819 protein-coding genes, 1 tRNA gene, 6 pseudogenes and 3 riboswitches (2 of these 829 only partly in view) are annotated in these 912658 nt (G+C 64.9%); of the genes and pseudogenes, 324 read left to right on the top strand and 502 right to left on the bottom strand.

What is annotated here, in order from left to right; all coding sequences use genetic code 11:
• Both JQ566_RS06200 and JQ566_RS06195 read right to left on the bottom strand, forming a co-directional pair.
• Positions 1-307, bottom strand: the 5' portion of a protein-coding gene (locus JQ566_RS06200) for a hypothetical protein (RefSeq protein ID WP_212371015.1). The gene continues 272 nt to the left of window position 1, outside the view; only the first 307 of its 579 coding nucleotides appear in the window; the start codon lies at positions 305-307; its stop codon lies off the left edge, out of view.
• A gap of 213 nt (positions 308-520) precedes the next feature.
• Entirely contained in the window at positions 521-2143 is a 1623-nt protein-coding gene (locus tag JQ566_RS06195) for a peptide chain release factor 3 (RefSeq protein ID WP_212371013.1), read from the bottom strand.
• 187 nt (positions 2144-2330) lie between these two features.
• Between JQ566_RS06195 and sugE the strand changes: the two genes are divergently transcribed.
• Positions 2331-2645 carry a quaternary ammonium compound efflux SMR transporter SugE gene (gene sugE / locus JQ566_RS06190; protein ID WP_212371011.1) on the top strand — a complete coding sequence of 105 codons (315 nt, stop codon included), beginning with the start codon at positions 2331-2333 and terminating at the stop codon, positions 2643-2645.
• Here sugE and JQ566_RS06185 read toward each other — a convergent pair.
• The 7 genes from JQ566_RS06185 to JQ566_RS06155 all read right to left on the bottom strand — a co-directional run bounded on the left by JQ566_RS06185 (position 2638) and on the right by JQ566_RS06155 (position 9150).
• A complete protein-coding gene (locus JQ566_RS06185; protein ID WP_212371009.1) occupies positions 2638-3642 on the bottom strand; it encodes an inorganic phosphate transporter in 1005 nt (334 codons plus the stop codon). The two genes, sugE and JQ566_RS06185, sit on opposite strands and share 8 nt — an antisense overlap.
• Before the next feature lie 14 nt (positions 3643-3656).
• Positions 3657-4301, bottom strand: a complete 645-nt coding sequence (locus tag JQ566_RS06180; protein ID WP_212371007.1) for a DUF47 domain-containing protein — start codon at positions 4299-4301, stop codon at positions 3657-3659.
• Between the two features lie 157 nt (positions 4302-4458).
• Positions 4459-5427 carry a branched-chain amino acid ABC transporter permease gene (locus tag JQ566_RS06175; protein ID WP_212371005.1) on the bottom strand — a complete coding sequence of 323 codons (969 nt, stop codon included), beginning with the start codon at positions 5425-5427 and terminating at the stop codon, positions 4459-4461.
• Position 5428: 1 nt separating this feature from the next.
• Complete coding sequence (locus tag JQ566_RS06170) at positions 5429-6292, bottom strand: branched-chain amino acid ABC transporter permease (protein WP_212371003.1); 864 nt, start codon at positions 6290-6292, stop codon at positions 5429-5431.
• A gap of 82 nt (positions 6293-6374) precedes the next feature.
• A complete protein-coding gene (locus tag JQ566_RS06165; protein WP_212371001.1) occupies positions 6375-7595 on the bottom strand; it encodes an ABC transporter substrate-binding protein in 1221 nt (406 codons plus the stop codon).
• 60 nt (positions 7596-7655) lie between these two features.
• Positions 7656-8402, bottom strand: coding sequence for an ABC transporter ATP-binding protein (locus JQ566_RS06160; RefSeq protein WP_212370999.1), 747 nt, complete (start codon positions 8400-8402; stop codon positions 7656-7658).
• Positions 8395-9150, bottom strand: a complete 756-nt coding sequence (locus JQ566_RS06155; protein ID WP_008551999.1) for an ABC transporter ATP-binding protein — start codon at positions 9148-9150, stop codon at positions 8395-8397. Before JQ566_RS06155 ends, JQ566_RS06160 begins: the two co-directional genes overlap by 8 nt.
• A 303-nt stretch (positions 9151-9453) precedes the next feature.
• On the opposite strand from JQ566_RS06155, the gene JQ566_RS06150 reads away from it, so the two are divergent.
• A complete protein-coding gene (locus JQ566_RS06150; RefSeq protein ID WP_212370997.1) occupies positions 9454-10134 on the top strand; it encodes a PAS domain-containing protein in 681 nt (226 codons plus the stop codon).
• A 4-nt stretch (positions 10135-10138) separates the two neighbouring features.
• Here JQ566_RS06150 and JQ566_RS06145 read toward each other — a convergent pair whose 3' ends face one another.
• Positions 10139-10498: an ArsC family reductase gene (locus JQ566_RS06145; RefSeq protein WP_212370995.1), complete on the bottom strand. Its 360-nt coding sequence runs from the start codon at positions 10496-10498 to the stop codon at positions 10139-10141.
• Between the two features lie 104 nt (positions 10499-10602).
• Between JQ566_RS06145 and JQ566_RS06140 the strand changes: the two genes are divergently transcribed.
• Positions 10603-10974: a tRNA-binding protein gene (locus tag JQ566_RS06140; protein ID WP_212370993.1), complete on the top strand. Its 372-nt coding sequence runs from the start codon at positions 10603-10605 to the stop codon at positions 10972-10974.
• A 2-nt stretch (positions 10975-10976) separates the two neighbouring features.
• Here JQ566_RS06140 and JQ566_RS06135 read toward each other — a convergent pair whose 3' ends face one another.
• Both JQ566_RS06135 and JQ566_RS06130 read right to left on the bottom strand, forming a co-directional pair.
• Positions 10977-11681, bottom strand: coding sequence for a glutathione S-transferase family protein (locus tag JQ566_RS06135; RefSeq protein WP_212370991.1), 705 nt, complete (start codon positions 11679-11681; stop codon positions 10977-10979).
• 262 nt (positions 11682-11943) lie between these two features.
• Positions 11944-12609: a DUF429 domain-containing protein gene (locus tag JQ566_RS06130; RefSeq protein ID WP_212370989.1), complete on the bottom strand. Its 666-nt coding sequence runs from the start codon at positions 12607-12609 to the stop codon at positions 11944-11946.
• 541 nt (positions 12610-13150) lie between these two features.
• On the opposite strand from JQ566_RS06130, the gene JQ566_RS06125 reads away from it, so the two are divergent.
• The gene (locus JQ566_RS06125; RefSeq protein ID WP_212370987.1) at positions 13151-14491 is read left to right on the top strand and encodes an RtcB family protein; all 1341 of its coding nucleotides are present in this window, start codon (positions 13151-13153) and stop codon (positions 14489-14491) included.
• A 42-nt stretch (positions 14492-14533) separates the two neighbouring features.
• On the opposite strand, the gene JQ566_RS06120 is transcribed toward JQ566_RS06125, so the two are convergent.
• From JQ566_RS06120 to JQ566_RS06095, 6 genes are all read right to left on the bottom strand, one after another.
• Positions 14534-15055: an RNA polymerase sigma factor gene (locus JQ566_RS06120; RefSeq protein WP_212370985.1), complete on the bottom strand. Its 522-nt coding sequence runs from the start codon at positions 15053-15055 to the stop codon at positions 14534-14536.
• Complete coding sequence (locus JQ566_RS06115; protein WP_212370983.1) at positions 15052-15261, bottom strand: YgaP family membrane protein; 210 nt, start codon at positions 15259-15261, stop codon at positions 15052-15054. Before JQ566_RS06115 ends, JQ566_RS06120 begins: the two co-directional genes overlap by 4 nt.
• Before the next feature lie 95 nt (positions 15262-15356).
• Entirely contained in the window at positions 15357-16541 is a 1185-nt protein-coding gene (locus JQ566_RS06110) for a serine hydrolase domain-containing protein (RefSeq protein WP_212370981.1), read from the bottom strand.
• A 69-nt stretch (positions 16542-16610) separates the two neighbouring features.
• Positions 16611-17303, bottom strand: coding sequence for a GNAT family N-acetyltransferase (locus tag JQ566_RS06105; RefSeq protein WP_212370980.1), 693 nt, complete (start codon positions 17301-17303; stop codon positions 16611-16613).
• Between the two features lie 4 nt (positions 17304-17307).
• Positions 17308-17655, bottom strand: coding sequence for a Lin0512 family protein (locus tag JQ566_RS06100; protein WP_018646107.1), 348 nt, complete (start codon positions 17653-17655; stop codon positions 17308-17310).
• Between the two features lie 256 nt (positions 17656-17911).
• Positions 17912-19576 carry an acetolactate synthase large subunit gene (locus JQ566_RS06095; RefSeq protein ID WP_212370979.1) on the bottom strand — a complete coding sequence of 555 codons (1665 nt, stop codon included), beginning with the start codon at positions 19574-19576 and terminating at the stop codon, positions 17912-17914.
• A gap of 152 nt (positions 19577-19728) precedes the next feature.
• Here JQ566_RS06095 and JQ566_RS06090 point away from each other — a divergent pair, with 152 nt between their 5' ends.
• Positions 19729-20601 carry a bifunctional helix-turn-helix transcriptional regulator/GNAT family N-acetyltransferase gene (locus tag JQ566_RS06090; RefSeq protein WP_212370978.1) on the top strand — a complete coding sequence of 291 codons (873 nt, stop codon included), beginning with the start codon at positions 19729-19731 and terminating at the stop codon, positions 20599-20601.
• Between the two features lie 95 nt (positions 20602-20696).
• Here JQ566_RS06090 and JQ566_RS06085 read toward each other — a convergent pair whose 3' ends face one another.
• Both JQ566_RS06085 and JQ566_RS06080 read right to left on the bottom strand, forming a co-directional pair.
• On the bottom strand, positions 20697-21917 hold the full coding sequence (locus tag JQ566_RS06085; RefSeq protein WP_212370977.1) for an MFS transporter: 1221 nt from the start codon (positions 21915-21917) through the stop codon (positions 20697-20699).
• 298 nt (positions 21918-22215) lie between these two features.
• Positions 22216-25551 (bottom strand): DEAD/DEAH box helicase, encoded by a 3336-nt coding sequence (locus JQ566_RS06080; RefSeq protein ID WP_249139205.1) that lies wholly within the window; start codon positions 25549-25551, stop codon positions 22216-22218.
• A 125-nt stretch (positions 25552-25676) separates the two neighbouring features.
• On the opposite strand from JQ566_RS06080, the gene JQ566_RS06075 reads away from it, so the two are divergent.
• Positions 25677-26132, top strand: coding sequence for a cupin domain-containing protein (locus JQ566_RS06075; protein ID WP_212370976.1), 456 nt, complete (start codon positions 25677-25679; stop codon positions 26130-26132).
• A 13-nt stretch (positions 26133-26145) separates the two neighbouring features.
• Here the strand turns inward: JQ566_RS06075 and JQ566_RS06070 are convergent.
• Together JQ566_RS06070 and JQ566_RS06065 are read right to left on the bottom strand one after the other, a co-directional pair.
• Positions 26146-26552: pseudogene (locus tag JQ566_RS06070) on the bottom strand (DUF308 domain-containing protein).
• A gap of 77 nt (positions 26553-26629) precedes the next feature.
• A complete protein-coding gene (locus JQ566_RS06065; protein ID WP_212370975.1) occupies positions 26630-27214 on the bottom strand; it encodes a TetR/AcrR family transcriptional regulator in 585 nt (194 codons plus the stop codon).
• Between the two features lie 79 nt (positions 27215-27293).
• On the opposite strand from JQ566_RS06065, the gene JQ566_RS06060 reads away from it, so the two are divergent.
• Entirely contained in the window at positions 27294-27794 is a 501-nt protein-coding gene (locus JQ566_RS06060) for a peptide deformylase (protein ID WP_212370974.1), read from the top strand.
• Between the two features lie 233 nt (positions 27795-28027).
• On the opposite strand, the gene JQ566_RS06055 is transcribed toward JQ566_RS06060, so the two are convergent.
• The 3 genes from JQ566_RS06055 to JQ566_RS06045 form a co-directional block, all read right to left on the bottom strand.
• Entirely contained in the window at positions 28028-28390 is a 363-nt protein-coding gene (locus JQ566_RS06055; RefSeq protein WP_212370973.1) for an ArsR/SmtB family transcription factor, read from the bottom strand.
• Positions 28390-29052, bottom strand: coding sequence for an SRPBCC family protein (locus JQ566_RS06050; RefSeq protein ID WP_212370971.1), 663 nt, complete (start codon positions 29050-29052; stop codon positions 28390-28392). Before JQ566_RS06050 ends, JQ566_RS06055 begins: the two co-directional genes overlap by 1 nt.
• Positions 29053-29270: 218 nt before the next feature.
• Entirely contained in the window at positions 29271-30515 is a 1245-nt protein-coding gene (locus tag JQ566_RS06045; protein ID WP_212370969.1) for a serine hydrolase domain-containing protein, read from the bottom strand.
• A gap of 169 nt (positions 30516-30684) precedes the next feature.
• On the opposite strand from JQ566_RS06045, the gene JQ566_RS34485 reads away from it, so the two are divergent.
• Both JQ566_RS34485 and JQ566_RS06035 read left to right on the top strand, forming a co-directional pair.
• The gene (locus JQ566_RS34485) at positions 30685-30984 is read left to right on the top strand and encodes a hypothetical protein (RefSeq protein ID WP_249139204.1); all 300 of its coding nucleotides are present in this window, start codon (positions 30685-30687) and stop codon (positions 30982-30984) included.
• Positions 30981-31406, top strand: a complete 426-nt coding sequence (locus JQ566_RS06035) for a type II toxin-antitoxin system VapC family toxin (RefSeq protein WP_212370965.1) — start codon at positions 30981-30983, stop codon at positions 31404-31406. Before JQ566_RS34485 ends, JQ566_RS06035 begins: the two co-directional genes overlap by 4 nt.
• Positions 31407-31512: 106 nt before the next feature.
• Here JQ566_RS06035 and JQ566_RS06030 read toward each other — a convergent pair whose 3' ends face one another.
• Positions 31513-33384, bottom strand: coding sequence for a right-handed parallel beta-helix repeat-containing protein (locus tag JQ566_RS06030; protein ID WP_212370963.1), 1872 nt, complete (start codon positions 33382-33384; stop codon positions 31513-31515).
• A 166-nt stretch (positions 33385-33550) separates the two neighbouring features.
• Entirely contained in the window at positions 33551-35149 is a 1599-nt protein-coding gene (gene guaA / locus JQ566_RS06025; RefSeq protein ID WP_212371510.1) for a glutamine-hydrolyzing GMP synthase, read from the bottom strand.
• Between the two features lie 148 nt (positions 35150-35297).
• Between guaA and JQ566_RS06020 the strand changes: the two genes are divergently transcribed.
• Entirely contained in the window at positions 35298-35669 is a 372-nt protein-coding gene (locus JQ566_RS06020; protein WP_212370961.1) for a nuclear transport factor 2 family protein, read from the top strand.
• An 18-nt stretch (positions 35670-35687) separates the two neighbouring features.
• Here JQ566_RS06020 and JQ566_RS06015 read toward each other — a convergent pair whose 3' ends face one another.
• Entirely contained in the window at positions 35688-36140 is a 453-nt protein-coding gene (locus JQ566_RS06015) for a winged helix-turn-helix transcriptional regulator (protein ID WP_212370959.1), read from the bottom strand.
• A gap of 98 nt (positions 36141-36238) precedes the next feature.
• On the opposite strand from JQ566_RS06015, the gene JQ566_RS06010 reads away from it, so the two are divergent.
• The 3 genes from JQ566_RS06010 (at position 36239) to JQ566_RS06000 (ending at position 38372) form a co-directional block, all read left to right on the top strand.
• Complete coding sequence (locus tag JQ566_RS06010) at positions 36239-37501, top strand: MFS transporter (protein WP_212370956.1); 1263 nt, start codon at positions 36239-36241, stop codon at positions 37499-37501.
• 67 nt (positions 37502-37568) lie between these two features.
• Positions 37569-37901, top strand: a complete 333-nt coding sequence (locus tag JQ566_RS06005; protein WP_027573925.1) for a DHCW motif cupin fold protein — start codon at positions 37569-37571, stop codon at positions 37899-37901.
• Between the two features lie 261 nt (positions 37902-38162).
• Positions 38163-38372, top strand: a complete 210-nt coding sequence (locus JQ566_RS06000) for a cold-shock protein (RefSeq protein ID WP_015686739.1) — start codon at positions 38163-38165, stop codon at positions 38370-38372.
• Between the two features lie 220 nt (positions 38373-38592).
• Here JQ566_RS06000 and JQ566_RS05995 read toward each other — a convergent pair whose 3' ends face one another.
• Complete coding sequence (locus JQ566_RS05995; RefSeq protein WP_212370954.1) at positions 38593-39894, bottom strand: RsmB/NOP family class I SAM-dependent RNA methyltransferase; 1302 nt, start codon at positions 39892-39894, stop codon at positions 38593-38595.
• A gap of 29 nt (positions 39895-39923) precedes the next feature.
• On the bottom strand, positions 39924-40346 hold the full coding sequence (locus tag JQ566_RS05990; protein ID WP_212370952.1) for an MAPEG family protein: 423 nt from the start codon (positions 40344-40346) through the stop codon (positions 39924-39926).
• Positions 40347-40503: 157 nt separating this feature from the next.
• Between JQ566_RS05990 and JQ566_RS05985 the strand changes: the two genes are divergently transcribed.
• Both JQ566_RS05985 and JQ566_RS05980 read left to right on the top strand, forming a co-directional pair.
• On the top strand, positions 40504-41130 hold the full coding sequence (locus JQ566_RS05985) for an acriflavin resistance protein (RefSeq protein WP_212370950.1): 627 nt from the start codon (positions 40504-40506) through the stop codon (positions 41128-41130).
• A 69-nt stretch (positions 41131-41199) separates the two neighbouring features.
• Positions 41200-42042 (top strand): metallophosphoesterase family protein, encoded by an 843-nt coding sequence (locus tag JQ566_RS05980; protein WP_212370948.1) that lies wholly within the window; start codon positions 41200-41202, stop codon positions 42040-42042.
• A 13-nt stretch (positions 42043-42055) separates the two neighbouring features.
• Here the strand turns inward: JQ566_RS05980 and JQ566_RS05975 are convergent, their stop codons facing one another.
• The 3 genes from JQ566_RS05975 to guaB all read right to left on the bottom strand — a co-directional run bounded on the left by JQ566_RS05975 (position 42056) and on the right by guaB (position 45269).
• On the bottom strand, positions 42056-42352 hold the full coding sequence (locus JQ566_RS05975) for a hypothetical protein (RefSeq protein ID WP_212371509.1): 297 nt from the start codon (positions 42350-42352) through the stop codon (positions 42056-42058).
• Positions 42353-42503: 151 nt separating this feature from the next.
• Positions 42504-43526, bottom strand: coding sequence for an NADP-dependent oxidoreductase (locus tag JQ566_RS05970; protein ID WP_212370946.1), 1023 nt, complete (start codon positions 43524-43526; stop codon positions 42504-42506).
• 249 nt (positions 43527-43775) lie between these two features.
• Complete coding sequence (gene guaB / locus JQ566_RS05965) at positions 43776-45269, bottom strand: IMP dehydrogenase (protein WP_212370943.1); 1494 nt, start codon at positions 45267-45269, stop codon at positions 43776-43778.
• Positions 45270-45726: 457 nt separating this feature from the next.
• On the opposite strand from guaB, the gene JQ566_RS05960 reads away from it, so the two are divergent.
• The 5 genes from JQ566_RS05960 to JQ566_RS05940 all read left to right on the top strand — a co-directional run bounded on the left by JQ566_RS05960 (position 45727) and on the right by JQ566_RS05940 (position 51805).
• Positions 45727-47217, top strand: coding sequence for a DHA2 family efflux MFS transporter permease subunit (locus JQ566_RS05960; protein ID WP_212370941.1), 1491 nt, complete (start codon positions 45727-45729; stop codon positions 47215-47217).
• A gap of 224 nt (positions 47218-47441) precedes the next feature.
• The gene (locus JQ566_RS05955; RefSeq protein WP_212370939.1) at positions 47442-47933 is read left to right on the top strand and encodes a MarR family winged helix-turn-helix transcriptional regulator; all 492 of its coding nucleotides are present in this window, start codon (positions 47442-47444) and stop codon (positions 47931-47933) included.
• Positions 47934-47935: 2 nt separating this feature from the next.
• The gene (locus tag JQ566_RS05950; protein WP_249139203.1) at positions 47936-49423 is read left to right on the top strand and encodes an amidase; all 1488 of its coding nucleotides are present in this window, start codon (positions 47936-47938) and stop codon (positions 49421-49423) included.
• A 1-nt stretch (position 49424) separates the two neighbouring features.
• The gene (locus tag JQ566_RS05945; protein WP_212370935.1) at positions 49425-50459 is read left to right on the top strand and encodes a phosphotransferase enzyme family protein; all 1035 of its coding nucleotides are present in this window, start codon (positions 49425-49427) and stop codon (positions 50457-50459) included.
• Positions 50456-51805, top strand: coding sequence for an aspartate aminotransferase family protein (locus JQ566_RS05940; RefSeq protein ID WP_212370933.1), 1350 nt, complete (start codon positions 50456-50458; stop codon positions 51803-51805). The genes JQ566_RS05945 and JQ566_RS05940 overlap by 4 nt, the downstream gene beginning before the upstream one ends.
• Before the next feature lie 112 nt (positions 51806-51917).
• Here the strand turns inward: JQ566_RS05940 and JQ566_RS05935 are convergent, their stop codons facing one another.
• Together JQ566_RS05935 and JQ566_RS05930 are read right to left on the bottom strand one after the other, a co-directional pair.
• A complete protein-coding gene (locus tag JQ566_RS05935; RefSeq protein WP_212370931.1) occupies positions 51918-52604 on the bottom strand; it encodes an RlmE family RNA methyltransferase in 687 nt (228 codons plus the stop codon).
• 1 nt (position 52605) lies between these two features.
• A complete protein-coding gene (locus JQ566_RS05930) occupies positions 52606-53691 on the bottom strand; it encodes a Ppx/GppA phosphatase family protein (protein ID WP_212370930.1) in 1086 nt (361 codons plus the stop codon).
• 209 nt (positions 53692-53900) lie between these two features.
• Here JQ566_RS05930 and JQ566_RS05925 point away from each other — a divergent pair, with 209 nt between their 5' ends.
• Positions 53901-56273 (top strand): xanthine dehydrogenase family protein molybdopterin-binding subunit, encoded by a 2373-nt coding sequence (locus JQ566_RS05925; RefSeq protein WP_212370929.1) that lies wholly within the window; start codon positions 53901-53903, stop codon positions 56271-56273.
• 172 nt (positions 56274-56445) lie between these two features.
• Here the strand turns inward: JQ566_RS05925 and JQ566_RS05920 are convergent, their stop codons facing one another.
• Complete coding sequence (locus JQ566_RS05920) at positions 56446-57246, bottom strand: hypothetical protein (RefSeq protein ID WP_212370928.1); 801 nt, start codon at positions 57244-57246, stop codon at positions 56446-56448.
• A gap of 108 nt (positions 57247-57354) precedes the next feature.
• Here JQ566_RS05920 and JQ566_RS05915 point away from each other — a divergent pair, with 108 nt between their 5' ends.
• From JQ566_RS05915 to JQ566_RS05905, 3 genes are all read left to right on the top strand, one after another.
• Positions 57355-57846, top strand: a complete 492-nt coding sequence (locus tag JQ566_RS05915) for a YaiI/YqxD family protein (protein ID WP_212370927.1) — start codon at positions 57355-57357, stop codon at positions 57844-57846.
• A 1-nt stretch (position 57847) separates the two neighbouring features.
• Positions 57848-59659, top strand: a complete 1812-nt coding sequence (locus JQ566_RS05910) for an ABC-F family ATP-binding cassette domain-containing protein (protein ID WP_212370926.1) — start codon at positions 57848-57850, stop codon at positions 59657-59659.
• A 64-nt stretch (positions 59660-59723) separates the two neighbouring features.
• Positions 59724-60803, top strand: coding sequence for a D-TA family PLP-dependent enzyme (locus JQ566_RS05905; protein ID WP_212370925.1), 1080 nt, complete (start codon positions 59724-59726; stop codon positions 60801-60803).
• Between the two features lie 180 nt (positions 60804-60983).
• Here the strand turns inward: JQ566_RS05905 and JQ566_RS05900 are convergent, their stop codons facing one another.
• From JQ566_RS05900 to JQ566_RS05865, 8 genes are all read right to left on the bottom strand, one after another.
• Positions 60984-62204, bottom strand: a complete 1221-nt coding sequence (locus JQ566_RS05900; RefSeq protein WP_212371508.1) for a BaiN/RdsA family NAD(P)/FAD-dependent oxidoreductase — start codon at positions 62202-62204, stop codon at positions 60984-60986.
• A complete protein-coding gene (locus tag JQ566_RS05895; protein WP_212370923.1) occupies positions 62201-63118 on the bottom strand; it encodes an SDR family NAD(P)-dependent oxidoreductase in 918 nt (305 codons plus the stop codon). The genes JQ566_RS05900 and JQ566_RS05895 overlap by 4 nt, the downstream gene beginning before the upstream one ends.
• 119 nt (positions 63119-63237) lie before the next feature.
• The gene (locus JQ566_RS05890; protein ID WP_212370921.1) at positions 63238-63714 is read right to left on the bottom strand and encodes a MaoC family dehydratase; all 477 of its coding nucleotides are present in this window, start codon (positions 63712-63714) and stop codon (positions 63238-63240) included.
• The gene (locus JQ566_RS05885) at positions 63715-65433 is read right to left on the bottom strand and encodes an AMP-binding protein (protein ID WP_212370919.1); all 1719 of its coding nucleotides are present in this window, start codon (positions 65431-65433) and stop codon (positions 63715-63717) included. It abuts the gene before it with no gap.
• A 125-nt stretch (positions 65434-65558) separates the two neighbouring features.
• Complete coding sequence (gene mmsB, locus JQ566_RS05880; RefSeq protein WP_349643307.1) at positions 65559-66467, bottom strand: 3-hydroxyisobutyrate dehydrogenase; 909 nt, start codon at positions 66465-66467, stop codon at positions 65559-65561.
• Between the two features lie 7 nt (positions 66468-66474).
• Positions 66475-67542, bottom strand: a complete 1068-nt coding sequence (locus tag JQ566_RS05875; RefSeq protein WP_212370917.1) for an enoyl-CoA hydratase/isomerase family protein — start codon at positions 67540-67542, stop codon at positions 66475-66477.
• Positions 67539-68684, bottom strand: a complete 1146-nt coding sequence (locus JQ566_RS05870; RefSeq protein ID WP_212370916.1) for an isobutyryl-CoA dehydrogenase — start codon at positions 68682-68684, stop codon at positions 67539-67541. Before JQ566_RS05870 ends, JQ566_RS05875 begins: the two co-directional genes overlap by 4 nt.
• Positions 68685-68806: 122 nt before the next feature.
• Entirely contained in the window at positions 68807-70303 is a 1497-nt protein-coding gene (locus JQ566_RS05865; protein WP_212370915.1) for a CoA-acylating methylmalonate-semialdehyde dehydrogenase, read from the bottom strand.
• Between the two features lie 102 nt (positions 70304-70405).
• Between JQ566_RS05865 and JQ566_RS05860 the strand changes: the two genes are divergently transcribed.
• On the top strand, positions 70406-71314 hold the full coding sequence (locus tag JQ566_RS05860) for a LysR family transcriptional regulator (protein WP_212370914.1): 909 nt from the start codon (positions 70406-70408) through the stop codon (positions 71312-71314).
• 138 nt (positions 71315-71452) lie between these two features.
• On the opposite strand, the gene JQ566_RS05855 is transcribed toward JQ566_RS05860, so the two are convergent.
• The gene (locus JQ566_RS05855; RefSeq protein ID WP_212370913.1) at positions 71453-72073 is read right to left on the bottom strand and encodes a TetR/AcrR family transcriptional regulator; all 621 of its coding nucleotides are present in this window, start codon (positions 72071-72073) and stop codon (positions 71453-71455) included.
• Between the two features lie 70 nt (positions 72074-72143).
• Positions 72144-72671: a PaaI family thioesterase gene (locus JQ566_RS05850; RefSeq protein WP_212370912.1), complete on the bottom strand. Its 528-nt coding sequence runs from the start codon at positions 72669-72671 to the stop codon at positions 72144-72146.
• Positions 72672-72828: 157 nt separating this feature from the next.
• Between JQ566_RS05850 and JQ566_RS05845 the strand changes: the two genes are divergently transcribed.
• The 3 genes from JQ566_RS05845 to JQ566_RS05835 all read left to right on the top strand — a co-directional run bounded on the left by JQ566_RS05845 (position 72829) and on the right by JQ566_RS05835 (position 76471).
• The gene (locus JQ566_RS05845; RefSeq protein ID WP_212370910.1) at positions 72829-73599 is read left to right on the top strand and encodes an enoyl-CoA hydratase; all 771 of its coding nucleotides are present in this window, start codon (positions 72829-72831) and stop codon (positions 73597-73599) included.
• 270 nt (positions 73600-73869) lie between these two features.
• Positions 73870-75066 carry an acetyl-CoA C-acyltransferase gene (locus tag JQ566_RS05840; protein ID WP_212370908.1) on the top strand — a complete coding sequence of 399 codons (1197 nt, stop codon included), beginning with the start codon at positions 73870-73872 and terminating at the stop codon, positions 75064-75066.
• A 109-nt stretch (positions 75067-75175) separates the two neighbouring features.
• The gene (locus tag JQ566_RS05835; RefSeq protein WP_212370906.1) at positions 75176-76471 is read left to right on the top strand and encodes an MFS transporter; all 1296 of its coding nucleotides are present in this window, start codon (positions 75176-75178) and stop codon (positions 76469-76471) included.
• Here the strand turns inward: JQ566_RS05835 and JQ566_RS05830 are convergent.
• From JQ566_RS05830 to JQ566_RS05820, 3 genes are all read right to left on the bottom strand, one after another.
• Complete coding sequence (locus JQ566_RS05830) at positions 76468-77844, bottom strand: carbohydrate porin (protein WP_249139201.1); 1377 nt, start codon at positions 77842-77844, stop codon at positions 76468-76470. The two genes, JQ566_RS05835 and JQ566_RS05830, sit on opposite strands and share 4 nt — an antisense overlap.
• Positions 77845-77881: 37 nt before the next feature.
• Entirely contained in the window at positions 77882-78898 is a 1017-nt protein-coding gene (locus JQ566_RS05825) for a transporter (RefSeq protein WP_212370902.1), read from the bottom strand.
• Positions 78899-79007: 109 nt separating this feature from the next.
• A complete protein-coding gene (locus JQ566_RS05820) occupies positions 79008-79787 on the bottom strand; it encodes an acetoacetate decarboxylase (protein ID WP_212370900.1) in 780 nt (259 codons plus the stop codon).
• 230 nt (positions 79788-80017) lie between these two features.
• Here JQ566_RS05820 and JQ566_RS05815 point away from each other — a divergent pair, with 230 nt between their 5' ends.
• Positions 80018-81193 carry a patatin-like phospholipase family protein gene (locus JQ566_RS05815; protein WP_212370898.1) on the top strand — a complete coding sequence of 392 codons (1176 nt, stop codon included), beginning with the start codon at positions 80018-80020 and terminating at the stop codon, positions 81191-81193.
• A gap of 437 nt (positions 81194-81630) precedes the next feature.
• Here JQ566_RS05815 and JQ566_RS05810 read toward each other — a convergent pair whose 3' ends face one another.
• From JQ566_RS05810 to JQ566_RS05795, 4 genes are all read right to left on the bottom strand, one after another.
• Positions 81631-82125, bottom strand: coding sequence for a hypothetical protein (locus JQ566_RS05810; RefSeq protein ID WP_212370896.1), 495 nt, complete (start codon positions 82123-82125; stop codon positions 81631-81633).
• Between the two features lie 365 nt (positions 82126-82490).
• Positions 82491-83144, bottom strand: a complete 654-nt coding sequence (locus tag JQ566_RS05805; RefSeq protein WP_212370894.1) for a TadE/TadG family type IV pilus assembly protein — start codon at positions 83142-83144, stop codon at positions 82491-82493.
• Entirely contained in the window at positions 83144-83704 is a 561-nt protein-coding gene (locus JQ566_RS05800) for a TadE/TadG family type IV pilus assembly protein (RefSeq protein WP_212370892.1), read from the bottom strand. Before JQ566_RS05800 ends, JQ566_RS05805 begins: the two co-directional genes overlap by 1 nt.
• Before the next feature lie 12 nt (positions 83705-83716).
• A complete protein-coding gene (locus tag JQ566_RS05795; protein ID WP_212370890.1) occupies positions 83717-85144 on the bottom strand; it encodes a TadE/TadG family type IV pilus assembly protein in 1428 nt (475 codons plus the stop codon).
• Between the two features lie 501 nt (positions 85145-85645).
• Here JQ566_RS05795 and JQ566_RS05790 point away from each other — a divergent pair.
• Entirely contained in the window at positions 85646-87121 is a 1476-nt protein-coding gene (locus tag JQ566_RS05790) for an FAD-binding oxidoreductase (RefSeq protein ID WP_212370888.1), read from the top strand.
• Position 87122: 1 nt separating this feature from the next.
• Here the strand turns inward: JQ566_RS05790 and JQ566_RS05785 are convergent, their stop codons facing one another.
• From JQ566_RS05785 to JQ566_RS05765, 5 genes are all read right to left on the bottom strand, one after another.
• Positions 87123-87443 carry an EF-hand domain-containing protein gene (locus tag JQ566_RS05785; protein ID WP_212370886.1) on the bottom strand — a complete coding sequence of 107 codons (321 nt, stop codon included), beginning with the start codon at positions 87441-87443 and terminating at the stop codon, positions 87123-87125.
• Positions 87444-87824: 381 nt separating this feature from the next.
• Positions 87825-89351, bottom strand: a complete 1527-nt coding sequence (locus JQ566_RS05780; RefSeq protein ID WP_434057808.1) for a type II and III secretion system protein family protein — start codon at positions 89349-89351, stop codon at positions 87825-87827.
• A gap of 166 nt (positions 89352-89517) precedes the next feature.
• On the bottom strand, positions 89518-90081 hold the full coding sequence (locus JQ566_RS05775) for a hypothetical protein (RefSeq protein ID WP_212370882.1): 564 nt from the start codon (positions 90079-90081) through the stop codon (positions 89518-89520).
• A gap of 673 nt (positions 90082-90754) precedes the next feature.
• Positions 90755-92314: an acyl-CoA carboxylase subunit beta gene (locus JQ566_RS05770; RefSeq protein WP_212370880.1), complete on the bottom strand. Its 1560-nt coding sequence runs from the start codon at positions 92312-92314 to the stop codon at positions 90755-90757.
• Positions 92244-93218: an IclR family transcriptional regulator gene (locus JQ566_RS05765; protein WP_212370878.1), complete on the bottom strand. Its 975-nt coding sequence runs from the start codon at positions 93216-93218 to the stop codon at positions 92244-92246. The genes JQ566_RS05770 and JQ566_RS05765 overlap by 71 nt, the downstream gene beginning before the upstream one ends.
• A 94-nt stretch (positions 93219-93312) precedes the next feature.
• Between JQ566_RS05765 and JQ566_RS05760 the strand changes: the two genes are divergently transcribed.
• The 4 genes from JQ566_RS05760 to glsA all read left to right on the top strand — a co-directional run bounded on the left by JQ566_RS05760 (position 93313) and on the right by glsA (position 98953).
• On the top strand, positions 93313-93534 hold the full coding sequence (locus JQ566_RS05760) for an acyl-CoA carboxylase biotin carboxyl carrier protein subunit (RefSeq protein ID WP_212370876.1): 222 nt from the start codon (positions 93313-93315) through the stop codon (positions 93532-93534).
• A gap of 167 nt (positions 93535-93701) precedes the next feature.
• On the top strand, positions 93702-94868 hold the full coding sequence (locus JQ566_RS05755) for a TAXI family TRAP transporter solute-binding subunit (protein ID WP_212370874.1): 1167 nt from the start codon (positions 93702-93704) through the stop codon (positions 94866-94868).
• Positions 94869-95011: 143 nt separating this feature from the next.
• Complete coding sequence (locus tag JQ566_RS05750) at positions 95012-97087, top strand: TRAP transporter permease (RefSeq protein ID WP_212370872.1); 2076 nt, start codon at positions 95012-95014, stop codon at positions 97085-97087.
• 21 nt (positions 97088-97108) lie between these two features.
• Entirely contained in the window at positions 97109-98953 is a 1845-nt protein-coding gene (glsA, locus tag JQ566_RS05745) for a glutaminase A (RefSeq protein ID WP_212370870.1), read from the top strand.
• Between the two features lie 7 nt (positions 98954-98960).
• On the opposite strand, the gene JQ566_RS05740 is transcribed toward glsA, so the two are convergent.
• From JQ566_RS05740 to JQ566_RS05675, 14 genes are all read right to left on the bottom strand, one after another.
• On the bottom strand, positions 98961-99263 hold the full coding sequence (locus JQ566_RS05740; RefSeq protein ID WP_212370868.1) for a nucleoside triphosphate pyrophosphohydrolase family protein: 303 nt from the start codon (positions 99261-99263) through the stop codon (positions 98961-98963).
• 26 nt (positions 99264-99289) lie between these two features.
• Positions 99290-99817, bottom strand: a complete 528-nt coding sequence (locus JQ566_RS05735; RefSeq protein WP_212370866.1) for a carboxymuconolactone decarboxylase family protein — start codon at positions 99815-99817, stop codon at positions 99290-99292.
• Positions 99818-100298: 481 nt separating this feature from the next.
• A complete protein-coding gene (locus tag JQ566_RS05730; protein ID WP_212370864.1) occupies positions 100299-100658 on the bottom strand; it encodes a Zn-ribbon domain-containing OB-fold protein in 360 nt (119 codons plus the stop codon).
• Positions 100655-101791, bottom strand: a complete 1137-nt coding sequence (locus tag JQ566_RS05725) for a thiolase family protein (protein ID WP_212370862.1) — start codon at positions 101789-101791, stop codon at positions 100655-100657. Before JQ566_RS05725 ends, JQ566_RS05730 begins: the two co-directional genes overlap by 4 nt.
• Positions 101792-101942: 151 nt before the next feature.
• Positions 101943-103142, bottom strand: a complete 1200-nt coding sequence (locus JQ566_RS05720) for a CaiB/BaiF CoA transferase family protein (protein WP_212370860.1) — start codon at positions 103140-103142, stop codon at positions 101943-101945.
• Positions 103143-103268: 126 nt separating this feature from the next.
• The gene (locus tag JQ566_RS05715; protein WP_212370859.1) at positions 103269-103475 is read right to left on the bottom strand and encodes a hypothetical protein; all 207 of its coding nucleotides are present in this window, start codon (positions 103473-103475) and stop codon (positions 103269-103271) included.
• 198 nt (positions 103476-103673) lie between these two features.
• Positions 103674-104843: an acetyl-CoA acetyltransferase gene (locus tag JQ566_RS05710; RefSeq protein ID WP_212370858.1), complete on the bottom strand. Its 1170-nt coding sequence runs from the start codon at positions 104841-104843 to the stop codon at positions 103674-103676.
• Between the two features lie 61 nt (positions 104844-104904).
• Positions 104905-105555, bottom strand: coding sequence for a bifunctional 4-hydroxy-2-oxoglutarate aldolase/2-dehydro-3-deoxy-phosphogluconate aldolase (gene eda / locus JQ566_RS05705; protein ID WP_212370857.1), 651 nt, complete (start codon positions 105553-105555; stop codon positions 104905-104907).
• A 26-nt stretch (positions 105556-105581) separates the two neighbouring features.
• On the bottom strand, positions 105582-106550 hold the full coding sequence (locus JQ566_RS05700) for a sugar kinase (protein ID WP_212370856.1): 969 nt from the start codon (positions 106548-106550) through the stop codon (positions 105582-105584).
• A gap of 24 nt (positions 106551-106574) precedes the next feature.
• A complete protein-coding gene (gene denD, locus JQ566_RS05695) occupies positions 106575-107561 on the bottom strand; it encodes a D-erythronate dehydrogenase (protein WP_212370855.1) in 987 nt (328 codons plus the stop codon).
• Between the two features lie 65 nt (positions 107562-107626).
• Complete coding sequence (locus JQ566_RS05690; RefSeq protein WP_212370854.1) at positions 107627-108553, bottom strand: carbohydrate ABC transporter permease; 927 nt, start codon at positions 108551-108553, stop codon at positions 107627-107629.
• Entirely contained in the window at positions 108546-109463 is a 918-nt protein-coding gene (locus JQ566_RS05685; RefSeq protein WP_212371507.1) for a carbohydrate ABC transporter permease, read from the bottom strand. The genes JQ566_RS05690 and JQ566_RS05685 overlap by 8 nt, the downstream gene beginning before the upstream one ends.
• Before the next feature lie 100 nt (positions 109464-109563).
• The gene (locus tag JQ566_RS05680; RefSeq protein WP_212370852.1) at positions 109564-110883 is read right to left on the bottom strand and encodes an ABC transporter substrate-binding protein; all 1320 of its coding nucleotides are present in this window, start codon (positions 110881-110883) and stop codon (positions 109564-109566) included.
• A gap of 67 nt (positions 110884-110950) precedes the next feature.
• Positions 110951-112018 (bottom strand): ABC transporter ATP-binding protein, encoded by a 1068-nt coding sequence (locus JQ566_RS05675; RefSeq protein WP_212370850.1) that lies wholly within the window; start codon positions 112016-112018, stop codon positions 110951-110953.
• 201 nt (positions 112019-112219) lie between these two features.
• Here JQ566_RS05675 and gntR point away from each other — a divergent pair, with 201 nt between their 5' ends.
• The 5 genes from gntR (at position 112220) to JQ566_RS05650 (ending at position 117307) form a co-directional block, all read left to right on the top strand.
• Positions 112220-113320: an HTH-type transcriptional regulator GntR gene (gene gntR / locus JQ566_RS05670; RefSeq protein ID WP_212370848.1), complete on the top strand. Its 1101-nt coding sequence runs from the start codon at positions 112220-112222 to the stop codon at positions 113318-113320.
• Positions 113321-113443: 123 nt separating this feature from the next.
• Positions 113444-115273, top strand: a complete 1830-nt coding sequence (locus JQ566_RS05665) for an IlvD/Edd family dehydratase (protein ID WP_212370846.1) — start codon at positions 113444-113446, stop codon at positions 115271-115273.
• A gap of 138 nt (positions 115274-115411) precedes the next feature.
• On the top strand, positions 115412-116143 hold the full coding sequence (locus JQ566_RS05660; RefSeq protein ID WP_027557394.1) for an SDR family oxidoreductase: 732 nt from the start codon (positions 115412-115414) through the stop codon (positions 116141-116143).
• 17 nt (positions 116144-116160) lie between these two features.
• Complete coding sequence (locus JQ566_RS05655; RefSeq protein WP_212370844.1) at positions 116161-116907, top strand: SDR family NAD(P)-dependent oxidoreductase; 747 nt, start codon at positions 116161-116163, stop codon at positions 116905-116907.
• A 7-nt stretch (positions 116908-116914) separates the two neighbouring features.
• Complete coding sequence (locus JQ566_RS05650) at positions 116915-117307, top strand: GFA family protein (RefSeq protein ID WP_212370843.1); 393 nt, start codon at positions 116915-116917, stop codon at positions 117305-117307.
• 8 nt (positions 117308-117315) lie between these two features.
• Here the strand turns inward: JQ566_RS05650 and JQ566_RS05645 are convergent, their stop codons facing one another.
• Complete coding sequence (locus tag JQ566_RS05645; RefSeq protein ID WP_212370842.1) at positions 117316-118215, bottom strand: DMT family transporter; 900 nt, start codon at positions 118213-118215, stop codon at positions 117316-117318.
• A gap of 87 nt (positions 118216-118302) precedes the next feature.
• Between JQ566_RS05645 and JQ566_RS05640 the strand changes: the two genes are divergently transcribed.
• The 3 genes from JQ566_RS05640 (at position 118303) to JQ566_RS05630 (ending at position 120412) form a co-directional block, all read left to right on the top strand.
• On the top strand, positions 118303-119169 hold the full coding sequence (locus JQ566_RS05640; protein WP_212370841.1) for a LysR family transcriptional regulator: 867 nt from the start codon (positions 118303-118305) through the stop codon (positions 119167-119169).
• 77 nt (positions 119170-119246) lie between these two features.
• A complete protein-coding gene (locus JQ566_RS05635; protein WP_212370840.1) occupies positions 119247-119927 on the top strand; it encodes a site-2 protease family protein in 681 nt (226 codons plus the stop codon).
• Positions 119928-119989: 62 nt separating this feature from the next.
• Positions 119990-120412: a hypothetical protein gene (locus tag JQ566_RS05630; protein ID WP_212371506.1), complete on the top strand. Its 423-nt coding sequence runs from the start codon at positions 119990-119992 to the stop codon at positions 120410-120412.
• Here JQ566_RS05630 and JQ566_RS05625 read toward each other — a convergent pair.
• The 6 genes from JQ566_RS05625 to JQ566_RS05600 all read right to left on the bottom strand — a co-directional run bounded on the left by JQ566_RS05625 (position 120400) and on the right by JQ566_RS05600 (position 126164).
• Positions 120400-121212, bottom strand: a complete 813-nt coding sequence (locus JQ566_RS05625; protein WP_212370839.1) for an energy transducer TonB family protein — start codon at positions 121210-121212, stop codon at positions 120400-120402. The two genes, JQ566_RS05630 and JQ566_RS05625, sit on opposite strands and share 13 nt — an antisense overlap.
• 9 nt (positions 121213-121221) lie before the next feature.
• A complete protein-coding gene (gene exbD, locus JQ566_RS05620) occupies positions 121222-121665 on the bottom strand; it encodes a TonB system transport protein ExbD (protein ID WP_212370838.1) in 444 nt (147 codons plus the stop codon).
• A gap of 3 nt (positions 121666-121668) precedes the next feature.
• A complete protein-coding gene (gene exbB / locus JQ566_RS05615; protein WP_212370836.1) occupies positions 121669-122631 on the bottom strand; it encodes a tonB-system energizer ExbB in 963 nt (320 codons plus the stop codon).
• Positions 122628-123317: a Fe2+-dependent dioxygenase gene (locus JQ566_RS05610; RefSeq protein ID WP_212370834.1), complete on the bottom strand. Its 690-nt coding sequence runs from the start codon at positions 123315-123317 to the stop codon at positions 122628-122630. Before JQ566_RS05610 ends, exbB (JQ566_RS05615) begins: the two co-directional genes overlap by 4 nt.
• Positions 123318-123319: 2 nt before the next feature.
• Complete coding sequence (locus JQ566_RS05605) at positions 123320-125716, bottom strand: TonB-dependent receptor (RefSeq protein WP_212371505.1); 2397 nt, start codon at positions 125714-125716, stop codon at positions 123320-123322.
• A gap of 208 nt (positions 125717-125924) precedes the next feature.
• The gene (locus JQ566_RS05600; protein WP_027571757.1) at positions 125925-126164 is read right to left on the bottom strand and encodes a hypothetical protein; all 240 of its coding nucleotides are present in this window, start codon (positions 126162-126164) and stop codon (positions 125925-125927) included.
• Positions 126165-126562: 398 nt separating this feature from the next.
• Here JQ566_RS05600 and JQ566_RS05595 point away from each other — a divergent pair, with 398 nt between their 5' ends.
• The 3 genes from JQ566_RS05595 to JQ566_RS05585 all read left to right on the top strand — a co-directional run bounded on the left by JQ566_RS05595 (position 126563) and on the right by JQ566_RS05585 (position 131503).
• Positions 126563-127735: an efflux RND transporter periplasmic adaptor subunit gene (locus tag JQ566_RS05595; RefSeq protein ID WP_212370833.1), complete on the top strand. Its 1173-nt coding sequence runs from the start codon at positions 126563-126565 to the stop codon at positions 127733-127735.
• Positions 127732-130875, top strand: coding sequence for a multidrug efflux RND transporter permease subunit (locus JQ566_RS05590; protein ID WP_212370832.1), 3144 nt, complete (start codon positions 127732-127734; stop codon positions 130873-130875). The genes JQ566_RS05595 and JQ566_RS05590 overlap by 4 nt, the downstream gene beginning before the upstream one ends.
• A 61-nt stretch (positions 130876-130936) precedes the next feature.
• A complete protein-coding gene (locus tag JQ566_RS05585) occupies positions 130937-131503 on the top strand; it encodes an invasion associated locus B family protein (protein WP_212370831.1) in 567 nt (188 codons plus the stop codon).
• 396 nt (positions 131504-131899) lie between these two features.
• On the opposite strand, the gene JQ566_RS34955 is transcribed toward JQ566_RS05585, so the two are convergent.
• The 4 genes from JQ566_RS34955 to JQ566_RS05565 form a co-directional block, all read right to left on the bottom strand.
• On the bottom strand, positions 131900-132382 hold the full coding sequence (locus JQ566_RS34955) for an SEL1-like repeat protein (RefSeq protein ID WP_212370830.1): 483 nt from the start codon (positions 132380-132382) through the stop codon (positions 131900-131902).
• A gap of 167 nt (positions 132383-132549) precedes the next feature.
• A complete protein-coding gene (locus JQ566_RS05575; RefSeq protein ID WP_212370829.1) occupies positions 132550-132912 on the bottom strand; it encodes a DUF1428 domain-containing protein in 363 nt (120 codons plus the stop codon).
• 178 nt (positions 132913-133090) lie between these two features.
• Positions 133091-133164, bottom strand: a tRNA-Gln gene (locus JQ566_RS05570).
• Between the two features lie 186 nt (positions 133165-133350).
• Complete coding sequence (locus JQ566_RS05565; RefSeq protein ID WP_212370828.1) at positions 133351-133671, bottom strand: hypothetical protein; 321 nt, start codon at positions 133669-133671, stop codon at positions 133351-133353.
• 576 nt (positions 133672-134247) lie between these two features.
• Here JQ566_RS05565 and JQ566_RS05560 point away from each other — a divergent pair.
• Genes JQ566_RS05560 through JQ566_RS05550 form a run of 3 tightly spaced genes read left to right on the top strand, consistent with a single transcriptional unit; the run spans position 134248 to position 138148 of the window.
• Positions 134248-136215 carry a BTAD domain-containing putative transcriptional regulator gene (locus JQ566_RS05560; RefSeq protein WP_212370827.1) on the top strand — a complete coding sequence of 656 codons (1968 nt, stop codon included), beginning with the start codon at positions 134248-134250 and terminating at the stop codon, positions 136213-136215.
• A 15-nt stretch (positions 136216-136230) separates the two neighbouring features.
• Positions 136231-137181: a phosphatase PAP2 family protein gene (locus JQ566_RS05555; RefSeq protein ID WP_212370824.1), complete on the top strand. Its 951-nt coding sequence runs from the start codon at positions 136231-136233 to the stop codon at positions 137179-137181.
• Entirely contained in the window at positions 137168-138148 is a 981-nt protein-coding gene (locus JQ566_RS05550; protein ID WP_212370822.1) for a G1 family glutamic endopeptidase, read from the top strand. The genes JQ566_RS05555 and JQ566_RS05550 overlap by 14 nt, the downstream gene beginning before the upstream one ends.
• 65 nt (positions 138149-138213) lie before the next feature.
• Here the strand turns inward: JQ566_RS05550 and rnz are convergent, their stop codons facing one another.
• From rnz to JQ566_RS05525, 5 genes are all read right to left on the bottom strand, one after another.
• Positions 138214-139116 (bottom strand): ribonuclease Z, encoded by a 903-nt coding sequence (gene rnz / locus JQ566_RS05545; protein ID WP_212370820.1) that lies wholly within the window; start codon positions 139114-139116, stop codon positions 138214-138216.
• A gap of 52 nt (positions 139117-139168) precedes the next feature.
• Positions 139169-140152: an antibiotic biosynthesis monooxygenase gene (locus JQ566_RS05540; protein ID WP_212370818.1), complete on the bottom strand. Its 984-nt coding sequence runs from the start codon at positions 140150-140152 to the stop codon at positions 139169-139171.
• Between the two features lie 15 nt (positions 140153-140167).
• A complete protein-coding gene (guaD, locus tag JQ566_RS05535; protein ID WP_212370816.1) occupies positions 140168-141565 on the bottom strand; it encodes a guanine deaminase in 1398 nt (465 codons plus the stop codon).
• 15 nt (positions 141566-141580) lie between these two features.
• The gene (locus tag JQ566_RS05530; RefSeq protein WP_212370814.1) at positions 141581-142798 is read right to left on the bottom strand and encodes a multidrug effflux MFS transporter; all 1218 of its coding nucleotides are present in this window, start codon (positions 142796-142798) and stop codon (positions 141581-141583) included.
• Between the two features lie 376 nt (positions 142799-143174).
• A complete protein-coding gene (locus JQ566_RS05525; RefSeq protein WP_212370812.1) occupies positions 143175-143948 on the bottom strand; it encodes an alpha/beta fold hydrolase in 774 nt (257 codons plus the stop codon).
• A 151-nt stretch (positions 143949-144099) separates the two neighbouring features.
• Between JQ566_RS05525 and JQ566_RS05520 the strand changes: the two genes are divergently transcribed.
• The 3 genes from JQ566_RS05520 (at position 144100) to JQ566_RS05510 (ending at position 147718) form a co-directional block, all read left to right on the top strand.
• Positions 144100-144750, top strand: a complete 651-nt coding sequence (locus JQ566_RS05520) for a GntR family transcriptional regulator (RefSeq protein ID WP_212370810.1) — start codon at positions 144100-144102, stop codon at positions 144748-144750.
• A complete protein-coding gene (locus tag JQ566_RS05515; protein WP_212370808.1) occupies positions 144747-146276 on the top strand; it encodes an aldehyde dehydrogenase in 1530 nt (509 codons plus the stop codon). Before JQ566_RS05520 ends, JQ566_RS05515 begins: the two co-directional genes overlap by 4 nt.
• Before the next feature lie 74 nt (positions 146277-146350).
• Positions 146351-147718 carry an MFS transporter gene (locus JQ566_RS05510; RefSeq protein ID WP_212370806.1) on the top strand — a complete coding sequence of 456 codons (1368 nt, stop codon included), beginning with the start codon at positions 146351-146353 and terminating at the stop codon, positions 147716-147718.
• Between the two features lie 139 nt (positions 147719-147857).
• On the opposite strand, the gene JQ566_RS05505 is transcribed toward JQ566_RS05510, so the two are convergent.
• Positions 147858-148454: a TetR/AcrR family transcriptional regulator gene (locus tag JQ566_RS05505; RefSeq protein WP_212370804.1), complete on the bottom strand. Its 597-nt coding sequence runs from the start codon at positions 148452-148454 to the stop codon at positions 147858-147860.
• A gap of 200 nt (positions 148455-148654) precedes the next feature.
• On the opposite strand from JQ566_RS05505, the gene JQ566_RS05500 reads away from it, so the two are divergent.
• A complete protein-coding gene (locus tag JQ566_RS05500) occupies positions 148655-149899 on the top strand; it encodes an efflux RND transporter periplasmic adaptor subunit (protein ID WP_212370802.1) in 1245 nt (414 codons plus the stop codon).
• Positions 149900-150085: 186 nt separating this feature from the next.
• Positions 150086-153274, top strand: a complete 3189-nt coding sequence (locus JQ566_RS05495; RefSeq protein ID WP_212370800.1) for an efflux RND transporter permease subunit — start codon at positions 150086-150088, stop codon at positions 153272-153274.
• Positions 153275-153325: 51 nt separating this feature from the next.
• Here the strand turns inward: JQ566_RS05495 and JQ566_RS05490 are convergent, their stop codons facing one another.
• From JQ566_RS05490 to JQ566_RS05475, 4 genes are all read right to left on the bottom strand, one after another.
• The gene (locus JQ566_RS05490; RefSeq protein ID WP_212370799.1) at positions 153326-153838 is read right to left on the bottom strand and encodes a hypothetical protein; all 513 of its coding nucleotides are present in this window, start codon (positions 153836-153838) and stop codon (positions 153326-153328) included.
• Between the two features lie 86 nt (positions 153839-153924).
• A complete protein-coding gene (locus JQ566_RS05485; RefSeq protein ID WP_212370796.1) occupies positions 153925-154371 on the bottom strand; it encodes a MaoC family dehydratase in 447 nt (148 codons plus the stop codon).
• Positions 154372-154760: 389 nt separating this feature from the next.
• Complete coding sequence (locus tag JQ566_RS05480; RefSeq protein WP_212370794.1) at positions 154761-155183, bottom strand: hypothetical protein; 423 nt, start codon at positions 155181-155183, stop codon at positions 154761-154763.
• 12 nt (positions 155184-155195) lie between these two features.
• Positions 155196-155417, bottom strand: a complete 222-nt coding sequence (locus tag JQ566_RS05475; RefSeq protein ID WP_007592399.1) for a hypothetical protein — start codon at positions 155415-155417, stop codon at positions 155196-155198.
• A 47-nt stretch (positions 155418-155464) separates the two neighbouring features.
• Here JQ566_RS05475 and JQ566_RS05470 point away from each other — a divergent pair, with 47 nt between their 5' ends.
• Positions 155465-155644 carry a hypothetical protein gene (locus tag JQ566_RS05470; protein ID WP_212370793.1) on the top strand — a complete coding sequence of 60 codons (180 nt, stop codon included), beginning with the start codon at positions 155465-155467 and terminating at the stop codon, positions 155642-155644.
• Here JQ566_RS05470 and JQ566_RS05465 read toward each other — a convergent pair.
• Positions 155641-156459 (bottom strand): lytic murein transglycosylase, encoded by an 819-nt coding sequence (locus tag JQ566_RS05465; RefSeq protein ID WP_212370792.1) that lies wholly within the window; start codon positions 156457-156459, stop codon positions 155641-155643. The genes JQ566_RS05470 and JQ566_RS05465 overlap by 4 nt on opposite strands.
• Before the next feature lie 40 nt (positions 156460-156499).
• On the bottom strand, positions 156500-158353 hold the full coding sequence (locus JQ566_RS05460) for a flavin-containing monooxygenase (protein ID WP_212370791.1): 1854 nt from the start codon (positions 158351-158353) through the stop codon (positions 156500-156502).
• 177 nt (positions 158354-158530) lie between these two features.
• Between JQ566_RS05460 and JQ566_RS05455 the strand changes: the two genes are divergently transcribed.
• The 3 genes from JQ566_RS05455 to JQ566_RS05445 all read left to right on the top strand — a co-directional run bounded on the left by JQ566_RS05455 (position 158531) and on the right by JQ566_RS05445 (position 162618).
• Positions 158531-160156, top strand: a complete 1626-nt coding sequence (locus JQ566_RS05455) for a long-chain fatty acid--CoA ligase (RefSeq protein WP_212370790.1) — start codon at positions 158531-158533, stop codon at positions 160154-160156.
• Between the two features lie 102 nt (positions 160157-160258).
• Positions 160259-161377: a glycoside hydrolase family 172 protein gene (locus JQ566_RS05450; protein ID WP_212370789.1), complete on the top strand. Its 1119-nt coding sequence runs from the start codon at positions 160259-160261 to the stop codon at positions 161375-161377.
• Positions 161378-161406: 29 nt separating this feature from the next.
• On the top strand, positions 161407-162618 hold the full coding sequence (locus JQ566_RS05445) for an acyl-CoA dehydrogenase family protein (protein ID WP_212370787.1): 1212 nt from the start codon (positions 161407-161409) through the stop codon (positions 162616-162618).
• 662 nt (positions 162619-163280) lie between these two features.
• Here JQ566_RS05445 and JQ566_RS05440 read toward each other — a convergent pair.
• The 6 genes and pseudogenes from JQ566_RS05440 to JQ566_RS05415 form a co-directional block, all read right to left on the bottom strand.
• Positions 163281-163628, bottom strand: a pseudogene (locus JQ566_RS05440) (HlyD family secretion protein); the annotation flags it as partial.
• Between the two features lie 11 nt (positions 163629-163639).
• Positions 163640-164548: an amino acid ABC transporter substrate-binding protein gene (locus tag JQ566_RS05435; protein ID WP_212370785.1), complete on the bottom strand. Its 909-nt coding sequence runs from the start codon at positions 164546-164548 to the stop codon at positions 163640-163642.
• 142 nt (positions 164549-164690) lie between these two features.
• Positions 164691-166124 (bottom strand): amidohydrolase family protein, encoded by a 1434-nt coding sequence (locus JQ566_RS05430; protein WP_212370783.1) that lies wholly within the window; start codon positions 166122-166124, stop codon positions 164691-164693.
• Between the two features lie 14 nt (positions 166125-166138).
• Complete coding sequence (locus JQ566_RS05425; RefSeq protein ID WP_212370781.1) at positions 166139-167164, bottom strand: ABC transporter substrate-binding protein; 1026 nt, start codon at positions 167162-167164, stop codon at positions 166139-166141.
• Positions 167165-167203: 39 nt separating this feature from the next.
• Positions 167204-167980 (bottom strand): ABC transporter permease, encoded by a 777-nt coding sequence (locus JQ566_RS05420; RefSeq protein WP_126261191.1) that lies wholly within the window; start codon positions 167978-167980, stop codon positions 167204-167206.
• Complete coding sequence (locus JQ566_RS05415) at positions 167980-168837, bottom strand: ABC transporter ATP-binding protein (protein WP_249139197.1); 858 nt, start codon at positions 168835-168837, stop codon at positions 167980-167982. The genes JQ566_RS05420 and JQ566_RS05415 overlap by 1 nt, the downstream gene beginning before the upstream one ends.
• Before the next feature lie 194 nt (positions 168838-169031).
• Between JQ566_RS05415 and JQ566_RS05410 the strand changes: the two genes are divergently transcribed.
• On the top strand, positions 169032-169790 hold the full coding sequence (locus tag JQ566_RS05410) for a GntR family transcriptional regulator (RefSeq protein ID WP_212370779.1): 759 nt from the start codon (positions 169032-169034) through the stop codon (positions 169788-169790).
• On the opposite strand, the gene JQ566_RS05405 is transcribed toward JQ566_RS05410, so the two are convergent.
• Positions 169787-170203, bottom strand: a complete 417-nt coding sequence (locus JQ566_RS05405; RefSeq protein ID WP_212370778.1) for a nuclear transport factor 2-like protein — start codon at positions 170201-170203, stop codon at positions 169787-169789. The genes JQ566_RS05410 and JQ566_RS05405 overlap by 4 nt on opposite strands.
• Before the next feature lie 148 nt (positions 170204-170351).
• On the opposite strand from JQ566_RS05405, the gene JQ566_RS05400 reads away from it, so the two are divergent.
• Together JQ566_RS05400 and JQ566_RS05395 are read left to right on the top strand one after the other, a co-directional pair.
• Positions 170352-171593, top strand: coding sequence for an amidohydrolase family protein (locus JQ566_RS05400; protein WP_212370777.1), 1242 nt, complete (start codon positions 170352-170354; stop codon positions 171591-171593).
• 313 nt (positions 171594-171906) lie between these two features.
• Entirely contained in the window at positions 171907-172227 is a 321-nt protein-coding gene (locus JQ566_RS05395) for a hypothetical protein (protein ID WP_212370773.1), read from the top strand.
• Here the strand turns inward: JQ566_RS05395 and JQ566_RS05390 are convergent, their stop codons facing one another.
• The 6 genes from JQ566_RS05390 to JQ566_RS05365 all read right to left on the bottom strand — a co-directional run bounded on the left by JQ566_RS05390 (position 172228) and on the right by JQ566_RS05365 (position 177162).
• On the bottom strand, positions 172228-173151 hold the full coding sequence (locus tag JQ566_RS05390; RefSeq protein WP_212370771.1) for a DUF1932 domain-containing protein: 924 nt from the start codon (positions 173149-173151) through the stop codon (positions 172228-172230).
• Positions 173151-174020 carry a substrate-binding domain-containing protein gene (locus JQ566_RS05385; RefSeq protein ID WP_212370768.1) on the bottom strand — a complete coding sequence of 290 codons (870 nt, stop codon included), beginning with the start codon at positions 174018-174020 and terminating at the stop codon, positions 173151-173153. Before JQ566_RS05385 ends, JQ566_RS05390 begins: the two co-directional genes overlap by 1 nt.
• A gap of 27 nt (positions 174021-174047) precedes the next feature.
• Positions 174048-174731, bottom strand: coding sequence for a 4-carboxy-4-hydroxy-2-oxoadipate aldolase/oxaloacetate decarboxylase (locus JQ566_RS05380; protein WP_212370764.1), 684 nt, complete (start codon positions 174729-174731; stop codon positions 174048-174050).
• Positions 174728-175441 (bottom strand): PIG-L deacetylase family protein, encoded by a 714-nt coding sequence (locus JQ566_RS05375; protein ID WP_212370761.1) that lies wholly within the window; start codon positions 175439-175441, stop codon positions 174728-174730. The genes JQ566_RS05380 and JQ566_RS05375 overlap by 4 nt, the downstream gene beginning before the upstream one ends.
• A 94-nt stretch (positions 175442-175535) precedes the next feature.
• Positions 175536-176420, bottom strand: a complete 885-nt coding sequence (locus JQ566_RS05370; protein WP_212370759.1) for an amidohydrolase family protein — start codon at positions 176418-176420, stop codon at positions 175536-175538.
• Between the two features lie 31 nt (positions 176421-176451).
• Entirely contained in the window at positions 176452-177162 is a 711-nt protein-coding gene (locus JQ566_RS05365; RefSeq protein ID WP_212370757.1) for a TetR/AcrR family transcriptional regulator, read from the bottom strand.
• A gap of 117 nt (positions 177163-177279) precedes the next feature.
• On the opposite strand from JQ566_RS05365, the gene JQ566_RS05360 reads away from it, so the two are divergent.
• Together JQ566_RS05360 and JQ566_RS05355 are read left to right on the top strand one after the other, a co-directional pair.
• Positions 177280-178257 (top strand): tripartite tricarboxylate transporter substrate binding protein, encoded by a 978-nt coding sequence (locus tag JQ566_RS05360; protein WP_212370755.1) that lies wholly within the window; start codon positions 177280-177282, stop codon positions 178255-178257.
• 244 nt (positions 178258-178501) lie between these two features.
• The gene (locus tag JQ566_RS05355; protein ID WP_212370752.1) at positions 178502-179752 is read left to right on the top strand and encodes a DUF763 domain-containing protein; all 1251 of its coding nucleotides are present in this window, start codon (positions 178502-178504) and stop codon (positions 179750-179752) included.
• 39 nt (positions 179753-179791) lie between these two features.
• On the opposite strand, the gene JQ566_RS05350 is transcribed toward JQ566_RS05355, so the two are convergent.
• From JQ566_RS05350 to JQ566_RS05330, 5 genes are all read right to left on the bottom strand, one after another.
• Positions 179792-180031 carry a hypothetical protein gene (locus tag JQ566_RS05350; RefSeq protein WP_212370750.1) on the bottom strand — a complete coding sequence of 80 codons (240 nt, stop codon included), beginning with the start codon at positions 180029-180031 and terminating at the stop codon, positions 179792-179794.
• Between the two features lie 34 nt (positions 180032-180065).
• The gene (locus tag JQ566_RS05345) at positions 180066-180326 is read right to left on the bottom strand and encodes a hypothetical protein (protein ID WP_212370747.1); all 261 of its coding nucleotides are present in this window, start codon (positions 180324-180326) and stop codon (positions 180066-180068) included.
• 394 nt (positions 180327-180720) lie between these two features.
• Positions 180721-181992 (bottom strand): cytochrome P450, encoded by a 1272-nt coding sequence (locus tag JQ566_RS05340; protein WP_212370745.1) that lies wholly within the window; start codon positions 181990-181992, stop codon positions 180721-180723.
• 87 nt (positions 181993-182079) lie between these two features.
• Positions 182080-182406: a hypothetical protein gene (locus JQ566_RS05335; RefSeq protein WP_212370743.1), complete on the bottom strand. Its 327-nt coding sequence runs from the start codon at positions 182404-182406 to the stop codon at positions 182080-182082.
• A gap of 182 nt (positions 182407-182588) precedes the next feature.
• Entirely contained in the window at positions 182589-183362 is a 774-nt protein-coding gene (locus tag JQ566_RS05330; RefSeq protein ID WP_211409261.1) for a ferredoxin--NADP reductase, read from the bottom strand.
• A 156-nt stretch (positions 183363-183518) separates the two neighbouring features.
• On the opposite strand from JQ566_RS05330, the gene JQ566_RS05325 reads away from it, so the two are divergent.
• Complete coding sequence (locus JQ566_RS05325; protein ID WP_212370742.1) at positions 183519-184715, top strand: amidohydrolase family protein; 1197 nt, start codon at positions 183519-183521, stop codon at positions 184713-184715.
• Between the two features lie 114 nt (positions 184716-184829).
• Here the strand turns inward: JQ566_RS05325 and JQ566_RS05320 are convergent, their stop codons facing one another.
• The 8 genes from JQ566_RS05320 to JQ566_RS05285 all read right to left on the bottom strand — a co-directional run bounded on the left by JQ566_RS05320 (position 184830) and on the right by JQ566_RS05285 (position 193063).
• Positions 184830-185297: a MarR family winged helix-turn-helix transcriptional regulator gene (locus JQ566_RS05320; RefSeq protein WP_212370740.1), complete on the bottom strand. Its 468-nt coding sequence runs from the start codon at positions 185295-185297 to the stop codon at positions 184830-184832.
• A 25-nt stretch (positions 185298-185322) separates the two neighbouring features.
• Positions 185323-186027: an ABC transporter ATP-binding protein gene (locus JQ566_RS05315; protein ID WP_212370739.1), complete on the bottom strand. Its 705-nt coding sequence runs from the start codon at positions 186025-186027 to the stop codon at positions 185323-185325.
• Positions 186024-186815 (bottom strand): ABC transporter ATP-binding protein, encoded by a 792-nt coding sequence (locus JQ566_RS05310; protein ID WP_124158685.1) that lies wholly within the window; start codon positions 186813-186815, stop codon positions 186024-186026. Before JQ566_RS05310 ends, JQ566_RS05315 begins: the two co-directional genes overlap by 4 nt.
• The gene (locus tag JQ566_RS05305) at positions 186812-188701 is read right to left on the bottom strand and encodes an ABC transporter permease (protein WP_212370738.1); all 1890 of its coding nucleotides are present in this window, start codon (positions 188699-188701) and stop codon (positions 186812-186814) included. Before JQ566_RS05305 ends, JQ566_RS05310 begins: the two co-directional genes overlap by 4 nt.
• A 175-nt stretch (positions 188702-188876) precedes the next feature.
• Positions 188877-190079: an ABC transporter substrate-binding protein gene (locus JQ566_RS05300; protein WP_212370737.1), complete on the bottom strand. Its 1203-nt coding sequence runs from the start codon at positions 190077-190079 to the stop codon at positions 188877-188879.
• A gap of 33 nt (positions 190080-190112) precedes the next feature.
• Positions 190113-190697 carry an amino acid synthesis family protein gene (locus JQ566_RS05295; protein WP_212370736.1) on the bottom strand — a complete coding sequence of 195 codons (585 nt, stop codon included), beginning with the start codon at positions 190695-190697 and terminating at the stop codon, positions 190113-190115.
• Between the two features lie 15 nt (positions 190698-190712).
• The gene (locus JQ566_RS05290; protein ID WP_212370735.1) at positions 190713-191609 is read right to left on the bottom strand and encodes a UPF0280 family protein; all 897 of its coding nucleotides are present in this window, start codon (positions 191607-191609) and stop codon (positions 190713-190715) included.
• Positions 191606-193063: a 6-hydroxynicotinate reductase gene (locus JQ566_RS05285; RefSeq protein WP_212371504.1), complete on the bottom strand. Its 1458-nt coding sequence runs from the start codon at positions 193061-193063 to the stop codon at positions 191606-191608. The genes JQ566_RS05290 and JQ566_RS05285 overlap by 4 nt, the downstream gene beginning before the upstream one ends.
• Before the next feature lie 240 nt (positions 193064-193303).
• Between JQ566_RS05285 and JQ566_RS05280 the strand changes: the two genes are divergently transcribed.
• Together JQ566_RS05280 and JQ566_RS05275 are read left to right on the top strand one after the other, a co-directional pair.
• Positions 193304-193786: a (2Fe-2S)-binding protein gene (locus JQ566_RS05280; RefSeq protein ID WP_212370734.1), complete on the top strand. Its 483-nt coding sequence runs from the start codon at positions 193304-193306 to the stop codon at positions 193784-193786.
• A complete protein-coding gene (locus tag JQ566_RS05275) occupies positions 193786-197316 on the top strand; it encodes a molybdopterin cofactor-binding domain-containing protein (protein WP_212370732.1) in 3531 nt (1176 codons plus the stop codon). The genes JQ566_RS05280 and JQ566_RS05275 overlap by 1 nt, the downstream gene beginning before the upstream one ends.
• Positions 197317-197457: 141 nt before the next feature.
• On the opposite strand, the gene JQ566_RS05270 is transcribed toward JQ566_RS05275, so the two are convergent.
• Positions 197458-198426 carry a catechol 2,3-dioxygenase gene (locus tag JQ566_RS05270; protein ID WP_212370730.1) on the bottom strand — a complete coding sequence of 323 codons (969 nt, stop codon included), beginning with the start codon at positions 198424-198426 and terminating at the stop codon, positions 197458-197460.
• Between the two features lie 439 nt (positions 198427-198865).
• On the opposite strand from JQ566_RS05270, the gene JQ566_RS05265 reads away from it, so the two are divergent.
• The 3 genes from JQ566_RS05265 (at position 198866) to JQ566_RS05255 (ending at position 201938) form a co-directional block, all read left to right on the top strand.
• Complete coding sequence (locus tag JQ566_RS05265) at positions 198866-200605, top strand: ATP-binding protein (protein WP_197433643.1); 1740 nt, start codon at positions 198866-198868, stop codon at positions 200603-200605.
• 243 nt (positions 200606-200848) lie between these two features.
• Positions 200849-201424, top strand: coding sequence for a peroxidase-related enzyme (locus JQ566_RS05260; RefSeq protein WP_212370728.1), 576 nt, complete (start codon positions 200849-200851; stop codon positions 201422-201424).
• A 10-nt stretch (positions 201425-201434) separates the two neighbouring features.
• Entirely contained in the window at positions 201435-201938 is a 504-nt protein-coding gene (locus tag JQ566_RS05255) for an MgtC/SapB family protein (RefSeq protein ID WP_212370727.1), read from the top strand.
• On the opposite strand, the gene JQ566_RS05250 is transcribed toward JQ566_RS05255, so the two are convergent.
• From JQ566_RS05250 to JQ566_RS05240, 3 genes are all read right to left on the bottom strand, one after another.
• Positions 201935-204487 (bottom strand): HAD-IC family P-type ATPase, encoded by a 2553-nt coding sequence (locus JQ566_RS05250; protein WP_212370726.1) that lies wholly within the window; start codon positions 204485-204487, stop codon positions 201935-201937. The two genes, JQ566_RS05255 and JQ566_RS05250, sit on opposite strands and share 4 nt — an antisense overlap.
• On the bottom strand, positions 204484-204651 hold the full coding sequence (locus tag JQ566_RS05245) for a hypothetical protein (protein ID WP_167406745.1): 168 nt from the start codon (positions 204649-204651) through the stop codon (positions 204484-204486). Before JQ566_RS05245 ends, JQ566_RS05250 begins: the two co-directional genes overlap by 4 nt.
• 219 nt (positions 204652-204870) lie before the next feature.
• On the bottom strand, positions 204871-205014 hold the full coding sequence (locus tag JQ566_RS05240; protein WP_212370725.1) for a hypothetical protein: 144 nt from the start codon (positions 205012-205014) through the stop codon (positions 204871-204873).
• 269 nt (positions 205015-205283) lie between these two features.
• Here JQ566_RS05240 and JQ566_RS05235 point away from each other — a divergent pair, with 269 nt between their 5' ends.
• A complete protein-coding gene (locus tag JQ566_RS05235; protein WP_164937665.1) occupies positions 205284-205439 on the top strand; it encodes a hypothetical protein in 156 nt (51 codons plus the stop codon).
• A 220-nt stretch (positions 205440-205659) separates the two neighbouring features.
• Here JQ566_RS05235 and JQ566_RS05230 read toward each other — a convergent pair whose 3' ends face one another.
• Positions 205660-206283: a ParB-like protein gene (locus JQ566_RS05230; RefSeq protein ID WP_212370724.1), complete on the bottom strand. Its 624-nt coding sequence runs from the start codon at positions 206281-206283 to the stop codon at positions 205660-205662.
• A gap of 325 nt (positions 206284-206608) precedes the next feature.
• On the opposite strand from JQ566_RS05230, the gene JQ566_RS05225 reads away from it, so the two are divergent.
• The 6 genes from JQ566_RS05225 to JQ566_RS05200 all read left to right on the top strand — a co-directional run bounded on the left by JQ566_RS05225 (position 206609) and on the right by JQ566_RS05200 (position 211392).
• A complete protein-coding gene (locus JQ566_RS05225; protein ID WP_212370723.1) occupies positions 206609-206950 on the top strand; it encodes a hypothetical protein in 342 nt (113 codons plus the stop codon).
• Positions 206951-207181: 231 nt separating this feature from the next.
• Positions 207182-207469 carry an acyl carrier protein gene (locus tag JQ566_RS05220; protein WP_007592476.1) on the top strand — a complete coding sequence of 96 codons (288 nt, stop codon included), beginning with the start codon at positions 207182-207184 and terminating at the stop codon, positions 207467-207469.
• A gap of 10 nt (positions 207470-207479) precedes the next feature.
• Complete coding sequence (locus JQ566_RS05215; RefSeq protein WP_212370722.1) at positions 207480-207950, top strand: 3-hydroxyacyl-ACP dehydratase FabZ family protein; 471 nt, start codon at positions 207480-207482, stop codon at positions 207948-207950.
• Positions 207947-209152 (top strand): beta-ketoacyl-ACP synthase, encoded by a 1206-nt coding sequence (locus JQ566_RS05210; RefSeq protein WP_212370720.1) that lies wholly within the window; start codon positions 207947-207949, stop codon positions 209150-209152. The genes JQ566_RS05215 and JQ566_RS05210 overlap by 4 nt, the downstream gene beginning before the upstream one ends.
• A 21-nt stretch (positions 209153-209173) precedes the next feature.
• A complete protein-coding gene (locus tag JQ566_RS05205; protein WP_212370718.1) occupies positions 209174-210451 on the top strand; it encodes a beta-ketoacyl-ACP synthase in 1278 nt (425 codons plus the stop codon).
• Between the two features lie 8 nt (positions 210452-210459).
• Positions 210460-211392 (top strand): lipid A biosynthesis lauroyl acyltransferase, encoded by a 933-nt coding sequence (locus JQ566_RS05200; RefSeq protein WP_212370716.1) that lies wholly within the window; start codon positions 210460-210462, stop codon positions 211390-211392.
• 183 nt (positions 211393-211575) lie between these two features.
• Here JQ566_RS05200 and JQ566_RS05195 read toward each other — a convergent pair whose 3' ends face one another.
• The 8 genes from JQ566_RS05195 to JQ566_RS05160 form a co-directional block, all read right to left on the bottom strand.
• Positions 211576-211797 carry a DUF433 domain-containing protein gene (locus JQ566_RS05195; RefSeq protein WP_212370714.1) on the bottom strand — a complete coding sequence of 74 codons (222 nt, stop codon included), beginning with the start codon at positions 211795-211797 and terminating at the stop codon, positions 211576-211578.
• A gap of 75 nt (positions 211798-211872) precedes the next feature.
• Positions 211873-212997 carry a polyamine ABC transporter substrate-binding protein gene (locus tag JQ566_RS05190; RefSeq protein ID WP_212370712.1) on the bottom strand — a complete coding sequence of 375 codons (1125 nt, stop codon included), beginning with the start codon at positions 212995-212997 and terminating at the stop codon, positions 211873-211875.
• A gap of 6 nt (positions 212998-213003) precedes the next feature.
• Positions 213004-214182 carry an aminotransferase gene (locus JQ566_RS05185; protein WP_212370710.1) on the bottom strand — a complete coding sequence of 393 codons (1179 nt, stop codon included), beginning with the start codon at positions 214180-214182 and terminating at the stop codon, positions 213004-213006.
• 8 nt (positions 214183-214190) lie between these two features.
• Complete coding sequence (locus JQ566_RS05180; protein ID WP_212370708.1) at positions 214191-214517, bottom strand: rhodanese-like domain-containing protein; 327 nt, start codon at positions 214515-214517, stop codon at positions 214191-214193.
• 315 nt (positions 214518-214832) lie between these two features.
• Entirely contained in the window at positions 214833-216767 is a 1935-nt protein-coding gene (locus JQ566_RS05175) for a potassium transporter Kup (protein WP_212370706.1), read from the bottom strand.
• Between the two features lie 141 nt (positions 216768-216908).
• Positions 216909-218810: a potassium transporter Kup gene (locus JQ566_RS05170; RefSeq protein WP_212370705.1), complete on the bottom strand. Its 1902-nt coding sequence runs from the start codon at positions 218808-218810 to the stop codon at positions 216909-216911.
• 172 nt (positions 218811-218982) lie between these two features.
• Positions 218983-219813 (bottom strand): OmpA/MotB family protein, encoded by an 831-nt coding sequence (locus JQ566_RS05165; RefSeq protein WP_018320942.1) that lies wholly within the window; start codon positions 219811-219813, stop codon positions 218983-218985.
• A gap of 23 nt (positions 219814-219836) precedes the next feature.
• Entirely contained in the window at positions 219837-220610 is a 774-nt protein-coding gene (locus JQ566_RS05160) for a motility protein A (RefSeq protein ID WP_212370704.1), read from the bottom strand.
• A gap of 300 nt (positions 220611-220910) precedes the next feature.
• Here JQ566_RS05160 and JQ566_RS05155 point away from each other — a divergent pair, with 300 nt between their 5' ends.
• Positions 220911-221204 carry a hypothetical protein gene (locus JQ566_RS05155; protein WP_212370703.1) on the top strand — a complete coding sequence of 98 codons (294 nt, stop codon included), beginning with the start codon at positions 220911-220913 and terminating at the stop codon, positions 221202-221204.
• 17 nt (positions 221205-221221) lie between these two features.
• Here JQ566_RS05155 and JQ566_RS05150 read toward each other — a convergent pair whose 3' ends face one another.
• The 4 genes from JQ566_RS05150 to JQ566_RS05135 all read right to left on the bottom strand — a co-directional run bounded on the left by JQ566_RS05150 (position 221222) and on the right by JQ566_RS05135 (position 225761).
• Positions 221222-221941 carry an RraA family protein gene (locus JQ566_RS05150; protein WP_212370702.1) on the bottom strand — a complete coding sequence of 240 codons (720 nt, stop codon included), beginning with the start codon at positions 221939-221941 and terminating at the stop codon, positions 221222-221224.
• A 122-nt stretch (positions 221942-222063) separates the two neighbouring features.
• Positions 222064-222945 (bottom strand): CDP-alcohol phosphatidyltransferase family protein, encoded by an 882-nt coding sequence (locus JQ566_RS05145; protein WP_212370701.1) that lies wholly within the window; start codon positions 222943-222945, stop codon positions 222064-222066.
• Positions 222946-223025: 80 nt separating this feature from the next.
• The gene (locus JQ566_RS05140; RefSeq protein ID WP_349643305.1) at positions 223026-223730 is read right to left on the bottom strand and encodes a phosphatidylserine decarboxylase; all 705 of its coding nucleotides are present in this window, start codon (positions 223728-223730) and stop codon (positions 223026-223028) included.
• Positions 223731-223802: 72 nt separating this feature from the next.
• On the bottom strand, positions 223803-225761 hold the full coding sequence (locus tag JQ566_RS05135; RefSeq protein ID WP_212370699.1) for an ABCB family ABC transporter ATP-binding protein/permease: 1959 nt from the start codon (positions 225759-225761) through the stop codon (positions 223803-223805).
• A 201-nt stretch (positions 225762-225962) separates the two neighbouring features.
• Here JQ566_RS05135 and JQ566_RS05130 point away from each other — a divergent pair, with 201 nt between their 5' ends.
• Positions 225963-226568: an LOG family protein gene (locus JQ566_RS05130; RefSeq protein ID WP_212370697.1), complete on the top strand. Its 606-nt coding sequence runs from the start codon at positions 225963-225965 to the stop codon at positions 226566-226568.
• A gap of 181 nt (positions 226569-226749) precedes the next feature.
• Here the strand turns inward: JQ566_RS05130 and JQ566_RS05125 are convergent, their stop codons facing one another.
• From JQ566_RS05125 to cysS, 4 genes are all read right to left on the bottom strand, one after another.
• A complete protein-coding gene (locus JQ566_RS05125; RefSeq protein ID WP_212370695.1) occupies positions 226750-227127 on the bottom strand; it encodes a VOC family protein in 378 nt (125 codons plus the stop codon).
• Between the two features lie 129 nt (positions 227128-227256).
• Positions 227257-228855 (bottom strand): citramalate synthase, encoded by a 1599-nt coding sequence (gene cimA, locus JQ566_RS05120; RefSeq protein WP_212370693.1) that lies wholly within the window; start codon positions 228853-228855, stop codon positions 227257-227259.
• Entirely contained in the window at positions 228852-229343 is a 492-nt protein-coding gene (locus tag JQ566_RS05115; RefSeq protein WP_212370691.1) for a GNAT family N-acetyltransferase, read from the bottom strand. Before JQ566_RS05115 ends, cimA begins: the two co-directional genes overlap by 4 nt.
• A 115-nt stretch (positions 229344-229458) precedes the next feature.
• Complete coding sequence (gene cysS, locus JQ566_RS05110) at positions 229459-230838, bottom strand: cysteine--tRNA ligase (protein WP_212370689.1); 1380 nt, start codon at positions 230836-230838, stop codon at positions 229459-229461.
• A 279-nt stretch (positions 230839-231117) separates the two neighbouring features.
• Here cysS and JQ566_RS05105 point away from each other — a divergent pair, with 279 nt between their 5' ends.
• Entirely contained in the window at positions 231118-231420 is a 303-nt protein-coding gene (locus tag JQ566_RS05105) for a hypothetical protein (RefSeq protein WP_212370687.1), read from the top strand.
• 155 nt (positions 231421-231575) lie between these two features.
• The gene (locus JQ566_RS05100) at positions 231576-232766 is read left to right on the top strand and encodes a DUF2865 domain-containing protein (RefSeq protein ID WP_212370685.1); all 1191 of its coding nucleotides are present in this window, start codon (positions 231576-231578) and stop codon (positions 232764-232766) included.
• 54 nt (positions 232767-232820) lie between these two features.
• Here JQ566_RS05100 and JQ566_RS05095 read toward each other — a convergent pair whose 3' ends face one another.
• Complete coding sequence (locus JQ566_RS05095) at positions 232821-233726, bottom strand: DUF2189 domain-containing protein (RefSeq protein WP_212370683.1); 906 nt, start codon at positions 233724-233726, stop codon at positions 232821-232823.
• A 528-nt stretch (positions 233727-234254) separates the two neighbouring features.
• Between JQ566_RS05095 and JQ566_RS05090 the strand changes: the two genes are divergently transcribed.
• From JQ566_RS05090 to JQ566_RS05070, 5 genes are all read left to right on the top strand, one after another.
• On the top strand, positions 234255-235088 hold the full coding sequence (locus JQ566_RS05090; RefSeq protein WP_212370681.1) for a cytochrome c oxidase subunit II: 834 nt from the start codon (positions 234255-234257) through the stop codon (positions 235086-235088).
• A gap of 76 nt (positions 235089-235164) precedes the next feature.
• Complete coding sequence (locus tag JQ566_RS05085; protein WP_212370679.1) at positions 235165-236943, top strand: cbb3-type cytochrome c oxidase subunit I; 1779 nt, start codon at positions 235165-235167, stop codon at positions 236941-236943.
• Positions 236940-237644, top strand: a complete 705-nt coding sequence (locus tag JQ566_RS05080) for a cytochrome c oxidase subunit 3 (protein WP_212370677.1) — start codon at positions 236940-236942, stop codon at positions 237642-237644. Before JQ566_RS05085 ends, JQ566_RS05080 begins: the two co-directional genes overlap by 4 nt.
• Before the next feature lie 14 nt (positions 237645-237658).
• Entirely contained in the window at positions 237659-238381 is a 723-nt protein-coding gene (locus tag JQ566_RS05075) for a heme-copper oxidase subunit III family protein (protein ID WP_212370675.1), read from the top strand.
• 9 nt (positions 238382-238390) lie between these two features.
• On the top strand, positions 238391-238783 hold the full coding sequence (locus JQ566_RS05070) for a cytochrome C oxidase subunit IV family protein (protein WP_212370673.1): 393 nt from the start codon (positions 238391-238393) through the stop codon (positions 238781-238783).
• Positions 238784-238808: 25 nt separating this feature from the next.
• Here JQ566_RS05070 and JQ566_RS05065 read toward each other — a convergent pair whose 3' ends face one another.
• Genes JQ566_RS05065 through JQ566_RS05055 form a run of 3 tightly spaced genes read right to left on the bottom strand, consistent with a single transcriptional unit; the run spans position 238809 to position 242335 of the window.
• Positions 238809-240566, bottom strand: coding sequence for an NAD+ synthase (locus JQ566_RS05065; protein WP_212370671.1), 1758 nt, complete (start codon positions 240564-240566; stop codon positions 238809-238811).
• A 22-nt stretch (positions 240567-240588) separates the two neighbouring features.
• Positions 240589-240942: a diacylglycerol kinase gene (locus JQ566_RS05060; protein WP_212370668.1), complete on the bottom strand. Its 354-nt coding sequence runs from the start codon at positions 240940-240942 to the stop codon at positions 240589-240591.
• 4 nt (positions 240943-240946) lie between these two features.
• On the bottom strand, positions 240947-242335 hold the full coding sequence (locus tag JQ566_RS05055; protein WP_212370666.1) for a class II 3-deoxy-7-phosphoheptulonate synthase: 1389 nt from the start codon (positions 242333-242335) through the stop codon (positions 240947-240949).
• A gap of 181 nt (positions 242336-242516) precedes the next feature.
• Between JQ566_RS05055 and JQ566_RS05050 the strand changes: the two genes are divergently transcribed.
• Entirely contained in the window at positions 242517-243413 is an 897-nt protein-coding gene (locus JQ566_RS05050) for an alpha/beta hydrolase family protein (protein WP_212370664.1), read from the top strand.
• A 4-nt stretch (positions 243414-243417) separates the two neighbouring features.
• Here the strand turns inward: JQ566_RS05050 and JQ566_RS05045 are convergent, their stop codons facing one another.
• From JQ566_RS05045 to JQ566_RS05025, 5 genes are all read right to left on the bottom strand, one after another.
• Positions 243418-243681, bottom strand: coding sequence for a hypothetical protein (locus JQ566_RS05045; RefSeq protein WP_212370663.1), 264 nt, complete (start codon positions 243679-243681; stop codon positions 243418-243420).
• 205 nt (positions 243682-243886) lie between these two features.
• Positions 243887-244471, bottom strand: coding sequence for a TIGR00645 family protein (locus JQ566_RS05040; protein WP_212370662.1), 585 nt, complete (start codon positions 244469-244471; stop codon positions 243887-243889).
• A 32-nt stretch (positions 244472-244503) separates the two neighbouring features.
• The gene (locus JQ566_RS05035) at positions 244504-245151 is read right to left on the bottom strand and encodes a TerC family protein (RefSeq protein ID WP_212370661.1); all 648 of its coding nucleotides are present in this window, start codon (positions 245149-245151) and stop codon (positions 244504-244506) included.
• Positions 245148-245510 (bottom strand): hypothetical protein, encoded by a 363-nt coding sequence (locus tag JQ566_RS05030; RefSeq protein WP_212370660.1) that lies wholly within the window; start codon positions 245508-245510, stop codon positions 245148-245150. The genes JQ566_RS05035 and JQ566_RS05030 overlap by 4 nt, the downstream gene beginning before the upstream one ends.
• Before the next feature lie 22 nt (positions 245511-245532).
• Positions 245533-246006, bottom strand: a complete 474-nt coding sequence (locus tag JQ566_RS05025) for a TerB family tellurite resistance protein (protein WP_212370659.1) — start codon at positions 246004-246006, stop codon at positions 245533-245535.
• A gap of 444 nt (positions 246007-246450) precedes the next feature.
• Here JQ566_RS05025 and JQ566_RS05020 point away from each other — a divergent pair, with 444 nt between their 5' ends.
• Positions 246451-246636: a hypothetical protein gene (locus JQ566_RS05020; RefSeq protein WP_212370658.1), complete on the top strand. Its 186-nt coding sequence runs from the start codon at positions 246451-246453 to the stop codon at positions 246634-246636.
• A 350-nt stretch (positions 246637-246986) separates the two neighbouring features.
• Positions 246987-248126 (top strand): hypothetical protein, encoded by a 1140-nt coding sequence (locus JQ566_RS05015; RefSeq protein ID WP_212370656.1) that lies wholly within the window; start codon positions 246987-246989, stop codon positions 248124-248126.
• 3 nt (positions 248127-248129) lie between these two features.
• Here JQ566_RS05015 and gor read toward each other — a convergent pair whose 3' ends face one another.
• The 3 genes from gor to rpiA are packed head-to-tail and all read right to left on the bottom strand — an operon-like array spanning position 248130 to position 250820.
• Positions 248130-249518, bottom strand: a complete 1389-nt coding sequence (gene gor / locus JQ566_RS05010; protein WP_212370653.1) for a glutathione-disulfide reductase — start codon at positions 249516-249518, stop codon at positions 248130-248132.
• Positions 249519-249564: 46 nt separating this feature from the next.
• Positions 249565-250104, bottom strand: a complete 540-nt coding sequence (locus JQ566_RS05005; RefSeq protein ID WP_212370646.1) for a DUF2059 domain-containing protein — start codon at positions 250102-250104, stop codon at positions 249565-249567.
• 11 nt (positions 250105-250115) lie between these two features.
• Positions 250116-250820, bottom strand: coding sequence for a ribose-5-phosphate isomerase RpiA (gene rpiA, locus JQ566_RS05000; protein ID WP_212370644.1), 705 nt, complete (start codon positions 250818-250820; stop codon positions 250116-250118).
• 157 nt (positions 250821-250977) lie between these two features.
• Between rpiA and JQ566_RS04995 the strand changes: the two genes are divergently transcribed.
• The 5 genes and pseudogenes from JQ566_RS04995 to JQ566_RS04975 all read left to right on the top strand — a co-directional run.
• A complete protein-coding gene (locus JQ566_RS04995; protein ID WP_212370642.1) occupies positions 250978-251685 on the top strand; it encodes an HAD family hydrolase in 708 nt (235 codons plus the stop codon).
• Between the two features lie 355 nt (positions 251686-252040).
• Positions 252041-253075, top strand: a complete 1035-nt coding sequence (gene moaA / locus JQ566_RS04990; RefSeq protein ID WP_212370640.1) for a GTP 3',8-cyclase MoaA — start codon at positions 252041-252043, stop codon at positions 253073-253075.
• A gap of 171 nt (positions 253076-253246) precedes the next feature.
• Complete coding sequence (locus tag JQ566_RS04985; RefSeq protein ID WP_212370638.1) at positions 253247-253828, top strand: TRAP transporter small permease subunit; 582 nt, start codon at positions 253247-253249, stop codon at positions 253826-253828.
• 26 nt (positions 253829-253854) lie between these two features.
• Positions 253855-255510 (top strand): TRAP transporter large permease, encoded by a 1656-nt coding sequence (locus tag JQ566_RS04980; RefSeq protein WP_212370636.1) that lies wholly within the window; start codon positions 253855-253857, stop codon positions 255508-255510.
• 80 nt (positions 255511-255590) lie between these two features.
• Positions 255591-255743: pseudogene (locus tag JQ566_RS04975) on the top strand (M20 family peptidase); the annotation flags it as partial.
• 70 nt (positions 255744-255813) lie between these two features.
• On the opposite strand, the gene JQ566_RS04970 reads toward JQ566_RS04975, so the two are convergent.
• The 5 genes from JQ566_RS04970 to JQ566_RS04950 all read right to left on the bottom strand — a co-directional run bounded on the left by JQ566_RS04970 (position 255814) and on the right by JQ566_RS04950 (position 259434).
• Complete coding sequence (locus JQ566_RS04970) at positions 255814-256053, bottom strand: type II toxin-antitoxin system RelE/ParE family toxin (RefSeq protein WP_212370634.1); 240 nt, start codon at positions 256051-256053, stop codon at positions 255814-255816.
• A complete protein-coding gene (locus JQ566_RS04965; protein WP_212370632.1) occupies positions 256043-256318 on the bottom strand; it encodes a ribbon-helix-helix domain-containing protein in 276 nt (91 codons plus the stop codon). The genes JQ566_RS04970 and JQ566_RS04965 overlap by 11 nt, the downstream gene beginning before the upstream one ends.
• A gap of 105 nt (positions 256319-256423) precedes the next feature.
• Complete coding sequence (locus tag JQ566_RS04960; RefSeq protein WP_212370622.1) at positions 256424-257812, bottom strand: sensor histidine kinase; 1389 nt, start codon at positions 257810-257812, stop codon at positions 256424-256426.
• A gap of 1 nt (position 257813) precedes the next feature.
• Complete coding sequence (locus tag JQ566_RS04955; RefSeq protein WP_212370620.1) at positions 257814-258488, bottom strand: response regulator transcription factor; 675 nt, start codon at positions 258486-258488, stop codon at positions 257814-257816.
• Between the two features lie 187 nt (positions 258489-258675).
• A complete protein-coding gene (locus tag JQ566_RS04950) occupies positions 258676-259434 on the bottom strand; it encodes a MarR family winged helix-turn-helix transcriptional regulator (RefSeq protein ID WP_349643299.1) in 759 nt (252 codons plus the stop codon).
• A gap of 467 nt (positions 259435-259901) precedes the next feature.
• On the opposite strand from JQ566_RS04950, the gene JQ566_RS04945 reads away from it, so the two are divergent.
• Positions 259902-260111, top strand: a complete 210-nt coding sequence (locus JQ566_RS04945; protein WP_212370619.1) for a hypothetical protein — start codon at positions 259902-259904, stop codon at positions 260109-260111.
• 74 nt (positions 260112-260185) lie between these two features.
• On the opposite strand, the gene JQ566_RS04940 is transcribed toward JQ566_RS04945, so the two are convergent.
• The 5 genes from JQ566_RS04940 to JQ566_RS04920 all read right to left on the bottom strand — a co-directional run bounded on the left by JQ566_RS04940 (position 260186) and on the right by JQ566_RS04920 (position 264974).
• The gene (locus tag JQ566_RS04940) at positions 260186-260536 is read right to left on the bottom strand and encodes a YunG family protein (protein WP_212370618.1); all 351 of its coding nucleotides are present in this window, start codon (positions 260534-260536) and stop codon (positions 260186-260188) included.
• A 262-nt stretch (positions 260537-260798) separates the two neighbouring features.
• A complete protein-coding gene (locus tag JQ566_RS04935) occupies positions 260799-261887 on the bottom strand; it encodes a TRAP transporter substrate-binding protein (RefSeq protein ID WP_212370617.1) in 1089 nt (362 codons plus the stop codon).
• A gap of 166 nt (positions 261888-262053) precedes the next feature.
• Positions 262054-263142 carry a TRAP transporter substrate-binding protein gene (locus JQ566_RS04930; RefSeq protein ID WP_212370616.1) on the bottom strand — a complete coding sequence of 363 codons (1089 nt, stop codon included), beginning with the start codon at positions 263140-263142 and terminating at the stop codon, positions 262054-262056.
• Between the two features lie 204 nt (positions 263143-263346).
• A complete protein-coding gene (locus JQ566_RS04925) occupies positions 263347-264483 on the bottom strand; it encodes an Mrp/NBP35 family ATP-binding protein (RefSeq protein ID WP_212370615.1) in 1137 nt (378 codons plus the stop codon).
• Positions 264484-264536: 53 nt separating this feature from the next.
• On the bottom strand, positions 264537-264974 hold the full coding sequence (locus JQ566_RS04920) for a VOC family protein (RefSeq protein WP_194387951.1): 438 nt from the start codon (positions 264972-264974) through the stop codon (positions 264537-264539).
• 184 nt (positions 264975-265158) lie between these two features.
• Here JQ566_RS04920 and JQ566_RS04915 point away from each other — a divergent pair, with 184 nt between their 5' ends.
• The 5 genes from JQ566_RS04915 to JQ566_RS04895 all read left to right on the top strand — a co-directional run bounded on the left by JQ566_RS04915 (position 265159) and on the right by JQ566_RS04895 (position 270243).
• Positions 265159-266031 carry an NAD(P)-dependent oxidoreductase gene (locus tag JQ566_RS04915; RefSeq protein WP_212370614.1) on the top strand — a complete coding sequence of 291 codons (873 nt, stop codon included), beginning with the start codon at positions 265159-265161 and terminating at the stop codon, positions 266029-266031.
• Between the two features lie 224 nt (positions 266032-266255).
• Positions 266256-267656 (top strand): sodium:proton antiporter, encoded by a 1401-nt coding sequence (locus tag JQ566_RS04910; RefSeq protein ID WP_212371500.1) that lies wholly within the window; start codon positions 266256-266258, stop codon positions 267654-267656.
• A gap of 160 nt (positions 267657-267816) precedes the next feature.
• On the top strand, positions 267817-269412 hold the full coding sequence (locus tag JQ566_RS04905; RefSeq protein ID WP_212370613.1) for a sensor histidine kinase: 1596 nt from the start codon (positions 267817-267819) through the stop codon (positions 269410-269412).
• Between the two features lie 44 nt (positions 269413-269456).
• Positions 269457-269660 (top strand): DUF1289 domain-containing protein, encoded by a 204-nt coding sequence (locus tag JQ566_RS04900; RefSeq protein ID WP_212370611.1) that lies wholly within the window; start codon positions 269457-269459, stop codon positions 269658-269660.
• A gap of 28 nt (positions 269661-269688) precedes the next feature.
• On the top strand, positions 269689-270243 hold the full coding sequence (locus JQ566_RS04895) for a TIGR02281 family clan AA aspartic protease (RefSeq protein WP_212370609.1): 555 nt from the start codon (positions 269689-269691) through the stop codon (positions 270241-270243).
• Positions 270244-270248: 5 nt separating this feature from the next.
• Here the strand turns inward: JQ566_RS04895 and dusA are convergent, their stop codons facing one another.
• The 28 genes from dusA to JQ566_RS04755 all read right to left on the bottom strand — a co-directional run bounded on the left by dusA (position 270249) and on the right by JQ566_RS04755 (position 300754).
• Positions 270249-271241 (bottom strand): tRNA dihydrouridine(20/20a) synthase DusA, encoded by a 993-nt coding sequence (gene dusA / locus JQ566_RS04890; RefSeq protein ID WP_212370608.1) that lies wholly within the window; start codon positions 271239-271241, stop codon positions 270249-270251.
• 516 nt (positions 271242-271757) lie between these two features.
• Positions 271758-272525, bottom strand: a complete 768-nt coding sequence (locus JQ566_RS04885; RefSeq protein WP_212370606.1) for an ABC transporter ATP-binding protein — start codon at positions 272523-272525, stop codon at positions 271758-271760.
• Between the two features lie 2 nt (positions 272526-272527).
• Entirely contained in the window at positions 272528-273532 is a 1005-nt protein-coding gene (locus JQ566_RS04880; RefSeq protein ID WP_249139285.1) for a FecCD family ABC transporter permease, read from the bottom strand.
• 86 nt (positions 273533-273618) lie between these two features.
• A complete protein-coding gene (locus tag JQ566_RS04875) occupies positions 273619-274668 on the bottom strand; it encodes an ABC transporter substrate-binding protein (protein ID WP_249139193.1) in 1050 nt (349 codons plus the stop codon).
• Positions 274669-274744: 76 nt separating this feature from the next.
• Positions 274745-275590: an alpha/beta hydrolase gene (locus JQ566_RS04870; RefSeq protein ID WP_212370600.1), complete on the bottom strand. Its 846-nt coding sequence runs from the start codon at positions 275588-275590 to the stop codon at positions 274745-274747.
• A gap of 17 nt (positions 275591-275607) precedes the next feature.
• Complete coding sequence (locus JQ566_RS04865; RefSeq protein WP_249139192.1) at positions 275608-277776, bottom strand: TonB-dependent siderophore receptor; 2169 nt, start codon at positions 277774-277776, stop codon at positions 275608-275610.
• A gap of 366 nt (positions 277777-278142) precedes the next feature.
• Entirely contained in the window at positions 278143-279006 is an 864-nt protein-coding gene (locus JQ566_RS04860; protein WP_212370597.1) for a helix-turn-helix transcriptional regulator, read from the bottom strand.
• A 409-nt stretch (positions 279007-279415) separates the two neighbouring features.
• A complete protein-coding gene (locus JQ566_RS04855) occupies positions 279416-280339 on the bottom strand; it encodes an alpha/beta hydrolase (protein ID WP_212370596.1) in 924 nt (307 codons plus the stop codon).
• Positions 280332-281093 carry a 2,3-dihydro-2,3-dihydroxybenzoate dehydrogenase gene (locus JQ566_RS04850; RefSeq protein WP_212370595.1) on the bottom strand — a complete coding sequence of 254 codons (762 nt, stop codon included), beginning with the start codon at positions 281091-281093 and terminating at the stop codon, positions 280332-280334. Before JQ566_RS04850 ends, JQ566_RS04855 begins: the two co-directional genes overlap by 8 nt.
• Positions 281090-285040 carry a non-ribosomal peptide synthetase gene (locus JQ566_RS04845; protein ID WP_212370594.1) on the bottom strand — a complete coding sequence of 1317 codons (3951 nt, stop codon included), beginning with the start codon at positions 285038-285040 and terminating at the stop codon, positions 281090-281092. Before JQ566_RS04845 ends, JQ566_RS04850 begins: the two co-directional genes overlap by 4 nt.
• A complete protein-coding gene (locus JQ566_RS04840) occupies positions 285037-285294 on the bottom strand; it encodes a phosphopantetheine-binding protein (protein WP_212370593.1) in 258 nt (85 codons plus the stop codon). Before JQ566_RS04840 ends, JQ566_RS04845 begins: the two co-directional genes overlap by 4 nt.
• On the bottom strand, positions 285291-285941 hold the full coding sequence (locus JQ566_RS04835; RefSeq protein WP_212370592.1) for an isochorismatase family protein: 651 nt from the start codon (positions 285939-285941) through the stop codon (positions 285291-285293). The genes JQ566_RS04840 and JQ566_RS04835 overlap by 4 nt, the downstream gene beginning before the upstream one ends.
• Before the next feature lies 1 nt (position 285942).
• On the bottom strand, positions 285943-287571 hold the full coding sequence (locus tag JQ566_RS04830) for a (2,3-dihydroxybenzoyl)adenylate synthase (RefSeq protein WP_212370591.1): 1629 nt from the start codon (positions 287569-287571) through the stop codon (positions 285943-285945).
• A gap of 8 nt (positions 287572-287579) precedes the next feature.
• Positions 287580-288788, bottom strand: coding sequence for an isochorismate synthase (locus JQ566_RS04825; RefSeq protein WP_212370590.1), 1209 nt, complete (start codon positions 288786-288788; stop codon positions 287580-287582).
• Between the two features lie 147 nt (positions 288789-288935).
• On the bottom strand, positions 288936-289592 hold the full coding sequence (locus tag JQ566_RS04820) for an O-methyltransferase (RefSeq protein WP_212370588.1): 657 nt from the start codon (positions 289590-289592) through the stop codon (positions 288936-288938).
• A 292-nt stretch (positions 289593-289884) separates the two neighbouring features.
• Positions 289885-290100: a helix-turn-helix domain-containing protein gene (locus JQ566_RS04815; RefSeq protein WP_212370586.1), complete on the bottom strand. Its 216-nt coding sequence runs from the start codon at positions 290098-290100 to the stop codon at positions 289885-289887.
• A 633-nt stretch (positions 290101-290733) separates the two neighbouring features.
• The gene (dhaK, locus tag JQ566_RS04810) at positions 290734-291723 is read right to left on the bottom strand and encodes a dihydroxyacetone kinase subunit DhaK (RefSeq protein ID WP_212370584.1); all 990 of its coding nucleotides are present in this window, start codon (positions 291721-291723) and stop codon (positions 290734-290736) included.
• A gap of 40 nt (positions 291724-291763) precedes the next feature.
• On the bottom strand, positions 291764-292195 hold the full coding sequence (locus JQ566_RS04805; protein ID WP_212370582.1) for a hypothetical protein: 432 nt from the start codon (positions 292193-292195) through the stop codon (positions 291764-291766).
• Positions 292192-293790, bottom strand: coding sequence for a phosphoenolpyruvate--protein phosphotransferase (ptsP, locus tag JQ566_RS04800; protein WP_434057807.1), 1599 nt, complete (start codon positions 293788-293790; stop codon positions 292192-292194). Before ptsP ends, JQ566_RS04805 begins: the two co-directional genes overlap by 4 nt.
• A gap of 4 nt (positions 293791-293794) precedes the next feature.
• Entirely contained in the window at positions 293795-294109 is a 315-nt protein-coding gene (locus tag JQ566_RS04795; protein WP_212370578.1) for an HPr family phosphocarrier protein, read from the bottom strand.
• A complete protein-coding gene (gene dhaM / locus JQ566_RS04790) occupies positions 294102-294488 on the bottom strand; it encodes a dihydroxyacetone kinase phosphoryl donor subunit DhaM (RefSeq protein ID WP_212370573.1) in 387 nt (128 codons plus the stop codon). Before dhaM ends, JQ566_RS04795 begins: the two co-directional genes overlap by 8 nt.
• Positions 294485-295099: a dihydroxyacetone kinase subunit DhaL gene (gene dhaL / locus JQ566_RS04785; protein ID WP_212370572.1), complete on the bottom strand. Its 615-nt coding sequence runs from the start codon at positions 295097-295099 to the stop codon at positions 294485-294487. Before dhaL ends, dhaM begins: the two co-directional genes overlap by 4 nt.
• A complete protein-coding gene (locus JQ566_RS04780; RefSeq protein WP_212370570.1) occupies positions 295096-296103 on the bottom strand; it encodes an ABC transporter ATP-binding protein in 1008 nt (335 codons plus the stop codon). Before JQ566_RS04780 ends, dhaL begins: the two co-directional genes overlap by 4 nt.
• A complete protein-coding gene (locus JQ566_RS04775) occupies positions 296096-297193 on the bottom strand; it encodes an ABC transporter ATP-binding protein (RefSeq protein WP_212370568.1) in 1098 nt (365 codons plus the stop codon). Before JQ566_RS04775 ends, JQ566_RS04780 begins: the two co-directional genes overlap by 8 nt.
• A 6-nt stretch (positions 297194-297199) precedes the next feature.
• Positions 297200-297412, bottom strand: coding sequence for a hypothetical protein (locus JQ566_RS04770; RefSeq protein ID WP_211409131.1), 213 nt, complete (start codon positions 297410-297412; stop codon positions 297200-297202).
• Positions 297409-298362, bottom strand: a complete 954-nt coding sequence (locus JQ566_RS04765) for a carbohydrate ABC transporter permease (protein WP_212370566.1) — start codon at positions 298360-298362, stop codon at positions 297409-297411. Before JQ566_RS04765 ends, JQ566_RS04770 begins: the two co-directional genes overlap by 4 nt.
• The gene (locus tag JQ566_RS04760; RefSeq protein ID WP_027536014.1) at positions 298359-299318 is read right to left on the bottom strand and encodes a carbohydrate ABC transporter permease; all 960 of its coding nucleotides are present in this window, start codon (positions 299316-299318) and stop codon (positions 298359-298361) included. The genes JQ566_RS04765 and JQ566_RS04760 overlap by 4 nt, the downstream gene beginning before the upstream one ends.
• 101 nt (positions 299319-299419) lie before the next feature.
• Complete coding sequence (locus JQ566_RS04755) at positions 299420-300754, bottom strand: ABC transporter substrate-binding protein (protein WP_434057806.1); 1335 nt, start codon at positions 300752-300754, stop codon at positions 299420-299422.
• Positions 300755-301869: 1115 nt separating this feature from the next.
• Between JQ566_RS04755 and JQ566_RS04750 the strand changes: the two genes are divergently transcribed.
• Positions 301870-302550, top strand: a complete 681-nt coding sequence (locus JQ566_RS04750) for a transglutaminase-like cysteine peptidase (RefSeq protein WP_212370562.1) — start codon at positions 301870-301872, stop codon at positions 302548-302550.
• 18 nt (positions 302551-302568) lie between these two features.
• Here the strand turns inward: JQ566_RS04750 and JQ566_RS04745 are convergent, their stop codons facing one another.
• A complete protein-coding gene (locus tag JQ566_RS04745; protein WP_212370560.1) occupies positions 302569-311754 on the bottom strand; it encodes an MBG domain-containing protein in 9186 nt (3061 codons plus the stop codon).
• A gap of 192 nt (positions 311755-311946) precedes the next feature.
• Here JQ566_RS04745 and JQ566_RS04740 point away from each other — a divergent pair, with 192 nt between their 5' ends.
• Complete coding sequence (locus JQ566_RS04740) at positions 311947-312873, top strand: LysR family transcriptional regulator (RefSeq protein WP_212370557.1); 927 nt, start codon at positions 311947-311949, stop codon at positions 312871-312873.
• On the opposite strand, the gene JQ566_RS04735 is transcribed toward JQ566_RS04740, so the two are convergent.
• Positions 312867-314606: a ShlB/FhaC/HecB family hemolysin secretion/activation protein gene (locus JQ566_RS04735; protein WP_212370555.1), complete on the bottom strand. Its 1740-nt coding sequence runs from the start codon at positions 314604-314606 to the stop codon at positions 312867-312869. The two genes, JQ566_RS04740 and JQ566_RS04735, sit on opposite strands and share 7 nt — an antisense overlap.
• A 208-nt stretch (positions 314607-314814) precedes the next feature.
• Here JQ566_RS04735 and JQ566_RS04730 point away from each other — a divergent pair, with 208 nt between their 5' ends.
• Entirely contained in the window at positions 314815-315348 is a 534-nt protein-coding gene (locus tag JQ566_RS04730) for an invasion associated locus B family protein (RefSeq protein ID WP_212370553.1), read from the top strand.
• 297 nt (positions 315349-315645) lie between these two features.
• Here JQ566_RS04730 and JQ566_RS04725 read toward each other — a convergent pair whose 3' ends face one another.
• The 12 genes and pseudogenes from JQ566_RS04725 to JQ566_RS04670 form a co-directional block, all read right to left on the bottom strand.
• Positions 315646-316698, bottom strand: coding sequence for a YeeE/YedE family protein (locus JQ566_RS04725; protein WP_212370551.1), 1053 nt, complete (start codon positions 316696-316698; stop codon positions 315646-315648).
• Between the two features lie 107 nt (positions 316699-316805).
• Entirely contained in the window at positions 316806-317249 is a 444-nt protein-coding gene (locus JQ566_RS04720) for a DsrE family protein (RefSeq protein WP_212370549.1), read from the bottom strand.
• An 8-nt stretch (positions 317250-317257) separates the two neighbouring features.
• The gene (locus JQ566_RS04715; RefSeq protein WP_212370541.1) at positions 317258-318166 is read right to left on the bottom strand and encodes a serine aminopeptidase domain-containing protein; all 909 of its coding nucleotides are present in this window, start codon (positions 318164-318166) and stop codon (positions 317258-317260) included.
• Between the two features lie 14 nt (positions 318167-318180).
• Positions 318181-318614, bottom strand: a pseudogene (locus JQ566_RS04710) (DsrE family protein).
• A gap of 26 nt (positions 318615-318640) precedes the next feature.
• Positions 318641-319333 (bottom strand): c-type cytochrome, encoded by a 693-nt coding sequence (locus JQ566_RS04705; protein ID WP_249139191.1) that lies wholly within the window; start codon positions 319331-319333, stop codon positions 318641-318643.
• Positions 319317-320585 (bottom strand): sulfite dehydrogenase, encoded by a 1269-nt coding sequence (gene soxC / locus JQ566_RS04700; protein ID WP_212370537.1) that lies wholly within the window; start codon positions 320583-320585, stop codon positions 319317-319319. Before soxC ends, JQ566_RS04705 begins: the two co-directional genes overlap by 17 nt.
• 6 nt (positions 320586-320591) lie before the next feature.
• Positions 320592-322283, bottom strand: a complete 1692-nt coding sequence (gene soxB / locus JQ566_RS04695; RefSeq protein ID WP_212370535.1) for a thiosulfohydrolase SoxB — start codon at positions 322281-322283, stop codon at positions 320592-320594.
• Positions 322284-322310: 27 nt separating this feature from the next.
• Positions 322311-323111: a sulfur oxidation c-type cytochrome SoxA gene (soxA, locus tag JQ566_RS04690; protein WP_434057805.1), complete on the bottom strand. Its 801-nt coding sequence runs from the start codon at positions 323109-323111 to the stop codon at positions 322311-322313.
• A gap of 49 nt (positions 323112-323160) precedes the next feature.
• Positions 323161-323487 carry a thiosulfate oxidation carrier complex protein SoxZ gene (gene soxZ, locus JQ566_RS04685; RefSeq protein WP_035705542.1) on the bottom strand — a complete coding sequence of 109 codons (327 nt, stop codon included), beginning with the start codon at positions 323485-323487 and terminating at the stop codon, positions 323161-323163.
• Between the two features lie 19 nt (positions 323488-323506).
• On the bottom strand, positions 323507-323959 hold the full coding sequence (soxY, locus tag JQ566_RS04680) for a thiosulfate oxidation carrier protein SoxY (protein WP_212370531.1): 453 nt from the start codon (positions 323957-323959) through the stop codon (positions 323507-323509).
• A gap of 18 nt (positions 323960-323977) precedes the next feature.
• Entirely contained in the window at positions 323978-324433 is a 456-nt protein-coding gene (gene soxX, locus JQ566_RS04675; protein ID WP_212370530.1) for a sulfur oxidation c-type cytochrome SoxX, read from the bottom strand.
• 127 nt (positions 324434-324560) lie between these two features.
• Positions 324561-325142, bottom strand: a complete 582-nt coding sequence (locus JQ566_RS04670; protein ID WP_249139190.1) for a SoxW family protein — start codon at positions 325140-325142, stop codon at positions 324561-324563.
• Positions 325143-325228: 86 nt separating this feature from the next.
• Here JQ566_RS04670 and JQ566_RS04665 point away from each other — a divergent pair, with 86 nt between their 5' ends.
• Positions 325229-325951: a hypothetical protein gene (locus JQ566_RS04665; protein ID WP_212370527.1), complete on the top strand. Its 723-nt coding sequence runs from the start codon at positions 325229-325231 to the stop codon at positions 325949-325951.
• 1 nt (position 325952) lies between these two features.
• Here the strand turns inward: JQ566_RS04665 and JQ566_RS04660 are convergent, their stop codons facing one another.
• Positions 325953-326684, bottom strand: coding sequence for a cytochrome c biogenesis CcdA family protein (locus tag JQ566_RS04660; protein WP_212370525.1), 732 nt, complete (start codon positions 326682-326684; stop codon positions 325953-325955).
• Positions 326685-326759: 75 nt separating this feature from the next.
• On the opposite strand from JQ566_RS04660, the gene JQ566_RS04655 reads away from it, so the two are divergent.
• The 3 genes from JQ566_RS04655 (at position 326760) to JQ566_RS04645 (ending at position 328663) form a co-directional block, all read left to right on the top strand.
• Entirely contained in the window at positions 326760-327131 is a 372-nt protein-coding gene (locus tag JQ566_RS04655) for a thioredoxin domain-containing protein (RefSeq protein ID WP_212370524.1), read from the top strand.
• Positions 327132-327160: 29 nt separating this feature from the next.
• On the top strand, positions 327161-327511 hold the full coding sequence (locus JQ566_RS04650) for an ArsR/SmtB family transcription factor (RefSeq protein ID WP_074116877.1): 351 nt from the start codon (positions 327161-327163) through the stop codon (positions 327509-327511).
• Between the two features lie 72 nt (positions 327512-327583).
• Positions 327584-328663 (top strand): YeeE/YedE family protein, encoded by a 1080-nt coding sequence (locus JQ566_RS04645; protein ID WP_212370522.1) that lies wholly within the window; start codon positions 327584-327586, stop codon positions 328661-328663.
• Positions 328664-329494: 831 nt separating this feature from the next.
• Here the strand turns inward: JQ566_RS04645 and JQ566_RS04640 are convergent.
• The 6 genes from JQ566_RS04640 to JQ566_RS04615 all read right to left on the bottom strand — a co-directional run bounded on the left by JQ566_RS04640 (position 329495) and on the right by JQ566_RS04615 (position 334900).
• Entirely contained in the window at positions 329495-330025 is a 531-nt protein-coding gene (locus tag JQ566_RS04640; protein ID WP_212370520.1) for a flavin reductase, read from the bottom strand.
• An 8-nt stretch (positions 330026-330033) separates the two neighbouring features.
• Positions 330034-331287: a Zn-dependent hydrolase gene (locus tag JQ566_RS04635; RefSeq protein ID WP_212370519.1), complete on the bottom strand. Its 1254-nt coding sequence runs from the start codon at positions 331285-331287 to the stop codon at positions 330034-330036.
• Positions 331288-331290: 3 nt separating this feature from the next.
• Positions 331291-332172 carry an alpha/beta fold hydrolase gene (locus JQ566_RS04630; protein ID WP_212370517.1) on the bottom strand — a complete coding sequence of 294 codons (882 nt, stop codon included), beginning with the start codon at positions 332170-332172 and terminating at the stop codon, positions 331291-331293.
• Between the two features lie 11 nt (positions 332173-332183).
• On the bottom strand, positions 332184-333329 hold the full coding sequence (locus JQ566_RS04625; RefSeq protein ID WP_212370514.1) for a pyridoxal phosphate-dependent aminotransferase: 1146 nt from the start codon (positions 333327-333329) through the stop codon (positions 332184-332186).
• A 7-nt stretch (positions 333330-333336) separates the two neighbouring features.
• Positions 333337-334116, bottom strand: coding sequence for an SDR family oxidoreductase (locus JQ566_RS04620; protein WP_063708464.1), 780 nt, complete (start codon positions 334114-334116; stop codon positions 333337-333339).
• 67 nt (positions 334117-334183) lie between these two features.
• Positions 334184-334900 carry a GntR family transcriptional regulator gene (locus tag JQ566_RS04615; RefSeq protein WP_212370513.1) on the bottom strand — a complete coding sequence of 239 codons (717 nt, stop codon included), beginning with the start codon at positions 334898-334900 and terminating at the stop codon, positions 334184-334186.
• Between the two features lie 223 nt (positions 334901-335123).
• Here JQ566_RS04615 and JQ566_RS04610 point away from each other — a divergent pair, with 223 nt between their 5' ends.
• From JQ566_RS04610 to JQ566_RS04585, 6 genes are read left to right on the top strand one after another with little or no spacing between them, the layout of a single operon-like run.
• Entirely contained in the window at positions 335124-335987 is an 864-nt protein-coding gene (locus JQ566_RS04610; RefSeq protein ID WP_212370510.1) for an ABC transporter ATP-binding protein, read from the top strand.
• Positions 335984-336763 carry a class II aldolase/adducin family protein gene (locus tag JQ566_RS04605; protein WP_212370508.1) on the top strand — a complete coding sequence of 260 codons (780 nt, stop codon included), beginning with the start codon at positions 335984-335986 and terminating at the stop codon, positions 336761-336763. Before JQ566_RS04610 ends, JQ566_RS04605 begins: the two co-directional genes overlap by 4 nt.
• Positions 336764-336786: 23 nt before the next feature.
• Positions 336787-337803: an ABC transporter substrate-binding protein gene (locus JQ566_RS04600; protein WP_212370506.1), complete on the top strand. Its 1017-nt coding sequence runs from the start codon at positions 336787-336789 to the stop codon at positions 337801-337803.
• Positions 337800-338615 carry an ABC transporter permease gene (locus JQ566_RS34470; RefSeq protein WP_212370504.1) on the top strand — a complete coding sequence of 272 codons (816 nt, stop codon included), beginning with the start codon at positions 337800-337802 and terminating at the stop codon, positions 338613-338615. The genes JQ566_RS04600 and JQ566_RS34470 overlap by 4 nt, the downstream gene beginning before the upstream one ends.
• Positions 338612-339370, top strand: a complete 759-nt coding sequence (locus JQ566_RS04590; RefSeq protein ID WP_212370502.1) for an ABC transporter permease — start codon at positions 338612-338614, stop codon at positions 339368-339370. The genes JQ566_RS34470 and JQ566_RS04590 overlap by 4 nt, the downstream gene beginning before the upstream one ends.
• 4 nt (positions 339371-339374) lie before the next feature.
• The gene (locus tag JQ566_RS04585) at positions 339375-340679 is read left to right on the top strand and encodes an LLM class flavin-dependent oxidoreductase (protein ID WP_212370500.1); all 1305 of its coding nucleotides are present in this window, start codon (positions 339375-339377) and stop codon (positions 340677-340679) included.
• Here JQ566_RS04585 and JQ566_RS04580 read toward each other — a convergent pair.
• The 10 genes from JQ566_RS04580 to JQ566_RS04535 form a co-directional block, all read right to left on the bottom strand.
• A complete protein-coding gene (locus JQ566_RS04580; protein ID WP_249139188.1) occupies positions 340676-341602 on the bottom strand; it encodes a dihydrodipicolinate synthase family protein in 927 nt (308 codons plus the stop codon). The genes JQ566_RS04585 and JQ566_RS04580 overlap by 4 nt on opposite strands.
• An 18-nt stretch (positions 341603-341620) precedes the next feature.
• Entirely contained in the window at positions 341621-342412 is a 792-nt protein-coding gene (locus tag JQ566_RS04575; RefSeq protein ID WP_283814316.1) for an amino acid ABC transporter ATP-binding protein, read from the bottom strand.
• A complete protein-coding gene (locus JQ566_RS04570) occupies positions 342409-343140 on the bottom strand; it encodes an amino acid ABC transporter permease (protein ID WP_061882212.1) in 732 nt (243 codons plus the stop codon). Before JQ566_RS04570 ends, JQ566_RS04575 begins: the two co-directional genes overlap by 4 nt.
• 19 nt (positions 343141-343159) lie before the next feature.
• Entirely contained in the window at positions 343160-343996 is an 837-nt protein-coding gene (locus JQ566_RS04565; protein ID WP_212370496.1) for an ABC transporter substrate-binding protein, read from the bottom strand.
• Positions 343997-344117: 121 nt separating this feature from the next.
• A complete protein-coding gene (locus tag JQ566_RS04560) occupies positions 344118-344420 on the bottom strand; it encodes a DUF4286 family protein (RefSeq protein ID WP_249139187.1) in 303 nt (100 codons plus the stop codon).
• Between the two features lie 16 nt (positions 344421-344436).
• Positions 344437-345375 carry a dihydrodipicolinate synthase family protein gene (locus tag JQ566_RS04555; protein WP_249139186.1) on the bottom strand — a complete coding sequence of 313 codons (939 nt, stop codon included), beginning with the start codon at positions 345373-345375 and terminating at the stop codon, positions 344437-344439.
• Positions 345376-345383: 8 nt separating this feature from the next.
• Positions 345384-345815 (bottom strand): MaoC family dehydratase, encoded by a 432-nt coding sequence (locus JQ566_RS04550; RefSeq protein WP_011086090.1) that lies wholly within the window; start codon positions 345813-345815, stop codon positions 345384-345386.
• A gap of 3 nt (positions 345816-345818) precedes the next feature.
• Positions 345819-346226, bottom strand: a complete 408-nt coding sequence (locus JQ566_RS04545; protein WP_212370485.1) for a MaoC/PaaZ C-terminal domain-containing protein — start codon at positions 346224-346226, stop codon at positions 345819-345821.
• Between the two features lie 11 nt (positions 346227-346237).
• Positions 346238-347401: an acyl-CoA dehydrogenase family protein gene (locus JQ566_RS04540; protein WP_212370483.1), complete on the bottom strand. Its 1164-nt coding sequence runs from the start codon at positions 347399-347401 to the stop codon at positions 346238-346240.
• Positions 347398-348588: a CaiB/BaiF CoA transferase family protein gene (locus tag JQ566_RS04535; RefSeq protein ID WP_212370481.1), complete on the bottom strand. Its 1191-nt coding sequence runs from the start codon at positions 348586-348588 to the stop codon at positions 347398-347400. Before JQ566_RS04535 ends, JQ566_RS04540 begins: the two co-directional genes overlap by 4 nt.
• A gap of 193 nt (positions 348589-348781) precedes the next feature.
• On the opposite strand from JQ566_RS04535, the gene JQ566_RS04530 reads away from it, so the two are divergent.
• On the top strand, positions 348782-349684 hold the full coding sequence (locus JQ566_RS04530) for a LysR family transcriptional regulator (RefSeq protein ID WP_212370480.1): 903 nt from the start codon (positions 348782-348784) through the stop codon (positions 349682-349684).
• A 5-nt stretch (positions 349685-349689) separates the two neighbouring features.
• Here JQ566_RS04530 and dapA read toward each other — a convergent pair whose 3' ends face one another.
• Entirely contained in the window at positions 349690-350598 is a 909-nt protein-coding gene (gene dapA / locus JQ566_RS04525; RefSeq protein ID WP_212370479.1) for a 4-hydroxy-tetrahydrodipicolinate synthase, read from the bottom strand.
• A gap of 187 nt (positions 350599-350785) precedes the next feature.
• On the opposite strand from dapA, the gene JQ566_RS04520 reads away from it, so the two are divergent.
• From JQ566_RS04520 to JQ566_RS34800, 7 genes and pseudogenes are all read left to right on the top strand, one after another.
• On the top strand, positions 350786-351871 hold the full coding sequence (locus JQ566_RS04520; protein WP_212370475.1) for a LacI family DNA-binding transcriptional regulator: 1086 nt from the start codon (positions 350786-350788) through the stop codon (positions 351869-351871).
• Positions 351872-351874: 3 nt separating this feature from the next.
• Positions 351875-352243: a tautomerase family protein gene (locus JQ566_RS04515; protein WP_100231089.1), complete on the top strand. Its 369-nt coding sequence runs from the start codon at positions 351875-351877 to the stop codon at positions 352241-352243.
• 12 nt (positions 352244-352255) lie between these two features.
• The gene (locus JQ566_RS34950; RefSeq protein ID WP_212370472.1) at positions 352256-353398 is read left to right on the top strand and encodes an acyl-CoA dehydrogenase family protein; all 1143 of its coding nucleotides are present in this window, start codon (positions 352256-352258) and stop codon (positions 353396-353398) included.
• 4 nt (positions 353399-353402) lie between these two features.
• Positions 353403-354986: an acyl CoA:acetate/3-ketoacid CoA transferase gene (locus tag JQ566_RS04505; protein ID WP_212370471.1), complete on the top strand. Its 1584-nt coding sequence runs from the start codon at positions 353403-353405 to the stop codon at positions 354984-354986.
• A gap of 9 nt (positions 354987-354995) precedes the next feature.
• Positions 354996-355478: a MaoC family dehydratase gene (locus JQ566_RS04500; RefSeq protein ID WP_212370469.1), complete on the top strand. Its 483-nt coding sequence runs from the start codon at positions 354996-354998 to the stop codon at positions 355476-355478.
• 71 nt (positions 355479-355549) lie between these two features.
• Positions 355550-356386: an ABC transporter substrate-binding protein gene (locus tag JQ566_RS04495; protein ID WP_212370467.1), complete on the top strand. Its 837-nt coding sequence runs from the start codon at positions 355550-355552 to the stop codon at positions 356384-356386.
• Between the two features lie 55 nt (positions 356387-356441).
• A pseudogene (locus JQ566_RS34800) lies at positions 356442-356534 on the top strand (carbamoyltransferase C-terminal domain-containing protein); the annotation flags it as partial.
• A gap of 25 nt (positions 356535-356559) precedes the next feature.
• Here the strand turns inward: JQ566_RS34800 and JQ566_RS04485 are convergent.
• Positions 356560-357555: an AraC family transcriptional regulator gene (locus tag JQ566_RS04485; RefSeq protein WP_212370465.1), complete on the bottom strand. Its 996-nt coding sequence runs from the start codon at positions 357553-357555 to the stop codon at positions 356560-356562.
• A 381-nt stretch (positions 357556-357936) separates the two neighbouring features.
• Here JQ566_RS04485 and JQ566_RS04480 point away from each other — a divergent pair, with 381 nt between their 5' ends.
• The 5 genes from JQ566_RS04480 to JQ566_RS04460 all read left to right on the top strand — a co-directional run bounded on the left by JQ566_RS04480 (position 357937) and on the right by JQ566_RS04460 (position 365045).
• Complete coding sequence (locus tag JQ566_RS04480) at positions 357937-359721, top strand: sulfatase family protein (protein ID WP_212370463.1); 1785 nt, start codon at positions 357937-357939, stop codon at positions 359719-359721.
• Positions 359722-359797: 76 nt separating this feature from the next.
• Positions 359798-361015, top strand: coding sequence for an OpgC domain-containing protein (locus tag JQ566_RS04475; RefSeq protein ID WP_212370461.1), 1218 nt, complete (start codon positions 359798-359800; stop codon positions 361013-361015).
• A 41-nt stretch (positions 361016-361056) separates the two neighbouring features.
• Positions 361057-361545, top strand: coding sequence for a DUF2059 domain-containing protein (locus JQ566_RS04470; protein ID WP_212371498.1), 489 nt, complete (start codon positions 361057-361059; stop codon positions 361543-361545).
• A gap of 504 nt (positions 361546-362049) precedes the next feature.
• Entirely contained in the window at positions 362050-363324 is a 1275-nt protein-coding gene (locus tag JQ566_RS04465) for an OpgC domain-containing protein (protein WP_212370460.1), read from the top strand.
• A 137-nt stretch (positions 363325-363461) separates the two neighbouring features.
• Complete coding sequence (locus JQ566_RS04460) at positions 363462-365045, top strand: hypothetical protein (RefSeq protein ID WP_212370457.1); 1584 nt, start codon at positions 363462-363464, stop codon at positions 365043-365045.
• 175 nt (positions 365046-365220) lie between these two features.
• On the opposite strand, the gene JQ566_RS34945 is transcribed toward JQ566_RS04460, so the two are convergent.
• The 7 genes from JQ566_RS34945 to JQ566_RS04425 form a co-directional block, all read right to left on the bottom strand.
• Positions 365221-366039 (bottom strand): energy transducer TonB family protein, encoded by an 819-nt coding sequence (locus JQ566_RS34945; protein ID WP_212370456.1) that lies wholly within the window; start codon positions 366037-366039, stop codon positions 365221-365223.
• Entirely contained in the window at positions 366036-366521 is a 486-nt protein-coding gene (gene exbD, locus JQ566_RS04450) for a TonB system transport protein ExbD (RefSeq protein ID WP_212370455.1), read from the bottom strand. The genes JQ566_RS34945 and exbD (JQ566_RS04450) overlap by 4 nt, the downstream gene beginning before the upstream one ends.
• 5 nt (positions 366522-366526) lie before the next feature.
• The gene (gene exbB, locus JQ566_RS04445) at positions 366527-367459 is read right to left on the bottom strand and encodes a tonB-system energizer ExbB (RefSeq protein WP_434057810.1); all 933 of its coding nucleotides are present in this window, start codon (positions 367457-367459) and stop codon (positions 366527-366529) included.
• Between the two features lie 367 nt (positions 367460-367826).
• Positions 367827-368456 (bottom strand): biliverdin-producing heme oxygenase, encoded by a 630-nt coding sequence (locus tag JQ566_RS04440; protein ID WP_212370453.1) that lies wholly within the window; start codon positions 368454-368456, stop codon positions 367827-367829.
• 104 nt (positions 368457-368560) lie between these two features.
• A complete protein-coding gene (locus JQ566_RS04435; protein WP_212370452.1) occupies positions 368561-371935 on the bottom strand; it encodes a TonB-dependent receptor domain-containing protein in 3375 nt (1124 codons plus the stop codon).
• Between the two features lie 178 nt (positions 371936-372113).
• A complete protein-coding gene (locus JQ566_RS04430) occupies positions 372114-373091 on the bottom strand; it encodes a FecR family protein (protein WP_212370451.1) in 978 nt (325 codons plus the stop codon).
• A 114-nt stretch (positions 373092-373205) separates the two neighbouring features.
• On the bottom strand, positions 373206-373715 hold the full coding sequence (locus JQ566_RS04425) for a sigma-70 family RNA polymerase sigma factor (protein ID WP_212370449.1): 510 nt from the start codon (positions 373713-373715) through the stop codon (positions 373206-373208).
• A 179-nt stretch (positions 373716-373894) separates the two neighbouring features.
• Between JQ566_RS04425 and JQ566_RS04420 the strand changes: the two genes are divergently transcribed.
• The gene (locus tag JQ566_RS04420) at positions 373895-374083 is read left to right on the top strand and encodes a hypothetical protein (RefSeq protein ID WP_212370447.1); all 189 of its coding nucleotides are present in this window, start codon (positions 373895-373897) and stop codon (positions 374081-374083) included.
• A gap of 898 nt (positions 374084-374981) precedes the next feature.
• Here the strand turns inward: JQ566_RS04420 and JQ566_RS04415 are convergent.
• Positions 374982-376106 (bottom strand): mandelate racemase/muconate lactonizing enzyme family protein, encoded by a 1125-nt coding sequence (locus JQ566_RS04415; protein WP_212370446.1) that lies wholly within the window; start codon positions 376104-376106, stop codon positions 374982-374984.
• A 322-nt stretch (positions 376107-376428) separates the two neighbouring features.
• Between JQ566_RS04415 and JQ566_RS04410 the strand changes: the two genes are divergently transcribed.
• The 20 genes from JQ566_RS04410 (at position 376429) to JQ566_RS04315 (ending at position 398576) form a co-directional block, all read left to right on the top strand.
• Positions 376429-377679 (top strand): ABC transporter substrate-binding protein, encoded by a 1251-nt coding sequence (locus tag JQ566_RS04410; protein WP_212370444.1) that lies wholly within the window; start codon positions 376429-376431, stop codon positions 377677-377679.
• A 124-nt stretch (positions 377680-377803) separates the two neighbouring features.
• A complete protein-coding gene (locus JQ566_RS04405; protein ID WP_212370443.1) occupies positions 377804-378631 on the top strand; it encodes an AraC family transcriptional regulator in 828 nt (275 codons plus the stop codon).
• A 299-nt stretch (positions 378632-378930) separates the two neighbouring features.
• Entirely contained in the window at positions 378931-379941 is a 1011-nt protein-coding gene (locus JQ566_RS04400; protein ID WP_212370441.1) for a branched-chain amino acid ABC transporter permease, read from the top strand.
• 1 nt (position 379942) lies between these two features.
• Entirely contained in the window at positions 379943-381025 is a 1083-nt protein-coding gene (locus JQ566_RS04395; protein ID WP_212370439.1) for a branched-chain amino acid ABC transporter permease, read from the top strand.
• Positions 381018-381800 carry an ABC transporter ATP-binding protein gene (locus JQ566_RS04390; protein WP_212370437.1) on the top strand — a complete coding sequence of 261 codons (783 nt, stop codon included), beginning with the start codon at positions 381018-381020 and terminating at the stop codon, positions 381798-381800. The genes JQ566_RS04395 and JQ566_RS04390 overlap by 8 nt, the downstream gene beginning before the upstream one ends.
• Entirely contained in the window at positions 381793-384003 is a 2211-nt protein-coding gene (locus JQ566_RS04385) for an ABC transporter permease (RefSeq protein WP_212370435.1), read from the top strand. Before JQ566_RS04390 ends, JQ566_RS04385 begins: the two co-directional genes overlap by 8 nt.
• 3 nt (positions 384004-384006) lie before the next feature.
• On the top strand, positions 384007-384840 hold the full coding sequence (locus JQ566_RS04380) for a phosphoenolpyruvate hydrolase family protein (protein ID WP_212370433.1): 834 nt from the start codon (positions 384007-384009) through the stop codon (positions 384838-384840).
• Between the two features lie 26 nt (positions 384841-384866).
• Complete coding sequence (locus JQ566_RS04375; RefSeq protein ID WP_212370431.1) at positions 384867-387764, top strand: flotillin family protein; 2898 nt, start codon at positions 384867-384869, stop codon at positions 387762-387764.
• Between the two features lie 9 nt (positions 387765-387773).
• Positions 387774-388211 carry an SRPBCC family protein gene (locus JQ566_RS04370; protein ID WP_097659057.1) on the top strand — a complete coding sequence of 146 codons (438 nt, stop codon included), beginning with the start codon at positions 387774-387776 and terminating at the stop codon, positions 388209-388211.
• A 2-nt stretch (positions 388212-388213) separates the two neighbouring features.
• Positions 388214-388657 (top strand): SRPBCC family protein, encoded by a 444-nt coding sequence (locus JQ566_RS04365; protein ID WP_212370429.1) that lies wholly within the window; start codon positions 388214-388216, stop codon positions 388655-388657.
• A 1-nt stretch (position 388658) separates the two neighbouring features.
• Positions 388659-389477, top strand: a complete 819-nt coding sequence (locus JQ566_RS04360; RefSeq protein WP_212370427.1) for an FAD binding domain-containing protein — start codon at positions 388659-388661, stop codon at positions 389475-389477.
• A gap of 6 nt (positions 389478-389483) precedes the next feature.
• Positions 389484-389960 carry a (2Fe-2S)-binding protein gene (locus JQ566_RS04355; RefSeq protein ID WP_212370425.1) on the top strand — a complete coding sequence of 159 codons (477 nt, stop codon included), beginning with the start codon at positions 389484-389486 and terminating at the stop codon, positions 389958-389960.
• 9 nt (positions 389961-389969) lie between these two features.
• Positions 389970-391562 carry a xanthine dehydrogenase family protein molybdopterin-binding subunit gene (locus JQ566_RS04350; protein WP_212370423.1) on the top strand — a complete coding sequence of 531 codons (1593 nt, stop codon included), beginning with the start codon at positions 389970-389972 and terminating at the stop codon, positions 391560-391562.
• Complete coding sequence (locus JQ566_RS04345; protein WP_212370421.1) at positions 391563-392585, top strand: xanthine dehydrogenase family protein molybdopterin-binding subunit; 1023 nt, start codon at positions 391563-391565, stop codon at positions 392583-392585. It begins immediately after the preceding gene.
• Between the two features lie 10 nt (positions 392586-392595).
• Positions 392596-393477 carry an AAA family ATPase gene (locus JQ566_RS04340; protein WP_212370420.1) on the top strand — a complete coding sequence of 294 codons (882 nt, stop codon included), beginning with the start codon at positions 392596-392598 and terminating at the stop codon, positions 393475-393477.
• On the top strand, positions 393474-394592 hold the full coding sequence (locus JQ566_RS04335) for a vWA domain-containing protein (protein ID WP_212370419.1): 1119 nt from the start codon (positions 393474-393476) through the stop codon (positions 394590-394592). Before JQ566_RS04340 ends, JQ566_RS04335 begins: the two co-directional genes overlap by 4 nt.
• A complete protein-coding gene (locus JQ566_RS04330; protein WP_212370418.1) occupies positions 394589-395473 on the top strand; it encodes an amidohydrolase family protein in 885 nt (294 codons plus the stop codon). Before JQ566_RS04335 ends, JQ566_RS04330 begins: the two co-directional genes overlap by 4 nt.
• 31 nt (positions 395474-395504) lie before the next feature.
• Positions 395505-396353, top strand: a complete 849-nt coding sequence (locus JQ566_RS04325) for an MBL fold metallo-hydrolase (protein ID WP_100231006.1) — start codon at positions 395505-395507, stop codon at positions 396351-396353.
• Positions 396354-396371: 18 nt separating this feature from the next.
• Positions 396372-397946, top strand: a complete 1575-nt coding sequence (locus JQ566_RS04320) for an isochorismatase family protein (protein ID WP_212370417.1) — start codon at positions 396372-396374, stop codon at positions 397944-397946.
• Between the two features lie 3 nt (positions 397947-397949).
• Positions 397950-398576 carry an FMN-dependent NADH-azoreductase gene (locus JQ566_RS04315; RefSeq protein WP_212370416.1) on the top strand — a complete coding sequence of 209 codons (627 nt, stop codon included), beginning with the start codon at positions 397950-397952 and terminating at the stop codon, positions 398574-398576.
• A 30-nt stretch (positions 398577-398606) separates the two neighbouring features.
• Here the strand turns inward: JQ566_RS04315 and hydA (JQ566_RS04310) are convergent, their stop codons facing one another.
• From hydA (JQ566_RS04310) to JQ566_RS04290, 5 genes are read right to left on the bottom strand one after another with little or no spacing between them, the layout of a single operon-like run.
• Positions 398607-400016, bottom strand: coding sequence for a dihydropyrimidinase (hydA, locus tag JQ566_RS04310; protein ID WP_212370415.1), 1410 nt, complete (start codon positions 400014-400016; stop codon positions 398607-398609).
• Positions 400017-400027: 11 nt separating this feature from the next.
• The gene (locus JQ566_RS04305; RefSeq protein WP_212370414.1) at positions 400028-400759 is read right to left on the bottom strand and encodes a maleate cis-trans isomerase family protein; all 732 of its coding nucleotides are present in this window, start codon (positions 400757-400759) and stop codon (positions 400028-400030) included.
• A gap of 9 nt (positions 400760-400768) precedes the next feature.
• Positions 400769-401545: an ABC transporter ATP-binding protein gene (locus JQ566_RS04300; RefSeq protein WP_212370412.1), complete on the bottom strand. Its 777-nt coding sequence runs from the start codon at positions 401543-401545 to the stop codon at positions 400769-400771.
• Positions 401545-402396 carry an ABC transporter permease gene (locus JQ566_RS04295; protein ID WP_212370410.1) on the bottom strand — a complete coding sequence of 284 codons (852 nt, stop codon included), beginning with the start codon at positions 402394-402396 and terminating at the stop codon, positions 401545-401547. The genes JQ566_RS04300 and JQ566_RS04295 overlap by 1 nt, the downstream gene beginning before the upstream one ends.
• Positions 402380-403384 (bottom strand): ABC transporter substrate-binding protein, encoded by a 1005-nt coding sequence (locus JQ566_RS04290; RefSeq protein ID WP_212370408.1) that lies wholly within the window; start codon positions 403382-403384, stop codon positions 402380-402382. Before JQ566_RS04290 ends, JQ566_RS04295 begins: the two co-directional genes overlap by 17 nt.
• A 128-nt stretch (positions 403385-403512) precedes the next feature.
• Here JQ566_RS04290 and JQ566_RS04285 point away from each other — a divergent pair, with 128 nt between their 5' ends.
• Positions 403513-404292 carry a GntR family transcriptional regulator gene (locus tag JQ566_RS04285; RefSeq protein ID WP_212371496.1) on the top strand — a complete coding sequence of 260 codons (780 nt, stop codon included), beginning with the start codon at positions 403513-403515 and terminating at the stop codon, positions 404290-404292.
• Positions 404293-404294: 2 nt separating this feature from the next.
• The gene (locus JQ566_RS04280; protein WP_212371495.1) at positions 404295-405044 is read left to right on the top strand and encodes an aspartate/glutamate racemase family protein; all 750 of its coding nucleotides are present in this window, start codon (positions 404295-404297) and stop codon (positions 405042-405044) included.
• On the opposite strand, the gene JQ566_RS04275 is transcribed toward JQ566_RS04280, so the two are convergent.
• Positions 405045-406433: an amidase gene (locus JQ566_RS04275; RefSeq protein WP_212370406.1), complete on the bottom strand. Its 1389-nt coding sequence runs from the start codon at positions 406431-406433 to the stop codon at positions 405045-405047.
• Positions 406434-406521: 88 nt separating this feature from the next.
• On the opposite strand from JQ566_RS04275, the gene JQ566_RS04270 reads away from it, so the two are divergent.
• From JQ566_RS04270 to JQ566_RS04255, 4 genes are read left to right on the top strand one after another with little or no spacing between them, the layout of a single operon-like run.
• Positions 406522-407616 carry an ABC transporter ATP-binding protein gene (locus JQ566_RS04270; RefSeq protein WP_212370404.1) on the top strand — a complete coding sequence of 365 codons (1095 nt, stop codon included), beginning with the start codon at positions 406522-406524 and terminating at the stop codon, positions 407614-407616.
• A gap of 30 nt (positions 407617-407646) precedes the next feature.
• Positions 407647-408693, top strand: coding sequence for an ABC transporter substrate-binding protein (locus JQ566_RS04265; protein WP_212370402.1), 1047 nt, complete (start codon positions 407647-407649; stop codon positions 408691-408693).
• A 19-nt stretch (positions 408694-408712) separates the two neighbouring features.
• Positions 408713-409576, top strand: coding sequence for an ABC transporter permease (locus JQ566_RS04260; RefSeq protein WP_212370400.1), 864 nt, complete (start codon positions 408713-408715; stop codon positions 409574-409576).
• A complete protein-coding gene (locus tag JQ566_RS04255) occupies positions 409576-410391 on the top strand; it encodes an ABC transporter permease (protein WP_183241641.1) in 816 nt (271 codons plus the stop codon). Before JQ566_RS04260 ends, JQ566_RS04255 begins: the two co-directional genes overlap by 1 nt.
• Positions 410392-410488: 97 nt before the next feature.
• Here JQ566_RS04255 and JQ566_RS04250 read toward each other — a convergent pair whose 3' ends face one another.
• Positions 410489-410824, bottom strand: a complete 336-nt coding sequence (locus tag JQ566_RS04250) for a hydroxyisourate hydrolase (RefSeq protein ID WP_212371494.1) — start codon at positions 410822-410824, stop codon at positions 410489-410491.
• A 26-nt stretch (positions 410825-410850) separates the two neighbouring features.
• On the opposite strand from JQ566_RS04250, the gene JQ566_RS04245 reads away from it, so the two are divergent.
• Both JQ566_RS04245 and JQ566_RS04240 read left to right on the top strand, forming a co-directional pair.
• Positions 410851-412059, top strand: a complete 1209-nt coding sequence (locus JQ566_RS04245) for an MFS transporter (RefSeq protein ID WP_212370398.1) — start codon at positions 410851-410853, stop codon at positions 412057-412059.
• Positions 412040-413407: an amidase gene (locus JQ566_RS04240; protein ID WP_212370396.1), complete on the top strand. Its 1368-nt coding sequence runs from the start codon at positions 412040-412042 to the stop codon at positions 413405-413407. Before JQ566_RS04245 ends, JQ566_RS04240 begins: the two co-directional genes overlap by 20 nt.
• Positions 413408-413447: 40 nt before the next feature.
• Here the strand turns inward: JQ566_RS04240 and JQ566_RS04235 are convergent, their stop codons facing one another.
• Positions 413448-413684: a hypothetical protein gene (locus JQ566_RS04235; protein WP_249139184.1), complete on the bottom strand. Its 237-nt coding sequence runs from the start codon at positions 413682-413684 to the stop codon at positions 413448-413450.
• Between the two features lie 11 nt (positions 413685-413695).
• A complete protein-coding gene (locus JQ566_RS04230; protein WP_212370392.1) occupies positions 413696-414550 on the bottom strand; it encodes a helix-turn-helix domain-containing protein in 855 nt (284 codons plus the stop codon).
• A 458-nt stretch (positions 414551-415008) separates the two neighbouring features.
• On the opposite strand from JQ566_RS04230, the gene JQ566_RS04225 reads away from it, so the two are divergent.
• The 6 genes from JQ566_RS04225 (at position 415009) to JQ566_RS04200 (ending at position 421559) form a co-directional block, all read left to right on the top strand.
• Positions 415009-416886, top strand: a complete 1878-nt coding sequence (locus tag JQ566_RS04225) for a PAS domain-containing sensor histidine kinase (protein WP_249139183.1) — start codon at positions 415009-415011, stop codon at positions 416884-416886.
• Entirely contained in the window at positions 416883-417554 is a 672-nt protein-coding gene (locus JQ566_RS04220; RefSeq protein WP_212370389.1) for a response regulator transcription factor, read from the top strand. The genes JQ566_RS04225 and JQ566_RS04220 overlap by 4 nt, the downstream gene beginning before the upstream one ends.
• Before the next feature lie 105 nt (positions 417555-417659).
• Complete coding sequence (locus JQ566_RS04215) at positions 417660-418037, top strand: response regulator transcription factor (protein WP_212370386.1); 378 nt, start codon at positions 417660-417662, stop codon at positions 418035-418037.
• 170 nt (positions 418038-418207) lie between these two features.
• Complete coding sequence (locus JQ566_RS04210; RefSeq protein ID WP_212370384.1) at positions 418208-420064, top strand: FUSC family protein; 1857 nt, start codon at positions 418208-418210, stop codon at positions 420062-420064.
• Positions 420061-420264, top strand: a complete 204-nt coding sequence (locus JQ566_RS04205; RefSeq protein ID WP_212370382.1) for a DUF1656 domain-containing protein — start codon at positions 420061-420063, stop codon at positions 420262-420264. Before JQ566_RS04210 ends, JQ566_RS04205 begins: the two co-directional genes overlap by 4 nt.
• Before the next feature lie 11 nt (positions 420265-420275).
• Complete coding sequence (locus JQ566_RS04200; RefSeq protein ID WP_212370380.1) at positions 420276-421559, top strand: HlyD family secretion protein; 1284 nt, start codon at positions 420276-420278, stop codon at positions 421557-421559.
• A 326-nt stretch (positions 421560-421885) separates the two neighbouring features.
• On the opposite strand, the gene JQ566_RS04195 is transcribed toward JQ566_RS04200, so the two are convergent.
• The 9 genes from JQ566_RS04195 to JQ566_RS04155 all read right to left on the bottom strand — a co-directional run bounded on the left by JQ566_RS04195 (position 421886) and on the right by JQ566_RS04155 (position 429871).
• Positions 421886-422824: an acyltransferase domain-containing protein gene (locus JQ566_RS04195; protein WP_212370378.1), complete on the bottom strand. Its 939-nt coding sequence runs from the start codon at positions 422822-422824 to the stop codon at positions 421886-421888.
• Between the two features lie 9 nt (positions 422825-422833).
• Positions 422834-423784 (bottom strand): AEC family transporter, encoded by a 951-nt coding sequence (locus tag JQ566_RS04190; protein WP_212370376.1) that lies wholly within the window; start codon positions 423782-423784, stop codon positions 422834-422836.
• The gene (gene mdcB, locus JQ566_RS04185; RefSeq protein WP_212370375.1) at positions 423781-424662 is read right to left on the bottom strand and encodes a triphosphoribosyl-dephospho-CoA synthase MdcB; all 882 of its coding nucleotides are present in this window, start codon (positions 424660-424662) and stop codon (positions 423781-423783) included. Before mdcB ends, JQ566_RS04190 begins: the two co-directional genes overlap by 4 nt.
• Positions 424659-425339: a malonate decarboxylase holo-[acyl-carrier-protein] synthase gene (gene mdcG, locus JQ566_RS04180; protein ID WP_212370373.1), complete on the bottom strand. Its 681-nt coding sequence runs from the start codon at positions 425337-425339 to the stop codon at positions 424659-424661. The genes mdcB and mdcG overlap by 4 nt, the downstream gene beginning before the upstream one ends.
• On the bottom strand, positions 425314-426036 hold the full coding sequence (gene mdcE / locus JQ566_RS04175; protein WP_212370371.1) for a biotin-independent malonate decarboxylase subunit gamma: 723 nt from the start codon (positions 426034-426036) through the stop codon (positions 425314-425316). The genes mdcG and mdcE overlap by 26 nt, the downstream gene beginning before the upstream one ends.
• Positions 426023-426961, bottom strand: coding sequence for a biotin-independent malonate decarboxylase subunit beta (locus JQ566_RS04170; RefSeq protein ID WP_212370369.1), 939 nt, complete (start codon positions 426959-426961; stop codon positions 426023-426025). The genes mdcE and JQ566_RS04170 overlap by 14 nt, the downstream gene beginning before the upstream one ends.
• A complete protein-coding gene (gene mdcC, locus JQ566_RS04165) occupies positions 426958-427275 on the bottom strand; it encodes a malonate decarboxylase acyl carrier protein (protein WP_212370367.1) in 318 nt (105 codons plus the stop codon). Before mdcC ends, JQ566_RS04170 begins: the two co-directional genes overlap by 4 nt.
• Before the next feature lie 9 nt (positions 427276-427284).
• Positions 427285-428931: a malonate decarboxylase subunit alpha gene (mdcA, locus tag JQ566_RS04160; protein ID WP_212370359.1), complete on the bottom strand. Its 1647-nt coding sequence runs from the start codon at positions 428929-428931 to the stop codon at positions 427285-427287.
• 154 nt (positions 428932-429085) lie between these two features.
• Positions 429086-429871 carry an alpha/beta hydrolase gene (locus JQ566_RS04155; protein WP_212370357.1) on the bottom strand — a complete coding sequence of 262 codons (786 nt, stop codon included), beginning with the start codon at positions 429869-429871 and terminating at the stop codon, positions 429086-429088.
• A 253-nt stretch (positions 429872-430124) separates the two neighbouring features.
• Here JQ566_RS04155 and JQ566_RS04150 point away from each other — a divergent pair, with 253 nt between their 5' ends.
• The 6 genes from JQ566_RS04150 (at position 430125) to JQ566_RS04125 (ending at position 437459) form a co-directional block, all read left to right on the top strand.
• Positions 430125-430484, top strand: a complete 360-nt coding sequence (locus JQ566_RS04150; RefSeq protein ID WP_212370355.1) for a hypothetical protein — start codon at positions 430125-430127, stop codon at positions 430482-430484.
• 168 nt (positions 430485-430652) lie between these two features.
• Positions 430653-431129: a hypothetical protein gene (locus JQ566_RS04145; protein ID WP_212370353.1), complete on the top strand. Its 477-nt coding sequence runs from the start codon at positions 430653-430655 to the stop codon at positions 431127-431129.
• 20 nt (positions 431130-431149) lie between these two features.
• A complete protein-coding gene (locus JQ566_RS04140) occupies positions 431150-432322 on the top strand; it encodes an efflux RND transporter periplasmic adaptor subunit (protein ID WP_212370351.1) in 1173 nt (390 codons plus the stop codon).
• Positions 432319-435462 (top strand): efflux RND transporter permease subunit, encoded by a 3144-nt coding sequence (locus tag JQ566_RS04135; protein WP_212370344.1) that lies wholly within the window; start codon positions 432319-432321, stop codon positions 435460-435462. Before JQ566_RS04140 ends, JQ566_RS04135 begins: the two co-directional genes overlap by 4 nt.
• Entirely contained in the window at positions 435449-435865 is a 417-nt protein-coding gene (locus tag JQ566_RS04130; protein WP_212370342.1) for a thioesterase family protein, read from the top strand. Before JQ566_RS04135 ends, JQ566_RS04130 begins: the two co-directional genes overlap by 14 nt.
• A 100-nt stretch (positions 435866-435965) precedes the next feature.
• Positions 435966-437459 (top strand): sensor histidine kinase, encoded by a 1494-nt coding sequence (locus tag JQ566_RS04125; protein ID WP_212370334.1) that lies wholly within the window; start codon positions 435966-435968, stop codon positions 437457-437459.
• An 18-nt stretch (positions 437460-437477) separates the two neighbouring features.
• Here JQ566_RS04125 and JQ566_RS04120 read toward each other — a convergent pair whose 3' ends face one another.
• On the bottom strand, positions 437478-439769 hold the full coding sequence (locus tag JQ566_RS04120; RefSeq protein ID WP_212370332.1) for an FdhF/YdeP family oxidoreductase: 2292 nt from the start codon (positions 439767-439769) through the stop codon (positions 437478-437480).
• A 260-nt stretch (positions 439770-440029) separates the two neighbouring features.
• Here JQ566_RS04120 and JQ566_RS04115 point away from each other — a divergent pair, with 260 nt between their 5' ends.
• Positions 440030-441277, top strand: coding sequence for an oxalate decarboxylase family bicupin (locus JQ566_RS04115; protein ID WP_212370330.1), 1248 nt, complete (start codon positions 440030-440032; stop codon positions 441275-441277).
• Between the two features lie 72 nt (positions 441278-441349).
• Here JQ566_RS04115 and cydB read toward each other — a convergent pair whose 3' ends face one another.
• The 10 genes from cydB to JQ566_RS04065 all read right to left on the bottom strand — a co-directional run bounded on the left by cydB (position 441350) and on the right by JQ566_RS04065 (position 451140).
• Entirely contained in the window at positions 441350-442336 is a 987-nt protein-coding gene (gene cydB / locus JQ566_RS04110) for a cytochrome d ubiquinol oxidase subunit II (protein WP_212370328.1), read from the bottom strand.
• 2 nt (positions 442337-442338) lie between these two features.
• Positions 442339-443748 (bottom strand): cytochrome ubiquinol oxidase subunit I, encoded by a 1410-nt coding sequence (locus JQ566_RS04105; protein ID WP_212370326.1) that lies wholly within the window; start codon positions 443746-443748, stop codon positions 442339-442341.
• Positions 443749-443766: 18 nt separating this feature from the next.
• Positions 443767-445320, bottom strand: coding sequence for a malate dehydrogenase (quinone) (gene mqo / locus JQ566_RS04100; RefSeq protein ID WP_349643304.1), 1554 nt, complete (start codon positions 445318-445320; stop codon positions 443767-443769).
• Positions 445321-445352: 32 nt separating this feature from the next.
• Complete coding sequence (locus JQ566_RS04095; RefSeq protein ID WP_212370322.1) at positions 445353-445757, bottom strand: cupin domain-containing protein; 405 nt, start codon at positions 445755-445757, stop codon at positions 445353-445355.
• A 27-nt stretch (positions 445758-445784) separates the two neighbouring features.
• Positions 445785-447221, bottom strand: a complete 1437-nt coding sequence (fumC, locus tag JQ566_RS04090; RefSeq protein ID WP_212370320.1) for a class II fumarate hydratase — start codon at positions 447219-447221, stop codon at positions 445785-445787.
• Positions 447222-447365: 144 nt separating this feature from the next.
• A complete protein-coding gene (locus tag JQ566_RS04085; protein ID WP_212370317.1) occupies positions 447366-448046 on the bottom strand; it encodes a YoaK family protein in 681 nt (226 codons plus the stop codon).
• A 15-nt stretch (positions 448047-448061) separates the two neighbouring features.
• On the bottom strand, positions 448062-448898 hold the full coding sequence (fdhD, locus tag JQ566_RS04080; RefSeq protein ID WP_212371492.1) for a formate dehydrogenase accessory sulfurtransferase FdhD: 837 nt from the start codon (positions 448896-448898) through the stop codon (positions 448062-448064).
• Positions 448899-448918: 20 nt separating this feature from the next.
• Positions 448919-449419: a Dps family protein gene (locus JQ566_RS04075; RefSeq protein WP_212370315.1), complete on the bottom strand. Its 501-nt coding sequence runs from the start codon at positions 449417-449419 to the stop codon at positions 448919-448921.
• A 108-nt stretch (positions 449420-449527) separates the two neighbouring features.
• Positions 449528-450091 carry a cytochrome b gene (locus tag JQ566_RS04070; protein WP_212370313.1) on the bottom strand — a complete coding sequence of 188 codons (564 nt, stop codon included), beginning with the start codon at positions 450089-450091 and terminating at the stop codon, positions 449528-449530.
• Entirely contained in the window at positions 450088-451140 is a 1053-nt protein-coding gene (locus JQ566_RS04065) for a catalase family peroxidase (RefSeq protein ID WP_212371489.1), read from the bottom strand. The genes JQ566_RS04070 and JQ566_RS04065 overlap by 4 nt, the downstream gene beginning before the upstream one ends.
• 335 nt (positions 451141-451475) lie before the next feature.
• On the opposite strand from JQ566_RS04065, the gene JQ566_RS04060 reads away from it, so the two are divergent.
• Positions 451476-452336 carry an alpha/beta hydrolase gene (locus tag JQ566_RS04060; protein ID WP_212370312.1) on the top strand — a complete coding sequence of 287 codons (861 nt, stop codon included), beginning with the start codon at positions 451476-451478 and terminating at the stop codon, positions 452334-452336.
• A 119-nt stretch (positions 452337-452455) separates the two neighbouring features.
• Here JQ566_RS04060 and JQ566_RS04055 read toward each other — a convergent pair whose 3' ends face one another.
• The 10 genes from JQ566_RS04055 to JQ566_RS04010 form a co-directional block, all read right to left on the bottom strand.
• Complete coding sequence (locus JQ566_RS04055; RefSeq protein WP_434057804.1) at positions 452456-452788, bottom strand: Rieske (2Fe-2S) protein; 333 nt, start codon at positions 452786-452788, stop codon at positions 452456-452458.
• A complete protein-coding gene (locus JQ566_RS04050) occupies positions 452781-453485 on the bottom strand; it encodes an ABC transporter ATP-binding protein (RefSeq protein WP_212370301.1) in 705 nt (234 codons plus the stop codon). Before JQ566_RS04050 ends, JQ566_RS04055 begins: the two co-directional genes overlap by 8 nt.
• Positions 453478-454260, bottom strand: coding sequence for an ABC transporter ATP-binding protein (locus tag JQ566_RS04045; protein ID WP_212370300.1), 783 nt, complete (start codon positions 454258-454260; stop codon positions 453478-453480). The genes JQ566_RS04050 and JQ566_RS04045 overlap by 8 nt, the downstream gene beginning before the upstream one ends.
• Complete coding sequence (locus JQ566_RS04040; RefSeq protein ID WP_212370298.1) at positions 454260-455306, bottom strand: branched-chain amino acid ABC transporter permease; 1047 nt, start codon at positions 455304-455306, stop codon at positions 454260-454262. Before JQ566_RS04040 ends, JQ566_RS04045 begins: the two co-directional genes overlap by 1 nt.
• Complete coding sequence (locus JQ566_RS04035) at positions 455303-456175, bottom strand: branched-chain amino acid ABC transporter permease (protein ID WP_212370296.1); 873 nt, start codon at positions 456173-456175, stop codon at positions 455303-455305. Before JQ566_RS04035 ends, JQ566_RS04040 begins: the two co-directional genes overlap by 4 nt.
• A 70-nt stretch (positions 456176-456245) precedes the next feature.
• Positions 456246-457400, bottom strand: a complete 1155-nt coding sequence (locus JQ566_RS04030; protein WP_212370294.1) for an ABC transporter substrate-binding protein — start codon at positions 457398-457400, stop codon at positions 456246-456248.
• An 81-nt stretch (positions 457401-457481) separates the two neighbouring features.
• Positions 457482-458669: a xanthine dehydrogenase family Fe-S subunit gene (locus JQ566_RS04025; protein WP_212370292.1), complete on the bottom strand. Its 1188-nt coding sequence runs from the start codon at positions 458667-458669 to the stop codon at positions 457482-457484.
• Positions 458666-459502 carry an FAD binding domain-containing protein gene (locus JQ566_RS04020; protein WP_212370284.1) on the bottom strand — a complete coding sequence of 279 codons (837 nt, stop codon included), beginning with the start codon at positions 459500-459502 and terminating at the stop codon, positions 458666-458668. The genes JQ566_RS04025 and JQ566_RS04020 overlap by 4 nt, the downstream gene beginning before the upstream one ends.
• A complete protein-coding gene (locus JQ566_RS04015) occupies positions 459499-461892 on the bottom strand; it encodes a xanthine dehydrogenase family protein molybdopterin-binding subunit (RefSeq protein ID WP_212370282.1) in 2394 nt (797 codons plus the stop codon). Before JQ566_RS04015 ends, JQ566_RS04020 begins: the two co-directional genes overlap by 4 nt.
• A 9-nt stretch (positions 461893-461901) precedes the next feature.
• Positions 461902-463179 (bottom strand): amidohydrolase/deacetylase family metallohydrolase, encoded by a 1278-nt coding sequence (locus tag JQ566_RS04010; protein WP_212370279.1) that lies wholly within the window; start codon positions 463177-463179, stop codon positions 461902-461904.
• A 210-nt stretch (positions 463180-463389) separates the two neighbouring features.
• On the opposite strand from JQ566_RS04010, the gene JQ566_RS04005 reads away from it, so the two are divergent.
• The 4 genes from JQ566_RS04005 to JQ566_RS03990 all read left to right on the top strand — a co-directional run bounded on the left by JQ566_RS04005 (position 463390) and on the right by JQ566_RS03990 (position 467199).
• Positions 463390-463884, top strand: coding sequence for a MarR family winged helix-turn-helix transcriptional regulator (locus JQ566_RS04005; RefSeq protein WP_249139179.1), 495 nt, complete (start codon positions 463390-463392; stop codon positions 463882-463884).
• A 266-nt stretch (positions 463885-464150) separates the two neighbouring features.
• The gene (locus JQ566_RS04000) at positions 464151-465569 is read left to right on the top strand and encodes a cytosine permease (RefSeq protein ID WP_212370276.1); all 1419 of its coding nucleotides are present in this window, start codon (positions 464151-464153) and stop codon (positions 465567-465569) included.
• A 346-nt stretch (positions 465570-465915) separates the two neighbouring features.
• Complete coding sequence (locus JQ566_RS03995; RefSeq protein WP_212370274.1) at positions 465916-466152, top strand: DUF3551 domain-containing protein; 237 nt, start codon at positions 465916-465918, stop codon at positions 466150-466152.
• Between the two features lie 36 nt (positions 466153-466188).
• On the top strand, positions 466189-467199 hold the full coding sequence (locus tag JQ566_RS03990; RefSeq protein WP_212370272.1) for a patatin-like phospholipase family protein: 1011 nt from the start codon (positions 466189-466191) through the stop codon (positions 467197-467199).
• A 79-nt stretch (positions 467200-467278) separates the two neighbouring features.
• On the opposite strand, the gene JQ566_RS03985 is transcribed toward JQ566_RS03990, so the two are convergent.
• A complete protein-coding gene (locus JQ566_RS03985) occupies positions 467279-469591 on the bottom strand; it encodes a TonB-dependent receptor (protein WP_212370270.1) in 2313 nt (770 codons plus the stop codon).
• Between the two features lie 145 nt (positions 469592-469736).
• On the opposite strand from JQ566_RS03985, the gene JQ566_RS03980 reads away from it, so the two are divergent.
• Both JQ566_RS03980 and JQ566_RS03975 read left to right on the top strand, forming a co-directional pair.
• Entirely contained in the window at positions 469737-469943 is a 207-nt protein-coding gene (locus tag JQ566_RS03980; protein WP_212370268.1) for a hypothetical protein, read from the top strand.
• Positions 469944-470015: 72 nt separating this feature from the next.
• Positions 470016-470219 carry a hypothetical protein gene (locus JQ566_RS03975; RefSeq protein ID WP_249139178.1) on the top strand — a complete coding sequence of 68 codons (204 nt, stop codon included), beginning with the start codon at positions 470016-470018 and terminating at the stop codon, positions 470217-470219.
• A 28-nt stretch (positions 470220-470247) separates the two neighbouring features.
• Here JQ566_RS03975 and JQ566_RS03970 read toward each other — a convergent pair whose 3' ends face one another.
• From JQ566_RS03970 to JQ566_RS03925, 10 genes are all read right to left on the bottom strand, one after another.
• Positions 470248-471246: a formate dehydrogenase subunit gamma gene (locus JQ566_RS03970; protein WP_212371485.1), complete on the bottom strand. Its 999-nt coding sequence runs from the start codon at positions 471244-471246 to the stop codon at positions 470248-470250.
• Between the two features lie 40 nt (positions 471247-471286).
• On the bottom strand, positions 471287-471883 hold the full coding sequence (fdh3B, locus tag JQ566_RS03965) for a formate dehydrogenase FDH3 subunit beta (protein ID WP_027571966.1): 597 nt from the start codon (positions 471881-471883) through the stop codon (positions 471287-471289).
• A 12-nt stretch (positions 471884-471895) separates the two neighbouring features.
• A complete protein-coding gene (locus tag JQ566_RS03960; protein WP_212370263.1) occupies positions 471896-474838 on the bottom strand; it encodes a formate dehydrogenase subunit alpha in 2943 nt (980 codons plus the stop codon).
• Between the two features lie 14 nt (positions 474839-474852).
• Positions 474853-475062: a twin-arginine translocation signal domain-containing protein gene (locus tag JQ566_RS03955; RefSeq protein WP_212370261.1), complete on the bottom strand. Its 210-nt coding sequence runs from the start codon at positions 475060-475062 to the stop codon at positions 474853-474855.
• A 28-nt stretch (positions 475063-475090) separates the two neighbouring features.
• Complete coding sequence (locus JQ566_RS03950) at positions 475091-475870, bottom strand: molecular chaperone TorD family protein (protein ID WP_212371483.1); 780 nt, start codon at positions 475868-475870, stop codon at positions 475091-475093.
• A gap of 131 nt (positions 475871-476001) precedes the next feature.
• Positions 476002-476634 (bottom strand): DUF3306 domain-containing protein, encoded by a 633-nt coding sequence (locus JQ566_RS03945; RefSeq protein ID WP_212370259.1) that lies wholly within the window; start codon positions 476632-476634, stop codon positions 476002-476004.
• Positions 476631-477146: a DUF3305 domain-containing protein gene (locus tag JQ566_RS03940; protein WP_212370256.1), complete on the bottom strand. Its 516-nt coding sequence runs from the start codon at positions 477144-477146 to the stop codon at positions 476631-476633. Before JQ566_RS03940 ends, JQ566_RS03945 begins: the two co-directional genes overlap by 4 nt.
• Positions 477143-478150, bottom strand: coding sequence for a DUF6352 family protein (locus JQ566_RS03935; protein ID WP_212370254.1), 1008 nt, complete (start codon positions 478148-478150; stop codon positions 477143-477145). The genes JQ566_RS03940 and JQ566_RS03935 overlap by 4 nt, the downstream gene beginning before the upstream one ends.
• Positions 478147-478686, bottom strand: coding sequence for a DUF6505 family protein (locus JQ566_RS03930; protein WP_212370252.1), 540 nt, complete (start codon positions 478684-478686; stop codon positions 478147-478149). The genes JQ566_RS03935 and JQ566_RS03930 overlap by 4 nt, the downstream gene beginning before the upstream one ends.
• Entirely contained in the window at positions 478683-479369 is a 687-nt protein-coding gene (locus JQ566_RS03925; RefSeq protein ID WP_349643303.1) for a biotin/lipoate--protein ligase family protein, read from the bottom strand. Before JQ566_RS03925 ends, JQ566_RS03930 begins: the two co-directional genes overlap by 4 nt.
• A gap of 218 nt (positions 479370-479587) precedes the next feature.
• Between JQ566_RS03925 and JQ566_RS03920 the strand changes: the two genes are divergently transcribed.
• The gene (locus JQ566_RS03920) at positions 479588-481558 is read left to right on the top strand and encodes a 4Fe-4S binding protein (RefSeq protein WP_212370250.1); all 1971 of its coding nucleotides are present in this window, start codon (positions 479588-479590) and stop codon (positions 481556-481558) included.
• A gap of 32 nt (positions 481559-481590) precedes the next feature.
• Here JQ566_RS03920 and JQ566_RS03915 read toward each other — a convergent pair whose 3' ends face one another.
• Positions 481591-482880, bottom strand: a complete 1290-nt coding sequence (locus JQ566_RS03915; protein WP_249139175.1) for a c-type cytochrome — start codon at positions 482878-482880, stop codon at positions 481591-481593.
• Between the two features lie 269 nt (positions 482881-483149).
• On the opposite strand from JQ566_RS03915, the gene JQ566_RS03910 reads away from it, so the two are divergent.
• Both JQ566_RS03910 and JQ566_RS34795 read left to right on the top strand, forming a co-directional pair.
• Positions 483150-483386 carry a hypothetical protein gene (locus JQ566_RS03910; protein WP_249139174.1) on the top strand — a complete coding sequence of 79 codons (237 nt, stop codon included), beginning with the start codon at positions 483150-483152 and terminating at the stop codon, positions 483384-483386.
• A gap of 91 nt (positions 483387-483477) precedes the next feature.
• Positions 483478-483600, top strand: coding sequence for a hypothetical protein (locus JQ566_RS34795; RefSeq protein ID WP_283809889.1), 123 nt, complete (start codon positions 483478-483480; stop codon positions 483598-483600).
• Positions 483601-483607: 7 nt separating this feature from the next.
• Here JQ566_RS34795 and JQ566_RS03905 read toward each other — a convergent pair whose 3' ends face one another.
• The 11 genes from JQ566_RS03905 to JQ566_RS03855 form a co-directional block, all read right to left on the bottom strand.
• On the bottom strand, positions 483608-484600 hold the full coding sequence (locus JQ566_RS03905) for a Bug family tripartite tricarboxylate transporter substrate binding protein (RefSeq protein ID WP_212370248.1): 993 nt from the start codon (positions 484598-484600) through the stop codon (positions 483608-483610).
• Positions 484601-484773: 173 nt separating this feature from the next.
• Positions 484774-485535, bottom strand: coding sequence for an SDR family NAD(P)-dependent oxidoreductase (locus JQ566_RS03900; RefSeq protein WP_212370245.1), 762 nt, complete (start codon positions 485533-485535; stop codon positions 484774-484776).
• Between the two features lie 22 nt (positions 485536-485557).
• Positions 485558-487297 (bottom strand): nitrilase-related carbon-nitrogen hydrolase, encoded by a 1740-nt coding sequence (locus tag JQ566_RS03895; protein WP_212370243.1) that lies wholly within the window; start codon positions 487295-487297, stop codon positions 485558-485560.
• An 11-nt stretch (positions 487298-487308) separates the two neighbouring features.
• Positions 487309-488298, bottom strand: a complete 990-nt coding sequence (locus tag JQ566_RS03890; protein ID WP_212370241.1) for an acetamidase/formamidase family protein — start codon at positions 488296-488298, stop codon at positions 487309-487311.
• Positions 488299-488331: 33 nt separating this feature from the next.
• A complete protein-coding gene (locus JQ566_RS03885) occupies positions 488332-489060 on the bottom strand; it encodes an ABC transporter ATP-binding protein (protein ID WP_212370226.1) in 729 nt (242 codons plus the stop codon).
• Positions 489053-489769 carry an ABC transporter ATP-binding protein gene (locus tag JQ566_RS03880; protein ID WP_212370224.1) on the bottom strand — a complete coding sequence of 239 codons (717 nt, stop codon included), beginning with the start codon at positions 489767-489769 and terminating at the stop codon, positions 489053-489055. Before JQ566_RS03880 ends, JQ566_RS03885 begins: the two co-directional genes overlap by 8 nt.
• Positions 489769-490815 (bottom strand): branched-chain amino acid ABC transporter permease, encoded by a 1047-nt coding sequence (locus JQ566_RS03875; protein ID WP_249139268.1) that lies wholly within the window; start codon positions 490813-490815, stop codon positions 489769-489771. Before JQ566_RS03875 ends, JQ566_RS03880 begins: the two co-directional genes overlap by 1 nt.
• A gap of 33 nt (positions 490816-490848) precedes the next feature.
• Positions 490849-491721 carry an ABC transporter permease subunit gene (locus JQ566_RS03870; RefSeq protein WP_212370220.1) on the bottom strand — a complete coding sequence of 291 codons (873 nt, stop codon included), beginning with the start codon at positions 491719-491721 and terminating at the stop codon, positions 490849-490851.
• Positions 491722-491835: 114 nt separating this feature from the next.
• On the bottom strand, positions 491836-493089 hold the full coding sequence (locus tag JQ566_RS03865) for an urea ABC transporter substrate-binding protein (RefSeq protein WP_212370218.1): 1254 nt from the start codon (positions 493087-493089) through the stop codon (positions 491836-491838).
• Positions 493090-493099: 10 nt separating this feature from the next.
• Positions 493100-493765: an ANTAR domain-containing response regulator gene (locus JQ566_RS03860; RefSeq protein ID WP_212370216.1), complete on the bottom strand. Its 666-nt coding sequence runs from the start codon at positions 493763-493765 to the stop codon at positions 493100-493102.
• Entirely contained in the window at positions 493762-494922 is a 1161-nt protein-coding gene (locus tag JQ566_RS03855; RefSeq protein ID WP_212370214.1) for a transporter substrate-binding domain-containing protein, read from the bottom strand. Before JQ566_RS03855 ends, JQ566_RS03860 begins: the two co-directional genes overlap by 4 nt.
• A gap of 473 nt (positions 494923-495395) precedes the next feature.
• On the opposite strand from JQ566_RS03855, the gene JQ566_RS03850 reads away from it, so the two are divergent.
• Entirely contained in the window at positions 495396-496532 is a 1137-nt protein-coding gene (locus JQ566_RS03850; protein ID WP_212371475.1) for a GNAT family N-acetyltransferase, read from the top strand.
• A 155-nt stretch (positions 496533-496687) separates the two neighbouring features.
• Here JQ566_RS03850 and JQ566_RS03845 read toward each other — a convergent pair whose 3' ends face one another.
• Positions 496688-497911 (bottom strand): FAD-dependent oxidoreductase, encoded by a 1224-nt coding sequence (locus JQ566_RS03845; protein ID WP_212370212.1) that lies wholly within the window; start codon positions 497909-497911, stop codon positions 496688-496690.
• Positions 497912-498368: 457 nt separating this feature from the next.
• Here JQ566_RS03845 and JQ566_RS03840 point away from each other — a divergent pair, with 457 nt between their 5' ends.
• From JQ566_RS03840 to JQ566_RS03830, 3 genes are all read left to right on the top strand, one after another.
• Positions 498369-499715 (top strand): oligosaccharide flippase family protein, encoded by a 1347-nt coding sequence (locus JQ566_RS03840; RefSeq protein WP_212370209.1) that lies wholly within the window; start codon positions 498369-498371, stop codon positions 499713-499715.
• Between the two features lie 235 nt (positions 499716-499950).
• Complete coding sequence (locus JQ566_RS03835; RefSeq protein ID WP_212370207.1) at positions 499951-501126, top strand: glycosyltransferase family 4 protein; 1176 nt, start codon at positions 499951-499953, stop codon at positions 501124-501126.
• 29 nt (positions 501127-501155) lie between these two features.
• Positions 501156-502691, top strand: coding sequence for a glucosamine inositolphosphorylceramide transferase family protein (locus tag JQ566_RS03830; protein ID WP_212370205.1), 1536 nt, complete (start codon positions 501156-501158; stop codon positions 502689-502691).
• Positions 502692-502788: 97 nt separating this feature from the next.
• Here the strand turns inward: JQ566_RS03830 and JQ566_RS03825 are convergent, their stop codons facing one another.
• The 7 genes from JQ566_RS03825 to JQ566_RS03795 form a co-directional block, all read right to left on the bottom strand.
• On the bottom strand, positions 502789-504504 hold the full coding sequence (locus JQ566_RS03825; protein ID WP_212371473.1) for an FAD-dependent oxidoreductase: 1716 nt from the start codon (positions 504502-504504) through the stop codon (positions 502789-502791).
• A gap of 46 nt (positions 504505-504550) precedes the next feature.
• Positions 504551-505030 (bottom strand): MarR family winged helix-turn-helix transcriptional regulator, encoded by a 480-nt coding sequence (locus tag JQ566_RS03820; RefSeq protein ID WP_212370202.1) that lies wholly within the window; start codon positions 505028-505030, stop codon positions 504551-504553.
• Positions 505031-505194: 164 nt separating this feature from the next.
• Complete coding sequence (locus JQ566_RS03815; protein WP_212370200.1) at positions 505195-506142, bottom strand: ABC transporter substrate-binding protein; 948 nt, start codon at positions 506140-506142, stop codon at positions 505195-505197.
• 117 nt (positions 506143-506259) lie between these two features.
• Positions 506260-507300: an ABC transporter permease subunit gene (locus JQ566_RS03810; RefSeq protein WP_212370197.1), complete on the bottom strand. Its 1041-nt coding sequence runs from the start codon at positions 507298-507300 to the stop codon at positions 506260-506262.
• Positions 507293-508816 (bottom strand): sugar ABC transporter ATP-binding protein, encoded by a 1524-nt coding sequence (locus JQ566_RS03805; protein ID WP_212370195.1) that lies wholly within the window; start codon positions 508814-508816, stop codon positions 507293-507295. Before JQ566_RS03805 ends, JQ566_RS03810 begins: the two co-directional genes overlap by 8 nt.
• 138 nt (positions 508817-508954) lie before the next feature.
• The gene (gene xylB / locus JQ566_RS03800) at positions 508955-510400 is read right to left on the bottom strand and encodes a xylulokinase (protein ID WP_212370187.1); all 1446 of its coding nucleotides are present in this window, start codon (positions 510398-510400) and stop codon (positions 508955-508957) included.
• A gap of 12 nt (positions 510401-510412) precedes the next feature.
• Positions 510413-511336: a LysR family transcriptional regulator gene (locus JQ566_RS03795; protein ID WP_212370184.1), complete on the bottom strand. Its 924-nt coding sequence runs from the start codon at positions 511334-511336 to the stop codon at positions 510413-510415.
• A gap of 107 nt (positions 511337-511443) precedes the next feature.
• On the opposite strand from JQ566_RS03795, the gene JQ566_RS03790 reads away from it, so the two are divergent.
• From JQ566_RS03790 to JQ566_RS03740, 11 genes are all read left to right on the top strand, one after another.
• On the top strand, positions 511444-511767 hold the full coding sequence (locus JQ566_RS03790) for a Dabb family protein (RefSeq protein WP_212370175.1): 324 nt from the start codon (positions 511444-511446) through the stop codon (positions 511765-511767).
• Entirely contained in the window at positions 511764-512843 is a 1080-nt protein-coding gene (locus JQ566_RS03785; RefSeq protein WP_212370173.1) for a maleylacetate reductase, read from the top strand. The genes JQ566_RS03790 and JQ566_RS03785 overlap by 4 nt, the downstream gene beginning before the upstream one ends.
• Before the next feature lie 4 nt (positions 512844-512847).
• Positions 512848-514221 carry an amidohydrolase family protein gene (locus JQ566_RS03780; protein ID WP_212370170.1) on the top strand — a complete coding sequence of 458 codons (1374 nt, stop codon included), beginning with the start codon at positions 512848-512850 and terminating at the stop codon, positions 514219-514221.
• A 21-nt stretch (positions 514222-514242) separates the two neighbouring features.
• On the top strand, positions 514243-515145 hold the full coding sequence (locus tag JQ566_RS03775; RefSeq protein WP_212370168.1) for an NAD(P)-dependent oxidoreductase: 903 nt from the start codon (positions 514243-514245) through the stop codon (positions 515143-515145).
• 15 nt (positions 515146-515160) lie between these two features.
• Positions 515161-516045, top strand: a complete 885-nt coding sequence (locus JQ566_RS03770; RefSeq protein WP_212370166.1) for an intradiol ring-cleavage dioxygenase — start codon at positions 515161-515163, stop codon at positions 516043-516045.
• A 54-nt stretch (positions 516046-516099) separates the two neighbouring features.
• Positions 516100-517494 (top strand): FAD-linked oxidase C-terminal domain-containing protein, encoded by a 1395-nt coding sequence (locus tag JQ566_RS03765; RefSeq protein WP_212370164.1) that lies wholly within the window; start codon positions 516100-516102, stop codon positions 517492-517494.
• Positions 517491-519014 carry a sugar ABC transporter ATP-binding protein gene (locus JQ566_RS03760; protein WP_212370161.1) on the top strand — a complete coding sequence of 508 codons (1524 nt, stop codon included), beginning with the start codon at positions 517491-517493 and terminating at the stop codon, positions 519012-519014. The genes JQ566_RS03765 and JQ566_RS03760 overlap by 4 nt, the downstream gene beginning before the upstream one ends.
• Positions 519007-519957, top strand: a complete 951-nt coding sequence (locus tag JQ566_RS03755; protein ID WP_212370159.1) for an ABC transporter permease — start codon at positions 519007-519009, stop codon at positions 519955-519957. Before JQ566_RS03760 ends, JQ566_RS03755 begins: the two co-directional genes overlap by 8 nt.
• Positions 519954-520931: an ABC transporter permease gene (locus tag JQ566_RS03750; RefSeq protein WP_212370157.1), complete on the top strand. Its 978-nt coding sequence runs from the start codon at positions 519954-519956 to the stop codon at positions 520929-520931. Before JQ566_RS03755 ends, JQ566_RS03750 begins: the two co-directional genes overlap by 4 nt.
• Before the next feature lie 41 nt (positions 520932-520972).
• On the top strand, positions 520973-521944 hold the full coding sequence (locus JQ566_RS03745) for a sugar ABC transporter substrate-binding protein (protein WP_212370155.1): 972 nt from the start codon (positions 520973-520975) through the stop codon (positions 521942-521944).
• Between the two features lie 75 nt (positions 521945-522019).
• A complete protein-coding gene (locus tag JQ566_RS03740) occupies positions 522020-522307 on the top strand; it encodes a YciI family protein (protein WP_212370153.1) in 288 nt (95 codons plus the stop codon).
• 4 nt (positions 522308-522311) lie between these two features.
• Here JQ566_RS03740 and JQ566_RS03735 read toward each other — a convergent pair whose 3' ends face one another.
• From JQ566_RS03735 to hydA (JQ566_RS03675), 13 genes are all read right to left on the bottom strand, one after another.
• Positions 522312-523289, bottom strand: a complete 978-nt coding sequence (locus JQ566_RS03735) for an ABC transporter ATP-binding protein (protein ID WP_212370151.1) — start codon at positions 523287-523289, stop codon at positions 522312-522314.
• Entirely contained in the window at positions 523286-524275 is a 990-nt protein-coding gene (locus JQ566_RS03730; RefSeq protein WP_212370148.1) for an ABC transporter ATP-binding protein, read from the bottom strand. The genes JQ566_RS03735 and JQ566_RS03730 overlap by 4 nt, the downstream gene beginning before the upstream one ends.
• 19 nt (positions 524276-524294) lie before the next feature.
• Entirely contained in the window at positions 524295-525218 is a 924-nt protein-coding gene (locus tag JQ566_RS03725; RefSeq protein WP_212370146.1) for an ABC transporter permease, read from the bottom strand.
• Positions 525215-526156, bottom strand: coding sequence for an ABC transporter permease (locus JQ566_RS03720; RefSeq protein ID WP_212370137.1), 942 nt, complete (start codon positions 526154-526156; stop codon positions 525215-525217). The genes JQ566_RS03725 and JQ566_RS03720 overlap by 4 nt, the downstream gene beginning before the upstream one ends.
• Positions 526157-526173: 17 nt before the next feature.
• A complete protein-coding gene (locus tag JQ566_RS03715) occupies positions 526174-527775 on the bottom strand; it encodes an ABC transporter substrate-binding protein (protein ID WP_212370135.1) in 1602 nt (533 codons plus the stop codon).
• A gap of 140 nt (positions 527776-527915) precedes the next feature.
• Positions 527916-529586, bottom strand: coding sequence for a nickel ABC transporter ATP-binding protein NikE (gene nikE / locus JQ566_RS03710; protein WP_212370133.1), 1671 nt, complete (start codon positions 529584-529586; stop codon positions 527916-527918).
• Positions 529583-530431, bottom strand: coding sequence for an ABC transporter permease (locus tag JQ566_RS03705; protein WP_212370130.1), 849 nt, complete (start codon positions 530429-530431; stop codon positions 529583-529585). Before JQ566_RS03705 ends, nikE begins: the two co-directional genes overlap by 4 nt.
• Entirely contained in the window at positions 530428-531462 is a 1035-nt protein-coding gene (locus tag JQ566_RS03700; RefSeq protein WP_212371472.1) for an ABC transporter permease, read from the bottom strand. The genes JQ566_RS03705 and JQ566_RS03700 overlap by 4 nt, the downstream gene beginning before the upstream one ends.
• 28 nt (positions 531463-531490) lie before the next feature.
• Positions 531491-533110, bottom strand: coding sequence for an ABC transporter substrate-binding protein (locus tag JQ566_RS03695; protein WP_212370129.1), 1620 nt, complete (start codon positions 533108-533110; stop codon positions 531491-531493).
• 119 nt (positions 533111-533229) lie between these two features.
• Positions 533230-534666, bottom strand: a complete 1437-nt coding sequence (locus JQ566_RS03690) for an NAD(P)-binding domain-containing protein (RefSeq protein WP_212370127.1) — start codon at positions 534664-534666, stop codon at positions 533230-533232.
• Positions 534663-535412 carry an SDR family oxidoreductase gene (locus JQ566_RS03685; RefSeq protein ID WP_212370125.1) on the bottom strand — a complete coding sequence of 250 codons (750 nt, stop codon included), beginning with the start codon at positions 535410-535412 and terminating at the stop codon, positions 534663-534665. Before JQ566_RS03685 ends, JQ566_RS03690 begins: the two co-directional genes overlap by 4 nt.
• 1 nt (position 535413) lies before the next feature.
• A complete protein-coding gene (locus tag JQ566_RS03680) occupies positions 535414-536388 on the bottom strand; it encodes an NAD-dependent epimerase/dehydratase family protein (protein ID WP_212370123.1) in 975 nt (324 codons plus the stop codon).
• Between the two features lie 16 nt (positions 536389-536404).
• A complete protein-coding gene (gene hydA / locus JQ566_RS03675; protein WP_212370121.1) occupies positions 536405-537874 on the bottom strand; it encodes a dihydropyrimidinase in 1470 nt (489 codons plus the stop codon).
• A gap of 56 nt (positions 537875-537930) precedes the next feature.
• Here hydA (JQ566_RS03675) and JQ566_RS03670 point away from each other — a divergent pair, with 56 nt between their 5' ends.
• Positions 537931-538593 carry an aspartate/glutamate racemase family protein gene (locus JQ566_RS03670; RefSeq protein WP_212370119.1) on the top strand — a complete coding sequence of 221 codons (663 nt, stop codon included), beginning with the start codon at positions 537931-537933 and terminating at the stop codon, positions 538591-538593.
• Here JQ566_RS03670 and JQ566_RS03665 read toward each other — a convergent pair.
• The 7 genes from JQ566_RS03665 to pdxR all read right to left on the bottom strand — a co-directional run bounded on the left by JQ566_RS03665 (position 538590) and on the right by pdxR (position 548832).
• Positions 538590-539249, bottom strand: a complete 660-nt coding sequence (locus JQ566_RS03665; RefSeq protein ID WP_212370110.1) for a flavin reductase family protein — start codon at positions 539247-539249, stop codon at positions 538590-538592. The genes JQ566_RS03670 and JQ566_RS03665 overlap by 4 nt on opposite strands.
• A 5-nt stretch (positions 539250-539254) precedes the next feature.
• Positions 539255-540187 (bottom strand): N-carbamoyl-D-amino-acid hydrolase, encoded by a 933-nt coding sequence (locus tag JQ566_RS03660; protein WP_212370108.1) that lies wholly within the window; start codon positions 540185-540187, stop codon positions 539255-539257.
• Positions 540188-540287: 100 nt separating this feature from the next.
• Positions 540288-541970, bottom strand: coding sequence for a long-chain-fatty-acid--CoA ligase (locus JQ566_RS03655; RefSeq protein ID WP_212370106.1), 1683 nt, complete (start codon positions 541968-541970; stop codon positions 540288-540290).
• On the bottom strand, positions 541967-543262 hold the full coding sequence (locus JQ566_RS03650; protein WP_212370104.1) for an aminotransferase class III-fold pyridoxal phosphate-dependent enzyme: 1296 nt from the start codon (positions 543260-543262) through the stop codon (positions 541967-541969). The genes JQ566_RS03655 and JQ566_RS03650 overlap by 4 nt, the downstream gene beginning before the upstream one ends.
• Positions 543263-543273: 11 nt before the next feature.
• A complete protein-coding gene (locus JQ566_RS03645) occupies positions 543274-544854 on the bottom strand; it encodes a hydantoinase B/oxoprolinase family protein (protein WP_212370102.1) in 1581 nt (526 codons plus the stop codon).
• Positions 544851-546860: a hydantoinase/oxoprolinase family protein gene (locus JQ566_RS03640; protein WP_212370100.1), complete on the bottom strand. Its 2010-nt coding sequence runs from the start codon at positions 546858-546860 to the stop codon at positions 544851-544853. The genes JQ566_RS03645 and JQ566_RS03640 overlap by 4 nt, the downstream gene beginning before the upstream one ends.
• A gap of 427 nt (positions 546861-547287) precedes the next feature.
• Complete coding sequence (pdxR, locus tag JQ566_RS03635; protein WP_212370098.1) at positions 547288-548832, bottom strand: MocR-like pyridoxine biosynthesis transcription factor PdxR; 1545 nt, start codon at positions 548830-548832, stop codon at positions 547288-547290.
• A gap of 391 nt (positions 548833-549223) precedes the next feature.
• Here pdxR and JQ566_RS03630 point away from each other — a divergent pair, with 391 nt between their 5' ends.
• The 3 genes from JQ566_RS03630 to JQ566_RS03620 all read left to right on the top strand — a co-directional run bounded on the left by JQ566_RS03630 (position 549224) and on the right by JQ566_RS03620 (position 551621).
• Positions 549224-550042: an AraC family transcriptional regulator gene (locus JQ566_RS03630; protein ID WP_212370096.1), complete on the top strand. Its 819-nt coding sequence runs from the start codon at positions 549224-549226 to the stop codon at positions 550040-550042.
• Positions 550043-550148: 106 nt separating this feature from the next.
• Positions 550149-550841, top strand: coding sequence for an O-methyltransferase (locus tag JQ566_RS03625; protein WP_212370094.1), 693 nt, complete (start codon positions 550149-550151; stop codon positions 550839-550841).
• A 63-nt stretch (positions 550842-550904) separates the two neighbouring features.
• The gene (locus JQ566_RS03620) at positions 550905-551621 is read left to right on the top strand and encodes a siderophore-interacting protein (RefSeq protein WP_249139172.1); all 717 of its coding nucleotides are present in this window, start codon (positions 550905-550907) and stop codon (positions 551619-551621) included.
• Here JQ566_RS03620 and JQ566_RS03615 read toward each other — a convergent pair.
• Together JQ566_RS03615 and JQ566_RS03610 are read right to left on the bottom strand one after the other, a co-directional pair.
• Positions 551618-553033, bottom strand: a complete 1416-nt coding sequence (locus JQ566_RS03615) for a PepSY domain-containing protein (protein ID WP_212370092.1) — start codon at positions 553031-553033, stop codon at positions 551618-551620. The genes JQ566_RS03620 and JQ566_RS03615 overlap by 4 nt on opposite strands.
• A 12-nt stretch (positions 553034-553045) precedes the next feature.
• The gene (locus JQ566_RS03610; RefSeq protein WP_212370090.1) at positions 553046-555403 is read right to left on the bottom strand and encodes a TonB-dependent receptor; all 2358 of its coding nucleotides are present in this window, start codon (positions 555401-555403) and stop codon (positions 553046-553048) included.
• A 115-nt stretch (positions 555404-555518) separates the two neighbouring features.
• Positions 555519-555719: riboswitch (cobalamin riboswitch) on the bottom strand.
• Positions 555720-555791: 72 nt separating this feature from the next.
• Between JQ566_RS03610 and JQ566_RS03605 the strand changes: the two genes are divergently transcribed.
• On the top strand, positions 555792-556364 hold the full coding sequence (locus JQ566_RS03605; RefSeq protein ID WP_212370088.1) for a histidine phosphatase family protein: 573 nt from the start codon (positions 555792-555794) through the stop codon (positions 556362-556364).
• Here the strand turns inward: JQ566_RS03605 and cobT are convergent.
• From cobT to cbiE, 8 genes are all read right to left on the bottom strand, one after another.
• Positions 556357-557409 carry a nicotinate-nucleotide--dimethylbenzimidazole phosphoribosyltransferase gene (gene cobT / locus JQ566_RS03600; RefSeq protein ID WP_212370086.1) on the bottom strand — a complete coding sequence of 351 codons (1053 nt, stop codon included), beginning with the start codon at positions 557407-557409 and terminating at the stop codon, positions 556357-556359. The genes JQ566_RS03605 and cobT overlap by 8 nt on opposite strands.
• A 5-nt stretch (positions 557410-557414) precedes the next feature.
• A complete protein-coding gene (gene cobF, locus JQ566_RS03595; RefSeq protein ID WP_212370084.1) occupies positions 557415-558164 on the bottom strand; it encodes a precorrin-6A synthase (deacetylating) in 750 nt (249 codons plus the stop codon).
• Positions 558165-558203: 39 nt separating this feature from the next.
• Positions 558204-558881, bottom strand: a complete 678-nt coding sequence (locus JQ566_RS03590) for an energy-coupling factor ABC transporter permease (protein ID WP_212370082.1) — start codon at positions 558879-558881, stop codon at positions 558204-558206.
• 37 nt (positions 558882-558918) lie between these two features.
• A riboswitch (cobalamin riboswitch) is annotated at positions 558919-559138 on the bottom strand.
• A gap of 45 nt (positions 559139-559183) precedes the next feature.
• A complete protein-coding gene (gene cobA, locus JQ566_RS03585) occupies positions 559184-559915 on the bottom strand; it encodes a uroporphyrinogen-III C-methyltransferase (RefSeq protein WP_212370080.1) in 732 nt (243 codons plus the stop codon).
• A complete protein-coding gene (locus JQ566_RS03580; RefSeq protein WP_212370078.1) occupies positions 559912-561222 on the bottom strand; it encodes a cobyrinic acid a,c-diamide synthase CobB in 1311 nt (436 codons plus the stop codon). Before JQ566_RS03580 ends, cobA begins: the two co-directional genes overlap by 4 nt.
• The gene (cobM, locus tag JQ566_RS03575; protein ID WP_212370076.1) at positions 561222-562004 is read right to left on the bottom strand and encodes a precorrin-4 C(11)-methyltransferase; all 783 of its coding nucleotides are present in this window, start codon (positions 562002-562004) and stop codon (positions 561222-561224) included. The genes JQ566_RS03580 and cobM overlap by 1 nt, the downstream gene beginning before the upstream one ends.
• Complete coding sequence (locus tag JQ566_RS03570; RefSeq protein WP_212370073.1) at positions 562001-562369, bottom strand: cobalamin biosynthesis protein; 369 nt, start codon at positions 562367-562369, stop codon at positions 562001-562003. Before JQ566_RS03570 ends, cobM begins: the two co-directional genes overlap by 4 nt.
• Complete coding sequence (gene cbiE, locus JQ566_RS03565; protein ID WP_212371470.1) at positions 562366-563547, bottom strand: precorrin-6y C5,15-methyltransferase (decarboxylating) subunit CbiE; 1182 nt, start codon at positions 563545-563547, stop codon at positions 562366-562368. Before cbiE ends, JQ566_RS03570 begins: the two co-directional genes overlap by 4 nt.
• Positions 563548-563557: 10 nt before the next feature.
• Between cbiE and JQ566_RS03560 the strand changes: the two genes are divergently transcribed.
• Positions 563558-564304, top strand: a complete 747-nt coding sequence (locus tag JQ566_RS03560; protein WP_212370070.1) for a cobalt-precorrin-6A reductase — start codon at positions 563558-563560, stop codon at positions 564302-564304.
• On the opposite strand, the gene cobJ is transcribed toward JQ566_RS03560, so the two are convergent.
• The 7 genes from cobJ to JQ566_RS03525 are packed head-to-tail and all read right to left on the bottom strand — an operon-like array spanning position 564280 to position 572187.
• Positions 564280-565014, bottom strand: a complete 735-nt coding sequence (cobJ, locus tag JQ566_RS03555; RefSeq protein ID WP_212370067.1) for a precorrin-3B C(17)-methyltransferase — start codon at positions 565012-565014, stop codon at positions 564280-564282. The two genes, JQ566_RS03560 and cobJ, sit on opposite strands and share 25 nt — an antisense overlap.
• A complete protein-coding gene (locus JQ566_RS03550) occupies positions 565011-565742 on the bottom strand; it encodes a precorrin-2 C(20)-methyltransferase (RefSeq protein ID WP_212370064.1) in 732 nt (243 codons plus the stop codon). Before JQ566_RS03550 ends, cobJ begins: the two co-directional genes overlap by 4 nt.
• A 2-nt stretch (positions 565743-565744) precedes the next feature.
• Complete coding sequence (locus JQ566_RS03545) at positions 565745-566374, bottom strand: precorrin-8X methylmutase (protein WP_212370061.1); 630 nt, start codon at positions 566372-566374, stop codon at positions 565745-565747.
• On the bottom strand, positions 566374-567537 hold the full coding sequence (gene cobG, locus JQ566_RS03540) for a precorrin-3B synthase (protein WP_212370044.1): 1164 nt from the start codon (positions 567535-567537) through the stop codon (positions 566374-566376). Before cobG ends, JQ566_RS03545 begins: the two co-directional genes overlap by 1 nt.
• Positions 567534-570782, bottom strand: coding sequence for a cobaltochelatase subunit CobN (gene cobN, locus JQ566_RS03535; RefSeq protein WP_212370042.1), 3249 nt, complete (start codon positions 570780-570782; stop codon positions 567534-567536). Before cobN ends, cobG begins: the two co-directional genes overlap by 4 nt.
• Complete coding sequence (cobW, locus tag JQ566_RS03530; RefSeq protein ID WP_212370039.1) at positions 570782-571816, bottom strand: cobalamin biosynthesis protein CobW; 1035 nt, start codon at positions 571814-571816, stop codon at positions 570782-570784. Before cobW ends, cobN begins: the two co-directional genes overlap by 1 nt.
• Positions 571813-572187, bottom strand: coding sequence for a DUF1636 family protein (locus JQ566_RS03525; protein ID WP_212370036.1), 375 nt, complete (start codon positions 572185-572187; stop codon positions 571813-571815). The genes cobW and JQ566_RS03525 overlap by 4 nt, the downstream gene beginning before the upstream one ends.
• A 94-nt stretch (positions 572188-572281) precedes the next feature.
• Positions 572282-572501: riboswitch (cobalamin riboswitch) on the bottom strand.
• Positions 572502-572541: 40 nt separating this feature from the next.
• On the opposite strand from JQ566_RS03525, the gene cobO reads away from it, so the two are divergent.
• Both cobO and JQ566_RS03515 read left to right on the top strand, forming a co-directional pair.
• Positions 572542-573177 (top strand): cob(I)yrinic acid a,c-diamide adenosyltransferase, encoded by a 636-nt coding sequence (gene cobO, locus JQ566_RS03520; RefSeq protein ID WP_212370034.1) that lies wholly within the window; start codon positions 572542-572544, stop codon positions 573175-573177.
• Between the two features lie 5 nt (positions 573178-573182).
• The gene (locus tag JQ566_RS03515) at positions 573183-574631 is read left to right on the top strand and encodes a cobyric acid synthase (protein WP_212370031.1); all 1449 of its coding nucleotides are present in this window, start codon (positions 573183-573185) and stop codon (positions 574629-574631) included.
• Here JQ566_RS03515 and cobD read toward each other — a convergent pair.
• Both cobD and cbiB read right to left on the bottom strand, forming a co-directional pair.
• On the bottom strand, positions 574620-575585 hold the full coding sequence (gene cobD / locus JQ566_RS03510) for a threonine-phosphate decarboxylase CobD (RefSeq protein ID WP_212370028.1): 966 nt from the start codon (positions 575583-575585) through the stop codon (positions 574620-574622). The two genes, JQ566_RS03515 and cobD, sit on opposite strands and share 12 nt — an antisense overlap.
• 11 nt (positions 575586-575596) lie before the next feature.
• The gene (gene cbiB, locus JQ566_RS03505; protein WP_349643298.1) at positions 575597-576538 is read right to left on the bottom strand and encodes an adenosylcobinamide-phosphate synthase CbiB; all 942 of its coding nucleotides are present in this window, start codon (positions 576536-576538) and stop codon (positions 575597-575599) included.
• A gap of 126 nt (positions 576539-576664) precedes the next feature.
• Here cbiB and cobU point away from each other — a divergent pair, with 126 nt between their 5' ends.
• The 5 genes from cobU to JQ566_RS03480 all read left to right on the top strand — a co-directional run bounded on the left by cobU (position 576665) and on the right by JQ566_RS03480 (position 582453).
• Entirely contained in the window at positions 576665-577168 is a 504-nt protein-coding gene (gene cobU / locus JQ566_RS03500; protein ID WP_212370027.1) for a bifunctional adenosylcobinamide kinase/adenosylcobinamide-phosphate guanylyltransferase, read from the top strand.
• Positions 577165-577947, top strand: coding sequence for an adenosylcobinamide-GDP ribazoletransferase (cobS, locus tag JQ566_RS03495; RefSeq protein ID WP_212370024.1), 783 nt, complete (start codon positions 577165-577167; stop codon positions 577945-577947). Before cobU ends, cobS begins: the two co-directional genes overlap by 4 nt.
• A 4-nt stretch (positions 577948-577951) precedes the next feature.
• Complete coding sequence (gene bluB / locus JQ566_RS03490; RefSeq protein ID WP_212370021.1) at positions 577952-578584, top strand: 5,6-dimethylbenzimidazole synthase; 633 nt, start codon at positions 577952-577954, stop codon at positions 578582-578584.
• A gap of 144 nt (positions 578585-578728) precedes the next feature.
• Positions 578729-579763 carry an ABC transporter substrate-binding protein gene (locus tag JQ566_RS03485; protein WP_212370018.1) on the top strand — a complete coding sequence of 345 codons (1035 nt, stop codon included), beginning with the start codon at positions 578729-578731 and terminating at the stop codon, positions 579761-579763.
• Positions 579760-582453, top strand: coding sequence for a hybrid sensor histidine kinase/response regulator (locus tag JQ566_RS03480; protein ID WP_212370015.1), 2694 nt, complete (start codon positions 579760-579762; stop codon positions 582451-582453). Before JQ566_RS03485 ends, JQ566_RS03480 begins: the two co-directional genes overlap by 4 nt.
• 605 nt (positions 582454-583058) lie before the next feature.
• On the opposite strand, the gene JQ566_RS03475 is transcribed toward JQ566_RS03480, so the two are convergent.
• Both JQ566_RS03475 and JQ566_RS03470 read right to left on the bottom strand, forming a co-directional pair.
• Positions 583059-583535 (bottom strand): hypothetical protein, encoded by a 477-nt coding sequence (locus JQ566_RS03475; RefSeq protein WP_197946627.1) that lies wholly within the window; start codon positions 583533-583535, stop codon positions 583059-583061.
• Positions 583536-583889: 354 nt separating this feature from the next.
• Positions 583890-584813, bottom strand: coding sequence for a LysR family transcriptional regulator (locus JQ566_RS03470; protein ID WP_212370012.1), 924 nt, complete (start codon positions 584811-584813; stop codon positions 583890-583892).
• Positions 584814-584942: 129 nt separating this feature from the next.
• Between JQ566_RS03470 and JQ566_RS03465 the strand changes: the two genes are divergently transcribed.
• Entirely contained in the window at positions 584943-585881 is a 939-nt protein-coding gene (locus JQ566_RS03465; protein ID WP_212370009.1) for a ring-cleaving dioxygenase, read from the top strand.
• Entirely contained in the window at positions 585878-586504 is a 627-nt protein-coding gene (locus JQ566_RS03460) for an alpha/beta hydrolase (protein WP_212370006.1), read from the top strand. The genes JQ566_RS03465 and JQ566_RS03460 overlap by 4 nt, the downstream gene beginning before the upstream one ends.
• A gap of 173 nt (positions 586505-586677) precedes the next feature.
• Here the strand turns inward: JQ566_RS03460 and JQ566_RS03455 are convergent, their stop codons facing one another.
• Both JQ566_RS03455 and JQ566_RS03450 read right to left on the bottom strand, forming a co-directional pair.
• Positions 586678-587652: a magnesium transporter CorA family protein gene (locus JQ566_RS03455; protein WP_212370003.1), complete on the bottom strand. Its 975-nt coding sequence runs from the start codon at positions 587650-587652 to the stop codon at positions 586678-586680.
• Between the two features lie 292 nt (positions 587653-587944).
• A complete protein-coding gene (locus tag JQ566_RS03450) occupies positions 587945-591841 on the bottom strand; it encodes a LuxR C-terminal-related transcriptional regulator (protein ID WP_212370000.1) in 3897 nt (1298 codons plus the stop codon).
• Positions 591842-591993: 152 nt separating this feature from the next.
• Here JQ566_RS03450 and JQ566_RS03445 point away from each other — a divergent pair, with 152 nt between their 5' ends.
• The 3 genes from JQ566_RS03445 (at position 591994) to JQ566_RS03435 (ending at position 598030) form a co-directional block, all read left to right on the top strand.
• Complete coding sequence (locus JQ566_RS03445; RefSeq protein WP_212369998.1) at positions 591994-592320, top strand: nuclear transport factor 2 family protein; 327 nt, start codon at positions 591994-591996, stop codon at positions 592318-592320.
• 891 nt (positions 592321-593211) lie between these two features.
• A complete protein-coding gene (locus JQ566_RS03440; protein WP_212369995.1) occupies positions 593212-594654 on the top strand; it encodes an FAD-binding oxidoreductase in 1443 nt (480 codons plus the stop codon).
• 46 nt (positions 594655-594700) lie between these two features.
• The gene (locus JQ566_RS03435; protein WP_212369992.1) at positions 594701-598030 is read left to right on the top strand and encodes an adenylate/guanylate cyclase domain-containing protein; all 3330 of its coding nucleotides are present in this window, start codon (positions 594701-594703) and stop codon (positions 598028-598030) included.
• 231 nt (positions 598031-598261) lie between these two features.
• Here the strand turns inward: JQ566_RS03435 and JQ566_RS03430 are convergent, their stop codons facing one another.
• From JQ566_RS03430 to JQ566_RS03395, 8 genes are all read right to left on the bottom strand, one after another.
• Entirely contained in the window at positions 598262-599056 is a 795-nt protein-coding gene (locus JQ566_RS03430) for a hypothetical protein (RefSeq protein WP_212369977.1), read from the bottom strand.
• Positions 599057-599263: 207 nt separating this feature from the next.
• Positions 599264-600886, bottom strand: a complete 1623-nt coding sequence (locus JQ566_RS03425; RefSeq protein WP_212369974.1) for an amidase family protein — start codon at positions 600884-600886, stop codon at positions 599264-599266.
• 244 nt (positions 600887-601130) lie between these two features.
• Positions 601131-602624 (bottom strand): ABC transporter substrate-binding protein, encoded by a 1494-nt coding sequence (locus tag JQ566_RS03420; RefSeq protein WP_212369972.1) that lies wholly within the window; start codon positions 602622-602624, stop codon positions 601131-601133.
• Positions 602625-602681: 57 nt separating this feature from the next.
• Entirely contained in the window at positions 602682-603686 is a 1005-nt protein-coding gene (locus JQ566_RS03415) for an ABC transporter ATP-binding protein (RefSeq protein ID WP_212369970.1), read from the bottom strand.
• The gene (locus tag JQ566_RS03410) at positions 603683-604696 is read right to left on the bottom strand and encodes an ABC transporter ATP-binding protein (RefSeq protein WP_212369968.1); all 1014 of its coding nucleotides are present in this window, start codon (positions 604694-604696) and stop codon (positions 603683-603685) included. Before JQ566_RS03410 ends, JQ566_RS03415 begins: the two co-directional genes overlap by 4 nt.
• Positions 604697-604698: 2 nt before the next feature.
• Positions 604699-605595 carry an ABC transporter permease gene (locus JQ566_RS03405; protein ID WP_212369966.1) on the bottom strand — a complete coding sequence of 299 codons (897 nt, stop codon included), beginning with the start codon at positions 605593-605595 and terminating at the stop codon, positions 604699-604701.
• Positions 605592-606542, bottom strand: a complete 951-nt coding sequence (locus JQ566_RS03400) for an ABC transporter permease (protein ID WP_212369964.1) — start codon at positions 606540-606542, stop codon at positions 605592-605594. Before JQ566_RS03400 ends, JQ566_RS03405 begins: the two co-directional genes overlap by 4 nt.
• Positions 606543-606641: 99 nt before the next feature.
• Positions 606642-608063 carry an amidase gene (locus JQ566_RS03395; protein ID WP_212371468.1) on the bottom strand — a complete coding sequence of 474 codons (1422 nt, stop codon included), beginning with the start codon at positions 608061-608063 and terminating at the stop codon, positions 606642-606644.
• 124 nt (positions 608064-608187) lie between these two features.
• Here JQ566_RS03395 and JQ566_RS03390 point away from each other — a divergent pair, with 124 nt between their 5' ends.
• Positions 608188-609075, top strand: a complete 888-nt coding sequence (locus JQ566_RS03390; protein ID WP_212369962.1) for a LysR family transcriptional regulator — start codon at positions 608188-608190, stop codon at positions 609073-609075.
• A gap of 6 nt (positions 609076-609081) precedes the next feature.
• Here JQ566_RS03390 and JQ566_RS03385 read toward each other — a convergent pair whose 3' ends face one another.
• The 15 genes from JQ566_RS03385 to JQ566_RS03315 all read right to left on the bottom strand — a co-directional run bounded on the left by JQ566_RS03385 (position 609082) and on the right by JQ566_RS03315 (position 624222).
• Complete coding sequence (locus tag JQ566_RS03385) at positions 609082-610017, bottom strand: carbohydrate kinase family protein (protein ID WP_212369960.1); 936 nt, start codon at positions 610015-610017, stop codon at positions 609082-609084.
• Between the two features lie 5 nt (positions 610018-610022).
• The gene (locus JQ566_RS03380; RefSeq protein ID WP_212369959.1) at positions 610023-611669 is read right to left on the bottom strand and encodes an FGGY-family carbohydrate kinase; all 1647 of its coding nucleotides are present in this window, start codon (positions 611667-611669) and stop codon (positions 610023-610025) included.
• Between the two features lie 39 nt (positions 611670-611708).
• Positions 611709-612482 (bottom strand): SDR family NAD(P)-dependent oxidoreductase, encoded by a 774-nt coding sequence (locus JQ566_RS03375; RefSeq protein WP_212369957.1) that lies wholly within the window; start codon positions 612480-612482, stop codon positions 611709-611711.
• 30 nt (positions 612483-612512) lie between these two features.
• Positions 612513-613520, bottom strand: a complete 1008-nt coding sequence (locus tag JQ566_RS03370; RefSeq protein ID WP_212369955.1) for an ABC transporter ATP-binding protein — start codon at positions 613518-613520, stop codon at positions 612513-612515.
• A gap of 14 nt (positions 613521-613534) precedes the next feature.
• The gene (locus tag JQ566_RS03365; protein WP_212369954.1) at positions 613535-614365 is read right to left on the bottom strand and encodes a carbohydrate ABC transporter permease; all 831 of its coding nucleotides are present in this window, start codon (positions 614363-614365) and stop codon (positions 613535-613537) included.
• A 1-nt stretch (position 614366) separates the two neighbouring features.
• Positions 614367-615239, bottom strand: coding sequence for a carbohydrate ABC transporter permease (locus JQ566_RS03360; protein WP_212369952.1), 873 nt, complete (start codon positions 615237-615239; stop codon positions 614367-614369).
• 85 nt (positions 615240-615324) lie between these two features.
• Positions 615325-616638, bottom strand: a complete 1314-nt coding sequence (locus tag JQ566_RS03355; RefSeq protein WP_212369950.1) for an ABC transporter substrate-binding protein — start codon at positions 616636-616638, stop codon at positions 615325-615327.
• Between the two features lie 323 nt (positions 616639-616961).
• The gene (locus JQ566_RS03350; RefSeq protein ID WP_212369948.1) at positions 616962-617912 is read right to left on the bottom strand and encodes a sugar-binding transcriptional regulator; all 951 of its coding nucleotides are present in this window, start codon (positions 617910-617912) and stop codon (positions 616962-616964) included.
• 6 nt (positions 617913-617918) lie between these two features.
• Positions 617919-618581 (bottom strand): HAD family hydrolase, encoded by a 663-nt coding sequence (locus tag JQ566_RS03345; protein WP_212369946.1) that lies wholly within the window; start codon positions 618579-618581, stop codon positions 617919-617921.
• Between the two features lie 73 nt (positions 618582-618654).
• Positions 618655-620571 carry a nitric oxide reductase activation protein NorD gene (locus JQ566_RS03340; protein WP_212369944.1) on the bottom strand — a complete coding sequence of 639 codons (1917 nt, stop codon included), beginning with the start codon at positions 620569-620571 and terminating at the stop codon, positions 618655-618657.
• Positions 620572-620581: 10 nt separating this feature from the next.
• A complete protein-coding gene (locus JQ566_RS03335; RefSeq protein ID WP_212369941.1) occupies positions 620582-621388 on the bottom strand; it encodes a CbbQ/NirQ/NorQ/GpvN family protein in 807 nt (268 codons plus the stop codon).
• A gap of 61 nt (positions 621389-621449) precedes the next feature.
• Positions 621450-622796, bottom strand: coding sequence for a cbb3-type cytochrome c oxidase subunit I (locus JQ566_RS03330; protein ID WP_212369938.1), 1347 nt, complete (start codon positions 622794-622796; stop codon positions 621450-621452).
• A gap of 39 nt (positions 622797-622835) precedes the next feature.
• A complete protein-coding gene (locus JQ566_RS03325) occupies positions 622836-623288 on the bottom strand; it encodes a c-type cytochrome (protein WP_212369935.1) in 453 nt (150 codons plus the stop codon).
• A gap of 95 nt (positions 623289-623383) precedes the next feature.
• Positions 623384-623644: a cytochrome C oxidase subunit IV family protein gene (locus tag JQ566_RS03320; protein ID WP_212369932.1), complete on the bottom strand. Its 261-nt coding sequence runs from the start codon at positions 623642-623644 to the stop codon at positions 623384-623386.
• 2 nt (positions 623645-623646) lie between these two features.
• Positions 623647-624222: a cytochrome c oxidase subunit 3 family protein gene (locus tag JQ566_RS03315; RefSeq protein ID WP_212369929.1), complete on the bottom strand. Its 576-nt coding sequence runs from the start codon at positions 624220-624222 to the stop codon at positions 623647-623649.
• A gap of 171 nt (positions 624223-624393) precedes the next feature.
• Between JQ566_RS03315 and JQ566_RS03310 the strand changes: the two genes are divergently transcribed.
• Entirely contained in the window at positions 624394-624549 is a 156-nt protein-coding gene (locus tag JQ566_RS03310; protein WP_212369926.1) for a hypothetical protein, read from the top strand.
• A gap of 149 nt (positions 624550-624698) precedes the next feature.
• On the opposite strand, the gene mmsB (JQ566_RS03305) is transcribed toward JQ566_RS03310, so the two are convergent.
• The 16 genes from mmsB (JQ566_RS03305) to JQ566_RS03230 form a co-directional block, all read right to left on the bottom strand.
• Positions 624699-625889, bottom strand: a complete 1191-nt coding sequence (gene mmsB, locus JQ566_RS03305) for a multiple monosaccharide ABC transporter permease (protein WP_212369923.1) — start codon at positions 625887-625889, stop codon at positions 624699-624701.
• Positions 625886-627463, bottom strand: a complete 1578-nt coding sequence (mmsA, locus tag JQ566_RS03300; protein ID WP_212369920.1) for a multiple monosaccharide ABC transporter ATP-binding protein — start codon at positions 627461-627463, stop codon at positions 625886-625888. Before mmsA ends, mmsB (JQ566_RS03305) begins: the two co-directional genes overlap by 4 nt.
• Positions 627464-627707: 244 nt before the next feature.
• Positions 627708-628778, bottom strand: coding sequence for a multiple monosaccharide ABC transporter substrate-binding protein (gene chvE / locus JQ566_RS03295; RefSeq protein WP_212369917.1), 1071 nt, complete (start codon positions 628776-628778; stop codon positions 627708-627710).
• Positions 628779-628851: 73 nt separating this feature from the next.
• Complete coding sequence (locus tag JQ566_RS03290) at positions 628852-629730, bottom strand: SMP-30/gluconolactonase/LRE family protein (protein WP_212371467.1); 879 nt, start codon at positions 629728-629730, stop codon at positions 628852-628854.
• Entirely contained in the window at positions 629730-630806 is a 1077-nt protein-coding gene (locus JQ566_RS03285) for an aldose epimerase family protein (protein ID WP_212369914.1), read from the bottom strand. The genes JQ566_RS03290 and JQ566_RS03285 overlap by 1 nt, the downstream gene beginning before the upstream one ends.
• Before the next feature lie 2 nt (positions 630807-630808).
• The gene (locus JQ566_RS03280) at positions 630809-631735 is read right to left on the bottom strand and encodes a Gfo/Idh/MocA family protein (RefSeq protein WP_212369911.1); all 927 of its coding nucleotides are present in this window, start codon (positions 631733-631735) and stop codon (positions 630809-630811) included.
• Entirely contained in the window at positions 631732-632508 is a 777-nt protein-coding gene (locus JQ566_RS03275) for a FadR/GntR family transcriptional regulator (RefSeq protein ID WP_212369908.1), read from the bottom strand. Before JQ566_RS03275 ends, JQ566_RS03280 begins: the two co-directional genes overlap by 4 nt.
• Positions 632505-633485, bottom strand: coding sequence for a galactofuranose ABC transporter, permease protein YjfF (gene yjfF, locus JQ566_RS03270; RefSeq protein WP_212369905.1), 981 nt, complete (start codon positions 633483-633485; stop codon positions 632505-632507). The genes JQ566_RS03275 and yjfF overlap by 4 nt, the downstream gene beginning before the upstream one ends.
• Positions 633482-634474, bottom strand: a complete 993-nt coding sequence (locus tag JQ566_RS03265) for an ABC transporter permease (RefSeq protein WP_212369903.1) — start codon at positions 634472-634474, stop codon at positions 633482-633484. The genes yjfF and JQ566_RS03265 overlap by 4 nt, the downstream gene beginning before the upstream one ends.
• Positions 634471-636015, bottom strand: a complete 1545-nt coding sequence (locus JQ566_RS03260; RefSeq protein WP_212369900.1) for a sugar ABC transporter ATP-binding protein — start codon at positions 636013-636015, stop codon at positions 634471-634473. Before JQ566_RS03260 ends, JQ566_RS03265 begins: the two co-directional genes overlap by 4 nt.
• Positions 636016-636129: 114 nt before the next feature.
• Positions 636130-637095: a galactofuranose ABC transporter, galactofuranose-binding protein YtfQ gene (gene ytfQ, locus JQ566_RS03255; protein WP_212369897.1), complete on the bottom strand. Its 966-nt coding sequence runs from the start codon at positions 637093-637095 to the stop codon at positions 636130-636132.
• Positions 637096-637650: 555 nt separating this feature from the next.
• The gene (locus JQ566_RS03250; protein ID WP_212369894.1) at positions 637651-638823 is read right to left on the bottom strand and encodes a fumarylacetoacetate hydrolase family protein; all 1173 of its coding nucleotides are present in this window, start codon (positions 638821-638823) and stop codon (positions 637651-637653) included.
• A 114-nt stretch (positions 638824-638937) separates the two neighbouring features.
• Positions 638938-639915, bottom strand: a complete 978-nt coding sequence (locus JQ566_RS03245) for a HEAT repeat domain-containing protein (protein ID WP_212369891.1) — start codon at positions 639913-639915, stop codon at positions 638938-638940.
• 2 nt (positions 639916-639917) lie between these two features.
• On the bottom strand, positions 639918-640151 hold the full coding sequence (locus JQ566_RS03240; RefSeq protein ID WP_007593252.1) for a 4Fe-4S dicluster domain-containing protein: 234 nt from the start codon (positions 640149-640151) through the stop codon (positions 639918-639920).
• Between the two features lie 31 nt (positions 640152-640182).
• Positions 640183-641925 carry a fumarate reductase/succinate dehydrogenase flavoprotein subunit gene (locus tag JQ566_RS03235; protein ID WP_212369888.1) on the bottom strand — a complete coding sequence of 581 codons (1743 nt, stop codon included), beginning with the start codon at positions 641923-641925 and terminating at the stop codon, positions 640183-640185.
• Positions 641926-642026: 101 nt separating this feature from the next.
• Complete coding sequence (locus JQ566_RS03230; RefSeq protein ID WP_212369873.1) at positions 642027-642800, bottom strand: ferredoxin--NADP reductase; 774 nt, start codon at positions 642798-642800, stop codon at positions 642027-642029.
• Positions 642801-643005: 205 nt separating this feature from the next.
• Between JQ566_RS03230 and JQ566_RS03225 the strand changes: the two genes are divergently transcribed.
• From JQ566_RS03225 to JQ566_RS03205, 5 genes are all read left to right on the top strand, one after another.
• Complete coding sequence (locus tag JQ566_RS03225; RefSeq protein ID WP_212371465.1) at positions 643006-643302, top strand: gamma-butyrobetaine hydroxylase-like domain-containing protein; 297 nt, start codon at positions 643006-643008, stop codon at positions 643300-643302.
• A 248-nt stretch (positions 643303-643550) separates the two neighbouring features.
• Complete coding sequence (locus JQ566_RS03220; protein ID WP_212369870.1) at positions 643551-644324, top strand: Crp/Fnr family transcriptional regulator; 774 nt, start codon at positions 643551-643553, stop codon at positions 644322-644324.
• A 180-nt stretch (positions 644325-644504) separates the two neighbouring features.
• Positions 644505-645926 carry an ABC transporter substrate-binding protein gene (locus JQ566_RS03215; protein ID WP_212369868.1) on the top strand — a complete coding sequence of 474 codons (1422 nt, stop codon included), beginning with the start codon at positions 644505-644507 and terminating at the stop codon, positions 645924-645926.
• Positions 645923-646831 carry an ABC transporter permease gene (locus tag JQ566_RS03210; RefSeq protein ID WP_212369865.1) on the top strand — a complete coding sequence of 303 codons (909 nt, stop codon included), beginning with the start codon at positions 645923-645925 and terminating at the stop codon, positions 646829-646831. Before JQ566_RS03215 ends, JQ566_RS03210 begins: the two co-directional genes overlap by 4 nt.
• Positions 646828-647700: an ABC transporter ATP-binding protein gene (locus tag JQ566_RS03205; protein ID WP_212369862.1), complete on the top strand. Its 873-nt coding sequence runs from the start codon at positions 646828-646830 to the stop codon at positions 647698-647700. The genes JQ566_RS03210 and JQ566_RS03205 overlap by 4 nt, the downstream gene beginning before the upstream one ends.
• 140 nt (positions 647701-647840) lie before the next feature.
• Here the strand turns inward: JQ566_RS03205 and JQ566_RS03200 are convergent, their stop codons facing one another.
• From JQ566_RS03200 to ald, 3 genes are all read right to left on the bottom strand, one after another.
• A complete protein-coding gene (locus JQ566_RS03200) occupies positions 647841-648899 on the bottom strand; it encodes a YeiH family protein (RefSeq protein ID WP_212369859.1) in 1059 nt (352 codons plus the stop codon).
• Between the two features lie 130 nt (positions 648900-649029).
• Positions 649030-649248 (bottom strand): hypothetical protein, encoded by a 219-nt coding sequence (locus JQ566_RS03195; RefSeq protein WP_212369844.1) that lies wholly within the window; start codon positions 649246-649248, stop codon positions 649030-649032.
• A gap of 265 nt (positions 649249-649513) precedes the next feature.
• Positions 649514-650629, bottom strand: coding sequence for an alanine dehydrogenase (gene ald / locus JQ566_RS03190; RefSeq protein ID WP_212369841.1), 1116 nt, complete (start codon positions 650627-650629; stop codon positions 649514-649516).
• A gap of 143 nt (positions 650630-650772) precedes the next feature.
• Between ald and JQ566_RS03185 the strand changes: the two genes are divergently transcribed.
• The 3 genes from JQ566_RS03185 (at position 650773) to JQ566_RS03175 (ending at position 654297) form a co-directional block, all read left to right on the top strand.
• On the top strand, positions 650773-651252 hold the full coding sequence (locus JQ566_RS03185; protein WP_212369838.1) for an Lrp/AsnC family transcriptional regulator: 480 nt from the start codon (positions 650773-650775) through the stop codon (positions 651250-651252).
• A gap of 105 nt (positions 651253-651357) precedes the next feature.
• Positions 651358-653715 (top strand): Orn/Lys/Arg family decarboxylase, encoded by a 2358-nt coding sequence (locus JQ566_RS03180; RefSeq protein ID WP_212369835.1) that lies wholly within the window; start codon positions 651358-651360, stop codon positions 653713-653715.
• 6 nt (positions 653716-653721) lie between these two features.
• The gene (locus tag JQ566_RS03175) at positions 653722-654297 is read left to right on the top strand and encodes a GNAT family N-acetyltransferase (RefSeq protein ID WP_212369832.1); all 576 of its coding nucleotides are present in this window, start codon (positions 653722-653724) and stop codon (positions 654295-654297) included.
• Positions 654298-654300: 3 nt separating this feature from the next.
• On the opposite strand, the gene JQ566_RS03170 is transcribed toward JQ566_RS03175, so the two are convergent.
• Positions 654301-654513, bottom strand: a complete 213-nt coding sequence (locus tag JQ566_RS03170; protein WP_212369829.1) for a hypothetical protein — start codon at positions 654511-654513, stop codon at positions 654301-654303.
• Positions 654514-654677: 164 nt separating this feature from the next.
• Here JQ566_RS03170 and JQ566_RS03165 point away from each other — a divergent pair, with 164 nt between their 5' ends.
• Positions 654678-655619 carry an ornithine cyclodeaminase family protein gene (locus JQ566_RS03165; protein ID WP_212369826.1) on the top strand — a complete coding sequence of 314 codons (942 nt, stop codon included), beginning with the start codon at positions 654678-654680 and terminating at the stop codon, positions 655617-655619.
• A 36-nt stretch (positions 655620-655655) separates the two neighbouring features.
• Here JQ566_RS03165 and JQ566_RS03160 read toward each other — a convergent pair whose 3' ends face one another.
• Positions 655656-656096, bottom strand: a complete 441-nt coding sequence (locus JQ566_RS03160) for a flagellar basal body rod protein FlgC (RefSeq protein WP_212371464.1) — start codon at positions 656094-656096, stop codon at positions 655656-655658.
• A 117-nt stretch (positions 656097-656213) separates the two neighbouring features.
• Positions 656214-657263, bottom strand: coding sequence for a hydroxyacid dehydrogenase (locus tag JQ566_RS03155; protein WP_212369823.1), 1050 nt, complete (start codon positions 657261-657263; stop codon positions 656214-656216).
• A 244-nt stretch (positions 657264-657507) separates the two neighbouring features.
• On the opposite strand from JQ566_RS03155, the gene JQ566_RS03150 reads away from it, so the two are divergent.
• The 3 genes from JQ566_RS03150 to JQ566_RS03140 all read left to right on the top strand — a co-directional run bounded on the left by JQ566_RS03150 (position 657508) and on the right by JQ566_RS03140 (position 659147).
• The gene (locus tag JQ566_RS03150; RefSeq protein ID WP_212369820.1) at positions 657508-658074 is read left to right on the top strand and encodes a thiamine pyrophosphate-binding protein; all 567 of its coding nucleotides are present in this window, start codon (positions 657508-657510) and stop codon (positions 658072-658074) included.
• A gap of 10 nt (positions 658075-658084) precedes the next feature.
• Positions 658085-658693, top strand: coding sequence for a thiamine pyrophosphate-dependent enzyme (locus tag JQ566_RS03145; RefSeq protein WP_212369817.1), 609 nt, complete (start codon positions 658085-658087; stop codon positions 658691-658693).
• Between the two features lie 76 nt (positions 658694-658769).
• The gene (locus tag JQ566_RS03140; protein WP_212369812.1) at positions 658770-659147 is read left to right on the top strand and encodes a VanZ family protein; all 378 of its coding nucleotides are present in this window, start codon (positions 658770-658772) and stop codon (positions 659145-659147) included.
• Positions 659148-659187: 40 nt separating this feature from the next.
• On the opposite strand, the gene JQ566_RS03135 is transcribed toward JQ566_RS03140, so the two are convergent.
• From JQ566_RS03135 to JQ566_RS03085, 11 genes are all read right to left on the bottom strand, one after another.
• A complete protein-coding gene (locus tag JQ566_RS03135) occupies positions 659188-659571 on the bottom strand; it encodes a DUF1236 domain-containing protein (RefSeq protein WP_212369809.1) in 384 nt (127 codons plus the stop codon).
• 117 nt (positions 659572-659688) lie between these two features.
• Entirely contained in the window at positions 659689-660612 is a 924-nt protein-coding gene (locus JQ566_RS03130; RefSeq protein WP_212369806.1) for a 2-hydroxy-3-oxopropionate reductase, read from the bottom strand.
• Between the two features lie 172 nt (positions 660613-660784).
• Positions 660785-661570 (bottom strand): hydroxypyruvate isomerase, encoded by a 786-nt coding sequence (gene hyi / locus JQ566_RS03125; protein WP_212369803.1) that lies wholly within the window; start codon positions 661568-661570, stop codon positions 660785-660787.
• A gap of 11 nt (positions 661571-661581) precedes the next feature.
• A complete protein-coding gene (gene gcl / locus JQ566_RS03120) occupies positions 661582-663366 on the bottom strand; it encodes a glyoxylate carboligase (RefSeq protein WP_212369800.1) in 1785 nt (594 codons plus the stop codon).
• 153 nt (positions 663367-663519) lie between these two features.
• The gene (locus JQ566_RS03115) at positions 663520-665322 is read right to left on the bottom strand and encodes an adenine deaminase C-terminal domain-containing protein (RefSeq protein WP_212369797.1); all 1803 of its coding nucleotides are present in this window, start codon (positions 665320-665322) and stop codon (positions 663520-663522) included.
• A gap of 167 nt (positions 665323-665489) precedes the next feature.
• Positions 665490-666269 (bottom strand): NYN domain-containing protein, encoded by a 780-nt coding sequence (locus JQ566_RS03110; protein ID WP_212369791.1) that lies wholly within the window; start codon positions 666267-666269, stop codon positions 665490-665492.
• Positions 666270-666321: 52 nt separating this feature from the next.
• On the bottom strand, positions 666322-667821 hold the full coding sequence (locus JQ566_RS03105) for a tripartite tricarboxylate transporter permease (RefSeq protein WP_212369788.1): 1500 nt from the start codon (positions 667819-667821) through the stop codon (positions 666322-666324).
• Positions 667821-668306, bottom strand: coding sequence for a tripartite tricarboxylate transporter TctB family protein (locus JQ566_RS03100; protein ID WP_212369785.1), 486 nt, complete (start codon positions 668304-668306; stop codon positions 667821-667823). Before JQ566_RS03100 ends, JQ566_RS03105 begins: the two co-directional genes overlap by 1 nt.
• Positions 668303-669271 carry a Bug family tripartite tricarboxylate transporter substrate binding protein gene (locus tag JQ566_RS03095; protein WP_212369782.1) on the bottom strand — a complete coding sequence of 323 codons (969 nt, stop codon included), beginning with the start codon at positions 669269-669271 and terminating at the stop codon, positions 668303-668305. The genes JQ566_RS03100 and JQ566_RS03095 overlap by 4 nt, the downstream gene beginning before the upstream one ends.
• 107 nt (positions 669272-669378) lie before the next feature.
• Complete coding sequence (locus JQ566_RS03090) at positions 669379-670221, bottom strand: IclR family transcriptional regulator (protein ID WP_212371463.1); 843 nt, start codon at positions 670219-670221, stop codon at positions 669379-669381.
• Positions 670222-670429: 208 nt separating this feature from the next.
• Positions 670430-672559, bottom strand: a complete 2130-nt coding sequence (locus JQ566_RS03085) for an acetate--CoA ligase family protein (protein ID WP_212369779.1) — start codon at positions 672557-672559, stop codon at positions 670430-670432.
• Positions 672560-672911: 352 nt separating this feature from the next.
• Here JQ566_RS03085 and JQ566_RS03080 point away from each other — a divergent pair, with 352 nt between their 5' ends.
• From JQ566_RS03080 to JQ566_RS03065, 4 genes are all read left to right on the top strand, one after another.
• Positions 672912-673607: a GntR family transcriptional regulator gene (locus JQ566_RS03080; protein WP_212371462.1), complete on the top strand. Its 696-nt coding sequence runs from the start codon at positions 672912-672914 to the stop codon at positions 673605-673607.
• Between the two features lie 77 nt (positions 673608-673684).
• Complete coding sequence (gene oxc, locus JQ566_RS03075; RefSeq protein ID WP_212369776.1) at positions 673685-675418, top strand: oxalyl-CoA decarboxylase; 1734 nt, start codon at positions 673685-673687, stop codon at positions 675416-675418.
• Positions 675419-675572: 154 nt separating this feature from the next.
• Positions 675573-676850, top strand: a complete 1278-nt coding sequence (frc, locus tag JQ566_RS03070) for a formyl-CoA transferase (RefSeq protein WP_212369773.1) — start codon at positions 675573-675575, stop codon at positions 676848-676850.
• 671 nt (positions 676851-677521) lie between these two features.
• Complete coding sequence (locus JQ566_RS03065) at positions 677522-678754, top strand: alpha/beta hydrolase family protein (RefSeq protein WP_249139167.1); 1233 nt, start codon at positions 677522-677524, stop codon at positions 678752-678754.
• A gap of 182 nt (positions 678755-678936) precedes the next feature.
• On the opposite strand, the gene JQ566_RS03060 is transcribed toward JQ566_RS03065, so the two are convergent.
• Both JQ566_RS03060 and JQ566_RS03055 read right to left on the bottom strand, forming a co-directional pair.
• Positions 678937-680067 (bottom strand): alpha/beta hydrolase family protein, encoded by a 1131-nt coding sequence (locus JQ566_RS03060; protein WP_283814315.1) that lies wholly within the window; start codon positions 680065-680067, stop codon positions 678937-678939.
• Positions 680068-680114: 47 nt separating this feature from the next.
• A complete protein-coding gene (locus tag JQ566_RS03055) occupies positions 680115-681089 on the bottom strand; it encodes an alpha/beta hydrolase family protein (protein ID WP_212369767.1) in 975 nt (324 codons plus the stop codon).
• A 350-nt stretch (positions 681090-681439) separates the two neighbouring features.
• Here JQ566_RS03055 and JQ566_RS03050 point away from each other — a divergent pair, with 350 nt between their 5' ends.
• Positions 681440-682129, top strand: a complete 690-nt coding sequence (locus JQ566_RS03050) for a hypothetical protein (protein ID WP_212369764.1) — start codon at positions 681440-681442, stop codon at positions 682127-682129.
• Positions 682130-682165: 36 nt separating this feature from the next.
• Here the strand turns inward: JQ566_RS03050 and JQ566_RS03045 are convergent, their stop codons facing one another.
• From JQ566_RS03045 to JQ566_RS03010, 8 genes are all read right to left on the bottom strand, one after another.
• Positions 682166-684571, bottom strand: coding sequence for a cytochrome c3 family protein (locus tag JQ566_RS03045; RefSeq protein ID WP_212369761.1), 2406 nt, complete (start codon positions 684569-684571; stop codon positions 682166-682168).
• Positions 684572-684597: 26 nt separating this feature from the next.
• On the bottom strand, positions 684598-685050 hold the full coding sequence (locus tag JQ566_RS03040) for a DUF2721 domain-containing protein (RefSeq protein ID WP_212369757.1): 453 nt from the start codon (positions 685048-685050) through the stop codon (positions 684598-684600).
• Positions 685051-685080: 30 nt separating this feature from the next.
• Positions 685081-685350, bottom strand: coding sequence for a hypothetical protein (locus JQ566_RS03035; RefSeq protein ID WP_212369754.1), 270 nt, complete (start codon positions 685348-685350; stop codon positions 685081-685083).
• 67 nt (positions 685351-685417) lie between these two features.
• Positions 685418-685834 carry a hypothetical protein gene (locus tag JQ566_RS03030; protein WP_249139166.1) on the bottom strand — a complete coding sequence of 139 codons (417 nt, stop codon included), beginning with the start codon at positions 685832-685834 and terminating at the stop codon, positions 685418-685420.
• Positions 685835-685916: 82 nt separating this feature from the next.
• Positions 685917-687431, bottom strand: a complete 1515-nt coding sequence (locus JQ566_RS03025; protein WP_212369751.1) for a DUF1254 domain-containing protein — start codon at positions 687429-687431, stop codon at positions 685917-685919.
• A 26-nt stretch (positions 687432-687457) separates the two neighbouring features.
• Positions 687458-688018 (bottom strand): hypothetical protein, encoded by a 561-nt coding sequence (locus tag JQ566_RS03020; RefSeq protein WP_212369748.1) that lies wholly within the window; start codon positions 688016-688018, stop codon positions 687458-687460.
• 132 nt (positions 688019-688150) lie between these two features.
• Positions 688151-690595: an arylsulfatase gene (locus tag JQ566_RS03015; protein ID WP_212369745.1), complete on the bottom strand. Its 2445-nt coding sequence runs from the start codon at positions 690593-690595 to the stop codon at positions 688151-688153.
• A 67-nt stretch (positions 690596-690662) separates the two neighbouring features.
• Positions 690663-693344 carry an arylsulfatase gene (locus tag JQ566_RS03010; protein WP_212369742.1) on the bottom strand — a complete coding sequence of 894 codons (2682 nt, stop codon included), beginning with the start codon at positions 693342-693344 and terminating at the stop codon, positions 690663-690665.
• 317 nt (positions 693345-693661) lie between these two features.
• Here JQ566_RS03010 and JQ566_RS03005 point away from each other — a divergent pair, with 317 nt between their 5' ends.
• The 4 genes from JQ566_RS03005 (at position 693662) to JQ566_RS02990 (ending at position 697283) form a co-directional block, all read left to right on the top strand.
• Positions 693662-694714, top strand: coding sequence for a SphA family protein (locus JQ566_RS03005; RefSeq protein WP_249139165.1), 1053 nt, complete (start codon positions 693662-693664; stop codon positions 694712-694714).
• Positions 694715-694901: 187 nt separating this feature from the next.
• Entirely contained in the window at positions 694902-695345 is a 444-nt protein-coding gene (locus tag JQ566_RS03000) for an SRPBCC family protein (RefSeq protein WP_212369739.1), read from the top strand.
• 62 nt (positions 695346-695407) lie between these two features.
• A complete protein-coding gene (locus tag JQ566_RS02995; protein ID WP_212369736.1) occupies positions 695408-696691 on the top strand; it encodes a serine hydrolase domain-containing protein in 1284 nt (427 codons plus the stop codon).
• Between the two features lie 142 nt (positions 696692-696833).
• A complete protein-coding gene (locus JQ566_RS02990; protein ID WP_212369732.1) occupies positions 696834-697283 on the top strand; it encodes a c-type cytochrome in 450 nt (149 codons plus the stop codon).
• Positions 697284-697324: 41 nt separating this feature from the next.
• On the opposite strand, the gene JQ566_RS02985 is transcribed toward JQ566_RS02990, so the two are convergent.
• Both JQ566_RS02985 and zigA read right to left on the bottom strand, forming a co-directional pair.
• Positions 697325-698644, bottom strand: a complete 1320-nt coding sequence (locus tag JQ566_RS02985) for an Hsp70 family protein (protein ID WP_212369729.1) — start codon at positions 698642-698644, stop codon at positions 697325-697327.
• A gap of 123 nt (positions 698645-698767) precedes the next feature.
• Positions 698768-699973 carry a zinc metallochaperone GTPase ZigA gene (zigA, locus tag JQ566_RS02980; RefSeq protein WP_212369712.1) on the bottom strand — a complete coding sequence of 402 codons (1206 nt, stop codon included), beginning with the start codon at positions 699971-699973 and terminating at the stop codon, positions 698768-698770.
• 262 nt (positions 699974-700235) lie between these two features.
• Here zigA and JQ566_RS02975 point away from each other — a divergent pair, with 262 nt between their 5' ends.
• The 14 genes from JQ566_RS02975 to JQ566_RS02910 all read left to right on the top strand — a co-directional run bounded on the left by JQ566_RS02975 (position 700236) and on the right by JQ566_RS02910 (position 715923).
• On the top strand, positions 700236-700373 hold the full coding sequence (locus JQ566_RS02975; protein ID WP_167406555.1) for a hypothetical protein: 138 nt from the start codon (positions 700236-700238) through the stop codon (positions 700371-700373).
• A gap of 461 nt (positions 700374-700834) precedes the next feature.
• Positions 700835-701842 carry a Bug family tripartite tricarboxylate transporter substrate binding protein gene (locus JQ566_RS02970; RefSeq protein WP_212369710.1) on the top strand — a complete coding sequence of 336 codons (1008 nt, stop codon included), beginning with the start codon at positions 700835-700837 and terminating at the stop codon, positions 701840-701842.
• Between the two features lie 87 nt (positions 701843-701929).
• Positions 701930-702421, top strand: coding sequence for a tripartite tricarboxylate transporter TctB family protein (locus JQ566_RS02965; protein WP_212369709.1), 492 nt, complete (start codon positions 701930-701932; stop codon positions 702419-702421).
• Between the two features lie 43 nt (positions 702422-702464).
• Positions 702465-703964, top strand: a complete 1500-nt coding sequence (locus JQ566_RS02960) for a tripartite tricarboxylate transporter permease (protein WP_212369706.1) — start codon at positions 702465-702467, stop codon at positions 703962-703964.
• A 410-nt stretch (positions 703965-704374) separates the two neighbouring features.
• On the top strand, positions 704375-705664 hold the full coding sequence (oxlT, locus tag JQ566_RS02955) for an oxalate/formate MFS antiporter (RefSeq protein ID WP_212369703.1): 1290 nt from the start codon (positions 704375-704377) through the stop codon (positions 705662-705664).
• A gap of 327 nt (positions 705665-705991) precedes the next feature.
• Complete coding sequence (locus tag JQ566_RS02950; protein ID WP_212369701.1) at positions 705992-706420, top strand: CBS domain-containing protein; 429 nt, start codon at positions 705992-705994, stop codon at positions 706418-706420.
• Positions 706421-706568: 148 nt separating this feature from the next.
• Entirely contained in the window at positions 706569-707588 is a 1020-nt protein-coding gene (locus JQ566_RS02945) for a 2-dehydropantoate 2-reductase (RefSeq protein WP_212369698.1), read from the top strand.
• Positions 707588-708376, top strand: a complete 789-nt coding sequence (locus JQ566_RS02940; RefSeq protein WP_212369696.1) for a fumarylacetoacetate hydrolase family protein — start codon at positions 707588-707590, stop codon at positions 708374-708376. The genes JQ566_RS02945 and JQ566_RS02940 overlap by 1 nt, the downstream gene beginning before the upstream one ends.
• 216 nt (positions 708377-708592) lie before the next feature.
• Complete coding sequence (locus JQ566_RS02935) at positions 708593-708796, top strand: hypothetical protein (RefSeq protein ID WP_212369693.1); 204 nt, start codon at positions 708593-708595, stop codon at positions 708794-708796.
• 43 nt (positions 708797-708839) lie between these two features.
• Positions 708840-709490 carry a hypothetical protein gene (locus tag JQ566_RS02930; RefSeq protein ID WP_212369691.1) on the top strand — a complete coding sequence of 217 codons (651 nt, stop codon included), beginning with the start codon at positions 708840-708842 and terminating at the stop codon, positions 709488-709490.
• Positions 709491-709794: 304 nt separating this feature from the next.
• Entirely contained in the window at positions 709795-710790 is a 996-nt protein-coding gene (locus tag JQ566_RS02925) for an NAD(P)H-dependent flavin oxidoreductase (protein ID WP_212369689.1), read from the top strand.
• 25 nt (positions 710791-710815) lie between these two features.
• Positions 710816-711784: a quinone oxidoreductase family protein gene (locus JQ566_RS02920; RefSeq protein WP_212369686.1), complete on the top strand. Its 969-nt coding sequence runs from the start codon at positions 710816-710818 to the stop codon at positions 711782-711784.
• Between the two features lie 209 nt (positions 711785-711993).
• Positions 711994-713370 carry a cation-efflux pump gene (locus JQ566_RS02915; RefSeq protein WP_212369684.1) on the top strand — a complete coding sequence of 459 codons (1377 nt, stop codon included), beginning with the start codon at positions 711994-711996 and terminating at the stop codon, positions 713368-713370.
• Positions 713371-713592: 222 nt separating this feature from the next.
• A complete protein-coding gene (locus JQ566_RS02910) occupies positions 713593-715923 on the top strand; it encodes a PAS domain-containing sensor histidine kinase (protein WP_212369669.1) in 2331 nt (776 codons plus the stop codon).
• Positions 715924-716085: 162 nt separating this feature from the next.
• Here JQ566_RS02910 and JQ566_RS02905 read toward each other — a convergent pair whose 3' ends face one another.
• Positions 716086-716979 (bottom strand): LysR family transcriptional regulator, encoded by an 894-nt coding sequence (locus JQ566_RS02905; protein WP_027572019.1) that lies wholly within the window; start codon positions 716977-716979, stop codon positions 716086-716088.
• A 225-nt stretch (positions 716980-717204) separates the two neighbouring features.
• Here JQ566_RS02905 and JQ566_RS02900 point away from each other — a divergent pair, with 225 nt between their 5' ends.
• From JQ566_RS02900 to JQ566_RS02880, 5 genes are read left to right on the top strand one after another with little or no spacing between them, the layout of a single operon-like run.
• Positions 717205-717681, top strand: coding sequence for a formate dehydrogenase subunit gamma (locus JQ566_RS02900; RefSeq protein WP_212369667.1), 477 nt, complete (start codon positions 717205-717207; stop codon positions 717679-717681).
• Entirely contained in the window at positions 717678-719234 is a 1557-nt protein-coding gene (locus JQ566_RS02895) for a formate dehydrogenase beta subunit (RefSeq protein ID WP_212369664.1), read from the top strand. Before JQ566_RS02900 ends, JQ566_RS02895 begins: the two co-directional genes overlap by 4 nt.
• Before the next feature lie 10 nt (positions 719235-719244).
• Positions 719245-722118, top strand: a complete 2874-nt coding sequence (gene fdhF, locus JQ566_RS02890) for a formate dehydrogenase subunit alpha (RefSeq protein WP_212369661.1) — start codon at positions 719245-719247, stop codon at positions 722116-722118.
• 4 nt (positions 722119-722122) lie between these two features.
• Positions 722123-722950, top strand: coding sequence for a formate dehydrogenase accessory sulfurtransferase FdhD (gene fdhD / locus JQ566_RS02885; protein WP_212369658.1), 828 nt, complete (start codon positions 722123-722125; stop codon positions 722948-722950).
• Positions 722940-723173, top strand: a complete 234-nt coding sequence (locus JQ566_RS02880) for a formate dehydrogenase subunit delta (protein ID WP_212369655.1) — start codon at positions 722940-722942, stop codon at positions 723171-723173. Before fdhD (JQ566_RS02885) ends, JQ566_RS02880 begins: the two co-directional genes overlap by 11 nt.
• On the opposite strand, the gene JQ566_RS02875 is transcribed toward JQ566_RS02880, so the two are convergent.
• The 14 genes from JQ566_RS02875 to JQ566_RS02810 all read right to left on the bottom strand — a co-directional run bounded on the left by JQ566_RS02875 (position 723130) and on the right by JQ566_RS02810 (position 740486).
• Positions 723130-726117: a bifunctional [glutamine synthetase] adenylyltransferase/[glutamine synthetase]-adenylyl-L-tyrosine phosphorylase gene (locus tag JQ566_RS02875; RefSeq protein WP_212369652.1), complete on the bottom strand. Its 2988-nt coding sequence runs from the start codon at positions 726115-726117 to the stop codon at positions 723130-723132. The two genes, JQ566_RS02880 and JQ566_RS02875, sit on opposite strands and share 44 nt — an antisense overlap.
• On the bottom strand, positions 726114-727574 hold the full coding sequence (locus tag JQ566_RS02870; RefSeq protein ID WP_212369649.1) for a sensor histidine kinase: 1461 nt from the start codon (positions 727572-727574) through the stop codon (positions 726114-726116). The genes JQ566_RS02875 and JQ566_RS02870 overlap by 4 nt, the downstream gene beginning before the upstream one ends.
• Entirely contained in the window at positions 727558-728238 is a 681-nt protein-coding gene (locus JQ566_RS02865; RefSeq protein WP_061020281.1) for a response regulator transcription factor, read from the bottom strand. Before JQ566_RS02865 ends, JQ566_RS02870 begins: the two co-directional genes overlap by 17 nt.
• Positions 728239-728511: 273 nt before the next feature.
• Positions 728512-730092 (bottom strand): Do family serine endopeptidase, encoded by a 1581-nt coding sequence (locus JQ566_RS02860; protein WP_212369646.1) that lies wholly within the window; start codon positions 730090-730092, stop codon positions 728512-728514.
• 218 nt (positions 730093-730310) lie between these two features.
• Entirely contained in the window at positions 730311-731654 is a 1344-nt protein-coding gene (locus JQ566_RS02855) for a methyl-accepting chemotaxis protein (protein ID WP_212369643.1), read from the bottom strand.
• 120 nt (positions 731655-731774) lie between these two features.
• Complete coding sequence (locus JQ566_RS02850; protein WP_212369640.1) at positions 731775-732257, bottom strand: cytochrome c-type biogenesis protein; 483 nt, start codon at positions 732255-732257, stop codon at positions 731775-731777.
• 4 nt (positions 732258-732261) lie between these two features.
• Positions 732262-734244 carry a heme lyase CcmF/NrfE family subunit gene (locus JQ566_RS02845; RefSeq protein ID WP_212369637.1) on the bottom strand — a complete coding sequence of 661 codons (1983 nt, stop codon included), beginning with the start codon at positions 734242-734244 and terminating at the stop codon, positions 732262-732264.
• The gene (gene ccmE / locus JQ566_RS02840) at positions 734241-734750 is read right to left on the bottom strand and encodes a cytochrome c maturation protein CcmE (RefSeq protein ID WP_212369634.1); all 510 of its coding nucleotides are present in this window, start codon (positions 734748-734750) and stop codon (positions 734241-734243) included. Before ccmE ends, JQ566_RS02845 begins: the two co-directional genes overlap by 4 nt.
• Positions 734751-734787: 37 nt before the next feature.
• The gene (gene ccmI, locus JQ566_RS02835) at positions 734788-735894 is read right to left on the bottom strand and encodes a c-type cytochrome biogenesis protein CcmI (protein ID WP_212369631.1); all 1107 of its coding nucleotides are present in this window, start codon (positions 735892-735894) and stop codon (positions 734788-734790) included.
• Positions 735895-736025: 131 nt separating this feature from the next.
• Entirely contained in the window at positions 736026-736295 is a 270-nt protein-coding gene (locus JQ566_RS02830) for a hypothetical protein (protein WP_212369613.1), read from the bottom strand.
• Between the two features lie 99 nt (positions 736296-736394).
• The gene (locus JQ566_RS02825; protein ID WP_212369611.1) at positions 736395-737795 is read right to left on the bottom strand and encodes a hypothetical protein; all 1401 of its coding nucleotides are present in this window, start codon (positions 737793-737795) and stop codon (positions 736395-736397) included.
• A 161-nt stretch (positions 737796-737956) separates the two neighbouring features.
• Positions 737957-739333: a sensor histidine kinase gene (locus JQ566_RS02820; RefSeq protein WP_212369608.1), complete on the bottom strand. Its 1377-nt coding sequence runs from the start codon at positions 739331-739333 to the stop codon at positions 737957-737959.
• 108 nt (positions 739334-739441) lie between these two features.
• On the bottom strand, positions 739442-740116 hold the full coding sequence (locus JQ566_RS02815; protein WP_011085905.1) for a response regulator transcription factor: 675 nt from the start codon (positions 740114-740116) through the stop codon (positions 739442-739444).
• A gap of 214 nt (positions 740117-740330) precedes the next feature.
• Positions 740331-740486 (bottom strand): hypothetical protein, encoded by a 156-nt coding sequence (locus JQ566_RS02810; RefSeq protein WP_212369605.1) that lies wholly within the window; start codon positions 740484-740486, stop codon positions 740331-740333.
• A 232-nt stretch (positions 740487-740718) separates the two neighbouring features.
• On the opposite strand from JQ566_RS02810, the gene ku reads away from it, so the two are divergent.
• The 8 genes from ku (at position 740719) to JQ566_RS35020 (ending at position 751196) form a co-directional block, all read left to right on the top strand.
• Positions 740719-741714, top strand: coding sequence for a non-homologous end joining protein Ku (gene ku, locus JQ566_RS02805; protein ID WP_212369602.1), 996 nt, complete (start codon positions 740719-740721; stop codon positions 741712-741714).
• Between the two features lie 59 nt (positions 741715-741773).
• Positions 741774-742010: a hypothetical protein gene (locus JQ566_RS02800; protein WP_212369585.1), complete on the top strand. Its 237-nt coding sequence runs from the start codon at positions 741774-741776 to the stop codon at positions 742008-742010.
• Between the two features lie 290 nt (positions 742011-742300).
• Positions 742301-742465, top strand: a complete 165-nt coding sequence (locus tag JQ566_RS02795; protein ID WP_212369582.1) for a Flp family type IVb pilin — start codon at positions 742301-742303, stop codon at positions 742463-742465.
• Positions 742466-742604: 139 nt separating this feature from the next.
• Complete coding sequence (locus JQ566_RS02790) at positions 742605-744146, top strand: thymidine phosphorylase family protein (RefSeq protein WP_212371456.1); 1542 nt, start codon at positions 742605-742607, stop codon at positions 744144-744146.
• On the top strand, positions 744143-745063 hold the full coding sequence (locus JQ566_RS02785) for a ribose-phosphate pyrophosphokinase (RefSeq protein ID WP_212369579.1): 921 nt from the start codon (positions 744143-744145) through the stop codon (positions 745061-745063). Before JQ566_RS02790 ends, JQ566_RS02785 begins: the two co-directional genes overlap by 4 nt.
• Positions 745060-746655, top strand: a complete 1596-nt coding sequence (locus tag JQ566_RS02780) for an MBL fold metallo-hydrolase (protein WP_212369578.1) — start codon at positions 745060-745062, stop codon at positions 746653-746655. The genes JQ566_RS02785 and JQ566_RS02780 overlap by 4 nt, the downstream gene beginning before the upstream one ends.
• Before the next feature lie 1207 nt (positions 746656-747862).
• Entirely contained in the window at positions 747863-750616 is a 2754-nt protein-coding gene (locus tag JQ566_RS02775) for a beta strand repeat-containing protein (protein WP_212369575.1), read from the top strand.
• A 196-nt stretch (positions 750617-750812) separates the two neighbouring features.
• A complete protein-coding gene (locus tag JQ566_RS35020; protein WP_249139164.1) occupies positions 750813-751196 on the top strand; it encodes a hypothetical protein in 384 nt (127 codons plus the stop codon).
• A gap of 24 nt (positions 751197-751220) precedes the next feature.
• Here JQ566_RS35020 and JQ566_RS02770 read toward each other — a convergent pair whose 3' ends face one another.
• From JQ566_RS02770 to JQ566_RS02760, 3 genes are read right to left on the bottom strand one after another with little or no spacing between them, the layout of a single operon-like run.
• Positions 751221-751865, bottom strand: coding sequence for a hypothetical protein (locus JQ566_RS02770; protein WP_212369572.1), 645 nt, complete (start codon positions 751863-751865; stop codon positions 751221-751223).
• A gap of 8 nt (positions 751866-751873) precedes the next feature.
• Positions 751874-754129 carry a xanthine dehydrogenase family protein molybdopterin-binding subunit gene (locus JQ566_RS02765; RefSeq protein WP_212369569.1) on the bottom strand — a complete coding sequence of 752 codons (2256 nt, stop codon included), beginning with the start codon at positions 754127-754129 and terminating at the stop codon, positions 751874-751876.
• Between the two features lies 1 nt (position 754130).
• On the bottom strand, positions 754131-754595 hold the full coding sequence (locus tag JQ566_RS02760) for a (2Fe-2S)-binding protein (RefSeq protein WP_212369555.1): 465 nt from the start codon (positions 754593-754595) through the stop codon (positions 754131-754133).
• A gap of 358 nt (positions 754596-754953) precedes the next feature.
• Here JQ566_RS02760 and JQ566_RS02755 point away from each other — a divergent pair, with 358 nt between their 5' ends.
• The gene (locus JQ566_RS02755) at positions 754954-756609 is read left to right on the top strand and encodes a thiamine pyrophosphate-requiring protein (RefSeq protein ID WP_283814323.1); all 1656 of its coding nucleotides are present in this window, start codon (positions 754954-754956) and stop codon (positions 756607-756609) included.
• Between the two features lie 107 nt (positions 756610-756716).
• A complete protein-coding gene (locus JQ566_RS02750; protein WP_212369550.1) occupies positions 756717-759194 on the top strand; it encodes a GAF domain-containing sensor histidine kinase in 2478 nt (825 codons plus the stop codon).
• Positions 759195-759197: 3 nt separating this feature from the next.
• Here JQ566_RS02750 and JQ566_RS02745 read toward each other — a convergent pair whose 3' ends face one another.
• Together JQ566_RS02745 and JQ566_RS02740 are read right to left on the bottom strand one after the other, a co-directional pair.
• Complete coding sequence (locus tag JQ566_RS02745) at positions 759198-760778, bottom strand: MDR family MFS transporter (protein ID WP_212369537.1); 1581 nt, start codon at positions 760776-760778, stop codon at positions 759198-759200.
• Between the two features lie 157 nt (positions 760779-760935).
• Positions 760936-761451 carry a YcgN family cysteine cluster protein gene (locus tag JQ566_RS02740; RefSeq protein ID WP_212369535.1) on the bottom strand — a complete coding sequence of 172 codons (516 nt, stop codon included), beginning with the start codon at positions 761449-761451 and terminating at the stop codon, positions 760936-760938.
• Between the two features lie 294 nt (positions 761452-761745).
• Between JQ566_RS02740 and JQ566_RS02735 the strand changes: the two genes are divergently transcribed.
• The 7 genes from JQ566_RS02735 to JQ566_RS02705 all read left to right on the top strand — a co-directional run bounded on the left by JQ566_RS02735 (position 761746) and on the right by JQ566_RS02705 (position 770935).
• Positions 761746-764022, top strand: coding sequence for a transglycosylase domain-containing protein (locus JQ566_RS02735; RefSeq protein ID WP_212369532.1), 2277 nt, complete (start codon positions 761746-761748; stop codon positions 764020-764022).
• A gap of 9 nt (positions 764023-764031) precedes the next feature.
• Positions 764032-764610, top strand: a complete 579-nt coding sequence (locus JQ566_RS02730; protein ID WP_212369530.1) for a DUF1214 domain-containing protein — start codon at positions 764032-764034, stop codon at positions 764608-764610.
• Positions 764607-765191, top strand: coding sequence for a DUF1254 domain-containing protein (locus JQ566_RS02725; protein ID WP_212369527.1), 585 nt, complete (start codon positions 764607-764609; stop codon positions 765189-765191). The genes JQ566_RS02730 and JQ566_RS02725 overlap by 4 nt, the downstream gene beginning before the upstream one ends.
• Positions 765192-765614: 423 nt before the next feature.
• Complete coding sequence (locus JQ566_RS02720) at positions 765615-765893, top strand: metal-sensing transcriptional repressor (protein WP_212369524.1); 279 nt, start codon at positions 765615-765617, stop codon at positions 765891-765893.
• 13 nt (positions 765894-765906) lie between these two features.
• Positions 765907-767073: an efflux RND transporter periplasmic adaptor subunit gene (locus tag JQ566_RS02715; protein WP_212369512.1), complete on the top strand. Its 1167-nt coding sequence runs from the start codon at positions 765907-765909 to the stop codon at positions 767071-767073.
• Between the two features lie 3 nt (positions 767074-767076).
• A complete protein-coding gene (locus JQ566_RS02710) occupies positions 767077-770325 on the top strand; it encodes an efflux RND transporter permease subunit (RefSeq protein ID WP_212369509.1) in 3249 nt (1082 codons plus the stop codon).
• Between the two features lie 202 nt (positions 770326-770527).
• Positions 770528-770935 carry a GFA family protein gene (locus JQ566_RS02705; protein WP_212369506.1) on the top strand — a complete coding sequence of 136 codons (408 nt, stop codon included), beginning with the start codon at positions 770528-770530 and terminating at the stop codon, positions 770933-770935.
• A gap of 65 nt (positions 770936-771000) precedes the next feature.
• Here JQ566_RS02705 and JQ566_RS02700 read toward each other — a convergent pair whose 3' ends face one another.
• From JQ566_RS02700 to JQ566_RS02650, 11 genes are all read right to left on the bottom strand, one after another.
• Positions 771001-771531, bottom strand: coding sequence for a Spy/CpxP family protein refolding chaperone (locus JQ566_RS02700; protein ID WP_212369503.1), 531 nt, complete (start codon positions 771529-771531; stop codon positions 771001-771003).
• Positions 771532-771634: 103 nt separating this feature from the next.
• The gene (locus JQ566_RS02695) at positions 771635-772138 is read right to left on the bottom strand and encodes a DUF411 domain-containing protein (RefSeq protein ID WP_249139162.1); all 504 of its coding nucleotides are present in this window, start codon (positions 772136-772138) and stop codon (positions 771635-771637) included.
• Between the two features lie 35 nt (positions 772139-772173).
• Entirely contained in the window at positions 772174-772785 is a 612-nt protein-coding gene (locus JQ566_RS02690) for a class I SAM-dependent methyltransferase (RefSeq protein ID WP_212371452.1), read from the bottom strand.
• A gap of 111 nt (positions 772786-772896) precedes the next feature.
• Entirely contained in the window at positions 772897-776088 is a 3192-nt protein-coding gene (locus JQ566_RS02685; protein ID WP_212369500.1) for an efflux RND transporter permease subunit, read from the bottom strand.
• On the bottom strand, positions 776085-777506 hold the full coding sequence (locus tag JQ566_RS02680) for an efflux RND transporter periplasmic adaptor subunit (protein WP_212369498.1): 1422 nt from the start codon (positions 777504-777506) through the stop codon (positions 776085-776087). Before JQ566_RS02680 ends, JQ566_RS02685 begins: the two co-directional genes overlap by 4 nt.
• A gap of 83 nt (positions 777507-777589) precedes the next feature.
• Positions 777590-777982, bottom strand: a complete 393-nt coding sequence (locus tag JQ566_RS02675; protein ID WP_212369496.1) for a FixH family protein — start codon at positions 777980-777982, stop codon at positions 777590-777592.
• A 103-nt stretch (positions 777983-778085) separates the two neighbouring features.
• Positions 778086-778448, bottom strand: coding sequence for a hypothetical protein (locus JQ566_RS02670; RefSeq protein WP_212371450.1), 363 nt, complete (start codon positions 778446-778448; stop codon positions 778086-778088).
• A gap of 154 nt (positions 778449-778602) precedes the next feature.
• The gene (locus JQ566_RS02665; RefSeq protein ID WP_212371449.1) at positions 778603-779790 is read right to left on the bottom strand and encodes an MFS transporter; all 1188 of its coding nucleotides are present in this window, start codon (positions 779788-779790) and stop codon (positions 778603-778605) included.
• 60 nt (positions 779791-779850) lie between these two features.
• Positions 779851-781026: an MFS transporter gene (locus tag JQ566_RS02660; protein ID WP_434057803.1), complete on the bottom strand. Its 1176-nt coding sequence runs from the start codon at positions 781024-781026 to the stop codon at positions 779851-779853.
• Positions 781023-782387, bottom strand: coding sequence for an NAD(P)-binding domain-containing protein (locus tag JQ566_RS02655; RefSeq protein WP_212369490.1), 1365 nt, complete (start codon positions 782385-782387; stop codon positions 781023-781025). The genes JQ566_RS02660 and JQ566_RS02655 overlap by 4 nt, the downstream gene beginning before the upstream one ends.
• A 48-nt stretch (positions 782388-782435) precedes the next feature.
• A complete protein-coding gene (locus tag JQ566_RS02650) occupies positions 782436-782753 on the bottom strand; it encodes an ArsR/SmtB family transcription factor (RefSeq protein WP_212369487.1) in 318 nt (105 codons plus the stop codon).
• Positions 782754-782877: 124 nt separating this feature from the next.
• Here JQ566_RS02650 and JQ566_RS02645 point away from each other — a divergent pair, with 124 nt between their 5' ends.
• Genes JQ566_RS02645 through arsC form a run of 4 tightly spaced genes read left to right on the top strand, consistent with a single transcriptional unit; the run spans position 782878 to position 784859 of the window.
• Positions 782878-783240 (top strand): ArsR/SmtB family transcription factor, encoded by a 363-nt coding sequence (locus JQ566_RS02645; RefSeq protein WP_212369483.1) that lies wholly within the window; start codon positions 782878-782880, stop codon positions 783238-783240.
• Positions 783233-783760, top strand: coding sequence for an arsenate reductase ArsC (locus JQ566_RS02640; RefSeq protein WP_212369480.1), 528 nt, complete (start codon positions 783233-783235; stop codon positions 783758-783760). Before JQ566_RS02645 ends, JQ566_RS02640 begins: the two co-directional genes overlap by 8 nt.
• Positions 783760-784461 carry an aquaporin gene (locus JQ566_RS02635; RefSeq protein ID WP_212369477.1) on the top strand — a complete coding sequence of 234 codons (702 nt, stop codon included), beginning with the start codon at positions 783760-783762 and terminating at the stop codon, positions 784459-784461. Before JQ566_RS02640 ends, JQ566_RS02635 begins: the two co-directional genes overlap by 1 nt.
• A complete protein-coding gene (arsC, locus tag JQ566_RS02630; protein WP_212369474.1) occupies positions 784458-784859 on the top strand; it encodes an arsenate reductase (glutaredoxin) in 402 nt (133 codons plus the stop codon). Before JQ566_RS02635 ends, arsC begins: the two co-directional genes overlap by 4 nt.
• A gap of 37 nt (positions 784860-784896) precedes the next feature.
• Here arsC and JQ566_RS02625 read toward each other — a convergent pair whose 3' ends face one another.
• The 4 genes from JQ566_RS02625 to JQ566_RS02610 all read right to left on the bottom strand — a co-directional run bounded on the left by JQ566_RS02625 (position 784897) and on the right by JQ566_RS02610 (position 787460).
• Complete coding sequence (locus JQ566_RS02625; protein ID WP_212369470.1) at positions 784897-785784, bottom strand: DUF1259 domain-containing protein; 888 nt, start codon at positions 785782-785784, stop codon at positions 784897-784899.
• A gap of 37 nt (positions 785785-785821) precedes the next feature.
• Positions 785822-786055: a PepSY domain-containing protein gene (locus JQ566_RS02620; protein ID WP_212369467.1), complete on the bottom strand. Its 234-nt coding sequence runs from the start codon at positions 786053-786055 to the stop codon at positions 785822-785824.
• Between the two features lie 438 nt (positions 786056-786493).
• Positions 786494-787255: a hypothetical protein gene (locus JQ566_RS02615; protein ID WP_212369451.1), complete on the bottom strand. Its 762-nt coding sequence runs from the start codon at positions 787253-787255 to the stop codon at positions 786494-786496.
• Positions 787256-787271: 16 nt separating this feature from the next.
• The gene (locus JQ566_RS02610; RefSeq protein ID WP_036005903.1) at positions 787272-787460 is read right to left on the bottom strand and encodes a hypothetical protein; all 189 of its coding nucleotides are present in this window, start codon (positions 787458-787460) and stop codon (positions 787272-787274) included.
• Between the two features lie 253 nt (positions 787461-787713).
• On the opposite strand from JQ566_RS02610, the gene JQ566_RS02605 reads away from it, so the two are divergent.
• Complete coding sequence (locus JQ566_RS02605; protein ID WP_212369446.1) at positions 787714-788691, top strand: DUF2336 domain-containing protein; 978 nt, start codon at positions 787714-787716, stop codon at positions 788689-788691.
• Between the two features lie 212 nt (positions 788692-788903).
• On the opposite strand, the gene JQ566_RS02600 is transcribed toward JQ566_RS02605, so the two are convergent.
• The 4 genes from JQ566_RS02600 to JQ566_RS02585 form a co-directional block, all read right to left on the bottom strand.
• A complete protein-coding gene (locus JQ566_RS02600) occupies positions 788904-789248 on the bottom strand; it encodes a DUF1491 family protein (RefSeq protein WP_212369444.1) in 345 nt (114 codons plus the stop codon).
• Positions 789249-789301: 53 nt separating this feature from the next.
• Positions 789302-789514: a hypothetical protein gene (locus JQ566_RS02595; RefSeq protein ID WP_167406548.1), complete on the bottom strand. Its 213-nt coding sequence runs from the start codon at positions 789512-789514 to the stop codon at positions 789302-789304.
• Positions 789515-789670: 156 nt separating this feature from the next.
• Complete coding sequence (locus JQ566_RS02590; RefSeq protein WP_212369442.1) at positions 789671-790384, bottom strand: peptidoglycan-binding domain-containing protein; 714 nt, start codon at positions 790382-790384, stop codon at positions 789671-789673.
• Entirely contained in the window at positions 790377-792275 is a 1899-nt protein-coding gene (locus JQ566_RS02585) for a PAS domain-containing sensor histidine kinase (RefSeq protein ID WP_212369439.1), read from the bottom strand. Before JQ566_RS02585 ends, JQ566_RS02590 begins: the two co-directional genes overlap by 8 nt.
• A gap of 409 nt (positions 792276-792684) precedes the next feature.
• Between JQ566_RS02585 and JQ566_RS02580 the strand changes: the two genes are divergently transcribed.
• Positions 792685-793128: a DUF5330 domain-containing protein gene (locus JQ566_RS02580; protein WP_212369437.1), complete on the top strand. Its 444-nt coding sequence runs from the start codon at positions 792685-792687 to the stop codon at positions 793126-793128.
• 69 nt (positions 793129-793197) lie between these two features.
• Positions 793198-793626, top strand: coding sequence for a SufE family protein (locus JQ566_RS02575; RefSeq protein WP_212369434.1), 429 nt, complete (start codon positions 793198-793200; stop codon positions 793624-793626).
• Between the two features lie 150 nt (positions 793627-793776).
• Here the strand turns inward: JQ566_RS02575 and JQ566_RS02570 are convergent, their stop codons facing one another.
• Both JQ566_RS02570 and JQ566_RS02565 read right to left on the bottom strand, forming a co-directional pair.
• Positions 793777-794193 (bottom strand): Ros/MucR family transcriptional regulator, encoded by a 417-nt coding sequence (locus tag JQ566_RS02570; RefSeq protein ID WP_212369431.1) that lies wholly within the window; start codon positions 794191-794193, stop codon positions 793777-793779.
• A 148-nt stretch (positions 794194-794341) separates the two neighbouring features.
• On the bottom strand, positions 794342-795205 hold the full coding sequence (locus JQ566_RS02565) for a DUF308 domain-containing protein (protein ID WP_212369417.1): 864 nt from the start codon (positions 795203-795205) through the stop codon (positions 794342-794344).
• A gap of 311 nt (positions 795206-795516) precedes the next feature.
• On the opposite strand from JQ566_RS02565, the gene JQ566_RS02560 reads away from it, so the two are divergent.
• Complete coding sequence (locus tag JQ566_RS02560; RefSeq protein WP_212369414.1) at positions 795517-797166, top strand: glycosyltransferase family 39 protein; 1650 nt, start codon at positions 795517-795519, stop codon at positions 797164-797166.
• A 207-nt stretch (positions 797167-797373) separates the two neighbouring features.
• On the top strand, positions 797374-798153 hold the full coding sequence (locus JQ566_RS02555) for a class II aldolase/adducin family protein (protein WP_212369411.1): 780 nt from the start codon (positions 797374-797376) through the stop codon (positions 798151-798153).
• 212 nt (positions 798154-798365) lie between these two features.
• Here the strand turns inward: JQ566_RS02555 and JQ566_RS02550 are convergent, their stop codons facing one another.
• The 3 genes from JQ566_RS02550 to JQ566_RS02540 all read right to left on the bottom strand — a co-directional run bounded on the left by JQ566_RS02550 (position 798366) and on the right by JQ566_RS02540 (position 802909).
• Positions 798366-799760, bottom strand: coding sequence for a M20/M25/M40 family metallo-hydrolase (locus JQ566_RS02550; protein ID WP_212369408.1), 1395 nt, complete (start codon positions 799758-799760; stop codon positions 798366-798368).
• Positions 799761-799784: 24 nt separating this feature from the next.
• Positions 799785-801113 (bottom strand): glycosyltransferase family 87 protein, encoded by a 1329-nt coding sequence (locus tag JQ566_RS02545; RefSeq protein ID WP_349643297.1) that lies wholly within the window; start codon positions 801111-801113, stop codon positions 799785-799787.
• A 173-nt stretch (positions 801114-801286) separates the two neighbouring features.
• Complete coding sequence (locus tag JQ566_RS02540; RefSeq protein WP_212369404.1) at positions 801287-802909, bottom strand: helicase HerA-like domain-containing protein; 1623 nt, start codon at positions 802907-802909, stop codon at positions 801287-801289.
• A 346-nt stretch (positions 802910-803255) separates the two neighbouring features.
• Between JQ566_RS02540 and JQ566_RS02535 the strand changes: the two genes are divergently transcribed.
• From JQ566_RS02535 to JQ566_RS02455, 17 genes are all read left to right on the top strand, one after another.
• Entirely contained in the window at positions 803256-803621 is a 366-nt protein-coding gene (locus JQ566_RS02535; protein WP_027572091.1) for a hypothetical protein, read from the top strand.
• Positions 803622-803646: 25 nt separating this feature from the next.
• A complete protein-coding gene (locus JQ566_RS02530; RefSeq protein ID WP_212369401.1) occupies positions 803647-804054 on the top strand; it encodes a DUF4332 domain-containing protein in 408 nt (135 codons plus the stop codon).
• A gap of 190 nt (positions 804055-804244) precedes the next feature.
• Positions 804245-805105: a dihydropteroate synthase gene (gene folP / locus JQ566_RS02525; protein WP_212369398.1), complete on the top strand. Its 861-nt coding sequence runs from the start codon at positions 804245-804247 to the stop codon at positions 805103-805105.
• Positions 805102-805470, top strand: coding sequence for a dihydroneopterin aldolase (folB, locus tag JQ566_RS02520; protein WP_212369395.1), 369 nt, complete (start codon positions 805102-805104; stop codon positions 805468-805470). The genes folP and folB overlap by 4 nt, the downstream gene beginning before the upstream one ends.
• Positions 805470-805961 carry a 2-amino-4-hydroxy-6-hydroxymethyldihydropteridine diphosphokinase gene (folK, locus tag JQ566_RS02515; protein ID WP_212369392.1) on the top strand — a complete coding sequence of 164 codons (492 nt, stop codon included), beginning with the start codon at positions 805470-805472 and terminating at the stop codon, positions 805959-805961. The genes folB and folK overlap by 1 nt, the downstream gene beginning before the upstream one ends.
• An 81-nt stretch (positions 805962-806042) precedes the next feature.
• Positions 806043-807914 (top strand): methylmalonyl-CoA mutase family protein, encoded by a 1872-nt coding sequence (locus JQ566_RS02510; protein WP_212369389.1) that lies wholly within the window; start codon positions 806043-806045, stop codon positions 807912-807914.
• Positions 807911-808375 (top strand): GFA family protein, encoded by a 465-nt coding sequence (locus JQ566_RS02505; RefSeq protein ID WP_212369387.1) that lies wholly within the window; start codon positions 807911-807913, stop codon positions 808373-808375. Before JQ566_RS02510 ends, JQ566_RS02505 begins: the two co-directional genes overlap by 4 nt.
• Positions 808376-808408: 33 nt before the next feature.
• Complete coding sequence (locus JQ566_RS02500) at positions 808409-808678, top strand: hypothetical protein (RefSeq protein ID WP_212369384.1); 270 nt, start codon at positions 808409-808411, stop codon at positions 808676-808678.
• A gap of 34 nt (positions 808679-808712) precedes the next feature.
• Entirely contained in the window at positions 808713-810869 is a 2157-nt protein-coding gene (gene scpA, locus JQ566_RS02495) for a methylmalonyl-CoA mutase (RefSeq protein ID WP_212369381.1), read from the top strand.
• 36 nt (positions 810870-810905) lie between these two features.
• Positions 810906-811202 carry a nucleotidyltransferase family protein gene (locus tag JQ566_RS02490; protein WP_212369378.1) on the top strand — a complete coding sequence of 99 codons (297 nt, stop codon included), beginning with the start codon at positions 810906-810908 and terminating at the stop codon, positions 811200-811202.
• A 52-nt stretch (positions 811203-811254) separates the two neighbouring features.
• The gene (locus JQ566_RS02485) at positions 811255-812007 is read left to right on the top strand and encodes an RsiV family protein (protein WP_212371448.1); all 753 of its coding nucleotides are present in this window, start codon (positions 811255-811257) and stop codon (positions 812005-812007) included.
• Between the two features lie 131 nt (positions 812008-812138).
• Positions 812139-813131, top strand: coding sequence for a tripartite tricarboxylate transporter substrate binding protein (locus JQ566_RS02480; RefSeq protein WP_212369375.1), 993 nt, complete (start codon positions 812139-812141; stop codon positions 813129-813131).
• Positions 813132-813353: 222 nt separating this feature from the next.
• On the top strand, positions 813354-813845 hold the full coding sequence (locus JQ566_RS02475) for a tripartite tricarboxylate transporter TctB family protein (protein ID WP_212369373.1): 492 nt from the start codon (positions 813354-813356) through the stop codon (positions 813843-813845).
• A gap of 4 nt (positions 813846-813849) precedes the next feature.
• Positions 813850-815361, top strand: a complete 1512-nt coding sequence (locus JQ566_RS02470) for a tripartite tricarboxylate transporter permease (protein WP_212369369.1) — start codon at positions 813850-813852, stop codon at positions 815359-815361.
• A 51-nt stretch (positions 815362-815412) separates the two neighbouring features.
• On the top strand, positions 815413-816402 hold the full coding sequence (meaB, locus tag JQ566_RS02465; RefSeq protein WP_212369366.1) for a methylmalonyl Co-A mutase-associated GTPase MeaB: 990 nt from the start codon (positions 815413-815415) through the stop codon (positions 816400-816402).
• Positions 816399-817046 carry a pyroglutamyl-peptidase I gene (locus JQ566_RS02460; RefSeq protein WP_212369363.1) on the top strand — a complete coding sequence of 216 codons (648 nt, stop codon included), beginning with the start codon at positions 816399-816401 and terminating at the stop codon, positions 817044-817046. The genes meaB and JQ566_RS02460 overlap by 4 nt, the downstream gene beginning before the upstream one ends.
• A gap of 201 nt (positions 817047-817247) precedes the next feature.
• Positions 817248-818618 (top strand): TIGR03808 family TAT-translocated repetitive protein, encoded by a 1371-nt coding sequence (locus JQ566_RS02455; RefSeq protein WP_212369361.1) that lies wholly within the window; start codon positions 817248-817250, stop codon positions 818616-818618.
• Here JQ566_RS02455 and JQ566_RS02450 read toward each other — a convergent pair.
• From JQ566_RS02450 to JQ566_RS02430, 5 genes are all read right to left on the bottom strand, one after another.
• Positions 818615-819361: a TIGR03809 family protein gene (locus JQ566_RS02450; RefSeq protein WP_212369358.1), complete on the bottom strand. Its 747-nt coding sequence runs from the start codon at positions 819359-819361 to the stop codon at positions 818615-818617. The two genes, JQ566_RS02455 and JQ566_RS02450, sit on opposite strands and share 4 nt — an antisense overlap.
• 581 nt (positions 819362-819942) lie before the next feature.
• Entirely contained in the window at positions 819943-821658 is a 1716-nt protein-coding gene (locus JQ566_RS02445; protein ID WP_212369356.1) for a S8 family serine peptidase, read from the bottom strand.
• A 16-nt stretch (positions 821659-821674) separates the two neighbouring features.
• Positions 821675-822370 (bottom strand): hypothetical protein, encoded by a 696-nt coding sequence (locus JQ566_RS02440; RefSeq protein WP_212369352.1) that lies wholly within the window; start codon positions 822368-822370, stop codon positions 821675-821677.
• Entirely contained in the window at positions 822367-822936 is a 570-nt protein-coding gene (locus JQ566_RS02435; RefSeq protein WP_212369350.1) for a sigma-70 family RNA polymerase sigma factor, read from the bottom strand. The genes JQ566_RS02440 and JQ566_RS02435 overlap by 4 nt, the downstream gene beginning before the upstream one ends.
• Positions 822937-823086: 150 nt before the next feature.
• Positions 823087-823383, bottom strand: coding sequence for a hypothetical protein (locus JQ566_RS02430; RefSeq protein ID WP_212369347.1), 297 nt, complete (start codon positions 823381-823383; stop codon positions 823087-823089).
• Between JQ566_RS02430 and JQ566_RS02425 the strand changes: the two genes are divergently transcribed.
• Positions 823376-824533, top strand: a complete 1158-nt coding sequence (locus JQ566_RS02425) for a GGDEF domain-containing protein (RefSeq protein ID WP_212369344.1) — start codon at positions 823376-823378, stop codon at positions 824531-824533. The genes JQ566_RS02430 and JQ566_RS02425 overlap by 8 nt on opposite strands.
• Positions 824534-824594: 61 nt before the next feature.
• The gene (locus JQ566_RS02420) at positions 824595-825695 is read left to right on the top strand and encodes a DUF2336 domain-containing protein (protein ID WP_212369327.1); all 1101 of its coding nucleotides are present in this window, start codon (positions 824595-824597) and stop codon (positions 825693-825695) included.
• Positions 825696-825792: 97 nt separating this feature from the next.
• On the opposite strand, the gene JQ566_RS02415 is transcribed toward JQ566_RS02420, so the two are convergent.
• Together JQ566_RS02415 and JQ566_RS02410 are read right to left on the bottom strand one after the other, a co-directional pair.
• Positions 825793-826431, bottom strand: coding sequence for an NrsF family protein (locus tag JQ566_RS02415; RefSeq protein ID WP_212369324.1), 639 nt, complete (start codon positions 826429-826431; stop codon positions 825793-825795).
• 2 nt (positions 826432-826433) lie between these two features.
• The gene (locus JQ566_RS02410; RefSeq protein WP_212369322.1) at positions 826434-826979 is read right to left on the bottom strand and encodes a sigma-70 family RNA polymerase sigma factor; all 546 of its coding nucleotides are present in this window, start codon (positions 826977-826979) and stop codon (positions 826434-826436) included.
• Between the two features lie 291 nt (positions 826980-827270).
• Between JQ566_RS02410 and JQ566_RS02405 the strand changes: the two genes are divergently transcribed.
• The 3 genes from JQ566_RS02405 (at position 827271) to JQ566_RS02395 (ending at position 830486) form a co-directional block, all read left to right on the top strand.
• Entirely contained in the window at positions 827271-827942 is a 672-nt protein-coding gene (locus JQ566_RS02405; protein WP_212369319.1) for a hypothetical protein, read from the top strand.
• Positions 827943-828088: 146 nt separating this feature from the next.
• Positions 828089-828868, top strand: a complete 780-nt coding sequence (locus JQ566_RS02400; protein WP_212369316.1) for an enoyl-CoA hydratase — start codon at positions 828089-828091, stop codon at positions 828866-828868.
• 187 nt (positions 828869-829055) lie between these two features.
• Entirely contained in the window at positions 829056-830486 is a 1431-nt protein-coding gene (locus JQ566_RS02395) for a TolC family outer membrane protein (protein WP_212369313.1), read from the top strand.
• A gap of 95 nt (positions 830487-830581) precedes the next feature.
• On the opposite strand, the gene JQ566_RS02390 is transcribed toward JQ566_RS02395, so the two are convergent.
• Positions 830582-832276: a COG3904 family protein gene (locus JQ566_RS02390; protein WP_212369296.1), complete on the bottom strand. Its 1695-nt coding sequence runs from the start codon at positions 832274-832276 to the stop codon at positions 830582-830584.
• Positions 832277-832497: 221 nt separating this feature from the next.
• On the opposite strand from JQ566_RS02390, the gene JQ566_RS02385 reads away from it, so the two are divergent.
• Positions 832498-833460 carry an amidohydrolase family protein gene (locus tag JQ566_RS02385; protein WP_212369292.1) on the top strand — a complete coding sequence of 321 codons (963 nt, stop codon included), beginning with the start codon at positions 832498-832500 and terminating at the stop codon, positions 833458-833460.
• A 3-nt stretch (positions 833461-833463) separates the two neighbouring features.
• Here the strand turns inward: JQ566_RS02385 and JQ566_RS02380 are convergent, their stop codons facing one another.
• The 3 genes from JQ566_RS02380 to JQ566_RS02370 all read right to left on the bottom strand — a co-directional run bounded on the left by JQ566_RS02380 (position 833464) and on the right by JQ566_RS02370 (position 839396).
• Entirely contained in the window at positions 833464-836580 is a 3117-nt protein-coding gene (locus tag JQ566_RS02380) for an efflux RND transporter permease subunit (protein WP_212369289.1), read from the bottom strand.
• Between the two features lie 28 nt (positions 836581-836608).
• A complete protein-coding gene (locus JQ566_RS02375; RefSeq protein WP_212369286.1) occupies positions 836609-837850 on the bottom strand; it encodes an efflux RND transporter periplasmic adaptor subunit in 1242 nt (413 codons plus the stop codon).
• A 145-nt stretch (positions 837851-837995) separates the two neighbouring features.
• The gene (locus JQ566_RS02370; RefSeq protein ID WP_212369283.1) at positions 837996-839396 is read right to left on the bottom strand and encodes a CoA transferase; all 1401 of its coding nucleotides are present in this window, start codon (positions 839394-839396) and stop codon (positions 837996-837998) included.
• Between the two features lie 110 nt (positions 839397-839506).
• On the opposite strand from JQ566_RS02370, the gene JQ566_RS02365 reads away from it, so the two are divergent.
• Together JQ566_RS02365 and JQ566_RS02360 are read left to right on the top strand one after the other, a co-directional pair.
• Positions 839507-839794: a hypothetical protein gene (locus tag JQ566_RS02365; RefSeq protein ID WP_212369280.1), complete on the top strand. Its 288-nt coding sequence runs from the start codon at positions 839507-839509 to the stop codon at positions 839792-839794.
• A 173-nt stretch (positions 839795-839967) separates the two neighbouring features.
• Positions 839968-840738, top strand: coding sequence for an SDR family NAD(P)-dependent oxidoreductase (locus tag JQ566_RS02360; RefSeq protein ID WP_212369277.1), 771 nt, complete (start codon positions 839968-839970; stop codon positions 840736-840738).
• A 142-nt stretch (positions 840739-840880) separates the two neighbouring features.
• On the opposite strand, the gene JQ566_RS02355 is transcribed toward JQ566_RS02360, so the two are convergent.
• From JQ566_RS02355 to JQ566_RS02345, 3 genes are read right to left on the bottom strand one after another with little or no spacing between them, the layout of a single operon-like run.
• Positions 840881-844336 carry an error-prone DNA polymerase gene (locus JQ566_RS02355; RefSeq protein ID WP_212369274.1) on the bottom strand — a complete coding sequence of 1152 codons (3456 nt, stop codon included), beginning with the start codon at positions 844334-844336 and terminating at the stop codon, positions 840881-840883.
• Entirely contained in the window at positions 844333-845928 is a 1596-nt protein-coding gene (locus JQ566_RS02350; RefSeq protein WP_212369271.1) for a Y-family DNA polymerase, read from the bottom strand. The genes JQ566_RS02355 and JQ566_RS02350 overlap by 4 nt, the downstream gene beginning before the upstream one ends.
• Positions 845825-846613 (bottom strand): ImuA family protein, encoded by a 789-nt coding sequence (locus JQ566_RS02345; RefSeq protein WP_212369268.1) that lies wholly within the window; start codon positions 846611-846613, stop codon positions 845825-845827. Before JQ566_RS02345 ends, JQ566_RS02350 begins: the two co-directional genes overlap by 104 nt.
• Before the next feature lie 166 nt (positions 846614-846779).
• Here JQ566_RS02345 and JQ566_RS02340 point away from each other — a divergent pair, with 166 nt between their 5' ends.
• Positions 846780-848174 (top strand): UdgX family uracil-DNA binding protein, encoded by a 1395-nt coding sequence (locus tag JQ566_RS02340; protein ID WP_212369265.1) that lies wholly within the window; start codon positions 846780-846782, stop codon positions 848172-848174.
• A gap of 117 nt (positions 848175-848291) precedes the next feature.
• Positions 848292-849920: an inorganic phosphate transporter gene (locus tag JQ566_RS02335; protein WP_212369250.1), complete on the top strand. Its 1629-nt coding sequence runs from the start codon at positions 848292-848294 to the stop codon at positions 849918-849920.
• 144 nt (positions 849921-850064) lie between these two features.
• On the opposite strand, the gene JQ566_RS02330 is transcribed toward JQ566_RS02335, so the two are convergent.
• Positions 850065-851237, bottom strand: coding sequence for a M20 aminoacylase family protein (locus JQ566_RS02330; RefSeq protein ID WP_212369247.1), 1173 nt, complete (start codon positions 851235-851237; stop codon positions 850065-850067).
• A gap of 173 nt (positions 851238-851410) precedes the next feature.
• Here JQ566_RS02330 and JQ566_RS02325 point away from each other — a divergent pair, with 173 nt between their 5' ends.
• Positions 851411-853030 (top strand): GMC family oxidoreductase, encoded by a 1620-nt coding sequence (locus JQ566_RS02325; RefSeq protein ID WP_212369244.1) that lies wholly within the window; start codon positions 851411-851413, stop codon positions 853028-853030.
• A gap of 12 nt (positions 853031-853042) precedes the next feature.
• Positions 853043-853911 (top strand): annotated as a pseudogene (locus JQ566_RS02320) (alpha/beta fold hydrolase).
• A 292-nt stretch (positions 853912-854203) separates the two neighbouring features.
• On the opposite strand, the gene hpnO reads toward JQ566_RS02320, so the two are convergent.
• A complete protein-coding gene (gene hpnO, locus JQ566_RS02315; RefSeq protein ID WP_212369242.1) occupies positions 854204-855595 on the bottom strand; it encodes an aminobacteriohopanetriol synthase HpnO in 1392 nt (463 codons plus the stop codon).
• Positions 855596-855738: 143 nt separating this feature from the next.
• Here hpnO and JQ566_RS02310 point away from each other — a divergent pair, with 143 nt between their 5' ends.
• Positions 855739-856392, top strand: coding sequence for a DUF2147 domain-containing protein (locus JQ566_RS02310; protein ID WP_212369239.1), 654 nt, complete (start codon positions 855739-855741; stop codon positions 856390-856392).
• On the opposite strand, the gene hpnN is transcribed toward JQ566_RS02310, so the two are convergent.
• Positions 856360-858948, bottom strand: a complete 2589-nt coding sequence (gene hpnN, locus JQ566_RS02305; protein WP_212369236.1) for a hopanoid transporter HpnN — start codon at positions 858946-858948, stop codon at positions 856360-856362. The two genes, JQ566_RS02310 and hpnN, sit on opposite strands and share 33 nt — an antisense overlap.
• A gap of 447 nt (positions 858949-859395) precedes the next feature.
• Between hpnN and ispH the strand changes: the two genes are divergently transcribed.
• The 4 genes from ispH to JQ566_RS02285 all read left to right on the top strand — a co-directional run bounded on the left by ispH (position 859396) and on the right by JQ566_RS02285 (position 862636).
• Positions 859396-860322, top strand: coding sequence for a 4-hydroxy-3-methylbut-2-enyl diphosphate reductase (gene ispH / locus JQ566_RS02300; RefSeq protein ID WP_212369233.1), 927 nt, complete (start codon positions 859396-859398; stop codon positions 860320-860322).
• A gap of 35 nt (positions 860323-860357) precedes the next feature.
• The gene (gene hpnH, locus JQ566_RS02295; RefSeq protein WP_212369230.1) at positions 860358-861518 is read left to right on the top strand and encodes an adenosyl-hopene transferase HpnH; all 1161 of its coding nucleotides are present in this window, start codon (positions 860358-860360) and stop codon (positions 861516-861518) included.
• 453 nt (positions 861519-861971) lie between these two features.
• Positions 861972-862232, top strand: coding sequence for an antitoxin (locus JQ566_RS02290; protein ID WP_212369227.1), 261 nt, complete (start codon positions 861972-861974; stop codon positions 862230-862232).
• Positions 862229-862636 (top strand): type II toxin-antitoxin system VapC family toxin, encoded by a 408-nt coding sequence (locus tag JQ566_RS02285; protein WP_212369224.1) that lies wholly within the window; start codon positions 862229-862231, stop codon positions 862634-862636. The genes JQ566_RS02290 and JQ566_RS02285 overlap by 4 nt, the downstream gene beginning before the upstream one ends.
• A 106-nt stretch (positions 862637-862742) precedes the next feature.
• On the opposite strand, the gene JQ566_RS02280 is transcribed toward JQ566_RS02285, so the two are convergent.
• From JQ566_RS02280 to JQ566_RS02255, 6 genes are all read right to left on the bottom strand, one after another.
• Positions 862743-863549: a phosphorylase gene (locus tag JQ566_RS02280; RefSeq protein WP_349643302.1), complete on the bottom strand. Its 807-nt coding sequence runs from the start codon at positions 863547-863549 to the stop codon at positions 862743-862745.
• On the bottom strand, positions 863489-865441 hold the full coding sequence (shc, locus tag JQ566_RS02275) for a squalene--hopene cyclase (RefSeq protein WP_212369218.1): 1953 nt from the start codon (positions 865439-865441) through the stop codon (positions 863489-863491). Before shc ends, JQ566_RS02280 begins: the two co-directional genes overlap by 61 nt.
• A 65-nt stretch (positions 865442-865506) precedes the next feature.
• Positions 865507-866763: a hydroxysqualene dehydroxylase HpnE gene (hpnE, locus tag JQ566_RS02270; protein ID WP_212369215.1), complete on the bottom strand. Its 1257-nt coding sequence runs from the start codon at positions 866761-866763 to the stop codon at positions 865507-865509.
• Positions 866763-867602, bottom strand: coding sequence for a presqualene diphosphate synthase HpnD (gene hpnD, locus JQ566_RS02265; protein WP_212369212.1), 840 nt, complete (start codon positions 867600-867602; stop codon positions 866763-866765). Before hpnD ends, hpnE begins: the two co-directional genes overlap by 1 nt.
• Complete coding sequence (gene hpnC / locus JQ566_RS02260) at positions 867592-868476, bottom strand: squalene synthase HpnC (RefSeq protein WP_212369210.1); 885 nt, start codon at positions 868474-868476, stop codon at positions 867592-867594. The genes hpnD and hpnC overlap by 11 nt, the downstream gene beginning before the upstream one ends.
• A 193-nt stretch (positions 868477-868669) precedes the next feature.
• Entirely contained in the window at positions 868670-868903 is a 234-nt protein-coding gene (locus tag JQ566_RS02255) for a hypothetical protein (RefSeq protein WP_074123490.1), read from the bottom strand.
• A 447-nt stretch (positions 868904-869350) separates the two neighbouring features.
• On the opposite strand from JQ566_RS02255, the gene JQ566_RS02250 reads away from it, so the two are divergent.
• Entirely contained in the window at positions 869351-869848 is a 498-nt protein-coding gene (locus JQ566_RS02250) for a hypothetical protein (protein ID WP_212369207.1), read from the top strand.
• A gap of 124 nt (positions 869849-869972) precedes the next feature.
• Here JQ566_RS02250 and JQ566_RS02245 read toward each other — a convergent pair whose 3' ends face one another.
• From JQ566_RS02245 to JQ566_RS02230, 4 genes are all read right to left on the bottom strand, one after another.
• A complete protein-coding gene (locus JQ566_RS02245) occupies positions 869973-872339 on the bottom strand; it encodes an efflux RND transporter permease subunit (protein WP_212369204.1) in 2367 nt (788 codons plus the stop codon).
• 209 nt (positions 872340-872548) lie between these two features.
• Positions 872549-873334 carry an ethanolamine ammonia-lyase subunit EutC gene (gene eutC / locus JQ566_RS02240; protein WP_212369201.1) on the bottom strand — a complete coding sequence of 262 codons (786 nt, stop codon included), beginning with the start codon at positions 873332-873334 and terminating at the stop codon, positions 872549-872551.
• Between the two features lie 6 nt (positions 873335-873340).
• The gene (locus JQ566_RS02235) at positions 873341-874927 is read right to left on the bottom strand and encodes a B12-binding domain-containing radical SAM protein (protein WP_212369198.1); all 1587 of its coding nucleotides are present in this window, start codon (positions 874925-874927) and stop codon (positions 873341-873343) included.
• Between the two features lie 158 nt (positions 874928-875085).
• Complete coding sequence (locus tag JQ566_RS02230; protein ID WP_212369195.1) at positions 875086-876468, bottom strand: ethanolamine ammonia-lyase subunit EutB; 1383 nt, start codon at positions 876466-876468, stop codon at positions 875086-875088.
• Between the two features lie 224 nt (positions 876469-876692).
• Here JQ566_RS02230 and JQ566_RS02225 point away from each other — a divergent pair, with 224 nt between their 5' ends.
• Together JQ566_RS02225 and JQ566_RS02220 are read left to right on the top strand one after the other, a co-directional pair.
• Positions 876693-878432, top strand: a complete 1740-nt coding sequence (locus tag JQ566_RS02225) for a methyl-accepting chemotaxis protein (RefSeq protein WP_212369192.1) — start codon at positions 876693-876695, stop codon at positions 878430-878432.
• 203 nt (positions 878433-878635) lie between these two features.
• Complete coding sequence (locus tag JQ566_RS02220; RefSeq protein ID WP_249139161.1) at positions 878636-878962, top strand: BA14K family protein; 327 nt, start codon at positions 878636-878638, stop codon at positions 878960-878962.
• Between the two features lie 239 nt (positions 878963-879201).
• Here JQ566_RS02220 and JQ566_RS02215 read toward each other — a convergent pair whose 3' ends face one another.
• The 8 genes from JQ566_RS02215 to JQ566_RS02180 form a co-directional block, all read right to left on the bottom strand.
• Positions 879202-880173, bottom strand: coding sequence for an ABC transporter substrate-binding protein (locus tag JQ566_RS02215; RefSeq protein ID WP_212369189.1), 972 nt, complete (start codon positions 880171-880173; stop codon positions 879202-879204).
• Positions 880174-880388: 215 nt separating this feature from the next.
• Positions 880389-881621 carry an acyl-CoA dehydrogenase family protein gene (locus JQ566_RS02210; protein ID WP_212369186.1) on the bottom strand — a complete coding sequence of 411 codons (1233 nt, stop codon included), beginning with the start codon at positions 881619-881621 and terminating at the stop codon, positions 880389-880391.
• Positions 881622-881780: 159 nt separating this feature from the next.
• Positions 881781-882992 carry an ABC transporter substrate-binding protein gene (locus tag JQ566_RS02205; RefSeq protein ID WP_212369183.1) on the bottom strand — a complete coding sequence of 404 codons (1212 nt, stop codon included), beginning with the start codon at positions 882990-882992 and terminating at the stop codon, positions 881781-881783.
• Between the two features lie 230 nt (positions 882993-883222).
• A complete protein-coding gene (locus JQ566_RS02200; RefSeq protein WP_212369180.1) occupies positions 883223-883798 on the bottom strand; it encodes an HdeD family acid-resistance protein in 576 nt (191 codons plus the stop codon).
• Between the two features lie 128 nt (positions 883799-883926).
• Positions 883927-885450 (bottom strand): FAD-dependent oxidoreductase, encoded by a 1524-nt coding sequence (locus tag JQ566_RS02195; RefSeq protein ID WP_212369177.1) that lies wholly within the window; start codon positions 885448-885450, stop codon positions 883927-883929.
• A 78-nt stretch (positions 885451-885528) separates the two neighbouring features.
• A complete protein-coding gene (locus JQ566_RS02190) occupies positions 885529-886419 on the bottom strand; it encodes an alpha/beta fold hydrolase (RefSeq protein ID WP_212369174.1) in 891 nt (296 codons plus the stop codon).
• Between the two features lie 164 nt (positions 886420-886583).
• Entirely contained in the window at positions 886584-887411 is an 828-nt protein-coding gene (locus JQ566_RS02185) for a metal-dependent phosphohydrolase (protein ID WP_212369171.1), read from the bottom strand.
• Positions 887412-887629: 218 nt separating this feature from the next.
• Entirely contained in the window at positions 887630-888529 is a 900-nt protein-coding gene (locus JQ566_RS02180; protein ID WP_212369168.1) for a LysR family transcriptional regulator, read from the bottom strand.
• A gap of 151 nt (positions 888530-888680) precedes the next feature.
• Here JQ566_RS02180 and JQ566_RS02175 point away from each other — a divergent pair, with 151 nt between their 5' ends.
• The 5 genes from JQ566_RS02175 to JQ566_RS02155 all read left to right on the top strand — a co-directional run bounded on the left by JQ566_RS02175 (position 888681) and on the right by JQ566_RS02155 (position 893810).
• On the top strand, positions 888681-889832 hold the full coding sequence (locus JQ566_RS02175; protein ID WP_212369165.1) for an ABC transporter ATP-binding protein: 1152 nt from the start codon (positions 888681-888683) through the stop codon (positions 889830-889832).
• Positions 889825-890775, top strand: a complete 951-nt coding sequence (locus JQ566_RS02170; RefSeq protein ID WP_212369163.1) for a carbohydrate ABC transporter permease — start codon at positions 889825-889827, stop codon at positions 890773-890775. The genes JQ566_RS02175 and JQ566_RS02170 overlap by 8 nt, the downstream gene beginning before the upstream one ends.
• Positions 890772-891608 (top strand): carbohydrate ABC transporter permease, encoded by an 837-nt coding sequence (locus JQ566_RS02165; RefSeq protein ID WP_212369161.1) that lies wholly within the window; start codon positions 890772-890774, stop codon positions 891606-891608. Before JQ566_RS02170 ends, JQ566_RS02165 begins: the two co-directional genes overlap by 4 nt.
• 28 nt (positions 891609-891636) lie before the next feature.
• On the top strand, positions 891637-892917 hold the full coding sequence (locus JQ566_RS02160; RefSeq protein ID WP_212369158.1) for an ABC transporter substrate-binding protein: 1281 nt from the start codon (positions 891637-891639) through the stop codon (positions 892915-892917).
• 68 nt (positions 892918-892985) lie between these two features.
• Positions 892986-893810 (top strand): phosphodiesterase, encoded by an 825-nt coding sequence (locus tag JQ566_RS02155; RefSeq protein WP_212369155.1) that lies wholly within the window; start codon positions 892986-892988, stop codon positions 893808-893810.
• A 174-nt stretch (positions 893811-893984) separates the two neighbouring features.
• Here JQ566_RS02155 and JQ566_RS02150 read toward each other — a convergent pair whose 3' ends face one another.
• Positions 893985-895241, bottom strand: a complete 1257-nt coding sequence (locus tag JQ566_RS02150) for a DUF418 domain-containing protein (RefSeq protein ID WP_212369153.1) — start codon at positions 895239-895241, stop codon at positions 893985-893987.
• Between the two features lie 785 nt (positions 895242-896026).
• On the opposite strand from JQ566_RS02150, the gene JQ566_RS02145 reads away from it, so the two are divergent.
• Positions 896027-896299: a hypothetical protein gene (locus JQ566_RS02145; RefSeq protein ID WP_212369150.1), complete on the top strand. Its 273-nt coding sequence runs from the start codon at positions 896027-896029 to the stop codon at positions 896297-896299.
• Between the two features lie 621 nt (positions 896300-896920).
• On the opposite strand, the gene JQ566_RS02140 is transcribed toward JQ566_RS02145, so the two are convergent.
• The 8 genes from JQ566_RS02140 to hpaR form a co-directional block, all read right to left on the bottom strand.
• Positions 896921-897799 carry a transglutaminase family protein gene (locus JQ566_RS02140; RefSeq protein WP_212369147.1) on the bottom strand — a complete coding sequence of 293 codons (879 nt, stop codon included), beginning with the start codon at positions 897797-897799 and terminating at the stop codon, positions 896921-896923.
• Positions 897796-900309: a circularly permuted type 2 ATP-grasp protein gene (locus tag JQ566_RS02135; protein ID WP_212369144.1), complete on the bottom strand. Its 2514-nt coding sequence runs from the start codon at positions 900307-900309 to the stop codon at positions 897796-897798. The genes JQ566_RS02140 and JQ566_RS02135 overlap by 4 nt, the downstream gene beginning before the upstream one ends.
• A gap of 27 nt (positions 900310-900336) precedes the next feature.
• On the bottom strand, positions 900337-903606 hold the full coding sequence (locus tag JQ566_RS02130; protein ID WP_212369141.1) for a transglutaminase family protein: 3270 nt from the start codon (positions 903604-903606) through the stop codon (positions 900337-900339).
• 324 nt (positions 903607-903930) lie between these two features.
• Positions 903931-905235, bottom strand: coding sequence for a methyl-accepting chemotaxis protein (locus JQ566_RS02125; RefSeq protein ID WP_212369138.1), 1305 nt, complete (start codon positions 905233-905235; stop codon positions 903931-903933).
• Complete coding sequence (locus JQ566_RS02120) at positions 905213-905731, bottom strand: PAS domain-containing protein (protein WP_212369135.1); 519 nt, start codon at positions 905729-905731, stop codon at positions 905213-905215. Before JQ566_RS02120 ends, JQ566_RS02125 begins: the two co-directional genes overlap by 23 nt.
• 197 nt (positions 905732-905928) lie before the next feature.
• On the bottom strand, positions 905929-907452 hold the full coding sequence (locus tag JQ566_RS02115; protein ID WP_212369132.1) for a UxaA family hydrolase: 1524 nt from the start codon (positions 907450-907452) through the stop codon (positions 905929-905931).
• A gap of 96 nt (positions 907453-907548) precedes the next feature.
• Positions 907549-908325, bottom strand: coding sequence for an HpcH/HpaI aldolase family protein (locus tag JQ566_RS02110; protein WP_212369129.1), 777 nt, complete (start codon positions 908323-908325; stop codon positions 907549-907551).
• A 115-nt stretch (positions 908326-908440) separates the two neighbouring features.
• Positions 908441-908959, bottom strand: coding sequence for a homoprotocatechuate degradation operon regulator HpaR (hpaR, locus tag JQ566_RS02105; protein ID WP_212369126.1), 519 nt, complete (start codon positions 908957-908959; stop codon positions 908441-908443).
• Positions 908960-909070: 111 nt separating this feature from the next.
• Here hpaR and hpaH point away from each other — a divergent pair, with 111 nt between their 5' ends.
• The 4 genes from hpaH to hpaD form a co-directional block, all read left to right on the top strand.
• Positions 909071-909877 (top strand): 2-oxo-hept-4-ene-1,7-dioate hydratase, encoded by an 807-nt coding sequence (hpaH, locus tag JQ566_RS02100; RefSeq protein ID WP_212369124.1) that lies wholly within the window; start codon positions 909071-909073, stop codon positions 909875-909877.
• 30 nt (positions 909878-909907) lie between these two features.
• Positions 909908-910306: a 5-carboxymethyl-2-hydroxymuconate Delta-isomerase gene (locus JQ566_RS02095; protein ID WP_212369121.1), complete on the top strand. Its 399-nt coding sequence runs from the start codon at positions 909908-909910 to the stop codon at positions 910304-910306.
• The gene (gene hpaE, locus JQ566_RS02090; RefSeq protein ID WP_212369118.1) at positions 910299-911837 is read left to right on the top strand and encodes a 5-carboxymethyl-2-hydroxymuconate semialdehyde dehydrogenase; all 1539 of its coding nucleotides are present in this window, start codon (positions 910299-910301) and stop codon (positions 911835-911837) included. The genes JQ566_RS02095 and hpaE overlap by 8 nt, the downstream gene beginning before the upstream one ends.
• A gap of 128 nt (positions 911838-911965) precedes the next feature.
• On the top strand, positions 911966-912658 hold the 5' portion of the coding sequence (gene hpaD, locus JQ566_RS02085) for a 3,4-dihydroxyphenylacetate 2,3-dioxygenase (RefSeq protein WP_212369090.1). 291 nt of this gene lie beyond the right edge of the window; the window shows 693 of its 984 coding nt (coding positions 1-693); it begins with the start codon at positions 911966-911968; its stop codon lies off the right edge, out of view.

Raw genomic sequence — 912658 nt, 5'->3', positions numbered from 1 at the left:
TGCGCAGCTCGGCAAAGAGATCGCCGATCGTGTCAAGATCGTGATCTGGCTTCCGGTATTTGGCGCGGTCGGCGTCGGGCGGCACGCTTTCGATCGTGAGCTGGAGGTTCTGGCCGTAGGGGTAATCGATCTCGGGAATACAGGGACCGGGCTCGAGCGGGCTGCAATAAGACGGCGTGCAGGGCCGGCCGTCGAGCACGCTGCACGGCTCGTGCGAGAACGGGATCGGATTGATCTGCCGGAGCCGCGCGTCGGCGGCGACGGTTGATATTGCCAGCAGGACGAGAACGAGAATGCCGCGCCACATGATGCGAGCTCGCAGGGTCACACGAGTTGAAGGTGGCATTGCCTCCAACAACGTCAAGCCTGCGGCGTTCACGTGCTCGCGTTCAGGCACACTGTCGTCGCCCGGCTTGACCGGGCGCCCTGGATGCCCCGGTCAAGCCGGGGCATGACAGCGGAGGGTGTGCTTGCGCAGCGGAGTGCATGGCCCGCGCAGCGATGGGCGGAGCAAGCGCCCCTACCCCTTCTTCTTGACGTCCTTGACGTTGGTGAACTCGATGCCCTCGGCGCGCTCCCTGGTGTAGCCGAGGTAGAACTCGTTCCTGGCGAGATACACGGGATCGCCGTCCACATCGTCCGCGATGCTGGAGGTATTGGCGGCGATGAAGGTGTCGAGCTTCTTGCGGTCCTCCGAGGAGACCCAGCGCGCCAGCTGGAATTCGCTGACCTCGAACTCGACCGGGAGCGAATATTCCGCCTCCAGCCGCGCCTTGAGCACGTCGAGCTGGAGCGCGCCGACCACACCGACCAGCGCCGGCGCGCCATCGCGCGGGCGGAATACCTGTACCACGCCCTCTTCCGACATCTGCTGAAGAGCTTCCTTCAGCTTCTTCGCCTTCATCGCGTCGGTCAGACGGACGCGGCGGACGATTTCCGGCGCAAAGCTCGGCACGCCGACGAAATTGAAATCCTCGCCCTCGGTCAGCGTATCGCCGATGCGCAGCGTGCCGTGGTTGGGAATGCCGACGACGTCGCCGGCAAAGGCTTCGTCCGCGACCGACCGGTCCTGCGCGAAGAAGAACTGCGGGCTCGACAGCGGCATGCTCTTGCCGGTGCGTACCAGCTTGGCCTTCATGCCGCGGCTGAGCTTGCCGGAGCACAGCCGCGCGAAGGCGATGCGGTCGCGGTGGTTCGGATCCATGTTGGCCTGGATCTTGAACACGAAGGCGCTCATGCGGGGATCGGTGGCCTCGACCTTGCGCTGGTCGCTGTCCTGCGCGCGCGGCTCGGGTGCGAACTTGCCGAGGCCTTCCAGGAGGTCGCCGACGCCGAAATTGCGCAGCGCGCTGCCGAAATAAACCGGCGTCAGATGGCCTTCGCGGAACGCTTCGAGCTCGAACGGCTTTGACGCTTCGGTGACGAGCTCCAGCTCGTCCTTCACGGCAGAGACGTCGAGATTGGCGTTGAGCTTGGCGAGCTCTTCGATCTCGATCTGCTGCGCCGCGCCGGTCTTGGCGCCGCCGCCTTCGAGCAGGCGCACGCCGCCATTGACGACGTCGTAGGTGCCGAGGAAGTCGCGGCCGCGGCCGACCGGCCAGGTCATCGGCGTGGTGTCGAGCGCCAGCGTCTTCTCGATCTCGTCGAGCAGCTCGAACACGTCGCGGCTCTCGCGGTCCATCTTGTTGATGAAGGTGATGATCGGGATGTCGCGCAGGCGGCACACCTCGAACAGTTTTCGGGTGCGCGCCTCGATGCCCTTGGCGGCGTCGATCACCATCACGGCGGAATCGACCGCCGTCAGCGTGCGATAGGTGTCTTCCGAAAAGTCCTCGTGGCCCGGCGTGTCCAGCAGGTTGAACACGAGGCCCTCGAACTCGAAGGTCATCACCGAGGTCACGACCGAGATGCCGCGCTCACGCTCGATCTTCATCCAGTCGGAGCGGGTGTTGCGCCGCTCACCCTTGGCCTTGACCTGGCCGGCAAGGTTGATGGCGCCGCCGAACAGCAGCAGCTTTTCGGTCAGCGTGGTCTTGCCGGCGTCAGGATGGGAGATGATCGCAAAGGTCCGCCGCCGCGCCACTTCAGCGGCAAGCGGGGAACGGGCCGGCGATTCGGCTGTGGTGGTGGCGATGTCGGACATGGCGGGAGCGTGTGGCAGGGAAAACGGGCCTGATCAAGCCTCATTTGGCGATTGCGGAGCCCTTCGGCCAGCCCCATATCGGCCCATGGATATATCAGTATGGATATATCAGTCTTGGGGAGGACGGCCTCCCCGTCCATCAGCACATTAGCCGCGGGGACGACCCTGCCTGGAATGGAGGGTCGTCGTGGCCTGGAGCATCCTGTTTGTCGCCGGTCTTCTCGAGATCACCTGGGCGATCGGCTTGAAATACACCGAGGGCTTCACCAGGCTTGTTCCGTCCGCGATCACGCTGGCGGCCATGGCCGGCAGCGTCATCCTGCTCGGGCTTGCGCTCAAATCACTTCCCGTCGGAACCGCCTATGCGGTCTGGACCGGCATCGGCGCGGTCGGCACCGCGACGCTCGGCATCTTCCTGTTCGGCGAGCCGGCAACGGCCTTCCGCCTTGCCAGCATCGCCCTGATCGTCGCCGGGATTGCCGGGCTGAAGCTGGTTACCTGACGACCTGGACCACCCACCAGGTCAGCGCCGCGACGATGGCCGAGGCCGGGATCGTGATCACCCAGGCATAGACGATCGAGCTGGCGACGTTCCAGCGGACTGCCGAGACGCGGCGGGCGGCGCCGACGCCGACGATGGCACCGGTGATGGTGTGGGTGGTCGAGACGGGAACCCCGAGATAGGTCGCCATGAACAGGGTCGCGGCGCCCCCCGTCTCGGCGCAAAAGCCCTGCATCGGCGTCAATTTCGTGATGCGCAGGCCCATGGTGCGGACGATGCGCCAGCCGCCCATCAGCGTGCCCAGCGCCATCGCCGCCTGGCAGGACAGCACGACCCAGAACGGTACCGAGAAGTCGCTGCCGAGATGGCCTTGCGAATAGAGCAGCACCGCGATGATGCCCATGGTCTTCTGCGCGTCGTTGCCGCCATGGCCGAGCGAATAAAGCGAGGCGGAGGCGAATTGCAGGATGCGGAAGGCGCGATCGACCGCGAATGGCGTCGAGCGCACCGAGGCCCAGGACACGATCGCCACCAGCATCATTGCGAGCAGGAAGCCGACCAGCGGCGACAGCACGATCGCCAGCACCGTCTTGGACAGTCCGCTCCACACCGCGGCCGAGATCCCCGCCTTGGCCATGCCGCCGCCGACCAGCCCGCCGATCAGCGCGTGCGAGGACGAGGACGGGATGCCGAGCGCCCAGGTCACGAGGTTCCAGACGATGGCGCCGACGAGCGCTGCGAAGATCACCTGGGCGTCGACGACCGCGGGATCGATGATGCCGGTGCCGATGGTCTGGGCGACATGCAGCCCGAACACCAGGAAGGCGATGAAATTGAAAAAGGCGGCCCAGAACACCGCGAATTGCGGCCGCAGCACGCGGGTCGAGACGATGGTCGCGATCGAATTGGCGGCGTCGTGCAGGCCGTTCAGGAAATCGAACAGCAGGGCGACGGCGATCAAGCCGACCAGGACGGGAAGACCCAACGCAGCATCCACGGCGCGGCCCTGCCCTAAACTTGCTCAATGACGATGCTGTTGATCTCGTTCGCGACGTCGTCGAAGCGATCGGCCACCTTCTCGAGGTGGTCGTAGATCTCGACGCCGACGATGAAGTCCATCGCATTGCCCTCGCGATGCTTGAGGAACAGCTCCTTCAGGCCGATGTCGTGGAGATCGTCGACCCGGCCCTCCAGCTTGCCGAGCTCTTCGGTGATGGCGGACAGCATGGCGACGTTCGGGCCGATCGATTGCATCAACGGCAGTGCGCGGCCGACCAGATTGGCGCATTCGATCAGGAGCCCGCCGATCTCGCGCATGGGAGGTTCGAAGCTGCGAACCTCGAACAGCATCACGGCCTTGGCCGTCTGCTGCATCTGGTCGATGGCATCGTCCAGCGAGGTAATCAGGTTCTTGATGTCGCCGCGGTCGAACGGGGTGATGAAGGTGCGGCGCACCGCCGTCAGCACCTCACGGGTGATGTTGTCGGCATCGTTCTCGAACTGGTTGACGCGCTGGCAATAGACCGGCGTCTCCTCGCCCCCATTGAGCATGCCCTGGAGCGCGATCGCGCCCTGGATCACCGTCTGGGCATGCCGGTCGAACAGGTCGAAGAACCGTTCTTCCTTGGGCAGGAACGCACGAAACCATCGCATCATGGGGATAGGCTACCGGTTGGAAATGGCCAGGCCCCGTCAGGGCCGTCACAAAACTGTCATAGACCATTTTCGATCCGCGCGCGTGTCATCTCACGCCCGCGGAGCCGGATCATCCACCACTTTCAAGCGACCGGTAAACCGATTTCAAATCAGCTACTTAGAGCGATCGCCGGAAGTAATGCGCGATTTCGCCGATGACGCCGCGGCGGAAGGTGAGCACGCAGATCACGAAGATCGCGCCCTGGATCACCGTCACCCACTGGCCGAAGCTCGCCAGATATTGCTGCATGGCGATGATCACGAAGGCGCCGACCACGGGGCCGAAAATGGTGCCGAGACCGCCGACCAGCGTCATCAGCACGACCTCGCCCGACATCGACCAGTGCACGTCGGTGAGCGAGGCGTTCTGCGCCACGAACACTTTCAGCGCGCCGGCAAAGCCGGCCAGCGTCCCCGACAGAACGAACGCCAGGAATTTGTACTGGTCGGTGCGGTAACCGAGCGAGATTGCCCGCGGCTCGTTCTCGCGGATCGCCTTCAGCACCTCACCGAACGGCGAGTTGATGATGCGGAAGATCAGCAGGAAGCCGGCGAGGAAGCCGACCAGCACGACGTAATACAGGACCGTCGGCTTGGAGAGGTCGAGGACGCCGAACATGTGTCCCTGCGGGATGCCCTGGATGCCGTCCTCACCATGGGTGAACGGGGCCTGGAGATAGATGAAGTACAAGAGCTGCGACAGCGCCAGCGTGATCATCGAGAAATAGATGCCCTGGCGACGGATCGAGATGTAGCCGGTGACGATCGAGAGCACGAAAGCCGCGGCGATGCCGACGAGAATGCCGAGCTCCGGCGGCAGCCCCCACACCTTCAGCGCATGCGCGCTGCAATAGCCGGCTGTCCCCAAGAACATCGCATGGCCGAACGACAACAGGCCGCCATAGCCGATCAGAAGATTGAAGGCGCAGGCGAGCAGCGCAAAGCACAGCGCCTGCATCACGAAGAACGGATAGACTCCCGTGAACGGGACCGACGCCAACAGCAGCGCCATCACTGCGAATACGATCATCTCGTCGCGCATCGCGCGCGGGGTTGCAGGCAGCGTATCGTCCGTCAGGGTTGTCATCTCAGGCCGCCCTTCCCGTCAATCCCGTCGGCTTCACCAGCAGCACCAGCACCATCAGCACGAACACGACGGTGTTGGAGGCCTCGGGGTAGAAATATTTGGTCAGGCCCTCGATCACGCCGAGCGCGAAGCCGGTGATGATGGAGCCCATGATCGATCCCATGCCGCCGATCACCACCACCGCGAACACGACGATGATGAGGTCCGCGCCCATCAGCGGCCGCACCTGGTTGATCGGCGCCGAGAGCACGCCGGCGAGCGCCGCAAGGCCGACACCGAGGCCGTAGGTCAGCGTGATCATGCGCGGCACATTGATGCCGAAGGCACGGACCAGCGTCGGATTTTCGGTGGCGGCGCGCAGGTAAGCGCCGAGCTGCGTCTTCTCGATCAGGAACCAGGTGGCAAGACACACCACCAGCGAGAACACGACGACCCAGCCGCGATAGACGGGCAGGAACATGAAGCCGAGATTCATGCCGCCCCTGAGCTGATCCGGAATGGCGTAAGGCAGGCCCGAGGAGCCGAAGTAGTTCTGGAACAGGCCCTGCACGATCAGCGCGATGCCGAAGGTCAGCAGCAAACCATAGAGATGGTCGAGCCCCGTCAGCCACTGCAGCATGGTCCGTTCCAGGATCATGCCGAAGATACCGACGATGATGGGAGCCAGCAGCAAGGCCCACCAGTAATTGATGCCGCCGAGGTTGAGCAGGAAATAGGCGACGAAGGCGCCCATCATGTAGAGCGCGCCATGGGCGAAATTGATGATGTTGAGCATGCCGAAGATCACGGCAAGCCCGAGACTGAGCAGCGCGTAGAACGAGCCGTTAATCAGTCCCACCAGTAGCTGAGCGTAGAGAGCCTGCATCGATCCCGCACCCGGTCCCTTTTCGTCGTTCCTCAAGAGCAAGCCGGCGCCGTTTGCGCGCCGGCCCGCATCGTCACCGTTACTACTTCTTCACAAGCGGACAGACGCTCTCGGACAGCGGCCGGAACGCCTGATCCGCAGCCGTCGTGCCGACCAGCTTGTAATAGTCCCAGGGCCCCTTGGATTCCTCGGGCTTCTTGACCTCGAACAGATAGGCGGGATGAAGCTTGCGACCGTCCACGCGGATCGTTCCCTTGCCGAACAGCGGATCGTCCGTCGGCATCTCCTTCATCTTGGCGACCACCTTGGCCCCGTCATGCGGGTTGCCGCCCATCGCCTCGAGCGCCTTGAAATAGTGGAGCAGGCCCGAATAGACGCCGGCCTGCACCATCGAAGGCATCGCCTTGTTCTTCATGCGCTCGGAAAAGCGCTTGGAGAAGGCGCGAGTGCCGTCATTCAGGTCCCAGTAGAAGGTCTCGGTGAAGTTCAGTCCCTGGGCCACCTTCAATCCGAGCGCATGGACGTCGGTGATGAACAGCAGGAGCCCCGCGAGCTTCTGGCCGCCCGAGACGATGCCGAACTCCGCCGCTTGCTTGATCGTGTTGGTGGTGTCGCCGCCGGCATTCGCCATGCCCACGATCTTGGCCTTCGAGGCCTGCGCCTGGAGCAGGAAGGAGGAGAAGTCGGCGGTGTTGAGCGGGTGCCTGACGGTGCCGATCACCTTGCCGCCCGACTTGACCACGACCGCGGCGGTGTCGCGCTCAAGCGCATGGCCGAAGGCGTAGTCGGCGGTCAGGAAGTACCAGGTGTCGCCGCCGGCCTTCACCAGCGCCTGCCCGGTGCTGTTGGCCAGCATGTAGGTGTCGTAGACCCAGTGAATCGTGTTCGGCGAGCACTGCGCGTTGGTGAGGTCCGAGGTCGCCGCGCCCGTATCGATCAGGATCGAGTTCTTCTCCTTGACGATATTGTTGACCGCCAGCGCGACGCCTGAGTTCAGCACGTCCATGAAGATGTCGACCTTCTCGACGTCGATCCACTGCCGCGCAATCGTGCTGCCGATGTCGGGCTTGTTCTGGTGGTCCGCGGAGATCAGGTCCAGCTTCCAGCCCTTGGCCGCGAGCCCGGAATCTTCGATCGCCATCTGCGCCGCCACGGTCGAGCCGGGACCGCCGAGGTCGGCATACAGTCCCGAATTGTCCGTTAGCACGCCGATCTTGACGTTCTTGTCCTGCGCGGCCGCGCCGCCCGCCGCGCCCAAGGCCAACGCCGTGCCAAGCAACATGGCCGAAATGCTATGCTTCATGATCCGCTCCAATATTCCTTCAGCAGTTATTGTACGTAACGACCGGGCGGCCTGCGCCGCTCAGACACCGAGATAGGTGTGGAGCTTGTCCATGTTGGCGGCGAGCTCCGAATTGGAAAATCCGTCAATGATCTTGCCGTGCTCGACCACATAATAGCGGTCGGCGACGGTGGAGGCGAAGCGGAAGTTCTGCTCGACCAGGAGGATCGTAAAGCCCTCCTTCTTGAGCCGCGCAATGGTATGACCGATCTGCTGGATGATGACCGGCGCAAGGCCCTCGGTCGGCTCGTCCAGCATCAGGAAGCTCGCGCCGGTGCGCAGGATGCGCGCGATCGCGAGCATCTGCTGCTCGCCGCCCGACAGCTTGGTGCCCTGGCTGTTCAGCCGCTCCTTCAGGTTCGGGAACAGATCGAAGATCTGATCGAGCGGCAAACCGCCCTCGCGGACCACCGGCGGCAGCATCAGATTCTCGCGGACATCGAGGCTGGAGAATATACCCCGCTCTTCCGGGCAGAACGCGATGCCCATGCGCGCGATCTTGTCGGAGGTCGCGCGGATGATCTCCTGGTCGTTGAACTTCACCGAGCCGGCACGCTTGCCGATGATGCCCATGATCGACTTCAGCGTGGTGGTCTTGCCGGCGCCGTTACGCCCGAGCAGGGTGACGACCTCGCCCGCATTCACGTCGAAGTTGATCCCGTGCAGGATGTGGGACTCGCCGTACCAGGCCTCGAGGTTGCGGACTTGAAGGATGTTGCCGCCGGTCGCAGCCCTGGCCGGAGCCTCGGCAATCGCAGTGTCAGGCATGACCGGCTCCCAGATAGGCTTCCTTGACGCGCTCGTCCTTGGTGAGCTCGGAGTAATGGCCCTGCGCGAGCACCTGCCCGCGCGTCAGCACGGTGATGATGTCGGAGAGGTTGGCCACGACGCTCAAATTATGCTCGACCATCAGGATGGTATATTTCGCGGAGATGCGCTTGATCAGCGCTGCGATCTTGTCGATGTCCTCGTGACCCATGCCGGCCATCGGCTCGTCGAGCAGCATCATCTCGGGGTCGAGCGCGAGCGTGGTTGCGATCTCGAGTGCACGCTTGCGACCGTAGGGCATCTCGACCGCGGGCGTATTGGCAAACTCGCTGAGGCCGACATCGTTCAGCAGCTCGCGCGCACGATCGTTGAAGCGGTTGAGCACGGATTTGGAGCGCCAGAAGTCGAACGAAGAGCCATGCTGGCGCTGAAGCGCGACACGGACGTTCTCCAGCGCGGTGAGATGCGGAAACACCGCCGAGATCTGGAACGAACGCACGAGACCCATGCGGGCCACATCCGCCGGCGCCATCGCCGTGATGTCCTGCCCCTTGTACAGGATCTTTCCGGCAGACGGTTTGAGGAACTTGGTCAGAAGATTGAAGCAGGTCGTCTTGCCGGCCCCGTTCGGGCCGATCAACGCATGAATGCTCCCACGGCGAACCTTGAGCGCAACATCGCGGACGGCGAAGAAGCCCGCGAACTCCTTGGTCAAGCCTTCCGTTTCGAGAATGAACTCATCGGCCAAACAGATTTCCCCCTGCCCGCGCTCGCTGCGTGGCTTCCTTGTTGCTTCGGCATTCCGGAGGCCTTGGAGCCCATCCGGAACGCCGCCTCCGGGCGCGGAATATGCCGGAGGTGACGGGGGTTAGGCAAGGCGGAAAGCTGAGCAGATCAGGCCTCCGGCTGGGATACGAATGCTCCCTTAGTCGGATTCGATGTCGTGCCTGCCCGGCCTCCCGGTTCGCAAGGCACCGGCCATCAAGTCGTCGTTAACGGTCTTTCGTCCCGCGCGCCAGCCTTCATAGAAAATTTTCCCGCAAGCGGGATCATGCGCGCGTCTTCACGTGCGGAGAATATTGCTTTGGATTTTGCGAGCGCCGCTCCCTCCGTCGTCAAGTCGATCCGGCAACGCGATCTCCTGAACACGTGGCTGCGACTTTATGCGCACCGGCAGATCGCGCCGGCGATCTGGGAGTATCAGCCTGCGCGGCTCGAGGAAGAGCTGTCGGATCTCATCTACTATACGGTGGAGTTTTCGACGCCGACGCCGCGCCTCGTCATCCAGAGCGAGGGCACGCGAATCTCGCATGCCTATGGACATACCGGCAAGGGCGTTCCGCTCGATGACTATGTCGGACCGCGGCTCGCTCCATTCGTGATGCCGATCTATCATGAATGCGTGGCGCGCGGGCTGCCCGTCTACAGCGTGGCCGACGTCGAGGACATCTACGGACGCATCGTCGCCTATGAACGGCTGCTGCTGCCCTTCCAGACCGACGGCAAGGTCTGTCACGTCATCGCCTCGGTCAAGACGTTCTGCGAGGACGGCGGCTTCGAGATCAAGAATCTGATGCGCGGAAATGACGCGCTGCCGCGTCCAAAGATGCGCGCGGTGATCGATCGCGAGCTGTTTCATCGCGCCCCCGGCCGCATCGCGCCCGCCGAGGAGGTCGAGCTCTCCGACCAGCCGGGTCCCGGCATCGCCACCGAGATCATCGAGCTGAACTAGCGGGTCAGCGCGCTTTGCCGCCAACCTCTTTGGCATAAATATCCGGCTTGAAGCCGACCAGCAGCTTGCTGCCGATTTCCAGCACCGGCCGCTTGATCATCGATGGTTGCGCTAGCATCAATGCCAACGCCTTCTTCTCGGTGAGGCCCTCCTTGTCGGAGTCGGGCAGCTTCTTGAAGGTCGTGCCGGCGCGATTGAGCAGCGTCTCCCAGCCGACCTTGTCGCTCCACTGCTGGAGCCGGTCCTTCTCCGCACCCGCCGCCTTGTAGTCGTGAAACTCGTAAGCCACGCCATGGGCATCGAGCCAGGCGCGGGCCTTCTTCATGGTGTCGCAGTTCTTGATGCCGTAGATGATGTTGGGCAAGACGTTCCTCGCGCATGGCGTATCGTGATGTGCGTGGCGTTGTACGAAACTCCGGTTCGCGCGACAATATTGCGGACGACGCCGACTCCCCGAACGGACATCCCATGCACGTCAGCCACGATCCCGCAGCATCCGCCTCACCGACCATCGACTTCAACAGCTTCCTGGCGGTCGATGTCCGTGTCGGCACCATCGTCGACGCCAAGCCGTTTCCGGAGGCGCGCAAGCCGGCCTGGCGGCTGTGGATCGATTTCGGTCCGGCCATCGGCGTGCGCAAGAGCTCGGCCCAGATCACTGAAAACCACCCGCTCGAAACCCTCGTGGGGCAACAGGTCGCGGCCGTCGTCAATTTCCCGCCGCGCCAGATCGGCCCAGTCGTCTCCGAGGTGCTGACGCTCGGCTTCCCCGATGCGAACGGCAAGGTCGTGTTGGTGCAGCCGAGCAAGCCCGTGCCGAACGGCGGACGGCTGTTCTAGGATCACGGCCGCATCGGAATGTTCAGCCCGCGTTGCACCGCCGGACGCGCCAGCCCGCGTTCGAGCCAGCCGCCGACCGCCTTGAACCGGCTGAACTCAACGAGATCGCCCGCGCCATAGAAGCCGATGAGATTGCGCACCCAGCCCAGCATCGAGATGTCGGCGATGCTGTAGTCGTCATCCATCAACCATTGCCGGCTGGATAGATGCGCCTCCATCACGCCGAGCAGGCGCTTGGACTCATTGACGTAACGCTCCAGCGGCCGCTTGTCCTCAAAATCCTTGCCGGCGAACTTGTGGAAGAAGCCGACCTGGCCGAACATCGGCCCGATGCCCCCCATCTGGAAATGCAGCCACTGCATGGCCTGGTAGCGCCGCGCGGCATCCTGCGGCAGCAGCTTGCCGGTCTTCTCCGCGAGATATTGCAGGATCGCCCCGGACTCGAACAGCGGCAGCGGCCTGCCGCCGGGGCCGTTGGGATCGAGGATCGCCGGGATCTTGCCGTTCGGATTGAGCGAGAGAAATTCCCGCGTCTTCTGGTCGTCTTTGCCGAAGTCGACGAGGTGGACTTCGTAAGGCAATCCGATCTCTTCCAGCATGATCGAGACCTTGACGCCGTTTGGCGTGGGCAACGAATAAAGCTGAAGCAGTTCGGGATGTTTTGCCGGCCAACGCCTGGTGATGGGAAAGGCGGACAGATCAGACATCGGCACTCCAGCTGCATTCGCGAGATGCCGCCCAATCTAGGCGAACCGGCGAACGGCGCAAGGTCAACACTCATCCCGGAATGTCGCGCAAAACGGCTGGCTATGGCTGCAACATCGCGGCGGCCACGATCGGCGTCCTGGTCTCATGTTGCAGACGATACTCGATGAACCATCGACCTGTGATCAGCAGGAGACTGCAAAACCGAGCCGTAACGGTCGCGCGCATTTCGGAGGTGAAGGCGATCGAGAGGGTTGATCGGTTTCAGTAATTGATCTCCATCCGCAAGCCGCGCGGATCGACCTCCTCGCCACCGACGCGCTGCGTGCTGTCACGTGCCGCGACCGCGCAGGCGCAGGCATCGATGAGATCGTCGCGGCCGATGCCCGTGCCGTGGCGTTGCGTCAGCCATTTCTGCAGGCGCGTGAAGCCGCGCTGCGCCAGCAGCGCGATACGCTGCTCGCGGCCCTGCGCCGATGTCTTCCTCGCGAGACGCGCTCTCCCTGCCAGATTCCAGAAGATCAACTCCGGATGCGCTTCGCCGACAATCGTTTGCCGCGCCGGCGTCATGATCGCATCGACGTCCCGGATCTTATCCCTGATGTTCCAGAGCTGGGCGGATACGCCCCTGCCCTTGCCCTCGTGCTTCCAGTAATGGCGATTGGCGGCGGCCATGTCGGAAAACGTCCAGAGGTCGCGGCGCGCGCCGAGAAACACGGCCGGGCCGACGAGTTCGCGCGCACGCAGATCGCACGCGCGATAGCCGCTCGCCTTCAATCCGATCGGCATGTCGATCATCGCGCGTGCGTGGGGGATCGCGAGCAGGCGCATCAAGCCCGGTGAATAATCGAAGCCGTGATCGCCGCGGTCGTCGATCCAGGCTGCGACCCAGCCGAAGCGAAATCCGTCGAGGCCGAGATAGTTTGGCACGTCATTCGCCCCTTTGCGATTTTCACACGCGCCTCGCTTGACATCCGCAAGTTGCAGGCGTACGTCCCGCCGCCTCGCGAGCACCTCCGTTCGCGAAAACCATGAACCCAGCGATGAAGCACCGCTACGAAATATTTGCGCGACTGTCGAACGGCCTACGGCCAATCGATGTCGCATGCCCGGCTCATGGGAGCGATCTTGCCTGACCGCAAGATCGACAGTCCGCTTCTCACGGACCCTCCCGAGCCAGCCGCTCCGGAGGGTTTTTTGTTGCCCGCCGCGCGGCCCAATCGAACAACCCGGCGATGGCCGGAACGGGAGACCCGGATCCCGGGGCTCGCGATCGAGAGGCGCGTGCCCAAATGCGCGGGGCCTGCCGGCTGAGGCCGTGGTCGCGTGGATCGCGGTGTCGGATACGGCGTGGAACTGATGTGCAACGACAACGGCCCCCGGACACCCCTCCCGGGACCAGCGAAATCTCTGAAATAATCCGCGCGCACGTTCTATGATGCGCGCGGGACGTGACGCAGGAAGCAAGACCATGCGACGACCCGATCCCTACATGGAACGCGCCCGCGAGCTCTGCCTCGCCGCCGGTGTCGATCCCGACTCGCGCGTCGGCGAAGGACGCGGCCAACCGGCCTGGTGCCTGTACAAGGACGCCGCGCGCAAGGAGCATCTTGCCCGCGAAGCCAATGCGACCGCGAGCTCGATCGCCGAGTTCCGGACGCAGGACGCCCGCTTCCAGAATGCGCCGCTGAAGATCTTCGGCCCGCACGAGGACGCGACGATCGCGCAGATGCGCAACTGCATGGCGGTCGGCAACGTCGTATCAGGCGTGATCTGCGCCGACGGCCATCTCGGTTACGCCCAGCCGGTCGGCGGGGTCATCGCCTATGAGAAGCAGATCAGCATCTCCGGCGTCGGCTTCGACATCGGCTGCGGCAACATGGCGGCAAAGCTCGACACCCGCTTCGACGACATTGCCGAGATCGCTCCCACGATCATCCGCGACGTCGCCAAGGTGATCTCGTTCGGCGTCGGCCGCGCCAACGCGGAACGGGCCGAGCACGAACTGTTCGACGACGGCGACGCCTGGCGCGAAAGCGACATGGAGGACTACCGTCAGAAGGCGATGAAGCAGCTCGGCACGGTCGGATCGGGCAACCACTATGTCGACCTCATGCGCGACGAGGAAGGCTTTGTCTGGATCGGCGTCCATTTCGGAAGCCGGGGTCTCGGGCACACCTCCGCGACGCGCTACCTCAAGGCCGCCGGCGGCAAGGACGGCATGAACGTCCCGCCCGCCGTGGTCGACGAGGATTCCGAGCTCGGCCGCCGCTACATCGCGGCGATGCAGCTCGCCGGGCGTTATGCCTATGCGGGCCGCGAGTGGGTCGTCGAGCGCGTCCGCCAGATCATCGGCGGCAGCGTGACCGAGACCGTGCACAACCACCACAACTATGCCTGGCGTGAGACCCACGACGGCAAGGACTTGTGGGTGGTGCGCAAGGGCGCAACACCGGCGTTTCCCGGCCAGAAGGGATTCGTCGGCGGCTCGATGGGCGACGACGCCGTCATTCTCGAGGGCGTCGACAGTCCGGAAGCCAAGGCCTCGCTCTACTCGACCGTGCACGGCGCCGGCCGCCTGTTCGGACGACGGGAGGCGAAGCGGCGCTTCTCGCGCGCGGAGATGGACCGCTGGCTGAACGAGCGCGGCGTCACCTTGATCGGTGCCGACCTCGACGAGAGCCCGATGGCCTATCGCCGCCTGCCGGACGTGCTTGCCCAGCACGCCGGCACCGTGCGGGTGCTGCACACGCTGCGGCCGTTCGCCGTCGCCATGGCCGGCGAAGGCGAGTTCGATCCGTGGAAGGACTGACGCGAATTGCAGGCGGGAGGCCAAGCCTCTCGCCTGCTTCCCTCATCTCGTCAGATATTCGCGCATCAAGGCGCGGGCGCGATGCAGCCGCGCCTTCACTGTCTGCCTGGTCGCGCCGAGCGCGGCAGCAATCTCATCGATCGTCATCTCCTTGACGTCGCGCATCAGCGCAACATCCCGATAGTGCGGCGGCAGCGCCTCGAACGCCGCGGCCACGTCGAGCCGCAGATCGGCTTCGGGCCGCGACAGCAGTGCGGCTTCCGCCTCGCCCTCATCGACAGCCGGCACAAGGCCGGCCCGGCGCGCGAGCCGCAGGCATTCGCGGCGGACCACGCTGAACAGCCAGGCCGAAAATGCCAGCAGCGAACGGATCGTGCCGACATGGCGGAACAGGATCCACAGCGCTTCCTGCGTCGCATCCTCGGCATCCGCCGAGCTGCGGCAGGTCGCGCGCGCGTAACGGCGAATATCCGGCTGCGCCGTCTCGAGCAGGCGCGCGATCGCTTGGGGATCGCCAAGCCGCGCGGCCTCGAACAGGCTCGGCGAAATCGCAGCCGCGCTCACGACACGTCCCCTCGCCCGATCCCGGCCATCGCGCACATCGGGCAATAGCCCACGAGCCCCGTCAGTGCGAAGCCGGCGCCGCCGAGCGCGACCAGCCATGCCGTCGCGCCGGCCAGATAAACCAATGCCGCGCCCGCCACTGCCACGCCCAGGGCGATTCGCACCGCCTGGTGCAGGCCGCCGATGTTCTTCCTGTAAAATGCCATCGCATCCTCCGAGATGAGCCGAGGCTGAATGCCTCGACCATCAAGAGGGCGCGCCGGCCGAAAAGGATTCGCGGGCGCGTGCAATTTCTTGGCGGTCAGCCTCCGACGGCCTGGTAGGCCAGGCGCTTGAACTCGAAGAAGAACGGATTCCAGAAGCCCATGTAGCGCTGGGCCATCAGGACGCCTGCGGTATTGGCCTCAGGGCAGATCCACCAGTGAGTGCCGGCAAGCCCGCCCCACTGGAATTCGCCGGTGGAGTTCGGCGGATCGAACGGCGTCGGCGCGAAGGTCACGGCGCCGCCGAGACCAAAACCCTTGCCGGGGATCGGCCCGAGATTGGCGAAGCGGATGGTCTGGCCTGCGGGGAGCTGGTTCGTCATCATCTGCCGGAGCGTCTCCGGCTTCAGCAGCGTGTCCGAGCCCGGCAGCAGCGCGCGGACCAGCGCCAGCATATCGGGTAAGGTCGAGACCAGACCGCCACCGCCCGACAGGCGCGGCAATTGCCGCCAATAGGCTTGCGGATAAGGCAGATGGTCGGCCCGGGTGAGGCCAGGCTTCATGGGATCGAGCACATCAGGGCCATTGTAGAGCGCAACCAGCCTGCCTTGCTGCGCCTCCGGAACGTGGAAGCCGGTATCGGTCATGCCGAGCGGATCGAAGATGCGCAATTTCAGGAAGGCATCGAGCGCCTGCCCGGAGACAACCTCGACGATCCGCCCGAGCACGTCGGTCGCCACCGAATATTCCCAGCCCCTACCAGGGTGATAGGACAGCGGCAGCTCGGCTAGCCGGTCGATCATGTCGGCGAGCGGCGTCATCGGATTGAGGATACGCGCCTCGTTGTATCCCTTGAACAACACCGTGCCGGGATCGAAGATGCCGTAGCTGAGACCGGATGTGTGGGTCAGAAGCTGCCGGATCGCGATCTGCCCTCTTGCCGGCTCAACATCCGCCAAGCTCGTCGCCCCCTGCTTCAGCACCTTGCGATGGCCGAGCTGCGGCAGGAATTTCTCGATCGCATCATCGAGCCCGATCCGGCCTTCCTCGACCAGCAGCATGATCGCGCAGGTGACGAAGATCTTGGTGTTGGAAAACGCGCGGAAGATGTGATCGGGCCGCAGCGTCGTGTTCGCCTCGCGGTCGGCAAAGCCGACGCATTGCTGGTCGACCACCTCGCGCCCCCGCAGCACCGCCCAGGACGCACCGGGAATGATCTCCTGATCGACGTAGCGCTGCATCGCCGTCCGCGCGGCGGAAAAATCTGTCGTTCTGGCGTCCATGTGTCTCCCCCAATTCTGGTTGGGATCGATATAGCGCGATTTCCTGGGATATGAAGCCTACCGCGCGGCTCATCCCTGTTTCATGAGCGCGGTGACGTACAGGCGGCGACGGATTTTCATTCCCTGCCGCTGGTACAGCGCAATCGCGGACGTATTGTTCGAAAACACGTGCAGGAACGGAATTTCGCCGCGCGCTTCGATCCGACGCGCGACCGCCGCGAGTAGCGCCTGTGCATAGCCGCGCCCGCGATAGTCCGGATGCACGCAGACGGCCGTCATCTCGACGAACCTTCCCGGCTTCATCCGCTCCCCCGTCATCGCGACCAATGCGCCGCCGGCTCGGATGCCGAGGAAAGTGCCGAGCTCATGGGTACGCAGCGCGAATGGACCGGGCTTGGTCAGCTCCGTCAGCGCCATCATGGCGGGAACGTCGGCAGCCCCCAATGTGACGATCTCGGCCTCGCGAAGCGGGCTGTCGGCGGGCGAGCCGATCATCTGCTCACCGGTCTCGGCGAGCACCACCTTGAAGCCGCTGGGGACTTCGACCGGCTCTGGCGTGAACAGCGCGGCGACCTGAGTGCCGGACAGCAAATCGCCGAGCGCGGCAAAGCTTGCGGCGGACATGTCGACCATGTCGCCGAAGGGCGTCATATCCACGGGATAGCGCAGCGCTTGCGTGCCACCCTCCGCCAGGTGCCTCTGGCTCGTCGTCAACGCGCTCCAGATCGGGCGATCCAGCAGCGCCTCATCGCTGTCGGACACCGGCCTAGTCCTTGTCGAAGCTGACGATGACGGCAGCATTGGCAATGAGGATGGGATCGTTGGCGACTTCCGTGGCCGAGGGGATCTCGAGCCCGCCCTTGACCGCGGTGACGGTCACGGTGCCGTAAGGCAGCTCCTTGGCGACGGCTTCCTTGTCCACCGCCTCGGGGTTGGGCACTCCGATCGTGACATCGACGAACATGTCGTTCGCGGTCTTGCCGATCATCCGGAAGAAGCCGAGGCTCGAATGCCTGATCGCATCCGACACCGCGCGCTTCGCCGCCTTGGTGGCATCCCTGCCGTGGACGTCGACGCCCATGCCCATCTCGGTGACACAACGAACGCGAGTCATTTCATAGTCCTGTGGTTGGTTGAGTGATTGGGAGTGTCGGGCATTGTGACGTTCGAAACAAGCGTGGTTGTTCCTCCCGTGTCCCGGACGCGCAGCAACGCCATAGCGTGTCGAAGACGCGCGTAAACGCGCTTGTGGCGTTGCTGCGCAGAGCCGGGACCCAGGAAGCCACGGCGTTCGCTGATACATGGGCCCCGGCTCTGCAGCGCACCGCCAAGAGGCGCTGCACTGCGTCCGGGGCACGAGATCATAGCTTTCACGCCTTCGATTTCTCGTGCGCGCGCAGCTCGTCGACCAGCACCCGCACATTCTCGGAATAGTCGATCGGGATCGAGACCAGGTGCACGCCGCCCTCCTTGAAAGCCGCCTCGAGCGTCGGGCCAAAGCTGTCGATGCTCGCGATACGGTGCCCCTTGGCCCCGTACGATTTGGCGTACAGCGCGAAATCCGGATTGCCAAACGTCATGCCGTAGTCAGCGAAGTGATCGACGGCCTGCTTCCAGCGGATCATGCCGTAGGCGTTGTCCTCCAGCACCAGCACGACCAGATTGAGCTTGAGGCGGACCGCCGTCTCCATCTCCTGGCTGTTCATCATGAAGCCGCCGTCGCCGGCAACCGCAAGCACGCGGCGGTCGGGATAGAGCATGGCCGCCATCATCGCCGACGGCAGGCCGGCGCCCATGGTCGCCAGCGCGTTGTCGAGCAGGAGCGTGTTGGCGACGCGGGTGCGGTAGTTGCGCGCGAACCAGATCTTGTACATGCCGTTGTCGAGCGCGACGATGCCGTTCTCCGGGATCACCTGGCGGATGTCGTGCACGATGCGCTGCGGCGTCGGCGGCCAGCGCGCTTCGGTGGCTCGATCGGCGATGTGCTTCAGGATCTCCTCGCGGAGCGGGAGCAGCGCCGCGGCCTGCGGCAGCTTGCCTTCGAGCCGATCCGCCAGCAGCTCCAGGCTCGGGCCGACGTCCCCGACGACCTCGGCATCGGGGAAATAGACCTGCTCGACGCTCGCCGGCGTGTAGCTGACGTGAATGACCTTCGGGCCCGAGGGGCCCATGATGAAGGGGGGCTTCTCGACGGGATCGTGGCCGATGGCGACGATCAGGTCGGCAGCGTCGATCGCGTCGTGGACGTAGTCGCGCTCCGACAGCGCCGCAGTGCCCATGTAGAGATTGGTGCCGCCGGGCACGGTCCCCTTGCCCATCTGCGTGGTGAAGAACGGAATGCCGGTCCGCCGCACGAAGCTTGCGATGCCATGCGTCGACCGCGGCCGGCTGGTCGCGGCCCCCATCATCACCAGCGGGCGCCTTGCGGCCACGATCATCTCGGCGGCGCGGTCGAGCGCGGCGCGATGGGCAACCGGGATTTCGATCGGATGGACGGGGATCACCGGGACATCGGGCACCTCGTCACCCGCGATGTCCTCGGGCAGTTCGAGATGCACCGGCCCGGGACGCTCCTCCATCGCCGCGCGGAACGCATCGCGCACCACGGTCGGGATGCTGGAGGCGCTGACGATCTGCCGCGACAGCTTCGTCAGCGGCTTCATGGTTGCGACCACGTCCACGATCTGAAAGCGGGCCTGCCGGCTGCTCATGATCGGCTTCTGGCCGGTGATCAGAATCATCGGCATCGCACCGAGATGCGCATAGGCGGCGCCGGTCGACAGGTTGAGAGCACCGGGGCCGAGCGTCGACAGGCAAACCCCGGGCTTGCCCGTCAGCCGTCCATGTGTGGCGGCCATGAAGGCGGCGGCCTGCTCGTGCCGGGTCAGGACCAGCTCGATCCTGGAGGCGCGCAGCGATTCGACCAGATCGAGATTCTCTTCGCCGGGAATGCCGAAGATGCGGTCGACACCTTCATTCTCCAGTGCCGCGACGAACAGATCCGATCCCTTCGCTTTGCGTTGCTGGCCGCTCATGTCGCCTCCGCTTGCTGTAGACCCGAACTCCCCGAGTGAGCGCATGGTAGCGGCTCGCGGCATGGGAACAACTCACAATGAAGCGCGCAACTGCAACTCGATCAGCTCTCGCTCGATTGACAAGCCGCGATACCTGACTAAAGTCAGACATCATGCTCGACCCCGTTGCCCGCGTCCGCCGCTTCAACCGCGCCGTCACTTCCGCTGTCGGAGCACTCGACGGCTCGTTCCTCGGGCGCGGCCGGCCGCTCGGGGCGGCGCGCGTGCTCAATGCGATCGGACACGGGCGCTCGGACGTGGCGGAGATCCGCGACTATCTCGGTCTCGATTCCGGGTTGATGAGCCGGCTGCTTCGCAGCCTCGAGGACGAAGGGCTGATCGAGACCGCCGCGCGCGAGGACGATGCGCGCCGGCGCATGGCAAAGCTCACGCGGGCGGGCCGTCGCGAATTCGCGGCCTACGAGGCGCTGTCGAACGCACAGGCCGAAGGCCTCCTCGCTCAACCTTCGCAACGCGAGGCGCTGCTGGCGGCGATGGACCTGATCGCCTCCGCACTGACGCGCGAGCGCATCTCGCTGGACGAGATGGATCCGCGCGGCGAGGAAGCCCGCTACTGCCTCGGCGAGTACTATGCCGAGCTCGGCCGCCGCTTCAGCCAAGGCTTTGACGTCTCGCTGTCACGCGACCCCGACGCCAAGGACATGCGCCGCCCGCGCGGCGCATTCCTCGTTGCGATGTCGGACACGCTGCCGATCGGCTGCGTCGGCTTGAAGGGTACCGATCACGGCTACGCCGAGATCAAGCGGCTGTGGGTCGCGCCCGCTGCACGCGGGTTGCGGCTCGGCCGGCGGCTGATGGATGCGGCCGAGAGCGCTGCGCGCGAGCTCGGCATCACGCTGTTGCGGCTCGACACCAACAGCGCGCTGCCCGAAGCCGGTCAGCTCTATCGCAGCACGGGCTGGCGCGAGATCCCGCGCTTCAACGATGATCCCTATCCGGACCTCTTCTTCGAGAAGCGCCTCTGATGCGGGGCCGATGACGTAGCCCGGGTGTGCGAAGCGACACCCGGGCGTCGCGCGATCCCGCATGTCGCTACGCTCATGCGGGCTACGAGGTGATTTCACGCCGCCGCCGGCGCCACCTCGCCTTGCGGCTTTGCGAAGGGGCGGAACGTCATCGCCATCAGGAAGGCACCCAGGCCCATCGCCCAGGAGGCGATGTAGAGCCAGGCGTAGCTGGAGAAGGCGTCGTAGATCAGGCCGCCGGCGAGCGGGCCGGTCGCCATGCCGAGGCTGCCGGCCATCGCCGTGCCGCCGATCACCGTGCCCATCATCTTGAGCGGAAAGTTCTCGCGGATGAGCACGGCGTAGAGCGGCATGGTGCCGGCATAGATGAAGCCGAAGATCGCGCCGACCGCATAGAACGTCGTGAGCTGGTGCGCGAAGACATAGGCGAGCGCGCCGAACGCCTGCAGCAGGAGGCCCGAGACCAGCACGCGCTTGGCGCCGAAGCGGTCGCCCATCAGGCCGAAGGCGATGCGCCCGCCGAGGCCGGCAAACCCCTCGATGCTGTAGATCGTCACCGCCGCGACCAGCGGGATGCCGCAGCTCACCGCATAGCTGACGGTGTGGATGATCGGGCCGGAATGCGTCGCGCAGCAGAAGAAGTTGGTGGCAAGCAAAATGAGGAATTGCGGCGAGCGCAGCGCCTCACCCATCGACATCTCGCTCTGCCCAGCGCCCTCGCCCGCCGGTGCGGCCGCTGCCTGCACGAGTGCCGGCGGACGGCGCACCAGGAAGGAGACCGGGATCATGATGGCGCCGACCACGAGCGCGATGATCTGCATCGAGGTGCGCCAGTCGTGGCCGGAGACGAGCCAGGCCGCCAGCGGCGACATCGTCATCGGCGCCATGCCCATGCCGGCCGAGACCAGCGACACCGCAAGGCCGCGATTCGTGTCGAACCAGCCGGTGACGGTCGCCATCATCGGCGCGAAGATCGCCGCACAGGCCGCGCCGACCAGGAGGCCGAACACGACCTGGAACACGATCAGCGAGGTGGCGTGGCTCGCCGCGAGCAGGCTGAGCGCAAGCACGGTCGATCCCGTCAGCACCACCGGCAGCGGCCCGAACCTGTCCGTCGCCGTGCCCCAGGCCATGCTGGTGAAGGCCATCGCCAGAAAGCCGATCGTCATCGCGCTGGAGATGCCGGTCACCGACCACCCGGTGTCCTTTGCGATCGGCTGCAGGAACACCGGCAGCGAAAACATGCCACCGATCGCGACGCAGCCAAGCAAGCCGCCGGCGGCGACGATCACCCAGCGATAATTGGAGGAAGTCATCTCGGTCTCCCGTCAGGTCTGTCTGAATGGAGGACGAATGGGAACTGCGCCGGCCGACAAGAGGGACGTCATTTTTGCCGCACGCTTTTGTGAGCTGAAGCAAGAAATGAAAAAACAACCCCATGCACAGTAGCCGGCACCAGCGGGATCAATGACTTACGAGGACGGTCATTTGCAGTGTCAGGGCGCGATTTGACCTGTCGGGCAAAACACCGGCACTATGGCATGATCCCCTATTCGAGAGCATCAGGCCCCAGAGGCCAACGCCGGCCCGCGCTCACCGCGGCGCCGCGCTCGGTCAAGCCTCGAACAAGGCCTTGACGTCGTCCTCGGTGAGCGCCGAGGCGATCCGTCCATCGCGTTCGAACAGGCTGTCGGCCAGAGCCCGCTTGCGGGCCTTGAGCTCGTCCATCTTCTCCTCGATCGTGCCGGTGGCGACAAGTCTGTAGACGAACACCGCCTTGTCTTGCCCGATCCGGTAGGCACGATCGATGGCCTGTTCCTCGACGGCAGGATTCCACCAGGGATCGAAGATGATCACGGTGTCGGCGGCGGTGAGATTGAGGCCCACCCCACCCGCCTTCAGACTGACCAGGAACACCTCCGCCGCTCCGTTCTGAAAGGCTTCGATCGCCGTCTTGCGGTCCTTGGTATCGCCTGTGAGGAGGCTGTAGTGCAGGCCGTCGTCTTCGAAGCGCTTCCTGATCAGATCCAGCATGGAGGTGAACTGCGAAAAGACAATGATCTTACGCCCTTCGCTCACGAGTTCCTCGACCATTTCGAGGAGACGTTCCAACTTGGCCGACGGCCGCTCGACGCCGTCCCGCAACTTCAGCAGCGCCGGATCGCAACAGGCCTGCCGCATTCTCAGCAGGGCTTCCAGAACCACGATGTGGCTCTTGGCGAGACCGCGGGCAGCAATGGCTTCGCGGACCTTGCGCGACATCGACAGCCTGATCGAATCGTAGAGGTCGCGCTGCGGGCCTTCGAGCACGATCGTCTCCAAAATCTCGCTCTTGGCGGGCAGCTCCGTGGCGACTTCAGCCTTGGTCCGACGCAACAGGAAGGGTCTGACCCGCTGCGCCAGCGTTGCGGCACGAACCTTGTCACCGCGCTTCTCGATCGGCGTGCGCCATTGGCGCGCGAACGCCGCCTTGTCCCCGAGATAGCCTGGACTAGCGAAGCTCATGATCGACCACAGCTCGCCGAGATGATTTTCCATCGGCGTGCCGGTGAGGCAGAAGCGGTGCGCCGCCTTGACGTCGCGCAACCGGCGAGTGGTGGCGGCGTCCGGATTCTTGACGGTCTGCGCTTCGTCCAGCACGGCGATGTGCCATTCCCGCGTCAGAAGCACCTCCCGATCCCGCGAGATCAAAGGATATGTCGTCAGCACGAGATCATGCTCGGCAATGGCCGCGAACCTCTCCTTGCGGTCGGGCCCCTGGAGCACGAGTACCTTCAAATCCGGCGCAAATTTCTGGGCCTCGGCCGACCAGTTGGTCATCAGGCTGGTCGGCGCGACGACCAGCGCGGGACTGGCGAGCCGCCCTCGCTGCTTTTCCAGCGCGATCAACGCCAGGATCTGAATTGTCTTGCCAAGACCCATGTCGTCGGCCAGGACTCCGCCCAATCCGCTCTCGCGGAGCAGGTCGAGCCAGGCCACGCCCTGGGCTTGATAGGGTCGAAGCGTCGCACGGAACGTCGGCGGAAGGTCGGGCGCGGTCAGTCCCCGCAGCTGAAGCAGGTTGGCGAGGCGACGAAGATTGTCGGCCCCACGAAAAACGAAGCTCTCGTTCTCCACTCCCAGCAGGGGAACGATCTCCATTTGCGACAGCCTGATCTTCTTCGAACCTCCTGCGAGACTGCCGCTCAGGTGCAGGCTATGCAGCGCCAGCACCAAGGGAAGGAAGCGATCGGCAGCCAGTGACAGCTTGCGGCCGTCAGTCAGCGGCAGATAAAACCGCTCGCCCTTGTCTGCGAGTTGTCTCAACCGGTCTGGCGTGAAGTCGGGCGCCGAGACCAGAGCGGCGATGTGCGGGGCGAGGTCTTGGCGCTCGCCATCGATGTCGATGCCGAGCGCCAGCTCGAACCAGTCGATACCGCTCGATTCCAGCACGGCATCGAAGTCGCCGGAGGAGTCCGCGAGCCGGTACGGAAAATCGTCGTCGACCAGGATCTCGTAACCTTCCGACCGCAACTGGCCGGCATGCTGCGCGAGAAAGTCGAACCAGTCGGCCTGGTCGCTCAGCGTGAGGTCCGCGGCATGACGGAAATCGAGCGTCGGCAGAACTGCCCTCGCATCGCGAAGACCGACATCTGCCAGCCGCTTGCGTGCCTGCTTTTCCTTGCCTTGTCGCCGCGTGATCGCAAACAACTTGCCCGCCTGAAACAGCTCCACCCGGCTCGCGCGCTGGGTCGGATCGATATCGAATCCGCCATAGTGGAATCCGAGGCTGGCGACGGCCGCCTGCCCGCGCTCCTGGGCCCCGCCGCTCGCGTGATAGTAGTAGCTGGCGAGGTGACCTCGCCGCAGCCGCAGCACCGGCCGGGGGTCCTCTTCGATCGTCACCGCAACGGTCGGCTGCGCCGGCAAGAGGCCATGATGAAGCTCGGGAAGCTTCTGGCTGAGGCGGCGCGAGACTTCCTCCACCTGCGCACGCGGAATGGCCGGAGCCGACAGAAATTGGAAGGCCAGTCGGGGCGGCAGGCCCAAATGCGCCACCCCGATCAGGCCGGCGGCCTCATCGATATAGACCGGCGGCTCCGCATTGAGCGCGACCGCTCCATCCAGAACGAGATGAGGGGTGAGACCGAGCTTTCCCGCCGACTGCCATTCGATCCGGCCCTCCCGCGCGTCTGCCCATTTCAACGGGGTTCGCTTGTGGTCCAGCCAGAATGCCCGGCCGGTGGCGACCATACGCTTCAGCAGTTCCTCCGCATAAGGTCCCTGCTCGAAATAATTGCGGGTGCCGGCCGCCGCTTGAGTCACGATGTCGATGTCGACGTCGCGAAAGTACTTCGGCGCCCGCACAGCCTTGAACTCGTGGAGGATGGGGCTGGTATAACTGTCGGCGAAGCCGCCGCCCTTGAGCACGCGGACGGACCGCAGGGACAGGTTCAGCCGCGGCATCGCGTGGTCGGATGGCTTGAAGCAATAGAGCAGGCACTGGCTCTGATCCGCTCCAGCCCCGTCACCGCGCGCCGCGCGGCCGACGCTGTCGATCCAGCTGGTGAGTTCGGAAGAGAGGACCGGAGGGGCTGTCGGGCCGCTAGGGGCGGCGTGCGTGTGCGTCGCCGGGGACTCCTTCCCGCTCAGCGCCTCGAGCAGGGTTGCGGCGACATGCTTGCAATTGTAGGTCATCGGACAAGTGCAATCGCCATCGAGATCCGTGAGCGCGTCACCGCTGAACACCAAGGCGATATCGACGCGATACCCGTTCGAGCCGCTGCCGCGTACCGCGGCGCTGACGTGTTTCAGGTCGTCGCTGACCTTCAGGTTCGAGACGCGGCCCTGAGCCTGATAGGTGACTGCCTTCTCCATCGCCGTTCGGCTGAAGTAACTGTAGATCGACTTGCGCTTGAGAACGTCAGAGAGCACGTGCAGATATTCCGGGGTCTTTTGAGCATCCAGCATAGCCGCTCGGCCCGGATCGTTGTAGCCGCAACGGCCGGTTCCCCACAGTCGCCGCCCTGCGTTCTCGGACTTGCCGCTCACCGCGATGTGCTCCACGATGTGCCATCGACCTGAGGGAAGTCATCATGCCGAAGATCGACCTCGCTGCCGTGCCGCTTCGCAAGGGGTCCGGCTACCCTGCGCCCTTCAACGCGCCTTGCGCCGAGCGCATCCGGCAGCGGCTCGGTGATGCCGGCGGCCTCTCGGATTTCGGGATCAACCTGATGCGCCTGCCGCCGGGCGGGTGGTCGAGCCAGCGGCACTGGCATTCGCACGAGGACGAGTTCGTCTACATCCTCGAAGGCGAGGTGACGCTGATCGAGGATGGCGGCGAAACCGTGCTGCGCGCCGGCGATTGCGCAGCCTTCCCCAAGGCAAGCGGCAACGGCCATCACATGATCAACAGGTCGAGCGTGACGGCGGTTTATCTTGAAGTCGGCTCGCGCTCGCAAGCCGACCTCATCACCTGCTCCGACATCGACATGATGAGCCCGGCATCCGACGGCCGCTTCCTGCACAAGGACGGCACGCCTTATCCGTAAGTGACATAGCGGCTCACAGGGCCGCGCTGCGGCGCCATGTGCCGACCGTGAGCCAGACCGCCGAGACCAGGAAGTAGAGCGCGCCGACCGCAGCATAGCCCGCGACATTCGCAATCGACGGCACCGCAGGCATCGCGGCCTGGAAGATGAAGAAGCCGCCCGCCAGGGCCGACTGGCCACCGCTGAGCACCATGGCCCACTGCGCGCCGAAACGCTTCCAGCGCCGCACGGCCGTGCCGAGCTGGAGCAATCCGGACAGGATCGCCCAGGCCCCGAAGATTCCGAGCACGACGCAGACGACGGCGCGATCGTGAAGGCCGCAACGACCCAGGCGACGGAAAACGCGGCACGCATGAAATAGTAATGTTTCAGCCATTGCGCCTGGTCGCCCGCGCCCAAAGCCATCTCGCGTTTTCTCATTGTCTGCTCCTTACCTACTAGTTGGTAGTTTACGTACGACGCCGAAGCGCCGCCCTGCCCGGCGTGTGTCGACCTCGTCAGTGCCTGGTGGAAAGCCGGTCCAGCAACGGCCGGGTGACGGTCCCGAACATTTTGGGATCGCCATAAGCGCGCGCCGACAGCATCGCGCCGTGAACGGTCGCCATGAATCCCTCCGCCTCGACCCGCGCCGTGCCGACGAGGTGGAGCCGCCCTTGCCGCTTGCCGCGCTCCATCACCGAAGCCAGCCAGGACGCCAGGTGACGGAAGTGCGCGCGGACTTCGAGCGCCACCTCCTCGGGCAGGATCGGAAGCTCGCTGGCAAGGAGCGCGCAGACGCAGAAGGGAGCCGTCGCGTCCTTGATGCACGCCTCCCAATACGCGATGTAGCTTTTGAGCTGCTCGGCGGGGTCAGCGACATTGCGTTCGAGCGCCGACAGTCCCGCCTGGGCCTCCTCGCGATAGCGCGCCACGAGGGTGCGGACCAGGTCGACCTTGCTGGCGAAATGGTGGTGGATGCTCGGCTTGCGGATGCCGACGACATCGGCGATGTCGGCGTAACTGAAGCCGTTGTAGCCGCCGGCGACGATCAGCGTGAGGGCGCAGGCAAGAATGTCGTCGGCGGTCGAGGAAACGGTGCTCATGGCGATGAGCTACCTTCCAATAGGTAGGTCGTCAAGCGGGATGGCTTCAATGATCCGTGAGTGAGTGGTAGGAGCCTGCATGACTATTCGCCCGATCGTGCGCTATCCCGACCGCCGGCTCGCGCTGCCGGCCCGCCCCGTCACCGCGTTCGACGAGTCCTTGCGCGACCTCGCGAACGACCTGCTGGAGACCATGCGCGCCGCGCCCGGTATCGGCATCACCGCGCCGCATATCGGCGTGCCCTTGCGCGTCGTGGTGCTGGAGCTCGATGCCAAAGACGGCGCGCGGACCTACGTCAATCCGGAGATCACGTGGGCCTCGCCCGAGATGATCATGCACCGCGAGGGCAGCGTCTCGATGCCCGGGGTCAACGACGAGGTGCAGCGCCATGCGCGGGTGCGGATCAGCTACCGGGACGTCGAGGGCAATGTGCAAAGCGAGGAATCGGACGGCTTGCGCGCCGTCTGCCACCAACACGAGATCGATCAGCTCGACGGGATGTTCTGGATCCAGCGGTTGTCGCGGCTGAAGCGGGAGCGGCTGGTGAAGAAGTATCAGAAGATGTCGCGGGATTCGTAATGCATGCGCCCCCGCTTGCAGGGCTATCGCATACGGCTCTTTGCGCGACCTGAGCGCACGCCTCGTCCTTCGAGACGACCGCTTCGCGGCCTCCTCAGGATGAGGCTAAGCAGCATCGGCGCTTTTGAAACGAGTGCCGCACACCAGGTCCTCATCCTGAGGGCCCGCCAACGGCGGGCATCTCGAAGGATGGCCACAGGCGAAGTCGCTCCCACTCCGCGCGCCCCGCGCCTTCACGCGCGCTTCCCGCCCCTTTTGATGATCGGCGCGCTGCGACGCTCCCGTTTGCCGCGCGCGATCTCGGTTGCCAGCGCGTCCAGCTTCGGCTCCCAGAAATTCCTGAACTGGCCGATCCAAGCATCGACCGCGCGAAGCCCGGCAACGTCGACCGAATAGAGCCGCCTTTGCGCCTCGGCGCGGACGCTTGCAAAGCCGTTCTCGCGCAGCACCTTGAGGTGCTGCGAGACCGCCGCCTGGGTGATGCCGAACTCGGCTCCGATCGCTTCGACGACCTCGCCGGATGCCATCTCCTTGAGGCCAAGCAGCTCGAGGATGCGACGGCGCACGGGATCGGCGAGGACTTCGAAGGCGTGCATCAGCTGCCGGTGCCCGGATGTGCAATGTCGGGCGGCATCTCGCCGCGATAGAACGCGATGGTCCGGTCCGAGCGCTCTTTCGCCGCAGCAGGATCGACCCCACTCGCGACATGCGCCGCACGCCAATGCTCGCCGCTCGTCGTCATGAATTCCTTACCCTCGGGCGAGACCATCCAGGCCTCGGCCGTCTCGTGGTCGACCGATGCACCGGTCGCAAGATATCGCTCGAGTCCTGCAAGCGCGAGGTCCCAACCGATACCCACCGCACCCGGGCCGAACTGATTCCAATGGTCCTCGATGATCGCGGTGTGCTCAAGCGTCAAACGCGCCTGGCTTCGCTCGGCTGTCAGCCTGACGTCGATCCAGCTCGTGGCGCCGCCGAATTCCCAGGTGGCCGCAAAATGGGTCGGCGGCGTACAGGCCGTGATGATGCCGCCCGCATTGCCCTTGACCTGGTACCTTCCCCCGAGCTGGAGGTCTCCCTCAACGGGCGCAAACCAGCGCGGGATACGCTCCCTGCTGGTCACGGCGTCCCAGAGATCGTCGACGCTGGTGTCGTAGAGCCGCGTCAGCGTCACCGCACTCGCCGGTTTTCCGTCTTTCTCGAAGCTCCTCACCGAGCGCGTCACAAGCCCCAGGACCCTGGCGACATCGATCTGCATTGCGTTGCTCCCTGTCGTTTCGTGCAAGGGAGGAATATCGATGACCACTAATATAAGTCAATACTTATATTTTTGGATACTCGTGGACAGCGGCCCGTCCGTTTCTTCGGACAGGCCGCCACCAGCCCCGTAGGATGGGTAGAGCGCAGCGAAACCCATCGATTTCCTTGGAGGAACGATGATGGGTTTCTCTGCGCTCTACCCATCCTACGATTGCCTCATCTCCCGGCCATCAGCGCCTTCGCCAGCGCCATGTAGGCCGGCAGCGTCACGGGATCGTTGGCGGCATTGCCCGCCATCGGGTGCGAGGCGTAGCGCGCGATCACCATCTCGGCTTTGGGATCGACATAGATGCCCTGCCCGTAGACGCCGCGCGCCATGTAGGCGCCGTGGGCGTTGTGCGTGATCCACCATTGATTGCGGTAGGAGGCGCCCGGCAGCGTAGTGTAGCCGGCCGGCTTGAATTTTTCGGGGTCGCCGCCGCGCGCGATGTCCTCGACCACTATTGAAGGCACGATCTGGCGGCCGTTGAAGCGGCCGTGATTGCGCATGGTCTCGCCGAAGCGAGCGAGATCGCGCAGCGTGGTCGACAGGCCGCCGCCGCCGCTCTCGGTGCCGATGCGGTCGACGTGATAATGCGCGTCCTCCTCCGCCCCCATCGGCTGCCAGATCCGCTCGGACAGAAGATCGGACAGCGTCATGCCGCTGGCGCGTCTGATGATCCAGGCGAGCACGTCGGTGTTGACCGTCTTGTAGGCGAAGGCCCTGCCGTGCTCGCCTTGCTTCTTCTGCGCGATCAGGAAATCGAAGATGGTGGTCGGGCCGTCATAGTCCGGCGGGATGGGCGCCATGCCGTTGGCGCGCCTGAGGCCCCAGACATCCGAATTCTTGTCGGTGTAGACCTCGGTGTAAGCGAGCCCCGTGGTCATATCCATGACCTCGTGCACGCGCGCGTCGCCAAACGCGCTTGTCCTCAGCTCCGGCACGTAGTCCGTCACGAGGGCTTGCGGATCGATCCTGCCCTCGGCGACCAGAATGCCCGCGAGCACGCCGGTGAACGACTTCGTCACGGACATTCCGATATGCGGCTTGTGCGGCTTTAGCGCGCCGAAATAGCGCTCATAGATCAGCTTGCCCCGATGCAGCACGGCGATGCCGTCGGTGTAGGTCTCCTCCAGCATCTTTGCGAAGGTCATGGGTCGGCCGTCCATCGTGGTGGAAGCCACCGCGCCGATGTCGTGATCCTCGCGCGGCAACGCCGACGCCGGCCCCGCCCCGCGCCAGACATTCACCGTCGGCACCAGCTGGCGGATATTGCTCCAGGCCCAGCGCAACTCGGGAAAGCTGCGGAACGAGCCGTCCTGGAAAGTGATCGTGCGATCGGGGGATGGCGGGAAGCCGCGCATCCAGCCGAGGGTCTCGGGGTCGGTGGCGGTGGGCTGAGTGGCGGTCGAGACGGACATGAACAGTGGCTCCGGAACAAGTATCCGGATCTCGTATCATGCGACAGCGTAAGGAACATCTCGCGTTTGTGCTGGGGTGCTGCGCGCCGATCGGGACGGCAGCGCCGGCGCGCGGCGGTTGTAGAATTCCTCGTTTCCGGCTATATTACTGGAAATACCCGAGGACGGCATGGGAAATTCACAGAAGCGCGCCATCCAGAATTATCGATCGCGCCTCGGCAAGCGCGGCTTGGCTCGTTTTGAAGTGCTCGGCCGGGATGCCGATCGCGATCTCATTCGTTCGTTCGCCAAACGCCTGTCGGAGGATACGCCCGAGGCTTCGGAGCTTCGCGCCGCCGTGCGCAAGTCGATCGCGGGCGAGCCGCCCCAGCCGGGCGGGATTCTCGCCGCATTGCGCCGTTCTCCGCTCGTAGGGGCCGATCTCGATCTTTCTCGGCCTCGCGAAAAGGGACGCAAGGTCGACCTGTGACACGCTATCTCCTCGACACGAACATCATCAGCAATGTCGTCAAACCGCGACCATCGGACTCTCTGTTGTCATGGATGTCGATGCAGCGCGACGAGGACCTGTTCATCGCCTCCTTGACCGTTGCAGAAATCCGCCGCGGCATTTTGGAGAAACCGCGTGGCAGGAAGCGCGACATCCTCGACAATTGGTTCTCAGGGCCTGAAGGACCGCAGGCGCTTTTTGCGGGCCGCATCCTATCCTTCGACGACAAGGCGGGACTCGTCTGGGCGCGACTGATGGCCGAAGGCAAGGCGACGGGCAAACCACGCAACGCGCTCGACATGATCATCGCCGCCGTCGCCAGCACGAACGACTGTGTCGTGGTGACGGATAACGAAAAGGACTTTGCTGGCATCAAGGTCTTCAACCCGGTGCGCGGATGAGCCTGATGTAGTTGCAGGAAGGGCGGAGCGCACCAATACCCATCACGTCCCGTCTACAAGCGCGATGGGTTTCGCTGCGCTCTACCCATCCTACGGGCTATAATAACTACTCCTGGTTTCCTTCAATTTCCACAGCCGCCTTGCACTCTTCGGCAATATCGAGAGCGCCTCTCTCGTTGGATCTCAGATCATTATCAGTGATTTGGCCTCGACCATCATTATAGATCCAAACCGCTTCATACATATTGTTTGCAATCACATTTCGGCGCACTGTTGGATTGCCGCCCGATGTAACCTCAACACCCGCACGCGCGTTCTCAAAGATTTCATTCTTCTCAAAAAGGCCGCGGCCATTATCGTAAATGTACATTCCACTCCTCTCGCTGCGGCTAATGCGGTTGCGGCGGAGAGTAGGATTGCCACCGGATTTTACCCTAACTCCGTTACTACGATTGTTGGCAATTTCGTTGTCCTCCAAGGTACCAAGTCCATCCGTGTGGACATAGGCTCCGCTCTGCTGCCCCTCGTAGATGCGATTCTGGCGAAGCGTCGGATTTCCGCCAGACTTGATCTCGACGCCAGCAAACGCATTGCTAAAGATATCGTTGTCCTCCAGCATGCCCAATCCATTCGCATAAACGTACACACCAGCTTGCTTGCCGTCGTGAATACGATTGCGACGAAGCGTGGGATTTCCCCCAGACTTGATACTGACACCGGCCAACCCATTCGCGAATATCTCGTTATCTTCTAGGATGCCAACCGCGCCCTCGTGGGTGAAAACCCCATTTTGGCGACTGCCATAAATTCGATTGCGGCGAAGGGTCGGATTCGAAGCCTTTATCTCGACACCGGATAGTTGGTTGTTGAATATCTCGTTATCTTCCAACGCACCGAAGCCGCCTTCGTAGATCAGAATGCCATTTTGCCTACAATCGTGAATGCGGTTTCGACGCAAGCGAGGATCTGCACCGTTATGGATCCCGACACCCGATAAGCTGGCACTCGTAATATCGCAGTCGTCCAGATCGAGTCGTCCCTGGCCAATATCAACGCCGAACCATTTACCCTCGCCAGCTTGACGAATAGTAAGATTTACCGCGCGACCCATATTCGCTTGAAACTTGATTACATGCGCGCCAACGGCCTCAATCACGACTTCACCCGGTTCCCCGTCGCCTATGATCTCGACAGCCTTGTCGATGATAACGGCTTCGCGATACAGGCCCGGGCGCACGAGAATCCGATACCCTGACTCCGCTGCGGCTAAAGCACCAGCTAGACTGGAATGATCGCCACGATGCAGCGCATCAACCACCAAAGTTGGAGGATCTTTCTTGCTCGCACCAGAGCGGGGTGCTTCCTCAATCGACACCGAGGCGCGATTACGCCCCGTCTCATCTCCCGTCTGCTGTTCATCGGCGCTCGCTCTGAGAACGACCTGATCAGCGTGAGATCGTTCAACTGGAGCATGCTCTAGTGCGCGGACAATCTGGCCTGCTAACGTCGCTACTGTTTTGCCTACCGACGGTGACGTGAACGGCTCAAAACGAAGCTCACGCCAGTCGGCATATTGACGCGCGCTGATTGCTCGCGCGATGGCATCGGTCTCACGCGATCCTTCATTGTTTAATATAGGACAACTCACGTAATATATTGGTAGGATAAGGTCTGCCCTACCTAAGTGCTCCTCCCGCTCGAAGAAGCGCTCGACTTCCGCACGACAGGCCGTACTTTTGAAGAAGGCGGGGGTGATAATTGGAATCAGGAACGTTGTCGCGTCCAGAGCGTCTTCAATCCGCTCCTTCCATTGTTGCCCCCAGGAGATATCGTTCCGATCTTGAAAGATTGGAAACTTCTCTCCGAGTTGCATCCTCACCTCGCCAGAGAGACGGGCGCAGAGCTCGCTAAGCCTCCCGTTCTCATGTTGGTCGTCCAGGCGGACGTAACTCATAAAGCCAGCGAACGTCTGAACCATAAGATCTCCGAGAAGAATCCGGCGGAAAGCCGAAACTCTATCTCCTGAGGTTGCACTATTTCAACTTCCGATGGCGCACTAATGATTAGAAGCGTTGACGGGCTGTGCCCATCCGGAACTGGCGAAGTCCAAGTCGATAGGTCCACCAATGCTGAAGGCCACCCCCTCACTCCCATTCAATCGTCCCAGGCGGCTTGCTCGTCACGTCATACACCACCCGGTTCACGCCCTTCACCTCATTGATGATGCGCGTGGCGGTCTCGCCCAGGAACTTCATGTCGAACTGGTAGAAGTCGGCGGTCATGCCGTCGGTGGAGGTGACGGCGCGAAGGCCGACCACATAGTCATAGGTGCGACCGTCGCCCATGACGCCGACGGTCTTCACCGGGAGCAGCACGGCGAAGGCCTGCCAGATCTCGTCGTAGAGGCCGTGCTTGCGGATCTGGTCGATGTAGACGGCATCCGCTTTGCGCAGGATGTCGAGCTTGTCGCGGGTGATGTCGCCGGGGCAGCGGATGGCGAGGCCGGGGCCCGGGAACGGGTGGCGGCCGACGAAGATTTCGGGCAGGCCGAGCTCGCGGCCGAGCTTGCGGACCTCGTCCTTGAACAGCTCGCGCAAGGGCTCGACGAGCTTCATGTTCATGCGCTCGGGCAGGCCGCCGACATTGTGGTGCGACTTGATGGTGACGGAAGGTCCGCCGGTGAAGGAGACGCTCTCGATCACGTCGGGGTAGAGCGTGCCCTGCGCCAGGAAGTCGGCGCCGCCGATCTTCTTGGCCTCAGCCTCGAACACCTCGATGAAGAGGCGGCCGATGGTCTTGCGCTTCGCTTCGGGATCGGTGACGCCTTCGAGCTCGCCCAAAAACTGTTTTGAAGCATCCACGTGCACGAGCGGGATGTTGTAGTGGTGGCGGAACAGGTCGACGACCTGCTCGGCCTCGTTGAGGCGCATCAGGCCGTGATCGACGAAGACGCAGGTGAGCTGGTCGCCGATGGCCTCGTGGATCAACACGGCCGCCACGGCTGAATCGACGCCGCCGGAGAGGCCGCAGATCACCTTGCCCTTGCCGACCTGCGCGCGGATCTTTGCGATCTCCTCCTCGCGGAAGGCGCGCATGGTCCAGTCGCCGGTGAGGCCGGCGATCTTGCGGACGAAGTTGCGGATGAGTTTCGCGCCGTCGGGCGTGTGCACCACTTCGGGGTGGAACATCAGGCCGTAATATTTGCGCGTCTCGTCCTGGATGATCGCGAAGGGCGCGTTCGGCGAGGTGCCGGCGACGGAGAAGCCCGGCGGCATCCTGGTGATGCGATCGCCATGGCTCATCCAGACCTGGTTCTTGCCGCCTGATGACCAGACGTCCGCGAACAGCTTGCTCGGCGCCTTGACCTCGACGTCGGCACGGCCGAATTCGCGGTGATGGCCGCCCTCGACCTCGCCCCCGAGCTGGGCCGCCATGGTCATCTGGCCGTAGCAGATGCCCATCACCGGCACGCCGGAATCGAAGATCAATTGCGGGGCGCGGGGCGAGCCGGCCTCGTGCACCGATTCCGGGCCGCCGGACAGGATCACCGCTTTCGGCTTCATCTCCTCGAAGGCGGCTTCAGCCTTGTTGAACGGGACGATCTCGCAATAGACGCCGTCCTCGCGCACGCGACGCGCGATCAGCTGCGTCACCTGGCTGCCGAAGTCGACGATGAGAATCTTGTCATGCGCCGAGGCCACCGAGGGCGTCGACGCGGAGCGGTCGTTCTGTGCTGCTGTCATGGCCAGCAGATACGCTGGCGCGGCCCGGGCCGCAACCGCGGTGGTGGCGCGCCCACATGCTTCTTTGGACATGGACAAACGAATATAGGTAAGTAATATTGACCTATTGTGCCCCATCCTCAGAACGGGGCCGATCAGGGAGAATGCCATGTCACAGCACCATCAGCCATCAACGCTTGCCGCGCTCGGCCGGACCTGGGTCGAGGCCTGGAACACTGGCGATCTCGAGCGCGTGCTCGCGCTCTACGACGAGGCGGCCGTGATGACCTCGGACCGCATTCCGGCGCTGGGGTTCGACCCCAGCGGAACGGTGCGCGGCAAGGCCGCGTTGCGCGCCTATTGGGGCAAGGCGCTGGGGCTGCTGCCGGAGCTGCATTTCTCGCTGATCGATCTGTTCGTCAGCCCCGATAGTGTCGTGGTGTTCTACGAGAACGAGCGGGGCAAGAAGATCTGCGAATATCTGCGGGTGAACGAGGCGGGGCTGATCGTGCAGGGCTCGGCGAACCATTTGCCCCATTGATCCGTCTGCGCGGAGACATCAGCGCTTGCGTGCGCCCGCCTTTCGCACCTTCGTATCGGACCACGTCAGCGGCCGGCCGGTTCGCGACGGCAGTACCAGCTGCCCGACCGGCTGGCCTGCCTGGTCCACCAGGTCGGAATGCGCCTCGCCGCGCGCGTAGAGATGCGCCTCGCCCCATTGGCGCAAACCGACGATGACGGGAAACAAGTCGCGTCCCCGCCTCGTCAGCGCGTATTCCTGATACGCGCTGCCGTCGGAAGCCGGAACCAGCTCGAGAACGTCGAGCTCTACCAGCTTGCGCAGACGCGTGCTGAGCATGCCCTTGGCAATGCCGAGGTTCTTCTGGAAGTCGCCGAACCGGCGCAGCCCGTCGAAGGCATCGCGCACGATCAGGAGCGACCACCAGTCGCCGATTGCATCGAGTGCACGCGCCACCGGGCATTCGGCCTCGGAAAAACCTGTCCGCTTCATGCTCCCACTCCAACCTTGGTTCTAAAATAGGACTAGACAGCGCCGCGCGCAACTGGTCCTATTATGAGACCACAACAGGACCGTGCCGGAGATGACGGATGACGAGCAATGACTTCGCCAGAGGCAACCCGAAGGATAGTGCCGGGACGGCCGGGCACGGGCTCTCTTCCGCGATGGCGCTGCTGCTCGCGCTGGCTTGCGGTCTCAGCGTTGCCAACATCTACTTCGCCCAGCCACTGCTCGACGCGATGGCCGAGGACCTCGGCATCGCTCCCGCTGCAATCGGCACGGTCGTGACCTTCACGCAGATCGGCTACGCGTGCGGACTGATCCTGATCGTGCCGCTTGGCGACCTCCGGGATCGCCGACGCCTGATCGCCGGCCAGACTGCACTGTCAGCGATCGGACTTGTGGCCGTCGGCACCGCATCGCACGCAGCGGTCCTGCTCGCGGGACTGACGCTGGTCGGCGTGCTTGCCGTGGTCGTGCAAATCCTCGTCGCCTTTGCAGCGACGCTCGCAACACCGGACGGCCGAGGCCGCGCCATCGGGACGGTTACCAGCGGCGTCGTCGGGGGAATCCTGCTCGCGCGCTTCGCCTCGGGCGCGCTGGCCGATATCGGCGGCTGGCGCACGGTCTACCTGGTTTCGGCCGGCCTCATGCTCGCCATGGCCGTCTTGCTGTTGCGCGTCCTGCCGCGCGGCGCGCACGCGGCAAGGGCCGGCTCCTCGTATCTGTCGCTGTTGCGCTCGACGGCGGCGCCGTTCGTCGAGGAGCCGATCCTGCGCGAGCGCGCCTTGTTTGCGTTCCTGATCTTCGCCGATCTCAACGTGTTCTGGACGTCGATCGTGCTGCCGCTCTCGGCGCCGCCTTTCACGCTGTCGCACACAACGATCGGACTGCTCGGGGTCGCAGGGTTCGCCGGAGCCCTCGGCGCGCGCAAAGCCGGCCGTCTCGCCGACCTCGGATGGGCCCAACGCACCACCGGACTGTCGCTGATGCTGATGCTCGCCGCCTGGGCCGCGTTCGCCTGCCTGCATGTCTCGCTCTGGTTCGTCGTCGCGGGCGCGATCATGCTGGATCTCGGGCTGCAGGCCGTGCATGTGACCAGCCAGAGCCTGATTGTCGCCGCGCGTCCCGACGCCGCAAGCCGGCTGGTCGGGGGCTACATGGTGTTCTACTCGATCGGCAGCGCAGCTGGCGGAATCGCGGCGACCATGGTGTACGCGCTTGCGGGCTGGAGCGGCGTTTGCATGCTGGGTTCCGGCGTCAGCGCCGCCGCTCTGCTGGTCTGGGTCATCAATGCGAGCAGGATGCAAGAGGCGGCCGGCTGCGCGCTGACGCCCTCCCCGCCCAGGTAAAGTGCACGACCCGGAGATCGGCATAGGTTAACAAGCGGTGCACCGCATCAAGGCAGGATCCCTCCCCATGAAGCTCCCAACCTCCCCCTTTACCGTCACCGACTGGAGCCAGATCGAGGCAACCACGCATCCCGGCGAGAGCGGTGAGGCCAAGTGGCGCACCCTCAACATCGGCGAGCTCCGGGTGCGGATGGTGGAGTACTCGCCGGGCTATCTCGCCGATCATTGGTGCGATCGGGGCCACGTGCTCTACGTGCTGAAGGGCGAGCTCGACTCTGAGCTGCGCGACGGGCGCAAGTTCAAGCTCACGGCGGGAATGAGTTACCAGGTGTCGGATTTCGGCGACGCCGCGCACCGGTCCTCGACGACGACCGGGGCGACGCTCTTCATCGTCGACTGATATGCGCCCGGCGGTTTCTTTGCACCGCAAAATAGCAAAGACGCGCGACATCCCGAACCACGGGTGGTGCCTTGAAGTAGCCCCAAATTCTCGCTATATTGTGATCATCGATACTTGGGCCGAACGACTGGGCCGCTTCGCTTCGTTACAGACGGGCGCGCACGCTTCAGATGACTTCTCCAAACATCGACTGAACAGGATCATGGGCGCAGCGACGCGTACCGGTCCGCGTGCGTACCCTCTCTAACAAAGGAAATTCCCATGGCTATGGGCACCGTGAAGTGGTTCAACACCCAAAAGGGTTATGGTTTCATCCAGCCGGACGACGGCCAGAAGGACGTGTTCGTGCACATCAGCGCCGTCGAGCGCGCCGGCCTCTCCACCCTCAACGAGGGCCAGAAGGTCTCGTTCGACATCGTCGCCGACCGCCGCAGCGGCAAGTCCTCGGCTGACAATCTTCGCGTCGGCTAATCGCCCGCGCCTGGGCGTTCTGACCACGGACGTACCGGCAGAACGCTAGAACTCGAAAGCCCCGCGACCGGGATCCGGTCTGCGGGGCTTTTGTTTTGGGATAGTTGTCATTCCGGGGCTCGCGGAAGCGAGAACCCGGAATCCATTGAGCTGTAGAGACCGCCGCGCGATGGATTCCGGGCTCGCGCGACGCGCGCCCCGGAATGACGGCGCGGCGCGATCAGCTCGCCTTCTTCAACACCGACACGAAAAACCCGTCCGTCCCGGTCCGCCGCGGCGTCATCAGCCAGCCTTCCGCCGACTGCAGGGCCGCCTCGCCAAAAGCTTCCGCCTTGTCCCAGAGCACGCTCGCGGTCTGCTCGGGCGGGATGATCGCGAATTCGGGATGGCGCGCGACGAGCGCCCTCACCTGCTCGCCGTTCTCCTCCGCCAGCACCGAGCAGGTGATGTAGGCGATGCGGCCACCTGGCTTCACTAGCGGCACCGCTCGCGCGAGCACCTCGGCCTGGTCGCGCAGGCGGATCTCCAGCGCGCCCGGCCGCATCCGCCATTTGGCATCGGGGTTGCGGCGCCAGGTGCCGGTTCCCGTGCAGGGAGCGTCAATCACGACGAGGTCGGCCGAGGCGCGGATGTCTTGAAGCGGATCGGCCTCGCCCTTGGGCGTCCGGATATCGGCATTGTGGACGCCGGCGCGCGACAGCCGCTCATGGATCGGGGCGAGCTGACGCTTGTCGCGATCGGTCGCGATCAGACGGCCCTTGCCCTGCATCAAGGCGGCGAGCGCCAGCGTCTTGCCGCCGGCGCCGGCGCAGAGATCGATCACCTGCTCGCCGGGTTTTGCCGCGGTGAATTGGGCCGCAAGCTGGGATCCCTCATCCTGCACTTCAATTGCGCCCTTGATGAAATCCTCTTCGGCCTGGATGCCGGGGTTGCGCGCATCGGCCGAAAGCTCGATGCGCAGGCCGGTTGCGGACCAGGGCGTCGGTTTCGCATGAAGATGAGCAAGTGCACGCAGCACCTTGTCGCGATTGGATTTTAGCGTGTTGACGCGCAGATCGAGCGGGGCCCGGCTGGCCATCGCGGCCGCTTCCGCAGCGCGGGTCTGGCCGAACACTTTTGCGAGGTGCGGATCGAGCCATTCGGGGTAGTCGCCGGCGACCGCAGCGGGTGCACCCTCGAGGGAACGCGCCGCAAGCGCGGCCTGCTCGGCCTCGGTCAGCGGCGCCGGCGCAAACCGGCTGCCGTCGAACAGCGCGGCCATGGTGGCCGTGTCCATGTTGCGCTCGAGGCGGAGCATGCCGATCAGGCGTGCCCGTGCGGTCTCGGAATCCATCAGCCAGGCGCTCGAGGCGTAGCGGCGCAGCACGTCCCAGACGAGGCCGGCGATCGCGGCACGGTCGCCGGAGCCGGCGAAGCGGTGCGCGGTGCCCCACTCCTTCAGCGCCTTGGCCGCGGGCACGCGGTCCTTCTCGATGGTGTCGATCAGTTCGATGGCTGCGGACAGCCGGGCAGCGGGGGTCATTTGAATTCTTTCAAGTGGTGCGCAAGCGCCTAGATCAGCAGCAAAAGCTTCAGCGCGAAGTAGATCCACATCGCGAGCAGCACCAGCACGCCGGCGAGCCAGATCGTGGAGCGGCGGCCGAGATCGTTGGAGGAGACGAACACGCCGGCATGGGCAAAGCGTGTCACGACGAACACCCAGGACATCAGCACGATGAAGAGATCGGCGCGGCGCAAGGGCAATGCCAGCGCGATCAGGAAATAGAACAGCACCGGCAGCTCGAACTGGTTGCGGTAGCAATTGGCGATTTGTGTGGCGCCTTTCGGCCAGTTCGGCTCGCCCAGCGCAATGTCGCGGATCTTGGTCTCGCCCGAGACCAGGGTCTTGCGCCGCACCAGGACCATGCCGATCAGCAGCGCGAAGGTGAGAGCGACCTGCACGAAGACCGGCAGCAAGACCATTTGAACGGACATCGGAACTTTCCCGGGAGGCGAAATGCCGCCGCCCGTCATTAGCCGCGACTTTTGGCGCTGACAATGAACGACTTGAACCGGCGTTCCCGCTGTTGCGACCAACCACCGATTGTTAAAGCGATTTTCGGCCCCCTTGGGCCCGAGGCGAGCTAGCGCCATGAATACCTTGTCCAGCCTCTTCAGCGAATCCGCCGACGGCCAGCTCGGCATCCTGATGTCGGCGCTGTCAGGGATTGCGGCAGCGCTCGCGGTCGCTCTGGCCATGACGGTCTACTTCCGCCTGAGCTATCGGATGATCTACGTGAATTGGCGCGACGTCGCCCGGCATGGCCTCGCTGCCTTGGCCGCGCTCGCCCTGTTCGCCTTTGCCGCCTACGACATGCGCCACGCTGCGCTTGCCTATCTCGGCCTCAATCCCTCCAAGCCCGCCGTCGAGTTCGAGATCCGCATGCCCCGGGAGATGCTGACGGCGGTGACCGACAGCCAGATCGAGCTGCATACCGACCGCAACCAGACACTGGCGCTGGTCGACGGCGTGCGCGACCTCTCGGACGGACGGGCGGTGCTGCGCGGCGCAGTGGTGCTCAACCACCGCACGGCCGATCGCGTTCTGGTCGTGAACCTGTCCGGCAAGGGGATCTTCGAGTTCCGCCTCCGCCTGCCGGCCGAGCCGCATCGCTCCGCCCAGTTCGGCCCCTGGCACCTCGCCGATCGCATCGCCACCCCGCTCGCCGGCGCGGTCGCCCCGCAGGACGGCTACACGATCCGCTACCGCGTGCTTTAAACTTTGTTCGCTGCGATCCATGCCCGCGCCGTCATCGTTCCGACGCGCGGCAACGGGTAGCATGAGCGCATGCCCGAATTTCGCCTGACCCAGATTTCCGACACCCATCTCGGCCGGCGCTTTCCCGGCCTGATCGCCAACTTTCATCGCATCAGCGAGCACATCGACGCCGACAGGCCCGATCTCGTCGTCAACACTGGCGACGTCTCGTTCGACGGACCGACCAGCCGCGACGATGTTGAATTCGCGAAAGGCCTGCACGACGCTCTGCCCGTCACCTGTCGCTACCTCCCCGGCAATCACGACATCGGCGACAATCCGACCGCGATCGGGCCGGCGCCGAAGCCGCCGGTCAGCGAGACGCACCGGCAGCAGTTCTGCGACATCATCGGCGAAGACCATTGGTCGTTCGATGCCGCCGGCTGGTGCTTCATCGGCCTCAACTCGCTGGTGATGAATTCGGGGCTCGCCTTCGAGGCCGAGCAGTTCGACTGGCTATCCCAAGAGATCGCGCGCACGAACGGCAGGCCGGTCGCGCTGTTCCTGCATAAGCCGCTGTTTCTCAACCTGCCCGACGATCCCGAGACGGTGGAGACTTCCATCCGCTACGTGCCGCAGCCGGCGCGGGCGCGGCTGATCGAGATGTTCGGGAAAGTCGACCTGCGTCTCATCGCCAGCGGTCACGTGCACCAGCGGCGTGACTTCACTTGGCGCCACACCCGCCACATCTGGGCGCCGTCAGCCGGCTTCGTCATCAACGATTCGCACCAGGACCGGATCGCGATCAAGGAAGTCGGGCTCGTCGAATACCGTTTCCAGCCGGGCAGTATCGAGGTCCGTCACGTCCGCGCGGCGGGCCAGGTCGACGTCGACATCGAGGAACTCTTCGCCCAGATGGGCGGCGAGCATTAGCGCGCTTGGCTGCTCAGGCGACGCTCTTGAGATCCTGCTGGATCGCGAGCAAGGATTGCAGCGCCTCGCTGTTCACCGGCTTGGCCGCGGGATCACTGGCAGGCGGCTGCCCGGCAGTTTGCGCGGCCCTGACCGGACGCTGCGGAAACGGCGGCGGTGGTGCCGGCATTGGGGGGCGAGCAAAATCGCCCTCGTCTTCAGTGTGAACGAACTTGCCATGGATGACGTCGTCGCGACGGCCCATGACGAACATGGTTGCCCAATAGCCGGCGGCCAGGAGGATTACGCAGAAAATACCAATCTCTAACATCGCAACACCCAAAATATGCGCGATGATTCAATGCCTTCGTCGGGCCGTCAATGAACAGCCGGTCACACCTGCGGCTTTTGCGGGCAGGTGTGACCGATTAGTGACTCTTTCTTAACCATCCACCGCCCCGAGGCGGCCGGATGCGATCAAATCAGGCCTTGTCGGGGCCAACCCGGACCAGCTGCTTGCCGAAATTGGCCCCCTTCAGCAGGCCCATGAACGCGCCGGGGGCGCTTTCAAGGCCTTCGGTGACGAACTCCTTGTATTTGACCTTACCGTCGCGGACCCAGGCGGACATGTCGCGCAGGAAATCGCCATGGCGGGCGGCGAAGTCGGACACGATGAAACCGCGGAAGGTCAGCCGCTTGGTCAGCGTCGCGCGCATCAGGCTGGCAGCCCATTTCGGCGGCTTGGCCTCGGTGTCGTTGTAGTGGGCGATCAGGCCGCAGACCGGTACGCGCGCGAACGGATTGAGCAGCGGGAACACCGCCTCGAACACGGCACCGCCGACATTCTCGAAATAGACGTCGATGCCATCAGGGCAGGCCTCCTTGAGCTTGGCGGCGAGATCGGGATCGCGGTGATCGATACAGGCATCGAAGCCGAGCTCCTTCACCACGTAGTCGCACTTGTCCTTGCCGCCGGCAATGCCGACCGCGCGTGCGCCCTTGATCTTGGCGATCTGGCCCACGGCCGAGCCGACCGCGCCGGAGGCGCCGGCGACGACGACGGTCTCGCCCGGTTGCGGCTTGCCGATGTCGAGCAGGCCCGTATAGGCGGTCATGCCGGGCATGCCGAGCACGCCGATCGAGGTCGAAATCGGACCGAGCTTGGGATCGACCTTGATCAGGCCCTTGCCGTTCGAGATCGCATGCGTCTGCCAACCCGAGCGGATGCGCACGATGTCGCCGACCGCGAAGTCGGGATTGTTGGAGGCCGCGACCTCGCTGACCGCCTCGCCCTCCATCACCCCGCCGACCGGCACCGGAGCTGCGTAGGACGGCCCCTCGCTCATCCGCCCTCGCATATAGGGATCGAGCGACAGCCAGATCGTGCGCAGCAGGACTTCGCCTGCGCCGGGAGCCGGCACCGCGAATTCCTCCAGGCGAAAATCAGACGGCTTGGGTTCGCCGACGGGACGCGCGGCAAGAACGATGCGTTTGGCTTGGGACATGGCTTCCTCCACTTTTCTGTCATTGCGAGCGAAGCGAAGCAATCCAGCCGCGTCAACACAAAAGGACTGGATTGCTTCGCTTCGCTCGCAATGACGAGTTGGAGGCACGCGCGCGCCACAAACTCACTGTCATGCCCCGCGGAGGCGGGGCATCCAGTACTCCGAGACGATCGTTATTGAACCGAGAGGCCGCGGCGTACTGGATCGCCCGCCTTCGCGGGCGATGACTCCGAGAATGGGGCGAACGAACTAACCCCCGCCCGGATAATTCGGGCTCTCGCGCGTGATCGTCACGTCGTGGACGTGGCTTTCGCGCAGGCCCGCGCCGGTGATGCGGACGAACTGCGCCTTGTCGTGCAGCTCCTTCATGTCCTTTGCGCCGACATAGCCCATCGCGGCGCGCAGGCCGCCGGCGAGCTGGTGCATGACGTGGCCGACCGCACCCTTGTAGGGCACCTGCCCCTCGATGCCTTCGGGCACGAGCTTGAGCGTGTCCTTGATGTCCTGCTGGAAGTAGCGATCGGCAGATCCCCGCGCCATCGCGCCCACCGAGCCCATGCCGCGATAGGCCTTGTAGGAGCGGCCCTGCCACAAAAACACTTCGCCGGGCGTCTCGTCGGTGCCGGCGAGCAGCGAACCGACCATGGCGATGTCGGCACCGGCCGCGAGCGCCTTGGCGAGGTCGCCGGAGTATTTGATGCCGCCGTCGGCGATGACGGGGATGTCGGCCTTCTTCGCCGCTTCCACCGCATCCATGATCGCAGTGAGCTGGGGAACGCCGACGCCGGCGACGATGCGGGTGGTGCAGATCGAGCCCGGACCGATGCCGACCTTGATGCAATCCGCGCCTGCGTCGATCAGCGCCTGCGCGCCTTCCGTGGTGGCGACGTTGCCGGCGACGACCTGCACCGAGTTGGACAGACGCTTGATGCGGTTCACCGCGTGCAGCACGTGGCGGGAATGGCCGTGCGCGGTGTCGACGACGACGAGATCGACGCCGGCATCGATCAGCCGCTCGGTGCGCTCGAAGCCGTTATCGCCGACGGTGGTGGCGGCGGCGACGCGCAGGCGCCCCTGCGCATCCTTGCAGGCGAGCGGATGGGCGACCGCCTTCTCCATGTCCTTCACGGTGATGAGACCGACGCAGCGATACTGCTCGTCGACCACGAGCAGCTTCTCGATGCGATGCTGGTGCAGCATCCGCCGCGCCTCATCCTGGCTGACATTCTCGCGGACCGTGACGAGATTTTCGTGCGTCATCAGCTCGGAGATCTTCTGCTGGCGATTGGTCGCAAAGCGCACGTCACGGTTGGTGAGGATGCCGACCAGCTTGCCGGGCGTATTCTTGCCGGCACCGGTGACGACGGGGATGCCGGAAATGCCGTGATCGCTCATCAGCTTGAGCGCGTCGTCGAGCGTGGCCTCGGGGCTGATGGTGAGCGGGTTCACCACCATGCCGGACTCGTAGCGCTTGACCTGCCGCACCTGGGCAGCCTGCCCTTCGGGATCGAAATTGCGGTGGATGACGCCAAGGCCGCCGGCCTGCGCCATGGCAATCGCCATGCGCGCCTCGGTGACCGTATCCATGGCGGAGGCCATGATCGGAATGTTGAGCGGAATGGCGCGGGTGACGCGGGAACGGATGTCGACCTCGCCCGGCATGACGTCCGACAGGCCCGGCTTCAACAGCACGTCGTCGAACGTAAAGGCTTCGCGGATGCCTTGAAGTTGCACCGTGGCCATATGCCAACTCCTTCCTGCGGCCCTGCCGCAAATGCTTATGGATGAGCGCCGCCCTCGGCGTACCTTGCGGCATCGCCTTGAGAATCGGAGCCCATCGGTGGGGTTGACGCGGGTCGATAGCACGGCCGCGTGACGAATCAAAGCAATTCGGGCGGCTGGCCAGCCATGCACAGACTTTTTTTGGGCAGTTTCAGCGGGGATGGGCTCGGTACGCCCTCCCCTCCGCCGTCATTCCGGGGCGCGACGAAGTCACGAACCCGGAATCCATTTCGCGGCGGTCCCCGCAGCCCAATGGATTCCGGGTTCGCGCCAAGTGGCGCGCCCCGGAATGACGGGGAGGGTCACACCGTTGTTACGCGGGATTTAGGTGCCATGCGTCGATCCGCAATGGTCCGCGGCGGACGGCGGTGATAAGCCGCAACTCCACCCCTCCTTCCGATTTCATTGCCAATCCGTCATGGTCGACAAGCAACGCGTCATTCCGCTGATCGTGGCCACTGCGCTCTTTATGGAGAACATGGACTCGACGGTGATCGCCACCTCCCTGCCGGCGATCGCGGCTGACATCGGAACCAGCCCGCTGACGCTGAAGCTGGCGATCACATCTTACCTGCTGTCGCTTGCGGTGTTCATCCCGGCGAGCGGCTGGACCGCCGACCGCTTCGGCGCGCGCATGGTGTTCGCGATCGCCGTCGGCGTGTTCATGGTCGGCTCGGTCGGCTGCGCGCTCTCGACCTCGGTCACCGATTTCGTATTCGCGCGCATCCTGCAAGGCATGGGCGGGGCGATGATGACGCCGGTCGGACGCCTCGTGCTGCTGCGCTCGGTCGACAAGAGCGCGTTGGTCAACGCCATGGCCTGGGTGACGGTCCCTGCCCTGATCGGTCCGGTGATCGGCCCGCCGCTCGGCGGCTTCATCACCACCTACGCGTCCTGGCACTGGATCTTCCTGATCAACATCCCGATCGGCCTGCTCGGCATCTTCATGGCGCTGCGCTTCATCGATCCGATCAAGAGCGAGGAACGCGAGCCGTTCGATCTCTACGGCATGGTGCTCGCTGGGCTGGGGCTCGCCGGCATCGCCTTCGGCCTCTCGGTTGCCGGCCTCAACCTGCTGCCGTGGAGCACGGTTGCCGCGTTGATCGCGGGCGGCGCGATCTCGATGACGCTCTACGTCATCCACGCACGGCGCACCGGGTCGCCGGTGCTGGATTTCTCGCTTCTGAAGCTGTCGACGCTGCGCGCGGCCGTGTTCGGCGGCTTCCTATTCCGCCTCGGCATCGGCGCGCTGCCGTTCCTGCTGCCGCTCTTGATGCAGATCGGCTTCGGCCTGTCACCGTTCCATTCCGGTCTCGTCACCTTTGCCTCCTCGCTCGGGGCCATGGGCATGAAGACGCTGGCGGCGCGGATCATCCGCACCTTCGGCTTCCGCAATTTGATGACGGTGAACGCGATCGTCAGCGCGTTCTTCCTCGGCGTCTGCGCGCTGTTCACGGTGACGACGCCGCTGCTCATCATCATGGTCATCCTGGTGGTCGGCGGCTTCTTCCGCTCGCTGGAGTTCACCGCGATCAACACCGTCGCCTATGCCGACGTCGAGACCGCGCAGATGAGCCGCGCCACCACCCTCGTCAGCGTCAACCAGCAGCTCGCGGTCTCCGCCGGCGTCGCCGTCGGCGCGGCCTGCGTGGAAACGACGATGTGGTTCCACCATGTCAGCGAGCTCAATGCCACGGTGTTCGCACCGGCCTTCATCGTGGTCGCGCTGACCTCGGCCGCCTCGAGTTGGTTCTTCTGGCAAATGCCTGCAGATGCCGGCCACGAGATCTCCGGCCGCAAGGCGGTGGAGATCGCCAGCCGCAAGGGCGCCGGCAAGGGCGCGGAGAAAGCGGCGGTGAAGGCGGCGACCGAGGATACGCAGGACGTGCGGGATCAGAGGCTGGGGTAAATAAAGTCTCAGTCACCTCGTCGGGGCACTCCGAACAACCGTGACCGGGCCGGCACGGCGCTTTTGCAAGCCCCCGCCCACCTGCCGGCCAGCATCCCGGTGCGGCGATACGCGGCAAAGCCGCGACAATCATTCGAATCCATTCAGTCGGGCGAAATCGGCACTTCCGGTACGCGGTGCTCCGTGCTAATAGTTGAAATATTCAACTATTGAAATATGCATCAATGTCCGCCCGGCCCTCCGTTCCCGCGATCGTTCCGATCGACTACGTCACGTTTCGCCTCGACGTCATTTCCAGCGCGGCCAAGGCGGATGCCTCGCCGGTCTATGAGACGGCCTGCGGCGTCAGCCTGCGCGAGCTCCGCTGCCTGCGCATCGCCGCTTTCGAGCCCGGACTCTCCCAGAACCGGCTCGCTTCGCTGGCGTTCATCGAAAAGACCCTGATCTCAAAGACCATCACCAGCCTGGTCCGGCGCGGCCTCCTGAAGCGCGACACTGATGCTGCCGATGCCCGCCGCATCCGGCTGGCCGCGACGCCGGCAGGGCTCAAGATGGTCAGGACATGCGAGCAGATCGGTCGCACGCTCGAAGCCGAATTGATGGCCGGGATTACGCAGAAGCAGCGTGAGATATTCGATGCGTGTCTCGACAAGATGATGTCGAACGTTGCCGACATGCTGAAGAAGCGCCCGGCGCGCGTCGCTTCCGCGAGATGACCATGTCCAGCTTCTCCGAGGATCTCCTCAACCACGATGCCCGCGCCCTATCGCTGCTGATCCATCAACGCAAGATCTCCTGCCGCGAGGTGATGGCAGCAACACTCGCGCGCATCGGGCGCATCAATCCCGAGGTCACCGCGATCGTGTCGCTGCGCGATGCGGAGTCCCTGCTCGGCGAGGCGGATGCACGCGACAGAATGCTGGCCGAGGGCCGGTCCATGGGATGGATGCACGGCCTGCCGCAGGCCCCGAAAGACCTCGCAGACGCCTTCGGCTTCGTCACCACATCGGGCTCGCCACTATTCGCCTCGCATCGGCCGAGCGAGGACTCCCTGTTCGTGCGACGGCTGCGCGAGGCCGGCGCGATCTTGATCGGAAAGACCAATACGTCGGAGTTCGGCCTGGGCTCGCAGACCTACAACCGGGTGTTCGGCGCGACCGGCAATGCCTACTACCCTGCCCTCACCGCCGGCGGCAGCAGCGGCGGCGCGGCAGCAGCGCTGGCACTCCGCCTGCTGCCCGTCGCCGACGGCAGCGACATGATGGGGTCGCTGCGCAATCCCGCCGCCTACAACAATGTCTTCGGCTTCAGGCCGTCGATGGGGCGCGTCCCCCACGGCCCTTCCGGCGACCTGTTCTTCCAGCAGCTCGGCTATGACGGGCCCATGGCGCGCAACGTCGCCGATCTGGCATTGCTGCTGTCGACGATGGCCGGGCCCGACCCGCGCGCGCCGCTGTCGCTACGCGAGCCGGCTGCTGCCTGTACCGACCCGCTTGTCCCCGCGATCTCTGGCAAACGCATTGCCTGGCTTGGCGATCTCGGCGGCCATCTGGCCATGGAACCCGGCATCCTGGATCTCTGCGAACGGGCTCTGCGCGAACTTGAAGGACTCGGCGCGATCGTCGAGCCGATCGCACTTGGCTTCTCGCCGGACGCCTTGTGGTCGACCTGGCAGACGCTGCGTTCCTTCCTCGTCGCCGGCAAGCTCGGCCCGCTCTACGCGGATCCGCAGATGCGCGCTCAGTTGAAGCCTGAGGCCATCTTCGAGATCGAGTGCGGGCTGGCCCTGTCCGGCGCGGATGTGTTCGTCGCGTCGCAGCTCCGCAGCGATTGGTACCGCCACGTGCTGACGTTGCACGAGCGTTTCGACGTCCTGGCGCTGCCGAGCGCCCAGGTCTTTCCTTTCGCCCGAACGATGCCCTGGCCGCGCGAGATCGCCGGCCGCGCCATGGACACCTATCACCGCTGGATGGAAGTCGTGGTCCCCGCGACCCTTGCCGGCGTTCCCGCGATCGGCGTCCCCGTCGGCTTCGCCGCCGACGGGCGGCCGATGGGCATGCAGATGCTCGGGCGGCCGGCCGGCGATCTCGAGCTGCTTGGTATTGCGCATGCCTACGATCTTGCGACCCGCTGGCCCGACCGTCATCTGCCGCGCCTGCTCTCCGATGTTCAGGCCGCCGACCGCCAGCCGCTGATGGAGCTCTGACATGTCCCCTGTGTATGACGATGCATTCCTGGCGAGACTCGCGCAAGGACTGCGGACGGCGCTGCCGCGCTGGGGCCTGTCGGATGACACCGAACTCAGGCTGCTCACGATTTCCGAGAATGCGACGTTCCGGGCGCACGAGCCCACGACGGGTCGCGACCTCGTGTTCCGCGTGCATCGGCCCGGCTACCACACCCGCGCCGAAATCGAATCCGAGCTTGCCTGGCTCGCCGCACTCAGGCGTGACCATGTTGTGCCGACGCCTGCCGCCATAGCCCAGCGCGACGGCGATCTTATCGCCGACATCGACGATGACGGCATCCTTCGCCATGCTGTCGCCTTCGAGCTCGTGAGCGGCAAGGAACCGGCCGAGGGCGAGGACCTGACACGCTGGTTCCGCGAACTCGGCACCATCAATGCGCGCCTGCATCGTCATGCAAAACGCTGGCAGAGGCCGGACGGTTTTGTGCGCAAGGTGTGGGATTATGATGCCATGCTAGGCGAGGCGAAACTGTGGGGCGATTGGCGCGCTGCTCCCGGCCTCGACGAGGCCGGGCGCGCGGTGCTGGAACGCGCCGCGTTGCGCCTGCACGACCTGCTCGCCGCCTACGGCACCGACAAGGACCGCTTCGGCCTGATCCATGCAGACATGCGCGTCGCCAACCTGCTGGTCGACGACGGGATACTTTCGGTCATCGATTTCGACGATTGCGGCTTCGGCTGGTACCTCTACGATTTCGCTGCCGCCATCAGCTTCATCGAGCACGAGTCCTATGTTCCGACGTTGCAGGCCGCCTGGGTCGAGGGCTACCGGACCGTCGCGCCGCTCCCGGACGATGAATGCGCCATCCTGCCTGTCTTCGTCATGCTGCGCCGCATGTTGCTCACGGCCTGGATCGCCTCGCATGCGGAGACGCCAACGGCACAGCAGATGGGCGAGGCCTATACTCATGGGACAGTCGCGCTCGCACGCGCGTTTCTCGAGACATGCGATGCGGAGCCCGGCTCTACCTTCCGAGCGGAGGCCCGTTCATGAGAGACAAGGAACAGCCGATACTCTCGCTCAACGCCTTCTCCAACGACGACGCAGGGCTGACAGCCGACATTGCCGCGCTCGTGGCGCGACGCCGACGCGATTTTGGCGCTGGATCGGTCCTGTTCTACGACCACCCGCTCAAGATCGTGCGCGCGGAGGGCTCCTATCTCTACGCCTCCGACGGGCGCACCTATCTCGATTTCTACAACAACGTTCCGACCGTCGGGCATTGTCATCCGAAAGTCGTCGAGGCGGTGCGGCGCCAAATCGGCGAATTCAACACGCACTCGCGCTACCTGTTCGACATCGCGCAGGACTATGCCGAAAAACTGCTCGCTACATTCCCGGCGGGGCTGAGCAATCTCGTGCTCACCTGTACCGGTAGCGAGAGCAACGATTTGGCACTGCGGCTCGCCAGGAAAGCAAGCGGCGGCCATGGCTTTGTCGTGACCCGCGCCGCTTACCACGGCAACACCGCTGCGGTGACCGAAGTATCGCCCTCCTCCTACAAGCAAGGCGCGCCGCCGCCGCATGTGCGCATGGTGCCGGCACCGGATCCCGCCCTCTTCGGCGACGACGTCGCGCAAGGTTTTGCCGACGCCGTCGGCGCAGCGATCGCGGCGATGGAAGCGGATGGCATCCGGTTCGCGGGCCTGCTGGTCGATACCATCTTCTCGTCCGACGGCGTCTTCTCCGATCCGCCGGGTTTCCTCAAGCCCGCGGTTGATGTCGTTCGCGCTGCGGGCGGTCTGTTCATTGCCGATGAGGTGCAGCCCGGCTTCGGCCGCACCGGCGAAGGCCTCTGGGGTTTTGGGCGCCACGGCGTGGTGCCCGACATCGTCACCATGGGCAAGCCGATGGGTAACGGCTATCCGATCGCCGGCGTCGTGACACGACCTGACATCCTGACTGCGTTCTGCGCCGATTTCGGCTATTTCAACACCTTCGCCGCCAGCCCGCTCGCAACCGCTGCGGCGATGGCGGTACTGGAGGCGATCGAACAGGACGAGCTGATCGCCAACGCGGCCCGCGTGGGCAAACATCTGATGTCGCGTCTAAAGCATCTCCAGGCACACGCGCCGATCATCGCAGTGCGTGGCGCCGGTCTCTATCTTGGCGTCGAGTTCGGCGACGGAGAGCTCGCAAAAACGCTGATCAATGGTCTACGCGACCGCGGTATTCTCGTCGGCGCCGCCGGGCAATTTGGCAATGTGCTGAAGATCCGTCCGCCGCTCTGCGTCACTACCGAACATGCGGACAGGCTTGTCGACGCAATCGACGAATTGCTTGGCGTCAAGGGCGCTCGCGAGAGTATCCGGGATACACGCGATCAGCGACCGCGGTAGTTTCCACCTCTGTCATTCCGGGGCGACGCAAAGCATCGCGCCGCCGGAACGCGTGGAGAAATGGATTCCGGGCTCGCCTCGTCGAGACCTCCCGCAATGACGGAATTTGCAGCTACGCCTTCGCCTCGCCGCGAAACCCCGTCGCCAGCACGTAGCGCTCGGAGGAATCCTGCCGGCTCGCCGCCGGCTTCACGTGGCGCACCGTTGCAAAGTCGCGCTTGAGCTGGGCGAGCAGATCGGCGTCGGCACCGCTCTGGAACGTTTTTGCCAGGAACGTGCCGCCGGGCTTGAGCACGTCGCAGGCAAACGCCGCGGCGGTCTCGACCAGGCCGACGATGCGGAGCTGGTCGGTCTTGCGATGGCCTGTCGTGTTGGCGGCCATATCGGACATCACGACGTCGGCGCCGCCGCCGAGCATCGCGGTGAGCTTCCCGGGCGCGTCGTTGTCCATGAAATCGAGCTGCGCGAAATCGACGCCGGGAATCTCGGGCATTTCCAGAAGGTCGATCGCGACGACCTTGCCCTTGCCTTCGGTCGAGCCGACGCGCTTGGCGGCGATCTGGCTCCAGCCGCCGGGCGCCGCGCCGAGATCGACCACGGCCATGCCCGGCTTCAGGAAGCGAAACTTGTCGTCCATCTCCAGCAGCTTGAACGCGGCGCGCGAACGATAGCCCGCGGCCTTGGCCTTGGCGACATAGGGATCGTTGAGCTGCCGCTCCAGCCACAACTTCGACGACAATTTGCGCTTGCCGCCGGTCTTGACCTGGACGTGCAAGCGGCCGGTGGTGTCCTTGGCCATCTCACCAGCTCCTGAGCGCGCCGTCCTCGCGCATCATCTCGACCAGCATGCCTTCGCGCAGGCCCCGGTCGGCGACGCGCAGGCGCGGCAGCGGAAAGGCGCGGCGGATCGCATCGAGGATGGCGCAGCCCGCCAGCACGAGGTCGGCACGTTCGACGCTGATGCAGCTGTTGTTCGCCCGCTCCTCGTAACTCATGCCGAGCAGCTTGTTGACGGTCGCGGTGATGTCGGCATCGTGCATCCAGATGCTGTCGATGCGGCGGCGGTCGTAGCGCGCGAGGTTGAGATGGATGCCGGCGAGCGTCGTCACCGTGCCCGATGTGCCGAGCAGATGCATGTCCGTGAGATCGCGGCCGTGCTCCTCCGCGAACGGCGCGACGTGGCTCGCGACCTCCTGCTCCATCGCGGCATAGATCTCAGCCGTCACGTCGCGGCCGCCGAACTGCTCGGCGAGCGTGACCACACCATAGGGGATCGACATCCAGGCCTTGATGCGCGGCTCCGGGTTTTCCGGGTCGCGCTCGATCCGCACCAGCTCGGTCGAGCCGCCGCCGATGTCGAACAGGATGGCGCCGCGCCCCCTGGGGTCGACCAGCGGCGAGCAGCCGAGCACGGCGAGCGAGGCCTCGGTCTCGCGGTCGATCACCTCGAGCTCGATGCCGGTCTCGGCCGCGACGCGGCTGCGGAACCCTTCCGCGTTCGAGGCCGCGCGGCAGGCTTCGGTCGCGATCAGCCGCAGCCGCCGCGCTTTCCGTAAGTTGATCTTGTCGCGGCAAATGCTGAGCGCCGCGATGGCGCGCTCGATCGCGGCCTCGCTGATCGAGCCGGTAGCCGAAACCCCCTCGCCGAGGCGGATGATGCGCGAGAAGGAATCGACCACGCGAAAGCCGTCGTGGGTCGGACAGGCGATCAGCAGCCTGCAATTGTTGGTGCCGAGGTCCAGCGCTGCATAGACGCCGGTTCCCGGCGCTTGCGCGCCGACGGCCGGATCGGTGGCCAACGCCACCGCCGCCATCGACCCCTCCAGCTCACCGTGCGGCCCATGCTGGCTTACATGGCCTTCGCGGAGCCGCGTGTGGTCATTCATACAAACTGTCTTTCCGCGGCCGGTCGGGCCGGTCTGGAATTGCTTTTTCGCCTGAAACATTAGCAGCGCGGCAGGCCTGCGCAACAACGCATCACATGGGACCATGTCCAATCGTGCGTTGTCGTGAACGGGGGTGGTGGGTTATCTGAGGGAGTCCGGTGCTCCGCTGCCGCGAAAATGCGCAAATGCCGGCTTTTCAGGTCAATTCCATGCAAGAACACACCAAATCGTCCACGCTCGAGAACGCTATTGCACTGCAAAAATATGGCGTCGGGCAACCGGTCCGCCGCAAGGAGGACGACACCCTGGTGCGCGGCAAGGGCCGCTACACCGATGATTTCAACCTGCCCGGCCAGGCCTATGCCGTGGTCGTCCGCTCGACCCATGCCCATGGAATCATCCGCGGCATCGGCCTTGATGCCGCCAAGGCGATGCCGGGCGTGCTGGGGGGGTGGACCGGGAAGGATCTCGATGCCGCCGGTTACGGCCCCTTCACCTGCGGCCTGCCGCTGAAGAGCCGTGACGGCTCGCCCCTGCTCCAGACCAACCGCCAGCCGCTCGCGACCGACAAGGTCCGCTTCGTCGGCGATCCCGTCGCCTTCGTGGTGGCGGAGACGCTGGCGCAGGCGCGCGACGCGGCCGAAGCGGTCGAGCTCGACATCGAGCCGCTGCCGGCGGTGACCGATCCTGAGGAAGCCGCCAAGCCCGGCGCGCCGCAGCTTTACGACCACATCCCTGATAACGTCGCGCTCGACTACCACTATGGCGACATGGACAAGGTCAACGCGGCCTTTGCCAGCGCCACCCACGTCACCAGGATCGACATCGAGAACACCCGCGTCGCCGTGGTCTCGATGGAGCCGCGCGTGGGGCTTGCCTCCTACGACAAGAAGACCGAGCGCTACACGCTTCAGGTGCCGACACAGGGCGTTGCGGGCAACCGCGCCAACCTCGCCAAGAACCTGAATGTGCCGAACGAGAAGGTGCGCATCCTCACCGCCAATGTCGGTGGCTCCTTCGGCATGAAGAACATCAACTACCCCGAGTACATGTGCATCTTGTATGCGGCCAAGGCGCTAGGACGGCCGGTGAAGTGGCTGGACGAGCGCTCCACCAGCTTTCTCTCCGACAGCCATGGCCGCGCGCAGAAGATCCATGCCGAGCTGGCGCTCGATGCCGAGGGGCATTTCCTCGCAGCGAAGCTTTCGGGTTACGGCAATCTCGGCGCCTACATCACCGGCGTCGCGCCGGGTCCGCTCTCGCTCAACACCGGCAAGAATTTTTCCAGCGTCTACCGCACGCCGCTGATGGGCGTCGACATCAAGACGGTGCTGACCAACACCACGCTGATGGGCGCCTATCGCGGCGCCGGCCGGCCGGAAGCGAACTACTACATGGAGCGGCTGATCGACCGCGCCGCCGACGAGATGGGCATCGACCGCCTGACGCTGCGCAAGCGCAACTTCATCAAGCCGAACCAGATCCCGTTCGCGGCCTCCTCCGGCGTCACCTATGACAGCGGCGACTTCCAGGCCGTGTTCAACAAGGCGCTCGAAATCTCCGACCACGAGAATTTCGCCAAGCGCAAGAAGGAGAGCAGGAAGGCCGGCAAGCTGCGCGGCATTGCGGTCGGCTCCTACCTCGAGGTCACCGCGCCGCCGAGCCCCGAGCTCGGCAAGATCGTGTTCGACCCCGACGGCACCGTGCAGCTGATCACCGGCACGCTCGATTACGGCCAGGGCCACGCCACCCCGTTCGCGCAGGTGCTGTGCGAGCAGCTCGGCGTCCCCTTCGAGAGCGTAAAGCTCGTGCAGGGCGACAGCGACATCGTCCACACCGGCAACGGCACCGGCGGCTCGCGCTCGATCACCGCGAGCGGCCAGGCCATTGTGGGGGCCGCAAAGCTCGTCATCGAGAAAGGCAAGCGCGCCGCCGCGCACATGCTGGAAGCGTCCGAGGCCGACATCGAATTCGCCGACGGCAGCTTCACCATCGCCGGCACCGACCGCAGCATCGACATCATGGAGCTCGCCAGGAAGCTGCATGACGGCAAGGTGCCGGACGGCGTGCCTGACTCGCTCGATGTCGACCACACCAGCGATCCGGTCGCCTCCGCGTTCCCGAACGGCTGCCACGTCGCCGAGGTCGAGATCGATCCGGAGACCGGCGTGGTGCAGATCGTGCGCTACAGCGCGGTCAACGATTTCGGCACGGTGATCAACCCGATGCTGGTCGCAGGCCAGCTCCATGGCGGTGTGGTCCAGGGCATTGGCCAGGCGCTGATGGAGCACATCCGCTACGACGAGAGCGGCCAGCCGATCACGGGCTCGCTGATGGACTACGCGCTGCCGCGCGCGGAGGACGTCCCGAACATGACGATCGGCGATCATCCGGTGCCCGCCACCACCAACCCGCTCGGCAGCAAGGGCTGCGGCGAAGCCGGCTGCGCCGGCAGCCTGTCGACGGTGGTGAACGCGGTGCTCGACGCGCTCTCCGACTACGGCATCAAGCACATCGACATGCCGCTGACCCCGGAGCGCGTGTGGCGCGCGATCCAGGATGCGAAGGGGGAAGCGGCGTAAGGGGCACTGTCGTCGCCACAAACTCTACTGTCATCGCCCGGCTTGACCGGGCGATCCAGTACTCCGAGGCGGCAGCGATTGACCGAGAAGCCGCGGCGTACTGGATTCCCCGCCTTCGCGGGGAATGACACTGTCTTTGGAGTGACGGGCGTGGCCTTCTCCCAGGTGTCCGCTACGCCGCCGCCTGCTCGCGCGGCTGGTAGATCGCCGTGTGCTGGCAATGCGCAATCGGCGTCGTGCCGTCGGCAACGACCAGCGCGTCGAGCTCGACGAAGCGGTGGCCCTTCTTCTCGTAGTTCGCGGCGACTTTTGCGCGCGCGGTGATCTCGTCGCCGGCGCGCGCGGCGGATAGCAGCTGCATACGGCTGCCGACGTGGATCCACGGCCCCAAAATCGTGTTGTCGACGAGGACGCGGTTCATCACCCGCTGGATCAGGCCGGGATGGCCGAGGCCCTCGCGCGCGAAGATCGGGTCGGTCTCCCTGATGTCGGCGAGATAGTCGGTCGCATCCTGCCCGGCCCAGCGGCGCGGCGCCGTGCCGAGCCATTTGCCGGTCTCGAAGGTGGCGGGGCTGACCGGCCTGCGCTCCGGGACCGCGGAGACTTCGACATAATCACTGAGCGATACCACCGGTGCCTCCGCCGGCAGCAACGCCGTTCCCGTGGCGCAAAGCTCGGTGCGGCTGAACACCTCGATCGTGAGCAGGCCGTTGTGCTCGGTGGCATCGACATCGGCGGTCTCGCCGTCATAAACCGGCTTGATGAAGCGGGCCTCGACCAGCCCGCGCGACAGAAAATCGCGGCCCCAACGCGCGATCGGCACGTGCATCATGTAAGCGAAGACATCGACGCCGGGGACCAGCCCGCCGGAAAAGCCGAAGCGGCGGGCCACATTGTCGTCATGCATCTTGTTTTCGGACTGTTTTGCGGTGTTGTAGGCCTCGACGCGCCAGGTTTCGAGCCGGTTCGGCATGGCTTGGCTTTCCCCATATTCTTGTTGTTTCGAGGGCGATCGTAGGGCCCCGGGAACAGCGGTCAATCCCCTCGCCTTTGCGGCCCGAATGGGGTACCACGCGGCGGAATGACCGACACCCCCACCCGCATCTATGTCGACGCCGACGCCTGTCCGGTGAAGGACGAGATCTATCGCGTCGCCATCCGGCACGGTGTGCCCGTGAGCGTGGTTGCCGGCAATTTCATCCGCGTGCCGCAGGACCCGCTGATCGAGCGCATCGCCGCGGGCGCCGGCATGGACGCCGCCGACGACTGGATCGCCGAGCGCGCCAGGCCCGGCGACGTCGTCGTGACCTCGGACATTCCGCTGGCCAGCCGCTGCGTCAAGGTCGGCGCGGACGTGATCGCGCCGAACGGCAAGCCGTTCACCGAGGAGTCGATCGGGATGACGCTGGCGGTGCGCAACCTCATGACGGATCTGCGCTCGGCCGGCGAAGTCACCGGCGGCCCGCGCTCGTTCGCACCGCGCGACCGCTCCGCCTTCCTCTCGGCGCTCGACCAGACGCTGCGCCGGATCCAGCGCCGCCGCACTGATGCGGCCGTAACCAGTCAGAGCTGACATGGCGCCGCCGCTGATCCAACTGAAAGACATCAGGCTGACCTTTGGCGGCACGCCGCTCCTAAGCGGCGTCGAGCTCAACGTCGCGCCAGGCGAGCGCGTCTGCCTGATCGGCCGCAATGGCTCCGGCAAGTCGACGCTGCTCAAGATCGCGGCCGGCCTCGTCGAGCCCGACGGCGGCACGCGCTTCGTGCAGCCCGGCGCGACCGTCCGCTATTTGCCGCAGGAGCCTGACTTCGGCGAGCACAAGACCACGCTCGCCTATGTCGAGGCGGGGCTCGCGCCGGGTGACGACCATCACCAGGCGCGCTATCTGCTGGAGCAGCTTGGCCTCAGCGGCGACGAGAACCCGCACGATCTCTCCGGCGGCGAAGCGCGCCGCGCCGCACTCGCCTGTGTGCTGGCGCCCTCGCCCGACATATTGCTGCTGGACGAGCCGACCAACCATCTCGACCTCTCCACCATCGAGTGGCTGGAACAGGAGCTCGACAGCCGCCGTAGCGCGCTGGTCTTGATCAGCCACGACCGCCGCTTCCTCACCAATCTGTCGCGCTCCACGGCATGGCTCGACCGCGGCAAGATCAAGCAGATCGACCGCGGCTTCGCCTCGTTCGAGACATGGCGCGGCGAGGTGCTCGCGGAAGAAGAGCGCGACCAGCACAAGCTCGACCGCAAGATCGTCGACGAGGAGCACTGGCTGCGCCACGGCGTATCCGGCCGCCGCAAGCGCAACGTCAAGCGGCTCGCCAATCTGCATGCCTTGCGCGCCCAGAGGCGCAACTATCGCGGCACCGCGGGCAGCGCCAATCTCGCAGCTAGCGAGGCGGAACAGTCCGGCAGGCTGGTGATCGAGGCGAAGAACATCACGAAAGCCTATGGCGAGCGCAAGATCGTCGAGAACTTTTCGACCCGCATCCAGCGCGGCGACCGGCTCGGCATCATCGGGCCGAACGGCGCCGGCAAGACCACACTGGTCAATCTGCTCACCGGCGGCATGCAGCCTGATTCCGGCACAATACGGCTCGGGGCCAATCTGGAGACGGCCACGCTCGACCAGCACCGCGAAAGCCTCGATCCCAAATCGACGCTGGCGGAAGCGCTGACCGGCGGCCGCGGCGATCAGATCATGGTCGGCGGCAAGCCGAAGCACGTCGTCGGCTACATGAAAGACTTCCTGTTCGCGCAGGAACAGCGCGGCACGCCGGTGGAGGTGCTGTCCGGCGGCGAGCGCGGCCGGCTGATGCTGGCGCGCGCGCTGGCAAAGCCGTCGAACCTGCTGGTGCTGGACGAGCCGACCAACGATCTCGATCTCGAGACGCTCGACGTGCTCGAGGAGATGCTCGGCGACTACGAGGGCACCGTCATCCTGATCAGCCACGACCGCGACTTCCTCGACCGCGTCGTCACCTCCGTGATCGCGCCCGAAGGCAACGGCAAATGGATCGAATATGCCGGCGGCTACAGCGACATGCTGGCGCAGCGCGGTGCGGATCTCAAGCGCGAGACGGTAAAGGCGCAAGCCCCGGCGGAGAAGAAAGAGGAGCGCGCCGCCGCTCCGTCGTCGGCACCGAAACGGAAGCTGAGCTTCAACGAGAAGCACGCGCTGGAAACGTTGCCGAAGAAGATGGACACGCTTCACGCCGATATCGCAAAATTGCAGCGCGTGCTCGACGATCCCAATCTCTATGCGAAAGATCGCAAGAAATTCGACGACACGTCGGCCGCCATTGCCAAGGCACATGAAGAACTCTCCGCCGCCGAAGAGCGCTGGCTCGAACTCGAAATGCTCCGCGAAGAAATAGAACAGGCCTAGCGCGTATTCCGCAAAAGTGGGCACCGGTTTTGCGATCAGAATACGCGCCAACTCAAGGACTCCCATGACCAGTCCCCTCGCCGCAAAAATCGCCCGCGAATACGGCACGCCCTGCGCCGTCATCGACATGGACAGGGTCGAGCGCAACATCGCGCGGATCCAGAAGGCCTGCGACGATGCCGGCATCGCCAACCGGCCGCACATCAAGACGCACAAGAACCCGACCATCGCCAAGATGCAGGTCGCGGCCGGCGCCAAGGGCATCACCTGCCAGAAGCTGGGCGAGGCCGAGATCATGGCCAATGCCGGCATCGACGACATCCTGATCAGCTATAATCTGCTTGGCGAGGAGAAGATGGCGCGCCTCGGCGCGCTGCAGGCGAAGGCGAACATGACGGTGGCTGCCGACAATTCGACCGTCGTCGCGGGCCTGCCCAAGGCCGCTGCGGCGTCAGGCCGCCCGCTCTCGGTCGTGGTCGAATGCGACACGGGGCGAAAGCGCGCGGGTGTCGAGACGCCGGCCGAGGCGATCGCGCTGGCGCGCGAGATCGCCGCGTCCAAGGGACTCGAGTTCGCCGGCTTCATGCTGTATCCGACCGAGACCGGCTGGGGCGATGCGCAGAAATTCTACGACGAGGCGCTGGCCGGCGTGCGCGCGCATGGGCTCGATGCAAAGATCGTCTCGACCGGCGGCACGCCGAACCTCGTCAATATCGGCAAGCTCAAGGGCGGTACCGAGCATCGCTTCGGCACCTACATCTACAACGACCGCATGCAGGTCGCCGCAGGCTCGGCCACCTGGGACGATTGCGCGCTGCACATCTATTCGACGGTGGTGAGCCGCGCCGCGCCCGAGCGCGGCATCCTCGATGCCGGCTCGAAGACGCTGACCACGGACACCGGCGGGCTCGACGGCCACGGCCTGATCCTGGAGCACCCCGAGGCCAAAATCGCGAAGTTCGCAGAAGAGCACGGCTTCCTCGACCTGTCCCGCAGCAACACGCGCCCGAATGTCGGCGATGTCGTCCGCATCGTGCCGAACCACGTCTGCGTCGTCGTCAACATGATGGACGAGGTGGTGATGGTGCGCGGCGAGGAGATCATCGGCACGCTGCCGGTCGCGGCACGGGGGAAGCTGCGGTAGGCACGCTGCCGTAGGGTGGGCAAAGCGAAGCGTGCCCACCATCAGTTCGGCATGCGCGGAGGGACGGTGGGCACGGCGCTTCGCGCCTTTGCCCACCCTACGATGTCTGCGGTAGGCGGCGGAGCGCCCGCGCATCCTTCGAGGCCGCTTCTTCAGCGGCCCTCGAAGGGCGGCGGCGTTCTATGAACGCTTCAGCCACTCCAGCACGCCCCTGCCCGCGGCTGCTCCCGTCGCAAACGACGCCTGCAAGAGATAGCCGCCGGTCGGCGCCTCCCAGTCCAGCATCTCGCCGGCGGCGAACACACCTCGCAATTTGCGCAGCATGAAGTGCTCGTCGAGCTCGTCGAACGTGATTCCTCCCGCCGTCGAGATCGCCCGATCGATCGGGGCTGTGCCGGTGAGGTGAACCGGAATGGCGTTGATCAGCTGGGCAAGCTCTGCCGGCGAGAACGCGGCCAGCGGCCGGCCGGAGGCGATGGCGGCCTCCTGCATCAGGCCGATGCCGACCGGCGACAATTGCGCGGCCTTGCGCAGGAAGTTCGCCAGCGACTGCTTGCCGCGCGTGCCTGACAGCCGCCTGGTCAGCGCGGCGGCGTCGAGGTCGGGCCGCAATGCGATTCCCAGCCGCGCCTGCCCGAGATCCAGCACCGCCTCGCGCAGCTCCGCCGACAGTGCATAGATCGCGCCGCCTTCAATGCCGCTGCGGGTGATCATGGCTTCGCCGCGCACCGTGTGCGCGCCGATCGTCAGCGCCACGCCCTTGAGCGGCTGGCCCTCGAAACGGTCGCGGAAGACATCGGACCATGCGACCGTAAAGCCGGAATTGGCCGGCCGGAGTTTTGAGACGGCAATGCCTTTTGCAGCGAGAAGAGCGACCCAACTCCCATCCGAGCCCAGGCGTGGCCAGCTTGCGCCGCCGAGCGCGAGCACCGTTGCCTTGGCCGCGATGGCACGCGCACCATCGGGTGTCTGAAATTGTAGCCGCCCCTCACCGTCCCAGCCGGTCCAGCGATGCCGAAATGCGAATTGTGCGCCGGCGGCATCCAGCCGCCGCAACCAGGCGCGGAGCAATGGCGAGGCCTTGAACGTTTTTGGAAACACCCGCCCGCTGCTGCCGACGAACGTCAATTGGCCAAGTGCCGCACTCCAGTCGCGTAGCGCATCGGGCGAAAACGCCTCGACCGCGGCGCGCAAATGCGGCATCGCCTCACGATACCGCGTCAGGAAATCCGGCAGCGGCTCGCTGTGAGTGAGGTTGAGCCCGCCGCGACCGGCCATCAGGAATTTGCGCCCCGCAGACGGCATGGCGTCGTACACGGTGACACGGGCGCCGCCTTGCGCCAGCACCTCCGCCGCCATCAGCCCGGCGGGACCGGCACCGATGACGGCGACGTCGGTCAGAGCTTGATTCCCGCCCGCGCCGCGGCCTGCGCCACGTACTTCTGCGTCTGCTCGAACGCACCCGTCAGCGCCCTGGCCTTCGACATGTCGCTGATCTCGGCGAAATGCGCGGCGACCGCATCGGGCGTCCACTCGCTCTCCGGCAGGTTGATGCCCTCGCTCTCCAAAATCTTGATCACGGCGAAGGAGCCGGCACCGGCGCCCATGATGGTGCGGGTCGGCGCGTCCTCGCTCAGCATGTACTCGACCGCGGGGGTGATCGCGTTCGGCTTCATCAGCTGCAACGCCTGCGGCGGCAACAGCTCCTCGGTCATGCGGGTTGCCGCCGTCGGCGAGATGATGTTGACGCGAATGTCGTTCTTGCGACCTTCTTCGGCCAGCACGTTCATCAGGCCGACCATGCCGGATTTCGCCGCGCCGTAATTGGCCTGGCCGAAATTGCCGTAGAGACCCGAGGACGACGTCGTCAGCACGATGCGGCCGTAGTTGCGGTCGCGCATGCCGGCCCAGGCCGCCTTGCAGCAATAGAAGGTGCCGACGAGATGCACGTCGAGCACCTTCTGGAAATCGGCCGCTTCCATCTTGCCGAACGACTTGTCGCGCAGGATGCCGGCATTGGCGCACAAGAGATCGACGCTGCCCCACTCCTTGGTGGCGCGCTCGACCATCGCAGTGACCTGCTCGAAGTTGGAGACGTCGGCGCCGTCGGCCATCGCAGTGCCGCCGGCTTTGCGGATCTCCTCGACCACCGCTTCCGCCGGCGACAGCGAACCGCCGGTGCCGTCCCGCGCGCCGCCGAAATCATTGACGACGACTTTCGCGCCGCGGCTCGCCAGCCCCAGCGCATGCGCGCGTCCGAGACCATTGCCCGCGCCGGTGACGATGGCGACGCGTCCGTCGAACCTGATTGCCATGAGTACGTTTCCCAGATGCTAGTTTGTCATGGCCGGGCTTGACCCGGCCATCCATCAAATCGACAGGCTTTTGAGCAGCGATGGGTTGCCGGGTCAAGCCCGGCAACGACGCCTAGGGCCTACGCGAAATAGATCAACCCGAGCCAGTCGGCGACCAGCGCCGGCTTGTCCTCGCCCTCGATCTCCACCGTGACGTTGGTGCGAGACTGCAGCTCATTCGGCTTGCGGAGCTTGGCTTCCGCCAGCACGAAACGGCCGCGGACGCGCTTGCCCGATCGCACGGGCGAGATGAAGCGCAGCTTGTCGAAGCCGTAATTGACGCCCATCGTGGTGCCCGCAATCGCCGGCATCACCTCATAGGACATCACCGACAACATCGACATCGTGAGGAAGCCGTGCGCGATGGTGGTGCCGAACGCGGTTTCCTTGGCGCGTTCGGGATCGACATGGATGAACTGGTGATCCTCGGTCACGTCGGCATAGGTGTCGATGCGGGGCTGGTCGATCAGGTGCCAGGACGACACGCCGATCTCCTTACCGACCATGGCCTGATAGGCCTCCAACGTGATCGGCGGCGACTTCCAGATTTGGTTCACTTAGGTCTCACTCCGTGTTTTCGGCAGCTCCGGAAAATCCTCCTCACGGAATTCCCGGCCGCGCAGCGGATCGTTGCGATCGTCGTCGCGTTCGAGCCGTCGTAGCTGCACGCGGCGGATTTTGCCAGAGATCGTCTTCGGCAGCTCGGTGACGATTTCGAGGCGGCGGATGCGCTTGAACGGCGCCAGGCGCGTGTGCAGGTGCTTGAAGATCGACAGCGCGGTCTCCGGCGTGCGCTCGGCACCCGCGGTCAGCAGCACGAAGGCCTTGGGGATCGCGAGCCGGATGGGATCAGGGCTCGGCACCACCGCGGCCTCGGCGACGAGCTCATGCTCGAGCAACACGCTCTCCAGCTCGAACGGGCTGATGCGGTAATCGGATGATTTGAACACGTCGTCGGAGCGGCCGACGAAGGTGAGATAGCCGTCCCCGTCCTCGAATACGACGTCGCCGCTGCGATAGAGCACGCCTTCGGCGCCGGACAGCTTGCCGTCGTCGCCCTGATAGCCCTGCATCAGGCCGGCGGGGCGGTCGGCGCCCAGCACCAGCGTCACCTCGCCTTCCTTGGCCGGATGGCCGTCAGCATCGCTGATCTGGACGCGATAGCCCGGCAATGGCCGGCCCATCGAGCCGATCTTGATCTTCTGCCCCGGCGAGTTGCCGGCCAGCGCGGTGGTTTCGGTCTGGCCGTAGCCGTCGCGGATGGTGAGGCCCCAGGCGGCCTGCACCTGGTCGATCACCTCAGGATTGAGCGGCTCGCCGGCGCCGCAGACCTCGCGCAAGGCCACCTTGAACGAGGCGAGGTTCTCCTGGATGAACAGCCGCCACACCGTCGGCGGCGCGCAGAGCGTGGTAACGCCGCAACGGCCGATGGTGGCGAGCAGCGCCTTGGCGTCGAAGCGCGGCTGATTGACCACGAACACGGTCGCGCCCGCATTCCACGGCGCGAAGAAACAGCTCCAGGCATGCTTGGCCCAGCCGGGCGACGAGATGTTGAGATGGATGTCGCCGGGCTTCAGCCCGATCCAGTACATGGTGGAGAGATGGCCGACGGGATAGCTGCGCTGGCTGTGCCGGACGAGCTTTGGTTTTGCCGTGGTGCCCGAAGTGAAATAGAGCAGCATCGGATCGTCGGCGTTGGTCGGACCGTCGGGCGTGAAGCTTTCGGAAGCCTTTGCCGCCTCGTCATACGTGAGCCAACCATCGGAGGGCGCGCCGACCACGATGCGGACGACATTCTCGGCCCCGAGGCTCGCGAACTTTGCGACCTGATCCTGCGCCGCGATCACCGCCCTCGCCTTGCCGCGATCGAGCCGGTCACGCAGTTCGTCGGCGGTGAGCAGCGTGGTGGCGGGAATGACGACGACGCCGAGCTTCATCGCCGCCAGCATCGTCTCCCACAGCGGTACTACATTGCCGAGCAGCAGCAGGAGATGATCGCCGCGCCTCAAACCCTGCGCGCGGAGGAAGTTGGCGACCTGGTTGGAGCGCTTCGACAGCGCCGCGAAGGAGAGCTTTGTCTGCCTGTCCTGCGCGGCATCGACGATCCAGAGCGCGGGCCGGTCCTTGCTGTCCGCATTCGCCGCCAGCTCGGCGTCGAACCAGTCGAGCGCCCAGTTGAACGGAGCCGGATCGGGCCAGCGGAAGCCTTTGACCGCGGCCTCGTAATCCGTACGGTGTTGCAGAAGGAACGCGCGCGCGTCCTGGAATGTCGTCATGATCCGGGCCCGTCGAAATGAGCTTCGAGCGTAGCCCGGATGGAGCGAAGCGCAATCCGGGGGGCACCACAATGGAAGCAGCTGTCCCGGATTTCGCTTCGCTCCATCCGGGCTACGAAGCCCCGCTATTTTCCAGCGAGGCTGCGAACGTGCTTGATAATTCCGGAAAAATCCACCCCGCCCTGGCCGGCTGCGTCGAAAGACTGATAGATCTCCTGCGCATGCTTGCCGAGCGGCGTCGCCGCGCCCGCGGCCTTGGCGGCGTCCTGCGCCAGGGTCAGGTCCTTCACCATCAGCGCGGAGGCGAAGCCCGGCTTGTAGTCGTTGTTGGCGGGCGAGGTCGGCACCGGGCCGGGAACCGGGCAATAGGTGGTCAACGACCAGCACTGGCCCGAGGAGGTCGAGGCGACGTCGAACAGCGCCTGGTGCGAGAGCCCGAGCTTTTCGCCAAGCGCAAAGGCCTCGCTCACTGCGATCATGGAAATGCCGAGGATCATGTTGTTGCAGATCTTGGCGGCCTGCCCTGCGCCGGCGCCGCCGCAATGCACGATCTTCTTGCCCATGTTCTCCAGCACGGGCTTTGCCGCCGCGAACGCCTTCTCTTCGCCGCCGCACATGAAGGTGAGCGTCGCCCCCTTGGCGCCGCCGGTACCGCCGGAGACCGGCGCATCGACCGAGAGCACGCCGTGCTTGGCCGCCAGCGCATGCGCCTGCCGCGCGCTTTCGACATCGATGGTGGAGCTGTCGATGATCAGCGCACCCTTGGTCATGACAGGGACGACCTCGTTCCAGACGCCGAGCACGTGCTTGCCGGCCGGCAGCATGGTCACGACGACATCGGCGCCCTTCACCGCGCCCGCGGCGCTATCGGCGATGCTGGCACCGTCAACCTTGGCCTGATTGCGCGAGGCCTCGACGAGATCGAACGCAACCACCTTGTGGCCGGCCTTGACGAGGTTGGCGGCCATCGGGCCGCCCATGTTGCCGAGACCGATGAATGCGATCGTGGCCATTGTCGTTTCCTCCGCTTGAATGACGTTGTTAATTGAACTTCAGCTCATCAGTGCCGATCTCGGCGAGATACGGCGCAAGCATGTCAGGCGTCACATCCTCGATTCCAGGCGGCGACCAGGTCGGATTACGGTCCTTGTCGATCACGGCGGCGCGTACACCCTCGCGGAAATCGTCGCTGCGGAAGACCTCCAGCGCCGCGCGGTATTCTCGCACCAGACACTCTTCCAGGCTCGACGCGGTGCGCGCGAGGCGCAGCAGCTTTAGCGTGACGACCATGCCGCGCGGCGATTTCTCGTTGAGCGTCTTCAGCGTTGCCTGCGCGAACTCCGAGCCGGCGCGCTTGAGCGCCGCAAAAATGTCCTCCATGCGGTCGAAGCCGAACAGCGCGTCGATGATCGGCTCCTTCGCCGCCACCGGCCCCGCGGTCTCGCCGGTTGCAAAGCCGTCGATGAGCTTTCCGATTTCGGCGGCGGTCGCGCCCGGGCGCACCTTCGTCAGCGCCTCGCGCAGCTCCGGCAGCCTCGAAGCCGGCACCACCCAATCCGCAAACTTCGCGTGGATCGCGTCCGGCCCGTTCATGGTCTGGCCGGTCAGCCCGAAATAAGTGCCGATTTCGCCCGGCGAATGCGACAACAGATAGGTACCGCCGACATCGGGGAAGAAGCCGAGACCGACTTCCGGCATCGCCAGCTTCGTGCGATCCGTGACGACGCGGTGGCTGGCATGAGCCGACAAGCCGACGCCGCCGCCCATCACGATGCCGTCCATGAAGGCGACATAGGGCTTCGGAAACTTCTTGATACGGGCGTTGAGGATGTATTCCTCGCGCCACAGGATCTTGCCGAGGTCGCCCTTGACCTTCGAGCTTTCCCAGAGCGTGCGGATGTCGCCGCCGGCGCACAGGCCGCGCTCGCCGGCGCCTTCGAGCAGGATCACGCCGACGTTGGCATCGGCCTCGAAACGATCGAGCGCCTTCTCGATGTCGCGAAACATCTCCAGCGTGACGGCGTTGATCGCCTTGGGGCGGTTGAGCCTGATGATGCCGGCGGCGCCCTCGACGCGGGCGACCAGATCGCCCTCCTCCACTGCCGTCATCGCGCGCCCTCGATCAGTTTGCGCGCCACGATGAGCCGCATGATTTCATTGGTGCCTTCGAGGATCTGGTGCACGCGCAGGTCGCGCACGATCTTCTCGATGCCATATTCGCTCAGGTAGCCGTAGCCGCCGTGCAGCTGGAGCGCATGGTTGGCGACCTCGAAGCCGACATCGGTACCGAAGCGCTTGGCCATTGCGCACAGCATGGTGGCGTCGGGGTCCTTGCGATCCAGCGCCGCCGCGGCACGCCACAGGAAGGTGCGCGCGGCTTCCAGCTCGATCGCCATGTCGGCGAGACGGAACTGCAGCGCCTGGAATTCGTCGAGCCGCTTTCCAAACGCTTTGCGCTCCTTCATGTAGGCGCGCGCCTTGTCGAGCGCAGTTTGGGCACCACCAAGAGAACACGCCGTGATGTTGAGGCGGCCGCCGTCGAGGCCCGCCATCGCGATCTTGAAGCCGACGCCCTCCTCGCTCAGGCGGTTGGCGACCGGTACGCGGGCGTTCTCGAACATCACCGCGCGGGTCGGCTGCGCGTTCCAGCCCATCTTGCGCTCGTTGGCGCCGAACGAGACGCCCGGCGTCTTGCCGTCGATGACGAGGGTCGAGATGCCGCCGGGGCCATCGCCGCCGGTTCGCACCATCGCCACCAGCAGGTCGGTGCCGCCGGCGCCGGAGATGAACTGCTTCTGGCCGTTGAGGACGTAATGGTCGCCGTCACGCACCGCGCGGGTGCGCAAGGCTGCCGCGTCCGAGCCGGCGCCGGGCTCGGTCAGGCAGTAGCTTGCGATCAGCTCCATGGTGCAGAGCTTTGGCAGCCACTGATGGCGCTGGGTGTCGCTGCCGAAGGCATCGATCATCCAGCTCGCCATGTTGTGGATGGAGATGAAGGCCGAGGTGGTCGGGCAGCCCGTCGCCAGCGCTTCAAAAATCAGCGCCGCGTCGAACCGCGTCATGGCGGAACCGCCGACATCGTCGCGGATGTAGATGCCGCCCATGCCGAGCGTGGCGGCCTCGCGCATGACGTCGACGGGGAAATGCTTCTCCTCGTCCCAGCGCAGCGCATGCGGCGCGATCTTCTCCGCCGCAAACGCCATCGCCATGTCACGAACCGCGATCTGATCCTCGTTCAGAGCGAACTGCATGCTGCCGCCTACCCTTTCACTCCATCGTCATTGCGAGTGCAGCGAAGCAATCCAGCATCCCTCCGCAGAGACAGTCTGGATTGCTTCGTCGCAAGGGCTCCTCGCAATGACGGCTGAGGAGATTACTTCATCAGCGGGATCGAGAACTCCGCACCTTCCTTGACTCCGGACGGCCAGCGCGAGGTCACCGTCTTGGTCTTGGTGTAGAAGCGGACCGAATCCGGGCCGTGCTGGTTGAGATCGCCGAAACCCGACTTCTTCCAGCCGCCGAAGGTGTAATAGGCGATCGGCACCGGGATCGGCACGTTGATGCCGACCATGCCGACATTGACCTTGGCCGCGAAGTCGCGCGCGGCATCGCCGTCGCGGGTGAAGATGGCAACGCCGTTGCCGTAGTCATGCTCCGACGGCAGCGCCAGCGCTTCCTTGTAGTCGTGCGCGCGCACGACCGAGAGCACGGGTCCGAAGATCTCTTCCTTGTAGATCCGCATGTCCTTGGTGACGTTGTCGAACAGCGAACCGCCGAGATAGAAGCCCTTCTCGTAGCCCTGCATCTTGAAGCCGCGGCCGTCGACAGCGAGCGTCGCGCCTTCCTTGATGCCGATTTCGATGTAGCCCTTGACCTTCTCGACCGCCTCGCGCGTGACGAGCGGACCATAATCGGCGGACGGATCGATCGAGGTGCCGATCTTCAAGGACTCGACGCGCGGGATCAGCTTTTCCATGAGGCGGTCGGCGGTGGACTTGCCGACGGGCACCGCGACCGACACGGCCATGCAGCGCTCGCCGGCCGAGCCGTAGCCGGCGCCGATCAGCGCGTCGACGGCCTGGTCCATGTCGGCATCCGGCATGATGATGGCGTGGTTCTTGGCGCCGCCGAAACACTGGCAGCGCTTGCCGGTCTGCGCAGCGCGCTCATAGATGTACTGCGCGATCGGGGTCGAGCCGACGAAGCCGATGGCCTTGATGTCGGGATCGTCGAGAATGGCGTCGACCGCTTCCTTGTCGCCGTTGACGACGTTGAGGATGCCGGCCGGCAGGCCCGCCTCGATCATGAGTTCAGCGAGCAGCATCGGCACGCCGGGATCGCGCTCGGACGGCTTGAGGATGAAGGCGTTGCCGCAGGCGATCGCCGGGGCAAACTTCCACATCGGGATCATCGCCGGAAAGTTGAACGGCGTGATGCCGGCAACGACGCCGAGCGGCTGGCGCATGGAATAGATGTCGATGCCGGGACCGGCGCCTTCGGTGTACTCGCCCTTCATCAAATGCGGGATGCCGCAGGCGAATTCCGCGACCTCGAGGCCGCGCTGGATGTCGCCCTTGGCGTCCGGCACGGTCTTGCCATGCTCGCGCGCGAGCAGCTCGGCGAGCTTGTCGTAGTCGCGCTGCACCAGCTCGACGAATCTCATCATCACGCGGGCGCGGCGCTGCGGATTGGTCGCGGCCCATTCCGGCTGTGCTGCGCGCGCGTTCTCGACGGCGGCGCGGACCTCGGCCTTGGACGCCAGCGCCACCTTGGCCTGGACGTCACCGGTCATCGGCTCGAAGACGTCGGCGGTGCGGCCCGAGGTGCCCTTGACCTCCTTGCCACCGATGAAATGTCCGATTGAACGCATGGAATGATCTCCTTCAGGCCGAGCTTGAACGCTTTGACAAATCCTATTGACCTGCATTTTATAGGATTCAAGTCTGAGATAATGCACCATAGATGTGCGAAAATGCTGGATCAAGGCGCTATCGACTGGGACGACTTTCGCTTCGTGCTGGCCATCGTGCGGGGCGGCTCGGTGTCGGCTGCGGCAAAACAGCTCGGGGTCGACCATGCCACGGTGATCCGCCGCGTCGACCGGCTGGAAAAACACCTCTCTGCCAAGCTGTTTGACCGGCGCAAGACCGGCTATCTGCTCACCGAGGCCGGCCAGCGCGTCGCCGACAGCGCCGAAGCAATGGAATCCACCATCGTCGCCAACCAGGAGCAGGTCGGCGGCTCCGTGGCGCGGCTGACCGGGACGGTGCGGATCGGCGCGCCTGACGGATTCGGCACCGCCTTCCTGGCGCCACGGCTGGCGCCGTTCGCCGACCGCTATCCCGATCTCGATCTGCAACTTGTGGCTACCGCGCGGCTGTTCAGCCTCTCCAAGCGCGAGGCCGATATCGCCATCAGCCTGACCATGCCGAAGGAAGGCCGCATCGTCGGCCGCAAGCTGCTCGACTACCGCCTTGGGCTCTATGCCGCACCTGGCTATCTCGATCGCTTCCCTGAGATCACCTCGCGGCAGGACCTGACGCAGCACCGCTTCGTCGGCTACATCGAGGAGCTCTTGTTCACGCCGGAGCTCGACTATCTGCCGCAGGTCTCGCCGCGGATCTCCGCGCGCTTTCGCAGCGCCAATCTGATCGCCCAGCTCAACGCCACCCTCTCCGGCTTCGGCATCGCCGTGCTGCCGCATTTCATGGCGAGCGACTATCCGCAGCTCGTGCCCGTGCTGCCGGACGACATCTCGATCACGCGGACGTTCTGGATGCTGATGCACGCCGACAGCAAGGACCTTGCGCGGATCAGGGCCGTGGCGGATTACATCGGCGAGATCGTGGAGCGCGAGCGGGCGTTGTTTGCGGGACGGTAGCGTGGGTCTCGTAGGGTGGGCAAAGCGACGGGACGCGCGAATGCGCGGCTCGTCGCGTGCCCACCATACCAACCGCGACCGTTGAGAAATGGTGGGCATGGCGCTGACGCGCCTTTGCCCACCCTACAGCAGCCCGACCTAATTCTGCTTCGCCTTCCTCGCGGCCGCCACCTTCGGCTCACGCTTCGCGCCATCGAGCACGCTGTCCCGGCCCGCCTTCAGCACCTCGTCGGACAGCTCGCTCGAGCCGGCGATGCGCGCCAGCAGCATGGTGCCGGCCATCGTGGCGAGGGTCGCGATCGCCTGCCTACGGGCGGTCTTGCGCGGCAGGTTGGGGATGGTGTCGGTCAGGGTCTCGATCATCTCGTCGAGCTTGCCGGCGAAGGCCTTGCGCGCCTTCGGGCTTTCGCGGGCGATCTCGGCGCCCAGGGCGGGAATCGAGCAGCCATGGCCCGGATTGTCGCGGTGCAGCGTCGAGAGATAGGCCTCCGCGATCAGCGCCAGCCGCTTCTCGGGCGAAGCCTCACCGGTGATCCTGCGCCAGTGCTCCATCGAGCGGTCCATGGCATAGCCAAAGGCCTCGATCACCAGCGCCTCGCGGGAATCGAAATGCGCGTAGAAGCCGCCATGGGTCAGGCCCGCCTCCTTCATGAGGTCGGCGACGCCGATGCCATGAGCGCCCTTTTCCCGCAGTCGCACGGAGGCCTTCTTGACGATCCGGTCGTGGGTTTCCTGCTTGTGTTCCCGGGAATAGCGCATGCGGATCTCATTGAATGTCGAAGATCATCTCATAGCACGAGAGTAGCCCGAACGGTGCATTAATTCGTGTTTAGCTGTTGCCGACCATGGAAAAGGTTGCAGTTGCATGGACCGCGAGCGCGCCTTTGCCGTCGCGGACGAAGCCTTCAGTGTAGCTGGTCTGGCGCCCCAGCTTGATGATCTTGCCTTCGGCCGAGATCAGTCCCGAGCGAACCGACAGCGGGCGCAAGTAGGTCAGCTTCAGATCGAGGGTCACCGAGCTCTGCCCGGCCTCGAGCCGGGTCGAGATCGCACATCCCATGGCCGTATCGAGCAGCGCCGCTGCGGTCGCGCCGTGGAGAAGGCCGATGGTGTTCTCGAGATCCTCGCGCGGCTCCAGTTCCATGACGATCCGGCCCGGCTCGACCACGCCCACGGTGAAGCCGATCAGCTTTGCGAAGGGCGGCGGCGGCAGACGACCGTCGCGAATGCCAAGCATGGCGTCCATGCCTGACAGCCCCATGGCCGCTCTCGCCACCGGCGCAGGCACTTGCCAGTCCACCACGCGCTCACGCCGCTGCGCCGGCGAAAACAGGTCGAGTTGATCGTTACAGGCCATGGCCGCCTCTTTGCATGATATTCATCATACTATGCCACGGATTTCGCGTTGACAACTCCGCCCTCCCTGCCCCGCTTGACAAACCGGTCGTTTCGGCCCGGAAGTTATCCCGACCAGCGTACCTTGCCCGTCCACGAAAGCCTTTCGAGATCCCACGATGGAAATGCTCAACCACCATTGCGGCGTGACGCGCGATGCGCGCGGCGTCGTTCATGTCGCCATCTGCAACGCCGGCCCGCTCAACATTCTCGGCTCGCCCGTGACCGACGCCGTGCGCGAAGGCCTCCAGCAGCTCGCATCCGACCGCAGCATCCGCGTCGCGGTGCTGCGCGGCCAGAGCGAGAAGAGCCTGATCGGCGGGGCGGACATCAAGGAGATGGCCGGGCTCGACCAGACATCCGCCGAGGCCTTCATCAGCCGCCTGCGCGATCTCTGCGAGGCCGTCCGCGCCTTCCCTGCCCCGGTCATCGCACGCATGCCGGGGTGGTGCCTCGGCGGCGGGCTCGAAGTGGCGGCAGCCTGCGACTTCCGCATCGCCGCGCATGATGCCCATTTCGGCATGCCCGAGGTGCGCGTCGGCATCCCCTCGGTGATTCACGCCGCGCTGTTGCCGCGCCTGATCGGCTGGGCCCGCGCGCGCTGGCTGGTGATGACGGCGGAGAACATCGATGCCCCGACGGCGCTGGCGTGGGGCCTGGTCGACAAGGTCGCCGCGCCCGGCGAGTTGGATGCCGAGGTCGAGCACGTCGTGACGGCACTGCTCGCATGCGGCCCCGAAGCGCTGCGCTCGCAGAAGGCGCTGCTCCGGCAATGGGAGGAATTGCCGCTGACGGAGTCGGTGAACCTTAGCGTCAAGGTGTTCGGCGAGTCGTTCCTGACGGACGAGCCGACGCGGCTGATGGGTGCGTTTGTGAATCGGAAGCGGTAGGATGCAGGTTTCCGTGCCCCGGACGCAGCGCAGCGCCCCCTTGGCGGTGCGCTGCTGAGCCGGGGCCCATGCAGCGATGAGGCCGGCGCGATCCGGGTCCCGGCTCTGCGTCGCAACGTTGCACGTCGCGCCGCGTCCGGGACACGGACGAGGGAGTGAGCAAATCTCATCCGAACCACGACATTTTCTCATCCCTCGCGCGGTTGCATTTTTTGCGCTGCATCATATGATGATCATAATCTTACCCCCGTCATCGCAGGGAGTTATACCATGGCCGAAGCCGCCGATCCCGTCGTCATCGTCTCCGCCGCACGCACCCCGCTCGGCCGCTTCATGGGAGAGCTGTCGCCACTCCCCGCGCACAAGCTTGGATCGCACGTGATCGGCGCGGCGCTCGAGCGCGCCAAGCTCGCCCCCGAGAAGGTCGACGAGGTCTTCATGGGCTGCGTGCTGCCGGCCGGACAAGGCCAGGCGCCGGCGCGGCAAGCGGCACGTAGCGCCGGGTTACCCGATGCCACCGGCGCGACCACGGTGAACAAGGTCTGCGGTTCCGGCCTGAAGGCGACCATGCTGGCGCACGACATCATCCGCGCCGGCTCGGCCGAGATCGTCGTGTCCGGCGGCATGGAGAGCATGAGCAACGCGCCGTATCTGCTCGCCAAGGCGCGCGGCGGCTATCGCGCCGGACACGACCGCATCATCGACCACATGATGATGGACGGCCTGGAAGACGCCTATGAGACCGGCCGCTCGATGGGCGATTTCGGTGAGGCGACCGCGGAGGCCTATCAGTTCACCCGCAAGGACCAGGACGCTTACGCAATGGAGACGCTGAGCCGCGCCCGCAAGGCGGTCGAGGGCGGCGCGTTCAAGGCCGAGATCGCGCCGATCACGCTGACCGAGAAGGCAGGTCCCCGCACCATCGCCAACGACGAGCATCCGCTGAAGGTCGATCCCGCGAAGATCCCCGGGCTGAAGCCGGCATTCCGCGCCAACGGCACGATCACGCCGGCGGCCTCCTCCGCCAATGCCGACGGCGCCGCTGCGCTGGTGCTGACGAAGCGGTCGCTGGCCGACCGCAACGGTCTGCCTGTTCTTGCCGAGATCAAGGGCCACGCCACCCACAGCCAGGAGCCGCAATGGTTCACGACGGCGCCGATCCCGGCGATCCGCAAGCTGCTGGACAAGGTCGGCTGGAGCGCGGGCGATGTCGACCTGTTCGAGATCAACGAGGCCTTCGCCGTGGTGGCGATGGCGGCGCAGCGCGACCTCGGCATTCCCCGCGACAAGCTCAACATCAACGGCGGCGCCTGCGCGCTCGGCCATCCCATCGGCGCGACCGGTGCGCGGCTGATCGTGACGCTGCTTCATGCATTGGAGGCCAACAACCTCAAGCGCGGCATCGCGGCGCTCTGCATCGGCGGCGGCGAAGCGACCGCAATCGCGGTGGAGCGCCTCGCGCATTAGCGCCAATGTCCGAAATTGAGGGAAGTCTGGCATTTCAGACTTCCCTCAATTGTGCCAGATAGCAAGGATGACGCGGGTCCCGTGGGCTCGCCAACAACACTGAGGCCCAATGATCTCGAACTGGCTCGCGGCAGCACTGTCCCGCCGCAACATCCACTACGGCTGGGTGATGGTCGGCGTGACCTTCCTCGCCGCGCTGATCAGCGCCGGCACGGTCGGCGCGCCCGGCGTGTTCATCGTTCCCCTGCAGAAGGAGTTCGGCTGGAGCACGGCGGAGATTTCCTCCGCGCTGTCGATCCGCTTCATCCTGTTCGGGCTGATGGCGCCGTTCGCGGCCGCCCTGCTCAACCGTTATGGCCTGCGCAACGTCACGCTGGCCGCCCAGCTGATCGTGGTCTCGGCGCTCGTGCTCTCGCTCGGCATGACCGAGGTCTGGCAGCTCATCGCCCTGTGGGGCGTGGTGATCGGCATCGGCACCGGCATGACCGCGCTGGTGCTGGGCGCGACCATTGCCACGCGCTGGTTCGCGGCACGGCGCGGCCTCGTGATCGGCATCATGACGGCGAGCGTCGCCACCGGCCAGCTCGTGTTCCTGCCACTGCTGGCAAGCCTCACCGAACGCTACGGCTGGCGGCTCGCGCTCGGCTTCGTCTGCGTCATGCTCGGCGTTTCCGCACTGGCCGTGCTGCTCGCGATGCGCGACCGCCCCAGCGACGTCGGCCTGCGGCCGTTCGGCGATGAGGGCTCCACACCCCTGCCAGCACCGCCGGTGAGTCACGGCTCGATCACGGCGGTGGCGCTCGGCACGCTGCGCGACGCCTCGAAATCGACCGCGTTCTGGATCCTGTTCGCGACCTTCTTCGTCTGCGGCGCCTCCACCAACGGTCTCGTGCAAGTGCACCTGATCCCGATGTGCCTCGATTTCGGCATCCCGCAGGTGCAGGCCGCAAGCCTGCTCGCCGCGATGGGCATCTTCGACTTCTTCGGCACGATCATGTCGGGCTGGCTGTCGGACCGCTACGACAATCGCTGGCTCCTGTTCTGGTACTACGGCCTGCGCGGGCTCTCGCTGATCTTCCTGCCGTTCAGCGATTTCTCGTTCTACGGCCTCTCGGTCTTCGCAATGTTCTATGGTCTCGACTGGATCGCCACGGTGCCGCCGACAGTGCGGCTCACCGCGCAAAAGTTCGGACCCGAGCGCGCCAATCTGGTGTTCGGCTGGATCTTCGCCGGCCATCAGCTCGGCGCCGGCACGGCGGCGTTCGGCGCCGGGTTCTCGCGGACGGTCTACCAAAGCTACCTGCCCGCCTTCTTCATCGCCGGCGCGCTCTGCGTGTTCGCGGCCCTGATCGTGCTGGCGCTGTCACGGCAGCCAAAACTACAGCCGGCGGCGGCCTCGGCCTAGTACCTGATCGTGGTGGTGACGCCGAACACTGCGGCGTCACCGATCCGCGAAACTCCGGTCGGATCGTTCGGATTCGGGATGCCGCCCGAGGGGCGGAACACGTATTGGACGTACGGCGCGACCAGCCAGCCCGGCTTGATGTGCGCCTCGTAGATCATCTCGAGCAGGGTTTCGTTGCTGCGGACCGGCCCCTGCACACCGGTGTAGACATTCGTGTCGAGATCGAGATTGCGCGCGGTGTTCGATATCCGCATATAGGCCATCGCCACCCCGAAGCGGTCGAGCGGACGGCCCGGCGTGAAGCCGACGAAGCCGATGCCGCCGTCGAGATAAAGGTCGATCAGGTTGCGGTCCGGCGGACTGTAGGCGATGCGGCCGAAGGCGGTGACGCCCGGGAGCGAGGCCGACGTGCTGTTCCCCCTGACCTCCGGCGGGCGATAGAGGACCTGCTCGATCACGGCAAAGATGCCGTAATTGCCGCGAAGCTTGGCCGCAATCCCGCTCCCGGAGGGATCGGCAATCGATTGCCCCTCCGCCGTGAAGCGCTGGCTGTCGAACGAGCCATAGTGCTTCCACGCGCCCGGCGTGAAATTGCCGGCGAGCGGACGGCCGCCGACATCGATGTCGTAGTTGAAGCGCACCTGTCCGATCACCCAGCGCGGATCGTTGACGCGAAAGGCCAGGCCATGGTGATCGCGCAATTGCGGATCGATATCGCCCGGCCCCGACGGATCGCCGTTGAACACCGCGCCATAGGCGGTGATGTTGTCTGATAGCGCAGCCCTGATGCGAATGCCGGGCACCGCGATCGGCGGCGCCGGGCCGCCGGCCGGGAGGTTGCTCGCCTTGATCGCCGGCCAGCCGAACGTGCCGTTGACGAAGAGGTCGTCGGTCTGGCCGTCGAAGAACTCGACGTCGGCGGCCTGCTGGCCGGCCCTGATGTTCAGCCGATCATTGAAGAAGCTCTGCTCGAAATAGGCATTGTAGAGCCGCTGGTCGGGCAGCGCCTCGATCTCGCTGATAGTGGCGAGGTTCATCACATAGTTGCGGGAGAGCCCGCGGCCGTAGATCACGAGGGCATTGGCGTAGAAGCGGCCGCCGGTCCAGCCGACCAGCTTGTCGAGATCGGCATCGACCGAGAGGTCGAGCCGGCCGAAATGGATGGTGCCGCGCTTCACGCCGCCGGAGGCGTTGGCGATATTGTCCGCGATATAGATCGCACCGAAATTCAGGCCCTTGTCGGCGAGGCCGTCATGCCACTCGTTGAACCATTTTGGAAACAGCCATGCGGCCGCGCTCTCATCCTTGGCGCCGGCAAACCCGCTGGTGCTCCCGGCCGTGCACGCCAGCGCGATCGCGGCCGCGCGTCGCAACGGAGATCTCTGGGCACGCCAACTCACGATCGCTACGCTACTTGAAGATGCCTGCCCGCCGCATGAAGAGATAGGCCGCAGCAACCGAGGAGGCCATCAGCACCGCCGCCCAGAGGAATCCGGTCTCGACTTCGGTGAGCGGCAGGCCCTTGGTGTTCATGCCGAAGATGCCGGTGACCAGCGTCGGCGGCAGCAGCAGCGAGGTCACGATCGAGAGCGTATGGAGGTGGCGGTTGCTCTCCTCCTCGTTCTTGAAACGCAGCTCCTCCTCGAGCAGCCGGCTGCGTTCACGCAGCTCGACGATGTCGTGATCGAGGCCATCGAGCCGCTGCGCCAGCTTGCCGGCGTGGATGCGCAAGGCCGGCGAGAGGTGATCGGTGTTCTTCTGGTCGAGGCGGTGGAACAGCACGCGCAGGCCGGTGAGCTGACGATGCAACCTGACGCAGGTGCGGCGCAGCCGGCCGAGATTGCGGCGCATCTCCGGCCTGGTATCGTCGGCGAGGATGCGCTCCTCGATGCCGTCGATCTCCTGCCCGAGCGTGTCGGCCATCCTGTCCAGCGTGTCGGCGACCTCATCGACGATCTTTTCCAGGAGATGGGCGACATTGTCGACGCGGTAGCCGCCTTCGAGCACGCGGCGCGTCGCCTCCGCCGAGCATAGGGCGTGATGGCGGCCGCTGACCAGGAGATGCTCGGTCATGGCGAAGCGCAGGAACGCGGCTTCTTCCGTCGGGCTATCGATCTCGCGCACGAGGTCGGAGAACACGCCGTAGACGCAGTGATCGATGACGTGGAGCTGCTGGAACGTGTCGTTCGACAGCAAAAGCTCACGCGCGAGCGGCGGCAGCGTTGATGCCGCAATCCACGGCCGCACCCGCGCATCCGTCAGGTTGAAATGCAGCCAGAGCCGGCCGTCATGGCTGAACTCGATCGGCTGGTCGATCGGCAGCGCCTCGGCGCTGCCGTCGCCGTGCAGGCGGAACGCCCAGACGAGACCGGGAATGGCAGGTTCGGCATTCGTTATCGCGCTGACTAGCTTTGCCGGCTCAGCCATGGCCAACCCCAACCGTCACCCGATGCCCGTATCCGGAAGATGGCTGACGGCATCTTCCGGACCTACGCAGGTACTCAATTACGCCAGTGTTACAGTTTGATGATGGACCCTACTCCGCCGCCAGCCCGGTCGCGGCGGCCTCGGCCTCCCTGATGTAGTCATGGACGACGCGACCGAACGGCAGCGTCAGGTCGGCGATGTAATGATGCGCGCCGAGGCAGCGCCGGACCGGGAAGTCGGCGACCGGCGCATTGACATGCGGCACCAGATGCAAGCGGCCGGGCCCCATCCACGAGCCCTTCGGCACGATGTCGACGAGGTTGATCGCGACGAGCTGGCAGACTTCGAGGCGGCCATCGACGCCGGGGATCATCTTCAGATTGACCTGCGTCTTCGACAGCGTGGCGCGGGTGAGATCGCCGTTGCCGGCCATGCTCTCGTGCTTGTACCCCATCGTGCCCATGGCGACGAGCTGGCCGGCATATTCCAGCGTGCCCGTCAGCGTGTCCTTGACGATCTCGAGCTTGGGATGGGCGTACTTCTTCGGAAAGCCCCAGATCTCGCGGCCAGCCGCGATCGGCGGGTCGTCGTCCAGATACATCTGCGAGACGAAGTTGACCTCCTCACCGCTCAGGCGCGCCGGGATGACGAGGCCGGACTCGGTGTAGCTGCCGAAGCCGGAGGAATCCGGCATCTTGATCCATTCGTAATGCACGATCGGCTGGTCGATCGGCACCAGCGGCTCGGGCAGGCCGGCGCGGATCAGCTCCGGATCGGTCTCGTAGGTGATGACGAGGAATTCGCGGTTGACGAAGCGATAGGGCCCGGCGGGATAGCTCGGTCCGGCGGCCGGCATCGACGGAAGTCTCAGCACGTCTTCCCTGCGCATCGGTTGTCTCCTGCTGTGTGATGTCTCTGATGGCCCCGGCAGCGTCATGCGGTGATGCAAATTGCTAGCCGGCCTCATTGACTGCGATGTGAAGGATTTCCGTCAGGCGCGCGACCGCGGCCATTCCCGCCGCAGCCACCGTGCATGCAGCCGATGCATCGGCACCAACTCTGTCATCACGCCGTCACCGCGGGACGCAATCGTTTGGGAATACGCGAGGGAGACGCAGCATGGACGCCCGCACGTCGCAACCGATGCATTCGACACATCAGCCGCCCGCGCGTGGCTGGCGGCCCGAGCGCTGCGACCGGGTCGCGCTGGTGCTGCAGGGCGGTGGCGCGCTCGGTGCCTACCAGGCCGGCGTCTACCAGGCGCTGCACGAGGCCGGCATCGAGCCGGACTGGGTCTGCGGCGTCTCGATCGGCGCGATCAACTCCGCCATCATCGCCGGCAACAAGCCGGAGAAGCGGCTGGAGGCGCTGCGCATCTTCTGGGAGCGCATCACCAACCGCAAGATCTGGCACTACACGCCCGATGGCGACATCTTCCGCCAGTGGCGCAATCTCACCAGCGCGTGGATGACGTCGGCGCTGGGGCAGCCCGGCTTCTTCACCCCGCACCAGGTCAATCCCTGGCTCAGCCCGGTCGGCGCGCGGACCGCGACCAGCTATTACGACACGATGCCGCTCAAGGAGAGCCTGATCGAGCTCGTCGACTTCGATCTCATCAACGAGAAGAAGGTCCGCTTCGCGGTCGGCGCGGTCAACGTGCTCTCGGGCAACTTCATCTATTTCGACAATTCCCATGACGAGATCGAACCGGAGCACGTCATGGCTTCCGGCGCCCTGCCCCCGGCGCTGCCGATGGTGCGGATCGGCACCGATCATTTCTGGGACGGCGGCATCGTCTCCAACACGCCGCTCCAGCATCTGCTCGATCAGGAGGATGCGCTCAATTCGCTGGTGTTCCAGGTCGACCTGTTCAGCGCACGCGGCGTGCTGCCGCGCTCGATCCAGGACGTCATGGCCCGCCACAAGGACATCATGTATTCCTCGCGCACGCGCCACAACACCGACGTCTATCGCCGCAGCCACAATCTCAAGGTCCTGCTCTACAAGGCGCTGGCGAAGCTGCCGGACGAGCAGCTCTCCGAGGAGGAGCGCAAGCTGAAAGCGAGCCTGCGCAACATGCCGGAGATCGCGATCCTGCATCTGATCTACCAGCAGAAGGCCTATGAGGGCGACGCCAAGGACCACGAGTTCTCGGGCACCTCGATGCGCGAGCACTGGACCAGCGGTTATGAGGACACCAAGCGCACCCTGAAGCGCCGCGACTGGATCAAGATGCCGGACGAAGGCATGGGCCTCGTGGTGCACGACGTGCACCGGGAGACGGAGTGGGCGTAAGGGAGGCCGTGCGGCTGGGTGCTCAAACAAAAAACGCCAAAACAACCCCATGCACAGTAGCCGGGGCTTGGCGGATCAATGACTTAGTCCAGTGCGTTCGCACCGCCGTTTGACTCGTCGGGCAAAACAGGGCCATAATGCGACTATTCCGAATTTCGCGAGCGAGGGTCAGGAGGCATGGTTGTTCAGCCGGCCCCATCATTGTGCGACGTGGTTGCTGCTCGTCTGGTGCACTGTCATCGCACTTCGCAACTCTTAGAGAGGACCGCCGCCAGGTGCTCGGGGAGTGTCAACGTCCAGGTGCAAGGCGGCGGTCCTCAGGCGCGAGAACTTGGGGAGTTCTAGGGCCTGAAGCGAAGGATGGCGGTTGCGATGCCCTGCCACCAAGCGGAGAATAATTACTGCGTATGGAAAATTGTTGCGCATGACGCTCGAGCTCACTTCGCATCCTTGTTCAATTCGATCGCGACCTCCGACATCCAGGAACCCGGCGCCTCCATCAGAAAGGATTGGTGATTGCTCCTGGTCTGGATCGTCACCAGCGCAGCCACGGTGTTTCCCTCAATTCGCGCCTCGATCAACCCGTCCTTGTTCGTGCCGTAGACCTTGCCGCCCTGCCGGTATTCGCTCTCGAACCAGTTGCCGGAAAGCTCCGTTCCGCTCTGTTCGATGTTCGCAGACAGGACCATCTTGTACGCATCGCTCGCGCAGCGCAGATCAAGCGTCAACGACCGCCCGGGCCTCGTGACGTTGTACGCCACCTTGCAGCGCACCTTCTCACGCGGACTGTCGGACGGCTTCATCGTCCCGGTGCCCATCCATGTACCGGCCAGACTGTCGAACACCGGCTCCGCGCGCAACGGGCTGACGCCGACGAGCGCAAGGCAGGCCATGCCAATACCCATGCGCGCCGCCGAGAACTTCAATAGCATCTTGTCAATCCTGATCCGTAAAGTCTGAGCGCGTCCTACGCCCGAACAGCCGCGGGATGTTGACGATGATGTTTATGGATGTTGCTGAGATTGCCTGAACATTGCCGGGACCGACGCACGGATGACGCATCAATCGGTGATGAAGCCGATATCCCCCGCCGCATGGCGGTCAACGCGCCTTGAACGTCCCAGGCCAGGCGTTCGGGCGCCCGCAAAACAACTGAAACAAAATTGAGGGCGGCGATACACGCCGGAAAAGAACGCCTAGATCCGGCCCCAATGATCGATGGGCCCCGATGCCATCGTCCCCGATCAGGAATACCGCTGGGCCCCTCCCCGACGAAGGGCGTCGCCGCGTCGCGATGCTAGCAGCTCTTCTGCTGCAAATGCTGCACGCAGGTGCAGGTCGCCGTCGCCGGATACTTCACGTCGTAGTAGGGAAAGCTCGACGTGGCCGGGCTGTTGGTCGAGCAGCGCGGGAACAGGTAGTAGCTGTCTGTCAGCTTGACGGTGCCGGCGATGGTGAAGCCGAGGTTGGGCGTGTAGTCATAGGACACCTCGCTCAGGATGAGGGAGATGTTCGCGTTGCTGGTACCGCCCGACGCGGTAAAGGACGACAAGGTCATCTGCTGACCGACAGTTCGTGCGCCCGACGAGCTCGTCGACTTGCTCCATTGAACCGTCGCCTTGCCATTGCTGTCGGTCGAGACTTCCGAGACCGTGATCGTCATCAGGGAGCTGCTGCCATTCTTGATGGGATATGGGGCCATGATGGCCGTCGCAGCCGCGAGAATGCCGTCCATCTGGGTCGAGGTGACGGCCGTGTTCTGCGTGATCATGTCGGCGACACTGTGCGCGGTCGCACTGACCTTGACGTTCATGGAGAGCGCGGTGCCGAGCTCGACGCCGCCGATATAGAGCACCAGCATGAACGGGGCCACGATGGCGAACTCCGTCGCTGCAACGGCGCGGACGTCGGTCAACAGCTGCCGCGCGCGAGACGTCAGGGCGGAGATCATCAGGTGGCTCCTGGCTCGTTCTGGAACGCGGCGGACGACATGATCAGCCGGTTGCCGTTGGAAAGGTTCGAGAGATTGAAACCGAGCGGCCCGAGGACCACCGGCCAGACATACATGACGCGGAGAACGACGATGTCGCCGGCATTGCCCGGATTGTATTGCCAGACATTGCTGACGTTGCCCGAGCCGTCGTAGGTCAGGGTGGGCATCCCCGTGTTCGCGGATGTCCACGCGGTCGCCACCTGCACGTCCACCATCAGGCCGCTGCAATTGAACAGGATCACGATCTGATCACAGACCTTCTGCTTGAAGGCCGCCTGCGTCATCTGCGCGGACTGAACCTGTCCGGTCATGACGAGGCGCGCCGACTGGCGCACGATGGTTTCGAGCGTCTGCTGGGCGAAGAAAACGAGAAAGGTCTGGATCAGTGCGATGACGAGGGCGAGGAACGGCGCGGCGACCAGCGCGAACTCGACGGCCGTGGCGCCCCTGCTATCCCGCGCGAAAGCAGCGCAGCGATCGCGGCGCCTCTTTTTCGTTGCAACACCCGGTCCAGTCATGGCGGCTCTTCTCTACTGCACGAGGCTGGCCGTGCTGGACGCAACCTTGATGAAGAGGTCCGTCAGCGCCGCGGAGATATCGCCGCCTGTTTGAACATGGGCATAGAAACCGGGCGAGGCGCACGCCTGGAGGTTTTGCGCGATCTTGCCGGTCGAGGACGTCGGCTGGTCGTATTTGTCGATCCAGGTCATGTACCAGTTGTCCGTTTTCTGAATACCGGTATTGGGATCTGCGATGAGCTGCAAATATTCCGTATACAACACCGCAATCTTAATGCCCCGGTTCTTGATGGTCGTGCACATCGCCGTGTCGAGCGGCTGCTGGCATCGCTTGTAGGAGGCAAAGCTCCCGTTGGGGCAAGTCGCGGAGATCTTGTCTTCGACGCCGTCGGTGACGAGGAAGACCACTTCCTGCGGCGTATCTCCCGCCGCGTTGCTGCCAAGCCCGGGATTGGGCATGATGTCGTTGAGACTACTAAGCGCGCCGGCGATATCCGTGCCGTAGTCGGTCGGGGGATTGGTCGCGCTCTTGGAGGAGCAGCCTGAAAAAACGCAGTTCTGGTAGTAGACCGGCATCAGCGCGATGTTGGAAACCTTGGTCCCGGCAGTGGTCGGCGTCGTCAAGGTCGCCAACGTGTTCAAGGCTACGTCGAACGTATAGAGCGCCGCCTTGTAGGTGGTGTTGTTCAACGCCGACATGCACTGCATGACGCCGCCCGAAATCCCCGACTGCGGGCACTTCGACCATGAATTGAGCAGCTGGTTGACGGCACTCGTCACGAGATCGATCCGCAAGGTGATGTTTCTTTCTCGCGCGATCGCGAGGTTATCCTTGGTCCCGCCGTCGTGAGCGATATTGGTTTCATGACAGGCGAAACCGCAGTTCTGTGACGATGTCGCCGACTGGTACGCCGAAGCGGTGTACTTGATGAGATTGCTGATGTCGGTCGCGGTCGCGCCGATCCCCATGGATGGCGAGTCGTCCATCAGCAGATAGAAATTCATGTTGGGCGCGCTGGACGCCTTCGCCGTCGCCGAACCGGACACCTGCCAGGTCTGCTTACCCAGGACGCCGGGGAAATTGTTGATGGACTGCGCGGTGTAGGAAACCGTGATGGTCCGGGCGAGACCGGAATCGGTGACGGTGACCGTCGGTGTCGGCACCGTCGCGAGGCCGGGAAGATTGGCCTTCGCCGCAAAGACGGCCGCCGCCGTGGCCTTGACGACGGTGCTGTCGGTCTGCGTCAGCATCGCCGGCCGCACGGCCGCAATCGCGGCCGCGTCGGCGGCGGCGTTCAACTGCTCCCGCTTGCGCAAGGCCAGCGTGTAGTCGAGCGTCATGCCCAGGAGAAAGATGATGGGAACCATCGTCAGCGCGAAAATGATGGCGACGTTGGCCTTCCGATCTCTCGCGAAACAGAGCGCTACTCGGCGGAGCATGACATTCATCCTGAATGCCGCCGTTGCGGCAAGAACACTTTCCTGAAATCTCGTGATGGGGAGGCCGCAGCATTCCCTGCTGCCGATCGCCCGCGCGTCGCAGGCCGGAATATGGATATGGCCTTCTTAATCAACACTTACGGGCAATCCACAAACATGGACTGCAGCAAAGTGAGATGTGTCGCATCGAGAAAGAATCATTAACGCCGCTCAAACGCGATCGCAGAGATTGACGGTTAACGAAATCATGCACAAGGTCCCGGCGGGTACACGACGTGCGCCGGCAGACGAAGAGCGCGTCAGGCGCGCCCGGTGCGGGGGCGGCACAAACAAGACCGCCGAAAACGCCCCCTGAACGGCTGTCGACGCAAAAAACGCCCTGCTCGCCAGGCTTTCCGGTCCAAGAACCATATTGCCGTTAGACTCCACGGCGCAAACGTGGACAATACCCTGACGCACGTCACGTGCGCAGTGCACATCAAGATGCGCCAGGGGAAACAAATGCCGGCTGCCTTCCTGTCCTCCGATCCCATCATCCCGACCGCTCCCTTGACCGCCGAGATGCGCGATGCGTTGCGCGCGATCGTCGGCGAGAAGGGTCTGATCGAGGACGAGCACGGCAAGCAGCCGTTCGTGACGGATTGGCGGGGATTGCTGGTTGGCGGTGCCGGCGCCGTCGTTCGGCCCGGGAGCACCGAGGAAGTCTCGAAGGTCGTGCGGCTCTGCCATGAGCACGGCATCGCGATCGTGCCGCAGGGTGGCAACACCGGCCTGATGGGCGGGGCGACGCCCTGGCCTGCGCACACCGGCATCGTGCTGTCGCTCGGCCGCATGAACCGCGTGCTGGACGTCGATCCCGTCGGCTATTCGATGACGGTCGAGGCCGGATGCGTCTTGCAGACGCTTCAGGAGACCGCAAGCCGGCACGACAGGTTCCTGCCGCTCAGTCTCGGCGCCCAGGGCTCGTGCATGATCGGCGGCAACCTCTCGACCAACGCCGGCGGCGTGCAGGTGTTGCGCTATGGCAATGCCCGCAACCTCGTGCTGGGGCTCGAGGTCGTGTTGCCCAATGGCGAGGTCTGGGACGGATTGCGCGCGCTCAAGAAGGACAACACCGGCTACGACCTCAAGCATCTGTTCATGGGCGCCGAAGGCACGCTGGGCATCATCACCAAGGCCGTGCTGAAGCTATGGCCGGCGCCGAAGGACGTCAGCACCGCATGGCTGGCGATTCGGGATCCACGCGCGGCCCTGCAAATCCTGTCCGAAGCCCATAGCGCTTCCGAAGACAATGTCGGCTCCTGCGAGCTGATGAGCCGCAGCGCGATCGACATGGTGCTGCGCCATATTCCCGGCACCCAGGATCCGCTCAAGGCGGAGACGCCATGGTATCTCCTGCTGGAATGGTCGTCGGCGCGGCCACGCCGGGACGGGACCGAGGGAATATCCGAGAAGCTGGAGCAGTTCCTCGCCGATCAGCTCGAGGCCGGTCGGGTGCTCGATGCCGCGATCGCTCAGACGGTCGGCCAGTCGCGCAACATGTGGCGGATCCGGGAGGGGGTCGCCGAGGCCTCGCGGGCCGAAGGACCCGGGCTGAGCTACGACGTCTCGGTGGCGATCTCCCGGATACCGGAGTTCATCGACAAGGGCACCAAGGCCGTGCTCGACATTCTCCCGAGCATCAGGCCCTACCCGCTCGGACACATCGGCGACGGCAATCTGCATTTCTCGTTCATGGGGCCGGTAGGCATGGATCGGCAGACGCTGGCCCAATACAAGGGCGCCATCACGCGGGCCGTCAACGATCTCATCACCTCCATGGGCGGCTCGATCTCGGCGGAGCACGGCATCGGCGTCGACAAGCTCGACGAGCTCAGCCACTACCGGTCGAAGACCGAGCTCGACATCATGCGCTCCATCAAGCGCGCACTCGATCCGCAGAACATCATGAATCCCGGCAAGGTGCTGCGGCTGTGACCTAGAACTTCGCGCCGAAGCCGCCGGGGCCACCCGGCCCGCCCGGACCACCCGGCCGGCCACCGCCGCCTGACGGCGGCGATGTGCCCGCCTTCAGCTCGGCCGCCGTCGCTTTACAGTCCGCGTTCCTGTCATATCGGCCGATGAAGCGGCTCGGCTTGTCCACGAGCTCCGGCCGGCTCACCTTGCCGTCGCGATTGTCGTCGAAATATCCCAGCTCCGCCTGGGCGAATGTCCGCTCGGCGCGGCGGATGGCAGGGAATTCCGACGCGCTCAGAAAGCCGTCCCGGTTCTGGTCGGCAAACCGGAACAGCTGCTCCATGTAGCGCTTCCATTCATCGCAAGTGTAGGTGCCGTCGCGGTCGTAGTCCCATATCAGCGGCCCGTCGGGAAGCGGATCGACGCGCGGCGATGCGCCTGCGGGAGGCGTCTGTGCGCGTGGCTGTGAGATGCAAAGGAGAGAGACTACACCGACCAGCAAATAACTGGTGGCTCGTGATGGGAGCGTCATCTGAGTGAACCGGAGATCGGAGGCTGCATGATGGACCGAGCAACCAGTCGCCGGCGGCGACAGTGTGACCCCGACCCACTCAGCAATCGACTGATACAAATCGGGCGCGCCCGAGGCCCGGACAGCCGCAGGAAGTTGACGAAGGTGTTTACAGATATTGCGGAGATTGCCTGAACGTTGCCGGCCGGCGCGTCAGTCGGTGATGAATCCAATGCCACCGCGACGATCTGCCGTCGGCCCCGTCCGGCCGTAGATGCGGTTGATGCTGCCGATCAAATTGGCCTGCGGGTCGCTCGCGCCGACAAAGCCGTCATTCGGCCGGGACAGCTCTCTCGGGCTCACGGCGCGGACCAGGTACGGCGTCACGAGAACGACGAGCTCGGTCTGATTGTTGACGAAATCCTGGCTGCGGAAGAGCGCGCCCAGCAGCGGTACCTGCATGAGCCCGGGCAGGCCATTCACGGCACGCTTGGTCTGGTCCTGAATGAGGCCCGCGATCGCCATGGAGCCGCCGGAGGGAATCTCCAGCGTGCTCTCGGCCCGGCGCGTCTTGATCGACGGCACGGTCAGGGAGTTGGTGGTCGTGTCGCTCACGGCCTGGGATAGGGTGATCGCATTCTCGTTCGAGAGGTCCGAGACCTCGGTCATCAGATGCAGGCTGATGCGGCCCTCCGCGAGCACGACCGGCGTGAAGCTGAGCGACATTCCGAACTTCTTGAAGCTGATCTGCGTGGTGCACACATGGGTGGTCGGATCGCAGGAATAACCCGCGGGAACCGGAAATTCGCCGCCGGAAATGAAGGTCGCCGCCTCCCCCGAGATCGCCGTCAGCGTCGGCTCCGCCAGGGTGCGCACCACCCCCGCATTCTCCATCGCCCTCAGCGTCGCGGTCGTTCCACCCGCCGAAAGGGAGACATTGTTGCCGTCGACGAGATTCTTGCCATAGGCCGTGAACGGGTTCGCATTGGTCAGGCTGACCACCGAGGTGCCAGAGCTGAGACTCGTGCTGAGATCGACGCCCAGCTGCTTGATGATCTGGCGGGAGACCTCGGCGACCGTCACCTTCAGCATCACCTGGTCACGGCCCCGAACCGTGATCGAGTTGACGACCTTGTCGGCGCCGCCCGTGAGGCGCGCGGCGATGTCGTTGGCCTGCTGGGCCTCCACGGGCGTCGCGGCGGTACCGGTCAGGATGACGCCGTCGCCGACGCCGTCGATCTGGATGTTGGCGGCGGGAAGCGCCTGTTTCAACGCGGCGCGAACGCCGTTCAGGTCACGCTTGACGGCGATGTCATAGGCCCTGATCGACTGGCCGGCATCGTCGAAGAACACCACGCTGGTCTGCCCGACCGCCCCGCCGATGACGTAGGCGCGCTGCGCCGATCGCAGCACGACGTTGGCGATCTTGGGGTCCGCGACCAGCACGTCCTTCACATCGCGCGGAAGGTCGATCACGAAGGATTTGCCGACCCCGAGCGACACGAACTGCCCATCGGACTGGCCGGTCGCATCCTGCTGTCTCGAGATACGGCGGTCGGCAGCCTCCACGCCCGAAGGCGATAGACAGAACACCGCAGCCAGAACGATCAGCAATGGGAGCACGCGCCTGAATGCTCGCGACAATGATCCGGCTCTGCCATGCATGACGATCGTCCTCAACGTCCAGTCCCACGGAAGACGCCACGGGCCCCCGCGCAGACTGCGGGATCCAGGTGGCATCAACGCGGGTTTAACGTCGCAAGTCGGCCGTTCGGTCGCCATTACAACAAGTGAAACAAAACAGAGGAGAGCGATACACGCGGGAAATGAACGCCCGGCGCGCACTAGATCCGTAAATCGCGCCAAGGTGCTCCGGCTGCGACGGAGCCGGGCATCTCACCGTTTCTCAGCCGCGCGGGTTGACCACGGCATAGCCGCGCAGCGAGCGCGCATGAATGCGCGTCGCGCGGCCGCCCGAATTGGCATCATACGCCATCCACATATCGCCGCCGAGGTGCTGCTCCAGAACGAAGACATGGCCGCGTCGCGCAGCAACCATTCCTGGTGCGGGTGATGTCCGCGGAAAGCGCAGCCAGTTGGACGCGAGATTCAATTCCGGCACGATACGGCCGAACACGCGCAGGGCCGCGCCGCAGCCGCAGAAGGATGAAGGGCAACCGGCCGGTCGGCCACCGACAATGCGAGTGACGGAGACACCGGAGACGGCCGCCGGCGCGGCGGCGCCCCCGGCATCAGTCACCGTCAGCTGCGTCGAGCGGTAGGCTTGCAGTGAGGGCCTGGAAATCAGTGAAGATCTGGAAGTCCGCTCGCGTCGCGTCTGCGAATATGAGAAGTCGCAGGGCATGGTGACATTGCATTCAGGAGCTTGATGAATGCGATAAGGCCGCGCTTCCGAAGCGGCAGAACCCAGGACAACGAAGAGGCACGCAGAAAATACTCGCTTGAACATTGCAGGACTCCAAATGAGACCCTGCCCCGGACAACGAGAAACCAATAACAGTTTGGCTGAAATGGGCCTAAAGAGCGGCTGAAAATCGCTGCACTGCGCGACGCGGGCTGCAATCGTCTCATAGCCTACACGTAGCGCCCACGGTGATTAACTCGCAGCGCACGAATGCCCGTTCAGCGCGTCAAGCTTGCGGCATGCAATCAAGTTCGGTTCGCATTTGGAGCATTGCGGAGACGCTTGCTTGGCCAATATCCGGTTCGCACCAGATGACAATGCGGCTATCGCATTTGAGAGCTTTTCTCCGGCCATCCTTCGAGACGCCCGCTTTGGGCGGGCTCCTCAGGATGAGGGCGGAGCGCGCGGCAGCAGTGTCACGGGCACCGACGCCGATTAGCCTCACCTGTATTATCCGGATAGTCAGAACTCGCTGCCGCTCACTGCATCATCGCGGCCGCGATCTTCTCCGCCGACATCAGGACCGGAAAGTCTCGTGTCCCGGACGCGCTGCAACGCTAAGCGTTGCGGCGCTGAGCCGGGACCCAGGAAGCTGCGAGCACGCTGTTGCATGGGCCCCGGCTCTGCAGCGCACCGCTGAACTGGACGATGCTTCGCATCGCCAGGGAAGCGCTGCGGTGCGTCCGGGGCACGAGCGTCATGGCTTGGCGCAAGGATGCTACGGCCTGATCGAAAAGTTCTCCGGCGGCCCCGCTTTGCGCAGCGGCTCGGCGAGGCGCGCGAACTCGCACAGGAGCGATCGCGTCTTTCTGGGATCGATGATCTCCTCGACCCAGAATTTTTCGGCCGAGCGGAACGGCGAACGGAGCTTGTTGAGGCGCTGCTCGATCTCCTTCAGCTTCGCCGCCTTGTCTTCCGCCGCGTCGATGTCGGCGCGGTAGGCGGCCTCGATGCCGCCTTCGAGCGGGAGCGAGCCCCAATAGGCCGACGGCCAGGCGTAGCGAATCGAGAAGCGGTCGGCGGGCTGATGCACGACACCCGCGACACCAAACGCGTTGCGCAGGATCACGGTGCACCAGGGCACGGTGGTCTGGTTCACCGCAGCCATGACGCGCACGCCGTGGCGGATGGTCGCCGCCTTCTCGGCATCGAGGCCGATCATGAAGCCGGGGCAGTCCATGAGATAGACGACCGGCAGATGGAAGGTCTCGGCGAAGTCGACCCAGCGCACCACCTTCTGACAGGCATCGGCCGTCCAGGAGCCGCCATAGTGGAAGCTGTCGCTGGCGAGCAGCAGCACGGCCCTGCCCTCGAGCCGCGCGAGGCCGACAATGATCGGCTTGCCGAAATTCTTGGCGACCTCGAAGAACGAGCCCTTGTCGACGACGGACTCGATGATGGGCCGCATCTTGTAGACCTGCTTGCGGTTGCGCGGCACCGCATTCATCAGCGCCTCGTCGCTGCGTTCAGGGTTGTCGGTGCAGGGCAAGGTCGGCGGCAGCTCGTAGACCGACGACGGCAGGTAGGAGAGGAAACGCCGCGCGCAGGCGAACGCCTCCTCCTCGGTATCGACGGCGTGATCGACTGCGCCGGCGCGGGTCTGGATGTCGGCGCCGCCGAGCTCCTCCTTGGTAAGATCCTGCCCCAGCGCCTTCACCACCGGCGGCCCTGCGACGAACATCGCGGACTTCCGGGTCATGATCGAATAGTGGCTGGCGGCAAGCCGCGCCGCGCCTAAGCCCGCAACCGAGCCGAGGCCGAGCGCGACCACGGGCACGCGCGACAGATTTTCTATCGTGAAGCGGTACCAGCGCGTGCCGCCGATGCCCCCGGGCAGGTTCGCCGCGCCCTTGGTCTCGATGGTCCTGACCGAGCCGCCGCCGCCGGAGCCTTCGACGATGCGGACGATGGGCAGGCGGAAATCGTGCGCCATCTCCTCCGCCATCAGCGGCTTGGCTGAGATCGACGCATCGGCCGAGCCGCCGCGCACGGTGAAATCGTCGCCGACCACGACCACGGTGCGGCCGTCGACGCGCGCGCGGCCGAACACGCAGTTCGCCGGCGTCAATTTCTGCAGCTCGCCGCTGGAATCGTACTCCCCGATGCCGGAGACGGCACCGATCTCGTGAAAGCTGCCTTTGTCGATCAGCTTGTCGATACGCTCCCGAACAGTCAGCCGGCCCTGGTCATGCTGTCGCTTGACCTTGTCAACGCCGCCCATCTCCCGCGCGAAGGATTCGCGCCGGGCGAGCTCGTCGAGTTCCGGCTTCCAGTTCATTCACTCCCTCCGAATTGATCGGCTTGTTATTGTTGCGCACGGCCATTGCGACCGGCTTACGCGAGATACGGTTGTTGAAAGCGTCGCCTTCCGCGCCCTCCATCAGGCTGCCGAGCGAGCGACCGAGCGCGAGCATCAGCGGAGCGACTTCGTCATGCAGACGCTGCTCGTCATACATCGCCGACAGAAGGCCGATCGTGATGACCACGAAGGTCTGGTATTGCGGCGACCAGATCGGCACCGCGAGGCCGTTGATGTGCGGGCTCCAGAGGCCGCAGGCCACGACATAGCCGCGCCCGCGCAGCGATTGCCGGTTGGCCTCGATGCGGGGCTTCAGGATTTTCGCAGCCTCCGGGGCTTCCCGCTCCATATCTGCGACGAAGGCATCGCCGACTTCCGGCGCCAGGGCCGCGGTGTAGGCCGCGCCTGCGGCGGTCGAGGCCATCGAGATGCGGCTGCCGGTGCCCTCGTGCAGGCCGAGCGCGCTCGCCGAGCGCGCGAACAGGAGATAGACGAGATGGAAGCGATCGGGCACGACGAAGCCGACGGTGCCCGGCAGTTGCTCGGCCACTTCCTGGAGCCGTTGCCGGATCATGCTCCGCAGCTGCGCACCCTTCATCATCGAGGCGCTCATCGCCACCGCGCTCGGGCCGATGCGATATTTCTGATCGCGCGGGAGATACACGAGCTGGCCCATGCGGGTCAGCGTGTGCGTGAGCCGCGATACCGTCGAGCGCGGCAGACCGCAGCGGTTCGAAATCTCGAGATTGCCGAGCCTCGCCTCGTGGCCCTCGAAGCATCGCAACACGTCGAACGCGCGCGAGACCACCTGGATGACATCACCCTCACCGGCATCGCCAGCGAGCGCACCTTGCCTACTCAACCGCTCCGATCGTCGTCCCATGTTCCCTACCGTATGTTCCGCTCTGCGGAATTAAATTCCGCTTGCAGACGACGCTACCTCAGGCATTTTGCGACGACAACAAAAAGGCGATGGCATGCCAGAAATTAAGATCGTCACGGAGGTCGCGGGACGCATCTGCGCAACTCCCGTGCAAGTTGGAGGAACCGTCGCAGATGGCGATGACGTTGTGGTGGTCGAAGCGATGAAGATGGAGATCCCGGTGCCCTCGCCGGCGAACGGCACGATCACATCGCTTCTGGTGAAGCTCGACGACGTCGTTGCCGAGGGACAGCCGATCGCGATCGTCACGAGTTGAGCGATTTATCCGACGTTTTCCGCGGCAATCTGTCAGCCGCATTCCGGCATACGCGGTACGGCGTTGCCATCGCTTGATCGCGGTGACATGATCGGTTTCAAACAAAACGTTGTTTCAAACAAAGAATGAAAGTCTTCGCGGCAAAGCGGGGATCATTGGAGGGAAACATGCTTCGTGGGCTGCTCGTGCTCGCGCCTGCCTTGGTGGCGGGCATTTCTTTTGCGTCTACACGCTATTCGTTCGCCGAAGACATCAAGCTTCCGGCGACGTTGACCTTCACCGCCTATGACACCGGCACGGCCGGCTTCAACATCGCGGTCGGCGTCGGCAAGATGATGAAGGACAAGTACGGCACCGACGTGCGCGTGCTCCCCGCAGGCAACGACGTTGCCCGCCTCGCGCCGCTGCGCGCCAAGCGCGCGGCCTCGGCGGCGATGGGATCGGGCACCTACTTCGCGCAGGAAGGCGTGTTCGAGTTCGGCTCGAAGGAATGGGGGCCACAGCCGCTCCAGATCCTGCTCTCGACCGTCGACTGCAATTGCGCCTCGCTTGCGGTGGCCGCCGACACCGGCGTGAAGGAGCTGAAGGACCTCAAGGGCAAGCGCGTTGGCTTCGTGGTCGGCTCGCCTGCGCTGAACCAGAACTCGCTCGCGGTGCTCGCCTTCGCAGGGCTGACGCAGAAGGACGTCAAGGCCGTCGAGTTCGCCAGCTATGGGGCGATGTGGAAAGGGCTGATCAACAATGACGTCGATGCCGCCTTCGGCACCACCATCACCGGTCCCGCCAAGGAGGCCGAGGCTTCGCCGCGCGGGTTGATCTGGCCGCCGCTCCCGGCCAAAGACAAGGAAGGCTGGGCGCGGATGCAGAAGGTCGGCTCGTTCTTCTTCCCGCAAGCTGCGACCTGCGGCGCCGGCATCTCGCCGGAGAAACCGGTCGAGCTCGGCAACTATCCCTATCCGATCTTCGTCGCCTACGCCTCGCAACCGGCCGACCAGGTCTATGCGATCACCAAGGCAATGATCGTGAATTACGACGCCTACAAGGATTCCGCGCCCGGCGCCGGCGGGCTCGCGGCCGATCGCCAGACCAAGAACTGGGTGGTGCCGGTGCATCCCGGCGCCGTGAAGGCGCTGAAGGAAGCCGGCCAATGGAGCGATGCGCAGGAGGCGCACAACACCAAGCTGTTCAAGCGCCAGGAGGTGCTCGGCGCAGCCTGGACCGATTACGGCAAGTCCAATCCGCCTGCGGATGACAAGGCTTTCCTCGACGGCTGGATGAAGGCGCGCGCCGCAGCGCTGGCCAAGGCCGGCATGCCGAATGGGTTCGAGGAATAGTCTTGGTGATGGCGTTGATCGTTGCCACGAGGGAGCTGCGCCCCCTCTCCCGCAAGCGGGAGAGGTTGAGGAGCCCGCGGCCCGATCGTCTCAACCAACGCCCATTCGCCTAGTTCGTCACCAGCCCACGCGCGGGATCAATCATGTCTTCTGCTTCCAACTCCACCGCCCCGCAAGACGAGGCCAAGCGGGTCGTGTTCGACGATCCGCATGGCGCCGCCGGCAACATGCAGGAGGCGGAGGTGACGCGCGTGCGCACACTTCGCGGCGTCTGGCGCTGGGCGCTGGTGGCAGCGACCGCGGCGACCATCCTGCTCTGCATCAATCAGCAATTCTCCCTCCGCTTTTTCATCGGCTACACCCAGCTCAACACCGAGTATTTCTATCTCCTGATCGCGTTGATGCTGCCGTTCACCTTCCTGATCTTTCCGGGCACCGAACGCGCGCCGCTCGACCGGATTCCCTGGTATGACCTCGCCCTCTTCCTCGCGACTTTCGCGGCATCCCTCATGCTGATGTCGAACGTGCGCAAGGCGGCGGAGGCCGGTTGGGAATTCGGCGGCGCACCGACCGGCGTGATCGCCGCGGGCCTCGTGATGTGGGTGATGCTGATGGAGGCGCTGCGCCGCACCGGCGGCTGGAGCCTGCTGCTGAGCGTGCTCCCCTTCACCGTCTATCCGCTGTTTGCCGAGGCCGGCTGGCTCGGGCCGTTCCGCGGCACGCAATCGACGCTCGAGCAGGCGACCGCCTATCATGTGCTCTCGGGCGAGAGCCTGCTCGGCATTCCCATCCAGGCCTTCGCCGATACCGTGATCGGCTTCCTGGTGTTCGGCACCGCGCTGATGATGACCGGGGCCGGAAAATTCTTCATCAACCTCGCCTTCGCGCTGTGCGGCACCTTCCGCGGTGGCGCGGCCAAGGTCTGCATCTTTGCCAGCGGCCTGCTCGGCATGATGTCGGGCTCGATCATCTCCAACGTGCTGACCGCCGGCACCATGACCATCCCTGTCATGAAGAGGAGCGGCTTCCGCGCCTCCTATGCCGCTGCGATCGAGGCCTGCGCCTCGACCGGCGCGGTGCTGGCGCCGCCGGTGATGGGCGCGACCGCCTTCGTGATCGCGCAATTCCTCAACGTCAGTTACGCCGACGTCGCCGTCGCCGCGATCATTCCGGCCGTGCTCTACTATGTCGGCCTGTTCATGCAGGTCGACGCCTATGCCGCCCGCCACAAGCTGAAGGGCATTCCGCGCGCCGAGCTGCCGCGGATCATGGATACGATCAAGGACGGCTGGTACTACGTCTTCGTCATCGCGCTCCTGATCGTGATGCTGCTCTACTTCAAGCGCGAGAGCCACGCGCCGTTCTATGCGACTGCGCTGCTCTTGGTGCTCAACCAGTTCTTCTCCAAGGACACGCGCTGGACGCTGGCGACGATCGGCAGGTTCCTGGAAGTGAACGGGCGCACCTTCGTGGAGCTGGTCGGCATCCTCGCCGGCTGCGGCCTCCTGATCGGGGCCTTCTCCATGACCGGCGTGGTGTCGAGCCTTGCCAACGACCTCCTGCATATTGCCGGCGACAACGCCTTCCTGCTGCTCGGCATGTGCGCCCTCACCAGCCTCATTCTCGGCCTCGGGCTGACGACGACGGCCTGCTACATCTTCCTCGCCATCCTGGTCGCGCCCGCGCTGGAGAAGCTCGGGCTCAACCGCATGGCGGTGCACATGTTCATCTTCTATTGGGGCATGCTGTCGTCGATCACGCCGCCGGTCGCGATCGCCTCGTTCGCGGCCGCAGGCATCGCCGGCTCGCCGGCAATGAAGACCGGCTGGGAATCGATGTGGGTCGGCAGCATCATCTATTTCCTGCCGTTCTTCTTCGTGCTCAATCCGGCGCTGGTGCTGCAGGGACCGAGCCCCTATCTCGCCGGCCTCGGCCTGATGGGCCTCGCCGCCTTCGGCACGCTGTTCATCTGTGGCGGCATCCAGGGCTACCAGCCCTTCGTCGGCGATCTGCGCGGCACAGGCAGCCTGGAATGGCCCATTCGCGTGCTGCTCGTGATCGGCGGCTTCGTGGTGGCGACCCCCGGCGGCGGCATCATGCCGCTGTCGCAGATGCAAGTGACCTTGCTGGGCCTCGCCATCCTGCTGCCGACGATCTTGATCGCGTTTCTCCTGGTCCGACGCCAGCCTGCGATGCCGGACGGGTTGCGCGTGCCTTAATTGCGTTGCACAAGTGCGGCGATGAAGCCGCTACCCGCCGCCTCCGCCTGGACCCGCTCGAAACCGCCCTTGCTGCGGTTTCTGGACAATTGCCTCAGCGAATTCTCCGCCGAGACCTCAGGCCACGTCGCCGACTACATTCCCGAACTCGGCAAGGCCGACCCTGCCTATTTCGGCATCAGCCTGGCGACCCTGGACGGCCATGTCTATGAGGTCGGTGACAGCCGGGTGCCCTTCACCATCCAGTCGATGTCCAAGCCCTTCGTGTTCGCGCTGGCGCTGGACCTGCTCGGCGCCGGCAGGGTCGAGAGTGCGATCGGCGTCGAGCCCTCCGGCGATCCCTTCAACTCGATCCGGCTCAATTCCGAGAACCATCCGTTCAACCCGATGGTCAATGCCGGCGCCATCGCCTGCACCGGGCTGATCTACGACAGCAAGGGCGCGGAGGCCTTCGAGCAGATCCGGCTCGCCCTCAGCCGCTTCGCAGGCCGCGACCTCGCGGTCGACGAGGCCGTCTATGCGTCCGAAAGCCAGACCGGCGACCGCAACCGCGCGATCGCGTACCTCCTGAAGACCAACGCGGTGATCTCGGACAATGTCGCCGGCGTCCTCGACGTCTATTTCCGGCAATGCGCCGTGCTGGTCACCGCGCGCGACATCGCGGTGATGGCGGCGACGCTCGCCAATCGCGGCATCAACCCTGTCACCGGCGAGCAGGTGTTGAGCGCTTACGCGATCTCGCGCACGCTGTCGGTGATGACGTCGTCGGGCATGTACGACTATGCCGGCGAATGGATCTACCGAATCGGCATTCCCGCCAAGAGCGGCGTCGGCGGCGGCATCCTGGCGGCGCTCCCCGCCCGCCTTGGCCTCGGAAGCTATTCGCCGCGCCTCGACAAGCACGGCAACAGCGTGCGCGGCATCAAGGTCTGCGAAGCGCTGTCCTCGCATTACGATCTGCACATGCTCAACCGCAGCGACGACGCCCGCAACGCCGTCATCGCGGACTACGACATCGGCAAGAGCCCGTCGCGCCGCGTGCGCCGCCCGCAGGAGCGCGAGATCCTCGCCGCGCACGAGCAGGAGGTGCGGATCATCGAGCTGGTCGGCACGCTGTCGCTGTCGGCGGTCGACTACGTCTCGCGCCGGCTTGCCGGACGACCGCGGCCGCAATTCGTGATCTTCGATCTCCACCGCGTGACCTCGACCACGCGCGCCGGCGCACGGCTGGTCGCCGAAGCGTTCGAGGAGCTTGCGGCACTGAACGTGACCGTCGTGTTGTCAGGCGTCAGGCGTGCTTCCAAGGAATGGAACACGTTGCGCGAATGGACCGCCGAGCTGAAGAATGTCCGCGACTTCTATTTGCTCGACACGGCGATCGAATGGGCCGAAGACCAGATTGTCTACCGCTATGGCGGCTCGATCGATTTTCACGAGACCACCGAGCTTGCCGAGCAGCCGCTGCTTGCGGGGCTGAGTGAGGAAGAGCTGACCGATCTGGCCTCGCTCTGCACGATCAGAACCTATCAGTCCGGCGCGAAGATTCTCGCAAGCGGCGATCCGGCCGATGCCCTGTATTTCCTGCGCAGCGGCGCGGTGCACGTCACCTTGCCCGACGGCATACGGCTGGCGACGCTCACCGCCGGCATGGCGTTCGGCGAGATGGCGCTGCTGGAGCAAACCCGCTCCGCCGACGTCTTCGCCGACATGGCGGCAGCCGCATTCGTGGTGCCGCTGAAGGATTTCGAGCGCTTCCGCAAGCAGCACCCGCGCGCCAGCGAATGCATCATGCGCAACCTCGCCCAGCTCCTGGCCGACCGCCTGATCGTCGCCAATGCCAAGGTGGATATTCTGACGGCGACATGAGCTCAGCCTACCGGCTCGCCGCTTCGCTGATACGTCGCTTGATCTTGGCGGCACTGGCATCGAGCAGCGCGGATGGCTGCTGGCCGGTGGCGGCGCACAGGCAGGCCCAGTAGTAGACGACATCGCCGAGCTCTTCGACGAGACCCGCCTTGTCGAGCCAATCGTCGCGCAAGAGCTTCTTGATGTGCTCGGCGACTTCGCCCGCCTCACCGGCAAGGCCCAGCCCGAGATAAGAGAGCCGCTCGTTGGACGGATGCTCATCGACTTTCGCAATGCTCGCAGCCCAGACCGCATATTCATCGATCGTCATCGGCATTCCCCGCCGCTTGCGTCGATTCAACCCACCACTTCGGTGACGGGCTGAAGATCGATCTCGAAGGTCTCCAGGAACTTTGACGTCATGATGTAGAAGCCGACCGAGAGCTGCAATTCGACCAATGCGGCCGGCGTCAGCTTCGATGCGATCGCCTCGAAGGTCGCGTCCGTCGGCTTCTTCAGCTTCACGATCTCGTCGGTAAAGGCGAGCGCGGCGCGCTGCACCTCATTGAAGCAAGGCGCGGCCTGCCAGTTCTCGAGCGCCTCGTTCTGCTCGTCGGTGACGCCGACATTCCTGCCGATCCGCTTGTGCGCGACGATCTCGTACGGAGCCTCGCACAGGATTCCGGTGCGGGTGATCGCGAGCTCGCGCACGACGGGATCGAGCTCGCCCTTGTGCCTGATCGCGCCGCCGAGACGGCAGTATTGCTCAAAGTAACTCGGCGAATGCGCCATCATCCGGAAGATGTTGGCATGACGGTTCTTCTCGAGGATTTCGCAGGTGCGGTCGGATGCCTTGGACGGGTCGCTGTACTGAATGCGGGCCATGATTTTCCTGAAGTTTTCCCTGAGCTTTTGATGCTTCTTGTCGCCATCGGCGAAAGTTCCCAAAGACTCTATTCGTGCGTGAACGCAGGAGCAACATCATCGAGTCAAATTGCCGCCGCATTGCTGATCGACCCTGACACAGTCGATATTCGCCGCGTGGGGACAAATCGCGGCGGATACTCGCAAGGGGTGTTCCGAGTAAAAACAATTGGCCGTCGGGTGCGCAGTGCGCGCAACGATGAGTCATGCCCAAGTCTAGGGAGAAAAAGGCATGAAGGAAGCCACCAAGGGGGCGGCCTCGGGAGCGCTCGCGCATATGCTGGCGGTGACGGCGATGCTCGTCATCGCCAGCATCTTGTTCTACGGGCGTTAGTTCGAGTTTTAGCGTTTCCGTCATTCCGGGGTGGCCCTCGCACAGGCCAAGCCCAGAATACCCGTTCCAGGCTCGGTCCCTTGGACCGCCCCCGAATGACGGATCCCACTATTTCTCTTTGGCGAAGTACGGCACCAGCTTGCCGGCGAACGGCTTGAAGCTCGCGACAACCGAATCGCCGATGGCGAGTCCGTTGTCACCATGCGCCATCATGCGAAATCCCTCGGCGCAATCGATCAGCAGGATGTTGTAGGGCACGTGCGCGCGCGTCTCGGGAGTTGCCGCGCGGCAGACCAACGAGGTCGCATACACCCTGCCCTTGCCGCCGGCGCGCTGCTCGCGCGGGCCAGATGCACCGCAGGCCGCGCAGAAGGCGCGGTGAAAATACTGCACATGGCCGCATGCGGCACAGGTCTGGTAGGTGATGGCCTCTTCACCCTTGGTCCAGTCCGCCAGTCGCTCGCTCATCTGACCCGCTCCAGGAACATGCTCACGTGAGACGACAGCACGCCGCCGTCGCCGTGCAGCAGTGCAATCGAGGCATCGCGCACCTGGCGGCTCGCCGCCCGCCCCGTCATCTGCAAATGCGCCTCGACCAGATGCGCCATGGCGCCGCCGACGCCGCAATGGCCGTAGCTGAGCAGGCCGCCATGGGTGTTGAGCGGCATCGCGCCGTCACGGCCGAAATGGCCGGCGCGGACGCGGGCGGCCGCCTCGCCGCGGCCAGCGAGCCCGAGGTCCTCCAGCAGCATCGCGAGCGTAATCGTAAAGCTGTCGTAGATCGCGGCATAACGCACGTCTGATATCGCAAGGCCCGTGGCTTCCCTGGCGCGCGCGATCGAGATTTCGGCGCCGAGTTCTCTGAGGGCAGGCGCAGCGGTGACATGCTGATGGGTGTGCGCCTGCGCGCAGCCGCGGATGCGCACCCCCGCTTCCCCGGTCCGCTCGCGGCTGATGACGAACGCCGCGCCACCGTCGGAAACCGGGCAGCAGTCGAGCAGCTTGAGCGGCATCGCCACCGGCTTGGAGGCCATGACGTCGGCGACCGTGATGGGATCGTGGAATTGCGCGCCCGGATGGGTGCAGGCGTGGCTGCGCATCAGCACCGCGAACTCGGCGAGGTCCTCTTCGGTCACGCCATATTCGTGCATGTATCTGTTAGCGACGAGGCCGTAATAGGCGGGGATGGTCGGACCTAGCGGCACCTCGTAGTCGGGGTGGCCGACCTGCGCCAGCGCCTGGATCGAGGCATCGCGGCTCTGCCCGGTGAGCCGGTTCTCGCCGGCAACGACGAGCACGTTGCGCACGACGCCTGATACGACGAGATGATGCGCGAGCATCGTCATCGCAAGGCCAGTGGCGCCGCCGACCTGCACGGCGTGGGCATAAGACGGGCGAATGCCAAAGTGCTCGGCGAAGACGGTGGCGAGCATGATGTGCGAGGAGACGGTGGAGTAGCCGCAGAGGATGCCGTCGATTTCGGTGCGCGCCAGCCCGGCATCGTCGAGCGCGGCTTGCGCGGCCTTGCTCATCAGGTCGAGCGAGGACGAGCCGTCGTGCCTGCCGAAAGGCGTGAGGCCGACGCCGGTGATGAAGCTCATGGTGCTCTCTTGTCATTCCGGGGCGGCCCGAAGGGCCGAGCCCGGAATCCATCGAGCGGCATGTGTGGAGGATGAATGGATTCCGGGCTCGCGCCCAAATGGGCGCGCCCCGGAATGACGGATGAGAGAGTTGTGGTCATCATTGCTCTCCCTACTCCGGCGCCGACCGCGTGACGCCGTCGCGCACCATGGCTGAGATCTCGTCGGCGGAATATCCGATCTCGCGCAAAATCTCGGCGCCGTGCTCATTGAGCCGCGGCGCCAGCCGCACCGGCTCGGCCTCGGTCTCGGACCAGGTCGCCGTCACCTTCATGCTGCGGATCGGACCCTCGGTCGGATGGGTGACGACCGGGAAGAAGCCGGTCGCCTCCAGATGCTCGTCGTGCAGGATCGAGGCGAGATCGTGCATCGGCATGACAGGCACGTCGGCCTTGGTGAGTAGCTCGATCCATTCGGCCGTGGTACGCGTCTCGAAGATGCGCGCGAGCTCGGCGTAGACCACGTCGATATTGGCGGCGCGTCCGGCGAAGGTCGCGAATTTGGGGTCGGCGCGCAGGTCGTCGCGCCCTGTGGCCTTGAAGAAGTTCTCCCACTGCTTGTCGTTGTAGACGATGACGCTGAGATAGCCGTCCGAGGTCTTGTACGGCCTGCGGTCGCGCGAGAGGTGGCGGGCATAGCCGCCCTTGTCGAGCGGCGGCTCGAAGGTGAGCCCGCCCATGTGATCCCCCATCACGAAGCCGGCCATGGTCTCGAACATCGGAATGTCGACGCGCTGGCCGCGGCCGGTGCGGTTACGGTGCACGAGGCTGGCACAGATCGCCCCGACGGCGGTGAGGCCGACGATGCGATCGACCAGCGCGTTCGGCACGTAGCGCGGCACGCCGTCGCCGGTCTGCGCCATCAGCGCCGGCAACGCGGTGGCGCCCTGGATCAGATCGTCGTAAGCGGGTTTTGCAGCATAGGGACCATCCTGGCCGAAGCCGAATACGCCGGCATAGACCAGGCGCGGGTTGATGGCGGAGACGACGTCATAGCCGAGCTGCAGCCGCGCCATTGCCTGCGGCCGGACGTTGTAGACCAGGACGTCGGCGTCCTTCAAAAGCCGCAGCACGGCTTCGCGCCCCGCAGGCTTCTTCAGATCGAGGCAGATCGAGCGCTTGCTGCGGTTGGTGTTGAGGAACACCGGACCCATGCCGGCGTGTCGCATCGGGCCGATCAGGCGGGTGACGTCGCCATCCAGCGACTCCACCTTGATGACGTCAGCACCGTAATCGCCGAGCATCTGGGTCGCATAAGGCCCCATCAGCACGGTCGTCATGTCGATGACCTTGATGCCCTCCAGCGGCCCCATCGTTCGCTCCCGATTGCGCGGGGCTCAAGGCATGGCCCGCGATTTCGGTCCAGCTAACGGCAGTGCCGCCGCTCGCGCAAGGGCGGGCGGCGTATGGCGGCATGCGCCGCGCGGCGATATCGTCTGCTATTTCTTCTGACGGGATTCCCGGATCTTCAGGAGCCGGTCGAGCTCTTCGTTCTGCTGGCTGATCCGGTCGGCGATGCGCGACTCGTTCTGCTCGCCCGAGGCGGCAGCGGCCTGCTCGATGAGCTGGCGAATATTGTCCTCGAGGATCGCGATGCGATCGTTCAGCGCGTCCATCGAGAGTGAATCTTCGTAGTTAGTGCTCATGATGCATTTCCCGCAAAATCAATCAGAGCATTAAGGGGGCCACGCGGGCCCACCATGATCTAACGCAAAGAACTTAATGCGTAGGTGGGTTAGCCGAAGGCGTAACCCACCACTGTCTGCCTCCGCAGAGACAAAAGAGGTGGGTTACGCCGCGGACTGCGCTTCGCGCAGCCGCCAGCTAACCCACCCTACGCAAACCTACTTCAACGGCTCCAGGATGGAGACGTAATTGGCGACGGCAGCACCGCCCATGTTGAAGATGCCGCCGAGCTTGGCATTCTCGAGCTGCATGCCTTCGGGCGCCTGCCCTGCGAGCTGCATCGCGGTCATCACATGCATGGAGACGCCGGTGGCGCCGATCGGATGACCCTTGGCCTTGAGGCCGCCGGACGGATTGACCGGCAGCTTGCCGTCCTTGAGCGTCCAGCCTTCCTTGATGGCGCGGGCACCCTGCCCCTTCGGCGTCAGGCCCATCGCTTCGTACTCGATCAGCTCGGCGACGGTGAAGCAATCATGGGTCTCGACGAAGGAGAGATCGGACAGGGTGACACCGGCTTTCTCCAGCGCCCGCTGCCAGGCGACCGTGCAGCCCTCGAACTGGAGGATGTCGCGCTTGCTCATCGGCAGGAAGTCCTGGGCATGCGCGGTGGCGCGGAAGCCGATCGACTTGGTCATGCCCTTGGCGGTCTCGGCATCGGCCAGCACCAGCGCCGCGGCACCGTCGGAGACCAGCGAGCAGTCGGTGCGCTTCAAGGGACCGGCAACGTAAGGATTTTTCTCGCTCTCGGCACGGCAGAAGTCGAAGCCAAAGTCCTTGCGCATCTGGGCGAAGGGATTGGCGACGCCGTTCTTGTGGTTCTTGGCCGCGATCAGCGCCAGCGCATCGGACTGGTCGCCGTATTTCTGGAAATAGGAGCTGGCGATCTTGCCGAACACGCCGGCGAAGCCGCCGACGGTGTCCCCGTCCTCGGGCAGGTAGGACGCCTTGAGCAGGTTCTTGCCGACCTCGGCGCTCGGGGTGCGCGTCATCTGCTCGACGCCCACGACCAGCACGATCTTGGCGGCGCCTGCGGCAATCGCGCGCAGGCCCTGGTGCACCGCGGCAGAGCCGGTGGCGCAGGCGTTCTCGACGCGGGTGGCCGGCTTGAAGCGCAGCCTGGGGTCGGCCTGGAGCACCAGCGAGGCGGTGAAGTCCTGGGGCGAGAAGCCGGCATTGAAATGGCCGAGCACGATCTCGTCGACGTCGCCAGCCGAAATGCCGGCATCGGCCATCGCCTCATTGGCGACGCGGGTGACGAGGCTTTCGACGGTTTCGGTGTCGAACTTGCCGAACGGCGTATGCGCCCATCCGACGATGCTGGCGGTCATGGTCTCTTCTCCCTGGAGGTCTCTCACCTGAGTTAAGTCTTAGCGCAGGGACGGCAAGACTTCACGCGGCTTTCAAGGCCTTGAGGGTGCGCTCGCAGATGGCAGTTATGCCGGCCCAGTTCCCGGCCCGGATCTCCGCTGTCGGGCACAGCCATGACCCGCCGACCGCAACCACGTTGGGTTCGGCCAGCCAGGTCGCCGCATTGGCCTCCCCGACCCCGCCGGTCGGGCAGAACCGCACGTTCGGGAACGGGCCGCCGAGCGCCCGCAGGCCCTTGATGCCGCCGGCCTGCTCGGCCGGGAAGAACTTTGCGACGTCGAAGCCGTAGGACAGCGCCATCATCAGCTCGGAGGCCGTGGCAATGCCCGGCGCGAATGGCAAAGAGCTGTCAGTGGCGGCCTTGAGGAGATCGGGGGTCAGGCCCGGGCTGATGCCGAACGCAACGCCGAGCTTCTCGACACGGGTGAAGTCGGCCGGATTGAGAATCGTGCCGATGCCGACGACTGCCTCGGGGACCTCGGCCATCACCGCCCTCGCCGCCTCGATCGCAACGGGGGTGCGCAGGGTCACCTCCAGCGTGCGGACGCCGCCGGCGACCAGCGCACGCGCCAGCGGCACGGCATCCTGGATGCGCTCGATGGTGAGGACGGGAATGACGGTCGCTGCCTTGAACAGCGCGACGAGGTGATTCTGTTGGGCAGTGGTGGTCATGGGGCTCGATTTCACTTGGTCGCTTTTTACTTGGTGGCCTGGCGAGAGGCCGCCGGCCGGTGCCGCTTCTTCGGCGGCATGGCATAGCCCGGAATGATGGCGCCGGGATAGCAGATCACGATGCTGGCGAGGCGATGCCCGGCCTGGGCGGCCTCGACCGGCTCGGCGCCGGCGAGGCGGGCGGCGATATAGGCGGCGGCGAAGCTGTCGCCGGCGGCGGTGGTGTCGACCACCGGCTTGGTCATGGGCTCGGCGCGGACCTCGTGGGTCCCCCCCGGAAAGCGCAAGTGGCTCACCGGCTCGGCGAGGCGGAACACCAGCTCCGGGGTCGGGATGCGCGCCATCAGCTGCTCGTGGCTCTCGCCGGGATAGAGCGCGAGCAGATCCTCGGTCGAGGTCAGCACGATGTCGGCGGCTGCGAAGGCCACAGCAAACACCTCACGCGCGACGTCGCGATCCGGCCATCCCCGCGCGCGGAAATTGGTGTCGAACACGAAGCGGGTGCCGAGCAGGCGCGCGCGCCTGATCGCCGCGAACAGGCGATCGCGTCCGGGGGCGTCGTAGATCGAGAGCGTGATGGCGGAGAAATAGACGATGTCATAGCTCATCAGCGAGTTGAGCAGCTCGTCCGTCTCCGGCAGGCTCATCAGCTGGCGCGCCGCCGCGCTGTCGCGCCAGTGGAAGAACTGGCGCTCGCCCTTGGCATCCAGCTGGATCATGTAGAGGCCGGGCAGCTTGCCGGCCAGCCGCACGACACGTCGCGTGCCGACCCCCTCCGCATGCCAGGCCGCGATCATCTCATCGCTCAGGGCGTCATCGCCGAGCGCGGTGAGATAGTCGACCTTGACCTCGAGCCGCGCCAGGTAGACGGCGGTGTTGAGGGTATCGCCGCCGAAGCCGCGTGAGTAAAGCCCGCCCCCCTGCCCGGCAGACGCGCCTCCTTGCGCCTGCCGGAGCTCGACCATGCATTCGCCGATGCAAGCAACGCTCGCCATCACTCGGGCCCGCTCAGTCAGAGGTCAGGCGACGAAATTGCCGCCGAGCTCGTCTTCGATGTGAATGCGGATGATATCGTCGAACGTCTTCTCGGCGGTGGTGAAGCCGAGCTCGCGCGACCGCTTGGCATCGAAATTGCGCGGCCAGCCGCCGACGATGCCGACGATGAAGGGATCCGGCTCCCGCTTGATGCGGGCGGCGACCTTTTCACCTGCAACCCGCTTCAAGGCGGCAATCTGCTCGCCGACCGTGGCCGACAGGCCCGGCATGGTCAGATTGCGGCGCGGGCCGACGGTCGCGAGATCCATGGTCCCTGCGTGCAGCAGGAAGCCGACCGCGGAGCGCGGCGTGGCGTGCCAGTGGCGGACATCCTCGGACACGGGGAGGATCGCTTCCTTGCCCGCGAGCGGCTCGCGCAGGATGTTGGAGAAGAAGCCCGATGCCGCCTTGTTGGGCAGGCCGGGCCGGATGCAGATGGTGGGCAGGCGGATGCCGATGCCGTCGAGGAAGCCGCGGCGCGAATAGTCGGCGAGCAATAGTTCGCCGATCGCCTTCTGGGCGCCGTAGCTGAGCAGCGGCGTGTGGAAGAACTCGTCGCCGATCGCATCCGGGAACGGCGCGCCGAACACCGCGATCGAGGACGTGAACACGACGCGCGGCTTGTAGCCGCCGCCAACAAGCCTGATCGCATCGAGCAGCATCCGCGTGCCGTCGAGATTGATGCGATAGCCCTTGTCGAAATCGAGCTCGGCCTCGCCGGAGACGATCGCGGCGAGATGGAAGATCACGTCGGGGCGGCCGGCGATCAGCTTCTCGGCCGCGCCCGGCACGGCGAAATCGCCCGACACGGTCTCGACCGGAAAACCGGCCTTCTCCGGCTTCTTCGGCTCGACCACGTCGTGCATGGTCAGTTTGGTGATGTCGCTCTTGCCGAGCCGGCCGTCGCGCAGCAGCCGTTCACAGAGTTTGCGGCCGACCATGCCGGCGGCGCCGAGAACCAGAATGTGCAAGAGCTCAACTCCTTCTTATTGGCCGGAGCGCGCCGCTCCTGACGCGCCCTCGGCAAGCCCCGCGATCATTCCTTCACGGCGCCGGTCATCGCCGACACATAATGCTCGACGAAGAAGGCGTAAAGGATCACGAGCGGCAGCGAGCCGGCCAGAGCACCCGCCATCAGCGAGCCCCAACGGTAGATGTCACCGTCCACGAACTCGTTGACGATCGCCACCGGCACCGTCTTGTTGCTGGTCGACTGCAGGAACGTCAGGGCGTAGATGAACTCGTTCCAGCACAGCGTGAAGCAGAAGATGAAGGCCGAGATCAGGCCGGGAATGGCGAGCGGCACCACGATCTTGATCAGGATCTGCCAGCGGCTCGCCCCGTCGATCAGCGCGCATTCCTCGAGCTCGAACGGGATGGTCTTGAAATAGCCCATCAACAGCCAGGTCGAGAACGGGATCAGGATCGTCGGATAGGTCAGGATCAACGCCAGCGGAGAGTCGAACAGACCGTACTGATACACGACGGTGGCGAGCGGAATGAACAGGATCGAAGGCGGCACCAGATAGGCGAGGAAGATCAGGCCCCCGACGAGATTGGCGCCCTTGTATCGCAGCCGCACGATGGCATAGGCCGCGAACACCGATGCGACGATCGAGAGCACCGTGGCGCAGATCGCCACGTACATCGTGTTCCAGAGCCAGTGCGGATAATAGCTCTCGAACAGCAGCTTGTAGAAGTGCTTGAAGGTCGGGTTCCAGGTCCAGAACGGATTGTACCTGTCGAGGTCGAGCAGCTGCTCGTCCGGCTTCACCGAGGTCAGCGCCATCCAGTAGAACGGAAACAGCAGGACCACGACGATGATCGTGAGCGGCAGGTACAGCGTCACGATCCTGCGCGGCACCGACTGCAGATAGCTCATGCCCTCGCTGTGATCGGCCGTAGGCGCCGAGCCCGACAGCACATTCTTGAGATCGATGGATCTGGTGGGCAGGTCAGTCATTGCTCTCTCCCTGCTGCCACTTGCGGCGCTGCAATCCGAACCAGGACACCATGATCGCAGCGAGCAGGAATGGAATCATGGCGCTGGAGATCGCGGCGCCTTCGCCCAGCTGTCCGGCAATGATCGCGCGCTGGTAGGACAGGGTCGCCATCAGGTGGGTGGCATTGACCGGGCCACCGCGCGTCATCGCCCAGATCAGCTGGAAGTCGGTGAAGGTGAACAGCACCGAGAAGGTCATCACGACGGCGATGATCGGCGTCAGCAGCGGATAGGTGATGTAGCGGAAATTCTGCCAGCGCGTGGCGCCGTCGAGCGTTGCGGCTTCATAGAGCGACGGCGACACCGTCTGCAGGCCCGCCAGCAGCGTGATCGCCACGAACGGCACGCCACGCCAGATATTGGCGAAGATCACGCAAATGCGTGCCCAGGTCGTGTCGCCGAGGAAGTTGATGTTCTGGTTGATCAGGCCGAGGTGCTTCAACGACCAGGAGATGATGGAGAATTGCGAGTCGAAGATCCACCAGAACGCCAGCGCCGAGAGCACCGTCGGCACGATGAAGGGGATCAGCACCATCGCGCGCAGCATCGCCTTGAACGGCATGTTCTCGTTCAAGAGCAGCGCGAGATAGAGCCCGATCGCGAATTTGAGGGCGCTGGCGACGAAGGTGTAGAGCAGCGTGTTGAACACCGACAGCCAGAAGATGGAATCGTCCCACAGCCACTCATAGTTCTCGGTGCCGACGAAGTGGCCGACCCTGCCGATGCGGGTGTCGGTGAAGGACAGCCAGATGCCGAGCCCCAGCGGATAGGCCAGGAAGAAGATCAGGAAGGCCATGGCCGGCACCATGAACCAGAAGCCGAGCCAGTTGCGATTGTGTTTGAGCTGGATCCAGGCGCTGTCCTCGCTCATCTGAGGCTTGGCCCGGGGAATTGCGACATCAGCCATGCCCGATATCCCTGATCGAAATGTTGACGAGCGGGCGGCCGGATGGCCGCCCGCCCCGTGATTGTCAGCGATAGATGCGCTTCAGCTGGCGCTCGGCTTCCGCGATGGCGCCCTTGGCGTCCTTGGCACCGGTGCAGTAATTGGCGAACATGTCGACCACGATGAAGTCGGCGATCGCGGTCGCCGCCTTCTCACCGACGGTGCCGATGCCGGACGCCGGCAGCGTGCGCTTGGAGGCCTGCGAGAACACGGCGTTCTTGGGATCGGCCGTCCAGACCGACGCCGATTCATAGGCGTTCAAGGTCTGCTGCAGATAGCCTTGCGCGCCATCCAGCCACTTCTCGTAGTTCTCCTTCTCCAGCATGAAGGCGACGAAGGCCTTCGCCGCGTTCGGATATTTGGTGAAGTTGAAGGCGAGGATCGGCAGCGTAAGCTGCAGCTCGGTCGGCTTGCCGACCGGTCCGACCGGGTGCAGCGCATGATAGGTATCTTCCGCCAATTCCTTCTTGGTAGGATCGGTCTTGGCGGCAACATAGATCGAAATGCCGTTGAGGGTGCAATAGAGTTCACCGGCCAGGTACGCCTTATTATTGGATGAGTCGTTCCAAGAGGCAACGCCGGGGATGAAGGTGTCCGACAAGGCCTTGGTGTATTCCAGCGCCTTCAGCGTTTCAGGCGAATTGATGATGACCTTATCGTCCTTGTCGACGGTCCAGGCGTTGTGGCCCCAGAGGATCCAGTGCAGCCAGGCGTTGGCGTCGCCAGAGGCGTGTCCGAGCGGGAAGCCGGCCGGCGTGTTGTTCGCCTTCAGCGCCTTGCACATCTCGAGGAAGCCGGGAAAATCCTTCGGGAATTCCTTGAAGCCCGCTTTGTCCGTCGCCGACTTCCGGTAGGTCATATAGCCGCCGTTGGTCGCGACAGGGATGCCCAGCCAGTCTTCGCCAAGCTTGCAGGTCTTTGCTGCAGCGTCCGTCCAGCCGCCATATTTCTTGCCGAGATAGTCGGCGACGTCATTCATTTTCAGGACTTTGGTCGGGAACAGCTGCGGCAACGTGTGCAGGCCCCACGCGACGTCGAGGCCGGAGCCCGTGTTGGCTGCAACGGATGCCTTCGGCTGCACGTCCTCGAAGGACTCGCTGAATACGTTCATCTCGGTGCCGGTGGCGGACTTGAAAGCTGCGACCATGGCATTGAACGCATCGTCTTCCGCCGGCACGAAGCGCTTCCACCGCATCACGGTCAGCTTGGCGCCGGGCTCGGCCTTCCAGGGCGCGCTCTGCGCCCAGGCCTTGGCGAAGTCGAACAGTGCCGGCCCGGTCAGCATGCCGGTCGCGGCCAGTGCCGTTCCGCCTTGAAGCAGAGACCGGCGGGTAAAGTCTTGCATGTCGTCCTCCCTGTGATGCTTTTTGTTGTCTTATGCTTTGTCGTCTTATGCTTTGTCGTCTGGTGCGCTAGGCGTTCATGCGCTTGCCCGTCGCATCGTCGAACAGATGAACCAGCGACGGTTCGGGCTTCAGCCGGACCTTGTCGCCCGGATTGAACTGGTGACGCTCGCGGAAGACCGCGACGACCTGCTCGCCGCCAAGCTTGGCGAACACCTGCGTCTCCGAGCCGGTCGGCTCGACCACGATGATCTCGGCCTCGGCACCGTCGTCGGCAATGGTGAAATGCTCCGGACGCACGCCATAGACGGCGGGACGGCCGTCGGAGGCCACCGGCGCGGTCTTCAGCGGCAGCTTGACGCCGTTCGGCCCCTCGAAGGTGGCAACGCCGTTGACCCGCACATGGCCCTTAAGGAAGTTCATGGCGGGCGAGCCGATGAAGCCGGCGACGAACTGGTTGTCGGGCTTGTCGTAGAGCTCGAGCGGGGTGCCCATCTGCTCGACGATGCCGTCATGCATGACGACGATCTTGTCGGCCATGGTCATGGCCTCGATCTGGTCGTGGGTGACGTAGACGGTCGTCGTCTTCAGCCGCTGGTGCAGCTCCTTGATCTCGGTGCGCATGGCGACGCGCAGCTTGGCGTCCAGGTTCGACAGGGGCTCGTCGAACAGGAAGACCTGCGGATCGCGCACGATGGCGCGGCCCATGGCGACGCGCTGGCGCTGGCCGCCGGAGAGCTGGCGCGGATAGCGGTCGAGCAGCGGCGACAGCGCAAGGATCTCGGCGGCGCGCTTGACGCGCTTGTTGATCTCGTCGGAGCCGGCATTCCGCAACTTCAGCGAGAAGCCCATGTTGTCGGCCACCGTCATGTGCGGATAGAGTGCGTAGTTCTGGAATACCATCGCAATGTCCCGCTCCTTGGGCTGGACATTGTTGACGACGCGGTCGCCGATCGAGATCGTGCCGGAGGTGATGTTCTCGAGGCCTGCGAGCATGCGCAGCAGCGTCGACTTGCCGCAGCCGGAGGGGCCAACCAAGACGACGAACTGGCCGTCCTCGATCGGAATCGTCACGCCGTGCAGGACTTCAAAATTGCCGAACGATTTCCGCACGTCGCGGATTTGCACAGACGACATCTAGCTCCCTCCTCGAAAGTCCACGACGCCCCTAGCGCCGCGACCGTCTTGTTTTTCAGACTTCACCGAACGAAGCCCGATCTTAGCGGGCGACATTGTCGGTAGTTTGTGCGGTTTTGGCAATTTGTCTTTGGTTAGTCGTTGCTGGTAGCGCTGTCAACGTTCCTTTGTTTGCGGGACCGACTATGTTAAGAGCAGCAAATGGGTCGAAAACGCACCAAGTCAGGCAAAATCCGGCTGGCCGAAGTGGCCGAGCTCGCCGGCGTCAGCCCGATTACCGCGTCCCGCTTCTTCCGCAACCCGGAGGCCCTGTCGGTCGCCAAGCGGACGCGGGTCGAGAGCGCCGCCAAGGAGCTCGGCTATGTGCCCAACCTTGCCGCACGCGCCCTCGCCTCGCAACGCACCGAAGTCATCGGCGTATTGATCCCCTCTCTCACCAATAATGTGTTCTCGGACGTGCTGCGCGGCATCTATGACGCGTCCGAAGGCAGCCGTTACTCGATCCAGTTGTCCAACACGCGCTACAGCATTCTCCAGGAAGAGAAGCTGCTGCGCCTGTTTCTGGCGCAGAAGCCGGCCGGGCTGATCGTCACCGGCATCGACCAGACCGCGGAGTCCCGCGCGATGCTCGAAGCCGCGGAATGCCCGATCGTGCAGATCATGGAGACCGGCCCCGATCCGGTCGACATGATGATCGGCTTTTCGCACTATGATGCGGCCCGCGCAGCGGTTGCGCACCTGTTCGAACAAGGCCACCGTAGAATCGGCTTCGTCGGCGCACGCATGGATCCCAGGGTGCAGCGGCGGCTGGACGGATATGTCTCGGCCATGAAGGACGCCGCATTGTTCGATCAGCGCCTCGTCGTCACGACGGCCACACCGACCTCGGTGACGCTTGGCGGCGCGCTGTTCACCGATCTCCTGGCGCGGGAGCCCGAGATCGATGCGGTGTTCTGCGCCAATGACGACCTCGCGCTCGGCGTGCTGTTCGAATGCCGGCGCCGGGAGATCGCAGTGCCCGGGCAGATCGCGATCGTCGGCTTCAACGACCTCGAGTTCATGGCCTCCGCCGTCCCCACCCTCACCAGCGTCCGCACCAACCGCTACGAGATGGGCAAGACGGCGGCCGCCATGCTGATCGAGGCGATCGAGGGCCGGCGCCCGGAGCAGCCCGTGCTCGATCTCGGCTTCAAGGTGATCGAGCGGCAAAGCTCGTCGGCGCGACGTTCGGACAGCAGGCCAGGCGTTTCCGGCGCGGCGGCCGCGAACAAAATGATAGCGTTACCAAGTAGCCGCGACTAGTATCGGACTCGTGAGGAAACGACCCGCCAGCGGGAAGGCAGATCATCGCGCGCGCCGTTGGGGCATCGCACATGCCGACACCATGAGACGGACGCCAGTGCGTTTGCATTGCAGGAGAAACCAATGACAAAGAAACCAACCAATGGGCATGCCGCCGGCAGCAACGGTACTCGCCGCCACCTTCGCTCGCAGGAATGGTTCAACAATCCGCACAATCCGGGCATGACCGCGCTCTATATGGAGCGCTATTTGAACTACGGCCTCACCCGCGCCGAGCTTCAATCCGGCAAGCCGATCATCGGCATCGCCCAGACCGGCAACGACCTCTCCCCCTGCAACCGCCACCATATCGAGCTCGCCCACCGCGTCCGCGAAGGCATCCGCGAGGCCGGTGGCATTGCGATGGAATTCCCCACCCACCCGATTCAGGAGACCGGCAAGCGCCCGACCGCCGCGCTCGACCGCAACCTCGCCTATCTCGGCCTGGTCGAGATCCTCTACGGCTATCCGCTCGACGGCGTGGTGCTGACCACCGGCTGCGACAAGACCACGCCGGCCTGTATGATGGCGGCGGCCACCGTGAACCTGCCCGCGATCGTGCTGTCGGGCGGCCCGATGCTGAATGGCTGGCACGCCGGCGAGCGCACCGGCTCCGGCACCATCGTCTGGAAGTCGCGCGAGCGGCTCGCCGCAGGCGAGATCGACTATGAGGAGTTCATGGAGATCGTGGCCTCCTCGGCGCCCTCGGTCGGCCATTGCAACACCATGGGCACGGCCTCGACCATGAACGGGCTTGCCGAAGCGCTCGGCTTCTCGCTGCCGGGCTGTGCGGCGATTCCCGCCCCCTATCGCGAGCGCGGCCAGATCGCCTACGAGACCGGCAAGCGCGCCGTCGAGATGGTCTGGGAGGACCTCAAGCCGTCGGACATCCTGACCCGCAAGGCGTTCGAGAACTGCATCGTGATCAATTCGGCGATCGGCGGCTCGACCAACGCGCCGATCCACATCAACGCCCTCGCCCGCCACATCGGCGTCGAGCTGTCGATCGAAGACTGGCAGAAATTCGGCCACGACGTGCCGCTCTTGGTCAACATGCAGCCGGCCGGCTTCTATCTCGGCGAGGAATTCCACCGCGCCGGCGGCGTGCCCGCCGTGGTGCGCGAGCTGATGAAGCACAAGCGCATCCATGAGGATGCCGTCACGGTCAACGGCCGCGGCATCGGCGAGAACTGCAAGGATGCGCCGGAGCCCGACAACGACGTGATCTGGGCCTACGACAAGCCGCTGGTGAAGGATGCCGGCTTCCTGGTGCTGAAGGGCAACCTGTTCGATTCGGCGATCATGAAGACCTCAGTGATCTCCAAGGAATTCCGCGACCGCTATCTCAGCAACCCCAAGGATCCGAACGCCTTCGAGGGGCGCGCCATCGTGTTCGAGGGCCCGGAGGATTATCACGGACGGATCGACGATCCCGCGCTCGACATCGACGAGCGCTGCGTGCTGTTCATCCGCGGCACCGGCCCGATCGGCTATCCCGGAGGCGCCGAGGTCGTGAACATGCAGCCGCCGGCAGCCTTGATCAAGCGCGGCATCCTGTCCCTGCCCTGCATCGGCGACGGCCGTCAGTCCGGCACCTCGGGCTCGCCCTCGATCCTCAACGCCTCGCCGGAAGCCGCCGCCAATGGCGGTCTTGCTATCCTGAAGACCGGCGACAAGGTGCGCATCGACCTCAACAAGGGCAGCGCCAATATCCTGATCTCGGACGAGGAGCTGAAGAAGCGCCACGCCGAGCTCAAGGCCAATGGCGGCTTCAAGCATCCGCCGAACCAGACGCCGTGGCAGGAGATCTACCGCAACACCGTCGGCCAGCAATCGACCGGCGCCTGCATGGAGCTCGCCACGCGCTACCAGAACGTCGCCGGCACCTTTGGCGTGGCGCGGGACAATCACTGACAACTGTCATTCCGGGGCGCGACGAAGTCGCGAGCCCGGAATCCATTGATCCGCCGACGCTGTGGCCCGATGGATTCCGGGTTCGCGCCAAGAGGCGCGCCCCGGAATGACGACAGAAGATTCAGAGGAGAAAACAAAATGGCAGACCGCCTCAAGGGAAAGCGCGCCGTCGTCACGGCTGCGGCAGCAGGCATCGGGCGCGCTTGCGCGATCGCATTCGCGCGTGAAGGCGCAACCGTCATCGCCACCGACATCAACGAGGCCGGCATCGCTGGCTTGACCAAGGAAGGAATCGCCGAGGTCGCAAAGCTCGACGTCCGCAACACCGCCGACGTCAACGCCTTTGCCAAGAGGATCGGCAAGATCGACATCCTGCTCAATGCGGCCGGCTTCGTGCATCACGGCACCATCTTGGAGTGCTCGGAAGAGGATTTCGACTTCTCGTTCGACCTCAACGTCAAGTCGATGCACCGGACCATCAAGGCCTTCCTGCCCGACATGATTGCGGGCGGCGGCGGCAGCATCGTCAACATCTCGTCCTGCGCCGCCTTGAGGCCGCCGGCGAACCGCTATGTCTACAGCTCGTCGAAGGCGGCGGTGTCGCTGCTGTCACGCGCGGTCGCGCTCGACTTCATCACCAAGGGCATCCGCTGCAACTCGATCTGCCCCGGCACCGTCGAGACTCCTTCGATGCTCGACCGCGCCGCCGCGCAGGGACCGCAAGGCAAGGAGATGTTCATCTCCCGTCAGAAGATGGGCCGGCTCGGCACCGCCGAGGAGATCGCATCCATGGCGGTCTATCTCGGCAGCGACGAGAGCGCCTTCACCACCGGCGTCGACCTCGTCGTCGACGGCGGCTACATGCTCTGACGCCAGGGGCACCCGGCATGAACAAGATCGACCTCAACGGCCGTGTCGCCATCGTCACCGGCGGTGCGCAGGGCTTTGGCCGCGCTATCGCCGAGCGCTTCGTCGCCTCCGGCGCCAGGGTCGCGATCTGGGATTTCGACGCCGCGCTTGCCGAGAAGACCGCAAAGGAGATCGGCGGCGAAACGAAAGTCTTCAAGGTCGACGTCACCGATACCGCAGCCGTCGAGCAGGCCCGCGATGCGACGCTCAAAGCATTCGGCAAGATCGACATCCTCGTCAACAATGCCGGCATTGCCGGCGTCAACAAGCCGGTCTGGGAGACCGACCTCGAGGAATGGCGCAAGGTTCTGCGCATCAACCTCGACGGCCCCTTCATCGTGAGCAAGGCGATCGTGCCCGCGATGCTCAAGCAGAAATACGGGCGCATCGTGAACATCGCCTCGATCGCCGGCAAGGAAGGCAATCCGAACGCGGCGCACTACTCGGCCTCCAAGGCCGGCCTGATCGCGCTGACGAAGTCGCTCGGCAAGGAGCTCGCCGCGCATGACATCCTCGTCAACGCGGTGACGCCGGCGGCGGCAAAGACCGCGATCTTCGATCAGATGACGCAGCAGCATATCGACTTCATGCTGTCGAAGATCCCGAAGGGCCGCTTCGTCCTGGTGGAAGAGCTCGCCGCGATGGTGGCCTGGCTCGCATCCGAAGATTGTGCGTTCTCCACCGGCGCGGTGTTCGACATTTCTGGCGGCCGCGCGACCTATTGAGGACAACATGATCCGGGAAGGCGGATGCCTGTGCGGCGCGGTGCGGTTCAAGGCGGAGGGCGAGCCGCTCAACGTCCGCATCTGCCATTGCCGCATCTGCCAGAAGGCGATGGGATCACCCTACTTCGCCCGCGCGCAGTTCGACCAGCGCGCGCTGACAGTCGAGGGCGAGACCGCCCGCTACGCGTCGTCCGCAAACATCGACCGTGTGTTCTGCAAGCAGTGCGGCACACGCCTGTTCGCCTGGCGTCGCAACGGCACGCTGGCGGGCGTGGCGCTGGCCACTTTCGACGACCGCAACGCCTTCGCGCCGACCGAGCACATCTGGGTCTCGGAAAAGCTGGCGTGGGTGAAACTCGACGATGGCCTGACGCAATATCAGACGACTATCCCGACGTGAGGTCGCGATCAGCCTGAGGCGCTGGCGGCTTCAACACGCCGTCCCGTCGTCGTCGCGATCCAGATCCCGGCAAACACCGCAATGATGCCAGCGGCCAGATTCCAGCGCAGCGGCTCGTTCAGCAGCCAGGCGCCAACCAGCGATGCCGTGATCGGGTTGACCGTCACCGAGATCGCGACGCGCGTCGGCGTTGTCCGCTCCAGCGCGAAGGCCCAGAGATAGAAGGTCAGCGCCGCGCCGAAGGCACCCAGATAGAGGGCTCCCAGCCACTGCGGCATGCCGAAGCCGGCGACGGGCGCAAAGCTGCCGCGGACATACGAGAGCAGGATGAGGCAGACCGCACCCGCCGCCATGCTCATGGTCGTAAAGGCAATCGGACTGGAGCGCCGGATCAGCGGCTTCGACCAGATGCCGTAGAGCGCCATGCACAGCGCAGCCGCCATCATGAGGAGATCGCCGCGCCAGGCGCCTGACGGCGCCGTGGCGAGATCGGAGAGCAGCGCGACCGCAACGCCAAACGTCGCAGTCATGACGCCGATGGACTTGCGCCAGGTCAGGGCTTCGGCGCCGAGAGCGGCCCCGATCACGAGCGACAACAGCGGCAGCGTCGACAACGCGAGCGCACCGCGCGCAGCGGTCGTGAAGATCAGCGACGCGTTGAACAGGATCGGGAACAGCGCGAAGAACAGAATGCCGAGTCCGACGGCAGCGGCCCAGTCCCCCCGCTCCGGCCAGCGATCGCCGCGCAGCAGCGTCAGGGGCAGCAGCAGGAGAAAGCCGATGCCGAACCGGAATGAGCCGATCGCGAGCGGATCGATGCTCCCCACGAGATAGCGCGTGGCACCGATCGAGGTCCCGCCCAGCGCGCTCGACAACACGGCGGCAAAAACACCAAGGATCTCGCCCACGAATCCTCCCAACGACTTTGCGGGCAGCATAGGAGGCACGCCGAAACGGGGAATGGAATTTCCGTCATGCCAGGATAAGTTTTCGTCATGACCTCGCCCGATCTTGACCCCGACCTTCTGAAGGCCTTCCTCGCTGTTGCCGAGCATCGGTCATTCACGCGCGCGGCAGCGATACTCAACCGCACCCAATCGGCGGTGAGCGTCCAGATCAGGCGTCTCGAAGAGCGGCTGGACGTCAGGCTGTTTCACCGCACGAGGTCGGGCGTGGCACTGAGCGCGGCGGGTCAGGAGCTGCTTGTCTATGCGAAGCGGCTTCTCGAGCTCAATGCAGAAGCGGTTGATGCGCTCCGCGCGCGCAAGCGCGAGGCCATGGTCCGCCTCGGGGTGATGGACGATTACGGCACCATCGTCGTTCCGCCATTGCTGGCGCAATTCGCCAAGAGCCATCCGGAGATCCGGGTCGAGATCGAGACCGGGCTGACTGCCCCGATGCCGGCCCGGCTCGGCGAGGCCTATGATCTCGTCATCGCCATGCATCCGGAAGGACACGGCGATGGCGAGCTGCTGCGGCGCGAGCAGGCGGTCTGGGCCGCAGCCGCGTCATACTCGGCCGGAGCGCCGCACGACATGCTGCCCGTCGCGCTTTATCCGCCGGGCTGCCTGTTCCGGCAATGGGCGGCCGACGCCCTCGATGCCGCCGGCCGCCCATGGCGGCTCGCCTTCGTCAGCCAGCGCATCGCGGCGGTGGAAGCGATCGCGGCACAGGGCCTCGCCATCACGGTCGTGAAGGCCGGCACCCTGCCCCCTCTCCTGCGCGTCCTGTCGGAGCGCGACGGCCTGCCGCCGCTGCCGGCCGCGGACATCCGCCTCCACCGCGCGAGCAACCTGTCGCGTCCAGCGGCACTGCTGGCGGATCATTTGCAGCGGGCAATTTCGGAATTGAGCGCCATATAACGGTAGATCGTAAAGAGTTGTGGCCCTATACGGCCTGCTTTGCAAAGCGCGCGGCCCGAACCGGAACGGATGAGCTGGTGAACATTTCCATCTATGATCTCTCCGTCTGGGTCGTCCCCCTGGTGCTCGCCATCACCTTCCACGAGGCTGCGCACGCCTTCGTCGCGGACCGGCTCGGGGACAACACGGCCTCGCAGCTCGGCCGCGTCAGCTTCAACCCCATCAGGCATATCGACCCGTTCGGCACCCTGATCCTGCCGGCGATGCTGCTGTTTGCGCATTCGCCGTTCCTGTTCGGCTATGCCAAGCCGGTCCCTGTCAATTTCCGCAAGCTCAACCACCCCAGGCTCGACATGGTCTGGGTGGCGCTGGCCGGCCCCGCGACCAACATCCTGCTGGCGCTGATCGCGGCGCTCGCGCTCCACGCCCTGCCCTGGGCTCCAGCCACCTCGGCGCGATGGATCCTCGATAACATCTGGAATGCGATCCGCCTCAACGCGATCCTGGCCGTGTTCAACATGATGCCGATCCCGCCGCTCGACGGCGGCCGCGTTGCGGTCGGGCTGCTGCCGCGTGCCCTCGCCTTGCCGCTGGCCCGGCTCGAGCCGTTCGGTATGTTGATCCTGATCGGGCTCTTGATCCTGCTGCCGCTCGCCGGCTCGCAGTTCGGTCTAAATCTTGATGTTATTTCAGCAATACTGCGAACGTTGACCGGTTATGTGATTCAGGCTGTTCTCTTCCTGACGGGCAACGCGTAGTTGAACCTGACATCCGAACCCACGCCGAAGGGCCAGAGGCCGACTTGGTCAAAGCTGCCGATATGCTGATCGCGCGACGCGCAGACACCCGCGCCCGCGCCGATTTCGCCACCTGGAAGATGATGGCCAAGCTCAACGGGGCGTCCGCATTGCCCACGGAAGCCCAGGAATTCCTGGCGAGCTACCAGAACCTGCTGGCGCAGATGAGTGAGAGCGAGGCCACCGAGGCCACCATCGGCGCGATCTACAAGGCCTATTACGTCGAAATGGGCGGCGCTGGCACGCCGCCCGACGTCCGGCCCCGCCAGGCCGAGCCGGCGGCGGACAATGTTACCGCCTTCCGCCGCCCGGCGCGGAAGCCGAAGAAGGCCGCCTCCTTCGGGGCGACGGCATTCGCCGGAGGCCAGAAACGGCCGCTCCCGGTGGCGCTGATCTTCGCCTGCCTGGTCGTGGTCTATGTCGGAATCCGGCTCTACTGGCGCTGAGCCGACTTTTTCTTCTTCGCGTCCGGCGGGGTGAAGATGATGTCCACGGTCCGTTCGAACCGGTCGTCGGTCAGTCCGGCAGGCGGCTGCGGGATCGGATCGGACTTGCGGACAATCGACACCGCCGCAGCATCGTAGGCTGCATCTCCCGACGACTCCGCAACATCGACCGACAGCACGTTGCCCTTCCGGTTGATCGCGAAGCTCACCTTGACCTTCTGGTTATTGGGCTGCTTGCCTTCCGGATTGACCTTGTGAGCCGCAAGATGCGCGCTGATCTTGCGGTTCCAGTCGGCCGTGATCTTCAGGATGTCCTTGCCGAGCCCCAGCACGGGTGCCAGGGCTTTCTCGGCTTCGCGCGCGTCTTCGTCGAGCGTCTGCCGCGCCGTTGCAACCGACTTCGGCGATGCCTCGGCTGCGGGAGTTTCGACAGCCTGAATCTTCGGATCGTCTTCCGTCGGCTTCTTCGTGTTGTTCTCGGTCACGACGCGGTCAGGATCCTCGACCTCCTGCGACTGGTCCTTCGGAAGCTCCGTCTCCTTGGTCTCGGCCTTCTGCTCGGGAAGCGCCTGCTGCTCCTGCATCGCTTCGCTATCGGGCCCAGGCGGCAGATCGGTATCGGGCACCTTGGGCGAAGCCATCTCGACCGCGAACTCGGCTCCGGCCGCGCCGAGACCGTCGCCGTCGTCGTCGGCGCGCAAATGGGCCAGCGCGAGCGCTGCACCGCCCAGATGGAGCGCGAGCGCCGCCACTGCCGCCAAGATCCAGAGCCTCCGGGATGGTCTGAGTTCGTGCGACATGGCTGGCCTTTAAGGCTGAGCGGCGCCTGCCGCAGGCGCCTCCAGCGCGACCAGCTTCACCCGCGTATAGCCGCCTGAGCGCAGCAGCTCCATCACGCCCATCAACTCGCCATATGGCACCGAGCGATCGGCGCGCAGGAAAACATACTTGTCCTTGGCCATGTCCGACATTCCGTCGAGAGTGCCGATCAACTCCGCCCGGTGAACCGGGTTCTCTCCGATCGCGAGCGTCAGATCGGGCTTGATGCTGAGATAAGTCGGCTTGTCCGGCTTCTTCTGCGGCGTCGCGCTCGACGTCGGCAGATCGATCGGCAGGTCGACCGTGGAGAGCGGCGCGGCGACCATGAAGATGATCAGCAGCACCAGGATGACGTCGATGAACGGCGTGACGTTGATGTCATGCGTTTCCGAGAAGTCGTCGTCGTCATCATTGTCTGCGAGTGAAACGGCCATGGTCTACTCCGCCGCGCGTGAATGCACGCTGCCGTGGCTGCGGTCGAGATCGCGGGAGAGCAGCCGCCCTGCAGCGCCCGAGGCGCGGCTGACCAGCTCGAGATAGCCCTTCGTCACGCGCGAAAAGTGGTTGTAGATGATGACGGCGGGAATGGCGGCGACGAGGCCGATCGCGGTGGCGAGCAGCGCTTCGGCGATGCCGGGCGCGACCACGGCGAGGTTCGTGGTCTGCGACTTCGAGATGCCGATGAAGCTGTTCATGATGCCCCAGACCGTGCCGAACAGGCCGACGAAGGGCGAGGTCGAGCCGACGGTCGCAAGCACGCCCATGCCGATCCGGATGCGGCGCTGTTCCGCGCGCACGATCTCGGAAAAGCTCGAGGCCGCGCGCTCCTTGATGCCGGCATCGCTGGACAGGCCGGCCGACATCCGCGCCTCCCGCAGCGCCGCCGCCAGGAACGACGGCAGCATGCCCTCCTTGGTGCCGAGCGCCATCTGCGCCTCGGCGAGGGAGCGCGCCTCCGCAATCTTCTTCAAGGCCGACCGAAGCTTGGTCGAGGCGACCGACAGCTCGATCGATTTGGCGATGAAGACGGTCCAGGTCATCAGCGAGGCGAAGGCGAGCCCGATCATCACCGCCTTCACGATGACGTCCGCCGACATGAACATCACCCAGGGCGACAATTCCTTCAGGGCCGGCGCGATGGCCGCCGCCTCGGGCTTCGCACTCGCGGGATTGACGGCCACGGGGGCCGCGCCCGCAACGGCGGGAGCCGTCGAGGCCGCAGGCGCCGGGGCCGCCGGGGCGGTTGCCGACGGAACCGTTCCGGCCGCGGACGGTTGGGCTGTCGATTGGACCGGGGCCGCCGGCGGGCTTTGTGTCTGGGCAGAAACGGGGGGGGCGAGCCAGGCGGCCGCCAGCATCAAGGCTGCGGCAAGGCTTGCTTGGAAGGACATGCTCTTCATACTTCGGCCCAGTAGCGAATGAGGTTGTGATAGATACCCGTCAATTTGACCGTTTCGGGATCGTCACGCCCGAGCCGTTGCACCAGCGCCTGTATCGCGGTGTCGAGGTCAAAGATCATGCTCCGGGCTTGATCGTCCCGTATCATGCTCTGAAGCCAGAAGAAAGATGCAACCCGCGTCCCCCTGGTCACGGGGGTGACCAGATGCAGGCTGGTCGAGGGATAGAGCACGCAGTCCCCGGCAGGCAACTTGACTTCGTGCGAGCCGTAGGTGTCCTCGATCACAAGTTCGCCACCGTCGTACTCCTCCGGCTCGGCGAGGAACAGCGTGACCGACAGGTCGGTGCGGATGCGAAGGCCGGTCAGACGGTCGCCGCGGATCGCATTGTCGACGTGCAGGCCGAAATGGTGGCCGCTATCGGCCGCATAGCGGTTGAACAGCGGCGGGAAGATCTGGAGCGGGATCGCCGCCGCGATGAAGCGTGGGTTCGACGTCAGCGCCGAGATGATGCGGTTGCCGAGCTTGCGCGCGACCTCGCTGTCTGCAGGCAATTGCTCGTTGCGCTTGACCATCGCCGACTGCGCGCCGGCGGTGGCGCGGCCGTCCTCCCACTCGCTGGCATCCATGATGCGGCGGAAATCCGCCACATCATCCTTGCTGAGAACGCCTGGCAGGCACGTCAACATGATCAGAACTTCGCCGTCGTCACGATGTAGAACGCCCGTCCCGGCGCAACCGCCACGAACGGCACGTTGCTGCGATAGAACGAGTCGTAATAGAGCTTGTTGGTCAGGTTCTGCGCGTAGAACTTCATGGTCCAGTTCTGGTCGATCTTCTTCTCGACGAACGCATCGAAACGCCAATAGCTCGGCAGCTCGTTGGTGTTGGCCGCGAACGTGCCGCCATAGACCTTGGAGCGATACACCGCCTGGCCGCCAAGCTCCCAACCGTCATCGAACTTGTACTTGGTGAGCATGCTGAACGACTGGTGGGCAACGTTGGCGAGTTGCAGCCCGATATTCGAAGCAACGCCGCTCTGCGTGACCTTCGACTGCATCAGCACCAGTCCGCCGAAGATGCTCCAGCGGTCGGTGATCTTGCCTTCCGCTTCGATGTCGATGCCTTGGATTCTGTAGGCAGCGCCCGAGGTAAGCCGGCCGTTGACGGTCTCGCGCGCGTTGTCCTTGGTGGTTTGGAACAGCGCACCGGTCACCAGCAAGTGGCCATCCGCAAGCTCCCATTTGGTGCCGAGCTCGATCGCCTTGTTGCGCTCGGGCCCGAGCAGGATGGTCGAGTTGGGGGGAACGCCGCCGTAGTCGGTGCCGGTCGCGTCCAGCTCCGAACCGAACGGATTGGCCGAGGTCGCGTAGGCTCCATACACGCTGCCGATCGACATCGGCTTGTAGACCACACCGACGTTGTAGTTCACCAGATCGGCATTCTGCTTCACATAGTTCGTATTGTTCGACGCGCTCTGGCTGTAGCCGTCATAGCGGATGCCGCCGTTGACGATGACCGTGTCCTGCCAGTTCGCGGTGTCCATGACGTACACGCTGCTGGTGTTGACGCCGTAGCGCGTCGGATTTCCAAGCAGCGACGGTATACCGAAGGGAATGTTGGTGTATTGCGGGGCGTAGAGATTGACCCCCGTCACGGCGCCAGTGCTGGTGAAGGCGGAACCGGACAGTTCGGATGCGAGACCGGCATAGCGGTCGATCGAGATGTTCTCGTTCGAATACTCGACGCCGAACACCGCCGTGTGCTTGACCCCGCCGGTGTCGAGCTTGAACGTGGCCTCGTTCTGGTTGGCCCATACGTCGACGTTCTGGTACCGGCTCTGCGCGCTCGCCGTCGTGGTCCAGAGCAGCGGGTTGGGGCTGGTCGTGTTCGGGTTCTGCGGCAGCGTGCCGATATAGTTGAGCAGCGAGTGCTCGCCGCGCACCTTGCTGGTCAGAGTAATGGCCTCGTTGACCTTGTACTCGATCGTGCCGGTGCCGAAATCCTGCCGCGCGGTCTGGAAGTCGCGGTTGAGGAAGCCGTACCAGTTGCCACGCGGAATGCCCGCCGAGGTCACCGGCACGTTGCCCTGCTTGTAATAGGGCACGCCGAAATCGGGATAGCCGCTGAGATCGGTATGGACGTAGTTCGTCGTGATCTTGATGTCGTTGGTCGGGGTGTACTTGGTCGAGATGAAGCTGCCCCAGCGATTGTCGGTGACGTGGTCGCGTCCGGCGACGTTGGCGTCCTGGAACAGACCGCCCGCGCGCACCGAGAAGGTCGGATCGATGACCTGGTTGACGTCGAGCGTGACGCGTTTGGTCATGTCGGTACCAAACTCGCTGTCGATCCGCTTGAAGTTGACGTCGCCGGCCTGCTTGGTGACGATGTTGATGGCGCCGCCGGCGGTGCCGCGGCCGGCATAGGAGGATGCCGGTCCGCGCAGAATCTCGATCTGCTCGGTGAAGAAGTTCTCGCGGATGGAAACGGCGGGATCGCGGATGCCGTCGATGAAGACGTCGTTGCGCGCATCGAAGCCGCGGATGAAGAAGCGGTCGCCGAACGCGTTGCCGCCCTCGCCCGAGCCGAGCGTCACGCCCGCGGTCGAGCGCCCGATCTCCTTCAGCGTCGTGGCGTTCTTGTCCTCGAGCACTTCCTTGCTGAGCACCGTAATGGTCTTCGGCGTGTTCAGCATCTTCTCGGGAAACTTGCCCGAGGCCTGGACGTGGTCGACCTTGTAGGGCGCCGCCGGATCGGCATAGGGATTGCCGTCGGGAGCGCCGGACGGCGTAGTGGGAGCCGTCTGCTGCGCCTGCTGGCGCTGCGCGGCGCGGCGAAGCGCGTTGCGGGCGCGGACCTGCTCAGGCGAAGGCTTCGAGGCCGCCGGACGCGGACGCTCGACCGGAGCATCGACCGTCACCGGCGGCAGGTTCGACTGCTGCGCCTGTGCGCCGCTCGACACCGACGCCACCGCTATCAAGCTCGCAACCGCTGAAACTTTTTTACCGGAAACGCCCGCGGACCTCTCATCCATCGGATCGAACGCTACGACCGAACGCAACGACTTCGGTGCGACCACCTGCCCCATTACCAAACGCCCCATCTTCTTGTTCGTTCATTCACTTCGAACGAACGATGGGCTGTTGGTATCGGCCGCAAAATAGCGGGTCAATGCGAGCCGTTCGCGAGAATGTTTGAATCGGTCCAGATCAAAACGATTCTAAACTGCAGCTTGAAATCGTTCCCAGACGAGATTGGACTCGTTCTAAAGACAACGCAGCTATAGCGCTTCGTTCTCAGTCGCTGCTCGGCGGCTTCATCAGCGAGAACAATTCGTCGACGGTCTTCTGCGCAACGGCGCGCACGCGATCGGTACTGTCCATGCCGGCGATGTTGACGCCGTTCACGACGGCTTTGATCTCGTCGCGAAAGTCGGTGAGGAAGCGCAAGGGATCGCGCTGCTCGTTGGCGACACGCGCGATCAATCCCGTGATCAGAATCTGGCATGCGATCAGCTTGCCGTTCAGCTCGTCCATCCTGCGCTCCATTCATGGCGGCGCCGATATGGACGATGCCGATATGCCTGACAACCGAAACGGTCTGCACGCGACTTAGAACCGTTCTTGCGACTGATCCGAACCGCGGCTGGCGCGACGTCATTCGGCATGAGCACACCGTCTTGGGTGCTGCCTTGGGTGCTGCCTTGGGTGCTGCGCAAGACTGGCACGCCGATCGGTCGAAGCCGGGAAAATTCAGCACTGCACATCGGCGCGCCAGACCACTGCCCGAAGGGTGCAAAGCTTTCCAATTGTTTAGGATTCTCAACCGATAGTGCTGTTTACACTGGAACTTAGCGTGTATTATACATCGCGTTGGAACTCTACGATGGCCCTATTATTCGTAGCTGAGGGCATACGAGCCGACACGAGACGACATGAAAAAGTCCCGGCCGATCCTCTGGCTTCTGATCATCGCGGCCGTGGCCTCCGCGGGTTATTACAGTTGGCAGAAATTCGGCTCGTCCCAGGCTGGAAAAACCCAGACGGCACAAAAAGGCCCGCCTCGCCCCGCCGCCGTCCCCGTCAGCGTTGCGCCGGTCCAGAAGATCGACTTTCCGGTCTACCTCACCGGTCTCGGCACGGTTCAGGGTTTCAATACGGTCCACGTCCGAACCCGGGTGGATGGCCAGATCGACAGGCTCGAATTCAAAGAGGGCCAGATCGTCAAGCAGGGCGATCTCCTGGTCTCGATCGACCCCCGTCCCTATCAAGCCGCGCTTGACCAGGCGAAAGCCAAGAAGGCGCAGGACGAAGCTAGTCTGGCCAACGCCAATCTCGAACTTCAGCGCGCCATGAGGCTCGGCGAATTCGCGACCGCACAGCGGGTGGATACCCAGCGCTCGACCGTCGCCCAGCTCACCGCCCAGATCGCCGCCGACGAGGCCGCGATCGCCAACGCCCAGACCCAGCTCGATTACACCCAGGTCAAGGCGCCGATCCCCGGTGTCGCCGGCCTGCGCCAGGTCGACATCGGCAATATCGTGAACGCCTCGACGCAGACGGGCATCGTCATGATCTCGCAGGTCGAGCCGATCTCGGTGATCTTCACGGCGCCGGAAGACCAGCTCCCCTATATCAGCGAAGGCCAGAAAGCCGGCGCGCTCAAGGTGATCGCCTTCACGACCGACGGCAAGAAAACGCTGGCCGAGGGCAAGCTCGCGGTCATCAACAACCAGGTCGACACGACCAGCGGGACGATCCGGCTCAAGGCGGTGTTCGACAACAAGGACCACACGCTGTGGCCCGGCCAATCGGTATCGACGCGGCTCCTGGTGCGAACGCTGAAGGATGCGACCGTGGTTCCGGATGACGCGGTCCAGCATTCCACCAACGGACTCTACGCCTATACCGTCAATCAGGACAACAAGGCCGAGGTGCACAAGATCAGGGTCAGCTATGGCATCGACGGGCGATCGGTCATCGAGGAAGGCTTGAGCCCGGGCCAGCAGGTGATCGTCGGCGGTCAGTTCAAGGTCCAGCCCGGCAGCCTTGTGTCGACGGCGGTGGCAAGCTCGGATCCAGCCCAGAACAAGGTACGACAGGAATGATCGGGGGCGGGATTTCGGCACCTTTCATCCGATATCCCATCGGCACCTCGCTGCTGATGGCTGGCATTCTCTTTGTCGGTCTCGTCGCCTATCCCCTGCTCCCGGTTGCGCCCCTGCCGCAGGTGGACTTTCCGACCGTCCAGATCACCGCCAACCTGCCCGGCGGCAGCCCCGAAACGATGGCCTCGTCGGTGGCGCAGCCGCTCGAGCGGCAATTCGCCCAGATTCCTGGCATCGCGCAGATGACCTCGACGAGTTATCTGGGCACGGCGTCGATCACCATCCAGTTCGATCTCAATCGCAACATCGACGGCGCCGCCAACGACGTGCAGGGCGCCATCAACGCTGCCAGCGGCCAGCTGCCGAAAAACCTGCCTTCGCCTCCGACCTACCGCAAGGTCAACCCCGCCGACGCGCCGATCCTGCTGCTGTCGGCGACATCGGAGACGCTGCCGCTGACCAGCGTCAGCGACGCGGTCGACGCCCAGCTTGCCCAGCAGATCAGTCAGCTCTCGGGCGTCGCCCAGGTCTTCATCGGCGGCCAGCAGAAACCCGCCATCCGCATCCAGGTCGACCCGGCGAAGCTCGTCGCCAAGGGCCTGTCGATGGAGGACGTGCGCAGCCAGATCGCGATCACCACGGTCGACAGCCCCAAGGGCAATATCGACGGCGAGAAACGCGCCTACACGATCTACGCCAACGACCAGCTCACCCAGTCGAAGGACTGGAACGACGTCATCATCGCCTATCGTAACGGCGGTCCGTTGCGGATTCGCGACATCGGCCGAGCGGTCAGCGCCGCTGAAGACGCCAAGCAGGCGGCCTGGGCCAATGGCAAGCGCGGCGTATTCCTGGTGATCTTCAAGCAGCCGGGCGCCAACGTCATCGAAACCGTGGACCGGATCAAGGCGACCCTGCCCCGCCTCGTTGCAGCGATCCCGCCGGCGATCAAGATCGAGCTCATCAGCGACCGCACCACGACCATCCGCGCCGCGGTCGAGGACGTCCAGTTCACGCTGCTGCTGACAATCGCGCTCGTGGTCATGGTCATCTTCATTTTCCTGCGCAGCTTCTGGGCGACCGTCATCCCCACCGTCACGGTGCCATTGGCGCTTCTGGGCGCGTGCGCCTTGATGTGGGTGGCCGGCTATTCGCTCGACAATCTGTCGCTGATGGCGCTCACCATCGCGGTCGGTTTCGTCGTCGACGACGCCATCGTGATGCTCGAGAACATCACCCGCTACATCGAGGAAGGCGAAACCCCGCTCGCGGCCGCCTTCAGGGGCTCCAAGGAAATCGGCTTCACCATCGTCTCGATCAGCATCTCGCTGGTCGCGGTGCTGATCCCGCTGCTGCTGATGGGCGGCATCATCGGGCGCCTGTTCCGCGAATTCGCCGTCGTGCTGGCGATGACCATCTTCGTCTCGATGTTCGTGTCGCTGACGCTGACGCCGATGATGGCCTCGCGCTTCCTGCGCGCCCATGGCGAAGTGCAGCACGGCCGCTTCTATCAATGGAGCGAGCGTGCCTTTGACGCCATGCTGCGCGGCTACGAATATGTGCTCGACCACGCCCTGGCCTGGCGGCGCACCACGCTCGCGATATTCTTCGCCACGCTCGGGCTGTCGATCTACCTGTTCGTGCTGATCCCGAAGGGCTTCTTCCCGCAGCAGGACGTCGGCCTGATCACGGCCACCTCCGAAGCCTCGCAGGACATTTCGTTCAAGGAGATGATGAGACGCCAGGAGCAGCTCGGCAAGATCATCCTGGCCGATCCCGACGTTGCCAGCGTTGCCATGGCGATCGGCGGCAGCGGACGCGCCGGCAACAACGGCGCCCTGTACATCACGCTCAAGCCTCGCGATATGCGCGAGGCCTCGGCACAGCAGATCATCGCGCGCCTGCGTCCGCAGTTCGACAAGGTCGAGGGCGCCCGCCTCTACATGCAGGCAGCCCAGGACGTCCGGCTCGGCGGCCGGCCGACGCGCACGCAGTTCGAGTTCACCTTGCAGGATGCCGACCTCGCCGAGCTCAACGAGTGGGCGCCGAAAATCCTCGCCAAGATGCAGACGCTGCCGGAGCTGCGCGACGTCGCGACCGACCAGCAGACGCAGGGCACGACGGTGCAGCTCAAGATCAATCGCGACACCGCCGCCCGCTACGGCATCCAGCCGCAGCTGATCGACGACACGCTCTATGACGCCTTCGGACAGCGGCAGGTCACGCAGTATTTCACCCAGCTCAACACCTACAAGGTGATCCTCGAGATCCTGCCGGAGATGCAGGGCAATCTCGACAGCTTGAACAAGCTCTATCTGAAGTCGCCGTTGACCGGCGACCAGGTGCCATTGTCGACCTTCGCGACCTGGACCACCGATCCGGTCCGCCCGCTCTCGATCAGCCATCAGGGCCAGTTCCCGGCGATCACGATCAGCTTCAACCTCGCGCAAGGCGTGGCGCTCGGCCAGGCAACGGAAGCCGTGCAGCGGGCAATGGCCGAGCTCGGCGCGCCGCCGACGCTGAATTCGAGCTTCCAGGGCACCGCGCAGGCGTTCCAGCAATCGCTCGGCACCGTGCCGCTCCTGATCCTCGCCGCGCTGGTCGTGGTCTACCTGATCCTCGGCATTCTCTACGAGAGCTACATCCATCCGATCACGATTCTGTCGACGCTGCCCTCGGCCGGCGTCGGCGCGCTCGCGATCCTGATGGCGGCCGGCTTCGACTTCAGCCTGATCGCGCTGATCGGCATCATCCTGTTGATCGGAATCGTGAAGAAGAACGGCATCATGATGGTCGACTTCGCGATTGCCGCCGAGCGCGACGAGCACAAGACGCCGGAGCAATCGATCCGCCAGGCCGCACTGCTGCGCTTCCGCCCGATCATGATGACGACGATGGCGGCGCTGCTCGGCGGCGTGCCGTTGATGCTCGGCCACGGCACCGGCGCCGAAATCCGCCAGCCGCTCGGCTACGCCATGGTCGGCGGCCTGATCGTCAGCCAGGCGCTGACGCTGTTCACCACGCCCGTCGTCTATCTCTATCTCGACGAGCTCAACAACTGGTTCTCAGGCTGGGGCCGTTCGGGCGACGAAGGCCATGAGGCGGCCGAACACGGCAGCGTCAAGGAAGCCGCCGAGTAAGCTTGCGCCGCGCGGCCGGCAACGCTACAGCGAGGCCCCGGTTCGCAAATGCGGTTTCGCCATGCCCATGCAATCCAGACGTGTTGCCCTTGCCGCTGCCATCCTGCTGTCAGCGGGCGCCGCACATGCCCAGCAGGGCGCCAAGAAGAACGCAACCCCTGCGCCGGCCGCGCAGCCCGCGCCTGCCCCGACGCAAGCGCAGGCTGACGGCGCTTCCGGACAACCCGGCTGGATCGTCCGCTGCGCCAGCGCAAGCCGCGACGCGCCGCTCGAATGCGCGATGGAGCAGAACGCGGTGCTGACCAAGACCGGCCAGACCGTCGTCCTAATCAACATCCGCATCGCGCCCGACACCCGCACGCCGATCGCGCTGCTGCAATTGCCGCTCGGTCTCAATCTTCCCGTCGGCGCCAAGCTCCAGGTGGACGAAGGCAAGACGGTCGATCTCCAGATCCAGACTTGCGAGAACCGCGGCTGCTATGCCTCGACACCGATCGCAGCGGACCTGCTCGCAGCGTTGCGGTCGGGCAAGCAGCTGAAGGTCTCCTTCCAGAACATGGCCAAGGAGACGATCGCGATCCCGATGCCGCTGGGCGATTTCGCGGCGGCTTACGACAAGATCAAGTAAGGGCACACTGTCATCGCCCGCCTTGTGCGCAATTGCGCACTGGGGCGGGCGATCCAGTATCCCAGAGACGGCGGTGGTTGAGCCGAGAGGCCGCGGCGTACTGGATGCCCCTTCGCGGGGCATGACACCGGTTTTCCTCACTGCCGCGCCATCTGCGCGTTGCCGACGGCATCGCCGTCGAGCTTCTGGTCGTCGTGCATGGTGACGGTGACGCGGAGGAGCCGCCCCGCGTATTCGAACGGCGCCTCATAGCGCCTGATGTGCGCAGCCGCAGCTACACGAGGCGTTCTCCGCGAAGCGCGGGCCGAAGCGGTCGTCGAGCGGCAACACCTTGTGCTTCTCGGCTTGCTCCCACCATGTAGCGATCATCGCTCCCAGACGCCGCTGCAGGCGGAGCTATGACAGACCTTCCTCGCGCAAGATCTGTTTCGCCTCCTCGTCGCCAAGCGCCGCCGCCTTTCTGAGCCAGTAAATCGTGCGGTCAGTGTCCTTCGGCGCACCATTGAGACCTTCAAAATAGTTGACGATCATCTCTCGAATGGTCGCCAGATGGCCGGCCTCCGCAACCCGCTCTTTCAGACCGAAGGCTCGGAAGTAGCGCTCCTGGGCCGTTCCGGTCCCGCGCCCCCGTCGCAAAGCGCCGGCGAGATAAAGCCACGACTCGCAATCGTCGGCGGCGATCGATGCCTCCGCTCGCTCCATCCACGCCAGGCTCGCGGACCGATCACCCGTGTCATCCAGATATTCGGCCATCTCGATCATGGCCATGATAGAGCCTTTCGCGATGAACTTTTCCAGATAGGCGACGGCTTCGCCGTCATCATCCTGTCTCAAAAGTCTGGCGACCCCGACATCGAAGCCGAGCGCATCCGAGAACACGATCCAATCCCCCGCTCGTCTTGGAAGTCGTACAAGCGTAACACCATGACCCGACACCTGTCATGGCTGCTCGAGCGAAGCCGATCAGCCGACATCGAGATGCGCACCGGATTTCTCTCGCGCTCCGTCCGGGCTCAGGCCGCCTCGTTTGTTGGCGACAGTACCTGTCAGCCACCGATATCGCTCGCCCGGAGCAGCGTCGTGAAGCCGCCATAGATCATGCGCTTGCCGTCGAACGGCATGCCCTCCATGTGCAGCCGCGGGTCCGCCATGACCTTCTTGTTGACGGCATCGCGGGTCTCCCGGTCGCGGTACACGATCCAGGCGAACACCACGACCTCGTCCTCCTTCGCCATCACCGCGCGCGGAAACGAGGTGAGCTCCCCATGGGGAACGTCGTCACCGATGCATTCGACATAATCGAGCGCGCCGTGCTCCATCCAGACCGTGCAGGCGGTCGTCGCCATCGCCTTGTAGGCTTCGAGATTGTCCTTCGGCACGGCGAGAACGAAACCATCGACATAGGGCATCAGGGATCTCCTTGGGTTGTACCGCCCAAGGACGATACAGCGCGCTGCGATCCGACTTGGAAATGCGAATGTCAGGTGAGGCAAACCGCCGCGAGCAGCGAGGCGGCCCGTCGAGGCCGGTGAACCTGCCATCCTGCTCAGGGGCTTGAAACCAAACCTTGGGAAAAGTGCCTGGAGCTGGCTGGGGAACCTGGATTCGAACCAAGACAAACAGAGTCAGAGTCTGTTGTGCTACCGTTACACCATTCCCCAACGGAATAGCCGAACAAATTCAATGCTTTACTGATTTGTCCGGCTGTGGCCGGAAGCGCGTTTGGCGCAAATCACGGCTCAGGCGTGGCAGCGTTCTACCCGCTCGCATCTGGGCTGGCAAGCGCTCCGGTGGATGGCCTGTCAGCCCACAATGGGGGACCGGGATACGACCGGAGTGAACGTCCGCTAATCCGTGCGACCAATGCTGACGACGATTTCGCCCCGGCTATGCGCAATCATCACCTGGCCGTATTCGTCCTGCGGCGGACTTTCCTCGTAGCGAAGCGGGATCGTCGTGATCTCCTGCGGGGCCTCGCTGCTCGGCTCCTGTGCATTCACGTCGAGGATCAGGATCTTCGGATTGATCCCCTGCGGCGTGCGCTTTGTCAGCCGGGCTTGCCCGCCGTTGGTCGGCACCCGCACGTCTCCCGTCATGATCAGCCTGGGCAGCGCGCCGGGCGCGCGATCGATCCAGGCTCTGAAGGTGTTTCTCAGCAGGACAGTCATGATACGCCTCCACCTTGCCAAGTTGCGCGACCGTTCGGTCGTGAACGAAACGTAGGCCGACGATGCGAAGCAGACCGTGAATGGCCCGTGAATCCGGTGCGCGCCAATGCGCTGCCGCGCACGATACGTCGGACAAGGCGAACAAGTCGGATCGAGCTCGCGCGTGAGTTGTCGACGACGCGGCGAATACCCCGCATGCCGCCGAAGATCCGCCGATTCACGCTGATTTCACGCCCGTCGGCTCGAAGTGACGAGCCATTTCTCATTCCGCACGCAAGTCGCATTTCGATCATTCCGCAACCCTTGACCATCTGACGAGCCGAGATGTACCATTCCCGAATTGCTTCAGATCCGGCGGGCTGCATTCCTGAGCTCACCTGTCATTGGCTTCGCAGACCGCGCGAACCGATCGTTTGCATTCTGCCAAGTCTGGCCACCCGGAGCCTGCCCTCCTACAGTGTCGTCGACACCATCGACGGGGGATGGGACGAGATGTCGGGAGTCAACAACAAGGCGGTTGGCGCAGACGAGCCCCGCCACCTGACACTTAAAATCATCGGAGCATTTTCGGCGTCCGTGGACGGGCAAGAGGTCGGGCTCGGCCGAAAGGCGCAAGCGCTTCTCGGCTATATGATGCTCTCCTCCGCACGCCAGTTGCCCAGGAGCAAGTTGGTCGGGCTGCTCTGGAGCGAGAAGGAAGACCCGCTTGCAAAGGGCTCGCTGCGCCAATCGTTGAGCCAGATTCAGCGCGAGCTAAAAGCGCTCGGCTGCCCGCACTTCCATGCAGACCAGATCCACGTGGCACTCGATATCGAACGGGTGACCTGCGATCTGGTCGAGATCATCTCGGATGCCGAGCGCGGTATCGTCCATCCACTCCTGCTCACGCGCGAACGCCTGACCGACGATATCCTCGACGACCTGGAAGGCGTCGATCCGGCATTCTCGGAATGGCTCGCAGAGACGCGACCTCTGATCCACGAACGGCTGATCGACGCGCTGACGAGGCTGCTGCCCGGTGAGACCGACCCAGTCGTGACGGCAACCGCGGAAGCTGCAGCAAGGGCGATCCACCGGCTGGATTCCGAGAACGAGCTGGCCATTCGCGTTCTCATCAAGAGCCATCTCGCGGCCGGGAGCATTGGCGCGGCACTCGCGATCTATGCGCGCCTCTGGCGCCAACTCGAAGATGCCTACGACATCGAGCCGCACAAACTGACGCAGGACTTGATTGCCGGCCTGCGGCAGCAGCAGCCCGAAACCGTCGCCCGGCCGGCTCCGTCTGCCGTAGCGGCACCCGCGGTCGCCCCGACCGGATCCGTCGTCAGCCGACCGTCGGTCGCCGTCCTTCCCTTTCGCGCGCTCTCGCCCGCTCTGGAGCCTCAATTCACGATCGGCGTCGTCGACAGCGTCGTCCAGGCTCTGTCGGGCTTGAAAGAGCTGTTCGTCATTTCCCGCGGCTCCACGATGATCCCGGCATCGCAGACGCCGGATCTGCGTGCCATCGGCCGCGATCTCAATGCGCAATATCTGCTTCATGGAAGCATTCAGCGCGCCGGCGATCAGATCCGGATCTCGACCGAGCTCGTTGCCGCCGAAACGGTCGAAGTCGTCCGCGTCGATCGTCTCAGCGGGACTGCAGCCGACGTCTTCGACTTGCAGGATCGCATCGCCGTCGAGGTCATACGCTCGCTGGCGCCCCAAGTCCGCGACCGGGAGCTTCACCGCGCTATGCAGAAGAGACCAGACGATCTCGACGCCTATCAACTGGCGTTGGTCGGTTACGATCAGATGTTCAGTCCGGATTACACGACGTTCGTGACGGCCCGAACCAATTTCGAGCGGGCGCATGTCCTCAGCCCGAGCTGGGCACCTCCCCTGTCCTACAGCGCCATCTGGCACATGCAGCGCGTGGCGCGCGGGTGGTCTGCGAATGCATTGAACGAGCGCGATACCGCGCGTGCACTCGCCGAAAGAGCGCTGGAGCGCAACTCGGCGGATCCGCTCGCCAACGCCGTCGGCGGTTACACGCTGTCGCAGTGCAAGCACGACCATGTCGGGGCCCTCGAGCAGCTCGACCGCGCGATCGAGCTTACGCCGAACCTGGCGCTCGCATTCGCGTACCGGGCCGCCGTGCATGTCCGCTGCGAGAACTACGAAGACGCGCTCCGCGATGCCGCGGTCAATCTGCGCCTGTCCCCGAGAGACCGGCACGCCTGGTTCGCCGAGATGATCTCGGCTCAGGCCTACTTCGCCATGCACGACCTCACATCTGCCATCGAACACGCGACGCGGGTTGCGACGCAATTGCCCGGCAACCAGGTGAACCTGCGGGTCCTCGTTGCTGCACTCGTGGAGAGCGGACGTCTCGACGAGGCGCAGACTTTTGCCCAGCCACTGATGTCGGCGGGCGAGATCGACCTGAAGTGGATCGCGACGTCGCCATGGCCGAAGCCGACCCTGACGCGCGTCGAGGCAGCGCTCTCACGGCTGGCATCGGCACTTCAGCACGGAGACGGCAACAGCGGCACCGACAAATTCTAAACAGAGGAGGCACACATGGCAGGCGGATACGGGGGGTATGGCGGTTACGGCGGCTACGGCGGATATGGCGGCTACGGAGGCTACGGCGGGTATGGAGGCTACGGCGGCAACGCAGGCGGATCGGGCGGCGCCATGTTCAGCGATCGCGTCGATCGCCCGTTCATAAGCGAGCGCGACATCGCCGGCGCCAGATTCAATGCAAGCGGCTTTGGCATGAGGCTGTGGTCGACCCGTTGGTACGCCTGGGTCGTGATGTCCGATCTAGCCAGTCGGGCAGATTGGCTCGACAGGCTCGGCGGATTTGCACTGCTCGGCACCGGACCAACCCCTTGGGCCGGGGTTCTTGACGACGATATCATCGCTTTGCGGAACATGGCGGTTCATGAGCGCGCCGCGGCCCTCGGCGACATCGTCTCCGAAGCCGACGAATTCATCAGCAAGTTCCTGCATCTGGTGTCCGCGACGGCGACGACGCACCCGGCGACATCGCGCATGCTGATCGTCGCCGACGCGCTCACGGCATTGATCGCGATGCACTACAAGGCTCATTTCAATCGTCCGCGTCCAACTCAGGTCGTCCCCGGCCTCATGTCGCCGATCCAGCACGGCGGGCACGCGTCCTTCCCAAGCGGTCACGCAACCCAGGCTCACGTCTTCGCGAGGCTGCTCAAGGAAGTCATTCCGCCATCGCTCGGCCGTCCGGTCCCCCCGCCGGCAGCTGCAGGGATAACCACGATTGACACGTCGCTCGGCGTGCTCGCCGCCAGAGTGGCGCGCAACCGCGAAATCGCCGGCCTCCACTATCGCTCGGACACCGTGGCGGGCGTGACACTCGCAGGCGCGATCACCGACAAAATTCTCCTCGATCGGGCATACCTGCCGAAGTTCACGGAGCTCGTCGACAACGCCAGGTGCGAGTGGGAGGACACCGGTGTCTTCGCGGGAGGGAAAGATGCCCAAAAGTGATGGCTACGGCTTGTACGAGGTCGTGCCGGACGGCTTCAACCTCCTCGAGGCCAGCCCGGACAAGCTCGATCTCTACGGCATTCCGCAAAAGCCGGATGCTCTCACCGAGCCGGAGCTGTTCGAATTTTGGAAAACTCTCGTCGCGCCGCATTTTTTCGCGAAACAACCGACGTTCAGCACCATCGATCCCCCGTCGCTCGGAGGGGCGCTCGAGTCGATGCTGAATTGGTCGGGGGCGCTGATCTCCACGCCCTGGCCGCAGCGGATTGTTTTCGCCGCAGGCAAATGGAAGGTGCCGGCCGTACGCCAGCCGTCCGCGCCGGCGCTGAACACGCACTCTGACGATCCAAAATCGTTGCTATGGGTGGGCCTCGACGGCCGCAACGGCAAGTTACCCAATACGTCCCTTCCTCAAATCGGCACCGGCCACTGGCCCAACCGCAAGCCAAATCACTTTGCCTGGTGGGACTGGTGGCACAACTCGGACGAGAAAGACACCACGCCACAAGCGATCACGGTGATCGACAACCTTCCGATCGAGACCGACCACGAGATCCTCGCCGGTCTTGCGGTCCAGGTCAGCGGAGACGTTCTGTACTTCATCAAGAACCAGAGCACCGGCGAATTCCGCTCGTTTCTCGCCCGACAGCCCCCCGGAGAGATCGAACCGCTCGGATCGTCGGTGGAATGGGTGATGGAGCGGCCGACAGACCCGGGAAGCGGCGACCTGTTTCCGCTTCCCGATTATGGTTCCGTGGATTTCAGCTACTGCGTGGCGCGGGCTGCGGATGGAGCGGTCGGGTCAGGGCGCATGATGACACTCGCCGACAACGCACTCACGATCGAGATGCGCGAGACTTTCGCAAATCCCGAGCGTACCGTCATTGTGTCACGCGCGGCACTACGGCAGGAGAACGCGAGCGACCCGATCGGCGTCACATGCACTTTCCATGATCCGATGGCGTGAGCGCGAATTGCGCGTTTCGTCGGGACAACGGACGGCCGCGTCGACGTCGCCTCGCTTCGGGCTGATTAGACGACGATGTGGTCGAAGTCTGCGGCGATCCGGGTGTTCGGGAAGATCCTTGTCGCCTCGGCAAGAATCTCCTCGTCTTCGTAGCGTCCCGACATATGCGTCAGCACGAGCTGCCCGACGTTGTTCGTGGCCGCAAAAGAGGCCGCTTCTGCCGCGGTGAGATGACCGTAGCTCCGCGCGGTCGGCGCGTCGCGATCGAGGAACGTCGCCTCGATCACCATCGTGTCGGCGCCGGCTACGTATTGCGACAGCCCATCGGTGGTCTCGGTGTCGCCGATCACGACGAGCTTCCTGCCGCCGCTCGGCGGGCTGAGGACGTCTTCCGGATCGATGGTTCGGTTGGCAAGCACGATCGGTCGGCCTGCGGCCAGCTCGCCGCGCAAAGGACCGTCGGGGACACCAAGCGCAACGAGGCGATCAGGCCGAAGATGACGGCGCGCGGGGCTTTGGAAGACGAAACCAAAACTGTCGGTATCGCGGTGGCGGACCGGAAAACAGTCGATGGTGAATTCACCGGCATCGATGACCTCTCCCGCGGTCAGCGGCGCGAACTTGACCGCTATCGGCGCCCTGCCCGCGCCCCACAGCCCTGCGAGCATCCGGATGACGATGTCGAGCGTGCCTTGCCCGCCGTGAATTGTCATCATATCGGAACTCTGCCGCAGGCCCAGCGTCGAGAACAGGCCGGGAATACCGAGCACGTGATCGAGATGCGCGTGCGTCAGCAGGATGCGGTCGAGCCGCCGGAAGCCGGCGCCGCTGCGCAGCAGCTGGCGCTGCGTGCCCTCGCCGCAATCAATCAGGACACGCTTGCTTGCGGCTTCCACGAGAAGCGCCGGATGGTTGCGCTCCGCTGAGGGAACGCTCGCCGAGGTCCCGAGAAATGTCAGCGCGAACATGGTCGTCGATATCCAGCGACCGCCCTTCTCCGCGACAATACGGTTGACGGTCTTACCGTCCCCAATGCCACGCGAGCAACAGCGCGTACAGGCCCATCGACGCGGCATAGAGCACGGCGAGCAGCGCGTAGCCGGCGATCTGGCGACTGATCGCAGCCTTCGGCGTCACCCACCAGTCGAGCGCCCTGAACGCGGCGGGCACCAGCCACCAGCCGAGCAGCTGGGTGCTGACGAGATTGCCGACGAACAGCGACAGCCAGACCGGCGCGCCGTTTCTGTCGATCAGGGGCGCGCTGATGAAAGTGCCCCAGAGGTACACCACGGGATAGAGCACCAGGAGGACGATGAGGTTGCTCTTCCAGATGAAGCCCGGCCCTTGCTCCGGAGCCGGCGTCTTGCCGGCCGGAAACCAGAAATTGAAGCCGTAGCTCGCCCGCTTCACGTTCATGCCGGCGTTGAAACGCTCGCCCTCCTTCAGCAGGGTCTGCCGCAACGGCGAGTCGAGCCATGCATTGAGGTTGGCATCAGAATCGAACGACAGGATGATGATCCATTCGTCGTGCAGGCCCGGAATCGGCCGCTCGATCTTGTGGCGCAGAAATCCCTTGAACTCGGCCTCCGCCGCCTGGATGCGCTGCTGCCATTTCAGGAACGCGTCCTCGAGGCCTTCAGGCACCTTGAACGAGATGACGGCGGACACCGCATTGTCGCGCTGAACACCGGTGTCGGGCAGGATATGAACATCCTCCGAGCCGACAAAGAAGCGTTGCACCTCTGCGATGCGTCGCGCCCGCACATCGCTCTGGAGCCAGGCACGCGCGGCGGCCGGGCTCGCAAAGCGCAGGATCGTCACCCAATCCACATGCGCCGGCGGTTGCGGCGGCACGACCTCCTGGCTGAGGAAGCCGGGCCACACCTTGAGCACTTCGCCGACCTCGCCGTTCCACCGCGCGAACGCAGCAAAGCCGTCATCGGCGATGCGGCGCTGGATGACGAGGGCAACCGGCTGGCCGGCTGTGTCTGGAGATGCGCTCATTTGCAGCCGTCCGCCTCAGCCCTTCTTGTAGAGACGCTTGCCCATCACCCAGGTCTCGTCGACGCAGCGGTCGTCGCCGACCATCATGACGGCGAACAGCATGCTTGCGGCCTCGTCCATCGTGCGCGGGCCGGCGCCGTCGGCGATCAGCGACTGATGCCACGCTTGCGCGACCTGCCCGCCGTTCGGATCGAGCGCGACGAAATCGGCCTCCTTGCCGGGCTCGAAATTGCCGAGCTTGTCGTCGATATAGAGGCCTTCGGCGCCGCCGAGTGTGATCGACCAGAAGCCGCGATAGGGCGAGAGCTTGTTGCGCTCGGCCTCGGCGAGGTCCTTGCGTGCCGGATCGATGCTGCCGTCGAGCAGCGTGTTGTTGCACATGCCGACCTTGTAGGCGTCGTCGAGCACGGAGATCATCGAGAAGCGGTTGCCGCCGCCGACGTCGGTGCCGAACGACATCTTGACGCGATGCTCGGGATCGGTGGCGCGGCCAAGCCGGAACAGGCCGCTGCCGAGGAACAGGTTCGAGCACGGGCAGAACACCACCGCGGCGCCCTTCTTCGACATGCGGCGGAATTCGTTGTTGGAGAGGTAGACGCCGTGGCCGCCGGAGAATTTCGGCCCGACCAGGTCGAACTTCTCGTAGACGCCGAGATAGTCCTGGCAGTCGGGATGCTCGACCAGCACGCCGCTGCATTCGGCCGGGTTCTCGGAGATGTGGGTGTTGACCCAGCAATCCGGATGCTCGTGCTTGAGGCGCTGACACGCTCTCAGCAATTCCGGCGAGGCGCCGAAGGCGAAGCGCGGCGTGATGGCGTAGAGGTTGCGGCCCTTGTTGTGGTACTGCGCGATCAGCCGCTTGCTGTCGCGATAGAAATTGTCGGGGGTATCGATGAAATCGGCCGGCGCGTTGCGATCGATCCCGGTGAGGCCCGCGATCACGCGCATGTTGCGCCGGGCCGCTTCCTCGAACAATTCCTCGGTTGAAACCGGCGAGGAGCTGGTGAAGGCCTGGCAGGTGGTGGTGCCGGAGGCGAGCAGCGCGTCGAGGAAGCGCTTCACGCCCTCGCGCGCGTAGTCGCGATCCCGGTATTTGAGCTCTTCCGGATAGACCCACTTCTGCAGCCACGGCAAGAGCTGCTCGCCATAGGCACCTAACACGCGCGTCTGCGGCAGATGAATGTGGCCGTCGATGAAGCCGGGAACGATGATGCGGTCCTTGATGTGGGTGATCTCGACATCCGGATGCGCGGCGGCGATCTTGTCATAAGGACCGAACGCCTTGATGACGCCGTCCGCGACGACCATGAGGCCATCCTGGTGAAAGCGCGCGGAGGCCTGCTCGTTGCCGACGTGCTTCCAGGGATCGTCGACGAAGTCGAAGAACGTGCCGCGAATACCGACCGTGGTCATGATTTGGTTCCTTCCTTAACTGTGTGTGGCCTGCCGCGCCGAGGGCAGCGAGATCGCAAGCAGTGTGCCGGCGACGGCGCAGAGGCCGAGATAGAGCCATCCGATCGGCGCCTGCGTTGCTTCAGGCAGCACCGCCGCGATCGCCATGGCGCCGCTCACGGCGAGATAGCAGAGCGCGCTGATGAGGCCGCCGATCAGGCCGTGGTCGCGCTCGAACAAGCCGAGCGCCATGCCGTACATCATCGGGCACAGCACGCCGCAGCCGCCGAGCACCAGCGCGCCGCCGATCGTGATCGACATGAAATCGAGTCCGACGGTCATTCCCGTTACGGTCAGGACCGCAGCGCCGGCGAGGAACAGCGCGAAGGCGCCGAAGCCCAGCATGCGCGCCGGCATGAAGCGCGCGAAATGCGCGCAGCCGAGCTCGCCGGCGAGATTGACTCCGCCAAGGCCGAGCGCGACGAGGCCGTAGATGGCCGCCGAATAGCCAAGACCAGTCTGGTAGAAGAACGGCGCGACCACGCCGAACGCCAGCTGCGCGCTGGCGGCGGCAGCAAAGACCAGCACGAAAGCCAGGAAGCCCCGACGAACGAGTGCCTCGCGCAAGATACCGGCAGTCCGGCGCGGATCGAACGGCGCGCGCCGTTCCGCTGGCAATGTTTCAGGCAGAAGGAATACGACGATCGTTGCAACGATCGCAGCGGCGATGGCAATGACGATGAAGACGCCGCGCCACGAGGTCAGCTCGACAATGAAGCCACCAGCCGCCGGCGCCAGCACCGGCGCAAGCCCCCACGCCGCGCCAAGCAGGCCGGAGATCGCGGTGAGCTCGCGGCCGCGGAAACAATCAGCTGCGACCGCATAGGCGACGACGAGACAGGTGCAGCCGCCGATGCCTTGCAGGAAGCGCAAGCCCAGCAGCAGCGAGGCGCTGGTGGCCAGCGCACAGGCGATGCTCATCGCAATCAGCACCGCCAGCCCCGCGAGCAGCACGTTGCGGCGGCCGAGCGTGTCCGAGGCGATACCGACCGGCACCAGCGCCAGACTCATGCCGAGCATGTAGGCGGTGACGGTGTTCTGCATCGACGCCGCGTCGGTGGCGAGATCCACCACCATCTGCGGCAGGCCGGGCGTATAGGCGTCGAGCGGGATCTGGCTGAACGGCACGACGCACAACAGGATCGGCACGATCCCACCCTTCGCGCGACCGGCGTCCGAAGCAAGTGCAGTCATGGCTCACGCCCCCTCGATGCCCGCAGGCCCGTCTTTTCGTGCGCGCAATGAGAGGCGACGATGCAGGTTGCGGATCTTGACGCGCGGAGCGTGCCAGAACTGTGTATAAAAACTCTTAGGAGGTCTCGTCGCGATACGGATTTGGACGGCTGATGCTGTGACCCAGGGGCTCGAGACAAAAAACGCGAAAACAACCCCATGCATAGTAGAAATCGTTGAGGGATTTCGCCCGCCGCGACTCTCGCCCTGTCCGGACGGACGTTTGACTCGTCGGGCAAAACAGGCCCATCGTTAGCTCATCGCCAATTGCGAGCGCGTCGTCGCGCCGACACCATTAACCGTTCGGAAGGCATCGTGCTTCGAACGCGAAGCGCCGTCAGAGCAAGAAGCCCCTGAGAGCCCCGAGGAACTGCTGCGGCGCTTGAAGCTGCGGCACGTGCGCGCATCCTGGAATGATCTTGAGCTCAGCGTGCGGCAACCCGGCAGCCAGTTCGTGCGACATCGGCGGAGGCGTCGCTTCATCGTGCTCGCCGACCAGGACGAGCACCGGCACATTTACTGCGACAAGCTCGGTGCGGAGGTCGAGGCCTGCCAATGCCTCGCATGCGGCACGAAACACGTCGGGATCCGTCCGCAGAAATGCGGCGCGACGATCCTGCATCAGGTCGGGGTGCCGCTCCTGAAACTCGGGCGCGAACAGGCGCCGCATCGCGACGTCAGTGATGGCCTCCAGCCCCTTTGCCCGGGACACCTTCGCCATGTTGCGAAATGCCTCGCGTCCGGGCTCCGAAAAGGCCGCGCCGCAATCAGCGAGAACGAGCCGGCTGGCGATCTTCGGATGCCGGATCACCATCTGCAGGGCGACAAACCCGCCGTAGCCGTTGCCGAGCACAATCGCCGGCGCGCCGCCAGCGGCATCCCGCACGGCCTCGGCCATCCGGTCGGCGACCGCGGCAAAGCCGCCCTCCACCGCGCGTGAACGGCCGAACCCAGGCAACTCCGGTACGATGGCCCGAAACGATCCCCGAAGCGCGGGCACGATCGCATCGAAGCTCGCGCGGTCCGACAGCAGTGAGTGGAAGAGAAACAGCGGAGATCCCTCGCCCGATTGCGCGGCGTTGACGGTCCCGTTGGCAAGAAGCCTGTCCATGTCCGGTTCTTCCTCGCGACGGTCGGACCACGCGTGATCGCGTGCCTCATCGGGCCGATTGATAAATCAAATCCCCGGGAATTCAAGCATTCGCCTCTTGACGTGAAATATCAGGATTGTCAAATTACGGGCCAACGAGGTTCCAATTGTCATGCTTTTGCGCGAAAATATCTACGATCTCCTTAGAGCTGATATTTTAGCTTGTCGCCTTACGCCGGGTGATGAAATGCGCGAGCAAGACCTGGCCGAGCGCTATTCGGTGAGCCGGCAGCCGGTTCGGGATGCACTTCTGCGGCTCCAGCGCGAGCACCTCGTGACGGTGCAGCCGCGCCAGGGCTACCGCGTGACGCCGATCTCGCTCTCCGACGCCCGCGACCTCCTGCGCTTCCGACTCGCACTGGAGGCGGCCTGCGTTGCTGAAGCGATCGAAAGCGCCCCCGACAGCGTCTTGAAATCGCTCGACGAATTCCGCCGCTTCTCGGGCAATCACGAGGACTTCATCGCCTACAATCGCGGCTTCCACACTGCGCTGGCTCATGCCTCCGGCAATCGCCGCATGGCGGCGGCGCTGTGCGACCTGATCGGCCAGGCCGACCGGCTGGTCCGCGTCAGTATTTCCAACCTGAAGGGCCACGACCCCGCAAAGCTCGTCGCAGAGCACGTCGCACTGATCGACGCCATGCAGCAGCGCGAAACGCGCACCGCGGCGCGCATCATCAAGGCCCACATCGGGGACACCGAAAAACGCGTTCTGCCGGCGCTCAAGCGCAACGCCGTCATCGTCGAAGAGAGGTCATCATGAACGTTCCGTCGAAACCCGCGTCGATCGACGTCGAAACCCACGGCAATTTCATCGATGGACGGGAGGTCGAAGCCGGAGACGGCGCGATGCTGGACGTTCGCAATCCCGCGACCGGCGATGTCATTGCCCGCATTCCCAATTCAACCGCAGAGGATATCGACCGCGCCATGAAAAGCGCGCGCGCCGCGTTCGAAGGAAAGGCCTGGGGCGGCATGGACACGCGCGCCAGGGCCAGACTGGTCAACAAGCTCGCCGATGCGTTCGAGGCCAATCTCGACAGCCTATACCGGCTCGAGACTCTCAACAACGGCCGCCCGGTCAACGAGACCCGCGCCCAGCTCTCCCGCCTGCCCGATTTCTTCCGCTACTTCGCCGGCCTCGCTTTGTCGCGCCGTGACTCCGTGATCCCCGTCGAAGGCGCCTATCTGAACTACACGCTCCGCACGCCGATCGGCATCGTCGCCAATTGCACCCCGTTCAATCACCCCCTGATGATCCTGTGCAAGTCGCTCGCCGTGGTGCTGGCGACTGGATGCGTCACCGTGGTGAAGCCGTCCGAATACACGCCGCTCTCGACCCTGAAGCTCGCGCAGATCTTCACGGAAGCGGGCCTGCCGCCCGGCGTCTTCAATATCGTGCTCGGCCTCGGCCCGAGCGCCGGCAAGATGCTGGCCGAGCACGGCGACATCAACAAGCTGGTCCTGACCGGCGGCACGGAGGCCGGCCGCATCGCCGGCAGCGCGGCCGCAAAGGTGTTCGCGCATCAGACCATGGAACTCGGCGGCAAGACGCCGGTGATGGTGTTCGACGATTTCGACGTCGACCGCGCCGTCAACTATGCCGCCTTCGGTGCATTCATCGGCGCCGGACAGACCTGCGTCTGCGCCTCGCGCCACATCGTCCAGGCCTCGATCTACGACGAGTTCGTGGAGAAGCTGCAGGCCAAGACCCGCACGATCCGCGTCGGCGATCCCTTCGATCCCAGCACCCAGATGGGCCCCGTGATCTCGGCCAAGCAGCGCGACCGCGTTCTCGCCTATGCAGACTATGGTCGCGCCGACGGCGCGCGTCTCGTCACCGGCGGCGTTGCCGCCAAGGTGCCGGGCCACGACAACGGATATTTCGTCGAGCCGACGGTCTTTGCCGACGTCAAGTCCGACATGCGCATCTTCCAGGAGGAAGTGTTCGGTCCCTTCACCTCGGTGACACCGTTCAAGGACGAGGCCGATGCGCTCCGGCTCGCCAACGACTCGCCGTTTGGCCTCGCCGCAGCGATCCGCACCCGCGACGTCGCCCGCGCCCACCGTGTTGCCGCCGCGGTCAAGGCCGGCATCGTCTGGATCAACGATCATCACCGACTCGACCCGGCCTCGCCCTGGGGCGGCGTCGATGATTCCGGCATCGGCCGCGAATTCGGCACCGAGAGTTTCGACGACCACTTCAACACCAAGAGTGTGATGGTCGCGACCCACGAGCAGCCGTTCGACTGGTATCGCGACACGGCCAATCAGAAGCGGCTGAACTAGCAGAACTGCACCCGGCCGACCGCCCATAGAAGGCGGGCCGTATCAACCAGAATGACAGTCAAGGGAGAGCGTCAATGTCGACATCGGTAAACGCAGGCAGCCGTCTCGATCGACTGCCGATCGGGCCATTCCACCGCCGCATCATGCTGCTGATCGGCATCGGAATGTTCTTCGACGGTTTCGACATCTACATTGCCGGGACGGTGCTCAGCGTCACGCTGAAATCAGGCTTTTCGACGCTCGCTCAGAACGCGGCCTTCATCTCCGCGACGTTCGTCGGCATGATGCTGGGGTCGTTCGGCACCGGCTTCCTCGGCGATCGCCATGGGCGCCGCTTCACCTATCAGTTCAATTTGCTCCTTTTCGGCATCGCTTCCCTTGCCGCGGCATTCGCGCCGAACATGGCCTTCCTGATCGCCTGCCGCTTCGTGATGGGCGTCGGCCTCGGGGCCGAGAACGTCGTCGGCTATTCGACGATGACGGAGTTCGTGCCCGCCCGCACCCGCGGCAAATGGCTCGGCCTCACCGCCGTATGCGTCGTGACGGGCCTGCCAGCGGCACTTTTGATCGCATCCGTGCTCGTTCCGCAATTCGGCTGGCGCTCGATGTTCGTGCTCGGCGGCATCGGCGCGCTCGTCGTCTGGTACATGCGCAAGTCGCTGCCGGAATCCCCGCGCTGGCTCGAAGCCGTGGGACGCACCGCCGAGGCGGAAGCGTTGATGCAGGCGATCGAGAAGGAAGCGGCGCAAGGACAGCCCTTGCCTGCTCCAGCGCCCACGACACCCGCTCCGGTCGCTCCCGATCTCGGCACGTTGTTCACTGCGCCCTTGCTGTCGCGGATGATCGTCGGCGCCATCTGCCTGATCACGATCAACACCCTGCTCTATGGCTTCGTGACCTGGCTGCCCGTGTTCTTCGTCAAGCAGGGCCTGTCGGTCGCGACATCGTTCGGCTATTCGCTGCTGATGGCGCTCGGCGCACCGATCGGCGCGGCCATCGGTGCATTGACCGCCGACCGCTGGGGTCGCAAGCCAACGATCATCGGCGCGTCGCTGATCTCGGTGGCGCTGGGCATGCTCTATCCCATGATCTCGGATCCGATCCTGCTGCCGGCCGTGGGCTTCGCGCTGACGGTGCCGATTTACGTCCTGGTCGCACTCCTGTTCGGCATCTACATTCCAGAGCTGTTTCCGACCGAGGTCCGGCTGCGTGCGTCGGGCATCGTCAATACGATGGGGCGCGGCGCCACGATCATCACGCCGTTCCTGGTCGTGTCGCTGTTCGAGTCGCGCGGCGTGGCCGGCGTGATGGCGCTGATGATCGGCTTGCTCGTGGTGCAGATCGTCACGGTCTGGGTACTCGGCATCGAGCCCCGGCATCGCAGCCTCGAAGAGCTCAAGGCCGAAGAGACTGCCGCGCCGGTCCTCAAGGAAGCGTCCTGACGCTCTCCACCGATGGCCGGGCTTATCCCGGCCATCGACGCCTTGTCCAAGCAGCACTGAGAACGTGGATGCCCGGGACAAGCCCGGGCACGACGACTTGCGCTGACTGCAATGCGATCCGCGAGATAGCTACGTCTTGTCAGCCCGACTGCGCTTCCACCGCCTGCACCGCGACGCTCGCGACCTGCCGCAGCGCTTCGCGGTCCGCGCCTGAGGACGCCATCACGCCCATGCCGACCGACACCGCCGAGACATAGCGCGCGAGCGCGGCGGGATCGGCGCTTTCCTTGAGATCACCTTCGGCCTTGGCGCGGACGAAACGCTCGCGGAGCTGGTCTTCGTTCTGGGCGCGGCGCGCGGCCAATTCGAAAGGGACGTTCTCGGAGCCGGTGCCGCAGGCGATGCCGCCCTGCACGAGCAGGCAGCCGGGCGGATTGGCGGGATCGGTCTGCTTGTCGGCGATGCCCATCAGCATCCGCTCGGCGACGGCGCGGGCGGTCGGCGCTGCGACCACCTCGTCCATCCAGGCGCCGCGCAGCTTGGCGTAGCGGTCGAGCGCGGCCTTCAGCAGGCCTTCCTTGTTGCCGAAGCAGGCGTAGAGACTGGGCGGGTTGATGCCCATGGCCTCGGTGAGCTGGGCAATGGTCGCGCCCTCATAGCCATGGCGCCAAAACACTTCCATCGCCTGGTCCAACGCCATTTCGGCGTCGAATTCGCGGGGGCGTCCCATGCCCATGTGCCTGTCTCCTCCGAATTCGCGTTCTGCCTGAGGCTTAACGCCGAATCCTAACTATTTGTTCTAATTCTATTTTCCTAGTGTCTTCCAATTCTTGCGGTATGCCGCTACAATTTTTTTAGTGAATGGTACATAAGTATCTTGCACTGCGGTATCCAGCTCCACATCTGTAGTGAACACTACATATCTGGAGCGCGCAAATGCCCCCCTCCCAAAATACCTCCCGCACCGGCCGTTTCCGCTGCCTTCTGGGTGGCGTCGCCATCGTGGGCGCCCTCGCCACGGCCGGCTCGATCGCCACCGGCCGCTATTTTCATGCGGCGCAAGCGACCGCACCGGCGGCCGCGGCCGAACAAGCCGTTTCTGTCACCGTCGCAATGATCGAGCCACGGCAGACCGTGCTGTGGGACGATTTTTCCGGCCGGCTCGAGGCCATCAACCGGGTCGAGCTCCGTCCGCGCGTCGCGGGTGCGATCCTGTCGACCAACTTCATCGAAGGCGCGCTGGTGAAGGCCGGCGACGTGCTGTTCAAGATCGATCCCGCCCCTTATGCGGCCGAAGTCGACAAGGCTGCGGCCCAAGTCGAGGCCGCGAAAGCCCGCGTCGTCTTCACCCAGAGCGAGCTCGAACGCGGCGCCCAGCTCGTCGGCAACGCCGTGGTCACCCGGCGCGACTATGACCAGCGCGACAACGCCAATCGCGAGGCGATCGCCAACGTCAAGGCGGCCGAGGCGACGCTTCAGACCGCAAAGCTCAATCTCGACTACACCGAAGTGCGCGCCCCCGTGGACGGCCGCGTCGGCAAGATCGAGGTCACCGTCGGCAATCTCGTCGCCGCCGGCACTGCGTCCCCGGTCTTGACCTCGCTGGTCTCGGTCAATCCGATCTACGCCTCGTTCGATGCGGACGAAGAGGTGGTGCTGCGCGCGCTGAACTCGATCGCGGATGCCTCCGGGAGGCGCGGCAAGCTCGACCAGATCCCGGTCGAGATGACGACGTCGGGCGGCCTGTCCGCGAAGGGCCACATCCAGCTCATCGACAACCAGGTCAACGGCCAGAGCGGCACCATCCGTGTCCGCGCCGTATTCCGCAACGATGATGGGCGCCTCATCCCCGGCCAGTTCGCCCGCGTGCGCATGGGCCAGCCGAAGCAACAGGCGCTGGTGATGATCGACGAGCGCGCGATCGGCACCGACCAGGACAAGAAGTTCGTGATGGCGGTCGGCGACGACAGCCGCGCGGTCTACCGGCCGGTCACGCTCGGCGGCGCCGTCGATGGGCTTCGCATCGTCACCTCGGGCCTGAAGTCCGGCGACCGCATCGTCATCAACGGCCTGCAGCGCGTGCGTCCCGGCGCCCTCCTCAAGACGGAGATCGCTCAGATGGGCGCGCGTGGGCCGCAGCAGGCGTCAAACCACAGCAACCAGGACGTGGTGCAACGCTGACATCTTCCGTCATTCCGGGGCGCGCGTAGCGCGACCTAAGGTGCGCAATTGCGCACCTGAGAATCCAGGAGTTTGGAAACTCCGACCAACTCACCTCCGGATTCCGGGTTCGCGGGCTTCGCCCACGCCCCGGAATGACGGCGTGAGCTGTCGGCGCCACGCAGGATATTGCCCAGGGGCAAAGCCATGAATCTCTCAAAGTTCTTCATCGATCGCCCGATTTTCGCCGGGGTGCTGTCGGTCCTGATCTTCCTCGCCGGCCTGATCTCGCTGTTCGCGATGCCGATCTCGGAATATCCCGATGTCGTACCGCCCTCCGTCGTTGTGCGCGCGACCTATCCCGGCGCCAATCCGAAGGTGATCGCGGAGACGGTGGCAACCCCGATCGAGGAGCAGATCAACGGCGTCGAAGGCATGCTGTACATGTCGAGCCAGGCGACCACCGACGGCGCGATGACGCTGACGGTGACGTTCCGGCTCGGCACCGACCCCGACAAGGCGACGCAGCTGGTGCAGAACCGCGTGCAGCAGGCCGAGCCGCGCCTGCCGGCCGTGGTGCGCCAGCTCGGCATCATCACCAAGAAATCGTCGCCCGACCTCACCATGGTCGTGCATCTGTTGTCGCCGAACGGCCGCTACGACATGACGTATTTGCGCAACTACGCGGTGCTCAACGTCAAGGACCGGCTGGCGCGGATCGACGGCGTCGGCGACGTCCAGCTCTATGGCGCCGGCGACTATTCGATGCGGGTCTGGGTCGATCCGCAGAAGGCCGCCGAGCATGGGCTCACTGCCAGTGACATCGTGAGGGCGATCCAGGCACAGAACGTCGAGGCCGCCGCCGGCGTGGTCGGCTCCTCCCCGAACGTCAAAGGCATCGATCTCCAGCTCTCGGTCAACGCCGAAGGCCGGCTCGCGAACGAGGAGCAGTTCGGCGACATCGTGGTCAAGACCGGCACGCGCGGCGAGGTCGTTCGTCTGCGCGACGTCGCGCGCATCGAGCTTGGCGCATCCGAATACGGCCTGCGCTCGCTGCTCGACAACAAGCAGGCGGTGGCGATCCCGATCTTCCAGGCGCCGGGCTCCAACGCGCTGCAGATCTCCGACAATGTTCGAGCCACCATGGCCGAGATCAAGAAGAACATGCCGGAGGGCGTGTCCTACCAGATCGTGTACGACCCCACCCAGTTCGTGCGGTCCTCGATCGAGGCCGTGATCCACACGCTGCTGGAGGCGATCGCGCTGGTGGTGCTGGTGGTGATCCTGTTCCTGCAGACCTGGCGGGCCTCGATCATTCCGCTGCTGGCCGTGCCGGTGTCGATCGTCGGCACATTCGCGGTGATGCACGTGTTCGGCTTCTCCATCAATGCGCTCAGCCTGTTCGGCCTCGTGCTCGCCATCGGCATCGTCGTCGACGACGCCATCGTCGTGGTCGAGAATGTCGAGCGCAACATCGAGGCCGGGCTGTCGCCGCGCGATGCAACGTACCAGGCCATGCGCGAGGTGTCGGGTCCGATCATCGCCATCGCGATGGTGCTGATCGCGGTGTTCGTGCCGCTCGCCTTCATCTCCGGCCTCACCGGGCAGTTCTACAAGCAGTTCGCGCTGACGATCGCGATTTCGACGGTGATCTCCGCCATCAATTCGCTGACGCTGTCACCGGCGCTGTCGGCGCTTCTGCTCAAGGGACACAACGAGCCGAAGGACCGGCTGACGCTGATCATGGAAAAGGGCCTTGGCTGGTTCTTCCGCGGCTTCAACAAGGCCTTCACGCGTTCTTCGGAGAATTACAGCGGCAGCGTCAGCAAGGTGATCTCGGGCAAGGCCGCGGTGATGGGCCTCTACGTGGTTCTCGTCGGAATCACGGCCCTCTTGTTCCAGCAGGTGCCGAGCGGCTTCGTGCCGGGTCAGGACAAGCAATATCTGGTCGGCTTCGCCCGCTTGCCCGATGGCGCCACGCTCGACCGCAGCGAAGAGGTGATCCGCAAGATGAGCGACATCGCGCTGACCCAGCCCGGTGTCGAGAGCTCAGTGGCCTTCCCGGGCCTGTCGATCTCCGGCTTCACCAATTCCTCCAACGCCGGCATCGTGTTCTCGACGCTGAAGCCGTTCGACGAACGCAAGGATCCGTCGCTCAGCGGGCCCGCGATCGCGGCCGAGCTGAACAAGAAATATGCCGGCATCCAGGAGGCCTTCATCGCCATGTTCCCGCCGCCGCCGGTGAACGGCCTCGGCACCATCGGCGGCTTCAAGCTGCAGATCGAGGACCGCGCCGGTCTCGGCTATGACGCCCTGAACGAGGCGACGAACGCCTTCATGGCGGCGATGCAGAAGGCGCCGGAGATCGCCGGCGTGTTCTCGAGCTTCCAGGTCAACGTGCCCCAGCTGTTCGCCGACATCGACCGCACCAAGGCGCTTCAGCTGGGCGTGCCCGTGACGGAGGTGTTCAACACGCTGCAGATTTACCTCGGCTCCTACTACGTCAACGACTTCAACAAGTTCGGCCGCACCTATTCCGTCCGCGTCCAGGCCGACGCGCCGTTCCGCGCCCGCGCCGACGACATCAGGCAGTTGAAAGTGCGCTCGTCCTCGGGCGACATGGTGCCATTGTCGGCGCTGCTCAATATCCGCCAGAGCGCGGGGCCGGAGCGCGCGATCCGCTACAACGGCTTCCTGTCGTCCGACATCAACGCAGCGGCCGCGCCAGGCTTCTCCTCGGGCCAGGCGCAGGAGGCGGCGACGCGGATCGCGGCGGAGGTGCTGCCGCCGGGCTTTGCCTTCGAATGGACCGACCTGACCTATCAGGAGTTCATCGCCGGCAATTCCGGCATCTGGGTGTTTCCGCTGGCGATCCTCCTGGTGTTCCTGGTGCTGGCCGCGCTCTATGAGAGCCTGACCCTGCCGCTCTCGATCATCATGATCGTGCCGATGGGCTTGCTCGCTGCGATGTTCGGCGTCTGGATCTCCAAGGGCGACAACAACGTCTTCACCCAGATCGGCCTCATCGTTCTCGTCGGCCTCTCCGCCAAGAACGCGATCCTGATCGTCGAGTTCGCGCGCGAGCTCGAATTCGCGGGGCGCACGCCGATCCGGGCCGCGATCGAAGCCAGCCGCTTGCGGCTGCGCCCGATCCTGATGACGTCGATGGCGTTCATCATGGGCGTGCTGCCGCTGGTGCTCTCGACCGGCGCCGGCTCGGAGATGCGGCGGGCCATGGGCGTTGCCGTGTTCTCCGGCATGATCGGCGTCACCGTGTTCGGCCTGTTCCTGACGCCGGTGTTCTATGTGCTGCTCAGAACCGTCACCGGCATGAAGCCGCTGACGCATCACGGCAGCGACATCAGCGCGGCGCCGGTCCAGGGGCCTGCCGAGTGAACCGCGTCCCGCCGCGGCATGCCCCCGGCGGGACCAACAAGATCGCATCGATTACTTCCGGTTCTCCTCGCAGAATTTCAACGCGGCCAGCGCCTCGCCGGCGCGTGGGATCTGCACCTCGATGCTGTCATCGTCGTCGTCATCGAAATCGAGCGTGAGGCGCTTGGCCTTCGCGAGGCGGTCCATGATCGACTGATCGTATGCGAAGATGCCCCGCACCGTGGTCTTGTCCATGACCTCCCACTTCGCCTTCTTCATGATGTCGGCGTCATCGGTGCCGACGTCGGCCCGGAGGATCTCGCCGACCTTGTCCCATTCCCAACCGTCGTAGATCATCACGATCACGATCGCCTGCTCGGAATAGGTGATCACGATGACGTAGTCGCGGTTCTCGTCATCCTTGTCCTTGTAGCCCCGGCTCGCATTGCAATGCGTGTCCTGCGCGCGCTTCTCGATGGTCCAGTCGCCGACCTTGGATTGTTGCGCAAGCGCGGGCCTCGAACTCGAGGCGGTTGCGCTCAAAGCGCATGCGAGAATTCCGGCGGCGAGAAGAGATCGTTTCATGTCGGCCTCCAGCGCATTCCGCACGCCGAGATGACCATCTCCGCCGGAGGCTCGCAAGAGGGCGAGGCGAACGGCCAGCGGCCGTCCTACCCCCGCCGCGGCACGATCGCGATCGGAGTAAAGGTGTAAACCTCCTCGCCGTTCTGGTTGAACATGGTCCATTTCACCAGCGCGACACCCTGCGGCTTCGACTTGGACGGCGTCAGGCTCATGACCTCGCCGACCAGATGCAGACGGTCGTTGGGCCGCACCGGCATCGTCCAGCGCAGACCATCCACACCGGCACCAATCAGCGGATGCGGGCCGAACGGGCGGGTCTGGATCGCGAGGTTCATGGCGATCGCGGCGGTGTGCCATCCCGAGGCGGCAAGCCCCTTGAACAGTGTCGTCTTGGCGGCCTCGTGGTCGAGATGCATCGGCTGCGGATCGAACTCGGCGGCGAAGCGCTTGATGTCGGCCTCGGTGACCAGAACTTCGGGGGATTTGAACCGCATTCCGACGGTGAGATCGTCGAACCACTCGACCTGCGCCATGATTTTGCCTCGCAATACGATGCGCCGCTCCCGAGGAGACGGCTTAGATGGCTTGAGCAATAGCGGGATATAGCGGGCCGGCAGCGCACAAACCAGCGCGGGGTTCCGCGCGAAACCCCTTTCCCGGTGCGACGAAACACGCCTGAAACAGATAGCCAGTTAAGTGGTTGTCAAAATAAATACAGGGACGGCCACCATGCAGTTCATCCTCGACCTGATCTACGACTATTCCTGCTGCCAAAACCTCGTTGCCCGGCCGCTCCGGGAGGACGAGCTATGATTGAGCTGATCTCAGGCCTGCTCGCCCTTTGCAGCATCGGCGTCTTCGCGGCGCATGCGCTGGACGCCTACCGCACCACGCACTCCTGACCGCCTTGCCCTTCCCGGCGCTAGAAAGGCCGCCGGTAGAAATGCTCGGAATGCGTGGCCGGCGGAAACCGGTTTGCGAGCGTAAGTGCTCCTCTCTCGTCCGTCTCGAGCGCGATCTTCTGCGCCAGCATCACGTCGCCCGGCACCAAGAAGCCTGACGGGACGAAGCACCACCCCATCGTCGCGTGGCCTTCGCCGTCGATCTCGTGGACATTGGCGGCCGTGCCGTAATGGATGCGATAGGTCCTGCCGGTGTCGCAGCCGACGACATCAAAATACCGGTGCTGCTCGAACTGCGCGCGCTGCGCCGGCGACAGCCATTCGGCCAGAAGCCGGCGGCCGCGGGCATCCGGCGTGTTCTCGCCGAAGAAGCGGCGATAGAGTTCACGCAGCGCATGCAGACGCGCACGCGCCGGCGCGCGGAGCCAAACTGCCGCGATCATGAGCAGCTCAGATCAACCGCCGACCAGGCGTGGATAGAACAGTGTTTCCTGCGCGGTCGGATCGAACGATCGGATCCGGGTGACTTCGCCGGGCCCGGTTCGAAGAGCGGCGGTGAAGCCGGCTCCGGTCAGCTCCCGAAAGCGCCGTTCGGCTCGCGCCAGCGCTTCCGCATTGCCAGGATCAAACTCGTGGCGCGTATCGCCCGTCTGGTCCATCACGATCTGGGTAGCCATGTTGAGTCTCCTCATGCCCAGCCCCGAACTTGATCAAAGCAAACCTCATGCCGTCGGTTCCCGATGGCAACAACTTTCTCGCGCCGGCGCATCACGCCTTGCTGAGCAGCCTCAAGCGCGATGAGATCGTCTCGCGCTTGAGGCCATTGCTTAAGCATGATCTTTTCGGAAGACCGCTGCAAACCTTTTTTGCTGACGCGGCCCTTCGGGTCCGGATCATGCTCTAGCGCGAGGCCGCGGCACCCCCGCCCTCGTCGATCTGTCGGCCCATCAGCGCGATTGCCTTCTGATAGACGCCTGCGGCATTCCAAGCCTCGATCGCAACGAAATTCGGCTCGCCCGGCTGGTATCCGGCTCCCGCGCGCCAGCCATGGGCTTTGAGGAAATTCGCCGTCGAGTTTAGCGCATTCGCAGCAACTTCGAGATTGCCGGTGCCGTAGGCCAAAATGTTCTTGGGCATGAACTGGGTCTGGCCGACCTCGCCATGCATGGAGCCGCGGGTCGATCCCGACAGCGTGCCGCGGTCGATCAGCTTCAAGGCGGCATAGAGCTGGTCGGTGAAGAATTCGGGACGGCGGCAGTCATAAGCGAGGGTTGCGATCGACGACAGCATATTCTGGTTGCCGCGCTGACTGCCGAAGCCGGTCTCCATGCCCCAGATCGCGATCAGCGGCCCGGGCGGGACGCCATAGCGCTGCTGGATCGAGGCGAACAAGGCGGCCTGCGATTGCTTGAGCTGCCGGCCCTTGGCGACGATGGTGGTGGCGCCGCGCTTGGCCAGGAACTGATCGAGCGTCAGCGAAAAGCTGCGCTGGCCGCGGTCGGCCGCGATGGTGGCGCTGGCGTAATTGGTCTGCATCAGCGCCGACAGTGCGGTGGGCCCGATGCCCTTGCCCTGCGCCTCCGCGCTGAACTCGCGCTTCCAGGTCTCGAAGCCGGCCGGCGAGCTGCCGCATTGCGCGGCCTCGGCGGAGGATGCCAGGCAACCGAGCAGCATCATTGCGCTAAAAACTGCTCCCGCAACAGCCCTGCCCCTGATCATGCTCAAGCTCTCCTGTCCTGCACCGTTCGGCAGCGCGATCTTACCCGGTGGAACGCGCCGACTCCATGGCCTGATCATAGGACAATTCGAGGCCATCCAGATTGCCTTCCTTGCGCCATTTGTCGAGCAGCCGCAGGAATGCCACCGGCCCGCGCCAATATTGGCTGTTTCTTGCCGCGATCGGATCGAACACGCCTTCGTTGTTGTAGTAGCCCGGCGTACATTCGGCGAGATAGGTCTGCCGGCCGAGCGCGGCCTTGACGACCTCGTCGACCCAGGCGTTCTCGGCGGCAAGCGTCGGCTCCAGGGTGCGCGCCTTGCGCGCGCGGGCCTCCTTGACGACATAGGCGATGTGCCGCGACTGCTCGTCGATGATGTGCGGGAAGTTGGCGCTCTGGCCCGCTTGCACCGTGACGATCAGGAAGCAATTCGGAAAGCCGCGGCTGTAGAAGCCGTGCAGCGTCATGACGCCGCCCTGCCAGCGCTCGGACAGGCTGATGCCGTCGCGGCCATAGACCTCGAAGCCCATGCGGCGCGCGTAATCGGTGCCGACCTCGAAACCGCTGGCATAGATCAGGCAGTCGAGCTCATAGGCCCTGCCGTCGACGATGACGGCTTTCTCGGTGATGCGCTCGACGCCCTGCCCCTTGGTATCGACGAGATGCACGTTGGATTGATTAAAAGTGTCGAGATATTCGTCGTGGAAGCACGGCCGCTTGCAGAACGCCTTGTACCAGGGCTTGAGCGCCGCCGCGGTCGCCTCGTCCTTGACCACTGCATCGACGCGGGCGCGGATCTCCTCCATCTTGCGGTAGTCGGCCTGCTCGATCACCTTCAGCGCCTCCTCCAGCGAGGTCACCGGCTGCGGCTGCCGGCGCGGCGCCAGCAGGATCTCGCCGAGCAGGCCAGTCCAGCCGTCCTGCACGAGATCCTGCTCGAACGGCTCGCCTGAAATCACGGACGTGAAATTGTCCATGCGCTCGCGCTGCCAGCCCGGCTTGAGGCCCTGCGCCCAGACCTGATCCGTTGGACGGTCGTCGCGAACGCCAATCGCGGACGGCGTCCGCTGGAAGACATAGAGCTCCTTCGCCGAACGGCCGAGATGCGGCACGCATTGCACGGCGGTGGCGCCGGTACCGATGATGCCGACGCGCTTGCCGGCAAGACCGGTCAGACCACCGTCCGCATTGCCGCCGGTGTAGCCGTAGTCCCAACGACTGGTATGAAAGCTGTGGCCTTTGAACGTCTCGATGCCGGGAATGCCCGGCAGCTTCGGACGGCTCAGCGGACCTCCGGCAAGAATGACGAAGCGCGCGCGGATGCGGTCGCCCCGATCGGTCTCGACCAGCCAACGCGCTTCCTGCTCCCGCCATGTCATCCGCGAGATGACGGTCTGAAACAGCGCGCGCTCGTAGAGCCCGAAATGACGGCCGATGCGGCGCGAGTGCTCGTAGATCTCCGGCGCCCGGGCGTATTTGCGCACCGGCATGTAGCCGGTCTCTTCCAGGAGCGGCAGATAGATATAGCTCTCGGTATCGCAGGCGGCACCGGGATAACGATTCCAGTACCAGGTGCCGCCGAAATCGGCGGCCTTTTCCACGATACGAAAATCCTCGATGCCGGCCTCGCGCAATCGCGCGCCACACAACAGACCGCCGAAGCCGCCGCCGACGATGAGCACGTCGGTCGCTTCGCTGACGGCTGCGCGCGCAAATCCGGGATCGGCCCAGGGATCGTCGAGATAGCGGCCGAATTCGCCCGTGACCTCGACATACTGCGCCTTGCCCTCGGCGCGCAGACGACGATCGCGCTCGTCGCGATAGCGGGCACGGAGAGCGGAAACATCGATCGTAGCTGCGCCGGTGGTACCGGTCTTGTGTCTTTCCGCTGACATCCATCTCCTCCACCGCGAACGCTGCTTCGCCGGCAGCTTACCTCACGTTAGCCCTGAAAAAGTGGCGCATGCAATCACGCTCGTTGTTTTTTGCGTGAACGCTGCGCGACGTTCCGCTAACCTTCCGCGCAAATCAAAAGTCTACGCCACGCAACGACGCGGCATCTGGAGGAGACCATGCAGGGATTGATGATGGACATGCCGCTTCTGATCAGCGGCTTGATCCAGTATGCGGCCGACTATCACGGCGAAGCCGAGATCGTCGCGCGCGAGATCGAGGGCGACATCCATCGCTACGCCTACGCCGACGCGCATCCGCGCATCAAGCGCATGGCGTTGGCGTTGAAGCGGCTCGGCATGAATCCCGGCGACCGCGTCGGCACACTGGCCTGGAATACCCACCGGCATTTCGAGATGTTCTATGCGGCGCCGGGAATGGGCTATGTGCTGCACACCATCAACCCGCGGCTGTTTCCCGAGCAGCTCGTCTACATCATCAACCACGCCGAAGATCGCCTCCTGTTCATCGACCGTGCCACGCTGCCGATCGTCGAGGCCATCGCGTCGCAGCTCAAGACGATCGAGGCCTATGTCGTGATGTCCTCGCGCGAGCGGATGCCCGAGACGAAGCTCGCAAACGTGCATTGTTACGAGGAGCTTCTGGGACGCGAGAACGATGCCGGCTTCGCCTGGCCGCAGTTCGACGAGAAATCCGCCTCGACGATCTGCTACACCTCGGGCACGACGGGCAATCCCAAGGGGGTAATCTATTCGCACCGCGCCGCGATCCTGCAGACCATGACCTGCTGCAGTTTCGACTTCCTGCCGGGCCATGCCGAAGGCGTGCGCGAGGTGATGATGCCGATGGCGCCGCTGTTTCACGGCAACGGCTGGAACATGCCGTTCACGGCGCCCTATACCGGGTCGAAGCTGGTGCTGCCCGGCCGCAACTACGAGCCGGACAAGCTCTATGAATTGCTCGAGGGCGAGAAGGTGACGCTGTCGGCGGGCGTGCCGAGCTTCTGGCTGATCCTGCTCGACTGGCTCGGCCGCACCGGCAACAAATTCTCGACGCTACGCGCAACGCTGTCGTCCGGCTCGGCCCCGCCGCGCGCGATGGTCGAGAAGCTCAAGCGCGAGTATGGCATCGACTATATCCAGGCCTGGGGCATGACCGAGGCCTTGGGCTGCTCGATGCCGGGCTTGCGGCCGGGCTCCGAGCACCTCGGCGACAAGGAGAAGTTCGACCGCCGCCAGGTCTCGGGCCGCGCCTGTTTCGGCACCGCCTTGCGCATCGTGGACGATGCCGGCGTCGAGCTGCCGCGCGACGGCAAGACCGTCGGTCATCTGCGCGCCCGTGGTCCGTGGGTCGCCTCCGGTTACATGAAGCTGGAGGAAGGCCTCGACCGCGACGGCTGGCTGATCACCGGCGACATGGCCGTGATCGACGGCCAAGGCCACGTCACGCTGACCGACCGCTCCAAGGACGTGATCAAGTCCGGCGGCGAGTGGATCTCCTCGATCCAGCTCGAGGACATCGCCTTGTCGCATCCCGATGTGCTGCAAGCTGCTGTGGTCGCGATCAGCCACGAGAAATGGCAGGAGCGCCCCCTCCTCCTCGTCGTTCGCAAGAAGGGTGCGACCGTCGACGGCAAGACGCTGCTCGACCACATGCGTCCCAAGATCGCGAGCTGGTGGCTGCCGGACGCCGTCGAGTTCCTGGACGAATTCCCGATGACCGGCACCGGCAAGGTGCTGAAATCCGCGCTGCGCGAGAGATTCAAGGAGTATCACGTCGCATGACGACACCCGATCGCGTGCGGACAATTCCGCGCGCGGTCTTCATCTTTTGGTCAATTCGGGAGCGATATACCGGGTCATCGCTAACCCCGCATCGAGGACATCATGACGTTTTCCGGATTGGGCATGCATCTCGGCAATCTGTCGCGCCTGTCGAATGCGCTGACGCGCTCGATCAGTCCGGAGAACTTCACCGGAGAGAAGGGCAAAGGCGGCATGTCCGTCGACGGCCCCGCCGCACGTCAGGCCCGCGATCTCGGCCAGGGCTGGAAGGTCTCGCCTTACGTCGTCATCGAACCGGGCGCGACCTTCACGCTCGCCGACATCGGGGGCCAGGGCGCGATCCAGCAGGTCTGGATGACGCTGGCGCGCGGGCGGCTGCGTCACTCGATCCTGCGCGTCTATTGGGACGACCAGGAACAGCCGAGCGTCGAATGCCCGGCCGGCGACTTCTTCGCCTGCGGGTGGGAGGAGTTTGCGCAAGTGTCCTCGCTCGCGGTCTGCGTCAATCCCGGCCGCGCCTTCAACTGCTATTGGGAGATGCCGTTCCGCAAGCGCGCCCGCTTCACGCTGGAGAACCGCAGCGAGGAGCAGCTCACGGTCTACTACCAGATCAATTATGCGCTCACGGATGTGCCCGAGGACTGCGCCTATTTTCATGCCCAATTCCGGCGCACCAATCCGCTGCCTTCCAAGGAGGTTTACACCATCCTCGACGGCATCACCGGCGCCGGCCATTACGTCGGCACCTACATGGCGTGGGGCGTCAACAACAACGGCTGGTGGGGCGAAGGCGAGATCAAGTTCTTCATCGACGGCGACGGCGAATTCCCGACCATCTGCGGCACCGGCACCGAGGACTATTTCTGCGGCGCGTACAATTTCGATCCCTACGTCGCCCATTCCGGCCAGGGCCCCGCACAGCAGTCGCGCTACCAGGAATTCACCACGCCGTATTCCGGCCTGCCGCAGGTGATCCGTCCCGATGGTGTCTACAAATCGCAGCAACGCTTCGGTCTATACCGCTGGCACATCCCCGATCCCATACGCTTCCGCTCGGACCTCCGCGTGACGATCCAGGCGCTCGGCTGGCTGCCGGGCGTCAAGGAGGCAAAGTATCTTCCGTTGCAGGACGACATTGCCTCGGTGGCGTTCTGGTACCAGACGCTGCCGACCGCGCCGTTCCCCAAGCTGCCTGATCCGGACTATCTCGAAATTGGCTAGCTGCCGTCCATCGATCAAGGAGACCAGAGATGCTCTACCCGATCTCGCCCAAAGTCGTCGAGCTCAAGCGCAAGCTCGAAAGCTTCATGGACCGGCACATCTATCCGAACGAGGAGCGCTTCTATCGCGAGGCCGAAGAGCTCGGGCCGTGGAAGGTCTATCCGGTCGTCGAGGAGCTGAAGCCGTTGGCGCGCGCCGAGGGGCTCTGGAACCTGTTCCTGCCCGAGAGCAATCACGGCGCGGGCCTCACCAATCTCGAATATGCCCCGCTCTGCGAGGTGATGGGCCGCTCGCATCTCGCGCCGGAGGTGTTCAACTGCTCGGCGCCCGACACCGGCAACATGGAGGTCCTGGAGCGCTACGGCTCCGAGAAGGACAAGGAACGCTGGCTGAAGCCGCTGCTCGCGGGCGAAATCCGCTCCTGCTTCGCCATGACGGAGCCTGCGGTCGCATCATCGGATGCGACCAACATCGAAAGCTCGATCGTGCGCGACGGCGACCATTACGTCATCAACGGTCGCAAATGGTACACGACGAACGCGACCGACCCGCGCTGCAAGATCTGCATCTTCATGGGCAAGACCGATCCTGACAATCCGGACCGCCATAAGCAGCAATCCATGATCCTGGTGCCGATGGACACGCCCGGCATCGAGGTGAAACGTCCCCTGCCCGTGTTCGGCTTCTACGGCGTGCCGGACCGCGCCTCCGAAGTGGTCTTCACCAATGTGCGGGTCCCGAAGGAGAACATGCTGCTCGGCGAGGGCCGCGGCTTCGAGATCGCGCAAGGCCGCCTCGGGCCCGGCCGCATTCATCACTGCATGCGCCTGATCGGCCTTGCCGAGCGCACGCTGGAGAAGATGTGCCGCCGCGTGCGCAGCCGGGTTGCCTTCGGCAAGCCGGTCTCGGAGCAGACGGTGACGCAGGAGCGCATCGCCGAAGCCCGCATCATGATCGAGCAGGCGCGGCTGCTGACGCTGAATGCGGCCCATGCGATGGATACGGTCGGCAACAAGGTCGCGAAGGCCGAGATCGCCATGATCAAGGTCGCCGTGCCCAACATGGCCTGCCAGGTCATCGACTGGGCGATCCAGGCCCATGGCGGCGGCGGCACCTCGAACGATTTCGGACTGACCCAGGCTTATGCGACGGCACGGCTGCTGAGGCTTGCCGACGGGCCGGATGAGGTGCACCGGAACCAGATCGCGCGGCTGGAGCTGAAGAAGTATTCGAATATCTAAGCCGACGCTGCCAGGTCAGCTACCAGAGACTGCGCAAGGGGATCGGCGTCTAGTCGAAGCTTGGCGGCTCCTGGATGGGCGCAGATACATTCTGATTCGAAATCGCTTCGAGCATCGCTCCGAAAATGATGAACGGCAGATAGAACGCAAGCATGATCGTATTCCTCCTGCTGTGACAACCTTGGCCCGCAGGGCCAGGTTCCTCAAATTGACGCTCGCCCGCCTCGGAACAATCTCGGCGCTTACCTAGCTACCGACGAAACCGAGTCACAGGCAGTATCAAGAACGCATCGCGTCAATCGCATGGGCGATCAGAACGACTGCGCTTGCGGCGATGAGAAACACAAACAACCAGCTCACGTCCGCCTCCCATCCGGAAGTGAACGCGTTCATCCATGCACAGTCAAAAACCATCGGTCTGGAACCGCTATTCCGCGGCTCGCTGATGCTTCGCAGCAACAATTGCATCTGCTATCGGCGCTATCGGCAGAACGCCAAAAGCAGCAACGCGCCGACGACACAGGCTGCTAGGACTAAAAACCAAACGCCCATACAGTCCCCCGACTCAACACACGCGAGTCAGGATTAGCCTTACGATTTGGCATTGAAACGCTGGTCGCCGGTTTTTCCCCAGGCCAAGCGCAAATGATCTGCTCGCTGCGTTAGTCCAATACCTCCACCCTCGCGGAGCGGCCGGCGACCAGCGACACGTTGCCCGGAACATTGTCCAGCGCGATGCGCACCGGCACGCGTTGCGCGAGCCGCACCCAGCTGAAGGTCGGGTTGACGTTGGCGAGCATGGTGGCGCCTTCCGCGCAGTCGCGATCCTCGATGCCGGCGGCGATGCTTTCGACGTGACCCGTGAGCGTGGTCTTTTCGCCCATCAGGCGGACCTGCACCTTGTCACCGATGCGGATGCGCGCGAGCTTCGTCTCCTCGAAATAGCCTTCGACATGCAGCGCATCGGTGTCGACCAGCGCCATCACACGCTTCCCGGCCGTGACGTAGGCGCGCTCTCACCTCAGTTCACCACGTAGACATCAGGATCGGCGCTCGAGCTCGGCTTCTTGAAGCCGTTGCGCAAGGCGGGTGACATCGGGACGTTGTAGTTGAGGCCGTTCGGCGGTGTCGGCGATTGCAGCCACTTCTTGTAGAGCACCTCGATCTCGGGGCTGGCATAAAGCTCCGCCGTTGCGCGATCGGCGAGCGCCTTGAACGGCGCATCCTCTCGCCGCAGCATGATGCCGTAAGGCTCGGGCTTGGAGAACGCTTCATCGCTGATCATGAACGCTTGCGGCTCCTTCGACCGCGCGATCGCGACCGCGAGCTGGACGTCGTCGAGTGCATAGGCCTGGGCGCGGTCGGTTTCCAGCAACAGGAAGGCCTCGGCCTGGTCCTTGGCCGGCATGATGTTGATGCCGAGATTGCGCTCGGTGTTGACCTTGGCGAGCTGCGTCAGGTTGACCGAGCCGGCGACCGCTGTGACCGCCTTGCCCTTGAGATCGTCGATGGTGTTGATCTTGGCGGCCTTCCTGGCCGCGAACCGCGTCGCGCTGAGGAAATGCGTGTTGGTGAAGGCGACCTGCTTCTGGCGGTCGGCATTGTTGGTGGTCGCCGAGCAATGCAGGTCGAGCGTGCCGTTGACCATCAGCGGGATGCGGTTCGACGACGTCACCGCGAGGGTCTCGACGGAAATGTCGGGCATGCCGAGCTGCTTCTTCACCGCGTCCACGATCCTGAGGCAGATGTCCATGGCGAAGCCGACCGGCTTCTGGCTGCCGTCGAGATAGCTGAACGGGACCGAGGCTTCCTGATAGCCCAGCGTGATCTTCCTGGTCTCCTTCACCTTCTGGAGCGTGCCCGTGAGGTCTTCGGCTGAAGCTGCGCCGGCAAGACATGTCACGGCCAGAAGAATCGTGGGAAGACGCATCGGAGGGCTCCTCAAGGGGGTCATCGACTGGTGTCGAGACGCAATCGCGGAGCTGATAGCGCATCAAGGCATCAGGCGCCAGACGAGGCAGGGCTTACCAGCTATCGCCTTTTTATATGCATCCCGGTCGAGGACAGGCGCCTCATTGACAGGTCAGCTGCTGCGCGAACCAGCCGCTGAGCCGGTCCGACAGGGGCTGCCACATAAGCTGGAAGCTTTCGAGCTTGCCGACATTGACGCGGTACATGTCTCGCAACTCCTGCTCGATGGCCGGCAGGTCGACGCCCACGCAAACCCCGTCCCGCGCGATCGTCTTGCCGGCGACGACGACCTCCTTCACCAGGGACGCATTGCCGCGCGCGAACAGCAGCGTCATGGGATCCACCGGCATGATCCGGTCGCGGTCGAGCCGGTCGAGATCGATCACGACGTAGTCGGCGGGATTGCCGGCGGCGAGCTCCCCGTTTCCGGGCGCGCCGGTCGCGCAGCGCCCGTTACGGATGGCCAGCGAAAACATCTCGGCCGGCGTCCATGTCGCCTTGAAGCCAAGACCGCCATGGGCCATCTGCACCAGCCGCATCTCGCGCAGGATGTCGTCGTCCTCGTCCAGCGCCAGCCCGTCGACGCCGACAGCGATGGCACAGCCGCATTGGTGCGCGGCGGCGATCGGGGCGAGGCCGGAGCGCAGATGCATGTTCGAGCTGAAATTGGTGACGATGCGCGCGCCGGAGGCCGCGATCATCTCCAGCTCATCCGGGCGGGCGTGGATGCAGTGCGCGAGCGTCAGCCGCTCCGAGAGGAAGCCGATGTCGCGCAGCCAGCGCACCATGTCCGGAAAGTGCCGGTCGGCCCAGGCGCGCTGGTACACTGTTTCCAACAGATGCATGTGAATGCGGCGGCCGGTCCGCGCGGAGTTCTCCGCCACCGCCTCCAGCAGCGGCTTCGAGCACCATTGCACGCCGGCCGGACCGAGTTGCACGTCCACCATCGGTCCGGCGATGGCGGCGGCAATCGCGTCGGTCAGCTCGATATAGGCCTTCGGCGACATCGGCGCGCGGACAAAGAGGTCTTCGATGGTCTTGCGATCCTCCCTGGGAAGTCCCGAAAGGACCGGCTCGGCATCACCGTAGACGATCGGATTCTGGTCTCGCACGGCCATCGCAAACGCGATGCGAATGCCGATGTCGGACGCAGCTTTCGCGATCGCCTTTGCCTCGTCGACCAACGGCATCGTCCCGCTCGGGCGCGTGTAGTGGACCATCATCGCGGCGCAGCCAGCCTTGGCGGAACGGGCCAACGCAGAGGCCGCGGCGAGATAGGGATCGACCGGCGTGCCCAGCGCGGTGCGCAGGATCCAGCTTTCCAGGGGCATGCCGACCGCGCCGAAGGACGACGCCGTGGCGCGGGCGTGGTCATGGGCGTTGACGAAGGCGGGGATGACGAAGGAGCGAGGCCCCGGCCCCGCGCCTTCCGAGATATCGGTGATGACGCCGCCATCGTGCCGCAGCACGACATTGTCGCTGAGGCCGCCGTCAGGGCCACGAAACAGGCAGCTTGCCGAAATCTCCGTGGCCATGACGTCTCCCAAAATCAGTTGGCAGTATACACCAACTCCCGCTCCGCGCGCGGCGGCAGGAATTCGCGCGAGAACACCTCTGCCGGCGTCGGCGCGCGGGCGAGCTGATAGCCCTCGACCACGATGCCGATGGCGCGCGTCATGCGCTCGTCCTTGATGTCGCCGATGCCGATCTCCTTCATCTCCGGCGAGACGATCAGCTTCTCGAAGGAATATTGCAGCCGGCGCTTCTCGACATCGGCATTGATGAGGTTGTCGTAGTTCAGCGCCGCCTTCATGCCGGCGTTCTGGTCCTTGGCGACCGCGATCGCACCCTTGTTGATGGCACGCACCAGGCCCGCGACGGCCTTCGGGTTCGAGGCGATCAGCTTGCGGGAGACCATCACGCCGTTCGAATAGAGATCGAGGCCATACTCACCGAACGAGAACCATTTGAAGTCCTTGTCCGGGTCCTGGCGGTTGAGCACCAGGTTGAAATAGCTGGTGATGTTGAACACGAGCGCGGCATCGATATCGCCCTTGATCAGCATCGGCTCCTGCAGGTTCGGCGCCATGTTGGAGATCTTGATCTTCTCGCCGTCGAGCCCGTTCTTGCGCGTGAACACCGGTAGCAGGCGCGTCGTCGGCGTGCCCTGCGCGCCGCCGAGCGTGTGGCCCTCAAAATCCTTGATGGTGTTGATGCCGCTGCTCTTCTTGGCGACGATCGCGAACGGCGGCTGGTTCCACATCATGTAGACCATGACGGGCGCCTCCTGCGGCTTGGTCGCGGCGTTCTGGATGATGGCATTGACGTCGCCGAAGCCGGCGTCATAGGCGCCGGACATCACCCGCGTCACGGTGGCGCCGGAGCCCTCGCCCTGGTCGATGACGACGTTGAGGCCTTCCTCCTTGAAGAAGCCTTTGTCCTTGGCATAGAAGAACGCGGCGTCGCTGCCCTGGGTTTTCCAGCCCAGCGTGAACTTGATCGTGGTTTCTTCCGCCGTGGCGGCTCCTGCGGACAGCGCCAATCCCAGTAGCGCGACAGTTACTTTTCTCAACATCGAGACCTCCTCAGCTTCGTTGCATGACGGTTCAAGAAATCAGGTGGCGATCACGTCGTTCTTGCGCGTGGCCCAGCCGGTGACCCGCCCTTCGATCAGCGAGAATACGACGTAGAGCGCGACGCCGAGGCCGGCGAGCACGAACAGGCCGGCGAACACCAGCGGCACGTTGAAATTGGAGGACGCGGTCATCATGACGTTGCCGATGCCGCGGTTGGAGGCGACCGTCTCCGACAGCACCGCGCCGACGAAGGCATAGGAGATCGCAACCTTCAGCGAAGCGAAGAAGAACGGCATGGTCCTGGGCAGGCCGACATTCCAGAGGATGTCGAGCTTGCTGGCGCCGAGCGCCTTCAAGACGTCTTCGAGCTCGGGCTCGGTGGTCGCTAAGCCCGTCGCGATATTGACGACGATCGGGAAGAAGCAGATCGACAGCGCGGTCAGCACCGCCGGCACCGTGCCGGAGCCGAACCACAGCACGAAGATCGGCACCACCGCGACCTTGGGGATCGAGGAGAAGCCGATCAGCAGCGGATAGCAGGTGTCGTAAGCCGTCTTGGAGACGCCGATGATCGCGCCAAGGGCGACGCCGAGCGCAACGCCGAGCACGAAGCCGAACATGGTGGTGGCGAGCGTCTGCACGATGTGCGGCCACAGCACCGGGAAACGCTCGACCAGCGTCACGAACACCTGCGAGGGCCGCGGCAGCACCAGGTCGGACATGCCGGTCATCAGGCAGAACAGCTCCCAGGCGACGAAGAACAGCACGATCAGCCCCGCCGACCACGCCTTCTGCCTGACATCGATCCCGAACATCAGCCTGTCCCCTGCTCGGCCGCGCTGCGCGCATCCTCGATGAAGGCGCGCAGCTTCTGGTTCAGCGCGACGAAATCCGGCTCGAAGGTCATCGCGACCGTGCGCGGCCGCGCGAACGCGACACGGCTGTCGTCGAGGATGCGGCCGGGACGGGCGCTCATCACGCAGATGCGGCTGGCAAGGAAGCCCGCCTCGCGCAGATCGTGCGTCACCAGCAGCACCGTCGGCTTGTGCGTCATCCAGAGGTTCTGGAGGATCGCCCACAGCTCCTCGCGGGTGAACTGGTCGAGCGCGCCGAAGGGCTCGTCCAGCAGCAGCATGCGCGGCTCGTGGATCAGCGCGCGGCACAGATTGGCGCGCTGGAGCATGCCGCCGGAGAGCTGCCAGGGATAGCGGTTGCCGAACCCTTTGAGGCCGACCTGCTCCAGCAGCGCATTGGCCTTGTCGCGGAATTCGGTCTTGCGCAGCCTGCGGAAGCTCGAGCGGAACGGCTCGACGATCTTCAGCGGCAGCATGATGTTCCGCTCGATCGTCATCCACGGCAGCATGGTCGGGTTCTGGAAGGCCATGCCGACCCGCATCGCCCGCGCCGCCACCTCGCGGCCGCCGACGATGACGACGCCACCGGTCGGCTGCACCAGGCCGCTGACCAGACGCAAAATGGTCGATTTGCCGCATCCGGATGGGCCGACCAGTGCGACAAACTCGCCGTCGGCGATCTTGAGCGTGGTCTTCGACAGAGCCGGCACGGCGCGGTCGCCGCGCCCGAAAGTCACGGAGGCCTCGGACAGCTCGATGGCGGTCGTAGCAGTGCCTTCGGGAACGGGCTGGCCGTCAAACTGGACGTGGGGTTGCATGCGCATCACGGCCAAAGTGCATGCAAGCTGGATGCCAGCGATCGACACTCGCGAAATCAATGACCTAGCCGAAACCTGCGCCAAATGGCCGGATTCGATTTGGGCAGCTTCGAGCCCAAACTGCATGCAATTCGAGCGCTGAATCGACGCGAGCCTATGCTAAAGAGAGATCTCATCTCCTACAGGATTCGCCGATGGCGGCGCGCGCGAGCAGCAAGACTTCTGAATCGTCGGACAAGGTCAGCGTGATCTGCCGCGCGCTCCGGCGCGCCATCATCGAGCAGGCGCTGGAGCCCGGCGCCAAGTTGCCCGAGGATGCGCTCGGCGAGCGTTTCGGCGTCAGCCGCACCATTGCCCGCCACGCGCTGGGGCAACTCGCCGCGGAAGGCCTCGTCGAGCTCCGCCGCAACCGGATCGCGGTGGTGGCGACGCCGAGCTGGCAGGAAGCGCGCGATGCCTTCGACATCCGCATCGAGCTCGAACGCCTCGTTGTCCGCCAGCTCGCGGGCAAGCTGACCAAGGCACAGATCGCCGAGCTGAACGCCCATGTCGACGCCGAAGATCGCGCCCGCGGCGGCACGGATGCGGTGTCGATCCGGCTTGCGACCGAATTCCACATCCTGCTCGCCCACATGACGAACAGCCCGATCCTGGTGCGCTATGTCAGCGAGGTCGCCTATCGCTGCTGCCTGACGCTGTCGCTCTACAGCCGGCCGCATTCCACCGAATGCGCCATCAACGAGCACCGCGCCATCATCTCAGCGCTGGCCAAGGGCGATGCGGCCAAGGTGATGGAGTTGATGCATCATCACCTGGATTCCGTGGCCAATCGCGCGCTGGTCGCTCCCACTCCGCAGCGCGGCCGGGACCTCCTCGACATCCTCGCACCCTATGCGGACGAGGTGACGAGTAATCGGGTGATCAAGCTGCCGAAGGTGGCTCGAAGGAGTTAGGCCTCGATCCCGCGCTGAACGAGAATGCGCTCGGCGCTGTCATTCCAGACGTCCATCTTCACGATCTGCCCGCCCCTCACGACGAAGCGGTCGACATAGCGGTTGCCCTCGAACGGTGTGCCGTCCATCCACTCGCCATAGAGCGTGCCGACGCTGTAGACGACGGTCTCGTCCGCGCCCGGACAGACGTCGAACCGTTCCATCTTCTTCTTGACCCAGCGATAACGTTTCGCATTGAAGCCGGTCGGCCCGCGCGGATGATCGAACTCGCGCCCGCCGGTGAACGTGATCACCGTGCCCGGCTTCATATAGGCCGCGGCGGCGTCGGGATCGGGTATCATCGAAGCGGTGAGATAGGCTTCGACAATCTCGGCGTCGGTCATCGGGCGTTCGGCTTGTGCGGGAGCGGACATCGCGGATTCTCCAGAGCGCCGGCATTCTACAATTCAGACCTCAAAGTGCATGCACATTTTATAGACAATATGATGCCTCGACTGCACACAATCTGGAGCTGCCCGCTCCCTCGGCTTCCGCTAGGCTACCACAGCTGAACCCGACGCCATGACCGCCCAAGCCGCCCTCGACCTGATCTTCCGCAACGCGCTGTTGCGCTCATCCGCCGCACCCGTCGATATCGGCGTGAAGAGCGGCCGCATTGCCGCGATCGGGCCAAAGCTTGGGTGCGAAACGGTCGAGGTCGACCTCGGTGGGCATCTCACCCTGCCCGGCTTCGTCGACACCCACATTCATCTCGACAAGGCCTGCCTGCTCGGCCGCTGCGGGCACGATCACGGCAGCCTCTCGGAAGCGATCCACGCCGTTGCCGGGATGAAGAAGGATTTCACGGTCGAGGACGTCTACGCGCGCGGCGCAAAGGTGCTCGAACGCGCCATCGTGCACGGCACGACGCGCATGCGCACGCATGTCGAGATCGACCCGCGCATCGGCTTGCGCGGCTTCGAGGCGGTGAAGGCGCTCCAGCGCGACTACGCCTGGGCGATCGATCTGGAGCTCTGTGTCTTTCCGCAGGAAGGCCTGACCAACGATCCCGGAGCCGAGGTGCTGCTGATCCAGGCGCTCCGCGACGGCGGCGAGGTCATCGGCGGCTGTCCCTACATGGACGCCGACCCGAATGCGCATCTCGCGCGCATCTTCGATCTCGCCGAGGAATTCGACGTCGACGTCGACCTCCATCTCGATTTCGATCTCGACCCCTCCTGGTGGCATCTCGACGAGGTCTGCCGCCAGACCGAGCGGCGCAACTATCAAAGACGAGTGGCGGTCGGCCATGCCACAAAACTCTCCGCACTGCCGCCGGAGCGTATGAAAGCTGCCACCGCGCAGCTGGCAAAAGCCGGCGTTGCCGTCACCGTGCTACCCGCGACCGATCTCTATCTGATGGGGCGCGAGGCTCCCTGCAACGCGCCACGCGGGCTGACACTTGCGCACAAGCTCGCGGGCGACGGCGTCGTGTGCTCGATCGCGACCAACAACGTGCTCAATCCCTTCACGCCGTTCGGCGACGCCTCGCTGCTGCGGATGGCGAATTTCTACGCCAATGTCGCGCACGCCTCGGTGAGCGATTTCGACACCTGCCTCGATCTCGTGACCGAGCTGCCGGCCCGGCTGATGAACCTCGGCGATTACGGCATCAAGGTCGGCAATCCCGCCGATCTCATCGTGCTCGATACAAAGGACGGCCGCTTCGCGATCGGCGAGCTGCCCGATGTCCTGATGGGCTTCAAGGGCGGCCGGCAGACATTTGCGCGGCAGCGCCCCACCCTGTTCAGCCCGAAGAGCTGAGAGCGATTCCGCTCGATATCTCGGCCGTCCAGCAGTGATGCGCTGCAGAGCCGGGGCCCATGTTGCGAACTCAATTCGAGAAGAGCTGGGTCCCGGCTCGGCGGTGCGTCACTTCGTGCCGCGCCTGGTCCGGGACACGAGGATCATGTGTCCCGGACGCAGTGCCGCGCCTCAGTTCGATTTTACCGCCGGTTCGAGCCCATCGGGGTTCGGTAGAATCCCGGACCGTAGCCTAACGCATTGCGAGGCCGCCCACGCCGACCGTAACTACGACCTGCACTGACCATATGCGTTCAGTGGGGGAAGTAGGGGTATGTTCAGCGCATTCAGCAGCATCGTTCATGATTCCGTCCCGGCCCGCACGCCTACCGATACGGCGGTGAAGCGACTCGACGGGATCGGCCACGTTCTCTCGGGTCTCGATATCTCGGCGATCCGGACGCAGGCCGACGTGAACCGTACGCTCTGGACGCTCGATGCCGCCAGCAAATGCGTTCGCGCGGTGCTGGCAGAATTCCGCACACAGCCCGTCACGGAACAGCTCGTCCGCAAATCCAGAAATCTGATCGACCTGATCGAACGCGCGCGCGACCAGGTCGTGAGCTTTCAGGCTCACGATGCGGTCCTGAGCTGACTATTTCGTGCGATTGATCCTGGCGAGGATCCGGTCCGCCTCGGTCCGCCAGTCGGCGCTACGAGCGAATTCCTTGGTGCCCCTGGCGCCGAACACCCCCTCATCGGCGAGATCCGCCACCCAGGCCTGCCGCTCGGCCGTGCCCTGCGCCGACCACGGCATCAGCCCCGCCTCGCGCACGGTCTCGGCGACCTCGCGCACCTCCTCGGCCCGGCGGCGGCCGTGCTCGATCACGCGCTGGAAGAAATAGGCGCCCTGCTTCTCCCAATCGATGGCGGGGAACGTTTCGGCGAGCGAGGCCAGCACGGCATCTTCGACACCATAGGCGCGCGCAGTCGTAAAACTCTCGATGACCATGGCCTCGAGGCCCTTGATCATGATGCTGCGGCACATTTTTACGGCCGAGGACACGCCGAGCTCGTCACTGGCAACCTTGGCCGCGAAACCGATCGCGTTCAGAAGCGGCTCGAGCTCTCTCGCGCCGGGTCCGCCGAGCAAGAGCGGCACCTTGATGCGATAAGGCGGCACCGAGGTCATGACCGCACCCTCGACATAGCGCCCGGCCGCACCGTCGATCAGTGCCGCGGCGCGCTGCTTGGCACCGGGAGAGGCCGAGTTGAAATCGAGAAACCAGCTGCCCTGATTGATCGCCGCCGCGCAGGCCTTTGCCACCGGAACGGCCTGGCTCGCCGTGACCGCGGAGATGATGAAATCGGATTTCGCGGTCAGCTCGGCATGAGAGGCAGCGAGCGTCACGCCGAATTTCGCGGCATGCGCCTTCAAGGCAGCGCCCAGCTCGCCACCGAGCTTGATGTCGTAGGCTGAGACCTTGATGTCCTGATGGCGCAAATCCTCGGCCAGAATCCGGCCGACCTCGCCATAACCGACGAGCCCGATCTGCCAGCGCCTGGGATCACCTGCCATCAGTTCAGTCCTCGTGTCGTCTCGTCGAAGAGCTCCTCGACCGCATAGCGGCGCGGGATCAGCGCCTGCTGGAATGCGTAGTCGATGATCAGCTCGAGCGGTTTTCTGTTGGCCTCGATCCCGAACGGAACGAGGTCAGGATTTGCCGCGGGGCCCATCTGCTCCTTGTTCCGCTTGAGCAGATCATAGACGTCCGCAACCACGTCGGGGCGCGATTTCGCGAGTTGCTCGGTCACGACCACGAGATGATTGACCGGCACGACGCCGCGCTGCGCATACCATTTGGCGGCCTCTGCGGCCGGATCAGGAAACAGCGGCTTCAGCTTGGGATCGTTGGAGGTCTCACCAAGAACGGCATCGAGCTCGGCTTCGAGCAGCATCTGCAAGATCCTCTTGTCCTTCGGCGCGCGCTCGGTGGTGTCGACATATTCGGCGACATGCGGATCCTCGAAGGTGACCCAGCGAATCTTGTCGAGATTGACGCCGTAATCGTTGGCGAGGATGCCCCTGATCCAGGCGCCCGTCGTGGTCGTGAAGGAGCGGATGCCGACGCGCTTGCCTTCGAGATCGGACGGTCCGAGCGTTCCCTGCGCGGGATTATAGAGCGCGTAAGAATGTTGGAAGCGGCCGAGCATGGTCGCCGGCAGCAGCACCAGCGGCTTGCCATGCGCCTTCGCCATCAGATAGGTGACGATCGCCATCTCGCAGACGTCGAAGGCCTGCTCGCGCACCATCGGCTTGAACGCCGTGTTGGTCGGCGTGTACTCGATGAAGTCCAAATCAAAGAGATCGGAGCGGAGTTCGCCGCTCTTCACCGCCTTGACGTGAGGGTGGCTGCCGAACACGGCCTTCAGCTTGAGACGATCCATCCGCCGGCTCCGCTTGTCTTATTCCGCTCAGATGTCCTCGGGATTGTCGACATAGACGAGCCCCGCTTTCGCCAAGGCCTCGCGCATGTTGTACATGTCGAGGCCGAGCTCGCCCGAGGCCAGCCGCGTGCGCTTGCCGCCTTCATCCGCGCTGCGCTTCTTCGCCTTTTCGGCGACTTCGGCCGCATAGCGCTTCGGTACCACCACAACGCCATCGTCATCGGCCACGACGATGTCGCCGGGATCGACGTTGACGCCGGCGCACACCACGGGGACGTTGACCGAGCCGGGCGTCGCCTTGACCGTGCCCTTGGCCGAGACGGCGCGCGACCACACCGGAAAATTCATCTCGTGCAGCGCTTTGACGTCGCGGCAGCCGGCGTCGATGATCAGCCCCTGCACGCCGCGTGCCTGAAGCGAGGTCGCGAGCAATTCGCCGAACATGCCGTCGGTATTGTCGGTGGTGCAGCCGACGACGAGAATGTCGCCCTTCCTGCACTGCTCGACGGCGACATGGATCATCCAGTTGTCGCCGGGCTGCGCCAGCACGGTGACGGCGGGGCCGGCGATCGACGCACCCGGCCAGATCGGACGCAAGTAAGGCTTCATCAGGCCGATGCGGCCAAAGGCCTCGTGCACGGTCGAGACGCCGTACTCCGCCATTCCGGCGGGATCGGCACGCTTGATGTTGCGAACGACGACCGGCCTCATGCGAGCTCCTCCGCCACGGTCGGAAACAGGCGCTGATAGGCCTCGCCATAGGTCATGGGCACGCCGGTGTTGCGGCTGCCCTGGATGCCGCGGTTGAGCGCGACGCGCTCGTAATAGCCCCAGAGATGTTTTTGCGCGGCGAGGATCTGGAAGGCCTCATATTTCTCCTTCCAGACCTCGTCGATCTTGAGGATCGTGTCCGGCTTGTAGTTGCACTGCTCGGGCTGGTGCGGCTCGAACAGGAACACCGGCGGCGCCGAATATTTGTACTGCGCACCGGGCTTGTGGCCCATGGCCTGCGCGACCACACGCGTCTCCTGGGCGAAATGCGCCGCGTTCGGATGATCGAAATTATAGGGGTCTTCCAGCGCGTGCGTCAGCACGAAGCTCGGATTGAGCTCGCGGTAGATGTCGACCATGCGGTCGAAATGCGCTTCCGTCAGCTTCAGCGGATAGTCGCCGCAGTCGAAGAACTCGATCTCGGCGCCAAGCAGCTTGGCCGCCCGCTCCGCTTCGTCCTTGCGGCCGGCCTTGACCGATTCCAGCGTCGCGCCCTTCTCCTTCCAGGCGAACTGGCTCTCGCCGCGCTCGCCGAAGGACAGGCAGACGATCTTCATCCGATAGCCCTTCTTCGCATGCAACGCGATGGCGCCGCCCGCGCGCCAGACGAAATCGCCGGGATGGGCCGTGATCACGAGACCTGTCTTCATGGGTCACTCCTTTCGTTCGCAGGCGTTGGCCGGCGTTCCCCCTGCGGCGCCAGGCAACGCATTTCCGCGTAGCGTGTCGATCGCGCAAACGTCGTCATGCCTCGAACTCGAACAGGCGCGCGGGATTGTCGACGAGGATCTTATGCTGGAGCTCCGGCTCCGGCGCGAACAACGGAATCAGGTCGACGAGGTCGCCATCGTTCGGCATCGTCTTGACGTTGGGATGCGGCCAGTCCGTGCCCCAGATGACGCGATCCGGCGCGGTCTCGACGATCTTTCGCGCGAACGGCACCGCATCGATGAACGGCGGACCGGCCGAGGACACCCGCTCCGAGCCGCAGATCTTGACCCAGCACTTCTCATCGCGCTGCATCAACCCGATCAGGATTCTGAACGGCAATTGATCGAGCCCTTCCGCCGCCTTCACCCGGCCCATATGGTCGATGGTGTAGCTCAGCGGCAGCTTTGTCAGCATGTCGGCATATTCAGGCAGGTCGATCGCATCGAAATGCAGATCGATGTGCCAGCCGAGCGGCGTGACCATCGCGATGATGCGGTCGAACACGCGCTTGTCGGGAACACCGCCGAGATGGTGCACGAAATTGAAGCGGCAGCCGCGGAAGCCGCCCTCGTGCAGCACGCGAAGCCCGCGTTCGGTGATCGTGTCGTCGATATTGGCGACCGCCCGGTAGGCGCCGTTACTTTGCGCAATGGCTTCGAGCGCCACGGTGTTGTCGGTGCCGTGCACGCTGGCATTGACGATGACGGCGCGCTCTATGCCGAGCTTGGCATGCAGCGCGCGAAAATCCTCCAGCGGCGCATCCGGCGGCGTGTAGGAGCGATCCGGCGCGTAAGGATATTTCGCGCCGGGCCCGAAGATGTGGCAATGCGCGTCGCAGGACAGTTTCGGCAGCTTGAACTTTGGCGTGCGCGTGTTCGGGTCGGGCGGCGGAATGGTCGGCGTGTACATCATTGTCATCAGGAGAACCGACGAGGCGAGACCGCTTGTTTCAAGTCTTGCTGCTGACGACCGGCCGGCGCCGCGCCGGCTCGGCCTGGTCCAGTGCCGGCGCCTGGAATGCGGCGACGGTGGCCCGCACCAATTGCTCGATCGCGCCCGCGGCATCGCTGCCGTCGACCTCGCCGCGTGACAGGCGCGAGACGCGCTCCGGCGTCACCAGCGAATAATAGAGTGCGCCGAGCAGGAAATGGCTGCGCCAGACGATGTCGGTGCGCGGAATGTGCGGCAGGCTCTCGTGGATCGCGTCGATGAAGGCATGGCTGGTGTCGTCGAAGGTCTGCGCGATGATCTTTCGCGCGACCTCGTTGCCTTCCGCGGACATCACCGCGCGCAGCCGCGTGAAGCGCGCGCCACCACCGGCAAGATCGCTGCCCGAGGTGAAGGCCGGCACCACATAGGCCCGCACGATCGCCTCCAGCCGGTCCTGAAGATCGCGCACGCGCCTGGCGGCGGCGAGCAGCTCGGAACGGCGCAGGTTCATCGGCCCGCAATGGCGCCGGTAGATCTCGAGCAGCAGGCCGTCCTTGGTCTTGAAATGATAGGTGACGCTGCCCGGATTGGCCCCGGCAGCATGCGCGATGTCGCGCACCGACACGGCATTGAAGCCGTTGGTGGCGAACAGCTCCTCGGCCGCGGCGAGGATCGCCTCGCGCATGTTCGGCTTGCGGGCCGTTTCCTTGCTGGTGGACTTGCGTACCATGTGATTTGTACTATCGTACAAAAGATCAGGTCTCGTCAACAAAAACCATGAGCGGCGTCGGGCTGGCTCGGAGACCGCCGGCAGGCGCGTAAATGCCCTTAAGGAGTGCTGGGAAATATGTTGGGTTTGAACAAGAAGATCGGCGGCTTGATGCTGGGTGCCGGCCTGCTGCTGGCGGGGAGCGCCGCGCAGGCGGAAAATTATCCGAGCAAGCCGGTCCACATCCTGGTGCCTTACGCGGCCGGCGGCGCGGTCGACGTGCTCGCGCGCACGCTTGCCCAGGCGCTGGCCAAGACCTGGGGGCAGCAGCCCGTGATCGACAACCGTCCCGGTGCGGGCGGCATCGTCGCCTCGCAGGCACTGACGCAAGCCGCGCCCGACGGCTACACCCTGATCCTGGTCGCGAGCGGTCATCCGCTCAACCAGTTCATCTATCCGAGCGTGCCCTACGACACGTTCAGAGATTTCACCGCGATCACGGAAGTCGCGTCCTCGCCGCTCGCGATCGTGGTCGCAAAGGACAGCCCGTACAAGACACTCGGCGATCTCCTCGCCGCCGCCAAGAAGGAGCCGGACAAGCTCTCCTACGGCATGTCCGGCAACGGCACCTCGGCGCATCTCGCGGGCGAGCTGCTGAAGTACATGTCCGGCACCAAGATCGTTGCGATCCCCTACAAGGGCGGCGCACCGGCGCTGACGGCCGTGATCGCCGGCGAGATCCCGCTCAGCATCAACCCGCTCGCGGAAGCGATCGGCCAGCTCGAAGGCGGCCCGGTGCGCGCGCTCGCGGTGACCTCCGCCGAGCGCTCCAAGGCGCTGCCGGATGTGCCGACCATCGCCGAGGCCGGCGTGCCCGGCTACGACGTCTCGGTCTGGTGGGGCGTTCTAGGGCCTGCAAGAATGCCACCAGAGATCGTCGCGAAGCTCGAGACCGATCTCAAGGCCGCGCTGCAAGACCCCGGCGTGCTGTCGACGCTCGGCAAGATCGGCGCCACCCCGGTCGGCTCATCGCCCAAGGATTTCGACGCCTATGTGCGCGCCGAGGCGGTCAAATGGGAGCCGGTGCTGAAGGCCGCCAACATCCGCGCGCAGTGAGGCCCTGCGGCGCAAATAAAGCAACGCGCGAGTAGCACGGCTCGGTCCGCAACAAGGCCCGGGCTGGCAGACCCGCGATCAGATTGCTCAGCAACGGCCGCGCCGCGAGACCGACGATGATACCGGCCGCGGAGGCGAGCAGGCTGACGCCATATTGCCTCCCGGCCGCGCCGCTCCCCCATCACGTGCAATGCAGCGTTCCACTGGTGCAACCGTGGCCGAACTGCGCTAGCTTGCGCCACCCATGACTCGACGTACCGGCAGCGCCGATCTTCCTCTCCACACCGGGCGGGTCCCGCCGTGGCTTGCGAGCCGTATGGCTTCGCTCGGCGCGATCGTCACCCAAGCGATCGTGCATCATTATGGCCGCGATGCATTCCTTCAGCGCCTGTCGCATCCATTCTGGTTCCAGTCGTTTGGCGCCGTGATGGGCATGGACTGGCACTCTTCCGGCATCACCACCTCCGTGATCGGCGCCCTGAAGCGCGGGCTCGGACCGCTTCAGGACGAGCTCGGGATTTATGTCTGCGGCGGCCGGGGTCAGCATTCACGCAAGACGCCGGACGAGTTGATGCAGCTCGGCGACCGCGTCGGATTCGACGGCATCAAACTGACCCGTGCCAGCCGTCTGGTGGCCAAGGTCGACAGCGCCGCGGTCCAAGACGGCTTTGACCTTTACCTGCACGGCTTCTTCGTGACCGCCGACGGCAAATGGACGGTGGTGCAGCAGGGCATGAACGGCGACAAGCGGCAGGCGCGACGCTATCACTGGCATTCCGAGGCGCTGAAGAGCTTTGTCGATACGCCGCACAGCGCGATCGACGGACCGCAGCAGGGGGAGATCGTCAATCTCACCGATCATCGCGCCGATATGTCTCGGACGGCGCAGGTCGAGCTGCTCTCCGATCTCGGCCCGGATCGCATCATCTCCGAGTTCGAACGGCTCATGGGGACCGAGTCCACGCCGGCACAAGGCACGCTTCCGCATCTGATCATGCCCGCACATCACGACGTCCGTCCCAAGGACGTGTTCGCGCGCCGCCTGCACGGTACGCTCGCCGCCGCAGCCGAGCGTGGCCCGGTCGATTTTCCGGAACTGCTGCTGACGCCGGGCGTCGGCGCACGCACCGTGCGCTCGCTCGCGATGGTCGCGGAGGTCGTGCACGGCGCGCCCTATCGCTTCACCGACCCCGCGCGCTTCTCGCTCGCCCATGGCGGCAAGGACCGGCATCCCTACCCCGTTCCGATCAAGGTCTATGACGAGACCATCCGGGTGCTGAAGGGCGCGATCCAGAACGCGAAGCTCGGACGCGAGGAGGAGATGCAGGCGATCAAGCGCCTCGACGACCAGGCGCGGCGGCTGGAGCGGACCGCACAGGGCCCCTCGGTTGCGGCTTTCATCGCCGGTGAGCGTGCGGCCTCACCGGATCTCGGTGGCCGCTCGGTGTTCGGCTGGGAGCGCGAGCTTGCGCCCACAAAAAAGCGGACCGGCTGAACGCCGGTCCGCAAGTTGGCGGGGGAAAAGACCTTCTCCTCAGCTTTCGCTCGTATCCTCATCCCCGAGCCGATTGGCGGCATGATCCTGGTACTGCTCGGTCTGGATGAACTTGCCATCCATGCCGCGGATGTCCGAGTGTTGGGCCTTGTCGCGGTTGGACAGGACCATGTTATCGCCGATCTTGTCCTTGGGCACCTCGGCGAACGCGCCGGTACCATCGCCCTTTCCATGCATGCCGGATCTGAAGTGCGTCTTGCTGCCATTCCCGCCTGGCATCGATCTCTCCTTCAAATGATCGCCCCCCGAAGCTTTAGTGCTTCTGCTGTTGTGCTGACGGTTTTGGCGGCTTGTGGCCGCTCTGGCCGGGATTGTTGTGCTTGTTGTGGTCGCTCTCCTGGTTTAGTCCACCCCGGCTCACCGGAAACTCGCTCTGTCGCGCCTCCGCCTTCGCGCGATGAACGGTCCTGTCTTGCGGATGACCGGAGACCTGATCGAGCTCGCGTCCGTCAGGTACGTCAGGCTTGCGCTCGAGTATGCGCAGCTGCTGTTCATGGGTTTTTCTGCCTTGCATTTCTGGATCTCCCGATGTCACCCGCCTCTGCGATGGGGGCGATGGGAGCTGCCGCGATCTTGCTGGTATCCCAAATTGATCGTGTTCTGCCTGATGTTGCCTTGCTGGCCCTGCCGGTCCGGATTTTGTGCGCGTTGTTGACCGTGCGAGGTCTGGGCGGACGACATTTGTTTGCTCTCGCCAGTTCCCCTCCGGCTCTGATTGTCCGGCGGAACAGGTGGCATCCTGCTGGTCATGATTCTGCCTCCTGGAACGCTGTGGAAGCTTGCGGTGCGGGCGGCATGGGAACTCGTGCCGAACTTCACCGCCGCGAGGCCTTGGAGACAACTGCCGTCGCCGCGTATTGTTCCTGACTGATCACGTGGAGCGATGGTTTTCCGAAGAACAGGAAACGTCAGTCTGCCTGAGCGAGAGATCGATCAACCATCGCTCGTGCCGCAGCAGTCCCCTGTGTTCCGCTGGAGTCCGCCGTGACGGGCAATTTCTCGATCGCGCGAAGGCCCGGCCGCTTGCGCCAGTGAACCTGCGATGGATCGACCGCGAGACCAAGCCGCGGCCAACGGACGAACAGCGCTTCCAGCGCGCAGGCCGCCTCGATGCGCGCGAGCTGATGGCCGAGGCAGAAGTGGATTCCCGTGCCGAACGAGATATGGCGGTTCGGCTTACGTTCGAGATCGAGGCTCTCGGGACGATCATGCATCGCCGGATCCATGTTCGCAGCGGCGAGCATCACCATGACGCGGTCGCCCTTCTTCAAGCGCACGCCTTCGACTTCGACATCGCGCCGCACATAGCGCGGCTTGGAGAATTGCACCGGCGAGACGAAGCGCAGGAACTCCTCGACCGCAAGCCCGACGCGGCTCCAGTCCTGTTCCAGCCAGTCGCGCAGCCCGGAATTCCTGAGCAGCTCGTAGACGGACCCGCTGATGAGATGCGTGGTGGTCTCCGATCCCGCCCCGAGCAACAGAAACACCATCGAAACCATTTCATCTGGCGTGATCTGGCCGCCTTCGCGCTCGACCTGGATCAGCTCGGCAATCAGGCCCTCGCCGCCCTGCACGCGCGCGATCTGCAACTGCTGCTCGAGGTAGGCGCGCATCTTGCGGACCGCGAACAGCAAGCGGAAGAAGCTGAGGACATTCGTCAGCGATGACATCGCGTTGGCCCAGGCGATGAACTTTGGACGATCGGCCAGCGGCAGGCCCAGCAGCTCCGAGATCACCGCGAGCGGCAGGATTCGCGCATAGCGCTGGACGAGATCGGCCGGGCATTCCTTCGCGAACAGCTCGTCGGCCAGACCGTCGGCGATGGCACGGATGCGAGGCTCCATCGCGACGATCGCGCGGCGGCGAAACGCTTCGTCCACGATGCTGCGCAGCCGCGTGTGATCCGGCTCGTCCATCGTCAGCATGTTGTTGGCGATAGTCCTGACGGACCTCCGCATCCACCAGCTCAAACCCGCGACGTCGCCATCCTCCTTGCGCAACGTGAAGGTCGCGCCGTCCTTCAGGACCTCTGCGGTGGCGTCGTGGGTCGTGGTGATCCAGACATCGCCGACCAGGGGAAAGCGCGTCGCGACCACCGGGCCGGATGCGCGCAATGCCGTGATCGCCTTGGGCGGATCGCGGAAGAAGGCCTCGCTGGTGAAATCGAGGCGCGCTGTCATGGGATCACCGTTGTGGTTGGCGCCTCAACCAGATGGTGTGCGCGCAACGGTGCGCAAGAGCCGGAACCGGCAGAAGGACCAGAGAGCCTATCCGCGTCCGGGCGACCGCTGGCCACCCTTGCGCTGCTGCTGGTTGGTATAGGAGTCCCAATGGCTCCAGCTGCCATTGCTGAGGCTTTGCAGGTCGGTGCCAAGCGGTCGGCGCGTGCGCTTGTCGTGATCGGCGATGGCGCGCTCGGACTGCGCGATCTTGCGCTTGAGTTCCGCGATCGTCTTCTGCGTCTGGCCGTTCCGCTTCGAGGTGGCGATCTCGCCCATCGTGAAGCGTGCGGTCTCCAGCGCCTTCAACTCGGCGCGGTTCTTCTTCAACTGAACCCGGTGCCAGGCGATGTTGCTGTCGCTGTCCGCAACCATGTGGGAACTCCGCTGATTCGGTCCCACATAGTATCGTGCGGCGAATCGGCGCCGCAACGCCCCGGCGGTGGCGAAAATACGATCTTCTCGCGCAGAAATTTCGTGCCCGGAGCCCCGGAACGGGCTCTGGATTCCTATTTCGACGCGTTTTCTTTGCGCGAACCGGTATGCTCGAAAACGCTTCAGCGCTCGGCAAAGGCCTTTTCGACCACGAACTGGGCCGGCTCGCCGTGATTGCCCTCGACGAAGCCGCGCTCGCCGAGCAGCACGCGGGTATCCGCCACCAGCGCCGGGCTGCCGCAGATCATGACGCGGTCGTGGGCAGCCTCCAGCACCGGCAGACCGATATCGGTGAACAGCTTGCCCGAGGTGATGAGGTCGGTGATGCGGCCTCGGTTGCGGAAGGGATCGCGGGTCACGGTCGGGTAGTAGATCAGCTGGTTGCGGATGTACTCGCCGAGCAGTTCGTCCTTCGGCAGATGCTCGGTGATCATCTCGCCATAGGCGAGCTCCTTGACGTGGCGGCAGCCGTGCAGCAGCACCACCTTCTCGAACCGCTCATAGGTTTCGGGGTCCTTGATCACGCTCAGGAACGGCGCAAGTCCGGTGCCGGTGCCGATGAGGTAGAGGTTGCGCCCCTCCTCCAGATTGTCGATCACCAGCGTGCCGGTCGCCTTGCGGCTGACGATGATCTCGTCGCCTTCCTTCAGATGCTGGAGGCGCGAGGTCAGCGGACCGTCCGGCACCTTGATCGAGAAGAACTCCAGCGTGTCCTCGTAATTGGCACTGGCGACGCTGTAGGCCCGCAGCAGCGGCTTCTCGCCGACCTTGAGGCCGATCATGGTGAATTCGCCGTTGCGGAAGCGGAAGGTCGGGCTGCGGGTGGTCTTGAAGGAGAACAGCGTGTCGGTCCAATGGTGGACGCTCAAAACGCTTTCCTGATTGAAATTGCTCATCTCACCCTTCCGTTTCGCTTCTGTGCGGTTCCGAGGCGGTCAGCTATGCGTCGTTTGTACACGATCATTCGTATACTAATGAATAATCCGGCTTGATCCCGCGGTCAAGGCTGCCCAAGATCGGAAGCGTTGCAGTTAGGAATAAGGAGCCCTTCCATGGCGCATGACGCACCCCAGGCCACCGGACCCTCGAAGCTCGTGATCCGCAATATCGGCCTGATCCTGTCCGGCGCTTTGGAAAAGCCGATCCTGGACGGCGACACCATCGTCGCCGAGAACGGCAAGATCACCGCGATCGGCCGCTTCAAGGACGTCGACATCGAAGGCGCCACCACCATCGTCGATGCCAACGGCACCACGGTGGCGCCGGGCCTGATCGACAGCCACGTCCACCCGGTCGCCGGCGACTGGACGCCGCGCCAGAACCAGATCAACTGGATCGACAGCTACCTCCATGGCGGCGTCACCACCATGATCTCCGCCGGCGAAGTGCACATGCCCGGCCGGCCCCGCGACGTCGTCGGCCTCAAGGCCATGGCCGTGTTCGCCCAGCGCGCGTTCTGGACCTTGCGTCCCGGCGGCGTGAAGGTTCACGCCGGCGCGCCCGTGATCGAATGCGAGATGGTGGAAGAAGACTTCAAGGAAATGGCCGCCAACGGCGTCAAGCTGCTCGGCGAAGTCGGCTTGGGCGGCGTGAAAGACGGCCCGACCGCGCGAAAAATGGTCGGCTGGGCCCGCAAATACGGCATCCAGAGCACCATCCACACCGGCGGCCCCTCGATCCCCGGCTCCGGCCTGATCGACAAGGACGTGGTGCTGGAGGCCGACACCGACGTCGTCGGCCACATCAATGGCGGCCACACTGCCCTGCCCGACGACCAGATCCGCTGCATCTGCGAGGGCTGCAAGCGCGGCCTCGAGCTCGTGCACAACGGCAATGAGCGCTCGGCGCTGTTCACGCTGCGCACCGCGCGCGAGATGGGCGACCTGCACCGCGTCATCCTCGGCACCGATGCGCCCGCCGGCTCCGGCGTGCAACCGCTCGGCATTCTGCGCATGGTCTCGATGCTGTCCTCGCTCGGCGACCTGCCGGCCGAGCTCGCGTTCTGCCTTGCTACCGGCAACACCGCGCGGATGCGGCAGCTCGACTGCGGCCTGATCGAGGTCGGCCGCTCCGCCGACTTCGTCATCATGGACAAAGCCCAGCACTCGCCGGGCAAGAACATCCTGGAGAGCGTCCAGCTCGGCGACCTCCCCGGCATCGGCATGACCATCATTGACGGCATCGTGCGGACGCAACGGAGCCGCAATACGCCCCCGGCGGGGAAGGTGCCGGAAATCGTGGCGAAGTAAGCCAGGAAAATGGTGCCGTAGGGTGGGCAAAGCGAAGCGTGCCCACGTCTGCCAAAGCGATAAAGGTGGTGGGCACGGCGCAAGAGCGCCTTTGCCCACCCTACGAGACCAACATCACCGCAGCTTGTTCAACAGCGCCATCAGCAGCTCGCGCTCCTTAGGCTCGAGCGGGGCCAGCGTCTCGCGCGTGATCGCAAGCGCATTGGGCGCCAACTTCTCCGCAAGCTGCAGACCCGCGCGCGTCAAGCTGACAAGGAGTCGCCGTCCGTCATCGGGATCCTGGCTGGTCTCGGTCAGGCCGCGCGCGGTCAGGCGATCGATCACGCCCTTGATGGTCGCGACGTCCATCGCCGTCAGCCGCCCGAGCTGATTCTGCGAGCACGGTCCGGTCTCGGCCAGCTTCGACAGCGCCGCCCATTGCGTCGGCGTCAAATTGGTGCCGATGTCGCGGGTGAAGATCGAGCTGTGACGCTGCCAGACCTGGCGCAGAATGAAGCCGACCTGCTCGTCGAGCACATAAGGCGGCTTGTTGAGCGCTTTGGCCGGTTTGACGCTCTTCTTCGCCGCGACGCTTCTCGCCATCCGTCCCCCGCCCTTCCCCTTGCCGTCACAACGACAGATGCGCGTCGCGGATGTCCGGACGCGCGTCGAGCTCGGCCATGGTGCCGCCGAAACAGATGCGGCCGCGCTCGATGATGTAGGCGCGGTCGGAGATCAACCGCGCGAAATGCAGATTCTGCTCGGAAACGACGATGCTGACGCCCTCCTTCTTCATGGTCAGGATGGCATCGACCATCTGCTCCACGATCTTCGGCGACAGGCCTTCCGAGGGCTCGTCGAGCAGCACCAGCGAGGGATTGCCCATCAGCGTGCGCGCGATGGTGAGCATCTGCTGCTCGCCGCCGCTCATGCGGCCGCCGGGACGGTTCTTCATCTCGCCCAGATTTGGAAACAGCGCGAACAGTTTTTCGCGCGTCCAGTGCGGCGCATTCGGACGCTTGGGTTGACGGCCGACTTCGAGGTTTTCCTCCACCGTCAGGTCGGTGAAGATGCGCCGCTCCTCCGGCACGTAACCGAGGCCCTCGCGCACGATCTCGTGTGTCGGCTTCGCCGAGACGTCCTTGCCCTCGAACATGATCCGGCCGGAGCGCTGCGCGACGAGGCCGACGATCGAGCGGAACGTCGTCGACTTGCCGGCGCCATTACGGCCCAGCAGCGCCAGCACTTCGCCCTCACCGACCTCGAACCCAATGTCGAACAGGATATGCGCCGGGCCATAATGGCTGTTGAGGTCTTGCACCGTGAGCTTCATGCCGATGTTCCCTCGCGGTGGCGGGCATCGTAGACGAGGCCCTCGCCGAGATAGACCGCCTGCACCTGCGGATTGCCGCGCACCTCCGCCGGCGAACCTTCGGCGATCAACGTCCCGCGATTGAGCACGATGATGCGGTCGGCATGCTCGAACACCACATCCATGTCGTGCTCGGTGAAGAGCACGCCGATGGATTTTTCGCGCGCGATGCTCGCGGTCAGCCGCATCAGATCGACGCGCTCGCGCGGCGCCATGCCGGCAGTCGGCTCGTCCATCAACAGCAGCTTCGGCTGGTTGGCGAGCGCGACCGCAAGTTCGAGCCGCTTGAGATCGCCATAGGCGAGCTCGCCGCAGGGACGGTCCGCGTAGCCGCCCATGCCGACCAGCTCGAGCAGGCGGCCGGCTTCGCCGCGGTCGAACTTCGGCGCCGAGCCCCAGAGGTTGTAGAGCTGCTTCTCATGCGAAATCAGCGCGACCTGGACGTTCTCACGCACGGTCATGGTGGCGAAGGTCGCGGTGATCTGGAACGTGCGTCCGACGCCGAGCCGCCAGACCTCACGCGGCTTCCTGCCTGTGATCTCTTCGCCGAGCAGGCGGACATGGCCGGAATCCGGCTTGTTCTGGCCGTTGAGCATGTCGAAGCAGGTGCTCTTGCCTGCCCCGTTGGGGCCGATCAGCGCCAGGATTTCGCCGGCCCGCAGCGAGAACGAGACGCCGCGCACGGCATGGATGCCGCCATAGGATTTGGTCAGGCCTTCGACCGCGAGAAGTGGGGGTATGGCGCTCATTCGGCGGACTCGATCGGCTTGGCAAGCAAGGGAGATCCCGGCGGCGATGACTTCCTGCGGCGCTGCGCCAGCATCTCCAGCATGCCGACGATACCCTTGGGGAAGACGACGACGATCAGCATGATGAAACCGCCGAGCACGAGCTTCGACAGGTCGGTCTGGCTCACCAGCCAGATGTTCAAAGCCTTGTAGACGATGGCGCCGATCACCGCGCCCGACACCGTCTCGACGCCGCCGAGCAGCACCATGACCAGCGCGTCGACCGACAGCGAGATACCGAGATTGTCGGGGAACACGCTGCCCTTGAGGTAGGCGAACAACGCGCCGCCAATGCCGGCGGTCGTGCCTGCGATGACGAAGGCGGTCCACTGAATGCGCTTGGCATCGATGCCGATCGCCTCGCTGCGCAGAAGCGAGTCGCGCGTGGCACGGAGCGCGTAACCGAACGGCGAGAACACCATGGCCCGCAGCGCCACGGTCACCAGCGCTGCGACACCGAGCGCCAGCCAGTAGAAATGCGACGGGCTCGCCGCCCAGCTCGACGGCCAGAGGCCCAGAATGCCGTTGTCGCCGCCCGTCACGCTCACCCACTGGAACGCGATCGACCACACGATCTGCGCGAAGGCGAGCGTCAGCATCGCGAAATAGACGCCGGAGAGCTGCACCGCGAAGAAGCCGAACACCGCGGCGCCCAAGCAGCCGAGCAGCGGGCCGAGCAGCAGACAGACGATCATCGGCAGCCCCGCCATCTTGGCGAGGAAGGCGATGCCATAGGCACCGAGCCCGAAATAGGCGGCGTGGCCGAAAGACGCGAGCCCGCCCACCGACATCAAGAAGTGCAAGGAGACGGCGAAGATCACGAAGATCGCGATCTCCGAGCCGACGGTCAGCGCGTAGTTGCCTGCGAACAGCGGCAGCGTCGCCGCGATGACGAGCGCTGCCAGCGAGGCCAGCCGCTCGTTCGACGTCAGCGGCCGCCAGGGATTGACGGTGAGACCAGGCGTCTTGCGCGCAGCCGCCTCCGGCTTGCCGAACAGGCCCCAGGGACGCACGATCAGCACCACCGCCATCACCAGGAAGACCAGGATGATGGAGATCTTCGGAAAGATCAGGATGCCGAAGGCGTTGAGCTCGGAGACCAGCACGGCGGCGACGAACGCCCCGACGATGCTGCCGAGGCCGCCGATCACGACAACAACGAACACCTCGACGATGATGCGCAGATCCATGGCGTGGTGCACGGCGTCGCGCGGGATCTGGAGCGCGCCGCCGAGCGCGGCGAGGAAGACGCCGACCGCAAATACTGACGTGAACAGCCATTTCTGATTGACGCCGAGCGCTGCAACCATGTCGCGGTCCTGCGTCGCCGCGCGCACCAGCACACCCCAGCGCGTGCGCTGGAACAGCAGCCAGAGAATGCCGAGCACGACTGGGCCGAGCACGATCAGGAACAGATCATAGCTCGGGATGTTCTGGCCGAAGAAGTCGATGGCGCCCTTGAACCCCGGCGCACGGCGGCCGACGAGGTCGTCTGGCCCCCAGATCAGCACCACGAGATCCTCGACCATCAGGGTCAGGCCGAAGGTTGCGAGCAGCTGGAACAGTTCCGGCGCATGATAGATGCGGCGGAGCAGCACCATCTCGACGATGACGCCGATCAGCGCCACGGCGAGCGCCGCCAGCACGATGCTGCCCCAGAAGCCGAACGCGCCGGAAAGGCGCTCGGTCAGCGTGAAGGCGATGTAGGCGCCGATCATGTAGAAGGCGCCGTGGGCGAAATTCACGATCCGCGTCACGCCGAAGATGATCGACAGGCCCGACGCCACCAGGAACAGCGACGCGGCGCTGGCGAGACCGGTCAGAAACTGTACGACGTAAAAGGCCATCTTCGGTCCGGGTTGGTTGAAATCGTAGGGTGGGTTAGCCCTGCAGATGCGCAGAGCGCATCTGCTCGGCGTAACCCACCATCTTTTCTCGTGTGGCACCGAAAGTGGTGGGTTACGCCAAGCGGCCTGCGCTACGCGCGGTCCGCAGGGCTACCCCACCCTACGGCAGCGGAGATCAATCCTTCGGGCGCAGCTTCGCGACTTCGGCATCGCTGGGCAGGTAGTCCGCGCCCTTCTTGTAGGACGAGTCCACCATCACGCCCTTGCCGTCCTTCAGCACGGTCTTGCCGACAAAGGCGCCGAGCGTCGACTGATGGTCGATCTTGCGGAAGGTGATCTCGCCGAACGGCGAGCCCATCGACAGGCCTTCCGCTGCGGCGATCAGCTTCTCCGGGTCGGTCGAGCCGGCCTTGGCGAGAATGGCGGCGGCCGACTTGATGGTCTGGTAGCCGACGATCGAGCCGAGACGCGGATAGTCGTTGTACTTGGCCTGGTACGCTTTCAGGAACGCGTCATGCTCGGGCGTCTTGATCGAGTACCAGGGATAGCCGGTGACGATCCAGCCCTCCGGCGTCTCGTCCTTGAGCGGGTCGAGATATTCGGGCTCGCCGGTCAGGAAGGAGACAACCTCGCGCCCCTTGAACAGGCCGCGGGTGTTGCCTTCGCGCACGAGCTTGACGAGGTCGGCACCGAAGGTGACGTTGAGGATCGCCTCTGGGTTGGCGGCGGCAACCGCCTGCACCACGGGACCCGCGTCGATCTTGCCCTGCGGCGGCCACTGCTCGTCGACCCACTGGATGTCCGGGCGCTTCTCCGACATCAGCTTCTTGAACACCGCAACCGCCGACTGGCCGTACTCGTAGTTCGGCGCGATCGTCGCCCAGCGTTTCGCCGGCAGCTTGCTGGCAGCCTCCACCAGCATCGCCGCCTGCATGTAGTTCGAGGGACGCAGGCGGAAGGTGTACTTGTTGCCCTTGGACCAGGTGATGGCGTCCGTGAGCGGCTCGGCCGCGAGGAAGAACACCTTTTTCTGGTTGGCGAAGTCCGAGACCGCAAGACCAATGTTCGACAGGAACGTGCCGGCGAGCATCGCGACGCCCTCGCTCGAGACGAGCTCGTTGGCCGCGGTCTGCGCATCGGCCGGCTTGCCGCCGTCATCCTTGGAGATGACGACGAGCTTCTTGCCGTTGATGCCTCCGGCCGCGTTGATCTCCTCGACCGCAAGCTGCCAGCCCTTGCGATAGGGCTCGGTGAATGCCGGCAGCAGCGAATAGCTGTTGATCTCGCCGATCTTGATGTCCTGCGCCACGGCCGAATGAGCCATGCCGCCCGCCAGAAGCGCGAAGGCCGCGCCGACGAAGTAATTTCTTGCTCGCATCCCAACCTCCAGTTTGAAACTCGCTTGCGTCTTCTATCTCAGACCGTCTTCGCCCTTGATCTCCGCGACCGTCAGCCCGCCGACGCGCGGCAGCGGACGGCCGCTGTCGGTGACGGCGACCGCGACCATGATCTCGTTGGCGCGCGGCGCGTCGTTGATCTGCACTTCCATGCCGTCGAAGTGGCTGCGCACGAAGGCAGCATCCTTGTGCCCGAGCGGAATGTCGAGCGTCGTGCCGGGCCCGCTGCGCTTCTTCGACGACGGGATCAGCGCCGCGCCCTTGCCCAGAACTTTACGCACCGGCGCACCCATCTTGGGGTGAAGGATGGCGGCCGCATGCTCCAGCTCGCCGTTCTCGCCGACGGCCGCGGCCTTGCCGTAGCTCTGCGCCTTGGCGCCATCGATGCCGAGCGCGGCCACCGCGCGCTTCGACAAGAGCTCGCCGAGCTCCTCGCCGATCGCGATCAGCGGCGAAAGATCCTCGACATATTTTCCGGCAAAGGGATTCTCGATGACGGCAATCGCAGCCGCACGCCGGGTCGGCGGCGAGACCTGGCGGCCCATCTCCGTCTGCGTCTCTTCGACGACGGTGACGATCTTGCGGATGATCGCGCTCATGTTTCGCTTCCCTCTTCAGGCACAGGCCGCGTTCTCCAGCACAAGCGGGCGCGATCGTTGCTCTTCTATATCCTTTGTTCCGATGACAAGCATATCACCACAAAGCCGCAGCATGGCACCTTCGATCAGTCCGCGATCGAACAATTGCCGTGCACAATCCGCGCCAGATTCCAGCGCAGCTGCGATTTCATTGTGAGACAATGCGCCGACATCGCGGGTGACGAGGCGCGCGCCCAGATCGCTGTCGGGCTGAAGCTCGTTCGCAGGCTTTCGGCTGATCGCAGGATGCCCGGGCAGATCGACGGCATTGGCAATCACTGTCGCGGCCGCATCGGCCTGCGAAGCGGTTGCCGCCAGCACAGTCACAGCATCGGCGATCCCGAGCGAGAAGCTGCGGCCGTGCCGGCCGCTGGTCGCAATCCCGCGGACGGGATCGTTCGCATCGACCCTCATGGTCCGCATCACGCCGTCGCGGTCCGGCCGGTCCATCAGACCGACGGCAAAATGCTCGCCCTTGCCGAGATGCAGCGCGATGTCGCCCCCGTTATTGACGTAGGCCCGATCGAGCGTCGCGGCGACCATCATCGCCCCGAGGATCTCTTCCGCCACGCTGCCGGCCACCGCGGCCATCGGCGTGATGAAGCAAGCGACGGCATAGGGCGCGACAGCAGCGTGCATACGACGGGCGACAACGCCCTTCAGCGAGGTTTTCTCCTCGGCCGGCGCACGCAGCCCCGGCAATTCCGCACAGAGTTCGTCGAGCAGTCCGGTGAACCGCTGCGCCGCGGCGTCATAGGCCGCCCGCACTGCGTCCGCGCGCCCCCTCGCCTCGACAATCAGATCAATCGGTCCATCCTGCAAATGCAGCCGCCGGCCATCAGACAGCAATGCGATTTGCGGGCGCCTCATCATGTCCGGCGCCCCGGAATCGGGTTGTGCCAGGGCAGCTGGCGGACATCATCGCCGTTCTGCACCTCCGCGAGCGGCTTCACGTAATCCATGTGCCCGCCGAGCGCGGCATAGTCGGACAGCTTCATGGTGAACTCGATCGGCGCGACCAGGGCCGGTGTCGGCACATAGCCGAACGCGCCTGAAGGCATCTGCGTCACATCGACCATGTAGGTGATGCCGCCGCCCGGCCAGACATAAACCGGCGCGCCGCCGCTGGTGACGCGCGTCAGCGCATCCTTCACCGAACGCGTCAGCCGCACCGGATTGTCGGTGACCCCTGCCCGCAGCGAGCCGCCGGCGCCGGCCATGAACAGCACGGTGCACAGCGCGGGCTCGCAATTTTCCTGGATACGCTCGACCGAGAACTTCAAGTCAGCCGGCATCTCGGTCTCGATCGGCTTCAAGGCCTCGTCGAGCACGTAATAGGACGAATGCTCCCCGGTCGTGGAGACCATCAGCATGGTCAGCCCGGGCTTTGCTTCCTTGGGATCGAACGGGCCGAGGATCGACAAGGGATCGGAGATGTTGGTGCCACCCCAGCCCGTGCCGGGATCGGCGACCTGAAAATAGCGGCCGGGCGTCGAGCGGCGGCCCTTCATCTTGATGCCGGTGTCGGCGATGTCGAGCAGCTTACCGGCCTGATGCTCCGAGAGCACGCCGGTGATGTGGTCGTCGACGACGACGACCTCGTCGACCTTGCCGTGCCACTGCTTGGCGAACATGCCGATCGTCGCCGAGCCGCAGCCGACGCGCATGCGCTCTTCTTTCATGCCATTGACGATCGGCGGCTGGCCTGCCTGCACGACCACCGTGGCGCCGCCGTCAATGGTGAGCTCCACCGCCTTGCAATTGGCGAGATCCATCAGCGTGTCGCAGGTGACGCGGCCCTCCTTCTTGGAGCCGCCGGTCAGGTGATGCACGCCGCCGAGCGACAACATCTGCGAGCCGTATTCGCTGGTGGTGACGTGGCCGACCGCCTCGCCTTGCGCGCGGACGGTCGCGGTTTCCGGGCCGAGATAGCGGTCGGTGTCGATCTTCACCTTGATGCCGCAATAGGAGAAGATGCCCTCGGTGACCACGGTCACCATGTCGACGCCGTCGACCTCCGCGGAAACGATGAACGGAGCGGGCTTGTAGTCGGGATAGGTCGTGCCCGCGCCGATCGCGGTGACGAAGGTCGAGGGTTCGTGGACGATCTTGCCGTCCCAGTCCTCAGTGCGGCTGAACGGAACGAGCTTGCCGCCATGCGAGACGGTGCGCTCCAGGATGACGTGGGGATCGACGCGGACCAGCTTGCCGTCGTGATTGGCGTAGCGGTCGCAGGCGCCCGCCGCGCCCGGCTTGATGTAGCACATCACCGGACAAGCATCGCAGCGGATCTTGTCGATGACGGCGCTCGTCGTTTCAGTCACCATGTCGGAGCCGGCGGCCACTGCGGTTATCATTCGTACACGAACAATGTTGCGCGCGGTCCCCTGGCGCTGTCAAGCGGCGGTGCAACGCAAAAGATGCGGCTGCCGCATAAAACCTCATTTGCCTACCGGCTCTGTCCACAAAGAAGGCAACCACGCTGCAGTGCGGGATGCACGGCTTGCACGTTTGTGTACAAACGGTATCGTTCGCCACGGTAGAGTTACGCGCGCTTGGGAACGAGGATGACGAAGACACCGATCCGCCTCACCGTGAACGGCAGGATCCACGAAGTCACGGCGGAGCGCCAGACGCCGCTGCTCTATGTGTTGCGCAACGAGCTCGCGCTCAACGGCCCAAAATATGGTTGCGGCCTCGGCGAATGCGGCACCTGTACTGTCCTGATCGACGGCGCGGCGGCGCGCTCCTGCGTGATTCCCGTGAGCGGCTGCGCCGGCCGCGACATCGTGACGCTCGAAGGCCTCGGCACCCGCGACACGCCCGATGTGGTGCAGCAGGCTTTCATCGACGAGCAGGCCGCGCAATGCGGCTACTGTCTCAACGGCATGATCATGACCACCAAGGCGCTGCTCGCGATCAATCCGCGGCCGACCGAGCAGGAGGCGCTGGCGGCGCTGCGCTACAATCTTTGCCGCTGCGGCACGCATGTCGAGATCCTGCGCGCGGTCATGCGCGCATCGGGCCAGCTCACCGAGGCCGCAGATTGATGGCCTCCCCTGTTTCGAACCGAGCTGAGCGGCCGTCCGGTTCGCTCATCGTCGCCCGCAGCGTGGACGAGGTCACATCCGAGACCTTCGTCCGCATCACCGCGGACGGCGCGGTCACGGCCTATAACGGCCATGTCGATCTCGGCACCGGCATTCGAACCGCTCTTGGCCAGATCGTCGCCGAAGAGCTCGACGTCTCCTTTGCGCGCGTCGTGGTCGTGCTCGGCGACACGGCCGTTGTGCCGAACCAGGGCGCGACGATCGCGAGCGAAACCATCCAGATCACCGCCGTTCCCCTGCGCAAGGCCGCGGCGCAGGCGAGGCACTTCTTGATCGCACGCGCGGCCGAACGTCTGGAGCTGCCGGCCGCCGATCTCAAGATCGAGGACGGCCTCGTGCGCGGCCACGACAACCGCAGCGTCAGCTATGGCGAGCTGATCGGCGGCGAAGAAATCCGGCTCGAGCTCGAAGACGACGTCACTGTGAAGCCCGTCGGCGATTACGCGATCGTCGGCCACTCCGTCCCGCGTGTCGACCTGCCGGCCAAGGCCACGGGCGAGCTGACCTTCGTGCACGACATCCGCCTGCCTGGCATGCTGCACGGCCGCGTGGTGCGCCCGCCCTATGCCGGCGTCGATGCCGGGCCGTTCGTCGGCACCAGCCTCATTGCGGTGGACGAATCCTCGGTGCGCGACATCCCCGGCCTCGTGGCCGTGGTGCGCATCGGCGATTTCGTCGGCATCGTTGCCGAACACGAGGAGAATGCTATCCGCGCCGCCGAACAGCTCGAGCTGAGCTGGAAGCCGACGCCCACCCTGACCGATCTCGCCGATGTCGAGACTGCCCTGCGCGCCAATCCCTCGACCCCGCGCACGCTGATCGACAAGGGCGAGGTCGACAAGGCGATATCGGGCGCGGCCAAGCCGATGCAGCGCACCTACGTCTGGCCGTATCAGATGCACGCCTCGATCGGCCCGTCCTGCGCGGTCGCCGATTTCCAGGACGGCAATATCCGTGTCTGGTCTGGCACGCAGAATCCGCATGTACTGCGCAGCGATCTGGCGCTGCTGATCGAGCGCCCCGAGAGCGAGATCGAGGTGATCCGGCTGGAGGCCGCCGGCTGCTACGGCCGCAACTGCGCCGACGACGTCACCGCCGATGCCCTGCTGCTGTCACGCGCCGTCGGCCGGCCCGTGCGCGTGCAATTGACGCGCGAGCAGGAGCATGCCTGGGAGCCCAAAGGCACCGCGCAGCTCATCGACGTCAATGGCGGCCTCGACGCTGACGGCGGCATCGCTGCTTACGATCTTGCCACGCGCTATCCTTCGAATGCGGCACCGACGCTGGCGTTGCTGCTGACCGGCCGCATCTCGCCCGATCCCGCGGTGCTCCAGATGGGCGACCGCACTGCGATCCCGCCCTACGATTACGACAACATGCGCGTCGTCGCCCACGACATGGCGCCGATCGTGCGCGCCTCCTGGTTCCGCGGCGTCTCGGCGCTGCCGAACACCTTTGCGCATGAATCCTATATCGACGAGGCTGCAACCGAAGCCGGCGTCGATCCCATCGAATATCGCCTTCGCTACTTGAAAGACCAGCGCGCGGTCGATCTGGTCAATGCGGTGGCCGAGCGTGCGGGCTGGACGCCACGACGGACCCGCGAGGAGAAAGACGGCGAGGTCGTGCACGGGCGCGGCTTTGCCTATGCGCTCTATGTCCACAGCAAGTTTCCCGGCTATGGCGCGGCATGGTCGGCCTGGGTCGCCGACGTCGCGGTGAACAAGACGACCGGCGACGTCAGCGTGACGCGCGTCGTGGCGGGACAGGATTCCGGGTTGATGATCAACCCCGACGGCGTGCGCCACCAGATCCACGGCAACGTCATTCAGTCCACCAGCCGCGCGCTGATGGAGGAGGTCTCGTTCGAGCGCGGCGCGGTGGCAGCGCGCGAATGGGGCGCCTATCCGATCATGCCCTTCCCCGACGTGCCCAAGATCGACGTGCTGATGCTGCCGCGTCAGGACCAGCCGCCGCTCGGCGTCGGCGAGTCCGCCTCGGTGCCGAGCGCGGCGGCGATTGCCAATGCAATCTTCGATGCCACCGGCGTGCGCTTCCGCGAGCCGCCGTTCACGCCTGAGCGAATCCTCAAGGGGCTACACGGCGAGGCACCGGCGACACCACAGGCCCTGCCCGCGCCCGCAGCCCCGCCTCCTTCTCGCATCTGGCAAAATCCGTTCGCCAAGCGCGCCGGCATCTTCGCGGCAATCGCAGCCGTTTGCACCGCTGCGATCGGCATCGGCGCCGCGCTGCTGCCAGGGCGTGTGATTGCGCCGATCGCGCGGCCCGATGCGTCGGTCTATTCCGCGGCGACGATCGCGCGCGGAGAGCAGCTTGCCGCACTCGGCAATTGCGCGGAGTGCCACACCAACATTGGCGGCGCGCTCAACGCCGGCGGGCGGGCGCTGGAAACGCCGTTCGGCATCATCCACAGCACCAACATCACACCCGACGTCAAGACCGGTATCGGCGCCTGGTCCTATCCCGCGTTCGAGCGGGCGATGCGCGATGGGCTGCATCGCGACGGGCGCCAGCTCTATCCCGCCTTCCCCTACACGCATTTTGCCAGGACCAGCGACGCCGACATGCAGGCGCTCTACGCCTACCTGATGGCCCAGCCCGCGGTGCGCGCGACGACACCCGCCAACACGCTCGCCTTCCCGTTCAATCTGCGCCCGCTGCTCGCGGGCTGGAATGCGCTGTTCCATCGGACGGCGGAGTTCAAGCCCGATCCCGCGAAGTCGGAAGCCTGGAATCGCGGCGCCTATCTCGTCGAGAGCCTCGGCCATTGCAGCGCCTGCCATTCGCCGCGCAACGCGCTCGGCGCCGAGCAGCGCAACGCCTATCTCGCCGGCGGATTTGCCGAGGGCTGGGAAGCGCCGGCGCTGACCTCGCTCTCGCACGCGCCGATCCCGTGGAGCGAGGACGAGCTCTACGCCTATTTGCGCACCGGCCATTCGCGTTACCACGGCGTCGCCGCCGGCCCGATGGCGCCGATCGTCCGGGACCTCAAGGCTCTGCCCGATCAGGACATCCGTGCGATGGCGGTCTATCTCAGCTCGTTCAACGACACCGCGACCGATCGACAGGCGCAGGATGCGCTCGCCACCAGGCTCGAGAGCGCGACCCAGGTCACCGTCGCGTCCTCCACCGGCGCCCGTCTCTACCAGGGCGCCTGCGCCGTCTGCCACGAGATCGGCGGTCTGCCGCTGTTCGGCACCAGGCCTTCGCTCGCGCTCAACAGCAACCTGCACAGCGCCACTTCCGACAATCTCGTGCAGGTGATCCTGCACGGCGTCACTGAGCCGGCGTCGAGCGATCTCGGCTACATGCCGGCGTTCAGAAACAGCATGAGCGACGCGCAAGTCGAGGAGCTCGTCAGCTTCCTGCGCAAGCAGTTCGCCCCGGACAAGCCGGCATGGACCGGCGTGCGCGAGACGATCGCGCGGGTGCGGGCGGCCGCGCACTGACGATATGACCGTCATTCCGGGGCCGAGCATAGCGAGGGAGCCCGGAATCCATAGTCACGAAACGGGGTTATGGATTCCGGGCTCGCCGCTTCGCGTCGCCCCGGAATGACACCGCTTGAGTGGAACGTCAGAAGTGTGACTCTAACCGTGCTTCTTCACTTCCACCGGCGGCGTGCCGTGGGTGTGGAAGGACTCGATCGTCTTCAGCCCCCACGCCTGGCCCTTCTTGCGCTCCTCCTCGGTCCACACGATCGGCTTCCAATCGGGCGCGAGAATGAGGCGTGCGCCGGCATTGGCGACTTCGACGCGGTTGCCGCCGGGCTCGTAGACATAGAGGAAGAAAGTCTGCTGGATCGCGTGCTTGTGCGGGCCGGTCTCGATATGAACGCCGTTCTCCAGGAAGATGTCGGCGGCGCGCAGAATCTCCTCCCGGCTGTCGAGCGCGTAGGTGACGTGGTGGAAGCGGCCCGGCACGCCCGAATGGTCGAGCGAATAGGCGAAGTCGTAGCTCTTGTTCGACATCGTGAGCCACATCGCGGCCTCGCGGCCATCATTGAGCACGATCTGCTCGGTGAGCCGGCAGCCGAGATAGCTCTCGAAGAACTCGCGGTTGGCCTTGATGTCGACGGCAAGGCAGTTGAGATGGTCGAGCCGGCGGACATTGACGCCGCGTGCGGGAAAGCGCTGCGCCTGGTTCTTCAGCGCTGGCCTCAGCTCCGGCGGCGCCTGATACCATTCGGTCTCGTAATAGAGCTCGACGATGTGGCCATCGGGGTCGCGGCAGCGGAACGTCGGCCCCTGCCCCATGTCACCGTCGATCCAGCCGATCTCGAAACCGGAGCCCTTCAGCGCGGCGACCCGACGCTCCAGCGCCTGCTGGCTGCGCGCGCGCAGCGCCATGTGGCCCATGCCCGATGTCTTCGACGCGGTGAGCTTGAGCGAATAGCGCTCGTAATCGTCCCAGCCGCGCAAATAGACCGAGTCGCCCTTCTGTCCGCTGACGGTCATGCCCATCACGTCGACGAAGAATTTCAGGCTCTCGTCGGGCTTCGGCGTCAGCAGCTCCATGTGGCCGAGATGAGCCAGATCGAGGATCGGTTCGGGCTGCATGATTTTCCTCCATGGACGTGGCGCGATCCGCCGTACCGGACGGCGCGATTGGACGCAGGGTGACGACGCGGCGACCCAACAACACGGCGCCGGTGGCAATGGCTCCATTTGTACTAATGTACAAATGATTAGGTCCAGTCAACAAATCAACCGCTACGCCCGCCGCAAATGGCGGCCCGGCCGGACCGGCGGGTGCACCGAACGAACGGGAGCCTGCCCGAATGGTAAAATCTTCCTTTAAGGCCGCCCCCCGAATCCATTGGCCTGGAAAAGCAGCGCTTTCCGTCGATTTCACCCCACAAGTATGCATCAGGAACAAACCTATTGGCCGAATTGCCGCGGATTTAACGGAGCCGGCGCGCCCGGCGTTTAACCGTTTGTGCAGCGACGGCCGCGCATAGTCTGGGCAAATCCCTTGCTCTTGCCAGGTTCATCAATCGTGACATCCTTTGGACGCGTGATTTCGGTTCGCGGATCGCTCGCCCGGGTCGGACTTCTGGCGGCAAGCCAAATGCCGATCTCGGAGGTGCGGGCAACCGTCGGCCGTTTCGTCAGCATTCGCTGCGCCAGCTCGGTCATCGTTGCGATGATCACCGAGGTCTCCTGCGAGAATCTGTCGAGCTCCGACAACTACATCGCCATCGCCTCGGTCGACCTGCTCGGCGAGATCCTCAATGCCGCGGACAAGGCCAAATTCCAGCGCGGCGTCACCAATTATCCGACCATCGGCGATGCCGTCGACCTGATCACCAGCCAGGAGCTGCGCACGATCTATGCGCCGACCGGGTCGGACCAGATCAATGTCGGCTTCCTCCAGCAGGACCGCTCCGTCGTCGCCTATGTCGACGTCGAGGAAATGCTGTCCAAGCATTTTGCGGTGCTGGGGTCGACCGGCGTCGGTAAATCGACCGGCGTCTCGCTCCTGCTCAACGAGATCCTGAAGGCGCGGCCGAACCTGCGCATCTTCCTGCTCGACGTGCACAACGAATATGGCCGCTGCTTCGGCGATCGCGCGCTGGTGCTCAACCCGCGGAACCTGAAGCTGCCGTTCTGGCTGTTCAACTTCGAGGAAATCGTCGACGTGCTGTTCGGCGGCCGCGCCGGCGTGCCCGAGGAGCTCGACATCCTCGCCGAGGTGATTCCGCTCGCCAAGGGCGTCTACACCCAGTACCAGAACGCCGACCGCATCGGCCTCAAGCGCATCGATCCCAAGCAGATCGGCTACACGGTCGACACGCCGGTGCCCTATCGCCTGGTCGACCTGCTGTCGCTGATCGACGAGCGCATGGGCAAGCTCGAGAACCGTTCCTCGCGCATCATCTATCACAAGCTGATCTCGCGCATCGAGGCCGTGCGCAACGACCCGCGCTACGCCTTCATGTTCGACAACGCCAATGTCGGCGGTGACACCATGGCCGAGGTGATCAGCCATCTGTTCCGCCTGCCCGCCAACGGCAAGCCGATGACGGTGATGCAGCTCGCCGGTTTCCCGGCCGAGGTGATCGATTCCGTCGTCTCGGTGCTGTGCCGCATGGCCTTCGATTTCGGCCTGTGGAGCGACGGCGTCTCGCCGCTGCTGTTCGTCTGCGAGGAAGCGCATCGCTATGCCTCCGCCGACCGCAACATCGGCTTCGGCCCGACCCGCAAGGCGGTGTCGCGCATCGCCAAGGAAGGGCGCAAATACGGCGTCTATCTCGGCCTCATCACCCAGCGCCCCGCCGAGCTCGACGCCACCATCATCTCCCAGTGCAACACGCTGTTCACGATGCGCCTTGCCAACGACCGCGACCAGGCGCTGCTGCGCGCCGCGGTGTCGGACGCCGCCGCGAACCTGCTCTCCTTCGTGCCCTCGCTCGGCACCCGCGAGGTGCTGGCCTTCGGCGAAGGCGTGGCACTGCCGACGCGCCTGCGCTTCAAGGAGGTGCCGCCGCACCAATTGCCGCGCGGCGAGGCCACCATCTCGAGCGTGCCGTCGGTCACCTCCGGCCACGACATGCATTTCGTCAGTGCCGTGCTGGAACGCTGGCGCGGCGCCACATCGCAGCGCGACGTGCCGAACGATCCCGTATTCTCGGCCCCGCCGGCGAAGATGATGTCCAGCGTCGAAGCCCCGATGCTGCAACCATCGATGGGACTCGATCCGGACCGCTTCTCGCTGTTGAAGAAGCCGCTGCGGTAGCGCATCTCTCGTGTCCCGGACGCGCCGCAGCGTGCAACGCTGCTGCGCAGAGCCGGGACCCACGCCGCGATCACCGCCTCAAGCGAACCTGGGCCCCGGCTCGGCAGCGCACCGCTCGTTGGACGATGCTTCGCATCGCCAGGGAGGCGCTGCGCCGCGTCCGGGGCACGAGACCTTGCGACGCCTCTGGAGCGTCTCACCCGCATCGACTATGGTTGCCGGTCCAAGCCGGAATCCACGCCCATGACAACAACCGCCGCGCAACGCTTCCCCGCCCTCGACACGCTGCCCGATGACATCCGCACGCGCCTCCTCGCAGTCCAGGAGAAGAGCGGCTTCGTGCCGAACGTGTTTTTGACGCTGGCCTACCGCCCCGACGAGTTCCGCGCCTTCTTCGCCTATCACGACGCGCTGATGGAGAAGGACGGCGGCCTGACCAAGGCCGAGCGCGAGATGATCGTGGTGGCGACTTCGGCGGCGAACCAGTGCCAGTATTGCGTGATCGCGCATGGCGCGATCCTGCGCATCCGCGCCAAGAACCCGCTCATCGCCGACCAGGTCGCGGTGAACTACCGCAAGGCCGACATCACGCCGCGGCAGAAGGCGATGCTCGACTTCGCGATGAAGGTCTCGGCTGACGCGCAGCGGATTTCCGAGGACGATTTCGCCGCGCTTGCGCCGCACGGCTTCAGCGACGACGACATCTGGGACATCGCCGCGATCGCCGCCTTCTTCGCGCTGTCGAACCGGTTGGCGAATTTCACCGGCATGCGGCCGAACGAGGAGTTCTACCTGATGGGACGACTGCCGAAGACGTGACGGGAAAGACATGACCGAGCTCGACTGGCCCGAAATCCTGCTGCGCCTCGGCACAGCGACGCTCGCCGGCAGCGCGATCGGCCTCAACCGCGATCTGCACGGCAAGCCGATCGGGCTGAAGACGCTCGGCATCGTCGGACTCTCCACTGCGACCGTCGTGCTGCTCGCAGTCCAGTTCGCCGAGCCCGGCAAGATCACCGACGCGGCGAGCCGCGTGATCCAGGGCATCCTCACCGGCATCGGCTTCCTCGGGGCCGGCGTCATCGTCCACGAGAGCGAGCATTTTCGCGTGCGCGGTCTGACCAGTGCCGCCTGCACCTTCCTTGCCGCATGCCTCGGCATCGTCTGCGGCACCGGTCAATGGGGGATCGTCGCCGTCGCTCTGGCGCTGGCCTTCGTGCTGCTCACAGTCGGCCGCCGCATCGAGCGCTGGCTGCACCGCGCCCTTGGGGGCAAAGAAGATCCGCAGCGGACGGAGACCTCGCCGAGCTCGGGTCAGCGGGAGAGCGATTAGAATCGCAGCCGCCGGCCCCAAAGCGGCTTCAGCAGCTCGAGCGCCGTGAGCACCAGCAATCCCGCGCCGAGCGTGATCATCAAATCGTCGAGGTGCAGGGGACCGAAACGAAAGAGTCCGGACACCGGCGGCCAAAACAGGGCCGTCGCGAGAACGAGCGCAATCGAGAGGAATATCCAGAACAATGCCGGGTTCGGACGAAAGAAGGCAGACAGGAAGGATGCGCTGAAGGATCGATTGACCAGCACCAGCGCCACGATGCAGACGACGAGCGCAATGAATGCGAGCGTGCGCGCCTCATCGGGCGGAATGCCGGAACGAAGCGCCAAGACGAAGATCAGAGCAATCAAGGCGAAGGCCATGACGCCTTGCAGGACGCTCCACCCGATCAAGGCCCACGAGAACAGCTCCGCGTCGGCACGCCGCGGCGGACGCTTCATGACGTCGCGCTCCTCCCGCTCGGCTTCGAACACCAGCGAGCAGACGGGGTCGATGATCAGCTCCAGAAACGCAATGTGAACCGGGCCGAGCACCAGCGGCAGGCCGAAAACCAGGGGAAGCAGGGCAAGCCCGGCGATCGGAACGTGGACGGCGAAAATGAAGGCCATCGCCTTGCGCAGATTGTCGTAGATCCGGCGTCCCAGGCGGATGGATGCGACGATGGAGCTGAAATCGTCGTCGAGCAGGACGATCGAGGATGCCTCGCGAGCGACGTCGGTGCCCCGGCCTCCCATCGCGATCCCGATATGGGCGGCCTTCAGCGACGGCGCGTCGTTGACGCCGTCGCCCGTCATCGCGACGATCTCGCCGCTGCGCTTCATCGCTTGAACGATCCGCAGCTTCTGCTCCGGCAGAACCCGCGCGAAGACGCTCACATGCCGGGCGCGTTCCGCGAGCGCCGCATCGTCCGCCTGCTTGACCTGGTCGCCGGTCATGACGTCGCTGACGTCGAGCCCGGCCTGGCTCGCAATGGCAACGGCCGTTGCCGGATAATCCCCCGTGATCATGACGACGCGGATCCCGGCCGCGCGGCATTCGCGAACCGCCTCCGGAACATGAGGCCGCAACGGATCGGCAAGCCCGACCAGGCCGACAAAGCGAAATACGAAAGCCTCCTGGGACGCCGGCAGTGAAGCCTCATCGCACGCGGCAACCGCCATCCCGAGCACGCGAAGCCCGTCCTTCGCCATCGCGCCGACGGCAGCTTGCACGGCCTCCCGATCGGCGTCGTTCAGTCTGCACAGGCGCGCAATCGCTTCCGGCGCGCCCTTGGCGCATGCGATGAGGTCCGCCGCTGCGGATGTCCGCCAAACCTGGGTCATGGCGAGCAGCTCGGGGCGCAGACCGTAGGTGCGCACCAGCGTCCGCCCGCCATCCATCGGGTCTGCGTCCCGCAGGACATCACGCGCGAACGAGTGCAGCGCCTTCTCCATCGGATCGAACGGCTCCGGAGAGCATGCCAGGGCGCCGCAGCGCGCCAGCTCGGCGAATTCGGGCTCGACATATTCCCGTCCGGACGCCTCCGCACGCAGGCGCGCGCCATCGAGCAGCCGCAGCTCGGCGACCGACATCTGGTTCTGCGTCAGCGTTCCGGTCTTGTCGGTGCACAGGACTGTCGCTGAGCCGAGGACCTCGATGGCGGCTGCTCGCCGCGTCAGGACGCGGGCTTGCGAAATCCGCCACGCGCCCATCGCCATGAACACCGTGAGCACGACGCCAAATTCTTCCGGAAGCATCGACATGCCGATGGCGACGCCTGCCAGCAGCGCTTGCAGCCAGTCGCCGCGCAAGACGCCGTAGAGCGCAACGGCGGCCAGGCTGATCACGGCGCCGCCGAGAAAGCAGAGCCACACCAGCCTTGCGGTCTGTTGCTGAAGCCGCGGCGGCTCGGCCTGCAGGCCGCGCAGCGAGACCCCGATCTTCCCGATCTCGCTGCGCGGCCCGGTGGCCTCGACCAGCGCCAGCCCCTCACCGCGCACGACGAGCGAACCGGAATACACGAATGGCTGATCCTCGCCGCCGGGCCGGTGATCGGCCGCGGTGACCTTGTCGGCGGTCTTCTTGCGGACGGGCATCGACTCGCCGGTCAGCAGGGACTCGTCGATCTGCAAATCCCGCGCCTCGACGAGCGCGGCGTCGGCTGGGACGCGATCGCCTTCGCCAAGGACGAGAAAGTCGCCCTGCACGACCTCGCGGCCGGCAATTCGCCGGCGCTCACCGTCCCGCACCACCAGCGCACGCGGGCTGGTCAGGTCACGCAAGGCTTCCAGCACGCGCTCGGTCCGGGTCTCCTGCACCACCGTGATCACGATGGACAACGCCCCGAACGCCAGGAGGATCAGCGCCTCCCTGAGATCGCCGAGCACGAGGTAAATCGCCCCGCCGCAAAGCAGCAGCAGGAGCATCGGCTCGCGCAGCACTTCCACCACGATGCGCAGGGGACTGCGTCGTTCCGGCCGAGGCAATTCGTTGGGGCCCTCTGCCGCGAGCCTCGCCCGGGCCTCGGTCTCGCTCAGGCCGGCCGCGCTTTCGCGTTGCACCTCGCTCACGGTTTCCGCCGCAGGCTCCAGAGGCTGCCGACACCGACGACGGCGGTGACGAGCAGGACGGCGACGAAGGTCTGGATGATGGTAAAATTCAGCGCGTCACGCGCGACGAACAGCGCCGTGATCGCGCCGGCGAGGACAAAGAGGATGCGAAAGATGACGCTCATGGCCGTGCCTCCAAAATCTGCATGACTTGGAGCCCGGGCCCTCGGCATCGGGGCACAACGCTGTCTCTGCAACCATGCAGGCAGACCTTAGCCGGTCGCGACGACGCAGATTTGCGACAAGTCAAGCCTGCCCCCGCCATTGCTGGTCGACAGGTGCGACGTGATGTCTGCCTCGGAGGGCAGCCGCTGCATCGCTCACGGCTGCGAGGCGCGATGCCGCTAGCGTTTTGCCATCAACTCGAGCGCCGGAGCAAAGCGCTCCGCGAACGTCAACGTCTTGGCGCGGTGGACTGCGGCAAACGATGCCGAGATTCCCGCCGAAGCGACCGCGAGCAAGGCAATTACGAAAACCAGACGGCGCATGTTCGCCTCCTGTGTGAGCTCGACTACCCCATAGAGATGGGACGGCTCTGTTTCAGGACGGTTTCATGGGCGCGGAAATTGATTTCGCTCAAGCGGCTGTGATGAGATCCGGCTTATCTGGGCGCATTCCGTAACCACCTAACAATGGTCGACGTGTTCTGCAGCGGAGCGCCGGCCGTGTTGGGAAATTCCACACCCGCGGCCGCGATCGCAATCACTGCGGCGACAAGCGGCATTCGCTGGAATGGGAGTCATCGAGGACTACTCAAATGGAGATCGTGATTCAGAAACTCAATGGCCTGTGGCACCTCATCGTCGGATCGTGCCAGATCCGAACGCCCTTCCTGGACACCCAGGACCGCGCGCTGGTGGTCACTTACGCCCGCCGCGCCTATCCCGGCGCCAGGATCTTCCAGCGCGACTGATGTGAGCGCTGGCGCCTAATCCGTTCAGAGGCACGGGGTATATCCGCTCGCCTGAAGCCCCACGATCTTGCCATCTGGGTTGACCGACCATTTCACCGAGATGTGTGTGGACCCGCAGACGAAATTGACCGGCCCATGGTACTCGCAAGTCATCTCCCGTGAGCCAGCAGGGCATGGCCCGTAGTGGCGCATCGATCCCGGCACGCGATTTTCGATACCCCTAGTCATCGTCCGCCGGACCGCACCAGCCGGGCAGATAGATCGCATTCCTGCTTCTGGCCGCAGCCATCGCCTTCTCGAGCGCCTTGTCGAAATCGGCTTCCACCGCCTTGCGCGACACCTGTCGACGCAGGAAGTCGGCCCACAGGAATTCGGAGAACGGCGTGGTGTCCTTGGCGAAGCCGCCCAGGCGGCGCAACTCGCCGGCAAGGCTGCGGAACGGATCATCCTTGAGGTCGGCGACCGATTTCGGCAGGTCGCGGAACGACCGCCGCTCGCCCTTGGCGTCGTAGGGATAGACCCAGCGCTTGTTGTCCATGACGCCCCAGAACGCCTCGCGCTCGACCATCCTGAGGTCGCCGATGATGGTCACCAGCACCTCCTTGACGCCTTCATCGTGCAGCGCGCGGCCGAGATGATGATGGTCGATCACGTAGTAGCGCAAGTCGGGGCCGTAGACGACGGGGATCATGTGCTTGCCGAGCAGATCGGCCTGCTTCCTCTTGTCGTGCTCGCGCCAGCGCCTGCGCTTCTCCTTGACCTCGCGCATGCCCACCGTCATCTGCGTCGGCCGGAGCGACAGGATCGGGACAGGATGCACTCGCGGCTCGCGCGTATTGGTCATGATCGACAGGTCCTCACATGTTGCCGCTGATGGTCCGGGTTCTCGCGACTATGCCATGGGCCCTGCGGGGACAAAATCCGTTGGGAAAGGACGCGGAGATCACAAGTCGATAGCGACGGGACGAACTCCGTGGCTGTCGTCGTGCCTGCCGTCGCAGCGCAACCCGCGCGCCCCCGGGCTCGACCGCCGGTTCCCCGATCGCTCCACGCCAGCCCGCGCACAAATAGCGAGATTTCACAAATGCACGCGGGCATTGAGAAGATTTTCTGCAACGCGCTCCTCACCTATGCTATCTAAATCGCCGCTTCGGAGTGATCCCCGCCCCATGAACAACCAGCGGCCCATAAGCTCTGATGACGAGCACCGGGTGCTCCAGTTCAGGCCGCGCACCCCGCCTTCCCCGGCGGTCCAGCGCGGCAGCGGCACCGTGCAACCGCTGCGCGTCGCACCCGAACGGCTGGACCTGTCGCGCTACGAGCAGCCGCGCGCCGAACCCGACAATTTCCGCCAGCGCATGCTTGCCAACATCGCGGCGCTGGCCTTCACCATCGCGCTGACCGCAATCGGGATCTGGCTCGCGGTCAGCATCGCCGACCTGCGCCGGACCCAGGATTGCGTGCTGATGGGCCGCCGCGACTGCGTCAAGATCACGACGCCGCATATTTAGGACCGCCCCGGCGCAGGCTCCTCGGCGGAGGTCCCAACGGGCATCCCCAACCCTGTCCCTCGCTGTCCCCTGGGCCTGCCCGGCTCCATTGAACTCAGGGCGGCGCTCCGATATACGGGCTTTCGACCCGGCCAGAGGGGGGTTTGAGGGCGTCATCAGGGGCGCGATGCCCACCCACCGTGCCACTCTGGACAATCTGACAAATATCCGCAATATATCAAAGGCTTAGTGATGTCTTCCACATTCGATCAGGTCGCCACGATCATCGCTGAAACCTGCGACATCCCGCGCGACACGATCACGCCGGATAGCCATGCCATCGATGACCTCGGCATCGACAGCCTCGATTTCCTTGATATCGCGTTCGCGATCGACAAGCAGTTCGGCATCAAGCTGCCGCTGGAAAAGTGGACTCAAGAGGTCAACGACGGCAAAGCGACCACCGAGCAGTATTTCGTGCTGAAGAACCTGTGCGCCCGTATTGACGAACTGGTTGCGGCCAAGGGCGCGAGCGCCTAAGGGCGCAGTCATGCAACTCGAATACTTCCACATGATCGATCGCATCGTCGACCTCAAGGTCGACGAGAAGACGATCGTCGTCGAAGCCCAGGTCCCGATGGAGAGCACCATCTTCGAGGGGCACTTCCCGGGCTATCCTTTGATGCCCGGCGTGCTCCTGATCGAATCGATGGCGCAGGCCTCGGGCTGGCTTCAGCTCGGCGTGTTCAAGTTCGAACGCATGCCGATCCTCGCCGCCGTGAAGGAAGCCAAGGTCCGCGGCTCGGTCTTTCCCGGTGATCTCATGAGCATTGAGGCGAGCCTCACCCATGAAGGCTCCGGCTACGCCATGACCGAGGCCAAGATCAGGGTCGGCGGCAAGCTGCGCGCGAATTCGGCGCTCACATTCACGCTCATCCCCTTCCCCAATGCGGATATGCGCTCTCACATGGACGCGATCGCCAAGCGCGTCGGATTTCCGCAACAGGCCGTATCACCATGACTGACACTCCCGCTTCGAAGCCGGGCCAGACCGAAGTCTGGATTACCGGCATTGGGTTAGCCACCTCGCTCGGCGAGGGCCTCGACGCCAACTGGGCCGCGCTTCAGGAAAAGCGCATCAATGTCGACGAGAAGGGCTTTGCACCCCACATCGTGCATCCGCTGATGCCTGTTGCCTTGGACAGCCAGATCCCTAAGAAGGGCGACCAGCGCCAGATGGAAGCCTGGCAGCGCATCGGCACCTATGCCGCCGGTCTTGCGCTCGATTCCGCCGGCATCAAGGGCAACAAGGACATCCTGTCGAAGATCGACATGGTGGTCGCCGCCGGCGGCGGAGAGCGCGATCTCAACGTCGACAGCGGCGTGCTGACGGCCGAGGCCAAGGGCGCCAACGCGCCCGGCTTCCTCAACGAGCGGCTGATGAGCGATCTCAGGCCGACGTTGTTCCTGGCCCAGCTCTCCAACCTGCTCGCCGGCAACATCGCCATCGTGCACGGTTTGGGGGGCACCTCGCGCACCTTCATGGGCGAAGAGGTCGCCGGCGTCGATGCCGCCCGCATCGCGCTTGCGCGCATCGCCTCGGGCGAGAGCGATATCGCGCTGGTCGGCGGCTCGCACAATGGCGAGCGCAAGGACTTGCTCGTCCTCTATGAATTCGGCGACTTCAACCTCAAGGACAAGTTCGCTCCCGTGTGGGCCCGCAAGGACCACGCCGGCTTCGCGCTCGGCTCGGCCGGCGCCTTCCTGGTGCTGGAATCGAAGGCGCATGCGGAAGCACGCGGCGCAAAGCCGTTCGCAAAATTGTCCAGCGTCGTCGCGGACCTCGCCAAACGCAAGCGGCCCGGCGACATGGCCGCGACGCTGGAGAAGCTGTGGGCCAAGCTGCCGAAGCGCGACGGCAAGGGCGCCATCATCACCGGAGCGACCGGTGCAGAGCCCGCGACCTCGGAAGAGCGCGGCTTCCTGAAGAGCCATGCCGACTTTCCGGTGCGCTCGACCGGCACGGTGTTCGGCCACGCCATGGAGACGCAATTCCCGCTCGGAATTGCGCTCGCCGCGCTGTCGATCTCGCGCGGTGCGCTGTTCCCGCCGAACGATTCGACCGGGACCGAGATTGAAATGCAGGGTGCGCCTACCCAGATCGTGGTGGTGGGGGCCGGACACTGGCGCGGCGAAGGCATGGCGCTGGTCGAGGCGGTTTAGTTAGCTCAAGCGGGGATCGACATGACTGCACCACGCGACAAACTCGGGCGTCCCGTCGTCGTCGTCACCGGCATGGGCATCATGACCTCGCTCGGTGCCGGCAAGGCCGACAATTGGGCGAAGCTCGTCGCCGGCGAATCCGGCATCCGCACCATCACGCGGTTTCCGATCGACGGCCTCAAGACCACGATGGCCGGCACGGTCGATTTCGTCAGCGTCGATCCGTTCTCCTCCACCGCCCTGTCCGAACGGATGGCCGAGCTGGTGACGCAGGAAGCGCTGGCGCAGGCCGGCATCGGCGCCAAGGCCGACTTCCCGGGTCCCCTTTTCCTTGCGGTTGCGCCGGTCGAGGTCGAATGGCCGCAGCGTCGCGAACTCGGTCGCGCCGTCGGCCAGCAAGACATCACCTATGACGATTTGCTGCGCATTTCCGGCGGCGGCAGGTACAGCGCCTATCATCATCGCTTCATGTTCGGCTCGGTCGCCGCCTATCTCGCCGAGACGTTCGGCACCAAGGGCTCGCCGATCTCGCTGTCGACGGCCTGCGCCTCGGGCGCGACCTCGATCCAGCTCGGCGTCGAGGCGATCCGCCGCGGCGAGACGGATGCTGCGCTGTGCGTCGCGACCGACGGCACGGTGAATCCGGAAGCGCTGGTGCGCTTCTCGCTGCTTTCGGCGCTGTCGACCCAGAACGATCCGCCGCAGGCGGCCTCCCGCCCCTTCTCCAAGAACCGCGATGGTTTTGTGATGGCCGAAGGCGCCGGCGCCCTGGTGCTCGAAAGCTACGAGGCGGCGACTGCGCGCGGCGCAAAGATCCTCGGCGTGATCGCCGGCTGCGGCGAGCTCACCGATTCCTTCCATCGCACCCGCTCCTCGCCCGACGGCAAGCCGATCATCGGCTGCATGAACAAGACGCTGGCCGACGCCGGCATGACGCCGGACCAGATCGACCACATCAACGCGCACGGCACCTCGACGCCCGAAAACGACAAGATGGAGTTCAACACGACATCGGCCGTGTTCGGCGAGCTCGCGCAGAAGATTCCGGTCACCTCCAACAAGTCGATGGTCGGCCACACCATCTCGGCCGCCGGCGCGGTGGAGGCGATCTTCTCGCTGCTCACGCTCGAGCATCAGCGCATTCCGCCGACGATCAACTACGAGACCCCGGATCCCACGATCCTGTTCAACGTCGTCGGCAACAAGGCGCGCGATGCCCGCGTCACCGCGGTGATGTCGAACTCGTTCGGCTTCGGCGGCCAGAACGCCTCCCTGATCCTGACCCGCGAACCGGCCTGACCGGACGCATGGCGCTGCTGACTGCGAGCACGAAGGCCCGCGCGCGGGAGGCTGCCAAATCGCTCGGCGGAAGCCTGATCGGCGCCGCGACCGTCGCGATGCTGCGCACCACGCGCTATTTCGATCCGGTCAAGACCTCGGACTTCTTCGCGCGCGCCGTCAAGCTGATCGGCCCGCGCCTGCGCGAGCACCGCATCGGCCGCGCCAACCTCACCGCCGCCTTTCCGGAGAAATCGCCGGAGGAGATCGAACAGATCCTGATGGGCGTCTGGGACAATCTCGGCCGCGTCGGCGCCGAGTTCGCCCATATCGACCACGTCTGGGACTACGATCGCGACCATCCGGAGCAGAGCCGGATCGAGATTCCCCCACGCAGCATCGAGCTGTTCGACCAGATCCGCGACGACGGCAAGCCGGCGCTGATCTTCGCCGCGCATCTGGCCAATTGGGAATTGCCGGCGCTCGCCGCCGTCGCGCATGGACTGGAAACGGCGATTCTCTATCGCCGCCCGAACATCGCCTCAGCCGACCGCATCATCCAGGAAATGCGCCAGGTCAAAATGGGCACGCTGATCCCGGCGGGCCGTGACGCGCCGCTGCGGCTCGCGCAGGCGCTCAAGGACGGCAAGCACGTCGCCATGCTGATCGACCAGTATCTCACCGCCGGCGTCGAGGTCACCTTCTTCGGCCGCAAGACCCGCGCCAACCCGATGCTGGCGCGCCTCTTGCGCCAGGTCGAATGCCCGATCCACGGCGTCCGCATCATCCGCCTGCCCGGCGGCCGCTTTCGCGGCGAGCTGACCGAAGAGATCAAGCCGGTGCGCGATGCCGACGGCAAGATCGACATCCAGGGCACGACCCAGGCGATCACGAGCGTCGTGGAGAGCTGGGTGCGGGAGCATCCCGAGCAGTGGCTGTGGCTGCATCGTAGGTGGCGGTAGTTGCGCCGTCATTGCGAGCGCTGCGAAGCAGTGACCACGCTATTAGTCCCGTCATCCTGAGGTGCGAGCTGCGCAGTGCATTTGCACTGCACGGCGAGCCTCGAAGGATGAGCGGCCAGATGCAGCCGGGCCGTCGCCCTTCGAGGCTTGCTCTGCGGCGCAATGCGCCACAGAGCGCGCACCTCAGGGTGACGGTCTGGCCTTCTGGACTGCCTCCCGTGCGTAGCTCAAGCAAGCACGCACGTCTTCATGTGATAGGCCGGGATAGTTTGCGAGGATATCGGCCTCGTTCCAGCCGTCCGCCATAAGCCCTATGATGAATTCGACCGAAAGTCGGGTTCCACTAATGACGGGCTTTCCGGCGAGCATGTCAGGCGCAAGCGAAATGCTTGGATGTCCAGTCATGGCGCGATACCTAACCGACTGTTCGGGGCAGATGATATCTCAATTCAGCCTGAAGCGCGATACGGTTTGGCTCCTCTACCGTCCCGTCTTCACCTTGGTCCAGAGCCGGTTGATGATCCGCTGCGTCGCCGGCTCGCGGGCCGTGATCACGAACAGCTTTGCGAGTGTCGCCTCGTCCGGATAGATGTTCTTGTCGCCTAGGACCTTCGGATCGACCAGCTTCTGGCTGGCGAGGTTGCCGTTGGCGTAGGACAGGAAGTCCGAGTTCTTGGCGGCGACGTCCGGGCGATAGAGATAGTTGATCAGCTCGTAGGCTTCCTTGACGTTCTTGGCATCCGCGGGGATCGCGAGATTGTCGAAGAACATCTGTGCGCCCTCCTTCGGGATGGTGTAGCCGATCTCGATGCCGCTGCTATTGTCTTTCTTGGCCTCGGCCGCGCGGGCGCGGGCTTGCATGATGTCGCCGGACCAGCCGACCACGAAGCAGATCTCGCCGGTGGCGAGCGCGCTGAGATATTCGGACGAGTGAAACTTGCGCACGGAGGGGCGGACTTTTGCCACGGCATCGGCGGCCTTCTCGAGGTCCGCCTGCCTGGTCGAGTTCGGATCGAGCCCGAGGTAGTTCAGCGCCGCCGGGAAGATGTCGTCGGCGGAGTCGAGCATGTGCACGCCGCAGTCTTTGAATTTGGCGAGGTTCTCCGGCTTGAACACGACGTCCCAGCTGTCGATCTTCGCGTCGGCTCCGAGGATCTGCTTCACCTTGGCGACGTTGTAGCCGATGCCCGTGGTGCCCCACATGTAGTTGGCGGCGTAGACGTTGCCGGGGTCGTAGATGCCGAGCCGCTGCGTCACCACGGGCCAGGCGTTGGCAAGGTTCGGCAGCTTCGACTTGTCGAGCTTCTGGAAGACGTTGGCCTTGATCTGGCGCTGCAGGAAATAGGCCGTGGGCACCACGACGTCGTAGCCGGACTTGCCGGCCATCAGGCGCGTCTCCAGCGTCTCGTTGGCGTCGAAGGTGTCGTAGACCACCTTGATGCCGGTCTCCTTGGTGAAGGCCTCGAGGACATCAGGCGCCATGTAGTTGGACCAGTTGTAGAAGTTGACGACGCGCTCCTCGGCGCCCGCTCCCTGGGAGAGCAACGTCAGCGCGGCGGCGATTGCGAGACCAAAGCCAAACCCCGAGCGGCCGACGTTCGTCATCTCTGTCTACCTCTTGCGTCCACGCACGGCGTCCGACAGCCGCTCCAGCGCGGTGTCGAGCGTCTCGTCCTTCTTGGCAAAGCAGAAGCGCACCACCGAAGTCACAGGGTCCTGCTCGTAGAACGCCGACACCGGAATCGCGGCCACCTTGTAGTCCTTCACGATGCGCCAGCAGAACTCGGTGTCGTTCTCGTTGAGCCCGAGCGGCGACAGGTCGACGGTGAGGAAGTAGGTGCCTTGCGACTTCAGCACGGGGAAGCCGAGGCTTTCGAGGCCCTTGGTCAGGCGGTCCCTGCTCCGCGTCAGATCCTTGCGCATCGACAGGAAATAGTCGTCGGACTTGCCGAGGCCGTAGGCGACGGCGGCCTGCAGGTTCGGCGCGGTGGTGAAGGTCAGGAACTGGTGCACCTTGGCGGCAACGCGCAGGAGCTGTGGCGCCGCGCAGACGAAGCCGATCTTCCAGCCCGTCAGCGAGAAGATCTTGCCGGCCGAGCCGACCTTGATGGTGCGCTCGCGCATGCCGGGGATGGTGATGAGCGGGATGTGCTTGTGGTCGTCGAAGGTGACGTGCTCCCAGACCTCGTCGCAGATCGCGATGACGTCGAACTCCTGGCAATAGCGCGCCAGCAGCTCGAGGTCCTCGCGCGGATAGACCACCGCGCTAGGATTCAGAGGATTGTTGAAGAGCACCGCCTTGGTCTTTGAATTGAAGACGCTTTTCAGCATGTCCTCATTCAGCCGCCAGTGCGGGGGCTCGAGCCGGACGAGGCGCGGAATGCCGCCGGCCTGGCGGATGATCGGCAGATAGGAATCATAGACCGGCTGGAAGCAGACCACCTCGTCGCCGGGCTGGACCACCGCGAGAATGGCCGAGGTCAGCGCCTCGGTACCGCCGGAGGTGACCATCACCTCGCTCATCGGATCGAGCTTGAGGCCGTGCCAATGGCCGTAATGGGTCGCGATCGCCTGGCGCAGCTCCGGCAGGCCCATCATCGAGGGGTACTGGTTGTAGCCGTTCAGCGAGGCCTCGGCCGCGGCGCGGCGGATGTCCTCAGGGCCGGGATCGTCGGGGAACCCCTGGCCGAGATTGATGGCATTGTTGTCGCGCGCGGCTTGCGACATCGCCTCGAAGATGGTGACGGGAAGGTCGGCGAAGACCTTGTTCAGAGACGAGCTTTTGGACATCGGGCCGATCAGCCACCGACCTTGCTGGGGAGCCCGGCCGCCTTCCAGCCCAGCATGCCGCCGGCCAGATGCTTGTCGTAAGGCAGGCCCGCCGCCTGCGCCGCCAGCGAGGCCGTCACCGAGCGCTTGCCTGAGCGGCAGGCGAACACGACCTCTTTGCCGGCGGGATCGGGGATCGCCTTGGGATCGAAGGTCGAGAGCGGAACCACGACGCCGTAAGGGTAAGCCTCGGCCTCGACCTCGTTCGGCTCGCGGACGTCGACGAGCAGATAGCGCCCTTCCGTGACACCCTTGGAGACCTCGTCCGGGGTCAGATCCTGTACCTGGTTTGCCACTTCATCCTCCAACGTCGCAAGGCGCATGCCGGGGCGATCCCGGCCGGCGGCAACCTCGCCCCTCGGGAAACGAAAATCAAGCGCTACAATGGCTTGAGCCGCGCGGCGCAAGTTAAAGCTAAATCGCAGCGGCTTGAAGTCCGGCGTTCAGAAATGCCTGAAGCTCCTGCTTCAACCCTCACCACGCATTCGGTGTCATTCCCCGCGAAAGCGGGGAATCCAGTGCGCCGCAGCTCCTCGCTTCCAGCCGCGCCGTCTCTGGAGTACTGGGCGGATTCGCCCGGTCAAGCCGGGCGATGACAGCGGTGGAGCTAGCTAGATCGTCACCTGCGTGCCGACCTCGACGACACGGCCGCTCGGGATCTGGAAATAGTCGGTGGCATCGTTGGCCGAGCGGCTCAGCGAGATGAACAGCCGGTCCTGCCAGCGCGGCATGCCGGAATGGGCGGCAGGCTTTAGCGCCCTTCGCGACAGGAAGAACGAGGTCGACATGATGTCGAACTGCCAGCCGAGCTTGCGGGCGATCGCCAGGGCCTTCGGCACGTTGGGCGATTCCATGAAGCCGAACTTCAGCGTCACCTTGGAGAAGGTCGGCGAGATCTGCTCCAGCCTGACGCGCTCGGCCGGATCGATCCGCGGTGTCTGCGCGGTCTCGATGGTGAGAATGACGTTCTTCTCGTGCAGCACCTTGTAGTGTTTCAGACTATGCATCAGCGCCGTCGGCGCGCTGACGGGATCCGAGGTCAGGAACACGGCGGTGCCCGGCACCCGCTGCGGCGGCCGCTTCTCCAGCATCGCCACGAGGTCGGCGAGCGGGAATTCGAGCTTGCGCGACTTCTCGAACAAGAGGCGGCTGCCGCGCCGCCACGTGTACATCAGGATGATCATGAGCGCGCCGAGCGCCAGCGGCACCCAGCCGCCCTCGAACACCTTCAAGAGGTTCGCGGTCAGGAAGGTCAGATCAAGGAACAGGAACGGCGCAATCAGCGCGCCGGCGGCGAGCGCTGACCACCGCCATCCCTTCCAGACCACGACGAAGCCCATCATCGCCGTGACCACCATGGTGCCGGTGACGGAGATGCCGTAGGCGGAAGCGAGCGCACTGGAGGAGCGGAACATCAGCACCAGCAGCACCACCGCGACCAGCAGCAGCTGGTTGATGCGCGGAATGAAGATCTGCCCGGAATGGGCTTCCGACGTATGGCGAATTTCAAAGCGCGGCAGCAGCCCGAGCTGGATCGCCTGGCGCGTCAGCGAATAGGCGCCGGTGATGACGGCCTGGCTCGCGATCACGGTCGCCATGGTCGCCAGCACGACCATGCAGCCTCGGAAGAAGCCTTGCGGAAAGAGCTGGAAGAACGGGCTAACGATCGCGCCGGGGTCACCGAGCACAAGAGCGCCCTGCCCCAGATAATTCAGGGCCAGCGAGGGCAGCACGATGAACAGCCAGGCGGTCTGGATCGGCCGCTTGCCGAAATGGCCGAGGTCGGCATAGAGCGCCTCGGCGCCGGTCACGGCCAGGAACACCGCGCCCAGCGTGACGAACCCGATGATGCCATGATGGAGCATGAAGTTCACGGCGTAGAGCGGGTTCAGCGCGAGCAGCACCTGCGGCTGCTGGATGATCGGATGGATGGCCGCCGCCGCGAGGACCGCGAACCAGAGACACATGATCGGGCCGAAGAAGGCGGCAACGCGCGCTGTGCCGCGCGATTGCACGGCGAACAGGCAGACCAGGATCACGACCGTCAGCGGAACGATGTAAGGCTCGAACGTCAGGGTGACGTCCTTCATGCCTTCGATCGCCGACAGCACCGAGAGCGCCGGCGTGATCACGGCATCGCCGTAGAACAGCGCGCCGGAAATGATACCGAGCAGGACGATGGCCGCCCCGCCGGCGCCGGTGCCAACCGCCCGCTGCGCCAGAGCCATCAGCGCCAGCGTGCCGCCCTCGCCGTTGTTGTCGGCGCGGAGCAGGATCACGACATATTTGAGCGTCACCACCACGATGAGCGCCCACAGGATCAGGGAGATCACGCCGAGGACGGCAGCCGGCGTCGGCACCCCCTCCGCGCCCGAAGCCGCCATCACCGCCTCGCGGAACGCGTAGAGCGGGCTGGTGCCGATATCGCCATAGACGACGCCGATGCTGCCGAGCGTCAGCGCGCCGAAACCGGCCGTGGTGTGGGCGTCACCATGCCCGTTGGCCGCCACCGTCTCCGGGGCGGGAACTGTCACGTCACTGGTCATGGGAGAGCCCGATGGCCTCTAAGAATGCTTCACTGCACTATGGCGGAAGAGCGCGCGGCTTATAGTCTTGCGCTGTCGGCATAGCCTAGCCCGATTTTGGGCCCTCACCATGCAGAATTCGCATAGGTAGGTCAATCCGGATCAAATGGTGACCTGGGTACCGACTTCAACCACCCGCCCGGTCGGAATCTGGAAATAGTCGGTGGCATCGTTGGCCGACCGGCTCAGTGCGATGAACAGATGATCCTGCCAGAGCGGCATGCCCGACTGCGCCGAAGCCTTCAGCGACCTTCGCGACACGAAGAATGACGTCGACATGATGTCGAACTGCCAGCCCTGCTTGCGCGCGATCGCCAGCGCCTTGGGCACGTTCGGCTGCTCCATGAAGCCGAAGCGCAAGCGAACCTTGGAGAATTTGTCGCTGACTTTCTCCATGCGGAAGCGCTCGGACAAATCGACCCGCGGCGTTTGCGCGGTCTCGATGGTCAGGATCACGTTGTGCTCGTGCAGCACCTTGTTGTGCTTGAGATTGTGCAACAGCGCGGTCGGCACGAAAGCGGGATCGCTGGTCAGGAACACGGCGGTGCCCTTGACGATGTGCGGCGGCCGCTTCTCCAGGCTCCGGATCAGATCGTCCAGCGGCACCTCGATCCGTCGCGTCTTCTGGATCAGGATTCCGGTGCCCTTCCGCCAGGTCCAGATCATCCCCGCCATGGCGACGCCGAACAGCAGCGGCACCCAGGCGCCTTCGAGCAGCTTGAGCAGATTGGCGCTGAAGAAGCTCAAATCGACGACGACGAAGGGCATGATCACGGCCGCGGCCGCCGCCGCACGCCAGTTCCACAACTTCCAGATCACGACGAAGCCCATGATGCCGTCGGCGACCATGGTGGTTGAGACCGCAATGCCGTAGGCCGAGGCCAGATTGCTGGGGGTGTGGAACAGCAGCACCAGCAGCATCACACCGATCAGCAGCAGGCGGTTGACGCGCGGCAGATAGATCTGGCCGGCATGGGATTCGGAGGTGTAACGCACCTCGAAACGCGGCAAGAGGCCGAGCTGCACGGCCTGATAGACCAGCGAATAGGCGCCGGTGATCACCGCCTGGCTCGCGATCACGGTTGCAGCAGTTGCAAGCCCGACCAGCGGCAGCACCAGCTTCTCGGGCACCATGCGATAGAAGGAATGCTCGATCGCGCTGGGATCGGACAGCACCAGCGCCCCCTGCCCGAAATAGTTGATCAGGAGCGCGGGCAGCACGAAGAACATCCAGGCCGACTGGATCGGCTTGCGGCCGAAATGGCCGAGATCGGCATAAAGCGCCTCGCCCCCGGTTACCGCCAGGAACACGGCGCCGAGTGTCACGAGGCCGATCGTGCCGTGCGACAGCACGAACTGTACCGCATAATAGGGATTGATGGCCGCCAGCACCGAGGGGTCGTCGGCGATGTGGACGGCTCCCATCACGGCGATCACGGTGAACCATACCACCATCACCGGCCCGAAGGCCGAGGCGACCAATGCGGTCCCCTTGCTCTGGACCGCGAACAGCACCACCAGAATGAGGACGGTGAGCGGCACGACGTAGTGCTCGAGCGCGGGAGTTGCGAGCTTCAGGCCTTCGACCGCCGAGAGCACCGAGATCGCCGGCGTGATCATGGAATCGCCGATGAACATGGAGGCGCCGACCACGCCGAGCGCGAGCAGGAACCAGCTCCGCCGCCCGAGCGCGCGCTGGCCGAGCGCCATCAGCGAGAGCGTGCCGCCCTCCCCGTTATTGTCGGCGCGCAGCAGCAGCAAGACGTATTTGGCGGTGACGACGATCAAGAGGGCCCACAGGATCAGCGAGAGCACGCCGAGCACGATGACCCGCGAGACCGGCTCGCCATGCGCCGCGCTCCTGACCGCCTCATGGAATGCGTAGAGCGGCGAGGTGCCGATATCGCCGAAGACGACGCCGATGCTCCCGAGCGTAAGGGCCCAAAAACCTGATGTGACCGGTTGCCCATCCTGGGTCTCGGTCGATGTGATGCTCGCCGTCATGAGGGTGGAAAACGCTTCGTCCCTGAATTTGATCCGGCGCCTTTTCACGCTTCCCGTGCGCCTGTCAATCGGCGTCCACCATAACAGGTACCGGGACAGAAGCTGCGACGCCGCAGCAACGTTCATCGCCTGCGCGACGACATGCCTCAGGTAAGATGGTAGCGCAAGACCCCTACGGCTTCAGATTCGGCGGCAGCGGAGGATCCTCGCGCATCAGGGTGATGGTCACCCGCCGGTTGGCGGCGAGCGAAGGATCGTCCGGAAACAGCGGCTGGGTGTCCGCCTTGCCCGAGACGGCGAAGATGTGCGACGGCGGCAGGCCCTCGCGTTCGAGGATCTGGCGCACCGCATTGGCGCGGTCGGCCGACAGATCGAAGGCCCCGTAGTCGCTGCGGGTCGGCACGAAGCCCGCCGCGGTGTGGCCGGCGATGGAGACGCGGAGCGGCGTGGCCTTGAGCGGGATCGCGAGCTTCTCGACCAGGCGGCGGGTGCGGTCATAAGGCACCTTGGAGCCGTCGGCGAACATCGAGCGGCCGTCCTGGTCGACGATCTCCAGGTTGAGGCCCTGCTTGGTCTCCTCGAACATGATGTGCTTGGACATCTCGGTCAGTTCCGGCATGTCCTGCAACGCCTGGCGCAGCGAGGCCGCAGCGAGCGCGAAATTGCGGTCGACCTTGATCTTCGCCCCCGAGGTGCGGTCGCGATCCTCCTGGTCCGGCGTCGGCGTGTTGGAGGCATCCTCGGGCTGGATGTGATCGACGTTCTTCAGCCGCGGGCGGGTCGGCAGGCCGTCAGACTCGACGATGCCGGCGTAGCGCGCCTCGCTCTGCACGCCGAAGGCGTCACGCATGGACCCTGCGACGATCTTCAGCTTGTTGGCGTCCTGCGTCGAGAACGCGACGAGCATCACGAAGAAGCTCATCATCAGGCCCATGAGGTCGGCGAAGGTCACGAACCAGCCGTGACCGCCGCCATGCGCATCGCCGCGTTTCTTCTTGGCCATGGCCTAAATCCTGGTGCGCGCGATCAGGCCGGCACCGGCTCGCCCTCGCCGTGGCGGTGCTTCTCCGGCAGATAGGCCAGCAGCATTTCGCGCACCAAGGTCGGGCTCTTGGAGTCGCGGATCATCAGGATGCCGTCGATGATCAGGGTGCGGTTGGTCTCCTCATCCAGCAGCTTGCCGTGCAGCTTGTCGGCGATCGGCAGACAGAACAGGTTCGCAACCAGCGCGCCGTAGAGGGTGGCGAGCAGCGCGGTCGCCATGAACGGGCCGAGCTTGGAAGGGTCGGTCATGTTGGCGAACATCTGCACCATGCCGATCAGGGTGCCGATCATGCCGAAGGCCGGGGCGCAGTCGCCGATGGCGCGGTAGATCTTGCTGCCCTCGTCGAGGTGCATCAGGAAGTTGTCGCGGTCGCGCTCGAGATTGTCGCGGATGAAGTCGAGGTCGTAGCCGTCGGCGACATAGCGGATGCCCTTGGCGAGAAAGGGCTCGTCGGTCTCGACCTTTTCGAGACCCACCGGGCCCTGCTTGCGGGCGATCTCCGCGATGCGGGCGAGCTCGTCGACGAGGTCGTGGGCCGACAGCCGGCTCATGGTGAAGGCGAACTTGGCGCCGAGCGGAAGGCCGTGCAGGAGCGCCGAGAGCGGAAACCGGATCATGGTGGCGGAGATCGAGCCGCCGAAGATGATGATCATGGCATGTTCGGAGATGAACATGTGAAGATCGCCGCCCATGAAGATCATCGCCACGATGACGATGGTGCCCGCAATGAGCCCGACGCTCGTCATGATATCCATGGGAAACTCCGACGCGTACGCAACAACGGCCGTCCTGGCCGCTGGCGCGGCCCAACCCCGAACCGCATCGGAACCCTAGAGCGCCGCCCTTAAAGCCGCGTAAAGGTTAAGTCTGGACGGTGTGCTGCCCGTCCCTGCGCCTGCTGCGATCGTCGCCCGGCGATGGGAATTTCAACATTTCGCTAACCATAAGCAGGCGCGCCACGACGTCACATCGGCTGCGGCCCTCCGCCACATCGTGGCCAAGGATCAGTTGGTGTCTGGTAGCGTTGAGACATGGTCGATCGCGGAGTCATCGCGATGTTGACGCTGTTCGGTCTTCTCACGGCGCTGCCCGCGGCGCTGGCGTTCCACCTGCTCGAGCCGGAGCTCGTCCTGCCGGCCTTCAGCATCCTGCTCTTTGTCGAGGCCGCCTTTGCGGCGATCGCAGCGCGCCTGATTCACCTCCCGGACAATGCGGAGGACATCACGCTATGGGACCTCGCAGGCAGCTTCACCCTGATCGGATGCGCCGCCGCAATGTTCGCTGAGCCGGATCAAGCGGCTCAGTTCCTGGTGGAACAAGGCGACCCACGGCCGGCGTCGCGGCCGTAGGTCGTTCAACCGCGCGCTTAGTGGATTTCCGCCGAGCGCTTCAGCGCGGCCTTCAGCTTCTCCAGCGAGAAGTCGGGGCTCCGGGCGATCTCCAGGATCGGCGTCTCGCGGCGGCCGCAGAGTTCGGCTGCCTCCGGCAGCTTTGCGGCGACGTCGAGCGGGATCACGATCGCGCCATGCTGGTCGGCGTGGATCAGGTCATCGGACTTCACCGTCATGCCGGCGACGCGCACCTCGCCGCCAAAGCTTTCCGCATGCACCCAGGCATGCGAGGGGCCGATCGAGCCGGCCAGCGCCTGGAAGCTAGGGGCCCATTGCGGGATGTCGCGGATCGAGCCGTCGGTGATGACGCCGAGACAGCCGAGCGCCTTGTGGACGTTGCTCTGCACCTCGCCCCAGAACGCGCCGTAGCCGACATCGGGCCCGTCGATGTCCTGGATCACCGAGATGCGCGGGCCATGGCCGGTACCGACATATTCATAATATTCGATGCGACGCCTGGACTGCTCCTCGGCCGGGAGCGATGACTTCAGCACCGAGCGGATCGTCACCGTGCGGGCATAGCCGACGATCGGCGGCAGGTCCGGGAACGGACAGACCAATTGCTTGGTGGTGTAGCCGATCAGCCGCCGCTCGGGCGCCACGATCTCCATGGCATTGCAGATCGTCGGGGTGTCGTAGCGGCCCAGCGCCTCGAGGACGGAAGCGGGCAGCGGCCCGGTCGCGGTATCAGTCACGGCGTTCTCTCCCAGATTGGCGGTCGCTGTTGGCGCGATGCCGCCGGCACAGGGCGATATAGCCGAGATCAGGCCTCAGCCCAACTCGGAGGGCCTCATGGCAGATATCCGCGCGGTGCCGCTCAGTGCAGCCGTCCGGGCCGGTCGTCGTCGTGCGGCGGCTCTGACAAATTCGTCAGTGTTGGCGCTGATGGCGGCGACGGAACTTCGCCTCCCGACCGCGCGGTCGCTTCCATCGCGCGCGCCTGGTCGCGGTAGGATTTGTAGCCGAGCGGCAAAGCGAGAAGATACAGCACCGTTCCGATCGACAGCACGTACCAGGGATAGCTGATCAGCAGCGCAATGAAGAAGATCACCGCGACGAACGCCGGCAGCACCAGCTCGGGCGGCACCCGCATGCGCATGCTCTTGCCAGAGAACACCGGCAGGCGCGACACCATCAGGAAGGCAATCAGCAGCGTGTAGCCGGCCGTCAGCGCCGCAGGCCAGCGGCCAAGATCCAGGAACGCCGCATAGATCGGCAACATCACGGTGATAGCGCCGGCCGGTGCCGGCACACCGGTGAAGAAATTGGCAGCGAAGGCCGGCTTGTTCGGATCGTCCAGCGTGGCGTTGAAGCGCGCGAGCCGCAGGCACATGGAGATCGCAAACACCATGGCCGCGATCCAGCCAGCATTGCCCAGCTCGTGCAGCTGCCAGAAATACAGCATCAGGCCGGGCGCGACGCCGAAATTGACGAAGTCGGCGAGGCTGTCGAGCTCGGCGCCGAATTTGGACTGGCCCTTGATCATGCGCGCGATGCGGCCGTCGATACCGTCGAGCGCGGCCGCAAACACGATGGCGTAGACGGCGAGCGTCATCCGCCCCTCGATCGACAGCCGGATTGCGGTCAGGCCGGCGCAGATCGCCAGCAGCGTGATGACGTTGGGCACCAGCATCCGCACCGGAATCGGTCGGAACCGCCGGCGGCGCGTATCGGCATATTTGAACTCATAGGGCGTCATTGCTCACCTCAAGGCGAGATATAGCAAGCCGCGCCCCCCTCCGCCATTGCGGCGTAGGGTCCACAAGCACCGACTATTGGTTAACTGGCGCGGTAGGCGCGGCTCTGGTCGTCGCCGGCAAGATCGGCCAGGATCGTCTCACCGGCGATCGCGGTCTGCCCCTCCGAGACCAGCGCCTTGGTGCCCAGGGGCAAATAGACGTCGAGGCGCGAGCCGAAGCGGATCAGGCCGAAGCGCTCGCCGGCACCGATCGCCTGCCCCTCCTTGACGAAGCAGACGATGCGCTTGGCGACGAGGCCGGCAATCTGGACCACGCCGATCCGCGCCGCCGGCGTCGTGATCACCAGCGAGTTGCGCTCATTGTCCTCGCTCGCCTTGTCGAGCTCGGCGTTGATGAAGAGGCCCGGGCGGTAGGCGATGCGGTCCACCCTGCCCGCCACGGGAGCGCGGTTCACGTGGCAGTTGAACACGCTCATGAACACCGAGATGCGCGGCAACGGCCGGTCGCCGAGGCCGAGCTCGGCCGGCGGCAGCGCCATGGTGATCATCGAGACGCGGCCGTCGGCCGGCGACACAACCAGCCCCTCACGCACCGGTGTCACGCGGACGGGGTCGCGGAAGAACAGCGCGCACCACACGGTCAGGATCGTGCCGATCCACCCCAGAGGCGACCACAGCCAGAACAGGATCATGCTTGCCAGCGCAAAGCCGCCGATGAAGGGATAGCCCTCCTTGTGGATCGGCGGAATCTGACGCTGGATCGAATCGAGAATGGACATCGCTATCTGCCGGTCGGGGTTAATGGCGCGGGTCGTCGCGCGGGCTTGTTTAGGCCAGAGTTGGGACCGGAGACAAGGTCACTCCGCCGCCGCGGGCGTCGTCAGGATGTCATCGACCGGCGGCGGCTCCCGGTTGGGCGCCGCGCTGGCGTCGGCCATCTTGGCCAGTTTCTCCCGCGCCGCCTCGGCCTCGCGCTGCCTGTTCCACATGCTGGCATAGAGGCCGCCCTGCGCGAGCAGTTTCGCGTGGGTGCCGCGCTCGGCGATGCGGCCCTGGTCCAGCACGATGATCTCGTCGGCGCCGACGATGGTCGAAAGCCGGTGCGCGATCACCAGCGAGGTGCGGTTCTTCGCCACGCGGTCGAGCGCGCCCTGGATCTCGTGCTCGGTATGGGTGTCGAGCGCCGAGGTCGCCTCGTCCAGCACCAGGATCGGCGGCGCCTTGAGCACCGTGCGCGCGATCGCGACGCGCTGCTTCTCGCCGCCGGACAGCTTCAGGCCGCGCTCGCCGACCTGGGTCTCGTAGCCCTTCGGCGCCATGCGGATGAAATGGTCGATCTGCGCGAGGCGCGCCGCCTCCTCGACCTCGGCATCGCTGGCGTCCCAGCGGCCATAGCGGATGTTGTAGCGGATGGTGTCGTTGAACAGCACGGTATCCTGCGGCACCATGCCGATCGATGCACGCAGGCTGGCCTGCGTGACGTCGCGGATGTCCTGGCCGTCGATCAGGATCTTGCCGCCGGAGACGTCATACAGGCGGAACAGCAGCCGGGAGATCGTCGACTTGCCGGCGCCCGACGGGCCGACGATCGCAACCGTCTTGCCGGCCGGCACCTCGAAGCTGATGCCCTTCAGGATCTGCCGCGTCGGCTCATAGGCAAAGCGCACGTCCTCGAACCGCACCGTGCCAGCGGTAACGGCCAGCGGCTGCGCGTCGGCGGCGTCCTTGATCTCGGCCTCGCGGCCCAGCACGTTGAACATCTTCTCGATGTCGATGATCGCCTGCTTGATCTCGCGATACACCATGCCCATGAAATTCAGGGGTTGGTAGAGCTGAATCATCATGGCGTTGACCAGCACGAAATCGCCGACCGTATTGGTGCCATTGCGCACGCCGATCGCGCACATCAGCATGGTCGCGGTCAGTCCCATCGTGAAGATCACGGCCTGGCCGGTATTGAGCACCGCGAGCGAGGTGTATGTGCGGATGCTCGCATCCTCGTAACGCTCCACAGATCTGTCGTAGCGTTGCGCTTCGCGCGTCTCGGCGCCGAAATACTTCACGGTCTCGTAGTTGAGCAGCGAGTCGATCGCCTTGGTGTTCGCCTCGGTGTCGGAATCGTTCATCTTGCGGCGGATGCCGATCCGCCACTCGGTCGCGACGTAGGTGTAGTACATGTAGACCGCGACCGTGATCAGGGTTGCGACCACATAGCGCCAGTCGAACTGCCAGAGCAGCACGGCCATCAGGAGCGAGACCTCGACGATGGTCGGGATCAGCTGCAGGATCACCATGCGCACGATGACCTCGATGCCCTCGCGGCCGCGCTCGAGCACGCGCGTCAGGCCGCCGGTCTTGCGTTCGAGGTGAAAGCGCAGCGACAGCTCGTGCATGTGGATGAAGGTGATGGTGGCGAGCTTGCGCACCGCATGCATGGCGACGCGGGCGAAGATGCCGTCGCGCCATTGCGTCAGCACCGCCATCATGATGCGCATCACGCCATAGCTCGCGGTCAGCAGCAGCGGCGAGGCGATCACCCAGAGATGCCAGTTGTCGGCCGCGACCGGCGCGGTGTTGGCACCGGTCAGCGCATCCGTCGCCCATTTGAAGCTGAACGGCACCGCGAGCGTGATCAGCTTGGCGGCGAGCAGCAGCACCAGCGACCAGACCACCCGCATCTTCAAATCGAAGCGATCGCCCGGCCAGATATAGGGCCACAGATGCGCCAGCGTGCCCATCAGCGTGGCCCCGGCCTGCGGTCCTCCGGCGGGAGGATCAGGAACGTCGGCGCCGTCGAGCGATTGAGGTTGGTCCATCAAGAAGCCTGAAAGCCCGCCGGATGCGGGCGCAACTGCGATTAACGATTTTCGTCCGTCATATAGAGCCTTCCCGATGCCCGCGCACCCCGCCAGATGGCGAATCTTTGATTGTTTATCGTCATTTACCGGTAGATTTCCGGGAGTATCGAATCACCGATTGGGCTTGACGCCTGTTCGCTGCAATGCATCATGGCACCAATGAGCACGATCAAAACCGTCTGTGTCTATTGTGGCTCCGGCCCTGGAACAAATCCCCGCTTCACCGAAGGCGCCAAGGCGTTCGGCAAGGCGCTCGCCGAAAACAATGTCCGCTTGGTCTATGGCGGCGGCTCGCTCGGCCTGATGGGCGCGGTTGCGACCTCAGTGCTCGACCATGGCGGCACCGTCACCGGCATCATCCCCGACTTCCTGCGGCTGCGCGAGAACGCGCTGACGCGCGTGCAGGAGATGATCGTCACCCCTGACATGCACGAGCGCAAGCGCCTGATGTTCGAACGCTCCGACGCCTTCGTGGCGCTGCCGGGCGGCGTCGGCACGCTGGAAGAGCTGGTCGAGCAGATGACCTGGAAGCAGCTCGGCCGTCATGCCAAGCCGGTTCTGCTTGCCAACATCGACAATTTCTGGGAGCCGCTGTTCTCGCTGCTGTCGCACATGCGCCAGACCGAGTTCATCCGCGCCGGCCTTTCGATCGACATCCTCAAGGCCGATCGCATCGAGGAGATCCTGCCGAAGCTGAAAGCAGCCGCGGCACAGGTGGCCGAATCGGAAAAGCAGCTCGCCCCGGAAATGGCGCGCAAACTGTAACAATTGGTTGGCTCGATTTCGCCGCGGGCTCCGTCACCTCTCCCGCTTGCGGGAGAGGTCGCCGCGTAGCGGCGGGTGAGGGTTCTCTCCTCTTGGGGGTTCTCGCCCGTGGAGATACCCCCACCCCGACCCTCCCCCGCAAGCGGGAGAGGGAGCGCACCACCTTCGTGGCGATCACGCTCTACTCCGCCGGAAACGTCACCGCCTCGATCCGGTTGCCGTCGGGATCGGTGACGAAGGCCGCATAGTAGCGCACGCGATCGTGCGGACGGACGCCCGGCGCGCCGTCGGAGGCGCCGCCGGCGGACAGCGCCGCCGCGTGAAAGGCATCGACCTCAGCCGTGGTTTTCGCCCGCAGGCAGATGTGCACACCGCTCTCGGGGGCTACGGGCGGCATGCCCTCGCGCAAGTTGATCCAGAACTCCGGATAGGCCTTGCCGAAACCAACCGTCCGCGGCCGCGTGACGAGGCGGGTGAGGCCGAGTGTGGCGAGCGTTGCCTCGTAGAATTTTGCGGCACGTTCGAGATCGCTGACGCCGACGGAGATGTGGTCGATCATGTGCCGAGCTCCCTCCCCTCGTCATTGCGAGCGAAGCGAAGCAATCCAGAGTCTTTCCATCGAGGCAGTCTGGATTGCTTCGCTCGCAATGACGGCGTTTGTGGCGCCGCCGTCCCCTACGTCATCATCCTACGCCGGCGCGCCCGATTTCACGAGCTTGTAGATCACCGAATCCATCAACGCCTGGAACGAGGCGTCGATGATGTTGGGGGAGACGCCGACCGTGGTCCAGCGGTCGCCGTTCTCGTCCTCGCTCTCGATCAAGACGCGCGTGACCGCGCCGGTGCCGCCATTGAGGATACGGACGCGATAGTCGATCAGCGTCAAGCCCTCGATGTATTTCTGGTACTTGCCGAGGTCCTTGCGCAGGGCAACGTCGAGCGCGTTGACGGGGCCGTTGCCCTCCGCGGCCGAGATCAGATGCTCGCCGGCGACGTCGACCTTGACCACCGCCAGCGCCACGGTGACCCGCTCGCCCAGCGCGTTGTAGCGCTGCTCGACATTGACGTCGAACTGCTCGACCTCGAAATAATGCGGCACCTTGCCGAGCGTGCGGCGCGCCAGGAGCTCGAACGAAGCATTGGCGGATTCATAGGCATAGCCGAGCGCCTCGCGCTCCTTCAACTCCTCGACAAGGCGCGTCAGCTTGGGATCGCTCTTGTCGTAAGCAATGCCGGCGCGGTCGAGCTCGGCGATGACGTTGGAGCGGCCGGCCTGGTCGGACACCAGCACCTTGCGGTGATTGCCGACCAGCTCCGGCAACACGTGCTCGTAGGTCTGCGGATCCTTCAGCACGGCGGAGGCATGGATGCCGGTCTTGGTGACGAAGGCGCTCTCGCCGACATAGGCCGCATGCCGGTTCGGCACGCGGTTGAGCATGTCGTCGAGCGTGCGCGACACCTTGACGAGGGTCGCCAGCTTCTCCGCCGTGACGCCGATCTCGAAGGCGTCGGCAAAACCTTTCTTCAGCTTCAGCGTCGGGATCAGCGAGCAGAGATTGGCGTTGCCGCAGCGCTCGCCAAGGCCGTTCAGCGTGCCCTGGATCTGCCGCGCGCCCGCGCGCACCGCGGCGAGCGAATTGGCCACCGCCTGCTCGGTGTCGTTATGGGCGTGGATGCCGACATGATCGCCGGGAATGTGCTTGGTCACCGCGGTGACGATGGCCTCGACCTCATCAGGCATGGTGCCGCCATTGGTGTCGCACAGCACCACCCAGCGCGCGCCGGCCTCATAAGCCGCCTTGGCGCAGGCGAGCGCGAAAGCAGCATCTTCCTTGTAGCCGTCGAAAAAGTGTTCGCAGTCGAGCATGACCTCGCGGCCGGCCGCCTTTGCCGCCGCGACGCTGTCACGGATCGAGGCGAGGTTTTCTTCCTTCGTCGTCTCCAGCGCGACCCGCACCTGATAGGCCGACGACTTCGCCACGAAGCAGATCGCATCCGCCTTCGCTTCCAAAAGGCCCGCGACGCCAGGGTCGTTGGAGACCGAGCGCCCCGCCCGCCGCGTCATGCCGAAGGCGGTGAAGCGCGCATGATTGAGCTTCGGCTTGGTCGCGAAGAACTCGCTGTCGAGCGGGTTGGCGCCGGGATAGCCGCCCTCGACATAGTCGATGCCGAGGTCATCGAGCATCGCCGCGATGACCTGCTTGTCGGCCAGCGTGAAATCGACGCCGTTGGTCTGCGCCCCGTCGCGCAGCGTGGTGTCGAACAGATAAAGACGCTGCTTGCTCATGGCGCAGCTCCGAGCGTCTTCTTCATGGTGGTGTTGGCGAGCCACTCGTCGTTCATGGTGACGCTGTTGCGCTGCTGGGCGGTGTAGCCGCGCTTGGCGAAGAAGCCCTCCGCGGTATCGCTGGCGTCGACCGACAGGCTCGTCGCGCCGCGGCCGCCGGCGAGCTTCTCCAGCGCGTCGACCAGCATGGTCGCGATGCCCTGCCCGGCCACCGCCGGATGGACATAGAGCATGCGGATGTGATCGTTGCCGCGCAGCGAGGCGAAGCCGACGGGCGAGCCCTCGAGCGTCGCGATCAGCGTCAGGTCAGACGCGAGCCGCTTGCCGAACTCTTCGTCCTCGGCCGCCGCCATCCAGGCTTCCTGCTGCGCCTCGCTATAGTCGTCGCCGGTCAGCTCCTCGATGCTGGCCGCAAAGATCGCGGCGAGCACCGGCACATCATCAGGCAGGAAGGGCCGCAAGCCCGGCTTTGGCAAAGTCTGTCCCATCGTCCTCACCACATCCCATAGAGCTTGAGCACCAGCGCCACGGCGCCGGCGAGCAGCGCGATCTTCAGCGCGATGTAATAGAGCCAGTGCCGCGGGAACGGCGTGTCGGGCCGCTTCATCGCGCGATCTCCCAGGTCGTGCCTTCCTTGGAGTCCTTGATCGCGACGCCCATCGCCGCGAGCAGATCGCGGATGCGGTCGGATTCCTTAAAATCCTTGCGGCTACGGGCGGCCGTCCGCTCTGCGATCAGACGCTCGACTTCCTTGGCATCGACGCCGCTCGCCTGCTGCTTGCGCCCTTCCCACTGCGCCGCGCTCTCCGACAGGAATCCGAACAGCCGCAACGATCCCGACAATGCAGTGGCTTCGCCACGCAGGCCGTGCAGCGCCGCGATCGCCTGCGGCGTGTTGAGGTCGTCGAGCAGCGGCTCGACCACCGACGCAGCCGGCTCGCCCGGCACGACGTCGGCCGCGACGCGATACCAGTCGTCGAGCGTCTTGGCGCTCTCTTCCAGCGACTTCATGGTCCAGTCGATCGGCGAGCGGTAATGCGTCTTCAGCATGTTGAGGCGCAGCACCTCGCCCGGCCAGTCCGCGAGCAGCTCGTGGATGGTGATGAAGTTGCCGAGGCTCTTCGACATCTTCTCGCTCTCGACCTGCAGGAAGCCGTTGTGCATCCAATAATTCGCCATGCGCTCGCGGTGGAAGGCGCAGCAGGTCTGCGCAACCTCGTTCTCGTGATGCGGAAACACGAGATCGATGCCGCCGCCGTGGATGTCGAAATGCTCGCCGAGATGCTTCCAGGCCATCGCCGAGCACTCGATGTGCCAGCCCGGACGCCCCTCCACCTTGATATCGGCCGGCGACGGCCATGACGGCTCGCCCGGCTTGGACGGCTTCCACAGCACAAAGTCGGTGTTGCCCTTCTTGTAGGGCGCGACATCGACGCGGGCGCCCGCGACCATCTCGTCCAGCGAGCGATTGGACAGCGCGCCGTAGCGCGGCAGCACCGAATTGGCCGCGTTCATCGCCTGCGGCGAGAACAGCACGTGGTCCTCGGCGGCATAGGCAAAACCACCGGCGACCAGCTTCTCGATGATCTCGCGCATCTCGGCGATATGCTCGGTCGCGCGCGGCTCGACGCTCGGCCGAAGCGCGCCCAGCGCGTCGACATCGGCGTGAAACTGCTTGCCCGTCTGCTCGGTGACCTTGCGGATCGCCTCGTTCAGCGGCAGGCCCGGAAAATCGCGCGCGGCGCGGTCGTTGATCTTGTCGTCGACGTCGGTGATGTTGCGGACATATTTGACATGCGTCTCGCCATAGAGATGGCGCAGCAGCCGAAACAGCACGTCGAACACGATCACCGGCCGTGCATTGCCGATATGGGCGAAGTCATAGACGGTCGGTCCGCAGACATACATGCGGACGTTGTTCGCATCGAGCGGCACGAAGGTGCGCTTTTCCCGGCTCAGCGTGTCGTAAAGACGCAATTCCATGACAACCCATCCCTCTCGGCCGGGCGTCCAAGGCTCTCAATGTGGTTGAGAAAAGACGGCTCCAGCCAGCGAATCGCTAGCTCGTAATCTCGCGGCAAATGGCGCAAATGGCGAGGAGACCGTACATGCGGTCACATATGGGCCACCACGGGCCCCGGCGTCAAGAGCCGCGAAAAAGCCGTTTTTGTGCGCGGCCCGCCCTGATGGTTCATGATCCCCTAACCATTTGAGGCCATTCTGGAACCTGCGGTTCCCTAATTTTTTTGCCTCGGTATTTTCATGCGATCCTTGCTCGCGCTCATTTTTAGCGCCTCGATCCTTGCGGCACCCAGCGCTCGCGCCGAGACCCGCGTGTTCATCATCGCCAACCAGGCGGATGGCGGCGTCGACCAGTGTCTGGCCAGGGGCGACAAATGCGGCGCATCCGCTGCGCGCACCTATTGCCAGTCACGAGATTTTGCCCGGGCATCAGGCTATCGCCGGGTCGATCCCGACGAAATTACCGGCTCCGTCCCCAAAACCGGCACAAACTGCTCCCATGGCCGTTGCGACGAATATGTCGCAATCACCTGTCAGCGCTGAATTCGCTCGGAGCTGGCGGACCTTAGGACCAGTCTTCGGCCCCCGAAACGACGTGACGATGCCGCAGGAAGCGGCTATTGGGAGGGCGCGCTTCGGCCCCCAAGTCACTTCTCAAAGTCACTTGGAAAGTCACGCCGGGCCGTGACCTCGCTAGAATGGCGGATATGCCTGAATTTTTGTCGCTCTCCCGTGCCCGCTTCCTCCTTGCCTGCGCAGTGCTCCTCGGCACCGTCGTGCTCGCCAATAGCGCCTTCGCGCAGGCCGGCCCGCCGCCTCAGCCCGGCCAGAACGGGCTTGGCCCCAATCCGATGTGCGCGCGGCTGGAAGGCCAGCTCGCCGCGCTCGACCGCAGCAGCGGCGGTGACCCCGCGCGCGAAGAGCAGATCCGCCGCTATCAGGATTCCCAGGCCAGGCAGCAGGCCGAGCTGGACCGCGTCACCATGCAGGCCAAGCGCATGGGCTGCGATTCCTCCGGCTTCTTTTCGCTGTTCAACGGCCAGTCGGCGCAGTGTGGCCCGGTGAACACCCAGATCCAACAGATGCGTGCCAATCTGGACCAGATCACCGGCAACCTCGAGCGGCTGCGCGGCGGCGGGCCCGGCGGCTACAGCCCGGAGCGTGACAACCAGCGCCGTTCGGTCCTGATGGCGCTGGCGCAGAACAATTGCGGCCCGCAATATGCCAATGCCGTGCAGTCGCAAGGCGGCGGCAACTTCCTGAGCAACCTGTTCGGCGGCAACAACAACCCGAACAATCCGCAAGCCGTGCCGCCCTCCGATCTCGGTCCGCAATCCGGCACCTTCCGCACCGTGTGCGTGCGCACCTGCGACGGTGCCTATTTCCCGATCTCGTTTGCGACCGTGCCGGCGCGCTTCCCCGACGACGAGAAGACCTGCAAGGCGCTATGCCCGGCCGCGGAAGCCGTGCTCTACACCCATCGCAATCCCGGCGAGGACATGAATTCGGCGGTCTCGATCGGCGGCCAGCCCTACACCGCGCTACCGACCGCGTTCAAATTCCGCAGCGAGTTCAACCCGTCCTGCTCCTGCAAGGCGGCGGGCCAGACCTGGGCGGACGCGCTGAAATCGGCCGACGACAAGGCCGCGGCCGAGCAGCAGGGCGACATCATCGTCACCGAGGAGAGCGCCAGGAAGATGCAGCAGCAGCGGCTCAACAAGGGCACGCCTGCCAATGCGAAGAAGGGCGCGGCCGGCGCGGCGCCGGCGCCGACCACGGCGACGGCACCGGCTGCAACGCCGCCGGCGGATGCAGCCCCCACGACCTCGTCGGAGAACAAGCCGATCCGCTCGGTCGGCCCGACCTTCCTGCCGCAGCAGCAGAAGTAGGCAGTCACGTTCTGTCATGCGCCGCGCAGGCGTCCCAGCGCGGCCGTTCCGCCGTTACGGCTCGCCCTCGCGGCTCCACGGGAAGAGATTGGCCGGAAAGTCTGCTGCGTAGCGCCTGCCCTTCGGGGGCGGCGGCGGTGCGTCCGGTGGGTTCGGATTGGGCTCGACCACCCGCCGATAGAGGTGCCAGGTGGCATGACCGAGCACCGGCAGAACGACGGCGAGACCGACGAAGAGCGGCAGCGAGCCGATCACGAGCAGCGCCGCCACGATGAGGCCCCATCCGGCCATCGCAACCGGATTCGCCGCCACCGCTCGGAGCGACGTGCGGATCGCGTCGATCGCAGTCGCATGGCGGTCGAGCATCAACGGAAACGACACGACGCTGACGCACAATGCCACAACCGCAAACAGGAAGCCGACACCGCAACCGACGATGATGAGCGACCAGCCTTCCGGCGTCGTCAGCACGCGCGTTGCGAAGTCCGGAATGCTTGCGGCCGCAGCGTGACCGAAGATTGAGACATAGATCGCGTTCGCGACACCGATCCAGGCCCCGAACAGGACCAGCAGGAGCACGCCGAGTTCGATCATGGCGCCGAACGACGGTGCGCGCAGCACCTTGATCGCATCCCATGCTTCGACCTCCTCGCCGCGCTCGCGACGACGGCTGAGTTCGTAGAGACCGATCGCGGCAAAAGGACCGATCAAGGCAAAGCCGGCGGCCAGCGGAAACAGTAGCGGCAGCACCGAATAGCCGAGCACCATCCTGAACAAGACGAGACCGAGAACGGGATAAATCAGGCACACGACGATCGCGTGACTCGGCATCGCCTGGAAATCCGCCCAGCCCAGGCGCAGGGCCTCGGTCAGGTCGGACAAGCTGATCTTGCGAATGGGATAGGAGGCCGCTTCGCCGAATACGTGCCGCCTGATGTCGTGGGAGTACAGAGTGGCCATGAGCGAACCCTCCCGTGCTGAAAATCGCGGTTTCGATAACACGCGCTTTCCAGCCACGCGTGTCCGCCGGATGAGCAGAAACGCGATGGGGTCGAGTACGGCAACCCAGGTTCAGCAGGCGAGCCGCCGGACGGAACCCGTCGCGACCTGCCTCGCAAGCTTAGCGCGCGCGGAGCACGGCTGCACTCACGGTTGGGTGAATTGTGCACCAGCACGGGTTTGTGCGTTGCATCACCCAGACCCAACATGCGCACCTGATGCTTCGTCGGCTTGCCAGCACGGCAATCACACCAATTCGGACACCTACATTGCTCTATTGACGCCGGATCGGGCTGGTATCATTTTAGATGAAGACGCCCTTAGAGTTGATGGTCGCGAGCGTTCCCTCGATTTCGCGACCAGTGGAAGGGGCGAGGCAACAGGCCGGCGATGGCATGAATGCCAATCAAGAAAGGCCAGCCATCGCGACCGACATGAGCTCCGCCCTGGATTCGTATCCGTAGCCTTCGATGGCAAGGATGGATCAGGATGGCTGTCGCACTGATACTGCTTCTGGTCGCGATCGGCTCGGTGCTGTTTCACATCTACAGCCCGTGGTGGTGGACGCCGATCGCCACGAACTGGGCCTATATCGACCACACCATCAACATCACGTTCTGGATCACGGGCTTTGTTTTCGTCGCCGTGATCGCCTTCATGGCTTACTGCGTCTTCCGCTTTCACCACAGAGAGGGAAGACGGGCCGACTACAATCCGGAAAACAAGAAGCTCGAGTGGTGGCTGAGCGTCGGGACCGGCGTCGGCGTCGCGGCCATGCTGGCGCCTGGCCTCGTGGTCTGGCACCAGTTCGTGACGGTGCCTGCGGATGCCACCGAGGTCGAGGTCATGGGCCAGCAATGGCAGTGGAGCTTCCGTCTTCCGGGCAAGGATGGGCGGTTGGGCACATCCGATGTCCGCAACATCGCTTCCGACAATCCGATGGGGCTCAATCGTGACGACCGGCACGCGCAGGACGATGTCGTGATCGAGAACGGCGACCTGCACCTTCAAGTGGGAAAGCCGGTCAAGGTTCTCCTCCGCTCGGTTGACGTCCTGCACGATTTCTACGTGCCCGAATTCCGGGCCAAGATGGACATGGTTCCAGGCATGGTGACCTATTTCTGGATGACGCCGATCCGAACCGGAACGTTCGATGTTCTCTGTGCGGAGCTTTGTGGCGCTGCTCACTATCAGATGCGGGCCAAGGTCATCGTCGACGAAGAGGGCGAATATCACGCTTGGCTGGAGCAACAAAAAACGTTCGCGGAACTATCGCCGGCAAAAGCCGTCGTGAAGGCGACGTACCAATCCGGCGGCAAGTAGCAAGCCGCCGCCGAAGATAGATCGGGCGCAAGAGGCCAACGCCTCACCCCCGATGGAAACGACCGAGGAGGTTTCTATGGTCGATATTCCATATGAAGGGATCCGCGGCATCCCGCCTGCCGAAGTACCTGACGTCGAGCTCTATCATCCGCGGAGCTGGTGGACACGGTATGTCTTCTCGCAGGACGCCAAGGTGATCGCCATTCAGTATTCGCTGACGGCCACGGCCATCGGGCTGGTGGCCCTGGTGCTGTCGTGGCTGATGCGGCTGCAACTGGGTTTCCCCGGCACCTTCTCTTTCATCGATGCCAATCAGTACCTCCAGTTCATCACCATGCACGGCATGATCATGGTGATTTACCTGCTCACGGCATTGTTCCTGGGCGGCTTCGGCAACTACCTGATCCCGCTGATGGTCGGCGCCCGGGACATGGTCTTCCCTTATGTGAACATGCTGAGCTACTGGGTCTACCTGCTCGCGGTCCTGGTGCTAGCCTCGACGTTCTTCGTGCCCGGCGGCCCCACCGGCGCCGGTTGGACGCTGTACCCGCCGCAAGCAATCCTCTCCGGAACGCCCGGGCAGGATTGGGGCATCATCCTCATGATGGCGTCCCTGATCCTGTTCATCATCGGCTTCACCATGGGCGGGCTGAATTACGTGGTCACGGTGCTGCAGGCGCGCACCCGCGGCATGACTTTGATGCGCCTGCCCCTGACGGTGTGGGGCATTTTCACGGCGACCGTCATGGCGCTCTTGGCATTCCCTGCACTGTTCGTTGCCTCGGTCATGCTGCTGCTCGACCGTCTCCTGGGAACCAGCTTCTTCATGCCCGCCCTCGTCGAGATGGGGCAACTGTCGAAGTATGGCGGCGGCAGCCCGCTGCTCTTCCAGCACCTGTTCTGGTTCTTCGGCCATCCCGAAGTCTACATCGTCGCCCTGCCCGCCTTCGGCATCGTCTCCGACCTGATCAGCACGCATGCGCGCAAGAACATCTTTGGTTATCGCATGATGGTCTGGGCGATCGTGGCCATCGGCGCGCTCAGCTTCATCGTGTGGGCGCACCACATGTATGTGAGCGGCATGTTCCCGCAATTCGGGTACTTCTTCGCCACCACGACGCTCATCATCGCGATCCCCACCGCGATCAAGGTCTACAACTGGGTGCTGACCCTGTGGCGCGGCGACATTCATCTGACCGTGCCGATGCTGTTCGCCCTCGGCTTCATCATCACCTTCGTGAACGGCGGGCTCACCGGCCTCTTCCTCGGCAACGTGGTCGTGGACGTGCCGCTCTCGGATACCATGTTCGTGGTTGCGCATTTCCACATGGTGATGGGCGTGGCGCCGATCATGGTCGTGCTCGGCGCGATCTATCATTGGTACCCGAAGGTCACGGGGCGGATGCTGAATGACGCCATGGGCAAGTTCCACTTCTGGGTCACCTTCCTCGGCGCCTACCTGATCTTCTTCCCCATGCACTATCTTGGACTGCTCGGGGTCCCGCGCCGGTATTTCGAACTCGGGGATGCGACGTTCATCCCGTCCTCGGCCCATTCGCTCAATGCCTTCATCTCCGTAGTGGCCCTGACCGTCGGCTTCAGCCAGATGGTGTTCCTATTCAACCTTGTCTGGAGCATGTTCAAAGGTGAGGCCTCGGGCGGCAATCCGTGGCGGGCGACGACGCTGGAGTGGCAGACGCCGGAGACGCCCCCAGGGCACGGCAACTGGGGCAAGGAGCTCCCTGTCGTGTACCGCTGGGCCTATGATTACAGTGTGCCCGGCGCCGCGGAGGACTTCATTCCGCAGAACCAGCCGCCACGCGCGACGCAGCTCGTTCAGGGAGCTGCTTCGTGAGCGCCATCATCCTGTTCCTGGCTGTGCTTGCGATGATCGCCGGATGGTGGCTGTCGCAGCAGCGGCTGACGGCCAAGCCCTGGCTGGAGGAAGGCCCGGCCGGTGACTTCCCCGGCGGCGATGCCATGACCTGGCCGGCAGCGAAGGTCGGACTTGGCGTGTTCCTCGCCGTCGCGAGCGCATTGTTCGTCCTCTTCATCAGCGCCTACTCGATGCGCATGAGCGTGGTGGACTGGCGGCCGCTGCCGGTGCCGCGGCTGCTGTGGGTCAACACGGGCGTTCTGATCCTGAGCAGTGTCGCGCTGCAATGGTCGTACGTGGCCGCGCGCCGCCACGATACTGAAGGCGTCATCATCGGTCTGGTCGCGGGCGGAGCATCTGCCGTGATCTTCCTCGCCGGACAGCTCCTGGCCTGGCAACGGCTCGGGGCTGCGGGATATTTCGTGGCGTCCAATCCGGCGAATTCCTTCTTCTACCTGTTGACCGCGGTGCACGGGCTGCATCTGACGGGCGGTCTGGTGGCCTTGGGCCGAACCTCAGCCAAGATGTGGCGCGGCGCCGCGATCGCCGAGATGCGCTTGAGCGTGGAACTGTGCGCCATCTACTGGCACTTCCTGCTGTTGGTCTGGCTTGTCCTGCTCGGTCTTCTCACCGGCTGGACCGACGATTTCATCGACATCTGCCGCCAATTGCTGAGCTAGGGAGGCGAGACCAGATGGCTGAGACCGTGCTGACAAATCCGGGCCAATCGCCTGCGCGGCTTGAAGGCTGGCGCGGCATCGCCGCCGATTGGGCGTCCGATCAGCGTGCCTTCAAGAACGTGTCCTGGGGCAAGGCCATGATGTGGATCTTCCTCCTCAGCGACACCTTCATCTTCAGTTGCTTCCTGCTCTCCTACATGACGGCGCGCATGTCGACGACCGTGCCGTGGCCGAATCCCAGCGAGGTCTTCGCCCTCAATATCGCCGGCAACCACATTCCCCTGATCCTGATCGCCATCATGACCTTCGTGCTGATCAGCAGCAGCGGAACGATGGCGATGGCCGTCAATTTCGGCTACCGGCGCGATCGCGTGAGAACCGCAATCCTGATGCTGGTCACCGCAGCCTTCGGCGCGACCTTCGTCGGAATGCAGGCCTTCGAATGGACCAAGCTGATCATGGAGGGCGTCCGGCCCTGGGGCAATCCATGGGGCGCACCGCAATTTGGTGCGAGCTTCTTCATGATCACCGGCTTCCACGGCACCCATGTGACGATCGGTGTGATCTTCCTGATCGCCATTGCGCGAAAGGTCTTTCGCGGCGACTTCGACGTCGAGAGGCGCGGCTTCTTCACGAGCCGCAGGGGGTATTACGAGATCGTCGAGATCACGGGCCTGTACTGGCACTTCGTCGATCTCGTGTGGGTGTTCATCTTCGCATTCTTCTACCTTTGGTGAGGTCGGCGCATGACAAACGCGACGGTACACATGGAAGCACAGCTCCACGCTCCGGTGCATGGCGCAGTCGCGACAGCGGCCGTGCACGCCAAGGGGCAGCAGCACCCGATCAAGCTCTACCTCGCGGTCTGGGGCTGGCTGTTCGTCCTCAGCACGTGCTCCTACCTCGTCGACTACTTTGGCCTGCATGGCTATCTGAGATGGTCGCTGATCCTGCTGTTCATGATCTTGAAGGCCGGCCTGATCGTCGCCGTCTTCATGCACATGGCCTGGGAGCGGCTGGCCTTGGCCTATGCCATCCTGCTGCCGCCGATCGCGGTATTGGTATTCGTGTCGATCATGGTGCTCGAATCCGAATACACGCACTTCCTAAGGGTGCTGTTTTTCGCAAACCCGTCATAGCGCCCGCCCTCGCTCAGGCTGGGATTCAGCCCTCGAACGCGTCGATCGACGCCGTGCTTCCACGTGACACCAGCGCCTCATCCGCCGCTGGCAACGGCTCGCCCTTGTCGCGAAAGCGGTTGGTGATGGGATAGCGGCGGTCGCGGCCGAAATTCCTTGCCGTCACTTTCACGCCGGGCGCGGCCTGGCGGCGCTTGTATTCGGCGACGTTGAGCAGATGGTCGATGCGGGTGACCGTGTCGCGGTCGAAGCCGGCCGCGATGATCTGATCCAACGGCTGCTCGCGCTCGACCAGGCGCTCCAGGATGGCATCGAGCACATCATAGGGCGGCAGCGAATCCTGGTCGGTCTGGTTCTCGCGCAGCTCCGCCGTCGGCGGACGCGTGATGATGTCGGGGGGAATGACCTCGCCAGCCGGCCCGAGCGCGCCTTCCGGCTTCCAGGAATTGCGCAAGCCCGCCAGGCGAAACACCTGCGTCTTGTAGATGTCCTTGATCGGGTTGAAGCCGCCATTCATGTCGCCATAGAGCGTGGCATAGCCGACCGACATCTCCGACTTGTTGCCCGTCGTCACCACCATCAGGCCTGTCTTGTTGGAGATCGCCATCAGCAACGTGCCGCGGGTGCGGGCCTGGAGGTTTTCCTCGGTGATGTCAGGCGGCAGGTTCTTGAAGATGCCCGACAGGATGGTCTCGAACCCGTTCACGGCTTCCGCGATCGGCAAGACCTCGTAGCGGATGCCGAGATGGCCGGCGAGCTCGCCGGCATCGGCAATCGAGTGTGCTGCGGTGTAGCGATAGGGCAGCATCACGCCATGCACCTGGTCGGCTCCGAGCGCGTCGACCGCGATCGCCGCGCACAGCGCGGAATCGATGCCGCCGGAAATGCCGAGCAGCACGCCGGGAAAGCCGTTCTTGGCGACGTAGTCGCGCAGGCCCAGCACGCAGGCGGCGTAGTCGGCCTTGTCGCCCTCGGGCTGTTCGGCGATCGGCCCCGTGCAGCGCCAGTCGTCGTCGTTTCTGGTGAAGCGCAGCGTGACGATGCTCTCTTCGAAGGCCGGCAACTGCGCCGCAAGCGAGAGGTCGCCGTTGAGCGCGAAGGATGCGCCGTCGAACACCAGCTCGTCCTGGCCGCAAACCTGGTTGAGATAGACCAGCGGCAGCCCGCTCTCGGTGACGCGGGCCACCGCGACCGACAGGCGCACGTCGTTCTTGTCGCGGGCGTAAGGCGAGCCGTTCGGCACCAGGATGATCTCGGCGCCGGTCTCCGCCAGCGTCTCGACCACGTTCTCGTAATCCTCGGACTCCTCCAGCCAGATGTCCTCGCAGATCGGCACGCCGATCCGCACACCGCGTACGGTGACCGGACCGGCGGCAGGGCCGCGCGAAAACAGCCGCTTCTCGTCGAACACGCCGTAATTCGGCAGGTTGCACTTGAAGCGCAGCGCGGCGATGCGGCCGCCGTCGAGCAGCGCGCAGGCATTGTAGAGCCTGCCCTCCTCGACCCAGGGCGTGCCGACCAGCATCGCAGGCCCGCCATCGGCGGTCTCGCGCGCGAGGTTTTCGATCGCGGCGCGGCAGGCGGCCTGGAAGGCCGGCTTCTGCACCAGGTCTTCCGGCGGATAGCCGGCGATGAACAGTTCCGGAAACAGCACGAGATCGGCGCCGTCGGCGGCAGCTCGCGCACGCGCCGCGCGCACCTTGTCCGCATTGCCCTCCACGTCGCCCACGGTCGGATTGAGCTGGGCGAGCGTGACCGCGAATGTGTTGAGACGTTCGGTCATGGCCGCTTTGTCCGATCCGTAGCTAGAGGAACCCCAATCGCTCGATGACGGCAATGATCCAGAACGCGCCCGCCATCAGCAGCGCCACACCGACGGCGGCCGAGCCCATGTCCTTGACGCGGCCGATCTGCTTGTCGTGATCCATGGTCAGCCGGTCGGCGAGCTTCTCGATCGCGGTGTTGAGCAGCTCGACCGTCAGCACGAACGCGACAGAGCACACCAATTCGACCGCACGCATCGCGGTCGCGCCGATGAACCAGGCGAGCGGTACCGACAGCAGGAGCGCAAAGATCTCCTCGCGGACGGCCTGCTCCGACCGGAACGCAAAGGCCAGACCGTTGCGGGAATTGATCGTGGCCTTCCAGATCCGCAACAAGATCTTAGAGCCCCGCTGCGGCCGGAATCGGCTGGGCCTTGCCGGCGCGCTCCTGTTTGAGGAGCTCCGCGACCAGGAAAGCCATATCGATGGATTGCTCGGCGTTGAGGCGGGGATCGCAGACCGTGTGGTAGCGGTCGTTGAGATCCTCGTCCGTGATCGCGCGGGCGCCGCCGAGACATTCGGTGACGTCCTTGCCGGTCATCTCCAGATGCACGCCGCCGGCATGGGTGCCTTCTGCGGCGTGGATCGCGAAAAACGATTTCACCTCGGACAGGATGCGGTCGAACGGCCGCGTCTTGTAGCCCGACGTCGAGGTGATCGTGTTGCCGTGCATGGGATCGCAGGACCAGACCACCACCCGGCCCTCGCGCTTCACGGCGCGGACCATGTTCGGCAGATGCTCGCCGATCTTGTCGGAGCCGAAACGGCCGATCAGCGTCAGCCGGCCCGGCTCGTTGTCGGGGTTGAGCACGTCGATCAGCTTCAAGAGCTCGTCCGGCTTGAGCGACGGGCCGCATTTGAGCCCGATCGGGTTCTTGATGCCGCGGAAATATTCGACATGGCCATGGTCGAGCTGACGGGTGCGGTCGCCGATCCAGATCATGTGGCCCGAGGTCGCGTACCAGTCGCCGGTGGTGGAATCGACGCGGGTCAGGGCCTGCTCGTAGCCGAGCAGCAGCGCCTCGTGGCTGGTGTAGAAATCGGTGGCGCGCAGCTCCGGATGGCTCTCGAGGTCGAGGCCGCAGGCGCGCATGAAGTTGAGCGCGTCCGAGATGCGGTCGGCCAGCTCCTTGTAGCGGCGGGACTGCGGACTATCCTTCAGGAAGCCGAGCATCCATTGATGCACGCTGCCGAGATTGGCGTAGCCGCCGGTGGCGAAGGCGCGGAGCAGGTTCAGCGTCGCCGCCGACTGGCGATAGGCCATCAGCTGGCGCTGCGGATCGGGAATGCGCGCTTCCTTGGTGAAGGCGATGTCGTTGACGATGTCGCCGCGATAGCTCGGCAGCTCGACACCATTCACCTTCTCGGTCGGCGATGACCGTGGTTTTGCGAACTGGCCGGCGATGCGGCCGACCTTCACCACCGGCACCGCGCCGGCATAGGTCAGCACCACCGCCATCTGCAGCAGCACGCGGAAGAAGTCGCGAATGTTGTTGGCGCCGTGCTCGGCGAAGCTCTCGGCGCAGTCGCCGCCCTGGAGCAGGAAGGCCTCGCCGGCCGCAACGCGCGCAAGCGCCTTCTTCAGATTGCGTGCCTCGCCGGCGAACACCAGCGGCGGAAAGGTCGCAAGCTGCGCCTCGACGTCGGCCAAAGCCTTGGCATCGGGATATTCGGGCACCTGTAGCACCGGCTTGCTGCGCCAGGACTCGGGCGTCCACCGCTCGGACATCGAAATCTCTCCGTGAAGCAAAAAGCACAACCTGATCTAAGGGTTGCGAGGGCCGCCTTATACACAGGCTGGCTTCCGACCGCCAGTTGTAAATCCATTTCGCACCGCAAACCCTTGCGGGCAAAGCCGAATTCGCATTTGCTTGGGCCAGGCAAGGAAACCGACAGGACACTGACCGCCCATGGACGCGGCACTGGACGACGTTTTCGTCGACGAGATCAGCTTCCCGGCGACCGACGGCTATGCGCTGACCGGCACCCTGTTCCTGCCGCGCGGCGCCAAGCGCCATGCCGTCCTGATCAATTCAGCCACCGCCGTGCCACGCAAGATTTATCGGGGCTTTGCCTCCTACCTCGCCCATCGCGGCTGCGCGGTGCTGACCTACGACTATCGCGGCGTCGGCGACTCCCGGCTGCCGGCGATGGTCGGCTACAACCAGCCGAAATCGCTGGTCGGCTTCAAGGCCTCGATGTCCGACTGGGCCGCGCTCGACGTCACCGCCGCGGTGCGCTGGATGCGCGAGCGCTATACCACCCTGCCGCTCGCCTATGCCGGCCATTCCTTCGGCGGCCAGGCGCTCGGGCTGATCGCGAACAACAGCGAGATCTCGCGCGCAGCGTTCGTGGCCTCGCAGGCGGCAACCTGGCGGCTGATGACCTCGCCGGAAAAATATCGCGTCTACGCTTTTATGAACCTCATTGGCGTGCCGCTGGCCCACGCGCTCGGTTACGCGCCGGGCTGGGCCGGCATCGGCGAGGATCTGCCCAAGGGCGTCTTCCTGCAATGGGCCGAGTGGGTCTCGAGCCCGCGCTATCTCTTCGATTCAAAGCTGCCGGCGCTCGAGAACTTCACCAAGTTCAAGGGCGAGCTGCGCGCGCTCTGCTTCTCCGACGATCCCTGGGCCACGCGGGCCGCGGTCGAGCTGCTCGCGAGCGGCTTCACCGCGATCAAGCCGGAGGTGCTCACGGTCAAACCGTCCGACGTCGGCGCCAAGGGAATAGGCCATTTCGGCTTCTTCCGCCCCGAGCACCGCGACACGCTGTGGCGCGGCGTCGCGGAATGGATTCAGGGGGAATGAGGCTTTAACGGATGATCGTCGTCAGCGACGAGTAGCGCCGGTTCGGCTTGGCGTCGCCCGGTGCGAACTGCGCAAAGGCGTCGCTGACGCGGACCGCCGGCGGCGTGTCGCTCGCGAACCGAAACTCCTTCGGCCGCGGCGCATAGAAGCTGGCGCTGTAATAGGCGTCGTCGAAGCGCGCCTCGCCGACCCCGAACAATGCGTCGCAGACGAACAGGAGCGCGTAGACTCCCGCGACCGCTGCGACGATCTCCCTGAGAATTGACATGCTGATGCCCTGCCCTTTTGCGGGCAGGATGCAGACCGGTTCCCAAGGCCTGGTTTAAAGCGCCGTGCTTCTTGTCCGCAGCGTTTGCCGCCGCTGAACGGATCCCAGACGATTTTATCGATCTCGAAAAGAGAGCCCGCCCGACCGGACGATCAGGCGGGCTCCAGGGTTGGCCGCTCGGGAGGTCGTCAGGCGGCCGGGTTCATCAGCCGTGGCCGGCCGCCTTGCGATGGCCGCTCTCGCTGAGACGGTCGACCCAGGCGATGCCGATCGCCGAGATGATGAAGGTCAGGTGGATCAGCACCTGCCACATCACGCCGCTCTCGGTGAAATTGCTGCGGTTGGTGCCGAGATTGCCGGCCTCGATGAAGGTCCTGAGCAGCGAAATCGAGGAGATGCCGATGATCGCCATCGCGAGCTTGATCTTGAGCACACTGGCATTGACGTGGCTGAGCCATTCCGGCTCGTCCGGATGCCCACTGAGGTTCAGGCGGGAGACGAAGGTCTCGTAGCCACCGACGATCACCATCACCAGCAGATTCGAGATCATGACGACATCGATCAGTCCGAGCACGACCAACATGATCTGCTGCTCGCTGGCGTCGAACGAGTGCACGACCAGGTGCCAGAGCTCCTTGAGGAACAGCAGCACATAGACGGCCTGCGCGACGATGAGGCCGATATAGAGCGGCAATTGCAGCCAGCGCGAGCCGAAGATCAGCTTCGGAAACAGGCCAATCGGCGGCTGCGGCGCGGCCAGCGCCAAAGGTGCTTTCGGTTCAGGCGTCATTGATCACTCCGGATTGCAGACAGGCATGCGGCTCAGAGACTCGCGATGACAGGCGCGAGCTCGAGCGAGCCCCGATAGATCATCTCGAAGGCGACGTAAATGATGATGGCGAGGCCGACATAGGCGACCCAGCGATGCTTCTGGAGCACGCGGCCGAGCAGATCGGCGGCGACGCCCATCATCGCAACCGACAGCAGCAGGCCGAAGGCGAGGATGTAGGGATGCTCGCGCGCGGCGCCCGCGACTGCGAGCACGTTGTCGAGTGACATCGAGACATCGGCCGCGACGATCTGCATCGCCGCCTGGCCGAAGGTCTTCCGCTGTACCGGCGCAGCATCCGCGCCGCCGCCTTGGTTGAAGGCGAGCTGCCCCGAATGCGCAGAATGCGCAGAATGCTCGCGCAGCTCGCGCCACATCTTCCAGCACACCCAAAGCAGCAGCACGCCGCCGGCGAGCAGCAGGCCGATGACCTGCAGGATCTGGGTCGCTACGCCGGCGAAGGCGATGCGCAGCGCGGTGGCGGCCGCGATGCCGACGATGATGGCCCGGCGGCGCTGCCCGGCCGGCAGGCCCGCCGCGGCGAGACCGATGACGACGGCGTTGTCGCCGGCGAGCACGAGGTCGATCAGGATGACTTGGAACAGCGCGGTCAGCGCCTCGGGGGTGATGAATTCAGTCATGTTCGGTCATTCTTCGTTGCCGACGGATCGAGCCAATGCGGCTTGCGGCGCTCGATCCAGTCGAAGACCTTTGAACGGGAGGAGCGCAGCGCAGGCACGTCCTCGGCCAGCAGCGCGAGGCCGAGCGGCAGCATCCAGACGCCGAGCACCGGCAGGAAGGAGAGCACACCGCCGACGACCAGCAGCGTGCCCGAGGGGATCCTGACCCAGCGGCTGGACGGCTTGAGCAGATAGGTGAAGGTGTCGCCCATGCGCGGTGGCAGGCGGTCGACGAGCTTGGCCAGGCGCGGGTCGCCACCGGCGATCTGGCCGGTGGTGTCCTCGATTTCCGTGGTGCGCTCGTCCGGAACTGTGCTCATGCTTACTCCTTTGTGCTCATGCTTACTCCTTCAAGGCGGCCTGCAACTCGGCGCCCGCTGCACTCGGCACGACCGGCTTCGCGCGCGGCAGCACCAGCGTCAGCAGGCGCAACAATTTGATCGCCTGGACTTCGTGGGGATGTACGTCCTCATCTGCGGCAGCAACGCGCTCCGACAGCTCCATCAGATGGGACGAGAGCGGCAGATTCGAAACCGGTCGCAGCGTGTCGATCACGACATTGGCAAAATCCGGCTCTTCGAGCCGTTCGGCGAGTTCATCGAACATCGCACAAAGCCGTTCGTCCGAAACGTGCGGCGCCAGCTTGCGATCCCTGATGAAACGAATCACCTCGTCGCGCTCGACCGGCGAGACGCGGCGGTCGGCAACCGCAACCAGCGCGCCCACGATCACCAGCGCCGCCGCAGCCTGCTCATTCAGGCTGGACGGCTCCGTGATCTCGATCTCGATCGGATATGAGGTCTTGGCGTCAGACATCGTAGCTCCCTTAACTTGCGAGATGGCCGCACGGAGCTGCGATGGAGACGAATGGTCGGAGAGAACTAACAAGGGCCCGACAATCGGCCGATCCATCGCATTCGCGCGGGACAGGTCATCCGACATCGCGAGGTTTGCCGACATCTGTCGGCGTCCTCGCCAGAGGGGCCCGGATTCTTGTTCGTCCCAGAGATAAAGGTGGGTCTGTCGGAATCAAGGCGCGGACACTGCGACTAGCCGCCGCATCGGTTCCCTCGTGACGAATTGTGTCGCGGACGCGCTGCAAAGCGACAGCATCGCAGCCGTGTCACATTGGATTGCTACATCTGCGAATTCAGGAACGAGCGCTCTCGTTGGACGCAGCGCTCCGGCACCGTCATAGCGCCCGCGCAAGCTTCGGCGACGAAAATGCCATTCATGAATTCGACGATCGCGGAGAAGCGCATGAATCGCATCACATCCTGCACCGGCTGCGGCCACGCGCTTGTCCCGATGCTGACGGCCAAAGGCCGCGCGGAGCTGAGCTGCCTCTGGTGCGAAGGCTTCGACGTGCGCGCGTTGGACATGGCAAAGTGGGCCGATAGCCCGTCCGGCAAGCCCGAGCCGACCGTCCGTCGATCGTTCGAATGAACCGCGTCAGACGCTGAGCCGCCGGCATTTGCCTGTCGCCGCAACCGGCACGGCTGCATGCCCTTTGCAGGACATGCCGACAAATTAGACAAGATAAGTCGCCCCACCCGACTTGCGGTTTGCGCGGATCGGCCAGGCATGTTGGCGGCCCCTGTTGCCTAACCTCAGGTGCAATCTCGATTATTTTCGCGCCGCGTGCAGCCGGTGAGCCTGCAGTGCCGCTGCCGCGCTCCGACTGGCCCAAAATTCGCAAGACAGCATGAGGCCCAATTCCCTGCCCTGCCACAATAAGGAGCGGCAAGTTACGTGCGCCGGGCTCCGGGATGAATGGCCTCAGATCGGAGAATGCCATGAACGTGCATGCTGCCGGAGATATCAAGTTCACCGGTCTCACCCATCCGAACGGCGCCCGGCTGCGCCTCAACGATCAGGACTTCGTGGCGATCGATCGCGACAAGAATGCGAAGTTCGAGGCGACCTACCGCCCTCAAGCCCTCTACAACCGCGCCAACGAAGGCTTCCACGCCAACAACGAAACCTTCCTCCTGCACGAGGTCGCGACCAATCTGCCGATCTACCGGCCCGACACCGGCCCCACCGATTTCCATCTGCATCTGCCGCCGGGCGGCTTCCAGCTCGTGCTGGTCACCTCGGGCGCGTTCACCTTCGACTATGACGGCCGCTGGTACAATGTCGGCCCGGGCGCGGTGATGCTGCAAAGCGCGATCGTGCATCGCCAGCTGTTCTACACCTGGTCGGGCCTGTCGACCGAAGAGAATTTGAAGACGCCGCAGACGGTGGTGCCCGATCCGATCTCGATGGGCTATTCCGGCAAATTCCTCGAAGCCTTCATCACCGATCCCACCACCTTTCCGAATCCGACCATTGTCGGTCCGGATCAGATCAATGAGGACGAAACGCCGCGCGTGGCCTGGAGCCATCCGCTGCATGACCGCCCGGCCGATGCCGGATTCTGGCTGCAGGATCCCCTGGCGCTGGACGCGCTGTTCAAGCCGCTCGCCGATGGCTCCGTCAAATCGACCCTGCCGGTTTATGTGCGCGATATCGGCATCGAGATTCCGAGCGGCCATCTCGTTACCGGCCACATCATCGCGACCGACCCGCGTGGCCACGCACTCTTGCCAAAGAGCACGTCTGCCGCAGCGGACGCGACCTGTTTTGCGAAGGGCGAGGTCGTGATCTATCGCGTCATTCGCGGCACGGCCGAGTTCAAGAAGAAGTCCGGCGAGAGCTTTGAACTCTCTGCCGGCGACGTGGTGACGGCGGGCAAGGAGTCCATCAGCCTCACGGGTGTCGGCGAAAACACCCAGGTCCTGCGGCTCGGCCTGCTCAAGGGCATGAACGAGCTGCGCAGCTGGACCGCGACGCAGCGCGACGAGATCGACGGCCTCGCCGGTCAGATCATCACGCAAAGGGACGTGCGTCCCCTGCGCACCGAAGGCAAGCCGGTCGGGTATCTGTACGGCTGAAGCCTACTCCGCCGCCTGCCGCACATGGCGCGCGGTCGGCGTGCGCATAGTGACGAGCTCTTCGGCCGCGGTCGGATGCAGCGCGATGGTCGCGTCGAAATCGGCCTTGGTCGCCTTCATCTTCACCGCGATCGCGACAGCTTGCGTGATCTCGGCAGCGGCGTCGCCGACGATGTGACAGCCGAGCACGCGGTCGGTCGCGCCGTCGACGACGAGCTTCATCAGCACGCGGGTGTCGCGGCCCGACATCGTCGCCTTGATGGGCCGGAACGTCGTCTTGTAGATGTCGACGTGACTGAATTGCGCGCGCGCCTCGGCTTCCGTCAGGCCAACCGTGCCGACCTCCGGCTGCGAGAACACGGCCGTCGGGATGTTGGCGTGATCCACCTGCACCTCGCGCTTGCCGAACACGGTGTCGGCGAAGGCATGGCCCTCGCGGATCGCGACCGGCGTCAGGTTGAAGCGGTGGGTGACGTCACCGATGGCATAGATGTTGTCGACCGAGCTCCTGGAGAAATGGTCGACAGCGATGCCGCCATTGTTCGGGTTGATGGCGACGCCGGCGTTCTGCAGGCCGAGATTGGCGACGTTGGGATGGCGGCCGATGGCGAACATCACCTGATCGGAGCCAATGCTCGATGCGTTCGACAGATGGGTGGTGAAGCCCTCGCCGTGGCGGTCGACCTTCGTCACCGTGCAGCCGGTGAGAATGGTGATGCCCTGCTTCTCCATCTCGGAGCGGACATGGGTCCGAACATCCTCGTCAAAACCGCGAAGAATGTTGTCGCCGCGATAGATCACGGTGACGTCGGAGCCGAAGCCGGCGAAGATGCCGGCGAATTCCAGCGCGATATAGCCGCCGCCCTGGATCACGATCCGCTTCGGCAGCTTCGCAAGGTGGAACGCCTCGTTGGAGGAGATCACGTGCTCGATGCCGGGAATTGCGGCGCCGTGATTGGGCGCGCCGCCGGTGGCGATCAGGATGTATCTCGCGGTGATCTTCCTGTCGTTCTCGAGCAGGCGGATGGTATGCTTGTCCTCGATCACCGCGCGGCTCTTGACGATCTGTGCGCCCGACTTCTCGACATTCGTCGTGTAGGCCGCCTCCAGCCGTGCGATCTCCTTGTCCTTGTTGGCGATCAGCGTCGGCCAGTCGAAGCTCATGGACGGGATGGTCCAGCCGAAGCCGGCGGCATCCTCGAGCTCCTGACGGACATGCGAGCCGATCACGAACAGCTTCTTCGGAACGCAGCCGCGGATCACGCAGGTGCCGCCCATGCGGTACTCTTCCGCGATCATGACGCGGGCGCCGTGCCCGGCCGCGATACGGGCGGCACGCACGCCGCCCGAGCCGCCACCGATGACGAAGAGGTCGACGTCGAATTCAGCCATTGTCCACTCCGACCCCTTTCAACAATCTCTGATCAAATAGGATCGATCAGATTTCCTTGCCACGCTTGCGCATCTCGGCGCGGAAGGCACCCATCACGGTCTCGGAGAAGTTCTGGGCCCAGGAGTTCATGAAGGCCATGCTGAGGCCGATGGCGCGCGGCTCGGCGTCGATCAGCTTCTTGCCCAGCGGCGACCTGTAGAAGGTGACGAGGTCCTTCAGCTCCTGCTCGGTGAACTCGCTGGCATAGATCTGCGCCATGCCTTCGCCGATCTCGTTCTGACGGCCGGCGAGCTGCTGGGCCACGATCGGCGCGACCTCGTTGAGGTCCTTCTGGTAGTTGAGGTTCTGCTGCGTCAGCGCGATCTTGGTCTTCTCGACGAGGCCGGGCACGGCGCCCTGATACATCGCCGTGGCGTTCTTGATCTGCAGGATCTCCCTGGCCGCGGCAATCGCCGCCGGCGAGGCCTTCGGCTGGGCCGGCGCGGCGGCCGCCTTGGGGGCCGGCGCCGCCTGCTGCGCCATCGCCGAGACGGCCAGGCCAGCAGCAAGGGTCGCGGCCGGCAACAATTTCAAAACGCTCTTCATTCCTAGTCTCCTTAGGGCTTGCGCCGTTCAATCACGCGGATTCCGTCGCCGCCCGCCAGAACGGCCGAGCTGGCCAAGCCGATGAACAATCCATGTTCGACCACGCCGGGGATCGCGCTCAACGCCTTGGCGAGGCTGGCGGGATCCGCAATACGTCCGAGCTGGGCATCGACGATCCAGTGGCCGCCATCGGTGACGAAAACGTGGCCGTCCTTGGCCTTGCGGACCGCCATTTGCCCGGAAACGCCGCATTCGGCAAATGCCTTTTCGATCGCGCGGCGCGTCGCGCCAAGCCCGAACGGGATGACCTCGACCGGCAGCGGAAACTTGCCGAGCGTCGGCACCCATTTGCTGTCGTCGGCAATCACGATCATGCGATCCGAGGCGGCCGCCACGATCTTCTCGCGCAGCAGCGCGCCGCCGCCGCCCTTGATCAAATTGAGCTCGGGATCGATCTCGTCGGCGCCGTCGACGGTGATGTCGAGATGGTCGATCTCATCCAGCGTCGTCAGCTTCACGCCGCAACGTTCCGCATCGGCCCGCGTCGCCTCGGAGGTCGGCACGCCGATCACCTTGAGCCCGGCGGCGACGCGCTCGCCCAGCAGCTCGACGAAATGCTTGGCGGTCGAGCCGGTGCCGAGCCCGAGCTGCATGCCGTCGCGCACCTCCTCGAGGGCGCGCGCAGCAGCCTGCCGCTTCAACTGGTCCATGTTCACGTGTGCGTCCGCCTTCTGAATTCGGAAGATGTGCCGCCGATCGCGGCCGCTGTCGGCGGCCTATGTAGCCTCGTTTTTCTCGCGGGAACAGGCCTATAAGGTGATCTTATGGGCCCGCCCCCTTGCGTGGATACGACCGGGCCGGTAGCGCTTGGACATGACCTCCTTCAAGAAGACCTGCCCTCACACCATCGTCTTCGATCTCGACGGCACGCTTGTGGATACGGCGCCCGACCTGATCACTGCCCTGAACTACGTGCTCGACCGCGCAGGCCTGCCGCCCGTCCCGATGGCCTCGGCCCGCAACATGATCGGCGCCGGCGCCCGCAAGCTGATCGAGCGAGGGCTGGAGGCCGAGGGCCGCACCGTCACCCCCGCAGACATGGACCGGATGACCGCGGATTTCATCGCCTACTACGCCGAGCATATTGCGGTCGAATCGCGCCCCTTCGAGGGGCTCGAGGCCGCGCTCGATCATTTCGCGGCGCAGGGCCATCGGCTCGCGGTCTGCACCAACAAGCTGGAATGGCTGTCCAGGCGCCTCTTGGACCAGCTCGACCTCAGCCGCCGCTTCGCGGCGATCTGCGGCGCCGACACCTTTGGCGTCCAGAAGCCAGATCCGACCATCTTCCGCCAGACGGTGGCCCGGGCCGGCGGGGATGTGAAGGCCAGCATCATGGTCGGCGATGCCGGAACCGACGTCGGGGTCGCCCGGCGCGCCGGAGTTCCCGTGATCGGGGTCAGCTTCGGCTACACGGACGTGCCGATCGCCGAGCTGAAGCCGGACCGGCTGATCCATCACATGCGCGACCTGCCGTCGGCCGCCAGCAGCCTGATGGCGGCCTCGCCCCTTACAACCAACTGATACGGCTTGGTTATTTCCCGGAACCCGGCGTTAGCCATCTCGCATCTATGCGGCGCGCGCCAATTGCTTGCCCCAAGCGACACTCCTAAGGTCAGGCCGGGGATGTGGCGGTTTGCCGCAGTCAGTGTGGGTGCCGCCGAAACCCGTCCGCAAGTCGCACCGGCCCGAAAGAGCTGGAACCGGCGCCGGCCGATGCCGCGCCGACGGCTGGCTCGCCCTTCCCCGATCCGAACGCAGGCAAGCGCTGAGTTACATATACCACCCGATTGTCCTAGCCGCGTCCGATGCTTACATTGCTCCGACGGCACCGCTGAAGCAAAGTGCGCCGGTCGCCGTAAGTGACAAGGCATTTGGTATGAACGGACCTTCCGTGAGCCCCCGCGCCGCGCTGTCGAGCGCGATGACCGATCCGTTCGGACGGACCATCACCTACTTGCGCGTTTCCGTCACCGACCGCTGCGACCTGCGCTGCTTCTACTGCATGTCGGAAGACATGACGTTCCTGCCCAAGGCGGACCTGCTGACGCTGGAGGAACTCGACCGATTGTGCTCGGCCTTCATCGCCAAGGGCGTGAGGAAGCTGCGGCTCACCGGCGGCGAGCCCTTGGTCCGCCGCAACGTGATGACGCTGGTGCGCTCGCTGTCGCGGCATCTGTCGAGCGGCGCCCTCAACGAGCTGACGCTGACCACCAACGGCACCCAGCTTGCGAAGCACGCGCGGGAACTCGCCGATTGCGGCGTCCGCCGCATCAACGTCTCTCTCGACACGCTCGATCCCAAGAAGTTTCGCGAGATCACCCGCTGGGGCGAGATCGACAAGGTGCTCGAGGGTATCGAGGCCGCGCGCGCCGCAGGGCTTGCCGTGAAGATCAACGCCGTCGCCCTGAAGAACCTCAACGAGGACGAGCTGCCCGAGCTGATGCGCTGGGCCCACGGCAAGGGCATGGGCCTGACGCTGATCGAAGTGATGCCGATGGGCGAGATCGGCTCGGGCCGGATCGACCAGTATCTGCCGCTGTCGCTGGTGCGCGCCCGCCTCGCCCAGCAATTCACGCTGACGGATCTGGCCGAGAGCACCGGCGGTCCGGCCCGCTATGTCAGCGTCGCCGAGACCGGCGGCAAGCTCGGCTTCATCACGCCGATGACCCATAATTTCTGCGAATCCTGCAACCGGGTGCGCATCACCTGCACGGGAACACTGCACACCTGCCTCGGCCACGAGGATGCCTCCGACTTACGCAAACCTCTGCGTGCATCGAGCGACGACCTGTTGCTTGCGGATGCGATCGACCGCGCCATCGGGCTGAAGCCCAAGGGGCACGATTTCATCATCGACCGCCGCCACGACCGCCCCAGCGTCTCCAGGCACATGAGCGTCACCGGCGGCTGACACCCGTCGGACTACGGTCTTATTCCCCTTAACTATCAACAAACTTCCGATTGACTGGCGGCACGCCCGCTGGTTTGGTGCGCCTGCCTCATGCCTGCGCGGCGAGACAAGCCACGCGCCTAGATCGGCGCAGTCAAGACGGCCGGGGCACAATCGGGGGAGGACCTATCGTTGCAAGCGCTCCTAAAGTTGAGCAGCAGGATTGATGCGTTCACGCGCTGGACGGGCAAGCGCCTGGCATGGCTGATCGTGCTCGCCGTGATCATCTCGGCGGTCAATGCGGTCGTCCGCAAGTCGTTCGACACGTCGTCCAATTCGTGGCTCGAGCTGCAATGGGTGCTGTTCAGCGTCGTCTTCCTGCTCTGCTCGCCATGGACGCTGCTCGATAACGAGCACATCCGCATCGACATCGTGAACAACGCGCTGCCGAAGACGGCCCGCAACGTCATCGACGTGGTCGGTCACTTGTTCTTCCTCATTCCGCTGTGCATCGTGATGATCATCACCGGCGTGCCGTTCTTCCTTCGCTCGTTCCAGATCAACGAGCAATCCGGCAATGCCGGCGGCCTGCCGCAATGGCCTGCCAAAGCCCTGATCATGATCGGGTTCGCTTTCCTGCTCGTGCAAGGCATCTCCGAGCTGATCAAGCGAATTGCGGTCATGCGCGGATTGATGCCGGATCCCCATGACTCGCAAGTGTCGGCGCTGGAGGCGGAAGTCGAGCATCTCGTCGAAGCGATCGAGAAGAAGTAGCCGTTGGCGACGGTGTAGGGGAAATCATGACCGCATTCATCATCGCCAATATGGCGCCCATCATGTTCGCGTCGCTGGTCGTCGTGCTGCTGCTCGGCTATCCCGCGGCATTCTCGCTCGGCGCCGTCGGCCTGTTCTACGCCGTGGTCGGCGTCCAGCTCGGCCAATTCCACCCCGACTTCCTGCAGGCCCTTCCCGAGCGGGTCTACGGCGTGATGAACAACGACACGCTGCTCGCCATTCCCTTCTTCACCTTCATGGGACTGGTGCTGGAGCGGTCGGGCATGGCCGAGGATCTGCTCGACACCATCGGCCAATTGTTCGGAACCATCCGCGGCGGTCTCGCCTATGCCGTGATCTTCGTCGGCGCGCTGCTCGCCGCGACGACCGGCGTGGTCGCCGCCTCGGTGATCTCGATGGGCCTGATCTCGCTGCCGATCATGCTGCGCTATGGCTATGACCGCCGCGTGGCCGCCGGCGTCATCGCCGCCTCGGGCACGCTCGCACAGATCATTCCGCCTTCGCTCGTCCTGATCGTGATGGCCGACCAGCTCGGCAAGTCCGTCGGCGACATGTACGAGGGCGCCTTCGTCCCGGGCCTCGTGCTCGCAGCCCTCTATGCCGGTTACGCTTTCCTCGTCAGCATGATCTTCCCGAAGGCCGCGCCGGGCCTGCCGAAGGAGGCCATCGGCTTCCGCGAAAGCGATGGCAGCCGCGGCCTCGTCTCCCTCGGCATGCTGTTCCTCGCGAGCTGCGTGTTCGGATGGTTCATGATGCGCAATTCGAGCGTGCATGGCGCCGACTACGTCGTGCTCAGCATGTTCTACGGCATCATCTTCGCGTTCGTCGTCGCCGTGCTGAACTGGGTCATCGACAAGCTGACCGGCTTCCGTTTCCTGTCCAAGATGGCGCAGCAGACCACCTTCGTCATGGTGCCGCCGCTGTTCCTGATCTTCCTGGTGCTGGGCACGATCTTCATCGGCATCGCGACGCCGACCGAAGGCGGCGCGATGGGTGCCGCCGGTGCCCTCATCCTCGGCGCCGCGAAGCGCCGGCTGAGCTGGGACCTGATCCGGCAAGCCACGGAATCGACCGCCAAGCTGTCGGCCTTCGTCGTGTTCATCCTGGTCGGCGCCCGCGTGTTCTCCCTGACCTTCTACGGCGTCAACGGGCACGTCTGGGTCGAGCACCTCCTGACCTCCCTCCCCGGCGGCCAGATCGGCTTCCTGATCTTCGTCAACGCGTTCGTCTTCGTGCTGGCCTTCTTCCTCGACTTCTTCGAGCTGGCCTTCATCGTGATCCCGCTGCTCGGACCTGCGGCCGAACACCTCGGCATCGACCTGATCTGGTTCGGCGTCATTCTCGGCGTCAACATGCAGACCTCGTTCATGCATCCGCCGTTCGGCTTCGCCCTGTTCTATCTCCGGTCGGTCGCGCCGAAGGAACGATACACCGATCGCGTCACCGGCAAGAGGATGGACCCTGTGACCACGGGCCAGATCTATTGGGGCGCGGTGCCATTTGTCGTCATCCAGATCATCATGGTCGGTCTGGTGATCGCCTTCCCGTCGATGGTGATGCACTACAAGGGCGTCCAGTCGAACATCGACCCCTCGACGATCAAGATCGAGGTGCCGCAGATCGAGCTGCCGCCCCTGGATCTCGGCCCGCCGCAGAAGTAAGTGGTTCTAGCAGCGAGCGCCGATGCCCTCCTCCCTTCTCCCCTTGTGGGAGAAGGTGGCATAGACGGCCTTTAGGCCGCCGTTCCAAAGGAGCCGTGGTGGAAGGCATGGGCCTGTCGGGCTTCGGCGCGCACTCCAACGATGCCGAATATGTTCAGGTCAACAGCATCGTGCCGCGGCTGTATCTGGCGACGCGCATGATCATGGACCTGTCCACGGGCAAGCTGAAATAGCGGCTCCGTCGCCGCGATTGACCCTCAGCGTCGACCAGAGCGAAGCTCTCAAGTCAGAAACCGAAGGCGTTCAGACATCGTCTTCGAAATGACGTCCGGCGTATGCGATTGTGACAATCTCCACCTCCGTCTTCAGGACACGGAAGCGGCTGGTGCCACGTTTGGGAAAGGTGGCGAGAGCCATGCATGCCTTCTCGATACGGTCGATATAGCCGCCTGCAATTCGATAGCCGGCACGTTCTGCGATGTACTCGTAAAGGCCAACCAAATCGGCCTCCGCCTCCGGTCGGAATACGACCTTAAGCGCCACGCTTGGTTGCCTTCACGTTTCTCGCGTGACGAGTCCGCAGGCGCTTGAAAACATCGCTCGCATGAACGCTGGGGCGGGGATCCTGGACCGAAGCTCGAACCTTGGCCGCCAGATATTCGTCAAGCGCGGCATCCTGCCGATCGAGGGCGCGGAGGGCCGAGCGCATGACTTCGCTGGCAGAAGCATATTCGCCTGACTTCAGGCGGGCTTCCAGGCTCGCGAGCTGCGGGCCAAGAGTCACGGTAATCGGCTTGCTGGTCCGCATGTGGTTCCCTTTCAGCGCTTTATAGCGCAAGATATGACACTGTCATACATCCCTCAAGCGCCATCCGAGCCTCCCCTGCTCCCCGTGTGGAGAAAAGGTGCAGTGTCATTGCCGTGCCGGTTCCTCCCCCACCATGACCTTTCCCGCCAACCTGAACCGCAGCGTGAACTCCGCACCGCCTCCGGGAAGGTTCTCCACCGCAACCGTGGCAGCGTGATCGTCCGCCACCGCGCGCACAATCGAGAGTCCCAGTCCCGCACCGTCGCTGCGCCGGCGGTCGGCGCGCCAGAAGCGCTGGAAGATCAGCTCGCGCTCGGCTTCCGGGATGCCCGGCCCGTGGTCGCGTACCCGGACCGAACCATCGTCGCGCACCTCGACATCGACGGAGGTGTCCTTCGCGGTGAACTTGATGGCGTTTTCGGCGAGGTTGAAGATCGCGCGCTGGAGCATCTCGGAATTGCCGTGGACCAACACCGGCGCGTCCGTGCCCTTCAGCGCGATGTCCTTGTGCTGTGCAATCGCGAACGGAGCGATCGAACCGACCACCTCGGCGCAGACGGCGCGCAGATCCGCGGTCTCGTCGGGATCGAGCACCAATGTGTCGAGCTCGGCGATCTCCAGCAACTGGGCGACGAGGCGGCTCATGGTTTCGATGTCGGCATGCAGCGCCTGCCGTGCCGCACGGTCGTCGAGCGTCTCGATCCGCGTGCGCAGGATCGTGAGCGGCGTACGCAGTTGATGCGCGGCGTCGGCCGTGAATTGCCGCTGCACCCGAAAGCCGGCCTCGAGGCGGTCGAGCGCCTGGTTCACGGCGGTGACCAGCGGCATGATCTCGCGTGGGATCTGTGCCGTCGGCAAGCGGATGTCGGTCCGCGCCGGGCCGATATTGCTGGCCTCCTCGGACGCCTTCCACAGCGGCGCGATCGCGCGGCGGAAGATGATGATGTCGGTGGCAAGCAGGACCAGAAGGATCGGGATGGTGATCCACCCTACCCGCCGGAAGAAGTTCGAGACGATGTCGTCGATGATGACGTCGCGGTGCGCGAGGTCCTCGGCAACCTGGATGCGCACCGTCCTGCCGTCGATGTCGCGGGCGACGCCGGCGCCGGAAATGGTGTCAGACAAGCGCGGCGCCGCCACCGCCGGGGAACGCCGGTGGGAGGAGAACAGCAACCGGCCCTCGGCGTCGCGAATGTCGTACTGGTAGCGGCCATAGGCCTCTGAATAGAGGCCCTTGAGGCTGTCGGGCAGATTGAAAGTCAACGTGCCGTCCGGCTGCGCAACGATGCGCCCCGCCAGCACTTCGGCCTGGGCGCGCATCGCATCGCGATGCAGCTGGTCGATCTCGGAATTGAGCAGCCAGAACAACACCAGCGGCAGGAAGATCGCGACCACCGCCACCGCAACGATGTGGAGGAACACGATGCGCCAGATCAGCGATTTGAACGTCGGCGACCTGCCATAGGACCCGGCACGGGACCCGATCTGGGCCACGCTATTTCTCCACGTCCATGAGATAGCCGACGCCGCGGATGGTATGGATCACGACCTTGGCGCCGTGTTCGGCGAGCTGCTTGCGCAACCGCGACACATAGACCTCGATCGCGTTGGACGCGACCTCGCCTTCGAGCCCGAAGATATGGTCCTCGACGTTCTTCTTCGGCACCACCCGCCCCTGCCGGCGCAACAAAATCTCCAGCACCGAGGTCTCGCGCGCGGAGATGATCCGCGGCTGGTCGTCGACGAAGATCTGGCGGCTCTCGGTGTCGTAGACGAGGTTGGCGAGAGTGAGCGAGCGGCCGAGCAACTGGCCGGGCCGGCGCAGGATGGCCTCGAGCCGCGCCACCAGTTCCTCCATCGCAAACGGTTTTGCGAGATAGTCGTCGGCACCGCTGCGCAGGCCGCTGACGCGATCCTGCACGCCGCCGCGCGCGGTCAGCACCAGCACCGGCAGCGGCTCCATCTTGAGGCGCAGCTCGCGCAGCACCGACAGGCCGTCACCGTCGGGCAGGCCGAGGTCGAGGATCATCGCGGCATAGCTGACGCTGCTCACCGCCTCGCGCGCCTCGGCCGCGCTGCCGACGATGTCGCTCTCGTAGCCGGCCGCCGCCAGCCCGCCGGCAACGAGCCGCGACAGCTCGGCATTGTCCTCGACGATCAGAAGGCGCATCGTAGTCCCAACGGATAATCAGGTCGCCGCACGGCCCGCGCGGTATCTTCGCTCTCTTCCACCATTCGGGGCGCCTCGGCTAGCGAAAAAGTGTCCGACGGCCGTCCGCCCTGTCAGCTTCGTGTAAGCCGGTCGAGCCCGGACGATCCGTTCCCTTCTGGACATCAGCGCAGAGCAGGTGAGCCTTCTAGCTCCGCGCCTCGAAATAGGTGCAGAGCAAGGTCGTCTCCTTCTCCGCTATGGATTTTCGAAAGAGCCGGCACTTGAAATGACGGTCTTTCCCCGCTCCGGTCTCGACCAGGAACATGCATTGGTTGCAAACGTCCGTATGATGACGGCGCTCGGCAACATCGAGCCCCACCAGGACGCGGCGAAGCGTGTCGCGCAGCCGAGATCGATCGGAGTCCTCGAGTGCCACGAGCTGATCGCGCAGAGCGTTGATCGGATCGCGCTCCAGGAACTTCTCTCCCTCACGTGTGATACATAGCGTGATCGAGCGTTTATCCTCCGCAGAGGGCTTACGGACCACCAATCCCTTCTCCAGGAGCACGGCGGCAATCTGCGATGCGACGCTGCGAGTAGTACCCAGAAAGGCCGCGAGAGCAGTCGGCGTCTTCGAGAACCTGTTTGCAAGGGCGAGAAATCGCAAGGCCATCCATTCGCGATCGCTCAGACCCGAACGACTACCTTCAAAAAGCCAACTGCCGGCCGATTGCACCAGGAGTTGTACGATTTCATTTGCCATTCTCATTGATGAGTCCCCAACGGAAACGGCCGCCTTGGCTTCTCGATCAAGGATCGAGAGCCGCCGTGTTCGATGAAAGCTGGATTCCCGTCGGGACTGGTTGAGTTCGGTAAGCAGTACCGCGAAGTCGGAGCGGCGGTGAAACCCACCTGATGCTGCCGCGACTTCAGCCCGATTGCCAGATTCCGATAGCCTGATCATTCCACGAAAGGAACACCGAAAAACTACCTACCGCGCTGACTCGAGATGAAGTCTCGCTGCTACGCCGCTGAGAATCTTATGCGAGACTCCGGACGTCTCACTGTGCAGGACTGATGGGCCACATCTGATGGGTAGCCGACCTCTTGTCAGCTTCGTGTAAGCCAATCAGAAGGGTTCTGCCAAAGCCGCACACATTGGCCATGACCGCTGCTCGTCCTCCGCGAGAGCTTGCTAGCTTTGCAGATATCAGCAAGTCTCCACATCAGGCCAAAGGCTGAGCTTATGAGCAAACCTGTGAAGACTGAAGGCGAACTCATCGCCATGGCGAAGGGCCGAGTTGAGGGTTCGAACTGCCACCGCCACTCGATTTCGGCCAGCCGAAGAATTGATCCACGGAACATCTGCTTCTGAACGGGGTTGATCCAAGGCTGAGGACAAGGCTCAGGATTGGCGCCTGGAGCAGCCCGATGCCGTACTTCCCAACGGACCAAGACCGAGACCTCCGCATCTGCAAGGTGCTCTCTGACGTCTTCTGCGCGATCTTGCTCGGCACCTTCTCAATCGTCTTTTTCGGCTGGCTCGGCGGCATCGCCGCCTTCGTCATCCTCGAAGCTGGCCTGCTCGGACTCGATTGGCTCATGCCAAGCGCGAAAGACGCGGCAGGCGTCGTTCGCTAGCCGCTTTCCTGATGCTCGGACGCCGCCGACAAGCGAACCTCTGACAACGACAAGAGCGAACTCGGCTGCTGCAGCTAGTCTGGTCCGGCCCAGTGCTCCCGAAACGCCACTCTGAGTTCAGCCAGTTGATCGTTCGTCGCTCCTAACTGTGCGTCGGCCCTATTCGTGGGCACGTCTATGTACGCGATTGGCTGATCAAACTGGCACGCCGTGAAGTCGTATCGCTCGCCTCCGATCCGGTTGTAGAAATGATCGCCGGCCGGAAGAGGCGTCTTCAGCAAGTCACCGCCGAAGAGCTCGTGAACGAGCAGCGAGGTGACGTTGCATTGTCCTGCCGCCGGATTGCTCGCCGTCCATTGGCTGGCCGTCGACAGCGACCACGCCCTGCGCAGTGCGCTTTGAACTTGATCGGGATCGAAGCTCATCGGATCCCCCGGCTCCGGCACCGAGCCGAAAATTCGGATTATGCGATGATGAGCTTCTACCACTGTTTTGCCCGACGCATCAAGTGAGTTCGGCAATTCCGCAGAAGCTCGCGCTGCGCCGCCAAGTCATTGATAAACCTGTCCCCGCCTACTGTGCATGGGGTTGTTTTCGATGTTTTTGTTTGGACGTCCTTCCGGAACGCTGAAACGACGACGCCCCGGAGCCTTCCCTCCGGGGCGCTGTCTGCGACAGGTGGCGTGATCAGCTCTGCGAGCGCCGCGCCATGAAGATGTCGTAGCCGACCTCGGCGACCTGGAACCAGGAGTAGCCGTCGCTCGTGAACTTGGAAAGCGAGTCGTGCACCTTCTTGAAGTTGGGGTTGGTCGCAGCGACTTCGGCGTGCAACTCCTTGGCGGCCTTGAAACAGGCATCCATGATCGAGGGCGAGAAGGCATGCAGCTTGGTGCCGCCCGCGAGCAGCTTCTTCAGCGCCAGCGGATTGGCGTTGTCGTAGCGTGCCATCATGTAGTTGTTGGCGTAGTGGCCGGCCTGCTCCAGCACGCTCTGGTAATATTTCGGCAGCGCGTTCCATTTGTCGAGGTTGACGAAGGCGAGCAGCATCGGCCCGCCTTCCCACCAACCGGGATAGTAGTAGTGCGGCGCGATCTTGTAGAAGCCGAGCTTCTCGTCGTCATAGGGCCCGACCCATTCGGCGGCATCGATGGTCCCCTTCTCCAGCGCCGGATAGATATCGCCGCCGGCGAGCTGCTGCGGCACCACGCCGAGCTTCTGCAGCACGCGGCCGGTGAACCCGCCGATGCGGAATTTCATGCCCTTGAGATCCTCGGGCGTGTTGACCTCTTTCCTGAACCAGCCGCCCATCTGGCAGCCGGTGTTGCCCGCGAGCAGCGAGACGACGTTGTAGCCCTTGTAGAACTCGTTGAGAACGTCGCGGCCGCCGCCCAGCATGTACCAGGCCTGGTTGATGCGCATGTTGGGACCGAACGGCACGGCCGAGCCGAAGGTGAAGGTCGGGTCCTTGCCGAAATAATAGTAGGACGCGGTGTGGCCGATCTCGCAGGTGCCGTTCTGCACGGCGTCCAGCACCTGGAGGCCCGGCACGATCTCACCGGCCGCGAAGATCTGAATCTGGAATTTGTTGTCGGTCGCCTCCGCGACCATCTTGCACATCATCTCGGCGCCGCCAAACAGCGTGTCGAGCGATTTCGGCCAGCTCGTCGGCATGCGCCATTTGATTTCCGGCATCGACTGCGCGATCGCGGGAGCCGCGAGCGTGGCGGCACCGGCCGCACCAAGTCCTGTGACCTTGATGAAGTCTCTTCTCTTCATGATTTCCTACCCTGATGGATCTGCTTGTGGAGCCTTCTTGCCGAGGCTTTGAGGACAGCATGGAACATCGGCGGGCCGAATGCCATCCCGATCGCACCGTGATCGCAAAGAAAAAGCCCGGCCTCCTGGGAGACCGGGCTACTGGTCTTACGACTTAAGCCGCAGATCAGCCGCGGGTGCGCGAGCGGATCATGAAGCTGTCATAGGTGTATTCGGCAACCTGCCACCACAGATATTCGTCGGAGCGGTAGGCCTGCATGGCGTCGATCGACTTCTTGAAGTCGGCGTTCTTGGCCGAGGTCTCCGCCCACAATTCGTTGGTCGCCTTGAGGCAGGCTTCTAGCACCTCGTTGGTGAACGGGCGAAGCTGGGTGCCGCCGGCGACCAGGCGCTTCAGCGCCGCCGGGTTCTGCATGTCGTAACGCGCGGCCATCCAGCTGTTGGCATTGGCCATCGCGTTGGTGAGGATCGCCTGGTAGTTCTTCGGCAGCGCATTGAACTTTTCCAGGTTGGCGAAGGCGTGGACCATCGGACCGCCTTCCCAGAAGCCCGGATAGTAGTAGTACTTGGCGACCTTGGCGAAGCCGAGCTTCTCGTCATCGTAGGGGCCGACCCATTCGGCGCCGTCGATGGTGCCCTTCTCCAGCGCCGGATAGATGTCGCCGCCGGCGAGCTGCTGCGGCACCACGCCGACCTTCTGCAGCACCTGGCCGGCGATGCCGCCGATGCGCATCTTCAGGCCGGAGAGATCGGCAACGGTCTTGATCTCCTTGCGGAACCAGCCGCCCATCTGGGCGCCGGTGTTGCCGCAGGCGAAGCCGATCACGTTCGACTTCTTGAAGAACTCGTTGCCGAGCTCCATGCCGCCGCCCTGGTACCACCAGGAGTTCTGCTGCCGCGCATTGAGGCCGAACGGCACCGAGGCGTAGATCGCAAAGGTCGGGTCCTTGCCGACATAGTAGTACGAGACGGTGTGGCACATCTCGACCGTGCCGTTCGAGGTCGCGTCGAGCGCCTGGAGGCCGGGCACGATTTCGCCGGCGGCGAACACCTGGATCTGGAACTTGTTGTCGGTCATCTCAGCGACGTATTTCGCCACCTGCTCGGCGGCGCCATAGATGGTGTCGAGCGACTTCGGGAAGCTCGAAGTCAGGCGCCACTTCACCTCGGGCGAGGACTGCGCGATCGCCGGCGAGGCCACCGCGGTCGCCGCCGCGCCTGCTGCCGACACTTTGAGAAAATCACGACGCTTCATCTTCAGGTCTCTCCTTGCTGGGGCGTTTCCCCTTGACTTCTCTTCTTGCCGCCGCTCATTCCGGCGACGCGTTGGGACCGCGTCGAACCGAAGGGGCTTGACTGCCGTGGGCCTTTAACACGGAAGTCCCGCTTGCGGAACGCGACAATGGCATGACGGGGCTCTACGAAAGTCGCATGTCCCAGGGGCCTGCGGCCGGCCGGTTCAGGCTGCGGCAATGACGCCCTTGAGCTGGTCCCGGACCTGGCCCGCCATGGCGCGGTAGATCGCCGCATGAGGGCCGTCCGGCTCGCTGTCGACGACGGGATTGCCGGCGTCCGAGGTGGCGCGAATCGCCATGTGCAGTGGGATCTCGCCCAGGAATGGTACCCCGAGCTTCTCGGCCTCGTGCCGCGCCCCGCCATGGCCGAAAATGTCCGACTTGGTCCCGCAATGCGGGCACTGGAAGTAGCTCATATTCTCGACGATGCCGAGCACGGGCACGTTGACCTTCTTGAACATGGCAAGCCCCCGCCGCGCGTCGATCAGGGACAGGTCCTGCGGGGTCGAGACGATCACGGCCCCCTTGAGCGGCACGTTCTGCGCCAGCGTGAGCTGGGCATCGCCGGTGCCCGGCGGCATGTCGACGACCAGCACGTCGAGCTTGCCCCATTCGACGTCACGCAGCATCTGCGTCACCGCCGACATCACCATCGGGCCGCGCCAGATCATCGCGGTTTCCTCCTCGACCAGGAAGCCGATCGACATGATGGCGAGGCCGAAGCGCCGAAGCGGAATCATCTTGCGCTGGTCGTTCAGCTCCGGCTTGTCGCGCAGGCCCGTCAGGCGCGGCACCGAGGGGCCGTAGATGTCGGCATCGAGCAGCCCGACCTTCAGGCCGAGGTCGCGCAGGCCGAGCGCCAGATTGAGCGCGGTGGTCGACTTGCCCACCCCGCCCTTGCCGGAGGCGACCGCGATCACGGCGGCAACGCCGGGGATTTCCGACTGCCGCGCCATCGGCGACCCACCGCCCTGCGGCGGCTTGTGGGCATGGACCGGCTGCACGCCGGGCGTGCCGCGGCTCGGCTGCGGGGGTGGCGGCGGCGCGGAGCCCGGCTTGCGCTCGGCGGTCAGCGCCACCATGGCGGTGGTGACGCCGGGAATGGTGCGCACGGCAGCCTCCGCTTCGGCCCGGACGGATTCCCAGGCCCTCGCCTCGGCGGCATCGACATTGATCGAGAAGAACACCTTGCCGTCCGACGCGCTGATCGCGCTCAGCACATTGGCATGGGTGAGCGCGACCCCGCGGGGCGACTTGACCCTGGCGAGGCTGTCGAGAACCTGTTGCTGCGTCACGCTCAAAGCGCATCTCCTAGAGTTGGGAATGCCCCATTAGAGCGGAAACGCCCAAAAGGCTACTGCCTGCCGATATCGTCAGCCTTTTCCGCGGGCGCCGCCCCCTGCTCGCTGGCGGCCTCGTAATTCAGCTCGATCATGACCCCATTGGGGTCGTGGACGAAGATCTGCCAGAGATCGCCGCCGGGCACCTGGCGGGCCTCGAACTTCATCCCCTTGGATGCCAGCCGCTGTTTCATGCCGTCAAAGCCGCGACTGACGAAGGCGACGTGGTGGACGACGCCGGAATCCGGCTTTTGTGGCTCGGCGGTCGCAGAAATGTCGACGAGGTGCACCACCGGTTTACCCTCGCTGTACATCCAGGCGCCGGGGAAGGCGAAATTGGGCCGTGCGCCTTTTTCCAGGCCCAGCACGTCCGCGTAGAAGCGGACGGTCTCGGCCAGATTCCGGGTCCGGATGTTGAAATGATCGAGGACGCCAACGCTCACGCCGCCCATGCTCTCGCTCCCTTTTTTGAAGTTCTTGGGTCCGCCATCCTAGCACAGGGGGCCGCCAAACGAAGCCGTTGCCCTCCGGCCTCAAGGGTTTAAGGTGCGCCTCCAATCCGCCCTCACCGCGGAACCCAGGCGCCCCTCGCCTGGCAAGAACCGTAAAACCCAAACTACGGACAAGGTACCACAGATGGCTAAAGTCGCTTTCCTCGGTCTCGGCGTGATGGGCTTCCCCATGGCCGGACACCTCGTGAAAAAAGGGGGCCATGAGGTCACCGTCTACAACCGCACCGCGGCCAAGGCGAAGGAATGGACGGACAAGTTCGGCGGCAAGACCGCGCCGACCCCGAAGGCCGCCGCCGAAGGCCAGGATTTCGTGATGTGCTGCGTCGGCAACGACAACGATCTGCGCGCGGTCACGATCGGCCCCGACGGCGCGTTCGCCGGCATGAAGAAAGGGGCGACCTTCGTCGACCACACCACCGCCTCCGCCGAGGTCGCGCGTGAGCTGGACGCAGCCGCCACCAAGGCCGGCTTCAAATTCGTCGACGCCCCGGTCTCCGGCGGCCAGGCGGGCGCCGAGAACGGCGTGCTGACGGTGATGTGCGGAGGCGCGCAGGACGCATATTCGGGCGCCGAGCCGATCATCACAGGCGCCTATGCCCGGATGTGCAAACTGCTCGGGCCCGCCGGAAGCGGCCAGCTGACCAAGATGGTCAACCAGATCTGCATCGCCGGTCTGGTGCAGGGTCTCTCCGAGGGCATCCACTTCGCCAAGAAGAGCGGCCTCGACGTCGCCGCAGTGATCGAGACCATCTCGAAAGGGGCCGCGCAATCCTGGCAGATGGAGAACCGCTACAAGACCATGAACGAGGGCAAGTACGATTTCGGCTTCGCGGTCGAATGGATGCGCAAGGACCTCTCTATCTCGCTGGCCGAGGCCCGTCGCAACGGCGCCAGCCTGCCTGTCACCGCGCTGGTCGACCAGTTCTACGCCGAAGTCGAGAAGATGGGCGGCAAGCGCTGGGATACGTCGAGCCTGCTCGCACGCCTGCAACGCTGAGGCCCTGTTGCGGCCTCTTCTAGGGCCGCGCAGCATCGTACTTCGTCGCGACTCCGGCCGCGACGACGTCCAAAGCGCGCAAACCGAAACAATCATAAACTTCTGGGGGAGCCTTGCTTAGCGTGATCGCCGCCATCCACGTCGTTGCCGGCGTCGCGCCGGAGCTCCGACCCGGAATCGCCGGGAATGCCGCGGGTGGTGCCTGCCGGCGGGGAGCCCGCCTCATGGTTCGCCTGCTCCCCGTCGCGCTCCTTATCCTTATTGCATCACCTTCGCAGGCGCTCGCCGCATCGCTCGACGGGGCGAGCATTCGCCCGCAATGGGCGCTCCCCTTCGCCGGCATGCTGCTGTCGATCGCGATATTTCCACTCGCAGCGCCTCACTTCTGGGAGCACCACCAGGGCAAGATTGCTGCGATGTGGGCCGCCCTGATCGTCCTGCCGCTTGCCGTCTGGTACGGCCCGCTTCCAACCATCCAGGCACTCGTCCATACCGCGCTGCTCGAATACATCCCCTTCATTCTGCTGCTCCTCGCTCTGTTCACCGTGGCCGGCGGCATCGTGGTGCGCGGCAATCTTCACGGCTCCCCGGTTCTGAATACGCTACTGCTCGCTCTGGGCACTCTGATTGCGAGCGTCATCGGCACGACCGGCGCCTCGATGGTCATGATCCGGCCGGTCATCCGCGCCAATGACGACCGGCGGCACAACGCGCACGTCGTCATCTTCTTCATCTTTCTGGTGTCCAACATCGGCGGCTCGCTCTCTCCCCTGGGAGATCCGCCGTTGTTCCTGGGGTTCCTGCGCGGCGTGGACTTCTTCTGGACGACGACGCACCTGTTCCCCCAGACCACGTTCGTGGCCTGGATTTTGCTCGCCCTGTTCTTTTGCATCGACACTTATCTTTATCGCAAGGAAGGCCGCGTCAAACCGGACCCGACTCCGGACAATCCCTTGCGGATCAGCGGCGGCCTCAACTTCGCTCTGATGGGAGTCATCATTGCTGCGATCCTGTTGAGCGCCAAGCTCGACCTCGGCGGATTTGAGGTTCTCGGCACGCACCTCCAGCTGCAGAATCTTCTGCGCGATGCCGTCATGATCGGCGTCGTGTTTGCATCTCTTGCCGCCACGCCGAAGGAGGACCACGACGCGAACGGCTTCTCTTGGGGCCCCATGATCGAAGTGGCCAAGCTGTTCGCCGCCATCTTCATCACCATCATTCCCGTGCTTGCGATCCTCAACGCCGGCAAATCCGGCGCGTTTGCCTCCGTCGTTAACATGGTCACCAACGTCGACGGCACGCCGAACAATGCCGCCTATTTCTGGTTGACCGGCTTGCTCTCATCCTTCCTCGACAACGCGCCGACCTATCTGGTTTTCTTTGAGCTTGCTGGAGGCGACGCCAAGCATCTGATGACGAATGGCGCCATGACCCTGGCCGCGATCTCCGCAGGTGCGGTGTTCATGGGCGCAAACTCTTACATCGGTAACGCGCCCAACTTCATGGTTTACGCGATCGCGCGAGCGAGCGGCGTCGCAATGCCGGGCTTCTTCGGATACATGGCCTGGACCTCCATCCTCCTGCTGCCGGTGTTCGCGCTGGTCACGCTCGTTTTCTTCAGGTGAAGGGGCTGCGGGTTCCGCGAGCGAGCTCGGAACCGGACATTGGATTAACGCCGGGTTAACGTAATTCTTTAGCTCCTTAAGTCAGCTCTTAAGGATTTCTTGCCAGAGATAGACAACGCAGAAGTCCCGCGCCCGGCGTGGGCAGGAATTGTGTTGTTTGATGAGTAACCCCGCTGAAAAGCCCGAGGTTGTGCAGCTGCCGGCCGAGCCGGTGAGCGCGCCATCGGCGAGCAGCCGAAGGGCTGCGGCGCAGCGGGTGCGCGAGGCGCGGGACAAGTTAACGTCGACCAGTGGAACCCGGCCGGCTTTCGACGCCGAGATGCTGCGGCAATACGCCCAGACCCGGCTGTCCGCCTCCTATGTCGTGATGCTGCTGGTGGTGGCCACCGGCGTGCTGTTCGGGCTGTGGATGCAGCCGGTCCCGGCCGCGGCCTGGACCGTCGGCATGCTCTGCATCCACAGCGCCATGATCCGCAGTTGCCGGCGCTTCCTGACCGAGCCCGCCTCGCCCGCGGCGACGCGCGCGTGGCGGACGCGCTTCGTCGTGCTCGACCTGCTCTATGGTCTGTGCTGGATGGCGATCCTGATCCATCCCGTGCTCGACATGGTCACGGAAACGCTGATGATGTTCCTGATGCTGCTGGTGATCGCAGTATCGAGCATGCTCGCCGCCAACCTGCCGATCGCAGCCCTTGCCGCCACGGCGCCGGTCGCGGTTGCGATGGCGCTGAGCTTCGCAGTGACCGGTTCGCTGGACAACTATATCCTGGCCGCGCTGGCGCTCGCCGCCGAAGGCTATTTCGTCCTGCTGGCGCACCGCCTCCACTCCTCCACCTTCGCCACGCTGGAAGCGCGCGCAGAGAAGGACGCGCTGATCGGCGAGCTGGAACAGGCCAAGGCGATCTCGGACGAGGCGCGCCACCGTGCCGAAGCCGCCAACGTCGCCAAGTCGCGCTTTCTCGCCCAGATGAGCCACGAGCTGCGCACGCCGCTGAATGCCATCCTCGGCTTCTCCGAGGTGATGAAGAGCGAAATTTTCGGCGCGCACGCGGTGCCGGTCTACAAGGAATATTCCGCCGACATCCATAATTCCGGCGTGCACCTGCTCAACCTCATCAACGAGATCCTTGATCTGTCGCGGATCGAAGCCGGCCGCTACGAACTCAACGAGGAAGCGGTGTCGCTGGTCGGCATCGTCGCCGACTGCCATCATTTGATGAAGCTGCGTGCCTCGAGCCGCGGCATCACCATCCACGAAGTGTTCGAGCAGGCCATGCCGCGGCTCTGGGCCGACGAGCGCGCGATCCGGCAGGTGGTGCTCAATCTGCTCTCCAACTCGATCAAGTTCACCCCGCAGGGCGGCGAGATCTGGCTCAAGGCGGGATGGACCGCCTCGGGTGGACAGTATCTCTCGGTGAAGGATACCGGCTCCGGCATCCCCGAGGACGAGATTCCGGTCGTGCTCGCCTCGTTCGGCCAGGGCTCCAATTCGATCAAGTCGGCTGAACAGGGCGCCGGCCTCGGCCTGCCGATCGCCAAGAATCTGATCGACCTGCATGGCGGCACGTTCACGTTGAAATCGAAGCTGCGGATCGGCACCGAGGTGATCGTCACCTTCCCGCCGGAGCGTGTGATGAGTGCGCTTGCCCCGCTGTCGGATGATTCTCCTCCGCTCCAGCCGGAGAGTTCCGGCCTGCCCGACGAGAAACGCCGGCCGCGCCACAAGCCGATCATGAGTGCGGGCACAGGCTCTTAACGAGATGCTTGCAGAGATGTCCGACGATCCCTCACTATGTCCGAATGAGCAAAGAAACACCGTGCATCGCCGTCTGCATGATCGATCCCAAGACCAAGCTGTGCTTCGGGTGCGGCCGGACCTTGCCCGAGATCGCGCGCTGGCATGCCATGGAAAGCGCGGACCGGCTCGCGATCATGGCCCTCTTGCCGGCGCGCATGACGGAAGCTGGACTTGCGCCGATCGCGGGATCGCCGAAACGCATCTGAGCCGCCCGTGGGCCGTCGGAGGCGCGCGATGATCCGCTTCCTGCTCGTTCTGGTCATGCTCGCCGGCACGGCAGGTGCCGTGGTCGCCTATGGCGACGCCGACCAAATCGCGCGGGCCAGCCACAAGGTCTCGCACATTTTCCGCGGACAGACCGCCTCCCCTGCACCGGCCGTACAGATCCCGCGCGGCCAGGGCGGCGAATTCACGCTGCGTGCGAAGATCAATGGCGTCACCGCACCGATGGTGATCGATACCGGCGCGACATCGGTGGTGCTGACCTGGGAAACCGCGAAAGCGATCGGATTGCCGCTCGAGATGCTCGAATATGACGTCGATCTCGAAACCGCCGGCGGCCATACCAAGGCGGCCCGCCTCACGCTCGATCGTCTCGCCGTCGGCCACCTTGTCGAAAAATCGGTGCCCGCTCTCGTCGTCCAGCGTGGACAGATGAAAACCAATCTGCTCGGCATGAGCTTCCTCGACCGCCTGGAAAGCTGGGGCGTGCGCGCGGACAAGCTGATGCTGACAGGGTATCCCGAGCTGCAGGGCAGTCCTCGCCGCTCGCGCACGGCAGTCGACTAGCTGACTTACGCAGCCTCCGCCGGCGCGCGTGCACCGATGCGCGCGATCGCATCGCGCAACACATCGAGACCGGCACCCGGCTTCACCCCCTGCTCGGCCAAATGACGCCGAAAGGCCCGCGCGCCCGGCACGGCATGGAATGCGCCGACGAAATGCCGCGTGATCGCATGCAACCGCGTTCCGTGCGCGAGCTGCTGCTCGATATAGGGCATCATCGCCTCGATCGCATCCTGCATGGTCGCATGCGGCGCCAGCCCGCCGAAGATTTCGTGATCGACCGCGAGCAGCCGCCACGGCTCCTGATAGGCGGCGCGGCCGAGCATCACGCCGTCGACATGGGCAAGATGCGCCTTTGCCTCGTCAATGCTCCGAACGCCGCCATTGATGATGACGGGCACACCAGGCATCGCGCGCTTGAGCCGATAGACGCGAGCATAGTCGAGCGGCGGGATGTCACGGTTCTCCTTCGGCGACAGGCCGTTGAGCCAGGCCTTGCGCGCGTGCACGATCAGCGCATCGCAGCCGGACTCCACCACCGCACGCGCGAGCGCATCGAGCGCGACCTCCGGATCCTGGTCGTCGATCCCGATGCGGCACTTCACCGTGACGGGAACGGCGACCACGCGCTTCATGGCGTCAACGCACCTCGCCACCAGCTCCGGCTCCGCCATGAGGCAGGCGCCGAAACGGCCGTCCTTCACACGATCGGACGGGCAACCGACATTGAGATTGATCTCGTCATAACCGAACGCCTCGCCGATCCGCGCGGCCTGCGCCAGCTCCTGCGGATCCGACCCGCCAAGCTGAAGCGCCACCGGATGCTCGCATGCGTCGAACCCAAGCAGCCGCTCCCGGTCGCCATGAATGATTGCGCCCGTGGTGAGCATCTCCGTATAGAGCAGCGTCCGTCGGGTGAGGTGACGGTGGAACACCCGGCAATGCCGGTCCGTCCAATCCATCATGGGCGCGCACGAAAATTTCCAGCCTAAGCCATTCATTTTATTGATCTATTTTTGCTTTATTCCGCCCCATGAGGGATTGGACCGACAGGGAAATCCAGCGGCGAGCCTTGATATATTTTGCCTCTTCCCAGAATGATACCCCTCGGTTGGAAGGCCAAAATGGCAGACCTGAATTCTCAGTGCGCACATGATGTACGCCAAAGCCCGGGTGCACACGCACGGTGGCGTCCACTCAGTTCCTCTGAAAATTGGTGCTTTTCCGCTGGAGCCATTCCCGCCTCCATTCACATTGCGACCCGAACAGACAAAGAGAACGCTAAGAACGACCCACATTCAATCGGAATTGGCAAACAGCTTTAGCAATGAAGTCAGCGTTGATCCAACGTCCCGACGAGTAAATTACATGCGCCGCAACGTGAGCGCAGTTAAGGAAACGCCTCAATAGAGCGTGAGGGACATGATGAAATTGGATCACTTCATGCAATCGGCGTCGCGGGACCACGACGACCCCTCACCTTCACGGTAATGCCAGGAAGAAGGCCCACAGCGACATCATTCGACCTGAATGTGAACGCCGCCACGCGCAGTCTGCTCGACGACGGCGTCGATGCCATAGACCTGCCTCAGTGTCGGCGTCGTGATCACATCCCGTGGGTGGCCATGCGCGAACAGCCGCCCCCCGCTCAAGACCGTCACCGTATCGGCCCATGATGCGGCGGCCTGGAGATCGTGCAGCACCATGATCACGATCGTGCCCTTGCGCGCCTCCTCCCGCACATTGCCGATGACCTGCTGCTGATAGCGTAGATCGAGCGCGCTGGTCGGCTCGTCCAACAGCAGCAGCCGTGGCTGCCGCACCAGCGCCTGCGCGAGGCTGGCCAACTGACGCTGGCCGCCGGAAAGCGTGTCAAACGGCTGAAGCGCGAGATCGAGGATTTTCAGGCGATCCAGCGCTTCGAGCGCGCGCTGCTGCGCATCGACACTCGTCCCCTCCGTATCCATCGGCGAGGCGCGCAGGACCGCGATGACGGCCTCGACGACCGTGAGCGACAGCCGCTGCGGCGCAAACTGCGGCATGAAGGCGACCTTGCGCGCCCGCTCGCCGGTCGGAGCATCCAGCAAGTTTAATCCGTCCAGCCGCACGCTGCCGCTGGCCGGCAACAGCCCCGCGAGCACACGCAGAAGCGTGGTCTTGCCGGCACCGTTCGGCCCCACCAGCGCGGTGATGCGCCCCTGCTCGATCGGCGGCAGCGACAGGCCCGTCAGCACCCCGCGCCCGCGGTAACCTGCCCACACATTTTGGATGTCGAGGCTGGCCATCGTCAGACCGTCCGGCGCCGACTGAAGATCAGCGAGAAGAACACGGGCAGCCCCACCATCGCAGTTACGACCCCGATCGGAAGCAGCACGCCCGGAATGATCGTCTTGGATGCGACCGAGGCCAGCGACATGATGGCCGCCCCGGTCAAGGCGCTGGCGGGCAACAGAAGCCGGTGATCTTCGCCGATCACGAGCCGTGCGATGTGCGGGCCCGCAAGCCCGACGAAGCCGATCGTGCCGACGAAGGCGATCGCGGTCGAGGTCATCAGGCTGACGCGCAAGAGCGCCATCAGGCGCAGCCGCGTGATATTGATACCAAGGCTGCGTGCGCGGTCTTCGCCGAGCCGCAACGCCATCATCAGCCAGGCCGCGCGCTGGGCGAACGGCAAGGTGACGAGGAGCGCGACGGCGAGCACGCCCACCTTGTCCCAGCTCGCGCGCGACAGGCTGCCCATGGTCCAGAACACGAGTTGCTGAAGCGCCTGCTGGCTCGCCAGAAACTGCGTCAGCGCGACCAGCGCGTTGAAGGTGAAAAACAGCGCGATGCCGCACAGCACAAGGATGTCCGTCCCCGAGCCGCGCCAGCGCACCACCGCTTGCAACACCAGGACGACGATCGTCGCGAACACGAAGGCGTTGGCCGAGATCAGCCAGGCCTGCGGCACGCCGGGAATGCCGACCCCGAGCACGATCGCCAGCGCCGCACCGAATGAGGCCGCCGACGACACACCGAGGGTGAAGGGACTTGCGAGCGGATTATCGAGGATCGTCTGCATCTCGGCGCCCGCGGTCGCGAGCGCCAGCCCGACCAGGACGGCCAGGACGGCCTGCGGCAGGCGAACCTCCCAGAGGATCGCGGCCTCCGACGCAGCGAGCGAGTCCGGCCGAAAGATGCCACCGAGCGCACCGGCAAGCCCGAGCCGCGACGGGCCGGTGCCGAGATCGGCAACGAAAGCGGCGAGTGCAACCAGCGCCAATAGCGCAAGCCAAGCGAGCCGGCGCCGCATCAGCGCGCGATACGCGGCAGCCGTTTTCGCCTGCAGGTCGGGCGATGTATCCCGCTGCCCCAGGCCGAGATGCGGCGAAACGGCACTCATTTCTGATCGATCCAGTACACACCTTGCAACGGCACGGCGAGGAAGCGGGCATTGAGCTCCGCAATCGTCGCATCCGGATCAATATCGCGCGCGGTTTGCGGGTCAATCCACCGCGCCAGTGCTTCGGCCGCGACGATGTTGAGCGGCGTCGAGATGAGGTTGTGGAACAGGCCGTGGACGCGGCCGTTGCGCACGGCGTTGAGGCCGGCGAAGCCCGGCCGCGCCACCACCGCGGCAAGCCGTTCGCGAATGGTTACGGCCTCGAAGCCGGGACCGATGACGAGCCCGCCCGATGCTCTCAGGTGGGCACCGCCCGTGCCGATATAGACGTCGGGATTGGCCGAAATGACATATTCGAGGCTGAGCTGCGCGGTCGGCCCGGGCGCGACCGAGGCCGAGATACTGTCGCCGCCGGCAAACGCAACGAACCTACCGATATTGCCGGCACCCGGCGCGTGGCAGCAATCGGTGACGCCGGCATGCGCCTCAAACAGCACGCGTGGACGCGGCCCGGCCGCGCGCGCGACATGCTCCGCGATGCGCTTCATGTGCTGTTCGTAGAATTCGGCAAATTCATTGGCTCGCGCATCCCGCCCGATCACCCGGCCGAGGATACGCACGCTCGCGACCGTGTGCTCGAATGGCGCGACGAAGAAGTCGGTGAACACGACCGGGATGCCGGCAGCCTCGAGCTGCCGCGCCACGTCGTTGGCGCGCCCGCCGGGCGCAAAGCTGACGCCGAGCACGGCGACGTCGGGCTTGATCTCGATGGCGCGCTCGACAGGGAACGTGCCGTCGCTGCCGATTCCGAGCACCGGGACCTGGTCGATCTCCGAAAACTTCTGGCGGTATTGCGCGTAGCTCTCGCTGTCGTTGCGGCGGAAATCGCCGAGCCACGCCGCCATGAAATCGACCGGCTTCGAATCGAGCAGCGAGAGTGCGATGATCTGACGGCCCTCCGCGAGCAGCACGCGCTTTGCCGGACGCGGAAGACTGACCGTCCGTCCGGTGATATCGGTGACGACGACCGGCTGGTCCGTCGCCATAGCTGGTCGCGGCCCGAATGTGAGGTGTGCAGTTGCGAGTACAGCAAGAGCGATGGTCACAAGACGGCGCATGATCTCACTTCGGCGGTAGCGCAAATCGGAGCGCGAGGCTGATGGCGGATGGAACGACAGAGGCATGGTTCTCATCCCCAAACGTCCGGAACGAGACGTCAAGCGATGCGGCCGCGGTCCGCGTGAGCGCGGCGACAAATTCGTGGGCATTATCGACCATGCGATTGCGCCTTAGCCATGATCCATAGTCGTCGGCATCAGCCTCAGCCGACGACATCCCGCCCTGCTCCAGGCTGCCGACGGTGACGAGCACGCGGCGCGGCGCCAAGCTGGGCGCCGCAAAGGCCTTCAACCGTTCGGCGAGCGCATCTGGCGCGAACCAGATCGACGGGCTGGCCGCGACGTAGCTACGAACCAGCGTCGGCCGGGTCAAGAGCGCGTAAAGCCCAAACAAGCCGCCGAAGGAATGACCGAACAGCGCGGTGCGGTCGGGATCGATGGCGAACTCGTCCGAGATGGCCGGCGCCAGCTCGCACTGGATGAAATCAAGAAACGCGTCCGCGCCTCCGGTCTCGTCCCATACGCGGTTGCCCGGCCGCCGCGGCAGACGATCGGCCGCGACCAGCGGCGTGTAGTCATAGGTGCGACGCTTCGCATCAATCCAGTGCACGGTCGGATAACCGATGCCGACGATGACGGACGGCGACACACCGGTGCGCTCGGTGCGGCGCGACTGGAGCGCCAGCGTTGCCACCGCAATCGGAAACATGCCATTGCCGTCCAGCAGATAGAGCACCGGCAGCGATTCGCGCGGCCGCGGCTCCGGCTGCCAGACAAAGATCCGATAGTCGTGCCCGGCCGTCGAGCGCATGTCGCGCACCGAAGCACCCGGCAGCATGGCGTGAGCCATCGGCTGGTCGTTGTTCCCTACCACTGGTATCGGATCGTCCCCATGGTCGAGCGGCCATTGCCATAGAAGCACTGGGTGGCGGAGGCGCAGGCCGACACATAGGTCTTATCGAAGAGATTGGTGACGTTCAACGCCAGCTTCCATCCCTTCAGCTGCGGCGACAGGCCGTTCAGGTCGTAGTGCAGCATGGCGTCGGCGAGGATATAGGCCGGCACGATCATCGCCATGGAGTTGATGTTGTCACCGAAGGATTCGCCGACGTAGCGGACGCCGCCGCCGAAACCGAAGCCCGCCATCTTGCCGCTCTGGATGGTGTAGTCGGCCCACAGCGACGCCGTGTTGGCGGGCGCACCGACCGGCGTCTTGCCCTGGATCGAGATGCCGCTGACCACCTGCGTGCTCCTGGTGATCTCGATATCGTTGTGGGCGGCGGCCGCGATGATGTCGAGGCCCGGGATCGGCGTCAGCTTGGCGCTGAATTCGATGCCCTTGGAATTCACCTGCCCCTGCTGAATCTGGCAGTTGACCCCGGACTGGGTGCAGGCCGGATAGTTGGCGTAGAGATGCGCCGTATCCAGGGTCAGCACGTTGTTCTGCGTGATGTCGTAGAGTGACAGCATGAAGAAGCCGTTGAAGCCGTTCGGCTGGTATTTTACGCCGACTTCATACTGCTCGCCGGTCGTCGGCACGAAGGCCGCCCCGGTGTAGTCGGTGCCGATGGTCGGCTCGAACGAAGTCGCATAGCTGGCGTAAGGCGCGAAGCCGTTGTCGAATAGATAGGTCAGGCCGGTGCGCCAGGTCGTCGCGGAGTCGGACGGATGGCTGCGGTTGGTGTAGACGCCGGTCGCGATCGTCCGCGTGTCCGAGGTCGCATTGGCCCAGTCGTTGCGGACGCCGATCACCGCGGCGAGCTTGCCGAGCCGAATCTGATCCTGGAGATAGACGCCGGTCTGCTCGCGCTCCTGGAGTGTCTGCGTCGTCAAAGTCGGCGCGGCGATCGCGCCGTAGTTGGGATTGAGATAGTTGACGTAGGTGGTGGAGCCGTTGCCGAAGGTGGCATCCGACGAACTCTTCTGGAAGTCGACGCCAACCAGCACGGTGTGCTGGAGCCAGCCGGTGGCGAACTTCGCCTCGGCCTGGTTGTCGATGGCAGCGGCCTGAAGCGTTTCGATGTAATGCGTGCTGGTGCGGCCGATGCAGAGATTGGTCGTGGCACCGGCGCCGCAGGTCGCACCCGCGCCAAACCCGGTCACCGAGAGCGCCTTGAAGTCGCTCGAGACGTTCATGTAGCGGAAGTTCTGGCGCACCGCCCACGTCTCGTCGAAATGATGTTCGAACTCGTAGGCAATGGAGTCCTGCGTGCGGCTGTAGCTGTTGTAGTCCGGATGGCCTGCGAAGAAGTTGCGCGGGATCTGTCCGTTCGGGTTGACCTGGAGCGTGCCGAGGGCCGGCAGCCAGTTCGGCTGGTAGGTCGAGGGATCGCGGTCGTGCACCGCGCGCACGGTGAAGGTGGTATCGGCCGTCGGACGCCACGTGATCATCGGCGCGATGAACTCGCGCTCGGTCGTGGTGTAGTTGACATCAGTGTCGGCCTTGCGGCCGAGACCGATCAGCCGATAGAGCAACTGCCCGTCCTGGGTGATGGGACCGCTGACGTCGAAGCCGCCCTCGATGCGGTTGTGATCGCCGAAGCGGGTGAACACCTCGCCTTGCGGCGTCGCCGACGGGCTCTTGCTGATCAAATTGATCATGCCGCCGAGATTGTTCTGGCCGTAGAGCACCGAAGCCGGGCCGCGCAGGATCTCGACCCGCTCCAGAAGATACGGATCGACCGAGGGCATCGCATAGGACACGCCGCGCGGGAGGCGGAGGCTATCCCAGAAGTGCAGATAGTTGGCGTTGGCGCCGAAGCCGCCGAAACCGCGGATGAAGACGTTGTCGAAGCGGTCACCGACGCGGGTCTCCGCGACGACGCCGGGCTCGTAGCGCAGGGCTTCGGCGACCGAGCGGGCGCCCTGCGTGGTCATCTGCTCACGGGTCACGACCGTGATCGACTGCGGCGTCTCCATGATCGAGCTGTCGGTCTTCGATCCGGTGCCGGTGCGATGGGCGACGATACCCCGTACCGGCCCGCGAGCCGTTTCCTTCGGTGCAACCGATGCCGCGGCCGGCTTCGGCTGGCTCATGGCGGCTGCGCGCGGCGCGCGGGAGGTGGCGCGCACCGGACGGCGCGAAGCTCGCGATGCCGGACTCTCGACCACGACCGGCGGGAGGCTTGCCCCATTCGTCGATTGCGCATGAGCAACATGGATGGCACCAGGCCACTGGCCCGCGACAACCAGCGCCGAGGCATAAAGCATCCACTTTCCACGAGAAACTGTCATCATCCCCATCGTCCAAGAATTCCGCCACGGCACCCCCGCGCCGCGCTGCATCCGGTGTTGCACGATGGGAAAACTGGACCTAGGGGCGGACTTTCGTTCGCCGGACTCTCGCTTTCGCTCAGAGTTAGGAAACCTAAAAACTGGGACAGGATGTGGCTGGTCCTACCGTCAGCGCAGGCTGCTCGGCGAGACGCCGAAGCGCTTGCGGAAGATAGTGGCGAAATGGGCGGCGCCATAGCCAACGTGGAAGGCCGCCCCCGACACGTTCATTTCGCCGATCGAGATCAGCTTGTAAGCCTGCTCCAGCCGGTACTCCTGGAGGAAGCCGAACACGCTCGCGCCATAGACCTGACGGAAGCCGGAGGAAAGCTTCCGCACATTGAGGCCGACCTGCTGAGCCAGCGCGTCGAGGCTTGGCGGCTCGCGCATCGAGGCCGCGAGCAGATCGCGCGCCTTGCGGATGCGCTCGACATCGCGCGCCGTGAGCCGGATATCGGTATCGCCCGCTTGGGTGGTGCAGGACGAGATCGCGAGCGCCACAAGCTGCATCGCCTTGCCGCAAAGATAGAGCTCGCGCTCGGGGCCACGGATCGGACAGTTCGTGATCTGCGACACCAGCACCTGCAGCGCGCGGCTGGCCGGACAGGAAGCAAGCTGCGCACCGCGATGGCTTGCGCCTCCGATCGCGGCAAACGACCGGTCGAGCGCATCCGACATCTCGGCGCCGAGCACGCTCTCGTTCATCTGCACGATCAGGTAGCGGATCGGCGCATTGGCCGCGAAGACCTGGTCTCGCTCGGCATCCGCCGAGCTGCGGATCAGCAGCACGGTCGGCCCGCACACCTCGCGGCCGCGGCCGCCGCCGACGCTGATCTGCAAACGGCCGCTCAAGAGAACCACGGTCTTGATACCCGCAGGCAGGGCCGTATTGACCCGCTTGGGCTGATCGAAGCGGTTGATTCCAGCTGCCAGGACGAACCCGCCCGACATCATGATCAGCCGCTCGTTCAGATCCACTCCTTGGGTAGCCATCGGTCCCGTCACAATTCTCCCATTTTCAAGACCACCGCATCCCAAGGCTGCGATGGCGAACCTCAAGCATGAGGTGCGGGTACAATTTAGACTCACTGCTCGGCAGAGGGCTACGATCGAGCGATCAGATTAAACGGCTTCTAAACTCGCTCATGATAATTGCGCACAAGAGCACAACGTCCAGAAACAATCGTGCCCCATGGACACATGGCGCCGCCTCCTTGACCAGGGTGGAGCAACGATTCCGAGACGCTTCCGCGTCTACTGCGGCAAAAGCGGCGTGCACCGGACCGACGAACATGTCGTTCGGCTGTCGCCGGGCGGACAGCCTATCCCCGAGGGCGCCAGCTGCGATGACCGAGCCGTTCAAGCGCATCGCTGCGGACGCCGACCTTGCAAACATCTGCTTTCAAGGAGCAAAAGCGGTTCCGGCGAACCGGAGAGAATGACAAAGCATTGTTGTGACGATGGTCGCATGATCGTCGTTCTCGCCGAGTTCAAACCGCACATCCGCCTGCGCGCCGAACGCCGCACTGACTTCACCCGCAATTTCGCGCGTATTGTCGATCATGCGGCGAGCTTTGCGGATATCATGATACTGGCTGCCGAAGTTTTCCGTCGCCTGCCAGGGCGCAAGTTCCTGCTCCCAGCGGCCGACCGCCGTAAAGAGGCGGATCGGCCGCGTGATGGCGTTCGCTGACGCCAACGCCCGCGACAGGCCCTTTCTGTCCCACCAGACCGAGGGGCTGAAGCTGATATAGCCGTTGAACATGTCCGGCCGCTGCGACAGCAGGTCCAGCACGAAATAGCCTGCGAGAGAGTGTCCCAGAAGAATGCGACGGTTGGGATCGACGTTGAGCCGCGACTGGACATGCGGCAGCAACTGATTTCCAAGGAAGCGGATATAGGCGGCCTGGCCGCCGCAGCTATCTATGGCCTTGTCCGGAAATACGCTCGCATCCGCGGGCCCGCGCGTGAAGTCCAGATGGCGGCGGTCGGTATTGTATCCATTGGTATTGGGATAGCCAATGCCGACGACAATCGCCGGAACGATGCCGGTCGCCTTTGGACGCCGAGAGACGCGCCGCACGGTCTCAGCGACGGTGATGAAATCCGAATTGCCGTCCAGCACATAGATAACCGGAAAGCCGCCGACGGGTGGCTCGATTTCCGGGACATAGACGAATATCTCGTAACGGAGCCCCGTTTCTGACGAGCGCAACGCAAATCTTGAGCAACCCGGCATGACCAGCGATTCAGGGACCGACATGCCCGCCAGGTCATTGCGCGTTGGCGCGCTCCCTGGGGTCTCTCTCACGGCTTTCTTATGCATGCAGCGTTGCGCCTCCGTCGACATAGATATCGGCCATCGTGATGTGCCCTGCCTTCTCCGATAGCAGGAACAGGATCGAATTGGCGATATCCTCAGGGGTCGCAAGCTTGCGAAGCGGAATACCGGTCTTGAAATTCTCGAGGGAGCCCTCGATCACCCGCTCACCACCGTGCGCATCGCTCCACATACCCGTCTGCATCGGCGTCAGCGTCGATCCGGGCGCCACGATATTGCAGCGAATGCCATACCCGGCAAGCTCCAGGCCGAGGCAACGGGTGAACATGGTCGCAGCCGCTTTCGAGGCGGCATAGGCCGCCATGTTCTTACGCGGAATGCCCGCGGCATTGGAGCTTACCGTGACGATGCTGCCCTTGCGCCGCGGCACCATATGGCGGGCGAGCGCTCGAGAAACATGGAACACCCCGGCCACGTTGACGGCAAAGACGCGTTCCCATTCTGCGTCGCTCGTTTCCACGATCGAGGTCGTGGAAAGCACGCCAGCGACACTAACGCCGAAGTCGATGCCACCGCATTGCGCGTCCATCTCTCCGATAACGCGCTCCACGTCGGCGCCATTGGTCACGTCGAGCGAACGAGCGAAGAGATTGTCGCAGGCAAGCTCGACCAGCGAGCCCGCCGAATTGTCGGTGGCAAGGACTGTCGCGCCCTCCCGCAACAACGCCTTGACCACCGCAAACCCGATTCCGCCGGCTGCGCCAGTCAAGAACACCTTCTTGCCTTCGAACTCGCTCACGGCTCATCTCCCTTTGCTCTTCCCATCTCGTGCTCGAGAAGCGCGGCCTTCAACATCGGTGCGACATGGAGCACGGCTTCAGCGCCCGTCATGTGTGCGTGAACGAGAGGGACATCCCGGATATCGAGTGATCCAATGTAGGGCATCCAGCTTTCCGGCCGGAGGCCTGTCCCGTCGCTGGCCCGATCCTTGGCCGCCCGAAAATGCAACACCGGACCATCGTAGCGGCCATGGCGATGCCCGCGCACCAGGCGATTGTTGAGGGCCACGACCCGGACCATGCCATCAAGCGCCGCCGCCGGCAGCCGACCGAGCGGACTTTCGCTTTCGGCAAGAAAAGTCATGACCGCCTCACGCGTCAGCGGCAGTTCCGGCAGTCCATCTGGATCGTGGCCACCGATCGCAAGCAGTGCCTTCAATTCGGCACCCGGCCCCGGATCTGGCTCATCGCGCCAGCAATCGCAGGGATAGGCGTCCAGCAGGGCAACAACGCCGACCTTCTGCTCCATCTCTGTCAGATGCACCGCGATCGCCTGGGCAAGGATACCGCCGATCGACCAGCCGACGACGTGGATCATCTGTCGGTCTGCGATGAACGCGATGCGGCGCGCATAGTCGCGTGCCATATCATCAAGGGTTTCCGGCGCTTGCTCATCAGGATCGAGCGCCAGAGCCTGAACACCCCAGGCGGGCCTGTCGGCACCGAGCGCTCGGGCTAGTCCATTGTAGCACCAGCAAAGCCCGCCGGCCGGATGGAGCATGAAGACCGGTGCCCTGCCCCGCTCAGCCGCGTTCAGCTTGACCAGCGGCTGCAGTCCCGCGCCTTCGCTCGCTGCCCCCCGATCCAGATGTTTAGCGAGCTTGCCGATGGTGGAATGCTCGAACAGGACGCCGATGCCCGGTTCATGACCGGTCGTTTCGCGCAGGTGCAGCATCAGCTCCACCGCCAGGAGCGAATGCCCGCCGAGATCGAAGAAATCATCATCGACCTGGAACGGCCCCTCAGCTTGCAGAATCCGCTCGAACAGCATGGCAACGAGCTTTTCGTTTTCCGTGACGGGCGCGAGACCGCGACCTCCGGCGAAGACGGGCGCCGGCAGCAGCCTGCGATCGAGCTTACCGTTGGCGTTCACCGGCAGTGCGTGGAGCACGACGATCGCCGAGGGCAGCATGTAGTCCGGCAAGAAGCGTCCGGCATGGGTGAGAATGTCGCCCTCGGCTCCATCGTCCGCCTCACCACCTTCCAGGGTCGCATAGGCAACGATGCGCTTTTCTCCCGCTTGATCCTCCCGCAGGTCAACCACCGCCTGCGTTACCGACGGATGAGACAGGATTGCCGTTTCGATCTCGCCGAGCTCGATGCGCAGGCCGCGCAGTTTGATTTGATGATCGGAGCGTCCGAGATACAGGATCGCGCCATCGGCGCGAACACGCGCGAGATCGCCAGTACAATACATCCGCTCTCCGGCATGGAAGGGATCGGCGACGAAGCGTTTCGCTGTCAGTTCCTCTTGGCCGAGATATTCGCGCGCCAGTTGAACTCCGGCAAGATAGAGGTGCCCCTCGACGCCGACCGGCACAGGTCGCAAATGGTCGTCAAGCACATAAAGACGTGTGTTCCAGACCGGGTAGCCGATCGGGACCGGGCGAGAGGAATCGCCCGCGACGGCCGGCCAATAGCTGACGTCAACCGCAGCTTCGGTCGGCCCATAGAGATTATGGAGCTCGGCTGTGATCCGCTCGTGAAAGCGATCGCGCAGATCGGCCGTGAGCTCCTCACCGCTGCAGAAGACACGCTTCATCGCGATACCGCGCGAACCGGGTTCCGCCAGAAAGGCCGACAACATCGAGGGCACGAAATGGACCGTCGTAACCTTCTCGTCCCGGATGATCTGCGCCATCGCCCTCGGGTCCTTGTGCGCATCGGGCGGAGCAATCACGAGGCTTCCACCAGAGAAGAAGGCAAGGAAGAACTCCCAAACAGAAACGTCGAAGGTCATCGGGGTCTTTTGCAGGATGACGTCGCTTGGGCCGAAGTCGTAATGCTGCCGCATCCATTCGAGCCGGTTGACGATCGCCGCATGCTCGATCACGACGCCCTTCGGCTCGCCGGTGGAGCCTGACGTGTAGATCACATAGGCGGCACTCCCGCCGGCTGTCTGCCCAAGAGCGCGCCCTTGCGGCTCGGTCGGCCAGGCAGGCGGCGAAAATACCTCGATCGTACCGAGCGGCTCGCTGTCCTTGGCACCGAGGACGAGAATCGGGCGCGATGACGCCAGGATCCTGTCCAGCCGCTCCCGCGGATGGCCAAGATCGAGCGGCATATAGGCCGCACCCGCGCGCAGGATCGCGATCAGCGCCACGACGAGATCAAGCGAGCGCGGCAGCGTCACGGCCACGATCGCATTCCGTCCGGCGCCGCGCTCGGCAAGCGCCTCCGCCAGAGCTGCCGTGCGACGATCAAGTTCGGCGTAGGTGAGAGATCGGCCACCGAAGCGTAGCGCCTGCCTGTCGGCAAAGGAAACGAAGCTGTCTTCCAGCAACTGCGACAGCGTCCTGTCCGTGACCGGATGCGCTGTATCGTTCAGACGCTCGAGCAGCCAGCTACGCTCCTCATCTGTGACCGTTGCAACCTCGCGCAGCGACCGGCCCGCAAGGGCCGCCTCGACGGCCGCACCGACGAAATTCGCAAGCCGCTTGGCGTGGCTCTGGGTCTCGCCTGCCTCGTAGAGAAGGGGATTGGTATCGACCTCAAGGCTGAGACACCGGGCCGCCGGGTCGCCGCGAAAGGTGAAGGTGATGTCGTCAACCGGCCCGGTTCCCAGAGTGGTAAGCCTTGTTTCCAGGCCGGTAAGCCTAGGGAGCGCATCGAAGGGCAGGATGTTGACGAGAGGGCCGTAGAGCCGCCGTTGGCCGCCAAGGAGTCCAAGGTCGCGGCGCATCTGTTCGCCGCGATGGCGCCCGTGGCGGCGATCTCGCGCCATTCGGCCGGCCGCCTGCGCGAGCCATTGGACAAGCCCTCCCTCCTCGTCGACGTCGAGGCGCAGCGGCAATATGTTCATCAGCATCGTCGGAACACGAGCCGCCGGCGAGCCGAAACGCCCCATGAACGGCACGCCGATCGTGATCTCATTGCGCCTGACATGGCGAGAAAAATAGGCACCGGCCAGCGCCGTCAGAAGATCGGCCCAGGAAAGTTGCGTCGTGCGGGCAAGGCGCAGCAGGCTGTCGCAAATATCCGGTGCGAGCATTCTTTCGACGCGGTCATAGGATGATGCGGAGCGCGCCAGCCCCGCCTTCAGACCTGTCACCTCCGGCATATCGCGCAAGGCTTCGTGCCAATAGCCCGCATCCCGCCCAGACCGTTCCGATCCTCGATAGGCCTTCTCTTCGTCAACGGCGACATCGAGAGCGGTCAGTTCTGCGCCTTTCGGTCCGCCGGCGACCGTAGCGTTGTAGATCTCCGCAATGCGCTGCGTGACGAGACCTGTCGCGAACCCGTCCGTCACCATATGGTGCATGCGCTGATACCAGATGTAACGTTCTGCGCCGAGGCGAAAGAGCATCTCCCGCGCAAGCGGATCGCCTGCCAGGTCGAGAGGGCTATTCATGTCCGTTTGCATGGCCGCGAGGGCGTCGCCCTTCGGATCGCTGCGAAGCGTCATATCTTCCAATTCGAGCAGCGGTCGATTGCGCTCCTCGACGATCTGCACATCCTTGCCGGTGATACGAACGGACAGGCCATCCGCCTCCATCGCGAGCTGTCGAACAGCGGTCGCGAATGCCGCCACATCGAGCTTTCCATCGATTTCGACATAGTGCCCGGTATTGAATACGGGATTGGCCGGATCGATGCTCTGTGCGAACCAGATACCTGACTGCGCTTGCGTCAGGGGAAGCTCGCGCACCGACCGGTCAGGGACGGCCCTCACGCTCTGTGCCGTCATGATCGTGCCTCCGCGATCTCGTCGATGTGCCGCTTGACGAGCTGCCACCAGCCGGCGAGCGTCGGACGCGTGGCCATTTGGGAGAAATCGAGATCCACGCCCCGTTCCTGCCACAGCAGCACCAGGTTCATGGCCCGCATCGAGTCGAGTCCGAGATCCATCAGATTGTCATCGTCACCGATCTCTGCGGAGCCGATATGGATCATGGCGGCGACGTCTTCGCGCATGAGGTCGAGGCTGAGCGGCTTCGTCATGCGTCCGCCCTCCCATTCATCATGCGGACGAGCGCCTCGATCGACATTGGAATTCCACAAGTCGCCGCGACATAGCTCAAGGCCATATCGTGTTGCTCACGCGAGAAGTCGGCCACGGCATCAGCGACGAAGAACGGCTTGATGTCCCGTTGGAATGCCTCGCCTGCCGTCATCAAACAACCGATATGCGCGTAGATCCCGCTGATGACGATTTGGTCGCGGCCGCGCACCCGCATGAGATCAGCAAGATTGCTCTGCTGAAAGGCGCTGTAGCGATGCTTGACGACAACGATATCGTCCGCCGCCGGGCGCAGCAGATCGATGATGTCCTGATGTTCCGGCATGGTGGTCATGCCCGGCCCCCAAAGATCGGCTTGGAGTCCCCGGTCGCGGCGATCCTGGTTACCGTTCTGCGCCGTATAGAAGACCGGCATTCCCGCCGTCACCGCCGCAGTTTTCAGGCGAACGATGTTGGCAATGACCGGAGCAATCGGCGAGGCGTCCGGCTCGAAAGCACCGACGAAGTAGTTTTGCATGTCATGGATCAGCAGAGCGGCCCGGTCGGGATCGAAGTCCCATTTGGCGCGTGCAAGCGGAATCTGTGCGACGTGAGGAAGCTCGTAACTCGCTATTTTCGGTAGCCTCATGTCAGGCCTCCGTCGGTACGGTCTTGAGAAATTGCGCGCGAAGCTGCTGACGCAGCACCTTGCGGCTGACTTTGCCAACCGCCGTCGTCTGAAAGACGTCGACGAAGATAATCTGGTCCGGCACCTTGAACTCGGCGAGGCCACGGCCACGCACAAAAGCCTTGAGCGCCGCCACTCCTGGCCTCTTCCCCTTCGGTATGATGAAAGCGCAACTTCGTTCACCGAGATAGGGATCCGGGATCGAAACCACCGCCGCATCGAAGACGCCGGGATGAGCCAAGAGATGATCCTCGATCTCTTCGGCGGAAACCTTCTCGCCAGCACGGTTGATATGGTCTCCCGCTCGTCCCCGCACCACGAGATAGCCCTCCCTCGTGCGCGAAACGATGTCGCCCGTGCGATAATAACCATCCTCCGTGAAGGCACGCGCGTTCGCGGCATCGTCGTTGTGATAGCTCCGGATGGTATAGGGTCCGCGTGTAAGCAGCTGACCAGGCTGGCCGTCGGCAACCGGATTGCCGTGATCGTCGATGATCAGCAGCTCGTCGTCGGGGCTGATCGGCCTGCCCTGCGTGTTGACGATGATGTCGTCGGGATCGTCGAGTCGCGTATAATTAACGAGTCCCTCGGCCATGCCGAAGACCTGCTGCAAGGTGCAGCCGAGCGCGGCACCGACGCGGGAAGCCGCCTCGGGCATGAATTTCGCACCACCGACGAGCAGGACTTCGAGACTTGAGATGTCATGCTTGGACGTCGAGGCTGCTTGCATCCATAACAGCGCCAGCGGAGGGACGAGGCCAGTCATCGTCACTCGTTCCTGTTCGATCAGAGCGAAGGCCGTCTCCGCACTGGGAGACGGGCACATGACGATACGGCTGCCGGCATAGAGAGCGCCGAATACTCCCGGCGAACTCATCGGAAAATTATGCGCGACCGGCAAGGCCGCCATGAAGACGCTGTCTTTGCCCAAGCCGCAGATATCGGCGCTGGCACGGAAGCTGTAGATATAGTCATCATGAGTGCGCGGGATCAGCTTCGGCAGGCCCGTGCTGCCGCCCGAAATCTGCAGAAAGGCGACTTCGGCCGGCGAAGGGAGCGGTGGAAGCGTCTGCTCGCTGCGAGGTATATCGTCAAGCGCACGAAATTCCTCGGCTACGCCGATCACCACGACATGGCCAAGGCCGACGGCCCGCGCCCTGACCTCGCGGGCGAGCGCGCGGTAGTCGAAGCCTCCATCCACGGCCTGGATCACGTAAGCGCTCGCCTGCGCCTTCTCCACGAAATGCGATATCTCGGTGACGCGGTGGGCGGGAAGCGCGAAAACCGGGATGAGATTGGCGCGAAAAAGTCCGAAAACGACGGACAGGAATTCCGGTATATTGGGCAATTGCACCACAACCCGTTCGCCCGGACGAAGCCCGAGCGCGAGGAAGCGGGCGGCGTTTTCATTGGCTCGCTCAAGCAGCCCCGCATAGCTCCAGCGTTGCTCGCCGCCAATGACGGCAATACGATCTGGGGTCTCACGGGCGCGCTGCGCGAGAAAGCCGAACATGGTTTCTCCGCGCCAATAGCCTTTCTCGCGATAGAGCAGAGCGCATTTCTCTGGCCAGACTTGCTTCAGCTCCAGCATGGCGGGCCTCACTCGTCAAACCTGCCGCCATCGATGCCAAAGGCATCCAGCATTGCGCGGAACTTGGCGGAGGTTTCGGTCACCTCGCCCTCCGGCGTAGATCCCGGAACGATGCCGGCGCCCGCATAGAGCCGCGCGTGATTGCCGTCGAGTTCGGCGCAACGGATGGATACATGCCAGCGCCCGTCACCCGCCGAGTCGCACCAGCCGACGGCGCCAGCGTAGAACTCCCGATCATAGGGCTCGAGTTTCGCGATCTGGTCGTTTGCGAGATTGCGCGGCAGGCCGCAGACCGCAGGCGTCGGATGCAGGAGGCCGGCGAAATGGACCGATGACAGCGAAGCGTCCTTGAGCTGGCCAACGATGCGCGTGCCGAGATGCCACATGCTTGCCGTTGCCCGCAAGCAGGTCCCTTCGGGTGTCGAGAGATCGACGCAATACGGTGCCAGGACATCCAGGATAGACTCGACCACCATTGCATGCTCGCGGCGGTCCTTGTCGGAGGCGAGAAGTCCGGCGCCAGCCTTGCGGTCCTCCTCCGCGTTCAGATGCCGACGGGCCGAGCCGGCGAGCGGATGAGAGACGATATGCCCACCCCGCTTCTCGAGAAGGAGTTCCGGCGTTGCGCCGATAAGGCTGCGGAGCCGATTCGAACGTGCTGGCAACGGGGTCGCAAAGACCGTGACACTTTCGTCCGCGGAAAGCTTGCGCATCAGTTCGGCCGCGGAGAAATCGCGGTTCGCCGTCACTTTCAGGCTGCGTGACAGGACGACCTTGCGCAAGGTGGCCCCCGGCGCGTTCAACTGGTCGAGAGCGACAGCAACGGCATTGGCGAACTCGGCGGCCGCCGGGTCGGGATCGACCGACAGGATCCTGGAGGCGACAGCGTGCGATGATGTGCCACCGCCGAGGCCGGGGATGGCGCCGATGTCATGCCTCCCCTGGACGCGAAGAACGCGTTCGGGCTGAACAAGATACGATGGCCGCGTTGGATCAAATGGCAGAGCGCCAACGAGGACGTCCGGCCCCTCCGTTTGCTTTTCGAAGAAATCGGCCGTGAGCTCCGCAAGATTCGCAAGCGCACCATCGCCCAGGGTCGCAATCTGCCCGAGCGCGAGCATCGTCTCACCGGCTGTCTTGAAGACAAAGGGAATTGGACGAGCGAGCGCAGGCTCCGCCTGCACCTCTTCGTCTATCCAGATAAGTGGAGTTGCCATGCTGCGCTCCGGTGTTCGTTGTGGATCAAATACCTGTTACGCCCCGATATCGCCCCGGCGATCGTCAATCGGTCCGGCAGGTCCCTGTTTGCTCATCACGATTATTCCAGCTTCGGGATGCAACCGCGGCTTACGAAAAGCAGCCGCTCAGGATCGGCGGCGAACCAGGGTCATCCCGTCACCAAGCGGCAACATGGACATGTCTACCCGCTCATCGTCGCGGATCTTCACATTGAGGCGGCGCAGAGCCACGGTCTCTGAGCTATGGTCTTGCGGATCGGCGACCGATCGCCCCCAGAACACGTTATCGAAGCAAATCAATCCGGCCGGCCGGATGAAACGCAGGCTGTACTCGTAATAGGTGTCGTAGTTTTCTTTATCCGCGTCGATGTAGACGAAATCGAACGCTCCCTCGCCTTCATCGCCAAGAAGACGCTCGAGCGATACGATGGCATCGCCGAGCTTAAGCGCGACGCGGTCTGTCACCCCCGCCTTCCGCCAGTAACAGCGCGCGATCGCCGTCCATTCTTCGCTGGCATCTAGCGTGATGAGCCGACCGTCCCGCGGCAACGCGAGCGCCATGGCAAGCGCGCTGTAGCCGGTGTAGGTGCCGATCTCCAGCACCCGCTTCGCACCGATTGTCTTCATCAAGAAAGCGAGCAACTGGCCGGCAGGGGGTGATGTCACCATATTGCCTTCGGGCAGCGCCAGGGTCTCTTCGCGCAACTTCCGCTGTACTTCGGTTTGACGCGTACCGAATTCGACCGCGTATTGTCGTATCTGGATGTCCGTCACGTGCTTCATGCCCGATCCTCAGGTCCGTTGCGCGCTCGTCACGACCTCAAGGAAGCCGTGGCCTGCTCGTTCGAGCGACTCCCCAGGAGCACTGGTTGACCGAGGGCAAGCGCAGACATATTTCTCATTGAGCAGGTTGGTCGCACTGACTGCAGCTTCCAGCGCGCGGCACGAAGTGCCGCCGAACTCGTTACTGGCACAGCGCCCGCGCGCGACCTAGGGGCAGGCTTTCGCTCGCCGGACTCTCGCTTTCGATCAAGATTAGGAGACCTAAAAACTGCTGGCCATGTGCCACCCGCCGTCAACGCAGGCAATTGGATGAGATACCAAAACGTTTGCGAAAAATGGTTGCAAAGTGGGTGGGGCCGTACGCGACGTGGAAGGCCGCCTGTGACACACTCATGTCGCCGGTCGATATCAGTTCGTAGGCCTGCTTCAATCGGTACTCCTGAAGGAAGCCAAAGACACTTGCACCATACAGGCCGCGAAAACCCGCGCTCAGCTTTCTTGCGTTCAATCCGACGTTCTTCGGATGCAGCGCTCATGCAAGCTGACGCCAGTTCGTGAGGGCCGCTTCGCTTTGCTTTCAGTGACCAAAGAGTGCAGTGAGGTCTACGATGCCATATGGCTCGACGACTAAGGGACGACAGAGCCTCCCGGGCCCGCCACATAGGAGATTGAGATGAACGGACTTCGGATTTGCGCGATCATCGCGGCATGCACGCCGACGATTTGGTCTCTGGCGTGGGGTGCCGGTACGATCGCCGCGCGCTGGTAAGCCCGCAGAGCCCACCAACACTGGCCGGCGGGCGCCCTTTCACACCCACCACGCCCGGTGCCTCGCCGACGTTCCTGGCTAAAGCGTGGAAATGACACCATGTCTGAAGAACACGCTATAGTATCAGATCGTTAGCAAGATCAGGTTGGAGGAGCGGTGATCCGCTGATCGCGAGCGGAACATCGGCTTGAAGTCTCTTATCCCTGCCCTCAAAACTTGTTGTCGAACCCATCCACCGAGCCGATACGAAGTCATCCACTTCAAGGCCCGCTCAGACCGGCCGTAATGAGATTTCTCTTGATCTCCCGGTGCACACGTCATGCACAAGGCGCCTTCTAGCCAACTGAAAATCTGACCTCTCGCTTCGATCCATCAGATACCCCAGCGTAGCGCCGCGGTATGCACTGGGGCGTCCCACAACTCTTTTGCCTGACCGTCGAGCACTGAAACGGTGATCGAAGCACCGGCCATGTCGAGAGACGTCACATAGGAGCCGGTGAGGAAGCGCGTCGCCGTGATACCGGCGCCATCCAGAATGCGCTTGGCGCTGTTGGCCATCAGATAGAGTTCGAGGAGAGGCGTCGCACCGAACCCGTTGACTAGAAGCAGGGCCTCGCTGCCCTTGCTCGGCGCGAGATCGCCCAGGATCGCATTGAGCATCTCGGCAGCAATGGCATCGGCCGATGCCAGCGGCACCCGGCGGCGACCCGGCTCGCCATGAATACCGACGCCCATTTCCATTTCGTTGTCGGCCAGGGTGAAGTTCGGCCGGCCCGCCGCCGGAACCGTGCACGGCAGCAGCGCCACCCCCATCGAGCGGGTGCGTCGATTGACGTCGTCGCCGAGCGTCTTGAGCGCGGCGAGCGGCATTCCCCTTTCAGCAGCGGCGCCGACCATCTTTTCCACGATCAGCGTGCCGGCGACACCGCGACGGCCGGTCGTGTAGGTCGATTTCTCGACCGCGACATCGTCGTTGGTCACGACGCTTGCGACCTCGCGCCCGGCCATCTCGGCGGCCATGGTGAAATTCATCACATCGCCTTCGTAATTCTTGACGATGAGGAGCACGCCTGCCCCGGTGTCGACGGCCTCAGCCGCCTCGATCATCTGATCCGGTGTCGGCGACGTGAAGACCTGGCCCGGACAGGCGGCATCGAGCATGCCGTGGCCGACAAAGCCGGCGTGGAGCGGTTCATGGCCGGAGCCGCCGCCAGAGATGAGCGCGACCTTGCCCGGCTTTAGCGTGCGGCGGCGCACGAACTTCCGCTCGGCGCCGAGCAGCAGGATGTCAGCATGTGCAGCCGCCAACCCGTCGAGACTCTCTTCGAGCACCGTGTCGGCGCTGTTGATCAGCTTTTTCATGGCGTCCTCCCGGTTATCCTTTTTTTGCGTTTCGAATTCGTCAGCCGATGCTTTCGGCGTAGCGGGCGAGCTGGGCAGCAAAGTCGACGATGAGCTGCTCGAGCGCGCGATTCTTCTTGTCGTCGCCGAGATCTGGCACGGTCACGGTAACGATGCGCGTGCGCGCCTCGCGATGGGCGCCGCGCAGCCGCCCCGGATGCGCGCGGCCATATGCTTCGAGGAACGCCGCACGCTCAGTACCTGCGAGATGGCAGACCTCGAAGATAATGGGGACATGCTTCGCCGGAATCGGCACCAGATAGGCCGGATTGGTGATCTGGCTCACGAAGGAGCGGTTCTTGCCGAGCGCGGCCGCGAGCTTCAACCGCGTCCCGGACGGCCGGTTGTCGAGAGCCCGCCGCAGGATGAGCTTGTAATCCGCGACATTGCTGTCGCCCGGCCGGCTTGTGTCTTCGCCTGCGTCGTCACTCATGCGGTCACCCCGGCAATGGCGGCCTTGAGCCGCGCCACCGCAATCGGCGAGACCGACAGAGACGTCAAGCCTGTCGCCAGCAGCGCCTTCGTCAAACGCGTGTCCGCCGCGGCATCGCCGCAGAGCGAGACTTCGACACCCCGCCTGCGCCCGGCCTCGACCGTTCGCGCGATCAGCGCGAGCACCGCCGGATGGCCGGCATCGTTGAGGTCGGCGACAGCGCCGATATCGCGTGCCGCAGCCATTGTGTATTGGGTCAGATCGTTGGACCCGATGGAATAGAACGCCGCGCCGAAATCTTCGGCGCAGAGCGCTGCCGCCGGGACCTCGACCATGATGCCGAGCGGCGGACGCGCGCAGGCGATACCCTCTGCGCCGAGGGCCGCGAACTCTGCGTCCAGCATGGCGTTGGCGCGATCGAGCTCCGAAGGGATCGCGACCATCGGCAGCATCACCTTCAGCGTCCCATGCACGGCCGCACGGCACAGCGCCCGCAACTGCACGCGAAACACCTCCGGCCGCGCCAACGAGAGGCGGATCCCGCGTAAACCCAGGAATGGATTGCGCTCGCCATCGACCGTCACGCCAGGAATTGGCTTGTCTCCGCCGGCATCAAGCGTGCGGATCGTCACCGGCCGTCCTGCGGCCCATTCGAGAATGCGGCGGTAGACCGCGTACTGGGTATCCTCACCGGGCAGGCCCCTCGATCCCTCGAACAGAAACTCCGTCCGCACGAGGCCGATGCCGTCGCAGATGGCGGGATCGAGACCCGCAAGATCGTCGTGCGCAGCGACATTGAGGAGAACGGCGATACGTCGGCCATCGGCCGTCAGCGCCGGCTTGAGGCGACCGGCGTCGGCAGCAATCTGTGCCGCATTCGCAGCCGCCATGCGGCGCTCGAACAGGCGGCGCGTTTCGGGCTTGGGATCGAAGATCACAGTGCCGGCGTCGCCGTCGACCAACGCCAGTGATGGCGGCTGTCCGTTCCATGGCAATGGACCTAGTCCAACCACCATCGGGGCGCCACGCGATCGCGCGAGCATCGCGACATGCGACGACGGCGACCCGCTGGCGAGCGCAATGGCACCGCCACGAGTCCAATCGACGGCCAGAAACGTCGATGGCGAAATATCGTCACCTGTGACGACGGAATCGCCGGAGATCTTTGCGATCGCATCCGCGCCATTCAGGCCCGCGAGCACGCGATCGCGGATATCGACGAGATCCGCGGCGCGCGCCCGGAAATATTCCTCATCCGCCGCGCGATAGCCGGCGATCTCCGCGTCGAGTGCTGCGCGCCAGGCCTGATCGGCAACGGTACCACCCGCAATCGCTTCGTAAGCCCCCTCTGCAAGCGCATCGTCACCGAGCATCGCGACCTGGAACTCCAGGATCTCCGCGGCCTCGCCATGAACCGTCGCGATCAGCTCGGCGAGCTCCACAGCGGCCCCCTCGATCGCCGCCTTCAGCGCCGCGGCCTCCTGCGCAGGATCGCCCTTCGCCGCCCTGCTTGCCACTGCCCTCGTCAGCACGGCGACCGGGCCGATGGCAAGGCCAGGCGAAGCGGGATGGCCGGTGAGATGAATTTCGCCCACGATTCTACGCCTCGCCGAAACCGTCATGCACCAGCGCCAGCATGGCCGCGAGCGCCGCGTCACCATCGGGACCAGCGACGCGGAAATGCAGCGTTGCGCCTTGCGGCGCCTTCACACGCATCACCTTCACCGGGCTCTTGGCGTCGGTCCAGGGTCCCTCGGCAGCAAGCGCAATTTCGATCTTGGCGGCAAAGCCTTTCGCGCATTGCGTGAGCTTCACCGACGGCCGCGCGTGCAGGCCGACCGGATTGACGAGGACCGCCGAGGCGGTCAGCGGCCCAAACGTCTGGGCCGCCCGGTTGGCGTTGGCATCATGCATAGAATTCCTCCGCACTGCGCTTGACCGCGGCAAGCGATGAGCCGCCCGAAGATTCGGTCGCAGCGATCACAGCCCCCTCGACCACCGGGGCATTACAGACCAGCACGCGTGCGCGCCGGTCTTCGGGGAGCATCTCGACCGCCATCTCCGAATTGGTCTCGGCACCGCCGAGATCGACGAGGATCGCAACGCCTGCCGGTGACCAGGCCGTCTCGATCGCCTCGAGGATTCCTGCAACGTTCGTACCGAGCCCGCCATCGACATCGCCACCGGTCCAGGCCAGCGGCACTGCGTCTCCGACCATCTGGCGCACCATATCGGCCGCGCCTTCCGCGACTTTCCGCGAATGCGACACGATGACAATTCCGACATTGCTCATGTATTGACCTCGAACTTCAGTGTCTCAATTGCTGCGCCGATCAGAAGTGACGCCGAGCGCGAGCCCGGGTCCATATGACCGATGGAACGTTCGCCAAGAAACGACGCGCGACCGCGGATCGCCAGCATCGGCGTGGTACGATCGGCCGCTTGCACAGCCTCTGCCGCGATCGCCTTGGCGTCACCCCCTCCCGCAAGTAAGGCGTGAACCGGCACCAGGACATCCAGCAGCGTCTTCTGCCCTGCCTCCGAACGGCCGCGCGCCTTGACGGCCTCGATCGCCTTCTCCGTCGCCGCGACGAGATCGGCCCGGCTCGGCTGCCCCGGAAGTGCCTTGCCCAGTTCCATGAAGAAAGTCCCGACCAGCGGCCCCGAAGCACCGCCGACCTTCATCACCAACGTCATTCCGATCGCCTTCAGCATTTCCGGAAGCGACTTGTCGGCAAGGCCTGGCAGCGCCGCAAGCACCGCCTCGAAACCGCGCTTCATGTTCAGCCCGTGATCTCCATCGCCAATCGCCTGGTCGAGGCTCGTCAACTCGTCCGCGTGTTCGATCACCGACGCTGCCAGCGCACGCACCAATCTTTCCCTGGCTACCCGATCAAGGCTCATGCCGCTACCCTCCAGCCCTTCGCATCGAAAAACAGCGGTCTATTCAAGCGGAGCGACACGACGTCTCCGGCCCCAAAACCCGCCTCGGGATCTGCCAGGGTCACAACCGGCCGGCCCGCGAGATCGAGATGAAGGTGGCTCTGGTCGCCGAGGTGCTCGACCCGCTTGACGGTTGCCGAGATGTCGCCGCCGCCGCGAGCAATCGTCAGGTGCTCGGTCCGCGCGCCAATCGTCTCGACGCCGACGGGCGCCCCCGCGAACAGCGCCGCCGGCAGCAGATTGATCGTCGGCTGTCCCAGCCGCGCCGCGACATGCGCGTTGATCGGGTTCTCGTAGATCTCCCGCGGCGTGCCGATCTGCATCAGCCGCCCGCCTTCGATCACGCCGATGCGCGACGCCATGGTCATGGCCTCGGTCTGATCGTGGGTGACATAGAGGATCGTCGCGCCGAGATCGACCTGGATCCGCTTAAGCTCGAGCCGCAGTTCGCCGCGCAGCTTGGCATCCAGCGAGGAGAGCGGCTCGTCCATCAGATAGATCGAGGGCGAACGGACCAGCGCCCGGCCGATCGCGACGCGCTGCATCTGCCCGCCTGACAGCTGCGTCGCCTTGTTGTCCAGCTTGGTCTCGATGTGAAGCAGACGCGCTACCTCCTGCACCTTCGCACGAATATCGGCTTCGGGCATGCGGCGGGTCGGCGCGCGCAGCGCGAAGGCCATGTTCTCGAACACGGTGAGGTGCGGATACAGCGAATATTGCTGGAAGACAAAGGCAACATCGCGGTCCGCCGGCGCATCGCCGGTCACGTCACGCCCGTCGATGCGGATCGAGCCAGAATCCGGCTGCTCCAATCCGGCGATCAAGCGCAATGCCGTGGTCTTGCCGGCGCCGGTCGGCCCTAGCAATGCCACGAACTCGCCGTCGCCGATTGTCAGCGACAGATCGCTCAGGGCTTGCGTCTTGCCGAAGGCCTTGGAGACGGCTTTGATCTCGACTTCAGCCATGCGCGCCTCCTTCATGCAGCGCGGTGCGAATCGCCCGGCCGGATGCCTTGTCGAAGATCGACAGCGTATCGGGCCGGAAGTCGAGCCCGACAGTCTCGCCGGTCCGGAAGGATCTGCTGCTGGGTGAGCGAGCCTTGAGCGCACCGTAATGCGTCGTCACGGTCACGATCTGCGTCGTGCCCAAATATTCCGTGCCATAGACTTCGCCGCGCACCATGCCACGATCGGTAAAACGCACATGCTCGGGCCGTACCCCAAGCACGAGCTCGCTTTCCGCCGTCGCCTCCCGCGCCGCAGGAATCGCCACATCGCGCTCCCCGAGCCTGATCGCCTCTGCGCCGGTTCGCAGGCCGCCACGGAACGGCAGGAAATTCATGGGCGGCGAGCCGATGAAGTCGGCGACGAACAGCGAAGCGGGCCGGTCATAGATGTCGCGCGGGCTTGCCACCTGCTCGACGACGCCGTTGTTCATCACCGCGATCCTGTCGGCCATCGCCATGGCCTCGAGCTGGTCATGGGTGACATAGACGGTCGTCGCGCCCAGCCGGTCATGCAGGGCCCGCAATTCATGAATCATGGCGTCCCGCATCTCAGTATCGAGCGCGCCGAGTGGCTCGTCCATCAGAAAACACTTTGGCTTGCGCACGATCGCCCGCCCCAGCGCAACACGCTGCCGGTCGCCGCCGGCAAGGCCGGAGACGGAGCGGTCGAGAAGGTGCGAGATCCGCAGGATGCGCGCAGCCTCGACGACCCGCCGATCACGTTCGCCCGCGCCGATACCCTCGCATTTCAGGGGAAAGCCGATGTTGCGCCGGACATTCATGTGCGGATAGAGCGCGAAGAGCTGGAACACAAAGGCAATGTCGCGCGCCGATGCACGGTTCATCGTCACGTCCTCGCCATCGAGCCGGATCGTGCCCGCTGTCGGCAGCTCCAAGCCGGCGATCATGCGGAGCGTCGTGGTCTTGCCGCAGCCGGACGGTCCGAGCAGGCAAAGGAACTGGCCGTCCTCCACCGTGAAGCTGGCGGACTTGACCGCATGGAACGTCCCGAAGGATTTGTCGAGCGCCTCGACCCTGATCTGTGCCATCGCGCCCTACTCCCGGACCTTGGACACGATGGTGAACATCACCGTGCCGAACAGGGTCGTCGCAAACGACCACGAGTACAGTGTCAGAGACAATGGCTGCATCAGCATGACGACACCGACGGCGATGATCGTCGTCGCTATGGCTTCGAGCGGGCCGCGGCGCAGAAGGCGGTCCGCAAGACCGCGACGCGCAATGGATGGGGTGGCGTCGATACTCATTTGCGGACAGCTCCAAAAGTGATGCCGCGCAGCAGATGCTTGCGAAGCAAGACCGTGAACACCACGATCGGCACCAGAAACAGAGTCGTGCCGGCGGCCACTGCGGGCCAGTCTTGCCCACCCTCGCCGATGATGATCGGAATGAACGGCGGTGCCGTCTGTGCGTTACCCGAGGTGAGAAGCACCGCGAAGGCATATTCGTTCCAGGCGAAGATCAGGCAGAAGATTGCGGTTGCCGCGATTCCCGTGGTGGCCTGCGGCAACACCACCTTCACGAACGCCTGGAAGCGGGTGTATCCGTCGATCATCGCGGCCTCTTCGTACTCACGCGGGATTTCGTCGATGAAACCCTTTAGCAGCCAGACCGCCAGCGAGACGTTGACCGAGGTGTAGAGCAGGATCATCCCGAGCCTGGTGTCCGACAAGCCGATGGTGCGGTACATGAGATAGATCGGGATCGCGACCGCGATCGGCGGCATCATCCGGGTCGACAGGATGAAGAACAGCAAATCGTCCTTCAGGGGCACGCGGAACCGCGAGAAGCCGTAAGCTGACAAGGTGCCGAGCGCAACGGCGAGCACGGTCGAACCGAACGCAATGATCAACGAATTGACGAAGCGCGGCACATAGTTCGAAGGACCGGCGACCACCATGTTACGGCTGCGCGCGATGTCATCGCACAGCCCTTGCGGCGGCCCCAGCGAGCGGATGAATTCCGGCGTCTGGCGCGAGCGGGTCGTGAACAGGTTGCAGAAGCCTTCGAGCGACGGCTTGAACATCACCTTGGGCGGATAGGAGATCGCATCGTCAGGCGACTTGAACGCGGTGAGCATGATCCAGACCAGCGGGATCATGGTGATGATCGCGTAGAGCACGACGAGCGTGCCGGCAAAGCGCCGTGTCGTTGTCGACGGCTCGACGACCGAATGGGCTGTGGTGGCTGATGTCATCGGCTTTTCACCTTGTTCAGCGCCTTCACATAGATGTTGGCGAGACCGAAGACCGTCACGAACAGGATGATCGCGAAGGCCGAGGAATAGCCGGTGCGCCAGCTCTCGAACGCCGCACGCTTGAGCGTGATCGAGGCAACTTCCGTGGTCGATCCCGGCCCGCCGCCGGTGAGCAGATTGACCATGTCGAACATCTTGAAATTCTCGATGCCGCGGAACAGCACCGCAAGCATGATGAACGGCAGCGCCATCGGCAGCGTGATCGACCAGAACTGCCGCCATTTCGACGCGCGATCGACTTCCGCCGCCTCGTAAATGTAATCCGGGATTGATCGCAGACCCGCAAGGCAGATCAGCATCACATAGGGCGTCCACATCCAGGCATCGACGATGACGATGGCCCAGGGGCTCAGCGTGACGTCGCCCAGCATCTGGAAGGACGAGGCTGCGCGGCCGGTGAAGAATGCGACCACGTAATTGAACAGTCCGATCTGCGGCTGGTACAGGAATGTCCAGAAATTGCCGACGACAGCGGGCGACAGCATCATCGGCAGCAGGATGATCGTGGTCCACATGCCGTGGCCGCGGAATTTCTTGTCGATGAGGTAGGCGAGGCCAAATCCGAGGACGGTCTCGATCACCACCGTCCAGATCACGAAATGCGCCGTCACCTGCATCGCCGCCCAGATGTCGGGATCGGTTAGGATCGACTGGTACCAGTCGGCCCCGAGCCAGATCGTCGGCACGTTGGCCCTGTTGGCGCGGTAGTTCGTGAACGACAGATAGATCGTCCAGAGCAGCGGGAAGATATTGATCGCCAGCAGCAGCACGATCGTCGGCGTGATGAAGAGCCAGGCGAGCGTCCTGTCCGACAGGCCCCGGATGCGACGCGCCACGCCTGGCCGGACCATCACGGCCCGATAGGTGATCCGCGAAGAGGCACTCAATTCGTTCATTGCGTGAACCGATCCTGGCACCCGGCGTCGACACTGCGACGAATTCCGGTCATCTCGAAGGAACCCCGGAGCGCGACCGCACGCGCTCCGGGCAGCTTGCATCAGAACTTCTTGCCTTCTTCCTTGAAGATCGCCTTCCAGTCCTTCACCAGACCGTCGAGCGCTTCCTGAGCGGTGCCCTTGTCGGCAACCACATAGTCATGCACGCGCTTCTGCTCGGCTTGCAGCAGCTGGGCGTAGGATGGCTCGGCCCAGAAGTCGACGACCATTCCCATCGACTGCAGGAACTCCTTGGCGAAGGGCGCGCTGTTCGGGAAGCTCGGGTCGTTCAGCACTGACTTGGCGCAGGAATAGCCGCCGAGCGCCCACCACTTCTTTTGGACGTCGCCGCCGGAGAACCACTTGATGTATTGCAGCGCCTCGGCCTGGTTCTTGGAGTAGGAGACCACCGAGATGCCCTGTCCGCCGAGCTGCGTCGCTTGCGCTGCGGGACCGGCCGGATTGACGAAGAAACCGATCTTGTCGCCGCCGACATTCGGATCCTTGTAGAGGCCCGGGAAAAACGCGAAGAAATTCATCTGCAGCGCGACCTGGCCGGACTTGAAGGCATCAAGCCCTTCCGACATGTAGGAGTTGGAGGCGCCGGGCGGCGTGCAGCACTTGTAGAGCTGCTTGTAGGCCTCGAGCCCCTTCACCGCGCTGGCCGAGTTCACGAACCCGTCCATCGCATAGGGCTTCTTCGGATCGTCGTATTTGAAGCCGTAGTCGTAGAGGTAGTTCGAGACGCCCATGGTGATGCCTTCCGAGCCGCGCTCGGTATAGATCGAGGCGCCGTAGACCTTCTTGCCGTCGATCTCGCGGCCCTGGAAGAATTGCGCGATGTCCTTGAGCTCATCAAGCGTCTTCGGCACGCCGATCTCGCGGCCGTACTTGGCCTTGAAGTCCTTCTGCACGTCCGGCCGCGCGAACCAGTCCTTGCGATAGGTCCAGCCCACCGCATCGCCCATCGCCGGCAGCGCCCAGTAGTTCGGCGTGTTCTTCGGCCACTCGGAATAGCCGACCACCGTGGCCGGCATGTAGTCGTCCATGCTGATTCCTTCCTTCTTGAAGAAATCGTTGAGCTTGACGTACTGGCCATTCTCCGCAGCGCCGCCGATCCATTGTGAATCGCCGATGATGAGGTCGCACAGCGAGCCGTGCGAATTGAGTTCGTTCAGGAATCGATCGGCGTAATTCGTCCACGGCACGAATTCGAACTTCATACCGATACCCGACTTGGCGGTGAAGTCCTTCGACAATTCGACCAGCGCGTTGGCGGGATCCCATGCGGCCCAGCACAGCGTGATGGTCTTGCCTTGCGCCTGCGCGGGCGTGGTGCCCGCTCCGACGCCGAACGCGGCGGCAACAGCCCCGCATGCCACTACAAGCGTCTTCATCGTTCGTTTCATTACACGTTCCCTCCGAGTGGGCCGGCCATCGACATGGCGCGGCTTTCCTACCCGCTCGAATGCTTCGAGCAGAGCGACACAGTCCATGACGAGCTGAACAACTAAACTGGCGTTTCCTCGCGCCACCCGGATTCTATAGGCCCGGCAGGCTCGATTTGTTTAGTAATGCACGATTTACTAAACATTGCAAGTGCAGTTTGGCCAGTCGTCCGCTCGGCCGATTGCAATTTTCTCGTCACGATCTGATCGCTGTTGCGGACAAGCCGGAGCGTCGACGGAGCAAGGGCGATCACCAGGTCCAGGTGATGATAGTGAGCTTGATAGCTTTAGATGAATGGCATCGACCAGTGAGCAACGCGCTGGAGTAGACGCTTGACTTGGGTGTGGCTGCGCTACGCCCAGAGCTGCGTAGCCGTCGGTAAGGTCGGCGGCACAGGACGCCGATATAATGTACTTTACGAGCAGCGAGCGAGGGCGCCGGAGATTGCAGCGAACGCTCCCGCATCGATGTTGGCGCAACTTCGCTGAGATCTACAGAGGGCCTCTATGGCAACTCGTCGCGAAGCCACTTTTGGGACTCGCCTCGCCCACTCCGGAGAGCTTGTTCACGTCGGTTGTTGCAAGATTTTTCTTGATCTCCCGGTGCACACGTCGTCTTCCAACCAACTGAAAATACACGTCCTGCACGCGAGGACGGTGTGCGCACGCCTCCCCCACAGCGGGCATCAGTACCGCTACAATTTTAAGCAATCCAGCACGGCGTGCTTCACCACGAAGAACAAAAACATCAATTCTTGCTGTTACTTAACCGGGCCGAAGCAGCCATGGGGCTACTCCTCGTCGCATAACACGGGGCGAGCATCGACGCGCAACAAGTCGGCCGCGCCCGCGTTGGGGGCTGGCCGAAAATGTGCTTTCGCTGGGCGCGCATATTCATCTGCAGCGTTGCCGCCGTGATCGTGAGCGGCTCTGTCGGATCCGCGGCGGCGCTCAGCGCGATGGAGCCGTCGTCTCGCGGAACAGCGCGCATTGATCTCCTCCCGACAATGACGGGCCCCGCCCCGAGCGCGCCCGATGACGCAGGACCGCAGCGATCCGGTTCGTTGCAAGACGAACCTTTCGGCGTCCTGACCGTGCAGGCGCCACAGGGCGCATTGGGGACGAAATGGCGCAAGGTCCAGGCCGATCTAGGCAGCACGGCGCTTGCCCTGGCGCGCTGCCGCGCCAATATCCGCCGCTGCTCCTCCGGTGCGAGAGAGTTCACGACGATCATCAAGCGCGCCGCCGCCCTTGAGGGGCACGATCGCATCGCGGTCGTCAACCGGCGCGTCAACGCGGCAATCCGCTACGTCACCGATCAGGAGCAGTGGCACGCCGGCGACGTCTGGTCGGCCCCTCTCGACGCCGACCGCAAGGGCTCGTTCGAGACGGGCCTCGGCGACTGCGAGGACTATGCGATCGCCAAATATGCGGCGCTGCGCGCAGCCGGCACGTCCGCCGACGATCTGCGCCTGCTGGTCGCATGGGACAAGGATGTACGCTCCCACCATGCCGTGCTCGCCGTACGCGACGGCGGCACATGGCTCGTGCTCGACAACCGCTGGTCCCGCCCGATCGCGGATGGCGAAGCGTCGTTTCTCACGCCGCTGTTCGCGCTCAACGCCGGCGGCGTGCAGCAGGTCACCGCAACGAGACCGCGGCCGGCCGACACCGGTCAGGACAGGGCCGGCCTGCAATCCATGCTCATCCTGCATCGCTCCGGCGTGATGCAGGATCGCGCATGAGCCAGCGCAACTCCTCCCCTACAACGACACGGCGAGATAGGTCGCCGGCTTGAAGGCCTTGAGCGCGGCCCAGGCCTCGGCGGGGATCTTGATGGTCTCGCCGACGTCGGGAACGGAGTCGCCGAGCGCGGCCAGCTTCCCGGTGGAGGGATCGACGATCTCGGCCACCGTGCCAACCATTTTCGTCGCGGGATCATAGGCCAGGACGACCTGCCGGCCGGTGACGGGATCGTTGGCGACGATGCCCTTGCCATCCGCCGTCAATTGGAGGGCAAGCAGCCACGCCGTCGGCGCCGCTGCATCGGCGGGCTTCTCGCCGCCGAGCATAACCGGTCCCCGCCGCAGCAGCGCAGCGATATCGGTCGTGCCGTTGACGAAGGCGAAGCCCGCGTCACTTGCCGGCGTCCGCGTGCCGCCGGCACCGTCGCCGAAGGTCACGCTTTTTGCGACGCCTGCGCCGATCTCGGTCCACGACGGCGCATCTTCGCGCCAGAGCAGGTTGATCTTGGGTTCCCGCCGGTCATGTGCCGCCGCGCGGGCGATCATCGTGAGCACGGTCGACTCTGCAGCCTGTGGCGCGAATGGCGGCAGCTCGTCCTTGGCGTATTGCAGCCTGTCGAACTGCGAGATCGGGGGGAATAATGAGCCGGCACCACTGCCGGTCTCGATGTTCTGGTTGACGTCGGCGGCCGGCGTTGCCGCCGCGACGTTGCGCGTGTTCGACCCGCCATTGCCATTCGCAGCAGTCGAGACCGGGCCGCCGACGACGCCGATCCGCGCAGCGGCCGTATTGCCCCCGGCCTGGTAGCTCACATTGACGACGGGTGGCGAGTTGCCCGCGCTCGCCGCCTGATGCCGGCTCGAGGCATAGCCCGACGTCAACGGCGCGATGATCGTCAGCGTGCCGCCGACATAGCTGAGCGTGTAGTTGCTGCCGGTCGACAGGCCGCCCTGGAGGATGGCGTAGTCGCCGGCGTCCTCACCGGCCGTACGGGTGAGCGTTCCGCTGAGGAGGTCGCCTTTGACGAGTTGGCCGGCCGTGATCCGATAGGTCAGCACGGGGTCAGCCGCACCGAAATTCTTGGTCTGATCGTCCGCCGCCACGGTGATCGGACGCGGCGTGATGCCGAGATTTGCCCCGGTATAGGTCAGCGCGTAGTTGCTGCCTGCGGTCAACGTGCCCTGGGCGATGCCGTAAGTGCCGACGTTCTCACCGCTGGCGCGGCTCAACACGCCGCTCAGGCTATCGCCGGAGACCAGATTGCCCGAGGTCACGCCATAGGTCAGCGTCGGATCGGCGTCGCCATACGTCTTGCTCTGGGTGCTCGCCGTCACCGTGATCGCGCGTTGCGTAATCCGGAGATTGGCGCCGGCATAGGTCAGCGCGTAGTTGCTGCCCGCGGTCAGCGTGCCCTGGGCGATGCCGTAAGCGCCGACGTTCTCGCCGGCGGCGCGGGCGAGCACACCGCTCAAGCTATCGCTTCCGACGAGCTTGCCCGAGGTGACGCCGTAGGTCAGCGTCGGATCAGTGTCGCCATAGATCTTGCTCTGCGCGTTCGCCGTCACCGTAATGGAACGCGGCGTGATCCCGAGATTGGCGCCGGCATAGGTCAGCGCGTAGTTGCTGCCCGCCGTCAGCGTGCCCCGGGTGATGCCGTAGCTGCCGACGTTCTCGCCAGATGCACGGGCGAGCACGCCGCTGAGGCTGTCGCCGGAGACCAGATTGCCCGAGGTCACGCCGTAGGTCAAAGTCGGGTCGGCATCGCCATAAATCTTGTTCTGCGCATTCGCGGTGACCGTGATCGCGCGCTGGGTGATCCCGAGGTTCGCCCCGGCATAGGTCAGCGCATAGTTGCCACCGGCCGTCAGCGTGCCCTGGATGATGCCGTAGCTGCCGACGTTCTCGCCGGCGGTCCGGGTGAGTGCGCCGCTCAGGCTGTCGCTGCCGACGAGATTGCCCGTGGTGATGCCGTAGGTCAAAGTCGGGTCGGCATCGCCATAAATCTTGCTCTGCGCATTCGCGGTGACCGTGATCGCGCGCTGGGTGATCCCGAGGTTCGCCCCGGCATAGGTCAGCGCGTAGTTGCTGCCGGCGGTCAGCGTCCCCTGCGCGATCCCGTAGGAGCCGACGTTCTCACCGCTGGCGCGGCTCAACACGCCGCTCAGGCTATCGCCGGAGACCAGATTGCCCGACGTCACGCCATAGGTCAGCGTCGGATCGGCATCGCCATAGATCTTGCTCTGGGCGTTCGCCATCACCGTGATCGCGCGCGGCGTGATGCCGAGATTGGCACCGGCATAGGTCAGCGCGTAGTTGCTGCCCGCCGACAGACTCCCCTGCGTGATGCCGTAGCTGCCGACGTTCTCGCCGGATGCCCGGGTCAGCACACCGCTGAGGCTGTCGCCGCCGACGAGATTACCCGACGTCACGCCGTAGGTCAGCGTCGGATCGACGTTGCCATAGGTCTTGCTCTGCGCGTTCGCCGTCACCGTGATCGCGCGCTGGCCGATCGTCCCGATATTGGCCTGCACGGTCGTGCTGGTCAGAAGGTAGTTGCTGGCGGCCGAACCGCTCAGCGTCAGGCCAACCGCGGTCACGGTCTTGTTGATGCCGGCGCTGGCGTTGTCGTAGCTGGCGGACGCCGCCGTCACGATGACGCTGCCGACATCGCCGGCCTGGACGCCGCTCAGGCCCAGATTGCTGGCATCGAGCGTTGCGACCGTGCTTCCGTCATAGGTCTTGACGACCGAGCCGATCAGCAGCGCGCTCACCGTCACGTTCGCCGGCGCGATCGTGAGCTGCCCCGCCGTGAAGGTGGCGATCGAATAATTGCCGTTCGCCGTCAGCGTACCCTGCGTGATGGCGTAGGGACCGCCGGCCACCGTCTCGCCGGCCGCCCGCGTCAGGCCACCCGAGAACACGCTGGCGATGTTGTCACCGGCCACGAGCCCTCGCCCGCCGATCGTATAGGTGAGCGTCGGGTCCGGCGTACCATAGGTCTTGGTGAGATTGTCGGCCGCGACCGTGATCGGACGCGGCGTGATGCCGAGGTTCGCCCCGGCATAGGTCAGCGCGTAGTTGCTGCCGGCCGCCAACGTGCCCTGGGTGATGCCATAGGAGCCGACGTTCTCGCCGCTCGCACGGCTCAACACGCCGCTCAGGCTGTCGCCGGAGACAAGGTTGCCGGAGGTGACGCCGTAAGTGAGCGTCGGATCGGCATCGCCATAGATCTTGCTCTGGGCATTCGCGGTGATCGTGATCGCGCGCGGCGTGATCCCGAGGTTCGCCCCGGCATAGGTCAGTGCATAGTTGTTGCCGGCCGTCAGCGTGCCCTGGGTGATGCCGTACGTGCCGACATTCTCACCGGATGCGCGGCTCAACACACCGCCGAGGCTATCGCCAGAGACCAGGTTACCCGAGGTGAGACCATAGGTCAGGGTCGGGTCGGCATCGCCATAGGTCTTGCTCTGGGCGTTCGCAGTCACCGTGATCGCACGTGGCGTGATGCCGAGGCTGGCACCGGAATAAGTCAGCGCGTAGTTGCTACCGGCGGTCAGCGTGCCCTGTGTGATGCCGTAGCTGCCGACGTTCTCGCCACTCGCCCGCGTCAGTGCTCCGCTCAGGCTGTCACCGGAGACGAAATTGCCCGAGGTGACGCCGTAGGTCAGCGTCGGGTCGGCGTCGCCATAGGTCTTGCTCTGCGCGTTCGCGGTCACCGTGATCGCACGTGGCGTGATGCCGAGGTTGGCACCGGAATAGGTCAGCGCGTAGTTGCTACCGGCGGTCAGCGTGCCCTGTGTGATGCCATAGCTGCCGACGTTCTCGCCACTCGCCCGCGTCAGTGCTCCGCTCAGGCTGTCACCGGAGACGAGGTTGCCGGAGGTGACGCCGTAAGCGAGCGTCGGATCGGCATCGCCATAGGTCTTGCTCTGGGCATTCGCCGCCACCGTGATGGAACGCGGCGTAATGCTGAGCGCGCCAGCGGCATAGCCGATGGTGTAGTTCGACGAGGTCAATCCCGACGCCGTCAGGCCATAGCTGCCCGCATTGACCGCGCCTTGCGCGCTGCCGCCATAGCTCAGCGTGCCGCCGAGCACCGACGAGGTCTCGCCATTGACGAAGCCGGAGTAGCTCACCCCGTTGCCGCCCGAGAAGACCTGGCCGTCGTAGGTCTTGCCGGCATCATTGGCCGTCACGGTCAGCGCCGCCTTGCCGATGATCAGCGCACCGCCGGTGTAGCTGATAGCGTAGTTCGACGACGCCAGCCCCGAAGCGGTGAGCGTGTAGCTGCCGGCGTTCTTGGCGCCCTGCGCAGTGCCGCCGTAAGCCAGCGCGCCGCCGAGCACCGACGCGCTCTCGCCATTGACGAAGCCCGCATAGCTGACGCCGTTACCGCCCGAGAAGGCGAGACCGTCATAGGTCTTGCTGGCGTCGTTCGCCGTCACCGTCAGCGCGGCCTTGCCGATGGTCAGCGCCCCGGCGGCGTAGCTGATGGTGTAGTTCGACGAACTCAGGCCCGACGCGGTCAGCGTGTAGCTGCCCGCGTTCTTGGCGCCCTGCGCCGTGCCGCCATAGCTCAGCGTGCCGCCCAGCACCGACGCGCTCTCGCCGTTGACAAAGCCGCTATAGGTGACGCCGTTGCCGCCCGAGAAGGCGAGACCGTTATAGGTCTTGCTGGCATCGTTCGCCGTCACCGTGAGCGCCGCCTTGCCGATGCTGAGCGTGCCGCCGACGTAGCTGATGGTGTAGTTCGACGAACTCAGGCCTGACGCGACCAGCGTGTAGCTGCCCGCGTTCTTGGCGCCCTGCGCCGTGCCGCCGTAGGTCAGCGTGCCGCCCAGCACCGACGCGCTCTCGCCGTTGACGAAACCGGAGTAGCTGACACCGTTGCCGCCAGAGAACGCCAGGCCGTCATAGGTCTTGCTGGCATCGTTCGCCGTCACCGCCAGGCTGGCCTTGCTCACCGTCAGCATGCCCGAATCGACGAAGCTGACGGCATAGCCGTTGAGCCCTGTGACCGAACCTTGCGAGATGTCGATCAGGTACGGACCGCCGGCCACGGTTGCCGACGCGGCGGTGCCGGCCGAGGTCAGCGTCGGCGCGCCGCTGTAGGCGACGGCAGCCGTGTCCGCGAGATAGGCATTGGTGACGCCGCCATTGATGCCGCTCACGCTGAAACTGGCGGACACGTCGGCCGTCGCACCGTAGCTCTTCGACGCGTTCGACGACGTGAAGGTCGCGGTCGGCTGATAGGCGAACACATAGCGATTGCCCGACGCGATGGTCGCGGGCGCGTTGGCCGCATAGGTGCTGTTCCAGACCGCCGTATTGCCGCTGTCGAGATTTTTGAACGTATCGCTGGTCGGATTGCTCGAATAGACCAGCCAGCGGCCGTTCGGCGCCGACAGGGCCGATGCGCCCAGATTGTTGGTGAACTTGTTTCCGGCGACCAGAACGATGGCGTTGCCGCTGGCCGACGACGAGATCGTATTGGCGATCGTCAGCGTGCCGGGGGTCTGGATCGACACCCCGCCATTGGCGGTCACGCTGCTGCCCACGTTGAGATCGACGCTGTCGTAGAGACTGAGGCTGCCGGAACCGATACTCGTGATCGCGAGGTTCGTCACCTTGTTGCCGGTATCGAGCAAGGTGAAGTTTGCGCCGCCCGTGATCAGTTGCAGGCTCAGGAACGCCGTGTTGAGCGAAGCACCGGCCGCCTGCGTCACGTCGCCCGCCGCGGAGAGCCTCAGGATGCCGGACTGGGTAATCGCCTGATCGATCGTAAAGCTCGCGCCCTGGGCGATGATCCAGCGATCGGCATAGCTGGTCGACACGCCAGTCGAGCCGATCGCGGTGGCGAGCCCCGCGGACACAGCCGACAGCGTCGTCGCCCGACTGATTTCCATCAGATTGGTGCCAGCGATGTTGAACGCGGCCAGCGAGCCGGCCGGGGCATTCTGCTGGTAGGTGAGGCCGCCGCTGGCGCCGGTGGTATAGGCCGCGACCTGGCTGTTGGCGGCGATCGTATTGGGTGCGACCAGGATGTTGTAGTAGCCGTTGGCACCCGCCGTGGCGCTGCCGACGCCGGCGCCGTTGACGAGGGCCGACACGGTGGCGCCAGCGGCGGCCGTGGATCCGGCGTTGGTATAGGCGTTGCCCGAGATCACCTGCGGTGCGCCGCCCGCGGCCGGGTACTGCCACAGGAAAAAGGGATAGCTCTTGCCGGCGACGATGCCCCAGACCGCGCTGGACCAACCGCCCGGCAATGCCGCCTGCCGTACCGAGGTGGCGGCGCCACTCGCCCCGCTGAGGCTGCCGCCGTTGAATGCCCCGGCTTGGCCTGTCGTGCTCAAATCCCAATACGACGAGGTCACCGTCGGAGCCGTGGCCCCATGGCCGACCAGTCCGCCGGTAAACCCGGGCGCGCTGACGAAACCGGTGGCGTAGGACTCGCCGATGGAGAGCGTCTTGTCGTTGTAGCCGATCAGGCCGCCGGCATAACCGCCGCTCGCTCCCGCCCATCCCGTCGCATAAGACTGCTGCACCGTCGTCGGGTTCGCTCCGGTCTGACCGATGAGCCCACCGACGAAGTACTGGCCGCTAGCAGGGCCAGTGGCAAAGGATTGTTGCACCGTCACCTGGTCCGCGCCATCGGTCGAGCCGATGAGCCCACCGACGCGGAAGGCACCGCTAGCGGCACCGGTGGCATAGGACTGTTGCACCGTGACCGAACCGCCAAAGTCGGTATTGGCGCGGCCGATGAGGCCTCCCACGCTGGTTCGACCGGTGACCGCGCCCGTAGCGTAGGACTGGAGGACGTTGCCGATGGTTAACCCGATCAGGCCGCCCACGTCATCGAGGGGGCTCGTCACCGACACGGCCGCCGAACCGCCGGTCAACGTAGCGCCCTGCCCTAACCATCCGATCAGTCCGCCGGTCTGGTACTGGCCGGACACCGTGCCGCTGGCACTCAAGCCCCACAGGGAGGTGCCGCTGATGTCGTATCCGAGCAGCGCGCCCGTGTGATTGCCTCCGGCAACATTCACGTTGGTGAGCGCAAGCGACGAAATGCTGCCGCCTGTCGCAACGCCGAACAGGCCCACATTATCGACCGACGAACGGTTGATCGTCAGGTTGGAGATGGTGTTGCCGAGACCGTTGAAATTGCCGGTGAATCCGTTGCCGCTGTTGACGATATTGCCCGCGCTGTCGGTCCCGATCGGCACGAAGCTCGATACGCCGGTGGCATTGAGCGAATTCGCCAGCGCGTAGTTACTGGACAGACCATTGTTGATGTTCTGCACGCCGGTCATGCTGTTGAGCAGCGTATAGCTGGCGCCGTTGATGCTGAGCGCCTGGCTGGTGCTCGCGAAGGTGACGTTGCCACCGTTGAAATTCAGGCTTCCGCCGCTGCCGCCATCATTGGTCTTCAGCGCGAGCCCCGCGGTGCCGGTCGCCGACATGGTCGCGTTGACGTTGATCGAATGATAGGCGTCGAGCGTCAGCGTGTGCGACGACCAGGTGACGGGGGTGGCCACGGTGATATCGCCCGTCTGCGAACCGGCAGAGCCGGAGGCGCCGGTGGTCACGATGACGTTGCCGGAAGCCAGGGCGGTCTGCAGCGTCGTCACGTTGAGGATCGAATCGTCGGCCGAGGGCGTGAAGGTGCCCGACGCGATCGAGCCACCGGCGGTGGTGCCGGTCGAGATCGTCACATTGCGCGGATCGAGCAGCAGGGTGCCCGCCGCACCGTTCGCGGCCAAAAGATTCGCAGTCCCGGTGAAGTCGAGCAGCCGGTGGCCCGATACTTCGGCGAAGCCGCCCTGCCCGCTGCCGTTGCCTTGCGCGCTGACCGCGCCGGCGAAGGTCGTGTGATCGTCCGACCACACCACGATCTTGCCGCCGGCGCCGTTGCTGCCGTCGGCCTTGATCTGCGCGCCGGCCGCGACCGTCGTCGCGAAGGCGTTGAGGATCGGATAGGTGACGAAGTTGTTCGCAGCGTTGGCGCCGCCCTGGTAGTCGCCGCCCACCAGCACGGTGCCGCCGCTGGCGCCGCCGGCATCGAGCACGGCCTCGCTGGCAAGCTTGATGTCGTGGGCTGTCACCACGATGGTGCCGCCGGCATCCGTCGTGCCCTTGGCCGAAACCGACCCCCAGATATCGACGGACTGACCTGCCGCCAACATCACGCCGCCGCCCTTGCGGCCGTTGGCGGAGATCTGGCCTGACACCGCGACGGTCGCGCCGGAGACATCGACCGTGCCACCGTTGCCCTTGCCACTCCGGCCGCCATTCGCCGCCACCTTGCCGCTGACGGAGACCTTGCCGCCCGCGCCGCCGCCGATGACGATCCTGCCGTTCTGCGTGCCGACCGAATTGGCGCGGATCGAACCGGGTACGTTGATCGCGTCGCGCAAAATGCCGGCCGCCGTGGCGGCGCTCAGATAGACCGTGCCGCCGTCGGCGACGATCTTGCCCTTGTTCGACACCAGCGCCTTGCCGTCGCTGCCGGAGATCTTGCCGAGCGCGCTGGTCGGAACGCCGACGGACAGAAAACCGTCGCCGGCGAGATCGAGCGTGATCAACTCGCCGCTGCCGAGCCCGACGCGGCCGAGCCGCGCGCTGATGACGCCGTCATTGGCGACCTGCCCGCCGAGCAGCGCCGCGAATCCGCCGTCGGCGACGTTGATCCGGCCGGCATTGGTGACTGCGGCGGACGCGCCATTGCCGGTGAACTTGTAATTCCCCGCCATGAAGTCGCTGTTCTTGATGTCGAGAGTCGAGGCCGCAAACGAGCCGACATTGACCACGCCAGTCTTGCTGATGGCGATGCCGTTCGGGTTGACCAGGAGCACCGTGCCGGGCGCGTTGATGGTGCCGGCGATGGTCGAGGGCGTGCTGCCGGTCACCCGGTTCAGCGTCGCCGACGAGGCGCCGGGCTGGTTGAAATTGACCGTGCCGCCCCGCCCGATCGAGAACGAAGTCCAGTCGATCACCGCCCGGTTCGACGTCTGGTTGACGTTGAGGGTGCCATTGCTCGGGATGCCGATGGTGGCGCTGCCCGCAGCCACCGATCCGCCGGTCGGCAGTTGCTGTGCCTGGACGAAGGTCGGCGCGAGCGCGAGCGAGGCCGCTGCGGCAAGGCTGATGATCTTGTCCGCGAACGCGCCAGTCCGCGATGCGGGCCACGTCTTGCTCTTCACCACGATGTCACGCCTTCCCCAATCCGGGCGAGGCGCTTACAAAGAGAGCACCACAACCGGTGGTTAATGATTTGTTGCTTTTTGTTTTGGCGGACTGAACAAATTATGAGAAATTCAAAATCACTCTAACGATCATTCATCAAACGAATTGCACCGCCGGTCGGCGGGCAAGGCTCGGAAATTCCAAGACAAATGGCCATCAATCTTCGCAAGATCGATCTTAACCTTCTGGTGATCTTCGAAGCCCTCTATTCCACGGGCAATACCAGCAAGGCGGCCGAGCGGCTCGGCATGAGCCAGCCGGCGGTGTCGAGCGCGCTCGGACGGCTGCGCGAGTTGCTCGGCGATCCCCTGTTCGTGCGAAGCCCGCGCGGCGTCGCGCCGACCAACAAGGCGCGCGAGATCATCCAGCCCGTGCGCGAGGCGCTCGCGGTGATCGGCCGCCAGTTCACTGTCGCCGACAGCATCGACCTCGCCACCTATACGCGGCTTTTCCGCATCATCGTCAGCGATCCCTTGGAGGCACTGGTGATGCCTTCGATCGTCCGCACGTTGCTGACGCAGGCTCCGGGCGTGCAGATCGAGTGCGTGCAGGCCACGGCGAGATATGCCGAGGACATCCGCGAAGGCAATATCGACCTCGCCTGCTTCGCCTTCCCGATCGACACCACCGATATCGTGGTCAAGTCGATCATGGCATTCGATCTCGTGGTCATCAGCCGGCGCGATCACCCCGAAATCACGAAGCCGCTCGATCTCGCAACGTTCGCCAGATTGCCTCAGGTCGCCGTCGCCCACGAATTGCGTGGCCTCACCGGTGTCGACAAGAACATGGTGGCGCAGGGCACCGTCCGGCGGACGCCCTATATGGTGTCGAAGATCTGGTCGATGCCGGCAATGGTCCAGCGCACAGATCTGATCGGCCTGTTGCCGCGCCGCTTCGCCGAAGAGATCGCTGACAATTTCCAGCTCGACCTGCACGATCTGCCGATGCCGCTGGCGGAGCAATACGCCTACATGCTCTGGCACGTGAACAGCGAGAACGATCCCGGCCATAAATGGCTGCGGGAGTCGATCATGCAGGGGTTGCAGAGCAACCGGCCGGCCGGTATTCAGTAGCGCACGATGCCACCGGCGAAGGCCCGCCAGCCCTGCTGCGTCGGGTTGTCGCTGTGCTGGTGGCTGCCTTCGGCGAACAACGACACGTCGAACGGATTGGCTCCGACGGCCGAAAGATTGAAGCGCAGCCCGCCGCCGAGATTGGAAGCGTGCATGCTGGCGCGCTCGAGCGCAGTCGGCTCGATCAGGATGCGCTCGCCGGTGGCGGCGAACAGATAGGGCGCGATCGCCGCCGGCGCGTTCGGAATGACGAAGTTGCGACCGACCTCGCCACGCACGACCCAGGCGCTGTCGCCGGCGAACGATCCCGCCGTGTAGCCGGACAGCATCTGCGCGCCGACGATGTCGAACTGCTCCGAGGTCAGCATCGGCTGGCCAAAGCTGGTCTGCCCATATCCTGCCAGCGAGAGGAAAAAGTCGCTGGGCAGGCCCTGGGTGATGCCGACATGGCCGCTCAGCTTGGTGAAGACGGCGTCGGCGCCGATGCGCGAAAGCGGCAGCAGGAAGGTCGCGTCGTTCGCGGTCCGTGCGCCGAAGGCATCGACGCCCCGCGACAGCAGCGCGCCGTAGCTCGCCACCGTGCCCGAACTGCGGAAATTCCAAAAACCCTCGACACCGCCGCGCACGGCGCGCACCCGATCGCGGCTGATCGGTACCGACGGTTCGAACAGCAGCGAATCCACCTCTTCGTCGGTGGCCTCGAATCGCGCGATGAAGGTAAGTACGCCGTCGCGGCGCTTGACCGCGTCGTAGCTCACGCCGATGCGGCCCTGGGACAGCAGGCCCTGCGTCGCGAAGATTGGATCGACCCGCGGCGTCGTCTTGCCGACCGTACCGCCGCCCTCGAGCCGCCAGCCGTCTATGCCGAGCGGAAGCGTCAGCGACGCGCTGAGATAGCGGCGCGTAGGATAGGTCGTGGCAAAGTCGTTGTCCGGAAGTCCCGATGCAGAAACCACGAACTGCTCGCCGAGGCCGAACACGCTGTTGAGTGAAGCCGTCGCCACCGCTTGCCAGGTGCCGAACACTTTTGGCATTGCGTTGTCGCCATAGAGGCTCGCCGAGACCGGACGATAGCGGCCGGTCAGGACCAGGACCGAGCCGCCGACCTGCTTGCCGCCGGTGAACACCGCGTTCAACACGAGCCCGGGCGCGTCGCCCGCGATCAACAGCACGCGCTCGAGCTCGGTCTGCCTGAGATGACGCCTGCCGATCAGTTGCTCGACCACGGCGAGGACGCGTGTGCGCACCGGCATCCTGATCGCTGCGGCGTCGATGCTCTCGACGAATCCGTCGACGACGCGGATCGCGACCCGCGCCTGCTGTCCCAATTCCTGCGGCGTGACGACCACGCGCACCAGCGGATAGCCTGCACGCACATAGGCCGCCTGCAAGGCGTTAGCGAACGCGAAGATCTGCGCAACGGAAACGCGCTTGCCGATGAGCGGCGCTTCAAGGGCGCGGCGTTCGGCGGCCAGCTCGTCGAACTCGTCCGCGATCGAAAAGCCGCGCAGCACGAAGGTGAGCTTCTCAGCGTCCTTCGGAATCTCGGCGCCGGCCTCGACGCGCGGCAGCAGAATGCGGGCCGGCGCACTTGGCGCCGGTGCAATCGACGGCGGCGCGACCTGACTCGGCGACGGTACGATCCGTTGCTGTGCATGAATCTGCTGCGGAAGAAACAGAAGCAGAGCGGCAGCCGCACATCCGCCTGATCTCGATACACGACGTCCAAACATATTCCTGCACCCACCCGGCGCGCATCCTTCAACGAAGGCGACGCAAAACTCAAGCGTTGGATTCGGAATCCGCTCCACTATTAATCGGGCAAATAACGCTTATCTCGTTTTAGAATTGGCGCGGCCGCGCCTTTGTCTCTAGCAGAGCTGCCGAGGGCCGCGAGGCATGTCGCGCCGGCCGTGCCTCCTGCATCTGAGATGGCGTGTCATGATCAAGATTCATCATTCACTGACGATCGCCCTGTTCGCGCTTGCATGCTGCGAAGGCGCACAGGCGCAAACACAGACACCGACGCAAGCGCAAGCGCCGCAACGCACGACGGCGACCTATGAAGACTGGACCGTTCGCTGCGAGGTCAGCGGCACGACGCGGGTCTGTGAGATGACGCAAGCGATGCAGATCCAGGGCCAGGCGCAGCCGGTCACGCAAATCGCGATCGGCCAGCAAAGCAAGGGCGCGCCGCTGAAGATGGTCGTCCTGGTGCCAATCAATGTCGCGTTGACGACGGCCCCAAAGCTCGCCGCCAATGACAAGGATCCGGGCATCGCGACCGTCTACCGCCGCTGCATGCCCGCCGCATGCTTTGCCGACACCGATATCGGAAGCGATCAGATCAAGCGGCTGCGGGTCCTCTCCGAGAACGGCAAGCTCCAGTTCAAGGACGCCGCTCAGCAGGATGTCGTGATCCCCGTGTCGTTCAAGGGATTCGGCCAGGCCTTCGACGCCATGCAGCAGCCCTAACGGCGCCGTATGGTTTGGATGGCTGGTGGCTGACCGCAGTGAGCCCCGCGGGATACTCGCCGATCACCTTCAGAGACAAGCTGCCGTGGTGAGGTAAATCGCAAGCCCCACCCTTCTTCGGATTCTCGGTGCACACGTCGCGCGCGTGAGCGACAGTGCACGCGTCACCCGTATGACGTGTTTCAGAGATCCTTGAGAGCGATGGGCCTCGGTTATACTCGTTCAGCAATCTGAGTATAACTCGCATGCTTGTGCTGCGCACATTCAAGCGCCCGGCGAGCCCGCCGCCCGTTGCGATTACGGCATGCCGCCGTGGTCGACGAACAGGTCTGTGAGCCCCGCCCCCAGCCACATGCCGCCCAGCACGAGCCAGGCGGTGAGCGCAAACACCGAGGCCCCGGTCACGCCGGCGCCAACTGCACATCCACCGGCTAGCATCGCGCCGAATCCCATCAGCACAGCGCCGAGCAGATAGCGCCGCATGCCGAGCCCGTCCGAAAATCCCTCGAGCTTCAGTTCGCCCGCAGCCACCGCGGCAATGAACGAACCAAGGAACACGCCGGGGATGATGCCGAGGTCGAAGCCGAGTCGGAGCTGCGAGCTGTTGAGCACCAGCATCAGCGCCTCGGCTGACGGCCCGCTGAAGGTGAGGCTCTTCAGCGCCACCGGCGCGAAGGAAGCCTGCGAGAGCTGATAGGTAAAAAGCCAGCCGGCGATGACGGCCACGCCCGTTGCCAGCGCGGACAGGATCAACCGCCGCGGCAATTGGCTTCGAAAGGCGAAGGCGAGCCCCGCGATCAGCCACAATCCGCCGAAAGCGAGCTTTTCGGGCGTACCGCCGCCGAACACCGCCATGATGTCGCGCGACGGCCCGCCGTCGACCAGCCACAGATTGGTCACCCACTCGCGCGCGGGCGACAGCAGGCCGCGATAGGAGGCCTGCGCCGTCACCGCGAACACCAGGCCCGACAGCAGTGCTCTGAGATTGCCATTGGCCGAGAGCACCAGCAGCCGGCTAGCGCAGCCACGCGCCAAAATCATGCCGCAGCCGAACATCACGCCGCCGACCAGCGCACCGGAGATGCTGCCCTGCTGCGCGAGCTGTCGCGCCTCGGAGACGTCGAGCAGACCGAGCGCGACAAAGCCTTGCGTCCCCACCAGCGCCGCGGCGAAGGTCAGGAGCCAGACCGCCAGGCGAGGCCCGCCCTCACCGCGCGAGAATTCGACCGCCGCGGCGCGCAGGCAGAAGCGGCTGCGCTGAGCGAAGAATCCGAACAGGCCGCCGACCAGGAGGCCGCCAAGCCATGACAGCCGGTCTTCACCCAGGAGATCGATGAGTGGCGTCAGCACGGCCGCCTCAGTGTTCCCCTCGAGATCTGCCAGATTACCGCGCGGCACGGCCTCGCCAAATGAGCCAAATCAAGGCCCGGAGAATTGCAGGCGATGGCCGCGCCCGGTCAGGGGCGCAGATAGGCATATCCCTGCTGCTCCAGCTCGGCGAGCCGCACCACGCCGCCCTTCTCGGCTACCACGAAGCCGGGCGTGAGGTCGTCGAGCTTGACGCCCTGCGCCTTCATCGTGTTGGCGCAGGCATCAAATCCGACACCGGCATCGGTGAGCTTCTTCATCATCGCAACGGTGTGGTCCTCGGCGACCAGCGCATGGAAGGTGCGCAACGCCGGCCCATGCACGACCAGCCTGATATCGGCCTTGCCGGGCCCGCCGACGCCATCGACGTGGTTCTGGAGGTTGCCCAGCACGAAGACGACGCGGTCGGCATCGGCGAGATGATAGACCACGCGCTGTCGTGTCGATGTTTCCGTCGCCGCGACCGCCTCGCGCACGGCAAGAGTGCCAAATAGTCCGGCAAGGCTCGCGCGAAGCATGGATCGACGCAGCATGGTCCCTCCTATCGTGTCTGCTTGATGAATTCGGCGATCCGGTCGGCGACGTCTTCCGCGAACAGGTCGCGGAAGAAATGATCGGCGTCCTCGATCTTGTCGAGTTGCACCCTGCCGCCGCTGCCCGAATCGGCCAATGGTCCAAAGGACGCCGCCACATCAGGCACGACCGTATCCTTGGTTGCGGTGAGCACCAGCACCGGCAGCTTCACGCGGGCCACGAGCGCGGCGGTGTCCTGTCCGGCATCGGCACCGTAGAAGGAGGCAAAGGCCCGCGCCGAAACCACGGCGTTGCGGCAGTAGATGAAGCCCGGCGCATCCATCCATTCTCCACCGCGTCCCGCGGCGACAGCCTTCGTTGCCTTCTCCAGGAGCGGCTCAAGCGGCTTGCCGTAGGTCTCGGCATAGGAAGCGCGCACGCCAGCCTCGGCTTTCGCAGTCACTGGAGCCAGCAATACCGCGCCCGCAGCGGGAGGTGCTTCGTTCGCCGCCAGATAGCGCGCGACCTGATTGCCGCCGCGCGAATGACCGAGGGTGAAGACGAACCGGGACATGCTCTTCGCCTTCGCGCCCCAGGCGCCGATCTCTGCAACAGCGTCCTCGGTGACATAATCGTGCCGCGTGGCGCAGTCATACATGCCCTTGCGGCGATCGAGCCCGAGCGACAGCGTATGCGCGAGCGAAGCGATGCCGCGCTGCTCAAGCGCTTTCGCTACGCCCTGAATGATCTCCATGTCCTTGTGAGCGAGCGTGCCGTGGGTCATCACGACGAGCGGCGTGTCTGACGCCATCGAGGTCGGCGTGCGCAGCGTCGCGAGCGACGTGCGGCCGTTGATGGACAGTTCGAGCTCCTGCTCGGCAGCGCCGACGGGCCGCGCGAGAGTGAGCAAGACGACCATTCCGATAAACCATCGCATGGGCGGCTCTCTCCTCAGGGACGGATGATCGTCCAGTCGTTTTCCGCAAGATCCATCAACGCGGCAACCCCGACCTGGGTCACGCTGACGCCCTCGATCAGCGGCGGTCGCTTGTCCTCCTTCGCCGCCAGCGTCTCCAGCGTGTTCCCGCAGGCGATGAAGCTCACATTGGGCATCGATTTCAGGAAGTTCACAAGGCGCTCCTTCACCGGCGAGCGGTCGTCGAGCAGCATGTCGAGGCCGCCATTGAAGGCCACCACCACGATCTCGACGTCTTCGCCCCGCCCGGAATATGCCGCGACACGTTCGCGGCAACATCGAGAACAGCGCGCATCCTGACGGGGTCGTCGTCGCTGATCTGCAGCGCGAGCCTGTGCGGCTCGGCCGCGCGGGTCGGGGCGGCGAGACCGGTCACGATGAAAGCGGCAGCGACCAGCCCGCGAAGCAATCCGCGGCGGCTCGCCTGCCCGCGGCTCACTCCACGCCCCGCGACTTCTTGTCCTTGCCGTCCTCAGGCGTCACGTCGATCGCGGCGGCTCGCGCGGTGATCTTCACCGGCGCGATGCAATCCTTCATGCAAGGGTCCTTCTGCCAGAATGACTTTTCGGTGGTGGCGCGATCGTCCATCACAAAGCCCTGCTCGTTCGGCATCTTGATCGTGGCGAGGTTCTTGTAGGTCAGCTCGAAATTCTGGTCGGTGACGACGTCGTTCAGGTAGAGGACGTAAGCGACCAGCGCATAATATTCGTCGACCGAGAAGGACTCCGCATTGCCATAGGGCATGGCGTGCCGGACGTAGTCGAACACGGTCGAGGCGTAGGGCCAGTAGGAGCCGACCGTCTTGACCGGATTGTCTGAGGTCAGCGAACCCTTGCCGCCGGCCAGCACCGGCCAGCGGCCATTGCCTTCGCCGAACTCTCCGTGGCAGGACGCGCAATTGTCCATGAAGAGCTTTTCGCCCTGGGCAACCGTGCCCCTGCCCTCAGGCAGGCCCTGGCCATCGGGCCGTACGTCGATATCCCAGCCGCGGATTTCCGCCGCGGTCGGCGCGCGACCGATGTGATAGCGCGGACCGGCTTTGGCATCGGTCTTCTGCTGCGCGAGCGCGGGCGCGCTCATCGCGCAAACGAGCAGCGCCACGGCAGCACACTTAAGCGACTTCGACATTCTCGACCTCACCGTTGGCCTGCACATGCCAGGTCTGGATGCCATTGTTGTGATAGATGGAATTGACGCCGCGGATCTTGCGCAGCTCGGCCTTGCTCGGCTGCACGTATCCGGTCTCGTCCTGGACACGCGATTGCAGCAGCAGCGGCTCGCCGTTCCAGTCGAACTCGTAGTAGAAGCGCGTCAGCGCCTTGTCGAGAACGGGTCCATCGAGCCGTGCCGGCCACCAATTGCGGCCGCCATCGAGCGACACGTCCACGCGCTTGACCTTGCCGTTTCCGCTCCAGGCCAAACCGGAGACGATGGTAAAACCCCTGCCGTGCTTGATCGGCGCCTGTGGGCTGGGGCTCGTGATTACCGACTTGGCGTCCATCGACCAGGTGAAGCGACGCGCCTTTCCGTTCGGCATCAAGTCCGTGTATTTGGACGTCTCCTCGCGGGTGTGCCAGGGCTGATCGCCGACCTTGATGCGGCGCAGCCACTTGACCCAGAGATTGCCTTGCCAGCCCGGCACCACGAGCCGCATCGGATAGCCTTGCTCGGGATAGAGTGCCTCGCCGTTCATCTTGTAGGCGATGATGCAATCGTCGAGCGCCTTCTCGATCGGCAGGCTGCGATCCATCGCGGCGGCATCGGCACCCTCGACCAGCAGCCACTTGCCGCTGGTCTTGACGCCTGCCTCCTCCAGCAGCGTGCGCAGCGACACGCCTGTGTACTGCACGCAATGGATCATGCCGTGGGTGAACTGGCAGCCATTGAGCTGGGCGCCGCGCCACTCCATGCCGGAATTCGCCGCGCACTCCATGAAGTGGATGCGATTGACGCGCGGATAGCGCTTGAGCTCCTCCAGCGTGAGGATTAGCGGGCGCTCCACCAGCCCGTGGATCATCAGCCGATGATCGGCCGGATCGATCTCGGCGATGCCGCCGTGATGCCGCTCGAAACAGAGACCGTTCGGCGTGATGATGCCTTCGAGCTCATGCAGGGGAGTGAAGCTCACCGAGGACTCGCGCGAGGCGGTCAGCCATTCGACGTCACGCCGGACGACGTCCTTCTCGAATTTTGACGGCTTGCCATAGGGACGTACGGCAACCCCCTCGCCAAGCGACTTGGTCCATTCCGGTACGTTGGGCGGCTGGTTCGCCGGATTGCCGCCGGCCAAGGCAGGCTTCGCCAGCATCGACGCCGCAACGCCGGCACCAGCGGTCAGGAAACTGCGACGGGACTGTCGGGGATGATCCATCTTCGACATCGCTTCTTACGCTCCGGTGACTTTGACAGCTCTGTTGGGTTCGAGGCGAACCGTCCTCTGTCGGGTCAGATAATTGGCCACGACCTCCCAGATCGGCGGCCCCTCGGTTCCTTCGTTGACGCTGGCCCAGCCGGCGACCTGATACTCCCTGGTCGGATCGATTGGCGCGCCGGTCTTGACCAGCTGCATCTCCGAGATGCGGCTTCCTTGCGGCTTTGCGACATCGATCGCATAGGAAAGTCCGCCGATGCGCACCATGTCGCCGCCCTGCTGATAGTAGGGATCTACGTTGAAGAGATTGTCGGCGACATCCTCGATGATCTCCTTCAGCCGCGCACCCGTCATGCCCATGCGATAGACAGCCGGATAGGTGATGGCGGTTGCATTGGTGACATCCTCGAAGGTGACGTCCTGTCCGGGCAGCACGCTGGTGCCCCAGCGGAAACCCGGCGACAGCGCGATCTCGGCGTCGCGCTCCTGCAACAGCGCCTGGCAGATCAGGTCGTCGAAGGTGCCGTTGAAATTGCCGCGCCGGTAGAGCAGCGAGTCCGTCTTACCAAGCACCTTGGCCAGATCGGATGCGAAGGGCTTGCGCACCTCGGCGATCTTCGCTGCCATCTCGGCGTCCGCAGTGATCACGTCGGAGAATAGCGGAATGAGCTTGTAACGGAACGCCTTGACCTCGCCGTCGCGGACATCGAGATCGAGCCGCGACACGAACTTGCCGGACGAGCCAGACGCGATCAGCAGGGTCTTGCCGACCTTGACCGCTTCAGGCAGCGCGTCGTGGGTGTGTCCGGTCAGGATCACATCGATGCCCTTGACACGGCTCGCAAGCTTGCGATCGACGTCGAAACCATTGTGGGACAGCAGCACGACGAGCTGCGCGCCGCCCTTGCGGGCCTTGTCGACCTGCGCCTGCACGTCCTCCTCGCGCACGCCGAACGACCAGTTCGGAATCATCCAGCGCGGATTGGCGACCGGCGTATAAGGGAAAGCCTGGCCCAACACCGCGATCTTGACGCCGCCGCGCTCGATCATGGTCGAGGGTTCGAAAGCGGCCTCGTTCCATTCGGTATCGCGGATGTTAAGGCCGAGGAACGGAAAGCCGAGCCCTTCGATCGCCTGCTTGACCCGCTCGGTGCCGTAGGTGAACTCCCAATGTCCGGTCATGGCGTCGGGCTTGAGCAGCGCCATGCAGTCGATCATGTCCTGGCCACGCGTCTTCAGCGACGACCACGAACCCTGCCAGGTGTCGCCGCCGTCGAGCAGCGCGACCTTGTCGCCGCGCTCGGCGCGAATGGCCTTGATCACGGTGGCGGCGCGGTCGAGGCCACCGATCCGGCCATAGGTCTTGGCCAGCGCCTCAAAATCCTCCGACGTCAGGGCGTAAGCCGCCGATGAACCGGGCGCGATACCGAAGCGCGCAAGGAACTCCTTGCCCGTGACGTGCGGCGGCAGGCCCTTCGCCTCGCCCACGCCGAGATTGGTCGAGGGCTCGCGGAAGTACAGCGGCATTAGCTGACCATGAATGTCGGTCACATGCACCAGCGTGACGTTGCCAAGCGGCTCGAACGCCAGCAGCTCCTTCTCGGTCAGGCGTTGCTGGGCGAACGCCCGGGTCAGGCTGGAGCCCACGCCGCTCGCCAGCGTCGCCGTTGCCGCAGCAACCTGAATGAACTCGCGGCGAGAGATCATGCGCAATGCTCCGGGAGATTCATCGTTTCAGTTGCGCACTGCGGGCGTTTCGACCGGCAATCCGATGCCGCGCCAGGCGACATAGAGTTCGAGGGCGAGGAACTCGTCCGAGAGCGGCTTGAACGGCTCGGCGCGCACGTCGAACATGCAACCTTCGAAACGCTCATGCAGCGGCACCACGCGCTGGTCGCGCAGCCGATAGGTCGGAAAGCCGTTGGTCTGGCCCTGACTCAGGAAGTCCGCGCGCATGAACTTGCCGTTGTTGCGCTCGTGGCAGGATTCGCAGGCGAGATCGAGCTGACCGTAGCGCGTGTAATAGATCTGCTTGCCGCGCTCGAACCACGGCGACATCGGCCCATCGGTCTTCACAGCCACAGGCATGCCGTGCGATTGGTAGCGCACGAAAGTGGTCATGTCGGTCAGTTCCCGAGATTTGAATTTCCAGGGCTCCGCCTTCATGTGCTCGCTGCGACAGATGTTGATGCGCTGCTCGAGATTGACCGGCTTCTTCAGCTTGTCGTCCCATTTCGGCATGGCCGCGCCGACACCCTTCATGTTGGTCTCGGCCTCGCCGTGGCAGCTCATGCAGGACTTGCCCTCGCCGCCCTCGACTTTCTTCCACACGTCCGCCGCGCGCTCCACGGCGAGGAATCCCGGATTTTCGAGATCGTCGTCCTGCAGCGCACGGGTCTCCTTGCTGCGAAATTCGTAGCCGGAGACGATGGTCTTGAAGACGTGGCCGGGCGGCGCCGCGATGCCCTTGCGCTCGGCGTCCTCAGCGACCGCCAGCGTCGCAATCGAAACGGCGGCCACGATCGCAGCGGCCATCCCAACATATCGTCGCGCCATCCGAGCCTCCCTCAATGCGCGATCCGCATCATGCCTTGAGCGCAATCTTCTCTTCGGCCGTAATCACCGTGCCGTCGTCGTCCGTCCAGGAGAACTTGAACGTTCCGGCTTCGTCGATCCTGGCGTCGAACTGGATGTAGGGATTGGCCGAGATCGCCGGCTCCAGCGCGCAGGAGAACACGGGCTTGCCGTTGAACTCGCAGGCAAACTTGTTGATGATCTTGCGCGGGATCGCCTTACCTTGCGCATCTTTGCGCTGGCCCGATTCCATGACATGCGAGACCAGGGTCTTGATCTGGATGACCTCGCCTTTGGCCGCTTCCTTGGGAAGCTTGATGCGCGGTTTGTCTGCCATTGTTCCTCTCCTGAAGCCCTTAGCCGCCGCAGCCGCCGATCGTGACCTTGACGGTCTTCTGCTCCGTGAACAGCGAACCGTCGCTCATCTTCGCGATCGCAACCACGTTCTGCGTGGCCGCGAGCCGGATCCGGATCGATGCTTCCGCCTTGCCCGACAACGGCGTGAACGACAGCGTCGCGACACCCGCATTCGGGTTGCCGTCAGCGAGGATCATGACGTCCTTGACATGGGAGTCTGCCGTCATCGGACTCTCGATGTTGATCGACAGCGGCACGGTGTTGCCGTTCTCCGCGATCTCCGGCAGATCGAGCGAGATCCTGCCCTTGGCAGGCTGCTTGCCGCCGGTGAACTTCTCGATCCACTTCGCCGCGTCGCCCGTCACTTCGGCATCGGCCGCCATGGGCATCAGCGTCAGCATGACGAAACCGCCCCCGAGCGCAAATGCCTGCCGTCGATTGATGGCTTTCATTCCTGATCCTCCTCGCCGTCAGTTCAGCGTCTTGAGAAAAGCGATGACGTCCTCGACCTGCGCGGCCGTCAAAATGGACTTGCCGACGAATTCCGGGCGCACCCGGCTCAAGCCGTCGTTCTTGAAGAACGCCGGCATGACGGTGTTGGTGAAGACGCGCTTGGGGTCGGCGATGATGAGGCGCAATTGCTCCTCGGTGTAGCGGCCGGCCACACCGTCCAGAGATGGACCGAACTCGCCATGGAAATCCTCGGACTTCAGGCTCGTGACCTGATGGCAGGCCAGACAGTTGCCGAGCGTGCGCGTCAGAAACACCTTCTTGCCGGCGGCGGCATTGCCGGGCGCACCGGTCAGGGATTTCGGCAAGGAGTCGTTGACGATATCGAGCTGGATCGGCGTCTTCGCCGGCTCCTGGGCGCAAGCGCCAGCGGCCGACAGACACAGTGCAAACGCAGCCGCAAGCGAGCGCCGCATGTTCCCTACCCTTTGGCGAGGTGACGCCCGCCCTTGATTGCGATGGACTCACGATCCATCAAATTCAGTTATTATGATATGTTCATATAAACGGTGACGTCAAGCGAAATTCGCCAACCGCTGTCAGCTAGCCGTTTGCGGCGAGAAAATCCCGGAACGAGCCGCGCTCATAGGCCCGCTCCCGCACGAAACGAAACATTGCCAGGAAATGCGGCGGCTTGAGATAGCCCGGCGCCCGCGCCACCTCGCGCGCCATCGGCTCCTTGGCCTCGATGCCGGCGGACGACGGCGGAAAGAACTGGAACGTCGGGGTGAACCTGATCCCGTATTTCTGGGCGAGGTCCTTCTCGGACAATTCCTGCCGATCAAGGTCCGTCATCTTGCGGGAGCCGATCAGATTGAGCTGCAGCACCTCGAAATTTTCGCGGATGTATTTCGCGATGTCGGCATCGGCAAAGTTCACCAGATGCGTTTCGCGACAATAGGGACAACCACGCAGCTCCCACATGATCGCGAGCCGCTTGCCGCTGGCCGCAGTACTCTCGAGGTCCTCACGCAGATCGAGGAAGCTCTGGAGAAACCACGGCTCGTGATAGAGGCCATCATCGCCAAGCGCCGGCTCGGCCCTCGCCTCGCCGAGGCCCGCCGCAAGGGCGGCGCCGGGCGCCAATGCAAGAAAGGAGCGACGCGTCGGCCGGTTGAACGACATCAGGGATTTCCGCCTTCGAACATCTTGCACATCGATCGTTTTCATTATGATATTCAAATACTCGAATGTGACAAGGATTTCCCATCGTGCGCTGCATCATGATCTTGCTGGCATGGCTGGCTTCGAGCGCGCCTGGGCTCGCCGCCGAAGCTGGCAACCGCAACGACTTCGCGTCGACCATTTCGTCCGTGATGGCCAATCTCCGCAGCGCCGCGAGCTATGCCCGCACCGGTAACATCGCGCTGGCACAGATGGAGACGGACGAGGCCGCGGCGGCGTGGAAGCAACTTCATGATGGAACTGCCGCGACGACCCTGTCCCCTTACCTACCGGCTGCATGGGCGGAATTTCTTACCAATGGCGATGAGCGGCTCACCTCAGTAGCGCGCGCGCTCGATAGCGCAGACAACGTCGCCGCCGGTCGCGCGTTGCTCGCCCTTCGCCAGTCCTTTCACGATCTCAGGCGTCGTTCCGGACTGTACGACGTCGGCGATTGTGTCTTCGAGATCGCGCCAGCGATGGAGAAGCTCCGCATCGCCGCGAGCATCTATCGAGAACAAGCCACGCCCGCACGCGCCGAAGATACCGTTGCCGCGGCGGCCGCATTTCGCGATCGCCTGCAGCGCTGCAACGATTGGGCCGGCGCCGACATTGGCAGACAGCCGGAATTCCGCCGCCTGATCGACGGCGCGATCGCGAGTAGCGGCGAGGTCGCCCATGCCGCGATGGCCGGCGACGGGCCGCTCGTGCATCGCTACCTCATCGAGCTGCAGTCCTACGCCCAGCTCCTGGATTTCCGCTACGGTTAGCTCAGCCGATGCGGGTGAGCGCGGGGAACTGCTCGAGCAGCCATTCCGATGCCGCCGGCATCAAGCCGGTCAGGAACATCAATCCGGTCGCGACCAGAAAGGCCCCCATCGCCTTCTCGACCAGACCGAGATGCCGCCGCGCGCGGCCGAGCGCCGCCATGAAGCGACCGGTGAAGGCGGCCGCGACCAGGAACGGAATGCCGGTCCCGACCGAATAGGCGAAGAGCAGCAGCGCGCCTCTCCCCGTCGTCTCCTCCGAGCCTGCCATCATCAGGACGGCGGCGAGAATGGGCCCCGCGCAGGGCGTCCAGCCAAAGGCGAACGCCAGGCCCATGACGAAGGCACCGGCCACGCCCGCCGGCCGGTTGTCGAACTGCACCGTCGCGCTGCGATAGAGCAGCGGAATCCTGAGCACGCCGAGAAAATGCAGGCCCATGACGATGATCAGGGCCCCTGCGACCATGCCGAGCGTCGAGAGATGCGCCGAGATGAAGCGCCCGGCGATCGATGCGGTCGAGCCGAGCGCGATAAAGACCAGCGAGAACCCCGCCACGAAGGCCAGCGCGGAGACCAGGATGCGCGGCCGCAGATCGGGCCTGTCGCTAGACAGATCCGTGACCGAGACGCCCGCCATGTAGCAGAGAAAGGGTGGCACCAGGGGCAGGATGCAGGGTGACAGAAACGACAACAGGCCCGCGGCAAAGGCCGCGCCAAGCGAGACATCCAAAGTCATTGCGCTTCATCCCTAGTACATATACGAATTTAATGATATAAAGAGTCAGGGAAGTCCAGAGGTCGTTCCGTGGGGATGAGCCGAATCATCGCATTGCTCGCAGCCCTTGCCGCGCTCGCGCTCCCGGCAGCGCGTTCGCGCGCCGCCGAGCTCGTCATGTTCGAGCGGGTCGGCTGTGTCTGGTGCGCGCGTTTTGACGCCGAGATCGCGCCGATCTACGGCAAGACCGAGGAAGCCCGGGCAGCGCCGCTCCGCCGCGTCAATCTGAACGGCCCCCTGCCCGCCGATCTCGCTGCAATCGATCCTGGTGCCTTCACGCCGACCTTCGTCGTGGTAAAAGAGGGCCGTGAGATCGGGCGCATTCGCGGCTATCCGGGGGACGCCTTCTTCTTCGGCCTGTTGGACCGGATCCTGGCTGGATCAGGATCGGCACAAGGCGGGTCGTGACCACAGACGTCTTTGAGGAATTTGACGCGATGCCATTGCCAAAGCTGAAGGAGATCGAGGGGTCCGCCGAGCTCGAGCAGATGATCGAGAAGGCGCGCGAAGCAAGCGACATGCTCAAGGCTCTGTCGCATGAATCCCGGTTGCTGCTGCTATGCATCCTCGCCGAAGGCGAGAAATCCGTGACCGAACTCGAGCAGTTCCTCGGCGAGCGGCAGTCGACCGTCTCCCAGCAGCTCGCGCGGCTCAGGCTCGACCGGCTCGTCACGACCCGCCGCGACGGCAAGGCGATCTACTACAGCCTCGCCAATGAGGACGTGCGCAAGATCCTCACTGCCATCTACGATGTCTTTTGCGAGCCGGTGCGGCGGCGCCGCCGGTAATTCTCCGCGCTGGATTTTCGTCCCTTCCCAGCGCAGACTGCCCGACAAGCAGAACAAACATCCCGGGGAGGCATGCTGAGTCCCTCGACCATCGCATTTGCATGCGGACTGACTGCTGGCGGCGTGCTCGGCGTAGCGGGCCGCGCCGGGCGGTTTTGCACGCTCGCGATGCTCGAGGATGCGTTCTTCGGGTCTGATCTTCGCCGGTTGAAATCCTTCGCGCTGGCTGCGGCGGTCGCTCTGCTCGCTACCCAGGCGCTCGCCGAATTCGGCGTCGTCGATCTGTCGCGATCGATCTACCTGACCCCGTCGATCGGCCTTGGCGGCGCGATCATCGGCGGGCTGATGTTTGGCATCGGCATGGCGCTGGTCGGCACCTGCGGCTTCGGTACGCTGGTCCGCATCGGCGGCGGCGATCTGCGCGCCATCGTGGTCTTTCTCGTGCTCGGCCTCTCGGCGCTCGCCACCATGCGCGGGATCACCGGCGTGCTGCGCGTGACGCTGGTCGAGCCGTTATCGCTCCGGCTCTCCGAGGGCAATAACCAGACGCTGACCTCGCTGCTCGGCGCGGGGAGCACGATGCGCGCCATCCTCGTCGTTTCGATTGCCGCTGCGCTTGCCTTCTGGGCCCTCGCAGATGGCAGACTAATCCGATCGCCACGTCTCTTGGCCTCCGGCTTTGCGGTCGGCGCTGCGATCGCCTTCGGTTGGTTCGCGACCGGATGGCTGGCAGATGACGAGTTCGACCCGGCGCGGGTCTCCTCGCTCACTTTCGTCGCTCCACTCGGCGACGCAATTCTCTACATCGCAACCTTTTCCGGCGCTCGGTTGAATTTTGGTATCGGGTCCGTCGCCGGTGTCGTAGCCGGCTCATTTGCCGCCGCATTGCTCTTGCGCGGCTTCCGCTGGGAAGCCTGCGATGACGCGCGCGAATTGAAGCGCCACATGACCGGCGCGCTTCTGATGGGCATCGGCGGGATCATGTCAATGGGATGCACCATCGGACAGGGACTGACCGCGTTTTCGACGCTCGCTGTCTCGGCGCCAGTCACGATGCTGGCGATCGCTTCTGGAGCGCGACTGGGGCTTGAGTTCACGATGACCGGCGAGTGGCTCCCGGCAGTCCGCAAGCTGTTCGGCGTCTCGACGTAGCGGGAAAAGCACATGTGGCCGGAATCCGAAGCGCCTTTACCACCTTGGCGCTTCCCCCTTTGTCCGAGCCAAGCACAATTCGCACCGATGGCCCCGACCGAGACCGCCAGAAGTGCAACATCGCGGAAGATCGCAGTTCGATGCACCAGTTCGTGGCCAATGGTATGGGAGCGCGACTCGAACCCTCGACCAAATCTTCGGTCTTCACTGCAAATGGACGCGACAGCGCGGCAAGCCGATCAGACCTCTCGCTGGTAACGAGCATCATTGGCCCTTAAGACGTGCGCAAGCACCCAGCTCTAAACACCTGCATCGATTCAGAGAGCGAATACCCACGCTTGCTGACGATAGACTTTTCTTGATCTCCCGGTGCACACGTCGTGCACATGCAGCCTTCTAACTACTTGAAAAACCTGAACTCTCGTTCCAATCCATCATGGGTGCCGTGGCGAGTTTTCGATCTAAGCTATTCATCTTGCTGAGATATTTTAGCCCTGATCAGCCCTTTATGTAATTGGACCGATTGAAAAAACTGGTTTGACGAGGCTTCCGCGGCTTGGCTCTTCTAGGACCATATACGCATGAATTGGAAGCGAAAATCGCTTCTTCGGATTATCAGTGCACACGTCACGACACACGAGACTCACATCGCCACCGTACGCGAGCAGCCTCGATCTCGCGTGAGCACAGGAACTGCGGGCCGGCTCGAAAGACACGGAGCAGAATGCAGCCCCGGATGCTGGCAGCGACTTGCAAGGGGGAACGCACGGCCGAGATCCGGTCGACACGGAGGCGGCTGTTGGAACGGCCGGCGATGGCCACCGGCATCCCTCAGGATGGGCCAGAAGCGGATTCGGGTCCAGCCTCGGTGGGATCGGTCACCCCGACCGTGTGATAGGCACGGCCGAAATAGATCAGATTGTCGGTGCAGCCGGATCTTTGCAGAGCGACGACCCGGCAGAACAGCACGTCATGGGTGCCGACATTGACGACATCCGCAATCCGGCAGTCGAACGCCGCAGCACAGTCGGCCAGCACCGGCGCGCCGGTCGCGAGCGTCGACCAATCCGCGGCGGCAAAGCGTTCCTCGGCGGGCACCTTGCCGCCGAACAGGCGGGACAGTTGCTCGTGCCTCGCCGAGAGCACGTTGACGCAGATCACCTTGTTGCGGGTCACGCTGGCATAGGCGGAGGAGCCGCGGTTGATGCAGACCAGAAGCGTCGGCGGATCATCGGTGACGCTGCAGATCGCGGAGGCCGTAAATCCGGCGCGGCCTGCGGCACCGTCGGTCGTGACGATGTTGACGGCCGCGCCGAGACAGGCCATCGCGTCACGGTAGTCCCGAGGGGCCACATCTTGCATCGATGTCCTCACCCCTCGATGGCAGGCGCGAGGGCGAGCTCGCGCAGCACCTGTGCCAACACGGCGGCGCCGGCCGCGACATGATCGGGTTCGGCCCATTCATGCTCGACATGGCTCGCCCCGTCGCGGCACGGGATAAAGATCATCGCGGCCGGACAGACTTTTGCGAGATGACGGGCATCGTGACCGGCGGCGGAGAGGATCGCCATGGCGGAATGCCCCTGCTCACGCGCGGCCTTCGCGATGCTCGCGCGCAGGCGCGGATCGAAGACGTTCGACGGCGCATCCACGAGCGGCGTCACCGTAACCGAGCACGGCGGGGCCTTCTCCTGGCAAAGAGTTTTGATGCGCGCGCCGGCCGCGTCGAGCACGGCATTGTCAGGGTGACGCAGATCGATGCTAAAGCTGACGCGCGACGGCACCACCGACGGCGCGTTCGGCACGACAGCGACCCGGCCGATGGTGAACTTGATGTCGGCATCGATGATGCCGATCTCGGCATGGAGCGCAGCCGCCATCCGCGCAAAGGCCGCAAGCGCATCCCGCCGCTCCGATTGCGCGAGCGTGCCGGCGTGTCCTTCGGCCCCCTCGACGACCACCTGAAACGTCTTCTTGCCCTGAATGCCGGTGACGACGCCAATCGTGCAGGCCGCCGCTTCCAGCAGCGGTCCCTGCTCGATGTGCAGTTCGAGATAGGCGTCGACCGCGAAGCCGAGCGACCTATGCGGCAGATCGGGAAACGCCGCGTGAAGGCGGTCGAGCGCTTCGCCGACGCTGATGCCGTCTGCATCGCGCGCGGAACGGATCACCGCCATGTCGCGCTCAGCCGTGAAGGCCTCCGAACCCATCATGCCCGGCGCGAAGCGCGAGCCTTCCTCGTTCATCCATGCGACGATGATGACATCGCGCGCTGGCTTGTCGCCTTGCTCGGCCAGCGAGACGACCGCTTCGAGTGCCGCCATCACGCCGGCCGCGCCGTCAAACTTGCCGCCGGTCGGCTGGCTATCGAGATGACTGCCAAGCAGAAACGGCGGCGCGGCGCGGTCGCGGCCGACCAGCGTCAGGAACAGGTTTCCCGCCGCATCGGTCGAAGGTGTCAATCCCGCCTCGCCGGCCCAGCCGATGACACGACGCCATGCGGTCATCTCGCCGTCACTCAGCGCCTGCCGGTTGACCCCGCCGGCCGGCGTCGCGCCGATCTCGGCGAGTGCCATCAGGCGGCTCCAGAGCCGGTCGGCGTTGATCAGGGGCTGGCTCGTCATCGACTACTTCGTACGCATGATCTGGCCCGGCAGCGCGCGCGGATCGCGCGGCAGCCAGCGACCCGCCTCGACCTGGGCGATGAACTCGGAGAGCAATGCATTGAATGCCGCCGGCTCCTCCAGATTGAGCGTGTGGCCGGTCTTGGGGAAGACCGAGAGGCCGCAAGCGGGAATGGTCTTCTTCAGGAAGATGCCGGGCTGCAGACAGTGGTCGTCCTCGTCGCCGACGATAACCAGCGTCGGCACCATCATCTTTTTCAAGCCGTCTTCGAGATCATAGAACGACGGCCGCCGCGCCTGGACGCCGCGCATGGTGTTGGCGGCGCCGCGATCGGAGTGCGTGGCGAGGCGATCGGCGAACTCCCGCCAGCCGCGTGGGTCCTTGTTCTGGAACTGCACCCGGCTCGCGCCGAGCGCGTAGATCTTGGCGAATTCCCTGGCGCCCTGCTTCTCGAAATTGTCGGCGACTTCGAGCGAGACGCCGCGAAAATATTCCTCGAACTCCTTCTCGCAGCCATAACCGGCACCAGCCACCGTGAGAGACAGCGCGCGCTCTGGCGAACGCAGGCCGAAATGCACCGTGCAGAACCCGCCCATGGAGAGGCCGACGATGTGCGCCTTGTCGATCTTGAGCGCATCGAGCACAGCGACCGCATCGTCGGCGGCGATCCCCTGCGAATAGGCCTCCACGCTGTCGGGCACGTCCGACGGCGGATAGCCGCGCGCGGCGTAAGTGATGCAGCGATGGCGCCGGCTGAAATAGCGCAGCTGCGGCTCCCAGCTTGCGTGATTGCCGCCGAACTCATGGATAAAGAGGATCGGCGTGCCCTCGCCCGCCTCTTCCACATGGAGCTTCACGCCGTCTTTCGCTGTGATCATCGTCATCGGCATCGTCCCTAGAATTGCGGCGGCAGGTCGTTGAGCGTGCGCGCCTGCGCGACCATCTCCGGCAGCAGCGTGCAAAGTTTTTCGACCCACGCTTGCGGCACGGAGGTGCTGATCTTGACGAAGCGGTCGCCGAAGCGCTGGGTGTGATAGTTGCCCTGGCGGATCATGATGCCCTGCCGGCGATAACATTCGACCAGCGCCTCCGGGCGGATGCCGGCCGCGATGGTCTCCAGCACCAGGAAGTTGCCGTGCGAGGGCATGATCGGCAGCGCCAGTCCCTCGATCGCGGCCGCCGCCTCCTGGATCATCGCCTTGTTGGCGCGGTCGGTGCTGCAGACCTTCTTTATCCACTCGGCCTTGACCGATAGCCCCGCCTGCGCCGCGCGCTGCGCGATGACGCTGGCGCCGAGAACGCTGGTGGAGGTCTGCGCCAGTTCCTCGAACAGGTCTGGCGCTGCGACGAGCGCTCCGATCCGCAGGCCTGCAAGCCCGAGCCATTTCGAAAAGCTGGTCGAGACCACGGAGCCTTGCGGCGCCACGTGAAGCGCCGGCGTGTGGCCGTCGGCAAAATCGCGGTAGGTGCAGTCGTGCACCAGCAGCGCGCCGCAATCGCGCGCGATCGCCGCAAAGCTCTCGATCTCCTCGCGCGTGTAGCGGATGCCGAGCGGATTGTTGGGATCGACGAGATAGATGATCGCGGTGCGTTCATCGACATTCGCCTTCAGTGCCTCGGGCGTCAGGCGGTAGTTGCAGGCCGGGTCGTAGATCGGAATCTCGATCACCTCGGCACCCTGCTGGCGCGCGAACAGGCACGGCCATTTCCAGGTCGGATCGGTCGTGACCAGCGTGGTGCCCGGCTTGCAGCGTGCACGGCAGATCATCGCCAGTGCGTTGACGCCACCCTCGGTCACCAGCGCTTCGGCGCCGGGCGTGCCGAGATCGGCGACGATTGCAGCGCGCAGCGCCTCGAAGCCGAGCGGCGGGGCATAGGCGTTGAACTCGCCAGCCTCGATCGAGCGCAGCATGGCCTCGCGCACGGCGGGGTGGCTCTCGACATGGTTGGTGTTCTGGCCGAGCCAATAGAGTCCCGGCGTCGCCGAGAGCTCGTCGAAATAGCGGTTGCGGACCAGTACGGCGGATTGAGGCTTCGACATCGACGCCTCAGATCACCGAGCCACGTGCGGCGATGCCGCCATCGATCGTGACCACGGTGCCGGTGATATAGCCCGACCGCGGCGAGGACAGGAACGCGACGAGATCGGCGACCTCTTCCGACGTCGCGGGCCGTTTGCCCGGATATTTGTCGAACAGCTCCTCCCACCGGCTTTCGTCGCCGAGCATGTCGATCGCCTTGCGCTTCATGATCTTGAGCATGCGGTCGGTGGCAACCGGACCCGGATTGACGGCGACCACGCGCACGCCGTGATCGAGGCTGCGGCCGCCGAGCGCCTTGGTGAAGGACATCAGCGCCGCATTGCCGGTCGAGCCCGCGATGTAGCTCGCGTCCCAGTTCTCACCGGAATTGCCGATGATGTTGATGATGACACCGTCCTTGCCCTTCATGCGCGGATAATAGAGGCGCGACAGCGTGATGTAGCCGAACACCTTGAGATCGAAGCCGCGCCGCCAGGCGGCGTCGTCGAGGATCTCCAGCGAGCCGGCGGGGATGTCGCCGGCATTGTTGATGAGGATGTCGATATCGCCGACTTCGGCCGCGAGCTTTTCCATCGCAGCCGTGCTCGACAGGTCGAGCGCATGGATGGTGATCTTCACGCCATGGCGGGCTTCGAGCTGCTTCTTGGCCTCCAGCATCGCCTCGCCGTTGCGGGCGGCGAGATGCAGATGACACCCTTCCGCGGCGAAGAGTTCGGCCACCGCAAGTCCAATTCCTTTCGACGCGCCGGTAATGAGGGCAGTCTTGTTCGTCAGCTTCAGGTCCACTCCGGGTCTCCAGGATGCAAGCTAGATATACAAGCTCTAGCAATTTGCATACCAAGAGGCTGGAGGGTCATTCGAAGGCGGCGAGGAAGTCCAAGAGGTTGTCGCCGAGCAGGTTGACGTGGTCGCGCATGGCGCTGTGCGCCCGCTCCGGGTCGTGGGCCAGGATCGCCTGCATGATCGCCTCATGCTCGCGGATCGTGTCGGCGATCCGGTTCGGCATCCGCGTCACCCGGCGGCGATAGGCGGCCACCTGATTGCGCAGCTTACGGGTTTGATCCGCGAGGAAGCTGTTGCGCGAGGCCTCGTAGATCGCTTCGTGGAATTCCTGGTTGATGTCGTAGAAGACGTCGATATCGCCGGTCTCGCCTGCCGCGACAAGCCTCTGGTGAATCTCGCTAATTTCCGAACCCCAGGCCTGGGAGACGCGCCTTGCGGCAAGCCGCGCACAGAGCCCCTCGAGCTCCGCCATGACCTGAAACATCTCGATCAGCGCCTGCGCCTTGATGCTGCGGACCGTCGCCCCCTGCCGGCCGCGCAGCTCGACCAGATTATTCGCTGCCATCAGGCGGAACGCCTCCCGCACCGGCGTGCGCGAGACACCGAAGCGTTGGGCGATCTCCTGCTCGTCGAGTCGGCTGCCGGGCTCGAGATGGCCCGCAGCGATCGCGCCTTCTAGCTTCTGCCGCAGGCTCTCTGCGAGCGTCATGCCGGGGCTCGCGGTGAGGGTCTCGTGCCCATTCTTGACGCGCTTGCCTGCGCTATGTGCACCAACGTCAGCCATCATGTTTCTCCGATGCCAATATACGTATACATATTGGCACTCATATCCCAGCGAAATGACCTGCTCTCTCCAGAGAGGCATGGCTCTCCGGCCTTTTCGCCGTCGATCTCGCAAGTCTTATGCCTGATTTGCTCGGAAATGGCACTGGCACACGAGTTGCTAAGAGATTTCGACGCGGCCCGCTTTCGTATGCGAATGGCCGCCGCCATTATACAAGGACATGCTGGTGCAGGCAGCCCGCCTCCCCGATTCCGGGCCGACCATCGAAGCCCCGCAGGCTCAGCCCAAGCCTGAGCCGCTGCTCGAGCTGCGCGCGATCAACAAGACATTCGGTGCGGTCGCGGCGCTGTCGGGACTCCAGGCGAGCGTCGCCCCCGGCGAGTTCGTCACGGTCGTAGGCCCCAGCGGCTGCGGCAAGAGCACCCTTTTCAATATTGTTGCCGGGCTCGAGGAGCCCGACGCCGGTGGCATCCTGCGCTTCGAGGGCAAGAGCTGTCATGCCGCCGACCTGCTTGGCCGGGTCTCCTTCATGCCGCAGCGCGACCTGCTGTTTCCCTGGCGCAACGTGATCGACAACGCCATCCTCGCACTCGAGGTCGAGGGCATGCCGCGCGATCAGGCGCGCGCCAAGGCGCTGAAGATGCTGCCTGAGTTCGGGCTGGCCGGCTTCGAGAAGCAGTACCCCAATCAATTGTCCGGCGGCATGCGCCAGCGCGTCGCCTTGATGCGCACCTTCCTGTTCGAGCGCGACCTGATGCTGCTGGACGAGCCGTTCGGCGCGCTCGATGCGCTGACGCGGGCGATGATGCAGCGCTGGCTGCTTGACGTCTGGCAGAAATACCGCCGCACCATTCTTTTCATCACCCACGACGTCGACGAGGCGATCTTCCTCGGCGACCGCGTGCTGGTCATGACCGCGCGCCCCGGCTCGGTGAAACTCGAACAGGTCGTCGAGCTGCCCCGCCCGCGCCGTCCGGAGATCGTCACCTCCCCCGAATTCGTCCGCCTCAAGCGCACCCTGCTCGATGCGATCGAGGAGGAAAGCATGAAATCGTTCCAGTCCTCCATCGCGCAGGAGAAGCCGCAGTGAACGCGATGTCAGCGAGAGAAGCGCGCGGGATCGATCCGGCGGAGTGGGATGCCCGCATCAAGCTCGCAGCCTGCTACCGCATGGTCGCCAAGCTCGGCATGGACGATTTGATCTACAATCACATCTCCCTGCGCGTTCCCGGCCACGAGGATCAGTTCCTGATCAATCCCTACGGCCTGCTGTTCGACGAGATCACGGCGTCGAGCCTGGTGAAGATCGATACTAACGGCAATAAGCTCGACGACACGCCCCACGCCGTCAACGTCGCGGCCTTCGTCATCCACGCTGCGATCCACACCTCGAACCATGACGCGGCCTGCGTGCTGCACACCCATTCCGATGCGAGCGTCGCGGTCTCCGGGCAGGAGAAGGGCCTGCTGCCGCTCAGCCAGTTCGCGATGCGCTTCTACGACCGTCAAGCCTTCCACGACTACGAAGGCGTCGCCATCGACCTCGACGAGCAGGTTCGCCTGGTTCGCGATCTCGGCCCGCACAAGGTGATGCTGATGCGCAATCACGGCATCCTCACCGTCGGCCGCACGCCGGGCGAAGCCTTCATGCTGCTCTATTATTTCGAGCGCGCCGCGCGGATCCAGCTTCAGATGCAGGCGGCCGCCGCGGCCGGCGCCACGCTGGTGATGCCGCCGCACGAGGTCTGCGAAAAGGCCGCCCGCCAGTTCTGGGAATTGCAGGGCGACATCCTCGTGCCCGGCGAACGCGAATGGCCGGCGCTGATGCGCCAGCTCGATCGCACCGATCCGTCCTACCGCAATTGATTTTCACCGCCTGGAGTATGACCATGCTGAGCCGACGCCACGCCTTCTCCGTCCTCTCCGCCATCGCACTGGCGACCGGCTCGCTTGTCACGGCTGCGCCCGCAGCCGAGCCGCAAAAGGCGAGCCTGCGCCTGAAATGGCTGCCGCAGGCCCAGTTCGCCGGCTTCTACGTCGCGGCCGCCAAGGGCTATTACAAGGCCGAGGGCATCGACCTCACCATCAATCCCGGCGGACCCAATCTGCTCACCGAGAACCTGGTTGCGACCGGCGCTGACACGTTCGGCCTGTCGGGCGGCACCGACAGCGTGTTCGCGGCCCGCGACAAGGGCCTGCCGATCGTCTGCATCGGCGTCTCGCACCAGATCACGCCGTTCATCTTCGTCACCCGCAAGGACGGGCCGGTGAAGACGATCCAGGATTTCAAGGGCAAGACCGTCACCACCTGGTTCACGGGCGCCAATCACGTGCTCAACGGCATGCTGGCCAAGGAAGGCATCAAGCCGGATGAATTGAAGATCCAGCCGCAGCAGGTATCAGTGACGCCTTTCGTCGACGGCAGCGTCGATGTCGTCACCGCGACCTATTACAACGAATTCTACACCATCCAGTCGCGCATGCCGAAGGACAGCCTGAAGACCTTCGTCGCCGAGGATTACGGCATCACCTTCCCGCGCGACACGCTGATCGTCGCCGAGACGACTGCCAAGGAGAAGCCGGAGCTGGTCAAGGCGTTCCTGCGCGCTTCGCTGAAGGGCTGGAAGGACGCCTTCTCAGATCCCAAGGGTGCCGTCGACACGGTGATGGCTGCAGCCCCGACGCTCGATCGGACGCAGCAGGAGTTCATGCTCGCGGAGGTTAAGCGCCTGATGACCGCAGGCGCGGCCGCCAAGAACGGCATGTTCTGGATCGACGCGGACGCGGTCAAGACCGCCCACGACTTCTTCCTGAAGTATGGCGTGATCTCCAAGCCGCTGGATCTTGCCGCCGCTTATGATGCAAGCTTCGTCCAGAGCGTCCCCGTGGCGGACCGGCTGCCGTGAGCGGCCCTGCCGCGACATCGCTCAGTGAGGCCGCCGCCGCGACGCGGTCGATCACGATACCGGATTCGCTGCGCAAGCTGATCCGGCTCCTGCTCGGCCTCGCCATTGCGGCGGTGATCTGGGAAGGCGCGGTGCTGCTGTTCGGCATCCGACCCTATTATCTGCCGCGCCTCAGCACCATCCTGGAGGCGATGGCGGCAACACCTCGGGCCTATGTCGACGGCTTCCTGCGCACGCTTGCGGAGACGCTGATTGGCTTTGCATCCGGCGGCGCCTTCGGCGTGCTCATGGGCGTCGTGTTCTTCCGCGTCCGCGCGCTGCGCGAGATGGTGTTTCCGATCTTCGTGGTGTCGCAGACCATTCCGGTCATCGCCTTCGGCGCGCTGGTGGTGCTGTGGTTCGGCAACACGCTGCTCGCCAAGGCGATCATCGCGTTCTATCTGACCTTCTTTCCGGTGACGGTGAACACGCTGCTGGGCCTCGAGACCGTCGATCCCAAACAGGTCGCGCTGATGCGCAGCTTTGGCGCCTCCAACCGCCAGCTCCTCCTCCGTTTGCAACTGCCGACCGCGTTGCCGCAGATCTTCGTCGCGCTGCGGCTCGCCGCGTCGCTGAGCCTCGTCGGCGCCATCGTCGGCGAATGGTTCGGCGACACCACCGGGCTCGGCGTGCTCTTGCTCCAGGCCATGTTCACCGAGAACGTCGTCGCGATCTGGGGCGCCCTGCTCGCCGCGGCCCTGCTCGGCACCGGCTTCTATGCGGTGGTCGCCGCGGCGGAGCGGCGGCTAGTGTTCTGGAGCGCCGAGCAATGAGCCGGGCACTCGCCTCCCCCTCGCTCGCCGTCCAGCGCGGCATTCTCGGCGCTGTCATCCTGATTGCTTGCTGGGAGGGCGTGGCGCGTGGACTGCATCTGCCGGCCTATGTTCTCCCCGCGGTCAGCGACATCGTCGCGGGTCTCTGGTCGAAGCGCGCGATACTCATCGATGCCGCGGGCTACACCCTGCTTGAAGCGTTGGTCGGCTACGGCCTCGGGTCCCTGATCGGCATCGGCCTCGCCGTCGCCATCGCACTGGTGCCGGCATTGCGCAGCGCGATCTTGCCGTTCGCGACCGCGATCAATTCGGTACCCGTGGTCGGCTATTCGCCGCTGATCCTGCTCTGGTTCGGCATCGGCGTCAGCTCGAAGATCGTGATGGTGGCGATGGCGGTGAGCTTCACCATCCTGCTGTCGATGCTGGCCGGGCTCGACCGGGTCGATCGCCGCGCCGTTGACCTCATGAAGAGTTTTGGCGCCAGCCGCTTTGGCGTGCTGTGGCGCCTACGCCTGCCAACCGCGCTGCCGCTGCTGCTCGCCGGCATGCGCGTTTCCACCGTGCGCAGCGTCATCGTGGCGATCGTCACCGAGATGCTCGGCGCCCATGGCGGGCTCGGCTGGGTGATCTACCAGGCCGTGCTCCAGATCGACTTCGTCCAGGTCTGGTCGGCGATCTTCGTCGCCTCCGCCGCGAGCCTCGCCTTCTTCGGCCTGATCGGCTTCCTTGAGAGAAAAATCCTGTTCTGGACATGATGCCATGAAACGACAGATGCATCTCGGATTGTTCATCCTCGGCACCGGCAGTCATGTCGCGGGATGGCGCTATCCCGGCGCGGTCGACAGTTTTCAGGATTTTGCGGCGATCCAGGAGATCGGCCGCACCGCCGAGCGCGGCAAGTTCGACCTGATCTTCATGGGCGATAATCTCTACGCGGACGCTGCCGCCCATCCCTCCTACACGCTGCGGCTCGAACCGCTGACGATGCTGGCGGCGCTTTCGACCTCGACGAACCATATCGGCCTTGGCGCCACCGTCTCCACCACCTACAGCGATCCGTTTTCGGTCGCGCGCGTGTTTGCTTCGCTCGATCACATCTCGAACGGTCGCGCCGCATGGAACGCGGTGACGACGGCCAATCCGGCGACCGCGGCGAATTTCGGCACCACCCATCCCGATCACGCCCGCCGCTACGAGATGGCGGGCGAGTTCCTCGACGTCGTCAAGGGCCTGTGGGATGGCTGGGCGGATGATGCCATAGTCGCCGACCGCGCCAGCGGCTTCTACATCGATCCGGCGAAGCTTCGCCCGATCGATCATGACGGTGCGTTCTTCAAGGTGAAGGGTCCGCTCAATATCGGCCGCAGCCCGCAAGGCCGCCCCGTCGTGCTCCAGGCCGGCGGCTCCGAGGCCGGACAAGCACTCGCCGCGCGCACCGCCGACATCGTATTCTCGGTGGTGCAGGACATCGACGAGGCCAAGGCTGGCTACGCCTCACTAAAGACGCGTCTCCCAGCGTTCGGGCGTACAGCGGAGGACGTCACGGTGCTGCCGGGCGTGATGCCCGTCGTCGGCCGTACCGACAAGGAGGCGTTCGAGAAGCTCAACGTGCTGCAGAGCTTCGTCAGCGGCAGCAACGCACTCGCCATCCTCTCGGACCGCTTCGGCCGCGACATGTCGGCCTACGATCTGGACGGGCCGATCCCCGACATCGCGCCGTCGGACAACTATCACAGCTTCGCCAGCGTCATGCTCGCCAAGGGCCGTCGCGAGAACATGACGCTGCGTGATCTCTACAATCTCACCGCCGCCGCCCGCGGCCATTGGGTGCTGTGCGGCTCGGCCGAGCGCATCGCCGACACGCTCCAGCTGTGGTTCGAGGAGCACGCCGCCGACGGCTTCAACGTCATGCCGCCCTATTTCCACGAAGGGTTCGAAGATTTCGTCCAGCTCGTCGTGCCTATCCTGCAGGAGCGCGGACTGTTCCGCAGCGACTACGAGGGAACGACATTGCGCGATCATCTCGGCCTCGCGCGGCCGGCCAATCCGTTCTTCGCGGCTTAGAGCACGCCGGCAGTTCGCAGTGCCTGCTCGAGTGCCTGCAACTCGCCGCGTGTCGCTGGCGGCTGCGGCGGCCGCGCCGCATCGCAAGACAGGCGTCCGAGCAATTTCAGGCACGCCTTGAGCCGCACGGTCGCCCGCCCTCCGGGCGCCTCACGATAGATCGCGATCGCCAGAGGATACAGCTTCTCATGCGCGGCGCGCGCCCGCTCCCAATCGCCGGCCTCGGCGGCAGTCCAGAGGCCGACCACAAGCTCCGGCACGACGCAGGCGAGACTGACCTGGCTGCCGGCCGAGCCCAAGATATAGCTCGTCATCAGATGCTCATCGCCCGAGCCGAGCACGACGAAGTCCGGTCGCAGTTTCCGGATCAGCCTGAGATTCTGTTCGTAGGCTGCGACCTCCCAGCTGCCCTCCTTCACCGCAACGAAGCGAGGATCGGCGGCAAGCCGCGTCAGCAGCGGCGGCGCGTAGGCCATCGCGCCCGCGCCGACGGGCGCAGCGTAGAGCATCAAGGGTACCGTCGTGGCATCGCGGATGTGGCGGTGATGTTCGATCACGCAATCATCGGCATGGCCGAGCGCCCAGCTGTTGGGAGGAAACACCAGCAGCCCGTCGGCGCCGGCCTGTTCCAGCGCAGCCGCCTCGCGCGCGGCCTCCAGGCTGGATTCATGATTGACCCCGGAGACGATCAGGCATTCCTTCGCGTGCTGACGCGCCAGCTCGACCACGCGCCGCTTCTCGGACAGCGACAGCACGAAATTCTCGCCGGCGTGGCCGTTGACGAGGAGCCCATTGATGCCGGGCGTGGACGAAACCGAGATGACATGGGCTGCGAGCTGCGCCTCGTCGACCTCGAAATCGGGCGTCATCGGCAGGACGGTGGCGGCGTGAATGCCGCGCAGGCGATCGCTGAATGTCCGCATCGTGGCCGACATCGCCAGCTAGTGAATGATCTGGTCGAGGAACGTTCGCGCCCGCTCCGACTTCGGATGCTTGAAGAATTCCTCCGGGGCGGCCTGCTCGACCACCTTGCCCTCGTTCATGAACACGATGCGGTCGGCGACCTCGCGGGCAAAGCCCATCTCATGCGTCACGCACAGCATGGTCATGCCCTCCTCCGCAAGCTTCTTCATGGTCTCCAGCACTTCCTTGACCATCTCGGGGTCGAGCGCGGAAGTCGGCTCGTCGAACAGCATGATCTTGGGACGCATGCACAGCGCGCGTGCGATGGCGACGCGCTGCTGCTGGCCGCCCGACAGCTGCCCGGGGAATTTCTCGGCCTGATCGGGAATCCGGACTTTTGTCAGGAAGTGCATGGCGAGATCCTTGGCCTCCGCCTCGCTCAAGCCGTTCGCGGTCATCGGCGCCAAAGTGCAGTTCTCCAACACCGTCATGTGCGGAAACAGATTAAAGCTCTGGAACACCATGCCGGTGTCGCGCCTGACCGCGTCGATGTTCTTGCGCTGATGATCGAGCTCGACGCCGTTGACGTAGATCAGGCCCTCATCATGCTTCTCGATGTGGTTGATGCAGCGGATGAGCGTCGACTTGCCCGAGCCTGAGGGACCGCAGACCACGATCTTCTCGCCCTTGGCGACCTTGAGATCGACCTCGTTCAACGCGGTGAAGTCGCCATAGTGCTTGTAGACCGCCTCCATTCGAACCGCAGGCACCTCACGGAGCTGCGGCTGCACTGTTGCACCTTCGGCCCTAGCCATCGATCTCTCGCTCATGCACGGGCCTCCACACTCGCCTGCGCAACCGGCGCGCTCGCTGCGACCCGCCTGGTTTTCGCGGCACTCGATCGACCGAAATGCTTCTCGAGCCGGCGCTGAACCGCATCCCATACAGAGGTGAGGATCAGGTAATACGCCGTTGCGGCCGCATAGACTTCGAGGATCTGGAAATGCTCCTGCATCAGCATGTCGCTGCGGCGCATCAGCTCCTCAACCGAGATCACGGAAGCGAGCGAGGTTGCCTTCAACAGCGAGTTGATGGAGTTGCCGAGCGGCGGGATCATCAGCCGGAACGCCTGTGGGAGGGTCACGCGGCGGAACGTGACCCAGGGCGACAGGCTGAGCGCCCAGGCAGCTTCGCGCTGCCCCGCCGAGACCGCCATGAAGCCGCTGCGCACGATCTCGGCGAGATAGGCGGCTTCGTTGAGGATCAGGCCGACGAGTGCACAGGTGATCACGCTGAACTTGATGCCCAGCTGCGGCAAGCCGCTGTAGATCACCACCAGCTGGATCAGGAGCGGCGTGCCGCGGAAGAACCAGATGTAGAACCGCGCCGCGCCCGCGAGCACCGGATTGGACGACATGCGCAGCAACGCGATGCCCATGCCGAGGATCAATCCACCGACGACCGCCGCCACCGTCAAGCCGATGGTGACGAGCACTCCCTTCATCAGGAAGTAGTTGAAGAAGTAGCTGACGGCGGCCGTCGGACTGAAATGGCTCATCGGCTCGTCTCCGTGGGTATCAGGCCGGACCGGGGCCGGCGATCGCAAGCGGCTGGTCGGCCGGCATACTGGTCAGGCCGAACTTGTCGAACAGGGCTTGGTAGCTGCCGTCGGCGCGCATCGCGTTGAGCGCCTTGACGACGGTATCGGCGACCGTCTTGTTGCGGAAACCGAGCGTGGTCCTGGCCGTGCCGAGCCCGCTCAGGACTTCCTTCACGCGACCACGGCCGACGAGATCGCGTGCCACGCTGTCGACCAGCAGCGCGTTATCCACCTGGCCCGCAAGCAGCGCGCTGACGACGTTGGTCGCAGTCGGGAACGTGCGCATTTCGACGGCCGCTCCGCCTTTCGCTACGCTGGCATCGCTGAGCTTCTTGAGCCAGTTCATCTGGTAGCTGCTGACCTCGACGGCGGATGATTTTCCGATCAGATCATTTTCGGTAGCAATTTTTGTGCCGCTATCGGGTGCGACCACGACCGAGATCGCCTGAATGGCATACGGCACCATGTACATCAGCTTCGAGCGTTCCTCGGTCCAGAACATGCCGGTATTGACGCCGTCGATGCGCGCTGCGCCCAAGGCAGGAATCATGGCCGGAAAATCCATCCGGAGGAGTTCGACGGGAAGACACAACCGCTTGCCGAGCTCGGCGGCGAGCTCGACGTTGAGGCCCTGCAACTGGCCGTCCTTGTCGACGAATTGCTGCGGCGGATTGGTCGGGTTGATGGAGAGCTGCAATTTGCCGGGCGCAATCAGATTGTCATCGGTGATTGCGGGCGTACAGGCGGCATGCACCGCCGTGGATGCAAGAACGAGTGCGGCGGCCGCACTCAAGCGAAACAGTGTCGAGACCATGGATACCTCCAGTAAGACGCCAATGACCGATGCAGTTCCTCGCCCGGGATTCCCCTCGACATTTCTTGGATGCGGCCGGCTGGATCTCGCGACACGGCAGGCAGCACCGTCTTCGATCTGCTCAAGCCGATCCCGACATCGGCCTGAGCTGAATGCGCATGAAATTCTTCACCAGGGCTTCGAACGGACCAAAGCCCTTCACCTTCAGGAACTCCGGCGTCTCGAACGCCCACCTGCCCGCAACCTCGTACATGGCGGCGTATTTCGGCCCGTCGCCGACGGTGACGAAGCGCTTGGCCGAGAGCCAGCCGGGACAAGCGAGCAGATCCGGGAAATGCTTCTGCTCGTACCAGGCATTGAACGCAGCCTCGTGCTCGGGATCGATGTCGACCCGCACGATATGGATGAAGGCGTCGTCCGGCATCGGCTCGCCCCTCATGCTAAGTGCGAATGTCGCCGGCCGCGCGCGCCGCGCCGACCGTCGTTGCAATGGCATCGCACAGCGCAGGCAGAACCGGCAGCAGCGGCGGCCGCGGATCGGCGTTGCGGATCAGGCCGAGCGCCTTCAGCCCGACCTTCATGCGCGTGTGCATGTCCATGATCGGCGCAGGCCCGTAGATCGACCGCACGATCGGATAGAGCCGTTCGTTGACGGCGCGCATCGCCTTGAGGTCGTCGGCGAGCGAGGCCTGCCACAGTGCTGCGAACAGATGCGGCGCGAGGCTGACGAGGCCGGAGAGAATGCCGTCCCCGCCGATGGCAAGCTGCGGCAGGAACCAGTTGAAGTTCGACGGCAAGATTGCGACAGAGGGATCGGCCTGCTTCACCGCCCGCCGGTTCTCGTCATAGGCCAGCATGGTGTCGCTGCCTTCCTTGACGGCGATGACGCTGTCGAGCGCGGCGATTTTCGCGAGAGTCTCCGGCGAATAGCCAAACCCGGACGCAAGCGGGTACTGGAAGATCGACACGGGAATTCCGATCGCGGAGCTGACCGCCTGCACGAAAGCCAGTGGCGCGCGTGAGGTCGCCGAGGCGCCGCCGCCGAGCGGCGCAGGCGGGAACAACACGGCGCAATCGGCGCCGGCCGCTTCCGCGAGCTGGGCCTGGTGGATCGCTTCCGCCGTCGAATGCGCGATGATGCCTGAAAGCAGCGGCTTGGCGCCGATCTGCCGGCGCGTCCGCTCGATCACGGCCTGACGCTCGTCATCCGAGAGCGATCCGCCCTCGCCCGCGTGGCCATTGACGAACACCGCCGCGACCCCATCCGGGCAAGCGCAATAGTCCAGCACGCGGGAATAGCCGTCCCAGTCGATCGAGCTGTCGTCCCTGAAGGGTAGCACGGTGGCGACCGTGACGCCGCGCAAATCAGGTTTTTTCATCGCTTTGATCATGACGGTTTGCGCCGCGGGAATTTGAGGCTTGCGCGCGCCTTCAGCACTTCGAGGCCGCCCTCGTTGCGCGCGCTCGCCTCCCAGATGATGGTGCGGGTCTCGTCGTGCTGCTCGGCGATCCAGACGTCGAAGGTCAGCGTGTCGCCGTAGAACACGGGACCTGTGAACCAGAAGCGGTCCTCCACTGAGACGCCGATGGTGCCGACCAGCTCGCTGGTGAGGATGCTGGTGCAGAGGCCCGCGACCATGATCCCCGGCGCCAGCCTGCGGCCGAAGCGCGTCGCGCCGGCATAGACCTCGTCGACATGAACCGGGCCGAAATCGCCGGTCGCGGCGATATAGAGCGCGCCATCGGCCTCGGTGATGGTCTTGCTCAGGCTGACCCTGTCATTCACCTTGAGATCGTCGAAGGACTTTGGCTCGTACATGGCTCAGCCCTTCGCGAAGGGAACCAGTGTTGCAGTGCCGTCCACCACGGTCGCGCCGGAGGGCGACAGCGTGCAGGTGACGCGGCAGACCGCATCATCGCCGGCAACCGAGACGATCTCGGCCCTGGCTTCGACGGACTCGCCGACGATCACGGGCGCAGCGAAATTCAGCGCGATGCTGCCAATCCGCCGCGTCGGTCCGCCGAGCTGGCTGAGGCACGTCGTGGCGAGACCACCGACGGCGAGCTCGAAGGCGACCATGTTGGAGGCGCCGGACTTCCTGGCGCGGACGGCATCGACATAGAGACCGCCGAGATTGCCGCTGATGCCGGTGAACATCGCCTGCTCGGCCACCGTCATGGTCTTGCGAAAGGCGAAGGCGGCGCCGGGCTTGAGAGGTGCGTGAGACATCGATCGCTTCCCTAGAGCTGCAAGCCGTTCTTGATGGTGCTGCGCGCAACCAGCATGCGATGGATCTCGGAGGTGCCGTCATAGATGCGGGTGACGCGGGCATCGCGATACATCCGCTCCAGCGGCAGGTCTTTGCTGAAGCCCATGCCGCCGAACACCTGGATGGCGCGGTCGACGACGCGGCCCTGCATCTCGGAGGCCGCGACCTTGATCATCGAGACCTTGTCGCGCGCGTCCCGACCCTGGTCGATATCCCAGGCGGCGTTCATCACCATCATCTTCACGCCGAAGATCTCGGTGGCGGAATCGGCGATCAGCTTCTGCACCATCTGGAAATCGCCGATCAGTTGGCCGAACTGGCGCCGCTCGCCGGCGTGCCGGCGCATCATCTCCAGCGCGCGCTGCGCCATGCCGACCGCGCGCGCGCCGATATGGGCGAGCCGGATCTGGAGCACGCTCTGCATGATCAGCTTGAAGCCGCCGCCGACCTCGCCGAGCACGGCCGCCTTCGGAATGCGGCAGTCTTCAAAACTCAGCTCGGCATGGCCGTAGCCGCGATGGCCCATCATCGGCTGGGTGCGCGCGACGTTGAAGCCGGGCGTGCTGCGGTCGACCAGGAACAGGGTGATGCCACCGCGGGCCCGCTTTTCCTTGTCGGTCAGCGCCATCAGGATGATGTAGTCGGCGATGTCGCCGTCGCTGATGAAATGCTTGGTGCCGTTCAGCACCCACTGGTCACCGTCGAGATGCGCCGTGGTGCTGATCGATGCCGCGTCGGAACCGGCGCCCGGCTCGGTGATCGCCATCGCGCAGATCTTGTCGCCCTTCACGGTCGGCAGCAGGTACCGCTCGACCTGATCGCCCTTGCAGGCCATCAGCATCGGATAGACCTGGCCGAATACGCGGCGGATCAGTGCGTCGGAGGTCTTGCCGAACTCTTCTTCGACCAGGCAATGCTCGATGCAGGACAGCCCGCCGCCGCCGACATCCGCCGGCATGTTCATGGCGTACAGGCCAAGCTTCTGCGCCTTGGCCTTGGTGACCGCCAGCGCATCGGCCGGCACTTTGGCGGTCTGCTCGACGACGTCTTCGAGCGGCTGCACCTCCGTCTCGACGAAGCGGCGGACGGTATCGATCAGGAGGCGCGTCTCCTCGGGGAGAGAAAAATCGATCATCGCACCACTCCGACGGCCTTGCCGGCGACCATCGCGTCGATCTCCGCGGCGCCGTAGCCGATCTCGCCGAGCACCTCGCGGGTCTGCGCACCCAGCCGCTGCGGCACCAGCCGCACCTCGGGCGTCCGGCCATCATAGCGCGCGGGATGCGCGACCATGCGGATCGGCGCACCGCCTGCACTTTCGGCGCTCTTGAACACGCCGAGATGGTTGAGCTGGGGATCGGAGACGAGATCGCGATAATCCTGCACCGGCGCGTGCCAGATGCGTGCTGCTTCAAGCGAGGGCAGCCATTCCGCCGTCGATTTCTGCTTCAGGCGGGCTGCCACGATCCGCGTGATCTCCTCGCGCTTCGAAAAACTGTGGGTGTCGCCGAACTGCTTCAGCTCCTCACTGTCGAGCGCGATGGCCAGCGCCTTGGGCGTGGCCATGGAGATCGCCATATGACCATCCGCCGTCGCGTGAACCCCATATGGCCCGGGACTGAACCAAGCTGCGATACCGGCCGGACCGCGCGACGTCGGCGATGGCGCGCCATTCAGCCAGGCCGTCAGCGGCTCAACCTGGAGATCGAGCGCGGCCTGGTAGAGGTTGACTTCGACGAGCTGACCCTTCCCGGTCTTCGTCCGGGCAAACAGCGCCGCGAGGATGCTCATGGCATAGAGCGAGGCAGCATGCTGATCGACGATGACAGCGCCGACCGCCGTCGGCTCGCCGTCCGCGCGCCCCGTCCGCATCGCAAGGCCCGACATCGCCTGAAGCAGTAGGTCCTGCCCCGGCCGATCCTTGTAGGGCCCTTCCGACCCGAAGCCGGTCGCGACCGCATAGATCAGGCTGGGATTGATCGCCTTGAGGGTGTCGTAGCCGAGACCGAGCTTGGCCATGGTGCCCGGCCGAAAGTTCTCCATCACGACATCGGCGGTCGCAACCAGCTTCTTCACCGCGGCAATGCCGTCGGGATGCTTGAGATCGACGGCAAGACTGCGCTTGTTGCGCCCCGTGGCCAGATGATTGACGCTGTCGCCTGCGACGAAATGATTGGCGACCGCCCAGTTGCGCTGAAACGCACCCTCGATCGGCTCGACCGCGATGACGTCGGCGCCGAGATCGGCCAGCGTCTGCGCGGCCAGCGGGCCTGCGAGGTAATGATTGAAGCTGAGGATCTTGACGCCGTCGAGCAGGTTCATCCGTTCGCACCATGCTGGCGCTCAGGCTTTCGCATTTGAGAATGCTTCGTCCATCGCGCGATGTCTTCGCGTGAAGCGTAAGCTGACACCTGAACGACCGACAACATCGCCATCAATTATTTTCCGAGCGAGGTTGATAACCGAAATCTATGATGCACACTGTCATCGCTCACTCATGACCGGACCATGCCAGATGAATCTCCGACAGCTTGAAATTCTGCGCGCCGTGATGCGAACGCGTTCGACCATCGCCGCCGCAAAGGATCTCGGCATGTCGCAACCGGCAGTCAGCAACGCCATCAAGCATGCGGAGACCACGCTCGGCTTCCTGCTGTTCGACCGCATCAACAAGCGCATGGTCCCGACGCAGGAGGCGCAGATCCTGCTCGCGGAGGCCGAGCCGCTGTTCCTGATGCAGGATCTGATCAGCCAGACGGCTGCGCATCTGCGCGCCGGCCGCAAGGGGCGAATGCGGATCGTCGCTACCTCCGAACTGTCGGAATCGCTCCTGCCGCAGGTGGTCGCGCGCTTCAACCGGGATCACGGCGGGGTGGAGATTTCGCTGGAGACTCAGCGGCTCGACGATCTCCTCGAATACGTCGAGACCGGCATCGTCGACATCGGCTTCGCCATGGAGCCGCATCCGCGACCGACGCTGGACTATTTGCCGCTGGCCCAGCTCGACATGGTCTGCGCCTGCCCGGCCGACAGTCCGCTGGCGCAATTGAGCTTCGTCAGTCCGACCGATCTGCGCGATACGCCCCTGATCAACGCCCGCACCTCGAGTCGCATCAGCAGCCTGATCCAGGAGGCGTTTCGCCGCAGCGCGGTCAACTTCGCGCCCGCCATTGAGGTGCGCTTCATGAATGTCGCCGGACATTTCGTCGAGGAAGGGCTCGGGGTGACCATCATGGACGAGCTGACGGCGTCCTCGACGCGCTATAGCCGCCTCAGGAGCGTACCGTTCAAACCGAAGACCGAGGTGACGGTGTCCGCCATCGTGCCGGCCGGCCGCATGCAACAGCGGCTGACGCAATCCCTGATCAGGCACGCGCGCGAGGAGATCGCGGCCCGGATTGCAGTGGCGCGGCAGTGACGCGCTCATGCGCTCGCTCGCGTTAGTTCGTCCGGCCAGGCAAGCCCGAAGCGCCTGACCAGCGCGAGTGCGGCGGCATCCTGAGCCGCAGGCAACGGCAACCGCGGCGGGCGCGGATGGCCGGCTGCAAAGCCCATATGACCGAGCAGCGCCTTGCTACCGGCCACATAAGCCTGACCGCCGACGAATTCGATCACCGGCAGGTATTTGAGATAGAGCTCGCGCGCTTCCTTGATCGCGCCGTGGTCGGCGACGAGGCTGAAGATGCGGGCCATCTCCGCCGGAACGACGTTAGAGGCCACGGCCACCCAGCCCTGCGCGCCCTCGACGAAGGACTCGAAGCCGAGGATGCCGCCGAACACCGTCATCCGGTCGCCGCAGAGGCGGATGATGTCGCGCACGCGCGTCACCTCCAGCGTCGACTCCTTGATATAGAGGCAGTTGTCGATCTCGGCGATGCGCGCCACCAGCGGCGGCTTGAGATCGACATTGGCGGTTGCCGGATTGTTGTAGACCATGATCGGCAACGCGATTGCGTCGGCAACCGTCTTGTAATGATGGACGAGCTCGTCGTCGGTCGGCGTCGAATAGAACGGCGGGATGATCATCACGCCGTCAGCGCCCAGTTTTTCGGCACGGCGACTGAGACGCACCACCTCGCGCGTGTCCTCCGCGCCGGTGCCGATCAGCACGGGGACGCGGCCCGCCGCCTGGCGAATGACGACTTCCGCAACCAGCGCCTTCTCGTCATCGTCCATGGACAGGAACTCGCCGGTCGAGCCGAGCGGGATCAGCCCGTGAATGCCCTGCGTGATCTGCCAGTCGACGAAGGCGCGCAAGGCCGCGACATCGACCTCGCCCGCTGCCGTGAACGGGGTGATCATAACGGTGTAGGTGCCACGGAACGTCTTCATCGGGGTACTGCCGAGCGCTCGGGTGAATTCAGACGATGGGCGCCGACTGCGGAATATCCGCACTGTTTATGCAATCGTTTGCATAAATGGCTCTGCATTGGGCAACACCATCCATTTTTTGAGCTTGATCCGTGTAGAATAAGCTCCTAGCGTTTCTGCAATCGTTTGCAGTCTATCGGCAGGTTTGATGAGCGTCACGCTCAAAGATGTGGCACAGGCGGCCCGTGTTTCAGTCAGCACTGCGTCCCGGGCGCTGACGGGAACCGGCCTGACCAGCGAACGCACGCAACAGCGCCTGGTGCGCATCGCGCGTGAGCTCGGCTACCGGCCGAACCCGATCGCACGCGGATTGAAGACCGGGCAGTCGCGGCTCGTGGCTCTTCTCGTCCACAATCTCACCAACGCCTCGTTCCAGGTGATGGCCGAAGTGGTGCAGGCGCGTCTGAAGGCGCTGGGTTATCAGATGCTTCTGTGCATCGGCGGCGACGATCCGCAGCAGGAGAGCGACACCCTCACCACGCTGGTCGACCACCGCATCGATGGCTTGATCGTGGTGCCGACCGGCAAGAACGGCGCGCAGCTCAAGGCGCTGGCGAAGGACGTCCCCATCGTCTGCCTGGTGCGGTGCGATGACGCGACCGATCTCGAGACCGTGCTCGCCGACGATCCGCAAGGCGCTTATCTGGGCACGCGTCACCTGATCGAGCTCGGGCACAGGCGCATCGGGCTAATCGTCGGGCGCCAGGATACGACATCCGGCCGCGAACGCTTGTCCGGCTATGTCCGCGCGCTGCGCGAGGCCGGCATCACCAGGGACGACACATTGATTCATGCCGGCCATTACGTGCCCGAGACCGGCGTGACCTGCGCCCGCAAGCTGCTCGACCTTCCCCGCCCGCCCAGCGCGATCTTCGTCGCCAATCACGAAGCCACGCTCGGCGTGCTGCGCGTCACGGCGGAACGGAACATCGCCATTCCCGATGATCTCTCGCTGCTCTGCTACGAGGACATGCCGTGGTTCGAATGGCATCGCCCGGCCATCAGCATCGTCGACAACGGCGCGCGGGATCTTGCCAATCTCGCCGTCGACCGACTGCTGCATCGCATGGATGCCAAGGGTAATGGCAATGACGGTGTCCGCGAATATCGCGTCGGCGCCCGGCTGATCAAGCGCGACTCCTGCCGCCACATCGACGCCCCGGCTCCTGCGAAATCCGGCAAGTCCAAATCGTCTTCATCCAAATCATCTGCGGCCAAGTCCGCGAAGGTCTGATCGATGCCCTATGTCGAAGTGCTCGCCCCGCAAGCTCCAGCCCAGCGCAAGGCCGCGCTGGCGCGGTCCGTGACCGACGGCCTGATGTCAGCCTTCGGCGTCACCGCTGATACGGTCACACTCTATTTCCTGAACATTGCGCCGGACGACTACGCCCATGCCGGCAGGTTTGGCGCGGAGGCCACCGGCCAGCGCATCCTGCTCAAGGTCCACGCCTTCCGCCGCAGCGAGGCCGAGCGCCGCGCCGCCGCCATCGCGCTGACCCGCGCCGTATGCAGCGCCTATGGCGTGCCGGGCGATGACGTCGCGGTCTATTTCCTCGACCGCGACCGCAGCGAAGTCTCCCACGATTCCAAGCTCGCCAGCGACTGACGGGAGCACGCCGTGGACCGCTTCTACAGCCAAGACCAGAAAGCCCTGCGCGAGACCGCCCGCCGCTTCGCGGAGGCAGAAATCCTGCCGCGCGCCGCGGCGATCGATCGCGAGGACCGCTTCAACCGCGCGCTCTACAAGGGCATGGCCGATCTCGGCCTGTTCGGCATCTGCCTGCGCGAAGGCGCCGGCGGCGCCGGGCTCGATGCGGTCGCAGCCTGCATCGCGATGGAGGAGCTGGCGCGCTGCTCCGGCGCGGTCGCCAATGCCTTCGCAATCCCGGTCGAGGCCGTGCTGTTCTTCGATCATCACGGCACCGAGGCACACAAGGCGCTGATCCCCCAAATTCTGAGCGGCGACATCATTCCCGCGACCGCCGTCTCCGAGCCCGATCACGGCTCCGACGTCGCTGGCATCCGCACCAATGCGGTGCGCGAGGGCAACGGCTGGCGGCTCAACGGCACCAAGGCCTGGGTGACGCTCGGCGGCGTCGCCGACCGCATCATGGTGTTCGCGCGCACCGGCGCAGACGCGGGCCACCGCTCCATCTCCTGTCTTCTCGTCGACGGCGCCCTGCCCGGCATCGCGCGCGGCAAGAACGAGGAGCTGCTCGGCATGCACGGCCTCGACGACTGCCAGATCACCTTCTCCGACGTGCGCTTGCCCTCGGAGAGCGTGATGGGGCCGGAGAACCAGGCCTTCAAGATGGCCATGAGCAATTTCAACTTCAGCCGGCTGATGATGGCCTCGATGGCCCTCGGCATGGCGCAGGCCGCCTTCGAGGACGCGACCGCCTATGCCAAGGACCGCAAGCAGTTCGGCCAGGCCATCATCGGCTTCCAGGCGGTGCAGTTCATGCTCGCGGACATGTCGACCGACATCGCGGCTGCGCGCCTCCTGATCCACCACGCCGCGCGCTTGCACGATGCCGGCGAGCCGATTGCCAAAGAGGCAGCGCAGGCAAAGCTGTTCACCACCGACATGGCTATGAAGCACGTCTCCAACGCGCTGCAGATCCACGGCGGCAACGGCTATTCGCGCGAGTATCGGATCGAGCGAATCTTCCGCGACGTCCGCCTCGCCCAGATCTACGAGGGCACCAACCAGATCCAGCGGCTGATCATCGCCCGCCAGATCGAGAAGGAGGCCGCGTGAGGGCATGCTGAGCATCATCACTGCGGCAGAGGCCGCCGGCCTGATCCGCGACGCGGACACGCTGATCGTCGGCGGCAATGGTGGCACCGGCGCTGCCGAGGCCATTCTCGACGCGCTGGAGCGGCGTTTCCTCGGCGGCCAGGGCCCGCACAATCTGACCCTGATCAACATCACCGGCGTCGGCGCCGTGACCGAGAAGGGCCTCTGCCATCTCGCCCATGAAGGCCTGATCGCGCGCGTCATCGGCGGCAATTTCGGACTCCAGGTGCCGTTCATGCGCCTCGTCCGCGACGAGCTGATCGACGCCTATAATTTCCCGCAAGGCGTGATGAGCCAGCTCTGCCGCGCCATGGCGGCAAAGCATCCCGGCGTGCTCACCCATGTCGGCCTCAACACCTACATGGACCCGCGCCAGGATGGCGGGCGCATGAACAAGCGCACCACCGCGCCGCTGGTCGACCTGCTCGAGCTGCACGGCCAGTCCTGGCTGCTCTACCGCGTCCCCGCTCCCCCCGACGTCGCCATCATCCGCGGCACCTCGGCCGATGAGGACGGCTATATCAGCATGGAGCACGAGGGCACGACGCGCGAGGATCTGTCGATCGCGCAGGCCGTACACAATGCCGGCGGCACCGTGATCTGCCAGGTCAAGCGCATCGTGAAGCGCGGCTCGATTCATCCGCAGATGGTGAAGATTCCGGGCTTCCTGATCGACCACGTCGTGATCGAGCCCGAGCAGATGCAGACCTACGGCACCGCCTATGACCCCGCGCGCTGCGGCGAGACGCGGGTTCCAGAGGCGATGATCACGCCCGATCCGCTCACCGAGCGGCGGGTGATTGCCCGCCGCGCCGCTTTCGAATTGCGCCCGCGCGACGTCGTCAATCTCGGCGTCGGCATCTCCGCGATGATCCCCAATGTCGCGGCCGAGGAAGGCATCTCCGACCTGATCACGCTGACGGTGGAATCCGGCGTGGTTGGCGGCGTGCCGGGTCATGCCCGCGAATTCGGCACCGCCATCAATCCGCGCGTCATTCTCGACCAGGCCTATCAGTTCGATTTCTATGACGGCGGCGGCCTCTCCTGCGCCTTCCTCTCCTTCGCCGAGGTGGACGAGGCAGGCAACGTCAACGTCACGCGCTTCGGCGAGCGCCGCGACGGTTCCGGCGGCTTCATCGACATCACCCAGAATGCCAAGCGGCTGATCTTCAGCGGCACCATGACCGGGGGCAAGTTCGACATCGGTATCGAGAACGGCCGCCTCGCGATCCGGCGCGACGGCGCTTTCCGCAAGTTCGTCCCACAAGTCGGCCAGATCAGCTTCAGCGCCACGCTTGCCGCTCAGCGCGGCCAGCACGTCAGCTACGTCACCGAGCGCGCCGTGTTCGAGCTGGAGAACGGACACGTGACGCTGACCGAGATCGCGCCGGGCGTGCGGCTGGAGCAGGACATCCTCGCCCATATGGGCTTTCGCCCACGCATCAGCCCGCAACTGAAAGACATGGACGCGCGCATCTTCCGCTCCGGGCCGATGGGCATCGCGCAGAGTTTTAGGGCCCTCCCGGCGCGGCCACGCAAGGTCGCCTGAGGGATCACCATGGACACGAGCGCCCCGATCAATCTCCGCTACGAGGACATCGCGCTCGGCGCGGAGTTCGAGACCGCCGTGCACACCGTGACGGAGGCCGACATCGCAGTCTTCGCCGACGTCACGCGCGATCATCATCCGCTCCATGTCGATGGCGCCTATGCGCGCTCCCGCGGCTTTCCCGCGGTGATTGGCCATGGCCTGTTCGGCCTGTCCCTGATGGAAGGACTGAAGTCGGAGCTGAAGCTGTACGAGGAGACCTCGGTCGCCTCGCTAGGCTGGGACGAGGTCAAATTCAAGGGTCCCATCGTCGCCGGCGATAGCTTGCGGGTGCGCTTCCGCTTCGTCGAGAAGCGGCCGACCAAAAACCCCGCGCGCGGCATCGTCGTCGAGACGCTCGACCTCCTCAACCAGCGCGACGAGGTGGTGACCGCGGCCCGCCACATCTCGCTGATCCTGACCCGGCAAGCCGGTGCTGCGGCGGCCATATGACGAGACAATGAAGAAGACTTCGGACCGGAGAACGGCTCCTCTGCCACCCACGATTTGATCGGAGTATTCAGATGCGATTTCCCAAAACCTTCTCCGCCCTCGTCCTTCTGGCCGGCCTGACGCAGGCCGCCGGTGCCCAGACCTGCACGCCGAAGGTTCCGGCGCCGAGCCTGATCGAGGCGCCGAAATGGCAGATGTCGATCAACCCGACGCTGCCGCCGCAGCAATTCGTCGACGACAAGGGCGAGCTGCAGGGGCTCAATGTCGAGCTCGCCCGCGAGATCGCCAAGCGCGTCTGCGTCGAGCCGGTGTTCCTGCGCATGGACTTCCCGCCGATGATCCCGGCGCTGCGCTCGGGGCGGTTCGATGCCATCAACACCGGCCTGTTCTGGACCGAGGAGCGCTCGAAGATGCTCTACCTCGTGCCCTATGCGCAGCAGGCGATCAGCATCTACACCGATCCCTCCTCAAGCCTGAAGCTCGAGAAGTTCGAGGATCTCGCCGGCCGCGTCGTCGGCGTGGAGTCGGCGACCTACACCGAGCGCAAGGCGCGCGAGTTCAGCACCGCGATGGAGGCCAAGGGCCTCAAGCCGATCGAGCTGCGCACCTTCACCACCGTCACCGCCACCTCGGCGGCGCTGCGTGCCGGGCAGCTCGAGGCCGCGCTCAACATCAACGAGACCGCCAACTCGCTCGAGCAGAAGGGCATCGCAAAGATCTGGGTCCGCGACATCGCCGGCACCGACATCACCTTCGCCTTTCGCGACAAGCAGCTCGCGCAGGCCGTCGCCGATGCCCTCACTGCGATCCGCGCCGACGGCACCTATGACAAGCTGTTCGACAAGTTCGGCATGACCAAGCTGAAGGCCACGACGTTCGCCATTCGCGGCGACGGGCCGACGAATTGACAAGCTTGCGCTGCCTCATGTGTGGCCGCGCACATAAGCAACGGCCCAGGCACTATCCGATCAACTCGCGGTGGGATGGTTTCTGGGCCGCATGGAATTCGACTCCCGCTCGCTGGCGACGCGCTCGATCCTCGGCGCCCCCAACTGCGTGCGGCGGAAGAACCGCCAGGCCGCTACCCCTTCGAGCCGTTTCGTAATGTCGCGGATGGCATCTCACCGAATGCTCGCCGGTAATAACCAGAGAAATGCCCCAAGTTTCCAAACCCGCAAGCGAAAGCCACCGTCGTCACCGATGTCGAGAAGTCCGCTTTCTGCAGCATCCTTCTGGCGTGATTCAGTCGAATACGCTTCACGAACTCCATTGGCGAGTAGCCGCGACTTTTTCGAAATGAATGGAAGAGCGTCCGCGCGCTAACGCCCGCGACCAGCGCAAGTGCTTCGACGGTGAGCGGCTGGTCCCAGTTGGCTTCGATGTAAGCTTCGGCGCGACGAACCTGCCACGAAGCCGCCAATTGAGGATAGCGATGAAGGCGCAGACTGTAGTTGCTGGTGTTGGCGAACAGAAAGGAAACTACAACAGCCTGCTCGAGCTCTGCCAATGCTATCGGGCCCGGATCGGCACTCGATGACTCCAGATGCTCAACCAAGAGCCTGAAGAGCTGCCTGAGCTTCTCCGTCTCTCGCCGCCGAAAATCAGCATGCGGCTCGAACCTAATCCGGTCGCTTGCGGCCATTCCGATCAAGGCCTCAAGCTTTTCCTCCAGAGCTTTGGGCGCGATACTAAGAAGGAGGTGTTCGAATTCGTCGCCATAGTCCAATCGCACGGGCTCCGATACAGAGGCGATCAACCCTCCATTGGCGACGATCTCGATCTCGTTCCGGCCCACACGCGCAGCTGCGTTCCCTCTGTGTGCAAACAACATTGCATAAGCGTTGAAATTCGGAATCTCGATGCGCACTCGCGTCCCAAGTCTGCTGTACGCCAAGCCGATATCGCGAAGCTGACAACGATTGGCAACTGCGTTGAGCTTTCTCGCGCTGTGGATTTCGAATTTTGCTTCCGCGTAATAGCGACGAACCGCCTGTTCAAGCTTGGAAAGGTCGTCCGTCTGCACGTGCCGAAACGCATGCAGCGGAGCAGCCAGATCCGACGTCGCGTTGCCGACCATGTACCCTCCCCAATTGAATGCTCAAAAAGGGACCGAGGCGGTCATCGATAAAATCTAGGCTCGTCAGTGGTGAGCGGATACTCCGGATAACTACTTACGTGCTGCCGCAGCCTCCCGAATACCTTTTTCGAGGATCGTGGCGCCCGGAAGCGCCGAAGACAGGTCACCTGTGGCCTGGCGTCGATCTCCGACGTTCGCAGAGTCGTACAGAGGTGCCGTCCGTGCGAGAGGATGAGAACGGTATTTAGATACGGCGACTCCTTAGTCCTCACAACGCTGCCAATGCTCCGTTGATTGCGCAATTTGAGTAGCCAGTCGGCCCCACGTTTGTTTGAGTTCGATATTTGACGGCTTTAGCTTGTTTGCTTTCGGGGATTGCACATGACCGGTGGCAGCAGGAATGCTCGAGACAGTTCGAGGCGTGAATTCCTGGGTTTGACTGTATCGGCCGCCGTTTCCAGTGGCGCAGGAGCGTCATCTAAGGCCGCATTGCAACGTACGGCGCAGGCCGATCTGCCCCGCAAGCAGGCTAACGAGCGGCGCAAACCCAATATCCTCTTCATCTTCACGGACCAGGAGCGCTACAGCACAAACTGGGCGCCGGGCCTGTCGCTTCCCGCCCATGAACGCTTTCAGAAAACGGGCGTGACGTTTCATAAGCACTATTGCCCCGCGGTGATGTGTACTTCCTCGCGTGCCGTCCTGCTAACCGGGCTGCAAACGCCCGACAACCGGATGTTCGAGAATTGCGACGTGCCATGGGTGAAAAGCCTGTCCGTCAGGATTCCAACAATTGGGCACATGTTGCGGAAGGCCGGCTACTACACGGCGTACAAGGGCAAATGGCACCTGAACCGCAAGTTCGACAGCGAAGACCCAGACCGGCTGTTCACGAAGGAAATGGACGAGTACGGCTTCTCCGACTACTTCTCGCCCGGCGACATCATCGGCCACACCCTCGGCGGCTATCAGTTCGACCCCTTGATCGCGAGCAGTGCCATTACATGGCTGCGGCGCAATGGACGTCCACTTACCGATGACGACAAGCCTTGGGCTCTGTTCGTGAGCCTGGTGAATCCGCATGATGTCATGTACTTCAATACCGATGCTCCCGGAGAGACGATTCAAGACACCGGAACTCTGCTCAAGCATGCGGCGCGCGCACCCGCGCACCAGCTCTTCAAGGCCACTTGGGACGTCACGCTGCCAAAGAATATCAACGAGCCTCTCGACGCGCCGGGACGCCCGAAGGCCCACGGCGAGTTCCTGAAGATATGGGACTACGTGCTCGGGCATATCCCGCCGGAACAAGAGCGCTGGCGTCGTTTCCACGATTACTACGCCAATTGCATCCGTTCGGTTGACTTGCAGGTCGATCGAGTCCTGCAGGAGCTGGATGCGCTCGGGCTGACGGAAAACACCGTCGTCTGTTTCACATCGGACCACGGAGAGATGGCCGGAGCGCATGGTTTGCACGGAAAGGGACCGTTCGCCTACGAGGAGACCATTCACCTTCCCTTCTACATGGTGCATCCCGATGTGAGAGGCGGACAGGATTGCCGAGCCCTGACGGGGCACATTGACGTTGTGCCCACGCTGCTGTCGATCGCGGGAGTGCCGCCGGAGAAGTCCGGCGAGATCGCAGGACGAGCCTTGCCGGGCAAAGACATGACCAAAGTGCTCACGAACCCGGGTGCGGCCGATGTTCACGCTCTGCGCGAAGCCGTCCTGTTCACCTACAGCGGGCTTGGCGCCAATGACAGCACCCTATGGCAGGTCGTTGCGGAAGCGCGCGCCGCAGGCAAGAGGCCCGCGTTGGCGCTGCTCAAGCACGGCTTCAAGCCCAACATGAAGAAGCGCGGCAGCCTGCGTTCAACGTTCGACGGTCGCTACAAGCTCACCCGCTATTTCGCTCCGGGAGAGCGCAATCGCCCCAATAACGTCAATGAGCTTTATGAGCACAACGATGTGGAGTTGTTCGACCTCAAGAACGATCCCGACGAGATGCAGAATCTCGCCATCGATAGAGCCAGCAATGGCGAGCTCATCGCCGCAATGAGCGACAAGCTCGAACGAATGATCAAGGCAGAGATCGGCGTAGACGACGGACGCGAGATGCCGAAAATACCTTTGATCGAGTGGAGCATCGAGAGAATCGACCTGTAAGCCAGGCGAAGTCTGGATCGCGAGCAGGCTTCGATCAGCTCAGTCCGACCCGAGCCGCTACCAAGATGGAGGAAACATGGCCAACCAGTTTTCGCCAGCCCTCACCAAGCCGATCGAGCGGGACTTTCGGCTCGATCTCTTCCGCGGCATCGGCCTGTGGATGATCTTTCTCGATCACATCCCGCACGATGTCGTCTCCTGGTTGACGTTGCGCAATTACGGGTTCAGCGACGCCGCCGAATTCTTCGTCTTCATCTCCGGCTATCTCGTCGGTTTCATCTATGGACCAGTCGTTGCGGGCGGCCTCTTCGCTGCGGCGCTGAAACGCCTATGGAAGCGCGCCGCCGAACTGTATGTCGCCCACATCATGCTTTTCTTGATCTTCACCGCCCAGATTGCGCGAACCACGCGGCGGTTCGACAATCCAATGTACGAGCATGAATTCAACGTCTTCAACTTCCTGCAGCATCCGGATGAGCTGATCGGCCAAGCGATTCTGCTGAAATACAAGCCGGTCAATCTCGACGTGCTGCCGCTCTACATCACGCTGATCTTGGCCGCGCCCTTCATCGTGTGGTGCCTGACGCGCCGGCCGAACCTCACGCTGTTGGGCTCGGCAGTACTCTACGTGCTGTCCCGTTGGTTCGATTGGAATATCGCGTCCTATCCGCCCGGAACGACCTGGTATTTCAACCCGTTCTGCTGGCAGCTGATGTTCGTTTCAGCGGCCTGGTGCGGCGTCGGCCAGATCGCGAAGATCGCGAAATGGGTCTGGTCCCCTCCTGTCATGGCGATCGCGCTGGTGTGGATCGCGTTCTCATTCTTCATCGTCATGAGCTGGCACATTCATGCGATCGAAGCCCTGATCCCGAAATGGATGATCAAATTGATCTATCCAATCGACAAAACCAATCTCGACATGCTGCGCTTCACGCACTTCTTGGCGCTGGCGACGTGGGTGACCTACTATGTCCCGCTCAAATGGAGGACGCTAAGCCCAAAATGGATGTATCCCGTCGTCCTGTGTGGCAAGCATTCGCTGCCGATCTTCTGTATTGGCGTGTTCCTGTCGTTCGCCGCGCATTGGATCTTGACCCAATACACCAACGGTTTTGCGCAGCAGCTTGCCGTCTCCATCCTTGGCATCGTCATCCAGATCGCCGTCGCATGGGTGCTCGAGCGGGCCGCCAAGGTACCTGACCTGTTCGTGCATGTGCTTGAGACTGAGGAGACCGAAACCGCACTTGAAAGCAGAAAGGAAGCCAGGGTCGCCGCGGCGCCCGCGAGCCGTTGACAATGACTTGCCTTGCGCGGTGACTTGTCATGGAGGTACGCATGTCCAGACGTTTGTTAGCGATTGCGGGTGCCGTCCTGATTCTGGCGTGCAGTGCACGAGCCCAGGCGCCTTCGCCTGACGCGATGACCGAGGCACGAAAGCTCGTGATCACCATGAAGCTTGCGGATCAATACCGCGCGCTCCTGCCCCACCTTCTGCTCGGCCTGAGGCGTGTGCTGTCGCAGGACAGGCCGGAGATCGAGCGCGACTATGACGCGATGACAGCGATGGGCTCTGACATCTACGCGCCGTTCGTCAATTCAATGATCGACCAGATGGCGACCGTTTACGCCAGCAATTTCACCATCAATGAGCTGCGCCAGATCGAGGCCTTCTATGCCCAGCCGGTCGGACAGAAGCTGCTGGAAAAATCGGATATGTTCGCGCAGCAGAGTGCACAGATCGCCCAGGATGTGAGCCGCAGGGCGGGCGACGAACTGAAGCAGCGCCTGACCGACGCGCTGCGTCAGAAGGGACACAAGCTCTAGCACCCTTTGATCAGCTCCAATCGGCTCGCTTTCTGAATCTCACAGAGCCAATCTAAGGAGATCCAAGATGCCAGGAATGCGATCCGGACTTGTCATACTGATATCACTGCTTTCAAGCTCTCTCGCCGTGGCCCAGGTGACGGGCAAGCCCTGCGCCGGCGATATCAAGACACTGTGCGCCGGCATTCAGCCCGGCGAAGGCCGGATCAAGGCCTGTATAAGATCGCATTTGACCGACTTGTCGCCAACCTGCGAGGAGCGATTGCTCACAGTCGCGGTGAGCGGGAAAGTCTGCAAGCCTGATGTTGCGAACCTGTGTGCCGGCATTGTGCCAGGCACCGGCGGCATCAGAGCGTGCATAAAGGCTCACATGGCAGAGGTGAGCGGGCCTTGCAAGGATGCGATGTCCCAAGCCGCGGCGGGCAGGAAAGTCCTGGGACGCGGAGATCTTTAGCGCGACATTTCGTTCAAATCTCTCCATCCGCCCTTTATCACCACCGTTCCATGCAGATCGATTTTTTCTCGAGAGAGTCGCTCAACGTTTCAGGAGGTCATCCTGAGCCTGACTCGTCCGGTTCAGCAGCGACGCACGAGCGGCTCCCGTCGAAATCCGCGGTATCGAGGGGACCGGTGTTCTCAATCCCGGCGGGTCATCGAGAGCTGCGGCTTGACCTGTTTCGTGGTCTCGCATTGTGGCTGATCTTCATTGATCACGTCTCGCCCGATGTTCTGGCCTGGTTGACGATACGAAACTACGGATTCAGTGACGCTGCTGAGATATTTATCTTCATCTCCGGCTTCACCGCTGCACTCGTCTATGGCCGGACCATGTTCGAAGGGGGCTTCGTCATCGGAAGCGCGCGTATCCTACGACGAGCGTGGCAGATCTATTGTGCCCATATCTTGCTGTTCTGTGTCCTGATTGCCGAAGTAGCACTGGTCACCCGCCTCACCGGAACGCCGTTCTACATGAAGGAGATGGAAGTCACGGAATTCTTTGGCAACCCGGGCCCGGCAATGATTCAGACCCTGCTCCTGCGCTTTCGGCCGCTCAACATGGATATTCTGCCGCTCTATGTGGTTCTGATGCTTGCGTTGCCGCTGGTCTTACTGCTGGCCAAGTGGTGGACCGCTCTTCCGCTGATCCTTTCGGTGGCGCTCTATGCGCTCACCCTACGCTACGATCTGCATCTTTCGGCCTATCCCGCCGGTTTCTGGTCGTTCAACCCCTTCGCATGGCAGCTCCTGTTCGTGTTCGGCGCCTGGTGTGCGCTCGGCGGAAGCAAGAGACTCTCGCCCCTGATGAATTTGCGCGCCGTCTTTTGGGCTGCCATCGGCTATCTCCTGGCCTGCTTCTTTGTGACGCTGACCTGGCATTTTCCACAGCTGGAGCAGTTCATGCCGTCCTGGCTGTTCAGGTTCATCTATCCGATCGACAAGACGGATCTCGATATCCTTCGCTTCGTCCATTTCCTCGCCTTGGCCATCGTAGCCTTGCGGTTCGTTCCGAACGGATGGCGGGGACTGGAATCGCCGTGGGTTCAGCCACTGATCCTGTGCGGACAATATTCGCTGCAGATCTTTTCGCTCGGTGTTGCGCTATCCTTTACCGGCTACGCGCTGCTGATGGAAACGTCCGCAGGTTTGGCCGTTCATGTCGCGGTCGGCGTGATCGGCATCCTGATCACGTGCGGTGTGGCACTGCTCTTCACCTGGTACCAGCGCGCCCTCGGCGCAGCGGCGCGCCGGCATGGGCCTGCGGCGGTGCATTCCGCATGACGAGTGCACGCCGATCAATGCCGCCCGAATCGCACCGTCCGGTTGGCCCTACTCTTGGCACGGCGGTTCTATCAGATTTTCGATCCAATGGGTCCGGCAGGTGGTTGCCGTCGAATACCTTTGATCGAACTACGCTTGTGCTCATTGCGGTGTTGATCATCCTTGCCCTGTGCACGTTCAGGGACTACGCGGTCTCCAACGACGAGGTCGTGCAGCATCAGTACGGCAAGCTGATCCTCGACTACTACCAGAGCGGCTTGAGAAATCGCAATGTCTTCGGCCTAGACAACCTTTATCTCTATGGCGGCCTGTTCGACATCGTTGCAGTGGCGCTGGCGCAGCTCATTCCGATCGATGCATTCGATCTACGGCATATCCTGTGTGCGCTGATCGGGATCAGCGGGATCGCAGCGACAGCGGCGACCGCCCGGCTCATCGCTGGTCCGCGTGCAGGCCTGCTAGCAGCATCGAGCCTCGCGCTTTGTGGCCCGTGGTACGGTGCCATGTTCAACCACACCAAGGACATTCCGTTTGCGGCGGCCATGATGGGCGCAATGCTGGTTTTGATCCGCATCGGCCAACAGATGTCGTCACCGTCCCCGAGGCAGATTCTGTCGCTCGGCCTTCTTGCTGGAGCAGCCCTCGGCCTGAGAGTCCTCGGCCTGTTGATCGTCATCTATATCGGCTTTGCCGCAGTCCTGTATGGACCACGGTCCAAGGCCATAGGCGTGCGCTGGCGCGATGCGGCAACTGCCGGGATTTGCATGCTGCCCGCGGTGGTAGTGGCCTATCTGGTCATGATCATCGCCTGGCCCTGGTCGGCACTGTCGCCGCTCAATCCGATCCGAGGCTTGCTCGCGTTCTCCGATTATCAATACCAGATCCGCACCTATTTTGCTGGCAGCATCTACAGGATGGGCGAGGTGCCGCGCGCCTTTATCCCGATGTATATCCTGATCCGGGTGCCGCTCCTAACGCTCGCCGGAGCAGCGATAGCCGTCGTTGCGACGCTCGCGCGACTACGCGCGAATCTGGCCCGACAGCAGAGAGACGTCGCGCTCTTATCGTTGACGATAGTCACTCCACTCGCCTGTCAGGTTATCTTCCGCGGACCGGCTTTCACTGGCATGCGCCACTTTCTCTTCGTCATTCCGCCGCTGGCGGTGCTGGCCGGCATCGGGCTCGACAGGGTTCTTGCAATTGTCGAGCCCCGACGCCGGATTGTGGCGTCCTCCGGGGTGGCGGTGCTCGGTGCATTCCTCATGTGGGACGCCAGCGTCCTGTTCAGGCTGCATCCTTACGAGAACCTCTACTACAACCCCCTGGCCGGCGGCTTGGCCGGCGCCTTCCGGCGCTACGACCTCGACTACTGGTTCAACAGCATGCCCGAGGCGGTCAATCGGCTTGAGACTTTTGTCAGGGACACCGGGCCGCTGATCGATCCGGCACAGGTTTATTCCGTGGCTGTGTGCGGCGAGCGCGTGTCTTTCGAGCGCGCGGTCACGCTCCCACAGCTGCGCTGGGACTTTAAGCCGGATTGGAATCAATCCGAATTCTTCATCGCGCCGACGCACATGGACTGCGATCGGGATCTCGATGGCAAGATCGTCAGCACGATCGAGCGCTTCGGTGTTCCCGTCGCGTACGTAAAGGATCGGCGTTCGCTGGTCGGTCACCCCGCCACAACGGCAGCTTGGATATCTCACCTTCCGGGCCCTTAGGCCGGCTCTGTGCAAACAGCTGCCGCTCCGCTTGTACGCAATTAGCAGGGCCCCCTTCCTTTATAAGTGGAGCGAACAGCGCTGCATGTGGCACCGACGGGCCGAAAGAACAAATGCACCTGACGGCCCGGATGCCGGAGTCACACAGACCATCTTGCAGCAGAACCATGAATTGTCATCGCGTGCTGAAGCGTACAGGCGCCGTGATGGATCGCCTGGCACCTGCCGGAGGTGCCGGTACCGGCGAGGCGCGGTGCACCAGCGCGATCACCTCTCGGTCGAGTTCAGCCGAGCCTGCCGAACGGGCGAGGCTTGCGGAGAGCACATTGCCCCTCTCATCGATGGAGAAGCGCACATAGGCTATGCCGCCCTCGCCGCGCGACTGGGCGCCCGACGGATAGCGCTTGTGCCGTTCCAGATGTCCCATCAGGAGCGATTGCCAGCTGGCAGGTGACAGCGAAGAGGCCCCAGACGCCGTCTGCGCAGCAGCGGTGCGGCTCGATTGCTGCGCTTGCGCCTGGGCGCGGATCGCAGCTTGGACTTCCGTTGCGGCGTGCTCCTTGCGCGGTTTTGGATTCTGCGTTGGCTTTTCCATTTTGGGCGCAGCCGCCGGTAGCGAAACCTCGACCTTCTCCAGGTGTGGCGTCTTCTCCCTGACCACCTGCTCGACAGGCTCGGGCTCGACCGTCGGTTCGGGCGGCGGGTCCTTGGGCACCTCCTCCTGCTTCTGGTCACGCTGGGCGACGTTTTCCTCGACGGATCTCAACGCCGGCGTGAGCTCGTTCATTTCTGTCATCGCCGCCTGCGGCGTCTCGGCCAATTCGATCATGACGGCCATGGGCGGCGCGTCGGCGGCGGCAACCACGAGGTCGGATCGCAGCAGCCAGGCTGCGATCCCTGCATGGAACGCAAGCGTGAAGACTGCACCGGAGACCCAGACCACCGCCTCCGCAAGCCTGACCTCGCGCGTGACGAATCCGCCGGAACGATTCACGGTGCACCCGGCGATGGCGTCGGAGCTTTTCCGGGAACGGCGGCGTCGAACCGCGCCGGTGCGGATGTGACCTCGAGGCCGACCAGCGCGACCTTCAGGTAGCCGGCTCCCCGCAGCAGGTTCATCACCTCCATGAGATGCTGGTAGTCGACCGTCCTGTCGGCTCGCACGAAGATGCGCGTGTCCTTGTTGCCTTGCGTAACCGCGTCAAGAGCCGCTTGCAGACCCTCGCGCGCCACCGGATCATTGCCCAGAGCGAGCGTCAGATCTTCCTTCAGCGACAGATAGAGTGGCCTGTCGGGACGCGGCACAGGCTGGGCGGTCGACGCCGGCAAGTCGACATGGATATCTACTGTCGCAAGAGGAGCCGCCACCATGAAGATGATGAGCAGCACCAGCATCACGTCGATGAACGGCGTGACATTGATCTCGTGGCTCTCTTCGAGTCCGTCATCGAAGCGTTCGCGTATGCCACCGGCCATGACGTCTACTCGGCTGCCAGCGGAAGTGCCGCCCGCTGCGCAGAGTCCGGAACCTTGCGGAAATCGAGATCGCGGCTCACGAGGCGTTCGACGCCGGCCGCCGCGTCAGCGAGCAATTGGCGATAGCCGGTGATGGAGCGGGCGAACACATTGTAGAGGACCACCGCCGGAATCGCCGCGACGAGGCCCATCGCAGTGGCGAGCAGGGCCTCGGCGATGCCGGGCGCGACCACGGCGAGATTGGTGGTCTGTGCCTGCAAGATGCCGATGAAGGCGTTCATGATGCCCCACACCGTCCCGAACAGGCCGACAAAAGGAGCGGTCGCACCGATCGTCGCCAAGAGCCCGGTGCCCCGGGTCAGGCGCCGGCCCGCCTGGGCCTCGATACGAACAAGGCTGGAAACGACACGCTCCTTGAGACCACCATTCCCGGCGAAGTCCAGCGCCGCCGCCGAGCGCGCCATTTCTTCGCTGGCCGACCGCACCATGAAGGCGGTTGGCCCACCGCGCTCGATCAGTGCGTATTCGGCTGCGGCGAGGCTGTCCGAAGCCGTGATGACGTCGAACGCGCGTTGAGCCCGGGCCCGGGCGCAGGCAATTTCGACCGCCTTTACGAACAGCACCATCCAGGTCAGAAGCGACGCAAAGGCAAGGCCGACCATCACGGCCTTGACCACCCAGTCGGCGGCAGCAAACATTCCCAGCGGTGACAGGTCATGCGGCATGCTGGCGCGCGGGTCCGGGCTCCGCGACGAGACCTCGGAACGAACGGCCGAGACGGTCCCGGCCGGGGTCGGCTTGACCGCCTCTGCGCCCTCTGCCGAAACCGACTGGCTGGCCGGCGCGGCGAGGCTCGCGGCAGGCAGCGTGTCCGGCTGCTCTGCCATCGCGCAGGACAATCCCGATGCCAAGGCGACGATGAGCACGATCGCCGTCATCGTCCAACGCCGCTTCTCCGAGCGAGTCATGTCACGTCCTTCCCATCGTCTTTTCCAGTTCACATTCACGGAGGCGTTCGACGTCCGCGCATCCTCCGCGTCACCGACCGTTCGGCGGATGATGCGCACCGCTGGCTGGCTAGCTTCTGAAACGATCAGTTTTTGCTGGCTTGCGGTTAGCCCATCCTCGCGCGGAGGAAAGCCCTTGACGAAGACGCTGACGACGAATGCTACGATCGCTTGCATGACCCAAAGGCGCTTTCCTTCGGGCAGGCATGTGATCACCGTGCAAGTGTTCAAGAAGACAAAAAACAATCCAGCAAACACCAGTTCAGCGCTCATCATGGCCTCTTGCCAGTCGCTTCGCTCACCGCCATTTCCCCGCCGCTGGATGCAGCAGACGGGACACCAGATGCTGCACGCGGGAAAAGGCGGCTCGCGCTCCGGCGACGGCACGTTCCTCCTCGGGGCCGGAGAGATTCACGGCATCGAGCGCCGCCGTGAACGCCTTCCAATGCGCGGCGCGCCCCTCTGGAGCTGCCGCCAGATGGCGGGCGCCGAACGTCTCCGACAACCCGAGTTTTCCGGCCGCCTTCAGCAGAAACGCCGCGCCGAGATTCGAGCCCTCCGCGACGTAGAGCCAGCCGAGCGCCGTCGGCAGGTCGATCCCGGCGTCCCCATGGCTGAATTCGACTTCGTCGCGGACGACGATCGGCGCGATGCCCAGATCGCTCAGATCCTGTTCGATCAATCCAAACCGCCGCCGGCTTGAGAGGTCGGGCAGCAATTGACCGAGCCTCGGACTGGAATAGAGCGGATCGATCGTTCGATGGAATTCATGCTGCACGTTGACGAAGCGGCCATACCTCTCACGGCTGGCGAAAGGGCTTTGCGCCATGATCGATTCATCGAGACTGTTGTGCTGCGCCTCCGTTTCAGCTTTGAGGCGTCTGGACCGGCTGGTTTCGAGAGGCGTTTCGATGTCGGTGGTGGTCATGCTCGCTAGTTCTCCCTGAAGGCGCGATTGATCTGATCCGAAAGTGGTGCTTGCTCGCTCGTCATGTCGAAGTCTCCGGATTGCTGTCCTCACCATCGGAACGATCAGAAGCGGTAGTTCACGCCGAATTTGATTGCATGCAGGTCGAGGTCGTTCTCCGCCTTGCGTCCGTTCGTGGTTTGGGAGGAGCCCGGCACTGTCCGGTTGGTGTAGATCCGGCATGTGCCGTTCGGCAGGAACACAACGCAGACCCTCACGGTCGATGGACCCATGGCGCCGGCGGTGGCACTCGGGAAAAGGAAATCCTGATTGCCGAAATGGTCATAGGAATACTCGCCCTTCAGCGTCCAATGATTGGTGAGCGCGTACTCGAAGCCCGCGCCCAAGGTCCAACCGCGGCGTATCGCCGAGGCTTGTTCCATGAACCTCACCTGCGTGCCGGCCACCGCTCCGGTCTGTGCCAGATACTGCGTGCGCGTTTCGGTCTCGTTCAGGAACGCGATGCCGCCTGCCGCATAGAACAAGGTGCGATCGAAGGCGTAACCGAGCCGCGCACGCAGCGATGCCGTCCAATCGAATCTGTAGTCGGTCTTGGCCTGGAGGAAGCTGCCCGCCGCCAACCGCGGCGACTCGGTTGCGATGGCCTCCTGCGTGGCCCTCAGCTTGGTCCAGGAGAACTCGCCCTCGGCGCCGATCACCAGGCGGTTGGCGAACTGATAGTTGAATCCGCCCTGGAATCCCCTCGTCAGGTCGGAGACGTCGACGTTGGCCGACTCCGTCGCGGCGACGGCATCAGACGTTCCGTTGCCGGTCTTGGTTACTCCCCGGCTCTTGCCCAGGCCGTAGCCGAGATGCCCGCCGATATAGACGCCGGTCCAGTCGCTCCCCGGGGCGCCGTACGAGGCATTGCCCAGTTTGACCTCCGGGAGCTTGCGAACCAGCGGACTGGTGTCGTCCAGCGTCGTCGTGTAGCTGACACGGGCCGTACGGCCTGGGGACGGGACGCTGATCGACGTGAGCGCGCCGAAATAGTACTGATTGGTGATGTTCTCGACACTGAAGTTCACGATGGAATTGGCGTCGATCTTGTAACTGCCGAAGAGGTCGTATACGCGGTACGACGGCCAGGTGAACGTCGCCGTGCCGGATTGCGGCCAGACGCTGCCCGAGCGCGCCGAGGAGAATTGCGTCCGCGCACCCAATGTCAGTCTCTGGTCGAACAGCCGGATGCCCGCCGTGACGCTTCCGGCGTATTCCGGCGGGATATAGTTCGCGGCGTAGTCGTTCTTGAGTGCACCCGTCGCGCTGGCAACCGCCGTAGGGAGCGGCGGCGCGCAGGTGGAGGCGGTCTCGCAATATTCGATCTTCGTGTATTTCGTGAAATTGCCTTCGAGGAAGAGCGAGCCTGCGTCGTATCCGCCGGAGATCTCGACGCCGCGGAAGTTTGCGCCGTGGATGTTGTACCATTGATATTTGCGATCACCCGTGACGCCTTCGTCCCCGGTCTGGAAGCGGACGATGTAATCGTCGTAGTGATTGTCGAAATAGGACAGCTTGACGCGAAGCTTGTCACCGGCGCGGACGACGTCATTGCGCAGGATGTTCACGCCGCCTTCGTAGTTCTTGGAGATCTCGGGCTGCAGGTTCGGATTGTTCCAGAGCAGCCCCTGATAGTGCCAATGGGATTCGCGAAGGCTCGGCGGACGGAAGCCTTCCTTGTACTGACCGTAGAACTGAATGCCTTCAACCGGCGAAATGGTGATGCCGGCATTGGGGCTCGCGCGTCCGCCGGAGCGATCCGGAAACTTGGTGAGATACCCCTCCCCCTCGGAGTTGTAGTGGTCGTAGCGCAGTCCAGCGGAAAGCGTCAGCCAGCCGATCGGCTTCAGGCTTGCGTTGCTGAACGTCCCGGTCATCAGCCGCACGCCCGAGGGGCCGTTGGTCTCCCAGCCTTCCGATCCGGTAATCGAACTCGCGAACTGCTCCGCCGTCGCGTGCTCGCGCGTGAACTCCACGCCATTGTCCCAGGTGAGCTGGCCGAGCGGCGTGGCGAACACCGACGTGTTGCCGGTATCGCCGCCAAGGGTCGTCACCCCCGAGGGCCCCGGCAGTAGGCCATGACGCTCCGATGCCACGTCGCTCAGCCAGAGATTGGCCCGGAAGTTGACATGGGGATTGTCCGATGGCTGAAACTTGTACTTGGCCGTGTAGGTATCGACATGCGTTTCCGAGAGCGGAAACTGGCCATATTGCAGGATCCCCGAGTTCAGCGCGAACTGATAGCTGAGCTCGTCGAGCTCGCCATAGCGCGAATTGTACGAGAGGTAGCCGAGCTCGAGAGACTGGCCGTCGCCCCATTTCAGCTTTCCCTTGGCCAGGAACGAGTCGGTATTCTCCGACGTGTTGAAGACTTCCTGGCCGGGGCCGACGAGCGCATTGGCGTTCGCCGCCGGCTTGAAGGTGATGCCGGCAGGCACGTCCGTCCCGGCGAAATAGTTGCCCTGGACGTGCTTCGAATAGGCAACCACGAATTCGTAGTTCTCCTTGATCGCTGCAACGGCCGCACTGCCTGACTGGGAGCCGCCGTTGAAGAACGATGGACGGCCCTCGCTGACTGGGTTGATCGTGGTGCTGGACAGGAAGCTCGGCGCGCGTTCCGTCACCGCATTGGTGCCGACGGTGCCCTTGAGACGAACACCGTAGGACTGGCCGTTCTTGACGATGTCGCCCGCATCGAGGGTGCGCAGGTTGATCGTGCCGGCGATACCGCCGACGCCGACGCCGGTGCTCGGCCCCTTGGAGATGTCGATGCCGCCGATCAGGTCGGGATCGACATAGGTCTCGTCGCGATTTCCGATATAGCCGCGGTAGGAGCTCGTGGTCTGCCGCGCACCGTCGATCATGGTCGCGACGCGTCCCATGCCCTGAAGACCGCGGATGTTGGGATTGATCGAGGTGCCGACATGGCTGCCCGCCGAGATCACGCCGGGCGTGTTGACGAACACGTCGCCGGCAGAGGTCGGCGGCACGCGGTCGATCTGCTCGCGCGAGACATGCGAGACGGAACCGGGCGTCTCATAGGGCGTATCGGGCGTGAAGCCGTCGGAGCGCTTGGCCGTGACGTCGATCGTATCCAGCACGAGCGAACCGTCGGAGGCAGGCGGCGCGCTGGCCTCCTTGTCTGCCGGATCGAAGATCGTGACGGCGCTGCCGCTGGTGAAGCGATAGGACAGGCCTGATCCCGTCAGAAGCTGCGCTATCGCCCGCTGCGGCGTGAACGCACCATTCAGACCGCCGGTTTGACGGCCGCGCGCGATGACGCCGCTATAGACCAGTTGAAGCTGCGAGGCGTCGGCGAAGCGATTGAGCGCGGCGGCGAGAGGTCCGGCCGGAATCGCATAGGTTCGGACGGCGGCGCTGCTCGGATTTTGCGCAGTCCGCGCAATGGCAGCCGACGATACCATGCTCGTCGCAAACATCGCCGTCGTCGCCAGGAATGCTACCTCGATCCATTTCCTCGTACTCGTCCCCAACACCACGCCCCCGTCACTTCACCGTCGCAACTCGCACCGGCCGCGGGCCGGTGCAGTCGCCTTCCGAGAGTGAGACGCAGGAGCGTTGGAAAAGAGGAGGTCGACGAAGCGAAGTTTTTCCTGATCAGTGATGCAGCAAGATCAGAAGGCTGCTCAGCCGCGTCGAGTGCAGACCGAGAGTCTGCTCGATAACCTCCAGTGCTTGCAGAGGATTTTTGGTATCGAAGACACCGCTGACCGGATGGCTCCCGATGGAGCCGTCGATGATTTGAATCCGTCCAGAATGGTAGCGATTGAGCTCCGCGATCACCTCCCCGAGAGGACGATCGACGAAGATCAGCTTGCCGCGTCGCCAGGCGGTCGCCGCATCGGCATCGACGGCCCGCACGACGCCGAGTCCGCGGCGCGAATAATCGAGCGCTTCGCCTGGGGCAAGCTCGACCGCCGTTCGGCCAGCCGCCGGATAGGACACGCCCACATGGCTTTCCAGCACGGTGACCGTCGCGGCCTCGTCGTCCTTGCGGACGGCGAACACCGTGCCGCGCGCAACCGCTTCGCCGGATGCGGCTGCGACGACGAACGGCCGCGCGGCGTCCTTGGCGACGGTAAACACGGCCTCGCCGCGCAAGAGGCGAATGCGCCGCCGCTCGCGCGAATAGTCGACGGCGATGGCGCTCGCAGTGTTCAAGGCGACGCTGCTGCCATCATCCAGCGTCACGATCCGGGCCTCGCCGGTCGCCGTCATGGCATCTGCCTCGAGCCGCATGGGAAGGTCGAGCGCATAGCCGGCGGTGACGGCCACCACGACCGCCGCCGCAGCGAGCGCCCAGCGGCGGGGCCGGGATGTGCGAGACGGATGCCGCCGAAGCGGGACCGTGCGGACATCGCCCTGTTGCGGCAATCCTGTGCTTAGTCCGGGACGCGGGATGCGGCCGAGATCGTCCCAGGTGCCGGCGACTTTCTCGTAGGCCGCACGATTGGCCGGCTGCATCAGCCATGCCCGGAAGCGCGCCTGCTCGCCAGCATCCAGCACCCCGGCGTCTTGGCGCACATACCATTCCGCCGCCTCGTCCAGGGCCGTCGGCTTCTCCCCGTCATTCATGGATGATTCGTCGTTCCAGCATGAAAACAGCGCCGCAAGAGTGGCGATCGCCCGCCATCTCACTCTCTAAGACGGAGCAATTCTAAAACAGAGGAGGTCAGCTGGGAGAAAAAATCAATCGCCTTCGCTCAGACGCCTGGTACAGTGAACGAGCGCGTGCCGGAGGTGCTTTTCAACCATATTCCGGCTGATTCCCATACGCTTGGCGATCTCGTCCGGCTCGAGGTCGTCAAAGCGTCGAAGGATGAAGCAATCGCGACACCGGGGCGGCAGCTCGAAAACTGCCTTGGTCAGAAGCGCCAGCCGCTGCCTCGCCATGAGCTGCCGCTCGGTGTCGGCCGTCTCGTCAACCACATCGAGATGATCGGAAGGCTGAGCCGCCGCGCCAAGGCGGGTCTGCTCGCGGCGCTGCTGGTCGATGACGAGATTGCCGACGAGCCGGTAGAGATACGCACGCGGATTGGCGATCTTGTCGTTGCCCGAGCTGGCAAATCGCAACCAGGCTTCCTGCACGACATCTTCGGCAGCAACGGGGTTGCGGAGCTTGCGGGAGGCGTAGGACCGCAATTCTCCGTAATACGCTTCGATCAGCGCCGCGATAGGGGCAACCACTAGATCGGACATCTGAATCCGAAACACACAGCATCCACACACCGGCGCGGACAGGCATGTCATACGTTCAGGAGATTAGTGGCGCAACATCGATATCTTAGAGCACCTCCAATTTCGCGAGGCACTGCACCATGTGCGGTCTCAACCGGCCGGCGGGGGTACTGGCCTTGAGGTGAGTGGCACAGGCCAGGATGGCCGAAGCGACGTCATCCGGCTCGATCACGCGGCGGACGGATTGCAGAACATGGCCCGCAGACATTGGCAACGAGGATCTGCTTGAAGAGATCAGCATCGCGATGCGCCAACACCTCTTTCAAGGACACACCTCCGCATTCTCGCGGCGGATTTGCCCGAGCTTTGCTTCGTCGCTCACCCTCTGAAAGCCCAGAGGGCGCAGGGAAGACCGGTGCTGACCTCGCACCCGCGGTCCGCTGCGCAAGAAGCACACGCAGGAAGAACCGCACAGCAGCATACAGGTGGTGCCAATCACTCGGCCTTCCCTGCGCGATGGTCGGACGGCTTATGCCGCGCTCTCCCGGGAGCCGAGTTCCTTCTGGCCTCCCTCACGCTTGCGAAATTCACCAGCCATCGCGCCGGTTGACGCGACTGCCGCCTCCGCAAGAGCTTGACCGTAGCAACGACGGCCAGGACCACACGGTTTTGCCGTACGCACGGCCCGCCATTTCGCCGCAGTTTTCCCAGCCCTGTCGACGGAGCCGGAAACTTACAGGCGAGACGAACCTGACAACGCCGTTCGTCCGCACGCAGCCTCGGGCTCACGGAGAGCAATCCGCCCTGCCCTAGACTTCTCGTACACGACGCTGCCGCGTCCACCGCAAGCCCAGCTCGCGAACATGACGATCAGCACGATCGCCCCTCAAGAATGAGCCGGGATAGGCGATACATACGCCATTTCCGAATTTCGGTAAAGCGGAATCTTTTTCCGGAGAGGCATTGACAGCATGACGAAACAGGCCCCGTCGCCCAGGTTGGCGAGGTCACTCCGATCGATCACCACAATGTGCCCAATGCTGCGGCGGCCTGCGCCGCCTCGTCCTTCGAGACGGCGCTTACGCGCCTCCTCAGGATGAGGCTCATCGGCGTCAGTGCCCGTTGAAACTGCTGCCGCGCACTCCGTCCTCATCCCGAGGAGCCCGCCTAAAGCGGGCGTCTCGAAGGATGGCCGCACGGAGAAGCTCTCAAATGCGATAGCCCTGCCCGCAAGCGGGAGAGGTGACCGCCCCCGCGGCAATCGATTCAACCTAAAGCCATTCCGCTTTAGATGCTGCGATAGTGCTCGATAGAGGCAAGATCGGGCACTATTCCGAGCCCGGGCTCTTCGCCAAGCTTAACGGTCCCTTCCCTCACGTCGATGATCGAGCCGCAAAACAGATCGCGCAGCGGGTTGTCGTTGGCATCGACTTCCAGCCAGCCATCACCTCCGATACCGGCGAGAAGGTGCGCGGAGGCAAGCAAGCCGAGACCTCCGCCGAGATAGTGCGGGCAAAACGTCTTGCCCGCGGCCAGGATGTCGCGCGCCAGCCCGGCGCAGAGGCTGAGGCCGCCCCATTTCGCAACATCAGGCTGAACCACGCCGAGCACGCCTTCGGACAGAACGTCCTTGAAGGCCTCGACGCTCGAAATGTTTTCGCCGGCGGCAATCGGCATCTGCGCTGCGGCGTGCAGCCTGCGCCATTCCTCGCGCGGGCGATCGGCGCGGATCGGCTCCTCCAGCCAGCGCAGATCGAATTCGGCAAGCCGCGGCAGCATCTGAAGCGCCTGCGCCATTGACCAGGCCTGATTGGCATCGCTGGCAAGCATGCCGGCGCCGACAAGTCCGCGCAGCGCGGCCAAATTGGCAAGGTCGGTCTCGGTGCCGAATCCGACCTTCAGCTTCAGCGCGCGATGGCCGCGCGCGAGCGCGGCTTCCGCTGCCTGCGCGGATCCCCCAGGATTGATGCCGCTGGCATAGACCTTGATCGTGTCGGACTGCCCGCCCAGAAGCCGCCAAAGCGGCAAACGCTGGCGGCGTGCGGAGAGATCCCACAGCGCGAGATCGATACCCGCGATCGCCTGCGCAAATGGTCCCGGTTCACCGCACTGGAGCGCCAGCACCTCGGTGCCCTTGGTCAAGATGTCGAAAGCCTGAGCAGGACTGCCAATTTTGCGACCGACAAGGCCCGGTGCAAGCACCTCGTTGACGAGCCGGGCGCGATGCTCAGCGCCGGGCGCTGGAAAGTTGGACCAAGCTTCACCCCATCCCTCGACGCCGTCTTCGTCGACAGCGCGAACGAAGACGGCGGGACGGTTGAGCATCTTGCCGAACGACGTCACAACCGGCGTCGCCAGCGGATAACGATAGCAAAACGCCTCGATCGAGCGGATGGTGAAGCCGTCAGTCATGTCGCGGATCCTGCGATCGGGAGAAGACCACGCAGTGCCACTATCTCAACGGGCGCGCGCGAAGTCACCTTCCTGCTTGATGTCAGTGAACACCGGAAAACGCGCCTTCCACGGCGCGGCCTTGGCGCACCCGCGACCTGTTGCACCGCGAAATCATTTGCGCCGCAGCATCCAAAATGAGACTGCCCGTCAAGCCGAACGGGGCGCCCACGCGTGCACCGCATGCAACTTCGGCTAGCTTTCACGTCAAATCCGCGAGCCCTTGAGAGCCGCGGGCGTCGCGCCGGTTGGCGACAAATCGACGACACAGGGGAGGAGTACAATGTCGAAATGCAGTGTGGGACTGCTCGCGCTGAGCAGCTTGTTTCTTTCAGGCGCCGCGATCGCTCAGGAAAAGATCAAGGTCGGCGTGACCGCTACGCTCGAAGGCACCTACACGGTGCTCGGCGAGGACGGCATGCGCGGCCACCAGACGGCGCTCAACGTGCTGGGCAAGAAGGTCGGCAACAAGGAGCTCGAGTTCATCGTCGCCTCGACCGACGCAACGCCGGACTCGGCCGTGCGCGCCGTACGCAAGCTGATCGAGCAGGACAAGGTGCAGATCCTGCTGTCGCCGCTCTCCGGCGACGAAGGCATCGCCGTGAAGAACTTTGCCAAGACCCATCCCGAGCTGACCTTCATCAATGCGGCATCCGGCGCGCAGGAAACGACCTATGTCGACCCTGCCCCGAACTTCTTCCGCTACAACATGGACGGCGCGCAGTGGCAGGTCGGCCTCGGCAAATACGCCTATGACGAAAAGAAGTATCGCAAGATCGCAACCGTCGGCGAGGACTATTCCTTCATCTACACCCAGGTGTTCGGGCTCGTGCTCGAATTCTGCGGAATGGGCGGACAGGTCACCAACCGACAATGGGTGCCGCTGGGCACGAAGGACTTCGCCTCCGTGATTGCCGCCCTGCCCGACGACGTCGACGCCATCTATCTCGGGCTCGGCGGCGCCGATGCCGTCAACTTCCTCAACCAGTATCAGCAGGCCGGCGGCAAGGCGCATCTGATGGGCGGTTCCATCATGATCGACCAGACCATCCTGTCGTCGAAGGGCAACGCCAAGAACGCGCTGATCGGAACCATTGCGGCGAGCGGTCAGGCCGACACCTGGGAGGATCCGGGCTGGCAGAAGTTCGTGAAGGCCTATCAGGACGCCTTCCCGCCCAACAAGCGCTTCCCAAGCCCGTCGCTGCTGGCCACCAACTACTATGATTCAACCATGGCGCTGATCCTCGCGCTGCGTCAGGTCAACGGCGATCTCTCCAACAACCAGGCGAAGTTCAGGGAAGCACTGGCGAAGATCGAGCTCGATGCGCCGAACGGCAAGATCAAGCTCGACTCCAACCGCCAGGCGATCGGCACCAACTTCGTCACCGAAGTCGTCGACGACGGCAAGGGTGCGCTGTTCAGCAAGGTCGTGAAGGTGATCCCGAACGTGAACCAGACGCTCGGCTATGATCCGGCCGTGTTCTCCAAGATCGGACTGCCGAGCCGCACCGTCCCGGAATGTAAGAAATACTGACGCATCACGCCTGCACGGTGTAAGCGGAGAGCGACTTGCTGACGCGGTCGCTCTCCGCTCTTGCAATCTCGGCGACGTTGTTGAACGCTGGCCGAAAAGACAAGAAGATCCGGGAGGGGAAGGCATGAGCCGTGCGCTCGCCGTCTTCCACGGCCGCTTCGGCCGGGCGACGGTTTACCAGTTGAACCGCCCTTTCAATATCCACGCCCATCGTGAAGGTCATCTGATCTTCCATGTCGGCGGCATGCCGGCGTGCATCGATGTCTCCAACGGGCACTATGATCTCACCGAATCTTCCGTCGTCGCCGTCAATCCCTGGGAGCCGCACAACTTCCTGCCGGCCGATCTCGACGGCGGCGCCATCTTCTTCGTGCTCTACGTCAATGCCGAATGGTTCGCGCCGGACGCTTCCGGCTCCGACCGTCTGCGGTTCGGCCGCACCCAGTTCAGGCGCACGCCTGCACTCGACAAGCACATCAGGCGGACCGCCGCGCTCGTGTGCGGCGCACCATCGCTCTCCAGCCTCGATTCCGAGCTGAGGAGGCTGATCGACATCTGCTACGACGAAAGCTGGCAGCAGGCCGTGGTCGCGCGCGATCCGCGCGCAAGCGGCTCCGTCACCGATTTTCGCGTGCGCAAATGCATCAAGATGATGTCGGAGAGTCCCGGCGCCGAGATCGAGCTCGACACCATCGCGCGCGAATCCGGCCTGTCGCGGCCGCATTTCTACCGGCTGTTCCGCGTCCAGACCGGTGTCACCCCGAACCTCTATCTCAATACGCTGATCATGGAACAGGCGCTCGAGGCGCTGGTGGCGAGCGAGACGCCGATCGCCGACATCGGCTTTGATCTCGGCTTCTCCTCGCAAAGCGGATTCACCCGCTTCTTCGCCGCCAATGTCGGGATGGCCCCGACCGATTATCGTCGCGCAGCCAAGGTTTTGCGCGCCTGACCGCGGCACGAAAAGATACTCACGATCAAACGTCACCGTCGCCGCCTGGCTAGGATGCAGGCAACGCGATCCCGAGATGATCGCGACCGACGGGAGCGTACGTTCATGGCGAGGCTAGCAGCCGGTCACGGTCTGCCTGCCCCCTCGCCCCGCTTGCGGGGAGAGGGTTGGGGTGAGGGGAGGTCTCCGCAAGCGCGGTGGCAGTTTGACTCGCGGAGAGCCCCCCTCACCCGGATTGCGCTTGAGCGCAATCCGACCTCTCCCCGCAAGCGGGGAGAGGTGAAAACAGGACGGCGCACATGAGCCGCTTTGTCGAACGCCATCCGGCCTGGGCGCTGATCGCGATCATTGCCATTGCGATCGTGCTCTGGATGATCTTCGCGATCTGGCCGCCGGGGCTCGAAGAGGCGATCGGCCGCAAGCGGGTCTTCCTCAACGCCCTCTTCAACGGCATCACGCTCGGAGGCCTCTATTTCCTCGTCGCCAGCGGCTTCACGCTGATCTTCGGCCTGATGCGCAACGTCAACCTCGCACACGGCTCGCTCTATCTGTTCGGCGGCTATGTCGGCTACGCCATCAGCGCATCGACCGGCTCCTGGATCCTCAGCTTCATCGTCGCCTTCATCCTGACCGCCCTGGTCGGCGTCCTGCTCCAGGTGATCGTGTTCCGCCGGATGGAGGGACAGGATCTCAGACAGACCATGGTGACGATCGGGCTGTCGATCGTGTTTGCCGATCTGATGCTCTGGGCCTGCGGTGGCGATTTCTACCAGATCCAGACCCCGGGCTGGCTGATCGGTCCTATAGAGCTGCCGCTGATCACGGCGATAAAATCCTCGGGTGAGCCGGTCTATCTCAGATATCCCTTGGTACGGCTCGTGATCTTCGTCGCCTCGGTGGTGATTGGCGTCGCGATGTGGCTCGCGCTCAACCGCACCCGGATCGGTATGATCGTTCGCGCCGGCGTCGACGATCGCGATATCCTGGCCGCGACCGGCGTGCGCATCCAGCTCGTCTTCGTCGCTGTATTCGCGTTCGGCGCAGGGCTTGCGGGCATCGCCGGCGTCGTTGGCGGCACCTTCCAGTCGTTGTCGCCCGGCGAGGACATCCGCTTCCTGCTGGCTTCCCTCGTCGTCGTGATCGTGGGCGGCATGGGCTCGATCCCCGGCGCCGCGCTCGGCGCGCTGATCATCGGCCTCGCCGAGCAGCTCGGCTCGGTCTACATCCCGACCTACGCCATCGTCGTGACCTTCCTGATCATGGTGCTGGTGCTGGCGATCCGGCCGCAAGGCCTGTTGGCGAGGCGCTGAGATGTCACTCGCCCACGATGCCCGCGTCGCCGTACGCCCCGCCACGATGGCGCAGCGCCCGGCGCGGACATGGCCGGAAGTCAACAATCCCGCAGCGTGGATCGTCGCAGCCATTCTCGTGATCATGCCGCTGATCGCCAACGGCTTCTTCCTGATCGAGATCTTCGCGACCACGCTGATCCTCGGCGTCATTGCGTTGAGCCTGATGTTCCTCGCCGGCTATGGCGGTATGGTCAGCCTGATGCAGCTCACCATTGCGGGCTTCTCGGCCTACATGGTCGCCGTGTTCGGCGTCAGCGGCAATCCCAATATCAGCCTGGGCTGGCCGTGGTGGCTCGCGGTGCCCATGGCGCTGGCGCTTGCGACCGCGTTCGGCACGCTCGGCGGCGCGCTCGCGGTGCGCACCGAAGGCATCTACACCATCATGATCACGCTCGCGATCGGAGCTGCCTTCTACTATTTCACCAACCAGAACTGGGCGATCTTCAACGGCCATACCGGCATCAACACCGTGGCCACGCCGCACTTCTGGGGCGTCAACTGGCGCGCCGACATCCCCTTCTACTATATCGTGCTCGCGGTCGCCGCGCTCTGCTATTTCGCGGTCGAATATCTCTCGCGCGCGCCCTTCGGCCTTGCGCTTCAGGGCGTACGCGACAATCCGCGGCGCATGGCGGCGCTCGGCTTCAACGTCAATGCGCACCGCATCGCCGCCTATGCTTTCGCGTCCTTCGTGGCCGCGCTCGCCGGCGTCCTCCAGGTCTGGAACTATCGCCAGATCTCGCCGGGCTCGGTCAGCGTCGGTGCCTGCATCGATGTGCTGATCATCGCCGTCGTCGGCGGCATCACGCGCCCGATCGGTCCGTTCATCGGCGCGCTGATCTTCGTGCTGCTGCGCACCTTCGCACTCGACTTCCTGGTCAGGCTCGGGCTCGACGGCAACCGCTTCCGCCTGCTGATCGGGCTCGGCTTCCTCGCCATCGTGTTCTGGTCGTCGGACGGCGTCATCGGACTGTGGCAGCGTTGGCGTCAGCGTCAGGGTTCGAACGCGCCATCTTCGAGCGGGGGGCGCCGCCATGGATAGCGTCGCTCATCGCCTCTCCGCGGTCGGCGCCGCCGCAGCGCTCGAGCTGCGCGGCGTGACGCGCATGTTCGGCGCGCTGGCAGCGCTGACCGACGTCACCATCACCGTGCGTCCCGGCGAACGGCGCGCCGTGCTCGGCTCGAACGGCGCCGGCAAGACCACACTGTTCAACTGCATCACCGGCGACTTCCCGCCCTCCTCCGGCACCATCCGCTTCTTCGGTGAGGACGTCACGCACTTCCCGCCCTATGAGCGTATCCGCCGCGGGCTGCGCCGCACCTACCAAATCCCGGCGCTGTTCCCCGGCCTTACCGTGCAGGACAACGTCTATCTCGCCTGCCGCGGCGTCTCGCGGGGACGCTTCTCGTTCCTGCGCCCGGGACAGAACGATGCCTTGATGCACGCGGCCGACAATCTCGTCCAGGCCGTGCATCTGTCCGCCGTGAAGGACCAGCGCGTGGCCGAGCTCGCGCACGGCCAGCAGCGCCAGCTCGAAATCGCGCTCGCACTCGCCGGTGCGCCGCGCTTCGTGCTGTTCGACGAGCCGGCCGCAGGCCTGTCGCCGACCGAACGGGCCGAGCTGATCGAGATCCTGACCTCCCTGCCCGCCCATATCGGCTACATCATCATCGAGCACGACATGGACGTCGCCCTGCGCGTCGTCGAGAGCGTCACGATGATGCACAACGGCCGCATCTTCAAGGAGGGCTTGCCGCAGGAGATCCAGTCCGACCCTGAAGTGCAGGAGCTCTATCTCGGAGGCGGCCATGAATGAGACCCGCCGCTCTTCCCCTGCGCTCGAGGTCCGCGGCCTCGACGTCTACTACGGCCACTCCCACGCCCTGCAAGGCGTCGATCTCACGCTGGAGAGCGGCGTATTCTCCGTCGTCGGCCGCAACGGCATGGGCAAGACCACGCTGTGCAAGGCGATCATGGGTCTGGTGGGCGTGAGCGGCGGATCGATCCGCGTCCGTGGCGAGGATGTCACTCGGCGGCCGCCGGCTCAGATCGCCAGACTTGGCGTCGGCTACGTACCGCAGGGACGCCGCCTGTGGCGCTCGCTCAGTGTCGATGAGCATCTGCGGCTTGCTGGCGGCATGCGCTCCGGCGCCTGGACCGTCGAGCGCATCTACCAGACCTTCCCGCGCCTCGCCGAACGCAGGGATCACGGCGGCGGCCAGCTCTCCGGGGGCGAACAGCAGATGCTGGCGATCTCGCGCGCGCTGCTCACCAATCCGCACCTGCTCATCATGGACGAGCCGACCGAAGGCCTCGCGCCCGTCATCGTCGCGCAGGTCGAGGAGATGCTGCTGCGGCTCGGCGAAGACGGCGACATGTCCGTGCTCGTGATCGAGCAGAATATCGGCGTGGCCACCGCAATCTCGCGCAACGTCGCGATCATGGTCAACGGCCGCATCAACCGCATCATCGACTCCGCGCGCCTTGCCGCGGACCGCGAACTCCAGCAGCGCCTGCTCGGCGTGGGACTTCACGCCGAGCTCGAGCCGGAGATCGACATCGCCGCCTCCAGCGTCGAAGCGAAACCGGCGCCGGCGCCACGCCGCGACGGACCGGTTCGCATCTACATCTCCAACCCGACGCTGCCGACGCGATGGTCGCAACCGGTGCCGATTGCGCGCATCGAGGCCGCAGCGCGGACGCTCTCGACGCAAGTCGCGCGGCTCGACGAGACGGCGCGGCGCAAGCGCGAACCGGTGGCGGCCCAGGCCTCGGGCCCGCCCGTCGTGCTGGTCGTCGGCACGCTCGACACCAAGGGCGTGGAGCTGCGCTACATCCGCGACATCGTCGCGGAAAGCGGACTGCGCACGCGGCTGGTCGACGTCTCGACCAGCGGCAAGCATTCATCCTGCGATGTCTCCGCGCAGGAGATCGCGCTGAACCACGGCCGCGGCGGGGCAGCCGTATTCGGCGCCGACCGCGGCGCAGCCGTGACCGCGATGGCGGATGCCTTCGCCAACTGGCTGCGGCGCCAGGGCAATGTCGCCGGCGTGATCTCGGCGGGCGGCTCCGGTGCGGCCTCGCTGGTCGCGCCGGGCATGCGGGCGCTCCCCGTCGGCGTGCCCAAGCTGATCATATCCTCGGTCGCCTCCGGCGACGTCGGGCCCTATGTCGGCCCAGCCGACATCACGATGATGTATTCGGTCACGGACGTGCAGGGGCTGAACTCGATCTCGCGCGCGGTGCTGGCCAACGGTGCCAATGCGCTCGCCGGCATGGTCAAGGCGCGGCTCGATGCACGTGCCGCGACGGAGCGCGCGGCCAGCGGGCTGCCTGCGGTCGGCATCACCATGTTCGGCGTCACCACGCCGGCTGTGCAGAAGATTGCGGCCGAGCTGCGCGACGATTTCGAATGCCTGGTCTTCCACGCCACCGGCGTCGGCGGCCGGTCCATGGAAAAGCTCGTGGAGTCCGGCCAGCTCGCCGGCATCATCGACCTCACCACGACTGAAGTCTGCGACCTTCTGATGGGCGGCGTGTTCCCGGCAACCGAGGATCGCTTTGGCGCGATCATCCGTAGCCGCCTGCCCTATGTCGGCTCGGTCGGCGCGCTCGACATGGTCAATTTCGGCGCGCCCGACACCATTCCCGAGCGCTACCGTGGCCGCAAGTTCCACGTCCACAATCCGCAGGTGACGTTGATGCGGACGACGGCCGAAGAGAACGAGCGCATGGGCCGCTGGATCGGCGAGCGGCTCAACCAGATGGATGGCCCGGTGCGCTTCTTCCTGCCCGAGGGCGGCGTCTCCGCGCTCGATGCGCGGGGCCGGCCATTCTGGGATCCGGACGCCGACGCTGCGCTGTTCCGCACTCTGGAGCGCACGGTGCGGCAGACCGGCAATCGCCAGCTCATTCGCACGCCTAAGAACATCAACGATCCCGATTTCGCCGCCGCCATCGTCAGTGCTTTCCGAACCCTGTTCGGGCGCGCCGGCGCGCGGCGGAGACTAGCGAGGTGACCGATGGCCAGGTTTGAACGCGCGGCGCTCCTGAAGAAGTTTCGCGACATGGCGAGGCGCGGCGAGCCGATCGTCGGCGGCGGCGCCGGCACCGGGCTATCAGCCAAATGCGAGGAAGCCGGCGGCGTCGACCTCATCGTCATCTACAATTCCGGCCGCTATCGCATGGCCGGCCGCGGCTCGCTCGCGGGTCTGATGGCTTACGGCGATGCCAACGCGATCGTGGTCGACATGGCAAACGAGGTGCTGCCCGTGGTCACCAGGACGCCGGTGCTAGCCGGCGTCAACGGCACCGATCCGTTCCGCGACATGGACGTGTTTCTCGACCAGCTGAAGGCGCTCGGGTTCTCCGGCGTCCAGAACTTTCCGACGGTCGGCCTGATCGACGGCGCCTTCCGCGCCAATCTCGAGGAGACCGGCATGTCCTATGCGCTCGAAATCGACATGATCGCAAAAGCGCACGACAAGGACATGCTGACCACCCCTTACGTGTTCAGCGAGAAGGAAGCCGCAGCGATGGCGATCGCAGGCGCCGACATCATCGTCTGCCACATGGGCCTGACGACCGGCGGCACGATCGGTGCGCAGACCGCGCCAAAGCTCAAGGACTGCCCCGCGCGGATCGACACCTGGGCCGCCGCCGCGCTCAGCGTCAATCCGGACATCCTGGTGCTGGCGCATGGCGGCCCGATCGCCGATCCCGCCGATGCCGATTTCATCATGAAGAACACCCGCCATTGCCATGGCTTCTACGGCGCGTCCTCGATGGAGCGGCTGCCCGTGGAGCGGGCGCTGACGGAGCAGGTGCGTCAATTCAAGGCGATCGGCGCGCGATAACGCCTGATGGTACGAGGGAGGGAAAGATGTCAGGGATGCTGGTCGGTGAATTGATCCTCTGGCTGATCGTCGCGATCGTCGTGATCGTGGTCGGCGTCTACATCGTGAACTGGCTCTACCACCGCTCCTCCAAGGAGACCTCGTTCGTCCGCACCGGCTTCCTCGGCGAACGCGTGGTGATCAATGGCGGCGCCTTCGTTCTGCCGTTCATCCACGATTACACGCCGGTCAACATGAACGTGCTGCCGATGGGCATCGTGCGGTCGAAGCAGGATGCCGTGATCACCCGCGACCGGATGCGCGTCGACATCGAGGCCGACTTCTACGTCCGGGTGCAGCCGACCCGGGAGGCCGTCTCGATCGCCGCAGCCACGCTCGGCCGCCGCACCATGGAGCCGGAGCAGCTGCACGCCCTGCTCGCCGGCAAGTTCATCTCGGCGATCCGCTCGGTCGCCTCCGAAATGACCATGGAGGAGATGCACGAGCGGCGCGGCGACTATGTCGCGAGGGTCAAGACCAACGCCGCCGAGGCGCTCGCCCAGAACGGCCTCGAGCTGGAATCGGTCGCGATCACCGATCTCGACCAGACCGATCTCGAATTCTTCAACCCGTCGAACCGGTTCGACGCCGAAGGTCTGACCCGCCTGATGGAGGACATCGAGGCCAAGCGGAAGCTGCGCAACGACATCGAGCAGGACTCGATGATCAAGATCCGCTCCCGCAACCTGGAGGCCGAACGTCAGGCGCTCGAGATCGAGCGTGAGAGCGAGACGGCGCGCCTGGAGCAGGAACGCGACATCGAGATGCGCCGTGCGCTGCAGCGCACCGAAGTCGCCCGCGAACGGGCGCTGCGCGAGACCGAGGCCGAACAGGCGCAGATTTCCGCCCGCGAAGCCATCGAGCGTGCCCGCATCGCCAATGAGCAGGCAATCGCCGAGGCCCGCATCGCCTCGGAGCGCGAGACCCGCCAGAAGGAAATCGAGCGGACACGGACCATCGAGGAAAAGGAGCTGCTGGCGCGCGAGGAGATCGAGAAGACCCGCATCGCCAACCAGCGTTCGATCGACACCACCCGCATCGCCTCGGAACGCGAAGTCCGCCAGCGCGAGATCGAGCGGATGCGCACGGTCGAGGAAGCCGAGATCGCCGCCCGCGAGGCCATCGAGAAGGCCCGGATCCAGCAGGACCGCGTCGTCACCGATGCCCGCATCGCCAACGAAGAGGAGACGCGCCGCCGCGAGATCGAGCGGACGCGCGCGGTCGACGAGGCCGAGATTGCCGCACGCGAGGCCACCGAAAAGGCCCGCATCGCCCAGACCATGATCGTCAATGTGGAGCGGATCTCCTCGGACGAGCGCACCCGCGCGCTGGAGATCCAGCAGGTGCGGACCATCCAGGAGGCGGAGATCGAGGCGCAGCGTGCGGTCGAGGCCGCCCGCATCGCCCGCGAGCGGACGCTGGCCGCCGAGCGCATCGCCGCCGAGCAGAGCACCCGGCAGCTCGAGATCGAGCGCAACCAGACGCTCGACGTCGCCGGCATCGCCGCGCGCGAGACCACGGAGGCGACGCGCATCGCGCAGGAGGAGCGCGTGCGCTCGCTTGAGATCGCCCGCAACCGCGCCGTCGAGGAAGCCGACATCGCCTCGCGCGAGGCGATCGAGGCGGCCCGCATCGCCCAGGAGAAGGCGGTTGCGGCCGAGCGCATCCAGGCCGAACGCGAGACGCGCGCGCTGGAGATCGAACGGACCGGCGCGCTGGAGGCGGCCGAGCTCAAGCAGCGCGACGCCGTCGAGCGCCAGCGCATCACGGTCGATCTGGCGCTCGAGGCCGAGCGCATCAACTCCTCCAAGAAGCGTGAGGTGCTCAACATCGAGCAGAAGAAGGCGATCGAGATCGCCGATGAGGACCGGGTCATCGCCCTCTCCACCAAACGTTCCGAACGGATCGACGCCGACCGGCAGGTCAAGCAGGCCGAGATCGTCGCCCGCAAGGAGGTCGAGACCACCGACGTCTCGCGTGAGCAGGCGCTGGAGGCCGCCCGCATCGAGCGGCGCCGCGCGATCGAGCAGCTCGAGGTCGCCCGCGTGCAATCCCTGCAGGAAGCCGAGATTGCCTCCCGCGAGGAAGTCGAGCGTGCGCGTATCGCGTCCGATCGCGGCCTCGACGAAGCCCGCATCGGCCGCGAGCGCGAGCTGCGCAAGCTCGAGGTCAATCGCGAGAAGGAAGTCGAGACTGTCCTGATGGAAAAGGCGATTGCGATCCATCTGAAGTCCCTGGAGGAATCTGCGGCCAAGGCGTCGGCCGAGGAAGCGCGGATGCGCGCGACGGAAGCTACCGAGCGCGTCGTCACGGCCCGAGAGAGCGAGATCGCCAAGCGGCGCAAGACCGTCGAAATCCTGCTCGCCGAGAAACAGGCCGAGGAGACGCGCATCGCGGCCGAGGCCGAGCGCGTGCGCGCGGCGGTCGAGGCCGAGGCGCAGCGCATGCTCAACGAGGCCGAGAACGTGCTGACCGATCAGGCCCGCTACTCGCTGTTCCGCCGAAAACTGCTCGACCGCATCGAGGGCATCGTGCGCGAGAGCGTCAAGCCGATGGAGAAGATCGAAGGCATCCGCATCCTCCAGGTCGACGGCCTCAACGGCAACGGCCACGGAAATGGCAATGGCGGCCGCAGCGCCACCGACGAAGTGATCGACTCGGCATTGCGCTACCGCGTCCAGGCGCCGCTGATCGACTCCATCCTGTCGGACATCGGCGTCGAGGGCGGCAGTCTCGCCAAAATGCCGGGGCTTATCCGCGAGGCCCGCGACATGCAGGGCATCAAGGATTCCGCGCGCAAGAGCGGCGGCGGCGACAAGCCTGCCGGCCCGCCTTCTGCCGAAGGCGAGCCGCCGGCCGAGCGCGCTCCGAAGAAGAAGAGCTGAGGTCGCGCCATGGCCCGCGTCTACGTCTCCACCGTGGTCAACGCCCGCAACGATCGCGTCTGGGCACGGGTGCGCGATTTCAACGGCCTGCCGAACTGGCATCCGGCCATCGCCGAGAGCCGGATCGAGGGCGGCGAGCCCTCCGACAAGATCGGCTGCGTGCGAGATTTTCGCCTGCGCAACGGCGACCGCATCCGCGAGAAGCTGCTCGGCCTCTCCGACTACGACATGTTCTGCACCTACTCGATCCTGGAATCCCCGATGGGTGTCGAGAACTACGTCGCGACCCTGCGGCTGACGCCCGTCACCGACGGCGACCAGACTTTTGTGGAATGGACCGCCGAGTTCGATTGCGCCCCGGAGCGGGAGACCGAGCTCGTCAACAACATCGGCGGCGGCGTGTTCCAGGGCGGCTTCGACGCCCTGAAGCGCGTGTTTGGAGGCTAGCAGTGCCGCATGTCGTCAAGAGCACCATCCTGAACGCGCCGACCGACGCGGTGTGGGACGTGCTGCGCGATTTCAACGGGCATGATCGGTGGCATCCGGCGGTGGCGATCTCCTCCATCGAACGCGCGCAGTCCGCCGACAAGATCGGCTGCGTCAGGCGGTTCAAGCTCAAGGACGGCTCCGAGCTGCGCGAGCAGCTGCTGGCGCTGTCCGACCTCGAACAGACCTTCAGCTATTGCCTGCTCGATACGCCGATCCCGATGTTCAACTACGTCGCCCATGTCCGGCTGCTGCCGGTGACCGACGGCGACCGCACCTTCTGGCATTGGGAGTCGCGCTTCACGACAAAGCCTGAGGACAAGGACCGGATCACCCACATGGTCGCCGAGGACATCTATCAGGCTGGATTCGAGGCGATCCGCCGCCATCTGAGGGAGGCCGCATAGCATGGCCGTGACGGTAAAGACCTTTGCGAATGCGAGCGAGGCGGCCGGAGCGCTGTCCTCGGACCGTAGCGCGCGCTATCTCGGCGGCGGCACGCTGGTGATGCGGGCGCTGAACGAGGGCGATGTCTCGATCTCGACGATCGTCCGCGCGCAGGACCAGGCGCTGAGCCGGATCGATGCGTCCGGCCCGCGCGTGACGTTGGGCGCCGGTGTCACCTTCGCGCGCATCCTCGCCGAGCGCGACCTCTCCTTTCTGCACGCGCCTGCCCGCTCGATCGGCGGTCCTGCCGTACGGAACATGGGCACGGTCGGCGGCAATCTGTTCGCGCCAAATCCTTACGGCGATTTCACCGTGGCGCTGCTGGCGCTCGATGCCACCGTCGCCGTGCAAGGCGGCTTCGGCGCCCGCGACATCCCTATCGAGGAGTTTTTGCAGGCGCGCGACCGGCAAGCCGGCACGCTGGTGCTGTCGGTGTCCTGTACCCGGCCGGCGAGCGCGGACGCCTTCCGTTATCGCAAGATCGCGCGCATCAAACCGAAGGGCGGCTCGGTGATCACGCTGGCCGCGCATCTGCCGATCAGCGGAGGACGGATCGTGGGCGCGCGGATCGCGCTGGGCTCGATGGCCCCGACCCAGATCCGCGCCCGCGCGGCCGAACGCGCGCTGGAAGGGCGCTCGCTGGATACCGCCACCATTGCGGCTGCGGCATCCGCGGCAGCCGAAGGAACATCGCCATCCGACAACGCGCTCGGCAGCGCCTGGTATCGCCGCGAGATCGTCGGCGTGCATTTGCGGCGTCTGCTGTCGGGACAGGAATAGCTCGCCATGACAAAAATACCCCTGCAGTTTCGCCACAACGGCCGCGACGTCGCGATCTTCGTCGACGGCGGCACTAATCTCCTTGTGGCGCTGCGCGAATTGATCGGCGACATGACCCCGAAATTCGGCTGCGGCCAGGGCGGCTGTGGCACCTGCAGCGTGCTGATCGATGGCGAACTCCACCTCTCCTGCCTGACGCTCGCCGAGACGGTCGCGGGCCGTGCGGTCGAGACGCTGGACGGCATGAAGCAAGGCCCGAACCTGCATCCGCTCCAGCGCGCGTTCGCCGACAATTTCGCCGCCCAGTGCGGCTATTGCACACCGGGCATGCTGATGGCCGCCAAAGCCCTGCTCGACCGCAATTCCTCCCCGAGCCGGGCCGACGTGATCGAGGCGATCTCCGGCAACATCTGCCGCTGCACCGGCTATGAGCCGATCATCAATGCCATCCTCGCCGCCGCGGGCGGCCGGGCCAGCGCCTGAGGTCAGACCATGCTGGAACTGCGCAAGGACATCTTCGCCGACGAGCGTGACGATAACCTGAAGGAAATCGGCAAGGGCACGCAGCGCCAGGACATGCTCGGTCACATCACGGGCACGTCCAGTTATTTTGGCGATCATAAGCTCCAGGGCATGCTGCACCTGAAGGTCGTTCGTTCGACCCAGGCCCATGCAAGGCTGCGCCGCATCGATACCACCGAGGCCGAGCGCTCGGCCGGCGTGCGCCGGATCATCCGCGGCGCGGACGTGCCACGCAACCTCAACACGCTGCTCAGCCTGATCAACTTCGGCAAGGACGACGAGCCGTCGCTGGCCGTCGACAAGGTCCGCTACAAGGGCGAGCCGATCCTTGCCATCGTCGCCGACAGCGAGCGCGAGGCATTCGAGGCGATCGCAAAGGTCAAGATCGACTACGAGCCGCTGCCGACCGTGTTCGACGTCGAGGACGCGCTGAAACCCGGCGCCCCCGTGGTCAACGAGACCTATCCGAAGAACGCCTTCATCTATCACGACGTCTACGATCACCAGCGCCTGCGTTTTGGCGATGCCGATGCGGCGCTCGCAACCGCGGACCATGTGCTGGAGCAGCGCTACCAGATGTCGCCGATCGAGCACGCGCCGACCGAGACCAACGGCGCCATCGCCGCGCCCGATACCAACGGCCGCTACGTCGTCTACACCTCGACGCAGGCGCTGTTCTTCTCGGTCGACACCTGCGCCAAGATTTTGGACGTGCCCTCCAACACCTTCCACTTCATCGGCGGCACCGTCGGCGGCGGCTTTGGCGGCAAGGTCGATACGCTGACCGAGCCGCTCGCGATCCTCGGCGCCATGCTGACAGGGCGTCCCGTCCGCTACGTGTTCGGCCGCGAGGAGGAGATGCAATACGGCCCGCCGCGCGGCGCCGAGCGCATCTACATCAAGGACGGCGTGATGCGCGACGGCCGCATCGTGGCGCGCAAGATCCGCGCCTATTTCGACAGCGGCGCCTATACGCGACTGTCGAGCTACGCTGCGGTGAAATGCGCCGCGCACCTGCCGGGGCCCTACACCATCCCGAACGTCTATGGCGACGTCTACTGCGTCTTCACCAACCGCACGCCGGCGACCGCCATGCGCGGCTTCGGCGTCACCGCGATGGACTTCGCCATCGAATGCCAGATGGACAAGCTCGCAAACCTCGTCGGCATGGACCCGATGGAGTTCCGGATTCTGAACGCCTATCGCGACGGCGACATGAAGGCCCACCGACGCGAGGCCAAGAACACCGCGCTGATTGAATGCGTGCAGGTTGCGGCGGAAAAAGCCAAGTGGCCAATCCGCGACGAGTTCAGGCGCGCCTCCTCGCGCACGGACGGCGGCGGCAGCCGCGCCGCGATTCCGCCGACACCGACAGACTCGCGCGCAAGGCCGACGGCTCCGGCACAGCAGCGCACGAGCTACGATCGGCTCCCGCCCACCGTCACCCGCGAACCTCCGCGCGAGCCGCCACCACCGAGTCCGCCGCCGCCCTCGCCGCGGCCGGTCACGCCTTCGCATGGCGCGACCCGTTTCTCCTCCGTCTTCGGCACCAGGAGGCGCTAGATGACCAGGCATCGCGGACGCGGCATGGCGTCGATCAACTATCCCATCGGCATGAATCTCGGCGGCGATCCGAGCCAGGCGCTGGTGCACTCCAACCCCAGCGGCAAGTTCACCGTGGCGCTGTCGTCGATCGACCTCGGCCAGGGCATGAAATCGGTAACGCGGCAGATCTGCGCGGAGACGCTGGGCGTGCCGGTCGAGGACGTCTATGTCGACACCGCCGATTCCGACACCGGGCCGCACTGCATGGGCTCGTTCGCCTCGCGCGGCACCCATCGCGTCGGCAACGCCGTGATGGCCGCCGCCCGGGAGGCGCGCGGCGTGATGATGGAGGCCGCCGCAGAGGAGCTCGAGGTCAACGCCGCCGATCTGGAAACCGACGGCCGCGGCAACATCCATGTCAAAGGCGCGCCGCATCGCTCGATCTCGACCAAGGACGTCGCGATCGCCGCGCAGTTCAGGCAGGGGAAGACCATCTCCGGCCGCGGCATCTTCCTCGTGCCGCTGTCGGACGTCGACCCCGAAACCGGCGAGATGTCTCCGGCGACCTGCTATGCCCATGCCTGCCTCGTTGCCGAAGTCGAGGTCGACGACGAGACCGGCGAGGTCGCGATGGTCCGGATGGATTCCGCCTATGAGCTCGGCCGCGCGCTCAACCCGCGCCTGGTCGAGCAACAGCTCGTCGGCGGCGCCTGGATGGGCGTCAGCCATGCGCTCTACGAGACGCCGGAGCCATACTATCCCGATCCCGTCCACGGGCCCCGCGACTTCGTCGAATATCTGATGCCCGGTCCCGGTGATATCTGCCCGCATGATATTGCCGTGCTGGAGCGTCCCGCTCCTGATGGTCCGTTCGGGGGAAAAGGCCCTGGCGAGATGTGCGCCAATCCGGTGCTGCCGGCGGTGGCGAATGCGATCTTCAACGCGGTGGGCGTGCGCATCGACGAGCTGCCGATCACGCCGGAGAAGGTGCTGCGGGCGATCAAGGCCCAGGGCGGCGCGCGGCCACAAGCGCGGCGTTAGAGGATCAGTCGTGGCGGTTCGTAGCAACATCGTCGGCATCGACAGCCCGGAAGCGCTAGAGAAGGCGCTTCGGGCTGCCTACTACCTCGCCGACGAGGGCCTTGCGACTGCGGCCTATCTCGGGCTCGCGCTTGGCAAGCCGCTGCTGCTGGAAGGCGCGCCCGGCGTCGGCAAGACGGAAGCCGCAAAGGCTATCGCCGCCGTGCTCGGCCGCCGCCTCATCCGCCTGCAATGCTATGAGGGCATCGACTCCTCCGCTGCGCTCTATGAGTGGAACTATCCGCGCCAGATGCTCGCGATCCGCCAGGCCGGCGACGACAGCATCGACATCTATGGCGAGACCTTCCTGATCGAGCGGCCGATGCTGGCGGCGCTGCGCGCACCTGATTCCACCGTGCTGCTGATCGACGAGATCGACCGTGCCGACCAGGAGTTCGAGGCGTTCCTGCTCGAATTCCTCTCGGACTTCCAGATCTCCATCCCCGAGCGCGGCACGGTCCGCGCCGCCGAGAGGCCGGTCGTCGTGCTCACCTCGAACCGGACGCGCGATTTGCACGAAGCGCTGCGCCGCCGCTGCGTCTATCACTGGATCGACTATCCCACCGCCGAGCGGGAGGCGCGCATCGTCATGATGCGCGCATCCAGCGTCGCCGAAGCCACGGCCCGTGCCGTCGTCGCGGCCGTCGAGAAGTTGCGGCGCGAGCCGCTGAGCAAGGCCCCCGGCATCGCCGAGGCCGTCGACTGGGCCGAGGCCGCGACCCTCCTCAACATGGGCGGCGCGCGCTGGCCCGATGCTTTCAAGCGCTCGATCGGCGTCGCGCTGAAGGACGAGGAGGACCTGCACTTCATCGCGCCGCGGCTCGATGCCCTGCTCGCGGAGGCGACCGCATGAGCACCGAGCTGCAGCTCCCGCGCGCTGCCCGCATCTTCGTTTCATTCGTCGCGCTGCTGCGCGCCAACGGCTTCGCCGTTGCGCCGGAGCAGACCACCGCCTTCCTTGCCGCGATCGCGCTGCTGGGCCCGCGCGACCTCGACGACATCAGGCTGTCTGCGCTCGCCACCCTCGCACCGCCGCCCGAGCGCCGCGCCACCTTCGACCGGCTGTTCGACCTTCATTTCCGCGGCAGTGAGGCGATCGAGCATGCCGAAGACGGCGAGGACGATGAGACCGTTCGTCTGCAGGAGGAAGGTCGCGGCGACGAGGAGCCCCTGCTCTCCGACGACGCCAACGAGTCCGGCCTCACTGCGACGCGCACCGAGGCGCTGGTCGAGCGCCGCTTCGCCCAGCTCTCCACGACCGATGCGCTGCGGCGCCTGGCACGCCAGGCCCCGCGGCGCCTGCCGCGCCGGCGCGGGCACCGCCGCATGCGGGCGCGCCGCGGCCCCTTCGCCGATCTCCGCCGCACCTTGCGCGACAGCGTCCGCAGCGACGGCGAGATCCTCCGTCTCGGCCACATGAAGCGGCGCCAGCGCCCGCGAAAGTTCCTGCTGCTGATCGACGTCTCCGGCTCGATGAAGAGCCGCACCGAGGAAAACATGAAGCTGGCGCATGCGCTGGTGCAGGCCGCGCCTGACGTCGAGGTCTTCACCTTCGGCACGCGGCTGACCCGTGTCACCCGCGCGCTGCGGCTGAAGCGCCGCGAGCAGGCGTTGAACGCCGCCGCGCATCTCGTCAGCGACTGGGACGGCGGCACCCGCATCGGCGACGCGCTGCAAGCCTTTCTCGCGGTCCCGCGGTTCGGCGGCTATGCCCGCGGCGCCGCCGTGGTCATCATTTCCGACGGGCTCGAGCGCGGTGAACCCGACGCCCTTCGCGACGCCGTCGCGAAACTATCGCGGCGGGCCTGGCGCCTGAGCTGGCTGACGCCGCTCGCGACAGGCCCCGGCTTCCGCCCGCAGACCGAAGCGCTGGTCGCGATCGAGCGCTTCGTCGATGATCTCGTGGACGGCGGATCGAGCGCCTCGATCGTCGCCCATGTGCTGGCACTGGGAAGGAGAGCTGCGTGAACGATATTGTCGACGGCCACCATCACATCTGGCGGCAGGCCGACCTGCCGTGGCTGACCGGTCCCATGCAGCCCCGCATCTTCGGACCATACGAGCCGATCCGGCGCGATTACCCGATCCAGGAATACCTCGAGGATCTCAAGGACACCGGCGTTACCCGCTCCGTCTATGTGCAGACCAATTGGGCACAAGAGCATTTCGAGGAGGAGGCAGCCTGGGTGCAGCGGACGGCCGACGAGCACGGCTGGCCGCACGCCATCGTCGCCTACGCCAATTTCGCGGTCGACGACGTCCGCCCGCAGCTCGACCGCCTCAAGCGTTATCCACTGCTGCGCGGCGTGCGCATGCAGCTGCACTGGCACGAGAACCCGCTGTATCGCTTCGCAGCCCGTCCGGATCTCTGCGCGGACCCCCTGATCCGCCGCAACGTCGCGCGTTTGGCCGATTACGGCTGGAGCTTCGACCTGCAGGTCTTTACGCCGCAGATGCCGGATGCGGCGCAGCTCGCCGAGTCCTGTCCCGACGTGACCTTCATCCTTCAGCATGCCGGCATGCCCGAGGATCTCTCGCCGGCAGGACGGGCGGCCTGGCGCGCCGGGATGGCCCGGCTTGCGACTTGTCCGAACGTGGTCTCAAAACTGTCCGGGCTCGGCACATTCATCCACCACAATGACGCTGCGCATATCGCCGCCGTGCTCACCGACACCGTCGCGATCTTCGGCGCGGAGCGCTGCCTGTTCGGCTCCAATTTCCCGATCGAGAAATTGTGGACCAGTTATCGCGAGCTCGTCGGTGCCTTTCGCGCAGCCGCCACCCCGTTCAGTGCGGATCAACAGGACGCGATCTTCAGGACGACAGCGACGCGCGTCTACCGGCTTTGACGGACAAGAAACAAGATAGGGAGGGAATCGAATGGCGCTGGAGATCAAGATCCTGGACTACGGCGATATCGAGCTGGAATCGAGCTTTCTGGTGCTCGGCCGCGACTGCGGCCGCACCCGCCGCGTCCTCACCCTCGGCTTCCTGATCCTCGGCGGCCCCTATCCGGTCGTGGTCGACACCGGCTATCGCTCCAACCAGATCATGGAGACGCTGGGCATGCGGGGGCTCCAGTATCATGAGAACATGATCGAGAACCAGCTCGCGCGTCACGGCGTCCGCATGGGCGATGTGCGCTTCGTCTGCCACACTCATCTGCACATCGACCACGCCGGCAAGGACGATCTGTTCCCGATGAACACGACCGTCGTTCTCAACCGCCGCGAGCTCGAATATTCCGTCTCCGGGCTGATGCATCCACAATATCCGGCGCCCGACATCAAGCACCTGATCGACCGCCTGCACACCAAGAGCGCGCTGCGCTTCCTCGACCTTGAAATCACCGGACCGATCGAGCTGATGCCCGGCGTCTATTGCGACGCCGCCAACGCCCACACCGAGGGCTCGATGAACATCATCGTCCACACCGCCGATGGCATCGCGACCATCTGCGGCGACGTGATCTACGACTTCAACGATCAGATCGTCACGCCTTTCCATGAAATCCACGATTGGGAGCCGCGCACCACCGGCAACCATGGCACCAGCAAGCGCGCGGAAAAGGCCGCGATCAAGAAGCTGCTCAGCAATTCGCGCTACCTGCTCCCCGTCCACGACCGGCCCGCCAAGATCGAAGGCGGCAATGTCGTGGGGCGCCTGCACGATCAGGTCCCCGGCCCGATCGTTCAGTCCCTCCCCCAGCGCAACTGGTTCCCGGCTTGATATGTCGAGGATCGACCGATGACGCATGTAACGTTGCGAAGCGAGTTCGAGACTTTGATCGACCCCTATGCGCCGGTCGCACAGATCGGCACCGGCTTCGACTTCACGGAAGGGCCGATCTGGCATCCGGTCGATCATTATCTGCTGTTCTCTGACATGCCGGGCGACGTGCGCAGGCGCTGGGATGCGCGGCGCGGCGTCGTCGAGGTCAAGCGTCCCTCGAACAAATGCAACGGCATGACCTATGATGCCGAGCTCAACCTGATCGTCTGCGAGCACGCGACGTCGTCGCTGGTCCGCGAACGCCCCGACGGACGGCGCGAGGTGCTGGCCTCGCATTTCCGCGGCCAAGAGCTCAACAGCCCGAACGACGTCTGCGTGCATTCATCCGGCGCGATCTATTTCTCCGATCCCTGGTATGGCCGCATGCCGGTCTATGGCGTCGAGCGGCCCCGCCAGCTCGGCTTCCAGGGCGTCTATCGCGTCGTGCCCGGCGGCGAACCGAAGCTCGTGGTCGAGCGCAACCTGTTCGATCAGCCGAACGGGCTGTGCTTCTCGCCGGACGAGAAGCTGCTCTACGTCAATGACACAGTGCAAGCGCTGATCCGCGTGTTCGACGTCAACAGCGACGGTTCGCTGTCCAATGCGCGGGTATTTGCGAGTGGCATCAAGTCCGAGCTCGAACCCGGCTTGCCCGACGGCATGAAGTGCGATCAGCAAGGCAATGTCTGGGTCACCGCGCCCGGCGGCGTCTGGGTCTATTCGCCGCGCGGCGAACTGCTCGGCAAGGTCCGCGTGCCGGAGCTGGTCGCCAACCTCGCCTGGGGCGGGCCGGATTTCCGCACGCTTTATCTCACCTCGACCCATTCGGTATACGCGATTCCAACCAAGGTCGGCCCGCGGAATGAGCCCTATATGAGCGGCAGGCGCGCTGGTGGCGGAACAAGCCCGAGCTCATCGCCAGCCTCACCTGTTCTGACCGAGGGCGAGATGCGGCTCGATCCGCAACGCTGCGCCATGATCATCCAGGATCTCCAGAACGACGTCATCATGGACGGCGGCGCTTTCGCCGAGTCAGGCGCGCCGGGTCACGCCAAGCAACAGCACGTCGTGGAGAACGTGCGCCGCCTCGCGGAGGCCGCACGCGCGCGCGGCGTCGCCATCATCCATGTCTGGTTCGTCGTCGAGCCCGGGGCACCGGGCGTCACGCTGAATGCTCCGTTGTTCGAGGGCCTCGTCGACAGCAAGGCGATGGTGCGCGGAAGCTGGGGCGCATCGCCTGTCTCCGGCCTCGAGCCGCGGCCCGGCGACTTCGTCGTCGAGAAGATGCGGATGAGTGCCTGGGAAGGCACGCGGCTGGAGACGATCCTGAAAGCGACCGGCCGCGACATGATCATCAATACCGGCGCGTGGACCAACATGTCGGTGGAACACACCGCGCGGACCGGCGCCGACAAGGGCTATTTCATGATCGTGCCCGAGGATTGCTGCTCGACCATGAATGCCGACTGGCACAACGCCTCGATCAACTTCGCCATGCAGAACGTCGCGGTCGTGACCAGCGCCGACACCGTCATCAGAGCGCTGGGATGAGCTGTGGCAAAGCTCCTGCACCTGTCCTGCTCGCCCCGCGTCGAGTCCGAGTCGACTGCCGGCGCGCGTATCTTTCTTGACGGATTCCGCCAGGCTCGGCCGGATTGGGACGTCGATGTCGTGGACATCTGGCGAGAGCGGATGCCGGAATTCACGGGCCCTATTGTCGAAGCCAAATATGCGCGCATGAAGGCTCAGGCCTTCACCGAGGCGCAACGCGACAGCTTTGCCGAGGCGGAGCGAATGGCGCTGCGCTTTTCGCGCGCCGATCGGGTGCTGATCTCGACCCCGATGTGGAACTTCGGCGTTCCTTACAAGCTCAAGCAGTGGTTCGACATCATCGTCCAGCCCGGGCTCACCTTCCGGTTCGATCCGTCGCAAGGATATTTCCCGCTGCTGCAGGATCGGCCGACGCTGGTCGTCATCGCGAGCGGCAGCGATTTTGCCACTGGCATGAACCGCGGCCGCATCGATATGGCAACGCCTTACATAAGGGAAATCCTGCGCTTCATCGGAATCAGCAATGTCCGTTTCGTGCTGATCGGTCCAACCACCGGACCGCAGCAGCCTATCGATGCTGCCCGCGAAAGGGCCCATCAACGCCTCGCTGCGATGGCTGCGACCTTCTAGAGCCCCGCCTTCGCGACGTGTCGAGGCGGATCAGATCAGGCTCGACTTGCCCCGGCTCAGCACTTGGCCTGTACCCTTGGTGCCGACGATCCGACCCTGGCTGAAGACCACCTGTCCCCTGGCGATTGTCGTCACCGGCCATCCCGTGACCTCGAAACCTTCCCAGGGCGTGTAGTCCGAGCCGTGATGCAGATCGGCCTGCCGAATGGGCTTCTTCAATTTGGGATCCCAGAGAACGATGTCGGCGTCGAAGCCGACGCCGATCGAGCCCTTGCGCGGATAGAGGCCGTAGATCCTCGCATGATTGGTCGCGGTCAACTCGACGAACTTTTGCAACGTGATGCGACCCTTCGAGACGCCTTCGGAGAACAGGATCGGCAGCCGCGTCTCGACGCCGGGGATGCCGTTCGGCACCCAGCGGAACGAGGTGCGGGCATTCGGCGTCAGCTTGCCCTTGGGATCGTCGTAGCGGAACGGGCAGTGGTCGGACGAGAAGGTCTGGAACACGCCTGATGTGATGCCTTCCCAGATCGCCTGCTGGCTCTCGGCATCGCGCGGCGGCGGCGAGCAGACGTATCTGGCGCCCGTGATGTCCATGTTCAGGCCCTTCATGTCGTCGGCCGTCAGCGTGATGTATTGCGGGCAGGTCTCCGCATGCACCGGCAGGCCGCGCTGCTGGGCCCAGCGCACCTGCTCCATCGCCTCGCGCCCGGACACATGCACGATCATGATGGGAACGCCGATCACCTCGGCATGGCTGATGGCACGATGCGTCGCCTCGCGCTCGACGGCCTGGGGCCGCGAGGTGCCGTGATAGTACGGCGCGATATGACCTTCGCGCTCCAGCTTGCTGGTGAGGAAGCGGATGGCGTCATAACCCTCGCAATGGACCATGACCAGCGCCTCCTCGCGGCGCGCCACCTCGAACACCTCCAGCAGCTGCTTGTCGCTGAGCACGAGGTCGTCATAGGTCATGAACACCTTGAAGGAGGTGTAGCCGTCCTTGACCAGGGCCGGCAGTTCCTGCCCGAGCACGACCGCGGTCGGATCGGAGATGATGAGATGGAACGCCGTGTCGATATAGCATTCGCCTTCGGCAAGCTTGCGGTAGTTCTCGACGCAGGTCCGCAGCGACGTGCCCTTCTCCTGGAGTGCGAACGGCAGCACCATGGTGTTGCCGCCGGCGGCGGCCGCGCGCGTCGCCGAGGCGAAATCATCGGCCATCACCACGTCGGGGCCCGAGGGCTGCGAGATGTGGACGTGGCTATCGATGCCGCCCGGCAGCGCCAGCAGGCCCGTCGCATCGATCTCGCGGGCCGCGCCCTCGATGCTATCGGCTATGCTGACGATGCGGCCGTCGCGAATGCCGATATCGGCGCGAAACTCGTCGCTGGCCGTCACGATGGTGCCGCCGCGGATGGCGAGATCGAGCTGCGTCACATGAGTCTCCGTCACCTGATGACTGGCACTGTCTGGAAGATCCGGCCCCACTGCGCAAGGGCCCCGATGTCGCCGCCGGCGAGGCCGAGGGTCCGCCACAGCGTGACCGCGATCGAATCGAGCACGGCAATGTCCAATTCCTGCTCTAGCGACGATACAAGCGCCGCACCGTCGAGATTGGTGCAGAGAATGACGACTGCGTCGGCGCCCTCTGCCGCAACGTCACGTATCATGTCCGCGATCGTCGCAGGCGTAACCTCGCCAAAGGAAAAGTTGTCGCGCAGGCCGAGATGCCGCTCGGCGTGCGGAGCAATCCCCTCCTCGGCCCAGACGACGGCGATGCGCCGCTGCACATCATCCGTATAGGGCGAGACCAAACCAACACGTTTGGCGCCGAGCGCGCGGGCGGCATCGATGCAGGCCAGCGTCGAGGTCGTCGCTGGTACGCCGGTGCGCGCCGTGATCGCTTCGCAAAGACTTCGGTCGCGACCAATGCCGAGCCAGCTCGCCGACGTGCCGTTCCAGGCGATCGCGTCGACCTTGGCATCGGCCAGCAAGTCCGCAGCCGGAATCATCACAGATGCATCGAACTGGCTCAAGGCGGCGGCGTCGAGTGCAATCTCGGTGACACGGAAGCGCGAGAAATGTGCGGTGACGCCGGAGACGCCGTGCAGCATGGCGCTGGTGACGGGCTCCAGCACCGAGTTGGAAGACGGCGTGATCATGCCGAGACGCTTGCGCATGGCGATACCTTACGACGCCTGCGCAAGCCGCGTCGATTCCTCCCGGATCAAAGCCAGGATGTGGCGCTTGGCGTCGTTGAACTCCGGGCTGGTGATATCGCGCGGGCGCGGCAGGTCGAAATTGACGGCCTCGCGGATCCGGCCCGGCCGCCTGGTCATCACCACGATCTTGTTGCCGAGCACCAGCGCCTCGTCGACACTGTGGGTGACGAACACGATGGTGCAGCGGCGTTTCTGCCAGATCGCGACCAGCTCCTCCTGCATTTCGAGCTTGGTCTGGGCGTCCAGCGCCGCGAACGGCTCGTCCATCAGGATGACGCTGGGGTTCATCAGCAGCGCGCGGGCGATGCCGACGCGCTGGTTCATGCCGCCGGACATCTCTGAGGGATGATGGTGCTCGAAGCCGCGCAGGCCGACGAGATCGATGAACTCCATGGCGCGATCGTAGCGCTCGGCCCTGGCGACGCCCTTGAGCTTGAGATGGAAGGCGATGTTGTCGATCGCCGTCAGCCAGGGCATCAGGGTCGGCTGCTGGAACACCACGCCGCGGTCCGAGCCGGGCCGCTCCACCTGCTTGCCGTCCACCAGCGTGCGCCCGGAGGTCGCCTGCTCGAAGCCGGCGATGATATTGAGCAAGGTCGACTTGCCGCAGCCGGACGGGCCGAGCAGGCAGACGAAATCATTGGCCTCGATGTCGAGATTGATGTTGTCCAGCGTCAAGAGGTCGCGGCCGCGCCGCTTGTCCGAGAACACCTTGACGATGTTGCGAAGCTCGATTGCCGCCATCAGCCTGCCCTGCCCTGCACGGTGGTCGTCTGCTGCCAGCGCAGCGTGCGCGCCATGATCGCCTTGAGGCCGAGATCGGAGAGATAGCCGAGCAGCCCGATCGAGATCATCGCCGCCAGCACGATGTCGTAGCGCAGAAAGTAATAGGAATCCCAGAGCACGTAGCCGAGGCCGCTCTTCACCGCGACCATCTCGGCCGTGACCGTCAGCATCCAGGCCGATCCGACCGCGATGCGCAGGCCGGCGAAGATCGAGGGCAGCGCCGCCGGCAGCACGATGTCGGTCAGCATCTGCCGTCCGTTCGCGCCCATCATCGCGCCGGCGCGGACGAGATTGTGGTCCACGGTCTTGACGCCGTGGATGCTGTTCATCAGCACCGGAAAGAAGGCGCCGAGGAAGACCAGAAAGATCGCGGGCTTGTCGGCGATGCCGAACCAGATGATGGCGAGCGGAATCCAGGACACCGGCGGTATCGGGCGCAGCATCTGCAGCGTCGGCTCCAGCGTCTTCTCGAACAGGCGCGACCAGCCGATCGCAACCCCCGCGAGGATGCCGAGCAGGCTTGCCAGCGCAAAGCCGCCAAAGACGCGAAGAGCGCTGGCGAGCGCATCACGCAGCCAATGTCCGGAGTAGGTCTGCGTGGTCTCGTCGAAGCCGAACACCCAGTCGCCGAGCGCATGCAGCACCGCACTCGGCGCCGGCAGCAGCGCAGGCGGCAGCATGCCGCTGCGGGCAAACGCCTCCCAGCCCGCAATCAGCAGCGCGGGGACGGCGAGGCGTTCGAGCCCCTGGAATGCCCGCGTCAGCCGAAACGCCGGCCTTGCGGGCGAGACGTCAGTAACCGAGGTCATTCTTGGCCTTTCCCGTGGCCTTCTCCAGGAACGAATAGTCCATGTTCTTCTCCGCTTCCGCGGAGACGTCCTTCGAGATGTATTTGAGGTCGCGCATCATCGCCGCGATCGCCAGCGTCTGCGACCGATGGATCGCAGGATCGGGCGAAGCATTCTTCAGCGCCTCCGTCGCCACATTCTTGTCGAGGCCGGTGAGCTTGTTGATGACCTCGATCCACGGCCCCTTGTCGGCAATCAGCTTGTTGTCGAGCTCGACCACGGCGCTGACGACACCCTGGACGCCGGCGCGCTGGCTCGCGATCACGTCGGAACGGGTGACGATCAGATTCGTGAGATTGCCCGCGGCCTGCTCATACGGCAGCACGAAATGCTTGCCGGCGCCGGCGAGCCGGATCTGCGAGGCGAACGGCTCGACCGAACAGATCATGTCGACCTCGCCGCGCTGGAGCGCTGCGAGATGGTCGGACGGATTGGGAATGTTGATGAACTGGATGTCCTTGTTGGGAGCGACGCCCTGCTTGAGGAAGGCGCCGCGCATGTGGATGTCCTGCGCATTGCCGCGTGAGGCTGCGACCTTGAGCGGCTGACCGTCGCTCTTCGCCTTCAGGGCGGTCGTCTTGAACGTGGCCCAGTCCTCCGGGGGAAGGTTCAGCTTCGCGGAGGACAGACATTCCGAGCCACCATTGATCTGACCCGATACGGCGACGACATCAAAACCTTTGTCGAGCGCTGTGATGTAATGGAGATAGGTGACCTGCGCGACGTCGATGCTCTTCGACACCAGGGCGGTGAGCACGTCATTGCCCGAGTTGAAGCCTGTGGCCTCCACCTCGACGCCCTTGGCCATGCCCGGGATCAGCGACATCGGCAGGCAGTGCGCGCATTTGGCGTAGCCGAGCTTGATCTTCGCGGTCTGCGCCGAGGCGAGATCGCTTCCGCCAAGCATTGCCGCCATTGCCATTAGACCCAGTCGCAAACTCGTCCGCATCGCTTACTCCGCTTCGAAGGCGCGATATCCGCGCGTCGCGCGGGATCATCCGTCGCTCTTCGCCGCAACGCAATCCAGTTTCTGCATGCTGCATACAATTTGCGCGGTATGCCATTGTTTTCAGCTAGATACGCTGGTATTTTGGGCAGGCCAAAGGGCCGGAAACGGCTAAGATCAAGGTGAGAAGTGAGGCACGCGTGCAGCCAAAACCGGAAGCGCCAAAGGGACGAAAGTCGCCCAAACTCAAGCGGATGGGCCTGCATGAGCGCGCCGCCGCGCGGATGCGGACCATGATCATTCGCGGCGAGCTGCCGCCGGGGTCGCAGACCCAGGAGACCAGACTGTCGAAGGAGCTCGGCGTGTCGCGCACCCCCCTGCGCGAGGCGATGAAGGTGCTTGCGGCGGAAGGGTTGATCGAGCTTCGCCCCAACCGCAGCCCGCGCATCGCCGATATCGCGGTCGACGGCATCTCAGAATTGTTCGAGGCGCTCGCCGGCATCGAGCGGCTCGCCGCCGAGCTCGCCGCGGAGCGCGCCACCCAGCGCGATCTCGCCCGCCTGCGCACGCTGCAGACCCGGATGGAGGGTCATCACCGCAACGGCAAGCTCGACGACTATTTCGCCATCAACGGCGAGATCCACAACACCATCGTCCGCATGGCCCGCAACACGCCGCTGCGCGAGGCGCACGAGACACTGATCTCCCGCGCCGAGCGCGCGCGTTATCTCGCGCTCGGGGCCGACAGGCGCTGGAGCAATTCGGTCGACGAGCACGCCGATATACTGGCCGCCCTCGAGGCGCGCGACGGCGAAGCGGCCGGCCGCCTGCTCGGCGCCCATGTCGCGCGCACCGGCACGGCGCTGCTCGAAGTCCTCGCCGCCTCTCAGACCAAGCGGACGGCGGCGTGAACATGAAGCTGCTGCTGCTCAACCCGAACACCAGCACCGAGGTCACGCAGCTGATGCTGGGAGTCGGGCAGCGCGCGGCCTCGGCAGGCACCGAGCTGATCCCGTGCACTGCGACCCGCGGCGTGCCCTATATCGCGACGCGCACTGAGGCGCAGATCGGCGGCGCCATCGCGCTGGAAATGCTGGCCGAGCAGCACAAAAAGGTCGACGCCGCGATCATCGCGGCCTTCGGCGATCCCGGCCTGTTCGCCGCGCGCGAGACCTTCGACATTCCCGTGGTCGGCATGGCGGAAGCGGCGATGCTGACCGCCTGCATGGCCGGACGCCGTTTTGCCATCGTCACCTTCGCCCAGGCGCTGGGTCCCTGGTACGAGGAGTGCGTCCGAGCCCACGGGCTGTGGGAGCGCTGCGCGGGCATTCGCATGCTCGATACGCCCTTTCAGGCGATCTCCGAGGTCGGCACCGAGAAGGAGGATCTGCTGGTCGAACTCGCTCGGCGCGCCATCATCGAGGACGAGGCGGATGTACTGATCTTTGCCGGCGCCCCGCTTTCGGGCCTTGCCGAGCGCGTGGCGGACCGGATCCCCGTCCCCGTGGTCGATCAGGTCATCGCCTCGGTGAAGCAAGCCGAGGCGCTGCATGCGCTGCGCCTGCGCAAGGCAATAGCGGGCACGTTCCGCCGCCCCGCCGCCAAGCCGACCATCGGTCTTGCCGACGCGCTTGCCGCCCGGCTCGAGCATCGCGACAGCTGATCAGAGAGGCGGCCGGCGATGCGAAAAACCCAGTTCGTTCTCGATTGTACGGCCGAAGGCAAACAGGCGGGATTCGCATCCCGGCGGCGCGATGATCTGGATGCCGAAGGGCAGCTCATTCTCCTCGCGCGGCACCGGCAGGGTCAGCACCGGGAAACCGACCAGCGACACGATGAAAGTGACGGCGAGATAGTCGATCGGCGTCTCCAGCGCGGCCCCATCGATGGCCGCGACATCGCTGATCTCATTCGGCCAGGGCAAGACGGACGCGGCCGGCGCGACCAGGAAATCGGTCCGGGTGAACAGTTCGCGAAAGCTGCGATAGATCGCGGTGCGGCGCCGTTCGGCGCCGAGGTAGTCCTGCGTGGACAGGTTTGCGCCGGCCTCGATGTTCCAGATCACCGTCGGCGTGAGCTCAGCACGTCGTGTCCTCAGCAACTCGCCATAGCTGCTCGCGATGTGCGCGGCGCGCAGCGTGCGGAAGGTTTCGATCGCCCCGCCGCAATCGGGCGAGGACGGTACGACATCGGCAACACGCGCGAGCGCCTCGCAAGCCGCCGCGAAGCGCGCACGAACCTCGCGTGCAACCGGCGCCACACCGAAATCGGGCGTGACGGCGATCCGGGGCCGGCCGGTGATGGATCGATCATCACCGGCAGTACCGAGCGAGATGGGATCATTCGCATCGCTTCCGGCGCAGACCGACAAGGCGAATTCGAGATCGTCGACATTGCGTGCCAGGAAACCGTGGGTGGCCAGCATGTCCCAACCGAGCGGCCGGCGCGGCGACGGAATGCGGCCGGGCGTCGGCCGGATCGAAGCGTCGTCGCAGAAGCTGGCGGGCGTCCGCACCGAGCCGCCGAAATCGGTGCCGTGCGCCAGCGGCACCATGCCGGCCGCGACCGCGACGGCAGAGCCGCCGGACGATCCGCCGGAGGTCAGCGCCGGATCGAACGGATTGCGTGTCGGCCCGCACAATCTGTTGGTGCAGACCGCGCCAAAGCCGAACTCCGGCGTGTTGGTCTTGCCCAAGATGATCGCGCCGGCGCGCCGCAGCCGCGCCACGACGAGATCGTCCTCGGCCGGGACGTGATCGCGGAACAGCACGGATCCGTAAGTCGTCGCAAGTCCCGCAGTGTCGGTGAGGTCCTTGACCGCAACAGGCACGCCATGCAGCGGGCCGATCGGCGCAGCTGCCGCATCGCACATCTGCGCTGCGCGGCGGGCGCCGTCCGCATCGACCGTCACGAACGCCGCCAGTTGGCTATTGAGGCTCGCAATCCGCGCCAGATGCGCTTCGACGGCCTCACACGAGGACAGCTCGCCCCTCGCAATGACGTGCGCAAGCTCTGTGGCGGTGAGGTCGCATATCGATCGATCCGTCTTCATCGGACCACCATGCCAAAACGCGCGCCGAAAAGCGACAGGCGCGGGCACGAGACTTGCTTTCTCCTCTGGGGCAACGGGAGGCAACACCATGGCTGATGCGCCAAGCGGCCGATCGCTCGTCGTCGACGCGGTCACCCACCGGTATCCAAGTGGCGCGCTTGCGGTCGAGAACATCAATCTCGACATCAAGGGCGGCGAGATCATCGCCCTGCTCGGCCCGTCCGGCTGCGGCAAGACAACGCTCTTGCGCATCATCGCCGGCTTCATCGCGCAGACGCAAGGGAGGGTCATCATCGGCGACGACATCGTCGATGCTCTGCCGCCGAACAAGCGCGCGGTCGGCATTGTGTTCCAGAACTACGCGCTGTTTCCGCATCTGTCGATCAGCGAGAACGTCGCCTACGGCCTCGCCGCCCGCGGGGTCGACAAGGCCGCGCGACAGCGCGAGGCACAGCGTCTGCTGGAGCTGGTGCAGCTGCCGGCCATGGCCGCGCGGCTGCCGCGGCAGCTCTCCGGCGGCCAGCAGCAGCGCGTTGCGCTCGCCCGCGCGCTCGCGATCAAGCCGTCGATCCTGCTGCTCGACGAACCCTTCGCTGCGCTCGACAAGAATTTGCGGCTGGACATGCAGATCGAGGTCAAGCGGCTGCAGCGCGTCTCCGGCATCACCACGCTGATCGTGACGCACGATCAGGAAGAAGCGCTGTCGATGGCAGATCGCGTCGCCGTGCTGAGCCATGGCAAGCTCGAGCAGTTCGGCTCGCCGTCGGACGTCTACGACCGCCCGCAGACGCTGTTCGTCAACACCTTCGTCGGCTCCACCAACCGCATGCCCGGCGTCGTGGTCTCGGCGGACCGCACGGCGGCGAAGGTGCGGCTCGATGCCGGCGCGGAGATCATCGCAAGGCCGGCCGGCGGTGCGCTCAGCGAAGGCGGCCGCGTCACCGTCTGCATCCGCCCCGAGCATCTGCAATTCGTCGGCGACGAGACCGGCTTTGCCGGCGTCGTCGGCATGTCGCTGCCGCTGGGGGCGACCGTCGTGCACGAGGTTACCACCGCCGACGGCTCCGGCGTCAAGGTTTCCCAGGCGCGCATCGGCGAGACGCGCGCGCTGGAGAACGGCGCGGCGGTGCGCCTTGCGCCGCTCGCCCCATCGCTCGCCAACGCCTTTCCCGCAACGCTTTAGATCCAGTTTTTGTCCAGAGGGGAGTTCGACATGATCATGAATCGCAGAAGCCTGCTGACCACGGCGCTCACACTCGGCGCCATGAAGGCGTTTCCAGGCCTGAGTTACGCCCAGGCCCGCCCGCTGGTGTTCGCGACCTTCACCGGTAGCTGGGAGGAAGCGCACAAGGCCGTGCTGGTGCCGGCGTTCCGCAAAGCCAACGCGGACGCCGCAATGGTGCTCGATCCCATGCTCTCGGTCGACCAGATCGCGAAGGTGAATGCCGCCAAGGCCAATCCGCCGGTCGACGTCATGCTGCACGATCCCGGCCCCGCGCTCGTCGCCATCGGCCAGGATCTGGTCGAGCCCTATCCGGTCGAGAAGAGCGCCTATTACAAGGACCTGATCGCCGAGGCGCAGGAGCCGACGGGCCCCGCCCCGTTCTTTCAGGTCGTCGGCCTCACCTACAATCCGGAAGCCGTCAAGACACCGCCGACCTCGTGGGCCGATCTCTGGAAGCCGGAGTTCAAGGGCCGCGTCGGCATCACCAACCTCAACTCGACGCTCGGCACCGGATGGCTGGTCGAGATCGCCAAGATGCGCGGCGGCTCGGAAGCCAATGTCGATCCCGGCTTCAAGGCGCTGGAGGAGCTCAAGCCCAATCTCGCCGCGGTCGCCGCCAATCCCGGCGCGCTGGCGACCCTGTTCCAGCAGGGCCAGATCGACATCTCGCCCGGCAATTTCAACGCCATCCAGATCCTGAAGGCGCGCGGCGTGCCGGTCGAGTTCGTGGCCCCGAAGGAAGGCGCCATCGCCTTCAAGACCACGATCCACATCGTCAAGAACTCGCCGAACCGCGAGCTCGCCTTCAAGCTGATCGAGGCGGCGCTGACGCCGGAGGTGCAGACCACGCTCATGAACCCGCCCTATCTGATCGTGCCGACCAATTCCAAGGTGACGATGGGCGGCGAGATCGCCCGCGTGCTGGCCAAGGACACGGCCGAGCTGAAGAAGAAGTTCGTGTTCCAGGATTGGAAGAAGATCAACGAGCAGCGCTCGGCCTGGATCGAGCGCTTCAACCGCGAGATCAAGATCTAAAACCTCGAAGGTTCAAGCCATGGGCGCAGCACCGGCATCACGGGACGTCACGTCCTACGGAATGGGATTGGCAGCGCCGCTGGCGCTGTTCTTCCTGCTCTTCTTCGTCGCGCCGCTGCTGCAACTGCTCTGGCTCTCACTGCACAACGATACGGCCGGGCTCCATTGGGGGCTCGGCCAATACCTGCACTTCCTCACCGATCCCTTCAGCCTCGGCGTGCTCGGCTCGACGCTGCTGCTCGGCGCCGAGGTGACCGCCGTCTGTCTCGTGCTCGGCTTTCCCATTGCCTGGCTCTATCAACGGGTCGGGCCCAGGCTTCAGACCATCATCATCCTGATCGTGCTGCTGCCGCTTCTGACCAGCGTCGTGGTGCGCACCTTCGCCTGGATCGTCATCCTCGGGCGCCAGGGCATCATCAACGCGACGCTGCAATCGCTCGGCATCATCGAGACCCCGTTGAAGCTGCTTTACACCCAGTTCGGCGTGGTGCTCGCGCTGGCGCAGGTGCAGATGCCGCTGATGACGCTGCCGCTGATCACCGCGCTCGGCCGCATCGATCCCAATCTCGACGACGCCTCCTGCTCGCTCGGCGCCGGGAGCTGGCGCACCTTCTTCCGGATCGTGCTGCCGCTCTCGCTGCCCGGCGTGATCGCCGGCTGCACGCTGACCTATGCCGCCGCGATCACGGCCTTCATCACCCAGTCGCTGATCGGCGGCGGACAGATGCTGTTCATGCCGATGTATCTCTATCAGCAGGCCTCGACGCTGCAGAACTGGCCGTTTGCATCCGCGATCTCGATCATCTTCCTGCTCGCCGTGCTCGCGGTCGTCTCGGTCTTCACCACGCTCGGCCGCATGTCGCGCGGCTATGGAGGCGCGTGATGAGCGGCCGCAAGCGCACTCTCGAGGCGATCAGCTTCGAGCTCGTCATGACCGTGATCGCGGTGATCGCGCTTGTCATCATCATCGCGCCGTCGCTCGTGGTACTGATCGTCTCCTTCACCAGCGGCTTCTCGCTGCGCTTCCCGCCGCCGGGCTATTCGCTGCGCTGGTACGCCGAGCTCTGGAATGCCTGGCAGCTGCACTTCGCCGCCAAGAACAGCCTGATCGTGGCCCTGTGGGCGACCGGCCTGTCCGTCGCCCTCGGCGTCGCCGCGGCGCTCGCGATCTCGCGGTCGCGGACACTGTCGGCGCGGCTGCTCGATTCCCTCTTCATGTCGCCGCTGGTGCTTCCCGCGCTCGCCTTCGGCCTCGCCGCGCTGATGCTGTTCTCGCTGGTCGGCCTACCGGTGTCGCCGCTGACGCTGGTGATCGGACACACCGTGGTCTGCGTGCCCTATGTCGTGCGCAACACGGTCGCAGCGCTCGCCCAGCTCGAGCCGACCCTGCTCGAAAGCTCGGCGGTGCTGGGCGCGAGCCGCCTCTACACGTTCCGCCGCATCGTGCTGCCGCTGATCCGGCCCGGCATCATCGCGGGCGCCTTCATCGCCTTCATGTCGTCCTTCGACAACGTGCCGGTCTCGCTGTTCCTGCGCGATGCCGCGACCGACATGCTGCCGATCCGGATGTGGCAGGATCTCGAGGGCAAGCTGGATGTCACCATCGCCGCGCTGTCGGGCGTGCTGATCATAGCGACCGTCGCGCTGGTCGCGGTCATGGAGCGCGTCACCGGCCTGTCGCGGCGGCTGACCAACTAAAGCATGACCCGGAAAAGTGCGAAACGGTTTTCCGAAAAGGTCATGCTCAAACAATAACCTAAAGCGCGATGACGATTCATCCCAATCTCATCGCGCTTTAGGCACCGCGGAACAGCGAATAGCCCCAGCGCGTGAATTTCAGCGGCAGATGAAAATGCTCGTCAACGTTCTTGATGCGGAAGCGGAACGGCGTCACGGTCAGGAAGCCGTCGCGCTCGCCAAAGAACTCGCCCAGATGAAACAGCACCTCGTACTCGCCGGCCGCCACACCGGCACCTTGCGCGACGGCATGATCGAGCACGCCATTGGCGCCGAGCCGCCCCTCCGCGATGCGCGAGGAGTCCGGATCGATCCGCCAGATCTCGACGCGCAGCCCCTGCGCCGGGCGCCCGCTCGCAACATCGACCGCGTGAATGGAAATACCGCCTGCCACCATGTTCCTCCCATGAGCACGCCGCCATGGTAGACGGAAACACGGCCGCTCGGCCAGCACCCGCGTTACTGCCGGCCCTGTTGCCTGCTTTGGGGGCGATGACCGCGCTTCAGGCCCTCGTCGCGCTGGCCTTGTTCGCGCCCGGGGTGGTCGCGCCGCGTGCCCATATCGAGGTCTGGCAGCTCTCGATGTTCTCATCTGCGGTGTTTGCGGTCGGCATTCCCGCCTCGTTCTGGGGCGGCGGCTTCATCGCGCGGCTTGGCTCGCTGCGGATCGCGAGCCTGTGCGCGGCAGCCATCGTCGTCGGCATGGCACTGGCTTCGCTCGGAACGAGCGCCGCCCTGCTGGCCGCAGGCCTCTGCCTCGGCCTCGCCATGGGCCCCGAGACGCCGGCAAGCGCGGCGCTGCTGTCCCGGCTCGTCATCGCCGAGCGCCGTGCCTTCGTGTTCTCGGTGCGCCAGACCGGCAACCAGATCGGCGCGGTCTGCGGCTCGCTGGCCCTGCCCGCGATCGCAATCTCGCTCGGACCGGCCTGGTGCTATGCGTTGGTGGGCGTCTGCGCGCTGCTCGCGATCCTGCTGTTCGAATGGCTGCGGCCGGCCTACGCCGTCAAGCTTGCCCCACCGCCAAAGCTCGATCTGCGCGCGCGGGTCGCGCTGGTGCTTGCGGACCGGCGGATCGCGATGCTGGCGCTGGCCTCGATGCCGTTCAGCGCGATGCAGGTGTCGCTCAACACGATCTTCGTCACGCTCGGCACGCGCGAGCTCGGCCTCAGCCATATCGAGGCCGGCATGGCGCTCGCCTGCGCGCAGGCCGGCGGCCTGATTGGCCGGCTCGGCTGGGGCTATGTTGCCATGCGCCTCGACGCCTCCCGCGCCGTGCTCGTCGTCATCGGCCTTGGCATGGCCTTCTGCGCCGCGCTGCTGGGCCTTAATGGCGCATCGCTCGGCCGCAGCGGGCAATTCATCATTGCCGCATTGTTCGGCCTGACGGCGTCGGGCTGGAACGGCGTCTTCATCGCAGAAATCGCCCGCCTCGCCCCGCAGGAGCGGATCGGCGAGACCACCGGCGCAGTGCTGACCGCATCCTATGCCGGGCTGCTTGCGGCGCCGGCGCTGGTGTCGATCCTGGATGGCGTGGCCAGCCTCGGCATCGCCTTCTTCGCCTTGGCGTGCCTTGCGCTCGGCGGCACATTGGCACTGATCTGGGGAGGCCATGACAGAGCGGACAAATAGCGCGCGCGAGATCGCTGCCGACGTTGCGGCTGGACGGGCGAGCGCCGTCGAGACCGCAAAGGCCGCGCTGGCGCGGATCGAGGTAGCCAAGGCCTTGAACGCGGTCGTCACGATCGATCCCGAACGCACGCTCGCCGATGCCGCCGCGGTCGATGCTCGCTTGCGTGCCGGCGAGACGATGCCGCTCGCCGGCGTCCCCGTCGTCGTCAAGGACAACATCTGGGTCGGCGGCTGGCGCGTGACGCAGGGCTCGCGCCTGTTCGCCGATTTCATCGCGCCGGGCGATGCCATTGCGATCGAGCGGCTGCGCAAGGCCGGTGCCGTCGTCGTCGGCATCGGCGCAACATCCGAGTTCGCCTGCAAGGGCGTCACGACCTCGCAGCTGTTCGGACCAACGCGGCATCCGCTCGATCCCGCGTTGACTCCCGGCGGCTCGTCGGGCGGCCCGGCCACAGCGGTTGCGGCCGGCCTCGTGCCGCTCGCGATCGGCACCGATGCCGGCGGCTCCAGCCGCAGGCCGCCGGCTCATGTCGGCGTCGCGGGATTCAAGCCGTCTTACGGCGCAATCCCCTATGGGCTCGGCTTCGCCGAGCCGTTCTTCGGCCTCTCAGTCATCGCGCCGATCGCTGCCGACGTCGCCGACTTCGCGCTGGCGTTCGAGGCCATGGCCGGCCTCGATGGACGCGATCCGGATTCTGCCGTCGTTGCGCAGCAGGCCAAAGACATCGGCGGTCAGCGCATCGCGTTCTCGCCGCGCCTTGGTCTCGACGTCGCGATTGATGATGTGGTCGCCAGTGGCCTCGCCTCCGCCGTCGACCGGCTTTCCGCCGCAGGTTTGCGCATCACACAGCGCGATCCCATCTGGCCGGCGGGCGCCACGGAGGACGCCATCATGCCGCTTCAGCATGCGGGTCTGGCGGCGCTCCATGGTGATGCCTTCCGCAAGGATCCGACTGTCTTCGATCCCGATGTCGCCAAGCAGGTCGAGCGAGGTCTCTCCTGGTCGGGCGCGGACGTTGCCGCAGCGCTCCTCGCGAGCACCGCGATCGCCAATGCCTTCGCAGCTTTCTTCACAGAAATTGACCTGCTGCTGACGCCCACCGTCCCATGCGTCGCGTGGCCGCTGACGCAGCTCGGCCCGGACATGATCGGCGGAAAACCCGCAAGCCCGCGTGCCCACGCGGCGTTCACGCCCTTTGTCAATCATGCCCGCCTGCCGGCAATTTCGATTCCGTGCGGAACGGATCGGTGCGGGCTTCCCTTCGGCCTTCAGGTCATCGCCGCGCGCGGACAAGACCGCTTGCTGCTGGCAGCAGCGCAAGAGATCGAGGCCGTCTTGCGAACGTAAGTCCTGCCGTCGACCGGTATTCGTCCAGTGCCTGTCTCATTCAACTCGGGACCGCTTCATCCATCGACCGTTCCATCGATGCATGGTGCACAACACCTCCAACGATGATCCTGCAGAAGTTCAGGGTGAAGCGACCGTAAAGGGCGCCCAACCCGGATCCCGAGGAGGCGAAGCGATAGGAGGCGCCGAGAACACGTGTGATCTCGAGCCATCCCATGAGTTCGTGGTGCGCCAGCGCCGTGTGAATGCCAAGCAGCGGCAGCAACAGGGCCTGCATACCGACGCAACTCATGACGCCCTCGCTTCCAGGCGCGGCATCGGCTGAAATTGCGCGAGACGAGCGCTTCTCCATTGATACGGCGTATCGCCGGCAAAGCGCTTGAACACGGTCGTGAAATGCGCCTGCGTCTGGAACCCGACGGTCAAGGCGATGTCGACGAGCGAGGCGTCGGCCCGCAACAGCAATTCCTGAGCGCGTTCGATCCGCCGCTTCAGCAAATAGTCGTGCGGCCGCATGCCGACGGCCGCCCGGAACTGCGCGGCGAAGTGCATCCGGCTCAGGCCGGCCACGGCAGCCAGATGCTGCAGGGTGACCTTCGCGTCCAGATTCTCGTCGATATATTGCATGACGCGCTTGAGGCGCCATTTTTGCAGCGACCGCACCACCCGGCAGGCCTGCCCGTCGCGGTCGCTCTCGGCCGGCTCGGACTGGCTTTGATCGACCACCGTCCGCCGGCTGGCCTTGCGGGTCAGCATGGCCAGACGCAATGCGTCGACGAGAATGGCGGAATGGGGATGGTGCATGGCTTTGGTGGCCACGAGTGCATCCGAGAGGCGCCGCATCACCGGGTCCGTGAACCCCGCCCCACCCGGCTCCCGATCGAACTCCGCGGATGCGTGCGCAAGACATTTCGCGGACACCCTGAAGCTCGGCCCGCCATCGGAAGATCCTCGCACGTCCGGCGCAGGCGGCTCGATGGCCAGCGCAACATCCAGATGCACGAGGGAGAGCATCACGGCCTCATCGCCGGAGCGCGGCGAACGTCCCGATGGCCTCACCTGCGGGCCGTCGATGGATGAGACGTCGATTGCGGCGGCGACACGATCCTTGGCATTTTGCGGGTATGATATCTGCAGCGACATCGTCGAACCTCCTTGTCCCATTTCGCACCGGCAACCCCTGCCGACGTGTCCGAATGCGATGGGAGCAGAGTAACTCGGAGATCCGCGCGCTCCATTCTACGCGCGGGTGCACGGATAAGGTCTCGGGTTAACCGCGTCATACGTAAGTATGATCCCGGCCCAAGAGGGCGAGCGGAACACTCTGCCCGCATTGACCGAAGCTCGAGTCCTGCGGCTCCGCCGGCCTGCGGTAAGTTGACGCGTCCGCGATCGGCGAAATCGCCGATAGGCCTTGTTCCGCAGGGGAATCTCCGCGACGACGCTCACGCCGATTCAACCATCCACGAAGTCTTCCACGAGAGCACGAAAATCATCTGGCGGGATATTGTGGGCGCGATCAAATCGCGGCATCAACGCGGCTGCGATGAGAAGAAGCTCCTGCGACGATGACGAACCTTGATCGGCCCACGGGTTCATCCATGAGCCGCGCCGGCTTGCGGTTCTGGTCCGCCGTCCTCGCCATCGCGGTCTTCATGATCGACGTGCTGACGCCGCTCGAGGGCGCGGTCGCCGTTCTCTATGTCATCGCGGTCCTGCTTGCGGCGAGGACGAACCGGCGCAACGACATCATCGTCGCCGCGACCGGCTGCGCCGCCCTGACGATCGCGGCGTATCTGTTATCGCATGATCACGAGCCCATCGCCTCACCGGCCCTTCGTGCCCTGGTGAGCCTCGCGGCCATCGCCATCACCACGCTGCTTGCGCTCCAGAATCATGCCGCAACCAATCGCCTGGCGGCGCAGGCGCGCCTGCTCAACCTCTCGCACGACATGATCTTCGTCCGCGATCGCGCCGGCGTGATCAACTTCTGGAACAAGGCCGCGGAACAGACCTACGGCTGGTCGGCCGACGAGGCGCTCGGGCAGCTCGCCGACAAGCTTCTGCGAACCAGCTATCCCGACCGCCGGGAAGTCATCGAGGCCAGTCTGCTCGATACCGGGCGGTGGGAAGGCAGGGTGGAGCAACGAACGAAGCCCGGCGCCACACTCGCCGTCGATGCCCGATGGGCCCTGCAGCGCGACCATCTCGGCAAGCCCGTTGGCGTGCTCGAAACACACACCGATGTCACGGACCGCGTGGCGGCGCACAGCGCGCTGGTGCAGAGCGAGCAGCGATACCGCCGAATGTTCGACGCAAGCCGGATCGGCGTCGTCGAGGAAGACTGGAGCGGATTGCGGACCGCGCTGGATTCGCTACCGATCCGAGGGGCGGACCTGCGCGATCATCTGGCACGAAACCCCGATTTCGTCCGGCAGGCCCGCGGGCTTGCCAGGATCATCGACGTCAATCCTGCCCTGCAGAAGATGGCGGCTGCAAGCAGCTCCGCGGCCTTCATCCAGAACGTGGACAAGCTGCTGGGCGGGAACGATCGCAGCTTCCTCGACGCGCTGGTGGCATTCGCGGAAGGAGAGCGGTTTCACGAAGGGGAGACCGAGCTCGTGCGGCTCGACGGACGCAAGGTGCCCGTGCTGTTCACGATCACCTTTCCGCCTCGATCCGACGAAGATCACAACGTGCTCATCTTCGTCGTCGACATTACCGAGCGCCGGCAGGCGCAGGACGCGCTGCTGGCGGCGCAAGCCGAGCTCGCCCATGCTGCGCGCGTCGCCACCCTCGGCGAGCTCAGCGCATCGATTGCGCACGAGGTGAACCAGCCGCTGGCGGCAATCGTCACCAGCGGCGAGGCCGGCTTGCGGTGGCTGCGGCGCGACGTACCCGATCTCAAGGAGGTTACGACGACGATCGGCCATGTCGTTGCTCAGGGCCGCCGCGCCAGCGAGATCGTGACCCGCATCCGGACCTTCCTGAAGAAAGCCCCGCCCCAGCGGGATATTCTGCAAATCGGCGAGATCATCGAGGAGGCGACCGCACTGGTCGCGCGCGAGCTCGCCAAGGATGAGGTCGCCCTCACCGTCGAGTCGCAGCACGGCCTGCCGCCGATTCGCGGCGACCGGGTTCAGCTGCAACAGGTCCTGGTCAATCTTCTGATCAATGCCGGCCAGGCCATGTCCGGCCAGCCCGGTCCCCGCACCATCAAGCTGCGTGCCGGCAGCGAGGACGGCGAAACCCTCGGGATCACGGTGCGGGACAGCGGCCCGGGCATCCAGCCTGACGACCTGCCGCGCCTGTTTGATCCGTTCTTCACGACCAAGGATGGCGGAATGGGCATCGGGCTTGCGATCTGCCGGACCACGGTGGAAGCTCACGGGGGCCGATTGTCGGTGGCGAGCACTCCGGGCTCGGGAACGACATTCCGCCTGACATTGCCACTCAGCCAAGAACACGCCTTGCCATGACACGACCAAACCAGGCGCAGCCACCGGCCCACCCCTCCAGCGCAGTCGTGATTATCGTCGACGACGACGAAGGCATCCGCGCCTCGCTCGACAGCCTGTTCCGATCCGTCGGCCTCCAGACGCGCCTGTTCGGCTCGCCGGCCGAATTGCTCGGCGGCTCGCTGCCCGAGGGCCCCGGCTGCATCGTGCTGGACGTCCGCCTTCCGGGCGTGAGCGGGCTGGACCTGCAGAGCCAGCTCGTCCGGCAGGGCATCAGCTATCCCATCATCTTCATGACCGGCCACGGGGACATTCCGATGTCGGTGCGAGCCATGAAGGCCGGCGCCGTCGACTTCCTCTCCAAGCCGTTCCGTGACCAGGACATGCTTGACGCCGTGACGGCGGCGCTCGAGCGCGATGCGCAGCACCGTGCCGAATCCGCGGCCAAGGAGGACATTCGCGCCCAGTACGAGACCCTGACGGCGCGCGAGCGCGAGGTGATGGGCCATGTCACCGCCGGCCTGATGAACAAGCAGGTGGCGGCCCTGATCGGCCTCAGCGAGATCACGGTCAAAATCCACCGCGGGAACGTCATGCGCAAGATGGGGGTTAGGTCACTGGCCGACCTCGTTCGCAAGGCCGAGGCGCTCGGAGTTTCCCAAACCCGCAGGTCTACGGACCAAACCTGAGTATAATTTCGGTGGGCCCTCCCCCGGGTGCATAAGGCGTCATCGGCCGCGCAACGGGAGATATCCTCTTGCCTTGCGGAACAACGCGGTCAGGATTGTGCGCGAATGGCCCAGCCCCCTGTGATTGCGATTGTGGACGACGATGAAGGCGTTCGCACCTCACTTGCGAGCCTGGTGCGGTCGCTGGGCTACGAGGCCGATGCTTACGAGTCCGGCGTGGACTTCCTGCAGCATGCGCCAGGGGATGATCCGGCATGCATGATCACCGACGTGCAGATGCCCGTCATCACCGGCGATGAGTTGCAGGCACAGCTGATCGCCGCCGGCCGCCGCTTCCCGATCATCTTCATGACGGCATTTCCAAGCGAAGCCGTGCGCCAGCGCGTGATGGCCGCAGGCGCGCATTCCTACCTTGGCAAGCCTTCCAGCGGCGACGAGATCATCCGCTGTCTTGAAGCGGCGCTGGCCGGCCAGGCGGCGTAACCCGTCCGTCCCTCGCGCAACGGCCCCTCGTCCTCAATCAACCAGACGTGCGTTCCGGCAACCGGGTTGGTGGACCGGAAATACCGGCAGGCCGGGCAAACCTCATAGTCGGCATCGACTTTATCGACTTCGGCCGGGCGGCACGCTCTGCCGGAAATGGATGAGGCACGATGCCCGTGAACGCGACCAGTGCTGCCGCGCCGTCCCCCCTGCTCTTCGCCGGCTTTCCGGCGAGCTCGTGGGCGTTCGCACTGCGGGTATGGCTGGCGATGCTGCTCGCACTCTATGTGAGCTTCTGGCTCGAGCTCGGATCTCCGTCGTCATCCGCCCTCACCGTTGCCGTTCTGGCGCTGCCGACTCGCGGTCAGGGCATGGAAAAGGCAGGTTACCGGCTGCTCGCAACCGCCATCGGCGTTGCGGCATCCATCGCAATCGCGGGCATGTTCTCCCAGACCGACGGTCTCCTGCTCGCAGTGCTCGGCATCTGGGTCGGGCTCTGCGTCTATGTTGCCGCTATGCTGGACGGCAATCGCGCCTATGCGGGCGCGCTGTGCTGCATCACCGTCGCCCTCGTCGCCATCCAGCAGATCGACACGCCGCTGCAGGTGTTCCCGACCGGCGTCGCGCGCGGCGCCGCCATCGGCATCGGGGTCCTTGCGGTGGCGCTCGTGAACGAGATTCTGGCCGCGCCGAACTACCATCCGATGCTGGCAAGACGCATCGAGGCGCTGCACCGCCGCACCACGGACCTCGCGCAGGGTGCCGAGCATGCCTCCGCACCGGCTGCGGCGAGCCTGTTGCATGACATCGCGGCGGTGCGTCCGGAGATCGCCAGCCTTACGACCGAATCGAGCATCGGGACGGCAAGAGCCGAGGCCGCGCGCTCCGCGCTGGTCGATCTCGTCAGCGCGCTCTCTCTCGGCCGCATGCTGGCGACGCTCCCCGCCTCCTCCCCAGCTACAGCCAGGCTGATAGCAATGTCCCGATCCTGGCTTCAGACCGAGATCAACCGAAAGAACGCAGAGGTGCGCAGCAGCCTCGATGCGCTGCATGAAGGGACGCGCCCATATCGTGCATGGCGCGCGCCGCTCTATCGCTCGCGCCGCATCGCGGCGGAAACCGCCGCACGGGCCGCGATCTCATTCACGCTGATTTCGGCCTTCTTCGTGCTGACAGGCTGGCCGAGCACCGAGCTCTGCCTCTCGCTCGTCGCGGTCATCATCGGCCTCGGCTCCACGACGCCTGCGCCTCGGAACTTCACGCTGGTGACAATGACGGCGATGCCGATCGCCTGCTTGCTGGCGGGCATCCTGAAATACCTCGTTTTCAACGGTGTCTCCGAGTTTCAGCTGCTGGCGATCGGTCTTGCGCCTGTCGTCATCGGTCTCGCGCTGCTGATCTCGCTGCCGAACCCGATGCTGTCGTCCCTCGGCCGGCTCGTCCTGGTGTTCACGATCGCCGTCCTCGCACCGACCAATCCGCAGAGCTACGACCCCGAGGTGTTCCTGGTGACGAGCTTCTTCGCCTGCCTGTCGGCGGTGCTCGTCTTCGCGGCGCAGATGCTGCTGCCCCCGCTGTCGGGCGACCGGCGGGTTCGGCTGCTGCTGGGAGAGGCCCATGGCGAGCTGAGGGACCTCGACGGCGGACGCGCTCGAGACCTCGCGCCGGAAGAAGCCGCGTTTCGCGACGCGGCGCGGATCGAACAGATTCTGACTGCAAACGGCGCCTTGCCGCTCGATGGTCAGATCACGGCCAAAGCGATGCGCTGCTTCGACCAAGCGGAAACTTTGCGGCGTTGCCGCGCCGAACTGGACCGATTGACACAGGGGCCGCTCGCCCATGTGGCGCAGGAGGCGCGAGAGGCCCTCGCCCAGCGCAACGGCGCCGCGATCCTCGCGGCTGCCGAGGCGCTGCGCCGGGCCGCAGCGCGGAGCAACCTGTCCGCCAATTCCGCCATTGCCATGCTGATCCCGGCAAGCAGCGCACTCGAACCGTCACAGTCTCCCAGCCAAGGCGAACGGTCATGACGAATACCTATCGGGAGCTCGTCGTCGGTGGTGTGCTCATTGCTCCCATCGTCTCCTATGCGGCAATTGCGCTGCTTGCGTTCCTCATGCTTCGCCCGTTGCTGCGCTTCGTCGGCTTCGCGAGAGTTTTCAGTAACCCGTCGCTGGCCGAGCTCTGCCTCTACGTGGCGATGTTCGGCATGCTCGCACTGTTCTTCTGAGGAGAAATCTCATGGAAGCTACCTTGCGCCGGGACGCCGGCCCGCTTTATGGCGAACCGTCAGCCGATGCCACAGACGCCGTGAACGGCTCAAACGCGCCGGAGACCGTGGCGCGCGACACCAGCGATCGCGCACCGGACAGTCTCAGACCTTCGGCATGGGCGACGCCCGCCACGAGGTCGCTGCGCGAAGCAGTCGGTCGTTTCATGGGCGGTGTTGGCAAGCATCTTGCGACCGTCGGCATCGCGCTTGTCGCAATCGTCATAGCGGCCGCGACTTGGCAACACTACGTCACCGCCCCCTGGACGCGGAACGGCAGCGTCCGCGTCCAGGTCGCCAACGTCGCGCCGCAGGTTGCGGGCAAGATCGTGGAGCTGCGGGTGGCCGACAATCAGTTCGTCCACAAGGGCGACGTCCTCTACGTGATCGATCCGTTCGACTTCGAGGTGGCCGTCCGCATCGACAAGGCATTGGTCGACCAGCGGGCTGCGGATCTCGTGGTAAAGCAGGCCGAGTTCGACCGCCGGCAGCATCTGTCCAATCTTGCAACGACGCCCGAAGAACAGCAGATCTATGCAGGCAATGCGGCGCAGGCAAAAGCTGCCTACGAGGCTGCGGCGCACCAGCTCGCACAGGCGGAGCTGAACCTGAAGCGCACCAGCGTGGTCAGTCCCGTCGACGGCTACGTCACCAACCTCCTGCTGCGCGCGGGAAACTATGCCGTCACCGGCATCAGCAACGTTTCCGTGATCGACTCCGACAGTTTCTGGATCGACGGCTATTTCGAGGAAACCAAGATGGCGCGGGTCTGCGTCGGCGATCGTGCCGAAGCACAACTGGTCGGTTATTCCAAGCCGATACTGGGACATGTGAAGACCGTGACACGCGGCATCAGCGCGTCGAACGCCGCCGCCGGCACACAGGGCCTGCCCAACGTGGATCCGATTTACACCTGGGTGCGGCTCGCGCAGCGCGTACCGGTTCGCCTCGCCATCGACACCGTGCCACCCGATGTGCCGCTCGTCTCCGGCATGACGGCGACGGTGACGATCCGGCAGCCTTCCGCGGGCGGGGGCCAGACCTGGCTCGACCGGCTCCGCGAGAACTTCGTCGATCCAGTCTCCGATTTGTTCGGCGTGGGTCCGCCGCCTCGTGCGAACTGCCTGCAGGCGACATCGCAGCAACGACCCGAAGTGGAAGCACTTCCCTATGCGCGCGAGCCCGCGGTTCCGCCGGCAGAGAAGCTCGCACCCGGGCTGACACCCGGCATCGACGCCTCGCCACGCTTGCCCTGAAGCAGGCCAGGCCGCCCCACCTGGACGAGACGCACCATGTGTCTCGTCCCGTCCGCGCGCACCATCGCAGCAGATCCCGTGTGCCGCGCACGGGCTTCTCGTCAATCATGCGAAATGAGAAACAGCGGGGGTTCGTGAAATACTTCGGCTGCGGGATCGACGATGGTGTGCATGTTAAGTGACTGAGACCCCCAAGTCACCGCTCGAGCCTCCCTCCTCCCTGGGCATACGAGCATTCAGGGGCCGTCCTCCCCCAAGGGACGGCCCCCTTTTTTACACAGCACAACGCGCGATCGAGCGCATCGACTGTTCGGCGCTTGCCGGCTTTAGGGACTGATATGACCCGTAAGCCAGCTGCGCACGCCCTGCAGGCTCCTGAAATCATCCAGCGAGCGCGCCGGAAGTCCGGGCGCGATGTCCGCAGCCATGCCGCTCAGCGCATGTCCCGGCCCGAGCTCGAGAAACCCCGTCGCCCCCGCTTCGACACAGGCTTGCAGGCAATCTGCCCATTGCACGGTTTGCGAAATCTGCGCGGCCAGTTTGTCGAGACCAGTCTCGCGCGAAACGACCGGAGCGGCATCGACCCCGCTCAGAATGCGCGCCGCGGCGCTTGGCGGGAATAGCACCGGCGTCAGGCGCAAGGCTTCGCGAAATGCGACAGACGCTCCAGCGAGCCGTTCGGTGTGAGAGGCAACCTCAACCGGCAAGGCGATGACCCTTGCGCCGTGCATCGCCCGCGCCTCTGCGGCGATCTGGCCCAGCGCCTCCCGGTCACCGCCGATGACAAAGGCATCGCCCGGATTGACGATGGCAATCGCTGCGCCGTGGCGTTCGCAAAGGCGATCGGCCTGCTCGCGCGATAGACCGCGGACGAAGACCAGTCCATCGCCGACGCGCGTCGCTGCATCCATGGCCTCCGCCCGGCGCGCCACGAGGTCGAGCGTGACGGTCGCCTCAAAGAGGCCGCAGACGCCCCAGGCGGCGACCTCGCCGACGCTGTAGCCGGCAATGATAGCGCCACGCGGAATGGCGTCGCCGAGCGCGGACGCCGCGGCGAGCGCCTGCAAGGTACACAGAATCTGGCCGGCGCGATTGCGGTGCAGGGCCTCGTCGGATTCGCGGCGCACGAATTCGCGCGGATCCCCGCCACCGAGCAATGTCGCCGCGTGCGCAAACAGGCGCGCAGCTTCCGGCGCATCGCCCGTGAGGGCGAACATGTCCCGATGCTGCCTGCCTTGTCCCGAGCACAGGATCGCAAGTGTCATGGCTGCGACCTAATGGGGAGAGAGCATCGCGATCGCAATCGCGAGGGTCACGACGCTGAAACCGGTGCTGGCAATGACCATGGAGCCGATCGTCGCGGAGTCCAGCCGGTAATTGACTGCGAACAGGATGCCGAAGAAGCCCGAGGGCAATGCCGCGAGCAGAATCGCCGTGTTTGCGGCATCAGGCGCAAGATGCAAGCCGTAGACGATCGCCGCCGCCAGCAGCGGACGTATGATGTCGGCAGCTCCCGTTGCGACAATCACTCTCCAGTCCAGGCGGAGCGACTGGGCGGACAGAACGAGACCGGTGAGGAACAGGGCAACGCCTGCAGCCGCGTTCCCGATCAGGGTGAGGCAGGCGTGGACAAGTGCATCGAGGTTCAGATCGAACAACGAGAGCACAATGCCAAGCGCGGGTGCCCACACCACGGGCTTGGCGAGCGCGCGCCGCACCGCCGTCAGAACCGGCTGCGACGGCGCATCGGCGCCGTGGGTCTTGGCGGCGCTCATCTCCACGATCACGAGGGTCAAGGGGCTGACGAGGATCGAGCCGGTTGCCAGTGCGACGGCGACCGGGACGACGCCGGTCGGCCCGAGTACGGTCGACAGGATCGGCAGACCGACACCGGCAAGATTTGGGAAACCGACCGTCAAGGCCTGCACCGATGCGTCGGACCTCGTCACCGCAAAGAACGTGCGCTCGAACCAGTACCAGCCGACATAGATGACCAGTATCGTCACGCCGAACACCAGGAAGACCGGAGCTTGCTCGGTGATCCCATTGCGCGGAGCCGATGCGGTCGCGGCGAACAGCGAGGCCGGCAGGGCGAAATCCATCACGAGTGCATTGAGACCTTCGACGTGACTGTTGTCGACGATGCGGGCCTTGCCTGCGACGAAGCCGAGCAACAGGACGAAGAACACCGGCACCAGCGCAATCAGGATGACATTCGACGTCATGAGGTCGGCCTCTCATGGGCGTCGACGAAGAGCGTCATGGCAAGCAGATCGGCCGATCCCCCCGGACTGAGACGGCGGGCGATGAAGCTGTCATGGATCGATTGCGCGCGTGCGCGCCAGCCGGACACGCAGACGCCGCCTGAAGCGATGAAGCGGCGCGCTGCATCATGCGCAAAGCGAAGGCCGTCGAGCCCACCGCGATGCAGGAGGTTGGTGTCTTCGACGGAGGCGATCAGGGCAAAGCACGCCTCGACCCGGGCGGCTTCCGCATCTTGCGGCACGACAGACATTGCTCTCCGCAAGGCGGTCAAGCCGATTCTGTAGATACTCGGAAATCCTGTCGCAGCCTCGATACGCGCACCGCCGGCGCGAAAGCGGCGGCGGGCCGCGCTGCCATGGCTGTGCAGCAGCACCGGACCGTCGAGGATGCTGTCGCCCCACAGACGCGTCACGACGTCGCCAAGCGGAAGCCGGGGATCGACCAGTCCGCCGGCTCTCGCGCCGGCCGCCGCGCACAGCAGCCCGAGCCCGAAGATCGCGCCACGATGCGTGTTGATCCCCGACGTTGCCGCGAACATGGCGCCCTCCGCCTCGAGGCCGATGATCCGCAGCCGCCCCATGCCGCAACCGAGCGCGCCCGCATCGGCCAGGCGTTGCAGATAGGGCCTGATCGCCGCAGCGCTGCGGCGAAACGTGCCCGCATCCATATCGTCGTGACTGCCGTTGTCGACGTGGCTCACGAGCCCCGGCTTCGGCCAGGTTTCGAGCTCCTTGACGAGGCAATCAGCGGCGACAGCACCGATGGCGGAGACATCGGGCGCGATCTGCGCCCGGCGCAGCGTCGTCCGTTCCACGCCTCTTGCGGCTGTGGCGATCATGATGCCATCGCTCCCGAAATGAATTGATGCCTGCCGAGCAGGGCCACGCGCTCGATGCTCTTGACCAGAAGCTCGCTCGCGCCGCTGTGGAATTCGCGCCAGTTGACTGCAGCGCCGTCGGCGCCCATCAGCTCGCCATCAAGCCGCATCGGCGCATCGGTCTCGATCGAGACGACATCGGCGACGAAGCGATCGATGTCGGTCTCGGCTCGAAACTCGAACAGGACATCGAGGTCGGAACGAGTGGTCACGTAATCGAGCCCGGTCAGCGACTGCCAGGCCAGGCTGCCTAAGACGCGCGCGTTCACCGCATGGCAACGCGCCAGCGCGTCGAGCCGGTCGAGCGTCGCCCACCAGTTGCGCGGCGCGTAAGCCCGCGCCTGCCGCAGCAACAGCGGCCTCGCGACGGAGGTGACGTGGTCGCTATCAACCTGGAGGGAGATCCGCCTCTTGCCGGCCGAGGGCGGCAAGGGCAGGCCCAAAGCGAGGCCGTTTGCCTCGCCTGGCAAGGCGCGGCGTCTGATCGTCGGCCATCGCATTTTGGACCAGCGCGCGACCAGCGCATCCGTTGCGAGATCGCCGCGCGCGTCCAGCATCGCGCGCCACCCTGCCGGGCTGACGAAGACGAGGTCGTGACGACCCGGTGGACGCTCAGCGTGCTTGCAGGGCCAGGTCACGAACACGCTCCGCGATCTCGGCGGCCTTGAGTCGGCCGCCACGCGCCTTGCCGAGCGCATCCCGCCCGTCCCGCGCGGCCGGCATGTCGGCCAGCAGCGCCTCCAGCTGATCGGCGAGCGGATCGGCATGGCTCCATGTCATGTGAACGGCGCCCATCTGCGCGAGATTGGACAGGCCCGGCGCGAACACCGGCGTCGACCTCGCCTTCTCTTCCAGCGCCTCCATCGACAGCTTGGTGACCTTCGCCATCGACGGCAGGTCCATCACCGCAGGATCGGCGCCGGGCAGCCCGATCAGCACCCGGGTCGCAAGTCCCGTCGCGAGCAGCGCGCCCGCCGCCGAGTGACCATAGAGAAGGCCGATGGTCGGGCGACCGTTCATGTCCGCGTGGATCAATACCTTGGCCAGATGCGCGAGGAATTCGTTCAGCCCGAGCAACTCGTCGCGCTTGCTCATGCGCTGGCTGTCGCTGTCGACAAGCACCAGGATCGCCCCCGAGTCCCGGCCGATCGACTTGACGACGTGGCCGGACAATTTGATCGCCTCGTCAACACCCAGCGCGGTCCGGTCCGCGACCCCGAGGACGAGCATGCTGTCGCCGGATCGGAGCGTCGCCGAGCCGAGAAGGACGCCGTTGTCGTTCCGGACCCCATGTCCGTCAGGGAAGAGCGAGGTGAGAATGTCATCGAGCGTCACGGCTGGTCCTCCCGATCCTGTCGGCGAGCGCAATGAACTGATCGGCCGGCAGCTCCGGAACCGTCTCGGCATGCGCGATGCCTTCCGTCGTCCAGATGTCGACGGCATCGGAGCAGGCGCCGAAGCGGCGCAACCGGTCGGCAAGCCGCTCCTGCTCCGCCTTCAAGGCGTCGAGGCCGAAAGGTCCGACCAGCCCCAGCAGCTCCAGCGCGGCCTCGCGAAAATCCTGCACATTGTCGTCGGCGAAGACGTCGGCAGCGCCGAGCAGCCGGCGATGCTTGCCGCCCATGGTACGCCAGACCAGCGCGCGGTCGCGGGAGTCGAACTCTTCGACACCGCGATTGGTCTCGATCACTTCGGGGCCCGACACTGCGATGCGCCCGGGCTCCGAGACGGCGAGCGCCGAGCAGCAGCCGGCGATCAATCCGCCGCCGCCATAGCATCCGGACCTGCCGCCGATCAGGCCGATCACCTTGACGCCGGCGCTGCGCGCCTCCATCACCGCCCGCATGATCTCGGCGATGGCGAGCTCGCCGGCATTGGCTTCCTGCAACCGCACGCCGCCGGTGTCGAACAGGATCAGGACGGGGATCGAGCCGATCTGGCGCGCGGCACGGAGCAATCCGGTCAGCTTGGCGCCATGCACCTCGCCGAAGGCGCCGCCCATGAAACGTCCCTCCTGAGCGGCGGCGAACACCGGCGAGCCGTCGAGGCGGCCGCGACCGACGACGATGCCGTCGTCGAACTGCTCGGGAAGATCGAAAATCTTCAAGTGAGGACTGACCTCGCGCTGCTCCGGCCCGATGAACTCAATGAGGCTGCCGGCATCGAGCAGCAGCTCCAGCCGGGTGCGGGCCGACGCCTCGTAGAAGCTGGTGCTGCGGGCGCGCTCGGCCGGCGTGATGTCCTTCAGCGGCGCGGTCATTGGCCGTTCTCCGCGATCAATCGCACCGCCTGCGCCAGCCGGAGCGAGACCGTATCGGGGCGCGCGCCGCCGTCATTGATCGAGAATTTCAGCCCGCCGGGCGAATAGCGCTCGACGAAATCCCCGATCACGGCGGTCCACACCTCGCCGAAGCCAATTGCCGCGGTCTTGATGTCGACGGCGCATTCCGCATCCGGCAGGATGCGCTCCACAAGGACTTCCAGATTGCCCGAGGCGACCACGCCGACGATTGCGCTCCGCCTGGTGCCGCCGGCCCGTGCGCGAACCCTGTGCTGAAACCTCAGATCTTCCATGGTCCGTCCTCACCAGTTCCTGAATTTCGACGGCGGCGCATAGAGGCCGCCCGACCAGCGTACGAGATCCTTGATCGAGCGCGCCGCCAGCAGGCTGCGATCCGCATCGAGCGGATTGATGCCGATATCCTCCGGGCGGCGGATCACCCCGCGCTCGCGCAAGTGCGCGACCATGCCGTGGTCCCGCCGACGGCCGACATCGGTGTAGCCCGCGACACCGCGGATGGCCTGCTCGCGCTCCTGCGCGGTACGGCACAGCAACAGGTTCGCGACGCCTTCCTCGGTGACGATGTGCGTGACGTCGTCGCCATAGATCATGATCGGTGCGAGCTCGAGGTTCAGCTTCTCGGCGAGCTCGAGGGCATCGAGTCTCTCGACGAACAGCGGCACGTTCTTGTCTCCGAACGTCTCGCCGATCTGCACGACCAGCTTGCGACCGCGGCGCATCAGGGCCGCGCCATCGGGGTCGGCCTCGGCTCCCGCCTTCAGCCAGGGCTCGCTCGGATGACGGCGCCCGCGCGCATCCGCTCCCATGTTCGGCGCGCCGCCGAACCCGGCGATGCGGGACGTGGTGACCGTCGACGAATTTCCCCGCAGGTCGATCTGCAAGGTGGAGCCGATGAACATGTCGCAGGCATAGAGACCGGCGCTCTGACAGAAGGCGCGGTTGGAGCGCAGCGAGCCGTCGGGGCCGGTGAAGTACACGTCGGATCGGGCGCGGATGTAGTCATCCATGCCGACCTCCGACCCGAACGAGTGGATCTGCCGCACCCAGCCGGACTCGATCGCGGGAATCAGCGCAGGATGCGGGTTCAGGGCGAAATGGGTTGCGATCCTGCCTTTCAGCCCCAGCCTTTCGCCGAAGGTCGGCAGCAGCAGCTCGATCGCAGCCGTGCTGAAGCCGATGCCGTGATTGAGCCGCTGCACGCCATAGGGCGCGTAGATGCCCTTGATCGCGAGCATCGCGGTCAGGATCTGTCCCTCGGTGATCGCGGCCGGATCGCGCGTGAACAAGGGCTCAACGAAGAACGGCTTGTCGGACTTGACGATGAAGTGGACGCGGTCCGCCGGGATGTCGACCCGCGGCACCGTCTCGACGATCTCGTTGACCTGGGCGATCACGATGCCGTCCTTGAAGGCGGTCGCCTCCACCACGGTCGGCGTGTCCTCGGTGTTGGGGCCAGTGTAGAGATTGCCTTCGCGGTCGGCACTGACGGCGGCGATCAAGGCGACCTGCGGCGTCAGGTCGATGAAGTAGCGGGCGAACAGTTCGAGATAGGTGTGGACCGCGCCCAGCTCGATCTTGCCGCCGAACAGCATGCGGGCGATGCGCGCCGATTGTGGCCCGGAATAGGCATAGTCGAGGCGCTTCGCGACGCCGCGGTCGAACAGGTCCAGATGTTCGGGAAGAACGACGCCCGACTGCACCATGTGCAGATCGCTGATCCTGGAGAGGTCGACGGCGAGCAGCGCGCGGCTGAGCAGATCGGCCTGCTTCTGGTTGTCGCCTTCCAGGCAAACCCGGTCGCCCGGCCTGATCACGGCCTCGAGCAGGCGCGTCGCGTCGTGCGCCTCCACGACCTTGCCGTGGGCGAGCCCGGCCCCGGCCGCAATGCGGGCATCGCGCGCGGCGCGGTTGTTCTGCCATGTCGTCATGACTGTCTTTCCTTGGCGGAGCTAGTGTCGCCCCGGAGCGTCAGCGCTTCTCCGATCGCGTGAAGTTTCGGAGGCAGTCAGGCCGGCGGGAGTGCTGTCGCTCCCGCCGTCCTTCCTTCCGCCGGCCGTGCGTCAGGACCGGCAAAACACGTCGTCAGCGCGTGGCGGGTTGATCGATGCTGCGTGCGGCGCGGGTGATGACGGCGGCCACTTCCTTCGGATGCGACTCGTAGACCGAGTGGCTCGCGCCAGGGATCACCGTGGTGTGGCTCTTGGCACGCTCGTAGTACCAGCGCTCGAGATCGGGATTGATGATCTGGTCGCCGCCGGCAACGATGCCCCAGCTCGGCTTGGTCTTCCACGCAGCCGCCGTCAGCGGCGTGCTGAACACCTGCGCCGCAGCCGGGACCTGGGAGCGCGCAACGAATTCGGCGCGCTCGCGCGGCAGGTCGGGCGCGAACAGCTTCGGGAATTGCACGGGATCGAGATAGGTGAACTTGTCGGGCGTGACCTTGATGACGCCTTCGGTCTTGCCGAGCACGCTCGGCGTCTTCTTGCCGAGCGCCGATTCATCCTCGCCGACGTCAGGGGCGTGTGCGGCGACGTAGACGAGGCCGACGACGTTGGGATGGACGCCGGCTTCGGTGATGATCGAGCCGCCATAGCTGTGGCCGACGAGCAGCGTCGGACCATTCTGGAGATCGAGAATCCGCTTTGCTGCGGTGACATCGTCGGCAAACGACGTTTCGGGCTCCTGGACCATGGTGACATGGAAACCTTCCTTGGTCAGGATCTCGTAGACCGGCTTCCAGCCGGACGCGTCCACCCAGGCGCCGTGGACCAGGACGATGTTCCTCAGGGGTTCTGCACGCGCCGGGGCGACGCTCGCGAGCACGGAAAGGGCGGCAGCAAAGGCGAGACCTGCGTTAAGGTGTTTCATGTCGGGATCACTCCGGGTTGGAATGATGCGACACTAGGTTGGCCGCTCGCTCACGTATTTCGGCAAGCAACGGCCCTTGCCACTTCGCACGCCCGGGAAGTGTCCGTCGCAGTTCTGATCCGGCTCTCGTCCGATTTCTCTGATGGCACGACCTCGTGCGCATGCAAAACGGCCGGCGTTCGCAAGCGAAAGACGGCGCGTATCCGTTCTGTCATTCGAGACCGACGTTCGATACCGACACGAAGGACCGAGAATGACATCGAATTCACTCATCCGGATTGCAGCTGTCACTATAATCCTCCTGGAGGCGGCATCCCCGGCTCGTGCTGCGTCTTGCGAGAAATCGATCGGGCGTGTCCAGGCACAGCTGGACGCGGCCATTGAGAAAAATGCCGGCGCACATGGCTGGGGCCCGGAGAGCCTCGATGCACTGCGCGGTCATCAGCCCACGCCGCGGTCGCTGGCGCGGGCGGAAGGTCAAAGCGGAGTGCACCTTCAGCTCGCGCTCGATGCCCTCGACCGCGCGCGCGCCGCCGACCGTTCCCACGACATCGCTACATGCCGCCGGGAGCTGTCCGAGGCAACGCTGCTGCTTCAGAAGCGGCCCCGTTGATCCCGGAGGGGACGCCTTTTCGATCGTGCGGCCGGGCAGCGGGGCGTGCGTTCAGGGAATACCGGCACGCCGGCCGCTCCCTATCGTCCGCGCAAATGAAAGGATCCGGAGCAGCCCATGCGAGAACAGCTCTCATCGAACAGGTTCAGATACCGCCGATTTGCATCGATGCATCTGGGCGTGGCGCTCGCGACTGGCCTGATCTGGCTGATCCCGGTCGCAGCACATGCGCAAATGACGCTTCCGACGACGCAGCCTCCGGTCGGCATGTCCGCAACCTCGCCGCTCAACCTGGGCTCGACGCGGCCTGTAGGCATTCCGCTGGGCTCGACCGAAATCGCAACGCCCGGAATATCGCCGATCAATCCTTCGCTGGGCATGAGCAATTGCGCCGTATCGGGCAACGACGGATCGTCAGGAGCTGTGTTCGACGGCGGCGGGCTTTCCGGAAGCGCGTCACTCGGGTGCCCCAACGGCACGACGACTCAGTCGCCCTTGCCTCCTTCGACATCGACGGTCGGACGCGTCGGGATTCCGCTCGGATCTACCGAGCTCGGCGGCGGCGGAATCAGTCCCTCCGTGCCGGTGCCCGGCCCTACGTCCATGGGCAGCACGAGCTCGATCGACGGTTCCGGCAATCCCTGACATCAAGAAGGACCATCACCGTGAAACGGAACCTCACCATTGCACTGGTTGCTCTCGCCGCGATCCTGATCGGCGCGGGCCTCTGGTTGTTCGGCACCGACCGCAGGCCGGCCATCGCGGCAGCGCCGGTGCCGGTCGTCGTGCCGGTCGTCGCCGCCACCGTCACCGGCAAGGACGTTCCGATTTACCTGCGCGGCATCGGCACAGTGATCGCCTACAACACCGACGTCGTGCGCAGCCAGATTCAGGGGCAGATCGTCAAGATCGCCTTCACCGAGGGACAGACCGTCAAGGCCGGCGACCTGCTCGCCCAGATCGATCCGCGCCCCTACGAGGCACAGATCGAGCAGCTGACGGCCAACCGCGACAGGGACCAGGCGCAGCTCGTGAACGCCGAGGCCAATCTCACACGCTACAATCAGCTCGGCGACAAGGGCTACGCGACCCCGCAACTGATCGAGACGCAGACGGCGCAAGTGGCGCAGCTCAAGGCTGCCGTGAAGGCCGACCAGGCGCAGATCGATCAGGCCAACGTTCAGCTCAGCTACACGCGCCTGACGTCGGCCATCCCCGGCATCACCGGCGTGCGCCAGATCGACATCGGCAACGTGATCCATCCGACCGACCCCAACGGTCTCGTCGTCGTCACCCAGATCGAGCCGATCTCGCTGCTGTTCACCCTGCCGCAGACCGACCTTCCGGTGATCCAGGAGCACGCCGCAAAGGGATCGCTGAAGGTCATCGCCTACAGCCAGGACAACAAGATGAAGCTCGACGAAGGCACACTGCTGCTGGTCAACAACGAGATCGCGGGGACGACCGGCACCGTCCAGCTCAAGGCGGTGTTCCCGAATCGTGAGCACCGGCTGTGGCCGGGCCAGCTGGTGAACGCGCGCCTACTGCTCGAGATCCAGAAGGACGCGCTCACTGTCGCGGGCTCGGCCGTGCAGCAGGGACCGAACGGCAGCTATGTCTATGTCGTGACCAAGGACCAGACCGCCGCCTTGCGCCCCGTTCACGTCGCACAGATCAGCGATGGCCAGGCCCTGATCGACCAGGGGCTGAAATCCGGCGACGTCGTCGTGGTCGACGGCCAGTACCGGCTGACGGAAGGCAGCCGCGTCCGCCAGCTGCATGGCAAGGCCGCGCAGGAAGCCGACCTGCAGAGCGCCGTGCAGGACGCGATCCCATGAATCTCTCCGCGCCTTTCATTCTGCGGCCGATTGCAACCGCGCTGCTGATGGCCGGCCTGCTGCTGTGCGGCCTTGCGGCTTATCCGCTGTTGCCGGTCGGTGCGCTGCCGAACGTCAATTACCCGACAATCCAGATCTCGGCGCAATTGCCCGGCGCCGATCCCGGCACGATCGCCTCGTCCCTCGCCACGCCGCTCGAGCAGCAGCTCAGCCAGATTCCTGGCGTGACGCAGCTCACCTCGTCGAGTGCGCTCGGCGTCGCCCAGCTCACGGTGCAGTTCGAGCTGTCGCGGACGGTGGACAGCGCGGCGGTGGACGTGCTGGCCGCGATCAATGCCGCGAGCCCCTTCCTGCCGCCGAACATCCCCTACCCGCCGACGATCAGGAAGGTGAACCCGGCAGAGACGCCGATCATGCTGATCGCGCTGACGTCGGACTCGCTGCCGCTGACGACGGTGGACGCCTATGCCGAAAACATCCTGCTGCCGAAGATCTCGCAGGTGCCCGGTGTCGGCCTCGTCGGCATCGGCGGCCAGCAGAAGCCCGCGATCCGTGTCCGCGTCAATCCGCAGGCGCTTGCTGCCCGCGGCATCGGCCTCGAAGACGTCCGCAACGTCATCGCCGGCGCCAATGTCGATCTGCCGAAGGGCACGCTCAACAGCCCGCGTGTCACCTACACGCTGAACACCAACGACCAGCTGCTTAAGCCATCTGCCTACGAAGACCTCATCATCGCGTATCGCAACGGCTCGCCCGTGCGGATCCGCGACGTCGGCACGGCAATCGAGGCGCCCGAGAACGACCTCCTGGCCGGCTGGTACGGCAAGGAGCCCGCCGTCATCCTCGCGGTCCAGCGCGTTCCCGGCGCCAACGTGATCGAGACGGTCGACCGGATCAAGAAGCTGCTGCCGCAGCTGCAGGCCTCCGTTCCTCCGGCGATCAAGGTGACGATCGCGGCCGATCGCACCGCCACCATTCGCGCCGCGGTTTCCGACGTTCAGTTCACGCTATTGCTGACGGTCGCCCTGGTGGTGATGGTCATCTTCCTGTTCCTGCGGAATTTCTGGGCCACCGTCATCCCGGCGATCACGGTTCCGCTGGCGCTGATCGGAACGTTCGCGGTCCTCTACGTGCTCGGCTACAGCCTCGACAACCTCTCGCTGATGGCCTTGTCGATCGCAGTCGGCTTCGTGGTCGACGATGCCGTGGTGGTCATCGAGAACATCGTTCGTCATCTCGAGCAGGGCATGACCCCGATGGAGGCGGCGCTCAAGGGCTCCGCCGAGATCGGCTTCACGATCGTCTCCATCACCTTGTCGCTGATCGCGGTGTTCATCCCGCTGTTCCTGATGGGCGGCTATGTCGGAAAGCTGTTCCAGGAATTCGCCGTCACCATCACCGCCTCGCTGCTGCTGTCGCTGGTCATCTCGCTCACCCTGACGCCGATGATGTGCGCACGCCTGCTGAAGGACGATTCACGAAGGAAGCACGGCCGGGTCTACCTCCTGTTCGAGCGAGGTTTCGATGCCCTGCTCGCGCTCTACGCGCGGGGCCTGCGCGTGGTGCTGCGGCATCGCTTCGCAACGCTGCTGGTCATGCTCTCGACCATCGCGCTGACCGGCTATCTCTACGTGATCATCCCGAAGGGATTCTTTCCGCAGCAGGACACCGGACAGATCGTCGGCATCACCGAGGCGGCCCAGGACATCTCCTTCCCCGCCATGTCCGAACGCCAGCAGGCGATCGTCGACATCCTGTCGAAGGATCCGGCAATCCAGTCGGTGGCGAGCTATATCGGGCCGGGAGGTCCGACCGCGACGCTCAACCAGGGGCGCATCTTCATCGTGCTGAAGCCGAAGCCGGAGCGCAAGGCGAGCGCCGACCAAATCATCGACCGGCTGCGCCCCCGGCTCGCCCATATCCAGGGCATCACGCTCTATATGCAGGCGGCGCAGGACATCACCATCGGCGCACGCCTGTCGAAGACGCAGTATCAGTACACCCTGACGGACGCCGATTCCAACGAGCTCACCCACTGGTCGGCGATCTTCCTGGAGAAGCTGCGCGCACTCGACGTCATCAGTGATGTTGCGAGCGACCAGGCCAATGCCGGCCCACGGCTGGAGGTCACCGTCAATCGCGAGGTCGCCTCCAGCTTCGGCATCCTGCCCACCACGATCGACAATGCGCTCGACGACGCCTTCGGCCAGCGCATCGTCTCCACCATGTTCACCTCGCTGAACCAGTACCATGTCGTGATGGAGGTCGATCCACGCTTCCAGTACGGGCCCGAAGCACTCAAGGACATCTACCTGAACTCGGCCACCGGCCAGCAGGTCCCGCTCAGCACGCTGGTTCACGCCGTCATCAAGCCCGCGCCGATCCTGATCAACCATCAGAGCCTGTTTCCGTCGGTGACGATCTCGTTCAACCTGCGGCCAGGCGTCGCGCTGGGCGATGCGGTGACGGCAATCCAGAAGATCGAGAAGGACACCGGAAAGCCCGCCTCGCTGTCGACCTCGTTCCAGGGCAATGCCCAGGCGTTCCAGTCCTCCCTGTCGGGCACGCCGCTGTTGATCGGCGCGGCGCTGATCGTGATCTACATCATTCTCGGCGTGCTCTATGAGAGCCTGATCCATCCGATCACGATTCTGTCGACGCTGCCTTCGGCTGGCATCGGCGCGCTATTGCTGCTGCTGGCCGTCCATATGGATCTCAGCGTCATCGCCATCATCGGCATCATCCTCTTGATCGGCATCGTCAAGAAGAACGGCATCATGCTGGTCGACTTCGCCCTCGAGGTGGAACGCCAGCACGGGCTCAGCCCTGAAGAGGCGATCTACCAGGCCTGCACGCTGCGCTTCCGCCCGATCCTGATGACGACGATGGCGGCGCTGCTCGGCGGCGTGCCGCTGATGATCGGCTCCGGCACCGGCGCGGAGCTGCGCCAGCCACTCGGCTACACGATCGTCGGCGGCCTGATGCTGTCACAGATCCTGACGCTCTACACCACGCCCGTCGTCTATCTCTATCTCGACCGGCTCGGAAACTGGCTCACCGGGCGCAAGCCGCGGGCAGCCAAGACATCTACCCCATCCACGACCGAGGCAGAGACGGAATTGAGCCATGAATCCGCTTGAGAATGTGACGACCGGCATGACCGCCGAAAAACTGGTGACCGTCACGCCCGAGATGACGGTCGGCCACGCGGTGCCGGGCATGCCTGCAGTCTACGCCACGCCGACGATGATCCTGCACATGGAGATGGCCGCCGGCTCGGCGGTTCAGCCGCTCCTGCCTGCAGGCCATGTCAGCGTCGGGATGATGGTCAATATCCGTCACCTCGCGGCAACACCGGTCGGCCGCACGGTGCGCGCGATGGCACGGGTCGTCACGGTAGAAGCCAGAAGCGTGCTGTTCGAGGTGGAGGCCTGGGACGGCGACCGCAAGATCGGCGATGGCACGCACCGCCGCGGCGTCGTCGATGTCGCCGAATTCGAGAGGCGGTTCGGCGTGACGAAACCTGTGGCGGAGATCGCCTAGGGGCGTCACGCAGCAAGGCCGATCGCGGCTTCGTGCGTTTTGGCAAGGCGCCTGCAAAAACGCAGAAGACCTCCCGTCGGCGGCGCGGTAGACCTTCTGTATGACGCTCGAACGCCTGGATGGCTCTAATCCCGTACAGCCCCAGCGATGGTGGCGCCGTTTGCTGCCGATCCAGACAATACAGGATCGGATTCTACTGTGGGCTTGGGGTAGCCTTGTTTTGACCCTGCTGTCCTTCGCCTGTTCACTGCTTGGAGACAATTTCACGGCGATCGCTTTCGCCGCTTTTCTGGCCGCTTCGCTGACGCTCGTCGGCGCGATCATGGATATCACGGCCCTGAAGAAGGCCCACGCCGAACTGGAGCGGAGCGAACAGCGCTACCGCCATCTGTTCAGCCGCATGCCAATCGCATTCCGGCAGCTCGACGCCAGCAGGCTCGTCGCGTTGTTCCGAAAACTGCGCGCCGAGGGCGTCAAGGACCTCGGCGCCTATTTCGACAGCCATCCCGAATTCCTCCGCACCTGCATGGATGCGCTCTCGTTTCAGGAGGCCAACGAACGAGCCATCCAGATGTTCGGGGGAGGCGTCGAAGGCTTTGTCGGACGTTCCATGGCCGACAGCTGGAGGGAACGGCCCGATACGTTCCGGCGGGCGATGGAGTCCCGCTATCGTGGCGAGACGAATTTCGAGGAAGAAACCAGGATGGTCACGTGGGACGGTCGCATCGTCGACGTTCTCTTCACGACCGCGCGCGTCGGCCCTATCAATGATCTCGACATAAGCCTGGTCGGCACGATCGACATCTCACAGCGTGTTCGCGCCCAGCAGAAGCTGCAGCAGGTACAGGCCGAGTTCGCGCATACTGCGCGGGTCTCGATGCTCGGCGAGCTCACCGCGTCGATCGCCCATGAAGTCAATCAGCCCCTCGCGGCCATCGCCACGAATGGGGCCGCCGGACTCCGTTGGCTGAACAGGCCCTCTCCCGATATCGTCGAGATCCGCAAGACCATCGAAAACATCGTCCTGGATGCGCAGCGGGCGGCAAACATCGTGGCACGCGTTCGCGGAATGGCTTCCAGAAGGGCCGCCGAGCAGGCGTTGCTGTCATTTGACGAAATCATTCGCGAAGCGCTTCTCTTCCTCCGACATGAGCTCGAATCCCACGCGGTGACGATCGTGCACCGGCCCGACCCGAGCGCGCCGCAGGTGCTCGGTGACCGCACCCAGCTCCAGCAAGTGGTCGTCAATCTGGCCATCAACGCGGTGCAGGCAATGACGCAGGCGGGATACGACGATCGCCGCATCGTCATCACGACGGTTACACAGGACGCCGCGACATTGTGCTGCTCCGTCGAGGACAACGGTCCCGGCATCGCCGCCGAACATGTCGATCGACTCTTCGACAGCTTCTTCACGACCAAGGAGAGCGGGATGGGCATGGGACTTCCCATCTGCCGGTCGATCGTCGAAGCGCATGGAGGACGGATCGGCTCGGAAGGCAACGGCGCGCAGGGCGGAGCCCGCTTCTGGTTCACGCTGCCGGTCGCCGTCCCCGTGGACTCGCTGCGCTGCGACCTCCACGGGGAGACGTGACCGCGATGATTCTTGCCGCTATTCCTCGGTCGCAGCCGAGCGCACCAGGCGGATCGGAACGCCCTTGTATGACGGCGTGAAGCTGAGAGGGTCCCGGGCATAGAGCGGCACCAGCGGATTGGTCTCCGGGTAATACGCAGCACAGCAGCCGGTCGGGAACGCATAGGCCACGACACGGAAGTTGCGCACGATCCGCTCGGCACCGTCGGTCGAGGCGGTGATCAGGTCGACGCGATCGCCGTCGGCCAATCCCCGCCTCTTCAGCTCGTATTCGTTGAGGAACACCACATCGCGCTGGCCGAACACACCGCGGTAGCGGTCGGACATCGAGTACAGCGTGGTGTTGTACTGGTCGTGGCTGCGTATGGTGGTGAGCCAGAGGAAATCGGGATCGCTCTGCGGCGGGTCTTCGCCGCAGCCCGGGAAGACCAGGAAGTTCGCCTTACCCGACGGCGTCGCCCAGATGCGTTCACGCGCCGTCGAGGTGAGGTGGAAGCCGCCGGGAACACGGATGCGGGCATTGTAGCCCTGGAAGATTGGAAGCACCGCCTCGATCGCATCGCGGATGCGGTCGTAATCGGCAACGAAACCGTCCCAATCGACCACCGTGCGCTCGCCCAGCGTCGCCTTGGCGACGCCGGCGATGATCGCGACCTCGCTGAGGAGATGCTCGGATGCCGGCTTGTTGCGGCCGCCGGACGCATGCACCATCGACATCGAGTCCTCCACCGTGATCGACTGCGGCCCCGACGCCTGGATATCGATCTCGGTGCGCCCGAGGCACGGCAGGATCAACGCGGCGCGGCCGTGGATCAGGTGGCTGCGGTTGAGCTTGGTCGAAACATGGACGGTCAGGTCGAGCTTGCCAAGGGCCACCTGCGTCGCCTGCCAGTCCGGAATGGCGGCGGCGAAATTGCCGCCCATCGCGAAGAAGGCCTTCACCTCGCCGCGGATCATGGCTTCCAGAGCGGTCACCACGTTGTGTCCCGGCGCGGACGGCGGCTTGAAGCCGAAGCGTTGCTCCAGGCGCTCGAGGAAGTCCGCATTTGGAACCTCGGTGATCCCCACGGTGCGGTCGCCCTGCACGTTGGAATGACCGCGAACCGGGCAGACGCCGGCGCCCTCGCGCCCGACATTGCCGCGCAGCAGCGCGAGATTGGCGATCTGCTGCACGTTGTGCGCGCCGCGCCAGTGCTGGGTGATGCCCATGCCGTAGACGAGGATGGCGCGCTCTGCCTTCATATAGGCGCCGGCCGCATACTCCATGTCCTCGCGCGTCAGGCCGGACTGGCGTTCGATGTCGGGCCATTGCGTGCGCTTGAGGTCGTCGATCAGCGCTTCAACGCCGACGGTGTGCCCGCGAATGAAATCCCAGTCGAGGATCTCCGGCTGCTCGGCGGCGCAGGCGGTCTCGTCAGCCTCGACAAGTATCTTCATGATCCCCTTGAGGACGGCGACGTCGCCGCCGACCCGCACCTGAAAGAGCTTTGAGCTGATCGTCGTCGACGACAGCGTGATCATCTCGACCGGGCTCTGCGGCGCCTGGAAACGCTCCAGTGCCCGCTCGCGGAACGGGTTGAACGAGATGATCGATGCGCCGCGGCGTGCCGCATTGCGCAGGCTCGTCATCATCCGCGGGCTGTTGGTGCCCGGATTCTGGCCGAAGATGAAGATGCAATCGGCCTTGTCGAAGTCCTCCAGCAGCACGGTGCCCTTGCCGACCCCGAGCGAGTGCGGCAGGCCGACGCTGGTCGCCTCATGGCACATGTTCGAGCAGTCGGGGAAGTTGTTGGTGCCGTATTCGCGCACGAACAGCTGATAGAGGAAGGCTGCCTCGTTCGAGGTCCGCCCCGAGGTGTAGAACTCCGCCATGTTCGGATCCGGCAGCGCCTTTAGCTCACGTCCGATCATGTCGAACGCATCGCTCCATTCCACCGGAAGATAGCGGTCGGATGCGGCGTCATAGGTCATCGGATGCGTGAGCCGCCCGACCATTTCGAGATCGTAGTCATTCCAGCTCGCGAGCTCGGTGACGGTATGCTCGGCGAAGAATTCAGGGGTGCAGCGCTTTGAGGTTGCCTCCCAGGCGACCGCTTTGCCGCCGTTCTCGCAGAATTCGAACGACGAAGTGTGCTTCGGATCGGGCCATGCGCAGCCGGGACAATCAAAGCCCTGCGGCTGGTTCATCCGGCTCAGCGTCGCCGCGCCCTTCAGCGGCACGCGCTGGACCAGAAGCGCCTCGCTGAGGGCCTTGAGTGCGCCCCAGCCGCCGGCTGGTTCACGGTAGGGACGAACCGATTTCGTGGTCATCTCGATCTCTCTCGATCTCTCTCGATCTTGCGCTTCTTTCGCGCCAGTTAAGGATCGCGCGGGCAGAGCCGTCTTTTCAAAACGAAGCCGAATTTCTCAATTGCACACGCTCGACCCCGGACGGCTGGCCGCAGCGGCCAGTGCATTCCGGCAAAAAGAGCGCCGTTCCCGGAAGCTGAAACGACAACCGGAAACTAGGGTTGGCGGTTGGAGCCCCGGCGCCACAGAGGGCTTTCGACAATTTTCAGGAGCGACCCAACATGTTTTCACGACGTGACGTGCTGGCCATGTCCGCGGCAGGTGCCGCCATGGTCGGCTCCAATGCACAAGCCGCAACCTTCGGCAATCCGGACGAGCCGCCGCAGGGCGCCGTAAACGCCAGGAGTCCGGGAAGCCTGACCGATCCCGGTCCGCAGAATCCGGCCCTCGCCAAGCAATTTCCCTCCGCGCAAACCCCGCCGGCGACCGACGTCGGCGGGCTGCCGATGGATTGGGCTTCATTCAACAATGCACCGAAGCGCATCCAGAATGGCGGCTGGGCCCGTCAGGTCACCGTCGAGGACTTCGCCATCTCCAAGGAGATCTCCGGCGTCAACATGCGCCTGGCCGCCGGCGGCATCCGCGAACTGCATTGGCATCAGGCCGCCGAGTGGGCGATCATGACCTACGGCTCCTGCCGCATCACCGTGCTCGACACCCAGGGGCGCCCCTATGTCGGCGACCTCAAGGCCGGCGACCTCTGGTATTTTCCGCCGGGCGCGCCGCATTCGCTGCAGGGCCTGGGGCCTGACGGTTGCGAATTCGTGATCTGCTTCGACGACGGTCACGCCAATGAGTTCAACACGCTGCTGGTGACGGATTGGCTCGCCCATACCCCGCCCGAGGTCCTGGCGAAGAATTTCGGCGTTCCGGCCGAGGCCTTCGCGAAAATCCCGCTGCACAATCTCTGGATCTTCCAGGGGACGCTGCCCGGCGATCTCGCCGCCGATCGCGCCGCAATCGCCAGGCATGCGGAGGCGCCACCCTACCCGTTCGTCCATTCACTCGGCAGCTCAGCCCCCGTCAAGGAGAGCTCGGCCGGAAGCATCCGTGTTGCCGACAGCAGCAATTTCAAGGTGGCCACCACCGTCGCCGCAGCGCTGGTGACGATGCCGCCGGGCGCGGTCCGCGAAATGCACTGGCATCCGAACGCCGACGAGTGGCAGTATTACATCAAGGGCAAGGCGCGGATGACGGTGTTCGACACCGGTCCGAACGCGCTGACGACGGATTTCTCGGCCGGCGACATCGGCTATGTCCGGCGCAATCTCGGCCATTATGTCGAGAATGTCGGCGACACCGAGCTACAGTTCGTCGGCGTATTCCGTGCGCCGCGCTACGAGGAGGTCTCGCTCTCCAACTGGCTGACGCACACGCCGCCCAAGCTCGTCGCCCAGCATTTCAACATCGACGAGAAGCTGATCGCGCAATGGCCGGATAACGGCCCGGGCGTGATGCCCAAGTCCTGAATGAAGCCACTCAACGAGAAAGGCGCCGGAAACGGCGCCTTTCTTTTCATTCGCGGTTCGAGAGTTTAGCCGTCAATAGTGATCCGCCGCCGCGGCCGTCTTGCCGCGGAAGACGCGATAACCCACCGCGACATAGAGCAGCATCAACGGGAACACGAACAGGCCCGCACCCCAGAACATGAAGGCGAGGCTTGCATGCGGCGCCGCCGCCTCCTCGATCGTGACGACGAACGGGATCATGTAGGGCCAGAACGACAGGGCAAGCGTACCGAAGGCCGACGCAAAGATCAGCGCCACCATGTGGAACGGCCAATAGTCGTCATGGCGCAGGATGCTGGTGGCGAGCACTGCGGCGGCACCCGCGCCGATGAGGGGAAACACGAACAGATAGGGCCGCTCGATCCAGCGGCGCAGGATCGGCAGATGCTCGACAAGCGCATGCGTGAAGACGACCACGAGGAAGGCCAGCACGGCGACCGCGAGCAATGGGATCTGACGCCGCGTGGCGTCGCGGATCGGGCCCTCGCACTTCCTCACCAGCCAGCAGGCCCCGAGCAGCGCGTAGCCGAAGCACAGGCCGATCCCGCACAAGACCGAAAAGCCGGTCAGCCAGCCGAAGGTTCCGCCGACATATTCGCCGTTGGAGAATTGCAGCCCCTCGACGAGCGCCCCGACCATCGCGCCCTGCATGAAGCTTGCGGCAAACGATCCCACGCTGAAGCTGACGTCCCAGATCCGACGCGAGCGCGAGGCCTTGCCGCGAAATTCGAACGCGACGCCGCGCAAGATCAATCCCAGCAGCATGACCACGACCGGGATGTAGAAGGTGGGCATCAACATGGCATAGACCACGGGGAAGGCACCCCACATGATCACGCCCGCGACGACCAGCCAGGTCTCGTTGCCATCCCAGACCGGAGCGATCGTGCGCAGCATCTCCGCACGCCTCGCCTCGCCATCGGCGAGGCCGAACAGCATGCCGACGCCGAGGTCGAAGCCGTCCAGCAGAAGATAGATCAGAATGCTGATGGCCAGCAGCGCAACCCAGAACATCACCATGTCTATTCTCCCGCTTCGAGATAGCTGCGCGAGGCCGGCACCTGGTCGGCGAGCGACATCGGCCGATTGGGGACCGGAACGTGCAAGGGCTTGCCACCGAGTCCCGCCGGGCCGGCGCGCAGCAGCCGGTAGATGTAGTAAGTCCCGAACGAGAAGATGAAGGCATAGACCGCAACGAACAGGATCAGCGAAGCCGTCGCGGCGGCCGCCGTCAGAGACGGCGTCACGGCATCGGCCGTCCGCAATACGCCGTAGATCGTCCACGGCTGGCGCCCGACCTCCGCGGTGTACCAGCCGGTGAGGATGGCGATCCAGGGCAACGGAAAGCTGAGGAAGATGCCCCACAGCAGCAGACGGCTGCGCTCGAGCCGATGCTTGAGCCCGAGCCAGGTCCCGAGCCAGGCCAACCCCAGCATCACGAAGCCGCAGCCGACCATGATGCGGAAGGCGAAGAACGGGATTGCCACCGGCGGCCGGTCCTGCGGCGCGAAGCTGGTCAGGCCGACCTCCTTCGAGTTCAGGCTCATGCTTGCGATGATGCTGCCGAGCACCGGAATCGAGATGGCGTATCTGTTCGACTCGGTGGTCGAATCCGGGATCGCGATCAGCACCTCGGAGGCCGGCTGCTCGTCGTGCCAGCGCGCCTCGATCGCGGCGAACTTGGCCGGCTGATAGTCGTGGACATAGTCGCCGACGAGATGTCCGATGAAGAGCTGCACCGGAAGCAGCACCGCAGCAAGCGCAAGGCCCATGCGCAGCATCACATGCGCCTCGGCCCGATAGGTCCGCCGCAGCAGATACCAGGCGCCGGTCGCCGCCACGCAGAACGCGCCGGTGAGATAGGAGGCGAGCAGCATGTGCGGAAAGCGGACCCAGACCACGCGGTTGAAGATGATCTGCGCCCAATCGTCAGGCACGAACTGGCCGTTCTGCAGGACATAGCCGGTCGGCACCTGCATCCAGCTGTTGTTGACCATGATCCAGAACGCCGACAGCGTGGTGCCGAGCGCGACCATCGCGGTCGAGAACAGGTAGAACCAGGGCGGCACCCGCGGCCGGCCGAAGATGAGAATACCGAAGAAGCCGGCCTCCAGCATGAAGGCGGTGAACGTCTCGTAGGACAGCAGCGGCCCCTGGATCGGGCCCGACATCTTCGAGAGCACGCTCCAGTTCGTTCCGAACTGGAACGCCATCACCACGCCCGATACGACGCCCATGCCGAAGGCGACGCCGAAGATCTTGAGCCAGAACTCGAACAGGGTCCGGTATACGGGCCTGCCACTGTACTGGTGCATCGCTTCGAGCACGGTGAGCCAGGCGGCAAGCCCGATCGTGAACGCCGGGAAAATGATGTGGAACGAGATGGTGAAGGCGAACTGCAGCCGCGAGAGGAGAAGCGCCGTCGGGTCCATGGCAAGCCCCCTCTCTTCTCACGCCCGCTTCGCGGCCGCCGGCGCGCGTGCGGCCGGCTGCGGGATGTTGTCGACCTTGAGCACCTCCGCCGTCGCAGCGCGGATCTGGCGGCAAAAATCCGCATCCTTGATCAGCGACACGCCATAGGACGGGATGATCTGCTTCAGCTTCGGCAGCCAGGCACTCGGCGTCAGCTCGCCGGCAAAGCATTTCTCCAGCACGCTGATGGCGATGAACGCCGCGGTGGAAGCGCCCGGCGAGGCGCCGAGAAGGGCGACCAGCGAATGATCGTCCGCGCCGACCAGCTCGGTCCCGAACTCGAGCAGCCCGCCGCGCTTGACGTCGGGCTTGATGATCTGGACGCGCTGGCCCGCCACCTGCAGCCTCCAGTCCTTCGGATCGGCCTTCGGGAAATATTCGTCGAGCGCTGCCAGACGGTGGCTCTCGGACTGCAGCACCTGCCCGATCAGATACTCGGTGAGATCGAAATTGTCGCGCGCCACCGAAAGCAGCGGCTTGACGTTGGCGGGTCGAATGGACTCGAACAGGTCGAGCAGCGAGCCGTGCTTGAGGAACTTGCTCGAGAAGCCGGCATAGGGCCCGAACAGCAGCGAACGCTGGCCGCCGATCACGCGGGTGTCGAGATGCGGCACCGACATCGGCGGCGAGCCGACCGCGGCCTTGCCGTAGACCTTGGCGTGGTGACGCCGGTTGATCTCCGGATCGTCGCAGCGCAGCCAGATCCCGCTGACCGGGAAACCGCCATAGCCGCGCCCTTCCGGAATTCCGGACTTCTCCAGCAGCGGCAACGCACCGCCGCCGGCGCCGATGAAGACGAATTTGGCGCGAACAGACCGCGTCTCGCCACTGTCGGTGTCGCGCACCTCGATACGCCAGCGACCATCCTGCTCGCGAACGAGATCGGTGACGCAGCTCTTGTAGTGCGCGGCGCAGCCCGGCTGGCTGACGAGATGACGGACCAGGAGATGAGTCAGTGAACCGTAATCGACGTCGGTCCCCGTGATGATGCGCGTCGCCGCCACTGGATCACCGCCGGTGCGGCCCTCCATCACCAGCGGCGCCCACTCGGCGATTTTCGAAGGGTCCTCGCTGCATTCCATGCCCTCATAACAATGATGGGCGGCCATCGCCTTGAACCGTTTCCTGAGGAAGGAAACGTTGTCGGCACCGTGCACGAAGCTCATGTGTGGCACGGGATGAATGAAGGATCTCGGATCGGCGATCGCGCCGCGCCCGACGAGATAGGACCAGAACTGCCGCGACAGGTCGAACTCGACATTGACCTCGAGCGCCTTCGAGATATCGACGCTGCCGTCGGGCCGCTCCGACGTGTAGTTCATCTCGCAATTGGCCGCATGCCCGGTGCCCGCATTGTTCCAGGCATCCGAGCTCTCGAGCGCGCAATCCTCGAGGGCCTCGAGCATCTGGATCGAGAGGGAGGGCTCCAGCTCCTTGAGAAAGACTCCGAGGGTGGCGCTCATGATGCCTGCGCCAACGAGGACGACGTCGGATTCGGAAGTTCCTTGCATGGCAGTTCTCTTCTTTTGGATGGTGGGCGATGTTGTGCTCTCAATGGGCTCGGTCAGGCTCGCGCCGGCTGCCGCGTCTTGGCGCGGAACGGCACGTCGGCTCCCGGCCGCAGCACCACGTAGGCGCGGCGCCAGGACGAATCGTCCGTCAATTTCCAGCTGTGCCCCGAACCCGCGGTGTCTTCCGCCAGCAGGACGTTGCCGGGATGAATGAGGAAGTGGTGGCCGTCACGCGTCTGGAAATCGAGCGTGCCGCTGAGCGTGATCACGAGCTGCCGCACCGGCGCGGTGTGCCAGGAGAAGGCGCCGCCCGACTCGGTCTCCTGGAAGGAGACGCTGACGGCATCGATCTTGCCGGTGAGAAAGTCGCCGCGCTGGCCGGCCTCCAGCTCGATGACACCTTCCTCGAAATGCGAGTTGTTGTCCTGTCCGGTCCACAGACGTACACAACGGATCATCGTTCTCTCCTTTCAGCCGGCCTTGTTTCAAAGGGCCTTGGCGCCGATTGCGAGCGGCACCTTGATCTCGGCGACATAGGGTCTGACCATCTTGGCGGGATCAACGATGCGGTCGAATTCCGGCTCGGTGACGAAGCCGAGCTTCAACGCCGCCGATTTCAGCGTGAGATCGTTATCCATCGCGTAATGCGCGATCCGCGATGCCTTGTCGTAGCCGATCACCGGTGCCAGCGCGGTCACCAGCATCAACGATCGCTCGACATATTCCTGGATCTTCTTGTGGTTCGGCTCGGTGCCTTCGACCAGGAAGGTGCGGAAGTTCGTGCAGCCATCCGCGAGGATCGTGATGGACTGTGCGATGTTGTGAATGATCAGCGGCTTGTAGACATTCATCTCGAGATAGCCGCCCGCGCCGCCGAAGCCGACGGCGACGTCGTTCGCCATCACCTGTACGGCGATCATCGTCAGCGCCTCCGCCTGCGTGGGATTGACCTTGCCCGGCATGATCGACGAGCCGGGCTCGTTCTCGGGGATCAGCAATTCGGCAAAGCCCGCGCGCGGACCGCAGGACATCAGGCGGATGTCGTTCGCGATCTTGTAGAGAGAGCCGGCAAGCGTGCGCAGCGTGCCGGACAGGTGCACCAGCGCATCGTGCGCGCCCTGCACGGCGAACTTGTTGGGCGCGCTGACGAAAGGCAGGCCGGTCAACCGCGTGATCTCGGCCGCGACGGCCTCCGCGAAACCCGGCGCCGCATTGATCCCGGTACCGACGGCCGTGCCGCCGAGCGCCAGACGGAAGACGCCCTTGAGCGCATCGTCGATCCGCGTCAGGTCGTCGGCGAGCATGCCGGCGTAGCCGGACCACTCCTGCCCGAGCGTCAGCGGGGTGGCATCCTGCATGTGGGTGCGGCCGATCTTGACGATGCCGTCCCACTGGCTCGACTTTGCCGCGATCGCGTCATGCAGGGCCTCGACGGCAGGAACGAGGCGTTCCGTCACGTTCAGCGCGGCCGCGATATACATGGCCGAGGGGAAGCTGTCGTTCGACGATTGCGACATGTTGACGTGATCGTTCGGATGAACCGGCAGCTTGCTGCCGAGCGCGGTGCCTGCAAGCTCGCAGCACCGGTTCGAGATCACCTCGTTCACGTTCATGTTGAACTGCGTTCCGCTGCCGGTCATCCAGACGTGAAGGGGGAACATGTCGTGATGCTGACCCGCGAGAATCTCGTCGCAGACATGGACGATCAGCTTGTGGATCTTGCCGTCGAGACGACCGCCCGCATAATTGGCGTTCGCGGCGGCCTTTTTCAGGATCGCATAGGACTGGATCATCTCGCGCGGCATGAGGTCCTTGCCGATGCTGAAATGTTCGAGCGAACGTTGCGTCTGCGCGCCCCAGAGCTTGTCCGCGGGAACGGACACTTCACCCAGGCTGTCTGTCTCTTTGCGAAGGTCGTTCATCCTTGCCTCTTGTGACGTTGAAGTCGGAAAGCCATCCCTGCACTTGCTGGAGATGATACGTCGCGCACGGCGCGCCCACTTCCACGAACGAACGTCCCTTTGCCGAATGGCATGGTGCGACGGTGCACGGCCTGGGAGAACCGCTCAGCGCGACTCTCGGCCGACCCGGTTCCGCCAGCACACCAGGAGCGCCCACGCCGACAAGGCGATCGGCACCGCAAGACTGCCCGCGCCCAGCCGCGTCGTCGCATAGCCGCCGGCCGCCGCGCCGAACAGGAACATCAGGCAGAGCACCAGCATCGCCCCGCCCCCACGCGAGGCGTCGCGATCGGATATCGATACGAACTCATCGATGGCGCGCAGCATGTTGCCGGTCACGGTGACGGAGAGATAGCTCCAGCGCTCGACGCGCCTGAAGCTGGCCGACTGCAGTGCGATACCAAAGGAGATTCCGAAGATGGCGATCGGATCAGGGATCCGATGCAGCAACAGCATCGCTGCCGCGAGGCAGACGATATGCGCAATGAGACAACGCAGCGGCGCCTGGATGCGGATCGCCACCCAGGCTCCGAGAAGAAAGCCTGCGATCGGCAGCAGATGGTGCGCCGCTTGCTGCCATTGCCCGGACAGGGCGTCGATGCCGAGGAAGACGACATTGCCGGTCTGCGAGCTCGCGAACACACCACCGAGCGAGAGCCAGGTGAAGGCATCGAGAAAGCCGCCCGAAAAGGTTAGCTGAGCCGCAACGAGGAGCGATCGTTCCGGACCATAAGCGGCGGCGCGCAGCTCGGCCGCCGGCTCCGGAGATGCGACCTGCATCGCCATGCTGGCCGGCTCAGGTCAGCTCCGCGCGCGCGACGCAGCCTCGTCAGGCAGCAGAACGCGTCGCGGGTGCGTGAATACGCCGTATCCGTCATCGCGGGCAATCGCCACAAGCGTGATGCCGGCCTCCTTCGCGGTCTGGATGGCGAGCGCGGTCGGAGCGGATACGGCCACCACGACCGGCGCGCCCATCATCGCCGCCTTCTGCACCATCTCGACCGAGATGCGGCTCGTCAGGAGCACGGCGCCTTCGCTGGCCGAACCGCCGTCGCGGAGGATCGCACCGGCGAGCTTGTCGAGAGCATTGTGCCGGCCGACGTCCTCCCTGACCGGACCGATGCCGGTGCGAGGGGTCCAGAACGCCGCCGCATGAACGGATCGCGTGTGCTGATTCAATGTCTGGAGCGGAGACAGCGCCTGCATCGCGTTCAGCAGGTCCGTTGCGTGAAAGACGATGCTACGATCTTTCACCCGCGAGGGCGCGCGGCGCGCCTGTTCAAGGCTTTCGATGCCGCACAGCCCACACCCGACCGGACCGCTGATGGCGCGGCGGCGGGCGGCAAGGGAGGCCGCGCGGTCGCCGTCGAGCCACATCCGCACCTCGACGCCGAGCTCGTTCGGGATCAGATCGATGCTCCCGATCTCGCTTCTTCGTCCGACGATGGCTTCGGTGAGGCTGAAGCCGATACCGAAATCCTCGAGATCAGCGGGCGTTCCCATCATCACCGCATGGGTCGAGCCGTTATAGGTGAGCGCGATGGCCGTCTCCTCGGCAATCAGCCGCGAGGTCGACCGCGTCTGACCGCCGCGCCAGGCAATCTCCGAGTGCCGCGTGAAAGTCGAACCCATCATCATCATGGCTCACAGCCCAGCGCTTACGAATTCGGGCCGCTCCGCCCGGTCTCGTACAGGAACCAGATCCGCCGCTCCGTCTCGTCGATCCAGTTCTCCAGCAGGCTTGCGGTGGCGACATCGCCATACTCGTCGCAGAGCTCGTGGACCCGGCGCATTTCCCGTGTCAGCTGCTGATTGTCGCTGCGCAGCTCGGCCAGCATGTCCTGCGGATCGACATAATCCGCGTCGTTGTCGCGAATGCGCTGCTCGCGGGCGATGTGGCCGATCGAGCGCAGCGTGGTGCCGCCGATCTTGCGCGCGCGCTCGGCGATGTCGTCGGTCATGGCGAAGATCTGTTCGCCCTGCTCGTCGAGCAGGAGATGGTAGTCGCGGAAGTGACTGCCCGATACATGCCAATGGAAGTTCTTCGTCTTCAGGTACAGCGCGAAAACGTCGGCCAGCAATGCTCGGAGCGCGGCCGGAATGTCCCGGTTCGCATTGGCTCCCAGATCGGTCGGGCTTTGCAGGTCTGCTTTGGTCATGGTCGGCATCCTTGTTGGAGGGTCGGAAATTTCTAGCCGGACGGCAGGCAACCGGTCTTTTCGTCTCGAAGGATCGTTCCCGGATTGCACGCCGACCGGCACGGTGGCTCATTCGGTGGGCTTCATCCGCTCCCGCTGCGGCAGGGGCGAGATCGTCGCGAACACGCCATCGCGGCGGACCAAGGCGTGGAACAGGGCTGCCGCCAGATGCAGCAGCACGACGGCGAAGAATGCGAGGCCCAGATAGACATGGGCGTTCCAGAGCAGCGTATGCACGCGGTCGCTCTGCGGCAGCAACGCCGGAATTTCAATCCCGCCAAACAGGACGACCGGATAGGCTGCGGCCCAGAGCATGCCGAGACCAAGCAACGGCATGACGATCATGAGGCCATAGAGCAGCAGATGCGACAGTCGCGCTCCCAGCTTGATCGCCGGCGGAAGGTCGACCGGCAATGGCGGCGCGCCCAAATGAAGCCGCAGTGCCAGCCTGACCAGGACGAGCACGAGGAGCGCAACGCCGAGCGTCTTGTGGATCAGGATGAGCGGCAGGTATTCCGGCATCACGGTGGACACCATGCCGACACCGATGAAGAGCATGGCGATGATGCACAGCGCCATCAGCCAATGCAGCAGCCGCTGGACCGGGGCGAAGCGATGCGGGACACTGGTCATGGCTTGGCAACCTCGGTTCTCGGATAGTCGCTGGCTTCGGCCGCGCGCAGGTCGTAGGATTTGCGGTAGACTGAGGAGCGTGCCGCCGGGAAGGGATCGTCCGATACCCGGATTCCCTGCGGCAACACGGTCGGATCGAAATTGATGTCGCGGCAGGGCCCATCCCGCTCGGGTTCGATGCGCTGCACGACCAGCGTTCCGACCTGCACCTTGCGCCGGTTCTCCGGCCAGGCTCTGCTGGGATCAGCGATCGGGTCGCCCGGATCGGCCACAGTGGTGACCATGGTCCATCGTTGCGGCGCGGACTGCACCCGATCCGTGATTTCCCGCTCGAGAAAATCCGGGCCGCGCTTCTTCAGCTCCGCCTGCGCGATGGAAGTCGGCTCCGCGGTGGGCACCAGCGACCACCGTACGGCACGCTGTTCGCCCTTCGCGTTCGTGAAGACGAAACTGTTGAGACTGTTATACGGCTCTTCTGCGTAGCTCCCGGTCCAGGGCGCGGCCTTGGACCAGGCCGCGAACGCGGCGAACTCCGGATTTGCCGCAATGAACGTCTTCATCGCCTCCGGATCCTTCTTGCCGGCCGCGACCAGCAGGTCGTGAAACGCCTCGGGCGTCGACACCGCAAAGATTGGCGGGTTGATCATCGCCATTCGCCACTCCTCGCCGTCCGCCGCCGATATCTGCAGCCCCATGCCGCGCACGCGCACGGTCGCGTCCACCGCGTTCGGATCGGCCGTGCCGAGATTGAAACGACCCAGGACGGGATAGCTGCCCTGCACGAACACCTTGGCGCGGGACAGCTCGACACCGTTTCCGTTCGCTTCGAACATGCCGGTGAAGCAGATCCCCTTGGCATGATTCCGCCGGTGTCCGAGCGGCGGGCCGCTCGGAGGCGTCAACGCTGCAATCATGCGATCCGGCGTGAGACGCCCCGGCGTCAGCCACCCCGCCGTGTATGCGAAGGCGGCAGCGCTGCCGCCAAGGACGGCGGCAATCAAAATGAGCCATCCAAGGCTCGAACGCTCCAATCTACCCGGCTGATTCATCAAGTCCCCTCGCAACGCGTCGGCCGCCTGGCGCTCGAACGCGCGCAGCCCTCCGCTCAATGACACCGGGCGAACTTAGCGGACCGCCGCTCTACCGATCTTCCCAAACGCACCGTCAATTTCGCGAAGGCACGGCCGATCCTCTGAAGTGAAAGACGCACACCCGTCGCGGACATCGCCTTCCAACGTCGGGTCGTCATGGTCGGGATCCCATAGAGGTTCTTGACGGGGCCGATCCGACACCTGCAGATGACACCTGTGCATCATCGCTGGAGGATGCTGGCATGCCGGATGCATCGCGTGAGGCAAGCCGGGTGGCCGCAACGGAGAATCTTATGGTTGAGAACGCTCATTCGACAGTTCGGTCGCTCGATCCCCGCGGCAGGTGGTCCGAGCTGTCACAGGCGGAACGTAGCGCAGCCTATGACAACAACGCGGCCGTCAAGAACAGCCCGGCCCTGATCGCCGAACGCAACGAGGCCTCGGCGCGGATGCGGAGCACGCTGAAGTCCCATCTCGACCTGCCCTATGGCGAGCGGGCCAACAACAAGATCGACCTCTACCCGGCAGCGAAGCTTGATGCGCCCTGCCTGGTGTTCCTGCACGGCGGCTATTGGCAGCGCAATTCGCGCGAGCTGTTTGCCATGCTGGTCGAAGGCGTCGCCGCGCATGGCTGGTCGGTTGCGATCCCCGGCTATTCGCTGGCGCCCGAGGTGTCGCTGACCGACATCGTCGCCGAGATCCCGCACGCGCTCGACTGGCTCGCCGCGCATGGCGCGTCCTACGGCGTCGCCGGGCCGGTCGTGCTGTCGGGCTGGTCCGCCGGTGCCCACCTCGTTGCGATGGCGCTCGGTCATCCGCGCGTCCATGCCGGGCTGGCGATATCGGGCGTCTATGATCTCGCGCCGATCCGCGATACCGGGCTCAACACCGCGCTGAAGCTGACGGATGCGGAAATCGCCGCGCTTTCGCCGCTACGCCTGCCGGTGACGCCAAAGCGCCTCGACATCGCCTATGGCGGCAGCGAGCTGCCGGCGCTCGTCTGCGATTCAATCGACTTCCATGAGAAGCGCGCGGCGGCGGGAGCGCCGGGCAAGCTCATCCCGGTCGAAGGCGCCGACCATTTCACCATTCTCGAGGCGCTGCGCCGGCCGGACGGCATTCTCGTGGACGCCGTTCGGCGACTGCTGGATTAAAACTGCGAAAACAACCCCATGCACAGTAGAGACGCCGTTGTTTTCAAAGGCATTTTTTTGAAGACTGATCGACACCGCCACTGCTTTGACTCGTCGGGCAAAACAGGAGCATAGTGCCATCATCGCCCCGGCTGCCGCTCCTGCATCTCAATCCAGATTTGCTCGCCCGTGATCCGCACCGGATAAAGCCGTAGCGGCTGACTCGGCCATCCTGCGGTGATTGCTCCATCGCGCAAATCGAATGATGCCGCATGGCGGGGGCAACGGAGCCGCCCCGCCGCCACCTGCCCCAAGGCCAAATCCGCCTGTTCGTGCGGGCACGCACGTGCGCACGCAACAACATCGCCCTCGTTCCAGATCACGAGCAGGTCGCGCCCGGAGACGCGGACGATCGTCTCCGCCTTCAGCCGGTCGAGATCGCAGACCGGCCCCCACCCGGCCTCGTCACCCACCGAGATAGGCCTTGCGCACATGCTCGTTCTCGATCAGCTCGGTACCGGCGCCCGACAGCACGATGCGGCCGTTCTCGAGCAGATAGGCATGGTCGCACATCTCAAGCGCAGCGAAGGCGTTCTGCTCCACCAGCAGCACCGTGGTGCCGGCATCGCGGATGCCGCGGATGATCGCAAAGGTGCGCTCGACGATGTTGGGGGCGAGCCCGAGCGAGGGCTCGTCGAACATGACCAGCCGCGGCCGCGACATCAGCGCGCGCCCGATCGCGAGCATCTGCTGCTCGCCGCCGGACAACGTGCCCGCCGCCTGCCGGCGGCGCTCGGCGAGCCGCGGAAATTCCGCGTAGATGCGGTCGCGATCGGCCGCGATCTCACGAGAACCACGACGGAGGTAAGCCCCCATGTCGAGATTCTCCTCGACGCTCATGTGCGGAAACACGCGCCGTCCTTCCGGACAATGCGCGATGCCGCTGGCCAGCACGCGAGGAGGCCTCGCCCCGGTGATGTCGATGCCCTCGAACTTCATCTGCCCGGAGCGCGGCGGGACCAGGCCGGAAATCGCTCGCAGCGTCGTGCTCTTGCCGGCGCCATTGGCGCCGATCAGGGCGACCAACTGTCCGGCCTTCACGTCGAGCGAGATGCCGCGTAGCGCGGTGACACCGCCATAGCCGCACACCATGTCGCGAATCTCAAGCACGTCCCGCTCCATGTCCGAGATAGGCCTCGATCACGGCGGGATCGTTGCGGATCACGTCCGGCGTTCCCTCGGCGATGATGCGGCCGTAATTGAGCACCACGATGCGGTCCGAGACCGTCATCACCATCGGCATGTCATGCTCGACCAGGAGGATGGTGATGCCACGATCACGGATGCTGCGGATCAGCTCGACGAAGCGGTGCGTCTCCGAGGCGTTCATGCCGGAGACGGGCTCGTCGAGCAGCAGCATCGATGGTTCTGCCGCGAGCGCCAGCGCGACACCGACGAGACGCTGCTCGCCGTAGGACAGTGAGCCGGCCGCATCGTGCGCGCGGCGTTCGAGACCGACCCATTCGAGCAGCTCGCTCGCGCGCTGCCGCAGCTTGCGCTCCGAGGCGCGCGCACCCGGCAGACCGAGGATCGCATCGAGCAGCCGGACCCGACCCTGGCGATGCAGGCCGATCAGGAGATTGTCGTAGACGGTGTCATTCGGGAATACGCTGGTGCGCTGGAAGGTGCGGATCAGACCGAGATCGGCGATCTCGTGCGGCTTCAACCCGGCGAGCGCAGTGTTGCGATAGGTCACGCGGCCTGCGCTGGGCGTCAGGAAGCCGGTCATGACGTTGAAGGCCGTGGTCTTGCCGGCACCGTTCGGCCCGATCAGGCTGACGATCTCGCCCTCGCCGACCGTAAAGCTCATGTCGGAGATCGCGACCAGCCCGCCGAAGCGGACGGCGACCTGATCGATGGTCATGGCAATGTTGCGCGCCGTCATCACGCCGGCTCCTTGGCAGCGGTCTCGGCCAAAGTGACGGACGCCAGCGCCGTCGCTCTGCTCCGTCGCCGGCCAAATCTCTGCGCAAGCGACGGCACGATGCCGCGCGGGAGCACGAACAGGATCGCGATCAGCACGCCGCCGTAAGCGATCCATTGTGCTTCCGGCGCCATCACCGGCCGCAGCGCGACCGGCAGCAGCCCAAAGATCAGGCCGCCGACGACGGGCCCGGCCAGCGAGCCCTTGCCGCCGCTGATGACCATGATCACCATGGTGACGGTGTTGATGAAGGCGAACACTTCGGGGTCGATGATCCGGATGTAGTGCGCATAGAGGCTGCCGGCAGCGCCCGCGATCGCAGCCGAGATCACGGCCGCAATCGTCAGCGTCCTGGTCACGTCGATGCCGACGGAGACGGCGAGCGTCTCGTTCTCCATCAGCCCGCGCATCGCGCGGCCAAAATGCGAATGAACCAGGCGCGCGATCAGGAGGTAGGCGATGAGCGCCACCACCAGCACAAGATAGTAGTTCTGCATCTTGGTGCGCAGCGTCAGCTCACTGAGGCCGGGCAATGGCAGCGCGATGGAGGGAATGTTGGTCAGCGCCAGCGGCCCCTGCGTCAGCTCGACCCAGTTCAGCGCGACCAGCCGCACCACCTCGGCAAAGGAGATCGTCACAATGACGAAATAGGCGCCGCGGACCCGGAACGAGAGCAGCCCGACGAAATAGCCACACAACCCGGCAATGACGATCGCCAGCACGAAGCCTGCGATCGGCGGCCACGGCGTATGAACCAGCCGCAGGCCTCCGGGCAGGCCGATGTCGAAGCCGAGCGATGTCAGCGCGCTGACATAGGCGCCGATGCCGAAGAAGGCGATATGGCCGAGGCTGAGCTGGCCGGTGAAGCCGAGCAGCAGATTGAGGCTCATCGCACCGATGACGAAGATCCCGGTGGTGATCAGCGCGTTGAGCAGATAGGGATCGCGCAGCCAGAGCGGCACCGAGGCCAGCGCTGCGACGGCGATAATGGTGATGATCGCCTTCATCCGACGCGCTCCGCGCGGGCGAACAGGCCGGTCGGCCGGAAGATCAGGACGGCGATGATGATGAGAAAGCCCATGGCGTCGCGGTAGCCCGAGGAGACGTAACCGGCGCCGAGCTCTTCTGCCAGCGCCAGGATGAAGCCGCCGACCACCGCGCCGGTGATGTTGCCGAGACCGCCGAGGATGACGATGGCGAAGGCCTTCACCGCGGCGAGATCGCCCATCTGCGGGAAGATCACGTAGACCGGCCCGAGCAGCGCGCCGGCCGCGGCGGCCAGGCTGGAGCCGATCGCGAAGGTCGAGGTGTAGATCATGTCGACATTGACGCCCATGAGCGAAGCCGTGTCGTGGTCCTGGAACGTCGCCCGCATCGCGCGGCCGAGGCTGGTCCTGTTGATCAGCAGATACGTCACCAGGATCAACATGGCCGCGGCGGCGAGCACGAACAGGCGCAGCCAGGAGACGGACACAGGCCCGAGCACCAGCGGCGCTTCGGGGAATGGCGTCGTCACTGATTTGGCGACCCCGCCCCAGATCCACAGTGCGCCCGACTGCATCGCGATCCAGGCGCCGATCATCACCAGCATGGTGGTGTCGATGTCGGAGCCGCGCAGCGGACGCAGCAACGTCAGCTCGATGGCTGCTCCCAGCAGCCATCCGGCCAGCACGGCCACGGGCAGCGCGAGAAAGAAGTTCAACCCGAGCTGCTGTACCACGATGAACATGATGTAGGCGCCGAACGTGTAGAGCACGCCATGCGTGAAGTTCACGACGTTCATGATGCCGAAGATCAGGGTCAGCCCGATGCCCAGCAGCGCATAGGTGCCGCCGAGCACGAGCATGTTGATCAGATGCTGGAGGAATTCGCTCAAGGTTGTTCCCGGATTTTCTGGATGCCGGCGAGGACCGCGATGTGCCGCCCTCGCCCGGGATTGATCGATGCTAGAGCGTCTTCATCTCGACCTTGCCGCCGTTGATCTCGATGAGATAGACGTTCGGCTGGCTCTGCCCGCTCTCCTTGCCCTCGGGGCCGGACTTGCGGAATACGATGTCGCCGTTCAGTCCCTTGATGTTGATGTTCCAGAGCGCGGCCTTGATCGCGGCGGGCTCGGCCTTGCCGGCCTTCTCGATCGCCGCAGCCGCGGTGCGGATGCCGTCATAACCGCGAAAACTCTCGGTGCAGCCGGCGAACTCGAAGCCGCGCTTCTTCCATTCCGTGATGAAGTAGTTGGTGGCTTCCGGGTTCGGCGTCTTGTCCGGGAACCAGGGCAGGAACGTCGTCAGATGCATGGTGCCGTTGGCGGCAGCGCCCGCCTGGGCGATGATCTGGTCCGGGTTCTGCGAGCCGCCGGTGGTGATGATGCGCTTCTTCAGGCCCAGCGCAGCCGCCTGCTTGAAGATCAGCGTGAGCTGGTCGACTGCGGTGGTGACGATGACCGTCTCGGAATCCGAGCTCTTGATCTTGGAGAGCTGCGCGCTCATGTCCTGCGCGCCCTGGTCCATGGTCTCGACCAGGCCGATGCTGATGCCCTTGTCCTTCATCATCTTGCTGAAATCCTCGGCGGTGCCGCGGCCCCAATCGTTGTTGATGACGAGGAAATCGACCTTCTTCAGCGCGAGCTTGTCGACGATGCCCTTGAACGCCGCGGCTTCGACCGCCGATGGCGGCGAGATGCGGAAGATGAAGGGATTGCCCGTCGTCGTGATCTTGCCGGAGGACGAGGTCTCCACCACCATCGGCGTCTCGTATTCCATCAGCTTCGGCATCACCGCGAGCGTCAGGCTCGAGCCCCAGGCGCCCATCAGCACCGGCACCTTGTCGCTGGTGATGAGCTTTTCGGCGACGGCGGCAGCTTCCGTCGGGTTGCTCTTGTTGTCCTCGATGACAAGCTCGATCTTCTTGCCGAGGATACCGCCCTTGGCGTTGATCTCGTCGGCGGCGATCTTGGCGCCGTTGACGACGTAGGTGCCGGAGGCCGCGAACGCGCCGGTGAGCGGCTCGTTGACGCCGATCTTGATGGTCTGCGCCCCCGCGGCGCTGCCGAACAAGGCCGTCGCCAGCGCGAGTGTCCGAACCAGTCCGAGTGCTCGTGTCATGTTGTTTCTCCAAATTCCACGCTGTTGATGTCTAGGCAGTCCAGGCTTCGTCACTTCGTGGTGTGCGAACACACCGATGCGTCACTCCGGCTCGCTCCTGCGGCCAAGCAGGCGCGCGAGACGCGCGCGCAAAACGTCTGATGCGATCGACCAGAAGCTGAGCTCCGCCGCGGCCGTCAGCCCCGACGGCGCGCCGGACATGTGGCGGTCGAGGTTTGCGGCGAACTCCGCAACCAGGCGTTTTGCAAGGTCTCGCACCAGACCGGGCCGGCCGACCTGGGCCAGCATTCCCGTGAGCGTGTAGCCGATCGACAGTTCGACCGCGGTCGCCGCGCCGCCTTCAAGCGGCAGCAGGCGATAACGGATCTCGCCCTGCGTCGCCGAATGGCTGCGCTGGTCGGTGCCGATGCCGACGATGCGCCCCGAGAGTGTCGCGGGATCGCGCTCGACGCGCGCGGCACCCTCGAAGGCCGCGGCGATCGGCCCGAGCCTGACGCGGATCGAACCTTCCACCCGCTCCGGCCTTGGCGGCGACATCAGCGAGACACCGGGAAGGCAGGCCGCGATGCCTGCGATGTCGTCGAACATCGCGAACACCTTTGTCGGCGGGTGCGGCAGCGTAAAACGCTGGTCGAGAACGGTCGCCGGCGTGAAGTCGGGGATGCTGCCCGGCGTGGTGCTCTCTGATGCCGGAGCCAGCACTTGTTGCGCAGGCCGCGGCTCGCTGCGACCTGCTGTGGCTCGCCCCGACCCAACGGGGCCGAGGCTGGTCCGGCCGCCATCGGCCAGCGGCGCGATGCTGCGCGCGCGCCTTGCCTCGATCACGGACTGCACCGCGCGCACGATGCCGACATAGCCGGTGCAGCGGCAGAGATTGCCGCTGAGGCCGACGCGGATGCGGCGCTCGTCGGCGTCGGGCAGGCGCAGCACCAGGTCGCGCGCCGAGACCAGCATGCCCGGCGTACAATAGCCGCACTGAAGCGCATGTTCCCGGGTGAAGGCGGCGCGCAGCTCGGTGGTGATCTCGTCCTCGTCGAGGCCTTCGATCGTGGTGACGTCGGCGCCCTCGCAGGCCGCCGCATAGGTGATGCAGGAGCGTGCCGGAACGCCGTCGAGCAGCACGGTGCAGGCGCCGCAGACGCCATGCTCGCAGCCGAGATGCGTGCCGGTGAGATCGAGCTTGTCGCGCACGAAATCGGCAAGACTGGTGCGCGGCTCGGCGGGCAGCTCCACCGTGCGGCGATTGACCTGAAGCGCGATCGTGGTCATGCCGCAGCCTCCAGGACGGCGCGCTTCAGCACGCTGACATGGATGTGGCGCTGCGCGGCGTCGTCGATGCCGGCCTTTGCCAGGAGAGCATCGGCAACGCGGGGCTCGAAACGCTGCTTGTAGTCGGCGGCGATGCGCCCGCCGAACAGCTCCGCGGCATTCGTGACGACGACCGGCGCCGTGTCGATGGCACCGATCACGACGCGCGCCGAAGCGGCGGCGGGATCGATCAGCACCGCGCCGATGGCATGGGCGAACTCGCCGGTCTTGCGGCAGCTCTTGGCGTAACCCCAATGCGCCGACGCCGATCTCGCCGGCACACGGACCGCCTCGACGATCTCGCCGGCATGCAGTGCGGATTCAAGAGCGCCGACAACGAAGGCCTCGACTGCTAAAGTGCGGGCACCGGCTAGGCTGCGCAGCGTCACGCGCGCGCCCAGGGCCGCGAGCGACGAAATCCAGTCCGCGGCGGGATCGGCGTGGCTGAGCGAGCCGCCGATGGTGCCGCGGTTGCGCACCGCGCGGTACGCAATATTGGCTGCGACGTCGCGCATGGCACCGCGCGTCACGTCGGCGGTGCGGCCGTCCTCGATGTCGGCATGAGTGACCAGGGCGCCGAGCACCAGCTCGCCACCGGAAATCTCGGCGCGCTTGAGCTCGGCAAGGCCGGAGATGTCGATGATCAGCTCCGGCTGCACCAGCCGCAGATTGAGCATGGGACCGAGCGACTGGCCGCCGGCAATGATCTTTGTGGACCCGCTGCTTGCGGCCAGCATCGACAGCGCGGCATCGAGATCGCGCGGGCGCTCGTAAGCGAAGGGAGCCGGTTTCATGCCGCGCTCCTTTCCGCCGCGCGGGCGGCCAGGACGGCCGCGACGATCCGATGCGGCGTGATCGGCGACTGCATCAGCTCGACACCGAGCGGGCGCAGCGCGTCATTGACGGCGTTGGCGATCGCGGCGGGCGGCGCGATCGCCCCGCCCTCGCCGATGCCCTTCACGCCGAACTGCGTGTAAGGCGACGGCGTCTCCATGTGATCGAGGCGTGCGGCCGGAACCTCGGTCGGCCCGGGCAGCAGGTAATCCGCGAGCGTCGTCGCCAGCGGCTGGCTGGAGGCGTCGAACGGCATTTCCTCGTAGAGCGCGGTGCCGATGCCCTGCGCGAGGCCGCCATAGATCTGGCCGTCGACCACGAGCGGATTGACCAGAACGCCGCCATCCTCGACGATGACGTAGTCGAGGATCTCGACCTCGCCGAGATCAGGATCGACCGCGACCACGGCCGCATGCGCGGCGTAGCTGAAGGTGCCGCTGTCGCGCACGGGCTTGTAGCCTTGCGTGACCTCCAGCCCGCCGGGATCGACATCGGCCGGCAGGTCCTGCGGACGGCGATACCAGGTGTGGGCGATCGCCTTCAGGCTGACGCTGCCATTGACGCCGCGCACCTCGCCGTTCTGCAACACCACCGACGCCGGATCGTGCTGCAGCAGCTTGGCGCCGATGCGCCGGGCACGTTCGCCGAGTTCGCGGCAGGCGGTCGCCACCGCACCGCCCGCCATCACCATCGAGCGCGAGCCCCAGGTGCCGGTCGAATAGGGCGTCATCGCGGTGTCGCCGAGGATGATGCGGATCTTCGCGACGTCGACACCGAGGATCTCGTGGGCGACCTGGGCGAGCGTCGTCTCCATGCCCTGCCCGTGCGAGTGCACGCCGACGCGCAGCTCGAGGCCGCCATCCGGCGTCAGGCGCGCCGAGGCCTGCTCGTGGCCCGGCACCATCGGAATGCCCCAGCCGGAATAGACCGACGTGCCGTGCGCGGCCTGCTCGCAATAGATGGAGACGCCGACGCCGATGCGGCGGCCGTCAGCCTCACCTTTGCGCTGGCGTCCGCGAATGGAATCGATATCGATCTGTGCCAGCGCGCGGCGCATCGCCTCCGGATAGTCGCCGCTGTCGAAATGCTTCTTGGTGATGTTGTCGAACGGCATCTGCTCGGGGCGCACCAGATTGCGCAGCCGCACCTCGCCGGGCTCGAGGCCGGCCTCGGCCGCCACGAGGTCGAGCATCAATTCCAGCGCAAAGCAGACGCCGGTGCGCGCGACGCCGCGATAGGGCAGGATCGGGCATTTGTTGGTGGCGACCGAGAAGGTGCGGCAGCGATAGGCCGGCATCTTGTAGGGCCCCGGCAGGATGCTCGCGACCTGTGCGGCCTCTAAGCAGGCGGAGAACGGATAGGACGAGTAGGCGCCCGAATCCACGGTCGCTTCGCAATCGATGCCGCGCAACGTGCCGTCGCTGTCAGCATAGACCGTGATCTTGTAGTGGTGCTCGCGGCAATTGGAGCTGGCGACGAGATGCTCGCGGCGATCCTCGATCCAGCGCACCGGATGACCGCGCTGCATCGTCAGCCAGGACAGGCAGACCTCTTCGGGCAGCAGAATGCCCTTGTGGCCGAAACCGCCGCCGACGTCGGGCGAGATCACGCGGATCTGGCCCTCCTCCATGCCGAGGCACTCGGCAAGGCCGCTGCGCGTGATGTGCGGCATCTGCGCTGCGGAATGCAGCGTGAGCTGATCGAGCCTCTTGTCGAAGGTCGCGACCACACCGCGGCCTTCCAGCGGCGACATGCACTGCCGCGCGGTCGAGATCTCGCGCGTAACCTTGATCGGCGCATCGAGCGCGGCTGATATGTCGACCTCGTAATTGGTCTCCAGGAAGACGTTGTCGCCCCAATGCTCGTGCACCAGCGCCGAGCCGGGCTCGCGGGCCTTCAGCATGTCATAGATTGCGGGCAGCTCCTCCAGATCGAGCGTCACGGAGGCCGCGATGTCCTCCGCCTCGGCGCGCGTCGGCGCAAGGCACATCGCGACAAGCTCGCCGACCTGGCGCACCTTGCCGGTGGCCAGCACCGGTTGCTCGGAAATCTTGAAGCCCGGAAGTCCCGAGATCGCGCGGATCGGCTTGATGCCGACGAGATCGGCTGCCGTAAACACGCTGCCGCGATGGCGCTCAGGCACATGGATGCCGCGGATGCGTGCATGCGCCAGCGGGCTGCGCACAAAGGCAACATCCTGAAGGCCGGCGAGCCTGACGTCGCCGACGTATAGGCCGCGGCCGCGCATCAGGCGGTCGTCCTCTTTCCGCGGCAGCCGTGCGCCCACGCCCTGCCCGGATTTGCCAGAAGGAAACTCTCGCTCGTTGCGCAACTCCGCGCCCTCCTTCACCGCCCGGCCTTATGCCGCGACAGCTTGCGGCAGGATCGGCGCGACCGCGTCGTAGCGCGTGCCGGCGCGCAGGCAGAAGGCCGGCTGCAGCAGGCGCTCGGCGATCACCTCGTTCTTCTCATTGTCCTTGAGGACGAAGCGACCGTTCTGCTCGGAGAGCACGGAGACGTCGGCGTCCATGCCGATCTTGAGCGCGCCGATTTCCTCGCTGCGGCCGAGCATCTTGGCGGGATTGGAGGTGACCATCGGCACCACCTGCTCCAGCGTGAGGCCCAGCGCCATCATCGAGCTCATCGCCTGGACCAGGCTGAACTTGGCCTGTCCGGCGAAGGGATGGTTCTCGTCGTCCTCATGCTGGTCGGGCGTTCCGGCCGGCGCAGGCACGTGCGTGTTGTAGCCGTGAATGTCGGCGCCGAGCGTGGTCGGAATGATGCCGGCGGCGATCGCTTTCTTCGCGAGCCGGTAGGAGAAGTGGCTGCCGTGGCCGACGTCGACCTTGAGGCCGCGGCCGAGCGCGGCCTGAATCACCGGATGCACTTCGCCCTCACGATTGACGAAACCGCCGGGATGACGCGTGAAGGGATGGGCGAGAATGTCGCCCTCGCGCAAGAGCGGGATCACGCGCGTGAGAATGGTGTCCGCATCCTCGCCGTTGGCACCGCTCTCGGGCAGGCCCCAGAGCTGGCCGAAATGCACATAGACGGGCAGATCGGCGCGCTTGCCGATCTCGGCCGCCATCTCGATGACGCGAATGCCCCAGCGCGCGAAGCCGCCGATCTCGGCGTGAGCCTTGATGCCGCGCACGATGTCGGGATTGGCCGTCGCCGCCTTGACGGTCGCGTCGATGTCAACGCCGTCGGGGCTGTAGAGCTGCGGATAGAAGTGTCCCTCGAGGCCGCCGACAAGATAGGCGGACAGGAAGGCGTAAACGCGCGAGGCCGCTTGCTCCGCGATGAAATGACGGAAGCCCGGCAGCGTCATGCAGGACGGGCCGCCCTGGTCGATCAGCGTCGTCACGCCCGACTGCACGCCGACCATGTCGGGGTTCATGCCGAAGCGGCCGGAGACATATTGATAGACATGGGCGTGGGTATCGATCAGCCCGGGCAGCACCAGCTTGCCACTGACCTCGACCACCTCCTTCGCGCTGGTCGGCAGAATGTCGGACGCGACCGCCGCAATCTTGCCGTTGCGGACAGCGACGTCCTTGAGGCCATCGACGCCGGAGGCCGGACAGATCACACGACCGCCTCGCAGCAGAAGGTCGAAGCTGGCAGTGACGGACATGGCGCTCTCCTCTCCTTGCACGGGCGACAGCTTCGCCCGAATTACGAAGCATGCTTCGTATTTCGACATTACGAAGCATGCTTCGCATTTTGACATTACGAAGTATGCTTCGCATTTTGACAAAAGCAAGCTTCGTGCCATGATCCTGCTGTGGCAGGCGCACTCGAATCGAGCTAAGCGCGGCAGGGTTTTGGCTTGGGAGAGTGTGCATTGCGGCAGGCGAAGACACGTCGCGGCGGGGGCAGGCACCGCCCCTGGCCATTGTCGGAACGGCCCGGCTACCTGATCCGCCGGCTGCACCAGATTCACGTCGCGCTGTTTCAGGAAGCCTGCGGCGAATTCGAGGTCACGCCGCTGCAATACAGCCTGCTCTCGGCGCTGGCGGTGCGCGAAACCGCCGATCAGACCACTTTGGCGGCCGATATCGCGCTCGATCGCACCACGACGACGGGCGCCCTGAAGCGGCTCGCCGCCCGAAATCTGGTCGAGCGCGCCGTGAACAAGGACGATCGCCGCGCGCGATTGTGCCGCCTGACACCCGCCGGCGCCGCGCTGCTGGTCAAGATCGAGGGCGCGGCACGGCGGGCGCATCGCGCAACGCTCGGCGAATTGAGCCAGCGGGAACAGGCGCTTTTCATCGAGATGATGCAGCGCATCGTGGCCGGCAACCCCAGCCGCGACAGCGCCGCTGCCCTATTCGACTAGGCGCGCCTGCTGCGCTTTTGAGTTGGACTGCTCAATTTATCATCGTACCGCTGCCCGCGCGTGCAACGTCCGTCGCGTCTCGCCGGCAAGTCGGGCGCGCCGCGGCGAGCCGGCGCGCGAGATCGGTCAGCGCTTGAAAACGCAGTAGCAATCCGGCGCGACGCGCGCGACCGCTGGCTTCGATGCCCGCCTGCTCGACTCTCCGGAATTCAATGGCACGATTTATGCTGCGATGATGCGCAGCGTGCTTCGTATTGGGGGATGTCATGACGGATACCGAACTTCGCGCTGATATTCACAGCATCGAGCCCATTCCCGATGCGGACCGGGATTCCACCGGGCCACAGCAGATGTGGATCTGGGCCGGCGCCAACATCGCGCCGGTCAACTGGGCGCTCGGCGCGCTCGGCATCATCCTCAAGCTCGGCCTGATGGAGACGATCGCGGTCATCGTGCTCGGCAACATCGTCGGCTGCGCGATCTTCGCGACTTTCACGGTGATGGGGCACAAGACCGGCGTCAACCAGATGGTGCTGAGCCGGTCTGCCTTCGGCGTCCGCGGCGCCTATCTGCCCAGCATCCTGATGTTCCTGATGACGCTGGGCTGGATCGGCGTGAACACCTATTTCCCGGTGAAGGTCTCGATGGGCATTCTCGGCCAGTTCGGCGTGCCCGACACCTGGCTGATCGAGATGGTCGTCATCACGCTGGTGATGGCGGTGCAGGTGCTGATCGGCATCTACGGCTTCTACGCGATCCGCACCTTCGAGAAATACACGGTGCCGCCGACCATCGCCATCATGGTGCTGATGAGCGTGCTGGCCTGGACGCGGCCCGGCGTCGTCAACTGGAGCCTGACCACCTCGCTGCCGCCCGGCGCGCATCTTGCGATGCTGACGCTGCTGATGACGGCGATCGGCGTCGGCTGGGGCATTTCCTGGGTCACCTGGGCCTCCGACTATTCGCGCTTCGTGCCGCGCTCTACGCCGTCGAAATCCGTGTTCTGGTACAGCTATGTCGGCATGTTCGTGCCGACGGTGTGGCTCGGCATCTTAGGTGCGACCATCGCCTCGACGACGCTGGATACCGATCCTGCCAAGATGGTGAGTGCGGTTTTCGGCGGCCCGGTCAGCATCCTGGTCCTGTTGATGGTGCTGCACGGCCCGATCGCCACCAACATCCTCAATGTCTATTCGGCGACGCTGGCGGCGCTGAGCGCGGGGCTGAAATTCTCGCGCTTCTGGCTCACCGTCATCGTCGGCGTCGCCGGCTATCTGGTCACCCTCTACTTCATCTTCGCGCCATCCTTTGCCAAGGCGTTCGACAATTGGATGATCAGCCTCTTGCTGTGGATGAGCCCGTGGGCCGGCGTGGTGCTCGCCGACTTCTTCATCAAGCGCAAGGGCAAGATCGAGGTGGCCGAGCTCTACCGCTCGCCGGAGACCAGCGCCTATGGCGACATCAACTGGGCCGGCATGATCGCGTTCTTCGCCGGCCTCGTCGCCGGTTGGCTGGTCGAGGACGGCCTGGTCGGCGCGCTGCAGGGACCGATCTCGATCAACCTGCTGGGCGGCGCCGATCTGAGCTGGCTGTTCGGGATCGGCGTTTCGGGCCTCGTCTATCTCGGGCTCGGCAAGTTCGCGACCTCGCCCTCGCCGGTCGTCGCGAGCAGTGCCGGCCGGTAGCGGCAGGACACAGACCTCGGCCTGCGATCAGCCCTTCCGGCCAAGCCTGGCGACTATGTCGCCGGGCCCCAAGTGCTTCGGCGCCAGCCGGGTGCAGCCGCCATAGGCCTTCGACCTCGACCAGCGGCGGCATGTCCCATTGCGGAAGCACCCTCTCCCCAACCCTCTCCCGCAAGCGGGAGAGGGAGAGCACCTGCGTCGTTGCAGCAATCAAACCTCATTTCATCGCGCCTTAGATCATCCGCCGCTCATGTCAGCGATCGCCTCAAATGGCGAGCACGCGCGCCGCGAGCGTTTGGAACACCGCGTCACGCGCCGCGTTTAATGTCGGAATTGGAGATTAGAGATGAAATATCGATTGCTCACTGCCACCGCCGCTCTCGCGATCATGGCCGGCTTCGCCTCCTCGAGCGCAGCGGTCGCGCAAGATCGCTATTGCCTCCAGGGCCGGATCTGGGGCTATCCGGGCAACTGCCAGTTCGCCAGCTACGGTCAGTGCATGGCGAGCGCATCGGGAACGGACGCTTATTGCGGCATCAATCCCCGCCACGCCTATGCACGCCGGTACAGGGGATACCGGTGATCAGCCCCCGCTCCACACCGGCAAAGGGCGCCCGTCTTGACTGACCATGCAGCCGAGCCGAGCGGCGCGACGCCAGCAGAGCGCCCTCTCACCGCCATCGCGTTCTCCGGCGGTCTCGGCCTCGGCGCGTATCATGCCGGTGTGTTTGAAGCGCTCACCTCTCTCTTGTTGCCGACCGACTGGGTGACCGGGTCATCGGCGGGGGCCATCACCGCCGCACTGATCGCAGGGAGCCCGAGCGCCGATCGGCTGCGCAATCTGCGCAGCTACTGGCATGCGTCAAGCCGTCCAGCCAACGTGCCGAACGCGAGCCGCCATACGTTCGCCTGGCTGAGCTCGATCAACACGCGCGTGCTGGGTCACTCGGGCTTCTTCCATCCCCGCCTGCCGATTCCGGCATCTCACTTCGGCGGCCTCTACGATCTCGGCCCGACCCGCGAACGCCTTCAACAGTTGATCGATTTCGGGCGTCTGAACGGCGGCGATCCGCGCGTCACGATCTGCGCCACGGACGTCGAAAGCGGCGATGCCGTGCTGTTCGACTCCTCGTCGGAGCGGATCGAAATCGACCACATCCTGGCCAGCTGCGGATTCCTCCCTGAATTCGCTCCGGTGCAGGTCGCCGGCCGCTGGCTCGGCGATGGCGGGTTCTCGCTGAACGCGCCATTCGACCCGATCCTCGAAACTGCGGGCCCGCTCCGCCTCTATGTCATCGATCTCTTTCCGCGCGACGGCAAGGTCCCTGATGGGCTCGAGGCCGCGGCCGAGCGCAAGAGCGACCTGACCTTCGGCAACCAGACCTTCCAGCGCCTTGGTTACGCCCTGGAGGCCCGTCAGCTCCGCGCCGAGCTTCAGGACCTTGATTACGACGACGAGGTCTATCTGCTGAGCTACCGGCCGGGCCGCGAGGAAGCAGGCCCCGAAAAATCCTTCGATCTGTCGGAGGAGGCCATGGCGCAACGCTGGCGGGCCGGCTTTCTGGACATGCAATATGCCGCAAGCCTGACCCCGGTCCCGAACGAGATCTGCAGCGTGCGACGGCCTTAGTGATGTCTCTCAACGGGTAGGGAGCGAGCCGCCCTCCATGTTTCGCCGGCGCCGACGAGGGTGCGCGACCTGACCAAACCTAAAACGTCCCGGCCACAGTAACCCGGAACGTCAGCGGCTCCACCGGATGCAGCACGTAGTCCATCACGCCGTTCTGGCAGACTGCCGCTGGCGCGGCGCCTGATGTGCAGAGATTGTAGAGCGTGTCGGTCTTGAGCAGCGAGCCATAAGCATAGGTGATCTGGTTCGCCTTGGTGTTGAAGAGGTTGAGCACGTCGAGCTGAAGGCGCCAGCCGTTGTCGATGCGATAGCCGAGGCGGCCGTTGAAGATGCTGGTCGCAGAGGAGCGGAACGCATTGTCCTCGGTCAGGGGGCTCGAGGCCAGATAGCGCCAGCGCAAGGTTCCGAACCAGCCGGTCTTCTCGCCCAGCGTGACGCCGGCTGATGCCACCATCGCCGGGGCGTTCGGAATGTAGTTGCCGGGCGCGTTGCCGATCTGCGCCTCGGGATAGCCGGCGAGCGAGGCATAGACCTCCGCCTGCTCGCTGTCATAGCCGCGAAAGCGCGCATGCGTCATTGCGAGATCCGCGTCGATGTCGAGCCAGGACCACGGCCGGTAATGATTGGTCCACTCGAAGCCGTAGCGGCGGCTGGCGCGGGTTGCCGAGGTATCGCCGGCATCGCCCGAGAACAGGATCTCGGAATCCTGATCCAGGATGAAGAGGCTGAGCGAGGTGTCGAGGCCGGGAACGATCCTGCTGCGAACGCCGACCTCCGCACCTCTAGTGCGCACCAGGAGCGGCGACGGCGTGAGCCTTGTCGCGGGATCGGCGGGGTCTTCCGTCGTGGTCGCGCCGCGGGCATCGTTTGAGTGCATGCCGTAGCCGGCACCGAGGAAGAATTCGGTCTGGTTGAACGGACCAAGCACCATCCGGAATTTCGGACTGCCGAGCGCGGCATCGGCGCGGCCGGAATTGGCGGCGTTGAACAGAGAAGTGACGTCAGCGGCGTAATAATCGCCGCGCCAGCCCACAATCGTGCTGAGCCAGTCGGTCCAGCGCACCGTGTTTTCGGCATAAACCCCGACGCTGCCCTCGCCGACCTTGTCGCTGCGGATATTGGCGCGGAAGCCGCGCTGGAAGGTGTTGGTGAGCGCGAGGTCGATCGCATCATAGCGCGATTGCAGACCGAAGGTGGTCTGCATCGGAAGGCCGGCAAACGAGCCGTTCAGCGTGCGCGAGACGTTGGCGCCCGCCATCAGGCGGTCGTCGTGCTGGTGGAACTGGTCGCCGAGCACGGGATCGTCGAGAAAGTAAGTGAAGTTGTTGAAGAGGTCGAGCTGGCTCTTCACCACATAGGCGTTGGCTTTCCACGCCCCCACATCGTCGGTCTGCGCGATGCGGCCGGAGAGCGCGAAACGGTTGGCGTTGCCACCGTCGCTCGGGTCTTCCGAACCGTACCGGTCGAGCAGACCGCTGGTGATGGCGCGCTGCGGCACCTGGTCGGTCGAACTCCATTTGTTGACGTAGGCCATGCCGGTGACGGACGCGCCGTCGGTCGCAGTGCCCTGGCTGTAGCGCACGAGGCCGTTGAGCTTTCGCACATTGTCCGGACTCTCCCACGGGCCGTTGTAGGTACCGACTTCGCCGGCCACCAGCAGCGAACCGTCACCGAGCTTGGCCGAATCCATGCCGAGCAGGCGGCGGTAGCCGAAGCTGCCGGCGCTCACCTGCGCGACTCTCCCGGTGCGGTCGATCAGGCCGATATGAACGCTTCCGACCGAGGCGAAATCGCCTTCGTCGGCGAAGTAAGGTCCCTTGCGCACGTCCATTGCGGCGACAGTTTCCGGGATCAGCCAGTTGAGATCAGCATAGCCCTGGCCGTGCGCGTGGGTGCGCATGTTGACGGGGACGCCGTCGACCATGATCGCCAGATCCGTGCCGTGGTCGAGATTATAGCCGCGCAAGAAATACTGGTTGGCTTTGCCCTCGCCGGAATGTTGCGTCACGATCAGACCCGGCACGGCTTCGAGCACCTCACCCGGCCGCGAGATCGGGCGCGCGTCGATCTCGTCGCGGGAGACGGTGATCTCGCTGGCCATGCTCGCCTCGCCCTTTGCACCCGAGCCGGCACTGCGTGCATCCGGCGCCTGCGTCGTTGCCGGATACACGAAGATGCGGCGACCGGCCGGGGGCGGTCTGCCGGTGCGGCGCGATGCGACCAGCGTCTTGCGCCCTGGCGCCTCGCCGCCACTGACCTCGACCGGCGGCAGTTCGCGTGAGGCGCTATTGCTCTGCGCGACGGCGCTGCCGTCATCCGCGAGCAGCATCAAGGCCGAGAGTGCCGTCAGCGCGCCGCCGCGACGGCCGGGCTCAGGCCGCCTCGGTCGCATCGGCGCATTCCAGTATCACCATCGTTGCGGGCTCGACCGTCCGCACACTCCGCCTCGCAACTCGCTCCATCCGCCCCGCGCCCCTCAGTATGAGGTTTATCAAGATTTCTCATACTGACAAGAGCAAGAGCTGGACCACTTCGGCATGACGGCTGAAAAGCCGCCAGGAACGGAAGCCAAGTGGCTGCTCTCATGGAAGAATTCTACGCCCATCCCATCACGGCGCTGGAGCGGAATGCGACGCTCATATTGGCAAGCAGTTATTCACTGCGGCAACGAAGTTGACGGCCGGCAGGAAATCGCGGACATGCGCGGCGCACGGCGCCATCGGCTGTGGAACCTGTCGCTGTGAAGCGGCTCACATCCGATAAGACATTTCGGATGTATTCGTCATGCCGGGTGGAGATGGCAGACGGAGATGCGCATGAAACGCCTCATGCTCTCGCTCATTGCAGCCATGCTTCTCGCCGGTGCGGCCAGCAACGTGTTCAGGTCGCATGCAGTGCTCCATTTCGGTCAGCACGGCATGGCATCCATTCAAGACATGCAGACAGCTCAGGCGAACAAGCTTCCCGACCAGGAGCTGCAGGACCGCTCCGTCTTGTTTGTGAACGAGCCGGCTCGGTAGGCCGGAGCCTCCACGCCGGCGCTTCGCCCTATTCGGCCGCCGCGGTCGCGGGTTGCGGTTGTCCGTCGTTCGGTCCCGTTCGTGCCTTCTCGTCGAGCCAGAGGCTGTGGTGCTCGCGGGCCCAGTTGACGTCGACTTCGCCCGAGCCCATGGCCTCGAACGCGCCTTCCATCCCGATGGTGCCGATATAGATGTGCGCGATCATCGCCGCGACGAACAGGACCGCCACGATCGAGTGGACGATCTGGGCCAATTGCATGCCCTCGATCCCCGTGCCGTAGAACGGGAACATCAGCGCGTAGCCGGACGCGGCGACCAGTCCGCCGCCGATCACGACGATCCAGTAGATCATCTTCTGGCCGCCATTGAAGCGGTAGGCCGGCGGATGATCATGCCCGATCAGGCCTCCGCCGCGCTTCGCCCATTCGATATCCACCTTGCTCGGGATATTGCCGCCGATCCACATCAGGAAGATCAGGACGACGCCGATGGTGAACGGGAAGCTCAGATAGTTGTGAGCGTACTTTCCCCATTGCGACCATTCCGAGAAAGCCTCGAAGCCGATCAGCGGCAGCAGCAACGGCCGGCCGAACGTGATGTTCAGCCCGGATATGGCGAGGACGATGAAGCAGGTCGCCGTCAGCCAATGCACGAACCGCTCGAACCCGTTGAAGCGCACGATGGTGCGGCCCGACCGTCCGGCTTCGAGACGCACCATCCCGACGGTAAGATAGAAGATCACGATGGCCGCGATCATGCCGAGGATGGCAATGCCGCCGATCCAACGCAGCGTCACATTGCGGAATTCCCGCCACTCCCGCCCCTGCGGCTGCTCGAGCACGCCCGAGCGCTGATCGGGAATGCTGACGCGGCCCTGAATCCGGTTGAGCTCCTGCAGAAGCTGCTGCTCCTTGACCGCGCTCGCGGTCGGGTTGACCTGCTGAGCACTCGCGGGCACCGCCGTCACCAAAACAAGCAGCGCCCAGGCGCCCAACGCCAGACGAATGAACCTTCCAAACGACGCCATCACGTCCTCCCCGGTCTTGCGCGCCCTTCGGCTGCCCATGTCAGGACTCGATTGTCTCGCGATATGCGGTCTTCCAGCCCCATGCACCCGAGCCATAGCCGCGTTTCATGACGCGCTCCTTGTAGATCTGCGCAATGATCTCGCCGTCGCCCGCAAGCAGGGACTTGGTCGAGCACATTTCGGCACACAGCGGCAGCTTGCCTTCGGCCAGCCGGTTCGCACCGTATTTCTCGTATTCCTCCTTGCTGCCGTCGGCTTCCGGGCCGCCGGCGCAATAGGTGCATTTGTCCATCTTGCCGCGCGAGCCGAAGTTCCCGACCTTCGGATATTGCGGAGCGCCGAACGGACAGGCGTAGAAGCAATAGCCGCAGCCGATGCAGAGGTCCTTGGAGTGCAGCACCACGGCATCGGCCGTGGTGTAGAAGCAGTTCACCGGGCACACGGCCGCGCAGGGCGCGTCCGTGCAGTGCATGCAGGCCATCGAGATCGAGCGCTCGCCAGGCTTGCCGTCGTTGATGGTGACGACCCGGCGCCGGTTGATGCCCCAGGGCACCTCGTGCTCGTTCTTGCAGGCAGTGACGCAGGCGTTGCACTCGATGCAACGGTCGGCGTCGCAGAGAAACTTCATACGTGCCATCGTCGTTGCTCCTTATGCCGCCGCGATCTGGCAGAGAGTGACCTTGGCCTCCTGCATGTTCGTCGCGGGATCGTATCCGTAGGTGGTGATCGTGTTGGCGCTTTCACCGAGCACGATCGGATCGGTGCCCTTCGGGTAGTTGCCGCGAAGATCCTTGCCCGCAAACCAGCCACCGAAGTGGAAGGGCATCCAGGCAACCCCCTTGCCGACGCGCTCCGTGACGAGCGCCTTCATCCTTGCCCGGGAATTGTTCTCGGCTCCCGTGACCCAGACCCAGCCGCCGTCCTTGACGCCGCGCTCGGCGGCGTCGGCAGGGTTGATCTCGATGAACATGTCCTGCTGCAATTCGGCGAGCCACGGGTTGGTCCGGGTCTCCTCGCCGCCACCCTCATATTCGACCAGGCGGCCAGACGACAGGATGAGCGGGAACTGTTTTGCAATTCCCTTCTCCACCGCGGCCTTCTGCACGGAGAAGCCGATATTGGGCATCCGGAACTGCTTGGCGTCGGGCAGCGTCGGGTATTTGGCGACGAGATCGACGCGCGGCGTGTAGATCGGCTCGCGGTGAACCGGGATCGGATCTGGCAAGCCGAAGGCATGCATGCGCGCCTTGCCGTTGCCATAGGGAACGCAGCCATGCGCCAGCGCCACGCGCTGGATGCCTCCCGACAAGTCCAGCGCCCACGACACAGCGCCCGGATTGGCGGGATTGATCTTGTTGATGACGGCCATTTCCGCTTCGGTGAGCTCGGTGTCCCAGCCGAGCTTCTTCAGGCTCGCCAGCGTGAATTCCGGATAGCCGTCCTGGATCCCCGACCCTTGCGAGTACGAGCCGTCGGCAAGCAGACTCACTTTCCGCGTCGTGCCGTCCGGCAGCTTCTCCTCGCGCTCGATGCCGAAACGCGGGCGGAACGTGCCGCCGCCATCCATCACATGCAGATTGGTGTTGTAGAGCAACGGCGTGCCGGGATGCTTGACCTCCGGCGATCCCCAGCACGGCCAAGGCAGGCCGTAATAATCGCCGCCGACCTCGGGATCGTCCTTCGGCGCGCGCATCGTCAGCATGTCGAACTTCGCCTGGTTCTTCATGTGCGCCTTGAGGCGTTCGGGCGATTGTCCGCAATACCCTGTCGACCAGCTGCCGCGGTTCATCTCGCGCAGCACGTCTTCGGCTTCAGGCAGATTGTTCTCGACCTTGATCTTCTTGAACATCTGGTCGGCAATGCCGAGCTTCTTCGCCATCAGATAGATGATCTCGAGATCATCCTTCGATTCGAAGATCGGCTTCACGATCTGCTCGCCCCATTGCAGCGAGCGGTTGGAGGCGACGCGCGAGCCCTTGCACTCGAATTGCGTGGCGACCGGCAGAATGTAGACGCCATCCTTGCGGCCCGCCTCGACGGCAAGCGACGCCCAGGTCGTCGGGTGTGGGTCGGCAATGACGAGCAGCTCGAGCGCCTTCAGACCATTGAGGGACTCGGGAATGCGGGTGATGCTGTTGGAGGCGTGTCCCTGCACGAACACCGCCTTCACATTGTCCTTCTGCGCGACCTGATCCTTCGGCAGCGTCACCGCCTCGAACCAGCGGGTCAGCGGAATGCCGGGAGTTTCCATAATCTGCTTGGAGTCGAAGCGCGACTTCAGGAAGTCGTAGTCGACCTCCCAGACCCGCGACCAATGCTTCCAGGCGCCTTCGGCGAGGCCGTAGTAGAACGGCAGCGTGACGATATCGAGTCCGACATCGGTCGCGCCCTGCACGTTGTCATGGCCACGGAAGATGTTGGCGCCCATGCCCTCTCCGCCGACATTGCCGGTCATCAGCAGCAGGATGCAGCTGGCGCGCACGTTGGCGGTGCCGACGGTCTTCTGGGTCTGGCCCATGGCCCAGATCAGCGTGGCCGGCTTCTCGGTGGCAAACATCTTGGCGACGCGCTTGAGCTGCTCGCCGGGAATGCCGGTAACGCGCTCGACTTCTTCCGGATTCCACTTTTCCACTTCCTTGCGGACATCGTCGAATCCGTAGACCCGCTGCCGGATGAACTCCTTGTCCTCCCAGCCATTCTGGAGGATGTGCCACATCATGCCATAGAGTATGGGGATGTCGGTGCCCGGCCGCATCCGCACATATTCCGTGGCGTGCGCGGCGGTGCGCGTCAGGCGCGGGTCGATGACGATGAAGTTGGCTTTTTTCAGCTCCTTTCCCTCGAGCAGGTGCTGCAGCGAGACCGGATGCGCCTCTGCCGGATTGCCGCCCAAGATCATCTGCGTCTTCGCATTGCGGATGTCATTGTAGCTGTTGGTCATCGCGCCGTAGCCCCAGGTATTGGCGACGCCGGTGACGGTGGTCGAATGGCAGATGCGGGCCTGGTGATCGGTGTTGTTGGTTCCCCAGAATGCGCCGAGCTTGCGGAACAGGTAGGCGCCTTCGTTGGTCATCTTGGCCGAGCCGAGCCAATAGACGGAATCGGGGCCCGACTTCTCGCGTACAGCTTGAAGCTTGTCTCCGATCTCGTTGATCGCGCTGTCCCAGGACACGCGTGTCCACTGCCCGCCCACGAGCTTCATCGGATAGCGCAGCCGCCGCTCGCTGTGCACGAGTTCGCGTACCGAAGCGCCCTTGGCGCAATGCGAGCCTCGATTGATCGGCGAATCCCAGCTGGGCTCCTGGCCGATCCATACGCCGTTCAAGACCTCGGCCGTCACCGTGCAGCCAACCGAGCAATGCGTGCAGATGCTCTTGCGGACGGTCGCGCCTGCGGTGAGCGGACCGGCAGCGGCCGCTTGCGTCTTGCGCATGCTGCCGAGCGGCATGGTGCCAAGCGCAGCAAGCGCGCCGCCGGCAACACCGGATTTGCGCAGGAAGCTGCGACGATCAAGTCCCCCGCCCTGTCCCGCAAGCGATTCGGCGACGGAACCTCGGCGATCGGAACGCTGGTGTGTTCGCTTGATAAGCACGGGCAGCCTCCCTCTCAGGCCGGATAACGGTTGACGCGGTAGTACGCCTTCACGTGATCGGATTCCTTGTAGCGCGCCTTGCGCTTCTCATCGTTGTTCTCGCTGTCGGCCTGCGCGGACCCGACCAACGGTGTCGCAAGTGTCGCGCCGACACCGGCCGTGCCCAGGCCGACTTTGCGAAGGAAATCGCGGCGTCCGACCTTTGCTTTCGTCTCGTCACTCATCGCATCTCTCCCAGACCGAGCGCCTCGGTCAGCTGGCGAATGTGAATGCTTCCATCTCGATTTCCATGAAGGTGCGACCGAGCGCGCCGACCACTCGATAGAAACGCGCATCCCCGGCGCTCTCGATGTCTGCGAACAGCCGCCCCATCCAGGGCGATACATGCTCTTGGAAGAAGGCGCGCTGCGCCGCGGGCGAGGCATCGAAGCGACCGCCGGCAAGGCCCGACATGATCTCGCACAGGATGGCGGCGTGATCCTCGGGTTCGGAATTGTTGGCAGCCCGCTCGATGCCGAGCGTCGTCAGGTCGCCGCGCAGGCGCGACAAGGGCCGTTCGTTGAGAAAGCCCGTGAGATAATAGGAGGCATAGGGCAGCAGTTCGCCGCGGCCGAGCCCGACGAACAGGTCGAAATACTCCCGCTCGACTTTCGCTGCGACGGCATTCGAGGCGGCGTCGGCCAGCGCCGCATGCGCGCGCCCGAGCGGCGTCGCGTCGCCAGTCAATGCCGCAAGCTGCTCAAGCAATCGTTTCGACGGCGGCGCGGACAGCAACGTTGCCAGCAGCGCATATTCCTGCGCGCGCGCAGCATCGACGGGATCGATGAGGTCCGCTGGGACGGCTTGCTCATTGTAGAGATCTGGCCGCAGATCATTCCGGGAAACGCCAGTGGCAGTCTCGACTGCAACCACCCGTTGTGCGGGCACGCGGGACCAATTCGACACGGAGGGCTGGCTGATGCCTATTTTGCGCGCAAGTTGAGCGATGCCGCCTGCGGCGTCGATCGCGCGATCAAGCCCATCATCACGCACGTGGACCTCCCATCCGAGTCCCGTCTGCTTGATTATCGCTTTTGTTACAAAGCAGTAGATAGCGTAATCCCGGTTCCACGGACCGTCAATCGCCTGCCATAGCCTCGGCCTATAGCCTTTGGTCGTGCTGCTCAATGCGGCAGTGCACCACCGTGCGTATGGGGCTTGATGGGCTCAGCAGATTCCGCAGATCTGTCAGCCGCTGTCGGTTGCACTGCAGCAGGGGTTGCCAGGCGCACTGTCTCATCCGGCGGCTGGACATTGGAAACCACCGTCACATCGGCTCGATGCAATTCCGCCGAAGAATCCGCTGTTTCGATCGACGCCTCGGGGAGAGACTGGGCCGCCTCGCGCACTCCGCCGACAATGCGATCGACCAGTGCGGCGAGCTCTTCCGACGAGCAATCCAGCGGTCCAAAACCCGGCATCGCAGTCGGATCGTTGAAGTCCCATGCATTCTCCGCAAGCCCCACGAAGTCGCGAATGGCGGGATCGGTCGCCCAGGCGCGGCGAAGAGCCGCACGGCTCAACTCCCGAGGAATACCCTTGCTGAGGAAGGCCGTGATGTCGGTCGCGGCATTGATTTCGTCGACCGACGGCAGACTCGAGAGATCGAACGCACCCTCGTCGTCCTTGGCCTCGTCCTTGGCCCCGTCCTTGGCCTCGGACGGCGGCGTGGGCTGCGCAGCGACAGGCTTCGCCGACTCCGCTTGCGATTCGCGCTTGCGGCGGGACCAACGTGCAAGGAATTCCTCCTCACTCATTCCTGTCCGCCTTCATGCTCGCGCCGCGCCAGCGCCTCCGGGTCGGCGCGGCGCTGCTTGCGCTTGACGAATTCCCGCTCGACATGGTGCTCGGCCACGAAGCTTTCAATCGCTTCGCGCAGCACCTCCGGCATCGGCACCGCCTCGACGAGATTGTCGGCGGCTTCGGTAAAGCCTTCGCCCTCAGCGGGGTCGGCGGTCACCGCGGTGACGGCATAGGGCCAGTCGCCTTCCGAGGGCGACAGCACGGTCCAGACGCTCGGACTGCCGGAGGCGAGATTGTCGCGATAGCGCGCCGTCTCCGACGGATAGAGATCGACGGTCGCGCTTCCGGCATAGAACAGGGTCGTGCCGTCCTGCTCGCGAAGCACGGTCCAGGGTTGTGTCACCGGCTCGTCCGGCAGGACGGCAATTCCACGCCAGATGAAATCGACCCAGGGCGAGTCGGCCTTGCGGCGCTCGACCACGACGCCGACGGCAATCGAGAGGGACGGCAACGCCGCAGGGCTCATGTCGCCATCTCCAGGCATTTCACCGGCAGCCCGGTCAACAGATTCTGCGGCTTCATCCGGAGCTTCTGATCCGCCGTCATCGACAGGATCAGGTAGACCGGTTCACCCCCGACATCGTCAAGGGCGCGGCTCGAATCCGCAAACGTCAGGCGGAACAGCGCGAGCACACGATCCGCGTCGCGCTCGCTGAGGTCTTCGCCGTGCCACAGACGATCGCCAAGCCTCGTGGCATCGGCATCGAGCCCGACATACCAGGTGAGCTTTGCTTCCTGCAGCGCGCGTAGCGGCTCGATCAAGACGTCGACGCCGAGCAGATGGGAGACCCAGCGCGTCATCGCCTGCGCCAGCGCAGCCGGTCCGCGGCCGCCCGCCGCAAGGTCGAGGGCCATGTCGAACTGGTCGCTGCGGTGCCAATAGGCCTCGGCATTCTCCTCGCTCAACACGTCGACCACCGCATCGGTGGTGGCGCCCAGCATCGACATCAGAGAGAGCACCGGGGTCGGGCTCCGGCCGCCGACGATCTCCTCGTCGCCGAGCAACAAAGCGTGCTCATGCGGCAGGATGCGCTGGGTCCGGAAGAACAATTCGGCCGCGCGCAGCACGAACGGGTCATCGCAGCCATCGAGTGCGTTCCGCAGGATGACGTGCACGAGCTGGTTGACGAACAGCGGCGGCAGATCGTTCGTGCCTGATCGCACCGATGCAAGATAGGCGGCTTCGAGCGTCGGATGCCGCAACAGAAGATCGCGAAACGCCAGCACGAACTGCCAATTCTCCCGGGCATCGGCGTCGACGATCCCGGCGATTTCGCCGGCGCTGACCGCCTGGCGCGGGTCGGCGAGCAATTCGCGGTGCAGCCGGCGTTCGACCGGGCAGGCGTCGTCCGGCGGCATCAGCTCGGGACGGGCGAAATAGGCCTTGAGGAACTCGTCGGTGACACGGAGCCCACCGCCCTCGTCGCGATCGAGCAGATGATGACCACAGGCGATCCAGAAATCGTTCATCTGACGGTCGGCTCCCGGCCCAGATCCGCAAGCCTGAGATCGCCGTCAGGCTGGACGTCATCCTCAATTTCCATGAACGAGAACGCCTTGCCATGTCCCTGCCCTTCCCGGAGCTGCAGCCGGCGAAAGGACTCGCGGACCTCGCCATCGCTCGAGGTGCGGTGCACTGCAATAAGCGAGCTGACCGGATGGCTGCAGAGGGACTGCGAGAACGCCACCTCCTCTTCCGCTGCCGCCTTCGCTGCCGCCATGTCCGGCGCGCCGAAACGATCGACGAGTTGCCTGGCCAGGAGATCGACCAGGTCGCGGTAATCCTCTTCGGTCGCCGGAACGATCTGCACCAGCGTCGACCAGCCCCAGGATTGCACCCCGAGGAAACCGCCGCGAAACGCCGCCCGCGCCTTGCCCTCGAGCTTCGCACCGTCGCACTCCCAAAAGCGGAAAGCGCCGGAGACGGCCCATTCGCCCGGCTCCGCCGCCACGTCGAACACGAAGGTGTCGGAGGGATCGAGAGCGATGGTCCGCAGGAGCTTCACAGGCGCGGTCCTCCGAGGGCCGGATCAAGCCAGGACGGCGTCGCGAGCGCCTGGACGAGGTCGCTTCGTTCGATCGTATCCGTCCCGATGCGGCGCGTCAGGACATCGCCGCAATCATCGATGCGCTGAACTGTCTGCCTTTCACGCGGCAACCGCGTAAGATAGTCGCGCGCGACGCTGTCAAAGCCATCGACCCGCCAGCCGTCCAGCGCTAGCATCAGGTGCCGGGCGAAGCTCTCCGTGATCTGCGCCGCGCCAGCCTCGCCAAAGCCTTCCTCGTCGAGTGCCGAGGCCAGCGAGTGAACGCCTGGATCGTCATCGTTCATGGCAACCGTCCGGATCATGGCCCCGAATACCAGCCAGGGCGGCGGCGCATCCTCGTCGGCGGCGAAAGGCCACCCCATCCGTCCGCCGCCGACCAGCCCCCCGTCGATCCTGACCGCATCCGGCCAGCCGATCGTGATGGGCTTGCTCGGCGGCGCATAGGCGCGCAGCGCATCCGTGAGCGCGACCATACAAGCGTAGAACGCGCGCCGGGCGCTGCGCAGCGGCTCGGCCGGCTCGAGCACCACGGCGAACTCTGCGAGGTCGAAGCGGCCGACATAGACGAGCGTTCCGGCGCCGCTGTCCGGTGCAATGCGGCATGCATGGGCAAAAGCATCGCCACTCTCGCGCAGCCGCACCAATGTGAACGGCGGCGGCAGGTGGATCGGTTCCGCCAGGGAAACTTGGCTCACTGGGGTCGACGGCAGGCCGTCCTCCGCTTTCCTTTTCTTCCCGATGAATAATGTCTATACGAGGGGAAGGCCCGGCGCGAGTCCGTCGTCGGCGTCCGAATGGCGGAGAGGTTAACCTGGAGCAGCCAGCGAAGACCGTCCTGATCTGCTCGTGCGAAGACACGATGCGTCTCGACGTGGCTGCGATCCGGCGCGGATGCCCGAACTGCGACGTCAAGAGCTTTCGCCACCTCTGCGGTGCGGAGCTCGATCATTTCCGCAAGATTGCGGCGGCGGAAGGCGTGTTGACGGTCGCCTGCACGCAGCAGGCGGCGCAGTTTTCGGACGAGGCCGGCGAACGGCCTGATGCAATCAGCTTCGTCAACATCCGCGAAACGGCCGGCTGGTCCCGCGACGGCGCGCGCACCGGCGCAAAAATGGCCGCCCTGCTCGCATCCGCCTCCATCCCGGCCCCGGACTATCAGCTCGTCACCTTGTCGAGTGAGGGCGTGATCCTGATCTACGGCCGCGATGAGGCCGCGATCGAGGCCGGCCGCCTGCTTGCCGATCACCTCGACGTCACGGTGATGCTGAAGCAGCTCGACGACACGGTGCCGCCAACTGCAACGGTCTTCCCGATCGTGAAGGGCACGATCCGCTCCGCGAAGGGACATTTCGGCGCGTTTGAGCTTGCAATCGACGACTATGCGCGTCCCCGCCCCTCCTCGCGCGATCGTTACGTGCTGGACCCGCCGCGAAGCGGCGTCACCTCGCGCTGCGATATCGTGCTCGATCTGTCCGGCGATTTGCCGCTGTTTCCCGCCCACGACCTGCGTGACGGCTATCTTCGCGCCGACCCGAAAGATCCCGCTGCGGTGCTGCGCGCCGTGCTGACCGCGCGCGATCTCGTCGGCAGCTTCGACAAGCCGAAATATGTCGAGGTTGCGCCCGCTCTTTGCGCCCATTCGCGCTCGAAGCGCACGGGCTGCCATCGCTGCCTCGATCTCTGCCCGACCGGGGCGATCACGCCTGACGGCGATCATGTCGCAATCGATCCGAACGTCTGCGCGGGCTGCGGCCAATGCGCGGCTGCCTGCCCGACCGGCGCGGTCTCCTACGCGCTGCCGCCCGCCGATACACAGCTCCATAGAATTCGCGCGATGCTGCTCGCCTACCGCGAGGCCGGTGGCGCGAATGCGGTGCTGCTTTTTCACGACGGCCCGCACGGCACGCCTCTGATCGAGGCCCTCGCGCGGCATGGCGACGGCCTGCCGGCGAACGTGCTTCCCTTTGCCGTCAACGAGCTCACGCAGGTGGGGCTGGAAGCTATCGTCGGCGCCTTCGCCTATGGCGTATCCGCTGTGCGCTTCCTGCTCCGAGCCAAGCCGCGCCACGATGTGACTGGATTGTCGCAGACGATCGCGATGGCCGAAGCCATCCTAGGCGGTCTTGGATTTGCGGGCCGTCGCCTCGCCACCATCGAAACGGACGATCCCGATGCGCTCGGCGAGCATTTGACTGATATCGGCGCGCTCGCCGCGGTCGCGACGCCCGCGACTTTCAAGACCGTCGGCAAGCGGCGCGACCTCTTGCGGTTCGCCCTCGGCGAGTTGCACCGAGTGGCGCCGCAGCCGGTCGACGTGATCGCCCTGCCGCAGGGTGCGCCGATCGGCGCAATCACCGTCGATACCGGTGGCTGCACGCTGTGCCTCTCCTGCGTCTCGGCCTGCCCGACCGGCGCGCTGCGCGACGACCCCGAGCGGCCCGTGCTGAAGTTCATCGAGGATGCCTGCGTGCAATGCGGCCTGTGCCAGAGCACCTGTCCGGAAAAGGTCATCAGCCTCAAGCCGCAGATCGATTTCCGCGCCGCGCGCGCTCCCGCCGCGATTATCAAGGAAGAGGAGCCCGCACTCTGCATCCGCTGCGGCACGCCATTCGGCGTGAAGAGCACGATCGACCGCATCGCTGCCAAGCTCGAAGGCCGGCACTGGATGTATCCGGCCGGCGACAAGCGGATCGAGACACTCAGGATGTGCGCAGACTGCCGCGTCATCGTCATGAGCGAACAGCAATTCGATCCGTTCAAGGGCGTTCCGGAACGAACGCCGCCGCGGACGACGGACGACTATCTACGCCAGCGCAACGGCAAGGACTAGACGAGACATCGCCGCAAGGCCGGAAGCGGCCGCTATCGCGACGTCGCGCGGCCCAGAAACTCGGTGAGTGCGCGGCGGTCCTCGGCCGAGCCGATGCGCTGCTCCGGCATCTTGGTGCCGGGGGTGTAGGTATTCGGCCCGATTTCGAACAGTCTTGCGACCGTTTCCGGCGTCCAGACGATGTCCATCCTCTTCAGCGCATCGGAGAAGCGATATCCCGGGAGCGAAGCGATCTTGCGGCCGTATAGTCCCGCAAGCGTCGGGCCCGCACGCTGCACCTCCTTGTCCGAGAGCGTGTGACAGGCAACGCACGCCCGAAACACATCGGCGCCATGATCGCCGGCATAGGCGGCGAGCGGATCGGCCGGTGTGCCGCTCAGGCCTGTGCCGACGGGATCGCCGGTGCGCGCATTCCAGCGCCTGATCCTGCCGTCTGCACCACCCGTCATGAGTGTCTCGCGATCTGGAAGGAAGGCGACCGACCACACCGGCAACCCGGATCCAACCAGCGTGCGCAGCAGGTTGCGCGACTTGCGATCGATGATCGCCACTGTGCCGCCGATGCCTGCCGCAGCGATCAGCGCGCCGTCCGCCGACATCGTCAGGGCCACCACCGGTGTCGGACTGGCTGCGACCTCGCCGCTGACCTTGCCGTCCGCGGTCAGCATGCGCAGCCTGCCGTCGACCGCGCCTGTGACGATTTCACCATCCCCCGCCACGGCCACCGCGTTCGGCGGCGCCGGCAACGTCACTGTTTCAGGCTGGCCATCCGGCAAACGCCAGATGCGCAGCGCAAGATCGTAGCCGACGCTGACAAGTCTGCCGTCCGGCAGGAAGGCGACGCCGTTGACGTTCTGCGTATGCCCTTCGAGCACGCGGGACGCGCCGTCCGATAGCGACCAGAGCCGCACCGTCCGGTCCCATGAAGCCGATGCGAGAAGCGCCCCATCGGGCGACACAGCAAGCGCCACGATCGGAGCGACATGTCCCTCCAGCACCCGGTCCGGCTCCACCCGGCCCGCCGTCCACACCGCAATTCGTGCGTCGGCGCCGGCCGTGATCATGCGGCCATCTTTCAAGAAGACGGCGGCATTGACGCCATCAGCATGATACCGCAGCACTTGCTCTGCGGTATCCGTCTTGAGCGACCAGCGGATGACCCTCGTGTCGAAGCTGCCGGAGAGAAGGCTGTCTCCATCGGGCGAGATGGCAAGAGCCCGTATCGGGCCACCGTGTCCGACCATGTCGGCGTGCACGGACGATGCGGCAAGGATGGCCCACAGCGCTGCGGCCACCTTCGTGCACAAAGGTGATCTGTTCATTCCTGGCTGCCCTGCTGACATTCACGCTCTCAAGATTGCCAGAACAGGCAACGGAAATGAATATCCTGAAACGGTCTACTTGGCCGGTGCCGTCGTGGTTTTGGATGATCCCGCAGGAGCGGCCTGCGCTCACTAAGCTTGCAAGAAACTTGCAATGGCTCCTTCCGTTCCGAACCGTTGCAGCGCAACAACCCAACTCGCGGCATCCTCCGCTTGAATGCCGATGGCCCAGACATTAGATTCTGGCTGCTCACGTCAAGGAAGACGGCATGCAGGGGCGAACGGGGCCAATTCTGCGGATGATTGCGCGGCTGCGCGTTCTTCGTGCCATTGATGGCTTGCAAGATCCCGGTGCGCGAGAAGCCTCCCCTGTCCTCGCCCTCGTTGCCGTCGTGCTCGCGCTGCTGCTCGCAATCCTGGAAGTCGATTTGAACAGCGCCGAGCTTCAGTCCCTTGGCTTAATGGGCAATGCGTTTTCCGCCGATCCCGTGTTCAAGAGCCCATAGGACCGCGGATACCTTGGAGCGATCAACGAGCTTGCCGGCGACAGGCCGTGTCGTATAGATGGCTTGCTGGTCCAATCGAGGGAGGCTGAGGATGAAGGCTTTTTTGCTTGGCTGCGTCGCGGCCCTGGTGATCGCAGTTGCGGGGATGGAGATCTTGAATCGCGTTCAGGAGCCCGTCGCCCAGGCGTTTGCTACGACCGGAGTGCGTCTCTGAGAAGCGCTCAGTCGCGCTTGAGCCCGATCGACTTGACGACGGGCGCGAGGCGCGTGAGTTCGTCCTCGACGAGGCGTTGAAATTTATCGGGGCCTGAATCGATGTCCGGCTCCAGACCTTGCGAACGATAGCTTTCCTGCAACTGAGGATCAGCCATCGCCGTGCGGGTCGCCGCAGCGATCCGCTGCACGATCGCATCCGGGGTTGCTCTTGGGGCAAACAAGCCAAACCAGCCGGCATATCTGAGGCCGGACATGCCGGATTCGATGACCGTCGGAATGTCCGGCGCACCACTCAGCCGCCGGTCGCTCGTCACGGCGATCAGCCGCAGCTTGCCCGCAAAGTGCAATTGCAGGAGCTGGCTCGAGACCACCGCAATCACCGAGTTGATCTGGCCGCTGACGAGATCGTTGGTCGCAGGCCCCATGCCCCGGTAAGGGACGTGGACCAAGCCCGCCGCAAGACCCGATTGCTGCCTGAACATTTCTCCGACGAGATGATTGCCGGTGCCGACCCCCGGCGTGCCATAGGAAAGCCCGCCCGGATTGGCCTTCGCAAAAGCTACCAGCTCCCGCAGATCCTTCACCGGCAGGGACGGATGAACTGCGAATGCAAGCGTGCTTGTAATCAGCCGATAGATGGCACGGAAATCGCGAACCGTGTCGTAGGCAGGCTGCGCCGTCGACAGCGGAATCGTCACTTGGGTGCTGCCATTGCCAAGCAGAAGCGAGTAACCGTCCGGTGCGCTCTGCGCCACCGCGGCGGAGCCGATCGCACCGCCCGCGCCGCCGATATTCTCGACATAGACCGGCCCCAGCAGCGGGGCGATCCTGTCGGCCCAGGGACGTCCGATCTGATCACCCGCAGCGCCGGCCGTATAGGGAATGACCAGCTTGACGGGGCGGGAGGGGTAATCGTCGGCGGTTGCACCACCGGGCCAGGCAGCCAGCGCCGTGAGGCGCGCCGCCGTATCGAGCAGTTCTCGCCGTGAGAGGGACATCGTCTACATATTCGGAACCTAGTGGATTATCTTGCACGAATGAGGGCCCCCGAAAATCCACACGGGGAGATCGCTGCCCTGCACTCTGCGGGCAGCAGAGGCAGCACCGACCCTGCGCGATCACGCGGTCAATTCTGACATGGATGACAGATTCGCGCTTCAGCATTCATGCCTCAGAATTGCACACCGCGCGTCAAGGCACCGTCGACGACGAGGTTCGTTCCTGTGATGAAACTGGCGGCGCCACTTGCGAGAAATACGACTGCGTTCGCCATCTCCTGCGGCGTGCCCATCCGGCCAGTGGGATTGAGCGCGAGCGCCGTCTTGTACAGCTCGGGATTGTTGTCCTTGATGCTGTTCCAGACACCGCCTTCGAAATAGGTGTTGCCTGGCGAGACCGAGTTGGCGCGGATGCCCTTGTGCGCGAGCTGATTGGCGAGACCTTGCGTGTAGTGGATGATGGCGGCCTTGAAGGTGCCGTAGGGGCCGGCCGCGAAATCGACCTCGCGCCCGGAGACGCTGGAGATGGTGACGATCGCGCCGGCCTTGCTCTTCTCCAGATACGGCATGGCCGCGTTCACGAGCCGCACCGTGCCCATCATGTCGGTCGAGAACTCCTTCTGCCAGCTTTCGTCGTCCTGTCCGATCGCAAGTGCGCTGACATTGGCGACGACGACATCGATGCCCCCGAGCTTCGACGCCATATCGCCGACCCAGCTCTTCAGAATCGCGGCGTCGGCGACGTCGACCGCACCGCCATAGGCCGCGACGCCCTTGGCCTCAAGCGCAGCGACCGTGCTTTCGACCTCGGCGAGATTGCGCGAGCACACACCCACGTCGGCGCCCTCGGCGGCAAAGGTCTCGGCGATCGCCCGGCCGATTCCCCTGGTGCTTCCCGTGACGAGAACTTTTGCGCCCTTGAGTCCCAGATCCATGGTCCGCTTCCTTTTTCTTGATTCAGTAGTTGCTCGCAGCCATTTTGACCAATCCGCGATAGCTGTGCGGCATGCGCATCGACACCAGATCCTTTCGCCGCACGACATTGGTCGGATAGACGCTGTCGAGATTGGTGGTGTCGACCGGCGCGGTTGCAAGCCCCGTGCCGCCGGTTGCGATCGCCTCCTGCCGCGGGAACGCGAACGTGTCAGGCCCGAATACGCCGCTGAGCCCAGGATAGCCGCGCTCGGGATCGACGACATTGGCGAAGGCAAAAAACAGGTTGTTCTCGCCGGCGCGAACGCGGAAATGATGCCAGTGGAGCGGATCCGGGCCGGTCGGAATCGGCATCGGCTGTTCGACCTCCGTGCCGGCATGCGACGAACTGAAGCGTGCCTTGATGGCGGCAGGACAGGCGATGAGATCGCAGCCGCGCAGCGCCAGCACCCGGCCCGCCTCCGGAAACGAGGCGTCGTGGCCAATCAATAGCCCGATGCGGCCGATCGGCGTGTCGACGACGGTCCAGCCTTCTCCGGCCGTCGCCCAGCTTCGCTCGTCGGCGGTGAGATGCGTCTTGCGATAGACCGAGATGTCCCCATCCGGCGTGACAAGGCAGGCGCTGTTGTAAAGCGTGTCCCCGGCGCGCTCCGCAAGGCCGCAGACGAGATAGAGACCCAGCTCCTTGGCAAGCTCCTCGAGGCGATCGGTCACCGGCCCAGGTATCGGCTGCGCCGATGTCGCGGGATCGCCGAGACCGGTCACTGCAAGCTCCGGGAACACGACGAGATCCGCGCCTTCCGCGCGGGCCTTGCGCGCAAGTGCTGCGATTGCCTCGAGATTCCGGTCGACGTCATCGCAAGGCGCAAATTGCGCGACACTGACCTGCGACGTCTTTCCGGCCGGCCATGGCTCGTGGCCGTAGAGACCGAAGAAGTCGCGCGGGTTCCAGCTGAAGGTGTCGGTCAAGAGCTCCGGATAGAGTTCCGGCCGGCGTTGCGCGAAGACGGCCTCCCCAAGCACGCGGCGCGCCCGCGCGGCGTCGAGATCGATCTCCGACAGCAGCACGCCGTCGCCTTTGTCGCGCACGGCGATCACCTGCCCGTCCGGCGCAATCACGCAGCTGCCGCCGCTGAACTGCACCGTGCGCTCAAGCCCCCACCGGTTGCTCTCGATGACATAGCAGCCGTTCTCGAAGGCGCGGCTGATCCAGTAAGGCGCCGGGGTGCGCTCCGCCAGCCAGTTCGAGATGTGGCAGATGACGTCGGCACCGCCGAGCGCCATCAGCCGCGCGGTCTCCACGAAGTGGATGTCCATGCAGATCAGCAGCGCGATCCGCCCGATCGGGGTCTCGAACACCTGGTTGTGCAGGTCGCCGGCCGCGGCCCATTTCGGCTCGGAAATATAGGGATGCGTCTTGCGGTGACGGCCGACGATGCCGTCAGGCCCGATCAGGACGGCGGTGTTGAAATAGATGTTGTCCTCGTCGACCTCGGGCATGCCGACGACGATGTAGCAGTCATGTTTGCGCGCGAGCGCCGCGAAGCGGCTCGTGGTCGGTCCCGGGATGGTCTCGACGAACGGCGCAACCTCGGCGCGGTCGAACCAGCAATAGCCGGTCGTTCCCATCTCCGGCGTGACGATCAGCTTTGCACCGGCCGCCGCCGCCTGCTCGCAGAGCTCGAGCAGGCGCGCGATGTTGCGCGCCTTCTCGAACATGGTCGGCTCGAACTGGACGGCGGCGACCTTGTGAATGGTGGACATTCCGATCGGCCTCAGGCGAGATAGGACTTCTTGATGGAGGCGCCCAACGTGTATTTGGGATCGACCATGTTGCCCAGCCTGACGCGGCCGGCCTGAGTCAGCAGCATGTAGGCGTCGATCTCGTCGAAGCCGTAATCGGCCGCCATCCAGCGGCAGAGCTCGCGGTAGGCGATGCGGGCCGCATCCTCCATCGGTCGGGCCGAGCCGATGGTCATGATGAAGTCCTTCGTTTCCAGCCGCGGCCAGGCGATGGTCCAGTTCTTGATGAGGTCGACCTGCACCGTGGTCACGGTCGGATGCTCGATGGCGACGCCGCAGAGCTCGCCATCGCCCTGCGCGGCATGGCAATCGCCGAGATAGAGCAGCGCGCCCTTGGTGTTGACCGGCAGGTAGACGACGGCGCCGACGCCGACATCCGGCAGGTCCATGTTGCCGCCGTAATAGTCCGGAACGAGCGAGGAGATCGCCTCGATCTCCGGCGAGGTGCCGATGGTGCCGATGAAGGGCTCGTAAGGCAGCGTGATCTTGTCGTTCCACTTGGTTCCGGTCTTGGCGTCGATCTCCAGCTTCTTGACGCGCTCGGGCAGCGCCGGATTGAGCAGCGCGGTGTTGCCCGTACCGACCAGGCCACCGAACTCCGGCATGATCACCGTGGTGCCGCGCGGCTGCGGCCCGCGCGGCACGATGCTCTCGATATAGACCGCGAGCGTATCGCCCTTCTCGGCGCCGTTGACGTGGATCGGTCCGTTCTGCGGATTGAGGAACGGGAAGTTGAGAATCTTCGACGGGCTGTCGGTCTCCTTCTTGATGGCGCCCTCGAACGCATCATGGGTCTCCGCGGAAACGACGGCGCCGGGATCGACGGTCAGCACCGGCTTCACATAGGGGCCGTAGACATAGTGGTACTTGCCCTGCTCGCTCTCCGTGATGGTGTGCGTCGTGCCGCGCTCGCCCTTGGCAACGCCTTTGCGGGCCATGATGGAGTCTTTCTGCCAGGACATTTTCTTTTCTCCTTCTGTCGTTGGCGTAGGTCTTCAAACCGCGAGATGACGGCGCATCTCGGCCGCGTCGTCGAGCGCCGCGCGGTCGAGATTGGCGACGATGCGGCCCTTGTCCATGACGTAGCAACGCTGCGCCATGGCGCGGATCATGTCGAGATTTTGCTCGACCAGGATGATGGTCACTCCGGTCCTGTGGTTGAGCTCGACCATGTTGCGCGCGATGTCCTGGACGATGTTGGGCTGGATACCTTCCGACGGTTCGTCGAGCAGGATGAGACTGGGATCGGCGATCAGGACCCGTCCGATCGCGAGCTGCTGCTGCTGGCCGCCAGACATGGTGCCGGCGCGCTGGTGCCAGCGCTCCTCGAGGATCGGAAAGGCCTCGACGATCTTGCGCCGGCCGGCTTCCGGAATGCCGCCGCCCTTGATCGCTGCACCGACGGCGACGTTCTCGCCGACGGTCAGGCGCGGAAACACGTCGCGCCCCTGCGGCACATAGCCGATGCCGAGGCGCGCCCGTTTGTGCGCGGGAAGAGACTCCACCACCTCGCCGCGATAGACGATCGAGCCGCTCATCGCCGGCACGAGCCCGATCAGGCTCTTCATCAGCGTGGACTTGCCGACGCCGTTGCGACCGATGACGGCGACGATCTCCCCTTCCCGTACCTCGATCTCGAGCCCCTGGAGCACCGGCTTGCCGCCATAGCCGGCACGCAGGGCCAGGGTCGACAGGATCACTTCCTTGCGCGGCTGATCAAGCATGGGCCTGCCCCAGATAGATCGCCGCCACGCGTTCGTCGGCCACGATCTCGTCGATCGAGCCTTGCGCGAAGACCTGGCCGAGATGCAGCACGGTGACGCGGTGCGCAACCTGCCGGACGAAGGCCATGTCGTGCTCGATCGCCAGCACCGTCATGCCGTCGGCATTGAGCCGCTGCACCATCTCGCCGGTCATGTGGGTTTCCTCGGGCGACATGCCTGCCGTGGGTTCGTCCAGCAGCAGAAGACGCGGCTTCAGGCTGACCGCCATGCCGATCTCGAGCCATTGTTTCTGGCCATGGCTGAGATTGCCGGCGATCTGCGCCTGCTCGGACTCCAACCCAAGGAAGGCCAGCAGCCGCCCGATCTCCGCTTCGAGCTCCCTCCCGCGATGCCGGCTTTGCAGCGCGATCTCGAGATTCTGGCGGACCGACAGGCCCTTGAAGACGCCGGGCACCTGGAACTTGACCGAGAGGCCACGGTGGATCCGCGCAAAGGATTTCAGGGCCGTGATATTCTCTCCGGCGAAGACAATGTCGCCGCTGCCGGGATGATGCTCGCCCAGGATCAGGCGGAACAGCGTGCTCTTGCCGGCACCGTTCGGGCCGATCAGGCAATGGATCTCGCCGGCGTGCAGCGTGAGGTCCACGGAATTGGTGACGTGCAGGCCGCCGAAATGCTTGTTCAGCTTGCGCAATTCGAGCAGCGACATCAACCGGCCCTCTGCGTCAGGCGGGTGGCGATGCGGCCGAGCCAGTTCATCACGCCGAGCACGAGGCCGTTAGGCGCAATCAGGACCGTGAGCACCAGCAGAACGCCCATGAAGACCAGCGCGTACTGGCTGCCGTAGATCGTCAGCGCCTGGAACGCGGCGAGCACCACCAGCGTGCCGATCACGGTCGACGTCAAGTCGCTGCGGCCGCCGACGGCAACCCAGATCAGCGGCAGCGCCGCCGCCGTCATGCCCATGCTCGACGGCGTGATGTACTGCCCCCACACCGTGTAGAGCACGCCGGAGAGCCCTGCGAGCGCGGCGCCGATGACGAAGGTGATGAGCTGGTATTTGCGGATGTCGTAGCCCAGCATCTCGGCGCGTTCAGGATTCTCGCGGATCGCGACGATGACGTTGCCGAACGACGAGTTCATCAGGATACGCAAGGCCAGATAGACGAAGACCAGAAGGCCGAGCACGAGGTAGTAGAGCCCGACATCGGCGAACAGCACGATCGGCTCGCCCGGCCAGGGGATGGTCAGCGGCGGCATCGCGCTCATGCCGTTGAAGCCGTTCAGCCGCGCAGTCCCGATATGCCATTCCGGCCCCGCGGTCTGTGCCATGAAGCGCTCCAGCATCAAGGTGACGGCGAGCGTAACGATGCCGAGAAAGACGCCGGCGATGCGGCCGAAGAACATGAAGTAGCCGAGTAGGACCGCGAATAGCGCGGCGATCGCCACCGCCGCGACCAGCGCCACCAGCGTGAAGCCGTAGGCCGAGCCGAAATTGATGGTGAGGATGCCGTAGCCATAGCCTGCGATCCCGAAGAAGGCTGTCTGGCCGAAGGAGAGCGAGCCGCCATAGCCCCAGATCAGGCACAGGCTGAGCGCGATGAACACCCAGACGAAGAAATAGACGGTGTTGCCGACCGTGTAGCCGTCGCTGAACTGCGGATAAGCGAGCGCTGCGGCGAGCACGAGTGCGAACAGGCCCCAGAAGGCCGGACCGCGACCTGCGGTCTGCGGGCCTTCGAGACGGCGAAACATTGCGAGGAGACCGGTCACGACGCCATCACTCCGTCAGGTGCGCTCGCGCAGCACGAAGCCGGAAATGCCTTTCGGCAGCACCCGGACGACGATGATGACGGCAACCAAGAGGCCGATCTGGCCGAACAGCTGCCCCTGCCAGGACGTCATCACCGACTTCACCACCGCCAGCACACCGCCGGCCGGTGCCGTGCCGAGGAAGACGTCGGCGCCGCCGATCACGACGGTGACGAAGGCCTCCATGATGAAGGTCGCGCCCATGGTCGGCACCAGCGTCATGGTCGGCGCATAGAGACCGCCGGCAAGGCCGGCGAGCCCTGCCCCGCAGGCGAAGGTGAGGCTGTAGATCAGGCGCGTGTCGACGCCGAGCGCGGCCGCCATATGCGGCACCTGGATGGTGGCGCGTGCCAGCACGCCGAAGCGCGTCCAGTTGAACAGCGCGTAGAGGGCGGCGAGCACACCGAGTGCGGCACAGAACAGCACGATGCGATAGATCGAATAGGAGTAGTCGCCGACCTGGAAACTGCCGAACGGCGTGCCGACGCCGGCCATGGTCGAGCCGACCATGATCAGCGTGCCCTGCGTTGCGATCAGGCTGAGCCCCCAGGTCGCGACGATGGTGTCGAGCGGCCGGTCGTAGAGATGACGGATCACCGCGAGCTCGACCACGACACCGACCAGCGCCGACACGAGCGTGCCGACCAGTATTCCCAGCGGCAGCGGCAGGCCGGCATGCACGGTCGCGGCGGTGACGTAGGCGCCGCACATGATGAATTCGCCATGGGCGAGATTGATCACGCCCATCATGCCGAAGATCACCGCGAGCCCACAGGCCGAAAGCACCAGAAACGCGAAGGCGTCGCCGAATTGATAGAGCGCCGAGAAAACGTGGGTCGCGATGTCCATGAATCAACCAGAATGTGGGAGGATGCGGCGTTGCCGTCGCAGATGTCCGTGGTCGCCCCGACGTGCCGGCAACGCCGCAGGCGTGCCGGGGACGCCGGGGCGACCTGCCGCCGGTCAGGGTTTCGGCGGCGGATTCGACGGCGTGTACTGGGCCATCGGATCCTTCTTGGTGAGATCGCAGCCGGCCTCACCCAGCCAATACGGCTTGATGTCCTCCCAGACCTTCGGGAAGGAGATCGAGTGATCGGCGCCGACCTTGGCGAGATAGATCGTGTGCGACATGTGCTGGCTCTTCGGGTCGATGCAGACCTTGCCCTCCGGCGCGTCCATGCAGACGTCGCCCAGCGCGATCACCTTGCGGATCTCCTCGCGCTTGGTCGACTTCGCGCGCTCCACCATCTGCTTGTAGAGATAGACCGCGAGATAGGAGTTCTCCGCCTCCTGGTTCACATAGGGCTCGCTCGGGAACTTGGCCTTGAACTTGGCGTAGAACTCCTTGCTCTTGGGCGAGTCGATCTCCTCGATGTAGTTGGTGGTGACGAACATGTCCTTCAGGCTCGGCGGCTTGAAGCGCTTGTGCTCGTAGCCCTGCCCGACGTTGACCGAGGACGCCATCGGCAGGTTGACGTTGGCGGAGGCCGCCTGCTCGTAATAGGAGGCCTGCGCGGTGCCGACCAGCAGCGTGACCACGAAGTCGGGCTTGGCCTTCTGGATGTTCTGGATGCTCTGGGAGAACTGCGACACGCCGAGCGGGATGAACTCCTCGCCGGCCATCTTGCCGCCGTTCTCCTTGACGATCTTGCGCACCCACTCGGCCGAGATCTGGCCGAAATTGTAGTCGGCGGCGAGCGTGTAGACGTTCTTGCCGTACTTCTCCATCATGTAGGGGATGAGCGTCGAGAATTGCTGCTCCGGCACCGCGCCCGTCACGATCATGTGGCCGTCGCAGACGCCGCCTTCGTACTGGTTGTTGTAGAAGGCGAAGCCGTTGAACTGGTCGACGATCGGGCGATACGCCTCGCGCGAGGCCGAGGAGAAGCCCGCGAACACGACGTCGACCTTGTCGCGCTGGAGCACACGCCGCATGAACTCCTGGTAGCGGGTGTTGTCGGACTGGGTGTCGTAAGGGACGAGCTCCAGCGGCCGGCCCATGATGCCGCCGGCCTTGTTGATCTCGTCGGCGGCGAGCTGGATGGCGTGAACCTTGCCGATCGTCGCCGCGGCGAAGTCGCCGGACTGATCCTCCAGCACGCCGAGCTTGATTGGGTTTTCCGCCGCGAGCGCCGGGTGCGACCCGAGGGATGATCCGAGGACAAGCGTCCCCGTGAGGGCTGCGGCGCGCAGCCCCCGCAATACAGACTTGCTCATTTTGCTTCTCCTAGATGGCCTGCTTGTTGCCGCCTTGCAGCGTGATGCCGGTCGTGCGGCCGGACGTATCGGGCGGCTTCGCCCGCCTGCTCAGAAACTCCTCGCAATAGAGTTCCATGTTCTGCCGCGCGCGCATGCTTTCGCGACGGAGCTGGGAATAGGCACCTTCCTCGTCGAGCCCGTCCTGCTGCATCAGTAGGATGACGGCCCGGATCACCGCGCGGCGGCCGCGGCGGCGCTCCTCGAGGCCCTGCAGGCGCTCGTACATTTCGGCGCGCAGCAGGAACTGGTTGATGCCCATGAACAGAGAGGTGTAGACCGCGCCGCCATGCACCGGCTTGCGCAGGAACGAAGTGGCGCCGAGATTGACCAGCGCCTTCAGCCGGCTCGGCGCCTCGACGCCGACGAGACCGATCACCGGCACCGGAGGCAGCCGCGAGGCGGGGTTGACCTCGAGCGCGACCGCGCCTTCGAGATCGCCGTCGACGAACAGGATGTCACGGTCGGCCTGAAGGCTCGCAACATCGATCTGTGCACGACCGTCGATGATCTCCGGGTATTCCGTGGAAACGCCGACCTTGGCCAGCGTCGTTTCGAGCGCGCTCTCCCACCCTCCTCGCCTGGTGACGACGATGGCACGGCCGCCCTTGAAATTCTGTAGCAGTCGGGAGCTCATGATTGCACCACCTTCAAAAGCGGAGAGCGCATTGCGCTGGCAAAGCGCGGCGACGACTGAACGAGATAGGGATCCGGCGCGATCGGCTCGCGTGATTCCAGCAGCACTTCGAACTGCCCGCTGGCGGTCGACCGGCCGATCCGAGGCGTGAGCCAGGCGTGGAAAGTCTGCCGGTCGATGCGGACCTCGCCTTGCGGCGCGTGCAGCCGCTGGTCTGCCACGGCGGCGCGTACCGTGCGGGCATCGTCGGTGCCGGCCTGCGACAAGGCCGCTCCGAGCAGCTTGACGGCGATGTAGGACGCTTCGGCGTCTGCCGACGAGACAGGTCCGTCCGGGAAGGACGTGGTGTAGGCGCGAATGAAGGCGCCGTTTTCCGCCGAGGTCAGCGAGGAAAAATAGACGCTCGAGGATAGATGTCCATCGATCGCATCCGGGCCGATCTCCGGCAATTCCGGTTCCGACAGCGTACAGCTCGCGACCGGGATTTCCGCAGCCTGATCGATGCCCCGCGCGCGGCAGGCGGCCCGAAACGCCCGGAAGAAGGCATAAGCGCTGGTGCCGATCAAATTGTTGAACACGAAGTCGGGCCGCTGGTCGATGATTGCCGCGATGACCTGGTCGACCTCGGTATCGCCGACCGAGAGATAACGTTCGGCGAGCACGGTGCCACCGCGCGCAGTCAGTGCCTCTCGGAAGATGCGATTGTTTTCCCAGGCCCAGATGTAGTTGGAGCCGACACAGAAGGCGCGCGAACCGAGGCGGGATGCCAGGTAGTCGACGAGTGGCAGCACATGCTGGTTCGGCGCGGCGCCGGTGTAGATGACGTTATCGGAGCTCTCGAATCCCTCGTAGTGCGACGGATACCACAGCAGTCCGTCGAGCTTCTCGAAACACGGGATCACTTCCTTGCGGCTCGATGAGGTGTAGCAGCCGACCACATGGCGGATGCCGGAACCGAGAAGCTCGAGGCTGAGCGAGCGATAGCTCGCGAGGTCACCGGACGGATTGACGACGACCGGCTCCAGCGCAATGTCGCCACCGCTCGCGTTGATCTCGCCAAAGGCGAGCAGCGCGCCGTTCAGCATCGAACGCGCGACGACGCTATAGGACCCCGTCGTCGAGAGCATTACGCCGATCCGATACTTCGTCCGCGCCATCACTCGCCCCGAAATGAAAAAGGCGCCCATCGGCCGTTAAGCCGAGGGCGCCCTCGCCGCCAACCGAGCACGCGAAATCCGCGCGATGTTGGAAATGGTTGAAACTCGCTGCGTTGACGGGCTGAACTGCCCAACGCTTGTCTAGCACGGTCGTTGAGATCAGTTACGAAGTCAAGCGCGTTATTGCAGCGAAAGCTGCCACGATTCGTATCGTGTTGCAGCAAAACTGTGCAGCCGAGCCGCGCACCGCCGCGATGCGACGGAGACAGCAGGGCACGCCGGAAGTCCTGTTTTCAGGCCTGACGATCTCATCCTCAGCCTCCGGCATTTTAAGAATTCGGTAACGATACGAACATGGTTGAACGCATTAATGCAAATCGGACGCCGCCGGTGTCCGACCCGTAACGACCTTGCTATAAGCGCAGCTACGGCTCGATCGACGCTCGCGAATGACCTGGTTTCCCTGATTGCTCATGAACAAGCCTAGCAACACGTTCGACATCGTCATCGAGCAGTCGTTCGACTTTCTGTCTCCCGAATACGCAGAGCTGTTCGATCGCTCGGCTGCCACCGCGTTCCAGCATCCGATCTGGCTGCATAGCCTCTACACCAGGCTCGCGCCGGAAGCGGGTGCAACAGCTCTGGTCGTCGTGGTCCGCTACCGCGCGTCGGGGGCGCTTGCGATGGTGCTGCCCCTGCTCCGGATCCGGCGTGGTCCGATACGAACCGTCGAGTTCGCCGACTTGCGCGTTTCCGACTATCTGGCGCCGGTTTGTAGTCCGGAGGTGTTTTCGCAACTGCTCGACGACGCCGCTGCATGCGCGCAGATTCGGCGTCTTCTCCGCCCCTTCGATCTGCTCCGAATGGCCAAGCTGCCCGACGCCCGCCTTCCGATCGAAGACCTTCTGGCCACGTCCCGCCGTGTATCGATGGACACCAATGCCTACGCGACGGTTCTCATTGCCCCGTTCGAGCAATGGCGGGCCAGCGCGATGGATCGCTCCTATCAGAAGGAGCTCGCAAAGAAATATCGTCAGCTCCAGAAGAAAGGCGCGCTGAGCTTCTCATGCTGCGGCGACAGCGCCTCCGTGCGCGAGGCGATGGACGTGATGAGGAAGTTTCGCGGCCCGCGCTTTCACGCACAGGGCGACGGAGACCTGCTCCAGCGTCCCGAATACTACGGCTTCTATTCCGACGTCGCCCTTCGTGGCCTGGGCTCCTTCGTCCGCCTCTATGCCATGAAGATGGACGGCGAAGTGATTGCCGCCGTGCTCGGGCTGTGTCATCGGGGCAGCTTCCTCATCATCATGAGCGCCTTCGACATCGCAGGGTACAAGAGCCAGTCCCTCGGCGCGTTGATGTTCGAACAAGTGGCGCGGGATTGCATCGAGCGCGGAGATCAGATGCTCGATTTCACCATTGGCGACGAGCCATACAAGAAATTGTTCGGCGCGCAGCCTTCACCGATGTGGGCGGTCACGCAAGCCGGCAGCCCGATGGGCGCCGTCGCCCTCGTCGCACTGAAGCAGGCTCCCTGGCTCAAGCTGGCGGCCAAGCGGCTGTCGGACCTAAGGCTCCAGCCCGCCCGCACCCCAACTCCCACGCGCTGACCGACGGCCGGCGCAGGGGCGCAGAACCTAGCGCATGATCCGGAAAAGTGTGCAGCGACTTTCCCTCGCGACAAACGCGGAACGCGTTTGCGCGGAGATCATGCTCAAACAATAAACTAAAGCGCGATGACGATTCATCCTGATCTCATCGCGCTTTAGGCACGCAACGCGCCGCGGACACGTCCGAGCCAGCCCGGGTTCATTTGATCGACGCGGTGTGCAAGACTGCGCCGCAGGAAGTGCAACCGTCGCCGCACGTCCCAGCTGATATCTTTGCGGGATGTCAGGGCCTGGCGGAACCGCGCCATCTTCAGCGACTGCTGGTCCGCCGCGATCTTGTCGCGATCGGAATAGAACTGCGAAATCTTCTCCCGGCCCATGCCTGCGCTCATGAGCCATCGCGGCGCGTATTCGGTGCAAAGACGGTCGACGTCCACCAGCAGGCGGGCGACGCCCGTGCCGGCGGCGGGACAATTGGTCTGGAACGCATCGCCGATGAGCACGACGCCGGGCTGGAGATGTCCCTCGACGACAGTCAGATCCATCACCCAATTCTGGACCCGGTCGGTCACGCGGAAATCGCCGAGGTAGGATTGCAATCCCGGCAGCAGGCGCAAGACTGTCGCTTCCGGTTCGCGACGCAACTCGCGCATGATCGGATCGGTCGGATCGCGGAACATGAAGAGATTGGCCCGCATGCCGGCACGAACGGGAAACAGGCTGAGATAGTCGATGCCGTCCGCCGTACGTTCGCCGTAGCAGGTCAACGCCTCGAAATCGAACGGGCTGCCGTCCTTGCGAGCGATCGTGAAGCCGAACGAAACCGAATGGCGCTCGGCCAGGACGCGCCGCCTGATGCCGAGCTTGTAGCCCAGGACTCCCGCCATGCCCGTGGCGAGGACAACGAGGCGAGCCGTCAGGCGCCGTCCGGAAGCCAGCTCGAGATGCTGAACGTCGTCGCTGCTGCTGATCCCTGTGATCTCGTCGACGATGAGGTTGGATGGATCGGGTATCTGGCTGCGCGCCATGGCGACGAGATCGGCATAGGGAAATCCGTAAGCCTGGCCGACGCTGACATCGACCACTTTGCCCTCCCGGATATTGAGCACCCGATCATATCGGCAAGCGACATCGTCGAGCGCGCTGAGGAAGCCCAGCTTGCGGAGCAACTCCAGCTGATGGCCGCCGATCTTTTCGACCCGGAATTCGTCCGGATAAACCGCCCGCTTGTCGACGAGAGCAACGCGATGCCCTGCGCGCGCCAGCACGGCCGCCGCAAGCGATCCCGCAAGGCCGCCGCCGACAATGGCGATATCCGCGACGATCGTTGCGGTCTCGCCGCCATCGATCGGCTCGGTCACGGTTCTATCCGTCGTCATGGCTCCTGCTCCCACGGTTAACGCCGCTTCCAGTGCAATTCTCCCGCCTGATGTCGCATCGCAGGGCCAAGTGCGATCATTTCCGGAGATTGAGGTTAACGACCGGAAGCCCCGGGCTCGCTGCCGCCATCGCGGCACGCGTCTTGCTCGGGATGCTCTGCAAATTCCGGTCTCTGCGGCCGATCGCCGCGAGCCATTCCGCACTCAAACGGTCGATCTCGGCTTCTTCGGCTGTCGGTGCGGCGCTAGGCCGTCAGTCCGTCGAGCTGGACCTTGCACTATTTGGGACAATGGAGACGGCGATGTTCCACAGTGAAGCAACCGACGTGACCGCGATATCGTGGCGACCGGCGAGATCCTGCAAGTCGTCCATTAACACTCGCGGTTTTTCGGCATGCTAGGTTGTCGCCGGTATCGGAACATGTCCCTTCAGGGGAGCGCAGCCCCTTAAACCTCCATGATCGAATCCATCCTCCAGTTCATGCGGCGCGACGTCACGCGCGGTGTTGCCGGGACCATCCTTCTCAAGGTTGGCAGCGGCGTGCTCGCGTTTGCATTGTTCTCGCTGGCGGCACGAACGATGTCGCCTGATGGCTTCGGCATCTTTGCGACCTGGCTTTCCGTGGCCCAGATCGCAGCCGTCGTGGGACTGGTCGGCCAGGAATCCCTGCTGGTGCGATTCCTGAACGAGTATCAGGTCGGCGAAAGACCTGATCTTACCAAAGGCGTCCTCCTATCGAGCTTGAAGATCGCCTCGGTCGCAATGCTGGTCGTGATCGCCGGGATCGCCGTCGCGGCGAACGTGAGAGGCGACTGGTGGCTGCTGATCCTTGCGGTGTCGGCCTACACGGCCGTCAATGCCGGAGTGATGCTCGGAAGCCAGATCGCACGCTCGCTGGTCAGCATTCTCATGGGCGAAGGAAATCGCGAATTCTTCTGGCGGGTCATCGTCGTCCTGTTCCTGCTCGCCATGCTGCTCGGGCATCGGCAGCTCGATCCCGCCGAGTTGTTCGCGGTGATGACAATGGCCATGTCGGCGGGCCTGGTTGCGCAGATCGTTTCGATCGCGCGAGTGCTGCCGGATTTGCGCGGTACGCCGGCGCGCTCCGAACAGTCCCGCTGGCGATCGAGCGCCCTTCACTTCTGGCTCGCATCCATCCTTGAAGTTGCCAACCAGTATTTCGACGTCATTCTGGTCTACTGGATGCTGGATCCGGCGACCGCAGGAATCTACTTTGCCGCCTCGCGCCTCGCCAACATCTTCGCCATGCTGTCCGCAGCGCTGTACACGTTCGGCGCGCGCCGGCTTCCTTCGCTGTACTTCAGCAAGAACCACCAGGAGTTCGAGCGGACTTTGCAGTTGATGGCGGAAGTGACCGCGCTTTGCGTCATCGCTGGTCTCGCCACGATCTGGATCGGCGGCCCCTATCTCCTCAACCTGTTCGGACCTCATTTCACCGCGCAGCACTCGGTCCTGATCGTGCTCGCAATCGGAACGGCCATCCAGGCGGCAGGCGGCCCGTCTGCTGCGATCCTGCAATTGACCGGTCATGAACGAATCTATGTTCCCGTCGTTGCCGCCAACGTCGCGCTGCGGCTCGCGGGATTTCTCGTCCTCATTCCCTGGCTCGGCGTGCTCGGCGCGGCGATCTCGGCGACCGTGTCGCTCGCGCTCGCAACCATTGCCCTGAACGTCCTCTGCCGCCGGCGAACCGGGGTGGATCCTTCCGTTCTCGTGCTCCTGCGCTTCTCTGCATCGCGGCGCAGCACCTATGCAGTCCGCAGCGCGGACTCGCGTGACTAGGTGTCATCACGCCGTGGCTCGGGTCCGCAGTCACGCGCCGGCAGCGCGCGAGACCGATTGGTTAACACGCGCGCTGTGCGCCATCCGGGAACCAGCGGAAATGCTGCGCGAACGACGTCGCAGCCATAGCCTCGCATTAACTCCGTTTGTTGCTAGCCGGTGTCCACGCGATGTCCGCATGATAGGTACGGAGTTAAGAAGGTGAAGATTTCGTTTCTTTAGCGGGTCGGGATCCGTGCTCCACTATCAGCCGAACAAGGAATTGGGCGCGACGAGCGCGACGGCACCCGCGCGGCCAGACAGAGGCGGGCCGAAGCTGCACGTGCTTCTTGCCCAAACCCAGGCCGAGAACGCCGGCGCGCAAGAGATCTCCCGGCTTCTCGGCGCCGGGCTGACAGCTCGCGGCTACCGGGTCACCAACCTGTTCTTCTTCCGCAAATCGGACTCCTTCGATGAGCCGCCCGATACGCTCTACTGCGCGCCGAGCCGGCCTGGCAATCCGGTGGCGCTGCTGCGGATGCTGTGGACGCTCGGCCGCCATATCCGGACCACCAGGCCCGACGCCGTCCTGACGTTCCAGCATTTCGGCAACGTCATCGGCGGTGGCGTGACGCGTCTCGTCAGCCGTGCACCGGTCGTCGCAAATCAGGTTTCATCCGCGCTCTCGATGAGCTGGCCGGTCCGCACCGCCGACATCGTCATGGGCAGCCTCGGCTTCTTCGATTGCATCACGCTCAATTCGAAGGACATGCAGCGCGAATATTCGCGCTACCCCGCGGCCTACCGGTCGCGCATGGTGCATGTGCCGCACGGCTTCGATGACAAGGCCCTCACCCTGTCGAAGGAGGCTGCACGACATGAGTTCAATCTGCCGCCGGACTGCCTCCTGCTTGGCTGCGCAGCACGGCTGCATCCGCACAAGCGGCTCGATTTGGCGATACGTCTGCTGCCGGATCAACCGTCCTGGCACCTTGCGCTCGCCGGCCAGGGATCCGACGAGGCCCGGCTGAGGCAGCTGGCGAACGACTTGAACGTCTCGGACCGACTGCATTTGCTCGGGGAAATCGCCCCTAGCCGGATGGCGGAGTTCCTGGCCTGTCTGGACGTGTTCGTATTTCCGACACAAGCCGAAACCTTCGGTTTGGCTGCGGTCGAGGCCGCGAACGCCGGCGTTCCCTCCGTCGTGACCGATCTTCCTGTCCTGCGCGAAGTGTTGTCCTACGACGGAAGACCGACTGCACTCTTCGTGGACGCCTCCGATCATGCAAAGCTCTCCGCAGCCGTCTCCAAGATGCTGACGGACAAACCGCTGAGCGACGAACTGCGACAAAATGCCAAGGGCTTGAGATTGCGCTATTCGGTAGATGCCATGGTGGAGGAATACGTTCGAATTCTCGACCAGGTCATTTGACCTGATATGTTGAAATAGATTGGCTCGACATGATCATCGAGTTTCGCTGTGAACGCGAATACGCGCGGCAGTGGATGAGCCGCGAAACGCTGTCGATCGATGGCCGGGACGTTCCGGTTCAAATCGAATGGGTGCCAACGGCGCAGCCGCGGCCCCCAGGACTCGATGCCCTGTTCGAGCTCGAACGCGTGGTGTTGCACAAGGGTAAACATACCGGCGCCAACAAGCTGAAGATCGTTCCGGAACGAACGCAGGTTCGCACCGGGACGGCCGAAGTGATCGTCGATTTTACGGGCGCCGCGCGGGACCCGAACTGCTCTGCCCGGCTGTATCTTCGGCCGCTGTTCGACGGAATTGCCGGAGAAAATGCCGCGCTCGCCGCCATTCTCGCCGGCGACCTGCCCGTGATCGACATCGTCAACGAGATCGACGGTTCAGTCCTCGACCGCGGCCATCCATCCGGAGAAATTGCCGCGGGCCTCAGCGGCGCGCTCGAAACGGTCATGGCGCGGACGCTGACCATGGTGGCGGCGATCCTGTCGGGAAGGCCGCGCATCGTGCCGCAGGTGGCGCGCCCCGCTGGAAATGGCCCGCGCCGCGGGCCCGTTGGCCATGTTGCTCGCGGCCTTGCCGTATCGATCGCCAAGGAGATCTATCGCCTCTGCTGCTATGCCCCGCATTGGCATATCGGATGGCGCTTCAATGACGGCGCGGGCGTCTGGCAGACCGGAGATCTATCAGGTCCAGGCTGGAACGTTCTGGGAGATCCTGGAAACCACTTCTACGCCGATCCCTTTCCCGTCACGTGGCAGGGACGGACATTCGTCTTCTTCGAGGATCTCGATCACCGTGTCGAAAAAGGCATCATTTCGGCGATCGAGTTCAATGACGCGGGGCCGGTCGGCGAGGTGATGCCGGTGCTGGAGGAGCCCTGGCACCTCTCCTATCCGTTTCTGATCGAGGACGATGGCGAGCTGTGGATGATCCCGGAGAGCTCGATCCGCGGGGACGTCGCCCTCTACAAATGCATTCGGTTTCCGGACAAATGGGAGCGATACGCAACGCTCCTTTCCGGCCTCGAGCTGGCCGACGTCACGATCACGCGGCACAACGGCCTGCATTATCTGTTTGGCGCCTGGCGCGACGGAACGGGTGGCTATTCGGATTCGCTGGCGATCTATTACGCCGACCGCCTCTTGGGGCCCTGGCTGCCCCACGCCAGCAATCCGGTCTTGATCGACCGCGCCAGCACACGGCCGGCGGGGAATTTCGTCACCCTCGACGACAAATTGTGGCGACCGGTCCAGGACTGTACCGACGGATACGGCGCAGGGCTTGCCCTGGCGGAAGTGGTCGAACTGTCGCCGACGGCGTTCAAGCAGATCGTCCGCCACTCGCTGAAGCCCGGACCGGCATGGCCCGGCAGGAAGCTGCACACCTTGAACCGCTGCGGCCGGCTCGAGGTGATCGACGGATCGCGCGTCCAACCCAAGACCAGTGCCTTCGCGAGCAAAATTCCATCGGCCGTGTTACCTGCGCGAACCAATCCCTCCACCGCCCGCTAAAGCGCGATGAGATGAGGATCAATCGTCATCGCGCTTTAGGTTATTGTTTGAGCATGATCTTTTCGGAAAACCGCTGCACACTTTTCCGGATCATGCTCTAGCGGCAGCTTGCCAGCCGCGCGTCTTCGCTTGCACCTCGCCCGAGTGCACGGCCAAGGACGCGTCCGATCGTTCCGGTCTGCGATGCACTGCCGCGCCAGGCCACGATCTGGTCGGGTCGTATCAGGGCGAGGTCCGCCTCGTAGAGATCGCGCAACGATCTTGGCAGCGTGACGAGTTTTATATCGACCCCGATCGCGCGGATGGTCTCGGCGAATGACGCATGGGCCGACATGACCTCCCCAAACTGGAGCAGCGTCCATTCGAATCCGAACAGGTCGTACAGGGACACGCCGTCCTCCAGCCACGCATGCGGTGTGCGACCGCCGGGACAGGCGCTCGGGATGTAGACGTTCGCAGCATCCGGCGGCGGCTGGCCGCCGTCGGAGACGATGACCGGCGAGCCGTCGTAACGTCCGCCGAAGGTGACGCCGGGGATGTTGAACTCGGCGCGGGCATGCTGTTCGAGATAGACGCCCGCGATCCGCCGCGCCTCGCGGCCCTCGTCCGTTGCGTCCTCGATCTCCGGCGCGGGCGCGAACAGACCGAGGGAGTCGGCAAAGCGCCGCGCATAATCTGTGTTACGAAGCGCCACCGGTCGCCGCTCGATCTCGTAGCTGTCGAGCAGCGCAGCCGGGCTCGCGCCCTTGACGACGCTTGCGAGCTTCCAGCCGAGATTGACCGCATCCTCGATCGCGGTGTTGTAGCCGAGCCCTCCGGTCGGCGTGAACAGATGCGCCGCATCGCCGCCGAGGAACACCCTGCCCCGCTGCATCCCGTTCGCAACCAGCGCGTGACCGGCGGTCCAGGTCAGGAAAGAGAGCACTTCACATGCGATCGGCGCACCGCAGGCACGCCGGAACGCGGCCTTGGCCTCGTTGACCGTGATCGCATTCTCGTCCTCACCTGGCCGCAGCTGCGTGTGGAACGCGAATTCATCGCGTCCGTTCACGGAGGCCATGAAGGCGCGGCGGTCGCCGTTGAAGCAATTGTACATCCACGCCTTGGCGTGCGGGACGCTGGCGTAGAACTCCGGCGAACGAAGATAGACCGCCAGCATGCGGCCGCCCATGAAATCGCGCTGCGTTCCGGTCTCGCCGCCATAGACGATGCCGAGCGATTGCCGGACCATCGAGCGCGGCCCATCGGCGCCGACCAGGAAATCGGCCCGGACCTGGAAGCGGCTGCCATCGTCGAGACATTCGACCTCGCCGACGATGCCGTCATCGCTTTCGGCGTAGCCGATCAGCCGGTGACCGTAGTTGAGCTTGATCCCGGGGAGCCGTTCGGCATGGCGGCGCAGCACCGCCTCGACATATTTCTGCGAAACCCGATGCGGCAGCTCCGCCGCGCTCCAGGAGCCCGACATGCCCTTGATCAGCTCGCCCGCGCGCGACGATGACGGCAATGCAAAGCGCGCCAGCTCGTAACCGGTATAGCGCGTGAAATACGCAACGTCGGTCGGATAGTCGGCGGGCAGCCCCTCCCGCCTGATCTCGTCGGCAAAACCCAGCCGCCGATAATGCTCCATCGAACGCGCCTGCGTCGCATTGGCCTGCGGATTGAATGCCGTGCCCGGCTTTTCATCGACCAGGATCGCGGAGACGCCGCGGCGGCCAAGTTCGTTGGCCAGCATCAGCCCGCAAGGGCCCCCGCCCACGATGAGCACCGCGGCCGTCAGACGTGTTTCCAAGACGCTTCTCCCTACCAGCATCATCTTACATGGTAAGTTCGCCTGACGATATCGTCAAGTAGCCTGACTAATTGGAATCGTCGAGCGCGTCGAATTGCGCGCCATAGACCGCCAGTCCCTTCAGGATCGCGTCCATCGCGGCCTTGCCGAGCTCGGCGCGCATTTCCTGCTCGGCGATGTCGACTGCGTCCCGAAACGCATCCAGCCATTTGCGCCCGGCCGGCGTGAACATGACGATGCGCGCGCGCCGGTCGGTCGGATCGGCGATGCGATCGACGAGGCCGAGCTCGGCGCATTGATCGACCAGCTCGCCCATCGCCTGCTTGCTCATCGAGGCACGACGGGCGAGCTCGGTGAGCCGCGTCCCCTCGACGTCGAGATTGCGGGTCAGGCTGACATGGGCGATGCGCGTCTCGTCGTGTCCGCGCTCGCTCATCAATTCGAGCACGCGGCCTTCGAAGCGCCGCACGGCGTTGTTGAGCAGGCGGCCGATATTGGCATGCCGCCACGCGGTGCCGGATGCGGTGCCGGATGTCCTGGCTTTCACGAGATGTGCTTTCCGAATCGACCGATCGAGATCGAGCGAGGCTAACACAACGGGCAGCCCGGCGCGCTCGCACGGCCGATCAGCGCACGCGCGCTGGCGGCGGGCGGCGTCGATCAGAGACACCGCCCTTCATCTCGTGTTTGGGCGTCCTGGCGGACCGCGACTTACTGGGAGCGATCCGAGGTCCAGCCCTTGTACGCGGTGACGTTGTCCCTGGTCACGAGCTTGGACGGCAGGAGCTCGACGGTCGAGGCGGGCTTCTGGCCATTGAGGATGCCGACGCCGATCTGCACGGCCCGCCGCGCCATGAAGAACGGGTCCTGCGAAGCCGAGGCCTGGACCTGCGGCGACTGCGGATCTTTCAGCGCGGCCTCGATATCGGGCGCGCCGTCGACCGCGGTGATCACGATGCCGCTGCGGTTCTGCTGGCGCGCCGCAAGGTCGGTGCCGATCGCCTGCGGATCGTTGATGGCGAAGATGGCATCGATCTTGGGGAAGCGGGTCAGATAGCCCTGCGCGACGGTGAGACCGCCCTCGCGCGAGCCTTTGCCGTCCTGGTCGCTCGACAACACCTTGATGCCGGGATTTTTCGAGAAGACGTTCTTGCAGCCGACGACACGGTCGATCACGGCGGAGACCTGCGGTCCGTTCTCGATGATGACGTCGCCCTTGCCGCCCAGCTTGTCGACGATGTACTGGCAGGAGATCTCCCCGGCCTGCACGTTGTTCGTAGTCACGGTGGCGTCGGCGCCTTCGGCCGCGGTGTCGACGGCGACGACGACGATGCCCGCGCCTTGCGCCTTCTTGATCGCCGGCCCGATCGCCTTGGGATCGCCGGGGTTCAAAAGGATCAGGTCGACGCCGGCGGCGATGAAATTGTCGATCTGGGTGACCTGCTTGCCGAGATCGTATTCGAAGCCGACCGCGGTGATCTTCACATTGGGATTGGTCTTCTTCGCCTCGAACTCGGCGCCCTTCGCCAGCGCGACGAAGAACGGGTTGCCCATCGATCCCAACGAGACGCCGATCGACTTGAGCTCCTTGGCGAAGCACGGCGTGGTACCTAGGGCAAGCGCCATGGCGGCGCCGGCGAGCATGATCGTCTTCAACATGGACGTCCTCCCTGGTCTGTCTTCATCCCCGGCACGGCAGACCAGTTGCCGCAACGGAATCCCAAGCCATGCCCCACTCAGCTGCGCGCCGAGCCCCCTAAGTTCTGGCGGAACCCCCTAAGTTCTGGCGGAGCCCTGCAGCCGGTAACGATCCAGCGCCACGGCGCCGATGATCACCAGGCCCTTGATCACATATTGCCAGATGTCGGAGACACCGATGAGAATGAGGCCGTTGGACAGGACGGCGATGATGAGCGCGCCGACCAGCGTGCCCCAGATCGAGCCGATGCCGCCCACGAACGACGTGCCGCCGAGGATCACGGCGGTGATCGCATCGAGTTCATAGGACTGGCCGAGCTGCAGGCCATTGGCCGCATAGAGCCGCGCCGCCTGCATCGCACCGCCGAGCCCCGCGAAGAGTCCGGAGACACCGTAGACGAAGATCAGCACGGCCCACACCTTGATGCCGGCGAGCCGCGCCGCGCTCTCATTGCCGCCCACCGCGTAGATGTGTACGCCGAGCACTGTCCGGCGCAGCACCAGCCACGAGACGAAGATGACGAGCAAGGCGATCACCGAGAGCCACGGGATCGACGCAACACCGGGAATCAGCGTGAGCGAGCCGTTGCCGATGAAGGCATAGGGAATGGACGGATTGAACACGGTGGTGTCGGCCCCGAGCAATCGCGCCAGGCCACGAACCGCGGTGAGCGAGCCGAGCGTGACGATGAAGGGCGGCAGGCGAAGGAGCGCAATCAGCGCGCCGTTGACGACGCCGAAACCGAGGCCCGTGAGCAGCGCAGCCGGCAGCCACAGCATCCCGAGCTCCGGCACCTTGGACAGCGTCAGTCCGGCCATCGCGGAGGCCGCCAGGATCGAGCCGACCGAGAGGTCGATGCCGCCGGTGAGGATGACGAAGGTCATGCCTGCGGCGAGCACAGTGTTCACCGCGGCCTGCTGCAGCACGATGCCGAGATTCTGTCCGGTGAAGAAGCGGCCCTCGGACAACAGGTGGAAGCCGATGCAGAGGGTCAGCAGCACCGGCAGCATGCCGAGCGCGCTGATCAGCACCCTCACCCGCTGACGCTTTGTCTCTGCGGCGGCACCGTTGGTCGTCGTCGCCGCGGGCTGCCCCCCCGAAGCACCATTGTCAGGCATCGAGATGCTCCATCCCCGTGGCAAGCGCCATGATGTCTTCCTGCGTCAGCGGCGAATTCGGACCGCGGGTGACCTCACCGGCGATGTGCCCGCTACGCATCACGACGACGCGGTCGCAGATGCCGATGATCTCGGGCAGATCGGACGAGATGACGAGGATCGCGGTGCCGGCCTTGGCCAGATTGTCGATGATCGAATAGATCTCCGACTTGGCGCCGACGTCGACGCCACGCGTCGGCTCGTCGAGGATCAGCACCTTTGGCGCAATGGCCAGAAGCCGCGACAGCAGCACCTTCTGCTGGTTGCCGCCGGAGAGGCCACCGGCGGGGACGCCGACATTGGCGGCGCGGATGCTGAGCCCTGCGAAGGCCCGGTCGGCGCGCTCACGCGCCTTGTCGCGATCCAGGACCCAGCCGAGCTTCGCATCGCGCCCGAGCACGGCGAGGTTGATGTTGTCGAGGCACGACATGTCGAGAAACAGGCCGAGCGCCTTCCTGTCTTCGGTCAGATAGGCGATGCCGGCCTCGAGCGCCTCGCCCGGCGTGCGGATCTCGACCGGACGTCCCTCCAGCTCGAGCCGGCCGGAGGTTTTCGGCGACGCACCGATGATGAGATGCGCAAGCTCGGTGCGGCCGGCGCCGATCAGGCCGGCGAGCCCGACCACCTCGCCTGCATGCACGGTGAGCGAGCAGCCCTTGACGCGCTGGCCATCGGCCATGTCGATCGCTGCGAGCACGGGGTGCCCCCGCCCCGCCTCCGGATCGTGATCCTTCTTGTAGAACGAGGAGACGTCACGCCCGACCATCAGGCGGACGATGGTGTCGGCGCGGATCTCGGGCTTGTCGAGCGAGCCGACCAGCCGACCGTCGCGCAGCACGGTGACGCGGTCGCCGAGCGCGTAGACCTCGTCCATGCGATGCGAGATGTAGATGATGGCAAGCCCCTCGGCGCGAAGCTGGCGGATTAGCGCGAACAGCCGCTCGCTTTCGGCAGCCGACAACGACGTGGTCGGCTCATCCATGATCAGGATCTTTGATCTGGCGTGCAGCGCTCGGGCGATCTCGACCAGTTGCCGCTGGCCCATGGACAGATGCGCCACCAGTGTCGACGGCAGGAAGTCCGCGCCCAGCCTCGTCAGGATGGGGCCGACACCCTCGCGCATCGTCCCGCGCGCCAGCAGACCTGATCGCGATATTTCCCGGCCGAGATAGATATTCTCGGCCACAGTGAGATTGGGAGCGAGCGACAGCTCCTGATAAATGATGGAGATGCCCGCAGCGCGGCCGCCGAGCGGGCCTTCGATCCGCACCGCCCTGCCCTCGATGCGGATCTCGCCGCCGGGATCAGGCCGGTAGGCGCCGGACAGGATCTTCATCAGCGTCGACTTGCCGGCGCCGTTCTCGCCCATCAAGGCATGAATCTCGCCGGCATAGACGGTGAGATCGACGGCCCGCAGCGCCTTGATGCCGAAGAAGGTCTTCGAGACCCCGCGCATCTCGAGGATCGGATCGTTCATCGTGCCTCCCGGCGCACAATGCGTTTCCCACCCGCGTCTCGTTTCTCGTCAGCGCGGTTTGGTCATTAAACAAAAGCGGGTGACGCAGGGCAATACCGAAGGCGAGTATACCGAAGTATGCAAACCAGATTGCGCCAGCTAGTGGCGCGGCCGATACAGGTCGCGCCAGGCAGGAAGCCGTTCGGCATAGGCATCGACCAGCGCAGCGTCGGGCTCGAACGTTTCGATGCGCTGCGGCCGCGTGCATACGTCACCGATTGCCTCACGCGTGACAGCAAGCCGCCCCAATCTTGCCGCACCGAACGCCGCGCCGGTCTCACCTCCGGCAAAGCGATGGACCGGAACATTCAGCACGTTGGCCAGCACCGAGAGCCAGAACCGGGACCGTGAACCACCGCCAATGACATCGGCTTCCGCAAGCGCAATGCCGGCATCCGCGAGCGCGCCGCGACAATCGGCGAGCGCGAAGGCAACGCCTTCGAGCACCGCCTGCACGATCGCCCCGCGATCGGTGCCATGGCTCAGACCATCGAGCATGCCGCGCACGGCGGGATCATCGTGCGGCGTCCGCTCACCTGCGAGATAAGGCAGAAAGCTCACCGGCGATGGCGCCTGCGGGCGCGAGCCAAGCGACGCCAGCAACTCGGCCTCGGTGACGCCGAACAGGCGCGCGGCCCAGGCAAGGCACGACGCGGCCGAGAGGATCGCGCCGGCCTGAATCCACATTCCGGGAATAGCGTGGCAGAACGTGTGCACGACGCGATCGGGATTGGCGGCTATTCGGTTGGTCGGCGCCAGCAAGGCACCCGAGGTTCCCAGCGATATGAATGCGGTTCCCGGCTCGATCGCGCCGATGCCGACGGCGCCGGCCGGATTGTCGCCGGCACCGCCCGCGATGATCGGCGGTCTGGCCATGCCCCAGCGCCGCGCAAGCTCGCCGCGCAGTGTCGTTGCGGGCGCGCATCCCTCGACCAGGCGCGGCATGTGCGCGCGCGACAAGCCGGTCGCTGCCAGTGCTGCGTCCGACCAGTCCCGGCGCGCGGCGTCGAGCCACAGCGATCCCGATGCGTCCGAGACATCCTCGACGGCCTCGCCTGATAGCACCAGCCGCAGATAGGCCTTCGGAAGCAGAACGAGCTTGGTTGCCGCGAAGATGTCCGGCTCGTGCATCGCGATCCAGAGCAGTTTTGGCGCGGTGAATCCCGACATCGCCTTGTTGCCCGTCACCGCACGCAAGGCGGGCCAGCGCTGCTCCAGCACACGGCACTCGGCGGCGGAGCGTCCGTCGTTCCAGAGGATGCAGGGCCGCAGCGGCTTTCCGCTCGCATCCAGCAGCGTGGCGCCGTGCATCTGGCCGGACAGTCCGATGCCTTCGACCGCCGCCAACGCGCCGGCGTGCGACGCCTTCAGGGCATCCAGCGTGGCAAAGGTCGCAGCGATCCACTGCGCGGAATCCTGCTCGTGATAGCCGGGATATGGCGAGGCGGTCGCGAGCGGCCGGCTCTCGCTTGCAATCACGCGCTGCGCATCGTCGACCAGAACGGTCTTGACCGCCGACGTGCCGAGATCGATGCCGAGATACATGAAGGCTCCCGCTCACTTCGTCGCGTCGATCCAGATCCCCGGCTCCGAATGCTCGCGGATGTGGCTGACAAGGAAGTCAGAGAAGACCCTGATCTTGGCCGGGAGCCTGACGCGATTTTGATAGGCGATGTTCATGGTGAGCAGCGGCAGCTGCCAATCCCTCAAGACGGGAACCAGCCGGCCGGCCGCGATATCGCCCTGCACGATATAGAGCGGCTGGATCAGGATGCCGAGCCCTGCGCGCGCTGCGCCACAGATGATCTGGCCGTCATTGCTGTCGAGCGTCGGCGCGATCCGAATCGTCTGTGTCGTGCTGCCCTTGCTCAGCCGCAGCGAATAGGGATCATTGGCGAGGTTGTAGATCAGCATGTTGTGACGGGCGAGATCCGTCGGATGCTCAGGCCGGCCGTGCTTCTCCAGATATGACGGAGATGCCGCGAGCACACGGTGCATCTGGCCGATGCGGCGGACGATGATGTTGGAATCCGGCTCGTGCTCACGCGTACGGATCGCGACGTCGATGCCGGCCTCGATGAAGTCAGGATAACGGTTCGCGCTGATGATCTGCACGCTGAGATTGGGGTAGAGCGCACGGAAGGCGGGCAGCATCGGCGCGAGGTAGATCATCGCGAAGGACAGCGAAGACGTCACGCGCAGCACGCCCTTCGGCGACAGCGCGCGGTCGGAGACGGCGTCCTCGGCTTCGGCGAGCTCGTTCAAGAGCGGGCTGCAACGCTGCAACAGCTCCTGCCCTGCTTCGGTCAGCCATTGCCGGCGCGTGTTGCGCTCGATCAGCCGGACCGCCAGCCGCTCCTCCAGCGCACTGAGATGGCGGCTCGCCGCCGCGTTCGACATCCGCAGGATTTCGGCGGCCTTGGAAAGGCTGCCGAGTTCAGCAGTCTTGGAGAAGACCTCGAGTTGGAGCAGGCGGTCCATTTTTGCGGAAACAGGAAAAGAGACTTACAAATTTTGACCTTTATTTCCGATTTCTGCAAGGCAAAATAGTGCCAACAAAGTGCAATAGCAGGCGAGGAAATCAGGAAATGTCGGGCCCGATCAGGCACATCGTGATGTGGCGGCTGCGCGGGGAGACCCCCGAGGAGCGCTCCGCCGCCCGGGTCAAGGTCAAGACCCTGTTCGAGGGCCTCAAGGGCCGGATCGAGGGCCTCACCCATATCGAAGTCGGCATGGATGTCAGCGCTGTCGACTACGCCTGCGACGTGGTCCTGTTCTCCGAATTCAGCGACCAGGCGGCGCTCGCCGCCTACGCTAACCACCCGGAACATCTGCGCGTCCGCGAGGCGCTGGGCGACTTGCGGATCGGGCGCTTCCAGGTCGATTATCCCATCAAAGAGACCGGCGCATGATCGGTTCGTTCACCTTTGAAAACCTACCCTGCCGCGTCGTGTTCGGCAGCGGCACGCTTGCCTCCGCCAGGGCCGAGGTCGAGCGGCTCGGCGGCAAGCGCGCGCTGGTGCTGACGACGCCGCAGCAGGAGGCGCAAGGCAAGAGCCTTGGGACAGCGCTCGGGCCGCTCTATGCCGGCATCTTTCCGGGCGCCACCATGCACACGCCGGTCGAGGTCACGGAACGGGCGCTCGCCGCGATGAAGGCGTGCGAGGCCGATTGCGTCGTCTCGCTCGGCGGTGGTTCGACCACGGGCCTCGGCAAGGCTTTGGCCTTGCGCACCGGCATCAACCAGCTCTGCATCCCCACCACCTATGCCGGCTCGGAGATGACGCCGATCGTCGGCCAGACCGAGAACGGCCTGAAGACCACGGTGCGCGACGCGGCGATACTGCCGGAGACGGTGATTTACGATGTGGATCTCACCCTGACACTGCCGGCGAGCCTAGCTGCGACATCAGGCATCAACGCGATCGCTCATGCCGTGGAGGCACTCTACGCGCGCGACGCCAATCCCGTGACGTCCCTGATGGCGGAAGAAGGCATCCGCGCGCTAGCGCGTGCCCTGCCCGCCATTGCCGCCAGAAGCGACGATCGCGAGGCCCGCACCGAGGCGCTCTACGGCGCCTGGCTATGTGGCGTCTGCCTCGGCACCGTCGGTATGGCGCTGCATCACAAGCTTTGCCACACGCTCGGCGGCACTTTTGACCTGCCGCACGCCGAAACGCACACGATCGTGCTGCCGCACGCGCTGGCCTACAATGCACCGGCCGTGCCAGATGCGATGGCGCGCATCTCGCGCGCGATCGGTGTCGCCGATGCTTCGCAGGGACTCTTCGACCTCGCAAAACGGCTGGGTGCAAAGCTTGCGCTTCGCGACGTCGGCATGCCCGAAAACGGCATCGACAAGGCGGCCGATCTCGCGGTGACGAATGCCTACTGGAATCCGCGGCCACTCGAACGGGGCGCCATCCGCGACCTGATCGCGCGCGCCTGGGCCGGCGAGCCGCCGAGCGCCATCAAAGCGGCGGCGTGAGGCAATGCGGCGCACGCTGATCAAATCCGCCACAGTCATCAGCATGGATGACGCGATTGGCGATCTCTTGAACGGCGATGTATTGGTCGAGGACAGCCGCATTGTTGACGTGCGCCCGTCGATCGACCTCGGCAGCGGCGCGCTGGAGACCGAGATCGTCGACGGAAAGGGCCGCATCGTCATCCCCGGCCTGATCAACGCGCACATGCACACCTGGCAGACGGGCTTGCGTGGCTTTGCGGCGAACTGGACGCTGCTGGAATATTTCCGCCGCATGCATGCCGGCCTCGCAACCGTGTTCCGGCCGGAGGACATCCATATCGCGACGCTGGTCGGCGCGCTGAACCAGATCAACCACGGCGTCACCACGCTGGTCGACTGGTGCCACAACAATCCGACGCCTGCGCACACCGACGCCGCCGTCCGCGGCCTGATCGAAAGCGGCATCCGCGCCGTGTTCTTTCATGGCTCGCCAAAACCCGAGCCGAAGCCCGGCGAGCCGCATTTCTCGGAAGTGCCGCACCCCCGCCGCGAGGTCGAGCGGCTGCTGGCAGGCCCCCTCTCCGATCGCGGCGGGCTCGTCACGCTCGGGCTCGCCATCCTCGGACCGCATTATTCGACGCTCGACGTCGCCATCCACGATTTCCGCATGGCGCGGGAGCTGAACCTGATCGCATCGATGCATCAGGGCGGCGGTCCGGCCAAGACGCCTGGTGGCTGGGAGGAGCTGATCGAGGCCGGCCTCGTCGGCCCCGGCGTCAACATCGTCCATGGCAACGATCTGGCTGATGATCTGCTTGATCGTCTCATCGATCTCGGTGTGTCCTTCTCCGTCACGCCCGAGAACGAAATGATCCAAGGTCACGGCTTTCCGATCACTGGACGCCTATTGAAGCGCGGCGTGCGGCCGACCATCGGCATCGACCTGGAATCCGTGCTGGCCGGTGATCTGTTCTCCGCCGCGCGTGTCGCGCTCTCCGTGCAGCGGGCGCTCGACAATGCGGAGTCGCGCAAAGTGAGCGGTACCATTCCCGCCACGACCACGATCCCCGTGCGCGAGGCACTGCGCTGGATCACGACGGAAGGCGCCCGCATGCTCGGCCGCGAACACCAGATCGGATCGCTGACGCCGGGCAAGCTCGCCGACCTCGTCATCATCAATGCTTCCGATCTCAACGTCTATCCAGTGCATGACCCGGTCGCGGCCGTCGTCATGCAGACGAGCCTCGCTAACATCGAGGCCGTCATGATCGGCGGCAGCTGGAAGAAGCGCAGCAGCCGGTTGCTGGCCGAGGGGTTAGAGACCAAGAAGGAGTTGCTGGCACAATCCGGCCGGCGGCTGGTGCAGGATATCGAACGACAGGGACGCGCCGCCTGAAGGCGCCAATGGACAAGAACAATGACTGACACTTCAAGGAACGTTGCTTTCATCGGGATCGGCAAGATGGGCCTGCCGATGTCGGTGCTCGTCGCCAAGGCTGGTTTTGCCGTCACCGCGTTCGACCAGAGCGCGGCGCGCATCAACGAGGCACGCGCGCAAGGCATTGCGATTGCCGCATTGCCGGCCGCCGCCGTGAGCGGCAAGGCCGCAGTGATCACGTCTCTGCCCGACGACGCCGCCTTGCGCGGCGCGCTGCTCGGCCCCGCCGGCCTGATCGCCGCGATGGCTGCTGGATCTGTTTTGATCGAGACCAGCACCGTGAGCGTCGACGCCTCCACCGAGGTCGCCGCTGCCGCGCAGGCGCGCGGCATTGCCTATCTGCGTTCGCCGGTCTCCGGTAATGCCAGCATCGTGCACACCGGCGCGCTGACCTGCTTCGTCTCGGGGCCGAAGGACGCCTTCGAAAGCGCCAAGCCGCTGTTCGCCGCCTTCACCCGCGCGCAGACTTATCTCGGGCCCGCCGAGGAAGCGCGCTACGCAAAACTCTCGGTCAATCTGATGATCGCGGTGTCGGCCGCGATGATGGCGGAGAGCCTGGCGCTGGCGCGCAAGGGCGGCATCGCCTGGCAGGACATCTTGAAGGTGCTCGACGACAGCGCGGTTGCCTCGCCCATGGTGAAGTACAAGACCGCGCCGCTGCGGACCCGCGATTTCGAGTCCACCTTCTCCTGCAAGCAAATGGCCAAGGATCTCGATCTCATCCTGGGTGCCGGCCATACCGTCGGCGTCCCGCTGCAGCTCGCCGCGCAGGTGCGCGAGACCTATGGCTCGCTGGTCGCACAGGGCGACGGCGACACCGACTTCATCGCGACCGTCAAGCATCTCGAACGGCTGTCCGGCCTCGGCGAGCCGAAGCTGTGATCAACGGAGGCCTACATGCGTAACTTCAACGAGAACACGATCACGGACGCGGTGCTGGAGCGGATCGCGGGCGCAACCGATCCGCGAATCAAGGAGGTCAGCGAGGCGCTGGTACGTCACCTTCATGCCTTCGTCCGCGAGGTGCGGCCGACCCAGAAGGAATGGGAATACGGCATCGACTTCCTGACCCGCACCGGGCACATGTGCAACGACAAGCGCCAGGAATTCATCCTGCTGTCGGACACGCTCGGCGTTTCCATGCTGGTCGATGCCATCAATCACCCGGTGCCGGAAGGCGCGACCGAGACCACTGTCCTCGGGCCGTTCTTCGTCCAGGCCGCGCCGGAGAAGGATAGCGGCGCGGATATCTCCGGGCCGATGGAAGGCGATCCGATGCTGGTCACCGGCTCGGTCTCGACCGTCGACGGCAAGCCGCTCGCCGGCGCCATCGTCGACGTCTGGCACTCAGACGATGACGGCTATTACGACGTGCAGCAGCTCGACAAGATCGGTGATCTCGCGATGCGCGCCCGCTTCCACACCGACGCCAACGGCCGCTTCCATTTTTGGTCGATCAAGCCGGCGGCCTACCCGATTCCGCATGACGGCCCGGTCGGCGAGATGCTGGAGGTTCAGGGCCGCCATCCCTGGCGTCCGGCGCATGTGCATTTCATGATCTCGGCGCCCGGCTTCGAGCAGCTGGTGACGCACGTGTTCGTTGCGGGCGACCAATATCTCGACAGCGACGTGGTGTTCGGCGTCAAGGACAGCCTGATCCGCGAATTCGTCCGTCACCCCGCGGGCCGTGCGCCGGATGGTCGCATGGTGGAGCGCGAGTATTTTCATCTCAATTACGATTTCGGCTTGAAGCAGCTCGCGAGCAACGCGAGAGCCGCTTAAGCTGGACGGCGGACCAACAAGAGTCCGGAAACAGGGAGCAGACGGGAGCTGAGGATGGGACCGCGGGTCAGCACAGGCATATTAGCAGAGCGCCTCGCCGGCATGATCGGCCCGCGCGCGAGCGTCGCGCGCGGCGTGCTCGATCAGCATGGGCAGAGCGAGTCGCACTATCAGAGCCTGCCGCCCGACATCGTCGTCTTCCCCGAGACGACGCAGGAAGTCGCCAAGATCGTCAAGCTGTGCGCCGACGCGGGCATGCCGATCGTCCCGTTCGGCGCCGGCACCTCGCTCGAAGGCAATGCGGCCTCGGTGGCGGGCGGCGTCTGCTTCGACTTCGCGCGCATGAACAAGGTGCTCGCCGTGCACGACAGCGACATGGATGTCGTGGTGCAACCCGGCATCACGCGCAAGCAGCTCAATGCCGAGCTGCGCAATACCGGCCTGTTCTTCCCGATCGACCCCGGCGCCGATGCCTCGATCGGCGGCATGACCTCGACGCGCGCCTCCGGCACCATGGCCGTGCGCTACGGCACCATGAAGGACAACGTCATGGCGCTGGAGGTGGTGCTGGCGGACGGCCGCGTGATCCGCACCGCGAAGCGCGCGCGGAAATCGGCGGCCGGCTACGACCTGACACGCATGTTCGTCGGCGCGGAGGGCACGCTCGGCGTCATCACCGAGATCACGCTGAAGGTGCACCCCGTGCCGCAGGCGATCTCGGCCGCGGTCTGCAGCTTCGACACCCTGCACGATGCGGTGGACACCGCGATCTCCGTGATCCAGTCCGCCATCCCCGTGGCGCGCATCGAGCTGCTCGACGATGTCATGATGCGCGGCATCAATGCCTACGCCAAGCTCGGCTATCGCGAGGCCCCCACGCTATTCTTCGAATTCCACGGCTCCGAAACCTCGGTCGCCGAACAGGCCGAGGCCGCGCAGGCGATCGCCGCCGAGCATGGCGGCCATGGCTTTGCCTGGGCCAAGGCACAGGAAGACCGCAGCCGGCTGTGGCACGCCCGCGACAACACGCTCTATGCCGGCCTCGGCCTGCGCCCCGGCGCACGCGCGGTGATCACCGATGTCTGCGTGCCGATCTCGCGCCTCGCAGAATGCCTGACCGAGACGCGGCGCGATGCGGACGAGCACGGCTTTACCGCGCCGATCGTCGGCCATGTCGGCGACGGCAATTTCCACATGCTGATCCTGATCGATCCGGCAAAGCCGGCGGAGGCCGAAGGCGCCAAGGCGCTGCAGGCCCGCATGGTCGCCCGCGCCATCGCCATGGACGGCACCTGCACCGGCGAGCACGGCATCGGGCTCGGCAAGATCGATTATCTCTCCGATGAGCTCGGCGAGGCCGTGGATGTGATGCGGCAGATCAAGACCGCACTCGATCCGAATGGACTGATGAACCCTGGAAAGATCTTTGCGAGCGGAGCCAAGGCATGAGCGACGCGCTCCCGATCGAAGTCACCTCGCCTGTCCCGCTGCTGGAACTGCGCGGCATCAGCAAGGAGTTTCCCGGCGTCAAGGCGCTGGATGACGTGTCCTTTGCCGTCTACCCCGGCGAAGTCCACATGCTGCTCGGGGAGAACGGCGCCGGCAAGTCGAGCCTGATGAAGGTGCTGTGTGGCGCCTACCGCGCCGACGCCGGCGAGTTCTACCACAACGGCGAGAAGGTCGCGATCTCCTCGACCGCGGATGCGCAGAAGCTCGGCATTGCCGTCATCTTCCAGGAATTCTCGCTCGTCCCCTATCTCGATATCGCCCAGAACATCTTTCTGGGACGCGAGCCGAAGGGCCGCATCCCCGGCACCATCGACCGCCGCAAGATCCTGGCGGATGCAAAGCGCGTGCTCGACACGATCGGCTTCGACATCGACCCCTCCACCACCGTCGACAAGCTCGGCGTAGCGCAGCAGCAGATGGTCGAGATCGCGAAGGCGATCAGCCAGAACGCCCGCATCCTCGTGATGGACGAGCCGACCGCGGCGCTGTCCGACCGCGAGACCGAGCTGCTGTTCGCGCTGATCGCGCGGCTGAAGGCCGACGGCGTGTCGATCGTCTACATCTCGCACCGCATGGCCGAAGTGTTCGCGCTCGGTGACCGCATCACCGTGCTGCGCGACGGCCGCCGCATCGACGGCGTTCGTCCCGCCGACGTCACGCCGGATCAGCTCGTGCGCATGATGGTCGGCCGCAACGTCGACATGACCTATCCGCGCCATTTTGCCGACAAGCCCGGCGAGTTGCTGCTCGAGGTCAAGGGCCTGACCGCGCCGACCGGCATCTCCGACGTCAACATCGAGGTGCGCCGCGGCGAGATCGTCGGCCTGTGCGGCCTGGTCGGCTCCGGCCGCAGCGAGGTCGCCCGCGCCATCTTCGGCGCCGACCCAGTGACGTCAGGCGAGATCATCTTCGACGGCAAGAGCATCTCGGGCGAGCCGGATCTCGCCGCCCGCCGCGGCATCGCGCTGATCCCGGAAAGCCGCAAGAGCGAAGGCCTCGCCTTGCTGCGGTCGGTCAGCGACAACCTGGTGGTGTCGGCGCTGCGAAAACTGTTCCCGAGTGGGCTGTTCGACCAGCGCAGTGCGCAGCGCACCTCCGACGGACTGATCCGGCAGCTCCGCATCGCGACACCGAGTGCGCGGCAGACCGTCGGGCTGCTCTCGGGCGGCAACCAGCAGAAGGTCGTGATCGGCAAATGGCTGGCGGCCGGCTCAAAGCTCTTCATCTTCGACGAGCCGACGCGGGGCATCGATATCGGCGCCAAGTCCGAGATCTTTGCGCTGATCGACCGGCTCGTCGCGGAAGGCGCGGCGGCGCTGATGATCTCGTCCGAGCAGGTCGAGATCTGCCATGTCTGCGACCGCGCCTATGTGATGCGCGAGGGGCGTATCGCCGGACATCTGACACGCAGCGAATTGACGGAGGAAAACATCGTGCGACTGGGGATGCATCATGCGTGAGGCCGCGGTCGTCTCTGAGCCCAATCCGCTGCAACGCATTCCCGGCGTTGCCATGGTGCTGGTGCTGCTGATCGCGCTGTTCAGCGCGATCGCGCCCGGCTTCCTGTCGGTTGCCAACCTCTCCAACGTGCTGGTGCAGTCGACCATCCTGACCATGCTCGCGCTGCCGATGACGCTGATCATCATGACGGAGGGGCTGGACCTATCGATGGGCGCAGTGCTGACGCTCACCTCGCTCTGTGTCGCGATCGTGTCGCTTGCGACCAAGTCGATGCTGCTAGGCCTTGGCGCCGGCCTTCTGGTCGGCGCGGCCTTCGGCGTCGCCAACGGCTGGCTGGTCGCGATCCTCGGCATCCCGCCCTTCGTCGCGACCCTCGGCACGCTCGGCATGGCGCAGGGCCTGTCGCTGATCGTCAGCGACGGCCAGAGCGTGGTCGGGATTCCCCACAGCGTGCGCGACATCTATTCGGCGACACTTCTCGGCATTCCCGTGCCGATCGTGATGGCGCTGGTGACTTATGCGGCCTTTCACGGCCTGCTCTATCACACCCGTTTCGGCACCTACATCTTCGCCCTCGGCGGCAACCGCGAGGCGCTACGCTATGCCGGCCTGTCGCCGAACCGGCTCTTGATCGCGGTCTACGCGATCGGTGGTGCCATGGCCGGCATCGCGGGCCTGTTGATGACCGCACGCATGAACTCCGGCCATCCCACCGCCGGCCTCGGCCTGGAATTCGATGCCATCGCCGCAGTCGCGGTCGGCGGCACCTCGTTCGAGCGCGGCAATGGCTGGCTGCTCGGCACGCTGCTCGGGGTGCTCGCCGTCGGCGTGTTGCGCAACGGGCTGAACCTGATCTCGCTGCCGTCCTCGGTGCAGGTCGCAAGCGTCGGCGTGCTCGTCATCGTCGCCCTGTTCCTCGACGGCCTCAGGAGCCGCGCATGACCGACATCACCAAAGGCGCCATCGTGCCGCCCCGCTCGTTCCTGTCGCAGGATGCGATCCAGGTGTTCTACCGCCTGCTGGCCGCGCTCCTGATCTGTGCGGTGCTCGCCGTGCTCAGCGATTCCTTCCTGAGCCTCGGCAACATCCTCAACGTGCTGAGGCAGGCGAGCCTGACCTTCTTCATCGCCTCCGGCCTGACGCTGGTGGTGCTGACCGCCGGCCTCGATCTGTCGGTCGGCGCCAATGTCGCGCTGTCCGCCTGCATCGCCGGCACCGTGATCCACAAGACCGGCTCGCCGGCGCTCGGCATCCTCACCGGGCTTGCCTGCGGCGGCATCGTCGGCCTGCTCAACGGCATCATGGTCACCGCGCTGCGCATCCCCTCCTTCATCGCCACCTACGGCATGCTTTGGGTGCTGAACGGCCTCACCTATTGGTACATGGCGGGCGAGACCCTGCACGGCTTCCCCGCCGGCTTCCGCCAGATCGGCAGCGGCTATCTGTTCGGCCTGCCCATCCCGGTCTATCTGCTGCTGGTGTTCCTCGGCATCGGGACGCTGTTCGCGCAGCGGACGATCTGGGGCCAGGAGATCTATGCGATCGGCGCCAATCCGGTCGCGGCTCGGCTCTCCGGCATCCCGGTCGCGCGCCGCCTGCTGCTGGTCTACGCGGTCTCCGGCACCATGGCCGGGCTCGCCTCGATCATCTTCCTGTCGCGGCTCAATTCGGCGGAAGCCGACATCGGCGAGAGCCTGACCTTGCCGGCGATCGCGGCCGTGCTGATCGGCGGCACCTCGCTGTTCGGCGGCGTCGGCACCGTGTTCGGCACCTTCATCGGCGCGCTGATCCTGACCTTGGTGCTGAACGGCATGAACCTTTTGTCGGTCAACGCCAACTGGCAGCCGCTCGTTACCGGCGTCATCGTCATTCTCGCGGTCTGGCTCGACATGAAGACCCGCCGCCGCGCGCAATGAGTCCTAAGGTTCCAACAAGCAAAATGAGGGATGGAGGCAACATGAAATCGAAACTGGGCTATCTGACGCTGCCGCTGCTGATGGCTGCGTTCACCACTGGGGCACGTGCCGACGGCGAGACCATCGCCGTCTTCACCAAGAACCAGACCAACCCGTTCTTCCAGACGGTGCGGGTCGGCGCCGACAACATGGCGAAGACGCTGAAGGCGAAGACGCTGCAGTACATTCCGACCAAGCCGGACTCGATCCCCGAGCAGCTCAGCCAGATCGAGGACGTCGTGGTGAAGAAGCCGAGCGCGATCGTCTTCACGCCGGTCGATTACAAGGCGATGGTTCCGGGCGTCGAGAAGATCAACGAGGCCAAGATTCCGGTCGTCAACATCACCGACCGCTCTGCCGGCGGCAAGTTCCTGTCCTTCGTCGGCGCCGACGATTACAGCCTTGGGCTGGAGACCGCGCGCTTCCTGCTCAAGACGCTCGGCGGCAAGGGCAATATCGTCATCATCGAAGGCGTCAAGGGCTCGCTGACCAATGTCGACCGCGTGCGCGGCTTCAACGACGCGCTGAAGGAGGCCCCTAGCGCCAAGCTGCTGGCCTCGCAGCCCGGCAACTATCAGCGGCTGCAGGCGCTCCAGGTGATGGAGAATCTGATGCAGTCGAATTCGCAGATCGACGGCGTGCTCGCCGCCAACGACGCCATGGCGGTCGGCGCGATCGAGGCCCTCGACGGCGCCAACCGGAAGGCGCAGGTGATCGGCATCAACGGCACCAAGGAGGCGATCGACGCGATCAAATCCGGCAAGCTGCTGGCGAGCGGCGACTACAACGGCTTTGCGCAAGGTTGCCTCGGCACCATGATGGCGATCCGCTCCTTGCGCAATCAGCCCGTCATCAGCGAGATCGTGCTGAAGCCGACCGTCATCACCAAGGACAATTACGGGCCGTTCGACGTGCCGCTGGAGCAGCGGACCTGCCCGACCTTCGAGGAGGCCGGCAAGCTCGGCGCGAAGTAGGCGAGCCGATCACCACACCCCGGACGGCCGCTCTTGCGGCCGTCCCAAGAACCGAAGCAAGAAACGGAGACCGTCATGCTGTTCGCCATTCACGCCCTCGACCGCACCGGCGCGCTGCCGACGCGGCTTGCCAATTACGACGCCCACAAGGCTTTCCTCAGCGATACCTCGCGCTTCGGCGTCAAGATCGTGATGTCGGGGCCGCTGGTCTCCGATGACGGCCAGACCATGATCGGCAGCCTGTTCCTGATCGAGGCACCGGGCCGCGCCGAGGTCGAAGCCTTCAACCGCGCCGATCCCTTTGCCGCAGCCGGCATCTGGGAAAAGGTCACGATCACAGGATTCCTGCGCCGGCAGGGATGAGCCCCTACGGCGGCTCTTCGAGGTGACACGCCACCCACTGCTCGGCTCCGGTCGAGCGCAGCGTCGGCTCCTCCGTCCGGCAGCGATCAAAGACGAAGGGGCAACGGGTGTGGAAGCGGCAGCCCTTCGGCGGATTGATCGGGCTCGGCACGTCGCCCCTAAGGATGATTGGATTGCGCTGTGCTCCGGGCTCCGGCAGCGGCACCGCCGAGAGCAGCGCCTTGGTGTAGGGATGCCTTGGCGCGGCAAAGATCTCCCGGCGCGGCGCCACCTCGACGATCTTGCCGAGATACATCACCGCCACGCGATGGGTCATGTGCTCGACGATGGCGAGGTCATGGCTGATGAACAGCAGCGCCAGGCCGAACTCGCGCTGGAGATCCTGCAAGAGATTGACGATCTGCGCCTTGACCGAGACGTCGAGCGCCGAGACCGCCTCGTCGCAGACGATCAGCTCGGGCTCGGCCGCGAGCGCCCGCGCGATACCGATGCGCTGGCGCTGGCCGCCGGAGAATTCGTGAGGCCTGCGGTTCAGCGCCTCGCGCGGCAGGCGCACGGTGTCCATCAGCGCGGTGACACGGACTTCGAGATCTTCCGCGGATTTGGCGAGGCCGAAATTGCGGATCGGCTCGGCGAGAATATCGCGCACGCGCATGCGCGGATTGAGGCTCGAGAACGGATCCTGGAATACCACCTGCACGCGCCGGCGCATTTGGCGCATCGTGCTCGGATGCGCGTCGTCGATGCGCTGACCGTCGAGAATGACCTGGCCCGAGGTGATCTCGAACAGCCGCAAGATGGCGCGGCCGACCGTCGACTTGCCGCAGCCGGACTCCCCGACCAGCGACAGCGTCTCGCCGCGCGCGATCTCGAACGACACGCCGTCGACCGCATAGACGAATTCGGACTTGCGGCCGAACAGGCCGCTCTTGACCGGAAAATGCTTCTTGAGGTCGTTGACCTGGAGCAGCGGAGGACTCATGCCGCGACGGCTCCCTTGGCCGCGTAATGACAGGCCGCGACGTGGCGCGGGCCCTTCTCTTCCAGTCCCGGCGCATGCTGCCGGCAGACGTCGGTCGCAATCGCACAGCGGCCGGCGAAGACGCACCCGATAATGGGCTTGCGGAGGTCAGGCACCTGCCCCGGGATCTCGGCGAGCCGCGTTGCGGTCCCGGCGAGCGAAGAGCCGAGCTTCGGCACCGCGCCGAGCAGGCCTTGCGTATAGGGATGGCGCGGCGAACGGAACAGCTCGGCGACCGGCGCCTCCTCGACCTTGCGGCCGGCATACATCACCATGACGCGTTCGGCGATCTCGGCGACGACGCCGAGATCGTGGGTGATCAGGATGATGGCGGCGCCGACCCGGCGCTTCAGGTCCAGCATCAGCTTCAGGATCTGCGCCTGGATGGTCACGTCGAGCGCGGTGGTCGGCTCGTCCGCAATGAGAAGCTTGGGATTGCACGCCAGCGCAACCGCGATCATCACGCGCTGGCGCATGCCGCCGGAAAGCTGGTGCGGATATTCGCCGACGCGCCGTTTCGGCTCGGGAATGCCGACCAGAGTCAGCATCTCGACCGCGTGCGCCTCCGCCGCCTGCTTGTCGAGGCCCTGATGGATCATCAAGGTCTCGCGGATCTGGCGGCCGACGGTGAGCACCGGGTTCAGGCTCGTCATCGGTTCCTGAAAGATCATCGAGATGTCGTTGCCGCGGATCGCGCGCATCTCCCGATCGGACAGCTTCAAGATATCCCTGCCCGCAAAGCGGATGCTGCCTGCGATCCTGCCCGGTGGCTCCGGGATCAGCCGCATCAGCGACATCGACGTCACCGACTTGCCGCAGCCGGATTCGCCGACGATGGCGAGCGTCTCGCCCTCGTTGACATGGAAGGACACCCCGTCGACCGCGCGGTTGATGCCGCCTGGCGTGCGGAAATGGGTCTGGAGGTTCTCGACTTCGAGCAAAGCCATCGCGATCAGCCTCGATCCATCAGAGACTCTTGGCCATGCGCGGGTCGAGCGCATCGCGAAGGCCGTCGCCGAGCAGATTCACGGCGAGCACGGTGACGGACAGGAACGCCGCCGGGAAGAACACGATGTAAGGCTTGACCTGCCACAGCGCGCGGCCCTCGGCCATGATGTTGCCCCAGGACGGGATGGTCGGCGGCGTCCCGGCGCCGATGAAGGACAGGATCGCCTCGGTGATCATCGCGCTGGCGCAGATGTAAGTCGCCTGCACCAGCATCGGCGCCACCGTGTTGGGCAGGATATGACGGAGGATGATCATCGGCGTGCGCGTGCCGCAGGCCACGGCCGCATCCACATAAGGCTGCTCGCGCAAGGACAGCACCACGCTGCGGACGAGGCGCGAGACGCGCGGGATTTCGGCCACGGTGATGGCGAGGATGACGTTGCCGACGCTGCCGCGCGTCAAGGCCATCAGCGCGATCGCGAGCAGGATCGGCGGGATGGACATCAGGCCGTCCATGAACCGCATCAGGATGCCGTCGGCCCAGCGGATGAATCCGGAGACCATGCCGATAGCGAGGCCCGCCGCAGATGCGAAGATCGCGACCGACAGGCCGACCGTGAGCGAGACGCGCGCGCCAAACAGCACGCGGGAATAGATATCGCGGCCGAGCACGTCGGTGCCGAACCAGAAATCGGCCGACGGCGCCCGGGTGCGCTTGGCGGGCGCAAGCGCAGTCGGGTCGACCGTTCCGAGATAAGGGGCGAAGACGGCGATCAGCACGAGCGTCAGCAGCAGCGCGCCGCCGATGGCGACCGTCGGATGGCCGCGCAAGAGGCCGACGAAGCCGCGCCGGATCTTGACCGGCCGCAGGATCTCCGGCAATTGCGGCGCAAGGACGAAGCCGGCAGGAAGCGATTGCGAATTGACGGTGGTATCGGTCAATAGCGGATCCTCGGGTCAACGAGCGTATAGACGACGTCGATCATCAGATTGACGAGGACGTAGACGAAACTGAACAGCAGCACGATGCCCTGGATCACCGGATAGTCACGGCGCAGGATCGCATCGATCGTGAGGCGGCCGAGGCCGGGGATCGCGAACACGCTCTCGGTGACGACCGCGCCGCCGATCAGGAGCGCGATGCCGATCCCGATCACGGTGACGATCGGTACCGCCGCGTTCTTCAGCGCGTGAATGAACAGGATGCCGCCCTGCCCGAGTCCCTTGGCCTTGGCGGTGCGGATATAGTCCTGCTGCAGCACTTCGAGCATGGCTGCCCGCGTGATGCGGGCGACCAGCGCGATGTAGACGCAGCCGAGCGCGATCGCCGGCAGGATCAGGTTCTCGAGCCACGGCCAGAAGCCGGAGCTGAGCGGCGTATAGCCCTGCACCGGCAGCCATTCCAGCTCGAGCGCGAAGATGTAGGCGAGCATGTAGCCGACCACGAACACAGGCAGCGAGAAGCCGAACACGGCAAAGCCCATGATGACACGGTCGATCAGGCTGCCGGCCTTCCACGCCGCCACCACGCCGAGCGGCACCGCCACCGCGATCGTGAGCAGCAGGGTGACGATCATCAGCGACAGCGTCGGTCCGAGACGCTGCCCGATCATCGCCGAGACCGGCAGATTGGTGAAGATCGAGGTGCCGAGATCGCCGTGCAGGATGCGCCAGACCCAGCCTCCGAACTGGACCAGGAACGGACGGTTGAGGCCGAGGCTCTGGCGGATGCGCTCCACATCCTCCGGGCTCGCCTGGTCGCCCGCGATCACCACCGCGGGATCGCCCGGCGCGATGTAGAGCAGGCTGAACACGAACAGCGCGACGATCGCCATGACTGGCAAGGTCGCGACGATGCGACGGAGGATGTAGGAGAGCATCTGGCCTCAGTGCACGATCATGCAGACTTCGACACGCCCCAGAAGAACGGCAGCGGCCCCTTGGTGATGCCGGAGACGTTCTTGCGCCACGCGGTGTAGCTCAGGAAGAAGCCGGTCGGCGCGTAGACGACGTCATCGAGTGCCGCCTTGTTGAGGCGGCCGATGGCGGCCTTCTCCTCGTCGAGATTCTTGGCCTCGAACCAGGACGCGACCTCCTTCTCGGTGCCGGGGCTGTTCGGCCAGCCGAACCAGGCCTTGTCGCCATTGGCGCGAACGGCGGTGTAGGGAGCGGGATTGATGCAGTCCGCGCCCGCGTGCCAGGTGTGGAACATGTTCCAGCCGCCTTGTCCCGGAGGCGTCTTCTGCGCGCGGCGGGAGCCGACCGTGCCCCAGTCGGTAGCGACGAAATCGACATTCATGCCGAGCTTCTTCAGCAGGTCCGCGGTGACGTCGCCCTGCGCCTTGGTAATCGGCTGGTCCTGCGCCACGAGGCACGTCACCGGCTGGCCGGAATAGCCGCTCTCGGCGAGCAGCTTCTTGGCCGCATCGAGATCGCGCTTGCCCTTCAGGATCTCGCCGCCGACTTCGCTGTAGAGCGGCGTATCCGGCGTGAAGAAGCCGGGCAGCGGCTTCCACAGCGCGGTGTCGTCGCCGACGATCGCGCGCATATAGTCTTCCTGGCTGAGCGCCATCAGCACCGCGCGCCGTGCCCGTACGTCGTTGAACGGCGCGAACAGATGGTTCATGCGGAACGAGCCGATATTGCCGAGGGGATCGCCGATGTCGACGCTGATGTTCTTGTTCTTCTTGAGGACAGGCACGAGGTCGGCGATCGGGTTTTCCCACCAATCGACCTCGCCGTTCTGCAAGGCAGCGGCGGCCGTGGCCGGATCCGGCATCACGATCCATTCGATGCGATCGACCAGGATCTGCTTGCCACCCGCGAGCCAGGATGCCTTCTCCTGCCGCGGCACGTAATCGGTGAACTTCTCGAACACCGCCTTCGCGCCCGGCACCCATTCGCCCTTGGCGAACTTCATCGGCCCGGAGCCAACGTATTCGGTAATTTGCTTGAATGGATCGGTCTGCGCGATGCGCTCCGGCATGATGAAGCCGCACGGCGAGTTGTTCTTGGCCAGCGCGTAGAGCATCTTCGGGAAGGGCTGCTTGAGCACCCATTTGAAGGTGCGGTCGTCGACGGCAGTGAGCTCCTGCTGCAGCGCCTTGATCATCAGTCCCATCGGATCGCGCGCCGACCAGCGCGTCAGGCTTGCAACGACGTCCTTGCTCCGCACCGGCTCGCCGTCGTGGAACTTGAGCCCCGGCCGCAGTTTGAACGTCCAGGTCGTGCCATCGTCGGTCACTTCCTCGGACTCGACCATCTGCCGCTGCGGCTGCAGCGAGGAATCGATGCCGTAGAGCGTATCCCAGACCATCGTGGCGGCATTGCGTACGACATATTGCGTGCCCCAGATCGGGTCGAAATTGGCGAGATTGGCCTGGGGTACGAAGCGCAGGGTCCGAGCGGATGCGCCTTGCGCGATCGCCGGAGCCGAAAGGCCGGTCAATGCCAGACCGCCCGCGCCGGCCAGTCCCTTCAATACGGTCCTGCGATCCATGAATTCCTCCCAGTAATGCCGTGATGCCAGCTCTTCATTGGCAAGGGGCAAGTGAAACCGAACCCATTTGTAAGCAAATGGCATGCCACTAAATGCGCCTTCGCCAGCGGTGTCTCACCTTCATTCCGGCCGATACAGGCTCAGAGCGCGGCCGCCAGCGTCGGCCCGGTTTCGATATGCGGAATCGCCTCGACCAATTTGCGCGTGTAGTCGGTCTTCGGATTGTCGAACAACGCCCGGCTCTCGCCTTGCTCCACGATGCCGCCATTGCGCAGCACGATGGTGCGGTCGCAGAGCATGCGCACCACGTTGAGATCGTGGCTGACGAACAGCAGCGCGATGTCGTTCTCGCGCCGCAGGCGGTCGAGCAGCTGCAGCACTACGGCCTGCACGGAGACGTCGAGCGCGGCGGTCGGCTCGTCCAGCACCAGCAGCCGCGGCCGGCAGGCGATCGCGCGAGCGATGCCGACGCGGGCCTTCTGCCCGCCGGAGAGCTGATGCGGAAACCGCGGCAACAGATCGAGCGGCAATCCCACGCGCTCTGCGCATTCTTCCACCCGCTGGCGCAGCGCCTCACCCGTGCGCATTCTGTCGAGCCGCATCAAGGGATGGGCAATACAATCGAACGCCGTGAAGCGCGGGTTGAGGCTCTCGTTCGGATCCTGAAAGACCATCTGGATGTCTTTACGCAATGGCGAGCGGTGAAAATCGCGCGACGCCACGTGCCCGATCGACTGCCCGTCGAATACGATGTCGCCTTCGCTCGGGTCGATCAGGCGGCAGATCATGCGCGAGGTCGTGCTCTTGCCGGAACCGGACTCGCCGACCAGACCGACGCTCTCGCCGCCGGCCATCGTCATGGAGAAGTCGGTAACCGCCGCAGAGCCCTGGTCGAAGCGCTTTGCCAGCTTTCGCACTTCCAAAAGCGGCGGCGTGCCGTGCGCGAGCGCCGGGCGTGGCTTGCCGAGAACGGCTGCGTAACGCTCTCTCTCCTCCTCCGTCACGAGGTCTTCGATCCGTGACGTCGCCGTCGGCGATGCCGCAACCAGGCGCCTTGTATAGCCGTGCTGCGGCACGCTGAAGAGAGTGCCGGGGCTCGCCTCCTCGACGATGCGGCCGCGCTCCATCACGGCGATGCGGCGGCAATAGCGCGCTGCGAGGCCGAGGTCATGCGTGATCAGGATCGTCGCCATACCTCGCGCGGCGGCGATGTCCGCGAGCAGATCCATCACCACCTTCTGGGTGGTGACGTCGAGCCCGGTGGTCGGCTCGTCGGCAATCAGCAGCGCGGGATTGCAGGAGATCGCAATCGCGATCATGACGCGTTGGCACATGCCGCCGGAGAGCTCGTGCGGATAGGCGTCCATCCGCGCCTCGGGATCGCGGATCTGGACGGCGCGCAGCAAGTCCAGCGCCTCGGCGCGCGCGGCGTCCTTCGAGATACGCTTGTGGGTGAGGATCGCGTCCGCGATCTGCAGTCCGATCGCGCGGATCGGATTGAGCGCCGCCCGCGGGTTCTGGAAGATCATCGACATCGCTGCGCCCTGCAGCTGTCGCAGATCATCGCCCCGGAGCTTCGTCACGTCCTGCCCGCGGAACAGGATCTTGCCGCCGGTGACGCGCCCGGCCGCATCGAGCAGCCGCGTCGTCGCAAAGCCGGTGACCGACTTGCCGGAACCGCTCTCGCCGACGAGGCCCAGCATCTCACCGGCCTTGACCGTGAGCGTCACGCCGCGCACGGCCTCGACCATTCCGCGCCGCGTCGAGAACGCGACATGGAGGTCGTCGATCCTGAGCAGTTCCTCGCTCATGTGCGCATCCGGGGATCGAGAATGTCCCGCATCCCGTCGCCGAGGAGGTTGAAGCACAGCACCGCCAGCATCAGCGCAAGGCCCGGAAAGGCCACCAGCCACCACCGCCCCGTCGAGATGAAGCGCGCGCCTTCCGCGACCATGATGCCCCATTCCGGCGTCGGCGGCTTGACGCCGAGACCGATGAAGGACAGGCCCGCAGCATTGAGAATGGCCCAGCCGAGATTGAGCGAGATCTGCACCGCCATCGCCGGCAGGATGTTCGGCAGCAGGAAGCGCAGCACCACCGAGAAATGGCTCTCGCCGCAGGCGCGCGCGGCCTCGACCCAGCCGACGTTGCGCCGGACGTTCACTTCGGCGCGCGCGAAGCGGATGTAGAAGGGAAGATTGATGATCGCGGTGGCGATCACGATGTTCTCGATCCGGTTGCCCAGAGCCGCGACCATCGCCATTGCCAGCACGAACAACGGAAACGCCATCATCACGTCGACGAAACGGCCGACGGCACGATCGAGCCGCCCGCTCGCATAGCCGCAGAACGCGCCGACGACGGCCCCGATCACGAAGGAGATGCCGACCGCGGAGACTGCGATGGCAAGGTCGAGCCGCGCGGCAATGATGAGACGGCTGAACACGTCGCGCCCGAGCTGGTCGGTACCGGCAATGTGCGCCGCGCTCGGCGGCAGCAAGGCCTCCGAGACATTGGAGACCACGGGATCATAGGGCACGATCCAGGGCCCGAAGATCGCGACCAGGACGAACAGCATCACTCCGGCCGCGGCCACCGCCGTCAGCGGATTGCCGCGCAGGATCCAGACCGAATGGCGAAGTGTGGCGCTGGTCATTCGATCGACACCCTGGGATCGGCGATGCCGTAGCAGATATCGACCACGAGGTTGACCAGCACGAACAGGCTGGCCATCAGCAGCACGAAGCCCTGCACCGGCGCATAGTCGGAGGACAGCAGCGCATCGAGCGCATAGGAGGCCACGCCCGGCCAGGAGAACACCTTCTCCACCAGCACGTTGGCGCCCAGCATGGTCGAGAACACGATGCCGGCGATGGTGATGACGGGAAGGATCGCGTTGCGCAGCGCGTAGGTCACGACCACCTTGCGCCAGGACAATCCGACCGAGCGCGCGGTGCGCACGAAATCGCTGCCGAGCGACACCAGCATCGAGGCGCGCGTGATCCGCGCCAGCGGCGCGATCACGAACAGCGCCATGCTCGCCGCCGGCAGGACCAGCTGCTTGCAGGCCGCCCACCAGCCGTCGAAGTCTCCGGCGAGCAGGAAATCGACGGAGAGGAAACCGGTGCGTTGTGGCGGCAGCGAGGTGAAGACGTCGATCCGCCCGGTGGGATCAGGCGCAAGCCCGAGCAGATAATAGAAGACGTAGATCAAGAGCAGGCCCGAGACGAAGGTCGGCACGCAGACGCCGAGCGCGCAGAACAGCCGCACGCCGTGATCGACGACCGATCCCGGCCGAAGCGCCGCCACCACACCGAGCGGCACCGCCGCGATCAGCGCAATCAGGAGCGCGGTGAAGGTGAGCTCCAGCGAGGCCGGCAATCGCTCGCGCAGGTCCTTCAGCACCGGCTGGCCGGTCATCATGGAGCGGCCGAGATTGCCGTGGCCGATGTCGGAGAGATAGAACACGAGCTGCTCCGGCACCGACTTGTTGAGCCCCATCTGCTTGCGGATCTGCTCGATCTCCTCCTTGCCGGCATTGGGCCCCGAGGCGAAGAACACCGCGGGGTCCCCGGGCAGGACGCGCATCAAGAGAAAGGTGAAGACCAGCACACCGAACAGCGCCGGCAGCGACGACAGCAACCGCCTGCCCGCCCGCGCCATTGTTGCACCAAGACCAGTCATCACCATTCAGCGTCCCTGCTGGCCGCGGATGTCACTTGCGGCTGACATCGCGATAATCGACCTGGCGATGGAACTCGTAGGTGTAGCCTTCGATCGACGACGCCATCACCGCGTCCTGATTGGGCTGCCACAGCATGATCTGCGGCATCAGGTCGAAATGCATCGCGTTGAGCTTGCGGCCGGCTTCCTCATACTTGGCCTTATCCGGCTCGAAGCGCGCCTCCTGCGCAATCGCTGCAAGGTCCGGGTTGTTGATCGAGCTGTAATTCCAGCGCTGATTGCCGGTGTAGAAGTTGCGGTAGAAATAGTCGGTCGACGGCAGCCAGGCGACGATACCCTCGGTGAAGAAGGGCAGCTTCTTCTCGTTGATCTGCGTCGACATCTGCGCATCCGGCAGCTTCTGAATGTCGACCTTGATGCCGATCTTGGCAAGCGACTCCTTGACGAGGGCGGCCATCGGCTCCGCGGTCGACGACTGGCCGACATTGAAGCTGAACGTGGTCGAAAAGCCTTCCGGAAGTCCCGCGGCCTTCAGATACTCCCTGGCCTTGTCGAGATCCATCTTCACCGGCTGCTGGAACGGATAGATGCCGTTCAGCGGCTTGCCGTCCGGCCAGGTCACACCGAACAGCGGCGCGCCGCGGCCGAACAGAGCGGCTTTGAACATGTCGTCATAGGGCAGCGCATAAGCGATGGCGCGGCGCACATTCACATTGTCGAAGGGCGGCATCTGGTTGTTCATCGAGACGTAGGTGATCGCATTGTACTGCGGCGTCGAGATCACCTTGAGCTTGCCCTTTGCCTCCAGCGACTGCACATCGCTGGCCTGCAGATCGACCACGAGATCGGCATCGCCACGCTCGACCAGATTGGCACGGGTCGCCGGCTCCGGCACCGACTGCACGATCACGCGCTTGAAGAACGCGGGCTTGTTGGCCGAGCCGCGGTTCCAGTTCTCGTCCCGCTTGAGGATCACCTGCTCGCCCGGTTTGAAGGTCTCGACCACATAGGCACCGCTGCCGGCGGTATGCTCCTTGAGCCAGGCGGTCGCCCACGGATCGTCCGGTGTCGCGTGCGCCTTGGCGAGCTTCGAGTTGATGATCATGGGATAGACGGTCGCAAGGTTCGGCAGCGCGAGCTTGTCGGGCTTGGGCAGCGTCACTTCGATGGTGAGTGGATCGATCACCTTGAACTGGTCGGCCGAGGTCAGCGAGCCCGTCAGCAGCTGCGCCTTGCCGAGGATCGGCGCGGTGACGCAGCGGTCGAGCGACCATTTGACGTCCTCGGCGGTGACGGGCGAGCCATCCTGGAATTTTGCATCCTTGCGCAGGCGGAAGGTGAGCTTCAGGCCGTCGGGGCTGACGTCGTAGGATTCAGCGAGCTCGCCGGTGATCGTGCCGAGATCGAACACCCATTTGCCGTTGAGCTGCTTGCGGCCGAACGCGACCAGCCGGTCATAGGTGCTCATGCTCAAAGCGAAGGATTCGCGGGTCGAGCCGGGAATGTTGGGATCGAGCGTGTTGACGGATGCGCCGGTCACGTAGCGCAATGTCTCTGCCCTGGTTTGCGCTTGCGACGGCGCATTGGCGATGAGCAACAGCGCAGTGGTAGCGAGGACTGAGGTCGCCAGCCTGAAAGACACAAAACGCATTGGTTTTTCCCTGAATTTCGAACGAGAACGCCAGCAAGGCAGGTTCAGAAAGAAGCAAGTTGCGCGCCAGTCTGATGGGACGTTTCTAGGGATGCTTCATCGCGGCGGCGCATGGATGATCACAGCGATTCCCCCATTTTTCGCGCCGGCCGCGTGACCACGGCCTGCGGCACGTCGTAGGCGCTGAGCGAAGCCCAGTGCCGTTCAATGTCAGCGCGGAACAGGCCGCGCGTCAGGCCGTGAACGAGCTTTGGAACGGCGGTCGTCATCGCATTGATCGACGATCCCGACGGACCGAAGCTCATGGTGGAGGCGATGGCGAAGAGATGGATGTCGGAGATCCACGGCGTCTTTCCCGGCACGCGCTCGGTGAAGGCGTAGTCATCGGCAAGATAGGGAAAGCGGCCGAGCCGTTCGTTGCGCTCGTCCTCGGGCGGCTGGTAGCGGTCGGCCCAGGTGGCGATGTTGTCGGCGAATCTTGCGAGCTCGCCGCGGCCGGCGAAATTCATGTCGATGCCGGTGCCGCAGATAACGAAATCGGCGGTGATGGCGCCGCGCGGCGTTTGGAGTTCAACGCCTTTGCCGGTCTCGCGCGCGGCTTCGACCGGCGCGCCTTCGTGCAGTGTGAAATTGGCGTGACGCGCGCAGCGGTCATAGGTCGGTTGCGGAAATCCCTCGCGCATCTCGAGGATCTTGCGCATGAAGCGCCAGCGCCAGGCATCGTCGAGATCGCTGAGGTGGCGCAGGAAGCCGCGAAACGTCAGCCAACGATAGGGCTGGATCACCTGGATCTGCGCGCGGCGGCACAGCAGGTGCACTTCGGCGGCCTCCGCCTCCAGCGCGGTCGCCGCATTGTCAAAGGCGGATGCGCCGGCACCGATCACGGCGATGCGCTTGCCGCGCAGGCTTGCGAAGTCGATGTCGTCGACAACGGTCGCGACTGAGCTTGCCGGCAGATGCGCTAGCTGCTCGGGGATCATCCAATCGCCCATGCCCTCCTGCCCCGTCGCCAGCACGATCTTGCGCGCATGCAGCGTCTCGACCCCTTCGGCACGCTTCACGCGCGCGGCGAGCAGGCCGTCGGCCGCCGGCGCAATCTCCAGCAGCTCGCAAGCATTGCGCACCGGCAAGCCGATCGTGCGCCGCAGCCAGAGCAGGTACTCGGCCCAATGGCCGCGTTCGATCAGGCCGAGCTGCTGCCAGCTGTCCTTGCCGAAGCGGGCTTCGTGCCAGGACTGGTAGGTCAGGCTCGGGATGTCGAGATCCGGGCCGGTGTAGTCCTTCGGGCTGCGCAGCGTCGGCATGCGGGCATAGGTGAGCCACGGCCCCTCCTTCCCCTCCTCGGCCTTGTCGAGCAGCAGGATGTTGCTGACGCGCGAGCGCATCAGGCCGAAGCCGATGGCGATGCCGGACTGGCCCGCGCCGACGATGAGGACGTCCAGCGCCGGCTGGCCGTCGGGCCCCGTCTTCGGTTCGAGCCACACGGCGCCGGGATGCGCGATCATTGCCAGATCGGCGCGAATATCGGCTTCGAGCTGGGTGAGCGCCTCACTCATGCCGCGAGCCAGCCTCCGTCGACCACCATCACGGTGCCGGTCGTAAACGAGGAGGCATCGCTGGCGAGATGCAGCGCGGTCTGTGCGACCTCTTCTGCCTGGCCGAACCGCTTCATGGCGTGGCGGTTACGCGAGGCCTCACGTACTTGCTCTGAATTAGCGTGACGGGCAAAGCTGCGGCGAAGCATTGGCGTGTCGATCGCACCCGGCGCGATGGCGTTGACGCGGATGCCGTCGGTGGCGAAGTCCACCGCCATGGTGCGGGTGAGGCTGACGATTGCCCCCTTGGCGGCGATGTAAGCGCTGTTGCCCTTACCGCCGGCAATGGCGAGCTGCGATGCCAGCGTGATGATCGAGCCACTGTTCTGCCGCTGCATCTGCGGCACCGCGGCCCGCGCCCACAGCCAGGTGCCGCCGACATTGGCGCGGAACACCACGTCCCAGTCGTCCAGGCTCGTCGTCAGCACGGTGCCGCCGCAGGAGAAGCCGGCGGCGGTCATCAGGATATCGAGCCGGCCGTGCCGCGCCACGACATCGCCGACGACGGTCTCGGCGAATGCGGCTTCGCCGACGTCGCCGACATGCGTCGTTGCTTCGCCGACCAGGCTCAGCGTTTCCTCAAGGCCAGGAGCATCGCGATCGACCAGCGCAAGACGCGCGCCCTCCTCCGCAAACAGTTTTGCGCTGGCGCGGCCGATGCCCGAGCCCGCTCCGGTGATGATGGCCGTGCGCCCCTGCAGCCGCATGTCAGATCCCCTCCTTGTGCTGCATCCACCAGGCGCTCATCGCGGCGGCCGACTCCGCGCAGCCGAACCGGGCACGCCAGCCGAACTCGTCGGCCATCCGCGCAACCGACATCGGCGCCCGATCCCCGCCGTGGAGCTTGATGAAGGTCTTCTCTCCGGGAGACGCGAGCCGACACTCCAGCCCGGGATGCAGCGCCGCAAACGCCTCGCCCCATTGCAGCGCCGACCAGGCCACGCCACTGGAGATATTGTAGAGCCGATGGCGCGGCCGCTCGGCTTCGATCAGCACCGCCACCGCTTCGGCAGCGTCGGGCGCATAGGTCCAGTCCTTTATCCCAGGGGCCGGCATGATCGCCGGCTCGCCACGGGCGAACGCCGCCAGGATCTGGAACTGGAGGCTCGGCGTATCGCGTACCGCGCCGGCCCGCTCCCACGGACCGAACACCGCACTCAGCCGCACGCTCAGGAAATCGCCGCCAAAGAGCGCGGCATGGCGCGCTACCGAACGTTCCGAGGTGAACTTGCTGATGGCGTAGAACGAGATGGGATCGCAGGGCGTTTCCTCGTCGAGGATTTGATGACGCTGGCCCGCCGCGCCATAGGCCGACGCCGACGAGAGATTGATGACGCGGCGAACGCCATGACGGATCGCCGCGAGCAGGATCGGGATCTGCGCCATGACATTGATTTCGAGAACGCGCGCGGTCGATGCCCGCTCAAGCTCATCCCCGGCGGTGACCGCCGCGCCCAGCACGATCGCATCGCAGCCCCTTGCGATAAGGGCATCGATGACTTCTGCGTCGGTGATGTCGCCCTGCACGGGATTGAGCCGTGTGCCGTAGTCGGCAAGAGATCGCTGCGCGGAAAACGGCAGCGGGGCACGGTCATACAGCGTCACCTCGTGTCCGCGCGCGAGCAGCACCTCTGCGAGATTGAGGCCGACAAAGCCGGTGCCGCCGAAGATGACGACCTTCATCGCGCGCGATCCACCGTCACAGCAGCTTTGCTCCAAAATTCCGTTCCGGATCCATGTCGGCGACGAGCCGGCCGGTCGGCTTCGCCGCCTCGCCGCCGCTGCGCGCCAGGAATTTTCCGCTGCCCGCGCTCGCGAGACACTTGTTGCCCTCGATGATTACGCGGCCGCGCGAGAGCACCGACACCGGCCAGCCCTTCAGCTTGCGGCCCGAGAACGGCGTGTAGCCGGCGAGATCGTGCATCATCTCGTCGGCGATGGTGACCTCGCGGTTCGGATCCCAGATCGCGATATCGGCGTCGGCCCCGACTGCGATCGAGCCCTTGCGCGGATGCAGGTTGTAGATCTTGGCCGGCGCGGTCGCGGTCAGCTCGACGAATTTTTCCAGGCCCAGCCGGCCCTTCGACACCATCGCGTCGAACAGCAGCGGCAGCCGCAGCTCCAGCCCCGGCAAGCCGTTCGCGACCTGCTTGAAATTCGGATTGGGTCCGGCGCGCAGCTTGCCGGTCTCGTCATAGCGATACGGGGCATGATCCGACGAGATGGTCTGAAGATCGCCGAGCGAGAGCGCCTGCCACAGTGCCTCCTGGTCCGAATGCGTGCGCGGCGGCGGGCTGCACATCCATTTGGCGCCTTCGGCGCCGGGCTTGTCGAGATCGCCTGCCGTGAGGAACAGATATTGCGGACAGGTCTCGGCGAAGACCTTGAGCCCCTGCCCGCGCGAGTCGCGGATCACCTTGGCGCCCTCGGCGGTCGAGACATGGAAGATCATGATCGGTTGGTCGATCAGCGCCGCCATGCCGATCAGTCGGGTAAAGGCTTCCGCCTCCGACACGCGGGCGTGGCTGACGGCGTGGTATTTCGGCATGGTGTAGCCGCGTGCGAGCAGCCGCTTCACCATCCAGGCAATGATGCCGTGGTTCTCGGCATGAGCGCACAGCATGGCGCCGGACTGGCGCGCGGCGAGGAGGATGTCGAGCAGCGGCTCGTCGTCGACCTTGAGCCGGTCGTAGGTCATGAAGATCTTGATCGAGGCATGGCCCTGCTTCACCAGCGCGGGAATGTGCTCCTCGACCGTCTCCCTGGTCGCATCCGCAATGATCATGTGGAAGGCATAGTCGATCACCGCGCCCTTCTTCGCCAGAGCGTGATAATCCTCGACGACCTGCGGCAGCTTCATGCCGACATGCTGGGCGGCGAACGGGATCACCGTGGTGGTGCCGCCGAAGGCCGCGGAGACGGTCGCGCTCTCGAAAGTGTCGGCGTTCATGATGCCGGCGGCCGACAGCTGCTCGATATGAGCGTGGCTGTCGACGCCGCCGGGCAGCACCAGCTTGCCGCGCGCATCGATCTCGCGCTTGGCTACGGGAAGCCCGCGGCCGATGGCCGCGATGGTCTCACCCGAGACGGCGACGTCGGCCTCGAAGACGTCGGTGGTGGTGGCGACGCGGCCGCCGCGGATGATCAGGTCGTAAGCGGGTTCAGTCATGCGGCACTCCGTGATAGGCTCAAGGCACGTACTCGTAATTTCGCAGGAAGACCATCATGTCCCGGCCGCGCATTCTCGTCATCAACCCGAACTCCAACCACAAGGTCACGCAAGGGCTGGAGGATGCGCTGAAGCCGCTCGACTTCGAGGGCGGGCCGGAGGTGGTCTGCCAGACGCTCGTCGACGGTCCGTTCGGCATCGAAAGCCAGGCGGATGTCGATAGCGTTGCGATGCCGCTGCGAAAGCTCGTCGAAAGCGACAACAGCACGGCCGCCTTCGTCATCGCCTGCTACAGCGATCCCGGGCTTCAGGTCTGCCGCGAAGGCACCGACCGCCCCGTGTTCGGCATCGCCGAGTGCGGCGTACTGACAGCGCTTTCCCGCGCCGAGACCTTCGGCGTCATCGCGATTGCCCAGCGCTCGATCCCCCGACACATGCGCTATCTCAGGCAGATGGGCCTGACCGACCGCCTCGCCGGCGAGCGGCCGCTGAACATGAGCGTCGCCGAGACCGCCTCGGGCGAAGGCACGCTGGCGAAAATGATCGAGATCGGCCGCGCGCTGCGCGACGAGGACGGCGCCCGCGCCATCGTGATGGGCTGCGCCGGCATGGCACGCCACCGCCGCCCGCTCGAAGATGCACTGCGTATTCCCGTGATCGACCCGACACAGGCGGCCGTCACCATGGCGCTCGGTACGGTGCAGTTCTCGGCTCACTAGGCGTCCTTCAGCTCTTTGGCGTCCTGCCGCGCGAGCCATTGCGCATGGCTCTCGCGGACAAGCGCAAACGTGTCCCGCTGGGTGGTGTAGAGATTGCCGAACATGCGGCCGATCGGCCGGTAGGCGTCGAGATCGACATACATGTTGGCGGTATTGACGAGGCCCTCGCGGGCGTGAACCCGCAAGACCTCGCCGACCAGCAGCTCGCGATCCGGCGAGAAGTTCAGCACGACATGGCGCCGGCATTCCAGCGCAAACGGCGCAGCCGCAAGGCGGGGCACCTTCACATCGACCGAGGGAAGCGTCGCAAGCCCGGTCGCGGCGACCTCGCTGTCACCTGAGGGAAAATCGACCGCGCAATCGTTCATCGCTACCGACAGCGCCTCATCCACCATGTGCACGACGAACTCGCCGTCGCGATGGATGTTGCGGGTGGTGTCCTTCGGCGAGTGATCGGGCTTGTGCTGCAGCCCGAGCACGATCAGCGGGGGGCTTTCCGAGAACACGTTGAAGAAGCTGAACGGCGCGGCATTGACCGCTCCGTTCTCGTCCAGCGTCGTCACCAGCGCGATCGGCCGCGGCACCACCACGCCGCAGAGCAGCTTGTAGCGATCGCGCGGATCCAGCTCACGAAGTGATATGCCTTTGTCCGCCATCGGTATCACTTCTCCGGTGGCGGCACCGCGCCGGTGCGGCTGGTGATCAGGCCGTAATGCTCGATGCGGCGATGGCGAGCGAAATCGAAGATCGTGGTCTTTCCGAAGGTGGTGGCGTCGAGATCGCACGGGTGGACCAGAACCTCGTCGTCCTCAGTCTTGGCTTCGGCGACGATCTCGCCATTGGGATCGACGATCAGGCTGCCCCCGAACAAAGGGTGCCCGTCCTCGACGCCGGCCTTCGCCACCGCGACGACCCAGGTCGCATTCTGATAGGCGCCTGCCTGCACCGAGAGGCGGTTGTGAAACAGCCGCTTCTCGACGCCCTCTTCGCTCTTCTCCGCATTCACGGACGGCGTGTTGTAGCCGATCAGCACCATCTCGACGCCCTGCAGGCCCATGACGCGATAGGTCTCGGGCCAGCGGCGATCGTTGCAGATCGCCATGCCGATGATGCCGCCGAGCTCGCGCCAGACGTTGAATCCGAGATCGCCCGGCTCGAAATAGCGCTTCTCGAGGTGCTGGTGCGAGCGCTTGGTGTCGTATTCCACATGGCCCGGCAAATGGACCTTGCGATACTTGCCGACGATCTTGCCGGACTTGTCGGTGAGAACAGCGGTGTTGAAGTGATGGCCGTCCGGCGTCAGCTCCGCATAGCCGAAATTCATCGCCATCTGGTGCTGCGCCGCACGCTCGAACAGCGGCCTCGTCGCCGCGTTCGGCATCTCTCGTTCGAACCAGATGTCGAACTCGGAGCGGTCATCGACGTACCAGCGCGGGAAGAACGTCGTCAGCGCCAGCTCGGGATAGACGATCAGGTCGGCGCCCTTGCTCTTGGCTTCGTCCATCAGCGCGATCATGCGCTTGACCACGGCCTCGCGGCTGTCGGCCTTCTGGATCGGGCCCATCTGGGCGGCGGCGACATTGACGATACGCATCAGCGAATTCCTGGTGATCTCTCGGGGGAAGCGGCTTCAAGGATGTTCCGGCGCGCGCAGCATATCGCAGCCTCGCACCGCTTTTCCAGCCAAGCACCTTTCATGCCGTCCGCCCCCATTCGGCGTCCTGCAAAAGCCGCCAGTTGATCTTGTTGCTCGCGGTACGCGGCAGGGACTCGACGAAGACGACGGCGCGCGGCGCCTTGTAGCTTGCCATCGCGCCGCGCGCCCAGCCGACGATGTCGTCCGCCGACGTCGTCGCGCGCGCGGCTTCATCCAGCACCACCAGCGCCTTGACCGTCTCGCCGCGATAGCCGTCCGGCGCCGAGATGATGCAGCACTCCCGGATCGCGCGGTTCTGGTACATCGCCGCCTCGACCTCGGCCGGCCACACCTTGAAGCCGCTGACATTGATCATCCGCTTGAGGCGATCGACGGCGAAGAAATAGCCTTCGGCATCGCGGTAGCCGAGATCGCCCGTGCGCAGGAACCGCCTGCCATTGCGTTCGATGAAGGCTTCAGCATCCGCCTCCGGCCTGTTCCAGTAACCCTGCAGCACCTGCGGCCCGTGCACGACGATCTCGCCGACCACATTGTCTTCGAGCTCGATCAGGCTTTCGGGATCGATGACCCTGGCGTCAGTCTCCTGCACGGCGATGCCGAGGCACTGCCGCTTCGGCGCCGCCATCGGATTGAGGTGCGTCGGCGACATCGTCTCGGTCATGCCGTAGCCCTCGACGAAATTGAGGCCGAAACGACCCTTCAGCCGTTCGGCGACCGCAGTTGGCATCGCCGCGCCGCCGCCAGTCAGAACCTTGAGCTTGGCAAAGCATCTGTCGCGGAAGCTGGCGCTTGCGAGCACATCCACGATCATGGTCGGCGCGGCGTTCCAGAACGTCACGCCGTAGGTCTCGAACAGGTCCGGCAGCAGATCCTTGTCCCAGCGCGCCATCAGCAGCAGCGTGGCGCCGGTGACGATGGCGGCATTCATCGAACCCTGCATGCCCGCGACATGGAACAGCGGCATGAAGCCGGTCATCACGTCGCTGCCATCGAGCCCATACCAGCGGGCTTGCAACACCGCGGTGAACAGCGCGCTGCGATGGGTATGCATGCACGCCTTGGGCTTGCCTGTCGTGCCGGAGGTATAGGGCAGGATCATGAGATCGTCCGGACCCGCAGTCATTGCGCCGGGCCGCAAGCTTCGTGCGATCGCCGACGACCACGAATGCCAGCCCGGCGACGACGGCACCTCCGACGGCGCCTCGGTCACGCAGAGCGGCAACGTGTAGGGCGTGGCGGCTGGAACCTCGTCGCGATACTGCGCGACAATCGCATGCGTAATCACGTCGCCCGCCAGCGGCGCAAAAACATCATTCAGCTCGCTGCCGATGATCGCGACCCTGGCGCCGCCATCTGCGGCGAGATACGCGATCTCGATGGTCTTGTTCATGGGATTGACCGGCACGATCACGGCATCGGCCCGCATCACCGCATAATAGGCGATGACGTATTGCGGCGAGTTCTGCAGCGCGATCATGACGCGGTCGCCGCGCTTCACACCACAGACGCCTTGCAGGAAGCCGGCCATGGCATCGACCCGGTCGCGCAACTCGGCGTAGCTCACGCTCGCGCCGTAAAACACCGTCGCCGGATGCGAGGGACGTTCACGTGCAGCCCGCGCCAGCGCGTCGTAAAGCGTCCCTTCAGGCATCGCGAGATGCCAAGGCTCGTTCTCCGGCCAGGCCGGCGAGCGACGAGGTGCTGCGTGGTCGGCGCTCACCCATGCTCCTTGTCGGCGATGTCGAGGCCGTGGTCGAGCGCATCGAGCAGCAGCGCAGCTTCGCGCTCGGAGATCACCAGCGGCGGCGCCAGGAACAACGAGGTCTGCTCGCCGCTGGTGCCGATCACGGCGCCGGCCTCCAGCGCGCGCTCCGCGACGCGCGAGGCGATCGGCACCTCCGTGGTGTCGGCGTGCCATGTGCGCCAGTCCGGGCCGTAGAGCTCCACCGTCCAGTGCAGCCCCTGCCCGGCCACGCGCTGCACGCTCGGGTGCTTTTGCGCGATCGCGAGCAGGCGGCGGGTGAACAGCTTCTCCAGGTTTTGCACGTGCTCCAGAATCCTGTCGTCGGTGACGACCTTCAGGTAGGCGCTGACGGCGGCCATGCTGATCGGATGACCGCGCAGCGTGCCGTAATTCTGCCAGCTCGTGCCCTTGAGCCGCTCGACGATGTCTTTGGACACCACGACAGCGGCCACAGCTGCAGCACCGCCGCCGAGCGACTTTCCGAGCGTCACGATATCGGGACGGCTCTGCGCGCCCTGGAATGCGAACCAGCGCCCAGCACGGCCCGCGCCGGTGACGACCTCGTCCGCGATCCAGTACGAACCGGCCTCTCGCGCGCGCTTCGCCACTTCATCCTGATAGGCGCCGTCATAGTAGATGCCGCCCTGGGTGTAGTCGATGATCGTTGCCGCCGTGTCCGAGAGCAGGCGCGGGGCATCCGCCAGATATTCGCTCGGCGGGGTATTGTTGGTCGGCCCACCATAGATCGCGCCATCCGGCGCCGGCAGAATCCGCACCGGCGCCATCGGTGCCGGCAGCTTCGAGCCGCCCGAGTGGACCGCGAGTCCGCCGTGCCATTGCGGCTGCACCGTCATGCTGCGCGACAGGCCGGTGATGCCGTGATAGGCGCGCTCGCGCGTTGCCAATGCGGAGCGCTGCGTCAACGCCTGACAGAGCGACAGCGCCATGTCGTTGGCCTCGCTGCCGCTGATGCAGAAGCGCACCGCGCCGACCCAATCCTCCTCGCCTTTGAACGCGGTGCCGATCAGGTCGTCGGCGGCCTGCTCGCGGCCGACCCAGGTCCATCCCTCGTTCACGACAGGCGTATCCGCCGCGCGGCGGATCGCCTCCACCATCGCGGGATGGCGATGGCCGAGACCGCCGCCGGTGTTGCTGCCGTCGATCAGCTTGCGGCCATCCGACAGATGAAAGTAGACGCCCTCGCCGCCGACCACGGCCATCGGCGCGGCCTCGCCCGCATTCAATCCGGTTCGCAACAATCTGCTCATCGCGGGTCCCCTCACTTCGCCGCCGCGGCGCCGTAGCCGCCACCGCCACACATCTCGATCGTGACGAGATCGTCTTGCTGCAACACCAGGTTCGACTTGCCGTCGATCGCGACGTTGGCGCCCTGCCGGACCAGCGAGATGCGGCAGGCCTTGCCGGATTCGCCGCCCTGCATGCCCCAGGGCGCCATCACCATCCGTTCGATGCAGGTGGTCAGGTGCATCGATGGCGCGAGGATGCGGTAGGTGCGGACGGAGCCGTCACCGCCGCGATGCGCTCCCGCGCCGCCCGACTGCCGGCGGATGGCCTGCTGCTCGAGCCGGATCGCGTAGTTCGCCTCGATCACCTCGACCGGCGTGTTCGAGGTGTTGGACAGATGCACGCGGGTGGCAGAGATGCCGGCGCGATCGTGCCGCGCGCCTTCGCCGCCGCCATGGACCTCATACAGCATCTTCCACGAACCGTTCGGCCGCGGCTCGGCGAAGAACAGCACGCCCGCGGTGGTCGCCCCGCCAGCCGACAGGCGCTCGGGAATGGTGTCCTGCATGGCGCGGAAGATCGCATCGACGATGCGCATGGAGGTCTCGTGATTGCCGGCGGCAACGGACGCGGTCCAGCCCGGCTCGAGGATCGAGCCCGGGCGCGTGATGATGGTCAGAGGCCGCAGCGCGCCGGCGTTCTGCTGCATGTCGCGACCGCTCATGATGCGGGCAGCATAGGCCACCGCCGAGCGCGCCATGAACGGCGTCGTGTTGCAGAAATTGGAGACACGGTCACAGCTTCCGGAGAGGTCGAAGGTCGCCTCGTCGCCGCGAATGGTGATCTTCACATGGATGCGCGCCGGCGCGTTGTTCGCGCTGCCGTCATCGAGGTAGTCCTCGCCCTCATAGAGGCCGTCCGGCAGGTCGCGCAGTGCCTCGCGCATCTCGATTTCGGAGAGATCGTGCAGGCGCGATTGCGTCGCCGTGAAGACGGCCTTGCCGTGCTCGCGGCAGAGCTCGACGATGCGCTTCTCGCCGGCCTTGGTTGCCGCAATCTGGGCAAGAAGATCGCCCTCGCAGGATTCGGCATCGCGAACGTTGGCCTTGAGCAGCTGCACGATCGGCGTGTTGAGGCCGGCTGAGGTCGCGATCAGCACCGGCGGGATGCGCAGCGCCTCCTGGAACGTGTCGACGGCCTTGGCAAAGTAGCTGCCGGGCCAGGTGCCGCCGATATCAGGCCAGTGCGCGAGGCTGACCGCGAAGGCGACGATCTCGCCCTCGACGAAGACGGGCCGCACGACCTTGACGTCGTTGAGATGATTGCCGCCGAGCGCGCCGACATTGTAGATCACGACATCGCCATCGTTCAGGCTGTCGCGCGGCATCACCTTCAGCAGCTCGGGGATGGTGTAGGCCATCGCGCCGAGATGGATCGGAATGTCGCGGCCCTGCCCGACCAGGCCGCCATGGCCATCGGTGATCGCGGACGACAGGTCGCCGGCCTCGCGCAGCAGCGGCGAGCGCGCCGAGCGCGTCATCACCAGGCTCATCTCCTCGGCCGCCGCGGAGAGCCCGTGCCTGATGACCTCGACGACGAACGGATCGAGCTTCATGCCGCCCCCCGCGTCAGGAATAGATTGCCGGCGGTATCAGGCTTCGCTTGCCAACCCGGCGGCACAACCACCGTCGACCAGGCGTCTTCGATGATGGCCGGACCGTTGATGGTCTCTGTGAGCGAGGCGCGGTCGATAATCGCGGTTGCGATGTCATGGAAGCCATCGAACGAGCAGATGCGCGTGCCCGTAGACACCGCCCTGGCCGCTGTCGCGGGCCGATGGACGACCGTTGTCGACGGGCGACGCGCCTGCACCCGCACGGATTCGATGACGCAAGGCTCGCCGGTCGCATAGCCGAACAATTCGTGATGCCGCGTCAGGAAATCCTGCTTGAGCCTGGTGACATCGAGCGGCAGCGCGAAGGATACCGGAATGGCGTCGTTCTGCGCCGCATAGCGCATCAAGGCCACCAGCTCGACCTGGATCTCCGCCTTCGCAACGCCATTGGCGAGAAGCGGCGCCGAGGCGTCGGCAATCAAGGCCTCGATCCGCTCCGACACGCGCACGAGATCGATGCCGTCGAGGGCAGCGCGAAGAGTCTGTTGCTGCAGGAAGCTGAAATCGGCGGTGAGGCACCCCAGCGCCGAGAACGCACTCGAGGCGCTCGGCACGACCACCTCTGCTATACCGTAGAGATCGGCGAGACCGGCGGCATGCATCGGGCCGCCGCCGCCGAAGGCAAGCAGCGTGCAGTCGCGGCCGTCGATGCCGCGCTCGACCGTGACGCGGCGGAGCGCACGGGCCATGGTCGCGTTCGCGACCTTGATGATGCCGAGCGCTGTCTCTGTCAGGTTCAGCCCGAGCGCGTGCGCGATCGGTTCAATGACGCGCTTTGCGGCCCCGACATCGATCCCGATGCGCTCACCAAGCTTGGTCTCGGGATTGAGATAGCCGAGCACCGCATTGGCATCGGTAATCGTTGGCTCATGGCCGCCGCGGCCGTAGCAGGCCGGGCCCGGCTCGGAGCCGGCGCTCTCCGGCCCGACCGTGAGGCCGCCGGGACCGTTGCGCACGATCGATCCGCCGCCCGCGCCGATGGAATGAACCGCGAGCATCGGCTGGCGCAGCGGCTTGTCGCCAAGCATGCGGCCGTCGGTCATCTCGGCCTGGCCGTCGACGATCAGGCAGACGTCGGTCGTGGTGCCGCCCATGTCGAAGGTCAGCATGCGCGAGGCGCCGAGCTGGCGCGCGATGCTGACGGACGCGGAGACGCCGGCGGCAGGCCCCGACATCGCCATCACCAGCGGCCGCCGCTTCACCGCGGAAATCGGGATCATGGCGCCGGCGGAATGAAACACCTGCAGGCCGGGGCCGATCGGCAGCCGCTGCTCGAGCTCGCTGAGATATTCCACCGCGATCGGCATCGCGGCGGCGTTGAACACGGTCGCCGAGGTCCGCTCATATTCGCGTGCCTCTGGGTTGACCTCGTGCGAGAGCGAGACGTGAGCGACCACATCCTTGAGCCGCTCGCCCAGCATCTTTTCATGCACCGGATTGGCATAGGCGTGCAGCAGCGCCACCGCGACGCTCTGCACGCCGGTCTCTTTCAGCCACGCCACAAGGCGTTCGATCTCCGCTTCTTCCAGCGCCTTCAGCACCCGGCCCTCGTGATCGAGGCGCTCGGCAAGCCCGAAGCAGCGTTCGGGCGGAACCAGCGGCGGCGATTTCGGCGGAATGTCGAGCCGATAGAGGTCGCGGCGGCGATAGCGCGCGATCTCCAGCACGTCGGCAAAGCCTTCGGTCGCGACCAGCGCCACTTTCGGCAGCCGGTTCTCGACGATGGCGTTGGTCACGCGCGTGGTGCCATGGACGAAGCGCTTGACCTCGCTCTTGCGCAGGCCGACCGCCTCGATCGCCTCCAGCATCGCCTGAACCGGCGCGTCGGGGCGCGACGGAACTTTTGCGATCCGGGCCTCCGCGGAATCGCGCCGGATGGCGATGATGTCGGTGAAGGTGCCGCCGATGTCGGTGCCGACCTCCCAGTGATTTTCGAAAGCGCTCATGTCTGGGGGTCAGCTACGCGTGACGTCCGAACCGGACGCCGGGTGCTTCCCGTCCATCGCCACCTCGAATGCCGAACCGAGAGCGCTCATCATGCATCCCCTGTCATGCCACCATGAGCGAGCGTGCGACAGAGCGATGGGCGCGGGATAGGGCCAGAGTTGTCGCAAACCACTAGACCAGTGCGCGACCTCAGCCGCGCGCCGCCCCATCTGCTGCACGTTTTGGTGCAGCGCTGCCCGCGCTGACGGCACGCGAGCAGAGACCGCGCCACGCGGCAAACGTGCAGTGCACCACGGATTTCTCCGCGCAAATCGCGATGTCCGCTGCACTGCAATCCGAACGCTCCAAATCGTCTGTCTAATTTGCAGGCGATCGATCGGCCCTGCGGGATATTCGACTGCCTATGAGCTATGCATATCGGTCGGTTCAGCCTCTCTTTATTGTACGGACAGTACGAGAGGATATCTCTGGGGCTGATGATGCATTGCGGGAGCCGCTGCCGATGCAGGCCGCGATTCTCGCAAGCAGCGGCGAGGCATCCTCGACGCGCAGCCGCCCGTAGCCGAACACCAGGCCTTGTCGTGTCGGCTGCTCCAGAAAGTTCTGCGACAGCGGCTGTACGTGGATGCCGGCCTGCTTCAGGGCAGCCGCCGCTTCGCGATCACTCATGCGCGCTTGCATCGCCTCGGTGAACAGCGCGACGAGATGCAACCCGGTGACGGCGGAGGACACGGTCAGGTCATCCGGCATCAGCGCCGCGATCGCATCGATCAGCGCCTTTCGCCGGCTCGCATAAACCCGCCGCATCGCGCGCAGATGCCGCAGCAAATGTCCCTCCCGCATGAATTCGGCCAAAGCGAGCTGGCCGATGCCGGAGGTGTGCACGTCGATCCGCGCGCGGCCCTTCGAGAACCCCTCGATGAAATGCCTGTTCGCGACCAGGTATCCGAGCCGCAGGTTCGGCATCATGATCTTGGAGAAGGTGCCGAAATAGATCACCCGCCCCTCGCGATCGAGCGAGCGCAAGGAGGCGATCATGCTGTCCTGGTGCCTGAACTCCGAATTGTAATCGTCCTCGATCACCCAGACATCGTTCCTGTTGGCCCAATCGAGCAGCTCGAGCCGCCGCTCCAGCCCCATGCTGACGCCGAGCGGATATTGATGCGACGGCGTGACCACAATCAGCCGCGCACGCGGTGCGCGCCGAATTCCTTCCGAGACGACCAGCCCCTTGTCGTCGACCGGGACAGGAACGAGCCTTGCACCAGCCGCGGTGAGCGCCCATCGCGCCTCCACGAAGCCGGGTTCCTCGACCCAGACCTCGTCGCCGGGATCGAGGATCATCCGGCTGCAGAAATCCAGTGCCCCCGATGTGCCGGAGGTGACGACGACCTCGTCCGGCGAGCAAACGAGACCGCGCACGGAGCCGAGGAAGTTCGCGATCTCGCTCCGCAATTGCGGATGGCCTTCGGGCGGAAGATCGAGGCACTCCTGCTCTCTTGGATTTTGCCAGGCCTGGCGCAGCAGGCGCGACCAATCCTTGAAGGGAAAGGTTGAAATGTCAGGCGCGCCCGGACTGAACTCCGACGGCCAGTTGGTCTCGTAGTCGAAGGCCAGCAGCGACCGCCAGCGCTCCGACATGTGGGCGGGCCTGGCCGCAGGCAACGCGGACGATGGCTCCGCATGCGCCGAGGCGACCGATGCCACCATGACACTGCCGCGCGGCGTCGATTCAAGATAGCCTTCGGCGTAGAGCAGATCCCATGCCGTCAGCACCACGGTTCGCGAGCAACCCAGCTCACGCGCGATCTCGCGCGAGCCGAGAAATTGCGTCCCTGAGGGAAAGGCGCCGCACAGAATGCCGTCCCGGATATGCTTCGCGATCTGCAAATGCAGCGGCACCGCGGAGGTCCGGTCGATATGTATCCCGGCAAGGGATAGGCGCCTGCTCGGATGACGGCTGCTGTTCATGTCTCGCACGTCGGGCAACACTGGCCTATCCACTGTCGAGGCCATTGCCGACCGTGAGGCTCTTGGCCGCCGCCACCAACTTGTCCACGAAGGGCATGAACATCTGAACTTTCGGGGACATCCGTGCTGCCTCCTGCATGATCGTCGACGGGTTGGCGCCGCCATCTCGAGCCGGCGCAGAGCTACACCGAAAGACAGCCCACGAAAAGGGATCCGTGATGCCGCAGCGGCGCACCACTGATCTTCCGGGGCGCATGTCGCGGAGGCCGTGACGCAGCGAATCCACCGTTAGAACCGATCGAGATTGGGGCTGCTCGCATTGCAAGTCGGACCCGCGGACCAGATATTGCCGGAGCCAGTCAATCGCATCTAAATCGACCATCCGCTCATCATGCCCTTCTTCCGGCTCGACGACGGCGACCTTCGTCCCGATGACTCCTTTGATTTCAACCCGGAGGACGTGCCGCGCGCCATCGCAGCCTTCGGCGGCGAAATGGTCACGAAGGGCACCGAGGTGGCCATGCACGCCCATCGCAAGGACGAGCTCGTCTTGGCCCGGCGCGGCGTCGTGAGGCTGGAAGCCGGGCGAAACATGTGGATCGTGCCGCCGCGCTGCGCTGTCTGGATTCCCGGCCATGTTGCGCATGGCGTGAGCGTCGCCGGAAATGTCGAGGTCTATTGCCTGTTCGTGGAGCCGGATGCGGTACCGGCGCTGCCGCGGCAATGCTGCACCCTGACGATCTCCCCTCTGCTGGAACGTCTGCTGATCCATGCGACGCACATGCCGGCCCTCTACGATGCGGACGGACCAGATGGGCGGATCGCGGCCGTACTGCTGGATCAGCTCTCGCTGGCACCGGTCGAAGAGCTGCGTTTTCCCATGCCGGCCGATTCCCGGCTGCGCAGGATCGCGAGCGCGATGATGGCCGACCCTTCCGACCGCGCCACGATCGAGGACTGGGGCCGACGCATGGGCGTTGCTCCCAGAACCCTCACCCGCATCCTGCGACGCGAGACCGGCATGAGCTTCGGCCGATGGCGCCAGCAGCTCCACATCCTCATCGCACTTCAGCGCCTCGATCAGGGGGCGTCGGTCCAGGCTGTGGCGCTCGATCTCGGCTATGAAGGCGCGAGCGCCTTCGTCACCATGTTCCGCAAGGCGCTCGGCAAGCCGCCCGCGCGATATCTGGCGGAACGCCGCACGCACTGACCTGAAATCGCAATCGATTGTCCCGTTCGCGGAATGCGCCCCGCAGGACGATCTCGTATTCAGGCTCAAGAGCGCCCGGCAGGCGCATTCTCAAGGAGCTCGAAACATGGATTCACTCAGCAGTGGCCTCGTCGCGGACGTTCTCGAACGCCTCCACCGGGAAGCGGAAGCCGCCGATGCGCCGCTCGCGCAAAGCTTCGCGAACGAGGCGAGCAGCCGCGAGGAGATGATCAACCAGCTCGTCACCGCCGAGGGCCGCGATCTGGAAGGAACCTACCGCGGATTCGCCGACAATTTTCTGAGCGTGTCTCCGCGGTTTGGGCGCTTTCTCTACGTGTGCGCCCGCGCCTGCAAGGCGAAGCACATCGTCGAGTTCGGCTCTTCGATGGGAATTTCCACGATCTACATGGCGGCCGCACTGCGCGACATGGGCGGCGGCCGGCTGATCGGGACAGATCTCGAACCCGGCAAGATCGAGCGGGCGCGCGCGAACCTCGCGGCCGCGGGGCTCGCCGATCTCGTCGAGTTTCGGCTGGGCGATGCCCGCGAAACGCTCAGCTCCGGCCTCAACGGCGACATCGACATGGTGATGCTCGACGGCGCCTTCACGCTCTATCTTTCCGTGCTCAAGCTGCTGGAGCCGCACCTCAGACCCGGCGCGATCATCGTCGCCGAGAACGCGTTCGAGGAGGCATCAGGCTATATCGACTACGTCCGCGATCGCCAAAACGGCTATCTCTCGCTATCGCTGCCGTTCGATCCCGCCCGCGGCAACGAGCTCAGCGTCAGGACGCGGTAATCCGCGCGTCCACGAAACTCCAATGACAGGAGCACGGCTTTGAACGAGCCCGACCGACCGCAGATGTCCGAGCCATCGAAGCCGCCGCAGGGGCCAGTCGCGCGCATGTTGCTGCAATGGCTGATGCGCCCTGCGCGCGTCACCGGCGTCGAGACGCTCTCGCCTCGCTTTCGGTCGATCGAGCTCGAAGGCGATGCCCTCAAGGGCGTCGCATGGACCATCGGCCAGAAGATCCAGGTCGCGATGGGATCCGGCCTGAGCGCGCGGACCTACACGCCGGTGTCGTGGGATGCGGAGAAAGGCCGGACTCGACTGCTCGCTTTTGCACACGGCAACGGGCCCGGCAGCCGATGGGTAAGCGCCTTGCGCCAAGGCGACATCTGCTGGTTCTTCGGCCCACGTCGCTCGCTCGATCTTTCCGCTCCGAGAGCGCCGACAGTCCTGTTCGGCGATGAAACCGCATTCGGCGTTGCCTCAGCGTTCCGCGACAACCGGCAGGTGGATTACGTGTTCGAAGTTTCGGATGCCGCAGAAGCAGATCCCGTCCTGGCTGCCATCGGCCTCGGCGGCGCCACACTGATCGCGCGCAGTGCCGAGGACGCCCATCTTGCATCCGTCGACGCCGAGCTGTTGCGCTTTGCCGCAAGCGCGCATTTCGTCCTGACCGGCAAGGCTTCGTCGATCCAGCGCATCAGCCGGTCCCTGAAAGCCGCCGGCGTTGCAAGGTCGCGGATGAGCACCAAAGCCTATTGGGCGCCGGGCAAGACCGGACTGGATTAGCGCAAGCGCCGCCAGCCGATGACGATGCCGGTCATCGAGAACACCAGCCCGAGCGCGCAGAGCCCGACGATCAGGATTTCGCGCAGATATGGGTGCGCCATGAGGACCGGAACGTCGAATGTGTGCAGCGCGCTGTAGGCCCAGCGATAGGCCCGCCGTGACGCATCCAGCCGTTGCAGCACGCGGCCATCCGCGCCGTCGATGTCGAACCAGAGCTCGTTACACCGGAAGCGGTAGACCGGCGCACCCGGGGATGCGGCTTGCACGGAGTAGAAATCGTCATCAGCAACAACGGACGGTGCATCGCAGCCCGCGACAAGGCGCATCGTCAATGTCAGCACCTCGCGAGCGCTGAGAAATTCCCGTTCATCTCGCGGCACGTCCCCTGCCTTGATCAACGCCTGACGGCCGAGATCAACCCGGCCGCGCCGATAGACATGGCCGTTGAAGGCGAACCATTCGACCTCGCGAGCCGAGGGCGATATTGGCTGCCGATCCAGCGTTGGAGCTTCCCTCCAATCGGGCGCGGCGTTCACCACGCCGGCCTCTGCCGGCGTCAATTGCCCGCGCGAGAACAGCCGGCCGTGATCCATCGAGAGCCAGCCGCTGAAGATCCAGGTCAGCACGAAGAGCGCCGCCGCGAGGCCGATGAGATGATGCAGCGCATGCCAGCCACGGTAAGGCGAGGAGATTTGCCCTTTGCGAAACCTGATCCGCGCGATCCCGAGCACGGCACCCAGCAATGCTGCGATCAGGGCGAGCAGCGACAAGGTCCAGACCACCCGATCCCAGAGCGCCCAATTGCTTCGCAGCAGCGTCGGATAGATCCAGTGCAGCACACTGCCGACCCAATTCCATCCGCGCTCGCTCTGCGTCGTATCTAGGACGATCTCACCGGTGAGCGATGAGACGTAAACCTCCGTTCCGGCGACATCACCGAGAGCCACGCGAAACAACGGCCGGTGACGATCGTAGCCGTTCGGCACGCTCCATTGATCGTAATCCGCGTGACCAACAATCGACGCATGCGAGGCATCGATCTTTCGCTGGCTCGCATGGGCTTGCGCCAAAACCAGAGCGACACCAGCGGATTTCACCAACGCGTTGTTCCCGTCGGTCGCGCGGATTGCGCGCTGGCCCGAGGCCCCCGACACGATGTAGACCGCTCCATCACTCCGCTGGATCAGCCGAACACGCGTGGCATCGGTGATCCCGCTCGCCGCAACGGCGTCCGCGACCGAGATCCTCGTCCCGTCGCGATCCAGCGGCGCGAGCCCGGCAAATCGCTCCGCTTCCGTCAGCGACGGAAACGGAACGTAGTGCATCACGATTCCAGTCGCGAACCACATCGCGAACAGGAGGCAGAACGCGATCCCGAGCCAGCGGTGCGAGAGGACGATCGCGCCCATCATGCGTTCAACGCCCTACCATTTGAACGCCGCCGAGATCTCGTAGGTGCGCGGCGCGCCCAAGAGGATCTGGTCGGGATAGAACGGATCGCCCCAGATCGCGTAGCGCTTGTCGGTGAAGTTGCGCACGCGGAAGGTCAGGCGCGCCTGGTCGACGGCATTGAAGACCGTCTTGGGAATGTCGACGAAGGCGTAGACGTCGCCGACCGTGTAGGCGTTCATCGTCACCGTGTTGGCGTCGGTGTTGTAGCGATCGCCGACGTGCCGGCCGACGATGCCGAGTTCCACCGGCCACGGGGTGAAGAACCGGTACGACGCGCCGGCATTGGCGACGATGCGCGGCACGTTCGGCGGCGTGTTGCCGGAGAACGAGCCGCCTGCGAAATTGTAGTCGGCATAGCGCGCATCGACATAGGCGATGTTGCCCCACAGCCGCAGCGGCTCGATCGGGCGCACGGAGGCGGCAAGCTCGACGCCCTTGGACTCCTGCCGCCCGGCGATATTCAGCTGCATGCCGCCGGCCGCCGCATAGACGTTCTTGCGCAGGATGTCGTAGGCCGAGAACGACCACTCCGCCCTGTTGTCCCAGAACAGGTGCTTGACGCCGGTCTCGTAGGTGCGCGACGTCGTCAGGTCCAGCGGTTGGGTCGGCAGCAGCAGGAAGATATTGTTGGCTGCGATGTCGGCGCCGGTGGCATATTGGCTGAAGAAGGTGAGGCCGGGAACGGCCTCCCAGGTGTAGCCGATGCGTCCCGTCACCGGCGCCCAGTCTTTCGTGAATGGAAAGCCAGCCTTCTCCAGACCGTTCTTGTCGGTCGAGTTGCGATCGAGCCCGATGTGCTCGACACGCAGGCCGCCGATCAGCGCGAAGCTACGTGTCAGCTTCAGCCGGTCCTCGAATGACAGTGCCTCGTTGTCGATGCGCGCGGTCTGCTGCTGTGTCGTGAGCAGGCCATAAAGGCCGCGGTTGGGATCGACGAGCGAAACTGAATCGCTGGGAAAATTTGCCGCGCCGGGCCTGACGAAATCGAGATAGCTCGACGAGAGCGTCGTGACCAGCCGGTTGTCAAAGCCCGCGATATTGGTGTCCCAGATCAGGTCGGTGATGTTGCCGACCAGACGCTGGCTTTGCGCGACATAGAAGCGCTCGCGATCGACGAGGTTCGTGGTGGAGTTGAACGCCTCGATCTCGTTGTTGAACCAGGTGCGCTCTGCGCCGTAACCATAGGCTTGGCTCTTCAGCGTCAGATCCGGCGCCAGCTTCAGCTCGAAGCCGCCGCGCAACCACACTTCCTGAGCGACGTTACGGTTGTCGAGAACGTTGTAGTTGGTGTTGAAGGTGCGGTCGTCGATCGTGACGGCACCAAGATTCGTTCCGTTGTAATTCGAGACGTAGTTGCCGGAGACGATCCCCGTCGTCGCATGCGAGCCGCTGAAGGCGACCGGCACCAGCGGTGCGCCCCAATAGGCCTTTCCGCGATCCTCACGGTACTCGATCGCGCCCCAGACCTTGAGGCTGTCGGAGACGCGGTAGTTGAGTTGGCCGGAGACGTCGAGCGTCTTGGTATAGGTGTCGTCGACAAAACCGTTGAGCGAGGAGCGGCTGATGTCGAAGCGGTAGTCGAGGCCCTGTACATTGGTGCTGCCGCCCGAGCCGTAATGCGCGCGGACCGAGTTCAGCGAGTCGTACGAGAAGTCCGCCTCGTTCCGGACCGCGCCGGTGTGCGGCTGCTTGTTGACCAAGTTGATCGCACCGCCGGCGGCGCCCTCGCCCGAGATCAGGGAGGCCGGGCCTTTGAGGAATTCCACGGCGTCCAGATTGGCGGTATCCACGATCCGCGAGGTCATGTTCTGCGGACCGATCTTGATGCCGTTGTAGAGCGTGTTGATCTGGCTGTTGGTGAAGCCGCGCATCGAGAAGGCCGAAGGTTCAGCCGGGTTGTCGCCGGAGGTGACGCCGACCGCGCCCTGCGCCACCTCGGACACGGTGCGATAGCCCTGTTCGCGCATGGTCTCGGCCGAGATGACTTCAACGGTCGCCGGTATCTCCCGCACAGTCAGGCCAAGCCGCGAGGCGCTTTCGGCAACGGCATTGGTGTTGAGCGGGGTTTGCGCCGTCGAAGCCGGCATAACGGGTTTTGGCGGTGCGGTTAGAGCCGCCCTCCTGCGCGCTGCCGCGCGGCGCGCGCTCTCCGCCTCCCGTGCGGCCGGTTTGGCCGGCTTGCGCGCTTGGGCGGGCGACACCTCGACGGGTGGCAGCGGCTCTTGGGTTTGCTGCGCCAGAGCGGCAGGCAGATCGAGAACGGCAAAGGACGTGAGCGCGGCGGAAACCAGCATGAACCGGCGCGGTCGTGCGATACGGATGGAAGACACGGGTCTAGACCTCGGTATGACGTCAGTGGCACGTCACAGCGAACGAGGTCCCACCCTGGGCCTGTCAGCCCTCCGATGAAGCCGAATGTCTGCACTCCCCGACCGACATCTTCGCGTGTGACCACGGCTGACGGCAGGTCTCCTGGCTCGCGGGTCATCACCGCTTCGTCGCCTTCCCGGGACCGAGGACCCAGTGGCTCGTGACGAAGGATTATCCGCTCACAGTTGCGGGGGCAGCCACGGCATTGGGGACAACGCCCCGCACCGCATTCCCTTTTCATTCCCTCTCGGGGAAACCGTCACGAGCATCTAGGATTACCACCAAGACAGAGTCAATGTGCCAGTTGCGGCGATATTGCCACAGCCACCAACTTCCCCGGAGATTTGCATGGAAGGCGCGACCTTCCTCTGGCTGATCCGACATGCACCTGTCGACGGCATCAAAGGGACGATCCACGCGGCCGATGCGCCGGCGGATCTGACCGACCACGCGCAACTGGACGCGCTCCGGCCGCGCTTGCCGCGGGATGCTGCGAGTTATGCGAGCCCTTCGCGGCGCACGCTCGAGACGGCGCGCGCGCTGGGGCTCGAACCCGATCTGGTGAGTGAATTCAGCGAGCAGGATTTCGGCAGCTGGACCGGCCGACGACATGACGAACTTGCCGCGAGCGGCGGCGAGGCCTACGCGCAATTCTGGAGCGATCCCGCGCACCGGAGACCACCGGGCGGCGAGAGCTTTGAGGATCAGGTCGCGCGCGTCCGCCTGGGCCTGTCGCGGATCGGAGCCGGATCGGCAACGCTCGTCGTGCATTCCGGCACAATCCGCGCCGCGCTGTGCATCGCGCTCGATCTCACGCCGCAAGCCGCGTTGCGCTTCGTAATCGACCCGCTGTCGCTGACCCGGATCGACCGGCTCGCGACCGGCTGGCGCGTCGTCTCGGTCAATCAGCGGATCAGCTAGGCCGATCCGGCACACTCGCCTGCGCGAAGGTCGCCATGCCGTTGTGGAGCGCGCAGGCCGACCGAACCAAGGGCAGCGCGATCGCGGCGCCCGATCCCTCGCCGAGCCTGAGATCGAGGCTGATCAACGGCTGCACGTTCAGCGCACGCAGCACCAGCCGATGTCCCTGCTCCGCCGATTGATGCGACGGCAGCAGGAACGGCTGGCACGACGGGTTGAGCCGCACTGCCGCGAGCGCTGCCATCGATACGATGAAGCCGTCCATGAATACGGGAATGCGGCGCTGCGCGGCCGCGACGATGGCGCCCGAGATCGCCGCGATCTCGAGACCGCCGACGGCGCACAGGATCCTCTCGGCCGAGGCTCCGGCGACGCCATGGCGTGCAATCGCCGCATCGATCACCCGTGCCTTGTGCGCGCGGCCGGCCGCATCGACGCCGGTGCCGCTGCCGGCGATCTCCTCGGCGCCCACGCCAAGCAGGCTCGCGGCAATTGCCGCCGATGTCGTGGTGTTGCCGATGCCCATCTCGCCGAAGATCAAGAGGTCAGGCTGGTTGGCCTCGGCGCGCACCACCGCACGCCGGCCGGCCTCGAAGGCGAAGGCCAATTCCGCCGGCGTGAGCGCAGCCTCGACGCTGAAATCGCGCGTGCCGCTGCGCGGCTTGTCGGTGACGATTCCCGCCATCTCCCCTGGTGCCAGCGTGCCGGCGTCGACCACCTCCAGGCTCGAGCCAAGCTCGCGCGCCAGCACCGAGATCGCCGCGCCTCCGGCCGCAAAATTCGCCATCATCGCGATGGTGACCGCTTGCGGATAGGCCGACACGCCCTGCGCGACGATACCGTGGTCGCCGGCGAAAACGATGATCGGTACCCGCGCGGCGCGCGGCTGCTCGGTCGCCTGCAAGCCCGCAAGCTCGATCGCGAGCTGCTCGAGCCGGCCGAGTGCGCCGGTCGGCTTCGTCAGCTGCGCTTGCCGTGCAATGGCCGCCTCGCGATGGACCGCGGAGACCTCGGGGCAATTCTGGTAAACCCATTCGGGAAGCATGCTGCTCAACGCCTGCGTTTGAGAATATAGCTGTCCATGATCCAGCCGTGCCGCTCGCGCGCCTCTTGCCGCAACGCGACGATGCGCGGGCCGACCTCGGCCAGCGCGCCGGACATGATGATCTGATCGGGCATGCCGAGATAGGCACCCCACCAGATCTGCAGGCCTTCCGGATCCAGCGACTGGAACGCCGTGTCGCCATCGAGCATCACGACGACGGTATCGACGCCCTGCGGCCAGCCGCCTTCGCGCAAGCGCCGCCCCGTCGTGACCAGGAACGGCTCGCCGATGTCGTTGAGCGGCAGCGCATGCGCGGCGCAAAGCGCCTGGATCGAGGTGATGCCTGGCACAACTTCGATATCAGGCAAGGGATCGAGCCGCCGCGCAATGCGCAGCGAGGAGTCGTAGAGCGACGGATCGCCCCAGATCAACAGCGCAACCTTGCCCTCACCTGCGAGATGCCTCGCGATGGTCTGCGACCAGGCCGCGGCCACCGCATCATGCCAATCGTCGACGCCCTTGCGGTAATCGGCTTCACCGGCATCTCGCATGGGCAGATCGAATTCGGCGATGGCTGTCTTGTCGCTGGTGAGCACGTCCGCGCAGATCGTCCGTCTGAGATCAGCGAGATCGGACTTCGCAGTGCCCTTGCGCGGGATCAGGACGAGATCGGCCGCGTTGATGGCTTGAATTGCGGCGCGCGTGAGCTGCTCGGGATCGCCGCAACCGATGCCTATCAGGAAGAGCGTGAGCATCGGGCGTGTGGGGCGGCCATGACGGCCGCCCCTTGTCTCTTAAGCCGCGTTGTGCAGGCGAGGCGTGACGAGGCCGGGCGCGGTGACGCCACGCAGCGACTTCGCCAGCGCCAGCACGGCGAGATCGGCGAGCGGCTCGATCACGATCACCAGCGCATAGGACGCCGCGAACGTCGCGATGCTGGCGAGGTTGGTCATGGCGAAACCGGAGCCATAAAGCGCCCAGAACGCCACCCAGGCGATCACGCCGGCCTGGTAGGTCGTCGAAAGCGCCAGCGCCTGCCGATACTTCAAATCAACATAGGCGGTGTTGCGCGAAATGATCCGTGCGGCGATTGCCTGGATCGCGAACAGCGGCACCAGGAGCGTGGTGACGTTCATGCCATATTGCGGCAGGTCGGTCGGCACGAACAACACGCCCTGGAGCAAGAGGCCGAGCGCGAGGCCGAAGGCCGCGGGCGCAGCACCAAACAGCAGGAACAAGGTCGAGCCGAGGATGCAGTGCACCTCGGAGACGCCGACCGGGAAATGCGGCAGGACCTGGAAGAAGGTGAAGACGAGGCCCGTGGTGGCGAGCGTGCGCGCCGCGAACGAGCCGACGCCCTGCTCGCGCACGGTCTCGACCGCAAGCTTCAAGGCAATGCCGCCTGCGGCGATGCCGGTTGCGTAACTCAACACGAGCTTGGCGCCCGTCACTACGCCGGGTTCGATATGCATGGCTCAATTCCTTCCTGCCGTCACACCCGACGGCCTTGGCCTCAAAACGTGCACGGCCGGTCTCCTGGCTCGCGGTTCATTGGGGTTCTCCGGCCTTCCCGGACCTTGCGGCCCAGTGGCTGATCGGAGCCCCTCACCGCTTACAGTCGCGGGGGCGGCTGGGGTTTTGGGCGCCGCAATTGGGTCCGCCCACCCCCATTCCCGATTATGCTCCGGCGCTTTGCGCCGCGTCGAGCACCATGCCTCTCCTGTGTGCCCCTTTCGCGGAGCCGGCGTCAAGGGGCGAAGCGTGGCCGCGGCCGTCATGACGGATAATCCCCCGCCAGCGCGCCGAACAGGATCACGGCGGCGGTGGAAGCGGCGCCGCCGCGCGCAAGCTGCTCGGCGAGCTCTGCAATGGTGGTGCGGACCAGCCGTTCGTCAGACCGCCCGAGGGATTCGGCGAACAGCGCCGGGGTGTTGGGGGCGAGGCCGTGCGCGATCAATTTTGCGGCAAGCGCCGGAAAGGTGCGTCGGCCCATATAGACCACGGTCGTGGCCTCGGGATCGGCCAGCGCCGCCCAATTCAGGTTTGGCGGCAGCTCGCCGGTGACGTCGGCACCGGTGATGAACTGCACCCGGCGGGAGGTATGCCGACGGGTCAGGGGAATGCCGGCCTGGGCGGCGGCGACGCAGGCGGATGTGACACCGGGAACGATCTCGTAGCCGATGCCGGCTTCTCGCAGCGTCTCGATCTCCTCCTCGAGCCGGCCGAAAATGCCGGCATCGCCCGATTTCAGCCGCACCACGCGCGCGCCGGTTGCGGCATAGTCGACCAAGAGACGGTTGACGTGGTGCTGCTTCGTCGAAGGCCGCCCGGCCCGCTTCCCCACCGCGACGAGATTGGCGCCGGGGCGGGCAAGATCGAGGATCGCGCCGGAGGCGAGGTCGTCATAGAGCACGACGTCGGCCTCGCGCAGCCGCGCGGCGCCCTTCACCGTGAGGAGCTCGGGATCGCCGGGGCCGGCGGAGACGAAAGAGACAAAGCCGCTCACCGGTCCTCCGCGATCAGATGGAAGAACGTGCCGGTGGCATGGCCACGGCGCGAGCCGGTCTCGGCAATGACCGTGCCGGTTGCGTCGTGCACGACCGCCAGCGGCGTATCGGGTTGGGCAAGGATGGTCGAATAGTGGAACTCGTGGCCGCGCAGGCGCGCACCGACCTCATGCCCCGGCATCGGCGCGGCCAGTTCGGCAAGTCGATAGCCGAGATGCATGCGGCGCTTGGCAAAGCTGGTCTCCAGGCCGAGCAGCCCCGCCATCTCATGGCGGACGCCGTCGGCGTCGGTCAAAGCGGTGCCCAGCACCATATAGCCCCCGCATTCGCCATGCACGGGCCGCGTCTCCGCGAAGCCGCGAAGGCCGCTGCGAAAGCATGCATTGGCTGCGATCCTGCCGGCATGAAGCTCGGGATAGCCGCCGGGCAGCCAGCACACGTCGGCGCTCGCATCGGGCGCTTCATCGGCCAGCGGCGAGAACGGCACGATCTCGGCGCCCGCCGTGCGCCAGGCCTCCAGCATATGCGGATAGACGAAGGAGAATGCCGCATCGCGGGCCAGCGCGATGCGCTGGCCCGGCGGCGTCACATTCAGACCGTTCGCCGCAGGTTGCGGCGACCATTTGGCTGCCGATTGCAGCACCGCATCGAGATCGACGTGCTCCGCTATGAAGCGGGCAGCCTCGTCGATCAGCTTGCCGATCTCCGCCTGCTCCTCGGCCTGCACCAGGCCAAGATGCCGCTTCGGCAGGCTGATCTCGGCATGGCGCGGCAGCGCGCCGAACACGGCGATGCCGGCCTCGTTCAGCGCGCGTCGCACGAGATCCTCGTGGCGCGGGCTGGCGACGCGATTGAGCACGACGCCGGCAAGGCGCACGCCGGCGCGGTAATCGCGAAGGCCTGCGGCGATCGCTGCCGCAGTCTGCGCCTGGCCGGAGGGATCGATCACCAGAACCACCGGCCAGCCCAGCATCTCCGCGATATCAGCGGTGGCACCGGTGCCGGAGACGCCGCATGCGGCGACGCCGTCGAACAGTCCCATCGAGCCCTCGGCGAGCACGATGTCGGCATCGGCACCGCGGCCGACGAGATGCGCGATGGTGCCACGGTCCATCGCCCAGCTGTCGACGTTGACGGAGGCGCGCCCCGTGGCGGCGGCGTGGAAGGCGGGATCAATGTAATCGGGGCCGCTCTTGAAGCACTGGACGTTCAATCCGCGATTGCGCCAGGCGCGGGCGAGCGCCAGCGTCAGCGTGGTCTTGCCGACGCCGGACGCGGGTGCGGAGATGACGAGCCCTGCCGGCATCACGACGCCTCCGGAAAGCGCGGCTCGGCTCCGACCGGCCGGTAGCGGCGGTCGTAGTCGGCGGCATAGAGGCGGCTCTCGTCAAAATCGGCAGCGCCAAGCGTCTTGCCCACCAGGATCAGTGCCGTGCGCTCCATCTCGCCGCCCACGGCCGCATCGAGCGTGCCGAGCGTCGCGCGCACGATCCGCTGCTCCGGCCAGCTCGCGCGCCAGACGATCGCGACCGGGCAGTTCGCACCGTAGTGAGGCGCCAGCTCCGCGACGACCTTGTCGAGCAGGTGGATCGACAGGTGGATCGCGAGCACCGCGCCGGTCGCGGCGAATGCGGCGAGCTTCTCGCCCTCGGGCATCGCACTGGCGCGGCCAGGCGTGCGCGTCAACACCACGGTCTGGGTAAGACCGGGCAGCGTCAGCTCGGCCTCCAGCGCAGCGGCAGCAGCCGAGAAGGACGGAACGCCCGGCGTGAGCGAATAGGGAATGCCGAGCGCGCGCAGGCGACGGAGCTGCTCGCCTATCGCCGACCAGATCGAGAGATCGCCGGAATGCAGCCGCGCGACGTCCTTGCCGTCTGCATGCGCTGCGGCGATCTCCGCGATGATCTCGTCGAGCGACATTGGCGCGGTGTTAACGATCCGCGCACCGGGCGGGCAATGCGCCAGCACGCCTTCCGGCACCAGCGAGCCGGCATAGAGACAGACGGGGCAGGCCGCAATCAGGTCGCGGCCCCGCAGCGTCAGCAAATCGGGCGCGCCCGGCCCGGCACCGATGAAGTGCACGGTCATGCGCCGTCTCCTTCCGCGATCGCCGCAGTCGCGGTGCGATCCTGCGAGACCACGCGCGTTGCAATCAATCGCGCACGAGGGCCCGCTGCCGCGAGCGCCGCAGCTTCGGCGACCGATCCGGTGCCGAACTTCTCTGCGACGAGGCTTGACTGCGTCGGCGTGTCGATCCCGGCCAGTACCGCGGCCGGAACGGCCCTGATCGGCACGCCGCACTCGCGTGCGAGTTGCTTCAGCGCGTCGGTGTCGGCCTTGTCGCTGACGGTTGCCACCGCCGCAAGCCCTTCCGCACCGCCGGCAGCCAGCAGCGCTTCGCGCAGCGAAGCCAGTGTCACATCGCGCTTGAAGCCGAGTCCGGCGACCTTCATCGCACCACACTCCACTGCACCACGGGGCGCGCTGCCTCCCATGACCGATAGCGGCCGAGCGGGGCGGCATGAGAAATCTCCACCCGCATCAGCTCACCGCCATGACGCTGGTGCAATTCGCTGAGCAGCGCTTCCGTCTCCAGCGTCACGGAATGCGCAACCAGCCGCGCTCCGGGCGAGAGCCGCGACCAGATCGCATCGAACATCGCGACATCGAGGCCGCCGCCGATGAAGACAGCATCCGGCGCGTCCAGCGTAGCAAGCGCTCCAGGCGATTTCCCCGTGACAACAGTAATTCGATGCGCCAGTCCGAACGCAACAGCATTTTGTTGGATGTTCGCGGCGCGATCCTCGCGCGCCTCGATGGCGGTCGCCGTCCCACCACACAGCGCCCACTCCACCGAAACCGAACCTGAGCCAGCCCCGATATCCCACAGCCGTTCGCCGGGACGCGGCGCCAGCGCCGAAAGTGCGAGCGCACGCACAGGCCGCTTGGTGATCTGGCCGTCGTGGACGAAAAGGTCGTCCGGCAGGCCCGAGCTCCGAGGAATGCCCTGTGTTCCCCTCGCCCACACTGCCACCGCCACCAGATCAGCAGCGACCTCCTCGGCAAAGAGATCGACGCGATGCTGGTCAGTGTATTCCCGTGGCCCGCCAAGCGCCTCGAGCGTCCACATCAGTGACGCGCCCCATCCGCGCTCGGTCAGCCATTTCGCGAGATCGCCGACCGCCGCTGCGTTGCGCATCAGGCAGATGATGTGCGCATCTCGCACCAGATGCGGCACCAGACGCTCGAACGGCGCCGCATGGAGGCCGATGCACGTCGTGGTCTCCAGTCGCCAGCCCAAGCGCGCGGCCGCAAGCGAGAAGGTCGACGGCGCGGGATGCGCGATCCACTCATCGCTCCCGAGCTTTTCGGCGAGAGCAGCGCCGGCGCCATGCCAGAACGGATCGCCGGAGGCGAGCACCACCGTCGGTCGGCCACGGCAGCTCAGCACGACATTCGCATCGAACGGCACCGGCCACGGACGGCCGCGGCTGCCGACATCCGCGAGCGCAAGATGACGCTCGCCGCCGAACACGGTTTCTGCCTGGGCAAGCGCCTTTCGGCTTGCCTCGGACAGGCCGGCAAGGCCATCTTCGCCAATACCGATGATCGTCAGCCAGGGATCAGCCAAGGAATCACTCATGACGCGCGCCCTCATTCTGGGTGGAACGGCCGATGCGGGCTCGCTCGCGGCGGAGATCGCGCGTGCGCGCATAGATGCCGTCTACTCCTATGGCGGCCGCACCCGCGCGCCGGCCGATCAGCCGCTGCCGACCCGCATCGGCGGCTTTGGTGGCGTGAGCGGTCTTGCCGACTACATTCGTCGTGAAGCCATCACACACGTGATCGACGCGACGCATCCGTTCGCGGCCGAGATGACCCGCAATGCGGTCGAGGCGTGTGCGGAGACCGGCACACCGTTGATTGCGTTGGAGCGAGCGCCCTGGACGAAAGCGCCTGGCGACAACTGGATCGAGGTCGGGGATGTCAACGCCGCCGTCGCCGCGCTGCCCAAGGCGCCGGCAAACGTGTTCCTCGCCATCGGCCGTCAGCACATCGCGCCATTCGCGATGAAGCCGCAGCACACCTATACGCTGCGCTTCGTCGATCCGCCCGAAGCGACCCTGCCCTTCGCGGCCGATGTGATCGTGTCGCGCGGCCCCTTCACACTCGACGGTGAGCTGGAGATGATGCGCGCACGCGGCATCGCGTGGATCGTCGCCCGCAATTCCGGCGGCGACGGCGCGCGCGCCAAGGTCGACGCGGCGCGCATGCTCGGCCTGCCCGTGATCATGATCTCGCGACCGCAACTGCCCGAACGGTTGCGGGTCGAGAGCGTCACGGAGGTGGTGCAGTGGCTCGGTCATCGGACCTGCCTCGGTGCATAGACCCAGCGACCGACGCGTCGCGTCTGCGAATTGCCGACGATCACCAGCGTGCGCATGTCGGCCATCTCGGGCCGCGCCTCGTTCAGCGTGACGGTCACGATCTTCTCATCTGGCGCGCTGATCGCGCGCGCGAAGATCACGAGACGCTCCCCGCAGCCGGCCTCGCGCAGCAGCGCAAGCGCGCGGCCGAATCCTTCCGGCCGGCTTGCCGAGCGCGGATTGTACATCGCGATGGCAAAATCGGCTTCTGCCGCGAGGCGGAGACGTTTCTCGATCACCGCCCACGGCTTGAGATTGTCGGAGAGATTGATCGCGCAGAAATCGTGGCCGAGTGGCGCGCCGGCGCGGGCGGCCGCCGCCAGCATCGCCGTGATGCCCGGCAGCACGCGGATCGGCAGCTCCTGCCATTGCGGCGCCTGCTCGAGCGCCTCGAACACGGCAGACGCCATCGCGAACACGCCGGGATCGCCGGAGGAGACGACGACGACCTGCCCTCCTTCGGCGGCCAGACGCAACGCCTCGCTCGCGCGTTGCAGCTCTTCGCGATTATCGGAAGGATGTAGCTTGAGACCTGGTCGCGGCGACACACGCGAGACATAAGGTGCATAGCCGAGAATATCGGTCGCCGCCGCGAGCGCGGCGGAAACCTCGGGCGTCACCAGCGCCTCGTTGCCGGGGCCGAGGCCCGCAATGGTCAGCGTGCCCGTCATTCGGCCGCATCCAGATGCCGGCCCTTGCCGTGCACGAGCACGATCGCGAAATAGGGACAGTCGGCGGCATCGACCTCAGCGAGCCGCGCGACACGCTCGCCCGGCATGGTACCGCGCTCGACCAGCCAGGCATCGTCGAGCCGGCCGGCGGCTGCGAGCGCGCGGCGTACTTTCGCAAGATTGCGGCCGGTCTTCATGACGACGAGCGCATCGGAATCGCGCATGCGGCGTTCGAGTTCGTCCTCGCCAAGCGTCCCCATCAGCACCGTCGTCACGTCGTCGCCGAGCGCGATCGGCTGCCCGACGCCGTTCCAGCAGCCGACCATGCCGGGAATGCCCGCGATCACCTCGATCTCGACGCGGCCTTGCAGGCGCGTGTGCAGATGCATGAACGAGCCGTAGAAATAGGGATCGCCTTCGCACAGCACGACGACATCGACAGCGCGTGAAAGGCGCGCCAGGCGCTCGGCCCATTCGTCGTAGAAGCCGGCGAGCAGTTGCACGTAATCGGGGCTGTCGAAAGCGATCTCCGTGGTGACCGGATATTCCATGGGATATTCGGTGACGCCGGCAGCGAGCATGCCCTCGACGATGCGGCGCGCCTGACCCGGCCTGCCCTTCTTGCGGAAATAGGCGACGTGGCTAGCGCCACGCACCATGCGATCGGCACGCACGCTCATCATATCAGGGTTGCCGGGGCCGAGACCGCAGCAGATGATGCGTCCCATGACTATTCGCTCCGGCTCGCCAGCGCATTCACGGCAGCAACCGTGATCGCGGAGCCGCCGAGGCGGCCCTCGACCGTCAGTGCCGGCGCCGGCGGATCGGCCATCAGCGCGGCCTTGGATTCGGCCGCGCCGACGAAGCCGACGGGACAACCGATGATCGCCGCCGGCCGCGGACAGTCGCGATCCTCCAGCATGTTGAGCAGATGAAACAGCGCGGTCGGCGCATTGCCGATCGCGACGATCGCGCCGCCCAGATGCGGCCGCCACAGCTCCAGCGCGGCAGCTGAGCGCGTGTTGCGCATGGATTGCGCGAGCGCAGGAACGGACTCGTCTCCGAGTGTGCAGATCACGGCGTTGGCCGCGGGCAATCTCGCGCGCGTAATACCTTCCGAGACCATGCGCGCGTCGCACAGGATCGGCGCGCCCTTCTGCAAGGCCGCGCGCGCGAGGGTCGCCATGCCTGACGTGAAGCGGATATGCGCCTCCAGGCCGACCATGCCGGCGGCATGGATCATTCGCACCACCACCGGCTCCTCATCGGGCGTGAAGCGCGCAAGGTCGGCCTCGGCCCGAATGGTCGCAAACGATTGCCGGTAGATCGCGGCGCCGTCGGTCTCGTAGGTGTGCGGCATCAGTTCCCTCCGACCAGGATGGAGGGATCGCTGACGATGTCGGCACTGCTCAGTCCGCGCAGGACCGGCGCGTCGCGGGTCGAGCCGTCGCGGACGAGATCGAACCCGGCTCGCGTCGCAATCAGCGTGACCGCAGCCGTGCCGGAATGGGCGCAGCCCTTGCCGCAGCCGGAGACGTGGAGCCGTGCATCGGCGGCAATGCGCGGCGCGAGCGCTGCTGCGAGCGCGCGCGTATCGGCATGGGCCTCCCGGCAGCGCGGCGCGCCGCTGCAGGCGATGACGCGCAGCGCCGGATCATGTGGCTTGGTGATGAGGCCCGCACCACTCGGCATCTCGCGCTTGCCCTCGCTGAGCACCATCCGCCAGGGCGTCATGCGCAGCGCATGTCCGCAACCGGAGAACTGATGGAGCGTCGCGTGCAGCATCTGCCCGAACGCGACGCCGACCATCGCGCCTTGCGGATAGTGTCCGGGCCGCGCCGCGGCCATCACGGGCGCCGGCTCGGTCTCGCCGCGCAGCGATTGAGGCAACGCCGCGCCGGACGCGATGTGGGCTGCCATGCGCCCTCGCCCGCCCCTCGCGCCACCTGAGACGATGAACCAGCTTGCGAGCGCCAGCGCCGCGCTCACGGCCTGTCCGCGCGCGACGGAGCGGCCGAGCCTTGCGCCGTCGGCCCGCACCAGGAGACGGCCCGAGCCGTCGCGCTCGATGCGGATGTCGGCGGAATCGCCGGCCAGAACGCGCGACCGTCCATCATCGATGGCGAAGCCGAATTTGGTGGGAAGCGCGAGGCCGGAATCGGCGAGCGCCTCCTCGAGCTCCGCGGCGAGCGACTGCGTTTCGTCGCCGTTGCTCCAGAACGGCGTCACCAGGATGTTGCGCCTGGCTTCGATATCGGCGTCGGGGTCGAGCAGTGCCAGTCGCGCGAGGCCGTCGAGCAACGGCCGATGGCCATCCTCCTTGACGCCCCTGATCTGGAGATTGGCGCGGCTCGTGACGTCGATCAGACCGTTGCCGAAGCGCTCGGCCAGCTCCGCAATCCCGGAGATTTGCGGTGCTTCAAGGCGCCCGCCAAACGGACGCACGCGCACCACGAGCCCATCGCCCGATTGCATCGGCCGCAGCGCGCCGGGACACCAGCCCTTGACTGCGGAAGCGCTCATGACGCCTCCTTCAGCGCAGCGGCGATCGAATTGCGCCGCGTTTGCCACAGCGCCGCATCATGCAGGCGCGCAAAGCAGGTTTCCATCGCGGCGAGCGCCGCCGGATTTTCGCGCGCCATGAAGGCGCGAACGTCGTCGTTGCCGAGCGTTGCATCGTAATAGAGGTCGAACAGATGCGGCGGCACGGCGCCCGCAAGATGCGCGAAGGCAGCCATGTGCTCCAGCGTCGCGGTGATCTCGGCGGCGCCGCGAAAGCCATGCCGCATCATGCCGGCGATCCAGGCCGGATTGGCCGCGCGCGCCCGGACGACACGTGAAATCTCCTCCGTCAGCGTGCGCGCATGCGGCTCGCTGGGCCGTGTCGCATCGAGATGATAGAGTGACGGCGCGCCTGCACCGAGGTGAGTTGCAGCCGCGGCGACGCCTGCTTCATGTGCGGCATAGTCGGCGGCGAGCAGAAGATCGGTTTCGGGTAAGTCCTGAATATGGACAAAAGCGTCTGCCGACGCGAGACGCTGTTCGATTCCGGCACGATCCGGCTGCATTGTACCATCCACCGAGAACGCCCAGGACGATGCCGACAGCCAGGCCTCGCCGGCCGCCTCGCGCGTCTCCGGCGTGAAGGCATCCGGGATCGCCGAGAGGCCGACGCCGTATTGTCCGGGCCGCGGCGCGAACACCCGGGGCCCGCGGTGGCGGTACGGATTCTCATCGCCCTCGTCCTCGCGCGCCGCGAGCGCCCCGGAGGCGGCCTCGAACAATTGCGCCAGCCCCGCGAAGACATCGCGGAACAGGCCCGATACGCGCAGGGTGACGTCGATGCGGGGGCGGCCGAGCTCGGCCGGCGCGATGATGTCGTAACCGGTGACGCGGCCGGAGGCGTGATCCCAGCGCGGCGCGAGGCCGGCCAGATGCAGCGCCATCGCAAACTCCTCGCCCGCGGTGCGCATCGTCGCCGAGCCCCAGAGATCGACGACGAGGCCCTTCGGCCAGTCGCCGTGATCCTGCAAATGGCGGCGGAGCAGCTCTTCGGCGAGCTTGATGCCTTGTGCATGTGCCGACGGCGTCGGCACCGCGCGCGGGTCGACGGCGAAGAGATTACGCCCGGTGGGGAGCACGTCCTGCCGCCCGCGATACGGCGAGCCCGATGGTCCCGGCGCAACGCGCTGTCCCGCAAGCGCCGCACGCAGCGCATCCCGCTCCGCATCGCCGCAGGCGCCGCGGCCGAACACATGCAGGCCGTCGCCGAACTGGCCCTCCTTGAGGTCGCAGACGAAGCGGTCAATCCGCGGGATCGCTTCGGCCGGCGCCGCCGATGCATCGAGGCCGAGATCCTCTTCGAGACCCGCCGCCCGCGCCTCGTCACGGATCGCCGCGATCAACCGCTGGCGGCGAGCGGGATCGAGACCATCGGCGGTCGAATATTCATCGAGCAGGCGTTCGAGCCGGCGAAGGCCTTCCGGCACCGCAGACGTTTCCAGCGGCGGCGGCAGATGGCCGACCGTGACCGCACCGATGCGCCGCTTGGCCTGCGCGGCCTCGCCGGGATCGTTGACGATGAAGGGATAGATGACGGGGAGATCGCCGATCAAAGCTTCGGGCCAGCACGCTTGCGACAGCGCCACGGATTTGCCGGGCAGCCATTCCAGCGTGCCATGTGCGCCCATGTGCACGACGGCATCAACGGCCTGCCCGCGGAGCCAGAGGTAGAATGCGACATAGGCATGGCGCGGCGTGCGGGCGAGATCGTGATAGTCGGCATCGCGCGAGGCCGCATCGCCGCGCTCGGGCTGGACCGCGATGATGGACCGGCCGCATTGGATCGCAGCGAAGTGGAACGCGCCATCGCGACAGCTCGGATCATCCTCCACCGCGCCCCAGGCTTGCGCGAGATCGTCCTGCAAGACTTGCGGCAACCGCGCAAGCGCCGCACGGTACTCGGCAGCACTCCAGGTCAAACTCTGCTTCAGCAGCACTTCACCGAGCGCATGGACCGGCGCAACATCGAATCCGGCGTCCGCCAGATCCGACGCCAAGGCTTCGACGGACGCCAGCGCATCGAGACCAACCGCGTGCGCGATCTGGTGCGGACGGCCCGGATAGTTCGAGAGCACGATCGCCAGCCGCTTCTCGGCGGCGGGCTTCTCCGCAAGACGCCGCCAGGCCGCGACACGCGCGGCGACGGCATTCACGCGCTCCGCATCGGGCCTGTGCGCCAGATGCGAGAATTGCAGATCGGGATCGCGCATCCCAGCGGATTTGAAGCTCACCACGCCTGCGAACAGGCGGCCGTCGACCTCGGGCAGCACGACATGCATCGCGAGATCGCCGGGCGAGAGGCCGCGCAGCGAGGCAGCCCAATCCTCGCGCCGCGCCGTCGAGAGCGCGACCTGGAAGACCGGACAGGATGCGGCATCGAACGGCGTCGTGCCGTCATCGCCCAGGGCCGAGAACGCCGTTGCATTGACGATCGCCGCGAGAGGATTCTGCGCGAACTGCGCGCGCAGCCAATCGGCGACGCCTGCACTCTTCAGCGAGGTGACGAAGACACCATACGCATCAAAGCCCTTCTCGTGCAGCGCGGTGATCAAGGCATCGGCCGGCCCCGTGTCCGCAGCGGTGAGATAGGAGCGGTAGAACGTCACCAGCGCGCGCGGCTTCTCCTCGGCACCGGCAGGCGCAGCAATGACACCACGCGCAGGATCGTAAAAGCCCATCTCGGGAACGGTCGTCTCGCCGACGACCGGCCCTGCATAAAGCCCTGAGGCGAGCGCGAGCTGCGCAATCGCCGCTTGCGCGGCGACCGGGCCGCCGGTGTCGCAGAGCACCTTGAGCCGGCGCAGCGTCGAGACCGGCAGGGTCGAATACGTATCCAGCCGCGTGTCGTCGCGGCCGTCGGCCGGCAGCACGGCCAGCACAATGCCGCGATCCTTCGCGAGCTGTTGCAGGGCTGCGAGCCCGTACGGCCAGTAGGATTCACCGCCGATCAGGCGCACCAGGATGCCGCGCGCCTGCGACAGCGTGCGCTCGATATAGGTGTCGACCGAGAGCGGGTGACGGAGTTCCGCGAGATTGGCGAGCCGCAGCGACGGCAGGCTGCCCTGGCCACGGCGCCAGCCGGCCGCGAACGTGGCAAGATCGGAATCCGAATACGAGAGCACCACGAGATCGGCCGGGTCCTGGCCGATGTCCCTTGGCGTCGCGGTCTCCTCGAGACCGCGGCTCTCGCGGAAGACGACGTGCATCAGATGGCTAGTCCCGACCTGATGGCGGCTTCGTCGATATCGCCATGCTCGCCGATCACGACGAGTTTTGACTGCCTGAGACCTGCGCCCCAGGGCCTGTCGAACTGGTGGCGTACGCGCTCGCCGACCGCCTGCAGCAACAGACGCATCGGCTTGCCCGCGACCGCGATATAGCCCTTGGCGCGCAGCACGTTCTGCTCGCGCGCCAGACGCTGCACGGAAGCGACCAGCGCATCGATATCCGCCACCTCAGGAAGATCGATCACGACGGAGGCGAAATCGTCGTGCTCGTGCTCCTCCTCGCCGTCATGATGCGAGGGACGCGCGGCGAGATCGTTCTCGGCGGCCGCGCCAAGCCCGAGGATGACGCGCGCATCGATCGCGCCGTCAGTGACGGGCAGCATCGGCACGCGGCGCGGCATCTCGGCGGCAATTACAGCCTTGGCCGCTTCAATACCTTCGCTGCCGGCAAGATCCGCCTTGGTCAGCAGCACGATGTCGGCGCAGGCGATCTGGTCCTCGAACACTTCCGACAGCGGCGTCTCGTGGTCGAGATTTTCGTCCGCCGCGCGCTGCGCTTCGACAGCCGCCGGATCCGGCGCGAAGCGGCCGGCGGCGACAGCCTCGGCATCGGCCAGCGCGATCACCCCGTCGACCGTGATGCGCGAGCGGATCTCCGGCCAGTCGAACGCTTTCAGCAGCGGCTTGGGCAGTGCCAGGCCCGAGGTCTCGATCAGGATGTGATCGGGCCGCACCGGTCGCGCCAGCAATTGCTGCATGGTCGGAATGAAATCGTCGGCGACGGTGCAGCAGATGCAGCCATTGGCGAGCTCGACGATGTTCTCTTCCGGGCAGTTCGCATCGGCGCAGGATTTCAGGATCTCGCCATCCACGCCCTCGCTGCCGAATTCGTTGACGAGCACCGCGAGCTTCTTGCCGCCCGCATTGCTGAGCAGGTGCTGGATCAGCGTCGTCTTGCCGGAGCCGAGAAAACCGGTGACCACCGTCACAGGGACTTTTGCGAGCGAGTTCATTCGGCGGCCTCCGGCACGACGGCGATGGGGGGAATGCGGGCAAGCGACTGCTTGCGGAAGATTTCCGGCCGGCTGCGCCAGGGCACGATTCCGTCCGCCGCGGCGGCATAGGCCGCAGCGCCCGCGACCACGTCACGCGCGTTCGCATCCGACAGGCGGCCATAGACATAGGACCAGCGGCCGGGCGCGCTGAGCGCGACCGAGCAGCCCTGGCTGCAGGCCGAGAGGCATTCGACGGGAACCACATTGACGCCGTCGGGCACGCCGGCGTCGAGAATCGCGCCGTGCAGGCGCTTGCCGGGCGTCGTCTCGCCCTCGCCGAGCGTCTGGCCGGCGCGGCAGGTGATGCAGACATGAAGTGTGACGGTCATCGCCTCTTCCAGATAACAGCGGGAGGCGATGAGGCACACGGACCATTCTTCAGAAGGCCCGTTTCCCCGTCGCGGAACACCCCGTCCGCCGGTCCAAAACTCGTCCGCGCTGGCAGGTCTCCCGGCTTGCGGAGCAGGGTCTTGCCCTTCGATCCCCGCCTTCCCGATTCCGAAAGGAATCAGTGGCTTCGGGCATCTCTCCGGTCACGGTCGCGGGGGCGGCTGCATTTTGGACCCAAATCTTGCCGATTCGGACCCTATCGCATTCCCTCTTCGCCTGTCATAGGACAGGAACCAACGCCGGGCCACCATTTGCCGGTGGCCGCCACTTGTCAAGCCGAAGGACCGGGACCGATGACGCCTGAACCGGATACTCGAACAGCCGAGGAAACCGACGCCCGGCACGCCCAGAAAATGGCGAAGAAGAAGGCCGCCCGCGACAAGATCATGGCGACCAAGAGCGGCGAAAAGGGCCTGATCATCGTCCACACCGGCGCCGGCAAGGGAAAATCCTCCTCGGCCTTCGGCATGATCGTGCGCTGCGTCGCCCATGGCCTGCCCTGCGCGGTCGTGCAGTTCATCAAGGGCGCCTGGGACACCGGCGAGCGGCGGCTGCTCACCGGCCATTTCGGCGACCTCTGCCAGTTCCATGCCATGGGCGAAGGCTTTACGTGGGAGACGCAGGACCGCACCCGCGACATCGCCGCCGCACGCGCCGGCTGGGAGAAGGCCAAGGAGCTGATCCTCGACGAGCGGCTGCGCATGGTCGTGCTCGACGAGATCAACATCGCGCTGCGCTACGACTATCTCGACATCGCCGAGGTGGTGGAATTTCTGACGACGCAAAAGCCTGCGATGACGCATGTCGTCCTCACCGGGCGCAACGCCAAGGACGAGCTGATCGAGATCGCCGACCTCGTCACCGAGATGACGCTGGTCAAGCACCCCTTCCGCTCCGGCATCAAGGCCCAGGCCGGCGTCGAGTTCTGAATTCGATGGCACGCGCGCTGATGATCCAGGGGGCGGGCTCGGACGTGGGCAAATCGCTCATCGTCGCCGGCCTCGCGCGCGCCTTCACCCGGCGGGACTTGCGCGTGCTCCCGTTCAAGCCGCAGAACATGTCGAACAATGCCGCGGTCACCGTCGACGGCGGCGAGATCGGCCGCGCCCAGGCGCTGCAGGCGCTCGCCGCCGGTGTCGAGCCGCACACCGACATGAACCCGGTTCTGCTCAAGCCCGAGACCGATGTCGGCGCGCAGGTCATCGTTCACGGCAAGCGGATCGCGACAGCGCGTGCGCGCGACTATGCGGCGATGAAGCCATCATTGATGGGCGCGGTGCTGGAGAGCTTCGAGCGGCTGAAGGCACGCGCCGATCTCGTGCTGGTCGAGGGCGCCGGCAGTCCGGCCGAGGTGAACCTGCGCAAGGCCGACATCGCCAATATGGGCTTTGCGCGCAAGGCGAACGTGCCGGTCGTGCTGGTCGGCGACATCGACCGCGGCGGCGTCATCGCCCAGCTCGTTGGGATCAAGACGGTGATCGATCCCGACGATGCCGCGATGATCAAGGGTTTTGTCATCAACAAGTTCCGCGGCGATCCCACGCTGTTCGACGACGGTTATAGGCTGATCGAGAAAAAGACCGAATGGCGCGGCCTTGGCGTGCTGCCCTGGTTTCCGCGCGCCGGCGAGCTCCCGGCCGAGGACGCGCTGGGCCTGAGCGATGCGCGCAAGCCCGGCCAATGCAAGATCGCCTGCCTGGCGCTCTCGCGGATCGCCAACTTCGACGATCTTGATCCGCTCAAGCTCGAGCCGGGCGTCGATCTCGTGATGGTCCGCCCGGGCGAAGCGATTCCCGGCGATGTCAGCCTCGTCATCATCCCCGGCTCAAAATCCACCCGCGGCGACCTCGCCTTCTTGCGCGCACAGGGCTGGGACATCGATCTCCTCGCGCACCTCCGCCGCGGCGGCCATGTGCTCGGCCTCTGCGGCGGCTATCAGATGCTCGGGCGCAGCGTCGCTGATCCCGATGGCATCGAGGGCCCTGCGGGCGAGACACCGGGCCTCGGACTTCTGGACGTGAAGACAGTGATGAGCCCGCAGAAGACGCTGACGCGGGTTGCGGCCGTGCATGCGGCCACCGAGCAGCCGATCGAAGCCTACGAAATCCATATCGGCCGCACCGACGGCCCCGACTGCGCCCGCCCATTCGCGATACTGAATGGCGAGCCGGAAGGCGCGATCTCGCCGGATGGACGCGTGCAAGGCAGCTATCTGCATGGCCTGTTCACGTCGGATGATTTCCGCAAGGTGTTCTTGGCCAAGCTCGACATTCCCGCGGGCGATGAGCCCTATCACGCCAGGGTCGAAAGCGCGCTCGAGGCGCTGGCCGATCACATCGAAGCCCATCTCGACGTCGAAGGCCTGCTCGCGCTAGCGCGCTAGGACCTCGGCAAGGCGCGCCCATTCGGCTTCGCTGCCGGGAAGCCCGAGCCGCAGCCATGTCGGCTCTTGCGCGAAGACGCGGGACCAGATGTGGCCATGTGCGAGCGTCTCCTGCGCGGCCAGCGCGTCAGGTGTCTGGTAAAGACGAAACAGCGGCGTGCCGCCGATAAGCCGCCAGCCTTGCGACAGCACCATGGTATCGAGACGAACACAGTCGCGGGCGAGCCGCGCCGACGTGGCCTCGGCCCAGGCATCATCGCGCAAGGCCTGGCAGCCGATCGCAATCGCCGCCCCCGAGACCGGCCACGGACCTGACATTGCCGCGAGCTTGGCGATGTCGGCGGCATTGCCGATTGCGAAGCCGAGCCGAAGGCCGGCAAGACCATAAAACTTACCGAACGAGCGCAGCACCAATAGTCCCGGCCGATCCGCTTCGGACGCAAGCGACAGCTGCGGATCGGTATCCGCAAAGCTCTCGTCGATGACGAGGCGGCCGGCGCACGGGAGCAATGCCAGCAAGTCCTTTGGCGTATGACGCCGGCCATCCGGATTGTTGGGATTGACGACGATGGCGAGATCCGCGCCCGCCAGCCCATCGAGCTCCGCAACCTCCTCGACATCCCAGCCCGCGGCCGACAGGACCCCGGCATATTCATTGTAGGTCGGCGCGAGGATGCGCGCGCGCCCGCGCGTCGCGAGTTGCGGCAGCAATTGAATGACGGCCTGGGCACCGCCCGTCGCAACAACCGGTGCGCTCGTGCGATAGGCGTGCCGCGCCGCACGATGCAAGGCATCGATCTCGGCACGCGACGGCAGCGCGCTCCACGCGTGCGCGCTCACCTCCCCCACCGGATAAGGCACGCGGTTGATGCCGGTCGACAGATCGATCCAATCCTCCGCGCGGCCGCCAAACCGCTGCCGGGCCAGATCGAGATTTCCACCATGTTCGCGCATGCCCCGTTCTTTCACGCGAAAGCCAGGACCGCAAGGAGGCCGGCGAGCAACAGCATGGCGCGACGGTAGACGGCCAGTGCCTCGCCGATGTCGGGGGCGCGCGGATCGCGCGCGCCTTCGTTAAGCCAGGGCTCATGCGTGATGCTGCTGTGATAGATACGGGGGCCGCTGAGCCGCACGCCAAGCCCGCCCGCCATCGCCGCTTCCGGCCAGCCGGCATTCGGCGAACGATGCCGGCGCGCATCGCGCGTCATGCACGCCAATGCCTCCGACCGCCGCGGCGCCAGCAGCACGAACAGGAATCCGGTCAGGCGCGCCGGAATGAAATTGGCGACATCGTCGATGCGCGCCGCCGCCCACCCAAAGGCTTCGTGCCGTTCGCTGCGATGGCCGATCATGGAGTCCAGCGTGTTGATCGCCTTGTAGCCGAGGATTCCGGGCAAGCCGAACAGCGCGCCCCAGAACACCGGCGCGACGATACCGTCGGAGGCATTTTCGGCAAGGCTCTCGATCGCCGCGCGCGCGATGCCGGCTTCATCGAGCGCCGCGGGATCGCGGCCGACGATGCGCGAGACCGCCTCGCGCGCGGCGGCAGTATCACCGGCGCTCAACGGCTTCGCGACAGCAACCACATGATCATGCAGCGAGCGCAACGCCACCAGCGGCCAGGCCAGGATGCCGGCCAACACGATCTCGATCCAGCCTGCGGGAAGCAAGGATTGAAGCCCCCAGCCGAGCGCGACGGAGAGCGCAATCACCACGAGTGCGCCGGCCACGCCAGCAGCTCGGCGCCATGCCGGCGGATCAGACGCGCGATTCCAGGCGGAGTCGATGGCGGCAATCAACCGGCCGAGCCAGGTGACGGGATGGCCGATCCGCGCGAACAGCCACGATGGCCAGCCCAGAAGGGCATCCACCGCCATCGCCACTGCCATCGCGCCCGCAAAACTCACGCAAATCTCCCGTCTCGCTCCGCCCCTGTTGCGCAAGACGACGGCCGAGCGCAAGCCCCTTGCCACCTGATTTCGGCTTTGTCTTTGGCCGCATTTGATGATTAGTGCTGGCGGCAGGAGACCTTCATGGCCGTCATTTTGATCACCGGAGGGGCGCGATCGGGCAAGAGCACCCGGGCGGAAGCGCGCGCGCGCAGCTTTCCCGGCCAGGCGGTCTACATCGCGACGGCCGAGGCGCTCGATGGCGAAATGCAGGAACGCATCGCAAGACACCGCGCGCGGCGCGGAACCGGTTGGATCGAGCGCGAAGTCCCGCTCGATCTCGTGCCCGCGCTGCTCGCAACCGATGGCGGCGGCGCGAGGCTCGTGGACTGCCTGACACTCTGGCTCTCCAACCTGATGCATGCGGCGCGCGACTGGGAGCACGAGGTGAATGCGCTTGCCGCCACCCTGCTCCATCTCAGCAGCCCCGTCGTTCTCGTCACCAACGAAGTCGGCCTCGGCATCGTGCCCGACAACGCGCTGGCGCGCAGCTTTCGCGACGCGGCCGGGATCATGAACCAGACCATTGCTGGTGTCGCCGACGAGGTCGAGTTCGTCGTCGCCGGCCTGCCGATGAAGCTGAAATGATCCCGCGCGCCGAATTTTTGCGAGACGTCGTCGCCGATCTCCGAATCGCAGCGTCGTTCGTGACGGTCCTGCCGGTGGCATCGTCGAAGCCCGCCGGTGACGGCGCGATCGCACGCGCGACCTGGGCGCTGCCCGTCGCGGGACTGCTGGTCGGCCTCGCCGGCGCCCTGGTCTACAAGATCTCCATTCGGATCGGACTGACGCCGAGCCTTGCCGCTTTGCTCGTGCTGGCCACGACCGCCCTCATCACCGGCGCGCTGCACGAGGACGGACTTGCCGACACCGCGGACGGACTTGGCGGCGGCCGCACGCGCGAGCGCAAGCTCGAGATCATGCGCGACAGCCGGATCGGGACCTATGGCGTCTGCGCGCTGATCCTGTCGTTCGGCCTGCGCTGGAGCGCGCTTGCGACGATCGCAAATCCATGGGCCGTCATGCTTGCGCTGTGCGCGGCGCACACGGCTGCCCGCGCCGGCGTGCCGGCCTTCATGTCGCTGGTCGCCCCGGCGCGGCCTGATGGGCTGTCGGCCAGCGCCGGGTCGCCGCCGGGCCGCAGCGTCGCCATCGCCTTCGCCGTTGGAACGCTCGCGCTTGCCCTGGCGTTGGGGCCGGGCAAGGCTCTGGTCGGCCTGATCCTGCTGTCGCTCGCCGGCCTGATGCTGGCGCGGCTTGCCATCCGCCAGATCGGCGGGCAAACCGGCGATATCCTGGGCGCGTTCGAGCAGACGGGCGAGATCCTGATCCTGCTGGTGGCCGCGTCCTTTCAGATGGGGCGCTGACCTCATGGTCGAGTTCGACGATACCTTCCGCCAGCACCTGCGCGAGCTGTTCGTGTGGCGCCGCGACGTGCGCCGCTTCCGCAGCGATCCGCTGCCGACGGACGCCATCGATCGCTTGATCGAGACCGCCTGCCTCTCGCCTTCGGTCGGCCTCAGCCAGCCCTGGCGCTTCGTCACCGTCGACGATGCCGCACGGCGCCGGGCGGTCACGGACGATTTCAAGGCGTGCAACGCCGACGCGTTGAATTGCTACTCCGGCGACCGCGCAGCGCGCTATGCCACGCTGAAACTGTCGGGCCTCGAACAGGCGCCCGGCCACCTCGCCGTGTTCGCGGACAAGGCCAGCGACATCGGCCACGGCCTCGGCCGCGCCACCATGCCAGAGACGACGGAATATTCCGTGGTCGCCGCGATCATCGCGATGTGGCTCGCCGCGCGCGCGGAGGGCATCGGCCTCGGCTGGGTGTCGATCCTCAATCCGGATCGCATTCATGCCATCCTCGATGTGCCGCAATCCTGGAAATTCATCGCCTATCTCTGCATCGGCTATCCGGAAGCCGAATGCGACCGCCCCGAGCTGGAGCAGGCGAAATGGGAGCATCGGCGGGGAGCGGAGGAGTTCACGCTGCGGCGTTAGGCATGGCGCTCGAACGGCAACAGGACGGTCGCCGATGGATGGCCGGAGGCGTGCGAACGAACATTCACATGCGCCTTTCGTCGATTGTGGGCATCCCGCTTTCGCGCTAAGCATCCAGCAAAAGGCGATCGTGCAACGCATTCCATGACGGGGCAGTCTTTCGTTTCCTCGGCGATCAATCGCCGCGATGTCCTTCGCCTTGCAGGTGCATCGGCCGCGGGCTGGATCGCGCTCGGCGCAACGCCGGATCGCATGCGGATCGTCGCCTCGCTGACCGCGTTGCCGCTCGACGACGAACTGACCAGACGGAGCATGACGGACAGCCCGACCTCCCGCCTGGGCGGCCTCATTGCCGGCTTGCGGCAACGCGGCTGGGTCGAAGGCGTCAATTTCCGCCTCGAGCTCCGTTCGACCTTCGGCGCACCGGACAGACTGAAGACCGCCGTTCAAGAATTGCTCGATCTCAAGCCGGACGTGATCCTGACCGGATCGACCGTCGAGACCGCGGCCGTCCTTGCCGCCACCAAGACCATTCCGGTCGTGTTTGCGACCGCGAACGATCCGGTCGGCAATGGCTTCGTCGCAAGCCTCGCGCATCCCGGCGGCAACGCCACCGGCTTCACCAACAGCACCGCCGAGATGGGCGGCAAATGGCTCCAGCTGATCCGCGAGGCCGTGCCCGATGTCGCGCGTGTCGGTGTCCTGTTCAACCCGGCGACCACTCCGCGCGGCGGCCGCTTCTTCCTCGAATCGATCGAGCAGGAGGCCGCAGCGTCCGGCGTCTCCGCGGTCCCCGCGCCCGTCAACGCGCCAACGGAGATCGACGAAGCCATCAGGCGCTTCTCCGAACCGCCCAAGGCGGCGATGCTTGCACTCGTCGACAGCTTTCTGGTGGTGAACCGGCACGCGGTCGTCGCGGCAGCCGCCAAATACCGCGTGCCCACGATCTATCCGTTCCATTACTTCATGGATGCCGGCGGGCTGATGAGCTACGGGCCGACCCTCGAGGTGCGCTCGGCCGATTATGTCGATCTCATCCTGCGCGGCACCAAGGCCGGCGATCTGCCGGTGCAATCGCCGCGCAAATACGAGCTGCTGATCAACCGCACGGTCGCCCGCACGCTCGGCTTGACGATCCCATTCACGCTGCTCGCGCGCGCCGACGAGATCCGCGAGTGAACGAGCCGGTCGACCAGGGATCTTCGCGGACGCCTCCCGGCCGGTTGTTCAGAAAGTATCTCTACTCGATCGTCGCGCTTGCCTTTGCCGCGCTCGCCATCAGCACCGGCTTCGACGTCTGGTTCTCCTATCGCGAACAGAAGCAGCTGCTGGCGGCGACCCAACGCGAGCAGGCGGCCTCCGCAGCCATTCAGATCGGCCAGTTCATCGGCCAGATCGAGAACCAGATCAGGTGGCTCGCGCGGCTGCCGCCGGAACTGTCGACCAACGAGGACGAGCGGCTGAACGCCATCCGCCTCCTGCGCCTCTCGCCTGCGATCGCGGAGATCGCCCAGCTCGACGCGCAGGGCCGCGAGCAGGTGCGCGTGTCGCGCCGTGTCGCCGACAAGGTCGGCAGCAACGCGGACCTCTCCGCCTCGCCCGCCTTCCGCGGCGCCAATGACAGCCGGGCCTATTACGGACCCGTCTACTTCTTCGGCGACACCGAGCCGTTCATGACGCTCGCCACGCGCGGCACCGGCCGCGCTCCCGATGTGATCGTCGCCGAGGTCAATCTGCGCTTCATCTGGGACCTGGTCGCCGGGATCAGGGTCGGCAACACCGGCAAGGCCTATGTGGTCGACCGCATGGGCGTGTTGATCGCCCATCCCGACCTGTGGCGGGCGCTACAGCGCAGCGATCTCTCCGGCCAGGCCGACGTCCGCGCCGCGCTCGACGGCGTCGGGCCGCCTTCGGGCGGCCTCGTCAAGGAGGATCTGTCCGGCCAACGCGTGCTGTCGACCTATGCGACGGTGCCCTCGCTCGGCTGGCTGGTGTTCGTCGAGTTGCCGCTCACCGAAGCTTACGCGCCGATCTACGCCTCGATCGGCCGCTCGACCTTTCTCCTCGTCATCCTGCTGGTCGGTGCGGTGCTGGTGTCGCTCGTTCTCAGCCGGCGCATGACCGTGCCGATCCAGATGCTGACGCAAGGAGCCAAGCGGATCGGCAGCGGCGATCTCGGCCAGCGGCTCGCGATCAGGACCGGTGACGAGCTGGAGGCGCTCGGCGACCAGTTCAACCGCATGGCGGCGCATCTTCGCGAGTCCTATGCCACGCTCGAGCGCAAGGTGGTCGAGCGCACCTCGGAGCTCGAGAAGGCGCGCGACCAGGCGCTTGCCGAGCACGACGCCGCCGAGCGCGCGCGTAGCGCGGCCGTAGCGGCCAACGAGACCAAGTCGCGCTTCCTCGCCGTCGTCAGCCACGAGTTGCGCACGCCGCTGAACGGCGTCATGGGCGTGCTGCAATTATTGGACGACGGCAGCCTCAGCGAGGCCCAGCGCCGTCACCTCGCCACCGCGGCGGCGTCGGGGGAAACGCTGATCGCGCTGGTCGATGCGGTGCTGGAATATGCGCGCCTCGAGGCCAGCACCGAAATGCTGGAGACGCGCGACTTCCGTCTCGACCAGCTCATCGAGGCCGCGGCCGATCTGATGCGCCCGCAGGCCCTGGACAAGGGTCTGACCTTCGACCTCGCCGGCGATGCGACGGTCAACACCGCCGCGCATGGCGATCCCGTCAGGCTCAATCGCATCCTGCTCAATCTGATCGGCAACGCGATCAAGTTCACCCCGAGCGGCGGGATCGGCGTGAACGCGGCAGCCGAGCGGCACGACGATCACGTGCTGCTTCGCATCACCGTTCGCGACACCGGCATCGGCATCGCGCCCGACCTGCACGAGCGGATCTTCGAGGATTTCGTCCAGGCCGACGACAGCATCGCGCGGGGCTTCGGCGGCACCGGCCTTGGCCTTGCGATCGCACGCCGCCTCACCCGACTGATGCACGGCGAGTTGACGGTTGAGAGCACGCCGGGCGCAGGCAGCACCTTCACGCTCGAAGTGCCGCTTGGCCTTGCTGGAAACGGCATCGCGCAAGGCGCGCTTGCGCCGCCGTCGCGACAGCTGCATGCGCTGCTGGTCGACGACGATCCCGTCAATTGCGAAGTCGGCGAAGCGATTCTGAAGAGGCTCGGCCACCGCGCCACGATCGCCAGGAACGGCACATCGGCCGTCGAGCTCGCCCGCGACCAGGCGTTCGACGTCATCCTGATGGATCTGCACATGCCCGACATGGACGGAGTCGAGGCGGCGTCGCGGATCGCCAAGCTCGGTCTGCCGAAGATGCCGCGCATTATCGCCGTGACCGCGGACGTGTCCACCAGCGCCCGAGAACGGCTCGCCGGCGCCGGCATTGCCAAGGTCGTCAGCAAGCCGATCCTGATCAACGCGCTGCGCGAAGCGATCGAGGACGATGCCGCGCAGGAGACGACCGCAACACAGCTTGCGGCCGGTGCATTGATCGACCGGCACTTTCTCGAAGACCAGCGGGAGCTGCTCGGCGCCGCGCAAATCGACAGGCTCCACCATCTGCTGGACGAGACCGGCGAGAAGCTGATCGAGGACATCACCAAGGCCGCCGCGATTGGCGATCACGCCCAGCTGGCACGATCCGCGCATCAGCTCGGCAGCGCGGCGAGTGCGCTCGGTCTCGTCCGCCTGTTCGAACGCTGCCGCGAGATCGAGCTGGCGGCGGCCGCGATGCCCCTGCAGGAATGCCCGGGTGCGGCTCGCGAACTCGCCGCGCTGCGGGAAGCGTCGATGAGCGCGCTTGACGATCTGCTCCGCCCCGCCGAGCAGCGCCCGCTCGACTAAATTCGCAGCGTAGCGTCTGAGCCTACCTCAGTATGGCCACGTCATACCCCCGCACAATGGCGACAACCAAGTGCTCTTGCTATTTACAAACGCAGAGTGAAAGGCAACGGAACCGGCCCCGCGAGCCGGCAGTTGCAGGACAAGTCCGGCGGCGTAGCGCCCGCCGGCCTTTCTCCTGATCGAGCGGCAGGATGCCGCTCCAAGTCCCTGGTGTCGACCGTCACATTTGTCTGCTGAGAGTACGCTATGAGAAACATCGCCGATCTCCTCATGCGGTATTGGCAAGGGAACCAGCCTGCATCCGATACTCGGGTTGCGGCTGTAGCCGAACACCGAGATCAATCCAGCATGGCTGATTTTGTCCGCATCCTGCAGGCCTACGATCAAGGCCAGTGGGGCGACCGCGTCAGTTCGTGATACGGTCGCCGCAGCAAATCAGCGCTCAGGCCGGGCTGCGGACTGTCTCAAGCGGGTCAACAGGATCAATCTTCCGACTCCAATCGTGTTTCAGCGGGTCGCCCGGCCAGCAATGAGCCGCCGGCCGGGCCAACACCCACACGAGGGATCAACTTCCTTCGTGCCGGAAACCTGTGACCATTGCGCTGTCATGAGCCGGACGTTTTGACGACGAGCTTTATGTTCAGCAGGTTGACGCCTTTGAACGGGTTCGGCGCGCTTTCGATTGTTCCCGTACCCGTGGCGTTCGCATAAGCACCTGTGCCCGACAGAATCGTGTATTCACCCGTTGATTTGCCATCTTTGGCCGAACCAGTGTAGCGCGCCGTGATCGAGCCCTCCTCGAACGTGTAAGTGCTATAGCCGAAGAAGGGGCCCGACCCTTTGAGCAAGTCCGAAGTATTCACGAACTCTTTCACTCCGATACGGCCATCGCTGAAGACGGCGACCCCAAAGAATTTACCAGACACAACCGTCTGTCCTTCGACGTTTGCGGCCTCGATGACCTTGAGGTCGATCGGCTTCGTGATCAGCTTGAACTCGAGCACCCGCTCGCCGGCTACGGCGGGTGACGCCGCGACGGCCAATGCCAGGCCGGACAGGAAAAAGGTGAGAGACTTCCGCATAGGCTCCTCCTGCTTGTTGAAATCAAGTCGAGAAGTGCCGGCGAGCTACACATCATGCCGCCGCTTTTCGCTGCGGCCTGGAAGAGAGCCCTCGGCGACGCCCCGGCAGCGGCTGAAGCTCTCTGGTCCTAAGGCGCGAAGCCGGGACGCAAATATGAGTCCCAAGCGATCGGAAGAAAGTTCAGGTTTCCGTTGCGGTATAATAGTGTCCAGCCATCTGCGTGGGACTCTCAGTGGGTCGATACGGGCGATCTGATCGAGCTGACCAAAACCTGTTTCGAAGGCGCCCTTCCGCATCTTGCCCAAGGTCGACCTGTACTCGCGTTTTCCGGCAAGATCGCTGACCTCTTCCCTCTAGCGAGTCGTCGCCCTGCGCCCGCCGGCTTCGTCCACGTCGCGCCCAAACCGCTCGACCAGAAAATCGATGAACAGCCGCACCTTGACCGAAAGGTGCCGCGTCGGCGGATAGACCGCATAGAGCGCGAGCGGCGGCGCAGAATAGCTATCCAGCACCGTCCGCAGCTCGCCTTTCCGCAAGGCGTCAGCCGCGATGAACTCGGGCAGCAGCGCCAGCCCCCTGCCCTTGATCGCGACGTCGCGCAGCACCTCGGCGTTGTTCACGCAGAGTGACCATGCCGGCTGAATCCAGTGATCGCCGTCGCTGCCCGTGAGTTTCCACTGATTGCCTGTCAGCAGGAAGCCGTAGGTCAGCGAGGCGTGCTCACGCAGATCCTGCGGATGTTTCGGCGTGCCGTGGCGCGCCAGATAATCCGGCGAGGCGCAGATCATGCGCGCAACCGGCATGATCTTTCGCGCGATCAGGCTGGAGGATTCCAGCTCCGCGATCCGCAACGTCACGTCAAAGCCGTCCTGGACCGGATCGAGCAGATCGTCGCTGAGCACGATCTGGAGCTGAAGTTCAGCATAGCGCGCCATGAAATCGGCCAGCACCGGCCCGAGCCGCATGGTGCCGAACGACATCGGCGCGTTGACGCGGAGCAGCCCGCGCGGCGCCGACTGCGCCTGCGTCACCGCCTGGTCGGCGACCTCGATCTCCGAGAGGATCACGACCGCGCGCTCGAAATAGCGCTGGCCGTTCTCGGTCGGGCTGGCGTGCCGGGTGGTGCGGTTCAGGAGCTGGACGCCGAGGCTCTCCTCGAGGTCGGCGATGTACTTGCTGATCGCCGAGCGCGACAGCCGCAGCTGCCGGCCGGCCTCGGCAAAGCTGCCGCTTTCGACCACCTTCACGAAGGCCCGGAGGCTGCCGAGCTTATCCATAGGGCAACTGAAGGGATTGTTTCCAAATCGTAGACATAGCCGTCATATTTGCATGGATTGTCTCCAATCCAAAGCGGAATGATATTTCCGGCCAGAGCGCGACTGCGCCCCCGAACCTGGAGGACGACCATGTCTGGACTGCACCATGTCACCGCGATTGCCGGCGATCCCATCCGCAATTTCGGCTTTTACACCCGGGATCTCGGCCTGCGCTTCGTCAAGAAGACGGTCAATTTCGACGATCCCGGCACCTATCATTTCTATTATGGCGACGAGACCGGCCGCCCCGGCACCATCCTGACCTTCTTCCCCTGGGCCGGCGTCCCGGCCGGGCGCCGCGGCGTCGGCGAGACCCATCAGACCGCCTTCCGCGTGCCGCAGCGCTCGCTCGGCTACTGGACGCAGCGCTTCACCGAGAAGGGCATCGCTTACGAGGCGCTGGAGAAGCGCTTTGGCGAGTCCGTGCTGCCGTTCACCGATCCCGATGGTATGGCGCTCGCGCTGGTCGGCATCCCCGGTGCCGAGAACGAGCCGGGCTGGAGCAATGGCGACGTGCCGGCCGAGCATGCCATCCGCGGCTTCCACGGCGTGACGCTGCTGCTCGACAGCGCAGTGAAGACGGCTGCCGTCCTCACCGACGTGCTCGGCTTCAAGGAGACGGGACGCGAAGGCTCGGTGATCCGCTTCAAGGCACCGGGCGATGCCGAAGGCAGCGTCGTCGACATCTACGAGGCCAAGGGTTTCTTGCGCGGACATCAAGGCGGCGGCTCGGTGCATCACATCGCCTTCCGTGCGGCTGACGATGCCGAACAGGGCAGGATGGCGCAGAAGCTGGTGAGCAATCACGGCCTGCACCCGACCGAGCAGCGCGACCGCAACTACTTCCGCTCGATCTACTTCCGCGAGCCCGGCGGCGTGCTGTTCGAGATCGCGACCGACATCCCCGGCTTCGCCGTCGACGAGCCCGTCGCGACCTTGGGGCGTGACCTGAAGCTGCCGAGCTTCCTCGAACAACATCGCAAGCAGATCGAGGGGGTCTTGCCGAGCCTGGAAGAAACCGTGTCATGACCGAAACCGCATTCATCCATCGCTTCGAGCCCGCGACCAGCGCGGGCTCCCCTCCACTCCTGCTGCTGCACGGCACCGGCGGCGACGAGAACGACCTGCTCGGGCTCGGCGAGATGATCTCGCCCGGCTCCGCCCTGCTCTCGCCGCGCGGCCGCGTGCTCGAGCACGGCATGCCGCGCTTCTTCCGCCGCCTCGCTGAGGGCGTGTTCGACGAGGACGACGTGCGCCGCCGCGCGCGCGAACTCGGCGACTTCGTCGTGGAGGCGCGGCAACGTTACGGCCTTGCAGCGCCCGTCGCGGTCGGCTTCTCCAACGGCGCCAACATCGCTGCCGCGCTGTTGCTGCTGAGGCCGGAGGCGCTGTCCGGTGCAATCCTGCTGCGCGCCATGGTGCCGCTGTCGGATCCGCCGAACCCCGCGCTCGGCGGCAAGCCGGTGCTGCTGTTGTCCGGCCAGGCCGACCCGATCGTGCCGGCGAGCAATTCGGCAAGGCTCGCGGCGTTGTTGTCGGACGCCGGCGCGCGTGTCGATCACAAGGTGCTGCCATCAGGCCACCAATTGTCGCAGGCCGACGTGACGCTGGCCCGCGACTGGATCGGCAGCGTTGAGGCCGAAGCGGCATGATCTGACGAGCAGCGACAATGCGTAGGGTGGGTTACGCCTTGCCGGCTGCGCAAAGCGCAATCGGTAAGGCGTAACCCACCGCTACGGTCACCGCGCAGAGAGAGATGGTGGGTTACGTCTCGCGGATGCGCTTCGCGCAGCCGCGAGCCTAACCCACCCTACGAAACCGGCCATCACTCGAACCAGCCGCGCCGCTTGAACCAGATCAGCGGCAGCACGCCGCTGGCGATGACCGCAAGCCACGCCAGCGGATAGCCGAAGCTCCAGCCCAGCTCGGGCATGTGCTTGAAGTTCATGCCCCAGATGCCGACCATGATCGTCGGCGGCACGCCGACGACGGACACGATCGTCAGGATCTTGAACAGCTCGTTCTGCTGGATGTTGATGAAGCCGAGCACCGCATCGAGCAGCAGCTGGATCTTGTCCGTCAATCGCGTCTCGTAGTCGCTGAGCGAGACGACGTCCTTGGACACGGCCTCGAGGCGCTTCTTCGACGAAGCCGTGATCCATTCACTGCCGACATCGTCGGCAAACGAAGCGATGCGGCCAACGCCGAGCAGGACATCGCGCGCCTTGGCGAGCCGGTCGGCCAGCTCGCCGATATTCTCCAGGGCCTCGCGCATCCTGCGGCTGGAGCGCACTGGCCGTTGGGTGCGCACCAGCCCGCCCTTGAAAACGCCGCGCGAAAGCTGATCGACCTTGGCGCCGAGATGCTCCAGCACATCGGCACCGCGGTCGATCATGGCCTCGAGCAGGCTGGCGAACACGCACATGCCGTTCTCGAGGCTGTCGTCCGAGCCGACGCGCTTGCCGATGTCGTCGAAGATCGGCAGCTCTGCAAAGCGCACCGTCACCAGCACGTGCGGACCGATGACGAACCCTACCGGCGTGATCTCGGCCTCGTTGTCCTCGCTGTGCCGGACCGCAGGCGAGCTGAGATAGAGCGTGCCGTGGTCGAAGATCAGGCGGCTCGACGCCTCGATCTCGCTGAGGGACTCCTCCGAGGGAACGCGGATGCCGAGCAGTCGCTCGACGAACTGCTTCTCCTCGTCAGTCGCGTTCAAGAGATCGGCCCAGATGATCTCCGAGGGCATTTCCGCGCCGATGCCGCGCCAGTCGTCAGACGGCCATCTGTAAAGCCTAAGCAAGAACCGAACTCCGTGGCCGCATCGTCATGCCGGGTGGTGCATGGCCGTCACCGCCGACTAACGCATGAGAGTTCCAAACGTTCAAGACCCCCTTATGCGACAGCGGTATCCGCGCCCCTCTCACCAATGCTTCCGCGAGCAACAGATGGCCGAAAACAGCCGTCGCACGCCCACGTTCATTCCAGACCAACGATTGATCGGCAACCGCTGCTGACTACAGGAGATGTGAACCCCTGGCGTGCAAAATGCGACATGGGCCGGAGCGGCTTTCGGTCAATGACGATGCAACGTTTCAAATCAGCAAATCGTGAGGCGCAGGTACGATGCCGTGATGCGGACCATTGTTGCCGTGGCTGGCCGCGTGTTCGTCCAGTGCATGAGGGACCATTTTGACGATCATCTCGAGGTCTTCTTCGTGACGAAGCGAAACGTGCGGATCGAGAGGATCACTCAGTTCTTCAAGCTCGACGACCGTGACGAGAGTGGACGGAGCTGTCTCGCCATCGAAGCGGAATACCAGTTCTTGATCTGCCCCGCCGATCCCGGACACAGCTTTAGCCGGCTGCGCGGCTTCTGATGCCGTTGCAGCGGATTGCGCAGCCTGCTGCGCGTTTCCGCCTCCAGCATCACCGCCGGCTGCGACGCCCGGTTCGACAATCTCGCCTCCTTCCGGCGTGTTTGCAGAGGTTGAGTGCCCCGAGTTGCCGTGTTCCGCAACGGCCGGTTCTGCCATCGCCTCCGCCGCTGGCGCCGGCGCCCCGTCCGAAGCCGGAGCGTGATGCTCGGCGCCATTGCCGATGCCGTTGCCCGGGACGACGTCAGCTTCAGTTACCTCCGTGGCTGCCACCTTTGCAGACCCTGGCTCCCAAGCGTGCTGCGAGTTACCGCGGCCCCCGCTGTCCACCGTTGCGATGCTCGGTTCGACGATCTCGGGGGCTTTCGGCGCGTCTGCAGAGGTTGGGTGTAGACCGTGCCCCGAGTTGCCGTGTTCCGCGACGACCGGTTCTGCCATCGTCTCTGCCGCTGACGCCCTCGCCCCGTCCGAAGCCGGTGCGTGATGCTCGGCGCCATTGCCGATGCCGTGGCCCGGGATGAAGTCGGCTTCAGTCACCTCCGTGGCTGCCAGCTTTGCAGACCCTGGCTCCAAAGCGTGCTGCGAGTTACCGCGGCCCGCGCCGTCGGCTGTTGTGACGCTCGGTTCGACGATTTCCGCTTCTTTCGGTGCGTTTGCAGAGCTTGGGTGTAGATCGTGGCCCGAGTTGCCATGTTCGACCCCGTCGCCTGGTTCTGCCTTCTTCGCTGCCCCGCGCGAACCGTCCGCAGCCGAGGCATGATGCTCAGTGCCATTGCCGACGCCGTCGTCCGGCGTGGACCTCGCTTCGGCCGCCGCCTTCGCAGAGCCTGGCTCCAAAGCGTGGTGCGAGTTACTGCGGCCCGCGCTGTCGGCGCCTGCGATGCTCGGTTCGACGATCTCGGCTGCTGCTGGTGCGCTTGCAGCGGCTGCGTGTGAGTCGTGCCCCGAATTGCCGTGTTCCACGCCACCTCGTTCCGCCGTCTTCGCTGGCCCTCGCGCAGCGTCCGAAGCCGGAGCGCGATGCTCGGCGCCGTTGCCCGGTTTCACGCCGGCTTCAATCGAATCCGTGCCTGCTGCCTTTGCAGGTCCTGGCTCCGAAGCATGCTGCGAGTTGCCGCGGACGGCGCTAGCGGCTGATGCCACGCCCTGATCGATCTCGGCTGCTTCCGGCGCGCTTGTTGCAGCGGTTGAGTGCCCGGACTTGCCGTGCTCCACGCCGCCTGGTTCTGCCGTCTTCGCCGACCCCGGCGCAGCGTTCGAAGCCGGTGCGTGATGCTCGGCGTCATTGCCCGGATTGGAGCCGGATTTAGCCGACGCAGGCTCTGGCTCCGAAGCGTGCTGCGAGTTGCCGTTGCCCGTGCCCGCGGCCGTTGCGACGCTCGGTCCGACCGCCTCGTTCGGCCCAGTCGACAAAATGCCGGTGTCCGTCTTGATCGGCTCACTCTTGAACGCGAGGTTTCCAACTGCCGCAGCCGTCGCGCTGTAAGCAGGCGCGATTGATGATACGCGAGCCGATACGACAGAGGCACCATCGCTCTCTTCCGTTGCATCCGCCGAATCGCTCGTGACGGTTCTGAACCTCGTCGATGCCCCTGAGCCGGCCCGGGTCTGCCCGAATTGAAACCTCAAGCCGTCGTCGGCCACTCTGTTCCAGACTCCCTCCGTCCCGATTGCGCTCTCGCTCGCCCCGCCATGGACATTGTCCGCACTCAGAACAGTCTCATCGGTTGCGGCTATCGATATCAGCGCTCCTTCCAGCTCTTCCAAGGTGATCGCGACCGCCGCGCCTTCCGGCTGGCCGACGAAATCCGACCCCGCAATGGATACGATCCCCTGCAGATGGATTTCCACCAGGCCGCGATCCCCGATATCAAGTACATGATCGGTCGGATTCACATAGACGATCGTTTCATTGGTTGCAGGGTTGTAGATCCAGGCGAGGGTGTGTGGCGGTATGGACTTGCTTGCCGCTGTCATATGCAGCCAGGCAAGGGCTCCGAAAGCCGCAAGATTGATCCTGCTCGACCCGGATCCGAAATCAAAGACGGCGTCGGAAGAGGTAGAATTGGAATCGATCGGGGAGCGATGAACAGCGTTTTCAACGACGTTGCCGCCCATCAGTTGATCGCGGCTATATCCGCCAATGCTGGCATCGTGACCAAAGTCCAACAAGCCAATAGGTTTTTGGAGGTTGTCAGCCACGGCGTCGCTCACAGCGCCATGGCTGACTTGGTCCCGAGCACCTTCTCCAGCGACGCCGTCGTTTCCAGTGGTCACAAACGCGGAAGGCAGCTGGTGCCCGTGCGCAAGGAAAGCCGGGGCTGAGTTGTCTACATGATGAGCGCCGGCATCGTTAATCGCGGCCAGTTTTGTGGGCGCATTCTCTCCGGTGACGGCCACGAGGCTGTCGATCGACCCTTTACCCAGCTCATGCGACTGCAAGGCGAGCTGCGGGTCGTGCAGTGCGTAGATCAACGCACCGGCGAGAGTAGCGAAAGTGCCATACCCTCCCTGAAGCGACATCGGATTGGAAGCAAGCCGCGGGAATAGATGCTCCGGGGTCGGGTTGCCTCCAATCTGCGTGTCGTTCATTCCTCGCAGCAAAGGCGTAGCAAGATTGGGCGAGCTCGACCCAACAGAACCGTAGTCTTTCCACGGTTTCGAGCCCAGGGATTGCTCAGCTGCGTGCAGCGCCTCCGTTGCCGCCGCCGGGCTCGTGATTTGGCTCGGTTTGGCAAAAAGGTCTCTCTGGGTGAGAGTCTCGGCGGTTTCCCAGACGATGAGGTGCCGGAGAATGGCTTTTTTCCAAGGCTCATATGTCCAAGCCTCATGTTCGGCGTGCTCTCCCGCGTGGCCGATGCTGTCGTCATCCGGAAGCATGTCGTTCGCTTCCGACGCCTTGAGTTCGTCCGCAATGGCGATCGCCAGAAAGGCCAGCGCGAGCGTGCCGAAGCCGGAGGGGCGCTGCAGCAACGCGAGGGTCGCGAGCACAGTTCTGTTGCTGATCTCGAGCTTCTGAAAAATATTGTACAGGTGTACTTTGACTGTCCCTGGGGAAAGGTTCAGCTGGCGCGCGATCTCCTTGTTCGACATTCCCTCAGACACCAGTCGTACAATTTGACGCTCCCGGTGCGTCAGTAGCTCCAGCATCTTTTCAATTTTGCCGTCGGTGTCCGTGCCGGTTGGCGAGAGATCGAACTGCTCGGGCGACACACTGCGCTTCGTCATCAGTCGCAGTGATCGCAGCATGGTGCCGGGGGAGGCGGACTTCGAGATTGCGCTGCAGGCGCCAGCAGCAATCGCTGCGGTTAGATCGTAGCTGGATTCGGACTCGGTAAAGAACACCAGGCGCGTGGGAAGATTCTCAGCTTTCGCAATCGCGAGGATCTCGGATACCGTCAGATCTGGCAGGGTGTCGGCAAGAAGCGCGACGTCGGGTGTCAAATTCCGGATGGCCTCGAGACAGCTCGTCCCATCGCTGGACGATGCGACGACGTCGAAGTCATCCTGTGCCCCGAGTACCGATTTCAGCCCCTGCAGCACGATCGGCTGTCGATCTCCGATCACGAGCCGGATGCGCGCGGATATCCCCTGATCGGCAGTCACATCCAACATGGACCCAGCCTCGGCCCGGCATCTATGTGCTTCGGCATATGGCCGGGGCCGGGTGCGGGTATTAAAAAACAATTAATCGATTGGATAAAGAGGTTTAGCGGGATTAACCCTACCTAAAATAGTAAATTTTTAACGGCATATAGGTGGGAAATATGTCATTTGACCCGATGGCCGTTGCGATTGACTGGCTGGATGCCTACCGCGCGGGCGATATCGAGGCGATCTTGGAAATGTATGCCGAAGATGCCGTGGTGCACTGCGGCTGCAGCGGCGTCAAAACCATTACCAGTCGCGAGGCACTTCGTGCCTATTGGGTCGATCGCCTCCGAGACTATCCGGCAGGCCAATTGGACGATCTCAATCCCTGGCACGACGGGACCATCATCTCCTACGTCACCAGCACTGGCGTCATGACTGCGCTTCTTGCGTTTGACGCCGCCGGGAGGATTAGGGAGCTAAACTGCAGCCCCTCACACTAGAGCCGCGGATGCAGCAGCAATCTTTGAGAGCAACGCACTGGAAACGAAGGTCTCGTGCCCCGGACGCAGCGCAGCACCATAAGCGCGTTCACGCGCGTCCGGGACACGAGAGAGGCGTAAGGGCTGGTCATGATGTGCGAGCCGCCACCAAGCATATCGGCGTGACTCCAGCAATCTACGGTGCCGGAGGGCGCGTCAAACTAGATCTACCGCGGGGACAAATCGATATTGAACGGACCGACGCCGTCGTCTTCCGGAGAACGATCTCTTCGTCTGTACCGAACCATAGCCGACTGATTTCGAAGGTCCGCTTTGTTCAATCGCGTCGGCCTGCCCCGCGCTGCTAGGGCTTCCGGTCGGCGCTGCTTAGCGGACGTCCTCGGCGCAAATCCGAGAGTCTCAAATGGGTCAAACTGCGAAGAACTCAGGTTGAGCAAATCTAGTCCGCTTAGCCGCAATGAGCGCACCTCCGCGGGACGAGGCACAACTTCGCTAATGGGCCAGGAGCTGAATTGCGAGAAGTGGCAGCTGCTAGCGCAAAACGGACTTCGGCCGGCGAGTTGGCTTCAGCAATGGGAGCCAGAGGGACCCATCCTTTCTGCCCCGAAGTTCCCTCTGCGGACCGGATTTTCTTGATTTCGTTTGCAAGTACCGGCACGGGTTTCCAGGCGCTCCTCATTGGCGAGACATTCTGTCGCAGAACCATTCGATTTGCCGGAGGACTAACCTCTAGGCGGAAATCTGTCGTTCGCAAGTCGAACGGCATGCAACGGGCGATCCTGCGCCGTCAAGGTTGCAAGAGCCGTGGGCGGTGGTCGCCCCTTTGCCGATCTGTCCAAGAGCGTGAAGCGGACTGCCGCAATACTGACCACTAGTCACGGAGGAGATACCATGACGGAGATCCGGCTGGCCTCGCTGCAGGGCGGGGCGATTACGCTTGAAAGCGATGCAATTGCTGCCTTTCGCCAAACCTTGCGAGGCAACGTCTGTCTGGCCGAGGAGCCCGGTTATGATGAAGCACGCACGATCTGGAATGCAATGATCGATCGCTACCCAGGCGCGGTCGTGCGCTGCAGAGGGGCCGCTGACATCATTCGTGCTGTACGCTTTGCCCTTGCGCATGGCCTCTTGATCGCCGTACGCGGCGGCGGCCATAACATCTCGGGCAATGCTGTTTGTGACGGCGGGCTCTTAATTGATCTTTCGCTCATGCGCTCCGTCAGGGTTGATCCATTTCACCGCACCGCGCAAGTAGAGCCGGGCGCGACGCTTGGCGACTTCGACAAGGAGGCGCAGGCATTCGGCCTCGCGACCCCGCTCGGGATCAACTCGACGACCGGCGTTGCGGGATTGACACTGGGCGGTGGCTTTGGGTGGCTCAGCCGCAAGTTCGGGCTTGCCGCCGACAATCTGATCTCGGCGAACGTGGTGACGGCCGAAGGCGAGCTTGTTCGGGCGAGCATCGCCGAGAATACCGACCTGTTCTGGGCGCTCCGCGGAGGCGGAGCCAATTTCGGGGTGGTGAGTTCGTTCGAGTTCCGCCTGCATCCTGTTGGCCCAATGGTTCTGGCCGGCCTCATCATCCATCCCTTTGCGCGGGCGAAGGAGCTGCTCGCGGGTTATCGCGACGTCGCCGCCAAGGCGCCCGACGAACTAACGGTGTGGGTGGTGCTGAGGCAGGCGCCGCCGCTGCCGTTCTTGCCAGCCGAGGTTCACGGCAAGGAGATTGTCGCGTTCGCCGTCTGCTACACGGGAGATGAGAACGAAGGCAAGCGTGCATTGGAGCCGTTGCGCGCCCTCGGAGAGCCGATCGCCGACGTGATCGGCATGCAACCCTTCGCGGCTTGGCAGACCGCGTTTGACCCACTGCTCACGCCCGGCGCCTATAATTACTGGAAGTCGCACAATTTCGTTGAGCTGAACGATGGCCTCCTCGACACGCTGGCAAGCCATACGACAAGCCTGCCGACCGCGGAATGCGAGATTTTCATCGGTCAGCTTGGTGGCGCCACCAGTCGCATGGCCGTCGACGCCACGGCATTCCCTCACCGCGATGCGAAGTATGTCATGAACGTTCACACGCGATGGCGCGATCCGGCGGATGAGCAACGTTCGATCGCCTGGGCGCGCGAGCTCTTTACTGAGACCGCGCCTCACGCAACCGGCGGCGTCTACGTCAACTTCATGCCGGAGGACGAGACCGATCGTGTAGCCGGCGCCTATGGCCCGAACTACGCTCGTCTTGCCGCGCTGAAGGCCAAGTACGATCCCGGCAACCTGTTCAGGCTAAACCAGAACGTCAGGCCGGCCGCCGCACAGCGATCGGCCGCCTGATAAGAGGAGGAGGGGATCCGTAATCGAGGGGGCTACGGAGACGAAGTTGGATATCGGAGAATGGCTGCGCAGCCTGGGCCTGCAATCCTATGAGCAGACGTTTCGCGACAACGGTGTTGACCTTGAGATCCTGCCCCACCTGACGGCTGAAGATCTCAAGGAGATTGGAGTCCAGGCTGTCGGCCACCGGCGGAAGCTTCTCGATGCAATCGGCCTGCTACCAGCGGACCTGGCGGCGGCGCGGCCCCCCGCGTCGGTCGAGCGCCGTCAGCTCACGCTCATGTTCGTCGACCTCGTCGGCTCGACCGACCTCAGCCGCCGTCTCGATCCCGAGGAGCTGCGCGAGGTCATGCGGGCCTACTCCAACACGGTGGCGGGAGAGATTGCGCGACTGGAGGGCCACGTCGCGAAGTTTCTGGGAGACGGAGTGCAGGCCTATTTCGGCTGGCCGCGCGCAAGCGAAGATGCGGCAGAGCAAGCTGTCCGGGCGGGACTTGCGGTCGCAACAGCCGTTAGCGGCATGTCGTCAGGCGCAGGAGGCCTGCTGGCAGCGCGCGTCGGCATCGCCACCGGGCTTGTCGTGGTGGGTGATCTGCTCGGGGAAGGTGCTGCGAAGGAGGAAGCGGTCACTGGGGAGACGCCTAATCTCGCGGCCCGTCTGCAACAGGTTGCGGAGCCTGGTACGGTCGTTATCGCCGACAGCACGCGCCGTCTGGTCGGCGATCTCTTCGAATTTGTTGAGCTCGGTTCCCTTCGGCTCAAGGGCTTTGCCGAGCCGGTGCAAGCTTGGCGGGTCATCGGCGAAGGCCGGGCAGAAAGCAGGTTCGAGGCTTTGCACGGAGCCCACATCACGCCACTCGTCGGGCGCAGCGAGGAGCTCGATTTGATGCTGTCACGGTGGCAGCTTGCCAAAGGACGGGCTGGACAGGTCGTCTTGATTTTTGGCGAGCCAGGAATCGGAAAATCGCGATTGGTGCTCGCGCTGCGAGAACGGCTACAGGACGAACAAATCACGCTGGTTAGCTACGCCTGTTCGCCGCATCACCTGAACAGTCCCCTCTTTCCCTTCATCTCGCAGCTCGAGCGGGAGGCGCGGTTCGCACCTGAGGATGCCGCAGAAACACGGCTCAAGCGCCTCGAGTTACTCCTTGGCGAAAACGGCGAAGGGCTGTCTAGCGATGCAATCCAGCTTATGGCCGATCTGCTCGGCATTCCAAATGAGAGGCCGAGCAGCCAGTCAGAAATGTCGCCGCAGCAAAGGAAGGCTCTCCTGTTCCGCACATTCCTGGCCCGACTCGATCGACTTGCCGCTCGCGGCCCGGTGCTGATGGTGCTTGAAGATGCGCACTGGCTCGATCCCACCTCGCGCGAGCTGTTCGACCAGATCGTGGATCGTCTTCAGGACCTGCCAGTGCTGGTCGTCGCCACATTCCGCCCGGAGCTCCCGCCGCCATGGACCCGGTTTCCGCACGTCACGTTGCTCATGCTAAACCGCCTGCCACAGGCGCAGGTGGTTGTACTCGTCGACCGGATCACCGAAGGCAAATCGCTTCCAGCCGAGGTCCTCGACCAGATTCTGGCGCGGACCGAGGGTGTGCCGCTCTTTACCGAGGAGCTCACGAAAGCCGTTCTTGAAGCCGGGATCCTCCGCTACACCGGCGCTCGCTACGTCCTCGCCGGCGCATTCCCGTCCTTGGCGATCCCGGCGACGCTGCACGATTCGTTGATGGCGCGGCTTGACCGTCTTGCTCCAGTCAAGGAGGTCGCTCAGATCGGAGCCTGTATCGGCCGCGAGTTCGATCACGAATTGCTTGCTGCGGTCGTTTCGATGCCAGCGGGGGAGCTCACTGCGGCGCTTGACCGCCTGGTAGCGGCAGAGCTCGTTTTCCGCCGCGGTCTCGCGCCTGCCGCTACCTATGTCTTCAAGCATGCTCTGGTGCGCGATGCCGCCTACGAAAGCCTGCTCAAGCGGCGCCGCCAGGAGCTGCACGCGCGGATTGCCACATCGATCGAAGCGGTCTTTCCGCAACTTGTCGAGGCGCAGCCGGAGCTGGTCGCCCGTCACTTTGGCGAGGCGGGATTGGCCGAGAAGGCCATTCCATACTGGATAAGGGCCGGTCGCCTCGCAGCCACCCGATCGGCGAATATGGAGGCAATTGCCCATCTGAGATCAGGGCTCGATTGCGCCCAAGCACTTCCTCCCGGAGCATCACGCTCGCGCTTCGAAGTTGCCCTGCAGCTTGGGCTCGGCGGCCCACTGATTGCAACTAAAGGATTTGCTTCACGCGAGGCAGAAGCGGCGTTCCAGCGCGCACAGGAGCTCAGCCGCGAGCTGCAGAGCGAGGCTGATCTCTCCGCCGCGTTGAAGGGGCTCGGCCACGTCTATCACGTGCGCGCCAACCTGCGCGAGGTCACAAGTCTCGTTGAGGAGACGGAGGCGCTCGCGAAACGGAGCGGTGATCCCGTACGTCAAGCCGAAGCCGATCACCTTGCGGGAGTGCTCTCGTTCCACCTCGGCCAGTTTCAAGTCTCACGCGACCGGCTCGACAGAAGCGCACAAGCCGGCGAATACCGCGGCCGCTATTATTCCGAGGTCTACGGAATTGATATGAGCGTATTCTGCCGCGCCTATATGAGCCATTGCGACTGGCATCTCGGGTACCCCGTTCGTAGCCTTGGGATTGCTGAGAAAGGGCTCGCCGTCGCGCGTGAGATTTCACATCCATTCAGCATCGCGCTCGCGCTCAACTATCTGGCGATGCTATATCAATTCAGGCAAGAGCCCGATGCCGCACTGAGGGCTGCTGCAGAGTCACGCGACATCTGCACCGAGTACCGCTTCGACTACTATGGTGCATGGGCCAGCCTCGTTCGCGCCTGGGCGATCGCTGAATCCGGCAGGCTTGAAGAAGGTCTTGCGGACTTTGACGCTGGGCTTGAGGATCTCCGGCGAACCAGCGCGGGACTACGCATTCCGCACCATCTTGGTTTGCTCGCCGCGCTTCATCGCAAGGCCGGAAACGCCACGACCGGGCTTCGGATCATCGACGAAGCGGTCGCAATTGCGGACGCAAGTCTCGAGAGCTGGTGCGCCGTCGAGCTTCACCGGGAGCGCGGTGAACTGCTGTTGCTGACAGTCGGGGAACAGGCGGGAAATCAAGCGGACGCGGAGTTCGAGACTGCGATCAAAATCGCCGCGGCCCAGGGAGCAAAGTTGCCCGAGCTTCGCGCAAGCATTGCGCGCGCCAGGCTGCAAGCGTCACGCGGCATGCGGCGAGAGGCGCGCGACGCTCTTGTGCCGATCTACAGCTGGTTCAGCGAGGGCTTAGAAACGCGCGATCTCGTGGAAGCTCGCAAGGTGCTAGCAGACTTGTGACGAAGTTACCGCAGTAACCGCGCGATCTAGGTTCCGGACAAGACAGAGCTTTCGCATGCTTTGGGGTCAAAGTGCTACCTGGCCGAACCGGTCTGTTGTGGCGCAAAGCGGACATGCTGCTGACGCGCCACCGGACCGTCGACGGGCGGCGGGCACGGTCTGCTACGGGCCAGAAGCAGAACATAGGGTTGGCACCGGCTGCGGTTCGATGCTGTCGGAAATTCGCCGGCTCTAGGTGTTGCCAAGAGCGTCTAAGACGAACTTGATTGGTTCGGGATGGGGTAAGTGCTCAGCCCGGAAGGACTCTCTTGACCAGTCCATGTCTCGATACATGAATATCGGCGGGAACGCAGGAGCATCGAAATAAGGGGCTTCCCAGAAGGAAACGAGATTATTGTGATCACTTGAAACCAGTCTAAGCTCCAGAGTGCTGCTGCTATAGACCCTTCCGCCGTTTTGGTCGCGTGACGGGGCGGCCTCATCGGTCAGCAAACGCAGGTGTGGCTCCGCGATTTGCGGAAAACTATCGAACCGACGTCCAACTTTTGTAACAGAGACGCATGCGGTTGATTTGCGAACCTGGTCTTGGCGATAGAGCGACAGCGCATTGTAGTGAGGCTCGGCGCATGCGGAACCTGCTACTCGTTCGAAAGAGTACCAATCATCACCAATCAATCCGTAGGCTCTCTCGAAACGAGCAAGTTCAACCAGCACTTTCGCGATTGAACCGCCGAAGTTCATCCATGTAGTGAGAAATACGTGAGGCCTATTATCGGGAGTGATCCTCTCCCGTGGCCAAGATGCCACCTCAGCCTTACGCGCGTTAGGAGCCACAAAACGGGCATCGGCGATGGCATAGACGTAGCTCACGAGGGGAAAAATGGCTGCCACGGCAAGAAATAGGGCGAGCAAATGCTTTCGCCGGTTGACTGCGAGCCAGGAAGCGTAGCCGCACCCCACGACGACAGCATAGAGTGGAAGCTGATAAATCAGAACATCGACGTAGACGTTACTCGTAAATCCCAAGGGGCACCTCTACAGGGCAAGACTTAGCTGGAGGTCGTTTCGAGCCGATAAATGGAATACATCGCATTGAAAGGTCCGCTTAGGGTCACAAGGCGACCTTCCGCGGGCGGGACCACGTGTCCGCTCTACCTGAGAAAGCAGACATCCGATTTGTCGGTACATGCGCACCCCGAGCACTTGCTCGCAGACAAGCGCGAGCAGTGAAGTCTAGAGCGCCGGCAAGCCGGGCGGCGGCTTGCGCATATCGGAGGCCTGCTCATAGGCGTAGGCCAGACGCAGCAGCTTGTGCTCGCTCCACGCGCGGCCTGCGAAGGTGACGCCGAGCGGATAGTCGGGCGTGTCCTTGCCGTCGACCCCGGCGACGAAGCCGCACGGCACCATGACGCTGGGATAGCCTGCCCTGGCGGCGATTGCGGCGCCTGGGCTGCCGGGAAACAGCACAGCGTCCAGCTTGTGCCGGTTCATGTAGGCATCCATGCCGCGGGTCCGGGCGCTGAGCAGGTCCATGGCAAGTGCCGACTTGTACTCGCGTTCGCGCAAGTCGCCCCGGGTGAGGTCGGCGGCGAGGAACAGGTCCTGGCCGAAACGGAGCGCCTTGCCTGCATTCGCCGCGTTGAAGGCCACGATGTCGGCCATGGTCTTGATGGCGGTGTTGGTCGCCCAGTCCCGCAGGTAGAGGTTGAGATCTCGCTTCAGCTCGTAGAGAAAGACGATCCGCTGCGTGACTGCATTGCCCTTGTTAGGGCTCAGCGGATTGCGGTTGAGCACGGCCATGATCGTACCTGGTCCGCTCATCCAGCCGGCGGTCGGCATGCTGGCGCGCACGATCGCGGCGCCGAGATCCTCCAGCACCTTGATCGCCTCGGCCATCGCCTCCGCTCCTTTGGGTGGCAGCTTGCGGTAGAATGGATCGTTCAGCGGGTCGGCCGGGTCGCTCGGCACGCCGATACGCGCGCCTTTCATGGCGTCAGCGCTGAGGCCGTCGGTGTAATCGGCGGGCCGTCGCTGCTCTTGCGTCGCCGGGTCGAGCGGGTCCTTTGCCGCCAGCACGTTGAGGAGCAGCGCCGCATCGCGCACGTTGCGTGTCATGGGCCCCGCGGTGTCCAGGCTATGCGCGATCGGCACGATGCCGGCACGGCTGATCAGCCCGACCGTCGGCTTCACGGTGACGACGCCATTCTGGCTGGCCGGGAACAGCAGCGAGCCCGAGGTCTCCGTGCCGACCGAGGCCGCACACAAACCTGCCGCCACCGCGACCGCCGAACCCGCGCTCGAGCCTCCCGGGGATACGATCGGGTTGCCGTGATCGTCGACCAGCGTTGGCGCATAGGGGTTCTTCACCTGACCGCCCAGCGACGAGTAGCCGTGGGGCATGTCGATCGCGAGCATGTTGGAAAACTCGGTCAGGTTCGCCTTGCCGAGGATCACCGCGCCGGCGTTCCGTAGCAGCTTGACGATCGTCGCATCGTCCCGGGCGCGCGCACCTTCCAGCGCCAGCGAGCCCGCCGTGGTCGGCTGCTCATCGCCCGTCGCGATATTGTCCTTCACCAGGATCGGAATGCCCGCCAGCGGCCGCTTGGCCGAGGGCTTGGTGCCGTCGAGCTTGCCCGCGACCGCGAGCGCATCGGGATTGAGTGCGCGCACCGCGTTGAGCTTGGGCCCGTCGCGGTCGTAGGCGGCAATGCGCGCGAGATAGGCTTTGACCAACGCTGTGGCAGTGACATGCCCACTGGCCAAAGCATGAGCGATATCGCTCATTGACGCATGATCGAGCTCTAGGGAGATCGGCGCCGCGGCGATGCCGGCATCGCGGCGGGATGGCTTCTGCACGGCTGCCTCGCCTGACGGCGCGTCCCTGACCACGAGACCGCGACGATGGCATCATGCCAGTGTTTTGCCCGACGGGTCAACGTCTCGGCACATCGCCTCGACCGCGCGCGGCGCAACGCGCAAGCCATTGAAATGACTACGCCCGGCTACTGTGCATGGGGTTGTTTTTCAGGTCTTTTGTTTGGAGCTGCCCTCTCCAACGAGCGGAGAGGGCATGCCAACGGATGCAGCCTCAATGCAGCCCCTACTCCCAGGCCCACGCCGAGAAATCGTTCTCGAACTGCGGGACTTCTTTCCAGACGCCCTTCAGCTTCTTGTTGATGACGGTGGGCCATTGCGGCTGGAACAGGTAAGCCGAGACTGCATCGGTCGCCAGCATGCGCTGGGCGTCGCCGAGCAGCTTTGCGCGAGCGGCTTCGTCCGGCGTCGAGACGATCTGCTTGTAGAGCGCGTTGAAGGCCTCGTTGTTGTAGCCGAGATAGTAGTCGGGCTCCGTGATCTTGACGAGGTCGAACGGCTCGACATGGCTGACGATGGTCAGATCGAAATTGTGCGGACCATTGCCGGCGAACACCTGCGACAGCCATTGCGCCCATTCGACGTTCTCGATTTTGGCGATGATGCCGACTTTGGCCAGCTGGGCCGCGACGATCTCGCCGCCCTGCCGCGCATAGGGCGGTGGCGGCAGCTTCAATGACAATTCCAGCGGCGTGGTAACCCCCGCTTCGGTCAGCAGCTTCTTGGCTTTCTCGGGGTCGTAGGGGTTGACGCCGGTGGTGTCGACATAACCGAGTGATCCCGGTGTGTAGAAGCTGCCGATCGGCGTGCCGAACCCCTCGACGGCACCGTCGATCAATGCCTTGCGGTCGATCGCGGCGAGGATGGCACGGCGAACGCGGACGTCGTCGAGCGGCTTCTTCCGATGGTTGATGGCCACGATGGTCTTGGCCCTGGAGCCGCCGATCAGCACCGTGAAGCGCGGATCAGACTTGAACTGAGCGACGACGCGGGTCGCGATGCGCGGAAATGCGTCCACGTCATTTGAGAGCAGCGCTGCGGCCTGGGCGGCCGGATCGGAGATGAAGCGGATTGTCACCTTCGACAGCTTGATCCCGGAGGCGTTGCGATAGTCCGCCCATTTGTTGAGCGTGATCGAGGAGCCCTTGGCCCAGGCGCCCAGCTGATAGGGTCCGGTGCCGACCGGCTGCGTGACATTCGTGGCCGCGCTCTTCGGCTCGACGACAGAGCCGCTCGCCTGCCCGAGCAGGAACGGCAGGTTCGGCTCGCCATATTTCATGGTGATCACGATCGTGTCGGCATCAGGTGCCTCGACCTTCTCGAACGCCTGGTAGAGGCTCTTGTCCTTGTTGGTGCTGGTCGGTGCGGCGTTGCGCTCGAACGAGAACTTCACCGCCGCGGAATCGAACGCTTCGCCATTGTGGAATTTGACGCCCTTGCGCAGCTTGAACGTATAGGTCTTCAGATCGGGCGAGGCGGTCCAGCTCTCCGCCAGCAGCGGAGAGGTGGAGCCGTCCTCGTTGATCTTGGTCAGCGTCTCATAGATGTTGTAGAGCGTGACTTCGGCAATCGCAGCCGCGGCGGCGTTGGTGGGGTCGAGCCCCGGCGGCTCCAGCGTCATCCCCATGACGACGCTGTCCTTCTTGCTCTGCGCCAGCACCGGCAAAGGCGCCGCGATGAGCGCAGCAACAAATGCGACGATCGATAGTTTCCTGAACATCTCGTAACTCCCCGGCCTGCTGTTGTCTTCAGCTTAACGCCAATCCTGGTCCGGACACTAACCTTCCATCACCGTCTGCGGCAATGCCATCACGGCCTCGGCCTTGTGGCAGGCGGCAAGGTGCCCCTCGCCCATCTTGCGTAACTCAGGCAACGCCTCGCGGCAATGCTGGTCGGCAAGCGGGCAGCGCGCGGCATAGGGACATCCGGTCGCCGCCGCCGATTGCGAGGCGATGGCCTGGGCCCCGCGCCGCCGCCGGCCGCCGCCTGCGCGCGCCCGCGGCACGGCATCCAGCAGCGCCCGCGTGTAGGGATGGGCGCAGCGCTCGAACAGATCCTCTGGCCGGGCCTGCTCGACGATGCGGCCGAGATACATCACCACGACCTCGTCGCAGAGATAGTCGACGACGGCGAGGTCGTGGCTGATCAGGATGTAGCTGAGGCCGAACTGCTCCTGGAGGTCCTGCATCAGGTTCAGCACCTGCGCCTGCACGGAGACGTCGAGCGCGGAGACCGGCTCGTCGGCGACGATCAGTTTTGGTTGGGTGATCAGCGCGCGCGCAATCGCGATGCGCTGGCGCTGGCCACCGGAGAATTCGTGCGGATATTTGTCCATGTCGGCATCGCGCAGGCCGACCTGGTGCAACACCGCGGCGACGCGGTCGCGGAAGGTGGTGCGGTCAGCGCCTTCCAGCACGGTCAGCGGCTCGGCGACGATCCGCGCGATGGTCTGGCGCGGGTCGAGTGAGCCATAGGGGTCCTGGAACACCATCTGGAAATCGCGACGGGCGCGGCGCAGCTCGTCGGCCGGGAGGCGATTGAGATCGCGGCCGAGCAGTGCGACCTGCCCCGAGGTCGGCCGCTCCAGCGCCATCACGACCCGCGCGAAGGTCGACTTGCCCGAGCCCGACTCGCCGACGATGCCGAGGCTCTTGCCGGCCTGGACCTGCACACTGACGCCGTTGAGCGCGCGCACCTGCCCGGGCGGACGGAACAGGCTTTCGCGCGGCAGCATATAGCGCTGCTCGAGATCCTTGACGTCGAGGAGAGGCGCGGCGGTCATGCGGTCAGCGCTCCGACGCGCTCGGCCATGGAGACATCCGTTCGGATGCAGCGCACGAGGTGGCCCGGGCCGACATCCACCATCGGCGGAAGCACGGCGCGACATTGATCGATCACGAGCGGACACCGATCGGAGAAGGTGCAGCCGGACGGCAGATCGGCAAGCTCCGGCACCGTGCCCGAGATCGTCTTCAGCCGCGTCCCCTTGCGCGCGCCGAGCTTCGGCCGGGCGCGGAACAGGCCCTGCGTGTAGGGATGGCCCATGCGGCGGAACACCTCGTCGGTCGGCCCGCTCTCGACCACGGTGCCGCCATACATCACCATCATGCGCTGCACGTTCTCGGCGATGACGCCGAGATCGTGCGAGATCAGGATCATCGACATGCCGCGCTCCTCGACGAGATCGGCGATGAGGTCGAGGATCTGGCCCTGGATGGTGACGTCGAGCGCGGTGGTCGGCTCGTCCGCGATCAACAGATCCGGCTCGCAGGCGAGCGCCATCGCGATGGTGATGCGCTGGCGCTGGCCGCCGGAGAACTGGTGCGGATAGGCATCGACGCGACGCGCCGGATCGGGCAACCCGACGCGGTCGAGCAAGGCGATGGTCTCGCGCCGCGCCTGCGCCACTGAGTATTTCTTGTGCCGGCGCAGCGGCTCGGCGACCTGGTTGCCGATCGTGTGCATCGGATTGAGCGCGGTCATCGGCTCCTGGAAGATCATGCTGACGCGGTTGCCGCGCAGGCGGCAGTAATCGGCATCCGGCAGCCCGGCGAGCTCGGCGCCGTCGAGCTTGATGCTGCCGGTGACGACCGCGCTGTCAGGCAAAAGGCCCATCAGCGACATCGCCGTGACCGACTTGCCGCAACCGGATTCACCGACGAGCCCGAGCGTCTCGCCGCGCTTGAGGGAGAAGCTAACGCCGCGCACCGCCTGCGCCGGCCCGCGGCTGGTGTTGAGGCGGACGCCGAGATTTTCGACTGCGATCAGCGGCATGGTGGAGCGCTCGCCCATCATCATCGCTCCCGCGCCAGTCTGGGATCGAGCAGGTCGCGCAATCCGTCGCCAAGGAGATTGAGGCCGAGCACCGCGACGGCAATCGCCGCGCCCGGATAGACCGCGAGCATCGGCGACTGGAACAGCAGCGTCTGCGCGTCGTTCAGCATCCGTCCCCAGGACGGCTGCGGCGGTTGCGTGCCGAGACCGAGATAGGACAGCGCGGCTTCGGCGAGAATGGCCAGCGCGAACTGGATCGTGACCTGTACGATCAGGATCGACAGGATATTCGGCAGCACGTGCTCGATGGTGATGCGGAAGCGCCCCTTGCCCGCGGCGCGCGCGGCTAGCACGAATTCGCGGGCCCAGATCGCGTTGGCCGAGCCGCGCGTCAGCCGGGTCAGCGTCGGGATCTGGAAGATGCCGATCGCGACGATCGATGTCACCATGCCCGGCCCCACCGCCGCCGCGAGCATGATCGCGGAGAGCACCGCCGGAAAGGCGAAGGTGAAGTCGGAAAAGCGCATGATGATCTCCTCCGTCCAGCCGCGCCGGGCCGAGGCGATCAGGCCCAGCGTGACGCCGAAGGTGAGACCGATGCTGACGGCGATGACACCCACCATGATGGTCGAGCGGGCGCCGGCGAGCAGCAGCGAGACGATGTCGCGGCCGAAGGAATCGGTGCCGAGCCAATGCGATGCCGAGGGCGGCCTGAGCTTCGAGGCGATGTCGATCTCGTACGGCGACCACGGCGTCCAGACCAGGGAGAGCAGCGCAGAACCGATCACGGCAAGCACCAACACGCCACCGAGCACGAAGCTGCGATGCCGCAGCGCCCTCCGCCAAAAGCCCGTGGCGGGGCGCGCCGGCGCGACGGCTGTCGGCAATCCAACTGCGGTGGCGAGCGGATCACTCACAGGTCGTGAACCTTGATGCGGGGATCGATGATGGCGTAGAGCACATCGACCACGAAGTTGACGATGACGACCATGGCAGCGAGCAGCATCACGCAGTTCCGCACCACGATCAGGTCGCGGTTGGCGATCGACTGGAAGATCAGGCGGCCGAGGCCGGGCAGGTAGAACACGTTCTCGATCACGATGGTGCCGGCGAGCAGATTGGCGAATTGCAGCCCCATCACCGTCATCACGGGGATCATGGCGTTGCGCAGCACATGGCTCCACAGAACCTCGCGCTTACCGAGGCCTTTTGCGCGTGCGGTGCGGACGAAGTCTTCGCGCAGCACTTCGAGCACGGCCGATCGCGTGACGCGCGCAAGGATCGCGGCCTGCACCACGGCAAGCGAGATCGCCGGCAGCAGCAGTGACTTGATCGCTGGCCAGATGCCGTCCTCCCAGCCGCCAAAGCCGCCCGCCGAGAGCCATTGCAGCCGCACCGCGAACAGCAGCACCAGGAGGATCGCGAACCAGAAGTTCGGCAGCGCGATGCCGACCTGGGTCAGCGACATCACACCGACATCGCCGAGCTTGTTGTGGTTGGCGGCGGTGTAGATGCCGGCCGAGAGCGCCAGCGTCACCGTGATCGTCATCGCCATGATCGCGAGCGGAATGGTGAGCACCAGCCGCTCCGCGATCAGGCTGGCCACCGGGGTGCCGTAGACATAGGAGTTGCCGAGATCGCCGACGGCGAGGCCCTTGATCCATTGCAGGTAGCGAACGGCCAGCGGCTGGTCGAGCCCGAGCTTGGCGGTGAGCGCGCGGACCGCGTCCGGCGAGGCGTCGGCGCCCATCAGCATCTGCGCGGCATTGCCGGGCAGCGCGTCGAGCACCAGGAAGATGATCAGCGACGCGCCGACCAGCGTCGCCAGCAAGGTCAACAGTCGTCGGAGGACAAAGACGCTCATGCGCGCTCGGCTTCAGGGCTTACCCGCGGCACGATCAACATGTCCGGACGCCGGAGGCAAGTCCTTTGCACCCAAGCCCTGTGCTGCATGCCCATCTCCTCAAGCCGGCCAGCGGGACAGAAGATCGCTTGAAGCCTCGAACAATGCGCTCACGCGCAGCAATTCTGCGTCCGCCCGGAAGCGGCCGACGAGCTGAAGCCCGATCGGCAGGCCGTCGCGGGCAAAGCCTGAGGGAAGGCTGATCGCGGGATGGCCGGTCATGTTGAAGGGCATGGTCCAGGGGAACCAGTGCGGCCGGACGCTGTCGAAATGCCGACCATCGATCTCGATGCTGCCGAACAGGTCCTGCTTGATTGGCAGCGCGGTGCGCGTCAGGGTCGGCATCGCCAGGAAGTGACCGCGCGCAAGCATCGATTGTACGCGACGGAACAACGCGGTGCGCGCGAACATCGCCTCCTGGTAGTCGACGCCGGTGACCTCGGTCGCGAGCGCGAGCTGCTTGAGGAAGGCCTCGCTCAGCTCGTCCCCGTGCTCGGCCGCGAGTTTTGCAAAGCGCGTGCGCCAGACCGTGTGGTTGATGGCACGCCAGATCGGCTCGATGTCGAAACCATCGCCGGAGAATTCCTCGAGCTCGGCGCCTAACCCGGCCAGCCGGTCGAGGCTCGCCTTGAAATTGGCGGCGACTTCGGCGGAGACCGGACGGCCCGGCGGCGTCAGGCAGTACAGGATCCTCAGCCCGCGCAAATCGCCGCGCGGGGCGGCGGTGCCGATGAAGTCGGGCACGGGCACGCCGATCGACCAAGGATCGCAAGCGTCCTCGCCAGCCATCGCCTGCATCATCAGCGCGGTATCGGCGACCGTGCGCGTGGTCGGCGTGACATAGGTCTGGTTGCCGAAGACGTCGAGGGCCTGGCTGTGCGGGATCACGCCGTTGCTCTGCTTCAGGCCGACCACGCCGTTGCAGGCGGCCGGAATTCGCGTCGAGCCGCCGCCGTCTGTCGCGATGGCGAGCGGCGCGATGCCGCTCGCCACCGCCACCGCCGCGCCGCCGCTGGAGCCGCCGGAGGAACGGCAGGCGTCCCACGCATTGCGGGTCCGGCCGAACAAAGGTGAATCGGTGAGGCACTTGCTGCCGAACTCAGGCGTCGTGGTCTTGCCGATCAGGATCGCGCCTTCGCTGCGCAACCGCGCGACGGCGACGGCATCCTCGTTCGGCACATTGTCCTTGTAGGGAACGGCGCCAAAGGTGGTCTTGACGCCCTTGGTGTTGACGATGTCCTTGACGGTGACGGGGATGCCGTGCAGCAGGCCGAGCGGCTCGCCGGCCATCACCTTGCGCTCGGCTTCGCGTGCCGCTGCGATCGCCTCATCTCCGCACAGAGTGATGAAGCAATTCAATTCGGGCTGGAGCGCCTCGGCGCGGGCAAGCACGGCGCGGGTGAGCTCGACTGGCGAAATCCGCTTTGCCGCGATGAGACCGCGCAGCTCGGTTGCGGACAAGAGACAGGGATCGCCGTTCATCGTCACATCACGCTCCGAAGCGGGCCGCCATTGGCCCGAAGACATTGACAGCGAGAATGACAGTTTTGTTAACTCGCCGTCCAATACGATTTTTGTCGCCAACCCATACGCTCTCGGTATGCCAATGGATCTTCGCCGGCTCCGCTATTTCGTCGCCGTCGCCGAGGCGCGCAGCATCGGCAAGGCCGCCGAGCGGCTCCGGATGGCGCAGCCGCCGCTCTCGGTCCAGATCCGCAAGCTCGAGGCCGAGATCGGCGCGCCGCTGTTCCGCCGCGGCACCCGTGGCATGGATCTGACCGAGGCGGGCCAGGCGTTGCTGGCGCGCGCCAGCGAAGCGCTGGCGCTGGCGGCCGACGGCGCCGAAGCCGCGCGCGCGGTTGCTTCGGGACGGCGCGGCCGGCTGTCGGTGGGTTACATGTTCGTGCTGGCGAATGCGATGCTGCCGCGGCTCATCCCCGAACTGCGCCGCGCGGTTCCCGGCGTCGACCTCGGCTTCGCCGAGCTCAGCGCCTCGACGCGCGAGGCCCGCGTGCTCGACCGCAGCGTCACGGTCGCGCTGTGCATGCCTGCAATCAATCATCCCGAGATACAGGTGGCAAAGATCGGTGCACAGCCTTTCATGCTGGCCATGCCGATCCGCTCGCCACTCGCCCGCTTGAGCTCCGTGCCGATGGCCCGGCTGCAGGGCCGTCCGCTGATCGCACTCCCGCATCCGGACCATGGGCCCGCCTCCTCCGCGGTCGTCCCCTTGTTGCGTCGGCACCAGGTGGTGATGCCGATCGCCAGCCGGGTGGAGACGGTGCATTCGGCGATGAGCCTGGTTCTGGCCGGCGAAGGTCTCGCCATCCTGCCGGCCTGCGCACAGCTCGGCGCGCCGCGCGGAGTCGTGTTCAGACCCCTGCGTGACGTCACCGACTCCCTCGACATCGCAGTCTGTTGGCGGCGGGACTCCCAAAGTCCGCTGATCGGAACCTTCCTCAAATGCGCCGAAAAGGCCGTCGCGCGGATGTGACGTGGACTACCAGCTCCAGCCGATCTCATGGCTCCGGGGCGGATCGGCGCCCGGACGGGTGCAGGTCAGCCCGGCGCAATTGGCGGCAAAGGACAGTGCGCGGCGGAGTTCGTCCGCGCCGATGTCCTTCAATCGCGGTCGGGCGATGCGTCCCTGCTGGTGCAGAGCGAACAGCAGCGCCGCCTGAAAGCTGTCGCCTGCGCCGATGGTGTCGGCCACCTCGACCTTGGGCGCGGCGACTTCGATCTGCCCTGCCCCCGCGTGCCACGCGACGGCGCCATGATTGCCCCGGGTGACGACGACGAGGCCCGCGCCCCGCGCGAGCAGCGTGCTCGCGCGCTGGTGATGCGGCTCGTCGCCGAAGAGATAGGCGAAGTCGACGTCCGACATCTTGATGAGATCGGCGCTTCCCGCGAACTCGGCCATGCGGGCGAGATAGGCCGGCTTGTCCTTGACGAGGTTCGGTCGACAGTTCGGATCGAAGGAGATCGTGGATGACGCCCGCGCGTCTGCGATCAGCGCCTTGGCCTCGGCCGCGCCGTGGTCGTTGACGAGCGTGGTCGAGCCGACATGGACGGCCTCGACCGTATCGAACGGAATTGTCCCGCGCCGGTAAGTCCAGTTCCGCGTCGCGGTCTCGGCATCGTAGAACGCGTAATGCGACTCGCCCGCGACGATGCGGACGAAGGCGAGCGTGGTCTGGTGGTCGCTGCGAGTGGCGAGATCGAGCGCGACATTCGAGGCGCTTGCGTGGTCGGCGATCATCCGCCCGAACAGGTCGGTCGAGATGCCGCCGACGAACCCGGTCGGCGCGCCCAGCCGCGCCATGCCGATCGCGACGTTCAGGCAGGAGCCGCCGACCGCGGGCATCACCGCCTCGCGCCCTTCCGTGTTTCGCGTCGGCACGAAATCGATCAGCGCATCGCCGCAGGCAATCAGCATGGCTTTCAACCTCTCGCGACGCTGCGCATCGCTGCGCGGCTGCCGCGATCGACCTCGCGCAGAAGCTTGTAGACCTCGCGCTTGCGGGCGTGAAACGCGGCCATGTCCGGCGCGGTCGGCTCGCTCTTGCGTCCCAGCGCCGACATCTTGGCCATGGTCTCGCCGATGGTGGCATAGGCACCGCCGGCCACCGCGCCCAGCATCGCGGCGCCCAGCAGCACCGGCTCCTTCGTCTGCGGCAACGCGACCGTGAGACCGGTGGTATCCGCCATGATCTGCCGCACCAAAGGACTGCGGCTGGCACCGCCGCCCATGATCATGATGTTCGAGCGCACGCCATGAGCGGCAAAAGCCTCGATTACCTCGGCGAGCCCGTAGGCAAGACCGCAGAGGCCGGCAACGAACAGCCGCTCCATCGAGGCGATGTCGGTGTCGAGATCGAGGCCGGCGATCACCGCGCGCGTGTCGGGGTCGGCATAAGGCGAGCGGTTGCCGATGAATTCGGGCAGGACGTGGACGTCGCGCGCCAGCAGCGCCGCGCGGCTGGCATCGCCTGCGCGCGCGATGATACGACGCTCGAGGAAGTCGATGAGGTCGAGGCCCTCGCTGCGCGCCGCCGCGCTCGCATCAGTGTGGCCTGGATGCGACTTGAGCAGATGATCGATTGCAGCGCCTGCCGCCGACTGGCCGCCTTCGTTGAGCCAGAACTCCGGAACCATGCCGGAGTAATAAGGCCCCCACACGCCCGGCACGAAGCACGGCTCCTTCGTCGTCGCCATGATGCAGGCCGACGTTCCCATGATGTAGGCGAGACGGTCGCTGACATCGCTCGCGCCGCCCGCCCCGTCGCGCCCGCCGATCGCGCCGATGCCGCCGGCATGGGCGTCGATCAGGGAGGCGCCGACCGGGGTGCCCAGGGTCAGGCCGAGCTCGGCTGCGGCTACCGGCGTGAGACCTGCGCCGAGTGGCGTACCCGGCGCAACGATGTCGGTGCCGATGCGGGCGTATTTTTCGGCGACGAAGTCGGACAGGCCGATGCGCTTGAAGAACGGCGCGCTCCAGCCGCCGCCGTCATGGGCGAGATAGTTCCACTTGCAGGTGACGGTGCAGGTCGAGCGCTGCAGCGAACCGGTCGCGCGCCAGGTCAGATAGTCGGCCAGATCGAAGAAGTGACCCGCGGCGTCGAAACTCGCGCGCAGATGCCGCTTCAGCCAGAGCAGCTTCGGCATCTCCATCTCCGGTGAGATCGCGCCGCCGACATAGCGCAGCACGGCATCCTCGGTCTCGTTGATCAGCCGCGCCTCGGCCGTGGCGCGGTGGTCCATCCAGACGATGACGTTGCGCTGCGCCTCGCCGGACGCGCTGACGGTGAGCGGCTCGCCCCGCGGATCAAGCAGCACAAGGGAACAGGTGGCGTCAAAACCAATGCCGCCGATGCTGCCCGGCGCAATCGCTGCTTCCGCCATCGCCGCGCGCACCGATTTGACGCAGGCCTCCCAGATGTCCTGCGAGGACTGCTCGACGATGTCACCGGCCTCGTACCAGATCCGGATCGGATGTTTGGCCGTGGCGAGCAAAGTACCGGCCTCGTCAAACACCCCTGCCCGCGTGCTCGTGGTCCCCACGTCGACGCCGATATACGCTCGCGGCATTGTCGCTCCCGGTCGCTTTCCGTCAGTCTCGACGCAAGCCTACCAGCAAGTGTAGCCGCCATCCACCAGCACAATGCTGCCGGTCATCAGGCTTGCGGCCTCGGACGAGAGGAACAGCACGACGGAGGCGATCTCCTCGACCTGCCCCATCCGTGCCATCGGGGTTCCACCGATCCAGGCATCGTACATCTTCGGATTGCTCTTCACGAAGGCGTTGAGCGGCGTCTCGATATAGGTCGGGGCCACCGCATTGACGCGGATGCCGCGCGCGCCCCATTCGGCGGCCAGCGACTTGGTGAGATGGTGCACGGCGGCCTTGGAAGCATTGTAGAAGCACTGCTCCTGCGGCTTGTTGACGATGAAGCCGGACATCGAGCCGACATTGACGATGGCGCCGCTTCCAGCCTTCAGCATGTGCTTGCCGAACTCGCGGCAACACCAGAAGGTGCCATTGAGATTGACGTCGATGACGTTGAGCCAGTGCTCGTCGGTGACGGTCTCGGCCGGCGTCTCGCTGCGCGCAATGCCGGCATTGTTGACGAGGATATCGACCTTGCCGTGGCGGGCGACGAGGTCGTTCGCGACCTCGGCCACACGTTTGGTGTCGGTGACGTCCATGATCGCGGTCTCGACGTCGTAACCTTTCGCTTTCAGCTCGGCTTTCGCGCTGTCGGCGACCTTGCTGTCGCGGTCGCCGATGATGACCTTCGCGCCGGCCTCGGCCAGCGCCTCCGCGCAGCCAAGGCCAATGCCCTGCCCGCCGCCGGTGATGAACGCGGTCTTGCCGCTCAGCTTGAATTTTTCCAGGTACATGGTGTCTATCCGTTGTCTTGCCGTTTCTTGTTAGCCGCGAAGGGCGTTGCCGCCATCGTCGAAGCGGTGAATGCGCTGGGGATCCGGCACCAGCGAGACGCGGTCGCCGGCGTGCAGGCTCAATTCGCCGATGTAGCGCGCCGTCAACATGCCGAGCGGGCCGGCATCGACGTAAAGGAAGGTGTCGCTGCCGAGATGCTCGGCGACCGAAATCGTGCCCTGCCAGCCGCCGGCGCCGTCGCGCTCGATCTTCAGATGCTCGGGACGCACGCCGATCGTGGCGGCACCGCGCTGCAAGGCAAGCTCGCCGGTGACGAAATTCATCTTGGGCGAGCCGATGAAGCCGGCGACGAAGAGATTGGCGGGCCGCTCATAGAGCTCCAGCGGCGAACCGTATTGCTCGATCTTGCCGCCGTTGAGCACGACGATCTTGTCGGCCATGGTCATGGCCTCGACCTGATCGTGGGTGACGTAGATCGCGGTGGTGCCGAGCTGCTTCTGCAGCCGCGTCACCTCGATGCGCATCTGGACGCGCAGCGCGGCATCGAGGTTTGAGAGCGGCTCGTCGAACAGGAACGCCTTGGGCTCGCGGACGATGGCGCGGCCGATCGCGACACGCTGGCGCTGGCCGCCGGAGAGCTCGCGCGGCTTACGGTCGAGATAGGGCGTGAGGTTCAGCGTCGCGGCGGCCGCCTCGACCTTGCGATTGATCTCGCCCTTCGGCAGCCCCGCCATCTTCAGGCCAAAGCCGATATTGCCGCGCACGCTCATATGCGGATAGAGCGCGTAGGATTGAAACACCATCGACAGCCCGCGCTTGGCCGGCGGCGTGTCGACGACGTTCTTGCCATCGATCAGGATCTTGCCACCGCTGACGTCCTCGAGCCCCGCGATCAGCCGCAGCAGCGTGGTCTTGCCGCAACCGGAGGGGCCGACGAACACCACGAACGAGCCGTCGGCAATGTCCAGGTCGGCGCCCTTGATGATGTGCACCGGGCCGAAGGATTTCTGCACGCCCTGAAGTGTGATCTGACCCATGATCCGGCAGCCCCCTACTTCACCGCGCCGAAGGTGAGCCCGCGCACGAGCTGCTTCTGGCTGAACCAACCGAGGACGAGAATGGGCGCGATCGCCAGCGTGGACGCCGCCGACAGCTTTGCCCAGAACAGCCCTTCCGGGCTCGAATAGGAGGCGATGAACGTGGTGAGTGGCGCGGCGCTCGAGGTCGACAGGTTCAGCGTCCAGAACGCCTCGTTCCAGGCCAGGATCAGGTTGAGCAGCAGCGTGGACGCCAGCCCCGGGATCGCCATCGGCGTCAGCACGTAGACGAGCTCGCGGCCGATCGTGGCGCCGTCCATGCGCGCGGCCTCTAAGATGTCGCGCGGGATCTCCTTGAAATAGGTGAACAGCATCCAGATCACGATCGGCAAGTTGCCGAGGCAGAGGATCAAGACCAGGCCGATGCGGGAATCGAGCAGCCCGAACGTCTTGTAAATCAGGTAGATCGGCACCAGCACGCCGACCGGCGGCATCATCTTGGTCGAGAGCATCCAGAGCAGGATGTCCTTGGTGCGCTTGGTCGGCGAGAACGCCATCGACCAGGCCGCGGGAATGGCGATCAAGAGCGCAATGAGCGTCGAGCCGCCCGCGATGATGATCGAGTTCATCGCGTGGTGCAGATAGTCGCTGCGCTCCTGCACGGTCGCGTAGTTTTCCGTGGTCCAGTGGAAGAACAGGAAGGATGGCGGGATCGCGAATGCCTCCAGCTCGGTCTTGAAGCTCGCCAGCCCCATCCACAGGATCGGGAAGAAGATCAGGAAGCCGAACAGCCAGGCCGCCGCCGTCGATATCGCCACCCGTCGCGTCGTCGCCATCCGTGCCATGTCAGGCCTCCAGGTTGCGGCCGACGATGCGGACCAGGAAGAAGGCGACAATGTTGGCGATCACCACCGCGACGAGCCCGCCTGCCGACGCGCTGCCGACGTCGAACTGGATCAGCGCCTGCGCATAGATCAGGAAGGCGATGTTGGTGGTCTGCAGGCCCGGCCCGCCTCCGGTGGTGACGAAGATCTCGGCGAACACCGTGAGCAGGAAGATGGTCTCGATCAGGATCACCACCGTGATGGGACGCGCGAGGTGCGGCAGAGTGATGTAGATGAAGGTCGAGACCGCGCTTGCGCCATCCATTTCCGCGGCCTCCTTCTGCTCTTCGTCGAGCGATTGCAGCGCGGTGAGCAGAATCAGCGTCGCGAACGGCAGCCATTGCCACGTCACGATCAGGATCACTGCAAACAGCGGCACGTCGTTGAACCAATCGATCGGCGTCAGACCGAACAGCGAAGCGAGCCAGGCGAACAATCCCGACACCGGATGCATCAACAGGTTCTTCCAGACCAGCGCGCTCACGGTCGGCATCACGAAGAACGGGGCGATCACCATCAGCCGCACGAAATTGCGCCCGATCACAGGCTGGTCCATCAGCAGCGCCAGCGGAATGCCGAGCAGGATGGTCAGCGCCAGCACGGAGCCGACCAGCACCAGCGTATTCTGGAGCGAGGCAAGGAAAGCGGGATCGGTGAGGAAGTAGCGGAAGTTTTCCAGGCCGACGAACGATTCCGAGCCGGGATCGAGCAGGCTGTAGTGCAGCGTCGAGAAATAGATCGTCAGCGCCAGCGGGACGATCATCCAGATGAACAGCAGCCCAACGGCCGGGGTCAGGAGCGACCGTGCAAGCAATTGCGTCTGCCGGGTTGCCATCACCGCTTCTCCGCTGGCGGGAAGAAGGCGGCCATCCATAACTTTGGATGGCCGCAAGTCGGAGCTCAGGAGGTCGAGCTCGGGTTCACTTGATGTAGCCGGCGCGCTTCATCTCGCGCTCGGTCGCCGATTGCGCCGCGGTCAGCGCGGCATCGACCGTCATCGAGCCGGCAAGCGCGGCCGAAAATTGCTGGCCCACCTGGGTGCCGATGCCCTGGAATTCAGGAATCGCGGCGTATTGCACGCCGACGTAAGGAACGGGCTTCACCGTCGGCTTGTTGGGATCGGCGGCGTCGATCGAGGCCAGCGTCAGCTTGGCGAACGGCGCGACCTTTAGATAGTCGGGGTTCTGGTAGAGCGAGGTGCGCGTGCCCGGCGGCACGTTGGCCCAGCCCTCCTTCGACGCCACCAGCTTGGTGTAGTCCTTGCTGGTTGCCCAGGCGATGAACTTCTCGGCAGCTTCCGTCTTCTTCGACCCGGCAGGGATCGCCAGATTCCAGGCCCACAGCCAGTTGGCGTTCTTGCCGAGCCCGGTGTTGGGCGCGAGCGCGAAGCCGACCTTGTCGGCGACCTTGGAGTCCTTCGGATTGGTGACGAAGGACGCCGCGACCGTGGCGTCGATCCACATCGCACATTTGCCGGCGTTGAACAGCGCCAGATTCTCGTTGAAGCCGTTGGAGCTGGCGCCGGGAGGGCCGGCTTCCTTCATCAGGTTCACATAGGTGGTGAGCGTCGTCTTCCATTCCGGCGTGTTGAACTGCGGCGCCCACTTCTCGTCGAACCAGCGTGCACCGTAGGAATTGGCCATGGCCGAGAGGAAAGCCATGTTCTCGCCCCACCCGGCTTTGCCGCGCAGGCAGATGCCGTAGGTGCCGCCGCTCTTGTCGGTGAGCTTCTTGGCCGCGTCGATGACGAAATCCCAGGTCGGCTTTTCCGGCATCTTCAGGCCGGCCTTCTCGAACAGATCGGTGCGGTACATCACCATCGAGCTCTCGCCGTAGAACGGCGCGGCGTAGAGCTTGCCGTCGGCGGAGACCGCGTCCTTGATCTTCGGCAGGAGATCGGCGACGTCGTAATCGGCACCGAGATTGGCGAGCGGTACCAGCCAGCCCTTCTTGGCCCAGATCGGCACTTCATAGGTGCCGATGGTGAGGACGTCGAACTGGCCGCCCTTGGTGGCGATGTCGGTGGTGACGCGCTGGCGCAGCACGTTCTCCTCCAGCGTCACCCATTTCACGGTGATGTCAGGATTCTTCTTGGTGAACTCACCCGTCAGCCCCTGCATTCGGATCATGTCGCCATTGTTGACGGTGGCGATCGTCAGGGTCGTTTCGGCCATCGCGGGGACGGCCAGCAGCAGGCAGGACGCGCCGCAGACGGCGCCCAGGACATGTTTCACGGTGACCTCCCTTGGACTCGCGCTTTTGAGCATATGCCCACGCGTTGGGCGTATGTTCAGCGCAAGGGCAGCGCGTTGTCAAGCAGCCGCGCGGGTGTTCCAGCAACTTATGAGTGCTGCGGTGCGGGAGGAATGGGAGGTTTTGCGTCACCCACGGCTGTCATGCTCCGCGAAAGCGGGGCATCCAGTACTCCGTGTCGTCTATTGGTTTGTCCCAAGCTCGGCCGCGGCGTACTGGATCGTCCGCCTTCGCGGACGATGACGGTGTTATGTGGGGAAAGACCGCCTACCTCGCAGAGGTGTGAGGAGCGACCGCCCGCCGCCTACCGCTCCAGGATCGCCCTTGCCGTAGCCTCGTCCGTGATCAGCCCGTTGATCAGCCGTCCATTCAGCGCGGCCGCAATCGCCGGTACCTTGGCGGCACCGACTGCGGCGCCGATGGTCGTGGCCTTCGCCGGCACTTCCGGCGGGATGCTGGTGAGGCGCTTGTTGGTGCCGGCCTTGAGCAGGCGGCCTTTCGCGTCATAGGCCCAGCCGGTGATCTCGCCGATGGCCCCGAGGCGCATCATCTCGAACAATTCGTCGCGGGTGACGAAGCCGTCGATGTGCACCTGCGCCTTCTGGTCCATCTGGCCGATGCCGACGAGGCGCAAATCTGCTTTGGCTGCGACCGCTTTCACCTTCGCGATCGGCTCGATGCGCACCATCTTGTTGCGCTCGTCCTCCGACGACATCAGGAACGGCAGCGGCATCGGATAGTGCCGCGCGCCGGTGCGGTCGGCGAGCCGGCCGACGGTGTCGTAGAAGCTCGCCGAGCCGTCGGCGGAGATGTTGCCGACCAGCGAGACGATCTGGTGATTGGGCCGGTCGATCGGCGTGACGCGCTCGACCGCGGCACGCACCGCCCTCCCCGTGCCGAGTGCGACGATGACGGGCGTCTCCGAGCGCAGCGTGGAATCGAGCAAATTGGCGCAGCGCTCGGCAATTCCAGCCACCGCCTGCGGCGCGGCGGGATCGGCCGGCACCACCTCGCAATGGACGAGATCGAACCGCTCCTTCAGCCGCGCCGCCAATTCCATGCACGCGGCGATGGGATGTTCGAGCCGGAAGGTGATGAGCCGCTCGGCGAGGCACAGCGAGACCAGCCGCTGCGCCGAGGCGCGCGAGACCTGCAGCATCTTCGCGATCTCGTCCTGGGTGTGGCCGGCAATGAAATAGAGCCAGCCGGCGCGCGCGGCGTCGTCGAGTCTCGACTTGTCGTTCTCGGCGGCCATGCGGGCTCACACCTCCCAGAAATCGCTCATGCGCGCGAAGACCCGATCGGCCCCGGCGGCGGACAATATAGCCCGGCCGTCGCGGGTGCGATAATGGCCGCCACCGACAAATCCCCAGACGGTCATGCCGGCCGCCTTGCCCGCCTGCACGCCGCTGACGCTGTCCTCGATCACCAGCGTGCGTGAAGGATCAGCGCGCATCTTCTCGGCGGCGTGGAGAAAGAGGTCCGGTGCCGGCTTGCCGTGCTTGACCATTTGCGCGGTGTAGAGCCGGCCGTCGAAATGCGACGAGAGACCGGTCACGTCCAGCGAGAGCGAGACGCGGTCGATGTCGCTGGACGAGGCCACGCAGCGCGGTGCCTTCAGCGCGGACAAAACGGTGGCGACCTCGGGGATTGGCTGGAGCGACTTCGCAAAGGTCTCAAGGACGCGCGCCTTCAGGCGCGGCAGGAATTCATCGGGCAGTGTTCGTCCACGCTCGCGATAATACTGTCCGATCGCGGCCGTGCTGCGCCCCAGAAAGAGCTCGAGCGCCTGCTCCACGCTGAGCTCGAAACCGAATTCCGCCAGCACCTCGGACAGGCACCGGCAACTCAGCAGCTCGCTGTCGACGAGCACGCCGTCGCAGTCGAAGACGATGAGATCGGGTTTCGGTCGGCCCTGGTCCATTCGGCCATTCGATCATATACCCAAGCTATGAGCAATAGCTCAGGCGAGAACACGGCGCCACGGCGTTGCCGCATCAGTGCGCCACCTGCCGGTAGATCGCCGGCAGCGCCGCGGGCAATCGCTTCACGTTGCCGACGATCGCATAGCCGCTGCGCCCGAACAGCGTCGGAAAATAGGATTGCGCCGCCGCGTCGATCGTCACGCCGAACACCGCGATACCGAGCCGGCGCGCTTCCTGCACGGACTTCCTGGTGTCTTCGACCGCAAAGCGCCCCTCATAGTGGTCGACGTCGTTCGGCTTGCCGTCGGTGAGGACGAGCAGCAGCTTCTTGCGCTGCGGCTGGCGCGCAAGCTCGGCCGAGGCATGGCGGACCGCCGCGCCGATACGCGTGTAGTAGCCGGGCTTGAGCGCGCCGATGCGGCGCTCAACCACTCCGCTCATCGGCTCGCCGAACGCCTTGACCGTTTCGAGCCGCACCCAGGACCGCCGGCGCGAGGTGAAGGTCAGGATGCTGTGGTGATCGCCGCAGGCGGACAGGCCGTGGGCAAGCACGAGCAGTGCCTCCTTCTCGACATCGAGCACGCGGTAGCCATTGGCCCAGGCGTCCGTGGAGAGCGAGACGTCGACCAGCAGCGTGACGGCGAGATCGTGCCCTTGCGGCCGCATCGCCACGTGGACGCGGTCGAGACCGCTGCTGCTGCCGGCGCGGAGGTCGCACCTCGCACGCACCAGCGCGTCGAGGTCGAGGTCATGTCCGTCGGCCTGGGCCCGCATCAATTCGTGGCGCGGCCGCAGGACCTCGAAGCGGCGGCGCACCTGGCGAACGTGCCGGCGCATGGTCTCGTCGGGCGTCCAGCTTTCGCCGGTCTCAGAAGCGGCAGATGCGAGCACGCGGCAATGATCGGGCAGATAGGAGCTGCTGCGATAATCCCATTCGGGATAGGTCAGGTCCGCATTCAGGCGCGAGGCATCGAGGGCCTCCGGCGGCAGGTCGAGATCGAACTTGAACCGGCTCGCCGGCTTGCCGTTGCGGCGGCTGAGCGTGATCTCCTCGAGATCGTCGGCGGCCTTCTGCGCGTCCTCGTCCTCGCTGTCATCCGCGGGGCGATCGACATTGACCATCTCGGCCATCGCGAGGATTTTTTCGAAGCGATTGAGCACGAAGGGATCGCGGCGATTGGCGCCGTCCTCGCGCTCGCGCACGGCAAAGCGCTTGCGATTGTCCTGGGTCGCGGGCTCCGCACCACCAGCGCATTCATCCGCGCCCGCATGCGCGGCCGACAGCTCGCGCGTCCAGCAATCGCCCCAGAGCGGGCACGGCAGGATGGGACGATAGCCCGGCGGCGCCTTGTCCGGCAGCGGGCCCGTTCCCATCATCGCCGGCCACAATTTTCCCGCGGGCGCAGGTCCGGCGCCAAGCAGGGCGAGAACGATCTGCTCGATCTCCTGCTCGATGCGCGGCAGGGGGCGCCGCGGCCGGACCTCGGCGGTCGCCGCGGCAAGCTGCGCGTAGTCGGCGACGAGCCCGGGAAACTGCGTAAGCACGAAGACCGCCGTTTCGGCGGCGCGGCGCAGCACGAGCAGATCGCGCCGGAGCGGATCGGTCTCGGCGATCGCCTCGATCGGCGCGACCGCGAACCATGCCGCGAGCCAGCGATAGAGGCATGCATTGAGCTCACGGTCGGTGAAGATCGCAATGCGATCCGGCAGGAAGATGGTTGCGCTGTCGCGGCCCGGCTGCTCGAGGCGTTCGTCGCCGAGTCCGATGCGCTGCCGCCAGCCGAGCCTGTGCCCGGACTTGCGCGCGCCGGCGCTCGCGATCTGCACGCCCGTCTCGCCGCCAAGCGCGCGGAACATCACCGCAAGCCTGCTTCTCATCTCGGCCAGCGAGACCGCGTGATCGGCATGAACCGGAAAGCTGGCGGTGCCGCCGACCATCCGGTGCCAGGCACGGCCGACCGTTTCCTCCAGTTCGAGGAAATCGAGCATGGGACCCGCCTCACCCGATCACGGCGCGTGCGACGTCGAGCAGCGCGGCCTTGACGTCGGCATCATCGGTCAGCGGCTCGATCATGCCAGCCAGCACGACATCCCCCGTCGGCATTCCGGCGGCAATCAGGGTCGCGCAATAGACGACGAGCCGAGTCGAAACGCCCTCCTCGAGATCATGGCCCTTCAGCGCGCGCAGCCGGCCGGCCAGCGCAACCAACGGCCGCACGCGATCCGGCGACAGACCGCTCTCGGCGGCGACCACCGCAATCTCCTGCTCCGGGGCTAAGAAGCCGAACTCGATGGCAACGAAGCGCTGCCGCGTCGACGGCTTCAGCGCCTTCAGCAGCGTCTGGTAACCGGGGTTGTAGGAGACCACGAGCATGAAGCTGTTCGGCGCCGCGAGCTCCTCGCCGGTGCGCTCCAGCGGCAGGATGCGGCGATCGTCGGTCAGGGGATGCAGCACGACGGTGACGTCCTTGCGCGCCTCCACGACCTCGTCGAGATAGCAGATGCCGCCCTCGCGCACCGCCCGCGTCAGCGGACCGTCGCTCCACACTGTGTCGCCGCCCCGCAGCAGATAGCGGCCGGTGAGATCGGCCGCGGTGAGATCGTCGTGGCAGGCGACGTTGTGGAGCGGCAATCCCAGCCGCGCCGCCATATGCGCGACGAAGCGGGTCTTGCCGCAGCCTGTCGGCCCCTTCAGCAACACCGGCAGCTGGTGCCGCCAGGCGTGCTCGAACAGCGCGCATTCAGTGCCGCCGGCGACATAGGCCGGCAGCGCAGGCGCAGTGACGGCGTGAAGGGCAGCTTTCATGGTCGTTCTCCGCATTTCACATTGAGAAGGCGGCCGCGGCGAACCGCGGCCGCTGTTTGCATCACTCAGCGGGCTGCAAGGCACCAGGGATGACCGCCTGCTTGGCGCGACCGGGCACCAGCACGGCCCACACGAACATCAGCGCGGAGATCGCGACGAACACGCCGGAGCCGAGCCGGACCCAGTAGAACATCGCAAGCTGGTCCTGCACGTCCATGTAGCCCTGGCCGAGCACGCGCTGGAGGTGAACCTGGACCACCCCGGCGAAGGTCAGCGCGAAGGTCATCACCATCATCGCCGTGCACATGATCCAGAAGCTCGCCATGGAGAGCCACTGGTTATAGGGCGCCCGCCCCCTGATCTGCGGGATCGCGTAGGCCATGACGGACAGATTGAGCATCACATAGGCGCCGAAGAAGGCGAGATGGCCGTGCGCAGCGGTGACCTGCGTGCCGTGGGTGTAGTAGTTCACCGAGGACAGCGTGTGCAGGAAGCCCCAGACACCGGCGCCGAGGAACGCCATCACCGAGCAGCCGACCGACCACAATAGCGCAGCGCGGTTCGGGTGCTTGCGGCCCGCCTTCCAGGTCATCTGCACCGTGAAAATCACCATGGTGAAGAACGGCGCGACCTCCAGCGTGGAGAACAGCGAGCCGATCCACTGCCAGTAACCGGGCGCGCCGATCCAGTAGAAATGGTGACCGGTGCCGAGGATGCCGGAGAACAGCGCGAGCCCAATGATGACGTAGAGCCACTTCTCGACGACCTCGCGATCGATGCCGTTGAGCTTGATCATGAGATAGGCGAGCACGGAGGCCATGATTAGCTCCCAGACGCCCTCGACCCAGAGATGGACGACGTACCACCAGTACATCTTGTCGACCGCGAGGTTCGCCGGGTTGTAGAAGGCGAACAGGAAAAAGATCGCAACGCCCCACAGGCCGAACAGCAGGATGTTCGTGATGGTGGTCTTGCGGCCCTTCAACGCCGTCATGGTGACGTTGAACAGGAACATCAGGCAGACGACGACGATGCCGACCTTGATGATGAAGGGCTGTTCGAGGAATTCGCGGCCCTCGTGGTAGTGGAAGAGATAGCCGACCACGGCCACACCCGCGGCGCCGAAGAACATCCAGAACTGGATCTTCGCGAGCAGCGGGCTGTACAGCTCGGTTTCGGTTTCCTCAGGCAGCAGGAAGTAGGTCGCGCCCATGAAGCCGATCAGCGACCACACGATCAACGCGTTGGTGTGGATCATCCTGACGATGTTGAACGGCAGGAGCGTCGACAGCGTGTTGGGCAGGACGTAGATCGTTCCGGCGACAAGGCCGAACAGGACCTGCGCGAGGAACAGAGTCAGCGCGCCGTAGAAATACAGCATCGCGACTTTCTGGGTTTGGTATTTCATCTCGGATTCTCTCTGTCTTGAAAGAGGAAAGCTGTTTGCTCAGCCGGCCTTGTTCGGCGGCCATTCCTGACGCTTGATCTTGGCGGTCCATTGCAGGAAGTCGGCGAGATCGTCGAGCTCCTGATCGGTGAGGTTGAACTGCGGCATCTGCCGCCGGCCCGGCGCGCCCGAGGGTTGCGATTGCATCCAGGCCTTCAGCGTCTCGCGTGCAGCGGCCGGGTCCTCGTTGCCGCCCCAGCGATCCCAGACATTGCCGACCTCGGGAGCGAAATAGGCGCCCTCGCCCAGCAGCGTGTGGCAGTTGATGCAGGAGTTCTTTTCCCAGACATGCTTGCCGCGGGCGACCGACGACGTCAGCATCGTCGCGTCCGTGGAGGTCGTGGCCATGTAGTAGTGGCTGTGCGCCGTCAGCCCTATGAAGATGGCGAAGAAAAAGGCCGAGCCGCCGTAGAACACGTTTCGAGCGGCCGACTTGGTCAGGCGTTCAGCCATTGCCAATCCTTTCCGGTTGATTCCTGAAGAAATGCGATGGTGTGATTTATTGCCGCTCTGCCCGGCCCGTTCTTTGTCAGGGCGCAATGAGTGCGTCAGATCAGGGCGACGACGGCGGAGGCGAGCCAGGCAAGCAGCAGCACGATCAGGATCCAGGCGCTGACGAGGCCGCGCCAGAGCGCGGGCGCGACGCGGAGATCGAGGAAATCGAGCACGATTCGGCGGCCCTTGAGCGCGGCGAAAGCGAGCAGCAGGGCGTTGCCGAGCAGTGGCCGCGGCATCAGCTGTGGCAGCAGGATGGTCGCAAGCGCGAGACCGATCAGCACGATCCAGGCGATGTCGATACGATCCGGCATCGTCATTTCACCAGATAGAGAATCGGGAACATGACGATCCAGACCAGATCGACCATGTGCCAGAAGGCCGTTCCCGTCTCGACGCCGGATGTTTCGGCACGGCGGCAGACCACGGCGAGGATGACGATGCCGAGGCCGACATGCAGGAGATGAAAGCCGGTCAGGAGGAAGTAGAGCGTGAAGAACGAGCTGGTTTCGAGCCCGACGCCGCGCCCGATTTCTTCGGCATATTCGGCGAGCTTGATCGCGATGAAAAGACCGCCGAGCGCCATGGCGCCGAGAAGCCAGTAGCGCGCCACCTGCCGTTCTCCGGCGCGTGCGGCCTTCGTCGCTCTTGCCGCCGCCCAGCCGCTGGTCACCAGCACGACGGTGTTGAGGCCGGCGAGATCTAGATCGAGCATGGCCTGCCCGGCCGCGAACATCGCGGGGTGGATCGCGCGGGCGACCGAGAACGCGCCGAGGAACAGCCCGAAGGCGACGAGTTCGCTGAAGATCAGCACCCAGATCATGGGATCGCCGGGGAGATCTTCCAGGATTCCCCAGCCGGTTCCCTGCTGTTCGCACTCGGCCGTCGACATTGTCTTTCCGGATCAGGACACCGGCCAGACTTAGCTGACCCGTCCGGTTCGGAATTTGTCGCAGGACAAACTGGGGAATTGCCGAGGCGTTTGTTTGCGCCGACGCAACGTTCGGCCGACCGGATCGCGGTACGAACCGGCTCAGGGTTCCCAAGAGTGGCGAACGATCACATGAGTGATGCACAGATCGGGTTGATGACCGCGACCCCCATCATCATCGCCTTTGCCATTGCGCTCAAGCGCATGGGGGTCTTGTCGACGGTGGCGACCGTCTCGGCGGTGAGCCTCTCCGTCGCGATCGCGGCGGTGCTGTTCACGACGCAGTAATCGTAGGGTGGGTTAGCCCTGCAGATGTGCGAAGCGCATCTGCTCGGCGTAACCCACCACTTTAGTTTCCGCGGATACAAAAGTGGTGGGTTACGCCTGGCGGACAGCGCTTCGCGCAGCCGCGAGGCTAACCCACCCTACGAGATCGGCTACCGCCGCTGGTTATACACGTCGATGCAGACGGCCCCGAGCAGCACCAGGCCCTTGATCACCTGCTGATAGTCGATGCCGATGCCGAGGATGGACATGCCGTTGTTCATCACGCCCATGATCATGGCGCCGACCACGGCACCGCCGACGCGGCCGACACCGCCATAGGCCGAGGCGCCGCCGATGAAGCAGGCGGCGATGACGTCGAGCTCGAAGCCGAGGCCGGCTTTCGGGGTCGCGGTGTTGAGGCGCGCGGCGAAGACGAGGCCGGCGAGCGCGGCGAGCACGCCCATGTTGACGAAGGTCAGGAAGGTCAGCCGCTCGGTCTTGATGCCCGACAGGCTCGCCGCCTTGGCGTTGCCGCCGACCGCGTAGATCTGCCGGCCGATCACGGTGCGGCGGGTGACGAAACCATAGAGCGCGATCAGCGCGGTCATGATCACCAGCACGTTGGGCAGGCCGCGATGCGAGGCGATCAGATAGGTGAAATAGAGCACGGCGCAGGCGAGCAAAATGCTCTTGCCGAGAAAGAACACGTAAGGCTCGACCTCGATGCCGTGCGACTGCTCACGCGACCTGCCCTTGGCGCTGGCGTAGACGAGGCCGAGCGCAAGCACGGCGCCGATCAGCATGGAGGTCGGGTGCAGCGTGCCGGCCTCGGGCAGCAGCTCCGGAATGAAGCCGGAGGACAATTTCTGGAAGGTCGGCGGGAACGGGCCGAGCGACTGGCCCTGCAACACCGCGAGCGCCAGTCCCTTGAACACCAGCATGCCGGCCAGCGTCACGATGAAGGACGGGATCTTGAAATAGGCCACCCAATAGCCCTGTGCGGCGCCAATGGCGGCACCGACCAGGAGGCAGGCGATGAAGGCAAGTGTGTAGTCGACCTTATAGGTCACCATGAGAACAGCGGCGACAGCGCCGATGAAGCCCGCGACCGAGCCGACCGAGAGATCGATATGGCCGGTGACAATCACCAGCAGCATGCCGAGCGCCATGATGACGATGTAGCTGTTCTGCAGCACCAGGTTGGTGAGGTTGAGCGGCTGCAGCAGCGTGCCGCCGGTCATGACCTGGAAGAACAGCATGATCGCGATCAGCGACATCAGCATGCCGTAATTGCGCAAATTGTTCTTGATGAAGCTGCCGTGCCGGCGCTCCTCGGGCAGCGACACCGTCTTGTCGGTCATGGCTGCGATCCTCCCATCTCCGCGGCCGCGGGCGCGGCGTTCCCAATGCTTCGTTCGTTGCGCATGATGGCGCGCATGATCTTTTCCTGCGTCGCCTCCGATCCCCTGAACTCCCCGACAAAGGCGCCGTCGTTCATGACGCAGATGCGGTCGCAGATGCCGAGCAGCTCGGGCATCTCCGAGGAGATCACCACGACGCCGCGGCCGGCCTCGGCCAGCTCGTTGATGATACAGTAAATCTCGTATTTGGCACCGACGTCGATGCCCCTCGTCGGCTCGTCCAGGATGAGGACCTTGGGGTCGGTCATCAGCCATTTCGACAGCACCACCTTCTGCTGGTTGCCGCCGGAAAGCTGGCCGGTCTCCTGGTAGACGTCGGAGCAGCGGATGCGCATGCGGTTGCGGTAGTCGCTGGCGACCTTGAGCTCGGCGATGTCGTCGATCACGCGGCCGGGCGCGACCTGGTCGAGGCTCGCCAGCGTGATGTTCTTGCGGACGTCGTCGGCGAGGATCAGGCCGAGCTGCTTGCGGTCCTCGGTGACATAGGCAAGGCCGGCGTCGATCGCGGCCGCGACGCTCGGCAGCGCGATCTCCCGGCCCTCGAGCCGGATATGGCCGCTGATATTGGTGCCCCAGGAGCGGCCGAACAGGCTCATCGCGAATTCGGTGCGGCCGGCGCCCATCAGGCCGGCGATGCCCACGACCTCGCCGCGCCTGACGCCGAAATCGACGTTCTTGATCACCTGCCGTTCGGGATGGATGGGGTGATAGACCGACCAATTCGCGACGTCGAGCACGGGCTCGCCGATCTTCACGCTGCGCTCCGGGAAACGGTGCGCCATATCGCGATTGACCATGCTGCGGATGATGCGGTCCTCCTGGATCGGCTCGGCATGGCAGTCGATGCTGTCCACCGTGCGGCCATCGCGCAGCACCGTGATGTGGTCGGCGACCTTGGCGACCTCGTTCAGCTTGTGCGAGATCAGGATCGAGCCGATGCCCTGCTCGCGGAACGCCATCAGGCGTTCGAGCAGCGCGGCGCTGTCGGCCTCGTTGAGGCTCGCGGTCGGCTCATCCAGGATCAGCATCCGCACCCGCTTGGATAGTGCCTTGGCGATCTCGACGAGCTGCTGCTTGCCGACGCCGAGATCGGTGATCAGCGTATCCGGGGACTCCTTCAGGCCGACCTGCGCCAGCAGCTCGCGCGTGCGCCGGTAGACCTCGTCGCGGTCGATCACCCCTAACTTCGACGGCGGATGCGACAGGAAGATGTTTTCCGCGATCGACATCAGCGGGATCAGCGCCAGCTCCTGGTGGATGATGATGATGCCGAGCGCCTCGGAATCGTTGATGTCGCGGAAGCGCCGCTCCTCGCCCTCGAAGACGATGGTGCCCTCGTAGCTGCCGTGCGGATAGACCCCGCTCAGCACCTTCATCAGCGTCGACTTGCCGGCGCCGTTCTCGCCGACAAGCGCGTGGATTTGCCCGGCGCGAACCGAGAAGTTGACGTCGCGCAGCGCCTGCACACCGGCAAAGCTTTTGCTGACGTTGCGCATCTCCAGCATGGCGGTCATGGCTTTGGTGTCCCTTGCGTTACTTCGCCTCTCCCCGCGTGCGGGGAGAGGCCGGATGATATCGCGGCCTCCACGTCGTCATTGCGAGCGCAGCGAAGCAATCCAAACTCTCTCCGCGATAGCAGACTGGATTGCTTCGCTGCGCTCGCAATGACGGAGTGCATAGCAACCACTGCCCGTGCGGAGAGAGCCCCTCACCCCGACCCTCTCCCCGTAAGAACGGGGAGAGGGAGAAGAAAGAAGCTCACTGGAACTGCGCCTTCTTGTAGTAGCCGCTGTCGACCAGGGTCTTCTCCCAATTGTCCTTGTAAACCACCACCGGCTTGAGCAGATAGGACGGCACGGTCTTGACACCGTTCTCGTAGGTCTTGGTGTCGTTCACCGTGACCTCCTTGCCGGCGAGCGCGGCGTCGACCATGTCGGCGGTCACCTTGGCGAGGTCGCGGGTATCCTTGAAGATGGTCGAATACTGGTCGCCGCGCAGCATGGCCTTGATCGAGGGCACCTCGGCGTCCTGGCCCGAGATAACAGGCATCGGCTGGTCGGCGCTGCCATAGCCGACGCCCTTCAGCGAGGAGATGATGCCAATCGAGATGCCGTCATAGGGCGACAGCACGGCATTGATCTTCTTGTTGCCGTAGTAGGCGCTGAGCAGATTGTCCATGCGCGCCTGCGCGGTGGCGCCGTCCCAGCGCAGGGTCGCGACCTTGTCCATGCCCATCTGGCCGGACACGACGACGAGCTTGCCGCTGTCGATATACGGCTTCAGCACGCTCATCGCGCCGTTGTAGAAGAAGTAGGCGTTGTTGTCGTCGGGCGAGCCGCCGAACAGCTCGATGTTGAAAGGACCCTTGCCGTCCTTCAGGCCGAGCCCTTGCACGATCGACTCTGCCTGGAGCACGCCGACCTGGAAATTGTCGAAGGTCGCATAATAGTCGACATTCGGCGTGCCGCGGATCAGCCGGTCATAGGCGATCACGGTAATGCCTTTTGCTTTTGCCTGCTTGAGCACGTCGGACAGCGTGGTGCCGTCGATCGCGGCGATCACCAGCGCCTTGGCGCCTTTGGTCACCATGTTCTCGACCTGCGAGAGCTGGTTCGGAATGTCGTCCTCGGCATATTGCAGGTCGGTGTTGTAGCCGCGCTCTTTCAGCACCTTGACCATGTTGTTGCCGTCGTCGATCCAGCGCGCCGAGGATTTGGTCGGCATGGCGATGCCGACAGTCGCCTTCTGGGCGGAGGCGGTGACGCCTGCGGCCATCGTAGCAGCACCGGCCAGGGCCAGCGCGAGAAATGTCGTCTTCAGTTTCATCATGTTTCACTCCCTTGGGTGTCAGACTGTTTTCTTCGTCGCGTCGAGAACGTGGTCGTCGGCTGCCTCTGGTCTCCTATGCGAGCTTGACGTCGGGCTCCGCGCATCCGCGCGCGGATGCCTCCAGTAGAAAAGTGCAGCCGGCTTGCGGATCGGCGGCGCGTGCGGCGGCATCCATGTCCTGCCAGGCCGAGGTGACGAGGAGGCGCGACAGATCAGAGCCGACGAAGGCGGGACAGCTCGCCTGCTTTGTCGGCACGCTCAGCGAGCGCAGGCGCTCGCCCTGCGGCGAGTAGACGTCGATCCGGCTCGCGCCCCAGCACGCATTCCAGATCTGCCCGTCGGCGTCGCACACCGAGCCGTCGAGGCCGCCGATGCCGCTGTGGCGCAGCAGCACCTCGGGCTCGCCGCGCGGCAGGCCGGTCGCGGGATTGAGCGGTACGGCATAGAGCACCGCGCGCGGGGTGTCGGTGAAGTAGGCGGTGGCGCCGTCAGGCGAGAAGCAGATCGAATTGGGAATGCTGATGCCGGGAAACAGCATCGAGATCTTGCCGCGATGGAGCGCATAGATCGCGCCCGCCTTCGGTTCGGCTTTCTTGCCCATGGTGCCGATCCAGAACGTGCCGGATTGATGCACGCGGCAATCATTTGAGCGCGTCGCCGGATTGTCCGCTTCGAGCGGACAGAACAGCGTCATCGCACCATCGGCAAGCACTCGAATGTAGAGTCCGTCCGCCGCGACGATCAACTGCCGCTCGGCATCGATGCGCCCGAGCGCGCTTGCCATCCGGCCGAGCGCGTGAACGCGGATCGCGCCGCTCCCCAGATGCGCCTCGAACAGCAGCCCTTCACGGATGTCGAACCACCAGGCCGTGTCGGTGGTCACGTCATAGGTCGGACCTTCGCCGAGATGGCAAGGATGGTCCGAGAGGACAGTCGTTGGCACCTGCTCCATCATGGCGACCTCACCGATAAGCGATAGACGGTCTGATGGCGATACACCCCGCCGGGATCAAGGCGCGGGCTCGGGAAGTCCGGCCGGTTCGGCGCGTCAGGCCAGATGTGCGGCTCCAGGCACATGGCGTCCGATTGACGGATGAGCTTGCCGCCCTTGCCCGAAATGGTGCCGTCGAGATAGTTGCCTGAATAGACCTGGAGTCCGGGCTGATCGGTGAACAGCTCCATGATGCGCCCGGAGCGCGGCGCCTCGAGCCGCGCTGCGAGCGCAAGCTTGCCGTCGCGCCCGAGGCAGTAGGTGTGGTCGTAGCCCCTGCCGTTTTGCAATTGCTGATCGCTCTCACGGATCCGCTCGCCGACCGGCCGGGCCCTGCGGAAATCGAACGGCGTGCCGGCAACCGCACGCGGCGGCTCCGGCAGCGGAATGGCCGTGGGATCGATGGCGAGGAACTGGTCGGCGGCGACCATCAAGCGGTGATCGAGAATGGACGTACCCGACGTCGCGCCCTCGAGGTTGAAGAAGCTGTGGTTGGTCAGGTTGACGATGGTCGGCCGGTCGGTCCGCGCCTCCATCAGCAGCGACAGCTCGGCCGGGCCGGTGAGGCGATAGGTCACGCGCACGTCGAGCCGGCCGGGATAGTTCTCTTCGCCATGCGGGCTGACATAGGTGAGCGCCACCGCGGGTTCGGTGCCCTCGTCGATCTCCGCAATCTCCCAGAGCTTGCGGTCGAAACCATCCAGGCCGCCATGCAGCGCGTTCGGGCCGTTGTTGACGGGAAGCTGCACCGTCTCGCCATCAAGCGAAAACTGCCCCTTGGCGATGCGGTTGGCGTAGCGGCCGACCGTGGCGCCGAAGAACTTTCGTTCGGCGAGGTAGCCGGCGAACGCGTCATGGCCGAGTACGACGTCGTCGTACCCGCCTTTGGCGTCCGGCGCGATCAACGCCTGGAGCACGGCGCCATGGCTGATGATGCGGGCCTCGAAGCCGCCCTCCCCGCGCAGCACGACGCGCTCGACCTTGCGGCCGTCGGGCAGCGTTCCGAAAACGTCTCTCGTGATTCTTGATGCGGCCATGCTCAATCCACGAACGGTTCGACGATCGTGCGCTTGCCCAGCAGGAAGGCGTCGGCGACGAGGCGAAGCGGCGTCAGGTCGACGTCACTTGCGCCGGTCGCCGCGAGCTCGACGAAGCGCCGGTAGAGTCCGCGATATTCCTGATCCGGCGCCTCGGCAAGCACCTTGCCGTCGACGGCCATGCGCGCGCCACCGCTGGACAGAGTGAGCCGGCCCTGATCGGTTTCGACAAGGATATCCCAGCTCTGCGGCCCGGTCTGGCGGAAATCGAACTCGGCGGTGACAGGCAGACCGCTGATATCCGTCAGTGTCAGGTTCGCCGCGATCGGCGCCTGGCGGTTGGCTGGAAAGGCCAGCTCGGCCGCGGTGACGAACACTGGCTTCGGCAGAATCCTGGTCAGGATCGACAGCGCATTGATGCCGGGATCGAACACGCCGAGCCCCCCCGGCTCCCAAATCCAGCCCTGCCCGGGATGCCAGACACGGACGTCTTCCTTCCAGCTGATGTGCACGGAAGCAATGCGGCGCGCGGCCAGCCATTGCCGCGCCGGTTCGACCGCCGGCGCATGGCGCGAATGCCAGGTCGCAAACAATGTCCGCTTCGCACCCGACGCCATCGCGATCAGCGGATCAAGCTCGGCAACGCCGGCGCCGGGTGGCTTCTCCAGCATGACATGCTTGCCGGCGGCGAGCGCGGCTGCGGCCTGGGCCCGGCGCACCTGCGGCGGCGTGCAGAGCGACACCGCGTCGATCGGCGGCCCCTCCTCCAGCAATTCCTCGATTGTGGCGAAATGCGGCAATTCCGGCAGCGAGGCGTTGCGGCTCGCCACCGCAGCCAACCTCGCCCCCGGCACCGCGGCGATCGCGCCGACATGCTGGTCGCGCGCGATCTTGCCGAACCCGACGATGGCGATGCGAAGCTCGGTCACGATCTTTCTCCAGATTTCGCGGATGGCAGCACCTCGCCCGGCGCAGTCTCGATCGCGGCGTCCTCATGGCGATGCATACCGTTGTGAATGACGAAGATCATCGCTTCGGAGGCGGCGTCGGCGTCGCCGCCGGCAATGGCATCGACGATCTTCTGATGCCAGAGCAGCACGGTGTCGCGGTCCTCCGGCTCGACCGGGGCGCTGAGCAGGAACGAGGCGCGCAGCGCGGCCTCGATGACATGCCCGATCGAACGCATGAACAGATTGCCGGAGGCACGCGCCACGGCCACATGAAGCGCGAGATCGGCGTCGGCAAAGCCCACCGAGTCGGAGGCCTCATGCCGCATGCGCTCCATGCTGCGGCGGAGCTCGGCCAGGTCCTCCTCGGACCGCTGCACTGCGGCGAGCATCGCCGCACGCGGCTCGACCGCGAGACGGATCTCGGCAAGGTCGTTGAGGAAGCGCTTGTCGATGCCGGCGTCCAGGTGCCAGGCCAGCACGTCGGCATCGAACATGTTCCAGGCGCCGCGCTCGCGCACGACGGTGCCGACCCGCGCCTTGGTGGTGAGCAGCCCCTTGGCGACCAGCGTCTTCACGCTCTCCCGCAGCACCGGCCGCGACACCCCGAACATCGCGATCATCTCGGCATCACCTGGCAGCCGCGTCCCCTCCGCATAGCGGCCGGCGATGATGTCGACGCCGATCGAGCGGGCCACCTCTGCATGGTTGGAGTGGGCCCGCCGCGTCGGGATGACGACGATGCGCGAGGTCATGTGGTTGCTCCTGCACTCTTCCTCACCGGCCGGCGTGCAAGCGCAACCAGCCCCTGCTGCAAGGCGATGAAAGCGAACAGCAGCACGCCGGTCGCAATCTTGGTCCACCAGCTCGACAGCGTGCCGTCGAAATTGATGTAGGTCTGGATCATGCCCTGGATCAGCACGCCGAGGAAGGTGCCGATCACCGATCCCTGCCCGCCCGTGAGCAGCGTGCCGCCGATCACGACGGCGGCGATGCTGTCGAGCTCGACGCCGACGGCGGAGAGCGAATAGCCGGCGCTGGTGTAGAAGGAGAAGACGATGCCGGCGATTCCAGCCAGCAGGCTCGACAGCATGTAGATCTTGATCGTCATCTTGCCGACGGCAACGCCCATCAGGCTCGCGGTGGTCCGGCTGCCCCCGAGCGCATAGACGTTGGCGCCGAACCGGGTGAGATGCAGCAGCAGTGCGCCGCCGATCACGATCGCGAGCATGATGATTGCAATCGACGTCAATCGTCCGCCGCCGGGCATCCGCAGCGCAAAATCCGATACCGTCGAATAGACCGGCGCGGTGATCGGCACCGATTCCGTCGACAGCAGGAAGCTTGCACCGCGGGCGAGGAACATGCCGGCGAGCGTGACGATAAAGGGGGGCAGGTCGAATACGTGGATGACCGCGCCCATCGCCGCGCCAAAGGCCGCCGACAGCGCGAGGATCGCAACGAAGGCGACCAGCGGCGGAACGCCCCAGCGCTCGATCGCCAGCGCGACGAACACGGTGGTGAAGCCGATCACCGAGCCGACCGAGAGATCGATGCCGCCGGAGATGATCACAAATGTCATGCCGGCCGCAACGATACCGAGAAAGGCATTGTCGGTGAGGAGGTTGCCGACCACGCGGGTGGAGGCGATGTTGGGGAATTGCACGGCGCAGAGTGCGAAGCCCGCAACGAGCACGATGGCGGTGATGAGGACGGGCGGCAGGCCTTTCATGCCTTGGTCCTCCGCAGCCGCGCGGCGATGCCGGCAAGACCAGAGAATTTCGGCGATTGCAGCAGCAGAACTGCGAGCACCACCACCGCCTTGACCAGCAGGTTGAACTCCGGCGGATAGCCCGACAGCAGGATGCCGGTGTTCATGGTCTGGATGATCAGCGCACCCAGCACCGCGAGCACAAGGCTGAAGCGGCCGCCGAACAGCGAGGTGCCGCCGATCACCACGGCGAGGATGGCATCGAGCTCGAGCCAGAGGCCGGCATTGTTGGCATCAGCTCCCATGATATCGGCCGCTGCGATCACGCCGGCGAGCGCGGCGCAGACGCCGCACCAGACATAAACAGCCAGGATCATGGCGCGGGTGCCGACGCCGGCCAGCTCGCTTGCCCGCGCATTGCCGCCGGTCGCCTCGATCAGCAGCCCGAGCGCGGAGCCGCGCACGACTGCGCCGGTGAGGATCAGCATGCCCAAGGCAATCACGACCGGCACCGGCAGGCCGAGCACCGAGCCATTGCCGAGCCAGACCAGATCCGGTGAGGAGAACGTCACGATCCGCCCCTCGGTGATAAGCTGGGCGATGCCGCGCCCCGCGACCATCAGGATCAGCGTCGCCACGATCGGCTGCATGCCGAGCACGGCGACGAGAAAGCCGTTCCAGAGACCGCAGACGAGGCCGGCCCCAAGCGCGGCTGCCAGCACCACCGGCAGGCCATGACTGTCGGCAAGGCTCGCCGCGATCGCGCCGCAGATCGCCATGACCGCGCCGACGGAGAGATCGATTCCGCGGGTCGCGATCACCAGCACCATGCCGAGCGAGAGCAGCGCCACCGGCGTGCCGCGGTTGAGCACGTCGATCAGGCTGCCGAACAGCCGGCCGTCCTGAAGGCGCAGGTCGAAGAATTGCGGCGAGACCACGCGGTCGACCGCGAGGATGACGATCAACGCCAGGATCTGGGCGAGGCCGCGGCGCGGCAGCAGCGCTATCATGCCCGGCCCTCATGCGCAGTCGCGGCACCATCGGCTGCGATCGCCGCGAGAATGTTGCCGACGTCGATCGCCCCTCCGGCAAGCTCTTCGACATGGGCGCGGTCGCGCAGCACCACCACGCGGTCGGAATAGGTCACGATCTCGTCCAGCTCGGAGGAGATCACGAGCAGCGAAAGCCCATCGTCGCAGAGCTCGCGGATCAGGCGGATGATTTCGGCATGCGCGCCGACGTCGATGCCGCGGGTCGGCTCGTCGAGCACCAGGAGGCGCGGCGAGGTCGCGAGCCAGCGGGCCAGCAAGACCTTTTGCTGGTTGCCGCCGGAGAGCAGGCCGACGGGGCGCTCCGGATCGGGCGGGCGGATGTCGAGCATCTTGACATAACGGCGCGCGATCTCGTCCTGCTCGCGGCGCGACAGCGGGCGATGCAGGCCGCGCTTGGCCTGGAGCGCGAGCACGATGTTCTCGCGCACGCTGAGCTCGGCAACGATGCCGTCGGTCTTGCGCTCCTCCGGACAATAGCCGAAGCCGTGGCGCACGCCGTCGCGCGGCGTCTGCAACCGCACCGGGGCGCCCCCTACCTTGGCCTGGCCGCGATCGGCGCGCTCGGCACCGAACACCAGCCGCGCCGTCTCGGTCCGGCCCGAGCCGAGCAGGCCTGCAAGGCCAACGACCTCGCCGTGGCGCAGCTCGAGATTGAATGGGGCAACGTAACCGGCCTTGCCGTACCCCTCGAAGCTCGCGCAGATCTCGCGCGCCTCGTGCTCGGTGGCAGAAGCCCGTGCGCTGGTGGTCTCGGCCAGCTCGCGGCCGAGCATCATGCGGATCAATTCCAGGCGCGGCAGCGAGGCGGTCTCGCGCTCGCCGACGAGGCGGCCGTTGCGCAGCACCGTGATGCGGTCCGATATCTCGTAGACCTGGTCGAGGAAGTGACTGACGAAAACAATACCGATGCCTCGCCCGGCGAGCTTGCGCATGATGCCGAAGAGAATCTCGACCTCGTGGCGGTCGAGGCTGGCGGTCGGCTCGTCCAGGATCAGCACCCGCGCGGAAAGGTCCATCGCGCGGGCAATCGCGGTGACGTGCTGGATGGCCACCGAATAATTGCCGAGCGGCGCGGCGACGTCGATATCGAGGCCGAAATCCGCAAGCAAAGCCTTGGCGCGGCGGCGCATCTCGCCTTCTCGCACGATGCCGAAGCGCATCGGCTGGCGGTCGAGAAACAGGTTCTGCGCCACCGAAAGATTCGGCAGCAGATTGACCTCCTGATAGACCGTGGCGATGCCGGCCCCAAGCGCCGCCTTGGCCGAACGCGGCGCGACCTCTTCACCGCTGATCCTGACAATGCCGGCATCGCGGGCGAACACGCCGGTGACGACTTTGATCAGCGTGGACTTGCCGGCGCCGTTCTCGCCGAGCAACGCATGGATCTCACCGGCACGCAGCGTGAAGTCGACCTCCTGCAACGCGCGCACCGCGCCGAAGCTCTTGCTGATCCCGCGCACCTCGAGCAGCGGCGAAGCAGGATCGGAACTGATTTCCATCGCGACGTCACTCCCACCGGCGTCCGCGGATGATGCGGACGCCCAGCCTATTCGTTCGCGCAGCGGTTTCGAAGGGGGCCGGACCGCTGGAAGCAGTCCGGCGTATTGCCCGCCTCAGTAACCGAGGCCCTTCTTGCTATCGTAGATCTTCTGCGGATCGTCGGCGGCGGTATAGAGCTTGGACTCGGTCTGGATCCATTTCGGCGGTACCGTACCCTTGTCCTTGAACGCCGCGATGGCATCGAGCGCGGGGCCGGCCATGTTCGGCGTCAGTTCGACGGTGGCGTTGGCTTCGCCGGCAGCCATCGCCTTGAAGATGTCGGGCACCGCGTCGATCGAGACGGTGAGGATCTCCTTGCCGGGCTTGAGGCCGGCTTCCTTCATCGCCTGGATCGCGCCGACCATCATGTCGTCGTTGTGGGCATAGACCGCGCAGATCGACTTGCCGCCGCCTTCGGCCTTGATGAAGCTCTCCATCACCTCCTTGCCCTTGGCGCGGGTGAAGTCGCCGGTCTGGCTGCGCACCACCTTCAGATTTGCGTGCTTGGCAATCGCAGTGTCAAAGCCCTTCTTGCGGTTGGCGGCGACGCTGGCGCCGACCGTGCCCTGCAATTCGACGATGTTGCAGGCCTTGTTGCCGACCGTCTTCGCCAGCCAGTCGCCGGCGACGGCGCCTTCGTGCACGCTGTCGGAGGTGACGGCGGTGAGATAGAGCTCCTTGCCGGAAGGATCGATGTCGCGGTCGAGCAGCACGACCGGAATCTTGGCCTCCTTGGCTTCCTTCAGCACCGAATCCCAGCCGGTCGAGACGACAGGCGCAAGGAAGATCGCATCGACGTTCTGCGCGATGAAGGAGCGGATCGCCTTGATCTGGTTCTCCTGCTTCTGCTGGGCGTCGGCGATCTTGAGATTGACCTGGCGCTTGGCGGCTTCCTGCTTGGAGACCGAAGTCTCAGCCGCCCGCCAGCCGGATTCCGATCCGATCTGCGAGAAGCCGATGGTGAGCTGGCCGGCACTGGCCGGCAGCGCGAGCAGCAAGGCGGCCATGGCGCTGGCCGCAAAGAGGGCTTTAGGGGTCATCAGGCGCGTCTCCCAAGATGTTATCCGGGGCGCCGATTGGTAGCATGGCACCCGCAGGCCGGCCATTTGGGCGGCGGAAGGCACTATTTCACGGAAGACGGGTTCCGACTAGTCATATTATTTTACTATTTGGAGGAAAACGCGCACGAGCGGCGGCACGCGGTTTTAAGACACGCTCAGCGCGATTTTGTTCCGCGGATGCAACGCGCAGATGAAGGAAATTGTGCGAGCTGATGGAGCTTCACGTGGTCATCGCAGTGAAGGTGCGCCCCCTCGCCCCGCTTGCGGGGAGAGGGTTGGGGTGAGGGGGAGTCTCCGCAGGGACGGTAACCGATGGAGTCGCAACCTCTCCTCCCGTCATTGCGAGCGCAGCGAAGCAATCCAGAATCCCTCCGCGGAAAGACTCTGGATTGCTTCGCTGCGCTCGCAATGACGACGTGAATGGAGCTCCTGGTCCATCGAACAGATCGAATCGCGGAGACTCCCCCTCACCCGGAATTTGCTTTCGCAAATTCCGGCCTCTCCCCGCAAGCGGGGATAGGCGAAGGCGACGCACTAGATCAGCTTCCGCTGCGCCAAATTCTTCATCAGCGCGCCGATGCCGAAGGTCCAGGGCTCGCACTCGTCGCTGGTGCGCATGCGGTTCACGAGCTTGCCGAGCTGGGGCGCCGAGATCGTGACGATGTCGTCGCGCTTGTGGGTGAACCCCTGCCCCGGCGCATCGCGATCCTTCACGGGAGCGAACATGGTGCCGAGGAACAGCACGAAGCCGTCGGGATATTGATGCACCTTGCCGATGGTCTGCGCGACGAGATCGATCGGATCGCGGCTGATCTTGCTGATCGAGGAATGGCCGTCGAGAACGAAACCGTCCGTGCCCGTCACGTTCAGGCTGACGTCGAGCTTGCGCGCATCGTCGAGCGTGAAGGTGTCGTCGAACAGACGCAGCAGCGGACCAATCGAGCACGAGGCGTTGTTGTCCTTGGCCTTCGACAGCAGCAGCGCCGAACGCCCTTCGAAGTCGCGCAGGTTGACGTCGTTGCCGAGCGCACCGCCGACGATCTTGCCGCGGCTCGACACGAAGAGCACGAGCTCGGGCTCAGGATTGTTCCAGGTCGACTTCGGATGCAGCCCGGCATCCATGCCGGTGCCGACCGAGGACAGGGTCGGCGCCTTGGTGAAGACCTCGGCATCCGGGCCGATGCCGACTTCGAGATATTGGCTCCAGGCGTTCTGGTCGATCAGCACCTGCTTCAAATGCATCGCCTGGTCCGAGCCCGGCTTGAGCTTCGACAGATCGTCGCCGATCAGCCGCGTCACCTCCTTGCGAATGGCCTCGGCCGAGGCCGGATTGCCCTTCGCCCGTTCCTCGATCACGCGTTCCAGCATCGAGATGGCAAAGGTGACGCCGGCAGCCTTCAGCGTCTGGAGGTCGACGGGCGCGAGCAGCCAGGGCTTGTTGGGGTCGCGACCATCGGGCGCGGTGTTGGCAACGATGGCTTCGAGATCGCCGATGCGCTCACCCTTGACCACAGCAAGTGCCTTGGCCGGATTGTCTTCTTCGCACAGCGCGCTGATGGTCGGAAACTCGGCAGTGACGTCGAAGACGCCATCGCCGCGCACGGCAACGACGGCCGGACCGTTCGCCTGCGGCAGCCAGACGCGACCGGCCAGCGTTCCCCGTGTTCCGTCCTCGGGGAGAAGGTCTTTTACAGTCAAATTCGTCATGGCCGCGTCCTCGCTGTTTCTGAGGATCGGCCGCGTTCAAACCGCAGCCGATCCCGTTGGCGAAGACAAATAAACGTCTGGCAGGGGAAGTCCAGAGCGGCAGCAGCCCCTCTGTTATGCCCCTGCCCGCGCCTTGCGGGCCGCAATCTGCTGGAGCGCCCAGCGCGCGTTCTTGCGGACGTCGGGATCGGCATCATCGGCGATGACGGCCAGGAACGCCTCGCCATCGGGATGGGCGATCTCGCCGAGCGCGGCGGCGGCTTCTTTCCGCAAATTGGCCTGGTCGTGGTTGATGCAATTGCCGATCGGCCGCACCGCGCGCTCGATCTTCATCTTGCCGAGGCTGCGGATCGCCCTCAGCCGCACCTGCCAGAACTCGTCGGCGAGCGAGGCCACGAGCTGATCGGCCGCGGTCGCACCGTTGACGTTGAGACCCAGCGTTTCCGCGGCCATCTCGCGCACCATCCAGTCCGAATCCTTCAGCGCGCGCGTGATCGTCTCGGCCGCAGGCTTCATCTGGGAAAAGGCCAGCGCACTCACCGCGGCGCGGCGCACATGGGCGTCGGGATCATTGATCAGCGCCGTCAACGCCGGGATGGACTCTTCCAGCTTGAGGAAGCCGATCACCCCAATCGCCTGCACGCGCACGGCGGCGTCAGTGTCCTGGAGCGCTTCCAGCGCTGGCTTCAGCGTGTCCTTGCAGCGTAATTCCTTGAGCGCGCGCAGCGCGCCCATGCGGACGAAGGCGTGAGCGTGCTTGACCAACGGCAGGATGATCTCGGCACAGGCGGGATCCTTGAACTCGGCCATGCTGTCGGCCGCGGCTGCAGCGACGATTCTCTCAGGATCGACCAGCAGCTTGACCAGCGCGCTCGCCGCCTCCGGCCCGTCGAACTCGCCGAGCGCCATCGCGACCTGCTGGCGCACGCCGGTATCGGGATCGGCGACCATGTTGGCGAGATGCACGACCGCGGCGGGATCGCCGGAATGGCCGAGCGCGATGATGGCGACGCGGCGCTCGGCGGGATCGGCGGCCTGAAGCCGCTCGTCGGCGTCTTCGAGGTCGTCATAGGACTCGAACGGGCTCGACATGATCACCTCAACAGATAGGGAATGTTGACGGTGACCGCGCCGGTCGGGCAATCGGCCTCGCAGGGCATGCAGTACCAGCACTCGTCATAGGCCATGTAAGCCTTGTTCGTCATGTCGCTGATGCGCAGCACGTCGAGCGGGCAGACATCGACGCACACCGTGCAGCCCTTGTCCGCGATGCATTTGGCGTCGTCGACGACCACCGGAACCGATGTCTGATAGGAGGCGAGAGGCATTTGATGTCTCCTGTTGCTGTGTTCTGGTGGATCAGGCCGAGGCGCGGATGCGCTGCTTGTCGTAAAGATCCTTCTCGTCGTCGGCGATCGGCACGACGTAGGGCTCGACGGCGCGCTTCTCGCTGGTCATCTTGCCGTCGCGCTTGCTCAGCAGCGTGTGGCAGAACCAGTTCTCGTTGTCCTTGTCCGGGAAATCCGTGCGCCAGTGATAGAGGCCCCAGCGGCTCTCCTCGCGGTAGAGCGAGGCGTGCGCGGCCATGTCGGCGCAGTCCATGATCGACTGCACTTCGAGGGCGCGGAGCAGCTCGTGCGCGTTGCGCGCGATCATGCGCTCCTGCATGTCCTCCCGCGCCTCGGCGAGGCGCCGTATGCCGAGCTCGTATTTGCGCGTGACCTTCGGCGGCTGGAGATAATCGTTGACGAGGCGGCGCGTCTTGTACTCGATCTGGTTCGGCGGAATGCCGTCCTCGCGCTTCGTCGGCGCCATCACGCGGTCGCGCTCCAGCGCGACCTCGGCGGCGTCGAACTCCGCAAAATCGTGGCTGTCGGCGAATTCCATCGCGTCGATGCCGGCGACCGAGCCGTTGGTGAAGGCACCCAGCATGTAATTGTGCGGCACGCTCGCCATGTCGCCGGCGGCGTAGAGGCCGGGCACGGTGGTGCGGGCGTTGTCGTCGACGAACACGCCGGAGGCGCTGTGGCCGGAGCAGAAACCGATCTCGGAGATGTGCATCTCGATCGACTCGCTGCGGTAGTCGACGCCCCGCCCCTGCTGGAACAGGCCGCGCGTCGGACGCTCGACCTTGTGCAGCGTCGATTCGATCTCGGAGATGGTGTCGGGATGCAGATGCTTGAGCTGGAGGAACACCGGCCCCTTGCCGGACAAGAGCTCGTTGTAGAACTCCAGCATCATCTGGCCGGACCAGTAGTCGCATTCGATGAAGCGCGAGCCTTCGTTGTTCGCCGTATATGCGCCGAAGGGACCTGCGACATAGGCGCAGGCCGGGCCGTTATAGTCCTTGATCAGCGGGTTGATCTGGAAGCATTCGAGGTTCGCGAGCGCTGCGCCGGCGTGATAGGCCATGGCATAGCCGTCGCCGGAATTGGCGGCGTTCTCATAGGTGCCGAACATGTAGCCGGAGGTAGGCAATCCCAGGCGGCCGGCGGCGCCCATGCAGAGGATCACGGCCTTGGCCTTGATCACCAGCATCTCGGCCGTGCGGGTGTTGACGGAGATCGCACCGGCGACGCGGCCGTCGGTCGACTTGAGCAGCCGCGTCGCCATGTAGCGGTTGGAGATCAGGATGCGGGCACGGCGGAGCTGGCGGTAGAGCGCCTTCTTCACCGTTTCGCCGTTCGGCATCGGCAGCACATAGGTGCCGATGTGATGCACCTTCTTGACGGCGTAGTCGCCGTTCTCGTTCTTCAGGAAGCGGATGCCGAAGCTGTCGAGCTCCTCGATGATGCCAAAGCAGTTCTGCGCGTATTTATAGACCGCCTTCTGGTCGACGATGCCGTCATTGGCGATGGTGATTTCCTTGGTGTACTGCTCGGGCGTCGCGTAGCCGGGAATGACGGCATTGTTCAGCCCGTCCATGCCCATCGAGATCGCGCCGGAACGCTTGACGTTGGCCTTTTCGAGCAGGACGACATTGGCCTTCGGGTTCTTCAGTTTCGCCTTCAGCGCCGCCATCGGGCCGGCCGTGCCGCCGCCGATCACCAGCACATCGCAGGAAACCTCCGAAAGTCCGTCGACGATCTGATCTAGTGCCATCACTTGCTCCTGGTTCGCCGATCCCGGCGCCTCTGCATCAGATTTGTTCAGCCGGCGTCCCGGCGATAGCAATTAGTTGTCGCTGGGACGCGATTTGTGCCTCAGCGCTCGACGAAGGCTTTTTCGATGACGAAATGGCCGGGCTGGCTATGGTTGCCCTCGACAAAGCCGCGCGCCGAGAACATCGCATGCAGCTCTTCGAGCATCGCCGGGCTGCCGCACAGCATGATGCGGTCCGTCTCGATGTCGAGGCCGGGCTGGCCGATATCCTCGAAGAGCTGGTTGGAGACGATCAGGTCGGTGATGCGGCCGCGATTCCGGAACGGCTCGCGGGTGACGGTCGGGTAGTAGACGAGCTTGTCGCGGATCAAGGGGCCGAAGAATGCGTGATTGCGCAGGCCCTCGACGAGGTGCTCGCCATAGGCGAGTTCCGAGACCTGGCGGCAGCCATGGGCGAGCACGATGGTCTCGTAATTCTCATAGACGTCGGGGTCCTTGATCAGGCTGGCGAAGGGCGCCAAGCCCGTTCCGGTCGAGAGCAGCAGCAGGCGCTTGCCGGGAATGAGGTTGCCGGTAATCAGCGTGCCCGTCGCCTTGCGGCCGACCAGGATGATGTCGCCTTCCCTGATCTTCTGAAGGCGCGAGGTCAGCGGGCCGTCCTGCACCTTGATCGAGAAGAACTCGAGCGCCTCCTCGTGATTGGCACTCGCCATGCTGTAGGCCCGCATCAACGGCTTGCCCTCGACCTCCAGACCAATCATTGCGAACTGGCCGTTCTGGAAGCGGAAGCCGGGATCGCGCGTCGCGGTGAAGCTGAACAGGGAATCGGTCCAGTGCCTGACCGACAGAACCGTCTCCTTCTGAAATGCACTCATCGTCTCTCCCTCGCCATCGATGACGCACAAGGTTTCGGAGAGAGGAGAGCCCGGCAATTCGGAAGTGAAATTCCCGGTCGATTAGTTTCACATTTCGCGTGCGTTGATTGAAGAGAGAGCACGCGATCACGCCCGCGCCGGCAATTAGTTGCTATTCGTGCGCTCCCGCGTCGACGTAGAATGAAGTCAGAGGTTCGTCATGACCATGACATTGGTGGCACCGACCGTGGCCGGCTATGAAGCCAGCGCCGATCTCGCTTCGCTCCTCGTCCGCACCGCGCAGGACGACGCGCTCAGCGTTTCTGCCGAGACACTCCGCCGCTCCTGCAAATGCGCCCACTGCACCCGCGCCCGCTTCGACGGTCGCTTCCCGGACGCATTTCCGGGGATTGCGATCACCGAGATTGGCGATCTCGGCTATGGGCTGAACATCTCGTTCTCGGATGGTCATAACCGGGGAATTTACCCGAAGCCGTATCTGCTGAGCCTGGCGGGACAGTAGGCCTCGATCTCCCTATACTCACCGCTGTCATTCCCCGCGCAGGCGGGGAATCCAGTACGCCGCGGCCTCTCCGTATCCATCAACGTCTCTGGAATACTGGATCGCCCGCCCCAGTGCGCAAACGCGCACAAGGCGGGCGATGACAGCGGAATCAGTGGCAACACCCTGCCACAGGCGCGCTCCCGGGCCCCATCTGGCACGGACATTGCTCCTCTTTAGAACGATTTGAACGTTCCGGAGGCAGACGAATGTTGCAGGCGGCGAATGCGGTTCGCGGGGCTGTCCCCGCAGCGATGCGGCCTGCTGGCGGTTCCTCGCTGCTGCTCACCGAGAACCAGCAATGGATCGGCGGTCCACCACCGTTGATGGACAAGCTCTCACCGCGCGAGCGGGAGCTGGTGCTGAAGCAGGGCCGCCGCAAGGTGCTCAACCGCGGCCAGACACTGTTCAGCCAGGGCGGCAAGCATGACGGCATCTGGCTGATCGAGAGCGGCCGCATCCGCGTGTTCTACACCTCGCCGCTCGGGCGCGAGATCACGCTGGCCTATTGGCATGTCGGCAATTTCGTCGGCGGTCCCGAAGTGTTCGAGGGCACCGTGCATCAATGGTCCGGCGTTGCCTCCAGCAATTGCAGCGTCGTGCACCTGCCTGGAAAGGAACTGCGATCCCTTGCCGCAGAGATCCCGAACCTCGCCATCGGCCTGATCGAAGGCCTCACGTTCAAGGGCAAATGCTATTCGGCGCTGGCTCAGATGCTGGGAACGCGCTCGATCACGCAGCGTCTTGCGCATCTCTTGCTGCATCTCGTCGAGCTCTACGGCGTCGAGGATGCCGACGGCACCGTGATCGCCGCAGCCTTCACCCATGCCGACATCGCCCACATGGTCGGCGCCACCAGGCAATGGGTCACGATCAGCCTGAAGCGGATGCAGGAGAAGGGAATCGTCCTGACCAAGCGGTCGCAGATCGTGGTGTGCCGGGCCGACGTGCTGGAGGAGATGCGCGGTCAGGCGTCGGATTGAAGGGGCTGCGACCAAGGCTGGTGCACAGGCAAGCGGCTTTATAGTGCAGGACTGCCCAAGGAGTATGCAATCAGCTTTTCCCGGCAACTAATCGACTGCGGCGGCCACTCCGGATTTGCCCTGCCTGCGCCCTCACCCAATCATGGCAACCACAGCACATCCAACCGAATGAGGATGAGAATGGTCCGCCATCTTCCCACGCTCTCGATCGCGACGTCGGTGACGTCGCTGGCGCTACTCGTCACGCAGCCGGCTTCGGCGGAAACCGTCACGCTCGGCATCGGAACGCAGGACACCACGACCAACACGGTGACCGCAGGCGTCGTCATCCGCCAGTTGCATCTGCTCGAGAAATATCTGCCGAAAGACGGCAAGTATGCCAACGTCAAGTTCGAGCTGGAGTGGCAGAACTTCACCTCCGGCCCGCCCGTCACCAATGCGATGATGGCGAACAAGCTGCAGATCGGCATGATGGGCGACTATCCGCTGATCGTGAACGGCTTCACCTTCGAGAGCAACCCCGAGAGCAAGAGCCGGCTGATGGGGGTCGCCGCCTACAGCCTGTCCGGCTCCGGCAATGGCATGGTCGTTCACAAGGATTCGCCCTACTACGACCTCGCCGATCTCAAGGGCAAGCTGGTCAGCGTGCCCTTCGGCTCTGCCGCGCACGGCATGGTGCTGAAGGCGATGCAGGACCGCGGCTATGCATCCGACTTCTTCCAGCTCGTCAGCCAGAGCCCCGAGGTCGGCTCAACCAATCTCCAGGAAAAGAAGATCGACGCCCACGCCGACTTCGTCCCCTTCGCCGAGCTGCTGCCGTTCCGCGGCTTCGCGCGAAAGATCTTCGACGGCGTCGAGACGAACTTGCCGACCTTCCACGGCATTGTCGTCCGCACCGATTTCGCCGAAAAATATCCCGAAGTCGTCGTCGCCTACTTCAAGGCGGTGATCGCCGCCAATCAGTGGCTGCGCGACGATCCCAAGCTCGCGGCCGAAAAGATCCAGGAATGGACCGGCATCAGCAAGGAGGTCGTCTACATCTTTCTCGGCCCCAGCGGCAACATGACCACCGATCCCACGATCAAGCCGGCGCTGATCGATGCCGCCACAGCCGACGTGAAGGTGCTGCAAAACCTCGGCCGCATGAAGGAGTTCGATCCGAAGAAGTGGGTCGACGACAGCTACATCCGCAAGGCCTATGCCGAGATGAAGCTCGACTACGACGCGCAGCTTGCAAGCACGAAGAATTATGAAATCTCCGGCGAAGATGCCTTCTGCAAGAAGCCGATCGCCGATCCGCGCAAGGCCGGCGAGGTGTGGGTGGATGATGCCGGCATTCTGCCCTTCTCGTCGGCCAGCTGCACTCTCGGTGCCTACGCCGACTTCAAGTCCAAGGGCAAGAAGATTAACGTCGCCTATGTCTTCGACACCACGCGCGGCATCAAGCTGTTCGCCGACCAGGCCTTCTTCGCGGTTGGCAATGGCGATGTCGCACCGTTCCTGCTGAAGAAGGACGCCGAAGCCTATGCGGCCAAGATCGGCGGCAAGGTGCTCGGCTTCGAGGACGCGGTGAAAGCGGCGGTTGGCGGAGGCAAGACGTGAGCAGTCCCGCCCTGGTCAGACATCCCGAGGACAGCATGCCAGCAACAGCCATTGCAACGGCGGGCCCCGCGCCCGTCGTTACGCCGCCCGCGCCACCCGCCTCCTTCGGTACGCTCGCGCTGCGCTGGTATCGGCTCAATCGGGCGGGTCTACGCGCCACCGCGATCGGCATCATTTCGCTGCTCGCGTTCCTCCTGGTCTGGCATCTGCTCACGACCTATCGCGTCGTGTTCTTTGTGCGCTTCACCAACGTGCCCTCGCCGCTCGCGGTCTATGCCAGCTTCACCAAGGCGATGCACGATCCAAAATTCCTGATGCACATCCTGCTCAGCTGCCGGCGCATCTTCATCGGCTTCTCGCTGGCGGCGATCATCGGCGTGCCGCTCGGCTTGATCATGGGCCGCTTCAAGCTGGTGCACGAGATCATCTTCCCGGTCGCGGAGGTGCTGCGGCCGATCCCGGCGATCGCCTGGGTGCCGATGGCGATCATGCTATGGCCGACCAACGAGCAGAGCATCGTCTTCATCACCTTTCTCGGCTCGTTCTTCCCGATCCTGGTCAACACGCTGCACGGCATGTCGCTGGTCGATCCGGTGCTGGTGCGCGCGGCGCAATGTCTCGGCGCACGCGAGCGCTCGATCTTCCGCGAAGTGTATTTCCCGGCCTCCCTGCCGCACATCTTCACCGGCCTCACCGTCGGCATGGGCGTGGCATGGGTGTCGCTGATCGCCGCCGAGATGATCTCAGGCCAGTACGGTATCGGCTATTTCACCTGGGAAGCCTATTCGCTGGTCCAATATGCCGATATCGCGCTCGGCATGATCGCGATCGGCGTGCTCGGCCTCGGATCGAGCCTGTTGATCCGCGGCGCCGGGCAATTGGTGATGCCGTGGAGGTCGACATGAGCGAGATGCCTGCGAACGCGTCGAAGGGCCACATCGAGGTCAGGAGCTTCTCCCTCGCCTACGAGACCATCGAGGGACCGGTTCAGGCCGTCGCCGACACGCAGATCCATGTGAAACCCGGCGAGTTCGTCTCGATCGTCGGCCCTTCCGGCTGCGGGAAGTCGACGCTGCTCAATGCGGTCGCCGGCTTCCTCAAGCCGACGACGGGCATGGTCACCGTCGACGGCGAGCGCGTGAGCGGCCCCAGCGCCGAGCGCGGCATGGTGTTCCAGCAATATTCGCTGTTTCCCTGGAAGACGGTACGCGAGAATGTCGAGTTCGGCCTGAAGATGCGCGGCATGCCTCGCTCGCAGCGCGAGCGTGCCGCGCGCACCCTGCTCGGGCTTGCCGGGCTGGAGGCGTTCGAGAAGCACTATCCGGAAAAGCTCTCCGGCGGCATGAAGCAGCGCGTCGGCATCGTCCGAGCGCTCGCGACGGGACCGAAGGTGCTGCTGCTGGACGAGCCGTTCGGCGCGCTCGACGCGCAGACGCGCGTCATCATGCAGCAGATCCTCACCAACATGTGGCAGCGGCTGAAGATCTCGGTGCTGTTCGTCACCCACGACATCGACGAGGCGATCTTCCTGTCGGACCGCGTCTACTGCATGACCGCGCGTCCCGGCTCGATCAAGGCGGAGATCCCGATCCCGCTGGAGCGGCCGCGGCAGCAATCCATGATGATGTCGTCGGAATTCCTGGCGCTGCGCCGCGGGCTGATGTCGCTGATCCGCGAGGAAAGCCTGAAAGCGATGGGCGGCGAGATCAACGACATGGGCATGCAGGGGCTGAACATCGAGCTGCACGGGCATTCGCTGGCGGACGTGATTTGATTTGCCCGACCCACGTCGTGGATGACGTCTCGTAGGGTGGGCAAAGCGAAAGCGTGCCCACCATCCTCACCTCGAATGCGGATCCATGGTGGGCACGGCGCTTTCGCGCCTTTGCCCACCCTACAGCAGTGTCGCTTTAATCACTTGAACCAATGCACCAATGCGATGCTGATCCCCAGCAGCAGCATCAGCGACAGCGTCACGGCGGCTGTCACCCGGCCGCCGACATTCGCCAGCACCCGCACGTCGACACCGAGGCCGAGCGCGGCCATCGACACCACGGTGAGAAAGCTCGTGATCTTCGTCACCGGGCCGACCACCGTGGCCGGCACGATCTCGAGCGAACGCAGGGTCGCCAGCGCGAGGAAGCCGAGGATGAACCACGGCACTAAGCGGAAGAATCCGACATTGGTCTTCTTGGCATCGCTGTGCCAGCGCGAGGCGATCAGCGACAGGCCGACGACGACGGGCCCCAGCATCAAGACGCGCATCAGCTTGACCAGCGTGCCGATCTGCGTCGAGACGAGGCCGGCCGGCACCGTCGCCGCCAGCACCTGCGGCACCGCGTAGACGGTGAGACCGGCGAGGATGCCGTATTGCGTGGCGGACAGCTGCAGCAGCGGGATCAGCAGCGGCAGGCCCAGCACCATCATCACGCCGAGGATCGCCGTGAAGGAGATCGAGGACGCAATCTCGTCGTTGGTGGCGCCGATGATGGGCGCCACGGCGGCGATCGCTGAATTGCCGCAGATCGAGTTGCCGCAGGCGATCAGGATCGACAGCCGCGTCGACAGGCCGAGCAGCCGGCTGAGGCCGAAGGAGACGCAGAGCGCGACCACGACGACCGCGGCAATGGAGGCGAGCAGCGCAATGCCAGAAGCCGCTATCGCGGCGAAGCTGATGGAGGCCCCGAGCAACATCACTGCGACTTCGAGCAGCTGCTTGGCGCTGAAGGCGATCCCGGCCTGCCAGCGCGCGGCCGGCTTCCAGAAGCTGCGCAGCGCCATGCCGAGCAGGATCGCCATCACCAGCGCCTCGACATAGGGGTGCTCGAACACGCCCAGTTCCGCCCGCTCCAGCAGGGCCGAGACACCGGCAACGAGAATGCAGAGGAGAATGCCCGGAATCAGCGCCGCAATGCGGCTGATGGCGGTGGCCGGCTTGGAATCGGCTGGGCTGGATGCTTGATTCTGCGACACAAATTTCTCCCGGAGGAGAAGGATTTATACGCAGCGCAGCCCGATTGGGAAATATGTTTTCGACATATCAGGGCCGAGGGAAGTTCTGTGCTCGCCCTGGAATAATCAGGCTCGGAAGATCAGGCGGACCTTAGAAGATCAGGCTCTTGGCGAGCGAGGCGACGCGGCTGAAGCCGTCATAGATGCCCGGCTCGAAGAAGGTCGCACGCGCCAGCACGATGCCCGCGACCAGCGACCAGAACAGCGCGGTGCCGGCCCGCAGCAGGAGCTTTGAGGCACGCGATTTCGGCTGGGCGTCCGTTCCGGACACCAGCTGCTCGCCGAAGGGCTCAAATGCGGTGCGTTCCATAGCTGCCGATCCATCAATGTCTGGCAGAAATGTCGTCGTTTCGGCCCCAAACAGCAATGGAAGCGATTGGCGTTTTTGCCCTCGTAAGGGGAAACTCCTTCCCCCTGACAAAGCCGCGGCAACAGTTTTCTTCTTCCCGCCGATTTTGGACACCGCTGTGCCAGTCACAACGCCTTCACCGCGTCGGGATTCCCGGGCTCGGAGCACGGCGGCAGCGCCATCTTCCAGTCGGTTGATAGCGCCGCACCGACGATGGCCTATTTCGCTAAGCCGCCAGCCCGCTCCCCACCGGAGCAAACTCCAGCCCGAGACTCTCCGCCACCGCCTTGTTGGTAATCCGCCCGCGATGGACGTTCAGCCCGTTGCGCAAATGCGGGTTCTCCAGCACCGCGGCAAAGCCCTTGTTCGCGAGCATCAGGCCAAACGGCAGCGTCGCGTTGTTCAGGGCCTGGCTCGAGGTCACCGGCACCGCGCCCGGCATGTTGGCGACGCAATAATGCACGACGCCGTCGACCTCGTAGGTTGGCTCAGCGTGCGTGGTCGGATGAGAGGTCTCGAAGCAGCCGCCTTGGTCGATTGCAACATCCACCAGCACCGCGCCGGGCCGCATCGATTTGAGCATCGCACGGGTGACGAGTTTCGGCGCACTTGCGCCGGGCACCAGCACCGCGCCGATCACGACGTCAGCGGCGAACGCCTCCTCCTCGACCGACTCGATCGTCGAAAAGCGCGTCCGCACGCGCCCCATAAAGAGATCATCGAGCTGCCGAAGCCGGGGGAGCGAGCGGTCGATCACGGTGACTTCCGCGCCGAGCCCTGCGGCCATCCGCGCCGCCTGCGTTCCCACCACGCCGCCGCCGAGCACGACGACGCGCGCCGGCTGCACGCCGGGGACGCCGCCAAGCAACAGCCCGCGACCGCCGGCCGACCGCTTGAGCGCGGCGCCGGCAGCCTCGATGGCGAGGCGGCCGGCGACTTCGCTCATCGGCGCGAGCAGGGGGAGGTGGCCGGCCGCGTCGGTGACGGTTTCATAGGCGATCGCGGTGCAGCCGGAAGCAAGCAGGCCCTTGGCCTGTTCGGGATCCGGCGCAAGATGGAGGTAAGTAAACAGGATCTGGCTTTCGCGGAGCTGAGCCCATTCGCTTCGCTGCGGCTCCTTCACCTTCACGATCATGTCGGACTTGGCGAATATCTCGCGGGCGCTGTCGGCGATCGCAGCCCCTGCCCGCCGATAGACCTCGTCGGACGCGCCGATGCCGCTGCCGGCGCCGGTCTCGACCGTCACCTGATGCCCGACGGCGACATATTCACGGACCGCGCCCGGCGTGAGCCCGACGCGATATTCCTGCACCTTGATCTCCCTGGGAACACCGACGTGCATCTTCCGCTCCTTCGCCAACGAATTGATTCCGTTGTTGATCGTAGCGAGAGGACCGGTTTGGTTTCGTGCAAATATCCGCTAGTTTGGCTGCGCCCGCGCCGGTTTCCGGCGCGGAAACATCCTTTCACGCTGGAAACAAAACTTTGGCCCTGGACCGGAAAGACCTCGCCATTCTCGCGGAACTCACGACGAACGCGCGGGCCAGCCACACCGAGCTCGCCAACAAGGTCGGACTGTCGAGCACGGCGCTGGCGCGGCGGCAGAAGGCGCTGGAGGACGACGGCTACATCCAGGCCTACCGGGCCGCGCTCGACCTCGCCCAGTTCGGTCTCACCACCACAGTGCTGGTTCGCATCGCGCTGGAGAGCCAGAGCGACGAAGCACTGAAGGCGTTCGAGGCGGAGGTGGTGAAGTGCCCCTCGGTCGTGCGCTGCTTCCTGATGTCGGGGACCGACGACTACATCCTGATCGTGCTCGCCCGCGACATCCAGGATTTCGAGCGCATCCACCGTACCGAGTTGTCCCACTTGCCCCGCGTCGCGCGGGTCCAATCGAGCTTCGCGCTGCGCGAGATCGTCAACCGCGCCGTGCCGACCGTGGTGTTCGGCGAGGCGAAGCGGTAGTCGCCCTCTCCTTCCGCAAATGCGCGGAGGCGATCCGGCATTGCCGTCATCCAACTGTCATCGAATGTGCCGAGAGCTGTGCTTCTGGCACATTCGGGACGGACCATGGACTATTTCAAGCGCTTCAACTTCCTGTTCGCAGCACCAATGTTCGACGCCGACGACCTCGAGGGCGTCCGCTTCAACCAGATCATCGAGGAGATCCAGCGCTCCGGCTTCGAGGTGGTCCGGGCCCGCAAGCTGGAGGACGCCGAGATGGCGGTGCAGACCGATGCTGCGATCGGCTGCATGGTGGTGGACTGGGGCAAGAAGGGGCTGGAGGGCAAGACCTCGGCGCTGATCAACCTGATGCGGCGCCGCGGCCTCGACTTCCCGATCATCCTGCTGATCCGGCGCAAACGGTTCGAGGACCTGCCGGTCGAGGTGCTGGATTTCATCGACGGCTATGTCTTCCTGTCCGAGGAGACGCCGCCCTTCATCGCCAAGAACCTGATCAGCCGTCTCAAGCAATATGCCGAGACGCTGAAGACGCCGTTCTTCGGCGCGCTGGTCGACTATGCCGAGGAAGGCAACCAGCTCTGGACCTGTCCGGGCCACAATGGCGGCGTGTTCTACAACCGCAGCCCGATCGGGCGCGTGTTCGTCGAGCATCTCGGCGAATCCGTGTTCCGCGACGACCTCGACAATTCCGTGCTCGACCTCGGCGACCTCCTCACCCATGAGGGGCCGGCGCTGAAGGCGCAGAAGGAAGCGGCGGCGATCTTCGGCGCGGAAAAGACCTATTTCGTGCTCAACGGCACCTCGACCTCCAACAAGGTCGCGCTCGGCGCCCTCGTCACCGACGGCGATCTCGTGCTGTTCGATCGCAACAACCACAAGGCCGCCCATCACGGCGCGCTGATGATCAATGGCGGCATCCCGGTCTATGTGCCGACCGTCCGCAACGCCTGGGGCCTGATCGGCCCGATGCGTTGGGACATGCTCGACGAGAGGACCCTGCGCGAGGCGATCCGCAACCACCCGCTCGTGAAGGATCGCGACGCCTGGCGCAAGGAACGGCCGTTCCGCGTCGCCGTGGTCGAGCAGTGCACCTATGACGGCTCGATCCACAGCGCCGAGATGATCATCAAGCGCATCGGCCATCTCTGCGACTACATTCTGTTCGACGAGGCCTGGGCCGGCTTCATGAAGTTTCACCCGCTCTATGCCGGCCGCTTCGCCATGGGGTTGGCAAATCTTCCACCCGAAGCTCCCGGCATCATCGCGACGCAGTCGACCCACAAGCAGCTCGCAAGCTTCTCGCAGGCTTCGCAGATCCACATCAAGGACCGTCACATCCGCGGCCAGAAACGGCGCGTCGAGCACCGCCGCTTCAACGAGAGCTTCATGCAGCATGCCTCGACCTCACCCTTCTACCCGCTGTTCGCCTCGCTCGACGTCGGCGCGCAGATGATGAAGGGCCGTTCCGGCGAAGTGCTGTGGGACGACACGATCCGCCTCGGCATCGAACTGCGCAAGAAGGTCCGCGCAATGCGCCGAGAGTTCGAGGAAAAGGAGCAAAATCCGGATCGGCGCTGGTTCTTCGAGCCCTTCGTTCCCGATCGCGTCGCCATTCCCGATGTCAGCCGCCCCGGTGCCACGCATAACGTCGCCTGGGAGACCCTCTCTACCGACGAGCTCGCCACCAATCCCGCGCTGTGGCAGCTCTCTCCCGATACCAACTGGCACGGCTTTCCCGATCTCGCGGAAGGTTTTGCCATGACCGATCCGAACAAGCTGACCTTGCTCACCCCCGGATTCGACCGCGCCACCGGCGCCTATGCCGAGCACGGCATTCCCGCGCCGGTCGTCGCGCAATATTTGCGAGAGAACCGCATCGTCCCCGAGAAGAACGACCTCAACTCCCTGCTCTTCCTGCTCACCCCCGGCGTCGAGGCGAGCAAGGCCGGCACGCTGATCTCCGGCCTTGTCGCGTTCAAGAGGCTGCATGACGACAATGCGCTGCTGGCCGACGCGATCCCGGAATTCCATCAGCGGCGGCAGGCGCGCTACGCAGGCGTGCGCCTGCGCGATCTCTGCGGCGACATGCACCGATTCTTCCGCGCCGCCGATGTCAGCGCGCTGCAGGCGCGGCAGTTCATGCCCGAGCACATGCCCGAGATCGCGATGTCGCCCCGCGATGCCGCGCGCTATCTGTTCAAGAACGACGTCGACTACCTCCCGATCGAGGCGATCGCCGGCCGCATCGCCACCACGCCCTTCGTGGTCTATCCGCCCGGCATCGCCACCATCGTGCCCGGCGAGCGGCTGACGGAACGGGCGAAGCCCATGATCGATTATCTCAAGATGTTCGAGACCTGCTTCAACATATTCCCGGGCTTCGATGTCGAGATCCAGGGTGTCTACAAGGAGATCGATGCGAACGGGCGCATCGGGCTCTACACTTATGTCGTTGCCGAGTAGGTGCCGATGAACGAAACAGCAGCGCGCGCGAGTGACGAACCCGTCCTGGTCAGGCCGTCACGCGAGAGCGATGTCGAGGCGATGCTGGCGATCTACCGCCATCACGTCCGCAATGGCGTGCCGCGCGACGTCGAGGGAACCGGAGCGCCAGAGCCGGACGATCTGCGCGACCGTCGCAAGAACCTGAAGCAGACCCGCCTGCCGCATCTGGTCGCCACCTGGCGCGGCGAGGTCGTCGGCTATGCCTATGCCGTGCTGTTCCGCAAGCGCCCGGCCTATCGCTACACGGCCAAGCATTCGATCTACGTCCACCACGCCCATCTCGGCCGCGGAGTCGGACGGCTATTGCTCCAGGAATTGATCGACGCCTGCGCGGCGGCCGGCTTCCGCCAGTTGATCGGTTACATCGACGCCGACAACGCGCCCTCGCTGGCGCTGCACGAAAAATTCGGCTTCGCGCGCGCCGGCCTGCTCTGCGGCGTCGCCTATCGCCACGGCCGCTGGTCCGACACCGTCATGGTGCAGCGATCGCTCGGCGCAGGCACGACAGCACCTCCGCCCGTCACGACGCCGGGTCGGTAGCCATCAGGACGGAAAATCAGCCGGCTTGACCTGGATGCGGTCGGCATGCAGCGACCAGTGGCACAACGCCTGGTCCTTGCAGAATCTCGCTTTCGCCTGCTCCCTGGCCTCGTCCTCGTCGGCGGCGTCGATCTCGAGCGTACCCTGGCAGACCTCGATCTGCCGGCCGTATTCGCCGAGCACGTCCTTCATGAACTTGACGACATAGGTTGACATGGGACCTCCCAACTGCCCCGGCGGTACTCTAATCCTATTTACGGCGGACAAGGGAAGGAGATTTTGACGCGGATCAAGGCTTGTCGAGTCCCGGCGGAAGATTCGTTGCGGAACCTGCCGCGCGGGTTTATGGGCAAATGCCGGTCGCCAATAAGGAATTTGCCTTGCACTTTGTCTCCGATACCGAAGTCACGAAAGTTCTGACCTTTCCCATCCTGATTGCGGCCCTGGAAGAAGCGCATCGCCGGCCGAAGATGGAGGTGCTGGACGCCTTCCTTGGAGACGAGAGGGGTCAATACGTCATCCGCAGCGCCGTCGATCCCGGCCGATACATGGCCAGCAAGATGTTCACCAGCTTTCCGGCCAATCTGGCCGAAGGCAAGATACCGGCGGTGCAGGCCGTGTGCGTGCTGTTCGACGGCGCCAATGGGCGGCCGCTGGCGGCGATGGACGGGACCGAGATCACGCATTGGCGCACCGCAGCCGACTCCGCGCTGGCCACGAAACTGCTCGCCCCGCCCGATCCCGAGACGCTGCTCTGCGTCGGCGCCGGCGAGATGTCCGAATGGCTGATCCGGGGTCATCGCACCGTGCGCCCGTCGCTCGAGCGCGTGCTGATCTGGAATCGAAGTCCAGACCGGGCCGTGGATCTCGCTCAGCGCTTGGCGAAGTCCGGCATCAAGGCGGAAGCAATCGCGGATCTCGACGCCGCAACGCGCGAGGCCGATGTCATCACCACCTGCACCCGCGCGCATCAGCCGCTGATCAAGGGCCGCAATCTGCGGCCGGGCACGCATCTGGACCTCGTCGGCGGCTACACGCCGCAAACCCGTGAGGCCGATGACGAGGCGGCCAAGCGCTCCCGCGTCTTCGTGGACCGGCGGGAATCCGCCTTCCACGGCGTCGGCGACATCCTGCAGCCGATCGCGAGCGGCGCGATCAGCGAGGCGGACGTCCTCGGCGACCTCTACGATCTCGCCGGCGGCCGGGTACAGGGGCGAACGTCACCGTCCGACATCACGTTCTTCAAGAACGCGGGCGGCGGCCATCTCGACCTCATGACCTGTGAGGCCGTGTTCCAGCAGCTCGGCGCAAAGCTGGGGTAGTGGCCCAGGCTGGCGAGACGCGGCCGACGTCAACCCTCACGCCTTGATGTCGAGGAGCGTGTCTTCCGTCTCGGCGTAGGCCTGAATGACCTTCGCATTGGCAATGAAGCTGTACTTTGCGGTCGCCAGCTGAGCGAATTCGCTAGCAAGATCGACATTCGGCGCTGCGACCAGGCCGTCCTGGTTTGCGAAGGGAGCGCTCGGGTCGGATTGCGCGGTATAGCTCGGCGACACCGTCGATACGGTCGCAACCGTACCGCCCGGCGTCGAACCGCTCGACTGGGAGACCTGGTCGACTCGTAACGGCACGTAGGCTGCAGGAAACGTTGGAGCGATGCCCGCACCGGCCGATGCGCTCGATCCGCCTGACGCGGGTAGCGGGCCGGTCGTGCTGATGTTGGCGATATTGCTCGCGGCCACGTTCACGCGCAAACTCGCCGCAGAAAGTCCGGATGTCGCAATCGAAAGTATGCTCATGTTCCCTGATCTACAGGACAAGTCATACACGTTCATTCACGCCATCAGTAAAATCCGCCGCTTTCTGTTTTCATCCTCATAACCAACGATCGGCGCGCGACTAGGCTTCGCGCGCCCCTAGCCCGGCGTCACCCCAAAAGCCTGCTTGAAGCGCTCCGCATAACGCGGCCAGACCTCGGGATTGATGATGCGCGGCGGGCGCTTGCCGTCGAGCACATCCAGCACCTGTTCGGCGGCGATGCGGCCCATGTTCTGGCGCGCCTCGATGGTGACGCCTGCCGTGTGCGGGCTCGCCAGCACGTTATCGAACTGAAGCAGCGGATGCTCCGGCGGCGGCGGCTCCTTGGACCAGACGTCGAGGCCGGCACCCGCAATGCGCTTGTCGCGCAGCGCCTGGAGCAGCGCATCCTCGTCGTGGATGAAGCCGCGCGCGGTGGTTATGAAATAGGCATGCGGCTGCATCAGCGCGAATTCGCGCACGCTGATCATGTTGCGGCTACTCTTGTTCAGCGGGCAGGAGATCGAGACAAAATCGGCGCGGCGCAGCAGCTCGTCGAGCTCGACCTTCTCGCCGCCCCGCTCCGCCATCACCTCGGCCGTAAGGTACGGATCATAGGCCAGCACCTTCATGCCGAGCAGGCCCTTGCACAGCGCGGCGATGCGGCGACCGACATTGCCGAGGCCGATGATGCCGACGGTCTTGTGCTCGACCTCGTTGCCGACGAGATCGTTGCGGTTGACGTCGCGTTCGCGGCGCAGGCGCCGGTCGGACTGGATGATCCGCTTGGACAGCGTCAGCATCATCGCCAGCGCATGCTCGGCGACCGAATGGGCGTTGCCGCCGGACTGGTTGACGACTACGACGCCCGCCTCCGTGCAGGCCTCGACGTCGACGGGATCGAAGCCGGCGCCATTGCTGGAGACCAGCAGCAAATTCGGCGTCCGCTTCAGGAAGGCGGCATCGACGTGGAAATGCGGTGCCAGCTCGTCGCGGGCCGCGCCGATCTGGTAGACATGGGCCGCGCTCAGGATCGGCGCATAGAAATCTTCAGGGCTCTCGTTCTCGATCCGATCGAGCCGGACGTCGGGTCGCGCCTTCAGGATGTCGATATAGATCGGATTGGCCAGATATTTGACGTAGAAGACGCGCTTGTTGTTGACGGACATCAGGACCCTTCCGGCTCGCTCGCGAGGGAGCTTGGCAAGGTCGGCGCGACGCGCTCCCTCCGGTGCTTCCTCCCGTTTCTTCGTTGCCGCACTTATGACATTGCGGTGCCCGCCCCGGCAGGCCTTCTGGCGCAGATCACGGTACCGGCGCGGACATGTTGACAATCCCGCTGCCCGCGTCAAGTTCGGCAGACCGCCGCGACGGCCAGAACCAAGAAGCATGCGCGGCCCCAGGGAGGACGCAATGGCGATTGCGGAGCAACAGACCTCGTCCCAGGCAACCCAGGGAGCCGGCGACAGAAGCTGGCACGGCATCGTCCTGCAGACCCTGAAGCGGAACGAGATCAGCCTGATCCCTTACGTCCCCGACCGCGTGCTGACGCCGCTGATCAAGAACCTGCACGCCGATCCCTTCTTCACCACCTTCGCCACCGCCCGCGAGGAGGAAGCGGTCGGCATCGTCTCGGGCGCCTGGATGGGTGGCCGGCGCGGCGCGGTGCTGATGCAGACCTCCGGCTTTGCCACGCTCGCCAACGTGCTGGCCTCGCTCGCGGTGCCCTACCAGATTCCGCTGATCATGTTCGTGTCCGAGCGCGGCACGCTCGGCGAGTTCAACTACGGCCAGTCATTGGTCTGCCGCACCATGCGCCCGGTGCTGGATTCGCTGGCGTTGGAGCACCACACCATCACCCGGCTCGACGAGCTCGAATTCATTGCCGACCGCTCGATCAAGCAGGCCGTCACCACGCAGGCGCCGGTGGCGCTGATCCTCAACCCGCTGCTCACCGGCGGCAAGGTCTTCGACAAGTGAGGCCAGCCAAATGAATCAAGAATTGGACAATCGCAACACCAAGGTGATGAACCGGTTCGACGTCACCTCGCGCCTGATCGCAAAGCTCCGAAACGAGGAAGCCGTGATCGGCGGCATCGGCAACACCAATTTCGATCTCTGGGCCGCCGGCCACCGCCCGCAGAACTTCTACATGCTCGGCAGCATGGGCCTCGCCTTCTCGATCGCGCTTGGCGTGGCGCTGGCGCAGCCCGAGCGCCGCGTCTTCGCGCTCGAAGGCGACGGCTCGCTCTTGATGCAGCTCGGCGCGCTGTCGACGATTGCAGCCCTGAAGCCGAAGAACCTCACGATGATCGTGATGGACAACGGCATCTACCAGATCACCGGCGCGCAGCCGACACCGGCAGCGAACGTCGCCGACATCGTCGCCATCGCCATCGGCTCCGGTCTTGCCAACAGCGCCTGGGCCGCGGACGAGGAGGATTTCGAGCGGCTGGTCGACGATGCGATGGCTGCCTCCGAGCCCAACCTGATCGGCGTCAGGATCGACGATAAGCCGGGCGTGGGCACCACCCGCCGCGACCCCGTGCAGATCCGGGAACGCTTCATGCACGGCCTGGGCGTGCGCGAGCCGCTCTGACATTTTGTCATTAACTACACGGCGATCTGATACCAGCCTCGCGACAACCCGACCAAATCCGTGCTAAGCGGTCCGGATGTCCTTTTTCATTCGTACCTTTGCCTGGCTGCTCGCGGCCGCCGTCACTTTCGCCACTCTAGGTCCCCCCGGCCTGCGGCCTCATTCCGACCTCGGCCAGGACGGCGAACATGCGCTTGCCTTCATCCTGGTGGGATTGGCCTTCGGCCTCGCCTATCCGCGCCGGCGGCTGCTGAGCGCAGCGGCCGCGATCGTCCTGATTGGCGTGCTCGAGCTGATGCAATTTTGGGCACCCGGACGCCACGCCCGGCTGGAGGATTTTCTGGTCGATGCCGCCACCGCCTGGATCGGCTTTGCGCTCGCGGCCGCGGCCGATTGGCTGCTCACGCGCTTTCGCACAAGCTCCGCCGTGACAAGCGAAGGCCCCGCGGAGTGACACTCCGCAGGGCCTCAACCAGCGTATCGGGTTACGCAGATCAGTCGATGATCCTGACCACGCGGCGCGTGCGCGGCTCGACGATCACGCGGCGATCGTTCACGACCGCATAGCGATACTCGGTGTAGTTCGGCACGGGCCGCAGCACCACGGTCGGAGGCAGCGGCTCACCGACGACGACGCGCTCGTGAATCACGACGGAGTCATTACGCGGGATTCCGCCCAGCACCGCATTCGGAATTTCGAGCCCCGCGCCGACGGCCGCACCGACGGTGCCGCCGACCATCGCGCCGATCGGGCCGCCGATGTCGCCACCCGCACGCGCGCCGTCTCGGGCGCCCTTTTCGGTGGTCGACTGGGCAAAGGCTGCGCTCGACGCCAGCAGCGAGGCGGCAGCCACCGTAATCGCAAGACGGGTTTTCATATCCTTACGCCTCCAGTGATTGTTGTGCAGCTTCAACCCGCGGGGCCGGACCATTGTTCCGGTTCCCCCGCGACGAAAGATGCATCACACATCTGGAGAGTGTTACCGCGTAACAGTTCAGGTTGCGGCGATCTCGTGGCCCGCCATCAGTTCCAGCGCCCGCACCATGGCCGAGTGATCCCAGGCCTTGCCGCCATGCGCGGTGCAGGACGAGAACAATTGCTGCGCCACCGCCGTGCTCGGCAGCGAGAGGCCGAGTGCGCGCGCGCCTTCGAGCGCGAGGTTGAGATCCTTCTGGTGCAGCTCGATGCGGAAGCCCGGATCGAAATTGCGCTTCACCATGCGCTCGCCATGCACTTCGAGAATCCGCGACGAGGCAAAGCCGCCCATCAGCGCCTTGCGCACCAGCGCAGGATTCGCGCCGGCCTTGGATGCGAACAACAGCGCTTCGCTCACCGCCTCGATCGTCAGCGCGACGATGATCTGGTTGGCGACCTTCGTCGTCTGGCCGTCGCCATTGGCGCCGACATGCGTGACATTCTTGCCCATCTTGTCGAAGATCGGCTTCATGGTGCCGAAGGCCCGCTCCGGCCCGCCAACCATGATGGTCAGACTCGCAGCTTTTGCCCCGACCTCCCCGCCCGACACCGGCGCATCGAGATAATCCGCACCCAGCGCCTCGATCTTCTTCGCGAACTCCTTCGTCGCCAGCGGCGAGATCGAGCTCATGTCGACGACGATCTTGCCCTTGGAGATGCCGCTCGCGACGCCCTCCTTGCCGAACAGCACGGCTTCGACATGCGGCGTATCCGGCACCATGATGATGACGGCGTTCGCCTGCTCTGCGACTTCCCTGGCCGATTTGCAGGCGACACCGCCGGCCGCGATCAGCTCAGGCGCGACCGATGCGACGTCATGCAGGAGAACCCGATGGCCCGCAGTCAGAAGATGGCCGGCCATCGGCCGTCCCATGGTGCCAAGTCCGATGAAGCCGATATTGGTCATAGTTTGATTTCTCACAGTTGGGGTAGCAGAATTCATCCACGCATTCGGTGCACCTCTCCCGCTTGCGGGAGAGGTCGGCGCGGAGCGCCGGGTGAGGGTTCTCTCCACGTTGGGATTTCTTCCGCAAGGATCCCATCGCGGAGAACACCCTCTCCCGCAAGCGGGAGAGGGAGCGCACCGTCATCGCGGCCGCATCTGGCCCTAAATCTCACGTCTCGAACGTCTGCGCCGCGTGCCAGGAGAGGCCTTCCAGCGTCGTTGTGCGCGGCTTGTATTCGCAGCCGATCCAGCCGCGATAGCCGATCGCGTCGAGGTGGCGGAACAGGAAGGGATAGTTGATCTCGCCGGTGCCGGGCTCGTGGCGGCCGGGATTGTCGGCGAGCTGGATGTGGGCGATCTGGGGCAGATATTCCTGCATGGTGCGGGCGAGATCGCCCTCCATGATCTGCATGTGATAGATGTCGTACTGGATGAAGAGGTTGTTCGAGCGCACCTCCGAGATCAGCAGCACCGCCTGCTCGGTGCCGCTCAGATAGAAGCCGGGAATGTCGAGCGTATTGATGGGCTCGACCAGCAGCTTGATGTTCTCCCGCGCCAGCGTCGAGGCCGCGAAGCGCAAGTTTCCGACCAGGGTCTCTTGAAGCTCGCGCGGATCGGCGTCGACAGGAGCGATGCCGACGAGGCAATTGAGCTGCTCGCAATCGAGCGCCTTGGCATAGTCGATCGCGCGGAATACGCCGTCGCGGAATTCGGCGGTGCGGTCTGGCAGGATCGCGATGCCGCGCTCGCCCGCTGCCCAATTGCCTGCGGGGAGATTATGCAGCACCTGCGTCAGGCCGTGGGCCTCGAGCTGCTCGCGCAGCGGCGCCTTGTCGAAATCATAGGGGAAGAGATATTCGACCCCGGCAAAACCCGCCGCTTTCGCCGCGGCAAAGCGGTCGAGGAACGGCATCTCGTTGAAGAGCATGGTGAGGTTGGCGGCAAATTTCGGCATGATGCTCTCCCCTATTCCGCCGGCTGCAACGCGCGCGTGGTGCCGACTTCGTCGAGCGGAAGATCCAGAACCTCCTCGAACTCGACGATGTTGTCGATCTCGGTGCCCATCGCGATGTTGGTGACGCGTTCGAGAATGAACTCGACCACCACGGGCACGCGGTGCTTTGCCATCAATTCGCGCGCGGTGGCGAAGGCCGCCTGGGTGTCCTCAGGGCGGGTGACGCGGATCGCCTTGCAGCCGAGGCCTTCGGCGACCGCGACATGGTCGACGCCGTAGGCGCCGATCTCGGGCGCGTTGATGTTCTCGAAAGAGAGCTGGACGTGATAGTCCATGTCGAAGCCGCGCTGGGCCTGGCGGATCAGGCCGAGATAGGAATTGTTTACGACGACGTGGATGTAGGGCAGATTGAACTGCGCGCCGACCGCGAGCTCCTCGATCAGGAACTGAAAGTCGTAGTCGCCCGACAACGCGACGATCTCCCGATCCGGACATGCCGCGCGCACGCCGAGAGCAGCGGGCAGCGTCCAGCCGAGCGGACCCGCCTGCCCCGCGTTGATCCAGTTGCGCGGCTTGTAGACGCCCAGGAACTGCGCGCCGGCGATCTGCGACAGTCCGATGACGGTGACATAAGTCGTGTCGCGGCCGAACGCCTTGTTCATCTCCTCATAGACGCGCTGCGGCTTGATCGGGACGTTGTCGAAATGGCTCTTGCGCAGCATCGTCTTCTTGCGGTCGCGACAGGCCGCGGGCCACGCCTGGCGCTCGCGAAGCCTGCCTGACCGGCGCCACTCCCTAGCGACGGTGACGAACAGCTCCAGCGCGGCCCTGGCGTCCGAGACGATGCCGAGATCGGGATTGAACACGCGCCCGATCTGGGTCGGCTCGATGTCCACGTGAACGAATTTGCGGCCCTTGGTGTAGGTCTCGACCGAGCCGGTATGGCGGTTGGCCCAGCGGTTGCCGATGCCGAGCACGAAGTCGGATTCCAGCAGCGTGGCATTGCCGTAGCGATGGCTGGTCTGCAGGCCCACCATGCCGGCCATCAGCACGTGATCGTCGGGGATCGCGCCCCATCCCATCAGCGTCGGCACCACGGGCACGTTGGCGATCTCGGCGAACTCGACCAGCAGGTCGGATGCGTCGGCATTGATGATGCCGCCGCCCGCGACGATCAGCGGCCGTTCGGCGGAATTGAGCATCTCCAGCGCCTTCTCGACCTGCTTGCGGGTCGCGGCAGGCTTGTAGACCGGCAACGGCTCATAGGTCTCGTCGTCGAACTCGATCTCGGCGAGCTGCACGTCGAGGGGCATGTCGATCAACACCGGCCCCGGCCGGCCCGAGCGCATCACATGAAAGGCCTGGCTGAACACACGCGGCACCAGCGCAGGCTCACGCACCGTCACCGCCCATTTCGTCACGGGCTTTGCGATCGACTCGATGTCGACGGCCTGGAAGTCTTCCTTGTAGAGCCGCGCGCGCGGCGCCTGACCGGTGATGCAGAGGATCGGAATGGAATCGGCGATCGCCGAATAGAGCCCGGTGATCATGTCGGTGCCGGCCGGCCCTGAGGTGCCGATGCAGACGCCGATATTGCCGGCCTTCGCCCGGGTATAGCCCTCGGCCATGTGCGAGGCACCCTCGACATGGCGGGCCAGGATGTGGCGGATCGAGCCGCGCTTCTTCAGTGCCGAGTAAAGCGGATTGATCGCAGCCCCGGGAACACCGAAGGCGGTCGAGATGCCCTCCTTCTCCAGGATACGAACGGCTGCATCGACGGCTCGCATCTTCGCCATATCGGACCTCGCTCAAATTGCGTCAGCGAGCGAGATCATCGAATGCGCAGAAGCCGATCTCAACGAGATCGATTTTATTTTCCACGATGCGGCAGCCGTAGAAAAACCGCGCCGTTCTCAATCGGTTAGATCGCGGAATGCGTGAGAGAGGGATCACTCGAACAGCGGCGCCAATTCCATCTGCGGCACCAGCACGAGTCCCTTGTCGGTAATGCGAATTTCCGGAATGACCGATAGGGGAATCAAATTAAAGCCCATGTAGGGGATGGTGCAGCCGGCTTCGGCCCATTCTTTCTTCAGGACCTTGACCTCCTCGGCCACCTCCGTGACGCGCTTGTCGGACAGGAGCCCGGCGATCGGCAGCTGAACCAGCGCCCTCACCTTGCCGTCGGCGACGACGCAGACGCCGCCTTGCTGCTCCTTGATCGCAGCGATGGCGACCTGCATGTCGTCCTCGTTGGTGCCCGCGACGATGATGTTGTGGCTGTCATGCCCCACGCTGGAGGCAACCGCGCCGCGCTTCAGGCCGAAATCCTTGAGAAGGCCATGGGCGACATTGCCCGCCGACTTGCCGTGACGCTCGACCACCGCGACGAAGCAGAGGCCGTAACGTGCAAACAGCGACGGCCAGTCTTTTGCGGGTTCGATCGCCACTTTCTCGTGGATCAGCGTGATGCCGGGCAGCGCGGTCTTGATCGCGTTGACGGTGCAGGCCTTCGCGGGCAGCTCCGGCGTCAACTTCAGCTTCTCCGGCAGCTTCACCGTCGCATAGGCCGCCTTCGGATATTGATAGCGCTGCGACAGCGCCTGATCGAGGCTCTCAGTGATCTTGCCGTGCTCGACCACGAGCTCGCCGCCATACCAGGTGCATCGCGGCTTGAGCTGATCGTCCATCAGCACGAGATCGGCGCGGCGACCGCCACCGAGCCCGCCGATATCGCCGTCCATCCCGAAGCGCGTGGCGCCGTGCAGCGAGCCCATCGACCAGGCCTGCTCCGGCGACATCCCCGCCTTCACCGCCTCCCGCACCACCCAGTCGAGCCCGAACAGCAGCAGATCGTCGGCGTCGCGGTCATCGGTGCACACGGCCGTGCGCTTATGCGAGGCCCCGAGCTCGGTGATCGTCCGGATGGCCTGCGGCAGCGAATGCCAGGGCGTCGTCGGCGGACCGCCGCGCAGGAACACCCAGACGCCGGCGTCGAGCAGATCGTCGGCGATGTCGCGGTCGATCGCCTCATGCGTGTCGGTGACGCCGCTCGCCGCATAGGCCGCGACGAATTCGCGGCCGTAGACATGGCCGGATACCGGCCGTCCCCGCTTCAAGGCGGCGGCGAGGATCGCGTGGCTGCGCTCGTCGCCCATTGTCACAGGCACAAAGTCCATCTTCTCACCGAGCGCCACCGCTTCGGGCCAGCGGTCGAATAGGCCGGCGATCTTGTCCGGCGTGAGGTCGCCGCCCGCCGTCTCGAGCTCCGCCGAAGTCGCAGGGACGGTCGACGGCACCGTCAGGAAGATCGAGAGCGGCGCCTCGCGCGCATCTTCCAGCATCGCCTCGACGCCGGCGACGTCCATCACATTGCCGATCTCGTGGCTGTCACAAAAGATCGTCGTGGTGCCGTTGAGCAGCGCGGCCTCGGCATAGGCGCAGGCCGTCACCATCGAGGATTCGATATGGATGTGCGGATCGACGAGGCCCGGCGCGATGATGCCGCCGGCGGCGTCGTAAAGCGGCACGTTGGGCCAAGCTTTTTTCGCTGCGCCTGCCGGCTTGACCGCCGCTATGCGGCCTCCGGTAATCCAGACCTCGCGGTTCGACTGGATGCGCTCCGAATAGGTCGAGAGCACCCGCGCGCCTGATATGACGAGATCAGGCGCGCCGCGGGCCGACGCAACATCAGCGAGGTGCCGCGTCATGCTGTGCAGCGGCGCAACCGAGAAACGAGTGAGTTTGGTCATCGGGGGCTCTCGCGAAACCAGGGACAGCCCAGCGATGGTTGCGCCCCGCGCGTGCGAGGGGCAAGATCAAAATAAAACGGCACCCTTGCTTACACATCGGGCAGCGTGGCCGGCCCCTGTTCGGGCCAAAGCGGGTTTGTGCGATGCGCAGGACGATCTGCTCGCGATCAGCTCTTGGCTTCCTCGGGCTTTCGCCGGGAACGCCGTTTCGGCGCCGGCGCGGCCACCGTCACGGGCTTGACACGTATCCGCACCGATCCCTTCGACTGGTCGAGGTCGAAGGCGTTGGTCTTGCGCACCAGGTCGATCAACTTTCGTGAGCCGTAGGTCCGCGGATCGAAATCCGATGCCAGGTTGGTCACCTGCTTTCCAACGACGCCAAGCTCGACCCAACCGTCTTCGCTTTCTGTCTGGCTGATGACGTTCTTGATGATTGAGGTCGCGGCCTCCGGCGGCTGCAGCGAGCGCGGCGGGGACGCGGCATCCCGATTATTCACCACGCCGCCGCGCAAATTTTCGGTGTAGACGAACTTCCGGCAGGCCTGCCGAAAACTCTCCGGCGTCTTCTGCTCGCCAAACCCGAACACGTCGATGCCGTGCTCGCGGATGCGCGCGGCGAGCCGGGTGAAGTCGCTGTCCGACGAGACCAGGCAGAAGCCATTGAAGCGGCCACTGTGCAGCAGATCCATCGCGTCGATCACGAGCGTGATGTCGGACGCATTCTTGCCGGTCGTATAGGCGAATTGCTGCTGCGGGATGATGGCGTGCTTCGCCAAAATGTCGGCCCAGCCCTTCGAACGGGCATTGGAGAAATCGCCGTAGATGCGGCGAACGCTGGCCTCGCCGATTTTTGCAATTTCCTCGAACAGCCCATCTGCGATCTTCGCCGACGTATTGTCAGCGTCGATTAGGACGGCGAGACGGGGCGAGCGAATTTCCGACGGCATGGCGTTCCCCACGGGATGGACGCAGCATTAGAACATGCGTGCGTCGAAACATCTAATCCTCGTTCGCCTTGAACCGGCCGAGACCCTTCAAGACGAAGGGCGCCAGCAGCGCGATCAGCGCGACGCCGAGCAGCGTCGCCGAGATCGGGCTCTGCAGCAGCGCCATGGGATCGCCGAGGCTGATCGCGAGCGCGCGGCGGAGCTGGCTCTCGGCGATCGGGCCGAGGATCAGGCCGACCACGACCGGCGCGATCGGGAAGTCGAACCGGCGCATCAGGAAGCCGAGCACGCCGAAACCGGCCAGCATCGACAATTCGACCACCGACGGCTTTGCCGCGATGGTGCCCATGGTCGCGAACACGAGGATGCCGGCATAGAGCCACGGCTGCGGAATCGCGAGCAGCCGCACCCACAGGCCGACCAGCGGCAGGTTGAGCACCAGCAGCATCATGTTGGCGATGAACAGGCTTGCGATCAGACCCCACACGAGGTCAGGCCGCTCGGCGAACAGCAGCGGCCCCGGGTTGAGGCCGTATTGCTGGAAGCCCGCCAGCATCATCGCGGCGGTCGCCGAGGTCGGCAATCCCAGCGTCAAGAGCGGCACCAGCGTGCCGGCGGCCGACGCGTTGTTGGCCGCTTCCGGTCCGGCGACACCTTCGATCGCGCCCTTGCCGAATTCTTCGGGATGCTTCGTCAGCCGCTTCTCGGTCGAATAGGACAGGAAGGTCGGAATCTCAGCACCGCCTGCGGGCAGTGCGCCGATCGGAAAGCCGAACATGGTGCCGCGCAGCCACGGCTTCCAAGACCGCTTCCAGTCCTCCTTGGTCATCCACAGCGAGCCGCGCACCGGCTCGAGTTTCTCCTCGGTGTGGTGGCGTCGCGATGCGACATAGAGCGCCTCGCCGACCGCGAACAGGCCGACCGCAAGCGTCGTCACCTCGACGCCGTCGAGCAATTCAGGGACGCCGAACGCAAGCCGCGCCTGCCCCGTCAGCTTGTCGATGCCGACGAGGCCGAGCGTCAGGCCGATGAACAGGCTGGTCAGGCCGCGGACCGGGGAATCGCCGAAGGTCGCCGACACCGTGACGAAGGCAACGCACATCAGCGCGAAATAATCCTCGGGGCCGAAGCGCACGGCGAAATCGACGAGCCATGGTGCGAGGAACGCCAGCCCGATGGTGGCGATGGTGCCGGCGACGAAGGAGCCGATCGCGGATGTCGCAAGCGCCGGCCCGCCGCGGCCGGCCTTGGCCATCTTGTTGCCCTCGAGCGCCGTCGCCATCGAGGCGCTCTCGCCGGGCGTGTTGATGAGGATCGCGGTGGTCGAGCCGCCATACATGCCGCCATAATAGATGCCGGCGAACATGATCAGCGAGCCGCCGGGATCGAGCTTGTAAGTGACAGGCAGCAGCAGCGCGACCGTCAAGGCGGGGCCGATGCCGGGCAGCACGCCCACAGCCGTGCCGAGGAACACGCCGATCAGCGCGTAAAGCAGGTTCATCGGCTGGACGGCGACCGCCATGCCATGCGCCAGCGCGGCAAAGGTATCCATCACAGCAATCGCTCCAGCGGGCCCGCAGGCAGGCTCAGCGTCAACAACCGGTCGAACGCGAGATAGATGAGGGTCGACATCACGAGGGCGATGATGGAATCGACAAGGATGGCGCGGCGTCCGAACGCCGCCGACGTCGTCACGAACAGCGCCGAGGTCGCCAGGATGAAGCCGCCGCCGAAGCCGATGATGGCGATCAGAAGCGCAAGGCCAATGAGGATCAAGACCACCGGCACGGGATCGGAACTCTCGCGCACCGGCAGGTTACCGCGCAACGCGTCGATGAAATTGCCGATCGCAAGCAGCGCAAGGCCGGACGCGACCACGACCGGCATCGCCTCGGGCCCCATCCCGTACATCGCGGTGGATGGCAGGCCGCGCGCATCCCAGACCAGCACCACGGCGAGACCTGCGAGCAATGCAGCGATGACGAGGCCGGCGCGGTCGACGCGCCGCGGCGGCTGGACGGGATCGCCTGAGGTCATGACTTGACCAGGCCGACCGATTTCAGCACGTCAGTGACCCGCACGGTTTCCTTCTTCAGGAAGTCGGCGAAGGCCTCGCCGCCGAGATAGGCGTCCTCCCAGCCCTTCTGCTTGAGGATCTCCTTCCAAGCGTCAGACTTCACCATCTTCTCGACCGCATCACTCAAGGTCTTGCGCTGCTCCGGCGTGATGCCGGGAGGCGCGACCACCGAGCGCCAGTTGGCGATCACGAGGTCGATGCCCTGCTCCTTGAAAGTCGGGATGTCGCTGCCTGCGATGCGCTTCTCCGAGGTCACGCCGATCGCGCGCAGCTTGCCGGACTTGATCTGCCCTTCATATTCGCTCAGCCCCGAAATGCCCGCGGTGACCTTGCCGCCGAGGATCGCCGCCAGCGACTCGCCGCCGCCGGAGAACGGGATGTAGTTGATCTTCTTCGCATCGGCGCCGACGGCGCCGGCGAACAAGGCCGCCATCACATGGTCGACGCCGCCGGCCGAGCCGCCGGCAAAGGTGACCTTGGCGATATCCGCCTTCACCGCGGCGGCCAGATCCTGCGCATTCTTGATCGGCGAATTCGCGGGAACCACGATCACCTGGATTTCCTCGGTGAGGCGCGCGATCGGCGTCACCTGCTCCAGCGTCACCGGCGACTTGTTCATGGCGAGCGCGCCGACCATGACGAAGCCATTGACCATCATCTGGTTGCCGTCGCCCTTGGCGCCGTTGACGAACTGCGCGATGCCGACGCTGCCGCCTGCACCGGGAACGTTGGTGACCTGCACGCTGCGGGCGACGCCCGAAGCCACCAGCGCCTGCTGCATCGAGCGCGCCGTCTGGTCCCATCCCCCGCCCGGGGCCGCCGGCGCCATCAGCTTGAGCTCAAGCTGTTGGGCAAAGGTCGGATTGGCTGCCGCCAGGGTCAGCGCGACGGCTGCGCCGACAAGGCGCACGGGAAATCGGAACATGGGGGCATCTCCAGGCTCATGCGGACGTTTGCCGCATTGTGTCGTTTGGTCGCATATCAACCAAAACGGCCGATGCTGTCCAGTGAGATCCCCCTCAGAGTCTTCGGTTAGCGGGGCGCCGGGATCACCCCGCCAAGCGCGGCCGTCAGTTCGGCAGCAACATCCCGGACGATTTGCCCGATCTCCGGCAAACGTTCGTCGGTGACGCGGCTGGTCATGCCGGATACGGAGATCGCGGCAAGCGGTTCGGCGAGTGCGTTGTATACCACGGCAGCCACGCAGCGCAGGCCGATCTGCGCCTCCTCATTGTCGACCGCAAAGCCCTGCTTGCGGATCCTTTCGAGTTCCTTGAACAGGTCACTCGGCCGCACGATCGACTTCTCGGTCAGGCGGGGCATGCCGTGATGGCGGATGACGGCGCCGACGTCCTCGTCCGAATAGGTTGCGAGCACCGCTTTGCCGACGCCGGAGGTCACCATGGGGACGCGGCCGCCGACCTTGGTCAGCGAGCGCATGATCTCGCGGCTTTCCATACGGGTCAGCACGATGATGAACTCATCGTCGACGACGGCGAGATTGGCCGTCTCGCGGGTGAGATCCCGCAGCTTGCGCAAGTATGGAATCGCCTGCGCGGAGAAATTGCGCCGCCGCGCAAAGCTGGCGCCGACCGTGAAGCTGCGCACGCCGACATGCCATTTGGATTCGCCACGGTCGAACTGCACGAAGCGGCGACTTTCGAGGGTTGCGAGCAGTCGGTGCACGGTGGAGGCCGACAGACCGGTGCGGATCGCGAGATCGCTGAGACGATAACCTTCGTCGTCTTCGGCCAGCGTCTCGATGATCGACAGCGCGCGGTCGACGGATTGCACGCCGCCATCACGCGCCTCGTGCTCGGTCTCCAATGGCGACCGGACTTCGAGCGATTTGCGCCGGATCACGTTCTTGTTCATCGCGACCTGCATTTGCCAATCAGACAAGACGCGAGCCGCCTCTTCTCCCTCTCCCCGTTCTTACGGGGCCGCAACGAGCTTCGCTCGCGCTGAGAGGGCTGGGGTGAGGGGCTATCTCCACAAAGACGGTGAGAGATGGACTCGCGGAGAGTCCCCCTCACCCGGAATTCCGGCCTCTCCCCGCGTGCGGGGAGAGGCGAACGCAGGCTCAGAGCAGCCCTGCCCCGCGCGCCCACTTGTACTTGGCGCCGAGGACCTCGACCGGCAGCTCGGTCGAATAAGCATAGGCCGGGATGCCGTTCTGGTAGAGATATTCGGCGGCTTCCTCGACCTCGACGTCGCCGGCGAGAGACGCGACCATCGGCTTCACGAAGCCCTTGGCTTCCATCTCCTTCTTCACCTCGACCATGTTGCGGGCGAACACCATCGGCGGGGTGACGATGGTGTGCCAGTAGCCGAGGATCAGAGCGTGGATGCGCTCGTCCGACAGGCCGAGCTTCACGGTGTTGACGTAGGTGATCGGCGGCTCGCCGCCGGTGATATCCACAGGATTTCCGGCCGCACCGAACGGTGGGATGAACTTGCGGAAGGCCGCATCGAGATCCGGCGGCATCGACATCAGCGACAGGCCGTTGTCGACGCAGGAGTCCGACAGCAGCACGCCCGAGCCGCCGGCACCGGTGATGATCAGCACGTTCTCGCCCTTCGGCGTCGGCAGTACCGGCACGCCGCGGGCGAATTCGAGCAGCTGGCGCAAGCTGCGGGCGCGGATCACGCCGGACTGCTTGAACACGTCCTCGTAGATGCGGTCGTTGCCGGCGAGCGCGCCGGTGTGCGAGGACGCAGCCTTCGCACCGGCCGAGGTGCGGCCGGCCTTGAGCACGACGACCGGCTTCTTCTTGGACACGCGCTTCGCGGCTTCCGCGAAGGCGCGGCCGTCCTTGAGGTCTTCGCAGTGCTGCGCGATCAAATTGGTGTTCGGGTCCTGCTCGAAGAAGGCGAGCAGATCATCCTCGTCGATGTCGGACTTGTTGCCGAGGCCGACGATCGCCGAGACGCCCATCTTGGCCGAGCGCGAGAAACCGATGATGGCCATGCCGATGCCGCCCGACTGCGACGACAGCGCCGCGTGGCCCTTGACGTCATAGGCGGTGCAGAAGGTCGCGCAGAGATTCGCAGGCGTATAATAGAAGCCGTAGATGTTCGGCCCCATCAGGCGGATGTCGTACTTCTTGCCGACCTCGACGATCTCGGCCTGCAGCTCCGGCGCGCCGGCTTCAGCGAAGCCCGAGGGAATCAGCACCGCGCCCGGAATTTTCTTCTCGCCGCATTCAGTAAGCGCGCCGGCGACGAATTTTGCCGGGATCGCAAACACCGCGACGTCGATCACGCCGGGCACGTCCTTGACGCTCTTATAGGCCTTGTAGCCGAGGATCTCGGCGGCCTTGGGATGGATCGGAATGATCTCACCCTTGTAGCCGCCGTTGATGAGGTTCTTCATCACGGAATTGCCGATCTTGCCATCCTCCGCGGAAGCGCCGATCACGGCGACCGCCTTCGGCTGCATGATGCGGTTCATCGCCGCGACGATCTCTTCGGTCGGACGCGGCTTGGGCTTCGGCTTGTAGGCGAAGTCGACGACGATGCGCACGTCGGCGGCAGTCGCGCCCTTCGGCGTCGCGAACACAGGATTGAGGTCGAGTTCGACGATCTCAGGAAAATCGGTGACGAGCTGCGAGACCTTGACGATGACGTCGGCGAGAGCGTTGCGGTTCACCGGCTCGCCGCCGCGCACGCCCTTCAGGATCTCATGCGCCTGAATGCCATCGAGCATCGAAAGCGCGTCTTCCTTCGTGGCAGGCGCGAGGCGGAAGGTGATGTCCTTCAAGACTTCGACCAGCACGCCGCCGAGGCCGAAGGCGACCAGCTTGCCGAACGAGCCGTCGGTGATCGAGCCGACGATGACCTCGGTGCCGCCGGCCAGCATCTGCTGCACCTGCACACCCTCGATCTTGGCATCGGACTTATATTTCTTGGCGTTGCCGAGAATGGTCTCGTAGGCCTTCTCGGCCTCTTCAGTCGTCTTGAGGCCGACGATGACGCCGCCGGCTTCGGTCTTGTGGAGAATGTCCGGCGAAACGATCTTCATCACGACCGGGAAGCCCATGGACGACGCCATCTTGCCGGCCTCGCCCGCCGACTTGGCCACGCCCTCCTTCGGGACCGGAATACCGTAGGCGTCGCAGACCAGCTTGCCTTCCGGAGCCGTCAGGCTGGTGCGGTTGTCCGCCCTGACCTGGTCAAGCACCTTGCGGACGGCATCTTTGGAATTGGACATGTGGCTTCTCCCTTGACCTCAGTTCGTTCTTTTCAAAGCGCGCGCGTGGTTAGCGGCTGCCCGTGATGCTTGCCATTCGCCGCGCTCTGTTCCATGCGGCGGGGCGGAGTGGCATAAAGCCTGAGATTACTCCGCCGGCTTGGATCAAAAATGGCTGGCGATGGCATTTGGTATGCCAGAAGCCAACTTGTCAAGCCGCGGCGTACCTTAGAACGCCGCAAAAAATAGGCAGCTTGACATTCTGGCATGTGGTATGCCAAAAACTTTCCCGTTAATATTCCTGTAAAAGACGACTCCCTACTGGAGGAGATTCGTCGTGTCACAACGGAAACCAACCAAGGCGTTGCCGAACATGGCCGAGGCAGACATCGCAATCGTTCGTATTGCCCCGGAGAGCAGCTTCAAGAACAAGGCGTATGACGCCTTGAAGGAAGCCATCCTCAAGATGGACATCTACTCGACGCCCGAGCCGGTGATGCTCGACGAGCGCGCGCTGTCCGAACGTCTGGGTGTCAGCCGCACGCCGATCCGCGAAGCCATCGCGATGCTCGAGCAGGACGGATTCGTGAAGACGGTGCCGCGCCGCGGCATCATGGTGGTGCGCAGGACCAAGAGCGAGATCGTCGACATGATCCGCGCCTGGGCGGCGCTGGAGAGCATGGCCGCCCGCCTCATCACCACCACCGCGCGCAAGAAGGACATCACCGCGCTGCGCGACTTCTTCAAGGATTTCGGCAAGGACCACCTGCCCGAGGATCATGTGGAGGAATACTCCAAGGCCAACATCGCGTTCCACCAGGCGCTGATCTCGCTGTCGGAATCCCCCGTGCTGGTCGATCTCACCAACGACCTCCTCTTGCACGTGCGCGGCTATCGCCAGCTGACCATCGGACGCAAGGATCGCACCGCAACCTCGCTGCCCGAGCATCTCGGCATCATCGAAGCGCTTGAAGCGCGCGACACCGAGCTTGCCGAGAAGCGCGCCCGCGATCACACCCTCGGCCTTGCCGCTTACGTCGAAGCGCACGGCCAGGAACTGTTCACTTAAGCAACGTTCACCAGAAGGGCGAACCATTCGCCCCCAAAAGCCTAAAACGGCACCTTGAGACCAGGGAGACAAGGCCCATGCTGAATACCGCGACCAAGTCCGAAGCACCGGGCACCGAGCAGGAACTGACGGATGGCTTCCATCTCGTCATCGACGCGCTCAAGCTGAACGGCATCAACACCATTTATAATGTGCCGGGCATCCCGATCACGGATTTGGGCCGCATGGCGCAGGCCGCCGGCATTCGCGTGATCTCGTTCCGCCACGAGCAGAACGCCGGCTACGCCGCTGGCATCGCCGGGTATCTCACCAGGAAGCCCGGCGTCTGCCTCACGGTGTCGGCGCCCGGCTTCCTCAATGGTCTCACCGCCCTCGCCCACGCCACCACCAACTGCTATCCGATGATCCTGGTCTCGGGCTCCTCCGAGCGCGAGATCGTCGACCTGCAGCAGGGCGACTACGAGGAAATGGACCAGCTCGCGATCGCAAAGCCGCTGTGCAAGGCCGCCTATCGCGTGCTGCACGCCCAGGACATCGGCATCGGCTTTGCCCGCGCCATCCGCGCCGCGGTCTCGGGCCGTCCGGGCGGCGTCTATCTCGACCTGCCGGCAAAACTGTTCGGCCAGGTCATGAACGCCGAGGCCGGCCGGAAGTCGCTGGTCAAGGTGATCGATGCTGCGCCGGCGCAGATCCCCTCGCCCGCTTCGGTGAAGCGCGCGCTCGACGTGCTGAAGAGCGCCAAGCGTCCGCTCATCATCCTCGGCAAGGGCGCGGCCTACGCCCAGGCGGATGAAGAGATCAAGAGCTTCGTCGAGAAGAGCGGCGTGCCGTTCCTGCCCATGAGCATGGCCAAGGGCCTCCTGCCCGACACCCATCCGCAGTGCGCCGGCGCGGCCCGCTCGACGGTGCTGAAGGAGTCCGACGTCGTCATGCTGATCGGCGCGCGGCTGAACTGGCTGCTGTCGCACGGCAAGGGCAAGAGCTGGGGCGAAGCGCCGAAGAAGTTCATCCAGGTCGACATCGAGCCGAAGGAGATGGACTCCAACGTCGAGATCGTCGCGCCCGTCGTCGGCGACATCGGCTCGGTCGTCTCCGCCTTCAACCAGGCGATGGGCTCAGGCTGGACCGCCCCGCCGGCCGAATGGACCAAGGCGGTGTCGACCAAGCGCGAAGAGAACGTCGCCAAGATGGCGCCGAAGCTCATGAACAACAAATCGCCGATGGATTATCACGGCGCGCTCGGCGTCTTGAAGAACGTCATCAAGGAGCACCCCGAGGCGATCCTCGTCAACGAGGGCGCCAACACGCTCGACCTCGCCCGCGGCGTCATCGACATGTACCGCCCGCGCAAGCGTCTCGACGTCGGCACCTGGGGCGTGATGGGCATCGGCATGGGCCAGGCGATCGCCGCTGCGCTCGAGACCGGTCATCCCGTGCTCGCGGTGGAAGGCGACTCGGCGTTCGGCTTCTCCGGCATGGAGGTCGAGACCATCTGCCGCTACAACCTTCCGATCTGCGTCGTCATCTTCAACAATGACGGCATCTATCGCGGCACCGACGTCAACGGCGCCAACTCCGATCCGGCCACCACCGTGTTCGTCAAGGGCGCACGTTACGACAAGATGATGGAAGCCTTTGGCGGCGTCGGCGTGAATGCGACCTCGCCCGACGAGCTCAAGCGCGCCGTCAACGAGGCGATGAAGTCCGGCAAGCCGACGCTGATCAACGCGGTGATCGATCCGGCCGCGGGCTCGGAGAGCGGCCGCATCGGCAACCTCAATCCGCAGAGCGTTCTGCAGAAGAAGAAGTAACAGGCCGCCGGGTCACTCCCCGCGCAGGCGGGGAGTCCAGTATTCGCCGGACCACATCGGTGGCGAGCACTGAACCCAACTGAAACGACAGCGAATACTGGATGCCCGCCTTCGCGGGCATGACGGAAACTAAAGTGGTAACAGGAGCAACATAATGACCAAAGCGCTCACGGGCGTTCGCATTCTCGACTTCACCCACGTCCAGTCCGGACCGACCTGCACGCAGCTGCTGGCCTGGTTCGGCGCCGACGTGATCAAGGTGGAACGCCCGGGCGTGGGTGACATCACCCGCGGCCAGCTGCAGGACATCCCCAACGTGGACAGCCTGTATTTCACCATGCTCAACCACAACAAGCGCTCGATCACGCTGGACACCAAGAACCCCAAGGGCAAGGAGGTCCTGACCGAGCTGATCAAGAAGTGCGACATCCTGGTCGAAAACTTCGGCCCCGGCGTGCTCGACCGCATGGGCTTCCCCTGGGAGAAGATCCACAGCCTCAACCCGAGGATGATCGTCGCCTCGATCAAGGGCTTTGGTCCCGGACCGTATGAAGACTGCAAGGTCTATGAGAACGTCGCGCAGTGCACCGGCGGCGCCGCCTCGACCACCGGCTTCCGCGACGGCCTGCCGCTCGTCACCGGCGCGCAGATCGGCGACACCGGCACCGGCCTGCATCTCGCGATCGGCATCCTGGCCGCGCTTCACCAGCGTACCACCACCGGCAAGGGCCAGAAGGTCACCGCCGCGATGCAGGACGGCGTGCTCAATCTCGCACGCGTCAAGCTGCGCGACCAGCAGCGCCTCGCCCACGGACCGCTCAAGGAGTACAGCCAGTTCGGCGAAGGCGTTCCGTTCGGCGATGCCGTGCCGCGCGCCGGCAACGACTCCGGTGGCGGCCAGCCCGGCCGCATCCTCAAGTGCAAGGGCTGGGAGACCGATCCCAACGCCTACATCTACTTCATCACCCAGGCTCCGGTCTGGGAGAAGATCTGCGACGTGATCGGCGAGCCCACCTGGAAGACCGATCCGAACTACGCCAAGCCGGCGGCCCGCCTGCCGCGGCTCAACGAGATCTTCGCCCGCATCGAGCAGTGGACGATGACGAAGACCAAGTTCGAGGCGATGGAGATCCTCAACAAGGACGACATCCCCTGCGGCCCGATCCTGTCGATGAAGGAGATCGCGGAAGACCAGTCGCTGCGCGCCACCGGCACCGTGGTCGAGGTCGATCACCCCACCCGCGGCAAGTACATCTCGGTCGGCAACCCGATCAAGCTGTCGGACTCCCCGAGCGACGTGCAGCGCTCGCCGCTGCTCGGCGAGCACACCGACGAGATCCTGCGCTCGGTGCTCGGCTTCAGCGATCACCAGGTCGCCGACATCCACAAGTCCGGCGCACTCGACCCGCCGCAGAAGCAGGCCGCCGAGTAAGCGGCACCGCTTGGATGAGACGCAAGGGCCGCCCGAAGGGGCGGCCCTTTTTGCTTGGGAACGCCGAGCAATCGCAGGCGCCAACTAAAAAACGGAAAACAACCCCATGCACAGTAGCCAACCCCTTGATCGCAAGGCAACTTCGTATTTTACGAAATCGCCTTTGACCCGTCGGGCAAAACAGGGGTATTGTGTCATCGTCCAATGATACGGATGTCAGGCTCGGCAAAGAGCTCGCCGCCTTTACCAGCCCCTTCCCTGGATGTAGCGGTCCATCTTCTGAACAGAGATCGTCCCGATGCGTGCCCGCCCGCGCTCGATTGCAGAGAAGGGTTTCTCCTCGAAGTGGCGCTGATGCACGGCGAATTGATAATCATCGCCCCGCCCCCACTTCTGCATGAGGTACGACCCCATGGCGGCTTGTTTCACCCATGTTGACGATCGGTTGATCGTCGCGAATGGGCACAAGCAGAGATTGCGCCTCATGAGATCGGGCCCTAGTCTGAGCTTCGGCCGGTAGATCGGGTGTGGCGCGGTTTGGCAACCGTCTCATGATGGGAGCGCAGCGCTGGGCGCACTGTGTTCGGGGCGCGCGATCACTCCGCGCGATTCGAGAAGATTTCGAGCAGAATATGCGCAGAGCTTCGACTGTTCTTTTGATGGTGTACTTGATGTTGATGCAAAACGCTCCGGCCCAGCCCCTCACCGTCGACCCAGAATCGGTCGTTCCGTTGCCAGACAAGTTCGACATGGAGACGCCGGCGCCAGACGTGCCGCCCGAGATTGCGCGCTTCCAGGGAGCGTGGATCGGAACCTGGCACGACGACAGACATATTCTCGTGGTCGAGCGCGTCAGGCCGGACGGGCATGCGAACGTGGTTTTCGCTCAGTCGGATTCGGCTTTCTACGGCATGAATCGCGAATGGTGGCGAGGCGAGGCGACGGTCGCCGAGCGCGTGCTGACCATGACGGGCTTTCGCACCTTCCGATATGCCTTCGACGGTCCCGACCGATTGTACCTGACTGCGACCATCGCGTCCGGCGTCGCCTCCGGCAATGTCACCTCCGGGGCACTGGTCCGCGCTGATCCAGTGCGGTTGGCCGCAGGTGAGCGGCCGAAGAACTGGCCCTGGCCTGGCGAGCGTCTCTTCCTCCCACATCTCATGCTTCGTACGCCCGACGGTGCGCGGCCGATCATGCTCGAGGCGACATTCTACCCGCCGGCCGGACCGGGGCCGGCACCGCTCGCGATCATCACCCACGGCTCCGACGTCGGCCGCAATCAATTGCGGAGTTGGTCATTCGCAACCGAGGCCCATTGGCTGCGCGACAACGGCTTTGCCGTGCTGGTGTTCATGCGGCGCGGGCGCGGCATGTCCGAGGGCGTCAACGGCGAGGAAGATTTCGGGCGCGATCAAGACGGCAGCCTCGTCGATGTATCGAAAGGGGTGGCGCAAGCCGTTGAGGATCTTGAATCGGCCATCGCTTACGGCCGCAAACTGCCTGGCGTCCGGCTTGGGCCGGTGCTGCTCTCCGGCCAATCGCGCGGTGGTTTTCTCGCCATGCACTATGCAGGTCTAAGACCTGACGAGGTTATGGGCGTGGTGAACTTCGTGGGCGGCTGGTACCCGTACGGACCGGTAACCACGCCCTATTACGCCAACGCTGGCCACGGCGCCGCCGGCAAGGTCCCGCAACTCTGGTTGTACGCGGATAACGATCGTCTTTACCCCGAAGCCCTGATCCGCGAGTACCATCAGGCATTCGTCGCGGCCGGCGGCAAACTGCGTTTCGAGCTTCTCCACGGCGTTCCTGGTGACGGCCATTTGCTGCGGCTCTATCCCGACCGCTGGCGACCGATCGCCGACGAATTCCTTGCCTCGCTCAATCCGGGATGCCCCTAATGTGCTGCGCTTCCATGTCTGATCGATTCCGGTCGACGAACAGGAGCCGCTCAAGCGAAATGGGCAAATGAGTCCGCAGTAGTTCAAGCGCGTCGCTACGACCGCGTGCGGTGACTTCCGGTTAACGTTCGAGGCCCGCCGTTTCGGCTGCCCCCTCTTTTTGGACGACGGTTGCCCGGGATCTATCCGGGCGCCAGTGCCTGTCCGACCGCATAGAGCGAGCATTCCTTCCAGGCGGCCACGCATTGACGCAACGCCTCGCTCTTCGCGTCCTCGACCGTCCGCTGGGTGGAGGTCACCGATGAACAATGACCTTCGCGATTCCAGGCATAGGCTTTCACGTCGGTCCGCGCCTTCACGTAAGCGTCGAAATAGCCAGTGCACGCCGCGTTGAGCGGCGTCGGTAGCGGGATGGCCGCAGGCGGAGGCAATTCGACAAGCACCGACGTCGGCAAGCGCAACTGGTTCAAGAAGCTCTCGACCGCTGGCCACCAGATGTCGGCAGGTCCCATCGGCACCATGGCATGCCCATCGACACCGAAGGGCGGCAAGATCTGAAGCTTCGCCGGTGCGCCGGAGGCGACGTAAGCATCGAACATGCGACGGCCCAACGCTGGCGGAGCACTCTGATCGTTCTCCGAATAGACCCACAGCGCCGGAATTCGCGCCGCGCGGCCAAAGATGCCAGCGTCCGCGACGAGATGGTCCGGACTGCACGTGCGACCCGGGACCGAACCGTGAGCCCCCTCGAAATTCAGGACGCCGACGACGCCGGCTGGATTTCCCGCTGCCGCGGCCGTCACCGCGAAGCCCCCCGTCGAATGTCCCATCAGCACGACCTGATCAGACTCGACCCAGGACTCACCACGGAGCGTGGCAACAGCGCCGGTGACGTCTTCAGCCGCGATCCGCCCAACCGCTAGAAAGTCCCGATCATCGCATGGTCCGGAAAGTGCCTCGGCAAACGGTCCCTCTGAACGACCGAACCCCCGGCGCATGATCGACGCGGCGGCATAACCATGCTGTGGAAACGCAACGGCAGGATTGAGAAGATCGACCGGAGATTGTCGCGCTGCCGCGGCGCGAAACGCTTGCCCGGTCGCAGGATCTGTACCGTGAACCAGCAGAACCAGCGGAAAGCGCCCGGGCCGGTTCGGGCGGATGATCATGGTCTCGAGCTTGACCTGACTTCCATTGGCGAGCGTGATCGTGATCAGTCGATCCTGCCGAACAAGACCAGGCAGAGCGGGATCGGCCGCGGCCAGCGATCGCAGAAGCCCAAGCAAAACGATCACACAACCAAGTCGTCTCATCCTCGCCTCCCCGGCTCACACGTCATCGATGGGTCACCCCGCAATGCTCAGCGATCTCCGCTAGCAAGCTGCTCCCGAAAGAACTTCGCCACCACCGCGTTGAACTCGCGATGAAATCCTGCTCGATCGAATCCCGCCGGCGTGTCGGTGCAGATGCGTGGGACGGCCGCCGCCAGCTCCGGCGAGCACGGTGCCAGGAACGCATAGTGGCCGGCCGGCACGACGTGGATGTCAGGCTTGCCCGGCAAGCCTTCCGCGACGCGTGCGTTGCCGGAGCCGTCGCCGACTCCAGGCCCACCGAACTGCGAGCGCCAGAACTGGAAAGGCACCTTGACGGCGGCAAGGTTCTCTCGCGTCAGGGCAGTCGGCGCAGGATCGACGATAACCGCAGTGCGGATACGCGCATCCTGTATCGGCTCAGGCGGCGTCTCGCCATTGTGAAGCTGTGCGCAAACGCCGGTCGTCTCCTTGCAAAGACTGGCGACCCTGCCGAAATCCGGCGTGATCCCCATCAACACAAGGCCGGTCGCCCCTCCGAGCGAGAAACCGAAGAAGCCGACCCTGGCAGGATCGATCGCCGCCCTGTCCTTCCAGTCGTTCAACAGAAAATCGAGCAGGCGCACGATGTCCGCCGGGCGCGATTCCCAGACCGACAGGGTATCGCGCCTCGAGGAGTCGCTGAACGTATCGCCGGGATGATTGATGGCGGCGACGACGAAGCCGGCATCGGCCAGTGCCTCTGCCGTGTCGTGCTGCTGACCGAAAAATCCGCCCCGGCCGTGCGAGTAGATGACGAGCGGGAGCTTTGCGCCCGCGACAGGGCAGTCCTTGACGCCCTTCAGGTCGAAATCGGCACTGACCGATAAACGGCCCAGCGCCACGTGTGCCGGCTCCGCCGCGCACGGATACCAGATCGCGCCTGACAGCGCCGGATCGGCGTCGAGCAATTGAATGCCCGCGGCCTGCAGGGGCGAGCCGAGGCAGCAGATGATGGCGGCGAAAGCCCAAACTGTCCTGCGCAACGGAAGCCCCCTGATTTCCCGCAGGAGTTGAATGAGAAAACGATAGCGGAATTGTGGCCTCGGCCTGTCAAGCGGGCGCACCTTGCCACCGCTGCTGGCGTTGGGGCAAACTACCGCAAAAAGGCAGGGCTATCGCATATGACTGGTGGCGGCCTGCGCGCACGCCTCGTCCTTCGAGACGGCGCTCACGCGCCTCCTCAGGATGAGGCTCATCGGCGTCAGTGCTCGTTGAAGCTGCTGCCGCGCACTCCGTCCTCATCCTGAGGAGCCCGCCTCAAGCGGGCGTCTCGAAGGATGGCTGCAGGGAAAAGCTCTCAATGCGATAGCCCTGCGCAAAGAGGGAGGACAGCATGTCACTGCTCGGCAAGGCCGCCGTCGCGATGTGGTGGAGCATTCGCTCCGAGCAGCGCGCCGAATTCGGCGACTGGCATTCTCACGAGCACTTCCCGGAGCGGATGAGCATTCCCGGCTTCCGGCGCGGATCGCGCTGGAGCAGCACGACGGATGCCGAAGGCTTCTTCGTGCTCTACGAGCTGGAACGATATGAGGTGCTCACGTCGAAGGGATATCTCGACCGGCTCAATGCGCCGACACCGTGGTCGACGAAGATGATGCCGCATCATCTCGGCATGGTCCGCAGCCAGTGCCGGATCATCGCGAGCTTTGGCGGCGGCGTGGCGACCTCGCTGGCCACCGTCAGGCTCTCGCCGCAAGCTGGACGCGCTGCCGAGCTGCAGGCGCACCTCCTCGATACGCTCGGCGTCCTTGCGTCGAAACCGGGACTGACGGGCGCTCACCTCCTCCTGACCGATACGCCCAAGACGAGTTCGCCCACCACCGAGCAGCAGATCCGGGGAGAGGATGGCGCTGCCGACTGGATCGTGCTGCTGTCGGGTTACGAGGCCGATGCCGTCGAGGGTGCCGTGATCGCGCAGTTGGCGCCATCGGCGCTTCATGCGGCGGGGGCCCAGAATCATCCGACGGTCGGCCGCTACCGGCTGGCGTTCACGATGACGCCACAGGACATGGCGGCGATTTGACATCGAAGCAAGGCCGGCCGCCGCCCGCCTTCGGCGCTATCGCTTGAGCTCCCTGATGAGGTTCGCCAACCGTGGATCGTCAGGCCGGAGGAGCGCCAGTCGCTCGGCATAACCCAGCGCGGCCGCGATGTCTCCCTTCTCCCTGCTGATGTTCAAAGCGGCTGAGAGCAGCTCCAGATTGTTGGGATGTCCGCGCAGGCTCTGGTTCAGCACAGAAAGTGCATCGTCGCGCCGGCCCACTCCGTTCAGTCCGACAGCATAGACGTAGGCGTACCGCATTTGGCCGGGGTCAAGAGAGGCAGCCCGACGCAGCTCGCCGAGCGCCTCCTCGCTGCGCTTCAGGCGCACGAGTGTCAGGCCAAGCGCGTGGTGGAGAGATGCGTCCTGCGCCGACGCGGAGAGCGCTTCACGCAGGATCTTCTCCCCGTCACCGTCGCGTCCGAGTTGCCGGTACAAGTCGGACAGGTTGACGGCGGCCGCCGCAAACGAGGGATCGAGCCTGAGCGCGGCGCGGTATTCGGCCTCCGCGGCGCCGGGATTGGCCTGGCGCAGGAAGAAGTTGCCGAGCGCCGTTCGCGCATCCGGCCGATCCGCATTCAGCTTCTGCGCAGCGACGAATTCGGCAGCCGCCCGCGCGAACTTGTCGCGATCGGCCGCTGGCTGGCGCGCGGAAGGCACGGCCGCCAGAAGCTCGGCGGCGCGAATGCGCACACCACGCACGGGATCGCCCAGCTGCGGCGAGGCGAGCGGCCAGAGCTGATCGGCGGGCGCTCCTTCGAGCCGATCGAGCGCGCCGAGCCTCACGAGCGGATCGGAATCGGAAAGCCCATGCCGGATCAGATCGGGAATCGGTGCCGGAAGCTCCGCCAGCGCGCTGGCGCGGACGATACCGGGAACGTCAGCCGATTCAGCAATCGCAGCGAGCTGCGCTTGCGCGTCGGCAGCTTCGCTCCAGGCAGCATGAAACGCACGCGCATAGGTCTGGTGGCCCCGCCGATCCGGCCCGAACCAGCCCTCGATCTGATGCGCTGCCCAGGCCGCCGGCTTGTCGCGATGGCAGTCGTTGCACGCATTCGGTGCACCCGTCTGCATCGAGAGATCGGGACGCGGAACGCGGAAGCCGTGGTCGTGGCGGCGGTCGACCACCATGTAGCGGCGTTCCGGCATGTGGCAGGACGCGCAGCTTGGTTGCGGCGAGATATCGGCATGATGCCGGTGCGCCACGGATTCGTATTTGGCGGGCGTATGGCACTGCGCACAAACGCCGTCTCCGGGTGCCTTCAACGTTGCGCTGTGCGGGTCGTGGCAGTCGCTGCAGGTCACACCCTTGGCGAACATCCTGCTCTGCTTGAACGGCGCGTAGTTGTAGGTCTCCTCGTCGTCGCGCATCTGCCCGTCGGCATGAAAGCGCTGGCGGTCGAGCAGCGATACGCGGTGTGTGTCAGAGAGCGGTCGGCCCGGGATCCAGTCTTCCGAAAGCTGCCCGCGGCGCGCGTGGCACCGCCCGCAGGTCTCGACCTCCTTGCGCAGGCCAGGTGGCGGCGCGCTGCGTACGGGCGTCAATTTGCCCGCGGAGGCGGACCAGGTGATGCCGGTGCGCTCGTCGAAGCGGACCAGCAGGCCGTTATCGGCGCCGTGCGCCGCCGGGTTGACACGGGCCCACGCAACGTGGCGAGAGCCCGCACCGTGGCACGCCTCACAGCCGACGCTGATCTCGGAGAAGGTGGTCGCGAACCGGTCTTGGGCTGCATCGTAGTTCTTGTGCACATCGGTCGAATGGCACTCCGCGCACATGAAATTCCAGTTCTGGTTCAGCTTGGTCCAGTGCAGGGAATCGCTGCTGGTGATGGCGCCGTCCGGGTAGAGATGAAACCAGCGCTGACCGCCCTGCTCTTTCGGCCGCGTGTCCCAGGCGATGGACAGAGCCTGGACGCGCCCATCCGCGAATTGGATCAGATATTGCTGCAGCGGCTCGAGGCCGAAGGTGTATTTCACCTCGAAGGTCGCAAGCTTGCCGTCGGGCCCATCGGTCTCGACCAGGAACTTGTCGTCCTTGCGGAAGAAGCGCGAGCGGGTGCCGGCGTAGTCGAACGTCGCATCGTTGAAATCGCCCCGCACGGACTGCGCCGTCGCGTGATCCATGGCGCGGCGGTGCTGCGAGGTCCGCCAGAGGCTTGCTTCCGCTTCGTGACAACCGGCACAGGACTCGCTGCCGACGAAGGCCAATTCGGCAGGCGTCGAGGTCTGGACGGGAGCCTTCGATGGTTCGAACCAGAGCAGTCCGACGGCAATCGCGGCGACGGCTGCACTCGCGCCGACGATCCAGCGCCTCGTGGCGCGGTGAGAGACCCGCGGCGGACGCGGCGCGGACGGCACCGGTTCGGGCGCTGGCGCCTTGCGGAGCTTGTCGTCCTTGCGGTTCTTTCGCGAGCCTCGTGCCACGTCCGCTTACCGCCCCGCCACTCCGCTTACACGTGAAGGTCATTGTCGTGAAGCGCAATTCTGGTTTCGCGCGCCAGATCGACGAGGGCGGCGCTGAACATCAGCATGGCCGCCATGAACAGCATCGCCACGCCGTATTCGTGTGCGACTTGCAGGAGCGCGCTGACGAATGCAACGAAGATGATGAGGGCCGTCAGGATCGCGGCGACGATGGAACAGAACAGCGATCGGTTCAGAAGCCGCGCCCTTTCCCGGAGCCGCGGCAGGTCGGCTTTCAGGAAGACTCTTGCAGAATCGTCTGCGGGAATGCCGTGAATGAACTGCGAGCGGTCGATCACCCGGTTGATCCGCGAGATCACGACCGAGATGAACGCAGCGACCGCGCCGAGCAGAAAAGCCGGAGCTGCGACATTGGCGATGATGCGGCCAAGTTCGTCGATCGACGGTGTGATTGGGATCAGATCCGTTACGCTTTGCATGTTACCGCCGTTCGATGCTGGCGCGCCTCGTCACCGCAGCGGTTCGACCCTGGCGGCCATGTCTGGCGCGCGGCTTACTCGATAATTCGCGTTGCTGCATTTGAGCACCCATACTCCGTGATCGGGTTTTGATCGTCGCCGGTCCTTGATGGCACTGAGGGCCTTGTCACAGACAAAGCCCTGCGAGCGGATCTGCACCGCGAGCATGGACTGCAAGGTCTCCTTGGCAGCCTGGGAGGGGGATGTTGTCAGTCCGCTCATCGTGCTTGCCAGCACCAGCAAGCCGAGTGTCTTGTACATTTCACCCTCCCTGTGTCGCGAGGGACCTGCCCTCGTGAGCTATCGCCTTCAAGGTTAGCTTCAACCGTCAAATCGAGAAATCTTCTCCTCTCTCAAGGTCTCTCATGACGAGCCATGCGCGACCAAGAAGGACCGAGAGTATCGCATGGAGCGCGATCGCGGGCCATAGGAGGATCCCAGTTAACTGGCCGCTGATTCCCACGTAAAGGAGATAAACCGCTGCCAGCACATTGTAACACAGCATTGCGCGAACAGACGATGCAAGTTGGTCGGTCGCGGCAGCCATGGGCCAGGTCGCCAGCGCTAGTCCGAATAAAGCGACGGCTGCGAGCCGGCCGAGCGCGCTGCCGGCGTCGGAGAATTCGGCAGCGAATACCAGCCACGCGAACCATGATGGCCGAACGAACAGGACAAGACCGGTCGCCGCGGCCTCCAGGGCCGCGGCAACTACGCTCCATTTCACAACTGCTGCACTCTTTGACATGGCTCCAAGACCGAGGCGCACGATAGCGAAGACGACCTGTACGGGCTCCTCGCCGGCGCAGATCCATCTACTCTCTGCTTCATCAAGCGCTCGTCACTCTCTTGACCGGCGGAATCTTGTAGCTGCCGTCGAGCAACGGCTTGCTCGGCTGGTACGACCGGATGGTCAGGTTGAACGGAAGACTCGGCGGACACGGCAACCAGTTCGCCTCCTTGTCGGCACCAGGCGATGTCGCCTGGATGTAAATGTCCAACGAGCCGTCCGCGTTGTACTTCAGCGGCATGCCCGAAAGAATCCCGTAGCGGTTGATTGAATTCCGTACGTAGAAGTTCTCGCGATAGGGCGAGACGGACCAGACTCCAACGGCCGAGGGCGGCAGTTCGCCTTTGTCGAAGTGCAGAACGTATTTGGCGGCGCCGTCCAGAACTTTTCCATCACCATCGACGAATGTACTGGGATAGACCGCATCATCCGAGGTCAGGGCGCCAAGGCCGAACCAGGCGACGAGGGCGCGCGTATTGTAGTCGGTGCCGTATCTCCCGAGATTGAGGATGTTCAGCCAGCCGTTTACCGCCGGCTGGTCGTATGCCGCCTGCTGAAATTTCAGCCATACTTCACCCGGCGCCTCGTTCAGTCCCTTGATGATGGCGGGATCAAGCTTGCTGGTGTCGAACTCCTGGCCTGGCTCGATGCCGAATCTCCTGAGCTTCTCGAGCATGCGGGCGTCGGCCGGATATGGCGGATTGTCTTTCAGAAGTTTCGCCAGGCGTTCGAAGAACATCTCGCCCGTCATCAACCTCACTTGGTCGTAGGGAGTCGCGGTGAGATCCACGGCAGGATTGATCGGAACGTCGCTGGGTGGCGTATACGGTTTCCCCCATGCGCTGAGCGGCGTGATCTGAAGCTGATCCTGCAGTGCGTGGATTTCCGGAAAGTCCTGGGGCCCGGCGGCCGACATTTGCACCAGCAGCCAGGCGAAGCGCGTCGAGCATCGGTAGACATCCTTGATGTCCGACGGCGCCGTGCCGTTCCATTTCGGTCCGGCGACGAGGAACTTACCCGCTCCGGTGCCGGTCGTGCGGCTGCCGATCGAAGCGAAATCGTCGGTCCACATGTTCATCAGCTGCATGACCACGTAGCGCCCCTTCGTATCGGGGTGCGACGCGACGAGCGGCTCCTTGTCGAGATCAAGGACGGCCCACGACCACAGCGAGTTGACGCTGATCCGCACGACATCCTTGAAGTCCGGGCTGACATAGGTCCTCATCCGACCGAACTGGTTGATGGGCGCCTTGTATTCCCCGGACTTCGACGTCGCGTTGAGCACACCGTTCGTCACATCCATCAGCACCAGCGGGAAGCCATAGACGTAGCACTCCATGCCGAGGAGGTAGGCGATCTCTTCCTTCACATCGCCCTTCAGGTCCTTCAGGTCCCCAAGCGCTCCCTTCAGAAATTGCTCCAGCTTTTCCGCCCGCCCCTCCGCCACGCTTGGTCGTGGCAGCGTGGCGGCCGCGCCCAGCGCCAAAGCGCCCAGACCCAGATCGCGGCGGCGCAGTCTGAATGACTTCATCCAATAATTTTCACCGATACTCATGGCTTTCTCCTCTGCCTCAAGTCGGATCACCGGAATCCTCGACCACGGAAACCGACGCCGACGCCGTGGAAGCCGAGCCCGACACCGCCGCCGACGCCGATCCAGTCGATGAAGACCGCAGTCGCGCCGCCGCTGGCCGGAAGATTGCCGTTGAGAAGCTTGAAATTGTAGACGAGATCAGCGCCCTCGACTTTGGGATTGCTGAGCACGACCACAGCGAGCGTGTTGTTGGGCTGTCCGGGCTCATATACCGACAACGCGGCGTTCGGCGGATCATTGCCAAAATTGTCTTTGCCGGCTTTCGACGTCCATTCGGCAAGGTAGTTCGTCATGGTCACATGCCCGGCGATTCGTTCAGGCCGGTCTGCAAAATACAGGGTCTGGGGAACGACATTGACGAGCCTGAGAGTCTGTGCGGCCCGGTCGACCTTGAGATCAGGAGCCATCTGCACAAACATGAGCATTGGCTTGGCCTCATCGGCGTTCGCTCTCGTTGCGAACGCGAGCGGGATTCCGGCGGCGACAGCCAAAGTGCCCGTCGAGATCAAATCGCGACGCGATTGGCTGGCGAGGATGCTGTTCGTCATGGTTTCGCACTCCTGCTTGATAGATGACGTCGCCGCTGCCGAGAGGCATGGCGGCCTCGGCGACCGCGGCGCAAATCAGCACTTTCTTCATCGTCTCCGGTTGCGTAGCTTTCGCGCGCGACCGGGGTACCGTCAGTGCTTGCCCAGCGTTACTGGTTCCGGTTCGAGCTTGAAGGTCAGCTTGTTGAGCTTGCCGGTGAACTTGAACGGAGGCTCATAGCGATATTCCAGAAACGCGACTCCGGTGCGGGTGTCCTGGCCAATGTCGAAGGTCTCGTCCTCGGGGAAGGTGATAGGCGTGGTGTGCTCCAGCGTATTGCGCGCCACTTCCTTGCCGTCCACCGACAGGACACCCGTGCCTCCCTTGCCGAGGCCCGGGGCTTCGGGCTTGAACTCAAAGACGATGGTGTGCTTACCGGCTTCGAGCTCGGGGCCCTCCCATGTCGTACGCTTGAGGTCGAGCAGGTTATATAGGAACACCACCTTGCCGCGTCCGATGCCAAACTCGCCCTTGCCCAGGAACAGGCCGTAGCCACCGAAACGTCCGCCATGGGTGACGATCATGCCCTCTGCGCCTCCCTGCGGAATCTCCACTTCTGCAGCGATGGTGTAGGCTTTGTTCAGGATGCTCGGTGCGGCGCTTGCCGGCGTGCCGATCAGCTCACCCGAATAGGTGAACGTTGTCCGTCCCGCCGTGAGACTCGGACGCGGCGTGTTCCAGCGCGCGAGTGTCGAGTTGTCGAGTGGCAACACGTTGTACTTCTTCGCCTCGGCGTAGAAGATATCCTGGAGCTGCTTGAGCTTGTCAGGCATCTTCGCAGCGAGGTCGTTGGACTGTGTGGGATCTTCCTGGACGTTGTAGAGCTCCCAGTTGTAGCCGGTAATTACATCCGGCGGCGTCTTGGTGCTGAGCTCCCACGGGAGCGTCGCAGGCGTCGTGGCCGCCACCCATCCGTCCTGATAGATGGCGCGGTTGCCGAGCATCTCGAAATATTGCGTGGTGTGTCGCGAGGCCGCGTTGGCATTGGTCTTGTCCCACGTATACGCCATGCTGACGCCTTCGACCGGGATTTGCTTGATCCCGTTGATCGTGTCGGGTTGTTGAATGCCGGTGGCTTCGAGAATCGTCGGCACGATGTCGATGACGTGGTGGAACTGACGGCGAATGCCGCCCACATCCGTGATCTGACCGGGCCAAGACATGACGACGCCCTGGGCTGTCCCGCCGAAATGCGATGGCACCTGCTTCACCCATTTGAAGGGCGTATCCATCGTCCACGCCCAGCCGGCCGCGAAATGCGGGAACGTCCGTTCCGAGCCCCAGAACGGATACCAGAGCAATTGATCTTTCACCGGCACGGGAACGCCGTTGAAGGTGGTGAACTCGTTCGGCGTGCCGTTGAGCATGCCCTCGGCGCTCGCGCCGTTGTCGCCACCGATGTAGATGATCAAGGTGTTGTCGAGTTGACCCAGATCCTCGACGGCCTGGATGACCCGGCCGATCTCATGGTCGGCGTAGGCGAGATAGGCCCCATAGACGTCCGCCTGCTTGATGAAGAGTTTCTTCTCGTCCCAGCTCAGCGAGTCCCATTCCGGCAGGTCTTTGGGCCACGGCGTGAGCTTGGCGTTCTCGGGCATGATGCCGAGCCGCTTCTGGTTGGCGAAGATCTTTTCGCGCACCTTGTTCCAGCCCTCGTCGAAGAGGTGCATGTCGCTGATCTTCTTCACCCACTCCGAGGTGGGGTGATGCGGCGCATGCGTCGCTCCCGGCACGTAATAGATGAAGAACGGCTTGTCCGGCGCGATCTCCTTGAGCTGCTTCATGTGCTGGATCGCCTCGTCGGCCATTGCCGTTTCGAGATTCCAGCTGGGATTGCCCTGGAAGGGATAGATCGCCGTCGTGTTGCGGAACAGGTTCGGCTGCCATTGGCTCGCATCGCCGCCGACAAACCCGTAGAAATAATCAAACCCCATTCCATTCGGCCATTGATCGAACGGTCCGGCCTGGCTCGACTGGTAGGATGGCGTGTTGTGGTCCTTGCCGAACCAAGAGGTCGCGTAGCCGTTCGCCTTCAGGATGGTGCCGATCGTGCCTTTCTCAATCGGGATGATCGAGTCGTACCCCGGAAAACCCGTCGCGATTTCGCCGACAACCCCGTAGCCGACCGAGTGATGGTTGCGCCCGGTGATCAGCGCAGCGCGCGTCGGCGAACACAACGATGTCGAATGGAAGTTTGTATAGCGAACACCGGCCTTTGCGATCCGATCCATGCTGGGCGTCGGTACGACGCCGCCAAAGGTGCTCGGCGCGCCGAAGCCCTGGTCATCCGTCATGATGAGGAGAACGTTGGGTGCGCCCTTCGGCGGGACGATTCGCGGCGCCCACCAAGGTTTCGAATCCGAGGCTCTTTCCTTGATGACACCGCCGAACTTTGCAGCAGGCGGCGGAAGTTGCTTTCCCTCGATGGTCGTTGTGGCTCCGGGTGAGCCCGGAGTGCCAGTGATCTGTTGGGCTTGCGTTCCGAAGGTCGCAAGCGGGATCAGAAAAAGCGTCACAATGAGGGCGCGCGGAATCATCGCTTGTCACTCCACTGAAATCCGAGTTGTCGCTATATGCGGTGCGGTACTTCCTCTCGAAATCGCATCACTTCTGGACGCATTGCTGGACGAACTTGACACGCTCCACCAGGCCGAGCCCCTGCGCCTCGGCCTGCTTCCGGCAGCCCTCGCGCTTGTCGATGCGCAACTGGATCTTCTCGACCAGGCTCAGGCCGACAGTGCCGACTTGCGGTTCGGCCGAAGCCGTCTTGCCGTCGTCGGCCGACGGACCGTCGCCCGCCGCACGCGCGGCCTCCTGCAGCTTCTTGATGTCCTCCGGGCTCAACTTGGGCCGATCGATGTCCAGCGCAATCCTGGTGATCTTGCCGGTGAAGGCGAACGGCGTCTGATAGTCGTTGTCGTCGACCGGCGTGCCGGTGTCGGAGCCGATATCGAACGACTCGTCCCATTGCAGGATGAAGGGAAGCGTGTGCTCCATCTTCTCGGTGGCCACCATGTTGCCGTCGACCTTCAATGTGCCGGTGCCGCCTTTTCCAATGCCACTGTAATTGCCGAACAGCATGGTGGCTGCGCCGAGTCCGTCATACTTGAACTCGAACTCGATCACATGCTTGCCGGGTGTCAGTTCCGGACCTTCCCAGCGCACCCGCTTGAGATCGACGAGATTCCACGTGAAGACGGGCTTGTTCTTCAGGACATAAAGACCATAGCCGCCAAAACGGCCGCCCTGCGTGACCAACACGCCCTCGGCGCCGCCCTGAGGAATTTCCACATCGGCCTTGAAGGCGTACGATGCGTTGAGCAGGCTCGGCGCGTCGCCGTTCGGCGTGCCGGTGAGCGGTCGCGTCCAGGCGAAGCTCGTCCGGCCGGCGCTGAGACTTGGGCGCGGCGTGATGAGCCGGGCCGCAACCGAGGAATCGAGCGGCAGCACTTGATACTTCTCCGCCTCCTTCCAGAACAGTGCCTGCAACTCCTTCAGCTTGTCCGGATACTTGGCAGCGACGTCCTCAGCCTGCGTCCAGTCGTTGCGCAGATCGTACAGCTCCCACGGATAGTCGCCCGGAGCCGGCAGCTTCGCAACCGTCACCCACGGCGGGCGCAGCACCTTGGTGCTCGCAATCCAGCCGTCATTGTAGAGCGCGCGATCCGCGAACATCTCGAAATACTGCGTGGTGTGCGTCGAGGCAGCATTCGCGGCCTTGGCGTCGAATGTGTACATCATGCTGACGCCCTCGATCGGCTTCTGCGCGATGCCGTCGACGATGTCGGGGGCCTTGATCTTCGACGCCTCGAGAATGGTCGGTACGACGTCGATGACATGGTGGAACTGATGGCGGATGCCACCCTTGTCCTTGATCACCGCTGGCCAGGAGATCGCCATGCCCTGACGGGTGCCGCCGAAATGCGACACGATCTGCTTGGTCCAGGAGAACGGCGTGTCGAAGGCCCAGGCCCAGCCGATCGACATGTGGTTGTAGGTACGATCGGTGCCCCAGACGTCGTAGAAATATTTGAGCTGATCCTCGACCGACGGGTTGATCTGGTTGAACATCGCCACTTCGTTGGGCGTGCCGTTCGGCTGCCCTTCGGCGCTGGTGCCGTTGTCGCCTTCAATGTAGATGATCAGGGTGTTGTCGAGCTTGCCGAGATCGTCGATCGACTGGATCACCCTGCCGATTTCATTGTCGGCATAGGCGGCAAAGGCGGCGAACACATCCGCCTGGCGGATGAAGAGCTTCTTCTCGTCGGCAGAGAGTTGATCCCATTCCTTGATCAGATCCTTCGGCCACGGCGTGAGCTTTGCGTTCTGCGGGATGACGCCGAGCCGCTTCTGGTTGTCGAAGATGGTCTCGCGGAGCTTGTTCCAGCCCTGGTCGAACAGGTGCATGTCGCTGATCTTCTTCACCCACTCCTTGGTCGGATGATGCGGCGCATGCGTCGCGCCGGGCGCGAACTTGATGAAGAACGGCGTGTCGGGCGCCAGCGCGTTCATGCGGTTCACATAGTCGATGGCGTCGTCCGCCATGGCCGTCACCAGATTCCAGCCGGGATTTCCCTGGTAGGGATAGATGGCCGTGGTGTTGCGAACGAGATTGCCGGGCTCCCATTGGTTGGTATCGCCACCCATGAAGCCGTAGAAATATTCGAAGCCCATGCCGGTCGGCCACTGGTCGAACGGGCCGGCCTGGCTCGCCTGATACTCCGGCGTGTTGTGGTTCTTGCCGAACCATGCCGTACGATAGCCGTTGTCGGTCAGGATGCGGCCGATCGTGGCCTTGTCCTTGGTGATCACGCTGTCGTAGCCGGGAAAGCCCGTGGCCTGCTCGGCGATCACGCCATAGCCCACCGAGTGATGATTGCGTCCGGTGATCAGCGCCGCGCGCGTCGGCGAGCACAGCGCCGTTGAATGGAAATTGGTGTAGCGCAATCCGCTTTGCGCGATGCGGTCGAGCGCAGGCGTTGGAATGACGCCGCCGAATGTGCTTGGCACGCCGTAGCCGGCATCATCGGTGATGATGAGCAGCACGTTCGGTGCGTCCTTGGGCGGGACCACGCGCGAGGGCCAGAACGGCGTCGAATTGCGCGCATCGCGCTCGATCTTGCCGCCGAACTGCTGCGGCGGCGGTGGCAGCTGATTGCCCGGAATTGTGATGGTCGCGGCGGGCGAGCCCGGAGGCGGTGCCGCTTGTTGTGCTTGCTGTGCGAATGCTGGCGCCGAGAACGAAAGGATCAGTGCGACAAGATGAAAGGATCGGGCAGCGCTCATTGCAATTCCTCCCCTTCAAATGAGGCGCCATCATTTTCCGGCGACCAGGAAAAGGCTTGATATGGATCAACAGATCAAGATGACGGATCAGAAGCGGAGATGTTGCAAAGAGGCGCGGCGTTCTTCCGTAAATTCCCGGGACTTCATCTCCATCGCGCTGGTATCATGGCGCCGTATTGTTGTTCTCTTGCTACACCTGATTGCAAAATATTCCCGGCGCATCGCCAACTATGGCGAGCCCGGCCGGCTCTGTCATATTCTCGGCAACATATCAGGCGCTCCCACTGAGCGAAGCTCGTGGTTCGGGAGGAGTCACCATGCGATTGGCGAAAGCGTTTGCCGCTATTGCATTTGCGGCCTTGGTATCAATACCGACCAAGACCTTGGCCGACGAAAGCGGCATCAGCTTCTGGATCCCCGGCATGTTCGGCAGCCTTGCTGCCACACCTCAGCAACCGGGCTGGACGGCCGCCGCGATCTACTATCACACCTCGGTGTCCGCCGGCGGTGACGTGGCGCGTGCGCGCGAGATTCAGATCGGCCGAATTCCGGCGAACCTGACGGCCACGCTGAGTGCGAACGTCAATGCGAACGTGGATCTCGGTATGCTGAACGCGACCTACGTGTTCGCGACGCCGGTGCTCGGCGGCCAGGCCTCGGCCAGCCTGATCGGAATGTACGGTGCAAACACCACTTCGCTCAACGGGTTGGTGACGGGGACGCTCGCAACGCCGCTGGGCTCGATTCCCTTCTCGCGCTTCGATTCGATCAGCGATTCCGTGACCGGCTTTGGCGACCTGATCCCGCAATTCGCGCTGCGCTGGAATGCCGGTGTCAACAACTACATGACCTACATCACCGGTGACATCCCGGTCGGAGCCTACCAGTCGTCCCGGCTCGCCAACATCGGGCTCGGACATGGCGCGATCGACGCGGGCGGCGGCTATACCTATTTCAATCCGCAGACCGGACGTGAGCTGTCCGGCGTGCTCGGCTTCACCTACAATTTCAAGAACCCCGATACGCAGTATCAGAGTGGCGTGGACATGCACTTCGACTGGGGCGCGTCCCAGTTCGTGAGCAAGCAGGTGCAGGTGGGTCTCGTCGGCTATTTCTACCAGCAGCTCGGCTGCGACAGCGGATCCGGCGATCGCGTCGGCTGCTTCCGCTCGCGGGTGGGCGGGATCGGCCCGCAGGTCGGATTCATCTTCCCGGTCGGCGACAAGCAGGGCTACCTCAACTTCAAGGCCTATAAGGAATTTGCCGGCGAAAACCGGCCCGAGGGCTGGAACGCGTGGGTGACGTTCGTGATTTCGCCGGCGGCGCCGCCGCCCGCAGTGACGCCAACGAAGCACGTCATCACGAAGTGACGGACGTTCACGATGACGCCGGTGGCGTGGCCGCTGTCTAGCGGCTCGCGCCAACCCATCTACCACCGGCGTCCTCGACAAAAAATCTGCAAGGCCGTGTCGGATCGGCGGCTTCCCCGTCGTCCTCGTGACATGAATGGGCCATAGACGCCAACTCGGGCCCGTCAATCACCTGAGGATAACAACCATGCCCAATACCGTCCGCCTGCACCGCGTTCTCGCCACCAGCCCTGAGAAGCTCTATCGCGCCTTCCTGGAGGCCGACGCGATGGCGAAATGGCTTCCGCCGAACGGCTTCACCTGCACCGTGCATCATCTCGAGCCCAAGGTCGGGGGCACGTTCAGGATGTCGTTCCGCAATTTCACCACGGGCAACGGCCATTCGTTTGGCGGCGAATATCTCGAGCTCGTCCCCGGCGAACGTATCCGTTATACCGACAAGTTCGACGATCCCAATCTGCCGGGCGTGATCGAGGTCACCGTGACGCTGAAGAAGGTCTCGGTCGGCACCGAGGTCGAGATCACGCAGTCCGGCCTGCCCGACGTCATTCCGGTTGAGGCTTGCTATCTCGGCTGGCAGGAATCGCTGCGCAATCTGGCACGGCTCGTCGAGCCGGAGATCAATCAATAGGCTGAATGCCCCTTGTGCCGGTTGAACGGACGGCTAAACTCGGACGGAACCGGGAGGGGCTGATGAGCGCATTCCAGACGTTGCGGGTGCTTGTCTGTAGCGCGCTGCTCGTTGCGGCTGCAGGTTCGGCCTGGGCCGAAGGGACTTTCGAGATTCCCGCGGGGGCGCATTTCAGCAAGGACAAGCTGACAAAAATCGACGAGTTCTTCCGCAACGAAGTAGCGACCGGGAAAATTCCCGGCGCGATCCTGCTCATCCAACAGCACGGCAAGCCGGTTTATCACCAATCCTTCGGCGTGCAGGACGTGGTGTCGAAGGCTCCGATCACCGACCAGACTATCTTCCGCCTGTTCTCGATGACCAAGGCCATCACCAGCGTGGTTGCCGTACAGATGCTGGATGAGGGCAAGTTCTCCCTCGACGACCCGATCGCAAAATACATTCCGTCGTTTGCGAACGTGAAGGTCGGCGTCGAGAAGCAGGCCAGCGACGGTACCAAGACGCTCGAGCTGGTGCCGCCGGACCGGCCGCCGACAGTGCTCGACCTGATGCGCCAGACCTCGGGCATCACCTACGGCTTCTACGGCGACAGTTTGGTCCGCAAGACCTACAAGGCTGCCGATCTCTACGCTGGTGATTTCGACCTCGCCGAGTTTGCTGAGCGGATCGCAAGACTGCCGCTGCACAACCAACCCGGCGCGCTCTGGCAGTATGGCCATTCCACCGACATCCTGGCGCGGATCATGGAAATCGTATCCGGCAAGTCTCTGATCGAGATCGAGAAGGAGAAGCTGCTCGATCCGCTCGGGATGAAGGATACCGGCTTCCTCGTCACCGACCCCGACAAGCAGAAGCTGCTCGCCAAGCCGATGCCGAACGACAGCGATTTCCGGGTGGGGCGGGAGAACGACCCGACCAAGCCGAAGAAGATGATGTACGCCAGTGGCGGCATGGTCTCCACCATGGCCGACTACGCTCGCTTCGCTCAGATGCTGCTCAACGGCGGCAAATACGAGGACAAGACCATCCTCAGTCCCAAGGCGTTCAAGCTGTTGACGACAGATCATGTCGGCCCGGGTTCGGGCGTCGATCGGGACTTCTTCTATTTTCCGGGCGACGGCTTCGGCTTTGGGCTCGGGCTCGCCGTGCGCACCGATCCGGGCAACGCCAAGCCGCCGCCGCCGGGCAATCTCGGCGAACTGAAATGGGACGGCGCCAGCGGCTGTTATTTCGTGATCGACCGCAAGCAGGACATGTTTTTCGTTTTGCTCGAGCAGACTCCCTCGGAGCGCCAGCGCATCCAAAGAACTGTGAAGCAGCTGATTTATGAGGCCATGGAGAACTGACGGCGTCACGTCGGCGAGCGAGCGACCGTGCAAGGCTACATGCGCACTTCAGTTCTGGCCGCGCGGTCTTGATGTGCGTCAAACTGTCGAAAGGGCGAAGCGGCTAGGAGCAGGAGTCTTCCCTGCCGGCGTCGGAGACGAGATGATGAGATCTGCTGTCGAATGGTTGATCATTGCCGGTCTTGCCGCTGGTTTCGCCGCTGCCGCCAAGGCCGAAGAAGTCGACATCGGCAAGGCGGAATTTCAGTCTTCGTGCGCGAGCTGTCATGGTGCCGACGCAAAGGGCAAAGGACCGGTCAGCGGCCAGCTCAAGACGCCACCTTCGGACTTGACCATGTTGGCCAAGAACAACAACGGAGTGTTTCCCACCAACGCCGTTTACGAGACGATATATGGGTCGAAATCAGTCCCAGCTCACGGCACCCGTGAAATGCCGGTCTGGGGCGAACGGTTCAACCCCATCGTCAACCTGCCTCACGCCGTTGATCCCTATTATTGGCAGAAGGCTGGGCCGCAGCAGACCCCGGAGATCGTCGTGCGGACTCGCATTCTCGCCGTGATCGATTACCTGAGCCGAATTCAGCAGAAGTAGCGACAGAACAACGTCGCCGCCGGAACGCCGCTCGCCACCTGCTACGCGACGGCGGTCTGACTTGCCGCCCAGCGATCCGGGTCTGGACTGTGCCCGATCAGCGCAAGCCCATAGGCGATCGACTCGAACTGATCGCCGGACATCAGCCGCTCGTTGCCGAACCGCTCGGCGAACAGTTTCCGGACGGCCGGCACGAAGGACGTGCCGCCGGTCAGGAACACCTTCTCCACCTCGCGCGCAGTGATGCGGGCCTCGGCCAGCACCTTGTCGACGGTGGCCGCCAGCCGGGCGATATCGTCGGCGATCCAGGATTCGAAGTTCTTCCGCGTGACGGCCGCGCCGATCTCGACGCCGCCACCCCTGAAGCGGAAGTCTACCTCGTCCTGCGCCGACAGCGCGACCTTGGCATCGGACACCGCGCGGTACAGCGCAAAGCCGAGGTCGAGATCGACGATGGTGATGAAATCCTCGAGCAGTTCGGGTTTCAGCGCGGTGCGCGCAAGCTCGCGGAGCTCGCGCAGATCGCCGTTGCTCTTCATCATCGCGAGCTGATGCCAGCGCGCGAGGTTGGTGTAGTGGCCGCTCGGGACCGGGAGCACCTTGTCGAAGGAGCGGAAGCTCGAGCCCTTGCCGAGCCGCGGCGAGACGACGTGGTCGACAATGCGATAGTCGAAGGTGTCGCCGGCAATGCCGATGCCGGCGTGTCCGAGCGGCTCGGCGCGAAGCGTGCCGCCGGCGCGGGAAAACCGCATCACCGAGAAGTCGCTGGTGCCGCCGCCGAAATCCGCAACCAGCACGGTGGCATCGCGCTCGAGCCTGCGGGCAAAGGAGAACGCCGCGCCCACGGGCTCGTAGACATAGCGCGCGTGGCCGGCACCCAAGCGCTCGAACGCGGCCCGGTAGCGCTGCATCGCCAGCGCCTCGTCGGGATTGCCGCCGGCAAAGCGCACCGGGCGGCCGACCGTGATGTTCGCCGCCTCGAAGCCGAACCTCTCTCCGCCGTGTCGCGCCAGCGTCCGCAGGAACGCCGCCAAAATGTCCTCGAACTTGTAGCGCTGCCGGAACACCTGGGTGGTGTTGAAGCTAGAGCTCGCCGCAAAGGTCTTGAACGACTGCAGGAAACGGTAGACGTGGCGGCCTTCGAGGAACTGCTCGATCGCCCATGGGCCGCCTTCGGCCTGGGCGCCGGCGCCCGGCCGGTCCTCCCAGAAGCACAGCGCCGACACATAGACGCCGTGGCGCCGTCCGCCATGATCGAAGCGGATGGCCTCGACGCGGCGGTCGTCCGCCGCCAGGGCCACGACCGTGTTGCTGGTGCCAAAATCGATGCCGATCGAGACGGCGGGCGAGGCGCTCGACATGAACTACTCTGACGGATGATTGGAAAGGGGGCAGAGCACTAACGGCTTTGCCGTCCCCTTGCAAGACCTGGTCCGAGGTGGTCGAGCTCGGACCTCACGCCGAGAGTCTGGTATGCACGTCGATCAGCTGGACTGATCGCCTCGACGCCAGGCCGGAAACGGATCGGCGAGAGCGGACCATGCGGCGATGTCCATGGTGGACGTTTCCGGGACAAGGCATGCGTCCAGCCTGCGACGAATCTCGGCTTCGTCCATGCCGGTGCCGATGAACACGATCTCCTGGCGACGATCGCCGTACAGTCTGTCCCAATACTGGCCGAGCCGCTTGCGCCAGGCCTCATCGTTCGGCCACCGCTCCTTTGGAACGCTCGCCCACCAGAAACCCAGCGCTTCGGTCCTCACGATCGCTCCCGCCTGGCTGATCTCGCCGAGCCATTGCGGCCTCGTCGCCAGCCAGAAATGACCCTTCGCCCGGATCACGCCTGGCCAGGATGCCTTGACGAACTTGTCGAACTTCGACGGATCGAACGGCCGGCGGGCGCGGTAGACGAAGTTCTTCACGCCATATTCCTGCGTTTCAGGCACGTGGTCGGCGAAACCATAGAGCTCCTTGTACCAGAGCGGATGCTGCTGGGCCTTCTCGAAGTCGAACCGGCCGGTGTTGAGCACGCGGTCGAAGGGCACGCGGCTGTGATTGGCCTCGATGATGTCGGCCTCGGGATTCAACGAGCGGATGATCTGCCGTGCCGCCTCGCGCTGTTGCGGCGAGGCATCGTCCACCTTGTTGAGGACGATCACGTCGGCGAACTCGATCTGCTCCACGAGGAGATCGACCAGCGTCCGCTTGTCGCCGTCCAGCGCCTCGCCGCGCTCGCCGAGGAACTCGGTCGAGGAATAGTCCTTCAGCAGGTTGGCGGCGTCGACCACCGTCACCATCGTGTCCAGGTGGGCGATGTCGGAGAGGCTTTCGCCCTCCTCCGAGCGGAAATCGAACGTCGCTGCGACCGGGAGCGGCTCCGAAATGCCCGTCGATTCGATGAGCAGATAATCGAAGCGCCCGCTTTCGGCGAGCGCACGTACCTCCCTCAGGAGATCGTCGCGCAGGGTGCAGCAGATGCAACCGTTGGTCATCTCCACCAGTTTCTCATCAGTCCGCGAGAGGTTGGCACCACCATCGCGGACCAGGTCCGCATCGATGTTCACCTCGCTCATGTCGTTCACGATGACCGCCACTTTCAGGCCGTGCCGATTGTTCAGGACGTGGTTCAGCAAAGTGGTCTTTCCAGCCCCGAGGAAGCCGGACAAGACGGTGACGGGGAGTTTGGGCATGGAGATCGAACAGCCTCTTGAGGGGGATCGGTCGAGGACGACGAGACACAGCATCTCACTATGTAATGTTATAACATAACATTCTCTATTCGACTGACCGTGTCAAGGCGCCCGGCCCGCCCAAGGGTTCACCGCCTATGCCGCAATGCGGAAGAAAGAATGCTGCTATGCAAACAAGAGCATGGACACTGGCATCTGGTATACATAGATTGCTCCCAGAAATGAGACAGCAAGACTTACTGTCTCAAGAAAGGGATTTCCGATGTCCAAGACCGCTTCCGTTGCTCTCGCCCCCTCCTCCTCGCTGTTCGCCCGCCTGATGGCCGCGATCGACAGCTTCCTGATGGCGAGCGCCGAGATTTCCAATCACAACGGCGACCTGCCGCGTTTCGGCCTGTAAGAAGGCCTTGCTCGCCCGCCAGACGGGCGGGCTGCCAGACCCCGCAGACGCCACGTTCGATCAAATGGCCCCGCATGTTCGGGGCCATTTTCTTTTGCCCAGCTGCCTGGCTTCCGACCACAACTGCGACAATTCGTCCGCCGGACTGGCCGCCGATCCGATTGTTTGTGCGCTGGCATCGCGCATACCATTAGACAACAAGAACGATTGCACAATCGAAGGTGTAAGGCGGGGAAACGTAACGCAAGACGGGAACAGCCGAGGGGCACACGTGCCGCGAACCTTGGCGGAACCTTAGCCGAAAGGAGCGGATGCCGCGCGTTGTCCCTCCTCATACAGTTTCTATCGGGACTGCCATGGGAGATCGACCGCAAGGGTGACACCAGGCATCTGAATCGAGATGGGCTGACGCAAGTCGACAAAGAGCGGCTGCGTTGAGGGTTCGACAGGGAGAGAAACAAATGAAGCCATCCGTTCTGAGTGTCGCTTTGGCGGCAATCGCGATGTCGTGCGCCAACAGCACCGCAAGCCGGGCTGCCTGGGAGCCGGTTCGTCCGGTCGAGTTCATCGTGCCCGCGGGCACCGGCGGCGGCGCCGATCAGATGGCACGCACCATTCAGGGCATCGTCACCAAGCACAATCTGATGAAGCAGCCCCTGGTCGTCATCAACAAGGCCGGCGGCGCGGGTGGTGAAGGCTTCCTCGACGTGAAGACGTCGTCGGGCAATCCACACAAGATCATCATCACGCTGTCGAACCTGTTCACGACGCCGCTGGCCACTGGGATCCCGTTCAACTGGAAGGATTTGACTCCGGTCGCGATGCTGGCGCTCGACGAATTCGTGCTCTGGGTGAACGCCGAGAAGCCGTACAGCTCGGTCAAGGATTACGTTGACGCCGCGAAGAAGGCCCCAAGCGGCTCGTTCAAGATGGGCGGCACCGGCTCCAAGCAGGAAGACCAGATCATCACGGTCGGCATCGAGAAGGCTGTCGACACGAAGTTCACCTACATTCCCTACAAGGGCGGCGGCGAAGTCGCCGTCCAGCTCGTCGGCAATCACGTCGATTCAACCGTCAACAATCCGATCGAGGCGGTCGCGCAATGGCGCGGCGGCAAGCTTCGCCCGCTCTGCGTCTTCGACGCCCAGCCGATGGCCTATGACGAGCCGATCGCCGAGGGCAAGGCCTGGAAGGATATTCCGACCTGCAAGTCGCAGGGACTTGCGATGGAATATCTCATGCTGCGCGGCATCTTCATGTCGCCCAAGGCGACGAAGGACCAGGTCGAATACTATGTCGAGCTGTTCAAGAAGGTGCGCGCCACGCCGGAATGGCAGGACTTCATGAAGAGCGGCGCCTTCAACACGACCTTCATGACCGGCGCCGACTACGCCAAATGGGTCGAGGCGGAGGAGAAGCGCCACGAAGGCTTGATGAAGGAAGCCGGCTTCCTCGCATCGGGGAATTGAGCCGCGACATCGACGATGCCTGAGGACGCTGCTCGTCCTCACGCCCGCCGCGACCGCGAAAGACTGCGTTTCCGCCCTGGAGGTCCCATGACTGAACGATCTGAACGCGGCCCGGCACACAAGACGCTGGAAATCGGCATGGCGCTGCTGATCGGCGTCTTCGGCCTCGTCGTCATCTTCGGCAGCCTGAAGGCCGGCATCAACTGGGGCGCCGAGGGCCCGCGTGCCGGCTTCTTCCCCTTCTATATCGGCGCCGCCATCGTCGTGGCGAGCGCCATCAACCTCTGGCATGCGCAACGCGACGACGACGGCCGGCTATTCGCAGCATGGGGACAGCTGCGCCAGGTCATGAGCGTCGTCGTGCCGACCGCGATCTATGTCGGCTCGATGCCGTTCATCGGCCTCTACGTCGCCTCGATGGTGTTCATCGCCTGGTTCATGCGCTGGCTCGGCGGCTATCGCTGGCTGACGACCATCGCGGTCGCGGTTGGCATGCCGGTCCTGACCTATCTCGTTTTCGAACGCTGGTTCCTCGTCCCGCTTCCCAAGGGCCCCCTCGAGGATTGGCTCGGCCTGTAAGAGCCGCGCCGTCATTTCAGTCATTGCTGCAGGACGTATCGATATGGAAGAGTTGGCCAATTTGTTTCACGGCTTCGCGGTCGCCCTGCAGCCCTACAACATCATGCTGATGATCATCGGCATCACGCTCGGGGTCATCATCGGCGTGCTGCCGGGGCTTGGCGGCGCCAATGGCGTGGCGATCCTGCTTCCCCTGACCTTCAGCATGCCGCCGACATCGGCGATCATCATGCTGTCCTGCATCTATTGGGGCGCATTGTTCGGCGGCGCCATCACCTCGATCCTCTTCAACATACCCGGCGAACCCTGGTCCGTGGCGACCACCTTCGACGGCTATCCGATGGCGCAACAGGGCAGACCCGGCGAAGCCCTGACGGCGGCCTTCACCTCCTCCTTCGTGGGCGCGCTGTTTGCCGTCATCATGATCACGCTGGTTGCGCCCCTCGTCGCGGGCTTCGCACTGCGATTTGGTCCGGCGGAGAAGTTCGCGGTGTACTTCCTCGCCTTTTGCAGCTTCGTTGGCCTCAGCAAGGAGCCGCCGTTCAAGACCATCGCGGCGATGATGATGGGCTTTGCGCTCGCGGCGGTCGGCCTCGATTCGATCACGGGACAGTTGCGACTGACCTTCGGTGTCACCGAGCTGCTCAACGGCTTCGACTTCCTGATCGCCGTGATCGGCCTGTTCGGCATCGGCGAGATCCTGCTGACCATGGAGGAAGGGCTGGCGTTCCGCGGCGGCAACGCGACCATCAATCTTCGTGTCGTACTGCAGACCTGGCGGGAATTGCCGGCCTATTGGATGACCTCGCTGCGCTCCTGCCTGATCGGCTGCTGGATGGGCGTCACGCCCGCCGGCGCAACGCCGGCCTCCTTCATGAGCTACGGCATCGCCAAGCGCCTGGCGCGACGTGGCAACAATTTCGGCAAAGGCGAGATCGAGGGCGTGATCGCGCCGGAGACGGCCGCGCATGCCGCAGGCACCTCCGCGCTGCTGCCGATGCTCTCGCTCGGCGTGCCGGGCTCTCCGACCGCCGCCGTCCTGCTCGGCGGATTGTTGATCTGGGGCCTGCAGCCCGGCCCCATGCTGTTCGTCGAGCAGAAGGAATTCGTCTGGGGCCTGATCGCGTCGATGTATCTCGGCAATCTCGCCGGCCTCCTCGTCGTGCTCACCTGCGTGCCGATCTTCGCCGCGATCCTCCGCGTGCCCTTCGGCATCATCGCGCCGCTCATCCTGGTGCTCTGCGCGATCGGCGCCTATTCGGTGCACAACAGCACCTTCGACGTGATGCTGATGCTGGTGTTCGGCGTGCTCGGCTATCTCCTGAAGAAGTGCAACTACCCGCTCGCCCCGCTGGTGCTCGCCATCGTGCTCGGCGACAAGGCCGAGGAAGCCTTCCGCCAATCGCTGCTGGGATCGCAGGGATCGCTCGGCGTGTTCTTCTCCAACGGCCTCGTCAGCACGATCATGGCACTCGGTCTGGTCGCCCTGTTCTGGTCCGCGATCCAGGAAGGCTACAGCCGGCTGCGCACGTCGATGGCGTGAGGTGGGATCTGCGCGATCCGCATCGGCGCCAACGCCAAATTGCCGCAGCCTGAACTTCTGGAATATAGAATTCCAAGGAATTGCGCCGTCACCCACCGACTGCGCGTCGGCAGGCGCGACCCGTGCAGACGCGGAAAATCTCCGAGAGCATAAGCTTTCAACAGCGCCCGCGGCATCGCCGAACAAAGAAAAAATTACACAAAACCAATAACTTGCATGAGATCAGCTGCAATCGGCGCCCGTACGCCGACAGTGAGCGGGCTTTACAATCCCGCGCTCATAGCGCATGTGAACAGGCCCGCGTTATTTCGCCGCACCTCTCGTCCTTCGCTTGAATCTTGGCATAATGAATACCAGGATGCCCGTCAGCGCATGCATAATAATGATCGGCGCATTCGGGAGGGTTTTTAATGACGGACATGGTGCAGTCGGCAGCGGCCCCTAGTGCCGCGCGCGTGAGCGATACCTATCGCTGGGCGCAATTGGCCATCGGCGTAGGCGCGATGGTGATGATCGCCAACTATCAATATGGCTGGACGTTCTTCGTCCCTGACATCCAGAAGAAGTTCGGCTGGGATCGCGCCTCGATCCAATGGGCCTTCACGCTGTTCGTGCTGTTCGAGACCTGGCTGGTGCCGGTCGAAGGCTGGTTCGTCGACAAATACGGCCCGCGCATCGTGGTGCTGGTCGGCGGCGTGCTTTGCGCCATCGGCTGGGCGATCAACGCGCAGGCCACCTCGCTCAACGGCTACTATCTCGGCATGATCATCGCCGGCATCGGCGCCGGCGGCGTCTACGGCACCTGCGTCGGCAACGCGCTGAAGTGGTTTCCGGACAAGCGCGGTCTTGCCGCGGGCATCACGGCGGCGGGCTTCGGTGCAGGCTCCGCGCTGACCGTCGCGCCGATCCAGGCCATGATCAAGGACAGCGGTTTCCAGACCACCTTCCTCTATTTCGGCCTCGGGCAAGGCATCATCATCTGCATCCTCGCCTTCTTCCTGCTCTCGCCGAAAGCGGGCCAGGTGCCGAACGTGGTGGCGAATGCTGCGCTCCTGCAGACCCGCCGCAACTATCAGCCGACCGAGGTGCTGCGTCAGCCGATCTTCTGGCTGATGTACTTCATGTTCGTGATCGTCGGTGCCGGCGGGTTGATGGTGACGGCGAACCTGAAGCCGATCGCAGCCGACTGGAAGGTCGACAACGTGCCGGTCACGCTGATGGCGGTGACGATGACGGCGGTGACCTTCGCGGCCACGATCGACCGTGTGCTCAACGGCCTGACGCGTCCGTTCTTCGGCTGGATCTCCGACATGATCGGCCGCGAGAACACGATGTTCATCGCCTTCGGCATGGAGGGCGTGGGCATCTGGATGCTCTATCTCTGGGGCCACGATCCGATCTGGTTCGTGCTGCTCTCGGGCTTCGTGTTCTTCGCCTGGGGTGAGATCTACTCGCTGTTCCCCTCGACCTGCACCGACACGTTCGGCGCCAAGTTCGCGACCACCAATGCCGGCCTGCTCTACACCGCGAAGGGCACCGCCGCGCTGCTGGTGCCGATCGCCAACTACATGCAGCAATCGTCGGGCACCTGGGACAGCGTGTTCATCATCGCCGCCGGCGCCAACATCCTGGCTTCGCTGCTGGCGATCGCCCTGCTCAAGCCCTGGCGCAAGGTCGTGGTCGCGAAATCGACCCTCTGACCACCCACTACAACTCACGCGAGCACGACGCCCGGCCTCACGGCCGGGCGTTTTCGTTTCGCTCACGAGCGTGATCTCGACCGCCTATGGCTGGAAGGCCGTGTTCGTGGTGGGCGGTGGCACTGAACGCCACGGCCGCGCTGATGGCGCTGTTCGACGCCTTCGCACCAAAAGAAAGGGGCGCAGCGATGCGCTCCTTTTTCTTTTTGGCCCGCGACAAACGTCAATATTCCTGTCGCAAGATTTTTCGGATCCGCCAAATCCAGCGCTTGACGATTGGCATTATGTATACCACACTTCTCCCAACATTCACCCAGGGAGGTTGCAATGCTGGTCGGAGACATTCTGCGCAAGAAGACGCCGCGCGTTGTCACGGTGCGTATGAACGAAACGGTGGGGATCGCGGCCAAGCTGATGCGCGCCAACAATATCAGCGCGCTGGTGGTCAAGGACGTGGTCCGCTCCGAGGGCAACACCGCGGTCGGCATGTTCACCGAGCGCGACGTGGTGCGCGCCGTCGCCGAGCACGGCACGGGTGCCGTCAACGTCAAGGTCTCCCAGCTGGTCTCGGTGCAGCAGCTGGTGTCCTGCACCTCCTCGGACACGATCGAGCACGTCCGTCATCTGATGAACCGTCATCACATCCGCCATTTGCCCGTGATCGACGATTACAGCCTCGTCTCCGTCATCAGCATGCGCGACATCGCAGCTGCCATCGACGAGGCTCTCAACGGCACGCCGCAAGTCGCCGCCTAGAGCGTCGCCTCACGTCCTGAACTGTAGCCACCCGGGACGATGCTTCGCATCGCCCGGGGCACGTCGACCTCTCCCGCAAGCGGGAGAGGTGCAGAGAGCGCTTGGCACAAGCCAGCACAACACTCCAATCTGGTCCCGCGAGGATTTCATGAAGATCTGCATCTACGGCGCCGGCGCGATCGGCGGATATCTCGGGGTTCAGCTCGCGCGCGCGGGTGCCGATGTCAGCCTGGTTGCGCGTGGCGCGCACCTCGCGGCCATGCGCGAGCGCGGCCTGACGCTGCTGGCGGGCGAGGAGAAGCACACCGTGCATCCGCGCTGCACCGACGATCCCACCGAGCTCGGCGTGCAGGACGCCATCATCATCACGCTGAAGGCGCATTCGATCACCGGCGTGATCGAGAAGATGCAGCCGCTGCTCGGGCCTCACACCCGCATCGTCACCGCCGTCAACGGCATCCCCTATTGGTACTTCTACAAGCACGGCGGCCAATACGAGAATTCGACGCTGGAGAGCATAGATCCCGGCGGACGGCAGTGGCGCGAGTTAGGGGCCGAGCGCGCCATCGGCTGCATCGTCTATCCCGCCACCGAGATCGAGGCCCCCGGCGTGGTCCGCCACGTCTACGGCAACAATTTTCCGCTCGGCGAGCCTTCCGGCGAGAGCTCCTCGGACGTACAGCGCCTCGCGGATCTCTTCGTCGCGGCCGGCCTGAAGGCCCCGGTGCTCGACCGCATCCGCGACGAGATCTGGCTGAAACTCTGGGGCAATGTCTGCTTCAACCCGATCAGCGCCCTGACCCACGCCACGCTCGATGTGATCTGCACCGATCCGGCCACGCGCGCGTTGTCGCGTGCGATCATGGTGGAGACGCAAGCGATCGCCGAGACCTTCGGCGTCAAATTCCGCGTCGACGTCGAGCGCCGCATCGAGGGCGCCCGCAAGGTCGGCGCCCACAAGACCTCGATGCTGCAGGATCTCGAGCGCGGCCGCCCGATGGAGATCGATCCGCTCGTCACCGTGGTGCAGGAGATGGGCCGCCTCACCGGCATCCCGACGCCCGCGCTCGATTCAGTGCTGGCGATGGTGACCCAGCGCGCCCGCATCGCCGGTCTCTATGACGGGGTCTCGACGCCAGCCGATCCGCGCGCACTGGCGGTGGCGTGATGACGGACCAGATCAAGCACTGGCTGCGCTTCCGCCATGCCGGCACGACCGGCTTCGGCACGCTGACGGCATCAGGCAGCATCAGCGTGCATGAGGGCGAGATGTTCGGCCGCCATGCCGCCACCGGCAAGACGCTGGCGCTCCCGGAGGTCGAGCTGCTCGCGCCCTGCGCGCCCAGCAAGATCATAGCGCTCTGGAATAATTTTCACGCGCTCGCGGCCAAGCTGAATCAGCCCGAGCCGCCAGAGCCGCTCTATCTGCTCAAGGCCACCACCAGCATCGCCGCCCCCGGCGCGGTGATCCGCCGCCCCTCTTACTACGACGGCAAGACCACCTATGAGGGCGAACTCGGCATCGTCATCGGCAGGACCTGCGCACATGTCTCGCCTGGCGAAGCCGGCAGCTTCATCTTCGGCTACACCTGCGTCAACGACATCACCGCCAACGACATCCTGACCCGCGATCCCACCTTCGCGCAATGGGCGCGCGCCAAAGGCATCGACGATTACGGCCCGTTCGGCCCCGTCATCGCAACCGGCCTCGATCCCGCGAAACTCACGGTCCGCACCATCCTCAACGGCGCGGAGCGGCAGAACTATCCGATCTCCGACATGATCTTCACCGCGCAGGACCTGGTCAGCAGGATCTCCCACGACATGACCCTGCTCCCCGGCGACCTCATCGCCGTCGGCACCTCCGTCGGTGTCGGCGTGATGAAGGAGCCGGTGAACACGGTGACGGTGGCGATCGACGGCATCGGCGAGCTCACCAACGAGTTTCGGCTGTAGCGCCGTGCTGCGCGAACAGACGATCCACAAAGCACCCCTACGAAATCGGAGACGTCACGCGCTCTGAAACATCCAGACACATCACATCTGCGCGCGCCAGACATATGCCGCCAACATGTCCCGGGCGTGCCGCAACTTGGACGCATTCGGTCGCCCTTCTGTGAGGCGTGTCTGGGGGCACGGCACTGCCGTGTTTGGACCAAACCTTCTAGGGGTATGACTGTGAAGAAGATTGTAATTGCTCTGGGTGCTTCGCTCGCTCTGGTGACGGCTGCAAACGCTGCGGATCTGCCGCGCCGGCAGCCCGTACCGGTCTATCCGGGCGAGCAGGCGCCGATCGGAAAGATGCCGATTGGCAAGAGCCCGGTTGGAAAGGCCCCGATCGGCAAGGCGCCGGGCCCGGTCGCAGCGCGCTACTGACGCGCAGAATCTGCGTAGCGACCGATAGTCGAGGGGGCTCAACGTGACGAACAAAGCTAATCGACCCGAATCCTGCATCCTCGCGGGCTTCGCTCTTGCGGCTATGCTCTCGTGCACGACGCCCTCGGCCTCGGCCCACGAGGCGAACAAGCGCGTTGCCGATGCGAACGCGCTTGCTTCGACGGACACCGCCTCGCGACCGGCGCCGCAAGCGACGCGGCGCTCCGTCGCGCGCGCGGAGAAAGGCCCCTACTACGTCGACTTCCGCGCCCGCACCGCCGCGAGCTGGGGCCATGCCTTCGTCTGGTACGGCAAGACCAGCGAAAAGGCGGTCGAGGTTGCGGGCCTGACGCCGGCCGGCGACACGCTCGCTTACGTGCTCGGACACATCACCTTCGTGCCCTCCGAGACCGGCGCCAGCTACGGCGATCTCGATCCGGAATATCTGACCGCGAGCTACCGCGTCTATCTCAGCGAGGCCGACGCCAGGCGCGTGTTCGCCTACATCAAGAAATTGCAGGCGAACTCGCCGCTGTGGAATGCCGAGACCGCCAACTGCACCGGCTTCATCGGCGACATCGCCGAATTCATGGGCCTGGAGGTCCCCAACCGCTGGCAGCGCCCGGAAAATTTCGTCAACCGGCTCAAGGAAATGAACGGCGGCCGGCAGATGGTGCGGCTGTCGGCGGAGTAGCCGAAGCCTCAGTTATCCGTGCCCCGGACGCAGCGCAGCGTCTCTTCGACGATGTGCTGCAGAGCCGGGGCCCATCTCTCAAAGCATTCGCGGAATGTGGGTCCCGGCTCTGCGTCGCAACGCCAAGAGGCGTTGCAGCGCGTCCGGGACACGAGGCCATCCGAATTATCCGCCTCACGGAATCACATCACCGCCCGCATGACGCCCCGCCTGGCGGCGCAATAGACTTTCCCTACCCCCGGCGGCATCCTCCCCGACATCAACCGACAACAGAGCCTGCGGGCCATCCGGGGGGAAACAGATCATGTTGCAGACACGGTTCACCAAACTCGTCGGCGTGCAGCACCCGATCGTTCAGGGCGGCATGCAATGGGTTGGACGGGCCGAGCTGGTCGCCGCGGTCGCCAATGCCGGCGCGCTCGGCTTCATCACGGCGCTGACCCAGCCGACGCCGGAGGACCTCATCAAGGAGATCGCGCGCTGCCGCGACCTCACCGACAAGCCGTTCGGCGTCAACCTCACCATCCTGCCCGCGATCAAGCCGCCGCCTTATGCCGAATACCGCGCCGCCATCATCGAAAGCGGCATCAAGGTGGTCGAGACCGCCGGCAACAAGCCGCAGGAGCATGTCGACGAGTTCAGGAAGCACGGCGTCAAGGTCGTGCACAAATGCACCAGCGTCCGTCACGCGCTCTCGGCCGAACGCATGGGCGTCGACGCCATCTCGATCGACGGGTTCGAATGCGCCGGCCATCCCGGCGAGGACGACACGCCCGGCCTGATCCTGATCCCGGCCGCTGCCAACAAGATCAAGATCCCGATGATCGCCTCGGGCGGCTTTGCCGATGCCCGCGGCCTCGTTGCGGCGCTGGCGCTGGGTGCCGACGGCATCAACATGGGCACGCGCTTCATGGCCACCAAGGAAAGCCCGATCCACCAGCTCATCAAGGAGAAGATCGTCGCCAATGACGAGCGCGAGACCGAGCTGATCTTCCGCACCATGCGCAACACCTCGCGCGTGGCGAAGAACGCCGTCTCGACCAAGGTCGTCGCGATGGAGAAGGAGGGCGCCAAGTTCGAGGACATCCGCGAGCTGGTTGCCGGCGCCCGCGGCAAGATGGTCTATGCTACTGGCAATTCCGATGACGGCATCTGGTCGGCCGGCCAGGTGCAGGGCCTGATCCAGGACATCCCGAGCTGCGCCGAGCTGGTCTCCCGCATCGTGCGCGAGGCGGAGGCGATCATCCGGGGACGGCTGGAAGGGATGATCGTTCAGCCGCAACGCGAAGCGGCGGAATAATCACTGCAAGACGCGAGAGTAATTTATGAAGGCTTATGTCTATGGTCCTGACGGCGCTCGGATTTCCGACGTCGCTCAACCAAAACCGAAGGGCACGCAGGTCCTCGTCCGCGTCCGCGCCTGCGGCCTGAACCGCGCCGACACCGGCATGCGCAAGGGCCACGCCCATGGCGCGGCGGGCGGCGTCGGCGCCGTGCTCGGCATGGAATGGGCCGGCGAGGTCGCCGAGCTCGGGCCGAATGCCCAAGGCGTCAAGGTCGGCGACCGCATCATGGGATCGGGCGGCGCGGCGTTTGCCGAATATACGCTGGCCGATCACGGCCGGTTATTCCATGCGCCCTCGAACATGAATTTCGAGGAGGCCGCCACCCTCCCCGTCGCGCTCGCGACCATGCACAATGCCGTCGTCACCGTCGGCGGGGTACAACCTGGGCAAGCCGTGCTGATCCAGGGCGCCAGCTCCGGCGTCGGCCTGATGGCGATGCAGATCGCCAGGCTCAAGGGCGCAAGGCTCGTGATCGGCTCGTCGACCGACGCCACTCGCCGCGGCCGGCTGAAGGAGTATGGCGCCGACCTCGCCGTCGATAGCTCCGATCCGAAATGGGTCGACGAGGTGCTGAAGGCGACGAACGGCGAAGGCGTCGACCTCATCATCGATCAGGTCTCCGGCAAGATCGCGAGCCAGAACCTCGCCGCGACGAAGATCAAGGGCCGCATCGTCAATGTCGGCCGGCTCGGCGGCACCCATGCCGACTTCAACTTCGACCTGCATGCGGCCCGCCGCATCGACTATGTCGGCGTCACATTCCGCACCCGCACCATCGAGGAGGTCCGCGATATCTTTGCGGAGGTCCGCAAGGACATCTGGGGCGCGGTGGAAGCGCGCCAGCTGCAGTTGCCGATCGACAAGGTGTTCGCGTTCGACGACATCGAAAAGGCGTTCGAGCACATGGAGGCGAACAAGCACCTCGGGAAGATCGTGGTGACGCTGTGAGTAGCGCGCAGACACCGGTCTCGTAGGGAGGGCAAAGCGGAGCGTGCCCACCACAAGTGGTTGATCAGGAGACACCTGCTGGTGGGCACGGCGCTACGCGCCTTTGCCCACGAGGTGGAGCAAGGCGTGGAACGCTCCTGCAACTCACTAGCGACTACTCCTGTGGATCATCACTTGATGTCCCGCGCTGGGCTGCTAAATCCCCGGCCATGACCTCCCAGCACGACAAGACCTCGGTCGCCGCGATCTCGATCTTCGCCAGCGGCGGCATGGCGGCGGCCAAGTTCGTGGTCGGGATCGCGATCGGCTCGCTGGCGCTGATCTCCGAGGCCCTGCATTCCTCGATCGACCTGGTCGCGACCATCATCACCTGGGCGGTGGTGCGGGTGTCCGACAAGCCCGCGGACGAGGAGCACCATTACGGCCACGGCAAGCTGGAAAGCATCTCCGCGCTCGGCGTCACCGCCCTGCTCTACGTGCTCGCCGGCGGCATCCTGGTCGAGGCCTATAGCCGGCTGAGCGAGGGAACCTCGCCGCCGACCATCTCGGCCGTGCCGTTCGTGGTGCTGGTGATCGACATCGCCGTCAATCTCTGGCGCGCCCGCGCCCTGCACCGCGCTGCACGGGAGACCAGGAGCCAGGCGCTGGCGGCGGATGCGCTGCATTTCGCCTCGGACGTGATGGGCTCCCTCGCCGTGATCGTCGGCCTGGTCCTCGCTGCCCTCGGCTTCTGGTGGGGCGACGCAGCCGCGGCCGCCGCGGTTGCCGTGATGATCGCCCTGCTCGGCCTGCGCATGGCCGGCTCGACCGTCCAGACGCTGGTCGACCGCGCACCGGAAGGCGCACAGGCGAAGGCTACGGCCGCGATCCGCAGCGTGCCGGGCGTGATCGACGTCGAGCGGCTGCGCGTGCGCATGGTCGGGGCGACCACGTTCATCGACACCATCGCGAAGGTGCCACGGACCTATCCGATCGACCGTGTCGAGGACATCAAGCGCAGGGCGCAGGCCGCCGTCGACAAGGCGTTCGGCAATGCCGACCTCACCTTCACCCCGGTCCCCGTCGCGCGCGACAACGAGACGGTGCGCGACCGCATCATGGTGATTGCGCGCAATTCCGGGCTCGCCGTCCACCACGTCACGGTGCACGATCTCGGCGTCAAGCTGATCGTCGGCATCGACCTCGAGGTCGAAGCCGACATGCGGCTCGAGGCCGCCCACGACATCGCCAACACGCTGGAGGGCAACATCCAGGAGGAGTTCGGCGCGGACGTCGAGGTCGACGTTCACATCGAGCCGCTGGAACCGGGACTGCCGTTCGGCGTCGATGCCGCGCCGGAGAGGGTGCAGACCATCGCCGCCGCGCTGGCCGAATTCGCCGGCGAAGGCGAGATCCACGACATCCACAATGTGCGCGTCCGCAACACCGACGCCGGCGAGATCGTCAATTTCCACTGCCGCGCTGCGCCGTCGATGAGCGTGATCAGGGTGCACGAGCAGGTCGATGCGATCGAGCGCGCATTGCGGCGCGCGTTCCCGAGCGTGAAGCGCGTCATCAGTCACGCCGAACCGCCGCGTGAGCGATGAGAATGTGTGGAGAGTCACACGTTCCCGTTTCGGACTCCTCGCGTCCGTGAGTTTGCGGACACCCGATGCACAAACTGCGCGTTGGATAAGAATAATTTCGCGTTAACGATTCGTTGACTCTCGACAGCCCGCGAAAACTGGATTCAAATCAGTGTGATTCGGAAGCAACGTGGGGCTGCTTCCGGACTTCAGTTGCAAGCAGGTTTTCAGGGGGCCGAAGGCATGTCGCGCGCAGACGCCGCGGGCGCGTGCGTCCAATCCGATTCGATCAAGGGATTGGCGCAATCGATCGCGAAACCTGCCTATCACCGGCTCCTGATCGCGGAGCCCGCGCTGCGGCGCGCCGTGCCGACGCTCATCATCGCCTTCCTGATCACGATCTGCCTCGGCGCGTTCGTGCAGGTGGTCGATCAGACGCGCCAGAAGCGGCTGGTGATCCGCCACGACATTTCGGCACTCGCCGACCTGCTCGCCGAGCGTATCGACCGCCTCACCTCGGTCCGGCAGGAGCGGCTCAAGAACATCGAGAGCCTGCCGACGCTGCTGCCCGATCTGATTCCGTCCTGGGCCACGGCCTCGGGCCGCCACGTCATCGTCACCTCTGCCGGCATCGACCGCCGTATCCTCGCCCGCATCCCGGTCGACAGCGACCCGGTCGGCAATGACCGCCTGCTCGATGCGATAACGACCGCGCAACTGATCGCGGCGCCGCCACGCGACGGCAACATCGCCGACATGACGCTGCCGAGCGGCAACGCCGCGATGGCGACCTCGCGGCAGATCAAGTCACTGCCCGGCTTCGTCACCGTGATCCAGGAGCGCAACGAGCCGATCTGGGGCTCGGACGCCGCGCTCTCGGTGACGCTGTCGGCGACCACCGGCTTCGTCGTCCTGATCCTCGGCTTCGCCTTCCACTGGCAATCGACCCGCGCCCGCGAGGGCGATCTCATCAACGACGCCGTGCGCGGCCGCATCGACACCGCGCTCAACCGCGGCCGCTGCGGGCTGTGGGACTGGGATCTGTCGCGCGGCCGGATCTTCTGGTCGCAGTCGATGTTCTCGATGCTCGGCCTCGACGGCCGCAACGAGCTCCTCACCTTCGGCGAGGTCAACGCGCTGGTGAAGTCCGACGACATCGACCTGTTCGCGATCGCCGACCAGCTCATCTCCGAGAAGATCGACCACATCGACCAGACCTTCCGCATGCAGCATGTCGACGGCCACTGGATCTGGCTCCGCGTCCGCTGCGAGAAGACGCGCGGGGCGACCGATTCCAGCGTGCACCTGATCGGCATCGCCGTCGACATCACCGAGCAGAAGAGCCTCGCGGAAAAGACCGTGGAAGCCGACCTCCGCCTGCGCGACGCGATCGAGACCATTCCGGAAGCCTTCGTGCTGTGGGACGCCAGCGACCGCCTGGTGCTCTGCAACTCGCACTTCCAGCGCCTGCACAGGCTGCCCGACAACGCGGTCATCCCCGGCACCTCCTACGAAACCGTGCTCGAGGTCGGCCGCATGCCGGAGGTGCGCACCCGCCACAACGAGACCGCGGCCCAAGGCCCGGGCGCGCGCACCTTCGAGGCGCAGCTCGACGACGGCAGCTGGCTGCACATCAGCGAGCGCCGCACCAAGGACGGCGGCTACGTCTCGGTCGGCACCGACATCACCCGCATCAAGGAGCACGAGCAGAAGCTGGTCGACAACGATCTGCGCCTGCGCGCCACCGTCATCGACCTCAAGCGCTCGCAGGCCGCGCTGGAGCGCCAGGCGATCGAGCTCGCCGACCTCGCCGAGAAGTACCAGCGCGAGAAGACCCGCGCCGAGGAAGCCAACCAGACCAAGTCGAAATTCCTCGCCAATATGAGCCACGAGCTGCGCACGCCGCTCAACGCCATCATCGGCTTCTCCGAGATCATGGGAAGCGGCATGTTCGGCGAGCTCGGCAGCGAGAAGTACCAGGAATACTGCCAGGACATCCTGACCAGCGGCCACTATCTGCTCGAAGTCATCAACGACATCCTCGACATGTCCAAGATCGAAGCCGGCCGCATGAAGCTCGACATGGAAGAGCTCGACCTCTCGAAGACGCTCGCGGAATCCTTGCGGGTCGTCACCGGCCGGGCGCAGGACAAGCAGCTGACGCTCGACGCCGACATCGCGAAATCCATCTCGGTCGTCGCCGACCGCCGCGCCACCAAGCAGATCATCGTCAACCTGCTCTCCAATGCCGTGAAGTTCACGCCCGACGGCGGACGCGTCGTGGTGCGCAGCCGGCAGCTCGACGACAGGATCGTGCTGATGATCGCCGACACCGGCATCGGCATCGCACCGCATTCGCTGGCGCGGCTCGGGCGCCCGTTCGAGCAGGTCGAGAGCCAGCTCACCAAGACCTATCACGGCTCGGGCCTCGGCCTCGCCATCGCCCGCTCGCTGGCGCAGCTCCACGGCGGCTCGATGCGGCTGCGCTCGAAGATCGATGTCGGCACCGTCGTGCGCGTGACCCTGCCGCGCGACGCGGTGAAGGCGGCATCCGGGATATCGGCTGCGGCTTGAGGCAAATGCCTGCGGCCATCCTTCGAGACACCCGCCTGCGGCGGGCCCTCAGGATGAGGACACGGTGCGTGGCAGCAGTTGCAAGGGAGCGCGATGGCGCGGAGCCTCATCCTGAGGAGCGCGCCCGGCGCGCGTCTCGAAGGACGAGGCGCTTGCTCGGATCTACGATTGCAGCTTCGGCGCGACTTCCCGCGCCACATTGACCAGCGCGGCGATCAGCGGCGTCATCGGATCGCGCTGCGGGATCACGAGGCCAATGCTGTAATTGACCTCGGGATCGACGATCGGGATCGAGCGGACGGTATCGGACAGGCCGAGCGTCTCGGCGAGCTTGGCCGGCATCACGCTGGCCCAGCGCCCCGTCTTCACATGCGTGAACAGCACCAGCAGCGAGTTCGAGGTCAGCGTCGGTGTCGCCTCCGCGCCGACCGAGCGCAACGCGCGGTCGATGATGCGGCGGTTCTGCATGTCGGGCGTCAAGAGGCACAGCGGCACCTGCCCGACCTCGGTCCAGGTCACCGTCTCGCGATCGCCGAACATCGCATCCGGTGCAGTGAGCAGGCGGTAGCTCTCGTTGTAGAGCGGAATGGTGCGCACCTTGCCGATCGGCTCGTTCTCGATATAGGTCAGCCCTGCATCCACCTCTAGATTTTCGAGCAGCCCCAGCACCTCGGATGACGTCGTGGACTGGATGCGGAAGCGCACCTCGGGATGCCGCGCGCGGAACGGCGTCGTCAGCGAGGCGACCATGCCGAGCACGGTCGGGATCGCCGCGATGCGGATCTCGCCGGAGAGCTGATGCTTCAGCCCGTTGATCTCGTCGCGCATCGCGCGGGCATCGCCCACGATCCGCCGCGCCCAGTCGAGCGCCCGCTCGCCCTCGGGGGTGAAGCCCTGAAAGCGCGAGCCGCGCTGAACCAGCATGACGCCGAGGATCTCCTCGAGCTGCTTCAGCCCGGTCGACATGGTCGGTTGCGTCACGCCGCAGGCCTCGGCTGCGCGTCCGAAATGCCGCTCCTTCGCCAGCGCCAGCAACAGTTCAAGCTTGTCGATCAACCGGTCGTCCCCTCGGATTCTGTGTTGGCATGCAAGCTAGCACGCCCACCCCTTCCCAACACGCAAAAACCGCCTGCCGGAACGCCCTTAATTGCAATTTGAAATCGAGTAATTGCGATTGCCAATCGATCTGAATTCGCAATCGCAGCACGGGACAGCTTTATTGATCTTCGAATGATTCCAAATAGTTTGGGGAGCAAGAAACGCTCAGGTTGAGAACGAACAATGACAACGCTTTACGAACCTTGGGACGAGACACGCGGCGCCGAGATCATCGCCGAACATGCCGGGCAGGAAGGCGCAACGCTCGTCATCCTGCATGCGCTTCAAGAGGCGTTCGGCTACGTGCCGGAGGCGGCGATTCCCATGGTTGCGCAGGCGCTCAATTTGTCGCGAGCCGAAGTCCATGGCGTCTTCACCTTCTACCATGATTTCCGCCACAAGCCGGCCGGCCGCCATGTCCTGAAGCTGTGCCGCGCCGAAGCATGCCAGGCTGCTGGCGGCGATGCGCTGGCTGCGCGGGCCGAGGCGAAGCTCGGCGTCTCGCTCGGCAACACCACGGCCGACGATCGCGTCACGCTGGAGCCGATCTACTGCCTTGGCCTGTGCGCGACTGCGCCGTCCGCGATGCTCGATGGCCGCATCATCGGCCGGCTCGACCAGAAGCGCCTCGATGCGCTGGTTGCGGAGGCGCAGCGATGAGCATGCGTCTCTACGTCTCACGCGATGCGGGTGCGGTGGCCGTCGGCGCCGACGAGGTCGCCCTGGCGTTGGAGCAGGCCGCCGCGAAGCGCGGCGTCGCGATCGAGATCGTCAGGACCGGCTCGCGCGGCCTGTACTGGCTGGAGCCGCTGGTCGAGGTCGCAACCCCGCAGGGCCGGATCGCCTTCGGCCCGGTCACCGAGGCCGATGTGCCCTCGCTGCTCGACGCGCTCGCCAGCAACACGCCGCATCTCCTGCGGCTCGGGGCGACCGACGAGATCCCCTGGCTGAAGCGCCAGACCCGCCTCACCTTCGCCCGCTGCGGCGTGATCGATCCGCGCTCGCTCGACGACTATCGCGCCCATGGCGGCTACAAGGGTTTTGAGCGCGCACTCTCGCTCGGACCTGATGCGATCCTGAATGAAGTCACGGCGTCCGGCCTGCGCGGCCGCGGCGGCGCCGGCTTCCCGACCGGGATCAAGTGGAAGACCGTCGCGCAGGCCAAGGCCGACCGCAAATTCATCGTCTGCAACGCCGACGAGGGCGACAGCGGCACCTTCGCCGACCGCATGATCATGGAAGGCGACCCCTTCCTGGTGATCGAGGGCATGACGATCGCCGGCCTCACCGTCGGCGCGACCAAGGGCTACATCTACATCCGCAGCGAATATCCGCACGCGGTCGAGGCCATGAACGCCGCGATCCAGGCTGCCAAGCGCGGCGGCTATCTCGGCGACAAGATCGGCGGCTCGACCTACAGCTTCGATCTCGAAGTCCGCGTCGGCGCCGGCGCCTATGTCTGCGGCGAGGAGACGTCGCTGCTGGAGAGCCTCGAAGGCCGCCGCGGCATCGTGCGGGCAAAACCGCCGCTGCCGGCGCATCACGGCCTGTTCGGCAAGCCGACCGTGATCAACAACGTGCTGTCGTTCGCCGCGATTCCCTTCATTCTCGCCGAGGGCGCCAAGGCCTATGCAGATTTCGGCATGGGCCGCTCCCGCGGCACGATGCCGATCCAGCTCGCCGGCAACATCCGCTACGGCGGCCTGTTCGAGACCGCCTTCGGCGTGACGCTCGGCGAGCTCGTCGACGACATCGGCGGCGGCACGTTCACGGGCCGTCCCGTGCGCGCCGTGCAGGTCGGCGGTCCGCTCGGCGCCTATTTCCCCCGTGCCCTGTTCGACACGCCGTTCGACTACGAAGCCTTTGCCGCGCGCGACGGCCTGATCGGCCATGGCGGCATCGTCGTGTTCGACGACAGCGTCGACATGCGCAAGCAGGCGCGCTTCGCCATGGAGTTCTGCGCCGTCGAATCCTGCGGCAAGTGCACGCCGTGCCGGATCGGCTCGACCCGCGGCGTGGAGACCATCGAGAAGATCATCAACGGCGAGCGCGTGCATGAAAACCTCGCCCTCGTCGAAGACCTCTGCAACACCATGAAATTCGGCTCGCTCTGCGCACTCGGCGGCTTCACGCCCTACCCCGTGCTCAGCGCGTTGAAGCACTTCCGGGAGGATTTCGCACCCATCCCGACCACGCTTCAGGCCGCGGAATAGGAGAACGACAATGTCTCTGATCGAAGAAATCGACTACGGCACGCCGCGCTCCAAATCGACCACGATGGTGACGCTGACCATCGACGGCAACCAGGTCACCGTGCCCGAGGGCACCTCGATCATGCGCGCCGCGATGGACGCCGGCCACCAGATCCCCAAACTCTGCGCAACCGACATGGTCGACGCGTTCGGCTCCTGCCGGCTCTGCCTCGTCGAGATCGAGGGCCGCGCGGGGACGCCGGCCTCCTGCACCACGCCTGTGATGAACGGCCTCGTCGTGCACACCCAGACCGAGCGGCTGAAGAAGCTGCGCAAGGGCGTGATGGAGCTCTACATCTCCGACCATCCGCTCGACTGCCTCACCTGCGGCGCCAACGGCGATTGCGAATTGCAGGACATGGCCGGCGCCGTGGGTCTGCGCGACGTGCGTTACGGCTACGAGGGCGAGAACCACGTTTTCGCCAAGACTGACGGCTGCAGCAACGACCACTGGATGCCGAAGGACGAGTCCAACCCGTACTTCACCTACGATCCCTCCAAGTGCATCGTCTGCTCGCGCTGCGTCCGCGCCTGCGAGGAGGTGCAAGGCACCTTCGCGCTGACCATTTCCGGCCGCGGCTTCGACAGCCGGGTCTCGCCGGGCATGAGCGAGAGTTTTCTGGGCTCCGAATGCGTCTCCTGCGGCGCCTGCGTGCAGGCCTGCCCGACCGCGACGCTGACGGAAAAATCCGTGATCGAGATCGGCCAGCCCGAGCACTCCGTCGTCACCACCTGCGCCTATTGCGGCGTCGGCTGCGCCTTCAAGGCCGAGATGCGCGGCGAGGAAGTGGTGCGCATGGTGCCGTACAAGGACGGCAAGGCCAATCGCGGCCATTCCTGCGTCAAGGGCCGGTTCGCCTGGGGCTATACCAACCACAAGGAACGCATCCTCAAGCCGATGATCCGCGAGCGCATCGACGATCCCTGGCGCGAAGTGTCCTGGGACGAGGCGTTCTCGTTCGCCGCCGCCAGGATGCGCGGCATCCAGAAGACATACGGCCGCGACGCCATCGGCGGCATCACCTCGTCCCGCTGCACCAACGAAGAGACCTATCTGGTGCAGAAGCTGATCCGCGCCGGCTTCGGCAACAACAATGTCGACACCTGCGCTCGCGTCTGTCATTCCCCCACCGGCTACGGCCTCGCCACCACCTTCGGCACCTCCGCCGGCACGCAGGATTTCGATTCGGTCGAGGACACCGACGTCGTCGTCGTGATCGGCGCCAACCCGGCCTCCGCTCACCCCGTCTTCGCTTCCCGCCTGAAGAAGCGGCTGCGCCAGGGCGCAAAGCTGATCGTGATCGATCCGCGCCGCACCGAGATGGTGGAATCGCCGCATGTGAAGGCGCTGCACCTGCCCCTGATGCCCGGCACCAACGTCGCGGTCATGACCGCGCTGGCGCATGTCATCGTGACCGAGGGCCTCGTCAACGAAGCCTTCGTGCGCGAGCGCTGCGACTGGAGCGAGTTCGAGGAATGGGCGGCCTTCGTCGCCCAGCCGAACAACAGCCCGGAAGCCACCGCCATCCTCACCGGCGTCGATCCCAAGGTGCTGCGCGAAGCGGCCCGGACCTACGCCACCGGTGGCAACGGCGCGATCTATTACGGTCTCGGCGTCACCGAGCACAGCCAGGGCTCCACCACCGTGATCGCAATTGCCAACCTCGCGATGGCAACCGGCAATATCGGCCGTCCCGGCGTCGGCGTGAACCCGCTGCGCGGCCAGAACAACGTGCAGGGCTCCTGTGACATGGGCTCGTTCCCGCACGAGCTGCCCGGCTACCGCCACATCTCGGGCGATGCCGTGCGCGACCAGTTCGAGGCGCTCTGGAACGTCAAGCTCAATCCCGAACCGGGCCTGCGCATTCCCAACATGTTCGATGCCGCGGTCGAAGGCACGTTCATGGGGATCTACGTGCAGGGCGAGGACATCCTCCAGTCCGATCCCAACACGTCGCACGTGGTGGCGGCGCTGTCGGCGATGGAATGCGTCATCGTCCACGACCTCTTCCTGAACGAGACCGCGAACTACGCCCACGTCTTCCTGCCCGGCTCGAGCTTCCTCGAGAAGGACGGCACCTTCACCAATGCCGAGCGCCGCATCCAGCGCGTGCGCAAGGTGATGACGCCGAAGAACGGCATGGCCGACTGGGAGGTCACCATCGGCCTTGCCAGGGCGATGGGCTTCGAGATGAACTACAGCCACCCCTCGGAGATCATGGACGAGATCGCGGCGCTGACGCCGACTTTCGCCGGCGTCTCCTATGCCAAGCTCGACGAGCTCGGCTCGGTGCAGTGGCCCTGCAACGAGAAGGCGCCCGAGGGCACGCCGGTGATGCATATCGACGGCTTCGTCCGCGGCAAGGGCAAGTTCGTCGTCACCGAATACGTCGCGACCGACGAGCGTACCGGCCCGCGCTATCCGCTGCTGCTCACCACCGGCCGCATCCTCAGCCAATACAACGTCGGCGCGCAGACGCGGCGCACCGACAACGTGGTCTGGCATGCCGAGGATCGCCTCGAGATCCACCCGCACGATGCCGAGCAGCGCGGCGTGCGCGACGGCGACTGGGTGCGGCTGAAGAGCCGTGCCGGCGAGACCACGCTGCGCGCGGAGATCACCGACCGCGTCTCGCCCGGCGTCGTCTACACCACCTTCCACCACCCGGACACGCAGGCCAACGTCATCACCACGGACTATTCGGACTGGGCGACCAACTGTCCAGAATACAAGGTCACGGCGGTGCAGATCTCGCCCTCGAACGGTCCGTCCGACTGGCAGAAGGCCTATGACGCACAGGCGCGGCAGTCCCGCCGCATCGTGCCGGCCGAGGCCGCGGAGTAACGGCATGCACGTAGCAGTCCAGGCCATCGACCGCGAGATCTGGCGCGACGGTGTCGCCTCCGAAGGCACGCGACTGATCCCGGAAGAGACGCCGCTGGCGCTGACCTATAATGGCGGCACCTATGCCGTCATGATGGGGACGCCGCAGAACCTGGAGGATTTTGCGGTCGGCTTCAGCGTGAACGAAGGCATCGTCGGATCGGTCGACGACATTCGCTCGCTCGACGTGGTCCGTCTCGACGACGGCATCGAGCTCAGGATGTGGCTGGCATCGGAAGATGCCGCGCGCATCAGCGAGCGCCGTCGCCACGTCGCCGGCCCGACCGGCTGCGGAATCTGCGGCATCGAGTCCATTGCCGAGGCCGTGCGGCCGGCGGCCGTGGTGCCGCAGCGGCAGATCTTCACGCCGGAACAGATCATGGCGGCGATGCAGGCGATCGCACCGCTGCAATCGATCAATTGGCAAACCCGCGCCGTACATGCCGCTGCGTTCTGGTCCCCCACAGGCAGCATCGTCGCACTGCGCGAGGATGTCGGCCGCCACAACGCGCTCGACAAGCTCGCTGGCGCCCTGGCGCGCAGCCGCACGCATGCGGGCAACGGCATGGTGCTGCTGACGAGCCGCGTCTCGGTGGAGATGGTGCAGAAGACCGCCGCGATCGGCGCGCCGGTGATGGTCGCCGTGTCGGCGCCGACCGCGCTCGCGGTGCGCACGGCCGAAGCCGCCGGGATCACGCTGATCGCCATCGCCCGCCAGGACGGGTTCGAAGTATTTTCGCATGGCAGCCGGATCGTCGCGCGCCATGCCACGGAGGTTGCCGATGTCGCCTGACCGCCTGATCTACATGGCCAACCAGATCGGCAAGTTCTTCCAGAGCCAGGGCCATGACAAGGCCGTGCCGGGCATTGCCGAGCACATCAAGAAGTTCTGGGATCCTCGCATGAAGCGCGCGATCTTCGCCCATCTCGATGCGGGCGGCGCGGGCCTGGAGCCCGACGTCCGCGAGGCCATCACCGCGCTGAAGCAGGCGACGTCCCTTCCAGCAGCGCCCTGAACACGCGCCGTACCTCGCCCTGCGTTTCCTTCACACGCGCCTCCAGTGACGAGAAGTCCGGCGCGTCGCCGGCGCGCGCCATCACGCGCAGGAGGTCGGTGCCGGCGGTCTCCGGCTTGAAGCGCTCGCTGACGCAGAGCCGCAGGATCTGCGTCAGGTCGTGATAGAGCCGCGCCGCGGCACGCAGGATCTCGGTCTCCGATTGTCCGAGCACACCGAGCCTGCAGGCATTTTCCAGCACCTGCACGGTGCCGACGTCGAGAATATCCGGCTTGTCGTGGGCATGCACGAGCTGGAGATATTGCGCGATGAAGTCGATGTCGACCATGCCGCCGGCAGCATGTTTGATGTCCCAGCAATCGGCCTCGCCCTTCTCCTGCGCGATCGCGCGCCGCATGTCGGCAACGTCGTTGGCGGTGATGGCGGGATCGCGGCGACGGGTCAGCACGTCGCGGATGACGCGCTCGATCCGTTCCCGGAATTCGGGCGAGGCCGACACCACGCGCGCGCGCGTCAACGCCATGTGCTCCCAGGTCCAGGCCTCGGTGGCCTGGTAGTCCGCGAACGACGTGAGGCTCGAGGCCACGGGACCTGCACGTCCCGAGGGCCGCAGCCGCATGTCGATCTCGTAGAGCACGCCGTAATTGGTGCGCGTCGTGAAGGCGCTGATCAGCCTCTGGGTGAAGCGGGCGAAGTAGTGGGCACCTTGCAGCGATTTCGTCCCATCGGAGTCCGGATTGTCGCTGTCGAAATCGTAGAGCAGGATCAGGTCGAGATCGGACGAGGCCGTCATCTCCCGGCTGCCGAGGCGGCCCATTGCGATGATCGCGGTCTCCTGCTCCTTGATGCGGCCGTGCTGGGCTGCAAAGCGGTCGGCGACGAGGCCGTGCACGGTGTGGACGATGCCTTCGGCCACATCGGCAAAGGCCGTGCTCGCCTGCTGCGCCGAGACCGTGCCGGACAGGATCCGCGTACCGATCAGGAACAGGCTCTCCTGCCCGAACAGGCGCAGGCGATCGAGAAACTCTTCATAGGAGTCGGCGTCTCGCACGGTGGTCGCGAGCCGCCCCGACAATTCCTGCCTGTCGGGCATGGCGCCGAAGAAGCGTGGATCGATCAGGCCGTCCATGAGCTGCGGTTGCCGCGCCAGCATCTCGCCGAGCCGCGGCGCCGCGCCCAGCACCAGCGCCACCAGCGCGACGAGATCGCGGTTCTGGCCGAGCAGCGTGATCAGCCGGCCGCCGCGCTGCAGCGCGCCGAGGAAATGATCGAACGCCACGACGGCGCGATCCGGCTCCTCGGCATGGGCGAGACCGTCGATCAAGGCCGGCACGAATTCGACGAAGGCGCTTCGCGTCGCCTCATTGCGGAAGACGCGGTAGTCGCCGGTGATCCAGTCGCGTACGGTCTGCGCGACGGCGGCGGGCTTCTTGAAGCCGAGCGTCGCTAGGTGCTGCAGCAGGCGCGGATCGTCGGGGCCCGCACTGTAGTCGAGCGCCGGCAGACTGGCCGTGCCAGTCGGATCGTCGCCCTCGAACAGTTTTTCGTAGTGACCCTGGACGATCTGGAGCTGGTGCAACAGGTCGCGCGCGAAGGCCTCGCGATCCTGATAGCCGAAGAACCACGCGAAGCGCTCGACCGCTTGCTTGTCCTCGGGCAGCGTGTGGGTCTGCTCGTCGGCAATCATCTGGAGGCGATGCTCGACCCGGCGCAGGAATTCGTACGCGATGGTCAGCTCGTCGCGCGCCGCGGAGGTGATCCAGTTGCTGGAGGCGAGCACGTCGAGCGCCCGGAGCGTCGGCCGCACCCGCAATTCCGGATGGCGGCCACCCGCAATCAGCTGCTGCGTCTGCGCGAAAAACTCGATCTCGCGGATGCCGCCGCGCCCGACCTTGACGTTATGGCCCTCGACCGCGATTTCGCTCTGGCCGCGATAGGTCTGCATCTGCCGCTTCATGTCGTGAACGTCGGCAAGCGCGGCGAAGTCGAGATGCTTGCGCCAGACAAACGGCGCGATCTCTGCCAGAAGCGCCTCGCCTGCCCTGGGATCGCCGGCGCAGGCCCGCGCCTTGATCATGGCGGCGCGCTCCCAGGTGCGCCCCTCCCGCTCGTAGTAATTCAGCGCAGCGTCCCGCGAGATCGCCACCTGCGTCGAGGACGGATCGGGCCGCAGGCGCAGGTCGACGCGGAAGACGTAACCATCATAGGTGCGCTGCTGAAGGATGCGCGCCATCCCCTGCGTGACCCGGACGAAGAACGGCTGCGGTTCGATATCGGGCGCGAGGGTCGTCGCATCGGGATCGAAGAACACGATGAGATCGACGTCGGAGGAATAGTTCAGCTCGCCCGCGCCCATCTTGCCCATCGCGAGCACGATCAGCCCGCAGCCCTCTTCGGGCGCCTCGGGATTGGGCGGCGCGAGCTTGCCGCGTGCGGCTTCCTGCCGCAGCAGGTATTGCAGCGCTACCTGCACGGAGGACACCGCGACATCGGTCAGCGCCACCGTCACCCGCATCACCGGCCAGACGCCGCCGATGTCGCACAAGGCAGTGAGGAGCGCGGCCTCCGCTTTCATGCGGCGAAGCAGCCGCATCACCTCGGCTTCATCGGAGGCCGCGAGCACCGCGCTCCGGGCCTCCGCGATCAGTGTCGTCAGATGCGCATCCGGATCGCATTCGAGCAGCCGGATCAGGCGCAGGGCATCGGCACGTACCAGATCGAACAGATAGGGCGAGAATTCCGCGATGCCGGCCAGGATGTTGCGGGCGAAGGGATGGCCCAGGAGCCCTTCGAGACGGGCCGATTGCACCGGCTCGAGCTCGGCCAGCCAGCTTTCGAGACGTCGTTCGTCGGTTGTGGAAGCGGCAATATGGGGAGCCTCCGCGAAGCGTGCGGCCAGACTCTCACCATGCTTGTCCGCGTTTCCCGGCGCGGAGTGGTTCATGCCACCTTCTGTGGCACATCCTGCATCGGCGGAGCAACCCTGTCGCCGGCACCGGCGCGCGCCGGCAGGACGAGCGTGGCGACGAGGCCGGGATGGGCATCGCCCAAGCGCAATTCGCCACCGTGCAACGTCGCAACCGCCGAGGCGAGGCTGAGGCCGAGGCCGGAGCCCGGCAGCGTGCGGCTGGCCTCCAGCCGCACGAATCGCTCGACGACGTGCTTGCGATCCGCTTCGGGGATCCCCGGACCGCGATCGGTGACGCTGAGCAGCACCTGGTCGCCCTCGCGCCTCGCCTCGATCGTGATCTGCCTGGCATCCATGCTGACCACGGTTTCGACCGCCTGCGCCGCCGGCTTGCCGTATTTGATCGCGTTCTCGACGAGATTGGCGAGCGCCTGACTGATCAGTTCGCGATTGGCATGAACCGGCGTCGGCTCGCATTTGACCTTCAGGGTCATGCCGTCGTCCTCGGCGAGCGGCTCGTAGAGCTCGTGGATGCCCTCGGCGACTTCCGCGGCATCGAAGTCGTCCATGTTGCCGCGCGCCTGCCCGGATTCTGCCCGCGCGATCATCAGAAGCGCGTTGAAGGTCCGGATCAGCCCGTCGGACTCCTCGATGGTCCGCTCCAGCGCGGCGCGATAATCGGCCTCGCAGCCTGACCTCGCCAACGCCTCCTCGGCGCGGTTGCGCAGCCGCGTCAACGGCGTCTTGAGGTCGTGGGCGATGTTGTCGGAAACCTCCTTCAGGCCCGCCATCAGCGCCTCGATCCGCTCCAGCATGGCATTGAGGTTCTCGGCCAAGCGATCGATCTCGTCGCCGCTGCGCCCCACGGGCAGGCGCTCGCTGAGATCTCCGCTCATGATGCGCTGCGTGGTGCCGGTCATCGCGTCGATGCGCCTCAGCACCCTCCGCGCGACGAAGACGCCGCCGCCGAGGCCAAGCACGACGACGATCAGCACCGACCATTGCGCCGCCTTGGCGACGATGCCGAACAAGCGCCGCCGCTCGGCGAGGTCGCGGCCGATCAGCAGCCGGAAGCCGTTCTCCAATTCGGTGACGCGCACCAGTGCACGATGATCGCGGTCGTCGGCGTCCTCGATCCGCCGGTACGCGGTCTCGGACCAGCCGCGCGTCGCCATCACGCCGGGCGCGAGCGAGCCGACATTGCCGGCAACCGCCTGCCCGGTCGGCGTGGTCACGAGGTAGAGGTTGGCGCCCGGCCGGAGCGCGCGATATTCGATCGCGCGCACCAGGCGAAACATGCCGCCGCGGTCGTAGATCTCGTTGATCTCCGAGGTCTCGGCATTGACCGTCTGCGTGATCTCCTCGGTGATCAGCCGCCGCGTATTCCAGGCGAAATAGGCCAGCAGCGAGGCCGCGAACATCGCGAACAGCAGCAGATAGACCAGCGTCAGCCGGAACGCCGTGGTGCGGACGAGTTTACCGAATGCCGTCACGGATCATGTATCCGGCGCCGCGGATCGTGTGCAGCAGCGGGCGCTCGAAACCCTTGTCGATCTTGGAGCGGAGCCGCGAAATGTGCACGTCGATCACGTTGGTCTGCGGATCGAAATGATAGTCCCAGACGTTCTCGAGCAGCATGGTGCGCGTCACCACCTGGCCGGCGTGCTTCATCAGGTATTCGAGCAGGCGGAATTCGCGCGGCTGGAGGGTCAGCTCGTCCTTGCCGCGGGCGACGCGATGCGACAGCCGGTCGAGCTCGAGATCGCCGACGCGATAAAGCGTGTCCTCGGCGGGACCGCCGCGACGGCGCGACAGCACTTCGACGCGGGCCAGCAGCTCGGCGAAGGAATAGGGTTTTGGCAGATAGTCGTCGCCGCCGGCACGCAGGCCCTTGATGCGGTCATCGACCTGCCCGAGCGCGGAGAGAATCAGCACCGGCGTCGTATTGCCCTTGTCGCGCAGTGCGCCGATCAGCGACAGGCCGTCGCGCTTGGGCAGCATGCGGTCGACCACCAGCACGTCGTAATCGCCGTTCTCGGCCATGGCGAGGCCTTCCTCGCCGTCAGCGGCGTGGTCGGCAATGTGTCCGACTTCGCGAAACGCCTTGGCGAGGTAGTCGGCGGATTCGCGGTCGTCTTCGATGATGAGGAGGCGCATCGTGCGTTCGGCGGCGGTCAAGGAGGTCAACCTTCTCTAAACATGGCGCGAGCGGCAATCGCATGCAAGCCGAGCGGGAGAGTCTCGAAGCGGGAAAAAGGCGGGCGGTGAAGCTGGGGGGACCTCACCGCCCTAGGCCTTCCGACGGAGGGGGGCGTAATTCCACCGGAAGGTAGATGAGGGAAGCCAGCGTTGCGCGGCTTCCCAGAAGGGCACCGTCGGCGGGGGCGACTGATGCCGGCGATGCCCTTCATCTCGTAGGCCTCCTGAGCCTTACCCCTTGGCGAGGGGGATCGCGACGAAGCGCGACTGGCCGCCGCTCTTCACGCGCATCAGGACGCTGTTCTTGTTGTCGGTCCGCGCGGCGTTGATGGCGTCGCGGACCTCACCGGCGGTGGCAACGCTCTTGCCGCCGACTTCGAGGATCACGTCGCCTTCCTTGAACCCGCGTTCGGCCGCGGCGCTCTTCGGATCGACTTCGGTGACCACGACGCCCTCCTTGCCGGCGCCGGCCACGGAATTGGCGGGCGCGACGGTCATGCCGAGCCTGGGCACGTCGGTGCCCTTGCTGGCACCCTTGCCGCTGTCCTGGTCGACGTCAGCCTTGGCCTCGACCGTGTTCGGCAACTGACCGAGGGTGAGGTTGATGACCTTGTCCTGGCCCTTGTGCAGCACGTTGAGCTTCACGGTCGCGCCGGGCGCCATGCCGCCGATGGTGCGGGCGAGCTCACGGGCGTCCTTGACGGATTCGCCGTTGACCGCCGTGATCACGTCGCCGGATTCGATGCCCGCCTTGGCGGCCGGACCGTTGGCCTGCGGCTCCGCCACCAGCGCGCCTTCGGCCTTCTTCATGCCGAGGCTGTCGGCGATGTCGGACGTCACCGGCTGAATCTGCACGCCGATCCAGCCGCGGCTGACCGAGCCCTTGTCCTTGAGCTGCGCGACCACGCTCTTGACGGTGTTGGCCGGAATCGAGAATGCGATGCCGACGCTGCCGCCGGAGGGCGAGTAGATCGCGGTGTTGACGCCCATCACCTCGCCGTTGGTGTCGAAGGCCGGACCGCCGGAATTGCCCTTGTTCACGGGCGCGTCGATCTGGATGAAATCATCATAGGGACCGTTGCCGATGTCGCGGCCGCTGGCCGAGACGATGCCCGCGGTCACGGTGCCGCCGAGGCCGAAGGGATTACCGACCGCAAGCACCCAGTCGCCGATCCGCGGCTTGCTGTCGGCGAGCTTGGCGAACGGGAAGTTCGTGCTGCCCTCGACCTTGATCAGCGCGAGGTCGGTGCGCTGGTCGGTGCCGATCACCTTGGCGGTGTAGGTCTTGCCGTCATCGGTGGTGACCTCGACCTTGTCGGCGCCGTCGACCACGTGGTTGTTGGTCACGGCATAGCCGTCGGCCGAGATGAAGAAGCCGGAGCCCTGGCCTTGCACGACGCGGCCACGCCCGCCGCCCTTCAGGCCGGGGATGCCGTCCGGACCGCCGAAGCGGCGGAAGAAGCGCTCCATCGGCGAGCCCGGCTGGAACGGCGAGGAGGAATCATCGCCGTCGTCGTTGCTCGCGGTCTTCTCCTTGATGTTGACCTTCACCGAGATCACCGACGGCTTCACGCGCTCGACGATGTCGGCGAAACCGATCGGACGTTCGACCTTGCGGACCTCGTTGTTGACCTGCGCATGCGCCGGGCTGGAGAACAGGTCAGCCGGCGAGGTCGACGGGCTGAAGCCATAGACGGCCGCACCGAGACCGGCGACGACCGAGGCCATCAGCGCGAGCTTGCGCGCGGAAAACACCGACCGGCGCGGCTGCCGGTACGACGGGAGGTTCGAGAGGTCGATACGATCGTTCATGCAAAAATCTCCAGGGCCTTGAAATCCTTTGGTGCCGGATCCCAGCACCTTGCGGACCTGAAGATGGGGTCTGTCGCCTTACCGCGCGCTGGCGGCCGGGTTAAACTTTTGTAATGAAGGGATGAGACGGATGCGGCAGTTTAGCACAGGCCAAAAATTGTGGTCTTACAGGAACTTAATCCAGTTCCCGTGACGGAGCGGAGGCGCGATTTTGGCGCTCAGCTCGCCCTGACGCTGACGATGAACTCGTCGACTTCGCGCTTCAAGGTCTCAGCCTGCTGCGACAGGTCGACCGCCGAATCCCGCGCCTCGGCGGCCATGCGGCCGGTCTCCGCGGAAGTCGAGGTGATCTGGACGATATGGTTGGAGACGTCGAGGGTGCCGCGCGCGGCGTCCTGGGCGCTGCGCGTGATCTCCTGCGTGGCGTTGCGCTGCTGGGCGGTGTCGATCTCGATGCCGGACATGATGGACGAGATCTCCGACAGCGTCTTGGAAATGCCGTCGATCGCGCCACGGGTCTCCGCGGTGATGCCCTGAATGCTGGCGACATGGGAGGTGATCTCTTCCGTCGCCTTGCTGGTCTGATGCGCCAGATTCTTCACCTCGGAGGCGACCACCGCAAACCCCTTGCCCGCCTCCCCTGCCCGTGCCGCCTCGATGGTGGCGTTGAGCGCCAGCAGATTGGTCTGCGATGCGATCGCCTGCACGAGCTGGACGACCTCGCCGATCTTGTCGGCGGCATCCGACAGCGTGTGGATGGTATCGCGGCTCTTCTCCGCCTGGGACGCCGCGCCCTCGGCGCGCTGGGTCGCGTCCGTGACGCGGCGGCTGATCGTGCCGATCGAATTCGTCATCTCCTCGGCGGACCCCGCGACCGTCTGCACGCTGCTGCTGGCTTGGCTGGCGGCGCTCGCGACCGCATTGGCCTTGGTGCTGGTGTCGTTGGCTGTCCGCGACAGCGTCTCGGCATTGGTCTTCAGATGCACGGCCGATGACGCCACGCTGGCGACGACGCTGGCGACGAGATCGTTGAAGCGCTTGATCCGGTCGTCCAGGAATTTCGACCGCTCGGCCTGATGCTGTGCCTCATGCAGCTGCTGCTCGGAGAGGCGGCGCCGCTCGAGGCCGTTGGTCTTGAACACCTCCAGCGCACCGGCGAGCAGGCCGATCTCGTTGGTGCGACCGAGCCCCGGGACCGACGTCTCGAACTTCTGGTCGGCAACCTCGCGCATGGCATGCACGATCGCCGCCAGGGGACTGAGGATGCCGTTGCGCACGGCGAACCAGGTGGTGAGGCAGATCGTAGCGGCGACGACGGCGATCACGCCGCAGGCGACCAGGAAGTAGGAGAACGCGGTCTGCGCCTGCTGGTAGATCTGCATCGCATGGTCGCGCGCCGGGCCGCTCAGCGCGGCGAAGTCCGAGGACAGGCTGGTGATTTCGTTGTTGAGGTAGAGCACCGCGATGAAGCCGGTGCCGCCGCCGATGCCCAGCAGGAACAATAGCGCAGCGACAACGGCGCCGACCAGGAAGCGGATCGTCAGATTGCTGTTCGCGAACATCTCGAGGACTCAGAGTCTGGAATCAAATCTCGCGACAAGCTTCCAGACAAAGGTCAACATAGCATGAACCACGCGGCCGTTGCCGCGGGCGACGTGGCACTGCGTAGCTGGGATGAGGTCTCAGGAAGACTTGGAATCGTCTGACATCAAGTCCGCAAGCCGCGCCTCTTCCTCCGCCGTGAGCGGCGGCGCCGGTACGTCGGCACCACTTCGCGAGCGGCGCCGGATTTGCAGCCACAGCGCCAGGCCACCGCCGATCAGCAGCACCGGCCCGAGCAGCCACAGCAGCAGGGTCTGCCGCTCGAAGCGCGGTTTCAGCAGCACGAACTCGCCGTAGCGCGCCACCAGGAAGTCGAGCACCTGCGAATTGCTGTCGCCGGCCGCAATGCGCTCGCGCACCAGGAGCCGCAAATCGCGTGCCAGCGGCGCATCGGAATCGTCGATCGACTGGTTCTGGCAGACCATGCAGCGAAGCTCGCGCGACAATTCGCGCGCGCGCGATTCCTTGGCGGGGTCCGACATGATCTCGTCGGGCTGGACAGCGTGGGCCGCCGGCAAGGCCAGCAGCATCAACGCGATGAACGCAGCCATCATCCGGCGCATCGGATCATTCCGCGGGCTGGAGGCGCTGCCTGGCCCGCGCCGGCTTCGGCGCGCCGACGCGCAGGCGGCGGTCGGAGAGCGAGAGCACGCCGCCGAACGCCATCAGCACCGGCCCCCACCAGATCAGGAGGACCAGCGGCTTGTGATAGATGCGCACGGCGATGGCGCCCTCGGCCGTGGCGTCGCCGAGCGAAACGTAGAGCTGGCTCGCGCCGTGCGTCAGCAGTGCGGCCTCGGTGGTCGAGGAGCCGCGGGTGGTGAAGCTGCGCTTGGACGGCGTCATGACTCTGATGGCCTCGCCGTCGCGACTGACGTTGAACTCGGCGATCATCTCGCGGTAGTTCGGGCCCTGGCGCTGAAACAGCCCGTCGAGCTTCAGGTCGTAGCCGGCGACATGGGCGACCTCGTTCTGCTTCATCGTCGCGATGTATTCGCTGTTCCAGGTGGTCTCGCAGACGATGCCGATCAGTGCGACGCCGAGGCCGGCATGCGCAAACGCGGTGCCCCAGGCCGATCGTGGCAGGCCGCGCGCCCGGTGCAGCACCGTCGCGAACGGCAGGCGAACCAGGCCCGTCCGTTCGGCCAGGTCGGTGACGGCGCCGGCAATGACGAAGACGCCGAGCCCGATCGCGAGCGGCGCCAGCGCGCTGCCGCCCCGCACCCAGGCCCAGACGATGGCGACCACGACCAGCCCGGCAACGCCGGCCGCGAGCAGGCGCTGCGTCACGCCCAGCAGGTCGCCGCGCTTCCACGCCAGCATCGGCCCGAACGGCACCGCAAGCAGCAACAGGGCAAACAGCGGAGCGAAGGTGAGGTTGTAGAAGGGGGCGCCGACCGACATCTTGAAATCGGCGAGCATCTCCATCGCGAGCGGATAGAGCGTGCCGAACAGCACCACCGCGCAGGCCACCGTGAGCAGCAGGTTGTTCAGCACCAGCGCGCCCTCGCGCGAGATCGGCGCGAACAGGCCGCCCTGCTTCAACGAGGTGGCGCGGCCCGCGAACAGCGACAGGCTGCCGCCGATGAACAGGCACAGGATCAGCAGAATGAACACGCCGCGGGTCGGATCGGTGGCGAAGGCGTGCACCGAGGTGATGACGCCGGAGCGCACCAGGAAGGTGCCGAGCAGCGACAGCGAGAAGGTCAGGATCGAGAGCAGGATGGTCCAGACCTTCAGCGCATTGCGCTTCTCCATCACGAGTGCAGAATGCAGCAGCGCGGTGCCGGCGAGCCACGGCATCAGCGAGGCGTTCTCGACCGGGTCCCAGAACCACCAGCCGCCCCAGCCGAGCTCGTAATAGGCCCAGTACGAGCCCATGGCGATGCCGAGCGTCAGGAAGATCCAGGCGACCAGCGTCCAGGGCCGCACCCAGCGCGCCCAGGCCGCATCGATCCGGCCCTCCATCAACGCCGCAATGGCGAAGGAGAACGAGATCGAGAAGCCGACATAGCCGAGATAGAGCATCGGCGGATGCACGGCGAGACCGATGTCCTGCAGCACCGGATTGAGATCGCGCCCCTCGATCGGCGGATTGACGATGCGCAGGAACGGATTCGAGGTCACCAGGATGAAGAGATAGAACGCGCTGGCGATCCAGGCCTGGACGGCGAGCACATGTGCGCGCAGCGACAGCGGCAGATTGTTGCCGAAGCCCGCGACCAATCCGCCGAACAGCGCCAGGATCGACACCCACAGCAGCATCGAGCCTTCATGGTTCCCCCACACGCCGGTGATCTTGTAGAGCAGTGGCTTCATCGAGTGGGAATTCTCGTAGACGTTGGCAACGGAGAAATCCGAGTTCACGTGCAGCATCACCAGCGCCGTGAACGACACACCGACGAACAGGAGCTGCGCCAGCGCCGTGGAGCGCGCCACATTCATCAGGGCAGCATCGCGCAGCCGCGCGCCGATCAGCGGCACGATGGACTGGATCAGTGCGAGCCCTAGCGCCAGCACCAGCGCGTAATGTCCGGATTCTGCGATCACCGCACCGCTCCCTGCGGATTGCCCTGCGCGGTCGCCGCCGCAGGTCTGGCGGCGCCGGAAGCTTGAGCGCCGTAATCGTCCTTCCAGTGCCCCTGCTTCTTCAGGGCATCGGCGACGTCCTTGGGCATGTAGGTCTCGTCGTGCTTGGCAAGGACCGTATCGGCCTTGAACACGCCATTGGCGTCGAGTGCGCCTTCGGCGACCACGCCCTGCCCTTCGCGGAACAGATCGGGCAGGATGCCCTTGTAGGCGACCGGGAGCTTGGCATTGCCGTCGGCGACCTCGAACGTCACCGCGAGATTGTCGCCGCGCTGGAGCGAGCCGGGCTGCACCAGGCCGCCGAGGCGAAACCGCTTGCCGGGCTCGACGTGCTTCTCGGCGACCATGGTCGGCGTCGAGAAGAACACGATGGAGTCGCGCAATGCGTTGAGCACCAGCGCGGCCGCGAGCGCGAGCACGGCGAGCGATCCGCCGATGATGGTCATACGTCGCTGCTTGCGCGTCATGGCGTATCCGTTCTCCGCATCTCTCGTCCCGAAATCGTCATCCGCCGAGCCCGAGAGTCCTCAGGCCTTCGTTGAGCTGGCGCAGCCGTTCGGCGTCGCTGGCAACAGCCTGCCGCGCATCAGCCGAAGCTCCCATGGCCTTGTCCCGCTCCCCCATCACGAGATAGGCGCGCACCAAGCGCAGCCACCCCTCGACATCGTCGCCGTTCTGCTTCAGCCGCGTGGCCAGGCGATCGACCATGCCGCGCACCATCGCATTGCGATCGCCTTCGGCCATGTCCTTGGAGGCAGCTATCGTCTCATCCGGCAACGCCGGCATCGTGCCGCCGCCACCGACTCGCGCGAGCGAGGACTGCACCAGGGCACGCCACGGCGCATCCGCAGGCGCTTTCGCAAGCAGCGCGCGCCAGATATTGGCCGCATCGTCCTTGCGGCCGTCCTGCTCGGCGGCGAGGCCCAGGAAGTAGTTCGCCTTGGGATCGTCGGCGTTCAAGGCATGTGCTCGCTCGAATTCGGCCTTGGCCTCGGCAGTCACCACGCCGCCGGCGGCAGCGGATATCGCTTCGCCGAGATCGGACCGGCGCTCTGCGCTCTCGCCATTGTAGGTGAGCGAGTTGCGATAGGCGCGCACCGCGTCGTCGAAGCGGCCGAGCCGCTCCAGAACCGGCGCGAGCACGTTCCATCCGCGCCCGTCGGTCGGATTCTTCTCCAGATGCTGCTCGACCTGCACGACGAGGTTCTCGAGCGACTGCGCCATGCCACCCCTGCGCTCCCGCTGCGCAAGTGGAAAGTCCTGAAGCCTGGGTGAGCCGAGTGGCATGTAGACGCCGACCGCAACGAGCGGCAGACCCGCGAGCGCCAGCACGGCCGCCGCACGGCGCCATTTGACGTTCGACTTCGGCGCCGTTGCAGGCTCGCTGGCCGCCGCCGCGAGCAGCCTGCGGCTGATCTCGACGCGTGCGGCCTCGGCCTCCGGCGCCAAGATCAAGCCTGTGGTGAGATCACGCTCGACCTCGGCCAATTGGTCCTTGTAGACCGCGACCTCGCTGCCCTGCTCCTGCGCGCGGCTGGTGCGGCCAAGCGGCCAGAGCACGGCGAAAACCGCCGCAACCGTCATCAGCGCGAACACGAACCATAGCGTCATCTGGCAAGCTTCCGGCGGCGCACGAACCGCGCCTATAGGTGCCTTTACACCACGGCCGGACGATGCGGCAATTGACAATTGTCAAGGCGACGCAACCGCATGTAGTGCCGAAAAGGTGAAAATCCAACGGCTTAGCCGATCTCGAAGTCGACACTTTGCGCGGCGTCCTCGCCGCGCCCGTTGAAGGCCTTCAGGAAGTATGTTCCCGGCTTGATTGCATCCGGCAATCTGATGCGCAACGCTCCGACTGGAACCCGAGATGCAACCCTCGTGATTGTCTCGGGCAGCTGCCGATCGCTAGCCTTCTCGACCAGCACCACCTTGGCCCCAACCATCAGCCTTTGATACTTGGCCACGATCACGCGGTTCTCAATTTCGATGGAGCTGATGACGGGTTTCATGCGCCCACAAATAGAAATTCCCCGGACTTGCACGGGGACCGTACGGCGCGCGACCGGCACCGTCAACCATAAATAGTGACCACGAAAATATGCGCCTGCTTAACCGGCGCGCGACGATTTGCGCTCGCCTGTGAGTGCGTTTTCCGCGGCCCGCCTCATCAGCGAGGCGTAATCGTCGCCGAACAGCACCTGGCAGAAGCGGATCGCGGCCTGCACCTGCTGCTGCCGATAGGCGCGGACCTTGTGATCGGCGGCGCGCAGCGACTGCACCAGCTGCTCGGTCGACCGTTCCACGTATTGCTGGAGGTCGGAATAGGTGCGCAGCGTCACCTCGTTGATCGCGAGCTCGCTCGCATAGTTGCGGCAAGTCGCGACGAAGTCGATCAGCGCCAGGGTTTCCTCGACCTCGGTGCTGTCGATCCGCGCGCCCGGCGGAATGTCTTTCTCGGGGCGCTGGCGCAGGATGCGGCGAACGCGGCCGGGAACGCTGTCGATCTCGGATTGCAGCGCATTGGAGATGTCGGCCCGGATCGAGGTCAACTGCTTGCCCCAGGCGGAATCGTTGCGCAGGTCGAGCTCGGTGCGCAGGCCGCGCACGCCGTCGTGCAGCGTCTTGAGATTGCCGGCGACGTTGTCGAAATGGCCGCGCTTGATGTCCATGCGAAGGATCGCGGCAACGCAGGACAGATCGTGCAGGGCGATCGTGACGGCGGCACCGTAAGGCGTCGCCGCGACGCGGATCTCGTCGTCCGACGCGGCAATCTTGATGGCGAGGCGGATGATCTGCCACGGCGCGGTCATCCGCTGCACGACGGCCGACAAGGCGAAAGGCAGCATCTGCGGCGTCTGAAGCACCGGAATGTTGAGCGCCGAAGTCACCGAGGCGATCTGGGAATCCCCGAAGGCCCGCACGGTGCGCGGCAGCTTCTCGCTCAGCGTCGCGATGGCCTCCCGGACCTGGAGCACCGCACCGATCGAATAGAGATCCTCGATCACGTTGGGCGGGCCGACACGGGCGAGCGCGCGCGATTTGTCGCCGCCGCCCGGCCCCGTCAACTCGAAGATGGCGTCCGCGGCCACCGCCTGGAGCCTCGAGGCCAGGGCTTCCACCTGCCCTGCACTGTCTGCCGGCATGCGCGACAGCGCCGCCTCGAATTCGTTCACCTTGTCCGGCGCGCCGTTACGGCCGAGCCACTGCCAGATCGGCTGCAGCGAGGAGCGGCGAATCTGGCCGACCCGGATCGGAGTGCCCGCCTCGACCAGGAACGGTTCCAACACCTGGAACAGCAGGCGCGACAGATCGTCCGTACGCGGCGGCGGAGCCTCGTCGGCCTCGGTCTTGCGGACGATCTTGCGCAATTGCTCGAGCACGAGGGTCGCCACGGCCGTGTCCTGGCCGCGCTCGAGCGCACGCTCGAACTCCCGCATCAGCAGTGCCTGCGACTGCGGCGGGAGCTGCGCGAGATATTCCCTCAGCCGCTCGATCGATGTCTGGCTCATGCGCCCGGGTAATGCACGGTAAAATGGCGGACAATGGGACGGGTCCGGCGCGATCATAGGAGGTCGCCACTTAAGAAGCCGTTTAGGAAGTGGGTCCGAATGCCCCCGGCTTCCTCCAGAGGGGCATCGACGAGGACGAAAAACCACGTCGAAACAAGGGGCTAAAGTCCCGGAAGGACCAATTCGGCCCGCAGGCCGCCGGTCGGCGCAGCGCCGAGCGAAAAGCTGCCGCCATAGAGCGCGGCGAGATCGGTCACGATCGACAGGCCCAGTCCCGATCCGGGTTTGGACTCGTCCAGCCGCTGGCCGCGCCGGGAGACCTGGGCACGCTCGGCCTCCGACAGGCCGCGGCCGTCGTCATCGACGATGATCCGCAAACGCGGGCCGGCGCCGGCCTGGTGCGGCGTCTCCACCAGGACCCCGATGGAAACGCGCGAGGCCGCCCATTTGCAGGCATTGTCGACGAGATTGCCGACCATCTCCTCCAGATCCTGTCGCTCGCCCCGGAACTTTGCGGATGGATCGGCCTTGGCCTCGACCACGATGCCGCGGTCGCGATGGATCTTCTCCATGGTCCGGCGCAGCGCCTCGATAGCGGGTGCCACCTCCGTCACGGTCGCGACCACCGAGACCCGCGCCGCAATGCGCGCACGTTCCAGATGATGGGCAACCTGGTCGCGCATCACGTCCGCCTGCTCCATCACCTTTTCCGCGAACGGATCGGCCGGGTGGGCGCCGGCCTCGTTGACGATGACCGAGAGCGGCGTCTTGATCGCGTGGGCGAGATTGCCGACATGGGTGCGCGCGCGCTCGACGATCTCGCGATTGGCGTCGATCAGCGCGTTGGTCTCGCGCGCCAGCGGCGCGATCTCGACGGGGAATTCCCCCTCGAGCCGTTCCGCCCGCCCGGAGCGGATGTCGGCGATCGATTCAGAGATGCGCTTGAGCGGGGCAAGGCCGAAGCGGACCTGGAACACAGTCGTCAGCAGCAGCACGATGCCGAGCGCGGTGAAGGTGCCGCCGAGATAGTAGTCGAAGCTCCGCGTCTCGTCGAAGATCTCGGTGTCGTCCCCGGCGACGCTGACCAGAAATTTGCCGTCGGCGCCGAGATCGACCGGCCGCTCCACCATCCGCAAATTCTGCCCTTCGGGCCCGTCGACATAGCCGAGCCGGATGCCGGCAGCGGTGAGCTCGGCGCCCTGCTCCTCCAGCTTCGGCAGCTTCTTGTCCCAGAGCGAGCGCGAGGAGCGCACCTCCGGCTTCTCGGTGTCGGTCCGGGTGATCTGCCAGTACCAGCCCGACAGCGGCAGCTCGAACAGGGGCTCGCCAAGCGACTGAAACTGGCGGTCCGGCGGCTCGTCGGGGGTCGCGACCTCCGCGATGAGTGTGCGCAGATAGAGATTGAGCCGGCGATCGAAGGCGCGCTCGGTGGCGTTCTTGTAGACCGACGACAGCACCACGCCGGTGATGGCCAGGATCACCACGAGCCAGGCGGTCGCCGACAAGAACAGTCGGTTCGCAAGCGAGCTAGCGGCCATCGGAACGGTCCCGGCAGGGGCTGGAAGTCAGGTCGTCGGACGTCATGGCCGGACCAAGGGCCCTGTTCGGCCTCCCGTCAAGCCAAGATACTTAAAGGCCGGAAAGCCTCAAGCGCCGGGCGCAGGCGGCGGGGTCAGGAGATAGCCGAGGCCGCGGACGGTCTGGATGATATCGACGTCGAGCTTCTTGCGGATGCGGCCGACAAAGACCTCGATGGTGTTGGAGTCGCGGTCGAAATCCTGGTCATAGAGATGCTCGACCAGTTCGGTGCGCGAGACCACCCGCCCGGAATGGTGCATCAGGTAGGCCAGAAGCCGATATTCGTGCGATGTCATCTTGACGGGATTGCCCGAGACGCTGACCCGTCCGGTTCGGGTGTCGAGCGTGACCGGACCGCAGCTCAGCTCGCTCTGGGCATGGCCGGTGGAGCGGCGCAGCAGCGCGCGGATCCGCGCCAGCACCTCCTCCAGGTGGAACGGCTTTGCGACATAGTCGTCGGCGCCGGCATCGAAGCCCTGCACCTTGTCGCTCCAGCGGTCGCGTGCGGTGAGGATCAGGACCGGCATGGTGCGGCCGTTGCGGCGCCAGGCCTCCAGCACCGAGATGCCATCCTTCTTCGGCAGGCCGATATCGAGCACCACGGCGTCATACGGCTCGTTGTCGCCGAGATAATGCCCCTCCTCCCCGTCGAAGGCCCGATCGACGACATAGCCGGCGTCGGTCAGCGCCTTGGTGAGCTGGCGATTGAGATCGGGGTCGTCCTCAACAACGAGCAGGCGCACGCTTCTCTCCAGAAATAGACCGCATGAACACCGCTCCAGATGAGCAATTCCGGCGTGAACTGAATATGAACGCCGGGAACCGGCCGCGTTACTTTTTGGTCATATACGATTTCTCATGCACTGATGCGAGTGCGCCCGCCGCGCAGCCGGACGAGCCGGCGGCATGGCGGGCGCAATGGGCCCCGTTATCCGGCGAGCCGGCCGGTTCGGGCCGTCAGGTTCGGAAGAACACGAACCAGATGACGGCAAGGATCAGGATCGCAAGCCCGGTCGAGATGGCGAGGAGCGCCGCCACCGAAGGCCCGGGTTCGCCCTGGCGCGCCTCGGTCGGAGTTTCCACGATCCGGTTCTGCTCTCGCGTGGTTGCCATGGTGACCTCAATCTGTGGCTGTCGCGTCGGATGGCCGCGACCTCCTCGCGGCTATGAAGTGCCGTGGGGCAACGCGTGATCTCGGACGATGTTCCGGACCATGGGCCCGCCCGGCAACATGGCGCAGGCGACGATTAACGCCGTTGCGAGATTCCGCGCCGGCGGTTGCTATGATTCGCACCTGGGCGATGTTATCCTTGGGGCTTGTCCTCTGTTGCGTCTGGAGTAGCCCATGGCCCCCCGCGCCAATTGGAAGGGTTTTCTGCGTCTGTCGCTCGTGACCTGCCCGGTCGCGCTCTATCCGGCCACTTCGGATACCGAGAAGGTCTCGTTCAACCAGATCAACCGCAAGACCGGCCACCGCATCAAGTACCTCAAGGTCGACGCCGAGACCGGCGACGAGGTGACCTCCGAGGACATCGTCAAGGGCTACAAGGTCGACACCGACACCTATATCGAGGTCACCAAGGACGAGCTGGACGACATCGCGCTCGACTCCACCCACACGATCGAGATCGACGAGTTCGTGCCCAAGGCCGACATCGACAACCGCTATCTGATCCGCCCCTACTACCTCGTGCCGGACGGCAAGGTCGGCCACGACGCCTATGCCGTGATCCGCGAGACCATCCGCAGCATGGACAAGGTCGCGATCGGCCGCGTGGTGCTGACCAACCGCGAGCACATCATCGCGCTGGAGCCGCTCGAGAGCGGCCTGATGGGCACGCTGCTGCGCTACCCCTACGAGGTCCGCAGCGAAAAGGAATATTTCGACGACATCCAGGACGTGAAGCTGACGAGGGACATGCTCGACCTTGCAAAACACATCGTCGAGAAGAAGTCCGGCGCGTTCGAGCCCGAGCTGTTCGAGGATCATTACGAGACCGCTCTGATCGATCTCATCAACAAGAAGCGCAGCGGCATGCCGATCACCGCGAAGGCCGCGCCGAAGACCGGCGGCAACGTCATCAACCTGATGGACGCGCTGAAGAAGAGCCTCGCGAGCGAGAAGGAAGCGGCACCTGCGGCGAAGGTCGCCAGGGAGACTGCCAAGGAGACCGCCAAGGAGACCGTCAAGGGCAAGAAGCCGAAGAAGCGCGTCGAGGGCCAGCGCGAGATGCTGCTGCCGATATCGGGCAAGGGCGGCAAGGACGCCGCGGCAAAGACCGCGCCCAAGGAAGCCACGAAGAAGGCCGACAAGCCGGTGCGGGCGAAGAAAGCCGGCTAGCAGCATCACACCCTGCGATCGCGCCGTGATGTCCCTCCCCGCCGATCGGCCGGCCTGACATGCCCTGGTCGACGGCGTTCGACGACCCCGTTCGCGTGAGCAACAAGCGCAAGCTGCTCACGCTTCAAGATGCTGCGGACTACATCATGCAGCTGCCCGACGACGCCCAGCACGAGGCGCACTGGCAGACCGCCATCGAGACTTTGATCAATGCGGCCGAGACGGGCGGCGGCTGGGTGATGTTCGCCCGCATCGCCATGTTGCGGGCGCTGAATGCGGACGGCCGGCGCGGATGAGCGCGAATGAGGGTCCTCCCCGCCCCATTGACGAACAGGCTCAACAATCGGTTAAGCGGCGCGATCACGTCTTGGCGGGCACTGCACCCGGGCTGCCCGCCCCGGGGGGCTGCCGATTTGACTCCATTTGGACGGACCGGCGGAACCTTAATTTAATGAATGCCGTCGTATGAGCGAAGGCGCGATCGCCCGGGCTTAATTCTTTTGGCGCGCACGAACACTTATTCGATCGATTTGCAAGTCCGATAACGACGCGACCATCCATCGGATCGGATGAACGGGAGTTGGCAATGCGTCTGCTTAGGTCCTTCCTTGCCGATGAGAATGGTGCAACCGCAATCGAGTATGGCCTGATCGCCGCCGGGATCGCTCTGGCAATCGTGACCATCGTGAACAACACGGGCGGCGCGCTGCTCAACAACAAGTTCAACTCGATCAGCTCGGCGATGAAGTAACGGCCGGCCCTGGCCTGCGCGGCGGCGCGCCGCACGCCTCGCCCGCGTCTCCCGGATGTGCGGACCATGATCTGGGTCAACAGCATCGGGACGGCGACGTCTAAGCATGGAGGTCCAACTCCTTGCTGCCGGCCTGTCCATGCATCCAGACCTTCCGCACTCCCAGCTGAAGATCCGCCGCGTCCGTCTCGACACCGGCCGTGAGAACGTCGTCGTCGTCTCCAGGCACTCCAAGGCGCTGCGCGCGGAGATCTTCCGCGGCTTCAGCCGCGTCGAGCTTCGTCAGGGCGGCAAGGTTCTGCTGGCGACCTTGCTGATCACGGACGACGATACGCTGGCATCTCCCGACGAAATCGGACTTTCCGAACCAGCATTCCGGCGCTTCGCGGAAACCGTCGGAACGCTGGTCACGGTCAGGCCCGCCCCGCCTCCGGAGAGCCTGGAAGCGGTGCGTGCGAAGATCCGCGGACGAACCTTGAGCCAGGCCGAGATCGGCGCGATCGTCAGCGACCTTGCCCATTATCGTTACTCCGACATGGAGATCGCCGCCTTCCTGATCGGGTCGGCGAGCTTCATCACCAGCGACGAGCTTCTCGCCCTCACGGGGGCCATGGCGCAGGCCGGCACGCAATTGGTCTGGCCGGCCCCGGTGGTCGTCGACAAGCATTGCATCGGCGGCATCCCCGGCAACCGCACCTCGATGGTCGTGGTGCCGATCGTCGCCGCCCATGGCCTGCCGATCCCGAAGACCTCCTCGCGCGCAATCACCTCGCCCGCCGGCACCGCCGACACGATGGAGGTGCTGGCGCGGGTGAATATCGGCGTCGAGGAGATGAAGGCGATCGTCTCCTCCTGCAACGGCTGCCTGATCTGGGGCGGGCACGTCAACCTGTCGCCGGCCGACGACGTCCTGATCTCGGTCGAGCGCCCCCTGAGCCTCGACACACGCGAGCAGATGGTCGCCTCCATCATGTCCAAGAAGATCGCGGCAGGCTCGACCCATCTGCTGATCGACATTCCGGTCGGACCGACCGCGAAGGTCACCGGCGGCGTCGAGGCCATGCGGCTGCGAAAGCTGTTCGAATTCGTCGGCGACCGCTTCGGCCGCTCGGTCGAGGTGATCACGACCGACGGAAGCCAGCCGATCGGCAACGGCATCGGGCCGGTGCTCGAAGCCAACGACGTCATGGCGGTGCTCGGCAACGAGCCGGCGGCGCCGCGCGATCTGCGCGAGAAGTCGCTCCGGCTCGCCGCCCATCTCCTGGAATACGATCCCAAGCTGCGCGGCGGCGCCGGCTATGCCCGGGCGCGCGAACTGCTCGACAGCGGCGCGGCGCTGAGGCAGATGCAGAAGATCATCGACGCACAGGGTCCCTCGACATGCAGCAACGGGCTCGGACCGCTCAGCTTCGACGTCGAGGCGGCGCATGACGGCATCGTGTCCGCGATCGACTGCCTGCGCCTCAACCGCCTCGCCCGTACCGCCGGCGCGCCGCTCGACAAGGGCGCCGGCATCTGCCTGTTCAAGAAGATCGGCGACCGCGTCGAGCAGGGCGAGCCGCTCTATCGTGTCTACACGTTCGACCACCCCGAGCATGATCTGGTTGCCGCCGCTGCTGCCGAAGAGGCCGGTTACCTCGTCAACGGTCACGAGGCGCCGCAGGGCAAGGCGGCGCCGTGAGCACGGTCGCGCTCCAGACATTGCCGTGCGGCGCCGATGCGGCGAAGCGCCTCGCAACGCGGCTTGGGCTTGCCTGCGGCGAGATCGCCGTGCATCGCTTTCCGGACGGAGAACTGCGCGTCGCAGTCGCGCCGGCGACCGACACCACGATTCTCTATGCCTCGCTCGATCAACCCAACGACAAGCTGGTCGCCCTGCTCTTCGCCGCGGAGGCACTGCGACGCAACGGCGCGAAGCGGCTGGTCCTGGTCGCACCCTATCTCTGCTACATGCGGCAGGATGCTGCATTTCACGCCGGCGAGGCCATCAGCCAGCGCGCCATGGGCAATCTGCTTGCAACGACCGTGGACCGCGTCGTCACCGTGGATGCGCACTTGCATCGCACCCCCGACATCAGGTCCATATTTCCGGGTATCGAAGCGGAGAACCTGTCCGCCATGCCGGCGATCGCGAACGCGCTGGCAACGGGCGGCATCGATCCAGCGACCGTCGTGATCGGGCCCGACACGGAGTCCGAGCCCTGGGTGAAAGATGTCGCGAGCCGATTGCGATTGCAGCACACGGCGGCGCGGAAGACGCGGCACGGCGATCGTTCCGTGGCGATCAGCTTTGCCGATCCGGGCCTGCTCGCCGGACGGCCGGCGCTCCTGGTGGACGACATCGTCTCCTCCGGGACGACGCTGATGGCCGCGGCGAAGGCCCTGACGGCGATGGGCGCGACCGCCGTCGATGCGGTGGTGACGCACGCGCTGTTTCCACCCGCGATGATCGCCGCCTTCGCTGAGGCCGGCATCCGGTCGATCCGCTCGACCGACAGCGTGCCGCATCCGACCAATGCGATTTCGCTCGACGAGATTCTCGCAGCCGCCTTGCGGTCCGAACTGACCGCGACACATCTTCCGGAGACGACGACATGAGCATCACCGTTCGATTTTGCGGTGCCGCCCGCACCGTGACCGGCTCGAGCTATCTGTTCCAGACCGCATCCGGGCGCTTCCTGGTCGATTGCGGCCTGTTCCAGGGCCAGAAGACACTGAAGGAGCTCAACTACGGCGCCTTTCCGTTTCGCCCTGCCGATATCGATGCCGTGCTGCTCACGCATGCTCATATCGATCACAGCGGTCTGTTGCCGAAACTCGTGCGCGCGGGATTCGAAGGACCGATCCTGGCGACGCGCGGCACGATCGACCTCTGCTCCTACATGCTGCCCGACGCCGGCAACATCCAGGAGTCCGAAGTCGCCCAGCTCAACCGGCGTAACGCGTCGCGCGGGCGCAAGGAGGTGCAGCCGATCTACACGCAGGCCGATGCGATCGCATCGCTGCAATCGTTTCGCGCCGTCGACTATGAACGCTGGGCCGACGTGATCCCCGGCGTCCGCGCGCGCTACTGGAACGCCGGCCATTTGCTCGGCTCCGCCTCGATCGAGCTCGAAATCGCCGAGCAAGGTTCGAGGCGTCCACTGCGCGTGCTGCTCTCTGGCGACGTCGGGCCGGAAGCCAAGCTGCTCCAACCCGATCCCGAAGCGCCGACCGATTTCGACTACGTCATCTCGGAATCGACCTATGGCGACCGGCTGCGCGAGGCCACGACACCAGCGCTCCGCCGCAAGCACCTCGCGGCCGAGGTACGCGATGCCGCGGCGGCCGGCGGCGCGCTGCTGCTGCCCGCCTTCGCGGTCGAACGCACCCAGGAGCTGATCGTCGACCTCGTCGACCTCATGGAGCACGGCGAGATTCCGACGGCCCCGATCTTCCTGGATTCGCCGCTCGCGATCCGCGCGACCGAAGTGTTCCGCCGGCATGCCGAGAGCCTCGACCCATCCGTCGACGCTACGCGCCTGCTCAACTCGCCGCATCTCAAATTCACGGAGACCGCGGACGAGAGCAAGGCGATCATGCGTCTGTCCGGCTTCCACATCATCATCGCCGCGAGCGGCATGTGCGACGCCGGCCGCATCCGCCATCACTTGAAGCGCTGGCTGTGGAACGAGCGCGCGACCGTGCTTCTCGCCGGCTTCCAGGCCAACGGCACGCTCGGCCGCTTCCTCCAGGACGGGGCCAAGGCCGTGCGGATCCAGGGCGACGAGATCAAGGTCGCGGCCCGCATCCGCATGATCGACGAATATTCGGGCCATGCCGACGGCGCCGGCATGGCCAGCTGGATCGCGGCGCGCCGTCCCATCGCCCGCGGCCTGTTCCTGGTCCACGGCGAGGAAGGGGCGGTCGCCGGGCTGGCCGAGCGCGTGGCAGAACGCATCATTCCCGCGGCCAAGATCTACCAGCCGATACTGGACGATATCTATGAGCTCGCCGCACCCGAACCGCGCGTGCTCGAGGCGGATCGTCGCCGGCGACTCGCGCCGGAGGCCGTGACCCGTCTCGACTGGCACAACGAGATGTCCGAGCTCGTGCTCGACATCAATGATCGTGTCGCAGCCGCCGCCGACGACCGCGCCCGCGGCGTCATCATCCGAAGGCTGCGCCGGGCGCTGGAGGAGAATGGGTAGAGGGATGTCAGACGAGGCGCGGCCATGGCCCGCGTCTCTCGTGTCCCGGACGCGCTGCAGCGTTCCTACGCTGCTGCGCAGAGCCGGGACCCAAAAGACTGCACATTCCGCTGATGCGTGGGCCCCGGCTCTGCAGCGCACCGCACCGGACGACGCTTCGCATCGCCGGGGGCGCTGCGCTGCGTCCGGGGCACGAGATCGCTGTTCAGCGATAGACATAGCTGCTTATCCTCGCGGCTTGTTTCGCCCGAGCTTTGCTGTCTTCTTCCGCCCTCTCAAAAGCAAAGGGCGCAAGGAAGGCCGGGCACCGGCAGGCACCCGAAGTCCCGTGTGCGATGAGAACGCGCACGGGGTGGACGACAGGTGATGCCGGCATCCCGGCCTTCCCTGCGCGGATGGTTTTAACGGTGTCCTTCGTGCTCTCCCCGGGGAGCGATGCACTATTGCCCCCGTCGCCATGCAGATGGCTGATGTGCGTGCCCGGTTGGGCCGTGAGCATCACCACATGACTTGACGCACAGACCCCGGGCGTCAGGACCACACGACTTCTCCGTCCGCGCACATCTTCGCTGGGTTCTCACCGGCTGGCGTGCGCTCACCGTCGAGACCATACGAAGACGCTGTCAGCGCCGTGTCGTATCGCGCCCGTCGCCGCTCACGGGTTTCCCCGCCCTGCAGCCACCATCGCGCGCCGACGCCGTCGCGGCCACCGCATCCCGGCCCGCGTCCCGTGACGATCGCGAAACGCCCCTTGTGGCGGGCGGGATGCGTCGGCTTGTACGTCAAAACCGAATTTCTGTAAATTCGAATATTTTTGCGGACAGCTCTCGACCCAGCGCTGGCGTATTCTGCCCGTCGGGCAACACAATGGATTGTAGGTGGGATCGTGAGCTCTTCCGAGACCGACCCCACTCGCACCCAGCTTTGGACAAGGTCCTTTCGGCTCTCCGTTTCGCCCAGGACTATCGCATTTGAGATCGCCTCCCTGCGGCCATCCTTCGAGACGCCCGCTTTAGGACGAGGCGCGCGCTCCCGAAAATCAAGCTGCTCTCAAGAAAAACAGGACCCCGTCGGAAGATATCCGCCAAGCCAGCAGTGGCTTTTCGGCCTACAGACGAGGTCGTTCGCCGTTCGCCTCGGCATCGCGAAAAGCGTCGCGATACCGCCGCACGGCCTGTTTCGACGATCACGCAAGCGAGAAGCGCATATGGCTGTCACAGCAAATTTTTCCGCCGGAATTCTCACCGTGTTTGGCAACGGCCTGAACAACGCGATCGCGTTGGGCCGCAATGCGGCCGGAACGATCGTCGTCAACGGCGGCGCCGTCGCAATCAAGGGCGGACCCGCGACGGTCGCCAACACCAAATTGATCCAGGCCTTCGGCCTGGACGGCAACGACATCATCACCATCGACGAGAGCAACGGCGCGATGCCTGCTGCGAGCTTGTTCGGCGGCGCCGGCAACGATACGCTGACCGGCGGGTCCGGCGGCGACATGCTGTTCGGCCAGTCCGGCAATGACACGCTGCTCGGCAAGGGCGGCAATGACCTGCTGTTCGGTGGCGCCGGCAACGACGTGCTGATCGGCGGCGACGGCGCCGATCAGATGTTCGGCGAAGCCGGCAACGACCGCATGATCTGGAATCCCGGCGACGACAGCGACCTGATGGAAGGCGGCGAAGGCATCGATACCGCCGAGGTCAACGGCGGCAACGGCAGCGAGACCTTCACCATCACCGCCAACGGCACGCGCGTGCGCTTCGACCGCACCGACCCGGCACCGTTCTCGCTGGACATCGGCACCACCGAAGACCTCGTGGTCAATGCCAACGGTGGCGACGACATCATCACCGCGACCGGCAATCTCGCCGCGCTCATCAAGCTGACGATCGACGGCGGGGCCGGCAACGACACGATCCGTGGCGGCAATGGCGCAGACCGCCTGCTGGGCGGCGAGGGCGACGATTTCATCGACGGCAACCAGGGCAACGACACCGCCCTACTGGGCGCCGGCAACGATATCTTCCAGTGGGACCCCGGCGACGGCAGCGACAAGGTGGACGGACAGGCCGGAGCCGACACCCTGCTGTTCAACGGCTCCAACATCGGTGAGCACCTCACCCTTTCCGCTGCCAATGGTGGACGCGCGCTGCTGACCCGCGATATCGGCAACATCACCATGGACCTGAACGGCATCGAGACCATCACGATCGACGCGCAGGGCGGCAGCGACAACATCGTCGTCAACAACCTGGCTGCAACCGACGTCAAGCAGGTCAATGTCAGTCTCGGCTCGGCCGGGACCGGCGACGGTGCCGCGGATACCGTGACGCTCGAGGGCACATGCAGCGCCGATACGATCCAGGTGTCCGGCTCGGGCACGTCGGTTTCGGTCGCGGGGTTGCCCACCGCTCTCGCCATCACCAACGCAGAAGGCGCCAACGATGCGCTCGTCATCGAAGGCCTCGGCGGCAACGACACGATCTCGGCGGCCGTGCTCGCCGCCGGGGCCGTGCACCTCACGATCGACGGCGGCGCCGGCAACGATACGATCCTCGGCAGCGTCGGCAACGACACGCTGATCGGCGGCGACGGCAATGATTCCGTCGTCGGCGGCCGCGGCGACGACCTCGTGCAGCTCGGCGCCGGCCGCGACCTGTTCCAGTGGAATCCGGGCGACGACAGCGACACCATCGAGGGCGGCGCCGGCGTCGACACGCTGCGGTTCTTCGGCGCCAACATTGCGGAGAATATCGCCATTGTGGCGAACGGCGATCACGCCCTGCTCACACGCGACGTCGCAAACATCACGATGGATCTGCACGGCGTCGAGCACGTCGAGGTCCATGCGCTGGGCGGTGCCGACCATATCGCGGTGGGGGATCTGACCGGGACCGACGTGACGCAGGTGAACATCGACCTCGGCGGCTCGGCCGGAACGCCCGACGGCGCCGTGGATACAGTTTCGGTCGATGCCACTCAGGGAGCCGGCATATTCGGTGTCTCCGGCAATGCCGGCGGCGTGACGGTGTTCGGCCTGCCTGCGATCACCAAGCTGAGCTTCATGGACGCAACCGATCAGCTGACGCTCAACGGCCTCGGCGGCGACGACGTCATCGACGCCAGCGGGCTCGCTGCCGGAGTGCTGCAGCTGACGATCAATGGCGGCCTTGGCAACGACACCATCCGCGGCAGCCAGGGCGATGACCTGATCAACGGCGGCGATGGCAACGACGTCGCGCTGATGGGCGCGGGCAACGACACGTTCGTCTGGAATCCCGGCGACGACAATGACACGGTCGAGGGTCAGGGCGGCACCGACACCCTGCTGTTCAACGGCGCCAACATCGCCGAAACCATCAACATCTTCGCGAACGGCGGGCGTGCCGAGCTGACGCGAGACGTCGCCTCCATTACCATGGACATGGACGGCGTCGAGACGATCGCGTTCAATGCCCGCGGCGGCGCCGACAATATCAATGTCGGCGACATGAGCGGCACCGACGTGACTGAAGTCAAGATCGATCTCGCCGGCGTCCCCGGCAACGCGGGCGGCGACGGCGCGGCCGACAACATCGTGATCAACGGCACCGGCGGAGACGACGTCATCACGCTTTCGCTGAGCAGCAATGGCGCGCTGGTGATCGACGGTCTGGCAAGCCAGGTCGTGATCGAAAACTTCGACTTCAACGACACGATCACCATCGACGGTCTCGGCGGCGACGACGTGATCGAAGCGTCAGGCGTCGGTCCCGGCGGGCCGCACCTCGTTTTCGACGGCGGCGCCGGCGACGACGTGCTCATCGGCAGCGCGGGCAACGACACGCTGCTCGGCGGGCTCGGCGATGATGTCCTGATCGGCGGCGGCGGCATCGACGTACTGGACGGAGGGCCCGGCAACAACATCGTGATCCAGTCGTTGCTCGCCCATGCGAGCTTCCACGCGGGCACGCTGGTCTGAGCCGACGGTCGCGCCTCGCCTGATGTTGGCGCGTTCTGCCTGCCGGGCAAGGCAACCGATCGTAGCCCGGGTGGAGCGGCGCTCCATCCGGGCTACGACGCTTTGACGGCCATGGGAGTCCTGATACTCTGCACCACGTCGTGGTTCGGCGCGCCATGCGATCAATCGTTGAACCAAAGCTGCCAAGAGGATGCGGATGAGAAGCGTGATGCTCCTGGCTCTCAGCCTCATGTTTGTCGGCGCCTGGTCGCACGACAGCGCGAGAGGCCAGACTTCGGCCGCGCCGCCGGTTTCGCTTGCTCCGCCCGATGCATCGCCGCCACGCCCGAGTGCCAAGAATTCCAAGCCCAGAGCAGAGCTCGCACGGGTGCCGACGGATAGAGCTCCGCCGAATCCGGCCGCCGACTACGACGGCTTCAGCGTCGGCACCGTCGATGACAATGGCGCCTCGAGCCAGGTGAGGCCGCCTGTGAGATTGCGCACCGCAAAGGACGCCAGGTCCAATCCGGATGCAAATGACCTCGATCGGGAAGATGAGGCGTTGAAACGAAAGCTGATGATCTGCCAGAACTGCAAATAGGAGATTTGTCGGCCAGCGAACGCATCAGTTCGGACAGGGTTGCCCGGCCGCTCCCCACATCGCCATGTCCTTGACGTGATCCTCGAAGGTGCCCGGCGGCGTCGAGCGGCCTGCTCCGGGCGCCCAGCCCCGCGGGATGAAGCCGTTCAAGGATGCATCGTGCCGCAAATGCTCGACGAGACCGGCGGCGTCGCGGCCGCCGTTGCGCTTGGGATCCTTCAACTGTGCGCAGATCTCCGCGCCGCTCTTGCCGAACCAGATGAAAGCCACCGGCGCGAGTTGCCAGTCGATGCCGGCGCGCGGCGGCGACGGTGCCGGCTCGTTTGCCTGGGTCGAGGTCATGTGGCAGGTCGAGCAAGGGATCGCTTCCGCTCCGATGCGGCTCTCGCCGCCGTGGATGTTCATGCCATGCGGGCGGGGCTTGGTTTCGCCGGCCGGCGTCCAGATCGGTATGGCCTTGGCATCGACATGGCAGTTGGCACACCGTGGATGGGTCACGACGGCCTCAATCCGCTTCCACGCCTCCAGCCCCTCGGCGCGGCTGACACTGCCGGGCGGCAGCACGTCCTTGAAGGTATCCTTGGCGGCCTCGTCCTTGGCCACGACGATCCCGGTGAGAGCGGCCATTGCCGAGCCTGCGAGGACGAGCGCAATCAGAGATCTCTTCACGGCCTGCCTCACACGAAATCGATGAACTTGTTGAAGGGCATTTCGCGGATACGCTTCCCGGTCGCCGCGAAGATCGCGTTCGCAAGCGCAGGCGCGGCCGGAGGAACCGGCGGCTCGCCGACGCCCCTCACCTTCGGATCGTTCTCCAGCCCGCGAACCTCGATGACCGGGCATTGGTAGATCCTCATGGCTTCGTGGTGGTTGTAGTTGGTCTGCTGCACCGCGCCGTTTGCGTAAGTGAGCTCGCAATTGATGGCGTGGCCGAGGCCCCAGACGACGCCGCCCTGGACTTGATTCTCGAAATTGACGGGATCGACGACCTTGCCGACGTCGACCGCGACCCAGACCTTGTCGATCCTGATGCCCCGGTCCGTCGCCGTCACCTCGACGACTTCGGCGGTCGGTGTTCCGAAGGACTCGACGAAAGCGACGCCCCGGCCCCGGCCGTTGCCGAGCGGTCCCTTCCAGTCCGACATCTCAGCGACGGTCTCCAGCACCTTGCGATAATGCGGCACGGTGCACATCGCGATGCGCGCCTGCATCGGATCGAGGCCCGCCGCATGGATCAATTCGTCGATGAAGCTTTCGGTGAAGAAGCCTGATGTCGAGGCGCCGACCGAGCGCCACGTCGTGCTCGGCGACAACCCTTGCGCCTCGTAGCTCGTGGCCCGGAAATTGGGGATGTCGTAGTAGACGTTCCAAAGCCCTGCAGCCAATTGCCCGTCGGGATCCTTCGATGGCGTGCCCGAACGCTCGAGCAACCCCTTGAGCGGCGTCGTCGAGGCCAGTTGCAGATCGGCGGCGACAATTTTGCTCCTGTCGACGCTGCCGCGGTGCCGGGCGATCGCAATCTGCCGCGGAATGTCCTGGAGGAAATCCTCCTCGCGCGAGAACACCAGCTTGATCGGTGTGCCCTTCATCTGATTGGCGATCTCGGCGAGAACGCGGACGTTCTCGTATTCGAGACGATGGCCAAAGCTTCCGCCGGTCCACTGATTGTGGAAGGTGACCTGTTCCGGCTTGAGGCCGATCGCGGTCGCCGCGACCCATTGCACGAAGCGAGGGCTCTGATGGCCGACCCAGATTTCCATGCCCTTGTCGGTGACGAGGCCGATCCCGTTCAGCGGCTCGAGCGGCTGATGCGCCACGTATGGCGCGCGATATTCGGCTTCGACGAGCTTGCCCGTCTTCAGGCCGGCGTCGACGTCGCCGATTTTCCGCCACTCCTTGCCGAGGAACTCAGGCTTGAACGAGGATTCCAGCACCTTCCAATGGTCGGCCTGCTCGGCGGGGTAGGCCGAGGGCGCCCACTCGCATGCGATGGCGTCGACCGCCTTCATCGCGTACCAGCTGTTCGTGGCGATCACCGCGACGCCGTTCTTGATCTCGAGGATCTTCCTGACCCCCGGCATCGACTGCGCCTTGCTGGCATCGTATGATTTCAGCGGCTGCCCCTTGTTGGGATTCAGCTTGACGGAGGCATAGAGCATGCCGTCCGTTTTCAGGTCGATGCCGAACTTCAGCTCGCCCATCACCTTCGCGCGGACGTCGAGCCGCATCATCGGCTTGCCGAGCATGCGCCATTTGGACGGGTCGCGCGGCTGCGCATCGAGCACCGGCGGAATTTTCGACGCCTCCGCCGCGAGTGCGACATAGGCGATCTTGGTTCCGTTGGGCAGGATCACATGGCCTGATTGCGTGCGAAGGTCGGCCATTGCGATGCCCGAACGCTTGGCCGCGGCGGCCTTGAGCGTCTCGCGCGCGACCGCGCCGGCCACACGCAGCTTTTGGTAGGTGTCCGGAATCGTGCTCGATCCACCCGTCATTTGCAGGCCGGACTTGCGCAACCATTCGAGCGTGGCCGCGCGCGCTTCCTCCGCAGCCGGGCTTTGGTCCGCGGCCACGAACGGCGCGAACTCGTCGGCGAAGCCTGTGTTGAAATAGGCCGGGCTGGGATCAGCGAAGCGGACTTCGAACTGGCCGGGATCGAGGTCCATCTCCTCGGCGATCATGATCGGCTGCACCGAGCCGACGCCCTGGCCGATGTCGGCGTGCTGCGCGATCAGCGTGATCTTGTCCGGGCTGATCTCGACCCAGGGATTGAAGGTCACCGAATTCGGGCCGAGGCCGGCGGCCAGCGGATTGCCATCGTCGCCCGGCGCGGCCGCTTCGGCCCGACTATAGGCACCGAAAGCGATGCCCCCGGCGACGGCGGCAGAGCCGAAAACGAAAGCCCGACGGGAAAGGGTCTGCATCTGGCCCATCTCACTTCTCCGCCATCTTGTTCGCAGCAGCCGCATGGATCGCCGCACGGATGCGCGGATAGGTCCCGCAGCGGCAGAGATTGCCGGACATCACCTGATTGATCTGCTCGTCCGTCGGTTTGGGGATCGATGCGAGAAGCGAGATGGCCTGCATGATCTGGCCGGTCTGGCAGTAGCCGCATTGCGGCACCTGATGCGCGATCCAGGCCTGCAGGACCGGATGCTGGTCCTTGTTGTGCAGTCCTTCGAGCGTGACGACCGATTTGCCCGCGACCTCGCCGATATGCGCCTGACAGGACCGCACCGCCTTGCCGTCGATGTGAACGGTGCAGGCGCCGCACTGCGCGACCCCGCAGCCATATTTGGGGCTGGTGATACCGAGCTCGTCACGCAACACCCACAACAGCGGCATCTCGGGAACGACGTCGACGCGGTGCTTGATGCCATTGACGGTGAGCTCGATCATGTCGATGTATCCCTTCGCAATGTTGCTGCTAGCGTGCCCTCGAAGCTCCAAAACTGTCAAACCGATTCCCCACCGCAACGGCGCTCGGTTTCGAATTCGCACGAAGACGATCGCGGGTTTGAGTTCGAAGGTCGGCTGCATGCGGCGAGTTGCTGAATGCGGCAGCAGCGCATCGCGCCTTCTCGTCGCACGACATTCTGAACAATGCAGAGACGGCGCCGCGAACCGCAGAGTAGCGACGGTCAATCTTCCTGCTCGCGCCTCCTGCATGGCTGACCTACTGCGGGCGCGATCAACTACGCTTTACGCCTGTCCAATTTCCTGATCCTCTCCCCCAACAAGCCGGATCAACCGGCCTCTGCCTAAGGAGAGAGACGCCATGAAGCTCGGCACCGCCATTGCGGAAATCATGAGGCGCGAGGGGATCGAGATCCTCTGCGGCTATCCGGTCAACCATCTGATCGAGCACGCGGCGAAGGCCGAGATCCGCCCCGTGATGGTGCGGCAGGAGCGCGTCGGCATCCACATGGCGGACGCGATCTCGCGGGTGACGTCGGGGCGCAGCATCGGTGCGTTCTGCATGCAGCATGGGCCGGGCGCCGAGAACGCGATGGGCGGCGTCGCGCAGTGCTTTGGCGAATCCGTCCCCGTGCTGGTGCTGCCGATGGGCTATCAGCGCAGGCTGGCGCATGTCGAGCCGAACTTCAATTCCAGCGAGGCGATGAAGCCGTTCGCGAAATCGTCCGAGCCGATCATCCTCGCGACTGAGGTCGCCAATATCTTCCGCCGGGCCTTCACCAAGCTGAAGAACGGCCGCGGCGGCCCGGTCATCGTCGAAATACCCTCGGACATGTGGAACGAGGAAGTGCCGGAGCCGCTGAACTACACGCCGGTGCTGCGCACCCGCTACGGCGCCGACCCTGTTCACGTGAAGGAGGCAGCCAGCCTGCTCGTGAATGCCAAACGGCCGGTGATCTATGCCGGCCAGGGCGTGCATTACGCGCAGGCCTGGCCGCAGCTGAAGCGGCTCGCGGAGCGGCTGGCAATCCCCGTCACCACCAGCCTCGGCGGCAAATCGTCGTTCCCGGAAACGCATCCGCTCTCGCTCGGCTCGGGCGGGCTCGCGGTGCCGCGCGCGGTCCCGAAGTTTCTCGCCGAGGCCGACGTCATCTTCGGCATCGGCTGCTCCTTCACCGAGACCAATTTCGGCATCGCGATGCCGAAGGAGAAGACCATCATTCATTCCACGCTCGATCCCAATCATCTCAACAAGGATGTGGAAGCGAAGATCGGCCTGGTCGGCGATGCCGGGCTCGTGCTCGACGCGCTGCTGGAGGAGATCGGCAAGTCCGTTACCGCGGATCGCAATGCTTCAGCGGTCGCAGCCGAGATCGCAGCCTCGCACAAGGAATGGCTGGCGAAATGGATGCCGAAGCTGACCAGCAACGACGCACCGCTCAGCCCCTATCGCGTGCTGTGGGACCTTCAGCACACCGTGGACATCGAGAACACGATCATCACCCACGATGCCGGCAGTCCGCGCGACCAGCTCTCGCCGTTCTGGAAAGCAGTAGAACCCCTCACCTATCTCGGTTGGGGCAAGACGACGCAGCTCGGCTACGGCCTTGGGCTGGCGATGGGCGCCAAGCTCGCGAAGCCCGACCAGCTCTGCATCAACGTCTGGGGCGATGCGGCGATTGGCTTCACCGGCATGGATTTCGAGACTGCGGTGCGCGAGCGCATCCCCGTCATGTCGATCCTGCTCAACAATTTCTCGATGGCGATCGAGTTGAAGGTGATGCCGGTCTCGACCGAAAAATATCGCTCGACCGACATCTCCGGCGACTACGCCGCGATGGCGCGCGCCTTCGGCGGCTACGGCGAGCGGGTGATGAGGCCCGAGGACATCGTGCCCGCAATCAAGCGCGGCATCCAGAAGACAAGGGAAGGCGTGCCTGTGCTGCTGGAGTTCATCACCAGCAAGGAAACCGAGGTATCGCGGCCGGGGACGTGAGGCGGGCCGGGCTGCAGCGGCAAGGCCGCAGGCGCTGGCTCCGGCGGCAGAAGATGTGATAATCCGGCCCGGTGCCGCGCCTGTCGCGGCATCAAGCCGGATTACGAATGACCAACCCTCCGAAGAGCATCGCCGATGAACTCGCGGCCGAGAATGCGCAGCTGCGCAGTGAGCTCGCGATTGCGCGCGATCGCTTGAGCGCCAGCGCGGAGATTTTGCGCACCATCGCGGCCTCGCCCTCCGATGCGCGGCCGGTCTTCGCGGCGATCGCGTCCAGCTCGAAGCGCCTGCTCGGCGGCTTCTCCGCTACCGTGCTGCAGTTCATCGGCGACGAGCTGCATCTCGTGGCGTTCACGCCGACCAGCGCGGAGGCGGACGAAGGGCTGAAGGCATCGTTCCCGCGCAAGATCGCGGATTTCCCGACCTTTGCCCTGGTGCGCGACGGCGAGACGATCCAGTTTCCCGACAGCGAGGCGGCCGACGTTCCGGAGCTGAACCGGCAGCTGGCGCGGCTGCGCGGCTTCCGCAGCGTGCTGTTCATGCCGCTGATGAACCGGGGCGCGCCGGTCGGCATGATCAGCGTCACGCGGGCCGAGCCGGGCGCATTCGCGCCCGACCTCGTACAGCTGCTCCAGACCTTCGCCGACCAGGCCGTGATCGCCATCGAGAATGCGCGCCTGTTCAACGAGACCAAAGAGGCGCTCGAACGCCAGACCGCGACGGCCGACATCCTGAAAGTGATGGCGGCCTCCCCGTCCGACGTGCAGCCGGTGTTCGAGGCCATCGCCACCAACGCCAACCGGTTGATCGGCGGCTTCTCCACGGCTGTGTTGCGCTATATCGACGGCGCCGCGCATCTTGCGGCATTCACGCCGACCGATCCGGCCGGCGATCGCGTGCTCCAGGCTTCCTTTCCGGTGCCGTTCGCGCAGTTCCCGCCCTACCAGCTCGTTGCCAATGGTGCCGCCGCGCAGCTGCCCGACACCGAGCTCGAGCCGGCCGCGCGCGACATCGCGCGTGCGCGGGGCTATCGCAGCATGCTGTTCACGCCCTTGATGAGCGAGGGCGAGACCATCGGCATCATCATCGCCACGCGCCGCGCGACCGGCAACTTCGCCGAGCATCATGTGCGGCTGCTGCAGACTTTCGCCGACCAGGCGGTGATCGCGATCAAGAATGTCAGCCTGTTCAACGCGATCAGGGAAGCACTGGAACGTCAGACCGCGACCGCCGACATCCTCAAGGTGATTGCGGCCTCGCCATCGGATGTCACGCCGGTGTTCCAGGCTATCTCCGACAGCGCCAAGGCGCTGATCGGCGGGCACTCCTCTACCGTCACCCGCGTCATCGGCGACATGCTGCATCTGGCCGCCTTCACCACCGACAATGAGGCCGGCAATGCGGATCTGCTCAGCTCATTCCCGACGCCGCTGTCGTCGTCAGGCATTCACAGCCGCGTGGCGAGGAACGGGCAATTTGCCTTCCGCAGCGACATGCAGAACGAGCCTGATCTCACCGCGGCCATGAAGGAGCTGGCACGAACACGCGGATATCGCAGCATCCTCGTGGTGCCGATGCTGCGCGATGGCGTTGCGATCGGCACGATCGCCGTCACGCGGCGGGAGCCCGGTCATTTTCCTGACAAGGCGATCAACCTGCTCAAGACCTTTGCCGACCAGGCCGTGATCGCGGTCGAGAACACGCGCTTGTTCAACGAGGTGCAGGACCGCACCAGCGAGCTTGCCAAATCGCTCGATGATCTGCGCGCAGCGCAAGACCGGCTGATTCAGACCGAGAAGCTGGCTTCGCTTGGCCAGCTCACCGCCGGCATCGCCCATGAGATCAAGAACCCGCTCAACTTCGTCAACAATTTTGCCTCGCTTTCTGCCGAACTGACCGAGGAGCTGAACGAGGCGCTCGCGCCGGTCCCCCTCGCAGACGACCTCCGCGCGGAGGTCGACGAGCTCACGGGCCTTCTGAAGGACAATCTGCAAACGGTCGTGCAGCACGGCCGCCGCGCCGATTCCATCGTCAAGAACATGCTGCTGCATTCGCGCGAAGGCGGTGGCGAGCACGGGCTGAGCGACATCAACGCGCTGGTCGAGGAAAGCCTCAACCTCGCCTATCACGGCGCACGCGCCGAGAAGCCGGGATTCCACGTGACGCTGCAGCGCGAGCTCGATCCGGCGGCGGGGCAAGCCGAAGTGTTTCCGCAGGAGATCACCCGTGTGCTGCTGAACCTGATCTCGAACGGCTTCCACGCGGTCACCAAGCGCAAGGCCGATGGCGCCGCCGGCTACGAGCCGACGCTGATCGCCGCGACGCGCGATCGCGGCGACGACATCGAGATCACCATCCGCGACAACGGCACCGGCATTCCGGACGAGGTGAAGGAGAAGATGTTCAATCCGTTCTTCACCACCAAGCCGGCCGGCGAAGGCACCGGGCTCGGGCTGTCGATGAGCCACGACATCGTCGTGAAGCAGCACGGCGGCACGATCGACGTCGCGACGGAGCCGGGCGCGTTCACGGAGTTCACGATCCGGCTGCCGCGGAAGAGCAGCTTCCCCGACGCAGGCCGCTGAGCCTTACTCAGCCATCTCGACGGGTTGCTGCGCCGAGGGCCCGGCCAGCGGCCGCTCCTCCATCGCGATCAGGCACAGCGCGGCGGTGGTCATCAGCGCGGTGGCGGCGCCGAACACGTAGCGGAAGGCGTGCCGCATGTCCTCAGTGGGTATAGCGACGGCGCCCGCGGCGTGATGCTCGCCGGCGAGCGGAACGTCGATGCCGAGCGCGATGAGCAGGATCGCCGCGAAGGCCGCGACCGTGAACGAGGACATCAGCGAGCGGAAGAAGTTCATCGCGCCGGTGATGGTGCCGACTTGCGGACGCGCGACCGAATTCTGCAGCGAGACCACGCACACCGGGAAAGTCGTGCCGAGCCCGAGCGCGAAGGCGGCCATCAGCGTCAAGAGACCCCACAGCGGCAAGGTGGTGACCGTGAGGCCCAATCCGCACAGTGCGGCCCAGGATGTGCCGATGATGGCGACGCGCTTGTAGTGCTTGGCCCGCGCCATGGTGCGGCCGGCGACGGCCGCGCCGACGGTCGAGACCGCCGCGAGCGGGATCAGCGCAAGACCCGCCTCGCTTGCGCTCAAATGGTAGACCGACTCGTAGTAAAGCGGCAGCTGCACGGTGAGGCCGGTGATCGCCCCGAGCCCGCAGCCGCCGGCCGTCAGCGCGAAAGGCGCCACCGACCCCGTCAGCAACGGCAGTGGCAGGAACGGCTCGTCGGCCCGCCGGGCATGCCACACGAAGCTGACCGCCAGCGCGACGGCACCGCCCACCATTGCCAGCACGGTCGGCGACAGCCAGGGATAGCGCGTGCCGCCCCAAGTCAGCACCAGCATGAAGACCACGGCGGCGGCCATCAGCAAGACGCCGCCGAGCCAGTCGACCTTGCGCTTGCGGTGGAACACCGGGATCTTCTTCATCTTCGGCAGCAGCATCACGATGGCGGCGGCCGCGAGCGGCAGGTTGATCCAGAAGATCATCGACCAGTGCAGATGCTCGGCGAACACGCCGCCGATGACCGGACCGAGGATACCGCCGACCATCCAGACGCTGGAGAAATAGGCCTGGTATTGCCCGCGTTCACGCGGGCTCACGACGTCGGAGATCACGGTCTGCACCACGGGCATGATGCCGCCGCCGCCGAGGCCCTGAAGCCCGCGTGCCAGGATCAGCATCGGCATGTTCGGCGCGATCGCGCACAGCACCGAGCCCGCCACGAACAGGCTGAGCGAGATGATGATCATGACGCGGCGGCCGTAGATGTCGCTGAGCGTGCCGAACACCGGCGCCACCGCGGTCGAGGCGAGCAGATAGGCGGTGATCACCCAAGAGAGATTGGAGACGTCCTGGAACTGGCGTCCGATGGTCGGCAGCGCAGTCGCCACGATGGTCTGGTCGAGCGCTGCCAGGAACATGGTCAGCATCAGGCTGATCACGATGGTGCGGACCTCGTCGGAGCTCAGCGGCACCGGCGGGGCGATCGACGGCGCGTCATCGACGCTCAACACCTCGCTGGGAAGGCGGGAAAGCTCTTCGGCGATGTCGTCAGGCAACGTCTGGACGTCGGCAGCGCTCTGCCGTTCGAACTTGTTCATCTCGATCGGACGTCATGTGGCGGCGCAACGCCGCAAAGGATTCGTTCTATGCAGCTCAATGTAGACAGCAAAGCTTTTCCCAGGCAGGCACCGCGGCGCATGGGTGCATCCCGCCCTGAGGTCATCCCGAACACGTGATCTCAAGCCGCGCGGCGGATCAGTCCTTTGGGCGTCGCTTCAGACGGGCTCGCCTGGGCAGCACGGCCGGCCATCGCACGATGTGGTCCTCGAGCTCCTCGTCCGGGACCTCCTCCTCGCTGCCCTCCACCCGGCCGCGCACGGAGACGCCGGCTTGATGGACGGTGTTGGGATCGCCCGACACCAGCGGATGCCACCAATAGAGGTCGCGCCCTTCGGCGACGAGCTTGTAGCCGCAGCTCGGCGGCAGCCAGTTCAGGGTGCGGACATTGGCCGGAGTCAGGCGGACGCAGTCCGGAACCTTGTCGGAACGATTCGGATAGTCCTTGCAGGCGCAGCTGGCGCCATCGAGCAGCTTGCAGCCGATATGGGTAAAATAGATCTTGCCGGTGTCCTCGTCTTCGAGCTTGTTCAGGCAGCAGCGGCCGCAGCCGTCGCACAAGCTTTCCCATTCGGCCCCCGACATTTCTTCCAACGTCTTGGTTTTCCAGAAGAATCCTTCCTGGCCGGAAGGTCGTTTGGGAGCTGCGGTCATGCGCCTCAATAAGGGTTCGAAAGAGCTACGGCAACGCCTTCTAGGGCGCGCGGCGGCAAGGGTGCAAGCGAGGCCCCGTTTGAGGCCCGTAATGAACCGGGGTCAATTAGGCCTGTTGTTCAAAATCCCGAGCGAGACCATTGGTTTATGGGCCCCGCTCGGCTAGAAGGAACAGCAAGTCCCTCGGATGCTGGCCGGGCGCCTTGGGTTTGCCGCAACATTCCCGCAAGACGTCTCGATGCCGCCCCCGGCCGGGTGCTTGAACGCTTTCGAAGCAAGCCTCAAGGGTTCTAGGTGCGCCAGATCATACCACCGCATTGGAAGCAGAGGGTCCGGAATTTCTTCCTCGACCTCGATGCGCGCATCGACTCCTCGCTGTTCTCCTCGGCCAAGGGCATCCGCGAGCTCTACGAGCGCTACTCGACCTTCATGGACCGCTTCTATGTCGGGCGCTGGAAGCGCTGGGTGTTCATCGAGCCGCTGTCGGAGGCCGCAACCCTCGGGCTCGGCGGCCTGGTCGTGATGCTCACCCTCGCCATCCCCGCCTTCCGCGAGACCGCGGACGAGGACTGGCTGAAGAAATCCGATCTCGCCGTGAGCTTCCTCGACCGCTACGGTAACCCGATCGGCAGCCGCGGCATCAAGCACAACGACTCCATTCCGCTGGAAGACTTTCCGGACGTCCTGATCAAGGCGACGCTGGCCACCGAGGACCGTCGCTTCTACGAGCATTTCGGCATCGACATCGCCGGCACCGCGCGCGCGCTCGTCACCAACGCGCAGGCCGGCGGCGTGCGCCAGGGCGGCTCCTCGATCACCCAGCAGCTCGCCAAGAACCTGTTCCTGAGCAACGAGCGCACCATCGAGCGCAAGGTCAACGAGGCCTTCCTCGCGATCTGGCTGGAATGGCGCCTGACCAAGAACGAGATCCTCAAGCTGTATCTGGACCGCGCCTATATGGGCGGCGGCACTTTCGGCGTCGACGGCGCGGCGCACTTCTACTTCAACAAATCCGCGCGCGACGTGACGCTGGCGGAAGCCGCGATGCTCGCCGGCCTGTTCAAGGCGCCGACGAAGTACGCGCCTCACATCAACCTGCCCGCCGCCCGCGCCCGCGCCAACGTCGTGCTCGACAACCTCGTCGATGCCGGCTTCATGACCGAGGGCCAGGTGTTCGGCGCCCGCCGCAACCCGGCCTTTGCCGTCGACCGCCGCGACGAGGCGTCGCCGAACTATTATCTCGACTACGCCTTCGACGAGATGCGCAAGCTGGTCGACACGTTCCCGAAGTCCTACACCGAGCGCGTCTTCGTGGTGCGCCTCGCCATCGATGCCAACGTGCAGAAGGCGGCGGAAGACGCGGTCGAGAACCAGCTGCGCCAGTTCGGCCGCGACTATCACGCGACGCAGGCCGCAACCGTCGTCGCCGATCTCGACGGCGGCATCCGCGCCATGGTCGGTGGCCGCGACTATGGCGCCAGCCAGTTCAACCGCGCCACCGACGCCTATCGGCAGCCCGGCTCCTCGTTCAAGCCCTACGTCTACACCACGGCGCTGCTGAACGGCTACACCCCGAACTCGATCGTGGTCGACGGCCCGGTCTGCATCGGCAATTGGTGCCCGCAGAACTATGGCCATTCCTATTCCGGCTCGGTGACGCTGACGCAGGCGATCACGCGCTCGATCAACGTCGTGCCGGTGAAGCTGTCGATCGAGATCGGCCGGCGGGATCAGCCGAAGGCACCGAACCCGGCCAAGATCGGCCGCGCCAAGATCGTCGAGGTCGCGCGCCGCTTCGGCCTCAAGGCGCCGCTGCCCGACACGCCGTCGCTGCCGATCGGCTCGGACGAAGTCACCGTGCTCGAGCATGCCGTCGCCTATGCGACGTTCCCCAACCGCGGCAAGGCGGTGACGCCGCATGCAGTGCTCGAAGTGCGCACCGGCGCCGGCGACCTCGTCTGGCGCTGGGACCGCGACGGGCCGAGGCCGAAGCAGGCGATTCCGCCGAACATCGCCGCCGACATGGCGGGCATGATGAGCCACGTCGTTAGCGAAGGCACGGCGCGCCGCGCCGCCCTCGACGGCATTCCGACCGCGGGCAAGACCGGCACCACCAATGCGTATCGCGACGCCTGGTTCGTCGGCTACACCGGCAATTTCACCTGCGCAGTCTGGTACGGCAACGACGACTACTCGCCGACCAATCGCATGACCGGCGGCTCGCTGCCGGCGCAGACCTGGCACGACATCATGGTCGCCGCGCATCAGGGCATCGAGGTCCGGGAGATCCCCGGCATCGGCATGGGCCAGAAGCTGCCGCCGCAGCCGATGGCCGCGCACGCCAATGCGGCGCCGAAGGTGCTGGAGACCAAGCCCGGTCCGCCGCCGGTGCTGACCAAGCGCGGCGCCGACATCCTGGTGCGGGTCGAGAAGCTGCTGGATGATGCGGCCAAGACTGCGAACAAATCGACGGCAAATGACAGCAAGCCATCATCGTCGACGAGCGCGCTCGCCTTCCCGCAGAACTATGCGGAAGAGAATGCGAACGCATCCGCTCCGCGCAAGAACTGATCGAAACCCGTGCGGCTGATCCTGATCACATTGACGGCGCTTCTTCTCGCGACGGCGGTCGGCTTAGGCGCGACCTGGATGACGACGACGCGCGGCACCGAGATCGGTGCGCTGACCATCGGCGCCTGGACCGCACGGCCGCGCACCGGCACCGCCGACGTCGATCCCTATTCGCGCGCCACCATCGTGCGCAACGGCGAGCTGCCGATCGGCACCGGCGACGGCGTCGCCTTCACCGCCACGACCGACGACAGGAAGAAGGCGCTCGACGGCCGCTGCGACGTGATCGTCTCCGGCGTGACGCCGCCGGCGCGGTTCTGGACGCTGACGCTGTACGACCGCAAGGGCCATCTCGTCGCCAACTCGCTTGCCCGCTACGGCTTCACCAGCCAGGAGATCGTGCGGCAGTCCGACGGCACGTTCGAGATCCGCATCGCCTCGCGCTCGCGCGCCGGCAACTGGCTGCCGACCGGCGGCATCGAGCGCTACGCATTGATGCTGCGCCTCTACGACACGCCGGTCGGGGTCGCGACGCGCACCCAGCGCGACGCGCCGATGCCCAGCATCACCACGGCGGGCTGCTCATGATCCGGCTCGTGTTCACCGTTATTGCCGGCGTGGTGCTGGGCCTCGTGGTCCATCTCGTCAGCGTGCTGGCGCTGCCGCGGATCGCGACCCAGGATGCCTATTCGCGGCTGACACCGATGACGAAGGTGAACGCCGTCACCCAGCTTCCCCTCGCCGACCCCAATAATTCGCCGATGCCGTTCATGGACCCCGCCTTCGCGCTGGCGATCTGCCGCTACGATCTGTCGGGCGGGCCGATCAAGCTGACGGTGCCGGTGAGCCAGGCCTACACCTCAGTGTCATTCTACACCCGCAACGAGATCGCCTATTACGCCATCAACGACCGCTCCGCGGGCCGCAAGGTGATCGAGCTCGACCTGATGACGGAAGCGCAGCACAACGAGCTGCCCGAGGACGAAGAGGTCACCGCGGCCGACCGCCTGATCATCGATTCCCCAAGCACGACCGGCCTGATCCTGATGAAGGCGCTCGCCCCCGAGCCCGGCCTGATGCCGCAGGCGCAAGGCTCGCTTCAGGCCGCGACCTGCGGCCCGCAGACCGAGCAGCCGGCCAAGGCCGAAGCGCCACGCGGACGGCGGTGAGCGCCGACGTTTCGGCAAGCTCAAACAAAAAGTGCGAAAACAACCCCATGCACAGTAGCGGGGGCGTTGAAATCATTACGCTCTTCGGATCGGCGATGTTGAGGCTGCCGGGCGGACGTGTACGCACCTTTGACTCGTCGGGCAAAACACCGGCATACTGGCATCATCGAGAGTTCGTCACACCCGCGCGGAGCCATCCGTCGCGGGTGATTTCATGTCAGGAGGACAAACTGGCCTCGCGATGATGAATGCGGTGATCACGCGAGACATGAGGCATCTCCGCTTGCGGAGCCCATGGACCCCGGCTCCGGCGGACCGCGCCTGCAAGCGAAGGCGGTATTTCGCGCTGCAACAATCCCGACCGGCACCAGGCTTGGCGTCACGGCCCTTCTGGGCTATCCCCTCCCGGGGGATAGGATCACCATGACGAAGCACATCCACGAAAGCCACCCGGACATCGTCAGGCGCCTCAAGCGCGCCGAGGGACATCTGCGCAGGGTCATCGGCATGTTCGACGACGGACGGTCCTGCCTAGACCTCGCCCAGCAGCTGCATGCAGTCGAGAAGGCGATCTCCGAGGCCAAGAAGGCCCTGATCCACGATCACGTGGATCACTGCCTGGACGCGGCCACCAACGGCGGCGCCGGCAAGTCGACCAAAAATGTCGTCGCCGAGTTCAAGGCGATCTCGCGATACCTGTAGCGTGGAGCTTTCGATGTTTTCGGCCAGCCGGTCGGCCGCCGCGATTCTGTCGGTCCTCGCCGCCGTAACCGACGTCACCTCGCAGGCGTATGCACAATCCGCGAAGCCGGGAAACGGAAAGCCGGCTGTGATCGCGATGGACGACGCACGCATCAAGCTCGCCGAAATCGAGCTGCGCGAGGCTGGTCCCGCCGCGATCGCGAGACGGCTGATGGTGCCCGGCACCATCGTTCCCGATGCGGGACGGGTCGCCCATGTCTCGGTCAAGCTCTCGGGCACCGTCGCCGAACTGCGCAAGAACATCGGAGACGACGTCCTCAAGGACGAAATCCTCGCCGTCCTGGAGAGTCGCGAGGTCGCCGACGCCAAGAGCGAATACCTCTCGGCAAAACTCTCCAGCGAATTGCAGCAGGAGCTGACGGCGCGCGACAAGTCGCTGTGGGAGGGCCGCGCAGTCCCCGAGCAGCAATACATCAAATCGCGCAATGCGGCGGCGCAAACCGAGATGCGCTTCGGCATCGCGCGCCAGAAGCTGATGGCGCTTGGAGTCACCGATGCCGAGATCGCCGCGCTGCCGCAGGCGCCCGACGGGACGCTGCGCAGTCAAAACATCCGGGCGCCGATCTCCGGACGGGTCGCCGAGCGCAAGGTCGAATCCGGGACTGCGGTGGGTCGCGACAGCCTCGAAACAGAGCTGTTCGTCATCGTCGACCTGAGCCGCGTCTGGGTCGAGCTGGCGGTCTCGTCAGGCGACTTGCCACTGGTGAAGGAAGGCCAGCCGGCCGATATCGCCCTGCGGGGCATGACGGAAACCGGCACGGGCAAGATCGTCTTCGTCAGCCCCCTTCTCGACAAGGAGACGCGCGCAGCCCGCGTGGTGGCCTCGCTCGGGAACGCCGATGGCCGCTGGCGGCCGGGCTCGTTCGTGACCGCGGGGATCGCCGTCGAACGCCGCGACGTGACCGTCGCCGTTCCGTTCTCCGCCGTCCAGACGGTGGATGGCCGCAAGGCCGTCTTCGTGCGAACCAAGGAGGGCTTCGAAAAGCGCGACGTCGTGCTGGGACGACGCGACGGCGCCATCGTCGAGATCGTCTCGGGCCTCTCCGCCGGCGAGACAGTCGCCGGCTCGAATACCTTTTCACTCAAGGCCGAGCTCTCCAAGCCCGGCGACGAGGACTGAGCGATGATCGAACGGATCGTCGAATTTTCGGTCCGGCGGCGGTGGCTGGTCTTGCTGGTGACGCTCGTCGCAGCAGCTTCCGGCTGCTGGTCGTTGACGCGTCTGCCCATCGACGCCGTGCCCGACGTGACCAACATCCAGGTCCAGATCAACGCGAGCGCACCCGCCCTCACTCCGGTCGAGATCGAGAAACAGGTCACCGTCGCGCTCGAGACGGCGCTGGCCGGCATGCCTGGACTCGAGGCGACGCGCTCCTTCTCGCGCAACGGCTTCGCGCAGATCACCGCCGTGTTTGCCGACCGCACCAACATTTACTTCGCGCGGCAGCTCGTCACGGAACGTCTGAACGAAGCCAAGGGCGGCCTGCCCCCGGGCGTCGATGTCCGGATGGGACCGGTCTCGACCGGCCTCGGCGAGATCTACTGGTGGGCCGTCGAGTACGAAAGACCGGGCGCATCCTCGCCGGTTCGGGACGGACAGCCGGGCTGGCAGAGCGACGGCAGCTATCTCACACCCGAAGGCGAGCCGCTGACGGACGATTTCCAGCGCACGGTCTATTTGCGGACTGTGCAGGACTGGATCGTTCGGCCTCAGATGAAGACCGTTCCCGGCGTCGCCGGGGCGGATGCCATCGGCGGCTTCGTCAAACAGTTCCAGGTGCAGCCGGACCCGGCAAGACTGGTCGCCTATGGACTCTCCTTCAAGCAGGTCGTAGCCGCGATCGAGGCCAACAATACCACCCGCGGGGCGAACTACATCGAGCAGAACGGCGAAGGCCTTGTCGTTCGGGCCGCCGGCCGCGTCGAGACTCTGGAGGACATCGAGCAGATCGTCGTGACGACGCGCGGCGGAGTTCCCGTTCGCATCAGGGACCTGGCGGATGTCTCGATCGGAAAGGAACTGCGCACCGGCAGCGCAAGCGTCGACGGCCGCGAGGTCGTGCTCGGCACGGCCCTGATGCTGATCGGCGGCAACAGCCGCACTGTCGCCGCCGCCGCCGACGCCAAGATCAAGGACATCAGCAAGACGCTGCCGCCGGGCATCTATGCCCGCACCGTCCTGAACCGGACACAGCTCGTCGACGCCACGATCCATACCGTCGCCAAGAATCTCGCCGAGGGCGCCTTGCTCGTCGTCGCCGTGCTCTTCCTGCTGCTCGGCAACTTCCGCGCCGCCCTCGTCACCGCCTGCGTCATTCCCATCACCATGCTGATCACCGCGACAGGGATGCTGGAGGGGCACATCAGCGCCAACCTGATGAGCCTTGGCGCGCTCGACTTCGGCCTGATCGTCGATGGCGCCGTCATCATTGCCGAAAACAGCCTGCGTCATCTCGCCGAGCGCCAGCGCGAACTTGGCCGCACGCTGTCCCTGGACGAACGTCTCCACACCGTGACGGTCTCGGCGTCCGAAATGATACGGCCGACGGTCTATGGCCAGATCATCATCATCCTGGTCTATACCCCGCTGCTCACTTTCACCGGCGTCGAAGGAAAGACTTTTGAGCCCATGGCGCTGACGGTGATGATCGCGCTGGCGGTGGCCTTCGTGATCTCGCTGACATTCGTCCCGGCCGCCGTGGCGATCGCAATCACCGGAAAGGTCAACGAGCGCGAGAACATGCTGGTCCGGACGCTGAAGCGCTGGTACGCGCCGCTGCTCTCGGGCGCCATCGCCAGACCCCTGCCCGTGGTCGCCCTCGCAACGCTGCTGTTCGTCGGGGCGGTGTCCCTATTCATGCGGCTTGGTCAGGAATTCACGCCGACGCTGGACGAAAAGAACATCGTGATGGAGGTGAAGCGCGTGCCGAGCACCGCGCTGGCGCAGTCGCAGGCCATGCAGCTGCTGATCGAGCGGCAGATCAGCGGACTGCCCGAGGTGGCCTTCGTGTTCTCGCGCACCGGCACGCCCGATCTCGCCGCCGACCCGATGCCGCCGAACGCATCGGACACCTACATCATCGTCAAGCCTGAGGACGAATGGCCCGATCCATCCATGACGAAGGATGACCTCATCAAGAAGATCGAGGCGGAGTCCGGGAAGCTGCCGGGCAACAAGCTCGGATTTTCGCAGCCGATCGAGATGCGGTTCAACGAGCTCATTGCCGGCGTCCGCGAGGATCTGGCGGTCAAGGTGTTCGGCGACGACTTCGCCCAGATGCAGCAGACCGCGGGCCGGATCGCCGACGTGATCCGCAAGATCGATGGTGCCGGGAACGTGAAGGTCGAGGAGACCTCGGGCCTGCCCTTCCTGGAGATCAGGATCGACAAGGCCGAGATCGCGCGGCGCGGCCTCAGCCTGGCGGCCGTGCAGGACTTGGTGCAGACCGCGATCGGCGGCACCGACGCCGGCCTCGTCTTCGAGGGGGACCGCCGCTTCAAGATCGTGGTGCGCCTCGCCGATGCGCAGCGGAACGACATTCCGACGCTGGAGGAGCTGCCCGTTCCGCTTTCGCGCGCCAATCCCGACGCGCCGGCCGCCTCGATCCCCTTGCGGACGATCGCCACGTTCGAGCAGACCACGGGCTACAACCAGATCAGCCGCGAGAACGGCAAGCGTCGCGTCGTCGCCACCGCCGAAGTCCGCGGCCGCGACATCGGCTCGCTGGTGGCCGAAGCGCAGACCAAGGTCACCGAGCAGGTGAAGCTGCCGCCCGGCAGCTATCTCGCCTGGGGCGGCCAGTTCGAGAATTTTGCCGTCGCCCGGCAACGGCTGGTGTTCGTGGTGCCTGCTGTCTTCGCCCTGATCTACCTGCTGCTGCTCGGGGCGCTGGGCTCGGCGCGCGACGCGCTGCTCGTGTTCAGCGCCGTGCCGCTCGCGCTCACCGGCGGGATCGCGGCCCTATGGCTGCGCGGCATGCCGTTCTCGATCTCGGCGGCCGTCGGCTTCATCGCGCTCTCGGGCGTCGCCGTCCTGAACGGGCTCGTGATGCTGACGCAGATCCGGAAACTGATCGCCGAAGGCATGGAGCCGAAGCGGGCCATCGGCGAAGGCGCGCTGACGCGCTTCCGCCCCGTGGCGATGACCGCGCTCGTCGCCTCGCTCGGCTTCGTGCCGATGGCGCTCGCGACCGGCACGGGCGCCGAGGTGCAGAAGCCGCTCGCGACCGTGGTGATCGGCGGCCTCCTCACGGCAACGCTGCTCACGCTCGTCGTGCTGCCCGCGCTCTACGCACGCTTTGCCGTTCCGCGCAGGCCGACCAGGCGCAGCGATGCGCCCCCGGCCCTGGTTCACGACCGCGCCGCGGAGTAGCGGCCATGCTGGCCGTCAACGACCAGGACGGAACAAGCGATGCATCCGGGGAAGCCTGAAGTCACGGTCCGATCTGACATCAGCGCGTGATGGCAACAGCTGTCAGGCGACGGTAGGACGCAATCGTACATCGATTGCGCTGTTGAAGCCGCAAAGCTCGAGGGCTATCGATCTGAAAACTCGTCTTCAATCGGAGGAACGCATGAGCACCATCACCGGCGGCTGTCACTGTGGCGCAATCCGTTATGAGGTCCAGGGCGACGCAATCGTGCACGCGCTGTGCCACTGCCGCGATTGCCGGCTCCACGCCGGCGCCCCGGTCGTCGGCTGGACGATGTACGCGGAGGATGCCGTCAAGGTGACCAAGGGCGAGCCGAAGGTGTATCACTCCTCGGAACATGGCCGGCGGCACTTCTGCGGCGACTGCGGCACCGGCCTGTTCTACCTCAATGCCAACATGATGCCCGGAATCATCGACATCCAGAGCGCGACCTACGACGATCCCGAGACCGTGCCTGCGACGATGCAGATCCAGGTCGCCGAGCGGCTGCGCTGGATGGAGCATGCGCACGAACTGCCGGCGTTCGACCGCTTTCCTCCGCAACCGTAGCGGCAAGATGGCGTCGGCACTTTTGCCGTCATCCGGGGATTGGCACGCTCGGCTCGTGCGTCAGCTCATTGATGGTGGCGGTGCCGTTGCGCAGCGCCGTCGGACGTGTACCCGCGCAGCTCGGCGTATCTTGCCAATTGCGCTTGATCGAGAACCGCCGCAGCGCGCAGGTGATATTTGAGGTGGGCCTGCCGCAGCTCGCCCTGCGTCTTCGCGATCGCCGCGGTGGCAGAACCAAGACTCTCGGCCGTGATCGTGCGGCTGGCGAACTGCCGATCCAGATCCGCCTCCTTCTCGATCAATCTGTTGCCGATGGGAGCGGTTTCGGCCTTCATCTCGGAGAACATCTCCTCGAACTTGCTCCGCTGCCCAGGGTTCAATCCCAATTGGTCCGCGAGTTCGAGCACGTGGGAGGGCCCGGGATATCCATTGAGCTCGGCAGCGAGTGCGAGTCCCATGCCGCGTCCCGCCCGCAGATCGCCAATTTGCTGGTCCGAGAGCGCCTTGATGTGGCGGGACTGCATACCGGCATATGGTGTCTGCGCCCAAGCGGCCGCCGGCGCGAGCAACGCGATGATCAAAACGACGTTCTTCATGACTTTCCACCCATCTTGCGGGACATCAACCAATTGCTCGGCGGCTTGCGGGACGCGGCTTCCGTGACCCCGGCGCCTGCGAGCGCTCCTTCATCAACAGCTCTCAACCGATCGCCTGCGAGCCGATAAAGCGCATGAATGGCCTTTGACCGTCGGCACCGAACAGCACGACCGTGTAAGGCTGCGGCTTGCCGCCTTCCATCCCGGGCGATCCGACCGGCATGCCCGGCACGGCGAGCCCCTTCGCGATCGGACGCTCCGAGAGCAGGCGCCGCACGGCCGCAGCCGGCACGTGCCCCTCGACGACATAACCGGCGACCTCTGCCGTGTGACAAGCGACCAGGTCCGAGGGGACGCCGAGACGAGTCCGAATGGCGTCGAGATCCGCAGTCTCCTCCACCTGGACGGTCAATCCTGCGTCGCGGAGATGCTGCACCCAGCCGGCGCAGCAGCCGCAGCTTGGATCCCTATGCACCGTGATGGTGGCTTCTTCGGCTCGCGCCGCGACGGCAGGACTGGCAAGGACTGCCGCGGCCATCAGCCCTACAAGCGACCGGCGGGTCATCACATGTGCGCGTTGCTTCATCTTCGGCTTCCTTTCTTTCATCGTTGGATCTCCTCAAGCTCGGAGCGCCACAGCCATCAACAAGGGCTCGCTTGACCCTCGTACATGAAGGTCATGGGCTTCAGGCCATTCATATATCCGGTGCGCATCTCGTCGATGCGAAAGCCGCTCCGGGTCAAGACGTCAGCAATGTCCCGATTGAGATGACAACCGCCCGAGATGCGCGTCCACGCGGGGGTCAGGCGATCCTGCCACCAGCGCACGCGCGGTTCGGGCGCACGGCCATGCTCGACGAAGACCAGCTTCCCTCCCGGTTTCAGCACACGCCGCACCTCCGTCATGGCGCGATCGACATCCGGAATGCTGCACATGGTCCAGGTCGTCACGACCGTGTCGATGCTGCGGTCCTCGATCGGAATTGCCTCGGCCGAGGCTTCGACAAAGTCAACCGGAGTGTCCGGATGCGGGGCGTGCCGCGCCATCTCGAGAAGCTTTGGAGCGGGTTCAAGCCCCACAACCTGCTTCACCGTAGCCCCGTAGAACGGCAGGTTGCGGCCGGACCCGATGCCGATCTCGAGCACCCGGCCCTGAGCCGCACGGATCGCGCGTTTCCGGTAGGGCGCAAGTTCCTTGTTGCGCATCGCAAGGTCGCAAAGCCGTGGAAGAATGACGTCGTTGTAGAAGCCCATGCGCGCATCTCCTGGCATCGCCGCCCCCGATACGAGAACGACGACGATCGGTGCGGTGATCAGTTCCATCGTCCACCATTCCCGACATGATGCCGTGCATCATGGCTCAATTCATTCGGCCGGCTCCACCACCCGCAATCTGGCACCGATCGGCTTCGGCATTTCGGTCGGTTGTTCCTTGTCGTCGCCCTTGGGAGGCAGGCGGAAGCCTTTCACCAGCCCGAAGATCGCCGGGATCACGATCAGCGTCAGCAGCGTCGACGATGTCATCCCGCCGATCATCGGCACCGCGATGCGCTGCATGATCTCCGACCCGGTGCCGCTGCTCCACATGATCGGCAGCAGGCCCGCCATGATGGCGACCACCGTCATCATCTTGGGACGGACGCGTTCGACGGCGCCTTCCATGATGGCCTCGTGCAGATCCTGCCGGCTGAAGCCCCTGCCCTCGGCGCGGCACTTCGCCTTGACCGCTGCGAGGGCATGCTCGAGGTAGATCAGCATCACGACGCCGGTCTCGGCGGCGACACCGGCGAGTGCGATGAAGCCGACGGCGACGGCGACCGACAGGTTGAAGCCGAGCCACCACATCATCCAGATGCCGCCGACCAGCGCGAAGGGCAGTGAGAGCATGACGATGAAGGTCTCGGTCATCGCCCTGAAGTTCAGGTACAGCAGCAGGAAGATGATGGTCAGCGTCACCGGGATCACGATCTTCAGGCGCGCCGCGGCGCGCTGGAGATATTCGTACTGGCCGCTCCAGACCACGTAGTATCCGGGCGGGAACTGGATGCTGTCAGTCACGGCGCGTTGCGCATCGGCGACGTAGCTGCCGATGTCGCGATCGCGGATGTCGACGTAGATGTAGGTTGCGAGCTGCCCGTTCTCGGTCCGGATCGACGTCGGCCCCCGCGCCGGCTCGACCTTGGCGATCTCGCCGAGCGGCACGGCGCCGCCTGCCGGCATCGGCACCAGGATGTCGCTGGCGATCGCCTTGGGATTGTCGCGCAGGTCGCGCGGATAGCGCATGTTCACCGTGAACCGCTGCCGTCCCTCCACCGTCGTCGTCACGGTCTGACCACCGAGCGCGGCCGCGATGGTGTCCTGAACGTCCTGGATCAGGATGCCATAGCGGGCGAGCGCCTCGCGGTCCGGGACGATCTCGAGATAGTAGCCGCCGATGCCGCGCTCGGCGTAGGCCGAGGAGGTGCCCGGGACGGTCTTGATCACGCGCTCGACCTGCCGCGCCAGCCGGTCGATCTCGACGAGATCGCTGCCCATCACCTTGACGCCGACAGGCGTGCGGATGCCGGTGGACAGCATGTCGATGCGCGCCTTGATCGGCATGGTCCAGGCGTTGGAGACGCCCGGGAATTGCAATGCCTTGTCCATCTCCGCGATCAGGCTGTCGACCGTGACGCCGGGGCGCCAAAGCTCCTTCGGCTTCAGGTTGACCACGGTTTCGAACATCTCGGTCGGCGCCGGATCGGTCGCAGTCGCCGCCCGTCCCGCCTTGCCATAGACGGACGCGACCTCCGGGAACGACTTGATGATGCGGTCCTGCGTCTGCATCAGCTCGGCCGCCTTGGTCACGGAGATGCCGGGCAGCGTCGTCGGCATGTAGAGCAGCGTGCCCTCATCCAGCGTCGGCATGAACTCGGTGCCGAGCTGCCGGGCCGGCCAGATCGTGACGGCGAGCACGACGAGCGAGCCCAGGATCACCAGCGTCTTGGCGCGCAGCACGCCCTTGATGACCGGCCGGTAGATCCAGATCAGGAAGCGGTTGATGACATTCCTGTGCTCCGGCACGATCCTGCCGCGAACGAAGATCACCATCAACGCCGGCACCAGAGTGACGGACAGCAGGGCCGCAGCAGCCATCGAGAAGGTCTTCGTGAACGCCAGCGGGCTGAACAGCCGCCCTTCCTGCGATTCCAGCGTGAAGATCGGCATGAACGACACGGTGATGATGAGCAGGCTGAAGAACAGCGCCGGCCCAACTTCGGACGCCGCGTCGATCAGGATCTGGACGCGCGACTGACCGGGCCTGGCGCGCTCCAGGTGCTTGTGGGCGTTCTCGATCATGACGATCGCGGCATCCACCATGGCGCCGATCGCAATCGCGATGCCGCCCAGGCTCATGATGTTCGATCCCAATCCCAGCAGCTTCATGGCGCCGAACGCCATCAGCACGCCGACCGGCAGCATCAGGATCGCGACCAGTGCGCTGCGGACGTGGAGCAGGAACACGATGCAGACGAGCGCGACCACGATGCTCTCCTCGACCAGCGTGTGCTTCAGCGTATCGATCGCCGCGTAGATCAGGTTGGAGCGGTCGTAGACCGGGACGATCTCGACCGACTTCGGCAGGCTGCTTGCGATCTGCTCGAAGCGCTTCTTGACGTTCTCGATCACGTCGAGGGCGTTGACGCCGAAGCGCTGCAGCACGATGCCGCTTGCGACCTCGCCCTCGCCGTTCAGCTCGGCGATGCCGCGCCGCTCGTCCGGCCCGAGCTCGACATTGGCAACGTCCCGCAGCAGCACCGGCGTGCCGTTGCTCGTCTTCAGCACGATGTTGCCGAGATCGTTGATGCTCTTGAGGTAGCCCTTGCCGCGGATGACATATTCGAACTCGGAGAGCTCGACCGTGCGGCCGCCGACATCGGCGTTGCTGGCGCGGATCGCCTCCCGGATCTTCTGCATGCTGATGCCGCGATCCCGCATCCGCTGCGGGTCGAGCACCACGTTGTACTGCTTGACGAAGCCGCCGATGCTGGCGACCTCGGCGACGCCTTCGGCCTTGGCCAGGGCGAATTTCAGATTCCAGTCCTGGATCGTGCGCGTGTCGGCGAGGTTCAATTCTTTCGACATCACGGCATACTGATAGACCCAGCCGACGCCGGTCGCGTCGGGCCCGATGGTCGGGGTGACGCCGGCGGGAAGCCGCGACGTCGCGCTGTTCAGGAACTCCATGACGCGCGATCGCGCCCAATAGATGTCGGTGCCGTCCTCGAAGATCACGTAGACGAACGACACGCCGAAGAAGGAGAAGCCGCGCACCACCTTCGATTTCGGCACGGTCAGCATCGCCGTCGTCAAGGGATAGGTGACCTGGTCCTCGATCACCTGCGGCGCCTGGCCGGGATATTCGGTGTAGACGATGACCTGGGTGTCCGAGAGGTCGGGGATCGCATCCAGCGGCAGATGAAGCAGCGCGTAGAAGCCGGCGGCGGCCGCAAAGCCGGTGCCGAACAGCACCAGCAGCAGGTTGCGCGCCGACCAGGCGATGATGCGGGCGATCATTTGTGCTCTCCCGTCGCATGGCCCGCGTCGGAGGCTTGAGGCGCAGCCTCGGCAAAACCTTTGAGCGCGGCCTTCAGATTGCTTTCCGCATCGATCAGGAAGTTGGCGGATGTGACCACGGCCTCGCCGTCCGCAAGTCCGTCCCGCACCTCGATAAAGCCGCCGCCGCGCCGGCCGAGCTTCACCTCACGCGGCTCGAAACGCCCGTCCCCCTTGTCGACGAGCACGGCCTGGCGCGTGCCGGTGTCGAGCACCGCGCTGTCCTGTATCGCGAGGACGGGCGCACCATCGGCCGTATCGACGTCGGCATCGACATACATGTCCGGCAGCAGCACCGCGTCGGGATTGGCGAGCTCGATGCGGACGCGAACCGTCCGGGTTTCGCGGTTCACCTGCGGATAGATCACGACGATCTTTCCGGTGAACACGCGGCCGGGAAAGCTGCGCGCGCGCACCGCAACGGACTGCCCGACCGCGATGTTGCCGAGATCGCGCTCGGCGACGTCGACCAGCGCCCAGACCAGCGAAATGTCGGCAATGCGGAACAGCGCGTCGCCGGGATTGGCGCGCATGCCCTCGATCGCATTGCGCTCGAGCACGATCCCGTCGCGCGGCGCCGACCAGTGGATGGTGACCGGCGCGACGTGCGTTCTCTCCATCTCGGCGATCACCTGCTCGGGGATGTCGAGATTGACCAGCCGTTGCCGCGAGCCGCGGCCGTACACCTCGACACTGCCCACCGTTTTGGAGGTGATCGTCGCGAGATATTCGGCCGCCGCGGATGCGACCGCCGAGCTGTAAATCTCCATCAGCGGCTGGCCCGCCTTCACGCGGGTGCCGGTGGTGACGTCCGCGATCTTCTGCACGAAACTCTCGGCGCGCATCGCGATCACCGAGACGCGGCGCTCGTCAAGCTGGATCGTGCCGGGTGCCTTCACCAGGACCCGGATCGGTCGTCGCGCGACGGGCTCGGACCTCACGCCGCTGCGCTGGATCTTGCCGGGCGACAGCTTCACCGTCCCATCGTCGACATCGTCGCCTTCGTAAACGGGGACATAGTTCATCCCCATCGGATCCTTCTTCGGCACGGGTGACGTGTCGGGCAACCCCATCGGATTGCGGTAGTAGAGGATTTTTCGCGATGAAGCCGCCTGCGGCGGTTTCGTTGCCGCTGCAGTCGTCTGATCGTCATCGTAGACCGGCAGATAGTCCCGCCCGCGGTCATCCTTCTTTGGACCGGCCGACCAAAGCGGCGCGCCGCTCGGATCGCGGTAATAGAGCGGAGTTCGGGCGCCGTCTGTCGTGGTCGAGCCGACCTCGGCATGAACGGACCAGCGTCCATCGTTCATGAACCAGGTGGCGCCCAGGACCAGGCTGCCGGTGAGCGCGAGTGCGGTGAGAAGACGGAGCGTATTCATCGCCAGATACCGCGCGCCCCAGGGCGCGCATCCATGTGAATGGGAAAGAGAAGTTCGGGCGCCATCCGGCGGCGCCCGAAAGCTCACTTGATCGCCTTGACGATGACCTTGCCGGTGACCGTCTCAGGCTCGCCCTGCACCTTCGCCGAGAGCGTGACCTGGTAGCGGCCGGCCATCGGCAGGTCCGTCCTAAAGGTGTAGACGCCCGGCTCCTTGGGCGGCAGCGGTGCGACGGCCGATTCCATCTCGGCCATGCCGTCCGGGGCCATATCGACACGGGTTTTGAAGATGACCGCGTCCGGCACCGGCTTGCCGGTCTGCTTGTTGGTCAAGCGAATGGCGAGCGTGACGTCGTCGCCCTTCTTCATCTCGGGATTGACCGGCTCGAAAGCGTAATCGCCGGCGCCCGCCATCGCGGCCGTAGCAGCGAGCGAAAGGGTGGCGGCGACAGCCGCGGCGCTGAATTTGGAAAGCATTGTCCTGTCCTCATGAATTGATCTTCCGCCGTGACGCAGGAAGCGCGCACGTCAGTCATCGTCGCGTGCAGGCGTGCCCGCGCGCGTCTTTGGCTTGGCGAGATCAGATTCGAGGAGGCCGGAAGGGAGGACTGCCGCCGCGGGAGGAGACGACCTGATCGGCGGGAATAGCGGTTTCCCCTGCCGCTACGGCAAGGAATTCGAAAGCCAGCGGACGAATGTCTGCAAGTGCGACGGTGCCGCCGACACAGCAGAAGCCCATCCCGCATTTGTAGCCGGTGTCGGAACCCGTTCCCTTCATGTCGGGACAACAATCGTCCATCGACATGTCGCCGTCGCCGCCCATCTGCATGGCCGCCTGCATGTCATTCGACGACATGGCGAGGCTGGAAGCGGACGCGCCAGCCGGCAGCATCGCCAGGGATATGGCGATGGCGAATGCCAGGATGGTACGAACGATCCGCATCAAATGTGCTTTTACCTCTTGGATACCATTTCGGGCCGCAGCGCAGCTTTCGTATCATATTCCGCTGCCGAAAGCATTCTTTGATCCGGGTCAAGCATTCGTGACCGAGGCTCCGATGCATGTCGGGCCGATCAGCGCCCCCATCCTGCCTCGCCTATTGCGGCCTCGATAGCAACTCTTCGGGCCGAGCCGTCCGCGCCCATAGCAACGCGAGCGGACCTAGCGCGATCCCGGCCGCGAGCACGACGAAAGCCAGCAACCAGCCCTCTGCACTCTGCGGACCGCCAGCAGCATCGAGTGCAGCCCCGGTTCCCCAAGCTCCCATCGCCGACAGGCCGAACCCGACGGTCGAATGCAGGGCCAGAGTCGCCCCGCGATGCTCCGAGACAGCTGCAGCCGACATGCCGGCTGTCAACGCACCAGAATCCGCCGGCACCGTCAGGCCATAGATCATCAGCAGCAGCGCCAGCACCCATGCCGGAGCCGTCGCACTAAGGCCGATGACGAGCGCAACGCAGGCCGAAGCGATCATCACCACCGTGATCGCCCGATGTCGCCCGAACTTCAGTGCGGCCTCGTTGCCGAGGATGCTGGCCGGCATGGAGATCACTGCAAAGCAGAAGCTCATCAGGACTGGGCTCAGCCATGAGGGCGCGCCCTGATGCGCGACGACGTAGGTCCAGAATCCGACCAGCCATGTGCGAATGCCGTAGAGCTCGAAGCAGTGCGCGCCGTAACCGAAGATGTAACCGAGTGCCTCGCGGTTGGCGAAAACGGGCGCAAAGTTCAAGAGACGTCCGGCTCTCGGAGCGGGACTGCGCCTCTCGATCAAAAGACACGCGACCACCATCGCGATGGGACCGATGCCGGTCACGTAAAACGCGGTCCGCCATCCCCAGCCATCTGCGAGGACTTGCGCGATCAGGAACGACAGGCCTACGCCCACCGAGAAGCTCGACGTGTAGAGCGTAACCGCCCGTGAGGTGTCGCCGGCGGGTAACCGGTCCGTCAGTGCCTTGAGCCCTGGCATGTAGGCACCGGCAAAACCAAGGCCGGCGAGCGACCAGATGATGGTCGCCGACCAGAAGCCTTGCGCGAAGATGCCAAACGCAACGGTCGCGAGTCCACTGAGGACAGAGCCGACCAGGAGCACCAGCCGTGCGTCCACCCGATCGGTCAGCGTCGTGAGCACGGGCACCGCCAGCATGTAGCCAAACGCGTAGCCGCTCGCCATCAGCCCGCCTTCCGCGGCGGACAACCCCCACGCCGGCATCAGGTGCTGCGCCAGATTCGCGGACAAGGTCACGTGCGGCAGCAGATTGCCGAGCTGGCCGATACACATCACCGCAATCAGCGGCCAGCCGCGCAAGCTACGAATGTTCTCCTCCCATCTGACACGGACTCATGCCGTCTGATCCCCACGAAGCAACAGAAGCGCGAAAAACGCAGAGACCGACGCCAGCGCGCTGATCCACAGCGCGCTGCTTCCGAAATGCTCCACCATCAGTCCCAGCGCAAGCGGCGCGAAGGCGCCTGTTGCCCTCGACGGCAGCGAGATCACACCGACGCGCCTGCCGAATCCCACCGGCCCGAACAGCACCAACGGCAGCGTACCACGGGCAATGGTGATGATGCCGTTGCCCGCGCCATACAGCACCGTGAAGGCCGGTGCGAGCAAAGGGCCGCCCGCGACCAGCGCAAGCACGCCGATCGGATTCATGAGCATGGCGAGCCTTGCCGACAGCAGCGGATGAAACCGGCCGAGCCATCCTGCTTCCAGAAGGCGGGCGCCGACTTGCGCAGGTCCAACCAATGCTCCTGCGAACAACGCCTGTGCCGGCGTGGCGCCGAACGCAACCAGCATGGCCGGTAGAATCGCCGAGACTCCGGAGCTGACAAAACTCGCGGCCGCAAACATGTACGCCAGCAGCATCATTGCGAAGGTTTCGCTCTGGCGGGCGGATTGCTGGCTCGCGCCCGTGCTCGGTCGGGAGTCCTGATCCAATGGAGCGGCACGGGGCAGCGAAAGGTTGAGCGGCAAGGCAAGACCGATATGGATCACCGCCCATAGCTGGCAGGCCGCGCGCCAGCCGTACTCCGTAGCGAGCCACGTCGTGAGAGGCCAGCCGAGTGTGCTGGCGAAACCGGCGATCAGGGTGATGCCGGTGATCGTTCGTCGCGCATTGGCGCCATAAATGCGCGCAAGCGTCGCGAACGCGGCTTCATAGAGGCCCATGCCCATGCCGATCCCGAGCAAGATCCAGGCTGTGATCAGCACCGCTACGCCATAGGCCACGGACAGCAGCAGCAAGCCCGCGGCGAAAACGAGGTTCGAGACGGCAAGCAGGCTACGCCCACCGAACGTATCGATGGCATGCCCAACTCTCGGACCAAGCAGGCCGGAGATGACGAGCGCTCCCGACAGCGCTGCGAACACGTAAGTCGGCGCAAGACCGAGATCCCCCGCAATGGGCGCAGCCAGGATCGCAGGAAGATAGTAGCTCGACGCCCACGCGATGGTCTGGGCGCTGCCGAGCGCGATGACGACAGCGAACGGGCCCGGAGCGCCTCCCGTCATGAGCAACCGCATCCCACGCTGCCTGCCTTCCTGGCCGATTCATCGGCCACACAGCAGGCCGAGGGTTCGGCCTTGGCCGGACCGCCGCAGCATCCCGATGCGGCGGCGGATTCCACGCCGCCGCGGGTGCAGACGCCGGTCTCGGGCAGCACGAGCTCGACGCGCTCTGCGGCCTCCTTGTCGCCGGCGATGTCGGCGACGATCGAGCGGACTTGCTCGTATCCGGTCGTCATCAGGAAGGTCGGCGCCCGGCCGTAGGATTTCATGCCGGCGAGATAAAAGCCCGGCTCATCATGCGCCAGCTCGCGCGCGCCGTGAGGCCGCACCGTTCCGCAGCTATGCTCGTTGGGGTCGATGAGCGGCGCGAGCGCGAGGGGCGCCTCGATCGCCGGATCGAGCCGCAGTCGCAGCTCGGACAGGAACGAGAGATCGGGCCGGAAGCCGGTCGACACCACCAGCTCATCCGCAACCACACTCCGCGCTCCGCAACAGGCGCCTGCCGAAATCCTGAGGCGGCCTTCGAACTCCGAAATATGGGTGACACCGAAATCGGTCTCGACTCGAATCCTTCCGGCAGTCACGAGCGCGGCGAAGGTCGAGCCCAGCTCGCCGCGCGCGGCAAGCTTGTCGTTGCGGCCGCCGCCGAAAGCCTTTGCCGGATCGCCGCCGCGCAGCAGCCAGACGGGCTGCGTGCCGGGCTCCTCCTCGGCGAGCTGCGCGAGATCGATCAGCGTGCCCAGCGCGGAATGGCCGGCACCGAGCACGGCCACGGTCTTGCCGGCATATCTGCCGCGACCTGTGCCCCGCACATCCGGCATGCCATAGGCGATGCGACCAGTGCGCTCGCGCTCGCCGATCGCAGGCAGACCGTTGCTGCCGGCGGGATTGGGCGAGAACCACGTGCCTGAGACGTCGATGACGGCATCGGCGCGCAGCACCTCATCGCCCTTGCCGTTCTGGTAGCGGATTTCGAAAGGCGCCTGCTCGCGGCCGCGGGTCTTGGCCCTGTCGAATCCGACGCGGCCGATCGCCGTGACGCGGCTCGACGTCCGGATCGTCTCGCGCAGCGGCGTTCGCGTTGCCAGCGGCGCGAGGTAGCGCTCGATCAGCTCGCCGCCGGTCGGATAGGAGCTTGGGTCTGGCGAATTCCATCCCGTCGGCGCAAGCAGGCGCGCCGCCGCCCTGTCAACATTGTACTCCCACGGCGAGAACAGCTGGACGTGCTGCCATTGCCGCACCGCATGCCCGGCTTCGGGTCCGGCCTCGAGCACGACGGGAGACATGCCGCGTTCGAGCACATGCGCGGCGGCCGCGAGACCCACCGGCCCCGCCCCGATGATGGCGACCGTCTTCTTGTCCATTCCGAATTCTCCATTCTTCTAGAATTATGGAATAACTGACCAAATGAATCAGGCTGCCGTCTGAGCGTCCTTACATCCGGCTTCGTCGGCACAGCACTCCGCGACCAGAAAGTCGACCAGGCCCTGCATGGCGTCGAAGTTGGCGTGGCAGATCAGGGTCGTCGATTCCCTGATCTGACTGACCAGTCCGACCGAGACCAGGGCCTTGATGTGGTGCGACAGGGTTGACGCCGGGATTTTCAGCTTGTCCTGCAAGCGGCCGACCGGCATGCCCGCGTGCCCCGCCCGAACCAGCGCCCGATAAATCTGCAGCCGGGTTCGATTCCCCAGGGCTTCAAGGCGTGCTGCTGCGTCGTCGATCTTCATGACAGCCACGATGTGCGCGTGCACACGAGTTGTCAAACGCTATTTCTAGAATGTTCGAAATATAGAGTGGGAGGTGGCGGATGCCAGGTTGACGCGGCCCATACAATTCCATAAATCTGGATATATGGAAACAGACCAAGCCGTCCTGGCGCTCGCCGCACTGTCTCAACCGACCCGTCTGGAGGCGTTCCGGACGCTGGTCAGGCACGAGCCTGACGGTCTTGCGGCCGGCGACCTCGCGCGCCTGCTGGAAGTCCCGCAAAACACGCTCTCGGCGCATCTGTCGATCCTGAGCCGCGCGCGCCTCGTGTCCTCCGAGCGGCACAGCCGCTCGATCATCTACCGCGCCAACCTCGGCGAATTTCGCGACGTCGCGGTCTTCCTACTGCGAGATTGTTGCGGCGGACGGCCGGAGGTTTGCGAACCCGTCGTCGAGACTTTGCAGTCGTGCTGCGCTCCCAAGCGAAAGGAGAAGGCCCGTGCCTGATAGCATCTACAATGTGCTGTTCCTTTGTACGGGAAATTCAGCCCGGTCCGTGCTCGCGGAGTCGATCCTTCGCAAGGACGGTGCCGGGCGCTTTCGGTCCTTCTCCGCAGGGAGCACACCGAAAGGCGCCGTGCATCCGCTGGCGCTGCGCACGCTGCAGAGCATGGACTACCCGATCGACGGGATGCGCTCGAAGAGCTGGCTCGAGTTCGCCACGACCGATGCGCCGGTGATGGATTTCGTCTTCACCGTCTGCGACAACGCCGCCGGCGAATCCTGTCCGATCTGGCCGGGTCAGCCGATGACGGCGCACTGGGGCATCAAAGACCCCGCCACGGTCGAAGGCACGGATCTGGAAAAGCAGGCGGCATTCGTCACCGCGTTCCGCTATCTGAGAAACCGGATCGATACCTTCGTGAACCTACCGCTGAAGAGCATCGACAAGCTCTCGCTCGGCACCAAGCTGCGTGAGATTGGTCGCTCTGAAGGTACGACGCATTCAACACCAAAGGCCGGCTGATGGACGCGTTCGATCTTTCGCGCCGCGTTGCGGCCGAGGCGCTCGGCACGGGCATTCTCGTCGCCACCGTGGTCGGCTCCGGCATCATGGCGGAGACGTTGACCAAGGATGTGGCGCTTGCACTGCTGTGCAACACCTTGCCGACCGGAGCCATCCTGGTGGTCCTGATCACCGTGCTTGGTCCGATCTCGGGGGCGCACTTCAATCCAGCCGTCACCCTCGTCTTCACCGGCAAGCGCGAATTGCCGGCGAACGAGGCTGCGCTCTACGTGATCGCGCAGATCGCCGGCGGCATCGCTGGAACGATCGCGGCGCATCTGATGTTCGGGCTGCCCCTGCTCGACCTCTCGACGAAAGTCCGAACCGGCGGGCCGCAATGGTTTGCCGAAGCCGTCGCGGCGTTCGGGCTGGTCGCGACGATCCTGGCCGGCATCCGCTTCCAGCGGACGGCGGTCCCCTGGCTGGTAGGCCTCTACATCACCGCGGCCTATTGGTTCACGGCCTCCACCTCGTTCGCCAATCCGGCCGTGGCCATTGCGAGGTCCCTGACCAACACGTTCTCCGGCATCCGTCCCGCCGACCTGCCCGGCTTCATCCTTGCGGAGCTGTGCGGAGCGTTCGCCGGCATGCTGCTGATGAACTGGCTGCTCGGACGCTCACACGCGTCCGTCTCAGTCGCAATCACGGAGAGACCCCGATGACCGTCACCATTTATCACAACCCCGCCTGCGGCACCTCGCGCAACACGCTGGCGATGATCCGGCAGAGCGGCACCGAGCCTATCGTCGTCGAATATCTCAAGACGCCGCCGTCGCGGGACAAGCTCAAGGAGCTGATCGCGGCGATGGACGTTCCGGTCCGCGCGCTGCTGCGCGAGAAGGGTACACCGTACAAGGAGCTCGGCCTGGACGATCCGAAATGGACCGACGACCAACTCCTCGATTTCATGATCGCCCATCCCATTCTCATCAACCGTCCGATCGTTGTGACGCCAAGAGGCACTCGCTTGTGCCGGCCATCGGAAGCCGTGATCGACCTCCTGGACAATCCGGTCGGCCGCTTCGTCAAGGAAGACGGCGAAGTGGTCGAAGCGCGATAGGCCTGCTCGCGCAGGAACTCGTGACGTCTCTCGAAGATCAGCTCTTCGTGCTGGCAGTCTTGTCGAGCGCGGCACGCACGCCGCTCGCGAGCTTGATCGCATCGTCGTTGGCCCAGAAATGCATGAAGAACAGGCGCGGCTGTTCGTCCAGCATGTGGCTGTGAAGGGCGGTCACGGCGATGCCGTGCGACCGCAACACCTTGATCACCGGGTTCACCTCGTCGCCGGTCAGCACGAAGTCGCCGGTAATCGCGGCCTTGCCGCCGCCGGTCGGCTGGAAGTTGACGGCGGTTGCAACGCCCAGCGGCCCGACCGGGCTCAACTGCATGCCATGCTCGGTGACGGGATCGCGGCGGGGGACGTTGAACTGGTAGACGCCGCCGGTCGCCTGGCCCTTGACGCCGATGATGTTGTCGAGCCGCGCAGTGTCGAGTTCGATGGCCGGCGGAGCGGCCGTCGAAGCCGGCGCCGACAGCGGCGTCTTGCTTTCGGCAAGCGCGTCCTTGATGGCCGCGGCGATTCTGGCGGGATCACCGTGGCCGGCCACGTGCATGTAGAACGTCGCCGGGCTCGCGCCGAGCAGATGATTGTGCACGGCGGTGATCTCCAGCCCGTTCGCGATCATCCTCGCCATGACCGGGCTGATCTCGGATTCGAGCAGCACCAGATCGCCCATCGCCATGACGCCGCCATGCGCGGGCTTGAACGCGACCCAGCCGCCGAGCGCCAGCGCGGGCTTGATGGTGACGCCATCGAGCGTCACCGTGAGATCGGTGCGCGGAAAGCCGTAGCGATGCACGTCGCCGGTCACGGCCGGCTTGCGCCCCAGGGCGTCGTCGACTTTCTGCCAATCGACGTCCTGCGCGTGAGCGCTCGCGATGAAGCAGGCGCTGATGGCCAACAGCGCCGAGATTGTCTTGCGCATTGATCTGCTCCCTTGAACTTGGAATTCAGCCAGTCACTCACTTCTGCTCCTTGACCTGACCGCTACTGTCGACGACAAGCCGCACCTCCTTGCCGTTCTTCACCGCCTTTGCAGTGATCCCTTCCGCGGTCGACTTGACCCCGCTGACCTGCGTGTAGCCGGCCGCCTGGAGCTTGGCGACCAGCTCCTCCTGAGTCAGCGCGCGTGCGGTCGACAGCCCACTGGCGATCGCCAGAAAAAGGACTGTGTGAAAGATTGTCCTTGTACGCATGATCATCCTCCTGGACGTGCCCTGCCCCAGGTGAACTCGCTTCCCACAAGCCGCAGTGGGATGCCGATATCAACGCGCCTCGGCGTGGCCGCCGCGCACGCGTGAACCATCTCGATTTTTCTGGTGGGATCGGGGACAATGACATGCTGCGCCCTTGGTGATCAGGACGCGATTCTTGGGCATGTCGCCTCGCGGGGAGATCGCATATCCCCGACGCTTCGAATAGAAACCTGGCAAAGCGGGCTGTCAATCGGCCTATGACCGGTACATGTCACGAAGAGTTCACTCGTCGAACGGAACCGTTTCCGCGACACCGAGATGGTGACGCCTCGGCGCGACAGCGCCGCTGGCGAACACGCTGAGGGATCTTGTTGGCAAGCTCCAAAAGCAGCGCAGGCCCGATCGGACCGGACACCTGCGCGACAAACGCAAGAAGCCCTACCCCTTCGAGATGACCGCGCGGCCGTAGGGCGGCTGGCCTGCGACCGGCGGATTGGTGGTCTGGGCGGCGAGCTCGCCGATCAGGCGGTCGGCATCGGCGGCCATGCCGTCGGGGGCCTGGATCACCAGGCGTTCCAGCGCCCAGCGGTAGGACGAGATGCGCTGCTCCAGGCATTGCTGCACCCACTGGATGATCAGCGAGTTCTCCTGCATGCGCGCGACCGCGTCGTCCCTCTCCCTCGGCGAGAGCGCGGAGACGCGCGCCATGCTGGCATTGCGTTTCCTGTCGAGATCGATGACGCGGATCGCACTGGCAAAGAACGGCTCGAAGCGGGTGATGTCGTTGCGCACGTCCTCGATCAGCTGCGCATAGCGCGAGGAATGCGAGCGGTGCGGCTCGTCGATCAGCGTGCGTCCGTACATCGTGCGGTCGAACACGATCTTCTGCCGCCAGGGCGAGGGCAGCGGCTTGTAGTCGCCGAACACGCTCTTCCAGGCGGGGCGCGACAGCGGCGGCTCGATCATGGGATAGGCGAGATCGCGAAGCTGGCGCTCTTCGTCGGTGAGCTGGAATTGCGAAGGCGTCAAGCCGACGCTGGAGGTGACCTCCGCGCCCAGCCAGCGATGCATGTCGTCGCTGCGCATGTCGGCGCGGGTGCGGCCGAAATCGCCGCCGCTGCAGGCGCAGAGCGCCGCGGCAAGCAGCGCAAGCAGGACGGCCGACAGGACAGGCCGGATCTGGCGGATGGAGTCCGGCATCGCATGAAGCCGGATGTCAGCGACGGCGACGACGGCGCCCCGGCGCTGTGCCCTGCTCCGGCCCGCGATCGCCGCTGGTTTCGTCCGCCTCACGCTCGATGCGGATCACGGGAAGGATCAGGACCGTTCCCATGTCCGCGCGCGGAGCGACATCCCCCGACGAGCCCACCCGGCGACCCGCCGGAAATTCGATGATGGTCCCCATGTCAGCTCTCTTCAATTGCCGCGCGACCGAACGCGCCCCTGCAACATGCATTCATTAAGATCAGTTCATGGTTAACGGGGTGTAAACGCGCCCCGTGGACCGTAACCGCACGGACGTGCCGCCCCGTCCCGTTGCGGCACGACAACGCCTTAAATTGCAGGGCCGGCTTCACGCCTCGTTTTCCTTAACGAGGCTTTAAAAGAACCTGCGCTAGGCTCGCCCCAAGTATCCTTCCCGAGTTGCGTACGCCTCCATGACCAAGTCGCTGTTTCCCGGATTCGACGGGCTGATGACCCTGTCCCGTCGCGAAGGTGTCGATGTCCGTCCGACGCTGCTGCGCGTGCTGACCGACCTCTATGTCCAGACGAGCACCCACAGCGACGACGAACAGCGGCAGTTCGTCGAGCTTGCGACGCGGCTGATCGACCAGGTCGACGATGCGACGCGCGCGGCCATCAAGGCGAAACTTGCGGTCTATCCGCAGACGCCCGTCCCGGTCCTGCAGAAGCTCGGGCTGGTCGCGACCCCGGAAGGCCGCAGGATTCCATTGGCCCGGGAGATCCCCACTCCGCCCCGCGCGCCCTCTCCGGCGCGCGCGCCGACCGAGGCCGAGCAGCGCATGGCCGCCAACATGGCGATGCAGCCGAAGGAGGCGGCCGAGATCCACGACATGTTCTTCCGCGCCGGCGCCTCCGAGCGCGCGCTGATCCTGCACAATCTGGCGCAGACCCCGCTGAAGGCCGCCCCCCGCATTCCGACCGCGCGCGCCAAGCGCGCGATCCAGATCCTGGAGATGGCGGCGATCGCGGGTGACGTCGAGAGCTTCACCTTCGAGCTCGGCGACAGCCTGATCCTGCCCTCGCGCGTCGCGGCACAGATCGTCGACGATGCCGGCGGCGAGGCGCTCGCCGTTGCCGCGCGCGCGCTCGACATGCCGAGCCCGGTGTTCCAGCGCATCCTGCTGTTCTTCAAGCCGGAGATCGGCAACTCCGTGAATGCCGTGTACCGGCTGTCGCGGCTCTACGACCGCCTCGGCGACCGCTCGGCGCTGGTGATGCTGGCGGCCTGGCGCGGCTCGACGCTCGCGGTGACGCGCGCGAAGTACCAGCCGTCGCTGCACGATGGCGAACGCCAGCGCGCCCGCGCCGGCGCGGGCCAGACGCGACCGGGCGTTCAGCCCGGCTCCAGCCCGACGGTACGGACCGGCACCGGCGGATCGTCGGAAGGCTGATCTGTACACCCGCTGAGCGTAAGGCGCGCGGCATCTCCCAAGCTCGTGCCCCGGACGCAGCGCAGCGCCCCCGGCGATGCGAAGCATCGTCCGATGCGCTGCAGAGCCGGGGCCCATTTCACCGCGTCCATTCATGCCGCTTTATGGGTCCCGGCTCTGCACGGCAACGCTGGCGCGTTGCCGTGCAGAGCCGGGACACGACCGGGCGGCAGCTAGGCCTTCCCCAATTCCAGAAAATGCCGGCCCGCGCGATCCTCGGTCTCGACGATCCACGCGTCCGGATCGAAGCGGATTTCCTTGGTCAGCCGCTCCTCGATCGTGTGCTCCGGCAGAGGCTGCGGCGTGACAGGCACGAAGAAACGATCGATCGGCCGGCCGTCGTCATAGACGGTCTGCGGCGCCGGCGCATACAGCATCGCATTGCCGTCGAGCAGCGACACCTTCACGAACACCGCGCCCGCCTCCTCGGCACCGCGACGCCGCACGGCGCCGAACACGCCCTCGGTCTGGCAGCGGCGCAGGTAAGCCGCCACCCAAATGTTGGATTTCAAACGCATGAATCCGACGATAAGCCAGCACGAGGTCTCACGCCAGCCTCAGCTCGTACGCCTCACGCCTTGCGCGCGCCGTCCTGACCACCGCGAATCTGGGTCGCGACGAAGTATGACAGCGGCATCGCGAGCGCAAATCCCACGGCCACCGCATAAGGGATGTTCCTGATGGCGTCGGCGGCGAAGCTCGGCACCATCAGCACCACGATCAGGCTGACGCCCGCCAGCGTCGTGCCGAGCATGATCCAGACGAGAATCGAGACCTTGAACATGACGACCTCTCTTCCTTGATGAGGATGAGCGATCATGTTCCCCGAAGCCGCCGGCCGTCATTGATCCCACGCAAATCGCGCGCGTCGCGGATCTGGTCTGTTGTGCGCGCACCCGACACCGGAATTGATTTGCGTCAATGTCCGACTGACGTGCGGTTATTCGACGGGATGGCCGATCGCAGCGGCGAGCTCGCGCAGCAGGCGGTCGGAGACCTGCCCGGTGACCTGCATCTTGTGCTCGCGCTCGAACTTCTGGATCGCGGACTGGGTCTCGCCGCTCATGGCGCCCGTGATCTTCAAATTGCCGTAGCCATATTCGGACAGCGCGCGCTGCACGCCGGCGATGCGTCGCGCGGCCGGGCTTTGCGCCGGGACCGGCGCCGGCGGTCGCAGGGCCGCGGGCGGCGTCGAGGTCGCAGCCTTGACCAGATTGGTCATCGGATCGTTCGAGCGCGTCGAGGCCGTCGCCTCGACGGGCTTTTCGGGCGCCTTCTCGGCGGCACGCTCGGCAGGTTTGGGCTCGACGCGGAACTCCGTCGCGCGCGGCTCGAGCGGCGAGGTATCGGCGCCGACGGGGCGCGGACGCGGCATGGGATTCGACAGCGGCACGGAGGACGGTGCGGGAAGATTGATCACCGTGCCGAACATCGGCGCGGGGTGCCGGCCGGTCTGGAGGAACAGTGCATTGGCAACGATTGCGGCGATCGCGGCGACGGCGACGAGGCCGGCCAGCGTATCCTTGGGGCTGTGCAGCAGCACGCGCATCACGAGGTTGCGCTCGGTCTCGACATCGATGACCGCGGCCTTTGCGCCAGCCTTGGCGCCACGGCGGCGCGGAGCGGCTTCGTCCTTGGCAGACTTCTTAGGCACTTTTCTTCACCAGAGCGGGTTGATGCTGAGACTGGTCGTGAGCTTGGTCTTGAAGGTCCTGACCTTGAAGTTCCTGGCGCAGCGCCGGCGTCAGCGTCGCGATCTTGCTATCGGCCGGCTTGACATTGGCCGGCTCGACTTGCGGCGGCGTGTAGACGAGCGGCAGCTTGACGGTGACGGCGGTGCCCTCTCCCAGCCTGCTTTGTACAGTCAATTCACCGAGATGCAAAGCCACCAGACTCTTGACGATCGAAAGTCCGAGGCCGGTGCCTTCGTGACGGCGCTGATAGGTCTTGCCGGCCTGGAAGAACGGCGCGCCGATGCGCTTGAGATCGTCGGGCGCGATGCCGACGCCGGTGTCGCTGATGCGTAGCGTCAGCTGCGAACCCGACACCCCGGCCGATACGCAGACCTGACCGCCGCGCTCGGTGAACTTGATGGCATTGGCGACGAGGTTGAGCACGATCTGCTTGAAGGCCCTGGGATCGCCTGTCATGACGGGCAGGTCCTGCGGCGCGTCGGTGACCAGGTCGATGCCGTTCTCCCGCGCCTTCAGCGCCAGCAGATTGCAGCAATGGAGCAGCGAGGCGCGCGGCGCGAACGGCTCGGACGCAATCTCGAAATTGCCCGACTCCATCTTCGACATGTCCAGGATGCCGTTGACGACCGACAGTAGATGCTGGCCGGAATCGTTGATGAGCTGGGCGTATTCCTTGCGCTGGGCCGCACCCAGCATCAGGGTCTGCTCCTGCGCGATCATCTCGGAGAAGCCGATGATGGCGTTGAGCGGCGTGCGCAGCTCGTGGCTCATGGTGGCGAGGAAGCGCGTCTTGGCCGCATCGGCCGCCTCGGCGGCGCTACGCGCCTGATCGAGCGCCTGCTCGAAAAGCTTGCGGTCGGTGACGTCGCGCATCACGGCGACGACTTCGGCCTCGCGGGTGGACTCACGATCGGTATCCCGGCGGCCCAGATCCTGGTCGAGCGGACGGCAACGCATCTCGACCCAGATGAAATCGACCTGACCGCGCTCGGAACCGACAGGCTCGCGCCGCAACCGGAACTCGACGCTGCGCACGTCGCCGCGCGCCGCGTCGGACAGTGCCGTGAGATAGGCCGGGCGATCGGCGACATGGACGCGGTCGAACAGGCCGTGGCCGAGCAGTTGCGCCACTTGCATGCCGAGCATGGCCTCCGCCGCCGGCGAGATGAACTGCACCGCACCGTTGCGCTGATGCCGCGAGATCACGTCGCTCATGTTGCGCGCCAGCAGGCGGTAACGCTCCTCCTCGCGCGACAGGAGCGCGACGCTGGTGCGCGCGAGCGACTCCGCGCCGAAGGCGAGGCCTGCGGCATAGAGGGTCGCGGACGCAACGCCGAAGGCCATCAGCACGCCGCGCTCGGCCGCGCTCGGCTCCTCCGCCGGCAGCCAGCCGAGCTGGCTGATCAGGATCAGCATCCCGGCGCAGGACAGTGCGAGCAGCGAGGCGAAGGCCGCGACGCGGCGCGAGGCCGACAGCGCAGCCTCGAGGGGAACCACGACCAGCCAGACCGCGGCGAACGATTCGATGCCGCCGGTCGTGACCGCGACCGCCATGATCAGGCCGGCGAGCGCCAGCGACGACAGCACATGCGCGCCCTCGTAGCGTCCGGTGCGCGACAGGAACCAGGACAACATGATCGGCGCGATCAGCCAGGCAAAGGCCGCGACCTCGAGCGCGCTCGGCGCGCCGCGCATGGCGAGATAGACCGGGAATGCGGCGAAGGCGACCAGGCTGCCGAGCAGCCGCGGTGCCATGAAGGCACGATGGCGCGCTCGCATCAGCGCATCGTAACGCGCGGAGGGATGCAGCAGCGCATCGAGACAATCGCGGATGATACTCAAAACTGTCACGGGTCTCGCGCTTCGGCTCAATCGTCTTGAGAAGACGCGCCGGAACGCCTCCTTGTCGTTGAGGCACCGTGTCAGAGCGACCTTAAACGAGTGCTAAGGCGGCGCCGCATGCGGCCGGACACCGCGTTATCGCGGAGCTTTTTAGACGATTTGACGACGTCTTCGCTGCGGATGGTGAACACAGGGTTTCACTTGCTCCGCATGGTTTCGAATTGGTGGATGCGGCGCGACCGGAAAAATCACGGCGCGTGCGTCAATCGAAAATTTACTGGAACGTCGCTTCCAAAGAATCTTGGGTCAATTTTCCGCGAATTAAGCTCAAGGCAATCACTTGCGATTTATCGAGGGTTGCTAGGTCCGACATCTGCGGAGATCGCCGCGGTCGGACTCTAACGGACAGGTCGATAAGATGCGCTTTCTGCTTCGCATCACATTCTGGCTCGGGCTGGTGCTGGTGCTCCTGCCGCGGGACAAGACGCCCGAATCGGAGAAGCTGCCGCAGATCGGCGCCGCCGACGCCGTGCAGGCTGCGACTGCGGCCGTCTCCGACATGACCCAGTTCTGCAAGCGCCAGCCGGCGGCCTGCGAGGTCGGCGGACAGGCCGCGACCATCATCGGCCAGCGCGCCCAGGACGGTGCGAAGAAGCTCTACCAGATCATCAACGACAAGAAAGAGCAGATCACCAACGACAAGAACGACGGCAACAAGACCGACAACAAGAAGGCGCCCGACCATACCGGCTCGATCGCGATGGCCGGCGAAGGCGACGCTGCCGCGAGCGAGGCGCCGCGCGACACCCTGACCCAGGACGACCTTGCGCTGGAATGGCGCGGCCCTCAGGCAGCGAATTAGGGCCCAAACCCTATCGATTTCACGGCTTCGCGTCCCTATATTGGCGGTAAGCGGGAACTGTGGGCCAATATGACGACGATCGACGAAATCAGGGACAATTTCGAGCTTCTCGACGAGTGGGATGACCGCTACCGGTATGTCATCGAGCTCGGCCGTACCCTGGAACCGATGCCGGAGGCGGAACACTCCGCCACCAACAAGGTGCAGGGCTGCGTCAGCCAGGTCTGGCTCCAGAAGCTGATCGACCGCAGCAATGGCGCGCCGGTCCTGAAATATCGCGGCGACAGCGACGCCCATATCGTGCGCGGGCTGGTCGCGATCGTGCTGTCGCTCTATTCGGGCCGCACGCCGCAGGAGATCCTCGCGACCGATGCGATCGCCGTGTTCAACGAGTTCGGCTTCCGCGATCACCTGACGCCGCAGCGCTCCAACGGCCTGCGCTCGATGGTCGAGCGCATCAAGACCGACGCGAAAGAAGCGCTCGCGGAAGCGACGTGAGAAGCTTCGTAGGGTGGGCAAAGGCGCCCTTGCGCCGTGCCCACCATCTTTCTTCAATCGCGCTCATGGTTGTGGGCACGCTTCCGCGTTCGCTCTTCGAGCTACGGCGGAAGCTTTGCCCACCCTACGAAATTATGCCGATCCCCCCGACTACTTCCGCTTCCGCTGCTGCTGCCCCAAGCCCATCTGCTTGGCGAGCTGCGAGCGCGCCACCGCATAGTTCGGAGCGACCATGGGATAGTCGGCCGGCAAGCCCCACTTCTCGCGGTATTGCTCCGGCGTCATGTTGTACTGCGTGCGCAGATGGCGCTTCAGCGACTTGAAGCGCTTGCCGTCTTCCAGACAGACCAGATAATCGGGCGCGATCGACTTCTTCAGCGAGACGGCCGGCTTGGCCGGCTCCAGCGGCGCGGCCTCGGTGCGGCCTGACGAGACCCGCACCAGGGCACCATGCACCTGGCTGATCAGGTTCGGAATCTCGGCCGCCGGCGTCGGATTGTTGCTGAGATAGGCCGACACGATGCTCGCGGTCAGCTCGATGAAATTCTTCGCCCCCGCTTCCGACATGCGCGCATCCCTTCTCCCGCTTGAGTCTCACGGGATTGACGACGCCGAAGTATTCCGTGTCAAGAATACATTCGGCTGAAATAGGACAACTGACTAGGATGCGCTGATTACTGGCGAAACGGCGCCGCTTTACTTACACGCGGCGGCCTCAACCGCGCTGGTCGAGGTGGGCGCGGAGCTCGTCGATCGAGGCAAAGCGCATCATGCCCTCCGGCATCTGCGCCTCGATCGAGCCGTCGGAATAGAGCGAATAGGCCATGCCGTCGACGACGCCGGATTTGAGCACGGTCACGGGTGCCGGCTCGACAGGGGGCGGCGGTTCGGGTGCAGGCGGTGGGGCGGCCTCCGTAAAGGTCGATGGGGAGCGCGGCGGCGACGGCCGGCGCGGGACAACCGGCGGTTCCGGCGGGCGCGTGCGGTCCGGCTTCGGCCAGGCCACGTCAAAGCTCGCAGGCGGAAGGTCCGGGGCCTCACTGGGTCCCGCAGGTGGCTGCGGCGGCGCACCTTCGGTGGCCTTCCCCTCCGCGCGCTCGCGCTCCTTGCGCGAGGTCGAGGCGAACAGCAGGTTGCGCCGGCGCGGCGCTTCCGGAGCGGCGGGCGGCGTCGGAGCTTCCGGCTCCTGTGCTCCCTCGGCGCGCGGACGCTCGCGCGCAGCAACTTCGCTCTGCCACGGCGGCGGACTTGCGGACGGTGTCGGCGCCGGCTCGACCCTCGCGGCCGCAGTGGGCACCGGCTCGGGCGCGAGCGCACCAGGCACGGCGAGGCCCGGCAGCACGGGCCTGACCCGAACCTCGGACGGCGCGACCACACCGGCCAACCGGCGAGCGATGCCCTTGAGCTCAAGCAGCGCCAAATGCAGGCCGACCAGTAACATTCCGGAGCAGACGCCAATGGTGCCGGAGATTATGAGTGTCCCACCGAGGCTGAATTCCCTGATCGTCAGGCCGAAAATGATCGCAAGGAGACCCGCCAGGACGGCGCAAATCCCCACGATCAACAATGCCAAATTCATCGAACCACCCCCGGCCGCGCATCCGCACGCGACAACCGCTACGCCACGATACCGTCATACGATGTTCCACGCCAACGGCCAATTCGGGGCAGTGTTCCTAAAGGGAAGGAAATCAGGGACTTATTCACATTCCCTTCAGCTCCGGCTCGCTACTGCTAGGCTGCTCTCAAGTAACCGGAATTGCTGCGTCGCATCAGGAATTTAGCCATAATGCCCAATTACTTGGTAATGGAACTGCGCTATACGGAGTCCGGGGTTGAGGCCCACGCGCACCAGCAGGGCCAAAAGGGGATTCCGGGGCACCGATAGCCATGACATCCATCACGACTTCGGCGATCGACACGCCCTTACGGCGCTCGGTCGAACGGACTTGCGACGATCTCGCGATGCTGGTGCTGGCCGCGGTCGCCGTGATTGCGGGCTTGACGTTCCGCGACTACGGGCTCGGCTGGGACGACTACACCCACGCTGAATACGCCGACCTGCTGCTGCGCATGTTCGGTTCCGGATTCAAGGACACCGCGGCGCTCTCCTTTGCCAATCTCTACATGTATGGCGGCGGCTTCGACATGGTCGCGGCCCTGCTGCACAAAGTCATTCCGCTCGAGCTGTTCGAGACGCGCCGTCTGGTCGGCGCCATCGTCGGCGTGATCGGACTCGCCGTGACCTGGCGGCTCGGCCGCCGCATCGGCGGACCGCTCGCAGGCCTCGCGGCGCTGCTCCTGCTCGCGCTCTGCCCGATCTTCTACGGCCACATGTTCATGAACCCGAAGGATGCGCCCTTCGCGGTGGCCATGATCATCCTGATGCTCGGCCTCGTCCGGCTCGCCGAGGAATATCCGCAGCCGTCGCCGCGCACGGTCCTCATCGTCGGCCTGGGGGCCGGCCTTTCGCTGGGCTGCCGCGTTCTCGGCGGGCTCGCATTGGTCTACGCCATGCTCGGTTTCATGCCGCTGTTCCTGGAGGAATTGCGCACCGAAGGTTTGCGCGAGTCGGTCCGCCGCTTCGCCCATGTCATCTATGTGCTGCTGCCCGGCCTCGTGCTCGGCTACCTCGTGATGGGCCTGATCTGGCCGTGGTCGATCATGGAGCCCGGCAATCCCTTCGAAGCGCTGACCTACTTCTCGCATTTCTTCGAGAAGCCGTGGAAAGAGATGTTCGACGGCGCGATCGTGTCGGTGCCCGACATGCCCTGGTCCTATCTGCCGACGCTGTTCGCACTGCAGCTGCCTGAGGTGATGCTGGTGCTGATGGCCGGCGCCGTGTTCAGCGCGTTCGCCATGCTGCCGCGGCGCGAGGTTCCGGCGCGCCGCAAGACCATCCTCTTGATGCTGACGCTGGCTGCGACCCTGCCGCTCGCGATCGCGATGCTGAAGCGCCCGGCGTTGTACAACGGCATCCGTCATTTCGTCTTCGTGATCCCGCCGATGGCGGTGCTCGGCGGCGTCGCTTTCGCCTGGGCCATGGAGCGCCTGCGCGCCAATCACCGGACCTGGCAGCCGGTCGTGCTCGCCACCTTCTGCTTTGGCCTTGCGCTGTCGCTCGCCGAGATGATCCGGCTGCACCCCTATCAGTACACGCACTTCAATCACATCGCGGGCACCGTGCGCGGCGCCGACGACCGCTTCATGCTGGACTATTGGGGTCTCGCCTTGAAGCAGGCCTCGGACGAATTGCGCGAGCAGCTGGTCGAGCGCCAGGAAGTGCCGCCCGTCAATCGCAAATGGAAGGTCGCGGTGTGCGGTCCGCAGCGTCCGGCCCAGGTCGCGCTCGGCCCCGACTTCACCATCGGCTGGGATTCCAACGCGGCCGATTTCGCCATGACGCTCGGCGAGTTCTACTGCAAGGGCCTCACCGCGCCTGTCATGGTCGAGATCAAGCGCGACGACGTGGTGTTCGCCCGCGTCTACGACATCCGCGGCCGCAGCATCTCCAGCCTGCTCTCGATCCCGGCGCCGTAATAAGTTTCTCTCGACCGTAGATCCGGATGGAGCGCAAGCGAAATCCGGGATCAAGCGTCCCGCCTTGCGCCTCCGCCTTCGCTCTTCGAGCTACGGCGGAAGCTCCATGCGGGCTACGCGCGACAGCCACGCGCCTCGCGCCTTGCCGCCAGCCTCACCCGCGACTACGCTCCCGCTCCGCAACAACGATGTTCGGAGAAATCAGCCATGTCGCCAGCAGAAGCCCGCCTGAGGGAAGTGCCCTCCAACATGACGGAGGCGGAGTGGCAGCAACGGGTCAACCTCGCCGCCTGCTATCGCCTGGTCGCGCTGTACGGCTGGGACGATCTGGTCGACACCCACATCTCCGCGCGCGTGCCCGGTCCCGACCATCACTTCCTCATCAATCCTTACGGGCTGATGTTCGAGGAAATCACGGCCTCCAGCCTCGTCAAGGTCGACCTGCACGGCAACCAGCTCTCGGAGAGCGAGTACAGCATCAACCCGGCCGGCTTCACCATCCATTCGGCGATCCACGAGGTGCGCGAGGACGCAATCTGCGTGCTGCATCTCCACACGCTCGACGGTACCGCGGTGTCGAGCAGCGCGGAAGGCCTGTTGCCGCTGAACCAGACCGCCCAGCTCGTCACCCACGACCTCGCCTATCACGACTATGAAGGCATCGCGCTCGACCACGAGGAGCGGCCGCGGCTGCAGAAGGATCTCGGCGACCACAACCACATGCTCCTGCGCAACCACGGCACGCTGACCGTCGGCCGCTCGGTCGCCTCCGCCTTCGAGCGCATGTATCATCTCGAGCGCGCCTGCTCGATGCAGGTACGAACGCGCGCGCTGGGCACGCCGGTCTATCCGGTCGACGATATCGCGATCGAGAAGAACACCGAGCTGCTCGCCAACCGCGACCGCGCCGAGCTGCGCGCGACCACCCTCGTGTGGCCGCCCTTGCTGCGCAAGCTCGACCGCGAGCTGCCGGGTTACCGGTCTTGAGATTTTCTGAGCTTCGTGTAAGGTAGCGCTCAACGAACCTCTACGCCTTTTGGAATGAAACGCCGCCCAATTCCGGGCGGCGTTTTTATTTGGCAGGCTTCGTAGGGTGGGCAAAGCGAAGCGTGCCCACGTCTTCTTCCTTCGATCTCTGGGAGATGGTGGGCACGGCGCTTTGCGCCTTTGCCCACCCTACGACACTACGGCACCGTGCGTTATTTCACCTCCGCCAGTGCCGCGAGGATCCTTGCCCAGGAGCGGATGCCTTTCTGGAAGCTCCGCAGGTCGTATTTCTCGTTCGGTGAGTGGATGTTGTCGTCGTCGAGGCCGAAGCCGACCAGCAGCGAGTCGAGGCCGAGCGTGCGCTTGAAGTCGGCGACGATCGGGATCGAGGCGCCCGACCCCATCAGCACCGTCTCCTTGCCCCACTCGTCGGCCAGCGCCTTGCTGGCGGCGGTGAGCGGCTTCATGGTCCAGTCGAGTGCAACCGCGGGCGCGGCGGAATGGTCGCCGAACTCGACCTTGCAGTCGCCGGGAATGCGCGCCGATACATAATCACGGAAGGCCTTGCGGATTGTCGCGGGATCCTGGCCCTGCACGAGGCGGAATGACACCTTGGCCGAAGCATGCGAGGGGATCACGGTCTTGGAGCCCTCGCCGATATAGCCGCCCCAGATTCCGTTGACGTCGCAGGTCGGACGCGTCGAGGCCTGCTCGACCAGAAGCCTGCCCTTCTCGCCAGCAGGGAGCGACAGCCCGACCGGCTTGAGGAAGGTCTCGGGCGTGAATTCGAGCTTCTTCCACTGCGCCAGGATGTCGGGCGGCGTATCCTTCACGCCGTCATAGAAGCCGGGGATGGTGATGCGGTTGTCGTCGTCGAACAGGCCGCCGAGAATTTTCGTGAGCAGGCGGATCGGGTTCATCGCGGTGCCGCCGAACACGCCGGAATGCAGATCGCGATTGGCGGCGGTGATCTTCAGCTCCTCATAGAGCAGGCCACGCAGCGAGGTCGTGATCGCCGGCGTGCTCGGATCCCACATGCTGGTGTCGCAGACCAGCACGTAGTCGGCCTTGAACTCGTCCTTGTTGGCCTCGATGAAGGGCACAAAGTTCTTCGAGCCGACCTCCTCCTCGCCTTCGATCAGGAAGGTGATGTCGATCGGCAGCGAGCCCGTCACCTTCTTCCAGGCGCGGCAGGCTTCGACGAAGGTCATCACCTGGCCCTTGTCGTCCTCGGCGCCGCGCGCGACGATGATCTTGCGGCCGTCGGCATGATCGGCGACAACGGGCTCGAACGGCGGACGGTGCCAGAGATCGAGCGGATCGACCGGCTGCACGTCGTAATGGCCGTAGAACAGCACGTGCGGCCGCCCACCCGCTCCGGTCTTGCCGACGACGGCGGGATGGCCTGCGGTCGGCCTTACCTCGGTGGCAACACCGAGGCTGGCGATGTCCTTGGCGAGATGCTCGGCCGCAGCCTTGCAATCATCCGCAAAGGCCGGATCGGCCGAGATCGACTTGATCCGCAACAACGAGAACAGGCGCTCCAGGCTGTTGTCGAAATCCTTGTCGATGTGGTCGAGCACGGATTGGAGCTGCGCATTGGCCATGATTGTTATCCTGATTGTTGGGTCTCAAGAGGTCCCGGGTTTTAGCGCCGCCGCGGCCTCGGGGCTAGCCGCAAGCGGCGGATGCCGGATGTGCCAGGCGAGGCACCCTGCGAGGACGGCGGTCGCAGCGAGGTTGTTGCCCCAGGCCTGGATCACAGTCGGAAACCACGGCAGCGACAGCAGCATGAGGATGCCGGCGGCACCCAAGGCGAGCCAGGTTCCCAGGCGCACATGCGCTCGCTCGTCGAAGGCGGCGCGATGCATCAGCACCGTGATCGGGAAGAACAACCACATGAAGTAGTATTGCCGCGCCAAAGGCGAGGCCACCGTCATCAGGCAGAACAAGATGCCGAGCTCCTCGGCATCGGTGCGCGCCGTTCGCCGCGCTTGCCGCGGCATGATTGCGACGAAGCCGAGCCCGAGCAATGCCGACAGCGCCAGCACGATCCAGTTCGCCGTCCCGTAGTCGACGTCGATCACGTTCATCGTGCGCGGCGGCTTTTTGGGATCATCCTGATTGTAGTTGATCGGCCGGACCAGGCGATGCGTGACGGCAATGAGGGACTGGTTGACCCACGACCAATTCTGCTCGTCACGCTGGCCAAAGCCCTTTTCCGAGCTCGTCCCGACCATGCCCTGGTACCAGGTCGCAAGTTCGGCCGCGTTGCGCTCGAAGCCACGGATCGGTGCCGGCACGACATAGAGAAGAATGCCGGTGAAGACGATCGTGCTGACAAGCGCGGCCCATTTGCGCCGCCAGAGCAGATAAGGCAGCACGGCGATCGGAAACACCTTGATGGCGGCGGCGAGCGCGAACATGAAGCCAGCGAGCCACGACCGCTGATGCCGCAAGCTCCAGAAACCATAGAGCATCATCGCCAGCAGGACGAGGTTCGGCTGGCCGAGGTCGAACATGTCGAACACGAAGGCCACGGTGACGACGACCGGCAGTGCTTCCAGCCAGGGGCCAGGCTTGCGGTCCGAGCCGGCCATGACCTGGGAGAGCGCCCCGGTGTACCACCACGCCACAGCGTTCAAGATCGAGAGGACGACATAGAGCGTGATTTTGCCGAACCAGCTCGGGATCGCCAGCAGGATCGCCGGGAGCGGTGGATAGATGAAGTCGAAATACTCGAGGGCCGTGGCAGGATACAACGGCCCACCCTCCAGGACCTGCTGTCCGGCCCAGTACCAGAGCGAGTAGTCCTTGGTCTTGCCGCGGCCGAAAATCTCGGGGACGAGCACGTCGGCCGTCAGGAGGACACAGCAGAACAGAAAAAGCAGATCCAGCGGCGCACGCGGCGACAGGCGTCTCGGCGCATCAGGCTTGGCTAACGGGGCAGGCGGGGTCACGATGCGGTCCTGTGCGGCGACAAAACAGGACCTAGCAGACCGGCGGAGGCTTGGAGAGTCCCTCACCTGAAATTGTACCGGCGGTGGCCTCGAAGAACGTGGATGCTCGGGACAAGCCCGGGCATGACGACCTTCTGTGGTCAAGCGGAATTGCCCAACACAGGGCGTTCTGCCTACCGCCGCAGCAATCCGCCGAGCGCGCCGCGGACCAGGGTGCGGCCGATCGAGCCGCCGAGCTGGCCGCCGATCGACTTGCCGACATTGGCGGCCAGCCCGCCGATCACCTGATTGGTGACCGATCGCGTCACGTCCCGCGCAATGACCTGGCCGGTCGACAGACGGCCTCGCTTGACGTTGGTGCCGAAGATGGTGCCGACCATCGAGCCGATCTGGCCCAGGATGCCGCCACCGCTTGCGCCAGCTGGAGCGTCCGCCGTGGCCGCCGTGGCGGCGATGCGCTTCTGAATCATCTCGTAGGCGGACTCGGAATCGACGGCGGTGTCATATTTGCCCTTCACCGGGCTTGCGGCCATGATCGCCTTGCGCTCGTCCGGCGTGATCGGTCCGATGCGGGCCGACGGCGGCCGGATCATCACCCGCTCCACCATCGAAGGCGTGCCATTGCCCTCGAGGAAGGACACCAGCGCCTCGCCCTTGCCGAGCTCCGTGATCACCTTGGCGGTATCGAGCTTCGGATTGGGCCGGAAGGTCTGCGCCGCAGCGGCGACCGCCTTCTGGTCGCGCGGAGTGAAGGCGCGCAGCGCGTGCTGCACCCGGTTGCCCAATTGTCCGAGCACGCGGTCCGGCACGTCGATCGGGTTTTGCGTCACGAAGTAGATGCCGACGCCCTTGGAGCGGATCAGGCGGACCACCTGCTCGATCTTGTCCATCAGCGCCTTGGGCGCGTCATTGAACAACAGATGCGCTTCGTCGAAGAAGAACACGAGCTTCGGCTTGGGCAGGTCGCCGGCTTCGGGCAGCTCCTCGAACAGCTCCGACAACATCCACAGCAGGAACGTCGCGTAAAGCCTGGGATTCTGGAGCAGCTTGTCGGCGACCAGAATGTTGACCATGCCGCGGCCGTCGCGGTCGGTCTTCATGAAGTCCTTCAGCGTCAGCGCCGGCTCACCGAAGAATTTGGTGCCGCCCTGGTTCTCCAGCACCAGGAGCTGGCGCTGGATGGTGCCGACGGTCGCCTTGGTGACGTTGCCGAACCCCTGAGCGGCCTTGCGGATGGCGGCGAGCGGATCCTCCTCCGCGTCCGCACCCTTCTTCCCGCTGTCGGGCACGATGGCGTCGAGCAGCGCCCGCAAGTCCTTCATGTCGATCAAAGTCAGGCCGTTGTCGTCGGCGACGCGGAAGGCGACGTTGAGCACGCCTTCCTGCACATCGTTCAGGTCGAGCATGCGCGCCAGCAGAAGCGGCCCCATTTCCGTGACGGTGGCGCGCACCGGGTGGCCCTGCTCGCCGAACACGTCCCAGAACACCGTCGAGAACTGATCGGGCTGGAATGACAGCCCCATTTCGGTGGCGCGCTTGACGATGAAATCCTTGGCCTCGCCGGCCTCCGAGATGCCGGAGAGGTCGCCCTTGATGTCGGCTGCGAAGACCGGAACACCGGCGCGCGCAAATCCTTCCGCCATCACTTGCAGCGACACCGTCTTGCCGGTTCCGGTTGCACCCGTGACGAGGCCGTGGCGATTGGCGAGCGCCAACGTCAGCCAGGCCTGCTCGTCTCCCCTGCCGACGAAGATCTTGTCGTCGGTGTCGCCGAGCTTGCTGTCCTGTGCGGTCATTATTCTCTCTGATCTCTCTGCCGAGTTTCACGTATTGAAACTCAAATGCACCAGTTCCATAGTTTAACGCATGTCGCACGCCGATTAAAACCGTTCAAAGCGCCCCAGCATGCGACATTGTCGGACACAAACGGACGACGTCAGCCGAAACTAGGAACGAGGCGTTCGCGACGCGGCAATTTATCGCCGATTCGTTCTCGGCTCTTGCACGGCTGCAACACCTTTCGCGCGTTCGAAGGTGAATCGCACGGCGCGTGCGTTCATCGCTTGAATTTCACATCGCACCGGCTCAAGATCGTTTTCGAAAGCAATCTCCGGCATGCAAACCGGCTGAGGGGCGGGCCTTATGGACGAGCTGATCGGACGGCTGGCGGCAAACGCCAGCATAGATGGTGCTGTCGCTGAAAAGACCGTCGGCATTATCCTGGGCTTCCTCCGCAGCGAGGGTCCTTCCGATAGCGTGCAGGCCCTGATCGACCAAATCCCCGGAGCGGAAGCTGCGATCGAGGCGTCCAGGAGCGGCGGCGGGCTGTCGCGGCTGATGGGCGGCGGCTTGATGGCCGTCGGCACCCGCCTGATGGGCCTCGGGCTTGGCATGTCCGAGATTCAAAACGTCGCCCGTGAACTTTTCCGCTACGGGCGCGACAAAATCGGAGCGGATCAGATGGGCAAGATCATCGCGGGGACGCCGGGGCTCAGCCAGTTCGCCTGAAGCCACGCATTTCACATCGAGCATCATGACATATCCGATCTCCGAGATTGAGGGCCTGCCTGCCTTTGCAGCCAACAAGTTGAAGGCGCAAGGAATCCGCACCACCGACGCGCTGCTCGAGGCGGCCTCGACCGTGAAGGGCCGCAAGGCGCTTTCCGCCAAGACGGGCATCAGCGAGCAGTCGCTGCTGGAATGGGCCAACGTCTCCGACTACATGCGCATTCCCGGCATGGGCAGGGCCAAGGTCGGCCTGGTCCGCGCCGCCGGCGTCACCACCGTGCGCGAGCTCGCCTATCGGAATCCGGCAAGGCTGGCGCAGAGCATGCGCGAAGCCAACGAGAGGAAGAAGCTCCTCCGCATCCTGCCCTCCGAGAAGTCGGTCGGCGACATCATCGCCAAGGCCAAGAAGCTGCCGCCGAAGATCACGTATTAGACCGGACGTCTCGGCGCACGACCTGCAGCATCAACTGTCGGTGTCATACCCCGCGAAGGGGTATCCAGTACGCCGTGGCCCCTCCGTATCACCGCACTGCCTCGGAATACTGGATTGCCCGCCTTCGCGGGCAATGACAGGGAGGGTGTTGGCCTTGACACCCCCTTCCCAACCGCGCAAAGCGGGCCGCATGAATGCCTCGCCCTCCCCTTCCGTCCCACCGGCCGGCTCGGCCGGGATCGACGTGCTGCGGACGCTGCTGGAACAGCCTCTTCCTGCGGTGATGGGCGTGCTCAACATCACCCCGGATTCCTTCTCCGACGGCGGCGAGTTCATCGCGCCCGCGCGGGCGCTTGAGCGGGCGCGGGCGATGATCGCCGATGGTGTCGACATCATCGATATCGGCGCCGAGTCCACCCGGCCCTACAAGGACGCCCGGCCGGTCACGGCAGCGGAAGAGCTCGCGCGGTTGAAGCCGGTGCTGTCCGACGTGGTGGCGCTCGGTGTGCCCGTCTCGATCGACAGCATGAAGGCGGAGGTGGTGGCCTTCGCGCTCGACCAGGGCGCGGCGATCGCCAACGACGTCTGGGGCCTGCAAGGGGACGCCGCCATGGCGCCGCTGATCGCCGCCAGGGGCGTCCCCGTCATCGTCATGCACAACCGCGACAGCGTCGATCCCGCGATCGACATCGTTGTGGACATGAAAGCGTTCTTTCAGCGCTCGCTGGATATCGCCGCACAAGCCGGCATTGCGCGCGACAAGATCGTGCTCGATCCCGGCATCGGCTTCGGCAAGACCGCCGAGCAGAGCATGACCGCGCTGGCGCGCTTGCGCGAGCTCGACATGTTCGGCTTGCCGATCCTCGTTGGTGCCTCGCGAAAACGCTTCATCGCCTCGGTGTCGCCGTCGGAGCCATCGGAGCGGCTCGCCGGCTCGATCGCCGCGCACCTGATCGCCGCGCAGCGCGGCGCCAGGATCATCCGGACCCACGACGTCGCCGAGACCTTGCAGGCCCTGCGGGTGGCATACGCAATCGAGAGCAAGCAATGACCGATACGATCTTCGTGACCGGCCTGTCGATCCATGCGCGCCATGGCGTGATGGATCACGAAACCGAAGTCGGCCAGCGTTTCGTCATCGACCTCGAGCTCTATACCGACCTGTCGGAGCCGTCGCGCAGCGACCGGCTCGCGGACACGGTGTCCTACGCCGAAGTCGTGGCGACCACGACGGCGGCGTTCAAGAACACCAATTACAAGCTCTTGGAGCGCGCGGCCGGCGCGGTGGCCGACGCCATCCTGTCGCACTTCCCGCGCATCCGCGCCGTGAAGGTCACGGTGCACAAGCCGCACGCGCCGATCGCCGCGATCTTCGACGACGTCGGCATCATGCTGACACGCTCGCGGCATCCCTGATGGCGAGCGTGCTGATCGCACTCGGCGGCAATGTCGGCGATGTCCGCGCGACGTTCAAGAAGGCGATCGCGCATATCTGCGGCATGGCACAGGCGGCGCTGATCGCGCGCTCGTCCGACTATGCGACCCCGCCCTGGGGCGACGAGGACCAGGATCCCTTCATCAACGCCTGCATCGAGATCGAGACCAGCCTCGATCCGCACGCGCTATTGTTCGTGCTGCAGAAGGTCGAGCAGAAATTCGGCCGCACGCGGGAGAAGGCGAGACGCTGGGGTCCGCGCACGCTCGATCTCGACATGATCGCCTATGACGATGTGTCTTTGCAGAAGCCCGACCTGACGCTGCCGCATCCGCGCCTGTTCGAGCGCGCCTTCGTGCTGGTGCCGCTGGCCGAAATCGCGCCCGACCGCGTGATCTCAGGCATTCGCGTGCGTGACGGGCTCGCCAGCGTCTCGACGCAAGGCATTGAGCGGCTTCCGGATACCGGTTAACCAAAAACAACCGTTTGCAGGGACGGTCCGCCGTGGCAATTTCGCCTGCGCATAACAAGATGTTCGGGAGCCCCTCGCCGCATGACCTCCGTGACTGACGACCTGCCGCTGGCGGCGGATTTTCCCAAGGCCACCGTCGAGGACTGGCGCAAGCTGGTCGACGGCGTGCTGAAGGGCGCGCCGTTCGAGAAGCTGGTCGGCAAGACCTATGACGGCATCAAGATCGATCCGCTCTATCCGCGCGCCAAGGGCGTTGCGCCCGTCGTGGGGCGGCCACCAGCTGCGCCGTGGCAGATCATGCAGCGGATCGACCATCCCGATGCGGCGCTCGCGAATGCACAGGCCCTGACCGACCTCGAGAACGGCGCGACCGGGCTCGCGCTGGTATTCGCCGGCGGCAGCGGCGCCCACGGTTTCGGCCTGGAACCTTCGGCCGAGGCGGTCGCAAGGGTCTTGAAGGGTATTCATCTCGACGCCGGCATCGGCCTCGAGCTTCAGATCGGCCCGCAATCGCGGATGGCCGCGATCCACGTCGCGGAATATGTGAAGAGCAAAGGGCTCGATCCCGCAGCCTGCAACATCCGCTTCGGGCTCGATCCGCTCGCGGCAGCCGCAATTTGGGGCCACAGCCCCTATAGCTGGGACGAGATCGCGCCCGCCGTCACCGGCGCCATCAAGGGTCTCGCCGCGCTCGGCTTCAAGGGGCCGTTTGCGTCCGCCGACGGGCGCGTGATCCATGATGCCGGCGGTTCGGACGTGCAGGAGCTCGCCTTCGTGCTGGCCTGCGGCGTCGCTTATCTGCGCGCGATCGAAGGCGCCGGCATTCCCCTCGAGCAGGCGCAGGGCATGGTCTATGCGCGGCTTGCCGCGGATGCCGACCAGTTCCTGACCATGGCCAAATTTCGCGCGCTGCGGCTACTGTGGGCACGCATCGAGCAGGCCTGCGGGCTGACGCCGAAACCGCTGTTCATTGCCGCCGATACGGCCTGGCGCATGCTGACGCAGCGCGACCCTTACGTGAACATGCTGCGCGCGACCATGGCGACGTTCGCGGCGGGACTGGCCGGCGCCAACGCGATCACCGTGCTGCCGCATACGCTGGCGCTCGGCCTGCCCGATCCGTTCGCGCGCCGCGTGGCGCGCAACACGCAAGCCCTGCTGCTGGAGGAGAGCAACCTCGCCAAGGTCAGCGATCCCGCGGCCGGCGCCGGCGGCATCGAGACGCTGACGGCGCAGCTTTGCGAAGCGGCCTGGGCGCTGTTCCAGGAGAGCGAGCGCGCCGGTGGCGCCTTCGCCGCGCTTCAGCAGGGCGTGTTTCAGAGCAAGGTCGCGGCAACGCACAAGGCGCGCGACGCCAACATCGCAAAGCGCCGCGACGTGCTGACCGGCGCCAGCGAGTTTCCGAACCTGCAGGAGAGCGAAGCGACCGTACTGAAGGCAACGCCGATCGCGCTTCCGCCTTACGGGGAGCAGAAATACAAGTTCGAGGCGTTGCCGCCGATCCGGCTGGCGGAACCGTTCGAGGCGTTGCGCGACAAATCCGACGCGGCGTTGAAGGTGCGGGGCACGCGGCCAAAGGTTTTCCTGGCCAATCTCGGCACGCCCGCCGATTTCACGGCGCGCGCGACCTTTGCCAAGAGCTTCTTCGAAGCCGGCGGCATCCAGGCCGTGGACAGCGAGGGCTTTGCCGATCCGGGCAAGCTCGCCGCCGCCTTCAAGGCCTCAGATGCGGAGCTTGCCTGCCTCTGTTCCAGCGACAAGGTCTATCCCGGTCAGGCGGAACCTGCCGCCCGGGCCCTGCAATCGGCCGGCGGGCGACATATCTATCTGGCAGGCCGCCCGACCGATGCCGAGGCGGCGCTTCGCGCGGCCGGCGTCACGGGCTTTGTCTTCGCCGGAGGCGATGCGCTTGCGACGCTGCAAGACGCCTATCGACGGATGGAGCAGCCATGAGCGAAACCGGCAAACCCGTTCTCACCGGCGGCTGCCAATGCGGCGCCGTCCGCTTTGCCGTCATGACGGCACCGACCAGGATTTCGATCTGTCACTGCCGGATGTGCCAGAAGGCGAGCGGCGCGCCGTTTGCTTCATTTGCCGACGTCAACAAGACGGATTTCGCCTGGACCAAAAGCAAGCCGTCGTTCTTCCGCTCGTCCACCATCGCCGAGCGCGGCTTTTGCGCCGCCTGCGGCACGCCGCTGAGCTTTGGCCGCATCGACGGCGACCGGATCGAGATCATGACCGGTACCTTCGACCACCCCGACCGCGTCATCCCGACGCGGCAGTTCGGCACCGAATCCCGCCTCGGCTGGGTGGTCGGCATCGCCAATTTGCCGAGCCAGACCACGCAGCAGAATTACGGACCGGAGAAGATGGCGACCATCGTCAGCTATCAGCATCCGGATCATGATTGAGCGAATGATAAGGCGCGAGGAGCACGTGCAATCGTGGATGCGCAGGAAGAACTTGCCACTCTCGAGGCGGAACGCGATCGGTTGCTGGCCGTGGTAGCCTACCATCGCGGGCCGGCTTACTCAGAGAGCAAGGACGATGCAAAGCCATGGTCGGTATTCGGCTTTGAGTTTACCCTCTCGGATCTAGTTGGAGCTCTTATTGCACCGACATTTGCCGGCCGGCCCGCAGGAGAGCCTCAAGTACTTCAACGCCTTGCAGAGTGTGAAGCCCGGATCGTAAAATTGAAAGCGGCCAGCTTGTGATCGGACTTAACGACAGGTTTGAGGAATCCAAGGAATGACCCGCATTCCCAATTTCGCCGATGTCGCCTTCGGGCGGACCGCCACCGCCGCGCCGGCGGGCAGCGCCGAGCCGTGGCTGACGCCCGAGGGCATTCTGGTGAAGCCCGCTTATGATGAGGCCGATCTCGCCGGGCTCGATTTCCTCGAGACCTATCCGGGCATCGCGCCGTACCTGCGCGGCCCCTACCCGACCATGTATGTCAACCAGCCCTGGACGGTCAGGCAATATGCCGGCTTCTCCACGGCGGAGGATTCCAACGCGTTCTATCGCCGCAACCTGGCGGCCGGGCAGAAGGGCCTTTCGGTCGCCTTCGACCTTGCCACCCATCGCGGCTATGACTCGGATCATCCGCGCGTCGGCGGCGACGTCGGCATGGCCGGCGTTGCCATCGATTCCATCTACGACATGCGCACGCTATTTGCGGGCATTCCGCTCGACCAGATGAGCGTGTCCATGACCATGAACGGCGCGGTGCTGCCGATCCTCGCGCTCTATGTCGCCGCCGCCGAGGAACAGGGCGTGCCGCCGGAGAAGCTCTCGGGGACGATTCAGAACGACATTCTGAAAGAGTTCATGGTGCGCAACACCTACATCTATCCGCCTGCGCCCTCGATGCGGATCATCTCGGACATCTTTGCATACACCTCGCAAAAGATGCCGAAGTACAACTCTATTTCCATCTCCGGCTATCACATGCAGGAAGCCGGCGCGACGCAGGATCTCGAGCTCGCCTATACGCTCGCCGATGGCGTCGAATACTTACGCGCCGGTCTCGCCGCCGGCCTCGACGTCGACCGCTTCGCACCGCGCCTGTCGTTCTTCTGGGCGATCGGCATGAACTTCTTCATGGAAGTCGCCAAGCTGCGCGCGGCGCGCCTGCTCTGGGCGAAGCTGCTGAAGCCGTTCAATCCGAAAGACCCGCGCTCGCTGTCGCTGCGCACGCATAGCCAAACATCCGGCTGGTCGCTGACCGCGCAGGACGTCTTCAACAACGTGATGCGCACCACCGTGGAAGCGATGGCGGCGACGCAAGGCCACACCCAGTCGCTGCACACCAACGCGCTCGACGAAGCGCTCGCCTTGCCGACCGATTTCTCGGCGCGCATCGCTCGCAACACCCAGCTGTTCCTGCAGCAGGAGAGCGGCACCACCCGCATCATCGATCCCTGGGGCGGCTCCTATTACGTCGAGCGTCTCACGCGCGACCTCGCAGCCAAGGCGTGGGGGCACATCCAGGAGGTCGAGGAGCTCGGCGGCATGGCAAAAGCCATCGAGGCCGGCCTGCCGAAGCTGCGCATCGAGGAGGCCTCGGCCAAGACGCAGGCCCGCATCGATGCCGGCAAGCAGGCGGTGATCGGCGTCAACAAGTACAAGCCGACCGACGAGGACAGAATCGAGATCCTGAAGGTCGACAACACCAATGTCCGCCGGCTGCAGATCGACAAGCTCAAGCGGCTGAAAGCCGAGCGCAACCAGAAGGACGTCGATGCCGCGCTCGCCGCGCTGACCCGGTCGGCCGGCGAAGGCAACGGCAATCTGCTCGCGCTCGCGATCGATGCCGCGCGCGCCAAGGCGACCGTCGGCGAGATCTCGGACGCGATGGAGAAAGTGTTCGGCCGGCACCGTGCCGAGATCAAATCCATCACCGGCGTCTACAAGCGGGAGGCGTCCAGCATGGGCACCCATGTCGAGAAGGTTCAGGCGCTGATCGACGCCTTCGAGGAGGCGGAAGGCCGCCGCCCGCGCATCCTGGTCGCCAAGATCGGCCAGGACGGCCACGATCGCGGCCAGAAGGTGATCGCCTCGGCATTTGCCGATATCGGCTTCGACGTCGACATCGGGCCGCTGTTCGCCACGGCGGATGAAGCCGCGCGGCAAGCGGTCGAGAACGACGTGCATATCCTCGGCGTCTCCTCGCTGGCCGCCGCCCACCTCACCGCAGTGCCTGAGCTGAAGGCCGCGCTGAAGAAGCAGGGGCGCGACGACATCATGATCATCGTCGGCGGCGTGGTGCCGCCGCAGGATTATGACGCGCTCTACGCCGCCGGCGCCGAGGCCATCTTCCCGCCCGGCACCGTGATCGCGGATGCGGCCGAGGAGCTGATCCGCAAGCTGAATGCCCGGCTCGGCCATAGCGAGGCGGCGGAGTAGATGATAGACTGGCCCTGTAGCGGCCAGATTGTGTCCATGACACGCGACGAAATCATCGCGGCGATACGCAAGAACGCCGACGCCATCAAAGGCAAGGGCGTGTCGAAGCTTGCCGTATTGGGTTTACGCGCCAATGAGGATTACCGCCCGGACGATGACATCGACGTCCTTGTCGAGGTCGAACCGGAGACATCTTTCTCGCTGCTCAATTTGATCGATGTCGAGCAGATCATCGAGGATGCGACTGGCTTGCAGACGCAGGCGACCGTCCGGCACTCCATTTCACCTCGCTTTGTGGAGCGCATTGCGGGCGACATTTTCGAAATATTCTGACGCCCACGCAGGAACACTTCCCTTGAAATTCATCACCAGCTTGAGCGTTGCGATGGCGCTTATCGCAACGTGCGCAACAACGGCTTTCGCCGCCGATCCCGAGCCCGACGCCGTCGTCAAGACCAAGAGCATCGCGGCGCGCATCTTCCTCGACGACGGGATCAAGGCGGATGCGGCACTGGCGGCGGATTGCCTCGCCGAAGGCAAGAAATGGCTCGACAAGAACGCGACTGAAGCCGCCGCCGCGCGCAAGCAGGATCCACAGTTCTTCAAGGAGGGTGGCTGGGACTTCGAGCGCAAATACAGCATCCGTTCCGTCGTTGCCGATCGCTATGTCAGCATCCTGCGCAACGACTACATGAACACGCACGGCGCCCATCCCAATTCGGACGTGAACACGATCCTGTGGGACAAGGCCGACAACAAGCGCATCTCGATCCGCCCGTTCTTCGCCGAGACCGCGGACAACGGCGCGACCATGAAGGCGATGGTGAAGGCCGTGATCGCCTCGCTCAAGATCGCAAAGAAGAAGCGCGACGCCGGCGAGACCGCGACCGACGAGTGGTTCAAGTCGGTGGAGCCACGCCTGCTCAGGATCGGTGCGGTGACGCTCGCGCCCTCCACCGAAGCCGGCAAGAGCTCCGGCCTCACGTTCCACTATCCACCTTACGCGGTCGGCCCCTACGCCGAGGGTGAATATGTCGCCTTCGTGCCTTGGGAGACGCTGAAGCCTTACCTCACCGCGGAAGGCGCGCGCATCTTCGGCGGCGCACGCCCGAAGGGCGATGCGGACGAGCCGCAATGATCATGTTTTGAGCAGCACCGCGTTGCTCACAGCGCGGTGGTAGCGCTACCTTGCAGCGGCGCGGCAAAGCCGACTAGAATGCCGCCATTGACAAGAGCGCCCGACGTCACGGGCGCCGCTGGGAGGGATTCATGTCCAAGATCACCCGCCGCACCTTTGCGGCTTCCACCGCCGCAGTCGCGGCATCCGCCGCATTCGGCTTCAAGCCGGCCCTCGCACAAGCCTATCCGGCGCGGCCGGTCACCGTGATCGTGCCCTGGGGCGCCGGCGGCGGCACCGATGCGACCGCGCGTATTGTCGCGGCCTTGCTGGAGAAGGACCTCGGCCAGCCCTTCAACGTGGTCAACCGCACGGGCGGCTCCGGCGTGGTCGGCCATACCGCGATCGCGACCGCACAGCCCGACGGCTACACCATCGGCATGCTGACCGTCGAAATCTCGATGATGCACTGGCAGGGCCTGACCGACCTCACTCCGAAGAGCTACACCCCGCTGGCGCTGATGAACGAGGACCCGCCCGGCATCCAGGTCTCCTCCTCCTCGCCCTACAAAACGGTCAAGGAGCTCGCCGATGCGATCAAGGCGGCGCCTCCGGGCAAGTTCAAGGCTTCCGGCACCGGCCAGGGCGGCATCTGGCATCTGGCGCTGGTCGGCTGGATGCAGGCGATGGGCCTGCCTGCCAACCAGGTGGCCTGGGTGCCGTCGAACGGCGCCGCCCCTGCAATGCAGGACCTCGCCGCCGGCGGCCTCGACCTCACCACCTGCTCGGTGCCCGAGGCGCGCGCCATCATCGAGGCGGGCAAGGCCAGGAGCCTCGCCATCATGGCGCCGGCCCGCAATCCGGTCTTCAAGGACGTGCCGACGCTGAAGGAGGCGATGGGCATCGACTACGCGACCGGCGCCTGGCGCGGCATTGCGGGGCCCAAGAACCTGCCGCCGGAGATCGCAACCAAGCTCACCGCGGCGCTGAAGAAGGTCTACGACTCCGCCGAATTCAAGGACTTCATGAGCAATCGCGGCTTCGGCACCGTATGGGGCGACGCCGGCCAGTTTGCCAGCTTCATGGACAAGGGCGACGCCCAGATGGGCGAGGCGATGAAGGCGGCAGGCCTGAGCAAGGCGTGATCCGCACCTGCGACGCTCTGATCGCCTCTCCCCGCGCCTGTCCGCCGAAGCCTTGGCGAAGGCGGATGCGGGGAGAGGCCGGAATTCGCGCGAAGCGCGGATTCCGGGTGAGGGGGACTCTCCACGAGTCCATCTCTCACCTCCCCCGCGGAGACTCCCCCTCACCCCAACCCTCTCCCCGCAAGCAGGGAGAGGGAGCTCACCTCCTGTAGGACCCCTCCCATGCGTCTTCCCGACTCCGTCACGGGATCGTTTCTCGTCGTGCTCGGCGCGGCCGCCGCCTATGGCGGCTGGATCTTGCCGCCGGTGCCGGGGCAGCCGGTCGGCCCCAACGTGTTTCCGCTGGTGATCGGCTGTGGCCTTGCGCTGTGCGGGCTCGCGATCGTATTCGGCGTCGGCCGTTCCTTCGAGGAGGAGGAAGAGCTCATCCCGTTCGAGGACGGTCAGGCAGCCGCTCCGCCGCCGCAAAGCAAGCTCTACGGCATGCGCGCGCTGCTGCCGCCGGCGCTGCTGCTGTTCTACGTCGCCGCGGCCGACCGGCTCGGCTTCATCGTCACCGCGGCGATCATGGTCTACGTGACCTCGACCGCGCTAGGGGCCAAGTGGAAGCTGGCGCTGCCGCTCGCGGTGCTGTCGCCCTTCGCCATTCACCTCATCTTCGGCAAGCTGCTGCGCGTGCCGCTGCCCGCCGGCCTGCTGCCGGCGCCCTGGTAATCCCATGCTGAAAACCCTGCTCGACGCCTTCGCGCTGATCTCCACCTGGGAGGTCATCATCGCGATGATCGCGGCCTCCGTGTACGGCCTCGTGATCGGCTCGCTGCCCGGCCTGTCGGCGACGATGGCGACCGCGCTGCTCGTTCCCGTCACCTTCTACCTCTCGCCGATCGCAGCGATCGCGACCATCGTCGCGGCGTCCTCGATGGCAATCTTCTCCGGCGACATTCCCGGCGCGCTGCTGCGCATCCCCGGCACGCCCGCCTCCGCCGCCTATGCCGACGAGGCCTACGCCATGACCCGCAAGGGCCAGGCCGAGCTCGCGTTAGGTGCCGGCGTCTGGTTCTCCGCCGTCGGCGGCATCGCCGGCGTGCTGTCGCTGATGATCCTGGCGCCGCCGCTCGCCGAGATCGCGCTGTCGTTCTCGACCTTCGAATATTTCTGGCTGGCGCTGCTCGGCCTGATGTGCGCCACCCTGGTCGCCCGCTCCTCGCCGGTGAAGGCGATCGCCGGCATGTTCATCGGCCTGCTCGTCGCCTGCATCGGCATCGAGAATCCCGGCGGCGTGCCGCGCTTCACCTTCGGCCTCACCGACCTGTTCGGCGGCATCGAGCCGATCCCGGCGCTGGTCGGCGTATTCGCGGTGGCGCAGGTGATGCGCGCGATGCTGACGCCGGAGCCGCCGCCGCTGCCACGACGAAAATTCGGAAGCATCATGGCCGGCCAATGGAAGCTGACGAAGCTGTATCGCTGGCAGATGACGCGCGGGAACATCGTCGGCATCATCATCGGCGTGCTTCCCGGCGCCGGCGCCGACATGGCCGCATGGGTGTCCTACGCGATGTCGAAGCGCTTCTCCAAGGAGCCGGAGAAGTTCGGCACCGGCCACGTCGAGGGCCTGGTCGAGGCCGGCGCCAGCAACAATGCCAGCATCGCCTCCGGCTGGGTGCCCTCGCTGCTGTTCGGCATCCCCGGCGACACCATCGCCGCCATCGCGATCGGCGTGCTCTACATGAAGGGCCTCAATCCCGGCCCGACGCTGTTCACCGAGAAGGCGTCGAGCATGTACGCGATCTATCTGATGTTCATCATCGCGAACATCCTGATGATCCCGCTCGGCATCGCCATGATCCGCGTCGCCACCTACATCCTTCTGGCGCCGCGCTCGGCCATCATGCCGATCATCATGCTGTGCTGCGCGGTGGGTTCGTTCGCGATCGGCAACAACATGTTCGGCGTCGTCACCGTCGCCGCCTTCGGCGTGATCGGCTACGTCATGGAAGCGAATGGCTATCCCGTCGCCGCGATGGTGCTGGGCATCGTCATGGGCACCATGGTGGAGCAGGCCTTCGTCACCTCGCTGATCAAGTCCGACGGCAGCATTTTGCCGTTCTTCGAGCGCCCGGTCGCGGCCATCCTCGCCGCGATGGCGATCGGCGCCCTGCTCTGGCCGGTGATGGTGTGGGTGTGGCGCAAGGTGAAACAGCCGCAGACGGCGGCAGCAACATCCCGGTGATATGGCGCGGGCAGCCCTCGCCTGCCCCGCCGGGCCGTTGTAAAGCAGGGCATGACTGAGAAGAAGGCCTCGCTCGACAACAAATCCCTCGCCCGCGACCTGCGCGCCGGCAGTCGCGCGGCCCTCGCCCGGGCCATCACGCTGGTGGAGAGCCGGCGCGCCGACCACCAGGCGCTGGCGCGGGAGCTGGTGCAGATGCTGCTGCCGGACACCGGCAAGGCATATCGCGTCGGCATCACCGGCTCGCCCGGCGTCGGCAAATCCACCACGATCGATGCGCTCGGGACCTATCTGATCGAGCAGGGCCACAAGGTCGCGGTGCTCGCGGTCGATCCGTCGTCGGCGCGCAGCGGCGGCTCGATCCTCGGCGACAAGACGCGGATGGCGCGGCTGGCGGCCTCGGACGATGCCTTCATTCGTCCCTCGCCCTCCTCAGGCACGCTCGGCGGCGTGGCCGCGAAAACCCGCGAGGCGATGCTGCTGTGCGAGGCCGCCGGCTTCGGCGTCGTGCTAGTCGAGACCGTCGGCATCGGCCAGTCCGAGACCGCCGTCTGCGACATGACCGACTTCTTCCTCGCCCTGATGCTGCCGGGAGGCGGCGACGAGCTGCAGGGCATCAAGAAGGGCCTGGTCGAGCTCGCCGACATGATCGCGATCAACAAGGCCGACGGAGACAATCTCAAGCGCGCCAAGATCACCGCGGCCGACTATCGCGGCGCGCTGCATATCCTCAGCCCCCGGTCCGAGCATTGGCATCCGCCGGTCGAGACCTATTCGGCGCTGACCGGCGACGGCATCGCAAAGATCTGGCAGAAGGTTCTGGATCACCGCAAGGCGATGAACGCATCAGGCGATTTCGCCGCGCGGCGGCGTGAGCAGCAGGTGAAGTGGATGTGGTCGATGCTGGAGCAGCGCATGCTGGCGCGGCTGCGCAGCGAGGCCTCGGTGCGGACCAAGGTTCGCAAGATCGAGGCCGAGGTTGCCGCTGGCCATCTCACTCCGGCGCTTGCCGCCGAGCAGATCCTGGAGTTGCTGCAATGAGCGACAAGCTCCGCCTTCTCCTCACCGGCTTCGGACCGTTTCCCGGCGCGCCCTATAACCCGACCCAGCCGCTGGTGGCGCGGCTGGCGCAATTGCGCCGGCCCGCGCTCGACGATGTCGAGCTATCGAGCCACATCTTTCCGGTCACCTATGCCGCAGTCGACCGCCAATTGCCTGACGTGCTCGCAGCGCAAAAACCCGACGCGCTCCTGATGTTCGGCCTCGCCGCCCGCACGCCTTACCTGCGCATCGAGACCCGGGCGCGCAACGCCGTCACCATGCTCTGGCCCGATGCCGCCAACACCCGCTCCAGCAAGCGCGGCATCGCCGGCCATGCGGACGCGATGATGTTCGGTCCGCACACCGCAAGGCTGCTGCGCGCCGCGCGCCTCACCGGCATCGACGCGCGCGCCTCGCGCGATGCCGGCGCCTATCTCTGCAATTACCTGAGCTGGCGTGCGATCGAGAACGTGAGGGCCGGCGGGCCGCGGCTCGCGGCGTTCATTCACATCCCGCTGCTTGCGCGCAGCGGCGCCGTGCGCCGCAAGGGCGCGCCGCGCATCACGCTGGAGGAGCTGGTGGATGCGGGGGAAGCGATGTTGATGGAGATGGTGCAGTTGGCGCGGAAGCGGCGCGCTTCGTAGGGTGGGCAAAGGCGCACTTGCGCCGTGCCCACCATCTTGTTCCGACCTGCGTTACAATGGTGGGCACGCTTGCGCTTTGCCCACCCTACAACACCTCGCTTTGCGTAAACATTTAACCCTACCGCGAACAATCCTCACGGTCCTCGCCGCGCTGCGCTACCTAATCGGCGCGGACCTCCCGCGTCCGCCGGAGGACGCATCATGGACCTCAATCGCCGTCATCTCATCGGGGCCTCGACCGCAGGCATTGCCGGTGCGCTGGCCATGCCGGCCGACGCCGCGCGCGCCGCGCCGCTGACGTCGCTGCTCGGCCGCGATGCCACCCAATACGGCGTGCGGCCCGGCAGCAGCGAGGATCAGACGCGCGCGTTGCAGCGTGCCATCGACGAGGCTGCGCGGGCGCAAATGCCGCTGGCGCTGCCACCCGGAATTTACCGCAGCGGATTGCTGCGCCTGTCGAACGGTACGCAACTGATTGGCGTGCGCGGTGCGACCAAGCTCGTCTTCACCGGCGGGGCCTCGGCGATCCAGAGCGACGGCTCCGATGCGATCGGCCTCACCGGTATCACCTTCGACGGCGGCAACATTCCCTTGCCGACACGGCGCGGACTGATCCATGTCCTCGGTGGGCGCGACGTCCGCATCACCGATTGTGCGATCACGGGCTCCGGCGGCAGCGGCATCTGGCTCGAGCAGGTCGCCGGCGAGATCTCCGGTAATATCTTCACCAGCATCGCGGTGACGGCCGTGGTCTCGTTCGACGCCAGGGGCCTCAGCGTTTCCCGCAACACGATTGTCGGAACCAATGACAACGGCATCGAGATCCTGCGCACCGCGATCGGCGATGACGGCACGCTGGTCGCCGACAACCGCATCGAGGACATCAAGGCCGGCCCCGGCGGCTCCGGCCAGTACGGCAATGCCATCAACGCTTTTCGCGCCGGCAACGTGATCGTGCGCGGCAATCGCATCAAGAATTGCGATTACTCGGCCGTGCGCGGCAATTCGGCCTCCAACATCCAGATCAGCGGCAACAGCGTCAGCGACGTGCGCGAGGTCGCGCTCTATTCCGAGTTCGCGTTCGAGGCTGCCGTGATCGCCAACAACACGGTGGATGGCGCAGCCGTCGGCGTCTCCGTCTGCAATTTCAACGAGGGCGGCCGCATCGCGGTGGTCCAGGGCAACATCATCCGCAACCTGATCCCGAAGCGGCCGATCGGCACCGCGCCGGACGACGATGCCGGCGTCGGCATCTACATCGAGGCTGATACCTCGGTGACCGGCAACGTGATCGAGAACGCACCGTCCTACGGCATCGTCGCCGGCTGGGGCAGATATCTGCGCGACGTTGCAATCACGGGGAACGTGATCCGCAAGGCGCTGGCCGGCGTCGGCGTCTCCGTGGTGCCGGGCGCCGGCACCGCGCTCGTCAACAACAACATGATCTCCGAAACGCCACGAGGCGCCGTGGTCGGGCTCGACCACGCGCGGGCGGTGACGTCTGATCTGTCGGCGGACGGGGCGCAACGTTTCGCGCAGGTGATGGTCGGCGGGAATGCGGTGCGACGTTAGAACGCGTTCCGCAGCAGCGGGTACTTCGCTTCCAGGCCGTCGAGGCTGAAGGTGAATTCGACGACGCGCTCGGGGGCGGCGACGATTTCCTCGGCGGGCGGGGCGAACTGTGGCAGGAGCGCCGCCATCGCTGCAGGCGCGGCCTTCGGCGGCTTCGCGGCAGGCACCGGCGGCCTCACTTCCGGCGCGGTGAATGGCGTGGTTGCAGCCGGCTCCGCGACCGGCGATCTCACCTCAGGTGGGGTGAACGGTACCTTCGCAGCGGGAGCCTTGAGCGGCGGCATCTCGGCGGGCGCGACGAACGACGGCCTCGCTACGGGCATGGCAAGCGGCGCGATCGGGGCTTCGGCGATCTCCGCGAGCACGTCCGGCTTCGGATCGAGCCTCACCGGCATGACGGTCTCGGGAGCGATGTGAACAGCCTTGGGCTGCACGGTCTGTGCCTGCTGCTCGCGCGGCGCCATGCGGGGCATCGTCGCCGGCGACCAACCGAATACGGGCGTCACGCTCGCAGCCGCCTCGGCGACATCCCCGCCGGTTGCAAGCGCGCGCCAAGTCTGGACGGCACGCTTGGCTTCCTGAATGTTTTCGAGGAATGCGATCTCGGAATGATAGCGGCGCCAGCGGCCGGTCTCGAACATCTCGGAGAGATGTTGCAGGCGCTGCTCGGCGAGAGCGCACCAGCGCGCCGCGATGTGGCGGTTGCCAGCCGCGTCGCGAACAAACCCTTGGCGATGTGTCATGACCAGCCCGTCAGGAGAGAATACGGACGCGGGGACGCAACGCACACGAATCAATTTAGACGCGACATGAATATTTTGTGGAAAAGTTTTGACTTGTCCAGCAACGACACGGCATTCGTCATCAAACACCGTAGTCGCGCGGTGATTTTCTGTGTTTTCGAGTCAAGCTTCGCACAAGCATAACGGACTTGCGGCGCGTTGCGCGGGCGACGGCGCCCAGCGCCGCGGCGCTCTTCAACCGTAAGCTGAGCGAATGCGACGCTTCAAAAAATCGGACGCCTAGAGCTTCGGTTCTGATTGAATCACAACCGAAGCTCTAGATTCTTGTTTTGACGCGTTTTCTTCGCGCGAACCGGCATCCACTTCGCTCAAAAACGCTCTGAAAAGAAAAGACCCGTCCGGGGGGACAACCGGACGGGTCGAGCCATATGGGCGCTTGGGGTGGATGGGCGCTCGCGCCTAATATGACTGATGGGGAGGGATGACCGCTCCCACATCAGTTGGTCGTGGCAGCTGGCTGAACGTTCAATGCGGGGTTGGCTTTTTTGACCTCGGCGGCGCGCGCATCTTTGTCGCAGCCGCTATCGCGTCGCCGGCCTATCCGCCTGAGAAATCGTGGATTTATCGTCCGTACTCGACAGCGAGGGTTGTTCGATCGCGCGGCTGCCCGGCTCATCGCGACGCTTGGTGGCATCTTCACGTTTTGTTGTACCGGACGCCGCCGCCATCGGGGTCGCGCTGTCGGCGGGAACAGCCATCACCGCGGCAAACGCATCGGTCTGACCATCGCCGAAGAGCTCGTCGCGCCCGGGCGAGCCGAGGTCGCGCGCGGTCTTCGTCAGCGTCGTTCGCAGCGCTTCCGGCTTCAGGGCATGGTTGCGCTCGAGCAGCAGCGCCGCGACGCCGGAGACGTAGGCGGCCGAGAACGAGGTGCCCGACGTCATCTGGTACTTGCCGTCCGGCGCCGGCAGGAAGATATCGACGCCGGGCGCTGCGATCGCGATGTAATTGCCGCGGTTGGAGGCGGAGAACAGCTTGTCCTGCTGATCCGTCGCGCTGACCGCGATGACGTTCGGATTGGCGGCCGGATAAAGCGGCGGCGATTTCGGGCCGGCGTTGCCGGCGGCGGCGATCAGCACGAGCCCGCGCGCGGCGGTCGCCGCGATGGCGCGCTCGATCACCGCGTCCTTCGGGCCGGCAAAGCTCATATTGACGATCTGCGCGCCGTGCTCGGCGGCATAATTCAGCGAGCGCAGGATGATGTAGGACGAGCTCTCGGCGCCGCCATTGGCGCCGCCGAAGGCCCGGATCGCGATGATGCGGGCCTCTGGCGCGCTGCCCATGAGCCGGGCATGGGCCACGATCGCGCCGGCGATGCCGGTACCGTGGATGTGCGGTCCCTCGGTGCTGCCGAGCGCGTCGAAACTGTCGGCGACGGAATTGGCAAGCTCGGGATGCCTGGCGTCGATGCCGGAATCGATCACAGCGATCGTGACGTTGGCGCCATGTGCCAGCGTATGCGCCTGCGGCAGGCGGAGCTTCGTCAGCGCATATTGCGCAGGATCGCCTTCGGTCGTCCGCGACGGCCTCTGATCCTGGAGCACGTAGCGGAAGTTCGGCTGGAGCGAGCGCACGCTGCCGTCGGCCGCGAATTCGCGCCGCACGGTCTCATAGGGCCGGCCGTCGGTGATGCGGAACAGGCCGAAGGTGGCTCCGATCAGCGGGAAATTTTCCGAGGATATGCGCCTCAAGCCGTGCCGGCGTGCCAGTTCGTCGGCCTCGGCCGGCGACAGCGCAGCGTCGATCTCGGCGACGAACTCGCCTGCGAAGCTGGTCGAGGTCACCGCGGCCGGCGCGTTGCTGCCGCGCCCCTTGGCGGCGGTTTTCTTGCCCGATTTTCCGGTCCCCTCGCCGCCTGCACTCGGCTGGCCCGTGCATTCGCCGTCGGCGCCGCGATAGGGCGCGGTGCAGGCCGGATAGAGGTTCGGCGAATAGCGCGCGTAGGGCAGCATCGGCACCGTCGGCCTTACGCGCGACGTCGTGACGTGGGGAATGGTCGCCATGGTCCGTGGGCCGCGGTCGACGCTGACCGCGCGCGCAGCGACGTTGGGACTGACCCGCGGGGTGATGTTCGGAGCGATGGTCGGCGTTCGCGAGGGCACGCTGATCGTAGGCGTACGCATGATCGCCTGCGCCTGCGCAACCTCGGCGCCGAAACAGGAGGCAACCAGAAGCGCGGCCCCGACCGATGAAGCGTAGGCCCCGGTACGCACCCTGCTCTCGGATTTGCCCGTCATCGGCTCAGCGGCGCGCCTAGGGCGCCGCGACGGCGAGGTTGACGAACTTCTCGCGCTGCATCCTGCCGAGCAGCGAGGCGAGCTCGTCCTGGCTCATCGCCCGCTCGAACTGGAGGCGGAACATCCCGCCCTTGGCGTCGCCGATGATCGAAGCCTGGTAGCTGTCGAGCAGCGCGGTGATGTCGGCGACGCGCGCCTCGGGCGTGAACCGCACCAGCGCGCGCGCCGGCGCGGCCGTGCTACCGAGTTCGCGTGTGATCGGCGCGCTGGTCGAGAGCGAAGCCGTCTGGAAGGTCGCCGGCTGGTTTTTCATCAGCACGGCCCCGATGATCCCGGCCTGCAGCACGAGCGCGACGGCGCCGAGGCTTGCGGACCACGCCAGCGTGCGCGGCGACAAGCTCGCGAAGAAGGTCGAGATGCGCGCCGACAGCGGCAGCGAGCCGCTCGCCCGGGCCGGCTCGGCGTCGATCGCGGCGAACAGCTTCTGCATCGCGCGCGCCGACGGCGCGCCCAGGCTCTCGTTCAGATGGATGGTCTCTTCGTACTCGCCGCGGATCGCGGCATATTGCCTGGCAAGCTCGGGATCGCGCGCCAGCGCTTCCTCGACACGGCGCGCATCGCGCGCGTTCAGCGTGCCGGCAGCGTGCCACGGCAGCAGCAGTTCAATTTCACTGGGCTCTTGCTCCAGCATCTTCTTGCTCAAAGCCATCATGGCCAGCCTCGCTCAACGCCGGCTGCCTTCAGCAGTTCGGCCAATTTCTTGCGCGCATAGAACAAGCGCGTCTTCACAGTGTTCTCCGGGATCCCGATGATCTCGGCCGCCTCTTCCACGGACTTCTCGTGGTAGTAGACGAGATCGACGATCTCCCGGTGTTCCGGCGAGAGGCCCGTCAGACACTCCCGCAACGCCACACTGGTATCCTTCTTCTGCACCACCGTTTCCGGATCGTCGGACGTATCCTCGATCGCGTTGGCAGCTTCTTCGTCCAGCTCGAAATCCCTCCTGCGCCGAAGCGCAGACAGGGCCTTGAATCGGGTGATTGCCAGCAGCCAGGTGGAAACGGCGGATCGGCCCTCGAACTTGCCGGCTTGACGCCAGACGTCGAGGAACACCTCGCTGATGAGGTCTTCCGCCGCCTGCTCGTCCCGCACGAGCCTCAGTCCGAACCTGTAAACCCTGACATGGTGCCGCCCGTACAGCACCTGCATGGCGAGCCGGTCACCTTGAGCGATCCTGGCGATCAGGATCTCGTCCGAAGCCGCCTGTGTCACGCTCAATGGCCGTCTCGCAAAGTTGGTCGGGTCGATGCGGTGGACGGTTCGACGGGGGGTGCAAAATTCTTCAATTTACCGCAGTCATACGCGGACCTGTGTGAGCTACCCCACATACAGGCACTTTTCTTGTCCCACCCGCGGCGGTCTGCGGCGTCAGTCCAGATCGGTAACATAATACTGAGATATTCCCTGCGGAATGCCTGTCCGGCACAGGTGGTGGCCCGGCGAAGTCCGGTTCCATAGCAGCCCTGCACCATGTTTGTCGCGCCAAGCCCTGCTTTGGCTCGACCGCATCGCACACGATATGTGATCGCCGGTAAAATTCTCGCGCTGGCCGATCACCTTGTTCCGTGCTGCACGGTTCGGATTCGATTTCAAGGATACCAAACCTAAAGGCTTGCCACGTAGATTTTTGTGCTGATCATCCACCATTGGCAGGACCATGAGCACGGCCGCGACGTCCTTCCCCGAGAGGAATGCCGCAGAGGTCGCGGATCTCGTCCTCGCGCCCGAGACGACGGCTCCCGAAGTCAGGGCACGCCGGGCCCGGCAGCGCCGCCAGATGTATATCGGCCAGGTCGCGAGCTACTCGCTGGGCACCTCGGTCCTGCTGCTCTACGCCCATGACGGCACGATCTCCATGGGCGTTCCGTCGCTGTTCTGGCTCGGCGGCCTCCTGATCATCGGGACGTTCACGGTGCTGTCGGAAGCCGGTTTCGGCGACCGGTTCGAGGATCATTACCTCACCGTCTATCAGATCTCGGCGCATATGGCGCTGCAACTGGCATTCCTGCTCGCGGTGCCGACGGTCGGGGTCGCGTTCCTCGCCGTGTTGTTTCTGATCTTCGCGTTCGGCACGCTGCGCATGACGTCGCGCCAGGCAATGCTCACCTGGGGCCTTGCCACCTGTGGGCTCGCCCTGGTTTTCCTCGGATCGGACCTGCCGATCGGACTGCCGGTCGCGACCCGGCTGCAGCGAACCGCCTCGATGCTCTGCTTCGTGCTGGTGATCGGCCAGTGCGCGTTCCTCGGCCTATTCGGCGCCACCCTGCGCAAGATCCTGTACCGGCGCAGCATCGAACTGAAGGCCGCCTATCGGCGCATCGAGGAACTGGCCGAGCTCGACGAGCTCACCGGCTCCTACAACCGCCGCTGCATCATGCGGCTTCTAGACGCCGAGGTCGAAAAGTCGCGGCAGGCATCCACACCTTGCGCGATCGCGCTTATCGATCTCGACTGGTTCAAGCGCATCAACGACGCACACGGCCATCCCATTGGCGATGAGGTGCTGCGCACCTTCGCGATCACCATTTTCGCCAACATCCGGCCGACCGACAGTTTCGGCCGCTACGGCGGCGAGGAATTCCTGCTGCTGCTGCCCGACACGTCGGGCGACGTCGCGCTCCGCATGCTCGAGCGCTTGCGCGGCATCGTCGCCGATCTCGACTGGAGCGCATTCTCTCCGGGCATGCGGGTGACCATTTCCGCCGGCGTCGTGACGCTGCGCGACGCTGATACTGCCGACACGTCTCTCGCGCGCGCCGACAGCGCGCTCTATTCCGCCAAGGCGCAAGGGCGCAACTGCATTGCAACGAGCTGACCAATCCATTCTCCTCCGACGGCAGAAGCCGCCGCCGGGCCGAACGCTCCAGGACAGGGCAATGAATTCCAAATCCGCAAGACCATCCGAAAACCTGCTCGAGGAACTGCAGGCTGCCCTCTCGCACGGCACCGTTGCGCGCCGGGTCGAGACGCTGCGCCGAGTCACTGATCTCTTCGTGGGCAACGCAGTCGACTATTCCGACGACCACATCCGCGTGTTCGACGACGTGTTCCAGTGCCTGATCGAGCAGATCGAGACGTCGGCCAGGGCGCTGCTCGCCGAGCGCCTCGCGCCGATCGCGGCTGCGCCGCCGAAGATCATCCGCACGCTCGCGCTCGACGAGGTGATCGAGGTCTCCGGCCCGGTTCTATCGAAATCGGAACGGCTGGACGAGGCCACCCTGATCGAGATCGCGCGCACGCGGGGCCAGGCGCATCTGAAGGCGATCTCGCTGCGGCGGGTTCTGTCGGAAGCCCTGACAGACGTGCTGGTGACACGCGGCAACGAGGACATCGTGCAATCGACCGTCAGCAATCCCGGCGCTCGGCTCTCCGAGCAAAGTCTCGCCGACCTCGTCACGCGCGCCGAACGCGACGACCACCTCGCCACCTGCATCGGCTTGCGGCCCGACCTGCCGCGCCATCATTACCTGAAGCTGGTTGCGAAGGCGTCCTTGACCGTGCGCCGGAAGCTGGAGGCCGCGCATCCGGATCTCGCGGACGAGGTGTCGAGCGTGGTGCAGCAGGCGGCCCAGCGGGTCCGCGCCGCCGCCATGACCAGGCAGACCGAGATGGCGCGCGCACTGGTGAAGTCGCTGCACGAGGACGGCCGCCTCAACGAATTCCAGGTCACCACTTTCGCCGAGCAGGGCAAGTTCGATGAGACCAATGCGGGCCTTGCGGCGCTCGCCGGCGTCGCGGTCGAGACCGCCGAGACCATGATGATCGAGAGCCGCACAGAAGGCGTGATGATCCTTGCCAAGGTCGCGGGGATGCAATGGTCGAGCGTGCGCGCGATCATCACCATGCGCGAGAAGCTCTCCGGCAGGTCGCAGACCGACATGCTGGCGCTGCGCGACGCCTACGAGGCCCTGCGCTCATCGACGGCGCAGCAGGTGCTGCGCTTCCACCGCATGCAGAACGCGACGCCGACGGCCTAGAGCGCGATGAGATTGGGATGAATGGTCATCGCGCTTTAGGTTTCTATTTGAGCATGATCTTTTCGGAAAACCGCTTCACACTTTTCCGGATCATGCGCTAATACCGCAAGACCCTCGATCCAACCGCCGCGCCGATCGCGGTCACCACCGCGGTCGCGAGCGTGTACCAGGTCGCGACGAACAGCGGGGAATCGTCGGTGCAGTGCGAGGCATAGAGCGTCGCAGCAAGCCCGGCCGACACCAGGCCCGCGAACGCTCCGGCAAGCGCAGGGTTGGACGGCGCGCCATGGCGGAGGCCGAACAGTGCCCCTGCGAGCAGCGGCAGGGACATCGCGGGGATCGCTATCAGGCAAGTCCTGGAGTTCTTGCCCATCAGCCGCATCGTCACCGGCATGGCCGGCGCCATCATCGCCTCGCTGCCGATCGCAACCGCAAGCAGGCCTACGGGGAGCAGCAGCAGCCAGCCCCAGCCGCGCAGCAGGGCTTCAGGGCGCGACAGATGCAGGCTGACGATGATCGCGGGGATCGCAAGCGACAGCGTCACCGCGAACTTCATATCGAAGAATGGATTGCGCATGGCGCTCATCACGTCGGCGCGCACGCCGAGGAATGTCGCAAAGATCAGGATCGACAGGGGCGCAGCCACCAGCAGCGCCATGGTCAGCACGGCGCCGACGCGTGGCGCGCGGTGCGCGTTGTCAGCGGCGAGCGAGCGAATGAGTTGATCGGTGTCCATGACTAGTGGTCCCGCAGTTTGGCCGTCAGCGCCGCAAGTCCGCGATGCAGCGCGACCCGCACCGCACCCTCGCTCATCGAGAACTTTGCCGCCGTATCCTTGATCGAGGCGGCCTCGACCGCGATCGATTGCAGCACGTCGCGCTGACGCTGCGGCAGGGTGCCCAGTTGGGCGGCGACCTCGCCAGCCGAAGCGGTCTCCTGCGGCGCCTCACCCGGCAGCGTCTCGGCGAAATCGTCGATGTTGACGAACACGCGCTTGCCGCGCCGGCGGAGCGCGTCGATCAGCTTGTTGCGGCCGATCGCAAACAGCCAGGGCGCGAAGGCGGCTTCGCTGTCCCAGGTGTGCCGCTTCAGATGCACCGCCAACAGAATCTCCTGCACGATATCCTCGGCCTGGTCGGGAGGCTGACCTGCCCGCGCCAAGCCGCGCCTCGCGGCGGCGCGCAGCACCGGCGTGACTGCCTTCAACAAGCGATGATACGCTGCGTCATCGCCAGCCATGGCCGACCGCATCAGGCCGGTCCATTCGTCCTCACGTCCGCGCACCCGCGCCCCTCACCATGCAATTCGGCCGCTCTTTCAATTTGTTACGCGGGGCCGGCCATATCACGAATTTGTGATCGAGGCCCAGGCCTCGCGACCGGCGCGGCCGCAAACATCGGCGACGGCTCATAACACCGATCGGCGCGTCCCGCATCGGGCGGCCGGCCGCGGGGGGACGGTTTGCCCCGTTTTTGCCGGGTGTAGCCCGAAGATTCCCATTTTCTGCCCCGCTGTCGTCACGCCCCAGGGTCTCTGTTCGCTGCCGGGACGGGCGGAATTGGGGAGATCGTCAACATGATGAAAACCAGCGCGCGCGCGGCCCTGATCGTCTTGGCCGGGCTTTTCTTGCTGTTCGGGGGCGTTGCACAGGCGGCGCCGAGTTCGGCCGCGAGCAGTAAAGCGGACAGCGCAGACAAGCAGGCCGACACGGCCAAGCACCGGCGCCACGACGCGCGCCGCACCGGCAGCAGCAAGACGACGCAGAAATCCGACGACAAGGCCGACAAGAAGGACGCCGCGGCCAAGACCGACGCCGCCAAGGCCGACGCGGCCAAGAACGACAAAACCGACAGTCAGGTACCGGCGTCGAGCCAGATGCCGCCGGAGGTCGCCAACGCCAATGCGCAGCTCGCCGCCGATACGCCGACTGCCGCTGCCGCCTCCGCGATGACGAACCGCGCCAACGACAATGTGCACGCAGCAGCCGATAATGCCAACACAGCCCCCCCCGAGAGCCAGGTCGTCGCGCCCGATCAGCTCAACGACATCGATCGCGCCGTGCAGGAGAACCCGCCGGCGCAGAAGGCGGTGATTGCCGCAACCGAGGCACAGCCACGGCCGGCGCCGGTGATGGCAAGCAGCCAGCAGAGCTCGGCCTGGGACCAGAGCTCCCTGATCGGCAAGATCTTCATCGGCGTCGGCACGCTGCTGACGCTGGCATCCGCCGCGCGGATGTTCATGGCGTGATTGCTGGCCGATTGGCGGCCTGGGGACTGGCCTGGCAGACCTTATCCGGAACGCGCCTTTCGTCGCGTTCCGGCGGGCCTGTAGCCCCTTGAAGCCCACCGCGCCAGCGGGCACATTGCCCGCTCAATCAAAAGCGTGGGTGGAGCATGAGCACGTTCGAACACATCATCGTCGAAAGCATCGATGCGGTCGGCATCATCAAGCTGAACCGGCCGAAAATGCTCAACGCGCTCTCGTTCGGCGTCTTCCGCGAGATCGCCGCGGCGGTCGACGATCTCGAGGCCGACGACGCCATCGGCTGCATCGTCGTGACCGGCAGCGAGAAGGCCTTTGCCGCCGGCGCCGACATCAAGGAGATGCAGCCCAAGGGCTTCATCGACATGTTCTCCGAGGATTTTGCCGCGATCGGCGGCGACCGCATCGCGCGTTGCCGCAAGCCGACGATCGCCGCGGTCGCGGGTTACGCGCTCGGCGGCGGCTGCGAGCTCGCCATGATGTGCGATTTCATCATCGCCGCCGACACCGCAAAGTTCGGCCAGCCCGAGATCACGCTCGGCACCATTCCCGGCATCGGCGGTACCCAGCGCCTGACCCGCGCGATCGGCAAGTCCAAGGCGATGGATCTCTGCCTCACCGGCCGGATGATGGACGCAGCCGAAGCCGAGCGCTCGGGCCTCGTCAGCCGCATCGTACCCGCCGACAAGCTGATGGACGAAGTGATGGCGGCGGCCGAGAAGATCGCCGCCATGTCGCGCCCTGCGGCCGCGATGGCCAAGGAAGCGGTGAACCGCGCCTTCGAGACCACGCTTGCCGAGGGCATGAGCGTCGAGCGCAACCTGTTCCACTCGACCTTCGCGCTGGAGGACCGCTCCGAGGGCATGGCCGCGTTCATCGAGAAGCGCAAGCCGGTGAACAAGAACCGGTAGGGCGCAAACCGGTCAGGCTGGTGTAAGGCCCCGACGCTTTCCCTCAGAAATCCTGTGACGCACCTGCAACAAGCACGGAATACATGGGAGTTTTCCCCGCGGCAGTTTGCCTGCGGGACCTCGGCTGGCTAAACAGTTAAGAGGCCATCGTCAGCGGGGGCGGACAGCCGGGGTTAAGCGGGAACATATGATTGGGCGTACCGCCAGAGCTGGTCGCGGGGTGACGCGGCGTCGATCGGGCGTGGGTCCCGTGTTAGCGACATGGACCACGCTGGCGCTCTCGTGCGCCCTGCCCTCCGCCGCCTGGGCCGAAGCTCTGCCGGAGGCGCTGGCCAAGGCCTACCAGACCAATCCGCAGCTCAATGCCGAGCGCGCGCGCCAGCGCGCGACCGACGAGAACGTGCCGCAGGCGCTCGCCGGCTACCGGCCGCAGATCGTGGCGAGCCTCAGCGCCGGCCTGCAATCGGTCCGCAATCTGTTGCCCGACAACACCATCCAGACCGGCAATCTGAAGCCCTGGATCATCGGCGTCACCGTGACGCAGACCCTGTTCAACGGCTTCCGCACAGCTAACAGCGTGCGGGCCGCCGAACTCCAAGTGCAGTCGGGCCGCGAGGCGCTGCGCAATGTCGGCCAGGGCGTGCTGCTCGATGCGGTCACCGCCTACACCAACGTGCTCGCCAACCAGTCGCTGGTGGAGGCGCAGCGCTCCAACGTCGCCTTCCTGCGCGAGACGCTCGCCGTCACCCAGCGCCGCCTCAATGCCGGCGATGTCACGCCGACCGACACCGCGCAGGCCGAGGCCCGTCTCAACCGCGGCCTTGCCGATCTCAACGCGGCCGAGGTCGCGCTCGCCGTCAGCCAGGCCACCTATGCGCAAGTGATCGGCAATGCGCCGTCGCAGCTCAAGCCCGCCGAGATCGTCGACCGCTATCTGCCGAAGAGCCGCGAGGACGCCATGACGATGGCGATCCGCCAGCATCCGGCGGTGATGGCAGCCAGCTTCGACGTCGACGTCGCCTCCACCAACATCCGCATCGCCGAAGGCACGCTGCTGCCGAGCGCCAGCATCCAGGGCAGCGCCAGCAAAAGCCGCAACAACGACCCGACGCTCGGCACCCTCGCCGAGGACCAGGCTTCGATCGTCGCCAATGTCACAGCGCCGATCTATGACGGCGGCCAGGCCGCGGCGCAGACCCGGCAGGCCAAGGAGATCACGGCGCAGAGCCGGCTCGTGCTCGACCAGGTGCGCAACCAGGCGCGTACGGCGGCGGTCAGCGCCTGGGTTGCCAATGAAGGCGCCAAGATCACGGTCTCGGCCTCGGAGTCCGAGGTGAAGGCGGCGACTGTCGCGCTGCAGGGCGTGCAGCGCGAGGCCGCCGGCGGACAGCGCACGACCGTGGACGTCTTGAACTCGCAAGCCGATCTGATCCAGGCCAAGGCTCGCCTGATCGGCGCGCTGCGTGATCGCGTCATTGCCTCCTACACGCTGCTCAGCGCCATCGGCCATCTCGACGTCAAGACGCTGAGCCTGAACACGCCCGACTATCTGCCCGAGGTGCATTACCACCAGGTCCGCGACGCCTGGCACGGCCTGCGCACGCCGTCGGGGCAGTAGAGGTCGGCGGCGGCGCGTATCCGCAGCCAGTCCTCGCAGCCGCCCGTTCGTGCGATCGAGACCTCAAGCTCCCTGCATACTGGCGACGAGCAGAGTCACGAGAGGTACTTACGAAGAACGCCTGCGGCCTCCGCCGGAGGGAGGCTCGTGATCTCGCGGTACAGAGCTATTGCAACGTCGCAGTAGCGCGTGTAGTCCGCGGCACCGATCGATTTTCCGTTCAACAATTCGAGGTCTTTGACCGTATATCCCCTCAGATCGAGGCCTGCCCGGATCTTCTCCCAAGACCGATCGTTACCGACGGGATCAGGGCGCTTTCGCGCCGACAGAATAATTCGTGCGTTCAATTCCAACTCACGCTCTGCCAGGTGCGGCGGAATCAGTTTGACGAGATTTTGATCCGGCTGTCCCGATGCATATCTGTAACAGGCGGCGCCGTCCTGCGCTCCAATTGCGGTGTACTGCTCGATGACGAGCTTTCCAAAATCGATCAGAACAGAATCATCCGCCAAGGGCAGCAGCTTGCTTATGATCTCGGCCACCTTGGCGCGAACTTGATCGGTCAGTTCGCCTTGTGCAATTCCTGTCGACGTACCGCGCGTGACGATCTCCAGCATCTCGTCGTACGCTTGCGGCTGGGCCTGCTTCAGCGCTCTATACATTGACGCAGAATTCTGAAGCGCCTTGTCCAAATCGTGTCGCGTGAACCTTCCTCCGCCGCCGCGCGCATATTCATCACCGCTTGACACTCTGGTCACGACTCCGGCCGACAACAATTCAGCGCCTGACGGGATCCACATGTCCTCGTGCCGCGTGAGCAACGCGCGCTCTATGAAAGGACCGCTTATTCCGGCTGCCCTATAGATCGAACGCTCGGCACCATCGTCAAAGCTGTCACTGCCTGCAAACGCTGCGCGATGAAAACCCAGTTGAGCGCCCTTTTTCATGACCCTTTGACGGCCGGCGACAAACACCAGCGTGCAGGCGGACATGCAGTTGGCCTCGACATAAGTGTCCAGGCCCCTGCTTCTGATGATGGCACTCAGCTTCTCACCTTCGCCAATTCGGCCGCCGTTGCTGTCCAGGTGAACGGTCCGCACGCCGGGTGATGCATTTAGTATCTTCTCGAAATCGGTCGAGAGACCAAACTTGATGCCGCCGGAAATTTCGATCTCCGAGCCGTTGTTCAGAAGCCTGATCGAATAGGACGGTATCCGCGGATCATCCATGAACGCGATACTCGTTGCCTCGGCGATCTGCGGGATCGCGATTTTGACGACGGCGACGACGGTCTGCACCGCCCCGAGGCACACCATGATTTGAGCAGCCCAGGCCCACGCCGCGCGCTTCCCCATCGCCGCACGCTCGGCCTTGCGACGTTGAGCGGACCGCCAAACGCCAACGAATTGCCAGATGCAAAGGGAGGCGATGAACGACCAAAGCAAGACATAGAACAGGAAGATGCCGGTTGGATTGTATGTCCCCCGACTGAAGGCACCCACCAGACCGATGATGACGGCGACAACAAGATTGCTGCAGATACCGACGACCCAATACGAAAAGCCAAGCGAAAATTCGCCTCTCCAGTGTTTCGCTAGGATGTTTTGCCGCAACTGTGACTGTGGGGCTTGGTCGACGCTCTCCCGTTCGACCGGGTCGGGTGAGCCGGCGCCGATTGCGACCATGGCCTCTTCGATCGTCTTCCAACCAACGAAGCCGTCCCGCCAAACCCTGACGAGGCTTGGATCGGACTGACGCTGAATGCGAACGCCCAGCTCGTCCCAGTCCATTGGGCCGTACTGGCTTCCATCACCATCGCAAAGATACCAATCGCCCATTTCGCCCCCGAAGACTGACTATATTTGAGACCGCCCCGACATTGCAACTTTCCCGTGTAGAACCTTTCGATATTGCGGGTTGCTGCCTTGCATACGACTCACTTGCAGTGGCTTCACGATTGATGTGTTGTTGGCTCAGAACCATTCGAAACAACGAAGCAGGGAAAGAAACCATGCTCAGCCGACGCGGCGTCCTGTTCGCCTCCCTTGCCGCCGGAGTAACCATGACCAGAAAAGCCCATGCCCGCGCGGCGCAGCCTGCGACGCCGATCAATTTCGAGGTCCCGGCGCATGCCTGCGACTGCCACACTCACATTCATGGCGATGTCGAGAAGTTTCCGTTCTTCGCGGGGCGCGTCTATACGCCGGAGCCGGCGAGCCCGGAAGAAATGGCGGCGCTGCACAAGGCGATGCATATCGAGCGCGTGGTGATCGTGACGCCGAGCGTCTACGGCACCGACAATTCCTCCACGCTGTTCGGCATGAAGGCGCGCGGCGCGACCGCGCGCGGTGTCGCGGTGATCGACGACAAGACGCCGGAGAGCGCGCTCGATGCGATGCATCAGGACGGCTTCCGCGGCATCCGCCTCAATCTGGCGACCGGCGGCGTCAATGATCCCAATGTCGGCCGGCCGCGCTTCACCGCCGCGGTCGAACGCATGAAGGCGCGCGGCTGGCACGTGCAGCTCTACACCACGCTGGCCATGATCTCCGCGATCAAGGACTTGGTCGAGACAGCGCCGGTGCCTGTCGTGTTCGACCATTTCGGCGGCCTCGAGGCTTCGCTCGGGCTGGAGCAGCCGGGCTTCTCCGATCTCGTCGCGCTCGTCAAATCCGGCAAGGCCTATGTGAAGATCTCCGGCGCCTATCGCTCGTCGAAGCTCGCGCCCGACTATCAGGACATGGTGCCCTATGCCCGCGCGCTGATTGCCGCAAATGCCGACCGCATCGTCTGGGGCACCGACTGGCCGCATCCGGATTCGAGCCGCGTCGAGGGACGAAAAGCCACCGACCTCGCGCCGCTCTATCAGATCGACGACGGCCGCCTGCTCAACCAGCTTCCGGTGTGGGCACCGGATGCGGAGGTGCGCAAGAAGATCCTGGTCGACAATCCGGCGCGGCTCTACGGGTTCTGACGGTCAGCGCGCGCGGCGGGAGAAGAAGGAGATCAGCACCGGCAAGGTCACCAGGATCACGACCGGCGCCAGCATCATGCCGGTAACGACGACGACCGCGAGCGGCTTCTGCACCTGTGAGCCGATGCCTTCGGACAGCGCCGCCGGCAGCAGGCCGACGCCCGCGACCACGCAGGTCATCAGCACGGGCCGGAGCTGCAGCTCGCCGGTGCGCACCACCGCGCTCATGCGGTCCATGCCCTCTTCGATGAGCTGGTTGAACTGCGACAGGATGATGATGCCGTCCATCACGGCGATGCCGAACAGCGCGATGAAGCCGATCGCCGCGGAGACGCTGAATGCCGTGCCTGATATCAACAGGCCCAGCACGCCGCCGAAGATCGCCATCGGGATCACGCTCATTGCGAGCAGCGTGTCCGCCATCGAGCCGAAATTGAACCAGAGCAGCACGCCGATCAGTGCCAGCGAGATCGGCACCACGATCGACAGGCGGCGGATCGCGTCCTGGAGATTGCCGAACTCGCCGACCCATTCCATGTGCGAGCCCGGCGGCAGCTGCACCTCCTCCGCGATCTTGTCCTGAGCCTCACGGATTGCGCTGCCGAGATCGCGTTCGCGCACCGAGAACTTGATCGGCAGATAGCGCTCCTGCTGCTCGCGATAGATGTAGGCCGCGCCCGAGACGAGGCTGATGGTGGCGACCTCGCTCAAGGGAATCTGCGTGACCGTGCCGTTCGGCCCGGGCGCGCCGATCCGCAAATTCTGGATCGCCTCGGCACTGCGGCGGTATTCCGGCGCGAGGCGGACAATGATCGGGAAGTGGCGGTCGCTCCCGGGCTCATAAAGGTCGCCGGCGGTGTCGCCGCCGATCGCGACCTTGATGGTGGCGTTGATGTCTCCCGGCGCAAGGCCGTAGCGCGCGGCCTTGGCGCGATCGATGTCGATCTGAACGGTCGGCTGCCCAAGCGAGGTGAACACCGCAAGGTCGGTGACGCCCTGCACCGTGGCCAGCACCGACTTGATCTTGTTGGCGGTGTCGGTGAGCGCCTGGAGGTCGCTGCCGAACAGCTTGATCGAGTTCTCGCCCTTCACGCCGGAAACGGCTTCGGAGACGTTGTCCTGGAGATATTGCGAGAAGTTGAACTCGACGCCGGGGAAGCGATCGTCCAGCTGCTTGAGCAGCTGCGCGGTCAGCTCTTCCTTGTCGCGGGTGCCGGGCCACTGGCTCACGGGCTTCAGCGGCGCGAAGAACTCGGCGTTGAAGAAGCCGGCGGCGTCGGTGCCGTCGTCGGGACGGCCGTGCTGCGACACGACGGACTCGACCTCGGGCCGGGCGCGGATCACCTTGCGCATCTCGTTGACGTAGCTGTTGCCTTCCTGGAGCGAGATGGTCGGCGGCAGCGTGGCGCGGATCCAGAGATTGCCCTCCTCCAGCTTCGGCAGGAATTCGAGGCCGAGCAGCCGGCTGAGCGCCACCGTCATCAGCACGAGGCCGACGGCGCCGCCGAGGACTATATTGCGATTGGCGACCGCCCAATGCAGCACCGGCGAGTACAACCGGTGCAGGATCAGCATCACCCTGGTCTCCGTTTCCTCGACATGCGCAGGCAGGATGATCGCGGACAGCGCCGGCGTGACGGTGAACGTCGCAAGGAGACCGCCGGCGAGCGCATAGGCATAGGTGCGGGCCATCGGCCCAAAGATATTGCCCTCGACCCCGGACAGCGTGAACAGCGGCAGGAAGGCCGCGATGATGATCGCCGCGGCGAAGAAGATCGAACGCGAGACGTCGGCGGCCGCGCTGAGGATGGCATGGCTCTTCATGCCGAACAGCGTCTCGTTCGACATATGCTCGGATTCCGACATCGGCGTCGTCTGCGTCAGGCGCCGGAAGATCGCCTCCACCATGATCACGGTGGCATCGACGATCAGGCCGAAATCGATCGCGCCGACCGACAAGAGGTTTGCCGATTCCCCGCGCAGCACCAGGATGATGACGGCGAAGAACAGCGCGAACGGAATGGTGGCGCCGACGATCAGCGCGCTGCGGAGATCGCCGAGGAAGATCCACTGCAACAGCACGATCAGCAAGATGCCGATCACCATGTTGTGCAGCACGGTGTGGGTGGTGAGCTCGATCAGGTCGCCGCGGTCGTAGATGCGCTCGATGCGCACGCCGGGCGGCAGGATGCTGGAGTTGTTGATCTGCTGGACGAGCTGGTGGACGCGCTTGATGGTCGGCGAGCTCTGCTCGCCACGGCGCATCAGCACGATGCCCTGCACGATGTCGTCGGAATCATCGAGACCGGCGATGCCGAGACGCGGCTTCTGACCGATCGTGACGGTTGCGACGTCCTTGACCAGCACCGGGTTGCCGCCGGTCTGCGCCACCATGGTGTTGGCGAGGTCGTCGATCGAGCGGATCAGGCCGACGCCGCGCACCACGGCCGATTGCTGCCCGATATCGACGGTGTTGCCGCCGACATTGACGTTGGAATTGCTCACCGCCTGGAGCAGTTGCGGCAGCGTCAGGCCGTTGGCGACCAGCTTGTTGAAGTCGACCTGGAGCTCGTAGGTCTTGCTCTTGCCGCCCCATCCGGTGACGTCGATGACGCCGGGCACGGCGCGGAAGCGGCGCTGCAGAATCCAGTCCTGGATGGTCTTGAGGTCGAGCACGCTGTAATTGGGCGGGCCGACCAGGCGATAGCGGAAGATTTCACCGATCGGGCTGAGCGGCGAGATCTGCGGCTGCACGTTGCCCGGCAGCGGCGCCAGCTGCGCTAGACGGTTCAAGACCTGCTGCAACGCCTCGTCATAAGTGTAGGCGAAGGAGAACTGCAGCTTGACGTCGGAGAGGCCGTAGAGCGAGATGGTGCGGATGGTCGTGAGGTTCTTCAGACCTGCGACCTGGGTCTCGATCGGGATCGTGATGTAGCGCTCGATCTCCTCGGCCGACAGGCCCGGGCTTTGCGTCACGATGTCGACCATCGGCGGGGTCGGGTCGGGATAGGCCTCGATGTTGAGCTGGTTGAACGCGATCAGGCCGCCGATCAGCACGGCGACGAACATGCCGACCATCAGGAAGCGCCGGTTGACGGCAAGGGCGACGAGACGATCCATTCAGGTCTTCAATTTCTTGGGTCGTCGATCAGCTGCCGGACGCCGCGCGGTCGATGAACAGGCTGCCCTTGGTGACGATCTGCTCGCCGGGTTTCAGGTTGCTCGTGACCTCGACGAGGTTGCCGTTGATGAGACCGATCTTGATCTGGCGCAGCTCGACCGATTTGTCCTCGCGCGCGACCCAGAGGCGAACCTTGTCGGCTTCATAGATCAGCGCCTGCTTCGGCACCGCTGGCGCGGCGCGGTCGCCAGCCGAATAGATCGTGACATTCGCGAACATTTCCGGCTTCAGCAGCCCGTCCTTGTTGTCGATGGTGGCGCGGACCAGCAGGCGACGGGCGGTGGGGTCGATCGCGGCGGCGACGTAGTTGATCTTGGCGGTGAACGGACGGCCCGGCAGCGCCATCACATTGACGGCGATGTCCTGCCCGATGCACACCGCGGCCGCATCGCTCTCGCGCACGAACGCGGTGAGCCAGACCGTGGAGAGGTCGCCGACCACGAAGACCGGATCGCTGGCGCCGGAATTGACGTATTGGCCCGGGCCGATCTTGCGCTGCACGACGGTGCCGGAGATCGGCGAATAGATCGTGATCTCCCGATCGATCACGCCCTTTTCCTGGAATGTCTTGATGGCCTCGTCGGTGAAGCCGAGGATGCGCAGCTTGTTGCGCGCGGCTTCCAGCGCCGTCACCGAAGAGCGCATGTCGTTTTGCGCCTGGATCTGGGCCGCTTCCGCCTGCTGGTAATCCTTCAGCGGAATGGCATGGCCCTCATAAAGGTCCTTGGCGCGCTTGAACTGGATATCGGAGAGCTCGAGCGCCGACCTCGCCTTGTTCTGCGAGGTCATCGCCGCGATGAAATCGTTCTGGGCCTGCACGGTGTCGGCCGCTTCGATTGTAAACAGCGGTTGACCTTGCTTCAGCATCTCGCCCGGCTTGGCCAGCAGCTTGGTGACCCGGCCTGCATAGGGCGAGAACACCGGCGTCGAGCGGTCCTCGTCGACCGCGACCTTGCCCTCGGTGACATACTCGGCCCGGAAGCTCTTGGCCTTGACCGGCTCGATCGTCAGCGTCGCCCATTCGGACGGCGTCGGCGTGAATGTCTGCGCATTCCTACGCGACTGGCTCGAGATCTCGGAGTGCTTCTTCTTGGATCCCGAAGAAAGGAAGCCGTACGCACCGGCGCCGGCAAGAGCTAGCAAAACTACGGATGCGATCACTCGTTGTTTTGTAAGCACCTGCAATCGTTTGGTCTCTTCAACTACCATGGGGCCCGGTCGTGTCTGCGACGATCTCGGCAAACGGCTGCCTCATCGGTCGCGCTAATAGTGCCGAATTGGGATTTCAAACAACCTAAAAAACGCTCGGCCCCTTGCGGTTGGCGCTAAAATTTCGCGACTTGTCAGCTTCCTGTCAGCTTCGCACCGGCCACTGCGCCGGATGACTGCCGAGCGGCATCGCGGGACGGCTCCATTGTGCCGGCGTCGCCGACAGCACTGCCGAATGACGCACCGCCTTCAGCGTGCCGAAGCCAGATGGCATGCTTTCGATGAACGCAGCATGTACGGCCTCACCCGTAAGATCCGGGGCGTTCAGTCCGCCGTCGAGCCGGCCGAGACTCCAAAGCCAGCGTCCGGTCTGCGCCAGCGACACGCGCACGTGCCAGCTGCCGCCTTCGCGCGCCTGGCGTGCTTTGGCGATCATCGCGCCGAACGCCATCAGATAGCCGGTGGCGTGGTCGAGTATTTGCGCCGGCAATTCCTTGGGGCCGTCGATGCCGGCAGCTTGCCCCTCGGCATGGTTGAAGCCGGTCGTGGTCTGCACCAAGGAGTCGAAGCCGCGCCGCTCGGCCCAGGGGCCGGTGTGGCCATAGGCCGACAGCGTGACATAGACGATGCCGGGATTGATTTGCGCTGCGTCCTCCGGCGAAAAGCCGAGAGCGGCGAGCGCGCGCGGACGATAGCCTTGCGAGAAGATGTCGGCGTCCTTCAACAGCTCGCGCAGCTGCGCCCGCCCGGCTTCGCTCTTCAGCTCGATGAAGGTGGTGAGCTTGCCGCGTCCGGTATCGATGGTGAGCCAGGGGATGGCGGGCAGCTCCGGCCCCGACACCAGCAGCACGTCCGCACCGTGCGCAGCGAGCGTGCGGCCGGCGACCGGACCCGCGATGACGCGGGAGAGATCGAGCACGCGAAGGCCTGAGAGCGGGCGATGGCCTTTCGGCCACGGCTTTGGCCGGGCCTCGCCGATCCGCTCGATCGAGACCAGCGGCAATTGCGCGAGCGCACGCGCCTGCGATAGCGCGGACCATTCGTCGTAACTGCGCATCAAGGCGACAACGCCGCCTGCGGCGTAGGCCGCAGTTTCGAAATCCTCTCCCTTCCATTGCATCAGCGCGGCCTGCACCTTCCCACGCTCCGCATCGCAACCAAGCACCTTGCAGACGACGTCGCGATGATGCGGGAAATTGGTGTGGCAGCGGACGAAGCGGCCATCGCCGGTCCTGTAGACGCCGGCGATCGCGTCCCAGGCCGGCGGCGGCGGTTTGTCGTCGACGCGCAGGTAACGCTCGGAGCGGCATTCGGCGACGGCGTGGCGCATGTCGACATGGACGTCCTGCGTCTCACCGCTGCGCAGCCGCCAAATCTCGGCGGCGGCGAGCCCGCCGGCGGCTATCGTCGTCTGGCCGGCGACGGCGACGCGAAACGAGGATGGGATCTGCGGCTCGCTGCCGGTCAGCCGCACGCGATCGAGCGCGGCCTCGTCGCCGCCTGCGGTGGTCCAGATGTCCTTGAGAATATCGGCGGGGCTTTGCATGGCCGCTTCTCTCCCTTGCAGTTGAGCATGATCTTTCGGAAAACCGCTGCACACTTTTCCGGATCATGCTGTATTTTTTACGACCATCCATCAGCACATAAGGGAATGCAATGGCCGCCATCGATCCCCTCATCGCAGGTGCCGTGTTCATCGCGACGGCGGCCACCGACGCCGTCTATGTCATGTTCACCTCGGCCGTGATCGCGCGCAAGCGCATCCCCGCGGCGAACTGGAGCGCGGTCTGGTACCTGCTCTCCTCTTACGCCGTGATCAGCTACACCGAGAACGCCTTCTATGTCGCCTTCGCCGCGATCGGCTCCTGGGCCGGCGCCTTTGCCTCGCTGACCTTCCTGCACCGCCCGCCCGGCGGCCCGCCGGTCGGGGCGGCGCCGGAGTGAGGGGCCCTCATGTCTCTCCTCGTCATTGCGAGCGCAGCGAAGCAATCCAGAATCGTTCCACGGCGGCAGTCTGGATTGCTTCGTCGCAAGAGCTCCTCGCAATGACGACGTGGAGGCTTCTGGGCGTCTCGCGAAACAGCTACAGTCCCTGCGACCAACAAAGGGAGCTAACAATGGATCTCGGTCTCAGAGGCAAGAACGCCGTCGTGCTCGGCGGCACGCGCGGCATCGGGCGGGCGATTGCGGCGGCGCTGGCCGGCGAAGGCGCCAATGTCGCGGTCTGCGCGCGCAACGCGGATCAGGTTGCGGCCACCGTCGCGGAGTTGAAGGCGAGCGGCATCCGTGCCACCGGCGGCCCGGTCGATGTCACCGACGGCGCGGCGCTGAAATCCTGGATCGAGGCTGCAGCAAAGGAGCTCGGCGGCATCGACATGCTATTCTCCAATGCCGGCGCAATGGCGCAAGGACACGATCCCGCATCCTGGGAGCAGAATTTCCGGCTCGACGTGCTCGGCGCCGTGCACGCCTTCGATGCCGCGCGGCCGTTCCTCGAGACAGGCGGCGCCAGCAGCGGCGATGCCGCCTTCGTGATCATCTCGTCGATCGCCGCGGCGCAGGCGGACACGGCCAGCTCCTACGGCCCGATCAAGGCCGCGCTGATCCACATGGCCAAGGGACTGGCGCGGCAATACGCGAAGAAGAAGATCCGGGTCAACGTGGTCTCGCCCGGCACCGTCTATTTCAAGGGCGGCGTCTGGGAGATGATCGAGAAGAACATGCCGGAGCGGTACCAGGACGCGATGAAGCGCAACCCGACGGGCCGCATGGCGACGCCGCAAGAAATCGCGAGCGCGGCGGTGTTTCTGGCGAGCCCGGTGTCGGGGTTCACCACGGGGTCGAATCTCGTCGTGGATGGGGCGATCTCGAACCGGGTGAATTTTTGAGGGGCGGCATCATCATCGAAGAACTTGTAGGGCGGGCAAAGCGAAGCGTGCCCACCGCTTTCGGGACGAGACCCCTAGAAGGTGGGCACGGCGCTATGCGCCTTTGCCCATCCTACGGCAACTTTGCTGGAGGCGAAGAGCCTCAATGAAAATCCCGCGACGGCGGCAGGATGCGGACGTTGCGGGGGTGACGGATTTTTTGCGCTGGCATGTCCGTAAGCGCGCGAGGGTCTTCGTTCAGCGGTTCGACCACGGTCGCGCCTGACGGCACCGGATGCTTGCGGCTGAGCGCATCGTTGGCGAGGCCGACCAGATCGTGCGAGCGGTCGACCATGCGCTGGGCGATGAGATGTGTCACCTTCTCGGGGCTGCTCTGGATATAGCCCTCGACCAGGATGAGGCGCGCGCCCATCACTTCTTTCCGGTACTGCTCCATGATCTTGGGCCACACCACGACATTGGCGATGCCGGTTTCGTCCTCCAGCGTCATGAACACGACGCCGCTGGCGCTGCCCGGCCGCTGCCGGACCAGGACCACGCCGGCGCAGCGGACGCGGCGCCGCTCGTTCTCATGGCTGATGTCCTTGCAGGCGACGATGCGCTCGCGCGTAAACATCTCGCGCAAAAATTCCATCGGATGGCCCTTCAGCGACAGCCGGATGGTCTGGTAGTCCGCGACCACCTGCTCGGCGCGCGGCATCACCGGCAGCGGCTTTGCGCCTTCGTCCGGCTGCTCGCGCGCGGTCGCCGCCTCGAACAGCGGCAGCGGCACGTCGTCGGGCAGCCGCCGCACCTGCCACAACGCCTCGCGGCGGTCGAGCCCGAGCGAGCGGAACGCGTCGGCATCGGCCAGCAGGATCAGCGCGCGCTTGGGCAGGCCGGTGTCGCGGGCAAAATCTTCCAGCGAGGTGAAGGGTCGGCGGTTGCGGGCGGCGACGATGAGGTCGGCCCAGTCCTTTTCGACGTCATTCCGGGGCGTCGCGTCAGCGACGAACCCGGAATCCATTCCGCCTGGCGTATGCGGCCCGATGGATTCCGGGCTCGCGCCTTTCGGCGCGCCCCGGAATGACAGCTGGGAGCGTTTCAGCCTCTCCTCATCTTCATCCAGCCAGTGAAAACCGTCGATCTGGCGAAAGCCGAGGCGCACGGCACAATATTCTCCGCCAGTGTTCTCCAGCGTGTTCTGCGCAAAGCTGTAGGACACATCGATGTCGCGCACTTCGACGCCGTTCTTGCGGGCATCGCCGACGATCTGCGCCGGCGCATAAAAGCCCATCGGCTGCGAGTTCAACAGACCGCAGCAGAAGGCGTCGGGATGGTAGTGCTTCAGCCACGACGAAATGTAGACCAGCTGTGCAAAGCTCGCGGCATGGCTCTCAGGAAAACCGTAGGAGCCAAACCCCTTGATCTGGTCAAAGCAGCTTCTGGCGAAATTGGGGTCGTAGCCGCGCGCGACCATGTTGCCGATCAGCTTCTCCTCGTATTGGCCGATGGTGCCGACATTGCGGAATGTCGCCATCGAGCGGCGCAGGCCGTTGGCTTCCTCCGAGGTGAAGTGCGCGGCCTCGATCGCAATGCGCATCGCCTGCTCCTGGAACAGCGGAACCCCGAGCGTCTTGTGCAGCACCTTGTAGAGTTCGTCCTTGTCGCCATGCTCCGGTGACGGCGCGGGATAGCTCACCTTCTCGAGCCCGTTCCGCCGCCTTAAGTAAGGATGCACCATGTCGCCCTGGATCGGCCCCGGCCGCACGATCGCGACTTCGATGACGAGATCGTAGAAGGTCCGCGGCTTCAGGCGCGGCAGCATGTTCATCTGGGCGCGGCTCTCGACCTGGAACACGCCGAGCGACTCCCCGGCACACAGCATGTCGTAAACTCTGGGATCGTCCTGCGGGACGCTCGCCAGCACGTAACGCTCACCCTTGTGATTTGCGATCAAGTCAAAACACTTCCTGATGCAGGTCAGCATGCCCAGCGCCAGCACGTCGACCTTCATCATATGAAGCGCATCGACGTCGTCCTTGTCCCATTCGATGAAGGTGCGGTCGTCCATCGCGGCATTGCCGATCGGCACGTAGGTGTCGAGCCGGTCCTGCGTCAGCACATAGCCGCCGACATGCTGGGAGAGATGGCGCGGGAATTCGATCAGCTCGGTCGCAAGCTCGACCGCGAGGTTGATCATGGGGTTTTGCGGATCGAGCCCGGCCTGCCTGACCTGCATGTCGTTGAGACCCTTGCCCCAGCTGCCCCAGACGGTGTCGGCGAGCGCGACGGTGACGTCCTCGGTCAGGCCGAGCGCCTTGCCGACATCGCGGATGGCGCTGCGCGGGCGGTAGTGGATGACGGTGGCGATGATCGCGGCGCGGTGGCGGCCATAGCGGCGGTAGACATATTGCATCACCTCCTCGCGCCGCGAATGCTCGAAATCGACGTCGATGTCGGGCGGCTCCAGCCGTTCCTTGGAGATGAAGCGCTCGAACAACAGATCGACCTTGGTCGGGTCGACCGAGGTGATGCCGAGCACGTAGCACACGGCCGAGTTCGCCGCCGATCCCCGCCCCTGGCACAAAATGTTCTGGCTGCGCGCGTAGTGGACGATGTCGTGCACGGTGAGGAAGTAATGCGCGTATTTCAGCTCGGCGATCAGCGCGAGCTCTTTCTTCAGCGTGGCGCGCAGCTTGTCGTCGATATCGTCGTTGAAATATTTCTTCACGCCGGCCCAGGTCAGATCCTCCAGATGTCCCTGTGCAGTCTTGCCCGGCGGCACCGGCTCGTCCGGGTACTGGTATTTGAGCTGGTCGAGCGAGAAGTCGATCCTGTCCGCAAAGCGCATGGTCTCCGCGATCGCCTCGGGGAAATCGCGGAACAGCCGCGCCATCTCGCGCGGCGTCTTCAGGAACCGCTCGGCATTGGCTTCCAGCTTCTTCCCGACCGCCGCGATCGTGGTCTTTTCCCGGATGCAGGTCAGCACGTCCTGGAGAGGACGGCGCGCGGGATGGTGATAGAGCACCTCGTTGGTCGCGAGCAGCGGCACCCTTGCTTTTGCCGCGAGATCATCGAGCCGCGAGAGGCGCCGCCGGTCGTCGCCGCGATAGATCAGGCTCGCCGCCAGCCACACGTCCTCGGCACGACTATCCCTAAGCTTTGCGAGAACATCCAGCGCCTGCGCCGGATCGAAGCGATGCGGCAGCGTCAAGACCAGGAGCTGGCCTTCCGAGAACTCGAGAAGATCAGCGAAGGTGAGATGGCACTCGCCCTTCTCGATCCGCATGATGTCGTCGCCGCGCTTGCCCCTTGTGAGGAGCTGACAGAGCCGGCCATAGGCGGCGCGGTCGCGCGGATAGACCAGGATGTCGGGCGTGCCGTCGATGAAGACGATGCGCGCGCCGATCAGCAGTTTCGGCTTGTGCAGCACCTTGTCATTGTCGAGCTCCTTGTAGGCCCGCACCACGCCGGCGAGCGTGTTGTGGTCGGCGATGCCGATCGCGGGGATGCCAAGGATGCTGGCCTGATGCACATAGGCGCGCGGGTCCGAGCCGCCGCGCAGGAAGGAGAAGTTTGTGGTGATGCCGATCTCGGCATAGGCGGGCGTATTCATGCGAAGAGACCGTGCACATACCAGCCGGGAGAAGCGGGCTTGCCGTCGCCGTCGAACACCTCTCCCTCGTAGAGACCGTCGCGAAAGATCCAGAAGCGCAGGCCTTCGGCATCCTCGATGCGAAAATAATCCCGCGTCAGCTGCTTGCCGTCCTGCCGCCACCATTCCATGGCGATGCGCTCGGGCCCCTCCACCCGCACCACCGCATGCAGCGCACGGCGCCAGGTGAATTGATGCGGCGGGCCATCCGGCACGGTCGCGAACGGCACCTTGATCGGCTCCGGCTTGTCGAACAGCCTTAAGGGACGCAGCGGCGGCTCGCTCTCGGTACGAACAGGCCATTCGGCCTGCATGGCAGCAGTGAGATGATGCTGGGCGGGGGCGGACCAAACCGCGCGTTCGGGGATATGGGTGTCCTGCGGCAGATGAACGACGACGCGCTTTCCGCCGATGCGGGCGGCGATGCGGTCGATCAGCGCAGCGAGCTCGTCATTGTCGTGGACATGCGCGTCGAGGTCGCGCTGCTCCTGAACCACGATCTCGGTGCGGCTCGCCGACAGCCGCACCATGTCGAAGCCGAAGCCGGGATCGAGCGGATCGGCGAGCGCATCGAGGCGCTCGCGGAACAGCCGGTCGATCACGGCGCTTCGCGTCACCGGACGTCCGGTCTCGACCGTGATCGCGCGCACCACGCCGTCGGTGCGGAAGAAGGCCGCTTCGAGACGGCGCGCGCCCTTGCCCTGCTTCTCCATGGACGCAATCAACGTGTCGGCAAGCCGCGACAGCGTCATCGCGATCATGGTGTCGGTCGCGATCGGCTCGGCAAAGCGCTTCTCCACGATGTAATCGGGCAATGGCTTGCGCGGGTTGATCGGCGCATCGCCCTGCCCCAGCGCATGCGCGAGCAGCGTGGAGAAACGCGCGCCGAACCGCGCCGTGATCTCGTGCGGCTCGCGCGAGGCGACATCGCCGATGGTCTTCAGGCCGGCGCGACGCAGGCCGGTGGTGATGGCCTCGCCCGCACCGAGCGCGGAGACCGGAAATGGACTGATCGCCTCCGCCTCCCCGCCATCGGCCACGATGGTGCCTGTCGCCTGCCGCGTCAGCGTGCGCGCGCAGACCGACGTGCCGGCGATCGCCGCGCTGACGGCAAAGCCCTGACGTGCAAGCGCGCGGACCAGTGTCTGCAACAGCGCAGCTTCGCCGCCGAACAGATGCGCGCAACCGGTGATATCGAGGAACAGCCCATGCGGCGGATCGAGCGCCACCAGCGGCGTGAAGCGGTCGCACCAATCGGCGATGTCGCTGAGCGTCTTCGCATCAGCGACAGGGTCGGCGTCGAACACACGCAAGTCCGGACACATCGCCCGCGCATTGGCGAGCGGCTGACCGATATACAGGCCGAGGCGCTCGGCGGCCTCGTCCAGCGCATGGATCACCAGCGCATTGTTGTCCTTGATGACGACGATGCTCGGCTCATGATTGGTTTTACCCAGCCCGGCGCTGTTGAAGAACCGCTGGATCCTGTCGATGGGCAGGCGCGGCAGCCACAGGCTGAGGATACGTCGACGGTTCACTGAATTGGCACTCATCACAATTCCATTCCATGATCCACCGGCCGCACGGGCCATGACGATTGCGCAAGAGCTCGGCATCGAACACCGGCGCGCCCCAGGCACTCCACACCGAGCCCGGCGGTGAATGTGCCGCACGCAGCATCCACCTGGTCTCCGCGGTCGAAGGCAGCGGCTGCGCGGCCATGCGCAATAAGAGGCCGGTGACGCCGGAGCCTTGCGCGGCCAGCGTCAGCTTGCGGCTCGCCACGAGATCGAACTGCCTGATCTCACCCCAGAGCTCGAGCACGACCGCACCCAGCGCATCGCAGGCGAGCGCGTCGGCCGAGGTGCGCAGCGCACTCTCGACATCGGCGGCGCGCACCATCACCACGCGGCGCGGATCGAGGCCGAGCTCGGCGAGCCCGCTCATCGACAGCGCGCCGGTTTCGATTTCCGAAAAATCCTGCCGCACCCACAGCAGCGGCCGGCGCGCGCTCACGCGTCCCGCAAGCCCGGTGACAAAACCCGTCGCGGCCGCGCCCTGGCGCCCCTCGCAAAACACCTCGTGGATCGCCGCGCGCGCGAGCCCGCCCTTCAGCGCGCTATCGGCCTCGCTGTGGCCGAGCGCGACGCGATCGCGCTGATGCACGATCTCCGCCGTCTCGATGCGCTCGATCTGGCCGCGCAAGATCGCAAGCGCGCTTCCACGTGCGCCGCTCATGCTCGCCGCTCCTTCAGAGGTGATTGCCGAGGTTCTCAAAAATAAGAACCTGCGGCTGGCTCATTTGTTCATGATATGTTCTAATATAAAGCTAACAGCGGCCCGAGAGTCAATCGAATTGGCGCTCAGTCGGATTCATGAGCGAAATCAAGAGGATTCATGTGCCATGTACCTCATCACCCTGGACAGCCAGACCGATTTCGACGGCTGGCGCAAAGCCGCACGCGCATTCGCGCTGCACCACGTCGCCCCGGCGGACGTGGAGTGGCACGTGCAAGGCCAAACGAAAGACCTGGGACCTGGCCTGTCCGAAGCGCCGAGCCTTCCGCCGATCGAAACCGAGAGCACGTTCACCGTGCCGGCCAATTTCATCGAGCTTGCCCGCATCGCGATCCTGTATCGCGGCGACGAGCGTTTTGCTCTGCTCTATCGCCTGCTCTGGCGATTGAAGGCCGATCACGACCTGCTCGCAACGATGAGTGATCCCGACGTAGCGCAGGCAACCACGATGGCAGGCGCGGTGCAGCGCGATGCGCAGCGGATGCGCGATCTCGTCCGCTTCCGCGAGATCGGGCGCGAGCAGAAGGCGCATTACGCCGCCTGGTTTGAGCCGGAGCATCATATCGTCGCATTCGCCGCACCGTTCTTTGCGCGTCGTTTTGCCGACATGCCCTGGTCCATCCTCACGCCCGACGTTTGTGCCCATTGGGACGGTCACGCGATCTCATTCACGCCGGGGATCAGCCGGACGGAGCGGCCGGCCCCCGGCCGCCTGGAAGAAACCTGGCGGCGCCATTTCCAACCCGACCGCCTGACGACGACCGACGCGCCGGTGAAACGCCGGAGGAACCTCGAGGACGCATCGATACTTGGACCTCTGCTCGCTGACGCCGAACGCTGGACCGGCGGACGCATCGTCCAGCGGCCGGAGACTCCGATGAAACGCAAGCCAGCTGCCGACGATCTCGAAACGCTCCGCGAGGAGGCCGCGCATTGCCGCGCCTGCCATCTCTACAAGGACGCGACGCAGACCGTGTTCGGCGAGGGCCCTGAGAATGCCAACATCATGCTGGTCGGCGAGCAGCCCGGCGACAAGGAAGACCTCGCCGGCCATCCCTTCGTCGGTCCGGCCGGCCAGATGCTCGACCGCGCGCTGGAGGAAGCCGGCGTCGACCGCAAGAAGGTCTATGTCACCAATGCCGTGAAGCACTTCAAATTCGTGCCGCGCGGAAAAATTCGCCTGCACCAGAAGCCGAACACACCTGAGATCCGGGCGTGCCGGCAATGGTATGAGCGGGAAGTTTCGGCAATCCAGCCGGATCTCATCGTGGCGATGGGCGCAACTGCAGCGCAGAGCGTATTCGGCAAGATCACCCCTATCGGCAAGAACCGCGGTCGGTTGATCGATCTTCCCGACGGACGCAAGGCGCTCGTGACGGTGCATCCGTCCTATCTGCTGCGGCTGCCCGATCCGGAAGCCAAGGTGCTGGAGTATCAGCGCTTTGTCGAGGATTTGAAGATCGCCGCCGGCTTGCAGAAGAAGGCCGCACGAGCTGCCTAAGTACTGACAGGAAAACGGCATGCTGGCATGAAAGCGGTTTTCACGCCTCGGTTGTCATGCAGCCTTCAAATCCATCGCGGACAATACCCTTACCTGAAAGTTAAGGGGCGTCCAGACATGACCGATGTAGCATTCGACCGCGCGGCAGCAGATCCCGCGCCCGTCCAGCCGGCCTCGCGGCCAAATCTCGACAAGGGCTTCAATCCGCTGACGATGATCCTGTTCTTCGGCGTCCTCGCCGCGGGCCTGCTGTTCGTCGCCTACAGCATCTATGTCGACGTCAGCGACACCGGCGCGCGGGTGACGACCTACCTGCCCTACATCCTCCTGTTCGTTGCGCTCCTGATCGCGCTCGGCTTCGAGTTCGTCAACGGCTTCCACGACACTGCCAATGCGGTGGCCACGGTCATCTACACCCATTCGCTGCCGGCCGAAGTCGCGGTGATGTGGTCGGGCTTCTTCAACTTCCTCGGCGTGCTGCTGTCCTCCGGCGCGGTCGCCTTCGGCATCGTCTCGCTGCTGCCGGTCGAGCTGATCCTCCAGGTCGGCTCCAGCGCCGGCTTCGCCATGGTGTTCGCGCTGCTGATCGCCGCGATCCTGTGGAATCTCGGCACCTGGTTCTTCGGCCTGCCCGCCTCCTCCTCGCACACGCTGATCGGCTCGATCATCGGCGTCGGCGTCGCCAACGCCGTCATGCGCGGCCGCGACGGCACCTCGGGCGTGGACTGGACCAAGGCGACCGAGATCGGCTACGCGCTGCTGCTGTCGCCCCTGTTCGGCTTCATCTGCGCCGCCACGCTGTTGCTGCTGCTCAAGTTCATCGTGCGCAACCCGGCGCTCTATTCCGCGCCCGAAGGCAACAAGGCGCCGCCGCTCTGGATCCGCGGCCTGCTGATCGCAACCTGCACCGGCGTCAGCTTCGCGCACGGCTCGAACGACGGCCAGAAGGGCATGGGCCTGATCATGCTGATCCTGATCGGCACCGTGCCGACGGCCTACGCGCTCAACCGCGCGCTGCCGGAATCCCAGGTCGTCCAGTTCCAGAAGACCTCGGATGCCGCCGCCAAGGTGATCTCGGCGAAGGGCGCCGGCCACAGCATCATCGGCGATCCCCGCCCCGCCGTGACGCAGTACATCACGCTGCGCCACATCAACGAGGGCACCTATCCCTCGCTCGCGGTGCTGGTGAAGGACGTCGGCGATCAGGTCGCCAAGTACGGCACGCTGAACAAGGTGCCGGCGGAAGCCGTCGGCAACACCCGCAACGACATGTACATGACCGCGGAAGCGATCCGGTTCCTGATGAAGGACAAGGAGAACGATCTCAACAAGGAGGAGATCGCGACCTTGAACGCCTACAAGGGCTCGCTCGACGCCGCCACGAAGTTCATCCCCAACTGGGTGAAGATCGCGGTCGCCATCGCGCTCGGCCTCGGCACCATGATCGGCTGGAAGCGCATCGTGATCACGGTCGGCGAGAAGATCGGCAAGTCCCATCTCACCTACGCGCAAGGAGCGTCCGCCGAGCTCGTTGCCGCGGCCACGATCGGCGCCGCCGACGTGTTCGGCCTGCCGGTCTCCACCACGCATGTGTTGTCGTCGGGCGTCGCCGGCACCATGGCGGCGAACGGTTCAGGCCTGCAATGGTCGACCATCCGCAACCTGCTGATGGCTTGGGTGCTGACGCTGCCCTGCGCGATCATGCTCTCGGCCACGCTCTACGTGATCTTCTCGCGGATGTTCTGAGAGCCTCTCCCTCTCCCCGTTCTTACGGGGAGAGGGTTGGGGTGAGGGGCTCCATCCGCGAAAATAGTGACAGATGGACTCGCGGAGAGCCCCCCTCACCCGGCGCTTCGCGCCGACCTCTCCCCGCAAGCGGGGCGAGGTGAACTAGGACGCCGCGAGCTGCTCCTCGACCAGCTTCACCCAATAGGACGTGCCGAAGACGATCGCCTCGTCGTTGAAATTATAGGCGGGGTGATGCAGGCCGGCGCTGTCGCCGTTGCCGCAGAAGATGAAGGCGCCGGGCCGCGCTTCCAGCATGTAGGCGAAATCCTCGCCGCCCATCAGCGGCGCCATCTCGTGCACATTGGCCTCGCCCGCGACCTGCGTGGCAATGCGGCGCGCCACCTCGGTCTCCGCCGCATGATTGTTCACGACGGGATAATTGCGCTTGTAGCGCAGGTCGATCTTGGCGCCGGTGATCTGCGCCACGCCTGCCACGACTTCATGCACGCGCTTCTCGACCAGCTTGCGTACCTCCGGCGACAGCGTGCGGATGGTGCCTCTCAGCGTCGCGGTCTGCGGAATGACGTTGCGGGCGTTGCCGGCGTGGAATTCGCAGATCGAGATCACCGCGGATTCCAGGGGATCGACGCTGCGCGCGACGATCGACTGCAAGGCCGTGATCACCTGCGCGCCGACCAGCACGGAATCGACGCATTTGTGCGGACGCGCGGCGTGGCCGCCGACGCCCTCGATCATGATGTCGACCTCGTCGGTCGCCGCCATGATCGGACCCGGCCGGATCGCGAACGAGCCGACCGGGATGCCCGGCCCGTTGTGCATGCCGTAGACCTGCTCGATGCCGAAGCGCTCCATCAGGCCGTCCTTGACCATGGCCGCGCCGCCAGCGCCACCCTCCTCGGCCGGCTGGAAGATCACAACGGCATCGCCGGCAAAATTGCGGGTCTCGGCGAGATAGCGGGCGGCCCCCAGCAGCATCGCAGTATGGCCGTCATGGCCGCAGGCGTGCATCTTGCCGGGGGTCTTGGAGGCGTAAGGCAGATTGGTCTGCTCCTCGACCGGCAGCGCGTCCATGTCGGCACGCATGCCGATCACCTTGAGCCCCTCGCCGGCCGGCCTGTTGCCCTTGATCACGCCCACCACGCCGGTCTGGCCGAGGCCGGTCACGACCTCATCGCAGCCGAACTCCCGCAGCCGGTCCGCGACGAATGCTGCGGTGCGGTGGACGTCATACAGCAGCTCGGGATGCTCATGGATGTCCCGCCGCCAGGCCTGGATATCGGGTTGAAGGTCGGCGACGCGGTTCACGATGGGCATGGAGGGTCTCGAGCTTGTTGAGAATACAGGACTGTCTACCATGCAAGCGTCAGTCCACCCAACTCCCTGGGATTGGGATCTGGCCCTGACGAACAGGCATGGCCGGGCTTGTCCCGACCCGCTGCGTCTGCCTATTAGACGGAACGCAAAGAGACCATCCGGGTGGAAACAGAATGCCGAGGCGGCTTGAAGGTGAGTTTGACTACATTGTCGTCGGAGCCGGTACGGCAGGCTGTATCATCGCGAACCGGCTGTCGGCCGATCGCAACAACCGCGTCCTCATCCTGGAAGCCGGCGGCGACGACAATTGGATCTGGTTCCACATCCCGGTCGGCTATCTCTTCGCCATCGGCAATCCCCGCTCCGACTGGATGTTCAAGACGGAGGCCGAGCCCGGCCTGAACGGCCGCGCGCTGGCTTATCCCCGCGGCAAGGTGATCGGCGGCTGCTCGGCGATCAACGCCATGATCTCGATGCGCGGACAGGCTGCCGACTACGATCACTGGCGCCAGCTTGGGCTGACCGGCTGGGGCTATGACGACGTGCTGCCGCTGTTCAAGCGGCTCGAGGACCACTTCCTCGGCGCCAGCGAGCATCACGGCGCCGGCGGCGGCTGGCGCATCGAGGCACCGCGGCTGTCATGGGCCGTTCTCGACGCCGTCGGCGATGCTGCCGAGGAGATGGGCATCAAGCGCATCCCGGATTTCAACACTGGCGACAACGAAGGCACCAGCTATTTCCATGTCAACCAGAAGCGCGGCCGGCGCTGGTCGTCGGCGCGCGGCTTCCTCAAGCCCGCGCTGAACCGCCCCAATCTGCGGCTCGAGAAGCATGTGCTGGTCGACCGCCTCATCATCGAGCAGGGCCGCGCCGTCGGCGTGCGCTTCATCCAGAACGGCGAGATCATCGAGGCGCGGGCGAAACGCGAAGTGGTGCTCTCGGCCGGCTCGATCGGCTCGGTGCAGGTCCTGCATCGCTCCGGCATTGGACCGGCCGACTGGCTGTCCCCGCTCGGCATCGACATCGTCATGGACAAGCCCGGCGTGGGGCGCAATCTGCAGGATCACCTGCAGCAGCGCGCGATCTACAAGGTCGAGGGCGTGCGCACGCTGAACGAGACCTACTACAACCTGTTCCGCCGCGGCCTGATGGGGCTCGACTACGCTTTCCGCCGCCGCGGCCCGCTGACCATGGCGCCGTCGCAGCTCGGCATCTTCACGCGCTCCGATGCGACGCGCGCCCGCGCCAACATCCAGTTCCACGTGCAGCCGCTGTCGCTCGACAAGTTCGGCGATCCCTTGCACCGTTTCCCTGCGATCACGGTGAGCGCGTGCAATCTGCAGCCGACCTCGCGCGGTACCGTGCGGTTGCGCGCGACAACGCCTGATGAGAAGCCGATCATCGCGCCAAATTACCTGTCGACCGACGACGACCGCCAGGTCGCCGCCGACGCCATTCGCACCACGCGGCGCCTGATGCAGCAGAAAGCGCTGGCCAAGTATCGCCCCAGCGAATATCTGCCGGGCCCCTCCGTCGGCGACGACGATGCCTCCCTCGCGAAAGCCGCCGGCGACATCGGCACCACCATCTTCCATCCCGTCGGCACGGCGAAGATGGGCACGGCGAACGATCCGATGGCGGTGGTGGACGAGCGGTTGCGCTTCTACGGCCTCGACGGCCTGCGCATCGTCGATGCCTCGATCATGCCGACGATCACCTCAGGCAACACCAACACGCCGACCGCGATGATCGCCGAGAAAGGCGCGACGATGATTTTGGAGGATGCGAAGTAGCATCCGATCACCATGATCAGTCAGCGCTTTTCAATCGGCCCCGCCGACGCAGAGATCGCCATGCTGCAATGGGGCGAGAGCGGGAAGCCGCCCGCTCTCCTCGTGCACGGCACCGGTTTCGTCGCCGACGTCTGGGACGAGGTCGCGCGCGATCTTGCATCGACCTACACGGTCTATGCGCTCGACCGCCGCGGCCATGGCGCGAGCCACAAGCCCGACTCCTACCATTTCCTCGATTTTGCCGGCGACATCTGTCGGGTGATCGACGCGTTGAAGCTACGCAACGTCTACGGCATTGGCCACAGCGCGGGTGCGACCGATCTCCTGCTTGCCGCAAAGCTGTTGCCCGGATGTTTCACGCGGCTGTTCGTGATGGAGCCGACCATCATGGATCCGCGCGCGGCGCTCTCCGGCGGATTGGACGAAGACTCCCTGTCCCGCGTGCAAGGTGCGCTGCGCCGCCAGGCCGAATTCGACAACTCCGATGCCGTCTTCAACCGCTACCGCGCAGCGCCGGCATTTGCGGATTGGACCGACACCTCGCTTCGGGCCTATGTGCGACACGGTTTCGTGACGCTCGACGATGGCAGGGTCCGGCTCTGCTGCATGCCGGAGATCGAATCCGTCCAATCTATGAGGCGATGGCGCAGGTCTACGTTGGCGATGCCCGCGGCAATCCGTTCGGCTCGCTCGCTGAAATCGATTGCCCGGTACGCGTCACGACTGCCGCGAAGTCGGGGCCGATCTACTGGGAGATGGCGCGACGCGCGGAGTCGCTCATTCCGCGCGTCAGTACGCTGATGTTTGAGGACGCCGGGCATTGTGTGGCGCAGGAAGTGCCGCAGCGTGTGGTGAAAGCAGTGCAAGAATTTTCAAAGTAAGCACCCCCACTGCCGCGCTCTCGGTGAAAGTCGACGACACGCATTTCCTGATCGGCCTGTCCGCGGCCCGCAGGATGCGTCCAACAATTTCGCCTCTGATCCGAAGCAAGGCCTGGATGGACATCCCGATCGTCGATGTAACACAACACGGCGCCATTCTCGCGGGTCGAAAAGAACGGCGACGTCCAACCGCTATTCAATACGGTTTTTGCCCCACTGAGGTAGACACGCCCCATCGCGCTCGATCAGATCGAAGCGGCGAGCAAGCCTGAAGCGGCTTGAGCAATCGGTCTTAAGCCGACCTTCTCACCGCGTTGTCCACCAGCGTCTTGCCGAGCGACCAGATCGCGCCGGGGACCTTGTGGCTGCCGGCGATGACGTCGTCGAAGGCGCGCTCGATCCAGGCGCAGTCTTCCTCGGTGATGGTGAGCGGCGGCAGCAGCTTGATGGTGTGGCTGCCGTGGCCGGCCACTTGCGTGAGGATCTTGTGATCCTTGAACAGCGGCACGGTGATGAGCTGGCAGAACAGGCCCTTGTTGGCGGTCTCCAGCACGTTCCAGGAGGCCCGCAGGCGCAGCGATTTCGGCGGGCCGAACTCGATGCCGATCATCAGGCCCTTGCCGCGGACTTCCTTGAGCAGCTCGTAGCCGGGTACCATGCGGGTCAGCGCGAGGCGCAGCTCGGCGCCGCGCTTGGCCGCGGACTCGATCAGCTTCTCGGACTCCATGACGTCGAGCGTGGCGATGCCCGCGGCCATGGCGAGATCGTTCTTGGAGAAGGTGGAGCCGTGCACCACCGCGCGGTCCATCTGGTTGAAGATCTTGTCGAAGATGGCCTTGCGCGTCAGCACGGCGCCGACCGGCACGTGGCCGCCGGACAGCGACTTCGACAGCAGCACCATGTCGGGCTCGACGTTCCAGTGCTCGACCGCGAGGAAGCGGCCGGTGCGGCCCATGCCGGTCTGGATCTCGTCTGCGACGAACAGCGTGCCGTATTTCTTGCAGAGCGCGGCCGCGCCGGGCAGAAACTCGTCGGTGGGCATGTTGACGCCCTTGCCCTGGATCGGCTCGACGACGAAGGCCGCGACCTCGCGCGAGGCCAGCGCCTTTTCGAGCGCGGCCAGATCGTTGAACGGGACCGGGGTGCAGCCCGGCAGCAGCGGCTCGAAGCCGGTGCGGAAATTCGAGTCACCGGTCAGCGACAGCGCGCCATAGGTCAGGCCGTGATAGCCGTGGGCGCAATACACGATGCCGGGGCGGCCGGTGGCGCCGCGTGCGAACTTGATCGCGGCCTCGACGCATTCCGCGCCGGAATTGGCGAAGAACGCCTTGTCGAGATAGGGAACGTATTTCAGCAGGCGCTCGGCCAGCACGCCGGCGAGCGTCGAGACGTCGAACTGGACGAGGTTGGGCAGGTCGGCATCGAGCACGCTCTTGAGCGCCTCGCGCATGACCGGGTGATTGCGCCCGATCGCAAACACGCCAAATCCGGACAACAGGTCGAGGTAGCGCGCGCCCTCGCGGTCGTAGAGGTACTGCCCCTGCCCCTTCTGGAAACCGACATCGTAGCCGATCGTCTTGAGGACCCGAACGAACTGCTCGTTCAGATACCGGTTATGCAGGGTGCTGCGCTGGGCCTGACGGTCCGCGAATAGCTGAGACATGTCTGGATTTGGGCTGTGCATCCGCTACATACTTCGGTTGAGGGCCGTCTCGTCAACTGGAAACCGGACCATTACTGTAAACGGTCTGTGCGGCCTTTTGCCCTTTTTCGGACCATCTTCGCAAGCACAGCTTTTAGATCATGTTGCACTGCCAAGGAACACTCATGCGTTTGGCCCTTTACACCGGAATTATACTGGCCGGCGGTTACACCTGCCTGACCCCCGCGCTCGCTGCAGACCCGACCGGCGACTGGCGGGTCGCCGACGGCGTCGCCACCATCCGTGTCGCCCAATGCTATGGCAGCATGTGGGGTGCGGTTTCCTGGGAAAAGCAGCCCGGTGGGCGCGACGAGAACAATCCGGATGTCTCGAAAAAGAACAGGCCGACGATGGGCATGGCAACCCTGATCGACATGAAGAAGAAGCCCGGCGTCGATCAGTGGGAAGGACAGGTCTACAACGCCAAGGATGGCCAGCTCTACAGCGCGACCATCACGCCGGCCGGTCCCGATCAGCTCGAAATCAAAGGCTGCGTGATGGGCTTCCTCTGTGGCGGCGAGACGTGGACCCGGGTCGCCCCGCCAATCCCCTCGAGTCCTGTCAACGCCATGGCCAAGGGCGCGCCGAAATCCGGCGGTGCCGCGCCGAAAGCCCAAGGGGCCCAAGGGGCCCAAGCAGCCCAAGCCACGACAGGCGCCACCGCGCCTGCGCCCGCAGCTCCGAAGGCTGCCGGCGCAGCCAAGCCCGGTCAGAAGGGCGCCGCCGACTCCGTCGGCGACATCTGCCTACTCCCTGAGATTGCGGGGTTTGCCCATTAGAGCCGGCTGGAATAGCAGCACGGCCGCGAGCGTCGTCACCAGCGAGAGGGCCAGCAGCTTGCCCATGCTGGACGTGCCGGGATGGCTCGACAGCCACAGGCTGCCGAACGCGGTCGCCGTCGTCAACGCACTGAAGAAGATCGCGCGCGTCAGGCTGGTCTGGAGCAGGTTTGTCCTACCCGAGCGCCAGGCCACGACATAATAGATCTTGAAGGCGACACCGACACCCAGCAGCAGCGGAAACGCAACGATGTTGGCGAAGTTCAGCGGCAGGCCGATCAACACGCAAATCTCGAGCGTGACCGCGCCGGCAACCAGAAGCGGCACCAGCGTCATCAGCACGTCGACGAACCGGCGTAGCGTGATCCACAGCAAGAGCCCGATCACCAGCAGCGCGTAGATGCCGGCGTGAATGAACGCCTTCACCACGGTGTCGCCGGACTTCAGGATCGAGACCGGTCCGCCGATCGCGGTCGGCTCGGCCGCGAGCACCGCCGCAGCGAATTTGCGCAGCGTGTCGTTGTCGTTGGGATCGCCCTTGGGCAGCGCCTCGACGCGGATGATGCCGTCCTTGCTCTTCCAGGCGCTGACGAGATCGGGCGGCAGTGACTTCAGGGTGACCGGCTCGGCCTGCATGGCGCTCCTGAGCTGGTCGAACACGATCTTCATTGGCGTGACGAACACGTCCTGCGCCTTGTTGCGCGTGGCCTCCTCGCCATTGGCGAGCTTCTCCAGCGCGTCCGCAAGACGGCGCGAGGCGACCGCCCCCGGCCCCTTCGCATCGCCCGCGGTCCGGCGCAGATTGTCGACTGAAGACTTCAGCGCTTCGACATTTTCCTGATCCGTCGGCGCCGCATCGATCTGATCGGGGTTCAGCGCGGGGTTCAGCACCTTGGCCCCCTGCGCGAGCAGCTTCAGCTTCGGCGGCTGGTCCTGCGGCACGAAGCTGTCGAGCGACATCACCCTGAGCACCTCGGGCACCTTCTCCAGCTTCGCCTCGACCTGCCTCGCCTGCTCTTGCGACGTCGTCATCACGTTGATGGCATTGGCGCCGGTGTTGGGGTCCTTGCGCAGGTCGAGGAAGGTGGCGATCGATTCGGCCTTCGGGTTGCGCAGGTTCATCGGGTTGAAGTCGAACTTCATGAAGTAGAGCAGCGGCAGGCCGCCGAGCGCGAGCAGCAGCGTGCCACCGACGATCAGCACGCGATGCTTCTCCAGGAAATGATCCAGCGGCGCCAGGAAGGCGTAGCCGACGGGCTCCGGCTCGCCGGGCGGGTTCAGGAGCTTGAGCAGCGCCGGCAGCACGGTGATGCTGGACACGAACGCCACCAGCATGCCGACACCGGCAATCTGGCCGAGCTCCGAGATGCCCTTGTAGTCGGTCGGCATGAAGCAGAGGAAGCCCGCCGCGGTGGCCATTGCCGCCAGCGACAGCGGCACCGCCGAGCGCTTGGCCGCCAGCACCAGCGCGCCCGAGAGGTCATTGTGCTTGTAGCGCTCGGAGCGATAGCGGACGCTGTACTGGATGCCGAAATCGACCCCTAAGCCGACGAACAGCACCGCGAAGGCGATCGACAGCAGATTGAGCGAGCCGACCATCATCAGGCCGGCCGCCGTCGTGATCGCAAGTCCCACGAAGAGATTGACGAACACCGCAAAGATGATCTTCGCCGAATGCAGCGCCAGCCACAGGATCAGCAGCACGACGAGGACGGTGCCGATGCCGTTGACGACGGCGCCTTCCTGGACGGTGGCGTATTCCTCGTTGGCGATCGGGACCGGGCCGGTCAGCCGCACCCGCGCCTGGTATTTGGTCGGGAAATCCAGATCGGCCGCCGCTTTCCGGATCGCGTCGGTCGCGCCCTTGCCCGGCTCCAGCGCGTTGTAATCGAGGATCGGCTTGAACTCGATGAAGGCGCGCTTGTCCGAATCCTTCAACGGTTCGTCGCTGACGAGCTCGCGCCAGGAGAAGCTGGCGTTGCCCTTGTTGAGCACGGTCTCGACCGTCTGCGCGATCAGGTTGAAGGGCCGTTCGGTGTTGTCGAGCTTGACCTGGCCGCGCTTGACACCGGCAAGGCCCGTCTCCAGCGCACCGGTCAGGCCGCGAATCGAGGGATCGCCGGCCATGATCTCGATCAGCGGCGCGGCGGATTCGAACTGGCCGGTGATCTTGGCGACCTCCTCGGTCGGCAGGAACAACAGGCCGTTCTTCTCGAAGAACTCGCCGCTGCCGAGCTGCTGCATCGAATGGAAGTTGGTCTTGTCGTCCTTCAGCTTGGCATAGAGCGCGTCCGCCGCCGCGCTCGCCATTTCGGGGGTCTTGGCCTCGACGACCGCCGTGATCGTCGCATCGCGATCGAAGGAGCGATCGAACTGCTGGTCGCGCTGGCGCCAGTCCAGATTTTGGGCAATCAGCGAGTTGATGTCGGTGTTGATGGCGAAGTGGCGCGCAGCGTAGTAGCCCGCTCCGACCGACAGCAGGAGCCCGAGAATGACGACGAGGGAGGCAAACCGGGTGCAGGCCCTGACGATGGCGACGACTACGCTTTGCAGCACTTCTTTTCTTTCTGCGGTTAACAGCTTGCCGGAAACGCCCGCTGTTTATCGGAGTTCCCGGGCGAAACCTATTGCTGTTTTGATGGTTCTCGCCGCGAGGAAGTTCGAGGTAAACGGCGGGAGACCGTGGCAAAATCATGCGGGCGGCCGGTATAGCCGGGGAGTTGAGGCGGGAAAGTGACGAAGGACGATGCACGAATGTCGCGCACTTGCGCAGCCTGTGAACCCTACTAAAATACCTCGGAAATGGCTTGTCCGAGTTCCGATCTTTCCTTATTGCCGATTTTTTGACACAAAGTATTGCGCCTCCATGCGCCGAAGCCCCACGGGGGTGGGCGGCTACCGCATGCGCGAACCAATGGTGCGGATATTGCACCCCTTGGTCAGTATCGGGGTGCCGCCGGGGACTTTGAAGCGGATTGGTGCAACTTGCGTGATGGGCGTCCAATGGAAGTTTATCTGGCGCAGCCGCGCGGCTTCTGCGCGGGCGTGGTGCGTGCGATCGAGATCGTGGAACGGGCGCTGGAGAAGTACGGCCCGCCCGTCTACGTGCGCCATGAGATCGTGCATAACAAATACGTGGTCGAGAGCCTGAAAAACAAAGGCGCCATCTTCGTCGAGGAACTTTCCGAGGTTCCGCCCAAGGCGGTCACGGTGTTCAGCGCCCATGGCGTCGCCCGCAGCGTCGAGGAAGAGGCCGCCGCGCGCGACCTTCCGGTGCTCAATGCCACCTGCCCGCTGGTCACGAAAGTTCACAATCAGGGGAAGCGGTACATCAGCAAGGGCCGCACCCTGATCCTGATCGGCCACGCCGGCCACCCCGAGGTCGAGGGCACGATGGGCCAGGTCCCGGGGCCGGTGCTGCTTGTTCAAAGCGTTGAAGAGGTTAAGGCCCTGACCCTGCCGGCGGATACGCCAGTGGCCTACATCACCCAGACCACCCTGTCGGTCGACGACACCCGGGACATCATTGCGGCCCTCCAGGCCCGCTTTACAGATATTCAAGGCCCGGATATCCGGGATATCTGCTATGCGACACAGAACCGCCAATCTGCGGTAAGGAACCTGAGCAAGCTGGTCGACGTGATCTTGGTGGTGGGCGCTGCCAATAGCTCGAACTCGAACCGGCTCCGCGAAATCGGCACCGAAGCCGGCGTCGCGAGTTATTTGATTGCCGACGGCAGCGAGCTCAATCCGGCGTGGTTGAAGGATGCCAGGACCGTCGGCGTCACGGCCGGCGCTTCGGCGCCCGAGGTACTCGTGGATGACGTGATCGAAGCGATGCGGCGGATCGGACCAGTGAAGGTCTCGGTGTTGCCGGGCCGCGAGGAAGACATCGAATTCCGGCTTCCGGCCCAACTGGCCGCGAGCTGACCCACCCGAATTCCAAGCCCAGAAAGAAACTTGTAATGGCTATCCCGTTCTTCAAGGAAATGCGTATCGGCGGCTATTTGCTCAAGCAGAAACTGCTTGGCCGCAAGCGCTATCCGCTCGTGCTGATGCTGGAGCCGCTGTTCCGCTGCAACCTCGCCTGCGTCGGCTGCGGCAAGATCGATTATCCCGATGCGATCCTCAACCGCCGCATGACGGCGCAGGAGTGCTGGGACGCGGCCGACGAGTGCGGCGCGCCGATGGTCGCCATTCCCGGCGGCGAGCCGCTGATCCACAAGGAGATCGGCGAGATCGTGCGCGGCCTCGTCGCGCGCAAGAAGTTCGTCTCGCTCTGCACCAACGCGCTGCTGCTCGAGAAGAAGCTCGACCTGTTCGAGCCCTCCCCCTACCTGTTCTTCTCGGTGCATCTCGACGGCCTGAAGGACCACCACGACAAGGCAGTGTCGCAGAAGGGCGTGTTCGACCGCGCCGTCTCCGCGATCAAGGCGGCCAAGGCGCGTGGCTTCACCGTCAACGTCAACGCCACCATCTTCGACGGCCACCCGGCCGAGGAGATCGCGAAGTTCCTGGACCTCACCGTCGAGCTCGGCGTCGGCGTCTCGATGTCGCCGGGCTACGCCTATGAGCGCGCGCCGGACCAGGAGCACTTCCTCAACCGCACCAAGACCAAGAAGCTGTTCCGCGACGTCTTCGCGATGGGCAAGGGCAAGAAGTGGAATTTCATGCATTCCGGCCTGTTCCTGGACTTCCTCGCCGGCAACCAGGAATACGAGTGCACGCCGTGGGGCATGCCCGCGCGCAACATTTTTGGTTGGCAGAAGCCCTGCTACCTGCTCGGTGAAGGCTACGCAAAGACCTTCAAGGAGCTGATGGACACCACCGACTGGGAGACCTACGGCACCGGCCGTTACGAGAAGTGCGCCGACTGTATGGCCCATTGCGGCTACGAGCCGACGGCTGCGACCGCAGCGCTCAACAACCCGCTGAAGGCGATGTGGGTGTCGCTGCGCGGCATCAAGACCTCCGGTCCCATGGCGCCGGAGATCGACATGAGCAAGCAGCGCCCGGCGCAGTACATCTTCTCCGAGCAGGTCCAGAAGAAGCTCTCCGAGATCCGCAAGGACGAGGCTGCGGCTGCGCAGGAGAAGGCCGCGCAGAAGGCTTCGACGGCGGCGTAAGCGCAGAGCCGGTAGCCCGGATGGAGCGCAAGCGAAATCCGGGATGGTCTCTCCGCGTAGCAAGGCCCCGGATTACGCTTCGCTCCATCCGGGCTACGGACACCAAAATGGAAAAAGGCCCCGGTCGCTCATGGCGACCGGGCCTTTTGTTTGTTCGGCGCGAGTGCTCCGGGGTGGACCAGAGCCGATCCGCGGGCCCACGCTTCCCTGCCCTCCTCGCCTCGCCCGCTCGGGAGCCCTCCTACAAAAAATGAAAAACAACCCCATGCACAGTAGAACCACGGGTGCTGGCCGGCACAGGGCCGGCTCCGTCAAGCCATTGCCGCGTCGAGCAAATCAGCAGCAAACCAGCAAGGATCGCGGCATCTGCGGTGCGGGGGCGCGGAATGAAGGAGACCTTGTACGGACCAAGCTGGAGGCGTATATACACAAATGTATCCACATGAGGCCACCATGCCCCACATCGCCAAGGTGTTCCAGTCCGGCAACTCTCAAGCCGTCCGGCTGCCGAAGGATTTTCGTTTCTCGGTCGACGAAGTGGAGGTCTCGCGCGAAGGCGACGCCGTGATCCTGCGCCCGAGGCGGAACGCCGCCGGCCCCTGGGCGTCGCTTCGCGCGGCCATCGCGCGCGGCTTCAGCCCGGACTTCATGGCCGAGGGCCGGGAGCAGCCCGAAGAGCAGGTGCGCCCCGATCTCGATCAGGCGATGCGATGAGGAAATGGCTTCTCGACACAAACGCCGTCATCGCACTGGTCACACGTCGCTCGGAGCCTCTCCTGCGCCGGGTTGAATCCACCGAGCCCGGCGCGCTCGCGATCTCGTCCATCGTTGCCCACGAGCTCTACTTCGGCGCCTATCGCAGCCAAAAGGTCGAGTTCAACCTGGAAACGCTTCGCCTTCTCTTTGCCGACCTCGACATCCTCGACCTCGATCGACAGGACGCGCGAGCCGCCGGCGAGATCCGGGCGGAGCTTGCGCGGCGCGGCACACCGATCGGTCCCTATGACATCCTGATCGCCGGTCAAGCGATGGCGCGCGGCCTACCGCTTGTCAGCAACAACACCGCCGAATTCCAGCGCATTGCCGGATTGCGGCTGGAGGACTGGACCAGGGATTGATGCACGCAGGCGATGCGGTGACAGTCCGTACGAAGCTGGCCCCACGCCCCCACGAAAAAGGCCCGGTCGCGCGACCGGGCCTCTTCTTTCGTCAGAGCAAAACCACTCAGGCCGCCTTCGACACCAGCGCCTCGCTCTCGATGAGTTCCGTCCCGATCAGAAAATCCCGGCAGCCACGCAAGCTCCGCAGCGCGCGGTTGAAGTCGATGCCGGTCGAGACCAGCGCATGCAGCGTTGCGGGATTGCGGACGATGCCGCGCAGCACGGCGGCGAGGTCGATCTGGCCGTTCGGCTTGATCGCGGCGCGGGCGAGCGCGGGCAGCGCGCGATGGGCGGGATCGCTGATGACGCGGACCGCGGCAAAGGGCAGCCCGGCCTCGGCGGCGTAGGCCGCCGCGATGTGGCTTTCCATGTCGACGGCAGAAGCTCCGGTTTCGGAGTGCAGCGCCGCCTTGCAGGAGCGCTTCGTGACCACCTCCTCGGCGCCGGCGAGGCTGCCGCGTACGACGCGGCGGCGGCCCGAGGTCAGGCGCTCGATCAGGTCGTCGCCGAGCGACAGCCCGGCGGCCCAGCGGGCATCGCCGGACAGCACCTCGGTCGCCAGCACGACGTCGCCGGACCGCAGGGTCGGGTCGAGCCCGCCGGCCACGCCGAACGAGATCACGCCGCGAATCGTGTCAGGGTCCACCACCGTCAGAAGCGCCCGCAACTGGGTCGGGCTGCTGGATGAACAGATGACCGCCATTCCAGGCCCGGCCGCGATGCGGGCCTCCTGAACCAGTCCGGTCACGATCAGTATCGGCCGCGGGTCGATGGCCTGACCCGCGGTAAAATAGCCCCCCGTCCCCAAAGTCACATTCCGACCCCTACCACCCTGCTGTTGGTGTTCCGCAAGTTCCGATACCGCGCCAATGCCCACAGCGGAAAGAACTTCGGGTAACCATGATACCGTAGATAGAACACGCGGGGGAAGCCTGTGGCGGTGTACCGCTGCTCGTCCCACAGTCCTTTTTTGTCTTGTGTTGCAATCAGGTACTCCACCCCGCGGGCGACGGCCGGGTGATCAACCTCGCCTGCCGCCATCAGGGCAAGCAAGGCCCATGCCGTTTGCGAGGCGGTCGAGGGGGCCGCCTCCCATCCCCGGTAGTCGAGCCGGTAGCTGACGGCGTCCTCGCCCCAGCCGCCGTCCTCGTTCTGGATCGAGGTCAGCCAGGCGGCGGCCTTCCGGATCATGGGGTCCTTGTGGCCGACGCCCGCCATGTTGAGGGCGCACAGCACCGACCAGGTTCCATAGATGAAGTTCATGCCCCAGCGGCCGTACCAGGACCCCTCCGGGTGCTGGGTCTTCCGCAGGTAGGCAACGCCGTCGGCGACGTGCTTGCTGCTCTTCTCGGTCTCGCCGAGCTGGGCCAGCATCGAGATGCAGCGCGCGGTGACGTCCTCGGTCGGCGGATCGAGCAGCGCGCCGTGGTCCGAGAACGGGATGTTGTTCAGGTAATATTCGAGGTTGTTGACGTCGAAGGCGGCCCAGCCGCCGTCGTCGCTCTGCATGCCCTCGATCCACTCCCGGCCGCGGGCGATCGCGGCATCATAGCCGGCGACGCCGTGCTCCCGGCGCATGCGGTCCATCGACATCACCACGACCGCGGTGTCGTCGAGATCGGGGTAATGCGCGTTGTTGTACTGGAAGGCCCAGCCGCCGGGGCGGACGTCGGGCCGCTTCGCCGCCCAGTCGCCCTTCACCTCGAGCTCCTGCTTCGGGATCAGCCAGTCGAGGCCCTGCCTGGCCGCCGGCACCGCCTTGTCGCCGCCGGCTTCCAGCAGCGCGTGCGCGGTCAGCGTCGTGTCCCACACCGGCGAGACGCAGGGCTGGCAATAGGCCTCGTCGTCGCCGATCACCAGCAGCTTGTCGATGCCCCGGCGCGTGATCGCGCGCGGCGGGAAGTTCTCGTCCTTGCCGAGCGCGTCGTACATCATGACGATGTTGGCCATGGGCGGATAGATCGCGCCCATTCCGTCCTCGCCGTTGAGCCGCTCCTCGATGAAAGCGAGCGCGGCGTCGATCGCGCGCTTGCGCAGGCTCTTCGGAAACAGCGGCTCGATCACGCGCAGGATCGCATCGAGCGAACGAAAAAGCAGGAACCAGGCCATGCTCTGATGCGGCGCCTTCGCGGTCATGCCGATCGAGCGCGGATCCTGCAGGAACAATTCGTCGATGCCGACGCCCTTCGGATTCCTCGCGCGCGGCTTCAGCGCGGCGATCACCATCAGCGGCACCATGGTGGTGCGCGCCCAGTAGGAGATCTTGTTGAGGTGGAACGGCGACCAGAACGGCAGCAGCACGATCTCGATCGGCAGCACCGGCACCGCGCGCCAGGTCACGACGCCGAACGTCGCCAGCAGGAAGCGGGTGAAGACGTTGCTGTTGATCGCACCGCCGCGGGCATGAATGGCCTCGCGCGCGCGCACCATGTGCGGTGCGTCGACGGAGTCGCCGATCATCTTCAGCGCGAAGTACGCCTTCACGCTGGCGCTCATGTCGAACTCGCCGTCGTGCACCAGCGGCCAGCCGCCATGAGCGCCTTGAACGCGGCGCAGGTAGTTGCCGATCTTGGCCTCGAGCACGGTGTCGACCGGCTCTGCGAGATAGTGGCGCAGCAGGATGTACTCGGCCGGAATCGTGCAGTCGGCCTCGAGCTCGAACACCCAATGGCCGTCGGACTGCTGGAAGCCGAGAATGCCCTGGGTGGCCGACTCAATGCTCGATTCCAGGGTCTCGCGGCTGGTCGCGTTCACGGAATCCATGTCGCTCGATTGCTCCGATAGTCGATTGAAAGTTGACCGGGAGATTTGCCCGTCAGGGCCGCCTTTCAGGATCCTTTGGCGGCCAGAACCAGATCGGCGGCGCGATCACCGGACCGGACCGATCCTTCGATGGTTGCCGGCAATCCCGTAGCAGTCCAGTCACCGGCGAGGAACAGGTTTTTCAGCGCAGTGACCGGCCCTGGGCGCAGGGCATTCTGGGCCGGCGTCGCCGCAAATGTGGCGCGCCGCTCGCGCACGATCTGCCAGGGCGGCAGCTCGCCGGAGACACCGCCCGCCTTGCAGACGTCGTCCCAGATCGCCTGCGCGAGCTCCTCGCGCGGCATCTCGACGAGGCGGTCGCCGTTGCTGATGGTCACAGAGAGCCGGTTCGGAAACGCGAACAGCCATTCCACGACGCCGCCGATCACGCCGAGGATCGGCGCCGAGCCCGGCGGCGGCTCAAAGCGGAAATGCGCGTTGACGATGGCGCGGAATTCGGTCGGCGTCTTCAGGCCCGGCAGCAGGCTGGAGGCCGCACGCGGCGGCACCGCCATCACGATGACATCGCCTTCGCCAAGCTGGATGACATCCTCGCCGCCGAAATTCAGCGCGGTCACCTTGCCGTCGGTGCTTGCGAACGAACGCAGCTCATGGCCGAGCTGAACGCTGTGGCCACGCTCCTGCAAGAACTTCACCGCCGGCTCAATGAGAACCGCGCTGAGGCCGTCGCGCGCGATCAGCGGACGGCAGGCCTGCCCGCCCGCGAGCAGCGTCTCGCGCACGATCGCACCGGCGAGCCCGGCCGAGCCCTCGGGCGGATCGACGTTGAGCGCGGCCAGCAGCAGCGGCTGCACCAGGCGCTGATAGAGGATGCCCTCGGTCGGAATGGACTTGCCGACCAGCGTCTCCTCCGACGCCCAGACCAGCGGCGCCAGCTTCAGATAGTCGGTGAGGCCGGTCTCGGGCACGCGGCGGCTTTCGTCGAGCACCCAGGTCGGCCATCGTCCATCGCCGAGATCGATCTGCCAGCGCTGCCCGGTCTTGATATCGACGAAGGGAAACTGCGCCCGCTCAGGGCCGACCAGGCCCGCCTCGGTGCCGATCGTGCGCGCATAGGCGCGCGCGTGGCTGTTGCCCGACAGCAGCAGATGATTGCCGTTGTCGATGGTGAGATTGGTGGCGCCGTCGAAATAGGACCGGCAGCGGCCGCCGGCCTGGTGCGTCGCCTCGTGCACGGCGACCTTGAAGCCGGCATTGGCGAGCCGCACGGCGGCAGAGAGGCCGGAAATTCCAGCGCCGATGATGTGAGCTGTGTGTTGCATCAGATGAAAGCGTAACGGAGCAGGATCAGGATGCGTGTGATCTTCGACACACGCACCGGCTCGCGCGGCGCGGTGAAACCGCGCGCGATCAGGAGGTCCAGAATGGAATGATAGTATTTCGACATGATCCGCGGCGCGCGCACGGCGCGGCGCTTGTTGCGATTCATGATCTCGTCCGACTTCTCGAAATGCACCTTGGCGCGCTGCGCCAGCGGCAGACAGACCTTCGGCAGCGCGCGCTCGGCGATCACGCGGTTCGGATCGTTGGAGGTGATGCCGGCATGCAGCAGCGCCTCGCGCGGCAAGTAGAGCCGGCCGAGGCCGGCGTCCTCGTCGATGTCGCGCAGGATGTTGGTGAGCTGAAGCGCGCGGCCGAGATGATGGGCGAGCTGGATGCCGTCTTCCTCGGGCATGCCGAACACCCGCACCGACAGCCGTCCCACGGCGCTGGCGACGCGGTCGCAATACAGATCCAGCGTCGCCATGTCGGGCGCGCGGATGTCATGCGGCACGTCCATCTCCATGCCGTCGACGATGGCGAGGAAATCCGCCCGCTTGAGCCCGAAGGTCTTCACCGAGGCGACGTAGTCCTTCAGCCGCGGCGGCGGATTGCCCTGATAGAGCGCGTCGATGTCATTGCGCCATTGCTGGAGCGCGGCAAGCCGCTCCTCGCGCGGGCCGTCGGAATCGGCGATGTCGTCGACCTGGCGGCAGAAGCTGTAGATCTGGAACATCGCCTCGCGCTGGTCGTGCGGCAGGATGCGCATCGCGGCATAGAACGAGCTGCCGGATGCGGTCGAGCCATAACTGGCGCCGGGCGTGGTCGCCTCAAGCGTCATGTGCAGTCCCCGGTCTGGAAATGGCCTTGCGTCCGATCGCGCGGCGGCCGACTTCGCCGATCATGCCGGCGAGGCTGAAGGTGAGAAGCTCGAACTTGTTCAGATGCACGCGCTCGCGCAGGGGGTCGCGCACCTTGAGCAGGCGCACGATGCGGTCGGCATAGGCCTGGATGACGGAAACGTCGACGCCGAGGCGGAAATCCCGGATTTGTGCGCTCAGCGACCTGCCCTCGTCGAGCAGCGCCTCGTTGCGCGCGGCGAGCGACTGCAGGCAGGCCAGCATCGCCGGCGGCGATTGGGCGAGGCCAAGCTGCTCGACCGAGGCGCCGCTTGCGGCCAGCGCATCGCGCGGCAGATAGACACGGTTGAGCTCGCGGAAATCCTTGCCGCAATCCTGCAGGTGATTGTTGATCTGCAGGCCTGCGCAGAGCGCGTCCGACGCGGCCCAGGTCGAGGTGCTCTCGCCGTGAACGTCGAGCATGAAGCGGCCGACCGGCATCGCGGAATAGCGGCAATAGTGGATGACCTCGTCCCAGGTCTCGTAGCGCAGCTTGGTCACGTCCATGCGGAAGGCGATGAGCACGTCGAGCGCGTGGCGCGGAGCCATGCCGCGCTCGGCCAGCGCGCGGCGCAGGGTGACGGCCTCGGCCTGGGTGTCGCCCCTGCCGAGCAGTTCCGCCTCGAGCAGATCGAGGTAAGCCAGCTTCTGGTCGGGCGGCAGCGTCGCATGGTCGGCGATGTCGTCGGCGGTACGGACGAAGTTGTAATAGGCCAGGATCAAGGCGCGATGACGCGGATGAATGATCCAGGACGCGACGGGAAAATTCTCGTCGCGGTCACCCTTGCCGGATCGCAATTCGCTCGCAGAGGTCATCGAGGGCTGATTAACAATCGTTTGGACAGGAAGGGCTTTTTCGCTCGCGCGGGCTCATGCCGGCGATGCCGCCGCGGCCCCCATATAGGGGAATACGGCCGCAAAACCAATCCTGTCTGTCGATGGCTGCCCTCTGCGGATCGGGCCCGAAAAGGCGGCCCCGAGGCCGCCTTGGGTGGGCCAATGGCCGAGCTTACTGGTTGTGGTTCTTCAGGACCTGATCGCAGGCCTGCGAGATCTTGGTCCGGTTCTCCTTCAGGCAGGCCAGGATGGTGAAATCGCCCTGATCGATGACCGGGCGGCAGAACTTCTGCACATCGCGCGTGCAGGCCTTCTGCTCGGCGTCCGTGCCGCGCCCTTGCTGGGCGAACGCCGCCGTCGAAAGGGATGCCGACAGCAGGGTGAGAGCGACGAGAAGCTTACGCATTGTATTCCTTCATTCTGACGGCAGAATCGCACCGATCCCGGACAGCACTGGGCGGGCGACCGGAACGGATTGCTCTGATGGCAAGTCGCCGCGGGGTAGCGGCCTCAGAGAAGGCACAAGCGCTGGCAAATGCGGCCAAATTGGCGCCGCCCCCACCAAATCAGGTCTTCCCTGCGCCATCATTGGCAGATGTAAGAGGTTGATACTACGTCATAATTCAGAATGCCCGCATTTTACTGCACGGCTGTTGCAGAGCTGCATCTCTCCGCCTCGCCGTATCAGCCAGAAACACGCCGAAACACGGCAAATCGCCCCACCGGCGCCCGGTGAACCGCCATCTCTGGTCCTGGCGCGTTGAACCTGACACAGGCTCGGAACACTAAACCTTCGATGTGGCGAGACGTTCTCGATCGTAAGCGAACGTCGTTCCAAAACGGGATATTCGTGATGAAATTCTTTGGGCGATCTGGACTGGCAATCACCGCGGCCGGCGTTGGCGCTGCGCTGCTCTTCTCGGTTTCGGCGAGCCAGGCTCAGTCGTCCGGACCGTTTGCCGGCTTCGACGGCGCGTGGACCGGCACCGGCACGGTCTCGCTGTCCGACGGATCCACCGAGCGCATCCGCTGCAAGGCCGACTACAAGGTCGCCGGCAGCGGTCTCAACCTCAAGCAGGCCCTGCACTGCGCGTCCGACAGCTACAAGTTCGACCTCACCAGCGACGTGACGAGCCAGGGCGACCGCATCTCCGGCAATTGGAGCGAGTCCAGCCGCAACATCTTCGGCAATCTGCAGGGCACCGCCGGCGGCGGCCAGATCGAGGTGTTCGTCGAGGCCAACGGCTTTGCCGCCAATCTGTCGCTGCGCACCAACGGCACCAAGCAGACGGTGCAGATCTCCTCCAAGGGCGAGATCCGCGGCGTCAACATCACGATGACGAAGGGCTGATTGGCCTTACCGCGTTGAAGGAGCAAGCCCCCGGCTCTCGCGAGCCGGGGGCTTTTTGCTGATTGGCGTTGTCCGCAACTGATCTGCGCGACGCCGCATGCGAGACGGCCTTGCCGCCCCTCGCTCAGATCGCCGGCTTATCCGTGCCCTGCAGCTTGCCGTGCAAATTGATCAGCCACATCGCCGTCGGCCTGAGGATGAAGAGGTCGGCGACGAGGGCCATGACCATCGAGAAGGCGCTGAGCCAGCCGAACAGCCTGAGCGACGGCAGGTCGGAGAACACGGTGACGACGAGGCCGCAGGCCAAGACCACCGTGGTCAGTATCAGCGCAGGTCCCACCAGCACGGTCGCCCGCTCCACGGCGAGCGCCGAGCCGACGCCCGGCTTGCTCTCCAGTCTCAGGCGATTGAGGAAGTGGATGGTGGCGCTGAGCCCTAAGCCGAACGAGACGGTGAGCGCGACGACGCTGGCGAATTGCAGCCCCTCGCCCATCGCCCACAGCACCGTTCCCGACATCACCACCGGGAAGATGCCCGGCAGGATGCAGGCGAACATCACCACCCAGGAGCGGAAGGCGAGGCCGATGAAGATCGCGACCAGCGCGAATTCGACGGTGAGGCCGCGGTTCAGCTTCTCGATCATGTTGGCCGAGTTGCGTGCGGCGATGGCGGCAAGACCGGTCACCGCGATCTCGTAGCCGGGATGCTTCTTGCGGACGGCGTCGAGCTCGGTGTCGAGCTTGTCGACGATCGGCAGAAGCTGGCTGGAATCCTTGTCCGGCACCCGGCCGGCGACCACCACCGCGTCCTGCTCGGCGTCGATGAACCGCCGCACCAGGTGCTCGGGGATGACGCCCACATATTCCTTCAACGTCGCGACGTCGGCGCTGCCCGCCTTCTCGGCCAGCCAGCGGCGCAGCGTCTCCAGCGACCAGACGTTGCCGACACCGGCCGCCTTCTCCACGGTCGCATGCACGTCGGCGATGGTCTGGAGGGTCTCCGGCGAATACAGCGATTCGCCCTTGGGGAACTGGACCAGCACGTTGACGGGGTTTGCGCCGGTGAGCTTGGCATCTAACCGGTCGCTGGCGGCAACCGCCTGGCGCTTGTCCGGCACCTGGTCGGCGAGCCGGTAGCGCGGCTCCAGATTGGCGTAGATGACGCCGAGGCCGCCGACGAACAGCACCGCGATCAGGCTGAACAGGCCGGGCCGGCCGACCATGCGCACCGCGATCCAGTAGCAGAAATTGCGCAGCGCCTGGACGCCGGCATCGGCGCCCTGGAACTTGACCGCAAAGACCTTCTCGTTGCGCACGAACAGCACGCCGAAAACAGGCACCAGCGACAGCACCGCGACCAGCGCGATGATGGTGGCGGCGAGCCCGGCTTCGCCGAACTTGCGGATCAAATCGGAGTCGGAGAATTGCAGCGCGATGAAGGAAATGCCGGCGGTGCCGTGCGTCAGCACGCAGGCCGGTCCCACCACCAGCACCGCGTTCTTGAACGCGGTGAACTTGTCCTGGCCCGCGATCAGCCGGTCGCGCGCGGCGAAGGTGAGCTGCATCGAGTCCGAGAAGCTGATGACCATGATGAGCGGCGTCATCACGTTCAGGAACATGTTGAGGTTGAAATTGGCCCAGCCGAGCGCGCCCAGCGCCAGCAGGATCGCGATCATCGGCGGGAATGCCGCCGCGATCATGAACGAGATCTTGCGGAAGAAGATGATGGCGATGATGCACCCGGCGAGGATGCCGAGGATGTTGTAGGTCAGCCCGTCGCGCTCGACCGCATTGCGGATCTCGAGCTGCATCACCGGCACGCCCGAGAGCTGCACGTTGAGCCCGGTGTCGCCGAGATCCTCCTTCATCAGCGCGCGGATATCGCCGACGGTCTTGGTCAGCTTGTTGGAGCCGACCACTTCGGGATCGAGCGACAGCACGATCAGCGCCAGCGTGCCGTCCTCCGACAGCAGCTTGCCGCGGATGATCTCGTTGTTCTTGACCGTCTCGATGAACTTGTCATAGGCCGCGCCCTCGGGCAGCTCGGGCGGGAACAACGCCGCCGGCAGCTTGCCCGGGGCCGGCGCCTGGCGCGCCGAGAACAGCGAGACGAGGCCGCGCGTGCCTTCGACCAGCTGCAGGTCGGTGACGAAGTCGCGCAGCTTCTCGAGGTTGTTCCGCGCCAGCAGGGTCTTGCCCTCGACCACGACGAGGACGTCGAACTCCTCGGCCGGGAACTTCTTCGTGACCTCTTCATACTGCTTGAATTCGCGGGTGTCGGAGCGGAACAGCTGCGACAGCGAATCGTCGATCCTGATGCGGTAGATGCCGAACACGGCGCCGACGATCAGGGCGAGCAGGACGATGCAGGAGACGATCGGGGCCCGGACGGCGATCAGCCCGAGACGCTCCAGCCCAAAGGCGATGGAGGACGCAGGTCCCTGCTCGACCTTGTCGACATGAACCTCACTCTCGCTGTGCTTTTCGAGCATGCCTTGTCCAGTTCCTAAATCGGCTCGGTCTTGTGAGCTTATTGCGCCCCGCGAACGGCTTGAAAACGCCATACCAATGGGAGGCTTGCCCGTTGAAAATGCGCGGAAAATCGCCGGCAGCGGTTTAGCAGGTCAACAGGTCTTTTCGCAAGCAGGCGAAGCGTGGCCGAATCGATCAAGAAAGCGGCGATCTGGGCCGGGGATGCCGGTCATCCAGGCGAGAATGTGCCAATTCGACGCGGCGCGCGGTCCGCGCTCTCGTCCTTCAGCGCCACGCCGCTCACCTGCCGGGCCAGTCCCTCGCGGACCAGCCAGGCGATCTTGAAGGCAGCCTCGTCATGGCTCAACCCGGCGTGGTGGATGTTCGAGACGCAATTGCGCTCGGCGTCGGTGCGGCCGGGCTTCGGTGCAAAGGTCAGATAGGCGCCGAGACTGTCGGGCGCGGACAGGCCGGGCCGTTCGCCGATCAGCATCGCGACCATGCGCGCACCGAGAATGGCGCCGATCTCGTCGCCGAGCGCGACGCGCGCGCCTGAGGCGACGACGACATGGCCGATCGCGACGTCATCCCCCTCCGCGAGCAATGGCAACAGGCGCCTCACCATGATCGCCGCATGGCTGTGGACCGCCGCCGCGGACAGGCCGTCTCCGATCACAAGCGCGAGCTGGCACGGCGCCGAGGCGCTTCGTGCCAGAAGCTGCGCCGAGCCTGGCTCGAGCTGTCGTCCCAGATCCGGCCGCCGCAGATAGTCGCTGCGATCGACCGCCCGGCTCCTCACTTCGGTCACGGCAAGTCCGAGCGCGCCGAGGTCGGCGAGCAGACGCGGCGTATCGAAGGCGGCATGCACGGCATCGCGCGCGCGGGCATGGTCCAGCGTGAAATCAAGCAGCGCCTTCGTCGGCATGCTCGCGCCGCTGCGGCCCAGCGCAACGCGCGCGGGCGTGCACGCCCGCAAATCGAGCGTCGGACGGCGCGGCGGAGCCGGATCAGACATGTCGCATCATTCGGCGGGAACCGCGGCCTCGCGCAGCCGGATCGAATAGTTCGAGGCGTTCTGCTTGCCGCTGGAGGCCGCACGCGCGAAGGTGATGAGGTGATGCGCGATCGTGGCGCAGCCGATCAAGCCTTCGAGATCGCCGCGCTTGATGCGTCCCAGCGCAAACTTCCAGAACACGCGCTTGTAGTCACCGAGCACGCCGACCTGCCAGAAGATGTTGCGCAGCATGACGAGGCCGCGCCTGATATTGGGCCAGGTCTTCATCTCGTCCGGCACCGGCATCTTGAGGCGGTTCACATAGACGTGGTCGCATTGATGCTGATAGCGCGCGTAGACCTTCTCGGGCGCGTAAGCGACCGCCATGGCGTGCTTCCACGACGCGACGACCTCGTCGTAAGGCAGCAGGAAGTCGACGTTGGAATCGCGGCCGTCGTCGTGGACCAAGCGTCCCTCGCGCTCCAGACGGTCCCACAGGGGCGTCTTCGGCAGCGCCTGGAGCAGGTTGATGGTGAGCAGCGGAATCCGGGACTCCTCGACGAAAGCGAGCAGCGCCTCCGAGGTGTTCGGCTTGTCGGTGTCGAGCCCCATGATGATGCCGGACACGACCTCCATGCCGTAGGAGTTGATGGTGCGCACGCCCTCCAGGATCGGGACCATCATATTGTGGTCCTTGTGCATCGCCTTCAGGGCATCGGGGTCGGGCGTCTCGATGCCGCAGAAGATGGTGACGAAATAGGCCTCGCGCATCTTCTCGAGTATCTCGGGCCGCTTGGCGATGTTGAGCGTCGCCTCGCAGGCGAGCCGCGCCACGTAGCCGGTTTTCTTCTGCCATTCGATCAGATACGGCAGCAGGTCCATCGCAGCCTTGCGGTTGCCGATGAAATTGTCGTCGACGAAATAGATGGTGTCGGTCATGCCGCATTCGCGCAGGCGGTCGAGCTCGGCGACGATCTGCTGCGGCGTCTTGATGCGGGGATTGCGGCCGTAGAGGCCGGGGATGTCGCAGAACTCGCACTGATAGGGACAGCCGCTGGAATACTGGATACTGCCGAGGAAGTATTTCTTCACGTCGGCGAGTTCGTAGGCCGGGATCGGAAACTCCGTCATCGGCACGCGGTCCTTGGTGGTCAGCACCACCTGAGCCTCGGGACGTGAGGTGTCGCGCGACAGGATCTCGATCAGCTGGTTGGTGGCGTCGCCGAGCTCTCCGACATGCAGATAGTCGAACGACGGATAATAGTCGGGGCAGGCGCTGACGGAGGGCCCGCCGAGCGCGACCGGCAGATCGAATTCATGGGCGCGCCGGCAGATGTCGTTCATCTGCTGGCGCTGGATGTGCATGCCGCTGACGAAGACGACTTCCGCCCATTCAAACTCCTCCTTCGTCGTGCGGCGCAGATTCTCGTCGACGAACTTGACCTGCCAATCCTGCGGCAGATAGGCGGAGATCAGCAATAGTCCCTGCGGCGGCATGAAAGCGCGGACGCCATCGGTCAGGGGATATGAATGCTCGAACGTGCCGAAGGACGAGGTGTAGCGCGGAAACACGCAGAGAATCCGCCGGGACGTTCCGTTGCTTTCAGCTCGCATCAAAGCTCCCCCGCCACGCTCGACCGATGGTGCGGAAATTGCCAGCCAGACACATAGCGTAACGCTGTCGCCGGAATTTCTCAATATTGTGGCACAAGCATAATTCCGGAAGGCGCCGATGGTTTCCTAAGCAGGGAGAGTTGGCACCTGCCGCCGCCTCACGCGATCAGCCGCGAGGCAAAATCCGGCAGCAGGCCTGCATCGCCGGCAAGGCGGAAATCGGCGCCTGTAATGCCCGAGCGCGCCAGCCAGTCGTCGAATTCCGGCGCGCGGCGCAAACCGAAGACGTCGCGAACATAGAGCGCGTCGTGGAACGACGTCGACTGGTAGTTCAGCATGACGTCGTCCGCGCCGGGGACCCCCATGATGAAGGTGACGCCGGCGGCGGCGAGCAGCGTCAGGAGATTGTCCATGTCGTCCTGGTCCGCCTCGGCATGGTTGGTGTAGCAGATGTCGACCCCGAGCGGCAGGCCGAGCAGCTTGCCGCAGAAATGATCCTCCAGCCCCGCCCGGATGATTTCCTTGCCGTCATAGAGATATTCCGGGCCGATGAAGCCGACGACGCTGTTGACGAGCAGCGGGGCAAAGGCGCGGGCGACCGCATAGGCGCGCGCCTCGCAGGTCTGCTGGTCGACGCCGTGATGGGCGCCCGCCGAGAGCGCCGAGCCCTGGCCGGTCTCGAAATACATCACGTTCCGCCCGACCGTGCCGCGCCCCAGCGACAGCCCGGCCTGCTGCGCCTCTTTCAGAAGCGCAAGATCAATGCCGAAACTGCGGTTGGCCGCCTCCGTGCCGGCGACCGACTGGAAGACGAGGTCGACCGGAACGCCCTGCCCGATCAGCGAGAGCGTCGTCGTGACATGAGTCAGCACGCAACCCTGCGTCGGGATCTTCAGCCGCGCGATGATCTCGTCGAGCAGCCGCAGCAATTGCGCGATGACGGCGGGATCGTCGCTCGCAGGATTGATGCCGATGCAGGCATCGCCGGCGCCGAGCAGGATGCCGTCCAGGATCGAGGCGGTGATGCCCCTGGCATCGTCGAACGGATGGTTGGGCTGCAGCCGCGTGCTCATCCGCCCCTTCAGGCCGATGGTGTTGCGGAAGGCGGTGGTGACCTCGCATTTGCGCGCAGCCAGGATCAGATCCTGGTTGCGCATCAGCTTTGACACGGCGGCCGCCATCTCCGGGGTGATGCCGCCTGCCAGCTTGCGCAGGATGTCGGGCGTTGCGGCGTCCGACAGCAACCAGTCGCGGAAGGCCCCGACGGTCAGCGACGCCACCGGCGCAAAGGCTTTTGCGTCATGGCCGTCAATCACGAGGCGGGTGACCTCGTCGGTCTCATAGGGAATGACGGCTTCCTGCAGGAACTGGCCGAGCGGCACATCCGCGAGCGCCATCCGCGCCGCGATCATCTGCTCGGAGCTGGCAGCGGCAATTCCGGCCAGCCGGTCGCCGGAGCGTGGCGGCGTCGCCTTGGCGAGGAGGTCGCGCAGGTCCGGAAACGCGTAGCTCGTGGCATCGATGGTATGGCGATAGACCAAGGGTGTCTCCGGGGTGCGTCGGCCAACGGCCGACTGCAAGACTATCCTGAAACTATACCCTCGGATCAAGACGCTGAAATATCTTACTTTTCGTTCGACCAAGGACGGAGGGAGCCAACGGGCGCGTTAACGCCACATCCACCTTCCTCCTGCAAAGTTTTGCATCAAATTCTACACAACCCCGCTCACCGGCCGCTTCCGGCCATTCCGGGCCCCTGAACACCATGACATCCGACCGATCTGGGAATGCCGCCAAGCCGGCAGGCCGTTTCACGCTCGCCACCAAGCTCTACGCGATCTTCGCACTGTTTGCGCTGCTGACGGCGGCGATCGCGATGCTGTCCGACTACAACAGCCGCCGCAGCGCCGACCTGACCAGCGCGATCGAGACGGCGAATGCCGCCGCGCTGAACGTCGAGCGGGTCAACTCGCTGGTCTATGCGGTCGTGATGGAATCGCGCGGCGTCTACATGTCGACCGAGCCGGCCGTGGTGAAGAAATACGGCGATGGCCTGCTCAAGTTCAACGCCCAGATCCTCGACGTCGTGAAGCGTTGGGAGGCCATCGTCAAAGCCGACGATGCCGAGCAGTTCGCGACCTTCAAGAAGCGCATCGAGCAGTTCGTCGAGTTCCGCAAGGAGCTGGTGCGCCGCGGCGTCGAGATCAATGCAGCCGCGGGCCGCGAATGGGGCGACAACGACGCCAATCGCAGCGTGCGCTCGGCGCTGAACAAGGACCTCGAGGCGCTGTCCAAGGTCTATGCCGAGCGCGCCAGGCAGATCGCGCAGCGGACCGAGACCAACCGCACGCTGTCCTTCGTCCTGACCTGCCTCGGCGGCGTGGCGCTGGCCCTGGTCGTCATCGGCATCGTCATCATCGCCCGTTCGATCGCCCGGCCGCTCGCCGCGATCACCGCGACCATCAAGCAGGTCGCCGACGGCGCCGACAATGTCGTGGTGCCGCACTCCGACCGCGCCGACGAGATCGGCGCGCTGGCCCGTGCGATCCAGGTCTTCCAGGCAGCCATGGGCCGCAACCGCAACCTCGCCTCGCAAGTGTCGCAAGACGCCGCCGCGCGCGAGGAGCGCGCCCGCCACATCGAACGATCCGTCGAGGAATTTCGCGAGGCGATCGGCGCCATCATGCGCGGCCTCAGCGGCAACGCGCAGGTGATGCGCGAGACCGCGCAGACCATCACGCGGGTCACTGCGGATGCGAGCAGCCGCGCCGGCACGGCGGCAAACGCCACCGAGCAGGCCTCGCACAACGTCACGGCGGTAGCAGGCGCGGCCGAGGAGCTGTCGGCCTCCGTCGAGGAGATCGGCCGCCAGGTGCGGCAGAGCGCCGGCGCGGTCGAGCAGACCGGCCAGCGCACCGAGAAGTCGATCTCCGAGATCGAGAGCCTCGCCGCGGCCACGCAGCGCATCGACGGCGTGCTCAATTTGATCCAGGCGATCGCCGAGCAGACCAATCTGCTCGCGCTGAACGCCACCATCGAAGCCGCGCGCGCCGGCGATGCCGGCCGCGGCTTTGCCGTCGTCGCGCATGAGGTGAAGGCGCTGGCAGGACAGACCGCCAAGGCCACGGCCGAAATCAGCGAGAACGTCGCGATGATCCAGGCCTCAACGCGCAACGCGGTCGACGCCGTCCGCGAGATCGGCGGCGCGGTGCGCGAGATCAACGAGGTCACTTCCGCAATTGCCGGCGCCATCGGTCAACAGGACCAGGCCACGCGCGAGATCTCCTCCAACGCGCAAAGCGCAGCACAAGGCAACGAGACGCTGGTGGCGAACATCACCTCGCTGCGCGATGCCATCGGCGAGACCGATACGGCGGCAGCTTCGGTGCTGACAGCGGCGAGCAGCCTGACCGGGACGGCGCAGACGCTGTCGCGGGAGGTGGAGAAGTTCTTCCAGAACCTGCGCGCGGGGGCGACGGACGGCCGCATCGCCAGGGCGGGGTGACAGCGCCGGCTCTGCCCGCGAAGCGCCGGCGACGTCGCGCCCGCCGGCGCGCATCGCGCTTCCGCGTTCCACAAACAAACGAAGCTTTCCGCAATTGAACGGCACTGTCGCGTCAGGACGTGAACGCGCGCTTGTCTGCGTACCATGTCGATCCACATCTGAGCGCACCGGCAGCACGCTGCGCCGGCCGATGATGGAGATCGATGATGACCGCACTCAAAATTCTCGCCGCCGTGGCCTTGTTGTCGGTCCTGACCGCGAGCACCGCCTATGCCCAGTCCGGCTTTGCAAGCAGCCATCCGGATACATACGAGGCCGAGAATCCCAACCGTAACCTCGATGGCACGCTGACGCCGGCAGGCCGGTTGGGCCTCGAGCTGCCGGACGGCGCAGCGCCGGCGCAAGGGGTGGAGAATACCCTGGCCCGTGCGGACGGCGCCTCACGGTCTTGCGCACAGCGGTATCGGTCCTTCGATCCGGCAACGAGCACCTATGTCGGTCTGGACGGCAGGCGCCGCCCTTGCAGGTAGGTGAAGCTGCCTATCACCGGATCACGTGGCGCGGCGCGGTCGATGACACGGGCGGCCATGCTGGGCACCACGATCCTGGCCGCGGCGATCAGGTCGCGCGCGGCTTTGTTGCCTTCGCAGTCCAGGGGTCAATGGTACCGGTCTATACCTGATTGCGACAATCCGGCTCACCCGCGGCCACGGGCATGTTGCAGCACCGCGCCAACAGGCGCGAAGGGCCAATAAGCCAGTCAGAGTGCCTACTCGATCACTACATCGGCCCGCGTCAACAGGGTCGGTGGCATGTTGATGTCGAGTGCTTTGGCGGTCTGGAGGTTTATGACAAGTTCGTACTTGGTCGGCCGTTCGACCGGCAGGTCACCAGGTCTCGTACCCTTGAGAATCTTGTCGACAAGGGTCGCAGACCGGCGAAACTGGTCTGGCAAGTCAGTCCCGTAGCTCAAGAGGAAGCCCGCTTCCGCGTATTCTCTCACCGCAGAGATTGCAGGCAGCCGACTTCTGACGGCCATGTCGCCAATCAGGCCGCGGTGGTTGAACAGCACTCCATCGCTCAGCACCACGAGCACCTGCGCGCGTTCCCTCACCATCGTCGCGAACGCTTGTTCAAGCATGTCCGGGCCGCGCGCCTCGACCGCGACAAGCGTCAATGCCAGCGCTTGGACAGCTTCCCGCAGCGATGCCAGCCGGTCCCGATTGGGCGCAAAGTCCGGATTCCACAGAACGCCCACACGCGAGAGGTGAGGCAGAGTGTCCTTCAGAAATTCGAGCCGCTTGCCGTTGATCTCATCGCCGGGCTCCGAGCTGAACCCGGTGACATTGCCACCCGGGCGCGCCAGACTGGCGACAAGTCCGGCGCCGACCGGCTCAGCACTGTTGGCCATCACGATCGGAATCGTCCGGGTCGCCTTCATGGCCGCAACCGTGGTCGCATTGGTCCCGGACACGATGACGTCCACGCCGAGCCCGACCACCTCTGTGGCAAGCGCCGCCAGCCGCCCCATGTCTCCGTCGGCAAAACGATACTCGATGACGACATTCTCGCCAGCGCGGTAGCCATGGCTCCGCAGGCCCGCTTCGAAGGCTCTAACATTACGAAGTGTTTGCTCCCGCGACGCGCTCGCGAGATAGCCTACCCTGTAGCGCCTCCTTGCCGGTTGCTGCGCACGCGCGCCGAGCGGCCACGTCGCCGCCGCGCCGCCGATCAGCTCCATGAACTCGCGTCGTCTCATTGAGCACCGCGGAGGAGGAAACGCCGGTCCATGTCCGAAGCCTAGCACTTTGCGGCGAGACAGCTAGTGAGAATGGGCAATTAATCGGATGTCCAAAGCTGTGTCCTATGTCCGAGATGGGTCACAAGCGAAGTGCGCAACTCCTGCCCGGGTCCGATGCGTTCCTCTATGCGCGCATCCGGCGCGGGATGACGCGTCTACCCCGCCATCACCCCGCCGCGCCGGATCAGTTCCTTCCCCAAGGCAGCCAGGTGCACCTGGTCCGGCCCGTCGCCGATGCGGATGAAGCGGGCGTAGACATAGGCGCGCGCGAGGAACGTGTCCTGCGAGACGCCGGCGGCGCCGTGGATCTGGATGGCGCGGTCGATGACACGGGCGGCCATGCTGGGCACCACGATCTTGGCGGCGGCGATCAGGTCGCGCGCGGCCTTGTTGCCCTCGCGGTCCATCTTGTCGGCAGCTTGCAACGTCAACAGCCGGGACTGCGCGATCTCGCAGAAGGAGTTCGCAATGTCCTCGCGCACCGAGCCCTGCTCGGCCAGCGGCTTGCCGAAGGCGACGCGCGAGACCGCGCGCTGGCACATCAGTTCCAGTGCGCGCTGGGCGCAGCCGATCAGCCGCATGCAGTGGTGGATGCGGCCGGGCCCTAACCGGCCTTGCGCGATCTCGAAGCCGCGGCCCTCGCCGAGCAGGATGTTCTCGGCGGGGACGCGGACGTTCTCGTAGACAATCTCGGGGTGGCCGACCGGGGCGTCGTCATAGCCGTAAGTGAGCATGTCGCGGACGATGCGCACGCCGGGCGTATTCCTGGGCACCAGGATCATGGATTGCTGGCGGTGGCGGTCGGGATCGTCGGGCGCGGTCTTGCCCATCACGATCAGGATCTCGCAATCCTCGTTCATCGCGCCCGAGGTGAACCATTTGCGGCCGTTGATGACGTAGTCGCCGCCGTCGCGCCGGATATCGCACTGGATGTTGGTGGCATCGCTGGATGCGACCTGCGGCTCCGTCATCGAGAAGCCGGAGCGGATGCGCCCTTCCAGCAGCGGCGTCAGCCAGCGCTCCTGCTGCGCCTTGGTGCCGTAATGGCTAAGCACCTCCATGTTGCCGACGTCGGGGGCCGAGCAGTTGAAGACTTCGGGCGCCCAGAGGATGCGGCCCATGATCTCCTTCACCGGCGCGTATTCGAGATTGGTGAGGCCAGTGTTGTCAAGGTCTTGACCGTGATCGCCGGAGAGAAACAAATTCCAGAGCCCCTGCTCGCGCGCGAGGCGCTTCAGATCCTGCAGCACGGGCGGCGTCCGGTAGCGCGCGGCCTCCGGCTTGACCTGCTCGTAATAGAGCTCCTCGACCGGCTCGACATGCGCCCGCATGAACTGGCGCACGCGCTCCTGCAGCTCCAGCGAACGGGCGGAGTGGTGAAAGTGCATTGTAATCCTCCCGCTCGCCGACCTTCGCGTCGGTCTCGTAGGGTGGGCAAAGCGAAGCGTGCCCACGCTTTCTCTCGATAATCATTGATAGATGGTGGGCACGGCGCAAGTGCGCCTTTGCCCACCCTACGATTCCGGGTTCGCGGTGAGAGCGCCGCCTCACGTCCCGCGCAGCAATTCGCTCGCCACGACCCAGTCGTTGCCGTCGAACTGCAGCATGTAGCCGTCCTTGATCGGGCGGAAATCCTGCGGCGTGGTGTTGAGGGTGATGCCCGGCATCAAGAGCGACAGCGGCACATTCTTCAGGTTCGCCGCCTGCGCCATGATGTTCTCGCGCGTCAGATTGTCCTTGCATTGCCTGAGCAGCACCACCAGCGCCTCGGCGACGGTGTAGCCGTAGAGCCCGGCGACGTTGTTGATGTCGGCATTGGGCAGGCGCTTCTTCATGAAGTCGATATAGGCCGTCATCGCCGGGTCGTCATTCGGCGCCTCGACGAACGGTTTCAGCGCGCCGAGCGACAGCACGCCCTTGCCGGCCTCGAGGCCGGCCGGCGCCATCACGGTCGCCTTGTTGGCACAACCGCTGGCGAGGAAGCGCGTCGGCTGCCAGCCGACCTCGTGGGCTTTTCGGATCGCCTGCGCGCAGGCGCGCGGCGTCACCGAATAGATCAGGAAGACGTCGGCCTTGGTGCTCGCGAGCGTCAGCACCTGGGAATCGACGGTGGGATCGGCAACCTCGAAGCTCGAGGCCATCGCGATCGCCTTGTCGGCGTCGGCGCCGAGCGCCTCCCTGACGCCGCGCAGATATTCCTTGCCGGCGTCGTCGTTCTGATAGAGCACCGCAAAGCGCGCATTCGGGTTCTTGGCGCGGGCATAGGCGACGTCGATCGCGGCCTCGCTGGTGTAGTTCGGCGCCCAGGGCAGCGCGATCGACCAGGGCATGTTGGCAGGATCGTTCCACTTCGAGGCCGAGCTGATCAGGAAGAGCTGCGGCACCTTGTTGCTGTTGAGATATTTTGCGATCGCCGAGCTCGGCGCGGTGCCCATGGTGGCGAAGATGAAGGCGACGCCGTCGCCCTCAACCAGCCGACGCGCGGCTTCCATGGTCTTGGGCGGCGAGAAGGCATCATCCAGCGAGATCAGATTGAGCTTGCGGCCATTGACGCCGCCTTTCTCGTTGACCTCGTCGAAATAAGCGGAGATCACCCGGCCGGTGATGCTGAGCGGCGAGGCCGGGCCGCTATAGGGCATGGTGTTGCCGATCTTGATCTCGGTGTCGCTGACGCCGGGACCGTAGGATTTTTGCGCAGGTGCAGGCGTGGACAGGCAGGCGGCAGCCAAAGCTGCGGCCAGGGCCAAAGCGGCTCTCATGGTGTCTCCCCGATGATGATCGCCGCGCGGCGAGGCGGCCGCGCGGCGCGCTGCTTTTGTCAGCGCGCCAGATCAGCGGAGTTCAACGAGATGGTCTTGCGTCGAGATGCTGATGGCCTGCTGCGCGCCTGAAGCGCGATGAGATTTGGATGAATCGTCATCACGCTTTAAGTTGTTGTCTTGCGCATGATCTTTTCGGAAAACCGCTTCGCACTTTTCCGGATCATGCTTTAGCCGCGCCGCTTCAGGCTGAAGCCGAGGCTGATCCAGCCTGCGCCGGCCATGATCAGGTCGATGCCGAGGAACAGGCCGAGGATGTAGACGCTGTTCACCGGCCAGCGCGCCAGGATCAAGAGGCCGAGCAGCAGCGTGATGACGGCCGACAGCGCCACCCAGACCCACGGGCTCTCGCGCTTCATGCTGAAGGCGAGAAACAACCTGACGGCGCCGGAGGCCAGCAGCGAGGCGCCGAGGAACAGCGTCAGCAGAACCGCGGCAAACAGCGGATTCGCGAAGGTGAGGAAGCCGGCTATGACGTAGAGCACACCAAGCAAGGCCCAGATCAGAAACTTGCCCCAGCTCTTGAGCTGGAATGCACCGATGATCTCGGTCACGCCCGCGACGATCATCATCGCGCCGACCACGATCACGCTCGCCACCGTCGCCATCACCATGCTGCCAAGCGCAACAAAGCCTGCGATGAGATAGACGACGCCGAGCGCGACGATCCAGCCCCATTTGGCATGCAGCGCCGCGATGCCGGAGCCGAGGCTGGATTGACGAGACGTGTCCGAAGCACTGGTCATGGCGGCCACTCCTGCTTGCGAAGCCCGGGGACACGCGCCAGAATAGCACGCACCGTAGCGGGACGACAGCCAGCAGAGCACCCGTACCGGCAGCAACATTGACGCAAATCAAGGTCGAATGCGGTGGATCAGCCGCGCGAGCGCTCCATCTCGAGCTCGGCCTTGAGATTGTCGAGATCGCGATAAATTGAAGCGACCGCCAGCACCCGGCCGGCCTTGCGGTACTTCAGCAGGCAATCCTTGCCGGAGATGCTGCCGTCGATTGCGACGTCGTCGAAGCTCTCGGCGTGGCCGACATAGTTGATCGGCACGTCGTAATGCTGGGACCAGAAGAACGGCACGGCGTCGAAGCGCTCGCGCCTGCCGAGCATGTTGCGCGCCGCGGTCTGGCCCTGGCGCTCCGCCACCACCCAATGCTCGACGCGGATGGTATGGCGCGAATGCGGATCGGGCCAGCGCGCGATGTCGCCGGCCGCGAAGATGCCGGCGACGCTGGTTTCCAGATATTCGCTCACGCTCACGCCGCGATCGGCGGCAAGGCCCGCCTGCTCAGCGAGCGCAAGGCGCGGCTTGACGCCGATGCCGACCACGACGAGATCAGCTTCAATGACAGCCCCGCTCTTCAGCGTCGCGCGCTTGCCATCGAGCTTTTCCACCGTATCCTTCAAGTGGAAGACAACGCCATTCTCTTCATGCAGTGACCGAACGAAGTCGCCCATCTCGGCGCCGAGCACCTTCTGCATCGGCCGCTCTTCCGGCGCAACCACATGGACTTCCAGCTTGCGCGCGCGCAAGGAAGCCGCGACCTCGAGGCCGATGAAGCTGGCGCCGATCACGAGCGCGCGTTCTGCGCTGCCTGCCGCCGCGATGATGGCGCGGCTGTCGGCGACGGATCGCAAAGTGTGGACATGCGGCTGGTCGGTGCCGGGGATCTGGAGCTTCACCGGCTCGGCCCCGGTCGCAAGCAGCAGCCGGTCGAACGGCAGCCTGTCGCCATTGCCCAGCGTGACGCTACGAGATTTCGGATCCAGCGCCGAAACATTCGTGTTGAGCCTGAGATCGATGCCGGCGTCCCGATAGTAATCCTCGGGCCGTAACGGCAGCCACTCCTCCGGCGCGTTGCCGGCGAGATAATCCTTGGAGAGGTTCGGCCGATCGACCGGCATCGCACCGTCATCGCTCAGCATGGTGATGGCACCGGCAAAGCCCTCGCGCCTGAGCGTGTCGGCCGCGGCAAAGCCGGCCGCGCCGCCGCCGACGATCACGAATTTCTCCGGTGTCGGCGCGCTGCGATGTGCTGCCGACGGCTTCGGCGCCTCGCGCTTGCGCTGAACGACGATGTTGTCCCGATCGCGCCTGACCTCCCAGACCGCCAGCGCGTTCAATGCCGGCGGGCGGGTGGCCTCGCCGGTGCGTAGCGAAAAGCAGGCGTGATGCCAGGGACAGCGGATGGTGTCGCCGACCACGAGGCCCTCGGCGAGCGGGCCGTGGTAGTGGCTGCAGGCCGGCTCGATCGCAAAAATCTCGCTGCCGGATTGCACCAGCAGGACTTCTTCCTCGCCGACGTGGCCGAGCAGCTTGCCGTCCTTGAAATCGGCGAGCGACACGCCCTTGGTCAGATCGGGCCCGCTCGGCGTCTTGTCCTCGGTCATGGTCACCTCCTGACAGCTTGACGCGCAACTCAGGAATTGGACGGCGGGACGCGTGAAAAGTTCCTGCGACCGCGAAAATCAGGACCCGGCCGCGCGCACGTCGATCACGGCCTGCGCCCATTCGGCCGGCCGCTCCTGCGGCAGGTTGTGACCGGCATCGGTGAAGACGCGCCGCTCGAAAAATCCCTCGAACTTGCGCGCGTGGTGGGCGGTGCCGGGATTGACGCCGTCGCTGTCGCCGTCGATCGCGATGGTCGGGACGCGGATCGGCGGCTGCGCGGCGAGCTTTGCCTCGATCGCGGCATAGGCGGGATCGCCCGCCACCAGCGCATAGCGGTGGCGGTAGGAGTGGATCACGACATCGACGAAATCAGGATTGTCGAAGGACGCAGCGCTCGTCTCGAACGTTGCGTCGTCGAATGTCCATTTCGGCGACCACATCGCCCAGAGCTGGCGGGCAAAGCCGCGGCGGTTGCGCTCCAGCGCACGGCGGCCGCGCTCGTTGTGGAAGAGATATTGATACCAGAGCGCCGCCTCCTCCGGCGGCGAAGCCGGCTCCATGGCGCGGGCGATGTTCTGGATGTTGTAGGAATTGCCGGAGACGAGGGCGATCACGCGCTCCGGATACAGCGCCGAGACCACGCAGGCCGCACGCCCGCCCCAATCATAGCCGCCGACGATTGCGTGGGCGATCCCGAGCGCATCCATGAAGGCCAGCAGATCGGCGCCGAGCGCCGCCTGCTCGCCGGAGCGCCGCGTCGCGGGGGAGCGAAACCGCGTCGGTCCGTAGCCGCGCAGCCAGGGCACCAGCACCCGCGCACCGGCTTGTGCGATCAAGGGCGCGGTCTCGGCATAGGCGTTCACGTCGTAGGGAAAGCCGTGGCCGAGGATGCAGGGCCAGCCGTCCGGCGCGCCGTATTCGCGATAGGCGATGTCGAGGACATCCGTGGCGATGGTCTTTTGTTGCATGGCTGGCTCACGGATGATCTCGTTGCGCAGAGCCCTTGTAGCCCGCATGGAGCCAACGGGTCGGCGCGAAGCGCCGCCCGATGACAGGCTCCGCGCAATGCGGGGACCCTGTCTCCGCGAATCCCGGATTTCGCTTACGCTCCATCCGGGCTACAAGGCGCAGCCTATTTCTGCGGACCGGACAGCGAGATATCGCGTTCGGCGCGAAACACGTTGCTGTAGAGGTTGGCGATCCATTGCCGGCCGATCTCGGTCTTGTTGAGATAACCGATCTCGGTCTGGATGTGCGGTGCGACGCTGTTCCAATAGAATTGCGGGTAGCGGTTCACGATGTCGGCCGGCGAGTCGTAGCCGAGCTGACGGTTGATGCCGACCTCCTCGAACTCGTAATAGAGCGCGTTGGCCTTGCGCAGATAGTTGGGATCGCCGAGCTGGCCGATGAAGTCGGCCGCACGCAGGATCGAGGCTTCGTCGTCATATTCCTGCCCTTCGTGGGCCGGGAAACGGGTGCCTTCGATGGCGCGCGCAATGCGCTCCGGATCAAGCCCGGGAATATGCCGCAGCCGCCGCGTCACATACAGTTTCGAACGATCGACGTGATACATCATCAGACTCGCATCCGATGCACCGCGCGGCAACGAGATCTTGGTGTCGGCCGCGTCGATCACGAAACCATCGGCGTCATCCTCTTCGAACAGCCCGCGCACATAGCCGATGTCGTGGGCGAGGCAGGCGATCAGGACGTGGACGTAGTCTTCGGCCGACAGATGCGTATGAAGGCTGCGGCCACTGAGGATGGAATGGCCGGCCAGCGTCACCAGCATCGTATGCTCGATATTGTGATAGAGCGCATCGCTGTTGCCGATGCATTCCATTGCAGTGCGGGTCGCGCTCTCGACGATGCTGGCGGAAGCCTCATCGTACCTGCGGCGCATGAACGAGCCCAGTAACTTCTCCAGGGTTTCAGCCGCCAGTCTCGGTAAGGTCATCATGGATGCAGCCCCGTCCGCCGCTGGTATCCCATGCCATCTCCCGACGTCTCATTCTTGTCCTCGACGCAGTGGGGAGCATAGCCCATCTTGGGCCGGGTAACCAAATTCCGGAGCAAAGATACATAAATATCTTGCCATCCCGCTGCGCAGCATTACGGTTGCCGCAATAGCTCACCACAACCCAAGGCAGCAGGAACGCCCCGGACCCGACTGCCGCTTCAGGGCGCGGCCAGGATGTCGGCGCCGTCGGCCGGGCGCGAAAGACTTCTGGCCAGGTAGAACAGCTCGACCAGCTTGCCGCGTTTGCCGGCCAGCGAGAAGATGTATTCGGGCGACTCCGTCTCGATTTCCGCAATCGCCACCTTCGCGATCCGGTCGATACGGCTCGAGCCATGCTCCCAGACAAAGCCGACACCAAGCCGATTGGCGACCGCCTCCAGCATCCCCTCGCGCGTGTTGACGATGATCGCCGGACTGGCGCGCAGGTTGACGGCGCGAAACGCCCTGTCCACGGCGCGCTGGGTCGCGGAATCCCGGGTCCGGAACACCAGCGGATATTGCATGAGGCCGGCGATAGACACGCGCGATTCACGGCTGAGGTCGTGAACGGGATGGCAGATCGCAACGACGCGCTGCTGGACGCAGGGCTCGCGCCGGAAGCGGTTGTCCTGCGGCACCTCCGGCAACACGGCGACGTCGACACGCTGGTCGACCACCGCGGCCATGATCGCCGACCAGCTGCCGATCTCGATGTTGATCTGGATCTTCGGATACAGATTGCGGAACGCCGCGATCAGCGCCATGCCCGGCATGGCGTTGCCGAGCCCGATGCGAAGCTCACCCCCCGTGAGCTCATCGCGCTGCTGCAGGATGGCCAGCCCATCCGCCTCGATCGCTTGCATGCGGCTCGTTGCAGCGTAGAGCCGCCGGCACAGCGGCGTCGCGATCAGGCTCTGGCCATGCCGGTCGAACAGCGCGACCGCGAACTCGGCCTCCAGATCGCGCACGAGCTGCGCAACTGCCGGCTGCGACACCCCCAGCCGCCTTGCCGCAGCCGCAAAGCTGCCGGTCTCGAATACCGCGTTGACCGCGCGGACGCGCGACGACGTCAACGCCACGACAAGAACCCCAAGATCGATATTCCCCGTCGGACCCGGCGAAAGCAAAACCTGGGATGACCATAAGTATGGCCATTGACCGTTATGTGAATGTCAGATGCGCTCCTTAACTCCTCGTGCGCCGCAACGGGCCAGCAGGGGATCAGCGCGCATGGCGCAAATCGAACTTTCCGCAATCCGCAAATCCTTTGACGGCACCGACGTCCTGAAGGGCATCGATTTCCGGGTCGAGGACGGCGAGTTCATCTCGCTGGTCGGTCCTTCCGGCTGCGGCAAGTCGACCCTGCTCCGCATCATTGCCGGGCTCGAACCGCAGAATTCCGGCCAGGTCCAGATCGACGGCCGCCCCGTGGACAGTATTCGCCCGAGCGCGCGCAACCTCGCAATGGTATTCCAATCCTACGCGCTTTATCCGCATTTGAGCACCTTCGACAACATTGCGGTGCCGTTGCGGATGCGGCGCCTCTCCACGATCGAACGGCTGCCGCTGTTAGGTGCGCTGCTGCCGAGCCGACGCGCCAAGGAACGGCACATTCGCGCCGACGTCGCAGGGATCGCCGAGCAGCTCGACATCACCCCATTGCTACGGCGCAAGCCCGGGCAGTTGTCCGGCGGACAGCGGCAGCGCGTCGCGGTCGGACGCGCCATGGTGCGCGAGCCGCTGGCCTTTCTGTTCGACGAACCGCTTTCCAATCTCGACGCAAAGCTGCGCGTCCACATGCGCGCAGAACTCGCCGAGCTGCATCGCCGCCTCAAGGCAACGTTCATCTACGTTACGCACGACCAGGCCGAGGCGATGACCATGTCGAGCCGGATCGCCGTCATGATGGGCGGTGAGTTGATTCAGGCCGGGACGCCTGCGGAGATCTACAACGACCCCGGCGATATCCGTGTTGCCGAATTCATCGGCAGCCCCAAGATCAACGTCCTCCCCGGCCGGATCCGCAAGGACGGCGGCGTCGACGTGCTGGGGACTGCCCTGAAGCTGTCATGCAGCGCGGCAGCCGGCGACTGCCGCGTCGGCGTCCGCCCGGAGCGGATCGACCTCGGCGCCGGGCCGTTCTCCGGATCCGTCGTCCATCTGGAGAATCTCGGTGCCGAAGCCTTCGTGCACCTTGCGACCGAAGGCGCCGGGCTGCGCCTGATCGCGCGGCTCGCGGACGTCAGGCATGTGCCTGCGATGGCCAGTTCCGTCGCCTTCGGTTTCGCGCCCGATGCGGTGCGGATTTTCGATCCGGCCGGGAAACGGATCGAGATCAGACTGGAGCAGGCCGAGCGCATCCGTGAGCCCGCCCATGTCTGACGGCTCCATGACCATCGGCGCGGCCATCGCTCCCGCAAGCCGCGCGACAAGGCGCACGCTGCCGGCCCATGGCAGCCGACGTGCGTACTCCGCTTACACCCTGGTGACGCCGGCTGCGGCGCTCATGTTGATCATGCTGCTAGGTCCGCTCGCCGGCGTGATCGCCCTCTCCTTCACCGATTATCAGCTCGGCGCGCCGCATTTCTCCTGGATCGGCCTCAGCAATTACCGGGACCTGTTCGCCGACAAGGTGTTCTGGACCGCGCTGCGCAACACGTTGGCTTACGTCGTGATCGTGGTGCCCGGCGCCGTGATCGCCGGCCTTGCGATCGCGCTGCTGATCCAGAGCGGCACCAGCCTGCGCAGCCTCTACCGGACGATCTATTTCCTGCCTGTCATGGCGACCCTGATCGCCATGGCGGTGGTGTGGGAATTCATGCTGCACCCGCAATTCGGCCTGGTGAACGGGATGTTGCGCAGCGCGGGCCTGCCGGCCTTTGCCTGGCTGCAGGACCGCAACACCGCCCTCTATGCGCTCTGCGCGATCGGCATCTGGCAGGCGGTCGGCTTCAACATGGTGCTGTTTCTCGCCGGCCTCGTCTCCATCCCCAAGCAGCTCTACGAGGCGGCCGAGATCGACGGTGCGTCGAGCGGCTGGGCGCGCTTCCGCCTCGTGACCTGGCCGATGCTGGGGCCGGTCACGACCTTCGTCGTCGTGATCTCCGGCATTCGCTCGTTCCAGGTGTTCGACACCGTGCACGTATTGACCAAGGGCGGCCCGTCGAAATCCACCGAGGTCCTGATCCACACCATGTACACGGAAGGCTTCGAGTTCTTCCGCTCGGGCTACGCCGCGGCGATCACCGTCGTTTTCCTGGTCTTCGTCCTCGCGCTCACACTGATCAAATCGAGGCTCGCCGATCGCGGAGTGCACTACACATGAGCAACGCGCATCCCATCCCGTTCCGGGCGATCCTCCGCCACGTGCTCCTGATCGCGGGCGCCGCGCTCATGCTGGCACCCTTCATCTGGATGATCTCGACCGCGTCGAAGCCGCAGACCGAGATCTTTTCCAGCGAGCTGCACCTGATCCCGCACCAGTTCGCGCTGGCCGAGAACCTGCGCGAGGCCTTCGCCAAGGCCAATCTCCTGCGCTTCCTGCTCAACGGCGTCATCGTCACGGTCTCGATCTTCGTGCTGCAGGTGATGGTGGCGCTGCCCGCGGCCTACGCGCTCGCCAAACTTCGCTTCCTCGGCCGCGAGACGCTGTTTGCGCTCGTGCTGTTCGGGATCCTGATCCCGCCGCAGGCGACCGCGATCCCCGTCTTCCTGCTGCTGCACAAGGCCGGCCTGCTCGACAGCTATGCCGCGCTGGTCCTGCCCTTCACGATCTCGGTCTTCGGCATCTTCCTGATGCGCCAGTTCTTCAAGACCGTGCCCGACGATCTCGTCGATGCCGCGCGCATGGACGGCATCTCCGAATTCGGCATCGTCTGGCGGGTGATGCTGCCGGCCGCGATCCCGGCCGTCACCGCCTTCGGCATCTTCTCCGTGGTCGCGCATTGGAACGACTATTTCTGGCCGCTGATCGTGCTCAACAGCGAGCACTTGCGTACGCCGCCGCTTGCGGTCGCGCATTTCCGCAACAGCGAGGCCGGCACCAGCTACGGCCCGCTGATGGCCGCGGCGATGGTGATCATCGCGCCGCTCGTCATCGCCTTCCTCTTTGCCCAGCGCCGCTTCATCGAGGGCATCACCCTCACCGGGATCAAGTAACCGCGTCACCTCAAACAGGAGTCTATCCATGCTGAAGTCCATCATCGCCGCGGCGGCTCTGTCGCTCGCGGCCGGATCTGCGCTCGCGCAGGCCCAGACCGAGATCGTGATGCAATATCCCTATCCGGAGCTGTTCACCGAGACGCACAAGCGCATTGCCGAGGAGTTCGCCAAGGTGCGCCCGGAGATCAAGGTCACCATGCGGGCGCCTTACGAATCCTACGAGGACGGCACCCAGAAGGTGCTGCGCGAAGCGGTCACCAATCAGATGCCTGATGTCTCCTTCCAGGGCCTGAACCGCATCCGCGTCCTGGTCGACAAGAACATTCCGGCCGCGCTCGACGGCTACATCGCGGCCGAGAAGGATTTCGACAAGCAGGGCTTTCACCAGGCGATGTTCGACATCGGCACCGCCAGCGGCAAGGTCTACGCCCTGCCCTTCGCGATCTCCCTGCCCATCGTCTACGTCAATCTCGATCTCGTGAAGCAGGCCGGCGGCGACGTGAACAACCTGCCGAAGCGCTGGGACGAGCTGATCGCCCTCGCCAGGAAGATCAAGGCGCTCGGCAACGACACCAACGGCGTCACCTATGCCTGGGACATCACCGGCAACTGGCTGTGGCAAGCGCCGGTCTTCGCGCGCGGCGGCACCATGCTCAATGCCGACGAGACCAAGGTCGCGTTCGACGGAGCGGAAGGCAAGTTCGCCATCAATATGATCGCGCGGCTCGTCAACGAGGCCGGCATGCCCAATCTCGACCAGCCGTCGATGCGCGCAGCGTTCGCGGCCGGCAAGACCGGCTTTCACGTCACCTCGACCTCGGACCTGAACAAGGTCACGCAGATGACCGGCGGCAAGTTCGCGTTGAAGACGATGCCGTTCCCGGACGTCGCCTCCCCGAACGGCAGGCTGCCGGCCGGCGGCAACGTCGTGCTGATCCTCGCCAAGGACAAAGCCAAGCGCGACGCCGCCTGGGAAGCGGTGAAGTTCTGGACCGGCGCCAAGGGCGCCGCGATCATGGCCGAGACCACCGGTTACATGCCGCCGAACAAGGTCGCCAACGACGTCTATCTGAAGGACTTCTACGTCAAGAACCCCAATAACTACACCGCGGTCGGCCAGCTCGCGCTGCTCACCAAATGGTACGCCTTCCCCGGCGACAACGGCCTGAAGATCACCGACGTGATCAAGGATCATCTCAACTCGATCATCTCGGGCGCGCGCGCCAGGGAGCCCGAGGCCGTCCTCGCCGACATGACCGCGGACGTGCAGAAGCTGCTGCCGAAGACCACCGGCGCGGCACGCTGAGCGTCCTGACATCCACCGGCACGGGACGCCATCGGCGCCCCGTGCCGCACCAATGACTGGAGATGGCGATGAAGCTGCTTCATCTGAGCGACATTCACCTGACCGCGCCTGGCTCGACCATCGGCGGCCGCGATCCGCGCGCCAATTTCGAGCGGGCGCTTGCGCATGCCCTGAAGGATCATCATGACGCTGAACTGATGGTGATCACCGGCGATCTCTCGGATTGGGGCGATCTCGCCGATTATCAATGGCTCAAGCAGCGCCTCGACGAATATCCGCTGCCGGTGCGGCTGTGCATTGGCAACCACGACCGACGCGCCGCCTTCCTGAGCGTGTTCCCCGAACTCACCGACGAGAACGGCTTCGTCCAGGGGGTGCACGATACGGCCGCCGGCCGCTGCCTGTTCCTCGACACCGCGCATCCGGAAACGCACGCCGGCCGCTATTGCGACGATCGCCTTGGCTGGCTCGAGGCGCGGCTTGCCGAGCATGACGGGCCATTCCTGCTCTTCATGCACCATAACCCCATGCCGGTGCATCTCGGTCCCCTCGACCAGATCCGCCTGCTCGACGAAGCGCCGTTCCGGCGTCTCGTCGGCCAGTATCGGGCCAAGATCCGCCATGTCTTCTTCGGGCATTGTCACTTGCCTCTTGCCGGCTCGGTTGCGGGCGTCCCAGCCTCATCGCTGCGCGGCACCAATCATGCGAGCTTTCCGCTGTTCTCCGAGACCACGCTGCTGAGTGCGTCCGACCTGCCGCAATCGTATGGAGTCGTCTTTTTCGGCGAGGATTATGTGACCGTGCACATGGTGGAATACGGCTACGATGGTCCCATCCGCATCGAAGGTTCGCCCGACTATCAGGCCTGGAATCGCGAGACCATGGTTCGGTGACCGGCGAGCGCCGACCGTTTCCAGGGCGTGTACTCATAAACCCGCGCTGCACTTCTTGTAGAGTCCGCGCCACCTCTATAGCGGCACGTTGGCGTCGCTCGCCCTAAGTCGGAGATGGGCCAAAAGCAGCCGTACTCGCTTGAGCGGCTTCCGAAGCAGATATGTGGAACAGCATCAATCTGCGATGGTCGCGCGCATGATGGCTAAATTGACCGTTGCTCGCATCGGCTGCGGTACCCCATACATGCACGAGCGCCAGAGCCACTCGACAGGACCGAACCGATAGCGGCGCAGCCACCACGCGCTGAACACCACCTGCGCGCCATACACGAAAATGCCGATTGCCAGTGTCGCGGTCACGCCGAGGCGGCCAAATTGGCCTAGACCGTAGCCGTAGAAGATCCAGCCGCAGATCACGGATTGCGCCAGATAGTTGGTGAACGCCATGCGGCCGAGCGGCGCGGCCCAGCCCAGCAGCCTCCGTCCGCCGGAGAAATTCGCAGCGGCGATGACCGCAGCCGCATAACCCAAGGCCAACACGACGGCCCCCAGCCGTTCCACCGAGAAACACACGCGCCCGAGCGACGGCCAACCGAACAACTCTTTTCCTGCTGCCGCAAGACTCAATCCGCCGCCGAGAAGAATGCCAAAGGTTGCGACGCCGAACAGCAGGCGCCGGTTCGCCGAAGCCCAACGCAAAACCCCGCTGCGCCATGCGAAGGCGCCGACCAGGAACAGCGCGACAGTCCGCGGAAAGACCATGACATGCAGCGGAAAAATCGCCGGTACCTCGCGGATCCGGAACGCGAGCACATCAAAAAATCCGCCTGTGCCATAGGCACGCGTCGCGTCCGCGACAAGAGCGGCCATTCCGGCTGCACCCGGCAGTGGCACGATCGACGGCAACAGCGGCATGGTCACATAGAGCCCCATGAGCAGCAGGGCTGCACCCGCCATGAGCCACAGCGGGCCGCCGAGGAATGGCAGCACTACGAAGCCCGCCAGCGCATATTCGACCAGAATGTCGCCGTTCCAGATCAAATAGAGATGCACCAGGCCAATCGCCAGCAACACCGCCAGCCTGCGCACGAGCAAGATCAGGCGCTGTGTGTTGCCGGAAAGCCGCTCGAATTGGATGGCTAGGCCGACGCCGAACAGCAGCGAGAACAGCGCAAGCGCCTTGAAGTCGACGGCGACCGTCAGCACAGCCGCCACCGCTCGATCGAGCAGCAACGCCGGCTCCGCGTTCGGCAAGAACTGCGCGAAGATGGAGACGCGAAATATGGTCACGATGTTCATAGCGAGCACGCCGAACAGGGCCAAGCCCCGCAGCACGTCAATCGCGTCGATTCGTTCCGACGGACTCATAGGCTTCGGAGGCGCATCACTCGCCGTCGGCGCGGTGCGCGAGCTGATGCTTCCGTCGATCATTGTAGGACTGCCCCATTCCCGATGGAGAGATTTTGAACGCCGCGTCGTACCGCGTCAAACTCCATCCATTGGCAAAGTCTCACAATGCGCTCGATGTGAGTTCGAGGTCTTGTCGGCTCCAGTCGATGTGGTCTCGATGGGAACGCCGAACGTCCGCAATGGGTCAAACTGCGAAGAACTCTGGTCGAGCAAATCGCGTCCGCTGCGCCGACATGAGCGGACCTCAGCCGCCCCGCGCCGCCACTTCGCTTTAAGGCCAACTGCGGACGCTGTCGCGCCAGGTTGGCACGGTTGCCCGCGAGGAGTATCTTTGGCTCTGACGAACGGGGCAAGTCCGGATGAGGTGTCTTATGGCCGCACCGGCAACTCATTGCGTCAAGAGCGATGACGTTCACATCGCCTATCAGGTCCTTGGAAATAGACCGTTGGATTTGGTATTCGTCCCGGTTTTCGTCTCGCACGTTGAGGCGAGCTGGCACGTGGCGGAACGCAGCGCCTTCTTCCGTCGCCTGGCATCATTCTTCCGCCTTATCCTTTTCGACACGCGCGGCACCGGAATGTCAGACCGAGGATCGCAGATCTTCACCCTTGAGCAACGCATGCACGACGTGCAGACGATTTTGTTCAGAGCGCGCGGTTCTGTTTGGCGCATCCGAGGGCGGCCCGTGTCTGCAATCCGCGCTCCGACCGCTCATCTTACATCGTATTGGAGACCGCTGGCTCGAGATCGAGCACGCGCGCTCCTTGCTTTGGCAACAACTATGTTGCCTTACAGGAGGTGTATCATGAAGACCGCACTTCTTATTGCAGCTATATTAGCTGTTGGTGTCGTATCAGCTGATGCTGGTCATAATCAGCGTCGTGGTTCATCATTCCATAAAATGCACCGTGTTGGATCAAGCATGGCGGCTGTTGGTGTTCCAGCAGGCGGCAGTCTTGGCGAGCAGCCTGCTTCGGCACTTTATAGGCGGAATCTGCGCGACTCAGGCTACGATGCTAAGAAGAACTTTGATAAAGCTGGTCATATGTGCGTGTCCTGTGATTTTTACGGCAATTGACCAAGCTGTTGCTGTGGCGATTGAGAACGGGATAACAACAGGAGCAGCCGGGCAAGACGAACCGGGCCGGGTGTGCAAATAGAAGCCTCGCATTATTTGAATACGAGCTTCGCCAAAAAATAGCCCCCAAAGAATTCCCATGATGGGGTTCCTGTCGGGGGCTTTTTGTTTGCCCGCCCCGCAGCTCAGCCATGCGTTCTTATTCGCGCCTGATTGGAGTTGATGCCGATGTAACCGTCCGATGCAGCTTGCGTCACTGATGTAGTAGACGCAGCATTGGTCATCTGCATTAGCAGGCATTTGGGTCTCGTTTCTTTGCTTGCGTGTGCATCGTCATTGTCGTCTGCCCATAAGCCGCCCGCCCGCGTCAATGACGCTCGTGGTGTTGGCGCTATCCCTACCTCGACACTGTCCGGGTCGTGCGGAGCCGGCTTGAGCCAGACGAGCCGATAACGGTAACCGGAACGCTCGGCGAGCACCGATTTAGGAAAATCCTTACCGCAACCTAGGGGAACGGCTCATCCCAACGGGATGCCCGCTATGGGTCGCAAGCTGCCGATGACATTCTAGATGGCAGACTTCCGCTTCGCGTTGGCAATCCGACGCTTATGAGTACACGCCCTACTCCACCTGCAGCACGTCGACGGCGACACTGAGCTTCTGCTTGGGCGAGCCGACGATGATGCCGTCGACCGGCGAGACGTCGGAAAAATCGCGCCCCATCGCAAGCATGATGTGATCGTTGCCAATGAGGAGATCGTTGGTCGGATCGAGATCGACCCAGCCGAGCTCCGCCCCGCACCACAGCGACACCCAGGCATGGGTGGCGTCGGCGCCCTGCAAACGCGGCTGGCCCGGCGGCGGAATGGTGCGTAAGTAGCCGCTGACATAGGCCGCGGGCAGGCCGAGCCCGCGCAGCCCGGCAATCATCACATGGGCAAAGTCCTGGCAGACGCCGTGACGCTTGTCGAAAACCTCGTCGAGCGGCGTCGAGATCACTGTCGCCTTGGGATCGTAGCGAAATTCGCCGCGGATGCGTCGCATCAGGTCGACTGCGCCGGCGAGGATGCCCGCGCCGGGCGGAAAGCTCATCCCCGCATAGGCGCTGACCGGGCGCAGCACCGGCACCAGGGGGCTGGCAAAGACGTAGCCGACCGGCGAAGACGGCCCGAGGCTGGTTGCTTCGAACGCGATGTCGCGGATGCTCTCCCAGGGCGGACTGGATGCATCGCGCGCCGGCGGCTGGCGCGACACCGACACGCGCGAGTGCGAGTCGATGCGCAGATTGCGATGCGCGGCTTCGATGACGACGCTCTCGGTGAGCGTGCCGAAGAAATCGCGCCGCACATTGCGCTCGGCCGGGCGTGGATGGATCTCGAGATCGTGCGAGATCAGCTCCTGGCCGCCGCCGCTTCTGGGCTCCAGCCGCAGCGTGCAGCGGGCGAAGCTGACGGGATTCTCGTACTCGTAGGTGGTGACGTGACGGATGTCGTAGATCACGCCAGCCCCGTCAGCTTTTCCGGCCGGCTGGCATTGGGACCGTGCGGGAAGTAGTGCTGCCCGATCGCGTCAGCGAGGCTGAGCAGATCCTGCTCCAGCGCGAACAGGGTCTTGACCTCGAGCTTCTCGGCCTCCGCGGTCGCGAGCATCGCCTGCATCGCCACCGCGAGCCGCTGCGGCTTCTCGATCAGGCCGTGCTCCTTCAGGCTCGGCAGCGCGGCGATGTGCTCGTTCAGCGTCGTCACCTGGAACGCCACCGACCGCGGATTATAGCCGTCGAGCACGGCGAGGTCGCGCACCGGCGCCAGGATCGGCGCCAGCAGATAACGCGAGCGGTAGGTGATCTGGCAGTCCACCAGCGTCAGGAGAATGTCGAGGTCCTCGTCGCCGGCCTCGTCATAGGCGAACTGCCGCGTGAAGCGCGTGGTGTTGATGGCACGTTCGGTGCGGCGTCCGATGTCGAGGAAACGCCAGCCGGCGGCGCGATTCATGTTCTCCTGCGCGAGGCCGGCGAAGCTCGCGAGCTCCTGCAAGGTCAGCTCGGCCGCGCTCAGCACGCTATCGTCGTCCTCGACCTCGTAGGCGAGACGCTCGGCCATTTCCGTGATGACCTGCCAGGCATCGGGCGACAGCCGCTCGCGCAAGGAGGTCGCCGTGCGCTGCGCCGCGCGCACCAGCGACAGTGCCGAGCCGAAACGGTCCGGACTCTGCAGCGCTTCGGCGACGATGCGTCCGGGCGCCGTGCGCGAGGTTTGCGAGACCGCGCCCCAGGCCACCAACAGGCGCTGGATGCGTTCGGCCGATTGCACCGAGGCCGCGGTGCCCTTGTTCGGCCCACTCGGCGAGCCCAAGGCACGCACCAGCCGCAGCGTCGCCTCGGCGCGCTCGAGATAGCGGCCGAGCCAGAACAGATTGTCGGCGGCGCGGCTCGGCAGCACGCCGGCGATGCGGCGGATGCGCACCTTGTCGGTCGCCGGCAGCAATGTCGCGGTCGGGACCTGCTTGTCGGAGACGACCCAGACGTCGGCGGCACGGGCGCCGTCGCCCATCGACACCGCGCGTGCGTCCGGCTGCTCGGCAATCCGGCAGAAGCCGCCGGGCATGATGGCCCAGCCGTCGGGCGTGGCGGCGGCAAACACGCGCAACACGAAAGGACGCGGCGTGAGCTGGCCGTGCTCCCACACCGGCATGGTCGAGAGCCGCACCACCTCCTGGCCGACATAGTCCATGCCGCGCGCGTTGATGGCATCGATCAGGCGCCGCCGGCCACTCGCATCGAGCTCGCTCGCGAGCGCCGGGCCGCTCGAGTCGAAACCGGGAACGCCGCGCCGGTAGGCACCTTCGATCGCGACCTCATCGAGCCGCGCCAGCACCTCGTCGCGCGCCGCGCGCTGGCCGCACCACCAGGTCGCGATGTGCGGCATCTTCAGGTCTTCGCCGAGCAGGCGCCGGCTGAGCGCCGGCAGGAAGCCGAGCAGCGCCCGCGCCTCGAGGACGCCCGAGCCCGGCATGTTGGCGATGACGACGCCGTCCTTGCGCAGCACATCGATCAGGCCGGGGACCCCGAGCCGCGAGGAGGCATCGAGCTCGAGCGGGTCGAGCGAGTTGGAATCGACCCGCCGCAACAGTACATCCAGCCGCTTCAGGCCGGCGACGGTGCGGATGTGGACGCGGTTGTCGCTGACGGCGAGGTCGTCGCCCTCGACCAGCAGGAAGCCGAGATAGCGCGCCAGCGTGGCGTGCTCGAAATAGGTCTCGCTGAAGCTTCCGGGGGTGAGCACGCCGATCCGCGGCTCGTCGCGGTCGGCGCGCGCGCGAAGCGAGTCGCGGAACGCCTCGAAGAACGGCGCGACGCGCGGCACGTTCATCGACTTGTAGAGATCGGAGAAGGCGCGCGAGAGCACGAGGCGATTCTCCAGCGCGTAGCCCGCGCCCGAGGGCGCCTGGGTGCGGTCGCCGAGCACCCACCAGCGGCCGTCGGGGCCGCGGCCGACGTCGGCGGCATAGAGCGAGAGATAGCGCCCGCCCGGCGGCGGCACGCCGCAGACGGGACGGAGATATTCCGGGCTGCCGGCGATCGCGGCTGCCGGCAGCGCGCCTTCGGCGACGAGCCGGCCCTCGCCATAGATGTCGCGCAGCACCCGCTCGAGCAGCTCGGCGCGCTGGGTGATGCCGGCGCAAAGCTGCTGCCAGTCGGCCTCGTCGATCAAAAGCGGCAGATGGCTGATTGACCAGGGCCGGTCGGCGCTGTCGCCGGGCGCGCGGTAGGTGACGCCGGCCTCGCGGAGATGGCGGTCGGCCATGCCGAAGCGCCGCTCGATCTCGTCGGGCGCGAGCGCGCCGAAGGCGTCGAAGAAGCGGCTCCAGACCGCGCGCGGCGCACCGCCGGGCCCAAGGAACTCGTCGGGGATGCCGGGCAGGCGGCTATAGTCGCGGACCCATTGCGCGATCCGCTGCTGGGCTTGTGCCCTGCCCGCCTGGTCGTTGTCTTCGGCTGCGCCCTCGCCCATGGGCCTTTCCCTCCCCCACCATCATACTCATTGCAGGAGCGGGGTCCGCAAGTCGAGGGTCAGCGGAAATTCATTTGTGCGTTCCTCGGGCGGCGGCTGCATCGGACCCGGGGTGTGGCCGTGGTCCTGGAAGCGCGCCAGCCGCCGCGCCTCGGCCTCGTAGGTGTTGACCGGCTTGGTGTCGTAGCTGCGCCCGCCGGGATGAGCGACGTGATAGACGCAGCCGCCGAGCGAGCGGCCGTTCCAGGTGTCGATCAGGTCGAAGGTCAGGGGCGCGTGGACGGGGATGGTCGGGTGCAGGCCGGAGGCCGGCTGCCAGGCCTTGAAGCGGACGCCGGCCACCGCCTCTCCCGAGCGTCCGGTCGAGGTCATCGGCAGGCGGCGGCCGTTGCAGGTGACGATGTGGCGGCCCTCGACGAAGCCTTCGGCCTTGACCTGGAGCCGCTCGACCGACGAGTCGACATAGCGCACGGTGCCGCCGGCCGAGCCCTCCTCGCCGAGCACGTGCCAGGGCTCCAGCGCCTGGCGCAGCTCCAGCGTCACGCCGCCATGATGGACCCGGCCGAAGGCGGGGAAGCGGAATTCGAGCTGGGCCAGATACCATTCCGGCTCGAACGGATAGCCCGATTGCTGCAGCTCGGTGAGCACCTCCTGAAAATCTTCCCAGATGAAATGCGGCAGCATGAAGCGGTCGTGCAGCGCGGTGCCCCACCGCACGAACCTGCCGCTCAGCGGCTCGCGCCAGAACTTTGCGATCAGCGCGCGGATCAGGAGCTGCTGCGCCAGTGACATGCGCGGATCGGGCGGCATTTCGAGTGCGCGGAATTCGACGAGGCCGAGCCGGCCGGTGGACCCCTCCGGCGAATAGAGCTTGTCGATGCAGATCTCGGCGCGGTGGGTGTTGCCGGTGATGTCGACGAGCAGATGCCGGAACAGCCGGTCGACCAGCCAGAGCGGCGTCTGGTAGCCCGGCGGCGGCACGTGGGAGAGCGCGATCTCCAGCTCGTAGATGCTGTCGTGACGCGCCTCGTCGATGCGCGGCGCCTGGCTGGTCGGGCCGATGAACAGGCCTGAGAAGAAATAGGACAGCGACGGATGCCGCTGCCAGTGCAGCACCAGGCTCTTCAGGAGATCAGGCCGGCGCAAGAACGGGGAGTCCTGCGGGCTCGAGCCGCCGACCACGACGTGATTGCCGCCGCCGGTGCCGGTGTGACGGCCGTCGACCAGGAAGCGGTTGGCGCCGAGCCGCACCTTGGCCGCATCCTCGTAGAGGCCGGAGGTGATCTCGACCGCGTCGCGCCAGCTCTTGGCCGGCTGGATGTTGATCTCGATGACACCGGGATCGGGCGTCACCTTGATGACCTCGATGCGCGGATCGAACGGCGGCGGGTAGCCCTCCACATGGACCTGTAGCTGCATCTCCTCCGCGGTGGCTTCGAGCGCGGCAACCAGTTCGAGATAGTCCTCGATGCGCTCGACCGGCGGCATGAAGGCGCAGAGCACGCCGTCGCGGACTTCGACCGACATCGCAGTGCGCACCGGGACGGAGGTGTTGAGATGCTCGGGCGCGGCCCGCGGCGAGGATTCCGGACGCGCGGCGAGCGTGAACACCGGCAGCTTGTCCCGCGCCTCCATCGGGTCCTGCTCGACGATGTAGGGATATTGGTTGGGCGGGACGTAGCCGAGCGACCCAATCGGCAGGCGCAAACCGAGAGGCGAATCGCCCGGCATCAGGAACAGATGATTGCGCCGGAGTTGCCATCGCTCGCTGCGCCAGCGCGGCGGCGCGTTCCAGCGCTGCACCGGCAGCACGAAGCCGCGCGGTGCGTTGAGCCCCTCGCTGAACACGCGCGCCATCCGCGCGCGGGCTTCCGGATCGGATAATCTGGAATCGGAGGGATCGACGTTGACGGGAAGCTCGGCCTCCTTCTGGAGCCAGTACGCGGTGTCCTCATAAGCCGGCATGATGTAGCCGGCATCGAGGCCGAGCCGGGCCGCCGTGCCTTCCATGAAGGCCTCGGCGTCCTTCACCTCGGCACGGCGCGGATTTTCGATCTTGGCAATGAGGTCGGCGTTCTTCCAGATCGGCACGCCGTCCTTGCGCCAGTACAGGCCGAAGGCCCAGCGCGGCAGGCTCTCGCCCGGATACCATTTGCCCTGGCCGTAATGCAGAAGCCCGCCCGGCGCGAAGCGCGTGCGCAGGCGGCGGATCAGGTCGTCGCCGAGCGCGCGCTTGGTCGGACCGACGGCTTCCGTATTCCACTCCCCGGCCTCGAGGTCATCGACCGAGACGAAGGTCGGCTCGCCGCCCATGGTGAGCCGCACGTCCTGGCTCGCGAGATCGCCGTCGACCTGCTCGCCGAGATCGTTGAGCCGCGCCCAGGATTCGTCGGAGAACGGTTTGGTGATGCGCGGTGCCTCGCGGATGCGCCTCACGCTCATGTCGAACGCGAACTCGACCTCGGCAAAACCCGCCCCACCGGAGATCGGCGCCGCCGAGCGATAATGCGGCGTGGCGGCGACCGGGATGTGGCCCTCGCCTGCGAGCATGCCCGAGGTCGCGTCGAAACCGATCCAGCCTGCGCCCGGCAGATAGACCTCGGCCCAGGCGTGCAGATCGGTGAAATCGTTCTCGACTTCCGGCGGTCCCTCGATCGGATCGATGTCGGGACGGATCTGGATCAGATAGCCGGAGACGAAGCGGGCGGCGAGACCGAGATGGCGCAAGGTCTGGATCAGCAGCCAGGCGGAGTCGCGGCACGATCCGGCGCCGGAGGCGAGCGTCTCCTCCGGCGTCTGCACGCCCGGCTCCATGCGAATGATGTAGCGGACCCGATCCCGCAACTCCCTGTTCAGATCGACCAGGAAGTTGACGGTGTTCGGCGCTTCGTGCGGGATCGAGTCGAGAAATTTGGCGAACAGGCGGTCGGGCTTGATGGTCTCGAGATAAGGCGCGAGCTCCGTCTTCAGGTCCTTCGGATAGTCGAACGGAAAGCTGTCGGCATAGGGCTCGACGAAGAAGTCGAACGGGTTGACCACGGTCATCTGCGCGGTGAAGTCGACCTCGAATTTCAGCTCGGTGGTCTTCTCCGGAAAGACGTAGCGCGCAAGCCAGTTGCCTTGCGGGTCCTGCTGCCAGTTCACGAAGTGGTTTGATGGCGTGACCTTGAGCGAATAGCTCAGGACCGGCGTGCGCGTGTGCGGCGCCGGCCGCAGGCGGATGGTCTGCGGGCCAAGGTCGATCGGGCGGTCGTATTTGTAGTGCGTGACGTGGTGTAGCGCGACGTAGATCGACACGGGGTGCGGTGCTCCAGCAGCTTTTTTGAGCAGAACACCTGAGGTCAGCGCGATCAAGCACTAACAACGGGCACAGGGTGCCTAGGAAGTATCCCGGCTACGCGGGCAGTATCGTAGGGTGGGCAAAGCGAAGCGTGCCCACCGCCTCTTGCAGCATGGATCGATGGTGGGCACGGCGCAAGTGCGCCTTTGCCCACCCTACGATTCTGAAGCCGCCACGGCGTCATGGCCGGGCTTGTCCCGGCCATCCACGACCTTTGCCGCGGCACGAAGAACGTGGATACCCGGGACAAGCCCGGGCATGACGACCTTGTTCGGGGAACATTACGCCGCGGACGTCAGCCGCTGCAGGAACTGCGTCACCTCGCGGCGGAGCGTCTCAACTTCGCCGTGGACGCGTTCGGAGGCGCTGTTGACGCGGGCAGCGACGCGGCCGGTATCGTCGGCGGCTTCGCTGATCCCTGTCACGTTGGAGGAGACCTGCGAGGTGCCGGCGGAGGCTTCGTGAACGTTGCGGGCGATCTCGCGCGTCGCGGCCCCCTGCTGCTCGATGGAGGCCGCAATCGAGGCAGTGATGCCGTTGATCTCGGCGATGGTCTGCGCAATCGCCTCGACGGCCGCGACCGAATTGGTGGTCGATTGCTGCATCTCGCCGACCTTGGCGCTGATCTCCTCGGTCGCCTTCGCGGTCTGGTTGGCGAGGCTCTTGACCTCGGAGGCCACCACCGCGAAGCCGCGGCCGGCCTCCCCTGCGCGGGCCGCCTCGATGGTGGCGTTGAGCGCGAGCAGGTTGGTCTGCGAGGCGATCTCGCTGATCAGCTTGACGACGTCGCCGATCTGCATCGCGGCATCCGCAAGGGTACGGATCTCGCTGCCGGCGCGATTGGCTTCGTTCACCGCCCGTCCCGTGCTCGCCGTCGAGCCGGCCACCTGGCGGCTGATCTCGGCGATCGACGACGCGAGCTGCTCCGCGGCGCTGGCGACGGTGGCGACGTTGCGGGACGCCTGATCGGACGCGCTGAGCACGCCGGAGGTCTGCCGGCTGGTCTTCTCCGCCGCGGCCGCCATCTGGCCGGCGTCGGATTCGAGATCGGTCGCGGCGCCCATGAGGCCGCCTGCAACCGCGTCGAGATGCGTGCCGAACTGCCGCGCCATACCGGCGATCTCCTCAACGCGGCAGCCGAGGCTGTCGGTGCCGGCATTGATGACGACCGCCGAGCGGCGGAACGAGCCGGGCAAGCCCCGCGCGAGGATCTTGCGGAAATACTTGCCGCGGCTGGCATAGTCCATCGACGCCGAAGCCTCGCGGACGAAGGCGTCGGCGATGTCGAGCATGTCATTGACCGACTTCTGGATCGCGCCGATCCGCCCGGCCTGCCGTTCACTCAGGATCCGCACCTCGAGATCACCGCGCGCCGCCTTGCGGCATACGTCGGCCACCTCATCGACGGCCACCGCCGTGCGGTGCTGGCACCAGACGGCGTAGCCGAGCAGCGCGACCGTGGCGCCAAGCAAAGCGGCACCGGCGATCCCGGTCACGCCGAGAAGAGAGAGAACGAAGTCAACGACGGCAAGAACACACGCGAGCGCGGTCGCTCCCTGCGCCTTAGAGAGAGAGCACAAATTCATCGTAACCGACACCCTGTTGCTTGAGCAGCCCGACCATCGCCTCGAAGCTCGCATGCATGCCCTCCTTGGCATTGGCATGCCGCGCCTCTTCCGCGCACAGCGTCCTGTAGATCGGCTTGATGCGCTCGATCTGCGCGGGATCCGGCTTGCGACGGTTGGAGTGATACCCGACGATATTGCCGCGCTCGTCGAAGGTCGGCGTGACGTGGGCGAACACCCAGTAATGACTGCCGTCCTTCGCCAGGTTGACGACGTAGGCGAAGATCTCCTGCTTGGCCTGCAGCGTGTCCCACAGCAGCTTGAAGACGGCGCGCGGCATGTCGGGATGGCGGATCAGGCTGTGGGGGGCGCCCATCAGCTCGGCGTAAGAGTATTTCGCCATACGAATGAAGACGTCATTGGCGTAGGTGATGCGGCCTTTGAGATCGGTCTTCGATACGATCAGCTCCTCGTCGCCGAGGAGATTTTCCACCCCAGTGGGACGTATCGCGTGCATCGGTTCGACCCTTCAAAGCCGGCCACGCGACGGTGCGGAGCCATATCGGGCTCTGTCTACGGCAACATTGTTAATCAGGTGTAAGCCGCGGAACTCTTGCGAGAGAGGCCCGCCTCCGTATCATTACGTAGCGAACCATTGTTGCATTTCGCGCGAACCACACGCGGCTGCGTTGTGCGTTCGACGTACGCACGCGACTACATCGTCGCGCCCAGCACCCATGGCGCGAACTCGGCGCCGCCGAAATCGAAGCTCTCGCTCTTGGTCGGCTGGCCCGAGGCGGTCTTGAGGATGAGATCGAAGATGCGCCGGCCGCATTGCTCGACGCTCTCCTCGCCTTCGAGGATGGTGCCGCAATTGACGTCCATGTCCTCTTCCATGCGCTTGTACATGGGCGTGTTGGTGGCGAGCTTGATCGAGGGCGCCGGCTTGCAGCCGAACACGCTGCCGCGGCCCGTGGTGAAGCAGACGAGGTTGGCGCCGCCGGCGACCTGCCCGGTCGCAGCCACGGGATCGTAGCCGGGCGTGTCCATGAACACGAAGCCACGCTTGGTCACCGGTTCGGCATAGCGCAGCACCTCGACGAGGTTGGTGGTGCCGGCCTTCGCCATCGCGCCGAGCGACTTCTCCAGAATGGTGGTGAGGCCGCCGGCCTTGTTGCCGGGGCTCGGATTGGCATTCATCTCGGCGCCTTCGCGCGTCGTGTATTCGTCCCACCAGCGCATGAGATCGACCAGCTTCTCGCCGACCTCGCGGCTGACGGCGCGGCGCGTCAGCAGGTGCTCGGCGCCGTAGGTCTCCGGCGTCTCCGACAGGATCACGGTGCCGCCATGGCGCACGATGAGGTCGCTGGCCGCACCGAGCGCCGGATTGGCCGACACGCCGGAATAGCCGTCCGAGCCGCCGCATTGCAGCGCCACGGTCAGCTCGCTCGCCGGCACCGTCTCGCGCTTGACCTTGTTGGCATCGGCAAGCGCCTCGCGCACGAAGGCGATGCCTGCTTCGACCGTCTTGCGGGTGCCGCCGACCTCCTGGATGTCCATCGCGCGCAGGCGGCCGGCGAGCTTCTGCTCTTCCATCAGGCCGCCGATCTGGTTCACCTCGCAGCCGAGGCCGAGCACGATGACGTGGGAGAAATTGACGTGCCGCGCATAGCCGCCGAGCGTGCGGCGGAGCAGCGCCAGCGGCTCGTTCTGCGTCATGCCGCAACCGGTCTTGTGGGTCAGCGCGACCACGCCGTCGACGTCGGGGAAATCGGCCAGCGGATTGTCGCCGGTGAACGGATTCTTCTTGAAGACGTCGGCGACGAGGCTCGCGACATGGGCGCTGCAATTCACCGAGGTGAGAATGCCGATATAGTTGCGCGTGGCAACGCGGCCGTCCGGGCGGCGGATGCCTTCGAAGGTCGCCGGCAGGTCGAAATTCGGCGTCGGCTTGACGTCGGCACAATACGCATAGTCCTTCGAGAAATCGCCCATGCCGCAATTCTGCACGTGCACGTGCTGGCCCGGCGCGATCGGAATGGTCGCAAAGCCGATGATCTGGCCGTAGCGGATCACCGGCTCACCGACGGCGATCGGCTTGATCGCGACCTTGTGGCCGGAGGGGATGCGATCGACCGTGGTCACGCCGTCTGCGACCACCGTTCCCGGCGGCAGGCTCGCGCGCGCGATCACCACACCATCATCGGGATGCAGGCGGATGACGGGGCTGATGGTCATGGGAGGTCTCCTTCGGAGGCGAATAGCGAGTGGGGAGTGGCGAATGGAAAAAGAGGAGCAGCCATTCGCCACTCCCCATTCGCCATTCGCGAGAGATCAAGCCTTTCCGCCCGACTCCTTGCGGGTCGCGTTGACCTGCATCTTGGCGTAGGTCGTCATCAGGCCGACTTCATTGGACAGCGTCACCAGCTTGAAGCCCATGTTGATGGCGCGCGCCGCGCCTTCGGCGCCGCTGCAATGGATGCCCGGGTTGAGGCCGCGCTTGCCGCATTCCTTGATGATCTTCTCGTAGATCGCGAGGATCTCGGGCTCGCTGCGGTCGAGCTTGGGCTCGAGGCCGTAGGAGAAGCCGAGATCGGACGGGCCGATATAGACACCGTCGATGCCTTCGACGTCGAGGATCGCCTCCATGTTCTCGACCGCGGTCCGGGTCTCCATCATCGGCAGCAGCACGATCTCGTCATTGGCCGTCTTCTGGTAGGAGCCGGCGGTGCCGTACATGCCGGCGCGGATCGGGCCGTTGGAGCGCACGCCCTTCGGCGGATATTTCGCATAGGAGACCAGGTTCCGGGCTTCCTGCGGCGTGTTGACCATCGGGCAGATCACGCCATAGGCGCCGCCATCGAGCACCTTGCCGATGATGCCGGGCTCGTTCCAGGGCACGCGGACCATCGGGGTCACCGGGTGCTTGTCCATCGCCTGGAAGCACTGCACCATCGAGAGATAGTCCTGCACGCCGTGCTGCATGTCGACCGTGACGCTGTCGAAGCCGCATTGCGCGACCATCTCGGCCGAGAAGCCGGAGGGAATTGCCAGCCACGCATTGACCACGGCCTTGCCCGACTTCCAGATCTCTTTGACTTTGTTCGCCACGTTGCCTTTCCTTCCCTGTTGCTCTCACTCGCCGCGGATCGGGTTGGGCCGCACTTTGAGCGAAAAAAAGCGTGAATGTCCATGGCTCTCGCCGCGCACGCACGCATATCTGGTTTCACTCCCCGGCTATTGTCTCGTCCGCGCCTCCGAGCCCCGCAAGGCTCCGTTCGAGCTCGCCGAGCATCTCCTGCAACTCGGCGAGCTTGCGGGCGCCAAAGCGCCGCGTGATCTCGGCATAGATCGCCTCCGACGTCGGCGCCACCGAGGCCATCAGCTTCACGCCCTCTTTCGAGATCGAGACCATGCTGCGGCGCTGGTCGGCTTTCGCCGTCTTGCGCTCGATCAGGTTGCGGGCCTCGAGGTCGCGCAGGATGCGCGACAGGCTCGGCCCGAGCAGGAATGCCGTGCGCGCGAGTTCCGTGACCTCGACCGCCTCGATCGCCGCCAATGCCCGCAGGATACGCCATTGCTGCTCGGTGAGACCGTGCTCGCGCAGGGAGGGACGGAACTGCCGCATCACGGCTTCGCGGGCCCGCAGCAGCGACATCGGCAGCGAGCGCGAGAAGTCGCGCATCGGCACCTGGCGCGCGGCAGGCGCGCTTCCGTTGGCGGGATCGGCGGATTTCTTCGTCATGACGCCCTTTCAGACCGCAAAACGTTTGCAGTGCAGCAAGCCGAAATTCTGTTGACGCATTCACTTAACATGTTAAGCATCTCCCGAGCACCACGATTTGTAAGATGACGAATGGCGCTTTCCAACGACGATATCCAAGCTTGCGCGAGGCGTCTGCACCGGGCGGAGAAGACCCGCACGCAGATCCGGCAGCTCTCGCAAGACTTCCCGGACATCACCATCGCGGACGCCTACGCGATTCAGAAGGCCTGGGTCGGCGTCAAGATTGCCGAGGGACGCGTGGTGAAAGGCCACAAGATCGGCCTGACCTCGAAGGCGATGCAGAGCGCGCTCAATATCGACGAGCCGGATTCCGGCGTGCTGCTCGACGACATGTTCTTCGCCGATGGCGGGCTGGTGCCGACCGAGCGCTTCATCGCGACGCGCGTCGAGGCCGAGCTCGCCTTCGTCATGAGCAAACGGCTCGCCGGCCCCGGCTGCACGATGTTCGACGTGCTGAACGCCACCGATTTCGTGGTGCCGGCGCTGGAGATTTTGGATACGCGGATCGAGCGCGTCGATCCCAGAACCAAGGCGACGCGAAAGATTTTCGACACCATCGCAGACAATGCGGCGAATGCCGGCATCGTGCTCGGCGGCCGCCCGATCCGCCCGCTCGATGCTGACCTGCGCTGGATCGGCGCGCTCTGTTTCAGGAACGGCCAGCTGGAAGAGACGGGTCTTGCCGCCGGCGTGCTCAACCATCCCGCCACAGCCGTGGCCTGGCTCGCCAACAAGATCGCCCCGCTCGGGCTTGCGCTCGAGCCCGGGCAGGTCGTGCTCGCCGGCTCCTTCATCCGTCCGATCGAGACTCGCAAGGGCGACACAATTCAGGCCGACTATGGCGCCTATGGCTCGGTGAGCTGCTACTTCGCTTAGGCGAACAAGAAGACAGGGAGTGAAACCGCGATGCCGCATTTCACGATCGAATATTCGGCCAATCTCGACGGCCGCCTCGACATCGGCGCGGTGTGCGAGGTGGTGCGCAAGGCGGCGGTCGAGACCGGCATCTTCCCGCTTGGCGGCATCCGCGTTCGCGCTGTCAGGTGCGAGCATTATGCGATCGCTGACGCGCGCCAGGACTACGGGTTTCTGGACATGGTGCTGCGCATCGGCGAGGGCCGCGATCTCAAGACGCGTCAGAAGGCCGGCGAACACGTCTTCCAGGCGCTCTCAAAACATCTCGATCCCGTCTTCGCCGCCGGCAAGCTCGCTCTGTCGTTCGACATGCAGATCAACGACAAGGATACGAGCTGGAAGCGCAACAACATCCACGACGCCCTGAAAGCGGAGGCCGCCCATGGATAAGCCCACCCCGAAAGGCGACGTATTCCAGGCCAATCGCGAGCGCGTCGCGCCGCTGCTGAAGACGCTGCGCGCTGACGGCATCGGCCACATGATCGACGGCAAGACCATCGCCTCGATCTCCGGCGAGACGTTCGAGACCAAGTCGCCTGTCGATGGCGCAACACTCGCCAGCGTCGCACGTGGCAATGCCGAGGATATCGATCGCGCGGCGACGGCTGCTTCGCTCGCCTTCAAGTCCTGGCGCGACATGGGGCCGGCGATGCGGCGCAAGCTGCTGCATCGGGTGGCTGATGCGATCGAGGATAATGCCGAGGACATCGCGGTGCTCGAATGCATCGACACCGGCCAAGCCTATCGCTTCATGGCCAAGGCCGCGATCCGCGCCGCCGAGAATTTCCGCTTCTTCGCCGACAAATGCAGCGAGGCGCGCGACGGTCTCAACACGCCGAGCGACGAGCACTGGAACGTCTCGACGCGGGTGCCGATCGGTCCGGTCGGCGTGATCACGCCGTGGAACACGCCGTTCATGCTCTCGACCTGGAAGATTGCCCCGGCGCTGGCCGCGGGCTGCACCGTCGTGCACAAGCCGGCCGAGTGGTCGCCGGTGACCGCTTCCATTCTGGGAAGGCTCGTGAAGGAAGCCGGCGTGCCCGACGGCGTGCTCAACACCGTGCACGGCTTTGGCGAGGAAGCCGGCAAGGCGCTGACCGAGCATCCCGCCATCAAGGCGATCGGCTTCGTCGGCGAAAGCGCGACGGGATCGGCGATCATGGTTCAGGGCGCGCCGACCTTGAAGCGCGTGCATTTCGAGCTCGGCGGCAAGAACCCGGTGATCGTGTTCGACGATGCCGATCTCGAACGCGCGCTCGATGCCGTCGTGTTCATGATCTACTCGCTCAACGGCGAGCGCTGCACTTCTTCCAGTCGCCTGCTGATCCAGCAGAGCATCGCGGAAAAATTCGTGGAGAAGTTGACCGCACGCGTGAAGGTGCTGAAGGTCGGCCATCCCCTCGATCCCGCCACCGAGATCGGGCCGCTGATCCACGAACGTCACCTCGCAAAGGTCTGCTCCTATTTCGACGTCGCGCGGCAGGACGGCGCGACCATCGCAGTCGGCGGCAGGGCCTATGACGGCCCGGGCGGCGGGCATTACGTCGAGCCGACCCTCGTCACCGGCGCACACGGCAAGATGCGGGTGGCGCAGGAGGAGGTGTTCGGCCCGTTCCTCACCGTGCTGCCCTTCCGCGACGAGAAGGACGCCATCGAGATCGCCAACGATATCCGCTATGGCCTCACCGGCTATGTCTGGACCAACGACGTCGGCCGCGCCCTGCGTGTCGCCGACGCGCTGGAGGCCGGCATGATCTGGCTGAATTCGGAGAACGTCCGCCATCTGCCGACGCCATTCGGCGGCATGAAGGCCTCGGGCATCGGCCGCGACGGCGGCGACTACTCGTTCGACTTCTACATGGAAACCAAGCACGTCTCGCTGGCGCGGGGCACGCACAAGATTCAGAAGCTGGGAATTTAGGGAAGAGTCATTCCGGGGCGTGCGAAGCACGAGCCGGAATCCATTCATCAACCGACTCTGCTGCGCGATGGATTCCGGGCTCGGCTCTGCGAGCCGCCCCGGAATGACAGGAACGAGGGGAAACGCCAATGCCGGTACCGCAACACATCTTCGAACCGCCGTTCAACATCATCCGCTCCAGCCACGTCGTGCTCGACGTCACCGACCTGAAGCTGAGCCGCGAGTTCTACGAGACCACCGTCGGCCTGCATGTCGAGGATGCCGACGACAAGGTCGTTTACCTGCGCGCGGCGGAAGAGCATCAGCATCATTCGCTGGTGCTGCGGAAAGCAGCGGTGCCCGCCTGTAACAGGCTCGGCTTCAAGGTCGGCAATGACAAAGACCTCGACAAGGCTGCCGCGTTCCTCTCCGAGAACGGCCTCGGCTATGCCTTCGTCGATCAGCCGTTCCAGGGCCGCACGCTGCAATTCACCGATCCGTTCGGCTTCCAGATCGAGCTCTACGCGGCGATGGAGCGGCGGCCGCATCTCTTGCGCCGCTACGATCTCTACCGGGGCTGCCATCCGCAGCGGCTCGACCATTTCAACGTCTTCGCTGCTGAAGTGCAGGACACCATGGAATTCTACGCCCGGCTCGGCTTCCGCCTCACCGAATATGCCGAGGAGGACGGGCCGAACGGGCGCATCGCGGCGGCCTGGATGCATCGCAAAGGCAATGTCCACGATTTTGCCATCACCAACGGCAAGGGCCCGCGCCTGCATCACTTCGCCTACTGGACGCCGACGGCGATGAACATCATCCATCTCTGCGACGTCATGGCT

The organism is Bradyrhizobium sp. SZCCT0231 (assembly GCF_018130245.1).
GTDB classification, from domain to species: Bacteria; Pseudomonadota; Alphaproteobacteria; order Rhizobiales; family Xanthobacteraceae; genus Bradyrhizobium; species Bradyrhizobium japonicum_F.
The sequence above is the reverse complement of the archived record's forward strand: the minus strand, read 5'-3'. Positions and strand labels throughout refer to the sequence as shown.

Excerpts from the sequence above, each read along its gene's own strand:
- JQ566_RS06195 (WP_212371013.1), bottom strand. The coding sequence starts at position 2,143 with ATGTCCGACATCGCCACCACCACAGCCGAATCGCCGGCCCGTTCCCCG.
- JQ566_RS06180 (WP_212371007.1), bottom strand. The coding sequence starts at position 4,301 with ATGATGCGATGGTTTCGTGCGTTCCTGCCCAAGGAAGAACGGTTCTTC.
- JQ566_RS06175 (WP_212371005.1), bottom strand. The coding sequence starts at position 5,427 with ATGACAACCCTGACGGACGATACGCTGCCTGCAACCCCGCGCGCGATG.
- JQ566_RS06170 (WP_212371003.1), bottom strand. The coding sequence starts at position 6,292 with ATGCAGGCTCTCTACGCTCAGCTACTGGTGGGACTGATTAACGGCTCG.
- JQ566_RS06165 (WP_212371001.1), bottom strand. The coding sequence starts at position 7,595 with ATGAAGCATAGCATTTCGGCCATGTTGCTTGGCACGGCGTTGGCCTTG.
- JQ566_RS06160 (WP_212370999.1), bottom strand. The coding sequence starts at position 8,402 with ATGCCTGACACTGCGATTGCCGAGGCTCCGGCCAGGGCTGCGACCGGC.
- JQ566_RS06150 (WP_212370997.1), top strand. The coding sequence starts at position 9,454 with ATGCGCGCGTCTTCACGTGCGGAGAATATTGCTTTGGATTTTGCGAGC.
- JQ566_RS06140 (WP_212370993.1), top strand. The coding sequence starts at position 10,603 with ATGCACGTCAGCCACGATCCCGCAGCATCCGCCTCACCGACCATCGAC.
- JQ566_RS06135 (WP_212370991.1), bottom strand. The coding sequence starts at position 11,681 with ATGTCTGATCTGTCCGCCTTTCCCATCACCAGGCGTTGGCCGGCAAAA.
- JQ566_RS06125 (WP_212370987.1), top strand. The coding sequence starts at position 13,151 with ATGCGACGACCCGATCCCTACATGGAACGCGCCCGCGAGCTCTGCCTC.
- JQ566_RS06115 (WP_212370983.1), bottom strand. The coding sequence starts at position 15,261 with ATGGCATTTTACAGGAAGAACATCGGCGGCCTGCACCAGGCGGTGCGA.
- JQ566_RS06110 (WP_212370981.1), bottom strand. The coding sequence starts at position 16,541 with ATGGACGCCAGAACGACAGATTTTTCCGCCGCGCGGACGGCGATGCAG.
- JQ566_RS06100 (WP_018646107.1), bottom strand. The coding sequence starts at position 17,655 with ATGACTCGCGTTCGTTGTGTCACCGAGATGGGCATGGGCGTCGACGTC.
- JQ566_RS06095 (WP_212370979.1), bottom strand. The coding sequence starts at position 19,576 with ATGAGCGGCCAGCAACGCAAAGCGAAGGGATCGGATCTGTTCGTCGCG.
- JQ566_RS06090 (WP_212370978.1), top strand. The coding sequence starts at position 19,729 with ATGCTCGACCCCGTTGCCCGCGTCCGCCGCTTCAACCGCGCCGTCACT.
- JQ566_RS06085 (WP_212370977.1), bottom strand. The coding sequence starts at position 21,917 with ATGACTTCCTCCAATTATCGCTGGGTGATCGTCGCCGCCGGCGGCTTG.
- JQ566_RS06080 (WP_249139205.1), bottom strand. The coding sequence starts at position 25,551 with ATGCTGGATGCTCAAAAGACCCCGGAATATCTGCACGTGCTCTCTGAC.
- JQ566_RS06075 (WP_212370976.1), top strand. The coding sequence starts at position 25,677 with ATGCCGAAGATCGACCTCGCTGCCGTGCCGCTTCGCAAGGGGTCCGGC.
- JQ566_RS06065 (WP_212370975.1), bottom strand. The coding sequence starts at position 27,214 with ATGAGCACCGTTTCCTCGACCGCCGACGACATTCTTGCCTGCGCCCTC.
- JQ566_RS06060 (WP_212370974.1), top strand. The coding sequence starts at position 27,294 with ATGACTATTCGCCCGATCGTGCGCTATCCCGACCGCCGGCTCGCGCTG.
- JQ566_RS06055 (WP_212370973.1), bottom strand. The coding sequence starts at position 28,390 with ATGCACGCCTTCGAAGTCCTCGCCGATCCCGTGCGCCGTCGCATCCTC.
- JQ566_RS06050 (WP_212370971.1), bottom strand. The coding sequence starts at position 29,052 with ATGCAGATCGATGTCGCCAGGGTCCTGGGGCTTGTGACGCGCTCGGTG.
- JQ566_RS06045 (WP_212370969.1), bottom strand. The coding sequence starts at position 30,515 with ATGTCCGTCTCGACCGCCACTCAGCCCACCGCCACCGACCCCGAGACC.
- JQ566_RS34485 (WP_249139204.1), top strand. The coding sequence starts at position 30,685 with ATGGGAAATTCACAGAAGCGCGCCATCCAGAATTATCGATCGCGCCTC.
- JQ566_RS06030 (WP_212370963.1), bottom strand. The coding sequence starts at position 33,384 with ATGGTTCAGACGTTCGCTGGCTTTATGAGTTACGTCCGCCTGGACGAC.
- guaA (WP_212371510.1), bottom strand. The coding sequence starts at position 35,149 with ATGACAGCAGCACAGAACGACCGCTCCGCGTCGACGCCCTCGGTGGCC.
- JQ566_RS06020 (WP_212370961.1), top strand. The coding sequence starts at position 35,298 with ATGTCACAGCACCATCAGCCATCAACGCTTGCCGCGCTCGGCCGGACC.
- JQ566_RS06015 (WP_212370959.1), bottom strand. The coding sequence starts at position 36,140 with ATGAAGCGGACAGGTTTTTCCGAGGCCGAATGCCCGGTGGCGCGTGCA.
- JQ566_RS06010 (WP_212370956.1), top strand. The coding sequence starts at position 36,239 with ATGACGAGCAATGACTTCGCCAGAGGCAACCCGAAGGATAGTGCCGGG.
- JQ566_RS06005 (WP_027573925.1), top strand. The coding sequence starts at position 37,569 with ATGAAGCTCCCAACCTCCCCCTTTACCGTCACCGACTGGAGCCAGATC.
- JQ566_RS06000 (WP_015686739.1), top strand. The coding sequence starts at position 38,163 with ATGGCTATGGGCACCGTGAAGTGGTTCAACACCCAAAAGGGTTATGGT.
- JQ566_RS05995 (WP_212370954.1), bottom strand. The coding sequence starts at position 39,894 with ATGACCCCCGCTGCCCGGCTGTCCGCAGCCATCGAACTGATCGACACC.
- JQ566_RS05990 (WP_212370952.1), bottom strand. The coding sequence starts at position 40,346 with ATGTCCGTTCAAATGGTCTTGCTGCCGGTCTTCGTGCAGGTCGCTCTC.
- JQ566_RS05985 (WP_212370950.1), top strand. The coding sequence starts at position 40,504 with ATGAATACCTTGTCCAGCCTCTTCAGCGAATCCGCCGACGGCCAGCTC.
- JQ566_RS05980 (WP_212370948.1), top strand. The coding sequence starts at position 41,200 with ATGCCCGAATTTCGCCTGACCCAGATTTCCGACACCCATCTCGGCCGG.
- JQ566_RS05975 (WP_212371509.1), bottom strand. The coding sequence starts at position 42,352 with ATGTTAGAGATTGGTATTTTCTGCGTAATCCTCCTGGCCGCCGGCTAT.
- JQ566_RS05970 (WP_212370946.1), bottom strand. The coding sequence starts at position 43,526 with ATGTCCCAAGCCAAACGCATCGTTCTTGCCGCGCGTCCCGTCGGCGAA.
- guaB (WP_212370943.1), bottom strand. The coding sequence starts at position 45,269 with ATGGCCACGGTGCAACTTCAAGGCATCCGCGAAGCCTTTACGTTCGAC.
- JQ566_RS05960 (WP_212370941.1), top strand. The coding sequence starts at position 45,727 with ATGGTCGACAAGCAACGCGTCATTCCGCTGATCGTGGCCACTGCGCTC.
- JQ566_RS05955 (WP_212370939.1), top strand. The coding sequence starts at position 47,442 with ATGTCCGCCCGGCCCTCCGTTCCCGCGATCGTTCCGATCGACTACGTC.
- JQ566_RS05950 (WP_249139203.1), top strand. The coding sequence starts at position 47,936 with ATGTCCAGCTTCTCCGAGGATCTCCTCAACCACGATGCCCGCGCCCTA.
- JQ566_RS05945 (WP_212370935.1), top strand. The coding sequence starts at position 49,425 with ATGTCCCCTGTGTATGACGATGCATTCCTGGCGAGACTCGCGCAAGGA.
- JQ566_RS05940 (WP_212370933.1), top strand. The coding sequence starts at position 50,456 with ATGAGAGACAAGGAACAGCCGATACTCTCGCTCAACGCCTTCTCCAAC.
- JQ566_RS05935 (WP_212370931.1), bottom strand. The coding sequence starts at position 52,604 with ATGGCCAAGGACACCACCGGCCGCTTGCACGTCCAGGTCAAGACCGGC.
- JQ566_RS05930 (WP_212370930.1), bottom strand. The coding sequence starts at position 53,691 with ATGAATGACCACACGCGGCTCCGCGAAGGCCATGTAAGCCAGCATGGG.
- JQ566_RS05925 (WP_212370929.1), top strand. The coding sequence starts at position 53,901 with ATGCAAGAACACACCAAATCGTCCACGCTCGAGAACGCTATTGCACTG.
- JQ566_RS05920 (WP_212370928.1), bottom strand. The coding sequence starts at position 57,246 with ATGCCGAACCGGCTCGAAACCTGGCGCGTCGAGGCCTACAACACCGCA.
- JQ566_RS05915 (WP_212370927.1), top strand. The coding sequence starts at position 57,355 with ATGACCGACACCCCCACCCGCATCTATGTCGACGCCGACGCCTGTCCG.
- JQ566_RS05910 (WP_212370926.1), top strand. The coding sequence starts at position 57,848 with ATGGCGCCGCCGCTGATCCAACTGAAAGACATCAGGCTGACCTTTGGC.
- JQ566_RS05905 (WP_212370925.1), top strand. The coding sequence starts at position 59,724 with ATGACCAGTCCCCTCGCCGCAAAAATCGCCCGCGAATACGGCACGCCC.
- JQ566_RS05895 (WP_212370923.1), bottom strand. The coding sequence starts at position 63,118 with ATGGCAATCAGGTTCGACGGACGCGTCGCCATCGTCACCGGCGCGGGC.
- JQ566_RS05885 (WP_212370919.1), bottom strand. The coding sequence starts at position 65,433 with ATGACGACATTCCAGGACGCGCGCGCGTTCCTTCTGCAACACCGTACG.
- JQ566_RS05875 (WP_212370917.1), bottom strand. The coding sequence starts at position 67,542 with ATGACGGCAGTGGAGGAGGGCGATCTGGTCGCCCGCGTCGAGGGCGCC.
- JQ566_RS05870 (WP_212370916.1), bottom strand. The coding sequence starts at position 68,684 with ATGCAGTTCGCTCTGAACGAGGATCAGATCGCGGTTCGTGACATGGCG.
- JQ566_RS05865 (WP_212370915.1), bottom strand. The coding sequence starts at position 70,303 with ATGCGTTCAATCGGACATTTCATCGGTGGCAAGGAGGTCAAGGGCACC.
- JQ566_RS05860 (WP_212370914.1), top strand. The coding sequence starts at position 70,406 with ATGCTGGATCAAGGCGCTATCGACTGGGACGACTTTCGCTTCGTGCTG.
- JQ566_RS05855 (WP_212370913.1), bottom strand. The coding sequence starts at position 72,073 with ATGCGCTATTCCCGGGAACACAAGCAGGAAACCCACGACCGGATCGTC.
- JQ566_RS05850 (WP_212370912.1), bottom strand. The coding sequence starts at position 72,671 with ATGGCCTGTAACGATCAACTCGACCTGTTTTCGCCGGCGCAGCGGCGT.
- JQ566_RS05845 (WP_212370910.1), top strand. The coding sequence starts at position 72,829 with ATGGAAATGCTCAACCACCATTGCGGCGTGACGCGCGATGCGCGCGGC.
- JQ566_RS05840 (WP_212370908.1), top strand. The coding sequence starts at position 73,870 with ATGGCCGAAGCCGCCGATCCCGTCGTCATCGTCTCCGCCGCACGCACC.
- JQ566_RS05835 (WP_212370906.1), top strand. The coding sequence starts at position 75,176 with ATGATCTCGAACTGGCTCGCGGCAGCACTGTCCCGCCGCAACATCCAC.
- JQ566_RS05825 (WP_212370902.1), bottom strand. The coding sequence starts at position 78,898 with ATGGCTGAGCCGGCAAAGCTAGTCAGCGCGATAACGAATGCCGAACCT.
- JQ566_RS05820 (WP_212370900.1), bottom strand. The coding sequence starts at position 79,787 with ATGCGCAGGGAAGACGTGCTGAGACTTCCGTCGATGCCGGCCGCCGGA.
- JQ566_RS05815 (WP_212370898.1), top strand. The coding sequence starts at position 80,018 with ATGGACGCCCGCACGTCGCAACCGATGCATTCGACACATCAGCCGCCC.
- JQ566_RS05810 (WP_212370896.1), bottom strand. The coding sequence starts at position 82,125 with ATGCTATTGAAGTTCTCGGCGGCGCGCATGGGTATTGGCATGGCCTGC.
- JQ566_RS05805 (WP_212370894.1), bottom strand. The coding sequence starts at position 83,144 with ATGATCTCCGCCCTGACGTCTCGCGCGCGGCAGCTGTTGACCGACGTC.
- JQ566_RS05800 (WP_212370892.1), bottom strand. The coding sequence starts at position 83,704 with ATGACTGGACCGGGTGTTGCAACGAAAAAGAGGCGCCGCGATCGCTGC.
- JQ566_RS05795 (WP_212370890.1), bottom strand. The coding sequence starts at position 85,144 with ATGCTCCGCCGAGTAGCGCTCTGTTTCGCGAGAGATCGGAAGGCCAAC.
- JQ566_RS05790 (WP_212370888.1), top strand. The coding sequence starts at position 85,646 with ATGCCGGCTGCCTTCCTGTCCTCCGATCCCATCATCCCGACCGCTCCC.
- JQ566_RS05785 (WP_212370886.1), bottom strand. The coding sequence starts at position 87,443 with ATGGAGCAGCTGTTCCGGTTTGCCGACCAGAACCGGGACGGCTTTCTG.
- JQ566_RS05780 (WP_434057808.1), bottom strand. The coding sequence starts at position 89,351 with ATGCCACCTGGATCCCGCAGTCTGCGCGGGGGCCCGTGGCGTCTTCCG.
- JQ566_RS05775 (WP_212370882.1), bottom strand. The coding sequence starts at position 90,081 with ATGTTCAAGCGAGTATTTTCTGCGTGCCTCTTCGTTGTCCTGGGTTCT.
- JQ566_RS05770 (WP_212370880.1), bottom strand. The coding sequence starts at position 92,314 with ATGAACTGGAAGCCGGAACTCGACGAGCTCGCCCGGCGCGAATCCTTC.
- JQ566_RS05765 (WP_212370878.1), bottom strand. The coding sequence starts at position 93,218 with ATGGGACGACGATCGGAGCGGTTGAGTAGGCAAGGTGCGCTCGCTGGC.
- JQ566_RS05760 (WP_212370876.1), top strand. The coding sequence starts at position 93,313 with ATGCCAGAAATTAAGATCGTCACGGAGGTCGCGGGACGCATCTGCGCA.
- JQ566_RS05755 (WP_212370874.1), top strand. The coding sequence starts at position 93,702 with ATGCTTCGTGGGCTGCTCGTGCTCGCGCCTGCCTTGGTGGCGGGCATT.
- JQ566_RS05750 (WP_212370872.1), top strand. The coding sequence starts at position 95,012 with ATGTCTTCTGCTTCCAACTCCACCGCCCCGCAAGACGAGGCCAAGCGG.
- glsA (WP_212370870.1), top strand. The coding sequence starts at position 97,109 with ATGAAGCCGCTACCCGCCGCCTCCGCCTGGACCCGCTCGAAACCGCCC.
- JQ566_RS05740 (WP_212370868.1), bottom strand. The coding sequence starts at position 99,263 with ATGACGATCGATGAATATGCGGTCTGGGCTGCGAGCATTGCGAAAGTC.
- JQ566_RS05735 (WP_212370866.1), bottom strand. The coding sequence starts at position 99,817 with ATGGCCCGCATTCAGTACAGCGACCCGTCCAAGGCATCCGACCGCACC.
- JQ566_RS05730 (WP_212370864.1), bottom strand. The coding sequence starts at position 100,658 with ATGAGCGAGCGACTGGCGGACTGGACCAAGGGTGAAGAGGCCATCACC.
- JQ566_RS05725 (WP_212370862.1), bottom strand. The coding sequence starts at position 101,791 with ATGAGCTTCATCACCGGCGTCGGCCTCACGCCTTTCGGCAGGCACGAC.
- JQ566_RS05720 (WP_212370860.1), bottom strand. The coding sequence starts at position 103,142 with ATGGGGCCGCTGGAGGGCATCAAGGTCATCGACATGACGACCGTGCTG.
- JQ566_RS05715 (WP_212370859.1), bottom strand. The coding sequence starts at position 103,475 with ATGAGCACTAACTACGAAGATTCACTCTCGATGGACGCGCTGAACGAT.
- JQ566_RS05710 (WP_212370858.1), bottom strand. The coding sequence starts at position 104,843 with ATGACCGCCAGCATCGTCGGATGGGCGCATACGCCGTTCGGCAAGTTC.
- eda (WP_212370857.1), bottom strand. The coding sequence starts at position 105,555 with ATGACCACCACTGCCCAACAGAATCACCTCGTCGCGCTGTTCAAGGCA.
- JQ566_RS05700 (WP_212370856.1), bottom strand. The coding sequence starts at position 106,550 with ATGGCGAGCGTTGCTTGCATCGGCGAATGCATGGTCGAGCTCCGGCAG.
- JQ566_RS05690 (WP_212370854.1), bottom strand. The coding sequence starts at position 108,553 with ATGACTGACCTGCCCACCAGATCCATCGATCTCAAGAATGTGCTGTCG.
- JQ566_RS05685 (WP_212371507.1), bottom strand. The coding sequence starts at position 109,463 with ATGAGCGAGGACAGCGCCTGGATCCAGCTCAAACACAATCGCAACTGG.
- JQ566_RS05680 (WP_212370852.1), bottom strand. The coding sequence starts at position 110,883 with ATGCAAGACTTTACCCGCCGGTCTCTGCTTCAAGGCGGAACGGCACTG.
- JQ566_RS05675 (WP_212370850.1), bottom strand. The coding sequence starts at position 112,018 with ATGTCGTCTGTGCAAATCCGCGACGTGCGGAAATCGTTCGGCAATTTT.
- gntR (WP_212370848.1), top strand. The coding sequence starts at position 112,220 with ATGGGTCGAAAACGCACCAAGTCAGGCAAAATCCGGCTGGCCGAAGTG.
- JQ566_RS05665 (WP_212370846.1), top strand. The coding sequence starts at position 113,444 with ATGACAAAGAAACCAACCAATGGGCATGCCGCCGGCAGCAACGGTACT.
- JQ566_RS05660 (WP_027557394.1), top strand. The coding sequence starts at position 115,412 with ATGGCAGACCGCCTCAAGGGAAAGCGCGCCGTCGTCACGGCTGCGGCA.
- JQ566_RS05655 (WP_212370844.1), top strand. The coding sequence starts at position 116,161 with ATGAACAAGATCGACCTCAACGGCCGTGTCGCCATCGTCACCGGCGGT.
- JQ566_RS05650 (WP_212370843.1), top strand. The coding sequence starts at position 116,915 with ATGATCCGGGAAGGCGGATGCCTGTGCGGCGCGGTGCGGTTCAAGGCG.
- JQ566_RS05640 (WP_212370841.1), top strand. The coding sequence starts at position 118,303 with ATGACCTCGCCCGATCTTGACCCCGACCTTCTGAAGGCCTTCCTCGCT.
- JQ566_RS05630 (WP_212371506.1), top strand. The coding sequence starts at position 119,990 with ATGCTGATCGCGCGACGCGCAGACACCCGCGCCCGCGCCGATTTCGCC.
- JQ566_RS05625 (WP_212370839.1), bottom strand. The coding sequence starts at position 121,212 with ATGTCGCACGAACTCAGACCATCCCGGAGGCTCTGGATCTTGGCGGCA.
- exbD (WP_212370838.1), bottom strand. The coding sequence starts at position 121,665 with ATGGCCGTTTCACTCGCAGACAATGATGACGACGACGACTTCTCGGAA.
- exbB (WP_212370836.1), bottom strand. The coding sequence starts at position 122,631 with ATGAAGAGCATGTCCTTCCAAGCAAGCCTTGCCGCAGCCTTGATGCTG.
- JQ566_RS05610 (WP_212370834.1), bottom strand. The coding sequence starts at position 123,317 with ATGTTGACGTGCCTGCCAGGCGTTCTCAGCAAGGATGATGTGGCGGAT.
- JQ566_RS05605 (WP_212371505.1), bottom strand. The coding sequence starts at position 125,716 with ATGGGGCAGGTGGTCGCACCGAAGTCGTTGCGTTCGGTCGTAGCGTTC.
- JQ566_RS05600 (WP_027571757.1), bottom strand. The coding sequence starts at position 126,164 with ATGGACGAGCTGAACGGCAAGCTGATCGCATGCCAGATTCTGATCACG.
- JQ566_RS05595 (WP_212370833.1), top strand. The coding sequence starts at position 126,563 with ATGAAAAAGTCCCGGCCGATCCTCTGGCTTCTGATCATCGCGGCCGTG.
- JQ566_RS05590 (WP_212370832.1), top strand. The coding sequence starts at position 127,732 with ATGATCGGGGGCGGGATTTCGGCACCTTTCATCCGATATCCCATCGGC.
- JQ566_RS05585 (WP_212370831.1), top strand. The coding sequence starts at position 130,937 with ATGCCCATGCAATCCAGACGTGTTGCCCTTGCCGCTGCCATCCTGCTG.
- JQ566_RS05575 (WP_212370829.1), bottom strand. The coding sequence starts at position 132,912 with ATGCCCTATGTCGATGGTTTCGTTCTCGCCGTGCCGAAGGACAATCTC.
- JQ566_RS05565 (WP_212370828.1), bottom strand. The coding sequence starts at position 133,671 with ATGACTGTCCTGCTGAGAAACACCTTCAGAGCCTGGATCGATCGCGCG.
- JQ566_RS05555 (WP_212370824.1), top strand. The coding sequence starts at position 136,231 with ATGGCAGGCGGATACGGGGGGTATGGCGGTTACGGCGGCTACGGCGGA.
- JQ566_RS05550 (WP_212370822.1), top strand. The coding sequence starts at position 137,168 with ATGCCCAAAAGTGATGGCTACGGCTTGTACGAGGTCGTGCCGGACGGC.
- rnz (WP_212370820.1), bottom strand. The coding sequence starts at position 139,116 with ATGTTCGCGCTGACATTTCTCGGGACCTCGGCGAGCGTTCCCTCAGCG.
- JQ566_RS05540 (WP_212370818.1), bottom strand. The coding sequence starts at position 140,152 with ATGAGCGCATCTCCAGACACAGCCGGCCAGCCGGTTGCCCTCGTCATC.
- guaD (WP_212370816.1), bottom strand. The coding sequence starts at position 141,565 with ATGACCACGGTCGGTATTCGCGGCACGTTCTTCGACTTCGTCGACGAT.
- JQ566_RS05530 (WP_212370814.1), bottom strand. The coding sequence starts at position 142,798 with ATGACTGCACTTGCTTCGGACGCCGGTCGCGCGAAGGGTGGGATCGTG.
- JQ566_RS05525 (WP_212370812.1), bottom strand. The coding sequence starts at position 143,948 with ATGGACAGGCTTCTTGCCAACGGGACCGTCAACGCCGCGCAATCGGGC.
- JQ566_RS05520 (WP_212370810.1), top strand. The coding sequence starts at position 144,100 with ATGCTTTTGCGCGAAAATATCTACGATCTCCTTAGAGCTGATATTTTA.
- JQ566_RS05515 (WP_212370808.1), top strand. The coding sequence starts at position 144,747 with ATGAACGTTCCGTCGAAACCCGCGTCGATCGACGTCGAAACCCACGGC.
- JQ566_RS05510 (WP_212370806.1), top strand. The coding sequence starts at position 146,351 with ATGTCGACATCGGTAAACGCAGGCAGCCGTCTCGATCGACTGCCGATC.
- JQ566_RS05505 (WP_212370804.1), bottom strand. The coding sequence starts at position 148,454 with ATGGGCATGGGACGCCCCCGCGAATTCGACGCCGAAATGGCGTTGGAC.
- JQ566_RS05500 (WP_212370802.1), top strand. The coding sequence starts at position 148,655 with ATGCCCCCCTCCCAAAATACCTCCCGCACCGGCCGTTTCCGCTGCCTT.
- JQ566_RS05495 (WP_212370800.1), top strand. The coding sequence starts at position 150,086 with ATGAATCTCTCAAAGTTCTTCATCGATCGCCCGATTTTCGCCGGGGTG.
- JQ566_RS05490 (WP_212370799.1), bottom strand. The coding sequence starts at position 153,838 with ATGAAACGATCTCTTCTCGCCGCCGGAATTCTCGCATGCGCTTTGAGC.
- JQ566_RS05485 (WP_212370796.1), bottom strand. The coding sequence starts at position 154,371 with ATGGCGCAGGTCGAGTGGTTCGACGATCTCACCGTCGGAATGCGGTTC.
- JQ566_RS05480 (WP_212370794.1), bottom strand. The coding sequence starts at position 155,183 with ATGATCGCGGCAGTTTGGCTCCGCGCGCCGGCGCGTGCGCGTCTGCAT.
- JQ566_RS05475 (WP_007592399.1), bottom strand. The coding sequence starts at position 155,417 with ATGGCTACCCAGATCGTGATGGACCAGACGGGCGATACGCGCCACGAG.
- JQ566_RS05470 (WP_212370793.1), top strand. The coding sequence starts at position 155,465 with ATGCCGTCGGTTCCCGATGGCAACAACTTTCTCGCGCCGGCGCATCAC.
- JQ566_RS05465 (WP_212370792.1), bottom strand. The coding sequence starts at position 156,459 with ATGATCAGGGGCAGGGCTGTTGCGGGAGCAGTTTTTAGCGCAATGATG.
- JQ566_RS05460 (WP_212370791.1), bottom strand. The coding sequence starts at position 158,353 with ATGTCAGCGGAAAGACACAAGACCGGTACCACCGGCGCAGCTACGATC.
- JQ566_RS05455 (WP_212370790.1), top strand. The coding sequence starts at position 158,531 with ATGCAGGGATTGATGATGGACATGCCGCTTCTGATCAGCGGCTTGATC.
- JQ566_RS05450 (WP_212370789.1), top strand. The coding sequence starts at position 160,259 with ATGACGTTTTCCGGATTGGGCATGCATCTCGGCAATCTGTCGCGCCTG.
- JQ566_RS05445 (WP_212370787.1), top strand. The coding sequence starts at position 161,407 with ATGCTCTACCCGATCTCGCCCAAAGTCGTCGAGCTCAAGCGCAAGCTC.
- JQ566_RS05435 (WP_212370785.1), bottom strand. The coding sequence starts at position 164,548 with ATGCGTCTTCCCACGATTCTTCTGGCCGTGACATGTCTTGCCGGCGCA.
- JQ566_RS05430 (WP_212370783.1), bottom strand. The coding sequence starts at position 166,124 with ATGGCCACGGAGATTTCGGCAAGCTGCCTGTTTCGTGGCCCTGACGGC.
- JQ566_RS05425 (WP_212370781.1), bottom strand. The coding sequence starts at position 167,164 with ATGTTGAGAAAAGTAACTGTCGCGCTACTGGGATTGGCGCTGTCCGCA.
- JQ566_RS05420 (WP_126261191.1), bottom strand. The coding sequence starts at position 167,980 with ATGTTCGGGATCGATGTCAGGCAGAAGGCGTGGTCGGCGGGGCTGATC.
- JQ566_RS05415 (WP_249139197.1), bottom strand. The coding sequence starts at position 168,837 with ATGCAACCCCACGTCCAGTTTGACGGCCAGCCCGTTCCCGAAGGCACT.
- JQ566_RS05410 (WP_212370779.1), top strand. The coding sequence starts at position 169,032 with ATGGCGGCGCGCGCGAGCAGCAAGACTTCTGAATCGTCGGACAAGGTC.
- JQ566_RS05405 (WP_212370778.1), bottom strand. The coding sequence starts at position 170,203 with ATGTCCGCTCCCGCACAAGCCGAACGCCCGATGACCGACGCCGAGATT.
- JQ566_RS05400 (WP_212370777.1), top strand. The coding sequence starts at position 170,352 with ATGACCGCCCAAGCCGCCCTCGACCTGATCTTCCGCAACGCGCTGTTG.
- JQ566_RS05395 (WP_212370773.1), top strand. The coding sequence starts at position 171,907 with ATGTTCAGCGCATTCAGCAGCATCGTTCATGATTCCGTCCCGGCCCGC.
- JQ566_RS05390 (WP_212370771.1), bottom strand. The coding sequence starts at position 173,151 with ATGGCAGGTGATCCCAGGCGCTGGCAGATCGGGCTCGTCGGTTATGGC.
- JQ566_RS05385 (WP_212370768.1), bottom strand. The coding sequence starts at position 174,020 with ATGGATCGTCTCAAGCTGAAGGCCGTGTTCGGCAGCCACCCTCACGTC.
- JQ566_RS05380 (WP_212370764.1), bottom strand. The coding sequence starts at position 174,731 with ATGAGGCCGGTCGTCGTTCGCAACATCAAGCGTGCCGATCCCGCCGGA.
- JQ566_RS05375 (WP_212370761.1), bottom strand. The coding sequence starts at position 175,441 with ATGAAGACAGGTCTCGTGATCACGGCCCATCCCGGCGATTTCGTCTGG.
- JQ566_RS05370 (WP_212370759.1), bottom strand. The coding sequence starts at position 176,420 with ATGACAATGATGTACACGCCGACCATTCCGCCGCCCGACCCGAACACG.
- JQ566_RS05365 (WP_212370757.1), bottom strand. The coding sequence starts at position 177,162 with ATGGTACGCAAGTCCACCAGCAAGGAAACGGCCCGCAAGCCGAACATG.
- JQ566_RS05360 (WP_212370755.1), top strand. The coding sequence starts at position 177,280 with ATGTTGGGTTTGAACAAGAAGATCGGCGGCTTGATGCTGGGTGCCGGC.
- JQ566_RS05355 (WP_212370752.1), top strand. The coding sequence starts at position 178,502 with ATGACTCGACGTACCGGCAGCGCCGATCTTCCTCTCCACACCGGGCGG.
- JQ566_RS05350 (WP_212370750.1), bottom strand. The coding sequence starts at position 180,031 with ATGCCAGGCGGGAATGGCAGCAAGACGCACTTCAGATCCGGCATGCAT.
- JQ566_RS05345 (WP_212370747.1), bottom strand. The coding sequence starts at position 180,326 with ATGCAAGGCAGAAAAACCCATGAACAGCAGCTGCGCATACTCGAGCGC.
- JQ566_RS05340 (WP_212370745.1), bottom strand. The coding sequence starts at position 181,992 with ATGACAGCGCGCCTCGATTTCACCAGCGAGGCCTTCTTCCGCGATCCG.
- JQ566_RS05335 (WP_212370743.1), bottom strand. The coding sequence starts at position 182,406 with ATGGTTGCGGACAGCGACAGCAACATCGCCTGGCACCGGGTTCAGTTG.
- JQ566_RS05330 (WP_211409261.1), bottom strand. The coding sequence starts at position 183,362 with ATGAGCAATTTCAATCAGGAAAGCGTTTTGAGCGTCCACCATTGGACC.
- JQ566_RS05325 (WP_212370742.1), top strand. The coding sequence starts at position 183,519 with ATGGCGCATGACGCACCCCAGGCCACCGGACCCTCGAAGCTCGTGATC.
- JQ566_RS05320 (WP_212370740.1), bottom strand. The coding sequence starts at position 185,297 with ATGGCGAGAAGCGTCGCGGCGAAGAAGAGCGTCAAACCGGCCAAAGCG.
- JQ566_RS05315 (WP_212370739.1), bottom strand. The coding sequence starts at position 186,027 with ATGAAGCTCACGGTGCAAGACCTCAACAGCCATTATGGCCCGGCGCAT.
- JQ566_RS05310 (WP_124158685.1), bottom strand. The coding sequence starts at position 186,815 with ATGAGCGCCATACCCCCACTTCTCGCGGTCGAAGGCCTGACCAAATCC.
- JQ566_RS05305 (WP_212370738.1), bottom strand. The coding sequence starts at position 188,701 with ATGGCCTTTTACGTCGTACAGTTTCTGACCGGTCTCGCCAGCGCCGCG.
- JQ566_RS05300 (WP_212370737.1), bottom strand. The coding sequence starts at position 190,079 with ATGCGAGCAAGAAATTACTTCGTCGGCGCGGCCTTCGCGCTTCTGGCG.
- JQ566_RS05295 (WP_212370736.1), bottom strand. The coding sequence starts at position 190,697 with ATGAGCGCGATCATCCGCAAGATCGTCACCGTCGTCGAAGAGACGCAG.
- JQ566_RS05290 (WP_212370735.1), bottom strand. The coding sequence starts at position 191,609 with ATGATGAGGCGCCCGCAAATCGCATTGCTGTCTGATGGCCGGCGGCTG.
- JQ566_RS05285 (WP_212371504.1), bottom strand. The coding sequence starts at position 193,063 with ATGGTGACTGAAACGACGAGCGCCGTCATCGACAAGATCCGCTGCGAT.
- JQ566_RS05280 (WP_212370734.1), top strand. The coding sequence starts at position 193,304 with ATGACGAAGACACCGATCCGCCTCACCGTGAACGGCAGGATCCACGAA.
- JQ566_RS05275 (WP_212370732.1), top strand. The coding sequence starts at position 193,786 with ATGGCCTCCCCTGTTTCGAACCGAGCTGAGCGGCCGTCCGGTTCGCTC.
- JQ566_RS05270 (WP_212370730.1), bottom strand. The coding sequence starts at position 198,426 with ATGCAGCCCGAACCGATCCTCGATCTGGCTCATCTCGGCCACATGGAG.
- JQ566_RS05260 (WP_212370728.1), top strand. The coding sequence starts at position 200,849 with ATGACAACAACCGCCGCGCAACGCTTCCCCGCCCTCGACACGCTGCCC.
- JQ566_RS05255 (WP_212370727.1), top strand. The coding sequence starts at position 201,435 with ATGACCGAGCTCGACTGGCCCGAAATCCTGCTGCGCCTCGGCACAGCG.
- JQ566_RS05245 (WP_167406745.1), bottom strand. The coding sequence starts at position 204,651 with ATGAGCGTCATCTTTCGCATCCTCTTTGTCCTCGCCGGCGCGATCACG.
- JQ566_RS05240 (WP_212370725.1), bottom strand. The coding sequence starts at position 205,014 with ATGCGCCGTCTGGTTTTCGTAATTGCCTTGCTCGCGGTCGCTTCGGCG.
- JQ566_RS05235 (WP_164937665.1), top strand. The coding sequence starts at position 205,284 with ATGGAGATCGTGATTCAGAAACTCAATGGCCTGTGGCACCTCATCGTC.
- JQ566_RS05230 (WP_212370724.1), bottom strand. The coding sequence starts at position 206,283 with ATGACCAATACGCGCGAGCCGCGAGTGCATCCTGTCCCGATCCTGTCG.
- JQ566_RS05225 (WP_212370723.1), top strand. The coding sequence starts at position 206,609 with ATGAACAACCAGCGGCCCATAAGCTCTGATGACGAGCACCGGGTGCTC.
- JQ566_RS05220 (WP_007592476.1), top strand. The coding sequence starts at position 207,182 with ATGTCTTCCACATTCGATCAGGTCGCCACGATCATCGCTGAAACCTGC.
- JQ566_RS05215 (WP_212370722.1), top strand. The coding sequence starts at position 207,480 with ATGCAACTCGAATACTTCCACATGATCGATCGCATCGTCGACCTCAAG.
- JQ566_RS05210 (WP_212370720.1), top strand. The coding sequence starts at position 207,947 with ATGACTGACACTCCCGCTTCGAAGCCGGGCCAGACCGAAGTCTGGATT.
- JQ566_RS05205 (WP_212370718.1), top strand. The coding sequence starts at position 209,174 with ATGACTGCACCACGCGACAAACTCGGGCGTCCCGTCGTCGTCGTCACC.
- JQ566_RS05200 (WP_212370716.1), top strand. The coding sequence starts at position 210,460 with ATGGCGCTGCTGACTGCGAGCACGAAGGCCCGCGCGCGGGAGGCTGCC.
- JQ566_RS05195 (WP_212370714.1), bottom strand. The coding sequence starts at position 211,797 with ATGACTGGACATCCAAGCATTTCGCTTGCGCCTGACATGCTCGCCGGA.
- JQ566_RS05190 (WP_212370712.1), bottom strand. The coding sequence starts at position 212,997 with ATGACGAACGTCGGCCGCTCGGGGTTTGGCTTTGGTCTCGCAATCGCC.
- JQ566_RS05185 (WP_212370710.1), bottom strand. The coding sequence starts at position 214,182 with ATGTCCAAAAGCTCGTCTCTGAACAAGGTCTTCGCCGACCTTCCCGTC.
- JQ566_RS05175 (WP_212370706.1), bottom strand. The coding sequence starts at position 216,767 with ATGACCAGTGACGTGACAGTTCCCGCCCCGGAGACGGTGGCGGCCAAC.
- JQ566_RS05170 (WP_212370705.1), bottom strand. The coding sequence starts at position 218,810 with ATGACGGCGAGCATCACATCGACCGAGACCCAGGATGGGCAACCGGTC.
- JQ566_RS05165 (WP_018320942.1), bottom strand. The coding sequence starts at position 219,813 with ATGGCCAAGAAGAAACGCGGCGATGCGCATGGCGGCGGTCACGGCTGG.
- JQ566_RS05160 (WP_212370704.1), bottom strand. The coding sequence starts at position 220,610 with ATGGATATCATGACGAGCGTCGGGCTCATTGCGGGCACCATCGTCATC.
- JQ566_RS05155 (WP_212370703.1), top strand. The coding sequence starts at position 220,911 with ATGTTGACGCTGTTCGGTCTTCTCACGGCGCTGCCCGCGGCGCTGGCG.
- JQ566_RS05145 (WP_212370701.1), bottom strand. The coding sequence starts at position 222,945 with ATGACGCCCTATGAGTTCAAATATGCCGATACGCGCCGCCGGCGGTTC.
- JQ566_RS05135 (WP_212370699.1), bottom strand. The coding sequence starts at position 225,761 with ATGGACCAACCTCAATCGCTCGACGGCGCCGACGTTCCTGATCCTCCC.
- JQ566_RS05130 (WP_212370697.1), top strand. The coding sequence starts at position 225,963 with ATGAGCACGATCAAAACCGTCTGTGTCTATTGTGGCTCCGGCCCTGGA.
- JQ566_RS05125 (WP_212370695.1), bottom strand. The coding sequence starts at position 227,127 with ATGATCGACCACATCTCCGTCGGCGTCAGCGATCTCGAACGTGCCGCA.
- cimA (WP_212370693.1), bottom strand. The coding sequence starts at position 228,855 with ATGAGCAAGCAGCGTCTTTATCTGTTCGACACCACGCTGCGCGACGGG.
- JQ566_RS05115 (WP_212370691.1), bottom strand. The coding sequence starts at position 229,343 with ATGGGACAGACTTTGCCAAAGCCGGGCTTGCGGCCCTTCCTGCCTGAT.
- cysS (WP_212370689.1), bottom strand. The coding sequence starts at position 230,838 with ATGGAATTGCGTCTTTACGACACGCTGAGCCGGGAAAAGCGCACCTTC.
- JQ566_RS05105 (WP_212370687.1), top strand. The coding sequence starts at position 231,118 with ATGCGATCCTTGCTCGCGCTCATTTTTAGCGCCTCGATCCTTGCGGCA.
- JQ566_RS05100 (WP_212370685.1), top strand. The coding sequence starts at position 231,576 with ATGGCGGATATGCCTGAATTTTTGTCGCTCTCCCGTGCCCGCTTCCTC.
- JQ566_RS05095 (WP_212370683.1), bottom strand. The coding sequence starts at position 233,726 with ATGGCCACTCTGTACTCCCACGACATCAGGCGGCACGTATTCGGCGAA.
- JQ566_RS05090 (WP_212370681.1), top strand. The coding sequence starts at position 234,255 with ATGGCTGTCGCACTGATACTGCTTCTGGTCGCGATCGGCTCGGTGCTG.
- JQ566_RS05085 (WP_212370679.1), top strand. The coding sequence starts at position 235,165 with ATGGTCGATATTCCATATGAAGGGATCCGCGGCATCCCGCCTGCCGAA.
- JQ566_RS05075 (WP_212370675.1), top strand. The coding sequence starts at position 237,659 with ATGGCTGAGACCGTGCTGACAAATCCGGGCCAATCGCCTGCGCGGCTT.
- JQ566_RS05070 (WP_212370673.1), top strand. The coding sequence starts at position 238,391 with ATGACAAACGCGACGGTACACATGGAAGCACAGCTCCACGCTCCGGTG.
- JQ566_RS05065 (WP_212370671.1), bottom strand. The coding sequence starts at position 240,566 with ATGACCGAACGTCTCAACACATTCGCGGTCACGCTCGCCCAGCTCAAT.
- JQ566_RS05055 (WP_212370666.1), bottom strand. The coding sequence starts at position 242,335 with ATGTCCGAGCGGTGGACGCCCGAGTCCTGGCGCAGCAAGCCGGTGCTA.
- JQ566_RS05050 (WP_212370664.1), top strand. The coding sequence starts at position 242,517 with ATGGACGCGGCACTGGACGACGTTTTCGTCGACGAGATCAGCTTCCCG.
- JQ566_RS05045 (WP_212370663.1), bottom strand. The coding sequence starts at position 243,681 with ATGTCAATTCTCAGGGAGATCGTCGCAGCGGTCGCGGGAGTCTACGCG.
- JQ566_RS05040 (WP_212370662.1), bottom strand. The coding sequence starts at position 244,471 with ATGACGCCTGAACCGAAAGCACCTTTGGCGCTGGCCGCGCCGCAGCCG.
- JQ566_RS05035 (WP_212370661.1), bottom strand. The coding sequence starts at position 245,151 with ATGACTGAATTCATCACCCCCGAGGCGCTGACCGCGCTGTTCCAAGTC.
- JQ566_RS05030 (WP_212370660.1), bottom strand. The coding sequence starts at position 245,510 with ATGAGCACAGTTCCGGACGAGCGCACCACGGAAATCGAGGACACCACC.
- JQ566_RS05025 (WP_212370659.1), bottom strand. The coding sequence starts at position 246,006 with ATGTCTGACGCCAAGACCTCATATCCGATCGAGATCGAGATCACGGAG.
- JQ566_RS05020 (WP_212370658.1), top strand. The coding sequence starts at position 246,451 with ATGAATCGCATCACATCCTGCACCGGCTGCGGCCACGCGCTTGTCCCG.
- JQ566_RS05015 (WP_212370656.1), top strand. The coding sequence starts at position 246,987 with ATGAACGTGCATGCTGCCGGAGATATCAAGTTCACCGGTCTCACCCAT.
- gor (WP_212370653.1), bottom strand. The coding sequence starts at position 249,518 with ATGGCTGAATTCGACGTCGACCTCTTCGTCATCGGTGGCGGCTCGGGC.
- JQ566_RS05005 (WP_212370646.1), bottom strand. The coding sequence starts at position 250,104 with ATGAAGAGCGTTTTGAAATTGTTGCCGGCCGCGACCCTTGCTGCTGGC.
- JQ566_RS04995 (WP_212370642.1), top strand. The coding sequence starts at position 250,978 with ATGACCTCCTTCAAGAAGACCTGCCCTCACACCATCGTCTTCGATCTC.
- moaA (WP_212370640.1), top strand. The coding sequence starts at position 252,041 with ATGAACGGACCTTCCGTGAGCCCCCGCGCCGCGCTGTCGAGCGCGATG.
- JQ566_RS04980 (WP_212370636.1), top strand. The coding sequence starts at position 253,855 with ATGACCGCATTCATCATCGCCAATATGGCGCCCATCATGTTCGCGTCG.
- JQ566_RS04965 (WP_212370632.1), bottom strand. The coding sequence starts at position 256,318 with ATGCGGACCAGCAAGCCGATTACCGTGACTCTTGGCCCGCAGCTCGCG.
- JQ566_RS04955 (WP_212370620.1), bottom strand. The coding sequence starts at position 258,488 with ATGCGCCTTCTGATCGTCGAGGACAATGCCGAGCTGTCGCGGCTCGTT.
- JQ566_RS04950 (WP_349643299.1), bottom strand. The coding sequence starts at position 259,434 with ATGATCAGGCTATCGGAATCTGGCAATCGGGCTGAAGTCGCGGCAGCA.
- JQ566_RS04945 (WP_212370619.1), top strand. The coding sequence starts at position 259,902 with ATGCCGTACTTCCCAACGGACCAAGACCGAGACCTCCGCATCTGCAAG.
- JQ566_RS04940 (WP_212370618.1), bottom strand. The coding sequence starts at position 260,536 with ATGAGCTTCGATCCCGATCAAGTTCAAAGCGCACTGCGCAGGGCGTGG.
- JQ566_RS04935 (WP_212370617.1), bottom strand. The coding sequence starts at position 261,887 with ATGAAGAGAAGAGACTTCATCAAGGTCACAGGACTTGGTGCGGCCGGT.
- JQ566_RS04930 (WP_212370616.1), bottom strand. The coding sequence starts at position 263,142 with ATGAAGCGTCGTGATTTTCTCAAAGTGTCGGCAGCAGGCGCGGCGGCG.
- JQ566_RS04920 (WP_194387951.1), bottom strand. The coding sequence starts at position 264,974 with ATGGGCGGCGTGAGCGTTGGCGTCCTCGATCATTTCAACATCCGGACC.
- JQ566_RS04915 (WP_212370614.1), top strand. The coding sequence starts at position 265,159 with ATGGCTAAAGTCGCTTTCCTCGGTCTCGGCGTGATGGGCTTCCCCATG.
- JQ566_RS04910 (WP_212371500.1), top strand. The coding sequence starts at position 266,256 with ATGGTTCGCCTGCTCCCCGTCGCGCTCCTTATCCTTATTGCATCACCT.
- JQ566_RS04905 (WP_212370613.1), top strand. The coding sequence starts at position 267,817 with ATGAGTAACCCCGCTGAAAAGCCCGAGGTTGTGCAGCTGCCGGCCGAG.
- JQ566_RS04900 (WP_212370611.1), top strand. The coding sequence starts at position 269,457 with ATGAGCAAAGAAACACCGTGCATCGCCGTCTGCATGATCGATCCCAAG.
- JQ566_RS04895 (WP_212370609.1), top strand. The coding sequence starts at position 269,689 with ATGATCCGCTTCCTGCTCGTTCTGGTCATGCTCGCCGGCACGGCAGGT.
- dusA (WP_212370608.1), bottom strand. The coding sequence starts at position 271,241 with ATGAATGGCTTAGGCTGGAAATTTTCGTGCGCGCCCATGATGGATTGG.
- JQ566_RS04885 (WP_212370606.1), bottom strand. The coding sequence starts at position 272,525 with ATGGCCAGCCTCGACATCCAAAATGTGTGGGCAGGTTACCGCGGGCGC.
- JQ566_RS04880 (WP_249139285.1), bottom strand. The coding sequence starts at position 273,532 with ATGCGGCGCCGGCTCGCTTGGCTTGCGCTATTGGCGCTGGTTGCACTC.
- JQ566_RS04875 (WP_249139193.1), bottom strand. The coding sequence starts at position 274,668 with ATGGCGACGGACCAGCCGGTCGTCGTCACCGATATCACCGGACGGACG.
- JQ566_RS04870 (WP_212370600.1), bottom strand. The coding sequence starts at position 275,590 with ATGGCTCACGCCATGCTGCCGGGTGCTTCGGTGCGCGACATGCGCTCG.
- JQ566_RS04865 (WP_249139192.1), bottom strand. The coding sequence starts at position 277,776 with ATGAGCCAGCCGAAGCCGGCCGCGGCATCGGTTGCACCGAAGGAAACG.
- JQ566_RS04860 (WP_212370597.1), bottom strand. The coding sequence starts at position 279,006 with ATGGCTACCCAAGGAGTGGATCTGAACGAGCGGCTGATCATGATGTCG.
- JQ566_RS04855 (WP_212370596.1), bottom strand. The coding sequence starts at position 280,339 with ATGCATAAGAAAGCCGTGAGAGAGACCCCAGGGAGCGCGCCAACGCGC.
- JQ566_RS04845 (WP_212370594.1), bottom strand. The coding sequence starts at position 285,040 with ATGACGGCACAGAGCGTGAGGGCCGTCCCTGACCGGTCGGTGCGCGAG.
- JQ566_RS04840 (WP_212370593.1), bottom strand. The coding sequence starts at position 285,294 with ATGACGAAGCCGCTCAGCCTCGACCTCATGCGCGAAGACGTCGCCGCC.
- JQ566_RS04835 (WP_212370592.1), bottom strand. The coding sequence starts at position 285,941 with ATGAGGCTACCGAAAATAGCGAGTTACGAGCTTCCTCACGTCGCACAG.
- JQ566_RS04830 (WP_212370591.1), bottom strand. The coding sequence starts at position 287,571 with ATGCTGGAGCTGAAGCAAGTCTGGCCAGAGAAATGCGCTCTGCTCTAT.
- JQ566_RS04825 (WP_212370590.1), bottom strand. The coding sequence starts at position 288,788 with ATGGCAACTCCACTTATCTGGATAGACGAAGAGGTGCAGGCGGAGCCT.
- JQ566_RS04820 (WP_212370588.1), bottom strand. The coding sequence starts at position 289,592 with ATGAAGCACGTGACGGACATCCAGATACGACAATACGCGGTCGAATTC.
- dhaK (WP_212370584.1), bottom strand. The coding sequence starts at position 291,723 with ATGAAAAAGCTGATCAACAGCGCCGACACGGTGCTCGAAGAGAGTCTC.
- JQ566_RS04805 (WP_212370582.1), bottom strand. The coding sequence starts at position 292,195 with ATGAGTGACGACGCAGGCGAAGACACAAGCCGGCCGGGCGACAGCAAT.
- JQ566_RS04795 (WP_212370578.1), bottom strand. The coding sequence starts at position 294,109 with ATGCATGATGCCAACGCCAACCGGGCGGCCCAGACGTTTGGGCCGCTG.
- dhaM (WP_212370573.1), bottom strand. The coding sequence starts at position 294,488 with ATGAGCAATGTCGGAATTGTCATCGTGTCGCATTCGCGGAAAGTCGCG.
- dhaL (WP_212370572.1), bottom strand. The coding sequence starts at position 295,099 with ATGAGCCTTGATCGGGTAGCCAGGGAAAGATTGGTGCGTGCGCTGGCA.
- JQ566_RS04780 (WP_212370570.1), bottom strand. The coding sequence starts at position 296,103 with ATGGCTGAAGTCGAGATCAAAGCCGTCTCCAAGGCCTTCGGCAAGACG.
- JQ566_RS04775 (WP_212370568.1), bottom strand. The coding sequence starts at position 297,193 with ATGGCACAGATCAGGGTCGAGGCGCTCGACAAATCCTTCGGGACGTTC.
- JQ566_RS04770 (WP_211409131.1), bottom strand. The coding sequence starts at position 297,412 with ATGAGTATCGACGCCACCCCATCCATTGCGCGTCGCGGTCTTGCGGAC.
- JQ566_RS04765 (WP_212370566.1), bottom strand. The coding sequence starts at position 298,362 with ATGACATCAGCCACCACAGCCCATTCGGTCGTCGAGCCGTCGACAACG.
- JQ566_RS04760 (WP_027536014.1), bottom strand. The coding sequence starts at position 299,318 with ATGAACGAATTGAGTGCCTCTTCGCGGATCACCTATCGGGCCGTGATG.
- JQ566_RS04755 (WP_434057806.1), bottom strand. The coding sequence starts at position 300,754 with ATGAAGACGCTTGTAGTGGCATGCGGGGCTGTTGCCGCCGCGTTCGGC.
- JQ566_RS04740 (WP_212370557.1), top strand. The coding sequence starts at position 311,947 with ATGGCCATCAATCTTCGCAAGATCGATCTTAACCTTCTGGTGATCTTC.
- JQ566_RS04735 (WP_212370555.1), bottom strand. The coding sequence starts at position 314,606 with ATGTTTGGACGTCGTGTATCGAGATCAGGCGGATGTGCGGCTGCCGCT.
- JQ566_RS04730 (WP_212370553.1), top strand. The coding sequence starts at position 314,815 with ATGATCAAGATTCATCATTCACTGACGATCGCCCTGTTCGCGCTTGCA.
- JQ566_RS04720 (WP_212370549.1), bottom strand. The coding sequence starts at position 317,249 with ATGCTGCGTCGATCCATGCTTCGCGCGAGCCTTGCCGGACTATTTGGC.
- JQ566_RS04715 (WP_212370541.1), bottom strand. The coding sequence starts at position 318,166 with ATGCGATGGTTTATCGGAATGGTCGTCTTGCTCACTCTCGCGCGGCCC.
- JQ566_RS04705 (WP_249139191.1), bottom strand. The coding sequence starts at position 319,333 with ATGTCGAAGTCGCTTAAGTGTGCTGCCGTGGCGCTGCTCGTTTGCGCG.
- soxC (WP_212370537.1), bottom strand. The coding sequence starts at position 320,585 with ATGTCGAAGATGGATCATCCCCGACAGTCCCGTCGCAGTTTCCTGACC.
- soxB (WP_212370535.1), bottom strand. The coding sequence starts at position 322,283 with ATGATCTCTCGCCGCGAGTTCATTCAGGTTGCTGCGGCAACGGCGACG.
- soxA (WP_434057805.1), bottom strand. The coding sequence starts at position 323,111 with ATGGCCGCTGCGATCGTGGCCGCCGTTTCGATTGCGACGCTGGCGGTC.
- soxZ (WP_035705542.1), bottom strand. The coding sequence starts at position 323,487 with ATGGCAGACAAACCGCGCATCAAGCTTCCCAAGGAAGCGGCCAAAGGC.
- soxY (WP_212370531.1), bottom strand. The coding sequence starts at position 323,959 with ATGAAAGCCATCAATCGACGGCAGGCATTTGCGCTCGGGGGCGGTTTC.
- soxX (WP_212370530.1), bottom strand. The coding sequence starts at position 324,433 with ATGCGGCGCTCGCTTGCGGCTGCGTTTGCACTGTGTCTGTCGGCCGCT.
- JQ566_RS04670 (WP_249139190.1), bottom strand. The coding sequence starts at position 325,142 with ATGTCGTTCAACCGGCCGACGCGTCGCTCCTTTCTTGCATTGGCGCCC.
- JQ566_RS04660 (WP_212370525.1), bottom strand. The coding sequence starts at position 326,684 with ATGACTTTGGATGTCTCGCTTGGCGCGGCCTTTGCCGCGGGCCTGTTG.
- JQ566_RS04655 (WP_212370524.1), top strand. The coding sequence starts at position 326,760 with ATGAGCCGAATCATCGCATTGCTCGCAGCCCTTGCCGCGCTCGCGCTC.
- JQ566_RS04650 (WP_074116877.1), top strand. The coding sequence starts at position 327,161 with ATGCCATTGCCAAAGCTGAAGGAGATCGAGGGGTCCGCCGAGCTCGAG.
- JQ566_RS04645 (WP_212370522.1), top strand. The coding sequence starts at position 327,584 with ATGCTGAGTCCCTCGACCATCGCATTTGCATGCGGACTGACTGCTGGC.
- JQ566_RS04640 (WP_212370520.1), bottom strand. The coding sequence starts at position 330,025 with ATGCAAGATGTGGCCCCTCGGGACTACCGTGACGCGATGGCCTGTCTC.
- JQ566_RS04635 (WP_212370519.1), bottom strand. The coding sequence starts at position 331,287 with ATGACGAGCCAGCCCCTGATCAACGCCGACCGGCTCTGGAGCCGCCTG.
- JQ566_RS04630 (WP_212370517.1), bottom strand. The coding sequence starts at position 332,172 with ATGACGATGATCACAGCGAAAGACGGCGTGAAGCTCCATGTGGAAGAG.
- JQ566_RS04625 (WP_212370514.1), bottom strand. The coding sequence starts at position 333,329 with ATGTCGAAGCCTCAATCCGCCGTACTGGTCCGCAACCGCTATTTCGAC.
- JQ566_RS04615 (WP_212370513.1), bottom strand. The coding sequence starts at position 334,900 with ATGATGGCTGACGTTGGTGCACATAGCGCAGGCAAGCGCGTCAAGAAT.
- JQ566_RS04600 (WP_212370506.1), top strand. The coding sequence starts at position 336,787 with ATGCTGAGCCGACGCCACGCCTTCTCCGTCCTCTCCGCCATCGCACTG.
- JQ566_RS04590 (WP_212370502.1), top strand. The coding sequence starts at position 338,612 with ATGAGCCGGGCACTCGCCTCCCCCTCGCTCGCCGTCCAGCGCGGCATT.
- JQ566_RS04585 (WP_212370500.1), top strand. The coding sequence starts at position 339,375 with ATGAAACGACAGATGCATCTCGGATTGTTCATCCTCGGCACCGGCAGT.
- JQ566_RS04580 (WP_249139188.1), bottom strand. The coding sequence starts at position 341,602 with ATGCGGACATTCAGCGATCGCCTGCGCGGCATTCACGCCGCCACCGTC.
- JQ566_RS04575 (WP_283814316.1), bottom strand. The coding sequence starts at position 342,412 with ATGAGCGAGAGATCGATGGCTAGGGCCGAAGGTGCAACAGTGCAGCCG.
- JQ566_RS04570 (WP_061882212.1), bottom strand. The coding sequence starts at position 343,140 with ATGAGCCATTTCAGTCCGACGGCCGCCGTCAGCTACTTCTTCAACTAC.
- JQ566_RS04565 (WP_212370496.1), bottom strand. The coding sequence starts at position 343,996 with ATGGTCTCGACACTGTTTCGCTTGAGTGCGGCCGCCGCACTCGTTCTT.
- JQ566_RS04560 (WP_249139187.1), bottom strand. The coding sequence starts at position 344,420 with ATGCCGGACGACGCCTTCATCCATATCGTGCGGGTCGACATCGATCCC.
- JQ566_RS04555 (WP_249139186.1), bottom strand. The coding sequence starts at position 345,375 with ATGAAAAAACCTGATTTGCGCGGCGTCACGGTCGCCACCGTGCTACCC.
- JQ566_RS04550 (WP_011086090.1), bottom strand. The coding sequence starts at position 345,815 with ATGTACGAGCCAAAGTCCTTCGACGATCTCAAGGTGAATGACAGGGTC.
- JQ566_RS04545 (WP_212370485.1), bottom strand. The coding sequence starts at position 346,226 with ATGTCTCACGCACCTCTCAAGCCCGGCGCCGCCTTCGCCTTTCGCAAG.
- JQ566_RS04540 (WP_212370483.1), bottom strand. The coding sequence starts at position 347,401 with ATGATCGATTTTTCTCTCCCCGAGGAGACGCGCCTCCTGATCGATACC.
- JQ566_RS04535 (WP_212370481.1), bottom strand. The coding sequence starts at position 348,588 with ATGAACCTGCTCGACGGCGTCAAGATCCTCAGCTTCAATCATTACCTC.
- JQ566_RS04530 (WP_212370480.1), top strand. The coding sequence starts at position 348,782 with ATGAATCTCCGACAGCTTGAAATTCTGCGCGCCGTGATGCGAACGCGT.
- dapA (WP_212370479.1), bottom strand. The coding sequence starts at position 350,598 with ATGAAGACGTTCCGTGGCACCTACACCGTTATGATCACCCCGTTCACG.
- JQ566_RS04520 (WP_212370475.1), top strand. The coding sequence starts at position 350,786 with ATGAGCGTCACGCTCAAAGATGTGGCACAGGCGGCCCGTGTTTCAGTC.
- JQ566_RS04515 (WP_100231089.1), top strand. The coding sequence starts at position 351,875 with ATGCCCTATGTCGAAGTGCTCGCCCCGCAAGCTCCAGCCCAGCGCAAG.
- JQ566_RS04505 (WP_212370471.1), top strand. The coding sequence starts at position 353,403 with ATGCTGAGCATCATCACTGCGGCAGAGGCCGCCGGCCTGATCCGCGAC.
- JQ566_RS04500 (WP_212370469.1), top strand. The coding sequence starts at position 354,996 with ATGGACACGAGCGCCCCGATCAATCTCCGCTACGAGGACATCGCGCTC.
- JQ566_RS04495 (WP_212370467.1), top strand. The coding sequence starts at position 355,550 with ATGCGATTTCCCAAAACCTTCTCCGCCCTCGTCCTTCTGGCCGGCCTG.
- JQ566_RS04485 (WP_212370465.1), bottom strand. The coding sequence starts at position 357,555 with ATGGTCGGCAACGCGACGTCGGATCTGGCTGCTCCGCTGCATGCGTTT.
- JQ566_RS04480 (WP_212370463.1), top strand. The coding sequence starts at position 357,937 with ATGACCGGTGGCAGCAGGAATGCTCGAGACAGTTCGAGGCGTGAATTC.
- JQ566_RS04475 (WP_212370461.1), top strand. The coding sequence starts at position 359,798 with ATGGCCAACCAGTTTTCGCCAGCCCTCACCAAGCCGATCGAGCGGGAC.
- JQ566_RS04470 (WP_212371498.1), top strand. The coding sequence starts at position 361,057 with ATGTCCAGACGTTTGTTAGCGATTGCGGGTGCCGTCCTGATTCTGGCG.
- JQ566_RS04465 (WP_212370460.1), top strand. The coding sequence starts at position 362,050 with ATGCAGATCGATTTTTTCTCGAGAGAGTCGCTCAACGTTTCAGGAGGT.
- exbD (WP_212370455.1), bottom strand. The coding sequence starts at position 366,521 with ATGGCCGGTGGCATACGCGAACGCTTCGATGACGGACTCGAAGAGAGC.
- exbB (WP_434057810.1), bottom strand. The coding sequence starts at position 367,459 with ATGACGGCGATCGTGCTCATCGTCGCCTTGGCATCGGGATTGTCCTGC.
- JQ566_RS04440 (WP_212370453.1), bottom strand. The coding sequence starts at position 368,456 with ATGACCACCACCGACATCGAAACGCCTCTCGAAACCAGCCGGTCCAGA.
- JQ566_RS04435 (WP_212370452.1), bottom strand. The coding sequence starts at position 371,935 with ATGTTTGCGACGAGCATGGTATCGTCGGCTGCCATTGCGCGGACTGCG.
- JQ566_RS04430 (WP_212370451.1), bottom strand. The coding sequence starts at position 373,091 with ATGAATGACGGGGAGAAGCCGACGGCCCTGGACGAGGCGGCGGAATGG.
- JQ566_RS04425 (WP_212370449.1), bottom strand. The coding sequence starts at position 373,715 with ATGTCCGATCTAGTGGTTGCCCCTATCGCGGCGCTGATCGAAGCGTAT.
- JQ566_RS04420 (WP_212370447.1), top strand. The coding sequence starts at position 373,895 with ATGGCCGAAGCGACGTCATCCGGCTCGATCACGCGGCGGACGGATTGC.
- JQ566_RS04415 (WP_212370446.1), bottom strand. The coding sequence starts at position 376,106 with ATGACTGACGGCTTCACCATCCGCTCGATCGAGGCGTTTTGCTATCGT.
- JQ566_RS04410 (WP_212370444.1), top strand. The coding sequence starts at position 376,429 with ATGTCGAAATGCAGTGTGGGACTGCTCGCGCTGAGCAGCTTGTTTCTT.
- JQ566_RS04405 (WP_212370443.1), top strand. The coding sequence starts at position 377,804 with ATGAGCCGTGCGCTCGCCGTCTTCCACGGCCGCTTCGGCCGGGCGACG.
- JQ566_RS04400 (WP_212370441.1), top strand. The coding sequence starts at position 378,931 with ATGAGCCGCTTTGTCGAACGCCATCCGGCCTGGGCGCTGATCGCGATC.
- JQ566_RS04395 (WP_212370439.1), top strand. The coding sequence starts at position 379,943 with ATGTCACTCGCCCACGATGCCCGCGTCGCCGTACGCCCCGCCACGATG.
- JQ566_RS04390 (WP_212370437.1), top strand. The coding sequence starts at position 381,018 with ATGGATAGCGTCGCTCATCGCCTCTCCGCGGTCGGCGCCGCCGCAGCG.
- JQ566_RS04385 (WP_212370435.1), top strand. The coding sequence starts at position 381,793 with ATGAATGAGACCCGCCGCTCTTCCCCTGCGCTCGAGGTCCGCGGCCTC.
- JQ566_RS04380 (WP_212370433.1), top strand. The coding sequence starts at position 384,007 with ATGGCCAGGTTTGAACGCGCGGCGCTCCTGAAGAAGTTTCGCGACATG.
- JQ566_RS04375 (WP_212370431.1), top strand. The coding sequence starts at position 384,867 with ATGTCAGGGATGCTGGTCGGTGAATTGATCCTCTGGCTGATCGTCGCG.
- JQ566_RS04370 (WP_097659057.1), top strand. The coding sequence starts at position 387,774 with ATGGCCCGCGTCTACGTCTCCACCGTGGTCAACGCCCGCAACGATCGC.
- JQ566_RS04360 (WP_212370427.1), top strand. The coding sequence starts at position 388,659 with ATGGCCGTGACGGTAAAGACCTTTGCGAATGCGAGCGAGGCGGCCGGA.
- JQ566_RS04355 (WP_212370425.1), top strand. The coding sequence starts at position 389,484 with ATGACAAAAATACCCCTGCAGTTTCGCCACAACGGCCGCGACGTCGCG.
- JQ566_RS04350 (WP_212370423.1), top strand. The coding sequence starts at position 389,970 with ATGCTGGAACTGCGCAAGGACATCTTCGCCGACGAGCGTGACGATAAC.
- JQ566_RS04345 (WP_212370421.1), top strand. The coding sequence starts at position 391,563 with ATGACCAGGCATCGCGGACGCGGCATGGCGTCGATCAACTATCCCATC.
- JQ566_RS04335 (WP_212370419.1), top strand. The coding sequence starts at position 393,474 with ATGAGCACCGAGCTGCAGCTCCCGCGCGCTGCCCGCATCTTCGTTTCA.
- JQ566_RS04325 (WP_100231006.1), top strand. The coding sequence starts at position 395,505 with ATGGCGCTGGAGATCAAGATCCTGGACTACGGCGATATCGAGCTGGAA.
- JQ566_RS04320 (WP_212370417.1), top strand. The coding sequence starts at position 396,372 with ATGACGCATGTAACGTTGCGAAGCGAGTTCGAGACTTTGATCGACCCC.
- JQ566_RS04305 (WP_212370414.1), bottom strand. The coding sequence starts at position 400,759 with ATGCGCAAGCGTCTCGGCATGATCACGCCGTCTTCCAACTCGGTGCTG.
- JQ566_RS04300 (WP_212370412.1), bottom strand. The coding sequence starts at position 401,545 with ATGGCGGCAATCGAGCTTCGCAACATCGTCAAGGTGTTCTCGGACAAG.
- JQ566_RS04295 (WP_212370410.1), bottom strand. The coding sequence starts at position 402,396 with ATGACCTCGGTTACTGACGTCTCGCCCGCAAGGCCGGCGTTTCGGCTG.
- JQ566_RS04290 (WP_212370408.1), bottom strand. The coding sequence starts at position 403,384 with ATGCGGACGAGTTTGCGACTGGGTCTAATGGCAATGGCGGCAATGCTT.
- JQ566_RS04280 (WP_212371495.1), top strand. The coding sequence starts at position 404,295 with ATGAAGCTGCTGCTGCTCAACCCGAACACCAGCACCGAGGTCACGCAG.
- JQ566_RS04275 (WP_212370406.1), bottom strand. The coding sequence starts at position 406,433 with ATGAAGACGGATCGATCGATATGCGACCTCACCGCCACAGAGCTTGCG.
- JQ566_RS04270 (WP_212370404.1), top strand. The coding sequence starts at position 406,522 with ATGGCTGATGCGCCAAGCGGCCGATCGCTCGTCGTCGACGCGGTCACC.
- JQ566_RS04265 (WP_212370402.1), top strand. The coding sequence starts at position 407,647 with ATGATCATGAATCGCAGAAGCCTGCTGACCACGGCGCTCACACTCGGC.
- JQ566_RS04260 (WP_212370400.1), top strand. The coding sequence starts at position 408,713 with ATGGGCGCAGCACCGGCATCACGGGACGTCACGTCCTACGGAATGGGA.
- JQ566_RS04255 (WP_183241641.1), top strand. The coding sequence starts at position 409,576 with ATGAGCGGCCGCAAGCGCACTCTCGAGGCGATCAGCTTCGAGCTCGTC.
- JQ566_RS04245 (WP_212370398.1), top strand. The coding sequence starts at position 410,851 with ATGGTAGACGGAAACACGGCCGCTCGGCCAGCACCCGCGTTACTGCCG.
- JQ566_RS04240 (WP_212370396.1), top strand. The coding sequence starts at position 412,040 with ATGACAGAGCGGACAAATAGCGCGCGCGAGATCGCTGCCGACGTTGCG.
- JQ566_RS04235 (WP_249139184.1), bottom strand. The coding sequence starts at position 413,684 with ATGCAGGCCCTGTTGCTGCCGCTGCTTGGCATTCACACGGCGCTGGCG.
- JQ566_RS04230 (WP_212370392.1), bottom strand. The coding sequence starts at position 414,550 with ATGTCGCTGCAGATATCATACCCGCAAAATGCCAAGGATCGTGTCGCC.
- JQ566_RS04225 (WP_249139183.1), top strand. The coding sequence starts at position 415,009 with ATGAGCCGCGCCGGCTTGCGGTTCTGGTCCGCCGTCCTCGCCATCGCG.
- JQ566_RS04220 (WP_212370389.1), top strand. The coding sequence starts at position 416,883 with ATGACACGACCAAACCAGGCGCAGCCACCGGCCCACCCCTCCAGCGCA.
- JQ566_RS04215 (WP_212370386.1), top strand. The coding sequence starts at position 417,660 with ATGGCCCAGCCCCCTGTGATTGCGATTGTGGACGACGATGAAGGCGTT.
- JQ566_RS04210 (WP_212370384.1), top strand. The coding sequence starts at position 418,208 with ATGCCCGTGAACGCGACCAGTGCTGCCGCGCCGTCCCCCCTGCTCTTC.
- JQ566_RS04205 (WP_212370382.1), top strand. The coding sequence starts at position 420,061 with ATGACGAATACCTATCGGGAGCTCGTCGTCGGTGGTGTGCTCATTGCT.
- JQ566_RS04200 (WP_212370380.1), top strand. The coding sequence starts at position 420,276 with ATGGAAGCTACCTTGCGCCGGGACGCCGGCCCGCTTTATGGCGAACCG.
- JQ566_RS04195 (WP_212370378.1), bottom strand. The coding sequence starts at position 422,824 with ATGACACTTGCGATCCTGTGCTCGGGACAAGGCAGGCAGCATCGGGAC.
- JQ566_RS04190 (WP_212370376.1), bottom strand. The coding sequence starts at position 423,784 with ATGACGTCGAATGTCATCCTGATTGCGCTGGTGCCGGTGTTCTTCGTC.
- mdcB (WP_212370375.1), bottom strand. The coding sequence starts at position 424,662 with ATGATCGCCACAGCCGCAAGAGGCGTGGAACGGACGACGCTGCGCCGG.
- JQ566_RS04170 (WP_212370369.1), bottom strand. The coding sequence starts at position 426,961 with ATGACCGCGCCGCTGAAGGACATCACGCCGGCCGAGCGCGCCCGCAGC.
- mdcC (WP_212370367.1), bottom strand. The coding sequence starts at position 427,275 with ATGGAAGATCTGAGGTTTCAGCACAGGGTTCGCGCACGGGCCGGCGGC.
- mdcA (WP_212370359.1), bottom strand. The coding sequence starts at position 428,931 with ATGACGACATGGCAGAACAACCGCGCCGCGCGCGATGCCCGCATTGCG.
- JQ566_RS04155 (WP_212370357.1), bottom strand. The coding sequence starts at position 429,871 with ATGAAACACCTTAACGCAGGTCTCGCCTTTGCTGCCGCCCTTTCCGTG.
- JQ566_RS04150 (WP_212370355.1), top strand. The coding sequence starts at position 430,125 with ATGACATCGAATTCACTCATCCGGATTGCAGCTGTCACTATAATCCTC.
- JQ566_RS04145 (WP_212370353.1), top strand. The coding sequence starts at position 430,653 with ATGCATCTGGGCGTGGCGCTCGCGACTGGCCTGATCTGGCTGATCCCG.
- JQ566_RS04135 (WP_212370344.1), top strand. The coding sequence starts at position 432,319 with ATGAATCTCTCCGCGCCTTTCATTCTGCGGCCGATTGCAACCGCGCTG.
- JQ566_RS04130 (WP_212370342.1), top strand. The coding sequence starts at position 435,449 with ATGAATCCGCTTGAGAATGTGACGACCGGCATGACCGCCGAAAAACTG.
- JQ566_RS04125 (WP_212370334.1), top strand. The coding sequence starts at position 435,966 with ATGACGCTCGAACGCCTGGATGGCTCTAATCCCGTACAGCCCCAGCGA.
- JQ566_RS04120 (WP_212370332.1), bottom strand. The coding sequence starts at position 439,769 with ATGACCACGAAATCGGTTCGTCCCTACCGTGAACCAGCCGGCGGCTGG.
- JQ566_RS04115 (WP_212370330.1), top strand. The coding sequence starts at position 440,030 with ATGTTTTCACGACGTGACGTGCTGGCCATGTCCGCGGCAGGTGCCGCC.
- cydB (WP_212370328.1), bottom strand. The coding sequence starts at position 442,336 with ATGGTGATGTTCTGGGTTGCGCTGCTGGCCATCAGCATTCTGATCTAT.
- JQ566_RS04105 (WP_212370326.1), bottom strand. The coding sequence starts at position 443,748 with ATGGACCCGACGGCGCTTCTCCTCTCGCGGCTGCAGTTCGCCTTCACC.
- JQ566_RS04095 (WP_212370322.1), bottom strand. The coding sequence starts at position 445,757 with ATGATCCGTTGTGTACGTCTGTGGACCGGACAGGACAACAACTCGCAT.
- fumC (WP_212370320.1), bottom strand. The coding sequence starts at position 447,221 with ATGAACGACCTTCGCAAAGAGACAGACAGCCTGGGTGAAGTGTCCGTT.
- JQ566_RS04085 (WP_212370317.1), bottom strand. The coding sequence starts at position 448,046 with ATGGCGATGCAGGTCGCATCTCCGGAGCCGGCGGCCGAGCTGCGCGCC.
- fdhD (WP_212371492.1), bottom strand. The coding sequence starts at position 448,898 with ATGATGATGGGTTCGACTTTCACGCGGCACTCGGAGATTGCCTGGCGC.
- JQ566_RS04075 (WP_212370315.1), bottom strand. The coding sequence starts at position 449,419 with ATGACCAAAGCAGACCTGCAAAGCCCGACCGATCTGGGAGCCAATGCG.
- JQ566_RS04070 (WP_212370313.1), bottom strand. The coding sequence starts at position 450,091 with ATGACCAGTGTCCCGCATCGCTTCGCCCCGGTCCAGCGGCTGCTGCAT.
- JQ566_RS04065 (WP_212371489.1), bottom strand. The coding sequence starts at position 451,140 with ATGAATCAGCCGGGTAGATTGGAGCGTTCGAGCCTTGGATGGCTCATT.
- JQ566_RS04060 (WP_212370312.1), top strand. The coding sequence starts at position 451,476 with ATGGTTGAGAACGCTCATTCGACAGTTCGGTCGCTCGATCCCCGCGGC.
- JQ566_RS04045 (WP_212370300.1), bottom strand. The coding sequence starts at position 454,260 with ATGACGGCGCGCAACATTGCCATGACCATCGATCAGGTCGCCGTCCGC.
- JQ566_RS04040 (WP_212370298.1), bottom strand. The coding sequence starts at position 455,306 with ATGAAGGCGATCATCACCATTATCGCCGTCGCAGCGCTGGCCTCGGTG.
- JQ566_RS04030 (WP_212370294.1), bottom strand. The coding sequence starts at position 457,400 with ATGACACGAGCACTCGGACTGGTTCGGACACTCGCGCTGGCGACGGCC.
- JQ566_RS04025 (WP_212370292.1), bottom strand. The coding sequence starts at position 458,669 with ATGACCACGATCGCGCTTCAGGTCAATCGCCGCACGGTGGAGCTGCCC.
- JQ566_RS04020 (WP_212370284.1), bottom strand. The coding sequence starts at position 459,502 with ATGAAACCGGCTCCCTTCGCTTACGAGCGCCCGCGCGATCTCGATGCC.
- JQ566_RS04010 (WP_212370279.1), bottom strand. The coding sequence starts at position 463,179 with ATGTCCGTCACTGCCAGCTTCGACCTTCTGCTGCGAGGCGGTCGTGTG.
- JQ566_RS04000 (WP_212370276.1), top strand. The coding sequence starts at position 464,151 with ATGACGGATACCGAACTTCGCGCTGATATTCACAGCATCGAGCCCATT.
- JQ566_RS03995 (WP_212370274.1), top strand. The coding sequence starts at position 465,916 with ATGAAATATCGATTGCTCACTGCCACCGCCGCTCTCGCGATCATGGCC.
- JQ566_RS03985 (WP_212370270.1), bottom strand. The coding sequence starts at position 469,591 with ATGCGACCGAGGCGGCCTGAGCCCGGCCGTCGCGGCGGCGCGCTGACG.
- JQ566_RS03980 (WP_212370268.1), top strand. The coding sequence starts at position 469,737 with ATGACGGCTGAAAAGCCGCCAGGAACGGAAGCCAAGTGGCTGCTCTCA.
- JQ566_RS03975 (WP_249139178.1), top strand. The coding sequence starts at position 470,016 with ATGAAACGCCTCATGCTCTCGCTCATTGCAGCCATGCTTCTCGCCGGT.
- JQ566_RS03970 (WP_212371485.1), bottom strand. The coding sequence starts at position 471,246 with ATGGCGTCGTTTGGAAGGTTCATTCGTCTGGCGTTGGGCGCCTGGGCG.
- fdh3B (WP_027571966.1), bottom strand. The coding sequence starts at position 471,883 with ATGGCACGTATGAAGTTTCTCTGCGACGCCGACCGTTGCATCGAGTGC.
- JQ566_RS03955 (WP_212370261.1), bottom strand. The coding sequence starts at position 475,062 with ATGAGTGACGAGACGAAAGCAAAGGTCGGACGCCGCGATTTCCTTCGC.
- JQ566_RS03945 (WP_212370259.1), bottom strand. The coding sequence starts at position 476,634 with ATGAGTGAGGAGGAATTCCTTGCACGTTGGTCCCGCCGCAAGCGCGAA.
- JQ566_RS03940 (WP_212370256.1), bottom strand. The coding sequence starts at position 477,146 with ATGAGCCCTGCGGCGTTGCCGTCCCTCTCGATTGCCGTCGGCGTCGTG.
- JQ566_RS03935 (WP_212370254.1), bottom strand. The coding sequence starts at position 478,150 with ATGAACGATTTCTGGATCGCCTGTGGTCATCATCTGCTCGATCGCGAC.
- JQ566_RS03920 (WP_212370250.1), top strand. The coding sequence starts at position 479,588 with ATGCGTCTCGACGTGGCTGCGATCCGGCGCGGATGCCCGAACTGCGAC.
- JQ566_RS03915 (WP_249139175.1), bottom strand. The coding sequence starts at position 482,880 with ATGAACAGATCACCTTTGTGCACGAAGGTGGCCGCAGCGCTGTGGGCC.
- JQ566_RS03910 (WP_249139174.1), top strand. The coding sequence starts at position 483,150 with ATGCAGGGGCGAACGGGGCCAATTCTGCGGATGATTGCGCGGCTGCGC.
- JQ566_RS34795 (WP_283809889.1), top strand. The coding sequence starts at position 483,478 with ATGAAGGCTTTTTTGCTTGGCTGCGTCGCGGCCCTGGTGATCGCAGTT.
- JQ566_RS03905 (WP_212370248.1), bottom strand. The coding sequence starts at position 484,600 with ATGTCCCTCTCACGGCGAGAACTGCTCGATACGGCGGCGCGCCTCACG.
- JQ566_RS03900 (WP_212370245.1), bottom strand. The coding sequence starts at position 485,535 with ATGGATCTGGGACTCAAGGGCGCAAAAGTTCTCGTCACGGGAAGCACC.
- JQ566_RS03895 (WP_212370243.1), bottom strand. The coding sequence starts at position 487,297 with ATGTCCACCATTCACAAGGTCGCCGCCGTCCAGTTCGAGCCGACCATG.
- JQ566_RS03890 (WP_212370241.1), bottom strand. The coding sequence starts at position 488,298 with ATGTCCTGGCAGAAAGACTCCATCATGGCCCGCAAAGGCGTTGCCAAG.
- JQ566_RS03885 (WP_212370226.1), bottom strand. The coding sequence starts at position 489,060 with ATGCTTGATCAGCCGCGCAAGGAAGTGATCCTGTCGACCCTGGCCCTG.
- JQ566_RS03880 (WP_212370224.1), bottom strand. The coding sequence starts at position 489,769 with ATGTCGCTGCTCGAATTGCGCAAGCTGAACAAGCATTTCGGCGGCCTG.
- JQ566_RS03875 (WP_249139268.1), bottom strand. The coding sequence starts at position 490,815 with ATGTTTCGCCGTCTCGAAGGCCCGCAGACCGCAGGTCGCGGTCCGGCC.
- JQ566_RS03870 (WP_212370220.1), bottom strand. The coding sequence starts at position 491,721 with ATGGACATCGCGACCCACGTTTTCTCGGCGCTCTATCAATTCGGCGAC.
- JQ566_RS03865 (WP_212370218.1), bottom strand. The coding sequence starts at position 493,089 with ATGAGCAAGTCTGTATTGCGGGGGCTGCGCGCCGCAGCCCTCACGGGG.
- JQ566_RS03860 (WP_212370216.1), bottom strand. The coding sequence starts at position 493,765 with ATGAGCTCCCGACTGCTACAGAATTTCAAGGGCGGCCGTGCCATCGTC.
- JQ566_RS03855 (WP_212370214.1), bottom strand. The coding sequence starts at position 494,922 with ATGGCGCGGACGAAGTATCGGATCGGCGTAATGCTCTCGACGACGGGG.
- JQ566_RS03850 (WP_212371475.1), top strand. The coding sequence starts at position 495,396 with ATGAACAAGCCTAGCAACACGTTCGACATCGTCATCGAGCAGTCGTTC.
- JQ566_RS03845 (WP_212370212.1), bottom strand. The coding sequence starts at position 497,911 with ATGACGACGGATAGAACCGTGACCGAGCCGATCGATGGCGGCGAGACC.
- JQ566_RS03840 (WP_212370209.1), top strand. The coding sequence starts at position 498,369 with ATGATCGAATCCATCCTCCAGTTCATGCGGCGCGACGTCACGCGCGGT.
- JQ566_RS03830 (WP_212370205.1), top strand. The coding sequence starts at position 501,156 with ATGATCATCGAGTTTCGCTGTGAACGCGAATACGCGCGGCAGTGGATG.
- JQ566_RS03825 (WP_212371473.1), bottom strand. The coding sequence starts at position 504,504 with ATGCTGGTAGGGAGAAGCGTCTTGGAAACACGTCTGACGGCCGCGGTG.
- JQ566_RS03815 (WP_212370200.1), bottom strand. The coding sequence starts at position 506,142 with ATGTTGAAGACGATCATGCTCGCCGGCGCCGCCATGGCGCTTGCCCTA.
- JQ566_RS03810 (WP_212370197.1), bottom strand. The coding sequence starts at position 507,300 with ATGCCTGACAATGGTGCTTCGGGGGGGCAGCCCGCGGCGACGACGACC.
- JQ566_RS03805 (WP_212370195.1), bottom strand. The coding sequence starts at position 508,816 with ATGAACGATCCGATCCTCGAGATGCGCGGGGTCTCGAAGACCTTCTTC.
- xylB (WP_212370187.1), bottom strand. The coding sequence starts at position 510,400 with ATGTATCTCGGCATCGATCTCGGCACGTCGGCGGTCAAGACCGTTCTG.
- JQ566_RS03795 (WP_212370184.1), bottom strand. The coding sequence starts at position 511,336 with ATGGACCGCCTGCTCCAACTCGAGGTCTTCTCCAAGACTGCTGAACTC.
- JQ566_RS03790 (WP_212370175.1), top strand. The coding sequence starts at position 511,444 with ATGTCGGGCCCGATCAGGCACATCGTGATGTGGCGGCTGCGCGGGGAG.
- JQ566_RS03785 (WP_212370173.1), top strand. The coding sequence starts at position 511,764 with ATGATCGGTTCGTTCACCTTTGAAAACCTACCCTGCCGCGTCGTGTTC.
- JQ566_RS03780 (WP_212370170.1), top strand. The coding sequence starts at position 512,848 with ATGCGGCGCACGCTGATCAAATCCGCCACAGTCATCAGCATGGATGAC.
- JQ566_RS03775 (WP_212370168.1), top strand. The coding sequence starts at position 514,243 with ATGACTGACACTTCAAGGAACGTTGCTTTCATCGGGATCGGCAAGATG.
- JQ566_RS03770 (WP_212370166.1), top strand. The coding sequence starts at position 515,161 with ATGCGTAACTTCAACGAGAACACGATCACGGACGCGGTGCTGGAGCGG.
- JQ566_RS03765 (WP_212370164.1), top strand. The coding sequence starts at position 516,100 with ATGGGACCGCGGGTCAGCACAGGCATATTAGCAGAGCGCCTCGCCGGC.
- JQ566_RS03760 (WP_212370161.1), top strand. The coding sequence starts at position 517,491 with ATGAGCGACGCGCTCCCGATCGAAGTCACCTCGCCTGTCCCGCTGCTG.
- JQ566_RS03755 (WP_212370159.1), top strand. The coding sequence starts at position 519,007 with ATGCGTGAGGCCGCGGTCGTCTCTGAGCCCAATCCGCTGCAACGCATT.
- JQ566_RS03750 (WP_212370157.1), top strand. The coding sequence starts at position 519,954 with ATGACCGACATCACCAAAGGCGCCATCGTGCCGCCCCGCTCGTTCCTG.
- JQ566_RS03745 (WP_212370155.1), top strand. The coding sequence starts at position 520,973 with ATGAAATCGAAACTGGGCTATCTGACGCTGCCGCTGCTGATGGCTGCG.
- JQ566_RS03740 (WP_212370153.1), top strand. The coding sequence starts at position 522,020 with ATGCTGTTCGCCATTCACGCCCTCGACCGCACCGGCGCGCTGCCGACG.
- JQ566_RS03735 (WP_212370151.1), bottom strand. The coding sequence starts at position 523,289 with ATGAGTCCTCCGCTGCTCCAGGTCAACGACCTCAAGAAGCATTTTCCG.
- JQ566_RS03730 (WP_212370148.1), bottom strand. The coding sequence starts at position 524,275 with ATGGCTTTGCTCGAAGTCGAGAACCTCCAGACCCATTTCCGCACGCCA.
- JQ566_RS03720 (WP_212370137.1), bottom strand. The coding sequence starts at position 526,156 with ATGCTCTCCTACATCCTCCGTCGCATCGTCGCGACCTTGCCAGTCATG.
- JQ566_RS03715 (WP_212370135.1), bottom strand. The coding sequence starts at position 527,775 with ATGGATCGCAGGACCGTATTGAAGGGACTGGCCGGCGCGGGCGGTCTG.
- nikE (WP_212370133.1), bottom strand. The coding sequence starts at position 529,586 with ATGAGCGAGGAACTGCTCAGGATCGACGACCTCCATGTCGCGTTCTCG.
- JQ566_RS03705 (WP_212370130.1), bottom strand. The coding sequence starts at position 530,431 with ATGACCAGCGCCACACTTCGCCATTCGGTCTGGATCCTGCGCGGCAAT.
- JQ566_RS03695 (WP_212370129.1), bottom strand. The coding sequence starts at position 533,110 with ATGCGTTTTGTGTCTTTCAGGCTGGCGACCTCAGTCCTCGCTACCACT.
- JQ566_RS03690 (WP_212370127.1), bottom strand. The coding sequence starts at position 534,666 with ATGAGTGAGGCGCTCACCCAGCTCGAAGCCGATATTCGCGCCGATCTG.
- JQ566_RS03685 (WP_212370125.1), bottom strand. The coding sequence starts at position 535,412 with ATGCGGCTGCAGGGGCGCACGGCCATCATCACCGGAGCGGGCTCGGGC.
- JQ566_RS03680 (WP_212370123.1), bottom strand. The coding sequence starts at position 536,388 with ATGAAGGTCGTCATCTTCGGCGGCACCGGCTTTGTCGGCCTCAATCTC.
- hydA (WP_212370121.1), bottom strand. The coding sequence starts at position 537,874 with ATGACTGAACCCGCTTACGACCTGATCATCCGCGGCGGCCGCGTCGCC.
- JQ566_RS03670 (WP_212370119.1), top strand. The coding sequence starts at position 537,931 with ATGTCCCGGCCGCGCATTCTCGTCATCAACCCGAACTCCAACCACAAG.
- JQ566_RS03665 (WP_212370110.1), bottom strand. The coding sequence starts at position 539,249 with ATGGCGGACAAAGGCATATCACTTCGTGAGCTGGATCCGCGCGATCGC.
- JQ566_RS03660 (WP_212370108.1), bottom strand. The coding sequence starts at position 540,187 with ATGCGTATCGTCAATGTCGCCGCCGCCCAGATGGGCCCGATCCAGAAG.
- JQ566_RS03650 (WP_212370104.1), bottom strand. The coding sequence starts at position 543,262 with ATGAGCAGATTGTTGCGAACCGGATTGAATGCGGGCGAGGCCGCGCCG.
- JQ566_RS03645 (WP_212370102.1), bottom strand. The coding sequence starts at position 544,854 with ATGAAGCTCGATCCGTTCGTCGTCGAGGTCATCAGGCACGGGCTCTCC.
- JQ566_RS03640 (WP_212370100.1), bottom strand. The coding sequence starts at position 546,860 with ATGAGCGCTTTCGAAAATCACTGGGAGGTCGGCACCGACATCGGCGGC.
- pdxR (WP_212370098.1), bottom strand. The coding sequence starts at position 548,832 with ATGAACAGCAGCCGTCATCCGAGCAGGCGCCTATCCCTTGCCGGGATA.
- JQ566_RS03630 (WP_212370096.1), top strand. The coding sequence starts at position 549,224 with ATGCCCTTCTTCCGGCTCGACGACGGCGACCTTCGTCCCGATGACTCC.
- JQ566_RS03625 (WP_212370094.1), top strand. The coding sequence starts at position 550,149 with ATGGATTCACTCAGCAGTGGCCTCGTCGCGGACGTTCTCGAACGCCTC.
- JQ566_RS03620 (WP_249139172.1), top strand. The coding sequence starts at position 550,905 with ATGTCCGAGCCATCGAAGCCGCCGCAGGGGCCAGTCGCGCGCATGTTG.
- JQ566_RS03615 (WP_212370092.1), bottom strand. The coding sequence starts at position 553,033 with ATGATGGGCGCGATCGTCCTCTCGCACCGCTGGCTCGGGATCGCGTTC.
- JQ566_RS03605 (WP_212370088.1), top strand. The coding sequence starts at position 555,792 with ATGGAAGGCGCGACCTTCCTCTGGCTGATCCGACATGCACCTGTCGAC.
- cobT (WP_212370086.1), bottom strand. The coding sequence starts at position 557,409 with ATGCTTCCCGAATGGGTTTACCAGAATTGCCCCGAGGTCTCCGCGGTC.
- cobF (WP_212370084.1), bottom strand. The coding sequence starts at position 558,164 with ATGCTCACGCTCTTCCTGATAGGCATCGGTTGCGGCGATCCCGAGCAG.
- JQ566_RS03590 (WP_212370082.1), bottom strand. The coding sequence starts at position 558,881 with ATGCATATCGAACCCGGCGTAGTGACGGGCGCCAAGCTCGTGTTGAGT.
- JQ566_RS03580 (WP_212370078.1), bottom strand. The coding sequence starts at position 561,222 with ATGCCGGCAGGGCTCGTCATCTCCGCACCCGCGTCCGGCGTCGGCAAG.
- cobM (WP_212370076.1), bottom strand. The coding sequence starts at position 562,004 with ATGACCGTGCACTTCATCGGTGCCGGGCCGGGCGCGCCCGATTTGCTG.
- JQ566_RS03570 (WP_212370073.1), bottom strand. The coding sequence starts at position 562,369 with ATGAAGGTCGCCGGACTCGGCTTCAAGCGCGATGTGACACTGGCTTCG.
- JQ566_RS03560 (WP_212370070.1), top strand. The coding sequence starts at position 563,558 with ATGACGCGCGCCCTCATTCTGGGTGGAACGGCCGATGCGGGCTCGCTC.
- cobJ (WP_212370067.1), bottom strand. The coding sequence starts at position 565,014 with ATGACGGGCACGCTGACCATTGCGGGCCTCGGCCCCGGCAACGAGGCG.
- JQ566_RS03550 (WP_212370064.1), bottom strand. The coding sequence starts at position 565,742 with ATGGGACGCATCATCTGCTGCGGTCTCGGCCCCGGCAACCCTGATATG.
- JQ566_RS03545 (WP_212370061.1), bottom strand. The coding sequence starts at position 566,374 with ATGCCGCACACCTACGAGACCGACGGCGCCGCGATCTACCGGCAATCG.
- cobG (WP_212370044.1), bottom strand. The coding sequence starts at position 567,537 with ATGAGCGCTTCCGCAGTCAAGGGCTGGTGTCCCGGCGCGCTGCGGCCG.
- cobN (WP_212370042.1), bottom strand. The coding sequence starts at position 570,782 with ATGCACGTCGTCTTCCGCGAGAGCCGCGGTCTCGAGGAGACCGCGACG.
- cobW (WP_212370039.1), bottom strand. The coding sequence starts at position 571,816 with ATGAACTCGCTCGCAAAAGTCCCTGTGACGGTGGTCACCGGTTTTCTC.
- JQ566_RS03525 (WP_212370036.1), bottom strand. The coding sequence starts at position 572,187 with ATGACCGTCACACTTCATGTCTGCATCACCTGCCGCGCCGGCCAGACG.
- cobO (WP_212370034.1), top strand. The coding sequence starts at position 572,542 with ATGACGCCTGAACCGGATACTCGAACAGCCGAGGAAACCGACGCCCGG.
- JQ566_RS03515 (WP_212370031.1), top strand. The coding sequence starts at position 573,183 with ATGGCACGCGCGCTGATGATCCAGGGGGCGGGCTCGGACGTGGGCAAA.
- cobD (WP_212370028.1), bottom strand. The coding sequence starts at position 575,585 with ATGCGCGAACATGGTGGAAATCTCGATCTGGCCCGGCAGCGGTTTGGC.
- cobU (WP_212370027.1), top strand. The coding sequence starts at position 576,665 with ATGGCCGTCATTTTGATCACCGGAGGGGCGCGATCGGGCAAGAGCACC.
- cobS (WP_212370024.1), top strand. The coding sequence starts at position 577,165 with ATGATCCCGCGCGCCGAATTTTTGCGAGACGTCGTCGCCGATCTCCGA.
- bluB (WP_212370021.1), top strand. The coding sequence starts at position 577,952 with ATGGTCGAGTTCGACGATACCTTCCGCCAGCACCTGCGCGAGCTGTTC.
- JQ566_RS03485 (WP_212370018.1), top strand. The coding sequence starts at position 578,729 with ATGACGGGGCAGTCTTTCGTTTCCTCGGCGATCAATCGCCGCGATGTC.
- JQ566_RS03475 (WP_197946627.1), bottom strand. The coding sequence starts at position 583,535 with ATGCGGAAGTCTCTCACCTTTTTCCTGTCCGGCCTGGCATTGGCCGTC.
- JQ566_RS03470 (WP_212370012.1), bottom strand. The coding sequence starts at position 584,813 with ATGGATAAGCTCGGCAGCCTCCGGGCCTTCGTGAAGGTGGTCGAAAGC.
- JQ566_RS03465 (WP_212370009.1), top strand. The coding sequence starts at position 584,943 with ATGTCTGGACTGCACCATGTCACCGCGATTGCCGGCGATCCCATCCGC.
- JQ566_RS03460 (WP_212370006.1), top strand. The coding sequence starts at position 585,878 with ATGACCGAAACCGCATTCATCCATCGCTTCGAGCCCGCGACCAGCGCG.
- JQ566_RS03450 (WP_212370000.1), bottom strand. The coding sequence starts at position 591,841 with ATGTTGGATGTGACTGCCGATCAGGGGATATCCGCGCGCATCCGGCTC.
- JQ566_RS03445 (WP_212369998.1), top strand. The coding sequence starts at position 591,994 with ATGTCATTTGACCCGATGGCCGTTGCGATTGACTGGCTGGATGCCTAC.
- JQ566_RS03440 (WP_212369995.1), top strand. The coding sequence starts at position 593,212 with ATGACGGAGATCCGGCTGGCCTCGCTGCAGGGCGGGGCGATTACGCTT.
- JQ566_RS03420 (WP_212369972.1), bottom strand. The coding sequence starts at position 602,624 with ATGTTCAGGAAACTATCGATCGTCGCATTTGTTGCTGCGCTCATCGCG.
- JQ566_RS03415 (WP_212369970.1), bottom strand. The coding sequence starts at position 603,686 with ATGACCGCCGCGCCTCTCCTCGACGTCAAGGATCTCGAGCAGCGCTAT.
- JQ566_RS03410 (WP_212369968.1), bottom strand. The coding sequence starts at position 604,696 with ATGGGCGAGCGCTCCACCATGCCGCTGATCGCAGTCGAAAATCTCGGC.
- JQ566_RS03400 (WP_212369964.1), bottom strand. The coding sequence starts at position 606,542 with ATGAGCGTCTTTGTCCTCCGACGACTGTTGACCTTGCTGGCGACGCTG.
- JQ566_RS03395 (WP_212371468.1), bottom strand. The coding sequence starts at position 608,063 with ATGAACGGCGATCCCTGTCTCTTGTCCGCAACCGAGCTGCGCGGTCTC.
- JQ566_RS03390 (WP_212369962.1), top strand. The coding sequence starts at position 608,188 with ATGGATCTTCGCCGGCTCCGCTATTTCGTCGCCGTCGCCGAGGCGCGC.
- JQ566_RS03385 (WP_212369960.1), bottom strand. The coding sequence starts at position 610,017 with ATGCTGATTGCCTGCGGCGATGCGCTGATCGATTTCGTGCCGACGCGA.
- JQ566_RS03380 (WP_212369959.1), bottom strand. The coding sequence starts at position 611,669 with ATGCCGCGAGCGTATATCGGCGTCGACGTGGGGACCACGAGCACGCGG.
- JQ566_RS03375 (WP_212369957.1), bottom strand. The coding sequence starts at position 612,482 with ATGTACCTGGAAAAATTCAAGCTGAGCGGCAAGACCGCGTTCATCACC.
- JQ566_RS03370 (WP_212369955.1), bottom strand. The coding sequence starts at position 613,520 with ATGGGTCAGATCACACTTCAGGGCGTGCAGAAATCCTTCGGCCCGGTG.
- JQ566_RS03365 (WP_212369954.1), bottom strand. The coding sequence starts at position 614,365 with ATGGCACGGATGGCGACGACGCGACGGGTGGCGATATCGACGGCGGCG.
- JQ566_RS03360 (WP_212369952.1), bottom strand. The coding sequence starts at position 615,239 with ATGGCAACCCGGCAGACGCAATTGCTTGCACGGTCGCTCCTGACCCCG.
- JQ566_RS03350 (WP_212369948.1), bottom strand. The coding sequence starts at position 617,912 with ATGGCCGCCGAGAACGACAAGTCGAGACTCGACGACGCCGCGCGCGCC.
- JQ566_RS03345 (WP_212369946.1), bottom strand. The coding sequence starts at position 618,581 with ATGGACCAGGGCCGACCGAAACCCGATCTCATCGTCTTCGACTGCGAC.
- JQ566_RS03340 (WP_212369944.1), bottom strand. The coding sequence starts at position 620,571 with ATGCTCGATTTCCTCGAACTGGAGGAAACGGTCGGCCGTGCCTGGCAC.
- JQ566_RS03335 (WP_212369941.1), bottom strand. The coding sequence starts at position 621,388 with ATGAAAGCTGCCCTTCACGCCGTCACTGCGCCTGCGCTGCCGGCCTAT.
- JQ566_RS03330 (WP_212369938.1), bottom strand. The coding sequence starts at position 622,796 with ATGAAATACCAAACCCAGAAAGTCGCGATGCTGTATTTCTACGGCGCG.
- JQ566_RS03325 (WP_212369935.1), bottom strand. The coding sequence starts at position 623,288 with ATGGCTGAACGCCTGACCAAGTCGGCCGCTCGAAACGTGTTCTACGGC.
- JQ566_RS03320 (WP_212369932.1), bottom strand. The coding sequence starts at position 623,644 with ATGCCGGATCGTATCGACATCGCCTGGATCGTGCTGATCGGTCTCGCG.
- JQ566_RS03315 (WP_212369929.1), bottom strand. The coding sequence starts at position 624,222 with ATGTCGACGGCCGAGTGCGAACAGCAGGGAACCGGCTGGGGAATCCTG.
- JQ566_RS03310 (WP_212369926.1), top strand. The coding sequence starts at position 624,394 with ATGAGTGATGCACAGATCGGGTTGATGACCGCGACCCCCATCATCATC.
- mmsB (WP_212369923.1), bottom strand. The coding sequence starts at position 625,889 with ATGACCGACAAGACGGTGTCGCTGCCCGAGGAGCGCCGGCACGGCAGC.
- mmsA (WP_212369920.1), bottom strand. The coding sequence starts at position 627,463 with ATGACCGCCATGCTGGAGATGCGCAACGTCAGCAAAAGCTTTGCCGGT.
- chvE (WP_212369917.1), bottom strand. The coding sequence starts at position 628,778 with ATGATGAAACTGAAGACGACATTTCTCGCGCTGGCCCTGGCCGGTGCT.
- JQ566_RS03290 (WP_212371467.1), bottom strand. The coding sequence starts at position 629,730 with ATGGAGCAGGTGCCAACGACTGTCCTCTCGGACCATCCTTGCCATCTC.
- JQ566_RS03285 (WP_212369914.1), bottom strand. The coding sequence starts at position 630,806 with ATGGCCGCATCAAGAATCACGAGAGACGTTTTCGGAACGCTGCCCGAC.
- JQ566_RS03275 (WP_212369908.1), bottom strand. The coding sequence starts at position 632,508 with ATGACCTCGCGCATCGTCGTCATCCCGACGCGGCGGGCCCACTCCAAC.
- yjfF (WP_212369905.1), bottom strand. The coding sequence starts at position 633,485 with ATGAAAGGCCTGCCGCCCGTCCTCATCACCGCCATCGTGCTCGTTGCG.
- JQ566_RS03265 (WP_212369903.1), bottom strand. The coding sequence starts at position 634,474 with ATGATAGCGCTGCTGCCGCGCCGCGGCCTCGCCCAGATCCTGGCGTTG.
- JQ566_RS03260 (WP_212369900.1), bottom strand. The coding sequence starts at position 636,015 with ATGGAAATCAGTTCCGATCCTGCTTCGCCGCTGCTCGAGGTGCGCGGG.
- ytfQ (WP_212369897.1), bottom strand. The coding sequence starts at position 637,095 with ATGACCCCTAAAGCCCTCTTTGCGGCCAGCGCCATGGCCGCCTTGCTG.
- JQ566_RS03250 (WP_212369894.1), bottom strand. The coding sequence starts at position 638,823 with ATGACGAATTTGACTGTAAAAGACCTTCTCCCCGAGGACGGAACACGG.
- JQ566_RS03245 (WP_212369891.1), bottom strand. The coding sequence starts at position 639,915 with ATGTCGAGCCCGTTCGAGTCCTATGACGACCTCGAAGACGCCGACGAG.
- JQ566_RS03240 (WP_007593252.1), bottom strand. The coding sequence starts at position 640,151 with ATGCCTCTCGCCTCCTATCAGACATCGGTTCCGGTGGTCGTCGACGAC.
- JQ566_RS03235 (WP_212369888.1), bottom strand. The coding sequence starts at position 641,925 with ATGGCACTAGATCAGATCGTCGACGGACTTTCGGAGGTTTCCTGCGAT.
- JQ566_RS03230 (WP_212369873.1), bottom strand. The coding sequence starts at position 642,800 with ATGAGTGCATTTCAGAAGGAGACGGTTCTGTCGGTCAGGCACTGGACC.
- JQ566_RS03225 (WP_212371465.1), top strand. The coding sequence starts at position 643,006 with ATGACATTGGTGGCACCGACCGTGGCCGGCTATGAAGCCAGCGCCGAT.
- JQ566_RS03220 (WP_212369870.1), top strand. The coding sequence starts at position 643,551 with ATGTTGCAGGCGGCGAATGCGGTTCGCGGGGCTGTCCCCGCAGCGATG.
- JQ566_RS03215 (WP_212369868.1), top strand. The coding sequence starts at position 644,505 with ATGGTCCGCCATCTTCCCACGCTCTCGATCGCGACGTCGGTGACGTCG.
- JQ566_RS03205 (WP_212369862.1), top strand. The coding sequence starts at position 646,828 with ATGAGCGAGATGCCTGCGAACGCGTCGAAGGGCCACATCGAGGTCAGG.
- JQ566_RS03195 (WP_212369844.1), bottom strand. The coding sequence starts at position 649,248 with ATGGAACGCACCGCATTTGAGCCCTTCGGCGAGCAGCTGGTGTCCGGA.
- ald (WP_212369841.1), bottom strand. The coding sequence starts at position 650,629 with ATGCACGTCGGTGTTCCCAGGGAGATCAAGGTGCAGGAATATCGCGTC.
- JQ566_RS03180 (WP_212369835.1), top strand. The coding sequence starts at position 651,358 with ATGGACTATTTCAAGCGCTTCAACTTCCTGTTCGCAGCACCAATGTTC.
- JQ566_RS03175 (WP_212369832.1), top strand. The coding sequence starts at position 653,722 with ATGAACGAAACAGCAGCGCGCGCGAGTGACGAACCCGTCCTGGTCAGG.
- JQ566_RS03170 (WP_212369829.1), bottom strand. The coding sequence starts at position 654,513 with ATGTCAACCTATGTCGTCAAGTTCATGAAGGACGTGCTCGGCGAATAC.
- JQ566_RS03160 (WP_212371464.1), bottom strand. The coding sequence starts at position 656,096 with ATGAGCATACTTTCGATTGCGACATCCGGACTTTCTGCGGCGAGTTTG.
- JQ566_RS03155 (WP_212369823.1), bottom strand. The coding sequence starts at position 657,263 with ATGTCCGTCAACAACAAGCGCGTCTTCTACGTCAAATATCTGGCCAAT.
- JQ566_RS03150 (WP_212369820.1), top strand. The coding sequence starts at position 657,508 with ATGGCGATTGCGGAGCAACAGACCTCGTCCCAGGCAACCCAGGGAGCC.
- JQ566_RS03145 (WP_212369817.1), top strand. The coding sequence starts at position 658,085 with ATGAATCAAGAATTGGACAATCGCAACACCAAGGTGATGAACCGGTTC.
- JQ566_RS03140 (WP_212369812.1), top strand. The coding sequence starts at position 658,770 with ATGTCCTTTTTCATTCGTACCTTTGCCTGGCTGCTCGCGGCCGCCGTC.
- JQ566_RS03135 (WP_212369809.1), bottom strand. The coding sequence starts at position 659,571 with ATGAAAACCCGTCTTGCGATTACGGTGGCTGCCGCCTCGCTGCTGGCG.
- JQ566_RS03130 (WP_212369806.1), bottom strand. The coding sequence starts at position 660,612 with ATGAATTCTGCTACCCCAACTGTGAGAAATCAAACTATGACCAATATC.
- hyi (WP_212369803.1), bottom strand. The coding sequence starts at position 661,570 with ATGCCGAAATTTGCCGCCAACCTCACCATGCTCTTCAACGAGATGCCG.
- gcl (WP_212369800.1), bottom strand. The coding sequence starts at position 663,366 with ATGGCGAAGATGCGAGCCGTCGATGCAGCCGTTCGTATCCTGGAGAAG.
- JQ566_RS03115 (WP_212369797.1), bottom strand. The coding sequence starts at position 665,322 with ATGACCAAACTCACTCGTTTCTCGGTTGCGCCGCTGCACAGCATGACG.
- JQ566_RS03110 (WP_212369791.1), bottom strand. The coding sequence starts at position 666,269 with ATGCCGTCGGAAATTCGCTCGCCCCGTCTCGCCGTCCTAATCGACGCT.
- JQ566_RS03105 (WP_212369788.1), bottom strand. The coding sequence starts at position 667,821 with ATGGATACCTTTGCCGCGCTGGCGCATGGCATGGCGGTCGCCGTCCAG.
- JQ566_RS03100 (WP_212369785.1), bottom strand. The coding sequence starts at position 668,306 with ATGACCTCAGGCGATCCCGTCCAGCCGCCGCGGCGCGTCGACCGCGCC.
- JQ566_RS03095 (WP_212369782.1), bottom strand. The coding sequence starts at position 669,271 with ATGTTCCGATTTCCCGTGCGCCTTGTCGGCGCAGCCGTCGCGCTGACC.
- JQ566_RS03090 (WP_212371463.1), bottom strand. The coding sequence starts at position 670,221 with ATGAACAAGAACGTGATCCGGCGCAAATCGCTCGAAGTCCGGTCGCCA.
- JQ566_RS03085 (WP_212369779.1), bottom strand. The coding sequence starts at position 672,559 with ATGTCCAATTCCAAAGATGCCGTCCGCAAGGTGCTTGACCAGGTCAGG.
- JQ566_RS03080 (WP_212371462.1), top strand. The coding sequence starts at position 672,912 with ATGGCCGAGGCAGACATCGCAATCGTTCGTATTGCCCCGGAGAGCAGC.
- oxc (WP_212369776.1), top strand. The coding sequence starts at position 673,685 with ATGCTGAATACCGCGACCAAGTCCGAAGCACCGGGCACCGAGCAGGAA.
- frc (WP_212369773.1), top strand. The coding sequence starts at position 675,573 with ATGACCAAAGCGCTCACGGGCGTTCGCATTCTCGACTTCACCCACGTC.
- JQ566_RS03065 (WP_249139167.1), top strand. The coding sequence starts at position 677,522 with ATGTTGATGCAAAACGCTCCGGCCCAGCCCCTCACCGTCGACCCAGAA.
- JQ566_RS03060 (WP_283814315.1), bottom strand. The coding sequence starts at position 680,067 with ATGAGACGACTTGGTTGTGTGATCGTTTTGCTTGGGCTTCTGCGATCG.
- JQ566_RS03050 (WP_212369764.1), top strand. The coding sequence starts at position 681,440 with ATGTCACTGCTCGGCAAGGCCGCCGTCGCGATGTGGTGGAGCATTCGC.
- JQ566_RS03040 (WP_212369757.1), bottom strand. The coding sequence starts at position 685,050 with ATGCAAAGCGTAACGGATCTGATCCCAATCACACCGTCGATCGACGAA.
- JQ566_RS03035 (WP_212369754.1), bottom strand. The coding sequence starts at position 685,350 with ATGTACAAGACACTCGGCTTGCTGGTGCTGGCAAGCACGATGAGCGGA.
- JQ566_RS03030 (WP_249139166.1), bottom strand. The coding sequence starts at position 685,834 with ATGTCAAAGAGTGCAGCAGTTGTGAAATGGAGCGTAGTTGCCGCGGCC.
- JQ566_RS03025 (WP_212369751.1), bottom strand. The coding sequence starts at position 687,431 with ATGAGTATCGGTGAAAATTATTGGATGAAGTCATTCAGACTGCGCCGC.
- JQ566_RS03020 (WP_212369748.1), bottom strand. The coding sequence starts at position 688,018 with ATGACGAACAGCATCCTCGCCAGCCAATCGCGTCGCGATTTGATCTCG.
- JQ566_RS03015 (WP_212369745.1), bottom strand. The coding sequence starts at position 690,595 with ATGATTCCGCGCGCCCTCATTGTGACGCTTTTTCTGATCCCGCTTGCG.
- JQ566_RS03010 (WP_212369742.1), bottom strand. The coding sequence starts at position 693,344 with ATGAGCGCTGCCCGATCCTTTCATCTTGTCGCACTGATCCTTTCGTTC.
- JQ566_RS03005 (WP_249139165.1), top strand. The coding sequence starts at position 693,662 with ATGCGATTGGCGAAAGCGTTTGCCGCTATTGCATTTGCGGCCTTGGTA.
- JQ566_RS03000 (WP_212369739.1), top strand. The coding sequence starts at position 694,902 with ATGCCCAATACCGTCCGCCTGCACCGCGTTCTCGCCACCAGCCCTGAG.
- JQ566_RS02995 (WP_212369736.1), top strand. The coding sequence starts at position 695,408 with ATGAGCGCATTCCAGACGTTGCGGGTGCTTGTCTGTAGCGCGCTGCTC.
- JQ566_RS02990 (WP_212369732.1), top strand. The coding sequence starts at position 696,834 with ATGATGAGATCTGCTGTCGAATGGTTGATCATTGCCGGTCTTGCCGCT.
- JQ566_RS02985 (WP_212369729.1), bottom strand. The coding sequence starts at position 698,644 with ATGTCGAGCGCCTCGCCCGCCGTCTCGATCGGCATCGATTTTGGCACC.
- zigA (WP_212369712.1), bottom strand. The coding sequence starts at position 699,973 with ATGCCCAAACTCCCCGTCACCGTCTTGTCCGGCTTCCTCGGGGCTGGA.
- JQ566_RS02975 (WP_167406555.1), top strand. The coding sequence starts at position 700,236 with ATGTCCAAGACCGCTTCCGTTGCTCTCGCCCCCTCCTCCTCGCTGTTC.
- JQ566_RS02970 (WP_212369710.1), top strand. The coding sequence starts at position 700,835 with ATGAAGCCATCCGTTCTGAGTGTCGCTTTGGCGGCAATCGCGATGTCG.
- JQ566_RS02965 (WP_212369709.1), top strand. The coding sequence starts at position 701,930 with ATGACTGAACGATCTGAACGCGGCCCGGCACACAAGACGCTGGAAATC.
- JQ566_RS02960 (WP_212369706.1), top strand. The coding sequence starts at position 702,465 with ATGGAAGAGTTGGCCAATTTGTTTCACGGCTTCGCGGTCGCCCTGCAG.
- oxlT (WP_212369703.1), top strand. The coding sequence starts at position 704,375 with ATGACGGACATGGTGCAGTCGGCAGCGGCCCCTAGTGCCGCGCGCGTG.
- JQ566_RS02950 (WP_212369701.1), top strand. The coding sequence starts at position 705,992 with ATGCTGGTCGGAGACATTCTGCGCAAGAAGACGCCGCGCGTTGTCACG.
- JQ566_RS02945 (WP_212369698.1), top strand. The coding sequence starts at position 706,569 with ATGAAGATCTGCATCTACGGCGCCGGCGCGATCGGCGGATATCTCGGG.
- JQ566_RS02940 (WP_212369696.1), top strand. The coding sequence starts at position 707,588 with ATGACGGACCAGATCAAGCACTGGCTGCGCTTCCGCCATGCCGGCACG.
- JQ566_RS02935 (WP_212369693.1), top strand. The coding sequence starts at position 708,593 with ATGACTGTGAAGAAGATTGTAATTGCTCTGGGTGCTTCGCTCGCTCTG.
- JQ566_RS02925 (WP_212369689.1), top strand. The coding sequence starts at position 709,795 with ATGTTGCAGACACGGTTCACCAAACTCGTCGGCGTGCAGCACCCGATC.
- JQ566_RS02920 (WP_212369686.1), top strand. The coding sequence starts at position 710,816 with ATGAAGGCTTATGTCTATGGTCCTGACGGCGCTCGGATTTCCGACGTC.
- JQ566_RS02915 (WP_212369684.1), top strand. The coding sequence starts at position 711,994 with ATGACCTCCCAGCACGACAAGACCTCGGTCGCCGCGATCTCGATCTTC.
- JQ566_RS02910 (WP_212369669.1), top strand. The coding sequence starts at position 713,593 with ATGTCGCGCGCAGACGCCGCGGGCGCGTGCGTCCAATCCGATTCGATC.
- JQ566_RS02900 (WP_212369667.1), top strand. The coding sequence starts at position 717,205 with ATGACAACGCTTTACGAACCTTGGGACGAGACACGCGGCGCCGAGATC.
- JQ566_RS02895 (WP_212369664.1), top strand. The coding sequence starts at position 717,678 with ATGAGCATGCGTCTCTACGTCTCACGCGATGCGGGTGCGGTGGCCGTC.
- fdhF (WP_212369661.1), top strand. The coding sequence starts at position 719,245 with ATGTCTCTGATCGAAGAAATCGACTACGGCACGCCGCGCTCCAAATCG.
- fdhD (WP_212369658.1), top strand. The coding sequence starts at position 722,123 with ATGCACGTAGCAGTCCAGGCCATCGACCGCGAGATCTGGCGCGACGGT.
- JQ566_RS02880 (WP_212369655.1), top strand. The coding sequence starts at position 722,940 with ATGTCGCCTGACCGCCTGATCTACATGGCCAACCAGATCGGCAAGTTC.
- JQ566_RS02875 (WP_212369652.1), bottom strand. The coding sequence starts at position 726,117 with ATGAACCACTCCGCGCCGGGAAACGCGGACAAGCATGGTGAGAGTCTG.
- JQ566_RS02865 (WP_061020281.1), bottom strand. The coding sequence starts at position 728,238 with ATGCGCCTCCTCATCATCGAAGACGACCGCGAATCCGCCGACTACCTC.
- JQ566_RS02860 (WP_212369646.1), bottom strand. The coding sequence starts at position 730,092 with ATGAACGATCGTATCGACCTCTCGAACCTCCCGTCGTACCGGCAGCCG.
- JQ566_RS02855 (WP_212369643.1), bottom strand. The coding sequence starts at position 731,654 with ATGTTCGCGAACAGCAATCTGACGATCCGCTTCCTGGTCGGCGCCGTT.
- JQ566_RS02850 (WP_212369640.1), bottom strand. The coding sequence starts at position 732,257 with ATGCGCCGGATGATGGCTGCGTTCATCGCGTTGATGCTGCTGGCCTTG.
- ccmE (WP_212369634.1), bottom strand. The coding sequence starts at position 734,750 with ATGACGCGCAAGCAGCGACGTATGACCATCATCGGCGGATCGCTCGCC.
- ccmI (WP_212369631.1), bottom strand. The coding sequence starts at position 735,894 with ATGACGCTATGGTTCGTGTTCGCGCTGATGACGGTTGCGGCGGTTTTC.
- JQ566_RS02830 (WP_212369613.1), bottom strand. The coding sequence starts at position 736,295 with ATGAAACCCGTCATCAGCTCCATCGAAATTGAGAACCGCGTGATCGTG.
- JQ566_RS02825 (WP_212369611.1), bottom strand. The coding sequence starts at position 737,795 with ATGAGCCAGACATCGATCGAGCGGCTGAGGGAATATCTCGCGCAGCTC.
- JQ566_RS02820 (WP_212369608.1), bottom strand. The coding sequence starts at position 739,333 with ATGGCCGCTAGCTCGCTTGCGAACCGACTGTTCTTGTCGGCGACCGCC.
- JQ566_RS02810 (WP_212369605.1), bottom strand. The coding sequence starts at position 740,486 with ATGGCAACCACGCGAGAGCAGAACCGGATCGTGGAAACTCCGACCGAG.
- ku (WP_212369602.1), top strand. The coding sequence starts at position 740,719 with ATGGCCCCCCGCGCCAATTGGAAGGGTTTTCTGCGTCTGTCGCTCGTG.
- JQ566_RS02800 (WP_212369585.1), top strand. The coding sequence starts at position 741,774 with ATGCCCTGGTCGACGGCGTTCGACGACCCCGTTCGCGTGAGCAACAAG.
- JQ566_RS02795 (WP_212369582.1), top strand. The coding sequence starts at position 742,301 with ATGCGTCTGCTTAGGTCCTTCCTTGCCGATGAGAATGGTGCAACCGCA.
- JQ566_RS02790 (WP_212371456.1), top strand. The coding sequence starts at position 742,605 with ATGCATCCAGACCTTCCGCACTCCCAGCTGAAGATCCGCCGCGTCCGT.
- JQ566_RS02780 (WP_212369578.1), top strand. The coding sequence starts at position 745,060 with ATGAGCATCACCGTTCGATTTTGCGGTGCCGCCCGCACCGTGACCGGC.
- JQ566_RS02775 (WP_212369575.1), top strand. The coding sequence starts at position 747,863 with ATGGCTGTCACAGCAAATTTTTCCGCCGGAATTCTCACCGTGTTTGGC.
- JQ566_RS35020 (WP_249139164.1), top strand. The coding sequence starts at position 750,813 with ATGAGAAGCGTGATGCTCCTGGCTCTCAGCCTCATGTTTGTCGGCGCC.
- JQ566_RS02765 (WP_212369569.1), bottom strand. The coding sequence starts at position 754,129 with ATGGGCCAGATGCAGACCCTTTCCCGTCGGGCTTTCGTTTTCGGCTCT.
- JQ566_RS02760 (WP_212369555.1), bottom strand. The coding sequence starts at position 754,595 with ATGATCGAGCTCACCGTCAATGGCATCAAGCACCGCGTCGACGTCGTT.
- JQ566_RS02750 (WP_212369550.1), top strand. The coding sequence starts at position 756,717 with ATGACCAACCCTCCGAAGAGCATCGCCGATGAACTCGCGGCCGAGAAT.
- JQ566_RS02745 (WP_212369537.1), bottom strand. The coding sequence starts at position 760,778 with ATGAACAAGTTCGAACGGCAGAGCGCTGCCGACGTCCAGACGTTGCCT.
- JQ566_RS02740 (WP_212369535.1), bottom strand. The coding sequence starts at position 761,451 with ATGACCGCAGCTCCCAAACGACCTTCCGGCCAGGAAGGATTCTTCTGG.
- JQ566_RS02725 (WP_212369527.1), top strand. The coding sequence starts at position 764,607 with ATGATCCGGCTCGTGTTCACCGTTATTGCCGGCGTGGTGCTGGGCCTC.
- JQ566_RS02720 (WP_212369524.1), top strand. The coding sequence starts at position 765,615 with ATGACGAAGCACATCCACGAAAGCCACCCGGACATCGTCAGGCGCCTC.
- JQ566_RS02715 (WP_212369512.1), top strand. The coding sequence starts at position 765,907 with ATGTTTTCGGCCAGCCGGTCGGCCGCCGCGATTCTGTCGGTCCTCGCC.
- JQ566_RS02710 (WP_212369509.1), top strand. The coding sequence starts at position 767,077 with ATGATCGAACGGATCGTCGAATTTTCGGTCCGGCGGCGGTGGCTGGTC.
- JQ566_RS02705 (WP_212369506.1), top strand. The coding sequence starts at position 770,528 with ATGAGCACCATCACCGGCGGCTGTCACTGTGGCGCAATCCGTTATGAG.
- JQ566_RS02700 (WP_212369503.1), bottom strand. The coding sequence starts at position 771,531 with ATGAAGAACGTCGTTTTGATCATCGCGTTGCTCGCGCCGGCGGCCGCT.
- JQ566_RS02695 (WP_249139162.1), bottom strand. The coding sequence starts at position 772,138 with ATGAAAGAAAGGAAGCCGAAGATGAAGCAACGCGCACATGTGATGACC.
- JQ566_RS02690 (WP_212371452.1), bottom strand. The coding sequence starts at position 772,785 with ATGGGCTTCTACAACGACGTCATTCTTCCACGGCTTTGCGACCTTGCG.
- JQ566_RS02685 (WP_212369500.1), bottom strand. The coding sequence starts at position 776,088 with ATGATCGCCCGCATCATCGCCTGGTCGGCGCGCAACCTGCTGCTGGTG.
- JQ566_RS02680 (WP_212369498.1), bottom strand. The coding sequence starts at position 777,506 with ATGAATACGCTCCGTCTTCTCACCGCACTCGCGCTCACCGGCAGCCTG.
- JQ566_RS02675 (WP_212369496.1), bottom strand. The coding sequence starts at position 777,982 with ATGCTTTCCAAATTCAGCGCCGCGGCTGTCGCCGCCACCCTTTCGCTC.
- JQ566_RS02670 (WP_212371450.1), bottom strand. The coding sequence starts at position 778,448 with ATGCGGATCGTTCGTACCATCCTGGCATTCGCCATCGCCATATCCCTG.
- JQ566_RS02665 (WP_212371449.1), bottom strand. The coding sequence starts at position 779,790 with ATGTGTATCGGCCAGCTCGGCAATCTGCTGCCGCACGTGACCTTGTCC.
- JQ566_RS02660 (WP_434057803.1), bottom strand. The coding sequence starts at position 781,026 with ATGACGGGAGGCGCTCCGGGCCCGTTCGCTGTCGTCATCGCGCTCGGC.
- JQ566_RS02655 (WP_212369490.1), bottom strand. The coding sequence starts at position 782,387 with ATGGACAAGAAGACGGTCGCCATCATCGGGGCGGGGCCGGTGGGTCTC.
- JQ566_RS02650 (WP_212369487.1), bottom strand. The coding sequence starts at position 782,753 with ATGAAGATCGACGACGCAGCAGCACGCCTTGAAGCCCTGGGGAATCGA.
- JQ566_RS02645 (WP_212369483.1), top strand. The coding sequence starts at position 782,878 with ATGGAAACAGACCAAGCCGTCCTGGCGCTCGCCGCACTGTCTCAACCG.
- JQ566_RS02635 (WP_212369477.1), top strand. The coding sequence starts at position 783,760 with ATGGACGCGTTCGATCTTTCGCGCCGCGTTGCGGCCGAGGCGCTCGGC.
- arsC (WP_212369474.1), top strand. The coding sequence starts at position 784,458 with ATGACCGTCACCATTTATCACAACCCCGCCTGCGGCACCTCGCGCAAC.
- JQ566_RS02625 (WP_212369470.1), bottom strand. The coding sequence starts at position 785,784 with ATGCGCAAGACAATCTCGGCGCTGTTGGCCATCAGCGCCTGCTTCATC.
- JQ566_RS02620 (WP_212369467.1), bottom strand. The coding sequence starts at position 786,055 with ATGCGTACAAGGACAATCTTTCACACAGTCCTTTTTCTGGCGATCGCC.
- JQ566_RS02615 (WP_212369451.1), bottom strand. The coding sequence starts at position 787,255 with ATGCCGGACTCCATCCGCCAGATCCGGCCTGTCCTGTCGGCCGTCCTG.
- JQ566_RS02610 (WP_036005903.1), bottom strand. The coding sequence starts at position 787,460 with ATGGGGACCATCATCGAATTTCCGGCGGGTCGCCGGGTGGGCTCGTCG.
- JQ566_RS02605 (WP_212369446.1), top strand. The coding sequence starts at position 787,714 with ATGACCAAGTCGCTGTTTCCCGGATTCGACGGGCTGATGACCCTGTCC.
- JQ566_RS02600 (WP_212369444.1), bottom strand. The coding sequence starts at position 789,248 with ATGCGTTTGAAATCCAACATTTGGGTGGCGGCTTACCTGCGCCGCTGC.
- JQ566_RS02595 (WP_167406548.1), bottom strand. The coding sequence starts at position 789,514 with ATGTTCAAGGTCTCGATTCTCGTCTGGATCATGCTCGGCACGACGCTG.
- JQ566_RS02580 (WP_212369437.1), top strand. The coding sequence starts at position 792,685 with ATGCGCTTTCTGCTTCGCATCACATTCTGGCTCGGGCTGGTGCTGGTG.
- JQ566_RS02575 (WP_212369434.1), top strand. The coding sequence starts at position 793,198 with ATGACGACGATCGACGAAATCAGGGACAATTTCGAGCTTCTCGACGAG.
- JQ566_RS02570 (WP_212369431.1), bottom strand. The coding sequence starts at position 794,193 with ATGTCGGAAGCGGGGGCGAAGAATTTCATCGAGCTGACCGCGAGCATC.
- JQ566_RS02565 (WP_212369417.1), bottom strand. The coding sequence starts at position 795,205 with ATGAATTTGGCATTGTTGATCGTGGGGATTTGCGCCGTCCTGGCGGGT.
- JQ566_RS02560 (WP_212369414.1), top strand. The coding sequence starts at position 795,517 with ATGACATCCATCACGACTTCGGCGATCGACACGCCCTTACGGCGCTCG.
- JQ566_RS02555 (WP_212369411.1), top strand. The coding sequence starts at position 797,374 with ATGTCGCCAGCAGAAGCCCGCCTGAGGGAAGTGCCCTCCAACATGACG.
- JQ566_RS02550 (WP_212369408.1), bottom strand. The coding sequence starts at position 799,760 with ATGGCCAATGCGCAGCTCCAATCCGTGCTCGACCACATCGACAAGGAT.
- JQ566_RS02540 (WP_212369404.1), bottom strand. The coding sequence starts at position 802,909 with ATGACCGCACAGGACAGCAAGCTCGGCGACACCGACGACAAGATCTTC.
- JQ566_RS02535 (WP_027572091.1), top strand. The coding sequence starts at position 803,256 with ATGGACGAGCTGATCGGACGGCTGGCGGCAAACGCCAGCATAGATGGT.
- JQ566_RS02530 (WP_212369401.1), top strand. The coding sequence starts at position 803,647 with ATGACATATCCGATCTCCGAGATTGAGGGCCTGCCTGCCTTTGCAGCC.
- folP (WP_212369398.1), top strand. The coding sequence starts at position 804,245 with ATGAATGCCTCGCCCTCCCCTTCCGTCCCACCGGCCGGCTCGGCCGGG.
- folB (WP_212369395.1), top strand. The coding sequence starts at position 805,102 with ATGACCGATACGATCTTCGTGACCGGCCTGTCGATCCATGCGCGCCAT.
- folK (WP_212369392.1), top strand. The coding sequence starts at position 805,470 with ATGGCGAGCGTGCTGATCGCACTCGGCGGCAATGTCGGCGATGTCCGC.
- JQ566_RS02510 (WP_212369389.1), top strand. The coding sequence starts at position 806,043 with ATGACCTCCGTGACTGACGACCTGCCGCTGGCGGCGGATTTTCCCAAG.
- JQ566_RS02505 (WP_212369387.1), top strand. The coding sequence starts at position 807,911 with ATGAGCGAAACCGGCAAACCCGTTCTCACCGGCGGCTGCCAATGCGGC.
- scpA (WP_212369381.1), top strand. The coding sequence starts at position 808,713 with ATGACCCGCATTCCCAATTTCGCCGATGTCGCCTTCGGGCGGACCGCC.
- JQ566_RS02490 (WP_212369378.1), top strand. The coding sequence starts at position 810,906 with ATGACACGCGACGAAATCATCGCGGCGATACGCAAGAACGCCGACGCC.
- JQ566_RS02485 (WP_212371448.1), top strand. The coding sequence starts at position 811,255 with ATGGCGCTTATCGCAACGTGCGCAACAACGGCTTTCGCCGCCGATCCC.
- JQ566_RS02480 (WP_212369375.1), top strand. The coding sequence starts at position 812,139 with ATGTCCAAGATCACCCGCCGCACCTTTGCGGCTTCCACCGCCGCAGTC.
- JQ566_RS02475 (WP_212369373.1), top strand. The coding sequence starts at position 813,354 with ATGCGTCTTCCCGACTCCGTCACGGGATCGTTTCTCGTCGTGCTCGGC.
- JQ566_RS02470 (WP_212369369.1), top strand. The coding sequence starts at position 813,850 with ATGCTGAAAACCCTGCTCGACGCCTTCGCGCTGATCTCCACCTGGGAG.
- meaB (WP_212369366.1), top strand. The coding sequence starts at position 815,413 with ATGACTGAGAAGAAGGCCTCGCTCGACAACAAATCCCTCGCCCGCGAC.
- JQ566_RS02460 (WP_212369363.1), top strand. The coding sequence starts at position 816,399 with ATGAGCGACAAGCTCCGCCTTCTCCTCACCGGCTTCGGACCGTTTCCC.
- JQ566_RS02455 (WP_212369361.1), top strand. The coding sequence starts at position 817,248 with ATGGACCTCAATCGCCGTCATCTCATCGGGGCCTCGACCGCAGGCATT.
- JQ566_RS02450 (WP_212369358.1), bottom strand. The coding sequence starts at position 819,361 with ATGACACATCGCCAAGGGTTTGTTCGCGACGCGGCTGGCAACCGCCAC.
- JQ566_RS02445 (WP_212369356.1), bottom strand. The coding sequence starts at position 821,658 with ATGACGGGCAAATCCGAGAGCAGGGTGCGTACCGGGGCCTACGCTTCA.
- JQ566_RS02440 (WP_212369352.1), bottom strand. The coding sequence starts at position 822,370 with ATGATGGCTTTGAGCAAGAAGATGCTGGAGCAAGAGCCCAGTGAAATT.
- JQ566_RS02425 (WP_212369344.1), top strand. The coding sequence starts at position 823,376 with ATGAGCACGGCCGCGACGTCCTTCCCCGAGAGGAATGCCGCAGAGGTC.
- JQ566_RS02420 (WP_212369327.1), top strand. The coding sequence starts at position 824,595 with ATGAATTCCAAATCCGCAAGACCATCCGAAAACCTGCTCGAGGAACTG.
- JQ566_RS02415 (WP_212369324.1), bottom strand. The coding sequence starts at position 826,431 with ATGGACACCGATCAACTCATTCGCTCGCTCGCCGCTGACAACGCGCAC.
- JQ566_RS02405 (WP_212369319.1), top strand. The coding sequence starts at position 827,271 with ATGATGAAAACCAGCGCGCGCGCGGCCCTGATCGTCTTGGCCGGGCTT.
- JQ566_RS02400 (WP_212369316.1), top strand. The coding sequence starts at position 828,089 with ATGAGCACGTTCGAACACATCATCGTCGAAAGCATCGATGCGGTCGGC.
- JQ566_RS02395 (WP_212369313.1), top strand. The coding sequence starts at position 829,056 with ATGATTGGGCGTACCGCCAGAGCTGGTCGCGGGGTGACGCGGCGTCGA.
- JQ566_RS02390 (WP_212369296.1), bottom strand. The coding sequence starts at position 832,276 with ATGGACTGGGACGAGCTGGGCGTTCGCATTCAGCGTCAGTCCGATCCA.
- JQ566_RS02385 (WP_212369292.1), top strand. The coding sequence starts at position 832,498 with ATGCTCAGCCGACGCGGCGTCCTGTTCGCCTCCCTTGCCGCCGGAGTA.
- JQ566_RS02380 (WP_212369289.1), bottom strand. The coding sequence starts at position 836,580 with ATGGATCGTCTCGTCGCCCTTGCCGTCAACCGGCGCTTCCTGATGGTC.
- JQ566_RS02375 (WP_212369286.1), bottom strand. The coding sequence starts at position 837,850 with ATGGTAGTTGAAGAGACCAAACGATTGCAGGTGCTTACAAAACAACGA.
- JQ566_RS02370 (WP_212369283.1), bottom strand. The coding sequence starts at position 839,396 with ATGCAAAGCCCCGCCGATATTCTCAAGGACATCTGGACCACCGCAGGC.
- JQ566_RS02365 (WP_212369280.1), top strand. The coding sequence starts at position 839,507 with ATGGCCGCCATCGATCCCCTCATCGCAGGTGCCGTGTTCATCGCGACG.
- JQ566_RS02360 (WP_212369277.1), top strand. The coding sequence starts at position 839,968 with ATGGATCTCGGTCTCAGAGGCAAGAACGCCGTCGTGCTCGGCGGCACG.
- JQ566_RS02355 (WP_212369274.1), bottom strand. The coding sequence starts at position 844,336 with ATGAATACGCCCGCCTATGCCGAGATCGGCATCACCACAAACTTCTCC.
- JQ566_RS02350 (WP_212369271.1), bottom strand. The coding sequence starts at position 845,928 with ATGAGTGCCAATTCAGTGAACCGTCGACGTATCCTCAGCCTGTGGCTG.
- JQ566_RS02345 (WP_212369268.1), bottom strand. The coding sequence starts at position 846,613 with ATGAGCGGCGCACGTGGAAGCGCGCTTGCGATCTTGCGCGGCCAGATC.
- JQ566_RS02340 (WP_212369265.1), top strand. The coding sequence starts at position 846,780 with ATGTACCTCATCACCCTGGACAGCCAGACCGATTTCGACGGCTGGCGC.
- JQ566_RS02335 (WP_212369250.1), top strand. The coding sequence starts at position 848,292 with ATGACCGATGTAGCATTCGACCGCGCGGCAGCAGATCCCGCGCCCGTC.
- JQ566_RS02330 (WP_212369247.1), bottom strand. The coding sequence starts at position 851,237 with ATGCCCATCGTGAACCGCGTCGCCGACCTTCAACCCGATATCCAGGCC.
- JQ566_RS02325 (WP_212369244.1), top strand. The coding sequence starts at position 851,411 with ATGCCGAGGCGGCTTGAAGGTGAGTTTGACTACATTGTCGTCGGAGCC.
- hpnO (WP_212369242.1), bottom strand. The coding sequence starts at position 855,595 with ATGCACAGCCCAAATCCAGACATGTCTCAGCTATTCGCGGACCGTCAG.
- JQ566_RS02310 (WP_212369239.1), top strand. The coding sequence starts at position 855,739 with ATGCGTTTGGCCCTTTACACCGGAATTATACTGGCCGGCGGTTACACC.
- ispH (WP_212369233.1), top strand. The coding sequence starts at position 859,396 with ATGGAAGTTTATCTGGCGCAGCCGCGCGGCTTCTGCGCGGGCGTGGTG.
- hpnH (WP_212369230.1), top strand. The coding sequence starts at position 860,358 with ATGGCTATCCCGTTCTTCAAGGAAATGCGTATCGGCGGCTATTTGCTC.
- JQ566_RS02290 (WP_212369227.1), top strand. The coding sequence starts at position 861,972 with ATGCCCCACATCGCCAAGGTGTTCCAGTCCGGCAACTCTCAAGCCGTC.
- JQ566_RS02285 (WP_212369224.1), top strand. The coding sequence starts at position 862,229 with ATGAGGAAATGGCTTCTCGACACAAACGCCGTCATCGCACTGGTCACA.
- shc (WP_212369218.1), bottom strand. The coding sequence starts at position 865,441 with ATGGATTCCGTGAACGCGACCAGCCGCGAGACCCTGGAATCGAGCATT.
- hpnE (WP_212369215.1), bottom strand. The coding sequence starts at position 866,763 with ATGCAACACACAGCTCACATCATCGGCGCTGGAATTTCCGGCCTCTCT.
- hpnD (WP_212369212.1), bottom strand. The coding sequence starts at position 867,602 with ATGACGCTTGAGGCGACCACGCCCGGCGCCAGTTATGGCTCGACCGCA.
- hpnC (WP_212369210.1), bottom strand. The coding sequence starts at position 868,476 with ATGACCTCTGCGAGCGAATTGCGATCCGGCAAGGGTGACCGCGACGAG.
- JQ566_RS02255 (WP_074123490.1), bottom strand. The coding sequence starts at position 868,903 with ATGCGTAAGCTTCTCGTCGCTCTCACCCTGCTGTCGGCATCCCTTTCG.
- JQ566_RS02250 (WP_212369207.1), top strand. The coding sequence starts at position 869,351 with ATGAAATTCTTTGGGCGATCTGGACTGGCAATCACCGCGGCCGGCGTT.
- JQ566_RS02245 (WP_212369204.1), bottom strand. The coding sequence starts at position 872,339 with ATGCTCGAAAAGCACAGCGAGAGTGAGGTTCATGTCGACAAGGTCGAG.
- eutC (WP_212369201.1), bottom strand. The coding sequence starts at position 873,334 with ATGTCTGATCCGGCTCCGCCGCGCCGTCCGACGCTCGATTTGCGGGCG.
- JQ566_RS02235 (WP_212369198.1), bottom strand. The coding sequence starts at position 874,927 with ATGCGAGCTGAAAGCAACGGAACGTCCCGGCGGATTCTCTGCGTGTTT.
- JQ566_RS02225 (WP_212369192.1), top strand. The coding sequence starts at position 876,693 with ATGACATCCGACCGATCTGGGAATGCCGCCAAGCCGGCAGGCCGTTTC.
- JQ566_RS02220 (WP_249139161.1), top strand. The coding sequence starts at position 878,636 with ATGATGACCGCACTCAAAATTCTCGCCGCCGTGGCCTTGTTGTCGGTC.
- JQ566_RS02215 (WP_212369189.1), bottom strand. The coding sequence starts at position 880,173 with ATGGAGCTGATCGGCGGCGCGGCGGCGACGTGGCCGCTCGGCGCGCGT.
- JQ566_RS02210 (WP_212369186.1), bottom strand. The coding sequence starts at position 881,621 with ATGCACTTTCACCACTCCGCCCGTTCGCTGGAGCTGCAGGAGCGCGTG.
- JQ566_RS02205 (WP_212369183.1), bottom strand. The coding sequence starts at position 882,992 with ATGAGAGCCGCTTTGGCCCTGGCCGCAGCTTTGGCTGCCGCCTGCCTG.
- JQ566_RS02200 (WP_212369180.1), bottom strand. The coding sequence starts at position 883,798 with ATGACCAGTGCTTCGGACACGTCTCGTCAATCCAGCCTCGGCTCCGGC.
- JQ566_RS02195 (WP_212369177.1), bottom strand. The coding sequence starts at position 885,450 with ATGACCGAGGACAAGACGCCGAGCGGGCCCGATCTGACCAAGGGCGTG.
- JQ566_RS02190 (WP_212369174.1), bottom strand. The coding sequence starts at position 886,419 with ATGCAACAAAAGACCATCGCCACGGATGTCCTCGACATCGCCTATCGC.
- JQ566_RS02185 (WP_212369171.1), bottom strand. The coding sequence starts at position 887,411 with ATGATGACCTTACCGAGACTGGCGGCTGAAACCCTGGAGAAGTTACTG.
- JQ566_RS02175 (WP_212369165.1), top strand. The coding sequence starts at position 888,681 with ATGGCGCAAATCGAACTTTCCGCAATCCGCAAATCCTTTGACGGCACC.
- JQ566_RS02170 (WP_212369163.1), top strand. The coding sequence starts at position 889,825 with ATGTCTGACGGCTCCATGACCATCGGCGCGGCCATCGCTCCCGCAAGC.
- JQ566_RS02165 (WP_212369161.1), top strand. The coding sequence starts at position 890,772 with ATGAGCAACGCGCATCCCATCCCGTTCCGGGCGATCCTCCGCCACGTG.
- JQ566_RS02160 (WP_212369158.1), top strand. The coding sequence starts at position 891,637 with ATGCTGAAGTCCATCATCGCCGCGGCGGCTCTGTCGCTCGCGGCCGGA.
- JQ566_RS02155 (WP_212369155.1), top strand. The coding sequence starts at position 892,986 with ATGAAGCTGCTTCATCTGAGCGACATTCACCTGACCGCGCCTGGCTCG.
- JQ566_RS02150 (WP_212369153.1), bottom strand. The coding sequence starts at position 895,241 with ATGATCGACGGAAGCATCAGCTCGCGCACCGCGCCGACGGCGAGTGAT.
- JQ566_RS02145 (WP_212369150.1), top strand. The coding sequence starts at position 896,027 with ATGAAGACCGCACTTCTTATTGCAGCTATATTAGCTGTTGGTGTCGTA.
- JQ566_RS02135 (WP_212369144.1), bottom strand. The coding sequence starts at position 900,309 with ATGGGCGAGGGCGCAGCCGAAGACAACGACCAGGCGGGCAGGGCACAA.
- JQ566_RS02125 (WP_212369138.1), bottom strand. The coding sequence starts at position 905,235 with ATGAATTTGTGCTCTCTCTCTAAGGCGCAGGGAGCGACCGCGCTCGCG.
- JQ566_RS02120 (WP_212369135.1), bottom strand. The coding sequence starts at position 905,731 with ATGCACGCGATACGTCCCACTGGGGTGGAAAATCTCCTCGGCGACGAG.
- JQ566_RS02115 (WP_212369132.1), bottom strand. The coding sequence starts at position 907,452 with ATGACCATCAGCCCCGTCATCCGCCTGCATCCCGATGATGGTGTGGTG.
- hpaR (WP_212369126.1), bottom strand. The coding sequence starts at position 908,959 with ATGACGAAGAAATCCGCCGATCCCGCCAACGGAAGCGCGCCTGCCGCG.
- hpaH (WP_212369124.1), top strand. The coding sequence starts at position 909,071 with ATGGCGCTTTCCAACGACGATATCCAAGCTTGCGCGAGGCGTCTGCAC.
- JQ566_RS02095 (WP_212369121.1), top strand. The coding sequence starts at position 909,908 with ATGCCGCATTTCACGATCGAATATTCGGCCAATCTCGACGGCCGCCTC.
- hpaE (WP_212369118.1), top strand. The coding sequence starts at position 910,299 with ATGGATAAGCCCACCCCGAAAGGCGACGTATTCCAGGCCAATCGCGAG.